This is a genomic window from Evansella cellulosilytica DSM 2522, from assembly GCF_000177235.2.
Taxonomy (GTDB): Bacteria; Bacillota; Bacilli; order Bacillales; family Salisediminibacteriaceae; genus Evansella; species Evansella cellulosilytica.
Genome location: NC_014829.1, coordinates 1,557,133 through 2,479,878, shown reverse-complemented (window position 1 = coordinate 2,479,878; position 922,746 = coordinate 1,557,133). Strand labels below are relative to the sequence as shown.

Below are 922,746 nucleotides of genomic sequence, written 5' to 3'. Positions count from 1 at the left end.
TCATTTGCATTCATATTCTGTGATGTACCAGCACCTGCCTGATATACATCGACAACAAATTGGTCATCCCATTCTCCGTTTATTACTTCTTCAGATGCGGTGATAATGGCTTCTCCTAAGTTTTTTGTTAACATACCTAAATCAATATTTACCTTAGCAGCAGCAACCTTAATAATTCCTTGGGCTTTTATAAACGACCGAGGTAAATGCTTATTACTTATTTGAAAATTTTCGATTGCTCGTTGTGTTTGCGATCCGTAATAAGCTCTCTTTGGAATTTTCACTTTACCTAATGGATCTCTTTCCGTTCTATATTCATTTGAAGACATTGTAATCTTTTCCTTCCTTATGTATAAATGTATGCTCGTTTATTATTTGCCTCGTTTTGTTAGATTAAACGTATTTTAAGCGTTGGAGTATATGGAACGGGTCAACCGTGCAAAAGCATAACTTAATATGAAGCGATCGATATGATTGGAGGAGAAAAGCTTGTATCCATATGATTATTACTTAAGAAATGAATATGAAAGCATGTTTCATTTTTACCACCCTCAATACTATCACTTCTATCGAGGTGAAAATGCCTATCCTTACTATGGTTGGAGACAGCAACCAATGAGAAGTCAAGCAACTTGGACAGATGGTGGTGAAGTGACTAGTTGTGGTTTAAGCTGGTCACAAAATAATAATATGACAGTTGCTGTTAGTTATGGAAGCCCGTTTCAATGCGGCCAAAGACTTAAAGTAAGGAACCTATCCAATGAAAAAGAATTGGTGGTTATCGTTGTTGATCATCTTCAATCAGATGACACAAGTAAAATAACGCTTCATAAAAAAGCATTTGAAGCATTAGGAGAGAATCTTGAAACCGGAATTATACATGTTGAAGTTTCACCTGAAATAGAGAGCGTGGGGAGCGAGCAATATTTATTGCCACTCATACAATCAGCCTATCCAAATTATCATGTTGTTAGTTATGAACAAAAGGAACAAACAGAATTGAATACAGGGAATGTAAAAGAAACGATTCAGTTTATTTTACAATCTAACGTTGAAAGGATCGTAGTGGAGGGGAGTTTCATCATAAACCCTAGAACAAATCGTGTTGTTTCATTTGAAATAAGCGAGCTATAAATTATATAATGTGCAGTAGGTTTATTCTCCTATTGCACATTAAGTTCATATTTTTAATAACGCTACATATTTTAAAGGAATACACGTTATAGTATAGAACTATATTAATAGGTAAAAGTCCTTAACATTATTCTGCATATGCAATTTAAAAAGGGATAAAGGAGTCAATATTCCTAAATTTTACAATTGGTTACCATTTATATCAACTAATCTAGTATACTGTGAAAGGAGGAGCTTTAGTAGTACATACACGTCATCATGGAGTGATTAAAGAAAATAGTATTGTATTCATCACAATAATTTCAATTGGAAAGGATGTTGAAAAAGGTGAAATGTGAAAAATGTAATCACGAGCTAACAGAAGAGGCAAAATTTTGTTTAAACTGCGGTGCACCTGTTACAAAAGATGAAACCGCTGCTGCATTAGCTTCAGAGAATAGTGTAGTTCAGACAGAAAACGGAGGAAATACGAATCAAGCAACGAATGAATTTGTAGAGAAGTCAGTTGACCTTGCAAAAAATTATTGGGAGTTTCTTGTAGGAAATATTATTACACCTTCAAAGAGAAGTATGAACAATACAGAAAAAGACTTTATTTTCGGATATATAAATGTTGGTTTATTTGCGTTACTTATTGGTCTTGGTACATACTTCCAATTAAGAGCTATGCTATCTTTTGGAGGTTTGTTTTCAATTCCTGTCAGTTTTCTTGAAACATTTCCAATTATGTTTATTTTTACTGCTGCATTAGTCATGCTAGGAGTTGGACTTATTTTCGTAGTACTATTATTCTTGATGAAGGTAAAAGTATCATTTCATGATATAGTTGGTAGGTTTGGTTCACTTATGACCATTCCTCTCGCTTTATCGATACTATACTTTCTGTTCGCGATACCTGGTGTACACGCTTTATCAAACTTTGTTTTACTAGTTGCATTTCTTGGTATCCAATTGGCTATCGTTTTTACTTTATTATCTCACAAAGAGGATGCAACATCTTCTTTTGATCCGATTTTTGCACTTTTTTCCATCTTTGCCATTTACACGATCTTTATTGGTGTGACTTATGAGTTAGTGTTAAGTTCAATTATCAGTGGTATTTCTCCATTTTAATAAAGTTGAGCTTACAACTTATGCTTATTATAAATAGGGAAAGGACACAAGGCAGTTACCTTGTGTCCTTTCTTTATATATATTTTTTAGGGGGAAACCGAAATTAACTGACGAATAAAATCTTCCATAACGAAGATTTCATTTTCAGATCGCGAATGGATAGTAATAATGTTCTCGTTGTAAGGAACAACGCCAGTTCTATTAAAAATGGAATGTGATGTAATATTTATCCCAAATAATTCTTTTTGACCATTACTGTTTACTTCTTCATAAAGCAGTCTTTCTTCTTGCCAGTTTTCTACAATAAAAGGTTCGATATAGTCCATTGAATGAAATCCACCTTCATTAAGTAAAATTTCATAATGATATTTGTCAACGATATATATATCAGATGTATCTTGCATAAGCGATATAATACTCGTTTGTTGTTCTCCAATTTCAAAATGAGTATTCATTTCAATAGGGGATGTAATAATTGTAAATTCAACCCGTTCCCAATCAGGAAAGATACTCAAGATGTTTTTTTCTAAGGCAGCCGTATCAATATTACGAAACTCTCCATAAAAAGCAATTGATAGGTCAGGATTAGGTAAACTTGCTAAATATGCTTGTTCTTGACGTGACTCTATAATCGTACTCGTAACATAAACTACTAAAACAGTAATAACTCCGAAAGCTAGTATGTGTTGCTTATAATAGTAAAGAATGTGCTCTAAAGACTTTTTAAACTTCCCTTTAACTGGAACACTAGCCATTCTATTTTGAAGAAAATGATTCTTTATTATTGTATAAGCTTTAGTTATAACCTCAATATCCGCTTGATCATTCTTAGAAATATTACGGTCTATCTCACTCTTTTGTCTTTTAATCCATAACATATACACTTCTTCTAATTTTTCCTCTGAAGCTTCTTTATCTAGCTTTAATTCTTTATAAGCCTCATCTAAATCCATATAATACACCCCTTAACCGACAAACGTGAACACGGTTACAAAAATTTATTTACTTAATCGTTTAACTAACTTTTATTATAATATAACAAATAATTTTTAGCTATAATATTTATTGTTTTTTCTATTATAAATCACCTCTCATTAATTAATTTACTTATAAATTAATGGGAAGTATTTTAATGTAAAATGCACTAAATTTAGATTAGTGTTAATAATATGATGTTTCTATAAAGTAAAAGTTACTTAATTGATGTTGTGAAAATGAAGATTTTCATATAAATATTTTTCGACATTTTCCTCATTTTAAGTATACGATTGCGATATTTACTATATTTAAATAATATTATCATCGATTCGACTCATATATTAGATTAAAAAACTGGTAGCTATTAATAACATTATACTTAATTCAATGCTGTAACCTAACATTAAGTTATCATTTGTTAATCACCTTAACTGTTTTAAGTAATTGGTATTAAATATTATAGTAAAAAATTAATTAAATTAATAACAGTAAGCGTTTACATTACTTAACTTTAATGTTAATATATTAATTGTTAATGATAAATTTACTTTAACAAATTAAAAAAGAGGGGTTGAAGAAGTAATGGAAAAGAGCTTTTGTAAAAAACTAGGTTTTTTGATTGCTAGTCTTGGTCTCACTGCTAGTTTGGTAGCTTGTGGTGGTGGGGATGACGACACAGGTGGAACAAATGGAGATGATGATACCACTGATGACAGTACTTCTGAGCAAGCTGGTCCAGAGCCTGATGGTGACGACATTGTTTTAACATTCTGGGCTTGGCCAGGTTTTGGGCTTGAAGATTTGATTGCTGAGTATAATGAAAATACAGATGGCGTTCATATTGAACTTCAAGAAGGTGACTATAATGATGTTCACCAAAACTTAATCACGGCTTTAGCTGCTGGATCAGGAGCACCAGACATTACGGCGATCGACGAGGGTTACCTTGACAGAATGCACGAAAATTCTCAACACTTTTACAACCTATATGACTTTGGAATTGGTGATTTAAGAGACGAGTACTTAGAATTTAAATGGGACCAAGCTACAAACGTAGAGGATGACTTTATGATTGGTGTTCCTACGGATGTTGGTCCGATGGTAATGGCGTACCGGATGGATTTATTTGAAGAAGCAGGTTTACCTACAGACCCAGAAGAAGTTGCAGCTCAAATGAGTACTTGGGAAGAATACATTGAGGCGGGTCATCAGTTAAATGATGCAACTGGTGTGAAGATGTTTAATACAATTTCTGATTTCTATATCGCTGTTCGTGAGCAAGGAGATATACAATACTTTGATGAAAACTTTGAATATGTTGGTGATCAAAGTGAACAAAACACTCGTGCTTGGGATTTAGCAGTTAGTGCTACTGACTTATCAATGAACATTAATCGTCATACACCTGAGTGGGGGGCTGCATTAGCTGCAGGAGATTTTGCTACTGTTTTCTTACCACCTTGGATGCTACAAAATATAAAAAATGACGCTCCGGATACTGAAGGACTATGGAATATCACGTTTATGCCTGAAGGTTCAGGTAACTTCGGAGGATCTTTCTTAGCATTACCGCAACAAGGCGATCACCCGGAAGAAGCATATGACTTTATTACGTGGGTTATGTCACCTGAAAATCAATTACGTATTTTCCAAAATAGTGGACCTTTCCCTTCAACACCTAGCGTTTATGATGATCCTTCTATTCAGGAATTACAAGATGAATTTTTTACGAATCCTGAATTAGGCCAAATTTATGCAGAAGCTGCGCAACAAATTATAGCCGGTATTAAGGGACCTCACCACGGTACTGTCAATGAGTTAAAGCAAGATGCTTTAGGGACAGTTGAAGATGGTACGGATCCTGAAACTGCTTGGGAGAATGTAAACGAGGAAGTTAGAAGACAAATTAGTAGATAAATAGTTGGAGCAAAAGAGGCTGTAAAGCGACTTAGCTTTATCCTTTCAGCCTCTTTTTTGTTCTATATGAAATAAAATATATAGAATGTCTTTTATTTACGTTGTTTCCGAAATTACTACCAATATTCGGAAAACTACCAATCTTTTTCATCACGTAAAACGACACGATCGTTCTATTAAATGAGAACACATATCGTAAGGAGGGGTATAGAGTGGCAGATTTTACTATGCAAACAGATCCGAAGAAGCCAAAAAGAAAATTAAAGAAAAACTATAGTCAAAAAGCGACTGATAGACGTTCTGGATATTTATTTGTTTCACCTTTCTTTATTCTTTTTGGTATTTTTGGTGTATTCCCAATACTTTTTACCGCTTTTCTATCATTTCATAGGTGGGATATATTAGGTACTAGAGAATTCGTAGGGTTTAGAAACTATAGTCTATTATTTACGGATGACCCTTTATTTTGGAAATCAATAGGGAATACATTTAGTATTTGGTTTTTATCAACAGTACCACAGCTAATTGCAGCTTTAATAATTGCATTCTTATTAAACCAAGCGTTTTTAAAAGGAAAAGCCATCTTTAGACTAGGTATTTTCATGCCTAATGTTACATCTGTTGTTGCCGTTGCAATTGTTTTCTCTGCAATGTTTGGTACTCACTATGGGATTATTAACTATGTTTTGTCATTATTTGGTGTTGATCCAATTCATTGGCGTGGCTCTTATTTTGGGACGCATTTTGCAATTTCCGTGATGGTCATGTGGAGATGGGTTGGTTATAATGCCATTCTCTACCTTGCAGGACTACAAAGCATTTCAAAAGAAATTTATGAAGCTGCAACGATTGATGGGGCAAATAAGCTTCAACAGTTATTTTATATTACCGTCCCAATGCTAAAACCAATCATTATTTTTACAGTACTTCAATCGACTATTGGAGGTATGCAGCTTTTTGCAGAGCCATTATTATTCGGTGAAGGTGGTAACTACCAAGGGTTAACAGTTGCTCTCTATTTATATCAAGAGGCTTTTAATAGATTTGCATTTGGGTATGCTGCAGCAATTGCGTGGATGCTATTCTTCATTATTATATTATTCTCTTTATTTAACCTTTACTTAACGAAAAAAATCGAATCAACATAAGGGGGGAGTTACTCGTGAAGGAAGTTGGACAAAAGAAAACACCAAAAATAATATTGTATGTATTCTTAACTATAAGTGCGTTAATTTCCATTTTCCCATTTTATTGGATGTTTGTTATAGGTTCAAATGCAACGAATTCAGTTAATGCGTTTCCGCCTGCTGTTGTACCAGGTCCGTTTTTTGCTGAAAATGCAGCAAAGGTATTTGAGAGGATTAATTTTTTTCAAGCATTATTTAACTCCTTCGTTATATCTACAGCCGTAACCTTGTCAGTATTATTTTTCTGTACTTTAGCTGGTTTCGCATTTTCGAAACTGCAATTTAAAGGTAGAGATGGGTTATTTATATTCTTATTAGCAACGATGATGATACCACCACAACTCGGATTAATACCGAATTTCATGGTCATTAGTTGGTTAGGGTGGATTGACGATCTTCGAGCTGTCATCGTTCCTGCTATGGTAACAGCATTTGGAGTATTCTGGATGAGACAATACGTCCAATCATCTGTTCCTTTCGAGTTAATTGAAGCTGCACGAATAGATGGATGTAGCAACTTTAGAACATTTTGGAATATTGTTATTCCAGCAGTTCGCCCTGGTCTTGCGACACTTGGGATTTTCACATTTATGGGAACATGGAACGATTTCTTATGGCCGTTAGTTGTATTAAAGGATAGAAGTGTTCATACCATTCAGATTGCATTACGAACTTTAAATGATGTATATTACACCGATTATTCTATGATTTTATCTGGGACTTTCATGGCAACAATTCCTATTATTATCATTTTCTTAATACTTAATAGACAATTTATTGCAGGTGTAACCGATGGAGCTATAAAATAAACAACAAGGGCAGTCTCCAATCTTATACTTGGAGACTCCCAAAAACCTCGTAAAAAAAGATGCGCATACGATAGCTTAAAAAGGAGTTTACGAATGAAGAAAATATTTGCTTTTGCAGAGTGGCTTTTAGAATTATTAAAACTACATTTTTATTGGATCGTGTTTATTTTAAGAGGTGCAATTATACTTGGACTATTTCCGGCAACCGCTGCTTTATATGGGGTAATTAGACATTGGATTAGGGAATCAGATTACGAGGATCAACTCCAACTATTTAAAAGGTTATATAAGGAAAACTTTAAAGTTGCTAATATATACGGGTGGATTTTTACCGCTATCTCTGGAATTATTATATTAAATTTTCTCTATATACCTCTTTACTCAGAAGATGTAGTTAAAATTACAATGTATACAGTCATTATTTTTTTCATTATCATTCTCACTATTTTTTGGTTATATTTATTCCCAGTAATCATTCATTATCGCCTACCTATAAGAGATTACTTTGCTGCCATCATTCAAGTAGGCATTTCTTCCCCATTAGCAATCATTATGCAACTTATGTTGCTCGGCATCTATTCGATGCTGATTTATCACCTTCCACCTCTGATAATCTTATTTGGAATTATTCCTTTTGCTTTAACGCAAGTCGCAATTAGTAATAACATCGTAAACAAAATAGATAGTAAAAGCGTTTAAGACTACCGTTTATGGTAGTCTTTTTCGGATTAAAAAAAATAATAGGTTACAGGATTAAAAGAAATTGGCGTATCAATAAAGAAAGCCACTCCCAAAAAATCATTGCACAAAATGCTTGTTTTATAGAGGTTTCCACCTAGTAGCAACTGTAATAGTTGATAAGATCTTAGGAAAACAAAAACCTAGCTATACGAAGCTAGGTTAAATTTTTAAAATTAATTCATGAGTGTTTCAATAAATTTCTTTGCATTTTCTTGTTCATTTCCACGAGCATGAAATGTTACCACATTTCTATTAGTTGGATCCATATTACTGTCTATGAATATAGGGTGATTCGTTATGTCAAGTCCATATAGCGCTTCACCAATTTCGTTATCAATAGAAGCGTAAAAAAGTTCTTCATTGTCCGTATCGTTAATGATATTCTCATTTAGGAATGTTAATGGTAGGAATATATCTCTTTCAATCAAAGTTGAAAAATGAAATGCGTCAACAATGAAAACATCTGACTCATCGTGCATCAATTCGATAACACTGATTTGCTGTTCTCCTACATCAAATTGACTGTTTATTTCTATTGGAGATGTAGTTACCTTTATTTCTACTCGCTCCCATTCCGGAAACATTGTTAGGATGTTATCTTCGAGCGTATCTTTTTCAATGTTTCTAAATTGTCCATAAATGTTAATCGTTAAATCAGCAGGAGGGAGACTATCAATAATTGCCTGCTGCTGTCGCTGTTCAATTGTTGATAAGGTAATAACTACTGTAACAACAAGAATAAAAATCCCAGCTATTATGTGGAATTTATAGTAATACAAAATGTGCTCTAGTTTTTTCCGAAATGCACTTTTCTGTGGAGCGTCTTGTTGCCGCTTTTCTTTTTCTAGCTTTTCAAAATATTCTTTTATTGTACCGTATGCCTCATTTACCTCATCAATATTAATGAGATTTTGACTGTCTACATTTGTTTCTAGCTGTGTTTTATGACTTTTTATCAATATGAAAAATTGTTCTTCCACTTCTTCAATTGGTGCTTTATAGGTAACTCCTAATATCTCATAAGCTCTTTTTAAATCCAAAAAACTGCACCTCTTTTCTTCATGCTACAACTATACAGAAATGTTTCACTGTCTTTTATTATATCAAAATAAAATAGGCAATGTAACAATTATCATATAAACTATGATGGTTTTAAAACACGATATCAAACTTTGAAATCGTTTTAAAAAAATTAATATTTCCATTTATAAATTTAATGATATCATAAATAATCGTTATTTTAACAACTATGACATCAACGATAGATTCGATGTTAGATGGAGGATATGGGTGATTGATCAAACCAAGCAATTATACTTTTTAAAAGCAGTTGTTGTGTTCCAGTTTGCTAGTGGTGCAATTTTAATGCCTTATTTACCACTTTATTTATCTGCACAAGGATTTAAAGGGGTGGAGATTGGACTTATAATCGGAGTAGGCCCATTTGTTGGTATTTTTGCACAGCCAATGTGGGGATTTATTAGTGATAAATTCCAAAGTATAAAATACTTATTATATTTCTTGTATTTTATGGTATTTATTGCAAGTATTGGACTATTTTTCACAGGTTCATTTATTTTAGTGTTTCTCTCTACAATTTTTATGTTCTTCTTCTTTTCAGCGTGTACCCCTTTAATAGATAGTTATATTTTTTCAACCATCAAACAAAATGGGAAAGGTAATTATGGATCCATTAGGTTATGGGGGTCATTAGGATTTGCATTCACTGCTCTTATTGCTGGACCAATTATTGTTTATGTAGGTATAGAAAAACTGTACATTTTATTTTGGTTAACGCTTTTATGCATTTATCCTTTTTTGTTTTTATTAAAGGACCGTAAAGAAAAAGCTAATACTGTAAAACTAAGCTCTCTATCAGGGCTTTTAAAGCAAAGAAGATTGCTGATGTTCCTAGGAGTTATTTTATTAATTGGTATTCCTAATAAAATGAATGATGCTATGCTCGGCATGCATTTGCAAAACTTAGGAGCAATAGAAACCATTGTCGGCTTAGCTTGGATGCTAGGAGCATTAAGTGAAATACCAGTCTTTTATTATTTATCTAAACATATAGATCGTTTTAACCCTATAAAAATATTAGGGTGGGTATCCTTTTTTTACTCACTTAGATGGCTATCATATTCGTTAGTAGAATCTCCAGTCATCACTTCTTTCCTGCAATTAAGCCATTCCATTACGTTTGGTGCTTTTTGGATTATTGCAGTCCAAACTATTGTTAAAATGGTTCCTGATCATCTAAGAAGTACAGGACAAGCTTTAGTAGGTGTTGCTTTCGGTGGCTTAGCTGCAATCATTGGTTCATTTGGTGGGGGAGCTATTTTTGATGCAGTTGGTGGAAACGTCATGTATACCATTATGGCGTGTATTTCAATGGTTGCTGCAATTGTTATATACTTTTCAAAAAACTGGCTTACAGAAGAGAAGGAAGCCATTAAAAGTGAACAATTAGTGAATGTTAAAAAAGTGTAACAGGTAAACCATTAATAATATAGAAGTAATATAAATCTAATGAACTTTCTTTTTAAACAAATTAGTATAAAAGCTAATTTGTTTTTATAAATATATATTAAAGCGCTTACATTTTATGTGTTCTATGAAGGGAGGATAGTGTAAGAGAGTAGATTGATCGTTTTGCGCTAAATTAAGAAAGGGGCGGTAAAGTGAAGAAGAGTATCGTTTGGCAAATATTAATTGCTTTTATATTAGCTGTGATTGTCGGTCTTATTTTTGGTGAACGAGCGTCAGTTGTACAGCCGTTAGGAGATTTGTTTTTACGGCTTATTCAATTTATTATCATCCCGTTAATTTTGTCGACTATTATTGTAGGTGTTACTAGTGCCGGAAATGTAAAAGTGCTTGGACGACTTGGTGGAAAAACGATTGGTTATTATTTATTTACTACATTAATTGCAATTACGTTCGGACTTACAGCAGGATTTTTATTCTCTCCAGGATCAGGTTTAGATGTAGCATTAAATGGAGATACCGTTGACCCTGCTGAAACGGAAGGATTTATATCTACATTATTGAATATTGTACCTACAAATCCATTTGCTGCACTTACTAGTGGGGCTATATTACAAGTGATTTTCTTTGCAATTTTTGTTGGCATAGGTATTATTGTAGCTGGTGAAAAGGCAGATCCAGTACAACGCTTTTTTGAGGGCTTTGCAGAAGTAATGTACAAAATTACTGGTATGATTATGGTTCTCGTACCTTTTGGTGTATTTGGTTTACTTGCACCAGTAGTCGGCGAGTATGGCGCTTCTGTTTTAATGCCATTAATTAAAGTTATAGTTGCCATGGCTGTTGCGTGTCTCGTCCATATTATCCTTACTTACTCATTTACTGTAAAAACGTTAGGGAAAATGAATCCCCTAAAGTTTTTTAAAGGAATTATTCCAGCAGCGTCTGTTGCCTTTACCACTTGTAGCAGTGCGGGTACACTACCTGTTACAATGAAAAACACACAAGAAAATTTAGGGGTTTCGAAATCAACGAGTAGTTTTGTTCTACCACTTGGTGCAACGATTAATATGGATGGTACTGCTATTTATCAAGGGATTGCGGTTATGTTTGTCGCCCAATACTTTGGAATAGAACTTACATTTGCCCAAATATTAACAGTTGTATTAATTGCTACACTCGCTTCAATCGGCACTGCTGGTGTCCCGGGTGCTGGCCTTGTTATGTTAACAATGGTATTAACAGCCATTAACTTACCGCTAGAAGGTATTGCGTTAGTTGCAGGTATTGATAGAATATTAGATATGATGCGTACATCGGTAAATGTAGTAGGAGATGCATCTGCATCAGTTGTGGTCGATGCTAGTGAAGAGAAGGACGATATAGCTAGTGCTTCGTAAGCAAATAAAATAGAAGAAGATGTTTCAATGAGAGCTAATTTAAGGGTGGGGAAAGATGGCTATGATCACTTTCCTCACCCTCTTTGTTTTAATTACTCTGTAGTCACTTTATTTAACGTCGGTTTAAATGATAAATTTGTTTTTCACATAATACTGTCATTCTCTTTTTAGATTTTGGATTGTAAGTTCATTAGAAGTAACGTATATTAACATAAGTGAGTTTATCGAACGTGAGAAGGTGTATGGATTGTTTCGAATTATAGTACATATTGGAATATTATATAGTTTTTTTTGGTTAGGAAGCTTTATTCAACATACATTTCAACTTCGTATTCCTGGGAGTATTATTGGTATGTTGTTATTATTTTTATTGTTTACTACAAAAGTCATAAAGCCGCAATGGTTAGAAGACGGGGCTTCTCTTCTTTTAAGAAATATGCCTCTTCTATTTTTGCCCGTAACAGTCGGTATTTTAAACTATCTTGGATTTTTTGCTGGAAGAGGATTCCTATTAATATTTATTGCATTGATTAGTACCTTTTTGGTGATGGTTATATCGGGCATCATGACACAGTTACTAGTACGAAAAATGGAGAAGGTGGAAAAAGAATATGAATAGATTTTATATCATGACTATTGCCATTCTTTTTACTCTAGCAATCTATTTTTTATGCAAGTTATTTTATCAAAAATTTCCTAAACCATTTACTATCCCGATTTTACTAGGAACTACTATTATTGTCATTCTCCTTTTCATTTTTGATATTTCATATGATACATACATGATAGGAGGGAGCTGGATAGAATTTTTCCTAGGTCCTGCGGTTGTCTCTCTCGCTTTTCCATTATATAAACAAAGAGACATTTTAAAAAAATATTTTATACCGATTGTCACTAGTATTTTCGTTAGCGCCATAGTTGGGTTGACTAGTGGTATTTATTTGGCAAAGTGGCTACAAGTTGAGGAAGAGTTGATTTATGCTTTAATACCAAAGTCCGTCACGACTCCAGTAGCGATGGAGATCACGCAATCGTTAGGGGGTGCAGCACCATTAGCTGCAGTTTTTGTAATGGTAGCTGGAATTGGAGGGGCAGTTTTTTCTCCATTTATTTATAAAGCATTTAGGATCGAACATTATTTAGGTAAAGGAATTGGGTTAGGGAGTGCTTCTCATGCAATCGGAACTTCTAAAGCATTAGAAAGCAGTGAAAAAGAGGGAGCGGCCAGTTCTATTGCTATGACTGTCAGTGCAATTATAGTATCAATAATTGCACCGTTACTTGTAGTTCTACTATTATAATATGTAGTAAATGAACTTTGAGAATAAATAAAATAGAACGACAAAAATCATAGAAATTTTAAAGTGAAATCTAGCAGAAAATAAGTAGGAGACAACGAAAACGCCTATATAAATAAACGTGAATGCAAGAGAACTCATTAATGAAAAAATAGTATCATGATAAAAGTAAAAAATAATAGATATAGACAATAAAAGAGATGGAAAGAATGTCACTGCCCCCATTTTTTCTACATAATAGGCAATACTTTGTTTGTCAATCATTTTTGTTGCTACCCAATTCATAAATAACAATATGGTAATGAGTGGAATAATATAAGAAATTGCAAAAACAACACTTTGGTATAGATGAACATCATATATCGTTTCAATGTTATTAATAGAAAATTCCTGAATAATGGAGTGTAGAAAAAGTAAAATTGCCATGATAACAATGTTGACCATACCAAACTTACGAAACCCTTTATATTCTTCTGTTATAATATCGTCAGGATGTTTCAATAACCTCATAATATATTGAATATAGTTGAGCTGTTTTTTAGCACTCATACGCAATTCTCCTTTAGAATATCATTTGATTCTAGCATTTATACATTTATATACTTTGATTACTATATTTATTCTATTTTTTTATTCATAATTGATATTCTTACGTAATAAAAAGTTTTTCTTAAAAGTCATCGTTTATTTTGTACAAAAGTAGTTAAAAATAGATTATACTAATTTTATGTAAAAAGAGGAGGAATCATGAATGTCTGATACACCTAAAAAAATTAGTTTGCAAGATGCAATCAAGCAGCAGTTAGCTAATAAGAAGAAAAAAGCAGGAAATGAACTAAAAGGTGCTAATAATACTAACCAAACTAAGCAATTGAAAAGTCAACAATCTAAAAAGACAATGAATACGAGGAGAAAAATGGGAGGGTGACGCAAAAGGTTGCAATTGACCTTTTGTGTCACCCTCGTGACATCTTCATTCTTTCAGTTTATTTTTTCGTTGATCCTTTCAATACTGTCGTTCATCAGTATATGAAACTTATCTTCTTCCCAATCACCTTTATGCTTCCATATACCGTTAATACATTCGTGATATTTAATAAAACAACGAATACTATAAATTGAATTGGCATCACGTACTTCCCCTTGTACATTATTTCAAAATTTAAATCCAATATTTTTCAACTAATTCCTTTAGAAATATAAATAAATGAATATAATTCTTTTCAAATTGGATGCGATATCACTATACTAGTGTTATGCTATTTTGTATTTTAATAGGAAAGGACATATTAAATGGATCGTTATCAACGCAATATCATTATTGCATTACTTATTGCTACTTTTTTAGCTGCTATAGAAGTAACTGTGATAAGTACAGCTATGCCTGTCATTACAAGGGATTTAGGTGGATTAGATTTAATTAGCTGGGTTTTTGCTATATATTTACTAACATATGCCGTAATGACACCTATTTTTGGTAAATTAGCGGACTTATTCGGTAGAAAAAAAATATTTATTATTGGTGCTACGCTATTTTTAATTGGATCTGGATTATGTGGTCTTTCACAATCAATGGAACAATTAATTTTCTTTAGAGCTATTCAAGGAATAGGGGCTGGAGCATTAATGCCAATGTCGTTTACGATCGTTGGTGATGTTTTTAAGTATGAACAACGTGGAAAGGTGCAAGCCATTTTAGGTTCAATTTGGGGGATTGCAGGTATATGTGGTCCACTTGTCGGTGGGTTTTTCGTTGACTATTTTACATGGCATTGGATTTTTTATATTAACATTCCATTTGGAATTATATCTATGTACTTGATCGGAAAATATTTAGAGGAGAAAATTGAAAAACGAAAACGGAAAATAGATTATGGTGGTGCAGTAACCTTCATTATTGGAATGGGAGCACTTTTATACGCCCTTTTATCTGGCGGAAATGAAATTGCTTGGAATGATAGTGCAATGATTGCTTTAATCATAATTGCATGCTTATTTTTATTCATTTTCGTATGGATTCAGATAAAAGTTAGTGAACCGATGCTACCATTTCGTTTATTCAAAAACAGGTATTTACTTATTGCGAACGTTAGCGGCTTCCTGCTCGGAATGATTTTAATAGGTTTAACTGCTTATTTACCTCTTTGGGTACAAGGTGTATTATTACTTGCTGCTACTTCTTCAGGGTTAACACTAATACCAATGTCTATCGGCTGGCCGTTAGGTTCTTTTTTAAGCGGACGTTTTCTTGTAAAGCTTGGAACAAAATTAATTTCACTAACTGGGGTTATTGTCATATCCTTAGGGACCTTTGGACTTACTTTCATTCATAGCGGAACACCGAATATCATTTTAATTATCATTATGTTCTTTATTGGACTCGGATTTGGCTTGTCGATGACAGTCTTTACAGTAATTGTCCAATCTTCTGTCTCGTGGAATAATAGAGGAACTGCTGCATCATCTAATGCTTTTTTACGCACATTAGGTCAGACTTTAGGTATTACTATTTTAGGAGTAGTACTGAATCAACATATTGGTGGTCAAACGAATAATGGGACAGATGTTGCTCCAGCACTTCTAGCAGCTGGTCTTCATAACATCTTTATCATTTTAGCAGTCATCGCTCTCATATGTGTAGTTGTTACATGTTTACTCCCTAAGGAGCAACCAGATTTTACAGAAAATGATAGCAATGAAAGAAAAGAGGCAGACACAAAAGGTTGATTATTGCCTATTGTGTCAACCTCTAAATATTGCGATGGAGCTGCTGAGATCATTTCAAAGAGGGAGACTCAAAAGGTTGATTTTATACCTTTTGAGTCTCCCTTATACTATATGGTACCTCCATAGTCACATAAAAACCCACAATAAGTGGGGGATTTTATAGTGGGAACGTGGGTAGTGTAGCCATTGCGGTACTTTTACTAGCTTATGGGCTACCAACTTTTTGCGCTTCGGGTTACACTTTGTTAGTCGAGGAAAACAAAAAACGAAATGATATATATGAGTATAATTGTGATTCCTATGCCTAAAAAAATAATGGCTTGCTTCCTGTTATTTTTTAGTAAAAATGTTATACCTAGCCCTCCAAAAATGGCTGCCAGTACAAATAATCCTATTCCAATAAACACAAATATGATTTCTGTATCCATAGTTAAAACTCCTTATATTATAATGACAATTACTATTTCCCCTAACTATAACATGAAAGTGAAATAGTTTGGGGAAAGATAGGCTGGATTGTCTATTTTTTAGCACCTGATAATAATACTTGGTATTATTTTAGATTCAAAGTATAATAAAAGAAAATGTTTATTAAGAGGAGGATAAATTTATGAGTAAAGGTAAAATAGCATTTGTAACGGATAGTACTGCATATTTATCTAAAGAACTGCAACAGCATCCAGATGTTTATGTTGTTCCAATTGTCGTAATTTCAGAGGGTGTAGAATATGAAGATGGAGTAGATTTATCGTCTGAACAATTATATGAGATAATACGAACAAACAAGCAAGTACCTAAAACTTCCCAGCCGAATGTTAGTAAGTTTGAAGAATTATACGAGCACCTTAAGCAGAAATATGATTCTGCGATAGCCGTTCACATTTCTAATAAATTGAGTGGTACTATTTCAAGTTCGCTTGCAGGGAAGGAACAAGCTGAATTTGAGGTTGAAATTGTTGATTCTTATTCACTTTCACATGCAATAACAACACTTATATATAAGGGACTACAATTAACTGAAAAAATGGACAATGTGAAAAATATAGCTAATGAACTTAGAGAAGAAGCGAAGCGTTCAAGGAATCTTATATTGCTCGGCAACCTGGACCAATTATACAAAGGTGGCAGAATGTCAGGAGCCCAGTTTTTATTAGGGAATGTACTCCAAATAAAACCTATCTTGTCTATTAACGAAGAGGGGGAGCTAAAGCTATTAGAACGTGTTCGTTCTGAGAAAAAAGCAACAAATAGAATAATAGATTTACTCAAGCAATCATCTGATAATCATACAATAAAGCAGGTACAGATAATGCATGGAAATGTTTTAAATAAGGCCAATGAATTAAAGGCTAAAATCAATGAAACTATACCTAACCTTGAGGTTATTGTTGGTGAAATTAGCTCTTCACTTGCCGTTCATGCAGGTGAAGGGACATTGGCAATGATTTGGCATGAGGAAAAGCAGTAAATAAAAACCAAATTTATGAATGGAAAAATGCGGATATCGTGGCTCTCATCCACACACCTTTTTTAAAAGGCAATAAAATAAAAAAGGTGTGATTGGAGGAGAGTTTTAAAATGGGCGATGAAAAGATCAAGGAAATTGAGGTGCGACTTGAGGAAATTCGTCATGAAATAGATCAAATAAATGCACAAGTTGATTTAAAAACATATAAAAATGACGTCAAGGTGATGTTAGATGAATATGCCAAGTTGAAAAAGGTAGTTACAAAAGAGGAAGCTCTAGTATTAATGGATCAAGTATTGAATGATAAAAGGTATATGACTGAAAATGATGTGAAAACTTTTACAAAAGACATATACCTAAATATTTTGAAATGGATTGTAGGAACTACGATTAGTAGTGTTGCACTAATCGTAGGTATATTAAGAGTATTGTTTAACTAGCCTTATTTGTAACTATTTATTTTTTTCACCTTGCTTATAAGCTAACTATTTTTTTGCTGGATGAACCTTTAATGTTTTACCTTTAATTGTTCTTTGTTTCATTTCTTGTAAAACAATGGGGCCCTTATTATTTAAGATATCAACATATGTTTCTCTCTCTTGAATAGTAATGACGCCAATGTCATCAGATGTGATTGTAGGAATACTAGTAATGGTGCCAACAAAATCGGCAGCTCTAAGCTTCTTTTTCTTACCACCATTAAAATAAAGCTGCATAATATTCGTATTCAGTTGACTAGCTTTATTTCTCTTTGTTAATGGTCTGTTCCTCATCTTATCCTCAAAAGCAGGTTTTAGCCTTTCTACTTCTCGTTCGGACGGTATATTCATTGGAGGAATGGCATAACCAATATAATCTTCAATTTCTCGAAATAAAATTCTCTCATCAGGAGTGATAAAGGTGATCGCTTTTCCTTTATTTCCAGCACGGCCTGTTCTACCAGTTCTATGAACATATACTTCTTTATCTAATGGCATGTCATAATTAATAACGAGAGATATCGATTCTATATCTATTCCTCTTGCGGCCAAGTTGGTCGTTACTAAATACCTAAATTTCCCTTCTTTAAATTCATTCATTACAGAAAAACGCTCCTTCTGCGGTAAGCCTCCGTGTATTTTTCCGCAAGAATAGTTTGCATCTCTTAACTGTTTGTATAGCTTATCTACATTCACTTGTGTTTCACAAAAAACGATACAACTATCTGGGTTTTCGACAATAGTCACATCTTGAATAGCGCTAAACTTAGCATTTTTATTAACGAGTACATAACTTTGCGATATAGGGTGAGCGTTTATTTGTTTACGTTCTATGTTAATTTTAATTGGATTTATCATAAATCTAGTTGATATATGTTCCACAGCCTCTGAAATGGTTGCAGAATAAATGGAAGTAACTTTATCGTAGTTGGCTAAGTGTTTTAGAATTGAATCAACTTGATCAAAGAAACCTCTGTTAAACATTTCATCAGCTTCATCAATAACAAGATACTTTATTTTATTCATTTTTAATGTCCCTTTTTGTAAATGATCTAATAATCTTCCAGGAGTACCAACAACAACGTGAGTTTTTTGTTTTAGTTCTAATTTTTGGCGATCAAATGGTTGTTTACCATAAATAGCCAGTGCTTTAATTCTCTTCAATCTCCCAATATTCATAAACTCCTCTTTTACTTGCGCTGCGAGTTCTCTAGTGGGGGTTAGTACTAATGCTTGAGGACTATTTTCATCCCATGTAACTTGTTCACAAATTGGGATAGCAAAGGCCGCTGTTTTCCCTGAACCGGTTGGAGATTTAACAATTAAATCTTTATTTTCTAAAGATAAAGGAAGGACTTCTTTTTGTACATCTGTGAGTTCATAGTAATTTAATGCATGAATTGCCTTGTTAATTACATCACTAAGTCCTAATTCGGTAAATTGCGTTTTATTCATATAAACCCTCTTTTTTGTTTTTATAATACGTATTATTATATTGTCTTACTTATTTATTCTTGACGTCGATAAACTCCAGGAGAAATACCATATTTTTTTCGAAATACTTTATGAAAGTATGGATAACTACCAAATCCACAGTTTTCTGCAATTTGATCTAACGTAAACATCGTATACTTCATTTGATCGATCGCTGCTGATAGTCTAATTTCCTGCGCATATTCAATCATTGTTTTATCTAAACTAAGTTTGAAAAGGTGGACAGCTCTAGAAACACTCAGTCCAACGTGAGCAGCGACATCATTTATTTTGAATGGCGTAAACGCATGTTCTTCAATATAACGCATCATTCTAGTCACTACATATGGTCGTGTATACGATGAAGAAGTTTCGTTAATTGATCTTTCAATAGAAATACATAATGCACGAGTTAAGTAATTTGTAAGCTCACTATTTAACTCAGAGGAAGGTCGCCTTTGTTCTATAATAATATGTCTCCATATGTTTAATAGTTTGTCATCTAATTCGATACGAGAGACAGTGTGCTTAACAGAACGATCCCACCATCTGTCAATCCAATCACCTTTACACATTAAAAAATAGTCGCCACTATTTTGGCCATCTTTTACCAAAATTTCATAATGGTCTCCAGGCTTTATGAGTAAGAGATGACCTTTTTCAATGTGATATCGTTTTCCTTTTACAATTATTTCACAAGTCCCTTCCGTTTGTAATCGAATAAGGTAATCACTAAGTCCTGTTTTATGTTCTGAGTAAAATGCTCTTGCATGAAAAGAATAACTGCATAGTCCAATATTTATCATTTTTAACTCCTGTTTATATAATAGTAAAATAGTAGATGTTTTAATTATATCATTTATATACAAAAGATTATAAGTAATTTATCATAAAGTAGAATAAATGATGAAAGATAAGCAAGATTAAGGAGTGATGTACATATTCCGTCATTGACTAATCTGAAGCCACAATCAAAAAGTATATAAACAAATTACATTATCAACTGATATTGTAATCGTTTACAATAACTAATAGAAAAGAGGCGTTTTATTATGAGAACAATTCCAGTAGCATTACAAATGTTTACTTTACGAGAAGAAGCGCAAAAAGATTTTGCAGGTACTTTAAAAAGAGTAGCAGAGTTAGGTTTCGACGGTGTTGAATTTGCAGGTTTTGGTGATCTAACAGCACAAGAAGTGAAAAGCTTATTAGATGAGTTAGGTTTAAAGGCTGCTTCAAGCCATGTTTCGTTAGAAGAGTTACAAAACAATTTAGACAAAGTTATTGAAGACCAAAAAATAATTGGAAGTAAGTATGTTGTTTGTCCATTCTTATTACCTGATGAAAGAACAGAAGAGCATTACAAAGCATTAATTTCATTTTTAGACAAAGCTGGTGAAGTATGTAGACGTGAAGGTATTACTCTTTGTTATCATAACCACGCGTTTGAATTAGAGCGCTTAAGTGATGGTAGAACTGCACTTGAATCCATCTTTGATGATACAAATCCAGATAACGTATCTACTGAGTTTGATATTTACTGGTTAACGAAAGCTGGAGAAACTCCGCTTGACTGGATTAAAAAGTATGAGGGTAGAACACCACTTGTACACATCAAGGATATGACTACTGATGGTGAACAATTTTTTGCAGAGCTAGGTACTGGTGGAGTGGATCTTGATACTGTTTTAGACAACGGGGTTGAAGCTGGGGTTCAGTGGTGGATAGTTGAGCAAGACCAAACTCGTAAAACTCCTTTCGAGAGTATTGAAATCAGTATGAACTATTTAAAGAATAAACTTCCTCAGTATTCATAAAAAGGAGATTGTAAACATGACGTTGAAGGTCGGACTTATTGGCTGTGGTAATATAAGTGGCATTTATTTAGAAAACAATAGCCGCTATTCATCTTTTAATATTATTGCTTGTGCTGATATTGACATGGAAAAAGCAAAAGAAGCAGCCACAAAGTACGGGATCAAACATGTGTATACTGTCGATGAAATGATGGCGTCACATGATATAGATATTATATTGAATTTAACAATACCTCATGTACACGCAAAAGTGACTTTAGAGGCACTCAATAATAATAAACACGTATATTCAGAAAAGCCAATAGCTGTTAAATTAGAGGATGCAAAACGTATTTTGAAAGAAGCGAAGGAAAAACAACTAATAGTCGCTTCCGCACCGGATACATTTTTAGGTGGGAGTATACAGCTTGCAGGTAATTATATCTCACAAGGTATCATTGGAGAGCCTATCGGTGCATCGGCCTTTATGATGTCCAATGGACCAGAATCATGGCATCCAAATCCTCAATTCTTTTATGAATCTGGCGGAGGACCAATGTATGATATGGGACCATATTACATTTCTGCTCTCATTAGTATCTTTGGACCTATTAATCGGATTGCTGGGTCTGTATTGACACCGTTTCAACAACGTACAATTACGAGTGAAGCACGTTATGGTGAAAAAATAAAAGTGGAAATCCCTACGCATGTCAGTGGTATTCTAGACTTTTCCATTGGGGCAACAGCGACAATAACAACGAGCTTTGATGTATGCGGATCACGAACACCTTTTATCGAAATTTATGGTGAAAAAGGTACGATCAGTTTACCTGATCCAAATTATTTTAATCAGCCCCTCTTAATTAAAAAGCTTGGTGATAAAGAGTGGGAAGAAATACAACCAGAGGGAAATCCTAGTGATAATTTACGTGGCATTGGCCTTGAAGATACGGCAAGGGCAATTATCGAAGGGTATACCCCAAGGGCAAGTGGGGATTTGGCATTGCACGTTCTTGAGGTAATGCATGGTATTCATGAATCATCAAACTCAAATAAACATTACAAAATGGAAAGCAGCTGTAAAAAGCCAACATTACTTTAACAAAACTATAGGGGGACAATTAATAATGAGTAAATTAAAAGTATCAATTATCGGTTGTGGTAGTATTGCAATAAATCGTCACATTCCGGAATTTCATGATAATAAAAATGTAGAAATTGTAGCAGTATGTGACATCGTTTCGGAACGAGCAGAAAAAATGGCTGAATTATATGATACAAAAGCGTATACAGATTATAAAGAAGTATTAAAGCTTTCTGAAGTTGATGCGGTTAGTGTTTGCTTGCCTAACTATCTACATGCACCTGTTTCTATCGATGCGTTAAATGCAGGGAAGCATGTCCTTTGTGAAAAACCAATGGCAACTTCACAAGAAGAAGCGGACGAGATGATTGCTGCAGCAAAGAAAAATGACAAAAAGCTTATGATCGCACATAACCAACGCTTCGTTGATTCACACAGAAAAGCAAAAGAAATTATTGATAGTGGAAAGTTGGGTAAGATTTTTAGCTTTAAAACAACTTTTGGACATCCTGGACCTGAAGATTGGAGTATCGACGGTGCTAGCAGCTGGTTCTTTAAAAAAGAAGAAGCATATATGGGAGCTATGGGTGACTTAGGTGTACACAAAGCCGACCTAATGCGTTATTTACTTGGAGACTTTAGTGAAGTTGGTTCATTTATTGAAACAAACGCAAAAGAAAATACAGATGTTGACGATAATGCTGTTTGTGTATTAAGAACAGAAAATGGCGTTATTGGTACACTAGCTGCTAGCTGGGCTTACGTAACTGGAAGCTATAATGGTACTATCATTTACGGCCAAGAAGGAACACTTCGCTTGGAAGATGATCCAGAACATTCATTAATTGAAGAATATAAGAATGGACACGTAATTAAGCACAAGCTTTCTAAAATCCAGTCAAATGAAGATGGTGCTAGAACAAATACACATGTCATCGATCATTTTGTTGAAAGTGTTTTAGAAAACAAGCAGCCACTTATTGATGGTGAAGAAGGTATGAAGTCTTTACAGATTATTTTAGGTGCAATTAAGTCTCAAGAAACGAAACAAATTATCTCATTAAAGTAGGAGGGGACTATTAAATGAAATTAGGTGTATTTACTGTTCTTTTTGCTGAAAAATCATTTGAGGAAATGCTAGACCATGTGAAAGCATCAGGTCTAGATGCAGTCGAAATTGGTACGGGGGGATATCCTGGTAACAATCACTGTCCAATTGATGAACTTTTAGAATCTGAGGAAAAACGAACAGAATATTTAGAAGCTGTTACCTCTCGAGGTTTAACAATTAGTGCATTTAGTTGTCACGGAAACCCAATCACACCAGACAAAGCATTTGCTGAGGAATCCGACACAGCGCTTCGTAAAACAATAAAACTTGCATCACTTTTAAATGTACCAGTAGTTAACGCTTTTTCTGGTACCGCAGGTGATAGCGATGATGCAAAACAACCTAACTGGCCAGTAGCACCATGGCCTCCAGAATATAGTGATATTCTCGAATGGCAATGGGAGAATAAACTTATTCCGTACTGGAAGGAAATTGGCGAATTAGCAGAGCAACATAATGTAAAAATAGGACTAGAATTACACGGAGGTTTCCTAGTTCATACACCGTATACGATGTTAAAGCTTCGTGAGGCAACTAACGATGCAATAGGTGCTAACCTTGATCCGAGTCATATGTGGTGGCAAGGAATTGATCCAGTAGCTGCTATTAAAATTTTAGGAAAAGCTGGGGCTATTCATCACTTCCATGCAAAAGATACTTACATTGACCAAGATAATGTCAATATGTATGGATTAGTGGATATGCAACCATACGGAAATGTTCAAACACGCGCATGGTCGTTCCGAAGTGTAGGCTGTGGTCATAGCATTCAAGAATGGTCTGATATGATTAGTGCTTTAAGAACATATAATTACGACTATGTAGTTAGTATTGAACACGAGGATCCGCTTATGTCTGTTGACGAAGGATTTGCACGAGCAGTGAAAAATTTAAATGATGTATTAATCCGTGAAGCTGCTGGCGAAATGTGGTGGGCATAATTAATACGCAAGAGGGTGAATCAAAAGGTAGATTTTTTACCTTTTGATTCACCTTTTTTGTTTTGGGAACGGGAATGGGGAGTGATAATGTTGCCACTGTTGTGAGAAAATGACTTTGTAATATAAGTATTAAAAGCATCGCTTTAATCAAAGTAGATAAAACATGTTTTAAAGTCCATTCGCAAAAGGCATAAGCCGCTGAAGGTCATCATACAAAGTCTATGCTACCCGAAAAAAGAACCCGAACCGCTGAAGGTCATCATACGGAGCCTATGCTACCCGACAAAACAAACCCGAGCTGCTGAAGGTCATCATACAAAGTCTATGCTACCCGACAAAACAAACCCGAGCTGCTAAAGGTCATCATACAAAGCCTATGCTGCCCGAAAAAAAGAACCCGAGCCGCTGAAGCGAGATAAAACATGATTTATAGTTCATTTTCGAAGACAGATCCCCTCATGAAGGTAGATAAGATGATGAATCTTCATTCAGGTATGGAGCGCTCGATTGAAAAAAGTAGCAAATTATTACTTCCCCCTTACATTATTTTACCATATGACATTTGTCATGTTCTCTCACTGACGTTTGTTACTTAAACAACGTGTTAATGTTATCTATACTGTAGTTATTCAGTTATTGATGTAAAGTTTTGATTATTAGGAGGAAACTATGAGTAGAGATAACATTGCGAAGTTAAAAAAAGACGTCGCACCATATGCTAAGACTAATACTAGAGCAAGCATCATTCAGACGATTAATACATTATTACCACTATTTTTACTATGGTACGTAGCTTATTTGAGCCTATCCGTATCATACTTTCTAACAATTCCAATATTAATAGTTACTGCTGGATTTGTAGTACGAACATTTATAATTTGTCATGATTGCTGTCACCAATCGTTTTTTAACAATAGAAAAGCGAATGCTATCTTAGGTACTATTACTGGAATTTTGACACTTGTTCCTTATGAACAATGGAAAAATAGTCATAATACACACCATGCATCGAGCGGTAACCTCGATAAGCGCGGCATTGGCGATATGTGGATTTTAACAGTAGAGGAGTATTTAGCTGCTCCTATTTGGAAGAAAATCGCTTACAGAGTATATCGAAATCCTTTCGTCATGCTAGTGGTCGGTCCAATTGCAGTTTTCTTAATAGATTATCGATTTAATGCGAGAAAAGCTAAATTAAAAGAAAGAATGAATACGTATATTACTAATTTGTCCATTATTGCACTCTATGCTGGACTAATTGCACTTATTGGTTGGCAGGCATTCCTACTCATTCAAGGACCAATTTTACTAATTTCAGGCATGCTAGGTATTTGGTTATTTTATGTACAGCATCAATTTGAGGAAACATATTTTGAAAATGATCATGAATGGAGCTATGTGAAGGCAGCTGTAGAGGGAAGCTCTTTTTATAAACTACCTAAAATCTTACAGTGGATTACTGGTAACATAGGTTATCATCATGTTCATCATTTAAGTCCAAGAGTTCCTAACTACAACTTGGAGAAAGCGCATCATGCAACACCACCTTTGCAAAAGGCTACAACTATTACAATAAAAGAAAGCTTCAAATCATTGAGTTATCGTCTTTGGGATGAAGAAGCGAAATCGTTCATTAGCTTTAAACAATTAAAACAATATATAAAAAGATTAGAAAAAACAAATGTGATCAAATTAAAAAATACCGAAATTGAGCGTTTAAAAAAGGTTAATTAAATGAGATAATAGAGGAAATAGGAGAGGAGGAGATTGTCTTGAAAAAATGGGCAGGGAAGTTTCGTAAAAACACAGGTTTAAGTCCATATGTTTGGATAGTGTTTTATATTCTACCCTTCTATTTTATTGTTCAAGATTCTTCGACTCCTCAAATTGTTATCGGCATACTCATGATTAGCGGATATTTTATCTGCTACGTGCTGTCCTTTGCTTCAAAAGGATGGCTTGTTTATTTAGGGGCAAGTGTTCAAATTGCTATCTCTACAGCGATGAGTATCTTTTTTGGTTATATTTACTTCTTTTTGTTTCTAGCTTTTTTTATCGGAAACATAAAAAGGAAAAGTGCATTTATAACACTTTATATTATTTTACTTATTACAACGTTTAGTACAAGTTATTATGGACTCGTCACACATAGTGAATTTATTATTCAATTGCCATTTGTTTTTTTATGTATTATTGCCGTCATCCTTCTTCCTGTTAGTACGTATAACAAAAATAAAGAAGAGATTCTGCAAGGACAGTTAGAATATGCGAACAAAAGGATAGCGGAGTTAGTAAAATTAGAAGAGAGACAACGTATCTCTAGAGATTTACACGATACTCTCGGACAAAAGCTATCACTCATCGGCTTAAAAAGTGATCTTGCAGCAAAGCTAATTAACAAAGACCCCATTCAAGCGCATCGAGAAATTAAAGATGTACAGCAAACAGCTAGAATTGCTTTACAGGAAGTTCGGGAATTAGTTATTGATATGCGTGGGACAAAATTGGAAGATGAGATTTTGAGAGTGAAGGAAATTCTAAAAGCCGCTAATATTCAGTTCCATTTTGATGGAACTAGCCAATTAAATAACACATCGTTAATAGCAGAAAATGTCGTTAGTATGTGCTTAAAAGAAGCGATTACAAACGTCATTAAACATAGTGATGCTAATACGTGTGAACTTTCCATAACACCGACTAAAACCGATCTAATCGTTGAAGTGAAGGATGATGGGAAAGGAATTGGGGATAAACAACGTAAATCTAGAGGTAGTGGCTTACAAGGAATGAGGGAACGGTTAGAGTTCATAAACGGGAATTTAAGTATCTTATCAGAAAAAAATAAAGGAACAACAATTAAAATGTTCGTTCCAAACACAAATTATCTTCAAGTAGAGGAGGGGGGGATACAATGATTACAATAGTCATCGCTGAGGATCAACAAATGCTTTTAGGAGCACTTTCATCATTATTAGATTTAGAAGAAGATATGTCAATCGTTGGTAGTGCGAGTAATGGAGAAGAAGCGGTTCAATTAGTAAAAAAACATCAACCGGATGTTTGTATTATGGATATTGAAATGCCAATTATGAGTGGCCTTGATGCAGCTGAAAACATTAAGGACTTAGATTGTAAAGTAATTATTTTAACTACTTTTGCACGATCTGGTTACTTTCAACGAGCAGTAAAAGCAGGCGTAAACGGCTATATGCTAAAAGATAGTCCAAGTGACGAATTAGCTAATGCTATTCGAAGTGTCATGGCTGGTAGAAGAATTTATGCATCAGAACTCGTCGACGAAGTTTATAGTGAGAGTAATCCACTAACCGAAAGAGAACGTGAAGTATTGGTTCATATGGCAGATGGAAAAAGTACGAAAGAGATCGCCAATATTCTTCATTTGACAAACGGAACAGTACGTAACTATATCTCTACTATTTTAGATAAATTAGAGGTTGGAAACCGCATAGAAGCCATAACAAAAGTAAAAGAAAAAGGGTGGTATTCATAATATCTTCTACTAAAACTACAACTTTGTTAAGATTTAAAAGAGGCTGATTCCAAAGGTAGTAAACCTTCGAATCAGCTTCTTTTGATAACATATTATTTCTCTTTTTTACTCATACTAAAAGCTTGCTTAATACCAGCTTTAAACGAAAACTTACCATACATCAGTACGCCACCTTTGTAAATCCTCGCAGCTAATATGTTCAAAAGGATAGCACTTATCGCTAAGATTGAGATAATGAGTGCTATTTCCCAAACTGGAATAGTTCCCATTCCAATTCTTAAGAAAAGTAGCTGTGGTGTGAAGAATGGTACATAAGATAACACTTGAATGAACGTCGTATCAGGTGTATTAAGACCAAAAATAGCAATAAAGAATGCGATCATTGCAACGAAAATAAGTGGTTGAAGCGCTTGGTTAACTTCTTCAGCTCGACTAACCAATGCCCCTAGCATCGCTGCTACACCACCGTATACAAAGTACCCTAAAACAATTAATAACAAAGCATAAGCGATTAGTGTAAAGTCAATAGTCTCACTAAATAAAATCGAAATCAAATCATCACCACTCATTTGTGAGCCAATGATAGCAGCAGCAATGATGATGAGTAAATTCGCTAAACCTGCAAAACCAATACCAATAATTTTCCCGAGCATTTGAGTTACAGGATTAATACTTGAGACAATAAGCTCCATGACTCGTGATGATTTCTCTGTAGCTACTTCAGTAGCAATCATCGTACCGAAAGTGATAACAATTAAATAAATCGCAAAAACAAGAGCATAAACCATCCAGTACGCTTGCATATGTGATTCTACAGTCTGAACTTCTCCACCTTCATTTAACGGTGATTCAGTAAAGGAAATTGGGGAATAGATCAACGCTAGCTCCTGTTCATTTAATCCTAACTCATTCGTTACAATCGCTTCCTTTACACGTTGAACATCTTGATTTACGTGATTACCGACAGAAAAATCAGTACCATTTCCGAAAAACTCAGCGTCTAGACTATTTGCTTTTCCTGATAAAGAAAGCACATATGTAAATTCATCATTTCTTGCATCTTCTACCGCAGCTGTTACGTCATCATTCTCGTACTCAATGTATTGAAAGTTACCTTCCTCAAAAGAAGCCAGCATTGTAGAGAATTGTTCATTATCCGTATTATCAACTACTGCGATCGTTTCAATTTGTTGTTCACTATCACTAGAAAATGTATCAATGATAGAATTAATATTTGTTAATGCGATAATTAAAATGGCCATTGAAAGACTACTAAAAACAAACGCTTTTGATTTTATACGTCTTCCCGCTGTATGGGCTACTGTCGTCCAAAAATTATTCATCTTGATCACCACCAGCCTTATCTATAAAAATGTCATGCAAAGACGGTTCTTCGACCTCAAACTTTCTTACAAAGCCTTTTTCTGCTATTGATCGAAATAGGTCTTCAGCGATGCTTACATTCTCCACTTTAACAGTAGCACCGTCTTTTGTTTTTTGTAAAGATAACACTCCAGGGACAGAAGAGAGAAAATCGAGATTATAATCTGCGCGAATGCTAATACTTTTCATTCCATAAGAGCGTTTAATTTCTCGTAAATTTCCTTGTAAAACTGCTTTTCCTTTTTTTAGCATGATAAGGTCCTCACAGAGTTCTTCTACATTTCTCATTTGATGACTAGAAAATACAATTGTAGTACCTGCATTTTGTAAATCTAACACAGCTGCCTTTAACATGTCAGAGTTTACTGGATCTAATCCGCTAAATGGCTCATCAAGAATGAGCAATTCTGGTTTATGTAATACAGCAGCCATAAATTGAATCTTTTGTTGGTTTCCTTTTGACAGCTCTTCAATTTTCTTATTTTCATATTCTTCAACTTGGAACCGTTCTAACCAATGCTTCATTTCCCTTATAATGTTTTGCTTGTGCATCCCCTTAAGTTTCATTAAATAAAGGAGTTGTTCTTTTACAGTTAATTTTGGGAATAAACCTCTTTCTTCTGGCAAGTAACCTATTAAACTAGTTCTTTTATATGTTACTGGGGAACCATTCCAAGTAACTGTTCCTGCCGATGGATCAAGTAAACCTAATATCATTCGAAAGGTAGTTGTTTTACCAGCACCGTTCGCACCAAGCATCCCAAACATTTCTCCTTTATCAACATGGAGAGATATGTTGTCAACAGCAGTATGCTTGTCGAAATTCTTTTGTAAGTTTTTGATTACTAAACTCATTTAAATTCTCCTTTCATCTTTAAAAGTAAGCGTAAAGTATCTGAGAAATGAACATTTTGTTCAGATATCACTTCAATATTTTCGTTTTTAAAGGACTCCTCTGTTTTCTCGATATTATCTGAAAATACTTCATAATTGGTTCCATTACATACTACGTGTATTACCCCAGGAAAGTTTCGAATTTTATCATTTTTTGTATTAACCCAATACTTTCTAAACTTTTGTAGAAGGTCATCCTTCTCATAACTGTTTGAGATTGTACCATCCTTCATACAAACAATATAATCTGCAAATTCTTTCACTTCATCTGGAACATGTGTTGCAAATAAAATCGACCTATTTGGATCTTCCTCTAAATAAGTTATCCATTCTTGCCTCATCTGTTCTTGTCCTTCAATATCTACACCAGATAATGGTTCATCCATAATAAGTAATTTTGAATGATGAGAGAGTGCTAATATAAATAGTGCCTTTTTTTGCATACCGACAGATAAGGCATCAAAACGTTTTGTTATAGGGATGTCGAACTTTTCTACCAATCTACTAAATGTATTCTTATCCCAGCTCTTAAAGGAAATGGCATGAAGTTCTGACACTTGTTTTAATGAAAATCTTTCATATCCAATAATTGTTTGTGGGACATATCCTATAAATTCTTTCCATGTTTCTCCATCATAGCTATTATTAAACCTACTAATATTCCCGCTATCTGTATATACCATTCCAGTAATCATACGTATAAGCGTACTTTTACCAGCTCCATTATTGCCAATTAATGCTGTTACTGTTCCTGGATTTATCGTAAAGGTAAGTGGACCTATTTGAATATTTTTATCTATTTGCTTCTTCACTTCATTTAATTTAATCATCTAGTTCCTCCTCCAATAGTTTATGGAACAAGCTAAGTAATTCTTTTTTTGAGTATTGATAGCTTTTCCCAATTGATATTACTTCTTTTATCGCATTTGTAACAGCAAGCTGTTTTTGCGTGTGTTGTTCATCGGAATTGATTAATGAAACAAATGTACCTTTTCCTTGAATTGTTTTTATATAACCAGCATGTTCTAAATTTTGATACGCACGTCTAGTCGTAATGACACTACATGAAAGGGAGGATGCAAGCTTCCTAATCGATGGAAGTGCTGTACCAGATGGTAGTGAACCACTAATAATTAATGTCTTCAATTGTGACTCGATTTGATCGTAAATTGGAATTCGGCTTGTTTCATTTATATGGATTGGTAAATTATTAGACATGGAAATCTACTCTTTTCATACTCTTTTTTGTGCGCGATTGCCAAAAAAGGAGACTAAGTAATAATACAACCATTGCCAAAACAATTGCAAAGAGTGGGGAGTAGTGTGTAAGCCTTATTAAACCGACAATTACCCCACCATCCGTTATAGCGTATAATATGTTTAATAGTATCAAGATTGGTATGGAAAGAAGACCTCCAATAGCCGCTAAAGCAGTTGGTTTTATGTTAACACCAGACTCCATTGCTGCATACAAACTACTTATGAATACGCCAGCACATACGAGTAAGAGAAGCACTTGTAGATAATTTGTCTCGACCAAATCAAAAAATGAAGTGCTAAATAGAAGTATAATTAAGAAAAAGACAGTATAGACACATAAATGTAGTACTGTACTATTTAGATATCGACTGTACAAAATATCTTTATTCTTTAAAGGTAATTTTCTCATTAAAATGTGAATGTCACTACCTTTTTGACTAGTTGGTTGAACAAAGGAAGGGTGCCGGCAAATTTGAATAGCAATACCAAGCACGATATATAACGTATCTAGAGCTATCCATCTTCTACTAACGTTACCATCACCAATAATAAATAAAGCAAAAGTAGCAAAAACGGCTGTTGTTACGGTGATTAATATGTAATTCCAAATAGAGGTTTGTTTCCATTCGAATAATGTTAGCTTTAGTACCATTGTGGAACATTCTCCTCTCTATATATGGTAGTCTGTCTCACTTAAATATTTATTCATGTAATATAACGATAGCCTAAATAGTAGAAGCGACAGTACGAGAATGATAATAGTCAACAGGAGAGGGGCTTCCTTCGTCCCAATGAGATACCACTCAAAAAAATAATGACCTGTTATTCGTTGTATTAACGTACTCGCTCCAAAGAATAAGAACACGATAAAAAATGTCCAAAATGTCGCATAGAATTTCGTCATTGCAGAACCTGGTTCAGCAGCTGTAACAAATGATGAAGAAGATAACACGAGCATCAACCAGCAAATAGAAAAAGATACTATCTGTGCCAAATGATGCGTAGTTAGAAAAATATGTAATATTACAATAAAAGAAATACTGGACATGATAGAAAATATAAATCCTGATAATAATCTAGACACTATTAGCGTTTTCTCAGAAAAGGGTAGCTGTCTTAAATGTATTTGTATTGGTGCAATATAGAGATTATTATTAACTTCCCTAAGAAAAAAGGGATAGCCACGAAACATATAGCTATTAGCTGAAATACCAATGATTAGAAGCATATCAATGACGGGCGTTGATCGTGATTCGGTGAAATAGTTAGATAGTATATCAGCAAAAAGCCAGCCGAAGATAATTGCAACACCTATATTTAATAAGTACTTATAAAACGGGGTATTTCTTAATTCAAACTTGATTAATTGTGTACAATGATTCCAATTCAAAATGATCACCCACTGTTTATGTGTTTATATCTATATAAACAGTAACACACACTTCTGTAACAGTTCAAGTTATTTTGTAATATTTTCAAAAAGAAGAGGTTGACTCAAAAGATTTTATCTTTTAAGTCAACCTCTAAGTAACGGCAGCGAGTGAAGGTAATGCCTTATTCATCCATAGTTAGGGGAGACACTTCTAAACGAAGAGGTTTCAACTATAATTAAACCCTCACTATTTATTATCACTTAAATGTTCATTAACTTGTCTATTTAAAATATGATTTATTCCGATAGTTTTTTGAACATCCAACACAAAGGCAATTCCGTTTCCAGGCTTATTTAATCCAGCCTCGTCATTAATTTTCTCTAACACCGCTTCTGTTTTGTTACGTTCAATTAGTGTAAGGATAGCTTCCTTTTCAGGCTCTATCATTATATTTAGTAGCTTCGCTTGTTCGTGAATGCCTGTACCTCGTCCTGAAATAATAGTTCCACCTTCCGCACCAGCCTTTTTTGAAGCAAGAACAACTTTATCAGAGTTACCTTTGTTTACTATTGTAACGATCAAATCGTAATTTATTTTTTGTGTATCCATGACGTTCGAATCTCCTTCCATCACTTCATCCAAAGATGTTTCCAAACCTAACAAATGGCATATTCCGATCACTGCTTTAGTATGAATTACAATACCTAATCCTGTTCCAGGTTGATGAAGCTTTGCCTCTTTTGTTATTGCTTCAATCACTTTTTCTTCTACATTATTCCGTACTAATGAAAGCACTATTTCTTTTTCGGGAATGATGGGAATACCTAAAAATGATTTGTTTTCATGTACACCAGTACCTCGTCCAAGTAATATCGTACCCCCCTCAGCACCAGCTTGTTTCGAAGCACCTACTACTTTTTTTGCAAAGCCCTTTTTTACTATAGTAATAATTAGTTTATGCTTCTGAATTACTTTTTTCATTATCCGATTTACGCCCCTTTCCTTCATATAATAACCCTAAGCTTAAAACAGATAGAATAGGGGATAGCGCAACTAATGCAATCATTCCAAAACCATCAATAAGAGGATCACGACCTTCAATTACTGTTGCAAAACCAACTGCAATTGCTAAAATAAATGTCACTGTCATAGGGCCGGTTGCAACACCACCAGAATCAAATGCAATTGCTGTGAATGTTTTCGAAGAAAATCGAATCATTATTAAAGCGATTAAATAGCCAGGGATGATAAAATACCATAATGGAATACCAGCTAATATTCGAACCATAGATACAGCAATGGAAATGGCTACTCCGATTGATAGCGTGTAGAGCATCACTTTCTGTGAAATATACCCACCAGAAACTTTTTCTACTTCGTGATTTAAAATCCGAACTGCAGGCTCTGCAAATGTTGCCACAAAACCAAAAACAAAGCCGATTGGAATGAGTATCCAACTATAACTTAAGCTTCCAATTTTTTCTCCTATTAATTCACCGACAGGGAAAAAGCCTACATGTACACCTTGTAAAAAGAAAGCTAGTCCTAGAAATGCCAGAATCATACCTTTACCTATATTGATTAATTTTTGTTTTTCTAATTTTAAAAAGAAAAACTGAAAAAATAGAAAGAAAATAATTAATGGAACTAATGCAAATGTAACCTCAAACAAAACATCTCCAAAACCTTTGAAAACGTGAATGGTCATCCGTAAATCACCCCTAATATAAGAACAGCAATTATTGGTCCAATAGATGCTAATGCGACTAAGCCAAAACTATCGCTTGATGAAGTTTTCCCTCTAATAACTGATGCGACTCCGACCCCTAATGCTAAAATAAATGGCACCGTCATTGGACCAGTCGTCACACCACCAGCATCAAATGATATTGGTATAAAGCTTGCAGGAGTGAAGGCTGCTAGTAGAAATACAATTCCATAACCAGCTACAAGTAAATATGTAATACTAATATTAAACACAATTCTGAGCATCGCTAACATGACAAAAATACCTACTCCTAGTGCAACAGAGTATACTAAAATATTTCTTGATATTTCACCACCAGATACTTGATCAACTTGTAATGCTAGTACTCTTACGTCTGGCTCGGCTACTGTCACAACAAAACCTAATAAGAAACCGAAAAAAAGTATAATGGATAACTTTTTTGTTTTCGGTAGTGTAGAACCTATCATTTCCCCAACAGGTAATAGGCCGACATGTACCCCTAGTAAAAATAGCACTAATCCAACACTGACTAAAACAACACCTATTAGAAACTGCAAAAATGCCTCTAGTGGAAGCCAAATTATTGTAAATTGAAGAATAATTACGACAATCGTTAATGGTAATACAGCATATATAACTTCCTTAATCGTATCTTTTAAATCTTGCATCATATTCCCCCTTTGAATAATTCTGTAAATGTGATATACCCTTATACAAGGAATTTATGCTTAATTATTTATTCAACACTTATAACAAAATCCCTTTATTTATAAGCGTAGCGGGGAAGGAGGCAATTATTAAGCCTAATCACTTAAACGTCCAAACACATTTTGGGAATTCCGCATATGCTACATTGAAAACAAGAATAAAGGAGCTGAAATAAATGAGTCACGTAGGAAAGGAAGCATGCCCTCCAGGTCAAGAGACACCAGCAAGAGGATTAACATTTGCATCGATTGTAGTATTTTTCATTTTGCTTGTCATAATCGGAGCTGTAATTGTAAGACCATATTAATGAATTTCACTTAATAAGTATAAATTGTAAAAAGAGGGAGACTCAATAGTGTATTTTTTACCTGTTGGGTCTCCCTCAATGCATGGAGAAGGATTAACCTATTCCAGTCCCACTGCAATTTGAGAAGCTGCTAAGCCTACTATAATTTGTTTCTTATCGGTCGAGTGGCGGGTGTAGCCTTGAAGGATCTATTATTATGGCACACCTTCTTCTTTTTTGTGTGTAATAGAAAACTTAAAAATTGCTTCGTAAAATTAGTTTTGAATCTTTATAGATAATGGTTACAGCACTCTAATAGGCTAAAAGTTAAAGGTAAAAATAATATAGATAGAAAAATCAATAAGACAAGATTCAAAGCGGTTTGAATTAGTTGTTTCTAAACTCGAAATAGTTTAATATGATAATATTCTCGACTTGTAACTGTATACATTTATCAGCTAGGACGGTGTAATACATATGTCATCAACCTATAATAAGAAGTTGATTACCACATTATTATTAGCAGGCTCATTTATAGCGATTCTAAATCAGACATTAATGATTACTGCAATCCCACCAATTATGAATGAAATGAACATTTCACCAAATTCAGCACAATGGCTAACGACTGTCTTTATGCTCGTTTCAGGTATTATGATACCAATCAGTGCTTTTTTTATTGAAAAATTTACGACGAGACAGTTATTTATAGCGGCAATGGGGATTTTTTCAGTTGGAACAATTGTTTGTGCATTAGCACCTAACTTCGGGACTTTAATTGCTGGCAGAATTATTCAGTCTGCAGGTGCGGGTGTCATGCTGCCACTAATGCAAACAGTATTCCTGTTAGTATATCCTAGAAACAAAAGGGGAGCGGCTATGGGGCTTGTAGGGCTAGTTATTTCTTTTGCCCCTGCAATTGGTCCTGCTTTATCTGGATTTATTATGATTCATTTTTCATGGAGAGTTTTGTTTTACATTATATTACCGATAGCATTACTGTCCATTGTTATTTCAATTTTTAAGCTTCAAAATGTGACAGACTTAAAGAATCCAAAAGTAGATATTTTATCCGTTATCTTTTCATCCTTCGGCTTTGGAGGTTTATTATACGGGTTTACAGCAGTTGGAAACTATGGATGGTCTAATTGGCTAACAATTATGTCATTATCTATTGGTATTATTACTCTTTGTTTATTTATCTTTAGACAATTCGTACTTGAAAATCCAATGCTAGAATTCCGTGTCTTTAAATACAAAATATTTACCCTCACTACTATTCTAGGTATGATTGTTTTTATGGGACTAATAGGTTCAGAGACATTGATTCCACTGTATATGCAAGATATGAGGAGCTTTACGCCTTTCGAAGCAGGTTTAGCCATTTTGCCTGGGGCGTTAGTTTCTGGCTTTATGTCACCAATTACAGGCAAAATTTTTGATAAGGTTGGAGCAAGGTGGTTATCTATTATAGGATTAGCGATTATCATGGTTACAACAATTCCATTTTCATTCTTGAATGAAGTAACATCTTTTGCTTACATAACAATATTTTTCGCTATCCGTATGTTTGGGCTATCAATGGTGATGATGCCTACAACAACTGCTGGTTTAAATGAATTGCCAAATCATTTAATCCCACATGGAACTGCGATGACAAATACGATGCGCCAAGTAGCCGCTTCCATTGGCACTGCTATTTTAGTCACTGTAATGACGACAACATCACATGTAGCGACAAATGTCAGTAATCCTGATATCCATGGTGTCAACGTTGCATTTATGGTAATAACTATTACTTCTTTAATTGGGCTAATCATTGCTTGCTTTGTTACAAATCCAGCACATGATCATCATGAAGAAGATACAGAAATAACAATTAGCATCGAAAAAAATCCACAGTAAAATTTATGAGATTGAAAAAGGTCATATTCGAGGGCACTGAAAAAGTGGTGTTCTTTGAGGCCATTGAAAAACTGAAAATTATGATTGTATCGTGTATTAATATGCATAATCCATAATTTAAGAACGAATTGATGAGCCTGGAGCAAGCGAGACTCCTGTGGGATCAAAGGCAGGGGTGAGACCCCAAAGACCGCAGGTTGAGGAGGCTCACCAGCCGCCCACGGAAAGCGAGCTTGTGCAGGGATCATCAATTCACTATATACAGTGCAACTTATAATAATAACTGATATTTAATGAATAAGTACTTTTTCAGTGCCCTCGTCATATTCACCTTTTTCAATCCCTCTTCTACAATAATTTTTTCCAAAATATAATATTCAATATTAATAAAATTCCTCCATACACATATATCCCGAATGGTATGAATGACACAATGAAGTGAACGATAAAAAAGAAAAAAGCGAGAACAAAGAGGAGGAGCACCATACCTGTACCTTGCTGTTGTGAAACTTCAAAGGTTTCGGAAAATAATAACCTATTCGTATTAAGGGCTTTAAAGCATATCACGATGTAAATTAGTACACTTAAGAAAAAGATGAGTAAATCCAATAAAATTCTTGTTGAGAAAACATAAAGGAAAGCGGCGCTTAGTAAAAGAAAAACCGGTAAATACAAGTGTACGAGAAAAGCCTTTAGTGCTCCTTTATTTAAGGATGCAATGCTTTTAATAGGTAACGCTCGAAATATCCATGCTCCTTTATAATGTTCAGAATACCTTAGCATTAAAACGACTGTAGGAATCATTAATCCCGAAAAATAAATAGAAAAATATTGTTGACTATTCGCAATTTCCTCTAATGATGTCATTCTCATTTGGCTAAATATCATGATGAACGGAAATAAAAACGAAAAGCCAATCAATGGATATATTTTTAATTTAAATTGCCGTTCGTTTTTTAGCATGATTCTCGTAAAATCATAAAAGGTTTTTTCTTCTTTATTTCGACATATCAAACTCCCGATTGTATGGACAATATATGGAAGTCTCTGTTTTCTTTCAGAGCCAGCGCTCATTAATTTTTCTAGATTTCTCTCAAAAGAAGGGATGCTCTTTATATAAATGAAAATCGAAATAAACGGCATTAGAATAGCAATAAGAGAAAAAATAATAAAATAAATGTGTTGATTACTCATGAAAATAATTTCAAATACAGCACCGTACCAAACCGGTGGGAGGAGCACATGCCACAGCTGAGGATCGAAACTAAGATCTAAATGGATTAACTCAAATGAACGGATCACTAATTGATAACCGATAATGATGGTAGCTGATAATATTATTTGTACATAATTGATAATATCCTTTAGTTTTTCCCCATCAAACATTTTTAAGATAAGGATATAAAGTAAAGCGGTCACGACAACAATGAGCAGGTTGATTAATATAATCGATGTAATAAAAACGAAGAAGAAGCCAAACCCTTGTGCAAATATACTCACGAGAAGTGGGATGCCCGTAATCGTTCCGCATAGAAAGAACATATAAATAGAAATATGAACAATTTTAACTGCATTAATCGTTCGTTTATCTACAGGCTTCGTACTAATAATGCTTTTATCACGTAAGTCTAGTAAAACTTGTGAGAAATCAGAGATCATTGATGTCATCAGAAAAAACATTAATATTGCAAAAACAATACTCATTGAAAAAATGTAGCTTTCATCCATTAATATAAATGGAATGAGTATAAGCCCTAAAAGCGCATAAATCCAGAGAGACTTGATAAATTGATTAGAGTCAGTTTGCTTTTTGTTGGCTGCATTATTACTAAAAACAGTTGGAACTCTGCGGCGGTCCATGAGAAGTTTAGCTTGAAGGATTAGTCTCATCGTAGTGTAATCAACGCCTATTTTTATAAAAAGCCATTTGAATTTATCTATAAATTTTAATGTAGGAAACTCTCTCATACGTTATCCCTCTTTGACGATGGAGACAAAATTCTCTGCTATTTGTTTATGCTCATTAAAACCAGTTAGTTGATTAAATATTTCCTCCAGCGTTCCTTCCATATTATGACCTTTTAGTTCTTCAAAGCTACCATCAGCAACGAGCTTACCATCTTGTAGGAGTACGATACGATGACTTATCTTTTCAACGACATCCATAATATGAGATGAGTAAAAAATTGTTTTTCCTTCAGATGCTAGTTGTGCAAGGATCTCTTTTACAATCATAACGCTATTAGCATCTAGTCCACTTAATGGTTCATCTAAAAATAACAAATCTGGGTTATGTAAAAGACTAGCAATAATAAGAACCTTTTGTTTCATTCCTTTTGAAAAGGATGTAATACGCGTATTGTATGCTTCCTTAATCCCTAATAATTCAACCAGTCTTTCTGCTTTTCTTTCAATGTCTTTCTGGTCTAATCCATATAAACCACCAATAAACATTAAATATTCATAAGCAGTTAAATTTTCATATATATCAGCAGTTTCAGGTACATAACCTATACGAGCTTTATATGTGTGGTTGTTAGCAATACTTTGACCAAAAATATGAATAGCACCCTGATACTGATCGATTAAACCGAGCATTATTTTCACTGTTGTACTTTTACCAGCACCATTCGGTCCAATATAGCCAATAATTTCTCCTTTCTTAATAGTTAAATCAATATTGCTTAAAACTTTCTTTGAGCCAAAACTTTTAGAGAGCCCTCTAATTTCTAAAATAACATCACTATTAAAACTAATATAAACCACCTTCAATCTATGAATATATTAACCATATTTTAACATAAATCTAATTTTTATGGAGAAAATTCCGGCAATAACACCACTATCAAGCAGAGGGTGTCCCAAAAGCTATATAAAAAAACCACTTATAGTGGTCTTTAAGGGAATGCAGCGTCTCTACTCATTGCATAGAGGTTGATTCATAAAGTAAAAAGCAATCTTTTGTATTACCCTTAACTAATTGGATCTCTTATAATGTTTATGAAAGAACGTTAGAGATTGTATACAATAATCGAGGAGTGAGGGAACATCTTGTATTTGTTCTTCATTAATTTTACGGTTGAAATGTAATTTCGTTTCATTTAGAAGCGTATCATCATTCCCATATAGAAAAGATACTTTTTGGGTGATCATTGGTCTTCCGTTCCAGATCATATTTAAGTGTCGTTGAATGGTCGAGCAATCTTTTTCGACATCTCGTATTTTCGAATGGAAATAGACGTACAAGCTACAACCCGCATCGTGCTCATTTTCGTCAAGCATTTCTGTTGCAAAGTCCTCCATTGTACTGGAAAGCACCAATTCACAATGTTGGTGTTTGAACTGAGAAGAAGCAAGGGTAAATTTTATGGAAAACATACGTGACATCGTAGCTAGATCTACAATATCTTCACGATTTGTAATTATAATATCACCCGAAAAATCATGCTCATATATTTTACCTTCTAATACAACTTTTAAATTATCGTATATTGTTGGATCGAACATACGTTACTCCTTAAAAATCCTTTTTCATTAGTATAGCAGTTATCGTTATTAGTAAAAACTCATTTTACCATTGAAAGAAGAATTTTAAAGACATCGTAATCGAGGTATAGGAGATAACACCAATGGCGAATGTCGGAAAATGGGCTTCCTCATCTGGAGGTAGCTCATATTTTAAAACGTTTAAGATCATAGCACCTGATATAAAAGCAAAAATGATTGTTTCTGTTACTGGTGGAAGGGAAACGTTAACACCAAAGATCCATCCCATAAGAATTCCTGCAGCAAGAACATATCTTCCTACTCGATTATATATATCTTCGTATTCCCTCCATAAATCATGGGCTACGGCAGTAAAATGCATTCCAACAGCTAACCCATAAAACACTGCTTGAATCCCTAAAACTTCGTGTGAGATGACGGTATAGGATACAAGTGCATTATATAAGCCAAAAAACAATATTTGCATCCAAAATAATGTTCGTGCCTTCTTATTTTCTCCTTCCTTTTGTGCCTTTCTAACCACCTTTTGAATTCCGTAAAATATTAGTAAACCAATTAACCCAACAAAATATAATTCTGATTCCATTGTTAAATAATCACTATACTTCTTCACTGTGATTTGTTCTTTATGTAGGGTAGGGAGAACGTATACAAAAACATAGGAAACCGCTAAACCTCCGGAAAATGAAAACCATTTTAAACGTTGAATTCGACCAGAAGGGAGAAGGTCATTAGCGAACAAATGTATACATATAAATGCAATCCCCATAATTATTGCATCAATAGACATGATGAAAAACTCCTTACAGCTTTTAGCGTTATCATTTCCAATCTGCAATTTTTCATGTTTAATGGGTTTACACAATTGATTTTTTTTACAAAAATTAGCTTGTCTGTGGTTTATTAGGGGTTTGAGGGTGGAATATGTTCTATGAAGCGAGAGGGAGAAGCAAACAAAAAATAAAAACTCAGCTCTTACGTAGCTGTTCACATAGATTACCCACAGTTATTAGACTGTGGGATTTTGATATTATTAATAAAATTTTTTATTTACTTGTCCTTAAATTAAAGGTACTCTTTTATATAAATACACAAATATTCAGTATTTTAGAGTAAAAGGGGAGACAAGACCACATGATTAAGTCGATATTTTTTGATTTAGATGACACGCTATTATGGGACAAAAGGAGTGTAAAAGAAGCCTTTAGAGCGACTTGTGAATATGCAAATACAAAATATGATTTACAGCCAGAACAATTGGAAGCAGCTGTTCGAGAAGAAGCGACAACACTATATGCTTCTTATGAAACGTATGATTTCACGAAAATGATTGGTATTAATCCTTTTGAAGGGTTATGGGGCAACTTTTTAGATGATGATGACAATTTTAGAAAAATGAAAGATATTGTTCCTACTTATAGAAAAGAGGCATGGACAAGAGGATTAAATGCTTTAGGTATTGATGACCCTACTTTTGGTGAAGAGCTAGCAGAACGTTTTCCTGAAGAAAGAAAGAAAAAACCGTTTGTTTATGAAGAAACATTTAACGTATTAGACCAACTTAAAGATGATTATTGTTTAGTATTAATTACTAATGGATCTCCTGATTTGCAAAATACAAAGCTCAATATTACTCCAGAGCTCGTTCCTTATTTTGATCATATTGTCATTTCTGGTGGTTTCGGAAAAGGGAAACCTGATCCAAGTATTTTTGAATATGCACTTTCATTAGTACCGTACAATAAGGATGAAGTCGTGATGGTCGGAGATAACTTAATGACGGATATTTTAGGCGCTAATAGAGTAGGCATAAAATCAGTATGGATAAATCGTGAAGACAAAACGAGAAATGAAGTAATTCCAACGTATGAAATCAAGCATTTAGAAGAATTATTTTCTGTAATCAAGTAGCTGTTTTTGTAAAATTTACATACTCTCTACACTTTTTTAACATTTAAACGATTATTTTATGGTAGTCTTAAATTACATATAAAAGTGGATGGGGGTCGAGTCAATGCAAACATTCCTGCCCTGGAGGATTGTCATCTCGATATTACTTATGCTGCTGTTGTTTTTTATTAATTTCGGAAATATTGCACAGGCAGTTTAAATAAAAGTTTTTAATAGATACCCCTTACTTAAACAACTGTTTAATTTTTTTGCGAGAGGTATATAGAAACAAGGAGGATGACTCATAAGGTCGATTTTTTTACCTTTTGAGTCATCCTCTTTACTTATTTTGATTTATGTAAAGGGGATGTTTAGCAATCTCTTTTCCTCAATATATGATGTTTATTTAAAATATTCTGTTTCTAGTTTGTTAAGTAGTAATAATGCTTTATTTGCATAATCACTCGATTCTCTTTGAAGTTCTTCCTTCGCCTTTAATAAAGATAATTTTAAAGATTCTTCATAATTAGGTACTTCACCTTCGAATGCCTTGATGTAAACATTAGGAATATTTGTTTTTTCTAGGTAGCTTAAAGCTCTTCTTTCGTGAAAATATGGTACTTGCGCGCTTTTCCCTTGATGTAGATCGCCTTGTTGTGGATGTTTTAAAACTGCTAATACTTGTACCACAGAGCGATCCCCTTTTTCTTCTGTTATTTTCCCCACGTATTTCCCTGTCTTATAAATCCCTGTAACTATTTCTCCATAACTAGACATTTCTTTTCCTCCTTGATTTATATAATCCTTACTCTGACCTGACTATTTTTACTATAAATTCATTTCATTATAAAACGAATTTATGGAAATAGTAACAGTAAGAGGTGAGAGAATGATGAATATATTCACACATTATAAAATTAATCAGACGATACATGGTGCTGAAGTTATTCTTTACTTAAATAATCAGCTTGAGGAATTTTCAAAAGAACTAGGTAGTATAGAAAGTAATGAAACAAATACATTAAAATCTGAAGCAAATCATTATGTAAAAGAAAAACTTCCTAATCTAAAAATTACCGCTATCAAAGTAATGAGTGGTGCCATTTTAGTTGCTACAATGGCGTTCGCACCTATTAAGCCAACTGTAGCAGAAGCCTCAAATCAATTAAGTAGCTTCAGTGTACAAGCTACATATACGGTGAAGGCAGGAGATTCGCTATCAAAGATTGCTGCTGAAACAAATACAACAGTCGATGCAATTAGAAGCGCTAATCAACTGACTTCCGACCTGATCCGAGTAGGTCAAACGTTAACGATTCCGGGCTCTCATACCGGAGTACAAACAAATGCTCCTCAACAAACGTCTACGTATACCGTTGTTGCAGGAGATTCTTTATCTACTATTGCTGCCCGTAATGGAACGACCGTTGCAGCAATTCGAAATGCCAATCAACTAACTTCTGACCTAGTTCGAGTAGGTCAAACGTTAACAATTCCAGGGGCTAGCACAGGAACGCAGTCTAATGCTCCACAAGAAACATTTACGTATACCGTTGTTGCAGGGGACTCTCTATCTACTATTGCTGCCCGTAATGGAACGACCGTTGCGGCAATTCGAAATGCCAATCAGCTAACTTCCGACCTGATTCGAGTAGGTCAAACGTTAACAATTCCAGGGGCTAGCACAGGAACGCAGTCTAATGCTCCACAAGAAACATTTACGTATACCGTTGTTGCTGGGGACTCTTTATCTACTATTGCTGCCCGTAATGGAACGACCGTTGCAGCAATTCGAAATGCCAATCAACTAACTTCTGACCTCATTCGAGTAGGTCAAACGTTAACAATTCCAGGGGCATCCACACCCCACTCTACACCTACACAAGTTAGCGAACAAGTAAACCAAGAAGATTTATTATGGTTAGCAAAGATGATTTTCGCAGAAGCGAGAGGAGAGTCTCTACAAGGTCAAATAGCTGTAGGAGCTGTCATTATGAATAGAGTGAAAAGTAACTTATTTCCTAACACTATTCAAGAAGTATTATTTGAACGAAGTCACGGTCATTTCCAGTTTAGCCCTGCTGGTAATGGTACTTTATCTACAGCAAACCCTAATAATACTAATATGGAAGCGGCTAGACGTGCACTAAACGGGGAAGACCCTACAAACGGATCTCTTTACTTTTATAACCCCTCTAAAACAAATGACCAGTGGGTAAGGAGTCGCACAGTTTCTACAACGATTGGTAATCATGTTTTCGCATTTTAGTTTTTCTTAGAAGTAGTGGAATTTCGCCGTAGCTCTTAAAGTACTAGGGGTTCTCTTCTCGCTAGTACGCACGGCGGTAAAATTCCACTGCCAAATTTATATTTATCTTTTAAAAAACCATTTATAGTGGTTTTTAAGGGATTGCGGTGACTACGCACATTGCTTGGAGGTTGACTCAAAAGGTAAAAGATCTACCTTTTGAGTCAACCTCTTTTAAACTTCATTCATTAGTTCACTTATTATCTCATATGAACGTAATCTAGCCTGGTGGTCATAAATTTGACTATTAATGATTATTTCATTAACACCTGTATCCTTTACAAAAGCTTCTAATTCTTTTTTCACCGTATCTTTATCACCTATGAAAGACGACCCTAGCTGCTTTTCTAAAATGGCATTCTCATACGGAGAACAGAATTCTTTTACGTCATGAACTGGCTTTTGTAATTGGCCTGGATTATTTCTTATTAGATTCAAGAATTGCATCTTCATGGACGAGGCCAAGTAATGTGCTTCATCCGTACTATCAGCAGCTATTATATTGACACCAGCCATTGCATAAGGCTCACTGAGAATATGCGAAGGCTGAAACTGATCAAAATATAACTCAAGAGCAGGTAATGTGTTTTCCGGTGAAAAATGGCTTGCAAAAGAAAATGGCAATCCTAATTTTGCAGCTAGACGGGCACTGAAACCACTAGATCCTAATAGCCATATTGGAATAGTTAATCCTTCTCCTGGTATGGCTCGAACAGCGAGAGGATCATCCAGTAAATTTGGGTCAAAATAAGCTCTCAATTCTTCTAGTTGTTCTGGAAAATCTTGACCATCAGAAAACTGTCCCCGCCTTAATGAGTGAGCCGTTCTTTGGTCTGTACCAGGGGCTCTGCCTAAGCCTAGGTCAATACGTCCTGGAAAAAGAGATTCTAATGTACCAAATTGCTCTGCAATCACTAATGGAGCATGATTAGGTAACATAATACCTCCAGCCCCAACTCGAATCTTATTAGTACCGGATGCAACATGACCAATTACTATTGAGGTTGCTGAGCTTGCAATTCCAGGCATATTATGATGCTCGGCTAGCCAATACCTTTTATAATTCCACTTTTCAGCATGCTGTGCTAAATCCAGCGTATTTTTAAATGATGTTCTTGCGTCACTACCATCTAAAATAGGTGCCAAATCAAGGACTGAAAACGATATATGATTTAATTTTTGCTGTTCTCGATAGGGTGTCATCGTGTTTGCCTTCCTTCTGTTTAGTCTGTTTACAATATATATAGTTTAACAATTACAATCGATAAATAAAAAAAATATGCACTTTTGTGCTTTGTATACCTTTTAACATATTATATCGAAAAAATGGCATCCTATAATTACACAGGTGAGAGATACGATACATGCACTCTTTCGGTTTGCAACATTGTCGCAAAGGAGGAGAATATGTTTTCATTACGAGGCGATGCACATAAGTTTTACTTAAAACTAAAGAAGGAAGTTAGAAAAGGGAGAAAGATTTCAAATTTAAAAGAAATTCAAGAACTAAAGGAAATATATAAATTTTATAGTCCACTTGATACGTTAACATTAAAAAATATCCACTTTCGTATGACTAAAGAAAAAACTGGTTCCGGATTAATTCCGATTCTTGTATCAACTATTCCTTGGATACTGTTTATCTTTAGTAATCAAGTTCAATCATTTTTCGAAAATGATGATAGCTATATGTGGTTACTCTTTGTTGGGATATATATATTAGGTGTTACCTTTAGTGTAGCTGTACACTTTCGTGAAAAAGCTTGGGCAACTGTTCATATGCAAATGATTGAGGAAGTCATTAATGAAAATTCAAAAAGTCAGAACACTTCGTTGCGATCAGATGATTAATTCAGTAAAACTGGTTAAAAGATGTATGAATAATATTCGTATCGACATACTAATTAGAAACGTTAAACAAAGGAGTTACCACGTATGAAGATAGATATAGGGACAAAATTTGAGATTGCCTCATTAATAAAAGATATTTATTTTGGTTCTGATATGTTAGAGATTACTTATGTTGGGGAAAAAACTGTTAAATTTACTTTGAGTAATAATAAAGGTAGAGGTGCAATGCCAATAGATCATTTGAAGTTTTTACTTAAAGGGAATTCACTTAGTAAAGTGATCAATGAAGATAGAATAAAGGAAATAGAACAAATGAAGCATGAACAAGAACATATCGTCTGAGGTGAAAGCTATATTATCATACTTCGCGCGCAAATCCTTAATGATTATGGCGGTCTCACAGACAATACGTAAAGGATGACTCATTTGGTAAAAATGGCACCATTTGAGTCATCTTTTTTCATTTACTTTGACTGAAACATTCATCATAAATACGGAGTACTGCTTTTTCCTTCATTTTTGCCTCAACCATTATATCAACATCAATTCCTTCTATAATTGTTAATAAATGTAGAAAATCCTCTTTAAAAACATAATCATGATGACTTCTATCTGTAACACTTGTTTTTCCTGAGCTTATATGAACTTTAGGAATGTCAACATTCATCCAAGAAGAAAAAACTTCTTTTAGCATTGGTTTAAGTGGTTGATTATCGTTGTTACAACGGTGATGGTGAATATCAAAGCAGACTGGAATATTGCACATTGTTGAAATATCTAGGACATCCTTTAATTGGTAAGTACGATCATCATTTTCTAATCGAAGCTTGCTTTTTATTGATGAAGAAAGATTGGAATAATTTTTTATAAATCGATCCTTTGCTTCAGGCATATTTCCATACTGACCTCCACCATGAATGATCATATCTGTGCCTCCAACGAGTTGTAACAAACGATCATGGTACTCAAGGTCAGCTAAAGATCTACTTAATACGTTCTCTCTAGGAGTACTTAAAACTGTATATTGACCTGGATGCATAGAAAGTCGGATATTATAGCGATCTTTAAACACTTTTATTTTGTTTGTAAGAGATAAAATATCCTCGTCAATCCACCATTTCCAAGTCATTTTTTCATGACTACCTAGAGGGATTGTCTCTGTACTTATCCGGTAAAAAAATATATCATGTTTCACATTCCATTTTAAAGTCATTAATATTTGCTCTAAATTATGAAGAGTTAGTTCTTTTATTATTTCTTCACCCTTCATTTCATAAGTATGTAAGCGACAAGTTCTAAACTTTGTAGGAATCGTCGTGTTAATACAAGCATATCCTATGCGCAACATTATCACCTCATTTCTTATTTTTTACATGGGGGATGATACTTATCCTTCGAAAGCGTATATTGAATAGCTTTTTATAAAATGCTAATAGAAAATATAACATAAAATCGTGGTGATTACATTGAAAGAGGTTCAAGAAGAGCGCTACTGCAAAAACTGTAAAAAAGATACGTTACACATTATAAGGGAAGATGCACTTGAAATCGAATATGTATGCCAAGTATGTAACAAAAATGAAGATATCATAAAAACGTTCTTTTAACGTTTCATTTAATATATTTTAATTCGATCTTTGTTAGTCCAGATTGAAAATCAGGTGTTGTTTTTCTTATTGACAACAATCACATAAATGGCATATAATACTTTCAATTAGAGTTGATAGCTTTCTTCAGTGTGAATACAAGGGAGAAAGAAATCATGGTAAAAGACAACTAAAAATTTTATCATTGGTAGCTTAAGTAAACACACAAGTGAGTACAATAGAGACCAACGTTGGTAATTCATCAACGTTGGTCTTTTTTATATTGAAACGCTTACAAAAAGAGGGTATGACGTTAAAGGAGGCTTTATTTTGAATCGATGGTTTGTAGTATTAGGTGCGATTATTATACAAATTAACCTAGGTGCGGTATACGCATGGAGCTTATTTAATCAGCCTTTAATCAACAAATTTGGCTGGGCTAGAGAAGATGTTGTTTTCACATTTTCGATCACTATTGCAGTTTTTGCTTTTTTTACAATTTTTGCTGGAAGGTTACAAGACAAGATAGGACCAAGGTGGGTAGCTACAATAGGTGGTATATTGCTCGGTATCGGTCTCATTTTATCTAGCCAAGCAACAACTCTTTTCCAATTATATTTATTTTATGGTGTTATCGGTGGTGCTGGTATCGGTATGACTTATGTTTGTCCACTATCTGCATGTGTAAAATGGTTTCCCGATAAGAGAGGTTTAATAAGTGGACTAGCAGTAGCAGGCTTTGGTTTAGGTGGTTTAGTATACCAACCTGTTATTACTGGACTTATCAATATGACAGGCGTTTCCAATACTTTTCTATACTTAGGCTTCATTTATTTATTTTTTGTCGTTGCTGGAGCACAATTATTAAAAAATCCACCATCAGCATTATTAACGAACGAAACTAAACATGCTAATAGCGTAAAGTTGATAAAGCCTACAAGACAATTTTCACCTAAAGAAATGCTTCGTACACATCAATTTTATTTATTATGGTTTATGTTTTTATTCGGAACGATGACAGGACTAATGGTCATTAGTTTTGCAGTAGATATCGGAGTTGAAGTTGCAGGTGTAAACATTGAAAAGGCAGCAAATGCAGTTATGGTTATTGCCATTTTTAATGCAGCAGGAAGAATTATTCTTGGTAACATTTCTGATCGATTCGGTCGTATTAATACTTTAATTTTCATTTATATATTAACTACACTCGTTTTGCTTTTCATGAGCTTCGGAACAATGAATTATACATTATTTTTAGTCAGTGTATCGATAATCGGATTTGGATTCGGGGGGTTCCTATCGTTATTCCCTTCTGTGACAGCTGATTTTTATGGAACGAAAAATATAGGAAGTAATTATGGATTAATGTATCAAGCTTATGGTATTTCTGCTTTTGTGGGCCCATTTGTCTTAAATGCTATATCTTTTACACAAGCATTTATTATTGCTAGCCTCTTTTGTGTACTATCTATATTAATGGCTAAAGTGATCAAATTGCCTGAGCATACTAAAAGTCAACGTATTGTAACAGAAGAAGCGTATGAAAAATAAAATGATTCTCTTATTTAAATGAAATTGACATTACCAACATTAATAGATAAGCTTTTCTTATATTCATTTTCTATTTCATTTGATAGTTAGTTTCTTTAGGAGAAGGGGAGTAATATGAGTACGAAAGGAACGATTGAATCCGAAATTAGCAAAGCATTGACACAATGGGAAAAGGATTTTCTAGGTAGAGGATCTGTATCCGTCAAAACCGATATACTTAGGGACATGATCATCGTTACATTACACGGTATTTTAACTCCAGCTGAATATGCACTTTGTCAAACGATGGAAGGGATGACAACAATAAAAAAGACACGTTCTGATTTAATTGAAACTGGTGTTGATACGTTGAAAGAAATGATTGGAACGATTACTAGTGAAGAAGTGAAAAGTTTCCATACTGACATTAGTACATCTACTGGAGAAAGAGTGATGATTTTTAAATTAAAAAGTAACCTTGAAATAAAGTTAACAAAATAAAAAAACGTTATAACAGCGTCACAAAGCTGTTATAACGTTTTTTTAAGCGGTGGAATTTCATCTATAACTAGCATTTTTACTTTTAATTGATCAGGTTATAAGGGGTGATTGCACCAGGGTGTAGACAAGTGGAAAAATTTATAAATCCTTAAATTCTTTAATTAAGTAAGATGACCCTTAGCTTTGTGGAGCAAGGGATCATCTTTTTTTATTTCTCATATTTAAAAATTCCCTGTAACATTGGATCGATATTTATAAATTCCTTTGCCGCATTACGATACTTTTCTTCATGTAAGTATGTATGTCGGTCTGGTTTCATAGTAGGAGCTAAATCTATTGCCTCGATGTATTCTTCTTTAATTAGTGGTAATTGCTTCACATATTCAAAAAAACCAGTTCGATGTAGTACTTTATATATTCTTTCTGCACGGTGTTTTTGAACATGAGCCATTATGTAAGTAGCAATGCCTACTTGAATGCCATGCATCTGTGGATTTTTTGCTATTTTATCTAAAGCGTGAGAAATCATATGCTCAGACCCACTTATCGGTGCACTATTACCACTGATAACTGTTGCAATCCCACCCATTGTTAAGGAACTGACTAATTCCTTCAAAAAAATAGGACTTTTAATATCATCCATTGGTGTTCGAATAAAGCTATTGACTCCTTTTTTACTTAATACTAATGAAAACGCGTTAACATCACTTACTCCCTTAGTTTCTTCATATTCCCAGTCGTATAAAGCAGTGATATTAGATAATAAATCCCCAACTCCAGCTAAAATAAATTTTTTAGGAGCTGTACTAATAATGTCTAAATCTGCAATGATACCAAATGGTACTTTAGCTGGCACTGTCGTTTTTTTACCATTTACGTAAAGAGAACAGTTACTACTAGCAAACCCATCATTAGAAGCGGAGGTAGGAATACTGATGAACGGGCACCTTCTAGAAAATGAAATGTATTTCCCGTAATCTATTACTTCGCCTCCACCCATCGCTATAACAACATCATAACGCTTCATTTCAAAAGCCTTAACAATCAGTTCCTGAATGTCTAGGTGGGGAGGAAGTACGTGTGTATCTATCTCGATTGATGAAAAAGAAAGATGAATGTCCTTACCGTATGTATCAAACATGATCTGATCGAATAAAATAAGTGCATTTGAAAATTGATGTTTCACTAATAGATCATTAAGCTTAAAGGCAACACCGTTATTTATTTTTAAAATAGCAGGAATAGGTATGTTCGTTACTGTCATTTGCAAATTTCTCCATGTTTTATTAAATAATTCTCGATATCTGTAAAGTTTTCATAAGGAACAAAAGGTACGTCATTTGAACGTAACAGCTCCTTTAGTGCGTCTTTAGCAAAAGTCATCGTTGCAAATTTTGCTGGATGAGTATCAGGTTCACTGTCACCAGCAAAATAAATAGTGTCATACTTTTCCTTAAGTTTTTTAATTACCTTTGCTTTATCTATTCCATACCTCTCTGAATAATGCCAATTTTTCTCGTCGATGTTCATATGTACATTATTATCTTTAAAGTAGCCTTCATTTGAAAACACTTCAACGTTTTTTATATCGTATTTTTTTAATACATGATTAATATAATAATCTGTTCCAGCACTTAAAATATAAAAATCTCCGCCGTTTTTCTGTACATTTTCAATAAAAGTTGGCACGTACTCATCAATAGGTAGTGATAAAATATCTTCGACTATTTGTTTCTCTTCTTGATGAATGGAAGTAAATATAGCTGATAAAAAGTCTATATCTTTCAACACTGCCGCTTTCCATTTTTTATATAAATCATTACCTTCAGGGAAGTATTTTTCAATGACCATCCAATAAAAGTCTTGTTTCGATATCGTACCATCAAAATCTGATACAAAAGCCCATTTACCCATGAAATAACCCTCCTTAATTACGATACTTTTTCATTATAACAGACATATTCTAAAGATTATAATAGGCTTAACAAAGCTTGTCTTATGTCTTTTTTAAAATAATCAGAGATTGTGTCACGTTATATGAGATTAATACGAGTGAATGAGAATTTAATCGCTCTCAAAGTGATTGCCGCGACTCCCCAAATACTTTAAGATTGACTCAAAAGGATAAAGGCACCCTTTTGAGTCAATCACAACTATAAAAGTATTAATTCAAGTATTCACGTTTTAACATAGAATAAACGAAAACATCTGTGAACGTTTTGTTCACATAATGATGTTCTCTTAACCTACCTTCCAAATTGAACCGATATTTATTTAAGATTTTTATCACAATATCATTTTGGCAGTTTGTCATCGCATAAATTTTGTTAAGAGACATCATTGTAAATCCATAGTGTATAAGAGCACGTAAAGATTCCGTTGCATAGCCATTTCCCCAGTATTTACTATTTAAATGACCCCCGATTTCAGCATGAGAAGAGCTTCGGTCCCAGTTTTTAAATCCGCAAGTACCAATTAAACTTTGATTATCTTTGAGCGTTACTCCCCAGAATAGCTGATGAGGATCATGATGCGACGCTTTCATTAATCTTATTAAATTTTCAGCTTCTTTCAAACTATGAATTGGATTACTTTTTTCTAACTGCAATACTTTTGGATCTGAGTATAAGTTGTAAATAGCCATTTTGTCATCAAAGTCAATAGATCGAAAATGAAGGTTTTCAGTTTCAAATGCGCCTGAAGGTAGGGTCTTTAAATGCATTTAACCACTGCCTTTTTGGTCATTTTAATAGTACGCTCTACGACGAAAACCTGCTATTCCGATTAATGGAATAGCAATGAGTGCACCGACTGCTAACGGAAAAAAGAATAATCCTGGTCCAGTTTGCTCACTTGGTGCTGGTTCTTGACGTAAATAAACATTTTCATGGTCTACTTTTTCAATTTTACCAAAGTACTTCTTTCCGTGATGATCTGTAATTTCTACATCCTGGCCGATGTTATCTTGACATAATTGGTAGTAATAGTTTACTGACATTAGCCACACCCTTTATATTTAATTCAGGAAATTTATACTCTTATTTCCTTCTATACGATTAGCGTATGTACCAGCTAATTAAATGAAATAGGGAGGACGCCTGTTTTTTGAAAATGTTTTGGAGCGTTTATGCCATAGGTAGTAGCAAGTGGTTATACTAATTTGTAACGTGTTAGCAACTTCACAATAATTAATATTAAAATGAAATAAAGGTTGACCAGAAGTTTAGTTCTTGGCCAACCTTTATATTTTATCAGTGGAGTGTATATGTTTTATTTGTTTCTCACTTTTAGAGTGGGGGCGATTTCGCCTTTTTTTACGTTTCGATTCGAAAAGATTTAATTCTTTTTCAGTAATCATGTTAGTACGTAATGTAACTTCATCAAAGTATTTTATTAATAACAATGCGGTGTTAATCGTGTCATCAATACCTCTATGCGCTTGACCAACGGGCTCAATATTTGCTAAATGTAGCGCATTTTTTAAGCCTAACTGATTTTTCGTATTTTGTTTTAATGCTTTTCCGATTTGTGGCTGAATATCATTGTAATTCTTAAACCACTTTAACTTCATGTTATTTCGAAGACATTGATCGATGAAGTGTACTTTATCGTCTTTTCCCCAAGAACATAGAAAATAATCTTCTTCTTTTTGTAGCCAAAAAATGAATTTCTTCATGCCATCTGAAAAGGGTATCGCACTTTTAACATCATCTTGAGTCATATTGATAAACTTTCTGGAGCTCTTCGGAATATATCCATTTTTCGGGAGCATATAAATTTGGATATCGTCAATTATTTTAAGAGATGTTAAGTCTACCTTACATGCACCAATCTCAATAATTTCACTCAACTGTCCTTTTTTGAATCGTTTCACGAGTTCTAAGTCGTATACTACTGCAATCAAAATGAAGCCTCCTCTTCTTATTCATTTGTATTTTAACACATTTTTAAACGATAGAAGGGGAGGGGATATAATTAAACAGCTCTAGACAGCAGCTTATGTTGTAAACATTCATATAATACTTTTGACTCTTCCTGAGTTAAAGGTACTAATGGCATTCTTACTGAGCCAGCATTTATTCCAAACATTTCTAGTGCTGCTTTAACAGGTGTTGGATTTGGAGCAATAAATAGAGCATGCATCATTGGTAATAATTCTTGATGTAACTGTTTTGCCAATAATGCATTTCCAGTTTCATGGGCATCAATCATTTCTTTCATTTCACTCCCTAATATGTGTGATGCTACTGAAACAACACCATGACCACCAACCGAAAGAGTAGGTAATGTTAAACTATCATCACCACAGTATACATAAAACGAATCATACGTTTTTTCAGCAATTGCGGCAATAGCATTTATATCTCCACTGGCTTCTTTCACTGCCACAATATTGTCAATGTTTGAGAGCTTAATAATAGTATTTGGGTCTATGTTAACAGAGCAACGCCCAGGAATATTATAAAGCATGATTGGGAGGGAGGTACTATGAGCAATTTTTTCAAAGTGTCGATATATCCCTTCCTGACTTGGCTTATTATAATAAGGAGCAACAAGCATCGCAGCATCAACACCGCTCTCTTCAGCAATTTTTGTTAGCTGTATAGATGATTTTGTGCTGTTTGTTCCTGTACCAGCTATTACAGGAATCCTCCCGTCTACTTCTTTTACTACATACTTAAAAAAATCAGTTTTTTCTTCTATTGTCAATGTAGGAGATTCACCTGTTGTTCCTCCAATGACAATGCTGTCGGATCCATTGTCAATTAAATAGTGAATCAGTGATTTAGTTGCCGGATAATCAATTTCTTCATCATGATCGAATGGCGTAATCATCGCAGTTATTAATGTTCCAAAATTCATGTAAAGCACCTCTATTCAACAGATTTTAGTTTCGACTAGTCGAAAAAAGTTCGTGAATAGAGCTAAATCAGGTGAACAATCATTACTTAAACATAAAAAAGCAGCAACGAGGACATCGTTGCTGCTAGATATCAGTTTACTAAATGATTATTCTAGCGTGAGATAGCCCTCCATATAGTGTCATTAAAAATGAACTATATGACAGTCCTGCACTTATTCAATGACAGAACCAGCAACATACTTGTGAGTAGTATGCCGCTTCGGCAAATTCCCCTTTCCACATTTTTCATAGGATCTCATCATCCTCTAAAAGTGTACTAATGGTTTTTGCACCTCTAAACTCACTTCAAATTAGGATTGAAGTTAAGAATATGAACTTTATTTTACTCTAACAAATTTACTTTCGTAATGCAAATGTTAGGAGTGGGGGACTTATATGACCCCTTGCGTAATCATAGCATCCGCTACTTTGACAAAACCAGCAATGTTCGCTCCAACTACAAGGTTACCTGGAACACCATATTCCTCTGCCGCTTTTAAGCTGTCGTTGTAAATATTTGTCATAATCTCTTTTAGCTTTCCATCAACCTCGTCAAAAGTCCAAGATAGTCTTGCACTATTTTGAGCCATTTCAAGTGCTGATACTGCTACTCCTCCAGCATTAGCTGCTTTAGCAGGGCCAAACAGTACATTGTTTTCAAGAAACACATCTACAGCTTCTAAAGTGGAAGGCATATTAGCACCTTCACCAATGGCTTTTACGCCATTTGCAACTAATAGTTTCGCAGCTTCTTCATCGATTTCATTTTGTGTAGCACAAGGAAGCGCAATGTCACAAGGTATTTTCCAAATACCCCCAAAACCTTCATAAAAAACTGAACCAGGATGTTCCTTCACATATTCAGAAATTCTTTTACCTTCTACTTCTTTTAAGCGTTTAACAGTATTTAAGTCAATGCCATTTCGATCATATACATATCCACTTGAGTCACTACATGCTAGGATTTTAGCACCAAGTTCCATTGCTTTTTCCATAGCATAGATCGAAACATTTCCTGACCCTGATACGACAACTGTACTGTCTTTAAAACTCAAGCCTTTACTTTTTAGCATCTCATTAACAAAATACACTGTGCCGTAACCGGTAGCTTCTTTACGGGCAAGACTTCCTCCATAACCTACACCTTTACCTGTTAGTACTCCTGCTTCATAGGCACCGCGCATTTTTTTATACTGCCCAAACATATAGCCAATTTCTCTAGCCCCAACACCAATGTCTCCAGCTGGTACATCTGTATCAGGTCCTATATACTTACTTAATTCAGACATAAAACTTTGTGTAAATCTCATAATTTCAAAATCGGATTTCCCTTTAGGATCAAAGTCAGATCCACCTTTACCGCCACCAATAGGTTGTCCAGTTAAAGAATTTTTAAATATTTGTTCAAATCCTAAAAACTTGATAATACTCTGATTCACTGATGGGTGAAATCTTAACCCACCTTTATAAGGACCAATAGCACTATTAAACTGGACACGATAACCACGATTCACTTTTACATTCCCTTGATCGTCTACCCAAGGAACTCTAAAAGAAATCGTTCTTTCAGGTTCAACCATTCTTTCTAATATTGCATGCTTTATATACTGAGGGTTTTTAGCTAAAACAGGAACTAATGAATCTAACACTTCCTTTACCGCTTGTAAAAACTCAGTCTCATGCGCATTGCTTTTTTTTACTTGCTCATATACACCGTTAACATAATGTTGTACTTCTTGGTTTTCTTTTACTGCTGTACTCATATTTAACCTCCTAGTGAAAATAAATGTTAAAAAATAGTGACGAATTTAAAAATATGTTAGATTTTCTACTATGCTGTATTTTATAATTTAATAATCACGTAAACAATATCAAAAACAGATAACACCTATGCTTTTTATAGATCCGTCGGTAAGGAGGGAGTAACATTGGAATTTAGACAGATCAAATATTTCATTGAAGTTGCAGATCGTGAGCATGTTACAGATGCAGCTTATGCGCTACATGTTGCACAATCGGCTGTTAGTAGACAAATCTTTAATTTAGAGAAAGAATTAGGTGTCGATTTATTTATTCGAGATGGTAGATCTGTTAAATTAACGCCAATCGGTAAGTTATTTTTAGAAAGAGTAAAGCATGCAATGAACTTAATGGAGGACGCAAAAAAAGAAGTGTTAGATTATTTAGAGCCAGAAAAGGGTACTGTTCGTATTGCATTTCCAAGTAGTCTTGCGGCATACACACTGCCGAGAGCTATTTACGCATTTCGCCAACTATATCCTGAGGCACAATTTCATCTGAAGCAAGCACTCTACAATGAACTCGTTGACAGTGTTAGGAAAGGTTATTTCAATTTGGCATTAATAGCACCTATTGTTAAAGAAGAAAGAAATATAGATACTAAAGTATTATTTCACGAAAATGTTGTCGCACTATTACCAGCAAACCATCCAATGGCATATTATAAAACAATAGATTTATTAGACCTTATTGACGATCCCTTTGTACTTCTTCCAGAAGGGTTTACTTATAGAAAGATCGTGTTGGATGCATGCCAAGAGATTGGCTTTGAACCAAAAATCGCTTTTGAAGGTGATGACGTAGATGCCTTAAAAGGTTTAGTGTCAGCTGGTCTTGGGGTTACATTAATGCCAGAAATGACATTAATGGATAGTATTCCTAAATCAACAGTAAAGATACCATTAAGAAAGCCAAATTTGAAAAGATCTGTCGGTATTATTACTCCAAAAGACCGTTCACTTTTACCAACTGAACAATTATTTTACAATTTTATTACTAATTTTTATTAATGTACAATCTATTTATTTCTATTATATAGTAGTTTTTTACATTTTTTTATTTATGTAGCCTTTTGTCTCTTATATTTCTGTATAATGAAAGGGGTATTCGTATAAGCAAAAGGGGGACCATCAATGTATACATATACGACATCAGGTATAGAAGGATTAGACTATATTTTAAATGGGGGATTTCCTACTGGTTCTTCTATATTGCTAGAAGGAGCGCCAGGAACAGGCAAAACTATATTAGGAATGCAATTTCTATATGATGGCGCATTAAACAACAATGAATCCGGAATTTATATTACATTTGAAGAGTTTCCAGATCAAATATATAACGATATGGATTCATTCGGGTGGGATATAAAATCTCTTGAAAAGGAAAATAAGCTAAGGGTTATTTGTATATCTCCAGATGTTTTGTTAGAGCAAATGAAAAAATCCAATGGTATTTTTGATCAAGTAATAAAAGAAATTAATTGTAAAAGAATTGTTATTGATAGCTTGAGCCTCTTTAGCTTTGGAATGGAAAATCAAAAAGAAGCGAGAGACAATATTTATACAATAAGAAATATTTTAAGGAAGCATCGTTTATCTTCTATATTAATTCATGAACAAACTAATAAATCGGAAGAAGAAATTCCTTTTGTAAGTTACGTTTTAGATGGGGTTATTCGGTTATCATTACAGGGACATCATACCATATACAGAAAAAGAACATTAGAGGTTCTCAAAATGCGTGGCTGTTGTATTAAAGAAGGGGAGCATATTTACCGTATCAATAATGCAGGTATTGATTTAATCCCTTCCTTATCCATGGTTGAGGATAAAGCAATTACATTGCATGAAGATACAACTATTAGTACAGGAGTTCCTGCTCTTGATAGATTACTATTAGGAGGTATCCAAAAGGGGACTTCCTTAATATTAGATACGAATAGTAAAGCTAATTATAAATATTTCATCGGATCTATTATTAGTAAAAGAGCACTTGCCGGAGAAAATATAGTCATACTATTGTCTAGTTTAATGACGATTTTAGATATGGAGCATTTATATCGTTTATTTGGTGTTGATATAGAAGCGCTCGCAAAACAAAAAAAGATTTATTTTATTGAGCACTATGATAGGCCAATTCCAGATGCATACAAATCATCTGTTATAAAGGTGCACAATTTTGACAATGAGCAATATAACAAAGCGATTATTGAAACGTTAACGCCAGTCGTTGAAAAGAGTTTAGAAAGGGATGAAAGATGGTTTATCTATTATGACTTAAATACAGTAGTTTCTCAGAGAGGGAGGGACTTCGTAAAGAAGCATTTTCCTGCAGAGGTGGCAAAAACAAGTTCTTCGGGTATTACTTTATTGGCATTATGTAACTTCACAGAAATAGGGAGTGAAACTGCTAGCTTTTTAGAAAGAACGTGTAATGGTGTATTACAAACATGGGTAGATGGTAACTACCAGTATTTTCAAGTAAGGAAATCCCCACAAGGAATTATGTCACAACCTTTATTAGTACAAAATATACAGTCGAAGCCTTTTATAAGGTTAATATAGGGGGGGGTTCAATGGAACCATTAAACTTTAATCCTTTAGAAGTGGAATGCACGATATTTTTCCAAGAAAACCCATACTCCTACGAGACGTTACATGGACTAGGTAGACGACTAGGTAGAAATCCAATAGACTTACAGCCTGTACTAGAAAAATTAGTACATAGTACTATACTTGAGATGATCGGAGAAGGCGATTCAGCCATTTATCGATACGTCCAGCCAAAAATTAACCAAATAGATGAGATGTTAATATGAATCAGATGTTTAAATTTAATCAACATGTACAAGATGCATTTTCAGCTTTAACAGGTTTAAATATCGTTATTGTCGATAGCACTGGTAATGAACTAACTACAGTTAGTGGAAACTGTTCATTTACAGAGCTTGTATATGAAAAATATGGTCATAAGTCGTATTTTGCTCAGTTTTTACAACCACTTCTTGCTATTAAGCATACTGTCCTTGTCGATAGTCCACTTGGTGGGAAGGTAATCGTTTCTCCAATTATTCCAAGTGGTGGTAATCGGTATTTTATTATAGCTGGTTATATCGTAGATGCATTTACAAAAAAATATCTTTATACACGGGTTTCACAGTTTTTTTCTGAAACAGAGCAATTAACATTAGCCTTGAATAATGTCACTATCCTTGATCAACAAGAAATTCAATACAAGTTCAAGCAAATAAATGAGTTTTCAAAAATCGTTACTTATAAATCTAGAGTCTTGTTTGAAAAAAAGCAAGGGGAAGAGCATTTGAAATTAGTTAACGAGAGCTTAGATTGTATTATACAAGGAACTGTTACCGTTTCTTCATTTATTAAGAGTCTTCAAGTGTCAAATATGAATATTGATATCATTGGTGCAGCAATAGAAACAGAAAATGATCTTTTTTCTGTTGTTTCTACGACGGGTAAAGATGGTGATAAGTTATACGGACATACGTTTCAAATAGGAGAAGGCTTTTTAGGTCAAGCGCTCGCAACAAATAAACCACAGTTTTGGAGAGATATTAGTACAGATCCTAGGGTAAACTTATTCACTAGAAATGGTATTGAGGTTCAATCATTAATATGTACACCATTTTACGTAAATAACAAAGTTTATGGTGTTTTATTTGGATTGAGTAGTGACAAAATGCTTTACGAACATGATATCGAGAATTTCAAGATATACGCTACTCTATTAAGTACACTTTCTACAATGGAAACATTAAAGGAAGATCAACATAATCACTTAATGAAGCTATCAACATTTAACGAAATATTCAAGGTTATCACATCAGTAGAGGATATTAAGAGAGTACTGTATATCCTTGTAGACATTAGTATTAATATTGTTAGAGGTCCATTTTCATGTATTTTATTTATAAATGAAGAAGATCATAATAAAGTTGATATCGTTTCTAGAGGTATGTCACAAATTGAAATAAACGATTACTGTCAACATGTAGCTACAAGGTTTTTATCAGCAGAGGCATTAAAAAAATTAAATTTCAATTATACTAGTAGTACTACTAGTTGGGGAACTGAAGTACTTGAGTTTCCCCTATTCTTTAATCAAAAGCTCTACGGTGTTTTATGTGTTGGCATTTCTGATCAAACTAAAAGTGATAGCTATCGTTCCTTTTTAGCTTCACTAGCAGTAGCAGGTGGTATCTCGATTCATCTCCGTTTAAACAACAAAAGTCATATGCCTGATAATAAAGCCATTACAATGCTTTATTACTCATTACAGCATACAAACCTTGAACAATTCCACTTAAATGAGAAAGTGAGGAAAATTCTCCTCGAATATTTAGTTTATACAAATAGGCCACTTGATGATGCGATGGATAAAGCAAGTCAACTGATTTCATATAGACCAGAGTTTCTAAAGGAGTATATAAGTGACCAAAACATATTATCAATATTAGAAGGCTACTGGGAAGCAGTAGAAAGAAAAGTTGCATTGAATGAAAAATCTGATATTCTAGCTCTAATATCACACTATGTACTCCATAATGAAAACATAGAAAGTATCCGCAACCTAACTCATATATCGGAAAGTAAAAGAAGTTCATTTATTCAATTTATTAGTCAAGTAAATATAACTGAAAGCGAGATTATGATATCAAGTGAAAACAAATCTCCTATAAATATGGAGGAACGATCACCTAAATCAAAAATAACAGAGGATTTAAAGCTATCTAAACGTGAGTTGGATGTTTTAGATTTAGTTCTTAAGGGGTATAGTAATAGTGATATAGCTAATACACTTTTTATAAGTGACCATACCGTAAAGAATCATATGACAAAAATATTGCAAAAGCTTGATTGTACAGATCGCTCACAAGCCATCGCAAAGGTCTATCAAATGGGATATTCACCAAATTCATAGTATGAATAAAAAGAAGGCTCTATAGTGGAATCTATAGTCCTTCTTTTTTATTACCTATGTTACTATGTTAAACTTTGTTGATGATTTTCGCTTTATGACGCTCGCTTTCTGTGGGATATTCAGCAAATACTATTCCCGTATGCTCTCGCACCTTCGTGTAAATCAACATTACCCTTTTTAAATAAGCGAATGTATTCCTAGTCATCTTATTTGGACTAGGAATACATTCCTATTATTTTATATTATCCCTTTAACAAAATAAGAGTTGATGGTGATTTACGTTAACTAACATTTACTAGAAAATGAAAACATAAACCAAATGTTAAAAAGTAGTTAGTAAATTACTAAGAGGGGATAATCTATGATGAATACGAGTCGTTCATTGCATTTATTGAATAAGAGAATTTTGCTTATACTGATGTTGAATACTTTTCATTTATCAACATTTAAAATAAATGACTATTACTTCCATGTTAAACAACTTCATGAGCTTAAAATTCTACAAGAAATAGAATTAGATGGGGAAGTTTATTTCATATATAACGAACCGAATGTGTCCAATATTTTACTATCTAACAAATAAAAAAATAAGTAGGTGAATAAGATGGTTAACCAATCTAGCAATAACAATAAGAACACAGTTTTTGAACAAGAAAAAAGTCCAGTTCAAAATAATGTTCAAGAATTTGAAGCGCTACTTCGATACTCTACAGATGTTATCGGGATTATCAATAAAGATGGAGGTATCATTTACCAAAGTCCAGCACTCGCTAAAGTTCTTGGTTACACACAAAATGAAATAAAAGGATTAAATAGTTTTCAGCTTATTCACCCTAATGAATTACATACAGTTAGGAACTTATTTGATGACCTAGTAAATAATAAAATCTCTAAAGTTACGAAAGAAATGAGATTAAGACACGCTGATGGAAGTTGGATATTTTGTGAAGTTACAGCAACAAACCACCTGTTTGATAAAAAAATAAAAGGAATTATAGTTAACTACCGTGATATAACTGAAAGAAAATTATATGAAGAAGAAATTCACCAACTTGTATATCACGATAATTTAACAGGTTTACCAAATCAATATATGCTTGATAGCTTTTTAGAATCAGAAATTTATAAAGCAAAATATGAATGTACAAGACTTGCTTTGTTAATTATCGATTTAGATCGATTTAAAGTTATCAATGATAGCATTGGCCATACTATCGGGGACCAATTATTGAAAGAAGTAGGTAAAAGGTTAGTGTCTATCGTATCTAAAAGTGATCTACTCGTTAGAAAAGGAGGTGATGAGTTCGTCATTGTTCTTCCATCTATTAAGAAAGATCAAGTATTAAAAGTAGTGGACAATATAATTAATTTGTTAACATCACCGTTTAAAATTAAATCATATGATATTTTTACTTCTCCTAGTATTGGAGTTAGTATTTTTCCTGAAGATGGAAAGACGAAGGATTTATTATATAAACACGCAGAGTTCGCTATGTACCAAGCAAAGAAAAGTGGAAATGGTCAATATCACTTTTTCTCCTCTGCAGAATTTAATGGCGATATGAATCCATATACAATTGAAGTTGAGCTTAGGAAAGCAATTGAACAAAAACAATTCACACTACATTATCAGCCAAGAATAAACTTATCAACTGGAGAACTTATTGGAGTAGAAGCACTCATTCGGTGGGAACATCCAAAGTGGGGACTTATTTCACCAGCATCGTTTATTCCGATAGCAGAGGATTCAGGACTTATCGTCCCAATTGGGAACTGGGTATTAGAGGAAGCATGTAAACAAAACAAAATATGGCAGGTAAGTGGGATGTCCTGTGTAGTGTCAGTTAACCTCTCACCAAAACAATTTGCACATACAAATTTAGCTTCAGTTATAAAAAATACATTATTTAATACAGGCTTAGATCCACATTTATTAGAAATAGAAATAACAGAAAGTATGACTGCTGACATCACTCGAACTGTTGCTACATTAGAGGAAATAAAGAAGCTAGGTATACAAGTAAGTATCGATGATTTTGGTACAGGCTTTAGCTCTTTATATTACTTGAAAAAATTCCCGGTCAATACTTTAAAAATTGATCGTTCGTTTGTTAGTGAGCTTCATAATAACCCGGATGAAGAGACGATTGTAAAGACAATTATTTCAATGGCACGAAATTTAAATTTAAATGTTGTCGCTGAAGGGATTGAAACAAAAGAACAGCTCGCATTTTTACAACAGCATTTATGTCATGAAGGGCAAGGTTTTTTATTTAGTAAGCCACTGCCTCCTAGTGTATTAGAGGAAAAATTTCCGACCATTCAAAAGTCAGTAAAACAATTTGGTTTAACCAAAGACTATAATGAAAAGATGTGGGCTGAAGAGCTTGTCCATCTTGCGAAAAAAGATTTACAGGAAACGATTAGGCTCCAACAAGGGATGATAAAAAAATTTAAAAAGATTAATGGCAAATATATTCATACACTATGTGACGGAGAGCTTGTTTATAAGCTTGGCTTCATACCAAGCGAAATTGTAGGAAAAGAGTTTAAAGACTTTGCACCAAGCCTCGCTGATGAAATAACAGTTTATTATGAAAGAGCTTGGTATGGTGAAGAAAATGTTACTTATGAAGGCGAAGCTAATGGCATTCATTTTTTAACTACATTAAGGCCTGTACGTGTTGGAATGGAAATTATCGAAGTGATTGGATCGTGTATTGATATTACGGACCGGAAAAAAGCAGAGGATGCGCTTCAAAAAAGTGAAGAAAAGTACCGCTTAATTGCAGAAAATATGTCGGATTTAATTTTGCTGTTAAATGTTGAAGGAAGAGTGAAATATGTTTCTCCTTCCCACAAAAAATATATCGGTCCTAAGTATGAAAATCTCCTTGGGAAACTATCTTTTGAGTATTGTCACCCTGAGGATATAATGAAGCTAAAAGAAAACTTAGTAGTGATTATGCAGTCTAAAGAAACATCTCAAGTTGAGTTTCGTTGTTGGGATGAAACACGTAATTGGAGAATCATCGAAGCAACTGGTACACCGATTATTGGTAAAGATGGCTATGTCGAACACATAGTAGTAGTTGGAAGAGACATAACAGAAAAAAGAAAAACAGAAGAACTATTGCAAAAAAATCATAAACAAGTGGTCGTTAGTGAACTTGCTGCAGGTTTTGCACATGAGATAAGAAATCCTCTCACTACTATTAAAGGTTTTATTCAGCTATTAAAGAATAAAACAATAAAGCAAAAGTATTATGATATTATTATTCAAGAGTTTGAGCATGTTGAATCTATAACGAGAGACTTTATCTCTTTAACTAAACCAAAATCGAACGTGATGTTACACGCAAACGTCAATCAAGTTCTCTTTAATTTAGAAAACTCTTTTTCAAAACTAGCTAAAATAAGAAACATTACATTAACAATTGAAGTAGCCGATAACGTTTCTACAATTTATTGTGATATAGAGCAAATAAAACGTGTATTAATTCATTTAATTCAAAATAGCTTTGATGCCTTACAAAATGGGGGAAAGATATTATTACAAGTGATTGAAGATAACACGTTTACTGTATTTACAGTTATTGATAATGGAGTAGGGATGTCACAGGAGCGTGTTCAAAAGTTAGGAGAACCTTATTTTAGTATTAAAGAAAAGGGAATAGGACTAGGTTTAATGCTTTGTTATCAAATAATAAGAGAGCATAATGGTACAATTAATGTTAAAAGTAAAGAAAATGTTGGAACAAATGTAGAAATCAAAATTCCAAAAATAAATAAAATAGAACTTGTAAAAGGAGAGCAGTGAAGTGAGGTATAAACGAGAAGAACCATTTCGTTACGAATTTGGTAAACCGGTTACTTGTCACATGCATATTACAAGCATAAACGATAAAAAGATTTCAAGTACGAAAGGAAATGCTGAAATCATGGATATTAGTCCTAAAGGCATTAAACTAAAGAGTACACTTGACCTAGCTGCTAATAACAACGATATAGAAGTACAGTTACAATTTAAACTGGCTAACGATGAGTTGAAATTAGATGGTAAATTAATGTGGCAAAAAGCAGAATTCAATGATTTCTCGTATGGAGTTGAATTATTTCATGATGAACAAATTGAACAACTATTAATTAAAGAAATAAAACTTTATTCACAGAACAACTAATTTAGAAAATATGAAGGCTGTCATTGCGACGGTCTTTTTTATATGATGTGATGTAATAGAGGACGTTATAATAATGATGAAATGAATAACCACTTAAATAACTTCTTTTATTAGTTTACATAACATCTATTATAGGAATCAATAATTGAATACAAATTCTGTATCATAATTAAAGAATACTTAATATTTTGAGACAGGAAAAATCTAATGCTAAGTTTTTTCAATAACCTAACATTAGATTTCCCATCATTATCTTCCAAGTTTCTTTTTCTCTAGCATACCACGCTGTCCTGTCTGCTCCATTTCCACTTGAACATTAATATGAAATACAGAATCCCTCCAGCCAGTTTCCTCCCAGTTTAGTTGTTTAAAGTGATCATAATGCTTTGCCCAAATTTGATGGCCAATAAGCCAAGGTTCTACATTTATTTCTTTCATTTTATTAATAGTATGCTCCAAATCTTTCTTCACTTCGTTTTCTAACGTTTCTGTAATTTCATCCATATGATCCTTGGTTGATCTAAATGCTTGTTCTGACAAATGAACGAGTTCCCCTTTTAAATTAACGTCTAGATCAATCTCTACTGGATCTGTTTTCTTTATATCCATGTCTGCTGTCCCTTTTAATCTTGCGGATACATTTATTTCTGTACCATTTTGTTCTAGATCAATGGAGTAATTCGCATTTTCTAATTGTAAATCTCTTAGTAGATGACTCACTCCTGCTTCTTTCCCTACTAATTGACCAACGAGCTTACCATTTTTTATCACTGCTTTATCTTCAATGACAATGTTCCCATCACTATAGGCTAAAGGGATAAAACCAGCATTTGATACCATATTAATATCTCTTCTAAATTCAAAAAGCTTTACTGGTCCTGTTCTAGAAACTTTTTGATCAGCATGGAAAAAGCGATCTATATATAACGATGGTAAGCTAATTAAGTTTGATTCCTCCTCTAAAAAGTCACTAACCTCATTACTTTCTCTAATTATGAGCAAATATATTTGATTTGCAAGAGGTGCACGTCTATCAAGCACATCAAGTATATCTTGTAAACCTTGTCTCGCAATTCTTTCACCGATCATCACCGCTTTCAAATGGCCAAAAAACAATACGGTTGGTGTATACGCTTCTATTTGAGAAATAGCTTCCCATACAGATTCCCCTTTAGCAATAATCGTTTCATATTCATTCGCACTAAGAGCACCACTGTTTTCGGTCGGGACTATTACCGGCACTTGTACAGATACGATATATTCGCCATTTTCTCCAATATCGATCCCCATACCTAGTATCATCGTCCGTTGGTCAATTTCTCTAGAATCTGTCGTACACCCAGATAATAATAACAATGTAATTATTATATATAATGCTATTTGTTTATTACCCATTTTGCTCATTCCCTTGACTATTTTTTTTCCTACGCATAAGTAAGTACAGAAATAGCATGATTGGTAACGTTAAACTATATATAAGCATGTTCATGTTATATGGGCGCCAATCTAAATTGGTAATACTTGGTGTTAAAACAACTAACACCATTACTGCAATCGAAATGATAGAAATGTGTATCCATTCCCATTTTGGTTTAACTGGAATGATCTTGACTAGCAATTTACTTGAAAACCATAAGTAAATCATACCAATTTTGAAAAAAGACATCACCCAGACGGTTAAGAAAAATAAGTCTAGCCGTTCAAATAATCCTGTCGGCGAAGTTGTCGTTTGCATCAGTGCTGTAACAGGTGAGAGCAATGTGAGTGCCTGTTCAAAACCAAACACACCTAGAGTAACGATACAGATGAGGGCGTATGTGATCATTACCATAATTAAGCTAAATGTAATGGGTCGAAAGATCTTCACGTCTTTATTCACATAAGGCACATACGCTAGTAGAGCAACAATACCACCATAGCGAGTCAAATCCGACAAACTACTTTTCATGAATGTCCATGCATCAACTCCGAATGTTGGTGGGACGTTTATCCAACGAAAGTCATCAGAGAATAAAAATAAAAAAAGACTCATCAACAAAATGATTTCATGAAAGAAAATAACAACAAGCATTCTTGATATCGAATGAATGCCATAGAATACGGATAATGCTACTACAAATAAAAAAGAAATACCAATTTTCCATTGAAGTGTATCTTGCATTAAATACGTTTGGACGATAATAATTAAGCTTTTTGTACCAAAAAAAATACTATAAACACTGCTAATAAAGAAATAAGCTATGACGATGTAAAAAATCCAGGATGGTGACAATTTCTTAAATAAACCGAAAATATCAGTAGTGTCATGCTTAACTGTTACTTTCTTAAATAAATATATAAATAATAAAAATGGAAAAACGGCAACAATGACTTTTAACCAAGCACTTCTTATTTCTTCATTTGATATATAAGGAAGAAATATAAAGCCAATTGTCACCGTTGAGCAGTAAGTGAAAACAAATAGCTCTACACTCCCTAGCTTGTTATATTTATTTTTAATATCCATAGCCTTCACCCTAACGTGTCTAGAAGAATCAATCGTCCCTTATCTTTTCGGCATAAAAAAGTGTGCAATGCCTTTAGCATCGAATGGTGCAAAAGGATACATAAATGGTTTATTCATCGAATCTAGTTTACATAAATGAACGAGTAAAAATCCTACTGCTAACACTAATCCATAAAGACCTAAAAATGCTGCAGCTGTTACTAATAAGTAACGAGTAATTCTCCACGAGTTAACAAATTCCCACGATGGTAAAGTAAATGTTGCAATTGCCGTAAATGCTATGACAATAACCATTGTATTACTCACTAACCCAGCCTCTACGGCAGCTTGACCGATAACTAGACCACCTACAATACCAATTGTTTGTCCAACGAAACTCGGTAATCGAATACTAGCTTCTACTAATACATCGAGGGCAAACATCATTAAATAAGCCTCAGCAGTTGCCGGTAAAGGAATGTTAATTCTCGCTTGTGCAACACTGATTGTTAAGTTCGTAGGAATCAATTCTGGTTGAAATGCAACTAACGATACATATAATGCAGGTAAAATAGTCCCGATAAACAAGCTAATGAGACGTAAAATTCTTATGAAAAATAAATTCCAAGGTACAAAAAACGCTCGATCCTCACTCGTTTCAATCATATCCATCAAAGTAACTGGTGAGATAATCGCAAATGTTGAATTATCCATAAATATAATGGCTTTCCCTTGTACGAGAGAGAAAGCAACTAAATCGGGCCTCTCTGTTTTTTGTGTTTGCGGGAAAAGTGAATACGGATGCTTCGATATATATTTTGTTAATTGTCCTGTTCCTAGAAGATGTTCATTATTATAACTACTTAATAGAGAATCTAAATGCTGAATAACTTCAGGCTGACAATATCCATCAAAATACATAACCGATACATGTGTACCACTCACTTGACCGAGCTGATATTCTTTGCAACGTAAACGTGGATCTTTAATAAATTGTCTAACGATCCCTATATTTTTTCGGCTACTTTCTACAAACCCTAATTTAGCTCCGTACACTTGATATTCTGTTGTTGGATCTTGTGGACTTCTTTCATTTTTATGTGGCAAATAAATAATGATTGGCTCTTGCTGATCAATATGAAGAACAATGCAACCTTCTAATATATTGTCGATCGCTTCTTTCCAGCTCGTTGCAGTTTTATATTTCGTTACAGTAAATACGTTACCGAGATCATGAACGTTAGATAAATTTTGCGCATTCATTAATAACGGTTTAATCACTGTTTCTTCTAATTGATCGTTATTAATAAGTCCTGCAATATAACATATATAGACAGATCTACCTGTTTCTAATTGAAAATCTCTCTCTGAAAAATCAACGCTATCCTTAAATATTTCGTTAAACTGTTGTTTAACAACAATCGATGAAACTGGTAAAGCTGCATCCTTATTGACATAGGAGGATATATAGTGATCAAAAGAAAGGTTTTTAATAGGTTGTTGTTGCTTTTTCTTAAAGAGCATATTAAACATGAGTATCCTCCCCTTTCATATATAGTTATTATTTATTTTTATTGGAAACTTATACAAAACAATCTAAGTAAATAAATAAAATGTGTAAATAAACAGATAACAGCACCCTACTAATTAGTTTACATAATAAGATTATGGTAAATAATTTTTAAATAAAAAAAGACTTGGTATCTTTCAACCAAGTCCAAGTCAATATTAAATTTAAATGTAATCATTTCTACTAAAATAACTGTGTTTGATCATCATCTGCATTATTTATCGCATTTCGAGAAGAGCCTTCATCGTCAAGATCGGTATTCGGAGCATCTCCTTCTTCAAACCAAACATCAATTACTTCACCAGTATCTCCAGTATCAAATAAGAACGATCCATTTGTATATCGGTCATTAGATCTAATAGATGCTACTTCAATAGTATCCGTATTTCCGTTCTTAGTCTGAACGAAAATGCTTCCATACTTTGTAATAGGTAATAATGAAGCCACTCTATGAGGATAACGTTTTAGTTCCTTTAGCATCACTAATCCGCGCTTTGCTCTAGATGTTTTTTCAAATACGTTTAGCTTCATCTTTTTATAAGCTGCTCTTTGTGTAACTAAAAATAAATCAGGAGGACTTTCTTCTTTAAAACTCATACAACTAACTACAAAGTCATCCTTTTTTAAGTTTATCGCTTTAACACCAGCAGTTCTTTGCCCTGTAGCACTAACTTCTTCCTCAGTAAACCATAGTCCGTAGCCTGTATGTGTAGCAAAGAAAATATCGTGTGTACCATCAGATAAAGTTACAGATATAACTTCATCATCTTTTTTAAGCTTTACTGCCATTAACGCTTTAGAATTTCGCTGAGCCTTATACTCAGACAATACGGTTTTTTTCACCATTCCTAGCTTTGTAGCAAATAGGACATACTCACTGTCATTAAATTCCTTTACAGGAATAGCTGTTAATATATCATCATCATTATCCATTGCTACTAAATTTGCTACGTGTTGGCCACTATCCTTCCATCTAATTTCAGGAAGCTGGTGTACTGGTAAAAATAAAAATGATCCTTTTCTAGTAAACAATAATAAAGTGTCTGTCGTATTTATTTCCAAGGAGTACAATAATCGATCCGTCTCCTTCATTCCTGGTGGCTCCCCGTTAGAGGCTGCATACGATCGAAGGCTAGAACGCTTTACATATCCTTCCTTCGTAACCGTTACTCTCACATCTTCTGAAGGAATAACAACTTCTAGATTTATTTTTAAATCTTCTATTTCTTGCTCAATAACAGTTCTTCGAGCTTCTGCATATTTCTTTTTAATTTCTTTTAGTTCTCGTTTAATTTCATTAATCAAATTTTTCTCTGATGATAAAATTGCCTCAAGCTTTTCAATAAGTTTTTTTAGCTCACTCGCTTCCTCCTCGAGTGTAGTAACATCAGTATTTGTTAATCTGTATAGCTGTAATGTTACAATTGCTTCAGCTTGTGGCTCTGTAAATTGATACATGTCTTGAAGACGGTCTTTTGCATCTTTTTTATCTTTAGATGCTCTAATTGTTTGGATAACTTCATCCAAAATAGATATCGCTTTTATTAAGCCTTCAACAATATGAGCTCTTTCTTTCGCTTTATTTAAATCAAATTTTGTACGTCTCGTCACTACTTCTTTTTGATGGTTAATATATGCTTCAAGCATATGCTTTAAGCCAAGAAGCTTCGGTGTTTTATTAAAGATAGCGACCATATTGAAATTATACGAAACTTGTAAATCGGTATTTTTGTATAAATAATGTAGAATTCCTTTTGAATCAGCCTCTTTCTTTAATTCCACGACAATACGAAGTCCCGTACGGTCTGTATCATCACGAACTTCAGCAATACCGTCGACTTTTTTATCGATACGAAGCTCGTCCATACGCTTCACTAAGTTAGCTTTATTCACCTCATAAGGAATTTCTGTAATCACTATTTGCTGTTTCCCGCCACGTACATCTTCAATCTCTGCTTTTCCTCTTAAAACAATTTTGCCTTTTCCAGTTTCATAAGCTTTTTTAAGCCCATCAACGCCCTGTATAGTTCCTCCAGTTGGAAAGTCAGGTCCTTTAATATGCTTCATAAGGTCATCGACAGTAGAGTCAGGATGCTCCATATGGTGTATCGCCGCATCAATTACTTCACCTAAGTGATGTGGCGGTATATCAGTCGCATAACCACTAGAAATACCAGTTGAGCCATTTACAAGTAAATTGGGAAAACGGGATGGAAGTACAACTGGCTCTTCAAGTGAATCATCAAAGTTTAACATGAAATCAACAGTATCTTTTTCTATGTCTTTTAATAATTCAGCGGAAATAGCGGAAAGCCTTGCTTCTGTATAACGCATTGCAGCAGGTGGGTCTCCATCAATCGAACCATTATTCCCGTGCATTTGCACGAGAAGGTGTCTCATTTTCCAATCTTGGCTTTGTCTTATCATCGCATCATAAACAGATGAATCTCCATGAGGATGGTAGTTACCGATAACATTACCAACAGTTTTGGCTGCCTTTCGGAATGGCTTATCCGAGGTATTTCGATCGGTATACATCGCATATAAAATACGGCGTTGAACTGGCTTTAAACCATCCCTCGCGTCTGGTAAAGCCCTATCTTGAATAATATATTTACTGTATCGACCAAACCTATCTCCGATGACATCCTCCAGAGGCAGGTCTAAATAGCGTTCTTTCTCCTGCAAGGATTACTCCTCCTCTGTAACTAACAAATTTTCGTTTTCTAGTATATTTGTTTCTTCGTTTAGTCCAAATTGTACGTTTCTTTCTATCCATTTACGGCGTGGCTCTACTTTATCTCCCATTAGCGTAGCAACACGACGTTCTGCACGGGTTATATCATCTATCTTCACTCTAACAAGTGTACGAGTTTCTGGATCCATCGTAGTTTCCCAAAGCTGGGTAGCATCCATCTCACCGAGTCCTTTATATCGTTGAATTGTATAACCTTTACCAATTTTTTGAATCGCTTCTTGTAAACCATCTTCATCCCAAGCATATTCTATTTTTTCTTTTTTTCCAGACCCCTTACTCACCTTGTATAGAGGCGGTAAAGCGATATACACTCGGCCAGCTTCTACGAGCGGTCGCATATAACGATAAAAGAATGTTAATAAAAGTACTTGGATATGTGCACCGTCTGTATCTGCATCGGTCATGATAATAACTTTATCGTAGTTGATATCTTCAAGCTGAAAATCAGCACCGACATCGCCACCAATAGCGTAAATAATTGTACGTATTTCTTCATTTTTCATGATGTCAGCAAGCTTAGCTTTCTCTGTATTAATTACTTTACCACGAAGAGGAAGCACTGCTTGGAATTTTCGGTCTCTTCCTTGTTTAGCAGAACCACCCGCCGAATCACCCTCAACTAAATACAATTCATTCCGCTTTGGATTTTTCGATTGAGCCGGTGTTAATTTCCCGCTTAACATGGCATCTTTACGTTTATTTTTTTTCCCACTTCTTGCATCTTCTCGTGCTTTCCTTGCAGCTTCTCGTGCTTGTGCTGCTTTAACCGCCTTTTTGATTAAACGGTTGCTTAAATCAGGATTTTCTTCTAGAAAAAAGCTGAGCTTTTCTGAAACGATGCTATCTACGGCAGAACGGGCCACTGGTGTTCCTAGCTTCCCTTTTGTCTGTCCTTCAAATTGGAGCTTATCCTCTGGTACTCTAACAGAAACAATTGCTGTAAAACCTTCTCGAATATCGTTTCCGTCTAAATTCTTATCTCGCTCCTTTAATAGCTGAAGTTTACGTCCATGTTCATTAATGATTCGTGTAACAGCTGTTTTAGCACCGAGTTCATGTGTACCACCATCTTTTGTTCTCACGTTGTTAACGAAGGATAGCATGTTTTCTGTAAAGGCATCGTTATACTGAAAAGCGAAATCAACTTCGATATCATCCTGAGTTCCTTGAAAGGACACGACCGGATGTAATACTTCCTTTTCTTCATTTAAATATTCAACGAAAGCCTCGAGACCAGTATCGTATTGGAATACTTCCTTATCGTTATCTTTATTAGGTCTTGCATCAACGAGCTCAATTTTTAACCCTTTTAATAAAAATGCGGCTTCTCTTAATCGTTCAGCTAACGTATCGTATTGATATGTTGTTGTACTAAAAATGGATGGGTCGGGCTTAAAGTGAACTGTTGTACCGGTTTTCTTAGTAGATCCGATAACTTCAAGAGTCGTTACTGGCTTGCCTCCATCTTCAAAACGTTGTTGATAAATTTTACCGTCACGATGGATAGTTACTTCTAACCATTCAGACAAAGCATTTACGACTGATGCCCCTACACCATGTAATCCACCACTCGTTTTATATCCGCCTTGACCAAATTTACCTCCAGCGTGCAAAACGGTTAAAATAACTTCTGGAGTAGGTTTACCCGTACTATGCATGCCAGTTGGATACCCACGACCATTATCTTTTACACTTATACTTTCGTCTTTATGTATTGTAACAGTGATTTCATCACCATAACCAGCAAGTGCTTCGTCGACTGAATTATCTACAATTTCAAAAACAAGATGATGTAATCCACGATGATCTGTACTTCCTATATACATACCAGGACGTTTTCTTACTGCTTCTAATCCTTCTAATACTTGTATTGAATCATCATTGTATTCATATGGCTGCTTCATTGACAATGATTTCTTCCCCTTTCTCGATCCGAGCTAACAAACAGATACTATATAACATACCAAATAATAAATAAAAATTGAACTATAAAAAGGAATATGGTGACACTTTTATTCCAATAATGTTCCCTTAATACTCCTAACAATAAAGAATAGTAGTTGTATTTGTCAATTTATCATTTTATTTCATCGAAAATAATGACAGTAAAATTTACAAAAATAGAGGTCAATAATGATTAATATTTAGAGTATGATCGGTTAGTCATTTTTGATCTATTTTAGTGATCCAAATAGCCATTATATACAATAAAAAGACTTAAAACTAGCCATTGTGAAGCTAGTTTTAAGTCTTTTTATACTCTTAACTTCAAAAGCCCATTATAAACGGAAATACGAAGATTGATCTCATAGCCAAAACTTCGCTAACGTGTCAAAGCGTGTTCAACTTTTATACACCGATCCATGATTACCTTCATCCCTGCATTTTGAGCTATTTTATAAGCTTCCTCACTCACTAAACCTTGTTGACACCAAAATACTTTAGCATCGACATGTGAAGCTTCCTCTGCAATTTCAGGAAGGAACTCTTCTCTCCTAAAAACATTGATAATATCAACTGGCCTATCTAATTCCTTTAAAAAATTAAGTGCTTTTATACCAAAAACTTCTTTAATTGTTGGGTTAACTGGGATAATGTCATACCCTGATTGTAACAACGCAAAAGCAATTTGATGTGATGTCCGCATTTCATTGTCAGATAATCCTACTACTGCAATCGTTGTTGCTTCATCAAGTATTGTTTTAATTTCCTCTCGACTTGGGTTTTTCATAGCTACTCCTCCTATTAATGCATTCGTTACTACTTAATTATTAATACGGGACATTTTACTCTTTTTGATACTTTATGACTAACACTTCCTAAAACCATTCTCTGGAATGGATTTAGTCCTCTGCTGCCTATAATAACGATATCATACTCCCCTTCATTCGCCTCTTCCACAATTGTAGGTCCGGGCTCTCCTATAACATGCTTTACTTCGAGTGATACACCAGCTTCCTTAATTGTTTCTTCAATTTCTTTCGTTTGCTCTTTCTGAATAGATGTAGATGTATCATATTCTATTTCCATCGTCTCATGTAATATATCTTTTCTATTGCGTAAGTCATCTAATACATTAATAAGTGTTATTTTTGAACCGCTTACATTTTGTGCTAAATAAATTGCTTTACTAGCAGCCCGCTTAGAATGTACCGAACCATCGGCAGCTAACAAAATATTTTTAAACATGTGATTTCCCCCTCACATAATAAATAATGAACCAGGAAGTGACTGAATAATTTTAAAGCCTCTCTCCTTATTAATATTCTATATATATCTGTTTGCTTCCTTTAATAAACTGTTTTTTTGTATATTTTAGTTTGAGAACGGTGTATAAATTGTGAACGATTTTCTTTGTTATTATCGAAATTAATTTTATTTTAATAACGGTGTTGAAATAATACAACTAAAAGTCATTATAACTTGATCGAAACGTAGAAAAAGAGATCGATGAAAAAAATCGTCGATCTCTTGAAATTTTATAGTTTATATACCGAATGATATTTTGTTTTTAAGTACTGTATTAAATGCTTTGCATTTACACCTTCACTTGTCACGTCTTTTAATATTTGCAAAGGTTTTTTACTTTTACCGTGTTTGTGTACTTTTTCTGTGAGCCATTCTTTGATCGGAGTCAAGTTCCCTTCACTTAATAGTTGCTCGAAATGAGGAATATCTTTGTCCATCGCTGACTTTAATTGTGCTGCATACACATATCCTAATGCATATGATGGAAAATAGCCGAAAGAGCCGCCTGACCAATGTACGTCTTGAAGTACACCTTCAGCATCGTTTGACGGACGTATCCCTAAAAGCTCTTCCATCTTATCATTCCATGCTTTCGGTAAGTCTTTTACTTCTAATTCCCCATTAATTAGTGCTTTTTCTAACTCATAGCGTAAGATGATATGTAAAGAGTAAGTCATTTCATCTGCTTCAATTCTTATGAAAGAAGGTCCAGCTACGTTAATACCATCATAAAACTCCTCAAGTGTGACGCGATCAAATTGGCCTGAAGAAAAGCTTTTTAGTTTATCGTAATGTTTTTCCCAGAAGGCTTTATTTCTTCCTACAAAATTTTCCCAGAAAAGTGATTGTGATTCATGAATTCCCATCGACGTTCCAGTACAAAGAGGTGTTCCGACATACTTTTTATCAATATTTTGCTCATAAAGTGCATGGCCACCTTCGTGTATTGTCCCAAAAACTGCTGTTCTGAAATCTTTTTCGTCATACTTAGTTGTTACACGTACGTCACCAGGATTTAAGCCTATTGCAAATGGGTGTACAGTAGTATCTAAACGTCCTGCTTCAAAGTCATATTGCATACTTTTTAATATATCTATACTTAGCTTCTCCTGATTTTCTTTTGGAAAATGTTCAAATAAAAAATCGGTTTTTGGTTGGTATGAAGAGGATGTCACTTCTTTTAAAAGGGGCACAATTTCATCTTTAAGCTGACCAAAAACATCATCTATAATATCAACAGTTAAACCTGGTTCGTAATCATCTAATAAAGTATTATATTTGTTCGTTTCATAACCTACCCATTCTACGTACTTACGGTTAAATTCCACAATTTTTTCTAAATATGGTTGAAATAAAGTGAAGTCTGCTGCATCCTTCGCTTCAGCCCATATCGATTCAGCTTTTGCAGTTAAAATGACATACTCGCTATATTCCTTTTCTGGAATTTTTTCTAGCTTCAATAAGTCCTTTTCACATTCCAGCACAGCACCTTGTGTCACATCGTCTAAGCTACCCCAAACCGTTTCTGCTCTTAACTCTTTAATGTATTGCTTCATTTCCTGAGATGTACTTAACCGGAATACTTCTGAAGAAAGTGTACCAAGTACCTCTGAACGTTGGTCGACGCCTTTTTTTGGTGCTCCCGTTCTTAAATCCCATGCTAAAACGCCAATTGCCTCATTATAGTTTGAGATCTTTTTTATTAGTTCGCGGAATTGTTGTTCTACATCTTTACTCATTGATAATCCCCTTTCAAATATGTAATGATAATAAAATACACCATTATTATACATGCTCTTTATGAAAAGTTATAACCTTTTGAAAAAAAGCTAAATAAACGATTATTTACATGTATTTAAATTATTAAAGTGGAGGTTGAAGATAATGGATATTTACATAACCGATAAAGCAGTTAACTTTTATAAAAATGAGATGAAACTTGAAGATGGTGCTTATGTGACATTATTCGTACGTGTTGGTGGGATTGGTTCAGGAGGTTTTTCTGTTGGTATGAAACGAGGTAAACCTGATCTTGATTTCGAAACGCTACTATTTAATAATGTTTACTTTTGTATACATACTGATGAAAGGTGGTATTTTGATGGAATGAAAATTGACTATGATGATGATTTTGATGAAATGATCTTTACTAATGAAAAAATTGATAATGTTACAAATCCTAAATAGTAAAAACGGAGCATGAGAGGGAATCCCCTCCTCGATGACTCCGTTTTATTTTAACCACCTATATGTGACATCTCGATTTTTTTTATCTTTTGCTTATCTGTATTGTACAGCCTTTCTTCTGAATATTTGTCATCGCGCGCATTCCAAATATTTACAATTCTATTTATTAAATCATTGTCAGAGGCCCCACTTCGTAACATATCTCGAATATCATGACCAGAATTAGAAAATAAACAAGTTACTAGCTTCCCTTCGGCTGATAATCGAATTCGTGAACAGGTAGAACAAAATGTATCTGTTACAGAAGATATTATCCCTATCTCATTTTCATTATCTTTATATTTATAACGTGTCGCCACTTCACCATCATAATGAGGCTCTACTTCCTCAAGTGGTAATTCCTCATTGATAATAGACAGAATTTCTTTTTTACTCACAACGTGATCTAACTTCCACCCGTTAGAATTTCCGACATCCATATATTCAATAAAGCGGAGAACAATTCCAGTCTCTTTAAAATAATGTGCCATTGGTAATATATCCTTATCATTCATTCCACGTTTAACAACCATATTGATTTTAACATGTAAACCAGCCTTTTTTGCAGCTTTGATCCCTTCTAATACTGTGTTTACACTTATGTCACGTCCATTTATATAGCGGAATTTTTCATCGTCTAAACAGTCAAGGCTTATTGTAACTCTATCAAGGCCGTTTTCCTTCAACTCCTTGGCATATTTTGGAAGTAATGAACCGTTGGTCGTCATTGCAATATCCTCAATCGCTTCTATTTCACGTATTAACGCTATTAGATGAGAAACATTTTGTCTCATTAATGGCTCACCACCAGTAATTCTCACCTTTTTAATACTAGCAGCCTTTACAAATAGCTTCGTTATATATGCCATTTCCTCAAGCGTCAACACTTCATTTTTTGGTAGGAATTGAAAATTTTTATCAAATATTTCAGGTGGCATACAATATCTACATCTAAAGTTACAGCGATCGGTCACTGATAATCGTAAATCCCGAAGTGGTCTCCCTAATTTATCTGTTATCTTTATACTCATTCATATCCACCCCTCAATTACACTTATTATACGTTGAATGTTTTTACGTAAACAAGTGATTAAGGATAAGTTTCATAGAATTATTACATTTATAGTATTGTTTTGATTATTAACTATAGAAATATTGCTTGACTACAGTGATGCTTCAACCTATACGAAACGATTGAAATAGACGCATTTCACATAATGAGATGGGTTTTTAAATAATCAAATTTTAAGTATAGGAATATTATTCGAATAAAAAAGAGATTGACTCACTGGTGATTTTCACCTTTTGAGTCAACCTTTAAGCAATCCACTGAACAAATATATAGGGAGTGTGGGGGTTCCATTATTTTAGTCTTTAGCTTCCTCCACTTGATGCTCAAGCTTTTGAATGAGTCCTGAAGAATAATCAATAAACTCTTTTGACATTTCGTGCTTGTATGCTGAATTTAATTGATCTTTAGCAGCTTCTATTGCTTTCGTCGCAGTTTCTAACTGATCTGGATCCATATTCATTGTTGCATTACCAACAGTTCTTTGTGCAGCTTTGATTGCCATTTCAACTTGGTGAATCTCATCAAATGGCTTAGACATTGTTCATCCGCCTTTCTCATACTTGTTTAGAGAGTTTTTTCATCACCATTACATAAAACGGTGTGTTCATTATTATTTCATTTAAATACGAAAACAATGCATGAAAAAAAGAGGTTAACTGAAAAAGATGATTTTTCAAGGGCACTGAAAAAGTGGTGTTTCTCTCACTTTTTCAGTGCCCTTGTTTTTTCCTTTTGAATTACCTCTAAGCGATGTGCGGACCGAACGTAGTCAATTGTATTCCCATTAAAAGTAAGTTCCCTATATCTTATCGTATTGCTTGTCCAAATTTCTCTACTTGAAGACAACCTACTTACGTGGTGGACGTTTTCCCCAAAACTGATAAAAATCAGTACGAATATTCCCATTATATAATTTTCTCTTTTTTGTAGCTTTCTTACCATAAGCTTTTTCAAAATCTTCATAAGAAGTGATCATGTATACCGACCATGTTTCTAATGGACGATATGTTTCACCTAAATCGCGATATAAGTTTTCAACATATTTCTTTTCATTCATCCTCTCCCCGTAAGGAGGATTTCCTACTATTACTCCATATTCCTTCTTTGTTGTAAAATCTTTCGCTTGCATCTGCTTGAATTTGATTTGGTCAGGAAAACCAGCTTCCGTGGCATTGTTTGATGCAAGCTCAATCATTTTGTGATCAATATCCGTACCTAATATCGTTAAAGGCTGATCATATTTAGCTAAGTCCTCCGCTTCTTGCAAAGCAAGATCATGCCATTGCGGTTTAAACCAAGCCCATTTTTCATATGCAAATTCCCGGTTAATCCCAGGGGCAATGTTCTGCCCTATCATAGCAGCTTCGATTGGTAATGTACCTGAACCACAAAATGGATCAACAAAAGGACGATCTGGATGCCAATTCGTTAATTTGATCATCGCTGCTGCTAACGTTTCTTTCAACGGTGCTTCATTATGTAAATATCGGTATCCACGTTTATGTAGCCCTGTACCACTCGTATCGATCGTCAAAGTGACAATATCCTTTAAAATTGCTACTTCAATACGTTGTAAAGGTCCTTTTTCCTCGAACCATTCAATATGGTGACTTTGCTTTAAGCTTTCTACTACGGCCTTTTTCACAATTGCCTGACAATCTGGAACACTATATAAAGTTGATTTCACGGACTTCCCTATAACTGGAAATTCAGCATCTTTAGAAACATATTCTGACCATGGTAAAGCTTTAGTTTGTTCAAATAATTCTTCAAAGCTTGTCGCTTTAAATTCGCCTACTAACAGTTTTACTCGATCAGCTGTTCTTAGCCAAAGATTAGCACGTGCGATACCAGATGGATCCGCTTCAAAAATGACTTTGCCATTTTCTACTTTTACATCTGTATAACCTAATGCCCGTACTTCATCAGCTACAATAGCTTCCAATCCCATAGCAGCTGTTGCGATTAATGTAATGGAATCCATTACAATGCCCCCTTTCTAAACCATTTATACTATACCTTGCCTACAGTATACTTTCAAGAAAATATCATTCATTAGCTTTACCTATTATAAGAACGATAAAACAAAGCAGGTAAGAAATGCTGCTGAAAAGTAAAAAAAACTCTACGATCAATCGTAGAGTTAGCCTGCTTTATCATGGACGCCATTTATGTTTTGTAAGCCATGTTCTGTACCTTCGTACTACAAACGGGTGTCAGCCCTCATACAAAAGGCAGTAATCATCTGTCTACAAGCATATTGCTTGTTCCTTAGTCCGTTCAATTCCTTCCTAAGGATGCCCCTACCTAATTTTGGGTTTCTCGCTCGTGGGGTTTACCCCGTTCCACTCTTTATATTTCTATAAAGACTCCGTCACTGTGGCACTTTCAAGGTATTTACACCATATTTACAATTGTAAACTTAGGTGTGTTCCCTGCCGTTAGTCCAGTCGTAACCAAACTACCCTAGCTTATGACTTCGCTAGGCACGAACACTACAATCATCTCAGATTGTGCGAGCATGGACTTTCCTCTACATCAAAGATGCAGCGATTACTCAAACATAAATGGTTGTCTTGAGCGACAAATATTATTTTAACAGAAATATAACGTATGAATCAATGACTAAATTTTTCCTTTGCCATTAAAATCGCTTTTTTCGCTAATTGATCTGCTTCCTTATTTTGTTTACTCGGTATCCATTTAACGAATACATGGTCAAAGTCATGATCCATTTGTTTAAGCGCTTCATCTAATAAAAAGCGAAATTTTTCACTTTTTACATATTTCTTTTCTAACGCATTTTCTAAAACTTGCGAATCAGTTCTAATGGAAATAACCCGAAATCCTAACTCTTTACATAAAGTTAATGCTTTAATAATAGCTTGAAATTCCGCTTCATGGTTTGACATCACATGTAACGGGAAAGCTTTACGAATGAGTTGTCCATTATTATTAATAAAAACGCCTGCACCGGAAGGACCAGGATTTCCAGCGCTCCCTCCATCAATGTACACTTCAATCAATTTTCATCGTTCCTTTAAACACTGTGATGATTACTCATAAAGTTTACTGCCGAATACATGCTTTTCAAGATTTGATAACCTTCTTAAAATATCATAATTCGTATTACCAGATTGTGTTTGTTGTTGAGTTTGTTGCGGTTGACGCTTCGTATGCTCACTTAACGTTACCGCCTCTTTCTTTAATCGTTCCACTTCCTTCTCCAACCAATCAACGCGATTCTCAAATGCATCATAGTCTTTAATAATGACATCTAAAAATTGATCGACCTCTTCTTGACTATAACCTCTTAAACCTGTTTTAAAGTCCTTTTCAAGTATATCTTTTTGGGTTAACCGAGAAATTCGTTTTTGAACCACCTTTATACTCACCTCTACTCCTCCATCTTTACTTCTTTATTTTTTCAAAAAGCTGCGCTGTTGTCAATTCCAACTATTGTCCTCGTCCTGTAATTCACGTGTTACATCTTCGATTTCATCCGGAGTCAAGAAAAAGATAGGATAATCATTAGTCTCTGCCTTCTTTTTCGCATTTGTTAAATAATATGTAGGAGTACCCTCAGTATATTCATCAAAAAGGACGAGAAGTGCATGACTCTTTTCGACAATAAACTGATTCTTCAGACGTAATTGCATAGGGTTATCATATGTTCGTTTTGTTACGAAGTCGCTATAATCACTATTATTCCAAACGTGGAAGTATAGTTCCTTCGTTGCATCACCTAAACGTTCCTCTTGATTCTGGAACGGAGCTATCGTAGCAATTTTTAAGTGATCGTACGTTTCTTTTAGTTCAATGGCTGCCTCAGCAGCCCAGAGTTCAACACCGGCCTGTCCACTTGTCATAATCCATTCAATATCGTATTCTTCAATTAGTTGTTGCATTTTCTTTTTTAATGCATACTTTAAAAAAGAAAGGTGCGCATGCTTCTCATTAAAGATTCCTAATTCATGTGGTTTATAACCTGTTATTGCTAAAACTTGATACATGTAATCACTCCCTCTCCAAAATTTAAACAGTTGTTTAATTTTTGGAGAGGGAGCGAACCAGCCTTCTTGACTGATTCGCCAAACTATTTACTATCGTCTGCATCCACATGTTGGAGGGCAGTGGAATTCTTGGCAAGTCGTTTGGTGAACTGTAGACTCCGTATGAGGATAATTGTGGAAATATTTCCAGTTGTGTCTCATAACATTAGTAGTATGACTTGGGTGTACTACAGGTACAACATAGTCTGTATCAAATTGTCTTACATTTTGTCTTGTTGGTGTATATCTAGGTGGTAAATTCACTTGACGTCTTGGGTAAAACATTATTAGTCTCCTCCTTTAATTTGTATTCAATAACAAACTATGTTTAGGGAGACCAGAACGTACTAGTATTAGTACCTAATTTTCTGTTTAAAATGTATAATCAAACATTTGATTAGATCAAAATGAGAATAATTTCATTTTTAATGTAATATTCCGGAACTAAAAGTCCAAAATGTAGCACCTATAACGAAAAAGAATAAGACTAAACATAATTTTACCATAGAATGTTCATCCCTTTCCTAGAAACAATCTTCATCGCTATTAGTTTAGTGACTTTATGTCACATTGACAAGGTGTGTTTTATTTCCTTTTTTTCATAGGATCTGTTATAGACAATTGTTGATGCTCACGAAAGGTGCTAGTCGCTTGCGGGAGCATTAGCTGAAGATCCTGCAGGGTGTGGTGCCCGAGGCAAGCGAGCGTCCTGAAGCGGAAATCAACAACAAAGTTTAACATAGCCTTTTCATAAAATAATATTAAGGTTTTCTTCGGCAATTTTCTACAATTTTACACAGGTTTCCTCTCCCATTTAATATAAAAAACTCGAACAAACCACGATTTTGCGCTTCCCTAGGAAATAAAATGTTTATAGGTAGAAAGTGAAAGGAAATAATTAAAAATAAAAAGGAGGTTTTTATTATGCCTAACGTAACGGTACAAGGAAGTAAAACATTTACTGTAGAAGAAGATAAAAAGCTAGTTTTAGCTTTAGAAGACAACGGTATTGATATTCTACATCGCTGTGGAGGAAAAGCGAAATGCACGACGTGTAGAGTGGAAGTACTTCAAGGAAATTTCGGACCTTTAACAAATATTGAGAAAGAAGCATTTGAAAGGAAAGGAATAGAAGATACGTATAGATTATCTTGTCAAGTCTATGTTACAGAAGATGTTACAGTAAGACCAATCATGACTGAGTCATCAACAAACATGGATGTAGGTCCACGTCCAGAAGAATAATGATACGACGCTAAAGAGAAACGCGTTCCATTTGCCACACAAATTGGAACGCCTTTTTCTTGTATTTAACCTAATTTTCTTTTTAACCTTAATAAACGCTTTTCGACGTCTATAATCGTTCTTTTCTCTCTCGGAGAAGGCCTCGTGATTTGTTTTAATTGTTCTTTTACACGCATGACATACGTCATTGCTAGATGTAAATCTTTTTCTTGGTGCTCCGCAATTTTCGCTAGTTCAATGAATGATTCTATCTTTGGAGAAGAGGAAATCGATAACGATTGTTTTAAATACTCCTTTGCTTTAGCATACTGTCGGCGCTTTTTAAGAAGAAGTGCTAAGTTGTAAAGAGCGTCTTCCGTACCATTTCCACGCAGTTCTATCGCTTTATTGTAATGAGCTATCGCTTTTTCTTCCCAATTTTGTTGTTCAAACCAAAGTCCTATTTGTACGTGTTCTTTCGGACGTATTGGTTGATCTTGCTTAAGAAATAGGCGATTACAGATTGCCACATATAAATGAACTAGAGAGCGAACATCTTGATCGTGGTGCTTGATGATACCTGTTAAATGATCAGGATTTTTATCATGTACATAGTCAAAATATAATAATGGAGCCATGCTTCCTGGTGTATCATTTCTTCGAACAACGCCTAACTTATTTGCCTCCACGATAGAAAGGCGACAAGACGGGAGATCATGCTTCCATAATCTTCTCGCAGCATGTAATAGGTCGATGTGACCAAACTTTGGGAGCTTTGGAACGCGATCTCTGACAAAAGCATGACGTGATTTTACTTGTGGCCAATCAAACGCCTTACCGTTGTAACTTACTAGAATATCGTCCTCTTCAAAGTCTTTTAAGAATCCAAGCATAAAAGCAACTTCTGAGGCCGGATCTGGTAGCAAGTGTTGCGTCACTTCGATCCCTTCTTTTAGAACTCTAGCATAACCAATTAAAAAAATGGAATTTCCAGCTCCCGTTGATAAACCAGTCGTTTCAGTATCAAAAAACAACATATTTTCAAGCGGAACGCTTTTGCAAGATAACGGGTGATCGTATGTAGCTTCGTTCCACATTCGATGAATTTCTTCTACTTCATAGTAAGACAATGATTCGTTTTTTTCCCAACGATATAATACTTTTTTTTGATATGATGTTTGCTCCTCAAAATGAAAGGGATTAAAGCCATGCTTAGACCATTTCTCTTGTAACTGATTTATTTTAGTATTAGGTGTTTCCACCTGTTTTATAGAACTTGTTTGACTCTGTGATTCTTTTTCAAGCTGCATATGCCCTTTCAGTCTATTTAGTTTAGATTTTAAGTTCAACTCAAATTCTCTCCTCGTCTTAATGTATTTCTTAAAATAGTTAAAACGTTTTGCTTATTTGATGAACTCCCCCCAACGTTCGCTATTCCAGTACATGATGGACAGCCTCCATCGCAAGGGCAATTTGCAATAAAAAGAACCGCATCGTTGATTATCATATCTATTTGTTTAAAAACACTATCACTTAAACCGATTCCTCCAGGATAACGATCATATAAAAATACAGTAGGTAATTCTGAATGGATTGCCTTTACTTCAGGTACTGCGTGCAAATCGTTTTTGTCACACATGACCCTCACACAAGCGACATGCTGAAGTACATGTGCGAGGCCCATTAACATATGTTCAAGTTTGTCTTCATTCATATTCTTTACTTCTGGGGAAGTGAAAGATAATGCAATGCCATTCGTATGAAGCTCCTGCTCTGGTAAATGGATCGGTCCAGAACCTATATTTTCAAACGTATCTAGTTTTAATTTTTTAAAAATTGTTGCCATTGCAGTTACCATCACATCGCCGTACTGAAGTACACTTTCATTTAACTGTATTTCTTTGTCTAAATCTAACACCTTTAGTTGTACAGCTAAATTTGCATCTGTAAAGTATTCAACATCGACTTCCCGAACGTAAGCTTTCTTTTCATGCCAATCCAAATACTCTACTTGATACTGCGTGCCTTCATGGAGGTAAATCGCTTCATCATGTAACAGCGTCATCGCACTAAACGTATCCATCTCTCCTATTACTCGATGTTTTTCTACATAAGTTTGATCAATAATAACAACGTTTTCTTGTGCTGCAGACCGTAAGCTAATGTTATGTGCTGGAAAGGCATCATTCATCCAATACCATTTGTTTTGCTGCTCATGTAAAACTCTTTCCTCTGCTAAATAGTGAAGAATCTCTTCTATCTCCAAACCATCAAAGCTATCTCCTTTTTCGAAAGGAAGCTCATATGCGGCACACTTTAAATGGTCCACTAGTATGATTAAATTGTCTTTATTTAAGCGAGCTGTTTCAGGTGAACCTTTAAAGAAAAATTCAGGGTGTTGAAATATATACTGGTCTAGAGGATTGGAGTTACCAACCATGATGACAATTGATTCATCCATTCTTCTCCCTGCTCTTCCTGCCTGCTGCCAACTAGATGCAATAGAACCAGGATAACCATTCATGACACATACTTGGAGCTGACCAATGTCTACTCCTAACTCGAGAGCATTTGTACTGACTACGCCAATAGTTTCCCCTGTGCGTAAACTTCGTTCAATTTCTCTTCGTTGATTTGGTAAATAACCACCGCGATAACCGCGTATAGATTTTCGTTGTATTTCATGTTTTACAAGTTCTTGTAAGTGACTGAGAATAATCTCAACGCTAACTCGACTTCTTGAAAAGACGATTGTCTGTATTCTCTCTTTTAAAAAGGTGGCAGCAAGTTCATTCACAACTTTAGTAGATGGTTTTCTTATATTCAATTGTTTATTAACAATTGGTGGATTATATAATATAAAATGCTTTTTCCCACGAGGTGCGCCGTTATTATCGATTAAAGTTACTTTGTCACCGATTAGTTCAGTACTGAGTTCTTTTGGATTTGCAATCGTTGCAGATGTACAAATAAAGCTTGGATTACTACCATAATAACGACAAATTCTTTTTAATCTTCTTATGACATTTGCAACATGTGAACCAAAAACACCACGATATGTGTGAAGTTCATCAATAACTATTGTTTCTAAGTTTTCAAATAATGATATCCATTTCGTATGGTGTGGAAGTATAGCAGAATGGAGCATATCAGGGTTTGTGATGACAATATGCCCTGCTTTTCGAACGACTTGTCTAATGTTTGCTGGCGTGTCACCGTCATACGTATAACTATTTATATTCATATCCATATCATCAATGAATTCATTAATCTCACTTTTTTGATCCTGAGCTAATGCTTTTGTTGGAAATATATAAAGTGCTCTAGAATCTGGGCGGTTAATATGTCTTTGAATGACAGGTAAATTATAGCAAAATGTCTTTCCTGAAGCTGTAGGAGTAACAGCGACAATATTTTCTCCTTCTATTACCTTTTCAAAAGCACTAGCTTGATGACTATACAAGCCTTCTATTCCACGACTATGCAGTGCTTTTTTTATCCTCTCGTCCATTGCTTGAGGATACGGTACAACCGTGGCTGCTTGCTCATCCATTTCTAGCCAAAAAGAGACATGTTTATCAAGACGTAACTCTTCTATTATATTTGCCAATGATTTATGACTAAACATCCTATCCCCTCACTCTCTCCTTTCTATTATAGCGAATATACGTTTGCCTGACAAAAACATTATCTTCTTCTTTACATAATGTCATTATGGTTAACTTTAGTTTTTTTTTACTAGATTCGTTATATATGCTATTTTCACTATATTGTGGCACAATAGATAATACTAATATTACTAAGGAGGAATAAGATGTCAGAACAAGTGATTACATATTTAAAAGAAAATAGAGAGGGACTCCTCGAAAAACTATCTACTTTCTTATCCATTCCTAGTGTCAGTACCGATAGTAAACATAAAACAGATGTCGTTCATGCAGGAGAATTCATATTACAATATTTAAAGGAAATTGGCTTTCACTCAGTAGAACTACAAGAAACAAACGGTCATCCAATAGTTTATGGAGAATGGTTAGGTGCAACGAATGCCCCAACTGTACTCTTTTATGGGCACTATGATGTACAACCTGCTGATCCATTTGATTTATGGGAAACTGATCCGTTTACACCTGTCATCCGAAACGAACGTATATTTGCTCGTGGGGCTAGCGATGACAAAGGCCAAGTATTTATGCAATTGGCCGTTTTCGAAGCATTTATGAAAACAGAAGGAAAGCTTCCTGTTAATGTAAAAGTCTGCATTGAAGGTGAAGAGGAAATTGGAAGCAAGCATTTATATGAGGTCTTAAAAGAGAAACAACAACAATACGAAGCTGACTTTGCAGTAATTTCTGACTCTGGAATGGTAGAAAAAGGTCAGCCTACGATTCTTTACGGTTTAAAAGGGTTTACAGGATTGGAAGTCACCGTTACTGGTCCAAAAAGAGATTTGCACTCGGGTATATATGGGGGCGCAGCAAAAAATCCAATTATGGCGTTAAGCCATATGATCTCTTCGTTAAAAAATGAGAACGAACAAGTTACAGTAGATGGTTTTTATGATGACATTGAAGCTTTGTCAGATGACGAACGCCGTTTAATGAATGAGGCTCCAGGAGAAAATTACGTTAATACGATCGGTATTACGGAAACTACACCTGAAATTGGGTATACAGCAAAAGAACATACAATGGCCAGGCCGACGCTTGAAATCAATGGTATGTATGGTGGTTATCAAGGCGAAGGATCGAAAACGATTATTCCTTCAACATGTACGGCTAAAATTACGTGCCGCCTCGTTCCAGGTCAAGATCCAAATCGTATTCAATCACTTATTGCAACTCACTTAGAACAAGTTGCACCTAAAGGTGTCTCTGTTAACGTTACAAAAGTACCGCTTTCTGCAAGGGCATATAAAATGGATCCACACCATCCACTCCTACAAAAGGCAGCAAATAGCTTACAAAAAGGATTTGGTAAGGAAGCTGTGTTTGTTCGTCTAGGGGGTTCAATTCCTGTAGTAGAAATGATTGACCAATTGTTTGACATTCCTGTTGTTTTATTAGGTTTTGGGACACCAGAGGATAACCTTCATTCTCCTAATGAAAGCTTCCCTTTAGAAAGCTATGATAAAGGCATGGAAGTACTTGTTCATTATTGGAATGAAGTAAAAGAGTATAAACGATAAATTTTTAAGCTAAGAAAAACGTTATAATAGCTTAACCAGTGAACCGAAAAAAGTAATATCGAAGGACACTGAAAAAGTGGTGTTCTTCGAGGACACTGAAAAAGTGAAAATCATGATTGTATCGTGTATTAATATTCATAAGCCATAATTTAAGAACGAATTGATGATCCTGGAGCAAGCGAGACTCCTGTGGGATTATAGGCAGGGGTGAGACCCCACAGACCGCAGGTTGAGGAGGCTCACCAGCCGCCCACGGAAAGCGAGCTTGTGCAGGGATCATCAATTCACTATATACAGTGTAACTTATAAAAATAACTGGTATTTAATGAATAAGTACTTTTTCAGTGTCCTCGTGTTCTTCAACTTTTTCAGTGTCTCCAACTCCCCTCCGGAATCTTAAGATAATGCTATTCCCGTAGGCATCGCGCACCATTAGTGAAATTTTAACAAAGCCTATGAAAAAAGCGTACTAACAACGATTGTTGGCACGCGCTCTTCTATGTGGTATGGATTTCGCAAAAAAGAAATCAAACTTCTTTCATAACCAAACTTCCTTATACATATTTCTTCCTCATACTTCTACACTATACTGATATGATAAAATGAAACGTAATACGTCAAGGAGGACTAACTATGTTAAAAGAGCCTTTTCAGTTAATAAATGAACAAATCCTATTGTTAAATTCATGGAACAATTCAAAGCTAATAACAGGGTTTACAACAAAAAACGGTGGGCTGAGTGAATCTCCTTTTTCTTCGTTTAATCTCGGGTTACACGTAAATGATGATGCTCAAACTGTTGCAACGAATAGAAATAAGCTTTCCGAACTAATCGATTTTCCTACGTCAAGGTGGGCTTGTTCAGATCAAGTACACGAAAACAAAGTTGTTAAAGTTACAAATAAAATGGCTGGTTCTGGCGTTTATGATTACCAAAATAGCATAAAATCTACTGATGGTGTTTATACGACAGAAACAAATATACTATTAGCACTTTGCTTTGCTGATTGTGTCCCACTATATTTTTACGAACCTAAAAAAGAAATCGTTGGTATCGCGCATGCCGGTTGGAAAGGAACAGTGAAAAATATAGTAGGTGAAATGGTACATAAGTGGACGAAAGATGAAAATGTTGATCCAGCTAATATAAAAGCAGCTATCGGCCCATCCATTGGTCCTTGCTGTTACGTTGTTGACGATCATGTTATTCATTTTGTTAATGATGTACTTCAAGGTGAGCATAAGCCATATTCAAAAGTGAGTGCCGGACAATACGCATTGGACTTAAAACAATTAAATTTACAGCTTATGGTGGCGTCTGGAATATTAAAAGAAAATATAGACGTTTCTCATTATTGCACGAGCTGCAGTGAATCTCTATTTTTTTCACACCGAAGAGACAAGGGGAAAACGGGAAGAATGGTTAGCTTTATAGGAAAAAAGGAGAGTATTTCCTAACTATAATTGATTGGTCAATATTAATTTCTCCCTCATGTAAGCTACAAAGGTTGAATCCTCTACCATGTACATGATACTTTTCTTCATATTTCTTTGGTTGAAGTAGTAAAAAAAGGGGAAAATGAAGATAAGGAGGGATAAAATGAACAATAATCATGACGTACATGAGGGTCACGCTCATAAACATAGCATTGCATGTGGTCATACGAAAATTAGACATGATGATCATATTGATTATGTTCATAATGGGCATTTACATCATGAGCATAATGGGCATTGGGATGAGTGTACAATACCTGTAAATGAGAATAATCCAGCAGACTGTAGTGAAATTTCATGTGGATGTAACCATGACGAAGACTGTGGACATGAAATGGTTCCACATGGAGATCATATGGATTATTTAGTTAACGGTAGATTGCACCACGTCCATGGTGATCATTGTGATGACCATGGACCTGTAGAAATTGTTAAAATTACAAGTTCATAAATACAAGTTTTTACTTGAAATAAACAATAAGAAGGTGACTCAACAGGTCAGTTCAACCTTTTTTATACGAAAATGAATACCTTGTAGGTCAAAAAAACAAAAAAAGGGGGAGGGTATCCTTACGGGTACTCTTTTCCATTTTTTTACTTTTAGGCTGTAGGTTGTTCTACCGTCACTTTAAAGCCTTTTGACTCAATATTCTTAATCCAGTAGTTTATCTTCCTTTCCGTATCTTTTTCTGCATAATCCCACCCTAATTCTTCATAGGGGATCTTGTCTTTAATAATATGATATATTATCCTTAAAATAAGATGTGCTGTAGCCATCGATGCTTTATATTGACCTCTTCTCTTCTGCACACGATGGAAGAATGAGGAGAGGCGGGTTCCTTTGGATTTGGATGCGGACCATGCTGCTTGACAAAGGACACCCTTTAAACTCCTGTTCCCTTTTTGGGTCCGGGAGTTTTTTTTCTTTCCAGCACTCTCATTATTACCAGGACATAATCCACCCCATGAAGCTAAGTGCTTATCAGATGGGAAACAAGACATATCTACGCCAATCTCTGCAATAATCACCGCTATAGCATTAAAACTTACACCAGGGATTGTATCGAGTAATTCAACATATTCGTCATAGGGGGTTATTAGACGGTCGATTTCGCCCTCCAATTCTGAAATTTGTTTCTCAAGATAAATTAAATGATCATAATGCATGCGAATAATTTTTCGATGATGCTGGCGTACTCGTCCATTTAAAGCATCAACTAATTGAGGTACTTTTCTCTTTAAAGAAGTTTTCACCAAGCTTCTTACCTGCTCCTCCGTTAACACCTCACCATTAATGATTGACTCTAAAAGAGCTCGTCCAGATACACCAAATAAATCACTAACAAAAGTGGTTAACTTGACGTTTGCATCTTGTAAGATCTTATGGATACGATTTTTTTCTGAAGATGCATTGCCAACAAGCTTTCTACGGTAACGAGTATAATCCCGTAGATCTCGGAAGTTTTCAGGTGGAACAAAACTAGGTGTGATCAACCCACATCTCAATAACTGGGTAATCCAGGCTGCATCACTGACATCGGTCTTACGACCAGGAACATTCTTAATGCGCTTTGCATTGGCAAGAATTAATTCGAAGCTCCCCTCTAGAATATTCCACACTGGTTTCCAATAAACGCCAGTACTTTCCATTGCGACATGGGTACATTTAAAGCTTTCTAGCCAATCATGAAGTGCAAGTAAGCCTTTCGTCGTTGTAAGAAAAGTTTGTGTCTCTTTTTTAGGTCGTTTTTCCAATGGACCATACATAACACAAGCTACAATCTCTTCCTGATGAACATCTAGTCCAGCACATCTTTCCAATACTGCATCCATAACTCATCACTCCTTAATAAAAATAGAAATGATGCAGGTCATACACCTGTAAGCATGGTATTTTTATACACGTGTTCTTAACGACAATTAGCGGTGCTCGTAGGTGTATTCGGTCGGTTTGAGTCGCGGGGTAAAAATTCCACCAATAAAGGGACGACCTGTGACCTGCTAATCTTATTATAAAAATTAGCAAGCACAGGTCGCAAGTCATTTTCATTCATAGTGGTGGCTATTAAGCCATGAAAGTTTGAGTCACCTTCTTCTATCTTTTTAGTTCTTTAAACCTTCAACAAATACATTCACATTTTCTCTCATCATACCAATATACGTTTCCGCTCCACTACCTTCAGGACCAACTGCATCTGTATACACTTCTCCAGCAATTGGAACGCCTGTATTTTCAGAGACTGTTTCCATGTAGCGTTTATCAACTGTTGTTTCAACAAAGACAGCTGGTAGTTCTCTTTCCTCTACAATATCAATAATACGGTTGACTTGTTGAGGAGTGCCCTCTTCATGTGAATTGATTTCCCAAACTCCTTCCGTGTCAAACCCGTAGTCTTCACCAAAATACTTAAATGCATTTTCACTTACGATAATAACACGTTGTTGTTCAGGAATATCTGCTACTTGCTCTTCAATCCAAGCATCCAATTCCTCTAACTCAGACTTATAGGCTTCAGCATTTTCACGATAAATTGACTCACCATCAGGATCTCTTTCTACTAAATCTTCAACAATATTATCTACGTATGTCATCACATTTTTAGGACTTAACCAAGCGTGAGGATCTGCTTCATCATCCCCAACTAAAGGAATTGGTGTTACCCCATCTGAAACTTCCACAATGTCCGTATCAGAAACGTTTGATACTATTTTTTCTAGCCACTCCTCTAAATCAAGACCGTTAATGTAAAATACATCGGCATCCGTCACTTTCTGAAAATCACTTGGAACTGGCTCATACTCGTGCGGTTCTTCTCCTATCGGTACAATGTAATCGACAGTACCGTGTTCACCGATAATTTGTGAAATAATATCACCTAAAACGGAAAAACTAGTTGCAATCGTAAGTCCATCAGTATCAGTATCATCAGATGACGTACCTTCTTCGTTTTCCCCACATGCTACTAACATGAAAGATCCTGCTAATAATAAGCTTAATAATAACTTTTTAAACATATCTTCTCCTCCTATTTTCCCTTTTGTATATGACCGGTAACAACCGGTATGTGTTTTGTCCGCACTAAACCTTTTTGCATTAAGGAAACATTTTACTTAAAAAAAATGATCTTTATTACTTTTTCAATTTTGTGTAATGCTCACTTTTTTGTCTAAAGGTACTTTTGTTTCCTTTGTGCAACATTTCTGTTTAAGTATAAAATAAACAAATTATTTGTGTCAATATAAAGTTTTAACTTTTTATCAAATTCCTAAATAGCGTATTCATTATTCAGGAATCATGTGCTATAAAAGAGGGTAAATACTTTTGTTTCTAAACATAGGAAAAGGGTGACTCAACAGGTAAAACGTTGGGTCACCCTTTGCTATTCCTATTGGTCAGTCAAATGTGAGTTCCTTTATATAGATAAAATCTTCGATATATTATAAAGAGATTCGATATCAGTTGTTTCTTTCTTTTCAAATACGTAGTCGAAATCATAAATAGAAACCGCATTTTTTTCAAGACCTAACGCTTTTCCGGCAATTCCTTCTTTCAGTAATTCAATAGCTTTAGTACCTAATTTTGCACCAAGAATCCGATCAAAAGCTATTGGAGATCCCCCTCTTTGAATATGTCCTAACACGGTGACTCTCGGCTCATATTTTGTGTTTTCTTTAATATAATCAGCAAACTCTTGGGCAGTACCTACACCTTCAGCAACTAAAATAATACTATGCTTTTTCCCTCTATCGTATCCTTGCTTAAGTCTGTTGACCATTTCTTCACTCGATAAAGATTTTTCTGGTATAAATATACTTTCAGCTCCAGTAGCTACCCCAGCCCAAGTAGCAATATCGCCTGCATCACGTCCCATGACTTCGATTACAAATGTATATTCATGTGAAGTAGCAGTATCACGTATTCTATCTACTGCTTCAATAACTGTATTAATCGCAGTACTAAAACCGAGCGTATATTCAGTCCCTCTTATATCATTATCTATCGTCCCTGGTAGGCCAATTGTTTTGACCCCTTTTTGCATTAATGCGTTAGCGCCTTTATATGAGCCGTCCCCACCTATTACTACTAATCCTTCAATACCATACTCTTTAAGGACATCGATTGCTTTTTGCTGCCCTGCATCTGTTTTAAATTCTTCACTTCTTGCTGAACCTAAAATTGTTCCACCTCTATGTATAATGCTACCGACATCTTTAAGTTCTAACTTTTTTAATTCTCCATTCATTAAACCTTCATATCCACGATAAACACCATACACTTCCATACCATAATAAATTGCAGCTTTCGTCACTGCTCTAACTGCAGGATTCATTCCTGGTACATCGCCACCACTTGTTAAGACTGCTATTTTTTTCAAGATATCACCCCATTATCTTTTTCGTTCATAAAAGTATATAACTATTAACGACTCGTTTTATTTTAACATACTATTTTAATTGATCAGAAACATGTCGTATATTTCGACCTATATCATTTACATTAAGTGGAACTCGAAATTGAAAAAGAAAGAAACAAACAGACATAATACTAAAAAAACCAGTAATTATACGATTTTTCGTAAAAAGGTAACAATATACAAACATTTTTAAATAAACGATTCCTGACCAAAGAATTGTCCATCCATGTTGGAATACAATCATGTTAAGCTTTCTTAGCGCAAACCATTCAAATATAGTTGAAGCGATTGTAAACTTCATGACATGTAGGATTCTCATACTCATTTTCTTAGGCATATTTGTTAAGAACAGCAGTATGATCATAGGAGTACTTAAAAAAATATGCATTTTCCTCAATGTTTTCACTTTTAATTGAGGCGAGGTAAATTCCCAAAGAAGATGATGATTACATAATATATAGTATATAAAATTTACAAATACACCATATAATAAAGTAGGTAGGTTTGACTTAAATTTGTATAGCGTCTTTATTCTCAGATTAAGTATAAATAAGATAAATATCATTACGACGTGCTTCAATTATTGGCACCTCTTTTCCACTGTTTATGCTTGCTTCTATATTGTTTGCTTTATACACACGAGAAACACATCATAAAAACTGTAAGTGTAATAAAATTATGGAAAAGTAAAAAGGACTAAACGCATTGGATTAGCGTCTGTCCTTTTTGCTATGAAATCACTTCTAAAACTGATGATTTTGGAAATCTAATGAGAAACGTCGTACCATCTTTATTGGATTCTATATCTATATTTGCTGAATGTCTTTGTGCTACACTATAGCATATCGCTAAGCCTAATCCAGTACCATTTTCTTTCGTCGTAAAAAATGGCGTCCCAATATCACTTATAATTTCTTCTTTAATTCCGGCACCTTCATCTTCAATTTCTAATACTATCTCTTCATTTTCAGTGTATGTCTTTATTGTTAGAACCCCTGTTTCCTCCATTGCCTCCAAACCATTCATGCCGATGTTAAGTATTAATTGCCTAATTTCTTTTTCGTCAATATATACGTGTGGACAATCTGACAAGTTCAGCTTGACGTTTTTATTTTCCATTAATGCTTCTGCTTGGAGTAAAGGGGTCAGGGCACGAACAACAGTATTTAAGTCTTGTACCTTTTTATGTGAAATCTTGTCTTTTGCTAATGATAAATATTCGGTAATAATACCATTTGCCCTATTTAATTCCTCTATCATTAAATTAATGTAATCATTTGTTGGAGATGTTTTATGTTGTTCACTTTTAGATAGTTGTAAAAAGCCAAGTACAGTAGTCATCGGATTTCTAATTTCATGCGCAATCCCTGCCGCCATTTCACCTACTAAATTTAATCTATCTAATCTAGATATTTCTTTTTCTAGCTTTATATTCTCAGTTACATCTGTAATGACACTTATAACACACGCTTCGCCATTAATAATTGTCGACTCCGTCGATAAAAAACCTTCGCGTACCTCATTATGTTTTGTCTTATATGTAATTGTAACGTTATAGTTGCCTTCATCTAAGTCTAAGGGGCTATTTACTTTCTCCATATTTTCACAATTAGGTAAAATGTGGAGGAAATCCCCTGTTTTTCCTTCTACTTCTCGTAAGTCGTACCCCGTAAATTGTGTCCAACTCTTATTCACATTCAGATAACGTTGGTCTTCTTTGGAACGTATAGCCATTAAATTAGGACTCGATTGAAAAATCTTACGAAAATGCTCTTGAGAAGCTTGCAGCTCTTTATTCGTCATGACAAGCTCATTCGTTTTGTCAGCGATAATATGTTCTAAATTTTTATAATCGTTATTTAATTGCGTCGTTTTCTTTTCTAATTCATTTCTATCATTTTCAATTTCTTTTTGTTTTTTGTATATATCAACTAATGCTTTCACTTTACTTTTAAGAATATGTGGATTAAATGGTTTAAATAAATAATCTATGGCACCTTTTGAGTAACCTTTTGAAACATGTTCATTTGCTTTACTAATTGCAGTAATAAAAATAATAGGTACATGCCTTGATTGTTCTCGTTTTTTTATTATTTCTGCAGTTTCAAATCCATTTAATCCAGGCATTTGAACATCTAATAAAATGACGGCAAAATCATGTTTTAAGACGTATTTTAAAGCTTCTTCACCAGACTTTACAGAGAAAAGCTCATAATTTTCCGATTCTAGCACTGCTTTTAAAGCTATTAAGTTTTCAGGTCGGTCATCAACCATTAAAATTTTTACATTATCACTATTCTTCATATTTTATTACCCTCAATAACTAAGTTTTAGTTTTTTCCTTTGTAGTTTTCACATAGATTTTTTCACTTGAATCTAGTTCATTAAAGAAAGATAACGCAGTATGATCGGTTATTGTTTCTTTATTACCAAAGCATATAATACCATTTTCACTTAAACTTTGATTAAAAAGCTGATATACCCTCGTCTTTAGCTGATTATTAAAATATATCAAAACATTTCTACACAAGATGACATGGAATTCATTAAAAGAATGATCAGTAACTAAATTATGATGTGCAAAAACTAAATTTTCTTTCAACATCGAACGAATCGCGACATGGTCATGATGAACAGTATAGTACTCAGAAAACTCTTTTTCGCCCCCTGCTTGTTGGTAGTTTTTTGTATACTTTTGCATATAGTCCAACGGAATTTTCCCTAAGGAAGCTTTTTCTAAAATGTCTTCATTCATGTCTGTAGCATATATGCGAGCCCTTTTATAAAGCCCTGTTTCATATAGGAGGATGGCCATAGAGTAAACCTCCTCCCCTGTAGAACAGCCAGCGTGCCAAATACGAATAACCGGCAATTTTGCAAGCTTAGGAATAACCAAATCTCTAAATAATTTAAAGAAACTTGGATCGCGGAACATTTCTGTTACATTAATCGAAAAATCTCCTAAAAGCCTATTCATTACTTTAGGATCATACAGTACTTTTGCTTGAAGCTCAGAAATCGTATTCACCTCTTCTACGTTAACCCGATGCTTTATCCTACGGTTTATCGAAGAGTAAGAATAATTCCGAAAATCATAACCGTAATGCTGGTAGATACCTTCTAATAGAAGCTTTGTCTCGACTTCTTCGATGGCATTAATTTGTTCATCTGAATTATTGTTGAGCATATTTATGTTTATCAGCCCCTTTTTCTATCCTCATAGAGCCACACTTTCATTAAAGATAGTAGCTGTTCCATATCAACTGGCTTGCTTATATAGTCGGATGCACCAGCTTGAATACATTTTTCTCGATCATTTTTCATCGCTTTTGCTGTTAAGGCTATAATAGGCAGTTCTTTAAATTGTTCGTATGTTCGAATTGCTTTCATCGCTTCATAGCCATCCATCACGGGCATCATAATATCCATTAATACAATGTCTATTGTTTTGTTGCCCTCTAACATCTCAATTGCATCACTTCCATTTTCAGCAAAAACTACTTCCATGTTTTGTGATTCAAGGGCTGCTGTTAAGGCGAAAACATTTCGCATATCATCGTCTACAATTAAAACTACTTTATTTTCTAAAACTGCTTTCGTCTTTTCGACGTTCTCTTCTCCTACTATTGATGGTACTTTTTCAACTATTTCAGGATTAGTAATTGTGACTATATCTTCGTTAGTTGAAGCAACCTCAGACTCAGCAATGACAAAATCAGCATCGGACATTTTATCATAGTCTGGCAGATACAAGGAGAATGTACTGCCTTTACCATCCTCACTCACTACCTCGATTCTTCCCCCTAATAAATTTGCTAGCTCTCTACTAATTGATAGCCCTAGTCCTGTACCGCCATATTCTCTTGTAGTCGTACCATCTCCTTGATGGAATGCTTCGAAAACACTTTCTTGCTTCTCCGGCGGAATGCCTATGCCAGTATCAATAATAGAAAATACAACTTTAGTAGACTCACTATAACTAGGATGCACTTCAAACCTCACCGTTCCTTGTGCAGTAAATTTGAAAGCGTTACTTAACAAGTTTTTCAATATTTGTTTAAGCCGTTGATCATCTGTATATAAGATGGATGGCGTTTCTTGGTGAATATAACAATTAAATTGTAGCCCCTTCTGTTCCGCAATAGGATGGAATTGTCTTTCCACGAAAGCTCTCATGTCTTCTATAAATAATTCTTCAGGATAAACTTCCACTTTCCCAGATTCAATTTTGGATAAATCTAATATATCGTTAATTAAATCTAACAAATCTTTCCCAGAAGAATATATTGTTTCTGCATGTTCAATTTGCTTTTTTGATAAATTGCCATTCGCATTTTCGCTAAGCATTTGTGACAAAATTAATATACTGTTTAAAGGTGTTCGAAGCTCATGTGACATATTTGCTAAAAACTCTGATTTATATCTCGAGCTAAGTTGTATACTCTTATTTTTTTCTTCTAAATCTTCCTTTATTTTTTCTAATTCTTTCGTTTTTTGATCAGATTCCTTATATTGTTCATGAAGCTTCTCATTAATCATTCTTAATTCTTCTTGCTGTTGCTGCAACTCCTCTGATTGTGTTTGTAGCTCCTCTGTAGTTGTTTGCGATTCCGTTAATAGATCACTTATTTTTATATGATCTAATATTTGCTGAATACTTGTTCCTAGAGAATTGCACACTTGTTCTAAAAGGTTCATTTGCAACTGTGTAAATGATTCAAATTTAGCAAGCTCTAAAACACCAATGACGCGTTTTTCAAATACAATCGGTAGTATAACGAGAGCTCTTGTTGAAGCTTGTCCAATACCAGATTCTGTCGTTGCATAGCCGTCTGGTACAGGATCTACTACCATTACCGTTTTATCAGCAGCACATTGTCCGGCTAATCCTTGACCTATGGCAATTCTTTCTTTTCCAATATCAGTATTGTCAGTAGCATATGCTGCTTGTTTATATAAGTACTTGCCGTCCTCTATTAAGTAAAAGACACCATATGTTGCCTTTACTAGTGGAGCTAAATGTCGTAAAAATGTCTCACCAAATTTATGTACTTCATGATATCCTTGTAAATCTTCTGCTAATTGCGCATAGCTTGTCTTAATCCAGTTATCCTCAATCAATGATTGGTTCAATTTCTTTTCGTTTTCTGTTGATTGTTCAAGAGATGCTGCCATATCGTTATAGGCGTTTGCTATATCAGCTATTTCATCGTTATTTTTTACTTGAATACGAGGAAGCTTCTCTTTTGAGTTAGTCGAAACAGCTGTCATCACGCTACGCACTTTATGTATGCTTTTATTAACACTTTTTATAACGGAAACTGAAATGCTAGATACGATAATAATACTAATCGCAAGCAAGCTAGATAATATTATGAGAGAACGCTCGTATGCTTCATCAGATTGTGCAATCGCCTCTTGCATCGTTAGTTCTTCATTTTCATTCAATTCCAAAATACCGGCTATTAATTCTGCTCTTAGTTCATTGTTCTTTTCTAACAGTGCAATCGCTTCTTGTGTATCTCCATTATTATATAACGAGATCATATCGTTAATTCGAGTATCATATTGCTCGTTTAATATTGATAAATGAGAAATATTGCTTCTCGTTTCCTCATTTGTAGTAATATCTCGTAAGCTATCAAAGGCAACCGAAATTCCAGAGCGACTCTGCTTAATATCGTAGAGAATACTTTCTTCAACGGTTTCTTCAAACAAAAGCATTTCCCTCAAATTAGTAGCAATACTTTCGTTTAAAAACTTTATATCATTGGCGTAGCTTACTCTTTCATAATTCTCGTTTACAATATTTGTTAGTTCGTTCCGCTGTTCGTTAAGCGAGAATAGGACGTAAACCCCAATAAATAAAACGATTGTAATAATCGAGGCAAAACCTAATAGTAACTTTGTTTTAATTTTCATATGAACCATCCCAACAATTTATATTGTTTTTACCTATTATTGTATATATAAATGCAATACTGTTTACAATTCTACTATACTTATTTCGACAATTCTATCAATACGGCAAAACTACTCCACATTAGACATAATGTTTATAATTATATAAAGAGTCGACATATATTGACAGGTCTGTTAGCCTAATCCGTCATTTAATAATTTGTTTCATGAAATAGAATACAGTTTGAAGCTCACGTCGTCGGTAGGAAGAAAGTGGCCAGAAGCAACAACAAAAAGTTTTTAACGCGCCCTACAATAATCGGGTAGCAATTTCGTCAGTAACCTTGTTTTAAAAAGTAGGTAGTATTGCGTTACTTCTTAGGATAAAAAGAAAAAGATTAACACAAAAGTTTTTTAACCTTATGTGTTAATCTTTTATCTTTTAAATATTAATCAATGATTCGCTTAGAAAATACATAATTATTTTTCCAGTAATTAATATCCATAAAATTAGTAGCAATATGGACCCCTCTTGAAGAGGAAGCGTGAATCATATCTCCATTACCCATATAAATTCCTAAATGTCCAACACGTCCGTCTGAATATAAGTCATGATTTGTAAAGAATACTAAATCACCTGGTTGTAAATTATTTAGCGATACTGTTGTACCTAACTGAGCTTGTTCTCTTGATGTTCTAGGTAGCTGTATGCCTAGGTTACCGAAAACAAATTGTGTATAAGAGGAACAATCGAATAAGTTTGGTGCCTCATTTAATGTTGCGCCAAATTTATAGCCAGCTCCTATATATTGTTGCGCTTCATTTAAAATTTGGGTTCGAATATCTTTTGTAGGTGCTGGGTCTTTTACTTCTACCGGTTGCTTTTCTTTGACAGGCTCGGTTTCTTTCACTTTGTCACGTGCTGGCAGTTTTAAAAGCTGACCAGGATAAATGATGTTTGATGTTAAGTTATTTGCATCTTTGATCGCTTGTATAGTCGTATGATGTGCTTGTGCAATTCTCCATAAGCTATCACCAGCATGTACTTCGTACTTTTGCGCTGGCTTTTCAACCTGGACAGATCCATTTTCTGCTTTAAAGTAAATATACGAGTTGAATAAAGCACTAGCAGCATCTAGAGATACGTAGGCTGTTTCATTTAACCAACGAGGAGCATCAATATTCATAAATTCATCTCCTCTTCTAGCTCGCGTACCTCCCATAGTAGTACGAACAACAGTCGATCCATCCGTCATTTCATATGTCTTTGTATTACTTTCAAATTGAATATGGTTATAGCCAAGAATTTTTGCCATATTTATTAAAGGTACATAATATTCTCCATTTAGTTTGATAGGATCGATCCCATCAACCATTTCCCCATTTACTGCAACTCCTGCTGTAGGTACTTGTTCATAAGCTGAAGCTTGTCCTACAACTAATGCATTAAAAACGAAAATAAGCACAAATAAGCTAACGACTTTTGACCGAAAGCTACTTTTCTTTTGTTTATTCATGATGGTCCTCCATTTTTAAAAATTTTTTTCTAACACAACGTATATATTTCGTATTTTTCAACGAAATATACATCATTTATCTCCATATTTATCTAAAGCATGGATCGCTTTTGTCCCAACACCGACAAATGTCTCTATAATAGCTTGTGCTCCTGCAATAGAAAAAACGAAAATGATAATAAGGAATACATCAGGAAATAACAAATAACCTCCACCGAGGATGATGGCACTCCATACTCCAGCACACCAGTAGCAATTAAGTAAATATCCAAACTTAGAAGTTGGTAACTTCTTTCGTTTCGTATGTCCTGAGCTATCAGTGACAAGTTTTTCTTCCATAAATGGATTCCGAATAAACTCTGTTATTTTATCAAATACGATGAGGTGGGTGAATCGATAGCTAGCTAATATTAACATCGTTAATACTAACCACTCATTTTCCGTACTAATCAATGACCTTCCCCCTTTTTATACAAGCACTATTGTTCGTCGTATTCCAGTTTACCTGTTCTTCCTTTTGAACGAGTATGCATATTAATAGTTATGTTATTTTCAATACCTCGATTTTGATTAGGATTAGCATCATCAAATAGTTCAGCAGTGAACTCATGATCTTTTACTTCTTTTTTCTTAAGAAATTTAGAGTTTTTTATTTCTTGTGTCGATTGATTTAGATTTGGTGCGGCTTCTTCGTTCCATTTACCCATTCCGCTTTCAACTCCTTCTTCTTTTTAGTAATTTTAGTATGTCCTAAGTTTCATTAGAAAATGAATGAATTGATGTCGAATTGAAGAAAACTAATATATATCAAAATAGTATAAGGAGGTAATTAAATGCCATACAGAGACAAACAGCAATACAAGGTAACCTCTGGGTCAAGTAAAGAAAGTGGTAGAAATGCGACTTATGAATACACTAGTGGAAATAAACAGAATAAAGACACGCATAAGAAGAAATGATCGATGCAAAAACCATCATTTCCCAATAGCTTTCTTTGCATGAGTAATGTTATATTAATATACAAGAAATGAATTACTAATAAACATGAACCTACGATGCTCGTCAGCTCATGATGTCTTAAACCTATAATGTTTTAAAGGGAATTTAATAATCGTTTCTAGACAATAAGCCCTCCACTACGAAGGGACATTGAAAGGTTACGTGAAAATGCCCACCTGCGAGAGCGGGTTTTAAGACACTTCGAGTAACGACAAAGTGGGATTCAACACTACATAATACGATAAATCTTAATGTCATCAATCCATGATATTAAGATTTTTTTTAACTGAATCAATTTCATAATTTACTTTTTTTAAAAGCAGACACTCTCAGAATAACAGTTATCCATTTAAAAAATTTGCTCTTCTAAACTTTGGTGTTGATTTTCACTTCAGGATACTCGCTTGTCTCTTCCTCTTCCAGTTTCGCTCTGAAGCTGCATCCGTCGAGACATCTCGGAGCGTATTCATGAAGTATATGCTCGGTGCCGCGGGCAAGGCTTTAAGAGGGCACTGAAAAAGTACTTTGATTTAAAGGGTAGACTAATAAATATAAGATCATTTAAATGTAGAAGTTGATGAGACCTGCGCAAACTCGCTTTCCGTGGAGAAGTCGGCAAGCCGCTTCGAGCTTCGCTCTGCAGGGTCTCACCCTGACTTCCTTTTCCACAGGAGTCTCGCTTGCTCCGGTCTCATCAACACTTTCTATAATTAGGTATTTTGAATATAAATGCAACAAAATATCAAGTTTTTCACTTTTTCAGCGGTCTCTGAAATTTACCTTTTTCAGTACCTCAATGCAACATACCCCCGATGGATCTTCAGCTCTTGCTTTTTCCGAAGGCGTCTCGTACCCTTTCATTACAATCAACACTACTTTGTACAAAACGTAGTAATTATGCAGCTACTGAATTCAATGAAGATTGTTTTTGAGCAAGTCTCATGCTAGCTAATTTCATGCCGTTGTACCATGGTAACTAAATCAAAATGCACTTTGGCTCAGACGTTGGTTTCTCTTCTTTATTAGAAGGGACTTTATCTCTCGCTTCAAAATGACCTGAATCAATGGCAATATTGGGATCCGTTATAAATTTTTCATTGATCGCACCAAGCACAATTTGAGAGTTAATCTCTTCAAGTACGTTTGTATCCTTAATCTTTGTAATCATCCTTGAGAACGATGCTTCGGAAGGAACTGGATCAGATATCAAGAAACCACAGTTTACCTTAAACCTAATATTCGTATTTAATCGAACAACTAGGAGTTGTATTTCAGGAATTCTAGGGCGAGATTTATGAAATTCATTCAACTGAATCAATTTCATAATTCACTTTTATAAAAAAGCCAACACTTTCAGAATTAATAGTTATATCGTTTTTTAAATCAGTTACTTTAAATTTGTGTTGATTTCCTCTTAAGGATACTCGCTTGCCGCGGGCAACGCTTCAGCTTCCTCGGGAAACCCACCCTGCGGGATCTTCAGCTGTTGCTTTTCCCGCAGGCGTCTCGTACCTTCAGCTCCAATCAACGCTGTTTTAAAATAACATTGGTCCTTTTACAAAAGAATTAAGCTGCTACTGAATTCATTGAATATTGTTTTTGAGCAAGTCTCATGCTAGCTAATTTCATTCCATTGTACACCATGGTAACCAAATCAAAATGGACTTTAGCTCGTTTTCCTGTTCGATATCTTACATTGTTCAACTGAAAGAATTCTTTTAGGTATCCAATGACCCTTTCAACGGAACTCCGTTCCTTAAATCTATCTTTCCAGGCAACTGAACCGCGTGCGGGTGCACTGTACCGGCGTAAATCCGACTCTATTTTTATCTTGTAGACCTTTTGGCATAATGTATCTTCAGCTAGAGGACAATCCCTACACTCTTTTGGACGTGTGTATTTTAAGGTTTGGTATTTTTTATCAAAGCTATCGTATCGATAGGAATGTTCCCTTACACACGTTGGAGCGAAATTTTCATCAAACCCAATTGGCTCTGATTCATTTTTTTTGTTATAAGCAATGATGGAATATCCTTTCATTCGATGGACTTGTTCATAGATTGCATCGTAATCATATCCTGCATCCATTAGTGCATAGATCATCCTAAGTTCCGAAAAGTTTCTCTCTATTCCTTTTAATAAAGGTATAGCAGCTTTACCATCGTTTAGCCTACCTGAGGAAATCATTGAATGAAGAATAAACTGAGTTTTGGTATCAACAGCTAAATGACCTTTATAACCAAACCAAAACACATTTTTCCCTTCACTATTTTTCTTCACGCCCCATGTAGGATGAAGTGGCATTTGATCATGAAGTTCATCGTAAGAAACGTCTAGTTGATCTTCAATTTTCTTTTCAAAAATAGACAAGGATGCTTCCTTAGCTTCTTTCTCTTTTAACCATTGTTCATGTTCGGCCTTTGATTTACGCCCACGTTTCTTTGGCTCAGACTTTGGTTTCTCTTCTTTTTTTGAAGGAGCCTGATCTCTCGCCTCGAAGTGACCAGAGTCAATCGCAATATTAGGATCTGTAATATATTCTTCGTTGATTGCATCAGTTATTATTTGAGAGTTTACCTCTTCAAGAATGTCTGTATCTTTAATTTTTGTAATCATCCTTGAAAATGAAGCTTCAGAAGGGACTGGATCAGATATCAAAAAGCCACAGTCCAGCTTAAACTTAAGGTCGGTGTTTAAACGTTCAACTAGGAGTTGCATCTCGGGAATTCTCTCAACAAGCCTCACCACGAGTGCTTGAATCATTGCAGGATAGTTTAATTCTACAGGTCTACCTAAATTAGATCTTTTCACTACGATAGTGAGGATGGGATGAATATCAATCGCTGAAAAAATCTCATCATAACGTTGGGTAGGTTCTAAGTCAAATAAAATTTGCATGCTAAAAAGGCTCTCTTGTCGTACAATAGACATAAGGGGCTTCCTCCCATTCGAATTGGTTTGTTCGTCACTTACTAAATTCGACATTTGGGGAGGTACTCCTTTTTTCATGTTCTGAAACCCTTGGCCCATAAGGGCCAATAATTATGAAATTGATTCAACTAAGAAATAATATAACTTGGCAGTTGCATTTTCCGCCACGCGTAGTAGCGTGAAGATCACTCACTACTACTTTAAAGGGATGTGGCATCATTTCTTCTTATATGTTCATTAAATCTCCATTGTTTACTTACTTTTCCCTTTGTGAATTGGTGTACAATTATCTTGTAGAAATAACTATATTATAAAAATTTAATCTTGAGAGAGTGTCTATCATCTCGTTCTAAAATGAATGAATCTCAAGTTTAATCAACATGTAAAAGGAGAATTGACATGGACAAAACAAAAAACCGCTGGCTAATTGCACTATCAGCAGTTGGTATCCACATTTCAATCGGTTCAGTGTATGCTTGGAGCGTTTTTACAACACCTATCGTGAGTGAATTTGGTTGGAGCTTAACAGATGTACAGCTAACTTTTAGTATTGCTATTTTATTTTTAGGATTATCTGCTGCATTTCTTGGACATTTTGTAGAAAAATATGGTCCTAGAAAAGCTGGAATTTTATCTGCTATATTCTTTGGAATTGGTATTGCTGGATCTGGTTTGGCGATAAATTTAGAAAATATTTATTTACTATATATCTTTTATGGTGTTTTCGGTGGGATAGGATTAGGTGTTGGATATATTACACCTGTTTCGACACTCGTAAAATGGTTTCCAGACCGTAGAGGACTTGCTACTGGGCTCGCTATTATGGGATTTGGTTTTGCCGCAATGATTAGTAGCCCTGTTATGGAAAGATTAATCGGTTCAGTTGGTTTAGCAGAAACATTCTTCGTTTTAGGTGCAATTTACTTTGTCGTTATACTTGCATCAGCGCAATATTTAGAGCCCCCTAAGCAAGGCTGGGCACCAAAAGGCTTCAAAGAAAACGCTGATAATAGCAGCAAACAAGTGAAAAAAGATTTAGCACAGCTTACCGCTAACGAAGCAATTAAAACGAAGCGTTTCTGGTACTTATGGATCATGTTATTTATTAATATTACGTGCGGTATTGCAATTATATCGGTTGCTTCTCCATTAGCAGTTGAAACTGTTGGTATTACTACAGTTGCTGCAGCTGCTATCGTTGGTTTATTAGGTGTATTTAATGGTGGTGGACGTATCGCGTGGGCATCATTATCTGATTATATCGGTAGACCAAATACGTATACTGCATTTTTCTTAATACAAATCGTAGCATACTTGTTATTACCTAGTATTTCTCATGTATTATTATTCCAAGTAGTTTTATTCGTCGCTATAACTTGTTATGGTGGTGGGTTTGCTTCTATTCCAGCATACATTGGGGACTTATTCGGTACAAAGCAATTAAGTGCTATTCACGGCTATATGTTAACGGCTTGGGCTGCTGCTGGACTAGTTGGACCAATATTAACAGCTTGGCTACGTGAATCTACAGGAAGTTATCAAAGCTTAATGTACATTTTCGTTGGTATGTTTACTGTTGCTTTTATCGTATCGATACTTGTACGTTTTGATATTAAAAAGATTAAAGAGCAGCAAGAAGCTGTTCAAGCAAAAGATGGTTTAGCAAGCTAATAACTTAAAAGGGTTACTCAAACGGAAAAACAACCTTTGAGTAACCCTTATTTTTAAATTTGTCGTGTATGACACATACAATAGATAGCGGAATGACCTCATTTTCGATGTATATATTATTTAGTTATTAACCACCTATTTATAGCCTCTTCTAATGACTTTATAACAGGAATATCCCGAAAAGGAAGCCCCTTCACATGCCTCGGATGAAAGCCCATTATAAAAACTTCTTTCCCCATTGTTTTTAACGTTAGTAAAAGATCATAATATTCTGACGTGCAATTTTGATTAATTATATCAACACCAGTAATGTCTATTAGCACTTTTTCGTAATCCTTTGCATAAATAGTAGCAAAATTTTGACTAATGACATTTAGTTTTTCACTATCTAAATCACCAAAGACTGGTATAAGACATATAGAACTACTTAACGGAATAATGGGTGCTGATAAACTGTTCACTCTTTGCAATAATTGATTTAATTGTTCTTTTCTTTCATATAATTCAAAGTTAGTCTCACTTAACCTCGTTCTTAGCTGAATTAACTGATCCTCTACGATATCATATTTTTTATCAAGACTATGAACAAGCAAAGTGGCTATATTATCACTCCAACGTATATGTATATCACACAATCTAATCTCATTGCTTTTATTTTTCATATTAATTTCAATTTTTTTAATACTATTTTGTGGTTGGACAAAGCAGGTAAACTTTTTTACACTTTCATCATCTAAAAGGGATAAAAAGGATGAGACTGTATGAAATTCTTTTGTTGCGAGATCAGAGTAATGAATAACTTCATACGAGCTATTTATTTTAAAGTAAGGTAATGGAAGTTGGTCCAACATCGTCATCCCCTTTAGCCATTATTTTTATACAAGCTTTGTAAATCATATAAGTTTGGAATTAATCTCATATTGTCATTTAAGATAAGAGATGTAAAGTCATATTTGCCTATTAATCTACCACCGATAATGATTTCCGGGTTATAGCAAACATGACTATGTAATTGTTCTAAGTATTGTTTTAGTACTTCTATTTGCGTAACATTTGAAAATGATAAGCCTATTAAATCTGGCTTCCATTTATTAACATATATGATGAGATGTTCTATTGGGAGCGGCGATTGCAAAAACCTTACGTCCCAGTTCCATTCGTTAAAAAGGATAGATACCATTTTTAAGCCTAAATAATGGTGTTCTTTAACAATGGAAGGAAATAACGCTTTTCGTAGATCATTATTTTTTTCAAATTTAAATTGTTGTTCCGTCTGTGTGATGACGAAATCACACACTGCAGTAGCTAAGTGCTCATCAGCAACTGTTATTTCATTCTTTTCCCACAATTCTCCGACCGTGTACATTGCAGGAGTAATTAATTCATTATAAATGTTAAACCTCGATTTACATTCTTGCCACGCATGTAATATTTTTAATGCTTCCCATTGATCACCTTCCAAAAGAACTTTTGCAAATTCAGAAGAGGATTTTATCGTCAAATGAATACCCCTTTCCATTTTGAATCATGCATCATGACTACCTCGTTTTATGCTAATGAGCCTTCCATAATCTACTATTCATTTTTTGTTCACTTGGATACATTAGCTTGTTCGTGTATATTAATCTAAGAAGGAGGAAGGTTTATGCTAGTCTTTTTATATTCCATCATCATCGTAGCATTTTTAGATACATTTATCCAACTTCCAATCATCTCACCTTTTGCTAAAGAATTGGGAGCATCAAGTTTTTTATCTGGCATGATTATCGCTATATATTCTTTCTCTAATATGATTGGCAACGCAATAAGTGGTCACTGGATTGATCGATATGGACGGAAAAAAATATTATTAATCGGTATGATTGCTGTTACCTTCATATTATTTCTATATCCGTTCGTAACCTCTGGCAATCAACTTTTACTAGTCAGGTTTATTCATGGGCTTGCAGGAGGAGCATTAATCCCAGCAGCCTTTGCTTATTTAGGGGACTTAGCTCCATCGAAAAATAGGGGTAAGGCAATGGCCTTTTCAGGAGGATGTATTGGTACCGCTGCAATTGTTGGTCCAGCACTGGGGGGGATTATTTCAAGTCGGCTTTCTGTGTCGGCTGTATTCATTTTTGTAGGTGTTATTTTTCTAATTACAGTAATAGTAGTGAGTCTATGGTTAAAGGAGTCTTTTCATAAAGATCCAAGGCAGCATAAGAAAGTAGAACTAGCTGACTTCATTGTTTTAATAAAGAACTCTTTTATGATACAAGCAATGATAGGGGCTTTTGCTTTAATGTGTAGTATGGGGATTCTCACATATGCTCTTCCGTTAAAGGTTCAATCACTTTCCTTAAGTTCAACAGTCACAGGTATATTACTCAGTACATTTGGCATTGTAGCATTAATAATATTTTTGACACCAATTAACCGTTCATTTGATATTTTCAAGCCGCAATCATTTATCCGTACAGGCTTACTGCTTATAAGTTTTGCCCTCATTAGCTTAAGCTTTCTAGATAGTATTATTTTTATTTCTATTACTATGGTCATATACGGTATTGGCTTTGCATTTGTATTCCCATCTATGAATCGTATCGTTGTCGATATTTCAAGCAACCATGATCGTGGGAAAGCTTTCGGTCTTTTTTATGGTGCATTCTCACTTGGAGTCGTTTTCGGCTCTATTTTCGCAGGAACGATGGCTGAAGCCTTTGGGAAACCGTTTCTAGTAAGTGGAATTTTTATGCTCTTTATTGTTGCAGTATTCTCCATTCATGTTAAGCATTGTGCAATGAATCCAGAAATGAATTGAGTTGACGATATACATGTAGGCGAATTTCCCGATGCTCATTTAGCAGTTGATGTCTAGCACGATGAAATAACGCTACTTGAAAGTCTTTACACTTCGTTTGATAAAAACGAATATTTTTCCTCCAATCAACCGTAGTATCTTTTGTTCCTTGTAATATATATACTGGACGATCGACTAGTGGGCAATCTGTAAATTGCATTTGCCATTCACTTAAAGCTTCAATCCATTGTGCCTTTAAAACTTTGACTTGCAATGGATCATGCTTAACAAATTGGCGATACATGACATCGTTTGAATTTCTCTTAAAGCCACGTTTTTTCTGAGGAAAGAGTTTACCTGAAAAAAATAACAACCTCTTTAGTAAACTCCATTGAAACGGAAGATATAACGGTGCAACTAAAAGTAATCCTTCCGTTTCAATTTTTTCTTCTGCCAGTGCGTGAAATAATATAGCTGCACCAGTACTGTGACCTAATGCGTACACTCGATCATCAGCAAGATACCTTTTAATCATTTTGTAGCCAACCTCAACTGCATCCACATAATGTTCGAAACTTGTAATCATTCCCTTCTCACCATTAGAAAATCCGTGACCTGGTAAGTCTAAAACGACAACTTGATAATTGTTCTGTAATAATGTATTCACTGTTTTACTCAAACCACCACTATGATCTAAATATCCGTGAACTAAATATACTACCCCTTTAGCTTGCTGCCTTAAAAAAAACTGTATAAATAGTTTTTTCTCATTTACTTTTTCAAACCCACAACGGTACTCATCTATTAATTCAATCTGAAAATGATAAAAAGACAAATATTGTTGTAATGCATGATTTAATACATGTGGATTTTTTTCCCTTAAGTTAAAATCTGTATGTTTTATTTTTTGCACCCATATATAATCGTCATTCTCATTCATAGATCGCTACCTCCAATTATGGTGCATATATACATATTAAGTATCCCAAATTTACATAGCCTTTGGGATACTTATTTGATTATTATTATTTTGACAAATGTACAATCGTGTCAGCAAGTAATTTACCGTAAGCAGGTAAATCGGGTGGTCTACGACTCGAAATAATGTGCCCATCTGCAACCACTTCTTTATCATGCCAAATTGCACCAGCATTTTGCATATCATCTTTTATCCCGGGAGTACTTGTAACGTTTTTTCCCTTTAAAATATTTGCAGAAATGAGAACCCAACCAGCATGACAGATTTGACCTATCACCCGTTTTTGTTCATCCATATATTTCACCATTTTTAACACTTCTTCATAACGCCGTAGTTTATCTGGCGCCCATCCCCCAGGAATAAGTATGGCATCATATTCTTCGATATTTATATCCTCAAAACGATAATGTGCTTGTACAGGAACACCGTACTTACCTATATATTTTTTAGCTTCTTTTCCTGCAATGTGGCAAACTGCCCCTTCTTCCTGCATACGATAATGGGGATATAACAGTTCTAAATCCTCAAATTCATCATCAACTACTGTTAATACCTTCTTGTCAACTAATCTCATTTTACTCATCCTTTCCCCCATATATATTTTATAAACGCTATCTATAACGTTAGCATAATACCCTTCTCATAAAAATGAATAAGGCTTATTTTAAAAAAATAGTAAAAATAGCATGTCTTCTATTTGTGAATATTGTTCCCTTTTTCCATGTTTCCAATCTTATAATTGATTCATGTTCTAATCGATATCGGTGATACATACTATGGTCAAAGGTAGATGTATTAACACACTACTAAATTTAATTCTTTGTATGTAAGAAAGAATGGGAGGTTCAGATTTATGTCTAGGTTCCGGTTGAGAGATCATAAAGGTACTATTTTATTTTCATCCGTTGTAGCTGGAGCTGCTTTAGCGCCTATTATTACTAGTATGCCAAACGAGAGTAATGTCGAACATGATGAAAAACTAGTGGCCTTTCCACAACCTCTCTCCTCTTCTGCACAAATTGATGTCCAATCGCCATATGCACAATCATTACCAGTGTTTCAACATTCTAATACATTAAATAACAATTTATTTGACCAATCAAAAAATCAAAACTTTTTAACAACTTCCTCTCTAGCTGAGAGGACGAGTGCAGTGAAAGCAAAAAATGTCCCTACTGAAAAATCACTACGGCTCATTATCAACCAGTTAGCCAATGAAGAATTTGAAATTAAGACGGACACGAACAAAAATGTTTGGCCAGTTGATACCGTTTTATCAATAGGAGATCATGGTCCAAAAGTAAAAATTATTCAAGAGCACCTGAGTGAAATTGGCTACTACGTTCAAGAGATAGATGGATTATATGGGGAAAAGACGGAGAAAGCGGTTGAGCGATATCAAAAAGAGCATGGTTTAAACATAACAGGAAAAGTTGATCATGAAACGATTATTTACTTAGTTGGAATAAAACAGATTGTCACTAGAGATATTTCTGATGAAGAAACTGGAGAAGATTTAAATACGATATATTATCCAAACCAAGATGATAATGAGAACAAAGTGTATACAAAAGCAACTACACATGGCATGAAAGATGATGATGACATTACTCCTAGCTATTTTCAATATGGAGATGAGCATGAAGATATTAAAGAACTACAGGAATTATTAAATAAAGCAGGATATTATAACGGGACTATTGATGGCATTTACGGTAGCAATACACAACAAGCTGTTAGAATGCTTCAAAGAGACAATGACTTAATGGTTGATGGGTTAGCTGGCGATCAAGTTTTCGACTTTCTTAAGTCAAGCGACTTAAAGAAAATTGCAGATAATCTAGAAAAGAGTCAGGTAGAATCGACAAAAAACGAAAACAACAGTAAAGAAACTATTGAAAAATCAAGTAATTCTATGGAGAATATTATTGCCCGTGGAGAGCAGCTTATTGGAACTCCGTATCTCTGGGGTGGGACTTCCCCATCAGGATTTGATTGCAGCGGTTTTTTGCTTTATGTATTTAAACAAGAAGGGCTGTCCCTTCCTAGAAGTATTGTCGATATATGGAATGCCTCTTCTTCCGTTTCAGAGCCTTCAAGAGGAGACTTAGTTTTCTTTGAAACGTATAAAAAGGGGCCATCACACGCAGGGATTTACTTAGGAAATGGTGCATTTCTTCATACAGGTACTTCAACGGGAGTCACAATCTCTCATTTAGATGAATCGTATTGGAAGAATAGATACTTAGGTGCAAAGCGTTTTTAATGAGAAAAACATAAAACGATGGAATGAAGCTTTATCTCTTAAAGTAATTTTGATAGCTCTTTAGGGCGGACTGAAAAAGTACAGAGCAACTTTTTCGTTACCCACAAATTCAAGGCAATGGCTTCGTTCGTTGCGCGACTACTATGAGAAACCCACTCATAGTAGTCTTTTGAAAGATTGCAACGACTACGCTTCATTGCTTAAGGCACTGAAGAAGTGAAAGAACGCCACTTTTTCAGTGCCCTTAAAAATCGACCTTTTCAGTTCCTCCTAATGCTTTTTATCTTTTTCCTTCCCATTCTTGAAAAAATTGTTCTAAAAACGTATTCATATATTCATGGCGTTCATCTGCTAATTTTTTTCCACTGCTTGTATTCATCAATTTCTTCAATTTTAATAGCTTTTCATAAAAATGGTTAATCGCAGTACCTTCCTTCTTTCGATACTCCTCTTTAGTCATACTCTCCCTTGGCTTCATTTCAGGGTCATGCATCTTCCCTTTTGTTGCCCCCGCATACATAAAACACCTTGCCACACCAATAGCACCGATTGCATCTAAACGATCTGCATCTTGTACTATCTTCCCTTCAAGTGATGTAGGAGCTTTATTGTTGCCCCCTTTATATGACACCGTTGATATACAATTCATTATTTCTCGTATTAATTCTTCTTCTATATGTAAATCCAATAGCCACTCTTTCACTCTGTTTATTCCTGCTTCCTCGTTTTCATTAAATTTTTCATCTGCAACATCATGTAATAATGCAGCCATTTCACATACAAAAGCATTACCGCCCTCCATTTCAGCTAATTGAACTGCAACATTTCTCACCCTCTCAGTATGAAACCAATCATGACCTGTAGAATCATCACGAAATACTTCCTTCACCATTTTTTCTGTTCTACTTATTGATTCATTCATGATAAAACCCTCCAATATATGTATTAATATACATCCCGTTCAATATTTAAAATGAAGTTGAATCAGCTGTGTTATACTACAATAACCTCTGTATCACATTGATTAGACAAATAAAAAGCTAATTACACTAAGGTTTTTTTATAATTTTGTAAAAGTGTATTAATGTCAAAATGTTAACATTCTGTGAAAGTGTGAGAAAATTCACCCCATTCATTGTTTAGATAATTTATAATGCCTAATAAGGAGTTAAGACATCTTATTGAGGGGGATATACATGTCTATTTTACCAAAAAAGAACGAACTAGGTTTCTTTGAAATTCGCCTTGAGTCTATTGGTGGATTAGGTGCAAACTTAGCTGGAAAAATGTTAGCTGAAGCTGGAGTATTAGGATTAGGACTAAATGGCTCCAACTTCTCTTCATATGGTTCTGAAAAAAAAGGTTCACCTGTAAAATCTTTCGTCCGTTATTGTGATCCTGAGACGGAAATTAGAGATCATTCACCAATCGAACAGCCACATGTTATCGGTGTTTTCCATGAAGCATTGTACAAAATGGTCGATGTAGTAAGTGGATTAGATGCTGATGGTATCGTATTAGTTAATACTAAGCGTGATTTCGATTCTGTAAAAGAAGATTTAAAGCTCGACTATGGAACATTAGCGACGGTAGACGCGCTAACAATCGCGAACGAAGAAAAAACAAAAGTAAATACAGCAATGCTCGGTGCCCTTTATCGAGTATTGGAATTTTTAGACCCTGAAGAAATGAAAAATGTCATTCGTCGTACGTTCGAGAAAAAATATCCACATTTAGTTGAACCTAATATTCGTACGTTCGAGCGTGGCTACAATGAAGTAACCTTTAAAAAATATGAAGTTCCTGAAGGAGCCAAGAGTAAAGAGTTTACGAGAGTTCAACCTAGATTAGGTTATGAAACGCAAGTGATTGGCGGAATTATCACCTCACAAGCTAACAGTATTGAGAAGGATTTAAGTGGTTCACGTATTGGATTTTTGCCTGCATACGATTCAAATACTTGTATTCACTGTGCAGCATGCGACACGGTTTGCCCTGACTATTGCTTCGTTTGGGAAGAAGGCGAAGACAAACGAGGCAGAAAGCAAATGTTCTTAAAAGGAATTGATTATCAATATTGTAAAGGGTGCTTAAAATGTGTAGATGCATGCCCTACTGAAGCATTACAAGATATGATCGAAGAGCTTGGATATGCGGAAGAAAATCGTGTGAAACATAGCTTTCCACTCGTAACGGGAGGGACTCAATAATGGCAATGACAGAAAACGATATTAATAAGAAAAATACCGGTGCTGGTGAACAAATAACAACATTTGAATCTGGCAATGAAATGGCGGCTACTGCAGCTGCACAAATTAATTATCATGTAATGGGTTATTTTCCTATTACCCCTTCTACTGAAGTAGCACAATATTTAGATATTATGAAAACGAAAGGCCTACATGATATTGAGTTAATCGCAGCAGATGGTGAACACGGATCGGCTGGTATTTGTTTTGGAGCTGCTACGACAGGTGCTCGTGTCTTTAACGCAACGAGTGCAAACGGATTACTATATATGTTAGAGCAACTTCCTGCCCAATCTGGACTCCGTTTTCCTATGGTGATGAACCTCGTTACACGTGCTGTAAGTGGCCCATTAGATATACGTGGTGACCACTCTGACTTGTATTATGCATTAAATACAGGATGGGTTATTTTAACAGCTCGCACCCCTCAAGCCGTTTATGACATGAACATTATGGCTTTGAAAATTGCTGAGCATTCTGATGTTCGTCTTCCAGTTATTGTTGCTTATGATGGATTTTATACTTCTCATCAAAAGCGTAAAGTAGACTACTTTAAAGATAACAAAGTAGTTCAAGAGTTTGTCGGGGAAACACCTAAAGGTTATCCTATTTCTATTGATAAACAACATCCAGTAACGATAGGTGCTCATATGAACGGTGATGACCTATTAAATAACAGCTACCAACAATCTGAAGCACTTTATCGCGCGTATGATGTATATAAAGAAGTAGCGGCAGAATACGAGGAGTTATCTGGTCGTAACTATGACATTTTAGATCTTTACGGCATGGAAGATGCAGAAGTTGCCCTCTTCCTACTAAACTCGGCAGCTGAATCATCTAAGGATGTTGTAGATCGCCTTCGTGCAAAAGGTATTAAAGCTGGCGTAATTAGCCCAAATATCATTCGTCCTTTCCCTGCTGAAGAGATTCGTAAAGCATTAAAAAATGTGAAAGCAGTCCTTGTAGGTGAGCGTGCAGATTCTTACGGTGGTAACGGTGCTAATTTAACTCACGAAGTAAAATCTGCCCTTCAAGAAGATAAAGATAATCAAACAATCGTATTAAGCAGAGTCTTCGGTTTAGGTGGGAAAGACTTTTATGCTGATGATGCAGAGAACTTTTTTCAATTAGCTATAGATGCTGCAGAACTAGGTTATGCTTTTAAACCATTTGACTATTACGGTCAAACACCTGGAGATCCTGAGAAAAAGCTTGAGCAAGTAATTGCACCGATGACTGGAGACGCGTATAAAACAGGACTCATTAAAGTGACTGAGGATGAAGAGTCTGGCAAGCTAAAAGTTCGTATCCCTCCTCTTCGTCAGTTAACACAAAAGCCAAAGCGATTTGCTTCTGGTCATGGTGCTTGTCCTGGGTGTGGTATCTTCCCTGGATTAGAGCTATTCTTTAAAGGCATTGAAGGTGATGCGGTTATCCTTTTCCATACTGGCTGTGGTTATGTAGTTACGACAGGATATCCTTATACATCGCATAAGCAATCGTTTATCCATAACTTGTTCCAAAACGGTCCTGCTACATTATCAGGGACTGTAGAAGCTTTCTTTGAAATGAAACGTCGTGGTGAAATTAATATTGATGATGATTTTACATTCGTCATGGTTACGGGTGATGGTGGTATGGACATCGGAATGGGTTCTGCTATCGGTACTGCCCTTCGCGGTCATAAGATGATTATTCTTGAATATGATAACGAAGGCTACATGAACACTGGATCTCAAATGTCTTATTCAACACCAATTGGTCATATGACAAGTACAACGATGGTTGGTAAAGAAAAACAAGGAAAAACGTTTCACCATAAAGATACTGCGCAAATTATGGCAGCTACAAACATTCCTTATGTATTTACAGGTACCGAGGCGTTCCCTCAGGACTTAGTAAAGAAAGCTGCTAAAGCACAATGGTATGCCCAAAATGTTGGACTTGTATATGGGAAAATTTTAATTACATGTCCACTAAACTGGAAATCTGAAGACCGCCATGGAGAAACAATTATGAAAGCAGCTGTTGATTCCTGCTTCTTCCCTCTCTATGAGATTGAGCAAGGGGAAACTAATATAACGTATAACCCAGAAACGAAAAAAAAGCGAGTTGATCTCTCAGAGTGGTTAAAATATATGGGTAAATCAAAGCATATGTTAAAAGAAGAAAACAAACCTCTTCTTGAAGAGTTCGAAAAAGAAGTAGAACGCCGCTGGAACATTTTAAAAGTAAAACATGAAACTCCATTTGTATAATGAACATGTAAATGATGAGCTTTGTTAAACTTCGGTGTTAATTATTAAAGAGATTGTTAAAGGATAGAGATGACTATCCTTAAAGACAATCTCTTTTTTTATGCGATTGTTATTAAAAGAGATATTATATGTTGTTATATGCAATAATCTTTACTGTATGATACTCCAGTTTATTATTGATATATATTTCCTTAAAATGAGCTTTTGAGTAGTTTGATTTTGGGATTTTTTTATAAGGTATTACAACCGTTATACACTCTTTCTTAAACGGGAAAGGGGAAATAACTACTGTAGTTTTGTTTATCCAACGGGCTCTCATTTTTTCCTTCTTTGCAGGGGGAATTCGCTGAGGAAACCCCTCTTTAAACCAGCTTATTTCTTTTTCCTTTTCCACTCCCCATTCATTCATACATAAATAGAGTGATAAATTGTCACATAGCTGAAGTAAACGAAAATGCTCATCTAATACTTTGGGCTCATGAATTTGAAGTTCATTACACAACAGCTTTTGTCTTCTAAGTTCATGATTTTTGAATTCACGCCCACTGTTGCTTAAATTTCCAGTGAAAAAGCTACTATAGTGCTTACTTATTAACAAAGCGGCATACTTGTCCTCTCCATACATTTCATCAATCCCTTTTCTATATGCTGCAATTTTCACTTCAAGCGGATAATTGATAAACGAGAGAGGCTCCTGTATTTCTTCAGAAAATAGTGGCTCTAAATCTAATGTTTTCCAACAAGCGTCATGTTGCTGAATCGCTAACTCTACCGACATTCTTTTCTCTCTTCCTAATAAATATGTATCATTCCACTCTTTAGATAGCTTTCCAGAAATAACTGCATGATCATGCTGCTGAATGAAGGTGTAATGAGATTCGGTTTCAGTAATAATCATTTTATATCCCCCCTTTTTATTTTATACTGTTAAAAAAATAACCGTCAATTGAGAATGACGGTTATTGATACACACTATATACACTATATAAAATAGTACCCGTTCTCACTATGAAAACGGGTACTTCTATTTAATGAATTTCAGCTTCACAATCTTCACATTCATGGTTATAGCAATCAGCCATTTCTTCGATGTTATCTCCACATTTTGCGCATTCTTTTGGTGGTAAGTTTCTAAAGAATTCAGTACTAGACATGATCATCGCCAATCCCCCCATCCCTCTGTAAGTTCACTTTTATTGTAATATAACAACTACCAACAAACAACGACCTATCATAAAACAATTTGAACATTATGTGAAACATTACACAATGATACATTAACAAGTTTACCACTATTAATACTTTTTTTATGTTATTAACATAAATTGTGTGATAAACAGAAAGAATGTACTTTCATTTATTATATAACAGAGTGTATGCATTGTCATCGATTTTTATGATTGTTCACAAAATTTAAACAATTCAATATAGCAAAAAAGATGGGTTTCCCCATCTCCTTCACTTATATTCGTTTTATTTTAATATTGTATCAATTTTACGTACGAGATCGCCGATTTCAGGTTTACTAATTTGTGCATCTGCTCCAACGACTTCACCTTTATGAAAAATGTCACCAGTAATAAGTGAAGAAAAGATAATGACGGGCATATTTTCTAATGTTGTGTCTTCTTTCACTCTTTTAGTCAGGTGATGTCCGTCCATTTTCGGCATTTCAATATCGGTGATTAAAATGTCTATGTTTTTCCCTTCTTCGCTCGTTAAAAATTCCCAAGCATCTTCGCCATTTTCGGTAAAGTTTAACTTTTCGAAGCCTGCTTCCTCTAGCGTATTCTTTAATAGCTCACGCAATACTGCAGAATCCTCTGCTATTAAAACATTCTTCTTAGAACGATCCTTCTTTTCAAGTCCAGCAAGCTTAGCAGAAGACATTCTTGAACCCGGAATTATGTCATAAATAATTTTCTCATAATCTAAAAGTAAAACTGTCTCTTCGTCTTTCATTTTAATAATTCCGATTGTGTCTTCTTTCAATCCTTGGCTCAATTGTGTCGGCTTTTCAATTTCTTCCCAAGAAACACGTTTAATATTGGAGACCGCATGAACGTGGAAAGCAACTTTCATTTTATTTAGTTCAGTTATGATGAGCTTATCTTGTTCTGGATCTTCTGATTTAGGATAACCTACCGCTTTTGCTAAATCGATAACAGGAATCACTTCATTTCTCAAACGAATAATCCCTTCTACATTCGGGTGTGAATGTGGCATCGTTGTCAATGCAAGAGGTTTGATAATTTCTTTCACTTTTAATACATTTATTCCGAATGTACCGTGAGCAATATGAAATAATATAATTTCCAGTTCATTTGTACCACTTTCTAGAAGTATGCCTTTTCTATCTTCCATATGTAAGTCCCCCTATATGCTTTTAAAATCTGCTATTTCGACAAAATATTGCAATGTGTATTCGTAAGAAAAGAATACCATTAACCTTCATTTCTTTCTATATATATTTAAATATTCTTCTGTTTTTGTAATAACTTCTCCATTTGTTCACATTTCAATTGCGTGATTCCTAAATGCCCTCTATAATAAACTAGTACGATTCAAAGGGAAATAGGGGGGCTTTATTATGCTAAAACGTTTTTTCACATCATCTGTACTTGCACTTTTACTTCTATTTACACCATTTGCAGTTGCTCTTGCAGATACAGCAGAAGAAAACGGTGCTGCTAGTGGTACATTAATGGACGGTCCATTTGTCATATTAGCTTTCGCAACTTTAGTCGCAATGGCATATTTTTGTATTCGTGATTAATAGTAATTACTTATTAATGATGAGCGTCAACATATATTACGTTGCTCATACATTACATGATAGAAAAACCAACCTTAAGAAGGGGTTCTTAAAGTTGGTTTTTCTGTTTTTATAAGGTAATTTATTTAAGAAAAACGTTATAACAGCTTCGTGAAAACTGTTATAACGTTTTTCTTATAAAAGATTTATTGATTTATTTCTATCATTTCTATTATTACATCTTCTAACGGACGGTTATTCACTCCTGTAGGTACCCCAGCAATTGTATCAACAATGTCCATTCCCCCAATGACGTGACCAAAAACTGTGTGACCATTGTCTAAATGTGGTGTGCCTCCTACTTCAGTATAAAAGTCCACTACTTCTTCAGGGAATACTCCCCCTTGCCCTTTTAAATAATCTAAATACTCTTCGACTTCAGAGTTATCCGCTTGGACAATAAAGAACTGACTTCTATTTGTATTTGGCTCCCCTATGTTCGCCATTGAAAGAGCCCCGCGGAAGTGTGCTAATGCCGGTGAAAATTCGTCTTCAAATGTGCCACCGAATGCGCTTTCTCCTCCAGCGCCAGTGCCTGTAGGGTCTCCGCCTTGAATCATGAAATTATCAATGACTCGGTGAAAAATAACACCGTCATAATAGCCGTCCTCACTTAAAGTGACAAAGTTTTCTACCGTTTTCGGTGCATGCTCCGGAAATAACTTGATCTGAATCTCTCCCATGTTCGTATGTATAATTGCCTCTATTTCATTATCAGCAACCGTTTCATTCATTTGTGGTAGTTCACCTAGACTATCTCCTTGTTCTAATTCCTCTTCTCGACCACACGCACTAACAATCACACTAATACATAAACACATTAAAAATACCGTCTTTTTCATACTAATCTCTCCTATTTTATATATTATTTCATGTTTTTAATACAAACTTCTCCAAGGTGAGCCATATCACCGACAAGTTTGACTCTAACCTTTATGATAAAGATAACTTATTTAAAGGAGGCTTTCTTAATGGAAACAGTTTTTACACGAGACACTAAAGTAAGAGATATCGTTATTCGTGTCCCACGCTCAGACGAACTATTTAAAACACATAAAATTGACTTTTGCTGTGGCGGTAATCGCCCCATCCACGAAGCAATTGAAGAAAAAGGACTAGATGAAGCTTCAATTTTGACATCTCTGCAAAGCCTATATGATCAAGCAGTTGATATGAAGGCACTAGATGAAGAAGATTGGACTTCTGCCCCTTATTCGATTTTAATAGATCATGTGATTCACCGACACCACCGTTATCTCGTGGAGGAGTTGCCCGACTTAAGCTTTTATGTAACAAAGATTTTTAGAGTTCACGGTGATAGTCACCCAGAATTAGCAGAGCTTCACCGTTTGTATCACAGCTTAAAAACAGAGCTTGAGCATCACATGGTGAAAGAAGAACAATTTGTTTTCCCTGCTATTCGCCAATATGATGAGAGCAATATGGAAACTGACCGGAGTGCGGCTTTAAGCAAAATTGATGAGCTTGAAGCTGAGCACGAAGAAGCTGGTAACTTGTTAAAACAAATGCGCCAAGTCACTTCTGATTTTACCTTACCAGAAGGGGCTTGTACAACATACAAAATGACCTTCCAACGGCTAGAACAACTAGAGTCAGACATGTTCCAGCACGTTCATCTAGAAAATAATATTATGTTCCCTCGTTTGGCTGGAGAAGCATAGAAAAAACTAGAATCGGTACAAACTTTATACTGCCTTGTTAAATTACACTTACCTTTATGAAGGCTAGTGTAATTTTTTTTTGCGATGGAAAAATACAAATTCCCTTGACTATTTTCTATAAATCAGTAGTATAATAAAAATAGAACGTGTGTTCTATTTTTATTATACTTGCATATATTTCATAGTGAGAAATCACAATTCCCTTTCTAGAGAACTAGTCAAAAAAGGAGTGAACATACATGGCCAAGCTCACGGAAGAAGAAGAACAGTTAAGTGAATGCTACATCTTATTTGAGTTGGCCCGAAAGGTGTTAGAAAAAGATTTAATGCGCATCGATCAATCACCGGTAAAACTCAAAGGACCATATATCCATTTGCTTGAACGAACGTTATACGTGCTCAGTAAAGAGCTTTATGATACGAAAGCAAGGATGAAAGAAATAGGTTTAAAGGTACAGTTAAACGAACACGACCAAACCTTTTCTGAGTATACATTTTTTTTCAGGGGATACGTTTTAACAGCAAAATATTTAAATGCACACTTAAAAAACCAAGTAAGTAAACTCATCATCCGTTTCTTTGTCGGACATAGTGAAAATGAAAGAGAACGTCGCGTCCAATAACTCTCCTAAATGGTGGTCAGATGGCAGACCACCTACAATTCCTGAATTCTACTTTTGATTTTAGGAAACACGCGGAGAGCAGTTTTATAAAAAACATCGTCCCAAGCTGCTGAAGGAATGTAGTGTTTCACAAATTTGATGTAAGGTTCCATACGCACTAATGGCCAATCCGTTCCAAATAACAACTTGTCATAGTGATCACAAAATGCAAGTGCATGCTTGAAGTGATCAAAAAAGTGAGGGGTATTCATGATACGCGTGACTTCTTTGTTATCCCCTACAATCAGCCCTGACAAATCAGCAAACATGTTACGATTTTTATATACAACCTCTGCGGCATCAAGCATCCAGGGATCACCAAAATGAGCCATAACGAACGTGACATCACGATGTCTCACAGCAACCTCATCTAGCGTTAACGGATGTGCGTACTTTAACAATCCGCGCTCAGAATATGTATCACCAGTATGAAAAACGACAGGAACTTGATAATCTTTCGCAAGTTTATAAACAGGGTCATAAACAGAATCGTAAGCATAAAAAGGGTAATAACCTAAATATATTTTTATACCGACGACCTCCGGCTGTAAAAGCTGCTTTTCTAATTGATATAATTCCATTTTTCCGAGGCGATAAGGATTAACACCTGCGCAATGAACGACTCTCTTATCTGGTGTTTTTAACATATCTAAAGCCATTGGTGTGGGGGGCTTACTATCTGGAAATCCTTCTCCACCTTCCAATTCCCTTAGCCCCATTCCAATACTTAAAACCACATTATTTTCTTCCATTTCTTTCGTTAATCCTCGCAAGGAATAATCTAAGTGTGATAATTTTTTGGCAGTATACTGAAAAGACTCAATATGTGATAAATGTATATGGGCATCAATTATTTTCACTCGAACTCTTCCTTTCTATAGTAAACCTTAATGAGCGTAAAGAGTGATAATCGCCTAGTTTATAAGTGTGCTCTGATAAAACAAAAAAATGCGGTTCGGTTATTTCAGTTTCACCGTTTTTAGTGTACAATGGCTGTTCTGCCGCCCCTAAAATTACCTCTTTGTTCATGTAGGTGGCTACATCCTCTATACTTTTATTCGGAATAAAGTGAAGCTTGTTTTTTATCCCCTTCCGTTCGAATAAAGCATCTTTTAAATGATATAGATCAACCTCATGAGCATGATGCTGAAAAGCTTGCGATTCTTGGTCATTTACATGAATAGTAAGGTCACCTATTTTTTCTCCTTGAGATAAATTAAAATACGTTCTTTCAATCGTACCATAGAAATGCTTTCCAACATTTTGTTCTAAAAGGGTGAAAAAAGCAAGTACTGGTATACCAGGTCTAGTTACCGCAAATTGGTGGAACGTTAATCCCTCATATTTAGGATGATCTTCCACAATCGTAGTGATCTGAATCCCAGTCCACTCTTCACTATACTGATCAAAAACGGTTACAAATTTTGCTTTCGAAGGGAGATCAAGCATTTTCCTTTGCAGTAAATACTCAATTCCAAAGCTTAATCCACCTACCCAAGGATTCCACCATGACTTTGAAATAGGGGTTGGAAAAGAAGAAGCCAACCACTCTGTTTCCGAATCAGTCAAAGAATAAAAACTTGGGAAAAAGCTTGGTGCTGATTTAAGTGTGAAAATATCATTAGAAATTTCATACGTATGATGTCCATCGACCACTTTTTCCTCTGTTTTTACAGAGGTAGTTGTTTCTTGAAACAAAACTAATTGTTTATCAACATGCTGTGATGATAATGTTCCTTTTAATTGAACAGACATCACATTTTCCGATTTAACAGGTATATGAACATTAAAGGCCGATAAAGGCTCGGATTTTGAGCGTGTAATGGAATGCGCAAAATTACCCTCATTACTTAGAATTGTTAGATCAAGGTCCACATTCTTTTTTACGAATGGTTGAAACGTTACTATTGCTTCATTTTTGATAATTGGAGAACCCTTTATCGAAAAGCTTAATGGTTCTTCATTTGTAGTAATGATTTTCGATTTTTGATTCGCAAATTCTCTCACTTCATCTACTGACGAAAATATTTGCTGTCCAAACCACATCTTTTGTGACTTCACTCGTTTTCCTGAATCGATCTCAGGAAAACATTCTTCAAAATATTGATGATGCCAATGCTGAAAGTGAATAGGAACATGTTCTTCCCAAATGAGTGCAGAATGTTTATTTCCTGCATGTGACAGCAGCCAATTTTCGGTCAATTTCTTGTCTTCCCAATAAATAACCTCACTATGCAACGTACCAGGTATATAAACGATTTGTCCATCGTAGGGAATGTGTGCATCCTCTAAGGAGAACGAATGGGCATAATTTAATTGCAGGTTTTTTAAAGCTTTATCCCCTTTATTTTCGATCACATATTGCTGACTCATTATGCCATCGCCAGTTAGTTCCACTTCTCGGTGAAGAAACACGTGAGGAAAATCTCTTGATTCATATGTTAATACTACCCCTACACAATGCGCTTTCACATAAAACTTCACATCGATTGGTGATGCAATAGAAAATTCCTCTGAGAAAGGCTTACCAAGTTTAGGGTAATGAAATGTATATTCGCTACTATTTTTTTGCCCACGCTCGTACAACAGCTCGTTCGTCTCTTTCTTGATAGAAATATGAGTAAAACCATGAAACAAATGATAGTATTCTAAACATTCCCCATGTAACGGAAAGCCTGGTGAATGAAATGGGAAAGTGAGCTGCTGACTAAAAGAAATATTATTATTGTTATCTACCATTGTCATTGCAATATTTTCATTATAAAATGTTGCTCTCGAAAGCGTATATGGAATAGGAATGGTTGTTCTTTGGTGTGCTGTAAGGTCGACTTGCCATCTTTCTTGACCAAAAGTCACTCCTTCATGATTATTTAATCGGAAAAATAGCGTCACATCACTATTACAGTTATTTTCAAGCTCAATATACGCTAATTGCTCTCTGTTTAATATACTGAATGTTCCAGTTGTTTTTCCAATACACTTTACTGGTGCGATAGGTAGAATTCCCGTTTTTAATATAAGCTCTTGATCATTAATCCACACATTAGCGGTAATTGTTGGGTGTGTTTTTTTTGAGCTTTGTAACTTATTCGTTTCCGACAAGATAAAAGAGCCCTCTAATACATCGGAGTTTGAAACTTCCGATTGTACGAACATTGGAAACTCGATATTATCTTGATTGATTCCTGCTAGTTTTATATGTAATGGCTTTCTAGTATAATTATTTATTCGAAATCTGACAGGATACCCTTTCCCGTAAATAACTTTGTGGCTATCTAAGTGCATAGAAATCGCATACTCGTTTGTCTTGACTTCACAAATGCCTCGCCCTGTTTTTTCAATTGCGACATGTAGAGAATCTCCCTCATGTTTCCAGAAGTAATCGTACAGCTCAAAATCGCCTTCTTTTCTACCGTCGGGCTCAACTTCTATTGCACGAACACTATGCTCATACCAATTTGTCTTATTGAAAAATGAAGTAAATGCAGGAATATTTAATACTGTTGGTAAAAAATTCATTAAGTGGACAGAATCATCTCTATTTTCCCAAAAGAAACCACACTTTTTATAAAGTGGTACCGCTTTTGTATTGCCCGGCCACGTATTTAAGTCAAGGCGTGGCCACCCACGATCGATGGTTTCTTCTAACGCCTTAAGTAGTAATTGCTTTCCAATTTTTTTACCATGGTAATCTGTTCTTACATTTAATAAAGGAACATACAGAGAGCCTACATCTTCACGATATTCCGATAATCCACAGTAACCAACAGCCTCATCACCGTCAAAAGCAATATAGGTAATTATATTAGTGGAGTTCTCCTCTTGAATACGAACTTCCTCTTCTGTTTTAACCTCTGAATGTCCCCCCCATCCCTCACTGCTTTCATTCCACATTTTTGCAACAGCCTTCGCATGTGTTGGTTCATATTTGACAATAGTAATGTTTGTTTTGTTAGCATGTTTCATCCGTGTTTCTACCTCCCTAACTATGAAAAACGCCTTCAATCAAAGAAGACGTTTCTTTTCAATAGGCTGTTTTTGTAAAAAAAAGGGCTTTATTTGACTAAATAAATATTCTTAAAAATAACAATCTATGCGAATAGAGATTTTCAATAAACAAGCTCACCATAATATAACATTTAAGATGGTTCTTCATCATAAAAACCTTTTTGCTTCACTTGCTCATATGCAGTATTCAAAATACCTTGAATTGCTTTTCCACGATCTCTTTTCCTTTTTTTGAATTCCTTAAATAATGCTTCACCAGAATACCCTTCATTAATTAAATTTTTTAGGAGCATATCTGATAAATCATCCTTTTTCATTACTAAAACACCTTCAAAATGAACGGATATATACTCTTTTAATTTATGAACGTGAAGTACTTTGCAGACGAGTGTTGCAGGATCGTTTGTTTTCTTAGTAATAGTGACCTCTGTCATGAATTGCTGTTGGTTCGCTTCATATTCATCAAAAAAAGGCTTCCACTCATTTGTCAATACTGCTTCAATAAGCCAGTTTTTCTCGGCTTCTTCTTTATTTATAATTAATCCATCTACTAACGGAATATCTTTCCCTTGATAAAGCTTATCATCTTGCAGCTCTTCATTATCAAAAAGCATAGCAAGTGAACAGAGTTTAAATGTTTTCAAAGCTACATAACACCTCCAATTAAAACCTATAAATAAAATAATTCGTCTTTAGTATGTAAAAACCTTTTTTTAAATTGCTTTTTTCTTCTTCTTTTTCATTTTTTTACTGGAACATTAATATTTAAATGTTTTACTTTCCACGTTCTATTCGGTAGTCTTGAATTTAGAATAAAACACTGAAAGGGTTGGGGAAATGGCTAAATCTACCTTAGTTTTCACTTCGGATACAGAAAGTAATATAAAAGAGTTGTTTCCTTCTAAAGTCAAGCATATCACTATTATTCCATTTCATGAAGTGCTATTTTCTGTAGATTATTTCTATCCATTAATACAACAATATGATGAAATTATATTATCACAGCATATTTTAAATCGTGATCATTTTTTACAAGGGAACGCCTCTCATTTTTCTGAGATGTTTATATATTTCATCTACTACCTCTCATCTATACAGAATAAGCAATTCTTTATATGGAAAGAGGATGAAAAGTCAATTGTTCCATATTCTAATAATGGAATCATTCGTGTAGATTCCAATAAAAGAAAACCTCGGTACTTAAGAAGTGAAAAAACAATAACTTCTATTCAGAAATATAATCTTCCGCGCACAAGCTATAATCATCTTGCGAAAACATATATGGAGGCATATTTTTCCTGGTTACCAACTTTTTTTAGAGGAATTATTGTCAAGGAATCATTTCCATACTATTCATTTCATTTTCGTCCAATCAAATACCCATTATTAGTTTTTAAATTTAATAAAACGATACACCATTCATCCATCACTGAATTAAAAATTATCGGTGGCATTTTAAAGAAAAAAGGAAAATCCTCAGTTAGAAATAATGGAAGGTTTCTTTTTGTTGTGTCACCAAATAAACGTGAATTGTATACAGCAATTATTCATTTCTGCCCTGCATTACCGTGGTCAATATACCGAATGAGTCAAAGTTTACTACACCGTTTTGTCATGTATTGTTTTAAACGATATATAGAAAAAGAAATACAAAGTCCTTCTTAACATTTATTTTTTTCTCTACGAAATAATATTTCCCATTTAGTAAACACTATAAATCCACATGACTATATAATTATAGGAGGTTAATATGGGAAAATATGATTTATTAATGAAACAAAAACATTTATACAAAGGTAAGTATATTTCTTCACAGCATTTCCCCCTCTATTCTAGAGCAAAAACGTTGAGTCAATAGAGGTGCTTTACAGTGAAGAAAACGAAGAATTATGAACCTTTATTTTGGAGCATTGCTTTACCTGGCTTCGGTCAACTACTTAACAAACAGTATTTAAAAGGTATTGTATTTATTTTAGCTGAGTTTATCGTAAATGTTCAAAGCAATTTTAATGTTGCGATTGTTCATTCATTTAACGGAAACATCGAGGATGCGATTCACGTAACCGACTATCAATGGCTTATGTTTTATCCTTGTCTTTATATGTTTTCACTGTGGGATGCGCATAAAGATGCTAATTCTCCATCACCATATATGTACTTTCCATTTGCATTTGGCGCTTATTTCGTGACTGTTGGACTTATTTATTCCCACACATTTACACTGTTTGGTGTTTTAATTGGACCTGTATTTTTGCCAATGCTCTTTTTACTTCCTGGCTTAGCTGTTGGCTTTATTATAAGAGCTCTTCTGTTACGCAAAAGTCAGCAATCGGAAGAACGGTTTTAACTTTTCCATCCTAGCGTTTCACTACATATAACCCTATCACAGTTCAATTATACTACAGACTCCTTTAATGGATTCGCTAGGATACATTATTTTTTCGGTCATTATCACCTATTTTCGCTATAATAGAATTAGAATACTTAGATGGGTCTCAAATAGACGGCATCGGAAGGTGAAACATCATGTTTTCAAAATTATTCCACAATCCTACTATACTTAGAAAATTAGCTTTTCTCCTTATAAGTATACTAGTCATTATCCTTATCATTGATTGGGAATGGATCACATACTTAAGACAAGAAGACATTAGTTATTTTACTGATTATTTATACGAGGAGATTGGCTATCAACTATTATGGATTACACTGCCTCTAATGATTGTGCAAGGTGTTGTCACAATATTTCCTATTTTAGTCGTCATTCTTATCCATTTCATTTCCTTCGGATTAATCGAAGGTTTTATATTTAGCTTTTTAGGTACTTTTCTTAGTAGTATATTTTGTTATTTATTGACAAAATCTTTTAGTGGTAAGTGGATTGAACACTTTTGGAATAAACGAAAGGAACAACTTGAACGCGTATTAAGACTCGTTTCTAAATATGGCATTTTAGTTATCATTGTATTGCGAAGTATACCTATTATGCCAAGTAACATCATATCAGTAGCTGCAGCGTTGAGCCCAATCACTACTTATCAATACATTTGGTCTAGCATCATTGGCAATATCTCCATGATTTGGCTATTGAGCTTAATTTCAGCTCCATTTTGGATTCGAGAAGGCTACTTCAATATGTATTTGTCATTATATATCATTTTTTCAGTAGTGTTCCTTTTATATTTTAGTCTTGGTCAACGGCACGGAACTTTACGTTTAAGAGATAAGTAGAATAGATCTGTAATATTACTATTATTAGGAGGGAAACTAGGACGATGAATGCGGTATTCACCTATATAACGTTATTTATTTTTTGTTCTGTTTTATGTTATACGTTAATGAGTCACTATCGTGCTAAAAGTAAAATGATAGAATTTGATATAGAAAAGCTAGAAAATTTGTCTCCGACATTAGCAGCGTACTTCTTTCAAAATATTGGTGTATCTTCAAGACATTTAGTAGCAAGTTTATTATATCTCGTTAAAAAAGAGTTTATTCAGCTTCAGTTTGACGAAGTTAGACAGGAATATTATTTTTGCATCGGAACGAATGATCCATCTTTCATTTCTAATGATGATGCTTATTTAATTCAATGGTTGTTTTATGATGTAGGTAAAAATGGCGTGTTTTACCCTTCTGATCTACAAAGCTATACTTTCGACCGAGAAGGAGAAGCTAAATTTCTTGAAAGCTGTAAAAAGTGGGAGAATTTATTAAAAGCCCAATTAGAGACAGAAGGGTTAATCTCTAAGAAGATACCTACAAAACGTTGGATAACCGGCTCCTTTTCTTTTCTTTTTTTAATTTTAGGCAGTGTATATTTGTTTTTTGTTCCCCTTATAGGCATTTTATATTTATCTGGCAGTATAACGTTGTTATTAGCATGTGCTATTATGCCTCTAAAAACAAACAAAGGGTGGGAAATCACCCAACAATTAAGCCAATATAAGCTTTACTTAAAAAATAAAGCAGCAGTAGAAAATAATTCGTGGTTAACGTTGAATTATATTTATGCCATTGCTTTCGGTATGAAAAAGGACTTTTCAAAGCAATTCCCCATTTATGATGCTTCTGCAATAAAGATTAAACAAAACAGCTTTCCACTGTATATGACGATTGCACCAGGAACATACGCAATAATTAAAGAGAGTATTGATGCGGTTGATGAAATAGAAGCGGCCTTTACTCAAGCGCTACAGAACGACGATATCATAATAGAAGAAGGTTATAATGAAAGTAATATCGGTGACTCGGTATAACAAAGAGGTTAACTCGGAAGGTGAGTATTTGACCTTGAGTTAACCTCTATACGTGTATTTATTTATTCCGTAGAGCTTATATGCTTTAATTCATTTTGTCCTTGCTCCGTATTAAAATAGAACTTTCGGTATAAAAGAGAACCTACTAAACCAATCAGAGCTAAGCCTGCCATTATCCCATAAAGTACTCTTAAGTTAAACATACTCATAATGTTCCCACCAAGTATAGAGCCAATTACACCTGCGAATCCAAAGAAAATAGAAATAAACAAAAGGTGACCTGTTGATTCTAATTCTTCTGGAACTAATCGTGACACAAATTGAAATGCAGATAAGTAAAATAAACCAAAGCTTATTCCGTGTAACACCTGTACTGCTAAAAGAAAGTTAGCATCAGGTACAAAGGCTAGTAGCACCCATCTTATAAAGTAAATCACTGCAGCAACAGATATATACGTTAATAAGTGATATCGTTTTAACCAATAGACACTTAGTGCAAAAGTCAGCACTTCTGTTGATAAACCTAAAAACCAAGAAACGCCAATATATGTCTCGTTCCCTCCAAGTTCAACGATATACAAACTAATAAAAGAATCGTTAATCCTATGAGATAAACCAATTGCAAAAATCATCAATAAAAATATGAGTAACTTTTTATCCTTTATCAGCTTCACTGCTGATAGCAATTGAACTGGTTTTTTTGAAGGTTCACTATCTGGTGCTAAGAAACATAAAAATAACGCCATTAAAATGAAAAAAGCAAACAAATAATAAATATTCAAGATACCGATGTGCGTTAATAATACACCGCCTGCTAATGATGAAGTACCAAAACCGATTGAGCCCCACATTCTAATGCTTCCAAATGAAACGCCGTGCTGCACTGATATTTTTTGGGCTAGGCTGTCCCCTAACCCACCAGCAGGAGAAGTGAAGGAATAAAACAAAAAAATGACTGGGATGAGTAATAAATACTCTGTGACTTGAAACATAATAAAACCAACTGCTAAAGCACCGGAAAAACAAATAAGAAGGATACGTTTCACAGTTTTCCACTTATCACTCATAAATCCCCAAAAAGGTTGTGCAATAATAGCTGCAGCTGGACCTACAGCTAATAAAAGACCAATTTGAGAACCTTCAAGTCCTAGTGCTTGAAAATATACTGGTAAATAACTTATTAAAATAGTCATTGAGGAATGGAAGAAAAATAACATTCCTTTAAGTTTCCATGTTTGCATTCGTTTGTATCACCTTTCTTCACTATCCATTAAATAAGAAAATTATATTTTTATAATAAAACTTTCGAGCAGTGATTCTGTTACTTAAACAATCTGTGGTAAGTACTTTTTATTATTCAAAGATAACATTATATGTACGATACTTTATATACTATACGGAACTATTTGCACAAAAGAAATATATATATCCGACTTTTTTTACAGTAATCCTAACAGTTAGGTTGTCATAATAGCATAAAGTTTACTACTTTTTTGTCAAAGTTCTTAGTGACAGCAAAGTTATCTTATCTTTCGTTAAAAAAGGTTGAACTCAAAAGGATCAAGTTTTTACCTTTTGAGCCAACCTGCAATGTACGGGGCATAAGCAACACTTAAAGCCCACTATAAATCTTATAGTGGGCGCGCGGCGTTTTTGACAGCCAATTCTTTCTTATTTCATATTATCATTCATTTATAAGATCAATTATATGGACTTTGTTGACCATTAACTTTTTTTCATCTACATTTTCCATTAGTATATTTTCAATATTTTCTTCGACGTTTATTAGATTGTGAAGGTGCTCTGTTCCTTGTTTCATCGTCTTTTTATAATCATAAGTTATTTGATCTAATAGTTCATCGTTATCTTCTTCAATTATCGGATCAATGCATCTCGTAAACATATCCAATATTCGATCGCCATCACGTTCTGCATTAATAATGTGCGGAGCTGTTCCATCTACAATTGCAAATGAAAGTGCAGGAATAATAATCATATCTAAACTGTTAGGATCTAGTGCACAAGGATAATAATGAACTGTTACGTCCTTTTTTTCAGCTGCGTCACCAATTTTTCTCATTAATGTTGATTTCCCACTTCCTGAACGTCCTTTAATAATAATACGATTGTTTACATCTGCTGTTATGTCGTTAATATAATTGATAGGTCCAAAAGCAGTAGCAGCACCGAAGAATCGTTGTGTAACTATCGGATTCTCTTCCGGAACACTAATACGTGTTATCCATTCATTCATTATTTCATCTGCTGCTTCATCCGCTGCTTTAAAATTCATCGCAGATAAATAAATACTCTCTTTTTTTTCGTGGATTTCTCTACCTTTTGCAAAACTTTTATATGCTTGAAAGCGATGACCATCCACTTCATTCATGAGCTTTTTCACTTCAGCAAGTGAATAATGATTATTTGTTGTAAAACAATCGTTTAAATTTATTACATGATCTATTAATCCGTAATATCTGCTGCTCGGATATAACGGTCCGTTATCTGATATTAAAAGTGCTTTTTTATCTTTTAGCACAATGCCATCAACTGTCTCCCCATCATTTGGGTGAAGCAGTATTTCCACATTAGTTTTATGTCGTAATTCAGATGCGACTTCCGATAAGAGCTTACTTCTTGATTTACTTGTTGCACCTGATACTACATAAATTTTATAGTCTGACCAAAATTGGTTTAATAAACTAAAAAATCCTTCACTTGTATGTCCGTTAATAAATGTTTTCAATAATCTCCCTCCCTCAACTTCATCCATACATCGTATTCCGATTAGCCTAGATATGTGATTATTCTAAAATGAGGTCAGAAGGTTGAATACTAGCGCCTGGTCTATCCGTTCTGTACAATACTTAAAGGCTGACTCAACAGGTAAAAGTCTACCTGAAAAGTCAGCCTTTCGTTATGGGATTTAAATTTTGTTTCTAACAGCTTTATATATTTGCTCTCCAATCTCATATGGTAGCTTAGTTATACCGATGTTCTCCCCTTCTCTTCCAAATGATTCATGATGAAAGTCAGATCCACCTGTAATAAAAACCTTTTTTCCTCTAGCAACCTCCGCTCTATTCGCTAGTTTTAGAAAACGGTCTATTGCATCATCGTCATGATCACGATGATATACTTCAATACCATCTAGGTGATGTACTGTAAGCCATTCAAAAATATCTTCATCTAAAGAATAAAAAATTGGGTGAGCAACAATCGCTATTCCTTCAGCTTGATGGACAAGTTCAATGGCCTCTTGCGGAGTCATTTCATCTTCCTTTTCAACATAGCAAGGTTTGCCATTAGCTAAGTAAAGATCAAACGCTTCTTTTACATCCTTCACATACCCCTTTTTCACATACGTTTGTGCGAGATGTGGTCGTGAAAAAGTATCCCCTTTCGCAAGCTCCGCTACCTCGTTAAAGGTGACTGATAGTCCTTGCTCATTTGACTTCTCAATCATTGTCTTCATTCTTTCGATCCGCATTTGCTGGTGAAACGTAATCGTGGACAATAGAGACTTGTTGTGAGGATCTATACCATACCCTAATATATCAACATGTGTGTTTTTAATTCGAGTCGAAAGTTCAATTCCAGGAATAAATCGCAAGTGATGCTCTTTAGCAACTTTCATCGCCTCTATCACACCAGCAGTAGTATCGTGATCTGTTAACGACACGATAGATAGGTGGTTATTGATACACTTTTCCATTAACTGTGACGGTGAGTATCCTCCATCAGAGGCTGTTGAATGCATATGTAAGTCAGCAAGTAGCTCGGAATGATGTTTTTTACTCAAATTATTTCCACCACCGATCATAAAGCGTGACAGGAAGCTGACGTTTATGCTCTGTTTTTACATAATGTCTTTCGATTACTTTTTTAGCACCTTCATCAATATCTTTTCCTTCTAAATAATCATCAATTTGATTGTATGTAACTCCTAAAGCTTCTTCATCTGGTAAAGCTGGTCTATCATCCTCTAAATCAGCTGTCGGTGCTTTCGTATATAGTATTTCTGGTGCACCTAGTGCTTGTAATAAAATCTTCCCTTGGCGTTTATTTAACCCAAAAATAGGCGTTATATCACAGGCACCATCACCAAATTTCGTATAAAACCCCGTAATTGCTTCCGCTGCATGGTCTGTTCCTGCAACTAAGCAGCCATAATGTGCTGCTACATCGTACTGTGCCTTCATTCGTTCTCGTGCCTTCGTATTACCTTTAACAAAATCAGTTAATGCCTCGCCAGTTGCTTTTTTAAATTGCTCAAAAGAAGCATCTACTGAAGGTTTTACATTAACAGTGAGCCGGTGATACGGGTTAATAAAGCTAAGCGCTTGCTGTGCATCATCCTCATCTTGTTGAACGCCATATGGTAGCCGCATAGCATAAAAAGTATATTTTTTAGTATTTTCTTCGTCATTAAGCTCTTCCATTGCAAGTTGAATCAACTTTCCAGTTAGTGCTGAATCTTGTCCACCTGATATACCTAGTACATACCCGTTAAGGCCTGATTTTTTTAAATAAGCTTTTATTAGTTGAATCCGATCCCTAATTTCTTGTTTTGCATCAATAGATGGTTTTACTTGTAAAGCTGTAATAATTTCTGTTTGTAAATCAATCACATTTCTTCATCCTTTCTTTTTCTCTTCTAATCTTTGAAGTTGCTCAAACTTATTCTCCATCTTTAATATTTCCTTCTGCCTTTCACCGAGCAAATCAAAGTGAGGGAAATCGTTCCGTTTATGTATCCATTCTTTTTTTAAGCCATAACGCTCTCCCCAGCGAATGAGCTTTGCCATGTTCGCGCACGCCACTTTTGTAACTGTCGTACAACCAGGGAAACGAGGGTCATACCAAAAATGAGTAATGAAGGCTATTTCCTCATTTTTAGCGGCTTTCTTCCAGTTGTTTAATTCTTCTCTTTTTATTCCAAAAGCCATTCTACTACTCCCTTCCGTATTTCTATTATAACAAGTAAAAGGGATACCATTTCAATAAAAATGAGCTAGAGCGTAAACTAATCTTACATACTTTTTAAATAGATATGGTAAACTTTGTTGTTGATTTTCGCTTAAGATTCTCGTTTTCCTCTTGATTTTCAGCTAATGCTATTCCAGGCGTTTCGCACCTTTTCTTGAATATGAATAATAGCCTTAAACAGAGCCTATATATTAAAAGAAGAAAAGACAAGAAACATGATGCGTTTCTTGTCTTCATAGGATTAAACTTCTCCGTTTTCACGATCTCTTTTTTCGTCAGCAATTTCCGCCTTAAAGCTCTCTATACTTTCTTCACGACGGTGATTCTTCGATTCAATTGCAGCTTTATCTGAAGCTGATAAATGTTCATTATCCATCGTTTCTCTAGCAGCTTCCATATTTTCCTTCGTATTTTCTACCATCTTTTGAAGTCTCTCTACGTTGTTTTTACGATTGTCTGGCTTTGCCATACTTTTTGCCCCTTTCATATGTAATTCTATGATAGTTTTTACTTTAAGAGGCAATCTATTCAGAAAAATTATTCCTTTCACTTTTTATGCTTTTCGTAGGATTCATGCCACTCTGGAAAATGTTTCTTAATAGAGATAGGTTTAAATGTGTCTTTTTTTACACATACATGCTCACTTGTCCCTGTTAAACACTTTTGGCCTAATGAATTGGTAATTTCGTAACCGTAAATAACACGAATACCGTTATATGATTCCACCCATGTCTCTACTGTGATTGATTCACCATACTTAGCAGGATAGTGATACTTCATCTGTAAACTTGTAACAGGAGATAACACACCCATTTTCTCTAAATCTGCATATTTATAGCCTAATGCTTCAATATATTTTGTTCTGCCTATTTCACACCAAATTAAATAATTTGCATGGTAAACAACACCCATTTGATCTGTTTCTGCATATCGCACAGCTATTTCTTCTGAAGATACTAGCATTACTTCTTCTCTCCCTTAACTAATATTGAAAAATCATCCAATTCCAACTTCGTCAAAGAAGCCTCATTATCCTTTTTTTGCTGGATAATTCGATATGCTTGTCTTTGTATAGCATCTTCCACCATATCTTTCATTGCACGTGCATTGCCGTCTGGTTGCTCCTCCTTTATCACTTCATTTAAAGCGTCCACCACTACTTGGTCAATTTTATATCCGAGCTCATTGACATAAAAAATCAAAATGTCTACGAGCTCCTCTGAAGAATAATGAGGAAAAGTAATTGTTTTTTTAAAGCGTGACTTTAAACCTGGATTACTCCCCATCAATGGTCCCATCTTTTCGTCATAGCCTGCTAGAATGACTACTAAGTTTTCATTATGCTTCGTCATTTCTTCTACTAATGTATCTACTGCTTCTTTTCCGAAGTCTTGATCTCCTCTTGCAACGAGAGAGTATGCTTCATCAATGAACAATACACCACCTAATGCTTGCTTTATCATTTTTTTTGTTTTAATAGCTGTTTGACCAACATAAGCTGCAACAAGATCACTTCTGCCAGCAATGACAAGATGCCCTCTTTTTAAAAGCCCTAGTTCATATAAAATTTGACCATATATTTTTGCTACTGTTGTTTTACCTGTCCCTGGTGGACCGGTGAAAATAGCATGAAGCTGTATAGGTGTTGTTCGTAGCCCCTTCTCTTTTCGAATATTTTGTACTTTAACGAACGAAGCGAGCGTATTCACTTGCTCCTTCACTTCTTTTAACCCTATAAGCTGTTGTAACTGTTCTTCAGCTGTAAACGTATTTTGCTTTTGATGATTCTTTTTTTCAAAGGATTCACTATCTAACAAAATAAAATTTTCTGTTGTAAATTGCTTCGTCTTTGCAACTGCCGCCCCTTTTTCAAAGATTGCATCTAGTACGATATTTTTTACAGTTCGCGCATTACCGAAGCTTTCATCAACCCGTTCTTGCTCTATTCTTTCCTTTAATTCTCTTACAGCACCAGATGTAAACGAAAAGTCATTATCGAGTGCCATTTGTTCACCAATCTCTAAAAGCTCTTCAGTAGAATAATCGTCTAAATGAATATGATTGCTCTCGGGAAACCTGCTTCTTAAACCAGGATTACTCCATAAAAAGGATCTCATTTCTTCAGGATATCCGGCCATAATCACTGCAAATTGACCAGCATATTCCCCTGTCATAGCAGAAACGAGTGTATCAATTGCCGTCTGGCCATAGTCTGTCCCAGTTGCACTTCCTCTTTTTAAGCTGTATGCTTCATCTATAAATAACACCCCACCGATAGCCTCTTTTATCACATTCATCGTTTTTTCTTCAGTTTGTCCAACGTAGGCACCGACAAGTTGAGAACGATCCACTTCGATGACTTCTTCACGAGGTAACACACCTAAGTCAAAGTAAATATTTGCGAGTAAGCGTGCTAACTCTGTTTTCCCTGTACCTGGATTTCCAGTTAGTATCATATTGAGAGAAGGTTCACTTTGAAGCCGATAACCATGCTTTCTCCGTTCCTCTTGGTATAATAAATAATAATAATATTGATGAACCTTCTTCTTCACTTCCTCCATTCCTATCATTGTGTGTAGCTTTTTTAAGCCTTTTTCCTCTTCCTCGCGATCAATAGAAGCTTGCCATTCATTCCACTCAGTGGAGGTTATCGTGAGTTGTTCTAACGCCTCATGAAAAAGCTTATGTTTTTCTTTTGAAAAGTAAATGCCAGAAATAGTTGACTCATATTGCTTAATAATATCCACTGTTTCAATGTTTTGTTGCTGTAGCTTTTTTAAGATATTAATTCCATTTGAAACTAGTTCTTCGGTATTGTCACTTACTTTTTGTACTGCCTCTTCATACCGTTCTAGCAATTGTATTAAGCTATTTACTTCTTTTATCCCTTCTTCGATCATTTCCTGTACGCGAGCTATCGTTTTCTTTTTGCCTTGACTATGATCCGTTTCTCTTATTTTAGGAAAGCCTTGTTTATAAATTGTTTCATTAAGTAAAAAGGAGTATAAATACACAACAGCTTCACAAACATATTTATCCTCTTTTTCTTCCCACGCTTCATTTATTCTTGTTTCTACTTTTATGTCAAAGCTTTGCTTACGCTGATACCTACTCACTGCGGCCATTGCTAACAATCTTGCTTTTATTACACTACTGTATTGACTCGCGTTTATTTGCTCCGATTCACTAAGTGCTCTTACAATCTCTGCTTCCTTTAATTTGCTATAAGGATATTGCATCCATTCTTCGACGGTAACATCTATATGTTTTCCATGATTTTCTTTATTCACTAGTCCCACCTGCTTTCTAACATCATTGTACCAAAGCTTAATAAAGGAAGAAAAATATATACTTTTTTCCATAACCATTGGAAAACGGTATGGACGCGTACGATTACGAAAATAGAATGTCAGTTTAACAGCTAAAAAAGCAAAAAACTGGTCATGCGAAGATAGCATTCCCAGCTTTTATAGGCGGATTGTTCGTAAATAGTATTCAATTTCCTTTAAATATTTCTGTTTTCCTTTTATTTTTACATCGTCAGTTTTTGTTAAAGCATCATAAATAAGCTCTAGTTCTTCCTTTAAACCGTCTGCACGAAAACCTTGTTCAATATAGTTTTGTATTCGCTTATAATAGTTTTCAAGCTCTTGTCCAGAGAACCGTTCATAATCTTTCGTAGGCACACCAATCCCCCCTGTTATTCGAGCTGTTTTTTTTATTATATTCGTCAAATAACAAGGGTGTGAAAATTTAACTGTTAACTTTTTTTCGTTTTGGCCTAGTTCCGATCGTTACTCCCGTCAAGACGAAGGCTGCTCCAACGATATGAATAGGTAATAATGGTTCATCTAAAAGTAAAATAGCTAATATTACTGCAGACAAAGGCATTAAGTTGATAAATATCGATGCTTTAGCAGCACCAATTGTACGTATTCCTTGGTAATACATAATAAAGCTTATGACAGAAACAATGATACTCATATGTAGAATAGATACCCACGTTAGTGTGGTTGCTTGTATGTACTCATTCCATTCCCCTTCGATCATTGCAAATGGCAATAACATAAGTGTGCCAAAAACGACGGCGTATGTGGTACTTTCTAATGATGAAAACCGTTGAAGTGCAACCTTTCCTAAAACACTATATAGCGCCCAACATATGACTGCAATAAATAAAACGATGTCTATTGGTTGAAATCCAGCCCGAATAACTTCCATAAAATTTCCTTCTGTAATAATAATAGCTGCTCCTACTAATGCAAGGATTAAGCCAATTATATTTCTGGACGTTATTTTTTCCTTTAAGAAAAAACCAGATAAAATGATAATTAATACAGGATTAGATGCGATAAATAAGGAGCTTTTTACGATAGGTGCTTCCTTTGTAGCAATAAAAAAACAAATGTTATACAGTGCTATTCCTGTTAAGCCTAATGATGCTAATAAAAACCATTCTTTCCCCTTCGGTAAAACATGATTTTTTTCCTTTATAAGCATTAATGGAATTAAAATAATTGCCGCAAAGAAAAAACGTAAAAAGGCAACCGTGATAGGATCAAAATCCCTAGTGGCATAGTTTCCTGCTATAAACGCACTTCCCCAGCTACTTGTTGCTAAAGCTAGCATTAAATAGATGAGCCAAGGTTTTTTGTTGAGCATCCCCATTCACCTTCTTTTTAGTTACTTTTAGTAATTGTCTGTTTGTACCAAGTTGCTGAAGAATTTCCTTCGCTAATCGAAATATACACGAAAATAGAGATGATGGCTAGTCTTTTTTGTATTATGTTATTGTTTTTTACAATCAAATTTTCAGCTGAAGTGTAGGGAATTCCAGAGATGCTTTCTATGATATGAACATATACGATTATTATTGCTGTTAAATGACGTGACACTGCCTATCAAAACAGATACGATAGTTTTAAGAGACTTCATCTGTCACCAACCTAGATATTTATCAAAAACTATGATCATGGAGGTAGACCTTCTATGTTAATAAGAGAAATTGAGACTACTGATTCTGAAGCCTTTATAAAGCTAACAAATCAAATAGAAGAAAATGCTGAATTTATGCTATGGGAGCCTGGCGAGAGGAATATAAAACGAGAACAACAAATGAAAATAATTGAAAATATAAGCAAAAGTGAAAACGCAACGATTTTATTAGCTGATCATGGGGATGAGCTTGTTGGCTATATAATTGTTATCGGTGGTAATGCTAAGAGGAATAGGCATTCAGCTTATATAGTAACGGGTGTATTACATAGATTCAGGGCTAAAGGAATAGGGACACAATTGTTCAAATCATTGGAAAGCTGGTCTAAAAAGAATAATATCCATCGATTAGAATTAACTGTCGTTACCGAAAATAGAGCAGGTTTATCACTGTATAAAAAGATGGGATTTGAAATAGAAGGAACTAAAAGGGACTCTTTACTCATCGATGGGGAATACTTCGATGAATACTACATGTCTAAGCTTATCTAGCACGTTTTTATTCAGATAAACAATCATTTGACAAACAAGCGAAACTAATAAAAAGTATCAAAAGGCATTGTTGAACCTTTTGATACTTTTTTCTAAAATTTTCTTATATCAAATTGATCGGATATCAGTAACCAATTTTGTGGGAATGGTAGACCTAGCTTCCAATAGCTTATACCTCGTAAACCTAATTCCTTTATGAGGTCTATTTTTGCTTGTATGCTTCTAGCATCTTCAAACCATACTTCATGTTCTGCACCACTGTCATCCACGTAAGTAAAAAATGGTGCTTGTGCTTCTGTATCATATTGGATAGGTACATTTTGCTCGTAGGCAATTCTGATTGCCCTATTTGGACTCACTGCTGCAGCATATTGACCACCAGGTACAAACGGTAAGGTCCAATCGTATCCATATAAATTTTGCCCCATCATGATTTTTTCAGCTGGCATTTCGGTTAGTGCATACTCTATGACATCCCTAACTGGTCCTATTGGAGATACAGCCATTGGTGGACCACCGCTATATCCCCACTCGTATGTCATTAATACGACGAAGTCTACTATTTCTCCGTGAGCACGGTAATCATGCGCTTCATACCATTGTCCTGGCTGATCAGCCCTTGTTTTCGGTGCTAATGCGGTAGAAATAAGTAAGCCTTGTTCCCTTAGTCTCGTAGCTGCTTTTTGAAGAAATAAATTATAACGTTCCCGGTCTTCTACTCGTAAATATTCAAAATCAAAGTGAATATCCTCATAACCGACTTCATTAGCAATTCTAATAATTTCATCTAAAAGCGTGTTTTGTGCAGCTTCGTTAGTTAATAAGGCCGCACCTACTTCTTCGCTAAATGCACCTTCCTCTAAATTCGTTATAACCATCATAAGACCTGCATTATTTTCATTTGCTATAGCTGGAATGTTATCTAGTGGTGGTGCTTGTAAAGTACCGTCTCTATTTAACTGGTAACTAAATGGGGCTAAATAAGTTAAATAAGGAGAACGGTTTTGAGCCGCTTCAATTAGTGTACTAGTAACTTCACCACCAAGAGGTTCGATATAAGCGTTTACTTCGGCTGGCGTCTTTGGCCGTGGTGGTATATAAATACGTAGTCCAATTGGTAAAGCAGATTCCATTGGTATTTGGTTTATTTCTGATAATTGCTGTGGAGGGACTCCGAAACGTTGACCAATACTAAATATGCTATCACCTTGCCGCACCCAATAGAAGGAGCCAACAATAGGTATAACAAGACTTTGACCCACAACTAAATTATTTGGATCTTGAATTTCATTTGCTTGGATCAGTTCTTCCATTGAAACAGCATATGCTTGAGCTATACCATAAAGATTTTGTCCCGATTCAACAATGTGAATTTGCATGATTTCACTCCCTTTTGCCGCTAATCTTCATCATTTAAGTTTACGTTCAATGAAGATGTCCCATGATAAATAAAATTGAAATCCCAAAATTTTGTAGTCAACGAGAAGATGTACACCTTGTCCTAAATCTGTTGTATAATTTTATTGGCACAAAAAAAGGAGTAAATGTATGTATAGAAAACTATTCGTTCTTTTTTCAATGGTCATTATCGTAGCCCTACTCGTCCTATATCATGAACCTCTCCTACACTGGGTTCAAAACAACGAACGAGACTATGTCATTGTTACAACTGTCATCGCTACACTCATGTCATTATTTCCTGTTATCCCATATCCACTCGTTGGCGGTGTAGTTGGAGCCGTTTACGGTCCGATATTAGGTGCATTTATCATTTGGATGGGTTCCACTTTTGCATCAATGATATTTTTTGCTATGATCCGTTACGGTGGCTTTGACAAGTTTGGGAATAAAATTCTGCTACGCTATACTATAACAAAAAAAATAACCGTTCTCTTTGAACGTAACGCGTTTATGAGTATAACAGTTTTAAGAATGATTCCTGTTATCCCTTCCATTTTAATTAATGCGTATGCAGCGTTAAGTAGAGTTCCCTTTCTCTCTTATTCAATCGCATCCGGATTAGGGAAGATTCCTGCAATGACACTGTTTGCATTAGTAGGTCATACTATCGTTACAAATCCTATAGAAATTGTATATATGATTCTCATATATGGGGTCTTCATCTCGATTGTATATACAGCATATCGTTATTGGACAAAAAGAATCAATTTACAAATGGAGTCACAAACAAGAAAAAAGCAGCCTTCTGAAATATAGAAGGCTGCTTTTCTCATCTCTTTTATTGGCGTTGTTGACGTAAAGACAAGGATAATCCATTAGTGGTATACGATATTTACAATTCACATTATAAATTCTTCTAGGAAAGAATCTTAGGACAAATAGAAGAATTGTTTTACTTAATACTTATTGAAGTACGTGTTACAATCCCACGAATAGCTCGATATAATAGGAAGCCAATAACCGCACCGGATGTATTCAATATTACATCGTCTACATTTGCCACCCTTTGTGTAAAAATAAATTGGTTTATTTCAATAAAGAATGACAAAATCGTTGCTAAAAAAACTACCGGCATAAAACGAACGGCTTTCTTACTCGTTTTAAACCTCTCCCTGAAGAAGGGGAGTAAAAACCCGAAAGGAACAAAAAGTAAAACATTTCCTAATAAAATGTTTATCTTCATGCTAAGTGTCCCATATTCATATATACGGTAAATACTATAAAAAGGACTTAAATTGTAGTTCCTCCCACCTGGTCCCTCATTCCCCAATGATGCACCATAGTTCCATGCAAAAAGAGTGATGTACAGGAGCACAATTAAATAAATAAATAGTAACCATCCTGCAAATGGGTATCCTTTTTGCTTTTTTGTTTTCTCCCCCAAATAAGACACCTCAAATCATGCGCTAAATACTACATTTATTATCTAATGATTATTCATTTTTGACAAGCTATATTAATCTTTCCTTCATTTTTTTTATCAAAATAATAAATATGGTATTCTCTCTCTACAGCAATTGATGAATGCTTGTCTTTTAATGACACTGTAGTCTCCCTCATAGCTTTAAGGCTGGCTTAATGGTAAAAGAACCTTATAAGCCAGCCTTATTATTTCGTTTATTTACTTCTAATTACTTTCCTTTTGGTGGGATATAATCAGGGTGATCGTTACCCTTCGTGTTCATTTTTTTCCCGTTATTAGAATCACTTTTTCTCGGTTGTGTTCCTAGGTGGTCTGGTCGGAATTTTTGAAATTTCGTAAATTTTGAAGCCATATCCCATCCTCCTTCCATACAATTAATATTGCCTAAAGCAGGACAAGTATGTAAGCTTACAAAATTTACACTATGTTCTCTCATTACGAAAGAAGTCGATCCATATGCTTCTTATCTAATCTTTCTTCAATTTTTTCCAACTCTTTTGGATTCTTCATTAATTCTTGTTTGTTTGCTCTAATTAGTTCATCAAATCGCATTTTCTTCTTATTCATCATTCATCACCTCAATGCGTATTTATAACCATTATTAACCTAATAAAGTTATCTTCATACATCATTGAAGGCGAATTAAACCGTTTGGCTTTCATTTTTCCCACTTATATATACATTTCCAGCATTATCTAGCATCATTAAAAACACTTCTGTAGCATCATTATATCCATGTTGTTTTAACGTACGATGTAACCATGCTCTATCGTGAAACTTCTTCAAATTTGCCTCAATAATAAGACCATCCTCAATAATGACAGAAGGATATCCTTTTGAAACTGGCGATTGTCCCATATCATTCGGTGTTAGAGAGTCATATTTAGATTTTTTGATAACACTTATTTGTCCATTTGACTCAAGGATTGCATAGTCAACCTCCATTAAATCAATGGCATTATTAAACCTTAAGTCCATTAGCAATGAATCGACAGTAACCTTTGCTTTTTGGAGCTCTTCGTGTAAAATGTGCCCTTTCTCAATTAATAAAATTGGTTCATCTTCAATAATTCTTCTATACCTTGGCATTTTTAAAGAAATGTATGATAAAAATAGGTGTATACCGCCTATAAATGCAGCAGCAGCTAACGGTCCACCTAACGGAACTTCTCCATCAGCCAACGGTTCTCCAATCACATCACCAATAATGACACCGAATAGAAAATCAATAGGATTTAATGTAGACATCGAGCGTTGTCCTAATACTTTAATTAATACAAAAACATAGATGTAAACGATACATGCTCTAATAATAAATCCATAAACTGGAAGACCTTCAGCGCCTGTCCAAAAATCAAACATTTTTACACCTACTTAATGTTTTTAGTGATCTTCATGACGTCGCTTCGATTCTACTTCTGCAAACGTTTCTAATTCAGAAGCATGATTTGTCTTCCCTTGTTTCTTTTTATTGTTATTACGTTGTGCGTTAGCATTACCTTTTTTTTGCCTGCCCATCAATATCTTCTCCTTTCAACAGTAAATCATTTATTTGGCTCTTTTCGCATAAATTTTAATTTTACAACGAACGGAGCCATTGCTATCCCTCACCACCCCGATGGATCTTCAGCTCTCAACCTGACTCTCCTATACATGCAACGCTCTGGAGTAGTATAGTCGAGACAACTCGAAGCTTAATCGTGATGTAACGCTCGTCGCTGGAGTCGCCACCTTTCGAATCACCAATTTTAAAAAGCAACATATTTTACGTAAACAGCCATTTATTTTTATTATGATTGGACGTATCAATTACTATGTAATCCTTTAAAAGGAAATAAAGGATTGCATATTTTTTTTAGTGTATGTACATACACTAACTAAAAAGAAAGGAAGAGTGTGTATGAGTCAATTTTTAGATCAACTAAAGCATCTCGGTAAAAGCGTATCAGATCTATTTAAAAAAGAAGAAAAACGTCCAATAAGAATGAAAGAATTAACCAATTTAATTATCGCTAACCCTGAAAGTAAAAAGAAAACAAAAACACTTCTAGGACTTGTCTTTAACTTTTACGTATTAAAACTGGGGGCTATCACATTAAAATTAGAAACGAAGGGGAAAAATGATGACTATATATTAGAATTAACAGCGCTTGATAACGGAGAAACATTATTTTCCTATAAGTCGTATGAGGATAACCACTCTATAAAAGATAAACATTTATTACCTGAATATGTTCATGCCCATTTGTCTGAAATATGATTATTGATATGCATATTTAAAGAGGTTGATTCAAAAGGGCGATTTTTTACCTTTTGAGTCAACCTCTAAGCAATGTGCGTAGCCGCCGCAATCCCTTAAAGACCACTATAAGTGGTTTTTTTATAAGAGAAGTATAAATACCGCCGTGCGTACTAGTGAGAAGAGAACTCACTAGTACTTTAAGAACTACGGCGAAATTCCACTGCTTCTAAGAAAAGACTAAAAACGAGCTTTAAGCTCGTTTTTAGTCTTTTCTTATAGTAGTCGCGGGGTGAGTGGAGTCATTGAAAAAACTTCCAATAGTTTTGAAACAGCCTCTATCTTTTTGTCGTAATGACTATTAAATTGCTTCAGTTAATCAACGGCATTCTTATTTTTTACAAATCGATTAATAATTAAATTGATTGCCCCATCCCCTGTTACATTCGTAGCTGTTCCAAAACTATCTTGTGCCATATACAACGCAATCATTAATCCGATTGCCACTTCATTAAATCCGAGCATCGATGTTAAAACACCAAGAGCTGCCATAATAGCTCCACCTGGAACTCCTGGCGCTGCAATCATTATAATACCTAGCATCGCAATAACAGGAAGCATCTCTATAAAACTTGGCACTGCAGAGCCATTTAACACGACGATTACCGCAACGGCACAGGAAACGATAGTAATAACACTTCCTGATAAATGGATCGTAGCACATAAAGGTACACCAAAGTTTGCGACATCGTCATCTACATCATTTTCCTTTACTTGTTTTAGTGTCACTGGAATTGTTGCAGCGCTACTCATTGTACCTAATGCGGTAAAATAAGCTGGCAGCATTGTTTTTAATAATGAGAATGGGTTGCGTTTCGTAATAGACCCAGCTGTAACATATTGCACAAGTAACCAAACCCAATGAGTCATAATGACAACAACTAATACTACTGCAAACACTTTTAATGTTTCAAAGACAGTACCTTCAGCAGCTAACTGAACAAAAATACCGCCGATATAAAAAGGTAACAACGGAATGATAATTTTTTTAATGGCTAATTCAATAATGTTTTTTCCTTCATCGACAACTTTTTGTAATGTGCTACTATTTGTTTTCGCAATTCCAATACCAAATAGGAAAGCCATTACTAGTGCGGTTATTACCCCCATTAATGGGGCGATTTCTAGACTAAAGAATCCTCCAATACTCGCCTCTTCAGGAATAGTACTTTCAGTAGCATTCAATAGTGGAATTACAGAAATAGCAACGAGAAATGCAAGTATTCCAGCTAAAAAAGTAGATAAATAAGCGGTTCCAACTGTTAACCCAACTATTTTTCCTGAATGTTGACCAAGTTTTGCTATTCCAGAAGCGATAAAAAAGAAAATGATAAATGGGATGATAAAACCAATAAACTGTCCAAAGATATCTTTTAAGGTTACAAAAAGCTGCGTAATAAAAGTAAAATTAATTAGACCAATAACAATACCAGCTATAATTCCTAAAAGTAATTTTAATATTAACTTCATACTAGCCTCCTACTAAATGTTTTTATGTGAATAGTGTCACAATTTAATAATGACTAATAATTCTGTAAAAGACAAGTGTCTTTTTGGTGAATACTTTTCTCCGCATTTTCGATACAAAATATACTAAATAAAAAAAGAGCCCTTATACAGGACTCTTTTTAGCAAAATATTTATTTTACTTCTTGTAAAGCGTTACGAAGTACCATTTGAAGAATACCGCCGTGACGATAGTAATCAATTTCTACTTCACTGTCAAAACGGGCAAGAACTTCAAACGTTGTTTCTTTACCTGATTCTTCATCCTTCGCTACCACTATTACATAATCACGAGGTTTAATGTCATTAGTAACCTTGACTTCGAAATGTTCTTTACCAGTTAAACCGAGTGTATCTGCGTTTTCACCTTCTTTAAATTGAAGAGGAAGCACACCCATAAGCACTAAGTTACTACGATGGATACGTTCGAAGCTAGCTGCAATAACAGTTTTTATTCCTAACAAGTTTGTACCTTTTGCAGCCCAGTCACGCGAACTCCCCATACCATAGTCGTTACCAGCAAGAACTACAAGACCAGTACCTTCTTCTTTATATTTCATACATGCGTCATAAATGGCCATTGTTTCGCCTGTTGGCCAGTATGTCGTATAACCACCTTCAGTTCCAGGTGCTAGTTGGTTTTTAATTCTAATGTTTGCAAATGTACCACGCATCATTACCTCATGGTTACCACGACGAGAACCGTATGAGTTAAAGTCAGCAGGCTTTAAGCCTTTTTCCATGAGATATTTACCAGCCGGGCTGTCTTTTGCAATTGAACCTGCAGGAGATATATGGTCCGTTGTTACAGAGTCACCAAATTTACCAACTGCTCGAAGTCCTTTTAGCTCTTTAACATCCTCAGGCTCAGGAGATAAGTTCTCAAAGAATGGAGGATTTTGAATATACGTTGAATCTTCATCCCACGTATATAGCTCTTCATCTGGAGATTCAAGTTTATTCCACTCTTCATTATCATCGAACACACGCTCATATTCCTTCTTAAATAATTCTGGTGCCACTGCTTTTTCCATTGATGCTTGAATTTCTGCATGACTTGGCCAAATATCTTTGAAATATACATCTTCACCATTTTTCCCTTTACCTAATGGCTCGTTATATACATCAATATCAACTGTTCCAGCTAATGCATAAGCAACTACTAATGGAGGTGAAGCTAAGTAGTTTGCTTTAACTAAAGGATGAATACGTCCTTCAAAGTTACGGTTACCACTTAATACAGAAGCTACTGTAAGGTCATTTTCAGCAATTCCAGCTTCTATTTCGGCTGGTAGTGGACCACTATTTCCGATACATGTCGTACAACCATACCCAACTAAGTTGAAGCCTAATTGATCTAAATAAGGCATGAGCCCAGCATCTTCCAAATAGCCTGTTACTACTTTTGAACCAGGCGCTAAACTTGTTTTTACATACTCAGGAACTTCTAAACCTTTTTCTACTGCATTTTTAGCTAGTAAACCTGCACCGATCATTACATGAGGATTAGAAGTATTTGTACAGCTAGTTATAGCCGCAATAGCTACTGAGCCAGTTTTTAAAGTAGACGCTTTACCATTCGGATGTTGAACAGTTGCTTCTTTATTAATTTCATCTTCTGATAAACCAAAACCTTGATTACCTACTGGTGCTGTTAACGCTTTTCTCCACTCGTCTTTCATATTTGATAGTGGAATTAAATCTTGTGGACGTTTTGGACCAGAAAGGTTAGGCTCGATTGTTGATAAATCAAGTTCTACAACATCAGTAAATGTTGGATCGTCATTCCCTGCTGTATAGAACATACCATTTGCTTTTGTATATTGTTCTACTAAGCTTACTAGTTCTTCGCTTCGACCTGTAAAACGTAAGTAGTTTAATGTTTCGTCATCAATTGGGAAGAAACCACACGTCGCACCATATTCAGGTGCCATGTTTGAAATCGTCGCACGATCTGCAAGGGTCATGTTTGCGATACCAGGTCCGAAGAACTCGACGAACTTACCAACCACTTTTTTCTCACGTAATACTTGTGTTACTTTTAAAGCTAAGTCAGTAGCGGTTGCACCTTCAGGCATGGATCCGACAAATTTCATACCAATTACTTCAGGAACAGGGAAATAAGATGGCTGCTTAAGCATTCCAGCTTCTGCCTCAATACCACCTACACCCCACCCAAGTACACCAAGGCCGTTAATCATCGTTGTATGTGAATCAGTACCAACTAAAGAATCTGGGAATGCTACTACTTCTCCGTCCTTTTCTTCATGTTGGACAACGTTTGCAAGATATTCTAAGTTTACTTGGTGAACGATACCTGTAGCTGGTGGAACTGCTCGGTAGTTATCAAAGGATTTTTGAGCCCAGCTTAAAAACTTATAACGCTCTTCATTTCTTTTAAACTCTAATTCCATATTACGAAGTAGTGAGTTAGCTGCTCCGAATTCATCGACTTGAACTGAGTGGTCAATGACTAAATCTACAGGGATTGCAGGATTAATTTGATTTGGATTTCCACCAAAATCAGCCATTGCTTTTCTTAAAGAAGCAAGGTCAACAACTGCAGGAACCCCAGTAAAATCTTGTAAAATAACACGGGCAGGCTTAAACGGAACGTCGATGTTCTTCACGTCCGCTGTTCCCCATTTAGCAAGGTTTTCAACATGCTCTTCTTTAATTACTTTTCCATCATATTGACGTAACACAGATTCTAAAAGAACTTTTATCGAGTAAGGTAGATTACTAACATTTCCAACTCCAGCCTCTTCGATTGCTTTTAGATCAAAATAAGTGTACGTTTTACCATTAGTTTCAAACGTACGTTTAGAATTGTACAAAGAATCTTTTGCCATATGTATTCCCTCCTATATTTAATATTCTATAATAGAAATTCAAAATTGTCTAAAACCTTTATTCAAAAATTGGACACAAATTCATTATTATGAAATAGTACTCGTAATATGATTCAATATTTTATACTCATATTTCCATTAAAAGTATTCGCTCATAAATTGAAAATGCCCTCCACTAGATTATCATTAACACTTTAGGTTAGTAAATAAATTTGTATAAAAAGGATGTTTATTTCTCATTTTTTTCCTTCTTTAAACCGCTATTTTAAACACAAACTAATCCTGGAGGTGTTAATAATGGAGCAAAAGATGAATACTCGTCCTGGAATGAACGATGCAAAAACACAGGGTGAAGGTGTGTATGAAAAAGGACACGTAAATGATCCGTTAAGCGCTAAACAGCGTCAATTCAACAAAAAAACGAAGAAACGTCAATGATTTAGTGTATAGGGTGATAAAGCTTATTTATTTGTGGGTTCATCTTATAAGCAATGTGCGAGCATACTGCATTCACTAATAAAAGGGCGACCTCAGCAGGGTGGTTTCACCTATTGAGTCGCCCTTTAAACGTGATTACTATTCCTGTAATTGTTGTTTATACTTTGCTACATCGGCAGAATATTTTTCTAATTGTTTTCGTTGATGTTCTGATGCTGTAACATGTGCTTTTTGAATAGCCTGAATTGCTTCATCCAACTCCTGACCAGCTAGTTTTTGCTGGTGACCATAATCTGGGTCTTCGTAATGCATACTTTCAAATGCTTCTTGCAATTGTACGTAAGCTTGTTGTGCAGCTTCAAATGCTTGGCGTTTATTTTTATGGTATGGCATTTTTGCTCCCCCTCTTAACATATAACTTCACATTTATTTTTATCAGAAAATAAGAAAAAATACTTACCATTGTTTGTGCAGCATGAATTATTTTTTTACGAGAAAAATAAATGATGTGCTTGAAGCTGATGAAAAAATCATTTTCAGCTGTAGTCTACCCGATAAAGGAGATGTGACATATGACAGAAAGAAACACTTATAAAGATCAACGAAGAAATTCACCTAAAAACCACCATAGTGCAAGCCAACCTGCACCTTTGTCTGGCTCCCACAAAGTAAAGAAGCGAAATCAAGTATCACAAACTAACGGTGAGGGATAAAATGAAAAGGGGACTCAAAAATTTCATTTGAGTCCCCTTTTCATGTCATAAATTTTGATCTGTCGCAGACAATTAATTGAAAAGCCTTGAATTACTATAATAGTGTGTATAACGAGTGTAGCTATTCCTTTATTTACTGTAGTTTATCTCTATTACTACATACTTTTTTTACAGACTCTAATAATACATCAATTTCTTCTGTAGTAATCGTGCGAAAATCGATGAAAACATGTCCGTCTTTCATACGTGTAATTACGGGAGTTTCCCCGCCTCTTAACTTTTTCTCGAGTTGATTAGCTGAGTAATGCTCTGATTTTAAAATTACACCATATGTTTGTAGTTTTTCTGTAGGCATCGTTCCTCCACCAACATAAGAGAAATCACTCGCTATTTCTCCGCCTACATTACTGTTTTGATTTAAATTTTCTAAAAATGTCATTGCTTTTGATAAAACATCATCCTTTGATTGCAGGACATCTCTTATCGTAGGTATTTGTAGCTCTTGACCAAATAAATACTGTTGTAGCGTCGCTTCTAATGCAGCTAGTGTCATTTTATCTACCCTTAACACTCTCGCTAGTGGATGTTTTTTCAATTTATTTATTATATCTTTCTTTCCTACTATAATGCCTGCTTGTGGACCACCAAGGAGCTTGTCCCCACTAAAAGAAACAACATCTGCATGCTTTAACGCCTCTTTCACTACCGGTTCGTCACCGATACCATTATGCTGAAAAGGGTAAAGTGAGCCACTTCCTAAATCTTCATAAATAATTATTTCTTTATTTGTTTGTTGGGTAATCTTTTTAAGGCCTTTAGATGAAACTTCCTTTGTAAATCCAACCGTTTTAAAATTACTCGTATGTACTTTCATCAGCATTTTTGTTTCATCAGTAATAGCGTTTTTGTAGTCAAATTCGTGGGTTTTATTTGTAGTCCCAACTTCTACTAGTTTTGCTCTACTTTCTTCCATAATCGTTGAAACACGAAAAGAACCACCAATTTCAACTAATTCTCCCCTAGATACGATAACTTCCTTATCTTGACAAAGTGCTTTTAATATAAAGTAGACTGCAGCGGAATTATTGTTTACTACCATGGCGGCTTCGCTGTTTGTCACTTTTAATAACAGGTCTTGAATAATATCATGGCGTGAGCCTCTCTCTCCCTTCTCTACATCATATTCAAGGGTACTATAATTCGCTGATGTTTCAACAACTCGTTTCATTGCAGTTTCACTGAGACGTGCTCTACCTAAATTTGTGTGCAACACAGTTCCAGTACCATTAATTACTTTTTGGAGCCTGAATGGAGAAAAATGATTGGATTGTTTTATTAAGTATTCCGTAATTTTCCGTATATGGTCTATTCTCGATACATCTTCATAATTTTCTCGATTATTTAAAATATCTTTTCTCGTATTCTCAATAGAAGCTTTAATCCAATTATTTAATATAAGTGTCGGAATATCATTGCTAAGTTTTTTATATACGTCCGTTTTCTGCACTTCATGCATAGCAGGGATTGATCGAATTGGTTGTGTCATTTCATTTCCTCTCCAATTTCATTATTTTTCCATACATCATTTTTGCGATTATGAACATCATAAATAGTGTAGAAGGGATCAATGATTCCTTTTACGAGAGATACAGCAACTAAGGGTTCATCATTCGTAAGACCTTGAGGGGTGGTTCGCTTGTACTTGTAACGAGCAACAAACATTCAAGGATTAAAAAACGAAATGATAAATGAGGTGTTGGCGAAAGACAAACATCGACTTTACCCCAGACGAAGCGAGTATCTCTAAAGGAGAGTGGCCTATTCGGCCACTCTTTTTTTAGTATACATAATTATTTAGTTCAAATAAAAAAATGAAAAATTTTCCAAACATTAATTTCTTATAGAAGGACATCATAACTAGTGTAGAGGGAGTCAATGATTCCTTTTACGAGAGTGATACAGCGTCAAAGGGATTTATCGTAAAAAAACCTTGAGGGGTGGTTCGCTTGAACAAGTAACAAGCAACAAACATTCAAGGAAAATAATACGATAATAAATGAGGTGTTTCCAGAAGATTAACATCGACTTTACCCCAGATGAAGCGAGTATCAACTCTAAAGAAAAAGAGTGGTCTATACGGCCACTCTTTTTTTCTTTTATGAAATGTCTCGTTGTTTTTTAACTAACGTTGAACTCTGCGAATCCCTAACAGAAATTTTTAGCATTAGCTTCGTATGATGACCTTCATCTGCTCGGTTTCTATTTTTCGGGTAGCATAGGCTTCGTATGATGACCTTCATCTGCTCGATTTCATTTTTTTGGGTAGCATAGACTTCGTATGATGACCTTCATCTGCTCGATTTCTATTTTTCGGGTAGCATAGACTTCGTATGATGACCTTTATCTGCTCGGTTTCTATTTTTCAGGCAGCATAGACTTCGTATGATGACCTTCATCTACTCGGTTTCGTTTTGTCGGGTAGCATAGACTTCGTATGATGACCTTTATCTGCTCGGTTTCTATTTTTCAGGCAGCATAGACTTCGTATGATGACCTTCATCTACTCGGTTTCGTTTTGTCGGGTAGCATAGACTTCGTATGATGACCTTTATCTGCTCGGTTTCAATTTTTCAGGCAGCATAGACTTCGTATGATGACCTTCATCTGCTCGGTTTCGTTTTGTCGGGTAGCATGCTCGGTTTCAATTTTTCAGGCAGCATAGGCTTCGTATGATGACCTTCATCTGCTCAACTTCGTTTTGTCGGGTAGCATAGCCTTTGTATGATGACCTTCATCTGCTCAATTTCAATTTATCGGGTAGCATTAGACTTCGAACAACACTCGTCATTTGCTTTCCTACGTTCTTATCTATTTCGTTCCGTACACTTCATTTACTTCACAATTACTATAATAAAAAAGACCTCGAAAAACGAGGTCTTTTTTTAACTTGATTCCATTATTTTAATTATTTCTTCAGTAGATGGAAACTGACCTGTTTCCAATTTTGAATAAACTTTTTCACCGTTAACAAACACTTCAAATGCACCACCTGAACTTGCAACTAAGTTTAGGTTTGTAATGTTTGCTCGGAAATGATTAAATAGCTCTTCTGCGAAACTCGCAGCTTTAGGTGCATAGTTTCACTGTTGGCAAAATTCAACTGTCATTTTGTAAGCCATGTGACATGTCCCCTTTATAAATTTTTTGTGCTTAGTACAAGTACATTCTATAATAGCATTGTAAATAAATCAAAAATAATACTTCTCATTACTTCCATTTAGACAAACTCGTTCTCTTTATGTAATGTATTAGTAAAGGAGGTGTTTTCATTGGATCAACACGATAAGCAATTTAGATTAACAGCTATGTCCTCAAAGGCTGGTTGAGGATGTAAAATTGGTCCTAGTGACCTGGCGCAGGTACTGCGCCATTTACCGAAGTCAAATAATGATGAGCGTTTACTCGTAGGTCATGAAACATCAGATGATGGTGGTGTCTACAAGTTGACCGATGAAATTGCACTTATTCAAACTGTCGATTACTTTACACCTATTGTTGATGATCCATACATGTTTGGTCAAATTGCAGCTGCAAATGCGTTAAGTGATGTGTATGCAATGGGCGGTATTCCGAAAACGGTTCTTAATATCGTTGGTTTCCCTATAAAAAAATTACCTCACGAAATGCTTGCTCAAATTTTAAAAGGGGCTGCTCATAAAGTCGATGAGGCTGGTGCCGTGATTGCAGGTGGACATTCTATTGATGATCAAGAACCGAAATTTGGATTAAGTGTAACTGGAGTAGTACACCCTGAACGCATTTTTAAAAACGTTGGTGCACAGCCAGGTGATGCACTCGTTCTTACTAAACCAATTGGTGTTGGAATTCTAACTACAGGTATAAAACGAGACAAAACAAGTGTGGAACAAACAACCGCTGTGACAGAGACGATGGCAGAGTTAAATCGCATCGCATGTGAAACGTTACAATCGTTCACTCCTCACGCTGTAACAGATATTACGGGGTTTGGGTTAATGGGCCATGCTTTTGAAATGGCAAGTGGCAGTAAGGTTAGCTTCGATATACTGTTTGATCATGTGCCTTTGCTAAACGGAACGAAAGAGCTTGCACACCAAGGTGTCATTCCAGGAGGAAGTAAAGCAAATTACGCTTGGTTAAAGGAAAAAATTTCCTTTGAGTCGTCTCTTACTGACATTGACCACCTCATTCTATGTGACGCTATTACATCGGGGGGCCTTCTTATTAGTTTACCGAAGGAACAAGCTGAACAATATGTGCAACAATTAAACGAAAACGCTGTTTCTAAAGCTACTATCATCGGTACCGTACATGAACCGAAAGAAAAACAAATTTATGTGAAGTAGGTCATTACCATAACAAAATAGAGCCACATGGCTCTATTTTGTTACTTCTACTTTATTTCTTCCGTTTTCTTTTGCTAAATATAGTGCTTTATCTGCTTCACTTAAAAACGAGTTTAATGTGTCATTATACTGAAACTGCTTTACACCAAAGCTACAAGTAACTTGGAGTTTATTTGTAAAAGAGTGATCTTTAATCGTTTTTCTTATTTCTTCTGCGAGTGTGATCGTATTTTCTAGACCTGTTCCTTTACTAACAATGATAAATTCTTCTCCACCCCACCGTCCAAATGTTTCGTTTTTAGTTAATCGTGTTAATACAACGTTGGTCACTTCTTTTAATATCTCATCACCAATAAAATGTCCGTGTTGGTCATTAATCTTTTTAAAGTGATCAATATCGAAAAAAATAACTGTGAGCTCTTTTTTATTCTTTATTTCAGATTTTAAATACGAATACATCATTCTACGGTTATTAATTCCTGTCAGGAAATCCTTGAAGGCATATTTTTCAATAACTTCCGATTCAATAAATGACCTAAAAATTACTTGCGAAAATAAAAGAAAAGTAATATACATAATACTTGAAAAATGAAACTGTATATATGAGTAATTAACTTCATTAGGTAAATCTAACGAGTAGAACATGTGTACACATAGTGTGATGATCCATAATGTTAATGCATAAATGAAACCTTTTTTTCCTTTAAGCACAATAAAAATATAAATAAAAATTAACGGTGTCCAAAATAAGAGCTCCATCGAGAGATAAGCTGAGACATTTAATTGAGATAATACTCTTTCATAAACAAACAAATAAGTAATACTTATTATACATAAGCTTATTATCTCAACAGTCTTGAAGTATTTTCTTTTAAATAATAAAAACCATGCAACGGTATTCCATATTATTAAGAAGATAATTATTGATTTCATTAAATTACTATAATTTTGCCACTGCAAAACATTTGAGCACAAAGCTGCTATAATAATCGGGTAGCTCCATAAATATAATCTCCATTTAAACAGATCATACTTACTCATGTTTGTATGCATTTCATTTGACCTCTTTCCTTTCCGAGGCATTTAAAAAATAGAGAGCCCTGAACAAATATCATTAGTCTAATTGATCTAGGGATTTATACCTATATTAATATAATATATTATGTTCGGCAACTAAAATGCATACAGTACTATTTATTATCCAAAAACACTCGCTCGTTCCCTTCTCTTTTTGTTACTTTTTGTTCGTCAAAAGCTTCGAGTAGTGGAACCAAATATTTTCTTGATATATTTAAAACTGATTTTGCTGTTTGTAAATCAAATTTATCAGCTATATTCTCTTTCACTTTTTGCACAGCAGCCTCGAATGCTGTTTTAGATAAAATATGCTTTTCATCTAGTTCAATAACTTTGGAAGTTCGTAAGAGAAAATGGCGTAACTCCTCTTGTAACTCAAGTGGAATTCCTGCGTTATTTACAAGATCAGTAAATGGACTAACTTGTAGACCTTCTTTTTCCATCGCTAAAATAACTTGGTTCATTCTTCTTTCCCATTGCTTCGGGAATGATGGAGAAAAGTCATAAGTAGCAATAAATTGTTTATTTTTCTTGAAAACATTCGTAACGATCCCTTCTTCAATTACTGCCTCGATTACACTTGATCCGTAAACGTTAAATTGTTGCATTAATTCTGCTTTGTTTTTCCCTTCACGAAGGGGAAATTTATTATGGTAATCATTTAGCTCGATAGTAAGCATATGAATACACTCATCATAGACATCCTTTAGCATGTATTGATTTTGAAGCTTTCTAAATGGAGAATGAGGGTGTTTCGTGACGATTTCCTGCAATTCTGTGGCAGGTACACTCGCTTCTTTTTCAAGCTCCTGTAATGTCATACTTTTATTCACTTTTAACACGTCTATAATACGTTCTTCAGGAGTACCTTCTTTTTTTCTAGAAAGCAACGCAATTGTTCTTTCACCAAACTTATATTTTTCCCCGTTTGGATCAATAACAAAGCCGCCTCCTACCGTCTCGACGGGAGTAGGTCTTCTCAAAATAAAGCGGTCTCCCCTTCTCGTAACAACAGGTTGATCTAATCGGAGTTGGCACAACACGTGTCGACCAGCTGTAAGCTCATTACGATCAAAGAATACAATTTTCCCATATACCTCTGCAGTTCCAAGATGAAGCTTAATAGCATTCCGCTGTTTTAACGAAAACTTTAATGATTCAAATGTATCTAAACAAACATCAATTGTTTTAGTAGAAGTATAATATTGAGTAGATACTAGAACATCCCCACGTTTCACTTCATTTTTTGCTATTCCGCCTACATTAATCGCTAGTCTTTGACCCGCTCGCCCTAGAGACTGTGTTTCATTGTGCACTTGTAACTGTCGTGCGCGAACTTTCTTCTGTTGAGGTAAAAGCTCTAACACCTCTCCTTCCTTCACTTCCCCTTCGTAAACTGTCCCACGTACTACTGTCCCTTGTCCATGTACGGTAAAAACTTGATCTATTGGTAAACGAAACGGACCGCTTGCATTTCGAACAGGTACATCTTTTAAATATTCTTCCATTTTTCGTATTAGCTCGGGAATTCCTTTTTTTGAAACACTATCTACAAATAACAATTCTGTTCCTTCAAAAAAAGTGTCTGTTATTTTTTCAAATATGTCTGCTTCAATAAGCTCCTTCATGTCCTCTTCTACTAGATCCATTTTTGTAACAACGATTAATCCTCTATGTATACCAAGTAATTGGAGTATCTGTAGGTGCTCAACTGTTTGAGGCATTACCCCTTCATCTGCTGCAACTACAAGTATGACAAGGTCAATTCCAGCAACACCGGCAATCATTTGCCTAATAAACCTTTCGTGGCCTGGGACATCGATAATAGAAACTTGCGTGTTTTCATCTATTTTTAAAGGTGCATAGCCTAGTTCTATTGAAATCGCTCTTTCTTTTTCTTCTTTTAGCCTGTCTGTCTCTATATTTGTTAGCGCTTTTGTTAATGATGTTTTTCCGTGGTCGACATGACCGGCCATTCCAATCGTATAATATTGCTTTGTCATTATGATCCCTCACTTCGTTTCACTCTCTCCATTGTCCAAACTCATTTTAACATAGAGTTCAGCACGGATAGTATGTTTGATTACGAAGGTTAGTGTAGGGGGAATTTTAAAGAATACTTATTTGTTTATTACGAAGCTATTCTAGTTGTACGTGAAATATAAAAAGCCTAGTTTTTATTTGCAAACTAGACTTAATGTTCATTGCATCTTTTACTATACATGACGTGTCTTAATGTTTTTACAAGTTTCATTAGTTTCTTATATCGTCTTTTTTTCACGAGACATTCATTACATTTTCCCCGATTGGACTTACCTCTCTTTTTTATAGGAAACTCTGTATAATATTTCACTTCATTACAGCTTGAGCATTTACTATAAAGGAAAACAACAAACTGAGAAAAGAGACTTGACTGACTATTCATGTCTAGTGGGATATGTGATTGATATGTCAATAAAATTTTTGCCGTATTCATTGCATCATCAATCGCACTATGTTGATTGCCTTCGAGTTTTATCCCAGACATCTTTAAACTATCGGTCAAAGATATTTGTCTATTAATATTTATCATTTCACCAAACTTTTGTTGTAGATCATTATAGTTTTCAATCCAACTAAGATTATATTTTTGTCCATACACATAGTTTCTCACTAAAATATGCAAATCAGAAGTACTCCAAGCACATAAATAATAAGGTTTATTTCCAATCCAATGAATGAATTGACGCATCGTATCTCTTAATTTCTTTGCATGTTTAAAATCCATTTTGGAGGCATGAATAAACTCTCTATCTGCTTTACTCACGTATTTATTTGGTGGTAGCACGTAAGCTTGAAAACGAGAATGATAGGAGAGTTTTCCACCTCTATTCACAAGTTTAACCGCACCAATCTCTATAATATATTGCATTGAACTACGATTCATATTCCTTGTCGTTTCTAAATCAAAAACGATAACATCCATCCTATACTCCCTAACTAAATTCATTTATTCTATTAATATTAAATTCTATCATTTTATATTCATTGTGAAAACAAGAAAACATTAGGAAACACTAATGAAGGTGGGATAGGACATATAATTGAAGTATCAAATCATTTGATTGATTTTCTTTATATCAAATTATATAATGTAAAACGTGTCATTATCACATGGGGCCGGTTGTGTAACTGGTGTTTGCCGAGGTCTTCAAAACCTTCAGGGGCTTGCGTGCCAAGCTCGGTGGGTTCGATTCCCACACGGTCCCGCCAAACAACGTTGATATGACGGCGTTTGTCGGTGATTGCTCATATCTATAAAATTAATTTATCCCCAAAGGTTTAAAATAAACTTTTTTACTAGACCTTTTTAATACTGGCGACTAGTCCTTTGGGTGTAAATAATGTTTAGCTACCTTCTATAACCATTTTATAGGAGGTTTTTATTATGTTAAGAGAAAGAACAAAAATGAAAAAAGGTAAAAGGTTTACTGATTCTACAAGAGTAAAAAAACAAAATAAGATCAACCTGTCACTAACTGAAATGTATGAGCGTTTTCTATTATTTAAGAAAAGTGAAGGTTTATCTAAGCAAACACTATTTGATTATGATGTACACTTTAAATACTTACTGGACTTTCTTGAACGTGATCTTATGGCAGATGAAATGACTACTGAAATCTTTCTTGAATATCGAAATTACATGTTAAATGATTTAGGTCTAAAAGCATCAACAGTTAACATTAGACTTCGAACTATTCGTGCATTTTTACGATATAGTTATGAAGAAGGTTGGATAGACCAGCCAATACATGAGAAATTTAAACCTGTTAAAGCTCCACAAAAAGAAGTAGATGCATTGTCTCCACGAGAAATCAAACTATTACTAAGTCAAATTAACGATGATTATTATGCTGGTTTCCGTGATAAAGTTTTATTCTTTACTATGCTTGATAGTATGGCTCGAATTAGCGAGCTTTTAGCTATTAAGCGTGAAAATGTTGATTTAAGAAATGGAGTAATAAAACTTGAAGCAGATGGAACCAAAACAAAGGTTGATAGATTTGTACCAATATCAACAAGAACATCAAAACTCCTTCAAGAATACATTAATGAAACAAGTGATTTTGAACAAGAGATATTATTCCTTACTTATGATGGACAAGTTCTATCAGCTAACACTGTTAGAAAATCTCTAATGGACTATGGAAAAGCAGCAGGTATTAATAAGCAAGTTAGTCCTCACATATGGAGACATTCAGGTGCTATATTATACATTATGAATGGCGGTGATCCATTTTCACTAAAATCAATTCTAGGACATACAACACTCCATATGACTAACCATTACGTACAAATGGCAAATACAGATGTTAAGAAACGCCATAATCAGTTTTCTGCAATCAAGAGTTTATTTGAATAGGGTTTAAGGGGAGTTAAACTCCCCGTCTAACCTTTTTTTCTAGATCACTAAGTTCTCCATTCAATGTTTCAATTTCCTTGTTGTACTCCTTAAACAAATCCAATAACACTCCTCTTGTATCTGGACAACAATCACCTAACCAGTAAATTATCCTAGCTTCTAAATCAGTCAATGATCTACCTAACCCTTTCACTAATACCTCAGCCATATCTTTTCTAGTTTTATTTGGCTCTTCAAACATATAGTAATTGCCTCTTTTGATCATCGTGAAGCCTCCCTATCCTTTAATCCCTCAATTGTGAGGTATCCATCTTTAACTCTTACTGCATGGATAGAATCAATTAAATCAAGATTACCGCCAAACAAAGCTCCTGCTTCAAAGGCAAAACCATCTTCAATTGCAATTTGCTCTGGTACGCTATAAACAAAATTGAATAACTTTTGATCATGTTCCCATTTAAAAGTTTCAATAATTACACCGTGCTCTAATTCAACAACTTTGGAAGGAACAGCCTTTCTCATAATCGCTCACCATCTTTACAAACAACTTCCTCAGTATCAGTATTAAATACTGTTCCAAGATTTGCTGAAATATCATGTATTTCTATAGGTTTTAATTTCCCGTTTGCCTCAACCAATAATTTCACTTCATCACCAGGTAGCGTATTGTTTAGACTTTCTACCTTTTGTATTAATTCAATCAAGCTTTTTGACTCTTCTGAGACAGTTAATTTAATGTCAATGTACCCCTCTAAGTTTTTGCTTTCCTCTTTTACGACAGTTAGGTTAGTTGCTTTTTCCATTTTAATTTCCTCCTCAGTTATTTAATAATTGTATTTCACATACTTTAAGTTCGATTTCTTGTACTTAATATACATCATAACAAAACGATAAGTCAACACTTTATCGAATAAAAAGTATAACTTATCAAATTTTTAATACAAAAAGTGGTATTTTTACATTAGAGTGTTATATAATTTATTTATAAGACAAAAGAAAGGGTGTATTGTATGCCTCTACGTGCTAGTTATAAGCCATTAGAAATTACATTAATTAGGAAGGATAAGACTAGATCAGATTTAAAAAGGGACTTAAAAATATCTCCATCTACTCTTGCAAAAATGTCAAAAGGAGAGAATGTTGCATTATCTGTAATTATCAATATATGTGAATACCTAAATTGCAACATTGAAGATGTTATTGAGTTAGTTAAAGAAGACGAAAAAGAGACCACCGATTAAAGTGATCTCTTTTTTTAGTTGTCGTCAGTTTGGTGACAACTGAAAATTTTCATTAATTTTGAATAGGTGGTTGAATACTTTTGAAAATATTGATTAGGACAAAAGAAAAAGGAAGGTGATTATTCTCCACCATCCTCAAATTATAAATACTTATATAAACAAACTAACAGGTACTCCATACGCAACAGTTTCACCAATTCCCACCAGCAAATTCATTAACAATGGCATCAGTTGCACAAGAATATAGCCTATTGAAGCGTTTTGTATCAATCCAATACCTTTATCCTTTTGATTTATCATAAACATTAACGCCCCACCAGTTAGCATTACCAATGCTATTGGATAACTCAACGCTTGTATCATATCAACTAACGGCATAAATGCCTCTACAATTTTTTCTTTTGCTGCTCCTTTTACGTACTCACTACCTGGAATAGATACAACAGGAATAGCATCCATGCCACTCGCATAAGCATGGTTAGTGAATAGATTGTTAGTTATACTTATAGCAGTTACACCTGTTACAAGCGTTGTGAGAGTCGCTTTAAAGCCGTGTGTAGCTGCCTTTTTATTGAACTTTTTTAGTTCTCTTTTTAACTCTCTATCTGTTCCTGTTTCCATAAACTCTGAGATTGTACCAACAGTTTGCACTCGATTAAACACCTTTCACCACTCCCTCGATGTAATCATTTTCAATCATTGGTGTCTGTACAATATGCTTTCTATCAGTTAGATAAACTCCACGACCTTTAATAAAAGGTAAATGGTGTGCGTCTGTAATTCCTTCCCCTAATACAACCTCACTAGCCTTATCTGTTTGTAATTTAAAGCATAGTTTTGCATCACAGTTTTGTTTAATGTTATGGTTTAACACTTCACTATAGGGTGTCTGAGTTGCATATATCAACCGATACCCCAAAGCGCCTCCTATCCTTGCTATTCGTGACAGAATAACCTCACAATCATTTTTAATTGCTTTCAAATCCTTATCCTTTTCTATACCTGGTGCGAGTTCTGCCCCTTCATCAATAATGATATAATGTCTGTTTGGAATCTTTGCCTCTTGAACATTCTCATAATTGTTTTGCTTCAAATATTCCATTACTTCATCCATTTGTGAATTAATTATTTGTAACACTTCTAATGATTCCTCTGGCTCACTTGTGTTGTTTTGTATTTGTGGACATTGGCTAAAACGATTAAATGTTAATCCACCTTTTAGATCAATTAATGTAAATGAAACGTTTTTAGGTTGATTAAGTAATAATGTTGTAATAACATTTTTTAAGAAAATTGACTTTCCATATCTAGTTGTACCGGCTACCACCATATGCATTATTTTTTCAAAATCATGTTTAATAAATTCAGTTCGTGTAACACCTATTGGTACATTCCAACCTCCGCAAGTATTTTCATATGGAAGATAGTCTGTTAAAGGTTGATTAAAAACTTTTACTGTAAGTAATTTGTTATAAGTCATAACAATTTCTTTTTGTTGTATTTTACTTTTCTTAATTTCATTGATTTGTTTTTTATAATCACCTTTTATGTCAAACTTCTTTACATCTGATAGCGTAATGTTATTGTTACTACTATTTAAACTATCCTCTATAATTTCTCTTTTCTTCTCAAAATCTTTAAATCCTAACCCCTCTGGAATTCGATAGACATACTCAGTATAGGATTCTTTTTGATTAGATCTAATAAACTTTGGTGTCTCTTCTTTACCGTTGTATTTTACATACAATCCACACTTTCGAAAAATGCGATCTAACTTCTGCTTATCTGTAACACCACGTTTCATTGCCTCAGCACCAGCCCACACTGCACCACCTAACAAGACTTCAATTAGCATGGTTATTTTCTCCCTAACATTGGATTAAATGGTTTATTGGATTGCTGCTTTGGTCTTATCGGCTTTGATCTACTGTTTGTTATTACCCTTTGTTTCATCTGTGGTGTATCGCTTTTAGTAGTATTGCTAGGTACTTCCGATTCTCGCCTAATTATTTCATCGTCTAGTAACTTCTTAATGAACCTTGAGAATGACTTTTTTCCAATTAACTTTAACCTAGCAATATCTTTTTCATTTTTCTTATTAAAACTAATAGAACGTACCCATTTGTTTTTACTCATTTGCTCACTCCCTTTCTTGATGTTAGTAAATGATATTATCGCTATTGCTTGACCTATAACTAAAAGTTCTCATTTTTGATAATTATAAATTTTAAAGGGTTGTCCCACTTTACAGCGAAATATATTATTAGGTGATGATAATGATTAAACTTAAAAGCAAAATTGGAGAATGTATAGAAACAAGAGGATTAAAGATAAAATTTGTGGCCGACAAACTAGGAGTGTCACGAGAACAGGTTGGAAAATGGAAGAATGGAAAGGCTTTTCCTAGAATTGATAAATTATTTGAATTGGCATTACTGCTAGGAGTCAAAGTTGATGATTTATATGAGGTAATTGATAGTAGTGATACTATCGAAAATGAGGAATTTTGACGGTACTACTTGAGGGAATCTAAGCGAAAAGGCTAATACTATGCTTTACGCTAGTAATAGCCTATGTTTTCGGACAAGACAAATATGTGTTTTTTAACCGTTATTTTAAAACACGCTATTTTAAGTTTACTGGAACATATTTTTTGTATATAATGACATTATAAATGTCGTTAAAAAATGACACGGTGGTATCCCCACTATGTCATCTTAATATATTTGAAATAGGACTAACAACAATGTTGGTTCTGAAATCTGATTAAGTAACCTTAACCTTGGCGGGGGTGGGGTTACTTTTTAATTTGTTCATTATCATTGACAGATATGTTAATTGTTACTTTTGTTCCATTGCTCTTAGATTTAAATACAAATTTAATTGTGAGTATTAAAGCAACACTCAATAACACAACCAAACTTAATACTTCCACTATAATCCCTCCTCTCCCAGAAAAGAGATCATCATTGCTTGTCCTATGTACTTTTAATCATACCATATAAATCAATAAAAATAAGTTGGCATATTACATCAAAAATCTACAACTTTCACATAAACTATGGCAATGAAAAATTCCTATATTTTTAATTATATTGTGAGAGTGTGTAATTGTCGAGGCGCTAATCCTATATAATTTAACTTTAATTTTTCGACAAGTTGATCCTCAATCCCAAAAACAAGAACAAACGTTCTTGTAATTCTTTTGTAAATTGGGTAATCTAATTTGAAGGAGGGAGATACATGAATGATACAAGTAAAAACAGAGACAGAGGAACAATCAAATGGACTGCAATGATGTTGCCAGAGCATGTTGGCATGTTGAGGGAATTAAAACATAAAAGTAAGAAACATCAAAAACCTATTATAGATGAACAGAAATTAGAAGAATATGAGTACATTATTTTTGAAGCGATTGAGACTAATAGTCAATTAACATTTAATTACTGGAGAAATGGATTTTTTGAGGAATTTACAGGGTATGTAAATTATATAGATCACGTAATTAAGAGGTTACATGTAAAAGATAAAAACGGAGATATAGAATATATTCAAATTGACACTATAAACTCTATGTCAATATATTCAGAAGGAATTTAGTCAAAATAATACATTTTTTAGACAAACTTTTACAAATAGTGGAATGATATACTTTAATTGTATTACGTTTCCAAAACATGAGGTGTAATAAAAAAATCTGAAAATGCGTGGACAAAGCTACTTTTGAAGGGGTAGCTTTTTTCATGTGAAAAATATTTGGAATAATTTACAAATAAGTAAAATACAAATGGTAAAATAAGTATATATATCCAAATAGGAGGAGTGTATACTTATGTCCAACTTTCCAATAAAAAGAGTTCTTGTATTATGTGGATTTGTTTTAGTTATAGCCATTATCTCAATTGTAAGTAGTATTAGCGCAGACTCAGAAGATGAGCCGACCGTTCGAAGTACCACTACTCAAGAAATAAGAGAAGAAGAACAGGCGAAGAAAATGACAGAGGAAGAGAAGGTTCAATTTAGAGAAGAGTCTAGAGAGTTATTACTATTATTGGATGATTGCTTTGAAGCAGAGTGTGATTTTCAGAAGGCTTCGAATAAGTTTAATGAATACAGCGACAAATGGAATGACAAGTTAAACTATCATAATCTAGATGAAATGCAAATCAATACGAATCTCATACAAATACAATCTTATCTTCAAAGTATGAGAATTTTTGACTCTTCAGTAGAAACGGATTACGTAGAAACTTTTAATGATTTAGCAGTAAAACTAAGGATAGATAAGCGATATGTAATTGAATAATTTAATGAGGAGGTTATTATGATATTTCGAAACACAAAAGATGGTAAATCTCCAAGTGAATCACTGAGAGAAACAATCCAAAAAGGTCAAAAGTAAAGAAGGATGATTTATTTCATCCTTCTTTATTAGATTTCTACTCTTTAGATTGTTTTAGCAACTGATGGCCAAATACACTCGCACCTGCAATTAATATCCCTTGTATAAATGATTCGGGACTTAATCCTAGTATTAAATTTGCAAATAAAACACTGACAATTAACAATACCACTGGTATATGTTTATCGTTTATGTATTGACCTTTTTTAATGATCTTACCTAGTACCATTAAAGCAGGTATAAGATACAACAACTCTGAAACTATGTATTCTAATATATCCATATTATCACTACTCCTTTACAATGTAGGTTGAGTAACCTTTTGACTTTAACTCTGCTGCTAGTCTATCTGCATTTGATTTGTTAGCAAACGCACCAACTTGTACCTTATATAATTCACCATTAGACTTTGATGGCTTAGGACTCGGCTTTTTCTTTAAGTTAAACAGTTTAACAAATCCATTAACATGTCCTTGTGCAATTTTATCTAGAAAACTAGATTGTTTTAGTTTTGCTGCATCACTAGAATTGTCAATGAATAGATTTTCAGTTAAGATAGCCGACATAGCAGTTTCCCTTAACACTGCAAAGTTTGCTTTCTTCTTACCTCTGTTTCTGCCGCCAATTTGTTTCATAATTTCACTGTGCATAGTATCTCTGTATTTAGCCGTCTGTGATGAGTTGGAAAGGTTGCTATGTATGAAGTCTTCATATCCCTCTCCACCGCCACCATTAACGTGTATAGATGCAAAGTAATCAGCTTTCCACTCATTAGCCATTTTTGCTCTATCTGACAGAGAAACAAAAGTATCATTTGTACGTGTCATTCGTACTTCTACACCTTCGTATTGCTCTAACAATTTACGTACTCGTTTACCAATGTCTAACACCAATGTTTTTTCCATTAGTCCGTTTGCAACTGCCCCTGGATCACTTCCACCATGCCCCGGATCAATCATAATTCTAACCATTGTAATTCCCCCTTTTATTTATTGAATTTTTCCTTTAAATCTTGTTTAATATCCTCAACATCGTTCTTAATTTCTTTCACAGATTCAATAATTGAGATGTACTTGTTTTCTCGCTCAATGAATCTACCCTCTCGTTGTCGGCTGTCCCATATGACATAGCAAACTAAAGCAACCGTGAATCCATACTCATTAATGATTTGTAATAACCACTCCAATACATCACCGCCTTGATTTTAGACATAAAAAATAACGCTATTATTTAGCGTTGTTGGTTTCTGCTTCATTCTTTAATCTAGTGTTTTCTTCGATTAAATCTTCAATCTGTGATTGCATTTGTAAAATTACTAGCTCTTTATGACCTAACTCCAATGCCACCTTGTCCATAATTACTTTGTTTTTCTGAATCATAGTACTATTGTCCAATTCTATCCCTCCTCTTTACACACTTATTGCTAATTCCAAGTCTTCAACTTTTTGTTCCAATTCTTCTATTCTTTCTTGCTGTTCTTGATTCATTTTTAACAATGCTATCATAACTGAGTTATAATTAATGGCGTCTTCATTTCTAAATAAACTTGGTACTTCTTCGGCAATTAACCCTAGACGTTTTTTATCATAAATACCATGTTCCAAATCTTCTTTAAGATAGTAAGAAGATGGGTTTAAACTCATAATTATAGCAGTAGCATTGTCTTCGTATCTTTCTATGTTATCTTTATAAATGACAGACGATGCTTCGATAAAACCTGACGCGCGTACATCCCTGTACACTATTCCATCACCAGCGTTATAGCCATTACCATTGGTAATGTGGACATCGCCACCATCCCATGTTCCGATATAGAAACCACGTCCACTGGAATCTCGTCTAATTCCATTTGCTACTAAATATATTCGATCTCCGAACAATGTTGCATCCCCAGTATTATTTTCGTAATACCTATTCCCTTCAGGGCCACGTATAGCTCCGCCCCATAAATCAGTTACATTTGCACCGAACTCTACTGCATTATTTGTAGCTCTAATTCTCGTACTATGAGTTGTTGTACTAGAATTCCAACGGACTTCCCATGTGGCTTGTGTTCTCGTATGGACACCACCAAAATAGTTTAATACGGTATTAGCTCCATTACTTATAGATCCCTGGTCTAGTATTATACATGGTTGGTCGGTCGAACGATGATCATTTCCACCACCCCAAATGTAAGAATTACCATAAAGACCTAATACAGACCCATTAGTAGATGATTCGTATGATCCGGCAACCATAGTACTGCGATTATAATTAGACATTCTAAAAGATGGTCTTATGATGTTACTAACACTTCGACCAATGCTAATATAATCTCTTTCGGTAACCATTGCTAACCCTTGTATGTCAGGGTTGTCAACAATATTATTAGGCCCGAAATATCCAATATCTCCACCATCACGAGAGAAGAAATTAAGCCTATATTGTCCAAATGTCATAGATAACCTGTCGTCATAGAAAGACTTAACTTCGCCCTGCTCCAACACAATGCTGCGTAATCCCGATTGCGTTATAGTCCCTGCTTTAATTTGTTCTGCTTGTACTTCTCCTGTGTAAACACCATATTCGTTTATGTAAGTCCCTCTAGGTATTGTTGTGCCATCTGATTGTCTATTTGTGCTTAAACGAGTATTTCTTAGACCCGAACCGGATACCTCTAAATCGTACAAATAGTAATAAAAAGAATCGCCTGAAGAGGAGCCAACAAACCTAAAGATACCATTGTCATATGGATACGTGACTCCACTGCTACTACGAAAGCAGGAAACAGTTGGATTTGCTTGTAATGTATAGTCACCAGGCTCCAAGACAAAATTTAAATTCAAATAATTTTCACCTTCGGATAAGGAAAAATTACGTTCTACTACTAATTCTCCACTCGAACTATGTCCTCTTCTAAGTTGGACATTTATTGATCCATTACCACTAGCGATGACAGTTGTATAACCAATGTGTAAATCCTCATCTACTTCTAGGTAATTTCCATATTGCGGAGACATAAAGCCTCCATTTTCATATTTTAATGGCATATTAGCCAATTGATGTGGTGATAAACTAGCTGATCTATAAAACTGTGTATAAGGGTTGTATCCATCCTCAAATGTTGATGCAGCACCAAGTTGTATTAAACTTGAGCGTAGTTTACCTACCTTTATTTCATCTGCTGTAAAACCTTCGCCTGTTCCAAATGTTCTCCAATTCCATTCATCCGTAACAGGATGTTTTTCATTTGCAATACGGAATCCATCACCACTTAATTGCATGGCACTATTACCATTCTTTGCTTCAAAAACAATATTTCCATCATCATCTGTCCACCAATTTGATAATGAGGAATTGAAACGATTATTAAGAACATCAATTGCACCATCTAGCCATGATGTATCTACTGGATTTCCAGGGGTATATTTACTATCCCATACACCACTTCTATCTGAAAACTTTGCTTCTAATCTGTCTAAGCGATCATCATCAGTTAACATAGAAAGAAAATTACCTAAAATAAAAGAAGAACTCTCTTTCTCAGTTAGTGATCTTCTTATTTCAACGACTCTTGCTTTCAGTTTTAATTCAGGCTTAAATTCTCTATCTATAATTATTACAGTGTCACCTAACCGAACTTTTTCATGATCTAAACCAAATTGTTCTAAGTCTACTGCATCAATCTCATAGCTAATTATTGGCTCTTTTACTTTTTCTAATTCTGCTTCAGTTTTTTCTAGTAAGATATGTATATCTTCTTCATCTGAATCTTCAAAGATGCCAAAGCGATGTCGTTTTATTCCGTTTGAATCAATTCTTCCCCACCGTTGTCTTGCTTCTTCATTTCCTATCCACTTTTTCCCATTATTGATTTCTTCGAAGGTGATACGTCTACCGTAACCCCCTGCTTCTGTTTCCTCTCCTTTCCCTCTTCCGTAAAGTGCCGTTTTAACATGTCTAGCATCTACTGTTCTTTTAATACTTTCAATGTCTTTCCCATATTCAATGCGTTTACCAGTGTCGTTACCTCTTTGTGCTACAATATCTACATAACGACCTGAGATAGCATTTGCTGAAACTTCTACACGAAAACGAACTTCTGCATTCCATGTATTTAGTATTTTTTGTATAGAACCTAAAACACTATCATAATAAAAATTTGTACTATTTAATCCTAAATCATCTACATTGCCAACTTGCCAACGTGTGTTTTCTAACGCTTGTGTTAATGCAAAATGCGCGGTCACATTATTTGGACGTTTATCCTCTATAATGTCATCATTTAATTCTGTAAAAACGTTTTCGCAATAGACAACCTTAACCAAAGAATCTTCATGAGTTTCTTCAACTTCAATGATCTCAAACATTTGATACTTATGATCTGAATCACGGAAAACAACATAATTTCCTTCTATTACATCTTCAGTATGTTCAATATTTGCTGGTATAGAAAATTCAAAAGTATTTTCACTATTTAGTTTTTCTGTATGTAGGTCATTAAAAAAAGGACGTTTATCAACGCCCAAAGTGGTAATGATCTCTTCATTTTTATTGAGAAGGTACATAACAACCTCCATTTCTATGAATATTTTTGTTCAAAAAAAATAACTCACAAAATGTGAGTTAAAAATACTTTCTATATTCTTCTCGTCGCTTGTCTCCATGTAATAATGTATACACCCTAGTTGTTTCAGTTCGTTTGTGGCCGAGCATATCTCTCACCATTTCTAAAGATGCACCCCGATTAATTAGGTGACTTGCGTAACTATGTCTTAGTCTGTGCGGATAAACATTCTCGTCTACCTCTGCTTTTCTTGCTAATTTTTTAAAATGCCATCTAATTTGGTCAATGCTCATTCTTCTATAAGGTTTATTTTTTGAACAGATAAAGCATTCTTCTTCGTCTTGTCTTGAATCGAAATATCTTTGAATCCAAATCTCTGCTCGTTTAGAAAAGTATACCTCACGCTCTTTATCACCTTTACCAAATACATATACTGATCTGTTTGTAAAGTTAAAATCCTTTTTATTTAGGTTGTACACTTCACCAACACGAACCCCTGCACTATACATAAACTCCACTAATAGACCTTCCAAAGGAGACTTAGATGCTATTCTTAATAATTCCAATGTTTCTTCATTAACTGGTTTTGGTATTCTGTAATGGTCTTTTGGCATTTTAACTTTAATAGCTGGATTTTTACTGAGTAAATCATATTCATGCGCCCACCGAAAAAAAGAACGAATAAATTTACATCGGTGTTGGAAACTACTTGGTTTTAAACGTTTTTGCTCTTCTATTAAATAATTTTTTAGATGGAATATTGTAACGTCCTCAGCTTCCATGTCTCCTAAAAATCTAATCAGCAAACCCAATTCTAATCTATATGATTTAAGTGTTTTCTTGGAGTAGTTTTCTAGCGTTTTATCTTGTTCGTAGTGCAACCATAGTTCTGATAATTTCATTTTCAATTCCTCCTCCTTTTTTTAAATTGATACGTATAACGTATTGATATTTAGAGTATAATATAATACGCTAAACGTATCAATAGTTATTGGTAAAAATAGGAGGATTGTACTATGCGTGTTCTAATTAAACTTGACAAAATACTAAATGAAAGGGATATGTCACAACATGAGTTATCTAGGTTGACAGGAATACGACAACCATCAGTTAATGAAATGTGCCGCAATCAAACCCAACGATTACCCTTAGACAACCTGGCAAAGATTTGCGAAGTGTTAGAATGTGACATATCAGATGTACTAGAATTAAAAAGAGACTAACGAATGCTAGTCTCTTTTCTTTGTGTTAATTTTTAAGATTAATTTTCCAAGATACTGGACATATCAGTTACTTCCGTTTATATACAAATGGCTATAGAACAACGTTTATGGATACTAATGTGTTTCAGTTAACTGGGTTTTTATAAAAAGAAAAAGCTCATATTCATGAGCTAATACCTTTAGACTTTAAATATTTATCATTGAATTCTTTAGACCTTCGATAGTATCGCTTCTTTTTATCCTTATCCGTCTCATTGATGTGCTTTTTCATAAAATAATTACTCCGAAAGTTGTAATACATTTCCTCGCATCGCCTTACAAACTTCATCAATGATCACCACACATTCTTAGAAAAGAACTATTTTGTTCTTTATTAAGAATAATATAACTTTAAGTAATGACGATATCAAGAAGTATTTTACTTTCATTTTAATTATCATGTATCATAAGAAAAAGCACCCATCATGAGCGCTCCTTCTTCCATTCTTCTTAATACACACAAATGTATAAGATACTGGACATATCAGTTAGTTGGATTATTCTTTGTACCAAATCTCAATAAAAGAATCAGATTCCCAAACATCACCTTCTGAAACTTGTTCGGGTGTAGTAGAATGAACCCTTGTTGGATATACTTTGTTATATTGTGAAGCGTCAGAAACTCTAATTCCTCGACCTTCCGCATGCTCATAATTATTAAACCAAGAAGGTTTTATTTCCATATTTATCCCTAATTTGTTATTAGTATTATAAATATCCAAACCATAGCTATTCTCTCCTGGAACTCCGTGACCTGTTGAACCAATTGCGTGTTCTACCGCTTTGTCAATATATCTAAATCGGTTGGTAATTGTTGCTCCACGTTGTAACGGAAGCATTGATGCATAAGCTAAATCAATAGTCGTTGAATTAGTCCACTTTATTTTTGAAATTAATCTTAAACCATCGGGAGTGAAAACGTGTCGTACATTGACTTTAGCTAACTCTGTAGTTCCATCTGTTGGATCAAATAACAATGTATCTTGAACTATTTCAAATTTATTGCATTCTAACCCTTGCAAAGATACTGACTTGCCATCTGCTAAGAAAAGAACATTTTGAAGTAATTCATCCCCGTGAAAACCACCCATAAAATCAGGCGCACCAATGGGTCTGATTGCATACTCCCATTGTGAATTAGATATAGTTAAGTTAACTGGATTTACCCTATTTGCTCCTGCACTTCCAACTGGCGAATCGACGTTTAAGTCTGATACCCAAACGCTCACTATTCGCCATACATCAACGTTAATACTTACGTCTGTGTGCTTGGAAATGTTGTAAAATATCCACCTGCTTTTATGTGGTTTTATCCAAACTGCGAATAGACTTGCATTAACATACTGAATAAAAACTCTTGTAGATTTATTAGTTTCAATCAAATCTCGTTCAATCTGCTTTGCTACACCTATACCCCTCATTTAAGCCACCACCCGACCTTTAACAAATACACTTCCACCTGACACTGCGGTTAAATCAACAATAACTTTATTCAACCCTGTTACATCAAACTGCCATATTTCTGAATTGCCAGTGGTCTGTGTATCTATTTTAAAATCACTCATTCTTAACCCTGCAATAGTACGTTCAAATCCATCGTACTCTACAGTTTTAAATTGCAAGGTTCTGCTTGTGGAAGTTCCTCTGATTGATATAGTGAGGGTCTTAAAACCTCCAACATCAAATTCATTTCCTTTTGCCGGAGTAGTCGCTGCGTTATGGAAGGTTACGTTTTCAATATTACTCCCAGTTAGTTTGGTTTTGTATTCTCCATCTTGACGAGTAATTAAGGCATCTAATTTTGTTTCTAAATCGTTTAATTTCTCATCTTTAACTTTTGTCACATGATTTTTAGGATCATAAGGTTCATAGTCTTGTATATCTTCATTCCACACTTGCGGAATAGGTTTTCCATTTTTATCTCTTAAAATCTCTTTATCTTGAAAAGCCATTATCCAACCTCACTTTCAATATGTACGTTTATGTAACCTTGATTCGGATAGGTTTCACGCCTACCGTCTGCGTATGTTACTTTAAATTCAGCACGAAATAAGCCTACCTCGTCTGTATCTCCGACTTCCCAAACGACATAGGCTATGTTATTTTCTTTTGTATCTATGGTACGTTTCACTTTAGGTTCTTTACGAAAAGACTTGACCATGATGAATTGAACATCTAAATTTTCAAGATTCAATGGCTCATTCTCTTTATTGTAGAACCGTACTTTCATAGCATTTTTTGTATCATTTTGCTTTGTTCTATACTCCAATTATTCAACCTCCCTATGCTCTTCCAAAATGAAGAATGGAGTTAGGAAGTATGAAAGAGTTTCAATGTGTACTTTTTCAATTTCAATATTGTTAATATTTAAATCTATATCTACTTGATTTTTAATAGATTCCACTATAATCAAATATCATCCCTCCATTATAAGTATCTTGGTTCATAACGAATAACCGTATCATTAGAAACACTTGGAGATACGGTTAATGTATTTTCACCAATTTGCAATTTAAAGTAGTCACTATCGAATGTTAATTTGTTATTAATTCTTGTCCCATTTACTCGAATTACTTCATTCTTACAATCAATAACAAGCACATCTCCAACATTAAAGCCGTGCATTAAGCGTATGTATTTCCCTTGTTCTTGGTGTGTTATGCGAAATTCATTTACCGATTGGTGGAAAGTTACTTCAAATATTTGATCAGCTTCCACTGTACCTCCATTTAATATCAATGATGAGGAAGTCTCATACTCCGATATCATAAATGGTGTTAAGAACACTGTAGTTGGATATACAGATACTCCCTCTTGTATTTCCTGTCCATATGCATATGGATCATGAGCAAAAAATAATATAGTCCCTTGACCTATACTTAAAATTTCTTCTAAGTCTGTGTCCTGTACTATTACATTGTAATAAATATCTGGTTCGTCTGAAAAAATTAACTTTCCTTTTCCCTTTAATTTAGATGCAATCATTCTGATTCTTTTTCTTAATAAATCTAAACTCTTTTCTTTTACTATTACTCCAACTTCAATAGCAAAAGCAGCGTCTTTTTCATTTCCTACTATAACTCCTGGTCGATTCGCTATATTAATTGTTGCAAACTGTTGAGGAGGCATTATAGGGCGTTTAATACTGTTAACTTTAAAGTAAGAGCTTAAATCATAACCATTAAAATTTATCATGTTGTGCCTAATGACCTCCTTCTACCTACTCTCATCTTTTCTAACTCCCTTGAAGTAAATCTAACAGTTTTCTTTGCAATTGTTTCACCATCCAATGGTATGGAAACGTTAAATTCATAAGTACCTCCACCCATAGCTCCTCCAATCCCTCCAGCTTTTTCTTGTGATGAAAGAGGAGTAACTTTGACACTTGAACCACTCTTTTGCAATAACTCAGGCCCTGCCTCTCCGACGATTGCGGAACCACTACCGAATACATCACCACCAGTTGCCAATAATGGAATTTCAGGTATCTCAGGAACACTAACACCTGGAATTTTGGATAATAATTTTCCTGGCTTATTAAATCCACCAATAAATTTATTAATCATTTTGATCACAAAATTTATCGCTGATTTCATACCAGATTTAATGCCCTCCCACGCTCCAAGGGCAGTATCTTTCATGTTTCCAAAGGCATCGGCTATGCTATTTCTTATCCAGTTTACCGGCTTCATAATGATATTTTTCAATTTCTCAAAGTTCTCTGAAGCCTTATTTCTTAAATTTTGAAATAAACTAATGGCTATATCTACTGCATCACCGATTAAATTTTTAAAGAAATTCTTAATGTTAGATAGGACATTTGAAATCATTTCTCTGGTACTAGATAGGATATTTGAAATGGAGTCTCTCATTCCCTGAAAATCTCCCTTAACCAGTGATTTCAAGAAATCTAGGGCATTTTTAAATAAATCTTTTACCCAATTCCATATTATTTTCACCGTATCAAGTGCCATATTCAGGTATTTTTTTATCAATTCGACAATTTTTGAAAAAGTTCCATTTGTTTTGTCGTCTAGCCACTCTAATGCAGCAAAGAAAATAGATTTTAAATATTCCCATAAATTTACAAAAAATTCTTTTATTTGTTCCCAGTAAACAACTACCGCAACAATTGCTGCAAGTGCTGCTATTATTGCAAGTACCCACCAAAAAGCCGCCGCCATACTAATACCTAAAATCGCACAAGCTGCTGACAACTTACCAAAGAGTATAATCATCGTACCAACAACCATTAAAATTGGCCCGATGGCTGCTGCAATGGCTGCCAATCCAATAATTAGTGTTTGAGTACTTGGTGACAATTTATTGAATCCATCAGCTAAACTTTTTATAAACGAAACGATTTTTTCTAATGCCGGTTGTAAGTTTTCATAGATAACTATTCCTACTTCTTCAAATGCGCTTTTCATTTCTTTTAGACGACCTGCAAGATTGTCATTCATCGTTTCAGCAGTATCTCTTGCTGCTCCATCTGCATCATATAATCCTTGTTCAAGATCATAAATTGCATCAGTACCTTCACCCAGTAAAACATTTACTCCTCTTAATGCTTGAGTTTGAAAGACACTTGATAAAGCTGCATCTCTTGTCGCATCGTCCATATCTTCAGTTGCTTTTTCAACATCGGCCATAATATCTGCCATTGAACGCATATTCCCTTCGGCATCATAAACAGCAACCGAACTATCGCCTATGGCAATTGCACCATCTTCGACAGAATTTCTAAGGTCACGAAACATTGCATCTAATGCCGTACCAGCGCTAGATCCTTTCAAACCGTTGTTAGCAAAAACACCTAAAATAGCTGAAGTCTGCTCTAAATCCATACCAGCAGCATTAGCAGTTGCCCCACTCATTTTTAACGCTTCACTAAGTTGTTCTACATTTGTGTTCGATGATGATTGAGCCTTTGCAAAAATATCTGAGGCTTTACTAGCTTGATCTGCCGACATTCCGTACATAGACATCATATCTGTCACAATGTCCGAAGCACTTGCTAAATCTAAGGCTCCTGCTGCCGCTAAATCTAAAACACCTGGCAGTGCATTAATCATTTCCTGTGTGTCCCAACCTGCTAATGCCATATAAGATAATGCGTCTGCACTTTCAGTAGCACTAAACTGAGTCGTAGCACCCATTTCTCTTGCTTTCTTCTCTAATGCTGATAACTCGTCACCAGTAGCACCACTTATAGCCGCAACTTGTGACATTGATGATTCAAAATCCATACCAGTTTTTACAGCTAATCCACCAATAGCCGCCAAAGGAAGTGTGATACCTGCTGTTAATTTACCGCCGATATCTTGAAGTTTCCCACCAACTTTGTTAACATCTTTTGTTAACTTTTTCATCTCTTTTTCAAAGCTTGTTAAATTTGCACCAATCTTTACAATTAGAGCCACTCAATTCACCCCCTCACATTGTGATAAGGGCTTCATGAGCCTCTAATTGTTTTTTATTTTATAAATTCATTTATTGTTTTGCATCTAGTACATTTGATCTCAATTTCACCTTTTAATTTACCAAGTAATTTTCCACATTTTTTACAATTTATCGCTTCCAATATCTTTTTCTCATTCAAAAGTACCACCTATTTTCTTTACAAAAAAACAAAAAGAACCGTTTAAATACGAACATTCTCGCCAAACAGTTCTTCTCTCTCATCGATAATTTCCTCTGTACTTTTTTCTTCATCTTTTGGAAACAAAGGAACAATTCTAGAATTCTTCTTTCGATTTGCGTTGATAATTGCATTGTAAATAACATTTCTTTGCATTTCATAATCATTCTTCAATCTTTCGTTATGCGCTTCCATCAAGTTACTAAACTCACGATAAGTTAAGTTGCCTACTTGTTCTGGTGTATAACCAAAACACAGTGCCCCTTCGGCAATTATCTCATCGTAAGTTAACGCTTTTTTCCGTTATTATGCTTATAAGTATTATTGTTCTGTTGTGTTAAGCTCTTACTTATGGCCTTACTTATCTCATTTGTAAAATACTCCATTCCTTTATCAGCAATAACTTCTTGCATAATGTCTCCTGCTTGTTCCATAGGTACTACTTTACCAGCGTATTTTAGTCCAACGTACATTAACGTTCTGAAAGTAAACATACCGGCATTTTTATCATTCAATTGCGTAATTGGATAGCCTAGAATTTCTTCAGCTTCACAGTGGGCATTAATAGGATACTTAACAAAGTAAGTATTCTTATTAGATTTTAATATTGTATTATTCAATTCTCTAATCCTCCTTTAAATTTAATAGATTATTGTTCAACTGTTCCTGATTCTTTTCTTAAGGCTCCTGAGCCAGTAAATGCTGTTGAATATGTCGCTAAATCTTCGTAAGGCATGTCGATTGGAAAATCTGTAATAACAGCAGTTCCAAGATATTTCTTACCGTTTGGAAGTGTTGCAATAACACCAATTTTTTCCGAAGCATTGAAACGGTCTTCGATTAGATCATAGGCATCGTCTGATTCTACTAATAAGCCATCTGCATCTACTGACCACTCTTTAAATCCTGCTTCGTTTTCTTTCCAACCACCGTCACTGTCTTTAGCCGTACTATCCATAGTTTCTGCACTTCGATTCAAAGTTGCATTTCTTTGACCTGCCAATATTGTCGGGTTTTCTGACTCAATATCATCAACAACATAAATTTTACATTGAACACCTTTTACTTTTTTCGCCACTAATAATCACTCCATATCTAATATAATTTCAAAAACTACAGTTCCATGAAATAGTTCATTGTCTTCTTCTAATATTTCAATACTTTTAATCTCTTGGTCTATTACATCAGCTTCATCAATCTCAAATTCTTCACTTAATAATGCTGATTTTATTAAGTTCACAATATCGCTTGTTTCTTTTTTCCCTTTATAAGTGCTCCACACATCTAATGTAACCTCAATAGTTTCTCCTTCAGATGTTTTTGTTTTCGGTGCAGGAGTAGAATAAACCCTACCTAACACTATGTACGGAAACTCTGTAGAATCTGGAACATAGTCATAAACACCAGTCACACTGTTCCTTAATTCGTTATCTGCTTTCAGACATCTAAATACAGCTTGTTGAGCATCATATAGTTTTGTCATGTTCAACTATTCTCCTAACCTCATTGTTGTATTTTCTTTCGTTATTCTCTTGCGCTTTTTCCATAAATGGATTTTTAGGCATTCTACCTCTATTTGCTCCACTTTTATTAACTCTTCGTTGTGTTCCATATGCAACTAAATGGCGATGAGATCCTCTTGGTTTTCTTGGAACGACAGTTGAGGACAACCCACCATCAAAATATTTCGGGCGTATAGACCTTCTTAAATCACCACTTCGACCTCTTGATTTAGGTGTCTTAGATACTGGCGCATTTGCTTTTCCATCTTGTTGTATTGCTCTAGAGGTGCTTCTTACGGTTGCAATTAAGTCTTTTCTTAACTCCATATTAAACAATCCTATCGAAGTAACTGTCGCACCTACACCTTCAACATTTACTGTAATAGATGGTTTACTCATAAAATCACATTCTTTCAATACAATACAACTCAAGCCATGTATTGCTTTCATTTGGATTAAAAATATACTGGATTTCAAACTTCCTCTCCTTGTATAAAACAAATTGAGTCCGTTTAATACCATTACGATATCTAATAGTAACTTTATGAGATACTTGTGCCTCCATTTGTTGGGCTTGCCACTGTTCCCGGCCACTCAACGTAGCAATGTTTCCCCATGTTTTATCAACAATTAGTACATCTTGAGTTGTTTGTCCTCCACCACCATCTGATATACTTTGTTCCTCTTTAATGGAAATAGGTCTGTTTAATTTTCCACTATTCATAACAAAACTCCAGTTGTTGAAGTACAGATTCAATGGAGTGTGGAAGTTTATTAACTTGTTGGTGGCTTACAATACCTCGTTCATCGTAATAGTGATTTACTAATAAACAAACTGCCAACTTTTCTAATTCACGCTCATATGTGACCTCATGGCCTGTTGCGTTTTTTATGTACTCTTCAGCTTGAGAAATTAAAGAGGATAACAGTAAGTCATCCTCTTTAAAATCTACTCGTGAGTATTGTTTTACTAAGTCCAATATCACGATATATTCACCAACTTCCTTATGCTAATTTAGCAAGTAGGATTCTAACAGACTCATCATCTACTACTCGTCCGTCAAATCTAAAGATTCCTTTAACTTCTGTTTTATCTTCTCTCCATGCTGTTCCACCAATTTTAGAGGACTCAACACTCATTTGCTTCCGATCAAACATTGTGTAAAGTAAGTTTAAGTCACCTACTACAAATGGAGTTCTTTCTTCTTCTCCTTCAGTAACATTTTGTAAAAACTTACTTGGAACTTTAACAATCTCTTTACCTAAGAAACTATAACCAGATGCTTTAGTTACGTCAGGTTGTAAATAAGGTTTACCTTGTTTGTCTTCTAGTCCATCAATGAAATCATAACCTGTAGCATTTGTCATGATCACCATGCTGTCACTATCAATGTCTTCTAAATCAACATTAAAAGTTGTTTTAAACTTTTTGATGACAGAGTTAGGAGTACCAGTAAAATCAACTTCTACTTTTGCATCTTCTAGCGCATTAGTAACCATGATTCCCTCAGAAGATTTATTGCCAGTACCGTTAAAGAATTGATAGTTGTATGTATTTAATTCGTTCTTTGCCATCCAACGGATGATATAAGCTAAGATATTTTCAGCAGTATCATCAAGCAATTCATTCGTAAGTGGAATAAAACCTGCATACTTACGGATTGCATATTCTAATTCATCGAACTCAGGTTCATGTAACTTTTGGATAGCCGCTCCTTCGTCAACAGATGCAAATCCTACCGCTTCTGGTTGGTTTGCTTCAATTGGGCGAGATCCTTTAAAGGTACTAACTGGCTCAACATTGATGTAGTTACGAATATCAAAAGACTTACGTTGTAACTCAATGATTCGAGTTTGTACATCTTTAGGTACTGTAACTCCACCTTTTTCTGGAGCGCCTTCTTGCATTAGATTCTTAAATTCTTCCTCTGATGCTTTACCAACAACTGCTTTAGCAAATGCTAATGATAAATCTGTAGCTGCTTGTTTTGCTTGAGGCTCATCTGGAACTAGGTTTTTAGTTTCTTCGTAAACCGTCGCTGCAACTTCATATTCTTCTTGTAAAGTCTTGATTTCAGTTGTTAATGCTTTTGCCTCCTCTAATTTCTTTTCAGTTAATAATGCTTTTGCTTCTTCTTTTTTAGTATTGATCTTATTTAATAGTTCCCGTAATTCTTTTGGCATGTATAATACCCTCCTGTTATTTTTTGATTTTTGGACATAAAAAATAGAACTAGATTAATTCCAGTTCCAACTTCAATGCTTCAATTTGAATTTGCACCTCTTCATCATTTTGCTTGTTTTTACTATCTAATACTTTTTCAGGCGTTTGTACATTTTCCAACACTTCATTAGGCATATTCTTGTACTCCTTGAAATAATCAGAAGCACATGCAACTGCTTTATTTTCTTCTACAACTTCGATGTTAAAGTATTTACTTGCATCCTCGCCTGTAAGCCATGTTTCTTTATCCACCATCTCTTTAATGGTTTCAATGTCAACGCCTTCCCTTAAATTATCCTTGTATGTATTTAAGATTCCCTCATCGATTTTCTCTAAGTCTTCTGCCATTTTTAGAAAATCAGTAGCGTTTCCATACATTCCAGTCCATGCTCGATGGATCATTATGTAAGAATTAGACGGACAATAAATCTTATTTGCGCCAAATATTAATACACTTGCAATACTTCCAGCAAGTCCATCCACATATGCAGTTATGTAACTACCTTTTTCTCTTGCACGTTTCAACATATTCAGCATTGAAAGTCCGGAGAAAACTGACCCTCCTCCCGAGTTGACATACAAGTTTATCTTTTTACCTACATGGTTATCCAACAATTCTCTAATTTCCTTTGGCATTACATCGCTGTCATCCCATTTCCAATCTGTATCAGAAACAATGTCACCATAAATGTAAAAATCCACGGATTCATTAGTTTCATTCTTGATCTTCATCCACTTCATTATTGTTATCACCACCTTTCACACCATACTGTTGACCAACATTCTTTAACTTGATAAAGGTTCCATTTACAATAGCTTCATCACCACCTTCGATTGGAGGTAAGTCTACCATTTCCCTACCTTCGTTAGGCGTATAAACACCACTAACTACTCCTTTTACAATTCCGTCAATTTGCGTCTTAAAGTCTGCACGAAGGATTGCATTTGCATTAAACTTCAATTTATAGCCATCTCGAATGTCTTGATTGGAAAGTAACTTAAATGTAATTTCCTCTTCATATGATTTGAGGATATGTAATAATGTGTTAACGTAAAAATCTCTTTGTTGAGTCTCCACGTTAGCATAATTACCCTTATCATAGTTGTTGATCATTGACGGTTTTATCCCAAATGCTCCTGCAATTTGTAAAGCAGTGTATTTGCTAATTTCTAAAAACTGAGAATCGGTCATACTAATGTTTAGTGGTTTCAACTCGAATCCGACAGGAAGAGGTATGACCTTTCCGGCGTTATCTGTTCCAGATGCAAAGTCTTCAATTTTTGCTGCCATCTTTTTAGCATTACCTTTACTCAAGTCACCTGTGTAATAAACAATTGCTTTCCCCATCAATCCATTTTTATAGTAATTATTTAAATAACTACTTGTACGCTGTCCATTCTCAATATTAACTTTTAAGATGTCTTTTACAGCTAAACCACTGATTCCATCTAAACTAACCGATGTTTTAAAATGAAGTATCTCATCGTGCCTAAACTTGTACATCTTTCCAGTGTTAGTATCAGTGTAGATATACCAGATAGCATTTTTTTGTTTGAACCACCCTGCATTATCAATCCATATTTGCACCTGATCACTTGGCAATATCCATAAACTTTCAGGCTTTGCAGTACCAGCAATATACACAAAACTGTTACCATGATGATTACGATTCAATTCAACAGTTGACCAAAATGTACTTGGTGTCATGTAAGGATTAGGCCTTTTAAGTAGATGGTTTAAATTATGGTTAGGCGCTTTAATTGTTCCCCTTTCTATCTCCTGGTACATTTTGAGTGGAAGCTTACTCAAACTCTCACTAAGTAACCTTAAACAAGTAAAATAGGTGACTTCACTTAATTTGTTTGACGAAATACTTGAATCTAACCCCAACATTTTCAAAAACTCGTCAGAATTTAAACTAACTGAATTTTTTATATTACTAGGGGAAAATCGGTTAAAAAAATCCTTTAATCCCAACATATCACCCCCTTTCTGCTTACCATCCTAAGCGCTCTAAGTAGTTGTCATCCATGTATTGATTCAAATCCGTTTCCTGTTTCATTGCCTCTTTCCATGCGTCTATGACAGCATCCACTGAGTCAATCCGTTTTGTTTTCAAATCTTTATTAATTTTGATTTCACCAAATGAATTTGAAACCGTTTTTGCATTAGCTACAGACCAAGTTAATAGTTTGTTCTTTTTGTCATACTCAACATTTTCCGCTTCCACTTCTAAACGAAAATCAACAGTAGCATCATTTAAACTTTTTGCAGATTGTGTAATGGATAAAGTGTCATATCCAAGTTGTTCTAAGTCATATAAAAAAGCCGATGCATTATGTGGGTCATAACAAATCAGCTCTAAATCAATCTCGTATTCTTCAATTAGTTTTTTCAAATGAGAAATTATGTACTTATAATCTGTCTTTACACCGCCTAATGTTTCCGTTATGGTTAGCAATTTGTCTCGTATCCAAATATCATAAGGTGCACGATCTGTTTTAATATGTTCTTCTACTCGATTTTTAGGTATAAATGAATGGGAATAAACGTAGTATTTTCTTTCTCCTGAATCATTGAGATAAGGAAAGACTAGACTCAACGAAGTAAGATCCCCTCCGGAACTTAAATCCAATCCCGCAACAGCCGTTTTACCACGCATATCTTCTAATGTTCTATCAGATTCGCATTCTTTCCATTTCTCCAAGTTCATGTATTGGTCATCTGTGAATTGATACCAAACATTTAAATCTTTTGTTAGGAAGTTTCTTAACTCTTCTCCTCCCATTTCCTTTGCTTTTCGTGCATTTGCTCGTAAACTATTTAATGTTTCTTCTGTCCATAATTTATTGCATTTTGGCCATACACTTTCATCAAATGGATCATCTTCCTTATCTAATTGCGTTATGTAAACAAATTGTGTTTCATCTTGCACTAATCCGTGGAGAATCTTTACACAATAATCATATAAGTCTTTACACGGTGAAGTAAGTTCAAAACCAGCAGTGGTTATAACTGAAACAAGACAGGATTTTAATTTCTTTGTGCCATCAGAAAGTAACTTGTACATCTGGTTTGTTTTGTGCTTGTGATACTCATCTACAGACGCAAAATAAGGCCTAAAACCGTCAATTGTATCTGTATCTCTACCTAATGCTTTAATTAATCCATTAGTGAGGTTACATTCAATTTCAGATTTATAGTCCTTAATGGTAAACAAACCCTTTTCAACTTTAGTACCACTTAATTCTTTATCAGCATTGATAAATTTATAACACTCTTTCAATACTATTTTTGCTTGCTGCTCTTTTGTGGCAACTGTGTATAGTTGTGGGTACTGATAGGTGGTAAAATTGCCGTAATATAATGACGGTACAGCATTACCTAATGATTTACCTTGTTGTCTTGCCAATTGTACATAACTGGTTCTAAAACGTCTATGTCCTTCCAATGTGAGCCAACCATTCCAGCTACCAAACATAAAACATTGGAAATCATACAGTTTTAGTGGTGCAGGTTCATCACCTTCTGCAAGTGTCAATGTTTCTGCAAAGTCTAGTATTTCATTAGCTTGCTCAACATCCCATATGTAAGGAAATTCTTTAGTTCCTTGCCTTTCCAAATCGTTTAAGTGTCGTTTACAAGCAAGTTTTTCAAGTTCTCCTGCAATCTCACGTCCTTCAATTACATTTCTAGCATACTGAGTGGCTCTATCCACAATCATTTAAACTTTTCCCATTTGCTTTTAGGTTTTTCATCATCTGTTTTCGGGAGAACTAACTTTAATCGAGATGTAATCGTAAGACCGAGATCACCGGCAGATGAACGACACTCATTAAACAGTAAATTTTTACTACGTTGTATTTGGGCGTATTCTTTAAAATCATCTTTAGGCTTAGTTGACCTTAATAACCTTACAATCTTTATGTATTGATCACGAGAGTCTATATATCTCGCTAATGCATCCACGTCTAAATTACTAAATATCTGAAGCCTAACTAGTTCATTTGCAATTTGGTCAAACTCTTCTTTTTGACTTTTAGTTAAATAACTAGGAGCAACAATATTGTCAGTGTTTCCTTTAAGTGCCGCTTCTTGTTCTTCTCGTTCTTTAATTTCATTTTTAGTTAAGTGCTTTCTTCCTTTTCCCTGTATTACTGATAATGGTTGTCTATTTTTTCCACTCATTGATTACACCTCCTTTTTTATGATGTGAAAAGTTTTCATTTGGGGAGTTTATGCGAGAGAAAATAGTGGCAGGCGGTTTCAGGATTTAAGTAAAAAGTCTCCTACCACTCCCCCTGTCTATTCCTAGACACCTCGACCAACTTTTGTAACTCAGTCTGCATTTTCTCTTTCCTATCCTCACTAGCTTCGTACTCATCATGGATGTATCTATGGCACTTTGCATCGACACAAATAATGTTAGACTCTTCCAAGCCTAACCATGGATGCTCCTCTAATGTTTGTATATGGTGACATATCTGCACTCCACTAAACCTCTTCTTACTCAAACACAACTGACACAAATAATTGTCTCTATCCTTTACCTTTTTGACTAATAACTTCCAGCCTTTGCTATTGTAAAATGCTGCTCGTTTCTTGTCTCGTTTTTTAGTATCATACTCTTTATGTCTGTCTTTCCTTTTTTCCTCATATTGCTTCTGACACTTATCACATCGCTGTAAACTTAAATCAATCTTCTTGCCGCATCCACATAACTTTAAAAGAGCCACGTTATAAATGTGATAGCTAATGCAATCATTGCTCCAATTATTATGGCCGTCATCCTGTTAGCTTCATCATTATCTTGACTTCCAATTAAACCTAAGAGACCAATCAGTAGTGCTAAAGTAAATATCAATCTAACTGTAATCAACATTGCTATCTCACTCCTTTTCCTTTTGTCGTTCAACAACAACTGCTGCAATAAACAAAATAGGTAACGTGATAAACAATGTTAGGAATGCACCAACATAAATTAATTGTTCCATAGGTCATCAATACCTTTAACAAATTGCTCTTGCATCTTTTTAGTCCTCATGTATCCTAAAACTAATATCAATAGATGAAGCACAAAAATAAAAACTCCAATCCCCATTGGAATGAAGTAGTTAATTGCTACTCCTGGAATTAAACCAATTAAAAAAGCAATACCACAAGGCACTGCAACGTATAAGCAAAGTATCATAATTAATAAAAACCATGACAATATTTTTTCTGGTAAGGTTCTCTTAGTAGTAAACATTAATATCACTGCTCCCTATATACTCAGGTAGGTTATCAATTATAATTTTTTGTACTTTTGGTATTGGGTCTTCATCAAAATTAATAATCCTTTCTATTTCCCTTAAAGCATATTCATATCGAACTTTATCGCTAGTTTTTATCTGCATACTACTCATCACTCCTTTTCTAACAATTCCATCAAATATTCATTTATTTCTTTCTGTTCGTCCAAAGCACATTTTAATGATTTTTTAAGACTTTCCTTCTTATTTTTCAACTGTTTTTCTTTATTTTTCTCAAGTTTGTTAATGTACTGTAGTTTCTCTTCTACCGTAAATATAGTCCATCCAAAAGGTACTTCTCCCTTATCCTCACATCCCTTTATTTTAGTTTGGTCTCTTTTGCGAATTTCCTCTATATATTCAAATGGTGAATTTACATTTTCCAAATGAACAATAAGTAATTCAATATCTTCTTTATTTAATCCTAATTTGCTCATTTTTCGAAGATCATTAAATAAAGGAACAAATAAATCCATGTCAATATCTCTATAATTCTGCTTCATTAACTCACCCCTCTAATTAAAATATTTTAAGTTTACTGAAACATCAATCCATTGATTTCTTATTTCCTCTCGGATTCCTGGACTACCTAAACCACTTTTTTCAATCTCTATTAAACTGTTTAAAAAGTTTATTTTTAGTTCTAATTCTCTTTCTAGCTTAGATTTCATATATTCACTCCTAAATTTAGACAAAAGAAAAAGCACCCTACCAAGGTGCAATCAATTAAAATCTATAATCATCAATATCATTGACCTTATACATATCTAAACGATCAATATAGTTGTCTTCATCGGAAATATTAGAAATAGTATTTATTTCATCTTTAGTTAATACTTCTTTTTCATGAAGTAATGATAATAATCTTTCATTAATTATTTTTAAGTTAGAAATACAAATTTCTTCATTTATTGTTTTTACTTCATGTAAATGTCGTTTCCTTTGTCGATACTCACTTTCATCATATTCTTTCTGCACCAAAACAGCATAAACCTTATAAAGTTCTTCATGTACAGAATAACCAACTGTCCCAAACCTCATAGCATAATTATCAGTATTATAAACAACATTAAAATACTTATTATCACCAAAATGTATATTTTTTTCAAACTCTCTGAATTCGGAGAATTCTGTTGCTGATAATTTAAATTTCACCAACAGAATCAATACATCGTCTTCATCTTCCTTTAAAGCGTACGGTTGAATAGTAAAGTTTTCCAACACTAATTTTTGTTCCATAATACCAACTCCTTCCATATTATGAAACAAGCATATCACGAACATTCGTTCTTGTAAATTGTCTTTTTTTGACAAACAAAAAAGCCACTCATAATTGAGCAGCAATGTCGTTGATCTTCTTTTCAATTTCGATTACCTTATCTCTTACTTCTTCAACTGATAACCCATAACGTTCTGCAACTCTCTCAAATGGAAATACTGCAAAATCTATGTTTGCCTGAAGGAAATACTGATAAAATTCTCGCTCAGCTTCCGGTAATTGTTTTCTTGCATTTTCTATTTTCTTATACTCAAAAACCTCTTCAAAATCCAATAAATTGTCATTAGTCATTTAATCCACTCCCATCTAATTTTAAAATACATCATTTTTAGATGGAAATTTATTCTAATATGTAGACAATTTGTGACGATTTTCTGGTGGTTTACCTATCCCTTCAAACAAAAGAAAAAAGCACTCCAAAATGGAATGCTTAAAGTCCTAAATCTGATTTTCTTATACTTGTTGCTGTAGCTTTTCTTCTTACTGGTTTTACACTAACAGACACATACGCAACTTGATCTAAATTAACCTTATAAAGAACACCTTCATACTCAAATTCTCTCCAACCACTGTCTGGAACTCCGTACATAACTCTTTCTTTGTCTTCGTCAGATACAAATTCTCCAATAGTTTTACCATTTTCAAAGTGATAAGTAATTAAATACTCTTCCATTTCATCCACCTCCTCCCACTACCATAATTATACAGTAGTTAGGACAAGATAAGGTGAATAAATTGTTAATTTTTGTCTATAACACAAAACAAACACCTTTCCAAGTGATAGGTGTTTTCTCATTCCACAACGAAAAAGACCTCACAAGTTAATGAGAGGTCTTGATCAATTTAGACCTATAATATTTTAGGTCGCCCGTAAAGGGATTAGTATATTTGTCCGATAATTTTATCGGAGCCCGCAAGGGGATAGTTTTTAGTTAACTTAATATTAATACTTATTTACTTGGATGTCAATGATTTTACTATAGATTCTTTATTAGTATAAAGTTCTAATAGTTTATTATCAATTTCATCTAAGTATTTATTATCTAATCTAAAATTATACAACTCATCTCCAGAATCTTTAGGGGTATGAATTCTAATTTTACTTAAAGCACATATTTGACTAAGAATTGCTACTGTCCCTTTTTGATAATCCTTAATTTTCTTGCTTAGTTTATCAATATCTTTTTGAACCTTATCTGTATTTTTACCCTCATCACTCAATTTTCTTATTAAAGATGTCTTTTTGCTTAAAGTCGATTGGCTTTTTTGTATATCTTCTTTAAATAAAGAATATCCTAAAAACACTTCATATTTTTGATCGATGTCTTCTGGAGTTTTATTATCAGGCAATGATCCAAGAGGTATTACTGTAACTGTCTTATTCGATTTAGAATTCTCATTTTCAATTATTAGTGCATAATGTAAACCACCTTGTTCGCTTCCAACTTTAAATCCAAAGTCAGCTTTGACAACCATTCCCCTTTTATAAGAAAGTAGCTCTTGATAATTAAAATTATTTTCATTTCTCAGATAGTCTGTGCTCCATGTGTTTAACCAAAATAGTAATTTTCGAGTAGTATCTTTATCTTTCATCATTACTGACTTATGAAGCTGATTCAGAATTTTTATTGTGGTAGCATTAGTTGCTTCCTGACTATTTGTATTAATATATACCATTTATTCTCTCACCTCCAATCTACCAAAATTATACAACAATTGATGGTAGATTAGTAGGAAAGATGTAAAAAATTAGTATAATTTGTGGATGTGTATTAAGATGTATTGTGGGCTCGATTCCCCACCCAAGAATGAATGAGGAATGAGCCGTGTAACAATTATAGACTCCGAAATAATATCGGAGTCACTTATCGAGGGCAAGTGACTCAAAAGTACAATATGTAATGTTTTTTGAAACTACTTAACTGACCGTCACGCTAATAGGTTGTTATTATGTATTATCTTTTAACAGACTCCTGCATTACAGGCCCATCACACTCAGGACACTTTAATCCATCCCGTGATTTATGATTAGTTACTTCCCAATCAGTAGCTAATCCATCAATATTAACCGTAATATCTCTATGTATTTCCATCGGTACTTCAGCAATTAATCTTATTGACTTATGACTATATCCAGTATCCATTAATTGTCTTACTTTGTTATGTATTTCAGTTTCATCGCTCGTAGTGATCACATCATACCAACAATCAACACTCTTGCGTTGCAATATGTATTCCATTACTCATCACCTTCTAACTTTACATTCTTATGTGATTTATAATTTATAATAGATTCGATTGTATTAAAAGAAACACCAACAATGTCTTTCATCATTAGGCAAAAATCTGTCTTAGTTCCTTCCCATTCTAAAAACTCTTGACGGATCATTATGACTTCATCTTTAGTCAATCGTTTTCGCTTACTCACTATATCCTCAATTACATCTGGTGTAAATTGCTGCTTATGTGGACATAAAATTAAATTAGAATATGCGTTATCGTGCTTATTCCTGTTTTTATGATTTACAGTTAATGGGAAGGGAATTAATTTACCATCTTTATCAGTAGTAAATGATTTTTCTCTCCATTCACTTTTTGTTTGTTGTGAACCAGCTGAATAAACCACTTCGTGAACATACATTCTAATATTATATCCGTCATTTCGCTTAAGAGTAGTCATTTTATACTCATTTTTCCTAATCCCTTGTGCTTTTTCCCCTAGCCATCTTTTAGTAACTAAACTGTAAATACGCCCTTTTTCTAGGTCTACTCTGTAATGCTGATCAAACTCAGGCAATGGAGCTGTATTATCTAATATTTCTTTTGAAATCATAATCTCATTCCTCTCATTTTTTTAAAAACTTGCATCCTATAATATTTGGTGTTATAATTCATTCTGGATAAGTATGTATTTAATTACTTTTACAACTAAAAATAAAAAGTGTGAGCAGATAATCGTCTTCAACTTAATAAGCGACTAATATCTCTCACATCATTATCCAAGCCTCTCACCATGGATCTTTATCTGTTCTATATTAAAAGGGCTTAACCTTTTATTAATTTCTCAATCTTATCGAACATTTCTCTTGAAGGCTTTTTAGCACCAGTTTCCAACATGCTCAAAAATGGCTGACTAATCCCTAGCTCCTTCGAGACACTTTTCTGTGAAAGCCGTCTCAACACTCGATATTCATACAGTTTATTCATCTTTCTATCCCTACCTTTCACCACCACCTTTTAAGGTTATTGTTTATTACTATCATCCCAATAAAAAAGACCGCCAACTAGTGACGATCTAAAGAGGAATGAGAGTAGGAGAGATTTACCCTCCTACATAATATAAGTCACTCCATTTATAACCTATAACTTAATATTATTGACCAATTTTTGATACTGTAACACAATATGTATTAATATTCTCTTTTACATAGTCTACATGTTGTCTTAAAGCTTTATTAACCTGGTTGACAAAAGCATCTTTTTCTCGCTGCCTTAAAAATCGTTTAACACCTTTCATTTCGTCCAGTAGTATATTAGATGACTTTTGATTTAAGTTGTCAAACAGTATGTCTATTATGGTATCGGATATGTCTTCTTTGTTACTTTGCATCTCCTTAAAGTCTCCATATGTATAGTTTTGGTCGTTATCGTATTTTTCCTTATAGTGTTTCTTCAAAAAGTTTATGGTATATGTGTAAAAATCAAAAGTATTATCAACTTGATAATCGCTATATGTATAATCAGTTATGTTATCAATCATCTCAAGGTATTTTAGTATTGTGCTATATGTCTCGTTATTACCTTTTAAAGCATTTATAATTTTAAATGCAATCCATTCCTTTTTGATAATATTACTGATTCGTGTAAACTGTTTACTAATATTTTCTTGTGACATTCCCAAGTCATCTGCAATCTTTCCCTGAGTTAGTAATTGGTCATGTTTTAGTGCATAAATCTTATATTGTGTTTTTGTTAAAAGCTTTTCTATACCACCAACATGATCAATAAAATCTTGATACTGACTAGATTCATTCTTTTTCCACACATCAAATTGGAAGTCATCATAATGTGATATTTCCGCATCATCTTCTAGACATTGACCTTTTCGCTCTCTAACAGTATCAACTTTTTCATTGGCATTATTAATTTCATCCATTACTCGCAACCTAAAATTCTTTTCAAAATACGTTACAATTTGAGCTGGAGTTTTTGTTATGTCGGTGGACTCAATCATTTTATAAACCACATTCAATATGTATTCATCTAAAATTTTTGGATCAATTGCCCTAAACTCGTTTAAAATGTTGTTATATAAATGATTTAACTTGTTATCATTAAATTTTAAATAACGTATACTGTCATATTTACCCTGGTTGTTTTTTTCTTTTACAAATCTTTTGCCAATTAATTGATCTAATACAAATTCATCACCATTCTTATAAGCTACAATATAATCCTTTAAATTTTTAAACGTTTGTTCCATTCAACCACTCCTCTTTTTTATTTTAAAGACTAAATCTCATTAACAATTCTTTATTGACTATCCCAACAGAGTTGCATCTTGAACCTCTGTTGTCGTAAAACACGACTTCTAAAAATCATCTGGGCCATACATTTGATTTAGTAAATCTGCATCATCTAGTATTTCACCAACAGGAACTTTACTTTCTTCTTCTTTTTGTTTATTTAAATCACGCTTCCTTTGAGCCTCTTTAATTTTATTACTAAATCCCTTCGCTTCATCCGTAAAATTAGGATAAATTTCCTTAATCACGTTATCTTTTATTTGGTAATTTACTTTGTTAAAGTCTAATGAAATACCATCTCTAACGTATTGTTTATAACTACCCCACACACCCATTACAACTTTAGGATTGTCTATGTACTCATTCTTCATGTTCATCAATTGAAAGCTTTCTAAAGACTTTTGGCAATTCAAATGATTACCCTTACCGTTAGAGTAAAAAATTGATTTAACGTCTTCTACATTTATCTGATCAATGTTATTGGCATTAACTGCAACAATTTCATCAGATTTCAATAAAACTGCATTTGTAGCATTTCTAACTAATTCTTTTTTAAAATTATGTTCAAACTGATCTCTCGCTTCATCAATCAACTTTTTAGTATGGTATTGTGATTTTTCATTTTTGTATAGAGCGTTTTTCCTTTTTTCTCCTACTTCAAACAGTTCTCTTTGTTGCTTTGTGGCTGTTTTCTTTTGAATAGCGTATTTAGCTTCAACATAGTAGTACCATTCAAAGTCAGTAGGGAAATAATTTTCACCATCAACCTTATAAGTCTTAAACCTTTCAATTACATCTTGCATTTCCTCATTAAAATCCTCATCACTTCCAATCGAATCAATAGCAGCTTCATTTACTTTCTCTTGAATGTGTTCGTCTGTAGTTACTTTATGCTCAACCTTCTTTTGCTCCTTCGTTTTCTCATCACTTGTAAATGGTAATATACGATAAACATTTTCATCCTGTTTTTTCTGTTCACGTCCATCTACCTTACTATCCTTGTAATCACCAGTATTTTTGTAAATGATTCCCCTGGTCACAGCATCTTTTATTATCCTTTTGGCAGAACGCTCATTAACACTAAGGATTTCTCCCCACCTTGCATAAGAACAAATAAAACCTTTTCTCCACCTAGCAGCAACACAATAAATATAGTAATCTCTAATACTAGTAACCTTTAAAAACTGTTCATATGTAATAGAAGAATAATTTCTCATACCTTCCTTTTTTTCATCCATTCCATCATTGGATAATTCGTTAATGTTAAGGCCAACCTCTAACATGGTATTATTTTTGATTTCTTTTACTTCATTATGTAAAATTAATACTTGCTTATTGATCAAGGATTCTAATGTTTCCTTAACTTTTTTGATATTATCCTTATCATACTTGTAATATCGAACATGGATAAATTGATTTAATAAATCTGCATTTACCCTAACCGAATCATCGTACATCCTCTGAGTGTAAATGGATGAATACAAGAACAACTCACATTCATTTAAATTGAATTTACTATCTTCATTAAAAAAGCAATTAAATACTGGAACATATTGTTTAGATGTAAAGTTTTTAGTTAACACATTTTATCCTCCTATTGTTTAGATTAAAGTTTAAATTTAAAAAACAAAAAATAAATCAAACCACTACTCACTTACCTTTACGCTTGTATGTATAGTATGTTTTATCTGTATTCATGTATTCTATGTATTACTGTGCAATTTTCTCCCCGATTTGGAATATCTATAACACCCCACCAGTGTCATTTTCATTCCAATTTGGAATTTTTATGACACCCCCTAGTGTTAATTTCTCCCCTATTCGGAATAATTTTGACACTAGTGTTATTTTCACTCTATTTAGGAATGAATTTAACACCCCTGTTTATGAGCTTTGAATTGTTGGATTATTTTCGACAAACATTCTGATTGTACGAACATGGAGAAAGTTGCTTCAGTTTTAGGATTTTTAGCAATTGTAATTGGTTCAATATTATGTAATCGAATAAAATCAGCTAACCTTTTGTCGTAACAAAACAGAAAATCGTTTTTATTCATCCTCTCACCTCCCTTTAGATTCCCCAGTCTTCTTTGAGTTTGTTTAGGAACTTTTGCATTTCTCCACTATCTCCAACAACATCTGGATGAAAATTTTTTGACGCTAACCTAAATATCTTTTTCAACTTCTTCTTTTCCTCTAACGTGTAGTTACTACTAGTGCTGAAGTTAAAGTAACCACTTGTATTATGTTTGTAGTTACTATTGAAATTGTCGTAGTAACTACTTTGTTCTGATTTCTTTTTTTCATATTCTCTATTGATATATTGCATCTCCAAAGCATCCAATGTGTTTTTATCTCTCAGAACACCGAATATGTCATAGCATAAATCATATGAATCTGCACCGTACTTCTGTTCAAATTCCTTTTTGATTCCTCTATACTTTTGTAATATCTCTTCATGCCGCTTTTTTGTTTTGTATTCTTCTGTTTGTTCAAATTCTTTCGTCACTTGTTCTACTATCGGATCTAATTTTTCGTAAACCATATCATAAATATCATCTTCTGATATGCCCATATCCTCTGCCTTATCTTTAATACTAAAAGGCATACAATCATAAAGTGAGTATTCTAGAAGGTCATAGTAACTCATTGTACATATTGACCATTGTTTCTTTTTAACCTTCCCATTTTTACGGTATGACTTATGGATACTGATCTTATAAGCATCAAGTACTGGTCTTTCAAACTTCTCCTGCGAAAATTTATATCCCCATTTTGTAACAGTTAACCCATCAAAAGAATATGTAAGATTGTCTACCATCAGCTCTTTTGGCGCCCCATAATCGTTCGGCTTTTTATTTTTTATTTTTTGAATAACGCAATACATTTACTTCCCTCCTTCATGGTAGTTACCTTGATAACGCTATTACAGTAACTACTTCAATTTCAAAAAATTTTTTTCCACTTTAAAATTCTTTTTAATTTTTTTTATAAATAACCCTTTACAACTATCCTCCTTCCATGTATAATTTAGTTAAATTAAGAGGACAATAATAATATTATCCTATAAATCTAGTTGATAGGTTTTTTAAGATTGCATAAAAATAGGTATATTAATAATCATACCACATTGGTCGAAATTGGTCAATGTTTATTTGCTGTTTATTTTGATGTTTAAAAAACCCAATAAAAGTGGAAATTTATTTAGTTTTAGATACTGCTGAGGGCAGAACAGTATCCTTTTTTATTTTAGCCACTGCGCCCCAATGGCTAGATTTATCATGATTAAATTACATCCCTTTTGCCCTCGTTATAATTGTATAGTTTATTTTACTAATAGTTTAGTGGAATTTATTTACAATCCTATTCCCCTTTTAAAAATGCTTCGTATTGATCTTGTGTGTCTAAGTCTGTTCCTTCTAAAATTTTTTCCTTTTTTAATGCTGCTAAGTCTTTATCATCCATTTGTTTAATTTTATCCTCATAGGCCTGTCCTATTTTTTGGTTCATTTTTACCCTCTCCCCTATATTAATATAAGCTAATTATACTCCAACTCATTTCCAAAAAGAGTAAAAAAATCTATCAAAATGAAATGAAATCTAGTTTTTTGTTGATAGTTAACGAATAAGGACTTATAATACTAGTCAATAGGTAGCTAAACCATAGGGTAATTTTTAATAAGTCCATTGGGACAACCCTATAAACCCTTGATATGAGTGGGTTTTTAAACCTGGGGTGTTTGCCGAGGTCTTCAAAACCTTCAGGGGCTTGCGTGCCAAGCTCGGTGGGTTCGATTCCCACACGGTCCCGCCAAACAAAGAAATACTCATTTTTACATAATCTCTTAAAGGCAAATAACTAGTTGAAAATTAGTGCTAATTAATACAACAGGAAATGGCGCTCATTACCTTCCAAAATTCAATTTTGGGAGGTTTTATTATGTACACCAACGTAAAGAGATCTAAATATGATGAATATTTAATGTCTACTTTAGTAGTTACCTAACTTCATTAAACACGATTAACCAACAAGGGAAACCCTACAATCACTCTCTTTGAAAACTTGAAAATCCTTCAGTGTATGGTCACTGAAGGATTTTCGTACAATGAATTAGTAGCATTGAAATGATGCTATCTGTCTTAAATCTACTCCAAAGTATGACCAGAAAAATCCAGTCCAACGATAGCCCGCGATAGAGTTTCGTCCTACAAATACTGGATAGAACCAAAACTGTTGTCTATTGTTTAACCATATATACGTATAACGATACAAACAACGACGTATCCCACCTGGATCCACTGCCATAACACCTATTTCACCAAATCCACCTTGTTGCTGCGATGATGGTATAAATGATGGTGGTGGACTACTTGGCGGTCCCCCTTGTGGTGGTTGTCCCGGACCAAAACCTAGTGGTGGACCAAATACTGGCCCTGAAGGTGGTAGTCCTGGATCTGCAGATGGTGGACCAAAAGGTGGTCTCCCCCCAGGTAGTCCAAAAATTCCACTTAATCCTCCTACAATCGGCCCTAAGCCAATAGGCTGAAACTGCCTTTGATCATAAGTTCCTTCCCACATGCCATTATTTACTTGATCATGGTATGATTGCCTATTATCAATTTCCATTTCATTTTGATGGTTTGGATACACCATAACCCCTCCCTTTATTAGGTATTAACCTGTAGGCTATTTTCCATAATCATATTATGCAGGTGCACAAACGAATCAACTTGTACTTATGTAAATAGGCAAACGGTGACGAAATAAATGCAAATATTTGATAATAACAAGCTTGATTTTGTACATTACTTAAAACTGAGATTACTATTGCCCCTTTTTCACCAGAGCTATTTCTAGTAAAACCCCTAGCTAAGCTAAAGGTTAGCACTACATATCACTAAAGAATGGTTCAAAAATTTTATTGACTACAATTCTATATATCTATATAGTTTAATATACCAATATAACTTTAATACACAAAAGCGTTTAAGCGTTTTAGTAGGTCGGTAGATAGATGTATCACGTATTCTCATAAAGGAGAGAGAGAAATGAAGGAATTAAGAGGATGGGAAGCGCTTCTCATTGTTGTAATGATTTTAACTATAATTGGCGTGTCTTTAATACATTATGAGGCGCACCCACATGTACCGATATTTATCGTTATCGTTTTTATTATAGGGTATGGTTTGTTGAAACGTATACCGTGGACTTCTTTAGAAGACGGTATAGTGAAAGGTGTTAAGTCTGGTATTGTACCAATCATGATATTCATGTTAATCGGCGTGCTTATTGCTGTTTGGATGGAATCAGGCACGATACCGACGTTAATTGCGTATAGTTTACAGATTGTTTCCACGGAATTTTTCTTACCTAGTATTTTTATTTCAACAGCTATTGTTGGATTATCGATTGGAAGTGCATTCACGACAGTATCTACTATCGGTGTTGCTTTTATCGCGGTCGGTGGCATATTAGGAGTTCCGTTGCCGATGGTAGCTGGTGCTGTCATCTCGGGTGCTTTAGTTGGAGATAAAATGTCACCATTATCAGATACAACAAACTTAGCTTCGTCTGTTGCAAAATCTGATCTATTTGATCATATCCGCCATATGTTGTGGGTTGGTGTTCCAGCTTTTGTAATCTCACTTATCCTTTTTGTCGTTGTTGGACGTACGAATACATCTATTCAACCAGAAAGAATGGAAGATATGCTTACTTCCTTACATGAAACAGCGATCGTTCATCCTATTGCTCTTTTGCCGGCTGTATGTATTATCGTTATGGCGATCTTAAAAAAATCAGCAATTCCAACGATGGTTTTCGGTATAGTAGTAGGATTAGTAACATCCGTTATTTTACGTGGAGATATCGCGATAGCAGAATGGATGACGCTAATTCAAAATGGATACAATTCGGGTGCAGCAAATGAAGAGTTAGCAAACATACTAGATCGCGGTGGCATTCAAAGCATGATGTGGGCTGTTTCGTTACTGTTATTAACATTAAGTATGGGAGGGTTATTATCAGTTCTTCAAGTGATTGAACGGTTAATTGAACTAATTCAAAGTGCGGTTAAGTCCACTGGAAGACTTGTTCTTTCTACCGTTTTGACTGGTATCGGAATTAATGTTAGTCTTGGTGAACAATATATGTCGGTCATTTTGACAGGAGAAGCTTACGCGAAGCGTTTCAAAGAGATGGGTCATTCTGGGAAGCAGCTATCAAAGGTACTAGAGTCTGGAGGAACCGTTATCAACCCCTTAATTCCATACGGAGTTAGTGGTGTGTTTATGTCTAGTGTTTTAGGTGTGCCTGTTCTTTCTTACTTACCATTTGTATTTTTCTGTATACTTTGTCCTGTCATCATTATTATTTATGGATTTACTGGTGTAAGCTTTTCGAAAAGTAACAATGATAGACTTTAAACAAATCTAGATTAAGAAATTAGAAATCTTTTATTACAAATATAAATACGGATAATCGCTCTAATTAGTTTAAGTTATGCTACACAAAAACTAATTGAGCGATTTTCTATTCTATGTAGAGATGTAGTACTTTGTCACTATATGCAACAATGAATCATTCTTCTAGTAAACTTTTTTTCATGCTCATTTTATACAGTTCGATACGGGTTAATATGTACCAACACTTTCTTAATATCTTGATGGTTATCTAATAATAATTTTTTTACTTCTTTTGAAATAAAATGTCCCTCTTCTACACTAATGTGAGGGTCTACACTCACTTTAATATCAACAACAATATAGTGTCCATGTGTTCGAGCAAACAATTCATCCACTCTTTTTACCCCTTCTATCGCCAACGCAGTATTAAAAAAAGGCTTTGTACTTTCATCATCGAGAATTTGTTCCATCATAATTAAACTTGATTCCTTCGCTAAAGAAAATCCTATCTTAATTACTAATACGGAAACGATAACACCAGCTAGTGGGTCAAAATAAAGTAATATCGGATAACCTAAGTGCTGTCCTATTAAAGCCGACAAAACTCCAATCAAAGCAGCTATCGACGAAAGAGCATCTGACCGATGATGCCAGGCCTCTGCTTGTAATGCTGAACTATTAATTTTTTTTGCTAATCTATTTTTATATTGATATAACAGTTCCTTTACTATTATCGAAAATAGAATAGCAACGATTGCTATTTCTTTAGGTGCTCCTGGCACTTCACCTATAAATACTTTCATCGAGGAAAAGAGTATTTCAATCCCAACGACAATTAATATGGTTGCAACAACGATTGTCGCCACATTTTCCGCTTTTCCGTGACCATATGGATGTTCTTTATCGGGTGGTTTTTGCGCTGTCCTTAATCCTGCTAAAACTGCGATTGACCCCGCTACATCTGAAGCAGAATGAGCAGCGTCTGCAATGAGTGCACGACTACCTGATATCCAACCGATAATTCCTTTTATTATAGCTAGTAAGCCATTAACTAGTATCCCTATCCACGTGGCAACCTCAGCTTGTTTAAAGCGATTAACCATTTATTTCACCTCTTCAGCCAATTTACATTATGTATTAATCTCAATGCTATTTAATCCTAGCAAACGTACACCATGTGGGTCTACAGCAACGTTTTTGTAAGATAACAAGTTGTATAACATTAGTAAACTATTTTTGCCCAGAATAATTGTTTTGCACAAGTCAAAAATGCAGATAAATTCTCGCCTATAATTGCAACCAAATTTGTATCTATAAAAAGCATAAATAAAATGGCTCAGTTCAATATGAACCAAGCCATTTTTACAATATTGTTATGAATACTTGTAGAAATAAAGGAAGTACTTAAAGTATAATCTTTCACGAAATTTGTTACCACCCCTTACGCTTACGCAAAGAAGTAATATGTGCAAGATGATGTCGCCCGTGCCAAGCGTAAATTCCTATATTTTCACCTACTGAAACTACACCAGAATCTGGATGAATAAATGTTTTTTTCAAATCAGACGCGCTTAGATCTTGCAAATGCATTGTCCAGCGTTTATGCAAGGCTTCGAGCAGTGATAGAGATATATCAATTGGTATTTTATAATCAGAAAGTTCCGCCCACTTCGCTTCATCATAAGGCTTAATTATTGGTTCTTCTTCCGTAAGAGCTAATTTAAAGCGAACGTATGCGTTCAAATGACTATCTGCTAAGTGATGTATTACTTGCCGAACAGTCCATCCTTCTGGACGATAAGGTGTGTCAAGTTGTTCATCGTCAAAGTCTTTTACAGCATTTCGTAATAAGCTTGGTAATTCTTCAATCTCAATTATCCAATCTCTTGTTACGCAGTTAGTAATCTCACCATCAAATTGAAACATTCCAATTGGATATTTCATATCCATGAACTATTCCCCCTATCACTTTCCTAGTATTTTTTCAATTTTACCTAAACAATGCTATCCAAAAAATTAACCACCTTTGCACAAGCCAGAGTATATGGACATTTTACACAGCGTTTTTTGTATTAACTTCATGAAAATACTACATTATATTCATTTTATTGGTTGTTAAATCAATTTAAAGCTTTTCTTTTCGCAGGCCAGAATGCTTTTTCGCCTAACCAAGCTGTTATCGCTGGAACGAGGAATGGACGAACGATAAACGTATCAATTAGTACACCAATAGCGGTTATAATTCCAAAGTGAACTAAAATTTGAATTGGCAGTGTGGCTAATACTGAGAACGTTCCAGCCAATATGACACCAGCAGAATTTATAACAGGACCGGTTTCTGCAGCACTTTCTTGAATAGCTTGTTTTAAAGGCATGTGAGGGGCTTTTTTCCATATACTTGATTTCAAAAATAAATTATAATCGACCCCGAGTGCACCTAAGAAAATAAAGACGTATAACGGAATAAAACCTTGAATCGCATCTGCACCTAAAAGATAATGAATGACAAGCCACCCTAAACCAAGAGCGGAGAAATAACTAATGATGACCGTAATCGTTAAATACAACATAGCTGTAAGAGACTTTAAGTATAGAAAAACGAGAGTTGCTATAATGGCAATAATTAGGGGAACTAATACAAACACGTCCCTATTTGACGTTTCTCGGATCTCATATTGCTCAGCTGTTTGGCCACCAATCCAATACTGAGTGTTACTTTCCTGAATTCCAGCAGACAAAAGGGAGCTGCTCATTACTTCTTTTAGCTCTGGAATTACATCCATTGCTTCATTGGAGTAAGGATTCATATCCAGTTCTACGTTAATCATCACTATGTCCTTATTGTTTTGACCCTCTTCTGGATCGGAAACCCTTTTTATATATGAAAGCTCTTCCAGTGTTTGGGTTAAGTCTAACGCATGCCCCTTTGTGTCGACAATAACACTCACCGGCGCAAGCTGTCCCTCATGAAAAGAGTCTCCTATGAGAGCAAATCCTTCTTTTGATGGCATATCATCAGGAAAAGAAGATAGCGTATCATACGTATACTCTATTTGGAATACTGCGCTAGCCAATGCTATTAGTACGATTGTTGTTACTATAGTTGCTACTTTAAACCTATTAATCACAAAATTTCTAACCTTCTCTCCAAACTGTTTGCGATTCCTATTTTCAGAAAATCGCTTCCCCTTTTGCTTTGCTCGTTCCTTCTCCATTTCAAATGTTCGAGGAATGAAAGGAAAAAAGGCCCTACGTCCCAATACAGCAAGAAGTGATGGGACTAGCGTAACACTAGATAGCGCAACAACGAAGATGGCTACAACAAATGGGATACTGAACCTTTGGATTGGTCCAAAGTCGGCTAATAATAATAAAGATAAAGCAAAAACTGTCGTTAAGCCACTCATTAAAATGGCTCCACCCTTATCACTTATAGCTAATTTAAGAGCGGTTAATTTATTTGATTCGAGCTCTAAATAATATCGGAACCTCGAGATAAGAAATAAACAATAGTCTGTTCCCGCTCCGAATAGTAGAACAGTCATAATAGATATTCCTTGTGAGTCGTAAGTGATCCAGCCTTGGTAAGCTAACCATCCAAGGATAGGACTAATCACCATATATGCAAAAGCAACTCCAATGAGTGGAATAAAGGCCAAAATTGGTGAACGATATATAAGTAACAGTACTGTTAATACTAAAACAAACGTAATGATCGTAAGCGAGAAGTCACCAGCTGAAAAAAGCTGCGTAGCATCAACCAATATTCCAGCGGGACCGCTAACCCTTGCACTTAACTCACCCGATTGTACATCGACTTCAAAGGGATTGAACCCAATTATAGATTCTATTTGTTCACTCATCATCAGGAGATCTTGTTCGATTTTCCCAGCATCTACCCCACTTTGAAAGAAAATTGGTAGGATAAGTGTCGTACCGTCCTCTGAAACTTGTTGTTCCAGTACTTCTCGTGGCATGTTATGGAATGGAGGTACCATATCTTGATAAGGAAGTGGATTTTCAGTAAGATGTTCAACAATTTCTTGAAAATACTTTAAATCAGATTGCTCTATTCCATTTAACTTGTGCCAGACAACTAATGCTGGAATACCGCTCTCACTTGAAAACTCCTCATCTATTATTGCAGCTGCCTGTGATGATGATTTCGTTTTATCTAAATTTCCGGCACTATCATCTATTAAACTATTTGCTTGAGGTAAAGTTAAGTTTAACAGAAGTGCAATTCCAATCCACAAAAAGAGAACAATCCATTTACTGCGCTTTTTAGAAAACCAATTAGCATATGTTTCTATTGCGTTCGCTTTCCCTTTCACCATTACTTCCATCTCCATTCATATACTTTATTTATATCATTCTAGAAATACCGCTTCAGCATCTTCTTTCGGTTTCTAAACATCCCATGCATCATTACTCGAATAATAAAAGAAGGTATGTATGATTCATATTCAACCTTATCTAACATGATGGTGCTACCTTCTTTTTCAATAAAAGTATGTGTATGTATCCATTTTGTAAAAGGGAATGGCGATGATAAGGCTTCATCAATAAATAGATGATTTTCTTTAACCTTGTTAATCTTTAACGTCCATCTCAGTCGAAACAAAATAAAATGCAGTTGTAATTGAATGGAATTCCCTTCGACAACTTTTGGCGATGAAAGCACTTTTACAATTGGAAAACGTGTAATCTTGACTAAGTTTTCGGCAGAACTAAAAAATTCCCAAGTGTCGTCAATATCTTTTCGTAATATCGTCTTGTATTGATATGATCCTTTAAACATTCTGCCAATCCTCCTATTTATTTGCCATGCGTGCAAAGTTTGCTTTATTAATGTAATAAACTTATAAAAAAATTGATATTAAAATCTTTATACATTATATATACAAGAACTATACGAAACTTATTTATAATATGCAATGATCATGCTCATGACATAAATAAAGCCCTCCGTTAAGTACAACAGAGGGCTGCAAAGTTTTGATTTTCATTGAAATAAATGAGTTATTTAATGTTTTCTAGATAGGAATAGGATAACATGATAAATTTCTTAATTGATTAGTTTTATGAGAAGTTTCTTCCTTTTCCAGAGTCTGTGATTGCAATTAATTGTTCAGGATATGGAGAGAAGAATGTTTGTGCTGCAAGATAAGCATTTTTAAACCTTGCATTCCATGACTTAAGCACACCAATCGGACTACTTAACGGTACCATGTTTTCACGATACTGCTCTAGTAATTCCATAAAGAATACCTTTTCTTCCTTAGATAATTCTTTAGAAAAATAACCCATAATATGCTGAAGTACATTAATATGAGACCTATGCGTGGGCATTTCACTTAATATATCTAATAAAATTTTCTCATATTGTTCATACAGCTCTTTGACACGATACTTTTTCCCGTTCGCTGTAATACGTCCCAATTCCTTTAATTTCAACTGATTATAAGCCATCAGTAAGTATTTATTACTAGAATGGAAATGTAGAAGATCCTTAAAATTACATTTCCTTTTTATTCTTTTGAATCTGGCAATTGTAAAAAGCTTAACTAGAAAATGCTCTCTAATTTTATAGTTTTTTAACCGGCCTTCATCCTCCACCGCTAAATGAGAAAACCTCTCTAACACTGCCTCTCCAAAAATACCTCCTTGTTTCCTAATGGTTGAAGGACTTTCGGAATCGCTCAATACTTTTGCATCAGTAACAGCACAGCTAGGCGAACGGTTTTTTAAAATAAATCCATCGACATCTTCTAATGAATCTAAAAATTGGGTGGAAAATTGTTGCATCTTATTTGTTAAATCTAACTCTGTTTCTGGCTGTACTAATTTCACATTACCATTTGGCTTAGTTGAAACGAGACGTATTGGTTTTCGAGGTGTTCCTAAACCAATTTCCACCTCTGGACAGACAGTGTAATAAGTAACGTAATGAGATAGCTTTTCTATAAATTTATCATTCACAACATCTCCATTGAAACGACATGCATCAAACCCTAAACATTTACTAATGACTATAACAGGCTTATCATATTCCTTTATCATGCTATCCACCTCAAACGAGAAATTATTTTAACGTTTATATTATTTCATGAGTTATTATATTGCATACATTTCAAAAAAGTAAATATAAATGTTTATACTCAATCCCCTAAAATTAAACGTTGCAAACATTTTCTCACACAATAAGTATTACATTGCCTCTTTTCTAACCGTTTGCTCTTTTTGAGTTGTGCGTCGCTGTCTTTTATGAGCCCATATTAGTACAGGATTTTCAATGAGATAATAAGATAACGTCGCAATGATATATGATATGAATAATACTACGATAGATACTACTAACCATGTATTGAAATCGCTCATACCCATGTGTACGTAGGTTGGTTGCCAGTACCTTTCGACCATAGTGATGACTAAAAAGTGCCAAATGTATAGTCCAAAGGACACTTTTGCTGTATAACGAAATAGAAAATTATCAAGAATTTTTCCAAATAAACGTGAAAGTGGTGCAGTACACAAGGTGATCGCAATTAACGTTGGGAAAATTGGAAAATAGTAAGGTTGATTTTGTATGCTTAAACTAAATTCTCCTGAATGTCTAACCAGAAAAATAAAGAAAAATACTAATGCTAAACTAAGTCCACTAACGATATCAAAGCCGCCTTTTTGTTTAAACCTCTGTATGAGATCGGTCCTTCTAAATAGATGAACTGTAACGAGCGAAGCAATGACACCTATAGCAAACTGACCAAAAAAACCGATTGGATTATAGTTTGGGATCCAAAATTTCGCCCCGCCTATTAATCCATACTCCCATCCTCTTTGAACCTCATCAGGTGTAAATAAAAAATGCACGCCTTGATTAAGAATGAGAATCAACACCATCACACCTAACCAATAAGAAATTGCTTTTGTAAAGGAGCGCTTCTTTCCTAGATAAAATAGGCCGAGCATAAAGATTGGCATAAGCAAATAACTAAACACCTCAAAGCTAATCGACCATAATGGACCATTTAACTCGGAAGGGAAAAAGGTTGTATAATGAAAACCAGAAGTAAAGGTTAATCCTGTTATCAACCTTGCAATTGAAAATTCTGTTTCTACTTGCCAAATGTATGCTAGTAAAACGGATACGAAAAAAGCTGCGTAAAAGCCGGGAACAATTCGCACCGCACGTCTAAACACATAGTGCTTCATGTCCAGAAACTTTCCACCTACTAAATAGCTTTTCCAAAATGGCAGCGCAAGTAGAAAACCACTAAGGACAAAAAACACACTTACTCCAGCGTTTCCTAGTAAGAAAAATGCTTGCGTCTCTTGCACTACAGTAGTTTGATTATGCATTGCTAACCGCTGTGTTAAATGATGAAAAATAACTGCTAAACAGGCAAGGGCACGTAGCCCATCTGCTCCAAGTAAATATGATGGCATTAAACCTTTGTTCAATTACATTCACTTTCCTTTCTATTTAGATAAGAGATCTATTAACCTACTAACATTGAGGAGTTCTCTCACCTTCTACGATAAATAAAAACAAACACTAATCTATGAATTTTAACTCAAATTGAATGCGTTTACAACAAAAAATTATAATGATTCATTAATTTGAAAAAAAACTGTACGAAAAAGGTTTCATACCTTTTCGTACAGTTAATAAAAAGTTATAATTCATCAATCGCTTTATTTATCGGTGTGGAGCCTGTAATTAACTGAAATTCCTTTCCGATCGTTGCGTTGTTTTCTAAGCAATTAACGATAACACGTGCAACATCTTCTCTTGGAATCTCTCCTCTTTCTACTTCTTCTCCTACAGTCACATGTCCTATGCCCTTCTCGTTAGTTAATCCACCAGGATGGATGATGGTATAATCTAAATCTGTTCGCCTTAACCAATCATCTGCATAATGTTTTGCTGCAACATAAGGTGCAAATGAAGCAGGTGCATGTTGTATTGCATCTCGTCTCGTGTCAAAGGAACTAATCATAATAAACCTTTTTACGTTAGCCAACTTCGCTGCTTCAATTGTTTTAACCGCTCCGTCAAGGTCAACCATAATCGTTTTGTCTTTTCCTGTATGTGGACCAGAACCAGCAGTAAACACAATTGCATCGACATCTTTAGCTGCGTTAGCAATTGGATCAATGTCTTGTTCAAGATCGACAATAACTGTCTCTGCTCCTTTAGATTCAAAAAAATCAGCCTGTTGTTCGTTACGAATCATTGCCTTTGCTTGCATACCCTCACTCTGTTGAAGAAAAGTAACAAGATGTTTTCCTATTTGTCCATTGGCACCTACAACAAGAATTTTCATATATTACACCCTTTCTATGAGTTTCAAATAAGAATACATATCATAAGATACCCATATTTCTTTTAGCCTTAAGACTATCGTATCTCAACAAAATGAACAATGTCCAGAAATCCACATTGATGTTGAAGTTACTGGTCGGTTAAAATAACACCAATGCCGTACTATCTAATATATTTCGTAATATTAACGTTCATATTATTACAAACTCTATGTTAAAATAATAGAATGCCTAATAAAAATAAAGGGTAAATCTATGTATTTACTCTCCTCTTTCTATGCATCAATTATCGATTTGTAAATATAAGATTCCCCTACAAATCAACTACTTCTAAGGAGTGCTAAGAACATGAATAAAAAAGATATCGCCAATATTCGTAAACAATTTAAGGTTGAAAACGACTTGCTTAAAATTAAGGATATTTTCAATGTATATATTATGAAAGAATCAAGTGAAATTTATCATCATCAAAGTCAGCCATTTGAAATGCTTGATCAAGACCAACAAGAGTTATTTATGAATAACTTTAAAAAATTATTAGCTGGTCAATTAGATGAGAAATTATTTGAATTAAAATTTAAACGTGATGCAGAAAATAGTAGCCAGTTAATTTTGCACCAAGGATTACTTAGCAGTGAAGTAGACGATTGGAAAGTACAAATGCTTAAAATCGTTGAAAAAATGTTGAAAAACAAACAATATGAAATGGATATTGTCGTCTCGTTTATTCGAGGAGAATATTTAAAACCTGTGAAGCGAAGTAATGAAGAGACTGAAGAAAGTGATCGAGATGCTGTTTATTCCCATTCTTTTATATTGTGTAGCATGAATAAAACTCAAGACCCCAAAAAGGAATTACTTTTTGATTATGTCGAGAAAGAATTCAAATATAACATTGTAGTAGATCCCATTATAAATTTAAACGCGCCTATCGGTGGCTTTTTATTCCCATGTTTCACTGATAATGTTGCAGATGTCAATCACGTACTTTATTCCGCTGCAAAAGCATATGAACTAGATTATCAATTCATTGAAGAGATCTTAAACTGTGAAGATGCGATGACAGCACAAGATGATAAAATTGTGTTTGAAGAAATTGTAAAAAGTGTATCGGAAGATAAATTAAATACTTCTACCCTATCTAATGTATATGAAGAAATTAACCGTGTTGTAGAAGAAAATGAGGATGAAGAATCACCAAAATTAGACTATAAAGATGTGGAGCGAGTATTAATTAATAGTGGTGTAAAAGACGTGAATACGGAAAAAGTAGAATCAGCGTTCCAGAGAGTCGTAGATGATGAAAAGTATGAAATAAAAGCAAGTAGTATCGTCTCAAAGTATAAATCAAAATCAATTAAGATAGATACAAAGGTTGCCAAAATTGCTATTAGTCCACAAGATTTAAGCTATGTAAGACAAATACACTTTAGTGGAAAACGTTACTTAATGATAGAAGTAGAAGAGGATACAGTCATTGAAGGCTTCACAATGATTCCAGAAGCATTAGATGGCCAGACTCATGAATAATTTATTTTAACAGTAAACAAACTAACTGGTAAGGAACGTCACGATGTTACTTTACCAGTTTAGTTTTTCTCAACAAAACCACTAAATCGGTACTAAACAGACATTATTAATCAACATGATTTAAGTTGCTATATCCTCTTCACGTTCTTCTGTTAATTGTGGCTCTATACGAAACCAAATATTGAGATCGTTAATAATACTTGCGTAGTTCATAATTACATGATTTAATTCGTTCATTTTATCAACATCATTTTCCTCTAACAATTCTTTCGTTTTCACAGTAACAATCTTTTCAATCTCCTTTATTTTTTCTGGAATGATTGCTCTTTCTTTTTCCCAAATAGATAAGATTTGAGATTGTTCCTTCAATGAATAATCAGTCCACGGTTTACCTAATTTCGGTATGGAAATCCCTAATCTAGAATCGATTCGAAATACATTTAGCATATCGCTCTCTCCTTTAATACAGTTCTAAGCAGCTAATGGAATTTAAAATAAAAGTAATAATATGTTTATTATATTTAGCATAACAAATGTGTTAATTTTCTAACAACTATATTTTATTTTTTATTAAAAAACTATATGATTATTTATAACCTAATAAGTTCGTAACTCGTATGGGTGCAGCCGTCTCAGTGCTTGTTGCTGCTATGCCTATTATCCGTTATAAGAAATCCAATTAAAAAAACTCGCCCCTATATAAGAGCGAGTTGAAGCATTTTTTCTAGTAAACATATTAACAACCATTATTGCTCACGCTTATTTTTCGCTTTATCTTCATACATGCGTGCATCAGCAACTTTGTACAGCTCTCCGTAATTATATCCATCTTCTCGATAACGAGAAAAACCAACATCAACACCAAAATTTATACCTCTTGATATTATATCTTTCACACTTTTACGGTGAACAAATGATTTAATCTTCTCACACTCTCTCTTTACTTCCTCGAGAGTTTTATCTACAAATACGATTAAAAATTCATCCCCACCTATCCTACAGCAATCATTTTCTGGAAATTGCTCTCTTAAAAAGCTGCCAAACTGCGCTAAAACATGATTCCCCATTTTGTGACCAAGCCTGTCGTTTACATCCTTAAAGTGTAAAAAGTCCATAAGAACAAGCGTTAAATTTTGCTGTCGTTCTTCAGCATCTTGTAGAGTCTTACTCATTTTACTTTCTATATATCGAAAATTATATAATCCTGTTAAAGCATCTGTAATGCTTTGTAAATATACTTCTTCTCTTAACTTAATATTTTCTAATGAAACATAAGCCTTTTGTGCTAATAAGGAGAAAAGTTTAAGCTCTTCTCTATTGAAGCCTGATTTCAAGAGGCGTCCAATAATAATGACTCCTAAAACATGACCTTGGGATTTAATAGGCTGAAACAATAAAGTCGCATACTTCGTTCCAGCAAAGTCAATACCGTCCGTTGATTCCTTTACGAAATGAGAGTTTTGTACATTATCACATAAGTTAATAATGTCTGATTGAAGAGAATCATCTCCAAGTAAACGATCTACTTCGCTAATTAAAACTCCTCTCGAACAAACGGCTTCCAAGACATGATTATTCTTTAAAATAACAACAGCCATATCACTACTTAATGTTCTCGTTGCTTTATCTAATATTAAAGACATTAAGTGATCACGATCATTAATACCAACGATCATAGATATATCATATAATATTGCGATTTGAGTTATATCATTTTCTAACGCTTGAAGTAAATTACTAGGGACTTCATTCAAATTTATACCCCCTTTATTACGAAACACCAAAAATAATTAGCGTCTTTTGATGACTATATATAGGCATACCTTTAGGAATTCCTAATTCTCCAATAGATGAGAAACCGACAAAATGATTATCGCCTAAATGCTCTTTAAACAACGCTAATTCTTTTTCACGAAATTGGTAGTCTAAGGCGTCCATTCGGCTAACACAGTTTATCACTAAATTAAAATTAGGTGTGTTATCGAATTTATTCATATACTCATCTACTAATTGTACAGACTTGTTAAAAATAGTATCTGACCTCGCAACTAAAATTCTAACAACACTATTATCTGGAATTTCTAAAAACATTTGAATACTATCATTCTCTCTATTAATAGCTACAGGCTCCTGAAGAACATACTCCCCATTTACTGTAGGATAACCGAATGAAAAAGACCATTCAACACCTTCATCCCTCTTTTTACCAAGCTTCGCAGTAACGTCATCACAAAGCTGATCATACACTTCTGTCGCACTCATACCATCTATCTCATAAATGTTATGTTTATCTGCACGTGTTATCATTAAAGGACGACCTTCTGGCTGACAACCATGCCCAAGTACATATTCAAACCTTTTCTTAGATAAAAAAGCAACGGCAACCCCATAATCAAAGTATACTTGATCTTCAATAGCAATCTCTACACAACCACCACCAAATATATTAATTGATGGACCAAATGTATTGTACCACTGTTCTCCAACATTCATCATATAATTAAAACCAGACCACAACGTATATATTGTAACCTCATAGTCATGTTGATACGATTTAATAGATTGGTTAAACTGCTCATCTATTTTATTTAAATCATAATCTCGGTGAAAAAGAATCGGTTCTATTAATTCTCCATCCCAATTTAAAGCAACGACTACCACCCCTTTATGTAAAACACCTTTTGAGGTATACAAATACTTAACTCTACCACCAATTACGATCACATCATTAGAAACAGATCTTAAACCTTTGTAGATCGCTTTATAATCATCAGGCTCTGCGTCCTCGGTATACATGATCTTTAACATTTTTGGTTTATTTGCATTTGTAATATAAGACATTGCTTCAATAGTCGCTTCTCTACCAGCAACTTCCCATGAATCTGCAGTACTTACACCAACGTATGTGAAGGAAGACATCCAACCCCTCCTTTTTAATATAAATATATAATAAAAAATAGGTATTGCATAGGTCAATACTCCTATTATGTAATAAATACCTATTTTTTACATAAGATTCGATCTTATCTTGCTTTTATATAAAAAATAAAATGGTGAATCAACAGGGTATTTTCCCTTCTGATCCACCATTTAATGAATGAATATACGTAGCCTTGACGCTATCACTTGCATACTTTGAGTCTTTATTGTGGTATGTGGATAGTGTAGTCAAGATGCTTTATAGTCTATGAGACTCCCTCTATTACGTTATATTTATTTTTCTACTTTGATAAAACTATTTTGTAGATTGTTTATAAATTTGGTGGCTGAAAACAGCAACTCCAGTAACTAATACACCTTGAATAAAAGCTTCAATATGCCATCCAATTAAAAATCCTGAACAAAGCAATGCAATACATAAAAGTATTGATGGAATATATTTATTCGGGACATATTGAGCTTCTTTTATTATTTTTCCAATAATAAGTAGGACTGGCACTAAAATGAGAGCTTCGCCAATTACATACTCAACCATTTGCTCCATTGATATCCTCTCCTTAAATAGGATTTCATAAAAGAAGTTCTGATGATAATTGTTCAAAAAGTGTTTTGAAAGCTTATATATAGTGGCTTCCAGAAACCATTAACAGCATATGTATGAAAAGAAGTGTTAGAGTATGAATACTTACTAATGTCAATTGAGGTGAAAAATAAAAGAATACTAAATTTCATTTAATTAAATGGTTAATGAAGCTTGCAAAAAATAATAATTTGATGAGATTTCAATGATTTAGAACATGGCTATTAAGTTGTAGACATATCGGGAATTATTATTTGGGTATACAGTACGATTTAAATGATTTTTGGTTATTAAATATTAAATGTTTAATGATAATTGGAAAGAAATGTAGTGTAGCTAGAGTATTATTTAGGATTGTTACTTCGTCCGGTTTTAGAAGTTGATGAGGTTAGTATTTGCTGTTTATTTAGAATAAGTTTTTAATATGTGTGGCTGCGTTACTTGACTATGAAGACTTTCATTAAGTAGTTTTTGCTTTTTCAAGTAGCATTGTCTGTCTATGATGAACTTCGTGAATTGTTTTTTTGTTTTTCGGGTAGTGTAGCTTGCCTATGATGACCTTCGTTGAGTGAGGTTTGGCTTTTCGGGCAGCATTGCTTGCTTATGATTACCTTTGTTGGGTGCCGGTTTAGTTTGGGGGTAGCATTGCTTGCTTATGATTACCTTCGTTGAGTGCGGGGGTGGTTTTGGGGTAGCATTGCTTGCTTATGATTACCTTTGTTAAGTGCCGGTTTAGTTTTGGGGTAGCATTGCTTGCTTATGATTACCTTCGTTGAGTGCGGGGGTGGTTTTGGGATAGCGTTGCTTGCTTATGATTACCTTTGTTAAGTGCCGGTTTAGTTTTGGGGTAGCATTGCTTCTCTATGATGACCTTCGTTGAGTGAGGTTTGGCTTTTCGGGCAGCATTGCTTGCTTATGATTACCTTTGTTGGGTGCCGGTTTAGTTTTGGGGTAGCATTGCTTGCCTATGATTACCTTCGTTGAGTGCGGGGGTGGTTTTGGGGTAGCGTTGCTTGCTTATGATTACCTTTGTTAAGTGCCGGTTTAGTTTTGGGGTAGCATTGCTTGCTTATGATACACCTTATTTTATTTTTCTTAAGATTTCATGTTTCATTACTCTCGTATGACACACTTTATTTCATTCCCACTACTTTCTCGCGTGTCATTGGCCTCGTATGATCACTTTATTCTATTTCCACCACTATTTCACGCATCATTGCGCCCCTCCCTAAAAGAACACTTCTCTTTCATTTCACTACATTTATCAAAACAAATCCTGCCTTCGGTACACAAAAGCCCATACCCTAAACAAATTAAAAAAAGCCACTCTCTATTGAGAATGACTTTATCTGCCCAGCAACGTCCTACTTTCACAGGGGGAAACCCCCAACTATCATCGGCGCTTGAGAGCTTAACTACCGTGTTCGGCATGGGAACGGGTGTGACCTCTCCGCTATCGTCACTGGACTATTTATGAGAGTTTATCCTCTCAAAACTAGATAACATATTCTGATTAAATGATCGTCTTAGTAAAGTTTGGTTAAGCCCTCGATCGATTAGTATCTCTCAGCTTCACATGTCGCCATGCTTCCACATGAGACCTATCAACCTCATCATCTCTGAGGGATCTTACTCACTTACGTGATGGGAAATCTCATCTTGAGGGGGGCTTCATGCTTAGATGCTTTCAGCACTTATCCCTTCCACACGTAGCTACCCAGCTATGCTCCTGGCGGAACAACTGGTACACCAGCGGTGTGTCCATCCCGGTCCTCTCGTACTAAGGACAGCTCCTCTCAAATTTCCTACGCCTGCGACGGATAGGGACCGAACTGTCTCACGACGTTCTGAACCCAGCTCGCGTACCGCTTTAATGGGCGAACAGCCCAACCCTTGGGACCTACTTCAGCCCCAGGATGCGATGAGCCGACATCGAGGTGCCAAACCTCCCCGTCGATGTGGACTCTTGGGGGAGATTAGCCTGTTATCCCCAGGGTAGCTTTTATCCGTTGAGCGACGGCCCTTCCATACGGTGCCGCCGGATCACTAAGCCCGACTTTCGTCCCTGCTCGACCTGTATGTCTCGCAGTCAAGCTCCCTTATGCCTTTGCACTCTACGAATGATTTCCAACCATTCTGAGGGAACCTTTGGGCGCCTCCGTTACTTTTTAGGAGGCGACCGCCCCAGTCAAACTGCCCACCTGACACTGTCCCTGATCCGGATTACGGACCGAGGTTAGAATTCCAGTACAACCAGGGTAGTATCCCACCGACGCCTCCACCGAAGCTAGCGCTCCGGCTTCCAAGGCTCCTACCTATCCTGTACAAGTTGTACCAAAATCCAATATCAAGCTACAGTAAAGCTCCATGGGGTCTTTCCGTCCTGTCGCAGGTAACCTGCATCTTCACAGGTAATATAATTTCACCGGGTCTCTCGTTGAGACAGTGCCCAAATCGTTGCACCTTTCGTGCGGGTCGGAACTTACCCGACAAGGAATTTCGCTACCTTAGGACCGTTATAGTTACGGCCGCCGTTTACTGGGGCTTCAATTCAGAGCTTCTCCCGAAGGATAACCCCTCCTCTTAACCTTCCAGCACCGGGCAGGTGTCAGCCCCTATACTTCGCCTTACGGCTTGGCAGAGACCTGTGTTTTTGATAAACAGTCGTTTGGGCCTATTCACTGCGGCTCTCTCGGGCATACACCCTAATAGAGCACCCCTTCTCCCGAAGTTACGGGGTCATTTTGCCGAGTTCCTTAACGAGAGTTCTCCCGCGCGTCTTAGAATTCTCTTCCCGCCTACCTGTGTCGGTTTGCGGTACGGGCACCAGTCACCTCGCTAGAGGCTTTTCTTGGCAGTGTAGGATCAGGAACTTCGGTACTATAATTTCCCTCGCGATCACAGCTCAGCCTTATGACAAGCGGATTTGCCTACTTGTCAGCCTCACTGCTTCGACGCACATATCCATCAGTGCGCTTACCCTACCTTCCTGCGTCCCCCCGTTGCTCAAACGGTGACGTGGTGGTACAGGAATTTCAACCTGTTTGCCATCGCCTACGCCTTTCGGCCTCGGCTTAGGTCCCGACTTACCCTGAGCGGACGAGCCTTCCTCAGGAAACCTTAGGCTTTCGACGGAGGGGATTCTCACCCCTCTTTTCGCTACTCATACCGGCATTCTCACTTCCAAGCGCTCCACATGTCCTTCCGGTCATGCTTCAACGCCCTTGGAACGCTCCCCTACCACTGTCCGTAAGGACAATCCATAGCTTCGGTGATACGTTTAGCCCCGGTACATTTTCGGCGCAGAGTCACTCGACCAGTGAGCTATTACGCACTCTTTCAATGGTGGCTGCTTCTAAGCCAACATCCTGGTTGTCTAAGCAACTCCACATCCTTCTCCACTTAACGTATACTTTGGGACCTTAGCTGATGGTCTGGGCTGTTTCCCTCTTGACTACGGATCTTAGCACTCGCAGTCTGACTCCCGAGGATAAGTAAATGGCATTCGGAGTTTGACTGAATTCGGTAATCCTGTGGGGACCCCTAGTCCAATCAGTGCTCTACCTCCAATACTCTCACCTCGAGGCTAGCCCTAAAGCTATTTCGGGGAGAACCAGCTATTTCCGTGTTCGATTGGCATTTCACCCCTACCCACACCTCATCCCCGCACTTTTCAACGTGCGTGGGTTCGGGCCTCCATCCAGTGTTACCTGGACTTCACCCTGGACATGGGTAGATCACACGGTTTCGGGTCTACAACAACGTACTATGGCGCCCTATTCAGACTCGCTTTCGCTGCGGCTCCGTCTCTTCAACTTAACCTCGCACGTTATCGTAACTCGCCGGTTCATTCTACAAAAGGCACGCTGTCACCCATTAACGGGCTCCAACTACTTGTAGGCACACGGTTTCAGGATCTCTTTCACTCCCCTCCCGGGGTGCTTTTCACCTTTCCCTCACGGTACTGGTTCACTATCGGTCACTAGGGAGTATTTAGCCTTGGGAGATGGTCCTCCCGGATTCCGACGGGGTTTCACGTGTCCCGCCGTACTCAGGATACACTCCGGAGGAAACAACGTTTCGGCTACAGGGCTGTTACCTTGTCTCGCAGACCTTTCCAGATCGCTTCACCTACGCTGTTTCTTTGTAACTCCGTGTGGAGTGTCCTACAACCCCAAGAGGCAAGCCTCTTGGTTTGGGCTAATTCCGTTTCGCTCGCCGCTACTCAGGAAATCGCATTTGCTTTCTCTTCCTCTGGGTACTAAGATGTTTCAGTTCCCCAGGTCTGCCTTCTCATACCCTATGTATTCAAGTATGGATACCATCCCATTACGGATGGTGGGTTCCCCCATTCGGAAATCTCCGGATCAAAGCTTACTTACAGCTCCCCGAAGCATATCGGTGTTCGTCCCGTCCTTCGTCGGCTCCTAGTGCCAAGGCATTCACCGTGCGCCCTTTCTAGCTTAACCACTAAAAAGTGTGGCGTCTTACATTTGCCTTAACTAAGACACACAGTTGATTTCGTTAGAAGAATAGACTTCTATTGATATCTACTGGTGATCATTTAAATCAGTTTTTGTTATCTAGTTTTCAAAGGACAAATCGCACCACGCAAGTGTGCGATAATCAAGTAGTTGTGCTGTCTTTTGAGCTGATACGCGTTAGCGTTCAGCGAGCACAACAACTTTATTTTGAGAGTATGACCTCTCAAAACTAAACAAAAAGTCCAAAGCGAAGTTCGAAAGTAATGAGCTTTATGTTTCTACAGTTGTTGTAGAAAATAACTGCTCCTTAGAAAGGAGGTGATCCATCCCCACCTTCCGGTAGGGATACCTTGTTACGACTTCACCCCAATCATCTGTCCCACCTTCGGCGACTGGCTCCAAAAGGTTACCTCACCGACTTCGGGTGTTACAAACTCTCGTGGTGTGACGGGCGGTGTGTACAAGGCCCGGGAACGTATTCACCGCGGCATGCTGATCCGCGATTACTAGCAATTCCGGCTTCATGCAGGCGAGTTGCAGCCTGCAATCCGAACTGAGAGTGGCTTTATGGGATTCGCTCGGCCTCGCGGCTTTGCTGCCCTTTGTACCACCCATTGTAGCACGTGTGTAGCCCAGGTCATAAGGGGCATGATGATTTGACGTCATCCCCACCTTCCTCCGGTTTGTCACCGGCAGTCACCTTAGAGTGCCCAACTGAATGCTGGCAACTAAGATCAAGGGTTGCGCTCGTTGCGGGACTTAACCCAACATCTCACGACACGAGCTGACGACAACCATGCACCACCTGTCACTCTGTCCCCCGAAGGGGAACGTCCTATCTCTAGGAGTGTCAGAGGATGTCAAGACCTGGTAAGGTTCTTCGCGTTGCTTCGAATTAAACCACATGCTCCACTGCTTGTGCGGGCCCCCGTCAATTCCTTTGAGTTTCAGCCTTGCGGCCGTACTCCCCAGGCGGAGTGCTTAATGTGTTAACTGCGGCACTAAGGGTATCGAAACCCCTAACACCTAGCACTCATCGTTTACGGCGTGGACTACCAGGGTATCTAATCCTGTTTGCTCCCCACGCTTTCGCGCCTCAGCGTCAGTTGTAGGCCAGAAAGTCGCCTTCGCCACTGGTGTTCCTCCACATATCTACGCATTTCACCGCTACACGTGGAATTCCACTTTCCTCTCCTACACTCAAGTCCCCCAGTTTCCAATGACCCTCCACGGTTGAGCCGTGGGCTTTCACATCAGACTTAAGAGACCGCCTGCGCGCGCTTTACGCCCAATAATTCCGGACAACGCTTGCCCCCTACGTATTACCGCGGCTGCTGGCACGTAGTTAGCCGGGGCTTTCTGGTTAGGTACCGTCAAGGTGCCAACCTATTTGAATGGCACTTGTTCTTCCCTAACAACAGAACTTTACAATCCGAAGACCTTCATCGTTCACGCGGCGTTGCACCGTCAGGCTTTCGCCCATTGCGGATGATTCCCTACTGCTGCCTCCCGTAGGAGTCTGGACCGTGTCTCAGTTCCAGTGTGGCCGATCACCCTCTCAGGTCGGCTACGCATCGTTGCCTTGGTGAGCCATTACCTCACCAACTAGCTAATGCGCCGCGGGCCCATCTCACAGTGTTAGGATTGCTCCCAACTTTTACAATAGAACCATGCGGTTCCGTTGATCATCCGGTATTAGCTTCGGTTTCCCGGAGTTATCCCAGTCTGTAAGGCAGGTTGCCCACGTGTTACTCACCCGTCCGCCGCTGATCTCATAAGAGCAAGCTCTTAATTGATCCGCTCGACTTGCATGTATTAGGCACGCCGCCAGCGTTCGTCCTGAGCCAGGATCAAACTCTCCAAAAAATTGTTGAGTTCGATGTCTCTGACATCAAGCCAAATTTTGGCTAATTTTTAAATCTTATTGACGGGATATCCTTTCATCAATCGAATATACGACCAATGTGTCTATCCCACTTCGCTTGGCTTTTTGTTTAGTTTTCAAAGGTCAAAACTTTATGTTGTTGTTTTAGCAACTTTTATATCATATCACTTAAGTACAACATTTGTCAACAACTTTTTACATTTAATCAATTGCTTATTCATATATTTTTTTAACTAAGCCGTTTAGTAACGGGCTGGATAAATAATATATCAAATTCGACAAATAAGTACAATGGTAATATGTGGATATTTAATTTTTTAGTTTCCTCCCAATCATATATTCAATCCAACTCCACGGTAATATAGATTTCAAAAAAATTGTCAATCTAACTCCGTTTCCAACTATATACCTTAAACGCGGTCTTTTACTACGACAAATTTTTTGGACAATATTTATCACCTCTATTGGGTTGGATGCCTTTTTCGATGTGGTTTCTGCATTCTTGTATAAAGTACTTAAATATTTACTATAATCATGATGCGTCACTTTTGTATCAATATTTTTCATCGCTTTTTCCCATATCTTTGTGTTGTATGATCCAGCTTCTATAATACTCACACTAATGTTAAAGGGAAGTAGCTCTAACCTTAAAGATTCACTGTATCCCTCTAGAGCAAATTTAGATGAAGCATATGGTGATAACCCAGGTAAGCCTATCCTTCCACTAATACTTCCTATATTGATTATCTTTCCACTCCTCTGTTTTCTCATTATCGGTAAAAAAGCATTTGTTACAGAAATTACACCAAATAAATTTGTTGCGAATTGTCGTTCCCACTCTTTAACAGTAATAAATTCTGAAATACCACCTAAGCAATATCCTGCGTTATTTATTAAAATATCTATCTTACCATAGTTTTCTTTAATATATTGGACTACGTCACGTATGTCACTTTCAATCGTTACGTCCATTTTTACAACGTCCATATTATTCTTACATCCTACTTTATTTGCTTCCTCCTTTAATTGTTGACTATTGTTTAGGCTTCTCATAGTAGAAACAACTTGATATCCTTTAGAAGCCAGTTCAAGAGATATGAAATAACCAAATCCACTACTAGTACCTGTAATTAATACAACTTTATTCATCTTATTCTCCTCACGATTTTTCTTTACCCTGATAAGTTGTTTCGACAATTTATGCGTTTTCCCCTTTATATCTTTATTCATCTTCTTTCACTTATAAATATAACAGTTTCCGGAAATAGTATCTTTAGTACTTAATGTGATCTTTTTCGTAACGAGAAGGGAGTGCTATGGAGTGGGTCGGCCAATCATAAATGAGGCATATTGGTTAAGAGCAATTTCTTGTCTTGCTGTAGCAGTTACTCATTGTGTAAACACTACGCTTGGCAACTATGAGGAATCTATACCACAACTAGAAGAATATTTCTTAATAGTGATTCGTTTTATTGCATTTTTCGGTACCCCAACTTTCATATTTATATCAGAATTATTATTGGCTCATTCCTATCCAAATAAATTACCTCAAGACTTTTTTATAAAAAGAGTTAAGTTTTTATTAATACCTTTTATATTTATCGGCTTAGTGTTTGCCATTTTAGTAAGTAATTCTTTGAAGGATATCTTATATGAATGGTTAATAAATTTATTTTTAGGTGGTTATCACGGATACTTCATTTTAATAATTTTCCAGTTTTATATTTTACACGCGGCCTTGCATAAATATATGGTAAAGTGGCCTGCAAAAAAAGTTTTGTTAATCGCATTCTTCATCAATGCCATTTACTTAAGTATTTTTAACTTTACCGAGCCAATCGCAGGAAAAGTAGGCGAATATTTTTGGTTACGTGGTTATTGGGTCCCTTTTTTAGGGTGGTTATTTTATTTTGTACTTGGATTTTATTGCGGAAGACATTTCAAGTTACTTAAAGCGCACATTGAACAACAGAAATATATGATGTATATTCTGCCTTTTCTTTTTATCTCTGTTATATGCATTTTAACAAGGTCACATATACTAGACGTCGTTTCGTCTAAAAGAGTAGATATGCTGTTTTACACTGTTAGCGTCATTTTTTTTATTATTTTAGTTACGATGAATAGAGTAAAAGTACCTAAGTTTATTTACATTATCAGTAAATATTCCTTTAATATTTACTTGCTTCATAAAATATTATTGTATTTCCTTAAGCCAATAGGATACTTAAATCCGGTAATATATTTTATATTTTCCTTTATATATTCTGTTTTAGGTGCAGTGATTATCGCAAAAGCACTAGGATATTTCTCGTTCAGTAAATTTCTAATTGGCAAAACAATTCCTATACCTAAAGAAGATGGCGTTCAAAAGTCGTAGCATATAAAATTTGCCGCACACCTACTACAATATGCCCACTATGACCACCCGGCTTTGCACATTTCATTTAGGGAAACTCGATAGGTAAACATTCAACTTCTTGAGTCTCCCTATTAGCATTGGAAATACGTTTATTTTACAATTATGCTAAAATGATACTTGTCATAAAAGTTAAAATAATGGGGTGGTTATAACGCATAATAAATACTTATTAGTCGCTTTAGGGTGGTTATCCTATGTGACAGCTTTCATATATATCATTGATCAATTTTACCCTAACATTCACATTAAAACGTTATACAGTATACTTGGTGGGTCATTATTAGTTTTCACATTATTCCACATCCCGAAGACAAATAATCTGATAGTCGCTTCTTTATTTATTTTAGGCAGTATATGCTTTTATTTAGAAGGGATACATATAAAAACTGCAGTGTTAGGATTTGGACAAAATATAAACTTATTATCTCTTTTTTTATTTGTTCCCCTTATTGCTACTTTTATGGCTACTGCAGGTTACTTATCTACATTAAAATATAAAGTACAGAATAAGCAATCACTTAAGGATTTTAAGCCATATCGTTTTAGTTTTATATTAACTTCTTCTATAGGTTTTATATTAAACTTAGGTTCTATGGCAATTGTAAAACGAATTGTAGAAGAAAGTAGCCCTACATATCAAGATCAGAAACTTACTTTAACGATTATGCGTGGTTTTGGATTTTGTATGCTGTGGTCACCATACTTCGTCAACGTGGGATTAGTACTCGTTGTATTTGATGTATCTTGGTTCCAAATTGGTCTTTATGGACTAGGATTATCCATACTTTACTTTTTTGTTTCTATCATAATGTTTAGATCTATTGCATTCGATGATGATCCTGTTTTAAAACAAACAGTGTCTAAAAGCGTAAATGATGTAGATCATCATTCTTTAATGCCGTTTATCCTTTTTTCAATCACGCTTATTTCTTTATCCTTTTTACTAGATTATTTTTTACCAGTTAATATGATTATTATCGTTTCAGTCGTTGCGCTCATACTCCCTTTTATATGGTCAGTTCTCGCAAGACAAACAGCAAGTTACGTACACGATGCTGTTGATCAAGTGAACAATTCTTTCTATAAGTTAAAGAATGAATTAGCGATATTTATTAGTGCCGGTTATTTCGGATTCGCTATTTCTGAAACGAAAATTGGTGAAATACTTTCCAATTTACTTTTTAATGCTTCATTTAACTCAGTGCTCGTGTTAACAGTTCTTATTGTCGTATTATCAATTTTACTTGCACAGATTGGTATTCACCCTGTCATTATCGTTATTGGTATTGGTAGTGCATTAAGCCCAGACAAATTTGGTGTAAGCGCGGAATATTTAGCACTTGTTCTATTAGTAGCATGGACTTTAGCAACTCAACTTTCTCCTTTTTCTGGGCAAGTATTGATGGCGTCAAACTTAACAAAACAACCAACAGTAAAAATTGTACGACAAAATGCCCCATTTGTACTGGTGCTAGCCATTGTTCTAACTACAGCTGTTTATTGTCTATATTTATTTAAATTCATTTAATAAGGAGGTTATGAAACATCATGGATAAAATTAATACTGACAAAGTAATTGAAAACTATAAAAATGATGAAAGAATGATGATTCAAATTTTTGTTCAATGGTGTATCAATAATGAACTCGATCCTCATTTAATATATGAAAAAGCATATCCAGGCCAAGAAAAAAATCGACTATTAATTGATGCAATATCACAAGCGATAAAAAAAGAAGAATCAGAGGAAGTATCTGATGAAATGATTTTAGAACTACTGTCTATTTATGGCAACGATGACCTGGCATTTATCGTATCAGAAGAGAGTGAAAATAAGAAGAAATCGTAAGTAGCCCTTCTGTATCTAAGTTTTGAAAAATGAGTGAAAAAGTCTTTTCCATTTTCTTATTAAGAAATTATGAAAGCATACTCACTAACAGTCTTAGTATTTTAACTTAAAAATATTGCCCTTAGTTGTTGATTTTCACTTCATATCTCTTTGTCTCTTCCTCTGCCAATTTCGCTCTAACTCTGGTTCTGTCGAGACATCTAGGAGCGTATTCAAGAAGAGTCTCTTGTGGATATGGGCATTGCTTTAAAAGGGAACTGAAAAGAGTTGATCTTTACCTTATATAGTTCCCTCTATGCAATGCAATTTCCAGTGGTGTTTGCACACTTAACGAGAATCAACTAGGCATTAAAAGTGCCTAATTAAGAAAAGACTTAAAACTAGTTTTAAGTCTTTTTTCTAACGACGTTTACTATCTTATGCTTCCTCTGACTTCTCTTCCATACCAACTACATTATCGTAATTTTCATTCGAATCATTATGCATCATACTACTCCCTGTAAACTGACCTTTTTCGTCAATGACAATGGTTTTCATTTCACACGATCCATCAAAATTACCCGTTTCATAGATATGCACTTTATTTTCTACCTTAACTGTCCCTTTTACTTTACCAGCAATAAATAAGTTTCTTGCCTCTAACTTTTTTTCAATATAACCATTTTTACCAACAGTCACATCACCTAAGCAGTATACCTCTCCCAACACTTTTCCATCAATACGGATACTTGCTTCCACGTTCAGCTTTCCTTCAATTGTCGTTTCTTCACCAATAATAGTAGTAATTTCATTTAACTTTTTATCCTCTTTTTGCTTAGCAAACATATTATCACCAGATAAATTTCTGGCTTTTTCACCTCCTATGTATTAATCTTGACTTTCATGAAATGTCATATATATATATGGATCTATATGCTCTCCATCTCTCAATATCTCATAGTGAAGATGAACTCCAGTACTTCTTCCAGTAGTTCCCATACCACCAATGTGATCCCCTTTTTTTACATTGTCTCCAACCTCTACATCAATGTAATTCAAATGAGCGTATAAAGTTTCATAACCGTTCCCATGATCAATAATAATAGTATTGCCATATCCGCCATGCCAATCAGCAAGGGTAACCTCTCCATTAGCGGTAGCGTAGATAGGGGTGTTTAGAGGAGCAGCAATATCAATACCACTATGAAATGACGTCCAGGCTGTAAATGGATCCTTCCTCTCTCCGAATTCAGACGATATTCTTCCTTTTTCTGTTGGCATCAATGTTGGTATTGACTTTAATTCTTCTTGATAAGCTAGTAGACTTTCTATCGTGGTATCAAACTGATCGATGAGAGCTGGTAATTCTTCACGTATTTTTGCTAGACTACTAGATATCGTATTTTCGGATGTAACATTATCTTCAACTGGATGCTCTATCCCCCCACTTCCTGATTCCACATCTTGAGGGACGTCTAGTTCTAACTCACTAAGTCTCTCCTCAAAAGCTTTAAACTCTTCAATAGTTTGTTGTACCGCCATTGCTTCCGACTCTAGTAAACTATACTCATTTTTTAATTGCGTAATTTCAGACTTTCGTTCAGATAGAGCTATATATAGTTCCTCTTGTTCTATACTCATTTCGTTAACTTGATTAGATAAAAATAAAGATAAAATGAACATTGTAGAAAAGAGTGTACAAATGAATAAGAAACTCATATAAAAAAGCTTTTTCTTTATTTTAAATTGCCTCAATGGTGATTGCGCTCCAGAAGTGAGAATGATTGTCCAACTTCGTGGTTTATTTTTTCCCATATTAAGTACTTCCTCGTCAAATAGACGAGATCTCCTCCTTTCTTTATAACAATCTAGTAATATACAATTTCGACATTAGTTGCACCTATTTATCATTTTATCTAATCTCATTAGTAAACAAAAGATGAAATTTTGTAAAAAACACTAATATTAAACATTTATTAGTCGTAAAATTGAAAGTTTAAAGTTTCATGCGACGCGGAGTAATATTCTTTGGAGGTCTATCATATTTTATTTAAGAATTAGTGGACAGGGGTGGATGTTATGAAAGATTGGATAGCAACAATTGAAATAGCTTTAATCGCTATGGTTGTATTAAGGTTGATTTCAGGCACATTTGAACTAACTGCTGCTTTACTAATGTTGAAATTTAACAGCATTGAAAAAGCACTAGCTATCAATGCTGTACTTGCCATTGTTGGACCTATTACATTAATATTAACGATGACCATTGGACTGATAGGGATTGCAGATAAAATATCGTTTAGCCGGTTACTTATAGTTGCGTTAGGTGTTTTATTAATATTAGTAGGTTTAAAAAGATGATCTTTAAACACCTCTTTCCATAAATATTACTTTTATTAAATACATTACCTCCTATTTGATAGTAAATTATTTATTAATTAAAGAGATCATGACTTGTATAATTTCTTTATTTGTCTATAATAATTGTAATACATTAAAAATATTCATTATATTGGCACAATATTTTAACGCGTAGACGAATATTTTTTTGTAAGCAATGATGTAGAATGGATAACTTTGTGATAGGAGGTATGTTCATGTTTGAACAAAACATTTCAGAAAAGCTACATGCAGTTGATTTAGTATTAAGAAGTATTGATCACGCAAAGCAATTCGTAACAGAAGGCTACGCCATCATTTCTGATCCATCTAATGAGGTTATTCTATTAATACCCGAGGGGAAAATTGAGGAAGCCCAAATGGAAGGTTTCACAGTTATTAAAGACTGATTTTTTGAAATACAGATAAGGAATAAATTATTCCTCAAACATGTAACCGCCACAAATAGCATGATTTAACATGCGATTATGAATAAGTAATGCGTGCTCAGAAATTACTTGAGGGTAATAAAAAAGAAAAAACTTTTTCATCACCCTCCTCCAAATTAAACATTACTTATTAAATTGAAATTGATTCAATAACTTTTTAAAAGTAATCTCTTTCGTACTGATAACATGCCAATCCGCTTTCTTCACTTCTTCAGAAAATCCAATACCGATAGAAAACATTTCCGTTTGCATGATTGCTTTTATACCCGCTTCACTATCTTCTATGGCGACACAACGTTCGGGTGGCACTTGTAATTCATTTGCCGCTTGAAGAAATATTTCTGGATCTGGTTTCATTTTCTTTACCTTCGCAACATCCACTACGAAATCAAAATAATCTATAATGTTTAGCTTAGATAACGTCGTCTTTGCATTCGAACTTGACGATGCAATTGCTAACTGCACTTTATTTTTTACCAATTGATCTAAGAAATCTTTCATACCAGGCAAAACATCTTTCTCTGTCAAATTGCTAATTTGCTGCTTGTAGTATACATTTTTCCTTTCACCTAATTCCTGTTTTTCCACATCTGAATATTCTTTTTTACTATTCTTTAATAATTGTTCCACAACCGCTAACCTGTTCATCCCTTGCAACTTTTGATTTACTTCTCTATCGAATGGAAGACCTTCTTCTAGAGCAACTTTTTTTGTTGCTAAGTAATGCAAATCGACTGTATCAGCAAGTACACCATCTAAATCAAAAATTACTGCTTCAAATGGTATTTTCATATATATACGTCCCTCATTCTCTTAAGACTCATCTTGTAATATAGTCTCTCCATTTTTTTGAACAACTTTGTTTTCCTTTAAAAGCTTACCGATAGCACGTTTAAAGGAAGCTTTACTAATATTAAACGTGTTTCTAATCTCTTCTGGATTACTTTTATCCGTCAAAGATACAGAACCATTATTACTCTTCAAATAGTTTAATATTGCCTCAGCATCCTCTTCTATTCCTTCCGTTTTTATTGGACGCATCGAAACATTGATTGTTCCATCATCTTTTACAGCAATTATTCTACCTTCAATCCATTGACCTAATCTTGGTTCTGTTTTTCTTTCTGTATGGTGAACAAAGCCGCGAAAACCCTCTTCTGTGATAATAAAAGAGCCGACTTTTGTTGAACGATATACTCTTCCACTCGTTTGCTGATGTAGCATTGATGGTTGTGCTCTATCTCGTTCTTGCTCGATAATCTCTTCAGTAACTGGTTTCGCTAACAAACGTCCTCTTTTATCTGACTCCAATGTGACGAAAAGCTCATCCCCAGCTTTTGGCCAAACTCCCTCTAGTAATGGTAGATCATCTTTAGAAACTAATATTTCCTTTTGGATGCCAATATCCACAAAAACACCTAAATTTCTCACTGAATCTACAACCTCTGCCCAACCATATGTATTTAAATGAATATCTGGAATTGACATCGTAGCAATCGTTTGTCCTTTTTTATCTTGGTAAATAAATACGTCAACCTCTTGATTAACATCTAAATCCCCATCTGCTTCATTGATATGTAATAAAACTTCGACTTTGCCATTTGTTAATACGTAACCCGTATCTATTTTTCTTTCTACTTTTAAAGTCGTAATCGTCCCTACTTTAATTTCACTCATATTCCTAACCTTCTTTCTAATGACATTATTAAGATAAACCATTTTTATTTATGAATATCATTATACATGATCGAACATAAAGAATAAAACTAGTCCAAACACGTTTTACTAACTCATTGATGATATAGATTGTGACATAGCTCACAACAAGTTAGTAAGAGTTCCATTATAATAGAAGTAATAAATGATTTTAACATATTTATATTTTACTATTGATTATCACCTTTCTGGACAAAACGCTTATTATTTTGCATAATTTAATATGTGTGAAAAATAGAAGATCTTGTAGAATCACAAGGAGGAAACGATGAAAAAGTTATTATTTATGTTTATGATTACTACCATTATTGTTCTTTTAGGAGCTTGTGGAAATAATGGCGGTGAAGAGGTAGAAGTGAGTGAAGATGCATTTGAAGTTACTATCACATCAACAAATTGGGATTTTGACGAAGACACTTATACGGTACCTGAAGGAGAAGTACTTATTAATCACGTTAACGGCGAAGGTCACCACGGAATTGAAATTGTAGGTACCGGCGTTACTATCAATGGAAATGGCTCCGCTGGTGCAATACTAGAAGCAGGTGAATATGAAATAATATGTAGCATCCCTTGTGGTGCGGGTCACCGTGATATGGTAGCAACATTAGTCGTCCAATAATGACGCACATAGATGAGGAATAAGATAATATATTATGAGGGAACTGAAAAAGGTAGATCTTTACTTTACCTTATTCACTTCCCTCTTTATTTTTCTTTTTGAGTCTCGTATAAACGTAATTAATTTATTGAAAACTTCTCTTACTTCTCTACTGTTCATTTATGTACTATACTTACAGTAAGTAAGTCTTATATTGCACGAAAGGAAGAGGATATGGAGAGTTCGTTACATAAACATTATAAAAATCAAGCGCTGTATTGGCTAAAAGCAAAAATGACTGATTTATGTGCAAGTGAGGTAAAGCTATATTATCGAAGAAAAAAAGTAATAGCCGATGCAGTCGGAATCAATTTTAAAAGAAAAGAATCCAGAATAATAGAAGTGAAAGTTTCTAAAGAGGATTTTCGTCGTGATGCAATATTAGACGCCCCTTATAGCTATTATGCACTATCCCATTACGCTTATATATTAACCCCAAAAGGACTCCTATTAAAGGAAGAAATTCCTAAAGGGTATGGATTACTAGAAATGGATGAATTCGATAACATAGCCGTCAAAAGAAAACCGGTGAGAAACGCTAAACCTATTATAACATTGGATACGCTTGTGAAAAGGACTGGCAGAGCCGCAACTAATGCCTTTTTATTTAAAGAACTGTCTAGAGAAACGAAGGATGATACAAAAGGTGCATATGCAAAAGGCGCTGTTGCACACCTCATTAGCGCCACCTGCCAACATTGTAAAAAAAGAAATAAATATATAGTGAAAAAAGAGCAAGACTTTGTTATGTGTGAAATAAAATCATGTTCAGAGATGATTCCATTAAATAAAGCAAGAGTGCACTATATAACTGCTTATAACCAAAAATTTTATAAAGATTTAAAGAAGTTAATGGAATAATCACATTATTTTAGAGCTAAGTAGACTGTCCAAAAAGTTAGAGGGTGTCTCAAAAGGTAAAAATTCGACCTTGTGAGTCACCCTCTTTTTTTAGCTGTTGTTTTGATCGTAGCCTCCATTTTTGTCTTTATTTTTTTTGTTTTCTGCTTTAATGATAAATACTACACCAATGGCTATTGATAGCTGTAAAATAAGCCCAAGCATCGGCCATGAGTAAATTTGAAAATCTAGCTTCACTGCTTTATTAGAGAAAATTTCCATTGAGCATATAGCAATTGTAAGAACAATGGGTATCATGACCGCTTTTTTAGTTTCACCGAGTAATAATTCAATACACCGGTAACTACCATAAATAAATAACGAAATTTTAGAAAACATCGTCGGAAAGTATAGTGTAACTAACACTAAATCTAAACGATCTAGAAACTCTGTAATTCGAATTTGTTGCACTAATGTATACGTAGGGTAAGCTGAATAGCGTAATATTTCTGCGCCTAATACACCAATTTGTGTAAAAAGTAATATGGAAAATAACGCTATTCCTATAGTTGTCCCTAGAATAAATGACCATTTTATCCTTTTCACAGGTGCTGCAATCATGTTAATAATAAGTAATAATACGATCGATTCACCGAACCAAGAAATGGCGATAAAAGAGGAAGATAATAATGAAGGAATTATCTCCATTCCAAGCACTGGCTCGAAATTCTCAAGTTTAATTTCTCCCGCCAAAGATATTGGAACAAACAAAATAATACCGATAAAGATAATAAAATGTAATTCAGTAAACCTAGCGACCACTTCCATTCCCGCCCAAGCAATATATGTGCAGCAAACGATAATTAATAACGTTACTGCAAAAAGAGGGGTTGAAGGGAGCAACGTTGTCTCTACAAAGCCAGAGAGAACACGTAAATCTCTCATGACGACATGAACGATAAAAATAAGAAATAAAACTACGATCAACTTTTCTCCCCAGTTTTTTTTATTTTTATCGCTAAATACATTCTTAACGCTCTTTAATTTCCCAACCCCAAATAAGCTAATGTTGAATAAAATATACACATAAAGAAAAATAAATATAGGAATTATCCAAGTATTTTGCAGCGCTAAATCAATTAATGATTGTGGCAATACAACAAGACTACTAGCAATGACAGCATTTCCTGCCAAAAACATCACTTGTCTTTCTGACAATTGTATTTTCATATACCAATCACCAGTTTTGTGAAATATCCAAACGTGCGATATAAAAAGCTTGTATACCAATCAAGACTTCCTTCTATTACAAAGAAAAAGGATACTAAAAATGTAATACTACTAATTAATAGATACTGAATTCGAAACTTCAGTTTTTTTTTCAATTCCTTTTTCCAAAAAAAATAAGTACTAATGAGTATTACCGAAACAATCATGATTTCTAGCATTTTAAATCACTCCCCTATTCCTACCCCTTCAGTAACTAGTCCTGGCAATTCAACAGAGCTATTTATCGTTATTTCATAATCAATATTTGGTAGTTTTTCTTGCCAGTGTTGCTCTAACTCCTTCCAAATCTTTCTTTCTCTTCGATGTAGATGCCAGCCGAACCCAAAAGAATCAATCCCTTCTGATAATGTATGATCAATGATCGACGTTACTTCCTGTTTGATTTGTTCGTTCATGAGCTCGTTTAATTTTTCATACCCCCCTCGTTCCTCTAAGTTGATATCTGATACGTTTTCTACACCGATTCCTGAAGTTTTAATGTCAATCTTAAAGAATGGCTCTTCATCGTTTAGATCATAATCAATAGTACAATTAGCTTCCTTTATGAAAACTGTAAATGTCTCCTTTTTTTCTTCATTAACAACAAAAGTGTATTCATGCCCTTCCATAATACTAAGTAACCAATCAACCCCAGCTGTCTCTTCCTTATTAGTAAAAAAGTGTAACTTATCCCCTTTAAAAATGGCTAGTTTTGAAATCTCCACTTGTTCTGCAACATTTTCCTTAATCGGTGATCTATTTTCCGTTGTCTTTACTACAGGAAGTATAGGATCATTTCCTTTTTGTTGAAACTCCAATAGAAAGTCCCTGAGCATAATATTGTATGATCTGCCCCCTAATTCCCTAATCGCTTCAGCAGAAATATTCTCTAGCTGTGGTTGCGCGCTTAAAACGTCTTTCGCGCTTCCTTCTGTTATAAACACTTGTGTCGTTATACGCGACTCACGATGACGAGACAACACGTCTAGTGGCTTTCGAACACCTTCTTTAGCAAGCTCTTCCCCGATAAGCAATATTCGCCTATGTCCTAGTTTTAACTCTCTTGACATCCTTCTCTGCAAATTCATTGATGCATCTCTTATACTTCTTCCTAATGCAGCATCCAAATAGTAAGTGGCACCACCGGAAGTACCACCACCACCGCCACTAGGCCCTCCCATTTCTCCTGGTAGAGGGGATATCATAGTCACTTCATATTCCTCTCCCACCTTATCAAATGCGGATCCCATAACAATTGCAATATCGTTTATTTCAGCTCTATCCCAGCAACCACTCAAAAGAGGAAGAAAAGAAATACCTACGAAAAAATAGCACAGCCGTATGAAACTCTTTAACAACATCTTTATTCCCCCCTATTTGGAGATGGATATAAATTATTACTTTGTCGCTTGACGTTTGTCTTCGTGAATTCTTCTGGACGTCTATTATATTTCCAAATTGGAATTCGAATAAAAATATCTCTTAACTCCTTGATTTTTAAAGGTGCAATAGGTGAAAAATACGGAACACCAAACGTTCGAAGCTTACATAAATGCGCAGTAATCATCATTGCTCCAACGATAATGCCAAACAAACCAAATACCCCACCTAATATCATTAATGGAAATCTAATTAATCTAACGGAAATCGCAAGACTGAACTTTGGTATTGTAAAAGAAGCAATCCCTGTTAGTGATACGACAATTACCATAGGGGCTGACACAATTCCTGCTTCAACTGCTGCTGTACCGATTACTAAAGCTCCAAGAATACTAACCGCCTGTCCAATGGTCTTAGGTAAGCGAACCCCTGCTTCTCTTAAAGCTTCAAATGAAATTTCCATAATAAACGCTTCCACTATCGCTGGAAAGGGTATTGCTTCTCTACTTGCTGCGATACTTAATAATAAATTTGTCGGAATCATTTCCTGATGAAACGTAGTAATCGCAACGTAAAGTGCAGGTAACAACGTAGCTATCCCAAGAAAAATAAGTCTTAACATTCTTAAAAAAGTGCCAACATAAAAGCGATCGTAATAGTCTTCACTAGCTTGGAATTGTTGCCAAAAGGTAGCAGGAAGAATCATTACAAAAGGAGTACCATCTACTACTAAAGCGATTCTTCCTTCTAATACATTTGCCGCAACTGTATCAGGGCGTTCCGTTATTTGCACTTGCGGAAATAAGCTCCAAGGATTATCTTCAATTAACTCTTCAATATATCCCGTTTCCAACACGCCATCTATTTTGATTCTATCTAGTCTTGCTTCCACTTCCGCTAATACTTTCCGATCTACTACTTCATCTAAGTAAATAAGTGCCATGTTTGTATTCGTTTTTTCACCAGCGGTTTTGGAAACAACCTTTAAATCTTCCGTACGCAGTTTCCTTCGTATTAAAGAAGTATTTACTCTTAAGCTTTCAATAAATCCTTCCCGAGGACCACGAATTGCCGCTTCTGATTCCGGCTCTGCAATACTCCGTGTCTCAAACTGTGTAGCGTCAATGATAATCGCTTTTTCTTTACCGTCAATGAGTAGCACAACACTACCTGCTAATATCTTTTTCACAATATTCTTATACACATTTTCTTCCTCGACTTGTGTTAAAGACAAAATGTCATTTTCATAATCAAATACAGATAAATCCACATCTTTTTCCCAATGAAGTAATTCTGTTAAAACGTGCTCGTGAATATCCTTTGTATTAACTAAACCATCTATAAATATTAAGGAAGCTGTCTTGCCATTAATGCGGAAAGACCTAAACACCATATCCGAAGAATCTTGAAACATACCTTTAAAAAAACGCAAGGTTTTTACCTAATTTAGAAACTAGTGTTGTTTCTACTTGATTAGTCATTCCTTACCCCACCTAAAAAGTTTCTCTTATTGTTACCACTTTTAGGCTTCTTATCCTTACATAGCCAGTAAACTAAGAGAGGTGACTAAACTAAGAACATTTGTTGCGCTGAAAAATTCAGGCCTAGGCCTTTTTCAATGCCCTAGAATATTTCCCAATTGAATCACCCCTCAAAATAAAGCAAGGTACATTTTACCTCCTACGCTGCGAAACATTTCACGTGGCTTCTACAAAAATAACTTCAGGAATTTATCCTGAAGTTAAAGTATCCATTATTTAAAGACAATTTCGTCTCCTTGCTTTACTTTTCCACCTGATATAATTGTTCCAAATGCGCCACCACCCCAATCTGGAAACATAGCATCTTTTAAACCAGGGAGCGCTTCATCCATTTGTCTACATGGCTTTGTCTCACCATGAATCTTAACTTCACACTCTCCTATTTGTAATATTTTCCCCCTACTATTTTTTAAGTTTATACCTTTGACTAAAAAATTTGCTCTTCTAGTTGCAGGATCTAAATTAGCATTTAACTCATCCATTAGTTTGCTCCATACGTCTTCCTCGAGAAAGGTAACCTGTCTTTTCCCCCCTTGATCTGCATTATGTACTATTCCTTTTTCCTTAATAAGGATGGCTTCGTCAACTTCATCCATTGGGCCACCTGCCATCCTTTTTATCCATATTTTCTGTACTTTACCAGTCATTTTTTTCTCCTCTCGTATTTATTTTAACTGAGGAATCTCTTTAAAATGATAATTAATACTACTAATTCATCTTAAAGAAAGGCTTGGTTCCCCATAGTCACTACTGTAAGCCAGTTTTTTCTAATAATTATATCTAAAAAAAGACTAATACGTTCGTATTAGTCTTTTTTTGTGCCCAGCGAGTGTAGCCATTGCCAAGATATTCTCTGTCACTTCTTTATCCTATGTATTAATTTTTCTTTAGTTTATATTCCTTATGACTGAACACGGTTCTTGCTAACGTACCATCTTTTTGCATTTTGTTTAGTTCTACTGCTATTGAATTCGTATAAACAGCAATAACTTTAGCATCTTCCCCTTTATACTCACCTTTAGTTATCGTGACTGTCTCCCCAATTTCTACGGGGGGCTTTTCGATTTCGATTTCTTTTTCTTTGTCTTGTTCTTCCATGCCTAAACCCTCCTTTTATAAACAGTATTTCACAAAATAATGAATCGATAACAAACAAAATTATCCATCATACTTTTTAAAATACCACTATGATTATACACACTAATAGTAAATAAACAAAACGATTAATATATATAATATAAATCTTCCACGATTCATTGTCCATTTAAAAAAGTAAACGTAATGCAACATTTTATTCATTATCACATTATCAGAACTAAACTGTTGGTTCATTAATGCTTTTTATGTTATCGTTCTTATGTAATGAAATAGGAAGGAGGATGAATGTTGAAAAAGAAGATCATATCTTATATGCGAGTAGATGATAGAGTCGTCGAACAGTTAAAACAAGATTTTGATGTTACTTGCTTTTATAATCATGAATATTTAGGTGACGCTGCATTTGATCATGCATTGCAGGAAGCGGATGGAATAATAGGCCTAGCATTAAAGGTAAATAAACAACTCCTTCAGCATGCCCCCAAATTAAAAGTCGTTTCAAACGTATCCGTTGGTTATGATAATTTAGATATAGAAGAAATGACAAAAAGAAACATTATGGCAACGAACACACCAGGGGTGTTGGATGATACAACAGCCGATGCAATTTTTGGCTTACTTATAGCGACTGCAAGAAGAATCCCCGAACTCGATTCATTCGTAAAAGAAGGTAACTGGAATATTTCGCTACAACCTGAGCAATACGGTTTAGATGTTCATCACAAAACATTAGGTATTATAGGTTTAGGTAGCATCGGTAGTGCTATCGCGAAAAGGGCACATTTCGGTTTTGGGATGAATATTCTTTATCATAACCGTTCACGTAATAAAGAAGCAGAGAATACCTATAGCGCTACATATTGTGAACTAAATGAGCTGTTAGAGAACTCTGACTTCGTTTGCCTTATGGTTCCTGCAACAGATAAAACTAAAAATATGATTAGTGCATCACAATTTAAAAGTATGAAAAGTACTGCCATTTTCATCAATGGTTCTAGAGGGAAAAATGTAGATGAAGCTGCACTATACGATGCATTAGTCGATGGTGAAATTCATGCTGCCGGTGTTGATGTATATAAAGAAGAACCAACAAATAAAGATAACCCTTTACTTCGTTTACATAATATCGTTACGCTCCCTCATATAGGATCTTCTACAATTGAGTGTGAATATAATATGTCTAAACTAGCTGCAGAAAATATAAAAAAAGCACTCACTGGATGTAAGCCACCTACTCTAATAAACAAACAAGTATGGGAAGGATAAGGAGGCGTTTATTTATTTATTTTGACACGCCATTTTTACTTTTGATACTCTCTCAATTTTTAGCTTAAGCTAATGAATGTGCTGGCAATGGTTCCTACTTATTGCTTACAGGCTGACTCAATAGTTAAATAATCACTTTGAGTCAGCCTTTTTCTAACGAGCTTGAATCATGTATTTCTATTTTAGTCGTAATATATATTTTTCTTTTTCTTTCGGTATTTTAAAGAGAAACATTTACTACAGATAGGGTATGAAAAATCGTACGGAAGTACTTTCCCACATCGTTTACATTTCTTCGCAAATTTTTTTACATCATTTCTTAATGACACGTGCACATCATCACTTAATTCCTCTCGCACGCGCTCCCAATATATGGCCTCTGTTCTTTTTTCTAAACGATATAGAAAAAGTAAGTGCAGACCAATCGATTTATATGATAGCTCTAACTGCTCTAAGCTACCTTTTTTTATGATTGGTTCAGGTAGTGAAGCTCCATCAATGATCGCTTGCATCGTCTCTTGCCATTGCTCAGTTAACGAAGGCTCTCTTGTAGAAAAAGGTAAATGCAAAAATCCATACAGATCCATCATTGAAAATCTTGCTTCTATTTCAGTACCGCTAATAAGCTCGTAGAGCGCTTTCTCTTCAGTAAGTGCTGCTTTTTTTGTTCCTTTAGGACTTCTGAACTTATCCCATAATTCGAAAAACTTGCCTAAGTCACGGGAGTAATGTTGAAATCTTTCAAAAACGTTATTAGTAGGTGCAATCGCAAATGTTTGAACAGGAAAATCCTGTTGATTCAAAAGCCGTTTCATTAGCTTTATCTCTTTCGTAAAAGCTACTTTCCCAACATCATATATTCCCTTCCTACCGGCTCTTCCAGCAATTTGTTTCACTTCCTGAGACGATAGTCTTCTCCTCCTCGTACCATCGAACTTATCATTTTCTAAGAAAACAATTCGCCGTATCGGTAAATTTAATCCCATTCCAATCGCATCAGTTGATACAATCACTGTTGTTTTACCATCAATAAAGAGCTTCATTTGTTTTTTTCTTGTCTCCGGTGGCATACTTCCATAAACCATACTTACTCTATGTCCGTTATTCTCTAGATTAGACGCAGTTTCAAGAACACGCCTTCTCGAAAAACAGACGAGTGCATCACCCTTTTTCGTTTGCTTTAAATTGAACTCTTTTTTCTCCACTTGAAGCGGTATATCACGCTCATACTCATGAATGACAACATTAGAATCCCCTAGCAATTGAAGGATCATTTCTTTTGAATTAACACTTCCAATGATATGGACTTCATTTGCATTCGCTTTTGTTATTGCTTTATACCAAGAAAATCCCCTATCTTTATCAGCGATCATTTGTGCTTCATCTATCACTATTACATCAAAATATTCTTTTTCGTGAAACATTTCTACTGTACAGGAATAGTGGTTAGCATTGTCCACTTCTTTTTCTTCCTCTCCCGTTTTTAAGGAACACGGAACACCTTCTCCATTTAATTTATCGTAAACCTCAAGAGCCAATAATCTGAGAGGCGCTAAGTATAATCCACTCTTAGCCTCACTCATGCTTTTTAGCGCTTGGAATGTTTTCCCTGTATTTGTTTCACCAATGTGTAATACATAACGTATATTTCTTCCTAATGGTGGCCGGTATTCTCGTCCGAAAATATCTTCAATCATTTGCTCTTCTGCTTCTTTTAAACGTAATTCTTCTTCTTTAGCTAATTGTAGCTTTTTCTCTTTCACTTCGGTTTGTTGTAAGTACAATTTTCTTTGCATGTCAAAATCGAAAGAAATATTTGCACTGCTTAAGAGGTCAATTAACAATTCATTTTTAATTCTTAACTCCATCTCACTAGCTAAAACATATACTTTTTCCCCTAGTAATGCTTTTAAATCCTCTTCATTTAACTTTTCATAAAATAATTGATAATAGAGAGCTACTGTGTTTTCAGGCAGTTGTTTTAGTAGCATATTAGGTAAAATAGAAAAAATACAATCTAATACAACTTGATCATAAACATATTCATATGTACCGTAAGATTTCGCGTGTTGAACACTGAATAACTCTACTAGAAAATCCTCATATGTCACTTCTATCGGCTTTTGGAAGTTCCACTTTTTAGTAATCTGCTTTTGAAGTTCGAGAGAATCGATACTCTCATTGCTATCACCTATGAGATCCTTACGTAACTGTTTTCCAAGGTGATAACGAACAAATATGTATATGTCATCTTTTTTCTCATCAATTATCATTGAGGTCCCATCGTTAAGTTGTGCAAAGACTTCATCCCGTAACTCCATATACCTTTTCGCTTCTTCACGCTTAATATACTCTTCCCTAGCAGTATGATAAAGTTCCTCCCAACTTAAAGGATGATGTTCATACTCATTGTTTAACCAATGAACCACATCGAAATCAGCATATTCTTTCATAATAGATCGAAATAGCTGGTTCATTTGTTTTCTCGGTATACTCTCAACATCATAGCCTTTATCAATCAAAATTTGCTTTTTCTGTTTCTTTGAAAGTTCATTAGTTGCTTTGTTTATAAAGACATTTGTCCAAATTTGCTCCAAGTATTTTCTTCTCTCTGTTAAGTATGTATGTAGCGAAGGACAAGTGTCATATTCACCAATAACCACGTATATATCATCTGTTACTTTTTTCTTCGTAATTAAAATAGTTTCATCAACAATACTCATTAGTTTATCCATATATAAACCCCTCTAATATTTCAATGGTTATGTATTTATTTTTTTCACTATATCATTGTTACATGCATAATACGAATGAAATAAAAAAGGAATAATCTTAACAACAGAATAAATACTGAAATCGTTAATGTTGTCGATGATGCTGTGCCACTGACTCAGGTAAACAGAACAATAACGGTAGTCGATAAAGCTAAAGGGCTTTCAATGTTGGAAATTTACAAATATAACCATAAAAAAGACTAAAAAAAGCTTGAAGCTCGTTTTTAGTCTTTTCTTAGAACCAGTGGAATTTCGCCATAGCTCTTAAAGTACTAGTGAGTGCTCTTCTCGCTAGTACGCACGGCGATAAAATTCCACTGAAAATTTGTACTTTCTGCTTATCTTTTAAAAAAAGTCTACACTTTATGTAAAAAGTGCAGACTTCACTTTAATATTCTTATTGTGAAATGTTTTTTAATGCGTTTTCAACTTGCTTAATACTTTGTAGACTAGATGAATTACCATCTAAGATATTTTCCAATGTGGCAATTAACTGTTCAATTGATGCACTAGACTCTTCACTTACCGAAGCTAATTCTTCAGTAGAAACATTTATTACTTCTACTGTTTTATTGATATCCAACATTAATTTGTTACTATTATCGGAAAGGCTACTTAGCTTGTTAATAGCTGAATTAATTTCTTTAAACGATTCGTTTGTTTTTGTTGTAACATCATAACTTTTCCCCATTTGCTCAGCTACTTGAATCATTCGATTTCTCGTCACATCAGATTGCGATGAAAACTGAGCAATTTGTTTAGATATTTGTTCTGCAGAGTTTGACGTCATGTCAGATAAATTTCTGATTTCATTTGCAACTACAGCAAACCCTCTTCCTTGTTCCCCTGCTCTAGCCGCTTCAATACTCGCATTTAATGAAAGTAAATTAGTTTGATTTGCAATTTCCATAATAGTGTTACTAAATTGATCAGTCTCTTTTAAATTATTTATTAATTGGCTTATATCTGAAGACATTGAATCAATTTCATCTTTAAACTGATTAATTGTATTCGTTAAAGATTCTATTAATTCTTGACCGTTTTCAGATAATTCATTTGTTTTCAATGCTTCTTCCTTTAAATCGTTCATTGAAGTAAAAAGCACCTTCATGTTATCACGCATGGACGAGACAGAATCATTAATTTCAAGTGTAGCTTCATTTTGTGTATTAACGCCAGAGGCTATTTCCTGAAACGTAGCACTCATTTCATTAAACGATTGATGATTACTATCACTCGATTTTGATACTACTCCCATATTTTTTGAAAGTTCATTCACTAATTGAATTAATTTATTCTTTTCTTCCCTCTGTTGCTCTAAAAGGAGTTTTGTTTGTTCACTCGATTGTTTTATTTGATCATTAATGCCAGATGAAACTTTTAAGAAGGAAAAAATTAAAATAGATATTAGAATGTAGTATAAAATATAAGAAATTTGGTCCTCTGTGCTAATTGAGTCTTGGAAGAAAACTAAATAAATCATCATTAGTAACCCATAAAACTGAATACTATATGAAATTTTACTGTTCATATAAATAAGTGCAAGAATAATTAAATAATATATCGTAAATACATTTGTCGCATTTGGCGTTGTTAATAATACTAGAGTTGTAGAAAGAGCAGTTCCATAAACAGCAATATAAGGAACTTTAAGTATTAGCTTCCTCCTGAAATGTAAGAAACCAAATGTCCCCCATACTAGTAGTTGCGTAGATATGAGTGCATATTGGCTCAAATCCATATCCCCGCTCATCGTAAATACGGAAACAATTACTAAAAGGGTGACAATGGAAACTGCAAGAAATACGATTGAATTTCTTCTCACCATATCTTTTTCAATTACTGATAAATGTTCATCTTTACTACCGTGTTTTTTTGTTTTCATCCTTCTGCCTCATTTCATAAAGTTAAATAGATTAAAATATGTATAATAGGACGTTTTACTCACTTATATTATATTCCGTTCGACATAATACTACAATATGAACTTATTTTTTTATCGAAATAAGTATAATAGTCGTATTTTTATTGATAGATAATAAAAAGAGGATGATTCAATAGGTTAAAAACCATTGAGCCATCCTCTATAATATTTAAGATTAAATTAATAGATTAAATAAATTTTGGTCTTTGTTTATTTCAATATATGTAAAACCCTTTTTATTCATTCGGTCAATTAAAGGTTGATAATCATCCTTTTTCTTAAGTTCAATTCCAACTAACACTGGACCTTTATCACGGTTGTTTTTCTTCGTATATTCAAACCTTGTAATGTCATCTGTTTCTCCTAAAACATCACGCATGAATTCTCTCAACGCCCCTGCTCTTTGTGGGAAATTAACGATAAAATAATGCTTATAGCCCTCATGGATTAAAGAACGCTCCTTCATTTCTTGCATGCGATCAATATCATTATTTCCTCCACTAATAATGCATACAATGTTTTTCCCTTTAATTTCTTCTTTATAAGTATCTAGTGCGGAAATTGATAGTGCACCAGCAGGCTCAGCAACAATAGCATTTTCGTTATACAAATCTAGTAATGTTGTACAGACCTTGCCTTCAGGAACTAGTACGATATCATCGATGACATCTTTACCAACTTCGAACGTAATGTTACCAACTTGTTTTACTGCAGCACCATCAACAAACTTATTTATTTTTTCTAGCTTTACGACTTTATCATTTGCTAGTGATTCCTTCATAGCAGGTGCACCTTCAGGTTCCACTCCAATTACCTTTGTATCTGGGCTAATGCTTTTAATATAGGAACCTACACCAGAAATCAGCCCGCCTCCACCGATACCCATAAATATATGAGAAATAGGTTCTTCGACATTATCAAGAACTTCTAGTCCAATCGTTCCTTGACCAACAATGGTCCGATAATCATCGAAAGGATGGATAAAGGCCATATCATTTTGCTCACAAAAAGCATTTGCTTCATCATAAGAGTCATCAAATGTATCACCAGTCAAAATAACTTCAATAAACGGACCACCGAAAAACTCTACTCGTGACACCTTTTGTCTCGGTGTCGTGCTAGGCATAAAGATTTTACCTTTTACCCCTAGAGCTTTGCAAGAATATGCAACACCTTGCGCATGATTTCCTGCACTGGCACATACAACACCATTTTTTAGCTCTTCCTTTGACAAACCTTGCATAAGATTGTAGGCACCACGTATTTTAAAGGATCGAACAACCTGAAGATCTTCTCTTTTTAAGTAAACATTACAATGATAGCGCTCAGATAATATTTCATCTCTTTGTAGCGGTGTTTTTACGACAACGTCCTTCAATACTTGATTCGCAATAATAATATCTTTAATTTGAATTTTACTTAACGTTTTACTCATACTACAATTCCTTCCTGCCTTTGGTAGTTAGACTTATACTACCATATACAGAAGTATTATAAAATAGAAGATTAAATTTAATACATTAATTTAATGAAGGGAAAAAGAAATTAGATGGTCATTTTCGCCGAAGACTCTATTTCTTACTTTTTATCTTTATAAAAGCTATTTTTTTCTTTGACATAATTGTACATCAATACCTTCTTTTTTTAATTCATTCACTATTTCTAGAATAGTTTTTTTCTTTTTACTCTTTAAGTTATCTACTTCACCCACGATGCTTTTCACTCCCTTTTAAAATTTTTTTTATTTTTATTTCACACTTTTTATAGAAATTTTCAATATGATATATGTTTCTTAACTATCATTCTAACAATTGAATATGAACGGAAGATGAACAATGATAACGTTTACTCGTTTGTTAGATTATATTACAAAAGTAAGTATACACTTCTCCGCTTTAACTACATAACGCTTCACAGTACTTTATTGCTTATAAAACCGTTTTATTTTATAATGTATTTCGGTAATCTACATATTTAACAATATATTTAAACTATATCGATATAACATTAATCAATAAGCAGAAAGGAGTGTATAACTATGAAAATGATATACATGGTCGTCGGTTGTTTTATCGTTAGTTTAGGTCTACTATTACTGCAGTATAGTGAAGTGATCACCGGAGGTACTGCTGGATTAGCCTTAAGCTTCTCCTACTTAACAAATGCTTCATTTGCTTTAACATTTTTCCTCATCAATATCCCTTTCTACGTTCTTTCATACTTAAAAATGGGTTGGAAATTTACGATCTCTACAATCTTTTCAGTTGCAACACTTTCAATTATGACAGAGCTTGTCCAATTAACGCCTTATTTTTATGTCCACCCACTTGTCGGGTCTATTACCGGTGGCATGATAGTAGGTTTTGGGCTATGTCTGTTATTTTTAAACGGCTCTTCATTAGGTGGAGCAAATATATTATCATTATTTTTACAAAAACGATTTAACTTAGATCCTGGTAAAACGATGTTTGTCTTTGATTTAGTTGTTATTTTAATTGGGCTTTATAGTGTTGGACTAATAAGAGGTGCATATTCCATTTTATCTATTATTATGCTTTCAGCAGTTATTAGTCTATTTAAAACAAAGATAGCAAATTATAATCAAGAAGCTGAGGAACGTGTAGAAGTAGATGCTAGCGCATAAGAAAAAGATTAAAATTAGCTATTCGAAGCTACTCTTAATCTTTTTACTTTGCGACAACTCCTATACAAACAGCGAAGAGACCGTTCCCTCGCTGATGTAACAGAGTGCGCCCTCTTATTTTACCCAATGAACAATGTCTTCTAATGGTTTTCTCGTTTTAGGTCGAGGCTCCTGAGCTCGAATACCAAACGCAACCATCACAGCGACATCTAGGTTCCCATCCTCTAATAATCCTTCTTCTTTTAAAATTTGGTGAACATGATCATATTGAAATCCCTCAATAGGACAAGAATCTACTCCGATAAGTGCTGCTGCAGTCATCATGTTTGCAAGTGCAATGTAGCATTGTTTCACCGACCAATCAAAAATAGTACGCTCATTTTCTAATAAGTGCAAATCAGATTCTTGAAAAGTCTTGTATCTTTCTTGTATTTTACTTAAAAGATGTTCGGGGAATTTTTTCACCTCTAACATTTGCTTCTTTATATATTCTGAGTCGTATTTTACATCCTTAATTGTTCTCGCTAAAATAACAACGAAATGACTAGCTGTCGGCAATTGCCCTTGTGCTCCCCAGCTTACTTCTTTTAGCTTATTTTTTAATTCATTATTTTCGATTACTAGAAATTTCCATGGCTCCAATCCTATCGAACTCGGAGACAGCCTTCCTGTTTCTAAAATAAACTGAAAATCATCTTCGCTTATTTTTTTATTTGCATCAAACTCTTTTGTTGCGTGTCTAAAATTGAATGCCTCTATGATCTCTTTTTTCGTTAATGCTTTTTCCAATCTACTTCTCTCCTTCATACTTAATCGATGTTATGTGATCATTTTCACATACATTGAACACGAATTACAACTAAAATGTTCCTCGTTCCTCCAAAATTTACTTCTTTTCTTTTTATAATCCTACAATTATAATTATTTGTTGATAGGAAGGAGGATGTTTATGGCACAGATAAAACAATATATCTTCTTCGATTTTGAGATGCTTTGCTCTAACAAAAATATGTCCTTTCGTGAGATGGAAGCAATACGCTTAGGAGCTGTGAAGTATGACATTGAATCTGAAACTGTTTCGACATTTGATCATTTTATTAAACCTATAAACGATGAACCACTCAGTGCCTTTTGCAAAAATCTTACTCGTATTTCCGAAGAAAACTTGAAAAATGCAAAAAGCTTTCCGGTAGTCTTTGCAGATTTCCTCCGTTGGATTGGTGGTGTAAAGAAATCACGTTTTTTTTCCTGGTCTAAGAGTGATCTATCTAGATTGATTATTGATTCAAAAACACACCATATTCCACTGTCTACAATCTATAAGATCAAAAAACGTTATATCGATTTCCAAGCTATTTTTAGTAAAAGAGTATCTAAAAATACTCCTTCAGTAGAAAATGCTCTTAAATTATATGAATTATCATTTAAAGGTCAGCTACACAACCCGGTGGACGATGCTTACAATACGTTACGCATTTATTTGAGTTTCTTAAATGAGCCTCTAAAATCAGACTTTATTATGATTAGTCGGTTTATTCTTGATGGGAACATTCCTCCTGACAACGACCAAGCCAGAATTGAAAAAATGATTCTAGAGGAGTTACAAGACGACATCAAACAGATTACAGAAGGAATAGAAAAGATTTATAAAATAACCGACGCATGTAAATTGGTGAAACGAATCAAAAAAATAGTGGATAAATATCACAATGTTAGTATAAATCGTTCGAAAATGTTCTCAAATCAAGTAGTCACAGCTATCCAATTGCTCACAAACTTTTATGAAGAAATGTTACAATCGTATCAAGAACATGCATCTTACAATTGTAAAGTAATGCTGTTAGATGGCACAATTGCAGAACCGATTAGTTTTATACTTGAAGGATAGTTTATCCTTCTTACATAGTTATTAAATTGAATTCTTTTTAGCAATCACAACAAAATGAAGCGTTTGTAACTCATGTTCGTATTTTTTTGTTAAATCTATTCTTTTTGGCAACTCCTCTGTTTCAAATAAAGGGCTAACATCTATTTCTTGTGTAAACCAATCAGAGTTTCTAGGCCTCTTCCAACTAACATCACCCCAAGCTTTCTCTAATGTAGGGCTATATATTCTTGGATTATTTCCTTTAGCTTCATTTACAATCTCCTCATTTTCTGCTAATTTATGTCTTGAGAAAGTTGAAGGCCAATAGTCTGCCCTTGACCCAGTGTGCACGATCTCATTTGCGAATTGATAAACATGATCCTTTAGTCCGAACAATATCGCATATAACTGTTTGCCAACAGCCACTCTTTCTCTTACTTTCTGGAAACCTTTTACCTTCCTTCCAACTAATCGTACTTTTTCTTTATTATCTTTATACGGAAATATAACGTTCGTTAGTTGGAATAGTTCTTGTGTTTTGTATTGCCAAGTATTAAAAACGTTCTTTGTAAAATAATGATTTTCAACAACTTTCTTTTCGATAAAATGCTGCTCATTAATAATTAATGCAACCGTAATCATTTGAGAGTTCCCGTTTATGTAATAATGTTCCCAGAATGGGATCATAAATTTCGACACTCCAAATATTGGTAACAAGTGAAATAAACTCTTTCCTATATTCACACTTTTTTCATACAACAATAATTGTGGATAAGCATCAAGGAATATGTACGCATTTGATTTCTCTAAAAAAGTAAAGAAATCTTGTTGTTCGTTTGAATTTAACACTTCTGAAACAATGCTTCCTTTTAAATCAGTCATATTCCAGCCACCATTTCTTGAAACCATATGAGCTAAAAATGACCAGTGTAGCTTAGGGAATTTCCGATAAAATTGTATATACGCATTAGTTCTTGTGACATTATTTCTATTCAGTTTACTTGTTTCTCGTTTGATATCCTCAATAATAATTCTTTCTCGTTGATTAACATATATTATTTCCTGATATGCTGAAATCTCATTTATTGCTTTCTTTACTTGCACTTTATCAATATTATCTACTTTAAACTTTTTTATCATTTTTTCATATTTGTATGAAAGATACCTTTCTTCTATTGCATGACTTACTTTTTTAACGCTTACTTCAATACCTTTAAATAAATTCATTATTTCACCTCACCCTTTTAATATTTATATAAATACACTCGTCATTTAGAAGTAAAGAAGGTGGAAACGATATCCTCGTATGAATTTATTCAATATGAATGAAACTATATAATGTTTGAAGTTATCACTCACTTCAAACGAAGATTAAAGGAGGGGCTTATACTATGGACATGTTCGGAAAAAAGCGAAACAACAATCGTAATGGATTAATGATGTCATTAGTCGGCATTGGGATAGGTGCAGCAGCATACAGCATGATGAGAGGTCGAAACAATGGCAATATGATGCAACCAATCCAAAAAGCTATGGGACAGATTACAAATAAGAACCGTAGTAATAACGATAACGAATATGTCTAAGTAATAGGCATAAAAAACAGCTTATCCATACGATAAGCTGTTTCCCCTTTATACAAAGAGGTTTTGGGACACCCTCTTTTCATACTCCTTTTAGTTCTTCTAATTCATGTTCTAAAGAGTTGTATTCCGCTTTATCAAATAAAGCTTCCATATGCTCTAGCTCATAGTGCATACTTAATATTAATTCTTCTTTCGTTTTCCTCTCTAAGGCTGTTAACCTGTTTTTAATTTCATATTTCATTTTTTCAGAAACTTTTTCAAGAAGCTTATTAACTTGAGAGGTCCCATCAGAAACAAGTTTTTCTTTCAGTGTTTTCATTTTTCCACCCTCAAAAAAATCTCTCTTCGATTTTAGATAATCACCGTAACTGCTAAGGTCTATTATCATTCGAACATCAACCGTTTGTTTAATTGGATCAATTTCAACATTTGGAGAATACGAAAGATAAGGAAGGTGCTTTTGAATTTCCGCTTTTTTCACCATAAGCTCTTTTTCTACTACTTGCTTTATTTTCTGTTCTACCCTAATCAATGTTGCTTCAAGTTCCTGTTGTATAAAGTATTCACCCAAACTCCGCCATTCTCTCACCGCATTTATCAATTGTTTTTGAAGTGCGGACTTAGAATTTTCTGTTAAAACTGCTACGTTAATCGCTGTGAGGAAGTTATCACTTAGAACTAATTTCGATCTATCCTTTAAATATAAAAGTAACTGATCAAGCTCTTGTTGAAGCTTATCCTCAAGAAAATGATAGGATGCTTCTTGTACCACTTTCACCTGCTCTTCAACCTTTTCCTTTTGCAGTATATATTTTTCTTTTTGCTGATCTAGCTCATCATTTGAAAACCGAAGACTCTCTTCAACTTTCTTAGTATAATTCGATAAATCAGCCTCAATTGTATTTTTACTTAACAATTTTAACTGAACGATAGTCTCATCATAGAAGTATTTTTCAAATTTGGCGAAACTTGTCATTATATTACTATTTTGTCTTTTTTGTTTTAAGCCTTCTTTACTAGATAAGTCAAATAATCGCGGCGTTTTTACACCATTTTGTACGAGCTGATGAAAAACATGCTTTCTTACACCATTTAGTTCTCGTTCACTTCCTGCTAGATCAGCTGCATTGATTAAAAAATATAATTTATCATAAGAAAAGCTCATATTCACTTTGCTTATTTGCTGTAAAAAATGTTGGTCCGCTTTTGAAAATGCGTGATTGTAATAAGTTAAATAAAATATCGCATCGGATTGGCGCATTTGTTCAAACGCAACGTTCGTATGGCGACCATGAATCGAGTTAACACCTGGAGTATCTACGATTGTAATACCTTTAGCAGTAATTGGACAATCATAGTAAATCACTACTTTTTCTATTAAGCAAGCATTACTTTCCTTAGCGACAATATTTTGTATTTCATTTATATTTACAGTAAATGTAGATCCGAGCGACCACTTCGTCCCTGCAATGCTAGATTTCAACGTTGAAACATAGTCTATGTATGTTCGTTGCCAGCTAGATAAGTATTTTCCTTGTCGAGGTTTCCATTTCCTAAGATTATCAACCGTTAGCTTAATATCGAGCTGTTGACCAATAGAGTCAAGTTCCTTCTCTAACATTTGTTTTGATTTGACCTTTACTTCTACTGTACCATTCGGATAATTTTTTTGAGGATGAGTTACCATATTCACCGTAGCAGTCGTAGGATTGGGTGATACAGGTAATATATCTTCACCTATTAGTGCATTTGCAAAACTGCTTTTTCCCGCACTGAATGCACCGAATAAAGAAATGACGAATGATTGCTGTTCATATTTATCAATCTTTTCAGATAGCTGATTTCTTTCCTCGCTCAGCACTTTTTTCGCTTTGTACTTATCTAATACATCTTTTAATTTCTTTAGTCTACTGAGTGCTTGCTCTTCATCAAAAACAATTTCACTCTCATTGATAGTATATATTTCATCATCATCAATAACACCATCTTTGATATTTAAAACGTGGGCAAAACTATTCGAAATATCTTCATACGATTTACTAAGTGACTCTAAAATTAAGCGGTTGTAGTTTGTGTCCTGCGGAAACTTTGCTAATGATTTATCCAATTCATTTAACAATAACTGGAACTTTGTTTCAATGTCATTCAATTTATTTAAGTACTTCGTAAGTTTGTTTAATAGTACAAGCTCATTTTCGAGTCGTTTTTCTTCGATTTCCATTTGTGGAGCCATACCATCAATATGTACTTGATGAAGTTCCAATGATTTTCTTTTAACATCACTAATAATAAGCGAGGTTACTTCGTTTGTGAAAGTAAAGACATAATTCCGATCAGTATATCCGGTCTTCGCTTGCTCGACTAGTAGCTTTTCACTTACTTCATATGATAGCTTACTAAGTTTAGAATCAAACATGTCTTTATTACTCAACATCTCACGGTCCACTTTATTAAAATAATCGTGAATATGAAAAATCAACTGCGTTTTCACCTTCTCTTGGAGGTCAGTAACTAACGCCTGAAGTCGTTTTTCTTGTTCTTCTGCAGTTTTCTTTTTAGAAAACAATAGCCCTACTTTAAAGCCAGGTTGAATACTCTCAAGCCACTGTCTCGTATACTCAGTTGTAACATATGGAAAGAGAGTGACATTTTTAAATAACTTTCCTAAATCATTTTCAAAATCACTTCGTAAATGCTCTCGATAATTGATTACTTTTTCTTGTTTATGAAGAAGTTCTTCGCGCTCCTTCAATTGAGCAAGAGTAAAGCCTTCTTTATGTAATTGAAGTTTTATCTCCTCAATCTCTTCATCTTTTTCTTCAATTAATCTACTTTGTATTGATTTCAAGAACCCCTTCTCTAATCGATGTTTTGCATCTGAAATTAAATGATTACTATTATATAAGAGTCCTTTTATATTTTTCTCAAATGCATCAAACTCGTTAAGCGGATGGCTTCTTTCTTTCATCGATGTGTAATACAGTTTAATATAGTCTATATCCCATTGCTGTAATACTTCTTTAACAGATGATTTAAATTCAGAAAATGGTATTTCTGATTCATTATGCTTATCCACTTGATTAATAATAATAAATATTGGCTTATTTTCATTTGAAAGCTGCTGAAGAAAATATAAGTTTGTTTCTGATTGAACATGATTATAATCCATGCAATATACGATAACATCAGTTGTATACAACTGCTCCATCGTCATCGCCTTGTGAGTAGGGTCTGTTGAATCAACCCCTGGAGTATCCAAAATACAACTATTGTCATGTAAAAATGGTAATGGCGCTTTTATTGAAATCGAGGAAACTTCACTTCCATCCATTCCCCACTCTCTCACCTTATCCCAAGGAATTTCTCCATACCATTGTTTATTTTCTTCATTTGTATTTATTGTTAAACCTAGTTCTCCATTTGCTATCTTGATAATATTTGCGCTAGTTGGGATTGGACTAGTTGGTAATACTTCAGCATGTAATAAAGTGTTTAGTATAGTAGATTTACCTGCAGAAAAATGGCCGCAGAACGCTACTTCAAACAGCGTATTTTCCTTTTTTTCCTGAATCTTTTTTAGTCGAAAATTTTCACTAATCGTTAACGGAAAAGAAAATTCTTCGTGTTGTTTTAAGTTGATCAATTCAAACAGCCTCCTTATATTTCTACTATAACAAATATTTAAATAATAATAACTAAAAATACTCATGTGAGTAATTCAATTTCAACACTTGGCTCTTAGGGGCCATCATGATGTAATTCATTCAAGTAAGTAAATATATATTAATTATTTACCGAAATGAGGTTAGCTGTCTACCACCGTGAGTAGTACGTTTATTGCGAAATTTTGGATCTCAGTGGAGTGGAGAATTTTGGTATATTTTTTTATAAAAAATTGATAAAAAAATAGTATCTTTTTTTCAATTTTTCTTGTATTATACGAAAGGAAATATTTTTTCTAATGTAATGAGGGATTTCTCTCATACGAGTATAAATTACAATTTCATACACTTTGCTTAAATAATCACGAAGCAATTCGATTATTTATGGGAAGGCAAATGGTGCGCCACCAGGTTACTGGTTCTAGTGGGTTCGATTCCCACCCCGAAATTTTTGTACTACTAAAAAATTTCGAGGGTGGGCGTTTTTTTCGTCCTCCCTCATCTGGAGGGATTAGTAATGATAAAAAAACGTGATCTATTCGAGAGTCAGGCTCTTTATGAACTTATGGTACACCCTGATGTCTTCCCTTTTGTACGTCAAAAACCAACTTCCTTTGAAGAATACATGTTTATGACAAAACAAACAATCGAAGCAGAAGAAATTGGAAAAACCATCTCAAGAACTATTATAGATGAATGGGGAAATCCAATTGGCACAATTAATTTGTTCGATATCCATGAGAATGCTGGATTTTTAGGTACATGGATAGGGAAGAATTATCATGGTAAAGGATACAATAATTTAGCTAAGGAAGCATTTTTTAATGAGCTTTTTTATGAACTTAATATTGATAGGATTTTTATGAAAATAAGAAAAGAAAATGTCCGTTCACTAAAAGCAGCACAGAAGTTAGCTTATGTTGTTTTAGTTGATGAAACATATAAAAGTTTATACGAAGAAATTAATAAAGGCATATTTGAGTATCATTTACTTGAAATTCCGAAAGACTTGTATATGCTTCATACTTTAAGGAATGGAATATTGGCAGTTTCTGGGGAAGAACAACTGAAGGAAGCTTAACGAGCGATAAGAGGTTACGCAAAATAAGGCGCTATCACCACTTTAGGGAAACTGAAAAAGTGTTGTTCTTTCGCTTTTTCAGTTTCCCTAAGCAATGTGCGTAGCCGCCGCAAACGTTAAAAAGCCTGATAGGAATGGGGTTCTCCTATCAGGCGAGCGGCGAGCGTAGCCATTGCAATACAAATAAAAGGCACTGAAAAAGTTGGTTTGTTTATAGTTATATTAATGAATTATTCTCATTCTTTGTTCAATTATTTTGTTTCCAATTTATCAGTTTGATTGTTTAGAATGCTTTATTACCGACTTGACTGCTGCTTCAATTTCTTCATAGCTTGTGCATCTACAAATATTTGAATCTAGCCAATCGGCTATCGTTCTATCATCAGCGTTCGGGTGATTTTTTAATAAGGAATGACAATTCATTATAAATCCAGGAGTACAATAGCCACATTGGAAAGCGAACTTCTCCACGAACGCTTTTTGAATTTCTGTACCACGAACCCCTTCAATCGTCTCTACTTCCTTATCAATCGCTTCAATTCCTAACATCAAGCATGACTTCATTGGCTTCCCATTTACATTAACCGTACAAGCGCCACAGTCACCATTTAAACACCCTGGCTTTGAGCCAGTTAATCCAATGTACTCACGTAAAACATAAAGTAACGTATCAGCTGGACGAGCAATCACGGAATGTATTTCACCATTGATACTTAAATCAAACGTTTTTTTTATCACTAGTGAATACCCCCTTCCCCTTCTAGGTGATCAAGAACATCATATAGTAGGTTTTTCATAACAAATAGACGATATTGTGCAGAACCTTCAGTATCAGTTAACACATTCTTTTGTAATTTATCTAATGCTGCATTTATCCTCTCAGAAACCGTTAAATTTTTGTCATTTAAACTAGCTTCCATTTCTTTTGACCTAAACGGATAAGGTGTTAACCCACTAATCGCTATTTTAATGTTATTACTTTCCTTCACAGCTACAATTGTTATTAGTGGGTAACCAGTAAACCACTGCTTTCTTCTTTTTATATGAATATGTGGCATATCAAAATACTTTTTTTCAGTACATACTTGGAGGAGAAATTCGCCTTGTTGTAATTGGAGTGTCTCTTTAAAGATGTCGTTAATACGCTCTGTACGAGTCCCATCTTTACCAACTATAAACGCATAACTATCTGTTACGAGAAATGGAAGTACTGCTTCTCGATAAAAAATATTAGCACATATATTGCCGCCTAAAGTTATTTTAGTTCGTGCAGTATGATCAGCAATGTCCTTTACTGTTTTCGTAAGTAATGGAAAAACATTTGCTTCCCCAATTTCTGCTAACGTTTTACCAGCTCCAAAATAAAAATAATGATCATCTTGCTCTAGTGCTTGGTACTCACTTATTCCCTTCATATCTATCACTGCATCTGTATAAAGCTCGTTTATTCTACCTAGTGTAATGATCTCTGTTCCACCAGAAAAATACATTGGCGTTTTACCAGCATTCGATAGTTTTTGGAAAAGAGCAAAAGCATCATTTAAAGTTGTTGGTCTAAAATACTCAAAATCAAAAGGGATCATTTGTTAGCCCCCTTTACTCTCCAAAGTAATTCTGGTGTTAACGGCAGATGATTCACAGGAGCATTAATAGCTGATGATAAGCAATTACTTAATGCTGCTGGCATTCCTAATAACCCTTGTTCACCAACACCCCTTGCTCCGAATGGTGCTTCTATATGTGGTGTTTCAATAAAATCAACGACATATTCTGGTCGTTCACTATAATGAATAGGTCGATATGTTCTTAACTGGGGATTCATGACGATTCCTTTTTCATTAAAAATAAAAGATTCTCTGCCAGCAAAAGCTAGACCCATACTTGCCGCTCCAGTCACTTGCCCCATTGCTGCTTTATAGTTCAGCACCTTACCAACGTCCAATACATTTGTAACCTTTAGGACCCTATAAGTTAAGTCTCGATGATCAAATTCAACTTCAACGACTTGGGCACCAACTGCCCATTCAGGACCTGGCTTTCCAGCACCTGTCTCTTCATCTAAATAAGTAAGTCCTTGTAGTATATATTTACCTCTTCCAATGATTTGCCCACCAATAGAATTACCGTTTGGATATACATATCCATAAGCAATTTCATCGAAGCTTAAACATACTGACGGATTATCCTTTAAGAAAACTCTTTGATTAGCAACGACTAAATCATCTGCACGTCGCCTGAGAACAGTACTTGCTATATCCTTTAACTGACTAATAACATCATCTGCTGCTTCTATCAGAGCACGACCTGCCATAAAAGTACCTCTACTTGCAACTGTTTTCCAATGTTCAGGAGTCGATTGTGTATCTACTTCCATTTTTACGTGAATTTGATTAATATCCATTTGCATATGTTCTGCAAGCATTTGAGCCAAAACCGTCTTTGTCCCAGTTCCAATTTCAATTACCCCAGATATGATATTGATACTGCCATCTTCGTTAAACGTCAAAATAACACCCGATGATGAGTCAGGAGGAATTGTAGAATTTTTCCAAACACAGCTCAATCCCTTAACACGAGAAAAGCGATCATTCATCCTAACAATTTGACCTTCTTCCCAGTTACTAAGCTCGCGAACTCTTTCCATACATTTGTGTAAATTCCCTACGTTACTTCTATTAAGGAGCGTTTGTGTCGGCGTAGTATCCCCAGGTTTTATAGCATTTATATAGCGGAATGTGAATGGGTCGATATTTAATTTATCTGCTAACATATCCATTGCGCGTTCAAAAGCAAATAGTACTTCAGTATGACCGAAGCCTCGATACGGTGCAGGGAAAGGATGGTTTGTGTACACTGTATAAGAATCACAATAAACGTTGTCAATCCGGTACGGTCCAGTACAATCTACAGCGCCCGCTCGCGTAATATGCACAGCTTTGTCTGAATATGCTCCACTATCAAATAAGTAAATAATTTCTGCCGCTGTTAACTTACCGTCTTTCGTTGCTCCTAGTTTAATAGTTGCATCAAGACCTACATGACAAGGCGAGGTAATCATGTCTTCCTCTCTTGTATGAACGATTTTTACTTTTTTCCCGCCAACTGCTTTCGACGCAATATAAGCTAATATTTCTAAAAATACTGATGCTTTCCCACCGTAACCGCCACCTACTAATGGTGTGTCTACTATAATCTTTCCAACTTCTATATCGAAATAACTACTTATTAACTTTTTTACCATAAATGGTGCCTGCGATGATGTAGAAATATATACTTCACCGAATGGTTTAATTTCTGCGATTGCGCTACGAGGTTCCATAGCGGTATGGTCAGATGGAGAAAAAGTAAAATTTGCGTCTACTATTGTATCTGCACTTTCCAATCCTACTGAAATATCACCTTTTCTTATTTTAACTTTATTTGCTATATTCGTATTTGGGACAGGTTCAATTCCTTCGTCTTTATCATATTTATCTAATTCTTCATGAATAATTGGTGCATCCTTTTTAATTGCCTCGGACGGTGAATTGACGACAGGTAACGATTCATAATCAACTTTTATAAGACTAGCAGCTTTCATTGCTTGAACAGGTTCCTCTGCCACAACAATGGCAATAACTTCACCATGATAACGAACTTTTTCATGAGCGATGGGTGGACGGTCTCTTATTTCTTCACCAGTCAAAGGAAGCTTTTCCTGACATATGATTGCCCTGACACCCTTTACTTTCCAACTTTCCTCTGTGGAAATTTTCTTAATTTTCGCATGTGCTACAGTGCTAATAACAAGTCTTGCATGTAATGTTTTTTTATCTCCAGCATGATAATCATCTGTATACATTGCCTTTCCTGTTATTTTTTCTGAGGCCTCTTTTCTAATCACACTTCTTCCAATAAAACTCAAGACAATAGCCCCCTCTATCTAGACTCCTATATTTGTGCTTTGCATTTTCATCATATTAGATGTAAATACTATGAAAGTTCATGTTACGAAAGACAGAGCAACAATAACGATTGAGAGGTGAAACAAAATTTCTAACCAGTCCTTTGATTTTCGATTGATTAAATGAAAAAACTTTAATCCTGCTCTAATACCAATGATGACCCAAGCAATTGTCATTACCATTTGTGGTATCACCCTATCCCCACCTTTTTTAAAATCTTTTGATTATATGCACACTTCTATTTTTTAGAACATTTGCTCATTTATATGGACTTACATAAATCAGATACAAATATTAAACAATAATACTGTTTTGAGGAGGGGACTTTTATGAAATCACAGTCTAAGGAAGTTAAAGAAAAACCACTCATGTGGTGGCAATTATCATTATTAGGCATCGCATGTACGATCGGAACTGGCTTCTTTCTAGGTTCAAGCATTGCAATTAATATGGCTGGGCCCTCAGTGGTCTTTTCCTTTGCACTTGCTGCAATCGGTACTTATTTTGTATACGAGGCATTAGCAAAAATGACAACTGCTGACCCTCAAAAAGGTTCCTTTCGAACGTATGCAAAAAAAGCATATGGAAGATGGGCAGGATTTAGTAGCGGCTGGGTTTATTGGTTATCAGAAATGCTTATCACTGGTAGTCAGCTAACTGCTTTATCGATTTTCTCTCAGTTTTGGTTTCCAAATATCCCTCTTTGGATTTTTGCAACTGGTTATTCTGTACTGGCCATTGTTGTCATTGTTTCCGGACCAAAAGGCTTTGATCGCGTAGAAAATTTACTTGCAGTTCTAAAAGCAAGTGCAATCGTCATGTTTATTATCATTGCAATGCTCGCATTATTTGGAGTATTTGAAGGGGATGCGCCAGAAAATACCGTTCCTAGAACTTTTGCTACCCTTTTCCCAAATGGCGTTACTGGATTACTTCCGTCACTTATTTTCGGTTTTTATGGCTTTGCTGGCATCGAAATTATCGGTTTATTAGCGATGCGTTTAAAGGAGAAATCAGAAGCTTTAAAGGCTGGAAAAGTGATGCTTATAACATTAGGTATCATTTATATGGCTTCTATTGGTTTGGCATTAACACTCGTTTCCTGGGATACATTCACAACGGATGAAAGTCCTTTTGTCACAGCCTTAACGATATACAACATACCTTATATATCACATATTTTTAATGGGGTTTTTATTATTGCTGGATTTTCTACAATGGTAGCTTCATTATTTGCAGTCATTAGGGTTTTAGTGACGCTTGCTGAAGATAAAGATGCACCTGCCATCTTTGGTAAAAAAGTAAAAAACAAGTATGCGATTCCAGCATTAGGCTTAACGATCGTAGGCTTAATTGTATCGATTGTATTGTCTCTTCTCATGCCGGGTAACATTTATGAATACTTTACAACAGCAGCAGGTTTAATGCTTCTATATAACTGGTTTTTTATTATTGGCTCATACGGACGTTTACACGAGCTTTCTACATTTGACAACGTTAAACGATTGCTCGGTTCCATGTTAGTACTTGCAGCAATCGTTGGGACTCTTTTTCACGAAACAAGTCGTCCTGGATTCTTTGTAAGTATAGGTTTTATAGTAGTGATTGGTTTAGTTACGCTACTTATGAGACAATATTGGAAGAAGCACCCACAAAAACCTGTAGACCCAACACCTAAATCTGCTTTTACTAAAATAAAATCTTAGCAGCTTGAATCCCGAAATAAATACCGAATCCTATTAAAGATAGTCCCGATAACAGAGAAATAGTCGTTAGAAGCTTTTTTGATAAAAACCTTCGTAATGTGCTAGATAGACCTGCCATTGTAAAATCCCAAACAGTTATACCTATAAATATAGCTGTGACGTACAACAAAACTTCTATTTGGCTATATGACGTAACCGTTTTTGCTAAAATGGACCCGAAAATTCCTAACCAAAAAAGAACAGTAATTGGATTGAAAAGTGACATAAAAAAACCTGCAAAAAAAGACTTTGTCGGTGATTCTCTATTCATTTTTTCATGATTAAGTTCTATTTTGTTTGCACCAGACAAACTTTCAATCCCTGTATATACGAGTACAAAAAAGCCAAATAACCATAAAAAAGATTGGACAAAAGGAATTTCAATTAAATGGTATACGCCTAAAAATACTAAAAACATATATATACCGTCCGCAACAGTTGCACCTAAACCGACAAGCCACGCATGAAAAAAGCCACTTTTAATACCTCTATCTAATTGGGCTGCATTTACTGGTCCAATTGGTGCAGCTAAAGAAAGTCCTAAAAATATGTATGCAATAAAAACGCTCATGTTAACCTCCTTTAATAGTTTCGAATGTTGGACAAACAAACCGCTTGTACATACTATTCAAAGGAGGTAACAATTAAAACTATTTTTTGTAATTGCAAAAGGGAGACGCCAACCTTTTGGTTAGAGGCACGAAAAAAGGTAAGTATCGGACCCACTTTTTAAGTGCTCTTAAGTATCACACTTTTTAGGAGTGTCCTCGTATACTCGCCTTTTTAGCCCTTATGCTTTTAATTAAAACTATCATATTGTCAATATACTAAGAAGATATTATTCTCTTACCTCTATGTTCTACAGAGGTTTCTGTTTGCACATATTAAAAAACATCATATTTTTTAAAGTGAAAAATAAACTGAATAATAGTGGACAAGGTATCTGTTTTCATTAAAGTTAAATGAGGGGAAGCTATTGAAGAATTCAGTTGATGTTTATATCATGATCACAATTGGTGCATTTATACAAGGTATGGCAATGGCACTTTTTTTATTTCCTAATTCCATTCCATCTGGAGGTGCAGGTGGTCTAGCAGTTTTATTTCATTTTTGGTTTAATATTCCTTTAAGTTTTGGATTATGGGTTGTTAACTTCTCTATGCTTGTTATTGCTATATACTGGCTTGGTAACAATAGCGCTATAGGTACGATGTATGGTATTACAATTTCTTCATTAACCATTTACTTTTTTCATTCAAAATTGTATTTACCTACTTTACATTTATGGTTTGACTTAATTGTAGGTTCAATTTTTCTCGGTATCGGAGTAGGGATATTGTTAAGACAGGAAGTATCGAACGGCGGTATGGGTGTACTTGCACTCCTATTTTCAAAATATAAAAACATCCCACCTGGAAAACCTCTCCTTCTAATAAACGGTTCGATATTTATATTTACAGCGTCTATTATTGATTGGAAGATCATTTTTCTCGCAATCGTTTCTCAATGGATTTCAACAAAGGTAGTAGACATCGTTTACAGAGTAAATTTAAATTTTATAAAAGAACCAACCTATGCTTGGAGGAAAAAGTAAACTATTCATAGAAAAGGTTTTGGCATGAAAATACTATTCAAGGTATTACTAGTATCATAACTAGCATAGCCTACTTTCATAAAAGTTAATGTATAAGCGCTCTTTTAAAGGCTTTTGTTGATTAAAACGAAAGGGGACGAGACACCTGCGGGTATACATACTGGAATACGATCCGAGATGTCTCGACGGCTTCAGCTTCAGATCGACACTTGAAGAGTTCGCCACCTTTCGTTTCACCAAGCTGAAAAATGCAACAAATTTTACGAAACCAGCTTTATGAAAATATTATAAGAGTATGCACTTTTTTCAAAAAAAGGATGATGAAATGGATCTATAATTATAAAATAAAATTATTCATCCTTCTCTATTTCCACTTCTACCTTCTCTCCACCTACAGAAAGGTATGTCAGCACTTCTAATTCCGGTTTTATTTTTGTAAGTCCTTGAATGTAGGGAGTAACAAGATCTTTAAAATCAGCTTTCACCCCTTCATCTTGTAAATGACCATAAATATACATTTTCTTTTTTTCAGCTTCTAACAAAAAAGCCATATAACCAACTGGTTTATTATGATCTGTCAAAATATTTAAAACTTGAGCATCTTCCTTCATTAATTCTGGAGAAAAGTAAATTTGCATGAGATGTTCCTCCTTTATTTATTCTGTAGTAAGGTGATACTTTGTAAATATTGTTGTGGCGCTCTCTTCTTCTTGTTCTTTCTTAGTTTTAGCATGGATTAAGAATATGCAAAGAATACACACGAGTAACGTTAAGCCTGCTGTGACTAAAAACATCCCATTACGATTCCATGCCATTAACCATCCGTATATTGGTGGGCCTGCAGCAACACCTAGGAATCGAACTGAACCATACAATGACGTAACAAAACCGCGTCTCGCTTTTCCTACCGATCCAGTAATTAAACTATTTAAACAAGGGAGTACTAAACCAGTCCCAATACTACTTACTACAAGTACACTTATAAATGGTACTAAAGCTGAAAAAAATACAAGCGTTGAAAATGAAGCTGTCATTAATAAAAGTCCAATTACTATAAAAGCTTTCATTCTTTTCATATTTTTTCCTATTTTACTACCAGTTATGTAGGATGTTGTCATCATACATAGGAGTGGAATGGCCAAAATTGCTCCCTTTAAGACCCCTACTATATCGTATTGTGCTTCTAATACATCAGATAAGTAAAATAAAATGCCAAAGAGTGTAAACAAGCATGTAGCTCCGGCTAAATAAGCAGTGAACAACCATCTACCTTCTAACTTAAATACAGAGAATAATCCTTTAACGTATTTACCTATAGGTGGTGCTTCCTTTTTTTTCTTTTTTTCTCGTATAAAGAATAACGTTAAGAATACTGAAATTAAACAAAAAATTGGAAATCCTAAAAATGGTGCATACCAAAACCATAAAGCCAATAAAGAACCTACAATAGGAGACAATACTTTCCCAAATCCATTTGAAGCTTCAACTAAACCTAACACCTTACTTTGGTCTCCACCTTTAAAGAGGTCTCCTGTTAATGCCATCGCTATAGGAGCAGTGCCAGCAGCGCCAATACCTTGAAGACTTCTGCCAAAAATGATCCATAAATAAGGGTTTGTGAACCATCCTGCAGCTATCCCTGCTAGTAAGCCTCCCGTTCCATATAAAATTAACGACGGTAAAATAATTGCTTTTCTAGAAAATCGATCTGACAAATAGCCTAAAATAGGAATAAACAAAGCTGCAGAAACAGAAAAGATTGTAATGGTTAAACTAACTTGAAAAGCTGTTAAATTTAGTTCAGATTGCATTTTAGGCAAAATAGGAATAAGCATGGAATTACCTAGAGTCATAATTAAAGGTATCGAGCTAATTGCTAAAATAACTAAACCTTTCCTTTTCTTAGCCAAAACTATATCTCCTTTACAATTTTTTGTAAAATTAATACTTTTATAAGATGCAATATTTTCACATAAACAATACATACCAGTTTTTACCCGACCATAAAAGGCTGAATCAACTGATCGAGTTCGATCAATTGACTCAGCCTCTTAACGTGTCAAGAGCAACCTTGGCATGTAGAAAACCTAGCTTGCAATTATTTCTAAAAAGAACTCTAGTAGTCTCCCTGTAATTTACTATCGGTTTACTCTTTCCTTTAGTTTTTTAAGCAATTGCTCAGCCGTTTCTGCTTTCTCCACTTCACCGTTTATGATTGCATACGGGGATTCCTCGCAAATTTCACATTTGCTTTGACAAGTGTATTCTTTAAAGTCTATATTTTTTTGCGATAAAAAAGAGTTAAAGTCAGAAAAGCATTGCTCTGAAAGGAATTTATCGAGATTATTTTGGCAAAAATCAATTTTTACTTTTTCCTGTTTGAACAGTTTTTTTAATAAAGCCATCATATAACTTCCTTTATTTTATTTGTCTGTAATATAAATTTATCATACAATTATAGCAATTTTCCAAAGTATTGCTTTTCTCATCATTAGTTATCCCACTTAAATTCCAACTTATATGTTGTTGTATTTAGTATAAGAGAGGCATTGAACGTTTTGGAATTCTTTTTAAATCCATGAATAATATCTGTTTTTCCTTTAGTTAATAATTTCTTCACTTGTGTTTGCGTTATTGTCTTCCCTAAAAGTATCTTTGATAATGTAAATGAACAATTTGTATTCCGGTAATTTGAGCAGCCATAAAAACTTCCTTTATCGATTATTTGTCCATCACACTTTTTACACTTTCCTACAACAGTTTGTCTTCTTCCTTTTTTATTCTTACTTGAAAACGATTCAATGCTACTAATATCAATATTTTTAAAATCCCAATTTTCCACTTGCTTATTTGCAGTCTCTAATACATTACATGCAAGGTTTTTAGCTTGTTCGATAAATATTTTAGGCGCAGCTTTCCCTTCACCAATTTCGCTTAAACGCTTTTCCCATTTCGCTGTCATCTCGGGGGAAGCTAAAATACTGTCACCTACTGCTTCAACTAATAGTTTTCCTTTTTCTGTTACAAAAACTTGATTTTTTATAACTTGGATGTATTTTCTATCCTTTAATACTTGAATGATGCCAGCTCTAGTTGCTTCTGTACCTAAGCCTTCTGTGTTTTTTAATATATGAACAAGCTCTTTATCGTCTAATGCTTTTCCCGCAGTTTTCATTACTGTAATTAGTTCTCCTTCTGTAAATCGTTTAGGAGGTTGCGTTTTTCCAGATTTTATATCAACATCAAAAACATGACCACTCTCACCTTCACGAAGAGCTGGAAGTTGTTGATCTTCGTCATTACTCGCCTTATCATCATTTTTATATAACACTTCCCGCCATCCTGCTTGAACAATTTCCTTCCCTTTAGTCAAAAAAGTAGCCCTATTATCTACAAGTGTTTGAATCGTTGTATAATCAATAATAGCTGACTTATAATGGGCAGCAATCAACTGTTCAACAATTAATATATAAATATTCGATTCTTCACTTTGAAGCTTTGTAGGGTTCGTAACTTGCTCAGTTGGAATTATCGCGTAATGATCAGACACCTTTTTATCATTAACATACCGTTTATTATTAAGTATCGACTCAACTTGTAATGGAAAGTATTTTTCAAAATGCTCTAATTTACTCAATTTAAAGAGGATATCAGGAAGCATTTTTGCTTCTTCCTTCGTAATAAAATTGGAGTCACTTCGTGGATAGGAAATTATCCCTTTTGTATATAGCTTCTGGGCAATATCAAGCGTTTTTTGTGGCGAGTATTTAAACCTTTTATTTGCTAATGCTTGTAAATTAGATAAATTTAATAAAAATGGTGGTTTAAAGTCTTTTCGTTTCTTTTCAATAGATTGAATAGTTGCTTCTTTGTGAACACAAAACCGTCTAATTTTCTCCGCTAACTCTTTTTCTTTTAGTCTTGAGTCGTTCTCCTTATGCCATTTTCCTTTATATTGATTATTGTTCATGTGAAAAGTAGCAACAACCTCCCAGAACTCTTCTTGTTTAAACGTTTCAATTTCTTTTTCGCGTTGGACGATTAAAGCAAGTGTCGGTGTTTGAACTCTACCAATTGAAAATATATCTTTAATTCCTTTTTGTTGTAGTAGTAATGTATATGCTCTCGAGGCATTAATTCCTACAATCCAATCAGCACATGACCTACTCAACGCCTCATAGTATAAGCTTCTCGTTTCAGCTTCATCTAGCAGATGATTAAAACCTGTTAACACAGCATTTTTTGTTAATGATGATATCCAAAGCCGTTTCATCGGTTTTGAATTTTTACATAATGTCAATACGATTCTAATTATTGCTTCCCCTTCTCTTCCTGCATCACCAGCAATGATAATCTCTGTAATTCGTTGATCATGTATAAGCCTTTTTATAATGTTGAATTGCTTCCACTTAGAGGTTATGACACGATGTTGAAACTGTTCAGGGATAATTGGAAGGTTTTTTAATGACCACTTTTTCCAGTGAGGATGATAGTAATCTGGGGGAACAAGTTCACATAAATGCCCAACTGCCCAAGTAACAAGTGCACCTTTGGGAAATGTATCATTAGGGGATATTTCTATAAATCCAGCTTGCTTTTTACTCGAAAAAGGTGCAGCAAGCTTCGCACCTTGATCAGGCTTTTCTGCAATTATTAATTTCATTACGCATTCCGCCTTTTATGTATATCGAATGAAGAACATTTGTTTCCATTATAGTCGATTAACACATTTTTGGGTAGTATATTAACAAAAATAGTAAATCAAAGTATAATTTCTATTATCATGTATACGGTGGTGTTTTTGATGTTAGAGTCATTCTTTAGTAGAGACATGTATCGAGAAAGTGCTGTATTTCTAAGCCTTCCTCACCTAGTCGCACTCACATTATTTACGATCTCCATCATTTGGCTATATTTTCATAGAAAAAAGGAGTATATGAAGCATGTTCGATGGATCATCTTAGTGATACTTATTCTATCTGAGGTCTTCTTATTTTACTGGAGCTTTTCATATAGTTCTTGGACAACAAGACATAATCTTCCCCTAAACCTTTGTAGTATTAGCCTTTATTTGTGCATTTTTATGTTGATTTTTAAATCAAAAAAAATTTTTGAAGTGTTATATTTTTTTGGAATTGGAGGTGCGATTCAAGCACTCATTACTCCCGATCTCTTTTATACATTCCCGCATTTTCGGTTTTTACATTTCTTTATTGCACATGTCGCCATAATTCTCTCTATTTTATATATGGTTTGGATATACCGTTTTGCTGTAACCTTGCATTCTTTGTTCAAATCATTCATAGTACTTAACGTAATTGCAATTTTCGTTTTTATAGTGAATGTAAGAACTGGGGCAAATTACATGTTCTTAGCTGAAAAACCTGCGGGACCAAGTGTCCTTGATTATTTAGGACCTTACCCGTGGTACATTCTTTCTTTAGAAATATTAGCACTCATGATTTTTTTTCTACTTTACATTCCTTTTATACCATACTGGAAAACAAAGAAGAAAAAGTATGTATAATCTCGTCATGGTCAAACAATAAAAAAAAATGTATCATTTATTTATATAATAGTAGGAGGGAAAACTGTTGAGTAAATGCAATATAGACCATTCTTTCGAAGATGTACAAAATAAGCTAGCATTGCAAAAAAAACACATACCAAAATCATTATATGAAGCAATTGAATCATACCTAAATCCTTCTATACCACAATTAAAACTAAATGAATTGTTCCATTATCTAAAAAAGTACGATTTAGTTTCACCCGAAGAACGTACTGTAAGAAATGCTGGCATGCAATCACTTATAGAATAAGCAAAACAAAAAACGAGCTTCTGAAAGCTCGTTTTTTGTTTTGCTTAGAAGCGGTGAAGAAATGTTGCCACATGTCTTTAAAGTAGTAGTGAGTGCTCTTCTCGCTACTACGCGTGGCACCATTTCCACCGCCATATTTATTCTTTCTTCTCCTTCATGCTATAAACGAGCTTCTGAAAGCTCGTTTTTTGTTTTTCTTACCTTTTGAGTTAATCTCTAAGCAATGAGCGGAGCCGCGACAATCTCTAACGCCAACTATAAGTGAATTGTAGTGGCTCACGCGAGTGGAGCCATTCCTAGACTTTTAATAGCTTTTGGACAGACCCTTTAAAGAGGCGGAATGTCGCCGGTGCTTTTATTTGTATAGCAATGGCTACGCGTGGCGGAAAAATTCTACTGTATTATGCAGTTTGCTTTTTCTGTTTTTTTCCAATACTATTCATTCTTTTCTTAAGTACTCTTGTTTCAATATAACCAGTTCCAAAGAGAACACCTAAAACAATGAGTACAAAACCTATTATTTGAGACGTATAAATTGCTTCTCCTAATAAGAAAAATGCACCTATAAGGGATATAAAAGGGACTAAGTTATTAAAAATTGCTGTCTGTCCTGCACCAATTTCTTGAATTGCTGCATTATATAAAATATGGCCTAAACCTGTAGCAAATACAGCCGACAATACTAAAACTGTCCAAACAATTGTATTACCATGTACAAGATTCCCTACTCCTTGTGGTTCAAATATAAAGCTTAAAATTAAAAGCATTACTGCCCCTACAAGTAGCATGACAGCAGTTAATTGTCGAGATGATAGTGTTGCAGTAACTTTTTTTATAATAACAAAACTGAATGCTTGTGAAAGCATCGCTATAAACACTAATATATCGCCCGGAGAAATTACCCCAATTTCAGCATTTTGAAGCACTACTAAACAGACACCACCAAAACCTAAGGCAATTCCAATTGTACGTAAAAGCGTTATGCTATCCTTTAGAAACAACATTGCAAAGATTGCCGTTGCTAATGGAATCAACCCTAAAATCAACGAAGCATTTCCAGCAGTTGTTTGAACAAGACCTAAGGCCAACAACGAATGATGAAGCATTTGTCCAAAGACCGCTGCTACTATCGTATAGCCCCATTCCTTTTTTGTTAATTTACGTAAATCTTTTAAGAAAAATAAAACGATTATGGCGATAATGCCGCCAATAAAGATTCTTAGCCCCTGCATCGCTACAGGAGGGAGTGATTCAACTAGAAATTTAACAGCTACTACGTTCAATCCCCATAATATCATAACGAATAAAACTAAAATATAAGTCCATGTTTTTGACAGCTTTGACCCCTTCTTTCTGAAAACAAAACGCTTTATTATTAAAACATACATACTTTAAAACTATCTGTCAAAGATTAAACAATATATTAGAATATAATTCGTAATATTAATGTATGTACGCTTTTAAACTAAAGGCTAGAATCAAAAATCTACTCACTCAGTTAATATGAACGGTTACTAGTTTTGATAAATAATTTATTTCGATTCCAAGTATCTAAATGTATTAGATCAGAAAAAAAATGAGACCCTTTTTTTATATTAGAAAAGCTCTCATTTTTTTCATATTAATTTAGTTTCTCCCTATTATTTGAACTACTTATCCTTGCTAATTTCTCTTTAATTTAAATTCTCATTATTATTCCCTTTGTTTTGAACACGAACTAATATATCTTCTAATTCTTTTCTTGAAAATGAGTTAATTACATCGTCTTTTATAATCACATTTTCCTTTTGCACTTTAGAGGTTATAATTGCTTTTATACCTGCAATATTTACTTTTTGATCAATTAGAGATTTAATTTCAGATAAACGTTCGATGTCATTTAAAGAAAAGATGCGTTGATTTCCTTTATTCCTTACTGGTTGAATGAGCCCTTGTTCCTCATAATAACGTATTTGTCGTCCGGACAAGTTCGTAACTTCCTCTACGAAACTAATTGGAAATATTGCAAGATGTTGAGGAATCTTGTTTATCACGACGACATCCCTCCCTCCTTAAATACGTTTATGTTCACTTTAATGTAGCTAGATGAGTGTACACGTCCTTCAAATGTTGAAATCCTAAATTTTGAATCTCGCGTACACTTTCCGTCCAAAGCTGTGCAGTGGCTATTGCATCGTATAAAGCATGATGTCTTTTCTTGATCGTAATTCCATAATGATCACAACACTCATCTAGAGACACTAAGTTTTTATTAGGCTCCACAATCTTTGTTAAAAAGGCAGTATCTATAATCCGGTGCTCAAACCGCGATTTTAAAATTGACCACGTCATATGTTGCATAAAACTTCTTTCATGATTAGCATGATGTGCAACAAGAGTACAACCTGACATAAATGTATAAAAATTTTGTAATACATCATTAATAGGAGGTGCCTCTATTAAATCTTTTTCTGTGATGTTTGTTAATTTTGTAATTTCCTCTGAAACACCACCATTACTATTTATAAGTGAATAAAATGTCTCACTATCTATCACCTTATCTCCTTTAACCTTGATTCCACCAATTGATAAAATACGATCACCATTATTTGGATAAAAACCGGTAGTCTCTAAATCAAAAACAACAACATCTAATTTTGAAAAAGGGATCTCCAAGACGTTTTCTCTCTGATGCTCTCTTTGCAGTGCTCTAATGTACGCAATTTGCTTTGCATCAGATTGACCCATAACGGATGAATATTGGTTAAAGCTTAATTTGCCTGATATTTGTTTTAAAAATTGAATCATTGGATTCATACATTTTTTCCCCTTTTTTCTATAACAAGCTTTGTTTCATTAAACAGTTTAATTCCACGTTTGACGATTACTTTCAACGCTTCCCTTTCACTTTTTGACAGTGATTTTATGTTTAAGTAATGAACATCATGATAATCTTTTGCATTTTCAAATGAACGTAATCGAAAATCTAATAAATTGTTAAAATCACGTCTATACAATTTAAGACTATGATCATAATTTGATGGTAACTTCTGAAACCGGGCTAAAGTAGATGGGTCTGATACCCTCTCATATATCGCTAGCAGTCTTAATGCATTTACGTAAGGAAAGAAAACAGCATGCTTTAAGTGAATAGCACCAGCATGTTCTCCGTATTGTTCAGGTAAAAATTGACCAAACACTCCAAGTGTTTTTTTTATACGTCCTACATTATCTATTAATCTGTTCATTAAATGCTTTTCGTGAGAAAGCTTATTAAACGCTATTTCTTTCAATTGTTCTAACAATTTATGTTTTCCTACTAACACTCTTGAATCAAAAAAGATGGTAAAATTTCGAATGGAAGTCCAGCTATCTTCATCAAACCAATTTAAAATTTGCTTTTCCCAATCTACTAAAGACTTACACCATAGTGGATTTGAAGCCATCACGTTCCCTTCACAAAGCTCGTAGCCACAAATAGCAAACCCTTCTGAAATCTCTGAACCTAGTTTTAAAAAGTATTGTTCATCCTTTTTATCCCCATCAAAGATGATGCCATGATCCTGATCACTCCAAATAGCTTGTTCAGCTCTACCAGCACTGCCCATAAGAAAGAAAGCAAAGTGAGCTGGGGGTAAACCCGACTCACTTTTCACCTTCTCTAAAGCAGTATGAACAATTTGCTTCATAAGCTCATCGTGGAACGCATTTAATTTTTGATGGTCCATTGAAACTTTGTATATATTGTCTGCTCGCCACTTTTTCAATTGTTCATAGCTCTTCATAATAATCAGTCTTTTCTTATTGTATTGGTAGGAGACTATGCCCCAGTTTTATCATTTTTAGTCATACTTTCAGGGTAACCATAACTACCGTGTTCACTTAAGTCAAGACCTACAATTTCTTCTTCTTCAGAAACTCGAAGTCCGCCTAAAACTTTGTCTAAAATTTTCAAAATGATAAATGCAACTATGAAAGCATATAATCCACTAGCTACCACACCAAGAGTTTGAACTCCTAATTGAGTAAATCCACCACCGTAGAATAATCCTGGTGCTCCCCAACCTACACCTGTTGAGAAAGCTTCTGTAGCGAATAAACCACAAGCGATTGTACCCCATACACCTACTGTACCATGGACTGACAATGCGAAAATAGGATCATCAATTTTTGCTCTGTCAAACAGTTTCATACTGAAGACTACCATAATACCACCGACTAAACCGATAACAACTGCTGCCCAAGGTTCTACAAAGCCTGCAGGAGCTGTAATTGCTACTAAACCAGCTAACGCTCCGTTTAAAGTAGTTGGAACATCTGCCTTACCTGTTACTAAGTAAACTGTAGCCATTGCTGCAACTGCACCTGCTGCTGCTGCTAACTGTGTATTAAGAATAACAAAACCAAAGAATGCATCCGCTACTTCAAACGTACTAGCACCGTTAAATCCAAACCAACCTACCCAAAGTAGTAACACACCTAAAGCTGTATATACTTGGTTATGTCCTGCTATATCATTTGCTGAACCATCTTTATTAAACTTTCCAATACGTGGTTTTAAAATGATTGTTGCTGCTAGTGCTGCCATTGCCCCAGTTAAATGAACTACTGTTGATCCAGCAAAGTCTTGTTTACCAAGTTCCGCTAACCAACCATCACCCCAAGTCCAGTGTGCAACTACAGGATAAATAAGTGCTGAGAATAATACTGCGAATAATACGTATGCTGATAATTTTGCACGTTCTGCGAAACCACCAAACATAATTGTCATTGCAATTAATGCAAACATCATTTGAAACATGAAATCAACTGCTGGTGACAACCCTTCCCCATCAAAGGATGCATCTCCGAAGAAGAAATCAGATAAACCTATAAACAAGTTTCCTTCTCCATAAATAAAACCCCATCCAACTGCCCAGAATACTAAAGCACCAATACCTACTGTGAAAATTGTTTTGCCGGCGATGTGACCAGCGTTTTTCATTCTCGTCGATCCGGCTTCTAGAAGGATAAACCCACCTAGCATTAGTAAAACTAAAAATGTACCAATGATTACCCATAAATTATCCATTAAAACTATTTCCATTTCTAACATCTCCCTCTCTTTGTAAATGTAGTTAACATCCTTTGTTAAGTCCAATTATACTTTTCAAATTTTCTGAAACAACAAAACTGTCAGAAAATCTACCACACTTTTATGTAGTAACCGGTTACATTACTTTTAACGGAGATACATACTTTTCTGTCAGGCATAGCTTTAGGAAATTTCCCATTGATGTTGAATTCATACCTTCACGGTCTAACAATTAATTGAAAAAAAGAGGAGGATTACAAAAGGTTAAAACCAATTTGAATCCTCCCCTATTTTTAAAAAATCAAAAAGAGTTTATTTACAAAGCTTCTCATTAGAGAGAAGAGAATATGGCGATAAGTCTATGTCTGGTTTTCTGCCAGATACAAGAAGCGCTAATTGACGTCCTAAGTATGGCCCAACCGTTAGACCTGATGAACCAAGTCCATTAGCTACATATAACCGATTGTAATGTGGAATTTGACCTAAAGTCGGTAAGAATTGTGGAGCAACTGGTCTAAAACCTACTCTCGCCTCCTTAAAGGCACTGTCCTTTAATCCTGGAGCAAATTGCAAAGCTTTCGATAAAATCTCATTTATCGCACCAGCTGTCGTTCTCATATCAAATCCAACATTGTCTTCATGGGTTGTACCAACTACTATTTGACCATTATCGAAAGGAACAAAGTATTGATTATTTGGAGGCATGACGACTGGCCACTCTCCTGATTCAACACCGTCTATTTCAAGATGGAGTATTTGTGCTTTTTGTGGCTTTATGTTTCGTTCTATTTGAAGCGGCTTTAACAAATCGCTTTCCCATGCTCCAACAGTACATACGACAATACTACTATTCAATTGCTGTCCATTAACCTTAACAAACACTTTTGATTCCTCATTAGTTATTATCTCTGCATTACCTTTTATTACCTTTACTCCTCTTTTTTGGGCAGCACGGATAAGTGATTGACAAAAATCATTCCCATTGATACGTGCTGCTCCAGTAACATAAAGTGCATAATGTTCTTTACTTACTATTGGAAATTTCTCCTCTAACTCATCACTAGATAATATAGTTATATCACCAATTTCAGGGGCTTGTTTTAATTTCCCTTCCACTTTCAGCTTTAATTTTTCTAGTTTATTTAAATCATCGTGTAATTTTAATACGCCTACCTTTTTATAGCTACTATTCCATTCTCCATCACTCTCAAGCTCTTTGATTAATTGAGGATAATGTTTTGCACCTCTTCTTGCAAGGTCATACCACGCCATGTTTCTACGCTGTGAAAGCCAGGGAGCTATTATCCCCGCAGCAGCTCTAGTAGCCTGTCCTTTTTCATGGCGATCAATGATTGTAACATCAAATCCTATTTTACTAAGCTCATAAGCTGCAGATGCACCTAAAATACCTGCACCAATAATGATAATCTTATCCATATGTAACTCCTTTTTAGTTTCACTTCTTTTATAAAAGGGAATATCATCGTGTAACAATAGAAATAAAAATGCCAACTCCACTAATATCACGAATGTTATTTCTTGCATATACTAACACGACATAAATGATAAGGTGGGATCCACTTGTCTATCATAACAGGACAACAATATATAAAGCGAATTAATAAAATGAAAAATGAAATTTGGATTGAAGGAAAAAGGATTGATGGAGACGTTTCGGAGCAACGAGCATTTAAAGGGGTATTAAAAAGTAAAGCATCTCTTTACGATATGCAGCACCATGAACCGACTAAATCCTACTTAACTAGATATTCAGAAGTACACGGTGAAACAATAAATTTTGCTTTTGAAAAACCAACGTCTATTGATGATTTAAAAAAACGAAGGGAAGCTACACAGCTATGGGCCCGTAAAAGCTGTGGCACAATTGGAAGGTCACCAGACTATATTAATACAGCCATTATGACTCTAGCATCCTCTCTACCATTTTTTGAAGAAAAATATACGGAAAACATTACTGCTATTTATGAAAATGCAGTGAAGAATGATCTATCATTCACCCATACTTTTATAAATCCTCAAGTAAATAGATCTCCTTACAGCCAAATAAACTTATTAGATAGTAACCAAGACAAAATAATTGCTGCAAAAATAGTAGATGAAACGAGTGATGGCATTGTTATTCAAGGGGCTCGACTTCTTGCGACGCAGGGCGGTGTAACAGATGAGCTACTCGTTTTACCATCAGGTGGTGATGCCATTAACAATGATTACGCGTATGCTTTCTCTATCCCTTCTAACACGCCAGGGTTAAAATTTATATGTCGGGAACCTTTTTCGAAGCATCCTACTAATACGTTCGATCATCCATTGTCTGCTCAATTTGATGAAATTGATTCTGTCGTTGTGTTTGATCACGTTTTAGTTCCATGGGAAAGAGTTTTTCTTTATAAAGATTTACATGCAGTTGGAAGTATATATACAAAAACTAGTTTAAATTTAATGCTCTTATTCCAAGCGACTTCCCGTCAAGTAGTAAAAACAGAATTTATACTCGGTTTAGCTGAATCGATTGCAGAAACAATTTCTATTACTGAATATCAACATGTCCAAGAAAAAATTAGTGAAATTATCGTAACACTTGAAATTATGAAGGCATTGTTGCAAAAATCAGAAATGAGTGCAATAAAAAACGAATTTGGAATGATGGTGCCAAATCCACTTTCTTTAATGACAGCTTCAAACTATTATCAAAAAATATATCCTCGTCTTATAGAAATACTGCATTTATTAGGAGCTAGTGGATTTATTACATTACCGACAGAATCTGACTTTAATAGTAGTATTTCCTCTGATCTAGAATTGTATTTACAAGCGAAAAATGCTGATGCGAAAGACAGGGTCCAATTATTTCGACTTGCATGGGATTTAACGATGAGTTCTTTTGGTACACGTCAAACACAATATGAAAGATTCTTTTTTGGAGATCCAGTCAGATTATCTTCTTCTTTATACCAAGCATATAATAAAAAACCATATGTTGACGACATTCAAGCATTTTTGAACAATCAATAATCGGTTGATATGAAACGTTAGGTTGTGTCATAGGCAACATCACTGGTACAACCTAACATATATTCCCTGGGCAAGCGCAATATACGACAAAAATATAAAATACTCACCGTCCTACAATTTTCATATTAAAGTTATTAGACAACCGCCATCTGTAATAAAGATTAAGAAACTGGCCAAAGGAGGAAAGCAAATGAAACTCATACCAATACAAATGATGCTATTTGTTAGCTATTCCTTGTTACAGGACTATTGGATTTATTATAAATTACCACAAATTCAATATTGGGAAGTGAAAAATAATCATTTAAAATAAGAATAAAAATTACGCAAAATCCCTGATTTTTTGGTTACTAGTATTTAACAGAAAAAAATCAGGAGGTTCTCCCCTGATTTTAGCCAAGTTATTTTACTACTTCAGTCCAATTAAAGGTATCTTTCATACTACCGGTTTGGATACTAGTAATTGTTTCATATAGCTTCTTAGAAAGTTCCCCTGTTTTTTTATTGTTAATAATGTATTGTTCATTATGCCAGTTTAACTCACCAATAGGCGAGATAACTGCGGCAGTTCCAGTACCGAAAGCTTCTTTAAGACGGTTATTTTTGTATGCTTCAATAATTTCTTCCATTGAAACAAGTCTTTCCTTCACTGGGACTCCCCAAGATTTTAATAACTCAATAATAGACATTCTAGTAATACCAGGTAAAATACTCCCGTTAAGTTTAGGAGTGACCACCTCATCATCAATTCTAAAAAAAACATTCATACTACCGACTTCTTCTATATACTTTTTTTCCATACCATCTAACCAAAGAACTTGTGCAAAACCATTTTGAGCGGCTTTTTCTTGGGCGACATAGCCCGCGGAATAATTGCCTGCTGTTTTAGCAGTACCTGTACCGCCCTTTACAGCCCTTGTATACTCATGTTCCACATAAATACTTACAGGGTGAATTCCTTCTGGATAATAAGATCCAACTGGCGATAAGATAATCATTAGTTTATATGTATTCGCAGGAGCAACCCTTAAATTAGTATCTGTCGGTATAATAAATGGACGTATATATAAAGATGTTCCTTCTTCTTTAGGAATCCATTCTTTTTCTATTTCGATTAGCTTTTTTAAGTATTGTAGTATCAATTCATTATCAACAAGAGGAATGCTTAATCGTCTATTTGACTCATTTAAACGCTCAAAGTTTTTTTCAGGCCTAAATAATAACACCCTATCATCTTCTGTTCGATAAGCCTTTAAACCTTCAAAAACAGATTGGCTATAGTGAAAAACCATCGTTGCAGGGTCTAAAGATAATGGTTCATAAGGTTTAATTCTTGGGTTAAACCAGCCTTTCTCTCTTTCATAATCCATCATAAACATATGGTCTGTGAAATATTTACCAAATCCCAACTGTTTAGGATTTGGTTTTTCCTTTAATTCTTTTACTTTGTCTATTGTCAGTGTCATATTTCTCCCCATCCTTCTATTAAACCGCCTATTTCTGACTATTTTAAAGATTACCTCAAATGATTACAAGAGGAAAGTGATTTTTTCTTTAATTTTTATTAGCTTGGCATTTAATATGTTTTTTTCTATTGTCTGTAATAATTGGTAAGAATATTTTCAAGTCTCAAACAAATTAATATGTTTAAATTGATCTACGTTAAACAATCCAATATCTGTAAGTTTCAGAGCTGGAATAACAGGTAACGCCAGAAAAGACAGTGTTAAAAAAGGATTAAAGTCTTGTGAAATACCGATATCACTTAAAGCATCATTAATATGATTAAGTTTTTTATAAACTATTTCGTAATCATCATCTGTTATTAAACCTGCAATGTGTAATGGTAAAGATGCGATGACCTTTTCTTCCGAAACAACAACCAATCCTCCACCAATTTCTTCAACACTTTTTATGGCAAAAAGCATATCCTTATCTGAAGTACCTGTAACTATCATGTTATGTGAATCATGTGCAATAGTTGTAGCTATTGCGCCACGTTTTAGCTTTAATCCATGAACAATACCTAGACCCACATTTCCAGTGTAATGGTGTCTTTCAATCACAGCAAGTTTCAACAGGTCATTTTCTATATCCGATACAAAAGCTCCTTCTCTTCCTTTTACTTCTTTAACAATGTGCTTTGTGATTAAACTATTTGGAATGATACTAATGACGTTGGCTAACTGTTTTTCATTTATGCTTAACGTAATATCCTTTTCAGTAATTTCAGTAGCATGAACACTACTTATGATGTCTTCCCCCGGTTTAATACCTATTTCTTCTTTTATAAGAAAACGTCCTTTTTTTGCTACTAGTTGTCCACTAGAATATACTTCATCTATAGCGATGTCTTGTAAACTGTCTAATAGTATAATGTCGGCATCAAACCCAGGGGCAATAGCACCTTTATTGTCTAGCTTGTAACATTCGGCAGCATTAATTGTAGCCATCTGTATAGCTGTAATAGGAGATATCCCTTTCTGAATAGCTAACCGAACATTATGGTCTACACTCCCTTCTTGGATAAGGTCATCTATATGCTTATCATCTGTACAAAACGCACACCTTCTACTATTACTGTTTGTTACTACTTTTAAGAGCTGCGTTAAGTCTTTCGCCACTGATCCTTCCCGAATAAGCAAGTACATTCCTCGCTTTAATCGTTCCTCGGCCTCCTCTTTAGTTACTGCTTCGTGGTCTGTCCTTATACCTGCAGTTCGATATACGTTAATCGCATTATTATTAAGACCAGCAGCGTGCCCATCAATGATTTTTCCATTAACTTGTGCACCGAATATTTTTTCAATCATGACATCGTCATTATGATGTACAGAAGGGTAATCCATTACTTCGCCTAACCCTAATACTCTTGGATGAGTATAAAACTGCGCTAAATCTTTCGCTTGTAAATTTGCACCGGAATTTTCGAAAGGAGTCGCAGGAACACATGAAGGTAACATTAAAAATACATGTAAGGGAATTCCTTCAGAATCATCTAACATAAATTCAATTCCTATTGTACCAGAAACATTGGCAATTTCATGTGGGTCGGCTATAACTGTTGTGACACCATGAGGAAGAACGACTCTAGCAAATTGTGATGGAGTTACCATGGAAGACTCGATATGTACATGACTATCTATAAATCCTGGACTAATGTATTTATTTGTTGCATCTATCTCTATATGCCCTTCAAAATCTCCAATTCCAACAATAGTGTCATCTACGATTGCAACATCACCTGTCATTAAAGTACCGTTAAATACATCAATAATTTGACCATTTTTAAATACTTTGTCTGCGGGGGTTTTTCTTGCAGCTACAGCAAGTCTTTTCTTTAATACATCTTTTTTCACCTTCAAGTATATCAATCCCCTTTCAATTGCATATATAGTGTTATCGTCTCATATATCGAAGTAATTTAAAGAAGAATATCATTTTTTTACATAAACATCAATGCAGTTGTCTAAAATCTGTTTCAATACAATAAGAATATTTTATAATTCACCCTTGTGCCTTGACTCTCATAAACAAATATCAGATAATTAAAAAAAGTAAACTCGATAAAGCATTGATTGGGAATAGTAAATAGTTTGTTGTACGTCAGAGAGTGAGATTCATTGGCTGAAAAATCTCATCGTATTATACCCTATTGAACCTGTCCATGAGCTGTTAGTAAATCATACTAATCGTTTAACCAGCGTTAATGGTGATGAGTGGGTATAATCATACCAATGAAGGTGGTACCGCGGAATGAAACTCCGTCCTTTTTTAGGATGGCTTTTTTTTATGTCAAAATTTTGTTGGAGCTAATGTAAAAAGAGGGAGTAATTATGAGTAAAAAACGAATCGTTGTAAAAATAGGAAGTAGCTCGCTAACGAAGAATAATGGAGAATTGCATATCGGAAAACTAACCGAGCATACTGAAGCAATTGTGGAATTGAAGAAAAAGGGCCACGATATAATTTTGATTTCTTCTGGAGCAGTGGCTGCCGGATTCAAAAAACTTGGTTATCCAACTAGACCGGTTAAGATTGCAGGCAAGCAGGCAGCAGCAGCGGTTGGCCAAGGTCTTCTCATTCAAGGCTATACTGAAGCATTCCAAAAGCATAGCATTGCAGTTGCCCAATTATTACTCACAAGAAATGATTTCGTTAATCAAGAACAATATAAGAATGCTTATGCTACATTGACTGAACTACTTAAACGGGATGTTGTCCCAATAATCAATGAAAATGATTCTACTTCCATAGAAGAATTAACATTTGGAGATAATGATATGCTTTCCGCACTAGTAAGTGGTCTTATCCATGCAGATCACCTTATCATTCTTACTGATATAAACGGACTTTACGATGAAGATCCTCGTAAAAATAAAGATGCAAAAAAATACCATTTTTTACCTGAAATAACGGGCAATCTATTAATTGAAGCGAAAGAGAACGGTTCTAAGTTAGGTACTGGTGGAATGAAGTCAAAAATTAATGCTGCTAAAACTGCTTTTTCTTTAGGTGTAAATAATATTTTTATTGGTTCAGGATATGGGGCCACTAAGCTTCACGATATTTTACTAGGTAAAGGTGATGGAACTTATATTGGGAAAAGTGAACGAAAGGTGTTGAATAATAAGAAGCAGTGGATAGCATTCCACTCCTCCTCTTCTGGAAAAATTGTTATCGACACCGGTGCCGTTCAGGCACTTTTAAATAAAGGGAGAAGCCTACTTCCTGTCGGTATAACAGAAGTTTACGGAAGCTTTCAAGAAGGTGCCGTAGTAGAAATAATAAACGAAAAAGGGAAAATAATCGGAAAAGGTCAAGTAAATTATTCTTCGGACGAATTGCTAGAAATTAAAGGTAAAGATAGCTGCGATGCGAAAAAGTTTACTAATAAAGCAACAGTAGAAGCGATCCATAGAGATCATTTATTAATACTATAAAAAAGGGTGATAATGATGGATGAATTAATCCAAAAGGCTTCATTATTAAAAGGTGTCACAGGTGAAATGGCAGCAGCAAGTACAGATGATAAAAATAGTGCACTACTCTTGATTGCTTCCGAATTAGAACATTGTATGATTGAAATTTTGCAAGAAAATCGCAAGGACGTACAATTAGGTAAAGAAAAAGGTTTTACTAGTGCATTAATCGATCGATTAACGTTAACAGAAGATAGAATTAAAGAGATGGCAAATGCGCTACGCTCCTTAATCGAACTTAAAGACCCTATTGGAATTACACTGGAAGAAATTGAACGACCAAATGGTTTGGTAATTAAAAAGAAACGAGTTCCAATCGGTGTTATCGGAATGATTTATGAGGCGAGACCTAATGTGACCGTTGATGCAGCTAGTTTATGTTTAAAAACAGGAAATACTGTTTTATTTCGAGGAAGCTCATCAGCAGCCTACTCTAACAAAGCATTAGTGAAGGTTATTCATCAAGCTTTAGAAAAGTCTGCCTTACCAAAAGATTGTATACAATTGTTAGAAGATACAAGTCGAGCAAATGCAGAAAAAATGTTCGCGTTAAATGAATATTTAGATGTACTCATCCCTCGAGGAGGCGCATCATTAATTCAAACAGTTGTAGAAAAGGCATCAATACCAGTACTTGAAACAGGTGTTGGAAATTGTCATGTATTTGTAGATGAGTCCGCTGACGAAGAAATGGCAACAAATATCGTGATTAACGCAAAAACACAACGCCCTTCCGTATGTAATGCGGCAGAAACATTGCTTGTTCATCGCAGTTGGGCAAAAAAATACTTTAATCAACTAGTTGATAAGCTAGTAGAAAATAATGTTACTTTAAAAGGTGATGTAGAGACTTCTAAATATGATAGTCGTATCGACATCGGTGAGGAGTCAGATTGGACGGATGAATTTTTAGATTTAACACTCGCTGTTAAGGTCGTTGACTCAATTGATGATGCTATAACCCATATAGCCAACTACGGCACGAAGCATTCAGAAGCGATCATTACACAATCTAATGAAAATGTTGAAAAGTTTTTTACTTTCGTAGATGCCGCCGCAGTATACCATAATGCATCGACACGATTTACCGATGGTGCGGAGTTTGGTTTTGGAGCAGAAATTGGCATTAGTACACAAAAATTACATGCAAGAGGACCAATGGGACTTGAGGCAATAACATCTTATAAATATGTTATTTACGGTACAGGACAAATAAAAGAATAATAAAAGGAGGTTGACTTTAAAAGTTACTTTTTACTTTTAGAGTCGACCTCTTTTCTAACAATGTGTGCATCTTTTTTCATTTAGACATTCGCTTTTTTGTTCTCCAAAAATAAAATTGGTGGAGAGCTTCTTTATTTATTGATAAAATAATACTTACTATAATCAAACCATAATAACCATTTCTTACGTTGTTTTTCCACTTAATGTTAGCCTATTTTTATAAGGAGGACTTATGAGCAATATAAAAGTGCTTGTCGCTGATGACGACCCTAACGTATGTGAAATCATTAGCCTATATTTAAAACAAAACCAATATGATGTCGTAGAAGCTAATAATGGTAAAGAGGCAATATCTTTATTTGAATCCTCGAAACCAGATATTATTTTATTAGATATTATGATGCCCGATATAGACGGTTATGAAGTATGTAAAGAAATACGTAAAAAAGCCAATGTCCCGATTATTATGTTAACCGCAAAAGACGAGGAGCTAGACCGTGTATTAGGCCTTGAGATTGGGGCTGATGATTACGTAACGAAACCATTTAGTCCACGAGAGGTAGTAGCTAGAATTAAAGCGATTTTTAGACGAATGCCAGCCCTCACTAATAACACTAATACAAATGAAAACAAAGACTTCACCTTCTCTTCATTTTCTATTTTAGTTGATCAAAGAGAAGTTATCGCCCATGGAGAAAAGTTGTTTTTTCGTCCGAAAGAATTTGATTTACTTCTTTACTTAGTACAAAATCCTCAAATTGTATTTACACGAGAACAATTACTACAAAAAGTGTGGGGATTTGACTTTGCTGGTGATGTAAGGACAGTAGATGTCCATATCAAACGAATACGTGATGAATTCGCAAAGCATCAAATTCTGTGTATTCATACTGTTTGGGGAGTGGGTTACCAATTTCATATTAATAAAAAGGAGTGACCACACTCATGAAATGGATTAACCAAAGCTTATTTCGTAGGTTACTAATTAGTTATTTATTTATTTTCATCCTAGGCTTCGGAATCATTGGAATAGTTATCTCTACTTCTTCTAAAGATTACTTAACTGATCAGAAACGTCAAGAAATGCTTCAACAAGCTGGTAGTATTAATGGTGCTATTTATCATAGTGAAGTAGTTACCCCAGAGGTATTATTAACCATTGAACAATTAGGGGAATTTTCTAATTCAAATATATGGCTTTTTGACGATTCCGGACAAATTGTTGCTACTTCTTCAAGGCAAGATATTTTTGTTGGTGAGCCAATCAGTGATGACTTGTTAAAAGAAATAATGGATGGACAAAATCGAATACAAGTGATGGATATAGAAGGTGAAGAACGACCCATGCTTTCTGTTATAGTTCCATGGGGCTCAAATGAGCAGATTCACGGGGGAATTATACTACACTCCCCTATCGCTGGTATCAATTCGACCATTAGAAATATTCGTGAAATTGTTCAATGGGCAATTATTGGTGGCCTTATCATTGTTACTATATTAGTTTCTTATCTTTCATGGAGTATATCAAAACCTTTAAAAAAAGTGGAAGAAGCAACAAATGAAATTGCATTGGGAAATTATAGTAAACGAGTGGAGCATGATAATCAATTCTCTGATGAAATTAGCGAACTAATAAAGTCCTTTAACAGAATGGCAGAAAAACTAAACACGATTGAAAATGAACGCGGTACGCTTGAAAAGCGCAGGAACGACTTTATTGCTAACATTTCACATGAATTAAGAACACCACTAACCGCTATGAAAGGTTTTTTAGAAGCACTTCAGGACGGTCTAGTGAAAGATACCGAATCACAACAGAAATATTATGCCATTATGTATAGAGAGACTGAGTATTTGAATCATTTAGTGAACGACTTAATGGATTTAATTAAACTGGAACGACAAGATATATCTTTAGATTTGTATTGTGTACATCTACAGGAAATTATTCGAAAAGTCGCATTAAACTTACAACCCTCTATTGAGAGTAGAAATAATGATATTATTATCGACGCACCAGATAACATTCCACCAGTCATTGGCGATTCGATCAGGTTAGAACAAATTTTTAAAAACATTATACATAATGCAAATAAATTTACAGAAAATGGATCCATCACTATTAAACTCGAAGAACATTGTAAAGATAATGTATGCGTGAAGATTTCTGATAATGGTATCGGTATTCCGTCCTACGATGTAAAGAGAATTTGGGAGAGATTCTTTAAAGTAGACCGGGTAAGACAAAAAAAGGAGCGAGGAACAGGCTTAGGGCTTGCTATAGTGAAAGAGCTTGTTCAATTGCATCATGGTGAAATTACCGTAGAAAGTGAATTAGGTGTTGGAACAACGTTTACTATTTTTTTCCCAACTCAACGAAAAAAAGGTTATGAATAATCAGCTGTGGCAAAGGTGATAACCGCCTTTGACACAGCTTTTTAATGTCTTTTAACAGTTTTTTAATATTTTAATTAAAGTTTGATCACAAGTATTGTTTACAATAGACATAATCGAAAAGACTTAAATAATTTCTACAATACGGTGGGAAATATAATGAAAAAACAAATGATGGTTAATGAAATATTCTTTTTACGAAGTGTAGCTTGTTTAAGTATTGTCTTCATTCATGCGATTGCAATCACATTGCAATCAAATCACTATTCAGTTAGTAGCTTTAGTTATAGATTCTATGATTCAATGAATATACTTTTATATTTTGGTACACCAATGTTTATTTTTATATCAATCTTTCTGCTTTCCTTTTCTTATAGAAATAAGGAAATGCCGAAAAACTTCCTAAATAAAAGATTAAAGCTAATATACGTCCCTTTTATTATCATGGCTTTTTTCTACTCCATCCCTTATATGAGTTCCTTTAGTGATTGGGGAGTGAAGTTTGTAGCCAACGCGGTGATCGGTGATTTTCATGGTTACTTTGTGTTAATCATTTTTCAATTTTATGTTATTTATCTTCTCGTGCATAAACAATTAAAAAAAATGTCACCATTTAAAGTCATAAGCTTTGCTTTCCTAGTAAACATTGCTTATTTAAGTTTTTTTAACTATACCGAACCATTAAGCTTTCCTTTTGCAGAGTATATTTGGGAGAGGTTTTATTGGGTCCCTTTTGTTGGTTGGATTTTTTATTTTGCAGTAGGTTATTACAGTGGCCTTTACTTTGAAAAAGTAGTGAGTTATGTAAAGAAATATAAAAATATCGTTCTTTTTGGACCATTGCTCTCGAGTTTTATCTTACTATATCTTTATCATAATGAAATACTCGTCATTCATAGCTCTAAAAGAATCGATATACTATTACACACAACCATTGTAGCAATGTTCTTATTTCTAATTGCAACGAAAATAAAAAATAACATCCCTTCATTTTTACTTACAATAAGTAAGTATTCTTTCGGTATTTACTTGCTCCACTTCTTTTATATTTTAGCATTACAATATGTATTGAATTTGATTAGCGTTTCCTTACCTATTTCTATATCTATCTTTGCTTTATTCTCTGCCAGCATATTTTTATCTATTGCCACAATCCAATTCTTAAATCAATGGAATTTTGGTCAATATATTGTTGGAAAAGTTGGAGTTGGTCTAAAAAACAACAATCTTGACAATAAATCGAAGAAATATCGGGAAGAACATTTAAAATACTCTTCTTAAATAAAATACGAGGGTAATTACTATACAAACAGGTTTACTCAAAAGGTGATAATCTACCTTTCAGAGTAAACCTCTTTCGCTTTTATTTTATTCTTTAGCAGCTAGTATTAGGCTTAGTAAATGAAGACGCTCTTTTTGACTTACATTTCCTTGTAGAAAGCTTAACGTCCTTCGATTAGAATCAACACGATGGACAAAAACTAGATTTTCTTCTGGGACGATATCAATAGATTGTCCATATCGACCAACAGCTGAATATAGTCCCAACTCTTTAAATGGACCATCTGTTGCTACCCACCACATATAGCCATAATCATAAACCTCATTATTCGGTACTTCCATTTGCACGCTCGTACTTTCTTTTACCCAATTTTGCGGGATTATTTGATCTTCGCCCCAATACCCTTCTTGTAAATATAGCAAACCGAATCTCGCCATATCACGAGCAGAGATTTGAAATAAATACGAGGGATGTATAGATCTACTTTCCTCATTTTTATATTCTGTTTCGTATAAAGAAAAGTCCTCCATTCCTATAGGTTCTGCAATTTTATTTTGAAAATGATGAAACAGATCAGAATCTGTTTCATCATTATAAATCGTACCTAAAACGTTAAAATCCCAATTATTATAATAAAAATGTGTGCCAGGCTCATGACTGCCTCTGCTTGGACGATTACGCCTCATTGACCAAGACTCCTCACCGGCTTTATGAAAAACACCTGAACTTGATGTTAATAAATGCTCAATAGTAGCTAATTTTTCGTTCTCGGCTAACGGTGGCTCATCAGAAATGTTGAGCTCGTCTAAAGTATGTTGGAGATTTATTAAGTCCTCTTCTACTTGAATACCGTATAAGCTACTTAAGAAACTTTTCCTTACAGAATGTGCATTAGTATTTTTGGTTACATCTCCCCAGGAGAAAAGTATTTTGCCATCATAGATTGCCATTGCAGCTGTGGAATCGAGTGAATCAAAATATTCTCTTGCACGATTTAGTTTTTCTGCTGACCAGCCAACCTCATCTATAGATTCATGAACCTCCCAATTCGATACAGCTATATAATTTGGTCTAGTTAAGAACTGATAAACGATAGCTCCTACCAAACTTATCATTAATAAAAATACAATTGTCTTCCCCTTGCTGCTTTTCAACACGTATGACCATTCCTTTTTTAAATTACTATAACTATTAATTACCCGATCTGCTCAAAATGTAACTTATTTTTTATAAGGAAAACTAAAAACGAGGTTGGTGAAGCTCGTTTTTAGATTTTTTTTAGATGCGATAAAGAAATGATGCCACATGAGTGATCTCCTCGCTACTACGAGTGGCATCATTTCCACCTCAAATTTCTTATCTTTTAAGAAAAACTATTTAAGCATGTCGCGCACTTAAATAGTTTCATTTTCGTTGACTATTTCTCGTCTTCAATAATATTCTTTATTTGATCGACGTCTAATTCTGTTAGCTGTGTTTCTTTTCCATATATGCCTTTACTATATATTTCAGCGACCTTACTATAATCCTCAATATTTTCATTTGATTTCGCACAAATCTCTTTTATATTTTCATAAGTAGTATTCGTTTCTTTTAAAACAGTACCCTCTTCAGTTTTTCTCTGTAAAAATGCTTTGTATAAAAAAGTAACTTTTTCCTTATTGGTTGTGAGATTATTCCATTTTACTTTTTTCTTAAATGGTGCTTTTAGCCAATCTTTTACTTTATCTTTGTTTTCTTTTTGAAACTTTTTCCAATCGAACAAGCTCTCCTTTTCATCAACGTATATACCTTCGTCTTCTTCTGTAACATTATTCCCAACAATTTTATTGATAAAAACTGCTATCCAATTATAAAATTTACTTAGGACACGCTTTGATTCTCTCCAGAGTACGATTAGTAAAAAAATAACAACAAAGATAATAAAAATATAACCTAAAGCTATTAATAAATACTCTAAAATAATTGAAATGATTGATCTAGATTGTTCCTCAGCTTCTGGAATTGGCATTGCTCCTATTTCTTCAGGACCACGTCCACCATCATCATCAAAGGAAATTAAAGTCAAAAGGTAAACAAAAAATGAAATTACTTTAGCAATGATATTAAATAAAAATTCATGTATCATTTTAAAGTTTGCGAAAATGACGATTACAATTAAAGTACCTATAATATATAAACGATTATGATTTTTCAATTTATGATTTAATTGTGTCTTTTTATCATCAGACATCATTGCTGCAACTAATTGTCTATTATTACTAATAAATAAGGTCAATATAACCATGATGACGCCAGACCATGAAATCACGTTAACGAACGGTAACTCCATTGAGGTAAATATAAAGTAAGTTAAAAAATATACAAAGACACTAACCCACATCCAAGGGACAGGAAAAATACTATCCCATTCTCGTTCAATAAACAACGTTCCTCTATAAATAAATAGCCAATTTACTATTAAAGGAACTATAAAGCTCTCAAATAATAAAATAGATACTATACTGCTCAGTAAAACGGTTAATGTTAAGTATACCCATTTCCTTTTATTCTCTAGTAAATGCCTTAGCAATATTCCCATTAGGCTACAAAACATCATTGTTATCAATGCTAATATTAACGTTTCCGATGGGACGAAATAAATCCATATTATCAGGAGTAAAGGTAAAACCGCAATTAATTCAAATGCGCCTTGAAACCACTTTTGTAATATAAACTGCATTTTTTTAAGCATACTGTTCACCTTCCTCGTTTAGCGTATCCGTTTCCGGTACTGTATGATGAGAAAGCATGAATACTTCTACGGAATTACCTAAAGATCTTAATAAGTGAATATTTCTTTCCATTGTTTCTGTAAGGATAGCAGTAATTACTAAAATATCCATTCCAGTTCTTTTATTTTCAATGTCTTCTTTTAAAAATTGATTAAAGTTTTTACTTCTGTCCATTTGTAGCTTTGCCATCGTTTCTAATAAGTAATGTAAGTGACTATTGCCATTACTTGGCTCCCTACGTACTGAGTCTTTAATTATTTTAAACTTTCCATCTCTATCTTTCGTATAAGAATTACAACCAAAACCTGTTGGAATTCCTTGAGAAATAGCATGTTCAGCAATAGAAGCAGCGTACGAAATCCCTTTTTCAATAAGGATTTCATCCTTTATAGGCATGAAAATATCTTCTGTTAGGTCAAAGTTCAAATAGATCATTAAATGGTGATCTGCTGTATAGTCGTTTTTTGTTACTTGCAAATGGCCTGTACGGGCTGTAGCATTCCAATTCACCGATTTCATTGGGTCACCAAAAGTATAATCTCTAACTCCTGCAATAATAAAAGGATCATCCATAATCCATCTTCTAACAATTAAATCACCTTGCCAGCTTTTAGAAGGTAAAGGCATCTCCTTGATCGGCACTATTTTCGGGAAGATTAAAATTTCAGCTGCTACATGGACAGTTTCGGTATTACTTCCATAACCAAAAGGGTCACCACATGTCATCCCGACAGTTTTTATATGAAAATATCCTCTTTTAGCACATTTAATTTTATGACGGCGAGTGATTTTCTGAAAGGGCCTTAAGCTAAAAACACTTCGATGAAAACGCTCATCAATAATATTAATATTATTTTGTTTTTCAAATTGTAGATTAGCACTAAACTTTGATTCTAGCCTTAACCAAGGAAGAGGCAATAGCTTTTTATTACTAATCACTTCAATCATTTCTACTTGCTCACCTTCAAAAACTGCCACTTCACTAAAATAACGTTGATATTGGATTCGTTTCAGACCAAATTTATGATATAAGAAGCTCAGGATGAGTACTATTATTACTGTAGTAGCAATTAACCATCCAATACTCATTTACCTTTCAATCTCCTTTAAAATTGCCGCTTCTGATGGCACGGGAACTTCATTAAGTATTTGATCCAATATCATATTCGCTTGGTTTTTCTTCAATCGCATCGAGTGCTTAAGTACTAATCTATGTGCTAGTACTGGATTAACCATCGCTTTCACATCATCTGGTAGCACATAATCCCTTCCGTTAATAATTGCAACTACTTGGACTGCCTTTAAAATTGCTTGTGCTCCACGCGGACTAACTCCTAATTCAATTTCATCATGATTCCGTGTTTTTTCTATTAAACTTACGATATATGTATATATTTCATCACTTACATACACACTCGAATATAACTGTTGTGCCGCAACAATTAATTCATTAGTTGCTACAGCTTGCATTTCCTCCATTGGATTCTTTTCTTTAAATCGTTTTAATATGTGTACTCCTTCTTCTTTTGTCGGGTATCCTAAATTAATTTTTAACAAGAAACGGTCTAACTGTGCTTCCGGTAAAGGAAATGTCCCTTGGTTCTCTATTGGGTTTTGTGTCGCAATGACTAGAAATGGCCTTTCTAATTGCCTTGTAACACCATCTATTGTTACTTGCCTTTCCTCCATACATTCTAATAAAACGGACTGTGTTCTAGGGGTCGCTCGATTAATTTCATCTGCCAATATGATATTACCAAAAATTGGTCCCTCACGAAATTCGAACTCTCCTTCTTTTTGATTGTAAAAATTAAGTCCACTTACATCAGTCGGGAGTAAGTCTGGCGTAAATTGAATACGTTTAAATGAACTAGATAACGACTTTGCCATAGCCTTTGCAATCATTGTTTTCCCAGTACCCGGTACGTCCTCTAATAATACATGCCCTGATGAAATAAGTGCTACGAATAAATGGTCAATCGTTTCCTCCTTTCCGACGATTACTTTGTTAATATTAGCCTTTACTTTGTCTGCCAACTCTTTTACTTCTATTAAGTTCATTCATTTCTCTCCTTTTCCCCTATTGTTTACGCTTACAAATATTATTCATATATTATAAGATTTAATGGACTAATTATCTCAATGAACGAAATATTATGCAACCGATAACCTTGTACTGCTTCCTTAAAAAGGAAATCATGTTTCTTCTAAGCTTATAGGGCAACCCCCCTCTCTCAAACAAAGACACTGAAAAAGTGGTCTCCTCATACTTGTGAAGAACTTTCCCCCGCCTAAAATGTTCTTTCTATCTTTCATGAAAAGCACGATGAAATTGATGGCTGCTATATTCTTTACATTGACCATCATTAACCATTCATATATGTATTTATTAATATTCTTTCAATTAACAACTATTTTAAGTAGAAACTTGCTTCATCTACAATTTCTATCGAGTCCTCTTCCTTTAATTGTTCTATTAATCGAAACAATGCATGATCTTTCTGTTTTGCTTCTATCATACAATCCAACTGATTTACACTCCCCTTGATTGTGTTTAAGAATGAAAGAAACATATTTTTATCTATATAGTCGGCATGATGAGTAAAATTCTTTTCAGACTTCGGACTAGAAATATGCATTTTCATTGGCAATGGTGAATCAGACCATGTTTGGACGATTTGATCCCAAACAGGAAAATAGTCCATATCTTTATTGTTTGCTAAGTGATGATGTAGGTCAAAGACTAAAGGTATCCCAAGTTTTTCACATAAATAAAGGGTATCTTCAATGTGAAAAGATTTATCATCATTTTCTAACATAATCATTTTCTGAATTTTTTGTGGAACGTGACCCCAGTTTTCAATGAAGCGTTCTAATGCACCTTCTTTATCCTTATAACTTCCTCCTACATGTAATACACAACGATGAGTTAAGTTTATTTTCATAGCAGTTAGTAAATGTGCATGAACTTTTAAAGCAGTAATTGATGCTTTTAAAATCTCTTTTTTAGGTGAGTTTAATAACACAAAATGATCAGGATGAAAGTCTATTCTCATTTTATGCTCATTGATAAACTCCCCGATTTCATTTAAGGAATTTTTTAAAGGAGTTAAATAATTCCACCCCGCTAGCGCATCATGCGTTGCTAATGGGATAAGGCGCGAACTCAATCTAAAAAATTTTATATCGTGAAAGGCATTATGCTTAAGTAAACGCAAGCAATTTTCTATATTCGACTGTGCAATTCTTTCTAATTTTCTTATTGCGGCTTCTTTATCACCTATCTTTAAAAATTGGTCATATGTCATTGTTTGAGATGGTGAGCTATTTTTTAGTTCCATACTCATTGCCACATAGCCTAATCTTACTAAAGTCATTAAATATCCTTCTTTCTTTGTTATATCGTGACGAGCTACAAAAAAAACTGCTAAACATATGGTGTTATAGGAGGGATAATCATCATGTCGTTTCTATTGCTTTTTTATGAAATGGGTACCTTATTTGTTTTTGCAGCTATCGGATTTATCGTTAAATATCTCAAAGTAATACCAGAGACGAGCAATCATGTTATGGTGCAATTAATACTATATATCACATTACCCGCGCTTATCATATATTCAATGGACGTGACTCTATACTCGAATTTTCTTATTGATTTCTTTTGGCTAATGATTTTGTCGTGTGTCATGTTACTAATTGCAACGGGATTGGCAACCTTACTTAGTAAGAATGCATCTCTGAAACAATCACAGAAAGCAGTTTTTCAAGCTCTTGTCATTTTCGGTAATCAAGGATTTATCGGATATGCTATTTGTTATTTACTTCTTGGAGAACTAGGAATTTTGTATGCTGCAGTATTTAACCTTAGCTTTCTTATTTACATTTGGTCATATGGTATTTATATATTTGTTAAGGATAAACAAAAAATCTCTATAAAAAACATATTTTTAACTCCAGGAATGGCATCAACTATTTGTGGTATCGTAATTTTACTATTACCTTATCAGCTACCTCTTTTTATAAATAACGTGTTATACAGTATAGGCAGTATGACTATTCCTCTTTCCATGCTATTCATAGGTTGTATTATTGCTGATAATAAATTTTTATTGTCTCAATTTATTTTAAATAAATTTTTATGGATTGCTGTTTTCACAAAACTAGTAATTGTTCCGTTATCGTTATTTCCAAGTCTTATTTTTACAATTTCTCTAGATGTCGTTATGGTTGCTATATTAATCGCCTCCATGCCGAGTGCACCGACAACACCAATGTTTGCAAAAAAATATGCTGGTGATGATATCTTTGCTTCTATAGGTGTATCTTTATCTACGTTATTGTCTTTTATCACTGTCCCCTTCCTTTACTTTCTTCTTTTCCTCCTTATTTAAAAAGGGTTTATTACATAGGCTGTTTTCCTATAAATTGTCACTTTTTTCTGACTTGGTGTATTAAAAACAACATTCTATGCGAAAATAGCCTTTACATAAAAAGATTATTTATCATATTTAACGGACAACCTCATCGAAATTTTGCATTTTACAAAAAGACTTTTTTACTATTTTTCTAATTCACCATTAAAATATTCCATATATTAGAAAAAAATTTGTCACATTTTATCAAAAGTCTTGAAAATGATACGATTTATGAGTAATAAAAAAGATACTATACCCTCATCTACTTGATAGTAGGTTTATCCAAATATATTGCTAATAATCATATTTAAACGAGTTTGATTTAAATACAATAAAACAATACGATTAATATTGTTAATGTTAAATTATTTACGTAACCAAAGGAGGAGGATTTTCCATTTTAAAAGAAAATCACTTTTTAACCGAGGTGAAAATTCCACATGACAAATAAAACACAAATGGTATTAGATGGTACTCTTACATTTAGTAAGCCTACTACACAAGATGGTGCTCCAATGTGGGAACTCGTTAATAAATCCACACTCGATTTAAATTCTCCGTATAAATACATCATGATGTGTGAGTTTTTCTCAGAAACATGTGTTGTGGCTAAGGAAGATGGTAAAGTCGTTGGTTTTGTTACTGCTTTTATTCCCCCAGAAAAGAATAATGTTCTATTTATCTGGCAAATTGGTGTTGATGCATCGCAACGCGGCAAAGGCATAGCATCTAAAATGCTTCAACAGCTTTTGGAAAGAAATGTGTGTAAAAAAGTAAAGTATGTGGAAGCCACTGTTACCCCAACAAATATCGCTTCACAATCGTTATTTTTCAGGCTAGCACGTGAGTTGAACACAGAATGTACCGTAAATGAATGCTTCTCTGAAGAGCTATTTCCTGGTGAAAAAGGAAATCATGAAGCAGAGGATACGTATAGAGTTGGACCAATAACCAAGTAAAACGATAGAGTTAGTATGTATAAAATAAAATGGAGGTATTACTTTAAATATGATTAAAAATGACCTGAGTATTTTTGAAGAAATTGAATCTAATGTACGGAGTTATGTGAGAGGGTTTCCTACTGTATTTACGAAGGCTAAAAATTATAAAATGTGGGATGCAGATGGAAAAGAATATATTGATTTCTTCTCTGGAGCTGGTGCTTTAAACTATGGTCATAACGATCCTAAAATGAAAGAAAAACTTGTTGAGTATATTATGAATGATGGCGTAACACATTCATTAGATATGGCAACGGAAGCGAAGGCGGAGTTTTTGAAGAAATTCAAAGAAGTTATATTAAAACCGCGTAACCTTGACTATAAAGTGATGTTTCCAGGACCAACTGGAACAAATACTGTAGAAAGTGCGTTAAAATTAGCACGAAAAGTCACTGGAAGAACGGACATTATTAGCTTTACAAATGGTTTCCATGGAATGACTATTGGATCATTATCCGTCACAGGAAATGCGTCAAAACGAGCGGGCGCAGGAATCCCATTAAATAATACTGTAACAATGCCATTTGATAACTTTGTGAACGAAGAAATGGATACTTTAGATTATTTAGAGAGATTTTTAGAGGATAATGGTAGTGGTGTTGATACTCCGGCTGCTATGATTCTTGAAACAGTTCAAGGAGAAGGCGGAATCAATGCTGCAAGGTTCGAATGGTTACAGCGGGTTGATGAAATCTGTAAAAAATGGGGTATTCTACTTATCGTTGATGATGTTCAAGCTGGAGTAGGTCGTACAGGTACTTTCTTCTCATTTGAACCAGCGGGAATTAATCCTGATATTGTATGTTTATCTAAATCAATTGGTGGCTACGGATTACCATTGGCACTTACTTTGTTCAAGCCTGAGTTAGATATTTGGAACCCTGGTGAACATAATGGTACTTTCCGTGGTAACAATCCTGCATTTATAACCGCTACAGAATCCTTAACTTATTGGGAAGATAAGTCCTTTGAGGAAGGGATACAAGAAAAGTCAAAATTAATTACTGAGTTTTTACATGAGATGGTTACTAAATATCCTGAACTTGAAGGTAACGTTCGTGGTCGTGGATTCATGCAAGGAATCGAGTCCCAAATTGATGGTCTTTCTGCAAAAGTCGCTGAAGTTGCTTTTGAGAAAGGGTTAATTATGGAAACATCAGGTGTAAATGATCAAGTATTTAAATTATTTCCACCGTTAACAATAGACGAAGAAGGATTGAAAAGAGGTTTTAACCTGATAGAAGAAAGTATTAAATCACTGATTGCTAAAAAAGAATTAGTTGCTAATTAATAAAAATATACTGAATTTACAGGAGGAAGCACAACATGAAAACAGTTAAACTTGAAGACATTATTGGAACTGATCAAGAAATTGATGGTGGTAACTGGGTTAGTAGACGATTACTATTAGCAAAAGACGGAATGGGATATTCTGTTCACGATACAATTATTAAAGCCGGTACTGAAACACACATTTGGTACCAAAATCATTTAGAAGCCGTTTATTGTATTGAAGGTGAAGGTGAAGTTGTTACTTTAAAAGATAACAAAGTACATGAAATTAAAGCTGGTACCATCTATGCATTAGATGAGCACGACGAGCATTTATTACGTGGAAAAACAGATATGCGAATGGTCTGTGTATTTAATCCACCGATTACGGGCCGCGAAGTTCATGATGAAAACGGTGTTTATCCAGTAATAAAAGAATAATGTATGATAAAAAACAATCAAGCTAACACTTGATTGTTTTTTTATTTTGTCTAATTTAAATGACGATCAATTATTTATTCTAATTCATATTTTGTGATTGGCCACCATTTATGACCATTCTCTTGTAACAAATCTTCAGATTCATTTGGTCCCATTGTACCAGATGGATAGAGAAATGGTTCTTTTTTGCTCTTTTTCTCCCACACTTCTGAGATAGCGTCAATGAAATTCCATGAAAGGTCTAATTCATCCCAATGAGCAAAATTAGTAGCATCGCCTAACATACAATCATATAATAATCGTTCATATGCTTCTGGAGTATTAAAGCCATCAATACCGTCGTTTCTATAATCTAAACGAACTGGGACCGTCCCACCTGTTGGCCCGAGTTTTTTTCCGTTTAATGTAAGGCTAATCCCTTCATCAGGCTGTATATGAATGATAAGTAAATTCGAGTGAAGGGTTTCCTTATTTTTATAGTACAGATTCATCGGTAATTCTTTAAATTGTATTACAATTTTAGTAGATTTCTCTTTCATCCTTTTTCCAGTTCTAATATAAAAAGGTACTCCTGCCCATCGATGATTATCTATCATTAATTTTCCTGCTACGAAGGTCTCTGTGTTTGAATCTGGATTTACTTTATCTTCACTTCGATAACCAGGTACTTCATTATTATTGATCTTTCCAGGACCATATTGTCCTCTTACAAAATATTTTTCAACTTTGTCTCCTTTAATAGTCCGTAAGGCACGGAGCACTTTGATTTTTTCACTCCTAATCTCATCCGTCGTAAGCCGGATTGGTGGATCCATTGCTAGTAAAGAAACCATTTGTAACATATGGTTTTGGACCATGTCCCTTAAAGCACCAGAGTTTTCGTAATATCCACCTCTATCCTCAACTCCTAAAGTCTCACTAGAAGTAATTTGTACATTAGAAATATATCTGTTATTCCATAATGGCTCAAAAATGGCATTTGCAAATCGAATGACTTCTATATTTTGGACCATTTCCTTTCCTAAGTAATGATCTATGCGATAAATTTCATCTTCTGTAAAGGCTTCGCGAATTTCATCATTTAATTTTTTTGCAGAGTCGTAGTTATGTCCAAATGGCTTCTCTATTACTAACCTTGTCCAACCTTTTGTATTTGTTACTCCCTCTGTTTTTAGATTCAACGCTATTGTACCAAAAAATTCCGGTGCCATTGCCATGTAAAAAATTCTATTTCCTTGTATGTCATACTCATCTTCTAATGAATTGATAAGGTTGTCTAAGTCATGATAGGACGATTTACTAGTGACATCAAAAGGTAAATAGTAAAAATGATTACTAAATTCATCTAAATCACTTATATCGCCTTCTACTTCACTTTTTATAGAAGCAGATACATTCTCTCTTATAATTTCATTCGTCCAAGCTCTCCTTGCTACACCAACAACGGCAAATTTTTTGGAGAGTTGTCCTTTTTTATATAGGTTATAAATCGATGGATAGAGCTTTCTTTTTGCTAAGTCACCAGTAGCCCCAAATATGACGATAACTGTACTAGGTTTTTCCATTTAGCGATATCCTCCCTCTTATTTATTGATTATGTACATACTTTTTTCAGTGTACCCTTTGAATCAGTATTTATCAGTTTTTACAGAAAAGAAAAAAGATACTTCCAAAAAAGAACCATCTTTTTTTCTTGCTTTATTTAGAAGTTTCTAACGGTTGTAGTTTCGCCTCAATTTCAGCTCTTTTATCTTCAAAGAATGGAGGCAAAGCTAACTTCTCACCAAGTTCCTCAAACTCCTCATCTACTTCAAATCCTGGACCATCCGTTGCCAATTCAAATAAGATTCCATTCGGTTCTCTAAAATAAAGTGATTGAAAATAGTATCGTTCAACAATACCAGAATGACCAATGTTTAAACTGGTCAGCTTATTTTCCCACTTTTTTAACTCAATATTATCTTTAACACGAAATGCAACATGATGAACACTGCCTCTACCCGCTTTTTCTCGGGGGAGAGCTTTCTCTTCTATAACATGAACTTCTGCACCACTCCCCCCTTCCCCAGTTTCATATACATGAATCGTTTTGCTTGATTGATATGTATGTTTCTTTCTAAATCCTAATACCTCAACTAATGTATTAACAGTGCGTTCTAATCGTGAAACTGTTAATTCGACAGGACCTAAGCCAATGATTCCATAATCATCAGGAATAGTGCTTTTGCCCCACGCCTTACCACCAGGTACGCCTACGTTCTTTTCATCAGAAACAAGCATAAGTCTTTGATTTTCATGATCCTTAAATGCTAAAGTACTTCGTCCACATACTTCTGAGATGATCTCATGTTGCACACCGTATTTATTAAATCTATTTTTCCAATATTCTAATGCTTTATCATTTTTTACTCTTAAAGTCGTTAATGATATACAATTGGTACCTTCATACGTCCTACCCACGACTGGTATTTCAAAAAAAGTAAAATCAGTTCCTGGATTTCCTCTTTCGTCGGCGTAGAAAAGGTGATACATGGACGTATCATCTTGGTTTACAGTCTTTTTTACAAGCCTTAGTCCTAACATTTTTGTATAAAAGTTATAATTATCTCTTGCATTTTTTGTTATTGCAGATACGTGATGAATGCCTATTAATTGTTTATTCGGCAACTTAAATACCTCCCACGATAATATAGTTAGCTGTTAACCTTATGATAGTCCCAATTATTCCTTTTTGCAAAGTTGCCTTTATTATTAAGTTTTTAGATAAGCTGTTATTTCTTTAAATACTTCCTTTACCCTTTCCTCTGTAATAAGGTGACCTGTTTCTTTATAGGTTACTAATTTCGCATTTGGCAAGTCGTCTTTTAGTTTTTCACCTACGTGTACAGGGACAACTCGATCATTCTCTCCCCATAATAATAATGTTGGTATATGAATTTTCCTTAAATCAAAACTATGCAAATCTCCTTCTCGATGGCGAAGGAGGCGAACTAAGGAACAATAAAATGCCTTTTCTTGAAGTGGTCTAGAAAACTCCTTAATTAGTTCTTCATGAATATGACTTTTGTTGTAAAAAACTGTTTCTAAAGTTTTCTGGATATCTTTTTGTTGTATCCACTTTTTTGCTATATAAGTAAAAAGGGGTAAGTAGGAGCAATATATAAGGATTTTTTTTGCTCTTGCTCTATATCCAGAACTACATAAAAGAATCAACGTGTCGATTAACTCAGGATTTGATTTAGCTATATAAAGCGCTATTTGTCCTCCCATTGAGTGACCGACTATAGATACTTTATTTATTTCAAAATGTTTCATACACTCAACAACAAGCGATGCATAACTTTCAAATGAATAAACAAACGATTTCGATTTTTCACTTTTCCCAAATCCAGGTAGATCGATAGCTATAATGGAGAAATGCTCAGATAATAATGGAATAAGCTTGTTGAATGTATAGGTAGAGGAGACGAAGCCATGGAGTAAAAGTAGTGGAGGCTTATTATTTAACTTGTATTCACAATAAATGTTTACATTTGCTATATTAATATATTCATTATTTAAGTAGATTTTTGACATAAATCGTTTAACTCCTTTTGCTTTTTGTTTATAATATACCCAAATATCAAGGGAAGTTATGAGTCATATATTTATGTTACAATTACTGTATGACATGTAAGGAGTATTTCTCTATGAAAAACATACATTTAAAAGTTATATTAGAAACTTTCCTCGTTGGTTTGCTAGGTGGTTTGTTATTCTTCGTATTGGATTTACCTTTACCATGGGTTTTAGGAGCAATGGCTTTCATTATGCTTTGGCAAGGTTTTTCAAAAAGAACAATACTATGGCCATCCCCAATAAAAAATAGTGGTTTATTAATATTAGGTACATTTTTCGGACTTTACTTTACTAATGAAACCTTTATAACTGTTGGACCTTATATCTTACCGTACATACTTTTAACGATCATCCTCATCTTTATTAGTATTTTTAACAGTGCTCTATTAGCCAAGTGGATTAAAGTTGATAGAATCACAAGTATTTTAGGTTCCATTCCTGGTGGTTTAACAGAGATGGTGACAGCTAGTGAATCGTTGCATGCGCGTCCATCGTTAGTCGCCATTTTTCAAACTGTACGACTATTAACTGTTCTATTCGTTGTACCTTTTGTAACTATACATTTATTTACAGCGAGTGATGTTGAATCATCCTTTGCATTAGAAAACGAAGGGAATGAAATGATCTCACTAAGTTGGGGGTATCTGTTGTATGTTATTCCAATTGTGGCAGGTATAACGCTAAGAAATGTGATGCCTGCAGGTATTATTATTTTCCCATTAGCAATAACCGCTTTGCTCAATATTAGTTCGCTTGAATTATTGCCACTCCCATCCATCATTCTCATTATTGCACAAATTTTCGTCGGAATAGGAATTGGTAAAAATATTCATTTTAAAGACTTAAAAATTGGTGGTAAATATTGCTTTGCTTATTTTGGTTTAGCGCTTGCTCTCATCGCTATATCGTTTGGACTAGGTGTCATTTTAGCAGCATTAACTTCTTTGTCTTTGTCTACAGCGATGTTAAGTATTGCTCCTGGTGGACTAATTGAAATGGTATTAACCGCTGCAGCAATCGGTGCAGACCCAGCAATTGTAAGCGCGCTTCAGTTTATACGAATACTGATAATTATTATCTTCGTACCACCTTTGATAAAATGGTTTTTCGAAATGAAAAAGAAAAAAGAAAAGGTTAAAAAAGCAGCATAGTAATTGCTTCACATTCTTTTTAAGCGACTGAAAAGTCCACAGTCAAGTTTTATCTTTGTTTCATCTAAAAAAGGACCATAAAGGTATGAACTGCCTTTATGGTCCTTTTTTTCATATTTCCATTCATTTTTTCATTGTTCTCACTTCTTTTTTATTAAAGGAATTCCCCCACATTTTCACCCTATTTAATTTCTCCATCATCCATCCACGCTGAAATGATGTAATATTTTCATCAGGACACTCGAATGGATCAGCAATACCATTGGCTATTATAGTCACCTTTAATTTTTCTCCTTGTTCTTGCATTGCATAACTGCCTAGCTTAAATATTTCTGCTTTATGAAAAAGGTCATTTAGCCTTAAATTTATTTGTCGAAACGTATCCATATGAACGTCTTGTGAGTAACCTATATTGACAATGAGCTGATTTCCTTCAGCAAAATCTGATGGTAAATACGGTGTTGAAATAAAGTGTTTTAATGGCTCATCAAATGTTTTCCCTTCAAATGTTCGTACAAATAAAGCGCCATCTTTATTACTAACAAACGTTTTTAAATCATGAACATCTATATTAATATCTCCAGTATGTTGTATCATTTCTCGAATACTTCTTATTGGTGCTGCTTCAATCTTGTCAAAGATTTTATTAGCATCGATAATAGAAGTTTTCGATTCAATTGTTTCCATCATTCCATCACTATTAAAATATATAATAGCATCACTAATTTCTTTTAGTCTGAAATACTGCATGATGGCTGTTTCCATTCTTTTTTTGCCCTCGAATCGGAATGGAAATCTAAAAATGACAAATAAGAGGGCTTGTCCATCTTTTAATTTATATAGTTTTTCATATAGAGCATCTGTTTCACTTTGATTACCACCAGTAAATCGAAAAAAACAAATGCTTTGCTGTTGATGATGAAGTAAATATTGTAAATCCTGTTCATGAAGCTCTTGTTTTAGTTCGTATATTGTTATGGAGTTATCCATTTCTTTCTCCCTCCCTCTAAATTTTATTATATATGGAAAGGGACAAAATTCCTGTCAATTGCCGTCGTTGCATCGGTCGATATATTTGTCGGACTATAAGTAATTCACTCATCATACCTCTTATCCTGTCTTATTCAAATAGGAATATAAAATTTCTATTTTATAACCTTGTATAGGAGATAATGAATTTTAGTTCAAGCAAAGCGATAATAAATCAACATAATGGTGGACAAAACAAATATAAAATTCAGGAAAACAAATATTATTTGATCGACTTTAGTTTTATGCATTTTAATAGGTGGCTTGTAAAAAGATACTCCTTCTATAATAAATGTGATTAAAATAATATGAATCATAAAATGACCGATGATTTCAACAAAACCAAAAAGCATTGTTGTCATGACGAAAATACCTGTTAACACAAATGCCAACAATCGATTTAATATGCCTACAACAAGTAAGTAACCAACAACAAACTCGATAAATGCAGTTAAACTAACGAAAATTTCAGGTGAAAATCCAAAGGTTGGAACACCATGGTGATTAATGACATCAACTGCCATGACGGGATACACCCATTTTTCAACAGCTACCCAACATAAAGAAAGTCCAGTTGCTAAATAGAGAAACGGAAAGCCCCATTGTTCATATTTTGTTTTTCCAGTAATTAGTACAAAAACAATAGCTAAATAGAATCCATAGTCAAGCATGTGGAATACACCATATTGAAATAGCTTATTTATAAACAGACATAATATGATAAATGCAGCTGTCCTTGTACTATATCGATGTGGTATAAATAAACAAATAATTGCTATCCAAGTTAATATTGGAACGACTAACATGTCATACTGTAATTCTGGTGCAAACAACCCACCAGTAACAACTTGGATTATTAACGCTAACCCTGTGCCATATCTTAATATTGGAAAAGTAAACGGCCTATATTTTTCGAGCTTTCTATCGGTTTTTCTAGACCATTCAAATTCCATTAACTTAGGAAGCATTTGCGGTAAAATAGCTAAAATGATGGCAATAATAATTGTCATTACAATAAAAAAGGGACTAATAATATTTTCAATCATTTCTTTTTCTGGTATTACATCTGTAAACCATTTAACATGACTAGATACAACAAACGGGATAAATAAAACAAATATAATTGTAATCAATGCAGTAGCAGTAGAAAGCCTCTTCATATATTTCCACCTCTTAACATAAATTTATAAGCGTTAATATGATTACTCTTTCGAATGAATTTATTCACTTTCGGCTCATCTCCTTTGTACTAATAACGTGTATTCACCATATAATGGTTATAAATAGAAAGGAGAAAACTATGAATATGGAAAAATTACATAAACTATCATTAAACACTCGAAACCTTTATCCAGAAAATAAAGAGTCACCAATCCACTTTCTCCATGACACTAATACTCCTACACACCTGAAATTTATAAGAAACCATTTTTCATACCCCTACCCTCCTGAAACGAATATCTCTATTTTTATTAGTGGACATGTACAAAAAAGTATCTTATTTACCCTAGCTGATATATGTAAATACCCAATTAGAACTGTCCATTGTGTGTTGGAATGTGCAGGGAATAAACGTTCTTTTTTTCGTCCTAAAGTATACGGGGAGCAATGGGAGAACGGTGCTATAAGTCAGGGGAAATGGAGTGGTGTATCACTGAGAGACTTGTTATTATGTACTGGAATTAATCGAAATGCGAATGAGGTCGTATTTAAAGGGAGAGACAAAGGAGTTAAAAAAAAGAGAGTTGTTCATTTTGAACGTAGCCTTCCAATTAAAAAAGCATTACATAAAGATACAATTGTTGCTTTTAAATATAATGGTAAACCAATTTCTTATAAAGCTGGAGGTCCTATTCGTCTCATCGTACCACAATGGTATGGAATGGCCTCTGTGAAATGGCTTTCTGAGATAACTGTTATTAAAAATAAATTTAATGGACAATTCCAATCGGAAGACTATATGTATTATCCTCTCCCGCCTAATCACGCTAATGTAAAACCTGTTACTTCAATAAATGTTAATAGTATTATTCAATCTCCTATAAATTATGCAACTTTATCTAGTAGTAAACATCTTATAAAAGGTATTGCATGGACAGGTGAAGGAGTAGTAAAGTCCGTTCGTGTTAGTGTTGATGAAGGGCAGACATGGCAAACAGCTTATTTAAATAAATCTACAAATACTGAATCATATACATGGGTTCAATGGTCGCTCCTTTGGCATTTTAAAAGGAAAGGGCATTATGTCATATTAGTTCAAGCTGAGGATTCTTATGGTCGCTTTCAACCGGAAAGTGCCTTATGGAACCGTAAAGGCTATGGTTACAATGAAATAACTAAGGCATTTATTAACATTGAGTAAGGGAACGTACCTCTATGCAATGTGCAGAGTCGACGCAGTGCCTTAAGCCCACTATAATAAGATTTCTTATAGTGGGCGCTCGGTGTGTGGTTTAATAGCTGATGGGACTGCTATAATATAGGAGACAGTAATCTCGATATCGATTCCTTAAATCTAATCGTCCTCGATCGATTATGATATAATTCCAATGTTAGCTCCGTACTATCAGCGATATCATTTTCAAAATAAAAAGCAAGTGCCTCTGATGTTTTCACATCGTATATAAAAGCGTTCACTTCAAAGTTCAATTTAAAGCTACGAATATCTATATTAGCAGTTCCAACAGAACTTATTTGCTTATCTACTATTATTTTTTTAGCATGAATAAAACCTTTTTCATAAATATAAACCTTAGCACCCGTTTTTAATATTTCACCAACATGGGAAAGTGTAGCCCAATAAACAAATGGGTGATCTGGCTTATTCGGTATCATAACTCTTACATCTTTTCCCGACAATGCAGCAATGCGAAGTGCATCAAGTAGGCTTTGATCTGGTATAAAATATGGGGTTTGTATAAAGATTGAATCCTTTGCCGACATAATCATTTTTATATATCCATTTTTAATTTGCTCCCACTCGGAATCTGGTCCGCTTGATACGATTTGGATAGCTGCTGTGCCGTTATATTGTTTCTTAGGAAAATAATCTTCATGATAATCAATTTGATAACGCTTTGAAGCTTGATTCCAATCTAGAATAAATCTCGTTTGTATAGCATCAACTGCTGGACCTTTTATCCTTAGATGAGTATCTTTCCAATAACCAAATTTTTTGGATTTCCCTAAATATTCATCTCCTACGTTGAACCCTCCAATATATCCAACAACACCATCAATCACTACTAGCTTACGATGATTTCTATAATTTAACCTAATGTTAATTAATGCAAGCTTTGAAGGGAAGAAGACACCAACCTCTCCTCCAACAGCCTCTAGCTCTGAAAAATGTTTTCTCTTTAGCTTTCTAGAACCTAATTCGTCGTACAATACTCTTACTTTTACACCTTGTTTAGCTTTTTCAACAAGTAAATTAATTATTTTTGAACCTAATTCATCATTTTTGAATATGTAATATTGTATATGAATAAATCGTTTAGCTGCGACAATATCAGCAAGGAGTTCATTAAACTTGTTCTCCCCGTCAACTAAAATATTTATGTCATTACCTTTCGTAAGGATAGAGTCGTTGTTTACTAAATGCATAAAGATTAGGTCACGGTATTGGTCAACAATTGGATTATTAAATGTATGGTTTTTATTCTTAATTTGCCTGATTTGTTCCTTTATTAAATTTTCAATTCCTATTTTGCGTATTCCTTCCCAATCAAACAATCTCCTTCTCGTTAAATTTTGTCCAAGGAATAAATAAATAATAAAGCCCAAAAAAGGGATAAAAAATAAAATCATTAACCATGCCCAAGTAGCAGAAGCATCTTTTCTTTCAATAAATATGATGACAATTGCAAAGAGGATGTTAATAATAAATAAAGTTGTTAATAGTATAGAGGCCATCTTAAAACCTACCTAACGAATATGTATTTACCAACATCTTATCACACAGAGTAGCTAATAGTGCGAAAAAAGAAAGCAAATTCATTAGTTATCTAGTTGGTCGCACCACTTATTATTTTATACTAAGGAAAGCACCCCAATTTAGAGGTGCTTTCTTATTTCCAATTTATTTTTTATCTTGCTCTAATAAATAGTTGTACCCAAGCACCACGATAAAACCCAACACCTATCGTGTCAAACTGACCATTAAGTATATTTTGTCTATGCCCTTGGGAGTTCATCCATGAGTTCATAACTTGCTCTGGAGTAGTTTGGCCTTTTGCAATGTTTTCTGCTGCTGCTTGATAATTAATCCCGAATGACCTAATCATGTCAAAAGGGGACCCATAATTTGGGCTATTATGTGAAAAGTAATTTGAATTAATCATATCTTCGGCTTTTCTATGAGCAACGTTTTTTAGGTCAGCTCTGTGCTGTAGTGGCTGTAAGCCTCTATTCGTTCTTTCACGATTGACTAATTGCACAACTTGATCTTCAAATTGGCTATGGTGCTCTGCTGATTCTTTTAATCGTATTACCTCGCCAACTTGCATATTATAAGGATCAATTTCTGGATTAAGTCTCATAAGCTCACGATAATCAACGTTATACCTTTGTCCAATAAACCAAAATGAATCTCCCCTAGATACTTTATAGTGCTCAAATGGCGGTTCATCAAACATTTGAATTTGTGCCTGGGCCGCTACTGGGAAAAGGAACATTAATGCAAATGTAATTGCTACTAATTTTTTTATCATGTTTTACCTCCTATGTTCTTTTATTTACATAAAATAGTTTGTATCTTTCAATGAAAAGTAATGTATGTAAATTTAATTTTTTTAGATAATCGCAATTGCTTGTCTCATTGATGAGATTAAATAGATTGAATTTCAAATCTTTAGGTGTGCATTATATTAAAAAGTAGAAAACTTCGAATACCACATATCGCAAAATCTACACTTTTCTTAAATGAGAAATGTTTCTCACATTGTTTATTGTCAAAATCCAAAAAAATAAAGAAGGTTAGTTCCCTTCTTTTTTCTTTTGATCGCTAACTTTTTTATTTTTGTGATCTTCCAATATCAACTTCAATTTTTCCCATCTCTCTTCGTCTACTTTTTTTGCTTCTTCTAATATTTTTTCTAGCTCTTTATTAGTGCTCATATCATTCCCCTCCTCTTACCACTATACTATTTATGACATTCTTCTTATGTTACAATGTGTAGCAGAAAAGATGGAGGTATATTTAATACACTGAAATTGCATTATGATCGCCCCTTACAGGCAAAGTGTTTAAAAGCATAAGAAAAACTAAAAACGAGTTTGGTGAAGCTCGTTTTTAGTTTTTTCTTAGAAGCGATAAAGGAATGATGCAACATGTCTTTAAAGTAGCAATAGTTCTGTTCGTTGCATCGAGGGACTGGAAAAAGAAGAGACAAGCGAATATTCTGTGGTGAAAAGTGACAACAAAGTTTAGTTAACAAGCAAATTTTTTAAAATGAGAAGATACATTTTTTTGTAATTTTAGAAAATGAGTGATGAAGTTTATTCAACTTTCTAACTTTTTTCTTATTATAGTAAGGATTCTGCACCGTCGATATAAATTTCTGTACCCGTTATGTGACTAGATGCATTTGATGAGAGGAAATATACAAGTTCAGCAACCTGCTCTGGAGAACCAGGACCATGCTCTAAAGGCTGATTACCTTCTGGATAATTGACTGGAATTTTCACATTATCTAATTCGTGTTTTTCTGTTGTGTTTTCACCAATGTTCGTCGTAATCGCTCCAGGGCAGATCGCATTTACTCTAATATGATAGTTCGCAAGCTCCAACGCTGCCATTTTCATAAAAGCAACTTGACCTGCTTTAGATGTACTATAAGCAGACATACCAATATTGGAAAATACACGATTACCATTTATTGAACTAGTAATAATAATACTTCCCCCCTCTTGTTTCATTAAGGGAATACTATGCTTAACAAATAAAAATGTACTTCTTAAATTTGTTTCTAAAGTATTTTCCCATTCAGTAATTGACATCGCTTCAATTGGACTTAATATTCCGTTTATTCCGGCATTAATAAAAATTGTTTGAACAGAAGTGTGATTGTCCTTAATTTGTTGAAATCCTTCTATAATTCTCGCTTCATCTTTTACATCAATGTCTAAAACCTCCGAGCTTCCCCCATTGTCTATTATTTGATTCTTAACCGTTTTACCCCTCTCTTCTTTTAAGTCAATGATATAAACAAAATAACCCTCCTTAGCTAGCTTTAAAGCAGCTGCTTTGCCTATGCCAGATCCTCCACCAGTGATGACAGCAACCTCGGAATCTTTATACATATAGAAACCTCCTAAAATCATTTCCAAATGTATAATACCCAACTTAAGTAAAACTATAAATAACCTGAATCGATAACTGGCGAACACTTTCGCTAGCATGATTCAGGTTTAAAGGAGAACGCCGAAAAGAATGTATTAATTACTATTTCGAGTTTTCCATTTATATTTTAGTTGTTTAAATTGAAAATACATGAAGCACCCTATACAAAATCCTAATAAGGCTACAGTTGCCGCTACCGTGACCATTGCTACGAATACCCAACCAATCCAATGTTCAGAAATAAATAAGACTAATAAGCCAACAAAAAGCAGACTTGCAGCAATTGATTGATTAAATCGTGTTAAAACAGCCGATTCTGTATCATCCTGCGAAAGATCTCTTTTAGTAATCATTTTCTTTACAATAAATGCAATATTTGCTTTTCCCCCAAAGATGAGTGATGTCATTATAATTAGAAATGTTATTAACAGGATCCAAACATTTTGTAACAATATTGACAAAGTAGTCAATGCTACTAACATAGACTGATTCGCTTTTACTAAAGAAACAGGAATTCCCTTCATTCTTCAGCCTCCTTTAATTCTTATATGCTTACTTAGAATTATGACAAAAATAGTAACAAATAACAATAAAAAAGTCTTACGAGAATTACACGTGATAAATATCACATACACTTCTTTTTAGAAATGGTTTTATTAAATTACAAAACGTTTTGTAGTACTGATACTTACCATCTCATATGTCAAACGATATGTAGTAGGAGGAACACAAGTGGAAAAATTAACAGTATGGAATCCTGAGGACAACAAATTTTGGGAAGAAAAAGGTAAAAGAATTGCTAATAAAAATTTAAAAATTTCTGTATTTGCTCTAATACTAGCTTTTTGTATTTGGCAACTATGGTCTGTTACAGCAACAAGGTTAAATGATGTTGGATTTAACTTTACAAACAGTGAATTATTTACACTTGCAGCACTACCTGGATTAACTGGTGCAACATTAAGATTAGTTTACACATTTTTACCTGGCTTATTAGGTGGGAAAAAAACGACAATACTCACAACTGTCGTACTCCTTATTCCGGCTATAGGAATTGGTTTTGCAGTGCAGAATCCAGAAACTTCATTTTTCACAATGGCATTACTTGCTGCTTTATGCGGATTGGGAGGAGGAAATTTAGCTTCTTCAACAGCTACTATTAATCCATTTTTTCCAAAACAATCAAAGGGTACAGCAAATGGGATTAATGTTGGAATTGGAAATTTAGGAGTAAGTGTCGTACAATTTGTTACTCCAATTGTCATAGGCTTAGGGTTTATAGGAGCCATTACTGGTGGTGCTCAAATATTGCCAGATGGTTCTGAAGTATACATTCAGAATGCTGCATTTATTTGGGTAGTTCCTATTATTGTTGCAACTATTTTAACAATATTTTTTATGGATGAATTACCCAATACAAAGCAAAGTGTGAAAAGTCAGCTTTCAGTATTGAAGCTGAAACATTTCTGGATCATGGCTTGGTTATATATCATGTGTTTTGGTTCATTCATTGGCTTTGCGGCAGCATTTCCTTTGTTAATTAGAGCTGAGTTTCCAGAGATAAATGCTGTAGCTTTTGCGTTTTTAGGTCCATTAATTGGCGCATCTTTACGACCAGCAGGTGGTTGGTTGTCAGATAAAGTTAACAGTGGTGCAAGAGTGACTTTTTGGACCATAATCGTAATGATGTTAGGAACAGGTGGTGCCATATTTTTCTTAAATATACAAAACTTCATTGGGTTCTTAATTAGTTTCCTTCTGCTGTTCGCCGGTACTGGAATTGCTAATGGCTCTACATTTAGAATGGTGCCATATATAGTTGAAGAAAAGCAAGCTGCCCCTGTCATGGGTCTTATTGCAGCATTAGCTGCCTATGGTGCATTTTTCATTCCGAAAATTTTCGGTTGGTCTATCGAATCGACCGGAAACGCAAATGTCGCTTTAATCATTTTTATTTGCTACTACTTAGTGAGTTTAGCTGTATGTTGGTATTGGTATACTAGGAAAGGCTGCGGTCAACATTGTTAATTAGATAGACAGGATGTTTTATCTTTTAACTCAACCTTAAGCAATGTATAGAACACTTAAAAGTTGACTTACGCCGTGATATTCACTGCTATCATATTCTGATATTTTCATAAAAAGCTGTTATCGAATGGATTTATTCCCTTAGATAACAGCTTTTTTGTTGAACTTCGGTTCTATGTATTGTAAAATATTTAACTTGTATAGCGCATACACGCACTAATCAGAAAGCCATATATATGTAATATATATAATATAATTTAATTCATTTAATATTAACGGAGGAGATCGTAATGACTTATACTCCAAAAGCCCTGATTGATAACAAAGATGAGAAGAAAAAAAGTGATATCATTGAGGAGCTAGAGGATTTAGAATTTCAAATGTATCGCATGCGTGAAAACATCAAAGAGATTGCTAAAAGAAGTCAAATACTCGGTATTGAACAAACTAAAGAAGAAAAATGGGTCATTGTGTATATAATAGATGATGGACATGTATGCAAAGTGATGCTACATGATTGTGAAACTCCCTATCTTGGGAAATGGGATTTCTCTATACATGCACAATACAAAAATAACGAAATTCACATTGATGATATTAGAGGTGCACATAATCGTGGTTTCGGTTCTGTATGTATGAAGTTTTTAAAAGATCATGCTCTTAATAATAACATTCAATATATTACAGGTGAAATATGTGAAAGAGATTGGGATCACATCGATCGTTTGAAGCACTTTTATAAAAAGCATCACTTTGCTATTGAGATACAAGAAAAAGAAAAATATGGAGAAATTTATTGGTCACCAGCTGTTTAAGGTCGAATGTACGTAACTACATTAGCGAATGAGGGAGATAGTAATCCCCCCATTCGCTTATGAGTGATTACATAATAGGGTTATGACCGGTATTGTTATTAAGGTTGTAATAATCATAATTACTCCACTGCTTATAATAAAACTACTATGCCAACCAGTTATCATTTGAAAAATGAGGACGATGATACCAACCGATAAAATGAGTAGTGAAAATGTATATTTTAACCAATTGTAACGTTGCCAAAACATGTGGATGAACATTGCACTATGAATTTGTATTAAAATAAAAAATGCACATAAGAAATAATAAAAGCTCACTTTCACGCCCCCCTTTGAGAGAACTATTTTACTATAATGAATACTGTGAACTTTAATACTCTATATGATTATGTCTGAAAGCTTATAAAAGTTCATCAAAACTAATATGAAACGTTTCGCTGATTCAAAATAAAAAATGGTGTTCATAGGGTAAATCCTATTGAAACACCACCACTATATTATTTACAATAAACTTTCCTTATGATTTTTTGCTGAGAAGATAACATGTTCAGCATACTGTAATTCTCCAGTCGAAGGCGCTTCCATTGACTTAAAAGGGTTTATCAACCCCATTGCTTCCCATTTTAATTCCCCATCTTTTTTATATGGTAACAGTTCAAATTTAGTAACATTCGGTAAAGAAGCTAATAAACAACCGAGTTCTTTATAATGCGCTACATTGTTCGTAACACTTGGTAGTAATATATGCCTTAACCACATTTCCTTAGACTCAGAATGTAAGTATTTTGCTAGCTTGATTGTATTTCTATTGGAGTGTCCAGTTAGTAGTATGTGCTCTTGTTCATTCATATGCTTAATATTCAAGATCACTAAATCCGTTACATCAATGATCTCATTTATATTATTTGGAATTAACGAACCTGAAGTAATAAGTGTCGTTTTTAACCCTAATTTTTTGCATTGCTTTAACAAAGCGTATGTAAATTCAGGCTGCATGAGAGGTTCACCACCACTTATGACAACACCACTGTTTTTAATCGTTCTCATATATGGAGTATAATTTATTATTTCGTTGATCATCAATTTTGATCCTATATACAAACCAGACCTTTTATGCCATGTATCAGGATTATTGCAAAATTGACACATCAATGGACACCCTTGTAAAGAAATCGTAAAGCAAATTCCAGGCCCATATTCATATAAGTTTAGCTTAAACTTATGAACATAACCTTTCATATGACCACAACCTTCGAGCGTTATTATGTTTCAGAGGAATCCCAATAAATCTTAGCATTTTTTACCATTAAGAACTATTGTAGTGTATTTGCTAATCTTTAATAAGATGGTGTCCATAATCTATAAAAAATACTGACAATGGACACTCACCGCGTCCTCTATAGTTACTGCGGTGGCTCCAAGCATTGCTTAAAGGTTGACCCAAAAGGTGAAAATCAACCTTTGAGTCAACCTCTTCATTACTATTTAATCCCTTTATATGCTTTACGATAAATTTCTGCCAATTCAGTTACAAGTGGTAGCTTCGGATTTGCAGTAGTACATTGATCTTCAAAAGCACGATCTGCTAAATAATCAACTTTAGCTTCGAATTCTTCTTTTGAAACACCGCAAGCCTCTACGCTCATTGGAATTTCAAGTCGTTTTGCTAATTTTATAACTGCATCAATTAGGCTCTCAACACCCTCTTCTGTCGTTTTAGCTGGTAAGCCTAAGATTCTCGCAATCTCCGCATACCTCTCATCTGCTTTAAAGTGAGAATATTTTGGGAATGCAGTAAATTTCGTTGGCTTCGTTGCATTGTAACGAATAACATGTGGCATTAATATCGTATTAGAGCGGCCATGGGCGATATGGAACTCAGCCCCTAATTTATGCGCTAAACTATGATTAATTCCTAAGAATGCATTTGCAAAAGCCATTCCTGCTATTGTAGATGCATTATGAACTTTTTCTCTCGCTAACTCATTGTTTCCATTATCATATGCTTGTGGTAAATATTCAAAGATTAATTGAATTGCTTTAATTGCTAAGCCATCAGTATAATCGTTTGCCATGACAGATACATAAGCTTCTAATGCATGAGTTAATACGTCCATTCCAGTGTCAGCTGTAACTACTTTCGGAACTGATTTCACATACGTTGGGTCAATAATCGCGACATCAGGTGTTAATTCATAGTCAGCTAACGGATATTTTGTCCCTGAAGATTTATCTGTAATTACAGAGAATGAGGTTACTTCTGAACCTGTACCTGATGTTGTTGGTATGGCAATAAATTGTGCTTTTCTTCCAAGTTTAGGGTACTTAAATACACGCTTACGAATATCAAGGAATTTTTGTTTTAAACCATGGAACTCTACTTCTGGATATTCATAGAACAACCACATACCTTTTGCTGCATCCATTGGTGATCCTCCACCAAGAGCAATAATGGCATCAGGTTGGAACTTGTGCATCATCTCTGCCCCTGCCATAACAGTTTCGATAGATGGATCCGGCTCTACATCAGAAAAAACTTGATATTGTACTTTGTCTTGACGTTTGTTCAAGTAATAAGCAATTTTATCGACATAACCCATTTTCACCATAATAGGGTCAGTGATAATCAGTACTCTAGAGATGTCAGGCATTTTTTCTAAATACTGTGTTGAATTCTTCTCAAAATACACTTTTGGTGGAATTTTAAACCATTGCATATTATTTTTTCTCTTTCCTATCTTTTTATAGTTTACTAAATTAAGTGTTCCTACATTTTGTGAAACTGAATTCCTTCCGTAAGAGCCGCACCCAAGTGTTAATGATGGTAAATAACCGTTATAAATATCTCCGATTGCACCTTGTGATGATGGGCTATTTGTTATAATTCTTCCAGCTCTCATTCTAATACCATATTGCTTCATAATTTCTTCATCATTCGTATGAATAACAGCAGAATGTCCTAATCCACCTAACTCTAGCATTTCGTTAGCACGCTTGAAACCTTCCTCAGTACTATTGACTTTATAGCAAGCTAAAACTGGGCTAAGTTTTTCTCTTGAAAGAGGGTGTTCCATTCCTACAGCTTTAAGTTCTGCTATTAATATTTTTGTATCGTCTGCCACTTCAAAACCAGCCATTTTTGCAATAGTTGCGGCTGATTTACCAACAATATCACCATTGATTGCACAATATGTGCCAGGTGCAGCATTACTACCAGGGAAAACTAATTCTTCAAGCTTTTTAATTTCATCTTTTGTAAGGAAATGACATTTATTACTGATTAACTCTTGTTTTGCTTCATTATAAATTTCTCTATCAATGATCACAGCTTGTTCAGAGGCACAAATCATTCCATTATCAAAAGTTTTAGATAGAATAAGATCATTAATTGCTTGCTTCACAGTTGCAGTTTTCTCAATATAACAAGGGACATTTCCAGGTCCAACTCCTAATGCTGGTTTTCCTGTACTATATGCTGATTTAACCATTCCTGCACCACCGGTTGCTAATACTACTGCAACACCTGGATGGTTCATTAATTGCTGTGTAGCTTCAATAGATGGTAGGTGAATATATTGAATACAATTTTTCGGTGCACCAGCTTTAACAGCAGCTTCGTACAATACATCTGCAGCTTTAGCACTACACTTCTGTGCAGAAGGGTGGAATGCAAATATAATTGGGTTTCTTGTTTTAATCGAAATGAGTATTTTGAACATTGTTGTAGAAGTAGGATTTGTAACAGGAGTAACTCCAGCTACTACACCAACTGGTTCAGCTACTTCAATAATTTCTTCATGTTCATTTTCAGAAATAATGCCAACCGTCTTGTTATATTTAATTGCATTGTGAATATATTCGGTAGCAAATATATTTTTTATGATTTTGTCTTCATATACTCCTCTTTTTGTCTCTTCAACAGCCATTTTTGCTAAAGGCATATGTTGATCTAACCCAGCAAGTGCCATCTCTTTTACGATGACATCTACTTTTTCTTGATCAAAATGCAAAAATTCTTCATGCGCACTTTTAGCATTGGCTACTAAATCATTAATCATCTTTGTAACATCGTTCACTTTTTTAACTTCTCTCTCTTCAACAGCCATAATTATTACCTCCAATTAAATATTTGTGAAACATTTCACATAAATTCATTAAACTATATTAGGATAACTTCATTACCACTCACGCGAGTTGTTTCATGGAGTAATAATTTTCCTTTATCCCTTTACAACTCAATTATATTACATTTTATGTGATAATGTTTGACATATTTGTGAAGTTCTTCACATTTCGTTTTGATACCGTTTTCATTGTGACAGCTTTGTTAACAACCTTTCTAAAGTTTATATTTAATAAATATATTTATTTATAATGTAATTATATACCAACATTTCCACTATAGATATATAGATTAATGTCTAAAATGTTGCAAAAATAAGACAATTATTGCCACTTTTTGTTCTATAACATATACGAACAGTTATATTCCAAGCTTCATCCTTTGTCTATTTTTTTAGTTAATATAAAATAACTGACTTCTTCTCACTTAATATAGATTTTAAAGAAATACTTATTCAATAGAAAAGAATCACGATTTCATAAATAGACAATTTAAATATAAATGAAAGCAGCCTCACACATATGTGAGGCTGCAAGATTTTTTTATAATTGATGTTATAGAAAAATAGTAAATGTCTATTACATTTCATCTATGTTGATGATTTATCGCTTCAGGATGCTCACTTGGCGTGGGATCCTAAGCTTATGTTATTCCTTCAGGCGGCTCGCATCTTTCGTTTAAATCAAACTTCATTAGACCCTACAATTTAAAAATCAGTTTATTCACTTACAATCCGATCTAAAATCGATGTATCAACAAAACCATCAAGGTTTGGATCTACGTCCATAAACTGTAATTCATAGGATGCGGTAGCCCATGCTTGTAGTGCATCTCCATGAGTTTCTGTTGTCACAGCCATACGGTCCCAAGCTTTTTCTAAAACATGTTCAGGCAGACGACTTTGTGTTAAATCAAAAATTAAATCGTTAACTGTCTTTAAAGTATCTTCCGTGTTTTCGTGTGCATAATCCACTGCTCGCTTATGCGCTCTTAGAGCCTGTTCTACTACTTCAGGGTTATTTTCTAAATATTCACTCGTAGTAACGATAACAACACTTGCTAATTCTTCTCCTAAAAACACTTCATTCCATTCTACTACAACATTTGCATTATGTTCTTCTACAAGTAATGTACCCCATGGCTCTGGTGCTGCAGCTGCATCAATCTCACCTTGTTCAAACATTCCAACCATCGTTGCAGGATTAATACGAGATTGGTGCTCAACAGTCCCACCAAGTCGGTTTGATACAAGTCCAATTTCATTAAGCATAATTTCTAATTGTACGTTATGCGTACAACCGTTACCCGGTGTACAAAATGATTTTCCATCAAAGTCTTCAAGATCATAAATACCAGAATCTTCTCTAGAAACAATTAATGTTGCTCCGTTTGCCGCAGCACCAATAACTACTACGTCTCCTCCAGATAAAAAGTAATTAATCGCAGGCCCTGGCCCTACGTATCCTAAATCAATTCCTCCAGTGTCCAATGCATCTATAAAATCATTCCCATTTGGAAAGTTTTGAAAATCTACATTGTAATCTGTAATTTCTTCTGCGAAATAACCTTTTTCTTTTCCGATAATTCCAGCAGCATGATCTAAGTTAGGAAAGTAACCAATTGTAACATCCCCATTTTTATCTCCTGATGCCCCACTATTTCCATTATCACTTTGCCCACATGCAGTTATAAATAATAAAGTAAGAATACTAAACAATAAAACTCGTAATTTTTTCATGTTGCTCCCCCTTAAAAATAATGTTTCATATTACATTTACATTTATGCTTTTGATAGTCCCCAACGGGATAATACACGTTTTTCAATTTTACTGAAGAAGAAATATTCTACAATTAGTCCAATTACGGAAATGATAATCATAATTGATACAACTAAGTCCATATTATAAAAATCTCTTGCATCCATTAATGTTCTTCCTAATCCACCTCTTCCAATTAATTCAGCTGCCATTAATGCGCGCCAACCAAACGCCCATGCTAACCGGGCTCCTGTTAATGCAGACGGTATCGATGCTGGGATCATTACTTTCCATATGACCTCAGTACGGTTATAACCCATCGTTTTTGCAGCTCTAATTAAAATTGGTTGGACATTTTTTATTCCCATTCGAACATTCATTGTCATAGCCCAAGTACCACCAAGTACAACGATAAAAATAATTGCTCCAGTGTTAGCTCCAAAAATAACAAAAGAAATTGGGAGCCATACGATACTCGGAACTGATTGAAGTGCAATGACCAATGTTCCAATTGTTTCATCAGCTAATTTTGAAATACCTATTAAAATACCGAGGCATAGCCCAATCATAACAGCTAAAATAAATCCAATAGAGATTCTTTGCAAACTCTCTATAAGTGCAACTCTTAAAATACCGGTTTCAAAGAATCCAATGTAGAGTTGTTGTACCGCACCAATTGGCGATGGAAATAATGTCGTTGTTCTAAATTCTAATTGTAAATTTAATCTATATATGGTCTCCCAGATTACGATCAGTGCCGTAAAGAAGAGAAGCCTTCTTACTATTGAAGTCATCACCCATTTCCTCCCTCATTACTTTCTCTATCTCTCCACCAAGAATAGACATAATATCCTCTTCTAATTGAGTGAATTCTGGAGAGGACGGAATTCGTGGTCGCGGAAGATCAACAGGATAAATTTTTCTAATACCACCTGGACGTGTTCCCATTAAAACAATTCGATCAGATAACATAATTGCTTCGCGAATATTATGTGTCACAAATATGATCGTTTTTTTCGTTTCTTCCCATATAAATTGTAGCTCTCTATGAAGCATTGATCTCGTCTGTTCATCTAGCGCACCGAACGGTTCATCCATTAATAATATATTTGGGTCCATGGCCAATGCTCTCGCTATCGATACCCGTTGTTTCATCCCTCCTGATAATTCATGAGGGAAAGAATCTATAAACTTGCTTAAATGTACTAACTTTAAGTATTTCTTTGCATGATCTTTTGCCTCTGATTTACTCATTTTTTTTCGCAAAGGAAATGCAACATTGTCTAAAGCAGTAAGCCAAGGCATAAGTGCAGCCTCCTGAAAAACAACGCCCCTGTCAGATCCTGGTCGAGTTACCTTTTTTTCACCCACAAGCACTTCACCTTCAGTTGCTCGATCTAAACCTGCAACAATGTTTAATAATGTTGACTTCCCACAGCCAGAAGGCCCAAGTAAGGAGACAAATTCTCCAGATTCAATGGTTAATGATATATTATCAAACACGGTAAAAGATTGGCCTTTTTCTTTATCATTAAAGGTTTTTTCAACATTTTGGATATGTACTTTTTCCATATCCTTCCCCCCAATTTATGGATATTCTATAATTCTTATAATCTTTATCGGAATTAATATTTTTAGTATATGATGGCAATGCTCACGTGTCAATGAATAAATACCCAAAAATAATCTTTTCATTTAAATTAGTGATACTGATTACTTATTCATGTGTAATTTCTTCCTATATCATTCTTATTTCCACCGATTACTACATAAAATTTTTAAAAAAGACACATGTATATAATGAAGTTTTCAATTTTGTAACACTTTCTTTTATAAATACATTTACCTATCTATGTAGATAAGATAATATATATTTTTGTGTAGAATAATAAAAAAAGGGGTTTAATATATGGATACAGCTCAAATTATTGAACAAATTACGCATTTACAACTACTGAATCAATTTTGGATCATTTTATTATTTCTAATACCTATGGTCTTAATTTCAAGAACGGTAGTTGCTGGCACAAGATATTCACCCATATTAATCATTGTAATTTTTGGATTAGCAATGGGGTACATACTCGTGATGAGTGATGTCGCAACACCTGGTCTACCTGAATTCCCTTTCGTTAATCTAATGGCAAATACCACCATTATCGCATTAACAGTAACTTTTTTTGTGGGTGGACAAGAATTAAGAAAGATACTTGGAAAGAAAGAACTGGAGGAAGACGACTTTGTTGTTCCTTCAAGTGAGGAAACAGTGTTAGGTACAACTAGAACACAGTTCATCTTTATTGTTCGTGCCTTTTTCTTATTACTAGGTATAGAAGGTGTCATGAGAGTAATAACTGGAAATAGTACTGGCACAGTACTTAGTAACTTTTATCCATTAATTGCATATATCGGATTAATTGGTGCTGTCATTTTTATTGATAATAAAGCTAAAATAAAAAACAAACGCTTATACTTACGTAAAGGTATCATCGAGATTGCAACAACTATTGTTATATTACTTCTTTCTTATCATATTGCAGTATTGATCAGACCAATCATTTCTTTACCTCAAATTTTCTTTGCTATGATGATTGGTGCAGCTATCGGTGCAATATTTTATAAGTGGACTTTTGGTCCTACGATACGGGCATTATTATTTGCAGGTATCCCTTTAGTATTAGCAGGAAATTTCATGGTTGGTGGTTCGAGAATTAGTGAAGCTTTTGCAGTAGAAGGTATGAATTCCGTTTTAGCATATGGTTTCTTTGGACAGTTATTTTGGATGTTCGGAGGAATTGCATTACTCATGTTATTTGCTAAAACCGCAAATACGCGAAATTTAGCTCCAGGAATGGCTGGGGCATTATCGCACTCAGGTTTAACTGGTGCTTGTACAGCTGGTGATTTTGGTAATATAGCTGCAAAAAGAGCACCTATTATGATTAACATTCCATTTTTTGGACATGTATTCGTTTTTTCTATTTTAGCAGTCAGTGCAGATAGAGAAGCCTTGTGGATTGTACCATCAGCAATTTTAGTTGCAATTGGTATTGGTTTAACAATTTGGTCATTAAGAACGATGAAAAAGGCAAGTGGCGACGACAGACAAGAAATTAATGCACTTATGCAATTCTCATTTGGCTGGCAAATATGTGCCGTGTTTGGCGGATTAACCTTATTAAGTTTAAGCGCTATGCCGTTTGATTATGGAGCAATGGCACAAGCAAGTGCAATTTCTCACTTCGGTTTATTCGCTGCTATTCAAGAAGGGATGTTTGGATCTGAAGCTGCTCTACTTATTCCATTTATTTTTTCAATGCCATTTTTAGTTCACCCTCTTGTATTTTTCATGTTTGGTAGGGCGATGGAAAACAATGGTGAAATGCCAATAAAACCAGTATATATTCTAGCTATAATTGGTATTCTTGGTGTAGTCGCATCCCTTTTCTTCATATAAATAATGATACTATATTAAATCGAGTAGGAGGGGGTGATTAGCCCCCGACCTCTCACACCACCGTACATACGGGTCCGTATACGGCGGTTCAATAAGTTAAGTGGATTTAGATAATCTTTCAAGATATAAGTTTTCTAAGTTAAGAAGTCCTACATGTTCTAAGATTTTATTGGAAACTGCTAGGTGTAGGATATGGCTTTTTGATATACACCAGTATCCTTTCCTAGTGTTTGCCCATTCCCAAGCTTTCTGCTTGGGGATTTTTAGTTTCATGAGGTTTTTGAATCGAGTTCTGACTCTTTTCCATCTCTTCCACAAGAGTTGTCTTAATCTACGTCGTATCCACTTTTCTATTTGTCTGATATAACCTTTCATAAAACCAATGCCGTAGTAATTTACCCATCCTCTAGTGGTTTGATTTAGTTCCTTTATAATCTCTCGGAACTCTCCAGGTCTCTTCCTTGATGTAAGATACCGGATCTTTTGTTCCAACCTTTTCTTTGATTTTATGTGTGGTCGAAATCCGACTCCGGCTTTAGTTGAGTGTATACAGAAACCTAGAAACTTACGTTTCGTAGGTCTGCCTACTTCACTTTTATCCTTATTTACAGTGAGTTTCAGTTCTTCTTCAAGGAATTTTGTAATACTCTTGAGGACTCTATCTCCAGCCTTACGGCTTTTGACATAGATGTTACAGTCATCGGCATACCTAATAAACTTATGTCCTCGTCTTTCGAGTTCTAAGTCTAGTTGGTGAAGGTAGATGTTACCTAGTATCGGCGATAAGTTGCCTCCCTGAGGTGTTCCAACTTCACTCGGTTCTATTTCTTCATCTATGCTGATTCCACTTCGCAAAAACTTTCTAATGAGGATGAGTACAGTAGGATCATCTATAAATTGTTCGACATGATGCATAAGTTTGTCCTGATTTACAGTGTCAAAATATTGTTTCATATCGATGTCTACTACATATCGAAATCCTTCTTCATAATATTGTTTCGCTTTCCTCATTGCGTCGTGAGCACTACGATTCGGACGGAAGCCGTAACTATTGTCTGAGAATTGAGGATCAATTTTCTTCTCAATAACTTGAAGAATCATTTGTTGGACCAGACGGTCCTTCACCGTGGGAATGCCTAGCTTTCGCTTCCCTCCATCTGGTTTCTTTATCTCAACTCGTTTGACGGGTTGAGGCCGATAGGAACCATCTTTAATGGAAAGGATTAAGTTTCTATCCTCTAGAGCCAGGTAAGGAAGTAATTCATCGACACTCATTCCATCAATTCCAGGTTTACCTTTGTTCTTCTTCACTTTCTTATATGCTCTTTGGAGATTATCTTGATTTATAATCCTTCGGATTATATCCGTAGTCCCACCATCTCTTCTTCTAGTTTCGCCGCGAAGCATACTACACGCTTCCTTCATATTTTCGGATTCCATCCTATCTTCTGATGGATAGCCATCAATTGATGTTGTCTGTGTTCTTTGCATGCCTCACACCTCCTCTAGTTCCAAGATTCCTATTGTTCAGTCCTTCGTCTCTCGACTACTATGACTTCTGCTGACTTCTTACAATTCACGGTGTCATCACTGACATCGTTGTCCCTTTGAGAAATTCCTTCTCTTATCGAGACCCTTGTAAGACCTCCCCGGGTAAGTCTAACCGCTTTCCTCTCGCAAGTACTGAATTTACTGTAGGAGATTCGTGCAGTGTTGGACTTCGTTTTGTATTGCAAACTCATCCATCTCCTGACAGCCTTGTATCCAGTTTCTGTTCGTTACCTCGAGATTTTGCGTCCGGCTTCCTTCAGATTCCACCTCACAGTGGACACCCTTGCCTTTCGCTAACAGTTCCCACTGCCAAGCCTGTAGTGGACTTTCACCACCTAGCTGTTAAACATGCCGGGCGCACAATTAGGAAGAGGCTCACAGCACATGGTGGCCTCTTTTTTTACTATGTTTTCAACAATTTATTACTTAATATGTTAAACGATTGTACATTCGATAGCATGTATTATTTCATAACAAAAAATGATGTTTTAAAAAGTCAGAAAATACTATATTTATTTAATAAAAAATATAGTATAATAATTTTTAATTCGTATTTCGAAATATAAAATATAGGAGTGATTTTTTTGTCTATCGAATTAACAAAAAGAAGTGACGTAAAAACGGAAGAAACTTGGAAAATAGAAGATTTATTCCGTAATGAAACTGAATGGAAGCAAGAACTTGAAAATATTGAAAAATCTATTAGTAGTGTAACTAAATTTAAAGGTACTTTTCAAGATAGTGCTAATAACCTCCTACTTTGTCTTCAAGCTCAAGAAAAATTAACAGAAAGGTTAATTCTTGTTGGTACGTATGCAAATTTAAATATGTCAGTAGATGGGACAGACAATGAAGCGCAAAAAAACTATGCATTAATGAGCAGTGCACTAACGAGAATCAATACTGCGCTTTCTTTCATAGAATCTGAATTGCTATCATTAAGCGATGAAAAAGTAGAAAAATACTTTAAAGAAGAGCCTCGTTTAGAAGCCTACAGAATTCCATTAACTGACATGCTGAAGAAAAAAAACCATTCACTAGGTGCTGAAACGGAAGAAGTATTAGCTTCTTTAGGTGAGGTTCACGGTTCTCCGTACAGAATTTATTCTGTAAGTAAATCGTCAGATATGAAGTTCGATTCGTTTAAAGATAGAAATGGAGATGAAAGGCCATTATCTTTCGCTTTGTTTGAAGACCAATATGAAATCTCTCCTAACACAGATGAAAGAAGAAATGCCTATCAATCTTTCGTTAAAACATTAAAGCAATATGAAAATACTTATGCCACTGTTTATGCTACAGAAGTTAAAAAACAAGTTACAATATCTAAGCTTCGTAACTATTCATCAGTAACAGAAATGCTTTTACAGCCTCAAAAGGTAAGTGAAGAAATGTATGAAAATCAACTAAATATTATTTATAATGAGCTTGCACCACATATGCAGAGATTTGCTCGTTTGAAGAAAAAACAACTTGGCTTAGATGAAATGAAATTTTGTGATCTAAAAGCACCATTAGACCCTGACTTCCAACCTGAAACAACATATGAAAAAGTTTCAGAGCTTATTTTAGAATCTCTTGAAATCATGGGGACAGAATACTATGAGATTATGAAGAAGGGATTAACTGAACGTTGGGTAGACCGTGCTGATAATATCGGTAAAGCAACTGGTGCATTTTGTGCAAGTCCATATGGTTCTCATCCATACATTTTAATGACTTGGAAAGATACAATGCGGGGTGCATTCATACTTACTCATGAGTTAGGACATGCCGGACATTTTTATTTAGCTAACAAAAACCAAAGAATTGCTGACACACGTCCTTCCACTTACTTTGTTGAAGCTCCGTCTACTATGAATGAATTACTACTTGGCAATCATTTATTAAATAAGACCGATGATCCACAAATGAAGCGATGGGTAATATTACAGTTCCTCGGCACTTACTATCATAATTTTGTCACCCATTTACTAGAAGGTGAGTTTCAACGTCGTGTGTATAAACATGCTGAGGATGGAAAACCTCACACAGCAGCGACATTAACAAGCATTAAGAAAGACGTACTTGAAGGATTTTGGGGAGACTCTGTAGTATTAGATGAATATGCTGGCCTAACGTGGATGAGACAGCCACATTACTATATGGGTTTATATCCATATACATATTCTGCTGGCTTAACAGCATCCACTGCTGTTGCGAAAAAAATACAAGAGGAAGGTCAGCCTGTTGTAGATAGATGGTTAGAAGTTTTAAAAGCAGGCGGCACGATGAGTCCTCAAAAATTAATGGAACACGCTGGAGTTGATATGACTAACCCAGACTCCATTCGATTAGCTGTAGATTATGTTGCTTCGCTTATTGATCAACTTGAAGAAAGCTATTCTAAATAAATGACTCACACAACCTGCTCCATTTTCAATGGAGCAGGTTGTTTCATATAGAATGACTAGGGAAAATAACGCAAACCTCGTCATATTAGCTAGAACATGATATAATTTCTTAGACTTTATATGTAGAGGATGAGATTATTAATGATTACTGTTACAAATGTCAGCCTTCGTTTCGGAGATCGAAAGCTTTTTGAAGATGTGAATATAAAATTCACTCCAGGTAATTGCTATGGTTTAATAGGTGCGAATGGGGCGGGGAAGTCCACCTTCCTAAAAATATTATCTGGTGATATAGAAGCGCAAACTGGTGATGTACACCTACAACCAGGTCAACGAATGGCTGTTTTAAAACAGAACCACTTTGAGTACGAAGAAGAAATCGTATTAGACCTTGTTATGATGGGGCATAAGCGACTATACGAGGTAATGAAGGAAAAAGATGCTATTTATATGAAGCCTGATTTCTCAGATGAAGATGGTATGAAAGCTGCTGAGCTTGAAGGTGAATTCGCTGAAATGAATGGATATGAAGCTGAGTCAGATGCTGCAATATTATTAAAGGGACTAGGTATTGATGAAAAGCTACATCAAAAAAAAATGGCGGAGCTTACTGGTAACGAAAAGGTTAAAGTGTTATTAGCACAAGCCCTTTTTGGTAATCCAGATGTATTATTATTGGACGAGCCTACAAACCATTTAGATATCGAAGCAATTCAATGGTTAGAAGAGTTCTTAATAAACTTTGACAACACTGTTATCGTTGTATCCCACGATAGACATTTTCTAAATAAAGTATGTACTCATATAGCAGATTTGGATTTTGGAAAGATTCAAATCTACGTTGGAAACTATGATTTTTGGTATGAATCTAGCCAACTTGCATTAAAAATGGCACAAGAGCAAAACAAGAAAAAAGAGGAAAAAATTAAAGAGCTTCAAGCATTCGTTGCACGTTTTAGTGCCAATGCTTCAAAATCAAAGCAAGCAACCTCTCGAAAAAAACTGCTTGATAAAATAGAGCTAGATGATATTAAACCTTCTTCAAGAAAATATCCTTACGTACATTTTAAACCAAACCGTGAAATTGGTAATGATGTATTGCAAGTAGAGGGATTAACAAAAACGATCGATGGAGTAAAAGTGTTAGATAACGTCAGCTTTGTTTTAAATAAGGAAGATAAAGTGGCGCTTGTAGGTACGAAAGAAATAGCAAAAACAACACTTCTCAAAATCTTATCTGGAGAAATGGAACCAGATAGTGGATCATACAAATGGGGAATCACTACATCTCAAGCGTACTTTCCTAAAGATAACGCAAAATATTTTGAAGGAGTAAATGTAGACTTAGTTGATTGGTTACGTCAATATTCTCCAGAAGACCAAACAGAAACCTTTTTACGTGGATTTTTAGGTCGCATGCTCTTCTCTGGTGAAGAAGCGAAGAAAAAAGCGAATGTTCTTTCAGGAGGAGAAAAGGTACGTTGTATGCTTTCAAAAATGATGTTAAGTGGTGCTAACGTGTTAATGCTTGACGACCCAACTAACCATTTAGATTTAGAATCCATTACAGCTCTTAATAATGGCTTAATCAACTTTAAAGGTGCCATGCTTTTTACATCACATGACCATCAATTTAATCAGTCAATCGCAAACCGGATCATAGAAATAAAAGATACTGGTGTGTTTGACAAAGAAGTTACTTATGATGAATATATTGAATTAAAAACAAATGCATAAATGAAGAAGAGGTTGATTCAAAGGTGTAAATTCGACTTTTGAGTCAACCTCTTTGTTAAAAGCAATTGGATTTGGAATTTATAGTACTAGTGAGTTATCTTCTCGCAAGTACGAACGGCGGAAATATTCCCATGCTAAAATATTTTATTATAAAAAAAAGATGTGCTTAAGAGTAATTAACTCATCATAGCACATCCTTATTATTAATTCATAAAACTATACAGCATCAATCTGATTTATTAGCTGTAGCTTCCCCGCTTCGTTTCTAGTTACTTCCACAATTGACTTTACAGCATCTAAGTTCAAGTGCCCATAAATATGTGGAAACATCTCCCCTGATTCGGTTAAATCTTCATAAACAACTAAGCTTTCTAACTCCTGAGAATTAATTTTTAATAAGATTAATTGAGCCTCTTTCGGAAACAAAGAGTCACCAATTCTTATTATTTGCTCCCATGTAGAACAATGAATAAACCCTTCATTGTCCAGAGAGCTCGGCCAATACATATCATTTTGTATCGCCTTCTCCCATTCTTGCTTTTCTAGTAAATGATATATCACTATATGACTCCCCCTCAACAAAACATCATTAACACTTTGATTATATAGTTTTTAATGTGACATTTGTGTGAAAATGATTCATTATTACATATTAATCATTAAGTTGTTACGATTTTGTGAACACAAGGAGGAGCACTTGAAGCTTATGGAACACCTTACTGATTCATATATGTCGATAATCACTACAACATCTCAATAGTAACGCTGCTACCACGCCCACTAGCTTCTGAAGGAGTTACAATTAATTTTCTAGGAAGTCGCTCACGTAATTCTGGAACATGACTAATAACGCCAACAGATAATTGATCTGTTTGAAGTCTTTCTAAAGCACTAATAACAGTCTCTAATAGTTCTTGGTCTAGTGTTCCAAATCCTTCATCTAAAAAGAAAAATTCTAGTGGATGCTCTCCTTTTAATTGAATAGAGGTTGATAAAGATAATGCTAATGCTAAAGATGTTAAAAATGTTTCTCCACCTGAAAGCGTTGAAACAGGTCGCTTCACACCACCGTTTGCATCGTCACGAATGATAAATCCACCATTTGAATCTACCTCAATAGCATAACGACCTCTAGTAAGCTCATATAGCTTTTCTGTTGCTAGACGACTAACTTGAACGAGCTGTTCTTCTGCAATATATTCAACAAAAGCTTTCCCTCTAAATACATGTTCGAGCTTTATAAGCTGAGTGTACTGTGTTTCAATTGATTTCTTCTTCTCTTCAAGTTCCTCGTACCTTGCAACACGCTGCTTAATATCTCGAAAGGAGGCTTCTATTCCACCTTGTTTTGAATAAAGCATATCCAATTCATTTTTACATTTCTTTCTAGAAGCAACGGTGCTTTCATAATCAGCCACTCTTATTGAATGGTCACCGAGCTCTTTTTTATAGTGCTCGAGCTTGATTGTAAGGTTATTCATTTCATTATTAAACTTCTCTATTTTTGCTAGTAAAATGTTCATTTCATCTTTGGAAAGCTTTGCGTTTTTTACTTCCTCAATTGTTTGAAAACTTGTAAGAAGTATTTGGTCTTGCCAAACCTGTTTTGAACGATTAAAACGTTCTTGAGCATGGCGTAGTGATTCCTTTATAATTGACACACTTTCTCTTAACTTTCTTAAGGAACCTTCACTTTCCTTCCAATCTTTTTCTGCATCATTAAACGTATTATAAAGGTTATTTAAACTTTCTTTCCATTCATTTATCATTTGATGGACATCATTATGACCTATAATATCAACAATTCGTTGTTTTTTGTTCGATACGAATAGTTGCTTCTCATTTAGTTCTGCTTTCAATGATGAATGGATAACTAACTGATCATTTAGTTGTTGTGTTAAATTTTCTAATTCAGATTGTTTTCCTTGTATGAAAGGTACACTTTTTTCTATTCGTTCTCGGTAAAGTGCTGCTCTCTCTTCTTTTTGTTGAACTTCCTGAAATTCTACATCGACGTTTTTCAAATCGTAAGGAGAAAATGCTTTTGTCCAATTCTGGACTTCATCATTATACTTCTTTACAATATTAATAACTTTTTTCTCGACTTCATTTTTACGTTCTTCTATTACATTTAGCTTGGAAAGCATATCCTTGTATTGCTCATGTATACGTTGATGTTCCTTCAAATCTCCTTCCATTTTTTTAACTAAATGTCTAATTGCTAATCTTTCCTTAGGTAATATGAGCTTATTCTTTTCCCAAACATTTATATAGTCATGAAAGTTTTTATCATGATTATGAGAAATTACTTTCATATGTTCAACATCATTTTCTTCCGTTGTCGCAACTTCTTCACTTGTAACAATATGCTTTAAACTCGTAGAAAAACTATCAATCTCCCATTTTACACGTTCTAATTCTCTTTTTTCGGTTTCAAGTTCATCGATCATATTTAGTAGCTTTGCTTCTTGATCATCTATCTCATTGTCGCCATTTACTTCATTATCAATCTTAAATGATCCCTGGTGATTCACAGATCCACAGACGATACATGGTATTCCATCTTTTAGTTCTTTTTTTAATTTATTGGCGATTACATGAAGGTTTTCGTGTTCAATCTCTTTTTTATATGTTGTTAATCGTCTCATAGCAGCATGTAATTCACGCTCTTCTTCTGATATACGTTCATACCACTTGTAAAGCTTTTGAAAATCATTTGATACTTGTGATTCTTTTTCCTTTAATGCACTCTTTACCTTTAGTAAATCATTTTTACTTCCTATTTGTTTTTCTTTTAGCGAATCAAACTCTTCTTCTATCTCTTTTACTCGTTCACTTAATTGATCTATCGTTTGTTTTTGTTGAACAGCGTTATATATGTGACGCTTTGTTTCATTTGACACTTCTAAGTGCTTTAGTTCTCCCTTTAGTTCCTGTTGTTTTTGTTCATATTTCTTTTTATCATCTTGCACTTGATTCTTTTCTACTTCTAATTTATCTCTTTCATCTGCAATTTTTTGAAGGTTACTTTTCATTTCATTTAATTTCGTCGCTTCTATTTGAAGCTCTTCTTGTTCCTTCTTGATGCGTTCAAGCTCTTCTAATTTCAAGCGTATTGGCGCTTCATTTTCTTCTTTATTCCTTCTTGAAATTAAATAATGTTGTTCAGCAGCAGTAGCTTTTTCTGTAAGCACTGTTAGCTCTTTTTCCTGTTGCTTTAGTTTTTTTTCTAACAAATCAACTTCTTCAGAACTTATTTGTAACTCTTTTAAATATGGAGATAATATATTTGCCTCACTTGCTTTCTTTACTTTACTTTCATCGTGTTTCATTTCTTGTTCTTTTTCGTTCAGCTCTTTTAACCGATACTCTGTTTGCATTATTTCTTGCTGCAGATGAATAATTTTTTTTTCTTTTTCTTCTTGTTGTTCGAGTATAACCAACTTTTCTTTCGTTTCTTTAATTTTATCTACATTTACTTTTAATTCTGTTTCTAATTCCATGAGTGCTTCCTGCGAAGCATTACCTAATCCTATTTGTTCCTTTTCTATTAGCTCTCTTTCGTGCTTTGAATCCATAAGTCGACTCTTTAACTTCCTTTGGAGGTCATCTCCATACTTCTCTAGATGGAAAAGCCGTTGCAGCATCTGCCTTCTATCTTGTCCTTTCAAAGACAAAAACTCGGAAAATTTCCCTTGAGGAAGTACAACTGCTCTAGTGAAATCATCAATAGATAACCCTAGTAGATCTTCAATCTGTCGGTTAACATCACCTGTTTTATCTGCTAAAACAACCCGTTCAGACGTTGTGTCAATGAAACGACAAGTGGATGAGCGAACTGTAATATCTCCCGATCTTTTGAAGGTTCTTTCCACTTCATATGATTTTGTTCGTTTCCCATGCCCTAGTTGAAAAGAAAAGGAGACAAACAGTGTATCTTCTGCATGATTTAATATTCCTTGTGTATTATTAGCAGCCCGTTCTACTTTGCCGTACAAAGCAAGTGTCATGGCATCTAGTAGCGAAGATTTCCCACTGCCAGTCGGACCAAAAATTCCAAAGATCCCCCCCTCACAAAGGGTACGAAAATCGACTGTCTGTTTTTCTCTAAAACTATGCAAGCCTTTCAATGATAATGTTAATGGCTTCATTTACTATCACCCTCTTCATTTACAAGCTCTAAAAATAGTGAAATGAGCTCCTTTTCTGGAATAGCTCCACCTGTTTGACGGGAATAAAAGTTTTCGAACAATTCCTGAATAGGCATGTGCTTCATAGAAGGTTGATTTACTAAATGCATCGATTCTGGAAAAACTGGCCGGATATTGATTAAACCAGGGTATTCTTTCTTCATTTGATGAATTTGCTCCATCGACGGAGCGTTTTCCAAGTGCACCTCTAAATCAATCCAAGCATTACGATCTCTGCCTTCATCCATCCAATTAAATACTTGCTCTAAGCCTTTTGTTGCATTCCATCGAACTAAAGGTTTTCCAGAGCTTAAAGGGATCTCTTCAATAACCGGATCTTCTCCAGCGATTATGTCGACAATTGTTACAGACTTCGTGTATCCAGTTTCTGAAAAGCTAAATGCAAGAGGTGACCCTGAATATCTTGCTATCTTTGGCGATCTTTTTATATTTTGTGGGCGATGCAAATGGCCAAGGGCAGTATATTGCACATTACTCGGCAAATGAGTTGCTCGTATCGTGTAAGCACCGCCAACCTCAATTGGCCGCTCTGATTCTGTACTATTACCACCTGCAACAAATAAATGACTCATAGCTACATTCACTTCTGTTGGTGAGAATTCCTTCGTTAATTGCTCGAAAATATAGTGAATTCTTTCGTCATACGCTTCTCTAAGTGCAAGCTCATCTCCTTCGATTACAAAGCTTTCTTTCAACCTTGATTCTGAAGGATATGGCAAGGCAGCAATGTTAAAATATTCTCCTGAACGTGCGATTGGAATTTTTAAGCTTTTAGGTGTTGGGTACCCCAGTATTGTTACTCCCTGTTTTTTTATTAACGTTCTTGCAGCTTGAAGCCGATCGGGATGATCATGATTTCCTGCTATGACTATTATTGGAAGCTGCCCGTCATCGGAAAGACGGGCAACACTTTCATAAAAAAGCTCTTCTCCCATTGCAGGGGGATTTACAGAATCAAAAACGTCTCCAGCCATTAAAATAGCATCCACTTTTTCACGGACAACAATATCATATAATTCGTCGAAAAATTGGGCATGCTCCCCTATTCTATCTCGTCCTTCAAGGGTTCTTCCGATATGCCAATCGGCTGTATGCAATAGCCTCACTTTACAATTCGCCCCCTTTCATCGTTAATAAGTAACCACCGTCAAAAAAATACAAATGAGCCTCGTCAACCGGTTTATTCCAACTCATTTCGACAGCTTGTATATAAAGTTTCATTTGCGTGTTATACCGCTCTTTTAACGTAGCATATGCCTCCTGAAAGCCCCCACTAAATCTATTTTCAATTGCATCGGTTTTATAATCAAGTAACACAACACCGAGTTCATCTTTGAATACACAATCAATCACACCTTGAATGAGAACTGTTTCTTCTTCAGAATCTCCCCAATCTGTATATGCATTTGAGGCATCAATACCGATACTAAAGGGGATTTCTCGCTCAACCCATTCCGCATTTATTAGCCTCTTACCAATAGGTGACTCAAAAAATAATAGTACCTCTTCAATATTTACTGCATTGGCTTGTTCTTTTGTTAGAAGTTCATTTTCTACCATATAAAACAGATGTTTGTTTATGTCGTCTTCACTAGGTATTTGCGATAAAGAAATATGCTGCATGACTGCGTGTATTACCGTACCTCTTTCGGCTGAAGATAGTGCTTCCTTCTGTAAAAATTTAGGTCGATCTGCATACTTCGATTGAAAACCATCACTATAGAAACTGCCACTATACTCATCTTTATACTGCTGTCTCTTTAAATCACTTACCGTTTGCTTTGATTGAAAAACGGCCGCACTGTTATATCGATAACGCCATTCAAGTCGATTAATAATATCGTTAATTTCACTTGATTGTATAGGCACTTTTTCAAAATTAGCAATTAAACTTTTCATTCCTGTATCAGAAATAATCTTTTCTTCAGTTGAAAACTTTAGATCTTCTTGTTCAATAATAGAAACGAACCATTTCGAAGGATCAGCATGTACTTCTTCCATGCTATTTGATTGCTCTTCTCCAAACAATGAACGCTGAACAGCGTGATGTCTTAAAACAGCTGGTCCTATCCAATCTAAATACGAATTCCCTTTTTGACGATCAACAGCAGGAAGAAGCCACTCCTTTTCATTCATAAATTCTTTCCATTTGTGCAGTGACTTTTCTGCCTCATTAACTGTCCCAATTAAGTAGAGCTTTTCTTTCGCTCTCGTTAACGCAACGTAAAGTACCCTCATTTCTTCAGCAAGTGATTCTAAGTGCATTCTTTTTTTTATAGCAAGCTGAGGTAAAGAAGGATATGCAACTCTTAGCTTTGGATCAATATACTTTGAACCAAACCCTAAATCTTTATGAAGTAAATAAGAGCCCCGGAGGTCTTGCATGTTAAATTTTTTATTCGCTCCTGCTACAAATACAATTGGGAATTCAAGGCCTTTACTTTTATGAATTGTCATAATTCTAACAACATCTTCTTGCTCACCTAATGCTCTAGCAGCTCCTAAATCATCGCCTCTTTCTTGCATTCTTTCTACGAAATGTAAAAATCGAAATAGTCCACGAAAAGAAGTTGCTTCGTACGCACGAGCTCTATCATATAATGCTCGCAAATTTGCTTGACGCTGTTTTCCTCCAGGCATCCCACCTACGTAGTCATAATAACCTGTTTCACGATACAACTCCCATATGAGATCAGAAAGTGCCCCTGAGCGTGCTTTAGTGCGCCATCTTTCTAAGTGAAGCAGAAAATGTCTTGCTTTTTCCGATATTTCTTTTTCAGGTGATTGTTCCGCTGTTTTCTTAATTGCATCGTAATACGCACCATCCCGTTCCATAATACGAACGTGAGCTAGCTGTTGCTCATTAAACTGATAAATAGGTGATCGCAATACAGATGCAACCGCTACATCTTGATAAGGGTTATCAATGACCTTCAATAACGACATCATTACGCGAACCTCTACAGCATCAAAGTATCCAGTAGATAAATCAGCGTATATAGGGATTCCTTCCTGTTTACATTCATCCATCATCGTCGCAGCCCATGGCATGGAACGCATGAGAATAACAATATCTCGATACGTAACAGGCCTTGTAGCTTTTAAATTTTTATCATATACTGGGTACTTTTCCTTAATAAGCCTTTTTATTTCTTTAATGATAAAGCGTGTTTCCATTTGCGACGTTTCCAAATCTTCCTCTAGTGTTACTTGTGTATCGCCAGGATCTTCTACTGTTATTGGCTTTCCTTTGTTAATAATAGCAACTTCTGTTTCCAATCCGTCTTGGTCCAAATAATCTTCATTTCCTAAACGAAGCTCAGCATCAGAGTCATAATTAATTTCTCCGACGGTTTCATCCATCATTTGACGAAACAAATAATTAGTAGCGTCAAGAATTTCACATCTACTTCGGAAATTTTTCGCTAAATCAATACGCCAACCTTCACAATCTCCTTCTTTTTTATATTCCTTATATTTATTTAAAAACAGTGTTGGCTCTGCTAGACGGAATCGATATATACTTTGTTTTACATCTCCAACCATAAAACGATTATTCCCTTTAGAGAGTAATGATACAATCGTTTCTTGTACTAGATTCGTATCTTGATATTCATCAATAAGTACTTCTACAAAATGATCTTGAAACTCGCTAGCTGCTCGCGTCGGTGACCATTGACCATCTTCACTCTCATCAGCTAAAATAGCTAGGCAAAAATGTTCAAGGTCATTGAAGTCTAATACGGCATTTTCTTTTTTCGCTTCTAAATAGCGCTCAGAAAAGGCCTTTATTAATCTAGCAATCGTCTTAACTGAAGGCGCCATTTCCTTCAATTCCTCCAAAAAGCTATCTGGTTCTTTAGTGAATAACTCGTTTTTTATAGCTTCCACTTGTTTTTTCGCTTGATCCCTTAATGATTTTGCTCTTTCCTTCAGTTCTTCATCGACTAGATCCTTTTTTGTTATTCGCTTGATTGTTTTAAAACTTCCCGATTGAAACCGAGCATATAACTGCTCCCAAGTAGAAGCCCGGATTAAACTATCGATATACAAAATGTCTTCCTCAAAAGTCTCACTATATTTAGCTGGTCCGTTTGGTTCACGAGTTAAGTCCATCGCTTTTTCGATCCAGTATAAAGCTCCTTGCAACTGTAACTTAACATCTTGCATTAATTCTTTAGTCCAAGGAAGTTCTTCTATCGTTGAAGTATTTTCAAGGTTATAAGTATTTACTAGTTCATCGAGCCATGCGTTTGGATCTGGATGTGACCTTGAGAAATCATACAATTTCCTAATTAATTGTCGCAATGGTTCATCACTTCGATCACCGCTATATGAATCAACAACATGGAAAAATTCATGATTATTTTCGTTTCCGTATTCTTCCTCAAATAATTCTTCAAGAATTTCTTCTCTAATTAACTCACCTTCTGTAGTGTCAAGAAGCCTAAAGCTAGGATCTATATCGACTACATAATAAAATTGACGAACCACTTTCATACAAAAAGAATGTAACGTAGATATGTTTGCCCGATTTAATAACGTTAACTGTCTTCTTAAGTGTAACGATGTAGGATCATCCTTTAATTGCTTTTCAATAGCGTCACCAATGCGATGCCTCATTTCAGCAGCAGCAGCATTAGTAAACGTAACGATCAATAATTGATCTACATCTACATTATGATTCACAATTTTCCTAATAATCCTTTCTACTAAAACAGCCGTTTTTCCACTTCCAGCTGCCGCTGCAACTAATATGTTGTTGCCCGATGCATCTATTGCTTTCCATTGATCGTCTGTCCAGTATGCACCTTTTGGTTTAGGGCTAATTTTCATCTTCCTCGCCCTCCCCTTCTTCACTCATTTTTAATAACACTTCTTCATCTTTTAATTTAGAAATACGATGATAGTCATTTGTCTCAATCGTTGGATCAAACTGACATAATGATGAAAAAGCACAATACGTGCATGCTACTTTTTGTTTATTTTTAATTGGTGTAATTCCAATTTCGCCTTCAGTAATTGCTTGTCCAATTTGTTGCACTTTTTTCCGTAAAAACCCTTTTAAGTTTTCATATTGATCATCATGAATAACGGAGGAGTTTTTAGAAAAATCTCCGTCATTTTTTAGCTGTGCGGGAATGATATTAGATTTCTTAGTTTCTATCATGTTTTCATCCATTAGTTGCGCAACCTCAGTATTTGCACTTATAAGACCCTTCATCTTAAACTGCTTAAAAAGTTCTGTTTCAATCTGCTCTATTGTCATCTTTTCCTTTGCTTGAATAATCGGGTTGTGCACATGGAAATAAAGTACTCCAGCAGGTGAAGCTTTTGCTCCAAGCCACCTTTCAGAAAAAGTAATAACAACATCTAAATAAATGAGTAATTGAAGAGATAGACCATAATACACTTCACTTAGTTCAATATTTTTTGCACTAGACTTATAATCTATTATACGAAGGTAAAGCCCATCTCTCCCTTCTGCCATATCAACCCTGTCAATTCTTCCTACCAATTCCATCGTAGTACCATTCTGAAGTTGAAATTGTAATGGAGGAAGATCTTGATTTTCTCCAAAGGCTACCTCTAAACCAATTGGTGAAAATCCTGAAGACCTGGATTGCTCTGCCAAAACATGCGATGCTCTCGCAACGACCTCTTCAAGTTTTTGTTTAATATAATGATATTTATTCGAACTTAATAATATTTCTCTTTGAATTTTCGGTGCTAATTCCTCTACTATTTTTTTTGCTAAAGTAGAACACTCTTCTTTAGATAATTGTGAAAAATCTTTCCCATTGCGCCTTAAATAATCAGCCATTTCCTTCAAAGCTGCATGGAATAACGTTCCTACATCTGGTGCTTCGAGCTTATAGGTTTCTCTTTCTTTTAGTCGAAGACCGTAGTTTGCGAATTGTGCAAAGGCACAAGATTGATATTGCTCCATTCTTGAAACACTGGTTACTAAATGATCCCCATACAATTCTTTACTAGTATGCTTAGAAAGCTGTTGTGCTTTATTTTTATAAAATAAACTATGGAGTACTTGCTTTACTTTAAAATTCCAATTTTCATTTGCTACGTACCAATTATATACATCCCACCAAAAGCTAGGGATGCTATATCCCTTTTTCCAAGACTGTAGTACAAAAGTTAAATAAGACAGTGTTTTATCGGACCCATTAATAAAAAAGAACTGCTCCTCATCTGTCATATCTGTAGGTTCATGAAACCACAATTCCTCTTCTAAAGATGGGAAAAAATCTTTAATTCTTTTTAATACGATTGATGGCTGTAAGCTTTTCCCTTCTTCATCTGCTAAAGGATACGTAAAATACAGTAACTCGGATGCTGTCGATTGCGCCAAATACATGAGGAATGTTTCATTAAGCAACTGTCGTGTACTACTCGGAGCTAAATTTATCCCTGCTTGAGCTAACGTATCCCGTTCTTCTTCAGTAACGATACTGCCTTCATCTGGTTTAGCAGGGATTATTCCGTCATTAACACCTAAAATAAAAGCACAACGTATATTAGATAAACGAGAGTGCTCCATATCCGCTACAATAACCTGGTCAATAGCAGGTGGAATAATCGCAAATTTCATAGATTCTACACCTGTATCGATCATTTTTTTATACAATTCGGATGATACGTCCTCATCCCCTGCCATCTCTACCATTTGATCCAGTAGTTCAACAATTGCAGACCATACTTGATCATGTTCCTTAGCACGTTGTAACTCCTCTGACGCGACGGAGTCATTTCGCATTCTTTCAATTTTCTCAGGAATTTGGCACATCACTAAATAATGATAAATAGTTTCACATTTTTCCGTGACAGTTTTAGAAGCTTTCATCTGTTTTTGAAGCCAAATCAACGGTTTAGTAAGTTCATTTCGTAATTGATTAATTTCTTGTTCAAACTCATCTTCAGCTGTCGTTCTTTTTCTCTCCCCATCAGCTGATGTTTTCACGCGACGATACGACCATGGCTTCTTATCGTACCAGCGTACCCCTTTAATTCCGTAGGAAAGTACATAATTTTCTAATTGATCGACACGTTCTCTCATCTCACTAACATGTGATTCAAGCGGAAATAACATGTCAGTTTTAAGGCATCTGAAAACTGCTTCGTATCTCCAATTCCCGTAGATGACTTCTAATGAAGAGCGAATAAACTCAATGACAGGATGATTTAACATCGAACGCTTTTGGTCCATAAAAAGAGGTATCCCATAATCTTCAAAGACTGTTTGTAGTAAATCTGTATAATCAGTAATATTTCTTAGTATCAACACTATTTCTTGAAAGCGATAAGACTTATCTCTCACTAAATGGAGAATTTCACGAGCGATCCCTTCCACTTCACTCCGTCTATGAACAGCACTAATGACTCGAATCCCGTCATTCGTTTCGTAGACTGGAGAAGGGCGTATCTCATAGTTCTTTTCTAAATGTGCAATTGCTTTAGACTTGAAGCGTAAGGACATTTGTAAAATGAACGGTCGGTTCACTTCCAAATTGTGTTCGCGACAAACATTTTGAATCGTTTGATATGACTTAGCTGTTTCAAAAAATAGATCTAGTTCATTTAATACTTCAGCAGTATCGTAGTGTCTATCTAATGTAAATGAAAATGTAGTATGTGTACAATGTAGCATTAATTCTTGAATGACAAGCATTTCTAAAGGAGTGAAACTATGAAATCCATCTATGAAAATGTGTGATTGCTTTAAATAGTTAGAATGGGCTACTTTCTCTGATAATAAATGTAAGTAATCTTCAGCCCCGACATACTCATCCTTAAAGTGTTTACCTAGATTGTTATAAACAATTCCTATATCGTGTAGTTTTTCCTGTAAAATTTGCTCACTCGGACGTTTATTTTCTCGCTGCTCCAAAGCTTCATACTGTTCCGTGAGCGTATCCGCTGAAACATCATAACGTTTTAACTCCGTTATCATCTGCTCTAGCTGGTCTATAAAACCGTTTGTATCAGAAGCTTTACTAAATACTTTAAAGCTTTTTTTCTCGGTTTCGACAATTTTTCTTATCAGCATTTGCACACCTGTTTTCTGAATGTGCTGCTTCGTGATTCCTCCTAATTCTTGTAAAACCCTAAGTGCTAGCCTTGAAAAACTGAGAACTTGAATTCTCGTCATGCCTCTTTGTTTTGATTGTACGAGTTGCATCTCCGATTGAAATGTCATTTGGTCTGGTACGAGATATATTATCGTTGCCCCTTGTGGATCTTTAATTGCATCGTCAATCATGTTATTTAACATGTACGTTGTTTTGCCAGTGCCTGTCCGACCTAGTATAAATGAAATAGACAAAGTGCCTCACCTCTTATCACTAATATAATGATTTCATTCTTTAATCTCTCTCTATTTTAGCTGAAATCTAGTTGATTATAAACATGTTAAGTGATGTTAAGTGATGGTAAGGGAAGTAAGTCAATAAAGCTATAATAATTATATAAGAATACTACATAAAATGACGTTATTGTTGTAGATTTTCAGAACGTGATAAAATATAGGAGTTACTTACTTATTTATATATTAATGATGATTGATATTAGGAGAAAAAATCATGGAATCTAATCATTTATTAAACTTTTTTACGAAGAAAAAATGGATTGGTCAAAGAATTATAAAGACTGGCGTTGCTGTATTTTTTACTGCACTCATTTGTATTACCTTTCAAGTTTCAGCTGTGTTTGCGGTCATTACGGCCATTGTTACTTTAGAACCAACTGCTTCAGAATCTATTAAAAAGGGCGTTATAAGGTTACCTGCTTCTGCAATTGGTGCAGCCTTATCCGTTTTTTTTGTTTCTGTTTTCGGCTATTCAGCCATTACGTTTGCACTTGCTGCTACATTAACTATTTTCTTATGTCAAAAATTAAAGTTAGAGCAAGGTACGCTTGTTGCTACTTTAACAGCAGTTGCTATGATCCCAAATATACACGATCACTTTTTGTTAGCTTTTTTAACTAGAGTCGGAACAACAACCATTGGATTAACAGTATCAACTCTCGTAAATATATTTCTATTTCCACCAAAGTATATTTCTACTATTGCAGATCAAATAAAGGAGCATCAATTTCATATATCGAAAGTTCTAAAGAAATCTATGGAAATAATCATCAGTACAAAAAAGGAAAATAATAGTAAACTCCCACTTGAATCATACCAAATTCTTAGGTCTAATATTGATAAAACTGAAGAACTCGTCAAGTACCAAAAAGCAGAGTGGAGATATCACCGGATGAAATACTACGACTATCGTCACTTTTTTAAACTAAAAAAGAAGTTAATGATCATACAGAAAATACTTTTACATTTGGGGAACCTACAATATATTAAATCATGGATCGACTTTACGGAGTTTGAACGAGAATTATTAGTAGATACGACTGCATCAATAGTTGCAATCATCGAAAATATACACGCTCCTATGTCTGATGACCACTTTTACAATATATACGAATTAGATCAATATTTAAAATATGAATATAGCTCTGGTCACCGAAGGGATCCTGCTTATTTTCACCACTTTCATGAAAAAACGATTGTATTTTACGAACTATTATCGATACACGATAGTCTCGAAGAACTTCGACAATTAGTAGGTAAGTAGTTTTTATAAAGGAGTCGGATTCCTGAGTAAAGAATGGGGTTTTATTTAAGAAGAATGCAATGAATTAAGCTTTGCTTCATTTATCACTTGAAGTTAGTTGAATGTTGCGCCAATCTACTTTTCTCATAACAAATAATGAAATAATTACGACAATTACCACGAGTATTAGTATTGCAAAAAACATGTGCCACCCGCTCTCTATGAGGGAAGCGCCTAGAAAATTAAAAGCTAATGTTCCTGGTATTATTCCTATCATTGTTGCAGATAAGTATTTATTAAATGAAACCTTTGAGATTCCTGCTATATAACTAACAATATCAAAATTAATAATCGGTATTAATCGTAACGCTAACACATATCGAAATGCATTATGCTCCACTTTTATTTGTACATCTGCCCACCTTCCAACACTTTTTGTTTGTCCGAGACCATATCCAAGTTTTCTTACTGCTAGAAATGAGAGGATAGCACCAGCTACTGACCCGATAAAAGTCACAATGGGTCCGAGTATTGGACCGAACGAAAGCCCCCCAGCAATAGAAAAAATCGATGTTGGTATGAGAGAAAATGGACGAATTGCTAAAGCTATAATGAAAATAATAGGTGCTAGTATACCAAAATCAATAATAGCATTACGAATATTATTAGGAGTAATGTAAAAGTATTTTTGATTAATAAAAATCATTATTATGATAAAAATGAAAATCAGTAATTTACATACTGTTATATATTTCACTTTTCTACACCTCTTCTTCTCATTACAATATAGCGTTATCATTATCTAAAACAACCTCGTTAGCCAGAGCATCCCGATCATGCCAAATACAAAAGAATATGTTGAACTTAATGCGTGGCCATCACCATGACTTTCTGGGATTAACTCCTTATAAACGATGTATAGCATCGATCCAGCCGCAAATGACAATCCAGTTGGAATGAGAATAGTAACATAATTAGTTAATATATATCCTATAATAGCAGCAAAGAACTCTAGCATACCTGTGAGAAGGGCGATTAAAAATGCATATAGCTTTTTTACATTCTGTTGGATTAAAAATAATGCCACTAGAAATCCTTCGGGCATATTCTGAAGTCCAATTGCAAAAGCGATCATTGGGCCTAATCCTTCCACCCCACTAGCATAGCTAACTCCTACTGATAACCCTTCAGGTAGATTATGCAAACAAATTGCTGCAATAATTAACATTGATTTTTGATCTATTTGAATAGCGCTAGATGAATGATCTAGATCGATATGAGGAATATTTTGTTCTAACAACGTTAACGATACTACTCCTAACAATATACCAAGAGCAACAATTTTTATATCGGCTTGTTTTAATGCTTCCGGAATAAGTTCAAAAACGGCTGCTGCCATCATTACACCAGCACAAAATGCTAATAATATATCTCTAAATCGATGTGTGGCCCTAATAAATAATAGTGCAGGTATTGCTCCTAAAGCTGTAGCAATTGCAGCAATTGCACTTCCTGTTATAAATTCCATAATGCCTCCAACTTTTCTATTAAACTTGTCTTACTACTTCTTCTACTATAGATATTCTAGCTTTTTATCTATTATTCAGTATTTTGTTAGAAGCAGGAAATTTTTAAAGCTTTCTAGAAAAAGTTAACTAAGTGGAAAGGAGTGAACTGCAATGGAATTAAAACTGATAGATGAAGCTGTTATTTTTGCGACAAATGCACACGCTAAGCAATACAGGAAAACCGATAGTACCCCTTATATTACCCACCCATATACCGCCGCTTTATTCATGCAAACTCATTTACATGGTAGTTCTTTTTCAGACGAGGAGAGAATGAATATTATCATTGCAATATTGCTTCATGACGTTATAGAAGATACAGATGGGACAGTCGAACAGATTACAAATATATTTGGTGAAAAGATATCTGAATTAGTCATCGGTGCTTCTGAAATGGACAAAAGTAAATCTTGGTTTGAAAGAAAATCTGAATCAATTAAAAAAACAAAGTATGCTACTTTACAACAAAAATATGTTATTTTAGCTGACAAAATACATAATTTACATTCGATGGTAAAGGCTAAGGAGTTATTAGGAAGTTCACTTTGGTCTTCCTTTAGTGCTACGAAGAAAGATCAGGAATGGTATTACAAAAATATGTATCGGGCGTTAGTAAGTAATCTTGATGAAATACCGCCATTATTTAAAGTAATGGAACAGTACATTACTACTCTTTTTCAAAACGATTTCTAAATACAATTCATGTCCATAAAGCGATGAAAATAAGGTGAATCAATGGAGAAGGAATCCACCATTTGATTCACCTTACGCGACCACACTTTCTACTAAATTGTGAGTACTATCAAGGGAACTGAAAAAGTACTTATTCTATAATTATCAGTTATTATTATAAGTTGCTCTGTATATTGTGAATTGATGATCCCTGCGCAAGCTCGCTTTCCGTGGGCGGCTGGTGAGCCTCCTCGACCTGCGGTCTGTGGGGTCTCACCCCTGCCTTTTTTCCCACAGGAACGAGCGTTACTTCGTCGATAATGCTTCGAGTTGTCTCGACGGATACGCTCCAAGGCATATGCTTGTAGAGGAAGAGACAGTTATCTCGCTTGCTCCAGGCTCATCAAATCGTTCTTAAATTAAGGCTTATGAATTTTAATACACGATACAATCATGATTTTCACTTTTTCAGTGCCCCTCGTACTATCCTCTTTTCATTATTACCCTTGGAGTAATAAAGATTCAGGGTCCTCAATAAGTTCCTTAACTTTCACTAAAAATCCTACAGCATCTTTACCATCAATAATTCTATGATCATACGAAAGTGCTATATACATCATTGGCCTATTTTCAAATCTTTCTTCATCAATAGCAACAGGGCGCATTTGTATTTTATGCATTCCCAATATCCCTACTTGAGGTGTGTTCAAAATAGGTGTTGACCATAAAGAGCCAAATACACCACCATTTGTAATTGTAAAAGTGCCTCCGGTTAAATCATTGATATCTAATTTCTTTTCATGTGCTTTTTCAGCTAAACTATTCACTTCCTTTTCAATACCAGCAAAATCAAGGTGATCTGCATCCCGAACAACAGGAACAACAAGGCCCTCTTCCGTTGAAACAGCTATACCGATGTCATAAAATTTCTTTAATAATATTTCGTTCTCTTCTATTTCGGCATTAACATAAGGATATTTTTTTAGTGCGCCAATAACCGCTTTAGTAAAAAATGACATAAATCCTAATTTTACACCATTTTCCTCATAGAAGTCATCCTTTTTACGATCTCTCAACTTTAATAATTTTGTCATATCAACTTCATTAAACGTTGTCAACATTGCTGAATTTTGTTGTGCTTCTACAAGCCTTTTTGCAATAGTTTGTCGCCGTCTCGACATACGAACCCGTTCAATTTTTTTAGAAGTGGCCTCCTCTTTGTCATTGCTTATTTCATCGTTATCTTTTTCATTTTCAAGTTCTTTTAGATCATCTTTCCTTACTCGACCTAGCGGGTCTTTTGGCGTTATTTCATTCAATTCAATGCCTTTTTCTCTTGCATACTTTCTCGCAGCAGGACTAGCTATTGGACGTGCCTTATCAATATCCTTTTCAAAATTCTTTTTCTCTTCATGTTCATGTGAAAAATCGGATGATAGATCATCTTTAGCTTTATCTTTCTTATTATTCTCGAACTTCTTCGATGACGTCTCTTCATCGACATTCATTTTAGCTATAACATCTCCTACAAAAACAGTATCACCTTCATCACAAAGCGTTTCGCTTAAAATACCCGACTCTTCTGCAGAAATTTCTATATTTACTTTATCTGTTTCCAACTCAACGAGATTTTCCCCTTTTTGAACTGATTCCCCTTCTTTTTTTAGCCACTCTGCAATTGTCGCTTCTTTAACAGACTCCGCTAATTCAGGTACTTTTATCTCGATCATTCGTTTACCCCCTTCGCGTTAATCATATAAAGCTTCATTGATTATTCTTTCCTGTTCCTTCTTGTGCATTGCCGCATCGCCTTCAGCCGTACTAGACATACGGCGTCTACCAATATATTGAATGCTGATATGATCTCCTTTGATACGTCTCAACTGCGGAAGCACGTAATGCCAAGCCCCCATATTTTTTGGTTCCTCTTGCACCCAAATCCATTCAGTAACATTCCCGTATTTCTTAGTCAATGGTATAATTTTTTCTTTTGGAAAAGGGTACAATTCTTCGACTCTTGCTACTACGATAGAATCAATGTTGTTGTGTTTATTTATATGTTCTTCTATATCTATCGCAATTTTTCCAGAGCAAAATATGATTTTCTTCACCTTTTCACTTACTGTTTTTTTTCCTTGCTCGATTATTAACGGATTAAACGTTCCATTTATAAACTCATCTGCTGAAGAAGATAACAATTTATTTCTCAACAAGCTTTTAGGAGTCATAATAACGAGCGGCCTCACTTCTTCTTTCCCTAAAAGCTTAGCTTGACGCCTAAGCAAGTGAAAGTACTGACTGGCACGAGTTAAGTTAACAACATGCCAATTATTTTCTGCTGCTAGCTGAAGGAACCTTTCTAAACGCCCACTGGAATGTTCTGGGCCTTGGCCTTCATACCCATGTGGCAATAAAAATACAATTCCTGATTTTTGACCCCACTTTGCTCTTCCACCTGATATAAACTGATCAAACAACACTTGTGCTCCATTTGCAAAGTCTCCATATTGGGCCTCCCATAACGTTAACGTTTCAGGCGAATACACGTTATAACCATATTCAAACCCTACGCATGCGCCTTCCGATAATGGACTATTGTAAATATCAAATGACGCATTGGCCTCTCTTAACTCATGTAAAGGTGAATATATTTTCTCATTTTCATAGTCATGAAGTACTAAATGTCTTTGTGAAAAGGTGCCCCTTTCAGAGTCCTGACCTGTTAATCTTATTGGTGTACCATCCCGGATAATAGTTGCAAATGCTAACGCTTCGGAATGAGCCCAATCTATTGTTTCGTCTTTTTCAAAGACATAACGTCTTCTCTCTAATATTTTCTTTAGCTTCGGAAATACACGAAAACCCTTCGGTACTGCCAGTAGCTGTTCATTTAAATCCTTTAAAACTTTTACATTCACCATTGTATCTATATTGTCTAAGTTATTTTGTACAGGGGGCGGTGGGAGAGTGTCTTCCTCTTTTAATTCAGATTTTTTTCCATCCTTCACTTTTTTGAAGTGTTGCTCTAGTTCAGCTAAATATTTTTCCCGCATAGATTGGAGCGTGTCTTCAGATACAACAGATTGTTCTTTCAATTTTTTCTCATATATTTGACAAACTGTCTCATGTTTTTTTATCTTTTTGTATAATTTTGGTTGAGTAACTAGCGGTTCATCCATTTCATTATGACCAAACCTTCTATATCCAACTAAGTCAATAATAATATCTTTATGAAATGTATTTCGATATTGTATAGCAAGGTGAATTGCTGCTAAACAGGCTTCAGGATCATCAGCATTTACATGGATAATTGGAATTTCAAACCCTTTAGCAAGGTCACTAGCATAATTCGTTGAACGAGAATCCTCACTTATTGTTGTAAATCCGATAATATTGTTTGCAATAATATGAATTGTACCTCCTGTTGAATACCCCTTCAGTTTCCCTAAATTTAAAGTCTCTGCAACTATACCCTGTCCTGGAAAGGCAGCATCACCATGGATTAATATGGCTAATGCATGTGTGACATCCTGTGTTGCATATCCTTTCTTATCTCTATTATCTTGTGCTGCTCTAGTGAAGCCTTCTACTACAGGATTAACAAATTCTAAATGGCTCGGGTTATTTGCTAATGTTAACGTTGCTCCCTTTGCATTTCCTTTTATTTCCTTATCTGCACCTAAGTGATATTTCACATCTCCAGTCCATCCATAATTTATTCCAATCGATCCCTCAGACGGTACTAACTCTTTATTTGGTGCATCATGAAATTCTGAAAATATAATTTCATAAGGTTTGCTAAGTACGTGTGCTAAAACATTTAATCTACCTCTATGCGCCATTCCGATCATAATATTTTCCGTTCCATTTTGTACCGACTCTTTAACCGCATCATCTAACATTGGAACAATACTATCTAAACCTTCTATTGAAAAACGCTTCTGTCCAATAAATTTTTTATGGAGAAAGTGTTCAAATCCTTCCACCTTGTTTAATCGTTCTAATAAAAAACGTTTATCCTTTTTAGAAAGATGCGGTTGATAACTCTTAGACTCAATTTTCTCCTTAAGCCAGTTTCTTTCTTCCATATTTTGAACTTGATTAATTTCAAAAGCTAATGTATCTGTATAAACTTTTAACAAATGTTCAACTGCCTCATAACCATTCTTTACTTGAGGAGGAGCAAATGGAGAAATAATATTAGCTGGTATAATGCGCAATATTTCAGCTGTAAGGTTATATTTATCCAACGAAAAATCCTCACCAACTGCCCTTTCCTCTAGTGGAGAAATATTTGCTATTAAATGTCCCCTGCTTCTTATCCCTTCTGATAATGTGAATGCATTTGCAATTTCCTCGTACGATAGTTGAGATGTATGTTTTGTTCCACCATTGCGCCTCGACGTTTCCGATTTATCGACATAATTGGGTTCACCCCACTTTTCAAAAAAGAGCCGAATATTTTCTGGCACTAGTGTTTTATCTTTTTTATACAAGTCATAAAGATCTTCCATATAGCCCAAGTTTGGACCGACAAACTGTGCCCATCCTTTGTCATACTGAATGTCATACTTGGTCATCTGTATAATTCCTCCAATGTAATAGCTGAAATAAATGAAATATTGATTACCTCTTATATTTCTTATGCTTTTATCATTCAAACAAACACAGTTAATTTATTTTTTCATGCTATGATTTATTAAAAGTTGTATGACAAAACGTTATTACCTATATACCTAACTTGTATATCGTTTAAACATTCATCCACTACTTATACAAAGAAAAAAGATGACTTAAAAGGTTGCTTCTTACCTTTTGAGTCATCTTTTGATAGTATGATACAATTCTAACGAACCGGCTAAAGGCTATTGATACAGTCTTTAAAATCATTCTTCGGGTTATTTACTAATGTAGAAACGGACGTCAGTACTAAGTCTTCCTTCATTGGTTTTAAAAACTCTACTACTTTGTCACTACTATGACAAGCTTGTAACCAATGTTGATAGTTGTCTTTATTTAGAATAACTGGCATTCGATGATGAATAGACTGCATCGACTCATTTGCTTCAGTCGTTATGATCGTACAACTAATGACTTCTTCGTTTTGATTATCCTTCCACCTATCCCATAAACCGGCAAATATGATTGGTCTATCATCGTTATACTTGATCAGGTATGGCTGTTTTATACCATTTTGAAGCTTCCATTCATAGAAGCTACTTGCAATTATTACACAATGTCTCCTACCAACTAGATGTTTAAAGCTCGGCTTTTTAAATAATGTCTCTGCTCTCGCATTAATCATCTTGTTACCTATTCTTATATCCTTAGACCATGAAGGAATAAGCCCCCATTTCATGTAACCACCCCGAACACCTGATTGCCCTTTCACTAAAGAAAAAACAGGCTGACTTGGAGCAATGTTATATCTCGGATTAATTGATAAACTTTCACTATTTTCGATTTGAAAGTAGTCAAATAAGAAATCAGGATCAGCATATAACGTAAATCTTCCACACATAGAAATCACCTATTTTACATGGTTTGTCCAAAATCTCTCTAACCTGTTTAATGCATCTTCGAGCTCCACATGGCTATAAGCATATGAGATACGTATATATCCCTCTCCAAGTGAAGAAAAAGCATCACCTGGAACTACTGCTAATTTTTCCTCTTGTAAAAGTTTTACTGCAAATTCATAAGAACTCAATTTCATTTGTGATATATCAGGAAAAACGTAAAAAGCTCCTGACGGCTTTATTGTAGGAATCCCAATTGTTTTTAAACGAGCAAGTACGTAGTCCCTGCGCTCTTTATACTTCTCTTTCATCGGAAGTGCGTCATTAATTCCATTTGTCAATGCTTCTATTGCAGCGTGTTGCGATATAGATGATGCACAACTGACGTTATATTGGTGAACCTTAACCATATGTTTTATTAAGTAAGCAGGAGCAAATGCAAATCCAATCCTCCATCCTGTCATAGAATGTGATTTTGATACACCATTAATGACGATAGTCTTTTCTTTCATCCTCGGAAATTGGGCAATAGATACATGCTCATGATCGTAATTTAGCTCTGAATAAATCTCATCTGAAACTACAAACAAAGGTTGTTCCTTCAAATAATTCGCGAGTGCTTCTGCTTGTTCTCTCGATAAGACAACTCCAGTTGGATTAGAAGGATACGGTAATATCACCGCACGGGTTCGATCCGTTTTATGCTTTTCAATTAATTCTGGTGTGAGAATAAAATTCGAATCTCGTGTATCTACAAATATGGGCTTTGCACCACATAAAGTAATAATTGGGGCGTACGCTGGATAAACGGGTCCAGGTAATATAACTTCAGTATTTGGTTCTAGTATCGTTCTAAAGGCTACATCTAAAGCTTGCGATGCACCAATTGTCGTTAACACCTCTGTTTTTGGATCGTAATATAATTGATACTTTTTATGTAAGAATTGACTCGCAGCTTCCACTAGAGAATCTTCACCAGCATTTTTTGTATATGTCGTTTTATTATCATTTATAGCCGAAATTGCTGCTTTTTTAATATGATCAGGTGTATAAAAGTCTGGTTGACCAAGTGTTAACTGTACTGCATCTGGCACTGTAGCCACTTTATTAAAAAATTGTCTGATTCCAGATATTTCAATACTTCTAACACGATGATTTATCAAATTTTCCATATAACCATTCCTAACTTCATGAATAATTTTGTTCGTAACTAATCACTAGTAAATGATAGTATATTTAAAATGTCAATAACAACCTCCTGCAGTAAATAAAGTTTTGAATGATTTTAGTCATCAGTGACAACTCCTAATACTGTTTTATATAGTAAATAAGCTCCTATTGCAAAAGCCTCTACTTGATCTTGTGCTCGATCAATTCCATGAGGTACATTTTTGATTTGTAAACTGTAAGGAGCAGGAGTAATAAGAGCGTCTTGATTCGCATGCCTTAAAAACTGTGAAACCTCTCGTAAGCCATATTGTCCACTATGCATCACTTCATATAGTGAGATGAAGCCATGCATCACTCCTTCGTATCTCGTTGCAGTTACCGGCACATTAAATTGCGCTAAACGTTCTGCATATAACTCACCTTCATCTCGTAAAGGATCAAACTCTGCAGTAATAATAAGGGTTGGAGGAAGTTCGCTTAAATCGTCAGCATGCAGTGGTGATGCATATGGGCTTTTCCACATGTATTCATATGGAGTATATAAATCTCTAGCACGGTACATTACTTGTCGAGACAATAAGTAGTAACCACTATCATAAATCTCACGCGATTCAAGATCAGCTTCCTTAAATGTCGTTAATGGATACATGAGTACTTGAGAAGTTATTAGCGGGCCTCCTAAATCTCGTGACATAAGCGCCATTACTGCAGCTATATTCCCTCCAGCACTATCACCTACTACACTTATTTTTGTAGAATCGCCGTTAAATGTATCTGCGTTTTCATATGCCCAATTTAATGCAGCGTAACTATCTTCTATTGCTGCGGGGAATACATCTGATGGTGCAAGACGATATCCCACTGCAATAACAACACTATTTGTTCTTTGAGAAAGTGAACGAACAATGTTATCATGTGTGTTTATGTCGCCAAATCCTTCAAGAAATGCTCCTCCATGATAATACATGACAATTGGAAAGGGACCATCTCCTTGTGGCCTATATATTCTTAAAGGTATTTCCACGTCGGGAGTTGTTGTAATATGAAGGTCCTCCCTAAGAAGAGGCTCTCCCCTTCTACCTCCAGTAATGAATTGAGGAAGTCTCACATTTATATCTAAATCGACCAAGTTATTATCAATTGCATGTAATACTACTGCAGTCTTTGCTGGAAGTGAGCCTTCATCCGTAGTTTGCCAAACATAAATAGAAGTAGCTATAAGAATCAATAGTGTTGCAATAAATATAGACGAAAAGAAAAATAATTGCTTTGTAATTTTCCTTATTTTCAACATCTTCTGTTTCAAATTGTAATTTCTTCGTGCCATTATTTTTGAAGTTCCCCCTCTAATACCTCTAAGAAAAAATAACCTCCTGAAAAGTACAAGAGGCTATTAAAAGTTGTTCACGTTAAAATTACTTAAAATAGGATTAAAACCGGTAATAATTATCCAATCTAACCACCAAACTCTTTCTCTTTGATCCATTAGTTCTTCCGTCTTTTCTTTTCTAGGATCTAGAAGAAATGTTGGCAGTTCAATCCTTTCTCTTTCATCTAACTCTACTGTAGTAATTAACCGATTTTCTTTTCCAGTTATATTAATAAGTCCATTCTCAATTGAGTAATCTATTTCCTCTCCTTTTAGGGAGGTAACAGCAACAGAATCGGGATAAATGTACTCTTTCAATAAAGGTTCATCCTCAAAAGTTAATACCTGTGTTTCATAATGAGAAAAACCATAATCTAGTAAGGTTAGCGTATCCTTCTGTGCAAAGTTTCGAGAAGGAGAATTTAATGTAACTGATATCAGCTCGATATGTTCATCAATGGCAGCAGTCGATAATGTATAGCCGGACATTCTTACAAATCCATTTTTGATACCGATTACTTCGTCATAAGAACGAGTCAGTGGATGATGATTATATATTATCGTTTCCCATCCTTCACCAACCCATTCTACAGAATGAGTACCAACTAGTTCACGAAAAGTTTCATTTTTCATCGCATATGCACTGATTTTAGCCATATCATAAGCTGTCGTTACGTGATCTTCCTCGAATAAACCATGTGGATTTGTAAAATTAGTAATGTCACTAACCCCTACTTCCGTTCTGACAAAATCATTCATCCTATCAGAAAATGCCTCAACTGAACCATCAATATGCTCCGCAATTGCTATCGCGGCATCATTTCCAGAGCTTACCATGAGACCTTGTAATAGCTGTTCTAATGTTATTTCTTCATCTTCAAGTAAATATACCCTAGTACCTATTGCCCTAACCGCGTCACTGCTAACGGTAACAATATCATTTAAGTCTTGTGTCTCTATCGCAATAATAGCTGTTACTATTTTTGTGATACTAGCCGGATACATCGGTTCCATCATATTTTTATCAAAAAGGATTTCTTCAGTATGACTATCAATTAATATTGCGGCCTCGCTCGTTATCTCTGGTATCTTTTTTTCTGCAAAAACAGATGTATTGTCGATATAACTAAATATAATGGCAAATAATAAAAAAAGTTTTAAAAATGAATGTTTACTAAAACACATTGTATCACCCAATCGACACCTTCATAGTATTATTAATTATTTAGGCTCTGTTATCAGATAGTGTTGTTTTCACGAAAGGTGCGAGGCGCAATGCCCGCGGCCCGAGCATATACTTCTTGAATACACTCCGAGTTGTCTCGAATGATGCAGCCTCTCATAGTGAAACTGGAAGAGGAAAAAGACAAGCAAACGTCCTGAACAGAAAACCAACAACAATTTTTAATATAGCTCTACATTAAAGACCTATATTATAATAAAATCATTTTTTTTGTATCGAAACAAGCCCATTTCCTTAACAATTATATTACAAAATCAAACAAAGTGATGACTGAAAAGGTTAAACCTCATAGTTAACGTTTAAACAATGTGCAAATTGAACGCAGTCACTTAAAAGAGGTTGATTCAAAAGGTCGATTTTTTACCTTTTGAGTCAACCTCTGTATTTATTGCTCATAATGATCTTTAGCAATGATAAAGTTGATATTAGGCTCGCCTTTTAGAAGTCCGACAGCATAAATGGAATAACTACTTTTATCTGCCAGTTGCAGATTTGGTATTTCATAAATAACCTCATCTTTACCATGCTGTTTAATTTCAACGTCAAACTGGTTACCTCCAAGTTCCTTATAGTTAGCCACCTCTAAGTAGGAAATGTTTTCTATCATTATATTTTCTTTACAATACACATCAAGTGAATACGTATCTGGTGAAAGATGAACAAGTCTTAGTTGAGGGCTATCATTATTGCTATGATTATTGTCATTAATAACCATCATATCAACACTATCTTTCTCATCAATTATTGCTAGTGTAAATGCTTCACCATTTTTAACTTTTATTTTCTTGCTTACTATAGGCTTTTCACGTTTAGGGTCAGCCCCATTAGTGTAAATTTTAACTTTATATGTTCCTTTTTGCAGTGTTGCGTAATCAGTGAGTTGCTGAAAGGTTATTTCACCAAAGGCTTTATCTTTATTAATATAAACATCAATATTTGGTGCATCTACGGAACTGTGAATGACTCGAAGAGATACAGCTTCTTCTAGTTGATTTGCATGCGCTATATTTGGTATATACAAACAAAATAGCATTACAACGATACTAATCATGTACTTTTTCATTATTAATCTGTCTCCTCCTTGATGTTTTTGAGGGGTTTAAAAAGGGTAAATATCAATCTTTTTTTTCGTCCTCGATGTTTTCCCTTGTTATAATTTCCCTATATCATTAATTTATTCTCTAGAGGAGGTTTAAATTAAAGCAATTCAGGCAAAAGATTAGATAAAAAAAGCTGCCCAGCAAAAGTAATAATGACTACTTTTGGGACAACCTCCAATGAAAAAAGTTTAACGCCATATAATGTTATTTCATGTGAATCGGTAATCGTTTCATCACATTTTCATAGGCAAAGCCTCTAACTTCTTGTTCTGTGTATTTTTTTAAAAGTTCTTCAATGAAATATTGGTATTTACTTGCGTCTTCTAAACCCTTTACATGATAAGATATGCCATCAAAATCTGATCCAAAAGCAATATGTTCTACACCACCTAAGGCACAAAAATGGTCGATGTGTAACATAAGATCATCTATCGTAGCAAGTTCACCACCTGTTATAAAAGGGGGATTAAATACTAAGCCAATAAACCCATTCCTTTTAAAGAGTGCTTCTGCTTGTTCATCAGTTAAGTTACGCGGGTGATCACAAACTGTTTTAGAATTTGAGTGGGAAGCAATTGGATATTTCGCAGTATTCATTACATCCCAAAAACCATTGTAAGATAAATGTGAAACATCTGTCCACACAAGATGTTCATTATTCATATTAACTACTTCAAATCCAAGCTCAGTTAAACCTCCACCGCGTTGTTCTCCTACTCCGTCAGCGCAAAGGTTGGCATTATTCCATGTTAATCCTAAAGACTTCACGCCTAATTGATATAATAAACGAAGTTTCACTAAATCATTACTAAAAGCATCTGCGCCTTCTAATGTAAGAATGGCACCTATTTCTCCCTCTTGAAGATAGTTTATATCCTCCCACCGTTCAATTTTCTTTATGTTTTCATGTTTCCCAACTACCTCGGTATGAAATAGGTCAATTTGCTCTAATGCATATTGAAATTTCATTTCTTGTGAAAAATGAGGTTCTATAAAAATCGCAAATAATTGAAGACGAACCTTCCCTACCTTTAAATTACTATAACTTGCTTCAATCATTGAATCTTTAGTAAATAAACGCGTTTTATCCTCCCAAAGCTTGAGTAAAGCATCGCAATGTAAATCAATAATCTGCATGAAAAATCCTCCTTAGCACTTTACTTTTATACATACATGATTGCATATTACAAATGAAAAAGTCTATGAAATGATAAAAAAGCCATCTTACAAACAAAAATTTAACATGTAAGATAGCTCTTATTTAGTTATTTATTCGTATTATTGATCATCTTAGCTGGGTTTACATATTCATCAAATTGCTTTTCATCTAAATATCCCAAGTCTAAAGTGGCTTCCTTTAACGTTTTATTTTCTGAATAAGCTTTCTTTGCAATCTCTGCCGCCTTTTCGTAACCAATATACGGATTTAATGCTGTTACTAGCATCAGAGAATCGTTGAGATGTTTATGAATAACTTCTTTATTTGGTCTGATACCTGTCATGCATTTCTCATTGAAAGAATGCATGCCATCACTTAATAACCTAACAGATTGTAAAAAATTATATATTATCACTGGTTTATATACATTTAATTCAAAATGACCTTGACTTGCTGCAAAACCGATTGTAGCATCGTTTCCAAACACTTGAGCTGCCACCATTGTTAATGCTTCGCTCTGCGTTGGATTTACCTTTCCAGGCATAATGGAACTACCAGGCTCGTTTGCTGGTATAGTTATTTCCCCAATTCCTGATCTAGGCCCACTAGCTAACCAACGAACATCATTGGCTATTTTCGTCAGGTCAGCCGCTAATCCTTTTAATGCACCGTGCACATGTGTTATTTCGGCATGACTTGTTAGCGCATGAAACTTATTTTCAGAGGAGTAAAATGTACCATTAACAAGTTTACTTATTTCTTCAGCTGCTAGTTCCCCAAACTTCGGATGAGCATTTATCCCAGTTCCAACTGCCGTCCCTCCGATTGCTAAGTTTTGAAAATGCCTGGAAGACTCAACAATCATTTGTTCACATTTGACGAGCATATGCTCCCATCCACTCAATTGTTGTCCTAATGTTAACGGAGTTGCATCCTGTAAATGTGTTCTACCAATTTTAATAATATCATTAAACTCCAGTTTTTTATTTGCTATTGTTTGCTTAAGGCTACTCAAAGCTGGGATTAAATGCTCTACAATTGCCTTTTGGCTAGCTATATGCATAGCTGTTGGGAAAGTATCATTCGAACTTTGTGAGCGATTAACATCATCATTAGGATGGATACGTATCAGTTCACCTAACAGCTTAAATTTTTCATTCGCTCGAAAGGCTATTACCTCATTCATATTCATGTTCGTTTGTGTCCCACTTCCAGTTTGCCATACTACTAATGGAAAGTGCTCATAGCTACCATTAGCTCTTATTTCACAACAAACGTTTACTATCATATTCCCTTTCTCTTTATCAAGGTTTCCGAGTTTCATATTCGCTTTTGCAGCAGCTTCTTTAAGAATAGTAAATGCTTCAATTACTTCGTAAGGCATCTTTTCGATCCCAATTTTAAAATTTTCTAAGCTTCGTTGTGTTTGCGCCCCCCACCATTTATTTGCAGGTACACTTATTTCTCCAATTGTGTCTTTTTCAATTCGAGTTTTCATAGAAGCCCCCTTTAAACATACAATTCATAAAAGGATAAACTTGAACCCATTGTTAAAAAAGTACATTTAAATGTTGGAGTGCTGCTTCATAATTTGTATACAACACATACGCAATGACTAATACTAGTCCCACTCCAATGATAATCTTCAAAATTTTACCAACAATTCTTATAACAATTAAACCAATGATAACCAAAATGATAAGTGGTAAATATTCCAACATTCTCCCTCCATTCCATAATAATATAATAAGACCTCTTCATTTAACGTACTTGGCCGTAAAGCAAAAATCAAGCAATATGAGAAGAATATATAATAATTCTTATATGTCTATTCCAACCCACACAACAATTATTCTAGCATTTAGTCTCACCTCACATTATGCTTAAGTTAAATTAATCATGCATTCACACACTATTTCCGAAGTTAACACTCATTCCTGAAATATATGGATTTTATAAGAGCTATTATTATGGATACCAAGCTTCGGTCTGTCTCGACAGATACGATTCAAAGCATATGCTCGTAAAGGCTTCGTACAAAACGGCGTTATTATAAACTACTGTATACTTAATTCGATATTTTGGGAGGTACTCCTATTTTCATGGTTTGATAGCCTTGGCCTGTAAGGGAGGTGAATTGTGAAGTTCATTCATACATAAAAAAATTAAATTTTCAGTTAATATACATTGAACTTTAAAAATAATGAGTATATGATTAAAGTCAATAGCCAATCATTGGCAGTTATTTTTGGAGGTGTGAATATGAGTATACTTCAACCTAAATTAGGAAATTACAACCTAGAAAACTATGATGTTATGAAAGAGCGTTTTCACTGGGATGATGTAAAATCTCAATTTTCTTGGTCAAAAACTGGAAAAGTAAACTTAGCCTATGAGGCTATTGATCGGCATGTCGCTAATGGAAAAGGGGAAAAAGTTGCACTCATTTATTCAGATTCTTTACGGGAAGAAATGTATACGTTTTCAGAAATGAAGCATGAAACAAATAAAGCAGCTGCAATGTTTAAAAAATATAATGTAGCAAAAGGGGATAGAGTGTTTATTTTCATGCCTAGAACTCCAGAGCTATATATATGCTTGTTAGGTGCTATTAAGGTTGGCGCAGTTGTTGGCCCTCTTTTTGAAGCATTTATGAAGGAAGCAGTAAGAAGTCGGCTTGAAGACAGCGAAGCAACTATAATCGTTACTACACCAGAATTACTCCCAAGAATCCCCATAGCAGAGCTACCGCATTTACAAACAATTATTTTAGTAGGTGAAGAAGAAAAGTTAAGTACAGGTAGTGGGAAAAAATTTGTTTCCTATTATTCAGAAATGGAATCAACAGTTTCCGACGATAATACAATAGAATGGGTTGATCTAGAGGATGGATTAATCCTCCACTATACTTCAGGCTCTACAGGAAAACCAAAAGGTGTTTACCACGTACACAATGCAATGCTCCAGCATTATCAAACTGCAAAATGGGTGCTAGATCTAAAAGAAGATGATATATACTGGTGTACAGCCGATCCCGGTTGGGTAACTGGTACATCATATGGTATATTCGGCCCATGGCTTAATGGAGTAACAAATGTTGTTAGAGGCGGTAGGTTTTCACCAGATGACTGGTATAAAACAATTGAAAAGTATCAAGTCTCAGTATGGTATAGTGCACCTACTGCATTTCGAATGTTAATGGCAGCCGCCCCAGAAATAATGAAGAAATATGATTTATCCTCTATACGACATGTCCTAAGCGTTGGTGAACCATTAAATCCTGAGGTAGTTCGTTGGGGCTTTGAAACGTTACATCACAGAATACATGATACGTGGTGGATGACAGAAACAGGTGCCATGCTTATATGTAACTATTTAAGTGAACCAATTAAACCAGGTTCAATGGGAAAACCTGTTCCTGGTGTTGAAGCCGCTATTATAAATGATAAGGGTGAAAAGTTACCTCCATATGAAATGGGACATTTAGCAATTAAGGCAGGATGGCCTTCGATGATGAGAAAAATTTGGAAAAATGAATTAAAATATAATGAATACTACTCTATTCCAGGTTGGTATGTTTCGGGGGATACTGCCTACCAAGACGAAGATGGCTACTTTTGGTTTCAAGGACGAAATGATGATGTTATTATGACGTCTGGGGAGAGAGTCGGCCCGTTTGAAATAGAGAGTAAACTTGTCGAACACCCTGCCGTTGCAGAAGCTGGAGTCATTGGAAAACCTGATGAAATACGAGGTCATATTATTAAGGCGTTTGTTTCTTTACGTGAAGGGTACGAATATTCAGATGAGCTAAAACAAGAGATTCAGGCATTTATTAAAAAAGAGCTGTCTGCGCATGCCGTACCTCGAGAAATAGAGTTTAAAGATAAGCTCCCTAAAACTAGAAGTGGAAAAATTATGCGAAGAGTATTAAAAGCTTGGGAGTTAAACGAACCTGCAGGTGATCTATCAACGATGGAAGATTAAAGATATTTTATGTAGAGGGGTGACTCAAAAAGGTAAAAATTCTACCTTTGAGTCACCCCTCTAATTATGGCAGTTATTTTAATAATTTTATTAAACATGAATATAATTGATAAATAAAACTAAAATTTAATAATAATGGAGGTGCGAAATGGGATGCATAAAGTGTCACTCTCATGAAACAGTTGCTTCATTAAGCTCCATTTGTTGGGATGTGTATGAAATACAAACGACAATAAAAATAGACAGTGTCCCCTCTTTAACATGTAATAATTGTCAGTTTGTTCATATCAATCATTCAGTAAAAAATGAAATTGAAGATCGATTTATGCTCGTAGATTCCTCAAAAGTTCCCAATTCAATTACTTATAATCAATTAATGAATCAAGATAGCTTATTAAAAAATAATCTATTTTAATTTTAAGACTTCATAACAAATGCAATAAGTATGAATATGCGAAAAAGAGGCCATCACCAATGATTAAAAGTACCAATCTTCAACCCTCAGATCATCAACACTTTTTACTTCTGCTCATATCAACCGTTAATCCCTCGCCACTACAGAGAGGAGATGCAAATTCTTCATCTAGTAGATGGAAAATACTATCGCTTAACACATGAAAATGATTAAAACGTAAATAATATAGGTAAGATGAATTTTTATTCGTTTTTCATCTTTTATGTAGTCTACTTTTAAGGGAGGAATTATCATGAAAAACAAACGAAATAAACGACACATTAAAGGCAAAGATGATTCCGAAACTAATAAACAAAAATTGCATTATCAAGTGTATTTACAAGAAGATCGTCCAAACCAGCCAAAAGAAGAAGACGAAATTGAGTATTAAACTTGTCGAATAATGTAGTAATTCCTAATTTCATGACAAGTTTTTGAGAAACTATTTCACTTTTTTATTGCTTGTACGATAATAGGTATACACTACAACAAAGACGGAGTGTTCCTATGCCAACTCAAAGCGAAATTGAGGAAAAAAGAAAAGAGTTATTATATATAGCTAAAAGAACAGGACTATCTTCTACCGATACTTTGAGGTGTTCTAAAGAATTGGACGAATTAATCATCATTTATCAACAATCTCTTTTAAACGGGAAATTTCGTAATTAAATCATTCATGAGAGTGGGAGACTCAAAAGGTAATTAACTTTTGAGTCTCCCTTATGCATTGTTTGAAAGCATCGGATTCACTACTATAAGTGAATTCCTTATAGTGTGCTGGAAACTTTCTCATGAATATAAGATAGACTTATAAAAGTTCCTCTAATGCTTTTCTTAAATTAATTTCACCATGACCAAAATAAGGATCGTAGCCGCTTTCTCCTAGATCATCGCAACTTTTTTTTATAATGTCATATACTTCTTCATTTGTTAAAGAAGGATTTACACTTCTTATAAGACCAGCCATTCCTGCAACATGAGGTGCTGCCATTGATGTACCACTCATCATCACATACTGATTCCCTAAGTACGTACTCGGAATATGTTCTCCAGGTGCACTAACATCAATATGATTACCGAAGTTAGAGAAAACCGCACGTTCACGAAATGCATCAACAGCTGCTACTGTTAGTACTTCATCATAAGCAGCAGGGTACATGGGTGTATCAACATTATCGTTTCCTGATGCAGCAATCAGAACAACATCTTGATCATATGCATACTTGATCGCCTCATACATGATGTTGGAATCATGGCTATCACCTAAGCTCAGGTTTATTACCTTCGCCCCCTGATCAACAGCCCATACTATCCCTTTTGCTATAGACAGAGAGCTTCCTTCTGCATTATGATCTAAAGCTTTAACAGCTAAAATAGGATTATGCCATGAAACACCAGCTACACCATCATGGTTATTAGTAATAGCACTTGCAATCCCAGCAACATGTGTTCCATGACCATGTTCATCTTCAAAAGCACTATTATTTTCGAATGCGTTATAGCCGTCCATTATTTTTTCTGCTAAATCAAAATGTTCTGGATCTATCCCACTATCCACAATAGCTATCGGAACCGCTGTTCTGCCAACAGAGACATTCCAAGCATCTTCAGCAAAAATTTGAGTTAGGTTCCACTGATACGGCTCGTAAAATTCATCATTTGGTTTATCGATTGTCTCATTATGTTCCATTCTCTGCATGTGAGGTCTCACACGATTACGGTATTGTAACTGCTTTGAGAACATATAATTTGGTTCAACCATTGCTACATGTGGATCAGACTCTAAATCACTGATCAACTCTTCTGTCGTTCTATCATTTGCACGCATAATAATCTTATTATTAAATTCCCCTACAATTTTTAGCCTGTGCTGCTCTACCAATGTAGATTTATCCACCGTTTCAAATAGTTCAACTATGACCTCCCCTTGCTTATAGTGCAGTTCCTCTTCTTCACCCTCTTCACTATGAACGTAAAGATGCCATCCTAGCTCAGGAACTTCTTTGCTTACGTATGGTAACTCAACCTCCTCTTCACTAAACGTCACATCGATATTTTCACCAATAAAAAAATGGCCACTATTATCTGAAACAGAAGCTATTTCTTTAATAAAACCTTCGATAAAGGATAAATCTACTTCTGCCACAAAGGTTTCTTCATCACCATTAATCGCAAGCAACATTCTCTTTTGTCCTTTATTAATGAATGGATCTGAAAGTGATAATTTACGCTTATAAGGATAAAGCAATTTTTCTGATGGATTATCAATCATTTCCCCTATCGTACTATATTCACCCGTGCTGTTGATAAGAGCAAACCCGTTAATATGAGTATGTTCGTCTAATTGTTGAGACATCTCCTCTTCTATTTCAGACTCTGATAAGTCTTTTTCACTCCATCTAAGTAATTCATCTTCTATCTGATGGAGGAACATTTGAATGGTTAATGACAAATCTTCTGCCAATATTTCATCCATGGCTGTTACTGTTGTTTGTTCCATTTCCTCATTATCTAGTGAATAGTCTCCTTTATGATCTGAAACAAACCATAAAGCTAAAACGGAAAACAAAACAATACTAAAAATAATCGTTAATCGTCTTATTGTTTTCACTAAAGCTCCCCCTTTTTTTCTGTTTTTCACATCCTCCAATTAGATTACCCTATAAGAAAAGACTAATACGTAGCTTCAATCAGCTACTTATTAGTCTTTTTTAGTATTAAATAAGTCACACCACTTACGTTAGAAGTCGTATTCAGCTATATTACTTGTAAAGTAACGAAGGATCATTTTGAGATTTTCTTATACTAGACCCCATGGTCCCTATAGCCCATTGCTGCGACTTTTATTTGCATATTGAATACCATTCTTTTTTAATAATAAGGAGAAATAAATATATATACGAGTACACCGGTTAAGCTAACGTATAGCCACAATGGCATTGTCCATCGAACCCATTTCCGATGCCTCTCCGTTTCTCTTTTATATCCGGAAAAAAAGCTAGATAATGCTAATGGAACAATTAAGGCTGCTAAAATGATATGTGTAATTAAAATAAAGTAATATATATTAGCTATTATTCCAGTTCCACCGAAGGTTGTTGACTCAGCTAAAAAATGATACGTAACATATGATATTAAAAAAAGTGCTGTCGTTGTAAATGCTGCATAAATAAACCGTTGATGAAGAAGGACGTTTTTCTTTAATATAGCAAATAAAGCAAATAATAAAAAAAGAAAAGTAAAGCTATTCAGTATTGCATTTAGTAATGGTAACGTTTTAATCCATATCGGTAATTCTCCATCATAACCGGGTATATATGATAATAATACAACGAGAGATACTATAACAATAGTCAATGCAATAATCGTCTTCCGGTCATTTTCCACTAGAATATTCCACATATTTTTCATTTTTCGTACACTCCGTTTCGTCGATCACAGACTTCCTTTTCATATAATGTCTGTAGGTCGTTCTCATCCTATACTACCAAAAAGCCCATTCATCCTATGCTTGTAATGCATAGGAATTATAATTTAGAAGGTTCTACTTTGTTAACCTTTTCATTTCGAGTATTTTGTTCTAATTTATTGATTAACTCATTGATTTTCTTTTTATCTTCTTTTAATCCAAAAACACGTTTCCTTTCTTTTTTTAAGACGCGAATTAACAGCTTTTTCTCCTTTAGAGTTAAAATCATCACTGTCACTCCCTTATTATCAGCATATCTACTATTCTAGCATGTGAAATGTTGTCTAATAAAGAAAAAACACATATAGAAAAATGATCATCTATTATTCGTTTGACCTGTATTATCCACTCTTAAACAGATAAATAAGCAAATAGCTGCAATAAGAAACAAACTAGTTGAGAAATAAAATACAGAAGCAATCGTCCAATACCCAGAAATTAATCCGCCAACAACTGGACCAGCTACATTTCCTAAAAATCGAAAGCTTTGATTATATCCTAATACTTCTCCTTGTATAGAAAGTGGCACTGATTTCCTAATATATGCTGTAACAACAGGTATCACCCCTCCAATTTGAATACCAAATAAGAACCTCAAAAATACTAGCTGCCAAATGTTTGTAACAAAAGCTTGTGGTAAGAAAAACAATCCTGCAAGTATTAAGCAAGTAAGTAGCACTTTCTCATGGCCAATACGATCACCTAAAATCCCCCAAAACCTCGTTGCCATAAGATTGCCAAGTCCAGTTACAGAAAACGCCATTCCTGCGAGAAAAGCAATGTTCTCAGCTTGAATTAATTGATCAACATATAAAGCGAGTTGTGGTTGAATACTAAAATTAGCAGTTTGTATAATAAAAGAAACAAACATAACAATTAATAGAACCTTATTAGTGAAGATCATTTTTAATACTTCACGCATGCTATGCCTCTTATTTCTATCCTTATCATCCGCTATATTTCTGTTTTCCTTAATACCAAAATGTACAATTGTTGTTGCCGCAGCAATGATAATTGCTGTAATAATAAAAGTATAAGCAAATCCGAAACTATCCGCCAACACACCACCTATCATAGGACCAAATAAACCACCAGAAACGGTCCCCATTTGGAGTGTACCAAGCACCTTACCAGCCTCTTCTTTTTTTGTTTGTGCCGCTATAAGCGCAATGGAAGTTGGAATAAAACCAGTTACTATTCCCATAATAAGTCTTAATATAAACAATCCTAAAACAGATTGTATATATCCCATTAAAAAAATCGATATAGCAATTCCATATCCTGTAATGAGGAGGATTCTTTTTCTCCCAAATTTATCACCAAACCTTCCCCAAAATGGTGAAACGAAAAATGCTATTAGAAAAGTAATTCCAAAAACAAAGCCTGCCCACCTTTGTACATAAGCATCTGTAAATTCACCGAAAGTATCTATATATATTGATAAAAATGGTAGTATCATCGTTGCACTTGCAGCAACAAAGAAATTTACGATGCACATTATCACTAGGTTACGTTTTTCGATTGCTATAATAAACACCTTCTCAAAATTATTTCGTTTATCTAAATATTTATTATAACGAAATATTTTGTAACTGAAAAGAGTTAGGATCGGCTTATCACCGCAACCTAACTCTTTTATCATTAACGAAGTAAAAATTGCTCAAGTTCTTTTTTTCTTTTACTCGCAAGTTCGTAGCCATGATCGTACAGGGCTTGCAATCTTTCTTTTCGTCTTTCTGTACGGCCAACTCCTCGTAAGTCGGTAGGACGAAAAACGAAAGCCTTACCTTCTCTTTCCAACTCTTTTACTAATTTCATTGAGTCATTATAAATACGTGCTCTTGTTAATATGATGTCCACTAATCCGGGATAATTTTTGTACTTTCTCTTTAACCACCATTTACCTCTATTCAATGGCTTCTTTATATAACCGTCACATTGAGTTAAAATGACGACATGCTTTTTATTACCATCTTTTAAAGATTTATTAACAGGAATAGGATCACTAATGCCTCCATCTAAAAACGGCCTGTTTTCATGCTTTACTATTGGTGCTAGCATAGGAAGTGAACAAGAAGCACGTAATATTTTATTGAAATCATCATTTAATTCATTTTTCTCATAATATATTGTTTCTCCTGTATAACAATCCGTAACACCTGTATAAAACAATTGATCAGATTGAAAAAATGATTTGTAGTCAAATGGACTTTCGATGTTTGGAATAGTATCAAAGATAAGATCCATATTAAACAGTTCTCCGTTTGTGAATAACCTTTTAAATGAAATATATTCCGGATGCCCTGCATAATCGACAGTTACATGCTTGTTTCTTCCTTTCTGTTTAGAAACGTATGAAGCCGCATTGCATGCTCCTGCCGAAACCGCAACTACATATGAAAAATGCAGATTTTGTTCAAGGCAATATTCAAGGATCCCACCTGTAAAAACACCTCTCATCCCTCCGCCTTCTAACACTAGTCCTACTTCTTTCACATTCCGCCCCTCTCTTCAGCATTAGTAAAAGTCATTCTACACATTAAGTCAACTTGTCATCGGTATAATACATTAGTGCAACAGCACCCGGACCTGTATGAGTACTAATAATTGGAGTTGTATCTACAATTGTAATATCATTAAAATCCGTTTTTTCCTTTAGAGCAGCCTTCAATTGTTGGGCAAGCTCCTTTGCTTCCACTTGTGCAATGCCTATCCCTTTTACAATTTTACCAGCCGTCTCTTCTTCAAATTTATTTTTCAAAAATTTAATTAACTGTACATATGTTCGAACCTTCGATATTGGCGTATAAACACCATCTTGTAATGAAGCTACAGGCTTGATTTTTAGTAAAGAGCCTACTAGAGCTTTTCCTCTTCCAATTCGTCCACCCTTCACTAAATATTCTAATGTGTCAACCATAATATAAAGTGATGTATTGTTTTTTACTTTTTCTATTCGTTCCAGAATCTCTGTAGCAGTTGCTCCTGATTCAGCTAATGCACAAGCTTCCTTTACTTGAAAGCTGAGAGCGGAAGAAATATATTTTGAATCAACAACTGTAACGTCACTTGAAGACATATCTGCAGCTGTTTTAGCTGAAGTATACGTTCCACTCATTCCACTTGTCATATGAATCGAAATAATTTGACTACCATCTGAACCTAGCTCGTCATATACTTCTAGGAAAGAACCGACAGAAGGTTGTGAGCTTTGTGGTATTTCTTCAGATTTAACTAATAACTGGACAAATTCTTTTGATGAAATATCCACTCCATCAACGTAGGATTTTCCATTAATCGTAACAGATAAAGGAACAATCGTTGCATTTAATTTTTCTAATTCCTCTTTTGGTAAATCTACAGTAGAATCAGTAACAATTTTAACTTTTTTATTCACTATGACACCCCTCTTATTTTATTTCTGTATTTATGCATAATTATCAGCTTATCTTTCATTTTACGAGTCTTTACTAATAAAAATTATCATCTTTTCTATCGTATTTCAATGAAGTACACTCTTTTTAGTAATAATTTATACAATTCCCGCCACAAGTATGTCGAATTCTGAAATACTCTCCCCTATTTTTGTCGTTTTATGATAGAATGAAACTTGCTTAATTTTGTTTTTTAGAGGGGAGGCAATACATCTCATGAGTCAACAATACGATGCACCTTTTATAGCAGTTGAAGGTCCTATCGGAGTAGGAAAAACTTCGTTAGCGACAATGCTAGCACACTATTTTAATTATAAGCTGTTAAAAGAAATTGTTGATGAAAATCCATTCCTAAGTAAATTTTATGAAAATATCGCTGAATGGAGCTTTCAAACAGAAATGTTCTTTCTGTGTAACAGATATAAACAGCTTGAAGATACATATGACAACAATTTATCTAGAGGTAAAGCTGTTGTTAGTGACTATCATATATTTAAAAACTTACTATTTGCTAAACAAACTTTAAAGCAAGATCATTTTGATAAATATGATCGCATATATCGTATTTTAACAAATGATTTACCCCGTCCTAATATTATTATTCATTTACATGCTAGTTTACCAACACTTCTTAATAGAATCGAGCAAAGAGGACGTTTAATGGAGCAAGCAATTGATCCAAAATATTTACAACAGCTTTCTGATGATTATCATCAATTTATAAAAGATCATCAAAGAGTGTACCCAGATATCCCAATTTTATCTTTTAATGGAGATAAATTAGATTTTGTAAATAACAAAGACGATTTTAATAGAATAGTTGATCAAGTGGTTGAACTTGTAAAAAAGCAAGAACTACTATTTTAATGAAAAAATAGATAAACTTTTCAATTATTGGAGTGGAATTTCAATGAATAAAGTGGAGCACCAATTAAATGATAAATCATTAATTACGTTAGCTGGAACAGTAGGCGTCGGAAAATCAACATTAACAAACACATTAGCAGATGCTCTTGGGTACAAAGCTGCCTTTGAAAAAGTAGATGGGAATCCGTATCTTGAAGATTATTATTCTAACTTTAAAACTTGGTCGTTCCATTTGCAAATATATTTTTTGGCTGAGCGATTTAAGCAACAGAAAGGCATGCATGAAACAGAGCTTGGATATGTTCAAGACAGGAGTATATATGAGGACGTAGGTATTTTCGCAAAGCTGCAATATGATAATGGAAACATGACTGATCGTGATTACGAAACATATCGCTCGTTATTTGAAGCGATGGTACTCTCTCCTTATTTCCCTAAACCTGATGTTCTTATCTATATTGATGGTAGCTTGGAAGATATAATAAATAGAATACATGAACGCGGCAGACAAATGGAAATAAACACGCCACATTCCTTTTGGGAGAATCTATACTCTCGTTATAAAAACTGGATAGCTTCCTTTAATATTTGCCCTATCCTTCATTTAGATATTAATTCGTATGATTGTCGTGATTCTGATTCAGTAAAGGAAATCATTACGCAAATTGAAAAGCTACAAAAAAATCCTGAATTAAAATACGTGAAGCTTTAATTGTATAAATAAAACAAAAGGGTGACTCAAAGGTTAAAAAATACCTATTGAGTCACCCTTTTTCTTCTCTTTTTTGTTTCCTTTTATAAACGACACTACATAGGCTTATACTGATTTCATACAAGAACACTAACGGAATGATCATTAAAACATCAGATAAGAAGTCTGGGGGTGAAATCAATACACTAATCACTACAATAACGAAATAAGCATACTTCCTGTTTTTCCTCATTCCAACTGGAGAAATCAGTCCTAAAGAAGTTAAAAACATAACGACTAGCGGCAATTCAAACAATATACTGAAAGGTAATGTCATTCTAATTACAAATTGAAAATAACGATCTGGTGTAAACATTGTTTGAAAAAGACCTTCTCCTAATCCAAGTAAAAAGTTCATTACTAAAGGGAGGACGATAAAATATCCAAAACACAATCCAGCGATGAATAGGAAGAATGAGCCTGGAATATATAATAACGTTGTTTTTCTTTCTTTTGGCGTTAATGCTGGCTTTACAAATAACCATATTTGAAATATTAATAATGGAACTGTTAACGTAAGTGCAATGACCCCTGCTATCGCAAAAAATACCCAAATAATATCTAACGGACCTAACACTGTTAAATTGCCATCCAAGTCTTTAACAAACCAAGAATATATGTCGCGCACGAATATAAAGGCTACCACAAAAAAGACAAGAAAGGCACTTAATGTGATAATAATCCTTTTTCGTAATTCCTCTAAGTGATCGAGTATATTCATGTTTTCGTTTGACATGACTATACACTCCTTAAACATGAAAAAGATGTAAGATGGAAGACACCTTACATCTAATCAAAATATATTTTTTAGTACTTTACTTTTTGTCTTTAGATGCATCCTCGTCATTAGTTAAATCTTTTGTTGAATTTTTAAACTCCTTTAATGTTTGACCCATAGCACGACCAATTTCCGGTAGCTTTTTAGGACCAAAGATAATCAAGGCAATGACTAAAATTAAAATTAAGCCTGGCATACCAATACCCATTTGCATTCCCTCCTCATAGTGCGGCTTGCAAAAATAAAAATGTCTCTTACTTATTATATAGATAAGTGTACTATATTACTATCATTAATCATACATTCTCAAACTTTATCCATATTCTTTCTTTTCAAATTCATTAATTAATAATAATGATTACGTTTTTCTGTTATACCCATTTAATTATATTCAATGGTATAATAGAAAGGTATTCTCTTAATATAAAGGAGATTTTATGTATATCGTAATCGTAAATTCACACTCTGGTAAAAGACGCTACAATTTCATATTAAAACAATTGTCAACATTTCTCCACAAACCTTTTTTAACATACATTGCTTCCGAATATCAAGAAGAAACAATGTGGATAGAAATTGACAATAAACTACTAGATCTAAAAGGACAAGTCAAGGGCTTCATTATAATTGGTGGTGACGGTACATTACATTATACTGTACAAAAACTTTATCATCATAATCTTCCATTTGGAGTCATCCCATCGGGTTCTGGGAATGATTTTGGCCGAGCACTAAAAATACCAAAAAACACAAAAAAAGCTATATTACGAATTAACCAACAAAATATCAACAAATATGATTTACTTGAAATAAACGGCAAAAAAGTACTATCAATCATCGGTATAGGCGTTGATGCTGAAACAGCCATTCATTGTCAAACATCTAGAATTAAACGTCTACTCAATATGGCTTTTCTTGGACGTCTTACATATTTAGCTGTTTTTTTAAAGACAGTTTTTCGATACAGATCAAAAGATATTACGATAAATAATGAGGAAGGCTGTTCATTTCGGTTTAAGAGAGTCTGGCTAATGGCTTTAGGAAATACAAGTTATTACGGTGGCGGTATACCTATATGCCCTTCAGCAAATCCTCAAGATGGAAAGATACATGTTGTCATCGTTCATAATCTTAACATCGCACAGTTACTATTAGCATTGCCAACTGTTTTCTTTAAAAAACATTTATCATTACCGTATGTGAAAACGTTAGAAGGGCGTTCTTTCACTATAAGTACAGAAAATATTCCTATACAAGGTGATGGCGAAGAATTAGGCGTAGCTCCAGCAACAATAAATATATTACATAAAGCAATAGAATTTTATTAAACTTTAAAATAGTATAGCTCATTTGTATTTACATAATAATTTGATACGTTCATTCATGAATATATATATCTTTATTGTCTCGTAAATATTGGAAATGTATAATCATAACTAAAGAAAAATGAAACTTATTCGAGGATTTCTCGTAAATACTAACAAAGAATACTAAATAATCCTCATTTAGGAGGCTAACATATGGACAACAAAAACTTAAACCAAGAGGTAGAACAATCTTCTTCTATTAAAAAAACATCTGCTGAAAGGTATGTAGAAGAAATTCGTCAAGAAAATGATTTGAATAAAGTTTTAGAGTCATTAGGAAAAATTGGATTAAAAGAACAAGAAAAAGCTGGCGAATCATTAGAAGCGTTAAAGAGGCCAGTCAATGCTATGATGAATGATCCAAAACAAGATCTTCCGGACCAGCTAGCAAAATTAAAAGAAATGGTTTCTGAATTAGAACCCGATTACTTAAAAGAAGGTAAATTAAAAAAATTTTTTTCTAAGATGGTAAGGAAGAGTCCTATTGAAAAATACGCTCGCAAATACCAAACGATAGAAGCAGAAGTTGAAACAATTATTGGAGCACTCTTAAATGGGAAGGATCGTCTCCAAGAGGATAACGTCATGCTTCACCAACTAAAAGACGTTGCGAAAGAGAGAATCATTGGCTTAAACGAGCAAATAGAAATCGGTAAGCAACTGAATACAATGCTTGAAGAAGAACTGAAAAAAGAGGAATGGCAGCACGATCCTGCACCAATACAAAAAGGACAACAAAAGGTGCTGTCTAGAGTTAAAAACATGCAAACTGCCGTTCTCGTACTTCAACAGTCATTAGCATCCGTTGATATTATCGTTGAAAACAACGATAAATTAGAGGAAGCTATATTTAATGCTATCACAATGACTAAAAACATCATTACAGTTACTGCCTCTATCCAGTTAGCTTTAAGTAACCAGAAAAAAGTCATCGATGCTGTTAAAAATGTCAACGACACTACTGAAGCAATGCTCTTATCTAATGCACAATTATTAAAGTCAAATACAGAAGAAACATTAAAAACATTAGAAGAACCTGCTATTGCACTAGAGACATTTAAAAAAGCGTATGAAGATGTGTATGCAGCTATTGAAATGACCGAACAATCCAACACAAGAATTATTGAATCAAGTAAGCAGTTTATTACAGAAATGGAACAATTAAATGATCAAATGGAACGAAAGCTTTTAAATTAATCATGCGATCATTAGATAAATGAGGTGAAAAGCATGAGTTTTCGTGAAGCAATATGGGATCAAAAATGGCTCCAACCATTACTCCCCAATTATCTAAAACCTTTAAAGGACCCTAATATTAATAATGAATTTACGAAAGAATTTGTTAGCGAGGCGGAAGAGTTTTTATCTGATTTAGCCTCCCTTTCCGAACTACCTCGCTTAAATAAAACCTTTAAACGAAATATTAAAGGATATTTATTCAAAGTTAAAATTAAACCGAAAAAAATTCATGTCGAATTAATCGATACAAAAAAATCTTCGTCACCTATAAGGAAAAGAATTTATATTACGACATATAGAAAACAAGTAAAGTCTGAAAAAGGTTTTGGAAAATGCGTTGATGCAACTATTTACTATCAAGTAGAAAACAAAACGATTGTTAGAAATATACAAAAACACCCTTTGTTTATTCCTATTTTTTATAAAATTAATGCTTTAGATCATTCTATCTCTGGATTACCTATTGATGAGCTGCCACACCTTGAAATAACCGATAAAAGAGAAAGTATAAAGTCACATGTCGATGCTACAGTAGATCAAGAGTTTACTATTAAAGGCTTATTGAAAGAGTATCAATCGTTAGACACACTCATTAACACGAAGCTTGAAGAAATTGACAGTGCATTAAAACAATGTATTGAAGATATAAACTTATTGGATATTGAAGAAAAACATCATTTAAAACGACTTGTGAATCATGACTTACCACAGTTGTTGGAAACATACGCTAGCCTATCAAAAGATCAGCGTCTAGATTCCTATGATGATGTGATGACGTCACTACATTCGATGCGTACATATATCGAAACGCAAACTAATCATTTAAAAAACACTCGTATGGATAGAATGCAGCAACTCATTCGTCTTAATCAAATTAGATATGAAATACCGCTTAACAGAAATAATGAACAATAGAAAATTAAGATCCCTTAACGGTTATTCGCTCCATCATAACCGTTAAGGGATCTTAACTTTCTATAGGAAAAGTAGTGATACATGCAACTTAGCTTCACTAATATGTAACAAGGAAATATCTTATTATAGTGCTAAGCCAAAATATTTGATAAAATAAGATCAAACATAGTAAAAGTGGGGATTCATATGGATCGTAAAACAGCAAAGCACTATATTGGTGAACAAGTTATCCTAAACGAAGGAAAAAATGGCCAATATGTTGGAATATTAGAAGATATGAAAACAGAACCTAATAAGCCTTGGACAGCTTTCGTTCGTATAAAAGGAGTATATGAGTACCCTGAAATTAGCTTAAACGAACTAGAGTTAAATAAGCCCTTCCTAAAGGATAATGATATATTCAAGTGTTCTGGTCAAAAAATTGAGCCAATAAGTACAACATTCCCATCTAGCTATGATGAATCTTTAAAGTATGCATTAAAGCTAAAATGGGATCAATTCCAACAAATTAACGAAGATTCAGAAATAGTTTTATCGTTAATACAGCAAGAGCTTCGCAAATTAAAAGGAGAAAACCTTCTTTTTGAAGAGTCTTATATATACTATCAAATTGTGAAAAAGGGAAGGCAAGTGTTTATTTATGAGGAAGAAAAGCACGAATCTTTATCGATAGAGGAATGTCCATTTGAGTTTGAAATCCATGTCGAAGAAAAATGGTTGCAAGCCCATTATATTTCAGGCCTAACATTTGAATTAAATAATGGAAAACAAATTGACTTATCACATGGCAGTACTGTTAGACTTAATAAAACACAGTTTGATCCTTACCAAATACTTTTAAATGAGCTAGACTCCCCCTCTCTCCATGCATTGGAAAAGGGATTGCAAAAGTTCGGATTAGGCCATGAACATTCTGTTTATTGCCATAATGCTCTGCTTGTTCAAATGCTAAGCTCATTAAGTAGACAGGAATTTAAGGGCGTTAATTTTATCTCATATTCTAATGCTGAAACTCAATATGTCGTTCAACATCATTTTGAAAGGACAATACGGGAAAATGATGACGATATTACTTATGATAGATTTGAATTTACTTCAGATACTGGAGAAAGAGTCTTAACTTCATATGCAACGCAATTTTCCGCAGAATAAAAGGATTACTTAAGGGAGTTTTCCGAGGGGACTAAAAAGGTACATGTTTGAGTGCACTGAAAAAGTGAAAGAATACGAGGCCACTGAAAAATTACTTAAATTCAAAGGATAGTCTAATAAATATAAGGTTTTTTGAATATAGAAGTTGATGAGACCTGTGCAAACTCGCTTTCCGTGGGCGGCTGGTGGGCCTCCTCGACCTGCGGTCTGCGGGGTCTCACCCCTGCCTTCGATCCCCACAGGAACGAGCGTTACTTCGTCGCCTTATGCTTCGAGTTGTCTCGACGGATACGCTCCAAAGCATATGCTCGTAGAGGAAGAGACAGTTACCTCGCCTCCTCCGGTCTCATCAACTTTCCCTATATATAGAATATTAATGCAACGAAACAGCAAGTTTTTCACAAAGAACATCACTTTTTAGTGCCCTCATATGTTTCCCTTTTTAGCTACTCCTTTTCCCCCTTCTGAGAAACCCTTTAACATTGTATAATATAGTTTCTTGTTTTCCGTTATTTTTTATTATTACTTTCGTATGAATACCAATGAAACCCTTTTTCCCTTTGTCCGCCACTAATGTGTCTTAACGAAAAATTTTTCCCACTAATACTTGATAGAATTGCAACATGGATCGTATGTAGGTCATCAAATCGTTGTAAAATTGACTGAGATGAACTCATTGATTGTATTCGATTTCTCGGAATAATAACCTCAGATAATGAGATTTTTCTTGATTTTATAAGCAGTAGCTGTTTGCTAATTCCAATCCCAGCGTCGTAATACTGCATTATCCCTAATAATATCGCAAAAAATGGTAATATAAATGATAACCATCCATAAGGAAGTAAATACGTTACAATTGCTGCAAGTATAAGTGAAGGCAACAACAATTTGATCATATATCTACGTAAACTTTTACGCGGCAGTTTTTCATATTCTCTTTCTACAACAAAAGATGGAATTATATGCTGAATAATATCATTTACTTCCTTCTTTTTGCATAAAGGAATTAATATAGTTGATAAGTCTTCTTCTGCACTACCGCCACCAGCACTTTCAACATATACAGCTGCATATCCGAAGGGCTGTCTAAATAAATTCTGCACAATTCTTACAGCAGTAATTCTATTTGCTGATAGCGTTAATTGCCGCCTCTCTAATACTCCCCTCGAAATATGAACTTCATCACCCTTCGTTTCAATTCGAAACATACCATACTTTAATATAGTATTCCCTATTGATATGAACCAAGCTATCAATAAAATAAACAAAACGATAAAACCTATATATATAATACTAGAATGCATGATCCAACCAAAAAAATACTCATAAAAGGTATCAGGTATAAATTGTTGTGCTTGAGAAACGATTGCGGCTATAAAAGTAGCAACAATACCGATCCCACTAGAAGTTAATGCCGCAATTATTAAACGTTTTTTGGATAAAGCCCAATGAAACGAATGGTCGTTATTTTCTTCTTCAAACATCTCATCAGTAAAACTTTCCTCTTCATGGATCATTTCGAATTCTTCATCTTCTTTATCATTTATTAGTAGTTGCTCTTTAATAAATCGAGCTTCTTCTTTCTTTAATGCAACAATTCTAAATTCTGGCTCCGCTCCACCACCAGCAGTCTCAATTCTTAACTCTACTAGATTAAAAAGTCTTTGTAGTAACTTCGCCTGTATATCGATGCTTTGAATTCGTTCCTTACGAATATAGCGATTTTTCTTAAATATTAGCCCTTGCTTTATTTGTAATTCTTGTTCATTTAATTGATACTTAAATGTCCACCATTTAATAACACCTAAAATGAGTGTAGATACCAACACGATTGAAAAGAAAACACTATAAAAAAATGGACCACCTATTTGAGACGATTGACCAAAAATGAAAATAGCAATAAAGGTAAATATTAATTCTTTTAAGCTACCTAAAAAACCAAAGAATATTGCAATGGAATGTTGTCTACGCCATTCATTCATTAGGATCAGCTTCCCTTGCAAGTTTTGCTATATGATCTCTTAATTCGTCAGCCGCCATAAGTTCTAGTCCTGGAATTTCATGAGTGGTAGCAGCAGTGGAAATCGTTACTGAAGCTAATTGATAATATCTAAGTATTGGCCCTTGTTTCGTGTCAACGTGTTGTACCCGTATCATTGGTATAATAACTCGACGAATAACAAAAACGCCATACATTAACTCCACTTCATTTTCAAAAACTTTATATTTCCAGTTATTCCACTTTAGTTTTGGAATTAGTATAACTTTGAAATAACCTAATAAAATAATTGCGACAACTATAATATATGTTGGCCATAATGGAAATTCAAAGTACCACACTGCTAATCCATATCCTATTGGGATAAGCAAATAGAATAACCATTCTAGTAATCCCACAATTCGCCATGCCTGTAAAGTTTTTTTTGCAAGAGGGTGATTTGGCTTTGCTCTCATCATCATTACTCCTCGTCGTCTTCAAGATAGATAATATTTACCCCTTTGTCCTCTAATAGCTTAATGACTTCGTCATTAAGTTTCTCATCCCGTAAAAGTCCAAGGGCTCGAGCAAGTTCTAACTCCTCTAAATCACCATTCTCTGCATCCTCAATCAATTCAATTATTTCAGTCATATGTAGCTCTTTGAGTCTTTCCACTAGTTCATCACGTTTCATTTCAATCACATCCTTCGTTACTTTAATTTTATCATTCTATTTAACAAGAGAAAAACTTTTTTTCAATTTTTTAACATACGAATCAATTTCATAATTCACTTTTATAAAAAAGCCAACACTTTCAGAATTAATAGTTATATCGTTTTTTAAATCAGTTACTTTAAATTTGTGTTGATTTCCTCTTAAGGATACTCGCTTGCCGCGGGCAACGCTTCAGCTTCCTCGGGAAACCCACCCTGCGGGATCTTCAGCTGTTGCTTTTCCCGCAGGCGTCTCGTACCTTCAGCTCCAATCAACGCTGTTTTAAAATAACATTGGTCCTTTTACAAAAGAATTAAGCTGCTACTGAATTCATTGAATATTGTTTTTGAGCAAGTCTCATGCTAACTAATTTCATTCCATTGTACACCATGGTAACCAAATCAAAATGGACTTTAGCTCGTTTTCCTGTTCGATATCTTACATTGTTCAACTGAAAGAATTCTTTTAGGTATCCAATGACCCTTTCAACGGAACTCCGTTCCTTAAATCTATCTTTCCAGGCAACTGAACCGCGTGCGGGTGCACTGTACCGGCGTAAATCCGACTCTATTTTTATCTTGTAGACCTTTTGGCATAATGTATCTTCAGCTAGAGGACAATCCCTACACTCTTTTGGACGTGTGTATTTTAAGGTTTGGTATTTTTTATCAAAGCTATCGTATCGATAGGAATGTTCCCTTACACACGTTGGAGCGAAATTTTCATCAAACCCAATTGGCTCTGATTCATTTTTTTTGTTATAAGCAATGATGGAATATCCTTTCATTCGATGGACTTGTTCATAGATTGCATCGTAATCATATCCTGCATCCATTAGTGCATAGATCATCCTAAGTTCCGAAAAGTTTCTCTCTATTCCTTTTAATAAAGGTATAGCAGCTTTACCATCGTTTAGGCTACCTGAGGAAATCATTGAATGAAGAATAAACTGAGTTTTGGTATCAACAGCTAAATGACCTTTATAACCAAACCAAAACACATTTTTCCCTTCACTATTTTTCTTCACGCCCCATGTAGGATGAAGTGGCATTTGATCATGAAGTTCATCGTAAGAAACGTCTAGTTGATCTTCAATTTTCTTTTCAAAAATAGACAAGGATGCTTCCTTAGCTTCTTTCTCTTTTAACCATTGTTCATGTTCGGCCTTTGATTTACGCCCACGTTTCTTTGGCTCAGACTTTGGTTTCTCTTCTTTTTTTGAAGGAGCCTGATCTCTCGCCTCGAAGTGACCAGAGTCAATCGCAATATTAGGATCTGTAATATATTCTTCGTTGATTGCATCAGTTATTATTTGAGAGTTTACCTCTTCAAGAATGTCTGTATCTTTAATTTTTGTAATCATCCTTGAAAATGAAGCTTCAGAAGGGACTGGATCAGATATCAAAAAGCCACAGTCCAGCTTAAAATTAAGGTCGGTGTTTAAACGTTCAACTAGGAGTTGCATCTCGGGAATTCTCTCAACAAGCCTCACCACGAGTGCTTGAATCATTGCAGGATAGTTTAATTCTACAGGTCTACCTAAATTAGATCTTTTCACTACGATAGTGAGGATGGGATGAATATCAATCGCTGAAAAAATCTCATCATAACGGTGGGTAGGTTCTAAGTCAAATAAAATTTGCATGCTAAAAAGGCTCTCTTGTCGTACAATAGACATAAGGGGCTTCCTCCCATTCGAATTGGTTTGTTCGTCACTTACTAAATTCGACATTTGGGGAGGTGCTCCTTTTTTCATGTTCTGAAACCCTTGGCCCATAAGGGCCAATAATTATGAAATTGATTCATACGAATCAATTTTCAAAAAAGATCATAGTCTCAGAATAATATTATCTCATTAAAAAATTTCTTGTTAACTTCACTTTGGTGTTGTTGATTTTCACTTCAGGATACTTGCTTTCCAATAGTATACAACCACCAAAAAAATAGGTATTTAAAAGGTAAGCTTCCACCTTTTGAGTACCATCTGTAAAACAATTAATATCCTCAACTAATCAAAGGCTTCTGTCATTTGCTTCCATACGGAACCTTTTGCTTCTTCCCCACCTTCTATTCTTGCGAGAGCTAACTTCACTTGCATGCTTACTTCAAACTCTGTATCATTTTCTGCCTCTTTTAATGCGTCAATAGCTGTTTCGTCTCCCACTTCATATAGAAACATAGCAGCTCTCCATCTAACTAGTTTATTTTTATCCTTCAATGCTTTTACCATTGCAGGAATCGCCTTAGCACTACCAATATCAGATAATGCATCTCCTGCTGTTCGCCTAACTGTAACCGATTGATCTGTTAATGCACGATATAAATATGGTAATACTTTTTCATCCTCTATCATTCCTAAATACACTGTAGCTAATCGACGTATTGATGCTTTTTCATCTTGAAGGGCGATTTCTAATACCGGTAAATCTTCTACACTTGGGTCCATTTGTTCAAGAACAGCAAATCGTTTTTTCCAATCCTCGTTATTCAGCATCTCTGCTGTAACCTTTAGCCATTTTTTATTCCCTTTAGGCTTTTCACCATTGTTTAGCGCTTGCTTTATCAATTCTTCTAACCGTTCCTGATTATAGCTAGCTTTAATTTCTTCTGCTACCTCATCAGCTACCTCTTGAAGGTCTCCGTATCTTGGTCTATAATCGACCCACTTTCTCTGCATTACAATATTATCTTCTGGTAACGTTGCTTTAACTGTAGCCTCTTTAAAAATATTAGGTAAAGCTACTCGTACTTCTTCCTCTCCTGAAAAGGCCTTTACCTGTATTGGGATTCCTTTAAATTTATGCACTTGAACATTGACCTCTCCAAAATGTTCATCTACAGTTGTTTCTGGCGTATCTCTAGTTGGATTTGTCTCTCCGAAAACTGCACGCACTTCTGGTAGAATGACTTTCCAATCTACTTTCGGATGTCGTTCTACAGCAATAAAGTCCGCCACATGGTATACGCCTTTTACACCCTCCACTTTAAATAAGTCTTGAACAAATGATGGCGCTCCCTCACTCGTCTCTTTCGTATAATTATGAGCCTTCCCTTGTGGAAGAGACTGGCTGAGTGTAAGCTTCATTGTATTAGGACTTGGTGTTGGTTCTACTGAAATAATCTTCATAGTAGCAACCCCTTTCCACTGTGTTTATGTTAGTAATTATTTTAACATAAATATATTTTTGAAGATAACGACAGGCTCACTTATAATACTTTGCTTAAGGATTTTACAATATCTTGAAAGTGTGCTTTATCATTAAAGCGAGAAACAATTTGATGTTCCGAATCTAACAAAAAAGTGGTTGGAACTGACATACATTGATACTGATCATAAATCACCGTTCCTTCGTCCTTTATACAAGGAATTGTGAAACGATTTTTATTATAGTAATTTAAGCCTAAGTCACTTTGCTCTCTTCCGTTTACATGTATTAGTAACATTTGTAGTTCAATCTTGTTCATTGAGCGATATAAGTTTTCCTTTAATTGAAGGTCTCGTTGTGAATCAGGGCACCAAGAAACCCAAAAAGTCAATAAAACTGGTTTATTCTCAAAGTCTAATAATGAAATAGATTCGTTAGAAGTAAGACTTTTTAATGAAAAGTTAGGTGCTTTCATTTTCATTTCTCCTTTTTACAAACTCATAAACGTTAGTTACTGATTGAAAAGCATATAATTTACCAATAACATTATTATTATCCAAATGTAACAGAGCAGGTACACTTTTTACTTCCCATTGCTGTCGTTTTTCTTTGAAAAAATTAATATCGGCTTCGTAGATCGGAGGAACTTGTTCTGAATCCTCTATAATAGATAAAAAGCGACGAGCAAGCTTACACGTCCCACAAAGAGGTGTATATAAATAAATAAATACACCTCTTTTCTCGTTTATTAATAAATCTAATTGTTCATTTGTCTCTAATTTGAGCACCATTAATCCTTTGCAACCCCTTCAATTACCATCGCACCTAAAGTGTTTTTAAAATGATCCAATGCCCACTGATGGCCAATTCCGTTAAAGCTTTCAACTGCATCTTTATGAACGACTATCGAAAAACCTTTATTAAAGGCATCTACAGCAGTATGTAAAATACAAATATCTGTACATACGCCAACTAAATGAAGCGTATTAATACCTCTTTCTCGAAGCTTTATCTCTAAATTTGTTCCAGTAAATGCACTATATCTCGTTTTATCTATCCATTCGTAATTTATATCCCCTCTTTGTAGGTGCTCATGGAAATATGACCCTAATTGACCATATAACTGTCTTCCTTTTGTACCTCTGATGTTATGTGGTGGAAATAGTTGTGTTTCTGGGTGATATGGGTCCTCTTCCTCATGAACATCAACCGCAAAAATGACTAAATCATTCTTTTCAATATGATGTTTTGTTAGCTCAGTTATTCTACTTTCAATTTTTTGACCTCTTTCCCCACACGTTAACCTACCATCATCATCTATGAAATCATTTGTGTAGTCAATTACAATTAAACATTCCATTTTATCCATCCTCCCTACTTTTATCACAATTATATCATTACGATAAAAGTACCGGTAATTCGAATCGATATATACTAAAAAAACTCATGGAGACAAACAATACAGGATAGAGTAAGAAAAGAAAAGCGTTTGAACCCTTAGGGTAATGAGAGGGAATTTATTCGAGAGATACGACTCATGTATAGATAAAAAGAGAGGTTGGAAAATATACTGGGAAATTTGAATTTAGTGTGTTTTTATACATTCTTATGATTAGAGGATGACTCAAAAGGTCGATATTATACTTTTTGAGTCATCCTCTATAATAGCTCTTGGGACAGCCGTTGTTAGTAATTATAACCCTAAAATCATTTTATTTTGTAATTGATGCAATTGCTGCTGAAGCCTAATAAGCTGATCACGTTGATCTGGATTTGCACTGTGAATCATTCTATCTAACTGCATGTTTGCTTCTTCTAATTCCACTTGTGCAGACGTATACTCCTCAGCATTGTTATGCTCCACTTTCTTTGACTCTAACAGCTGTTCCTCTGCATTCGTTATGACTTGTTGTATTTGTTCGACTGCACCGTGTAAATAATTGGAATTTGTCATTTATCTCACCTCAACATTAACTTAAGCTTTTCTGTTCATTTTATACTTTTAATTATTTTCTAATTATGTGAGATAATATCGCAATAAAGTTAAAAAGGATATAGTTACTTTCCAATCTATTTCATTTATAATGAAAATAACCTTAAGACGAGAGGAGTTGTAATTATAATTATGAAGATAAAATATAACATTATACCTAAGCAAGACGTACGTTTTGTTAAAGAAAACTTTTCAATTCAAGAGGCACTCATTGAATTAGAGGAAAGTGGTTTTCGTTGTATACCTATTTTAGATGAATCGAGTACATATTATAAAGGGAATATTTATGTACAAGATGTGTACCGTGCACTCTACAAAGAAACACACAAGTTACAAGACTCTGTTATGACACTTAAAGATGACGTGAATGTTACAATCGAGGAGCAAAGCTCTTTTTTTAAAGTATTTAACCAAATAAAAAAATACCCTTACTTAGCTGTTTTACAGGAGGATAATACATTTGCTGGGATACTTACTCACGCGAACGTGATGTCATTGTTAGAAGATTCGTGGGGCGTAAAAACTGGGAGTTATACGATAAACATTTCTACACATGAATATCACGGTGCACTAAGCCTCATTGTTTCTTCAATTAAGAAGATTACAGGGATACAAAGTCTCCTGACACTAGATAATGAAAGCAGATTTTTCAGACGTGTAATAGTCACATTACCTCGTGATACTTCAGAAGAAACTTTAAATAAAGTTGTTTCACAATTAGAATCTGATGGGCTTCGCGTTTTTGATATCGAGAAGATTTAAACGAAAAAGAGGGAGACTCCACAGGTTCATTTTCACCTATTGAGTCTCCCTTTTATGATGAGGAGGGCACTGAAAAAATAAAAAGCATCCTTTTCAGCGACTCTCATTTTAATGCGAGGTCTTAAACTTCTCGTTCGATAGCAATAATTTTGTAACTATCGTTAAATGGAATTAAACGGTAGGCTCTCGTTCTTATTATTTCATCAGAGCTACCCAAACTATCAACAAAAAAGGTTTCCTTCCAAGTCCAGCGCAGTTCTCCATGTTCATTAATTTCTATTGTTTGATCTTCACCAGTTATAAAAGTTTCTATTTTTCTCTCTGTCAATGTTTGCTGATGTTGCCTTCGTACCATATGATAAATGTGACTATTAGCAACAAAATATTGTTCAAGCATGGAAAAATTTTGTTGCTCAAGGCTTATACCCCATTCTTCCAAATAAGTATAAATAAAAGTCTCGACTTCTTTTGTATTGCCTTGATAAGTCGTCCAATTCTCTTCCTCATTACATGCAACTAAAAAAAGAAAAAGAAAACTTATAAAGACCACCTTCCATTTATTCATTTATGTTATTCCTCTCTCATTCCTTTAACAGACATTGTAACACGATTTAGTACTGTTTTTCATTTAATGTCGATAAAATACCATCTAACAGGAATGAGATCGATTTATTTCTTTCCATAAATCTTTTTCTCTTTGTATCTCCTTGAAAGCAAGTAACAGCTTCTATTTGCATATTCTCATGCGCATTATCAATTAGTGTTTGCTGAATATACTTAGGTTTAGCTTGATAAATAAATTCAGTAGCAAGACTTCTCCACTCGTTAGCTAATTCATTCACTTCATCAGCAAATGGCTTAACTTCAGATTGAAAATCTGCCGAAGTTTTATTTAACGCATATTGTTCAAAGTTTTTTAATGCTTGCTTATTCATTTTTTGTAATTTCACTGTTATTATCTTTAGCCTTTCATTACTACTATTCATAAACGACACCTCCATGCAGAAAGTGTACCAAACATTAGTACTATAAGGAAGGTAATAACTTTATAAGGTAAAAATACTGGCAAGCCTTCTTTTACTTCCTTGTCCTTCCTCCTTTATAGGAGAAACTCTTTTTGCTTTTTTGTTTAGTTTTTTCTCCATTTTTTGAAGTCTAACATTATACTCTTCTAATGATTTTGTTATATCATTAATATCTCTTTGCTGCTCCAGTAATTTAGACTCCATTCCTTCTGCTGTCTTACTTTGTATTTTCCTATCGAGTTTGTCGATGGAGAAAATCAACTTATCAAACCGGTCCTCTAATTCATTTGCAGACAACATCTTCTTCACCTTCCATTTTGAATTTTTTTAGAAACGTCACGTATATAGAGCAATGGTTTATTGTTTTATACTAATTCACCTTTCGTCTGTAATTGCCCTTCTGTAGTGACAAAACTAGTTTCCATTCAACAAAGAATGTTTAATTTTTTAGTAACGTCAACTATATTTCTACATTAATTTCAACAGAAATGTTTATGTTTTTTTGTCCTACTTATGAATCAGGTTTTTCAGCTTTAAATATAAGGAAGCAGTGACTACAATTTGTTTTTGCTTGTGTTCATACCAACCAGTTAAATCGTATTTCATCGGTTTCATCATTTTTTTGTCGATATAGTTTGTTGGATCATAAGTTATACTCTTGGACCAGTCTTCTCGCTTGTCATCACTGTGTAATATATAAGGATATATATCGTTCATTCTTGGCGTAAATGGGAAGCTACCTTTCTGCCATTTTTGATAATCCCTACGAGAGCCAGAAAAGGGAACGTCATTGAAAAAAGAATGAATATCATTTTTTTCGCGAGAATGGAATAGTATCCAAGCAAGCTCTTTTCCTAATTGAATTCTTTTTTCTACTTTATTAAATTGTTTAACTGTTCTCCCGTAAATCTGTCCCTTCTTCGTTGGGAATAAAACAGAACTAAAATGAAGCCTCTCTTGGAGTACATAGCTGAAACTATTGAATATTTCTCGCTTAAAAAAGGGTGCTTCAATGACTGGCCTTTGAATAAGGTTTTGTTCATTGATTATTAGTGCTTGAAGAAGTCGCTCTTTATTTCCCGTTTCCCAAAAAGCTTCCCATTCATTTATCATCCATTTAGACACTTTAAAATAGGTTAATAAGTAAAATAATGGTTCTTTTAATTTTTTTGACCATTCATAAATCAAGAGCTGTGGAAAAGCATCCGAAAATATTAACCAATTTGCTCGTTCATACGTTGTGAATAAATGATTTTGCTGTTCTTTCGTTAAAAGAACTTGATATGGCCGACTCCACAGGTCAGACATATTCCAACCTGCATTACGAGAAACCATACTTGCTAAGTAAGCCCAATAAATTTCATTGTTCCTAATAAAAAAGTCCCCGTATGCTTTCGTTCTTAAAAGATTATCTTTGTTATATCTTAAAGTCATTTCTTTAACATGTTTTATATTACATAATGTTACATATTTTTTTAACAAATCACTCAACTCCTTTATTGGTCTTCATATTACAATGTAAATTAGTTAATAGTATTTTCTTTCCTAAAATTTATGGTAATATATACTGATGGCATCAACAAAAAGGGTGAGTAATTATGTCATTTCGTTATCCAAATGGGAAAAAATATGAACCAAAAAGAAACTTAGAGAGGAAAAACGTCGTCAAAAAAGATGATAGGTTTAGTAACCGTGGAATGAACCTAGAAGAGGATATTAATGAAACGAATGAATATTATCGTTCTCACGGAATAGCTATTATCCATAAAAAGCCTACACCACTACAAATAGTGAATGTTCATTATCCTAAACGAAGTGCTGCCGTAGTCACAGAGGCTTATTTTCAAAAACCTTCAACTACTGACTACAATGGTGTATATAAAGGGAAATATATAGATTTTGAAGCAAAGGAAACAAAAAACAAAACAAGTTTTCCATTAAAGAACTTTCATGAACACCAAATTAACCATATGAAGCAAGTTCTGAGCCATGGAGGCATTACATTTATTATATTAAGATTTACAATTTCCAATGAAATATACTTAGTATATGCTTCAGATATCATACATTTTTTTGATGAGAAAATAACGAAAAGAAAGTCAATACCGAAAACGTTTATTGAAGATGTAGGTACATTAATAGAAATAGGCTATCATCCGAGGATTGACTATTTAAAAATTATTGATAAAATAATTTCAACCGAATAATGTTTTTTATATTTTCTATTACTTTAGTTGTATCTGAAAGGAAGATGCAAAATGTCTGATAATAATTACAAATCCAGAAGTGAACGAAAGAAGATACAAACAGAGTCAAAACGTAAATCTAAAAACCGTAAAGGTATGATGAAAAAAATCTTTGTTGCATTTGGAATAATGTGCTTAGTCATGTTAATCGTAGGTGCAATAACTGCTTTTGCAATAATTAGAAATGCTCCAGAACTTGATCCTGAAAGGTTAAAGCTCGCGCAAAATCCACAAATTGTGGATCGAAATGGTGAGCTAATCACAACATTGCATGCCGAGCAAAATCGTCACAACGTAACCATTAATGAAATTCCAGATGTCATGATCGATGCAGTACTCTCTGTTGAGGATGTCCGTTTTTACGACCATTTCGGTCTAGATATGCGACGAATTGGTGGTGCGATTGTTTCTAATGTTACGAGAGGCTTCGGCAGTGAAGGTGCTAGCACAATTACACAGCAAGTTGTTAAAAATTTATTTTTAACTTTTGATAAAAACTGGACAAGAAAAATTCAGGAACAATACTTAGCTATTAGATTAGAACAGAAATATTCAAAAGACCAAATATTAGAAATGTATTTAAACGCTATATACTACTCTGATTCTAGATATGGTGTAGCTGCCGCCGCTGATTATTACTTCAGTAAAGAGCTTTCAGAGCTTACAATTGAAGACGCAGCATTACTAGCAGGAATACCGCAAAGACCTAATCACTTTAACCCTTTTAAAAACCCAGAGGCAGCAGAGCAACGACGCAACACAGTAATAGCCTTAATGGAGAGGCATGAAAAAATAACTGCTGAAGAAGCTGAGGCGGCAATGGCAGTTCCTATTGAGGAGCAACTAAAACAAAGTAAACGTGAGTCTTATCCATATCAAGCTTTCTTAGATCAAGTGCTTGATGAAGTGGAAGAGATCGAAGGAATAGAGCGATCAGATATCTACACAACTGGCTTAAAAATATACACGACACTTGATCTTGAACTCCAAGAGTATGTCGAGCATGTCATGACTTCTGATGAGGTCGTTCAATTTCCAGATGATAAATATCAAGCAGGGATTACATTAATGGATAACAAAACAGGAGAGGTATTGGCAATTGGCGGTATTCGTGAAGCAACTGGAGCCCGATCCCATAATTGGGCAACAAACCCTAGTAGACGCGCCCAACCGGGCTCTGCTATAAAGCCTATTTTAGATTATGGTCCTGCAGTAGATGAATTTAAATGGTCGACTTACCATCAAATTGTTGATGAACCACATTCCTTTACCGGGGAGGACAGAGAATTTAGTAATTGGTATTCAAATCCAAGTCACAGAGGTTCAATGTCTATTCGTAAAGCGATGGAAATATCCAGTAACGTTGTTGCAGTTAAAGCATTTCAAGAAGTAGGGATCGATAAAGCTAAAGAATTTGGTGAGCGGTTAGGTCTAGATTTAGATACGATTCAGGAACCTTACGCGATAGGTGGTTTTACTACAGGAGTAACACCATTTGAAATGGCTGGTGCATACGGGGCATTTGCTAATAACGGTGAATTCAATTCACCTCACACAGTGAGAAAGGTTGAGTTTCAGGATGGTCAAACGATAACACTCTCACCAGATCCTGTCGTAGCTATGAATGATTATACTGCATTTATTGTTACTGAATTGATGCGTTCTGTAGTAGAAGGTCCAGAAGGTACTGCTAGAAACGTTACGATTCCTGGAGTACCGATCGTAGGTAAAACTGGATCCACAAACTTTACAGAAGAAGAAAAAAGGGAACATAATATTACAAATGGTATTCGGGATTCGTGGTTCGCTGGTTACTCGCCTGAACTCACAGCAGCTGTTTGGACTGGGTATGCAAATTTAAATGATGGATACATTGATACAAATCAAGGAGAAGGCCAAATTGCTCGAAATATCTTTAGAGAAGTAATGGCCTTTGCACATGAAGATCGAGAAGTTGGTAGTTTTGAAATGCCTGATTCTGTCGTTAGAATCGGTATAGAAAGGTCTACTGGTCTTCTACCGAGTGACTTTACACCACAAAGTGAAATCATTTATGAATATTTTGTTAGAGGAACAGAACCAGTAAAGGAATCCGAAGAGTTTATTCAAGCTGATCCAGTATCAAATTTAACTGCAACATATAATGAAGAGGAACATCGAATTAACATTAACTGGGATTATAATGAAGATGTTCGAGATATGTTTAGCTACAGTATTGAAGCGCGAGTTGATAATGGTGACTACTCTTTACTTGACATTACACAGGGACTTCAATTTGAGATAGATAGTCCTGATTACGGTGCAACATACTCTATAAGAGTGAAGGCAATTTCTAATGTAAATGATGGTTTGGAAAGTGACCCTATGACAGTTGAAGTAACTATCCCAGAAGAAGAAATAGATATTCCTGATGAGATATTTGATGATGAAGAAATTGAGGAAGATGATCGTCCTGGACGTGGCAATAATGGTGAAAACGGTAATGGGCGTGGACCAAATAACGATGGTCGTGGGCCTAACGAAGGTCGCGGACCTGAAGATGATGAAAATGAAAACCCTGATGAAGATAATGAAAACGGTGATATCGATGGAGATGATGTCGGTGATCACGAGCAAGAACCTGAAAGTTAAATAAGAATGAGGTTGACTCAAAAGGTAAAAATCGACCTTTTGAGTCAACCTCTTTTACGTTTTTATCAGATGAACACATCGGTAACTAATTTTTTTTCATCAAGTATATAGTCCACTTTTTATGAGACTCTTCAAATAATTGTTTTAAAGTAATAAAGGAATGATAATGGTCCGGTGAGTTTAAAATAAATGATATTCGTTCACGAATATTCATAGGTGCATAAGGTAAATGATTTAATTGTTCTTGTATAGCATTTAAAGTATAAACTGGTCTTTCCTGCAACCATATCATTGTCTGAATATATAAACTTAAGTAATACAACATATATGGCCGAGCTTTATTTCTATTTCGTTCATGAAAACATTGTGTAAGGGTAGGTAGTCCTTCATTTAACCACAAATTTTTCACTTTCAAAATTAACGTCTGAAGGTTGTCCCAAGGTTGTTCAGTATTGTTAGCACAATTTAATGCTAATCTAATATCATAATGAAATAAATCACCCTGTACAAAATCCACATCATTCGAAATTGTTATTTCCGCACCTTTTCCATAAAAAGGTGATAGAACAAAAGCTTCCGGAACTTTCCATAGTTTTTTATTCACTAACAATAACCCCACGCTTCCTCATTCTTTTTTTCCCTTCCCTACAAAGGGATAACAATGGACATTCATTGCAACGTGGTGATTGTGCTTTACAATGGTACCTTCCGAAAAAAATGAGACGATGATGTGATACCGACCATTCCTCTTTAGGAAGTTTTTTCATTAATGTTTTTTCCACTTCTAATACAGAGTCCTTCCATCGACAAATACCTAATCGCTTACTAACACGCTCTACGTGCGTATCAACAGCAATTGCAGGCTCGTTAAAGGCTACTGACGCTACTACATTTGCTGTCTTTCTCCCTACACCAGCAAGCTTAACCAATTCACTTTTTTCTTTTGGGATTTCTCCATTATAATCTTCAATGAGAGATTGGCAAAGTTTCTTAATATTTTTAGCTTTACTTCTGAATAATCCAATTGACCTTATATCATTTTCAAGTTCATCCAAAGGCGCTTGTATATAATCATCAGGTGTCTTATATTTCTCAAACAGTTTCGGGGTAACTTTATTTACAAGAGCATCTGTACATTGTGCAGATAATAATACTGCAATAGTCAATTCGAACGGATTAGCATGCGTCAATTCACACTCAGCATCTGGAAACATATCCCCTATTGTGTTAAAAATATTTATTATATCTTTTCTTGTTAACATCTCTATTATCTCCCACTATTATTTTAACTTTGTAGCCAGTTATAATGCGGATGGCGTGTTTTCTGTGTAGTACTTTGTTTTGGCGAAGAATGATGCTGCCTAATTTTTTCCCCATGCTGTTTTGCTTGACTTAAAGTCCTCACACCATTCTTTTTCCAATCGTACAAAATTCTGTCAATATACCTGAAATTCAACTTTGAAGAAACAACTGCTTCCCGAAGGGCAGCTTCAATCATTTGAGGAGCATGTTTATCTTCATCTAGCCACATTGATATCATTTCCAATTCCATTGGTGTTATAGGACGAGAAAACTCTTCTTCAAACCGGCGATATAACTGGCCTTCTTCGAACTGTTTCGTTTGTTTCTTTGATCCAACCATTTCATTATTAATAAAAACTGCTAGTTTTTCATAAGTAGGCTTAATAGAAATAATTTCAGCTAATTTTCCGTCTGTATCATGATTTTCTTCAATTGTGATAAAGCCTCTTTTTAACAGTTCTTTTAACAGTGCAGTACAGTCATCGGCACTTATCGTCATTCTTGATTCTAAATCTTGTGGCGTTGGAAAGGAATTGCCTTCTTGCATATATTTTCTCAAGTGCAATAATAAAACTAATTGGCCTTCTGTTAAACCTAGTTTTGCATAATTTTTGATAAGTACCGACGGAATGGTTAGTGGTTCATCTATTAGTTGGTTTATTATTATTTCTTTATTTTCGTTCATTTCGTCCACCTCACTACCATTATATCATGTATTATTAAGTCGGAAAGTGTCCCTAATTAGAAAACAAAGCCAAGCGCATTTACGACGCTTGGCTTTTAGTTTATTATAGCTTACTTTTTTATTTACATCCAACAACATGATGATAAAAAATATTTATTATGGATATAAACGGTTTAATAGTCTAGGAAATGGAATTGTTTCTCTTACATGTTCGACTCCACACATCCAAGCAACCGTTCTTTCTAGGCCTAATCCAAAACCAGAATGTGGAACAGATCCGTACTTTCTTAAATCCAGATACCATTGATAGGATTCTTCTGAAAGATTATGTTCATCATATCTTTGTTTTAGCAAATCCTCATCATCTATTCTTTGTGAGCCACCTATAATTTCTCCGTATCCTTCAGGTGCGATTAAATCCGCACATAATACAACTTCTTCACGATTAGGGTCAGGCTTCATGTAAAAAGCTTTGATTTCAGCAGGATAGTGCGTAATGAAAACAGGCTTATCATACTTTTCTGCTATCGCCGTTTCATGAGGTGCACCGAAGTCTTCTCCCCACTCTATTTCATGTCCCTCTTTCTTTAACATATCAATTGCTTCATCATACGTTATTCTTGGGAAAGGAGCTACTATGTTTTCTAGCTTAGAAGTATCTCTTTCTAATGCTTGTAGTTCTTGTTTACAATTTGCTAATACAGCTTGTACAACGTGTGAAACATATTGTTCTTGAACGACTAAGCTATCCTCATGATCCATAAAAGCCATTTCAGGCTCAATCATCCAAAACTCAATAAGATGTCGTCTCGTTTTTGATTTTTCTGCTCGAAAAGTTGGACCGAAAGAAAAGACTTTTCCTAACGCCATTGCAGCAGCCTCCATATAAAGTTGACCACTTTGAGATAAATAAGCATCCTCATCAAAATACTTCGTGTGGAATAAATTTGTTGTACCTTCTGCTGAACTTCCAGTTAGAATTGGTGGGTCTACTTTCGAAAAACCTTGCTCATTAAAAAATTCATACGTAGCTCTAATTATTTCATTACGAACTCGCATAATAGCGTGTTGTCGCTTTGAACGAAGCCATAAATGACGGTGATCCATCAAAAACTCTGTACCGTGCTCTTTTGGTGTTATTGGGTAATCCTTCGCCTCATGAATTACTTGAATTTCTTGTACAGTAAGTTCATACCCAGAAGGAGCTCGTTTATCTTCTCTCACAATACCAGTTACATAAATAGAACTCTCTTGTGTTAGCTCCTTAGCAAGTTGAAACACTGATTCCTCTACTTCGGCTTTAACTACAACACCTTGAATAAAACCAGTACCATCTCTTAATTGAAGAAAAGCGATCTTTCCGCTTGAACGTTTATTCGCTAACCAAGCACCAATCGTTACTGATTGCTCAACATGGTTTCCTATTTTTGCAATAGTTGTTTTCACATTATTCCCTCCATAGTTTTTCAATAATTTTTAAATGTATGTATATTAAGGACAATCCTCATCCATTATACAACTGTCGAAAAATAGAAGTCAATGTAACAAACGGTACTTTAAGACGGCTTTTTAAATTGATAGTGCCTTATATAAGTACCATCTTCAAATGTAACGTAATAAAAAGAATGCCTATCCATATCATCGACATAAATCACTTCATAAACTGGTGTATTTCCAATGATGCCTAAATTAATATCCTTTATTTTCTTTACATTCAATCGTGAATGTACAATATCACGAATATGATCCTTCGATAAACCATCGCTTTGATTTTTGATCACCAATTGCGGTTCTATATCCTCACTGTTTTCCTCATTATCATTTTCTAATAACTCTTCGAACCAAATATATACTTCCGTTCCTTCTTCATCAATACCTTCCATTACTTGAAACGACCTTCTGCCATGGTAGTAGTCAATGTTGTTAATTTCAGCAATAGTTGTATTTGCAAGAACATATTGTTGCGCATTCAATTGTCTTTCTTCCAATGGTGATGTGATTGAACTGTATAAAAGATAAGTAAAAATGACAGAAGCTATACTTAAGATAATTACAAATATAATGATTAATTTTTTTACCATACTTTCACCTACTTACGTTTCATAAATAGTTAACTCCATTTTTTGTTCTTCTTTATTTAATGATAAGCCAAAAAGTAAATCCCGATGTTTTAACGTTCTATTTAATGAATCAACCACTTTATATAATTCGTTATTTCGACACAGTGTTACCGTACATAATTTCGCTAATGTTGCTTTTTTCTTCACTATGTTGCCTCCTTTGACTATACATGAAAATCTTCTCCTACTAAGGAGAAATATTGTCAGTCATACTGGTGTCATAAGCGGTGATACTATAGTTACCGCTCCAAAGAAAAGGATGATGAGCGTGAACGAAAATAATAAAAGCTACGAACAAATAGCAGCCACCACTGCTGAATTGTATCATCTTGAAAAGGATCTTATATCCTTACGGTCACCTCACCGTCCCCATCATTTTAGCACAGTTAGTATCGCTTTTAGGCAGACAAAATTTCCAGAGAGATGTGAAAAAACAAAATAATAACCTACACCTACCATCCATGGGCACCTTAAAAAAAGGTGCTCAACTCTTTAAATAACAATTCGCTTCATATAAAATTTTTTCTTCATCTAATTGAAGTAACTCTCTGTTTCTCATGATTTGTTTTCCTTGCACGAATGAATCAGTAACGTCTGACCCTTTCATACTATACACGATATGGGATATAATTCTATCCTCATTCCAAGGTAAAAGATGGGGTACTTCCGGCTCTATAAGGATAAAGTCAGCAATAAAATTTTCTTTAATTTCACCAACATTATTTATTTGTAGTGATTTTGCTCCGTATTGTGTGGCCATGCGCAAGTATGCTTCACTACTAGTTATCGTTGGATCCTCATGTAATCCTTTTTGAATGAGCGTCGCTATTCGTAATTCCTCAAACATGTCTAAATTATTGTTACTTGCCGTTGAGTCAGTTCCTAGTGACACTGATAGGTTTAAATCAAGCATTTTTGGAATAGGCGCAATTCCAGAACCAAGCTTTAAATTACTCATTGGATTGTGTGAGATTGATACACCTTTTTCCTTTAAGATATTTAATTCTTCATCATTGACATGTACTGCATGAGCAATAAGACAAGGTACGTTAAACATCCCCAATTCATTTAAATGTTCTACTGGCCGTTTCCCATACTTTTGAATGTGATCCACTACTTCTTTTTTTGTCTCTGATACATGCGTATGGATCCACATACCATTTTCCACAGCTTTATCTACAACTTTTTCTAAAAAAACGGGTGGACAAGTATACGGTGCATGTGGAGATAGCGCTACTGTAAGTTTGTTGTCGTTCTCTCCATGGAAATTGTGATATAACTGAATCGACTCTAAAAGTTTTTCTTCTTGTTCCTGATCTGAACAATGTCCAATCATTCCTCTACAAAGAACTGCACGCATATCGCTCTCTATTACCAATTCCGCAATATTATCCATATGAAGATGGTACATATCTAAAAAGGTTGTTGTTCCAGATTTGACCATTTCTAGGATCGCTAATGATGCTGCTTGTAACACAGTCTCTCGTGTAAACCTTCTCTCAGCAGGCCACATCACATTCTCTAACCAATTCATTAGAGGAATGTCATCACCCGCTCCTCGTAAATATGTACTTCCTAAGTGTCCATGCGTATTCACAAGACCAGGCATCATCCACTTCCCTTTGCCGTTAATGACTTCATCAGCAGTATCCAATATTTTTTTGCTTGGATATCCCGATCCCACTTCTTGAAAGGTGCCACCTTTGATTATAACAAAACCTTGAAAGATAGCGTTATTTTCATCTAATGTAATGATCGTTATCGAGTGTATTACAGTAACCACAGATTATCCCCTCTTCACTAATATTCACTTAATCAAATGTTAGCCAGCTGCTCGGTAAGCTATTTTTATGTGACGGACGAACAGTAATGATTTCATAATCCTCCTTATTACATCGCACTGTTATCGTTCCAATTCTACTCGTTTGATAAATATCAATCCATGTTTCATTTAACCTTTCCAATACAAAGTTACTTGGCTCATCCTCACCATTACGAAAAATAACGGCGATTTGCGGATCAACCTCTTCTAATAAAGGTGCTGAAGTTCCACGATCACTTCCAAAGTCAGGAACTTTAAACATTGTTGCTTTCAAATCATACTCTTCCACTAATGATTCTTCAACGCCATAATCAGCAATCGTCATATAAAGGAGGCTTTTATTAAAATGATCAATAAATAAAGCACAGCCACCTTTACCTACACCTTCACTTTCTTCAACATATAGTACTTCAACAGTCACATCCTCCAATAATGAAAAATGATCACCTTTCTCTACATAGGTAACTTCTCCGTTAAAATTTGAAAGTACAGATTCAAACATACTCTTAAGTGTAAAAGGAATGACTATATTTTTCACATGAAAGTTATTTATAATATAAGGTAAATTACCGATATACTCCATTTCTTTACTAGAAATGATTAACGTATCAATAACATCTACTTTATACATATCTAATCGATCTTCTAAATCGTCTTCACTTTGTCCATGACCTGTATTTAATAAGATCGTTTCTCCACTATCCCCTTGTATTAATGTAGATTCCCCATGTGATAAATCAAAAAAAGTGTACGCTATTTCTCCCTCAGATAAGTTTAAATCAACCTTATCAGCAAACGCTACAAGTGGGGTATAAAGAACGACAAAAATAGTTAATATCATAAGTGAAAATAGCTGCTTTTTCATTCTTTACTTCCTTTCAAATAGGATTCTTATGTCCGTTATCAAAGTGTCGATAAAATGTCATCTTCCAACTCATCCAACGATTTTTCGACTAAAGGTATTTCTGGAAGTGATTTAATAAATAACTTTCCATATTTTGTATTAGTAATTCTTCGATCTAATACAATGACCGCTCCCCGATCATGTGTCGTTCGAACAAGACGTCCAAACCCTTGTTTAAATCGTAAAATCGCTTGTGGTAAGGCAAGTTTCATAAATGGATTTAAGCCTTCTCGCTTCATCTCTGTAGATTTAGCTTGAAAGACTGGATCATCAGGTGGTGTAAATGGCAAACGTACTATTACGATGATGCTTAAATCACTTCCTGGAATATCTACACCTTCCCAAAAGCTACTCGTTCCTAATAATATAGCTTGATTAAATTGCTGAAAGTTTTTTGTTAACTTTGTTCTATTTCCTGAATGTACCCCTTGTGCAATAATCGCATATTCATCGTCTAGCATTTCCTTTAAGTAGTTGTAACAATTTTTTAACATGTCGTACGAAGTAAATAGTACAAGCATCTTCCCTTTTGTGATCTCAGCAATTCTATAAATTTGCATAACTGTAGCTTCAGCATATGCTTTTTCTCCAGCATCTTGTATAAGGGGCATATCTGTAGGTACCATGAGCTTTACTTGCTTGTCCCAATGAAACGGTGAATCAATATGCTTTGTTTTCACATAAAAATCTGATAATCCAAGACGTCTAATCATATAATTAAATTTATTATTGACAGTTAGCGTAGCAGAAGTAAGAATAACACTATCCTTTTTTTGGAAAAATAAATCAGCTAATGATTCAGATACGTTTATGGGACGGCCTTTTATATATATAGCTTGCTTAGGACCTTTCGTATCAGCTTCAATCCAATATATCATGTGATCATCTTGTTCTAATAGAAGCTTAATTAAAGAGGAATACACACCTTCTACTCTGTCTATGAATGAAGTGAATGCATCATTGTAATTCGATTCAATTGTTTCTAAAATATCTACTATACGATTTATATTAGCAAGCCACTCTTCTAAATAAAGCTTACAACGTCTCGCTGCTTCTTCAATGACATACCAGCTGTTCTCTTTGGCATTTATTTTTACAGTTGCTCGTCCACGTTCATTAAAGTTTGTATTACTATTAATGACGTAATCATTCAATAGTAAAAATAATTCATACCATTCAAATTTAACTTTCGTACCGGTTTCCTCTATTTTCTCAACAGTATCACGATAATCATTATATATTTCATCATATACTTGCCGTAATAGTCCTTCACCACGTTTAGACCCCATTCGGTTAATGAGATGCGTTAAAGATAAATAATCAAGTTGCTGCCCGAATTGTTCCGTAGCTGTATCTTCGAGGTGATGTGCTTCATCTAAAATTGCATAATCATATTTTGGTATTAGTTGATTGCTCGTTAAAATATCAGCAAGAATTAATGAATGATTTGTAATAATGAGGTCAGCTTTTCTCGCATCATTTCTTGCATGTTGATAAAAACACCTTGAAAACCAAGCACACTTAGAAGAGTTACAGGAATATGCATCACTTGCAATATCGTTCCAAAAACGGTTTGAGTGTGAAGCAAGACTAAGTTCTTCTACATCTCCTGTCTTTGTTTCAAGTAACCACACGAGAATTTGAGCTTTTGACACAGTTCTATCGTATGCATCATTATGATCTTCTTGTAATAGCCTTGCAAACTTCTGTAAACATAAATAATGACTTCTCCCCTTCAGTATGACAACATGTATAGGAAATGGTAATAGCCTTTCTAAAGTAGGTACTTCCTTTTTTATTAACTGCTCTTGAAGTTGTATTGTTTGTGTACTTATAATAACTTTTTTCTGTTTCTCTTTCGCGAGAAAAGCAGCAGGTAATAAATAAGCAAGTGTCTTTCCAGTTCCAGTACCTGCTTCTATTAGGCCAAAAGCCCTTTCCTCCATCGTTTCATATATATATGTCATCATCTCCGTTTGCCCCGCTCTTACTTCATAACCTTCCATTACGTTTTGCCACCAATTAGTGTTGACTATATTTGATTCATAAAAATTGTGAAATAATATCTTGTCTACTTCTTCCATTTGCTCATTGTCTAATATTTTCTCACGCTTTTTTAAAACAAGACCTTGAAAGTGATCATATTTATCGTCACTACATGTTTCTTTTTCCATAATCCACTCTTGAATGATCGATCCGATATCACTTTTAAGCTTTGTTGACAAGTTGTTCAATTCAATTAGTGTTTGTTTAGGTAAGTGATATAGTTTATCCATTATTTCTAAAAATATTAGTGCAGTTGCTTCGGCATCACTATCAGCACGGTGAGGTTGATCATGATTCATATGTAAGCTCTCTGATAACTGTGATAACCTAAAGCCATCTGCAGTAGGATAGGCAATCTTTGATAACTCCACTGTATCTATTACTGGGCCACTTAATCCGGTATATCCTAGTGCATGAAGTTCTTCATTAATAAAACTTAGATCGAAATCTACATTATGTGCCACAAAAAAGGCACCGTCTAATGCTTGTAATAGCCTAGGTGCCACTAGATCAAAAGTTGGAGCATCTTTCACTTCATTATCGTTAATATTTGTTAGCGATCTAATAAATGGTGGTATATCTCTCATAGGATTAACATAACTGTTAAATCTGTCTATTATCTTTTTCCCCTCAATGACAACAAAGGCTATTTGAATGATGCGATCCCCTTTTATAAAAGAGACGCCAGTCGTCTCCACGTCTACTATAACAAAACGTTCCATACATTCTCCTCCAAGTACGATGTTTCTCCCAGCAAACCAATCTCATTTATGATGTAATTTTTTTAAGTAATGGGTGCTGAATCTCTAACTGACTAATTTTCTTTAAACATGTATCTAGTTTTTCCTTTTCATCCCACTGTTTCAAAAGCCATACGTAGGAAATCCATACATTAATATCTTCTGGTGAATCCTCCAATAATTGCTCAAATCTATTTATAGATTTATCACGTTGATCTAATAAACCATAGTTCCAAGCTAATCCATGTAAGGCAAGTCTTTCTTCCATTCCTAGCTCATAAAGTCGCTCATAACAGTACAATGCACAAGAAAAAAATCCTTCCTCTTCAAACTCCGAAGCAAGCGATAAAAGAATTTCTTTATTATCAAACTCATGTACAGCTTGATACCAAGTTTCCATTGCCATCGTGGTATTACCTGTATCCATATAACATTTCCCAAGCCAATAATATGCTTCTCCATCACCTTCACCAGAACCAATTACCTTATTGAAAAATGCAATGGCTTCCTTAGGCATTTCTAATAACAAATAACATATTCCTAAATTATACACTACATCACCATTGAAGAGGAGTTCTTCTGCTTTTTCAAAATAAGAAATAGCTTGTTCTATATCATTGTCGCGCCCGGCTTGAATACCAAGCCCTAGAAAAGCAAAATGCTTCTCTAATTGATCATCACTTCGGTAAATGACATTCAATAAATGTTCTTTTGCTTTATCATTCTTATTGAGATACATATATGAAAATCCTAAGTATAGATAAATGCGAGAGGGGTGTTCCGTGTTATCGACCTCGTTTGATAAGGAATCAATCGCCTTAGAATATAGTCCTAAATGAAAAAAACTAATCCCCTCTACATTCTCCTGTTCCTTCTTAAATGTCAGCGATTCGGATGACAAAAGATTATCCTTTACTTCGTCTAATAACTCTAGTTGTTCACTCCATACATCAAGTAAAATTTCATTTTGCTCTGATAAAAACGCTATCCAATATTTTTTTTCTTTATCTGTTAAATTTTGTTGATTGTTGATTAACCAGTCAGATATTTCTTTCCATTTCTTTGATGAGAACAAAAGAAATCCCTCCAATATCGCAGTCACTTCTATATAAGTGTTCCAACGTAGGAGGGATGTATATACTTCTTATTCATATTTATCTTAAAGTTGATGCTGGCTCAGTATTCATCATTTCAACAATCTCATTATTGTCATTCATAATCGCTACTTTCGGCTCATGAGATTTGCTATCTTCTTCACTCATTAGTTTATAAGAGATAATAATAACTTTATCTCCAGGCTGGACAAGTCTTGCTGCTGCTCCATTAAGGCATATCGTCTTACTTCCTTTTTTACCACGAATGACATACGTTTCTAAGCGTTCACCATTATTATTATTAACGACTTGCACCTTTTCATTTTCTAATATGCCTACTGTATCCATTAATTCTTCATCTATTGTAATACTTCCAACATAATTTAAATTTGCTTCGGTTACCGTTGCTCTATGGAGCTTTCCACTCATCATTTGTCTATACATAATTTCCCCTCCTTTTCCTCTAAGTGAAAAATGACATTATCAATTAATCTAGCTTTGCTATATTTTATTGCTACTGCAATCATGACATCGCTCGAGAGTGTTTTCATTTTCTTTAACGAAGGAAATCCTCTCACCTCTGCATAATCTAAATTCCCTGAAAGTCTTTTTGACAACAGTGTTTTTAACTTAACTTCAATTTTGTCAGTATCGTAGCACCGTTCATCTAATATCCAGTTTTTAACCTCTAATAACGTTTTATAAATATAGGGGGCTTCGGCTCGTTCACTTTTTGTTAAGTTGACATTTCGCGAACTTTTCGCTAATCCGTCATTCTCCCTGACTGTCGGTACACGTACAATATCAATATTTAAGTGGTAGTCCTTTACTAACCTTTCGATGACTGCAACTTGTTGCGCGTCCTTCAAACCGAAATAAGCGCGATCTGGAGTGACGATTCCAAACAACTTCATCACTACTGTTGCAACACCATCAAAATGCCCAGGTCTTTTCGCACCACATAGAACATCCATATGGTGAACTTTAAACGTAGCACTCATCTCTGAAGGGTACATTTCATGAACGGATGGATGAAAAATCGCATCAACCCCGTATTTTTTAGCTACCTCAATATCTTTTTCTATATTTTTCGGGTAGCGATCAAAGTCTTCATTTTCACCAAACTGTAATGGATTAACAAATATACTCAACACAACTAAATCATTTTCTTCTATTGCTTTATTTAATAATGCCTCATGACCCTCATGTAAAAATCCCATCGTAGGAACATAACCAATCGAGGCGTTATTCGATTTATTATCTTTTAACCATATTTTAAGAGCGGGGATACTCGTGAAAATCTTCATGTTTACTTTCCCCCATACATTTTATTATTTAATTGTTCTGGCTGTTTAAATACATGTGATTCCTCTGGAAATACACCATCTTTCACCTCATGATGAAAAGCATGAAGAGAGTCATATACGATGGATGAAACGTCACTATACTTTTTTACAAATTTAGGGACATGTCCTTGTGTATATCCTATGACATCGTGAAAAACAAGCACTTGTCCATCCGTCTCTCTTCCTGCTCCAATCCCAATGACTGGGATTGAAATAGATGTCGATATTACTTTTGCTAATTCCTCTGGAACACATTCTAGCACTAGCATGCACACCCCAGCTACTTCTGCACGTTTTGCTTCTTTCATTAATTTATCGGCTTCACTATTTGATTTCCCTTGGACACGATATCCGCCTAGCACCCCTACCGATTGTGGTGTCAACCCTAAATGTGCAACTACTGGCACACCAGCGCTAACTAATGCTTCCGCCTTGTCTAGAACCGCGCCGCCACCTTCCATCTTAACAGCTGAAGCATTGCCATCTTGAATAAGCCTTTTTGCATGAGAAAAGGTTTCTTCTAAAGATGCGTGATAAGTTAAAAAGGGCATATCAGTCACGATAAACGTATTTTGTGCTCCTCGTTTAACAGCTTTCGTATGATGGATCATATCTTCGATTGTAACAGGGACTGTGGAGTCATAACCTAATACAACCATCCCTAAAGAATCCCCTACTAAAATCGTATCAATGCCAACATCTTCTGCGAGCTTCGCACTTGGCGCATCATATGCAGTAACCATTGTAATTTTGTCGCCATTTTTTTTCATATTAAAAAAATCAGTCGTCGTTTTCATTCATCTCTCTCCTTTCAATTCTCTGAGAAAAGGGAGATCACAGGAACGTTAAAAATACATGATTTTTTTACATGTATAGTAAAAAACAAAAAACTTCTTCCTAGCTGGAAGAAGGTAAAGTCGTTCCTAATGATAAAAGGATATAAATATCCCTCATCTGTTACACCCTCTGTCCCAGTCCAGTTTTGGATCAAGGCAGAAATACAATTTTTCATTTGTGAAATATAAAAGTACAGTTCCTAACGGATACCGTCCAAAAGCATTATAACATAAGAAAGAAGGAGCAAAAAGATTTTTGTTTTTGCTCCTTCTAGCATATTTATATAATCAAGAAATAATAAGAAAATGAAAAGCATGACGCTATTATTCTTTTTCTAGAAGATGAATATCCGCCGAGTAGATCCGATGGCTATTCCCCTCACTATCTTTTAATAAAAGGACACCTTCATCACTTATGCCTTCAGCTACTCCTTTTAATTCGCCATTTGCCGTTTTTGCTAGAATTTCTTCACCAATAGAAATAGCCCTTGCTTCCCAAAGTGGTTTTATAAAGGAAAATCCTTTTTCTAAATATGTATGATATAACCATTGAAACTCCCTTAAAAAATGTTCAATTATTGCAACTCGATGAAACGTTTCACGCGTTTCTAACGACAAAGAGCTTGCAATATTGGCAATACTTTCAGGAAAAGTTTGCTGATTGACATTTATACCAATTCCAATGATAACTGACTTAACTCGGTCAGGATCAGATTGCATTTCTGTTAGTATTCCCGCTATTTTTTTCCCATTAAAAATGAGATCATTTGGCCACTTAATCTGTACATCATAATTAGTCGCTTCCTTAATTGCTCTTGCTAAAGCTACGGCGGCTACAAGTGTTAGCTGTGGCGTTTGTTGCATTTCAATGTTTGGTCTCATAATTAGACTCATCCAAATGCCTGTATTAGCCGGTGAATACCATTCTCTACCTAAACGACCTCGACCAGATGTTTGTTCATTAGCAACAATCAAAGTGCCATGTGGAGCTCCCTCTCCTAAAAGCTTATAAGCTACCTGCTGCGTTGAGGTCACTGTATCCTCATAAATGATATTTTGAAATATGGCATCAACCTCTAAGCGAGATCGTATCGCATGCTCATTAACAACGTCCATTTCTTCAACTAAATGATATCCTTTGTTTGAAACTGCTTTTATCACGTAACCTTCTTTTCTAAGTGCATCGATATATTTCCAAACCATCGTTCTACTTATTGAAAGCTGATTACTAATATGCTCACCAGAAACAAAGTGATCTTCACAAGTTCTCAAAAGCTGCAATACTTTTGCTTTCATTTTATGATCTCCCTTTTTAACGAGTTAAAAATTGCTTTTTTCTCATTCGCTACCTTATTTAGTACAACTGCTTCCTCTACCTTTTTTAAGCGGTCACCAATCCATTTACCACGTTCCTGTGGAAACCACTCTAACAGTTCTTGTCCAGTAATTGCCAACTCTTTATTATCGTGAATAGGTAATGAATCGTATTTGTCTAGTAAAATACTCGATTTATTTTCGCGCATTTGTATTAAAGAAAGCAGCTTTTCTGCAAAAATTAACCTCTCTCGCCCTAATAAATATAAATGATAATCACTCCAAGACGTAGATATGACTTCTATAACGAGTTTACTAATAAATGTAATGTCTTTTACTACTTTTTTTGATAGCTTAAGCTCGCTTAGAATATGGACTGTTTCATTACTATCATAAGAAAAGGAAGCCAGCATCCACCATTCAACATGATGTTTAACTATGAATTCATATGGATACCTTTTCAGGCTTTCAATCACTTTTTTTTCGGGAAACATGAAAGGTATATTCTGTACAACATCCCCACTTACTAATTCACATACCTCTTTTTTGTTAAGTACTGCTGTTACTATTTTTTGAAATTCAGCAGTTATCCTTTCAGCTGCCACCTCTTTTATTAAATGTGCACTGTCAGTTAACAGTGCACTTGTTTTGTTTTCAATTGAAAAGTTAAGCTGTTTAGCAATTCTAATGGCACGCAGTAAGCGAATCGGATCTTCTATAAAACGCTGCCCACTTTGAACAACTTCAATAACCTTCCTTTTAATCGCCAATTGTCCATCATAAGGGTCGATTATATTTCCTCTAATATCTATTGCCATTGCATTAATAGTAAAATCGCGCAATGATAAGTCGCTATATATTGTTGGCTTTTCTCCATTTCTTGCTCGATATGTACTAACTTCTAGTGTGCACCCTTTTATTTTTACGATCAATGTTCCATGGTTACTCCCTACATGAATTGACGACGGAAATATACTTTGAATTTGTTTAATACTTGCCTTCGTGCAAATATCTATATCATTTGGTTTCCGCTTTAAGAGCTTATCCCTAACTGCACCACCAACAATAAACGCTTCAAATCCGTAACTTTCAAGACTATTTAGGATGTGAATTGCAGCGCTTTCGTTAGAAATCATTTTAATTCTCCTATAAGTGAAATAGCTTTTGCATAAATATCTTCGTATTGCTTTACAATTTTACCTTTATGAAAATCACTATTTGCACGTTTTAGAGCAAAAGTTGACATACTTTCATGGAGCTCTTCATCTGTTAAGACTCGGATGGCGAAATCTGCTACCTCCTGTGTATTTCCTAAGGAACTGATAAATCCATTTTTCCCATGTTCGATTACTTCAGGAATTCCTCCAATTTTTGAGCCTATTGCAGGAACACCACAAGCCATCGCTTCTAAAATTACAAGACCGAAGCTCTCCTTTTCTGAGAGTAGCAGTTTTAAATCACTAATAGATAATAAATCTGCTACACGCTTTTGATTTCCTAGGAACCTCACCCTATCTGAGATCCCTAACGCATCGACTTTCTCACGAACTACTGGTAAATCGGGTCCATCACCTATCAATAATAATACTGAGTCTACCTCCTCTTGTATTTTTAGAAAAGCATCAACGACGTCAGGAACCCTTTTCACCTTCCTAAAATTAGATACGTGAACGATAATTTTTTGTGACTCTTCAATATTCAACTGCCCTTTTAAATATGTAGCGTCTCTCGGAAAATAAACTCTATGATCGACAAAATTATAAACCGTTTCTATCGGCTTCGACGTCTGCAAGAGTAAACTCGTTTGCTGAACTAAGTCATTTGATACTGCTGTGACAATGTCTGATTTCTCAATTCCAAACTTGATCATGTCTTTAAGTGAAGGGTCGTACCCTAAAACAGTAATATCAGTACCATGTAATGTTGTTACGACTTTAAGATGGTCACCTACCATTTCCTTCGCTAAATAAGCACTAATTGCATGTGGAATTGCATAATGAACATGTAGAATATCTAGCTTCTCTCTCTTAGCAATTTCGGCCATTTTACTAGCAAGAGCAATATCATATGGTGGATATCGAAATACAGAATACTGATTAACTTCTACTTCATGGAAAAAAATATTTGCTTGACACTCATTTAGTCGATAAGGAACACTCGAAGTAATAAAGTGAACCTCATGACCATTTTCGGCTAGTGCTTTCCCTAATTCCGTTGCAACTACACCAGAGCCGCCAACAGTTGGATAGCACGTAATTCCAATTCTATAGCTCATTCTTTTATTCTCCTAATAAACTTGTCATTAACAACGGTTTTTCCGATTTGAATCCTTCTGCATAGGCGAGCCCATGATCACTTCCTAATAAATGCTCTCTCCCTCTTACCTTTTCTATATACCCATCAGTTAGTGGTGTGTCTACACCGGTAACTCCTTTAGTAAACTGACTTTCATAACAAGAGAGTGCTTTTAATTTCTTATCAATAAAGTCGCTTATATCAATCACAAAATCTGGTACAATCATTCCATTAATTTGGTAGTAATATAAGTAATTAGGACGGTATGCAACGAAATTTGAGTCAGGTGCAAACTTTTTTATTCCAGCTGAAAAAACAGCTTCTTTTACGAGAACACTACAATGTCCATGATCGGGATGCCTATCGTTACTATTCGGTGCAAATACTACTTTAGGCCTATACTTTCTAATGACATTAACAATGGCAAGTATACATTCTGATTTACTCTCAAAAAGTCTTCGATCCTGAAATGACAATTGAATCCGTTCCGTTTGAAGTACTTTAGCTGCTTTATCGGCCTCTAATTGTCTACCTTCAACAGTTCCATTAGAAGATAACTCAGCCTTCGTTAAATTAAGAATAGCAGTTTTAAAACCTTTACTAGCATATTTCGCTAGCGTACCTCCCATACCAATTTCTACATCGTCTGGATGTGCACCTATCGCAAGCATATCCAATTGTTTAAAATTCATTACTGTCTTCCTTCCTCCATGTTGCCTTTAACAATTTCTCGCCACTTGAAATCGCCTCTTTGCAATCCTCTTAACAATATTTCAGCAGTAGCCATGTTTGTAGCTAACGGTATACTATAGACATCGCACAACCTTATTAATGCTGTAATATCAGGCTCATGTGGTTGTGCAGCTAATGGATCTTTAAAGAAGACAACGAGATCCATTTCGTTCTCTGCTATTTTAGCCCCTATTTGTTGATCTCCCCCTAAAGGGCCAGATTGAAAACGATGAATGCTTAATGAGGTTGCCTCCATAATTCTTTCTCCTGTAGTTCCTGTAGAAAACAAAGTATGTTCCTTTAAGACTTGTTCATATGCTGTTACAAATTGAACCATATCATCTTTTTTTCTATCATGGGCAATAAAAGAAATATTCATTTTCGTTCCTCCTCGACTTTCTCTATATAATTGTTATCAAACTAGCTAGAGGTGATCTGTTACATGTTAACTACTCAATAATGTGTTCTAGACCATAAACGAGCACGTCTATTTTCATTACTGTTTCACAAGCTAATTTTACACCTGGCATAAAGGATTCACGATTTAGCGAATCGTGACGAATTTTCAATGTTTGACCTACTCCACCAAATATCACTTCTTGATGGGCAACGAGACCTGGTAAACGGACACTATGGATGTGTAAGCCATCAAAGTCTGCGCCTCTTGCACCTTGTAGAGTTTCTTTTTCGTCAGGATGACCTTGCGATTTTTTCTCCCTTACTTCTGTAATCATTTGAGCTGTCTTCACCGCTGTACCAGATGGCGCATCTAGTTTACGATCATGGTGCTGTTCTATGATTTCAACATCAGGTAAATATCGCGCTGCCATTTGTGAAAATTTCATCATGAGAATGGCTCCAACAGCAAAATTAGGTGCAATAATAGCCCCTATTTTTTTATCTTCAGCTATGTCAGAAAGCTCCTTCACATCTTCATCAGTGAATCCAGTAGTTCCAACTACGGGTCTTACGCCATTTTCGAATGCAATTTTCATATGCTTCTTTCCAGCTTCGGGTGCAGTGAGATCAATCAATATATCTGCATTCACTTGTTGAAAACAATCATTCATATCTTCAAAAATCGGAACATCTAAAGGAAGCATCGAAGGAACATCCTTCATTTTCAATCCATTATGTTCTATATCGACCACTGCCACAAGTTCAAAAGCTTCTTCATTTGCTACCATTTTCACTGCTTCTTGCCCCATGTTACCACGAGGTCCTGCTACTACAATTTTTAACATCATTCATTAACTCCTTCATTATTCATTTTCGTCCAACGGTCCTTATCTCGTGTTTCAAACTTTTTCATAACCATTTGTAATGCTTCATCTAGATTCACATTTAACGAATTAGCCAGGCAAATCAACACGAAAAAAACATCCCCGATTTCTTGTTCAACTGTTTTTTCTTCTTCAGAATCTTTTTTAGGCTTTTCACCGTAAAAATGATTTATTTCCCTAGCAAGCTCGCCTAATTCTTCTGTTAACCTAGCCATCATAGCTAACGGACTAAAATATCCTTCTTTAAACTGACTTATGTATTCATCTACTTGTGCTTGAGCATCTTTAATAGACTTATTATCCATTTTAACCCTCACTCTCTGAAAATGAAAACGTAAATATATTTCATGTTCATGTTAGCGAAATCAACACCATTTGACAACTATGAAGAACGTTAAAGAAGAATATTCTTATTATAGTGTATTTTTGACATTATTTCACAAGAAATCATTGTACCTTTCTACACCATCTTATATAATAAAGCAGTCATTTTAACAAATACTATACTCGTTTAAAGTGAGGTGAATGAAATGCTCGGTTCTATAAGAATAAAAAACATTATATTTATTTTAATAGGAACAGCAATTATGTCTTTTGGATTAGTTTATTTTAATATGGAGAACAATTTAGCAGATGGTGGTTTTACAGGTATCACGCTTATATTATACTTTATGTTCTCAATAGACCCAGCCTATTCAAACTTAGCACTAAACATTCCACTATTTTTTATCGGTTGGAAAGTGTTAGGACGTAATGTATTTATTTATACAATTATCGGTACATTAAGCGTTTCATTATTTCTATGGATTTTTCAGCGTTTCCCCATCATATCATTACCACTATATGACGATTTAACACTAGCGGCACTATTCGCTGGCGTATTTATTGGTGTTGGGCTTGGAATCGTTTTTCGCTATGGAGGTACGACAGGTGGCGTCGACATTATAGCTAAAATGGCTTTTAAGTATTTTGGATGGAGTATTGGAAAAACGATGTTTTTATTTGATGCCGCTGTTATTTTATCTTCTCTTATTTATTTAAATTACCGTGAAGCGATGTATACTTTATTAGCTGTTTTTATAATAGCTAAAGTCATTGATTTTATGCAGCAAGGAGCATACTCTGGTAAAGCCGCAATGATTATATCGGAAAAATCTGAGGATATAGCAGCTATCATTTTAAAGGAAATGGACAGAGGAGTAACGATATTAAAAGGAAAAGGTACTTTTACAGGTTTGGAAAGGGAAGTCCTTTATTGTGTTGTCGGAAAAACAGAAACTGTAAGACTAAAAAATTTAATTTCAAAGATCGACCCACATGCATTTGTTACTTTAGGAGATGTTCAAGATGTAATGGGTGAAGGTTTTACTCTAGATGAGAACAAACGACCATTACAGCATTGAAGAATATAAGCTAAACATACCCTATCTGATCGGGGTGGAAAAAGTGAGATATAAGAAAAACTTATAGCGAGCTTGGTGAAGCTCGTTTTTAGTTTTTCTTAAATGCCGTGAAGGGTTGGTGCCCATGTCTTTGAAGTAGTAGCTACATCGATGGCACCACAACCTCTTACTAGAACTAATCAATGTACCATTCATTGTCAAGTAAACCACTACAGTTACCCAAAACAAAAAGCCTCGCAATGTGCTGAGGCTTTTTCGTATTATTATTAATCTCTGTTCATTGCTAGGAACATGAGAACAAATCGAGCTAATTCTATTACTGCTACTAATGCGGCAGCAACATAGGTTAATGCTGCGGCGTCTAATACCTTTTTTGTTTCTCTCTCTTCATTATTACGTATAACTCCTGCTGAGACGACTTGTTCCATTGCACGGTTGGAGGCATTGAACTCAACCGGTAATGTTACAAGCTGAAATAAAACAGCAGCGGACATAAATACGATTCCTAGTAATACGAGTTGAGGAATGGTCATTAAAAAACCAGCAATAATAATGAAAATAGCTGTATTGGATCCGAAGTTTGCTACTGGGACTAATGCATGACGAAAGCGTAAAAAGGCGTAACCCTCGTAGTCTTGCATAGCATGGCCAACTTCATGAGCAGCTACTGCTGCGCCTGCAACAGAATTACCATAATAATTGTGTTCTGACAGTCTGACTACCTTTTTTCTCGGATCATAGTGGTCAGTTAACTGTCCTTTTACAGGTTCAACTGTAACATCATATAATCCATTATCATTTAAGATTTTTCTTGCAACTTGAGCTCCAGTCATGCCGGAAGAGGAAGCAACTTGGGAATATTTCCTATAAGCACTCTTCACTTTGGATTGTGCCCATAAAGGGATTATCATAAGCACTGCAAGGTAAATGAAATAAGCTCCTATTGATTCAAACATATTACTCACCCCTTTAATGAAATACTCTAGTTAGTAGTATATTTTAATTTTAATCAACCCGCTATTTTGTGTCAACGACAATGCATTAACGGAGACGACGCCGATCTCTCCTACGTTGTTTTTCCCTTTCTTTTTCCCCTTTATACTTTTTCCAACCAGTATATGTTAAAGAAAGGACGATCGCACCACCAATTGTTAACATGACCCAAATTAAGGATGGATCAGAAGTATCTTCTTTTGTACCATCATAAATCTTATTTAACTGTGCTTCCATTCTATCTAAATGCTCCAAAATTTCCTTATCATTTTGAAAGTTTCCACGCAAATGCTGTAAATATTTTATTTGTGCTTCTATCATTTCATAGTTTTCATCTTCTAAACTAATCGACCATGCAGGACGGACTGTTTCATAACTATTAATAAATGCATTTAAGTCATTTTGAAATTTAGTATTGTTGCCAGCTTCAACCGCACTTTTCATATTACTAATTGGTGTTATAAGGGAACTTCTCGTTCTCTCCCATAGCATTTCATGTGGTGCATCATATACATCGACTAATAGCCTTAATTTAGATGCTTTTTCCACTCTATCTTTATGTGGCAACGATACACTAACAACTGCTTCATTTACTTCGTCATACACAGAAGTAATAACTTGCAGCTCTCTCATCGTTAAGTTTTCATCTGCAGCACGGATAGATAAGAAATCATCTGAAAAACGGTTAAGCAACTCTTTTGCATCATCATAGTTCCCTTCTTTTACGTTTCGTAAAATAGAGTCACTAGTATGATTTAATTCCCGCCACAGATCTTTTTTTTCTTGAGTACCTGTCTGTTCTGCAGTTCCTATTTGTATAGGCAAAATAATAAATATCGAAAGAACCAAGAATATTTTAAATAATCTTTCAGCCATGCCTGTCCCTCCTCTAGTTCATACTTCATCGTATGAGCAATTGGACAGGAGTAGACCTGAAAGATTATGAAAGATTTTTTTTCTTCAAATTTTTGTTCAGTAAATATACGATTAATAAACTAAAAATACTTAACCAAAAAGTAAAATATCCTATTTCCCTTATATATTGATATATTGAGCTAGAAACCCAAGGGTGCATTCCATATATGTAATCAATAAAATCATTATGCAGTGTCCAGACTGCGACTACAATGAGATGCCAAGCTTTAATACGATAGTATGGCACGTAAAGCAACCCTTGTACAGCCATTCCAAGGTGTGAACAAATAAGCATGTATTGTGTCCAATGTAATGTATCCCCTGCGATAGCAGCGGCTAAAATCATAACAACGGCCCATATACCGTATTTGACTAAAGTAACAGAGGCTAAAGCCTCCATTAGCGGCCAATTTTTCCCTAACAAAAATGCTATTAAAACTAAGCAAAAAAATAAACTTGCGGTAGGGCTATCTGGTACGAACGGTAAAAATATCGTTGGTGTTTGTGCTAGTTGACCACCATACCAAATATATCCGTATATAGTACCAACAATATTAATTAATAACAGTAACCATAAAAAAGATTTTTCCCTCAACAGCTGTAAAAATAGTTGTAGCATGTGCAACGTCCCTTATTTTCATTTTATATTAAAAAAAATTTTCAAAAAAGCTGACCGAACTTAATCAGTCAGCTTTTAAAAACTTACTCTTCAGGATCTTGACCATCATTTGCAATAAATGCTGATAATATTTCCAGCTCTTCATCAGTTCCTGTGAAGTTATCACCTGGCATAGCGGTACCCTCTATACCATACTTAATGATATCGTACACTTCTTCTTTAGAGTAATCTCCTTGGAAGAGGTTTGGACCAGCAGCTCCACCTAACATATCTCCCCCATGACAACCAATACAGGAGTCCTGGGTTTGGTAAATTGCATAAGCTTCTGATTCAGTATCTACTTCAACATCTTCTACTATAGCACCTTGCTGTGCTGCCGCTTCCCAATCATGTTCATCAACAGACTCCCATGTTAGGAAAATGATAGATACAACTGCTAATAACATAATCCCACTAGCAATTGGACGTTTTATCGGCCGACGCTCAGGACCTGTATCAAGCCATGGAGCTAATAAAAGTGCACCAAAGGCGATACCAGGAATTACAACAGCACCAATTACTGTATAAGGTCCTGCTGCAAACTCATATTTTAACAATTGATACAAAAATAAGAAATACCAATCAGGTAATGGTATGTAGCCTGAATCTGTTGGATCTGCCATACGCTCTAATGGCGCAGGGTGAGCAACAGTTAAACATAAATACCCCACTAAAAAGACGGCCCCAACCATCCATTCGCGAAGTAAGAAGTTAGGCCAAAAAGCCTCTGTTTTACCTGGGTACTCGGAATAATCTTTTGGTATGTTTTTCATTCGATGCTCTTTCGCTTTAACTCGGGAATCCCCGACGAATTTCATACCTTTCCCGCGATGCATAGCTTTCCCTCCTTTTCAAATTTCTTTTCCGTTTACAACGGTCCAGAAATACCTTGCTTACGAATCATGTAGAAATGCGCTCCTAGTAGCCCTAGTAAAGCTCCAGGTAAGAAAAATACATGAATCGCAAAGAAACGCGTTAATGTTTGGGCCCCAATTATTTCTCCACCAGCTAATAATGCTTTTGCGAAACCACCAACAACTGGTGCGCTTTCAGCAATTTCTAATCCTACTACTGTCGCAAAGTAAGCTTTCATATCCCACGGTAGTAAGTAACCAGTAAATCCTAATCCCAACATAACAAAGAAAATAAGTACACCAACAACCCAGTTTAATTCTCTAGGTTTTTTATAAGATCCTGTAAAGAAAACTCTTAAAGTATGAAGAAACATCATAACAATAACTAAACTCGCGCCCCAATGGTGCATCCCACGAACAATTACGCCATGTGTTACTTCATTTTGCAAAAAGTACACCGATTCATATGCATGAATAATATCTGGTACGTAATACATGGTTAAGAACATACCCGATAAGATTTGGATTACAGTAACAAAAAATGTTAAACCACCAAAACAATATACAAATGCGGAAAAATGATGAGCTGGATTAACATGTTCAGGTACTTCATGATCTGCAATATCACGCCACATTGGAGTAATATCTAATCGCTCATCTATCCAATCATAAATTTTTTGTAGCATCATTTACGCCCCCCTTCAAACAACTTTATACAGTCCTACGTTGTATTGTACCACCTAATAAAACATTTCCATCCTCTAGTTTAGTGTCATATAAGTCCAATGGTCTAGTTGGTGGTGTATTTGCAACATTTTGACCACTCTTCTCAAAACGACCTAAATGACAAGGGCAGAAAAATTGGTTTGGGTGATCTTCATTTGTATCCCAGTTAACCGTACAACCTAAGTGGGTACATACAGGTGAAAGGGCAATGACTTTGTCTCCCTCTTTATAAATCCAAGCTGTTCTTGATTGCTCGGAAGTATACCAAGCGTCTTCAACTTCTACTTTGAAATCAAAGCGTTGCGGTTCCTCTGTCAATTCATCTACTGTAGCAACATTTACAAACTCAGTATCACCACCTGCATCTAGAGCAGGATCTAGTGCGAAACGAACCATCGGGCTAACTGTAGCAGCAGCCATAAAACCGCCGACACCCATTAATGCATACGATAAGAATTGACGTCTAGAAACTTTATGTTCTTTCTCGCTCACGAATTTTCCCTCCTCACATTCATTACTAAGTTGACACCACAAAATAACATACTAAGACATACTCATGATAGCCCAAAATTTCTAGTAATGTCAACAATACAGTACCTAAGAGTGAAGATTATTTTTCACAATTATATCTCTCGTTCTTGCGGCTCTTCTTGCCACTTATTTGTAATCAGTGGTAATAGCTGTTTCATCTGTTGCCCAATAATTTCTTTAGCGTATGATTCATCCATATTTTCTAAAGAGAGAGAGGGTAACCAAATGAGCATATCAGGAAGTTCCTTCTCTACTTTCTTCCATTCTCCATCAGCAGTGATATAAACTACATGCTTAAACCCACCGGAATAAAGGTGTTGATCCCACTTTTTTAACCTAGCAACTCTTTCTTCCTCACTTTCTTCTGACAAATATGTAAAAGGTAATATTTGGAACACCCTTCCTTTAAATTGCCTCTCTAATTCCTCTACAATTAATGTTGTAAATTCTGCCATAGAAACCTTACCCTTTAAGTCACTCCTCCACTCAATAGGAATTAGTGGGATTATTGCAGTATCTACATATTCTTTTGCATTTAAATAAGTATCTATGTGACTAGTTGTCCACTTCAAAAAATCTCTCCCCTTTACTTTTGATCAATTGGTGCTTCATTATACTAATTTTTGATAGGTTATGTTAAACTATGTTATTGATTTTCACAGCTTGGTGCCGCAGGCTTTGCTTCCCTACATGAAACGAACGGAGCCATTGCCATCAATCCGCCCTGCATGTCTTCAGTTACCGCTATTCCGAAAGGCTTCTCCCCCTTTGTCAATATAAACACTAGCCTTTTACAGAGCCTATTTGAACTAGTAGCTTTACAATATGTATTACCATACGAGACTTCTGTCTTTAAATTACTAACACTTTTTAGGTAGTTAAAAAGATAACTTCCTGTCTCACAGACAAGGAAAACAATGCTTAGAAAGATAGCGGAGACACGATTAGCACCATGATGCGATGTTAACTTAAAATAGAAGCGAAGAGGAAATTTTACGAAAGACAGTTTTCAAAGTTGAGATAACCTATACATGATTATTTTACAAAAGAAAAGCCCTTAAAGGGCTTTTAAAGCATGATATTGTTCTACTAATTCATGAAAGGCCTTTTCGTCTCCCCTAATTAACGCTTGATCAATCTCCCCTTCTAAAAGACTTAAACGATATGACTTAATCGACTGTTCCAGTACGATTTCAGCTAATAAGCTATCCACATTAGCTTCCTCTTTATTTATAGGAAGGTATGGGTTTTCCTCTAATACGGCTACGTACTGAGGAACTTGCTGTTTTTCCTTGAAATTGAGTTGAACATAAATATCTTCCGTGCGATTAAGTCTAATGTCATGAAAGGACTTTTCTGCATCCATCGTCACGTGCTGATTTTTGTGAAAAGCAAAAGGAACACTATCCACATCATTTGCGGAAATCATTAATGCTTTCGGACAATATTCCGCCTGTTCCACAAAATGTACACGCTCCATTAAAATATCGTCACTCATCAAAAAATTCAATAACCAAGCACACTCTCTACGTTTAAGCTGATACTGATCCAAAAACCACTTCAAAAAGTCGCGTTTTTCCATTACAGGAACAGGATTGTTCATCAAGTTTCCCTCCCTCATTGTTATTGTCACTTTACGAGGAAGACAATCTACGTTGAGTGTGACGATTAAGACACATTCATGATCTCTTTATTATTTAATATATTCTCTACGTTATCGAAAAATCCTTTAAAATAAATGTATCTTCTAAATTTTTTCAAGAAAACATTATTTAGTTCTCATCATTAACCTCTCATTCAATTGCAAATAGCAATTACCATCTATCTCGGTTAAAGATAAAAAGTGAATATATTTTAACATACTAACAATTCTTTTTTCAACAATCTGTTTAGGATTATCATAATAATATGGGTCAACGTAATCTTTTATTTTATGAATCAATTGCTTCTCTTCTATTGCATCTCCACCGGAGAGCATATTTGTTAATAAATCGACGATGAATGGTAGCTGAGGAATTGAGCGTCTATAAATACGAATATATACTCGTAGCATACGGTCCAACAACTCATTAATGGATGTATTTTGTCCACTATTCCATTTTTCAGTAACCGTTAGACTTTCTCCCTCCACTATCCAACCTTGATCAAAGCAGAAATCATACAAAAATGAAAAACAATCCGGATAACTATTAAAATGTCTACCATATCCAAATCTCCATTTTTCTGTAGGAATTGTCTCCTCCATTGACAACAATTTTAGTATATTTAATAATTGTTTTTTATAGATCGTCTTTGTTTTCGTTAAAGGAACCTTAGAGTCCGAAACAGTATCCATAAATTCAAACAAATCATAAATAGCATAATAGTCTTGACTCTTATTACGAGGTAAAATGATGAACTCCTCTTGCCATTCCTCTAAAGTAAATTGTTTTATTGTCCTTTTCAATTCTAACGGAAGCGTTAAATGTCCGTTTTCTCCCTCATAAATCCAGCCTTTACATTTTAGGCCATGAAGGATAGACGGAAACAAATGCTGATCTTCTCGCCTTAAACTAGTAAGTAATTCCGTTGAATAAGAGGCTAAGGAAATTCCATAACTCATCTGTAAGAGCAGATGCTTTTCTGATTGTGTTAAATTAATCCAAGTCTCTTTTAATTTTTCTCTATTCAGTAGTAATTTTGATAACTCCTCGGTTACCTGTTGTCTTGAATGTGCATTGCAAGTTAATCCTAATGACTTTACTCTTTCCACTAATTCTTTTTGAGGTTGTAAAGAAAGCACTTGCATTAATTTCATAAAAGACACCTCTCATCAAATAATAATAATAGTATGTGATAAGAGGGGAAAAACTATCATCATTTTTAATCTATTTTTAACTGTTGCAGGCGTTCTTCAATGTCAAATCTGTCTTTGAAAGTTGCAAACACCTTTTCTAAAAGCGCTATCGCTTTCTCTCGATGGCCTGCTTCAAGGAAAACATATGCAGCTTCCTCCATAAGCTCATAATCCTCTTGTATATCATGTAAGGCATTTTCGTATGCTATTACGGCTTTAGCAATATCATCTTCTTCATATAAGGCTTTTCCCTTATACCTTTCGAAAACAGGATCATATTCTCCGTATTCCTCTAGAAATGACAATAGTTGTAAGAGTCCTTCATAGTCTTCAATTTGATGAAAATATAAGAGAAGCTCTTTTACAGCAGAAACATTGGACGGGTTAATAGCTATAACTTTCTCTAAGAAGCTTTTCCCCTCTTCTCTATTACCAATCATAAATTGTACTTTAGCCATTTCTAAGTATAACTCTTCATTATATTCGTCCTTCATAATTCCTTCGTGGAGAATTTCTAATGCTTCCTTTAGTTTATTTTTTGCCTTTAAGGATTTACCTAAATACGTATAAACTGTCGTATAATTTTCGTCTAAGTTCTTTAATCTTTCGAATTGCTTTATAGCAACATCATATTCTCCAAGCTGCAGTGCTGTATATCCCCATCCGAAAATACCATCTAGATCCTCTTTATCTTTTAAACCCTTCTCATAATAAGTAAGTGCATCTTCAAATTGACCAGAAGTACTAAAAGCCTCCGCTAAGCGCAGTGCTGGATTTAAACCATTACTATCGTCTAACTTATGATCATGAATCACTTTTTTAAAGTAAGGAATTGAACGTTGATACTCGCCCCTGTCTAAATAAAATTCACCAATACCGTATAGTAATATCGCTTCTTCTGGTGCTACCTTCTCAGCCTGTAAAAGCTTTTGTTCGGCTACCTCCTCTAAACCTTGTCCTTGATAGATATCTGCAAGCAATAATTGTGCTTGTACAAATACAGGATCATCTTTATGTATTTCTGTCAACATGTCTACTGCTTCATCTTCTTTCCCCAACTCAGAATAACACTCTGCTGCAAATACAAACAATTCACCATGGTCTGGATACCGGAACATTAAATCTTCTAACAGTACTAACGCCTTATCGACTAATCCTAATTCGAAATAGATTTCACAAATTTCTCTTAAGATATCATCATTTGCTTCCTTAGAAATCTCTGATAACTTTTGTAATCCTTCCTCATACATACCTTCTTCTATGAGTTGTATTGCATTATGTAATTGATCGTTCACATTATCTCACCCTTCAGTTATGTCTATGTACATTGTATCGAATAAGAAAAACATAATTCAAGCTATGAACCTTGAATTATGTTTTCCTTAGGTTATATATCTTTATTTATGTCCTCAAAACGATAGACATCTTGTATTGGTAAAAACTTCTCTGGAACGAGAGAAGTCAATTCTGCTCCTTCAATGTCTTCGATAGTCCATTGTAAAGCCGCTTTAATAACTTGGCCTTTTAAAACGATAATATCAGGGAACTTTATTGGCGTATCATTTTCTAGTTCGTGATACATGACATAATCTGCATCACTCCCCATAACAAGTGCACCTTTTTGTGGATATAGACCAATTCTTTTACTTAAAAATAGCGATACGCTTTTCCCTAGAGTTGGGAAGTTAAAATAAGAATTAAATTTATATCTTTTCACTATTTTCTTCCATTTCTCCATAATATTTGCATCATATTTCTTTATCAAAGCCATATCACTCGGCTTGCACACGATAAGAATTCTTTTCGGAAAAATCGCTTCTGCAACACGCTGCCATGGTACCTCATCCAATTCGCTCGTATTATTTACTTCGACGAAAACGATCGCTATAGATTCATATTTTAATTTACGAACAAACGTATCAGATAGTTTTGTAGCCGGAACAACAATAGCAAATAAATAATCAATTGGACATGAGAGCAGGGTCTGTCTTACGTCACTCAACTTATGATGTAACTCTGATTCATACTCCACTTTTATCGGATGAATAAAAGTGGTATTTCCAAACAAAAGTAATCGTTTTACGTATGACAACCCATTCCCTAGGCGATATGCTGGTACTACTTGGTCATCGAAAGTGATTTTACCAGGTAAAACTTGAAAGTCAGTTGATGCAACTTGATATATTCCTGAGCGTTCAGCAGGAAGGTCTGTATACCTTACCTTCCCATCTTCCACCCAAATATCTTTTACTTTGCGTGTATCATCGTCGATAACGTTTATGACATATTTCATGAAACTCTCCTCCCCTCTATTGCCAAGCTATGAGGGGAAGAGGAAATTTATGTTACTTTAACTCATTTAAATGTTCAAAAAAATTAGGATATGACACTGCAATAGCTTCAGTATTTTCTATTTTTACATCACCATCAGAAATTAATCCGCACAACGCCATCGCCATCCCGATTCTGTGGTCACCGTAGCTTTCAACGTTTCCACCACGTAATGGGGTTGGTCCAATTATCTTCATTCCATCTGAAGTCGCTTCAATGTTTGCCCCTAAAGACTTTAACTGATGAACCATTGTATCGATACGATTCGTCTCTTTTACCTTTAATTCTTCAGCATCTTTAATTACAGTCACACCATTTGCTTGTGTAGCTAAAACAGCAATCGCTGGTATTTCATCAATTAATCTAGGAATTATTTCACCGGCAATCGTTGTTGCATTTAATTGAGTATACTTAATAGTGATATTAGCAACTGGCTCTTCACCATAAAAACGTTCATCTGTAATCCGAATGTCCGCTCCCATATTCTCGAGTACATCTAATATACCTGTTCGAGTAGGGTTTATACCAACATTCGTTATCGTCACTTCACTCTTATTCACAATGGCTGCAGCAACTAATAAAAAGGCTGCAGATGATATGTCACCAGGGACCGCTATATTGGCTGCAGTAAGCGCTTGTCCACCTTTCAAGCTCACACTCTCACCATCAACCTCCACACTCACTCCAAACGTTTTCAACATTCTCTCAGTATGATCTCTCGAGCGATGTGGTTCAGTAACCGTTGTTGTTCCTTTAGCATTTAAAGCAGCTAACAAAATTGAAGACTTTACTTGTGCACTTGCAATTGGTGATACATAGTGTACACCTTGGAGTTGTCCACCACGAATAAAAAGCGGAGTAAACCTACCATTCTCTCTACCGTCAACTGTTGCATTCATCATTTTTAGAGGACCAGTTACCCTTGCCATTGGTCTTTTGGCAATCGAATCGTCACCAATTAGCACAGAAGAGAACGGCAGCGATGCTAAGATCCCTGAAAGTAGCCGAATGGTTGTACCGGAATTACCTACGTCTAGTATAGTGTTAGGCTCCTTGAGTTGCTTCACACCTTTCCCTACAACAATAATCTTATCATCTTCTTCACGAATAGTTACGCCAAGTTGCTTCATACAACTTATCGTGCTCAAACAATCTTCCCCTTTTAAAAAACCTGTAATTTCACTTTGTCCATTTGCAATTGACGCAAACATGACTGCACGATGTGAAATTGATTTATCACCAGGTACTGAAATAGTCCCGTTTAATCCATTTGTCACTTTATTAACCGTCACTCTATCCACTCTCTCAACTCCTATGGCATGTCATAAGTTTCATACATGTGATTAGATAACACCTTTTTTGCTGTATTTAAATCTTCCTTTGATCTAAAAGTAAGACGAAGTACACCCATAATATCTTCACGCGCTTCAATAATTTGTATATTAGTGATACTAATTCTTTCTTCAGCTAAAATACTTGTGACATCACTTATTACACCTGGGTGATCCGGCACATCTACGTATAAATCATTAAATGGCATTAATGCACCCTTCTGTCCGACAGGCAGCTGATCGCGTAATTGTTTCGCCTCAGAGAAGAAGCGGAATATTTCCTCTCCGTCTTCTTCTTCAAGCATTTCTACTACTTGTTTCATAGCACTATCCCATTCTTTTAACATCGATAAAAGAATATCTTTGTTTTGAAGTAAAATATCTCTCCACATAGTGGGCGAAGCAGAGGCAATACGCGTTATATCTCTAAAACCACCTGCTGCTAATTGTGAAACAACCGGATATGCCTTTCCCATTTCACCAGTTTGACGTACGAGTGCAGCAGCAACAACGTGAGGTAAATGACTAACCATCCCAGTAAATTTATCGTGATCATCTGGATTGAGTTCGATAAATCGGGCCTTCGTTCCCCTGAGCCAATTTTGTAATTGTATCACCTTAGATGATGGTGTACCTTCAGAAGGTGTTATTATGTAAAAAGCATTTTCAAATAATCGTACATTCGATGCAGCTACGCCTGTTTTATGTGAACCTGCCATTGGATGGCCACCAATAAAAAATACATCGTCTTTTGTTAACTGTTTGCCTTTTTCAACAATCGTCCTTTTCGTGCTACCAACATCAGTTATTAAGCAGTTTTGCTTTAAAGAAATCGATTCGAGTTTACTCAACACTTCAATAGAACTTACAACAGGTGTTGCTAAAATAATGAGGTCGACATTTGAGGCGTCACTCTCATACCGTATTGATATTCTATCAATAATTTGTAATGATAAAGCTAGCTTGACAGCTTCCTTATCTACATCAAATCCAATAATTTCACATTCAGGATGTTCTTTTTTAATTGATAAGGCTAATGATCCCCCTATTAGCCCTAAACCTATCAGTAACACTCTCTTCCTCACGAATGTTCCCCCTGCTATGATAAATTAGATAATACATCAATAATTCGTTCATTCTGTTCTTTTGTACCAAGTGTAATTCTAATGCAAGTCGGAAAACCTAGAGCTTCACCATTCCTTGTAATAAACCCTTTTTCTAACAATTTTTGAAATACTTCTCCGCCAGGTCTTTGTAAGTCAATTAAAATAAAATTAGCTTGGGAAGGGTAATATTTGTAGCCCTTTTTCTCACAAAAAGCTTCAAAGCGTTCCATTTCTACTCTATTTTTCTCATAGCATTCTGTTATAAATTGTTGATCAGATAACGCTTCGAACGCAGCAATTTGACCAATTGTATTCGTATTAAAAGGGCCTCGACCAGGGTCTAACGCTTGAATAAATTGTTCATTTCCTACGCCATAACCAACTCTTAAAGATGCTAATCCGTAAGCTTTAGAAAATGTCCGCAATATCATCAAGTTAGAATAATCTTTTAATAAAGGTATCGTTACAGGGTAATCTTCTGCGGCTACATATTCAAAGTAAGCCTCATCGCTAACGACTAAAACATTATCTGGAACTTTCTTTAAAAAAGAAAGAAACTCCTCTTCCCCTACATACGTTCCTGATGGATTATTCGGATTACATACAAATACAATTTTAGTGTGCTCATCAATAGCTTCAAGCATTGCTTCTAAATCGTGAACGCCATCAACTAATGGAACCTCGTGAATTTTTGCTCCTTCAATTACAGCATTGTGACTATATTGAGAAAACGTTGGTGTTGCAGTTACAATATTATCTTTCTCAGTTAATAAAGATCGACATAATAACAAAATCACTTCATCTGATCCATTCCCAAAAATCAATTGCTTTTCCTTGACACCGAGATGCTTCGCTACGCCTTCACGTAGCTCTCTTGCATAACCATCCGGATATATCGCTAGGTTTTCTAAAGAGTCTTGTAATACTTTTTTGACTTCCGGTGAAAATCCATATGGGTTTTCATTTGAAGCTAATTTCACCACTTCGTCTAATCCTAATTCACGTTTTACATCTTCAATTGGTTTACCAGGCTGATAAGGTACTAACCCTACCATCGTTTGCTTTACGTTCACTTAAATCCCTCCATCTAACTCACTTCTTTCATGATGCTAGTTTACACGACAATGAATAGAAAAATATAGGAAGAAGCATTTTCCACACTATATCACTACTATCTATCCTATTATGAAATGAGTTCTACTACAAATTCTTTTATGTCATCAACTGCTTTTTTTCTATCATTTTCGCATAAAAGTTCTTGATTACGTGTTCCGATAAAACTGACAAGCGCACTTCCGACGATAACACCATCACTTATTTGATTAAATGATTGTACGTGCTCTTTTTTTGATATACCAAATCCTATTAATACGGGCACAGATGTAAATTCCTTTACAGCTGCTATTGAACTTGATAAATCTTCAGAAAATTGATTGCGTGTTCCAGTAACACCTAATGAAGATACAAAATATATAAAGCCATCGCCTTGAGTGCAAATCTTTTCCAACCTACTTTTTGAACTGAGTGTAACTAACGAAATGAAGGATATGCCATTATCCTTACAGCTTATTCTAATTTTTTCACTTTCTTCAATCGGAAGATCAGGGATGAGTAAGCCATCGATATCTGCGCTTTTCATCTCTTCTATTAAGTTATCTTCCCCGTAGGCCAACACTGGATTAACATAGGTGAACAATATAACTGGAATGGTTAGGCCCTTCCTTCGTGCTTCCTTTACACCTTCTATTGCTTTTATTATATTCATTCCATTAGATCTTGCACGTTCTCCTGCTGCTTGAATAACTGGTCCATCTGCTAACGGATCACTAAAGGGGATACCCCACTCAATTGCATCTACACCAGCATCTTGAAGGGCAAGGGCAATATCAATTGTTGCTTCCATTGACGGATCTCCTGCCATGATATACGGTACAAATTTATTTCTTTTTGATTGGAAATCTTCCTTTAGTAGTCTATTCATTATTATCCCCCTCCAATACACCTTGAATTGTGTGAACGTCCTTATCACCCCTGCCAGATAGACAAACTAATATTGTTTTACCTTCAGATAGCTCTTTTGCCCTTTTAAAGGCTTGGGCTAACGCATGTGCAGATTCAATAGCAGGAAGAATACCCTCTAGTTGACATAGTGTTTGAAGGGCTTCTATTGCTTCCTTATCAGTAATAGATTCATATGAAACTCTGCCGATATCTCTTAAATAAGCGTGCTCTGGTCCAATGCCAGGATAGTCTAGACCTGCTGAAATAGAATATGGTTCTGTAATGTTTCCAAAGTCGTCTTGTAATAAATAAGATAGTGAGCCGTGCAATACACCTTTCACGCCTTTTGTTAAAGTAGCGGCGTGTTCTTCTGTATCTACTCCTTTTCCTGCAGCTTCTACTCCTGTTAAAACAACTTGCTCATCATTGATAAACGGGTAAAACATCCCAATTGCATTACTTCCACCACCGACACAAGCAATAACCTCATCTGGTAGTGCTCCTGTTTCAGTAAGAAACTGTCTTCTACTTTCACGCCCGATAACAGATTGGAACTCCCTTACCATTTTAGGATATGGATGAGGTCCAACTGCAGACCCAATTAAATAAAATGTATCATTTACGTGTGATACCCAATGTCTGATCGCTTCATTTGTAGCATCCTTTAATGTTTTTCCACCACTCGTTACTTTAATTACTTCTGCACCAAGCAGCTTCATGCGAAAGACATTTAATTCCTGACGTTTCATATCCTCTTCACCCATAAACACTTTACATGTAAGTCCAAACCTTGCAGCTACAGTCGCAGCAGCAACTCCATGTTGGCCAGCTCCAGTTTCAGCAATAATTTGCTGTTTGCCCATTCGTTTTGCAAGGATTGCTTGAGCAATAGCGTTGTTGATTTTATGAGCACCTGTATGGTTTAAGTCTTCTCTCTTTAAATATATTGAAGCTCCCCCTAATGTTTTTGATAGCCTTTCTGCTACCGTTAAAGGCGTTGGTCTCCCAGAATATTTCTCCCATTCATTGTGTAACTCAGCAAAGAAATGTTCATCCTGTACCGCCTCATCAAAGGCTGATTCTAACTGTTCAAGTGCATACATTAAGGTTTCCGGTACATACCTTCCACCAAAGTCTCCAAATCTCCCTAATTTATCTGGTGCCGCATAGTTGTTTTTTACTTTAGAAGCCATTTTTGCCATCTTCCTTTCGTCTTTTATCCCGTTTGTTTCAATCCCTGATGAAACATCGATACCGATAGGATTATAAGTCATTAGTTCATCAATATTATCCACTTTCACTCCACCAGCAATCATACAAGGCACTCGTTGACTCAGTGCTTCGAATTGATACTTCGGAATACTATTCCAATCAAAACGTATCCCAGTTCCTCCCCATTCAGCATCTGTTTTCGTATCAATAACAAAGCCGTCTACAGTGCCTTTATACTCCCTCATCGTCAACAACGCCTTTTCATGATGGTGAATAGTTTTGAAAATTTGTGCTTGTATGTTTTCTTTTAATTTGCTTATTTCATCTCGTTTTTCCGTTCCATGACATTGAACTATATCTAGATTACACGTTGTCGCGATCTTCTTTATGACACTTTCTCGCTCATTAACAAAAACCCCTACGAGTCTTTGATGAGACTGTAAAGGTTTCCTCAATGTCCATTGTTTCACATCCTCAGCCTTCACTTGTCTTTTACTCTTTGCAAAAATTACACCTATATAATCTACACCACTTTCAACTGCTTTGTCATAATCTTTAAAATTTGTAATTCCGCAAAACTTAAGAAGTGTAGTCATGAGAGGCTGCCTCCATAAACCATTGTGACAACATATCTCCTTTATTTTTCTCTTTCATAAATGCTTCTCCCACTAAGAGACCATTGACACCTAAGTTTGACAAAAACTGAACATCCTTAGAACTTTTAATACCACTTTCACTAATCAAGGTGACATCATCTGAAATATACTTGGCAAGTAACTTTGTTGTTTCTAACGTTGTTTCGAATGTTTTTAAATTTCTATTATTTACTCCAATCATTTTCGGTTTAGCAGTGCTTAAAACTTTTTCAATTTCAGCCTCATCATGCACTTCCATCAACACATCTAAATCCAATTCTTCAGCAATTGCCATATATTCTTTTATTTGTTGTTTATCTAAAATAGCTGCGATTAATAAAATTGCATCTGCCCCAATTGCTTTCGATTCATAGATTTGTTTCTCATCAACAATGAATTCCTTACGTAATACCGGTACAGATGTACATTCTTTCACAGCCATCAAATAAGAGTCATGACCTTGAAAAAATCGTTCATCAGTTAAAACTGATATTGCATCAATATTGATTTTATCGTATTCTCTAGCAATGTCTACAGGGGAAAACTGATCTACAAGTACGCCTTTTGAGGGACTCGCTTTTTTCACTTCCGCAATAATCCCCATACTTCTATTTGGATTTTGCAGTGCTTCTAGAAAAGATCTTTTATTATACTCACGGTCTTCAGAAAACTGATACGATCTTTCCTTTACTTCTTGTTTCTTATGGGCTACTATTGTGTCTAAAATTGTTGTCATGCTGAAGGCACCTCCCCTTTTAGCTGTGATAAAATATCTAATTGTTTAATTACCGTTTCTCCTAACGCCATTTTCGCTTCTTGAACCCCTTCTTTAATGGTTTCGGATACTCCATATACATATAGGGCTGCTCCAGCATTCAGGAGAAGGATATCTTCCGCTTCTTTTGGACCTTTTTTATTAAAAACAGACCTAATCAATGCAGCACTTTCTTCTGGAGATTGAACGAGCGTATTTGATATATCTCCTCTTTGTATTCCTACATCTTCAGGTGTTACTAAATATTCTTGGATACTATCACCGTTTACTTCAATAACATTTGTCGCACCTGTTATCGTAAATTCGTCTAGTCCATCCTCCCCTGTAACAAATAAAGCTTTTTCTATACCTAGCTTAATAGATGCTTCCGCCATCTTTCTCGCTTGATCTACACTGTACACACCAATCAACCTTCTAGTTGCACCAGCGGGGTTCGTGAGAGGCCCTAGTAGATTAAAAATCGTTTTTATTGATAATTCCTTCCTTGCCTTCATCACATGCTTCATCGCTGAATGATATTTAGGCGCAAATAAGAAGCACAGGTTATATTTTTCTAAATTAATTAAAGCATCTTCATTTGTAGCTTGAATAGGAATTTGTAAGTATTCTAATACATCTGCACTCCCTGTTTTTGAAGACACACCTCTATTTCCATGCTTTGCTACTGGAATATTTAATGAACTCAATAAAATTGCCACTGCTGTTGAAATATTGTATGTTCCTACGCCATCGCCTCCTGTTCCACAAGTATCCAAAACCGAAAAGGGAGGCGAGATTTGAGAACACGTTTTTTTCATCCCTTTCGCAAAACCAACTATTTCCTCTACCGTTTCTCCTCGAAAGCGAATGATTGATAAAATCGAAGCAATTTGTTCATCGCTTACTTCTCCATTTAACATGAGTAAAATTAAATTTTCCGCTTCTGCTTCGGATAATGTATGTTTATTAACAAGCTTCTCAATCAATTCTCTCATTTTAAAACCTCCTCTGCTTTGAAACGCCTTTCTGCAATTTTTATTGCATATAATAACGCTCTTGCTTTGTTCCGCGTTTCTTCGTACTCATTCTCAGGGATGGAATCGTAAACAATGCCCGCTCCAGCCTGAACAGATGCAATACCATCTTTTAGTAAGATCGTTCGAATCGCAATACAAGAATCTATTGCTCCATTAAACCCACAGTATGCTATCGCACCTGCATAAACACCACGTCTATCCGTTTCTAACTCTCGTATTATCTCAACTGCCCTTACTTTCGGCGCTCCAGATACCGTTCCAGCTGGATGAGCAGCAAACAACGCTTCAAATGGATCACTTTTCTTACTTAATACACCTTTTACTTTTGAAATTAAATGCATAACATGAGAAAAGTGAGTAACTGTCATCATTTCTTCTACTTTTACGGAAGAAAATTCACTTACTCTACCAATGTCATTTCTCGCAAGATCAACAAGCATTAAATGCTCTGCTTTTTCTTTCTCATCATGTAATAAATCGTCTGCTAACGCTCTATCTTCCTGCTCTGTACTCCCTCGTGGTCTAGTCCCTGCTATTGGATGTATTTCAAGTTCACGGTTTGTATCAACTTTTATTAATCTCTCTGGAGAACTTCCAATAATTTCTTGCTCCCCTACACGTAAATAATATAAATAGGGGGAAGGGTTTACTTTTCTTAATACTCTATATAAATCTAATCCTGACGATTGTACAGGAACATCAAACCTTTGTGACAAAACACCTTGAAAAACGTCACCAGCTTCAATATATTGTTTCAATTTATTTACATGATTTAAAAAAGTATTTTTTTCGTAATTTGAATTTACCCCTTCAAACACATCTATATTAGAAGGAAGATTCATTGGTAAAATTGTTGGCGACTCTTCTTGTGCACCACTTTGTATTTTAGATAATAGTTGTTGAATACATCTTTCTCCTTCTTTGTAGCTCTGTTCAACATTACGAGACTTTGTATTTTGTAAATGGATGATACTTAACTCTTCTTTTTGGTGATCATAAACAAGGATAGTCTCACAAAACACAAGATTGACATCTGTTTCTTGCAAATTATTTTTTGGAATTTTAGTTTCATAAAGTGAGTACGATTCAAATGTAAAATATCCAACAGCCCCTCCTGGAAAAGGGAAATCAGGCCAAATTGGGGCAACATTTAATTTTCTTAAACTTTCATCCCATGCTTCTTGGAAGCTATCTTTTTCAAAATGTAGTTCCCCTCCTTTACCTTCAAGACGGAACTTTTTTTCTTTTTCTACTAAAAAGTAGTTTGGAGATAACCCTATAAAAGAGTAATTTGACCACGCTGATATAGGATCTTTGCTTTCCAAAATAAATGCTGCATGTTCATTAAATAGTTGAAATAATTGAATTGGGGTTTTTGTATCTGCAACAATTGTTGTAGATATAGGAATCGTATCAAATTTTACTGCATGGCTTTTAAATTCTTCAAAACTTGTTTCAATCACATGATCCACCTCTTTTTCTTTTACATTATTATTGATTCATGCTGTTGCTGATAATAGGAAACACAACAAGAACACTAATAAAGTAAACATTTGTGATTGAATCAAGGAGGCAAAGTGTGGGGCGTAATACTTCGAAGCATCGACGCTTTAAATCATTAAACTTTTTTTGAAAATAAAAGCATCTACCGGAGTGGTAGACGCTTTAAATCGCCTTCAATCTCTACTCCGCTCTCCTCAACTCTTCTCAGCTTTTCTCTACTCTCATCTCGTCTTCTTGTAAATTTCTAACCTTATACATATAAATAATATTCTGATAATACAAATTAGTCTTGTAAATATCCTAACGTGATTATCAATCTTTTGTCAAGGATAAATCTGGCCTTAATTGAATTGCTTTTTCCAAATATATGTGCTGAACTTCATGTTGTTGTTTATTTGTGTTTACTGTGGCCATTATTCTTATACACTTTTCTAGACTATTTGGAACGGGGATTTCTTGTGCACACATTACAGGTACAAGTTCGTATCCTTCTAATTCCCTTAATCCGACAGCAGGAAATGCTGCATTCAAATCATTTGTCGTAGTAATAAGTATATGCGAGACATCGCTAGGGTGATATTTATTTTCTTCTTGCATTCGTTCAGCTAATTTTGCTGTCGCTAGAATGATTTCTTTTCTATCATTTTCCTCAACAGTAATAGCCCCCCTTATTCCTCTCACCATCATTTGGACACCTCTCTTTGCAGAAGATCATATAAATCTTTTTCATTTATTTTGACGAGCTCTGGTTCCCCTATCTCTTTTAAAAGAACAAAATGAATCGATTGACTATGTGCTTTTTTATCTACTTTCATTCGTTCTAATAAACGCTCGGCTGTTAATGTTTTCGGAATATTTAAATCATAGCCTAAATTTACTAACTTACTAAAATAGCGATCATAGTTAAGCTCATTCCCATAATATTCTTCACTTAGCTTAAAAGCAAATAACATTCCGATTACTACAGCCTCACCATGACTCATATTTCCATATCCAAGCTCTGCTTCTATAGCATGACCGAGCGTATGCCCAAAATTTAAAAAGGCACGAATTCCTTTTTCCTTTTCATCTTCTTCAACAATTCTAGCTTTCACAGCAATTGAATCTCTTAACAACTTTGTTAATATATTCATATCCCAATTAGAAAACGAGGATATATTACCTTCTAACCAATTTAAGAAAGATGGGTCTGCGATAAATCCATGTTTAATTACTTCAGCAAATCCAGATCTCCACTCTTTCTCTGGTAAAGTCAACAAACATTCGGGATCATAAAGCACTAGTGAAGGTGCATGAAAGGCACCAACCATATTTTTTCCTAGTTCATGATTTATTCCAACTTTTCCACCAACACTACTATCATGAGCCAAAAGTGTAGTTGGGATTTGAACAAAAGGAACACCACGCATATACGTTGCCGCTACAAAACCTGCTAAATCTCCAACAACACCACCACCGAGTGCTATTATCATAGACTTTCTATCTAACTTGTTTTGCAATGCAGCAGTCATCACTTCCTCATACGAACAAAATGATTTAGATTGCTCACCAGGAGTAATGACATATGTGTAAAGTGGTATTGTATTAGGAAAAGAAGCCTTTACAGCAGTCAAATAATGATGGGACACAAGTTCATCTGTAATAATAAAATATGCAGATGGTTTCATGTCAACATACTCATTTATTTTTTTGAACACTTGCTTATGGCAACCACACTCAATGATTATAGGGTATTCATGAGAAGTTGCCTTGACTTGTAACTTAGCTCCATTCATTAGAAGCGCCTCGCTTTTTCGTTGTAATCCTCCAACTGCTGCTTTATTTCTTCCATCGTATCCGAACCAAATTTTTCTAACAACCCATTGGCCAGCTCCCATGCTACTGCAGCTTCACACACAACTGCCGCTGCAGGTACTGCACAGCTATCCGATCTTTCTATACTTGCGGAAAAAGTCTCTTTCGTATCAATATCTACACTTTGTAACGGTTTATATAAGGTTGGGATTGGCTTCATTGCACCTCGAACGACAACTGGCATTCCGTTCGTCATTCCCCCCTCAAAACCACCTAAACGATTTGTTTTGCGAGAAAACCCATGTTCATCAGTATATATAATTTCATCATGCACATCGCTTCCTAACATTCTAGCAGCCTCAAAGCCGACACCAACTTCTACACCTTTAAAAGCGTTAATACTCATGACTGCTTGGGCTATTTTACCATCTAATTTTCGATCATAGTGCACGTAACTTCCTAAACCAACCGGCAAGTTCTCAGCAACTACCTCGACAATTCCACCTATAGAATCCCCGTTATCTTTCGCTTGATCGATTGCTATTTTCATTTGCTGACTTGCTTCTGGGTCAATACATCTAACCTCAGAAGACTCTGATTGATCCTTTAAATCTTGAATAGAGTTAAATACACGTTGTTTAGATTTCACATCGCCAATTTCGATAACATGGCCACATAGCTGTATATTACACTCATTTAACAAAACCTGTGCAACAGCACCAACAGCAACCCTCACAGTCGTCTCTCTTGCTGAGGATCTCTCCAATACGTTACGCATATCTCTATGACGGTATTTAATGGCACCATTTAAATCAGCATGCCCCGGTCTTGGACGAGTGATTTTTCTTTTTACTTCCTTTTCCTCTTCAGGAGTAAGTGGTGCTGATCCCATGATTTTATCCCAATGCTTCCAATCTTTATTTTCTACATGGAGCGTAATCGGTGCACCAGTAGTTTTCCCATGCCTTACCCCACTCGTAATACGGACACGATCCGTTTCAATTTGCATTCGGCGTCCACGTCCATATCCTTGCTGTCTTCTTTTTAGGTGTATATTTATTTGTTCCTCTGTTAAAGGAAGATGGCTTGGTACTCCTTCAATAATCGCAGTTAACTCTGGTCCATGTGATTCACCTGCTGTTAAAAATCTCATTAAATATCTCCCTCAACTTTCTTTATCGCTTTTACGCATTAAAATGTTATTAAGTATCATTGTGCGTGATTTTATGTTGTTTTTCAAGAGTTTATTTACAAAAAATTATATTCCCTCTTGTAAATGTATATTTTACCACTTAATCTTACCTACTAAAAATGATTCAGAGTATCAATAGTGTATCTTCATGCTAATATTAATAATGGCCTTAATTTACAATGCTTTTTTATAGAAAAATGTGTCTTCAGAAACAAACTGATACTGCTGTGGATTGAATATTTGCTCCGTACTACCAACAAATAATATACCACCAGGCTTTAATGCAGCACTAAATTTTTTGTATAAAATATCCTTCGCTTCTTCTGTAAAATAGATCATAACATTCCGACATATAATTAAATCATAATTTGAACCAAATGTATCCGCTAATAAATTTTGTCTTGTGAATGTTATTGGTTTTTTTACACTATCTTTTACTTTATAGCCTATATCATCTTTTTCAAAGTAGTTAGATAACATTTTGTTTGGTACATCTTTTATCGACCGATCGGTATAAAAACCTACTTTCGCTCTTTCAAGTATAAATGTATCTAGATCAGTTGCTAATATATCGATGTTATTTAAAGGTATTTTTTGTTGTAGAATCATCGACAATGTGTATGGTTCCTCACCAGTCGAACACGCTGCACTCCATGCTTTAAACTTCTTATCTTGCTGTATGAGATTCGGAAGAATTTTATCTTCTAACACTTCCCAACGTTTAGGATTTCTATAAAACTCGGATACATTTATTGTCATTCTCTGTAAAAACTCTTCAAAAAGCTCCTTATCTTTTATTAACGAATGATAATAATCTAAGAAGGAATGAAAGCCTCGCTTGTCACGCAAAGTAGTTAATCTTCTCTTCATTTGCCCCTCTTTATATAATGATAGGTCTATTCCTGTTAATTGTTTTATCCCGTCTATAAATCGTTCGTAATCAGACATACAGTTCCTCCATTGTTCGACCATTTTTTTATACTTTATTATAATATAGCTGATTTCACCGTATCTTTATAGACATGTTTTATGATTTTAACTTATTTTTCTTTTTGTAATCTTTTTTACAAGTGAATCAATGTCATATTTCACTTTCTATCAAAGGTCAATGTCTAAGAATAATATCTTTCATTAAAAATATTTCCTTAATAACTTCCGTTCCGAAGCTGCATCTGTCGAGACAGTTCAGAGAGAATTCAAGAAGTAAAAAGTATATGCTCGGGCCTTGGGCATGTCTTTAAGAGGGACTATATCAAAATGGTCTTAACTCGTTTTCCTGTCCTGTACCTTATATTATTCTACTCAAGTATTCTTTGAGATACATAATTCAATACTCATAATACTAAAAAAATACCTCTCAAAAAAAAATGTGGCTGACTAAAAGGTCGTGATAACCATTTTAGTCAGCCTATAGAAAAAAATATTTATGGTGATTGTACTAAATAAGTAAAGACTTGTCGTTGTTGACTCATCGAGAGATTCCTTTAAAGAGTTTTCTCATGTATATTCGTTCGTGTTTTTGTAATTCGCTCATTATTGTTTAGTATGCGAACGCTATTAAATTGTCCACTTTGGAATTATTAGGCCCCTTTATCGGACGACAACCCTCATATCCATTTTGAAATTGTCTTATTATATGATACGAGTTCATCACTTCTGAAAAATAAACTAATCTCCCTTTGTGCACTTTCTTGGGAATCTGAGCCATGAATGACGTTTCTAGACATATGTATACCAAAGTCGCCTCGTATCGTTCCTGGCATTGCTTCTTGTGGATTTGTTTTACCCATCATTTTTCTCGCCTCAGCTATGACTCCATCGCCTTCCAAAACCATTGCAAAGACAGGTCCAGAAGTAATAAAATTAACGAGATCTCCAAAGAATGGACGGTTTTTATGCTCTGCATAATGTGCCTCTGCTAGTTCATTTGAAACCGTTAACAATTTTGAACCTACTAATGAAAAGCCTTTTAATTCAAACCGCGAAATAATACTTCCTACTAAATTACGTTGGACACCATCTGGTTTCACCATTATGAAAGTACGTTCCATTTTAAAAATCCCCCTTGTTAAGTTTTGGAAGCCCGAGCTAAATTATACCAGAATATTTCGATATCCTCAATTAAGAGATTGACTCAAAGATCACCCTGCGACGAGCGTTACATCAAGATTAAGCTTCGAGTTGTCTCGACGGATACAACTCCAGAGCATTGCATGTAGAGGAAGAGACAGGTTGTGAGCTGAAAATCCCGCAGGGTGCGGTGCCCGAAGTAAGCGAGCGTACTGAAGCGAAAATCAACTACAAAGTTTAACATAGCCATGCATAAAAAAGAACCGAAAGAGACTCTGTTAAGAGTATTTCAGGTTCATTTTTATCATTAATTACTTTAAAACTTTCGATCACCTATGTAATTTGCAATTTTTTGTAGTGCTGTTTTTGCTTTACTATCTGGAAGCTGATTTAATGCTTCTATTGATTTCATTAAATACCGGTCCGCTATGTTTTTGGAGAAATCAATGGCCCCAGTATCTTTTATTAATGAGATTGTTTCACCCATTTCTTTTTTATCCATGACATTCTCATCTAAGTGGTGGATAATTCGTCCTTTAACATCATCACATCGGCACATAGCATATAAAGCTGGCAAAGTAATATTACCTTGTAACAAATCACTTCCAGCAGGTTTTCCTAGCTCTTTCTCAGTACCAACAAAATCAAGAATATCATCCGTAATTTGAAAAGCCATCCCTACGTTATAACCAAATCGTGATAATGCTCTAACATGTGCTTCAGGTGCTCCTGAAGCAATTGCACCTAATTGACAGCTTATCGCTATTAAAAGAGCGGTTTTCCTTTTAATGCGTCTAAAATACATGCGAAGATTTTGGTTCCAATCATATTGATCACGAATTTGTTCTACTTCACCAATGCACATCTCAACAAGAGCATGTGATAATATTTTATGTATATCGGGTGTATCATAATATGTTGCAATTTCCACTGCCTTTGCAAAGATATAATCACCAGTATACATTGCCACCCTATTATCCCATTTTGATTTGATGGTCTTCTTACCCCTTCTTAGATCAGCATCATCAACGACGTCATCATGTACAAGAGATGCCATATGAATCATTTCTAGGGCAACACCTATATTTTTGATTTCTTCTATATTATATTCTCCAAACTGCGCAGATAACAGAACAAATACAGGGCGAATTCGCTTTCCCCCAGCCTTCAAAAGGTGTGATGAAGCTTCTTGAAGAATAGGGTGATTCGCATCTATATTTAACTCTATTTCTTTTTCAATTTTATTAATATCAGGTTTATAATCCCAATAAATATCAGTTAATTTCATATTTGGCCACCTTGTTATACGGAATGACTATGCTTTGTTGGACTCCAAAAGGATATATTAGCGACTTTATTTTCTAAAAGATTCATTTCGTATGCTAAGTTAAAATAATGATAAAGACCTGCTACATGTCGCTCTGTTAGATCATAATTAAGTCCGTGATAATAGTTTTTCCAAAAAGATTTCTTTCCACCTAGCTGCTTTTGAATAGAATAAATAATTTCTTCAAAATGATTATGAATGGAAGTCGTTTTACTATATAAAAACTGTTTATATAAATAATCTAAAAGGATTGGGTGTTTCTCACATGCACTTTTTCTTACTGCAAATACCGCATATGTCATTGGGTATCCAGTGAAGTGTTCCCAAATTGTCCCTAGATCATATTTGTGAATATCTTCTCGTTTATTCCATGATGCAGTGATGGCGTCGTCACCAATAAGTAAACAAGCATCATATTCTTTTAACATACTGTCATAGTCTGGCTCCATCGTCACATAGGAGACTTCCAATGAATAAAACTTCTGTAATATGATCTTTAATAAGTTAACAGAAGTTGCTGAACTTGAAGTAAGTGCAATTGTTTTGTTATGTAGCTCGGTTATTGGTAGTTTTGAAAATAAAAAAATTGAACCAACTTCTCTTGGTGAAGAAACAGAAAAATTCGGAAGCAGCATATATTCTTCATAATTCTCCCCATAGGAAAAGGAAGAAATACCACCGACATCAATGACTCCCTTCTCCATCCCATCATTTAATTCAGAAGGAACTTTAGGGATAAATGTACATCCATTTTGCCCTAAAAAAAATCGGTCTACATAATAAAAGAAAGGGAGTATATTAGTATATGAAATTTCTCCGATTGCCAACCCCATCCTAATCTCCCCACCTTTCAAATAAATCATGTTCTACTTCCAGTTGATCTAAAACTTTTCCTACTACAAAGTTTATCAAATCGTCCATGGAAGTAGGGTTATGATAAAATCCCGGCATAGCAGGGACTATTTGCCCACCTTGATCACTTATTCTCTTCATGTTTTCTAAGTGGACCGAGTGCAGAGGAGTTTCTCTAGGTACTACAATTAATTTCCGTCGCTCTTTCAACATCACATCAGCTGTTCTCTCTAATAAATTCCCTGAAATACCGTGAGCAATTTTTGCGAGTGTTCCCATTGAACAAGGGATAATAATCATACCATCGTTCTTCGCTGATCCACTTGCGATTGGTGCGGAAAAGTCTTGTTGCGTATGGAAATACAAATGCTCACTAACACCAAACACCTCATTGAGACACTTTTTCCTGTCCTCTATGTTTACTTGTAATTCATAATAAAATACTTGCCAAGCTGCTTCAGTCATTAACAAGTGTACGTCATGTTTTTGTTTTAATAAAGCTTTTACAAGCCTCACACCGTATATTGCACCACTTGCTCCAGTTATGCCAACAGCAAACACTTTTTTACTTAGGTTGTCCATAGAAGTAAATCTCCAATCGTAAATGCTAACATTACTAGACTTATAATACCGTTCATAGTAAAGAACGCGACATTCACTTTAGATAAATCTTGTGGTGATACTAACGAATGTTCATATGCCATTAATCCACCTGCAATTAAGACACCTATTAAATAAATCCATCCTAAAGGAGTAATGAAAAACAATACCACCATAGCTATAAAGCTAACAATATGAAAGACTTTCGCTAGTAGTAAAGCTTTTCCTATACCGAATCGACTAGGAATGGAATGTAGCTTTACCTTCTTGTCATATTTAGTGTCTTGTGTAGCATAAATGACATCAAACCCGGCAGTCCATAGTGCTACGGCAATAAATAAAACGTAAGGTACCCAAGTTGTTAAAGATCCTGTTGCACCAACCCAACCCCCAAGTGGAGCAAGACCAATTGTTATACCTAAAAAAATATGGCACGCCCATGTAAAACGCTTCGTATAGGAATAAAATACTAAAAAGAATACTGTTAAAGGTAATAAATACACAGCAAGCATATTTAATTGATAAGCAGAAAAAAATAAAAGTGCAAAAGAAAAAATAATAAATCCAACAGTTTCTACTCTAGAAATTAGTCCAGCAGGAATTGCTCGAGATGCGGTTCTAGGATTGTCTTTATCAATATTTGCATCAATGAGCCGATTCAATGACATCGCTGCACTTCTCGCACCAACCATTGCTAACGTAATCCAAATCCATTCAGCAATTGATGGCCAACCCCCAGTCATCAATAAACTTCCTAATACAGCTCCTAAAAATGCAAAAGGTAAAGCAAAAATTGTATGCTTAAACTTTATCATCTCTAAAATAATTTTTAATTTTTTCATTAAAGTTCCCCATTTTGTTTTTACGATAACAGTTTAATTTTTTTTAGCAAAGTGTGCAGCTGCTACACCTGCAGAATATGATTTGAAGTTTACTTCATTAAATCCAGCTTCATAAAATAATTTTGCTAATTCTTTTTTATTTGGAAAGGTTTCGGTAGACTCCTGTAACCAAGAGTATTCCTGATAACTTTTTGCAAATATTTTTCCAAACAATGGCATAATATATTTAAAATATAACCAATACATCTGTTTAAAGCCTATTAGCGTTGGTTGGGATGTTTCAAGGCAAACGACAAGTCCACCAGGCCTAACTACCCTCTTCATTTCTTGTAGTGCTTTAAGGTAGTCTGGTACGTTTCTTAATCCGAACCCAATAGTAACGTAATCAAAAGTATTATCTTCAAATGGCAAGGACATAGCATTCCCATGGATAAGATTCACTTGAGAGAGTTTCAATTCCTCTACCTTTTTCTTACCAATCGAAAGCATATTCTTACTAAAATCTAACCCAATCACTTCACCAGTTTCCCCTACTGCCTCACCAAGAGCAATCGACCAATCCGCTGTTCCACAGCAAACATCTAATGCTTTTGCCCCTTCTTTCACATTCATTCGCTTCATCGTATCTTTTCGCCAAGCAATATGTCGTTGAAAACTAATGATCGAATTCATCTTGTCATAGTTCGTATAGATGTTTTCAAAAACTTGGTGTACTTTTTCTTCCTTCGATTGCGTCATAGCTCTTATCCTTCCTCCATCACCCAATGCTCATATTTATTCTCAACTAATAATTCGTGTACCCTTTTTTGAAGAAAGGTTGCATTTACAACCCAATCCTTGGAAATATGCAATAATTTATCTTTCGTAACTTCTATATGTCGGTCAAAGCGAGCTAGTAATTGGCCCCTATATTCAGTATTCTTATCAGTCTCACTAACTTCATAAAGCAGCATGTCCACTAAAGAACCTTTCATCCCTTTATCAAGCCATAAAAATCTTTCCTTTAATAGTCGCTTTAGAAAGAAAAACTCCTCAATCACGTTTTTCCACTCAGACATTTGAAGCATATTTGCAATATTTCGTAATAGCGAAGTATCTATTGTCCTCACATCGTCAAACCCAGCTTGAATCTTCTTTATTTTATTTTTATACACATTCATTTTCGATTCATTAATTTCTTGGATCGACTTTGCAAGAACTTTAATTAAAGTAACGTCATCAACCTTTGAAAGAACGGAATAATACAAACTACTGTAATAATCTCCAGCTAGAACTTTTAGCTGTCTCTTTTTTCTATTTGTTTCATTTTGTAGCTCATCTACGCTCACTTGTTCATGCGTATCTAAAGCAGCTTGTACAAGAATTGTAGTTAGTATACATTGACTAATATAAGCCTGATCAACTTTCTTCTCTTTCAACATCATGTATAAAATAACAGCTTGATCAGCGTCTATTTGTGGATCTTCTATGTACTTTTGTAAATAAGGATGCTTTATCTTCGTATAAAAGCTATCGATAATACTTTTTAATTCTTCGCTGTACAAATAAGTAGATGACATTCGACGGACCCCCAAAGGTAATCTCTAATTATTATTTCACAAAGTCTTTTTTTATTATAACACAATTGTTAGCTCTGGATAAGCGCTCGTCACTTTCAAAATGGTTGTTAGTTTTCTCCATTTTGACAATTGCAGGGTATCTACTTAGAATCATTATCCATTTCACCATGAGCTGTTTGAACCGTTGCTTTTCCTCGAATCTTGATAGCAGACGTATGCTCAGTAAATTGCGCAATCATTATTTCATTTTTATCAAGTTTTTCCGAATGGTGAAACCGTGTATCTGAACCTCTTGTTAATCCGATTACATTTACACCATCTTCTTTTGCTTTAATTACAATATACTCATTTGTTTGTGCCATTGGCTATCTCCCCTTAAAATTATTTAGACATACTTTAACTATAAAATACGGGAATATAAATAAATAGCATTTTTTCAGTATTTTACATTATTCTTTAATTAAAGAAAGTACTTCTGCCCTCGCTGCTGGATTGTTTTCAAATGCCCCTCTAACAGCCGATGTTACTGTCTTAGAACCAGGTTTCTTCACTCCACGCATCGTCATGCACATATGCTCTGCCTCAACTACGACGATAACCCCTAATGGCTCCAATGTATCTACTATCGAATCGGCTACAGTGGAAGTAATTCTTTCCTGTAACTGAGGTCTACGAGTAACTGCCTCTAATGCTCTTGCAAGCTTACTTAATCCTGTTACTTTTCCGCCCTTTGGTATATACCCTATATGGGCTTTCCCATAAAAAGGAACTAGATGATGCTCACACATTGAATAAAATGGTATGTCCTTTACTAATACCAATTCCTCGTGATCCTCACCAAATACAGTTGCAAAGTGTTCTTTAGGATCTTGCTTCACTCCTTCAAACACTTCTTCATACATTCTTGCTACTCTTTTTGGTGTATCAAGTAATCCTTCTCTATTTGGATCTTCTCCAATGGCTTCTAATATCATCGTAACGGCTTGTTGTATTTTTTGATGGTCTACCTGACTCATTTTATTTCCTCCATTCGAAATTATATGTAAACGAATTTCGTTAAAATTCTAGCATAATCAAGTGAATGAATACAAGCAAGCTTACTTGTTATGTTTGAATGCATTTGTAAAATTGTTTTCTAAAAAAAAAAGAGGTTGACTGAAAAGGTCGATTTTTTACCTTTTGAGTCAACCTCTCTTTTCTTAGAAGCAGTGAAAAAATGATACCACATGTCTTTAAAGTAGCACTCTTCGTGCTACTACGCGTGGCATCAATTCATCTCCAAATTTATACTATCTTATCTTTCTAGAAAAAAAGAACCACAGAGTGTGGTTCTTCTTTCTATTTCAATAGCCCGTATGTATGTTATTTAACAGCATCTTTTAGGGCTTTACCAGGTTTGAATGCTGGTACATTACTTGCAGGAATCTCGATTTCTTCGCCAGTTTGTGGGTTACGCCCTTTACGAGCAGCACGCTCACGTACTTCAAAGTTACCGAATCCAATTAATTGCACTTTCTCACCATTTTGTAGAGAACCAGTGATGACATCAAAGACTGCATCAACGGCACTAGTAGCATCCTTCTTTGAAAGATCAGATTTTTCAGCAACCGCATTGATAAGTTCTGTCTTATTCATCTCATTCACCTCCTCCCATAATTTCAGTCTTGTTATTCCCTTTGTTTCACAATTATAAGCTTTTTATACTTGTTTTCCTTGAAATCATAGGATAACAAGGCTTATCTTAAACGATAAAAGGAAATAATTCAACAATTTTTGCGGAATTCCTTGTATTTTTATAACTTTTTTACCTTTTTTGGTATATGTAACACTTGTTTTTACCAAAAAATACCATTAAAATGTGCTTATCACTTTTTTAGTCAAGTATGTCAGCATGGTGATAAGTGTCTCGTAGTACAAAGAAAATACATTTTCCCCCAAAAAAAAAGCTCTCCAGACGGAGAACTTATAATATGATTGCTATTAATCCACCAGAGCCCTCGTTAATAATTCGCTCAAGCGTTTCTTTTAATTTATACCTTGCATTTTCTGGCATCAACGATAATTTTGCAGAAATCCCTTCTCTAACAATAGAGTTTAAAGAGCGACCAAAGATATCTGAATTCCATATGGAAAGTGGATTTTCCTCAAAGTCTTGCATTAAGTACCTAACAAGCTCTTCACTTTGTTTCTCTGTACCTATAATTGGTGCAAACTCTGACTCTACATCAACCTTTATCATATGAATAGAAGGTGCTACAGCCTTCAAGCGAACTCCAAACCTAGAACCTTGTCTAATAATTTCTGGTTCATCTAAACTCATATCTGTAACAGATGGAGCTGCAATTCCGTACCCAGTTTGTTTTACCATTTTAAGTGCATCTGCCACTTGATCGTATTCTGCTTTTGCAAATGCAAAGTCTTGCATCAACTCTAAAAGATGATCTTTACCTCTTATTTCTACACCTACTACCTCTTTTAAAATTTGATCATATAAGTCATCTGGTGCATGCAAATCTATCTCTGCAACACCTTGACCCATTTCTATCCCAGCTAATTGTGCTTGTTCTATAAATTCGTACTCGAAGAAATGACCAACTACTCTATCAACGTCACGTAAACGTTTTATGTCCTTTACAGTATCACGAACTGCCACTTCATAATTATCTCTTAACCAGTGATCCTCTTTTAATACCATTACCCAGCTAGGGAGGTTTACGTTAACTTCATGAACAGGGAACTCATACAATACCTCTTTAAGCACCATATTTATTTCTTGCTCACCCATACCTTCGATGTTAAGAGCTAATACTGGAACATCATGCTTTTCAACAAGATCGTTTCTAAGTTCTTCCGTATCAGGGTGTTGAGGATGAACACTGTTGACAATAACAATAAAAGGCTTTCCAACTTCTTTTAACTCTTCTATTACTCTTTCCTCTGATTCAACGTAATCTTCCCTTTCAATTTCCCCTATAGAACCATCTGTAGTGATAACTACCCCTAAAGTGGAATGTTCCTGAATCACTTTACGTGTGCCAATTTCAGCTGCTTCATGAAAAGGAATTGGGTCTTCGTACCAAGGTGTATTGATCATTCTTGGTCCATTTTCATCCTCATAACCCCTTGCCCCTGGAACAGCATAACCTACACTATCAACAACGCGAACATTTACATCCAACCCTTCATCCACATGGATCGATACAGCCTGATTCGGTACGAATTTTGGTTCTGTTGTCATGATCTGCTTACCAGCTGCACTTTGAGGTAGTTCATCTTGCGCTCTTGCTCGATCAGCTTCACTTTCAATGTTTGGAATTACTGCAAGCTCCATAAACTTCTTAATGAATGTTGACTTACCAGTTCGAACAGACCCTACTACTCCTAAATAAATATCACCACCTGTTCGCTCGGCAATATCTTTAAAAATATCAATTTTTTCCACAAAATCCCCTCCCGGTCATATTCAAAATAGATTCTCCTTGAGCATCTTTTACGTTTGGAAAGACAGTATATATTTATGATATTGTCCATTAATTATGACAAGGTATTCATAGAATCCCTTGTATTTAACTAATCAAGCTAGGTACTTTTGCTAGTTCTACTATTGCAACCCTATTACCACATCCTCTAAAACTGTCTTGCAGCAGTTATAAAAAGGGGGATTTAGTGTAAAAAATAGAAAAAGCCTCCCTTTCTCTTGTATGTATATTGAGAGGGGAGACCTTTTAGAACATCAATACTAAAAAGTTATTTATTTAATTAAAAACTATTTCACCGTCTATTAAAGTCATCGGACGAGAGTACACTGGTACAAATGGTGCATGCTTCACTAATAACCACCTTAAGTCATCACCTTCATCAAATTCATCTAAACCATGTTCTTCGATAAAATATAATATATCTATCGTATAGTCAATGATAACTGTACCATCGTTTTGTAATAACAAAGGCAAGCGATGATCTGGATGATATGGACTATCTACTGTAGGTTGTTCACTATAATTTAACTCCTCGTAATCTAGTCTCAAAAGTTCTTTTCCTACAATTTGATCTACAGGAGCGTATTGATTCTCCCTACGATACATATCTACCCTTTGTTGAAATTCTTGGATTTCCCTTATCATTGGTAAGTGAATGAGTTTTACTTCAGGCATCTCTTCAATATTAATTAACACATACTGAAAAACCCCACCACTCTCAAAAGAATTTCCAGGAGGAGATTGCAAATAGTTTGGTATAAGCGGTGCGAAATTGACTTGATATTTTCGGAAAACATCAGTGTTCTCACGTTCGATAATAGGTAACCTACCGTGATCCTGTCTAAATTGAATTACAGCAGATTGCACAGATTGTATTTGATCCTCATATGGAACTTGGTTTTCTGGTCGTCGTTCATCCGGATATAAGCACCCTGATAGCAATATGAAAATACTAAACGATAATATAAACAACATAATAGATCTCATAGCTTATCCACCTTAAAGCAAATATTATTCAGTCGGTCCTGCGAAAACAGTAAAAAATACGATAATTCCTGCAACTACTAAACATATAAAACTAAAGGTTAATAAAATGTAGCGCAGTATACCTTTAGCTTTTTCCTTCGTAATAATTGTAACAATTACGGAAATAAACATTAACCCCATTGCAAAAAAAGATATCCACATATTCGTTAATGGATCAGTAGTCAATTCTTTCACCCCACTACAACCTATTTTGGTAAATACCCGAATAATTATAGCATAGACAAGATGGGTTTGCATAAGAAAACGCTATAACATAGCTTTTCTCATATGAGGTGGAATAATGTTGACACCTTGATTAAAAGTAAAGATGTGTGCTCCTCTTGACAAGAAAAGGGAGACTCAATAGGTAATAATAAACCTTTGAGCCTCCCTCAGCTGTGAGATTAACCTATTGCTGAACTTTTACTAGCTAATAGGAAACCTCTATTCAAACGCCATTTTTCTTTTACTGATTGAAGAAAAGGGGCAGATTCTCCAATCCTTGACATACTAAATACAACCTCTTCACAGCCCTTAATATTTTCTTACATTATATTTTATGCTTGAGAAAAGGAGATTGATGATAAATATTAACTTACCCTACTTCTTCTGTTGAAATAGTTTGGCTAAGCTAGCAAAGTCCATAGGTACGTCCTTGTTAGAAATTGCTTTTACTAACTCATCTTCCTTCTCTTTTGAAACTGGAACGTTTGCCAGTTGGGAGACTTGATGGATTAGTTGACGGATATTTTCTTCTTTACTCAAATCGGTATTACTTACAGAATTCGCTAAGTTAAATAAGTCCTGCTGATTAACATTTGTCTTCTCTTGTAACTGATCGAATAAAGGATTCTTTTTCTCGTCCAAAATGAAGCCCTCCTCATGCAGATGTCAAGATATCATATGCATAGAGGCGACCTATGTGAACAATAATTATTATTTTTTATCCATAAAAATTATGTTATCTAATTTAAGATCTTCTACTTCTTTTTTCTTAACCCTTCCCATTAGCTCAGAGACAGCTTCCTCTGGAGATTTATTATGGAACAACACATCATAAATTCCTCTCGTAATTGGCATGTCAACGTTAAGTTCGTTAGATATTTCGTATGCTGCCTTCGTTGTACGAATGCCTTCTACAACCATTCCCATTTCGTCTAGTACATTTTGCAAGTTTTCACCTTTGCCTAACATATTACCTGCTCGCCAATTACGACTATGAACGCTAGTACACGTAACAATGAGATCGCCCAATCCTGAAAGGCCCGCAAAGGTTAAGGGATTTGCCCCCAGCTTTACTCCTAAGCGTGCTATTTCAGTTAATCCCCTCGTCATTAAAGCAGCTTTAGCATTATCACCAAAGCCCAGTCCATGTGTCAATCCAGCACCTAGAGCGATAATGTTTTTTAATGATCCACCAATTTCAACTCCTATTAAATCAGGGTTTGTATATACACGAAAATGTTTATTCATAAATAAGTCTTGTACATAAGATGCAGCTTCCATATCTTCTGAAGATGTTGTTACTGTAGTTGGCTGACGAAGACTCACTTCTTCAGCATGACTTGGTCCTGATAAAACGACAACAGATGATCTAAGGGAAAAAGGGATCTCCTCTTCGATAATTTGTGAAATTCTTAAGTGTGTACCTGGTTCTATTCCCTTACTTGCATGGATAAACGTCATTGGTTTTTTTATGTTTTGCTTTACACTTTGTAAAACTTCCCTCATCGCTTTTGTAGGGACGACAAGTAATACCGCTTCAGCCCCTTCTAAAACTGCTTCGATGCTCGTACTTGCAATAAGGTTGTTCGGTAAGGTTATATTAGGTAAGTATGCGTTATTTTGATGCTTTACATTAATTTCATTGACTTGCTCTTCATAACGCCCCCATATATGTACATCGTGCTTGTTGTCTGCTAACACGAGCGCTAAAGCTGTGCCCCAACTACCAGCACCTAAAACTGCAATTTTTGCCATATATTATCCCCCCTCTTTATTCATTTTTTTCCAATTTTGTTCTCAGTTCCAGTAAATAAACGTTGAATATTAGCTCTATGACGCCAAACTGACAAAATACAAATTGCAATTAAAAATAGAGATAGTGTATTCGGGTTTTGAAAGCTAGATCTAAAAATAATAGCTATTAATGTTGTATTAATAATAAATAATAACGAACCTAAGGATACAAAACGAGTAATAATAATAGAAATAATTGCAATAATACCAGAAATTAATGCTGGGAAGAAAACAAGTGTCGCTAAAACGCCAATCGTTGTAGCGACACCTTTCCCGCCACGAAAACCGTAGTAAATCGGCCAATTATGGCCAATAATTGCCGCAAGGCCGCAAGCTGCTGCAATAACAATGTCTCCATTGCTAAAATATAAACCTAAATAAACTGCTACTATTCCCTTAGCACAATCAAGTAATAATACAGTAATTGCAGGGCCAATACCTAATAGGCGTAACGTGTTTGTTGCACCAGCATTTCCACTTCCATGTTGACGAATATCTACTTGCTTTATTTTCTTTGCAATAAGATAACTAAAACTAATTGACCCGAGCAAGTATGAAAAAACAATGATAAATAATGAAATCATACGAAGCCTCCATTTTCTTATTCATTTTTCTTACGAGCAATAATTCTAATAGGGGTTCCTTTAAAGTTAAAAGTTTCTCGTATTTTGTTTTCTAAGAAGCGACGATAAGAAAAGTGTAATAATTCTGGATCATTAACAAATAGAACAAATGTAGGAGGGGCAACAGCTACTTGAGTTGCATAATTTATGCGCAGTCTTTTGCCACCATTATCCGTTGGAGCAGGATTCATTGTTACAGCATCAACAATCACATCATTTAAAACATGCGTCTGTACTCTAAGGTTATGATTTTCGCTAACCTCATTAACTAATGGAAGTAGGTGTTGCATTCTTCGTTTTGTTTTTGCAGATAAAAAAATGATTGGTGCATAGCTCAAATATAAAAACTCTTCACGTAGTTTTTGCTCAAAGTTCAACATTGTTTTATCATCTTTTTCAACTACATCCCATTTATTAACTACTAATATGACTGCACGTCCAGCTTCATGAGCATATCCCGCAATCTTTTTATCCTGTTCTATCATCCCTTCTTCCCCGTTAATAACCATTAATACAACATCTGATCTTTCAATTGCTCTTAATGCCCTTAATACCGAATATTTCTCTGTACTCTCATAAACTTTTCCTTTTTTTCTCATACCAGCTGTATCAATAACGACATAATCTTGTCCATCTTTAGAAAATGGCGTATCGATGGCATCTCTCGTCGTACCTGGAATATCACTAACAATAACCCTTTCTTCCCCTAAAATAGCGTTAGTTAGCGAGGACTTCCCTACGTTCGGTCTTCCTATAATGCTAATTCGTATTGTGTCTTCATCATATACATCTTCTGTTTGACTAGGAAATTGCTTTATCACTTCATCTAATAAGTCACCTAAACCTATTCCGTGTGAACCTGAAATAGGCTTAGGATCACCGATACCTAGACTATAAAATTCATAAAGTCGGTCATGCATCGAAGGATCGTCCATTTTATTTACACCAAGTACTATTGGTTTTTTTGAGCGGAATAATATTTGTGCAACCTCTTCATCTGCACTAGTTATCCCTTCTCTCCCATTTACAATAAAGCATATAACATCAGCTTCTTCAATAGCTAATTCTGCTTGGTAACGCATTTGAACCATTAAAGGCTCGTCATTAATTTCAATACCACCTGTATCTATAATATTAAATTCTTTGTTTAACCATTCCGCTGAACTATAAATTCGGTCACGAGTTACTCCTGGTTTATCTTCAACAATCGCAATTCGTTCCCCTACAATACGATTAAAAATTGTTGATTTACCAACGTTTGGTCTCCCTACAATCGCTAATACTGGCTTAGGCACAATATATTCCTCACTTTCATTTCTTCACATTATTTTACTTAGTTTATGTATGTAAAATAGATTAACATTCATACTTTATCAATAAATCTCACATATAAATAAAAATCTGTAGCTACAACATTATAACAAACGTCATTCGTTTTCGACAATTGAATTTTGGGATAATTAACCTTAAGCATTTATTTTTCTATGACTTTTTTGATTTTTCACGAACATACTTGTATTCCATTTACTTCCTAGTTCACCCATATAGTACTCTATTCGATTCCAACATAATAAACTAATCATAGAGATTGCTAAAACGTCTAGAAAAAAGAAATCTCCTAATATATAACTTGCAGCAGCAATATGTGATTGTTCCAAAAGCATCAAGAACAAAACAACCTCCCCTTGAATAAACCCTGAGCAAACAATTGACAATCGGTTAAGGTTATTTTTTACAAATAAAATAACGACAATAATACTTAAACTTGTAATTGAAATTAAAGGGGAAATATATAGCCATACTGGCTCAAAATAAATAAAATAGTGAAATAAAAGAAAGAGACCTGATATTAAGGTAACAACAAAGTATGTATAGAACATATCTTTTAATTTTAACCTTGCAATATAAGAAAAGGAAAGTAGCCCAATACCAATAATAGGTAGTTTAATTGTAATCATTGATAATGATAGCGTAAAATTAGCGCTTATCATGATAATAAAAGCAGCTAATAACCATTTCGTTCTCGATATGCTATTAACATAAAAAAAGAATATAGCGATAATAATAAGCCACAATGACCAATAAAACCAAAATCCTTCCATCACTTTCCCTCCTTTTGAGTGTGTATACTTTACATAATCGACATACATTTGGGTAAAATATACGTAATTTTTAGAAAAGGAGAGAAAATGAAAATGGGAAAAGATCGTCAAGAAAAGAAATTACAAAAACAAGGACATGTTGAGTCGGATAGAGACCAAAAGTTGAGTTACGGAGGGAGTACAAAGTTAGAAAGCGCTGATGCTGCAAGAAAAAGACAAAGATAATTATTTTTTAAAGATGAATCAACGTTTCCTCCTCTACCAGTTTCTACTGCCCGCTTCGAGATGTCTCGACGGATGCAGATTCAGAAGAAACTGGAAGAGGAAGCGACAAGGGAGTCTCCTGAAGTAAAAATCAACAACAAAATTTAACTTAGCCAGCAAAAAAAATAACCCAGATTGGCACTGAATTATTTCTTTTAAATACAAATGAACCCAATTCATAATCCACTTATGCCGCAACTAATTCGAGATTTAGGTAGGTACTACTTTTATCTTGCTTTGAGTCCATTGGCCCGTAAAGTACGAGAGTTATAAAATTCATTCAAATAGTAAGTATTTTATAAAGATACAATACTTCTATTGGCGAATTTAGTTGTATCAATTCTTCTTTCCATTAGCCAATTCCTCATCTCTCCTCGAAATAGAATAGGCACTTGTTGGAGCATATTTATATTAGTTGCTCCTACAGCTGTCATGATTAAACGCAACTCATCTAGCATTAAGTTTAAATTTTTTATTGTATACTCTTCATCAAATTCTGTTATCCATTTAAGTACTTGACCAGCCATCCCAACTGCACTAGCACCTAATGCTAGTGATTTAGCAATATCTAGACTAGTTTGAATGCCACCAGTTGCTAGTACCATCACGCTTGGTCTTGCTTGCTTAGCTTCAACAATGGAAGCAGCTGTAGGTATCCCCCAATCATTGAATATGTCATACTTATGTAACCTTCGTGCATTTTCTATTTGTGAGAAATTAGTTCCACCAAAACCACCAACATCGACTACGGAAACTCCCACATTGTATAATTTATCAATAGTCTCCCTACTCATTCCAAAGCCAACCTCTTTGACAATAACTGGTACATGAATGTTGTTACAAATGCTCTCAATTCTATTTAGCGCATTTCTAAAATGACGGTCTCCCTCTGGCATCACTAATTCTTGGATAACATTTAAATGAATTTGAATTGCATTTGCTTCGATCATATTAACAGCAATCTTTGCTTGTTCTAATGTAGCCTCACTACCAAGGTTCGCAAAAACAATGCCATTCTGATAGTTTTTTCTAACAATTTTATACGTATTTTCCTCTGTAGCATCTTTTATAGCAGACATTTGTGATCCTACAGCAATAGGTATATTTAAAACATTGGCAACATTAGCTAACTGACCATTAATGTGCTCTGTTTGTTTACCGCCTCCACCAGTCATGGCATTGATAAAAATCGGCGAACTAAATTTCAGTTCGCCGATGAGAGATTGTATGCTTATATCATCTACATTAATATCTGGTAGGCTTTGGTGAATAAAGCGGATATCATCAAATCCAGATTCTCTAGATTGTCCCGTTAATAATGCATTATCCAAGTGCTCAATTTTTCTTTGAGAACGATTCACGCTTATAACCACCTTAGTATGTTATTTATATTTTTTTAGTTGATCTCCAATGACATCACCTAATGAGAATCCACTGTTATCTTCTAACTTTTCATACTCTTGTTTTACTTCATTTTCCTGTTTTGCTTCTTCTTCTTCTTGTATAGCTCTTATACTTAAAGAAATACGCTTATCAGCTAGGTTTACATCCAAGACTTTTGCTGATACGTTTTCCCCTTCTTTTAAAACTTCACCAGGAGTCCCAATATGGCGGTTAGCAATTTGCGAAATATGAACTAATCCCTCGACACCATCAGCTACTTCAACGAAGGCTCCGAAGGAAACAAGCCTTTTCACTTTCCCTTCTATTACATCCCCTGGATTAATATTTACGAGTTCCCAAGGACCAGGTAATGTATCTTTTATAGATAATGAAATTCGTTCATTATCAGGGTCTACACCTAGCACTTTCACTTTAATTTGGTCGCCCTCACTAACAACTTCTGATGGAGCATCAACGTGATGATGAGCCATCTGAGAAATATGTACTAATCCATCAACGCCACCTATATCAACAAAAGCTCCGAAATCCGTTAATCGTTGGACTTTCCCTTCAAGAACATCACCAACTTGAATAGATGTTAACGTTTTACGTTTCTTTTCGTTTTCTTCTTCATCTAAAACCGCACGTTGTGACAAAATTAATTTATTCTTTTCTTTGTCCATCTCAACGACCTTTAAGCGAAGTGTTTTCCCTTTATAGTCTGAAAAATCCTCTACAAAGTGGCGTTCAACTAATGATGCCGGAATAAAGCCCCTTACCCCTACATCTACAACGAGACCTCCTTTTACAACATCCGCAACCACCGCTTCAAAAATCTCACTAGTAGATAGTTTATGCTCTAACTCATTCCAAGCTTTTTCTGCAATTACTTCTTTTTTCGACAGTATTAGTTCATCATCAGTTGATTTAATAATTTGCAACTCGACTTCATCACCTTCACTTAGTACGTCACTTACTTGTTCAACGTGCAAACTGGATAACTCACTAATTGGAATAATTCCATCCATTTTATATCCGACGTTGACAAACGCTTGTTTTTCCTCTACTTTCGTAATCGTACCAATTACGGTTTCACCAACTGAAAAAGATTTAACATCTGCCATTTCATTATTCATTTCTTCTACCATTGACAATACCTCCCAATATCCCAATCCGCGGGTATCTTTACTTTTTTATTTTGGCTATGTTGTACTTTGTTGTTGATTTTCGCTTCAGGACGATCGCTTGTCTCTTCCTTTTCCAGCTTCGATCTGAAGCTGCATCCGTCGAGATATATCGGAGCGTATTCAAGAAGTATATGCTCGTTGCAACGGGTAATGTTTCACTTCCCTCCATGCAACGTACGAAGCCATCGCCATCCCCCACCCTGCTGGAACTTCAGCATAGCTATTCCTGCAGGAGCCTTGTACCTATCGTGAAAATCAACTTTAGCCTATAACAAAGCCTTTATTTTAATCCCTAAAAGGGAATAGCAAAGAAAGAAATATTATTGCTCTAAGTAAAGTAATCTATATCTATACATATTCGTTAAGTATACCTTGAATCCCTTCCATTATTTTATCCGTTGCTTCTTCTGCTGTAGCACGTTGTTCCCTTAGAGTTTCCATATCGACTGGACTGCCATATACTATTGTAATTTTTGAGAAAAGTTTATAATTTCCAATAATTGCACAAGGAACAACTTGTGCATTAGATCTTAACGCAAAAAAACCAACACCAGCTAATCCTTTTCCTAAAGTACCAGTCTTACTTCTTGTTCCTTCTGGAAATACACCTATCATCTGTTCCTCACTCAATAATTTCAAGCCAGTTCTTAATGCTTGGCGATCACTCATCCCTCTACGTATCGGGAATGCTCCTAGCTTTGGTAAAAGTGACTTTAAAATAGGCTTTTCAAACAACTCCGCCTTTGCCATATATCTCGTTTGCCGTTTTATAAAAGCTCCAACAAACGGTGGATCGAGCTCATGAATATGGTTACTACATAAAAGTACGCTGCCGTGTTCAGGTATATTTTCTTTCCCTATGACGCGTACACGAAAAAACATACGAAAAAATACACGACATAAAAACTGACCAAATGAATACAATTTACTCACTTTTTTTATCCCCTTTTTCATATACAATGGTGAGAATTTTCCCAACTACTTCTGGTATACTCAAGAAGGTAGAATCTATTTCAATTGCATCATCTGCCTTCTTAAGTGGCGCAACTGCTCTTTCTGAGTCTAGTTTATCTCTCTGACTAATTTCACTTTTTAACAACTCTAAATCAGAAGGTTGTCCTTTAGAAAGATGTTCTTCATGTCTTCTACGTGCCCTTTCGTCAACAGTAGCAGTTAAGAATACTTTGATCTCGGCACTTGGAAGCACTGCGGTTCCAATATCTCTACCATCCATAACCGTACCACCATGTTTAGCTAATTGCTGCTGTAAACGTACCATTTCTTCCCTAACTTCAACATGTCTAGCAACATAAGAGACATTATTAGTGACTTCAGACAATCTTATTTCTTCAGTTACATCATTGTTGTTTAACATGATTAACTGCTTACCAGATTTATTTATTAGCTCAATTGAAGTTTTTTTTAACAGATCAATAAGTTTTTCACCATTACTAATCTCAACATTTTCCTTTAACGCCTCGTATGTAAGTGCGCGGTACATTGCACCAGTATCTATATAAATAAAAGACAATTTTTCTGCAACCATTTTCGCAACAGTGCTTTTCCCAGCCCCTGCTGGACCATCAATTGCAATATTAATACGTTTTCCCATGTTGTAAACCCTTTCTTCTATAAAATATACTACATATTATATGATTCATTTTATCATATTTTTCTATTTCCGGTCTATTTCTCAAGCTGCTAGAACGATCTATAACTTTATAAGCTAGTTTCCTTTTTTCTAATTGCCAACTGTTTTTCAAAGCAAAAACGTACAATTTTCTGACGTTCAATTTCAGATATTTGACTAAATTGTAAAGAGGCTTTTTCTCTTCCAGATTCTTTAATAATCCTAACAATTTTTGCGCTACATTTTATATACGCCATATCCCCTACTTTAAAGTGAAGTGGCAACCAAACGGTTATCTCGATATTCGGTTGTAATGTATGTGCTTCTGGTAATAATATTGCCATTCCCCCTCCACTAATATCTAAAGTAACAGTTGTAAATGGTTCAAAATGTTGTTGTACAGGATGAACAGCGACATCAACTGCAGATTCAATTCTTACATACTGTCTTCTTTGAATTCTACGATAATTTTCTATACCAGGGTCCTTTAAAAGGAGCATTGGCATTTTTCTTTCAATCTTACCTACTACTTCCGTATGGAATAAATAAATTGCTTCATCCTTACCTAAGAACCAAGCTCTAAATTCTGTACCTTCTAAAAAGAAATGCGGTTTCTTAGTATTCTCATCTACTGGAAAATCAATGAAGATTTTATTATCTTCGTAATCAAGGATTTTACTTCTATATCTTTTATTCTCTTCTACAGGATTCAATTCTAAAAAAATAGTTGTACCTACCTTAATCAACGTTATATACCTACCTCTCTTACAACTTAATCGCATAACTTATTACATGTTAATAATACCAGTTTAATTATACCATCATATTATCGTTATAGTTCAATGAATTCATGTATTTAAGAGAGAGTGTACTATAAGTAAAGGGAGACTCAATAGGTAAAAATATACCTTTTGAGTCTCCCACTTCTTTTTTTTAACGATATATCTTTTCTGCATTTGCTAGTTTTTCAACTTGCTCCTCTTTACCATCTTCAGCATTAATAAAAATTCTATACGTGTCATTGTTTATTACACCATAAAACTCATGACATAAAACTTCTTCACCTAATTCATTTTCAATTATTGCCAGATGATGTTCCATTACATCAAGATTAGGGTTCAACCTTTCCTCAGCTTCCTCAATCGAAAGCTCTTGAGAAAAGTCATCTCTATTGTAGTTGTGATCAAGGTATGCAATTCCTTCAAATCCGATAACGTCGCCTTCATCAAGAGCTACCTCTAAAACAACTGAATCTGAATATACTCTTACATTATCCATTAACCCGGTAAAGTTAAAAACCCCTATGTTATCATACTGCTTACTATCAACTAGTTGCATATTATCAAACCCATTAGCTTCTAAAAAGGCTTTTGCATTTTCTGACCCTTCATTTAAGCTAATTTGTTGTACATCTACATCTCTTTCGTTTAGCATCCACACAGGATGTCCACCAGTTTTTGTAATATCCATTGTAATGTTTGTACCGTGTTTTTCATCGGGGATGGTTAAACTATATGCTTCATATGCCAACCCTTCTCCCGTTTCTGTTACCTCAGCACCATCTACTGAAGACAAATCAAGAAATTTCTGAGCTACTAATAGAGCTTCTTGATCGTCGATAGAATCACCAGATAGTTTTTCTGCAATTTCTTCATCATTAGTGGATAAAGATGATGCGTCTGCACCAAAATTTACTTCACTAAAACCATCGACTTTCTCGTTTATAATATGAAATCCATTTACAATGGCATTGTCTAATGGCTCTTCTTCTGAAGCTAACGCCATTTCTACGTCCATCCACCTTAAATTGTCACGTAATACCATTGACTGTACCTTTCGCATTTCATTTTGTATTTCCCCGGATTGTTCATATAGTGATTGTAATGCCTCGTACTCATCTTCAGATAATGGATCTTGATTTAAGTCACGAATTGCGTGTCGATAGGAAAATTCACCAATTTTGTATAAATATTCTTCCGTTTTACTAAAAGGCATTAATGCTAAAGGTAATTGCCCTAAGTCATTTTGCGCTTCCGAGGTTATTCGCCACACCTCAGCCAATGATGGTGATAGTCTTTCTCTAGAATTCATCGCCAGAGTAGAACCTAATTCGTCATGTAGTAAGTCGATATTGTAAGTCAATTCATGAAAAGCTCTCTGATAGTTATTTTCTGACTTTATTAAAATCGCATTCTTCTCTTGATGCTCCTTATATCCCCAAAAGCCTGTTCCTACAATGGCTACTGCAAGTATACCTATTAGTACAGACCGTATCATATAAACACCTCCATAACTTTATTTACAAAAGATATGTTTACCAATTTGCTTTATTTGTGGTCTAGACCAAATCCACCCTGATGTTGCTGTTACAGGGTTAAAATAATATAATGCATTTCCTGATGGGTCCTGCCCATTTATGGCATCTATTACTGCTTTTCTAGCCGTTTCATTAGGAGTCATATAAATTTGTCCATCTGCAACTGCTGTAAATGCACGAGGTTCAAAAATAACGCCTGAAACAGTGTTTGGGAATATTGGACTTTGTATTCTATTAAGAATGACCGCAGCAACTGCTACTTGCCCTACATATGGTTCGCCTCTCGCTTCACCATATACAGCCTGTGCCATTAACTGAATGTCATTATCTGAAAAGCCTTCTGGCACATTAATAGCGCTAGTAATATCTGTATCATCATCTTGTGGGATGACCTCTTCCTCTGCAGGAGTTTCTGGTGTTGGCTCCGGCTCAGGTTGTGGTACTTCACCTGGTGTTTGTCCTCCACCTTCTGGAGTGGCTGGCTGTTGCCCTTCCTGTGCTGGCTGCTGCTCCTGTACTTGGTCTTGTTGTTGCTGAGTACCTTCCTGAGGTTGCTGCTCTTGTTGCTGTGGTTGTTCCTCTTGAGGAGGAGGTTGTGTTTGTCCTCCACCTTGACTAGGCTCTTGTTTTGTTTCACCTGTTCCTTTTTGTTTTTCTCCTTGAGAACCTTTTTGAGCATCTCTACTCCCTTTAGGTCCTTTTTGAATTTCTTTTGGAGTACCTCCATAATAAGTGAATTTCCTACCTTCACGAATCATTCTGTGTACCCATTCTTTATCATAATCTGTTGATCTTTCAAGCATAGCTTTTGTGTTTTCTCCGACAAGTCCTGTAACTTCCATACCAAATTCCTGTTGATAATTTCTTACTGCCCAATAAGTACCCCAACCAAATACACCATCAATATCTCCTTCATAAAAACCAATGTATTGTAACCGGGCTTGTAACTCTACAACATCATCACCTGTTGCTCCTCTTTGAATAATTTGTTCTGAAAATGCACCACTTTGTTGAGGTGCTAACAAAAGCGTGATGCAAATAAAAACTAGCGAGATCATGATGCACAATTGCTTATTATTGATCTTCTTGTTGTACATGTGACATCCTCCTCAATTTTGCTTTATCCTCTTCACACTTCAACCTTTCAATATGGATAGTTTTATCTATTGAGGTGATTTTATACAAAAAACTAGCTATCACAGGGAAGGCGTGGATTTTCATGTGTTTTGATACTATTACCATGTATGCTTTTTATATACATTAACTTGAAGTAAAACACCTGCTTCATAAGGAAGAAAACTGTACCGGTCAAAGTGACATAAAAAAACATCATCCCTTTTTGAATGATGTTTATACTTCATTATTTTTTGTAGAAAATCTATCTATTCAGGAGTTACATCCACCTCTAATGTCGATTCGTTTCCACACGTACAACGTTTAAAGCCTGTGTCAAATCCACCCTCACTATTCGGGCGTCCCCTTAATATAAACTTTTCACCGCATTCTGTACATCGAATCGTTACTTTGTATCGAGTATGCAACTTTCTTTCACTCCTTTAAAAATACTATCTCGAATATTGGCTTGTTCCATTCTACAATTTAATTATAATATTACCATATTCAAGTATTGAATATTAGCTTGCGATATTTTTCCTTAAAATATCAGCTTGATATTGATTGGCTTTTTTTACCTTTCTCATCCCTAAAACCCATAAAAATATCATAAAAGGTACGAGGAAATAACCCCAATGATTTTGGGTCAATATGATATAATTATATAAACCATGTAAAAGAAATGGATAACAAAATGAGAAAAAAAGATACATAAAATTACTGTTATGTGTAAACTTTGCTCTTCCTAGGTAATAGCCCATCACTACTCCAAATAAAGCATGACTACTTACCGGGAAAATCGCTCGAAAAAAAGCAGTTTCAAGACCGTTAGATAATAGATATAATATATTTTCAGCAGAAGCAAAGCCTAAAGCTACTGCAGTTGCGTAAACAATACCATCGTATCGTTGATTAAAATTCACATGGTGGTACACCACGAGTACTACGATAAACCACTTTAAAAATTCTTCAATTAAAGCAGATTGAATGAATGCTTCTATTAAAACCGATTGCACAAACCCTTCTTCATGTAAAACAAACTGGATAAACATGATGGGAAAAACAAGAAGTGCACCAAACAAGAAACAACGTATAACCATATAAATAGGTTCTTGCTCAAAATCATCCTTTAAATAGAAGAAACAGAGTAACGCTATTGCAGGAGCGATTCCAACTGTAATAAGCGAAAGCATATTAGCTATTCACCTTTCTTAATAGTAATCGAAAACTTTATTTATGTCTTCATTCGCGCGTATTAAACAGATCAACTTAATCCTAGCCTTTTTACTATCATAGTCTTTTCCTAATGTAACTCCTGACTCAGAAAGGTCGTATGCACTACCCAAATAGTCATAAGTAGTATATACAGCCCCTTCCTCAGCTGCTGTTGTAATTACTATCCTAATACCTTTCTTAATTGCTTCTTGAATTTTAGGCATCATTTTCGGTGAGACTTGTCCTCTACCTACGCCTTCAATAATTATACCATCTACATTTGCTTCCATACACGCATTAATAAAAAACTCATCCGCTCCTAAGTAGGCTTTTATGATTTCTACTTTAGGAAATGATTCAGAAACTGGAATCAATTTACATTTTTTTATTGGCTTTTGATATAAATGCAATTTGTCATTATCAATAATTCCTAAATAGCCAAATCCAAATGCATTAAAACCTTGAATATTTGAAGCATGTTCTTTCTTTACATACTGTGCAGCGAAAACACGTTCGTTAAAAACAACGATAGTTCCAACATCGAGTAATTGCTCATCACAAGCTGAATAAATTGCATGGCGTAAATTAATAAATGCATCACTACCAAGTTCTTCAGGAGAACGTTGCGAACCTGTAACGACAATTGGATTAGTATTGTCGATTGTTAAATCTAAGTAATATGCAGTTTCCTCCAAAGAATCAGTCCCATGAGTAACAACAACGCCATCAACACTATTTGTTTCGAATAATTCGTTGATTTTCACTCTAATTTTATCTAAGTCCTCAAAAGTTAAGTGCATACTTGGCTTTTGAATCATCGAAATAATATGTAAATCGATATCTTTTGGTAAATCTAAAACTTCATTTAATTCTTCTCCTGTCATTGCCCCAGAATTTAAACGTCCTTCTTCATTGTGCTTACTAGCGATAGTGCCACCTGTAGTAATAATAGCAACCTTTTTCATACATGCACCTCCAGCTACACGTTATTAGAATTCACTTTATTTGCAATATCATTTGCAATTTGATCTCCATGTAATCTACCATTTTCTATAAAAATTTCATTTGCATTATTTCCAGCAGCAATAACTCCAGCCACATAAATATTTTCAACATTAGTTTCCATTGTTTCATTATTAAACATTGGACGACCAGTACTACCTTCCACCTTCACTCCCATCTTTTTTAAAAAGGAATGATCAGGGTGGTAACCAGTCATAGCAAAAACGAAGTTTGCTGGCCTTTCACTCAAAGTATTGTTCTGATTTATAATAATCGTATTTTCCTTTATTTCGTGTATTGTAGTATTAAAAAACATATCAATTTTTTCATGCTTTATTAATGAAGTGAATTCTGGTAATATCCAAGGTTTTACACTTGTTGAGTAATCAGAGCCTCGATAATACACAGAAACACGCGCCCCAGCTTTTTCTAGTTCTAAAGCGGCATCTACAGCAGAGTTTTTTCCACCTATAACAGCAACATCTTGATCAAAAAAGGGGTGAGCCTCTTTAAAATAATGATACACATGCGGCTTTGTCTCACCTTTTACCCCCATATAATTAGGGGAGTCATAATAACCGGTCGCAATGATCAAGTAGCGGGTAGCATATTTTTTTTCAGTTCCATTAATATCAACAGATGTTACATGAAAGGTTGAGGGATCATCTTTCTCAACGTGAATTACTTTTTCAAAAGAATGAATACGCAACCTCTTTTCTTTTACTACTTGTCGATAATAAACGAGCGCTTCATTTCTTTTAGGTTTTCTTTCTGTACTATAAAAAGGAATATCCCCTATTGATAATTTCTCACTAGTACTAAAGAATTGTTGATGAGTAGGATAATGATAAAGTGCATTCACGATATTCCCTTTTTCTATAATTAAAGTATCAATTCCCTTATTATTTAATGCTATTGCTGCAGATAAACCACATGGTCCTGCTCCTATAATTATTGCTTGTTCCATATTCATATTACACACCTCTTTAGGAAACTCTCTTTTTATTGTGATCATACTTTTTCATTATCTAGTTTATCTGTTATGTACTTGTAAATCCACTGACTAAGCTTATACTTTTTCTCCATGAACAACTACACTAACAAGAAGTGGTTATATTAAACTGTAAAAAAGAGGCTGCCTAAAGGTAACGAGCCTTCAGACACCTCCTTTTTAGAAAAAACTCCAACAAGATTATGGAGTTTTTATGAGAAATATTTATTTAATTGCTTCATTGCGTTGTTCCTTATAATCACTTTACCGTATTCTTCTAATCGGTATGCTGTAACTGTTGCGGTATCGCCGAATTCTAAAACCATTGATACGAAAGTATCAACATCTAGCGGTCGTGCATCACGTTCATCGAATGAAAGAATATAACCATCTTCAAAGTGATATAATTTACCAGCAGCAATACCGATTCGGTTTAACTCTTTAGATAACTGAATAACATCTTCGATACATTCAAAACGGAACAATAAATTATTGTTATTTACGTCCAAAGTAATTTGTAATTCAATAAAGGAATCATCAAACGTATCACTTTCTTCATCTGAGATCGTAACAATTACAATCATACCTTGTGATGGTAACGCAAAGACCTCAACTATTACTGGACCTTCTGCATCAAACCCTAGTTCGTCACTTGCTTCATTTATCATATCCCTAAATAGATCGTGCACTTTAGGCACATCCATCCAAATTTCGTCTTTTGATATTCCTCTATCATACAGATCATCAAAGCTTAAAAATATTTTTATTTTGTCAGATGCTAACCGCTCCAAGCGCATGGTCGGTCCTCCTCGATTGTACCATTAAGGTGGAATTCGAATACTCTTTGCAAGAGATACTTCTTTATTGATAAACTATGTATGAAGCATGTTTTTGGTTCAACCGAATGCCTACAATCTGTTTTAAATTCCTTTTTCCGTTTGAAGCCAACCCTCCCAATCATCAAAGTCTCCGATGTAATATTTATTGCTTACTTCCTTTTCTCCTTTAAAAGCTTGTCCGCCAATGCCCACTTTAATATCAGAATATGATTTATCAATTTTCTTTGCCAATTCCATTGTGGCAGCTATATTTTCTTCCATTGTACAAGATAATACGACCATTTTAGGAAGTACATCGCTTACGACATTGAATAAATCATCTTGCGGAATCCCACTTCCTAAATATACTGTATCGTAGCCTTTCCTTTTTAAATAGAGTGTAAAAATTAATAACCCCATTTCGTGAAGTTCTCCTGGACCACATACACACAGAACTTTAGGTAAGTAACGATTTACTGGCAATTGATGTAACACCATTCCAATTTTCGTTCTTAAATAACTTGTAACAAAATGCTCATGAGCTACAGTTATTTCCCCTCTTTCCCACTTATCACCAACATCGATTAACAATTCACCTAATATCTTAATAACAATCTTTTCTATAGAAAACATTGCAAATATTTGATCAAGTTGCTGATTACTTTTCTGTTCATCAAACTCTAATAATGAAATTAAAAGATCGTTACGCAGTTGGATGACCTTATCATCGATTTCAAGATTACTCTCGTTCTCCTTAAAATCCTCAGCCAAATACAATTCCACAGCTTGTCCAATAGTGATGCCTCTGTTTACTTTATCGATCAGCCATTTTAAAATGCTAACTTGCTGTTCAGTATATAATCTATGTCCTGCTTTATTTCTTCTTGGTTCAATAATTTTATAGCGTCGTTCCCATGCTCTTAATGTTCCAGGTTGAATGGAGAGCATCTTAGAGACAGCCTTTATATTATATTTACCATCTGCTACCGTCATATAAAACACCTACTTCACAATCATCGAAATTTTTATTGCTATATCATGATGCGGACATGATGCGATACATCAAATGACTACAATCACATCAATGATGAGGATAAAAGATTAAGATGGTTCATTTCTTTTATATTTCTGTAACTTTTTTTTATAGTCAATTGTTTCCATTATAGCATAGATAATAGCGAAAATAATAACTAGTAAAGTAGCTATGTGATAAGCAAAGAGAAGGAGAATAATCAATATAAAATACACTCCTTGCTCAAATTTACTTATTGTTTATTAACCTCCATTTTACAGGAGACATACATGCTATTACAACTGCGCATAATGCATTAGCTGCAATACTTGCTTAAGTAATAGCGTTAATACACCCTCAGCATTTAAATCTCTAACGGTAATCGGCTCATCTTCCGTTGAATAAAACGAAGGCTCTCTCAATGCAATGATTGCATTTTCTCCAATTTTATTTAATGCTTGTCCTAACCCAACTGTTACAGTTGATTTTCCTTCCCCGGCTTTAGTAGGGTTTATGGAAGTGACTAATATAATTTTCCCATCCTTCTTTTTATCGAGGCGCTTTAGTACATCCAAAGATATTTTTGCTTTGTATTTTCCGTAAGGCTCCCATTCCTCATTCGACAGTTGGAGTTTTTCTACCAATTGTGAGATGGGAAACATACTTGCTTCTTGTGCAATTTCAATATCTGATTTTACTTCGTTCATTTTTACACTCCTTTAACAGTAACTCTATTACTATTCTCAGTTTATCTTATGTAAAAAGCACATTCTTAGACAGTATAGCAGTTCTTTTCGTTGAAGTGGTGCAGAAATTATGTCACTTCCTTAACAGTATTAGCAATTCTTTTAGCTCCTACTTGTGCGAAAATACGACCACTTTTCATGTAAAAAATCGATATAAGAAAGAGGTTGCTCAATAGGTAAAATCAACCTACTAAGTCAACCTCTTGATTAAAACGATTATGCTAACACCCTTTTAAAATTACTATTGCTTAGGGTGAAATTTTTGCAACATTTCTATCCATTCTTCTACCTTCTCTTCGTTCATTTCATTCATTAATTTTTGTAAGTTTTTATTTTTTAGTAATTTTCCTTCTAAAATAATTTCCACGTTTTGTTCTACATCAAGGACAACTGCTCGTACTCGTAACACACGTGTCACTAACCCGATGATAACTGCGACTTGCTGAGGAGTAACAGGACCAAGCTCCTCCAATTTGTCATATAGTTTTTTATTTTTACGATAATTACGGCCAGTCATCCATTACACCTACTTAAGTGTTAATTCAATATAATTAACCCTGTTTTTCCAGTAATCGATTCTCGCTTTGCTATCCCAAATATAAAAGATAAAGCTAGCACTATCGCGATAATTGTTAAGATGATATCATGACCATTTTCTACCGGACTTACCATTTTCTCACCCTTTCTTATCGTTACTGGCATCACTGTATTATATGTAAAGGGTGAAATTGTGTTTTCGTCATGAGCTATATTCCTATATTTTTACTTGTGATATAAGTTAATATTATACTTATTTTTTAATTCGTGATACTGCGCTATCCTTTTCATTTCTAAATCATTTGAACTCCAAATATCAGATGATCTGTCTATAACATCCTCTTTTAGAGCATCAAAATCTTTCTCTGCTTTTTCATACTTTTTAGAACGCGCATCAAAAAAATAAAAAGCTACGAAAACTGCAACAATCCAAAGAAGTATAATCGGATCTGCTAATATAAAAGATAAATACGAGCTGATTGCCTCCCCTGTTGTAAGTTTAATGACAATATATATAAATCCTGCTAAAAGTACAGTAAGGAATAGTGAGCCATATTTCATCATTTTTTTTTCAGCAATTTCTTCTTTTTCCTTTGCTTCAATTAATGCTTTTATTATCACCTCATGATATTCTTTCACTTCTCCCATAAGTAGCCCCCCTTGCTAATGAATTAATACATTATATGCAAGAAGGACATGTTATTACCTAAAATTAATAAATAAACAAAGAATAACTGACGATTAGTAATACTAAAAGAAAAAAAAGAATAAATAATATCTTCACTAAAGATAAACGTTTTTTTTCTTTCGATATCTCCTTTTTCCTTATTTTATGTTCCGTTCTTTTCCCTACTGTTTTCCTTTGACTACGTGGAGGTAATTGGGAAGCTTCCACTTCCTCCTGTTTATATTCTAATACTGATTCTACGTTATCTGTATTTAGCTTATGCTTTTTTTTTCTATTCTTTGCTTCATTACGCGGTGGAAATTCTGACATTCCACTACCTCCTTTAAAGAATTAAAACTTATATATTTTATACCTTATGGCTAATCCGAGTAATAAGTCGATGACAATATGAGAAACGATTACAGTTAATAAATTACCCGTATAAATAAATAGTAGCCCTAATAAAAAACTAAGCCCGATTGTAAAAGAAAATAAAAAGAAATTTTGTAAATATCTAATATGAATAAGTGCAAAAAGTAATGATGCTGGTATAATACCAAAACTTGCTTGTAAAACCCCTCTAAATAACAATTCTTCGCTAATTCCTACAATAGAAGCAATAATAAGAATATGGATAGGGGATCGTTTTTGAAATACTCGTTCATTAACACCACCATCATCTAGCCAGGATCTCGGAACAACTTTTACTAATAATAGTTCGATAACGACAATAATTAGTGCGACAAAACCGCCTAATAAAGCATGCTTCCATTCCCAAAAGAATAATGTGAATACAAAAAACCAATCACCTTGTATGATGCGACTTAATAAAAATACGGCTACAATAATAATGAATTGCGTAATGTAAAGGTTAAGTAATAATTCTTTATCAGTAAGCCTTTTTACTATTTCTGCTTGTTTTGACACCACTAAACCTCCGTGAAAGTAAGTAATATTCTATCTAATTCTTCTTGCCATGTACCTTTTTTTAGTTCTTGAATCGCATTTTTTTTCTTACTATTAAATATACTGGAAACATGTAAACCGCAGGAAGAACAACAAGGTGATGTCTTACTAGTAAGTGACTCGTTAAAGTATTTTAAAATCTCTTTCCTAATACATGAATCTCGTTTTAGCAACTCTTGAAAATAATAAAATTTTGTTTTCTTCATTTTTTTCCTTGCATGAAAATATGATTGCAGCTTATTTAACAAAACCTCATTTATGAGATTAACATTTATATCTCCATTATCATGAAGTACATTCGAAATTTCTAAGTAATATAAAAACATTCGCCATTTAGTTTCGTTATCAATAAAATGATGTTTAATGTTGTCGACCTTCACGAATGGACCATGTTCTCTACTGTAATGGTGTAATAATGAAAACCAAGACTTTAATTCTTGATCTTCTGGATACTCCATATCTATAAATGATAATGGTACACGTCTATCTTCTTTACAGTGCAAAAGTAGCGCAACAGCATTATCATTATCTCTTCCTGCTCTACCTACTTCTTGGACGTATTGCTCTAATGAAACAGGAATATTTAGATGGATAACTGTTCTAATATTTGGTTTGTTGATTCCCATTCCAAATGCGTTAGTACAACAAATTACACTTACTTCATCTTTAATAAATTGGTGCTGAACTAATAATCTATCTTCCTTTGTCATACCACCATGGTAATACGCCACATCATCTGTCCCTTTAATACGGAGATCCTCGGAAAGTTCTTCTGCTTCCTTTCTCGTAGCAGTATAAATAATGGTTGGTTTTTGTAATGTCTCTAACAATTCATATAGCCGTTCCATTTTATGTTTACTCGTTTTTACTTCTTCAAAAACAAACTTAATTTCTTGTCTATTAACCGAAAAGCGGTGAACAATTGGCGAGCTTAGAGCTAGTTTATTGATAATATCTTCTTCAACTTGCTTCGTCGCAGTAGCAGTAACTGCCAAACATGGTGGGTGATGTAACATCTGTTTAATGTTACTTAAGCGTAAATAATCTGTACGAAACTCATGTCCCCACTGGGAAATACAATGTGCTTCGTCGATCACAAATAAGCCAACATGTATATGGCTTAACCGTTGTAAAACTCTTTCATTCATCAGCATTTCAGGCGATATAAACAAAATAGATTGTTCATGCAAGGAGTGGAGTACGTTCATCTTTTCGTTAAAGGATAATAACCCATTCAACTGGACTACATTTTTATCACCTTTCGCACGTAACTGGTGAACTTGGTCCTCCATTAATGATAATAGTGGAGATACAACAATCGTCAATCCTTTTATAATTTTAGCTGGGTAATGATAACACAATGTTTTTCCAGCACCTGTAGGTAATATCGCTACCACATCATTACCTTTCAATACAGATTCTATCACTTCTCTTTGCCCGATTCTAAATTCTCGATAACCAAAATTTTCGGTCAAAAATTGTTCCATGTTTATAGCCACTTAATTGTTCTCCTCCATCTTTGTTAAAGCTAAACGTATTTGAAAGTAATTGATCTCACAAGGAAGCTTTTCTTTAATTGCTCTTAACTTTTTTGTTCCTAACCTATTGGATATCAGTATAATCTCTTCCATTTGTTCAGCTGAAATAAAAGATTCGTAGTCAAATAACGGGTCAAACAAGGCAAGCTCGATGACATGATCTTCTATCGTGCTTTCCTTTAAATTTCTAATCTCACTTACCTCTTTCATTGTTTTCCCTATATCTAATAGCTTCTTTGACTCAGTTGCACTCGCTGTCAACAGTTGTATATTATTCAACACTGGTATGAATTTTTTTAGAAAAGTGTAGTCACTATTACTTTTCACTTCATGTATGAGACGATGTAGTATCGAATGGAAGTATATCTTTGTATAGAGTGGATCATTTTGATATAAGTGACTTAGCTGAGAATATGTTTTCCCTGTTTTATAAGGGCTCGTTAATCTGCTGACAAACAGTTCAGCTTCTTCATTGGATAGATTTAATAAAAATTGTTTTATCTCTTTATGCAAGTTTATACTTATCTCTTGATACGTCGAACTGGAATGAGTCAAATAGCTTTTCACCCATCTTTGTGTGTTCATTTTATACGTTACTGGTATAAATGTGTATTGCTTTATATTTACATAGGAAAGGGTTTGAATCGTTAGTGATAACCTTTCCCAAAAAAAGTTTGTTAAACCGTTCCATTCAAATCTACTGGCATTATAGCTTTTTGGCAGATGGAATATATCATCTAATGCTCTTAACTTCAATTCTCCATTTTTAGTAAGTATTACAGCACGTTTTTCCAACATTACAAGGTCATTTATTACTAGTTTACGTATCGCTTCTTCATACGCTTGTCTACTCATTTCTTTCATACTACCAACTATTTGTGTACATTGAAAAAGGAAAGCATCTTGTATCGTTTGTGCAGAGCGCTTTCCAGTAAGCAAATGAAAAATACCACTACTCGATCTTTGCCCATCTATTTTTTTTATTATTTTCAATAGTAGCCAACTAAAATAATTCATAGTAAACTCCTTGGTATATATGCATTATATGTATATATTATAATAGAGCTAGCTGTTTCAAGCCACAACAAACCCCTATATGATAAGCATTCTCAATCACTTTTTTATTGAAATGTATTGTTAGAACATTTACAATAAAATAAGAAAGGACATTTCAAATGATATGAAGTCCTTCAAATCATCCTTTATCGTATATATAGAGAGTAATAAAGGAATAATATATTTCATATTAATGGGAGGTTTTGGGTTATGGCAAAGTACACTATTGTTGACAAAGACACATGTATAGCTTGTGGTGCATGTGGGGCAGCAGCGCCTGATATTTATGACTATGATGATGACGGTATTGCATTTGTAATTCTTGATGATAATCAAGGAACAACAGAGGTACCTGAAGATCTATATGAAGATATGGAAGACGCACTAGATGGTTGTCCTACTGATTCCATCAAAATTGCAGAAGAGCCTTTTGATGGAGATGCATTAAAATTTGAATAAATGATACTTAAACCACCGAATCCTTCGGTGGTTTTCATTTTTAATCAAAGATAAGACGAATCTTATGTAGTTAATTCATTAAAATCTTTTTTTAACACAATACGGTCTTTTTTTATATCCACGTATTGCTCTTTTTCCCACTTTTTTAATTGCCTACTAACTGTTTCACGTGTAGAGCCAATAATATTTCCCATTTCTTGATGTGTAAGCCTTATTGTATCCCCTTGTGTTTCCTGCAAGTGAGCAATTGCCCCTATAAGTCTTGCCTCAACATTAAGGGATAGTAATTCATTTAATTTTTTTTGTAAATATATAATCTTTTTATTCATCACTTGTATCACTCTAAAGGATAACTCCGGATACGTTCTAATGAGTTTTTCAAAGCCATTAATAGGAATTGCTAGTACTATTACATCTTTTTTCGCTTTAGCTGATCCTGGGTAAGGAGAGTGGTCAAAAAAACCTGTATGAGGAAAAACCTCTCCTTCACTTAATACATTAATTAAACTTTCTTCGCCATCCTCTGTTAATTTACTAATTAAAATTGTCCCTTCACCTAAAACATATATATACGATTTCTGTTCCCCTTCTAGAAACAAGATATCCTTATCTTTTAATTGTTTCTCGCGACTCATTTTAAGTAAAGAAGACAGCGCTTTTTCATCTAAACCTTCAAATAAAGGTAATTGCTTTAAATGCTTTAACCACTTTTTCAAAAAAACGCCTCCAAAAATAACATCTTTATTACTCTCATTATAGTCAATAAATCACATAAGAAACAACATTAAAAACATGGATAGTAAATTTTTAGCGCCGCCCCCCACTAATTCAAGGAATTAGAAGGGAAGTGCGGCGCTAATTTTCTCACTTTACAATTTTAGACCTTCTAAGGCTAACAAAACGTTGTTTGACCATATCTCACCATATGCCCTAAATGGAAGTGGATTTATACCTACCCCAACTTCAATCGTAAAACCAGGTCTTCTTGTTTCCTGTATAAACCAATCTTTATAGCCTCCATCACTATCTGCCGTTCTTTTCGGAACATACGAACTTTTTAATGATAATCTTTCCACCATTTTTTCACTTTCTTGTGGCTCCAACCCACGATAACCCCAAAATATCTCTTGACCTTGAGAATGAAATGCTAAAACATAGTCAAAATCTTCCTTAACTGTCAAATCATATATACAAATGGATTCAGGCTCTGTTAAAGGGGCTTTACCACTATAATGCCGAGGCCAAGGTTCACTAGGACTTTCGTCAGCTTCTTTCTGCCACCCAGCAGGCCATTGGTGATTTAAGTCTACCCCTCTAATGTTTGCAGACCAATGGTCAAATGTATGTGTGTACTTGTTCGTTTTATTTATAAAATCGTAATAAGGATGTTCTGGATAATTACCTTGTTGCACCAGTGCTACACCATCCGGGTTAACCATTGGAACAACATAAAGAGTCACTTCTTTAAATAATTGTCTTAAGTCCGTGCCAAAATAATCTTGGTTATTATTTGCAGAAGTAATGATATGATCTAACCATTCTGTTAATAATTTACTTGTCATCCATTCATTACCATGCCAACTACCTGAATAAAAGACTTTTTTCTTTCCATCTCCTACTTTAATAAGGCGAATAGGTTTATTAAGTATGCTTAAACCAATTGATTTAGTTTCAAGTGGAATCACATTTCGACTCATATTCCACTTGTATACATAATGTTCTATGTCTAAATGAGAAAACTCTTTTAAGCATTCACCAAAACGCTCAACGCGGTTTTCTCCCACATAAATTAATGGTAAATATATTTCATCTCCTGGATAAATATAAGACTGACTATTTAACAAATGGGGGTTACAATCTAAAATGTCCTTTACAAAAATATTATTCTCCCAAGCGACTTTGTGCAAGGTATCTTCTTCTTTAACAATATACCTCTTCATGTCCACTTCACATCCTTTATCATGTTCTTACTCAATATATGAACGATGTCTTATGAACATGAGTCAAATGAAATGAAGTGATTATTCTGATTTTTTAATTTAGACAGAGGATTATTATATATGGTACATTAAAATGGTTTGCAATCTTAATATAAGTTTATTATGTCTAGAGGTGGCGTTTATTGTTTAAGTATTTCAAGTTCAATAACTCTATTTTTATCATATCAATTGCGGTTCTTTTGATTTTAATTCTCGCACCATTCAATAAAGGTAAAATGGAGGAGCAGGTGGAAATAGACGCAGTTGTAGCAACTGTTAACGGTGAAAATATCATCTATAAAGATGTTATAAAAGTAAAAAATAGTATGCGACTTAAAAAATACAATGATCTAACCAACAACAATGAAGATAAATTAACAGAAGCTGCCATAGAACAAAGAATTATTCACCGTTTACTCATTCAAGAAGCCCAGAGACTAAATATAGAAGTTAGTGATGAAGAGGTTGCAATACAACTGCAGCTAATAAAAGAAGTGCTCCCAAGTGATTTAACACTAGAAGAAAGCTTGATTCTCCAAAACTATACAGAAGATGCTCTATTAGCTGAAATAAAAGAGCAACTCATGATCGAACGCCTTTTACTTGAATATAGCAATAACAGAGAAGAGTTAATAAACACTTTAAAAAGTGATGCAGACATTAACACACTTATAAAGGAGTAATAGAACAAAACAATGAGAGGTTGACTCAAAATGTCGAAGATTTACCATTTGAGTCAACCTCTTCTAACGCATAGTTAAGTGTTTATATTTATTTAAAGACATCTCGCCCTCTCTCATAAGGAATATCCTTTATGTTCTCTCTTGCATTAACCGCTCTAGCTGCTGCAAAGAAAAAATCGGAAAGGCGATTTAAGTATTTTATGATAACCTGAGGGATTGGTATATCATCATTAATGATTAAAACATTCCTTTCTGCCCTTCTCGTAATTGCTCTACAAACATGTAAGTTTGCTGACAATGCGTTACCACCGGGCAAAATAAACGTTTTTAACGGTGGTGCTTCATCCCAGTACGCATCGATTCTATTCTCCAAATAAGGTACAATTTCTTCGTCAGTAACAATATCTTTATTTTCCTTTACGTTTGCTAAATCCCCACCTATATCAAAAAGTTCATGTTGTATTTTTGTTAAATCTGCAAGTAAATCAGTATGCTTAGTACCGTCTAAAATAGATATACCAACACCGACAAAACAATTCAATTCGTCAATCGTACCATATGCTTCGACACGGTCATTTGTTTTTTTTACTCTTTTACCTATTAATTGTGTCTCGCCTTGGTCTCCTTTACGGGTATAAATTTTCACGCAATTCCCTCCCATTAATATCATTTTTAAATTCTAGTATTCACGCTCTTAAAGCCAAGCATAAGATGTAATATAACTTATTATACTAATAGTATTGACACAACAAAAGTTGTCATCATATTCTTTAACATCCAATATTTTAAACATGAAAAGAGGACATAGAAAAGGCTCAGTTTACCTTCTCTTGCCCTCCCTTGTTTCTTGTGGAACAAGATCTTTCTATCGATTTAGTCAGATTTTTCAACACCGTACGGTAAAAAGAAAGAAAATGTCGTTCCTTCGTTCAATTTGCTATGAACCGACACTTTTCCATGATGTGCTTCTACAATATTTTTCACGATAGCAAGTCCTAAACCTGTTCCTGCCCTACCTCTAGTTCTAGCTTTATCAGCTTTATAAAACCTTTCAAAAACAAATGGTAAATCCTCTTCAGATATGCCTATCCCCGTATCTTGAATATTCACCTTTACTCCTTGATCTAACACTTCCATTTGTAATGTAACTTCTCCACCCTCAGGTGTATGTCTTATAGCATTATCAATGAGATTGGTTAAAACTTGCTCTATCCGATCCTCATCAGCGTATACATATTGAATATTTTCTTCAATGTCACCAGATAGTTTAATACCATGTTCTTTAGCTATTCCTTGGAACTTTCTTAATACACGCTTCGTAAAGTCTGTAAAAGATATAGTTTCGACATTTAACTGAATGTGTCCCGCTTCCATTCTTGCTAAATCAAGCAACTCATTGACGAGACGTCCCATACGTAATGATTCATCGTATATAATCTGAGCTAACTCTGTTTTTTCTTCTTCTGAACTAGCAATACCATCAATAATTGCTTCACTATATCCCTGAAGCATTGATATAGGTGTTCTAAGCTCATGAGAAACATTTGCAATAAAATCTTTTCGTAACTTATCATGGAGACGTTCCTCAGTCATATCCCTTAATACAGCAACTGCACCACGAACATGCTGCTGGTCGTATAAAGGAGTCATTAATATTGCCCAACTACGTCCTTGGACATCGACTTCCCCCATCTGCTCTTTTTCTTCTTGTACGACTAAATCAAATAAATGCTGCAGCTCCCTCGGTAGCTCACCCGATTCCTCGACTTCATATTCTTGTTCATACAACCAAGCACCGATAAACTCATTTGCTGGTGGATTTGTAACCATGACAGCTCCTTCACGGTCCAATGTAATGACACCATCAGCCATCGAACTTAATATACGAGAAAGCTGTTCCTTTTCTTGGTTTAGTGCATTTAAATTAGTATTCAGAGCCCTAGCCATTTTATTGAATGCAGTTGCGAGTAATCCAATTTCATCATTCGTTAAAATTGGAATCTTTGTTTCAAAATTACCCTTTGCTACTTCCAATGAAGCCTTTCGCATCTTTCTTAACGGCGATGTTATTCGCGATGTTAAAAAGAAAGCAAAAATCGTTGTAAGGATAATCGCTAGTCCTGCAGATAAAAATATAATGTTTTTCGTTTGACTCGTTGCTCTTTCAACAATTTCAAGCGATTGATACAAATAAAGAGAAGCTGATTCGCCTGTTGATAAATGTACGGGGATTCCAACTATCATTACTTCTTCTGTATCATCGTCTATTTGAATTGGTAATGAGTAAATTCCTTGTGTTGTAATCGGAATTCTTTCATTAATGACGCGTGAAAGCTCCCGATCTTCGTAAAAGACCGAGAGTGGAAAGCTATGATCAACCGCATCTGATGATAACCAATATTCGTCCTCATTAGCTATAAGAACGGCTTTTGCTGAATAAGAATCCGAAATATTCATGACTACAGAAATACGCGCTTCATCAGTTTCCTCATCTTCTATTAACGTTGCCATTAACGTAGCATGATTCATTAACTGATTTTCAGCTTGTTCCGTATGGAATATTTCAAAATACCTTAAAAGCATGATCGTTAAGATCGTTAATACAACAGATACTAAAAGCAAAATAGTTAACCAAAGCTTTCCTACAACACTTCGCCAAAGCCACATTACTCTTTCACAGCCTCAAATTTATAACCGACTCCCCATACGGTTGAAATCATATTTGCTGCTTCTGGTGAAACTTTGTTAAGTTTTTCTCTTAGTCTTTTTATATGCGTATCGACAGTACGTAAATCTCCAAAAAATTCATAGTTCCAAACATCTTTTAATAGCTGCTCCCTCGCAAAAACTTTATCAGGAGATTGTGCTAAGTAATGTAGCAATTCATACTCTTTTGGCGTTAAATTAATATGCTTGCCATCCGCCGTAATTCTATGTGCATCATTGTCGATCGTTAAATGTGGAAACACTAGCACATCTTTAGTCGTTGTTTCAGTCTGTAAAAACTTAGTTGAAGAGGACCGTCGTAATAATGCTTTCACTCGTAAAACTACTTCTCTTGGACTAAATGGTTTTACAATATAATCATCTGTACCTGCTTCAAAGCCTTGTACACGATTGGCTTCCTCCCCTTTAGCAGTTAACATAATGATTGGTGTAGCCTTATGCTTTCTAATCTCTTCACAAACTTCAATTCCATCTATACCAGGCATCATTAAGTCTAATACAATTAAGTCATACTCATTTTCTAGTGCCATTTTCAAAGCTTTTTCACCGTTTTCAGCATCATCTACATCATAATCTTCTCTTTCTAAATACATTTTGAGAAGTCGGCGAATTCTTTCTTCATCATCAACTACAAGAATTTTAGCATCTTGTGACATCTTTTAACCCCCTCATATGCCTTCGTAACATAAATACGTTAATAATATTTAAACCTATTTTACATGATAAAATAAAGAATTGTAAGGTGTAGTATTATAGGTATAATTAAAACACCGAATCATTCGTTAAGCATAAGAATGTAACCCAGCAATAACTAAGTTCACAAAGATGAGATTAAACATAATAATAGCAAAGCCTATAACACAAAGCCATGCACTTTTCTCACCATGCCAGCCTTTTGATAAACGTAAGTGTAAGTATGCTGCGTAAAACAAAAATGTTATTAAAGCCCATACTTCCTTAGGGTCCCATCCCCAAAACCTAGTCCATGCAATTTGTGCCCATATCATAGCAAAGATTAACCCACCTAGTGTGAATACTGGAAACCCAATAGCTATTGCCCGATAACTCAGCTCATCAACTGTTTGTGGATTCACTTGTTTTAATAGCGGCTGAATAGCACCACCTATCGGCTTTCTCAATATTAACCTCAAAACGATATATAAAAATAATCCACCGATAATTGACCATAATACAGTATTTAAGTCATCACTTCTTATGATGGCTGGAGTATTTAGAAGTGGGCTCATGCGATCCTCTGTTACTAATTCAGCTTTATTAGGACCAACTAATGCTGGTTTATTGTAGACCATTACATTTTCATTGCCACGTTCGTCGATGTAATTAAATTGCGCTTCATATCCAGCTGCACCAAAACCCATTCCTAGGCTGATGTATGCAACTGTACATAGCAAAGTAAATAATATAAACTCTACGCCTTTTACCTTTTTAGATTTCACTTTAAAATCTACAACACGTAATAAATATAACAGACCTCCTGCAAAGCCAATCGCAAGAATCCCTTGTCCAAGTGAAACAGTAATAACGTGAATAGTTAGCCAGTGTGATTGTAAAGCAGGTATAAGTGGCTGTACATCACTTGGAAACATCGATGCATATGCGATAATTAACATGACAATTGGCATTGAGATAACACCTAAGTATTTCATTTTATACATTGGGTATATGACAATAAAAGCTAAGGCCATCGAAATACCTAAGAAGGTTGTGTATTCAAACATATTACTAACTGGAGCATGCTCGATAGCTATCCAACGAAGTATAAAATATACAACCGCCGCAAGTGTTCCTAATACTGCAAAAATATACCCAAAAAAACTAGATCGGTTTTTCTCATTCCCTTCACGATCTTTAAACTTCCTGCCTGTTACCGACACGGAATAAAAGATTGTTGAAGCTAAGAACATAAAAAATGAAATGTACAAAAAGTTACTGCTCCATTCAATCATCTTTACTTTTCTCTCCTTCTCGCTCCCCAGAATTCGTTTCTTCAGTTTGATCTACTGGTAACGGAATATCTGTTTCTGATAAAACTGTTTCAAAATCCTTTTTTAAAGCTTGCCAATTTTTGTTTGCATGACCAGCTAAAATAATATAACCATTCTCTTTTTGGAACCACATTCTACGATGATGCCAATAAGCACCTTGTACTAAACCTATCATAAAAATAGTACCACCAACAAATAATATTGGAAGGGTTCGATCTTTACGCACGGTTAGAGCGGTAACATCAACCATCTTAAAATCAATCATTCTAATCCGATAATCATTTTCGCCATTTAACGCCTCATTTACTTGAATACCAATCAAGCTAATTTCCCCAGTTTCCTCCTCATGGTTCATATCTGGAGAAAAGACTTCAAAAATTAATCTTGGATTATCGGGTATTTTATTAATTGTATCTGGAACCCCGTCATTAATCGTAAAGTTAGGGAAATATTCCATTAACTCGATTCGAAAACCATTATCAAACTCGTAAACTGTATCAGGTTCATATAAACTTACAGTAAACTGAATTTCTGACAGATCTATATCAGAGCTATCTTCATTTACAGCCTCTAATGTAAAAGTGAATTCTGCTAGTTCATTTTCTTTATAATCTACTTGATATAATGAAAAACTATCAAAAGTTAGTGGGTCATTCACCCTTATATTGTGTTGTTTAACTTCTTCAAGTTCGGTACCAATACCTACCGCACCATCGTCGCTTCGTCTCAGTAAAGTAGCAGCTGTTTGATAAGTTTTAACTACGGGCCTTCCAGTTCTTTCTATTGCTTCCTGGAATCGTTCATCATCTAAATCGTAGAATTCTTTTAAAAACTCATCATTTCTCAAAAAGTACTCTCCATCAGTACCTTTAATTACAACCTCATCCCCTTCACGAACCCAAATGTGCTCATCAATATACATTTCTGGGAAGTATCTTAGCATTGCCCCGATTAAGAAAATGATAATCCCAAGGTGATTAACATATGGCCCCCACCGTGAGAATCTTCCTTTTTCGGCTAAAATATTCCCATTCTCTTTACGTACTTTATACTTTTTGTTTCGCAATCCTTTTTCAATAGCTTCCATTTTTACGTCTAAGTCTTCATCACTCGAAACAAACTCCGAGTATAACCGTTGCCTTTTTAGGAATCTAGGGTGTCTTGTTACTCTCTGGTTCTTTAAAGCACGGTAAAGTGGCACAACACGATCCAAGCTCGCTATTACTAATGAAATACCTAGAGCAGCAATTAAAAGCATGTACCACCAAGAACTGTATAAGTTATGAAATCCAAGTTGGTAATATAGTTTACCTAGCGTGCCATATTCTTGCTCGTAGTACAGCGTTGCACGTTCCCCAGGTGGGATGTACATTTCTTGTGGGAAAATTGTACCAATTGCCGACGCTAATAATAATAAGACAATAATCCAAATACCAACCTTTACGGACGAAAAGAAATTCCATACTTTATCAATAACTGTTGTTTTGTATGTTTGTGATCTTCTAGCAACCCCTTCGTAACGCATATTGGCTACAGGTCCCTCTTCTTCGATTAAGGGTTTCCCGCAAGATTCGCACAAATACGTGCCATATGGGTTTAAATGACCACATTCACACTTTACCTTATCCATGTGTACCCCCCATTAATTTTCACCTGTAGGAATAATTTTGTCTAAAGAGGCGATTACCTGTTCTTCAGATTTTCCACCGATATGCCTTTCAACTACTATCCCATTTTCATCGATTAAAAAGGTAGCCGGTAAGCTTATTACACCATAAGCATCACTAATCAACATACTTCTATCAATATATAATGGATAGTGTAAATTGAAGCGATTTTGATGATTTTCTACTTGAACTGATGACTCGTCTACATTGATGGATACAATCTCCACACCTTTTTCTTTATATTCATCGTAATGATCCCTTAAGTACTGCATCTTTTCCCGACAAAATCTACAATATGTAGCCCAAAAATTTACGTAAACGCCCTTTCCTCTAAGCTCGTCAAGTTCAAGTATATTCTCGTCAAGGTCTACAACTCTAAAATTTGGTGCAATATCGCCTGAGTCAACTAATCCTCGTTCGTCTGATAGGTGATTATACATTGTGTAGATAATCGCCACTATCATCACAAGTAAAATTAATGATCGGATGATTAACCTTCTTTGCTTCATCCTTCTCCCCCATTTGTTATTTTATAATAATTTAATGTTATCACTATATAAGTGTTGTTTATATACAGTTTCTTTTTGAATTTGTGAACATTATGTGACAGCTAGTTCTCTTAACCGCTTTACTTCATGTGGTTTTAGTTCACGAAAATCTCCGGCATTTAGTCCCTTTAAGTTCAAAAAGCCATAATTCTCTCTTTTCAACTTCATCACTGGGTGTCCAATAGCTTCGAACATACGCCTTACTTGCCTGTTTCTTCCTTCGTGGATAGAAATCTCTATGATAGATGTCCCCTTTTTTTTATCAGATCTCGAAACCTTCACTTTAGCAGGAGCAGTTCTTCCATCTTCTAAATGTATACCTTTTTCTAGTTTCTTGATATCTTCCCTTAAAGGGACACCTTCTACCTTTGCAATATATGTTTTGTAGATTTCATGCTTCGGATGCATTAGCAAATTAGCAAAATCTCCATCATTCGTTAAAAGAATTAATCCTGATGTGTCGTAATCTAATCGACCTATTGGAAATATACGTTTATCTGTCGGTATAAAGTCTGTAACTACTTTCCTCCCCTTTTCATCATCGACACTCGAAATGACGCCTGTCGGTTTATATAATAAAAAGTAGATAGGTTCCTCTTTTTCAAGTGGTACGCCTTCTACAATCACTTCATCGTGCTGAAGATCGACTTTTGTACCTAACTCCGTCACTTTATTTCCATTAACTATCACTTTGCCTTCTAAAATTAGCTGTTCTGCTTTTCTTCTGGAAGTAACTCCAGCTTGTGCAATGACCTTTTGTAATCTTTCCAATACTTTCACCCCACGAGGTATATTTTTAAAGATAAACTCATATTAGTTTCGACGAAATTAATTCATTTTCAAACGTTAATTTTATCTTTTTTTGTCTCCATATACAATGATAATGCATTTATACAAATGAACAAAAAAGAAAGGATGACTCAAAAGGTCGAATTACCTTTTGAGTCATCCTCTATAAACCATAGAAATGCAGTGAAAAAAACTAATGGTGATTTTTACTAAAGTTGCAAGCTGAAGCTCCTCCATATGGGTGAGAGAGACTAGTCGGCGTCCTATCCTGAATCGAAAATTATCAACAAAGTTTAACAATTATTTAAATCTGAATCTGTGAAACTATTAAAGAAATATTATTGAAACAATGACGATCGATGCTATAATTCCAATTACATCAGCAAATAGACCGACTTTCAGAGCATCTCCCATTTTTTTTATTCCTACTGCTCCGAAGTACACTGTCAATACATAGAATGTAGTATCAGTACTCCCTTGCATTGTTGAAGCTAGCCGACCAATAAACGAATCTGGTCCGTGTGTTGCAATAAGATCACTTGTCATCCCTAAAGCCCCAGTACCTGATAACGGCCTTATCATGGCTAATGGAACGATATCGGCTGGTATACCAACAGCTTCAAGTAGTGGCCTAAATTGTGCAATGAAGAACTCCATAGCACCAGATTCCCTAAATACTGTGATTGCAACCAGCATTCCTACTAAATAAGGAATAATTGAAAAGGACATTTTCACACCCTCTTTTGCTCCTTCAACGAAAGTTTCATAGGTTGGTACTCTTTTTACAGTTCCAGATATTAATACTAATGCTATGATTAGTGGGATAATCCACATCGAAATTGTTGTTATCCATTCCATATTGCATCACGCCCTTTTTCTCATTCTCCTATAATAGAAAAATCTATCAACTAGTATAGCTCCAATAGTTGATATTGCTGTTGCAAGTATGGTTGTCCCAACAATTTCAGTAGGAGATACTGATCCGTATTGAATACGAATTGAAATGACTGTTGTTGGTATGAGAGTAATACTTGCTGTATTAATTGCTAATAGTGTTATCATTGACCTACTAGCTTCTTCTTTGCCACCATTCAAGCTTTTTAGTTCTTCCATCGCTTTTATCCCCATAGGTGTTGCCGCATTTCCTAACCCAAACATATTGGCACTCATATTTGATAAGATGTATCCCATCGCAGGATGATCTTTCGGTATATCAGGGAAAAGACGTGTAGCAATTGGACGCATAAGCTTACTAAGTCCGGATAAAAGTCCGGACTTTTCTGCTATTTTCATGAGCCCCAGCCAAAAAGTTAAAACACTTATTAGCCCAATACATATCGTTACAGCTTCCTTTGCACCTTGAAATATCGCTTCATTTACTTGATCCATCGTTCCATTTATCGCTGCGAAAACGAGGCCGATAATAAATAAGGATACCCAAATATAATTAACCACTCGCCTTCACTCCTAATGCAGCAAAAAGTTGGTCAAACCATTTCTTAAAAAATGACTTTTCTTCCTTAACAATCTCCTCAATATAACTTAAAGGAACGACACCTATAACATCGTTATTCATCATTATTTCAAGCTTTCCTATTGGGTATGGATGTCCCTTTTCTGCCCATTTTTCTTCAGGAGTTAATAGAGTAATCTTTTTCTCGATTTCTTCATTTTCTGCAACAGGATATTCAAATGAATACTCTGCATTAACTTTATTTCTGTAGTACTCATCATTAATGTTTGTTAATAGACCGTCTGAAACAATCGTTGTTAAGTTAAATGTTGAGAATGCCCATTCAAACATACTTATATGATCATTCCAATCATCTGGGGCGTTGATTGTTACTGCTATTAGCTCAACATCTTCTTTTTCTGCAGTAGACACTAACGTCCTTTTTGCCCTTTTTGTATAACCAGTTTTACCGCCTGTTGAATTTCTGTATAACTGTGTTAACAATCTATTCTTATTATTAAAAACTCTGTAATGATCATCTTTATTTTTTGATCTGTATGATTTTGTACCTGCAATTTCTTTATATTCTTCATTGTCCATAGCGTATCTAGTTAACAGAGCCATATCATACGCTGTCGAATAATGCTCTTCATGATCATCTAAACCATGTGGATTACTAAATACTGTTCTAGTCATTCCTAATTCCTGTGCTTTTTCATTCATCATATAGACGAAGCCCTCAAGACTTCCACCAACATGTTCCGCTATCGCAACTGCAGAGTCATTACCTGAACGCAGCATGAGGCCATATACTAAATCCCTTAGTTGGATTTCCTCTTCAGCAACTAAATAGATCGAAGAGCCTTCTGTTCCTTCAGCATTTGATGAAACTGTTACCCACTCATCAAGTTCACCAGATTCTATAGCTAAAATAGCTGTCATTATTTTCGTAATACTAGCTATTCTCATCTGTGTATGTGCTTCTTTCTCATATAACACTCGTCCACTTTCTTGCTCCATTAAAATTGCTCCCCTTGCGGAAACATTTCCGGGATATGTAGCTGCTGATGCTGTTATATCAGTAAACAATGTGCTTATTAATATGAAAGCTATTATTTTTTTAAACATAAAAACTCCTCCGAAAGTCAGTTTGTACAAGTTTATGCTAAACAAAAAAAGTTATGTCCATAGATTTCCACTAATAAATTCCGATTTCTTAAACAGTTTTATCCATTTCGAATGACAAAAGGAGCCTCCAAGGGATGGCTCCCATACAAAATATTTCTTATTTTTTTCAATAAGCATAGGATACCTACCCTTTTGGTTTGAAAACTAACGCTGCTAAGAAACTAAATATTATCGCAGCTGATATACCAGCACTTGTCACTTCAAATATACCTGTTATAATACCAATTATTCCATGCTGTTCAGCTTCTGCCATTGCACCATGAACTAATGAATTGCCAAAACTTGTTATAGGGACAGTCGCTCCTGCACCTGCCAAGTTTATTAATGGTTCATATAATCCAACTCCATCTAGTATTGCACCGGCTACAACAAGTGTACTCATCGTGTGTGCAGGTGTTAATTTAAAAATATCCATTAAGACTTGTCCAATGACACATATTATGCCCCCTACAATAAATGCATAAACAAAAATCATTTAGCTTTGCACCTCCACTACATATCCTCTTTTATCTTTGCTAAGTCTTTTTTCAATTGCTCCTCTGACTTTTTCCCGTCATATATTTCTTCATATAGGTTTGTCAATTGCATAAATATTTTACGATCAGTAGAAACATAAACCTCTCCATCTGAATTTAAATCATTTGCTCTTTTATATGCTTCTTTTCTAATTTTTTCAAGAAAAAGGCGATCAAATCCCGTTACATTTACAGCTACATATACATCATCTTTTAAGGAAACTGCTTGTACTTCTTCCACTTCATTCATTCGTTTCAATATCATTTCAGTTTGTTTTGCTTTTTCTTGAGATACAGATGGCTTCGCTTCCAAGGAACGGATATGTTGCGTCTCATCATTTGTAGCACAAGCAACTACAAACAAGAGCACAATTAAAATAGGGAACAACTTACTTGCTTTTAACATTTTATCGTTCGCTCCTTTCATAAATGTTAGTATTAAAAGACGGACAGAAATTATGTACTAGTGAATCGGAAAGATAAATTCCTTTTTATTAGTAGTATTATTTTTATTTATCAACCATAATTATATCCAACAAAAAAATGGGAAATTATAACATAGGAAGGAGGATGATACACTATGCTACTAGTCCTCATTGTATTGAGCATTCTACTCGCCTTTATCAATATCGGGTTTATTGTTTTTACACTAGTGAAGTTCAAACGACTAGAAAACAAACTCAATATATTACATTCGGATAGGATACATAACAAAAATAATGAGAGTGACGATTGGAATGATGAAATAAAACGAACTGTGCAACTACAATGTATGCAAGTAAGAAGTGCAGTTCAAAAACAAATCGATGATATACATAAGAAGGAAATCGAATTCGCCCCTAAATCACTTTCGATACCTTTAGAAAAGTTATCACACGTTTACTCAGAAGATCAGTTAAAGGTTATTCATACTTTTTGGGAAATTTACGAATCCTACCTAAAGACGCATTGGTTAACAAATAATGGGAACATTAAAAACGTGTTTAGTGGAAAAAAAGAAGACACAGAATCTAACGTTTTTAAGCTACATTCCGCCTCACAAAGGCTTCATGTAGAACTTACAACATTATTTGAAGAAATAATCAATTATTAGTAACAATTTAATAAGGTAGGTAAAGTCGTGAACACAAATTTCACTTTTTTAACAATTGAATTAGTTGTAGGATTTTTCGCATTATTATTTTTAACGAAGTTTTTAGGAAAGACTCAAATGCATCAGTTAACACCATTCGACTTTATATCTGCGATATTTTTAAGTGAGTTAGTAGGAAATGCGATATATGATAAGGACATCGGCATAAATTATGTTTTATATGCTGTATGTATTTGGGGAGCGCTCATTACACTTATAGAATTTACTACTCAAAAATGGAAAAAAACTCGATCCTTTCTGGAGGGAAAACCATCAATAATAATTCGTAACGGTGTCATTGACCGTGACCAGCTAAAGAAAAACAGGTTAGATTTAAATCAATTACAGCACTTATTAAGAGATAAAAACGTATTCTCCTTAAGAGATATCGAATATGCTATTTTAGAGGCAAATGGAAGCATCAATGTATTGAAGAAAGGCCAATTACATACAGCTACAAAAGAAGACATAGGTAAAGCAAACAAAGTAAGCCTACCTTTGTTTGTAATTAGTGATGGAGAATGGATTGAAGATAATATCTTTGAAACTACATTTACAAAAAATCAATTTGTTGAAGTGTTTAGAAGGCACGGTATCGCAGTAAAACATGTGTTATATGGGGAATGGCTTGAAGGGGAATCACTCTATTTACAGCTGAATCATGCACCATATATTAAACAAATTGAAATGAATAACTTTTAACGTTTTTATAGAAGAGTTTTAAAGGCTAGAAGTGCTATACTCGCCGTTAATTCCTCAAAGGTAAACTCACTACTTTCTAAAAAGGGCACTGAAAAAGTGGTTTTGCACTTTTTCAGTGCCCTCGATATATTTACCTTTTTCAGCGCCCATAATTTTATGCAATCACTAAATCAAAACTAAGTTCATACCATTAAACTTTAAGATTTTAACGCTCTATATGTTGAATTAGACAATCGATACGTTGTTTCTCACCTCATTAAACCTTTGTTGCACATAAGGCCAATTTATCACTTTCCACCAATTACTAATATAGTCTTCTCTCTTATTTTCATATTGTAAATAATATGCGTGCTCCCATACATCTAAAGGTAACAAAGGAATAACGTCCCATTGCGTTAAATTTTGATGCTTTTCAGCTGTTAAAACTTCTAGCCGACCTGGCCGTGGTGACCAGACCAAAATTGCCCATCCACTTCCTTCAACATTTTTTGCTGCTTCTGAGAAGTGAGCTTTGAATGCTTCAAAGCTACCAAAATCAAGAACAAACTGCTTTAGCAAAGCACCATTAGGTTGTCCACCGCCCTTTGGTGTCATCACTTTCCAAAAAAGAGTGTGTAAATAGTGTCCTGCTCCGTGAAAGGCTAGTTCGCGTTCCCAATGTTTTACGAGTTCAAAATGATTCCTTTCCCTTTGCCTTTGCAACTCTTTTTCTGCCTTATTCAATCCATCTACATATGATTGGTGATGTTTTTTATGGTGTAGCTCCATAATTCTTCTGGCAATGTATGGCTCCAAATCATGATATTGATAGTTTAATCTTGGCAAAGTATGTTCTCCAATGGCTACTCTCTTACTCTCACCATCGTTTTCATTACGCGATTCAACGGCTCTGCTATTAATATACCTGTCATAAAGTTGTTCTGCTTCATATTGAATTTTACCAAGCTTTCCATGGTCTTCTTCACGACTTAACTTATTTTGGAGACCTTTCACCTCATCCACAAAATTCTCACTTAAGCCATCTGATTGATGCAATTGCTCTTCAAAGTCATTTAGCCATTCCTTTAACTTTTCAATATAGTCATTTACATCCAACATATTCACCCTCCTCAATACATGCAATAGCATCATATGCATGAATGAGCTAGGTTCGTTCATGTAAAATTACATTTTTTTGGAAATATCTTCACCTGTCATGAATATAAAAAAAGCCCACGTTTCTTATCGTGGGCTAGTGACGAGACTTAAATAATATATTATTCTCCTTCACGCTGACGCATCTTTGTTCGAAAGTCTGTTTCGTAATATTCCAATTCTTCCCTTACCTCTTGTAAAGGCCCTTCAATTTTTTGCACTAAATCCTTTAGTTGTTGTGGAACAGCCACTCTAAAACGAATAGCATTTTTCCCAGTATAAGCAGCTCTACTATCTTCATACCATACGTCTAGTTTAGGTTGGAAGAACTCCTCAATACATTGATGAAAAATCCAATACAACGTTTTTTCTGCTGCACCTTTACGGAATTTTTCACTTCTTAATAACAAATAGCCTGATTCGCGCCCTTCATCAAAAAAAACTAAAATACGTCTTATTTGATCCAAAATATCAATATAATCAGACGCAGAGCCCCCTTCTCCTTCTTGAACGAGACTATCTATTGTCGTTGAATTTAAATACCCTCTAATTTCCTCAGCTGTTTTTTCTAATTTTTCCATAGTAAATGTAAGTTGTTGTTGTACTAAATCATTACCCATTTAGCATTTCTTCCCTTCTTTATTCAGTGTTCTTATTTAGCTTGATCCTCTTTCAAGGAAAAGTCTTGAAATCTTGTTAAGAATAAATCCACTTCTTCCTCAACTTCTTCTTCAGGTACTGATTCTGGAAGAGGTGGTAATTCTTTTGTTGATCGTAATCCAAATTGTTCTAAGAATTCTTTCGTTGTACCATACAAAATAGCGCGTCCTGTTTTTTCTGAACGAGCAACCTCTTTAATTAAGGACTTTGCTACTAAAGTACGCACTGGCCTTTCTGATTTCACTCCACGTATATCTTCAATTTCAATTCTAGATATCGGTTGTTTATATGCAACAATTGCTAGTGTCTCCAAAGCAGCTTGTGATAATGTCGTCGTTGAAGGAGATTGCACTAGTCTTTTAAAATACGGGGCGTGCTCAGCTTTTGTTGTAAATTGATACCCTCCAGCTATTTCCACTATTTGTATACCCCTTGAATCAGATGAGTATGCCTCTATTAATTCATTCATATAAAATTTAATTGTTTTTCTATCCATTTGAAGAACATCCATTAGTTGTTTCTCGTCTATCCCTTCCTCACCGGATACAAAAAGGAGACCCTCGATGATTGCTTTAATTTGATAACTCTTCAAGTTTATCCTCCCCCTTCTGTGAAATCAAGATGTCTTCGAAGTTTTTATGTTGCGTACATATAATGACATTCGCTTTCATCAACTCTAACAACGCTAAAAAAGATGTAACAATATGGTGTTTCTCTTTTTCTTCTGCAAAAAGCTCGGAAAATAACCTTTTTCCTTGATATCTTTGTAATGTTTCCATAATCTGGGCCATTTTTTCATCAATTGGGATTTCATCCCGTTGAATTCTTGAAGTTACTGGTTCCTTCCACTTCTTTCTTTTTTGCAGCTTTTGAAATGCTTGGAGCATATCATAAATGGATACATTCATACTTGAAGGCTCTTCCTCATCCAAAAGTGGTGTTAAATCAGTCATAGGCTTTGAAAATAAGTCACTTCTTGCACGTTCTCTCTCCTTTAAGCCACTTGCTGCCTCTTTATATTTTTTATATTCAATTAATCGAAACATAAGTTCTTCTCTAGGGTCTTCATTTTCATCATATTCAAAGTCTTCATCAATTTCATCTTCTGTTGCTGGGAGAAGCATTTGGCTTTTCATATGTAACAAAGTAGAAGCCATGACTAAATATTCGCTAGCAACATCTAATTGTAGCACTTGCATCGTATGAATATAGGTCATATACTGATCTGTTATCTGTTTTACAGGTATATCATAGATGTCCAGATCATTTTTTTGAATAAGATGTAACAATAAATCTAACGGCCCTTCGAAAGATTGCAGTTTTACACTATATTGCATATGCGTCACCATTTTTCCTTTATCTGATAAAATTATATCATAAACATATGCATTTGAACGGACTTTCCTATGTAATTTATCACAAGCATTTTTTCCTAACATATGATACGCTTATTTTTAGTAAGTAAAAATTTTATCCATTTTATGAGGAGGCTTTTAATGAAAAACTATCCCAAAGCCTACATTGACTTTTTAATTGAATTTCATTGCACTAGAGATTTTTTTGAATGTCATGAAATTATGGAGGAATATTGGAAAGAACACAACGAAAATCATTGGCTTGGTCTTATCCAATTAGCCGTAGCTATATACCACGAACGACAGAAAAATTATAGTGGTAGCTTACGTTTATATGAAAAGTCCCTTAATCACTTAAAAGAGAGTGAAACTGCTTTTCGACAATTAGGTCTAGATGTAAAAACGCTTAGTGACATGACGAGACAACGGATACTTAACATAAAAAATGGTGGAGGTTACAAAACAATGAACCTTCCTATTAGCGACAATCAACTCGTCGCGTTATGTAAAGAAAAGTGTGCACAAATCCAGCTCACTTGGTGTGATAACGACAACCAATCTGATGAGTCATTAGTTTATCGTCATAAACTACGCGATCGGTCTGACGTTATAGAAGAACGTTTAAAATCTCTAGACAAAAAGAAATAGAGTAGGCGCATGAAATTATTCATGCGCCTCTCACAGATCCGTACGTGCGGGTCATCGCATACGGCTCCTCCATGATTATCCCCGTTGGGGATGATGATCATTGTAAAGTTTTACAAGTGAGACAAGACCGATTTCTACGAACCATTCTTTAGGTAAAGCAGTATGTACTGGGGTAGACAAAGAGCTTCTCCATCTATTCATACGCAATCTAGGGAGATCTCCTTTCCATTTTCTTTTCCTCAGTTCCCTGTGCAATTTCCTAATATTTCTCCAACTTCTTAATTGAACTGATCTTAATCTTCTACGTATCCATCCATCAAATATAGTGAATATAGTCTTCCCATAAAAGTGACCAAAGTAGTTACCCCAACCTCTTAGGTATGGATTAAGTTTTTCTTTAATCAATGTCTCGATGTTTACGGTTTGGTTTCGCCTAGTGATCTCCTTAACCTTTTCTTTAAATTTCTTTAAAGCTTTAGGAGATGCAGAAACATAATAACCACCCTTGAATTCGTGACCCAAAAATAGAAATGGTTCTTCTAGGTTATTAACAACCTTAGTCTTTTCAGGGTGAACCGTTAAACCTAGTTCCTCGTTTAAGAAGCGAGTTACTGATTTAAGGACTCTTTCAGCCCCTTTTTGTGATTTACAACATATAACAAAGTCATCAGCGTACCTTGTGATTCGATGCCCCCGTTTTGTCATCAGTTCATCGAGTGGGTGTAAATAGATATTTGCAAGTAATGGACTAATAACCCCACCTTGAGGTGTTCCTTTTTCAGTAAGGTGGAAGCTTCCTCCATCCATAACCCCTGCTTGTAAAAAACTCTGAATCAACCGAATAACACTACCGTCTACTACTTCTTCCCTTACAGCTTGAATGAGTTTATCCTGTGGGATTGTATCAAAGTAGGCTTTTAGATCAGCGTCAATTACGTACACATACCCATCCATTAAATCCTTTCGGATTTTCTCTAATGCCATATGTGCACTTTTATTCGGTCTGAATCCGAAACTACAATCCAAAAATTTGTCTTCGAAAATTGGCTCTATAATGCGACGTACAGCCGCTTGAACAACACGGTCTCTCACAGTAGGAATTCCTAAAGGTCTTTTCGTCCCATCCGTTTTTGGAATAAATACACGCTTCACGGGTCTCGGTCTATAGGCCTTTTCTTTTAATTCACGTTGAAGAACTTGTACATTGTCCTCCACCCCGTGTTCAAAAGTACGGATAGAAACTCCATCTACTCCTGCAGACCCTCGATTTCGTTTTACCTCTTTGAATGCTTCCTCCATGTTGGACATAGCCCATACCTTATCCATTAAGCTATACCATTTTCTCTTTTGTGTAGACTTTACTCCATCACGAAAACTCTTCTGATTTAATCTCTCGCTCATGTTCGTATCCTTCCCTTGGCTCTCTCGGATGACTAGCACACGGCATTTTCCGAGTTTTACCTAAAGTACTCCGTCCCAAACGGTCTACTTACTATTCGACCCCAGTTCTTAGGCTCCACCTCACTGGCTTCTGCTTGGCACATGACGGCTTTCTAAATTGAATTGCTTTTCTTCCATGGACAGACGGGCTTCGCATCAAGTCCCTTCCTTTTGGGTAAGGGCTCGCCTTAGCAACGCCATGCTAAGTCACTCGCCATTACGACTTTTCCGACGAGCTTATTCACTAATATCCCCTGCTCTGACTTCTCACCACCCATAATCCCAACTCGCCCCTCACGGACTTGTTTGAGAGTTACCACTGCATAGCGGAGATGATGAGATCTCCTTGGGTCACGTCATCAAACTTTCCCTCGAACCCAGTCCTCATAACTTACAGAACCCTCTTGTGGCACTGGACTTCCCCATCTTTCGCAAGGTTATCCGATTCTGTCAGCCAACATGGTGGTTAGTCGTCTGTTCCGAGATTCGCCTTCAGGTCCTCCACACATTTCCTCGCGGACATGCACTACCTGTCAGCTATACACTTCCGCCACTTCGGCGTGTTAGGGACTTCCACCCATTAGTTCGATGCGCTGCCAAGCGCACGAAAGAAAGGATGGATTAAATCCACCCTTTCTTTTTTTACCTTATGAAATACCTTTACATAGGTTTGCCATTTCTATCGCACCAACAGCTGTTTCATATCCTTTATTGCCTGCTTTTGTTCCTGCTCTTTCTATCGCTTGTTCAATTGTATCTGTTGTTAGTACACCGAAAATAACTGGAATACCAGTTGTTAAAGACAATGATCCTACTCCTTTTGCTACTTCATTACATACATAATCAAAGTGAGGTGTAGATCCACGAATAACCGTCCCTAATGTAAGAACTGCGTCATATTTACCTGATTCCGCCATTTTCTTTGCGATTAATGGTATCTCAAACGCACCAGGAACCCACGCTACTTCAATGTCATTTTCTTCTACACCGTGGCGTTTCAATGCATCTTCAGCTCCACCAAGTAGTTTGCTCGTAATAAATTCATTAAACCTTGCTGTTACAATACCTACTTTTAATCCAGTACCTACTAAATTTCCTTCAAATACTTTCCCCATCATAAATTCCTCCAATGTTATTAAAAATGTAATAAATGTCCTAGTTTATCTTTTTTTACTTTTAAATATCTTTCGTTATCTTTTTTTGATGGTAGCTGAATTGGAACTCTGTCTACCACTTCAAGGTCATAACCTTTCAATCCAGTAATTTTCCTTGGGTTATTTGTTAGTAGCTTCATCTTTCTAACACCAAGATCTCGAAGAATTTGTGCGCCAATACCATACTCTCGTAAATCTGGAGCAAATCCAAGCTTTTCATTTGCCTCTACTGTATCATAGCCTTCTTCTTGTAGTTTATAAGCCCTTAATTTATTTAATAGCCCAATCCCTCTTCCTTCTTGCCTCAAATATAGTAACACTCCTGATCCTGCTGTCTCAATTTGAGCTAAAGCAGCATGAAGCTGAGGTCCACAATCACATCGTTGCGAACCAAATACATCACCTGTTAAACATTCAGAATGAACGCGAACGAGAGTCGGTTGATCTCCATTAATTTCACCCTTGACAAAAGCAACATGCTCTTTTCCATCTACAATGTTACTATAACCTATTGCTTTAAAATCCCCAAAGTCAGTAGGGAGTGATGTCTCAATTTCACGTTGAACTAATTTATCTTTTCTATTACGATATTGTATTAAATCTTTTATCGTTATCATTTTCAATTCATGCTCGTCAGCAATTTTTCGCAAGTTCGGAACTCTTGCCATTGAACCATCATCATTCATAATTTCACAAATAACACCTGCTGGTTTCGCTCCACACATACGTGCAAGGTCAACAGCTGCCTCAGTATGTCCTGCTCTTCGAAGTACCCCCCCGTCTTTAGCAACTAAAGGGAATATATGACCTGGTTTTTTGTAGTCAGATGGCTTCGTACTTTCTTCGATCAAGCTCATTACTGTTTCAGATCGCTCATGGGCTGAAATACCAGTAGTTGAATTTTTGTGGTCTATACTAATCGTAAAAGCTGTCCCATGAGGATCGGTATTATGATCAACCATTGGGACTAGTTCTAATTTTTCTGCTAGATTTCTCGTAATTGGAGCACAAATGAGACCCCTACCATGTGTAGCCATAAAGTTAATGACCTCTGGTGTTGCTTTTTCAGCTAATGCTATAAAGTCACCTTCATTTTCACGATCTTCATCATCGCACACAATGACTACTTTTCCTTGCATAAGCTCATATATCGCTTCTTCAATTGGATCAAATATAGACATCTTAATCCCCCCTCTTTCAATTAAAAACCATTGTCTTTCAAAAAGCTTTCTGTTATATTTCCAGTTTTATTTGAATTAGTTCGTTGTATAATTAGTTCCTCTATATATTTTGCTAACATATCGCATTCTACATTCACAATATCTCCGGGTCCTTTGTCACCAATAATTGTTTCTTGGATCGTGTGAGGAATGATCGATATTGTAAAAGTATCGTCAGACAAGCCAAAGATTGTTAAGCTAGTACCATCCACAGTGATACTTCCCTTCATCATCATATACTTTCGCAATTTTGATGAAACTTCGATCTCGTAGTATACAGCATTATGTTCAGGCCGCTTTTTGCGAATGGTACCCACTCCATCAACATGTCCAGAAACAAAGTGACCCCCGAATCGACCATTAGCAGCCATTGCTCTTTCTAGATTCACTTTCGAACCAACTGTCAAATTCTTTAAGCTAGTATTTCTAACCGTTTCTGGCATCATGTCAACCGTAAAGTAATGATCATTAAATGTTGTAACTGTAAGACATACGCCATTAACTGCTATACTATCTCCTAAATGGACATCCTGTAATATTTTTTTGGCTTTAATTTCCATTACTATGGAATCGCCAGATTGTGAAATCGTTTTTACATGTCCTTTCTCTTCAATAATTCCTGTGAACATTTAGTCTTCCTCTCCTTTCGTCAAAACTAACTTTATATCATTACCAATTTGCTCTAATGATTGGACTTTTAATTTTTTTGCATCTGCTAATTTTTCTATTCCAGAACCAGAGAAGGAAGAAAGAGCATCTTCTCCACCGATTAATAAAGGGGCTATATACACAATCACTTGTTGAAATTCCCCCGATTTTAAGAATGAATCGTTTACGGTACCTCCACCTTCTACTAAAAGAGAAGTAATGTTATGTTCCCCAAGTAAATATAGTAAAGAAGAAATTTCAATCTTATCATCATCAAGTATCAATACTTTAGTCCCTTTGTCTCGCAACAAATCAATTTTTTCCTTATTAGCTAACCGTGTCGTTATGACCCATGTCAAAGACGCATGATCATTAATAAGTTTCGCTGTCATCGGTATCCTAAGTTCTCGATCTAAGATGACTCTAATTGGATTCTTTCCACCGTCTGGTAATCTAGTTGTTAAAGCAGGGTCATCTTTAATTACCGTATTAATACCTACTAGAATAGCATCGTTCTTATGGCGTAATTGATGGACATCTTTTCTAGACTCTTCACTCGTGATCCACTGACTCTCCCCAGTACGAGTAGCAATTTTCCCATCTAAACTAGTAGCAGATTTCAAGGTAACAAAAGGTTTTTTTGTATTAACAAAATGGAAGAAAACATCATTTAATTTGTCCGTTTCCTCCTTCATACACCCTACCTCTACTTCAATACCTGCATCCTCAAGCTTCTTTATACCTCTTCCAGACACTTTCGGATTTGGGTCAACAGAGCCAATAATAACTTTCTTGATTCCGGCCTCAATTACTGCATCAGCACATGGCGGTGTACGACCGTAGTGGGAACAGGGCTCAAGTGTTACATAAATCGTTGCCCCCTCTGTTTTATCTTTTGCCATTTCAATCGCATGCTTTTCTGCATGATGCTCACCAGCCTTTAAATGTGCTCCAAAGCCAACAATTTGATTATTATTTACAATAACTGCACCTACCACAGGGTTAGGGGTAGTGTGCCCTTCTGTCACTTTTGCAAGCTCAATTGCCATCTTCATATACTTATTGTCCATAAATATATATCCTCATTTCTAGAACGACATAAATGTAAAAGGTTTATGTTAGCAAAATAAAAAACCTGAAGAACCGTTGCGTCCTTCAGGTTAAACTCGTATAGGTAGATAGATGGTGAACAACCAGAGAAAATGATCTTTAAAAGCATCGTCAAATAAGCTGTACAAAATAGATTTTTTCGCACAGAAATTAAGCATCAACTTTTTCGATTTTTTTAAAGTTGAGCATCATTTTCCACCGATAATTCCTTCTCCCATCCAGACTATACTGTCGGCTCTGGTTTTGCACCAGTATCCACCGTCACTAAAAAGTGCCGGGTCACGGGCTTAGAAGTTTTCTATTCTTCATCACCGCCGGTTGGGAATTTCACCCTACCCCGAAGGATTCGGTTATTAAATTATTAGTAAATTTAGTGTGTAAAAAAACTTTATTACTTACTTTGTTTTGTAGATGTCTTGATATTACCACTCTGTGTGTATATAAGCAAGAATTTTACCTGTGACGATTACATGACAATCTTTTAAATTATGAATGAGTTTCCGGATCTTCTTTATTTACTAGCCCTTTTAGCATGAAATATCCACCGACGACAAAAATAACAAATTTAATATCAGAAAAGTGGTTTTCTAATGTTTGAGGTAGGATGAAGTGAAGTTGTTCCGTTAAAAAGTTGGACGGAAATAAAGCAATAGTTAATATAATTATACTAGACAATAACAAAGCCCAATTAATGCTCAATTGTTTAATAAATAATTTTTCTGTCCTCTTTGGAGATAAAAGAAACCCGATACAAAATACGATGAAATGAGGCATTACTTCAAGGAAATACGATAGCGAGGCAGAATGTATTTGTTCTTTACTTGCTTCTTCCATAATAAAAGGAACTAATATGAATAAAAGCACAATGATGATAGTTTGAAAGAACGTAATGACGTTTAATTGGTTAATAACTCATACCCTCCTTCCTTTTTTACTATATGTATATGACCGTTAATTAGTTTGTATCAAACCTTTTATACACTATTAATTTCAATCACTTTCCAGCATCATACTTTCAAAAATATTTTCTCATTTTGCTGTATCCGTCGAAACATCTTTTATTGTATTCAAGAAGTATATCCTCGGTGCTGCGGGGCAAGGCTTTAAAAGGCACTGAAAAAGTTGTTTTATACTTTTTCAGTGCCCTTATTAATCAACCTTTTTCAGACTACTGTTCAAATATTTCTTTTTATCACTTGAACGAGTACCCATATGTTTACTCTTCAAATACTTTGACTTCTTCCATTACATCGCCTTGCTTAATCTTCAATACAGCATCCATACCTTCTGTAACTTGTCCAAAAACTGTATGAACGCCGTCTAAATGTGGCTGTGGCTCGTGTACGATAAAGAACTGACTACTTCCAGTGTCCTTTCCAGCATGTGCCATTGATAAAGATCCTTGTACGTGCTTATGTGGATTACCTTCTGTTTCACACTTTATTGTTTTTCCACTTCCACCCGTTCCTGTTCCTAATGGACATCCACCTTGTGCCACGAAACTAGGGATTACTCTGTGAAAAGTAAGTCCGTTATAAAAGCCTTCGTTTGCTAACTTTTCAAAGTTTTCTACTGTCCCTGGTGCTTCATTAGGGAAAAATTCGATTTGAATTTTTTCGCCATTCTCCATTGTGATTGTGCCTTTTTTCATATTGTTAATCCTCCTGAGTTTATGTAATTAATGTATTCATTTTACATCCATCCCATTGTACACTATTTGATAATAGAAATAAAACTAGGTTGCCCCAAAGTGTCCACACTTTTTAAACAACCTAGTTCTGTATTAGTACCCTTTTATAAACTGTTAGCTAAGTTTTTTGTATTGCTTCGATATGACACTTCATTTTTTACTAAGTCTTCATAAGATTCTCTCTTTATTACACATTGTTCTTGACCATCCTCTACAAAAATAACTGCTGGTCGGAGAATTCTATTGTAATTATTGGCCATCGAATAACCGTATGCTCCCGTTGAAAAAACTGCGAGCAAATCACCAGCCTCTGTTTTTGGTAACTCTATATCCCAAATTAACATATCTCCACTCTCGCAGCACTTTCCAGCAATAGATACAAGCTCTTCGCTTTTCCCGTCCATTTTATTAGCTATTTGAGCAGCATATTTCGCTTGATATAATGCCGGTCTGATATTATCCGTCATCCCACCATCAACCGAAACATACGTCCGAATGCCCGGTATTTCTTTTCTTGATCCGATAGAATAAATCGTTGTACCTGCTTCTCCTACTAAAGATCTTCCAGGTTCAATCCATACCTCAGGTAGTGTCATGTTAAATTTTTGCGCATAATGTTTTACTGCTTTCACCATCGCTTGAACATATTCTTCTAATGGAAGTGGTTCATCTTCGATAGTATACTTGATACCGAAACCACCGCCAAGATTTAAAACGTTAGGCTCATAACCAAGCTTGTTCTTCCATGTTAAAAGGTGATTATAAATGGCCTCCACCGCAGAGGTAAATCCATCAGTCTCAAAGATTTGTGAACCAATATGAGAGTGAACCCCTTCCAGTTGAACATATTGATGTTCTTGAATCATCATGATTGCCTTTTCTGCTTGCCCACTTTGTATATCAAAACCAAATTTAGAATCCTCTTGTCCAGTTGAAATATATTCATGCGTATGTGCTTCCACACCTGGAGTAATGCGAATAAGAACTTTCATTTCTTTTTTTAATGATTGCGTAATTGCCATCAACCATGATAATTCCGTAAAATTATCAACAACAATGCATCCTATTCCTTCTTTTACCGCCATTTCTATTTCATCAGGACTTTTGTTATTTCCGTGAAAATGAATTCTTTCTACCGGAAAATTAGATTTTAATGCAGTGTAAAGTTCACCACCAGATACAACATCTAAGCTTAAACCTAGTTCGTCTATTAACTGGAACATTGCAATGGAACTAAACGCTTTACTGGCATATGCAACTTGATATTCAATATTTTCCTCTTCAAAAGCACTTTTAAATGCTTGTGCTCTATTTACAATATCCTTTACATCGTATACGAACAAAGGAGTGCCATACTTCTCCACAAGCTTCGTCGTATCTACCCCTCCAATTTCTAAGTGCCCTTGTTCATTTATTTTCCCCGTACCATGTAAATCCATCGTTGTTACTCCTCTCACTGGCCATATAAAAATGATATAGCCAATATATAATATAGACGTGTAAAAAGGATAACGGAGCAAATCCCATCCGTTATCCTTTGACGTAAACATTCAATCCATCGGATAGTACTCCACTGCTAAAAACAGTGACAGTGTGTTGCCTATTAAACAACACCCCAGCATTTTAAGTTGGCTCCTTAAAACACTTCGGCAAATTGACCTTTCCATTACTTTCAGTGCTCGCCATTAACTCCAGTAATGTACTCATTCGTTTTGCGCCCCTAACGCATGGTATATTTTATTATCATTTATGCTGTTTTCAACGATATCATATCTTCCTTATTGTTTCAAGAAGTTAATTGCTATTAGATTGCTTCACTGCGTCCTGTGGCTTTACAATACTAGGTCTACGGCGCTTAATCGGCATTGCTTGCCTTATTAAAACATCTAAGGCTGCAACTGGATAAAACGGTAGAAATGGCCATAAATACGGTACATTTAGAGACCTAATACAAGCTAGTGCAACAAAGAATATTGTCGTACCAATGACAAACCCTGGTGCATGAAATAGACCAACTAAAACTAGCAGCACTAGACGTAACATCTTCAAAGCTAAAGCAAGTTCATAACTAGGCGTTGCAAACATGCCTATCGCTCCTATAGCTACGTAAAGTATGACTTCTGGAATTAATAGCCCGACCTCTATTGCTATTTCACCAATTAGAAGTGCTGCAACTAAACCTAATGCTGTCGCTAGCGGGGAAGGGGTATGAATAGCAGCCATCCTCAACAATTCTATTCCTAATTCTGCAACAAATATTTGCGCAAAAACCGGTACGTTTGTTGTTTCATCTGGCCCAATATAATCAAGATTATCAGGTAATAACCCTGGTTCTAACACCATTAATAACCATAATGGTAGTATAAATAATGAAAAGAGCATACCCGAAAACCTCACCCAACGTAAGAAAGTTCCAACGAGAGGGGCTTGCCGATACTCTTCTGCATGTTGTACATGGTGAAAGAAAGTAGTTGGAAAAATAATCACACTTGGTGATGCATCAACAATGACAATAACATGTCCTTCTAATATGTGAGTTGCTGCTACATCAGGCCTTTCAGTATATCTTACGATAGGGAACGGATTTGCTCCTTGCTTAACTACAAACTCCTCTACAACTTTATCCGCCATCGTTAATCCGTCAATGTCAATATTCTCTAATTCTTTCCGGATTACCTCGACTAGATTTGGATCTGCAACTCCATCAATATAACTAATACATACATCTGTTTTTGACCTACGACCAATTCTCATTATTTCGTTTCTTAAGTTTTCATCACGGATCCTTCTTCTAGTCAGAGCCGTATTTTCTATAATATTTTCAGTGTATCCATCACGACTTCCACGAACAACTCGTTCCGTATCCGGCTCTTCTGGACCTCTACCAGGATAACTTCGAACATCGATAATAATGGCATCCGGTTCACCTTCAACGATGATGACGATTAAACCAGCTAACAATTGGCCAATTGCATCATCTACCGTTTTTACATGCTCTACTTGAACATGGGTTAATCGATTTTCTATCTGTTCTCTAACATTATTTTCTTTTACTTCATTGGCGTCCAAGTACATCAATTCTTTTAACAGTTCAATTGTATACTGGATATCACAAAGTCCGTTTACAAAATAAAATTGGATTTCTTTATCCAATATGTAAAGCTTGCGAATACCAACATCAAAGCTTGTGCCGATTCCGACTCTTTCAGTAAAGTTTTTTTCATTTTCTCTACTATTTCTAGAGATTGGCTGATTGACTTTATCGTGTACTGGATCCATTGTAACCACTCCTTTCTATAATTAATTCGATCGCTTGTTTTGTAATAGGAGCCCCCATTTTTATAGCATCTTTACCTCCCATTTTACCAATGTCACCAATCCCAACAATCATCGGAATTGATAATTGATCTAGTACTGACACCGTATCCCCTCGCAGTCTACCGACTTCCGTATCTCTAATTCCATCCTTATCTACACCGAACTCTGTTAATGTACCGTTTCTGTCAATACTGACATCAATCCTCGTCCATTCGTGTGAATAAGATTGTGATGCTACAGCAATGGCACCTAATATTTTTATATTGGGGCATTGAACGACATCAATTAAAACGGATTCGCCAGGACCTTCATCGGGGAAACCGCAATCATCAAATAAAACGAGCACTAAATCTTTCTTTGCATTTAAAATTAATTGTATTAATGTATCACTATTAATTCTTGTAGGATTGCCACTTGATTCTGATATTAATTCACATTGAAGCTCTTTGGAGACATAATCAACAGCCTCCCTTGCTGATGCATCTCCATCAGTGACTAATATAACCTGCTTCATCAATTTCATGTAATCGCTCCTTTGTTCTAGTAAGCTCACTACTTTACTTACTTAGCGAACGAAAAATAACCAGTGATATAAGGAACCGAGTATTTTTCCAAGCACAATTGCCCATAGTAGCAAATTCACTTTGTTTTTCATCCCAATACGCTTTGCAAGAATCGGGAACACATTAAGTACTTCCGTTAATGCAGCTGCTAATAAACCAATAAACATTCCACACAATAAACCAATTGCTATTACAATAGGCGTTGGAAACGAAAGATGAGGTTCACCTAAACTGAACCACACACCTGCTAGAGCTCCTAGTACAATGGCCACTTCATAATAACGAAGACTTTTTTCAGATCGAGTCAAGTCAGCTAACCTTGGAATTACTCCTAACACTGTTAAAAAAGCGACGAAACCACTCCCTACAGCTAACCCACCTGCTAGTCCTATGAACATCAAAAGTATGAAACTAACCATCTCTTTCCTTCCAGGCCTCATTCTCATAGACGGATACGTACCTATCCATATTTTCCTGATAATTAAACATTTCTATTTCCATAGGACTTGGTTCTTCGTTAATTCGTTTCCTAAATACATGATTAAAAAATAAAATCATACCTAATCCAAGACCAATTGAGTATGGTATTTGTAATAAAATAGGATGTTCTACAGTTTCTCCTGTAATGGACTCATATAATTTCAAATGCACTTCCTGCATACTCACATCTTCGTGAAAATTCATAATCGCTAATCCAGCACCGATGAAAAGTAAACACCAAACAAATAGCAACAACACGGGTTGCTTAAAGTTATTCTTCTGTTTGCTATACACGATTGTTTGGGTTGGACCTATTACTTGAACATCTACATTTTTTATCAATTGCTGTATCTTGTTTACAATAAACATGGAATCAATCACATATAACTTCTTACTCATGTCGACTTTATACACCAGAATGTTCTTAATTTCTTGTTCACCCGCGCCATCAACGATGACTTGTGCTATATCACCAATTACAACAGATTGATCTTTCTCCCCCCAATAACGGCTTTTCAAACGAATGTATACTTTTTTACTCATCGAAAAACCTCTTTTCACGATATTCTCTCGAATAGTATGTAAAGATAAAGCCATTTCCATGCATATCTAATATTAAGAGATTGACTTAAAAGGTAAATACGACCTTTAGAGTCAATCTCTAAGCAATGTGCGTTGCCTCCAAAAAAGTTAGTCCACTCATTGAAATTTTTATAGTGCGCGCGCAGCGAGTAACTCCATTGCCATTTAATAATAAAGTTGATGTGTACTTTTCTAATTCCCACAGGCGTTTTGCAGCTTTCGTGAAAATCAATGCTAGGATTTAACAGAACCTAAAAAAAACAACTCAGCAATTAGCCGAGTTGTTCTTTTAATACCTTTAAGATTTTCTTCTCTAGTCGCGACACTTGTACTTGTGAAATACCTAGTCTTTCAGCAACTTGAGACTGTGTCTGATCTTTATAGTATCTCAAATAAACGATTAGTTTTTCTCTCTCATCTAATTTATCAATTTCGTCGCGTAGTGCTATTTTGTCAAACCACTTCATATCACCATCATCAGAAATTTGATCTAATAATGTAATAGGATCTCCATCATTTTCATATACTGTTTCATGTATAGAAGTAAGTTGTCTACTAGCTTCTTGGGCGAACACCACTTCTTCAGGAGTAAGATCAAGCTTTTCAGCAATTTCATTAACCGTTGGTGTTCTCCCTAATGTTTTGGAAAGCTCTTCTTTCATTTTCCTTATTTTATTAGCACTCTCTTTAATAGACCGACTAACTTTTACAGTTCCATCATCACGTAGAAAACGTTGGATTTCACCAATAATCATTGGAACTGCATATGTGGAAAATTTCACGTCATAACTCAGGTCAAATTTATCTACCGATTTAATAAGACCTATACAGCCAATTTGAAAAAGGTCATCTGCTTCATAACCGCGATTTAAAAACCGTTGTACAACAGACCAAACTAAACGTGTATTAGCGTTGACTATTTGATCTCTCGCTTCTTGCGCACCATCTTGAGCTTCTTTTATTAACCTCTTTACCTCTTTATCATCTAAATATGTTTGTGATTTTTTAGTTTGCTTAACTTCTACATCCATTAGCTTCCGTCCTCTCAATTGGCAAGTGCGCGTTGCTTTGAGAGTGTTTTTACTAATGTAACGGTTGTTCCAACCATGGGTTCTGAATGAATGGCAACTTCATCCATAAAGTTTTCCATGATTGTAAACCCCATACCACTTCGTTCTAGCTCAGGTTTTGATGTATACAACGGTTGTCTCGCTTCATCCAAGTTATGAATGCCTACACCTTTATCGCGGATCATTAGTCGTACTGTATCCTCTTCTAATTCCACTTCTAAATATACTTTTCCATTTGCATCTTCGTTATAGCCATGAATAATTGCGTTAGTCACTGCTTCACTCACAACCGTTTTTATTTCAGTTAACTCATCCATCGTTGGGTCTAGTTGTGCAACGAATGCTCCAACAGTTACTCTTGCAAATGATTCATTTTGACTCACTGCCGTAAAAGCCAATTCCATTTTATTTTTCATGATGCCACCCCCAACTCAAGAAGGGCATCCATTTCATTTGAAGCAAGTCTTACAATTTTGAATAGCCCAGACATTTCAAACAACCGTTTTATTTGTGGGGAAATCGAACAAACGACCATCTCTCCCCCTAATGTTTGTACATATTTGTAACGCCCTAAAACTACTCCTAACCCAGAACTATCCATAAATGATAAATGCTCTAAATTTAATAGAATATGAGTTAAATTTTGTTCCTTTAGTGCTTCATCAACACGCTCTCGTAATTCCATCGCTGTATGATGGTCTAATTCACCTTCAAGTCTAACACAGAGAACTTTGTCTCTTTTTTCCAAATCAATGAGTAAACTCATTCGATTCACCCCTTAAATTATAGTTCTAAACTCACCAGTTCCCCTCTCCCTGAGGAAAATTGGTCTTACGCTTAGTATCTTTCTTTATACTACTGCTCGTTTCCTTCTCTGAAACAAAACTAGTGGCTATTCGTCAAAAGAAGAAAAAAAATGATATTTTTAATACATTCCTTAATTAATTTCATTACCTACTAGTGCTGAGGTTGTTCTTTTCATCAATGTCCATAAGGAAGCTTCTGATACGTCCTCCTCTGCAACTACAGTAGTTTCTGATAAAATTTTCCCGTCTTTCTCAACATAAAGCGTACCAATAGTGTCACCTTTTTTTACTGGTGCGGGAATTTCATTTATTTCTAAACGTTCAGTAATCCCTTCGACATTTTCCCCTTTTTTCATTAGTAGCGACACATTTTCTTTTGCTAATGCAGGAACAGTCTTCGTAGAGCCTTTACTCACTTCTGCTTCCCCTAAAACTTGACCACGGTCATACCTTCTTTGAAGTTCATATTGACTATAAGCGTAATCAAGCATTTCCGTCACTTGGCGATTTCTATCCTTTGGTGTAGGTGCACCCATCACAACAGCGATAATTCTCATGCCATTTTTATTCGCACTCGCTGTTAAACAGTATTTTGCTTCATTTGTAAAACCAGTTTTTAACCCATCAACACCTGGGTAAAATTTCACTAGTTTATTCGTATTTACTAACCAAAACTCATCATCTGTGTCTTGCCTTAAATAATCTTCATATAAACTGGTGTACTTTGTGATCTCTTCATATTTTAATAATGCTTTAGCCATCAGAGCTAGGTCCTCTGCTGAGGAATAATGATTTTCTGCTGGCAGCCCATTTGAATTCACAAAATGTGTATTCTTTAATCCTAATTTTTTGGCTTTATCGTTCATCATTTGAACAAATTGTTCTTCAGAACCAGCCAAGTGTTCCGCCATGGCAACTGATGCATCATTACCAGATGCAATCGCAATCCCCTTCATCATTTCTTCAACGGTCATTTCTTCCCCTGGTTCTAGAAAGATTTGTGATCCACCCATAGATGCAGCTCTTTCACTCGTACGAACTTTTTCATCCCACGTTATTTTTCCCGAATCAATTGCTTCCATAATTAATAGCATTGTCATGACTTTTGTCATACTTGCTGGAGGTAATTTCTCCCCACTATTTTTTTCATATAAAACTTGACCAGTATCTCTTTCAATTAAGATAGCTGAAGTGGCATCATCTGCTAAATCAACTGTCGATTCTTCAGCTAAAGCAGAACCCGCACTTGAAAACATGTATAAACCTAGTAATAAAACAATGAATGATTTTTTCAATGTAAACCCTCCAATCACTTTTTCTTTTACCATTTTGCCCGTTTGCAACGGGAATATACTAAGATATACAGCTAAACAAAATAAAAAAACCGAGCCTTTTCGCCCGGTTTCGTCATGCTTCTAATCTACTTTGTGATCACATCATATATCAAATGAGGAGTAGATGTCTTCTCTTTTTTTATCGTATAAGAATCTATTATTCTTAATAGTATATCCTCTATTTGCTGATTGTTTGAGTGTACAACTACTATCGTTTCTCCTTCTTTCACATAGTCGCCTACTTTTTTTCTAAGTTCTAATCCCACAGATAAATCAATCGTCGATGTTTTGGTTGCTCTTCCTGCGCCTAACATCATTGCTGCAGTTCCAAGCTTGTCGGCAATAATGTTGGATACATATCCTTCTTTTTGGCTTTTAACTTCCATTTCATATTTAGCTTTGGGAAGTTTCGATACATCATCGATTACCGAGCTATCTCCTCCTTGACTTTCAATGAAAAGTTTAAAATGAGAGAGCGCTTTTCCAGATTGTAATGATTGTTTTAGCAAACCTCTCGCTTCCTCTAAGGATTTTGCCTTTTCCGCAAAAACTACCATGTGACTACCTAGTGTTAAGCAAAGCTCAGATAAATCGTCTGGACCTTTCCCTTGTAGCGTGTCAATTGCTTCTTTTACCTCAAGTGCATTCCCAATAGCATAGCCTAACGGTTGTCCCATATCAGAAATGATCGCAGAAGTTTTCTTCCCTAAGTCGTTACCAATTTTCACCATTGCTTTTGCAAGTTTTTTCGTCTCATCAAACTCTTTCATAAACGCACCTGCACCAGTTTTTACATCAAGTACAATCGCATCCGCTCCTGAAGCAATTTTTTTACTCATAATAGAACTTGCTATTAACGGTATCGAGTTAACTGTAGCCGTTACATCCCTTAAACTATATAACTTTTTGTCTGCTGGGGTTAAATTATCCGTTTGTCCGATAACTGCTACGCGATTTTTATTAACGAGGTCGATAAATGTATCATTAGTAATTTCCACACTAAAGCCTTTTATCGCTTCTAGTTTGTCGATTGTCCCTCCAGTATGCCCTAATCCTCTTCCACTCATTTTTGCAACTGGGACACCCACGCTTGCTACGAGCGGTGCTAATACAAGGGTTGTCGTATCACCGACACCACCCGTACTATGTTTATCCACTTTAATGCCTTTAATAGCAGAAAGATCAATAGTCTCTCCAGATCGAACGATAGCGTCAGTCAATAGCGCTGTTTCTTCTTCATTCATGCCTTGGAAATATATTGCCATAGCTAATGCACTTATTTGGTAATCTGGTACTGTCCCCGTTGTGTATCCTTCTATCATAAAATCAATTTCATCTTTTAAAAGGGCCTTACCGTCTCTTTTTTTCTCAATGAGATCTACCATTCGCATCTATTATTGTCCACCTTTCGCTGCCCAAGTAGAGTCATCACTTTTTTTCAGTATCTCTCGAACGAGTGCTTTGAATTTTGGCTTCGTTCTTGCAGCAACTTCCATCACTTCTTCATGGGTAATCCCCTCAATGGTTTCACCGATAGCCATATCTGTTATACATGAAATACCTAGTACACTCATTCCCATATGACGCGCAACAATCACTTCTGGGACTGTGGACATACCAACGACATCAGCACCGAAGTTTCTAAGCATAATCAATTCAGCTGCAGACATATAAGTAGGTCCACTAACTGCCGCATAAACACCTCGTTTTACTTCAAAATCTAATTCAAGAACAACTGTCATTGCATGCTCTCTCAGAATTGGTGTGTATGCATGGCTCATATCAGGGAAGCGAGGTCCTAATTCTTCTAAATTTGGACCGATTAATGGATTGTCACCAATAAAATTAATATGGTCATCAATAATCATTAAGTCTCCTGGCTTAAAATCAGCATTCATTCCACCACAAGCATTCGTTACGATCATACTTTCACAACCTAGAACTTTCATCACTCGAACGGGGAAAGTCACTTCAGTTAAAGGATAGCCTTCGTAATAATGGAACCTACCTTGCATGGCAATAACATTTTTCCCCTCTAGTTCACCAATAACAAGCTGACCTTTATGTCCTTCAACTGTTGAAACTGGAAAATGGGGAATATCATCATATGGGATAATAACTGCCTTTTCTATTTCATCAGCTAAATCGCCTAAACCTGAGCCTAGTATAAGTCCGATTTGCGGCTTCATCGTTAGCTTCTCTTCTATAAATGACGCAGCTTCCTTTATTTGTTCCATCTTCATTTCACTCTCCCCCATTCATTTTACGCACGATTGCCTTAACAAAAGACAAAAACTTTAACTTTACCATTTCTGTTGTTTCTATCACTTCGTCGTGTGTTAAAGGTTGATCTAAAATTCCAGCTGCCATATTGGATATACAAGTAATACCTAATACTTCGATATTACTATGTTTAGCTACAATTACTTCGGGTACAGTTGACATGCCGACAGCATCCCCTCCAAAGGAGCGTACCATTTTTATTTCCGCTGGCGTTTCATATGTAGGTCCTGTCATACCAACATATACACCTTTACGTACTCGTATGTTTTCCTCGTCGGCAACTTGTAATGCTAATTGTAATAACTTTTTACTATAAGCAGATGACATATCTGGGAAACGCGGACCGTACCTTTCTTCATTTGGTCCAATTAATGGGTTTGTACCAAAGAAGTTAATGTGATCTTTTATTAACATTAAGTCTCCGGGTTGATAGGAGGTATTTACCCCACCAGCCGCATTCGTAACAATTATTGTCTGTACGCCGAGTTCTTTCATCACCCGAACTGGTAATGTGACAAGCTCCATTGAATATCCTTCATAATAATGAAAGCGGCCTTGCATGGCAACAACTTGTACTCCTTCTATATCACCAAAGACGAGTTGACCTTTATGTCCTGCGACTGTTGATTTAGGGAATCCTGGAATATCACTATAAGGTATCGTAATAGCGTTGTTAATTTCGTCAGCTAAGACTCCTAAACCGGAGCCTAGTATTAAACCGAGATCAGGAGCCTCCATTATTTTAGAATGTATATACTGCTTTGCTGCTTGTATCTTTTTTGTATCCATCTATTTTTTCCTCACTTTACTTAATATGTTTCAAAAAACTTTCACCATGATGAGGTAAAGGAACTTTAAAATTATCAGCTACGGTAGCGCCAACATCAGCGAAAGTTTTTCTTATTCCTAGAGATTTTCCCTCAATTATTCCTTTACTATAAACGAGTAATGGCACATATTCTCGAGTGTGATCGGTACCATGATGAGTAGGATCATTTCCATGGTCAGCAGTAATGATGAGTAGATCGTCGTCTTTTAACTCTTTAAGTACTTCTAAGAGCCTCACGTCAAATTCTTCTAATGCTTTTCCATAACCGATTGCATCTCTCCGATGGCCAAATAGTGCATCAAAATCAACAAGATTAAGAAAACTTAAGCCCGTAAAATCCATTCTCACTGTTTGAAGAAGTTTATCCATCCCATCCATATTCGAAACAGTACGAAGAGACTCTGTGATACCTTCTCCATCGTATATATCAGATATTTTCCCAATGGCTAACGAATCAAACCCGGCATCCGTTAACTCATTCATCACGGTTCTTCCAAAGGGCTTCAAGGCGTAATCATGTCTATTCGCCGTTCTTTGCCATCCTCCAACTTTTCCAATAAACGGTCTTGCAATGACTCTACCGACCATATATTTTTCATCTAATGTTAATTCTCTCGCTATTTTACAAATGTCATATAGTTCATCAATCGGGACTATATCTTCATGAGCGGCTATTTGTAATACGGAATCTGCAGAAGTATATATGATAAGACTCCCTGTATTCACATGCTCTTCACCAAGATCCTCAAGAATTTCAGTTCCAGATGCTGGCTTATTACCAATCACTTTACGTCCCGTTCTTTTTTCAATCTCGTTTATTAATTCAGGCGGAAAACCTTCTGGAAATGTTTGAAATGGTTTATCAATATACAACCCCATGAGTTCCCAATGTCCAGTCATTGTATCTTTTCCAACAGATTTCTCTACCATTTTCCCATAATGTGCAAGAGGTGATGTCGGGGGTTCGGCACCAATGTAATCCTTAATGAAAGGCAATCCTAAACTATTTAAATGTGGTAGTTTTAAACCATTCATTTCTTTTGCAATATTCCCTAATGTATCTGCACCAACATCATTGAATTCCTTTGCATCAGGTGCTTCTCCAATCCCGACCGAATCCATGACTATTAGAAAAATACGTTTATACTGATATTGTGACAAAGCAATACCTCCTTATTAAAATTCGTTATGTAAAATTCTCACTATTTAAAGGGTGTTCTAAAAAGATAGTAAACATCCAAAAAACAATCATTTATACACGTTTATCGGCAAAAAAACTGAAACGCCGGTAGTTTAATAAAAAGCTTCCGAATTCGAAAGATTTAATACAATTTTATATGTCAAAAAAAATTCGCCTTCATCTCATGCTCTAGGATGATAGCGAGAATATACATCTTTCATACGTGTTTTCGTAATATGTGTATATATTTGCGTTGTAGATATATCGACGTGACCTAGCATCTCTTGAACAGCTCGTAAATCAGCCCCATTTTCAAGCAAGTGGGTTGCAAATGAGTGTCTTAAAGTATGGGGAGTTAATTCCTTTTTAATATTAGCTTCCTTAGCAAGAAGTTTTATTATCTTCCAGAATCCCTGCCTAGACATTTTGTTTCCATGGTGATTAACAAACAAAATTGAATGGGCTTGTTTTTTCAATAAAGTTGGCCTACTTTTTTGTAAGTATGTTTCTAATGCTTTTGTAGCAACGTTACCGATCGGTATTATCCTCTCTTTATTCCCTTTCCCTATGCAACGAATAAAGCCCATGTCTAGGTGAAGGTCTGACAAAGATAACTGACAAAGTTCACTTACCCGAATACCTGTTGCATAAAGCACTTCCAACATCGCTTTATTTCGTATGTTTAAGGCTGGGTTCTTTACTGAAGCTGAAATGAGTGCTTCCACTTCTGTCGTTGATAGAATTTTAGGCAGTTTTTTTTCTTGTTTAGGTCTTGATATATGTATCGTTGGATCTGAACTTGATAATCTTTCCCTTAAAAGAAATTGATGAAATGCCCGAATTGAAGAAATATTTCTCGTTATTGTCGTTGGTGCCCTCCCATTATCCTTCAGAAAATATAAGTATTGCATGATAGCCGGACGATTAATTTCGTTCACATCTTTTTTATTCTCATGGCTCTCTATGTATTGAATATAAGCTGTTAAGTCACGATTATATGCTTCTGTTGTATTTTTAGAAAGTCCCCTCTCTACTATTAAATAATGTAAAAACTCTCTTAATTCCTGTTGCACACTTGTTCACCCTCTCATGCTCACTCACCATTAATAAGGAAATAACTTAGTCGCGATAACGGCAATTGAGTTGAATCTTCTATATTCGGTTGATGAACTACTTTCACTGCTCTGCCCTCTGGCTCATCATAGCGGTGATAATCGTTATATTCCTCACTCACCCATAGAATACCATAATAAAAAACAAGGGTGCACCCCATAAAAACGAAAAACACCCATACAGCATCAAAAATAACACGTAAACCTCTCACAATATCATCCTTTCATCATAATTATTTACTACTAAAGAATATGACAAGTGTGACAAGTTCTATACCACTTTCACAACAAAAAAACCTCACTATGTAACAAGTAAGGTTATCTTAAAAATCTACTCCGTATTGTCATCACGGCACCGATAGCAAACGCCATGAAAAGTTAAACGATGGTCTTTAATATAAAAGTTCCATTCTTTTTCCACTATTTTTTCTACATCACCTAGCAAATCTTCTTGAATCTCGTCAACAGAGCCACACTCCATACATACTAAGTGATGATGAAAATGTGCCGCACCTTCTTTGCGAAGATCATATCGAGAAACACCATCACCAAAATTAATTTTATCTACAACCTTTAATTCGCTTAATAACTCTAATGTTCGATATACTGTTGCTAGTCCTATTTCGGGTGATTTCTCCTTCACTAGCATATAAACATCTTCCGCACTCAAATGGTCTTCCTCGTGCTCTAATAACACTCGTACCGTCGCCTCACGTTGCGGAGTAAGCTTGTAACTTTGCGAATGAAGTTGTTTTTTGATTCTTTCGATTCTCTGTTCCATCTTATCCCCCCAAAAGTTAACTATTCTCTATTAAGAAAAGTAACTTTATCAAACTGCTTTTCTCAATTATACTCCTTGAGAAAAAAAGGTGTCAAATAAGAATCGTTATAAAATGATGAATATAATTAATATTATTTAATAATAATTATAAAATTCAACTTATCCATGATAAAACTGTACGGATTATCGGAGGGGATGCATACGCTTCATAGAACGAGACAATCGCTATTAAAATACAAATAAACACAAAAAATATAGCGTACTGAACAAAGTATTGAAAAATCGGTTCATAGCCCCGTCTTGAAATTTGACGCCAAATTCTTATTGAAAATACTGTAGCTACTGTTGCAACTGTAACGTATATCGGAATCAACAATATATTTTGCGGCAATACAGAGACGAAAGCTAATAAAAATCCATCAAACCCCATTTGGTTGACTAAAAAACCTACAGTAAAGCCAACGACGATCCCTTTTATGAATAGAAGTATATAATTTATTGGTAAGCCGATAACAGTAAGCCCTAATAACCACATTAATCCTAAATACTTTATGTAGTGCGAGAATGTTTGAGCAAACATCTCTGTTGAACTCGCAAACTCACCCTGATCGACTTGTCCAAAAAATAAGGTTAAATAAGCATACAGATCATTTTTTTGATTAAAGCTTAAGCTATTTACGATAATTGCCCCAAATACTACCCCCATAAATAGTAAAACGACTGTAAACATATATATAGATTTATTTTCTTCTATAAAATTGATAATCGCTATTTTTAATCCACCTATACGCTTCATCATTTCTCTCCTCATTTCTTTGATAGTATTGCCTAAATAAAAATTCCTTCTACCAAAGCCTATGAATCTATGAGTTAATCTATGACAAATTTAATAGAAACGAGAAAGCTTTTATTTTACTTTTCCGTATACGCCACCGCCCCCTTCTTCAAATTCAAGCTTCCCTAATCTTGCTTTTATTATATTATTTGCAATGTTACTAGGCACTACTTTTTTTAAGTCTTCTACAGGTGCCTCGTGGAGTACAACCATTTCATTCCCGAAGTGAGACAAAAGCTTATCTAATGTTTTTGGACCACAACCTCTGATAAACTGCAGAGGCACTTGATGGACATAAGGTGGACGCGAGCTTTTATGTGTATGTTCGTGTCGATATTTTAATGCTTGAAGTGTTGCTATTTCCTTTACCCGTTCACTCACTCCCTTTATGTAGGAGGTTGAACCACATCGACAAACATTATCTTTCTCCATTTTTGATAAGCATTTCCCACACACTGTTTGAAAGTATTTCCCTAAACGTGGATGCAATCCAACATTCTTTACAATTTTCCCTTGCTCACCAAGTATCGTTTTTTTGACTTCTGTAAAATTAACGTGATCCAATTGTACGACTTGATGCTCCCTAGCTATTTTTACGCTAGAGTGGGCATCAGAGTTCGTAACAAACGAATAGCGATCAAGTTCTTTTATTTGTACAGCCATCGACGTATCTGCACTTAATCCTAATTCGACCGCGTCAATGAGCGTTGGTTCAAAAACTTCTACTAATGAATAATCAACCCCTTTACCATAAAGGCTTTTAAAAGGGGTAAAAATATGTGCAGGGATAAAAATACCTTCTAGTTCCTTTACTTTTCTTTGCAACTCTTTCCCAGAAGTATAAATTCGTTGTGAACTTAAATGAATATTTTTAAGCCTTTTTTCACACCAGCTAGAAAATTTGGACATCGCTTCGATGGTAGGCAAAAAACAAAGGACATGTATGGGCCCTTTGCATTGTTCATCATAAATCTCTAATTCAGTACCTAAAAGCAAAAGAAGGCTCTTGTCGTACAACACACCACCACCCTCGACTTCTATTGCTCTTCCGGTAGTGACTAAATCTAATATTTCTTTTAGTACATCTGGAGAATGGGTATCTATAATCCCAACGATATCAAGTCCTTTTCTGTATAAAGCTTCATTTAATACACTCATGAGTGTTAAATTTCTTGAAGCTGTTATTTTTACAGATCTACCAGTATTTGTTCGACCAATATGTATGTGCAAATCCATATAATAATTTTTAACGCTTTTTTTTGCGGGCAAAATGAGAACTCTCCTTACTTTTTACAACGATACTTTAAGAGATTTAAATATTGAATCGCATAAATAGTCTTTGCATCATGAATAATTTCTTTTTCTATCAGCTTTTCTGCTTCTTCTAGTGTAGCCTTAAAGCATTCTACAAATTCGTCTTCATCTAAGTTTAATTGGCCGTCACTTAATTGCTCTGCTAAGTAAATGTAAATGATTTCATTCGCAAAACCTGGACTCGTATAAAAAGATGTGAGTTTAGTCCATTTCCCAGCAACTAAACCAGTTTCTTCCTCGAGTTCTCGCTTAGCACATTGCAATGGATTTTCACCCTTTTCTAGTTTCCCAGCAGGAATCTCAGCAATAGTTTTTTCTAATGGCTTTCTAAATTGCTCAACAAGTATTACTTCATCTTTATCTGTAACGGCAATCACAGCTACAGCACCAGGGTGGTTTACAATTTCCCTTTTGCTCATTTCACCATTCGGAAGCTCCACGTCATGAACGGACAAATCAATTATTTTCCCTTCAAAGATCGTTTCCCGCTTTATTGTTTTCTCTGAAAATTTATTCATATAGACTCCTCCTGTACTGTTTTATTTACATACTTCATATGGATAAGCATACCAAAATAAAATTGCTTTTACACCGGGAGGATATAGTATGCGCAAATATGATAGAACGAACGGCATTATTTTAGCAGGAAAGGCTTGGGAAATAAGGGAATACTTAAAGAAAATGAAAAAGAGATATGAGACCGTTTACGATTGGTGTTCTCATTCCAAAAAGGTACACACTGCTGCTGCTACCCCAAGAAAAAATAAAGGGTCCTTATCTATTGTTCGCCCCATAGTGGTTAATGGAAAGGGGGAAGCCCGTTGAACAATTTCTAATAACGGAAACAGTAGCTTCTCATCAACTGTTGTTATTTTAATATGAGGATATTTACGTAACAGATCGATATGTGCTCTTATATATTTTTCAGCATATTCCCCTTTTGGTAAGGGCAGTATACTGTTCGTTAAAGTTAACTCTATTAAAGGTGTCATTGTGTGGTGGCTAATTCCTTGATGCCTCTCTCTTTGATCTACTGCAGATAGTCTTGGAATCCATACAGGAGTGCCACCTAAAGCTCCTACTACATTCGCCCAATTGGCTTGTGATATACTACTAAATCCATAATGTGTCCCAGTTCCTACAACACCTGGCCCTAATGTTATTAAAATAAAAGGATCAGCAAACATCTCCATTATATATTGAAGGCTTGTAACAACATTTATCGATTCTTTATTTCCACCAAAGGATTGCCCTGTCGTGATAGAGAAAAATAAAGGTTCCTTTTTCAAACGAGCGAGGTGATTACTCATACTTAAAGGTAGTGATGCTTCATCGCTAAAAATAACAGCAAGCGGTTTGTGTTCACTTTTTATTTTCAGCAAATACCAAATGATTGGTAACATACTATGGAGTTCACATAAAAAAACGGTTTGATCTTTTAAATTTAGCTTCTTTTTAAAAAGGTGATGCGTAGGACTCTCTTCAGATTCAACAGCCATCACACTATGCTGATCACTAAGGTAGCGATTTTTCATTATGTGCCCATGTTTTTCTTTAATCGCACTTTCTTGCGTCGTTTTATTTATCACTGCACGAACGATGTCCCAGCCACCCGTTCCAAGGTTCAATTGTGTTGCTGTTGTATTAATAATGACCCAATCTCCAGTGGTAACATCTGGGTGGAGCTTTCTATATAAAAGGGCACGGCCGATTCCCCCATTTGTCTCTAGCTTTAATACATCTTCGGTCATCTCTTTTATTGCGGTTACTTGCACATGTTCTTCAGTAATCATAGTACCACCCCCATCATCAATGTATTCTTATATGAACTGTGGCATAACTAAAAGGTTTGAGTAGGGAGAATAACCTTGGTATCATTTAACTATTAGTTTTTATTCTTAAGAGGTGATCAATGTGAAAAAAAACAAACTTGGTAGTTCAGCGTTATACGTTTCAGAGATTGGATTTGGCTGTATGTCGTTGAGTAAAGATCATTCAGAAAATGAAAGGATTATTCACCACGCTATAGATAGAGGTGTGAACTTTTTTGATACCGCAGATTTATATGATAGAGGTATGAATGAAGTCTCTGTAGGAAAAGCGCTAAAAGAAAAGAGAAAAGATATTATTATCGCAACAAAAGGAGGAAATGAATGGCGTGCCGGAACAGAGGGTTGGAATTGGAATCCCTCAAAAACCTATATCGTTTCTGCAGTGAAAAAATCACTCCAAAGACTCCAAACAGATTATATAGATTTATATCAGCTTCATGGTGGAACAATTGACGATCCGATCGATGAGACAATTGAGGCATTTGAACAATTAGTAAAAGAAGGCTGCATTAGGTATTATGGTATTTCATCCATTCGTCCAAATGTCATTCAAGCATATTTAAAAAAATCAAATATCGTCTCTATTATGATGCAATTTAGCTTATTAGACCGTCGACCTGAAGAATGGTTGCAGCAAATCAGCGATAACCAAGTTTCCGTAATCGCTCGTGGACCTGTTGCAAAAGGTATTTTAACAAACGATTTTAAAGATAAAATAACCGATAAAGGGTATTTAGATTATTCTCCTGAAGAATTGGTTACTACGGTTACTACCCTATCTAAAATAGCCGAACAATCAAATATCTCACTACAACATTTAGCATTACGTTACGTGTTAAACGATACTGCAGTTGCTACTACAATTCCAGGAGCTAGCCGTCTTGAACAATTAGACGACAATATATTTTCTTCTAAGGTTAAAATAACGAACGATTTAATAAAAGCGTGCGCAAATGTAACAAAGAACAGTACTTACAACCTTCACAGAAATTAGCATGAAAAATCATTCCAAGCAATGAAAAACTTTGATAGAATAAATGGGCAGTACATAACACTATTTATTTTAATGAGAGGAAGATAACATTGACGTTATTAGAAGCAATTATATTCGGTATAGTTCAAGGAATTACGGAATTCCTACCAATCTCGAGTACAGCACATATTGTTATTACAGGAATGATTTTTGGCTATACATTCCCAGGACTTTCCTTTGAAATTTATTTGCACTTAGCTTCTGTATTAGCTGTTATGATTTACTTTTGGAGAGACCTATTTCAGGTAATTAGTGGCTTTTTTCGTTTTATTGCAAAACGACAAAGAGAGGATCGGGCACAGTTCTTTTTCGGGGTTTATATTTTAATAGCCACTGCAATCACTGGTGTTCTTGGTAAGTTATTATCTGATGTCGCCGCGGATTCAATCAAAACACCTCCTTTTATAGCTGGTGCTCTCGTTATTACAGGGTTATCCCTCATCTTTATAGAGAGGTTTCACCGCATCGGAAATAAAACGGAAGAAACTATGACATTTTGGGATTCGATCCTTGTTGGTCTTGGACAAACGTTAGCAGTTATACCTGGAATATCTCGGTCTGGCGCTACATTAGTCGTTGCTTTATTAGCTGGGTTAGATCGTGAAACAGCAGTACGCTATTCCTTTCTATTGTCAATTCCAGTTATATTAGGTTCTACTGTATTAGCTATCGGAGATTTCTCAAGTACCATGATTGAATATGTAGGAACGATTAATTTAATTGTCTCCTTTGTTGTTACTTTCGTTTTCTCGTTGTTAGGTATCATTTGGTTAATTAGCTTCTTAAAGAAAAGCAAACTAACTTATTTTGCAGTATATTGCTTTGTTGTTGCTGTCCTCATCGTACTTTTCTTAGATCCTAGCACTGTTATGGATGTAGAATAAAACAATACACCGTAATAAATTATGACGGAAACTTGCTATAAGTAAGTGTTGCTTTAGTAAAAGTTCCACTCGAGGATGACTCAAAAGGTCGATTTTTTTACCATTTGAATCATCCTCCTTCAAATGGCTCCGACTACTTCTCCCATTGCTTAAGGCGACTTAAACAAATCAACACTTTAAAGTACATCGTTTTGTATACTATTTTCCAATCTGCATTGTGCAATTTACGAAAGTGTGATAATCTGCTACACTTATATTCGATAATCTATTAAACATATAAAATTCTATTATACTTTATTTTGAATATATATTAGGAGATATAATCATGAAAACAACAAAGAATATTATAGGAAAGGATTTACTAGGCTTTGCTTTACTATTATTATTCCTACTCCTGTTCATTATTAGTGATCAACTTAACGATAACGTACAGTTAAATAGCATTTCAAGTAACTGGATTAACGTCAATACGATCTTTTTAAGTATCGTCCTTGAGGCAATCCCTTTTATATTATTAGGTGTTTTTGTATCATCTTTAATCCAAGTATTCGTCTCTGAAGATCGTCTGCAACGCTTTTTACCGAAAAATGCAATAGTCGCATTGTTTCCTGCTGCTGTATTAGGCGCAGTTCTACCACTTTGTGAATGTGCGATCGTCCCTGTCGTTAGAAGACTTATAAAAAAAGGGATGCCACTTCACGTTGGTGTCGTTTTCTTAGTAGCAGCACCTATATTAAATCCAATTGTATTTGCTTCAACGTACTATGCATTTAGAGGCCCTTTTTATGATACAAATACGATTCTTTTCTCAAGAATGGGGTTAGCATTTGTCCTCTCTATCATTATTGGCGGCATTCTTTATGCGATATTTAAGAATAATTCAAAACAATTACGAACTGATATTACGCAACATCAATTAGGTCATGTACATACACATGATCACCACCACTCAGAAAAACCATCGCTTATGAAGAGGCTAAAGGAAACGCTCTACCATGCTGTTGATGAGTTTTTCATGATGGGGAAATATTTAATTTTAGGTGCATTTATAGCCTCATTATTCCAGACATTTTTAGACCGCTCGCTATTGGAGTCTATCGGTCAAAACGACTATTCTTCAACAATAGTGATGATGGCTTTTGCTTATTTATTGTCATTATGTTCAGAAGCGGATGCGTTTGTTGCATCTACCTTTGCAGGACAATTTACAAATATGTCAATTGTCGGGTTCCTTGTCTATGGACCTATGCTTGACTTAAAAAATACTTTTATGCTCTTTGCTTTCTTTAAAGCACGTTTTGTTATTACCTTTATGATTACTGTGACTTTCGTAGTGTTTACAGCCATTATTGTCTTGTTTGGATTCATTTTATAGTAGGAGGTTATACGATGAAAAGTTACGATCATTCCTTCCATGCGTATATACAAGGGATCATCTTAATAGGATTTGCCTTATTAATGTTAGGGTTTATATTATCTGGAAATATCATTTATTACATTGCCCCTACAATGATGCCATTCATTTACTTTGCTATGGTAACTTTCTTTTTCCTTGGGATAGTGCAAATTTTTAGAAGTTCGTCTAAAAATACCGACGACGCTCATCATTGCACATGTGATCATGATCATCAAATTAAAGGGCCTTTATGGGTCAAAGTGATGATATATAGCATCTTTATTTTACCAATTTTACTAGGGTTTATTGTACCTGATCGTGCGTTAAATAGTGATATGGCAGCCGCGAGGGGCGTACAATTAGGATCTGGACTAAATAACAACACTACAGCTAATATCACACAGAATAATGAACGTACAGAGGTAAGTGAAACTGCAAGAGCAGACGCATTTTTAGAAAATCCTGATGAATATATAAGTAATCTTGAACAGTATGGAACAGACGATGACATTGAACATTATCAAATTGAAGATTTATATGATCAAGATTGGTTTACAGAGTATTATATTGAATTAGCAGACGAGCTCGAATCTGCAGAGAAGATTACGGTGACTGAGGAAAATTACTTAGACGTGATGACAGTGTTAGACCTCTATTTGGATCGGTTTATTGGGAAAGAAATAGAAATTGTTGGATTTGTATATCGCGAAGCTGATTTTGAACCTAACGAGCTTGTTGTTGCTAGATTTTCTATGACTTGCTGTACTGCTGATGCTGGCGTTTATGGGACACTAATCGAGTCGGAAGATGCATCTAAGTTTGAAAAAGACACTTGGGTATATGCTAGCGGTACAATTAAAAAAGGACAATATCATGACTTTCAAATTCCTGTCCTTACAGATACTTACCTTGTAGAAGTGGATGAACCTGACTCTCCTTATGTTTATCCTAGTTTTAATTAAGAGGGAGATTCAATAGTAGTAAAACTAGAAGGCACTGAAAAAGCACTTAAATTCAAAGGGTAGACTAATAAATATAAAGTTGTTTGAATATAGACATTGATGAGACCTGTGCAAACTCGCTTTCCGTGGGCGGCTGGTGAGCCTCCTCAACCTGCGGTCTGCGGGGTCTCACCCCTGCCTTCGATCCCACAGGAACGAGCGTTGCTTCGTCGCTAATGCTTCGAGTTGTCTCGACGGATACGCTCCAAAGCGTATGCTCGTAGAGGAAGAGACAGTAACCTCGCTTGCTCCGGTCTCATCAACTTCCCCTATAATGGGGTATATTGAATATTAATGCAACGAAACAGCAAGTTTTTCACTTTTTCAGTGCCCTCTAAAATGAATCTCCCTCATCATTTAAGTCGAAATCGTTAATATTAATGACTTCCCTGCTATGACATCTCCATTTTCTTCGTTCTTTAGTGACTTAACTAGCTCTCCATTAGTAATGACTATTGGAGTAATTGTACTGCTCGCCTTTTCATTAATGATATCGAGATCAAACGAAATCAGTTTTTCTCCTTTTGCAACTTTATCACCTTGTTTCACAAACGCTGTAAAACCTTCTCCATTTAAATTTACTGTTTCTAACCCAATATGGATAAGTACTTCTACTCCATTTACAGTTTTGATTCCAATTGCATGTTTTGTTGGGAACACTTGTATAATTTCTCCAATCACTGGAGAAACAACAGTGCCATCACTTGGCATAATCGCCACTCCATCCCCCATCATTTTTTGAGAAAATGTCGGATCAGGTACTTGTGATAACGAAACAACCTTCCCGTTTAGAGGACTAAAAATCGTGTCTTCCCCATTGGCATCTGGCATTTGCACATTATTTTTTTGCTTACTAAATAATTTCTTAAACATGAAATTATCTCCCTCCTCAACTTGTATATACAACTATTTCCTTTAAGTATAGTGTATGCATACATAACTTGCAATTAGTACTAATACGAATTTTTCCTCCTATCTATTACCCAAAAATAACAAGAAAATGGTGAACGCAATTTTTAAGAATAAAATAAAAAACTATCGCGCTTCATGCACGATAGTTTTATACAAGAGTTGGAAATCTTATAGAACTTCCCGAACGTAAAAGCCCACTCCTTTAGGTGTCGGAGTATCAAACTAGCTTCACCTCTAAAGAGACAGGGGGCTGACGATTTCCTTATTTAAATTAGCTTTCATATATCATTTTCTTTGTCATGCCGCCATCAACAACAATATTTTCTCCATTAATAAAATCATTTTCTGGGTCAGTTAAATATAGGCATGCTTTTAATATGTCTTCCGGTCTACCAACTCTCTTTGATAGATGTTGCTCATGATCGATTTCCCTTAAATTCTCATAGTTTCCTGTTTCGATCCAGCCAGGACTTATGACATTTACTCTTATATTTTTACCTGAAAAACTGGCTGCTAACGCATGTGATAAACTAACAATGCCACCTTTTGTAGCTGCGTATGCCTCAGAATTCGGCTCTGACATTAACGCTCTAGTTGAAGCAATATTTACAATGCTGCCATAACGAGTCATCATCCTTGATCCGTATTTAGAAAATAAAAACACGCTACTTAAGTTAGTATGTAAAATAGATTCCCATTCACTAAATTGCAAATCTTCAATAGGCTTAAATTTTGATACGCCTGCATTGTTAATAATAGCTTGTATTGCTTTTTCCTGCTTTTCTAGATGATTAATTACTTTTATAACGTCACCTTCCTTTGATACGTCACAATACATAAAGTTCGCCCGTAAACCTTTTTCTTTCAAATCAGACTCCAAATGCTTTCCTGTTTTTTGATCGACATCTACAAAATAAACGGTTGCTCCTAGCACTGCATAACCTACGACAATTGCTTTTCCAATACCATTTGCGCCACCAGTTACTAATACAACTTTCCCCTTCCAACTACTACTCATACGCACACTCCTTTTTAATAACTCATCCTATCTTACTTAAAATGACTACTTTTTGTTTTTCGCTAATAAATGCCCTTTCACTAAAAACATTAAAGTGATTATTTCGAACAGATTGTAATATTTCCCTATAAAAATAAGCAGCAGCCTTGACTGGTATCCGTGACTCTAATGGATATAAGTGAAGACCATGGATAGCTTCATCGAAATAAACTTCTGCTTTTTCCGCTAAGCTTTCCCTAACACGATTGCATTTTGAGTTAATTCTCTCGTATTTAAATGCGACAAAATAGGTAAAAGCATCATACCTATCGTACTTGCAACATAATAAGCATACTCCATCATTTCATCTAATGTCGAATACCTTGTTTATATTAAGTCCATTTCTTGACCATTTGAACGTTTTGAATTTGATGTTACCCCATTCTTGCAATTAATTAAAGGTTATCAGCTAAAGCAACCCATAATGCAATATTTTTAGGAATAATTCCTTATGTAACGACTGCGACAAAAGGCATATATTGCCCATACCGATTCTCGTATTTTATTTAGGTAAATGTAAAAATGCTTTGTAGAAGCTCTTTGAATGAAACGCCATTATTTTTTTACACTCATCATAGGCTTCATTTATGTTCATTTTTTAATACCTCCCGCTTCTCCCTCGACAAATATTCTGCTAGAAGCTTTGCCCCTTGCATAACAATAGGTACTCCTCCTCCAGGATGTACCGAAGCTCCTACAGCATAGATGTTGTCATACGAAAATGGTTTAAGCTGAGGACGAAATACTCCCGATTGAAACAATGTAGGGGCTAAACCAAATGCTCCACCTTCAAAGAGACGATCCTGCTTTGCATCATGTGGTGTTCTTATTTCTTTCCAAACAATCTTATTCATAATATTTTCGTCTAATCTTTTTTCCATATCCTTCAATATATGTTGTGCACATACCTCATAATCCTCTCTATTAATGTTTACATTTGCCGGAACTGGTACTAGGACATAGGCAACACCATGCCCTTCTGGGGCTAGCGTTTCATCAATTAAAGAAGGATAAAAGACATAATATGCTGGATTGGTAGGAATTTGTTTCTGTATAAAAATATTATCCATGACGTTTTTTAAAGCATCACCCATAAAAAACTGGTGTACATGTCCAGTAGTAAGTTTACCCTTTACCCCTAAGTAGATCAGAAGCGCTCCTGATGAAGAAACATACTTCCTTTGTTTTTTTTCTTTTACTAACTTCCTTGCTACTGGAAGGTCCCCGTTCAAAATAAACCGACCATACTTCTTTTCTACTCCATTAACAACAAGTGAATAGGCATTTTTTTCATGTGCGTTTATTTCAGTCACTTCTGAATTTCGTTCGATCTTAATATTTCTTTTTTTCATTTCTGATACTAAAATTTCTACTAACGTTGCATATCCACCATTCAAATACCAAATTCCATGTGCATGTTCACTGTATGGTACAAGGGAGTAAATGGCCGGGGTCTGTTGGGGTGCCCCTCCGATATATAACGTTTGAAGTGAAAAAGCATCGCGCAGCTTTTCCGAAGTGAAATAAGCATTCACCTGTGCTCGCACTGTTTGATATGCCTTTAACTGTATTAATGTCTTTACATTTTCTTTTGTCCAAAAACTATCTTCTACAAAGCTTTTTTCTAGAAAGGCAGATTTCCCTTTACTAAAACGTTCCTCCATATTTTGCAAATAAACTTTAAACTGTTCCACCTCATTAGGAAAAAAACGCTCTAATTCTTCTATTTGCTTCTTTACGTTACTCCACTTCATTAATGTCGTCCCGTCTCGATAATGAATCGGGTACATTGGATCTATTTTTACTAAATTTATTTTTTCTAATGGAATGTTAATTTCTTTTAATATATCTTTTATCATATCTGGTAAAAGAACAATTGTCGGTCCTTCATCTACTTTATACCCATCTTTCTGTAGGAAACTTAATCTCCCTCCAAGCTTTTCTTTTCGTTCGTATACTGTGACTATGTCCCCTTGTTGCTGCAAATACAATGCCGTTACTAATCCACCAATTCCACCACCTATGATTGCCGTTTCCACATTTAGCCCCTCTTCCTTTTATATTTATCTATCATTTTTTTGAGGTAATTCTTGCAAAAGTCCACTTGGATATGCTCCCTCTTTCTACCACACCATTTGATCTATTCTTCCAAAGACGTTACTTCTCACGATGACTATTACCTGGAAAATATTGTTCTATTTATTGAACCAGGCCCAAATTGACAATTTGTCTTTTCAATTTCGCCCCCATACTCCCACTATAAAAAAGTAAGTGAACATCTAGTATACAAATTCTATAATTTAATTGTACAAATTACAAGGGATTTATTTTAAGCAAAAAAAACACACAAGAGCTATCTTGTGTGCATTATTATTTATCCCTACAAACATTTTATTAATTAATCTTCACGTCGTATTCGGATAACCACGTATGCACTTGAATTAAATGTGCAATCAGCTGAGGTCCTGTCATTAGTTGCCCGAAATAAGGTCGTTTAAACGATTCACCGTTTGATTCTACAAGTGCCATGAGTTGCTTACGATCAAAGAACTCAAATAATGGTGAGTCTCCCTTTTTAATGATATTTGCTAATCCTTCTGTTACTAGCTTCGTGTATACAGGGTTATGCGTTTTCGGATATGGACTTTTCTTTCTGTACAACACCTCATCGGGTAATATTCCTTCTAACGCCTTTCTAAGAATTCCTTTTTCTCTTCCTTGGTGCATTTTCATTTCCCAAGGGATATTCCATACATATTCCACTAATCTATGATCTGCAAATGGCACTCTTACTTCTAGACTTGCAGCCATACTCATACGATCCTTACGATCAAGAAGCGTCGTCATAAACCAAATCATATTGACATAAAACAGTTCACGCCGCTTTTTGTTCATTCCTGTTTCTCCATCAAGATAAGGCACTTCATTTAAAGTTTCTTGATATTTATCTTGAACATAATCCGTGAGCTGAAGTCGTTTTTTCCATTTCGGATGCAGTAACAATTGTCGTTCTTCAACAGAACTCATCCACGGGAATGTAGGACGATTCATCATTTCCTCATCATGAAACCATGGATATCCTCCAAATATTTCATCCGCACACTCTCCTGAAAGACCAACTGTTACATCCTTTTTGATTTCCTTACAAAACCATAAGAGCGAGGAATCAATATCTGCCATACCAGGAAGGTCTCTTGCAAAAACAGCAGATTTTAAATAGTCGTAAAGATCGTTTTGATTAATAACGCATGGATGGTGCTCCGTTTGAAATGCATCTCTCATTTTTTCAATCCATGGACCATCGGCGTTCGGTTGGAACTTACTTTCTTTAAAATATTTTTCATTATCTTCATAATCGATCGAGTACGTTTTAATTTTGCCTCTATTTTGCTCTTTGAAATATTGAGATGCTACCGCGGTTATAGCACTACTATCAACACCACCAGAAAGAAACGTACACACCGGAACATCTGCTACAAGTTGCCGTTGAACAGTATCAATAAAAAGCGAGCGAACATTGTCTGCCGTATCATTTAAAGAATCCGTATGTTCTTTACTTTCAACTTGCCAGTAGCGTCTCTTTTCAACACCATCTTTATTTATTCTCATCCAATGAGCTGGGCGTAGCTCTTCCATTCCTTTATATACACCATTACCAGGTGTTCGTGATGGGCTTAACCCAAACACTTCACGTAAGCCATCCTCTCCTATTTCTGCATTTACCTCAGGATGTGCTAAAATAGCTTTTAATTCGGAACCAAACAGTATCCCTTCCCTATGTTTGTAAAAAAACAGCGGCTTCACTCCGAGTCTATCCCTTACTAAAAAAACTTGTTCCTTTTCTTCATCCCATATAGCAAAAGCATATATTCCATTTAATTTATCTACACAAGCTTCTCTCCAATGAATGTATGCTGTTAGCAATACTTCTGTATCTGAATGCGATTCAAACGTAAATCCTGCACTAAGTAACTCTTGGCGGATATCCTCTGTATTATATAGCTCACCGTTATAGCAGATCGTAAATTTTTTTTCGCGGTGTTTACGAACCATTGGCTGAGCACCACCTTTTGGATCGACTACAATAAGACGCTTATGACCAAACGCTACATTATTCTCTAGCCACGCATTTGACGTGTCTGGACCTCTTAAGTTTAATGTGTGTGCCATTGCCTCTATTGTTTTATGCTCGTTTTTTAATGGTCGATGGAAGTCAACCCAACCTGTGATTCCACACATATGATATCCCTCATTTCAGTTAAATTTCTTCATGTATCTTTACTATGGTATTCAAGCCTCCTTGTACAATGTGCCTATGTTTAATAAGAAAAGACAGAAAAAACTAGCTACATAAGCTAGTTTTTTCTGTCTTTTCTTATATGCGGTGAAGAAATTTTGCCACCTTCCCTTAAGTAGTAGCGAGTGCTGTTCTCGTTACTACGCGTGGCATAATTTCCTCCGCATATGTTTTATACACTTTTCTTTATGTAAATACTAAAACTAGCTACATAAGCTAGTTTTTTCTGTCTTTTCTTATATGCGGTGAAGAAATTTGCCACTTTCCCTTAAGTAGTAGCGAGTGCTGTTCTCGTTACTACGCGTGGCATAATTTCCTCCGCATATGTTTTATACACTTTTCTTTATGTAAATACTAAAACTAGCTACATAAGCTAGTTTTTTCTGTCTTTTCTTATATGCTGCAAAAGTCTTTCGCATCCTTCTTCTATTAGTTCATATACCTCTTCGAAATTACCAGTAAAATATGGATCAGGTACATCTGCTACTACACCTTCAGGAACAAAATCCAATAATCTTGCTATTTCTCCTCCTGCATTGTTCATACCTTTTAATTTGTGAAGGTTTCCTATGTTAGAAGCATCCATTCCAATAATATAATCAAATTGATTAATATCTTCCTTTGTTACTTGTCTCGCCGCCATTCCTTGGTGATCGATACTATTTGTCTCTAATATTTCCAACGTTCCTTCATGAGGACGCTTTCCGATATGCCAATCTCCAGTACCAGCTGAATCTACAGAAATCTTATCATCGAGTCCAGCTTCCTTGATTTTTTTTCGAAAAATTGCTTCCGCCATTGGGGAGCGACAAATATTCCCTAAACATACAAATAATACTTTAATCAATATTACCTCTCCTTAACTTCAACTTCATTTTCCTTCTATACATTATACACTTCTTTAATATTAAGAAAAGTATATATAAGAAAAACTTAAAACTAGCTTCTTCGTGACGTTATTCTAAATTTTTCTTATACTCTATAACAAAAAGGATGACCCAAAAGTAAAAATCACCTTGTGTCACCCTCCACAGTTTATTTTAGAAGATGTTGATATTGATTGCGAATATCTTCCATAATCATTTTCACTGAATACGTTTCACTCACTTCATAAGTTTTAATATTCGTTAGTGAGGCATTCGATTGTCCTGTTAATATTGAACAACCTCTTCTGGATCACATTCAATTTCTTCTCTAATGCTGCGTTCACTGCAGCGACAATCCACATTCTCATAGCGCTTGTAAATAACATATACATTTTCAGCAGTTTCCGAAGCCATTAGCTCTTCTGTTTCTACTAAATCTTTAACGATCATCGTAAATCGTCCCTTCTTAATCTTAGTCATTCATGACAGTGCAACTGATTACAAACCTTACTATACACTGTTTCTCACGTCTTGTGGTCATTATTTTGTGAATATTGTATAACATTTCACTAAAAGTTTTTACTAACATTACCACATTTTTCTTCGCTTGACCACTTCCTATGCCATAAGTTAAAATAGGAACGTACGTTCTTATTAGAGGTGAGTGAATGTTGAATAAAGATCGTGGTGTAATCAAATGGACTTCCATGATGCTTCCAGAGCATGTCCAGCAGTTAAAGGAGCTATCAGAAAAACAAAAGGTTTTGAGTAAACCAATAATTGATGAGCAGCTTTTCGAGGAATGGAGTCGTATATTAGAGAAAGCGTATCATGAACAATTGGTTATCTCTGCTACAAAGTGGAAAAACGGTCATGAAGAGAACATTTTAGGCTATTTATATAAAATGGATCAAGTTAACCGTTGCCTAATTCTGCAACACCCTTCTTCGTTTGAAAAACAAAAAATTATGCTTAGTGAATTGACACATTTAACAACCATTGACCGCAGTTAGAAAAATAGTGATTAAAAGAATGCTCTGTTAAAGGCAAGTGTCGATTCTCACAAAAGGTCCTAGACTCCTGCGGGAATAGCATTGAGGGCACTGAAAAAGTTGCTCTGTACTTTTTCAGTGCCCTCTAAAAATACCTTTTTAGTCTCCCTCTACTGTTTATGCCCACCTACAAGTGTATTTCGGTGTCGAGCTGTACCACCATTTGCATAAGATACCGCTCGTAACACTGCGTTAGGACCATGTTTCTTTCGAATAGCATCCATCACATAGCCTAAATCTCTCTTTTTGGGACGCAATTGATCTTGGTCAAACAAGTTAAGCTGGATCACATCATCACCACATATATTGGCTAGTGAAATAGAGACTTGCCTGACAATACTTCCGTTATAATGCTTATCGAAAATCTTTAAGCATGCTTCATAAAGTTCCATCGTAATATTCGTTGGCTCCACTACTGTCAATTGCCGGTGAAATCCCCGTTCTCTAGCAACCTTACTATAACCTATCCCTAGAGAAATTGTTTGTCCTGCCTTATTTTCCCTTCTTGCCCTTGCAGCTACTTCCTCACACATCTCCAATATAACGCGCTTTATTTCAAGTTTATCGGTATAATCACGCATTAAGATTTGGCTTTTTCCATAACTTATTTGCCCATTTAAAATTGGTGCTCCCACTTCGGAAAAATCTATTCCCCATGCATGATAATACAATTGATTTCCCATCACCCCGAAAACTTTCTCTAATTTATCTAATCTGTAGTTAGCTAAGTGTCCGATAGAAAATATCCCCAACCGGTGTAAACGTGCTTCTATTTTAGAGCCTATTCCCCACATTTTTTGTAAAGGGCTAATTTGCCAAAGTTTCGTCTTTACATCGGCATATGTCCATTTTGCAATACCACTCGGTTGATTTTTCGCTTCTATGTCTAAGCAAACCTTTGACATAAGCATATTCGGACCTATTCCAATCGCACATGAAAGACCAAAACGTTTAAACAAATCATCTCGTATTTTTAGTGCTAACTCACGATCATTCCCCCAAATTTTTTCTGTTCCACAAATATCTAAAAAGCTTTCATCTACACTATAAGTGTGAATCGCTTCAGGTGGTACGTATTGTTGGAATAAGGCAGTGACTTGAACGGAAATTGATAAATACGTTGCCATTGAAGCGTTAACTAATTTAATCTTTGAATCTTTTGGGACCTCGAAGAGACGATTACCTGTTTTGATTCCAAAATCTCGCTTTAATGCAGGAGTAGCAGCTAAAATGACACTTCCCTCCCTTGCAGTATCACCAACAACCGCTAAATGACTCGTAAGAGGATCTTCTCCTAAAGCAATTGCAGCACAACTTGCATAAAAGCTCTTCATATCAATACAGAGAATAGTACGTTTAGGCAACGAATCATAGTCGATATCCAAAAATAACCCTCCTAAAATAAGAACAAATGTTCCCTTGTGTGATCTTATTATATGAGATTTAATTCCTTTCTTCAACTGGGAAAATATTACTTAAGATCTTTAGTTAAGAAACGATGTGTTATCTTCATCGTCCAAATGTATACTTTCCACTTTCCTATAAAAAACTAAAACCTAGCTTCAAGAAGAAGCTAGGTTTTAGTTTTTTATTAGATGCGTTAAGTACATTTCGCCGCCACTTAAAATGATATTCTGTAAAAAATGAGGGGGAATCGTCAGTCGAAATTAATAATTATTTTTTTCGAAACTGTTCTCCTGCTACTTTTTCCACTAATGTAGGAAATAGTTGATACAGCTTCGTACCAATCCCCATCCACCTCGGAAGGTTTAATTCCCGCTTTGGATTTTCAATTAAACCAATCGTTTTCATTGCAACAACTTTAGGGTCTAACATAAACTTTTCAACATTTTTTTCATAAGAACCAGTTTTATCTGCAATACGAAAAAATTCAGTACGAATAGGCCCAGGATTAACAGTACTCACTTTAATACCCGTGTTAGCTAACTCCATTCTTAAACTATTTGCAAAGCCTAAAAGTGCATGTTTTGTAGCCGAATATACACTCGATTTTGGAGTAGCTAATTTTCCAGCTTGAGAGGCAATGAATATAATGTGCCCATGGTCCTCTGTGAGCATATTCTCTAAAACTGCTTGCGTACACGCAATTGAACCGAAAACATTTACTTTAAACATTGATTCCACTGTCTCCATCGTCGCTTCATGGGCTAGTTCAAATCGTGCATAACCAGCATTATTAATAAGTATATCAACGTTTCCAACAGAACTTTTTATAGTAGTAAACACTTTCTCTACTGCATCCCCATCAGATACGTCTAGTTTAAAAATAAGCGGAGTAACTCCTGTTTGTTCACTAATATTCTCAGCAATTTTAAGAAGCTTATCGTAAGACCTTGCAAGTAAAATGGGTTTCCCACCTTTTGCTGCAACCTCATATGCCATAAGCTCTCCTATGCCACTTGATGCCCCCGTAATCACAACTTTTTTATCTTTCAACTTATCCATTATCGATTTCCTTTCACGGTTAATATAAAAACAACCATTTCATAAAATATAGTATAATTATATCTAATTAATCACTACCTCACCATTTTTATAATAGATCTACAGAAAGCAAATGATTTTTAAGGAGGACTTTTAATTATGAATACAAAACTTAGTTTTATCGGTGCAGGCGCTATGGCGGAAGCGCTTATCAATGGGTGGAGAAGAAAAGGTTTCTTAAAAGGAGAGCAAATTACGATTTCAAATAAGTCTAATGACGATCAATTAGCAAAGCTTGTCCATACATATCAAGTACAATCCACTAGGAAGCCAGAAAACATCATTTCTCCTGATTCGATGATTATTTTAGCATGTAAACCAAAAGATTGGAAAAGTGCCTTATCAAACCTTACTCACTTAATGAATGAAAATACTCCTCTTATTTCTGTAATGGCTGGGGTATCCTTATCCGTTATCGAACAATTTGTCGGTAACCGAGTTCCTGTAATTCGTGTCATGCCAAATACGTCAGCTACCGTCGGGGCTTCCATGACCACCATTGCGTATGGAAAGAATGTTGATCCAAGCATTCGTCACGATATTACTCAACTATTTAATGGCGTAGGAGAAACAGCCGAAGTAGACGAAGCACAGCTTGATGCTACTACTGCTTTAACTGGTTCTGGTCCAGCGTATGTATATTACTTAATCGAGTCAATGGAAATGGCTGCTAAAAAAATGGGTATAGAAGAACAACTAGCTAAAAAACTCGTTTCTCAAACATTACTCGGTGCAAGTTTACGAGCAAAGGAGTGTAACGAGGATCCTGGGCAATTATACAAGCAAGTGATGAGCCCAGGTGGAACGACAGAGGCTGGCTTTCAAGTGTTACAGAATAATAATGTACAACAATCGCTAATCTCTTGTATCCTCAGTGCTTGTGAAAGATCTCTCGAACTTAAAAATGAAAAATCGTCATAATATAACAAAAGTGTCGAAATATAGCTAACAACTAGCAATCATACCTTTTCAATACTAATAGAATAAGCTATAATTAAAGCAATATTTCGATAGTGAAAAATTGCTTTTAAATAAAAAGAGATACTAATCCTTTCTACTTCTTTAGGAGGCGTGAATATGAATAAAAGCCAATACGACGTAATCATCGTCGGTGGTGGCTTAGCTGGATTATCGTCCGCTGCTTACCTCGCACATAACGGAAAAAAAGTAGCTGTAATTGAACGAGGTAAACTCGGTGGTCGAGCAATGACCATAAAAATGAAAGGCTTCCAATTTAACTTTGGTGCCCATGCAATATATGGCAGAGATCAATCTTATTTAACTAAACTTGAAAAAGAACTCGATTTGAAACTTTATTGGTCTGACTTTACACAAATGAAAGCAAAATATGACTTAGATGACGAAGTTTCAGTAGTACCATCCAATATTGGTGGTTTACTACAAACGAAGCTCCTTAAAGGAATGGACAAATTTCGATTTGCATACCATATTTTATTTACAACGTTAGGATTTGAAAAAGGAGATCCCGATGTTTCAATAAAAGAATGGCTTGATAACAAAAAGGTAAGCCCGGCTGTGAAAGAAATGATGTTAAATCTTGCTGCTTCAAACTTTTTCACTGGTGAACCGGAACGAATTCCATCGGATGTTTTCTTCGGTTACTACAAAAGGCTTTTTAAAACTAATATCCCTGTCAGCTATATTCAAGGTGGGTGGGAAAAGCTTATTAACGAGTTCGTTCGTGTGATTGAACAAAATGGTGGAGAAATCATAACAAAAACAAAGGTAACTGGCCTTGAAGTGAATAAAAATAAAATTCAAAAGGTATACACGAAGAAAAATAGTTATGCTGCTGAAAATTTCATTTTTGCAATTCCACCTGATGAGCTTACGAGTTTATTTACAGAAACATCTATAGAGAAAGATCTAGAACGTTATACTGATTACGAGCCTACTTATGTTATCTTTTATGATATTGGCTTGAAAAAACGAATCGACTCGTCATTTACTTATATATATGATAAAGCGAAGCAAATTTTTATTTCTGATATATCATACTATGACATGGAAGCAGCACCACCTGGCGGACAATTATTGCAAGCAGTCGCTTACTTAAAAAGGGATGACATAAATAGCCCTAGCGCGCATGAACGGATCATTAAAGAGATTGAGGATTTTTATGATAAACACTTCGAAGGTTGGCGGAAACAGCTTGTTGTTCCTCGTGTATCAAAAGTTGCAGTTGTTCAAGCAATTAAATGGACAATGCATCAACGAGGATTACCTACCTCATTCTCCACTCTGGATAACACCTTTTTTGCAGGTGATTGGTGTCAAGGCGTTGGACAGCTATCTGAACTTTCATTTTCAAGCGCTTATGACGTATGTCAGAAAATCATTAAAAAACAAGAAGAACATAAAGGTGCTTAACTTGGTTAGAGGCGATATGAGCTAGCTCCCTCTTATAGATGAAAATCTTGAGGGGGCTCTTTTGTGTATATGAGATTCATTTTTAGTAGAATAATAGTAAAGGTTATGACGCGAAATCTTTCGTAAACACTGTGATTAAATGCAGGAGGAATAAATTATGACAGCTGAAAAAAACTTACCTAGTTGGAAAAAGACCGTACAACATATTGTTGATCATAAATATTTTTCACGAGTCATTATAGGTCTCATTTTATTTAACGCTATTATTGTAGGTTTAGAAACATATCCAACTATTTATGAAAACTACAAGCAGCTTTTTTTTCAAATTGATATGACGTTACTCTGGATCTTTTCAATAGAAATTATTTTACGTATTATCGCTGCCCCTAGTTTAAAGCATTTTTTTAAAGGTGGGTGGAATTGGTTTGATGTCCTCATCGTTTCTGCAGGTCACATTTTCGCAGGTGCACACTTCATTACAGTATTAAGAATTTTACGTGTGCTGCGCGTCTTTAGAGCTGTATCAGTTATCCCATCACTTAGAAAATTAGTTGATGCTTTATTAATGACGATTCCTGCACTCGGAAATATAATGTTATTAATGAGTATCATTTTCTACATCTTTGCAGTGACTGGAACAATGCTATTTCGGGAAGTAGCACCAGAGTACTTCGGTTCTATCCAATTATCATTATTGACTTTATTTCAAGTAGTCACGTTAGAATCATGGGCAAGTGAAGTAATGAGACCAATATTACACATTCTTCCGTGGTCTTGGATTTATTTTGTTTTATTTGTACTCGTTGGAACGTTTGTTGTCTTTAATTTATTTATTGGCGTCATCGTTAACAATGTAGAAAAAGCTGACAACGTGGACAAAGAAGTTGAAAATACTCATAAGGAAGTTACTGAACTGAGAAAAGAGGTTCGTGAATTAAAGGAATTGCTACAGCAGCAAATTAATAATAATATCAAGTAATAGCAATGTTCGTTTTACAGTTATATGTTTAAACAAACAACGTCCGCCTGTTAGATTATAAGGCGGATGTTGTTTGTTTAAATTAGTCGTGTTAGATTTCCTTACACATTTGACACATATGTGAACAGAGCGTGATATAGTTAATGTAATAAAAATTACCAATCGAAAGAAGGAAGGGATTCCCTATGTCATCTTATAAAGACAAGAAAGTCATAAGTATAGGGGTTATAAGCGAATTAACAGGTTTATCAGAACGTCAAATCCGTTACTATGAAGAAAGAAAGTTAATTTACCCTGAACGAAGTAAAGGCGGTACAAGGAAGTATTCCTTTTATGATGTAGAACGTTTAGTAGATATTGCAAACAAAATCGAGGATGGCATGCAAACTTTCGAGATCCGCCGAGAAGAAATGAAAAAAGCTGACATTCGAGAAAAAATGCTCCGTGGTCAGTTAAACGCTGCGTTCAGAATGAGAAAGTAAGAAAAGTTACCAATCAAATTGGTGACTTTTTTATTATTAAATTTAGAAATCTTTCTCACTTCGTCACTTTCCTTCCTCACTCTACTCCACATTCGACTCCATACTCATTAAAACTTGTCTGAAAAGAAAAAATCGAACTATTTGAATCAAACTCTAATTTTCCATGACTTTCATTTTAATTCTCTCATGAGTACAACGATAATCGTACATAATAACACATAGTAAAACAAAATGGATCTCTTCTATATCGCAAGGAGGCTATAAGCAATGATTAAAAGGTTTACATGTATCATGATTATCGCACTATTTCTCTCTTCCCAACTACCTATTGTTCATGCTGAAGAGAATCATTCCGTGTATAGAGCAGCAATTATCATTGATGATTTTGGTGGAAATACTGGTGGAGTTAAAGAATTTATGAACGCAGACGTCCCTATCACGATGGCAATTATGCCGTTTCTCGATGAATCAACTGAACAGGCAAAGCGAGCAAATGAATTAGGTTTTGAAGTCATTATTCATATGCCTTTAGAACCTAAAAAGGGTAAAAGATCGTGGTTAGGACCACTCCCCATTACTGCCGATTTAGAAACAGATGAAGTAAAGCGAAGAGTAGAAAAAGCGATAGAAAATGTTCCACATGCAAAAGGAATTAATAACCACATGGGGTCAAAAATTGTTGGTAATGAAAGAATAGTACGCGCTATATTAGAAGTTGCCAAGAAGCATGGTTTGTATGTTATTGACAGTGGAACTAGCGGTGATTCAGTCGTTCCAGAAATTGCAGAAGAGTTAAATATTCCGTATGGTATTCGCGATACATTTTTAGACGATAGCTTTTCGTCAAGAAACCACGTTTATAAGCAAATGATTAAGCTATGTGACATTGTTAAGAAGCATGGACAAGCAATCGCAATAGGTCACGTTGGCGTAAAAGGTAACGACACCTTTAACGGCATTCAAGATGCATTACCACACTTAGAAGAAAAAAATATTCAAATAGTGCCAATGTCTCATTTATTAAATACTAAGGTTGAAGATAATCCTGAATCATTTTGGCAGGATTAAAATTGGAGGAAAAAATGATCGTATTAAATGATGAACGTTTACAAATGAAAGGTACAACTAAAGATAACTCGCAAGTCATCTTACGCCCCGCTGAAGAAAAAGACGCATTTGACATTATTAAAAATGTTCAAGATATTGTCCAAGAAGGACGTTACATCCAAAAAGAAAAGGTTCGAACAGTAGAAGAAGAAAAACGCTTTATACAACAAATGACGGCAGAAGACCATATGTATACTGCTGTCGAAATAAATGGTGAAGTCGTTGGTATTGCACGCCTTGTTCGTGGCGAACTAAAAATGAAACGTCATACAGCCATCTTCAGGACGTGGCTCAGTAAAAGTGCTCAAGGTAAAGGACTCGGCAATATTTTAATGAGATATACGTTGGAATGGGGAAAAAAACATCATTTGCATAAAATTTGTTTAACTGTTTTCTCGTCTAATCAAATTGCAAAAAAATTGTATGATAAATATGGCTTTGTTGTTGAAGGGATTCAACGGGAACAAGTATATATAGATGGAGAATTTGAAGATGAAATCTTTATGGCCTACTTTTTTAATTAAGTTTACCATCATGAAGGAAAGACGCTTTCGAAAAATTTACGTTCTTTCCTTCGAAAAGCGTGCTTTACTTAAGTATTTACTCTATTAAAAGGTAAAACAACAGCAGGTTGACGTTCAATAAAAGACTCCTCCGTGCGGTATCCCTCTTTTTTCCTTTTATCATATGTTATTTTTGTTATAGGTCTCTTCATCCCCCACTGCAACGATGTAACATCTTGCCAACTGTTAGAAGTTATCATTTCTTGCTTAAAATAATAACAGTTACCAGAGGGATATCGTTCACAAATATACTTCACTGTTTGTTTACTGTGCATGATTCTCACCTCATCTATAGTATGGGTGTTAAAACAAAATCTAAACAATAGACAAACACTGTTTTTTTATTCAAATCACACTTTTGTGTTGTAAGCGTTTTCTTAAACCATTGACTTTTTTCTGTCTTACCACTACCATAGAAGATGGAAAGATAAAGAAAATATTCAAATGCTTGCGTCATAAAATCTTAAAAGAAAGTGTGCATGCCTATGCAAAAACTTGATCCTGTGAACATCTTGAAGGAATCAATTGCACCATTTGTTATTTCAGTTGAAAAAGTTGCTCACGTCCAGCCTAACAATACACTTGAACACGCACTGTTAATTTTAATAAAGTCTGGCTATACCGCAATCCCCGTACTAGATACTAATTTCAAACTTCATGGACTCATTACGAAAGCTCAAATTCTTGATTCGATTTTAGGTATTGAACATATTGAACCAGAACGTTTAGAAACAACAAAAGTTTCTGCTGTTATGAGTAAGACATTAGCTCGTATGAAGGATTATGAGCCTTTTGAACGTGCGTTATCTTATTCTATTAACCACCCATTTGTTTGTGTAGAAGACGATTTAGGTGCATTTATTGGGATTATAACCCGAAGTAAACTATTAGCCTATTTAAATGGATATTTGCATGAACAAAAGAAAACAAAATGAGGTTACGGAAAGCTGTACTAAGGAAATCATCCTTAACGACAGCTTTTTTTACTTTAATCTAGTGAAAATGACATAATAAATACTTATATCTGACAAATGTTGTGAAGTTATGATACATTTAAAAAATAACTCAAATAAACATAAAAATAATATAGCAAGTAAACAAAGGAGAAAAGATGACAGCTAAACTTTTTACACCAATAACAATAAAAAATGTAACTTTAAAAAACAAGATTGTCATGTCACCAATGTGCATGTATTCCTCAGAAGGTGATGGTTATATATCTGATTTTCATTATACCCATTACATAAGCCGTGCAATAGGACAAGTTGGTTTAGTTATGATTGAAGCTACTGCAGTAACTAAGCAAGGTCAAATATCCACTAAGGATTTAGGGATATACGATGATGAACATGTTCAAGGATTAAAAAAGCTCGTAAAAGGCATAAAAGCATACGGTGCTAGGACTGCGATTCAGCTTGGCCACGCCGGCCGAAAAGCAATATTTGACGGGGAAATTATTGCACCTTCGTCCATCGCTTTTGACCAAGAAAGTAAAACACCTAAAAAAATGTCTATGAATGAAATTACCGAGACGATAGATGCATTTAAAAAAGCCGCTTTCCGCTCAAAATTAGCGGGATTTGATATAGTGGAAATCCATGCCGCACACGGCTACTTAATCAATCAATTTCTTTCTCCACTTTCTAATAAGAGGAATGATGAGTATGGCGGTACAAGAAAGAATAGATTCCGTTTTTTAAAAGAGATTATTCATTCTGTAAAAAACGTGTGGGATGGCCCACTATTTGTAAGGATTTCTGCAGATGAATACGATCCAGATGGAAATCAAATGGAGGATTTTATTTATTTCGCTTCAGAAATGAAAAAGCTTGATGTTGATTTAATAGATTGTAGCACTGGTGGCGTGATCCGTACACCCATTAACATTTATCCAGGATATCAAATTCGTCATTCTGAAACAATAAAAGAACATGCAAAAATGGCAACTGGTGCAGTAGGATTAATTACTACAGGTATACAAGCTGAGGAGATTCTTCAAAATGAACGAGCCGATCTCATTTTTGTAGGTAGAGAGTTGTTACGCAACCCATATTGGTCGAAAACAGCTGCTGATGAATTACATGTTAAGCTTGATCCTCCTCAGCAGTACAGTCGGGGGTGGTAAACCGTAATCGAACATAATACGTAAGGGAGAGTGTTAAAAAGTGAGCTTTCGATTTCAAAAGCGAGTTCGCGTTGCTCCTGGCGTTCGCTTAAATTTTAGTAAACGAGGAGTTAGTACTTCTGTTGGTCCCCGCGGCTCATCGTTAACGTTAGGTAAACGGGGAATTTACGGTAATGCTGGTATCCCTGGAACTGGATTATCATATAGAACTAGGATAGACAAACGTAATCATAGTACAAGAAGCGAAAGAAAAATGAAACATCCGAACGCTACCTCACCTACAACTAATGAAGAAAATATTCAATTACAATGGAATGATTCCATTGGAGATTTTTCTTTTTCAACTGCAGATGGAAGATCATTAACAAACGTAGAAGAAAAAAATGTTCGGTCTGTTTACAAAAATGATCTAATGCGAATGTATCAAGAAAAAGCGGATGAAATAAATAAACGTACAGACCGTTTACTACATTTACATCATCAATTATTTCATCCTACTACCGATATAATCGCGCTTTCTATGAGTAATATTCAAGATAACATTAGCCATCCTCCTAATCAAAAAGTCATTTATCATGAAGTAATGACAAATATGAAACAAAACTTAACGTTCTTAGAAAAAATTTTACTCATATTCCCGAAAAGAAAAAAAGAACATGAAGCAATCGTAATGGCGGAAGTAGAAAAATTATTTCAAGAAGAGATGAGTGAATACGAAGAAAATAAGAAAGCATACAATGAAGAGAAAGAATATCGAAACAAATTAGCAACAAAAGTGAAAAATGGCGATGTTCATGCGATGGAGGATTGGATAAGTTTGTTCCTTGATGAACTTGACTTCCCTCTTGAAACTGATGTTGACTTTCAACTTATTAACAAGGATACTGTCTTTCTCGATATAAACCTCCCCACAATGGAGGAAATCCCTGTAAAGAAAGCTTCTATCCTGAAAACAGGACGTTTAAAAGTGCAAGAAAAAACACAACGAGAGCATAGAGAACACTATGCTATTCTCATAGGGGCTACCGCTCTTTATTTGGCTAGTTTCTTTTTTGGCTATTTGCCTAGTCTAAAAACTGTGTATGTATCTGGTTATAACCAAGCTATAGATGAGTCTACAGGATTAGATCATGACAGATATATTTATAGTATAAAGGTTGATAGAAAGACATTTTATTCCCTAAATATGAGTAAGGTCCACCCAATAAAAGCCTTTGACAATTTTGAGCCACGCTTGAAAGTAACGAAAACATTTATCTTTAAAGAAATCGAACCGTATAAAATTGACGAACATCACAATTAAAAGGAAATAGGACTCAATAGGTTTATAATAATCTATTGAGTCCACCATCTCCTTAGAGAATTTTCTGAAAGTACTTAATTTTAAAAGTTAATTATTTATTAATGATAAAATATCCTTTTTTGTTGGTAATGCGGAAATAGCTCCTTTTCCTGTCGTTGTTAGTGCACCACTAGCATTTGCAAAGCTCAGTATATGTTGATAATTTTCAGACAAAAGCGTTTTTAGTGTCTCTGGTTTCGCTTTTAACGTTAACAATTGATATAAAAAACCACCAATAAAAGCATCCCCCGCCCCCGTTGTATCTTGAACATCAACTAAATACCCTTTTGAAGTAAAAACAGTGTCTTCTCCCTTTAAATAAAGGTCTGCACCTTTGGCTCCTTTTGTATATATAACAGCTTGTACATTTCCTTTAAACAAGGATTGTATTGCGCTCTCTTCCTCACTTATACCTGTTATAAATGTGAGTTCTTCATCTGAAATTTTTACTAGATGTGCCTCAGGTAAAAATTCTCTTATCGCATTTCGGCAAGATGCTTGACTATCCCAAAGCGGTAATCTCACATTTGGATCAAAACTAACGATACCGCCATTTTGAATTACACTTTGGATTGCTTTTCTATGTGCTTCCTTCATCGGACTATCTACTAAATCAACAGAACAAAAGTGTAAAATATCACCATCATTAAACCAAGAGCTATCAACTTCTGCTTCAGTTAACAATAAATCAGCTGATGGATTTCGATAAAAGGAAAAATCACGTTCCCCGTTTTCCTTTAATGAAACGAAAGCTAATGCCGTGTTCGCTTCGGAAGTTCTAAAAACCTTTTCCGTATTCACACCAGTATTTTTTAAAACGTCAATTAGAAAATCACCGAAAGCATCGGTACCTAACTTTGTAATCATCTCTGATTGTTCCCCGTATTTTGCAACTGCTGCTGCTACATTTGCAGGAGCGCCACCAGGTGCTTTTTCAAATGATATTACATCTTTTAAAGGTAAGCCTTTTTCATTTGGTATAAAGTCAATTAACACTTCTCCGATCGCAAATAATATTCCCACGTCTTCACCTCAGTATCGTTTTCTCTATGCGTATATGTTTACGAGTAATCCTTTTATTTCTCCTACCATATCAAGAATATCTAATCCTTTTTTTTGTTGCTTTAATACAGCGTCTGTTAAATCAAGAAGCTTTCGATCAACCTCTTTTACAATTTTATATACCTTCGTTCTCCCACGACGATTAAAGCCTTTTCTTTCTTCTAAGCTTAGTCCGAGCTTCACAGCATCATCCATGAACTCCTTCACTAACTGCTTATATTTACGAAGTTCCTCTACTGTTCTTGATTCAGCTAAGCTTTTTCCTTGATCATCAATTTTATGCATTAACTCATTTAAGCGCTCATATGCTTGTGTGTCTCTTCCTTTTTGCATAATTTCCGAAAAAGACACCTTCGCTTCAGTTGTTGTATTTTTTTGTTCTGTTCGATTTAGAGAGGCCCTGCTAACTTTTTGAACATCCATATTAACGACTCCTTTGTAATTACTTCTTTTATTATAGGAGAGAAATTCGCTTGAACCAAGTAGAATTTGAAAGATTTTTATGAAAAGAAATGGAAGGCACTTGAAATGCCTTCCATAAAATACACTTATTGTAGTAGTTGAAGTACTCCCTGTGGCAATTGATTCGCCTGTGCAAGCATCGCTGTTGCCGATTGGTTAAGAATATTATTTCTCGTAAACTCTGTCATTTCAAGTGCCATATCAGCATCGCGAATACGTGATTCCGCTGCTGTCAAGTTTTCATGTGTCACTTGTAGGTTATTAATTGTGTGCTCCATTCGATTTTGAGTAGCACCAAGTTTAGAACGCGCTTCAGAAATTTTATTAATTGCTTGGTCTAATACAAAGATAGCATTATTTGCATTTTCATTTGTAAGAACATTTAAGTCTTCAATCCCCAGCTCCACAGTATCCATTTTCGGAATGTCAATCATCACATTTTGATTTGTGTTAGGTCCGATTTGGAACGCTAAGGAATTGTTAGTGACTGAGAATTCTGTTCTTGAAACCTTTGAAAATTCGTTAAGCGGTACATTATCTACTACATCTATATTATTCCAAGTACCATTAATACGAATTGGTTCTCCAACAACTTTGTCGGCAAGATTTACATTAACGAAAATAGGGTTACCATCTTCATCTATACCTGCATTTCTAACAACATTTGCAGTATCAGGATTCACACCTAGATCTGCTAACAACTCTGCATAAGTCGGAACATTATGAGTAGATGTTGCGCTAATTGTGTGATTATTTGTGTCCTCTTCTGTATTTACTATATAGGAAGATTGCACATCACTATTCACCTTAAACTCAATTCCACTATGATTAAATACACCATTACGCGTTGTAAACTCTCTATTTACAAAAGTTGTTATGCCTTCTTTTTCCACACTAGCATTTAAAGTTGCTTCGATCTGGATTTTAACTGTCCCTGATCCAGTAATATTACCAGCATTAATGTTCAACCCACCAACTTCTGCCCAACCGGCGCCTTCACCTGCGTTAATTACTTGGTTTTCGACAATTGGCAACCCATCTGGACCTTTTACGGTTACACGTGCGTTTTCACCTGTAAATTCACGTATTTCTATTGTGTATTCACCAAGTGCTTGTCCCGGTTTTCCTGGATCAACAAATTGTATATCATTTGCACCTGTTTGACCAAGCCCTGCAAAAGGCTGTTTTACATCATAACTCATCGTTACATCATGAACTGCAAGTGAATAATTCCCAGAATCTATCCTCGCATCCGTTACTCTCGGTGAACCGACAAGGTTTGTTTCTACACTGTTTCTATCAACGACAGAAAGAACTGCGCTGCTTCCGTCTAATAGTCTACGTGTGTTAAATTCTGTTTTTTCAGAAATACTATCAATCTCTAATTTTAGCTGATCTATTTCCTTTTGAATTTGCTCACGGTCATACTCTGTGTTTGTATCATTAGAGGCTTGTACAGCGAGCTCTCTCATACGTTGTAGCATCGTATGCACTTCCTGCATAGCACCTTCAGATGTTTGCATTAAAGAGATCCCATCTAGCGCATTACGCTCAGCTTGCTTTAAACCACGAATTTGGGAGCGCATTTTTTCAGAGATTGCAAGTCCGGCGGCATCATCTGCTGCGCGATTAATACGTAGACCGGAAGATAATTTTTCTAAGTTTTTAGATGTTTGCATTTGATTTTGATATAAATTTCGGTATGAATTTAATGCTTGAATATTATTGTTAATTTTCATTATAAAATCCCCTCTCAGCTCTCATACATAGCCGTCTGCTCATAAGCGTTGGCATTTTGTTTCCTTACTTTTGATTGTTTATCTTCTGCTTGTGTCATTGCTTTTTGCCAAGCGTTAGCTATTGATTGAACGTGTGAAATAACTTCATCTATTTTTTTTATATCTTTCGAATAGTTTGCTTCTATTATTTTATCAGCTAAATAATTGTATAAAGCATCTAATTGATCAGCGATAATTCCTGCTTCATAGTTGAGACCTGCTCCGAGTCGACGCAGTATATCATTTGCTTTTTGTAAGTGTGTATTTGATTTAAAATGATCTATTTTTTCTATCGCTAATTTCGCTTCCTCTAAATTGTCTAAGCATGCTTCATACAATAAAGCAGTTATTTCTTGTGGAGATTTTTTATGCAATGCTTCATTTGTAATCAATATTTTCACCTCCGCATAAGCGAATATTGTTATATCCTTGTATATATTCACGAATTATAACTAATCTAGTACTATTATCGTCAACTTCAATTTAATGTTTAATAGTTTCTATCCATTTCTTCAATAAATAATAAAATTTCTGCCATAACACTATAAAGCTGCGGTGGAATATTTTCACCTAGATCCATATCCAGTAAGCTTTCAAGGAGATGTGTATCTTCTTCCATAGGTATCCCATTTTCCTTTGCAAGCGCCAATATCTTTTGTGCTACATGCCCTTTCCCTTGAGCTACAACTTTAGGTTCTTCCCCTGATGCTTCATCATAGCGTATAACCGCAGCTGTAGGTCCATTTATTTCACGTCGTTTTATATGATTAAAGTGTCTCGAAACCATCATACTTTGTAGTCAAACCCTTCTTTAGACATTGTTGGTTGTTGATGATCTTCTTCTCGTATTTGTGGAGCTTCTACTCGTTTTTCTGTCATTGGGCTAAACTGTAGACCTTTCACATTAAAACCAATGTCTTTTAACCTATCCAGGTACTTATTAGCTAACGGTTCTACTTTTGCCTTTAAATTTGGTGAATCATTTTTTATTGTTACGCTTAACGCTCGATCGGTTACGTTTAATGAAATGCCCACTTCTCCCATTTTTTTCGTATCTAATAAAAAATATAGACTACAATTTTCCCAATCTACTTTTTCGCCATCATTTCTTGAGTTTACAAACACTTGTAAATTCTCGACAGCATCCTTTAGAAGCATAGGAATTTGAAACATGAGCATTTGCATATTTTGCTGATGATCTGTTCTACTTAATAGTTGTTGTCCTGTTAAATTTTGCAAAGACTGTTGCGCTTGCTGTTGTGCTCTACTACCTTCTTCCTCTCGCGCGGCTTGATAAAGAAGAGATTTCATGTTTCTTTGCTGATCTTCCTTTATTTCCTTACCTGAAGCTAACAATTGCCCTAACTCCGCTTCACGATTTAGCCCTATAGATCGTAAACCTTCAAAAACTTCACGCCCTGATCCTTGATTATACGTCAATGTACGTACGGTATTTTCAAATTGACTCGATAATCGATGCGCATGTGGGCGGTTCTCTTGCCATTCAAGCTCCCTCGTAGCATGATGAATCACCTTTTGATTATTAGGTTTAAAATTTAATTTATCTAGCGTTTGTTGGACTTCTCTTACAATTTGTCGTGCTTCTACGTGATTTCCTTTCATCAACAACTTCTTTGCTTCCGCTAATCGCGAACTTGCTTCAAGAACTTGCTTTTCTGTCTTCATATCAGCAAATAATAGCCAATCATTTTTTAGTAGTGCATTATCTAACTGACGAATCACATTTTCAAGCATTGGCTTAGCTTGCTGCACCGATTGCGAACGAAACTGTTGAATAATCTGTTCAATACGAGTTAATTGATTTGTGACATCACGTTTGAAAGCTTTAAACTCATCTGTCGCTGTCGCAAGTCTTTCTGTCACTTCTGTCATTAAAAACTGCTTTGACGCTCTATCAACAGAATGTAAGATCTCGTTAGAAATATATTGCTGTATCTCTGTCCTACTATCACTTTGACTAGATACAGGAATTGACGGTAATAAAACTTCTGCTTTTTGAAGTGTATCGATCATCAGTTGTCTTGCCTTTAATTCACGGCCTTGTTCAAGCTTTTCAATAGCTTCTGCCATACCTTGATTTAAAATTTGCTCTACTTCTCTTGGGATAGCTGCGTTTGTTATCGTATTTTGTATACTTGCTAATGCTTGTTGTAAATTTGCTTCATTTTGTATAAGTGATGAAAACTGCTGTAATTGACCTCTATCAATACTTACAGTTTGTTCAACTGATGTAGATACTGCTTGTCCTTGAATTTGATGTATTAATTGTGTAATACGTTCGTTTGCTAATTCTGGCTGTTGTATTCCTTGAAGCTGAAGCGCCTCACGTAGGCCGGTGTTTACATTCACTCTTACTTCTTGTTCCATTCGTTCAATGGCTTGTTGAACTTCTCTAATATTTGCTGGCCATTCCGCGCGATTACTTTGTACTAGTTGCTCAAGGGAGCGTGTTAGTTCTTGACGTTGTTCATTTGGGACCCGTTGTTCTTGGAATGAACGCTCTACTCTCGGCTGTACTTCTCTTCTCTCATCTGATTGTCTTGTGACTATCGGTTCGTCTCTTCGTTCTCCTTGAATTTGACGGTCTACACTCGCTTCCGTTCTTCTACTGTCTGTAACTTGTTGTGTATCGACACGAGACACATTTCTCGTTTCGGTCCTTTGCTCTCTTTTCGGATCTATCTCACTTATCCGCTCCTGCACTTTTTTACCATGTAACGCTTCGTGTACAGAGGTCAAATGAGCTCGAGTGGGCTCTAAGCGTTTCTCTACAATCGTATCTACAGTTTGCACACGCTGCTCTCTAGTACCTGTTCCTTGTTCAATAAATCGATTTAACTCTTTAACAGACTCATTTGGTAAAGGAACATTATTTTGAATGAGACGTTGCACAGCATGTCTTAATTCTGGTGAAGCTGGTCTGTCAAGGCTTTGTCTCATTAACCTTTCAACAGACTGTTCCCTAGATGTGTGATCCCTTCGCCCCTCACGTTCTGTCTGTCCTTGAACCTCTCTAAGTCTTACTCCTTCTTCCGTTTTACCTTCTATTTGAACATTAGTACGATCCCCACTTGGTACACCTTCAGAAAAAGTCGCACTCACTCTGTGACCACGTATCGACACTACCGCTTCACGCTCGGAAACTCTTGATTCTATTTTCGCATCATATACGCCACCTTCCCTCAACTGAAGGGGACGATCATTATTCGTTGTTTTTATATTTATCAGTTGTCCTGTAACTTCCATAGTTCAACTCTCCTCTACGAATCAAACGGTCTATCTTAATATCGGCATAAAGCTTATTTGTTTTAACGTATCGTTTGTTATTAAAATATTGGAATAAAAAAATTATTACTAGCCATTGCGAAGCTAGTAATAATTTTTTAAAGAGATATTTTTATTCTTTCTCATTATGAAACAAATCTTTTCTTAAGAAATCTTTCTCTAAACTAGTCCCTCGTTTATTTTTATCTCTCAAATCATCACTTCTGTCTTTACTTCCTAATTGGGTTCCTTTTAAGAGAACATTTTCTCCAAATTTATTTTTTAGCGTATCTACAACACTACTTAACTTTTCCTCTTTTTCGTCCTTTTTGTATGAAAATAAATCTAACTGCTTAAAAGCATGACCCCTTTCAACTAGATCCATTGCAGTAACACCTATTAGTCTCACTTTTTCACCGCTCCAGTACTTTTGCCATAATGACCAGGCAGCCTCGAATATCTCTTTATGAGAATGAACGGGATGATGCAACTTACTACTTCTCGTTATTGTTGAAAAATCGGAGTACCTTATCGTTATTTGTATGTTACCTGCATATACATTTTTATTTCTTATCCTTCTCCCTACAGAATCTGATAAATTCATAATTACTTTTTTTATTTGTGTTACGTTTTTACTATCAGTTGGCAATGTTGTAGAGTTACCAATACTTTTAAACTCTTCCACTGCTAGTGGATCAACTGGACGTTGATCAATACCATTCGCGCGTTCATGTATTCTTTCTCCTACTATTCCTAATTTAGCTTTGAGATATAACGGGTCACTTAACGCAATATCCTCGATTGTGTGAATCCCCAACTTATTAAGCTTATCTGCTGTCTTTGCACCTATTCCATGCATTTCAATAGCTTTTAATGGCCAGAGCCTTGTTTGTACTTCTCTTTTTCTAAGTATTGTTATACCCATTGGCTTTTTCATATCACTAGCCATCTTAGCTAAAAATTTATTTGGTGCAACACCGATGCTACATGGAAGGTTTAGCTCTTTTTTTATTCGCGTTTGTATATACTTGGCTAGTTCAATAGCTTGCATTTTTAAGTGGACATCGGTTACATCCAAATAGCCTTCATCAATTGATACTGGCTCTACAAGAGGCGTTATTTCATAAAGCAATTGGAACATTCTTTTGGAAGCATGTCGGTACCGTTCGAAGTTTGGTTCTCGGACTACTAACTCTGGACATTTTTTTAATGCTTCCCAAAGCGGCATCGGCGGTTTTACACCTCTTGCTCTCGCTTCGTAACTTGAAGTAACAACAATCCCTCGTCTAGCTTCTGCATTTCCAGCTATCGCCACAGGCTTTCCCATTAAAGTTGAATCATAAGCTGCTTCAACAGATGCATAAAAACTATTCATATCGACATGGAATATTATTTTTGACGGCACTTACATTCACCTACTGTTAAACCACTTCAAATTGTGGGATTTGTTTCTATTATTATATCACGGAACAATATATATCAAATTATATATAGCCTCTTCACCTTTGCAAAACTTATATTAATTAATAATCAATGATGAGAAAAATGAGAATCAAGACGTTATAAATTGGTTATAGTACTAATTGACTTAAAAAAATGAGGTAAGGAGTATTTTAGTATGAAAAAACAATTAACTTTAACAGCATTAATTGCACTTACTACAGTTTTCACAGCCTGTGGTACAGTGGATGAAGAACCTGTTCCTGGTGAAGACACTACTGACATGGAAGACACCACAGAAGATAGCGCTACCGATGATATCGAAATGCCAGATGAGCTCATAATGGGCTTTGTACCATCACAAGACTCCGATAAAATAGCTGATACAGCTGCACCACTTGCCGATCGTCTTTCTGAAGAGCTTGGTATTCCGGTAGACGGAAGAGTGATGACAAACTTCACTGGGCTTATTGAAGCAATGGGGAACAACCAAGTACAAATTGGCTTTTTAAACCCTTTTGGGTATGTGCTAGCAACAGATCGTTATGATAACATCGATGTGATTTTAAAGTCGATTAGAAATGGAGAAGATTCATACCGAGCCCAGTATACAGTAAGAGCAGACTCTGATATTGAATCTATAGAGGATCTCGAAGGAAGAGTATGGGCATTTGCGGACATAGCATCCACTAGCGGCTTCCTATTCCCTGCAGCACAATTAATGAATGATTACGGTGTAGAAGATGTTAATACCCACTTTTCTGAGCTCATTCAAGCAGGTTCTCATGATAACGCTATGCTTCAGCTCCTGGAAGGTAATGCAGATGTTGTTACTTCATTTGAAGACGCAAGAGACACGATAGCAGATGATTATCCTGAAGTTTATGATGAATTAGTTCAACTAGACTTCACAGACCCTATACCAAATGATACAATTTCTGTTGACACAACGTTACCTCAAGAACTGATAGATCAAATTGAGGAAATCTTCCTTTCATTTAATGACGATGAAGAAATGATAGGAATTATGCAAGAGGTATATACTTGGACAGGTATCGCTGAAGCTGAAGATAGCGATTACGATATAGTAAGAGACGTTCACCGGCTATTTCCTGAACACTTCTAAACGATACACACGGTGTTCAGTATGTGCTAGGATGACACAAAAGGTAAAGTTTCGACCTTTTGTGTCATCCTCTTCTTCATTTATTTTACTGTAACTGCTTGCCTACAAATTTGAACGACTAATTGAGCCGTTTTCACTAACTCTTCAATGGATAGCTTCTCGTTCGTCGTGTGAATTTCTTCGTAACCAATACCTAGATTGATCGTTGGAATACCAAATCCTGCGATAATATTCGCATCACTTCCTCCGCCACTTTGTAGGAGGTTCGGCTCTCTTCCAATAGCAGCAATTGCATTTTTAGCTACTTCAACTACTTGATCTCCTTCTCCATGTTTAAAACCAGGATACATTTCCTGTATAATTACCTCCACGTTTCCTCCCATATCAGAAGCAGCTTGTTCAAATGCCTCTTTCATGGCAGTTACTTGTTTTTGTAGTTTTTCCTTCACGAGAGAACGGGCTTCTGCTAAAATATGTACTTTATCACAAACGATGTTTGTTTGTGTTCCACCTTCGATACGTCCAATATTAGCGGTTGTCTCCTCATCAATTCTCCCTAACGGCATGTGAGAAATTGCTCGTGAGGCAATCGTTATTGCAGAAACTCCCTTTTCTGGGGCTACACCTGCATGCGCAGTTTTTCCATACACTGTAATCTGTAATTTAGACTGATTAGGGGCAGCTACAATAATTGAACCTACTTTACCATCACTGTCTAAAGCAAATCCATACTTCGCAATTAAATTATTTTTATTAAGCGCTTTTGCTCCTACTAAACCAGATTCCTCTCCTACAGTAATAATAAATTGTATTGTTGCATGTGCCAACTTTTGCTCCTTTAAGACACGAATTGCCTCTATCATAGCAGCTAACCCTGCTTTATCATCTGCTCCCAGTATTGTCGTACCATCTGATTTTATATAGCCATTCTCAACCACTGGGTTAATTCCTACACCAGGTACAACCGTATCCATATGGGACGTAAAATAAATAGTATCACCATCACTATTTCCCTCTAACGTACAAATTAAATTACCTGCACCATGATCTGTTTCATTCATCGTATCATCTTCTCTCACATGAACACCAAGTGATTCAAATTTTCTAATTAATACATCTGCAATTTCACGTTCATATTTTGTTTCAGAATCAACTTGAACTAATTCTAAAAATTCCTTTACTATTCTTTGTTCATTTACCATTCCTGTAGCCTCCATGATTATAGTCATATCGTATTGTAACAAAAAATATAGGCAAAATCTTCTTGTTGTAATTATAAAGGAATGTTCCCATGCTTTCTATTTGGTCTTTGATCTGTTTTTTCCTTTAACATTTCCATACACTGTATTAGTTTTACTCTTGTTTCCCTAGGGTCTATAATATCATCGACCATGCCATTTGCAGCTGCAATATATGGGTTCGTGTATTTTGTTCGATATTCTTCTATTTTTTTCTTTCTTACTTCTTCTGGATTACTACTATGAATTATTTCTTTTGAGTACAGCACGTTTACTGCTCCATGCGGCCCCATAACAGCAATTTCTGCATTCGGCCAAGCTAAAACGATATCGGCACCAATTGCTTTACTATTTAAAGCAACATATGCTCCTCCATATGCTTTTCGCAATATAACAGTTACTTTTGGTATCGTTGCTTCTGAATATGCGTATAATATTTTTGCACCATGTCGAATGATACCACCATGCTCTTCGTTCACCCCTGGGAAAAAACCAGTTACATCCTCAAAAGTAATTAACGGTATATGGAAACAATTGCAAAAGCGGATAAAACGGGCAATTTTATCTGACGAATCAATATCCAAACTACCTGCCTTTACTTTTGGTTGGTTTGCTACAATCCCAATTGATTGTCCTTTTAGCCTAGCAAAGCCGATGACCGCATTTTTAGCAAACAGCTCATGTATTTCTAGAAAACTATCGTCATCGACTACTTGTTTGATTACTTTTTTTATATCATAGGTCAACATAGGATCAATAGGAACACTTTCGGGTAAATCATAAAGTACGTCTTCCTTTTTCTTTGATTGTATTGATGGCGGCATCTCTTCATTATTTTGAGGTAAATAACATAATAATTGTCTCACCTTTTGTAACGCCTCTTCCTCCGTTTTACATGAAAAATGTGCATTTCCACTTTTACTGCTATGGATTTTCGCTCCTCCTAGTTCATTAGCAGATATCGTTTCATTCGTAACGGCTTCAATTACTTTAGGGCCAGTAATGAACATTTGACTTGTTTCTTCCACCATAATGACAAAGTCAGTAATAGCTGGTGAATAAACAGCACCACCTGCACAAGGACCCATGATAACAGATATTTGTGGAATAACACCTGAATAAATAGCATTCCGGTAAAACACATGACCATACCCATCTAAAGAGAGCACCCCTTCTTGTATTCTCGCCCCTCCAGAATCGTTTAATCCTATGATTGGTGCTCTATTCTTCATCGCTAAATCCATCATCTGGGTTATTTTTCTTGCATGCATTTCTCCTAAAGCTCCTCCGTAAACAGTAAAATCTTGAGCAAATAAAAACACTAGCCTTTCATTAATCTTTCCATAACCTGTTACAACACCTTCACCATTATCGACATACACCCCTTCATGTCTTTGTGCTATAAAAGGATATAATTCTACAAAAGTATTTTCATCTAATAAAGTAGCTATTCTTTCTCTAGCAGTTAGCTTCCCTTTTTCACGCTGCTTTTGTATCCTATTATCCCCTCCTCCGAGCTCGACTTTTCTCCTTTTATCATACAACTCATTCATTTTTTCATAAATATCCATTATTTTTCTCCTTTGTGAAGCTCTTTTTCACATAGCTCAATAAGGACATTATTTGCATTACTCGGATGTAAAAATGCGATAGGATAACCAGCAGCACCTATATGGGGAGCTTCATCAATAGCTTGAATTCCCTCTTTCTTTAATTGCTCTAATCTGTCATCAATATTCAGTACACTAAAAGCAATATGATGTAATCCCTCTCCTCTTTTATCGATAAACGTTGCAATTGGACTATCCTTTGTAAGCGGTTCCAAAAATTCTAACTTAGTGTCACCAATTTCTATAAAAGCGACCTTCACTTTTTGTGATGAAACTTCCACTATTTTATCTACTCTTAAGTCAAATGTATCCAAATAAAACGGAAGTGTTTTTTCTATCGATTTGACCGCTATTCCAATATGGTCTATTCCTTTTGGCTTTTTCATATTATGTTTAAAATCTTTGTGCTTCATCTTATTAATGGCATTTTCTATAAAGGAAACTACTGTTTTCATTTGCGTACCAGGTGTAAATATTTTTGCGACACCTTGGGCCTCTAGCTTATCAATGTCTTCTTTCGGAATTACTCCACCACCAATTACGAGAATATCATCTGCCTGTTGTTCTCTCAGTAAATTTAAGATTTTCGGAAAAACTATATTATGAGCTCCAGATAAACTAGATAGTCCGATAACATCTACATCTTCTTGGATTGCTGCATATACAATTTGTTTTGGTGTTTGCCTAAGTCCTGTATAAATTACTTCCATACCTGCATCACGTAGAGCTTGAGATATAACTAAGGCTCCTCTATCATGTCCATCTAGTCCAGGCTTTGCGATTAACACACGAATTTTTCTCACATGGATACACCACCTATCTAGTATTCTCCAAACACATCTCTCAACGCATTTGATATTTCCCCGACAGTAGCATAAGCTCTAACAGCATTAATGATGTGCGGTAACAGATTATCTGAATTATGTGCAGCTCCTTTTAATTCTTTTAGTAGTCGAATTACTTCTTTATTATTTCGTGATGCCTTAATTTGCTGAATGGACAGTAATTGTTCTTCAACAATTTCTTCTTTCACTCTTTGTAATTGTTGTTCTCTTTCTTCCTCTATTTCATATTTGTTAACACCAACAATAATCTGCTCATGTCTCTCCATTTTTTTTTGCATTTCATATGCCGAACGCTGTATATGTTTTTGCATATATTGCTGTTCAACAGCTAATACTGCCCCTCCCACATCTTCAATTTCTTGTATATATGAATTTGCTCTCTTCTCTATTTCATCGGTTAAAGACTCTATAAAATATGACCCTCCTAATGGGTCGACCGTGCTCGTAACACTTGTTTCGTGAGCGATAATTTGTTGTGTTCTTAAAGCAATTCTTGCTGATTCCTCAGATGGTAAAGCTAACGCTTCATCTTTAGCATTTGTGTGGAGACTTTGTGTCCCCCCTAATACAGCAGCAAGTGCTTGGATAGATACTCGAATGATATTATTATCCGGCTGTTGTGCGGTTAATGTGGATCCAGCTACTTGCGTATGAAACCGCATCTGGAGGCTTTTCTCGTTTCTTGCTCCATATTTTTCTTTCATTATTTTAGCCCACATACGTCTAGCGGCTCTGAATTTTGCTATCTCTTCAAAAAAATCGTTATGACCATTGAAAAAAAAGGCCAGCCTTGGTGCAAATGAATCAATGTTTAATCCAACAGCTAGCGCAGCATCTACATACGCCATGGCATTTGCTAATGTAAAAGCAAGCTCTTGATCAGCCGTAGCACCTGCTTCCCTCATATGATAGCCACTAATACTAATCGTGTTAAATTTCGGCAAATGTTTTGTACAATATTGAAATATGTCTGTAGTGAGTTTCATGGATGATTTAGGGGGATAAATGTATGTTCCTCGAGCGATGTACTCTTTTAAAATATCATTTTGAATCGTCCCTCTTAATTGTGAAGGTGAAACACCTTGCTTTTCAGCTACAACAATGTACATCGCTAACAATATAGGGGCAGTGGCATTTATTGTCATTGAAGTGCTAACTTTATTAAGAGCAATATTACTAAATAATACTTCCATATCTGCTAATGAATCAATGGCAACACCAACTTTACCTACTTCACCATGTGCCATCTCGTCATCAGAGTCGTAGCCAATTTGCGTAGGTAGATCAAAAGCTACGGATAATCCTGTTTGTCCTTGATCTAATAAATAATGGAACCGTTCATTTGTTTCTCTAGCCGATCCATATCCTGCATATTGGCGCATTGTCCACAACTTCTCCCTGTACATTGTTCGCCTTATTCCACGTGTATACGGATACTCACCAGGGAGTCCTATTTTCTCTATATACTCATCTGTTAATGCTGGAACATAAATACGTTCAACAGGAATTTTTGAAGTAGTATCAAATTGCGGTTCGTATTGTATCTCTCCCTCTTCCTTATCATTCCAGCATTCCCTCTCATCATTTTTACTCGTCACATTTCTCCCCCTATCTATCACGTCTTACACTCTTATATATATTTACTGCTTCTTTTACTTATTTATTACAATTCCAATATTTCAATGGTAATTACCGACTTACACTTGCCAATCACCAAGACAAGCAGTAAAATAAGGTATAGTAACTGTTTAAGGGAGGTAAATGTTATGCCCCGTAAATACCGTAAACTTATTATTTATATCATGATAGCAATTATGTTTATTGGTACAGTATTCACTGGAATTGCAGCTTTCTAAATATAAAATAAGGGTGACTCAAAAAAGGTTATTTTCCTTTTGAGTCACCCTTTTAAAAGCGTTCATAGGGATCTCCTATTCAACATTACCCTTACCTACTTAATCTTGTTTTGCAATAGCTCCTCGCTCTCTCCCTAATTCTTCAAATGTCTTATCGGTTGATGCCACTAAAATTTTCATCCCAATTGGCACTTGGTCGTAGAGTATCTCAACATCTTCATTTTTTAGCCTTATGCAACCTAAAGTAACGTATTGTCCAATTGAATCGGGATTGTTTGTTCCGTGTATACCATACGTTCTACCATCCGTTTCCTCAGCATCAAAACCAATCCATCTTGTTCCTAGTGGGTTATTCTTATCTCCACCTTCGATATCTTTTTTCCGATAATACGGGTCAACCGCTTTTACAATGATGTTATACTCTCCCTCCGGAGTATGTTCATTTGTTTTACCTGTTGCAATTTCATATATTTGCCGCACTTCCCCTTCAATAATAAAAGCTAACTCATTTGTTGATTTGTTTACAATAATATAAGGATCACCTACTGTTGGATTTGTTCCAATTGGCCAAATTGGTGAAGTAATTAACATTAGAGAAAGTAAAATAAACTTCATCTGCTTCACTACCTTCTATAGATGACTTGATAATTTTTTCATGTAATCTTAGTAGTAACAAATGGTTCAGCAATTATTCACCTGAATACCGAATAGTTTTGTACTGGCTGAAATTGTTGTTTAACGAGCAGGTATTGCTCTATTTCATATGCTAGATACAATAATGCAGAACGTGTTTCAAACTCATCCCTTGCATGTGGCAAAGGCATTTCTTTATATTTTTTTCTTAAGATTTCAAGCTTTTCTAAATACAGTGTAGCTGTATTTTTAGGTGTGACACCTTCACTTAGTTCCTCCATGAAACCACCAAGCATTTCTCCTTGTTTTACTTGTATCTCAATCGAAGTTAGGAGTGGCATCATTCGTTCAATAATATCCAGTTGCTTCTCTCTCATTTTGAAGTAGTGATAGTATTGGTCATTGTAGCGTAAAATATGATTTTCTACGTTATTCAATGCTGTATTTTTTGCATCTTGAAGTATTTTAGCTACTTCCGTAATTTCCTTTCCGTCCCAGTTTCGATCACCGTAACGAATATAAACAGCAAATTCATGGAAAATTTTTGAGAATAATCGTTCTACTGCCTGCTGCTGTTTTTGTAATTCACGTTCAACACTAGGCATGTAAACATTCATCAGCAATGCACAGCCTATACCAATTACGATAATAGCTAATTCATTTACAATGAGCGACGTACTCACATATCCAGATGTAAAAACATGTAAAATAATAACAGAGCTCGTTGCAATTCCCTCTTGTGCTTTTAAAACAACGGTAGTTGGGATAAATAATAATAACAAGATTGCAATCGTAATTGGATTATATCCAAATAGTTCAAAAAGAATGCTTGCATACAATAATCCAACCACACATGCTAACAATCTTTCCCAAGAGATTTTAATGGATTGCCTTCTCGTTTTCTGAATACATAGAATTGTTATGATTCCTGCAGAAGCATAAAAATCTAACTTTAAATAGTAAGCAATTGCGATTGCAATTGCAGCACCTAATGCCGTTTTAACAGTTCTGTAACCTATCCTAAACAAAGATTTTCACCTCTTCCAGCTTAAATGACACGCCTAAGAAAAACGTTTTAACATGTAATTATATTAACGTCTTTTTTAGAGGCAGTTTTTGTAAAATGTATCGACCTCTTCAATCCCTCTTGAAGCCTTGCCCGTGGAAAGCGTCCGCCTGTAGTGTAGCCAAGCTAATAAATATAACAAAATCTATGCTAAAAGTGCTCTTTACGCTAGTACGAACGACGGGAATCATCCACTGTCATCAGTTATACTTTTTTACCTTTAAAAAAAACCCCAGTAAATTAAAAACTGGGGTTATCAATTATAAAGTTATGGCGCGCCTACCAGGATTCGAACCCAGAACGCGAGAGCCGAAATCTCGTGTGATATCCATTTCACCATAGGCGCATAAAAACGGACGAAACACTCGTCCGTACTTTAGGAGTATAGCAATTTTATTCTAAAAAATCAAGCATTCAATTCTTCAGCATCACCAAACATACTCTCAAAGCGTTCGTTCATTTGTTGCTCATTGTACCCTAATTCCGCTAATCTCGCTGCAAAGTTTTGTGCCCATAACGTTAATCTTTCTCCAATTTTACGATACTTTTTGGATTTAGAACTCTTTTTATTTTCTTTTGCTCTCGCATTAGCATTTGACATGACGTTTTCTGCAATAAAAAGTGCTCTCCATAATTGTTCCTCTTGAAACTCGTCTGCATGGTCATTAAAATATTCAATTACTTTTTTATAATAACGATCAAAAGACTCAAATGTAATTTCTTCCTCCATATTTAAGTATACATGTATTTCTTTATATAGTTCTTCCATTATGTATGCACTCCTTTTCGTTCACTCTTATTCATGTAATGCAACATTGTGGTAATGATAATTACGCACCCACTATTAAAAATCGAAACTCAAGTGGTAGCCACGTACATTGCTTTATAAAGGTGACTCTAAGGTAAAAACTAACCTTTTGAGTCACCTTTTATATATTATACCTCTTTTTTAAAATATTGATCAAATGCTTTTTCTAGTTTTTGGACAACCTCAATCGGTTCATGTCCTTCAATTTCATGCCTTTCGATCATTGTTTGGATTTCCCCATCTTTTATTAAAGCGAATGATGGAGAGGATGGTGGATACCCTTTAAAGTAAGTTCTAGCTTGCTCTGTTGCTTCTCTATCTTGTCCAGCAAAAACTGTAGCATAGTGATCTGCCTCTACCTCATAATTTTTCATATAATTTGCTGCAGGTCTAGCAATACCTCCCGCACAACCGCATACTGAGTTGATCATGACAAAGGTCGTACCTTCTTTTGATAAAACATCATCAACTTCCTCTGGAGAAGTTAATTCTCTATATCCTGATTCAACCATTTCTTTTCTCGCTGTTTGAACAACATCGTTCATAAACATTTGAAAATCCATCGAATAAAACACCCTTTCTATAGTTGTTTCTTATATTTTACACTTTATTTATAATGTTTTCCAAGCTTATGTATTATATTTCCCTAAGGAGACGATGAAGTAATGTTGCCAATCGCTTATAAAGTAGTAGTAAGTGCTTTTTTCACTTCTACTTGTGGCAAATTCCAATACCTAGTTTTATACTCATACTCGTTCATAAAAAAAGAAAAGGACTCCATTGTTGAAAAGAGTCCTTTCTCTACTTATTGTAATGCCGTTCTTAATGTTTCTATATTTTTTCTCATAAGACTGAAGTAATCCTCTTCAGATTCAATATCTTCGTCAAGTAAAACTTCTAAATTATGCAACCATAATACTTCTGCTCCTACTTCATCACGAACAGTTTCTGCTGTATTTAACGGAATGTTTTGTTCAAACATAATATAGTTTATACCTTGCTCTTCTATAAATGAAATCATGTCTTGCATTTGTGATATAGAAGGTTCATTTGTCGGTGAAATTCCAGAAATTCCAATTTGGTGGATACCGTATCTATCATCCCAGTAGCCATAACCTGCATGTGAGACTACAATAGTATCCTTCGTTATTTCTTCCTTTAGATCAACAAACTCTTGATCTAGTATTTCCAAATCACTTTTTAATGCTTCAAAATTTTGTTCAAAAGTCTCTGTTAACTCTGGACGGATTTCAACTAATGCATCTTTAATATTTTCAGCTAATTGTACTGCTCTTAATGGATCTAACCAAACGTGAGGATCTTCCTCTCCATGTGAGTGGCCGTGATCATGTCCATGACCATGATCTTCATCATCCTCGTGGTTATGAGAATGGTCGTCTTCTTCACTACCATGGTCATGTCCGTGATCGTGGTCATCTTCCTCGTGACCATGGTCATGCCCGTGATCGTGATCATCTTCCTCGTGACCATGGTCATGCCCGTGATCGTGATCATCTTCCTCGTGGCCGTGGTCATGGTCGTGACTATGATCGTGGTCATGGTCATAGTCAATTAGTTCGATTCCATCTGCTGCAGTAATTACAACAACATCATGCTCTTCAACTGTTTCCTTAATTCTTTCTGCAAATGCTTCGAAACCTGCTCCGTTATAAATGAATAGATCAGCTTCAGAAATATCAATCATTTGACTAGCACTAGGCTCAAATGAATGTGCATCTGTTCCTACTGGAATAATATTTGTAACCTCAACATATTCTTGACCAATCTTATTTGCAAAATCCTCTAAAGGAAAAAGTGTCGTATAAATAGAAATCGGATCAATTTCTTCCTCAACGACTTCTTCATCAATAACATCTTCATTTTCTTCCGTTCCTACATCTGCTTCTGTCGTTTCTTCCTCACCTTCACCACAAGCAACTAATAAAGCAAACGGTAGCATTGCAATTAGTAAAAATAATTTCTTCATTTCAATTCCCCTTTCGTAATCATTACGCTTTAATACAACCCAAAAAGGATTATATCGTATAAGTTACATTTTGTAAACAGTAATGACTACGATTAAGGACTAGTTATTGTCATTTATTCTTTGTAAGCTTTCACGTTGACTATCGTTCCACATTTGTTGCAATTGCAAAAACAGCGGTAATATAGTTTTAATTTTTTCATTATCTCTATTTTTAATAGCTTCTAAAAAAGATTCTTGATATTCCTCATGCTTTGTTTTCCATTGTTCAGTTGGTTGTAAGCTCGTTAAGTCAGCTCCTTCTTTAGACAATTCCTTTATTTTTTTTAATATGGCATCTCTATCACGTACCGATTCCTTCCAATCTTCCATTAGTTCAGGACGATATTTATTGATTAATAATTCATAGTAGTAGTCAATATGCACCCGCATTGCTTTATGCATATGTGAAAGTTCTTGTTCAGAATAACATTTTTCTTGTTCTACTTTATTTTCATCAATATCTTCAGCTAAAGTGTTGAATGGGGATGCTATCATCAAAAAAATTGCTACGAACAGTATGTTTATCCACTTCATCAAATCATCCTTTCTGTTTTTACTTTAGTATGTGTTTGATGTCACGATATATTCTAAAGAGATTCCGAGTTCGGAAAATGTAACACGCGCTGTCGTAAGGATATAAAAGTAACGATGCCACCATGTTTGAAAAAGTAGATAAAATTTTGATAACTTTTGGGACACCTTCTTGGTTGCGGTGAAGAAATGTTGCCCTCGCTACAAGGCGTGGCATCAATTCCACCTCCAAATATATGCTTTCATATCTAAAAAAAGGTGACTCAAAAGGTAAAAACCACCCTTCTGTGTCACCCATTTATTTAATATAGAGAGGTATTTTTTTCGTTGATATTTTCAAGACTATCTTTCACATGTGCTAAAAATTTACCACAAATCACCCCATCTAAAACACGATGATCAAGAGACATACATAAATTAACCATATGCCTAATAGCAATCGCATCGTTTTCTACTACTACCGGTCGTTTTACTATAGATTCAATAGATAGAATAGCAGCCTGTGGATAATTGAGGATTGGTTGCGATTGAATCGACCCAAATGATCCAGTATTATTAACAGTAAACGTGCCACCTTCCATTTCTGTCTGGGATATGTTCTTCGTTCTCACCTTTTTGGCAACTTCATGTATTTCTCTTGCTAGCCCTTTAATTGACTTTTCTTCCGCATGTTTAATAACTGGTACGTATAAATCAGTTTCAGTAGCTACAGCTAAAGAAATATGCACATCCTTATGGCGGATGATTTTATCTCCAGCCCAGCTAGAGTTGACTTCAGGAAATGCCTTCAAAGCATCTACGATTGCCCTCATAAAAAAAGGAAGGAATGTTAATTTAAGATTTTCATTTCGGTAAAACTCATCTTTTATTTTATTTCTATGGTTGACTAAGTTTGTTACATCAACCTCAATCATCATCCATGCATGTGGTGCTTCATGTTTTGACTTTACCAAGTTATTTGCAATTGCTTTTCTCACTCCACTTACTGGAATTTCTTCTACCCTTCCAAGATGTTGTGAGACAGTCTTATTTTGAGGTTCTCGTTGTTTTTCATCCGTTTCCAGAGACGTATTCGATTGTTCGACTAGTTGATTTTCACCTTTTTCTATAAATGTTAAAATATCTTTTCTCGTTATTCTACCCCCACGTCCACTTCCAGCTACTTCTCTTAGATCAATTTCATGTTCTTGAGCAAGACGGAGTACTGCAGGAGAATATCGGTTTTTACTAGCACTCTTCTCTATTTTTTCATCGCTGTCTTCTATTAATCGTTCAGAGTTTGTAGAAATCTCATTACTAGTATCTTCTTTTACGACTTCACCTTCGGCTTCCATCGTACAAATAACTTCTCCAACAGCTATCGTCTCATCTTCATTTGCTATGATCTCTTTAATGGTTCCAGTATACGATGAAGGTATTTCTGCATTCACTTTATCTGTCATTACCTCAGCTATTGGATCGTACTTGCTTACTGTATCTCCAGGCTTTACTAACCACTTTGTTATCGTTCCTTCTGTTACACTTTCTCCTAGCTGAGGCATCGTAATATTAGTCATCGAGCACGCACCTCCTAACAATTATTAAAATTCAGCTAATTCTTTCATTGCTTCCTCAACTTTTTGCGGATTAACCATAAAGTACTTCTCCATTGTAGGAGCATAAGGCATCGCCGGTATATCTGGGCCTGCTAACCTTTTAATTGGGGCATCTAAGTCAAACAAGCAATTTTCTGCAATGATAGCAGCGACCTCACCAATTATACTGCCTTCTTTATTATCTTCTGTAATAAGTAACACTTTCCCTGTTTTCTTTGCTGCCTGTATAATGGCCTCTTGGTCAAGGGGATAGACGGTTCTTAAATCTAATATATGAGCGTCATACCCTTCTTTTGCTAAGTTTTCAGCAGCCTGCATAGCGAAGTGGACACATAAACCGTAAGTAATAACAGTAATATCATTTCCTTCCCTTTTCACATCTGCTTTTCCAATTGGCAAAGTATACTCTTCCTCTGGCACTTCACCTTTTATTAGACGATAGGCTCTTTTATGCTCCAAAAATAGTATAGGATCATCACTTCTAATTGAAGCCTTTAGTAATCCTTTTACATCGTATGGTGTAGAAGGCATAACAATTTTTAATCCAGGCACATTAGCAAAAATCGCCTCTATTGATTGTGAATGATATAGCGCCCCATGAATACCGCCTCCATATGGTGCACGGATCGTTATAGGACACTGCCAATCATTATTAGAACGGTAGCGAATTTTTGCTGCTTCTGAAATAATTTGATTAACCGCAGGCATAATAAAGTCTGCAAATTGCATCTCAGCAACCGGTCTCATTCCATACATTGCTGCTCCAATTCCAACACCAGCAATAGCTGACTCAGCTAGCGGAGTATCAATGACACGATGCTCTCCGAATAGGTCATATAATCCATTTGTAGCACGAAAAACACCTCCGCGTACACCAACATCTTCTCCTAATACAAATACATTTTCATCTCTTTCCATTTCTTCTTTTAGTGCAAGCGTAATCGCTTCGATATAAGACATTGTTCCCATCGTGAAATCACTCCTCTCCATAAACAAAATTAAGTGCGGTTTCTGGCTTAGCATACTCTGCTTTTTCTGCATATTCCGTAGCTTCATCAATCCGCTTCTTCAGTTTATTTTTCATCTCTGTTTCCTGACTATCCGTTAGTACTCCTGTATCTTTTAAGTACATACTAAAAGTAACGATGGCATCTCGTTTCTTTGCCTCATCAACCTCCGCCTTATCACGATACGTACTATCGTCATCATCACTTGAATGTGGTGTTAATCTATATGAAATCGTTTCAATAAGAGATGGCCCCTTCCCATCGGCTGCACGCTGTCGCGCTTTACTAATAGCTTCATAAACAGCTAAAGGATCATTCCCATCAACTGTTTCCCCATGTATACCGTAGCCAATCGCTCTGTCTGAAACATTTTCACACCTCAGCTGTTTTTCCTGTGGTACAGAAATTGCATATTTATTGTTCTCACACATGAATATGACTGGCAGATCATGAACACTAGCAAAATTAATACCTTCATGAAAATCACCTTGATTAGAAGAACCTTCACCAAAGGTAGTAAATGCAACAAAATCTTCGTTCTTCATTTTAGCCGCAAGTCCAAATCCTACTGCGTGAGGAACTTGAGTTGTAACAGGTGACGATCCAGTAACGATACGATTTTTCCTTTGACCAAAATGTCCTGGCATTTGTCTTCCACCCGAGTTTGGATCCTCCGCTTTCGCAAAGCCTGATAAAAATAAATCTTTCGCTGTCATTCCAAATGTCAATACGACTCCCATATCACGATAGTATGGCAGTACATAATCTTTGTTTTTATTTAAGGCCATAGCTGCACCTACTTGCGCTGCTTCCTGACCTTGACAAGAGATAACAAAAGGTATTTTCCCTGCACGGTTTAATAGCCACATTCTTTCATCAATCATTCTTGCCTCTAGCATTGTTTCGTACATTAATAATACATCATCGTTTGATAAACCTAATTGCTGATGACGATTTTCCCTCATCTAAAACCCTCCTCAGATAATACTGTTTTATCCTCCGTGTATTGATCTATTGTCAACTGCTAATGCAGCTTCTCCAATTACTTCTGATAAACTAGGATGCGGATGAATTGTTTCACTAACTTCCCAATATGTTGCATCTAACAGCTTTGCTAATGCAGCTTCCGAGATCATGTCAGTGACATGTGGACCTATCATGTGAACACCTAATAAGTCATCTGTTTTAGCATCAGAAACAAATTTTACAAACCCTGTTGTATCCCCGTAAACTAACGCCTTTCCAATTGCTTTAAAAGGAAAAATTCCCGTTTTCACATGGTAGCCCTGTTCCTTTGCTGCTGCCTCTGTTATACCTACACTAGCTACCTCTGGAGAAGAGTAAGTACATTTCGGGACTAAATTTGTATCAAGAGGGGTAGTTTCATTTCGTGACATATGTTCAACAGCAATGATTCCTTCATGTGAAGCGACGTGCGCTAATTGTAAACCTCCGATAACATCTCCAACCGCGTAAATGTGAGATTCTTTCGTTTGATAGTATTCGTTTACTTCAATATTTCCATCTGCTGTTTTTATTTCTGTGTTCTGTAATCCAATATCTTCGATGTTAGCCACTCTGCCGATCGAAATGAGTATTTTTTCGGCCGTTTTTTCTTTTAATTCCCCTTTATACTCAAAACGAAGCGTAACTTCATTGCTACCCTTTTCTACTTGATCTGTATCAATTTTTACTCCGGTGAAAACAGATACTTTTTTCTTTTTTAATGCACGCAGCATTTCTTTTGAAATATCTTCATCTTCTTGTGGAAGTATTCTTGGTGCTGCTTCTAAAATGGTAACATCGACACCGAAATCACTTAACATCGAAGCCCACTCAATCCCAATAACACCACCCCCAATAATGACCATCGATTTAGGTAATGATGAGAGCTGCAAAGCATCATCAGAATTTAAAATGTATTGATGATCAACTTCTAACTGTGGTAAATTCCTTGGTCTACTTCCTGTTGCGATTAGTACAAAATTGGGTATTAGCATGTCGTTTTCCGATCCATTTGTATTTTCTACTGAGATCGTCCCAGGAGTAGGTGAGAAAATGGAAGGTCCTAAAATTCTACCGTACCCTTCATACACGTCTATTTTTCCTTTTTTCATTAAATGTTGAACACCCTTGTATAATTGGTCAACAATTGCTTCCTTCCGTTGTTGTATTTTCGAAAAATTAATTTTGAAGTTTTCTACATCGACACCAAACTGACTACTATTTTGTACTGTTTTATATACTTCAGCGCTTCTTAGGAGCGCTTTACTTGGTATACAACCTTTATGTAAACAAGTACCTCCTAACTTCTCTTTTTCTACAATTGCAACTTTCATCCCAAGTTGAGAGGCGCGAATCGCAGCAACATATCCACCAGTACCAGCTCCTACTATTACTAGGTCATAATTTTTAGCCATAAAAAACCCCTCCTTTTTCATTGTATGAGAATATATTAAACATTATATTCTTTAGCATCTTCTTTATTTTGAAGTACGCGTAACGCACCCTCTGCTAATGCTTGGAGCTCGTTCTCTCCTGGTTTAATAATAACATTGCTTATCCACTCAATGCGACGGGTAATATTTTTTACAAAACGTTCCCCATAAGCAAGTCCTCCTGTTAAAACAATGGCGTCAACTTTTCCTTCTAGCACAACAGAGGCAGCGCCGATTTCTTTTGCTACTTGATATGCCATTGCATCAAAAATAAGCTCAGCTTCCTTGTCTCCATCTTCGATACGCTTTTCGATTTCCACTGCATTATTAGTACCTAGATAACCGACTAATCCACCTTGCCCAACAATCATTTTCATAATTTCATCTGCAAAATATTCACCAGAAAAACACAACGATACTAAATCTCCAGCAGGAACGGTACCCGCTCTTTCAGGAGAAAAAGGGCCTTCCCCATGAAGCCCGTTATTAACATCAATAACTTTACCATCATGGTGTACACCTACCGTAATACCGCCACCCATATGTGTAACAATAAGGTTTAAATGTTGATAAGGGATATTTAGTTCATGAGCTACCCTTCTTGCTACAGCCTTTTGATTTAGCGCATGAAAAATACTTTTTCTTTCAAATAACTTAAACCCTGATACCTTTGCTATTGGTGCAAGTTCATCAACAACGACAGGATCAACAATATAAGCTGGCACATTTAGTTCAGTAGCAAGTTCATGTGCGATAATGCCACCAAGGTTGGATGCATGCTGCCCTGAAACGCCTTCTCTTAAATCGCGAAGCATCTTTTCATTTATTCTATATGTGCCACTTTCTATAGGTCGAAGTAATCCACCCCTCCCTACAATAGCAGAAAACGTAGAAAGATTCATACTATTTTTCTGTAAAGTGCTAGTGATCATTTTTTTTCTATACGGATATTGTGAATTGATATCTTCAAATTGTCTCAGTTCATGATCTGAGTGTCGTATCGTTTCCTCAAATAAAAGCTCGTCATTATTAAATACGCCAATCTTTGTAGAAGTAGACCCTGGGTTTATTGTTAGTATAATAAATTTATCTTCTCGCATCTCGTTACCTCCAGAGAATCAAATAACACTTGAGTATATCTCAAGTATGAAGTCGATTTCATCGAAAGACATACTCAAATTATTAATGTAACGTCATCTTCTACCTCTACTAATAATATTCACGTCACTTCTTAAAAATTGTTTTCTTGATCGTCTCATATTCTCAATTCTCTCTTCTGCCATACGGTCTGCCGCCGCATAAGTTGGTATACTATCTCGTTTTGCTATTTTAAAGATAGTTGAAATACTATCATAGATGGTTTCCACCTTTTTAAATGCTCTATCTCTATTGTAGCCTAATAATTCATCGGCAACATTAATTACACCGCCAGAATTTATGACATAGTCAGGAGCATAAACGATGCCTATTTCTTGTAAAATATCACCGTGTCGTGTCTCTTTTAATTGGTTATTTGCAGCACCAGCAATCACTTTTGCCTTCAATTTTGGAATCGTATTATCGTTTATAGTTGCTCCTAATGCACACGGAGAATATATATCACATTGTACGGAGTAAATATCCTCTGGATCTACAGCTTCCGCATCAAACTCTTCAACTGCCCTTTTCACTGCATCTTTATTTATATCAGTAACGATTAATTTTGCCCCTTCTTCATGTAGATATTTGCATAAAGTAAAAGCTACATTGCCGACTCCTTGTACAGCTACCTTTTTCCCTTCTAAGGAGTCCGTTCCGAAAGCCTCTTTTGCTGCAGCTTTCATCCCAACAAATACACCGTATGCTGTTACAGGTGAAGGATTTCCTGACGAACCAAAGGCAGGAGAGATACCCGTTACATAATCAGTCTCCTGATAAACAATGTCCATGTCTTCGACAGAAGTCCCAACATCTTCTGCAGTAATATATCTTCCATTTAAGCCTTGAATATAACGTCCGAAAGCACGAAACATTGCTTCATTTTTATCTTTTCGAGGGTCTCCAATAATGACTGTTTTTCCTCCACCTAAATTCAAACCAGCAGCTGCATTTTTATATGTCATTCCTTTTGCTAACCTTAATGCATCTTCAAACGCAGCTTCTTCAGATTCGTATGTCCACATCCTCGTCCCACCTAATGCAGGTCCTAGTGTTGTATCATGTATTGCGATAATCGCTTTTAATCCAGATTGTTTATCCTGGCATACTACAACTTGTTCGTAATCATACGTTTCCATATACTTAAATAATTCCATTGCAAAATCCTCCTCATTTTCCCAAAAAATAATTAACTATTTATCGAACTACTAAGAGCCATTGTGATAGAAAAAAGCTTGCTTTCTACCGAATCGGTTCTAGATGTTAAAATGATTGGTGCTTTTGCGCCAATTATCATTCCACCAACACTAGCATTAGCAAAGTAAGTCAGAGATTTATATAAAATATTTCCTACTTCTATCGTTGGAACAAAAATAATGTCCGCATCGCCCGCAACTTCGGAATTAATTCCCTTTTGAAGAGCTGACTCCTTTGATATTGCATTATCAAAACCTAAAGGACCATCAACAATACACCCTTTTATCTGTCCCCTTTTGTTCATTTGCGTCAATGAAGCAGCGTCAAGCGTTGCTTGCATAACTGGATTTACTGTTTCTACTGCAGCTACTGCAGCTACTTTCGGTTGATTTATCCCCATCTTATGTAAGGCATCAACAGCATTTTGAATAATTTGTACCTTTTCTGATAATGTAGGGGCAATGTTCATCGCAGCATCAGTAACAAAAAATATTTTCTCACGATTAGGAATGGCAAAGCCAGCTAAGTGAGAAATAACCTGATTATTTCTTAAACCATTATGCTTATTTAATACTGCTTTTAATAGTGAGGAGGAGGAGAGCATCCCTTTCATTAATATATCGCCTTTTCCTTCTCGAATAAGTTGAACTGCAGTGCTCGCTGATTCTTTTTCATTTTTTGCATCGACAAAAGTAACGTTTTTATCAATAGGAATCTCAAACGAACATTTCCCCATATTTTCTTTCATTAGTTCGGTAGGACCAACAAAAATAAACGATGCTAGCCTTTTCTTCATTGCTTCTTCCGCTGCTAAAAATAGCGCCGGATCTATTGCATGTGCTACTACAATGGTTTGTTTTACTTTTTGATCTGTAACCATAGCCATAAGATTTTCTATTTTCACCATTCGTACACCCTACCTTCTTAACGACTCTTACACTCACATATTAATATATGCAAGAACTATGCCAAAACAAAAAATGTGTATTGTTAGTCATTACTGCACTTTTACAAGGGAAAAAGTGTGCAGTATTTTTCATCTTTACGCAAAATATTGCACGCATTATTTTGCGCGTTCAATTTCCAATACTATACTTGTCTAATTTATAGTAAAGGTTTCGAAGTGAGACCTTTAACTGTTGAGCCGTTTTTGTTTTATTTCCATTATTACCTTCCAATGTTTTAATAAGGACCTCTTTTTCTGTTTCTTCTAGCATTTCTTGAAGTGACTTATTTTCATTAGAGTAAATACTCGATTGCGCATGGAGCACCGGTTTATCTTTCACTTCCAAGAAAGATAAATGTTGAATATCAATGAACTTCTCACTATAATTCATTTTGATCATGGCCCTACCTAAAATATTTTCTAACTCTCTCACGTTTCCATACCAATCATATTGAAGTAGTATTTGCAGTGCCTTATCTGTTATACCTGAAACATACCTCCCATAGTCCTGATTCAGATGGACAAGTAAATGCTGACATAGTAGTGGTATGTCACGTTTTCTATTTTTTAGTGGAGGAATGTGAATAGGGATACGGTTTAACCTATAAAACAAATCATTTCGGAACTCTTTTTTTTCTAGTTTTTCTTCCATATCTACGTTTGTAGCTGCAATAATTCGAACATCAATACTTATTGGTTTTGTTCCACCAACACGGACAATTTCCTTTTCTTGCAGCACTCTTAATAGCTTACTTTGCGTATGGATTGACATCTCACCAATTTCATCCAAAAAAATGCTACCACCATTTGCTTCTTCAAACAATCCCTTCTTCCCCCCACGCTTAGCACCAGAAAATGCACCATCTTCATAGCCAAACAGTTCACTTTCTAATAGGGACTCTGAAATTGCAGCGCAATTAACTCGAATAAACTTTTTATATTTTCTACTACTTTCATTATGTATCGCATGCGCAAAAAGCTCTTTACCCGTCCCACTTTCACCTTGTAACAATATCGAAGCGGGAGTGATTGCTGCATTTTTAGCTTGCTTAATGGCTATCTTTATTTCTTCTGATTCGCCAATAATATCTTTGAAACTGTATTTAGCTTCAAGGGTACGAATGATTTGCTTTGCACGTGCTAATTCACTATTTAGTGCTTCAATTTCAGACATATCATGCACTACACCAACGCTACCTTTAATACTGCCATCAACGATTACCGGAGCAGCGTTTACTATGACATCCTTTTTAGTCGCACCAATTTTCATTTTAGCTCCTCGAACTGCCTCACCAGTTTTAAGTACTTTCATATGCATACTTTCGCCTTCTGTAATATCAGTACTTGCCGGTTTACCAATTACTTCTCTTTCTGTTAAACCAGTTAGTCTAGTATATGCTGGGTTAATGAGAATACCTTTTCCAGTTTCATCAACAACTGAGATCGCATCATTGGACGATTGTATAATTGCTTCTAACATTTGTTGAATACTTTTCAAATTCGTTACTTCTTCAATCATATGTGTAATTTCTGTAATATCTTTAAAGACCCCTAAAGCTCCTATGAGTTTACTACCTTTAAACATAGGGAGTCTCGTTGTAATAATTGTTCTCCCGTTTTCGATTACTTGCTTATTATTTTTTTCTGTCTTTTTATTTTTCAACACTCTAGGTAATTGACTAGATGGCATCACCTCTAAAATACTTTTCCCAAGCACTTCAGACTGTTTTAAACTAGAAATTTTTTCTGCCTGCCTATTAATCAGTGTTATCCTTTTATCCATATCAATAGCAATCATACCATCATGCGTAGAGTTCATTATTAAGTCTAACAGTGAATTGTGGTTAATTATTTCGTCGATCAACACTTCTTTTTCTTTTATTAATTCAAAAATAATAGAGGAAACCGAACTAGGGATTATCGTTACTTGTTCCTCCTTAAATGAATTTTGAAGCTCCATTAACAGCTGTTGATTACCAGTTACATCAAAAATGATATCAATTGGTGATAAGTTTTCGTAGGCTTGCTCCCAGCTTTGAAAGGTTTCAATATGATTCAACATGGCCTTCTCTACACCGACGCTGTTCAGTTTTTTATCAACGACTCCGACAATATGAAATTGTTTCGATTGCTTTAATATTTCTAAAAGTGCTGATCCACCTTCCCCAGCCCCGATCAGTAGTAGCCTTTTCATGTCGATCTCCCTCTCTAGTATATGTGTGCAATTTCCTTCACACCTATTACTATACATGAAAAATATTATAAATGAAGCACTATGTAAGATTTGCCCACTTAGTTTTATTCATATAAAATATAATGTAGCTTATAATTTATATGAAAAAGAAAGGGAAAATGAGATATGACAGTCCAACGATTTTTAGCGCTTTGCATCATATTAATACCCGTAGTTATTGCTACTTACGGTATAAAACTCTTACGAGATACATTATTTGGAGAATTAATTTCCCCATACCCTTCGTTATGGTTACAATTTTTCGCTGGTATCATTACAATTATCATCGGGGTTTCTTTTTTTGCTGGCTTTATCCTTCATCGTGACCGAAAAAATAATAAAGTTGCACCAAGGTTTCAAAAGAAATAGCTATTACCTTCAACAATAAAATGTTATGAGACTTGCCTATAAAGAATTCATTTCCTGCCAAAAATCCACTCGCCACGTAGAGATTGTGGCGAGCTTAATACATTGCTTGGAGGTAGACTCAAAAGTTATACATTCTACTTTTTGAGTCTACCTCTTCAGTATTTTATAATAGGTAAACCATTTGTTTACTCCACTCTACCTATTTGATCGAACATTTTAATAATAGGTGTCTTTTCTACCCAAGCTTGTATCGATATCCTCTCAGCTAGAAAGGTAACAACGACTGTAAAAATGACAGCAGTAGTTGTGGTAAAAATATGATTAAAATGAATGACATTTAATGCTATCACTGCTCCAGTTAACATTGCCCCATTATCGCCTAACATTGCTATCATTTTACTTTCAAAAAAAGCCCAAAATGTGATTACGATTAAGAAAAACAACATCGACAAGTGAAAACCTAATAAAACTAATGGTATCAAAAATAACATTGATGATTTTAAAACACGTAACGGTTTCGTGTCTAAAAGGTTCATCGTATGTGGAAATAAAACTAACAAAACTACTACGTAAGCATTCACTAGTTCTATTGATGTTAATTGGAAATAAGTAAGAGATGCAATAACTACTCCAATCGCTTTTATGAAACCTGTTGTGATTATTCCTTTTCGGAAGAAATAACCAAAATGCCCCTTAATTCCTTTAGGGTAAGGGGCTCCATATATATCATCAATAATTCCTAATCCCCAAATTGCAAAAATATATATAAATTCAGCAGTTGTATTTATCAGTTTATTAAAAAAAGCGAAATCTATTGTGAGTAGAATAATAAAAACTGTACCTATGCTATATGGTACAACAATACTTTTGTAATTTCTCACGCACCATTTTTTTTGCATAAAAAAAAAGCTTGTGACGTAATACGTCAATAATATAAGTATAACAATGATAAAACTTAAGAATAGTTCCATATTGTCATCTCCATATCAATCCATTGTTTAGTTCGATGATAAAACCCTTTTATGGTCTTCCCAGTAGTTCGATGATTAATTGATGTAGGAACTTCCTTTATCCTGCCACCATGATTTAATATCAATAAATTTAAATACATTTCTAACCCAAAACCATACCCTTCTTTTGAAACAATGAGGGGAATCCATTTTTTATGGAATGCTCTTTGACCAGAAAGTGGTGCTGATAAATGTGTACCTGTCTGTTTTTTTAATACTTGTTGGGCTCTTTTTTTTACAATACCAAATCCTCTTTTCTCAAAAGTAGGCATTGTTGCTACTGTCATATCTGCACTATTATCGTATAAAGGGGGTAAAAGCTTCTCTGCTTCACTTGCTGTTTCACCTAAATCCCCATCTAAAACGATGACCCAATCTGCTTTCACTTCACTAAGCCCAGTAAAAACTGCTGCCATTTTCCCTTTATTTTTTGGAAGTTTAATGACAGACCTAGTATATTGTTTTGCTATTTCATATGTTTTATCAGAACTTCCATCATCTACGACAATGACATTCCTTATCCATTTATGCTGTAAAGCTTTTATTGTAGCAGCTATCCGTTCTTCCTCGTTATAAGCTGGGATGACTACATCTGCTCTCATATTAATACTCCTTTATAGCACTTTTAAAGCTCTCTTCAGTATGATCTTGTCCAAGCAAATCCTGTGTGAATTCAAGCAATTGGTTCATATTTTTCCAATCGGAGATCTTGTCACCTGCATACATTCTAGTTAGTAGAGTAGATCCCATACCTTTACGATCCTTTTCTACTAAATCAATAACCGAGTTTCTACAGCCTAGCGTCACAATTTTTTCCGCATTGGAAACATACGCCAACATGATAGCAAGGTCTTCACTTAAACCTGGAAAAGGGACCGTTGTACAATCTACAGACAAAGCTTTTAGTCTTTCCTGACCAGGACTTATGCCATTCATATAAGAATGGGCAATAAAAGTACACCGTCTTAGGTGTACATCATTATCGATAGAGTCCATATCACCTACGATATATTTAGGTTTTACATGATATTGGTACAATAACGTTGAAGCACCATCAACTGCAATTATAATTGAATCCTTCTTTTTCAATAGTGGTCGAACGATACGGATGTCATCCTCTACACCTGGACCACGTGCGACTATAAAAACATTTTTACCATAGATGTCATGTAAGGTTGGTAGCTGTTTTGTTGCTTGGAGAAATGAAAATACTTCCTTTTGGCCATATTTTAAGCTATTTTCCGCAAAATTTAAAAACAAATGTGAAAAATTTTGCTTTGCCTTATAAGTCAAACTTGTAGCATCGTGTTTTGAGTATTGATTTAAATCGGCAACGTGCACCCATATATTATGTTCATATGTAAACATTTTTTCATTTTCGATTTTTATTTTCTTCCATTTTTCTATATTCATCGATGGAATTGTTGTAAAATCATAAACAGGAATACCATGTTTAATTAAATGTGTTACACCAGAACGCGGTAACTTGCCAGTAATTGATTTTTTTATATTAACCACTGCTTTCACGCGTTTTCTCACGATATCCTCAGCAGCGACAATATCTAAGTCTTCATGCTCTAGAATAATGATTGATTGTGGAGGTACTACATGAAGTAATTGTTTTGTAATTTTGCCATAATAAGCTATTCCTTCAATTGTTTTCTGCATTGTTAATACCTCCCTCTATAGTAAAGGCGATGTTAAACCGATCCTGCTAACTATTCCCGCAGGTGTCTCTTAACTTTCGAGAAAAGCAACATTAGATTTAACAGAGCCTAATAAAACATGTTCTTTCACTTAGTATGAACGAATTCTTATGAATCATAAGCTAAAAAATAGAAAACTCGTTTTAATACCTTTATGTTTCACTATATTTAGAGCATAAAGAAGAAGAGGATCCCCTCACTGAGCATGTAGTTCCGTTTAGAGGGAGAAAACTAAAAATGATACAGCAAAAACGAGACAATTTCACATAGTGACATTGTCTCGTTTTTTATTAATAACACTATAAAAAATGTCCTTAAACTCCCTCACTTTGATACAACAGTGAGTATGATTTATTTAGGGGAGGTAGTGAGATTTCGAAATAAGCGGAGTTTTTCCACTTATGCTCCAGAATTGCGTTTGATTAGTGTTAAATAAACGGAGTTTTTTCCTTTAAGCAAAGTAAAATGGCTTATTTTCACAACTTTTTAATAAATAGCCGGAATTTCTCCACTTATTTACGCAACTCATTTCAGCAACCGGCTAACCTTGTCAAACTTTATTGGTTACTCAATTTCCACCTAATTCAACACCATTTTAGATAGGTAAATAGCAGATACTTTAACATACAAAATAATTATTGAATAATGAGCATTAGTCTGTTGTTTTTTAGTACGATATATCGGGGTCCAATCAGAGACTAAATTAAGGAAAAGCCTTGTTATATCAATAAAAATTCCTAGTCCAATTAGCTATCTATTTGGACTAGGAATTGAGGTTATATTTGTATTTTTCTCCTCACAAACGGAACTACCCTTACTCACTGAGGGCATCCCCTTATTTTCATATCTTAGCTCACTTTATGTTCAATGCGAAGTTTATCAGCAACCATCGCAATAAATTCCGAATTTGTAGGTTTTGCTTTTGAAACACTTACTGTATAACCAAACATTTTTGATATAGACTCAATGTTCCCACGGCTCCAAGCAACTTCTATTGCATGACGAATGGCTCTCTCTACTCGGCTAGCAGTAGTATTAAACTTTTTAGCAATATCCGGATACAACACTTTTGTAATTGACCCTAATAATTCGATATCATTATAGACCATTGTAATCGCTTCTCTTAAGTACATATAACCTTTTATATGTGCCGGAACACCAATTTCATGAATAATGCTCGTAATACTAGCATCTAAATTCATCGGTTTGTTCTCTTTATAAACTTGTGTAGAAACAGTAGGTGCTTTAACATATGTAGAAGCATTTCCACTAATGTCTCTTACTTTATTCATCAAAGTATCCATATCAAAAGGCTTTAGAACATAATAAGCAGCACCTAATTCAACTGCTTTCTTTGTTACGTCTTCTTGGCCAAAAGCGGTTAACATAATAATATTAGGGCGTTTTTCTAATTGTCTTTCATTTAATTTCTCTAAAACAGCTAAACCATCTAAATGTGGCATAATAATATCCAGTATTAAAACATCAGGCTGCTCTTTCTCAACCAGCTCTAAACATTCCTGTCCATTAAAGGCTTTCCCAATAACACTCATATCTTCCTGTGAATTAATATAGTCTTCCAATAACATCACTAATTCACGATTATCATCTGCAATACATACTCTAACGTTTTCCACAAAAAGTTCCTCCCAGTCATTTTTATTTCTCTTTTTCTGTCTTCATACACATATTCGACAAGTAGACGTGTTTTCCTTTTTATTTTTTGATTTTTTCTTAAAAAACTTATTTTTTCTCTTAATTGCTAATAAATACTCTCGTTTTCGACCACATTCGATCTAAACTTACACATTCACTTCCTGTTTGTCGAAAAATCTTTATTTAATTTATTATAACATATAACTGAACAATTCCATCAATAATTTCATAAGAAAAAACGTAATAACAGCTTCACAAAGCGTCATTACGTTTAAGGTGGAATTTTACGCACTGCGGCAAAATTACACTGTCAAATTTTATACAATGTTTGAAAAAAGACGAGCTGTTAACTCGCCTCCTCCATTTTTTCATATATATCAATACCTGCTTCTTGAAGCATCCATTCAATATGACATCCATACCCACTAGTAGGATCATTGACAAATACATGTGTGACAGCCCCAATAATACGGTCATTCTGAATGATTGGACTACCACTCATTCCTTGAACAATCCCACCAGTAGCCTCAATTAGCTCTGGGTCTGTTACTTTTATAACCATCCCTTTTGTAGCTGGATACTTCTGCTCTGTACTACTTACTATTTCTATATCAAACCTTTTAATTTCGTCTCCCTCTACTACTGTTAGAATTTCTGCAGGTCCTTCTTCAACTTGGTGAGAAAGACCAATATCCATTGGTTTATTCACTTTTCCATTTTCTAACGATTCATGCAAAGTTCCAAAAATTCCATATGGACTATTCTTTTGTATGTCCCCTAGCACTTTACGATCGCTTGCAAACCTAGCTAATTTTTCACCTGGTTCACCAGTCATCCCTTTTTCAATTGAAGTAACTTTGGAGCTTACAATTTCACCTTCATTCACTTCAATTGGTTGGCGAGTATCCATGTCAGATATTACATGACCTAAAGCTCCATATTTTTTCGAATTCGGTTCATAAAATGTTAATGTCCCTACTCCTGCTGCAGAGTCCCGAATATACAATCCGAGTCGAAAGGATTCTTCACCTTTTCCTTTAACAGGCATCAATTCCTTTTCAAAAAATTCTCCATCTCTCTTGATTTCGACTTTTATCGGTTCTCTCGCCTCTCCAGAATCCTGCACTACAGGATTTAAATCATTCATCTGCTCAATTTTTATCCCATTCATCTTTGTAATCGTATCTCCAACTTCTATCCCGGCATTTTCACCAGGAGAAAGACTACCTTCGTCAGTGTCGACTAAATGATGTCCGACTACAAGAACACCATCTGTTTGAACTCGAACACCTATTGACTGACCTCCCGGAATTACTTTAAGCTCAGGAAGTACAGTCACCTTCATCGATTTTAACGGAAAATTTCCCAATCCGAAATTCAATGAAGTATCGCTCGCTTTGTTGCCTTTTAAAACAGTTTGACCATTTTCCTGAAATACAGATATTGAATCATTATCTGTATTTGCTAATGCTGGTAGTGAAGTTGGCACATCATATTCTTGTCCCTCAAAGAAAACAAGGTGATGTGGTGTTTCAAGATACTGTTGGAGTGGAGGATAAAAAGCAGCAGAGAACACTAACACAAGGAGAATTGCACCTATACTTTTACGTATTACATTTTTCAAACCATTCACTCTCCTCGTTTCTAACCTACACCTCCACCATGGCTTACTACTAATTTTGCCTTGAATGTGATCATTTATAACTATGGAATAATAAAAAAGCTAACCTTAAATGGTTAGCTTTGCATAATTAGTAATTATTGCTTAGTTTTTTGGCTTGCTGAATAAGTTCCTTAGCGTGCTGCCTTGTTAAATCTGTGATTTCAACACCTGAAATCATTCTGCTTACTTCTTCAATTTTTTCTTGATCACTTAATGGTTCCACAACCGTTTTCACACGATCCTCATTCATTTCTTTTGAAATAAATAAATGCGTATCTGCCATCGCAGCTACTTGTGGTAAATGGGTAATACATAACACTTGTGAATAAAAAGATATATGATAAATTTTTTCTGCTATCGCCTGTGCAACTCTGCCACTTACCCCAACATCAACTTCATCAAAAATAAGCGATGTTACGTTTTCATGTGAAGCTAAAATAGTTTTTAACGCTAAAATCATTCGTGACATTTCACCGCCTGAGGCGACTTTAGCTAAGGGTTTTAAAGGTTCACCTTTATTAGTTGAAACCATGAAGGAGATTGAATGTAACCCATTTTTATTAATTGGTAATAACCCTTTTATATTTAGTAAGTCATCAACAGAAATCGTATGATTCGCAATATTAACCTCAAAAGTAGTGTCCTTCATGTAGAGACTTCTTAATTGTTCTTGAATAGCATCTTTTAAACGTAATGCTTCTTCTTTTCTTAGTGTAGTTAGATGATTACCTTCAATGAGTAGGTCCTTTGCTAATTCCTTTAATTCATCCTGCAAAATCTGCAAGCGTTCATCTCTATTTTTAAGAAGGTCTATTTCCTCTTCTATATGCGAGGCGTATTCCAGTATTTCGTTAACCGATTCACCATATTTTCTTTTTAAATGGTTTATTTCATTTAACCGTGTTTCAATATCATCTAACCTATTAGGGTCAAATTCAATTTTTTCATAGTAATCCCTAAGAGAAAAGACTGACTCTTCTAACAAATAATAGCAATTTGAAATCGTTTCCTGAATTTTTTGTAATGACTCGTCAATCTTTGCCGCATCCTCCATTTGTTGCATGCTATGCATGATCCATTCTAAACCTTTTTGATCACCATACAAAGCCTCATATGCACTGTGTACGGATTTATACAGTTCCTCACTGTAGTCAAGGCGCTGCTTTTCTTCTTTTAGTAATAGATCTTCATTTGGTTGTAATTTTGCGTTCGTAATCTCTTCCAACTGATATTGAATGAGGTCTAAACGCTGCATCATCTCATTTTCATTTTCAGTTAATTGTTTTAGCTTTTCTCTTTTTTTATAAAATCTTTCATAAAGCTCTTCATATTCCTTTTTCGTCTGTTTTAGCTTATTTTCTGCGAAACGATCTAATAGTAATAAATGCTTATCCATTTGTAATAAATGTTGATGTTCGTGCTGACCATGTATATCAACTAATGATTGTCCGATTTCTCGCAATACTGCTAATGTCACTAATTTACCATTAATTCTACATACACTTTTACCTTGCTTTGTAATTTCTCTCTTTAAAAGCACCGTATCATCTTCACTATAATCTATATTAAAGTTTTCAAATAGCGTTAACATATAAGATGACTTTTCAATTGAGAACAATCCTTCGATCTCAGCACGAGCGCTTCCATGTCGTACAAAATCAACAGATCCCCTTCCACCAATAAGCTGACCAATAGCATCAATGATGATTGATTTACCAGCACCAGTCTCTCCAGTTAGGACAGTCAGCCCTTTTTCAAAGGAAATTGTCGTGTAGTCTATAATTGCAAAGTTCCTGATAGAAAGTTCCATTAACAAGACACTTCACACCCTTTGTTTATTTTATAGCATATCTAAAAAACGTTCGCTTATATTTTTTGTTTCCGCTACCTCTCGACAAATGATTAGTATAGTATCATCACCACAAATTGTTCCCATCACTTCATGCCAGTCTAAGTTGTCTATTAGAGCACCAACCGCATTTGCATTTCCGGGAAGTGTTTTAATAACAATGAGGTTATTAGAATGGTCTATTGAAATAAAGCTATCCATTAATGCTCTTTTTAATTTTTGTAACGGGTTAAAGCGTTGGTCAGCGGGCAAGCTATATTTATATCGTCCATCCATCATAGGAACCTTCACTAAATGTAATTCCTTTATGTCTCTACTTACAGTCGCTTGTGTAACATTAAACCCTGCTTCACGAAGTTGATCTACTAGATCATCTTGTGTCTCAATCTCCTTATTAGTAATAATTTCTCTAATTTTAATATGTCTCTGCCCTTTATTCATGTAATATCCTCCATTTATTATTCCACACTTTTTTTCATAGTCCTACAAACGAAAAAATCCTCTCTTTGTATCTTATACGATATTTTATATTTATACAATTTTATACATAATTTTCGCGTAAAAAAAACACTTTTTTAGCAAAAAGACTAAAAAAATGTTTTCTAAGTTTTATTATTCTTTTGTATGTGCTTCTTTAACAATTGTTGATATTTTAGACCGAAGCTCTTCGTTCGGTGTTGTCACATCATGAAGTTCAAGGTGAATTAAAAATTCTATATTACCTTCCCCACCTCTAATAGGAGAAGATACAAGACCACTAACTGTAAACCCACACTGCTCAGAAAACTCAACTATATCGTGTAAAACTCGTTCATGTACTTTAGCGTCCCTTACGATACCTTTTTTCCCTACTTCTTCTCTTCCTGCCTCAAATTGCGGCTTTATCAGGGCAGAGACATGCCCTTGCTTTCTTAAAATCTCTTTGAGTACCGGTAAAATAAGTTTTAAGGAAATAAATGAAACATCTATTGTTGCAAAGTCAGGCAATCCAAGTTCAAAGTCTTCCACCGTACAATGCCGAAAATTCGTTCTTTCCATTACAACTACACGTTCATCCTGGCGAAGTTTCCATGCTAATTGGTTATAACCAACATCTAATGCATAAACAAATGATGCCCCTTCCTTTAAGGCACAATCGGTAAACCCGCCTGTTGAAGCACCAATATCAAGAACAATCTTGTCATGAAGATCAAGCTTGAAAACATCAATTGCCTTCTTTAACTTCAATCCACCACGACTAACATACGGAATTGCTTTCCCTTTAACTTCAAGTATGCTGTCCACTTTCACCTTTGTACCCGGCTTATCAATTCGATCATTATTAGCATAAACAATGCCCGCCATAATAGAACGTTTGGCATTTTCCCTTGTATCTACCAACCCTTTTTCAACAAGTAGTACGTCAATTCTTTGTTTTTTTTCCATAAACTTAGGCTCTCTGTCTCTTTTTAGGTAATAATTGCTTGACACGACGAACTGTTTCATCCGCTGTTAATCCGACTTCCTCTAGTAACTGATTAACACTACCATGCTCTATAAAGCGATCAGGTATTCCCAACCTCTCAACAACAACAGAATGGTGATTGTTTTCATGCAAGTATTCCAGTACTGCACTTCCAAAACCACCTTGTAGTGCACCTTCTTCTAGTGTTATTATAGGACGGTTTTTAACAGCAAGGTCATTTAACATTTCGCCATCTAATGGTTTTATTGAACGAGCGTTAACAACTTCAACATGGATCCCTTCTTTTGATAATTGGTCGGCTGCAGCAATGGCAATAGGAATCATTGTACCAAAGGTAAGAATTGTTAAGTCGCTACCTTCTTCCATTACTTCCCATTTACCTATCGGAAGTGTTTTCAACGTTTCATCCATTTGAATTCCAAACCCATTTCCTCTAGGGTATCTAACAGCAATTGGACCATCATCATATTTTAACGCAGTATAAACCATATGCTGAAGCTCATTTTCATCCTTGGGCATTAAAATAGTCATATTAGGCAAATGACGTAAATAGGAAATATCAAAGACCCCTTGATGGGTTTCTCCATCTGCACCTACTAAACCTGCACGATCAATTGCAAATACAACATTTAAATTTTGTCTACAAACATCATGTACAACTTGATCATACCCTCTTTGTAAAAATGTAGAATATACAGCAAAAACAGGCTTCATACCTTGGGTAGCTAATCCTGCAGCCATCGTTGTTGCGTGTTGTTCTGCAATTCCTACATCAAACATTCTATCAGGAAATTCTTTACCGAATACATCAAGCTTTGTCCCGCCTGGCATTGCTGCAGTAAGTGCAACAACACGATTATCTTCATGAGCTACTTTCTTTAATGTTTCTGCAAATACCCCACTATAGCTTGGTGGCCCAGGTTTTTTCACAACCTCACCTGATTCCATTTTATATGGTCCCAATCCATGCCATGTTCCTTTTGCATCGTTTTCAGCAGGAGCATAACCTTTTCCTTTTTTAGTAATAACGTGAACTAAAACAGGGCCTTTTGTCTTTTTGGCATACTTCATATTTGTCGTTAAATCATCTAAATCATGACCGTCCACAGGTCCTAGATAAGTAAACCCTAATTCTTCAAAAAACATTCCTGATACTAACAAGTATTTTAAACTATCCTTTACTCGTTCAGCAGTAGCTGCCAACCGACCACCAAAAGCTGGTATTTTCTTTATAAGCATCTCTAAATCTTCTTTTGCCTTTTGATAACGTCCAGCAGTACGCATTCTACCAAGAACATTATGAAGTGCACCTACATTTGGTGCAATTGACATTTCATTATCATTTAATACGACAATGAGGTCCTTTTGCTCATGTCCAATATGATTTAAAGCTTCTAAAGCCATCCCGCCAGTTAATGCTCCATCTCCAATAATAGCGACGACATTATCATCTGTACCTTTTAAATCTCTTGCTGTTGCCATTCCCATAGCAGCAGAAAGAGAAGTTGAGCTGTGACCTGTTTCCCAAACATCATGCTCACTTTCAGAACGCTTAGGAAAACCGCATAACCCTTTATATTGTCTCAGTTGGTCAAACTGGTCAGCCCGCCCCGTCAAAATTTTGTGAACGTAAGCCTGGTGTCCTACATCCCATAAAAACTTATCTTTTGGGCTTTCAAATAATTGATGTAGAATTAAAGTAAGTTCTACTACTCCGAGATTAGGTCCTAGATGACCACCGGTTACAGATAGTTTTTCAATTAGAAAACGACGAATATCTTTAGCAACATTTTCAAGGTCTTTATTACTGCATTTCTTTAGAAATGTTGGGTCTTTAATGCTTAACAAATCCAAGAAAAACCCTCACTTTCTTTTTATATTCTTATTACCATTCTTTTTACTTTTCTTACCATTAAGGATGTTTATTTTCAATTTTACCTCTAATAAGTAAAATAATCTACCCACTTGATAGATGATTTGTGTAGAATATTGCATCGCTAATGTTTTACCAACTGATTTTCCACCTACAGTAAGAGCTGCTACAACACTAGTAAATAATACTGAAATCATAAACTGTATCGTAGAGCCTTCCTCATAGCCTAGTTGCATAGCAAGTCGTAAAACAACATATGCAGAAGCAGTTCCACTTATAACTCCAGCAATATCACCAATAACGTCATTACAAAAGTTAGCGAAACGATCTGCATTTCTCGTAATTTGTACCGCTTGTTTAGCACCTGGAAGTTTTTCGGCTGCCATTGCGTGAAATGGTTTTTCATTTGCAGCTGTAGCCGCTACACCAATCGTATCAAATAATACCCCTATTAATACAATAATAAAAACAATAACCATGCCTACGCCCCAGGTTACACCACTTAGTATTGCCGTAGAGACAATAGCAAAAATAGCCGCTAACACTAGTGTGATAGCGGCTACTATCGTACTCCATTGAAATGATTTTTTTATCGATTCTTTCATCTAATACATCTTCCCAATCTATATAATCCATAGTATTCGTGTAAAAGAGAAAAATATGTACCCGAGTGGTCACCCAAAGAGTAAAAACTGCGCCTTAGGTCCAGTAGGTTTTCCCAAATAAGTACCTTAGCGTCGCCGCTATGGCGGTTTCCCTTTAAACCTATCTTAACGCTGTCACCATACGTTAGACTGGATTGCCACTTAGCACGCACTATAATCCCCTTTAGATGTCCGAAGTGGAACAGTCTAGGAGTTTTCCTCAGCAGTTCCTACCATTCTCTATCCTCTTTTGCAGAGCAGATTTCATATGGATGAGTGCCGTTTGTATACAACCTAGCATCCATAATCCCCTCTTACTCCACTCAAGGCAGGCTACGCTGCTAACAAGTTCCCCAACTTGTATTGCAGGTTCATACCCATGTTACAACTTCCGCGGGAACGGTTATCATAACGATAGGCCTCCGCGGCTATAGGGTCATCGCCCACATGCCATTGTGGATCGCCCTAAAGCCTTTACTCCCAGTTAGGACCCAAGGCTGGGCGCCTCAAGCCAAAACTAGGAACTTCATCGATGTGCCCTTTAGCGGATTTTTAGGCCCGCTTTCGAAAATGGAGAACTGACTAGAATACAGCACCACTCGGTAATTCTATTATATCATGAGAAAAAATAATTTAACAATGCACAAGCTTTTCAAAGAGAGTATACCATTTCCATTATTGGATAAACAAAAATCATCTCTATTTTGAACGCATTGCAATGTAATCCGCCATTTCTTCTAAAAGTGTATGTTCGATACTTGTTTCATATAAGTACTTTTTTGCCTCACTAATATGGAAAGCTAGCTTTTGCTTTGCTCCATCCAATCCCAATAACTTCGGATAGGTATTTTTGTCATTCTCTTCATCACTTCCAATTGGCTTTCCAATAGATGATTCGTCTCCTTCGACATCTAAAATATCATCTTTAATTTGAAACGCGATTCCAAGATGTTTAGCAAAAGATGTTAACGATATTCTCTCATTCTCTGAAACGCCAGCTAATATTGCTCCCGATTCTACTGAAACAGCTAGTAAATCACCAGTTTTATGATGATGTATTTTTTGTAATTGATCCACAGATAATGTAATGCCTTCACCCTGCATATCTAAAACTTGCCCACCTACCATTCCTTCTGGACCAGCAGCCTGTGACATTTTTTGAATAAGTAATAGCTTTACATTATCAGGAAGCAGCATTGATGAGCTAATTAACTGAAAACTGTATGTCAGAAGACCATCTCCAGCTAAAATAGCCATAGCCTCTCCAAAAACTTTATGATTAGTAGGCTTTCCCCTCCGTAGATCATCGTTATCCATTGCTGGTAAATCATCATGAATTAACGAATAAGTATGGATCATTTCAATTGCACATGCTACATCATACCCATGAGATAATGGTTTATTATATCCCCTTAATGTAGCTAGAAGCAGCATCGGTCTAATTCGTTTCCCACCAGCTTTTAACGAATAAATCATTGCGTCTCTTAGTTGAACAGGTATATTTAAATTTTCAATGATGTGAGGGAGTCTATTATCTATTTGTTTTTTTTCTTCATCAAAAAAATGTTTTAACGTACCATTAATCACTCTGATTGCCCCTCCACCATAAATGATTTTAACTCTCCATCTTCCGTTAAAACTTCCGTCATCTGCTCATCTACTTTATTTAGTCTTTCATGGCAATATTTTGATAGCTTCATGCCATCTTGAAACATCGTTATCGCTTCCTCTAAGGGAACATCCCCTTCTTCAAGCTTTTCCACTACGGACTCTAATTTTTCCATCGCTTCTTCAAAAGTTAGCTCTTTATTTTCTTCATTTTTCACTTTCTTCACCCCTCCATTCTATATTTGGTAACGGATCATAAGATTTTTCAGTAACATGACAGCTTAATTTCCCATCTTGTAAGCGAATTGAAATCGGCTCGTTTTCTTTAACATCTTCAAGCTTTTTGATTAAATTATTTTCTTCATTATAAGCGAGATTATATCCCCTTTTCATCATTTGCAGTGGACTAAGAAGCTCAAGCTTTGACAGTGAAAGCGAGAACCTTGATTGCTTGCTATTAATAGTCTCATTCATAGCTCTCCTCAAATTTACTATTGCATCACTGATGCGCTTTCTTTCTTGCAATAGCTTATGCGTAGGATGCATTCGTTGAATCCTTCCTTTAAGCCCCTGTAACTTGTCCTTTTGTTTATCTACATTTAACATCATCGTTTTAGTCATCAATTCAACTAATCGATCAAGATCTTGCTCCTTTTGCTCAATGAGACGTTTAGGATATTTAAAGGCATACGATTTTGAAAGGTGGCCTAAACGCTCCCTTTGTACCGATTTAAGTCGATCCATCGTTTGAATAAGTCTTGATCGTTGGTCTTGTACACGCTTTAATAGCTCATGTATGTGTGGAACAGCTAGCTCTGCTGCAGCTGTTGGAGTAGGAGCACGTAAATCTGCTACAAAATCACTAATCGTTACGTCTGTTTCATGTCCTACTGCCGATATAATTGGAATTTTAGATTCGTAAATTGCTTCCGCTACTATTTGCTCATTAAAAGCCCACAGCTCTTCAAGTGACCCTCCACCACGACCAATGATCATCACATCGAATATACCAGCAAAATTTGCTTGTTTAATCGCACGAGCAATCGAAGGAGCAGCTTCCGGTCCTTGCACAAGGACCGGGAGTAAAATTACTTTCGTTAATGGAAAACGTCGGTGAACGGTTGTTAATATATCTCTCACCGCTGCTCCTGTAGGAGACGTGGCAACAGCAATTGTTTTAGGAAAAGTAGGAATAGCTTTTTTTCTTTCACGTGAAAAATAGCCCGCCATCTCTAATTTCTTTTTTAATTCTTCATAAGCTAAATACAAATTCCCAATGCCATCAGGCTGCATTTCCTTTACATAAAGTTGATATTGTCCATGTGGTTCATACACGGAAATATCGCCTCTTACTAACACATTCATACCGTTTTCTGGTGTAAATTTAAGGTATCGATTGTTGCCTGCAAACATAACTGAATTTATTCGTGATTTATCATCTTTGAGTGTGAAATACATATGACCTCGAGAATGCCATTTAAAATTAGAGATTTCAGCTCTAAGCCACACGTTTTGCAGTACTGCATCAGTTTCAACTAGGCGTTTAATTCTTCTCGTAACATCACTTACTGATAAGAATTCTTGATCCATTTTATGACCCCTTATTTCATGTGACGTTTAGCAGATATGACAGTGTTATGTAAAAGCATCGTTATCGTCATCGGTCCTACGCCACCAGGTACAGGAGTAATATAAGAAGCAACTTCTTTAGCACCATCAAAATCGACGTCTCCGACTAATTTACCTTCTTCCGTCCGGTTTACACCAACATCAATAACAACCGCTCCGTCTTTAACGAATTCCTCATTTAAGAAGTGCGCTTTCCCAACTGCTACAATTAATATATCAGCTTTCCTAGTGTACTCTTTCATATTTTTGGTTCTTGAATGGCAGTATGTTACAGTCGCATTTTCATTTAAAAGAAGTTGTCCAACAGGCTTACCAACAATATTGCTTCGGCCAACTACAACGACATGTTTTCCTTCGATCGATATATCCTTCGATTTAATCATTTCAACAATTCCGTATGGCGTACATGGTAGGAAGGCTTCTTGTCCAGTCATCATACGGCCGATATTAATTGGATGGAAACCATCAACATCCTTTTTCGGATCTATCGCTTCAATGATTGCTTTTTCAGAAATGTGTTTAGGCAGCGGAAGTTGTACTAAAATTCCATGAATATGTTCCGCTTTATTTAACTCATTTATTTTATGTAATAGTTGTTGTTCTGTTGTCGTTTCTGGTAATTCATCTAACTCAGAATGAATGCCTATTTCCTTGCAGGATTTTTGCTTTGAACGAACATAAGATTGTGATGCTGGATCAGTTCCGATAAGAATAACTGCTAACCCAGGAACAATCCCTTTTTCTTTGAGTGTTTCAACTTCCTTTTTCATTTCAATACGTTTTTCTTTTGCTAGCTCTTTTCCTGAAATAATGATTGCTGACATGGTAATCCCCCTAAAATACATTTAAATTATTTAAAACTTATTTACTAAGTTTTGTAGCTATATTTGATAAAATACCATTTACAAATTTCCCTGATTCCTCTTCTCCTGTAAATCCTTTTGCTATATCGATTGCTTCGTTAATACTTACATTCATCGGAATATCATCTAAACATTTCATTTCATATGTAGCCATTCTTAGAATCGCTCTATCTACTCTTGATATTCTTGACAACGCCCAGTTTTTCAGTGCACTTATCAATAATTCATCAATCTCATGTAAATGTTCAACTGTACCTTCAACTAATTGTGAAAGAAAAGAATCGGAAATTTCACCATTCTCTAATACTGTATCAATTGCTTGATCAGGACTAACTCCTGTCATTTCTATTTGATAAAGAGATTGAACTGCTCTTACTCTTGCTACCCTTCGATTCATACAATAACCTCCAAAACGTGTTACTTTATATTGTTAAATTTAACTACTGTCTATTGTAGACATTTAATTCCCCTTTTAAAGATGATCATAGCATATCTTCTCATATGAATACAGAATCAACTAAAAAAACACAAAAGGAGAGGGTGTCTAAAAGGAAGTTTTCTTCCTTCTAGGACACCCTCATCTACATTCTTTACGCTCCTTGATCCTTTTTCCCTTGTTCCTGATCTAACTTTTGTTCAAGCTGTACACCTACTACATGGACATTCACTTCATTTAATTGAATAGCCGTCATATTTTTTAATGTTTGATAGATGTTTTCTTGGATTTTTTTGCAAACTTCAGGAATAGAAACGCCGTAATTAATGAGAACAAACACATCAACGTTTATGCCGTCCTCATGTAGGTCAACTTTTACACCTTTTCCGTGATTACTCTTTCTACCAAGTTTTTCAACCACACCAGCAGCAAAGTTCCCCCTAGTTGTTACTCCATCAATTTCAGTCGCAGCTAAACCTGCTATTACTTCAATCACTTCTGGTGAAATTTCAACTTTACCTAATTCTTCTTTTTCCTCAGACATTGGAATTGCATGGTTTTCCTTCATATTGCTCCTCCTTTTAAGAAGATCATTCTTCCTTTTCAGGCTCTAATGAATATTGCTCCAAAAATTTCGTATTAAAGTCTCCACCAACAAAAACTTCATGGTTAAATAGACGTAAATGGAATGGTATTGTAGTATCCACTCCTTCAACTACAAACTCACTTAAGGCTCTCCTCATTTTCCTGATCGCCTCTTCTCTCGTATCGGCGTAGGTAATAAGCTTTGCAATCATTGAGTCATAATATGGTGGTATTTTGTACCCTGTAAAGACAGAACTATCTACTCTCACACCGAATCCCCCTGGTGGTAAATACATGGTAATCGTACCTGGAGAAGGCATGAAGTTTTTATCAGGGTTTTCTGCATTAATACGACATTCAATAGACCACCCTTTAAAAGTGACTTCATCTTGAGTATAGGAAAGCTTCTCTCCAGACGCAACTAAAATCTGTTCTTTTATTAGGTCAATTCCCGTAACCATTTCTGTAACAGGGTGCTCAACTTGAATACGAGTGTTCATTTCCATAAAATAAAATTTATTATTTTTATGGTCAAATATGAATTCTATCGTTCCTGCACCAACATAGTTAACAGCTTGAGCTGCTCTAACGGATGCTTCTCCCATTTCCTTTCGTACCTCTTCCGTCAAAGCTGGAGAAGGGGTTTCTTCCACTAGTTTCTGTAGTCTACGCTGAATCGTACAATCTCTTTCACCAAGATGTATGACATTACCATGCTTATCAGCCATTACTTGTATTTCAACGTGACGAAAATCTTCAATATATTTTTCTAAATATACCCCAGGGTTTCCAAAGTTAGCTTTTGCTTCCTCCTGCGTAATGGAAATACCTTTTCTTAATGAGGCTTCATCTTTTGCTACACGAATTCCTTTTCCACCACCACCAGCAGTAGCTTTGATTATAACAGGATACCCTATTTCCTCGGCAGTTGTAACTCCTTCTTCAATGGTGCTAATGATCCCTTCAGACCCCGGCACTACTGGTACACCGGCATTTTTCATTGTTGTTCTAGCTACATCCTTCGTCCCCATTTGACTAATTGCTTCTGGAGAAGGGCCTATAAAGGTAATATTGCACTCCTCGCATATTTCTGCAAATGCTGCGTTTTCAGCAAGAAATCCATAACCAGGGTGAATCGCATCAACTTCTGTTAATGTTGCAACACTCATAATATTTGTGAAGTTAAGGTAGCTTTGCGCGGAAGCAGTTGGCCCTATACAATACGCTTCATCTGCAAGTCTCACATGAAGGGAGTCACTATCTGCTTCAGAAAAAACCGCAACTGTTTTTACGCCTAATTCTTTACATGCCCGGATAATTCGAACTGCAATTTCACCTCTGTTTGCAATAAGAACTTTTTTTATCATGTTATTCATCCTCTACTCTGGTTTCACTACGAACAGTTCTTGGCCATATTCGACTAATTGTCCATTCTCCACAAGAACCTCTACAATTTCTCCATTTATTTCTGCTTCAATTTCATTCATGAGCTTCATCGCTTCAACAATACAAACAACCGTATCTTTATTTACTTTATCACCAACTTTTACATAGGCTGACGATTCAGGAGAAGGTGCTTCATAAAAAGTTCCGACCATTGGAGAAGTAATCGTTACGACGTTTTCTTTGGCTACCTCTTTTTTCTCACTTTTTGTTTCTTCATCCTTTAATTGTTGAGTAATAGTAGCAGGTTCTACAGCTACTGTTGGGTTGGGAATTGCTTTCGTTTCTATTGGTGCTTGTACACTTTCTTGCCTCTTTATTTGCTTTCTTAATGTAACTTTCGAACCTTCTTGCTCAAATTTAAACTCTTCGATACTTGATTCATCAATTAACTTAATTAATTCACGAATCTCTTGAATTTTTAACATTGTCGTCACTCCTCAAAAAGCATCTTTTAATTTTTTTCTAAACATGTTCATAGTACACTTTAAATATACAGTCATTATTATAAATACTTAGTCCTTAGCGTTAAACAAATTAATAAGCAAACAACTTTTAGTTTGTCTTATGAGTAAGTCCTAAAAAATATGCTACATCAAATTCTATAAAATGAAAACCTTTTTTTCGAAAATAAACATCTAATATGATCTATATGTACAAAGAGAATATCAATGACCAATACTACTCTTTTTTATACGAGAAGTTTCGAGAATCAACTAGACTATAGTAGTTGATTTTATCATTTGGTTTCAATCGCAATCGATGGACAGAGCCACCTTAGTCATTTAAAAGCCCACTATAATCAGGTTTCTTATAGTGGGCGCGTGGCGAGTGTAGCCATTGCCAAAATTCTATAGCTTATGGGACACCCTCTTATTCTTTAATTTTGATTTTTGTATTCTCTAAATATAGGTATTTCTGATAAATTATCTGGGATTTTCCCTTTCTCTAATAGAATAATTTTAACAATGTTTTTATTTCTCGCCATATGATACTTATCACCATATTCATTTTCTTGCGTGAACCTTTTTAAGCTCTGGTAATCTTCTTCTTGAATAGAAATTGGTTCTTCATCAGAGTCTTCCACCTCTTGTTTGAAACCTACCTCAAATTCAACAATTTGGATTTTATCGTTTTTTATATTTCGTGTTTGCTCTAGTACAGCTTTTGCACCATCGGTCAAATCAGACCATTCCATGCCCCATCTCTCCCTTTATGTACTTTCTTCTCCGACAAATTCTTGTTCCATTTGGACAACTATTCCAATTGCGTATTATACCATCTTATTTATAGAAAATCATGTTTAAGCTACAATAATGATGGTAGCTTGCAGCTAACTCTACAAAACATTCTACCCACATATGCAAAGAAAAATCCACAATAGCATGATGCTAATGTTGATTTTATTTTATGTATGAACTAGGTAAACGCTCACTACTACTTTAAAACACGTAAAAAATTTTTTCAAAATCCTTCTAATTGAATCTATTTCATCATTCACTTAAAAAAATATCTTCTCATAAAAATTTTGCTGGTTATCTTAACTTTGTTGTTGATTTTCACTTCAGAATACTCGCATGTCTCTTCCTCTGCCAGTTTCGCTCTGAAGCTGCATCCGCCGAGACAACGCGAAGCTTAATCGTGATGTAACGATCGTCGCTGGAGTCGCCACCTTTCGTTTCACCAAGCAGAAAAAAACAACAAATTTTACGAAAACAGCCTTTTCAAAAGACATGGAAGTATAGATTTGGTGGTGCAATTTTTAAACCGTGCGTACTAGCAAGAAGATCACCCTAAGAGATTCGGCGGAATTCCTCCTTAAATAAAAAACGTTATAACAGCTTCTTGAAGCTGTTATAACGTTTTTTTATTTTAATTTTCTGATTGATAGCCTACTCTAATTTCCTCAATACCTAAATGATCTCTAGAGAGATTCAAAATTTCTACAGTCTCAACATTAGTAAGTTCATCCGCTTTCACATAAATTTGGACCATATTCTCTTCAGCAATAACGAGAGCGTCATCATATCCTTTTGCTCGTAAAAGTTCTTCTAAATTTTCTTCCTTTTGCCCTAATGTCTCTAATGCTTCTCGTCTATCAAGTGCTTCAAGCTGAACCTCTGATGCTGCACCATCAGAATGGAAAACTTCCATAAACTCTGTCATTAACCGTGCCCTTGAATCTGCTCTTCTTAGGCGAATCGTATCGAACATTTCATTTACACTAGATGCGTCAGAGAAAAAATCTCCCTCTGCTAGAACATCTTCTACTTCTTCAATCTCAATAAAGGTAACATCTTCTTCATCAATATCATCCATATTCATTTCTAAGTCATTTCCAGGTTCCTCTTCTTCACCTAGCGCTTCTTGATCTTGCATATTTGGCATTGTTAAATAATACGCGGAAAGCACCACTATTAAACTTAACATTGTTAATAACCATACCGTTTGTCTTTTTAATACCATTTACTATTCCTCCTTTGAATTCTTTGGTAATACAGAGACTCTATGAGAAGGTACATCTAAACCTCTACTAACAGCCTCGATTATCCATGTTTTTATTTGTATATTTTCCGCTCCATTCGCCACAACAAGAACCCCTCTTATATCAGGTTTCTGCGTTTTCACAATAAGTGGTTCCTCCTGGTCACCAGTGCGAATGATAACAGTTTGTTCATCTTGCGTTTTATCTTGAACTTCTCGTGTTCCCCCCTCGCGATCCGATTCCTCTGTAAATTGCTCCATCGTATTACGATCTTTTTCATAAACTATTTTTTCAGACTCAGCTAAATTAACCATTACGGAGACATCAGAAACTCCAACAACCTTCTCTAAAATATCCTCTAATTGCCTCTCGTAAAATCTCTCGTAGTCTGACATCGTAACTAACTCCTGTGGCTCGTCATTTGACATAAATACTTCGGAGGACTCCTCTTCTTCTATCTCATCCTGTACGACTGGTAATGAAGATGCAGGTTCTTCATTTGATTGCATAAAAGTGCCAATCATCATAAAAAGAACTCCTATAAGCAATAAAATGAATAAGTATTTAACATTAAGTTTCTTTCCTGACGTCTTTAAATTAAGAGATCGAAATAATTGATTATCACCCTTTTTTTCTCCCATGCTATTCCTCCCCTCCCTTCATTTCTCTGTTAAGATGAAGAATTGTCCATTTATTAGCTAGAGGAACTTTTAAATAGCCTGCTTATAATTAGGACAGCCACTTGTTGAAAAATATATGCAAGTTGTCCTACATCTATTTCTATTTTCTAAAATCTAAGTCTAGTTTTTTTAAAATTATTCATCTCTATCAGCACCAGACTTAACGTGAACGTGAATTTTTTCATTAGGAATCGCCCATGTTGACGATAGCAACTCAGCTATATCATCAACCGGAACATTTCCGATACCCTCTTTTTCTTCTATACTTTTTTCTTCCTTCATAATTTCAACTGGATCAATTGTAACGACCTTAATTTCATTTTCCTCTTTTTCAAATTCATCTAATGATTGTATGAAAACATCAACATCTGATAAGTGATCTAATAAATCTTCGTCCTCCTGAAACGTCTCAAATTCAAGATAAATGTTTCTTATTACTACCTCATATTGTTGTTCAAGTTCTTTTGCTGCCACATTTTTTAATTGCACAGCTACTTGTTCCGAAATTCTCGCCAAATTTTCTTTTTCTATTTCACTTTGCATCGCATCCATCGAGGACATCGTTTGTTCTGAAGGTTCGTTCGTCCATGAAGAGATGTCATCTAACCATGCTTCAGGATCATTCTGAAAAATAGAAAGGATAGGATTTAGCATTACCATGAGAAGCATAAGCCCGACAACTAGCTTTACATATCGCTGCATTTTAGAGTTTGGTAATAATAATTCTAGTATCGTAGCAAATAAAATGAGTAGAATAATATTCGTAATCCAAGATGTAATAATGCCCATCTGCTTCTCTCCCTCCTATTTATCTCATTAGCGCATCATTAATGACAAGTTTCCAGAAATAACAATTATCGTTATTGATAAGAAAAACATTAATGACACTGCTGCAAGTGCACCGAATACAAACAACATTTGCTTACCGATGATGGAAAGGCACTTAATTATTGGCCCTCCCCCTAACGGTTGAAGAATGGCAGCAGTAAATGTGTAAATGATCGCAACCGATAAAACTTTGAGTGCCGGAAAGCTGCAAATGAGTAATAAAATCACTAATCCTACAACTCCAACCGTATTTTTCAGCAAAACGGATGCACCCATTACAGTATCAGCAGCATCAGTAAACATACGTCCTACTACCGGGACAAAGTTACCTGTTACAAATTTCGCTGTTCTAATTGCAATGCCATCAGCAATTGCAGCCGTGGCACCTTGAACAGACAAAACACCAAGAAAAACAGTAAGGAAAATTCCGAGACTTCCAACAGCAATATTCCGTAAAAATTGAGCTAGTTTCGTTACTTTATAATGATCTGTCATCGTACTAATGATATAGAGCAATGTAGATAAGAAAAGTAGTGGCAATACGACATATTGGACAAAAATTCCGCTAGTATGTACGAGAAACATAACAATTGGATGAAAGAGTGCAACGGAGGTTACACTTCCTGAAGAAGCCATTAATACTAGAAGTATAGGTACAATCGATACCATAAAATTACTCATTACTTCAATCGTTCTTTCTGCAAATTCCATCGTGACACGGAAACTATTTAACGCAATAATGAGTAATACCATGTATGTTATCGCGTATGCTACTTTACTAATTGTGTGTTGCTCAAAAGCTTGCTGCAATTGGGATAATATCATACTAAAAACGGCTAAAAGTACGAGTGTACCTAATAGGACCCCATTAGCGAATATTTCATGAAATAGAAACCGGATAAATCCGTTGACCCATTCCCCTACAGAAAACTGCTTGTCACCTGTAACAAAATCCATAAAGCTTCCACGCTGACTTTCTGGTAGAAATCCTTCATATTCGTGCCGTACATCATCCCAAAACTGCCGTATTTCATCGATCCCTAATCGTTCTAATTGTCGCTCAATAAGCTCGTCCTCTTGTTGAACAGACTCTTCTGCCAACACTGGAAAAGGAAGGAGAAAGAGTGTAACTAGAAAAATCAAAGCAAATACTGATTTTTTTATCATCATTTTCTCCTCCTGCTAACTTGGTATTAGTCGAACAATTGTTTCAATAATGACTGAGATAATAGGAATTGCCATAACCATTATGAGCACTTTTCCAGCCAGTTCTATTTTTGATGCCATAGCCCCTTGTCCAGCATCCTTTGCTATTTGTGCTCCAAATTCGGCTATATAAGCAATCCCAACAATCTGTAAAACAGTTTGTACATATGCTAAATTAATATTTGCCTCTGCAGCTAACTCCTCAAGCATATGAATGATCATGGCAATTTGATCTATAAGAAAAATAAAAATAATGACGCCTACAAAAACCGTTAATAAGAATGCAAAAATCGGCTTATGCTCTTTTACTACTAAAGCTAAAAAAGTTGCAATCATTCCTAAACCAACGATTTGGATGATTTCAATAAGTCCTCACCCCCATTAGCTCTGAAACAGAAATACGCTACGAATCTTCTGAAATAAATCATCTACAACCGTTGCTACCATGTATAAAACAACAACAAAGGCAATTAATGTTACCCAGTTTGCAATTTCCTCTTTTCCCATCTGTTTTAAAACGGTATGAATCATAGCAACAACTATCCCTACTCCAGCAATTTGAAAAATTAAGCTCACATCGTAATTCAAGTTTACTCCCCCCTGCTCATTCAAAGCATAATCAATACAAGTAAAACTCCACCTAGAAAACCTAAGCTTTTATACATAGATTCGAATTTTTGTTGATCTTCTAATGCTTGCTTCTCTTCTTGATTAAAATAAGAAATAGCTAACCGTATTTGCTTTCTTTGACTTTCTAAATCTTGTTGTCCTAAAGTTTGACCAAATTGATTTAAAATGTTCAACTCAGCCGTATTCAAGTCTGTTTTCCCTTTCCACTTCTTTAAACTTGAATTCCAAATACTTGTAGCAGATTTTTCCTCTTTTTTTAACCTTTCTGCTACATCTTCAAAAAAAATGTTTAAAGGCGCTATTAGTTGATGAGCCACTTTTTCACAAGCATCTGGTAAAGGAGTCATAGAAAAAGTCATTTCTGTTTCTAGTGCTTCAAAGGCTATCTTTAAATAACGGATTTGCTTTGTTCTTCGTGTTAATCTTCTTGAAAATTCCCACCCAAACATTGTTGTTGTTGCAATAATAAGTAATGCCCCAAGAAGCTTCATGGCGTCCCCACACCAGTCCTCGGACGATCAACATCAAGTTTTCTTACTAACCCTTCTTTCGTTGTTACTTTCAGCTCAATGACTCTCTGAAAAAAGCCTTCATTAATAAGACGAGCGATTGTTGGGCGCGATTTTACATCGTTAAGATTCTCTCCGTGTACAGAGGCAAAAATAGTTACGCCTGCATGAACTGCTTCCATAATGGCTTCACAATCCTCCTTTCGCCCTATTTCGTCTACAATTAACACTTCAGGGCTCATTGAGCGGATCATCATCATTAAGCCTTCCGCTTTAGGACAAGCATCTAATATATCTATTTTTACTCCAAAATCGTGTTGAGGTACTCCTTTAACAGAGCCAGCAATTTCTGATCGTTCATCAATAATGCCAACATTTTTAGGTTCTATCTTCCGAGACTTACTGCCAATACTAATCTCACGAGCTAAATCTCTTAAAAGAGTTGTCTTTCCAGATTTAGGGGGTCCAATTATGAGTGTGTGGCACCAATTTCCCCTCCTCTGGATATATGGTAAATATGCATAAGCTACACCTTGTTTTTGCCTTGCAATTCGAATGTTAAAGGAGCTAATATCTCGAATTCCTTTTACTTCTCCTTTTTCCATCACAACTCTACCAGCTAATCCAACGCGATGGCCTCCGGAAATAGTAAGGTAGCCTCTCTTAAGCTCTTCTTCAAGACGGTACACGGAGTGCTGGCTTAATAAACTCATCATTAGTCCCGCTTCAGATTCCTTAAAAATAAATGGATTCTTTTCATTAGGTAACATATAGGTTTTATTATGTGTTCGAATTTCAACTGGTCTATTAACTCGCAGACGTATTTCTTCTGTTTTATTTAATATCTCATTAGGTAGCTGTAACGCTAATGAACGTATCGATTCTGGAAGTACGTTTAAGACTTCTTTCATTTTATTTCCTCCTTCAGGATAGAACCGTCAACATATGTCTATTGAGAATATATGAGAGCGTGTCCTATTTATGCCTTGTAAAAGAATGATTTTTCATAGAAAACAGAAAAAAAACCACTATATAATAATTACGGGTTTACTTGTGAGGTGCAAATTGTCAAATCACAAACGAATTCACACGCTAAACTCACATCTTTCGCAACTAGATTCACAGTATAATACGCAAAAAACAATGGCGCGAAAGTTCTTCGTACCATTGTTTTTATGTTTGCTTATTTCACGAATCGTTTGTTGGAGTAAATGCAGTTTTATTGGAAATTTATTAGATAAACTTGGCTTATCGCCAAGTCCATATATTCCTCTCTTTACCAGTGAAATAAAATAAGCGTAGAATTTCCGTTTAGAATCAAAATTGACTTAATTTCGTGGCAAATAAGGGTAGTTTTTCCGCTTATGCAAAGGAAATTCCCCCTTTTTCAATAGTTTCGAGTCAATAAGGGGAATTTCTCCGTTTATTCAGACTATTTTCAGTGCTATTTATTAGATAAGCGGAATTTCTCCGTTTATTTATTCAAATGAGTATTTCTACTCGTTTCTTTCATTACATTGCCTGAAAGATTGAAAGATTATATATATCTATTCATTTACTTTAATATAAATAAACAATTCCTTACCTTTCATATTAGAATTCACAGGGCAAATCACATCAAAATCACAAGTAGGAAATATTTATTTCCAGCTATGCGAATAGGGGTGTCAATTACTGTATGTTTAACAATAAATCACGATACTGTGAAATCGCATGTGTTTTGCTTTACTTGTTTGCACCTCTGAAGTAAACCCGTTAATATAATAAAGGTGAGGTTTTTCCGAGGGCAATGAAAAAGTACTTAGATTTAAAGGATAGACTAATAAATATAAGGCCATTTGAATGTAGAAGTTGATGAGACCTGCGCAAACTCGCTTTCCGTATAGAAGTCAGCAAGCCGCTTCGATCTTCGCTCTGCATAACTTCCTTTTCCACAGGAACGAGCGACGCCTCTTCGATAAAGCTTCGAGGTGTCTCGACGTTGCTCTATCATTACTTGTCCTCTTACATTAATTCTCTATATGCTCATACAGCTACGGATACACTCCAAAGCATATGCTCGTAGAGGAAGAGACAGTTAGCTCGCTCGGGTCTCATCAACATTTCTATAATTAGGTACTTTGAATATTAATGCATCAAAATATCAAGTTTTTCACTTCTTTTTCAGTGTCCCTAAGCAATGTGCGTAGCCGTCGCAATCGTTAAAAAGCCTGATAGGAGTGGTTTTCTCCTACCAGGCGAGCGACTGCAATACAAATAAAAGGCACTGAAAAAGTTGTTTTATACTTTTTCAGTGGCCTCTTCATACTTATGACAACTTATATTATTTTATCCATTGAATGCTAACTTCTCTACCACATTTAATAAATGGTTTTCATCCTCCATCCATTCTTCGAATGAGTCTCGATCGACACATAATGAGCTAACCTTTTCCCCAAGCCTGTATACGTCCATGCAGTACATGAAATCAGAAAAAGGATAATAATACAAATCAAAATGTTTCAATTCACGTTTTTCATAATCACGGTGACTCACACTATTGTCAAAACCATTTACGTGCTGCTGAATGATTGATTTAAATTCCTCCTCATCTAAATCCTCAAATTCTTTAGCGTCAGAACAAAACGAACCAACGTGTTGACCAGATTTTGTCACATCGATACAAACGATAAACTCAGAAAAAAAGTAAGCGTTTACATGTAAATCGTCAGAAAATGCATATGTGCTTGTTTTCACCTAGTCCACACCCTTTCATTTTGTATTAATACTATTCTACACTAAATATTCCGAATATTCAAAAGAATTATTTAGACAAGAAAAGACAATTGTTATTTAAGTATTTATAATTATTTTTTCTAAGTCATGAGAGTCTCCAATTAGCTTGAGCAGTGTTAATGGGTCCATCGCCACGTATTGCAAAGTACTGTGTAGTCGTTGCAATCTTTTGAAAGACTACTATGAGTGAGTTTCTCGTAGTAGTCCCGCAACGAACGGAGCCATTCCAATACAATGTATAGGCACTGGAAAAGTTGTTTGTACTTTTTCAGTGCCTCGATCTTCTATTATGTTATCTTATGCTCTAGAAACGTAGCTTCCGTTTCTCGTATCAATAACTAATACATCCCCTTCATTTATAAAGAAAGGTACTTGTACGGAAAGACCTGTTTCAACAACAGCAGCCTTCGTTCCTCCTGATGCTGTGTCACCTTTAATTCCAGGTTCTGTTTCTGTCACTTTAAGTTCTACAGTGTTAGGAACTTCAATTCCTAGCGTTTCACCTTGGTATGTTAATATTTGTACTTCCATATTTTCTTTTAAATATTTCAACTGCTCTGTCAACTGTGATGCAGGTAATTCAAGCTGCTCGTAAGATTCAGTATCCATAAAAGTATGTGATTCCCCACTCGCATATAAGTACTGCATACGACGGTTTTCTAGATGAGCTTTCGCTACCTTTTCTCCAGCACGGAAAGTTTTTTCTTGTATACTACCATTTCGTAAGTTTCGAAGTTTACTGCGAACGAAAGCCGCTCCTTTACCTGGCTTTACATGTTGAAACTCCACCACTTGCCAAATACTTCCATCCACTTCAATTGTTAATCCTGTCTTAAATTCATTAACTGAAATCATTGTTATTCCTCCCAGTTCACAATAAAATTTATTATTCCCCTAATATAATGAGTTCTTTAGGTGATTTTGATAGTATCTTATTTCCATTTTCTGTAATGACAATGTCATCTTCAATTCGAGTACCACCTAAACCAGCAATGTAAATACCTGGTTCAACTGTCACAACCATACCTGCTTCTAATTTCGTATTCGATCTAAACGAGAGTCCTGGCCCCTCATGAACTTCCATACCTAACCCATGTCCAGTGGAATGGCCAAAATACTCCCCATAGCCCTTAGACTTAATATGGTCACGAGTAAGTGCATCTGCTTCTATCCCTGTCATTCCCGGCTTTATTCCTTGCACACCTTTTAACTGTGCCTCTAGAACAGTTTTATATATATTTACTAATTCCTTACTCGGCTCACCTACAGCAACAGTTCTAGTTATATCCGAACAGTAACCTTTATAATAAGCACCGAAGTCAAGGGTAACTAATTCACCTTTTTCAATCACTTTATCACTTGCCACACCATGAGGTAATGCAGAACGGTAACCTGACGCCACTATAATATCAAAAGATGATGATACAGCACCTTGTTTCCTCATAAAAAATTCAAGTTCATTGGAGACATCTATTTCTTTTACCCCTGCACGTATATATGTTTGAATGTGTTCAAATGCTGCATCAGCGATATCGACCGCTTCTTGTATGATAGCGATTTCCTTTTCATCTTTTACTAGTCGCAATCGTTCCATTAGGCCGCTAACGGGTACCAGGGTCGTTTCGAGTACTTTTTCATATGTATCATACGTACTATAAGAGACATGGTCCTTTTCAAATCCAAGTTTTTTAATCCCTAGTCTTTTCAACTGCGTAGCAATTTCTTCATGAATTGGACCACTATGCTGTACTATTTCATACCCAACAGCTTGTGATTGTGCTTGCTCCACATACCTAAAGTCTGTTATAAAAACGGCATGACTCTCTGATACGATGGCGACACCCGCAGTTCCTGTAAAGCCTGTCATATAACGACGATTATATGTGCTAGTAATTAAAAGTCCATCAATATTATACTCGGCAAATTGTGCTTTTAGCTTTTCGATTCGTTCCAAAATTTCTCCTCCATTCTATTTAAAGTGCTAACTCATCTTGGTTATCGTAAAAAAAAAGAGAATGTTCCAAGGAACATTCTAACATAGCGATTTAGTTTTGAATAGTTTGTCCCTCGTGTTGTGTCCTTTCGTGGTATTCATAAGATACAGAGTATCCAATAAATAATCCATAAACGAGGTATAAACATAAGGTCGTTATGATTGTATTTACATCTAGTTGAAAAAGTGGGTCTAGTTCTGGAAACATTGGATTAAACAAACCTAAAATCACGACCCATAACGCTACACCGTAGAGTATACCTGGCCAAGGCTGATTAATTTTTGCGAAAACTAATCGATATAAAAATGCTACTGCTATTGATACAATGGCTATAAAGCCAATACCAACTAAGTGACCCATCCACCCATGCTTCCAATCACCTAATGCCCAAGGCATAAGAGCAAGAGCTGGCCCTACGGATGCAAAGTTGAAGTAAAAGGCAACATAACCTATGATACTCCAAAAAAGCCCTCCAAAAAACCCTATAAGTGCTACTGTGCCATTGAAAGATAACGCTGGTTCACTTTGTCTTTCGTTTGTTTCTGTATTACTCAACATCATCACCTCAACAAGTAGCATATCCACTTTACTTCGTTTCTATTAGAGTATGTATCCATAAAAATTGTAATATGACAAAAATACAAGTGTAGAATGGAGAAAATCAGGGAATAATAAAGTGTGTGAAAGTAAAATGATTTGTCGTAGAGGAAATAAATGTATTCATGCTATAATAGATATAAAGTAGATTATGTATTAAACATTTCCATATTTCTTCATAATGTAATAACACTAACATTTATTAAACGCTTTTGAGTTTCTAATCCAATGTATAGGAGGTGCCTAGAAATGCTCCGCAATTCATTTCACCCCCTCACCTTAACGATTATAGGGCTAGCAATAATAGGAATTGGTTATAGACTTGTTGAAAATCCTAGTGCTTTTTTTACTATGGTTTTAGTTGCAGTAGGTACAGCAACTATTTTAATCTTTGTAATGAAAAGGTTTATACTCCCTAAATTATCAGGATATCAAACAGCAATGCGTCCACAGAGCGCTCCGTCACATAAATCTCAACATGGGCAAAAACCTATCTCTTTTAAAAGTATGAAAAAAGAAAAGAAAAAACGTATATCCCGCCCTCTTGTGAAACGGCAATCCAACGTAAAGCTTACAGTTATTGAAGGGAAAAAGAACAAAAAGAAGAACAGAGCTTTGTTTTAACGCTCCGTTCTTCTTTTTCTGAAGGGTGTGTAGTCTAAAATGGGTGTAGCGACTATTATATTTCCATCGATATTTCCTTTATTTGTATTACTCATTCTAATTTGTACGAGTTTAGTATATTGGACAAAAGGTAGGCGTATAGGGTTTCAACTGCTATACTTAACCTTTCTTTCCATATGTATTAGTTACATCATTTTACTCAATATCCCATTGTTTTATACTCATCAAGCCTATGTACCGTTCACTGACCCCATAGTACAAACGGTGGTAACTATTTTCTTATTTTTTATCCCACTATGCCAAAGTAAAAAACAAATAACCATTTGCTTACTACTACCAATATTTTTTTGTATTTATTCCATAGTAATATTACAAGCTCCCCCAATATCCGTCGTTAGTGGCATTATTATTGGCGGATTTCTAGTATACACATTTTATCGTACACTAGATTGGATAGAGGGGATGCCTGAGCGACTGTTATTGTTATTTTCAATTATTTTTCCGCTATTTTTAGCTATAATCATTTTTCCAAACATAGAGCATTTATTTTATCCAGGGATATTACTTGGAAGTGCTATTGGTATAACTGTTGAGACATTAAAAGTAAAAGTAAATAATATTCCTCGGTCTACAACTAGAATGTTATTCAGTGTTTCGCTCGGAACTATTGGGCTTATTATCTTATACCTCATGTACATGTATACTTCTTCTTTTATACCGATGCAGGAATGGATTAGTGGGTTAGTAATAGGTATATGGGTTACTCTTATTGTTCCCTATATATTATCTTTCCTTAAGAATTTATAACGTATATCAAAGTAAATAGTACTGGCAACTTAATAAGACCATCCTTTTAAAAATTTTTCTGTACTTTTTTCTCCAAGCTCAATTAGTTCTTTTTTCTCTTCTTCACTTATGGAAAATTGCGTAGCTGCTATTTTATCTACAGGTATGAACACGATATTTTTCTCATGTAACTTAGATATGTGTCTTAGATCATGGGCTTTCCACATCGTTTCTACCATTGAATGTAACATAGAAAAAGCATTACTTACTTCTCGTTGAGAAACCATTTCCATGGAAGGTGTTAGCCTAAAGCCTACTACTGGTCTTTCTGGCTTTTTATTTTCACTATTAGAAAACAACCAAATTGGAAAATTACTGAGGACTCCCCCATCTACTATAACAGAATGCTTTCCATTACTATTTTGCAGTTTAACTGGTTCAAAGAAAAACGGTAAACTACAACTCATTCTAATTGCTCTAGCTACAGAAAAGGTCTCAGGAATAATACCATACCTCTTTAGGTCATCAGGTAACACGAGAAGCTGCCCTGTTGTTATATCCGATGCTACCATCTTTAATGATCCTGGTGGTAAATCATTAAAGGTTTTAACACCTTTCTCCATTAGAACCTCTTCCAACCACTTTTCTAGTAAGGCTCCTTTATATATCCCCATATTACGATATAAGCGAATCCATTTATAAAACTGAAATATAACTCCTGTTCTTTTAGGCTCTAATAATTCTTCCAAATCAAGACCATCTAAAATAGATTCTATTTCATCTACTGTAAAACCAGCTTTAATAAATGCAGCGACGATTGCACCGGCACTTGTACCGGCTAATCTTTCAAATTCAATATTTTCGTTTTTCATTACTCTTAATGCACCAACAAATGAAAATGATTTTATACCACCACCTGCAAATACCCCGTCAACTTTTAACATGGGTATCACCCCCTATTACATTGTAATCACGATTTACAAAAAAATGATTACTAATAAAGGGTAAAAAATATTCATACAAAGACTGACTCAAAAGGTAACAATCAAGGGCATTGAAAAAGTGGTGTTCTTTCCATTTTCCAGTGTCCCTAAGCAATGCGCGTAACCGTCGTAATCGTTAAAAAGCCTGATAGGAGTGGGGTTCTCCTATCAGGCGAGCGATGATCTGTACTTTTTCAGTGCCTTTAAAAATCAACCTCTTGAGTCAACTTCCTTCTAACTCATCATTCTTCTTCTGAACTAAACGCAATTGCTCCACTTGTTCTGGGTTTTCATCAAAATACTGAACTAAGTCTCCAATTCGATCAATTGCATCCCAACTAAGATGGTGTTCGATTCCTTCTACATCCTCGTAAATATTGTCTTTGTCTACTCCAATGATCTTCATAAATTCTTCTAAGAGATCATGGCGATATACTAAACGTTTCCCAATTTTTTTACCTTTAGCTGTTAGCACAAGACCACGATATTTTTCATATACTAAATATTGACTTTTATCTAATTTCTGTACCATTTTTGTTACCGAGGATGGATGTACCTCAAGGGCTTCTGCGATATCAGACACTCTTGCATACCCTTTCTCTTCTATTAATAAGTATATTCTTTCTAAATAATCTTCCATGCTCGGTGTAGGCATGTGGTCCCCTCCAAACTTTTTACGATATACACGAATACATGATCTATGTACTACTTTATATGCTGTTTTATCTATGTAAAATTATACTATAAAACAAATTGTTGTACTAGCTTACGCTAACATAAATGAACTTATAAAGGCAATAAATAAGTCACTTCGTTTAAGGAGCTCATAAAACAATAAACATCGCCAGTGTAGTGAATGGGACGTTTTTTCTCCCTACTACGTGCGTCGATATTTCTAACGCATCGTTTGAAAATTTTCAATCAATCGTAAAAAGACTATGTCAAAGTAGTTACCTCTTCAACATAGTCTTAAGTGATCAAATTTTAAAATTACAATCCACACTTCAGCTGTGCGCTACAGTTTGTGCATGTATTACAACCACCAATATCCTCTACGGTCCCTTTACGACAAACTGGACATGTATCACCAACTTCACTTCCGTAAGTAACAGAAGTGCTTCTTACGTCAGCAATTGTATCCACGAGGACGACTGGCTTCTTTTCCGTATCTTGTTCTGGTTCACCAGCAAGCTCTACAGCATACATATCATTCTCTTCTGCTTTTAGAGTCAGTACTTGTGAATCACGGCTACCGTCGACATATACGGTACCACCTTTTGCTCCACCTTTATATAGACGCTCGTATACCTTTTTTACTTGGTCAACTGTATATCCACGTGGAGCATTTACCGTTTTACTTAAAGAACTGTCTACCCATCGTTGAATAACACATTGTACGTCCGCATGCGCCTCTGGTGAAAGTTCCATACTTGATACAAACCATTCAGGTAGTTCATTTGGATCCGCTTCTGGATGCCGCTCTAAATAAGATTGTAATATTTCTGCCTTTACTTCTATAAATTTCCCAAGACGCCCGCTTCTGAAATAGGAGAATGAAAAGTATGGCTCTAAACCAGTACTTACACCAACCATTGTACCAGTGCTCCCTGTAGGTGCGACTGTTAGTAAATGAGAGTTTCTAATACCATACTGTAGTATCCCTTGTCGAACATCTTCAGGCATTTTTTTCATATAGCCTGTATTAATATACTTCATTCTTAAGTGATTTGTTTCTTGCTCGTTATTACCTACTAAGTATGGGAAACTTCCTTTTTCTTTTGCAAGTTCAATGCTTGTACGATAGGCAGTTGTAGCAATTGTTTCAAAGATTTTATCAACTAACGCATTACCTTCTTCAGATCCATAAACAGTCTCAGTGTATATTAGTAAGTCGTGAAGTCCCATCACACCAAGACCTACACGTCTCTCTCCCTTGGCTTGCTTCGTATTATCTTCAAGGAAATATGGCGTTGCATCAATGACATTATCTTGCATTCTCACACCAGTCGCAACAGTTTGCTCTAGTTTTTTGAAGTCAACAACTTTATTATCTTTATCTGCCATTTCCGCTAAATTGACTGCAGCCAAGTTACATACAGAGTATGGTGCAAGTGGTTGCTCTCCACATGGATTTGTTGCTACTACTTTTTGGCCGTACGCCTTAGCATTTGTCATTTCGTTTGCATTATCAATAAAGAAAATGCCGGGTTCTGCTGAATACGTTGCACAAATATTAATAAGATTCCAAAGCTCTTTCGCTTTAATGTTGCGATAAGTACGTACGCCAAATCCTAATGCTTCCCATTCGCGTACATCCCCGTATTCATGCCACTCACGATTATAGGCTTCCATTTCTTTCTCATTATAATTTTCAACATCTGGAAAACGTAGAGCATAATCTTCATCATTATCAACAGCTTCCATGAATTCTTTCGTAATACATACAGATATATTTGCACCAGTTAGAAACTCCGAATTGTTTACAGAGTATGTCCCACCTGTTGACAATTTTTCTTCAGCTTCCCGAATGATTTTCGGATCAAATCCACCGGTCCCAGGAATATGTTTATAATTAACGATACTTTGATACATTGCTTCATCAAGCTCTGACAAAGGGGTAAAACTTAATTTTTCCTTTATGAGTCTTTGAATTTGTGCATCTTCCGTATTCTCAAGTAGGTATCTAAGAATTCGTGGATTTTGCATCTTCGATATAATAAATTCTAAAATATCAGGATGCCAATCCGCTAGCATTATCATCTGTGCTCCCCTACGCGAGCCACCTTGTTCTACTAAATGTGTTAGCTTTGCTATATCATCTAGCCATGATACAGATCCTGATGATTTACCGTTAACTCCGCGAGCTAATGCGTTCCTCGGTCTCAAAGTAGAGCCATTAGTACCAACGCCACCGCCACGACTCATAATTTCCATTACTTGCTTACGGTGCTCAGAGATTCCTTCTCTAGAATCCGCGACAAAAGGCATCACGTAACAGTTAAAGTACGTCACATCCGTTTCTGCACCAGCTCCATAGAGAACTCGTCCTGCAGGTACGAAGTTCATATTAACAAGTTCGTGATAGAATTTTTCAAATGATTCCACTTGTTTCTGAGGATCCACCTCTACTTCAGCCAAACCACGAGCATTACGCTTTGCTATTTGCTCATAATAGACCTCAAGCGGCTTGTCTATCGTATCAAGAGATCGATCTACTATCCCCGTCTCTTTTTCCTCTGGATCATCTAACACCCCTAAAAATTCATCCTCAACGGCGATCTTCACACGGTTTTCTGGCCAGTTAATATCAACAACAAAACCATAACCACGAGCTGGAAACTTAGGATCTGCCTTAACTGTTAATACGACAAAGTCTCCTATTTTTAATGTTTTTTTCTCGGTGTCTTTAAACGTGTAGCGGTCTAACATAACCAACCTCGATACTCCACTTTGCTTCATTTTCATGTCTGGAGTAATCGGAAATACTTGAGGAAACTGTTCAATGTCTCGGTTTAGCGCCTCAACGTTGATCGTTTTTTCAGACATATACGTAGTCACAGGCCTCCGCTCCCTTTCTACATTTTTTTCATATTTTTATAAATTTCAAGGATCGGTTTCTGTTGTCATGGCAACATATGCCAATCTCATTGATTGCTTGTTTCACTATAGCACACAAAATAAAAGTCATCAATATATAGTGTTCACTTTCACAACAAAAGTACCATATATTGATCTTTGTAGTGATACAAATAAATTTGTCAACTTTTAAAATTGCTAAATTATGATGAAAAATAGAGAAAAACAAAGATCTTTATGTGCTAATTCAGTGTATTAATAAAATTCATCAGTTGTAAAAAATCGACGAATATAGTCGTACGATTTGTCGAACAACGACATAGATTTTCCTCTATCGACAAATTGATATGTTCGTTTTATAAGTTGCTTTGTTTATAAGAAAGAAAAACATTTTTCAAGAAATGAAAAATGTTTTTCATTAGATAATTATTTACTTACATTTTAAAGTTCCAATCGTCAGTGCCATACTTCACCGACACTAAATCTTGTACTTCCCTTTCTTGTTCCTTCGTTAATGAAATAGGGTTCAAGCTAATGTTCAATGCTTTTTCAAAACCGACCTTAAACGCATTCTTCATATCTTCAATTGTAAACTTTTTATTTGTTAAGTCATTTATTGCTACTGCTTTATTCTTGAAAGCTTTTTGCATACGTTCCCTTACCCTTTCATTAGGATACTTAAAAATGTCAAAAAGCTTATCTTCATCCAGCGTTAATATTATCGAACCATGTTGTAATATCACATTCTTTTGCCTCGTCTGTGCACTACCAGCAATTTTTCTACCTTCGACTACTAATTCATACCAAGAGGGCGCATCAAAACAAACTGCTGAGCGCGGACGCTTTAACGCATTCTTCTCTTCATCCGTTCTTGGAATCGAAAATTCAGCATCGAGACCAAGCTCTCTAAAGCCTTCTAGTAACCCTTCCGATATTACACGGTAAGCCTCTGTTACAGTTTCAGGCATTTGCGGGTGGTCTTCTGACACAATGACGCTGTATGTCAGTTCATCTTCATGAAGCACTCCTCTCCCACCAGTAGGTCTTCTTACAAAACCTAACCCATGCTCTTTCACTGCTTTTAAATCAATTTCTTTTTCTACCTTTTGAAAATAACCTACAGATAAAGTTGCTGGGTTCCAACCGTAAAAGCGAATAATTGGCGGTAGTTTTTTTTCTCGATGCCAATCCATTAGCTTCTCATCTAATGCCATATTATAAGCAGGATCTTTATTTTCTGAATCTAGATAAAACCACGTTTCCATATCTCAACCTCACAAACTAATTTAAAATATACGTATTTATCATACATAAAATGAAACAAACTTCAAAGTTACATGCTCAAGTTAAAACCATTTCTAATGAAAGAAATTGAATTTTCTATTGAATCTTAAGCAAATAACATTGCAACTATTACTTTTTCGGTATATCATTTTATAAGTATATATTTATAAAGGAGTGGACCCTCTATGTGGACGTTAATCGTTCTAACATTAATATTAATTATATTTCTCATCTTGCGCATGAAAAAGCCAAGCTATCTAACAACAATGGAGCAAGACGAATTTCGAAAAGATTATAGAAAAGCTCAGCTAATCGATGTTCGTGAAGAAAGGGAATTTAATACTGGTTACATATTAGGTGCTAGAAATATTCCACTCTCTCAAATCCGACAACGAAAAGCAGAGATTAGACCTGACAAGCCTGTGTACTTATACTGTCAAAATGGTACACGCTGTGTCCAAGCTGCAAAATTCCTAAGAAAAAAACGTGGTGTAGAGAATATCGTTATGCTAAAAGGCGGATTTAGAAAGTGGTCAGGAAAAATAAAAAAATAAATGAAATAAAAAATGTTATAACTGCTTCACGAAGCTGTTATAACATTTTTTTTATTTTAGAGGCTGTTCCAATAAGCTATTAATAGTTATGGCAATGGCTTAACACGCCGCACACCCACTTATAGTAAGCTTTATGAGATTCGTCGACTCCTGACATTGCTAAGAGGTTGATCAACCCCTTAAAGTACTAGTGCTCTACTCGCAAACAAAAAAACGCTCATATTAGTAAAGGTTGGAAACCAATACGAGCGTTTTTATGATAGAGAACTTAATCTTCTTTCGTATATCTTAACACCGGTTTTCTTGCAGCTGTTGTCTCGTCAAGTCTATCAATAACTGTGTGATGTGGTGCTTCTTGAACGATTTCCGGTGTTTCCTCCGCTTCTTTAGCAATTTGAATCATCGCATCGATAAATTCATCTAACGTTTCTTTCGATTCCGTTTCTGTAGGTTCAATCATTAAACATTCTTCTACATTTAATGGGAAATAAATCGTTGGTGGATGATAACCAAAGTCCAGTAGTCTTTTAGCAATATCAAGCGTCCTGACCCCTAACCTTTTCTGCCTACGTCCAGATAAAACAAATTCATGCTTACAATGCTGAGTATACGGAGCATCGTAATATGGTTGTAAACGGCGGAACATATAGTTCGCATTAAGAACCGCATGCTCTGATACTTGCCTTAATCCTTCTGGACCCATCGTACGGATATAAGTGTACGCTCTCACATTTATACCAAAATTTCCGTAATAAGGCTTTACTCTTCCGATCGATTGAGGAAGGTTATACTCAAAACGGTACGTCTCTCCATCTTTTACGACAGTCGGCTTTGGTAAAAATGGAATGAGGTCTTTCTTTACTCCTACTGGTCCAGATCCTGGTCCTCCGCCTCCATGAGGTGTTGTAAATGTTTTATGCAAGTTTAAGTGGACAACATCAAATCCCATGTCTCCAGGTCTTGTAATTCCTAAAATCGCATTTGAATTGGCACCATCATAATAAAGCTTCCCGCCAGCGTTATGAACTATCTCAGCCATCTCTACAATCTGCTCTTCAAATAAACCTAGCGTATTTGGGTTCGTTAACATAAGTGCAGCTGTATCTTCTCCGACAACCTCTTTTAAGTGATCTAAATCAACAAGTCCTTTTTCATTCGAACGTACTGTAACCGATTCAAAACCTGCTACAGTTGCAGAAGCAGGGTTCGTTCCATGTGCTGAATCTGGAACGATCACTTTAGTACGATGTGTATCTCCGTTCGCCTCATGAAACGCACGGATCATCATGAGCCCCGTCCATTCACCATGAGCACCTGCAGCTGGTTGAAGCGTCACTTCATCCATACCTGTTATTTCAGCTAGAGAGTTTTGTAAATGATACATTAGCTCTAAAGCACCTTGTATAGTTGATTCCGCTTGATAAGGGTGAATGTGAGCAAAGCCAGGGTATCTCGCCACATCTTCATTTATTTTCGGATTATACTTCATCGTACATGATCCTAATGGATAAAAACCAGAATCAACCCCATGATTACGACGTGAAAGTGCTGTATAATGACGAACGAGTTGCAGTTCTGAAACCTCTGGTAGCTCTGCCGCCTCTTCTCTTTGGAATTGTGATGGTATAAGTTCATCTAAAGCGACTTCAGGGACATCCATTTCAGGCAAGCTATGTCCTATTCTACCTTCTTTACTAATTTCAAAGATTAACGCTTGATCTTGTTGATGAATCATTGTACTCCCCCCAATACCGCTACAAATTTATCAATTTCTTCCTTCGTGCGAAGCTCTGTTACCGTAACGAGCATGAAGTGTCCTTTGTCTGGATAATCACGTGATAAATCGTAACCACCAATTATTTCGTGCGTTAGTAGCTCTTCATTCACTTCTTTAACCGACTTTGGAAGTTTGATGACAAATTCATTAAATGTTGGTGCACTATAGACAATTTTTACTCCTTGACGTCTTAACGATTCTTTAGCATAAGATGCTTTTTGAATGTTTTGTTTCGCCATTTCTTGAACACCGTTTTTCCCTAACGCACTCATTGCAATCGAAGCGCCTAGTGCGTTTAAAGCCTGGTTAGAACAAATGTTACTCGTTGCTTTATCACGACGAATGTGTTGTTCACGGGCTTGAAGCGTCAACACAAAACCACGCTTTCCGTTTTGATCTGTCGTTTGACCAACCAAACGCCCAGGAACTTTACGCATCAATTTCTTTGTTACTGCAAAATAACCACAGTGTGGTCCACCAAGCTGAGTAGGAATACCAAATGGTTGTACATCACCTACCACAACATCTGCTCCAAACTTTCCTGGTGGCTGTAATATACCTAAACTTACCGGATTAGATGAGACGACAAATAGCGCCTTCTCTTTATGAGCAATTTTTTCTATTTCAGTTAAGTCTTCAATATTCCCAAAGAAATTAGGATACTGTACGATCACACTAGCAGTATCATCATTATATTCGTTTGCCAAATGCTCTAGGTCAGTAACACCATTTTTCTCATCTATTTCGATAACTGTTAAGTTTTGGCCTTTTGCATTTGTTTTTAATACTTCTCTTGATTCCGGGTGTACTGTTTTTGATACAAGAATTGTCTTCTTTTTCGTATGTCCTGCACTCATCATCGCTGCTTCTGCTAGTGCTGTTGGGCCATCATACATAGAGGAATTAGCAAGATCCATTCCAGTTAACTCGCTAATCATTGTTTGAAATTCAAAAATTGCTTGTAGCTCCCCCTGTGATATTTCTGGCTGATATGGTGTATATGCTGTATAAAACTCCGAGCGTAGTAACATATGATTTACTACTGAAGGAATATAATGCTCATAAACCCCAGCACCTAAAAAAGATGTATATTGCTTTACATTAATATTTTTATTTGCTAACTTACTCATTTCTTTTACTAATTTCGTCTCATCAAGTGCTTTTTCTATATTCAACTTACCTTTAAAACGAATATCTTCTGGAATATCTCCAAAAAGCTCTTCAATCGTATCAATGCCAATTGTCTTTAACATGGCTTTTTGGTCTTGTTCCGTCATTGGTAAATAACGAAATGTCACTTCCTTCATCCCCTTTAAGTGTTATAGTTTTTAATAATCTGTGTATTTTATACGATATAAGATGACGTACGGAGTCACCAAAGACCGGAAAAACCTATAATATTGTCTATATAGCAGTTTCTATCATTCACCTTTTATAAAATGGCGTTTTAACTACCTTTGCCTTCAGACGTCGCTTTCGAACTTGAACCTCTACTACAGTATCAACTGCTTGAAACTTTTTATCAATTATTGCTAAACCAACATTCTTTTTTAATGTAGGAGATTGTGTCCCTGTTGTTACGAATCCTATCTTTTCTCCATCTTTAAACACTTCATAGTCAGTTCTAGGGATCCCTTTATCAATCATTTCAATGCCAACTAGCTTTCTTTCCGGGCCATCTTCCTTCTGTTGTTTTAGAACGACCTTGCCCAAGAAGTCCTCTTTCTTATCGACCTTAACAGCAAAACCAATTCCAGCTTCAATTGGGCTAATATCCCTTGATAGCTCTTGACCGTAAAGTGGTAGTCTTGCCTCAAACCTCAACGTATCTCTTGCTCCTAATCCACAAGGTTGAATCCCCTCTTCTTTCCCTGCGTCAAGAAGTGCATTCCAAAGAGAAATAGCATCATCAGGTCTACAATAAATTTCGAAACCATCTTCCCCAGTATATCCAGTTCGTGAAATAAGAACATCTTTGTTAGCGACTACTACCCCTTCGCGAAATTTAAAAAACGTGATGGTTGATAGATCTTCTTTCGTTAATTTTTGAGTAATACTTTCTGCTAAAGGGCCTTGCACAGCTATTTGTGCATATTGATTTGAAACATTAATAACTTCTACCTTTTCAGTTGCGTGCTGCTTTAACCATTCATAATCCTTTTCAATATTAGAAGCATTAACAACTAGTAAGTAATGATTGTCTTCTCTTTTATATAAAACAAGATCATCAACTGTACCACCATTTTCATAGCACATCGCATTGTATTGGCAAGCCATATCTTTTAATTTGCTCACATCATTCGTAAGCATTTTTTGTAGAAACGGTAATGCTTCTTGTCCTTTCACTTCAATTTCACCCATGTGTGATACATCGAACAAGCCAGCCTTCGTTCGAACTACTTCATGCTCCTCTTTAATACTAGTAAACTGAACAGGAAGGTCCCATCCACCAAAGTCAATTGTTTTTCCATTATGTTGCTCATAAATGCTAAATAATGGTGTTTGTAATCGTGACATTGCTATCTACCTCCACATATTTTCCATCATTATTCATACCCTTAACATGCTACTATCTTTTTTGTAATATCATACTTTTTAAACGCAAAAAAAGACAGAAACGTGCCTTAAAAAAAACACGTCTCTGTCTTTATTACCTGAGAGTTTTTACTTCCTGAGATTTTTCGTTCAAAGAAGCTAGCCCCTTGGGTGTCTCATAAGAGAATGCAATACATGCGATTAATCTTAATTAGCCCTTTCCAGAGGTGCGTCCAACAAGAGTCTTTTTGCCTGAGAGATTCACGGTTATCGCTTGCTCCTTCGGCGTCGTACTACAGTACGCCCTCTCCCCTTGTTTTCATTCGCATTATGAAATTTTAACTATTAATTCATGAAAAGTACAAATGTCGTTAATACTAGAAAAAGCATTTTTTAAGTAAGAGCAATAATTATTATTCGGTAATTCACAAATATTCATAAAATAGTCATCTTTTAATATTTACATCGTACCACTTTTCTTTTTTCCCTGGCAATACTCACTTTTATTTTTTTCAAAGTTTAATCGTCATACATTTGCTAACACTGATGATATATTGGTTTTACTCATGGAAGGAGGAGTATGGATAATGTTACCAAAAATACATTTCGATGACGAATGGGCAAAAAACTTTCTTGACTCTATAGAAAATAACAGATCATTAAGCAATTGGACGAAATATAACATGGCCCTACAAGCTGGTAAAGAACGCTTAATTGATAACTTTCATGGATTAGAAGCAACAAAGCATTTACCTAACTTAACGATATATCCTCATCAATACGAAACAGCACAGAAAGTAATCGAAAAGATGAACGGAAAAGCTGTATTAGCTGATGAGGTTGGATTAGGTAAAACGATAGAGGCTGGGCTCATCTTAAAGGAATATATGATTAGAGGCTTAGTAAAAAAAGTGTTAATCCTCGTACCAGCCTCTCTTGTTACGCAATGGTGCACGGAATTAAATAATAAGTTTTTCATCCCTGCCATTGAGCAACGAAAAAAGCCCGCATGGGAACATGTAGATATTACGGTAACTTCCATCGATACCGCTAAACGTGAGCCTCATGCATCCGTCATTCAAGATATTGACTATGACTTTATCATTGTTGATGAAGCGCATAAGTTAAAAAATAAAAATACAAAAAACTACCAGTTTGTCAGGAGTTTAAAAAAGAAGTTTTGCTTACTATTAACAGCAACACCAGTACAAAACAGATTAAGCGAAGTATTTCACTTAATCTCACTTCTTAAACCAGGATATTTAGGTGCAGAATCAAGCTTTGAAGAAAAATATAAAGAAAATCATGAAAAGCTGAATGAACTCATTCAAAAAGTAATGATTAGAAACCGCAGATCTGACTCTGATATGGATTGGCCAAAAAGAATCGTAGAGACGGTACCTATTACATTTACTGAGGAAGAAAGAGCATTATATGACGCTGTTAGTGAATTAAAAAACAAATATAGTAAACATGGCGTTGCGCAAGGCATTACTTTTACAACACTAACATTGCAACGGGAAGTATGTTCGAGCCGTGAATCGGCATTTATGACATTAAAGAATCTTATAGAGCAATATGGAAGTCACCCTGAAATTATAGAAGATTTATGTGCTATAGCAGAAAAAATAAATGCGGTACAAACTAATTCTAAAGCAGAGCAAGTCTTAAAGCTTATCCAACAATCTGATGATAAAGTGATTATTTTTACAGAGTACAGAGCTACTCAACTTTATTTACAATGGTTTCTGGCCCAAAATGGTATTAAATCTGTCCCATTTAGAGGTGGATTCAAACGAAGTAAAAAAGATTGGATGAAACAATTATTTAAAGATCAAGCACAAGTATTAATCGCAACTGAAGCTGGTGGAGAAGGAATTAATCTACAATTTTGTCACCGAATGATTAACTATGATTTACCTTGGAATCCTATGCGAATAGAACAAAGGATCGGTAGAATTCATAGGCTTGGACAAGAAAAAGATGTAGAAATTTATAATTTTGCGGTGAAGGACACTGTAGAAGACCATATTCTAAAGCTCCTTTATAAGAAGATAGGGCTTTTTGAGGGTGTTATCGGTAAGTTAGACGATATTTTAGAGAAATTTTCAGACAATCAGTTAGAAGAGCATGTTTCTAACATTTTACTTCACTCTCATTCAGAGGGAGAAGTTCGTGTTAAAATGGATAACCTCACTTCAATTTTAGCCCAATAAGGAAACGCAAGCTTTTGCTAGCAAAGCTATGAAGACATTCTATTGAGAATACTCTAGTACATGTGACTTTTTCTACCTTTAGTTAAAGGAGGTAATAAATGTGGATCAACTTGAAATTCACAACTACTTAAAGCAATTTTTCACAGAAAATGACAGCACTATTATCGATGAATCTAAAGGCCATTTACACATACAACTATCCATTGATATGGATAAAGCGTTAATGAATAGACCGTTTTATTGGCACTACACTGAAAAAATTGGCGGTGTACCGAATCCAATGAAACTTACCCTTATTACTAATTCTAATGAAGCACCTACTGATCTAAAAGGAGAGCTGATACACTTTGGCTCTCCTAGACTACACCAAATTTTTCAAACAGCACAAGATCGTGGAAGTCACGCCGTACTTTACGAATCTATTGATACAAATGGAACATCAACCCCGTTAAAGCCGTGGTTGATTATCAATGGGTCTGTATCATACCGTTGTGACCATAAAATGGATCAGTTTTTTTCAATAGGTTTAAGCTTAATTACAGGTGAAATGATCCATGACATTCACGCTAAGATTGAGCAAAAACAATTCCAAGATCAAATTCCTAATTATTGTTTTACAATGACCCCGATTATAAAGCCTAAATCAGGGGTAGAAAGAATAAAAAACTATATTCTAGAAGTCGAAGAAGCGAAAGAGCACGGATGGGCATCTGAAGCATTGAAGAGACTAAAAGAAGATGAACAATTGTTAGAAGGCTTTTATATTGATGATGAAAGGGAGGAAACATACCATCAAGAAAAATCAGCTATAAAAGCACAGTACGAACCGAGTATCCATATTTCCGTTATAAATGGGGGCTTATTTTACTTTTCTAATCACCCACTAACGTAACCGCCAATATACGAGGAATACTTCTATAAACCAGTAATAGTTCTTCAAAACCCTATATAAATTGATTTTTATGAAATAAGAGGCTATCCCAAAAGGTCATTGAAAATGACTTTAGAGGGAGAGCCTCTCTTTTTTTTACTGTTTTATCTATACTATAGAATAGTAGTGGGTCAAATTAGCCCACCTTTTTGCCTTTTTTTAGTGTTCTTTGATCTTTGTCTTGTACATGGGTTTCCCATTTTAGGAAGTTATGGTTAATACTAAGAAACTCGAAAAGCGATTGGTGGAGTGCTAAAGATCCACTGGGAGTTTTTCCTGAGGAAGCTGAAGCACTCTTTACCTGCGACGAGTATTCGAAGGAGCAATACCCGCGGAAAGCGTCTGCCTATAGCGGTTCGAGCACTTTATAGTAATTACCAGAAAACAGAGAGAGGCTACCCAAAGTTTAAACTTTTGGGACAGCCTCTCTTAATCAAAAATAAGTACATACTTAATCAAGCTTACGCTTACGAAATGTTTGTGAAATTGCAAACGGGATTAACCCAAACAACCGATTACTTGGCGGCAGTTTTGCTTTCCGTTTTTCTTCTTTCTTTGCCTTTCTTTCTTCCACGGGCTGGTCTACATAAGCAACAAACTGTTCAGTAACGTATTTTACATAGTCGTTTGTTTTCATGTTCATCACACTTCTTTCGTGTTTCATGGTACATTTACATTTTCTCCAAACAAATTCGTAATTATACTTAGAAAGAAAGTAAATAACGACTTCAAAAAGCTGTTATTTATGCTTTTTTAAAGCGGAGGACTTTCGCGCATCTCAGAATGTAGTAATAAATGTTCTTCTAGGGCCACTAAAAGCACTTAAATTCAAAGGGTATACTAATAAATATAAGGTTGTTTGAATATAGAAGTTGATGAGACCTGTGCAAACTCGCTTTCCGCGGGCGGCTGGTGAGCCTCCTTGATGCTTTGCAGCGTTGCTTTGTCGCTAATGCTTCGAGTTGTCTCGACGGATACGCTCCGTAGCATATGCTCGTAGAGGAAGAGACAGTAACCTCGCTTGCTCCAGTCTCATCAATCCGTTCTTAAATTATAGATTATGAATATTAATACACGATACAATCATGATTTTTACTTTTTCAGTGGCCTCGTGTTCTTTCACTTTTTCCGTGCCTATAAATTCTCACTAGTACGCACGGCGGAAAAATTTCACTGCCAATTTTAAGCTTTCTTATCTTTTGAACATAGACTTTCCTTTATAAGCTGCACAGTTTCTTCCATCTCAGCAACTTCTGAAATAACAATATTCGCTTCTTTGTATAGTGGAAGTCTTTTTGTATATCTCTCCTTTAGTGCATCCCTTCCAAACTTTGTGATTGGACGATTTGGATCATCTTGGATTCTTTCATAAATTTTTTCGAACGGTACATCTAAAAATACAATAGTACCGGAGTTTTTCATTATCTCGATGTTTTCTCGCCTTTCAACAATACCACCACCAGTTGCTATAATTGTACCGTTTCGATGGCATGACTTTAATGCTTCTGTCTCTCTCCTTCTGAAACCATCTTCACCAAACTGTTCAAAGATGTCAGGAATAGACAATTGACTTTTTTCGCTTATTAGCTCATCTAAATCAATAAATGGTGCTCCAGCTTCCTTGGCAAGCAGCTGACCTATTGTTGTTTTCCCTGCTCCCATAAATCCAATAAGATAAATATTTTTCAATGGACACCTACTCCTTCTACCCAATTTGTAACGTATTTTGTGTATGGATCATATAAAAACCTTGCATTTCTTTCGCTCCCATTATTCAGTTTTGCTTTTAGTACGACTTTTTTATATGCATTTTCATCTGTAATTTGATAATGAACGGTCCCATTAAAAAAATCAAGCGTTCCATAACGCAATTGTATGTCAGTATCCTCATTAAGTAAAAAAACGACTTCATTTGCACTATTTAGTAGTAGAGCATTTAAATCATTCCATTCCTTTTCTAAAGTCAAAAAATTTTTTTCTGTTTCGTAAAGCGCAACAAAATGTATAAATGTATACGATAATATAAAAAGTATTACAATGACTAATAAAAGCGCTATCCCTTTCTCACACCTCCACTTAACCATCACTATACCCCCAAGGTAAAAAAGATGGATGTACAATTGTAGAATGAAGTGTAGCACCATTCTTACTAGTCAATGTAATAACGATACCGTAATCAAAGGATTGCACATTCATACTTTTTACATTTTGAAGATAGACTTCATGACCTGTTCTATTCACCCTACGTCGAACCTTGTCCTGATACATTTCAAACTGAATTGTGCTGTTATCTGTTGGCCGATTAAAATATAAAATTGTATTATTGTGATTTGTCCAAAATGAGTCACCATTTCGAAAATCTAGTTGAAGTTGAGCTAAAAATAAAATGTGTTCTTCGTAACTAATCATATCCTCTTGTTTTTGATTTAATAGGGAAAAAACAACTGGTAAAATGGATACAATTAACATAAATATAGAAAAGCTTATTAAAACTTCAAATAAGGTCATACCTACTGGCTTACCTCTTAATACTTGATAAACACCTTTCATAGCTTCTCCCATTCCCTCCAACCCACTGTAAACACAAGCGTTCATCCTGAGGTTGTTGATTAAGAAATAATTCAAACGTTATACCTTGTAGTTCTAAAAATTGAGGGAGTTCTTCACCTAAAATAAAGTAGTCATAATATGTCTCCTGTAGCAAGTGTTCGGCAACCCTCTCTTGCCTGATTGCCTTTCTTTCCTCTTGAACAGTAATGATCGCAGGGATTAATGAAATGGCTGTTAACGAAAAAATAGTTAAGGCCACCATCACTTCGACTAGTGTATAACCTTTACCATTTCTCAATGTAAAACCTCCCTCTAACAAATTGAAAGACAAGCATGTACGTATCATCTTTATAGTAAAAAAGAATAGTACCAGAAAATGAAATCGTACCTGTAGGAAGAAAGCGTAATGAAGTATAGTCTAAACTTCCCCTCCTAACTGATAACCCTTTAGGGAATGGTCGTTTCACCTTCATTGTCATATTACTACGTATGAAGTATGCTTCCTCTTCAGGACTAAAGATGAAACGGACAATTTCGCCATGAATCATTGCATGAAGCTGAGATTCATATAAATCCTTTTCTAATAATTCGAAGAAGTAATCTACATCCTTACTTCTTACTGAGTTAGAAAAGTGCGGAATTGAAACTAGCAAAAATGATGTGATTAACAATAATACGATGAGTATTTCAATTAATGTATAACCACCACTACAATCTGTCCATTCTTTCCTCATTTATCTAAGTCGGATAATGTTAATACTTTCCCATCTGGACAAGTAATTGAATCAACATACTTATCATCAACTAACTTTTGAATATCAGTTAGTTTGTTTCCTGTTTCTATTTCATAGGCATACACTTGTGCTTTCAATAAATCTTTTGTAGCTTCACAGCCCTTTTCAATTGCTATATCACGGTTTTTCGCTAAATTCGGAACAGCAATTAGAAGTAAAATTGAAATAATAATTAAAACAATGAGCATTTCTATAAGTGTAAACCCCGATTGTGTTAATAAGTGTTTCGTTTTTTTCTTTAATAGTTTCATTTTATTCCTCTCACTTTCTGATTAAATGATTTGATTTTTCATTATAATGAACGTATTATTAAATTAAACAATTTACTGATAGGAGGACATTTCTTTGCATGATCACCACCTTTATCTCCAACTAATTGATGAATTCAAGGATAAGCTCGGTAGACCACTAACAAGTACAGAATTAGATTTTTTACAATGGGTAAGTTTGGCGGAGAAAAAAAGTCAAGATAATACGGTGTGCTAGCCCCTTCCAGTTTGGTAGGGGTTTTTTGTAACCGTTACCAACCGTCCACAATATTAAAAATGGGTACCATAATGGATAAAAATAAGACAAGTACAATTAATCCAATGACACTAACAATAACAGGCTGTGCAACGGATATGACTTTATAAATTTTTTCCTGCTGCTTGTTATAAATAAAGTTACCAAACCTTTCAAACTCCTCACCTAACTTACCTTTTGATTCTCCTAAATAAATAACTGCTGTTAATCTCTCATCATAAATACCTCGTTCTTTAATAATCTGTTGTAATGAATAACCATCTAGCAACTTCCCTATCATCGCACTAGCTTCTATTTGTAAAAATTTCATATGGCTGCTTTCTACAATAACTTTCAATGCGTTATATAGAGAAAAACCATTCTTTAGTAATGGTGATAGCTGTGTGACAAAAGAGTACGTCAAATAAGTTGAAGTCACGTTTCTAATGACAGGATATTTACAAAGAAGGCTATATCTATCTTCTATAGACTTTTTATTAAACCAAATTAGCACACTACACAAAATAAGGAGAAAAAAGATAATAAAAGGAAGTTGTAGAAAGGAAAGTAGAAACATGACAAGTCGTGTAATAATCGGGAGTTCTTGTCCAGAAGATTCAAAAAAGAATGTGAGTTGAGGGAATATACCTTCCGACAGAATAGTAATCATAATCAAGAGTAATGTAAATAAGAACAGGGGATAAGTAAGAAGTTTTTGACTTTTCTTTTTTAAATCATGTTTATTCTTTAATAACTTGCTTGTTGTGAACAAAGCATTTATTAAGTCACCATATTTTTCAGATAAGTAAAGATAGCTAACGACCTCCGTTGAAAAAGCAGCACTCTTTAATTGAGATGAGAAATCTTCTCCTTCCACTAGTGCGATATAAATGCTTTCACACCAAGCTTTTTGATAAGTTGTACTATACTCCATTATTAATTGAATTGATTCAGCAAGGCTATATCCATCTGTCATTAATAAGTACATTTGATATAACCATTCACTACGTTCTAAATCATTTTTAAAAGCTTTTTTCAATCGCCTATCCCTCCTTTTCCAAATCGAAAATACTCATACTCATGAACAAACCCTAAAGCTATACTTTTACTTATTAATTCGTTTAGTGTCTTGATTTTTTTTGCACCTGGGAGTTCATGCATATATTGTACTATCTCTCCTTCCAATATTTCATAAATAGCCGCTCTTCTCCGCAACCTCCTTTTTTTACAGTGAGAATGACAAGACATGCCACAATAAGGGCATACTACATCAACTAATCGTTGTGCAATGATTGCTGTTACTGTTTCTTGAAGGTCTACTTGTCGAACCCCTAATTCTAATAGTCTGTTAAGCGCTGTCTTCGTACACTTACTATGAAGTGTAGAAAATACAAGGTGTCCAGTTAATGAAGCTCTAATAGCCATCTGAGCTGTTTCACTATCTCTAATTTCACCTAGCATAATAACGTCAGGGTCATGTCGTAATAAACTCCTTAGGCCAACAGAGTAGGTTACCCCAGCTCTTTCATTAATTTCCATCTGTAAAAAGTGGTCATGTTTTTGCTCAATTGGATCTTCTAAAGTAATAATGTTTCGTTTTAAATTAAAGCTACATGTGTGTAATAAGGAGTATAAAGTAGTCGTTTTTCCAGAACCCGTTGGACCACAAATAATGATTAACCCACTCGGGGCTTGAATAAGATTTAATATTTTTTTCGCTTGTCCTGGAAATAAAGAAAGTTGATGTAGTGTTTGATGATCTTTAAGAGGAAATAAACGGATCACTAATGTCTCGTAACTTGTAGATGGAAATGTAGATAGCCTCATCGCATATAGTTTGTTTAGTAACGGTATTTCAAGAGAGCTAGTTTGTGGTCTCCGTTTTTCACCAATATCCATTCCTGAAATGAATTTCAAATAACTAATAATACGTTGTAATAAGTTTAGAGGGAGTGTTTCCATATCTACTAGTTTTCCATCAATTCGGTATCGTACCAAACCATTTTTCTTCATAGGTATAAAGTGAACATCTGAAGCGGTGTAAGATAGTGCATTTAATAATAATGCTTTCGTTTTTCGCTCTACATCCATAATGCATTAATCACCTTCTTATACATTTTTTGTTAACACTGCATTATATTCGACACAATGAACAAACCTCCTTTTTATTTCTACAAAAAATGTATATTTTTTTTAAAAAGTGAAAAGATACTACTACAATCTTGTTGGGATGTAGCCAAGTGGTAAGGCAACGGACTTTGACTTCGTTATGCGCAGGTTCGAATCCTGCCATCCCAGCCATTAAAGCACTTATTCAGAGAAATGTTATATTCCATATAGGCAATAAAAAAACGGAAAACTGGCTTGTCCAAGTTTTCCGTTTTATTTATACTATTTTAATGTATTAACATCCTCTTTGATTTTTTCTTTCGCTTCCTCTATTTCATTTACGACTTCTTGAGCAAGTTCTTTCCCGTCTTCAACTCCTGATTTAATCACGCTTTTAACATCCTCGGATACTTCCTCTCCTGTTGATGTAGCTTTCTCTTTAAATTGTTGCGTTTTATCTGAAAGCCGCTCCCATTGATCTTTTGCAAGTTGCCCATACTCACTTCCTTTTTCAACTGCTGTGTTTTTTAACTCTATCGTTTTATTTTTAGCACTCACTGCTTTTTCATTAATATCAGAACGCAATTCCTTCCCTGATTTTGGCGCATATAACATTGCAGTCGCAGCTCCAATAATACCTCCAACAACAGCCCCTATTAGAAAATCTTTCGTATCAATCTTACTCATGATAAAACCTCCTAAAGTTTTTTGATAATGTTTCTATTCCTTATTTACTACTATGTTAAACTAGTTTGTTGACAATTTCACGGAAAAGCCCTTCAGATGTTCACAAAATTGTGCGATAGAAACTCCTCTTTTACAGTTTATAATGGTGTTAATACATTTATTTTAGCAAAACACTAGGAGTGATAAATCATGGAACAACAAACGTTAAAAATTACTGGAGTATTATCTGACCCTACTCGTTTCTCTATTTATCAATATGTTGCAAGACAGCATAGAGATGTGACAGTACAAGAAATTGCGGATACATTTAATATTCACGCGAACGTCGCTCGTCTACATCTTACAAAGCTAGAGGATGTCAATATGCTCGTTTCCGATACAAAAAAGACTGGGAAAGGTGGTAGACCTAGTAGATTTTATACCCTTTCTAATGAAGTAGTGAGTCTACAATTTCCATACCGTGACTTTCAACGTTTGTCTGAAATTGCAATTGAAACTTTATCATCACTTGGTAAAGAAGGAGAAAAAGCTCTAGTTGAAACTGGAAGGAAATTTGGTTTTGAATCAGCAAAATCATTTGTTCATTCCCTAGACCAGAACGCTGAGGAAATGAGCCCGAGAGAAAAAGTTGCTTTCATTGAAAAAGTTGCTATAACACAAGGGCTGAGTCCAGAAATACATTATGATGATGAAAACAAAGAAATCGTATTTCGCATTTACAATTGTACGTTTAAAGAACTAGCAAAAGACAACTTTGGTATTTGCAGAATGCATCACGCTCTAATAAACGGTATCTTTGAATACTTTTTTGGAGATATTAAACTAAAGAATGAATCAAGTCTCTTACAAAAAAATGAAATAACATGTACGTATACTACCATTGTTTTACCTAAAGGTGAATAACTACAGTACACTTATAGTATTTATCTCGTATATTATTTACGAGATAAATACGTACCTTTTTTTCTTATTAAACGTTTTATATTTTACAAAGTTTTTTTTTCGTTTTATAATAAAGTGTACTATTATTGTCACATATTATAAAATAGTTATGTTACATACATAAAAGGGGGGAAGCGCTATGGATCGTATGTTCCGTGTAATTAGCTTCTGGACTGGTGTTATGGCCGTATTATTTATGGCTGGTGGTATGAATGAGATGGCAATATTATTCTTCGGACAGACAGGAGCATTTTTAGCTCTAAGCTATTTAAAGCTTTCGGAAAGAGCATATGTGTATATTTTCGGTGCCTATTTAACATTATTTTTCGTCGGCTTTACTTACTACTCCACGTTCATATTAGTTCCTGGTATAGGTGGACATTAGCATGAAAAAGGAAAAGCATCAGTAAAGGTTTGGGGTCTTTATTGATGCTTTTTCTTTATATTTATTTATAATCTAACTTCGAGTCTAAATGATAAGGGTCTTCAGTAAAAATAGTGTAATTTTTTACTTCATTGACCACTTTTCCTTGTACATTTACTTGGAATGAAGAACTAATACCACCAGGGTATACTAATGATTGAATCGCTCGATTTTGTTTAAAGCTCTCGGAGAATGGATCCAAGTGATTTGCTTTTTCCAAAAATGTAAATAGCCCTGCTTTTAGTAAAAAGCGATCTTGTTTCTCGTGAGTAATTTCCTCCAAATTTAATTCCCTAGAAATTTGTTGAAAAGCATCCCATTGTATATGTGATGTCATATCCATTTCTGAAGGGTATTTTAGCGGATCATCTATTAATTGATGCTTATAGTATCCACGTAATGAACCAAGCCTTCTTTCTTCTCTATTTAATTCTTCATTCGTATATCCATAGTCTACAGTCACAACTAATCCTTTTCTTAACCATTCATTTACGTGAATTAACCACTCTCTCATCGCCAAATTGATTTCAAATCTATATCCATCGGCTAAATCAGGACCATACACGTTCAACCATGACGTTAGCTTATTATCTTTACATGGCACAATGACTTCTTTTACTTCTGTTTTATTAACGTCAACAAGAACTTCATATAATTGATTACTATGTTTCTCAACTACACGGACAGGAAAAGCATCTATTAATTCGTTTGAAAAGATAATACCCTCAAGGTGAGGGTAGCAATGCTTTGCCTCAATCATACTCGAAAAAATTCTCACTCTCTCTTTGTGCATGTCAAGTATATTTAATAGCATAGCTCGATGATACTGGCTTGATTCTATGATAATGTATTGCATTTTCTCATATACCTTTTCATCAGTATGTAAAAAATAATCTAGTACGTTTTTTGCAAACATCCCTTCTCCTGCTCCAAATTCACAAATATAAGGGGAGATTTTTTCTTTCTTTATAACATCTAAAAAAAATCGTGCGAACGTCTTCTGAAATACAGGATGTACATGGTTACTTGTATAAAAGTCACCTTCTTTGCCTAACTTAACTCTATCTTTCATATAGTACCCAATTTCTTCATCGTACAAGGAGACACGCATATACTCCTCCATCGTTACTGGAAATGCTAGCTTTTCTCTTAAAAAATTGATTGCATTCAACTTCATACCTCCAAACATCCTATCACATTAACTTAACACTATTGACACAGTGTTTTTGTCTTATTATAATAAACTTGTCAGTAAAACAATGATCTTCGGGAGTTCCCCCTCCCCCTCAAGAGTTCATTGATACTTGATTAACTCCCCAAACGGCCTTCTATGTTCCCCATAGAAGGTCATTTTTTCATTTTACAAAAGTTACTTACCAACCAAATCCGTTTATAAACGGATTAATTTCCTTTTCCTCTCCTATCGTTGTAACAGGTCCATGACCATTCGCCACAATCGTTTCATCTGGTAAAGAAAGAAATTTGTTATGAATAGTATCCATTAGTGTTTCTTGACTTCCGCCTGGTAGATCTGTTCTCCCCACTCCACCATGAAAAAGCACATCTCCTGAAAAAATAACATGACTTTCAGGTAGATAATACGATACACTTCCTGGTGAATGACCTGGAGTAGTATAGACTTGAAAGGTGAAAGGACCTACCTCAAGTGGGCCTTCCTTTGTTATTAAATGCTCCGCTTCACCAACACTAATTGGAGTGATTCCCTGAAATAAACCAGAACCATTTAACTGTGGATCAACTAACCATTGTTGTTCATTTTTATGTACGTATAACGGAGCAGAAAACTCTTTTTTAATTCTTTCTACAGCTCCAATATGGTCAAAATGCGCATGGGTTAATAACACAGCTTGAATATGAATGTCTTCTGATTTTAACCAGTTCAACAATCTTCCCTCATCTCCACCGGGGTCAATCATTACTCCTGTTCCGTTCTCATAAACGACATATCCATTAGTTTGTAACGGCCCTAATGGTAATTTCTTCCATTTCATATTTATAAATACCTCCCTCTTATTTCACTATACAGTTTAGCAAATATTATTGAAATAGAAAAAAGATTTAATACTCGACAAACGCATAGAAAATAAGTAAAATATTAAATGTATTTATGTACATAATAAGGGATAGCTTTGTGCACTATTGGGGTTCTTATTTGTAATCAATGACTTTAAGGAGGGGCTATACATGACCTTAGGGATTATCACTTTATTAATTGCTATATTAGCTGCCATTGGACTTTTTCGTGAATTAAAACGTAAAAACTTTTTTGCAGTTGGATTTGCCTTTGTTGCTGTCGCTGTTTTTGGTTGGTTTTCTGTTAGAACGATCGTATCGATTATTTTAGACAGTATCCAAACGGTAGCGTAACTCATTAAAAAGAGGGTACCCATAAGGACACAAAAATTGTGCTTTATGGATACCCTCTTTTAATATATAGTTTTTATTATTCATCACTAGAAATAGTTATTTTACTCTGAACTGCCTGAAGCTTTGTTTTCATTGTTGATTTTTTATCTCTTCTATCATCTATTCTTATATTTGTCGCAACCCTTTTGTGCCCGAGCTTAAAGGGAACCTCATGAATATCTTTTATGATTTCTAATAAATCTGATACATCCCCCTCTATTAGCGTACTCATTGGCGTCAATTCAATATGAATATCTTTATCAGTTGCTTTTAATAGACGATGGATCTCTGCAACTACTTCAGAAACACTTGTAGTGCTCGATCCAATTGGAATGACTGTTACATCTGCAATTGCCATCTTCTTGTTCTCCTTTCTAGTTTTACTACTTTTAATCCTATGAGGAAACTCTTTAATAGCTAACCTTCTGTAAGCCATTATAGCTGTTTTCATATGCTTTTTATCAGGCTCTAATGTCGTTACGTTTTTTTGGAGCCAGTAACTTCCCTTTAGGATTCCATTTCGTAAAAATGTTTGTTTTCGTTTATGTAACCATTTTGTTAGAACAAAGGCTGTCAATATTGAAAAGTATGCTGCTATCTTCATTGAGTGAAGCCAATGAAATGGAGACATAACAAGAATGATAAACGAAAGAAAGATTACTGATAGAAAGTACAATAATATTGTATTGGTTGAACAGTATCTATTTGTAATTTCTGCTTCACGTATATCCCTTAATCTTGAGATAGAGATAGTACCGTTATAACTAAACACCTTATGCTCTGCACCGTGATATTTTTTTAATTGTTTAGGAAAACAGAGATGTGTTCCGTATAAAAAAAATATAAGTGCAAAATAGGGGATACCTTCCCATTCAATAGAGGTAAAAGACTTAGGGACTAACACCAATATTAACAATATAGAAAGCAATAGGAAATACCACTTAGGCATAGAAAATAAAACAAGTTTACTTATTTCAATTACACTGTTTATCGAAATCGGCTTTATCCACGTCTTGTTTTGTTTCTCATTAATAGCATAGGAGCAAGCGATATGTTTCCTACCAATAAATAAAATCCCCTTTTGAAATGACATTCCTCTAACCATCGGTGTTCCTACTCTCTATTGAATATTACTAGTGCGTTGAATATCCCAATATCTTAGTCCTTCTTGCTCTCCAAGAAAGTCCACAATACTATGATGATGAGGTAAGTCTTCGACAATACCCCCCCAAGTATGATAATAGATTGCTTGTACATAATGGATATCATCATCTAATGCGTCTTTCACATAAAGTGATATATTACCACGTGGGCCTAACATCTCATTGTCACGCATCTCATTTGGAAATCGCATCGCAATTCCATTATCCGTTTCTGTACTTACATTGTTATCATATATGATGTCTTCCGATTGGTGTAACAAAAGGTGTTCAGAAGTTATTGTACCTTGCACACTTTCCATTTCTCCATTTAATAATATAATTTCAATAAAGTCGTCTCCTGACAACCCATCTTGTGGAAAGTCTGTCCAATGCCAGGTTACATCTACGCTATAAGAACCGTCACTCTCAGCATTTGTATCAACTGTAAATTCAATATGATTTACCAATTCCTCATTCGTTATAGCAGGTGTTTGTGTAAATGTTATATAACCAAATATAAATAACCCTATCATGACCGCTAAGGGTAAAAATAATACGATACGATGTTGTTTCATAAATATACTCCTTTTTTATAAATACAAGAAGATGTGTCAAAGGGAAAATTATCCAGATGACACATCTTTATTTTAACCTTGCTTTGCTAACCATGCTGCTCCATACACACCAGCATCATTCCCTAATGTTGCAATTTTTATATGTGTCTCACGTCCAATTTTTGGAATCGCATAAGATGTAAAGTACTTCTTAATCTCACCAACTAAAATATCTCCCGCTTTTGAAACACCGCCACCTAACACAATCTTTTCAGGATTTAGCGCATTTGCTAAATTTGCTAAAACAAGACCTAAATGGTGAGAAGCTTCTTTCACAACATTTTGTGCTACGGTATCACCAGCTTTAGCTGCATCAAAAACATCTTTAGCTGTTAAAGCACCATTTGCTTCCAGTGTATCTTTTAACACCCCTGCTGTACTTACTGTAGCAGCTTCCGTTCCTAAGCGTGCAATACCTGTAGCAGAAGCGACAGTTTCTAGACAACCCTTTTTCCCACAATTACAAGGCGCACCATTTTCAAGTACTGTTGCAATATGACCGATTTCACCCGCCATACCACTTTGACCATGAATGATTTCTCCACCAGCAATGACGCCTCCGCCAACACCAGTTCCTAATGTAACACAGAGTAGATTTTCTGCTCCTTCTCCAGCCCCTTGCCACATTTCACCTACGGCTGCTAAGTTGGCATCATTATCAACAAAAGTCGGTATATGAATAGCTTCTTCCATTTTTTCCTTTAACGCAAAATCTTTCCATCCTAAATTAACCGCTTCAAAGATTAATCCCTTCTCAACATCAATAAAGCCTGGTGCCCCCAAACCAATTCCTATCACGTTATCTTTACTGATCGCATTCTCTTTTAATTTTTCTTCCACACTATGAACGATATCTGAAACAATATATTTTCCATGTTCCGCTGTATTTGTATTAATTTCCCATTTCATTTTCATCGTACCTTCAATATCAATCAAGGCGATTTTTACTGTAGTTCCACCTATATCTACTCCTACTAGCATGTTTTTCTCCATATGTATCTACCTCTTTTTCTAAATTAGTATTCGTATATATTATAGCATGACAGCGATTACTATTGTGTTCTTTTCAGTTTTTCTATCCTTCTTTCTTGCATGATTGTTATATTAGCATCACGGTATATTTTTTCATCTATTAACCCTAGCTGATATAGCTCTTTTATTTCTGTTTGTATTAAATCTAAATCCCCACATTTGTCACCTGTGTATATAAAAGTATGATACTGCTTTAAAAGTTGCTGAAGCTCAAAGTATGTCATTATTCTCACCTATTATATTCTTTTTTTATATTATATCAGTTTAATAAAGGCTAATAATAGTAAAAGAATAATTGGTAAATATATGAGTCCCTCATTCAATCTATAAAGTCCCTTTAGCTTCATGATTACAATAGCCCCTAATATAACAGTCCCAATGAAAACTGGTAGCAGTAAGAAGAGTAACCATGCCGAAAAACCGATGATAGCAAAGTCAATACCTATCAAGAAGAAAAATGCTGATAGTATGATAAAATGAAAAAATGAGCTCTGTGGAAAATAACCATATGATGGATGATAATGTTTAAAGAAAAAGAATGCTAGGCCTAAACAAAATGCGAAAATAGCTATTTTAGATAGAAGTAACGGTAACCAACTAAAAAATGCAGCACCGATAATAACTCCAATCCAAAAGGATCCAAAACAAAAAATACCGAGTAAAATAAAAAATATATTTGTATACCAAATTTTAATAGTAATTAGTGCGCCTAGTGTCACACCTAATATAATAAAAAATAATAGAAATAACAAGAAAGAAACAATCATCAAAAATACCTCCTCACTACCATCATATGACTAAATCATTGATATAGGACAAGAAATTCATTTGATTACTACGCTTTTAAATTGGTATACTTAGTTCGTTCAATGGAACTGAGATTGTAGAAAAGAGGGAATAAAATGAGTCAAAAAAAATTAGAGGAAATCCTCCAACATGGTATATACGGAACACCAGAATTGTTACCAGAAGAGCGTAAATTATTTTTAAGTACCATTTCTGAACGTATTTATTTAGCACTTACAAATACTCAAGTACGTAAGCGAGGTTTATATAAAGAAGCAGAAGAAATTATGAAGAAAGAGAAAAATGTACAACTATACATAAACGGTTATTTAAATTATCCTTCATATTCTAACTATGTACAAACTGCCAATAAACATGGTGTCGCTTTTACCATTATTAACGACGGTCATGATACACCAATTGGTATTGTCTTAGCTGCCAATCATGCCATTGATAGTGATAAAGATTTTTTTATAAAAGATGCTGAATTTTTTACCGATATGCCAGAGTAATAAAAAAAGTAAATGGGATGACTCAAAAGATAAAGTCGATATCTTTGAGTCATCCCTCCTCTATTTGTCTGGGTCTAATGGATGAATTGCTCTTGGTCTACGTTTTTTTAGTGGTATTGGCGCTCTAAATAATACATCTCTCAAACTTTTTGCATTGAAAGGGATAAACGGCCATAAATAAGGAGTATCGTATGCTTTCATTGTTGTAAGAAGAATTAACAAACAAAGCGTCCCAATCATATAGCCTGGCACATGAAAAATCGCAACAAAAATCAAGAATATTACCCGTATTAATCTATTTGCTAAGCTTAGCTCATAACTCGGTGTCGCAAATGTACCAATAGCTGCAACAGCTAAATATAGGACTACCTCAGGAGTAAATAATCCAACTTCCATAGCGACTTCCCCAATAAGGATTGCTGCAACTAAACCTAACGCTGTGGCTAATGCATTCGGTGTATGAATGGCTGCCATCCTCAGCATCTCAATTCCCGTTTCAGCAATGAGAAATTGTGCTAGTAAAGGTACCTCACCTGGATCATCTGTCCCTAAATATGACAAACCATACGGAAGTAAGTCTTGATTCATGGCATATAAATACCAAAGAGGTAAAAGAAAAATAGATGCCCAAACTGCAGCAAACCTTACAAGACGAAGCGCAGTTCCTATCGCTGGTTTTTGACGGTATTCTTCTGCATGCTGGAGATGGTTCCAAAAAGTAGTTGGCGTAATAATAACACTTGGCGAACCATCCACCATCACTAAAACATGACCTTCAAATAAATGCGTCGCTGCTACATCAGGTCTCTCTGTATAGCGTACAAGTGGATAAGGATTCGTATATTGTCCAAACAAATATTCCTCGATTGTTTTGTCACCCATTGGCAATCCATCTGTATCAATATTCTGTAAACTACTTTTAATATGTTCAACTAAGCTATGGTCAGCAATATCATCAATGTATGTAATACAAATATCCGAATGGGATCTTCTACCAATACGTACGTATTCATTACGTAAAGTACGGTTCCTTACGCGTCTACGCATCAAACCTACATTAAAAACTAATGTTTCTACGAAACCGTCCTTTGACCCTCGAATAACCTTCTCTGTATCAGGCTCTTCTGGGCCTCTGACAGGGTATTCCCTCGTATCTATGAGAATGATGTCATCATAACCTTCAATAACGAGTACCGTTTGACCAGATAACAGTTGAGTAATGACTTCTTCTAAATCATTATTTGTTTCAATTTCTATAAAAGGAATTTTAGTTTTTGTTAAAAGATTAATTACATCCGTATTATCCTCATCTTTTATAGCAATGAATTCCCTTTGTATTTGTGTAATAGCTTGATCCTTAGCAAATGCATCAATTGCAAATAAGGCCATTGAAATACCAGAATATTCAAGTTCAATAAAGACAATGTCGAAGTTTTTGTCTACTGCCAGTTGATCTTTAAGATATGATACATTTGTGTTTAAATCTTTTGAAGCTGGCCGTTTTATACTGTCCATTTTTATCCCCCCATCTTCCTTTTTCATTGTTTGCTTAACGATAGAAAACAATGCATAAAAGTTTACTACTTCTGTTTTTTTTGCATACACGTCTCATTCAAAACATATATAACATATTAGTTAGCTTGTCTTTATACAGGAGGAAATAGAAATGAAAAGCCTATTAAAAAAAAGTAAAACAATGATATTTTTTATATTAGCAATAATTACATTATTATTTATTCTTCTACCCGTTGGTGAAACTACCACTAATTTAAGTGAGGCGCTTATTTATTTTCCAGAAGACGATAAATTAACGTTCATAGAAAGTAATTCGAATGTTAAGTTATTAGAGCTTAAGGACGAGAATGAGTATATTTTAGAGTGGTCATTCGATTCATTAACAGATGAACAAGTGTATTTACGCCAAGATATCTCTCTTTTGTTTGAAAATGGCGTTTTAGTCGATTTGATGAATCATTCTGAAATGAATGCAGATAAAGTGATTGGTGACAAGCAATATTATGGGGAAGATAGTGGGAAGCATGAGATGATAACGCTACATTATGCAGAGGTACATCACTCGGACGAGGTAATAAAAAGTAAAAGAATAATCACTTCGGATCTTCTTTATATTATCGACTCACCTTTATCTCCGATAATGACTTTTAAAAAGCCTAGTACTACAATGGAATCTAGAAGTAAAGATTTACTGGACTCCATCATTGATCAGCAATTATCGTATATTTATGATGGACTAATTAAAGAATTTAATATTGATAAATCACAATATGAAGAAATTCCTTTTACGGAGATAGTGAAATACAACGATGACGTTCTCCCTTCTTTTAGTAAGGAAGAAACGTCAGAGATCGTTGGAAGACTTTGGGAAGGTTTATATAGAAATTACGTATTAGGTATAAACACTTTTAATGATAAAGAATATGATCCTATCGGCAACTCATTGCCACTTGTCCTCCTTCATAAGGGTGGTGGACATTTAATGGTATTATTTGAAACTGCGGATGGCACGAAACAACAATTATATCAGCTTATTGAATCACATTAATTTATTCTATAAAATTTGCTAACTCTTCTTGAAGTTCTAAGTAATTTGATTGATCTGGCTTTAACTCAATAGCTTTCAAAATATGCAAATATGCTGAATCATATATCCCATCTTGATAATAAAGTAATGATAAGTTATAGTGTGCTTCATCGGAACCTGGAGGGGCATTTTCTAAAAACTGGTGAAAATAATGTTTCGCTTCCTCCACTTCCCCTAGTCGCGCATGAAGATATCCTAGAGAAAAATATGTTTCATCCAAAATTGGTTCGGCTTCTTCTTTATTTCCTTCAACTATTTTTTCAAAATACTGTTTTGCTTCAAATAGATTATTTTCTTCTATATATTCGCGTCCAATCTGGTAGTATACAATATACGATTGCGTTGTTAATGGTTGGTTATAGCCATAAGAAAGTAATGAAAGGAAGGCTATTATTGTTACAAATATAGCAATTATTTGACTTTTTACATTTTTATTTCTTGGAAGGCTGACAATTGCTGATGCAGCAAAACCTCCAATTAATCCCCCGATATGTGCACCATTATCAATCATTGGCACGATGAAACCGAATGCTAAGTTAATGGAAAGAATGACAATGACATTCATCCCCATTGTTCGAAAAAATAATCTTTTATGTTTAATTCCGAAATATAGTAATGCTCCAAAACACCCAAAAATCGCGCCACTTGCCCCAGCAGATACTTGTTCATTTAATGCAAAACTAGCTATTGACCCAACTAAACCAGCAATTAAATAAATGATTAAAAACCTACCTGTTCCATAAATCCGTTCTACGGCACTTCCTAAATAGAATAAGGCCAATGAATTCATCATTAAATGAAAAAATCCAATATGCAAGAACATCGCACTAAAAAAGCGCCACCATTCCCCTTGTAGTATAAGCGGGTTGAACTTTGCACCAAATGAAATCAATGTTTCAGTACTCATAGAAGATCCATTGTACTCAACGATGGCATACATAATTAAAATAGTAGCTAAAAGAATAAATGTAACTATTGGTTTTCCATAAAAAAATACTTTTCTGTCCTTTTCTACCTGGTTTTCCGATGCTTGCATAACAGCATAGCGTAAAGCTCTAATTTCTCCTTCAATATCAATGAGTTCATTAACAAAAGTAAAACTAGGAGTTTCCTTTAGCTTCCATTCTGTAGCTAATGGAAATAATTTCTCATTCATATTTTGTAATGTCAATAATATCGTTCGCTGTTGCTGTTTCCCACCTGCCGTAAGTGGCAATGCTTGATCAACTAAATGTTCATAACTATCAACTGGTGCATAAGGTGATAATACAACATTTATTACATTGGCCGATCTTAGTTTTAATTGACCCCTAATCGTCTTTGCTTTATCGTAAGTTTCACTTATATCATGCCTGAGTTCTTTACTCCAATCAAAGTCTTTATAGCCTATTCGGATGATTTGAAATGGCTCTGTTCTATCATCCTCTAGCCAAACTTCCTCTCCCTTCTCACTGATGTGAACGACGCGCATCCCCTCTTTATTCACAAGGTGATGCAGTATTTCCCAAAATCGCAGTTGCACAGTTAATAAATTCATGGAGTCACCCTCTACCCATCATTAAAAAAATTGTTAAAAACTACCTTTATACGAATGAAAGAAGTAGTTTTTCACATCATGTAACGTATATAGTTCTTTTATGACTTCATGATCGGTCTTCCTTTCCTCGTTTCTCGTATTGAGAAAAATGGCATCCCAACCAGCGTTTTTCGCTCCTACAACATCCTGTGACCAAGAGTCACCGATATAAATGCATTCTTCATTTTTCATATTAACGCTTTCTTTCACAAAAGAGAATAACCTATAATCAGGTTTATGGAACCCTATTTGCTCAGAAATAAAAATATATTTTTCTGGAATCCATCGTCTTAATTTCAGTTTATTCATTTTTGAATTTTGAACTTTAACGTTTCCATTCGTAATAATTCCATATTTTATCTTACAAGTGTTTAAAAAAGTAAATAAGTCATATAATCCAGGGTACGCTTCACTATAACTTCCAACTACGTCTTCGTACTCCTGATGAAAAAGATCTGCATCTTTTTCATCAAATGGAAGGTGTAATGATTTCATCGTTTCATTAAACCTTACTCTCTTATATTCAACTCTCGATAACTTTTTTTGTTCATATAAAGGCCAGAATATATCACAGTTCTTTTTAAAAACCTTAAAGAACTTAGTAAAAGAGCATTCGTGATCTACTACTTTCTTTCTAATGAACACTTTATAGCACCATTCAATAGCAGCTTCAAATGCTTTTTCATGACTATATAAAGTATTATCTAGATCAAAAAATACTGCCTTCCAAGTCACCAATACACCTCTTTCCTCATTATACCAATTGTAGGTATTATTTAAAAAGTAATATCCATTTACTAATACTATACTTAATGAAAAAAACTGTAGAGTATGCACGTTTAACATCCTCCCCACTTAAAATCATAACGATTCCTTGAGGAAGGAATATTCTCGCCTCGCCCAAAACAGATAAAAGACAATGTCCCAAATGGCATATAAGCCTTTTGGGACACCGATAACAAGTAAACTCGTTTTAAAGGATATACATTTAATTTTACTGTTTAAAAATAGTTTACTACCGTAACATTTGATACATCATTTTTTCTCTTACTGCTGGTATACGCATAACTAAAGCTACTGATAAGCGTCTAAGCCATCTTTTTGAAAGAAATGCATTGATTACACGATATCTGTTATTAAATAAGCTCATTACACCAAAGAAGATGCCGATCATTAACAACATTCGTTGCATCGCCATTCCCTCCCTTCTCTAGTAAATAGGGTGGATTAAATGAGCCCTGTTTATCCTTAAGAAAAAAATAAATATATACAATAAACGATTAGTTGTGACTTTTTGTTTTTGTTGGAAGGCGCGAAGCTCTAGTGTTGAAAAGTGAGTGTCCGCGATCCAAAATTAAAAACCAAGTTGAATGCAATGCACAGAATCCCGTAGTCACTCAAAAGTCCACTATAAGTGTCTTATAGTGGACCGTGGCAAGGTAGCCATTGCAGAGGCTTCTGTTAGTTATTAACTTTAATTAGATCTTGGACAATGGCTCCATTGCTTTCTTCAAAACATCTGCAGAATGACGCAGCTTTTGTTCCTCTTCTGCATTTAAATTTATTTCTACCACTTGAGATACACCATCTTTATTGACAATGGCAGGAACACCTATATACAAATCGTCTAGGCCATATTCACCACGCAACAATGTGGAGACGGTAAGAATGGAGCTTTCATTTCGTAGAATTGCCTTCGTTAACCTTTTAAGCCCCATCGCTATCGCATAATGAGTTGCTCCTTTTCGCTCGATGATATGATATGCTGCATCACGAACGTTAATGAAAATATCATTTAAATCACTATTTTTTGCATCAGGCTTATACTTTTCAATATAATGATCAATAAGTTCTACCCCTATCCTTGTTTGGCTCCATACAGGTAACTCCGTATCCCCGTGTTCCCCCATAATATAACCATGTACATTTCTCGGATCAATATCTAAGTACTGTCCTAATAAAAACCTAAAACGTGCCGTATCTAATATGGTTCCTGAACCTATTACTCTTTCCATCGGAAGACCTGAAAATTTCCACGTTGCATAAGATAGTATATCTACAGGGTTTGTAGCAACAATAAATATTCCATTGAACCCATTATCCATTACTGCCCCAACGATCCCTTTAAATATTTTTGCATTTTTCTCAATTAAATCGAGGCGTGTTTCACCAGGCTTTTGGTTTGCACCTGCTGTTATTACTACGATATCGGCATCTTTACAATCCGAATAATCTCCAGCCCAGATTTTCATGGGTGATCCGAATGGGATGCCATGATTAAGGTCCATGGCATCCCCTTCAGCCTTCTCTTTGCTCAAGTCAATTAATACTAACTCATCAGTTATATTTTGATTTGTTAACGAAAAAGCATAACTCGATCCAACAAAACCAGTCCCAATAACGACGACTCGCGTAGTCTTATTTTCGTAAATCATATCCATCAACCTTTCATATTAAAATAATTGTCAGTGCCAGAAATAATATTCATTAACATTCACACAACTAATGTCATTATTATTTTTCTCCATTAAAGTTATCTATATGATTTTAAAATTCTATCCTCGGTAATTATGAAGTTAACACGTTTATCATGATGTTCGTTCGGAATACATTTGACAAGTTGTCGTTCAAAACAGACAGAGCATGTTTTAATAGAATTCACAGACAAAAAACGGTCGTAATAGCCACCCCCATAGCCTACTCTGTACCCTCTATAATCAAAAACCAAGCCTGGGACTAAAAGAAGTTCTATTTCTTTTGGCGCAATTTCTTCTACTTCATGTATGTTCGGTTCTTTAAGTCCATAAAAAGACTGTTCCAGCTGATCAAAAGAAGTAATTTTATAAAATATTAATTGCCTGTTTTGAGGAATACACTTCGGAACGACCACTACTTTCCCCTGCTCCCAAGCCTTTTGTATAATATGAAATGTGTCAATTTCACTTTTTACTGAAATAGTAATACCTATTACTTTTGCTTTTGTCCATTCAGAAAAATGAAATAATTGATTATGTATTTGTTTTGTCCTCTTTTTTACTTGGCTACTATCAAGAGAAGCTAGTTCGTCTAATATCTTTGTTCTTAATTCCCTTTTCTCCACTACCAAAACCTACCTTAATATCAATGTTTTACAAGTTTATATTAACACATTATATAAAAAATTAATTAAATTGTATAAAAACTCTGTAAGAAAGTTCCTAAGCTATGGCAGCTGATAAGGAACAGGATTCCCCCTAGTAAAGTAAGAGGTTGACTCAAAAGGTAAAAAATCAACCTTTTGAGTCAACCTCTCTTTTCTTCCTTTTAAAAAAAAAGTGACTCAAAGCAAACAGCTTCAAGTCACTTATACCTTATTATTTAGTCTCACGATGTAACGTGTGACGGCCTAATCTTGGGCTATATTTTTTAAGCTCCATACGGTCAGGATTTTGACGTTTATTTTTAGTAGTGATGTAGTTACGATCACCAGTTTCTGTGCAAGCTAAAGTTACTTGTACGCGCATACTTTTTCCCTCCAAACTTTAAACTAGTTCATACCTTAAAATAATATCAAAAAGTAGCATGATGTTCAAGAGGATTTATTTGTTAGAGTGTACTTTTTCACCTAATAATAACTGGTATTGCGAATGTAGCTCTTCAATTTCATATAAATGTTCACTTTTTAATTCCCACTCATAAAAGAATGTTGATGAATGACTCGGTAATATAAAGTCAAATTCCATTCCCCATCCATTACTTCCTTTAGTCAACGGCTGGAAAGGTAAGGTCGTTCCTCTTGCCCAATTATCCATGTTTATTAATCTCGTACTAAACTTACCACATTTACCTTGATCGCTAATACTTCCAAATAAACGATAATCTTTTCCATCATAAAGAATGATGGCAGACTTTGAAACAGAATAATAGACGAGTGGAATGTCTGCCTTACTATTCGTTTCAAAGCGAATTAAGTTTGTAACATGTAATGGAAGGTCACATTTGTTATGCAAAACAATCTTACTTAATTGCTTTCCCTCTGTTTTCATAGGTAGATGCATCCATTTCCATGATATATTATTACTTTCTCCTTGCTTAAAATGTTGGAATTCTGTCGGATTTAGCATAATTATTTCTTCACTCATTTTAATCGCGTATTCTTTATTATAATCAATGGATAACTTCGGCAATACAGACATTGAACATTCCCTCCTAAATAAATTTTTAGCTACTTAGTAAATAGCTTATGTATAAAAAAGGTTCTATTTTATGTTTTTTATAATAGTAATAGTAGTTTAATAACTTTGTATCACCATCTTACCTAGAGATGCGTTTTACAACAAGAAGGTATTTTTGTCATTAAATGTCATGCCCCTCTCCTTCGTTGTTATAATAATTAAAAAAATTTTATATTTTTTTAATTAATCCATATACAAAGGAATAACTAAAAACAATTCTACAAACAATTATGTAATTCTTGGTATTTTTTATGAACAACTCGCGTGAAACCGTGCTTTTTTGACATTTCCTACTTACGACATCTAGGAAGGAAAAAGAAATTGTGTTATAACTAATGATGTATGAGAAAGAGATTTGAAAAACGGAGGAAAAAGTAATGGAAATAACAATAATTATTTTATTTGTTTTATCTACTCTTCTTTTCATTTTATCGATTACACAAAAGGATCGATCAAAAGAAGTTGAAAAGCAATTAGAGAACCTATCAATTCAATTAATGCAGGAAATGTATCAAATTAAGAAAAAAGTGAAAGTTCTTGAAGAAGAAACAATGCTTCCTTCGTTAGAAAGTAATTCTGCTAATAGTAATCGTCCTCTTACAAGGGACGATGTGTTAACTATGTATGAAGACGGCTATTCAGTAGAGGATATAGCAATGATTACTAATAAAGAAGAAGCGGTAGTAGAAGAACTGTTATCAAGTCGAAATTAGGAAGGGGAAAACAATCGTGTCTATAAAACATCAATTACGCGGCTCAGCTATTGGAGTTTTTGCTGCTACCTCTATATTCTCATCCGTATATTTCTTTTCCGGTGCTTCTGGACAAGCAGAAATAGAATCAGACGAGCCCTTAACGATAGAAGATGCCCTTTCTCAAGTTGAACAAGAGGATTTTACAGTACTAACAAACGAGGAATACTCTGAACTACGTGATCAATTGTTAGCACTTGAAAATGAAATTTTACTGCTTCAGGAGAACAATCAACAAGACATAGTTGAAGAAGAGACTACTGAGGAAGTTGAAATCGAAGAAGAGACTACCGAAGAAGAGGCTATTGAAGAAGAGGATTCTAGCATAATTGAAGTAACGCTGACTGTTGAAGCTGGAATGTCTACAAGAGATATTACAGAGCGTTTAGAGTCACTAAATATTATCGAAGATGCTAGAGCATTTGAAGCGTATATCATGGATTTAGAACAAGACCGTTATTTAAGAATGGGCGACTACGATGTTTCTAGCGAAATGTCTTGGGATGACATTATCGATGTCTTAGTTCAATAACTATAAAAAGGGAGACTCAACAGGTAAAAATCAACCTTTTGAGTCTCCCTTTTCTTTCATTATTCACTTTCTTCTTCATCTTCATCGTCTTCTTCATCTTCTAACAAGTCTTCGTCCCAATTCAATGGCCCACGGCGTTCTTCCTTTAAGTCAAAATACGCATCAAGCACTTTTTGAGAAATTGTATTAGCAGCACCACTAGCACTTGCCTGGTTACTGATGCCTGGAACAACGACTGCAATTGCAACTTCTGGGTTATCGTAAGGTGCAAAAGCTACAAACGTTTGATTATTCGCTGGTTTCCCATCTACAAAGACCTGAGCGGTACCTGTTTTCCCAGCTGCATCGTACGGTCTATCCGCAAAAAAGCTTCTAGCAGTCCCTTGATTCCCGTGTGTCACTCGGTGAAACCCTTTTTTCACTTCATCAATATACCATGGGTCCATATCTAAAGAATTTAAAATCTTTGGCTCCACCTGCTGTGATATTTGCCCTAATTCATTCCTATCTCTACTAGGTTCTCTAATTTCTTTTACTACTCTAGGGGCTACACGATAACCGTCGTTTGCTATCGTTGCAACATACTGTGCTAACTGCATCGGTGTGTACGTATCAAATTGTCCAAAAGACAAATATAATAATCTACCTGGCTCTGGAATGTTCCCGCCATTAATACCAGCTGATTCATTAGGTAAATCAATACCTGTCGGAACACCTAAGCCAAATTGTGCATAATAATCACGCAATATATCATATCCACGGTAGTAATTACCCCAACTTGAAGAAACACCAGGACTATAGCCAATAAGTCTCATAGCAACATATACCATATATATGTTAGAGGACCTCTCTAAGGCAGTTAAATGATCTACTGACCCTAAAGTTGTATGTGAGCTTATTGTTCCTCCACCAGAAAGGTTCATCGTTCTATCCCATACACGATCTCCTGGAGCAAATACTCCTGAGTCAAAGCCAGCAAGCACTGTTGCACCTTTAATCGCCGACCCCATTTCAAAGCTCCCAGTAAACGTCGTCAACACATTTCTATTTGCTTCATCTCTATACCCTGCCATCGCTAAAATATCGCCAGTATGTGGCTCCATCATGACAACATAGGCATCAGGGTCACCAACGAACTGTGAATAATATCGTTCAGACTCTACTGTATCCTTTATCGCTTTCTCAACATGTTGTTGTAATTCCATATCAAACGTTAATACTAAATCATTTCCTCTACTTCCAACATGTTCCTCAGGATTCCGTAAGAAGTTACCATCCTGATCCATAAAGTTTTCTAGACGCCCATTTCTTCCTCGGAGGACTGATTCATACTGTGCTTCAATATAGCTCGTTCCAACTTGTTCATTTCTTAAATAACCATTAGCAAGGTAATAATCGATATTATCACGTTGTATTGATCCAACGTTTCCAAAAACTCTACGGAGAGAATCGCCGTATATATATTTTCTTTCAGCATCACGAATGATATCTACACCAGGCAGGTGTTCTAAATTCTCCATAATTAACGCAGCCTGCTCATAAGTGATTCCTTGTGCCACTTTATGTGGTAAATCATTATACCCAGTATTAAATTCTCGCCACAAAGAATAAACTTGCATTTCATATTCATCTTCTTGAAGCGCATCAATCTCTTCCTCAGGAATTCTATCAAGACGAGCCGTGTGTGCTTCTGCATTTGATAATTCTAATTCACTTTCCTCTTCTATGGACATTAATTCTATATATTCATCATGGTTAAGCAGTGCCCAATATTCCCGTAAATCTCGTTCCGTTCTTCTAGATTCAATAGTAACAAATTCATTTAATTTTCTAGCCGTTTCTATCATTTCTAGCTGTGGTGTTTTTCTATTAGTATACGTAACGGTAAATTGGAGTTCATTATCAACAAGGATGTTTCCATATCTATCATACATCAAACCTCTTGGTGCATCTATCGGAACACTCACGTTTATCGTACGTTCTAGTTGTTCTTGAAATTCCTCTCCTTGAACAATTTGCACGACCCCTAGCCTCAAAATAAGAGCCGAAAACAATAAAAAGACAAGAAAAAATAAAATATTCAGACGTATTGGCAAATGATTGCTTTTTGTTTTTTTATTTTTAGTGGTCATACGGCTTTCCCTTTCTTACTGTTTATGCACCAGTATAAGTTTTAAAAGTGATTCAAATGTGCAAGAGAATAGACACCTCTTTGAAAGATGGTGTCTAAAATGCATGCCCGCAGATGCGGTTATCTTCCAGATATCACGAACCCGCCCTTAAGCAGGTGGGTGCTCGCAAAAGCATCTCCAACTTCCTTAGTTAAGGCATGTTGTACGTGCTTTAATGTAAAGCTCCCGATGTGAATTGGTGTTCGGTTCGAATTAAACTCGAAGTTCACCAACACCGCAGGCTGATGTTATTTTCTTGTATTCATTATACCACAATACGGTATACATTCAACATTGTTTCGATACTGTAACACACTTTTTTCAGTTAATGTTTTTCCCTTTTTTGAACGCTATAAGATTCTTTTTCCTTTGTCATCGGCAAGTTAATTTTTCTAACACACCAATAAATTACAGCATGACCAAGTCCAAGTAGCAAAAGTGCTGCAGGTATTCCTTTTTCTTCACCGAACCTCTGGATAAATAGCATGAGTACGAGAATAGAAGAGATGCGTCCACTATTAATGAATAGTTCTCTTACAACGATATACTCTACTCTCATCTCTGCTGCTTTCCAAGCGGTGCCAATCACGTCATATGTGAGTGATACATAAGGAACAAGCAACATAGGGTATGCAATAGAAATAGTTACACCATAAATAATTAATCGTGTGAAATCGAGGTCAAATGCAATAATAAAAATTGCCAAATATAAAATTATCCCACCGAGTAATATAGAATGCTTACGTTGTTGGGGTTTGATAAAGCGCCCTACTAAATAATAGCTAATGAACGAAACTGACGAAGCTACTAAGCCATACGTTCCAAGTGCGAGTTCACTGCCTGTTGCAACATAAATCCATACAACAATAACAAAAATAAAGCTACCTTCACGCAACCCCTGAAAGTATTGTGCTCGTGTAATTCTTTTCCAGTGTGGATTGTTTTTCCTTACTTTTAAAATATCCAAAAGTTGATATTGCCCCTTTGCAGATCGTCTATTGAGAAAGAGGCTCAATACAACCGCTGTTAAGAATAAACCTAATGACACTGCAAAGATAACACGATACCCAATTAATCTATCCATATGCGTAATTAAAAAGCCAGCACTAATGGGTCCGATCATTCCTGCAAAGGAAGTAAGGATACCTAAGAAACCATTAAAGAAATCACGCGTTTCAGGTTCTGTAATTTCAAAAGTAAGGACATTAAAGGATAGCCAATAAAAGCCTAATCCAATCCCTAACATTCCACCTAAAAGCAATAAATAGTTTCCAGCATTCTCACCTAAAAAGAGAACTGTGAAATAAAATATAGACAAAAAGCTAACACCTAACCGCAAAACAATAACCCGATCTACTTTTTTTGCCCATCGACCAGCGATGATAAAGGTAATCGGTTGCATAACTACAGACGCTAAGTTATATAGGGCCAAATCCATAAACTCCCCTGACTGCTTCCAAAGGTACACATTAACAAATGTATTCGATAATGCTATTCCGAGAGAGTATAACCCTCCAATTATAAGCAGAAGGTTTAGGTCCTTATTTGGCTCTACATCACCAATCATCTTTCGTACCAACTTTTTCATAGCAGACGCTCCTTTTGCCGTGACACTGCTTATTGTACCTCTATACAAAAAGCTTATTCGACAAACGAAAAAATTCATGTTTTTATACAAAGAGTAAGGTCATGCAAAAATGCGGCTATTTAATTTTATATAGGTTGTGTGTTCGCTTTAGCTCCGATTTTTTTCTAAACTGTTTTACTTTTCAAAATAAAAAAGCCTAAAACAAGCTTAGTCCAGTTCCCACTGCTATTCTCGCTACACTTTGCGGAAAAATTCCAATCGAAGTTTTCTTAACTTAAATAAAGACCTATGAGGAATTTCCTCATAGGTCTTTAAGTCGGTTCGACTTATTTAGCTGCACTAAAACGCTTTGCAACTTCTTCCCAATTTACTACGTTAAAAAATGCATCAACATAGTTAGGGCGTAGATTTTGGTATTTTAAGTAATAAGCATGCTCCCAAACGTCAACACCAAGGATTGCTGTTTTCCCTTCCATGATAGGAGTGTCTTGGTTAGGTGTACTTGTAACTGTTAATTTTCCTCCGTCTACTACTAACCATGCCCATCCTGATCCGAAACGAGTTAAAGCTGCATTTTTAAACTCTTCCTTAAACTTATCAAAACTTCCAAAAGCTGAATTAATTGCATCAGCTAACTCTCCAGTTGGTTCTCCACCACCGTTTGGAGACATAATTTCCCAGAATAGTGTGTGGTTGAAATGACCACCACCATTATTTCGAACAGCACCGTGTATACTCTCAGGAAGTGCGTCTAAATTGCTTAATAGTTCCTCTAAACTTTTTCCTTGTAGATCACTGTGCCCTTCTAATGCATCATTTAATTTAGTCACATATGTGTTATGGTGCTTCCCGTGGTGAATTTTCATTGTTTCCTCATCAATATGAGGTGTTAGTGCATCATGAGCGTATGGTAGTTCTGGTAATGTAAAAGCCATTTTTAATCTCCTCCTTAAAATATATGTAGATATGATTCATTAAGAGTCTTTTAAAAACTCTTAATAATACCCAAAAAATATTATCACCTTTCCAACAGTGAAAAAAGGAATAACTTTCAATTTTCACATTATCAGATATCCCCTCAAGTTTCAAACAATAAACCTCCATCTTATATTATATAGAAGTATATTGGATTATATTCAAAAACTCGAAGTGTCAAAGCAACTTTAGACTTTTTTGATCATCATTCTCGGATTAAAAATTTGATTATCACTTTTTAATAAAAAAGTATTCGCTTCTTCTAGGAAATCTATTGTCATCATTTCATCATACACCCATTCATATTGCTTCTGAAAAACAATTGTGAAATCATTTTGTTCATTGGATGCAACTTCATAGCCTTCTTCAATTTGAGAAATTTCCTCTAGGTGTGTTACACCACTAACAACACAACCACATCCATCAAAATCATATTTTAATGCAATCATATTTGAATTAATTTTCTGCTTTAATTGGTCCACTGCACGAGATGTTAACTTAATTATCATGTTTAGCACCTTCCCTTATACCGTCTACACATATTGTATCAAATATTGAATGAAGAAAGAAAATAATGCGCTTAAGTTGGATACAGAACTTGTTACTATTACATGTTTAAAGTCATTCTCCCTTCACAACTAGGTTTCTCTAACAAATATCATGAAAGCACAAAAAACGTGTATGCTTGTTTAATACAAACATACACGCAAATTATGTAATATGGCGGAGGAAGAGGGATTCGAACCCCCGCGGGCTTTGACACCCCTGTCGGTTTTCAAGACCGATCCCTTCAGCCGGACTTGGGTATTCCTCCGCAATTTTAGATGGTGGACCCTGTAGGACTCGAACCTACGACCAACCGGTTATGAGCCGGTTGCTCTAACCAACTGAGCTAAGGGTCCATGATAAGATTTAATAAGATTATTAAATTATTGTTACTAATATTACTATACCCTTCCTCTTCTAGCCTATCAGAATGCTAATGCGTCGGGGCAGCTCGATGCTTATTCATGAAGACATCGCTCGTTGCTCTAACCAACTGAGCTAAGGGTCCGTTAATAATTAATCATGTCAGTACTTATTATGGTAGCGGCGGAGGGGATCGAACCCCCGACCTCACGGGTATGAACCGTACGCTCTAGCCAGCTGAGCTACACCGCCATCTCTTTGTTTTTTATCAGCGACAATGACTATAATAGCATGTCCACATTCTATAAGTCAACGTTTTTCTAAAATATTTTTTATTTTTTTTATTTAACTTTTTTTAGTATAGACGTAAGGAAAAAATTTTACAAGATAGCAGTGTCAAAAAGTGCTAAAAGCCCTTTTAACACTGCCTTATTCTTTATTCTTCTCCGATTACAGCTTCTGCAATATTCACTGCATGATCCCCAATACGCTCTAAATTACTAATCATGTCAACAAAAATGATACCTGCTGACGCTTCACATGCACCTTCATTTAATCTTAAAATATGTTTTTTACGTAACTGTCGCTCCATTTTATCTATCTTTTCTTCCTTTAGTATTACAGCTCTTGCTTCTAAAATATCATTTGTATCTAATGCCTTTATCGCTTGCTTTAATGTCTCTATCGTTAAATTAAACATATCATTTAAATCTTCTAGTGCAAGTTCTGAAACTTTCACTTTATTTGTAACTTGGTATTCAGCTAATTCAATAATATTTTCCATATGATCACCAACACGTTCAATATCACGGACAGTGTCCATCAACATCGAGTGTTGTGCTGAGTCTTGTGTCGAAAGGGAATTTGCTGAAATTCTTATGAGATAATCTGTAATCTTTCGGTCTAAATTATTTATTGCATCCTCGAATTGGTATGTCAATTCAGCATGACGCTTTTGCTTCGTTTTAACAAAATCAGATGCAGCAACTAATCCCTGTTCTGACAACTCCGCCATTCTTAAAGTTTCTTTCTTAGCTTGCCCTAAAGCAATGGAAGATGATTGTTGAACTAATGCAGGATCTAAATGCTGTGCTTTATACTCAATTACAGTCTCATTACCAGGAATGATCTTAGTAACAATAAATGCAAGTACCGCAACAAATGGTAATTGTATTAATACATTTGACGTGTTGAATATACCATGAGCTACTGCAATTGTCATGGCTTCATTAAGATTTAATCGTTCCTGAAGAAAATACATCATTGATATATATGGATGGATTAATAAAAGGACTATAATTGTACCAATTAAATTAAAGATTACATGTGTCATAGCTGCTCTTTTTGCTGCTATCGATGCACCAAGTGCTGCAAGAACAGCAGTAATTGTTGTACCGATGTTATCTCCAAATAAAACTGGTAAAGCTGCATCAAGTGTCATCGCACCTTGTTCATATAACTGCTGTAATAATCCGATTGACGCCGAAGAGCTTTGAACAGCTACAGTAAAAATAGTTCCAATGAGTACACCTAGGAGCGGAATTTCACTCATGGAAACTGTTAATTCTGCAAATATCTCTAAATCCCTTAATGGCTTTAACCCTTCTCCCATCAAGCTTAATCCATAAAATAATGCTCCAAAACCAAAAAATACTTGTCCTATATTGTTAGCTTTACGATTTTTCAAGAAGAAAATTAAAAATGTACCAATTGCTATAATAGGTAAAGCATAGTCTGATATTTTAAGACCGATAATGAATGCAGTAACCGTTGTACCGATATTCGCTCCCATAATAACACCGATAGACTGCCTTAGAGTCATAAACCCTGCATTAACAAGGCCAATAGCAAGGACTGTTGTCCCTGTTGAAGTTTGCAATAGTACCGTAACAACGATACCTGCTAAAACCCCCATAATTGGATTACTAGTAAATTTATCTAAAATGTCACGAAGCTTGTCCCCTGCTGTTTTTTGTAGGCCATCTCCCATATACTTTATCCCAAAAAGGAATATCGCCAATCCGCCAAAGAACATAAATAGAAGGTCTCTTAATTCTAACTCCAACAACGTCATCCCCTTACATTTTCTCTATCGTCTAATTTCGTCACATTTCTCATACTAATCGTTCAACATTAATTAATTGTTAATGAATTGTAAAGAAATTATTAAGATTTTAAACCCACATTCACTATACACATTTTCGAATTAAAATCCAATGGTTGTTTTTTAGTCGAAATATAGGATAAAATGTAGTAAAAGCTAGTAACGCGTCACTGACTACGTTAAAACAATTACTGAAGAAAATTATGAAAATATTGTGACAATAATAGAATTGATAAAAATAAATGTAATAAATGTCTTGACTATTCGAATGATTATTTCAATAGTTTTCCTCAATTTATTAAAAAAATATGCTATATTTGATATATTACTTAGATTTAAAATGATATATCAATAAGTTTTTGTCTAAACCAAAAATATATATAAGAAATTGTCCATATTAAAAAGGAGAAATGGCAAATGATTGGAGAGCGAGTAAAAAGATACCGTAAAGAAGCTGGTATGACCTTGACTGAATTAGCTGATAAAGCTGGCGTTGCAAAATCTTACTTAAGTGCACTTGAAAGAAATATACAAACAAACCCATCTATCCAATTTCTTGAAAAAGTTGCAAATGTTTTAGGGTTATCGATAGATTATCTTCTAAAGGATCAAGTAGATAACGTATCTATAGTAGATGAAGATATAGATAAAGAGTGGGTGAACTTAGTTCAAGAAGCGATGAATTCCGGGGTTTCTAAAGAAGAGTTCCGAGATTTCCTTGAATTTAATAAATGGAAAATGAAGCAAAAATAATGGTTTTAAGATGCTGTGATGTTCACAGCGTCTTTTTTCATCCAATCACCATTCTTTATAAAGAATACAAAACACTTTCCGTTATACTTTCACCTCTGTTTTTTCGTAAAATAAGCATTTATCTTTTCTTGTTTGTGCGTTATAATGAGCAAATGAGGTGTAAAAAAAGGAGGTTAGCTATGATTGGGGAAATTATAAGAAAAAAGAGGAAAGAACGAGGTATCTCACTTTCAGAATTATCTAGAATGACTGGTGTATCTAAGTCATACTTAAGTTATATTGAACGCGGAATGAAAAAAAATCCATCAATTGAGGTGATTAAACGTATTTTTCATTCACTTAATCTGCCCATTACAATGCTTTCACAAGATGAACCACAAAAAAGACACCACACAAACTAAATTACTGCTGTGCGTGTAAAGAGGTTGACTCAAAAGAAATACATCCTTTCAGTCAACCTCTTATGTTCATTCATTTAATTTTCCTGAACAATTACAATTCTCGTTCCATCGGCCGAAATAACTCTCACTTTTTGGTCGCTCGTTACCCACTGGTTATCCGTAGTTGCACTATAAAGCTTCCCCTCTATTTCTACAGTGCCTGTAGGACGAAATGGCGTTTTTGTTATGCCTACCTTTCCAATAAGTTCCTTATATTCCTCATTCATTGAATTGTATCCAAGATCACTTGTTAATTTATCTTTTAAAGTCATCTTTGACCACATATTTCGAGATGGAAATACTTTTGTAAATAAATACGAGGTTGGCGCAGCTATAATGAGTGCCATACCGACAAGAACACCATATACTATCCCTGGAGCTGGTAAAGCAAGGCCTAGTACCATTAACAACAATCCTATTAATGCAATCGTACCATCTGTTGTCACTTTCCCATCAAAAATAATGAGAATTAACCCAATAGCATATAATAAAACTACCCATAGGCTATCCGCAGCCGTTAGATGGTATGAAAAATACATAGCCATAATAGCAACCCCTAGGATCCCGAATAACCCTTTTGCACGGACCATAAGCTCTCCAAAAATAAATAGTGTTGCAATAAAAACGACTAAAAAGCCTAAGGAGGCATTATCTAATATTTCCATTTTTGTTTCCCCCTTTTTTCTATATAGAATATTGTACCAAAAAATTTACTCATAAGTATGTACGAATATAAATGAAATAGGTTTCAAATATTTTCTGGTGTGCTTAGAAAGGTTTTCTCAAATGCTTTGTTAAGGCTAGTGTTGATTTCCCAACTTTATTACGTAAGGGAACTGACTAAGGTAAAGACCAACCTTTTCAGTTCCCTCAAATATGATGACACGAGTATTTATTATTAGTTTTTTACTACATGTCTTGTTTTCCCTATCACGGTTTGTTAATTAAACCATCCTTTAATCGATTCAATTAAAGAGTCAAAAAAATCAAGAATGGCTCTTATAAAACCTTGTCCCTCATCACTACTTAAAAAATCACTTAAGTTATCACGTATCTTCCCAATTTGATTTTGCACTTGATCCCAATCAATATTTAAATTTCTCATTCGATGGAATAAGGATACTAATCCTTCAAGCTCAGTCTCAGTTAATGTCATCCCTAATTCATTGGCAATTCTTTGTATTAGTTCACGTAGGTCCTCTTCCGTTTCGACATTTTCTTGTGCGATCGCTTCTTTTATTCTTGTCATTAACTCTGTTGCCTGCTCAACACCATAGTCTTCACTTAATTCTGCCGTTTTTGCTAGCTCTTCATTTGCAATTTGTTTCTGTTCTTCTGGTATAACTTCATCTGTTGTAAGCTCATATGCTTTTATAAGACCTGTTAGTGCTCCAGTCCCTGATACATTAAATGGAGCTGTTACATATATATCTGCATCCTTCACACCGGCTGTAAATAATGCATTTGCGTACATACCTTCAGATATTTGTGTAATTCTATTTGTTTCAACTGTAATTCCTTGACCTTCTGGCAGCAATGTAATCATAGATGAAGAAAGTGCTCTTGTACCAATCACATTACTCGCTATATATTCCCCTAAATAATGGTGCTCCTCAGCATTAGAAACAGGAATAATTTCAACGGTTTCTTCGGTTACTCCCATTTCCGATAATAACATTTCTCTTTGTTCAGAGCTTAAATCTTCACCTAGTGTTACAATCACTTCCCCTTCTATTGCATCTGCAAACGAAATAGAAAAGATGAGTAACCATATTGATAATGTGGCTAATACTACCTTCATTGCTTTATTTTTCATTTTGGATCCCCTTTCAATCATCTCATTTATCACCCTGTTATCAGTCATTTAATGTATCTTTCAATCTTTTAACAGTCTATATTAGTAGAAAACACTAAAAATTATCTTTAGAACAGGGACTAAAGATCTATCTTTCCCATTACTGAGAGAAAAAAGCTACTTTTTATTAATAGTTATCCAACCTACGTAAAGCCAAACAACTCCGAATAAAAGAATGATAAAAGTGTAAATAAACATCTCTCTCTCATCGTACATCCACATACTGTAAAAATACGGTCCAAGTGCAACTCCTAAAAAACGAACCATTCCATAAAGTGATAGAGCAGTTCCCCTTTCATGATTAAAGACGCTAGAAGTAACAAAAAAGTTACAGCATGGTAAAAGTAACCCTGTTCCTATAGAAACAAACATTAAAGTAAGAACTAAAATAGTAAATGAATGTGACAATATTCCAATTATTATTCCTACAAACATAATGAAAAAAGCTGCCACAATCATGACATAAGCATTTCGTTTCTGGCCAGCAATAAAACGACTTGAAGAATAGGAAGCACCGGTTAGTGTCCCTAAAGGTACTAAAAACAGTATCCCTTTATACACCCCTGTAACTTGATATACTATTTCTGCTTCGTACGCTAAATATACTAATAGTCCAAATAATATAAATAAAACAGTACTTCCAGAAAAGTAAATTGGCATCAACCACTTGTATTCCTTTTTTACAAGCTTATAAACACCTTTCCCATATTTAGCTAGTTTTATATTTCGGTTGCCCGTATCTTCTTTTACAATATAAAATATGCATACAAAAGTAATACATGAGAATAAGAAGTAAAACCAAAATGTACTATGCCAAACGATCGCAAGCGCAGCAATACCTAAAAATGGGCTTACCATTTTTCCAATACCATTAAAAACTTCTACAGTCCCAAGTGCGGTACTTCTCTTTTCTCCTTGGAAGTAATCACTAATAATACTCATTGCTAGAGGTGTTGTTCCTCCAGCACCAAACCCTTGTATTAGTCTTCCAATGAGCAATAAGTAATAAGAAATTGTCGTAGCATTTATTATAGGAGCTATTGATGAAATAATACTCCCTATCATTACTAGAAGCAGAGATAATAATATAATATTTTTCTTCCCAAACCGGTCGGCCAAATATCCTACAAAAGGGATGATGAGGGCAGCAGGAATTGAAAAAGCAGTGAGTATGAAACCTGCTTCACTCGATGATATAGACAGTGCTTCTTCTAAAGAAGGCAGTATAGGCAGGAACATCGAATTACCCACAACCATAACAAATGGTAAAGAGCCAAGCACGTACATGAATACCTTTTCCTTATGAGACATATTCTCACCCCTTATAATGACATAATCGTGACATATTTTAAGTGGACAAGCATATGTATAATAAAAATGACTTTAATAAGGAGAAAGTGATATGCGTCCAATAGTTGGTTTGATTATTATAGCCGTAATCGCAATAAGTGCTTATTACGATTGGAATGTAGGAACTATCCCACATGCAGCATCCCCACATAATGGAATGGCAGAGGAAGGTTCTCACAATACTGATATAGACAACATTACAGAAGAACAAAACGAAGAGACTGAATCCTCTCAAGTAGGGAGCATTAGTCTGCAGTTTCAAGAAGTTGTCGTGGGTCCTGGACAAACTGTTTATGGAATTGTCAAGGAATTAAATGATGAACTAATATACGCTCCAAATAAAGTAGTAGAAGACTTTGAAGCATTGAATCCAAGTGTCCTATCTCATGAAATCATTATAGGTCATTCTTATCGTTTCCCTATTTATTCCTCTAATACTAACGAATAACGGATCTTAAGGGCACTGTAAGTTGCCATCGCAATCGTTAATAAGCTGATAAGAGTACGTTTCTCCTATCAGGCGAGCGACTGCAATACAAATAAAAGGCACTGAAAAAAGTTGTTTTATACTTTTTCAGCGGCCTCCGGATCTTACCCCTTGCCACATTGTTATACTCGTTGGTACAATGAACAAGGATTGTAATCATTTATACAACGATTTTAAACATAAAGGGGCGATTATCTTGACCCAATTTACTCACCGTAAAAATACAAGACCTGTTAAGGTTGGGCCAATTACTATTGGTGGTAACGATGAAGTCATTATCCAAAGCATGACAATGTCTAAGACACATGACGTAGACGCTACCGTGGCAGAAATAAAACGACTTGAAGAAGCAGGGTGTCAAGTAGTAAGAGTGGCATGCCCTGATATGAGAGCTGCAGAGGCTATACCAGAAATTAAAAAGCGTATTAACATACCACTCGTTGTTGACATCCACTTTGATTATAAACTTGCTCTAAAAGCGATCGAAGGTGGAGCAGATAAAATTCGTATAAACCCTGGTAACATCGGTAGAAAAGAAAAAGTCGAAGCGGTAGTAAATGCCGCAAAGGCAAAAGGGATCCCCATTCGAATCGGCGTTAACGCAGGTTCACTTGAGAAAAGAATTCTTGATAAATATGGATATCCAACTGCAGATGGGATGGTAGAAAGTGCTTTACACCACATTAAGATTCTCGAAGACTTAGATTTTCATGACATTATCGTCTCTATGAAGGCTTCAGATGTCCGATTAGCAGTTGAGGCTTATGAAAAAGCAGCGCAAGCATTTGACTATCCACTTCATTTAGGGATCACAGAATCAGGAACACTATTCTCTGGCACGGTGAAAAGTGCTGCAGGCTTAGGTATCTTGCTCAATAAGGGTATCGGAAATACAGTAAGAATCTCTTTAAGTGCTGATCCCGTAGAAGAAGTGAAAGTTGCCAAGGAATTATTGAAAACATTTGGTTTAGCAGCTAATGCAGCTACTTTAATCTCTTGTCCAACTTGTGGACGTATTGAAATAGACCTTATTAGTATTGCTAACGAAGTTGAAGAATATATTCAAAAAATAAATGCACCACTTAAAATATCAGTTCTAGGGTGTGCCGTTAATGGGCCTGGTGAAGCGAAAGAAGCTGATATTGGAATTGCTGGTGCACGTGGAGAAGGTTTACTTTTCCGTAAAGGAAAAACAATTAGAAAGGTTCCTGAAGCGGATATGGTTGCTGAGTTAAAAAAAGAAATTGATAAATTAGCGAAGGAACACGAGGAAAAACAGAAAGCTGAATTAAATAATTAGAGCTAGACGTAAAACGAGAAACGAGCTCGAAGGAGGACACTGAAAAAGTGAAAGAACACCACTTTTCAGTTCCCTTGCTTGAAGCTCGTTTTTAGTCTTTTCCTATACTTTCTTATCTTTTGAGATAGAAACCCACCGTCAAAAACGGTGGGTTTCTTTAATTTACCCTATTAACTTCACTTCACACGCTTGGCATTTTATTAGGTGACAAATGGAGCAAAAAAGACACTCATTATAATGGAAAACGCACTAATAGCAATGGCTGTATAACCTAAACCTTTTTGTTCACGATTGACGGCCATAAAACCAAGAACTAAACCTGCTGCGCCAAATAAAATTGGTAAGAACAACAGAGATACAATGGATAATGCAACTGCAAATGTTGCAACTCCTCGACCTTCTGTTGCACCCTCTTCTACATCTGTGTCCTCTACTTCTGCTGCTCTACCAAACACATTTTGGTTTGGAGTATACTCTGCAGCAGTTTCCTCTCGGTAGTCATCGTCCACCCTATTTCTTTCGGGCTCAAACCTTTTTACTTCATCATTTTCGTCTTTAACGACATGAAAATTCCTAGGTTTTGGATTGTTGTTATGATCGAACTGAGACATACCCTTTTACCTCCTTTGCCAAAGCGTGTACAATTAGTATGCCATCATAAAAAGTTAATATCGATGACAATGATTTCTAATTGCAAAGGAAGGTGTACACATTGGAAAAAACAAATAAACTAAGAATTGGAATAGACATAGATGGAACCGTTACAGACCCTGGAACCTTTATTCCGTATTTAAATAAACATTTTAATAAAAGCTTAACACTAAAGGATATTACGCAATATGAATTATCTGGATTTCTTGGAATAACTAAAGAAGCATTTTTGGAGTGGATGAAAATACATGAACCTTTCATTTATAAGGAAGCAGTTCTGGCTAGTCATGTAGAGGATACACTCAAGAATTGGAATATTTCAAATGAATTATATTATATAAGTGCACGTCCTCCGGCATATTACAACTTAACAAAGACGTGGTTTGATCAATATGACTTACCATATGATCATATTGAACTTCTAGGAAAACATGATAAACTTGACACCATAAAAAAGCATAATATTGATATTTTTTTCGAAGATAAACACGACAACGCATGTCTTATCGCGGAGCATTGTGATATTCCGGTTATTCTTATTGACACACCATACAATCAGGAAAATATCCCTAAACAAGTCTATCGTGCACAAAACTGGTCTGTTGTTCCTAAGTTGATGAAGGAGATTTTTTCCCCCGCCAACAAGTGAATTCGTTGTTGCACATAGAAAATGTACATAGTCGCCCTCAAAGAAAAAGCAAATATATCCATATTATATTATTTAAGGGTGATGCGAAAGGTTATCCTCACCTTTTGCATCACCCTCGCAATGAAATTATTTTTACTTGTTTTAAAATTTATTGTCGGGTTTAGCTTAATCACCATAGGCAATCGTTAAGCCTCCATTTTTCCCACTACACTCGATTTTCATGGCATGTATTACAATAACCGTATATTTCAAATTTATGACCTACTACTTGAAAGTCCTCGCTACCAAACGGAACAGTTTCCATTGGGCAAGTATGAATATGTTTCGTTTTACCACAATCTAAGCAAATTAAATGGTGGTGGTGATCATCTGTTGCACAAGTAAACCGAAACTTTTTTTCACCATCTAGTTCTGTCATTTCTAAAATACCTAGTTCAACAAATAAAGATAAATTACGATATATCGTATCAAAACTAAGACCTTTATATTTCTCTTGCAAGTATTCTAAAACATCCTTTGCTGGTAAGTAGCGCTTTGCATCAGAAAAAAACTCTAACATATCTTGACGTTTATCTGTATATTTATATCCTTCATCCTTCAGTTTTTTTAAGGCATCTTCAACATTCATTCTTCACACACCCTCCAATATTAACGTTCGTACACAGTAAATATTTTTGTTTTCTTCATTTGCTTAATTATTGTTGCAATGAATAATAGAAAAATACCAATTACTACAATCATACCACCAGTGGCTATGTTAAATTGATATGAAAAGAATATTCCACCAATAATGGCAGCTTCACCAAAAAGGATTCCGAGTATAATCACTTGCCTGAAACTTTTTGCTAGTTGAATACTTGCAGCCACCGGCAATGTTACCATAGCACCAACTAATAATATGCCAACAACCTTCATTGACATAGATATCACAATCGCAATCAGCAAAGAAAAAAGAAAATTTAATCTTTTCACTTTTATTCCTGAAGTTTTAGCAAATTCTTGATCAAATGAAATAGATAAAAGTTCCTTATAAAAAGCAAACAAAATGAAACATGCGACAATACCTGTTCCTATTATAAAATATAAATCTGATAAAGACACTGTTACGATACTTCCAAACAAATATGTGTACCATTCCATGTAACTGCTGCTTGCCAAACTAATTAATATAGCACTCAACCCAATACCTGTTGACAAAATAATTGGTACAGCTAATTCTTGAAAGCCTTTATAAATTTGTCTCAGCTTTTCTATTAAGATGGAACCTAGTAACGAAAAAAATAAACCTGAATAAAGAGGATTTACAAAGGCAAGCCACGTAGCTGTTTGACTTATAAAAACCCCTGCTGTTATTCCTGTTAACGTGATATGCGATAATGCTTCAGAGATAATCGTTACCCTTCTAACGAGCAAGAACGCCCCTACTAACGGGCATATAAATCCTATAATTAAGCCTGCGAAAATCCCACGTTCTAAAAATGTTAATTGATGTAAAATCTCCATTTATCATTTCACCTTTTCACGATACATTTCTTTTTTTTGTCAATAAGATAGAAAGTAATAATATACATACATTAATCATTACAATGACGCCACCAGGCGCTAAATCGAAATGAAAAGAAGTAAATAATCCGATTAGAACGCTCACTTCCCCGAACAAAATAGCATAAATGAACATTTGCTTAAACCCTCTTGCCCATCGCATCGCAGCAGCAACTGGAAGTGTCATCAACGATGATACTAATAATATACCTACAATTCTCATTGAAGAAGAAATCACTAAAGCAACTATCACTATGAAAAAGAAATGTAAAGCTTTTTTAGGTATTCCAGATACAACCGCTTGCTCTTCATCAAAGCTTAAATAAAACAACTCTTTATAAAATAATATAAATAAAATAATAACAATGACTGTAATAGCAAAAATCAGTTGCAAATCAGTTTTCCTAATCGCTACAACGCTGCCAAATAAATACGTAAATAAATCGTTATTAAACCCATTTGCTAGCGATATAAAAACAACTCCAATACCAATTCCTGATGATAGTATGATTGGAATGACAAGTTCTTGATAATAACGATATACATTGCGTAAACGCTCCATAAGGATTGCACCACTCACAGAAAAAGCCATCCCCATATATAAGGGATTTAAGCTAGCAAAAGTCGGGAAATGGCGTCCTAATAATAGGCTAAATGCAATACCAGAAAGTGTGATATGAGAGAGTGCATCGGAAATAAGGGCCAGTCGCCTCACTACTAAAAAAACACCAATCAATGGAGCGATAAAACCTATCATTAAACCTGTATAAAGAGAATATGTCAGAAAATCATACTGAAAGAAAACAGAAATCATAGCATATCTCCCCTATCATCATGATGATGATGGTGATGATTATGTGTAATGACCTGTACATCATGTCCATACATATTGGAAACAATGTCCTCTTGTCTTTCTTCAAACTCAGAAGTACCACCATGAAAATGTAAAAACTTATTCAAGCACGCTACATCTGTTATATATTCTGTCATAACACCAATATCATGAGTGACTAAAATCAATGTCATTTTATTTTCCACATTTAGTCTTTTTAGCATCGTATAGAAATTTTGAACAGACTTTGCATCCACACCTACAGTTGGTTCATCTAATATAAGCAGCTTCGGATCACTTACTAACGCTCTAGCAATAAATACTCTTTGCTGCTGTCCTCCTGATAATTGCCCAATATTTTGGTACATATATTTTTCCATTCCTACTTGGTAAATTGCTTCTTTTACTTTTTCCTTATGCTTCTTTGTCAAAAAGCGAAATAAACCTACTTTCCCGTATAAACCCATTGACACGACTTCAAAGACTGTCGCAGGAAAACCGCTATTAAAACTGTTTGCTTTTTGTGAAACAAAGCCCACCTCTTCCCAATGGCGAAACTTGTTAATCGGTGTCCCGAAAATGTTAATTTCTCCTTTTCCGGGGGTAAGTAAACCAAGAATACATTTTATTAAAGTCGACTTCCCTGAACCATTAGGTCCAACCAATCCGAGAAAGGAACCTTGTGGGATTTTTAAATGTATATCTTCTAGTACATTTTGTTGACCATATGAAAAAGAGACATGCTTTATTTCTAATGCATCTAAGTCTCGTCTATCGTTCATAATAACCTCCGAACACACATTTTTTAAGAATGATTACGATTTAATTTCTCATCGTAGTATACATTACACATATGTGTTTTGTAAACTGAGATTACTCTATAAAATCAGTCGTATACGACGTATTTTAGGATTGAAAAAGGTTTTTATTGCCTTCCTATTGAAATAGTAAAGATCAAAAACTTAAAAATTTAAACAACTATAAATTCTACAAGGGTGAGAACAATGAAACAGCAAATTGGCATCATTGATATGGGATCAAACTCCATTCGTTTTGTAGTGTACGAAGTCAATGAAGATGGTTGTATAAAGGAAATACAAAATTTAAAGGTTGTTGCTCGGCTAAGTTCATACATAGATGCTAAAGGATCTATGGTTGATGACGGGATAGATGTCATTCTACATACACTCGAACGCTTTAGTACCATTTCAAACCAATACGATTTAACTACTCAACGCTGTGTGGCTACCGCTGCTATTAGAAATGCTACAAATCAACAAGCAATATTAAGCGCAATAAATCAGAGCAGTGACTTTCTAATAGATGTATTAAGTGATGAAGAAGAGGCATATTACGGTTACTTAGCCGTTACAAACTCTACTAATATAAAAGATGGGATGACAATTGATATAGGCGGTGGGAGCACAGAAATAACCTATTATGAAAATCGCAAATTAATTCATTCGCATAGCTTTCCTTTTGGTGCCATTACATTAAAGAAATTTATCGAAGGTGATACGCCAACGGACACGGAGCAAGCACAATTATTAGCTTTTCTACACAAACATTACAACACGCTATCTTGGATAAAAAATAGACGTGTCCCAGTAATCGGAATAGGAGGAACTGCTCGAAATTTAGCATTAATTCACCAAAATGAGTTAGGCTATCCATTGGCTGGATTACACCAATATGAAATGACAAAACAGCAAGTTGCAGAAACGAACAACACACTAAAGAAGTTACCTTTAAAAGAAAGACAGCAAGTGGATGGGCTTTCTAAAGATAGAGCGGATATTATCATCCCTGCTATTACTGCCATTGAGGCACTAATAACGATTGCACAGTCAAACACATTTATCGTAAGTAACAAGGGGCTTAGGGATGGACTTTTTTCAGAGATTTACTTAAAACCGATGGGAATAACGCAATACCCATTTGTGCCAGAAGAAAGTTTGTATCAATTAAGCTTAGACTATCATCTAAATATAAAAGATCAAAAACGTATAGCAATACTCGCATCTTATGTAGCAAACGAATTAAACGCTCATGTACATAGTCTCATACCAAAAAAATACGGAAAGTTATTGCAGTGGGCTGCAAGAATTTTCTATATTGGTGCTTCTATACATCCTGAGTCTAAAAGTCAACATACTTTTTATTTATTGACGAATCAATCCATTGATGGATTAAGTCATAAAGAACGTTTAATGTTAGCTTGTATTGCTTCTTTTAAGTCACGATCACAACTAAAACATTATTTAAACGCCTATCATGACATGTTAAGTGATGAGGAAATGAAGAATGTCGAGCTATTAGGAGCAATATGTAAGTTTTGCTATAGCTTAAATAGGACAAAGCGTGACGTAATACATGAGATTAAAGTGGCTATCGAAAAGGAAAAATGGCTATTTATCATGTATTATGAAAACGACCCTTATTTTGAAAAAGTGCAAGCACAGAAAAATAAAAAGCATTTAGAAAAATATTTTAAAAAAGACATCGAACTTGTCTTCAAAAGATTAAATAATTAGGTGGCTTATTTAAGATATAAGGGGAGAAAATTAAATGGGCACAAATAAAGAGAAACCATTAATAAAAAGCTTAAACAACCCTGCATACTATAATAATCGTGAGTTGAGTTGGCTCGCGTTCAATAAGCGCGTTTTACAAGAAGCAATCGACATACGAAATCCATTGTTAGAAAGATTAAAATTTATTTCTATATTTTCCACGAATTTAGATGAATTCTTTATGGTAAGAGTGGGAGGATTAAAGGATCAGGAGAAGGCAGGGTTCAACGAAAAAGATAACAAATCTGCCTTAACACCAAAACAGCAACTACAGGAGATCAGCAAACTCTCGCATCATTTAACACAATTACAAGATGAACTATTCACAGAATCTATAAAAACACATTTAAAGGAAGAAGGTATAGAATTATTAAAAATCAATGAACTGTCACATGATCACTATGACTTTGTGAAGGAACACTTCTCAACCTTTATTTTACCAATATTAACACCAATGGCTATTGACGCCTATCGTCCTTTTCCTATGCTATTAAATAAAAGTTTAAATTTAGCTGTCGCTTTAACAAGTGAAGATACATTGACTAATACGAAGCTAGCAATTGTACAAGTTCCTGCTGTATTAAATAGACTGATCTCTTTACCTTCCATTCACCCGAAGGATAATTGTTATATTTTGCTCGAAGATGTCATTAGTCATTTTATATACCAATTATTTGATGGACATAAAGTGTCATCCGTATCTCCCTTTAGAATCACACGTAATGCTGATTTAACAATCCACGAAGAAGATGCACGTGATTTACTAAAAGTAATAGAAAAGGAATTAAAAAAACGTAAATGGGGAGCGGCTGTACGTTTAGAAATGCAAAAAGGAAAAATGGCTCCACATGTATTATCTTTCTTAATGAACGTTTTAGAGCTGAATGAAGGAGATATATATGAATCAAATGGCCCTATTGATTATTCCTTTTTGTCACAATTTTATAGTATGTTATCAGAGAAACGTGAAGATCTCATTCACGAGACGGTAATTCCACAACCCCCTCTTGATTTAATGGGTGAAACTAATTTATTTGAAGCCATTTCAAAAAAAGATATTTTTTTGCATCATCCTTACGAATCATTTCAACCTATCGTAGATCTATTAACACAGGCAGCTATTGATCCAAATGTACTAGCTATTAAGCAAACACTTTATCGTGTAAGTGGAGATTCACCTATTATACAAGCATTGGCAAGTGCAGCCGAACGAGGTAAACAAGTAACCGTCCTTGTTGAATTGAAAGCTCGTTTTGATGAAGAAAACAATATTCAATGGGCAAAAAAGTTGGAGAAAGCTGGCGTGCATGTTATTTACGGAATATCAGGGTTAAAAACACATAGTAAAATCACATTAATTGTGCGGAAAAATGGTGAGAAGATTCAACGTTTTGTTCATTTAGGTACTGGAAATTACAACGATATTACTGCAAAATTTTATACAGACATGGGTTTACTCACCTCAAAAGAATCTTTTGGTATTGACGCTACAAACTTTTTTAATTATTTAAGTGGTTTTTCTAATAAACCGATTTGGCACGAAATTTCCACAGCCCCAACAGATATGAGAAAGCATTTTTTGCAACTCATTGATGAAGAAATAAAACATGCCAAGAAATATAGTAATGGGAAAATCATTGCAAAAATGAATTCATTATCTGATAAAACGATTATCTCTAAGCTATATGAAGCAAGCTGTGCTGGAGTAAAGATTGAACTTATTATTAGAGGTATATGTTGTTTAAAGCCAGGAATTAAGGGAGTAAGTGAAAATATAACTGTACAAAGCATTGTTGACCGCTTCTTAGAGCATAGTCGCATCTTTTACTTCTATGGTAACGGAAAAGAAAATATATATTTATCGTCGGCTGATTGGATGACAAGAAATATGGAAAAAAGGATTGAAATATTATTTCCTATTCATAATCAAACGATAAAAGCAAGGGTGATAAATATATTAAGCATCATGCTAAAGGATAATGTCAAATCTAGAATTCAAACATCTAGTGGTGAATATGTATATAAAGATGTGCTACCCAATGAAAAAACGATACAAAGTCAGCAATTTTTTTATTATAGTGCCAAAAAAAGATGACATAGGTTTAGCACGAATTCGACTGCCTAGTTTTATACTTATCTTTTAAGAAAAGACTAATACCTCGCCCTCACAAGCTAGGTATTAGTCTTTTATTTGAAATAATCAGTTGTCTATGCAGGTTTACGAAACATTCTAGGAATGATGCCCTGCTTTGGTGAAAAGAAAAATGCCAATAAAAATAAAACAGAAGCTACTAAAACGATAGATGCACCAGATGAAACATCATATATTACTGAGAAAAACAGTCCTGCGATTGCAGAGATAATGCCAATGAACGCCGCTATGATGATCATAAAAGAGAACCTTTCGGTCAGTAAATATGCGGTTGCCCCTGGTGTAATTAGCATCGCAACCACTAAAATAATACCTACAGTCTGAAGTGAAGCAACCGTTACAAGTGAAAGTAAGAGCATGAGCATATAATGAATAAATTTGACAGGTAAACCAGATGCTTTAGCCATCGTTTCATCAAAAGTACTTAATAATAATGGTCGATAAAAAAGGATTACTGTAATAATGACAAATATTCCAATCCAGCGCGTAATTGTTAAATCCATTGGAGAAACAGCTAGCACATTACCGAACAGAATATGCCACAAATCTACACTCGTTCCTTGAAGACCCGTTATCATTACTACCCCTAATGCAAACATAGCAGTAAACATGATTCCAATCGCAGAATCCTCTTTGATTCTACTATTTTGAGAAATATAACCAATTGCTAATGCTGTTAAAACACCAGTTACAATTGCACCAATAAAAAAACTTATACCAATCATATATGCAACAACAACACCTGGAAGAACTGCATGGGAAATCGCATCTCCCATAAGTGCCATTCCACGCATAATAATAAAACAACCAATTATACCGCATATAATTCCAACTAATATTGCAGCCGTTAATGCATTTTGTAAATATTGATACCGCGTTAACTGATCTATAAACATAGAGATGTTATCGATCATGGGTTGACCACCACCATCTCTTTTCCATCTTGAATGAGTGCCGCGTTGCCTTGATAAGCGCGCTTTATATTTTCAGTATTATAAACTTCGTCTACCTCACCTGCATGAATTAACTCTTGATTTAACAAAACTAGTTGATCGAAGTATTTCTCCACTTTACTCAAATCATGATGGATGACAAAAATAGTTTTCCCTTCGTTTCTAAGTCGATGCAGTATATCAACAATAATCTCTTCTGATTTTACATCGATGCCTACGAATGGTTCATCTAGGAAAAAGAATTCTGCTTGTTGTGCCAATGCTCTTGCAATAAACACCCTTTGCTGCTGACCACCAGATAATTCTCCAATTTGCCTTTTTGAAAACTCTAACATACCGACGTCGCTTAGCGCTTTTCTAGCAATTAAACGGTCTTGTTTTGAAGTGATGTGAAACCATGGAATTAATGGGAACCGCCCCATAAGTACGACGTCCTCAACTCTTACAGGAAAATCCCAATCAATTACACTCCGTTGAGGAACATAGGCTATTTTTTTCCTCATCGTTTTCACTTTCTTATTAAAGAAGGTGACTTTACCACTGCACTTTTCAAGACCAAGCATGGCTTTCATTAACGTTGATTTCCCCGCACCATTCGGTCCAATAACGCCAACTATTGTGCCTTTATTAACAGAGAAACTGACATTCTTTAATGCAAGGTTTCCATGATAATGTACAGATAGTTCACTTACATCAATTGTTTCTCCTATACCCATAAAGCGACTCCTCCTGTCTGAGTTATTTATATATATAAAATATTGTTGTATATAGAATTCAACTTACTATATGTCATATAGGCAATCTTTGTGAATAGATTCGACTTTCTTTCCTAAAAACCAAAAAGTTGCACTAAGTAAACTTTTTCTTACCATTTATTATATTCCTATTGACCTCATTTGTCAATATTTAAATCACTTTTTCTTTTAATGGAGTAACGTTCTATTAGTGGTAACCATATTCATAAATATAAATAGAAGTGTCATAAATAGAAGGAGGCATTTTATGAATCCAATTGTTCGGCAAATGGTTAATCAAAAAATTCGAAACTTAACAGTAAAAGAATTGATTAAACTCGGTAGAGAGAACAACATTTCATTAACTGTAAAACAAGCAACCGCTGTTTTAAATATTCTGCAAGATCAACCATTTGATATCGGAAATAAAAACATAGTACTGAATGTAAATAACCAACTAAAGCAGTTAGATCCAGCATTGTATAAAAAAGCTAGACAATTACTTAAACCATACGAATCATATTTAGATTATTCTCTAGACTAAGAAATTTCATCATGAACTTTCATAGCCGTTTATCATAGTCGCGTAACTTAAATCTAAGGCCACTGAAAAAGTTGCTTTATACTTTTTTTGTGGCCTCTCGATTTACCTATTGACTCTCCCTTATGCAATGTGTGGAACGACCGCATTTACTAAAAAGCCCACTATAAAGGGTTTTTATAGTGGGCTTGCGGGAGTCTAGCCAGTGCTGGGCATTTTACTATATCATGCTACACTCAGCTTATTATACTTTTTTTCATAAATTAGCTAAAAATCGTTTTTATTATATGCTCACCGATTTAAGCTTTTATGGCAAACAATTTATCTTTTAAACTTTCATCAAACACACGATTTTTAATCATTTCAATTTCTAATTTGTATGGTGCTTTCTTATCTTTTTTATCGATTCCTACATAAGGCGTTTCTAAAATTTTTGGTATTTGATGGAACACATCATGATATAAAATATTGTCTAATGCATCAAATCCTATATGTCCAAAGCCGATATTTTCGTGGCGGTCTTTCCTTGCACCTCGCTCATTCTTACTGTCGTTTACATGTAACACTTTAATTCTGTCTAGTCCTACAATGGTATCAAATTCCTTTAAAACGCCATCTAAATCATTCACGATATCATAACCTGCATCATGAACGTGGCATGTATCAAAACAAACCGATAAATGCTCGTTATGTGTAACTCCATCAATAATTTTTGCTAACTCTTCAAATGATCTACCACATTCAGACCCTTTTCCTGCCATCGTTTCTAAAGCTATTTGAACATTCTGCCCAGGAATAATAACCTCATTTAAGCCTTCAATTATTTTCTTAATTCCTTCATCTGCTCCTGCACCAACGTGCGCACCTGGGTGTAACACAATTTGAGCTGCACCAAGCGCTTCTGTTCTCTCAATTTCGCTTCTTAAGAAATTAACTCCTAGTTCAAAAGTTTCTGGTTTTTGAGTGTTGGCGATATTAATAATATAAGGTGCATGGACTACGATATTCGTTATTCCATTCTCTTGCATATGCTTAATCCCTAATTCAATATTCAAATCTTCAATTGCTTTTCGTCTCGTGTTTTGTGGAGCTCCTGTATAAATCATAAAAGTAGTTGCGCCATAGGATGTCGCCTCCTCACTTGCTGCTAGGAGCATTTTTTTCCCACTCATTGAAACGTGTGACCCTAATAACATTTATATCCTCTCCCAGTTACTCAATCTATTTTTATTTTCTTCGCTTGCTTTCGATTCGGCGTTGTCGTTTTTCTTCCTGTGCCTTTTTATACCTAGCTTTCTTCTTATAACCCGGCTTAACACTTTTTGGTTTTGCTTTCGCCTTCGTCCCTGTCTTTGGTGCCTTTTTTGTTCCTTGAGATGGAGATTCTGCCATCTGTGGTCTACTTCGTTTATCAATATCCACCCACTCACCCTTTTTTAACTCTCGATATTGAAAACGAATTCCTTGCTTCTCAAGCTTAGATATACTTTGTTGTTCGTTCCTTCCGTATATCGTTACAGCAATGCCATCCCATCCTGCACGAGCCGTTCTTCCTACACGATGGATATAATATTCCAACTCTGTAGGTATCTCAAAGTTTATAATATGACTAATTCCTTCTACATCAATTCCTCTTGCAACTAAGTCCGTTGCTACTAAAAATTGTATTTCAGCATCTTGTAGCTTTTTCATGACTTTTTTTCGTTGGCGTGGAGAAATACCTCCGTGCATGATATCTACATTTAGGCCTTGATTGAGCAGCTCTTCATACACTTCATCAGCTGTTTCCTTTTTATTTGTAAAAATAACAGCTAAATAAGGATTAAGTTTTTTAGATACATCTACAATAATCTCTTTACGATCGCGATCTCGATCAGGGATAAGCCAATGCTTTATTTTCTTCGGCGAAACATCTTTCGGCTGTACTTCAACATGCTTTGGATTTTTCATATACTTACGTAAAAAAGGCTTTAATTTCTCTGGAATGGTAGCAGAAAAAACTAACATTTGGAGGTCATCTCCCATACGACTAGCAGCACGATCAACCTCTTCTATAAACCCCATGTCAAGCATTTGATCAGCTTCATCTACGACCAGCACGTTAACTTCTCTAACATTCAAAGCCTGTTTATCAATCATATCAGCAACTCTTCCAGGAGTACCAACGATCACATGCGGCTTGTTCTTTAATTTCTCCATCATTCGTAACCGATCTGTTCCACCAACTACAAGCTGTGATTCAATTGTCTTCTCAGCATGACTCGTAAGCTTATTTAGCTCATAATACAGTTGTGAGGCTAGCTCTCTTGTTGGAGCAGTTATGACAGCCTGTGTTTCATTTTCATCTTCATTAATTTGATCTAAAATTGGTAATAGAAACGCATATGTTTTACCAGTTCCTGTTTGGGATTGTCCAATGACATCACTCCCATTCTTAATAGCCGGTATTAAGCGTTCCTGTATTTCTGTAGGTAATGAAATATTTTGAGCTATTAAGCCCTCTATTAAAAAAGGTTTCAGTTCAAAACGTTCAAAATTATGATTCATCTTTATCATTCCTTCTCCTTCGTGGTCTTTCCACCCGTTAACTTGTCCATTTTAGCATGAAATTACTTAGATTTACCACTTTCTTATATAATCTTATTCGTAACTTTCTCATATTAGGTTCTAGCCTATACATTATTGTTTCCAATGCATATACCTAACATGAGAAGAATTATGTATCCAGGAGAGGATGTTCGGTATGTTTGGACCACGCCCTTTTCCTCCAGGCCCCCAACGAAGCGGTGGTCTTTTTGCGAGAAATTCTTTATCTCAACCAATGCAGCAGTCTACAAATGTTCCTTTTCAACAGTCTCCATCTCGCGCAGGAGGTAGCCTCCTTTCACGGTTATTTGGCGGGCGTTCACAATCTAATGCCGCTAATACAGCACCATTAGGTAACGCTTCTAACCTCGGTACTGCAGGCTCGGCAATTTCGCAAGCAGCTAGCTCTACGAATTCAGCTACTTCTGCAGCTAATGTAGCTGCTGGTGCTGCTGCAGGCGCTACTGGAGGCGGACTCGCTAGTATTTTAGGCTTTATAGAAAATACGCAAAAGGCAATTGAAGTTGCACAACAATTCGGGCCTATGATTCAACAATATGGTCCTTTAGTAAAACAGTTACCAGAAATTCTAGCCGTCTTACAGAACGATGATTCCGAGAAAGAGGAAAGTGAAAAGGATAACAAAGACGCAGATGGAAACTCAGACTTGAATTCTGAAGCCACCATTGAGGAAGAGGATGAAGAAGATGAAGAAGAACACAAAGCAGTTGATGTTGATGAGAGCGTAGAGAGTGAACTAGAAAATAATGAAGATAGAAATGATGACGTAGAATCGACTGAAAATAATATTCATAGTAGTAAAAAAAAGAAAAAGGAACAAAATAACATAAAAACAAAGAAAAAAAAGCAAAAAGAAAAGGAAAAAATCTATAAATCTGAAAAAGCGAAACAGAAACGTTCAAGAAATAGCAAAACTAAAAGGAACAAACAATTACAATCTGGCAAAACTCCTTGTCCAAAAATATATGTTTAGCTTCCAGTCATTACTACGTATGACTGGCTTTTCTTTTCATTTTCTTGTTGACTAATCTTTAATTCCATAGTAAAATTTTAAATTTAATTCCATTTATGTTACAATGTATTTAACATTGTATTGGAGGAATGCCCATGTTTAACGTCGGTGATCATGTTGTTTATCCATACCACGGAGCTGGTACAATTAAAGATATTGAAGAAAAAGATATTTTAGGTGAAAAGCTTAATTACTATGTCGTATTTTTCCCTCTCAATCACGTTACTTTAATGTTACCCGAAAATCGAATAAAGAGCTCAGGTTTAAGAAAGATCATTCAACCAAAACAAATTGAAGAAGTAGTAACTGCAATGCAGCCTACTGAATATGCCTCCAAAAAAGAAGCTGCAAGACCATATTCGAAGGAAAATGAAACATTACTTAAATCTGGTTCAATTATAGATGCAGCGATGGTCATTGCAAATTTAACGTCCAAAGAAGGTGAGCGCACGAACGGTTTACATATGGAAGACCGTAAAAACTTAGATCGTGCGAAGCAATTTATAGTTAGTGAATTAATGCTTGTAAAAAATATATCCGAAGAGGAAGCATATCAATTTATAAACGAAAATTCAAAGGGAGCTTAAATCCCTATTATTTTCAAATTTGAAATTAGAGGGCACTGAAAAAGATCAAACTTTACTTTTTCAGTGCCCTCCACTTGTTCCCTTTTCGTCTCCATTTAAACTTCGCCGCATGTCCACTAAATAACCAACAGCGAAACTATTTTCTTTATGTTTCCTTTATCTAGCTCTTCAATTCAGTGTTCCCTTATTAAATCATATGAATTTCTTTGGCAAAATAATAGTATAGCCTTTATAATGGAAAGAGTAATTCTACATTAGGATTGAATTAAACAACATAAAGGAGGAATCATGATGAAAGTCATCAAAATTTCTCCGCGTGGCTATTGCTACGGTGTCGTTGATGCCATGGTTTTAGCTAGACAAGCGGCTGAAAATTTAGATTTACCTAGACCAATCTATATTTTAGGTATGATTGTTCATAATAAACACGTAACAGACGCCTTTACGGAAGAAGGAATTGTTACTTTAGACGGACCTAACCGCCTAGAAATTTTAAAGAAAGTTGATAAAGGTTCTGTCATTTTTACAGCTCACGGTGTATCTCCAGAAGTAAGGGAATTAGCTAAGAAAAAAGGGTTAACGACTGTCGACGCTACGTGCCCAGACGTTACAAAGACGCATGATTTGATAAAAGAAAAGCAGGTAGAAAACTACGAAGTAATTTATATTGGCAAAAAGGGTCATCCCGAGCCCGAAGGTGCAGTAGGGGTAGCCCCAGATATCGTACACCTTGTAGAAACAAAGGAAGACGTTGACCATCTAGATATAAAATCTAATAAAATCTTAATAACAAACCAAACTACAATGAGTCAATGGGATGTTTCTCACATTATTAACCATGCTTTAACTAAATATCCTCACGCAGAAGTTCATAATGAAATTTGCTTAGCTACACAGGTTCGACAAGAAGCAGTAGCCGAGCAAGCGAAAGAGGCTGATTTACTATTAGTTGTTGGTGACCCTAAAAGTAATAACTCCAACAGACTTGCACAAGTGTCAAAAGAGATCGCAGGAACACCAGCGTATCGAATAGCTAATATAAATGAATTAAACCTTGAATGGTTAAAAGGAATTAATACAGTTGCAGTAACTTCAGGGGCTAGTACACCCACCCCTATTACGAAGGAGTTAATTCGCTTTTTAGAGCAATTTGATGAAGATGATCCTCATACTTGGGATACTACAAGTACAGTTAAACTAACTAAAATACTACCTAAAGTAAAAAAGAAAGCTTCGCTTTAATAAAAATAACAAAGAAGCTTCTAATCATTTTCAAAAAAATGGAGACTCATAAGGTTGATTTTTACCTGTTGAGTCTCTCTTTTGACTTATGACTTATGATTTTACGATAAGCATGAACGGTCTTAGCAATAACATAAGCTCAAAATCCTACTGGATAGTTAAAAGCAAGCGACTTCTACATAAATTGAAAAGGATCTGTGTTAATACTTGAGGTAATTACCTTCGTATCATAACCCTTTTCATTTAAATATAAGCCTATTTTATCCTGTACTGCCTGCTTCATTATCTTCTCCACATTATGGCCGGGATCAACAATACATAAACCTTCCATCATTGCATCATGAGCTACATGGTAATATAAATCCCCCGTAACATACACGTCCGCACCTTTAAAAATTGCCGAAGAGATATATTTATTACCGTCTCCACCTAAAACTGCAACCTTGCGTATCTTTCTAGAAATATCCCCTACAACACGTACCCCTGATACGTCAAAAGCAGATTTCACATGTTCAGCGAAGCTTTGCAAATCCATTTCTTCAGCAAGCTCCCCTATTCTACCTAGTCCTAACGGAGTGCCTTCTACATCTAGATCATAAATATCGTAGGCAGGCTCTTCATACGGATGAGCTGTGATCATTGAACGCAACACTTTCTTTTCGATTGATGCAGGAAAAACAGTCTCTATTTTCACTTCCGAAACGTACTCCATTTTGCCTTGGTCACCTATATAAGGATTCGCTCCCTCTCCTGGCTTAAAGGTACCTGTACCATTCGAGTTAAAAGTACAATGACTATAATTACCGATATATCCAGCACCAGCATTTCCTAAAGCTTCTCGCACTTTCACCGCTTGCTCATCAGGAACAAATACGACCAGCTTCTTCAACTCATCTTCGGATGTCTTAACGAGCACTTCTGTATTTGTTAAGCGTAGTGCATCTGCCATTAGATCATTTACACCACCAGGGGCTACATCCAAGTTCGTATGTGCCGCATAAACGGCAATGTTATGCTTTATAAGCTTCTCGATCGTTCTCCCATATGCATTATCCGTACGTAGTGCTTTAATTGGCCTAAAGATAATAGGGTGATGTGCAATGATTAAGTCGACCCCTTCCTCAATCGCTTCATCGACTACCGATTCTAGTACATCGAGGGCTACCATAATTTTTTTTATTGGCTTACTCAAAGTACCTATTTGTAAACCAACTTTATCACCTTCGACAGCCAATGACTTTGGAGAATATGATTCAAAATATTGAATAATAGTTTGCCCATTCGCCAGTTTCATTGTAAAACCTCCCTTAACCAATTCATTTTTAAGCCAACACTTTTCTTTTTCTCTAACAATGCCTTTGAAGTAGAATGAGATTCATTTATTTGAGACGCTATTTTTTCTAATTGCTCATATTCCTTTTTCCACTTTTGTATAAATGGTGTACTGTTCTCCTTTAAGAGATATGGTCCAAGCCACAATTCCTTTTCAATTTCATCACTATAAGGCGTTTTTGCATCCCCCTTTTCAGCAACTAATATTTCATAAATATGACCATCTTCTTCTATAATTGTCTCGCTCAGTAAACACCAGCCTTCTATCAAAAACCATTTCCTAATAGCGTCTGCAGCTATATTGGGCTGTAATATTAACCTATTTACATGTTGTAGCATATGTTTACCGTTCTCTAATATTTGGGAGATTAAAGGCCCACCCATTCCAGCAATGGTAACTGTATCGACATCAACCTCATCCTTTAATACGTCTAAACCATCACCAAGCTTCACTTTTATCTCGTTTTCTAAGTGACATCTCTCTACTTGCGCTTTTGCTGATAAAAGAGGTCCTTTATTCACCTCACCAGCAACAGCCTTAATAGCAATGTTATTCTGAAGTAGAAAGATTGGTAAATAAGCGTGGTCTGAACCTATATCTGCAACTACTGATCCTTTTTTAACATAAGAAGCTACTATTTCAAGTCTTTTCGATAATTTATTTTCGTTCATTTCATTCACCTTTTTATTAAATATCTATTTTTAATGGCTATGTCAATCTTTTTTGATGATTTCGCTTCAAATGCTCTTATACCGCAGGCGTCTCGCACCTTTCGTCAAAATCAACACTAGTCTTTAACAGAATCTTTTTATTAAGCATCAATTTATGTAGCAAACGAAGAATGTCCCACTAACAATGGCTAGGGCACGTGACACGCCGGTCATAAGATGACACATTGCTTAAAGGGTGACTCGTAGGCCAAAATAACCTTCGAGTCACCCTCTTTACCGTCGTTACTATTCTGAAAATGATAAGATATATTGTGCTACCGCTTCTGCCTCTTCTCCTAATTGAGGGAATGCAGGCATCGCTCCAGGTCCTTCATGAATAATAGCAACTATTTCTTCCTCAGACTTTACTCCTTCAAGTCCATTAATAGCAGGGTTTGAACCAACACCAGCCAAATCTCCACCATGACAGTTGATACAATTTTGCTCGTATACGTATTCTCCTAATTCAATCGGATCATCAAATTGTGGTGTTTCTTCCCCACCATTATCTTCTCCTGCCATGTCTCGACTTTGATCTAATCCGATAAAAGACAAGACAACGATTAAAGCAATCCCCAAAATAGCTGTTACTGCAAAAGGATAAAGGGGTTTCCCTTTCATGTTATGTACCTCCTTTAAAAAATAAGAAATAATCCCCAAAAGCTTGCCAAAGCTAAGCTATAGTATATTGTACTTTATATTTTATCAATAAGAAAGTAAAAAAGCTAACTTCCTCTATCCATCTCCCCTAAGGTGATGACATAGATTCGGAACGAATAAAATCCGTTAGCTGTTTAAGGTTGCTAGTAATGATAGCATCAATATTATGACGCTGACACTTTAAAGCGTCTCTCAAACGTTTAACATTATAAGCACGCACCGGTAGCCCATTAAGTGTCCACCTTTGATAATAATATGATGATTGGAATGTGTGACGAATATGAATAGCGTCAGCATTAACTTTCTTAGCATATTTAACAGCCTTAATCACTGGTAACTTTGTTAATAATGCTGTTCTTATTGCTGGATTTATTTGCTTTATCACATTTAAATAAGGATGAAAAAAAGTACTAATGACAACTGACTCATTCATGTTATATTCATCTATTATTTGCAAACATGCATGTAAGTAGCGATTCGTTTTTCTTTTCTGACGTTTTAACTCGATATGCAACGTTAGTTCTTTATCTTTTGCCCAATGGACAACTTCCTCTAAAGACGGTATTCTCTCACCTCTGAATCGAGAGTGAAACCAACTCCCTGCGTCGTATTTTTTTAATTCGTCAAAAGTATAAGATGACACAGAACCTGTTCCGTTTGTAGTTCGATCAATTTTATCATCGTGAATGACGACAGGTATTTCGTCTTTTGTAAGTTGTAAATCAAATTCAATACCATCAATCGGGTACATAGCGGCTGAATGGAATGAAATCATTGTATTTTCAGGATAGTATTGTTTATTCCCACGATGAGCAATAATCTTCATAGGTAAGACTCCTCTTCGCTTTCCACTATCATTCACAGTAGAAATTTTTTTACATAAACTGAAAAATAAAAAACAATACAATACCGACGCCACCGGCAATACATAAATATTGTAGTTTAAATCGATATCCTATATATACCCATGTTAGACACAATATAAAAATAAAAACACCTAAATACAGATGGTTATTATCAAAATACAATGAGTGCATATGTAATACAGTGATAAACGACATAAACGCAGTCACCATTACATAAATATGTGCAAGTAGTAGATCTCTTTTCAAAAGTTTATAGCATACAAAGAATAATGTTCCTGTTATGCCTACCATAATAAGAATTTGCATTGAGGGGGAAAACTGAGTAAAATAAATGACAACAAATGATAGCGCTATCAACAATAAAGCTAATAGTATCATTAACATAGCTTTAAAATATTGAATCATTTGATTTGCGTCATGTTTTTCGATTTCTTCACCTTCTGAATATAAACGCAGCAAAAAATTGCAATATATTTCAGGAAGTAAGTTGTTTTCTTTCCAATAGTAAATTTCTTTAATAATTATTTTTTTCTTGCTATCCATATACGGCTCTCTCTTTATGTATTTTTGAAAAAATAAGGAGCCTGACAACAGCTAGCATTGCCAGGCCTATTATTTTAATTATTCTAAGAAATCCTTTAGACGTTTACTACGGCTAGGGTGTCTTAACTTACGTAATGCTTTCGCTTCAATTTGACGAATTCTTTCTCTTGTTACACCGAAAACTTTACCTACTTCTTCTAGTGTACGAGTACGTCCATCGTCTAAACCGAAACGGAGACGCAAAACATTTTCTTCACGATCAGTAAGAGTGTCAAGAACATCTTCAAGCTGTTCTTTTAATAACTCGTAAGCAGCAGCATCCGACGGCGCTAGCGCTTCCTGATCTTCAATAAAATCACCTAAATGTGAATCGTCTTCTTCACCAATTGGTGTTTCAAGTGAGACTGGTTCCTGTGCAATTTTCAAAATCTCTCTCACTTTATCTGGTGTTAAATCCATTTCTTTAGACACTTCTTCTGGGGAAGGCTCGCGACCTAAATCTTGAAGAAGTTGTCTTTGAACACGAATTAATTTATTTATCGTCTCTACCATATGAACAGGGATTCTAATTGTTCTCGCTTGGTCTGCGATTGCACGTGTAATTGCTTGACGAATCCACCATGTCGCATAAGTACTGAATTTGTAACCTTTATTATAATCAAATTTCTCAACTGCTTTTATAAGTCCCATATTTCCTTCTTGAATGAGATCTAAAAATAACATTCCTCGGCCGACATATCTTTTAGCGATACTGACAACAAGTCGGAGGTTTGCCTCTGCTAAACGGCGCTTTGCTTCTTCATCACCATCTTCAATTTTCTTTGCTAAATCTATTTCTTCAGAGGCCGATAAAAGTGGTACACGTCCAATTTCCTTTAAATACATACGGACAGGATCATTAATCTTAATTCCTGGTGGTACACTTAAATCGTTTAAATCAATTTCCTCTTCTTCTTTTTCAACTTGCTGAAGACTAGGCACACCTTCTGTTTCATTTAGTATTTCAACACCTTGTTCACCTAGAAATTCAAAGAATTCATCCATTTGATCTGAGTCTTGATCGAATACTGCGAGGCGCTCTGTAATTTCTGCGTATGTTAATACACCCCTCTTTTTACCTGCCTCTAGTAATTGCTCTTTAACTTGATCGATGGTTAAATCCCCTTCCGCCATCGGGCGTAGTGGTTTGTCTGCCATACGATCCCTCCTTCCTCTAATTCAAGACAACTTCCGCATCGTCCTATTTATCCGTTTTTTATGTCTTGCTCTATCTTAATAATTTCCATCGCAATTTTTGCTGCTTCTACATATTCTTCTGCTTCTTCAAGCTTTTTCCTTTCAACTTTTAATTTTTCTACTTCTAATCTTTTCGGATAATTTTTGATTTGTTTAATATAATCGGCCAATTCTTGCTCAGACATTTCTTCCGTAATCGTCATCATTGCAAGCTCAGACGTTATTCTTTTTAATTTATCATCTTCTAAGTATTCTATGAAGGAAGATGGATTTGGCTCGAACCCATCAGCATAATAGCTAAAAAGGTGAGCTGCAATTGCTTGATACTCATCTATATTAAATGCCCCGCCAACCTTTCTTTGTACTTGATTGGCGACACTGTTGTTTTTTAACATATGTGCAATTAATATTCTTTCTGCGTTTTCATAAGCGAGTAAAAGCCTTTTTTGTTGCTTTGAAAAATTTGAATGAACAACTTTTCGTTCTTCATTTTTACCTTTACTTTGCTTATAAACTTGAATTTGTTGTTGCTTTAATGCTTCAAGTGAAAGAGAAAATTCCTCAGACAACCTTCTTAAATAATGATCTCTTTCCACAGCATGAGAGAGCTTTGACACTTCCTCAATCATTTGATGAATATAGGTCATTCTTTCCCCATCATCTTTCAAATTTTTACCACGACGATAATATTGAAATTTAAAACCCATTAATGTTAAGCTTTGACCAATGACATCTTTATTAAAACGATCAACACCCATTTTTTGTATATAATCATCAGGGTCCATTCCATCGGGAAGTATGGCCACCCTCACTTGTAAACCTGCCTCTGATAATATTGCTGCATTCTTCATTGTTGCATTTTGTCCAGCATTATCAGAGTCATAGCAAAGGATAACGTGGTCTGTTAATCTTCTTAGCATTTTTGCTTGCGTCGTTGATAAAGCTGTCCCTAGTGAAGCGACACCATTATCCACGCCAGCTTTCCAAGCAGAAATGACATCAACATATCCTTCAAATAAGATAGCTTCATTTTTCTTCCTAATCGAAGGTCGAGCTTTATGAAAATAATACAAAGTCTCACTTTTATTAAATATGGAAGACTCGGGGCTATTTAAATACTTCGGATTTCCTTCAGAAAGAATCCTTCCTCCAAAAGCTATCATATCTCCTTTGTTATTCCATATTGGGAATATAATACGATCGCGAAATCTGTCATATGGTTTTTGATCAAATTCTCTGACAGATAGTATCCCACATTTGACCATTTCATCCATCGGAAACTTCCTTTTCTCGAGGAAGCTTGCTAAGAAATCCCAAGAATTCGGAGCATAACCTATTTGAAATGTATCAATAACTTCCTTAGTAAAACCTCTATTTCTAAGATAGTCTCTAGCTTCTTTTCCTTCATCCGTTGAAGTTAGTACGTGATGAAACAGTTTGGCAGATAAAGCATGCGCATTATGCCAAATTTTTGTTATACTATCTTCTTTGCTTGTAGCTTCATCAGTTACATGTTCCAACTCTGGTATTGCCATATTCATACGGTCCGCTATTTTTTTTACTGATTCTAAAAACGGCAGCCCTTCCGTTTCCATAATAAAAGAAAATACATTTCCACCAGCGCCACAGCCAAAACAATGATATAACTGTTTATCAGGTGATACAGAGAACGATGGGGTCTTCTCTCCATGAAATGGACAGAGTCCAATAAAATTTTTACCTTGTTTTTTCAATTGAACATATTCACTAATGATATCTACAATGTCGATGGACTTTCTAATCTCTTCAATTATGTCTTCAGATACACGAAGACTCAATGTCATTCACCAACCTTCTTTCAAATAAGAAAAGTAAAAGGTATGTATTTCTTAGTTGAAAATTGTTATACACCTTTCCTATTTCCTATTTTTATTAAAAAGGTGATGGCGTATATAATTTCGCCCTCTCCGTCAAAATTCCTGCTAAAATGACAAGATTTTTTGTAATTGTTCTTTAAAATAGCATTTATCTTGTTCTAATAGCTTTTTTGGCCCTTTAGTTTTTTCACCAGAACGACGCCTTTTAGCTGATTGATACCTAAAGTCCATTAAGTATTCTATCTCTCGATTTGTAATTAACTTCCCTCTAGAGGTTAAGACAAGAACCCCCTTTGCTAATAATAAACTAGTTAATCCGAGGTCATCTGTGATTGCAATATCACCCTTCATTACACTGTTTGCTATTTTTAAATCAGCTGCTTCCCTATCTTGATCAACATAAATACACTCAACAAAATAAGGGAAACTTTTGTTTGTTGCATGTGCATAGGAAGAAATGAATATAACAGATAGTTCATTTTTATGTGCTATAGAGAGGATTTCTTCCAAAACAGGACAAGCATCACCATCGACAAATATTTTAACATTTTTATTTTGCATATGTCTGTATTCTACATCCTTTACAAGAATCCTTCTTTCTGCCTATACATTTCCCATTTACTATCTTTACCAAAAAAACGAGAAAAAGTCTTGACATTTACAATTTATTTGTTCTTTTATTGTTTATGCCCATTTTTACAAAAAAATAATATGAATTCACAATATTTCATTATAAACTACCTTTGATTTTTATGCTAGGAATTTATTTTTTTCATCATACTTGTTCTCTTTTTGTCTATCCTTTGAAAATATATGCTCATAAATGTAACAAAGGACAATTTTTTTTATAATTAATAAAATAGAGTAGGCGCATGAAATTATTCATGCGCCTCTCACAGATCCGTACGTGCGGGTCATCGCATACGGCTCCTCCATGATTATCCCCGTTGGGGATGATGATCATTGTAAAGTTTTACAAGTGAGACAAGACCGATTTCTACGAACCATTCTTTAGGTAAAGCAGTATGTACTGGGGTAGACAAAGAGCTTCTCCATCTATTCATACGCAATCTAGGGAGATCTCCTTTCCATTTTCTTTTCCTCAGTTCCCTGTGCAATTTCCTAATATTTCTCCAACTTCTTAATTGAACTGATCTTAATCTTCTACGTATCCATCCATCAAATATAGTGAATATAGTCTTCCCATAAAAGTGACCAAAGTAGTTACCCCAACCTCTTAGGTATGGATTAAGTTTTTCTTTAATCAATGTCTCGATGTTTACGGTTTGGTTTCGCCTAGTGATCTCCTTAACCTTTTCTTTAAATTTCTTTAAAGCTTTAGGAGATGCAGAAACATAATAACCACCCTTGAATTCGTGACCCAAAAATAGAAATGGTTCTTCTAGGTTATTAACAACCTTAGTCTTTTCAGGGTGAACCGTTAAACCTAGTTCCTCGTTTAAGAAGCGAGTTACTGATTTAAGGACTCTTTCAGCCCCTTTTTGTGATTTACAACATATAACAAAGTCATCAGCGTACCTTGTGATTCGATGCCCCCGTTTTGTCATCAGTTCATCGAGTGGGTGTAAATAGATATTTGCAAGTAATGGACTAATAACCCCACCTTGAGGTGTTCCTTTTTCAGTAAGGTGGAAGCTTCCTCCATCCATAACCCCTGCTTGTAAAAAACTCTGAATCAACCGAATAACACTACCGTCTACTACTTCTTCCCTTACAGCTTGAATGAGTTTATCCTGTGGGATTGTATCAAAGTAGGCTTTTAGATCAGCGTCAATTACGTACACATACCCATCCATTAAATCCTTTCGGATTTTCTCTAATGCCATATGTGCACTTTTATTCGGTCTGAATCCGAAACTACAATCCAAAAATTTGTCTTCGAAAATTGGCTCTATAATGCGACGTACAGCCGCTTGAACAACACGGTCTCTCACAGTAGGAATTCCTAAAGGTCTTTTCGTCCCATCCGTTTTTGGAATAAATACACGCTTCACGGGTCTCGGTCTATAGGCCTTTTCTTTTAATTCACGTTGAAGAACTTGTACATTGTCCTCCACCCCGTGTTCAAAAGTACGGATAGAAACTCCATCTACTCCTGCAGACCCTCGATTTCGTTTTACCTCTTTGAATGCTTCCTCCATGTTGGACATAGCCCATACCTTATCCATTAAGCTATACCATTTTCTCTTTTGTGTAGACTTTACTCCATCACGAAAACTCTTCTGATTTAATCTCTCGCTCATGTTCGTATCCTTCCCTTGGCTCTCTCGGATGACTAGCACACGGCATTTTCCGAGTTTTACCTAAAGTACTCCGTCCCAAACGGTCTACTTACTATTCGACCCCAGTTCTTAGGCTCCACCTCACTGGCTTCTGCTTGGCACATGACGGCTTTCTAAATTGAATTGCTTTTCTTCCATGGACAGACGGGCTTCGCATCAAGTCCCTTCCTTTTGGGTAAGGGCTCGCCTTAGCAACGCCATGCTAAGTCACTCGCCATTACGACTTTTCCGACGAGCTTATTCACTAATATCCCCTGCTCTGACTTCTCACCACCCATAATCCCAACTCGCCCCTCACGGACTTGTTTGAGAGTTACCACTGCATAGCGGAGATGATGAGATCTCCTTGGGTCACGTCATCAAACTTTCCCTCGAACCCAGTCCTCATAACTTACAGAACCCTCTTGTGGCACTGGACTTCCCCATCTTTCGCAAGGTTATCCGATTCTGTCAGCCAACATGGTGGTTAGTCGTCTGTTCCGAGATTCGCCTTCAGGTCCTCCACACATTTCCTCGCGGACATGCACTACCTGTCAGCTATACACTTCCGCCACTTCGGCGTGTTAGGGACTTCCACCCATTAGTTCGATGCGCTGCCAAGCGCACAAAAAACGAAGTGAGGTATTTCTCACTCCGTTTCGCATTATTGATTTTTTTGTATCATGTGATAAATCATGTTTGCAGTTTCTTCCACTGCTTTGTTCGAAACATCAATGACTTTACAGCCAATTCTGTTCATTACTTCATTTGAGTATACTAATTCTTCTTGAATTCTATTCACATTAGCATAATTGGCTTGCTCTTTTAATCCTAACGCCTTAAGACGTTCTGTTCGGATACTGTTTAGTTTTTCTGGACTAATGGTTAAACCTATTACCTTTTTACTTGGGATATTAAATAATTCATCTGGCGGCTTTACTTCTGGAACTAAAGGTATATTTGCCACTTTTAATCGTTTATGTGCCAAGTATTGCGAAAGAGGCGTTTTTGAAGTTCTTGACACGCCAACTAATACTACATCAGCTCTTAGAACTCCTCTAGGATCTCGTCCATCATCATATTTAACCGCAAATTCTATTGCTTCTACTTTCCGAAAATAATCTTCATCCAACGTATGCATTAAGCCCGGTTCATTCCTAGGCACACTATCGAACCTCGTTTGAAGGAGATTAACCATCGGGCTCAATATGTCATACGATGAGATTTGCGCTTTTTTTATTTTTTCTTCTAAGTACTCCCTTATTTCTGGGACTACTAGTGTATATGCTATAATCCCCTTATTTTCTTTTGCTTGTACAATAACATCATCAATTGTACCTCTATCCTCTACATAAGGAATACGACGTATATCAATAGCAGATGAACCATTAAACTGACTAGCAGCAGCTTTAACAACGAGTTCAGCCGTTTCTCCAACCGAATCTGATAGAACATACACTATCATCTGTTTTTTCATAAAACTGTCTCCTTCGTAAGGTCTATATTTATTCTTCGGAATGAAAGACGATAGATTGAAATTCTGCAAATTGTGTAATAAGCTTGGCCGCTTCATTCATTTGGTTTAATCTATTTGTTTTTAAAGCTGTGTCATCGGTCATTACCATTACGTGATCAAAATAATCATGAATGTATGGCTCTAATTGCTTTAGCTCATCGAAAGCAGCTTCAACATTTCCCGATTTAAGTAAATCATTCATTTGTTTGCTCACAGCAGCATTCATTTTGAATAAGTCTTTCTCAGCTTTTTCTGTAAATAAGGAGTCATTCACGTCCATATGCTGATTATCTTTTGCTTTTTTAGCAATGTTCGTCACTCTGCTAAACGCTTCTACTAGTTTCTTAAAAGAAGTTTCATTAATTTTACTTTGTAAGACATTAGCTTTATCGACTAGCGTTGTAATCTCACCAATATCTGTGTTCATAACTGCATCAACAATATCATACCTTATACCCTTGTCTTGAAGAATATTTTTAACACGAAGTTTGATAAACTCGACTAACTCTTCTAAGACAGTCTCTTTATCACGCTTAAGTAGTCCGTGCTTTTCTGCTAATTGGAGTGCTTCTTTAAAAACATCTAATACATTTATTTTCCATTTATTAGCTAAAAATATTTGAATGACACCAGCAGTTTGCCTTCTAAGTCCATGAGGATCTTGTGACCCTGTTGGTATGAGACCAATCGAAAAACTAGTTACGATTGTATCCACTTTGTCGGCAACACTAACGAGTGCTCCCACAGACGTCTTCGGTAACTGGTCGCCAGCTTGTTTCGGTAAGTAATGCTCATATATTCCTTGAGCTACTTTTTCATCTTCTCCTGATTTTCGTGCATATTCTTCTCCCATACGCCCTTCTAATTCTGGGAATTCGCCTACCATATGTGTCACTAAATCAGCTTTACTGAGTTGTGCAACTCTTAACACTGTTTTTAGTTCTTCTTCATTTAAACCGTTCCATTCCGCGAAAGTAGTAGCTAACCCTTGAATACGGCGAACTTTGTCCCCGATTGATCCTAACTCTTCATGATAAACGATCGATTCTAGTCGTTCTAAATTTGCATCCAAAGGCTGCTTTAAATCCTCTTCATAGAAAAACTCAGCATCTGCAAGTCTTGCTCTTAATACCTTTTCATTTCCTTTTTGGACATTTTCCAGGTGACGGTGATCACCATTACGAACAGTGATGAAATGAGGCAATAAATTCCCATTACTGTCTTTCACAGGAAAGTAACGTTGATGCTCACGCATAGAAGTGATTAACACATCACTTGGCACCATGAGAAATCTTTCATCAAAATTCCCAATTAAAGATGTCGGGTATTCTACAAGATTATTAATTTCCTCAAGAAGGTCTTCATCCACTGGTATGACATAGCCTTCTTGTTCTCCAATATATTTTACTTGTGAGCGAATCGCTTCTTTTCTTTGCTCAGGATCTGCGATTACATATTGACTTAATAGCAGATTTTCATATTCATTTGCTTCACTAAGTGTTATTTCTTCCCCTAAAAAACGATGACCATATGTTACATTACTCGATGGAACATGAGCAATTTCAAATGGAATTACTTCACTTCCGTATAGAGCTACAAGCCATTTGATTGGCCTTACATATCGAAATTGAAGTGAACCCCAGCGCATATTTTTTGGGAACTGTAAGCTAATAGCTACTTCTTTTAAGTCTTGCAATAGCTCATTAGTCGCAGTTCCTTTCATAAATTTGTTTACAAAGACATATTCTTCGCCTTTAATTTCTTTAAAAAATAAATCACTAACTGATACGCCTTGTCCTCTGGCAAAACCTTCAGCTGCTTTCGTCCAGTTTCCATCAGCATCTTGTGCGATCTTTTTAGATGGCCCCTTTGCTTCTTCTTCAATATCGGCTTGTCTATCATCAAGGCCATTTATCTTAATTGCTAACCTACGTGGTGTAGAATAACGTTGAACCGCTTCATAATTTAGTCGGTTATCTAACAACCACTTTTCAACCTTTTCTGCTAATTGATTCATTGCCGTAGTCACAAACCGCGCTGGCATTTCTTCTAATCCAATCTCAAATAAAAAAGTTTGTTTACTCATTGACATCATCACCTTCCTTTTTTAGCATTGGAAAGCCTAATTTCTCTCTTGCATCATAGTATTGCTTAGCGCACTTTCTCGCTAAGTTTCGTATTCTACCAATATACCCTGTTCTCTCTGTAACAGAAATTGCTCCTTGGGCATCTAAAAGGTTAAACACATGAGAACATTTCAGAACATAATCATAGGCAGGTAAAACTAAATGATCCTCTAATGTTCTTATAGCTTCGCTTTCATATGTTGAAAATAAGGAGAATAACATATTACTGTCTGCAGTCTCAAAGGCGTACTTTGATTGCTCATACTCATTTTGTAAAAAAACGTCTCCATAAGTAAAACCATTTACCCACTCTAAATCAAATACATTTTCTTTCTCTTGAATATATGAGGCTAACCTTTCAATTCCATATGTGATTTCAACTGATACAGGTTTAGACTCTAAACCGCCCACTTGCTGGAAATACGTAAACTGCGTGATCTCCATCCCATCTAGCCATACTTCCCATCCAAGCCCTGCTGCCGCTAAAGCAGGGTGCTCCCAATTATCCTCAACAAAGCGAATGTCATGTTCTAGTGGGTCAATCCCTAGTTCCCTTAAACTATTTAAATAAAGCTCTTGTATATTATCAGGTGATGGTTTCATAATGACTTGAAACTGATGGTGTTGATATAACCTATTAGGATTTTCCCCATACCTCCCATCTGCTGGTCGACGTGACGGTTCAACATAGGCTACATTCCAAGGTTCAGGTCCAATACTTCGTAAAAAAGTCATTGGGTTCATAGTCCCTGCTCCTTTTTCTACATCATACGCTTGTAAAATTAAGCAATCCTGCTCTGCCCAAAACTTTTGCAGTGTCAAGATCATTTCTTGTACATTCATCTTTTTACCCTCCAATGTTTGTGTTTGTTATACAAAAAACAAAAAAACTCTCATCTCTATGTCATTTTGAGACATAGGGACGAGAGTTACCCGCGGTTCCACCCTATTTGCTTTATTCAATCCATCATAAATAAAGCCACTTTCTAACACTTGTGCTCCAGAACGCCTTCCTTACTATCCGTATCCCTAGCTTCCACTATCCTAGGTTCGCTGCAATTATTTTTATACAGAGGGAGTAAGTACTCCTTTCTTTCAAAACACAAATATGTAATTAATCAAATCTTACTTAAAAAAATTTACTATGTCAACTTAATTAGGGTACAAGCGATCTACTTGGTCTAGAAAACGTTTTGACTTCAAATGAATACCGACAAACTCATCATAATAATAGGACAATATTTCCTTTAACTGTTTTTTTGTTTCCTGCTTCACATTGACTTTGCCTAGACGCTGAATATCTAACTGTTGAAATAGTCTTAATAGTTTAATAACAGCTATATTTACTTTAATATGGTTTGGATCCTCATATTGACAACGTCCACATAAAAGACCAGCTTGTTTCATTGAAAAAACATAGAATTCAGATTCACTTCCACAGCTCGTGCATTGTGTTAACACAGGGGTTACACCAGCAACATGCAGCATTTTTGTTTCAAAAATTCTAGTAAGAATTTCCGGGTCTAATCCTTCATTTAAAAATTGAAATGTTTGATAAAGTAGCTCAAATAGAAAAGGATTTCGCTCACGATCTTCAGTAAGTCTATCGATTAACTCGACGATATACGCTCCGTGAGCCGTTAACTTTAAATCACTTCTTACATCACGAAAAGAATCAATCACATCTGATTGACTTAATGTTCCTATACCAGTGGAGCTTTGGTAAATAAAAATACCGTATACAAATATTTGGGCACTTGAGGCAAAGCGGCTTTTGGGCCGTTTTGCACCTCGTGCCATTAATGCGATTTTTCCATTTTCTCTAGTAAATATCGTTACAATCTTATTTGTTTCACCATAATCGTTCGTTCGAATAACTAACCCTTCAACTTTTTGAAGCACTTATATCACCACCAAATTTGGCGGGATTAGAGGTCTAATGGGTTGGAGGATTTACTTCTTCTGACACTAACTCCTCATTGCTTTCATCCAAATTAAAGCTATCTCGTTCAAATTCCTTATACAATAAGTATGAATCGATATTGCCTGACATGGAGAAGACCTTCCAAGTTAAGTCCATCATGAGTAAACTCCACCTTTCAAAAAGAACTATTTGCCTCCATATAATTAGCATGACCTCTTAAGCCCATTTTCATGTTAAGGAAATATTGACAATTGCCTTCCAATCCCTATTTACCGCTATCATAGACCTTTTTCTACAAAAAAACAATGGGAATTTTGTAGAATCAGCATAAAATGTGCAAAAGTCTAAATTAATACTCATCCTCTCTATAGCCGTATTCTTTCAAATATTTCGGCTTGTTTCTCCAATCCTTTTCTATCCGCACCCATAGCTCTAAAAACACTTTAGAACCTAATAATTTTTGAATATCTTCCCGAGCCTTTTGGCCGATTTCCTTCAGCAATTTCCCTTGTTTACCAATAACAATTCCCTTTTGGGAGCTTCTTTCTACTACAATTACAGCACCTACATACACTGTTTCATTTTCTCGACGCTTTATTTGTTCTATTTCAACGGCAATGGAATGTGGTACTTCCTCGTGAGTTAAATGCAACACCTTTTCTCGAATCATTTCAGCCATTAAAAACCGCTCTGGATGATCAGTCACTATGTCTTCAGAATAATATTGTGGTCCTTCATCTAAATACTTAAACACTTGATCTAGCAATGTTTCAACATTATTTCCGTACAGTGCTGATATCGGAATCACTTCGGTAAATTCGAATCTTTTACGATAATCATCGATAAGGAGAAAAAGCTCGTCAGGATGCACTTCATCAATTTTATTTACTATAAGAAAAATGGGAGTAGTTACATGCTTTAGCTTTTCCATAATAAACTCATCGCCTTTACCGCGCCCCTCTTTTGCGTCCACTAAAAAAAGAATCGCATCAACTTCTTTTAAAGTTGTTTGAGCGATTTTCATCATGAAGTCACCAAGTCTATGCTTTGGTTTATGAATGCCAGGGGTATCGATAAAGATTACTTGTCCTCTATCTTCTGTATATACTCCTTGAATTCTATTTCGAGTTGTTTGTGCCTTATCGCTCATGATCGCTATTTTTTGACCTAATACTTCGTTTAATAATGTTGATTTACCTACGTTTGGTCTACCAATTAATGCAACAAAACCTGATTTTTTTTGCATATTTTCACCCTTCTAAGTCTTGTGGGGCAAAAGCACCTGGCAACAAGTCTTTTACGGTCCACTCTGCTATATCTCCGTTTAAATTTGTTAAAATTATTTTAACATCTTTTGAAAGTAATTCAGAAATCACTTGTCTACATGCTCCACATGGCGAAACAGGACCTTCAGTATCCGCAACTACAGCAAGTGCTTTAAAATGACGAACGCCTTCAGATACCGCCTTAAAAATAGCCGTTCTTTCTGCACAATTACACATACTATAAGCTGCATTTTCTATGTTACAGCCATGGAAAACCTTATCATTATCAGATAGTAAAGCTGCCCCAACTTTAAATTTTGAGTAAGGGGCATAAGCTCTTTCTCTAGCCTTTTTTGCTTCCATGATTAATGCATCTACTTGCATCACAATCTCCTTTTCAAAAATTAATTTTTTTGTCTTACGTAAATAAAGCAATTATTTTAGGAATAAAAATAATTGCTCCAACGATAACTGCTGTTATCGAAAAAACAAAGACTGCTCCTGCTGCTGCATCCTTTATTATTTTCGCCCTAGTATCATATGATTGAACAATTAAATCGACGCTGTGTTCTAAAGCGGTGTTTATTAATTCCAACGCTAGCACGCCACCAATAACAATGACTAACAGTGCTTGTTCGATTAGAGGCACTTGTAACACTTGTGCAAATATAAAAACTAACACTGCTATTAATGTGTGAATTCTAAAATTTTGTTCATTTCTCCAAGTATGAGCCATTCCTGTCGATGCATATATAAAACTTTTTTTTACTCGGTTCCACGATACAAATGGATTATTTTTTGAGCCCATATTTTTCTAGTATTTCCTCTTGTTTTTTAAACATCTCACGTTCTTCCTCCTCGGTGTTATGATCATATCCAAGAAGATGTAAAAATCCGTGTACCGCTAAGAAACAGAGCTCTCTATTAAATCCGTGACCGTATTCTTCAGCCTGCTGCTTGGCCCGTGGAACCGAAATAATGATGTCTCCTAATAGCTCAGGTAAGCCTTCACCTGTGATAGGCTGTTGATCACCTTCATTTAAAGCAAACGATAAAACATCTGTTGGTTGATCTTTATCTCTATATTCACGATTAAGTTCCTGTATTTTATCATCTTCAACAAATGTGATGGATACTTCTGCATCTTTACTTACTCCTTCATAGCTCATTGCAGTATCAACGACATTGCCGACTAACAATAATAAATCGTCTTGTATCGTTTTGGTTTCATCTATTAGAACAACTTGCTTACTTTCCACCATGCTTTCCTTCACCTTCTTCCTTTTTCACTTCCTGCTCCTCTTCCTCATTCGGATATTCAATCCTTGTATGGAAAGTACCTTGTAGTGTTTCACACATAGAGCGCGCAATACTATTTAATTCTTTTAAAGTGATATCACACTCATCAAATTGGCCATCCTCTAAGCGATCGGTAATGATCTTTTTTACAAGTGCTTCTATTTTTGCTGGTGTTGGCTTGTTCATTGATCTCACAGCTGCTTCCACACAGTCTGCAATCCCTACAATTGCTGCCACTCGTGTTTGTGCTTTTGGCCCTGGATAACGGAATTCTTCTTCTGGAATTTCCTTATCGGCTTCTTGATTAGCTTTATGATAAAAATATTTTAGTAAAGTTGTACCATGATGTTGCTCAGCTATTCCAATAATCTCTTTAGGCATACGATGTTCCTTTAACAATTCAGCTCCGTCATATGGATGAGCAATAATAATAGTTTTACTTAGCTGCGGTGATATTTTATCGTGCGGATTGTCAATCTTCATTTGATTCTCAATGAAAAAATGTGGCCGCTTCGTTTTCCCTAAGTCATGGTAATAAGCACCAACTCTTGCTAAAAGACCATTTTCACCTACTGATTCACAGGCAGCCTCTGCTAAATTTGCCACTATCACACTATGATGATACGTTCCTGGCGCCTCGAGTAATATTTTCCTTAATAAAGGATGATTTGGGTTGGATAGTTCAATTAATTTTGTTGTAGATAACACTCCAAAACCTGCTTCAAGAAAAGGGAGAAACCCTAACGTCAATACTGCTGCTATAAAACCAGACAACACTGCAAAGCCAAGACTGAGACTAACTTCAATCCAACCGTAATGTGCATTTTTCAACAGTAGAAATGCTATTATAACTAATACATTTAATAATCCTACAAAAAAACCAGCTTGTAATATTCTCATCGTTCGATGAGATTTACTTAAAAAGAAGACTCCAGCTACCGCACTAAAAAACACGTATATTCCGTGAGTATAATCTAGTACACCAGCGGATTGCTCATTAAACATAACACTAGAAATAATCGCCAGAATCATCGCTGTAAATAAAGCAACCCGAGAATGCAGTAAAATAGTAATAAGCATAGACCCCATTGCAACAGGTGCTATATAGGTTAGTCCTACTACGTCAATAATATTGGCTAAACTTACAAGCTTTAGTATGATTAACGTAATTGTGTAGATGATAACATACATTAATAAATGCGTATTATTCTTCTGTAAAGTAGTTTTTGCATCACTTAAGTAATACGCCAGCATAGAAATAAGTATAAGAACAATAATGGCTAGTCCTACATATGGAAATACATTAGAATGATCATCCAACAAACCAACTAATGCAAGTTGATTATAAATGTCTGATGTAATCATTTGTCCTTCTTCCACTAACAATTGCCCTTCCCTAATCATAACAGGGTCAATCATATCAACTGCCGTTTGCCTTGCTTCTTCTGTAGCTACTTCATCAAGTAAATAATTCGCTGTAATCCCGAATCTCGCCAATTCAATCATAGATCTAAACAAGCCTGGGTCTACCGTGGAAATAAGCACTTTTCTCTCAGCTTCATTCTTTGCTTCTTCGACCTGATCAATGTGTACTTCCTCGGCCATTACATCATGTATCACACTCGCAGTTGTCTCTTGTGCTATTTCTAAGTCTTCTTCTGATGCTTTTAATAATGTTTCAATCGTTTCATCTGATAAATCTTCACTCGTCTGCTGATTAATGATATTTCTAACACGTTCTAATTGATCACGAATAGAGATTTCTTCAGGAGCTACTAAATCCTCCAACTCCTCAGCATCTTCATCTTCATCCAGACTCTCTATTTTTGCTTCGATAGATGCGATTTCTTCTTCTCTCTCTCGCGCTTCAGTTTGAACTTGCATAATAGTGTAGAAAATATCATTTATACGCTCAACTTGATTCTGAGCATACATCGACTTAATAGAATAAATCGGTTCAATTGATTCGTATGCCTGCTGCTTCAAACGTTCTGTCTCTTGTTTGTTTTCAATTGTAATCGGAGATCGAATATCTTGTTCTGCAACACTTCCATGACTTACCTCTAATGTTTCCGGAATAACATTGTTCACGGTTAGAGCATACGTAATAACACCGACTAATATAAAAAGTGAAAAACGAATAGAACGGTGATCTTTAATTTTTTGCCACCACTGTTGATGATCAATTGGTTTACGTTTCCCCATATAAGTTCACCTCATCAAGAATTACAGAAATTAGGTATAACGCTTTATATATGTTATTTCTGCTCCTTGCGGTCTTCGACTTCATAAGCATCAATGATTCGCTTTACTAACGTATGCCTAACGACATCTGTTGATTGTAAGTGGATAAAGGAGATACCATCCACATTGTTTAATATGCGAAACGCTACATTTAGTCCAGAAATTTTCCCTCTCGGTAAATCGATTTGTGTTAAATCGCCAGTAACAACCATCTTTGAACCAAACCCTAGTCTAGTAAGAAACATTTTTATTTGTTCTGATGTTGTGTTTTGAGCTTCATCTAAAATGACAAATGAGTCATCTAGTGTTCTTCCTCTCATATAAGCCAACGGGGCGATTTCAATTGTACCTCTTTCCAACAATCGTTCTGTTTGTTCAAATCCTAATACATCATGGAGTGCATCATATAATGGCCTTAAATAAGGATCAACTTTTTCTTTAAGATCCCCAGGTAAAAAACCAAGGCTTTCTCCTGCTTCGACAGCAGGTCTAGTGAGAACGATGCGCTTAATGTGGCCTTCTTTTAATGCATGAACAGCCATCACAACAGCAAGATATGTTTTTCCAGTTCCAGCCGGTCCTATTCCAAATACAATATCATGTTTTCTAATTGCAGATACATAATGTCTCTGCCCTAATGTTTTTGCTAAAATAGGTTTTCCTTTTGCACTAACTGTAATTTTATCATCAAATAAATCAGGTAATTCGTGCAGCATATCTCTCTCAGCTAATTGCGCTGCATACACGACATCTCTTTCATGAATTGGTGTCCCTTTTCTAATTAGCTGAAGAAGCGTAAGCAAAATACCCTCTATTTTTTGACCAACTTCTTCAGAACCCTCTATGCTTACTTCTTCTCCTCTCGTTAAAATTGTCGTCTCAAACGCTTCTTCTAAACGTTTTAAGTGGCGATCATTTGGCCCGAAAAGAGCTTGTACTTCGTTAGCATTTTGTATAGAAAGTAGAATATGTTGTTTCTTATCAGTCAATCTTCTCAGTCTCCTTGAATTATCGGTTGTTTCGTGCCTATTTCATCCACTATTCTATAGTGAATGATTACTATAACTTTACCATCCTCAACCTCGTGGTGCAAAACTTTTTCGTCGATTTTTTGTGCACTGTCCGAAAATTGAGACAACACCTTCTCTCCACCCTCTTCTACCGCTATTTCTATTGCTTGTTCTACCGCTTTTTCTTTCTCTATTTCTTCCGCTTCTAAAACATCTTTATATCCGTAATTAATGGGCATTTGAAAACCAAAGATCTCCCACTCTCCCTTATAGTTTTCCTCTTTAATATGCTCATATTCAGGTGGATTCCATCCCCATATAGGAATACTAAAATCTCCAAAATAAAGTTGATGAGTTCGATATTGATTACCTGTTACTGCATGAAGTGTACGAGATAATGGAATCTCAACACTAGCTTCGTACCACATTTCACCTAAGATTTCCCCTTTTGCTGCAACTTGCTCTTCTTCCCCTTCTTTACCAATCAAACCAGATACTAGCATCTCACCTTTTTCTACGAGTTGATTTATTTCTACAACTGGTTTCCCTTCTTCTACGAACAGATCATAGACGACCGCCTTTTGCTTCGCTACTATGTGCCCGGGTGCTTCTTTCGGTTCTTTTTCAGCCAGTTGTTTTTCTACGACTTGAAAATGATAGGTTGTACCTTTTTTTGTCACACCAATCCAAGTTGCATCTGTAATCTTATCCGTAACAATTGACTGAATTTCTTCAGGTGGTGGTAATCTAAATTGAAAAGCACCTTGTTTAATACCTAAATCAGTCACTGCTTCACGGAGATCGTGCTCAACTGGTGCGGAGGCGCCTTCTATTTCAATTCCCCATACCATGTTAGATAAAATATATAGTAATGCAAAAAATGCCGCAGCGCCAAAGAGTAATCCATTTCTTTTCCACAATTTAGCCCAAAGAAAAGGGAACCCTTTTCTTTGGATAAATTTTATTTTACAATCAGATAATCGTGCCATTCTACGGAGCTTTGGAGTCTCGTCCAATAATACAGAACAAACAAGTACTTCTTTGCCCACACTATGGATATCCCAAATATTAATCCCGTTATCAATACAGCGATTGATAAATAGTTCTGGGTATGGTCCAGAAATTTTTATTCGAACATACCCAGAAATTTTATGCACCCATTGATTCTTCATAATATCATCACCTACTATTGCTCCCTTCTTTTATAAAACGGATATCGTCAAGAACTCCCTCCAATAATATCTCCTCAGGTAATATATTTTTGATAACAAAATCACTGCCAACAACGAGTAGTTCGCCTTCTGTTAAACGGAGTCTTAATTCTTCTCTCGTGAAGCGAATAACCCCTTTATGATTTTCTATGTATATATGAAAGTTACCGATCATTGTAATTCTCGGTAAGTCCATCATGACATCTGCTGGCAGATCCATTTTTTGAGTCATCCATCGTTTCATGCGCATTCGTAGTTGCTTCATGATGAACCTCCTTTCCACTCATATGTATGATTGAAATCAATTTTGTATCACCGAAATATGATGATTTTAATAAGTAATTATTATTGTCATCAACATTAAAAGACCGGAACAAACTCATCGGTGAGTAATAGGAGTGCACTGAAAAAGGCGATTAAACCATCCTAAGTAACTCGATGAATTAGAATAACTATTGTAGCCTTGAAAGCAGTTTGCATGTATTTATATATTTATATAAGAAAAGACTAAAACCGAGCTCAGTTTAGCTCGGTTTTAGTCTTTTCTTAGAAGCGGTGTAGAAATGATGCCACATGTCTTTTAAGTAGTAGTGAGTGCTCTTCTCGCTACTACGCGTGGCATTATTTCCACCGCTAACATTTTTACATATTTTTCCATAAGGAAGTTGTCCCATAAATGTAGATAGTATTGGCAATGGCTTCGTTCGTTGCGCGACTACTATGAGAAACCCACTCATAGTAGTCTTTTAAAAGATGCAACGACTACGCTCATTGCTTTGAGGGACTGAAAAACTGAAAGAACACCACTTTTTCAGTGCCCTCTGCTCTTCTCGCTACTACGCGTGGCATTATTTCCACCGCTAATATTTTTACATATTTTTCCGGAAGGAAGTTGTCCCATAAATGTAGATAGTATTGGCAATGGCTTCGTTCGTTGCGCGACTACTATGAGAAACCCACTCATAGTAGTCTTTTAAAAGATGCAACGACTACGCTCATTGCTTTGAGGGACTGAAAAACTGAAAGAACACCACTTTTTCAGTGCCCTCTGCTCTTCTCGCTACTACGCGTGGCATTATTTCCACCGCTAATATTTTTACATATTTTTCCGGAAGGAAGTTGTCCCATAAATGTAGATAGTATTGGCAATGGCTTCGTTCGTTGCGCGACTACTATGAGAAACCCACTCATAGTAGTCTTTTAAAAGATGCAACGACTACGCTCATTGCTTTGAGGGACTGAAAAACTGAAAGAACACCACTTTTTCAGTGCCCTCTGCTCTTCTCGCTACTACGCGTGGCATTATTTCCACCGCTAATATTTTAGTTTTCTTATCTTTTATGAAAAAAAACAAGGACAATGAATATCATCCTTGTTTTTTACAATAATCATTTTTTTGATTTAGGCTTTCCTAGCACTTCGGACCAAATGATCCCTTTTATAGCATCCTCACGAGTCATATTAGAAAAGCTGACTCCTACATTAGTTTGCTTTGTTATATCCTCAGTAAAGATCGGGGAGTCCTTTTTCATGACTTGTTCCAGTTCTCTCGCTCTTTGTTTACGTTTCTTTGTTGCTTCATATCGATCCTGTAGCTCACTATTAGCCTTCGCTAGCTCATCCTCTGAATTGTAATACGAATCTGGTGTATAAACATCGTTAACTGAACTTTTTTCTGCTGGTTCTTGCTTTGATTCCTCCTGCCTAAAAATATCTTCCCAATCTATTTCTTGTTGAGGTGTATTTCTTTTAGGAGGCTGCTGCTGTTCTTCCGTGTTACTAGCACCAAGCCGTTGAAAAAAGCTAAATAATGCACCAATAAGTAAAATGAGAAGGAGCGGGTTTCCAAGTAACGCTTCAATTAACCCCATCGATTATCAGCTCCTTTTATCTTCGTATCCATCAGTGTTATTTTTTATCTTTGTTATTGTCAGTTGCTTTACCAATTGAATCTCTCATATCAGTATCAGCCATGACATTTTTCATATTCATGTAATCCATTACGCCCATGTTTCCTGAGCGGAACGCTTCTGCCATTGCTAAAGGAACTTCTGCTTCCGCTTCTACAACCTTTGCACGCATTTCTTCTACTCTTGCTTTCATCTCTTGCTCTTGGGCAACGGCCATAGCACGACGTTCTTCTGCTTTCGCTTGAGCAATTTTCTTATCTGCCTCTGCTTGGTCTGTCTGTAGCCCTGCACCAATGTTTTTACCGATATCAATATCGGCAATATCAATGGAAAGAATTTCAAAAGCCGTACCTGAATCAAGACCCTTTGATAATACCGTTTGAGAAATTAAGTCTGGGTTTTCTAGTACCCCTTTATGGTTTTGGGAAGAACCAATTGTAGATACTATCCCTTCACCAACACGAGCGATAACTGTATCTTCACCAGCACCACCAACGAGACGATCGATGTTAGCTCGAACAGTAATACGTGCCTTTGCTTTTACTTCAATACCATCCATCGCTACACCGGCAATAAATGGTGTTTCAATAACCTTCGGGTTAACACTCATTTGTACAGCTTCTAATACGTCACGACCTGCTAAATCGATCGCTGCTGCTCTTTCAAATGGTAATTCTATGTTCGCTCGCTGTGCGGCAATAAGTGCATTAACAACGCGGTCTACGTTACCACCAGCTAAATAATGTCCCTCTAACTTGTTCGTGTTAATGTCTAATCCAGCTTTTACCGCTTTAATTAATGGATTAATAACACGATGTGGAATGACACGACGTAATCTCATCCCTACTAATGTGAAAATTCCAACCTTAACTCCTGCTGCCCATGCTGAAATCCAAAGCATGACAGGAACAAACGTAAATAATACAGCAAATGCGATAATTATTACCCCTAGAATAATAATTAAGCCAATATCTCCTGTGTTCATTCTAATTTCCTCCCTTTTTTTTCTTTAATCATTTGTTTTCGATTCACGAACAACAATACGTGAACCCGAAGTACTCACTACTTTTACTTTACTTCCTTTGGCGATAAATCCACCTTCGGAGACGACATCTAATCGTTCATCTTCAATAAGCGCTGTCCCTGACGGTCTTAATGCTGTTAACGCCTCACCTGTCCTGCCTACAATTTCACTACGGGTCACATTCGAGATATAACCTTCCTCAGTTTTAATTGAATCTTTTAAAACTACCCGCTTTAGTGGACCTTTATAGCCAACATATTTGAAAAATATGATTGACACAATAATAGTTAAAATTGCCGCTATTAACAAGGAAGTAAGTACAACAGACATAGAGTAGGAAGCTAACACCATACTTCCGATAATAGCCCCAATACCTATGATACCAAATATTCCAAAGCCAGGCACGAATATTTCGATCAATAATAGTACAACACCTACAGCAAACAGTATAAACGTTTCCATCCCTGCAAATCCGGCCACATGATGACCGAAGAAAAATAAAAATAGTGCAGAAGCTCCCATAATACCTGGTACTCCAAAGCCTGGCGAGTATAACTCTAAAACGAGACCTAAACTAGCGACCGATAACAAAATAGAGATAACAATAGGATTTGTCACGAATCGGGCAATTTGCTCTGCAAAGCTAACTTCCATTTCTTGCTCACGGGCATTCTCTAAACCTAAAAACTGTAAAAGCTCTTCTCGATTTGATGCAATTGCTTCCGCATAGCCTACTTCTAACGCTTCGCTAGCTGTTAATGATAACAAATCATCTACTCCAGCACGATACTCAGGTAAATCAATGCTTGGATCAGCCATTGCTAATGCATACAAAGGGTCACGGTCATTTCCTTCCGCAGCAGCCTTCATAGTCGCTAACCATGCTGAATGAGCTTTATCGTCAGCTGCATTACCGTCCCCCCCAGAAATTACTTGGGCGGCACCCATTCTAGCACCTGGGACCATCACAATTTGGTCCGCTTTTAATGAAATATAAGCGCCAGCTGACATCGCCTCATCGATAACAAAAGCAGTCGTTGGCGTAGGAGTGTTTTCGATTAAGGCTGCGATCTCATTTGCAGCAGCAACAAGACCTCCTGGAGTATTTATTTCAAATACAATATGATCTGCTCCATCCTCTAAGGCTGTGTTGATAGACCTTTGTAAAAATGCGACAAGACCTCTTTCAACTTCCTGTTCAACAGGAATGTAGTATACGAGCTTATCTGACCCGTCTCCTTGTGCTTGAATAGGGACAAGGGACAAACCTATACTAAAAAGCATCATTAATGAGAAAAATATTAACCTAATTCGTTTCACTATGCCACTTCATCCTCCTTTCCCAAAAACAACCTCTTTTTATGTACGAAATAATGACGAAAAGGTTCCAAATTGTTTATAGCTTATTCTGTCCTCCTTATTATACTAATAAAGCCATATATTTTAAACATAAACGAATGACCAAGATATTGAGTCCGGGAATCTGAATACTTATAAAGATAAGAATAAGAAAAGACTAATACCTAACTGCACGAAGCAAGGTATTAATCTTTTCTTTAAAGTCATGTGGCATCACTTCTTTATCGCTTCTAAGAAAAGAGGAATGACCCATTAACTGAAATAGTACACTGCGTTTATTAATAAAGGGGACTCAATAGGTAATAATTCACCTTTTGAGTCCCCTTTTTTTCATTACGTTAACAATGTTTGAACAAGTTGTTTTACTTTTCCACCATCCGCTTTTCCTTTAACCTTCGGCATGATGGCTCCCATCACTTTCCCCATATCTGCTTTATTAGACGCTCCGACCTCTTCGATTGTTTCTTTTACGATTTGCTGGAGCTCTTCATCAGATAGTTGCGACGGCATATATACTTTAAGAAGTTCAATCTCTACCTTCGTTTTTTCAACCAGGTCTTCACGATTGGCTTGTTCAAATTCATGGAGGGATTCTTTTCTTTGCTTCATTTCACGATTGAGAACAGTAAGCTCATCTTCCTCCGATAATTCAGCCCCGTGCTTTATCGCTTCATTTTGCAATAGCGACTTCACTGATCGAATTACAGATAGACGTTGCTTTTCTTTTTTCTTCATCGCGTCCTTCATATCTTGATTAAGTTGATCAAGAAGACTCAAGGAAATACACCCTCTCTTAGAACTTACGCTTACGAGCTGCTTCTGATTTCTTTTTACGCTTAATACTTGGTTTTTCATAGTGCTTGCGCTTACGAACCTCTGCCAATGTGCCTTCTTTTGACATGGTTCTCTTGAAGCGACGAAGAGCAGCGTCTATGGATTCATTTTTACGTACACGTGTTTCTGCCATTCTATATCCCTCCCTCCAAACAACCAATCGAAAGACACACTAAAATGCATGTCTTTGTTGATTATAAACGAATGATGACTTTCGGTCAACTTATATCACGAAAACATTCGCGTTTGATCAAAAATTATATTTTATCTCCCATACTTAAAAGCTTGTCATCGATGTCCTATTTTTTCATACACATAATTTGAGAGGAGGAAATCATCAATGAATCAAATTTTTTCCCTTTTTGCAATATACATATCACTCTTTTTATTTGGAATGACTGTCATGCGACATGGTTTAATGCAACTACAACAAAACAAAATGAAAACATGGATATATACTTTCGTCGATCACCCTGCTAAAGGTTTTCTTGTAGGAATATTAGTCACTGCTATCCTGCAAAGCAGTTCTGCAGTCATGATAATAACTGTAGGATTAGTTGCTGCTAAGTATATTCCGTTTAAGCATTCTATCGGAATTATCCTTGGAACAAACATTGGTACTGTCGTAACGTTAGAGGTTTTAGCGATAGACCTTTCATGGCTAATTTTCCCTTTACTAATCATCGGGATATTTTTTCTTTTGACGAAAAATTATATTGTATTTAGCATAGGGTGCTTCTTATTTGGTTTTAGTAGTATTATAGTAGCTATGGATGGGTTTCAATCCCTTTCCTATCCTATTTCTTCCATTACATCTATATATAATTGGTTCTTAATTACAAATGAGTATACTGCTCTAGCTCTATCTATTGGTATATCATTAACAGCTATTATTCAATCGAGTTCTGCTGTGATTGCAATGTCCATGAGCTTTATGAATGAGAATATATTACATTTACCTACTGGTATAATAATCATGCTTGGAGCTAATTTAGGCACATGTACGACAGCTTGGTTAGCAAGTCTTGGTGGTAGTAAGGAGTCAAAACTTACTGCGTATGCGCATATATGGATTAATTTTATTGGTCTCGTTATCTTTTTACCCTTTGTCCCAATTTTTTCGCAGTTTATCGAGCAGTTATCATCCGTACCATCACAGCAGTTAGCCCATGCTACTCTCATTTATAACGTCGTTTGTTCCATACTTATACTTCCGTTTACTAACCAGTTTTCTCAGCTCATTCAAAGGATTCATAGGACGCCACTAAAATGAATAATATACGTTATCCGAATCCTTTCATACCTTAAAAAAAATCCTAAAAGGGTATTTACCCTTCTAGGATTTTTTTTAATATGTTTCAGTGCCTTTTTCTCCTCTAACGATAGCAATTCCAGCACTAGCACCTATTCTTGTTGCACCAGCCTCTACCATCGCTACTGCAGTTTCACGGTCTCTTACTCCACCAGATGCTTTCACTCCAATATTTGGGCCTACTGTTTTCCTCATTAAGGTAATATCATCTACCGTCGCCCCTCCACCAGAAAAACCAGTTGATGTCTTCACATAATCTGCTCCAGCCTTTACAGCAATCTCACAAGCTCGTACTTTTTCTTCATCTGTTAAAAGGGAAGTCTCAATAATAACTTTCGTTAATGCTTTATTTTGTGCTGCCTCTACAACCGCTTTTATATCATTATGTACGTATTCATCATTGCTTTCTTTCAGTTCTCCGATATTAATAACCATATCTACTTCTGTTGCTCCATTTTCAATTGCATTTTTCGTTTCTAGTGCCTTTACTTCAGAAGTGCTTGCACCTAATGGAAATCCTATTACAGTACACACCTTCACTTGTGTATCCTTTAATACTGCAAATGCTGTAGGTACCCAAGTTGGATTAACACACACAGAAGCAAAATTATATTCTTCTGCCTCATTTGCTAATGTAATAATTTGATCTTTCGTTGCGTCTGGCTTTAATAAAGTATGATCAATTAAAGCTGCAAGATTTGTAGTAGTCATAAATAGTCATCCCTTTCTTTTCATAGTAAAACCAATACAAAGAATATCATGTTTTTGTCAGTAAGACGAGGAATTACTGAAGTGTAAATCAACAACAATGTTTAACAGAGCTTAAAAGAAAAGCGAGCCTCTCTCACAACAGGGAGTATACCTCGATTGTCCCGAGTGGCAAAGTTTAAAAATAAACACTGTCCTAATAATCGGTTAGCGATAGGACAGTGTTAGTTTCATACAACTTCTTGTTTAACTTCTTTTATGATGCGTACAAAACTCCCTTTATTAAAAGGGTAACCGGCTTTGTCTATTTTAACTTTAACTATTTCACCAACTATACTCTCATCCGCTTTGACTCTGACTTTTAAATAGTTATCTGTGTAGCCCACATAAAGTCCAGCATCAGGATTTTCTTTATCTAGCTCTTCAGGGATCATTTCTAATACTTCCCCTTCATAGCTAGATGCATATTCTTTCGCTAGCTGAGTTGATAAAGCAATTAATTTATGAACGCGTTCGTTTTTAACATCATCGTCAACTTGATCATCCATTCTTGCTGCTGGCGTACCTGTGCGCTTTGAGTATGGGAAGACGTGAAGTTCAGAAAAACCAACTTTCTTAATAAATTCAAATGTTTCGTTAAACTCTTCCTCAGTTTCACCAGGGAATCCTACAATAACATCTGAAGTTACCGCTAGACCAGGTAGTGCTTTTTTCAGCTTTTCTACTCTTTCATAGAAAAATGCTGTCGTGTACTTTCTTCTCATTCTTTTTAATACACTATTTGATCCAGATTGAAGTGGTACGTGTAAATGGTTAACAACCTTTTCGGATTGATCGATGACTTGAATGACCTCATCCGTAATTTGACTCGCTTCTATAGAAGAAATTCGTATGCGTTTTAGACCATCTACCTTCTCAAGGTCTAATAATAGATTCGCTAAACTGTAATCCTTCATATCTTCCCCGTAACCACCTGTATGAATACCTGTGAGGACAATTTCTTTATAACCTGAAGCTACTAATTGCTCAGCCTGTTTAATTACTTCCTCAGGCTTTCTTGAACGCATTAAACCTCTCGCCCATGGAATGATACAAAATGTACAAAAATTATTACAACCTTCTTGGATTTTCAAAGAAGCCCTCGTTCTATCTGTAAATGCTGGAACATCTAATTCCTCATATACACGAGCCTTCATAATATTACCTACCCCATTGATCGGCTCTCGTTCTTTTTGATATTGCTCAATATATGGAATTAACTTATGTCGGTCCTGCGTTCCTACAACAATATCAACTCCAGGAATGGCCATAATCTCAGCTGGAGAAGTTTGCGCATAACAACCAGTTACACAAACAACTGCTTCTGGATTTTTACGAATCGCACGCCTAATTACTTGGCGACTTTTTTTATCACCTGTATTTGTTACCGTACATGTATTAATAACGTATACGTCTGAACTATGGTTAAAATCAGTTTTCTCGTATCCTTCCTGTTGAAACAGCTGCCATATCGCCTCTGTTTCATAATGATTTACTTTACAGCCTAATGTATGGAAAGCTACAGTTGGCATTGTCATCACCCCAGTAATTCTAAATGATATGATATGGCTGTTAACCCATATAAAGGAGCAGTTTCACTCCTCAATATTCTAGGTCCCAGCCCACAAATAAGTGCACCTTTTTTTGTTAATTCATTAATTTCACGATCAGAAAAACCACCTTCAGGTCCAAATAGGAATAAGATTGATTCTCCTTTTTTCACTTCCTGTAACACTGAAAACAATTGGCTTTTCTCATCGTTTTTAGCTGCTTCTTCATAAGCAACTAAAACATAGGAATAACCATCAACATGATCTAACAATTGAGAAAAACGTTGAACTTCCATTACCTTTGGCAATTGCTGTCGATGGGATTGTTCTGCTGCTTCCTTTGCGATTTTATTCCAACGATCTATCTTTTTGTCTGCTTTCTTTTTGTCTAACTTAACGATAGAACGTTCTGCTTCAAATGGTAAAAAGTTCTTTGCCCCTAATTCGGTGCCTTTTTGGATAACCCACTCAAATTTATCTCCTTTAGGAAGACCATGACCTATCGTTACATTCACTGGTAGCTCCACACTTTTAGATTCTTGTTTTTCAATAGTCGCATATATGTAACTATCTTTCATTTCAGATATTACACATTCGTAACATACGCCACTTGTTGTACAACAAATAATATTATCACCTTGCTCCATTCTCATGACTCGGCTAATATGCTTAGCGTCATCGCCAGATATCACTACATGATCTTCATGAAACATCTGTGGATTTATAAAATACCTTTGCATAACTCTTCACCTATTCTGGTTTTTTTGCAATGATAGCTAACCAATCTTCCATTTCAACGACTTCACATACTTCAAAGCCACTTTTTATTAACGCGTCTTTCACAAAACTTCTCTTACCTTGGATTATGCCAGAAGTTATTATTTTACCGCCTGGTTGTAAACAACCGAATGCATCATCTGTCATTTTTACAATAACTTCTGCTAATATATTTGCAATAATTAATGTTGGGTTACTCTCTACTTTTTCAAGGAGATTACTTTGTTTTACATCAATTCTATCCTGAACTCTATTAAGTTTCACATTTAAATTTGCAGCTTTAACTGCAACATCATCTAAGTCAAGCGCAAGAATATGTTGAGCGCCTAGTTTCGCTGCAGCAATACTAAGGACACCAGAACCAGTTCCAACATCAACAACAGTATCCCCTAATTTTAAATGCTTTTCTAACGCTTGGATACAAAGAACGGTTGTTGGGTGAGTGCCAGTACCAAAAGCCATTCCAGGATCAAGTTCAATAATAAGTTCTTTCTCGTGAACCTTTTCATATTCTTCCCACGTAGGCGTAATTGTAATATTTTCTGATACTTTCACTGGTTTATAGTACTTTTTCCAAGCTGTTGCCCATTCTTCTTCATTCACTTCGCTAAGCGTAACCTTGTTATGACCTATATCAATATCATAAATAAGGAGTTGGTTAATGGCCTCTTTGATTTCTTCAACAGTTTCACCTAAAAAGCTATTAACAGGTAAATAAGCTTTCATTATTACTCCCTCTTCAGGGTAATCTTCTGGTGACAACTCATATACTTCACCAAAATTAGTGTCCCATACTTTAACTAAGTCATGTGGATCTTCAATGACGACGCCACTTGCCCCAGCCTCGTGTAGAATATTCCCAACAGGTTCCACTGCTTCTTGTGTTGTATGAATACATATTTCTGACCATTTCAATGACACCAACTCCTCTTTACTTATCTAACAATATAAACAATCATGATTAGTCACCAAAGCTTTTAAAAGCTCTTTTCACTTTTTCGAAGAAGTTTTCATTCTGTTCATCCGGTACTTCATTTCCACTGACTTCTGCAAATTCACGAAGTAACTCTTTTTGTTTTTCTGATAATTTTTTTGGTGTTATCACACGCACTTGGATATGCTGATCACCTTGTCCCATTCCTCGTACATTTGGAACACCTTTTCCTCTTAACCTAAAGTGTGTACCAGTTTGCGTTCCAGCGGGGATTTTTAGTTTTACCTTCCCGTTTAAAGTTGGTACTTCTATTTCATCTCCTAATGCTGATTGAACAAATGTTAATGGCATTTCACAGAAGATATCATCTCCATCACGCTTGAAAAACTCATGACTTTTCACATTAAACACGACAAATAAGTCACCTGGTGGCCCACCGTTTACTCCACGCTCTCCTTGCCCAGAAACTCTAATTTGTTGTCCAGTATCTACACCAGCTGGAATTTTAATATGAATTTTCTTTCGCTTTTTTACTTTTCCTTGTCCACCACAAGAACGACATTTATGTTTAATTTGCTTCCCTGTTCCACTACAATGGTTACAAACCCGACGATTAACCACTCTACCGAACGGTGTGTTTTGTTCGATATTTAATTGCCCAGAACCTCCACAGTGACTACAAGTCTCTGGACTCGTTCCAGCCTTCGCTCCAGATCCATGGCATGTATCACATGTTTCTTCTCTTGGTATTTCAATATCTGTTTCTTTCCCGAAAACAGCTTCTTTGAATTCTAAAGTCATCGTATATTGTAAGTCTGCCCCTTGTCTAGGTGCATTTGGATCACGTCTTCCACCACCGCCAAAGAACATATCAAAAATATCACTGAAGCCATTGAAGTCGCCCCCTGCTCCTCCTCCGAAGCCTTGATTCGGATCTGTATGACCGAATTGATCATAATGTGCCCTTTTTTGGGAATCACTAAGGGTATCGTACGCTTCTTTTACTTCCTTAAATTTTTCCTCTGCGTTAGCTTCTTTATTTACATCTGGATGATATTGGCGAGCTAGCTTCCGATATGCTTTTTTAATTTCAGCTTCAGATGCTCCTTTGTCTACCCCGAGAACATCATAAAAATCTCTTTTACTCATATATATCCACTCCCGACTCTAATCCATAACGAATATCTTACCATTGACAGCTCAATGAAGCAAGACTATAGGAATTCTTATGTAGATCGTTCCCTTTCTAGTTACGGGTTTTACGTTGAAAAAGTCAAAGTCGTAAAATCTGACTTTGACTTTTTCTAAACTATCATTTTTAAAGGATAGTTTTAGTGCACCCTTTATTTCTTTTCCTCTTCATTTACTTCTTCATATTCTGCATCAACGACGTCATCACTATTGTTTGCACTGTTTTCTGCAGAACTAGCATCTGCGCCTTGCTGAGCTTGCGCTTGTTGTGCAGCTTGCTCATATAGTTTCGTTGATAGCTGTTGAACAACTTCTTGAAGTTCATCTTTTGCTGAACGAATAGACTCAATGTCTTGACCTTCTAGAGCTGATTTCACTTTATCTTTTGCTGCTTCAGCCTTTTCTTTATCAGCAGCATCAACGTTTTCGCCTAAATCTTTCAATGTCTTTTCAGTAGTGAAAACGAGCTGGTCTGCTTCGTTACGAAGGTCCACTTCTTCACGGCGTTTTTTATCTGCCTCTGCGTTTTCTTCTGCTTCTTTTACCATTTTGTCAATTTCTTCATCAGATAAACCAGAAGAAGAGGTAATTGTAATGGATTGCTCTTTATTTGTCCCTAAATCTTTAGCACGTACATTTACGATACCATTAGCATCGATATCAAAAGACACCTCAATTTGCGGTACACCACGAGGCGCTGGTGGAATGTCCGTTAATTGGAAACGACCTAATGTTTTATTATCTGCCGCCATTTCACGTTCCCCTTGCAATACGTGTATATCTACTGATGGTTGGTTATCAGCAGCTGTTGAAAATACTTGAGATTTACTAGTAGGAATCGTCGTATTTCGATCAATCAGCTTTGTCATGACACCACCCATTGTTTCGATACCTAATGAAAGAGGCGTAACGTCTAGTAGTACAACATCCTTAACATCACCAGTTAAAACACCAGCTTGTATTGCCGCACCTAATGCTACCACTTCATCAGGGTTAACTCCTTTGTGAGGATCTTTACCTGTAAGCTTTTTGATTGCATCTTGAACAGTTGGAATTCGTGTTGATCCACCGACTAGAACAATTTTATCAATTTCATTAGCAGAAAGTCCTGCATCTTGCATTGCACGGCGAGTTGGTCCCATCGTTCTTTCTACAAGATCAGAAGAAAGCTCTTCAAATTTCGCTCTAGATAAAGATAACTCTAAATGTTTTGGTCCAGAAGCATCTGCTGTAATGAATGGTAATGAGATTTGGGTTTGTGATACACCTGAAAGATCTTTCTTCGCTTTTTCTGCAGCATCTTTCAATCTTTGTAACGCCATTTTATCTTGAGAAAGATCAATACCGTTATCTTTTTTAAACTCAGCAACTAAATAATCAATAATTACTTGGTCAAAGTCATCTCCTCCAAGTTTATTGTCACCAGAAGTTGCTTTTACTTCAAAGAACCCATCTCCTAGTTCTAAGATAGAAACATCAAATGTCCCACCACCAAGGTCATATACTAAAATTGTTTGATCATCTTCTTTTTCAAGACCATAAGCTAATGCTGCTGCAGTAGGCTCGTTGACAATCCTTTCTACTTCTAAACCAGCAATCTTACCTGCGTCCTTCGTTGCTTGACGTTGAGAATCGTTAAAATATGCTGGAACAGTGATAACAGCCTTTGTCACTTTCTCACCTAAATATGCTTCAGCATCTTCTTTTAATTTTTGTAAAATGATAGCCGAAACTTCTTGTGGAGAATAATTTTTACCTTCTGCTTCTACTTTATAATCTGTCCCCATGTGACGTTTAATAGAAACAATCGTATTAGGGTTTGTAATCATTTGACGTTTTGCAACTTCCCCTACTTGTCGTTCTCCATCTTTAAATGCAACTACGGAAGGAGTCGTTCTCGCACCTTCTGCATTAGAAATTACTGTTGCTTCGCCACCTTCCATGACAGCCACACACGAATTTGTTGTACCTAAGTCTATTCCAATAACCTTACTCATTGCATAATGCCTCCATTCTTTCGTTTATGTAGTACTACCCGTTTACTTTAACCATAGCAGGTCTAATCACTCTATCTTTTAGCTTATAACCTTTTTGAAGCTCTTCCACAACGATATTTTTTTCATATTCATCAGTCTCCACTTGCATTACAGCTTGGTGGAAATGAGGATCAAAAGGATATCCTACTGTTTCAACAGGATGGACTTCTTCTTTTTTTAATGCATCCTGTAATTGACGATAAATCATTTCCATGCCCTGTATAAGACTTTTAGCCTCTTCAGATTCTGGAGTAACCGTAAGCGCTCTTTCGAAATTATCAAGCGCTGGTAGTAATTCTTCTACAAGTCGTTGTGATCTATATTTAGCATCCGCTTCACGTTCTTGCCTTGTACGTCTACGGAAGTTTTCGTAATCTGCTTGTAAACGTAATAAACGGTTTGTTGTTTCTTCAAGTTTTTGTTCAACTTCTTGTTCAGGAGATTGTGCTTCCTCCACTTCCTCTGATTTATTTCCTTCAGTTTCAGTTACATCAGCTTCCACATCCTGTACTTCCTGTTGATCAACTTGTTCTTCTTCATGAGTCGTACGATTTTGCTGTTCCAAAACTTTCACCTCCTCAATTTTCTAAAAAATATCTATTAGGTGAAACTTTTTATATGAAAGTTTCCCTACCCAATCTAGGAGAATAAATGGACTTATACTTTTTGTCAACTAATATAGTTTTTACTTTTGATATCGATTTGATAATAGTTTCGACAAATCCTTCGTAAGATAATCCATAATTCCTATCACACGGGGATATTCCATCCTCGTTGGACCTAAAATACCTACTGTACCCATATGCTTACCTTCAACAGTATAAGTAGCTGTAATGACTGTACAATCATCAAAAGGCTCAAATCTATTTTCCTGGCCAATTTTAATTGTTATTCCTTTATCCTCTGAGCGAAACAACTTCGACATAAGCGCATCTTCTTCAAATATGTTGAATAACCGTTTCACTCGCTCAACATCGTGAAATTCCGGCTGTGCTAAAATGTTTGTTTTTCCACTAAAAAACACTTTGTCATGCTGCTGCGATAAAAATGTATGGTGCAATAAACTCATCACTTCATCGTACTGGTCAATATACGTACTGAGAATTTTTGCAAACTCAGAATTTAACTTTTGTCGAAGGTGTACGAGTGGGACATCTTTTAGCTGCTCATTAACAATATTTACAACTTTCTCAAGATCAGTTACCTTTATTCCAGTCGGTAACGTTACTGTTTGGTTTTCAACATGGCCAGCGTCAGTGACGATGATAGCCACGGCAGCATCGCTCGAAATAGGTACTAATTGTATTTGTTTCAATTTAGATTCGAAAATTTCAGGTCCTAACACAATTGAAGTGTAACTCGTTAAGTTTGATAATATTTTCGCTGATTGTTGTATAACATGCTCTATTTCACTAAAACGCTCACGAAAACCAGATTGAATTCCAGTAATTTCTTTTTTAGTTAGCTTTTTAGGAGATAACAAATGGTCAACATAATAACGATAGCCTTTTTGAGAAGGAATTCTACCAGCAGAGCTATGTGGTTTTTCTAAAAAACCTAATTCTTCTAAATCAGACATTTCATTTCTAATTGTTGCTGGACTATACGTCATGTCCTCCCGCTTAGATACACTTCGTGATCCTACAGGTTCTGCATGCGTAATATAGTCATCTATGATTGCTTTTAATATAAGAAGCTGACGTTCCGTTAGCATATGCATCCCCCTCCTGTTAGCACTCATCATCGTTGAGTGCTAAATCTATATAATAACTTACCAAAGAGGATTGCCATTGTCAATCTACAACGCTTGAATTTATGCATGATATTTAATGATTATTTATTCATTGAGAAGGAAACGTTCAAATACCTCATTTCCAAGTAAAAGTCCTGACTCGGTCAGCTTAATAACGACACCATTATCTTGTATTAAGCCACGATCTATGAGATCTTGTATGACACCAGGAAAAGCCTGTTCGATGTTGAGATGATATTTCTCTTGAAAATCTTGATGCCTAACCCCCGCTAGTTTCCTTAACCCCATAAACATTTCCTCTTCCATTTGTTCTTTTCGGGAAACAGGATGCTCTTCACGGTATGGAAAGCCTGTTTCTTTAACAGCTTCCATATACTTTGGCAGCGGACCGTGATTGATTCTTCTAACTTGTGCCACGTAGCTATGGGCACCAGCACCAATACCGAAGTAAGGTTCGTTTTTCCAATATGTTAAGTTGTGACTACTTTCATATCCATTTTTAGCAAAGTTACTAATTTCATACTGATTAAAATTATTATTTTTCATTTTTTCACGCAAGAGCTCGTACATTTTAGCTTCAATATCTTCACCAGGTAAAGATAGCTTTCCTTTATTCCATAACTGGTAAAACACAGTTCTTTCTTCAACCTTTAAAGAGTAGGCACTTATATGTTCAATTGGAAGTCTCGTTAATATATTTAAAGTTTCCTCAAATTGTTCCTCCGTTTGTTTTGGAAGGCCAAACATAATATCTATGCTCAGATTATGAAAACCTACTTTCCTTGCTAGTTCTATTGTATGGAATACATCCTCTCGTTGATGGTCACGACCAATTTTTTTTAATAAGTCTTCATGAAACGTCTGTGCCCCGATACTTAACCTATTTACGCCATATTCTCTCATCATTTCTAACTTTTCTTGATCGACACTACCTGGGTTTACCTCTACCGTCCATTCTACGTTCCTGTCCGTATAAAAATTTTCTTTTATGCTTGATAGCAATTTCGAGAGCTGCAAAGTAGTTAACGAAGTAGGTGTACCACCCCCGACATATATTGATGAAATAGCATGATTCGGGTGCACTTTTACAGTGTTTTTGATTTCTTGATCACATAAGGATAAATATTCGTCAACAGGTTGATTCTTCAAGAAAAATTTATTGAAATCGCAATAATGACATATTTGCTCACAGAACGGTACATGTACATATACGGCTTTTGTATCCAACAGTTTCACCTCATTCATGGTAAAAACCGCAGGATTCCCTGCGGTTTTATACGTTACTTATTTCCACCTTCATCCATGCTTAGAACTGACATAAATGCCTCCTGTGGTACTTCTACACTTCCCACACTCTTCATGCGCTTTTTACCTTCCTTCTGTTTTTCAAGAAGCTTTCTTTTACGTGAAATATCTCCACCATAACATTTTGCAAGTACATTTTTACGCATCGCTTTTATCGTTGAACGTGCAATAATCTTTTGTCCAATACTCGCTTGAACTGGAACTTCAAATTGCTGTCTCGGTATAAGCTCTTTTAACTTCTCAACAATTGCTTTACCACGTTGGTAAGCACTATCTCGGTGAACAATAACGGAAAGTGCATCAATTTGTTCAGCATTAAGTAAAATATCCATTTTTACTAAGCGACTTTCCTTGTATCCTATCATTTCATAATCAAATGAAGCATACCCTTTTGTATTTGATTTTAACGTATCAAAGAAGTCAAACACGATTTCTGATAATGGTATTTCATAAGTTATCGTTACTCGATTTTCATCCATATATTGCATATCTACATAGTCGCCACGCTTTTTCTGACAAAGTTCCATCACTGCACCAACATAATCGTTTGGAACCATCACTTGTGCTTTGACATATGGCTCTTCCACTGACTCGATTTTTTGCTGATCTGGCATTTTAGATGGATTATCAATTCTCATTGTTTCTCCATCAGTTAAATAAACGTGATAAATTACACTTGGAGCCGTCGTAATGAGATCTATGTTGAACTCACGCTCAATACGCTCCTGTATAATTTCCATATGCAGTAAGCCAAGGAAACCACAGCGGAAACCAAAACCTAATGCTTGAGATGTCTCAGGTTCAAATTGTAATGAAGCATCATTTAACTCCAGTTTTTCAAGTGCTTCACGAAGATCATTATAATCATTCGTATCAACTGGATATAACCCACAGAAAACCATTGGGTTTAACTTTCTATAGCCAGGTAACGCCTCGTCTGTTGGTCGATCAGCACTTGTGACAGTATCACCAACACGTGTATCGCCAACATTTTTGATAGATGCAATCATAAACCCTACATCACCAACAGTAAGTTCTTCTCTAACATCTGGTTTCGGTGTAAATACACCTAATTCTTGCACCTCAAACTCTTTACCTGTTGCCATCATACGAACTTTATCCCCAGGCTTTACTGTTCCTTCTACGATTCGCATATATACGATAACCCCTCTATATGGATCATATAAAGAATCAAAAATCATTGCTTTTAATGGCGCAGCAGGGTCCCCTGGTGGTGCTGGAACATTTTTTACGATAGATTCAAGGATTTCCTCAATACCAATTCCTGATTTTGCAGAAGCCAATACACAATCTTCTTGAGGAAGACCAATAACATCCTCTACCTCTTGTTTCACCCTTTCAGGTTCAGCACTTGGCAGATCAATTTTATTAATCACTGGAATAATTTCCAAGTCATTGTCTAAGGCTAAATATACATTTGCAAGTGTTTGGGCTTCAATGCCTTGAGCAGCATCAACAATAAGTAACGCACCTTCACAAGCAGCTAAACTTCGGGATACCTCGTACGTAAAATCTACGTGACCAGGTGTGTCAATAAGATGGAAAATATAATCCTCTCCATCGTTTGCCGTATATTTCAACTGAACAGCATTAAGCTTTATCGTGATTCCTCGTTCTCTCTCTAGATCCATCGCATCTAACATTTGCTCTTTCATTTCTCGTTGCGTTAAAGCACTCGTTTTTTCTAGTATACGATCGGCTAATGTTGACTTACCGTGATCTATATGGGCAATTATTGAGAAATTGCGAATTTTATCTCTACGTTTTAAACGTTCTTCAGGCTTCATGTAACTATCCACTCCTACTGTTCACTTCAAAGAATTTACTGTTATATCCGCTTCTTTGTAAAATACACTAACGTTTATTATAGCAATAGTTACATTACATCTTCAAATATTTCTTAAAAAGATTATAAGAAACATTTCCAAATATCTTTGTTAATGTACAATACATTGTCTAAAAAAGATAGGAGGGAGATTCATTTCGGCAAGAATACCGTGTTAAATCCCCCTCCATTACAGTTATTCAATTACTGAAAATAATGAACGAAACACTCCTTCAAGTGTGTCAGCTGTCCGAATCCCCATTTCAGAGAAAAAATTATGGCCATTTTTTTGTGCGAACTGTTGTTTATCTAATAAGTCTCTTTCTATATCAACATCTGACCTTAGTTCTTGTAGCACATCTTCACCATCGCCATAAATAACAATCCCCTCTTCATCCTCCATCTCGATTTTTAAATCGTCACTACTATCCTTTTTCTCATCATTTAGTATAAATCCAGGAGAAGGAACGCTCGCTTTTTCTTCTCTCTTTTCTGTCGGTTCATTTTCTATTAACTGTGATTCTACGGTAGCATGGTTAGAATAAACAACACCAAATATAAAACCAAACATAAGTATCGCTACAAATAAAAGGCCTCTGCTTAATAAATGTGCCATTATTCTCCCTCCTCAAGCTGATCCCAATAAAAATCACTAAAAATCTCGGCAAACACTTCAACGGTACGATAAACTTCTTCAAGTGAATTATCGACACCACCGAATTCAATTAAGATAGAGTTAGGTGACACGTCTTGATTATATAAACCGTTCCTTCCTGGACCTGCTGGTGGCTCAAATATTCCTTTACTAAGTCCTGGATAGTCCTCATCCAATCGTTCATGTAATTCTGTCATTAACTGTTGATTCTGTTCAAAATTCGGATTATTTAAACCTAAAACAAAGTATATTTGTGCATACTTTTCACCATTTATTTCAATTGTCGTCCTGTCTCTTCTTGCGGCATCACGGTGAAGGTCAAAATAAAATTCAAATTCTCCATGATCCTCAATATCATCTTTCAATACTTCTCGTGCCATATCATATGATTGACTGTATTGCCAGCTTCGCTCACTTAGCATCGCACCGATATCCTCCGTATTGACGTGAGAGCCTATACCGTATTTGGATAGCTCCATCCCCAACCTCTCTCCAGCTAAAGTGATGTTTACTGTTGGGTGATTCGCGTTATTTTCATTTTCAGTATCAACATTTTTTAACTCAGGAAAAAAAGATTCTCTGTTATGCGCATGCATGATGTGAACTACATTTTCAAGTTCGTCTTGTCCAGCCATTTCTTCCCTTAGCATGTCGATTTCAGCAATTCTCTCATCAGCCGCTTCACTTTCTGCCAACAACACTTCCATCGGAGGCGCTGATTCAAGAGGCATTTCGGTATAATCGACTCCTTCACCTGCTAAAATAATCGTTCCATCAAAAAGAGAGAAACCAGGTAACTCTGTTCCTAATAACGTTCTATGATCACCAGGATCTATGCTAGTAGCTAGCTCAAAAACTGTTGCTGACACTGATGGTGGATTGTAGTCTTCTGGAAGTGATTGTGTAAAATAAGGGTTTTCTATCCCCATAATTTGAATAAACATTTCACTCGATATATTTCTGCTAGCTTCGTTTATGGAAGAGGAAGAGAAAACACTCCCTGTTCCTAAAGAAGTGATTAATGTAATGAAAAAAAACAGCATGACTATTGACATTACAAGTGAGGAAAAGGCTTTTTGAATGCTTGTCCTATTCCGTTGTAAATTGCGTCGTTTAACAGTGGGGCGCCTTCTCATAAAAATTTCATCCTTTCTTGTCCACGTCTATAGACGATGTGTATGACAAAAAAGGATGAATTAGACCAAATTCTTATTTTTAACTGGGAATAAAATTAATGCGTATAAGCACCGACATTTTCTTGATCAATACTTCCGTGTAACGCAGCATTTAAACCTTGTGCTAAAACATTGCCCATATCTTCTATAAAGTCGTCAACTTCTTTCGGGGTAACCATTAAATTATGTCCTATCGGCGCTAGTACTTCAGAGATTAACTGTCTTTTTTCATTTTCATCAAGAGCGCCAACAATCCCCATATATTGTTGTCTCTCCTGTTCTCCTGGCATATCTTCATCTGTTAATTTTCTTTTTTCACCAAACGTCATACCCGCAGGGGCTAATCGACGTTTAGGTTGATTTTTTTCTCTTGTTTCTCTACCTAGGTGCTTTAATAAAAAGTCTATCGTATCACTCGTAATCGATACTGCGTCAACAACCGTAGGAATTCCGACTGCTATAACTGGAATACCTAACACTTCCTTTGATAGCTCTTTTCTTTTATTTCCGACTCCAGAACCTGGATGAATGCCAGTGTCAGATATTTGAATTGTTGTGTTCACCCTCTCAATTGATCTTGACGCTAATGCATCAATCGCTATGATAAAATCAGGTTTTACCTTTTCAACAACGCCATGAATAATATCACTCGTTTCTATACCTGTAATCCCCATTACACCTGGAGTAATTGCACTGACAGGTCTAAATCCCTCCGAGACATTTTCAGGTTGAAGTTCGAATAAATGGCTTGTCACTAATAAATTGTCGACTACAAGAGGTCCTAGTGCATCTGGAGTCACATTCCAGTTACCTAGTCCTACTACAAGACAACGATCATCTTGTTTGATTCCTAATTCATTTAAAAATTGATGAAATTCCTTTGCGAAAATTTCTTCAACACGATCTTGTATATTTGTGTCTTTACGGCGTATTCCCTGTGCTTCGAATGTTAAATATTGCCCTGCCTTTTTTCCAATCCTCTCAGAACCACCCTCAGAAATATCAACCTTTGTAATATTTACTCCGTCAATATCTCTACTTTCAACCTTGACTCCATCAATAGCAGATGAGGTTTCTTCTTTTTTCTCTTTCTGTCCCTCTCTTTCCACTAACATCTCATGTGCCTCTACTGCTAAGTCAGTACGTACTTGATAACTGCTTAAGTCTAATTCTTTTGTCATTTTTGTCACCTCTTTAATTTTGAGTAAAATTAGCTCTCTAAAGAAATGTTTTCTTTTATTACCCCATATTTTCTATTGCATTTTAAATTTGCTTTTGGTACAATCCTTAGTGTTGCACGGATAATGAAACGTTATTACGGTTGCATCAAGGAGGTGAAATGGATGGCAAACATTAAATCTGCTATCAAACGTGTTAAAACTACTGAAAAACGTCGCGCTCAAAATGCTGCATTTAAATCTGACCTTCGTACAGCAATCAAAGCTTTTAACGCGAAAGCTGAAAGTAACGATGTTGAAGGAGCAAAACAAGCATTCTTGGTGGCAACCAAAAAACTTGATAAAGCAGCTAATAAAGGGCTACTCCATAAAAACGCAGCAAATCGTCAAAAGTCGAACTTGCAAAAACGTTTGAACTCAGTATCTGCATAATAAAGCAGACAAGGCATTCACATCTTAGGTGGAATGCCTTTTTTATTTTTAATGCATTTATTCTTTGTTAAATACTATCGTTTTATGTAGAACGCTTGAAAGAGGATTACTAAATAGGAGCATTATCGGTACTATGATGGGAGTGAAGGGAAGGTGCGGTGCCATCTTACCTTCATGCTCTTTTTTATTTGCTCAAGGGCAGATGGGGGCTTCCCATCTTACCATAAGCCCATTTTTTCTCACTGGATAGAAAAGAAAAAGCTGACTCAATAGGTAAAAATAACCTACTGCGTCAACCACGTCTCTTTATTAATTCGTAATTTTTGCACGTTTAGAAAAGAAGATCTCGACAGCTAATACTTTATCAATTTTGCCTGTCTTTATTTCATAATCCATATTAGCTAACTCATCTAGTAAGGCTAACAATTCATCATCGTTAAATTGCTTTGCTTGTCCCATAGCAAGCTTCACAACGTATGGATGTAGCTTTAATTGACCAGCTATTTGCTTTTGTGAATAACCTTGCAGTGTCAATTGCTTCACCTGGTACAAAATTCGAAACTGCCTCACCATCAATGCAATTATTTTAAGCGGCTCTTCCTTCTGTTTAATTAAATCTAAAAATATTGCCCAAGAATGACTAATTTCCCTTCTTACTACACCCTCTACTAAAGAAAAGATGTTCTGCTCTAACGAACGAGGAACTAACTCATTTACTATTTCTTCTGTTATTCTCCCTCCATCACCAACATGAATGGCTAATTTTTTGATCTCACTAGCTAAAATCATCAGTTTTGCGCTCGTTAACAAGACTAATTGTTCAATTGCCAAATCATCAATAGTGACATTGTTATCCCTTGCACGATCCATGATCCATAGCTTTAAGTCCTTCTCTTCTAAAGCAGATCCACTAACATACTCACCTGCTTTTTTTGCTAACTTCACAATTTTTTTTCGTTCATCAAGTTTTTCGTATGGGGCTAATAAAATCAAAACCGTTTCTGGTGCAGGGTTTTCTAAATACCCCTCTAATTGCTTCGTGTTGTGTTCAATTTTTGATGATACCTTTTGAGAAGTTAAAAAGTACGCATCCTTAACAATCACAACTCTTTTTCCACCCATAAACGGAAAAGTATATGCTTCTTCGACAGCTAATTCAATTGGGTATTCCTTCATATCGTATGTTGATAAATTAAATTCCTTTTCTTCATCCGCTAATGTATTCTTAATGATGAGATGAATCGTATCCTCTAATATGTATTGCTCCGTTCCAGTTAAGACATATACAGATGCAACATGCCCTTTTTTTATCTTTCTAACAATATCTATGTAAGCCATTTGGGTACATCCCCTCTCGACAAATTCACACCTCCATTTTATCACTTTTAAAGAAAAAGGGAAGAAAGCAAGTATTTGCCGTCTCCCCATTTATGATAAACGCTACAGTAAAGCACCTAGGACACTTCACTATAGCGATATCCGCTTTTCTCTTCTGTACTTGTTATCATATCCTATGCCACGTGTTAATATAGGTGACAACTCTTTACAGGAATAACAATGTATAATATAAAAAGGGAGAAACCGACTTGGTGAGGATAAAAATGTCAATGTTCAGTGAATAAAAAGGTTATTTTTAACTCGTAATAATCCTCGACTTTATTTTGTGGATTTTTATGAAGATATTTCGTATACTATATAGTTGATAGGGGGGCTTTGAATGGCAAACGAATTTGAAAAAGACGTTCAATCAAAACGAAACGATTTAATTGATAGTGGGGTTGGGTTTGTTGTTACATTTGGTTTCTTCATGACAATCTTTATTATTGCTCAAGTAATTGAATTTTTCGGTACAAGATAAGTACATATAAGAGGTTGACTCAAAAGGTAAAAAAAATCGAGCTTTTGAGTCAACCTCTTTCTTACCTATAGTCAAGTGTTTCTTGTTCTCTTTTCACCGTTGTTTCAATTTTTATTTTGTTACTCCTAATTTTTATCATAACCGCACCATCTAAGTCTGTGCGAAATGCTTTTACATTATATTGATCTAACCTTGACATTACTTCTTCATGAGGATGACCAAACCTATTATTTCTCCCAGCAGAAATTACAGCAATATCAGGTTGAAAATGCTCTATAAAACCTTCGCTTGTCGATGATTTACTACCATGATGTGCAACTTTTAAAATGTCTATGTGAAGATCTGCAGAATACGAATTTATTAACCTCGTCTCAGCATCCCCCTCTATGTCTCCAGTTAATAGCACTTGTTTCCCTTCTAGGTTAACAAACAATACAATTGATTTATCATTTTCTTTTGCTTCATTGCCATATGGATTAAGAACTGCAAAGTATTGACCTTTTTCATTCCACCATTCTCCCTCATTTACAAACTGTACTGGTACTTTCTTGTTTTGTGCACATCCAAAAGTATCATGAGCTTCAACAGCAATATTTTCTGTTTTTGGGTACATTATACTTTTAACATCCATTTCTTCTAACAAATAGCAAGCTTCTCCTATGTGGTCATAGTGACCGTGGGTTAAAATTAATTTATCTATTTTTTTAATTCCTTTACCTTTTAAATACGGTTCAATGACATATTTACCGGGGCCATAAACGGTATTCGACCTTTCCTCTCCCCATGATACATAGCCGCCAGTATCCACCAAATAAGTTATTTTGCTTCTTGGAAGTGTAATAACAATTGCATCTCCTTGTCCTACATCTAATATCGTAAGTTCAGCAAAGGCATAAAAATATGGTTGGAAATATTGAAAGCTTAATACACCTATAAGAAGAGAGGATGATATCCACTTTAAAATCACTATTTTTTTCTCAAATGAAACTAAACATAAGATGATAAAAGCGTACAGTAATACTAAAATATAGATGGATGGTTGTCCAAAAACTAGCATATCCCACTTCCACTTTGAAGCGACATCTAACACCTTATGTGAAAATGATAAACTTGTTGAAGCGATATAAAATGTCACATGTGAAAGTGGTGGAAACAACAATTGAAATATAACCGTTAGAAAAGACAGTGGAAGAATCCACATTGAAATAAATGGTATAAAAATTAAATTAATAACTACTGATAATAGGGAGATTTCATAAAAGTGATATAGTATAAGAGGCATTGAAACTAGCTGTGCTATAAAGGTTACCTTAAATAAAGTGAATATTTTATTTGTATCATTCAATAATGATTGGGACAAAATGAGTGAAAAGCTCGTGAGAAAAGAAAGCTGAAAGCCTAAGTGGAAAATATAGAATGGATTAATGATAAGTAGTACGATGCATAGTATTGATAATAAATCGATGACTTTCATTTTCTGATTAACTACTGTAGCCAATAGCACTAACATGCACATAATTGAGGCACGTATGACAGAAGGCGCTCCACCAGCAATCACAATATATACAGGCAGTATTAATATTAAAATGAGACTAGTTTTTTCTTTCGTCAATCCTATCCTACAAAAAAAGTAAAATAGTGATAAAGTAATTAAACCAATATGTAGTCCTGAGACAGCTAATAAGTGAATAATTCCAAGTTGACGATACGTTTTGACTCTCTCTTCAGTAAGATAAGATCTGTCTCCATAAACTAATGCTACCATTAGGGCAGAAGTATCACCTTCCTCTATGTTTATTAGCCTTTCAATTCCCTTTTTCCGTAATAACTCAACCTTTCCCTTCATAGTTACCTTTTGATTTATACAACCCCCTTTTATTTCCTCAACAGATAGTACCCAATGGACACCTTTTTCTTGTAAATATTGTTCATAGTTAAAAGTATAAGGGTTTGTATTTGAGTGAGGGGGTGAAATACTTCCGCTAAATTGACACACTTCGTTGTAGAAGGGCTCATTTTCTACAGTTGAGAATGCTTGTATTCGTTCTCCGTCTTGAAGTTTTACTTCGAATGACCAGCGCAAAGATTGTGTCAATGTCGGTTGTGTAACTACTTTGCCTACAATAGATGTCTCCTCGCCTGTCAGTGTTGATTCACTCTTATCTATCGTCCAAAGTCCATAAAAATAAAAACAAATTGAAGTAAAAATTAAAAGTAGTAATGTCATGGATTTGTTTTTCTCATGGTGATTAAAAATGAGGGGTAAAACAGCTACTATAAGAAGAAAAAGGGGAATAACCCAATTGCTTGTCAGAGATAATATTAAACCAGCAATGGACACTAGAGTATATGAATACATTCTTCTAAACAACTTATCACCTCTATTCCAATTTTATGTTAGTATTTGGGGAGGATGAGGGCCTTAACAGTTATTAAGCAAACTATTAAACCCCCTATCCTTTAGTGGATAACGAAAACGACATTCTTTAAGTCGAAGTATATAAACGATTTGCTTTTTCTTTTAACTCATTCAACTCTTTACCTTCTATACCTAATTTTTTAAGCCTCGCCAATAAATCTGCAGTGAACATGAGCTTCTCTTCATTATTTCTATCTAGAATCATTTCCTCAAGCTCTACTTGTTCGACAATGACGTCTGCTTGCTCAAAAAGCTCTAAAGCGTATGGGTGATTTTTATAATCGTTGGCATAGTATACTTTTTTAATGCCAGCTTGTATTAAAGCTTTGCAGCAATTTAAGCATGGGAAATGCGTGACGTATATTTCGGATCCTTCTGTAGCAACACCAAACTTAGCACATTGTAACAGTGCATTAACTTCTGCGTGAATCGTCCGAACACAATGGTCATCTATCACATAACATCCTTCATCTATACAATGGACACCACCAGATATGGCCCCATTATACCCCCCAGCAATGATACGTTTATCTCGTACTATTGTTGCCCCGACCATTAAACGGGAACACGTGCTTCTTAATGCAAGTAAATGACTTTGCGCCATAAAATATTGATGCCATGATATTCTATCCAATTGAATCCCTCCTCCAACAAACTCCATTATTCGTCAAATATATTATAAGTTTAGACAAGCATCCACATATGCGTCAAATAAAATTTTACTTTATAACATCAATAATGAATAATTTAAGGAACCCTTATGTATTCACGAATATTTTCTAGTGTCTTTTCCCCTATTCCTGGTACATTAACTACATCTTCTATTTTTTGAAAATGGCCATTTTCTTCTCTAAAATGAATGATTGCTTTCGCTTTAGCAGGTCCAATGCCGGGAAGTTCAGTAAGTTCCCCTTCAGAAGCAATATTTATTCGTACTTTTCCATCTGTATTTTCTGATTGAAGAACAACTCCTATATCCTCTCCTTCAAACTGTGAGGGTACATAAATTACCATCTCATCAAAGCATTTTTCTGCTAAATTCAACGCATTTTTCTCAGCATTTTCTGTAAATCCTCCGGCTTGTGCAATAGCGTCATGGACACGTTCTCCAAAACTCATTTCATAAATTCCAGGTCTATTCACCTCTCCTTTTATATCAACAATAATAATATCATCGATTTCTTCCATCACTATGTGCGATTCACTATCTTCAAATATTAAATTCCAATCCTCCTCCCCCTCTCTTTCTTGAGTTACTTGCTGGAAAATAAATAATGAAAGTACTCCAAGTAAAAAACATAGTAAAAAAGCAGCTACCATTGGCCATTTTTGTTGAAACCTTAAAATAAACATGAATTTACCACCCTTCACTCATATATTTCATTTTCATTCATACAATGATGGAAGAACGCTATAAAAAGGAGGGGGAACGATTGAAGAGAATTGGCTTCATCGGGACAGGAAGCATGGGGAAAATATTAATTGAATCATTCCTTGATGCTCATGCAATCACCCCAAACAATGTGACAATTACAAATCGTACAATTGACAAAGCAAAACAAATTGCGGATTCATATGAAGGAGTAAACGTTGCCGGAGATGCCCGAAGTCTCATAAAAGAATGTGATTGGGTATTTTTATGTACAAAACCTTTACAAATGATTCCGCTCTTAGAAGAAGTGAAAGATATACTTACGGAACGCCATGTACTCATTTCTATTACTAGCCCACTTTTAGTTGAAGAGTTGGAAAAAATAACAGAGGCAAAGGTTGTTCGATTTATACCAAGTATTGTTAACCGAGCTCAAGAAGGGCCTTCCCTAGTTACGTTCGGTCAAAATGTAGCGAATGAAGATAAAGAAGAATTGATGAGATTCTTTAAAACGATTTCGACACCTGAGTTAATATCGGATGACGTCACAAGGGTAGCGTCTGATATAGGCTGCTGCGGCCCAGCATTCATTAGTTTTTTAGTCGAGGAAATGATTAAGGCAGCTGTTCAAGAAACGAATATTAAGGAAGATGAAGCAACAAATATTATGGAATCGATGCTTATTGGTTACGGAGAGCTATTAAGAAAGAAGTATTTCACCTTACAGACTTTGCAAGAAAGAGTAACTGTACCTGGTGGGGTGACAGGGGTAGGCTTAAATGTTCTACGCTCTGAAATTGGCCAACAATTTAACCATTTATTCAAAAGTACTCATGAAAAGTACGCTGAGGATCGTCATTTAATTCAAAAACAATTAACCGAAAATAACACGCGTGCTGAGACTGGAAAATAACGCAAAAAGGTGTCCTATTAACTCTTTTTTATAGGGCACCTTTTTATTTCGACAACTAATTATAGAAATCCTTCTATTTTTTTTCTGCTTTAAAAAAAATTCTATCATCAGCCTCTATTACGGAAGTTTCCCCGAAATTACTTGAAACTTCAATATTATGGAATCCCACAAATTGTAGCCACCTTACATATTCTTCAATAGGAAAAGTTCGTTGACTATGCTCTTCATCCGTTCTTTCATATGATCCATCTTCATTTTTAACAAAGAAAGTAAAAGAATGATCAACACTGTCTGTTTGCGATCCATGGTTGCAAAACCATAAGTAACTAATATCCTCCCGATTTTCACCAAACAGCTGTTCATTGAAGGTGTTTCTGATTTTAGATAAACTATGTACGTCAAACAAAAAGATACCTCCTGACTTTAAGGCAGATGCGATCCTAGTAAATGTGATTTGAACATCAGTCTCATCCATTAAATAATTTAGTCCATCGCAAAACAAAGTCACAGCATCAAGTTGTGAAAAACCTGAAAGGGAACGCATATCTTGATGAAATAAAGGAATCGGCAGTTGCTTATCTCTTACTTTCTCCTCTGCTATAGTAAGCATATCTTCTGCTATGTCAATTCCTGAAACTGTGAAGCCGGCTTTATATAATAAAATTGTGAAAGTGCCCGTACCACAAGCTACATCAAGAACTTCACTATTATTGGGTATGTACTTCTTACAATAATCTACCCACTTATGATAGGGGACATCTTCCATTAATACATCATAAATAGCAGCAAAATGTCTATCGCTCATCATTTGTAACTCCTTTACATCTAACTGTTTAACACTTGCTCTACAGTTAAGGTAGGCGCATCTCCCCATAATTTTTCTAAGTTATAATAATGTCTCTCATCCTTATGAAAAACGTGGACAATTACTTCATTAAGATCAATAAGTACCCATCGACTTTCCTGTAGACCTTCTAACCTTTTTAGTTCTATTCCTTTTTCCTGTGCACGGTCTTTTATTTCCCTCGCAATGGCTTCCACTTGCTTTTCGGAATTCCCGTGGCAAATAACAAAGTAGTCTGTAATGAGAGAGACACCTTCCATATTTAGTACAACAATATCTTCTGCTATTTTGTCATCTGCAGCTCTAACTGCTAAATCTAACAACACTTTTTTATCCATAAACGATTCACTTACCTCCTTTTATTTTCTGAGCAAAATCATTATATGCTTCAAATGTATCAGGGTAAATAGATTTCTCTACACCAACGAGAAATTGAACCGTATTCCTAAGAGCAAGAAAGCAAGCGTGGTCCAAATCTTTATATGCCTTCTCTCGTACTTCTTCCACACCTCGGAATGTTCTACCCGGTTCAATATAGTCCGCTAAAAATACGACTTTTTCTATGTCCGTCATCTGTGCTCTTCCAGTAGTATGGTATCGGATAGCAGATATTATTTCTTCATCGTCTACACCTAATTCCTTTTGAACATATGTTGCTCCAACAAATGCATGTAGAATTTCGTTTCCGTAAAAGAGCAATCTCTTATCTAACTTTTCGTCTTTTATCGTCTGTTTCATTTCTTCAACTGAGCGGTATTTTGCATAATCGTGAAGAATTGCAGCAACCCTCGCCTTTTCTATGTTTACATGATATTGATTTGCTAATTTCTGCGCTTCATCCCTCACCCTAACTGTATGCTCATACCGTCGCGTCTTTAAAGCCTTTTTCACTTCTAAAAGTGCTTGCTCCTCATTCATATAAGTGACGCTCCTTTATCATGTCGAATACACCTTTAGTCAACAAAAATCGATTAAACGTCCCTGTATTCAATGTTTCTCTAATTGTCGTAGACGAAACATCTATTGTAGGACCTTCTAGCAATGTTATACCTTCTGTTGCCTCATTAGTATCGTAACCCGGTCTACGGATAACAATAAATGATACAAGCTTTTTTATTTCTTCACTCTTATACCATTTATGTAAGTTCATTAAACTATCCTCACCAATGATAAAATAAAATACAGCATTGGGATGTTGGCCTCTTAATAGTTTTAACGTATCTACCGTATAAGAAGGTCCTTCTCGATGAAGCTCTATATCACATACCTTAAAATGGCTATGTAATGATATCATTTCTTTTACCATTTCTAATCGATCTTGTTCTGTTGTGTCGCTTTCCTTCTCTTTATGAGGGGGGATTTTATTAGGCATCCACCAAATTTCATCTAAGTTCATCTGAAGCCTTGCTTCTTCAGCCATTAAAAGGTGACCGATATGAGGTGGATCAAAAGTTCCTCCTAGTATGCCAATTCGCATTTTTTTCGCCTCACGATGGAAGTTCAATTGTTTTCTGATTTTTAGACTCTTTATATAAAACAATAGTACTGCCGATTAATTGGACAACCTCTGATCTTGCCCCTTCTGAAATTGTTTGTGCTACTTCATCACGATCCTCATCACAATTTTGCAGCACGCTCACTTTTATTAATTCCCTAGCTTCTAAGGCATCATTAACTTGTTTAATTAAATTTTCGTTTACCCCACCTTTTCCAACTTGAAAAATGGGCTTTAAATGATGCGCTTTACTTTTTAGAAATCTCTTTTGCTTTCCGGTTAACATTTTTTTCCTCCTTCTAATTGTTGTAAAACAGCCTCTCGCATAACTTGAGTTGGGGCGTTAATACCTGTCCACCGTTTAAATGCAAGGGCACCTTGATATACAAACATGTCTAGGCCATTTAAAACTCGACAACCCTTTTTCTCCGCTTCTATTAAAAACTTTGTTTTAAACGGTGTATAAATTAAGTCACTTACAATCGTATCACTTTTTACTTTATCTAAAGAAATAGGTAGTTTATTTAAATGTGGAGCCATTCCTATAGAAGTAGTATTAATAACGACATCAAAGCGCTCAAGATTTTTCTCCACTTCTTCTAATGACATAAATGACGAAGGACAAAACTTCTTACAATCTTTTACTAATTCTTCCCCTTTTTCAGCAGTTCGATTAGTAACGATTATTTCCTTTACTCCGCTATTAGCAATCGTTAGTGTAACTGCTCTGGAAGCTCCACCAGCACCAATCATTAACACTCGTTTCGTTTGTAGGTCACCTTGTATAAACTCGTACAATGATTGTAAATAGCCTTCACCATCTGTATTAAACCCAATAAGCTTTCCATCTTCATTGACTATTGTATTTACAGCACCTAAATGTCTAGCTAATTCATCTACTTCATCCAAATAAGGAAGAACGTTTACTTTATGTGGAATAGTGACATTTAGTCCTTTAATCCCGAGTCCTCGAACACCTTTTAAAGCATTTTCTAGTTGTTCTCGCTTAACGTGAAATGCATGATACTCCATATTTATCCCTAATTCACGATATGCTGCATTGTGCATATGTGGAGATAAAGAATGACCGATAGGATCACCAATTACACCAATAATTTGCTTCATAATCCCCTCTCCTTTCATAGAAACATGGAATGAAAGCCATCTTTTAAAAGGCTATACTCCGAGAAGTCTCGACGGATGCAGCTTTTTACATAGCTTTTTTAAAAAATAGATGGTCTTATACTTACATGTACTCCCTTTGGTGCAAACGTACGTATTTGTGCACCTTTTCCATGTACTGTTACCCAGCCTAGTCCTGAGATCACGATATCTTGCTTTTCCTCAGTAAGTTTCCATTCTTTTTTTACTAGTTCAGGAAAACTGTCTACATTTTCTTTAAATGGTGGTGTGAGTAACTCCCCAAGATGGTTTTCAAAAAGTTGATCTGCTTTTTCAAGCTTTGTCCTATGTATATTCAATTCATTCGAAAAGTAGCATACAAAGGATCTACCTTCCCCTTGTAAAAAATCAAGCCTTGCTAAACCACCGAAAAACAAAGTTTGTTGATCATTTAGCTGAAACACCGTCGGCTTTACTTCTTTTCGTGGGGAAATCACCTTCAACTCATTTTTATTTAACCTATGAGCCATTTGATGATGGTTAATGATACCTGGAGTATCAAATAATGATGCTCCATCATCAAGCGGTATGTCAATCATATCTAATGTCGTACCAGGGATATTAGAAGTCGTAATTAAAAACTCATCATCTGCACCAAACTCTTTTAGTAATCTATTAATAAAAGTTGACTTACCGACATTTGTACTTCCTACAACGTAGACATCTCGGCCCTCTCTCCATTTATCAATAAGGCTAGCTGTCTCCATCACGCCTTCGCCTGTTTCTGCACTCATTAAATGTATATCAGCGGGCTTTAAGCCATAATTTTTACTCGCCCATTTCATCCAATTAACTAACTTATTCCGCTTCACAGATTTAGGCAATAAATCGACTTTATTCCCGACTAATAAAATAGGATTATTACCTACAAAGCGTGGAAGCCCTTGAAGCCAACTACCATCAAAATCAAAAATATCTACTACTTTTACAATTAATGCATTTTTTTTACCTAGTTCATTTAATATTTTTAAAAAATCATCATCTGTTAAAGGAACATCTTGAACCTCATTATAATGCTTTAACTTAAAACACCTTTGGCATATAATAACCTCTCTAGTTAATGCAGACTTAGGTGCATATCCTAAATTGTTCGGTTCTTCGGTTTGTATGGAGATCCCACAGCCGGAACATATAATCTTGTCTTTACCAACATCCTTCATAAGGAATCCTTCCTCTCTATTTTTATGAAACATTTTAAAAAACCAAGATCTTCTATCTATAATACATTTTTTACATCTCCTATTTCAAACTTAACCATTATTTATTTTTTCGCTGCAGACGTTGAATTTAGTGTGTAGGATCTTACTTAAACATGATAAAGGGCAACAGTAACGAATAAATTTAATAATATGCTAAAAACTTTTCGACAAAAAACCACAAACACAAACAATTGTGGATAACATTATACACATATCCACCCTTACTTCGCCTTACATCACCCTCAGTTATATACAGTCTATTCACAACTTATCCACCTATATTTGTGGACAAAAGTGACGTTGAGAACGTAAGCAGAACGTGATATTATCAATTCAACACAAGAGAAAACGAGCGAGCAGAAAGAATAGAAACGTAAAGTTTATAAACAATTTTAAATTCGCATAAGTTGACATATTTTTTCAAAGTCGACTTCATTAATGAGACACGTACAACTCGGATGATGAAATAACAATAGGGGGGTGAAGCTGCCATGAGGCGGCGTGGGGCTATGAGATATTTATCTGATGATTTATTGATGGAAACTTATAGAAAAGCTCGCGAACTTCAATTGAGTGAAGATTTCATTACTCTTATTCGTCAAGAAATTGAGAGACGTTCAAGAAAGGACAAGCAATCTATTACTTCATAATAGCAAAGAGGCTGACTCAAAAGGTGTTCGACCATTAGAGCCAGCCTCTTTTTTTTTTGCAATAGTTAAAATATAGGACTCATTTAAGGCACTGTACAACGAGGGCAATACCATTATATTAAGATGTTGCTGTGTACTTCTATGGAACTAAAATACCGTGATTACCTTTTAAAACCCTTCTACAACTCTTCTTCAATGATTTCTATCTGTTTTTGCTTATTAACCTTTATATACTGCCTTGGTTGAAAACGGCGTGTATCTTCATCTTCTCCCATATGAAAGCCTCGAAATTCTTCATTATGTTGATGATCGAGAATTTGTTTAGTAGAATCAATATGAAATGGGATCGCAAGTAATAACAGTATAAGAAAGATTGCACAAGAAATGACGAACACTTTATTTTTCTTCAACCGTACCGCCTCCTTTGTTATAAGGATGATACGGTTTCTTTTTTTTTATACTTCTTGGAAGAGTAATTATTCTTTTTTTAACGTTATAAGTTTTAAGTAAGATGATGAAAAAAATATTTTTTTTCATCAAAAAACTTAGTTTCTTCATATTTAATAAATTGTAAAAAAATGTGAGAAGCCTAAATAGGCGAGAGATGCAACCAAAATTATTTTATATTATAATTTTACTTGCGATTATTCTATTGAAAAAAAAAGTATTATTTTTCACATTGATAAATTTTAAAGGAGGTATATCATTTGTCGACGCTTCACTACTTAGTCTTAGCACCTTTTGCATTGGCGATACTCATTCCATTTGTGTATAGATGGTTTCGTCATATTCATACTGGATGGTTTGTGTTGCCCTTACCACTCGTATTGTTTGTGTACTTATTTACACAATACCTCCCATTTGGAGGAGAATTTAAAACTGCAGCGGAATCTGTAGCTTGGATACCATCAATTGGTGTCAATTTTGATATCTATTTAGACGGCTTAAGTTTATTGTTTGCCCTTCTCATTACAGGTATCGGTACATTAGTAGTGCTCTATTCCATCTACTACATAGCAAACAAAAAAGACGAACCGTTAAACAACTTTTACGTTTACTTGCTCATGTTTATGGGAGCTATGTTAGGGGTAGTGCTTTCTGATAATTTAATCGTTATTTATGTGTTCTGGGAAATTACGAGTTTATCTTCGGCATTACTAATCGCTTATTGGTTCCATAAAGAGAAATCACGCTATGGGGCGCAGAAATCAATGCTCATCACTGTAGCCGGTGGTTTTGCAATGTTAGCAGGTTTTTCATTACTTTACATCATGACAGGGACATTTAGCATTCAAGCTATTATTGAGCAAGCTGGTAGCATTATGACACATTCATTATTTATTCCAGCTATGTTACTCGTATTATTAGGGGCTTTTACAAAATCAGCACAATTCCCATTCCACATTTGGTTACCCGATGCGATGGAAGCACCTACACCTGTTAGTGCGTATTTACACTCAGCAACAATGGTGAAAGCAGGAATTTATTTAGTTGCTCGTTTCACACCTGTTTTTGCAGGAACGCCAGAGTGGTTCTGGATTCTTACATCCTTTGGACTTATGACGCTAATATGGGGATCAATTTCAGCTGTTCGTCAAAAAGACTTAAAAGGAATACTCGCATTTTCAACAATAAGTCAGCTCGGATTGATCATGTCATTATTAGGATTAGGTTCAGCAGCCGTTCTATATAATGTAGAAAATGTAGATATGCTTTATGCAACAGCAATTATAGCTGCTGTTTTTCACTTAATTAACCATGCAACATTTAAAGGAAGCTTATTTATGGTTGTAGGTATTATCGACCATGAAACTGGCACTCGTGATATTCGTAAACTAGGCGGCTTAATGACAATCATGCCAATAACCTTTACGATATCTTTAATTGGGATTGCCTCGATGGCTGGTTTGCCTCCATTTAATGGCTTCTTAAGTAAAGAAATGTTCTTTACTGGTGTTCTCAATGCTACAACGATTGATTTCTTTAATGTATCGACATGGGGCATACTTTTTCCAATAGTCGCTTGGATTGCAAGTGTCTTTACATTTGTTTACTGTATGATTATGTTCTTTAGGACGTTTACAGGTAAGCACCAGCCTGAAAAATTAGAAAAGGAAGCACACGAAGCGCCAATGGGACTTTTAATTTCTCCTATTGTCCTTGCTTCTCTAGTAGTCATTTTCGGGTTATTTCCAAATATTTTATCTTACTCGATTATTGAACCGACTGTGCAATCAATTTTGCCAAATTACACGGATGAGTTTTATGTCAATATTTATCACTGGCATGGCCTTAACACAGAACTATTTATGACTGTTGCTGTAGTATTATTTGGAGCACTTGTCTTTTTAAATTTAAAACGTTGGCAAGAGGCTACTTTCTTCTTAAAAGAGAGAGATCCGTTGAACAGACTATATGATGGTGGATTAGATGGCCTAGTTGCCGGTTCTCAGCGAGTGACAAATTTACAATTAACTGGTTTGTTGCGGGATTACTTTGCTTACATGATGGTATTTATGATTTTGTTACTTGGGTGGACAATTTTCCGTTTTGATGCAATAGCATTTGACTTTGTAAATGTAGCGACAGTATCCCCTTACTTATGGGTCATTACACTCGTATTAATTGCATCTGTGATTAGTGTTCCTTTCATTAGTAACCGAATTGGAGCAATCATCGTAGTAGGCGTTATCGGTTTTATTATCGCACTACTATTCGTAGTATTAAGAGCACCTGATTTAGCTTTAACACAGTTATTAGTAGAAACAGTAATGGTAGTATTATTCTTACTATGCTTTTATCACCTACCAGAGCTTAAAAAAGAAAAGTTTACACCTCGTTTCAAGCTAACGAACTTAGTTATTTCTATTGGTGTCGGTCTTGTCGTTACGTTAACTGCATTCAGTGCTCATGCAATGAGACACGATATCGGTGTGGAATCTATTTCTCAGTTCTTCATAGAGGCTTCTAAACCACTCGCAGGTGGCTATAACATGGTTAACGTCATATTAGTCGATTTCCGTGGACTCGATACGTTATTAGAGGTGCTCGTGCTTGCAGTTGCTGCACTCGGTGTAGTAACGATGATTAAACTTAAAATGAAAGGTGGAGAGGATGTATGAAGACGAATTACTTAATGCTGCATACGATTACGAGAGTAGTGTCCTTCATTATACTCTCATTCTCCATCTACTTATTTTTTGCAGGACATAACAACCCAGGTGGAGGCTTTATTGGCGGACTTATGACGGCTTCTGCGCTAATGCTTCTGTACATTAGCTTCGACATGAAGACGATCAAAAAAGTCATCCCTTTTAATTACTCTGCAATTATCGCTTGGGGCCTATTAATAGCGATTGGAACAGGTCTTAATGCGATGTTATTTCAAGGAGACCCTTTCCTTACGCAATACTTTGAGTATTATACGGTTCCGGTCTTAGGTGAAATTGAATTAACTACTGCTCTTCCTTTTGATTTAGGTATATATTTAGTAGTTATTGCTGTTGCATTGCTAACAATATTAACAATAGCGGAGGATGAATCTTAATGGAGATATTAATGATTATTACTGTCGGTGTTCTTGTCACTGTCAGTACGTACTTGTTATTAACAAAAAGCTTACTCCGAGTTGTCCTTGGCATTGTTCTCTTATCTCATGGAGCGCATTTATTATTGTTAACAATGTCAGGCTTAAAGGAAGGTGCTCCTCCACTTTTAGGGGAAGAGGCTGCATCATATGCCGATCCGTTACCACAAGCACTCATATTAACAGCAATTGTTATTAGCTTTGGGGTAACTGCCTTTCTACTCGTATTAGCCTATCGAACATATAAAGAACATAAAACAGATGATCTTGATCAATTAAGGGGTAGTGCCGATGAATAATTTAGTATTACTACCTGTCTTGATACCGTTTATCGTTGGGGTTATCTTAATACTTCTGAGGAAAAATATCCCATTACAACGGTTTATCAGTGGGGTTATATCTTTAGGGTTAATTGGATTATCTATTTATCTCACTTATGTAATATATCAAGACGGAATAATTGCAGTAGAATTAGGGAATTGGCAAGCACCGTTCGGTATCGTTTTAGTTGGGGATTTGTTCTCTAGCATCATGCTTGTGCTAGCGAGTATCGTCGCAGCTGCCTGTCTATTCTTTGCTTTTCAAACGTTACATCAAGATAGAGAGAAATATTACTTTTACCCTTTCTATTTTTTCTTATTAACAGGGGTAAATGGCTCTTTCTTAACAGGCGATATATTTAACCTGTTCGTATTCTTTGAAGTAATGCTCATTTCATCATTCGTTTTAATCGTGATGGGTGGAAAAAAATATCAACTACGTGAATCTTTTAAATACGTTGTCATTAGTACGTTCGGTTCGATTTTCTTTATCATAGCCATTGCTTTACTATACTCTGTAACTGGCACACTAAACTTTGCACATTTAGCAGAACGTGTCGCTGAAGTCGAACAAACTGGTGTACTAACTGTAGTTGCAATTCTTTTCTTAATCGTATTTGGTTTAAAAGGAGCATTAGTACCACTTCACTTTTGGTTACCTAACGCATACTTCGGCCCTCCGACAGCCGTTGCTGCTCTATTAGGTGGTTTGTTAACGAAGGTCGGCGTGTATTCCATTATGCGTACGTATACGTTAATATTTACGCATAACCAAGACTTCACGTTAAATGTAGTATTAGTTCTTGCCGGATTAACGATGTTCTTTGGTGTCCTTGGTGCCGTTTCAAAATTTGACTTTAAGAGAATCCTAGCTATTCATATCGTTAGTCAGGTAGGTTATATGATTATGGGATTAGGCATATTCACTACAATGGCTATTGCGGGATCCATTTACATCATCGCACATAACATGATCGTTAAAACAGCCTTATTCTTATTCTGCGGTGCGACAGAAAAAGTAACAGGTACAACAAACTTAAAGAAAATGAGTGGTGTTCTAAAAACCCATCCACATCTCGGTTGGTTATTCTTTATTGCTGCAATCTCTTTAGCTGGGATACCGCCATTAAGTGGATTCTTTAGTAAGTTTGCACTTGTTTTATCTGGGTTAGAAGAAGGACGCTATATTATCGTTGCTGTCAGCTTAATTGTTGGTCTTCTAACGTTGTTCTCAATGGTTAAAATCTTTATGTATGTATTCTGGGGCTCACCTTCGCTTACTCCTGAGGAGGCAAAGAAGCGTAAAGTTGGTAAGCTATTGTTACCTGGAATCCCTCTAGTGATGATTAGCTTTTTAATGGGTGTGCTGGCTGAGCCTTTATTCCAGCTTTTATTTGCTACAGCAGACCAAATGTTAGATCCATCAATCTATATAAATTCTGTTCTTAAGGAGTAGGTAATATGGCCTTTCAAATCCTGCTTAATATTGTTGTTGCGCTCATATGGATGCTATTGCAAAACAGCTTTACTGGAGTTGATTTTGCTATAGGATATATTGTAGGTTTACTGTTACTGTATGTTTTACGAAGATTTTTAAGCTTCGATTTCTACTTTAGGAGAGTGCTTGCCTTTATTAAGCTTTTCCTGTTATTTATTTACAAGCTTATTTTATCTAACATAGAAGTGATTAAAATTGTACTAAGTCCAAAGTTAAACATAAAACCAGGTATCATTGCTGTACCTACAAAGCTGAAAACAGATTGGGAAGTTACTCTCTTATCTTGCTTAATCTCTTTAACACCTGGTACGTTATCAATGAACTTTTCTGAAGACGGTAGAACAATTTTTGTACACTCTATTCACGTTCCAAATAAACACGAAGCAATAAAAGAAATTCATAATTCCTTTGAAAAAGCAATTATGGAGGTGACAAAGTAATGCTTCAAACATCAGCAACGATAGTGTTAGTACTTATGTCGCTCTCGATATTAATTTGCTTTACACGTGTTTTAAAAGGCCCCACTCTATCAGATAGAGTGGTTGCGCTTGATACAATTGGTATTAATTTGATCGGTTTCATTGGAATCATTATGATCATTCAAGAAACGGTCGCATATGCAGAAGTTATTCTTGTCATCGCTATTTTAGCGTTTATTGGTACAATCGCTCTCGCGAAGTTTATTGAAGGAGGTGTGGTTCTTGACAGAGATCGTCGTTAGTATTTTTATTCTGTTAGGTGGTATGTTTAGCGTATTAGGATCTATAGGCATTTTACGTTTTCCTGACGTTTATTTAAGATTACATGCTGCCACAAAAAGTGCCACACTTGGAGTTATCTGTATTGTAATCGGTACTTTCCTTTACTTTTTGATCATCCAAGATCAGTTTATTGGTAAGCTTTTACTGACTATTTTCTTTGTATTTCTCACAGCCCCTGTAGCTGGTTTTATGATTTCTAAGTCAGCATATAACGTAGGTGTAAAAATGTCAGAAAAGAGCATTCAGGATGATCTTGCAAAGGCAATAAAGATCGCTGAGAAAAAAGGAAAAAAGACATCAAATTAACTAAATTAAAATAGGGTGACTCAATAAGGTTCGTTTTCCCTTTGAGTCACCCCTTTTTTACAGTTAAGTGGTTTAACTACTATAAAAGTACCGCAATCCCTGTCCGAGCTTAGACAGTAATGCAGGTTAATCGTTTACACTAGTGTTCCGATCTTTTCACCCTGCCTAATCATAATATCTTGCTCATCAGTAGCAAAAGCTGTTTTTATCAACCCTGCTTCAAACAAAAGTACCACACTAGATCCAAAACTAAAGTAACCAAGTTCTTCCCCTTTTTCTAACTGCGGTTTCAAGTGTGATGCATGAACGCTGTTTACATTCAATGCACCTATCTTTGCTAACGCAACATGTTTCTGCTCTACCTTTAACTCCGTAATCAAACGATAATTATTTGCTAAAGGCTTTTCTCCTAAAAGTAGTCCCATTTTATTTACTGGCTCTGAATACTTTCCGAGCGCCCACCTTTTCACTACCTTAGCTTTAATTGGACTATGAATACGGTGATAATCCTTCGGGCTTAAATAAAAAACCATATATGTTCCACCAATGTAACGCCTAGTTGTATTCTTTAAGCCAAGCAATTTTTTTAATGGATAATCATTTTCCTTGACGTAAAAATTTGCTTTTTCATCAATAGTGCCCCATTCTGTGAGAACCCCATCAACCGGACTAACAACACTGCTTGGACTAACATCAACCTCTCTTGCCCCTTCTTTCAATTGCCTAATAAAGAAATCGTGTATTGTTGGATAATGATTTATTTCATATTGGAGTTCCTCTTGATTAATATTAAAGGCATTAACAAACGATTGATTTAACTTTCCACTCATTTTTGACGTTGCAAAACGTTTTAAAATGTCACTATAAATTGGATTGTTTGTAAGCTGAACCATTGCTTTATATAAGTGCTTTTTCACATTACTCTTCCTTTCTAAAAGAAACATGTTATCATATAGTCTGTTACATTGAAATATGGTATAATTATTCCTCAGTATGTAACTTTTTACCAACAGTCTTACAAGGGAGGGGTGCTTTTGATTTTATTTCAACACCTCGTAGACAATACTGTCAAAAAGCTGAGAAGTCAAATTGCAAATGTCCTAACTATTATTAATTTAGGTTTAGGTGGTTTTGCAATCATTTATGTTCTACAAGGACAGTATCATTTCGCTGTTTTATTTATTTGTTTAGCTGCAATCTTTGATCGCTTTGATGGACAAATTGCAAGAAAACTGAATATTACTTCAAGCTTAGGAAAACAATTGGACTCATTATGTGATCTTATCTCATTTGGTGTTGCACCAGCCCTTCTTCTTTATCAATCTACAGTATTTGAATTTGGTATTGCAGGTTCTATTTTCACTATTATCTTTATTGCATGTGGTGCGATCCGATTAGCTCGATTTGCTATTAGTGAACAGGAAGGTTTTTTTATTGGTCTCCCAATTACCGCTGCTGGTTGTATATTAACCTTAAGTCATCTTATGAACGCAATGATTACACCACCAGTGTTCATGTTTCTTATTTTATCACTATCATTATTAATGATAAGTAATTTTCGTGTAAAAAAGGTATAATATTTTTGACGTCTTCCATTTATGGAGGGCGTTTTCATTTAAGATAAGTCTCATTGGGTAGGAAAACATTTGAACAAATGGAGGAAAATAAGATGGAAATTATCACCTCACATACAAACCTTGATTTTGACGGATTGGCTTCAATTATTGCTGCTAAAAAAATACATCCTCATGCTAAAGTTGTGCTGCCGGATAGGCTGAGTCAGGAAGTAAGATCATTTTTAGGGTTATATAAAGATACATTTTCTTTTACATATATTCATTCTATACAAACTGATACCATTACTAAGCTCATCATCGTTGATACTAATACGCTATCTCGAACTAGTATAAATAGGAATAGCCTAAATAAAAATGTATGCTTTTTTGTTTATGATCACCACCCGCTAAAGGAAGAATCAATCAATAACTACACTGGTGAAATCTCAAAAGTAGGTGCAACAATTACAATTCTAACGGAACAGCTACAAAAAAATAATATTAATATCTCTCCTCTTGAATCCACGTTATTTGCACTTGGATTGTATACAGATACAGGCTCATTTACATATGAAACTACGACAGAAAGAGACTTAAAAGCTGGTGCATGGTTGTTACAAAAAGGAGCTAATCTTACTATAGTAGAACAATTTCGTAAAGCCCAATTAAGCGCCACACAACAAAACCTTTTACAAATGCTACTGGACAATAGTAAAACACATACAATTGATGGTGTTGAAATTGTCATTTCATCACATCATCAACAAGATTATATTGGACAACTTGCTATCATTACTCGCAGAATTCTTGAATTGACAGGTTCTGATGCAGTATTTTCCATCGTGAAAATGGGCGAAAAAGTATTTATAACCGGTAGAAGTAATTCTGAACGGGTAAATTTACTTCCAGTTATTAGAGAGCTTGGTGGCGGCGGTCATAAAAGCGCGGCCTCAGCAGTGAAAAAAAATAATGATATAGAGATTATCTATGAGTTTATCAAAAAAGAGCTATCAAATACAGTATCTCCATCCATGACCGCACAACATCTAATGTCTACTCCTGTACACGTAGTTGCTGAAGAAACCTCAGTCGAAGAAGCATCAAAAATGCTGTATCGTTATGGGCATACAGGTTTCCCGGTCATAAATGCTTCACAATTAGTTGGTGTCATTTCAAGAAGGGATATAGATAAAGCATTACACCATCAATTAGGTCACGCTCCTGTTAAAGGGTTTATGAGCCGGAATCCTTTGACAATTTCACCTGAGAAAAGTTTAGAAGCTATACAAGCGTTGATGATAGACAAACAAGTCGGAAGATTACCCGTTTTGGAGAATGGAAAATTAGTTGGAATTGTTACGAGAAGTGATGTTATTCATGCTATGCATGGAAAACTAAAAAGCAAAGGAATATCAACTACTCGATTAAACAGGATGAATGTTCGTCAAGAAATGAAACAACAATACACTTCATTTATATACAAACTTTTAAAGGAAATAGGAATAGGAGCACAGCACTTAAACATGAGGGCCTATCTTATCGGCGGTATGGTTAGAGACCTACTATTACAAAGACCAAATGAAGATGTAGACATTGTAGTAGAAGGTGATGGAATGAAGTTTGCCACCTACTTACAAGAAAAATTTGGTGGGCAAGTTCGCTTACATGAAGAGTTTAAGACAGCAACATGGAAACACCCTAATAACTTGAAAATTGATGTTACAAGTGCACGTACCGAATTTTACGACTTTCCTGCTGCCTTACCAAAAGTAGAAATGTCTACGATGAAAGAAGATCTATATCGAAGAGACTTTACGATAAATGCAATGGGAATAGCGCTCCATAAAGATCAGTTTGGCGTGTTAATAGACTATTTTCAAGGTTATAATGACCTACTAAATAAAAAAATCAAAATATTATACAATTTAAGCTTTATAGAAGACCCTACTCGCATTCTACGTGCGGTTAGATTTGAGTGCCGATTTCAATTTAAAATGGACGAAGAAACGTTCTTATTTGCCAAAGAAGCAGTTAATAACATTCCATCTTTATCGAAAACAAGATTATCAAATGAGCTTAAAAAAATGTTTCAAGAAGAAAATCCAGCCCTTATCATTGACAGACTCCACCAACTAAATATTTTACCGCTTATTATAACGACAATAGACACATACGAAGCAATTGAAAGAAGAGTACAATCTCTTAAACATAGTATATATGAACTATACAAAAAGGAAATAAGAATAGAGGAGTCTATTTGGATTGCATATTTAATAATGATGACCTCAAGCATAGAAACGAACGAACTAGTAATATTAGAGCGATATGATTTGAATAAAGACGAAATAAAACTTATGAAAGAAGTATTCTATTTAGTGGAAGCTCAGCATCATGTTACGACAGAGTCTCCCATGAGTGATTGGCATGAAATATTTAATCATACTTCAACTGAAGCGATCATCACCTATTATTCTTATCAAGCAAACGAACTTGTTGCTTGTGCATTAAACTATATATTAGCTAGAGAACATTTGATAGATAAAGTAACAGGGGAAGATTTAATACAAGCCGGCTTACAACCAAATACTTTATTTAAGTCATTATTGATAGAAGGTGAAAAATTGAAACTTGATATGCCAAGTTTAAGGAAAGATGAAGTTTTACAGAAGCTCCTCGTACATTACAAAAATATGAATAAACGCTTTTAACTTATCTATATATCCTCACTAGTAAGGTGACTCCCTTACTAGTTTTTTTATGCACCTCTCTGCTCTGTCTTATTCTTTGACATTTCTCTCTACTTTCAATACGATGAAAGTATGTGAATATTCACTTAATTGGAGGGAGTATGATGGAACTAGTAAAAGATAGTAGTTATTTTACTTACAGTGGTGAAAAATTATCTGAAAAGCAGATAAAAATATTAGAGGCTGCGATCATGATTATCTCTAAAAATGGATTTAACTCAAGTAGAACAAGTGAAATTGCATCTCAAGCAGGTATTTCAGAAGGAACATTGTTCCGTTATTATTCTAGTAAAAAAGAAATCTTACTCTCATTGCTCCCCATTGTTATTCATCACTTTTTTAAGCCAATCATCGAAGAGAGCTTCATTCGGAACAAATCAAACCAGCATCGCACAATCGAAGACGAGTTAAAGTATTATTTCCATAAGCATCATCAATTAATTAGTGAAAACGAAAGACTATTAAAAATCATTGTCGTAGAGTCTTTATACTTTCCTGAAATTAAGCTATCCTTCCAAACTTTTATGAAAAATAGTGTTGTACCGTCGTTGGAAAAAATGATAGAAATACAGAAAAAAAAATATAAAATGAAAAACGTTGATACAAGGTTAGTAAGTAAAACGATTATTAGTTTGCTCATTGGACATGTGTTACTACAAAGCTATTTACCTGATATTTATGGTAACGAAGAGACATCATTTGAAACTACTGTTAATCTATTAGTAAATGGAATGAAAGAAAAACGTTAATAACAGCCTCGCGGAAGCTGTTTAACGTTTTTCATTTGAAGCGGTGGAATTTGCCGTATGTTTTAAAATACTAGTGAATGCTCTTTTCCCTAGTACGCGCGGCGTAAAAATTCCACTGCCATTTTATTACTGCGGGAACACATTTTCTATCGTAACATTTCTCTTCTCTCTTAAATTAATGTAGCCAGTCCCATCCTGTAATTCTATAAGTGGGCGGTTTAATTCTTCAATGCTTAACCTGATTATTTTCCCGTAATTGCCATCGCTTAACAACACTTTATTACCTACATAGCTCTTCATAATAAACTCTACAAAAGGAAACACAATTTCACCATTAAGCTTTCCTTTATAAACCTCGTTGACGAGTTCGGTTAACGCTTCTATCGGAGAATATTTATTTCGATATACTCGATCTGATGTTATCGCATCATACATATCTGCAACAGAAATGATTTGTGCTACGAGAGGAATTTTATCTTTCATCCCAAATGGATAACCAGATCCATCTAAACGCTCATGATGAAGTAAAGCCCCTAAGTGTAACTTCTCATTCGTTCCACTGATCTTTTCAAGCATCTCTTTCCCATAAATCGTATGCTTTTTCACTTCATTATACTCAAGCGTTGTTAACTTTCCCTCTTTATTTAATATCTCTGAAGGAATTTTCATTTTTCCAATATCGTGTAATAGTCCAGTTTGTGCTAGTAATACAATTGTTTCATCTTTACAGTGAAGAATCTTACCAATAGTTGCCGCAAGCATCCCAACATTTAGGCTGTGTCGGTATAAGTAGTCATCAAAGCCCTTTATATGGTGTAGCTCAAGAAAGACACTCTTTCCGTGAATAATTTTATCCAGCAAGGGTGTAAACGGTTTCATGAATGTTCTTAACGTTGGAATTCTATCTGATACTGCTTGTAAAAATAAATACTTTACTTCAACTAGGTTATCATAATACAAGCTTGATAGTTTTTCATTTTTAAAAATATGCTTTAGCTGAATATCAATGGGAGGCAAGTTATCTTCAAGAATAATATATTCGACTTCATGTTTTCTTAAAATCTCTACATGACTATCTGTAATTTCCATTCCTTTACTTAAGAGAAAGCTTCCAGAATCTGATATCACATCATTTGCTAGAACTTTGCCAATAATGGCACTATTATAATCATTTAATTGTATAACCGCCATGCATGTTCCCCTCCAAACTCCGACAAATTGTTATTTTTTTCTTCATTTTACCACAAAATAACTACATATCCATGATTTATTTTGTTTCTCCTATGATATTATGTTATTTTGTTATAAGTTAAATAAGAAAGGTTGGATGAAAATGAGTGTACATATCGGTGCAGCAAAGGGAGATATCGCTGAATCAATCTTGCTCCCTGGAGATCCTCTCCGCGCAAAATATATTGCTAAAAATTTTTTAGAAAATGTATCTTGCTATAATGAAGTACGAGGTATGTTAGGCTTTACGGGTACATTTGAAGGAAAAAAAATATCTGTACAAGGAACAGGGATGGGTGTTCCATCTATTTCAATTTATGTTCACGAGCTAATTAATAGCTATGGTGTAAAAAACTTAATTCGTGTTGGAACGTGTGGTGCTTTTCAAAAGGATGTTAAAGTGCGTGATGTTATTTTAGCAATGAGTGCTTCAACGGATTCCGGTACTAATCACTTACACTTTAAGGGGCTTGATTTCGCCCCTACAGCAAACTTCGATCTTTTAAAGTCTGCTTATGATAACACAGTAAAACAAGGTTTAAATGTAAAAGTTGGTAGTGTATATACGAGTGATGTTTTCTATAATGATAATAAAGACATTGTAGAAATGCTTGCAAATCACCAAGTATTAGCAGTTGAAATGGAAACTTCTGCACTATATACCATTGCTGCGAGGTACGGGGTAAACGCCTTATCTGTTTTAACAGTTAGTGACCACCTCATTACTGGAGAAGAAACGAGTGCCCAAGAACGTCAAGAAACATTTAACGAAATGATTGAAGTAGCACTTAAAACAGCCGTGGAATAGTCTCTGTAGAATAAGAGGGTAGCTCAATGATTATGTTTGAGCCACCCTCTTTAGCAGTATACGGGGGCGGAGCCATTCGAAGGACCCGCTATAAACGATTTCTTATATTGGCGTGCTCTGCTAGTATTGAAAACTATTACCTCAATACATCAATTCAACAATCGACTCTTTTGGGATTTTTCCAAAGTAATCATTCGTATCAATCTCTTCGACAACAGCATTTATAGCAGCTTTCTCATACTTAACTCCTATAAGCTTTTTTTGCACATCTTCTACATCACCTACACCAAAGAAATCTCCATAAATTTTGCAATCCTTGATCAATCCCTTGGATACATTTAAACGAATATCAATTGTGCCTGCATCAAATCGTTTTGAACGCTCTATATCAAATTTTGGAGACATGCCATAGTTCCAATCCCAATTGTTATATCTCGCCTCTGAGATAGCTTGTACGCCATTCCAGTCCTCATCTGTTAAATTGTAGGATTGAACATCTCCTTCACCAAAAATAGATGTGAGCAAAAGCTGCTTAAATTGATCCATTGATAACTTTTCATGAACAAATTCATTAATATTAGCTACCCTACTTCTAATGGATTTTATTCCTTTAGACTTTATTTTTTCATCTTTTACGTTAAGTGCTTTTACAACATGCTCAATTTCTGAATCAAGCAGCAAAGTACCGTGACTAAACATTCTACCTTTCGTTGTATACTGCGCATTACCTGATATTTTACGTTCTCCAACATGAATGTCGTTTCTTCCACTTAACGTAGCTTCTACACCAATCTTTGCTAAAGCATCAATGACAGGCTGGGTGAATTTCCGGAAATTTGAAAAGCTTTCCCCATCATCCTTCGTAATAAAGCTAAAATTTAAATTACCGAAATCATGATAAACTGCCCCTCCACCTGATAACCTTCTAACGACATGAATGCCGTTTTCCTCTACATATTCTTTATTAATTTCTTCTATTGTATTTTGATTCTTCCCGATAATAATAGAGGGCTCGTTTACATAAAAGAGTAAGTATGTAGAGTCAATATCGAGATTCTTTAGCGCATATTCTTCTATTGCTAAGTTAATTCTAGGGTCTGTAATATTTTTATTATCAATAAAAAGCAACGTATATTCCTTCTTTCTTAGAGTCTTGTAAGTTTATTTTAACATAGTGTTGCAGTTAATAAGAAAAACTAGAAACGAATTTGCTGAAGCTCTGTTTAGTCTTTTCTTAGAAAATTGTATTAATACTACATAGTTATAAGTTAAGAATTGAGGTTGTCCCATAAGCTACTATATGAAAAACACCAACTAGTACTCACTGTGGCCTTTCCACAAACAGCTAAAAGAGGGACTCAACAGGTAAAAATTACCCTCATGAGTCCCCCTCTACAATACCCAAATTATTTTAATCGGTCTTATATACTTCCTTTTGGTGCTTATAAAACTCATGGAACAGTTTCATTAATGCCCTTTTTTCAATTCTTGACACGTAGCTTCTAGAAATTCCTAACTCTTTTGCTATCTCTCTCTGCGTCCGCTCTTTATTCATGTCAAGTCCGAAACGACCAACTACAACCTCTTTTTCTCTCTCGTCAAGAACATGAATGTATTGATATATTTGCTTCTTCTCCATATTTAACTGGATCGTTTCCACAACATCTTCTGTTTCTGCTTGTAATACATCAATGAGACTTATTTCATTCCCTTCCTTATCCTGACCGATCGGGTCATGTAAAGATACATCCTTTCGAACCTTCTTTAAAGCTCTTAAATGCATAAGTATTTCGTTTTCTATACATCTTGCTGCATAGGTGGCTAATTTCGTCCCTTTTCCTGGGGAATAACTTTCAATCGCTTTTATTAAACCGATTGTACCAATGGAAATTAAGTCCTCGTTTTCCTCTCTTGTGTTTTCAAACTTCTTGACGATATGGGCCACTAAGCGCAAATTATGTTCAATAAGGAGGTTTCTTGCTTCGTCATCTCCCTCATTCATTCGCCTAATGTACTCTCTTTCTTCCTTTGCATTTAACGGTTGTGGAAATGCATTATTTTTTACAAAGGAAACAAAAACAAACAGTTCTTTTACAAAGTGAGTAATTGCTGCAAGTAAACTGGACATGCACACACACCTCCGTTTTGGGCATTGTCTTTCAAGTATATGCACGTCAAAGGTCGTCTGTGTCTGTCTATATATAAATTAATTAGCGTAATTATTTATTATATGCAATGCACATTTAAATGGAAATCATTTATGTTATAATGTTTCTTATTATATGTCTGTTTTTGTAATATTTGTTGCTTTCAGACTTAGTGAAAACAATAGTGGGCGACTCCAGTGACGAGTGTTACATCACGTTTAGCTTCGAGTTGTCTCGACGGATACAACTCCAGAGCGTTGCAGGTTGAGAGCTGAAGATCCATCGGGACGCTGAGGGATAGCAATGGCTCCGTTCGTTGTACTATAAGAAACCCACTTATAGTAGAGTTTCAAAAGATTGCAACTACTACGCTCATTGCATTGAGGAACTGGAAAAGGTAAATATCGAAGGGCACTGAAAAAATAAAAATCAAGATTGTATCGTGTATTAATATTCATAATCTATAATTTAAGTACGAATTGATGAGACTGGAGCAAGCGAGTTTACTGTCTCTTCCTCTACGAGCATATGCTACGGAGCGTATCCGTCGAGACAACTCGAAGCATTAGCGACGAAGTAACGCTCGTTCCTGTGGGAAAAAAGGCAGGGGTGAGACCCCGCAGACCACAGGTCGATGAGGCTCACCAGCCTCCCACGGAAAGCGAGCTAGCGCAGGGATCATCAATTCACAATATACAGAGCAACTTATAATAATAACTGATAATTATAGAATAATTACTTTTTCAGTGCCCTCAAATACCGACCTTTTCCAATCCCTCTTGAAGTCTTGCCCGCGGAAAGCGTCCCCCTGTAGTGTAACCAAGCTATTAAATAAATTTAAAACAACAATCTATGTGAAAAGAGCCTATTATATAAAAGTGGTGATTGAAGTTGGAATATACAGGAGAGAGAATTATTCCTGAGAAAATGAATCCGATGAATGGCATGCTGTTAGAACATATTGCAAGGTATTATTTTGCTATGCCATTTGTTCATGGGAGAGTATTGGATATTGCCTGTGGATCTGGCTATGGAAGTAAAATGCTAGCAAAAGCTAGAAAAAAACATATATCTGAGATTATCGGGGCAGATATTAACGAAGAAACGGTTCACTATGGACAAAAATATTATTATCATCCACTTGTTTCCTATAAAGTAGCGGATGCACTAAATCCAAATATTTGTGATTTACTAGGGACCTTCAACACGATTGTTAGCTTTGAAACAATCGAACACGTCCAAGACGATAAAGCTTTTATGCAGCAAATGCTTAAATTGTTGAAACCTGGAGGTACCTTAATCTTATCTACACCTTTTGGACAAGGTAGAGGAAAAAAAACGAACGAGCCCTTTCATTATCATCAACTTACAGTGGAAGAGTTTAAAGAACTCTTTGCACCGTTCCATTCTGTTGAATACTATTTTCAAAAGGGGGTCATGTTTGAGCCACCGCGTCCTGATATACACTATCCGATTGGTGTTGCTATTGCACACAAATAAAATATCCAAAATCAAGAGGCTGACTCTAAAAGACCAAGAGCCAACCTCCTACTTTTTCTAACTCATATAAAATCTATCTATTTCTCTTTGGCGCTCTAATGTCATCTTTACGTTTGACAAGTACTCTGGTGCTTGCTCCACTTGTTCTTTTGATACTTCTATCTCCATTTGCCTAGTTACCCAATTTACATTCCTTATTACATCCGTTGGTAGTAACACTTTCTTTCCTGGTAAGAACTTCCGTAAATCGACAACAAAATACTTTATTGTATATGTTTCCTCTTCAATAAGCAAATCTATTACTTTACCGAACTGTTCGTTAATAGTTGATACTTCATAACCGATCACATCTTTCGCATCATGAACAGCATTTTCTTCCCCACTATCTATCTGTTCGTTTTCTACTAATTCATGATTTTCCTCAAGCTTTTGAAGTTCCCTAGCTGTCAGTGCTCCGTTCCCCCAGGTGCCACCTCCGTGCCAATAAGGGTGCAGGCCATAATAAAGTAACAATTCATGTTCATGCTTTCTCGTAATTTTTTCTTCTTCACCAGTAAGTGGTGCTTTTTCTGCTTCGTCTTTCGTTAAATTTACATGAATCCCTCCTGTTTCATGATCAATATAAGTGATTGAAGCTGGGGAAACATATAACTTGTCCCTGTTAAAAATATGTCCTGATTTCACTTCAAGAAAGCGGACTGTCCAATGTTCTTCATCAAAAAAAGCATTTGATACTTTGCCTAGCTCACCTGATTTACCGAATACTGAATAACTCGCTAACCATGCGTTAAAATGTAGGAGCATTTTTCCACCCTTTCATTTTAGAGAGTTATTAAGCGTTTCCCGTGTAATTCTATTCCTAAACATCTTGTCCTTTATTTCGAGTACATACGTAGTTATTATTATAAATATCGTACCAAAGTTGCTATTTATCATTTCTATTAAATAAATAAGGGTGACATAAAAATCTACCTTTTTATGTCACCCTCTCCATACTTATATTATTATTTTGCGAAAAGGCCAGCATCAACAAGTTCTTGTGCAAATGCGTCGCTACCTTCTCCTTCAAACGTAATATCAACCTCTTGACCCGGTTGAAGAGCTAGGGCTAATACTCCTAGTAAACTTTTAGAATCAACGACCCAATGATCCTTCTTTAAAAGAATAGTTGCATTGTACTTGCTAGCTGTATTAACAAATTGACTAGCTGCGTCTGCAAAAATTGGTTTTTGTACCGTTAGTTTCATGAACAACACTCCTCATTTTATGTATTACTTTTATTATAAGTTTATAAGCAACGAATTACAATTACAAAATGAAAACATTTACATTTCACTTTTGAACTGGATTTTATACTATAATAATACATATAAAATAATGTAGTATCATATAGAATGTATGACAAATTGGAGTGACATATGCATGGATGATCGAATGATAAAATATTTCCGTTCAAGAAAATCGCAATTAATCGATAAGCAAAAACTTTATGAGTTTGCACTTGTCGTCCCACTAATTGTTCTTGACGACGAATACTATATAGTTTTTGAAAAAAGAGCTAAAAATATTACACAGCCTGGAGAAATATGCTTTCCTGGTGGAAAAGTAGATAAACTTGACGAGTCTGTAGAGTATGCTGCAGTACGGGAACTTACTGAGGAGCTCGGTGTTCCCCCTCATCACATAGAAGTTGTAGGAGAGCTTGACTATTTAATTACACCATTCAATATGATACTCTATCCATTCTTAGCGCGCATAGACAGTAAAACACGCTTTGAAAAAAATGACGAAGAGGTTGCGGAGATTTTATTTATCCCTTTATCTGATCTCATGAGCATGGAGCCAAAGGAGCATTATATTTATTTAGATGTTCGTCCTGAGGAGAACTTTCCTTATGAATTAATTCATCAAGGAGAGAACTATCCATGGCGTACTGGCACCTTTCCAGAGCAATTTTATGTATATAAGGGACAGGTCATTTGGGGATTAACTGCAAGAATATTAACGCATGTACTTGAAGAAATAGCGCAAGCAGAAAAAGGCCGTTTTTAAACAACAAATAAAAATACGAGTGAGTCGCTCTATTTCAGAAGCAATCACTCGTATTTATCTCTTTTATGATAAAACGTGCGTTGTATATTTTTAACTTTTCCTTATTCTTCTTCATATAGTTTCTGCTGGGAATGCATAGCAATACGGTGAAAAACAAACGCCATCATTAGCATTACAACGAGCATTCCAATCATAATTGTTTGATGGTGAGGTGCAACAGATTCGTGCGGTAAAACTAATCCTAAAGAGATAAATCCGCATAATGCTAATAATATAAATGCGAATCTTTTAAAATCTATTACTTTATTTTTTAATTCATTGATTTTTTTATCTGACATGTATTTATTCACCTCTTCTATAATAGATGAGTTAAATGATCTAACAAACTATGAATAGTATAACATGTCTTTACGTGAAGAGAGATAGTAATATATTCCAAATAACGCTTGATAGGAGAAAGTACCCTTATCAAGCGCGAGAAGTGTTATGAATGTTATTTCTTTTTTCTTAATTCCTCAAGCATTAACAGCACCATTTGGGCAGAATTGACAGATGCCTTTTCTAAAAATTGGTCATAAGAAAGCTTAGCATCCTTACCGGCAATATCCGATAAAGAACGGATAATCACAAATGGACATTGAAATTGATGACATACTTGTGCAATCGCCCCTGCTTCCATTTCAGAGCAATAAGGATTATTAAATTTTTGACGAATTTCTTCTACTCGTTCATGGTCGCTCATAAACGAATCTCCAGAAATAATTAACCCTTTTACTGAATTAATATTTAATTCCTCTACACATTCTTCCGCAATCGTAATTAGTTCCTCATGTGGCATATAAAACGCCGGCATGCGTGGAACTTGTCCAAACTCATAGCCAAATACAGTTGCGTCCACATCGTTATATCTTACTTCCGTTGAAATAACAATATCACCAACAGCAAGCTCTTGATGAAATCCTCCAGCTGATCCTGTATTTATGATGTAGTCAGGTTGGTATAGTTGTATCATAATTGATGTACAAATGGCAGCATTCACTTTCCCAATCCCTGATTTAGATAGAACAACTTCCACACCTTCTAGCCTACCGATAAAATATTCGCAACCAGCTATCAGCTCTTTATCAATCACATTCATTTTTGATCGAAGTAACTCCACTTCCTCTTCCATTGCTCCAATTAAACCTATACGCATCTGCAGACCTTCTTTCTTAAAATCATCTTTGTATATCATATCTAATCCACTTGCAATGAGCAAGTTGTTGTTTTTAACCACAATTATGTTGTTTTCATATTGCTAGATGTTTATTATTATTTTATGAGGCTTTAATCGTATGAAGGAACTTGAGGAGGTAACACGATGTTAATAAGTTCGAACACATTAAAAGATAAGGTAGAGTTTTTCGAAGCAAACGATTTATCTACGTTAGAAAAACAAATTGCGAAAAAAATAGATGACAATCAAGCGATTATGCTGGAAGTACACCACGTCTCTCACGAAGTGACGATAGAGCCTAAAACCGGTAAAAAAGTGTATAGTGCTGTCGTACATTTTAAAGGAGTAAAATAAGAGATTGACTCAAAAGGTAATAATTCGACCTTTTGAGTCAATCGGCAATAGGCGGATCCGCCAAAGATAGTATTCTAGTTTGAATAATATGGATTTTCGTCCACAACTTCAACTGAAACAGGCATCCACCCTTCGTTCGTAACCCATTCTAACCTAACTTTATATGGCGTATTCCTATTTTCCCAAGTACTCACATAACCAACTGCACTAACATGATCTCCACCATTACCTACACGCCATGTAGTCATTGCATCCAACTCTATTCCCGTCGCATAACTAAAGGCTCTATCCATTTCTTCTCTATTAATATGTCCACTATCATAAACAGCAACAAAAGGCTCTTCTTGTACCGTGCCAATTGGCTCCCAATCGCCATTTTCTGGAGTTACTAATTCTCTATCTGTATCATTTTCTTCATTTCCTTCTTCATTCAAATCACTTTCTTCAGCATCTGTATCAGGAGTATTATTAAATTCAGTATCTTCTGATGTGTTTTCGTCTACTCCTTCTTCTACTGTCTCTTCTTGTTCTTGCTCTCGCTCTTCATGCTCTTCTTGCAAGTCCTCTTGCTCATCATCATTTGCTAACGATGGTTCATCTGAATTCCCACCAAATATTAGCGTTGCAGACAAAAATACGATCGCAATGATAACAACACCAATTGTCCCATTTAACCATAAATCTTTTCTTTTCTTCTTCCTTATTTCAGCTCTTCGCTGTCCATAGCTGCTATATTGATTCATGTAGAAAAGCCTCCTTTGTACTCCTACTCCCTGTCCTCTATAATTATAGTCTATGACTAAAGAAATTTCGATATTTCTATAAAATAAATTATTTTTCTATTTGAATCAATTTCTCTTCTCCCCACGGACTAATAAGTGAGAGCGCTGTACGACCTTCGTATATATCACTTATCATTTGTTCAGCTTCTTCTACGGTAATATGATTTGGATATACATAGGAAACATAATAATGAGTTTCTTCCTGAGACAAGGACATTTGTTTTATTTTTCCAGTAAAATGATGCGTATTCATCTGTGTTTCTATATTAGATAGCTTGACTGTCATCCCATGAACACCAGCTTCCGCTAGCCTATCATCTCTTTTTTTTAATACTACAATCAATTCGAATGAGTAATACGATTCATCCCCCTCTGTATATGCTTGTTTTAACTCATGGTCGATCCTCTCAAACTCAATAGCAGCAAAGCCCTCTACCACTTTTTCATTCACTCGTTGCTCTGCTATATACAACACAGCTACTGAGCCTACTATCATCATCATCATATAGCTAACAACCGCTAGCTTTCTCCAGTTTTTTCTTGAGTATAGGTTTATAGAGAGAATACTAGAAAGGAGTAAGAATACAATACTCCACCATATCAGAACTTCAAAGAAGCTAATGGTCAATAAATTGGAAGCTGCACTATACCCATTCCTTTGCTGAAAAAAAATAGGAAATGTATAAGTTACATATACAAACCAAAAAATAAACGTAACCGCTACAACCACTGATGCCAAATGGTGGTTTTTTACATAATAAAATGGCAAATAAAGTGCAACGAAAAATGTATAAGAATGAACAAGAAACAAATATAAATGAATTACTTCTCCATGAGATATGCTATTCTCTAAAAAAAATCATCGGTATCGACATAACAATAACTGCGCAGCAGAACACGACCATCGCGGATAGATACCTAGATAATACAATTTTTTCTTTTCTTATAGGCAATTGCAATAAGCGTTTACGAACATGATTCAATTCTTCTACACGGCATATATGGATAAAGGAACTAAACGATAATATACCAGCAAAAATAAATGGGAAGTAAAAGTCATTACTTTCTGTTTTAACAGAATAAATAATGTAACTGTTAAAAGCTATTATTGCTAGAAGTCCGATTATAATAAAAAGCAATATGTTTTTTATGCTCAACAAATCTCTTTTAATTAATGTAAGCATCGCTTCCTACCCTTCCCTTGATTTAATTTCTACTCTTTCTTCCATCCAGGGACTATCATAATAAAATGTAAAGTCTTCCTCCGTATATAGTTGCTGAAACTCTCTTACGTCCTCCTTAGATAGTACTTCTTCTGAATGTAAATAAGCCGAAGTATATATTCTTTCCTTATTCAAATAATCACTAGATTGGAAATAAAGTGCCATATCGTTAAATTGATTTCTATTAATATATTTTGAGACAATTCCATCTACATTTAATAAAATATTCGCCTCTGATTCAATAACGTAAAAGTCATGAGTAGGCTGACTAAAATCAATTTGAAAATAGAGTTGATAAGCCTCTTCATAATGTTCAGATGGTACTTCTAACAATTGAAGATGTATTTCCTCTACTCTCGTATCCTCAATAATTTGCACATATTCATAAACCGCATTGTTGTTTATTACAGCACCTTGCACGTATAATGCACCAAGGGCAATGATGACAAAAGAAGTGAATGCGCCTCCTGCATATTGCAATGTTCTTCTCTTTTTAATTCCATATGCTGATACGAACATCGAAATCATGATCAGTGTGTATAACGGAAAAATCAATAATACCCAAGATGATGCAGCGTAATATGCTTCTAATTGTGTATGACCCACACCATATTTTTCACTAGAATACACGCTTGGAAAAATAAAGAAGAAAAAAAATGAAACGATAACGCTAACTCTTCCAACCCATACGCTTCCTAAAAATGTAATTGTATAGTAAGCTGCTAATCTCATATATATAGCAAATATAGTAAAATGTATAATGATTAAGGATACTTTCACCATAGTAACAAAAGTAGTCCATGGAAAATCATATATATAAAGATAAATACCTAGAAAAATATGAGTGATCAAGGATACGCTAATCATTATAATGAAAACTGAAATGTAACGAGACACTACTACTGTTAAGTTTTTTACTGGTGTTTGCAGTATTTTTTCATTAACACCATTCATTATTTCTTTATCTGAAATAGAAGTTGTTAAATAAAATGAAATTAAAATCATTACTATTATCGATAGTGTGATTAATCCTAATCGATCGACAGGTAGCAAATAAGATGAAATGATTATAGACAGCCATGTAATACTAATAATACAAAAGGAGATCAATATAGCTTTCCGTATACTAACTAAATCTCTCACAATAAGTGACTTCATTACATATTCCCTCCTTTCTCTACGACGAAATAAAACAAATCATCAAGAGAAGGCACCTTAAATACGGCATCCTTAAGTGCATCTATACACTCGCTATGTATAACCCCTTTCACCTCTAATGACGTTTTTTCAAAAAATGTAACACCGTTTACTTTACTAACTTCACGATCTGCTTTTACAGAAAACGTGCGATACTTATCTTTTATAGACATCACATCTCCATAAAGTTTGATACGACCATCTTTAAAGAATAAAATATAATCAGAAACATCCTCCACCTCTTTTGTATGGTGAGTGGATATAATGATAGATTTCGTGCCATCCTCTATATATTCTTGGATTAATTGAATAAACTGTTGTCTCGCTATACTATCTAATCCATCTGTTGGTTCATCAAGTAACACTAACGATGGTTGATGTGCCATACTTAATATTAAATTCAACTTCATTTTCATACCTTTTGATAGCTCGTGTATTTGCACATTCGTTGAAAGCTCGAAAATGTGAAGCCATTTAGACACCCAGTCATCATCCCAATTCAGATGAAGACTTTCTATGAAGTCGAGTGCCTGTTTTATTGTAAAATCACTATACATTTGAATGTCGTTACTAATGTACACGATGTCAGACCGAATCATTTCGTTTGAGAAGTTCATTTCTTCCCCGTGCATAAGTACCCTACCTTCATTGAATGGAGGGAGTCCACAAAGCCCTTTTAAAAATGTCGTCTTCCCTGCCCCATTTCTTCCAATGATTGCCGTGATCATCCCCTTAGGAATAACTGCATGTATGGGTCCTAATGTAAAGTTTCTATACTTCTTTTTCACATCGTTTACTTCAACTATGCTTTCCATTACTATCTCCCCTCTTTTCTAACATTTCAATGATGATCTGCTTCATATCAGTGTCTGATAGCTTTAACCTTCTTCCCTTTTGAATAAGCGATTCGGTATCGCGAAAAAACAGTGCCTTATTTCTTTCGTACTCTTGATTATTTACGGTCTTTTTAACAAAACTACCTTTTCCTCGTTTTGTTATGATGTATCCTTCGTTCTCTAAATCTTGATATGCGCGCTTAATAGTAATCACACTCGTCTTTGCTTCCACCGCTAATCTTCTAATAGATGGAAGCTCCTCACCTGGAGTAATCGCACCATTTACAATATCTCTTATTATTTGATCTTTAATTTGAACATAAAGTGGCCGATCATCCTCATTATTCAAGTGAATCCACATCTTTTATCACCTCTATCTATAAAAAGACCGAGTATACTGTATATACTTTTTATACACAGTATACTCGGAACTTTTTCATTTCGTCAACATATTTAGAAATATTTTCATTCCTTTCTTTACAAAAAAAGGTTCTAAGTCAAATGTTGGGGTGGGAGAATAATTCTCCTGCCCCTTTATCCTACTTGAATTGTCTTTCCTTTTAATTGATGATGTAATAACACTCGCATTCGCAATCTGTCATAACGCTTAAATCCAAATGCATTACGTTTTATGACCTTCGTTTGGTTGTTAAGCCCCTCAATTGGACCATTGGTGTAGCCAAAAGTAAAACTATTGACTATCTCAATCTCCCAGTTCTTGAACGTTTCGATCGCTTTTATAAACTCCTTCATCCCTGATTGTTTAACCAACTCATAGAAGTTATTAAGCCCTTGTTTTACTCGTAAGCCATCTTTGGAACCTATCTCTTTTGCCTCATCAAACCACAATCGGAAGGATTCCTTAAGTTCATATGCCCTTCTTAATTCACTGGAGAGACTTAAATACCTTTTCAAATACCAGTGCTGCTTTTCTGTTAAATCCTCGTAGCGTTTATTAAATACATGCTTCATTCGTTTGCACTTTTTTCGATCGTAATCATGAAAGTCTTTTTGAACTCTTCTTCGTACTTGCTCTAATGCCCAATATATATAGCGACAGAAGTGGAAACGATCCGCAATAATCACTGGACTACCCAGGGCTTTTTCTACAGCTGACTTAAAGGAATAACTCATATCCATGACTACCATTTTTACATTGGCACCTTTTTTTCGTAGGTAGGACTTAACAGTTTTCACCGAACGATCCGGAAGGATGTCCAGCGGTTCTCCTGTCTTTCCATTCGCTAGGATAACCTGGAATTTCCCCTTGTTTGTATCTCCTTTATATTCATCAATCGCAATTACTTCAGGTAATTCCTCCACTTCCTTAAACATCGGTGTTGAAATTTTATCAAATCGTCTTATTACAGTGGTTGGTGATGTTCGAAACTGGCTAGCTGTATCTTTAAAGTTCTTTCCTTGAATGACGCGTAATCCCAAAGCCTGATTCCATTCCACTGTATGACGCTGATACCTTTCTATCACTTTCGTCTTTTCAGGAAACCTCTTTCCACAGGAACACTTATAGCGCCTCTTTCTATAAAACAAATATGTGTTTCTTTCAAACATCTTCAAATGTTGGACCTTTTGAATTCGATAGTCATGAACTTGCTTCGTTTTCCCCTCACATACGGGACATCGATGTGTTTTACGTTCCATCTCTACGTGGACATGAAACGAATCTGCCACTACTTCTGTTTTTGTTACAGTCAACTCTTCTAAACCAGGGAAATTCATGATAAAATGCATATGCACGCAACTCCTATCCTTTTCTTGTTTCTTCGACAATTCAAGTTTAAAGGATATTGGAGATTGCGTGTTTTTATATGCTCAGAATTTTCTTATTACCCCAACATATATTTTAGAGCCCAAAAAATACCACATGTGGCAACAATCACCTCATGTGGTATTCTATCTTAAATGTGTTATTTTACTTCTAAAATTTCTACTTCCATATCTCCACCAGGGGTAGCAACTGTGACCTTTTGTCCAACTGATTTACCCATTAAACTTTGTGCCATAGGCGAGTCGTTAGAAATTTTACCTTCTAATGGATCTGCTTCAGCACGACCTACTATTGTATATTCTTCTTCATCACCGTCTGGTAATTCTTTAAATGATACCGTTTTACCTAAAGTTACTACAGATGTATTAGTACTATCTTCTTTTATCATGACAGCATTGCGGATCATTTTTTCAATTGTACTAATTCTACCTTCCACAAATGCTTGTTCTTCTTTTGCTGAATCATATTCAGAGTTCTCAGAAAGATCTCCAAAACTGCGAGCAACTTTTATACGTTCAACGACTTCTTTTCGTCGTTCTGTTTTTAAGTACTCAAGCTCCTTCTCTAATTTCTCCTTTCCCTCTAATGTCATATAATGTTTCTCATCTACCATCATTCTTCACTCCTTCTGTCTAATACAAACTACACTAAGTGAGCGCTTTCATTCTCTCTTCTAACAGCACTCGAATAAAAATAATAATATAGGAAAGAAACGGTTTCTGGAATAGTATGTTAAAAAGTATAAAAACATGCTTTTAATAAACGGTCAGCGCCCAATTTTCCCATATGGAAAAAATTGGGGCGCTGAGTGAACTAACATTATAATCCAAAAATCCATTTCCATAACTATAGCACGTATTTTATGCTATTACAAAATTAATTTTTGTTCAAGAATCGTTTTTATTTTTGTAACCATTAAATCTATTGCTACTTGATTATTACCACCCTCTGGGATAATGACATCAGCATAGCGTTTTGTTGGCTCAATGAATTGAAGATGCATCGGACGAACCACTTCTGTATATTGATCAATGACCGAATCAATTGTTCGACCACGGTCTTTTATATCACGCATAAGGCGCCGGATGATTCTCAAATCTGCATCGGTATCTACATACAATTTAATATCCATTATATCTCGTAATCGTTCATCTTCCAAGATTAAAATACCTTCTAAAATGATGACATCTCTTGGACTTTGTTTCATTATTTCTTTAGAGCGTGTGTGATTCGCATAATCATATACTGGTTTGTCTATTTCTTCTCGATCCAACAGTTTCCTTAAGTGATCTAAAAGTAAATCGTTATCAAATGCCAGTGGATGATCGTAATTCGTTTTAAGCCTCTCTTCCATTGGCAAATGACTTTGATCTTTGTAGTAAGCGTCTTGCTCAATCATTAATATATCTTGATTTTGAAACTTACAATATATTTTATTCGCGACAGTAGTTTTTCCAGACCCAGAACCACCAGCTACTCCTATGATGATGGGTTTAGTACCCATTTATATTGCTTCCTTTCTCATCATATTATTACTAAAGACAGGCTTATCCACTTTTATTTTTACAACTTGTAATGGATGACGGGCAGCATCTAGCTCTTCTCCATCCTCATCCCAAATCGTACCTACCTTTTGCTTAAATGTATTAATTTCAGGGCCGAAAAACTCAATCGTATCTCCTGGTTTAAAATAATTACGTTGCTGTAATGTTACAATGCCAGACTTTTTATCGTAATCAAGTACGAGACCAGCAAAATCTATCGTTGTTTTTTGGCTGTGACTCCAAAACATTTGCTCCTCAAATCCTGGTTCATTTTCAAAAAATGCTGGTGCAGTAGGTCTATTTGCACACTTTGCTAGTTCCTCTAGCCAAGCAGGATCGATTGTAAAGTTGTCTGGGTCTTCACAATACGCGTCAATCACTTTTCGATAGACACTTACAACTGTTGCAACATAGTGAATGGATTTCATTCTTCCCTCAATTTTTAAGCTATCAATTCCAGCTTCAATCAATTTTGGTATTGCCTCCACTAAATTTAAATCTTTCGGTGACATAGCGAAAGGGGCATCTTCTTCAGCAAATAATTTCACTTCTGCATGTTCTTCCCCATCATTATTTTCTGCATAGAGGAAGTAATCCCATCGACATGATTGACAGCACCCACCACGATTGGAATCCCTTGCCGTCATATGGTTACTTAGCGTACAGCGTCCAGAATAAGAAATACACATTGCACCGTGTATGAACGTTTCAATTTCAATGTCTACGTTTTTCTTCATTTCAAGCATTTCAGCTAAACCTACCTCACGAGCGAGCACGACACGTTCTAACCCTTCTTCCTTCCAAAACTTTACTGCTTGCCAGTTTGATAACGATTGTTGTGTAGAAAGATGAATTTCTAATTTAGGCGCAGCTTTTTTACATGTTTCTATAATAAGTGGGTCTGCAACAATAATACCGGCAATACCAACTCGTTCTAAATCACTTAAATATTCCTCTAACCCATCCATGTTTTCATTATGGGCAAAAATGTTTGTCGTTACATATATTCTTGCGCCATACTTATTCGCAAACTGAACACCTTCAGCCATTTCTTCAATTGAAAAATTGTCAGCATTTGAACGTAATCCGAACTCTTGTCCACCGATAAATACTGCATCAGCTCCATAATGAACAGCTATTTTAAGCTTTTCTAAGTTCCCAGCAGGGGCTAAAAGCTCTGGTTTTTTCGTAATGATTCTTTTTCCGTCTTCCGTTTTTGTCGCTACTTGTTCCATTATCAATACCTCCTTAATAAACCGTCTCTTTAAAGAAGAAGCCGGTATCTAAATCACGATTTGGTGGCTGCATCTCCTTTATTGCATCGAGCAAAGCCGGCTTTTTCTCATCATATTCATCGGGACTTTCTATATATAAATCGATAGCTTCTCGGTAAAGCTTTGTTACCTTTACAATATAATCACTAGACTTTAGAATACCGTCTATTTTGAATGAATCAATGCCTGCATCTATCATTTCCTCTAGCTCATCGATAATGCAAATATCTTTAGGGCTCATAATGTGCGTGCCATTTTTATCTTCCCATATTGGATATTTCGCATCTCTTTCTGGGTCATGTAAAAACAACGTGCGATCTTTACTTCTACCTTCTACCTTTAAATCCTTACCTTGAAACTCCATATAATTCCCTAATAAAGTACGCTTAGATTGAAACATACAAGTCATTCCTTGTACTTGTACTTCAATCTCTACTTCTGCATTTTCTTTTATTTCTATAATGGAGTCCATATTCAACTCCCGAGCTAGAACAGCCCTTTTTGAACCTTTTTTCCCCCAATAATTCGCTGTAAACCAATTTGTTGCTGTTGTTTCCGTGTTCCAATGTAACTTCATTTGAGGAGCTACTTCTCGGGTATTCATTAAAACAGCAGGATCACCGAAAACGATTGCGTCTACGTTAATAGAGTGTAGAAACTTAATATAATCTGGTAACAGTGGGAGTGTATCATTATGAAAGAGCGCATTCATTGCTACATAAACCTTTACCCCTTTTTCGTGGGCAAGGTCCACTGTTTTCTTAATATCGTCTCGAGTAAACTCTCCAGCAAGTCTCAATCCATATTGTTCTTCTCCAACAATAAAAGCTGTTGCTCCCGCATCTATTAACGGTTCAATGTCTTGAACACACGTAGGAGTTACTAATAATTCTGGTTTATTCATATTCTTTTACCACCTATTCGTCACACTTACTATTTTTTATACTAACCATGACCCCATCCCCTATAGGATAGATCATTGATGTAAAACGAGATTCGCTCATCATCTTTTCATTAAATCGACGTAGCTTATTTATCATTGGCTTTAACCTTTTCGAATGTATTTCAGTTTCACCCGCAACCATTCCTTTAAATAACACATTATCTGAAATAATGAGACCACCAATATTAACATAAGGCTCGTAAAGCTCAAAAAATTGCTCGTACTGACCTTTTGCAGCATCTATAAATAAAACGTCATATGGTGCATATTTCGCTACTTTTTCTACAACCTTTAAAGCATCTCCCTCAACAAGATGGATTTGCTCGTTCATACTTACCTTTTCGATATTTTTCTTTGCTTCTATTATTCTAGATTCATCTCTTTCTATCGTTACGATTGTTGCATTAGGAACAGCAATTCCCATTCTAATTGCAGAATAACCTATTGCAGCACCAATTTCTAATATATTTGCTGGTTTTTTTAGCATTATTATTTGCAATAATGTTTGCATACCTGTTGATTCCATAATGGGCACATTATTTTGTTGTGCATACTTTTCCATTTCTGAGAGATGTCCTTGTTGCTCTTGTAGTAAGAACGATATATATTCTTCTGTAATCTGAAGCTTCGTCATAAAAAAAGCGCCTCCTTTGGCTGCTTTATATCCCTAGTAATAATGCACTTCACAAAAGTAATACTATTATCGAGAGTACTTTGACCGATATATTTTAACATAAAGATAGGGAGAATGCGAATAACACATTCTCCCTTTTCAAGCTTAAATTACTATACACCTTATTGATATTGTCCTACCACTGCTTCATGTTCAGCTAATGTTTCTGTAAAATAAACATCTCCATTAGGTGAATGGTAGAAGTATAAATAAAAATGGTCTTCTGGTAGTAACGCAGCTCTAATTGATGCTTCTCCTGGGTTATTAATTGGTCCTATAGGTATCCCTGTTACATGATACGTATTATAAGGTGACTCTATTTCTAAATGATCGTATGTCGTTCTTGACAAATGCTCCCCATGAGCATAAGCAACAGTTGGGTCCATCTGTAGTGGCATGCCACGATCTAAGCGGTTTTTAATTACCCCTGAAATACGGTACCGTTCTTCGTCATTTCTTGCTTCCCCTTCAATAATCGAGGCCAGCGTAAGAATTTCATGGTACGTATATTGAGATCCAGCTGCGCCATTATCAATTAGGACGGATGAAGTTCTGTTAATCATCGTTTCGATTAACTGTTCCACTGTAATTTCCTCTTCAACAAAATCATACCTTGCAGGAAATAAATACCCTTCTAATGGGTACCTTATCTCTTCAGTTAGTATTACTTCCTCTAGAATTTCATATCTCTCAATGAGTTCCTCTAAATATTCCTCATCTGTGATCACTTCTAAAATATCTTCTTCAGATAAATTCGTATTTTCCTCCGCTAATTCAATCACTCTTTCTAACCATCGGCCTTCTGGTATAGTGAAGCTGATTTGGTAATCTTGATATACCATACCTTCTTTTAATTCCAAGATAATGTCATCCATATCCATATTCCGGGACAGTGAATAGTCTCCAGCCTGGAAATTCGATTCATTTTTAAACCGAACATAATATCTAAAAATAGAAGCATTACTAATAAGACCGTTTTCTTCAAGTATTTCACCAATTCTTGTAGTCGTAGAACCGATAGGGATGCTAACCTCAATATCGGTGTCGTCTGATTCATCAACAGGACCTATGGCATTCATAATATATTGATAAGAACCGTAACCGACTCCGGCTACTGTAAGTATAATTAAAAATAAACAAACGAATACAATTTTCCTCACTAAACTAGCCTCTTTCTGCCTTTCGAGTAGTTTTTCTCTATGTTTTTTTCTCCGTTTTTCCTTTTTTTCAGACAAAGTAGATTCCTCCTTTCACCTCATCCATTATACTACATCTTGCAATAAAAGGGGTCCTTCTGTCGAAACATTGTATCATGTTTTTCAACTGAGGAAAACAGAGGAAATAGGGTACTAATAGCTTAAAAAATGGTCCAGAATTAACGGTAATTTCATTAAAAAATGCGAGACACTAGTGAGAACAACGAATTATACAAGACCCCTTGCATTAGACGCCCCCACTGAAAAAGTCCACGTAACTTTATTCATGCCAATATATAAAGAGAGTTGAGAACTAGATTGCCATTGAAAGGGTGTGCCAATACACCTACATAAAAATAAAGTAAATATCAAATGCTATTTGCAAAGGAGGGGCACTTAATATGAAAAAAGTAACGACAGTATTTTGGGTTTCTATTGGCTTATCCATTATTTTTGTGCTGTGGGGAGCTTTTTTCCCAGTTCATTTAGGAAATGTAATGGATGTCACCCTGGCGTTCTTTTTAGAAAACTTTGGTTGGTTTTACCAGCTCGCTGCTACGTTTTTCTTAATCTTTGCACTCTTTCTCATCTTTAGTAAGTATGGAAAAATTAAGCTTGGGAAAGACGATGACAAACCAGAATTTAATCGTCCTACATGGTTTGCGATGCTTTTCAGTGCTGGTATGGGAATTGGACTATTATTTTTTGGCGTTTCAGAACCTATTTCTCACTTTGCAAGTCCACCATTTATTAGCGGGGGAACAGAAGATGCCGCAATCTTAAGTTTACGGTACACTTATCTTCATTGGGGCTTTCATGCTTGGGCAATTTACGCTACGATCGCTTTAGGAATTGCCTATTTTAAATTTAGAAAAGGTTACCCTGGATTAATGAGTGCAGCCCTCTATCCTTTACTTGGCGACAAAGTGAAGGGACGTACTGGTAAAATAATTGATATAGTAGCAGTCTTTGCCACGATCTTTGGAGTATGTGCTTCATTAGGACTAGGCGCAGCTCAAATAAACGGAGGATTAAGTTATTTAACAGGAATTCCAAACAACTTTTCGATGCAGTTTCTTATTATAGCTATTGTAACAGTACTTTTTATGCTAAGTGCTGGAACAGGCCTAAAAAAGGGAATCAAGTACTTAAGTAACACCAACTTAGTTTTGGCAGTTATTCTTTTCATTGCTGTAATTGCATTAGGACCAACGATCTTCTTAATGGATCTATTTACAACAACTTTCGGTAGTTATATCCAAAACTTACCCGCAATGGGGCTACGTCTCTCTCCGTTTGATGTAGAGAGTGCCGCTTGGCTTCAGGGCTGGACTATCTTCTATTGGGCTTGGTGGATTGCTTGGGCTCCGTTCGTCGGAACATTCATTGCGCGTGTTTCGAAAGGAAGAACTGTTAGGGAATTCGTTATCGCTGTATTAGTATTGCCTACTATTGTATGCTCCCTATGGTTCGGAGTGTTCGGAGGTACCGGAATCTTTTTCGAATACAATCTAGGTCTTGACATTTCAGGTCAAGCTTTGGAAACAGCTTTATTCTATGTATATGAGCAATTACCATTTAGTGGGTTACTTGCTTTTATCACCATCTTTTTGATCAGCACATTTTTCATTACTTCTGCAGATTCAGCTACTTTCGTTCTCGGTATGCAAACTACGAATGGGAGTACAGAACCTCCGAATATCGTGAAGTATAGCTGGGGAATCGTCTTAGCCGCTTCAGCAGTTGTCTTAATGGCATCAGGCGGATTGGAGGCAATGCAGACTGCAATTATTGTCAGTGCATTCCCTTTAACGTTCATTTTAGTTTTAATGACCTTCTCTATGCTGAAATCATTTAAAGAGGAGACAAAACCACAGCCTGACCCCACTACTGAAAACCGCAGATTCATGAAGCGAAGGTATAGGGATAATGCTAATCAAACATAATGTAACAACTATCGAGGTTGACTCAAAAGGTTCTTTTCTACCTTTTGAATCAACCTCTATGCTTCTTTTCACTGGCAATGCCTTCGTCCGTTGCGCAACTACGCTCATTGCTTAGGGACACTGAAAAAGTGAAAGAACACGAGGCCACTAAAAAAGTAAAAATCATGATTGTATCGTGTATTAATATTCATAATCTATAATTTAAGAACGAATTGATGAGACTGAAGCAAGCGAGGTTACTGTCTCTTCCTCTACGAGCATATGCTACGGAGCGTATCCGTCGAGACAACTCGAAGCATTAGCGACGAAGCAACGCTCGTTCCTGTGGGAAAAAAGGCAGGGGTGAGACCCCGCAGACCACAGGTCGATGAGGCTCACCAGCCTCCCACGGAAAGCGAGCTAGCGCAGGGATCATCAATTCACAATATACAGAGCAACTTATAATAATAACTGATAATTATAGAATAATTACTTTTTCAGTGCCCTCAAAGAACACCACTTTTTCTTCAGTGGCATCATTTCCATCGCCAAATATTCTTATCTTTAAAAAAATACCCAGCTCCAGGAAGCTAGGTATTTGGTCTTTTTTATTCCATTTCTTCTTCTGTAAAAGTGTTTAACAGCTCTTCTACCATATCCCATTCTTCATCGGTGTTGATAGGTATAAGCGCTAGGTCTTCGCCTTCAGGCTCTTTATACTCAAAGGCATGGACTTCAATTTCTTCATCCTCTGATTCATTTGATCCCTCTGGCACTAATACCATATACGATTTACCAGTTGCATCTACATCAAAAGTAAACAACACCTCAAATAAATGTTCATCTCCATTTTCATCTGGAATAATAATTCGTCTGTCACTTTCCTCTGGTACGTTCATTTGATAATTTGACACGTTATAAAATCCTCCTAATACATTACAAATTACTTTTTGGGTTACGATCTAGGTAGCCTTGTAAGATCATGACCGCAGCCATTTTATCAATGACCTTTTTCCGCTTCTTCCGACTAACATCAGCAGAAACTAACATTTTTTCGGCTGCAACAGTTGTTAAGCGTTCATCCCATAGTTCTACCTTTAAATTCGTTCTTTCCTTTAGCTTTTCAGCAAACGCTTGACACAATTCTCCACTTGGTCCAATTGTTCCATTCATATTTTTTGGAAGGCCAACAACGATTGTACTAACGTCTTTGTTTCGGATTATTTCATCTAGCCGAGAGAAATCTTGTTCTTCATCCTCTTTAGCTCTTTTTATTGTTTCCAATCCTTGCGCTGTCCATCCAAATGCGTCGCTAATTGCTACACCAATTGTATGGGTGCCTACATCTAAGCCCAGTACCTTCATGCTAGCCTTTTACCCCTTTTGGTGATGAGATAAATACGAGCGAACTAGTTCTTCTATAATCTCATCACGTTCTATTTTTCTTATTAATGTTCTTGCATCATTGTGACGAGGTATATATGCTGGATCACCTGATAATAAGTACCCTACAATTTGATTTATCGGATTGTACCCCTTTTCCTCCAATGAAGAGTAAACTGTTAAAAGTATATCTTTAACATCTTCATCCATGGCGTCATCATTAAAATTAAATTTCATTGTATTATCCATTGAACTCATCAAGCACACCTCTCTCCATTTTGAAAAAATGATCTATCAACCACGTACACCTTGCTTGTCTCCTATTGTACACCAATTGATTGTAATTAGTAATTTCTTTTTAGCAAATCTGGCACAATTTTTAAAGCCTCATCTAATTTAGATGGATCCTTCCCACCAGCTTGAGCCATATCTGGACGACCACCTCCGCCGCCACCACAGCGTGTAGCCACTTCTTTTACGATATTACCTGCATGATATCCTTCTTTAACGAGATCTTTAGACACACTAGTAATAATATTTACCTTATCATTGTTAACCGCAGCAAGAACGAGAATACCTGATTCTATTTTTTCTTTTAAAGAATCGGCCATTTGCCTTAAGCGATTCATGTCAGGAACATTGACCTTCTTCACTAATATAGAAATGCCATCTACTTCTTTTAGTTCATCCATAACGTTGCCAGCCTCTACTTGGCTTAATTTTGCCGCAAAGGATTCGTTTTCTCGTTCAAGTTCTTTAAACTGCTGTTGTAGCTGTTCAATACGGAATGGTACATCATTAAGCTTAGCTTTTAACAAATGGGCAGACTCTTTTAAAACATCCAACTGTCCATTCATAAATTGATAGGCATTTTTTGCTGTAACTGCTTCAATTCTTCTTACTCCAGCACCTATGCCGCCTTCTGATACAATCTTAAATAAACCTATTTCAGCAGAATTGCTTACATGACATCCACCACAAAGCTCCAAGCTATAGTCTCCTACTCGGACAACACGTACCGTGTCACCATACTTTTCTCCGAATAGTGCCATCGCTCCCATTTCTTTTGCTTCTGTTAGGCTTTTGTACATGGTTTGGACTTCTATCCCATCCCAAACCTTCTCGTTAACAATAGATTCAATTTTCTCTAGCTCATCTTCACTTATTTGGCCAAAGTGTGAGAAATCAAAACGAAGACGATCTTGCGCTACGAGGGAACCTGCTTGATTGACGTGCCCCCCTAACACATCCTTTAAAGCTTGATGTAAAAGGTGTGTAGCAGTATGATTTTTGATTACTCCTTTTCTGTTTTGTGCATCAACTTTTGCCGCAAAGGTCATATTTTTTGTTAATGTTCCTTTTATAACCTCAACAGTATGAAGGTTTTGCCCATTAGGGGCTTTCTTGACTTCAAGAACAGCTAAAGTTACATTTTCATTTTCAAAGCTTCCTTTATCGGCAATTTGCCCCCCACTTTCCGCATAAAATGGAGTACGGTCTGTAATAACTTGTACTTTCTCCCCTTGCTTTGCTTCATTAACAAATGCTTTATCCTTCACGATGACAGAAACAACAGCAGGTATTTCAAGTAAATCATAGCCGACAAATTCACTTTCCTCTTTAATGTTTCCAAGGATTTCATCTTGCGTTTGCATTGACCCTGCATCTTGACGAGCGGCTCTTGCACGTTCACGCTGTTTTTTCATCTCAGATTCAAACCCGTCTCGATCGACAGAAAAGCCTGCCTCTAATACATATTCTTCTGTTAAATCGACAGGAAATCCATACGTATCATATAAGCGAAAAACATCAACACCGTCTATTACTTCTTTATTTTCACCTTTAGCTTTCTCTATCACTTTTGTTAAAATTGCTAATCCTTCATTTAACGTTTCATGGAATCGTTCCTCTTCATTCTTAATTACTTTTTGAATAAAAGCTTCCTTCTCTGTTACTTCAGGATAGAATTCCTTCATCACGCTTCCAACCACTGGGACCAATTCATACATAAATGGTCGTTCGATGTGAATCTGCTTTGCATATCGCACTGCTCTTCTTAAAAGTCTTCTTAATACATAGCCCCGACCTTCATTCGATGGTAAAGCGCCATCACCTATGGCAAAAGTTACAGTACGTATATGATCTGCTATCACCTTAAATGCTGTATCATCTACTGCATTTTTTCCATAGTTACTGCCTGAAATGTTTTCTGTTTCATGTATGATAGGTAAAAACAAATCAGTATCAAAATTTGTTTTTGCATCCTGTATCACTGAGACCATTCTCTCCAAGCCCATTCCTGTATCAATATTCTTCTTCGGTAATGGCATATAGCTACCGTCAGCATTATGGTTAAACTGGGAGAAAACAAGATTCCAAATTTCTAAATATCGTTCATTTTCACCGCCAGGATACAATTCAGGATCATTGTGGTCGTTTCCATATGCTTCACCACGATCATAAAAAATCTCCGTGTTAGGGCCACATGGACCTTCTCCTATATCCCAGAAATTTTCTTCTAGTCTGATGATTCTTGATTCTGGTAGCCCTATTTCTTTATTCCATAACTCAAATGCCTCATCATCATCAGGGTAGATCGTAACAGATAATTTTTCAGGGTCAAACCCAATCCACTTTTCACTCGTTAAAAATTCCCATGCCCATAATATAGCCTCTTTTTTAAAGTAATCACCAATTGAGAAATTACCAAGCATTTCAAAAAATGTGTGATGACGCGCTGTCTTCCCAACGTTTTCTATATCGTTTGTACGAATCGATTTTTGCGCATTCGTAATTCTTGGGTTTTTTGGTATAACACGTCCATCAAAATATTTTTTCAATGTTGCGACGCCACTATTAATCCATAATAATGTTGGGTCTTCATGTGGAACGAGTGATGCACTTGGTTCAACATCGTGACCTTTTTCCTTAAAGAAATCTAAGTACATTTGCCTAACTTCTGCGGAGCTTAGTTTTTTCATTATTCTTTCCTCCCTATTCTTTTGAACACACCTTTAACTAGTGAAATGTAAAATTATTCCTTCTTTTTCAAATAAAAAAAGTCCCCTCCCTAAAAGGGACGAGACATTACTCACGCGGTACCACCCTAGTTACAAAGCTTTGCTTTGCCACCTTAAACGAATAACGATCGTTGACCGGCAGGTTTTTCCTGCTCTCAGGAGTAGCACATTATTAACCTTCATCTAGAATTTCTCGCAGCCTAGGAAATTCCTCTCTGACAAGTATGCCTCTTCATACTTTAGATGGACTTTAATAATTCAGTTCCTTCATCAATTTAACCAATATATACAAATGTCATTATAGAAAAAGACAGAAGTGTTTGTCAATAATATATTCCTTTTCTTTCTCTTACAATTTGTCTTATGTGGAGTAAAATGACCCTTAAGACAGTTAGGATTGGTACTGAGATAATTAATCCAATCACACCACCTAGCTCCCCACCAACGACAAGCGCAAATATGATTAAGACTGGATGCATGTGCAATGTTTTCCCAACTATGAGCGGTGCAATTAAATTACCTTCAATAATTTGAACGATGAAATTGACAATTAAGCCTAATATGACGAGTTGAAACGATTCTGTTAATGCAATAAATACTACTGGTATGACCCCGATAATTGGGCCAAAGTAAGGTATAATATTGGTCAAACCTATAAATACAGCTAAAAGAACAGCATAAGGCATATCAATGATCCAAAATCCAATATAAGCTAATATACCAACTACTATACATACTAAAATTTGCCCTCTTATATAATTGCCTAAAGAATGATCAATTTCCTTTACAAGGCTAGCACCTTCTTTACGCCAACGATCAGGAGTAATATACCAACAAACTTTTTTCACTAAATCCATGTCTTTTAATAAATAAAAGACGATAAAAGGAATGACGATAAGAAGAAGCATCCAATCAAAAAGCTGGCGAATGATTAATCCAATACTTGTGATTGATTCTGCTATATACGCTTCCCCACTTTCCATCCAACCTTCTACTTGTTCTTGAAATGTAGATGGCAGCACTTCTGTTTGTGCATGTATGGTATTTGCAAAATCAGTATATGTTTGCGCCATTACAGGCAATTGATCTAATAATTCCTGGCCTTCTTCAAGAATATAAGGAGTTCCTCTAAATAAAACAATAACAAATAGAATAACAAATGCTGCATAAATAAGTAATATCGATAAAGACTTTGGAATATTTCTTTTTTTTAAGGCTTCAATTAAAGGGTGTAGTAAATAGGCGATAACTGCTGCGAGCAAAAATGGAGTAATAATACGCCCGATCAACACTAAAAAACCTTGTATATATGTAAAAAGCTGAAAAGTCATAAAAAGGATAAGGCCAACAAGTAGGATTAATAGTAGCCTCATTACGATACGAAGTAGACGGTTATCCATGTTGAGCTCCTTTTTAATAATATTAGCGTTGAAAAAGATGCCGGCCATAAAGGCCGACATGCTTATAAGCGTAGCATTTCATATAAATGAAATTTTTATGCAATGTTAAAGGTGTAACTTTTTCTTTATTCTATTTTTTGTTTTTTTATCCATTTTTGAATAAGCGTATGCACCTGCACCAAGTGCAGCAAGTGTAGCAATCCTTCTCATCACTATCACCACCTTATCGTTATTCAACCTCTACGCGACGTTCTGTTTCTTCAAATAAGTCATCAAGAGAGCTTAACGATCCATCTAATTCTACTTGGTGTAAGCAGAATCTTCCATCCTTTATCGTTAACTCGATAAAGCAGTTCCAGCAATAATATTGATTCGTACCAATTTTGCCAATATCTTTCCCTTTACAATTAGGACAGCGCATTGAAAGACCTCCATTTTCTTATGTTTCTAGAACAATGAAGGAATTTCCCCGATTAACTAATGGTGATTTAGGCTTTAATATTCTTATCCCTTTTCGTAGGTCGGAAAATAATCCTTCTGTTAGTTCATACCCTACAATTTTGCCCAAATCTGGTAAAAAGCATACGTCCTCTATTAAGCCTAACGTAATCCCATCTTTGTCAATAACCGGTCTTCCAAAAATATGACGCTTACCTTCAAAAAGTCTTCTGTCATACTTTGACATTGTTTGAAGAACTGTTTTCTCTGTAACATAAAATCCATTTATATCTTCATACGCTATCGATTTAAGGGAAAGATAATGTTTCTTTGACCACCATTGCCGGTTATGGATCCAATAACCTTTTACACTCTCTTCTCTTTCAGATAGTACGATGTCAGAAATTTCGCCAAGGAGACGATGCGTTTTTTCATAAAAAACTGGTGCACCTTTCACCTTTTGAAATGTCCGCAAAGGAACCTCCTCCTTTCGAACATTTCTAGTGTTTGGATGCACCATCAGTTTCATGCTGGTATTCATTTTCCATCGGTTCATTTTTTAATTTTAAAGCCAACGTCGTGTTCCGTTTTATATCTTGGTCATTTTTTACAGCATATTCAAGTGATTGCCATTCACCACATAGTAAAAGAAAGTTTTTAGCCCTCGTAATTCCCGTATAAATTAATTTTTTTCGGAGCATACGATAGTATCCCTTTACAATCGGCATAATGACGATTGGGAATTCACTGCCTTGTGACTTATGAATAGAGCAGCAATAGGCATGTGTAATTTGTGTTAATTCTTGTTTTGTATAGGTAATTTCTATCCCATCAAAAGAAATGACAATTTTTAACTCTTTATCTGTATTTTCTTTTTCAGTAAATATTGCAACAATTTCGCCACGGTCTCCATTAAATACATTTTCTTCAGGATTGTTCACTAATTGGAGTACAATATCACCAGTTCGATAAACAACATCCCCAAAAGGAACTTCCCTTCTTTGTGGTGTTGGGGGATTAAATAGTGATTGTAGCATGACGTTTAAATTTTCTACTCCTGCAATTCCACGGTACATCGGAGCTAACACTTGGATATCTTTAGGTTCATACCCTTTCGCTATTGCGCCTTTACATATTTGCTTTACTACATCTGGAATTTGTTGCTGTGCAGCCGGGAAAAAGCGTAAATCTTTACTATCTTTTTTGACTTGATCTAAGTGACCATCTTTCACTGAATGGGAAAAGGTGATAATATGAGAGCCTTCTGATTGACGATAAATGTCTGTTAATTTTACTGAAGGAACGATGTTAGTAGTTAATAAATCCGATAATACTTGTCCTGGACCAACAGATGGTAATTGATCCTCATCACCGACTAGTATTACTTTCATGTCATTCGGAATTGCTTTGAACAATTGGTTAGCTAGCCACGTATCGACCATCGACATTTCATCTAAAATAATGAGCTCTCCCTCTAGTTTTTCTACCTCATCGTCTTCATAATCTTCGGTACCTTTAAAACCGAGTAAGCGATGGATCGTTGAAGAAGGTAAGCCAGTTGATTCACTCATTCGTTTAGCTGCTCTTCCTGTAGGTGCCGCCATTATTATAGGAAAAGCATCTTTTTTAGCATAATCATCAGGGTTTACAGACATACCGTTTAATTGTCCATAAACTTCAACGAGCCCTTTTATTACTGTTGTTTTTCCAGTTCCCGGCCCTCCTGTCAAAATCATAACCGGGGAATGAAGCGCTTCTTTTATTGCCTCCTGCTGTGATGGTGCATAATGAATGCCAAGCGTTTCCTCTACTAATCCAAGCGCTTTATAAAACTCCGAATCTGGATACTTTTCTGGTTCTCTCTCCAATAACCGTTGTATGTTAGACACAATTCCTTGTTCAGCATAATATAACGTAGGTATATACATTTTATCTCCATCAACGATAACCTTACCTTCTTCGCCTAATTCAATAACTTGATCAGCTATTTTTAATGGAGATATCTCTTCGGTGTTTTCATACTCTAGTAAAGCCTTTGCTCCTTTAACAATCGTCTCATTTAAAACATACACGTGTCCCTCGTTGAGAGATTGCTCATTTAAGGTAAAAATAATCGCTGCCCTTAATCGGTCAGGATGTGCTCCTTCAATCCCTTGTTTTCTGCCAATTAAGTCAGCTTTAGCAAAGCCAATTCCCTCTACATCTTCAATCATCTTATAAGGGTTGTGATTAATGATATCCAAAGCATCAGTTTTATAAGCTTGGTATACTTTCATAGCTAGCTGTAAGCCAAACCCATATTCATATAGCCTTACTAATACTTGTTCAATCCCCTGATCTTCTAGTAGTGTCTCATAAATTTCATCAGCTTTATCACGTTTAATACTCGTTACTTTGTCCAGTGAAGAACGATTTTCAATAATGATCGAAATGGCATTCTTCCCTAATGTTTGAACGATCTTTTCAGCAGTCTTCTTACCGATACCAGGAAAACGATCACTAGAAAGGTATAAAATAATCCCTTGCTCCGTTTCAGGCATAATCTTATGAAATTGCTCCACTTTATATTGACGGCCAAATCGCGGGTGATCTGAAAAGAAACCATAAAAAAGGTAGCTAACATCTCTTTCAATTGGTGGCATAATACCAACTATCGCCACCTCTTTATCGTCCATGGAATATGACGTTTCTGTTACTTTGATTTTTGCTACCGTATAAAGCGATTCCTCATTATGATAAATTAAATGGAGCAAATCACCTTTAATATAATCCTTTTGATTGTCCTCTACCATAAACAATCCTACTTTCTTTATTCACCTTGATTACGTAAATTTTCTAATTGCTTTAATCCATTCGCGCTTAGTACATGGTCAGGTTGAATCTGTAAAGCCTTTTTAAACATTGCCGTCGCTTCATCAATATTATCTTTATATGAATAAGCAACTCCAAGGTTAAAGTAACTATCAGCATGTTGTTCATCAATACTTATTACATGTTGGAAAACAGATATAGCCTCATCTATTCGCTCTAATTGCGCTAACGTTAATCCATACTGAAATTGCGCATCGACATCAGTATCGTTTAATTCTACAGCCGTATGAAGACTAGGCAGTGCACGTACTAAATCACCTTGATTATAAAAACTTAACCCAAGCATATAATACACATCAGCTTCCTTAATTCCTTTATTTAATGTTTCTTGATATGCATCTATTGCTCCGAGATAGTCTTCTAGATTAAACAATACATTTCCTTTTCCATAGTAAGCTGCTCCTTGCTCACTATCCAATTCAATCGCCTTATTAAAGAAAGTAAGCGCTCTATCACTATCTTGAACAGCTAATAAGAGATTTCCAAAATTCGCAAAAGCAACAGCGTCGTTCGGGTTTTCCTCTATTGCTTCATTTAATAATTTCGCAGCTTCTTCCATATTTCCTTCCTTCATTTGCTTAACTGCTTGTTTATTTTTATCCATCCTCCACACAGCCTTCCTTTAAAAACTTCAAGTACTTTTAATTACCTTATCAATGACACCGCCCCCTAAACACACTTCACCATCATAAAACACGACCGACTGTCCAGGAGTAATGGCTCTTTCTTGCTCATCAAAAATAACTTTTACTTGACCATCATTCATGATTGATACAGTAACACCTTGATCTTTCTGACGATAGCGGAACTTTGCAGTGCAGTGAAACTCCTTCTTCCCTTTTATTAAATGTTGGTTTATCCAATTTACATCTTCAGCAATTAAGCCACTTGAATATAACGCTGGATGATGGTAGCCTTGTCCAACAAGTAATATATTTTTATCTAAATCTTTGTCAATAACAAACCAAGGTTCACCCGCTCCACCAATTCCTAACCCTTGTCTTTGACCTAACGTGTAGTACATTAAACCGTCATGATAGCCTTTCACTTCGCCATCTAACGTTTGCATTTCTCCTCGTTGAGCAGGTAGATATTGACTTAAAAACTCTTTAAAATTTCTTTCGCCAATAAAACATATTCCTGTGCTATCTTTTTTCGTTGCTGTTGCTAAATGAGCTTCTTTTGCGATTTCTCTTACGCGTGGTTTTTCAATTTCACCAATTGGGAAAAGGACATGCTTTAATTGATCCTCGCTTAGCGCATTTAAAAAATATGTTTGATCTTTATTTTCATCAATACCTCGTAATAATTCAACACCATTATCACTGTGTCGGACCCGGGCATAGTGACCAGTTGCAACATAATCAGCACCTAGTGACATAGCGTGATCCAAAAATGCTTTAAACTTTATTTCTTTATTGCACATCACATCTGGATTTGGTGTTCTCCCTGCTCGATATTCATTAAGAAAATAGGTAAACACTTTATCCCAATATTCCTTTTCGAAGTTTACCGCATAATAAGGAATATCTAATTGGTTACACACACGGATTACATCATTATAATCCTCAGTTGCTGTACAAACCCCAAATTCATCGGTATCGTCCCAGTTTTTCATAAAAATGCCGATTACTTGATAGCCTTCTTGCTTTAGAAGATAAGCTGCAACTGAAGAGTCAACACCACCTGACATTCCAACTACAACTCGAATATTTTGTTTTTCTGTATTCATCATCAACTTACTCCTCCCCTCATTATTTCGTTAACCTACGAATAACATCAACAGTTTTTTCCGCAGCCTTTTTAATCATTTCTTCCGTTAATCCGTATCCGAAACTAAACCTTACAGCGGAATGACTTCTATTTTTATCATCAAACATAGCCGTTAGGACGTGTGAAGGATCAATAGACCCTGCCGTGCATGCTGATCCACTTGAAACGGCAATACCTTCAATATCTAAATTCATTAATATCGATTCTACATTCATACCCGGAAAGCTAATATTTAATATGTGCGGTAAGTATGCTTCTCTATGGCCATTTATTTGAAAATCTAATTTATTGTCTTGAAAGGTATGAATAAGAATACGTTGGAACTCCTCATACATCGCTCGCTTTTCTTCTAGTTGGTCATACGCTATTTCCATCGCTCTTTTTAGGCCGACTACCCCAGCCACATTTTCAGTTCCTGCCCTTCTTTTTCTTTCTTGCTCACCGCCAAAAAATAGTGGTGAAATACGCTGCTTACTATTCGCATATAAGAAGCCAATCCCTTTAGGACCATTAATTTTATGCGCTGATACTGCAAGAAAGTCAACCCCTAATTCACGAACATCTATAGGTATAAGTCCAAATGCTTGTACTGCATCAGTATGAAAAACTGCTTGATGTGGCTTCAGTAATTCTCCAATTTCTTTAATTGGTTGTACTGTTCCGACTTCATTATTTCCAAACATACAGGAGACAAGGATTGTATCTTCCTTTAACGCATTAATAATAGAAGACGGGGTCACTCTCCCACTCTCGTCAACATCGATATACGTTACTAAGAAACCTAGTTTCTCCAAATGTTCAAACGCGTGGAGAACGCCATGATGCTCAATTTTTGTAGTAATAAGATGTTTTCCTTTTTCCTGATTCGCAACAGCATAACCGATAATCGCTAAATTATCTGCCTCCGTTCCACCACTAGTGAAAATAATATCTTCAAAGGAAGCACCTATTTTTCTAGCAATATATTCTCTAGATTCATCCAATCCTCTTCTTGCTTCTCGACCAAATGAATGAATACTAGACGGGTTTCCGAATTGATCTTCATAGTACGGCATCATTGCTTTTACTACCTCTGGGTGAACAGGGGAGGTTGCAGCATGATCCAAATATATTCGTTCCATTTTATTCACCTTCTATTTCCAACATTTAATATTATTTTATCCATATCATATAACCTTTAATAAGGATACATATTTTTCAGTGAAAAGAAAAGCGAGGATACCTCAAAAGGGCTAAGCCTTTTACGGTATCCTCATTAAATATAAAACATGTAATGCTCTTGCCCGCCCTTATCCTCATAATTCGCTAAGTCTTCTAATGTTGTACTATCTAAAACATCCTTCACAGCGTCTCTTATTTTTATCCATAAGTCCCTTTTTGCAGGTTCTTCATCATCAACGACTTCTACAGGTGTAATTGGGCCTTCAAGTACACGTATAATATCACCTGCTGTAATTTGTTCTGGAGATTTCGATAGCATGTACCCACCATAAGCTCCTCGAACACTTTTTACTAGAGTAGCATTTCTTAATGGTGCAATTAACTGCTCTAAATAATGTTCAGATAGATCGTGATCTATTGCTATCGATTTTAGTGATATTGGACCTTCTCCATATTTTTTTGCTAACGCCATCATAATCGTTAATCCATATCTTCCTTTAGTGGATATTTTCAAGTTTAACCCCTCTTTCTATTCTTCTATCAATCCAAGCTTGACACCAATTTAATGAGATACCCGTTACATGACCTATCGTTACACTAAATAATATTGTACCAATAAATACAGGACCACCAAGCATCCAACCACAAAACAATACTATTACTTCCATCATAATACGAACCCTAGCAACTGAAATCCCCAACTTATCAGAAACTGCAAGCATTAAACTATCTCGCGGACCAGCACCACATCGTGGACAAATATAAACACCAATTCCAAACCCCATTATTAAAATACCAATGACTAGCATGACTCCTTGTAGAAATAGAAGATTCGGGGTATTAATGAAAAACAAAAATATATCAACAAATACTCCGACTAGTATCATATTCAAGTATGCCCCTAATTTTGGCATTTCTTTCGTAAGAATTGTAGCTATTAATAATAAAACAAAACCCATAATAATCGTCCAAGAGCCAACAGTTAGCCCGATATTTTGCATCATACCAATATGAAGGACATCCCATGGTGCACTACCTAAATCTGCCCGTATTATTAACGCAATTCCAAAACTCATAATCATTAAACCTAATATAAATACACTCCACCGAAAAAAAGATGTGTGTTGAAATGGCTTTCTTTTTCTGACTTGATTTTTCACTCGCTCAACTCTCTTCTCCCAAGATGTGATACTATTATTTACTCAAAAACTTGTTAATTTTTATTCCTTTAATATAGCATACTTAAGTAGGTAAAAAATGTACAGACATGGTAATATCGAACTAAAGAATGAAAATTTATCTTTATCTATCATATCATGAAATACTTATCTGTTTACACAGTTTTATTGAAATAATTTATTAATCAAGTAAACATACGATCATTAGGAGGTAAACATGGATCTATTTGATCATTCTACAAAGAAAGAAGTGAAAGGCCCATTAGCTTCAAGAATGCGCCCTCGTACTATACATGAAGTAATTGGACAAAAAGAAATAGTTGGAGAAGGAACTTTACTAAGGAGAGCAATAGAAGCAGATCAGCTCACACCGATGATTTTTCACGGACCTCCTGGTACTGGCAAAACAACTCTGGCAAAAGTCATAGCTAACAGTACTTCAGCACATTTTGAGCAATTAAATGCAGTCATTGCTGGGATAAAAGATGTAAGAGAAGTAGTATCCCGTGCTAAAGAACGTTTAAAATACGACCAAGAAAAAACAGTTTTATTTATAGACGAGATCCACCGTTTTAATAAAGGTCAGCAAGACGCATTGTTACCTTTTGTGGAAGATGGAACAGTTATTTTAATAGGGGCTACGACTGAAAATCCGATGTTTGAAGTTAACCCGGCATTATTATCACGCTCACGCCTCTTTCGGTTACAATCTCTCACCAATGATGATATTAAACAGGTAATACATGCAGCAATTAACGACAAGGATAGAGGCTTTGGTGAATATGATATCACTATTGCTAGTGAAGCTTTAGATCATCTTGTTAACGTTGCAAATGGAGACGCTCGAACAGCGTTAAATGCATTAGAATTAGCTATTTTAACTACTGACCCGAATGATAGTGGAACGATTTGTATTGATCTAGAAACCGCTGAGGCATCGATACAAAAAAGAGTATTACAATATGACAAATCAGGTGATCAACATTACGACACTATTTCTGCATTTATAAAAAGTATACGTGGTTCTGATCCTGATGCAACTTTATATTGGTTAGCAAAAATGATCTATGCTGGTGAAGATCCAAGATTCATTGCTAGGAGATTATATGTACACGCTGCTGAAGACATTGGTTTAGCCGATCCTAATGCATTACTTGTTGCTCAAGCAGCAGCATACGCAGTAGATTTTATCGGTATGCCTGAGGCACGTATCCCTTTAGCTGAAGCCGCATTATACTTAGCAACAGCGCCGAAAAGTAATGCTGTTATTACCGGAATTGACTCTGCACTATCACTAGTAGAAAATGAAAAAACAGGTGACGTTCCTATACATTTAAGAGATGCGCATTATAAAGGTGCTTCGAGGCTTGGTCATGGTGAAGGATACAAGTACCCTCACAATTATGAGATGCACTACGTTCCACAGCAATATTTACCTGACCATTTGAAAAACAAGCATTTTTATCACCCTGCCGAAAACGGATATGAAAAAACGATTCAAAAAAGATTAGATTACTTCATAGAAAGAAAGAAACGTGGCAACTAATTATTTTCACCATTGATTTGTTCCCTTTATTTTCACTACCTATTTCTCTATTTAATTACTTTAGTTCTGCCTGTTTATCTTGAATGACAAAATCCATTGTCTTTTATTATCATTGTATAAATCTATACTTTAAAGCAAAAACCTATGAATTTTTCAATATAATGGTATATTTTGTCGTGACCATGCCCATCCTATTATCAAACAACTTTGAGTCTATTATGAAAGGATTGGAATAAAATGAAAGTAAGACAAGATGCATGGTCAGAAGAAGATGATCTACTATTGGCGGAAACAGTGCTGAGACATATTCGTGAAGGTGGGACACAGTTAAAAGCTTTTGATGAAGTAGGTGACGCATTAAATAGAACGTCTGCGGCGTGTGGATTCCGCTGGAATGCTGTCGTAAGAGATAAATATGAAGATGCAATCAAACTAGCAAAAAGACATAGAAAAGAGAGAAAGCGTCAAATGGCACAAGAAGCAAAGCCATTATCTTACTCTAAACCTCTTCAATCAGTCTATCAGCCTACTCCATCAACACCTTCAAGGCAACCTATAGCTGATTATATGAATGAAGAAAAAGAGATTACAATGCAAGATGTTATTCAATTTCTACAGCAAATGAATGGCAAAGGACATCAAGAGTCTTTACTGAAGCAAGAAAATGAAGCACTAAAACTAGAAAAGCAAGAGTTAGCGCAAAAAGTTGAGTTTTTAGAAGATGAATTGAAGAAGATAAGAGAAGAGCATAAAACGATTGAAGAAGACTATCAATCCATCATTCAAATTATGAACAGAGCTAGAAGAATGGCACTGCTAGATGAAGAGACAGACGATCGAAATGCACCCGCTTTCCGTATGGATAAAAATGGGAATTTAGAAAAAATTGCAAAGTAATTGGACAAGGCTGAAGCAAATAGTCAATTGATTATTTATTTGCTTCAGCCTTAAAAACTGTAATTTCTGTCGCTTTAATTGTTTTTTATACAAGGATACCAATCTAGCTAGAGACAGTAAAAAAACACCTAAACAGGTGTTTTTTTTTTGTCCCATGTGTGCCGTTTCTACTTTCAGTTTTGAACCTGCATCTAGCAGGTGGGTGCCCTGTTCTTCAATTCTAGCTTCCACTATCATTTCTTGAGGCTTGCTATATGTATCAGAAACACGGTGCTCCCAATGTAACGGTGTTGGCTCAAACATTTAAAGTTTTGACGTACACCACAGGACGCAGTTAAAATATAGTGGTTATTATAGATGTAATCTTTATATTTTTATATTACCCATATTCAGTATTATTAAACGTAAACGAGTTTTTTTTCAAAAAAAAATTTTAAAGAAGAGAGGGATTATTTCTACTTCATTAGTTGATTTCTTTCGTGAATGGACTTTAAGTCGGGGTTTATCTACCTTCAGTACGGGATATTCCTTCTAACGGGCTTTAAACTTTGTTTTATCTACCTTCAGCACGAGATAATACTTCTAACGGGCTTTTAAACACTGTTTTATCTACCTTCAGCACGAGAGACTCCTTCTAACGGGCTTTTAAACACTGTTTTATCTACCTTCAGCACGGGATAATCATTCTAACGGGATTTTAAACGCTGTTTTATCTACCTTCAGCACGGGATAATCATTCTAACGGGATTTTAAACGCTGTTTTATCTACCTTCAGCACGGGGTAATCTTTCTAACGGGCTTTTAAATCGTGTTTCATCTCACCTTCATTCAAAGCATCCTCTACATAATAAACTTAAAATACTATTATTATACATTCATCTGATGGTCCATCTCAAAAATAGCTTTTAAAATTTATTTCATAAAAGAAGTTATAATAGACTTTTCCAAACTATATATCAATTCACTTACAGTAGCTTCGCACATTGTAAAAGGACATAAGGGTAAAATTAAGAGGAGGCTGAAAAAGGTTGATATTTACCTTTTCAGTCCCCTCTAAATTAAAGACTATACTAGTTTTGACTCTTCTTTTTTCTCTACGACATTTAAATGAAGTTCATCTAATTGAGCATCACTTACACTGCTTGGAGCGTTTGTAAGTAAGCAGCTAGCACTTGCAGTTTTAGGGAAGGCGATTGTTTCTCTTAAGTTGCTTCTTCCGGCTAAAATCATAACTAATCTATCTAATCCAAGCGCAATACCACCGTGTGGAGGTGTACCATATTCAAACGCCTCTAACAAAAATCCAAATTGACTTTTCGCTTCTTCTTCTGTAAATCCTAGTGCAGAAAACATTTGCTCTTGTAATTCACGTTCATAAATACGCTGAGAGCCTCCTCCTAGCTCATATCCATTAAGAACAAGGTCATAGGCTTCTGCCCGAACCTCTTCTGGGGCAGTTACGAGCTTTTCTACGTCCTCGTTAATTGGTCTTGTGAACGGATGGTGCTCTGCAACATACCGTTTCTCATCTTCATCATAAGACAGAAGTGGAAAATCAGTGACCCACAAAAAGTTAAATTTACTTTCATCAATGAGGCTATGCTCCTTAGCAAACTTTAAACGTAACGCTCCTAACGCATCCCATGCTACTTTTTGCTTATCGGCCACGAACAACAGAACGTCTCCATTAGTAGCATCGAAGGCATCACAAAGTGTCGCTGCTTCCGTTTCATTGAAAAACTTAGCTATTGGTCCTTTTAATGTGTTGTTTTCCTCTACTTTTAACCATGCGAGCCCTTTCGCTCCGTATACGGAAACAAATGAAGTTAGATTATCTAAGTCCTTACGTGAATATTGGTCTGCAATCCCCTTCACACAAATTCCTTTTACGACGCCACCTTTTTTTACTGTATTAGCAAAAACTCCGAAGTCGCTATCCTCGACCGCTTTGGATACGTCAATTAATTCCATACCAAAACGAGTATCTGGTTTATCTGAACCAAAGCGATTCATTGCTTCTGAATGTGTTAGTCTTTGGAATGGGGTAGTTACAGTAATACCCTTTAGTTCCTTTAATAGCTTGGCCATCAATTGCTCCATCATAGCCAAAAGCTCTTCCTTTCCTAAAAACGATGCTTCAATATCAATTTGTGTAAACTCAGGCTGCCTGTCCGCTCTTAAATCCTCATCTCTGAAACATCGTGCTACTTGATAATACCTCTCAAACCCAGATACCATAAGAAGCTGCTTAAACAGCTGTGGTGATTGCGGTAGCGCATAAAATTCACCAGGATGTACTCTTGAAGGAACGAGATAATCTCTTGCTCCCTCAGGTGTACTTTTTGTTAACATTGGTGTTTCAATTTCCATAAAAGTATTTTCATCAAGAAAATCACGAATTAACTTTGTTGTTCTATTTCGAAGTTGCATCGTTTCAAACATTTTGGGCCTTCTTAAGTCTAAATAACGATATTTTAGACGAACATCTTCAGAAATCTCGACGTCATCTTCAATCATAAACGGAAGACCTTTTGACGCATTTAATATTTCAATTTCATCAACGATAACTTCGATTTTTCCAGTAGCAATTTTGTCATTAATCGTTTCTTCTTCACGAGCAACGACTGTACCACAAACTTCAATCACATACTCATTACGAACCTTCTCACCAATCTGTAAAGCATCTTTATTATTTTCACCGTTAAAAACAATTTGAACGTGGCCAGAACGATCACGAAGATCAACGAAAATCACTTGTCCTAAGTCACGGCGCTTTTTAACCCAACCTTGCAAACAAACTTTTTCTCCTATGTTGCTCTCTAATACCTCTCCACATAGATGTGTTCTTTTCTTCACGATAATACCCCTTTCAACGTCTATTTCTTTTTGGATTTTAAATAGCTAACTAATTCTTGAACTTTTACTTCCTCTTGCTCACCAGTACTTAATGCTTTTACCATAACAGAATCGTTTTCTAATTCTTGTTCTCCTAAAATAATAGCAAAAGAAGCATTGAGGCGATCTGCCGCTTTAAATTGTGCTTTCATTTTTTTATTTAAATAATCAGTATCGACAGTTAAACCTTGTTTCCTTAAATCGTGTAATAGTTTTGGAGCAACATTTTTTGGTTCTTCACCCATGACAACTAAATAGGCGTCAATACCTTCTTGAATAGGAAGCTCTATTCCTTGCGCCTCTAATGCCATAAGTAATCTCTCAATACTTAAGGCGAACCCAATTCCTGGGACGTCTGAACCACCAAACTCTTCTACTAAGCCATTGTATCTTCCACCACCACTTAATGTAGTAATAGCTCCAAATCCTTTGCCGTCTATCATAATCTCAAAAGCAGTATTATTATAATAATCTAAACCTCGTACTAATGTAGCATCTACAACAAATTCTATTCCAATAGCAGTTAAATAGCGTTGTACTTGTTCAAAATACGCTTTTGAACTTTCGTTTAAGTAATCAAGAATGGAAGGAGCTGTATCCATTAACTCATGACCATGGTCTTTTTTACAGTCTAGTATCCTAAGTGGGTTCTTTTCTAACCTCGCTTGACAATCAGAACAAAATTCTTCGATACGTGGCTTAAAATGATCGATAAGCGCATTTCGGTGTGCTGTTCGACTATCTTTGTCCCCTAGGCTATTAATAACTAACTTTAAATCTGTTAACCCTAAACCTTTATAAAGATCCATTGCTAGTGCGATTACTTCTGCATCAATGGCGGGATCATCACTTCCTAAAGCTTCAACACCAAATTGAACGAACTGGCGCATCCTCCCTGACTGTGGTCTTTCATAACGAAACATCGGTCCAATGTAATACAATTTCACAGGTTGATCAGGTAATCCATGCATTTTGTTTTCTACATAGGAACGTACGACAGATGCTGTCCCTTCTGGTCGTAATGTTAAGCTTCTTCCTCCACGGTCATCAAATGTGTACATCTCTTTTTGCACAATGTCAGTTGTATCCCCAACACCGCGTGCAAACACTTCTGTTTGCTCAAACATCGGTGTACGAATTTCCTTATAATTATACGTTCTACAAAGTTCATGTGCTCGTTGCTCAATATATTGCCATTTTGCAGATTGCTCAGGTAAGATATCCTGTGTTCCTCTAGGGATTTTAAAGTTCATCTCGTTTCCTCCTCATCATTGCTCAAATGTATTATTGTCTATATTACAAATTCTTTTAAAATTGGTAATTTTACTTATGTATTTCATGCAAATAAAAAAACTCCCGCCCCTGAACAATGTCAGGGACGAGAGTTTGAATCCCGTGGTACCACCCTAGTTGAAGCACAAATGGCTTCCTCTCGATCAGTTAACGCCTGATTACGATTTCTCCTACTTAAAGTACTACTTATTTTTCAGAGAAATACCTAAGGAGTGTTCATTCATGAAGTTCCATGTAGAAACGCTTACAGCCAACGGCATTTCTTCTCTGTCCATAGACGATCTTCATTACTCTTCTCCCTCATCGGTGTACATGTATATGTGAAATTATTTATCAAAGTTTCTTAATATAATACGAAATAGAAAGCAGGCTTGTCAACCATATATTTAAAATAATGATACTAATTTCTTTCTATTCTCTTTTTTAGTGACTTCACTTCTTTAAGTGATAAGCCAAATTCAGTGGCAATTTCGTAATTATCTGCTTGTTGTTCAATTTCAGTAAACCTATGAAGGTTTACACCTAATAGTCGTGCATTTGAATTTGTAAAGCGTTCTTGTTGATGTCCAGATCTCATGAGTATTCCCTCCGCTTTTTCTTTCAGTTTTGCCGAAAAAAAGGAAGGTTACTCATAAAGAAATAAAATTATTTACTTTCTACAATTAAAGTAACTGGACCATGATTCGTAAATGACACATCCATCATTGCTCCAAATTGTCCAGTTTCAACTGTCATACCTTGCTCTCTTAACTTGTTATTAAACAAATGATAAAGTTTTTCTGCGTGGTCCGGCTTTGCTGCAGCCATAAAATTAGGACGCCGACCCTTTCTACAATCTCCGTACAATGTAAACTGTGAAATAGAAAGTATTTGCCCACCTACATCTTTAACAGAAAGATTAAGCTTTTCGTTTTCATCTTCGAATATTCGTAAGTTAATCAATTTCTCAGCAACAAAATGAACATCGTGCTCTGTGTCATCATGAGTGATACCAACTAGAAGTACTAAACCGTGGTCTATTTGACCTACTATTTCATCATTAACGGTAACCTTCGCATGTAATGATCGCTGTACTACTACTCGCATAAATAAACCTACTTTCTTACTTAATGCATTATCCGACGAACAGAATATATATCGGATATTCTTTTTATTCTTTCAACAACTCTTTGCAAATGAGAGACATTTTGGATAGAAATCGTCATATGAATCGTTGCCATTTTATTTTTATCTGAACGACCAGAAACAGCATTAATATTTGTTTTCGTCTCAGCGACGGCTTGCAACACCTCATTAAGTAAGCCTCTACGATCATATCCAGAAATCTCTATATCCACATTATAATTTTTCGTTTGTTGCTGGTCACCTTCCCATTCAACTTCCAGTAGCCTAGTTTTCGCCTCATCTGTCGTAATATTAGGACAATCCGTTCGGTGAATAGAAACACCACGACCTTTTGTAATATAACCGACAATATCATCGCCTGGTACTGGATTACAACAACGCGATAATCGAATGAGCAGATTATCTATCCCTTTCACTCTAACTCCAACACTAGTTTTTCTAGTCGTATCATAAGGTTTCAATTCTTCAACTGCCGCATTAATCGTGAGCTTCTCAGCTTCCTCATCTTGTTGTTTTCTAATATTATCCGTTAGCCTTGTCACAATTTGAGCCGCAGTAATACCACCGTATCCAACTGCTGCATACATATCCTCTTCTGCGGTAAAGTTGAACTTGTTGGCAACTCTTTCAATATTCTCTTCGGTCATAACCTCTTTTAAGGAATAACCTTTACGTTCAATTTCCTTCTCCACGAGCTCGCGGCCTTTTTCCACGTTTTCTTCGCGTCGCTCTTTTTTAAACCATTGACGAATTTTATTTTTTGCATGGGAGCTTTGTGTAATTTTAAGCCAATCCTGACTTGGACCATAGGAGTGCTTAGAAGTAAGTACTTCAACGATATCTCCCGTTTGAAGTGGATGGTCTAATGGAACCATTTTCCCATTGACCTTCGCGCCAATACAACGATTGCCGACCTCTGTATGGATTCTAAAAGCAAAGTCTAACGGAACAGATCCTTTAGGTAATTCAATAACATCGCCTTTCGGTGTAAACACAAATACCATGTCAGAGAAAAGGTCTATTTTTAGCGACTCCATAAATTCTTGTGCATCGTTAGTATCATTTTGCCATTCTAGAATTTCCCTAAACCAACTCATTTTCGTTTCTAATGTTTCGTTTTGCTTCATTGTTTTGCCTTCTTTATATGCCCAATGAGCTGCCACCCCGAATTCAGCTACTTTATGCATATCCTCCGAGCGAATTTGAACTTCTAGAGGATCTCCCTTCGGTCCTATAACAGTTGTGTGCAACGATTGATACATATTAGCTTTAGGCATTGCAATATAATCTTTAAATCGACCAGGCATTGGTTTCCACTGGGTATGAATAATCCCAAGCACAGCATAGCAATCCTTTATACTATTCACGATAATTCTAACGGCTAGAAGATCATATATTTCGTTAAATTGTTTGTTTTGTAGTGCCATTTTTCGGTAAATACTATAAATGTGCTTTGCTCTACCGTGTATTCCAGCTTGTACTCCAACACCTTCTAATCTTTCACGAATTTTATTTTGTACTTCGTCAATATAATCTTCACGCTCTGCACGCTTTTTTTTCATTAAATTAACAATGCGATAATATTGTTGTGGATTTAAATAACGTAAAGATGTATCCTCTAGCTCCCATTTAATTTTGGATATCCCTAGTCTGTGAGCTAGTGGCGCAAATATTTCTAGCGTTTCATTTGCTATTCTCCGTTGTTTTTCAGGAGGTAAATGCTTTAGTGTGCGCATATTATGAAGTCTATCTGCTAATTTTATGAGTATGACACGAATATCCTTGGCCATTGCAACAAACATTTTTCTATGATTTTCTGCCTGCTGCTCCTCTTTAGATTTATATTTTATTTTCCCAAGCTTTGTTACCCCATCAACAAGCATGGCAACTTCATTTCCAAATCTATTAGCTAGATCCTCTAATTTGACATCCGTATCTTCTACAACATCATGAAGAAACGCTGCAGCGATCGTTTTAGGGTCCATTCCTAAATCAACTAAAATACCTGCAACTTGTACTGGATGCCATATATAAGGCTCACCTGATTTACGGAATTGTTCCTTATGGGCAACCTCCGCTACTTCATAAGCTTCCTTAATGAAAGCAACATCATTTTCTAATAAGTATTCACTTGCTTTATCAAATAGTTGATCAATTGTCATGGAATCACCTTAACATCCAGTCTATATTTCTTTTATTATTTAAAATTTCCGATAAAAGAGACTAAAAATTTTGTCGAATAGTCGTATAAAAAAAGAATCTCTTCCGTAGAAAAGACTTTCATTAAGAATAACATATTTTATAAAAAAAAACAGAATCAAATAGTATTTTCTTTAGAAAAGTATACGTGTAGAAATTATTCAATTATATTATGTATTTATAGATATCCATTTTCCATTGATGTTAAGGATGGGTGCCTTATACAATCGAAAGACACCCTTTCATACCATTCCTTAATATGTCATTAAAGAAAAGACATCATAATCGACTAACTTTTCTCTTCCACTTAAATAACTAAGCTCAATTAAAAATGCTATTCCAACAACTTCTCCACCTAATTTTTCTACCATTTTGATTGTTGCTTCAATCGTCCCACCTGTAGCTAATAAATCATCTGTGATTAATACTTTTTGGCCAGGCTTAATCGAATCTTTATGAATATTCAAGGAGTCTTTCCCATACTCAAGTCCATAATCGACTCCGATAACTTCTCTTGGAAGTTTTCCCGCCTTGCGTACAGGTACGAACCCTACACCCATAGCATAAGAAATTGGGCACCCTACAACGAATCCTCTTGCCTCAGGTCCGACAATAACATCTACATTTCTTTCTTTCGCATAGTTCACCATTTCATCGATTGCTTTTTTATACGCTTCACCATTCTCCATCAGCGTGGTGATGTCTTTAAAGCGAATCCCATCTTTTGGGAAGTTTTCGACAACAGTTACAAATTTTTTGAAATCCATATATTGTTTCCTCCTATTTTTTACAATCGACCACGTATACTTTACTTATACTATACAAAATTCTATAAGCTAAACAAATCATGATGACTATTTTTAGGGGACACTGATAAAGTGAAAGAACGCCACTTTTTCAGTGTCCTTAAAGAACATATCTTTTTCAGTGCCCTCCGATATTTACCTTTTTCAGTCCCAGGAATTTAGCTCATAGTAACTACTTCTTTTTCCATTACATTTTGAATCCAAGACTTTAATTCGTTGAAAGAGGAATATAACAATACGTTTTCAATTTCAGATTGTTCTATTCTCTTTTTATACGTTGGTGATTCTTCCAATTCCTTTTTTCCTGGTGAATCTACAATTGATATAAACCCATTGCTTATTTTAACAAATCCTAAATCAAAAAACACGCTACAAATAAATTTTAAGCCGTTTAAGGACCAACCTTTATGTTTTGCAAGGTCAGCACCGTGCTTCTCAATATCAAAAGTTGTGCGCTTCTTTAAGAATGCATAAAACCATACGAAATGTTCCCTCGTAGGTAGCATTTCAAAATAGTGATCCTTTTCATGTATAAAGCTTGCATATACGCGTTTTGGCTTATCGTGCACTGAAAAAATAGACTCTAATTGCTCGAAAGACTCAGGTAAATCTAGTAAAAGGACAAACTTATTTTCAAATACGGAATAGTCAACTTCACCTTCAAAGAAACTAATCGTCTTCCACTCAGCCGGAATCTTAGATAATAGTGAGGCTGATTCACTTCTGAATGCTGCGACCACTATGCTTTCACTATGCTGTTGGTTAATCTTCGTCCAAGGCTCTTTCTCACTCCTCAAATCAAATAATTGCCACTCATCTACCTTTATATCTTCTATAATCATTTGCGGTTTAACGTGTCCATTCCATTCATTGATTGATAGCTGTCCAACGACCGATAGCTTTGCTATTGGAGAAAGTTCATCGGCAATATTCCCCATCCGAAACGCAATTCCATCTAGCACTGATTCTTCATCTTTTAAAGATAGCTTCAAATGATCCTCTTTTGCTCCAATTTTTTTTGTCATTGCAAGCTCTACATTTTCTATTAAAGCTTTAGGAGCAGGATTCCCGACTCCAAAGGGAGCCATTTCCTGTAAATGAGTAATAGCTTCTGTAGTAACCTCACTCACCTTTACAGGCAAATCAACAGCTAATGACTTTATCCAGTTTTCTTCAGCAACTGTTGTTTCAGCAATGTTGCACATTTTTTCTTGAAGAAGGTTAATATTTTCTATTTTCATTGTTAAACCAGCAGCCATTGGATGCCCCCCAAAATGAGGTAACCATTCGCGACACTGCGATAAAGCTTGGAACAGGTCAAATCCTTCTATACTACGAGCAGATCCTTTCGCTAATCCTGTGCTTTCATCGAGACTTAATACGATTGTAGGACGATAGAATTTTTCTACTAATCTACTAGCGACAATACCAATTACACCTGCGTTCCAGCCTGCTTGTCCAACAATTAAAACGGAGGGAACCGTGTCCTTCGCTAAAACTTGTTCTTCCGCTTCCTTCGCCATCTCATTTACAATTGTTTGGCGTTCCTTATTTAAATCATCAATCATAATGGCTAATTCATATGCCTCTATATCATCTTCACTTAATAATAGTTGTATCGCTGGATCTGCAGAGTCTAAACGCCCAGCTGCATTTAAACGCGGGCCAATCATAAATCCAATATGTTCTTCATTAAGTTCTAAAGGATTTATATTACAATGCTCCATAAGTGCCTTTAGGCCAGGACGTTGCTCTCTAGTTAAAGAGTGAATCCCTTCAGCTGCAAGAAATCTATTTTCATCTATTAAAGGAACAAGATCCGCTATAGAGCCGATCGCAACTAAGTCAATATATTCAGTAGGTACTCTATTTAATAATGCGTGTGCCACCTTAAATGCCACACCAACACCAGCTAAATTCTTGTTTGGATAAAAACAATCGTCCTGTTTTGGATTAATAACTGCATATGCATCTGGAATCGTTGGTGGTGGTTCATGGTGGTCCGTTATAATTAAATCTACACCGAGTTCTTTAGCGACTTCGGCTTCATGGTTCGCTGCTATTCCCGTATCAACAGTAATAATTAACGATACATTCTCTTCTTTTGCATGTCTAAACGCTTGCTCATTCGGACCATATCCTTCGGTAAAGCGATTTGGCACGTAAAAACCAACGTTTGCTCCTAATTGTTTTAACGTCAAATACATAAGTGAAGTACTTGTTACCCCATCGGCATCGTAATCACCAAAAACAAGTATATTTTCATTTTCCTTAATTGCAGTGTGAATTCTCTTAACTGCTTTTTCCATATCCTTTAATAAAAAGGGGTCATGTATCATTGATGCGTCCATATGTAGGAACGATTGTGCTTTATGAACATCATCATATCCCCTTTGAACTAAAAACCTTGCGGCAATCATCGATATATTTAATTGATTCGCTAATTCCATCACTTGATTTTCATTCGCTTCGGTTATTTTCCATCTAGCCTTCGGTTGTAACATAAAAAAACCACCCCTGACCAAGTAATTATACATAAGGTATTCAAAGGTGGCAATGTTACCGTTTATTTTTTTTGTTTCGTGTACGGTTTTACTTCTACTTGTTTCTCATCTTTCTTATCTGTTTTCTTGTTCTTATCTAAGTTTGATTGGGTATGTGGCATTTTTTCTTTTAAACTTTTTATTTCCATTTGGAGGCGGTATATTTTGTAAATACCGACACTTCCTACAATTATGCCCCCCATTAAGACAGAACCTAAAATAACTAATACGAGAGGCCATTCATTTTGACCAAATAAATAATTTACCTCTACTGGATCTACGTTAATGACTGCAAATGTAGCAATTACGATCGCAATGATTATTCCTACGATTAGTGTCCATTGTCCTCGCATGTTTTCACTCCTTTTCAGTCGAATAAGGATTAATATGTACCCTTACATCTTGTACGTATTCATCCTCCATCAGTTTTGCTTTGACATTTTTTCCTATCGTATGCCCTTCCTCAACAGTGATTTCAGGATTTACTGCAATTTTTATATCTACAATGACATAATGACCATGCTCACGGGCCAATAGCTCGTCTACTTTAAAAACACCTGCTACATTTTGAGCAGCTTGTAGCATTTCCTCTGTATCTTCATCGTGTAATACGTGGTCTAGCGTATTATGTATAGATTCACTTCCTAGTTTCCACGCCATTTTTCCAATTAGTATCGCAACAAACAATCCTGCTACAGGGTCTGCATAAACGAGCCAAGGGATCCCTACATATCCGCCAATAATAGAAGCGCCTATTCCTAACAATGCTGCTATTGAGGAAAAAACATCTGATCTGTGATGCCATGCGTCTGTAATTAAAGCATCACTTTTATACTTCTTACCCAAATATATCTTATAACGAAACATAAGTTCTTTCACGACTATCGAAAAAATAACCGCATAAATAGCAATAATCCCAGGAACAGCAATAGGTTCAAAGAAAGCATTTATTGCACCAATCGCAATTTCTAAACCAACAATGAATAAAAGCACTGCTACAATGATGGCTGTAATTGTCTCCGCTTTACCGTGTCCATAAGGGTGGTCCCGATCAGGTGGTAACTGTGCTGCACGAATACCAATAAGAACAGCCACTGAGCCAACAACATCAGAAGCTGAGTGCACAGCATCAGCCACTAACGCCCGACTATTCGCTAGCATACCGACAATAAATTTTATAACTGCAAGAGCAATATTTCCAATAATACCTACCCAGGCTCCAAATTTAACCTTTTTATATCGTTCTTCCTTCATGACATCTGTACCATTCACTTTAGCCACCTACCATCGCTTTAATATCCTCTAGTACATTATTTGTAACAACATGTATTTTTTATTAGTATTCATGTGTAATTCTTTATTACTCACCCTTTTTCCATATTCATGGAAAGAGAATTTGCTTTTAGATTCAGAAACGAAAAAGTGAACAAACACCAGTGATTAAATTTTTCAAGGTGGGAATCGACTTCATCATTAACAGGTAGATCAAAAGGTGGATTTTTTCTATATGAGTCAGAGACCTTCAATAATGTGCGGGAGTTTCCACTATCACTTAAAGCCCACTATAAGTGGATTATAGTGGGCACTCGGTAAGTATAGTTAATCGTTATATATTGGTTTTGTGTAAACCTCACACAGCGAGTATAGGAATTGCTTGTACCTATTAGTAGCTCTACTATGCATTTGTTGGCTCTACTGGATTTCGCTTCTTTTTTGCTAACTGTCTCGATTTTAATACTAACCAAAGCTGTGCAGCGATGAATAGCGACGAGTATGTTCCTGCAACAAGCCCTACTACTAAAGCAAAGGAGAAAGTACGAAGCGCTTCTCCACCAAAGACAAATAATGCCCCGGCAGCAAATACAACAGTTAATACTGTGTTGATTGAGCGTGCCAATGTTTGTACTAGGCTTTTATTCACTACTCTAGCAACGTCATCAAAATTCTTGACTTTCTTTTCGTAGCTCATATTTTCTCTAATACGGTCGAATGTCACGATCGTGTCATTAATCGAATAACCTACTATCGTAAGTACTGCGGCGATAAAAGGAATGTTCACTTCCATTTGTAAAATACTAAACACCACTAATATAAATAACGCGTCGTGAAAGAGAGCAACAATTGCTGATATACCGTATAAGAACTCAAAACGGATTGTAACATATATAATGATCCCAACGGCTGCAATTAAAACAGATATAATTGCATTTCGCGCTAACTCTTCCCCTACCATAGGTGTAACCGTATTTACTGTAGGCCTGTTCTCGTATCGTTCCTCAAAGTGACTTTGAACTGCTAGTCCTTCGTCTTGTGTAAGCCCACCAATGAAGACTGCTCGTCCAATTTCATTATTATTTCCTGCAATAGTAATATCATCTGGTTCAAAACCAATCGCTTCAAATTCCGCTTGAATTTCTGCTGTAGTAACAGAATCATTTGATAACACATCAACCGTCGTTCCACTTCTAAAGTCTATTCCAAGGTTCAAGCCTAAAGTTGCTAACAAAACGACACCTAGCAAAAGGAGAGTCCCAGAAAATACGAAAAATTTCTTGCGATGTTTTACAAAATCTAATTTAGTTTCTTCGTGATCAAAGTTCACCTATTTCACTCTCCTTTACACCAAACAGACGAGGCTTTCCATTTAATGCTCGACTATTTACCCATAACCCAAGCAATAAGCGTGAGCCAAAGACAGATGTTAAAAAGCTCGTTACTATACTCACGATCAGCATAACTGCAAAGCCTTGTACAGCACTTGTACCGAAGTAAAATAATACTGCTGCTGCTAACACTGTCGTAATATTTGCATCTAATATCGTCGATAATGAGCGGCGACTACCAGCTTTAAAAGCACTCATGACTGTTTTTCCAGAACGAATCTCATCTTTTATACGTTCATATGTAATAATGTTTGCATCTACAGCCATACCCACCCCTAAAATAAGGGCAGCGATTCCTGGGAGCGTTAATACGGCATTCATCCAGTTAAATACGACGAGGACGATATAAATATACACGCTTAAAGTAACTACAGCTACAGCACCCATAAAACGATAATAGAAAAGCATGTAGGCAAATATTAAAGCGATTCCGACAAATCCAGCAAAAACTGCTTGATCCATTGAACGTTCACCAAGAGATGCTCCAACAGAGTTAGCATAAAGCTCTTCAAGCTCTACTGGAAGTGCACCAGCGTTTAATATGCCTGCAAGCTGGTTTGCTTCTTCTAGTGTGAAATCCCCATTGATTTCAATATTCGATGTACGTAGTGTTTCACCTACTGTAGGAGCGGATACTATTTTCGAATCTTCCTTTAAAATTTCCTCCGCATACGTATCGCCCTCTTCCCAATCTAGCCAAATGACAAGTCGATTTTCTGGGAAATCCCTTGGCCATATTTCGGACGTTACATCTCCAAACAGATTGGCGTCTCTTATCGTAACGGTTACATTCGGTTGATTTAATTCAGTAAAGCTTTGTCTAGCTCCACCTTCAACTAAGTCTGAGCCATCAAGCATTAAGTTGTCGTCAACATCACGGAACGATAACCTAGCTTGAGTAGATAATAACTCTCTTGCTGTTTGCTCATCAGAGACACCAGCTAATTGGACCCGTATCCGGTCATCTCCTTCAACTCGTACATTTGGTTCAGAGACACCTAAAACGTCAATACGTGCTAAAAGTGACGTAACAGTATCACTTAAAACAGCTTGATTTATTTCTTGTCCTTCATTTATAGGTTGCGCTTCGTATAACACTTCAAAGCCACCTTGTAAATCTAATCCTAAATTAATTTCTTCAGCATGATCAAGCACGGTCGTAGCTATTAATGCAGCAAAAGCTGCAACGACAACAAAAAATGTAATGATCAGACCCTTTTTGACCCCTCTTTTCTTTTTCATCAACAAATGATCCTCCTTCAACGAACGGGTGAACTTCATTCCAGTTTCAAATCGATAACAATATGTAATCGTACTAGTAAGCCTCCCTTGTCCATTATAGACTTGTAAAAAAAGCTCTGCAATACTAGTACATTATTCTATTGGAACTGAAAAAGTGAGAGAACACCACTTTTTCAGTGCCCTTTGGTCTTTCCCTTATTCAGTTCTTCCATTATTCTAAGACCTCTTTTTTCTTCTCATAGTGATTTAAACGAAAATCAATTGGTTCTTCATCGTTGAACCAGCTTGGTCCTCTGTACGCTTCTAATGTCAACCAATTCATGTAATGGTTCACATTTAAATGGAATAATTGTTGAACGACCCAATGTGGTCTTAATGTTTCGGGAACATCAAGTCTTGGTAGCATGGACATAAAGCATGCCCAAACATCCTCTTGACTAACTCTATCATGTCCTAACAGCTGCCATTCTTCTGCTTTACTTTGTAATACAGGCTTCACTTCTTTTTTCCAGTAATCCCAATTGTGTTTAGTCATTATGAAACCCTCCTCTTTTTCTCTATCCTTTTGATCCGAGTAAGAAGGCAGTCGCTGCCCCTCCAATAAACGTTATCAAACTAGGAATAATGACGTAAGTCGAACTTATTCCAGGATAGACCACAACTGTCGATCCGATCACTAGTCCGATGATGACAGCATACGTCATGTAATGGTAGTTTTTCAACAAAAATTTTATTAGTTTACTGCATATAAAAAATCCAAGGAGAACACCTAACCCAATCACTATTAGTATTGGTAAATTAAAAGTTGCTAGCGCGTTAATAGCTGTTGTATGAGCTCCAAGTACAAGTAGCACGAGAGAACCACTTATCCCTGGCAATAGCATAAACATACTCGCTATCCAACCTGCAAAAAATAGTACAATCGCGTCACCTAACGTAAGTGACTCAATGATTTGATGATTTTCTGGTAAAAAACTCATCAATCCGACTAATATAGCGGCAATGATAATAGCAAAATAGTGGTTGGTTTTGAATGTTTCTTTAGCACGTGATTGACTAATTAATAATGGGACAACCCCAATAATTAAGCCTAAGAAAAAAAATCTTGTCGGTTCTTCAAAATGTGTTAAAAGTAATTTAATAATATTGCTAAATCCAACGAGCGCTAACGCCATTCCAGCTCCAAGTGGGATTAAAAACAGTAAATGACGCTTCCAATCCTTTGTCGTTATCCCATTAATCGCAGCAATTAAACGATCATAGATGCCTAGCATCACCGCAATCGTACCACTGCTTACTCCTGGAACTAACTCAGTAATTCCCATCATGGCACCGCGATACAAGTTTCTCCATTCCACTTCCACATTCTCCTCTGCGCTGTAGTTTTCGTACCTCTCATTTTATGTAATTTCAAAAAGAACTGAACCATTTTCGTAAACTTGTCATGCTTGACCACTTACTCAGCATATACATTTTTATAGAAAAAATCTATTGTTTTTATAGAAAGTAGGGCTGTTTATGACGAAGCAATCCTTTCTTAAAGGAGCATTCATTCTAATAATAGCAGGACTTATTACTCGATTATTAGGCTTTATTAATCGGATAGTTGTTGCCCGTATTATGGGAGCAGAAGGTGTCGGCTTATATATGATGGCTGTTCCTACCCTTCTTCTCATTATTACTTTAACACAATTGGGGCTTCCTGTAGCAATATCAAAATTAGTAGCAGAAGCCGATGCTGATAATGATCGCGAAAAAGTAAAACGAATCTTAGTAGTATCACTATCCGTAACAGGTGTATTAAGTATTGTATTTACAGCCATTATGATTCTCGGTGCACCGATTATCTCTCAAACATTATTGACAGATGCTCGTGCTTTTTATCCATTGATTGCCATTTCACCTATCGTTCCAATCGTTGCACTTTCCTCTGTATTACGAGGGTACTTCCAAGGATTACAAAACATGAAGCCAACTGCTTATTCACAAGTCATCGAGCAAGTCGTGAGAATTACGCTAGTAGCAGCTTTTACAACTGCATTTTTACCACTTGGGCTAGAATATGCCGCAGCAGGAGCAATGATTTCTGTCGTGTTTGGAGAGCTAGCATCTCTTATTTTTATGATTACAATGTTTAAAAGGAATAAGAAAATACGTATTAGAAGACAATTTTTCACATATGTGAAAGGTGGTAAAAGAACTTTTCATGATTTAATGGGTATCGCCTTACCGACAACAGGAAGCCGATTAATTGGATCCTTTTCGTTCTTCCTCGAACCAATTGTTGTTGCCCAAAGCCTTGCACTAGCTGGGGTTGCTACAGCGATGGCAACGTCACAATATGGAGAACTCTCAGGCTATGTTATACCAATGCTTCTTTTACCGACTTTTATTACGTATTCTCTATCTGTATCTCTAGTTCCTGCTATTAGTGAAGCTGCATATCAAAAAAATTACAGTATGATTCACCACCGGCTATCACAAGCGTTGCGATTAGCATTAGTCTCTGGTGGCGCAGCTGTTGTTGTACTCTTCGTTTTTGCAGAACCTATTATGGACTTAGTATACGATGCTCCAACAACAGCAGCCTATATTAAAATAATGGCTCCTTTTAGTTTATTTTTATACTTTCAATCGCCGTTGCAAGCAACACTACAGGCTTTAGGACTTGCAAAGGCAGCAATGATAAATAGCTTTATTGGAGCATTCGTAAAAATTGCGGCCATCTTTATTCTTGCATCACGCCCTGAGTTTGGCATTATGGGTGCTGCTCTCGCTATTGTTATCGGTTTTTTACTCGTTACATTTTTACACTTTGCAACCGTTGTTAAGGCGATTAGTTTCTCATTACGTATAAGGGAAGTTCTTAAAGTGGTGATAGCGATGGTAGTTTCCGGCGGGCTAGCGATGTGGTTATTGGAACACTTTTTATTACAGCATAGTTTAATTATAAAAACTGGTGTAAGCATTACAGTTGTATTTCTAGTATACATGCTTTTTATTACACTTTTTGGATTAATAAAAAAAGAAGAGGCATCCCGTATCCCTATTTTAAAAAACTTGGTCAAATAAATTGAATGACAAAGAGGGTAAATCAATAGGTAAGTTAAGACCTTTTGATTCACCCTCGATATTTAGTTATTACTTATTACTCATCAATTAAATCTACGTAAAAGGAATCATCCTCCTTTAAGGAGCAAAATGAAATTTTTTTTATATCTTTAAAGCCAAGGTTTTTAAGTTGCTGACGTAACCAGAACTGATTTTTCCCTAATTGTTTCAAGTGGTCATGCTTAATTTTCCCATCCAATATTAATGGTAATGGAAGAAAATGTGGATGAGATTTAGCATTTGGTCCAGTTTCTTTTTTAATGATTGATAAATCACCAGATGGCTCTAAGATTGCAAACTCGACATCAGACATATATTTAATATCCTTTTGTCTCAACTGCAACATTAAGTCGTCAAAATTGTAACGTTGTTTACGCATTTCCTTTTCATCAATTTTCCCGTTTCTAATAATAACAGAAGGTTTTCCATCAATAAATTTTCGGAGATTTTCACTTTTTAATGAAACGTATGCGAGACTAATTTGAATAAACATAAGAACTAACATCGGAACAATTTGGTGCGACATAGGTGTCGAGCTATCCTCTATAGATAATACCGCTAATTCTGCCAGCATGATCGAAATGACAAAGTCAACGACAGAAAGTTCCCCAATTTCCCGTTTACCCATCATCCGAAAAACGAGGAGAATTACTATATAGATGACAATTGTTCTCATAATCATCGTTCCAAATACCATATGTAATCCGCTCCTCTACATACTCTTTCCTATTTATTTTTACCATGCAGTTCAAATCCATGAATGAAAAGGTATGGAAATTACCCATCTAAAGTCGTTTACAAGTTTATTCATTGTAAAAAACGAATAAAGGGAGACTCAAAAGGTTGATTTTTACCAATTGAGACTCCCTATATAAATCATCGTTTTCTTACATTGGGTTTACGACAAATTAGTTATTCCTAGGACTTTCCGCGGTTTGTCATTGGAAATATATTAAATACCTAAAGTAAATATAAATACTCGAAATAATGAACGATACAATCGCTGTCGGAGCTCCGATCTTTAGGAAATCCATATAACTAAACGGTTGCTTCGCCTTCATAGCTAGACCAGCTACAATAACATTGGAACTAGCACCAATTAATGTACCATTTCCTCCTAAGCATGCACCTAATGCAAGTGCCCACCAAAGTGGATCTAAGTTTGTCATACCATAATCTTGGAATTCTAATATTACTGGTATCATTGCCGCAACAAATGGGATATTATCTACAAAACCAGAAAGTATGCCGGATGACCAAAGTATAAGCATGGCTGTTTTTGGTACGTCACCTTCTGTATAGTATATAATCGATTTTGCAATTTCATCAATAATACCTACTTCCTTTAAGCCTCCTACTAACATAAATAAACCTACAAAGAAAAAGAGTGTCACCCATTCAACGCCTTGAAATACTTCTTCAGTCTCTTTATCTTCATGTGTTAAAAGCATTAACAACAACGCACCCGCCATCGCCACGCTTGTTAAATCTACATTTAGTAAAGGTTGGATCATAAAACCTATTGTTGTTAATGTAAGTACTGTTACGGATTTAAACAAAAGATTTTTGTCCTTTAAGTAACTTCGAGGATGCACCTTCATTAATGTACGTTGATCCTCAAGCTTTACGTGCAATTGCTTCCTGTATAAAAAGCAAATACCAATCATAATGACTATGTATATCACAAGAACTACAGGGCCTAAATGAACTAAAAAATCATTAAACGTGAGATGATCAACAGCCTGGCCAATCATTAGGTTAGGAGGGTCACCAATTAACGTTGCAGTCCCTCCAATATTTGAAGCTAAAATTGTTGCCATTAAATAAGGGATGGCAGATATATAAAGCATTCTCGTTAATGTAATAACAATTGGCACCATTAACAGAACAGTCGTCACATTATTTAATAGCGCAGATCCTATTGCTGTTAATGTTGAAACCATAATTAGGAGAGGTATCGGTTTACCCTTTATAATTTTCGCTAAAAATACGGCTAAGTATTCAAAAAATCCACTTTGGCTTGTAATCGACACGAGAATCATCATTGATAATAACAGTACGATCGTATGCCAATCTATATGATTTAAAAATGCAGCATTTAAATCAAGAACCCCTGCAAAAAGCATAAATACGCCACCTAGACATGCAATAAGTGCTCGATTCATTTTTTCACTTATAATAAAGATATAGCTAATCGTAAATATAACTAAGGCAAAAAACCAATCCATTCCTGTCCCTCCCCATTCATTCCATACATTGTATGAGGCAAAGTGGACAAACATGAATCAATTCATCATGGAGAATTCGCCATTTATTTTATTTTCATATTTTATTCACATAGAGAAGTAAACAAATTGCATAAAAGCTCGTCTAAATTTCAGTTACGTGAATATGCATAAAGTAAAAGCTTTAGGGAGGGAGAGAATCTATGCATCATCGACTATTTAGCAGTGCTTTATATGGAATACTCACCATCTTAATACTTGTGATCGTTGCTAGCTTCATTAGTTCAGCACTACTTCGTTTTACATCACTACAAGAGGGCAGCCTCACTTGGTTTTTAATTGGATTTCCATTTTTAGCAGTATTTATTGGAGGGTTTATCGCTGGAGGAAGAACAGGCCAAAAAGGATGGTTTGCCGGTGCTGTTACCGCCATTCTTTATTCTTTTGTCATTTTCCTCGTACAATTTTTAGGCTATAATCAAGGCTTTGACACTACACAACTATTGATTCATAGCGGGTATGTAATTGCAGCAATATTAGGTGGTATTATTGGCGTTAATGTAAGAGGAGAATCTTTTAGTTAACGAGAGGTGGGACTCCAAAGTTGTAGAGACCCGAGTTTTCTAGAAAAAGCTAGTGAAACCTTACATGGGAGACAATCACTAGCCTATAGTTTAAAAAACCGATTTCCACTATAACTCCAGGAAATCGGTTTTTACTTTAATCTTTATTTATTACATCACGTACAGCTTGACGATCAAAAGTGAGCTTAGATGATCCTACATCTAAAACGATACGATCTTCGTCAATGGCATCAATCTTACCATGTAAGCCACCAATCGTAATAATTTTATCTCCCTTTTGAAGCGCTCCATGCATTTCTTGAATCTTCCTTTGTCGCTTTTGTTGTGGACGAATCAATAGGAAGTAGAAAATCGCAAACATTAACAATAGAGGTAATAATGCTGTCATAAATTCCATGTATTTATTCCCCCCTTTCGGTGATAAACCACGTTGACTTTTCTCTCTTATGTACAAAAGTCTGTATTCATCTTATTTCATTGTAAACTTGTCTACTATACTATTTTAGACAATAAGTATTGATAAAATCAATAGATAACCTATATGTTACACAATTTTACTCACCAAACTTAAAAGTTTTTAGCATTGGGTTTATTAAAACCATACATTTCAAAAAATTCTTCTCTAAAATCTAAGAGACGATCTTCTCTAATTGCTGTTCTCACATTTTCCATTAACGTTAATAAAAAATGTAAATTATGATACGTAGTTAATCTAAAACCAAATGTTTCACTGCACTTTACTAGATGTCTAATATAGGCTCGGCTATAATTTTGGCAAACGTGGCAGCTACAGTTTTCATCAATCGGTCTAAAATCACGTGCATATTTAGCATTTCGAACGACTAGGCGCCCTTCACTTGTCATTAAAGTACCATTTCGTGCAATTCTAGTTGGTAGTACACAATCAAACATATCAATCCCTCTAATAGCACCATCAACTAAAGAATCAGGAGAACCTACTCCCATTAAGTAGCGCGGCTTGTCTTGGGGTAAAAGTGGTGTTGTGTACTCTAGCACTCTGTTCATCACGTCTTTAGGTTCACCAACAGACAGTCCTCCAATTGCGTAACCTGGGAAATCCATTGCAATAAGGTCATTTGCGCTCTGTCGTCTTAACTCCTCATACTCCCCACCTTGTACTATTCCAAAAAGACCTTGTTCATCTGGTCGAGCATGCGACTTTATGCACCTTTCAGCCCATCGTGTTGTACGCTCCACAGAAGCTTTCATATAGTCATATTCAGCAGGATATGGTGGACATTCATCAAAAGCCATCATTATATCAGGCCCGAGGTCATTTTGAATGCTCATACATTTTTCAGGTGATAAAAATAAGCGTTCACCATTTAAGTGATTTTTAAACTCCACACCCTCCTCTGTAATCTTTCGCATATCACTTAAGCTAAATACTTGAAAGCCACCAGAGTCAGTTAAAATTGGTCTATCCCAATTCATAAATTTATGGAGTCCACCTGCTTCTTTAATAATGTCATGCCCAGGTCTAAGCCAAAGGTGATACGTATTACTTAATATAATTTTTGCCCCCATATCCTTTAAGTCCTCAGGGCTCATCGTTTTAACGGTTGCCAACGTTCCTACTGGCATAAACATCGGAGTCTCAAAAGATCCATGTGGCGTGTGAACAATCCCGAGCCTCGCTCCTGATTGCTTACACGTCTTAATATGTTCATATGTTATTGCCGCCATTTCTACACATCCTTTACGTAATTGACGTTAAATAATTAGCATTGCATCGCCAAAGCTGAAGAAACGATATTTTTTTTCAACAGCTGCATTGTAAGCACTAAGGATATTCCCTCTTCCTGCAAAGGCACTTACAAGCATGACAAGTGTAGATTTCGGCAAATGGAAATTAGTGATCATGCCGTCTATTGCTTTGTACTGATAGCCTGGATAAATAAAAATATTCGTCCAGCCAGATGACGCTGTAAATGCTCCATCGTGCTTTGACGCAATTGTTTCTAGCGTCCTTACCGATGTGGTACCTACTGCAATTATTTTATTGCCATTACTTCTTGCCTCGTTTAAAACACTTGCCGCTTCACTAGTCATGTCATAATACTCTTCATGCATCGTGTGTTCTTTCACATTTTCTACTGCTACAGGCCTGAATGTCCCTAAACCTACATGTAGTGTAATAAAAACAATATGTACACCTAACTGTTCAATGTTTTGTAAAAGTTCCTTCGTGAAATGGAGTCCTGCTGTCGGCGCTGCAGCAGAACCGCTATGCTTCGCAAATACGGTTTGATATCGATCTTTTTCATCAAGTTGCTCCTGTATGTATGGTGGTAAAGGCATTTCACCCAACTCATCTAATATTTCATTAAAAATCCCATCAAACTCAAACTGGATTTTTCTAATGCCTTCCGGTAATTCTTCCACACATTTACCTATGAGCTTTCCCTCTCCAATAACGATTTTTGTTCCTATTTTCACACGTTTCGCTGGTTTCACTAATGCTTCCCAAGTATAGTCACTTTCTTCACGTAAAAGCAAAAGTTCTATTTTTGCACCCGTGTCCTCTTTTATCCCAAATAGCCTAGCAGGCAATACTTTCGTATTATTTAACACTAACACATCGCCTTTTGAAAAATATTGCAATAAATCTTTAAAGTGACGATGCTCTATACTCCCATTTTCCCTATTTAGCACTAATAGTCTTGATGCTGTTCTATCTGCCAGTGGAGTTTGGGCAATTAATTCTTCTGGTAAATGAAAATCAAATTGTGTAACATCCATACTTTTTTTCAACCTTTCTTTCTTCCTAAATAAGCATTAACGGAAACGCCCTATAATGAAAAAGACTAAGGATAATAATATACTAATAACGATAGAAGTGACAATAGGAAAGTAGAAAGTCGTATTCCCTCGCTTTACGAATATATCACCTGGTAATTTTCCTAAAGATAAGTATTTCCCACCAACTTGCCACAATAACCCCACTATGATTAAAATAATACCTAGAGATATGAGTAATTTCGGCAGTTGATTCACTTTCGAGGCACCTCCATTTGTAAATGTTTATACACATCATCAGTAACCATTCTTCCCCTTGGTGTCCGTTGTAAAAAGCCAATTTGTAATAAATATGGCTCATATACGTCTTCAATTGTATGTGACTCTTCCCCTATGGTCGCTGCGATTGTATCTAATCCTACAGGTCCACCTCTAAACTTTTCAACTATATTCCGCAGTAGCTTGTGGTCTATTTCATCGAGTCCTAACTTATCTACTTGTAGTAATTGAAGAGCATGTTGCGTTACGTCAAGCTTAATAGTATTATCTCCTTTAACCTGAGCGAAATCTCTTACCCTACGAAGTAATCGATTTGCTATTCTAGGTGTCCCGCGAGATCTTCGAGCAATTTCAATTGCTGCTTCATGGTCTATTTCAACATTCATGACTAACGCAGTTCTTTCCACAATTTCTGTCAGTTCTTCATGAGTATAGTATTGTAATCGACTCACAACACCAAATCGGTCCCTTAAAGGCGCAGATAGCATTCCTGCTCTAGTTGTTGCCCCTACTAATGTAAATGGTGGAAGGTCTAAACGAACAGAACGAGCAGAAGGCCCCTTTCCTATGACAATATCTAAGCAAAAGTCCTCCATCGCTGGATATAGAACTTCCTCAACAGAGCGATTAAGCCTATGAATCTCATCAATAAACAGCACATCTCCTGGCTCTAATGCAGTTAAAATCGCGGCTAAATCACCTGGTCTTTCAATCGCCGGTCCCGATGTCGTACGTAACTGAACATTCATTTCATTAGCGATAATCATGGACAGTGTTGTTTTCCCTAATCCAGGAGGACCATAAAGAAGTACATGATCTAGCGTTTCTTCTCTCATTTTTGCAGCTTCAATAAAGACATTGAGATTATTTTTTACATTTTCTTGACCTATATACTGTGTTAGCGTTTGTGGTCGTAAACTATGCTCCTCCCAATCTTCTTGTTGGTTGGATTCACCGCTTACTAATCGATCATCCATCATTTTTCTTCCCCCGATAAAATCATGATTCGAGCATTAATTTAAGAGCTATTTTAATATAACCATCCGTTGTTTCTTTTGTATCTTTTAATTTTGGCAATACTTTATTAATTTCCCGATCAACGTATCCTAGTGCCTTTAAAGCTTCAAGCGCTTCCTCTAACTCATAATTTTCAAGTTGCATATCGTCATCGATAGCTATAAGTTTTGTATCTTCTCCACCACTTTCTTGTAAGAAATCAACTAACTTCCCTTTTAAATCAAGGATAATTTGACGCGCCGTCTTCTTTCCAACACCTGGAAATTTAACTAAGAACTTTTCATTCTCTGCCTCAATTGCTTGAACAACTAGCGTTGGTTCTCCTGTAGCTAATATTGCTAATGCACCTTTTGGACCTATACCAGAAACTTGCAGTAATTTTTCAAAAAGCTTCCTCTCATCACGATTTTTAAAGCCATAAAGCTTAATAGCATCTTCTCTTACATGTTGATATGTATAAATTGTTACTTTTTCATTTATATTTTCTTCATAACGAAACGGGTTTGCACAAAATACTAAATATCCTACATCGTGCACATTAAGTGTTACACTTTCTATTTCAATATTCGATACTACTCCTGTTAATGATTCAATCACAAGTCTTATCCCCTTTTCAGCACTTTAATGAGAACACACATTTCTATTTTAGCATAAGAAAAAGAGGTTGTCTCAATCACGGAGAAAACCTCTTTACATTCCTTACAGTTCGTTCACAGCATATTCTTCACACATTTTCAGAACTTGTAAATATTGATCCTTTGTAGTAACTGGTATTCCATTAAGTAATTCTTGATGTAAATGACTTTTGAGACGACTCGTATTCACTTGAAAGAATGATTGAATAACATTATTTTCGATTGGTTCTCCATTGTATATGTTTAATGTACCATCATCAGATAAGCCAAAATAACCATGCATTTTTAATAATGGAGAAATATCATTCAAATCTTTTTTAAATATAATTTGGCTTTGATTTTGATCAACAAGCTGCCAATCATCATAAAATGCCCAAAAGTCCTCCATTGACCAGATTGTTTCATGCACAACCTCTTCACTTATTTCGCCATCTAAATAGTGCCTTTGTAATATTACTTCAATTGTATGATCTTCTTCTATTTTAATACTGTCATTTGCCAATGCTTTATTTGCACCAATAAATATTGTTGCTAAAAAAACTCCAATAATAAAAAGTAAGAATAGGTCAGTACGATTTTTTTTTGAAAACGCACATGATGATAACATTTTCATGACGCCTCCTTGTTAGACTTTACCAAAGAATATTGGTTACCTATAGATTCTCCAAATAATATAAGATTTATCCATATTTATGTTTAAAATGTGAGAAATTGATGACTATTAAAAAATATTAGCCTACATATAAATACATGTTAAAAGTTATCATGGTCATCATTTCCACCGCAAATATTCTTTTCTTCAAAAAAAGAACAGGCAGTCTTTGCCTGTTCTTTACATTCAATATTATCGACTTCTTTCAAATGGTCTTTGAACAGCATCCCCTAAGTCACCAAGCATTTCATTAAAAGTTGCACCAACTTCTTCAAATGCTTCACCAGCACGTAAGCGATCGTTTAAACCTCTGATATCATTTACGCGTTCTCTGTCTGTCACAACATGAACGTTGCGATCCCCAGAAAGATTTCCAATTCTATCTCGTACAGTATTGTCATTAAAGTCATTATCAGAGTCAACACCTACAAGAACATCATTACCGTGTACAATGACATGTGCATCATTTACACCATTCGCACCTGATAAACGATCAGTCATATTTGTAGCTAATCGTCCATCTTCTCCATTAAAATAATCACTCGTTCTTGTTTGTTGCCCAGTAGTGGTACCATTTCGCTTTCCATGGTTTAAAGTACCATCATTTGTTCCTCGATTAAAACCTCGTGTTCCATTTGTTCCTCTATTTAGACCAGTAGTGCCACGCTGTTCACGCGTACGGTCGTTCACTACACCATTCTCGTCAACCATCCCAGGACGGTCATTTCCAGTAATTCCGCGCCCAAAACCAGTAGCTCCATCTCTTCTATTGTTTATTCTAGCTTCATAAGCTGAATTTGTATTATTGTTTTGAGCACCAAAATTTTGTCCATTACGTGCACCATTTCTATTTAGTCCGCCAAAGTTTTGTCCGTCTCTAGTGACATTTCTGTTTTGTGCAACGTAATTTTCAGCATTTCCAAAGTTTCTTTCATATTGAAGACCCGTGCCATTTCTTCTTGTTATATTTTCATCGTTAGTGCCACCCGGCTGAGTGCCAAAGCGGTAATTGCCTGTACCAGCCCCTCGAGTACCGTATCCATTATTATCATTATAACCAAAACCGATACGGTTACCTGTTGTACCATCATTAGTACCTAACCCGGTTGGATTTGTCCTATTATCATTGACACCGAATCCAGTTTGTTGTCCAATTTGTTGGCCTTGATTCGTATTGTTCATACCCGTGTCGTTTACATCACCACAACCAGCTAACCCTGAAAAAATCATACTTGCTGCTGTTAATGTAAGTGCAATTTTTCTCATTTTATTAACCTCCTCCTTTCACAACTTAGGTTGGCTTGTAAATGGAGGTTTGATTCTAACAGTTTTATGCAATTTTTAATGTCATTTATTAGGAATGGTTTCACTAGCTGTTGTAAAGCCAATCTTCAGTTTTTTCCTATACGTTTTTTTAAAAAAAAATGCCCCTGATTAACCATATGAAAAGACGTTATACCAGCTCCGAGAAGCTCGTATAACGCCTTTCTTTTAATGCAGTATGTTTCGCAATAACACTTAAATTACTAATAAGCTCACTTTTGAGGACACAGGAACGAGCGTTGCTTCGTCGTTAATGCTTCGAGTTGTCTCGACGGATACGCACCGTAGCATATACTGATCTTTTCACTAGTATGCACGGCAAAATACTTTACCTTTAAAAAAAAGTGTTACAAAGACACTTTCTCCTTTGTAACACTCTTCTTTTAATTTGAAGACTCTATTATTTATTGCTCATTATCTGTTTCTTCATCATCGCGCACACCAAATGGTTGCTGATAATTTGGATAAGGCATTGGTCCCGGATAAGCATAATGATTCACATCGTAACCATATTGTGGTCCAGGATAATAAGGTTGCTGTGGCTGCGGTTGTTGCGGATATTGTGACGCAGTTACATCCCCATACGTCGGATGCGGTTGCGGTTGTTGTGACATTGGTTGATGCGGTTGTTGCGGTTGTTGCGCTTGTTGCGCTTGTTCCATTTGCGCATGCTGATGATCCATCGGTTGTTCTCCAAATTGTGGTGAATGTACCATTTGTGGATGAGCAGAGCCTGCACCTTGTGTTGGATATGCTTGCTGTGGATATAGCGGCATTTGATGCCCTCCATGTGGCATTTGTCCATGTGAAAAAGGAAGTTGCCCATAACTAGGCGGTGAACAAGGTGAACTATGATAAACAGGTGTCACTGGATAGCATCCATGTGGATACTTCATTTGTGTTGGAACAGGTTTCACCTTTTCGTGGTCACACTGCTTTTTTCCTTTAACTGGAACTTCCTTCTTTTTTGGCGGTTCTTTTACTTGTGGCATTTTAGGTGGTGCCGGAACTTTAGGAGCTTTAGGCTCAACTTTTTTCTGCTTATAAATATTAAAATTCATGTTTGTGTTTTGCAAGTGATAGGATGGCGCCTGGTGCTGCATCGGTACTTGAGGAGGTGTAGGCATAGGTATAGGTGCCTCCTTTTCCTCCTTCAATGACGGTGGCGGCATTTTTTCTTTTTCTGGCATTTCTTTAATTGGTTGTTCTTTTTGTGGCTTTTCCTTAACACCAATGTGATCGAACGGCTTTTCTTTACTCTGCATCTCTTTTTTTGCTTGCACGCTTCCTGAAGGAATTTTCACCTTCATGCCAGGCATGATGAGATCTGGATTACTCAAGTTGCTATTAGCAGCTTTAAGAGCTTCAAAATCTACACCATACTTCTGAGCAAGCTTCCAAAGTGTGTCACCTTTTTGTACAATATGAATTCTCACTTCTCAGATCCCTCCCATACAATGTCATTACATCCTATGCGCTATTGGGCGAATCGTCACTGCTTTTTTCCAAAAATTACGCTTTTCTCAAACATTTTTATGCTGTATTCAAAAAAATAGCACTAGATATTATTATTTTTTCGGTGATAGATGTATGAAAACTATCAGCTATTTTCTACGGAATCAATTGTAGTTGTTATACTTTATAAAGGTAGGACGTATGAATTATGCACTCCTTATACTTTGAGGAGCTATTATTAACTCTGTATTATTCATGCTGGTTTTTAAATTACTTCATTTGATTTGCACTGAGGTGGGAGAGGGGGAAATGGTAATCTTACTTTCAATTGCTTTTTTGTTTGTTCAAAGGCAGTTGGCGGCGCACCATCTTACCTTCACGCTACTTTTCTTTGCCTCAAGGGCAGATGGCAGCTCCACATCTTACCTTCAACCACTTTCTCTATACCTCAAGGTTAGATGGCGCCTTACATATCGCATACAGCTCACACTGTTCTAAAAAAAAGAAGCCTTAACTTATATTTAAGACTCTCTCACATCACTATAATCTATCACTTGTTTTGTAAAGCACATAAAGCTTCCCATTGAAAGCACGGATAACTTCCTAGCACTTCAACTTTACAGCCTAATGCTTTTAGTTCTTCTTGGACACCCGGAATCAGCACCTCATCCTTTTTCATGTCGATATCAATAATGAAAAAGTAATTCCCGAGTCCTGTTTTCATTGGTCTAGATTCTATTTTGCTTAAGTTAATTTTCCTCCAAGCAAATGCTGATAATACTTGATGTAACGCACCTGTGTAATCAAGCGGTAAAGTAACCATTATTGTCGTTTTATATAGAGAAACTCCGTCCATTTGTTCAAAGGATTTATTTAAACTACCTTTTTGTAAAGCGATAAATCTTGTACTATTATTTTTGTAATCGTTGACCTTTGATTTTACAATAGCCAAACCATATTCACTAGCAGAAGTTTCATTAGCTAATGCAGCAATCTTTTCTTCACTTTCACTAACGAATTTTGCTGCTTCTGCAGTAGAGTTAGTGTAGCGAATTTCTGCATTTGGTATATAGTTGCGAAGGAATTGATGACACTGAGCAATTGCTTGTGGGTGTGAGTAAACTGCATCAATTTCCTTCCAGTCATCAGCATGTTTTTTATTTGTCATTAAATTTTGAAATATTGGTGCTGTTACCTCCGCTGCCATCTCCATCCTTTGATGATGAATGAGATAATCTAATGTAATATTGACCGATCCTTCAATAGCATTTTCCAGTGGTACGATTGCACGATCTACAGCGTCCTCATTAACTGCGTCCATACAATCAGGAATGGAGCGGAAAGGAATATGTGTTTCATTAGGAAGCAGCGCTTTTGCTGCTACTTCTGTAAAAGAACCTTTAGGACCTAAATAAGCTACAGTTTTCATATTATTTTCCCCTTCCATTACGTCCCAGAACCGATAAGTTCAACTTTTACTACTGCATCTAACTCTCGAATTTTATCAAGCAAGACTGTTACGTCTGAATGCATTGCTGCTGTTTCAATCGATAGCGTAATCGTCGCCCTTCCTTGTAAAGGGATTGTTTGATTGATTGTTAATACATTTGCACCTGTTTGTGCAATGAGTGATAAGAGCTTTGACAATGACCCAGAACGATCTTCTAGGTAAATAGATAAAGTAATTATTTTTTCCTTTACCATAGTATGAAAAGGAAAAATACCATCTTTATATTTATAAAAAGCACTTCTACTTAACTCAACCTGTTTAACAGCCTCATTAATTTTTTCACATTTCCCACTTTCTAACAACTGTTTTGCTTCCACTGTCTTCAACATCGCTTCAGGAAGCATATCTTCACGAACGAGATAAAATTGGTCTGTTCGTTTGCTCACTTATTCCACCACCTAGATTCGTACTATCCATCCATTATAAATATGAACGAAACTATTGACAATACTATTAGTCATAAAAAGTGTTTAATTATTCAGAAAACACTACAATACGTTATACCACCAGCAAGGTAAAGTTCGACCTTTTGACGAGGCTCCGTTCGTCACTCGCACTAATGGAGAAGTTCACTCCATTTGTGCTCTTCTTTGTGACGACTTCGCTCTCGTTACGTAAAATCCCCAAAAGGTAAAGTTCGACCTTTTGGCGAGGCTCCGTTCGTCACTCGCACTAATGGAGAAGTTCACTCCATTTGTGCTCTTCTTTGTGACGACTTCGCTCTCGTTACGTAAAATCCCCAAAAGGTAAAGTTCGACCTTTTGGCGAGGCTCCGTTCGTCACTCGCACTAATGGAGAAGTTCACTCCATTTGTGCTCTTCTTTGTGACGACTTCGCTCTCGTTACGTAAAATCCCCAAAAGGTAAAGTTCGACCTTTTGACGAGGTTCCGTTCGTCACTCGCACTAATGGAGAAGTTCACTCCATTTGTGCTCTTCTTTGTGACGACTTCGCTCTCGTTACGTAAAATCCCCAAAAGGTAAAGTTCGACCTTTTGACGAGGCTCCGTTCGTCACTCGCACTAATGGAGAAGTTCACTCCATTTGTGCTCTTCTTTGTGACGACTTCGCTCTCGTTACGTAAAATCCCCAAAAGGTAAAGTTCGACCTTTTGGCGAGGCTCCGTTCGTCACTCGCACTAATGGAGAAGTTCACTCCATTTGTGCTCTTCTTTGTGACGACTTCGCTCTCGTTACGTAAAATCCCCAAAAGGTAAAGTTCGACCTTTTGGGGATTTTACTATTCTACAAATTCAAATTCGTGACTAAGTATTCGGACTGTGTCGCCGTCTTTTGCTCCACGATCTCTTAAAGCTTGGTCAATTCCCATATGTCTCATTTTACGTGCAAACCTTCGTACAGAGTCGTGCCTATCGAAATTCGTCATCTTAAACATTGTTTCAATTTCATGTCCTGCAATGACATATGCACCATCATCATCACGAGAAATTTCAAATGGAGCCTCTTTTTGCTGAAATTTATAGACAACTCTTTGTTCAATTTGCTCTTCCTCGTATAGAGGGAATTCAGGTGTTGTCTCTACTTTATCAACAATTGAACGTAACAAAGGGTTTAAGCCTTTTTTCGTAACTGCAGATATCGGAAAGATTTCTACACTGTCCTCAACTTTTTCCCTAAAGGCTTGTAGGTTTTCTTCAGAAGTTGGAAGGTCCATTTTATTAGCAACGACAATTTGCGGTCTTTCTGTTAAGCGCATATTGTATTGTTCCAATTCTTCATTAATCGTTACATAATCCTCATAAGGATCTCTTCCTTCTAGTCCACTCATATCTATAACATGAACAATGACTCGAGTTCTCTCTATATGCCTCAAAAATTGATGTCCTAAGCCTACCCCAGAATGAGCCCCTTCTATTAAACCAGGTAAATCTGCCATGACAAAGCTCCGTTGATCATCTGTTTCTACAACACCTAAATTAGGTGTTAAAGTAGTAAAGTGATAATCTGCAATTTTAGGTCTAGCTGCAGACACAACGGAAAGTAATGTCGATTTACCTACGCTTGGGAAGCCAACTAAACCAACATCTGCTAACACTTTTAGTTCTAGAACTAAATTACGTTCTTGACCAGGCTGTCCATTTTCAGCTATCTCTGGTGCCGGATTAGAAGGAGAAGCAAAACGGCTATTTCCTCTTCCACCACGTCCACCGTGGGCGATTACTGCGCGCTGACCATGCTCGGTTAAGTCGGCAATAATTTTTTCCGTTTCCTCATCAATAATAGTCGTTCCTGGTGGAACTTTTACTACCATGTCATCACGACTTTTACCGTGTTGATTTTTCGGTCTCCCGTTTTCTCCACGGTCCGCTTTGAAATGCTTTTGATAACGAAAATCCATTAACGTCCTTAGTCCCTCGTCAACTTCAAAAACAACATCTGCTCCTTTTCCACCATCACCACCAGCTGGCCCGCCATCTGGAATGTATTTTTCTCGACGATATGCAACCATTCCATTACCACCGTCGCCACCTTTAACATAAATTTTAACCTTGTCTACAAACATGATGCTATTCACCTCATTCTCTTATACAACTATCATCTACGTCATTTTAATATGAATATAGATACTGTTTTCTTCGCTTTCTAATTCAGCAATAACTGAACTGAAACTCTCTTTAAATTTCCTTAAATCCTCCTGAAAGGCTGTAATCTTTGAGAGCTGTCCATGATAGTCGATTTCAATTTCAATCCCATTTAAATCCTTTAAAGTTAAGTACAGTTGGTTATCATATCCTTGCTTTGCATGTTCATTAAAAAATGTGAACAGGGCTTCTAAAATTGACATCACTTTAGTCTCAGCTGGTTGCCAGTTTTCTTTTCCGTTAATGACTTCAAAATGTAAAACAAAGGGATGCTCCTCCCAGTTAAATGTCAACAATCTCGTTGCTAAGTGTTTTACGTTCATGTTAGAAAGGTGACTTTCATTCTTAGTTTGTCGAATTACATCATCAATTAAACTATCCACCTTTTCCAATCTTCCAATATCTAGGTTACCCTTAATTAACTGTAATTTATTTAGCCAATCATGCCTATAATGTCGTAGTACTTCTACGACATCCCACTCCTTTGTCATATTAACACTCCCAAAACGTCCTCAACTTTTATAAAAATACAATGGTAATTTTTATCATAACATAATACGGACGGAACCGTTATCTGCATGATGAAATTACTTGCTTTCTTTATAGGGTAATAAAATACTGAAGCTTGTCCATTCTCCATGTGACCACCATTTCACCGTTCCATTATGCTTTTCAATTATTTGCTTCGTAATAGGTAACCCAATCCCTTTACCTAGTTCCTTCGTACTTACAAATGGATCAAAAATCTTACTCTCAATCAATCGTGGAATTGGTGGCCCATTATTTGAAATAGTCAACATCACTTTTCTATTCTGTATCCCTAATTTCAAATTAATTTCTCTATTCTTTTCAATAAGCAATAAAGCATCTACAGCGTTATGTATGATTTTATATAAAGCCAACTTTAATTGATCCCTAACACCATGAATAACGATTTGTTTTTTAATCTCTATATTAAACTGTATTTCATGCTCTTCAAAAATCGGTTGAAATGTACTTAACGCTTCAAAAACAAGGTCATTTAGTGACAATTTAGACACTTGAAAATCATGATGATTTTTGCGATTAGATAAGTACAGTATTTGATTGACTTGTTCTTCTAGGTCTTTAATCTCCTGGTTAATGTATTTAAAGTATTTCCTTTCATTTGCTGGCTTATCTATTCTACTTTCCAGTAATTGTACAAAACCTTTAATTGAAGTAAGTGGATTTCTTATTTCATGTGCAAAGCTATTTGATAACTTTGATAACAGCTGTAATCTATCTTGCTGTAGCTTTTTTAGTTCTTGATTTTTCTTCTCTATTTCTTCTTGTTGGTCGTTGTAAATAATTACAAACATCTCTTTTTGTATATCAATAAAAATAAGATTGAATAAAGAAATAAATGTTTGATCACTTTTTAATTTTTCTATATTATTAATTTTATTTTCTAATTTCAAGCGAACATCTTTAAAAAACGACAATAAGTCTTCGAGCAATATATTCATTCCCTGGCGATAGCTTTCAAGGGTACGAACAATGACAGCTAGCTCCTTGTCACTTCGTTTATTATCTCTTACTCTTTTAATAAATTCCGCAGTTAATGCCTCTATTATTTCATGTGTACATTTGTTTGGACATCCTATGCGTTCACGATATATGTTTACTATCTCTTTGATGATGAGGAATTTATTCTTGTATAAATAGTCAGCTATAAAATGTTCTTTTTGCTGTTCCACCATCACATTTCACCCCAATATTTTATCCCATCCCTAAGTATAAGACAACAAGACTTTGATGTGGAAACAACTTTACGACAAGTAGCTCACTTTTTATGTAAAATTAAACACAATTAGTGATAGCAACCTTTCATTCGACATAGTTAACGCCATTTTTCGATGAAATGCTATGATTTTTTTATTATTTTCAGTAAAAAAATTTCCAACCTGCTCTACCATTAGTCATCTTCTACTTCGAGTGATATCTCCAGCAACAGATTTTACGACATTGAAAAAAGCTAACCGAGATATTTCAGTTAGCTCCAAGCTCAGACAACAAATTACTTACACCTTTTTTTCCTTGATCGATACAATCAGGCATACCAATCCCTTCAAAGGATCCACCCGTCAAGTAAACTCCAGGTAATTGCTTCTTCATACTGACATAAACATCATTTAAATTATTCCTATGACCTACTTCGTATTGAGGCATCGCCTCTTTCCAGCGTGTTACAGTAGAAAACTTCGGTTCTCCTTCTATATCCATTATTGCACTCAAATCCTTCATAACTGCATGTATAATTTCTTCATCTGATCGGAATACGATGTCTTCGTTTCCTTCCCTCCCTACATAGCCACGTAATTGTGCATAACCTTCAGGAGTAGAATGCTCCCATTTTTTGTGTGTCCATGTACAAGCAGTAATGGAGTAGTTTGACTTTTTAGAAACAACGAAACCAGAGCCGTCAATATCTTTCTTTATTGCTGATTTTGGGAAAGCAAGAACGACGGTGGCTACTGAAGTTGCAGGCATTTTGCCTAAATAACTTACTGCTGAATAATCCTTTAATAACTGATAAGTAATATGATGAGGGGTTGTTATAAGCATATAATCCACTACATCATCTCTTCCATCCTCGAATAGCAACCGATATCGATTATCAACTTTTTTTATTTGCAGAAGCTTTGCATTCTTCTTCACTACAGATTTGTCTAATTGCTCTTCGATCGCTCTAACAAAAGATTGAAGTCCACCTTTAAAAGATAGAAACATTCCCTTCGGCTTTGTTTTTCCCCTATTTTTTGGCTTCCCTTCCTGCTGTTTAGCTATTGAAGACTTCATACCTAAAATCATGCTACCATACTTCTTTTCTATTTGTTCAAAGTGTGGAAATGTTGCTTGTAAGCTAAGTTTGTCAATGTTTCCTGCATAAATACCAGATAGTAACGGTTCAATTAGCTTATCAACAACTTCATTACCAAGCCGTTTTCTGAAAAAGCTCCCTAATGACACATCTTCACCGTTTTTCATTACTTTCGGTAAAAACAGATCCCCAGCTGCTCTAGCTTTTCCAGCTGGAGAGAATAAACGAGTTTTTAAGAATGGCCCCCACTGTGTTGGTATCCCCATAATTGCCCCGCCTGGCATGGGATAAAGTGTATCATTGTGAAGAATATAGGACTTACCTGAGCTGTTATGTACGAGGTCATTTTCTAATCCAACTTCTTTCGCTAATTCAGCCATACTTTTTTTCCTAGCCAAAAATGAATCAGGTCCTAGTTCTGATATAAATCCATCGCGATAAGATGTTTTAATTTTACCACCTAGCTCGTCAGCCGCTTCATACAACACGAATTCTGCATCACTGTTTGACTTGGATAACTCCTTTTGTAAATAATAGGCGGCACTTAAACCTGTAATACCACCACCAATAATTGCAATACGTTTCGGCATTATTGAGCATCCTTTATCGTTTTTTGAATAACAGTCGCGAGCGTATCTATAAAGGCATCTTTTGCATTTGGCATTTCCGGTCGATAGTAAGCTACTCCTAATTCATCCGTTACTACTTTACATTCATAGTCATTGTCATACAAAACTTCTAAATGATCCGCTACAAACCCAACAGGACAGTATACAAATGCTTTATACTCATTTTTGTTATATAAATCTCTTGTTAAGTCTTGAACATCTGGTCCTAACCAAGGCTCTGGCGTGTTCCCTTCACTCTGCCAACCAATTTCGTAATTTTTCACCCCTGCTTTTTCCGCAATTAATGCAGCTGTTTCCTTTAATTGCTCAGGGTAAGGGTCACCGTTTTGTAAAATCTTTTCAGGTAAACTGTGTGCAGAGAAAATAACTACATGATTACTTCTTTCTTCCTCTGACATCGTTTCTCTCGTTTTTACAATTTGATCTGCCCAATATTCAATGAACTTAGGTTCTGTATACCAGCTTTCTACAGAAGTGATTTTAGGGCCTTCGATTGATTCTGATTCTTCCTTTGCTCGTCCGTTATACGATTTCACACTAAAAGTAGAGTAATGTGGTGCTAGGACAATACTGACAGCTTCTTCAATACCATCTTCTTTCATAGCAAGAACCGCATCTTCAATAAATGGATCAATATGCTTTAATCCTTGGTAAGCCTTAAACTGTCTATCAGAATAACGGCGATTTAATTCCTTTTCTAATCTATCTGTTTGCTCTTCTGTAATTTTTGCCAAAGGGGATATTCCTCCAATAGCTTCATATCTTTCAATAAGGTCATCTAACTGTTCTTGAGAAGGCTTTCTCCCTCTACGAATATGCGTATAGTACTGTTCTACTTCATCAAGGCTTCTTGGTGTTCCATAAGCCATTACTAATAAACCTACCGTTTTTTTCAACGTCATTCCCTCCTTAATGATGTTATTTATTTCAATACAGACATCTTCTCAGCTGAATATTCATGAACAAAACTAGTTAGTCGCTTCAGTGTTGCTGGTTGAATTTCTGGGAAGACACCATGTCCTAAATTAAAAATAAAGCCTGGTTGCTTCATACCTTCGTCTATAATTTCCTTTGCTTTTTCTTCAATCACATTCCAAGGTGCCATTAACACGCTAGGGTCTAAGTTTCCTTGAACTGCTTTTGTAATGCCATTCTCTCTCGCTTCTTTAATTGGATATCTCCAATCTAAGCCAACTACATCTAAAGGTAAATCGTGCCAATCACTAGTTAGATGACGCGCTCCTACGCCAAACATAATTAATGGTACGTCTTCCCCTTTAAGTTCTGTAAAAATACGATGCATCACTGGTTTTACAAACGTACGATAGTCTTCTTGATTTAATGCACCAACCCATGAGTCAAAAATTTGGATAGCTTGTGCACCAGCCTTAATTTGCGCCTTTACATATGAAATTGTCATACTTGCTAATTTGTCCATAAGTAAAAACCAAGCTTCTTTTTGAGAATACATAAATGATTTCGTTTGATTATAGTTTTTTGAAGGTCCACCTTCAATCATATAACTCGCTAATGTAAATGGTGCTCCACTAAAGCTGATCAGAGGTACTTCTAGCTGTCCTCGTAATATTTTTATCGTCTCTAAAACAAAATCCACATCTTTTTCAGGCGTAATTTCTCCTAGATTTGAAACATCCTTAATCGACTCAATTGGATTACTTATAACTGGACCTATACCAGACTTAATCTTCACATCAACACCAATCGCGGGTAGCGGCGTCATAATATCTTTATATAGAATTGCAGCATCGTTATTATACTGATCAACAGGAAGCTTCGTTACATATGCACAGGTCTCCGGTCGATGTGTAATTTCCTCAAGTGAATACTTCTTTTTAAGCTCTCTATATTCTGGCTGTGATCTTCCAGCCTGCCTCATATACCATACAGGCACGTGATCAACAGCCTCTTTTTTACACGCTTTTAAAAACAAATCATTAAAACTTTTTTCCTGACTCATTCGAGACACCCCTTAAACAGTTATGTATAAATCTAAATGAAAATAAATTTAGTAATTCGAAAGATCGCTTATAATATACATAGGTCATATCAGTTTGTACACAATTTCAGCGAAATTGTCACTAAATAGATACATTTTCAAATTGACACACTTCCTTCTAGTTTCAGGTCATTTTTGCATTCCTATTCACTAGAAACGACTATATTATACCCTTCTATATTTCAGAAACAAAACATGTTGCTTAAGAAGAAGTTGTCCAGTAAGGTATATAAGTCCTTGAAATGAGTGTTATCAACGCGTTTGCTATAAAAAACACTTTTAATATTTTCTGCGGTGTTTCATGCATTGCGTAAAGGTTGACTCAAAAGGTAAAAACATCGACCTTTGAGTCAACCTCTCCTTTCCTGCTATTAATTTGCCCATTTTACTAGGAAGCCTCATTTGAAAATAAATGAAACTCTGCTTTCGCAATGTTTGATGGTTCCCCTTCTCTTTCGATTTGTGGATTATAAGGAACAACAATATATGAATTTAACGAAAATAGATTAACTCGATTTATTGTATATTCAGTATCTGTAATTTCTGCTATTTTTTTTGTTCCTTCATCTGTTTTTTCATAAATAATATATTGAAGTCGCTCATCATCACTACCTGACCAGGAAAGGTTTACTTTCCCTCCAGACCAACTAAGGGAAGCTTTTGCCGATAAATCATGAATACCGACAAACCGAATTGGTGCATCTAAGTCTTCAATACCATTGGGAATATGAAATGCAACTTCTCTTTCTTCTTCATTTATCGATTGCGAGAGTACGTTTTTAAACAATGTTGTAGGTACACTACTACTTGCTGTTAAGAAGTTATTTTCATCTGTCCGATCATACCCCATCCAAATAGCCCCTGATAGTTCCGGGGTATAGCCTGCGAACCAAATATCTCGGTTGGCGCCTGCGACATTTTCATAAGCAGTAGTACCTGTTTTACCAGCTAAAGGACCATCGTAAACGCCCGTATTTCCGGTTCCATCAGAGACAACGGCCTCCAACATCCTTGTCATATACCAAGCTGTTTGTGGAGACAGCACTTCCATTTCAATGCCTTCATTTTGGGCAACGAGAACACCATTGCGATCATATATTGCTCTAATATAAAAAGGTTCTCTGTAATTTCCACTATTAGCATACGTGCTATAGGCTGCAGCTATTTGTAATGGACTTACACCATCGCGAATACCACCTAATGCGATTGCAAGACCGTTATCATCAAGAGGTATATTTTGCTTTTCTAGACTATTCTTGGCTACATCAGTACCTAGCTCATTTAAAAGCCAAACAGCTGGCGCATTTGCTGAATCTTTCATTGCATCGTAAATGGTTATTTCTCCCTCATACGTATTCGAAAAATTCCTAGGAATATAACCTCCATAATCTATTTCTTCATCAGGAATGATGGAATAAGGGTGAAATGTTCCCGTTTCTAGCGCTGGGGCAAATACAGCCAATGGTTTAAAAATAGAACCTGGCTGGCGTTTTGCATGTGCGCGATTGAACCCCTTGCGAACATATTCTCTTCCCCCTTGGACTGCAGCAACACCGCCTGTTTCATTACTAATAAGCACAATGCTACCTTCTACTATATTCTCTCCTGTTGAAGCAGGGAAATTATTTGGATCTTGGAACAAATCATAGGTCGTTTGTTGCAAATTACGATCCATTTCTACTACAATTCGATATCCACCTCTAAGGATTTCTTCCTCGGAGAGATGATACTTTTGTTCTGCCTCTTCTAATACTAAATCAATATAAGAATGATAAGCTGCATTATTCGTTTGTGCTACATGATTTACTGGAATATTCCTCCCTTGAAGACGTACAGCTTCTTCTGCCGATAAATAACCGTGACGCTCCATTAACCCTAAAACAACATTCCTTCGGTCCTTCCCTCTCTCTAAATCCTTTAGAGGAGAGAAGTGATTAGGAGCTTTCGGCAGCGCAGCTAATAACGCTCCTTCATCTACTGTTAGATCAGAAACATCCTTATTAAAATATAATTGACTTGCCGCTTGGATCCCGTAAGCCCCATGACCAAAATAAATGCGGTTTAAGTACATTTCCAAAATCTCGTCTTTTGAATACCTACTTTCCAAGTTAACTGCAATTAAAACTTCCTTCGTTTTTCTTAAGACCGTTTTTTCAGAAGAAAGAAACACATTTTTTGCCAACTGCTGCGTGATCGTACTCGCACCTTCTGCTTTAGAACGTGTGACGATATCTCTATATAAAGCCCGGCCAATTGATTTAAAGTCAATTCCTTGATGAGAATAAAACCGGTGATCTTCAACTGCGATAAAAGCATGCTTCACATGGTCTGGTATTTCATCGATAGATACTAGGTACCTATTTTCTAAATATAAATGACTAATAACCTCACCTTGGAAGTCCTCTACTGTTGTCGTTTCATTCATAACGAATTGTTTATTATCAATTGTATAATTCCCATAAAGTATAATACATAAATATAGCGTAAATCCTGTGATTACTGTTGTGAATAAAAAGGCAACACCAAAAATTATGCGTTTTTTCGACATAATTCCACCCCCTCTCTTCATATCATACTCTATCTATACATTTTTGAATATCATTAAGCTTTTTATATGAATATAGAAAAGTTAGTAACTTGCAGAATGACTTTTATATGAGTTATTGGTAGTATGAACGTAATAGCAAAAAAAATGATAAAAAAATCGGTTTAACAGCTTCACGAGGCTATTATAACGATTTTCTTTAAAGCAGTGGCATTTCGCCGTATCTCTTAAAGTACTAGTGAATGCTATTTTAGACTGAAAAACGTAAATATGTGAGGGCGCTGAAAAAGTTGCTCTGTACTTTTTCAGCGCCCTCTTCTCGTTATTACACACGGCGGAAAAAATTCATTGCCACGTTTTATTTTCAAAAGTTCTTTAAGCGGCACGAATGACAAATGATGATTTTTTATGTAGCATGTAGCTATACAATTATTCATAAAATAATATTTATAAAAAGCATAAAGCTTAGTAGCAGTTTACCGGAAAATGGAGGCTAATAAAATGACAGTTTTGAGTGTTTTTAATATAAGTGAATTTACATTTCTATCTATATGGATTGCTTTGTTTGCAGGCATAGTATCATTCCTTTCCCCTTGCGTTTTCCCTTTAGTACCTGCATATATAGCACAGCTTACTGGAAGCAACATTTCAAATAACGAAGTGATCGCAGATAGGAAACTAATATTAACAAGAAGCATCGGCTTTATTATCGGTTTCTCTTCCATTTTTTTAGTGCTTGGGTTTTATTCCTCCTATTTAGGTAGTTTATTTATCGAAAATAGCCAATTGCTAGAAAGACTTGGGGGCATCGTTATTGTGTTATTCGGCCTTCAATTGATGGGAATATTTAGTTTTAATTTCTTAATGAGTGAAAAAAGACTTATGAGGCCTTCTAAAACGACAAGCTTTGGACGCTCAATACTATTTGGACTTGTTTTTGCTGCGGGTTGGTCACCATGTATTGGATTAGTTTTAGGTTCTATTCTAGCACTTGCTTCACAAAGTGGTGGTGCTTTTGGTGGCGTAATATTATTACTAGTTTATTCTCTCGGATTAGGTATTCCGTTTTTAATAGTTGCGATGCTTTATTCCAAGTCTTTAGAAAAAATTAGAAATATTAATCGATACTTACCAATTATTCAAAAGGCTAGTGGCGTTATTATGATCTTATTAGGTGTTATGCTATTTACTGGATTATTTTCAAGATTAGCAGCATATTTAGCAAGGTTTATTCCTTTTTACTTATAATTATCAACAGGTTGATAAGAAAAGCGAGGTTGACTCAGAAGGTCGATTTTTACCTTTCGAGTCAACCTCTCTTCATACTCTCCCCTTCAAAAATATCTTCTTCTAAAATAGATTTCTACTAAATAAGAATGAATAAGCAAACAATTAATCTTTTTTCGATAAAGGATTTAAAACTAATTATGTCGAATTACGAAATAATGCTGAATTTTTGAAGGAGCTGCGATAATATGATTGAAAAATTAGATGAAATACTAGAAGAAAACTTTCATGAGATGGTTAGTGTAAGAAGGTATTTACATCAACATCCTGAACTCTCGTTTAAAGAAGTGGAAACCCCTAAATATATAGCAAACTACCACAGAAATTTAGGGAGTGATGTAAAAGAATTTGTTGGAGGTAGAGGCGTAGTGGCTACTTTAAAGGGAAAACTCCCTGGACCAACAGTCGCTTTAAGAGCCGATTTTGACGCATTACCTATCCAAGAGGAGAACGATCTTCCATATAAATCCCTCGTCCCTGGGGTCATGCATGCATGTGGACATGATGGACATACCGCACAATTACTATTGCTTGCAAAAGCACTTCATGCTATTAAAGACAAATTAGCAGGTACTGTAGTATTTATTCATCAACATGCGGAAGAGTATGCACCTGGTGGGGCAATAGATATGATTAAAGACGGATGTTTAGAAGGGGTAGATGTCATATTTGGAACACACCTCTGGGCAACTGAACCGTTAGGGAAGGTTCAATACAACACAGGAGCATTAATGGCTGCTGCAGACCGTTTTGAAATTGTGGTTAAAGGGAAAGGCGGTCACGGTGCTCAGCCGCATTATACAAAAGATGCGATATTAATTGGGAGTCAAATCGTCCAATCTCTTCAGCATATCGTAAGCCGGCGAGTAGATCCTTTAGACTCTGTCGTTATTAGTTTCGGCGCATTTGAAGCAAAGAATGCCTTTAATGTCATTGCCGACACTGCCAAGCTTGAGGGCACAGTGCGAACATTCGATGAAGGCGTTCAAAATAATGTGATTAATTATATGAAAGAAGTGATAGACGGTATTGCTCAGAGCTATGGTGCTACGGCTCAATTTAACTATTACAAGGGCTATCCCGCTCTCATTAATCATCATGATGAAGGCGAGCTTGTGAAAGAAGTTTCACTAAATACTCCTAGTATTAAGGAAGTAGAATACGCAAAACCACAAATGGGTGGGGAAGACTTTAGCTATTACTTGCAGCACGTGAAAGGCGCATTCTTTTTTACAGGTGCAATGGCCCCAGATACAGTTGATCCTTATCCACATCACCATCCGAAATTTAATTTCGATGAAAAAGCGATGCTACATGCAGCAAAATTACTTGGTAGACTAACGATAAAAGCGTTTGACGAATATAAACGAGGTTGAAAAGGTTAACAGGTACCGTTACCTACTGCAAAACTATCATTTCCATACCGAAATGTAAGTGAAACTGTATATTAAATTGCGCTGTATTTTGCAGCGCTTTTTGTTTATAAAAAATAACTCAGTTCAATTTAAACCGAGTTGCAACTTATGTTTGAATATATTTCTTTCTTCAACGCTTCACGTTTGTTCAATAAACCCAAGATTCATTATCCCTCCTCCATAAGAGAAGGGCACTGAAAAAGTGAAAAACTTGCTGTTACGTTGCATTAATATTCAATATATCTCATTTTAGGGGAAGTTGATGAGACCGGAGCAAGCGAGACTCCTGTGGGATCAAAGGCAGGGGTGAGACCCCGCAGACCGCAGGTCAAGGAGGCTCACCAGCCGCCCACGGAAAGCGAGTTTGCACAGGTATCATCAACTTCTATATTCAAACAACCTTATATTTATTAGTATACCCTTTGAATTTAAGTACTTTTTCAGTAGCCTTGTGTTCTTTCACTTTTTCAGTGTCCCTAAGAGGGCGTTCCCACTCCGACCAATGAAGGAATCAAGAACATGTGTTGATATTATAAGGCCCAAACTACCCATAATTTTGATATAGCACGAAAAATAATGTTTTATATACAACTCTTAACTTATCTTAACATGCGGTATCGAAAGCTATTTTTAGCATGATCAGCTAATAAATCTAAGAACTTATAATTGGCAATTGCACCGACTATCGCGCCAAATCCAGGGATTAATTGCATCATTTTAGGTAGATCGATAAAATCTCGATATTCCAGCTGGAAAGTCTTCCAATCAATACTGTTTAAATGTCCTTTCTCTTCCGGCAGTTGTTTAAAAGTTGCTTTCCAATTTTTTATTCTCTTTAGCGCTGCAAGTTTTTTTTCTTCCTTAGAAAAAGCGAGCTGAAAAATAGACAGTAAAAATAGTCTTTCACGATAATCAGAAACATCATGACCATATATTTTGGCTGAATCAAAGAGAAACTTCATTTTAATACTCAATAATAAAGGGAAATCTGCCATTCCAAGGAGAATTCCTCCAGCACCAGTACCTGCCCCTTCTAATGCTGCAGTACGCTTATACTTTTCGATAACTTTCTCGAGTTCTCTTTCTCTTTCCTCTAAGGTAAGGTTTGTCATTACTTTTTGGTCTGAAAAGTAATCACTCCCGAACAAAGTAGCTTTAACCATTTGCTTCACACTTTCAGCTACTGTTTGATGAAAGCGCTCTGGAATTTTAGCATTAATCTTATTTTGCCACCCTTTTGTCAGTTTGCTCGTTACAGATGGAGGTCGCTTAATTCTTCTTTCCCACCTATCAAGCTCCCTTTCTACCTTATCTATATAAGTCATGACGCCCCTCCCCTTATTCAATAAAATAATGATATTGATATGGAAGTAGTTTTATGCATCATTTTATTGCTTCGCATAAACTCTTTTCAGTAACAGGACGCTATGTATTATATACACCGTCAAGGTCATAACAAAAACAAACAAAGCCTCATATAAGCTATACATGATAGAACTAGATAAACTAAAAATAAGCGCTTGAAATGTCCCCAGTATATATAGCCAATATTGATGGCTTCTAAATTTTTCTTTCATAGAAACTGGATAAATTTCTACCATACTACTCGTATCAAAATGATGCTTTAAAGTTTGAATCTGTAAAGCTGTCATGTAAGAAAATAAAATGACAATAAACCAACGTCCCCAGTCTATTTCAATAACGCTAACAAATAAAATAGCGAGTAACGTCAACCTAATGTAAATTCCGAAATAATCGTTTGATCGTGTAAATGCTCGGATAAATAAATAATGGTAAACGTGTGCCTTTTTATATTTTACGAATGAAAACAGAAACGATAACCATTTTCTCGGTCGAACTTTAGATTTTAATACTGGAACATCCGTGAATGAGTTTGCAATTCTATAAAAAGTCATGACAGTTTGATTTTCAATTTCAACGAGTCTTTCCCACTTTAAGCTATGTGTTTTTCCGAGCTTCTGAAAATAGCCGAAATAAAAAATGACTAATAAAAGGACTAGTGCACCAATAAAAAAGATTGATTGAAATGTAAACAATGCGTAAATCGTAATCGCATTTAAACCAAGTCTGATAAATCCATGAAGATAGTAACGATTTTTTTCTTGAAGCCTCTGTTCTTCAAAGCTAGTCATTAAATTCCAACACTTTAAAAAGCTAAGGAAACAAAGGATTGTAAGCATAAAGGCTCCAGAAGAATGAATACGGTCAAAAAATAAAGGTGCTAATAATAAAAATAGGAAAGAAAGATACACTGTTTCCATTCCCCAGCTGTAGTACATAGCAGAACGAAAATACGAAGAGAGCTTTTTTTCAGTAGGTGTTAAAAAGAACAAGTCTCCTTGCTTAGCAAAAGTTCTCACTCTTCCCCTCGTAATCATCCATGTAAAAACAATCGTAAAAAAAATTGTTGCTGGAAACGTCTCTGGTAACCATTGTAGAAATTTCCCGTAATAATAGCTACCAAAAACAAATAAAAGGTATAGCGCAAACAAAAAGCCACTATTTCCGATCAGCTTTAAGTATTTTATCGCCATTCCCCAATAATCTGCTCTACGCTTTATCCAAATTTGCTTATCGTTCACCATATTATTCATCTTCCTTTGTCATCACTACGTAAATCTCATCTAAATCTGCGCCTGGCATGTTCGCTTGCTGTTGCAATTCTTTTAATGTGCCTTGTAAAACAATTTTCCCTTCATGAAGTAATATAAATCGATCACAGTATTTTTCCGCAGTAGCTAAAATATGTGTAGACATTAACACACCACATCCTTGACGTTTCATTTCAACCATGCGATCTAAGAAAGATTTAATTCCAATAGGATCTAAACCTACAAACGGCTCATCGGCTACATATAATGAGGGTCTCACTAAAAATGCGCACATAATCATGACCTTTTGTCGCATTCCTTTTGAAAAATAAGATGGAAACCACTTTTTCATTTTTTCCATCCTAAACTCCTTTAAAAGTGAGTCCGCTCTCTCTTTAAATGTTTCTTCATCAATATGATAAGCCATTGCAGTCAACTCTAAATGCTCCCAAAGTGTCATTTCATCATAGAGTAATGGCATCTCTGGAATATATGCTAACGCTTGACGATAGTCATCTCCGCTTTCAGCCCAAGTTTTTCCGAGCAAGCGCACTTCCCCCTTGTGAGGTTCCATTAAGCCTAAAATATGTTTAATCGTTGTACTTTTCCCCGCACCATTTAATCCAATTAAACCTACAATCTCATGACTATTAACAGAAAAAGAAATATCATGTAAAACTGGTCGAGTACGTTGGTAACCACCCTGCAATTGATTTATATGTAATAATGATTCCATCTATTTAATGCCCCTTCCGCATATTACAGTTATCACTCTACTACCACCTTTTAACCTACTATATCTAATTTATAAGAGATTTTAAAGAGATGATATAGAGGACAAGCTATTTACTATATAGGTTCGTTAATTGTGTGTCATCTCCTCTTTTTTTTGCACCTTAAAAAATAACATTCCATATATGATAATAACAAACATTAAAACTATCCAAGCGATAAAATATGGAGATACAATAGATCGTATTAGTCCGGCAATAAATGGAGATGTAATCGTCCCTACAGAAAATACGGCTGATAAAAAGGCAAAAGCTTTACCTCGATTTCCCTCACTGACTACATCCGTCACTAAAGTCATAATTGCAGGCATCGTAATTCCTATTGATGCACCAAACAATAATAAGCTTGAAAAAGGTGGTATACTTCCAGAAAACATCATCCAGCATAGCGCAGTTGAAAGCATTATTAACCCTAAAAATGCTCGTATTCTTGCTGTTAAATAATGTAGAAATACAACCATCAATATGCATAAAGTTCCTAGCCCCATTACTCCGGCCATTCTTCCAACATAATCTTTAGACATTCCTTGTTCAACCGATAAAAATGGTAGCTCATACATTAACGTACCTTGTGCAAACATGAGAGCAAAAGCTGCTAAAAAAACCGGAAGCAAAGGCTTATATAACACGAACTGAATAATACTTAACTTTTTATCTTGCTTTCCAGATACTTTCAAAGGCTTTTGAGTAAGAAATAATACAGCTAATAAAAATGATATAAAAGTAATAACACTGATCATGAAATAAGCACCTGTAGAACCAAATCTATCACCTAGCATCCCACCTAATACTGGCGCTATCGTCATAGCAATCGTCACTACAAATGTATTCATTGCCATGTTTTTACTTTGCGAATGACTATTTTTTGCAAATGAAGAAAGCATCGTCATACACGCTGGTGTTAGGAATGCTAATATAAAGCCATTAATCACCCGTAATAGGAACAAATGATAAGTCTCTGTTATGAAAGTATGGGCAAATAATGATAAAGATAAAAGAAGAAGTGGAAATACGATAAATATTTTTGTACCGAATCTATCAATAAAAGAGCCAGCAACGATATTACCAGTTAAATTAATAAACGACGTCGTGCTAAGCATCACGCCAACTAAAAAGCTTCCTGCTCCTAAAGAGACAGCTAATGGAGTAAAAACTGGAAATTGCATGTGAATACTTACAAAAATTAAGAACAGAATGAGAAATAAGACTCCTTTTTCTTTACTACTATTCATAAAGACAACCCCCTTCTCCACAATAAATATGAAGAAAACACCTCTATTAGACATGCTTTTTCGTTTTGAGGATAATTGTGGTAATATAAGTGAAAATGTTTAAAGAGGTGATTGAGATGGCAAAATCAGATTCATGTATATTTTGCAAAATTATTAACAAAGACATCCCATCAGCAAAAGTGTACGAAGATGATAACGTCTATGCATTTTTAGATTTAAGTCAAGTAACAAAAGGCCACACACTCGTAATCCCCAAAAATCATGAGGAAAACGTTTATGAACTTTCAGAGAAAAATTGCGAAGCTGTTTTTAAAGCAGTACCAAAAATTGCGAGAGCTATTAAAGCTACGTATGAGCCAGAAGGATTAAATTTATTAAACAATAATGGCGAAGCCGCAGGTCAATCTGTATTCCATTATCACGTTCATCTTATTCCGCGCTATGGAAAAGGAGATGGATTTGGAGCAGTATGGCATGACCATAGTAAAGAGTATTCTAATGAAGATCTGCAAGACATCGCCAAAGAAATCTCTACTAAAATCTATTAGTATTAACAAATGAAGATGTCCTTTTCATTCCAGGGGACATCTCCATTTTTAAAATATGGCATTTTTTTGACAACAACGTGAACCTTTCTACATATTTCTATCTTTTTTTACTTAATTACTTTAATTCGAAAAAGGAAAATGGGTGTTAAAATAGAATATATACGTATATAACATTTTAACGGAGGAATTATTTATGACTATTTACAATTTTAACGCAGGCCCTAGTGCCCTTCCGCAGGAAGTCATTGAAAAAGCACAGAAATCGTTATTTAATTTTGAAAATTCAGGATTGTCTGTTATGGAAATGAGTCATCGCAGTCCTATGTATGAGGAGATTCATTTTGGAGCGATTTCAAGTATAAAAGAAATATTAAATATTCCAGATGACTTTGAAATTTTATTGCTTCAAGGTGGTGCAAGTATGCAATTTGCTATGCTCCCTATGAACTTCTTACAGTCAGAGCAAAGCGCTGCATATGTTTTATCAGGGTCATGGTCAGAAAAAGCACTAAAAGAGGCTGGTCGTATTGGCGATGCTTACGTGCTTTCGTCCTCAAAGGAAGATAATTACAAATCAATCCCAACAATCGAATTTGATAGTGTAAAAGAAAACACAAGCTATATTCACTTAACATCGAATAATACCATTTTCGGTACTCAATGGCAGGAACTACCTGAAAAACAGCGTACACCTATTTTTGTAGATGCTTCTAGTGATATTTTTAGCAAACGAATAAATTGGAATAACGTTGATGTACTTTACGCAGGTGCACAGAAGAATGCAGGACCATCAGGGGTAACAGTTGTTATAATGAGAAAGACGTTACTAGAACAATCGAATACAAGCATCCCACAAATTTTAACTTACAATACACATGCAAAAGCAGATTCACTTTACCATACACCACCTACGGGGTCTATTTACGTATTAGGTCTTGTTATGAATTGGATAAAGGAAAACGGTGGTATTGAAGGAATGGAATCGAGAGCTTCAAATAAAGCTGCATTATTATATGATGTTATTGATAATAGTAACCAATTTTATGTTGGACATGCTTTAGTTAATAGCCGTTCATTAATGAATGTTACATTTAGATTAAGCGACGAAAATTTAGAAAAGAAGTTCCTTCAAGAAGCGAAAGAATTTGGCTTTGAAGGGGTGAAAGGTCACCGCTCTGTAGGAGGATGTCGGGCATCCATTTATAATGCTGTTCCTGTTGATCACGTAGAAAAATTAGCTCATTTCATGAAAGAATTTCAAAATAGCCATTAGTACACTAAGAACTTATCGTTGGAAAATGTTAGGGGGAGAAACTATATATGTATAGTTCTCCTTCTTTAACAAATAAGGGGGAGTCTAAAAGTGAAGAAAACTTCTACTTTTATTTTAGGTACGGTTGCAGGAGCCTCGATCGTGTCGGGAGCACTTGTTTTTTATAATGATCGTGAAAGGTCTATACCACTAAGTAGCAGTAATATCAATCAGTATAAAGAAATAATACGGAATAGATGTATCAACCTTAAAGAGGAAATACAAGAGCTGCTCGAGATGAAAGAGGAGATCCATGAGCTAGCCTTAACGTATATGAAAGATAAGCTTCCCGTCATTCAAGAGAAGCTACAATCGATTATCAATAGTGTTCAACCATCTATTGAAGATGCATTTCATTATATTCAAGAAAAAATAAAGCCTTTGGTGGAAAAGCTAGTTGCAAAAGTGAAAGAACTTGTGAATCGTAATAACCCACAAACTGTTCACTAAATAACAGGTTGACTCAACAGGTTGATTTTTACTTATTGAGTCAACCTTTATGCAATACGCGTAGCTAGCACAGAAATTTAAAAGCCATCATTTAATGTTTTTTTATTGAAGTTTAGTCATTAATTTTATTATCTTATGCAAAAAATCTGTTAGTTTTATTTTTTTTATCATTAATGTGATTGCTGCCCTTCTTAATGAAGGCAGCTTATCAACATATTCACAAGGGCAAGACACTTAATTTGACCTTTTAAAAAATTTTCAGAAAATACTGAAAGGCTATTGAGAAAAAATATTACATTATGTTATGATGTTAATATCATTTTCCTAGAAAAATAATGAATTTTTAGAGAATATTTATTTTTAACGGAAATTCAGGGATGGAGGGACACTATGGAGCAACAACAATTACAATCCATTAAACAATCCATTATGTTTAGTCATAAAGTTGCTCAATTGAGTAAAGCTTTATGGAAGATGGTAGAAAAGGATTGGCAGAATTGGATTAAACCTTATGACTTAAACATTAACGAGCACCATATATTGTGGATTGCTTATCATCTAGAAGGTGCTTCCATTTCTGATATTGCCAAGTTTGGTGTGATGCATGTTTCTACGGCATTCAATTTCTCGAAAAAATTAGAGGAGCGAGGATTACTAACTTTTTCAAAACGTCAAACAGATAAGCGCAACACTTACGTATTTTTAACCCAAGAAGGTGAATCACTTTTTATTGAAACATTAGAGGCTTATAATCCAACAAACTCAGGCGTATATAACGGAGCACTGCCGATTAAAGAACTTTACGGTAAGTTCCCAGAATTTTCTGAATTACTTAGTATTATTAAGCATATTTATGGCCCTGATTTTATGAGTATTTTTGAAAATTCAATTACAAAAATTGAAGCTGAGTTTGATGAGGTTGATGGGAAATTAGTTTCTAACCTCTCTAGTGAAGAAGAAGCCAAATCTTCTTAAATAAGCGTTTCTGGAGTAATAATCTAATGATTAACACTCGGTACACACTAATAAAGTGTGACTTAAAAGGTTAAATTAACCTCTTGAGTCACACTTTTTTTGAAAAAAGTACTTGATTTCTTGTTCATACTGGCGTAAATTACTATGGTGTACTTGAACGAGAGGTGAAATCCATGAATTGCTGGAGAACGATTTCTATAGAGGATGAGTTTGGAAAAGATCGTCTATGGTGTATGTCAATTTTTGTTATGCTTTTCTATTTTATTTTACATTTTGTTATATTTAGAACATTTATCACGCAAAGCGAAGTGCTTAATGACTTAGGGTTAATATTCTTAGTGTTTCTTATTCTTATAGTTGGCCCAACACATGTATTTTTACATTGCTTACCGATTTGGTTATTTGGTAAAAAAGCAGCTTTTTCGATACGTAAAAGTAGATGGCCTTTTATTTATTTTTCTTCCAAGCAGGCACTATCCAAACAACTGATTTTATTATCAATGAGCTTACCAACGATAACGATTACGGCTGTATGTATATCACTATCATTCTATTTCCCTCAATGGGTTCATTATTTTGCAATGATTGCAGCACTAAATATGGGGATGAGTGTGAATGATTTACTCAATTTAAAACAAATTAGCTGTGCTCCGAAATCTGCAGTGATAGAAGAACACCAAAATGGCTATCACATCTTGTGTCAGAACCAGTTTATTGATAACCGTTCATAGTGTTATAGAGGTTGACTCTGGTTGAAAGGACACTGAAAAAGTGAAAAACTTGCTATCTTGTTGCAATTCAATATACCTAATGATAGAAAAAGTTGATGAGACCCGAGCAAGCGAAATAACTGTCTCTTCCTCTACGAGCATATGCTTTGAAGCGTATCCGTCGAGACAACTCGTAGCATTAGCGACGAAGCGACGCTCGTTCTTGCGGGAGAAAAGGCAGGGGTGAGACTACGTAAATGCAAAGCATCAAGGAGGCTCACCAGCCGCCCGCGGAAAACGAGTTTGCACAGGTCTCATCAATGTCTATATTATAACAACCCTTATAGGACACCCACTTATTCGCTTTTTTAATCTGATATGTTTAAGAAAGAAACAGACGCATTTTAATATTATTGTCTTGCAAATTAAACGTATCAATTTTAATTTGAACATCCTCAGATATGCCATTAACTAAATCTAAATAAAATTTTCTTTCCTCTGGATAAATATAAATCCACTCTGGTAAATCAACTGTATTTCTTAACAAAACAAATACTGTTTCTGCTGGCAACGTATAATTTCCAATCATAAATGACCTTTCTACCAGTTCTAAGTTCCCATTATTTGTGATATGAGGATCAAATTCCATTTGTAATGGTATCGTTACTCCAAAAGCATTAATTTCTGTTCGAATATGAACATATTCCTCTAAATATAGGTGAAAGTTATTATTCGAATGTCCATCCTTCTCTAATTGTTGTTGCAACCAAACATTTACATCATCGACAGTAGTACTTATTTGAAATTCTGCCCCCTCCAATTCTCTTTCGTCTGAAATAATAAACGATTCTCCTTCTACAGTTAATAAACGATAAAATATAAAACTACACACAATGATAATAAGCAAAATAGATGATAATAAAGTAAAAAAGGCCCATTTCCACTTATTAACTCCTCTTCTTTTATACACTTTACACCTCCAAAAATTTAATTAAGTATAATGAATTTTACCAGATCACTATTCAATTTAAACATAATTTGTTAAAGTTATAAGGAGTCTACCTAAATAATTGGGGGTTAATAGATGTATATACCTTTTTTTATATTTGCCAGCTTTTATTTATTTGTTATTAACTCAATGACAAATACGCTATGTATACAGAAGGAAATACCTGAAGAAAAACAATCGAAAGTCTTTCGTACAATTAATGTACTTATAACTATTCTTTTAACTTCTTCATTTTTCCGTATTTTCGTTGTTTAAGAGATAGTTTGTACTTATATATAAACACAAACGTTTCTCACAGTATTCAAAAATGGGGTGACTCTATAGGTGAATTCCCACCTATTGAGTCACCTTTTTTCTTATTTTCTCCTCTTCAGACCGCTGACTTTCTGAAGCTAAACAGATTTCATCATAAAGTAATTTTATACATTTTAATATGTTAGGCAAAGCACAATTATTTAGTTTATCATGTTCTTTTGCATTCTCATAAATGAATCCAGAAAATCACATCCCAATATAAAAGTAATACTACAAAAACAAATTAAAAAGTAGGCATTTCCAAAGAACATTCTCTATGCTATAGTTAATTTTATTGAAGTTAAAATTAGACAAAAAAAGACATATGAGGTGGTCATGTTGAAAAAGTCATTATTGTTTCTTTCTCTATCTTTTGTATCGTTATTCATTATTGGATGCTCTAATAATGATGCAAGTAGTCAAACGAATGAAGAGGTTATTGTTGAAACAAGTGCAGGTAATGTAACAGAAGGCGAATTTGTACAAGCACTTAAAGATATTTACGGCGAAGAAGTACTCACTGGTTTGGTTCAATTAAGAATCATCGAACAAAAAGCAGAAGAACTAGGAATTACAGATGAAGACGTACAACAACAGATTGACGATTTAAAAGAAGGCGTTGGTATAGATAATGACGAAGAATTTTACAACTTTCTTGCGAGCCAACAAGTTCGAGGTGAAGATGATCTTAAAGAACGTTTTCTTAGCCATTTAGTATTAGAACATCTTGCTGGTCATGTTGGTGACCCAACTGATGAGGACCTTCAAGAATTATACGAAAAAGGCGAAGAGGTAGAAGCAAGTCATATATTAGTATATACAGAGGAAGAAGCACTTGACATTTATGAGCGAATTGAGAATGGAGAGGATTTTGCTACGCTAGCTCAAGATTATTCTGAAGATGGTTCCGCTTCTCAAGGTGGACAATTAGGTTACTTCGGTCGTGGAGCAATGGTGGCTCCTTTTGAGGTAGCTGCTTTTAACTTAGATGTCAATGAAGTTAGTTCTCCCGTAGAATCACAGTTTGGTTATCATATTATTAAAGTAACGGATAGATTACCATTTGAGGCTCCTTTTGAAGAGGTGCGGTACATGCTTGAGGATACATTCAACAGTCAGAAAGTAAACAAAATGATGGACGCACAGGATGAATTATTTGTTGATGTGGACGTAAATATTCTAGATGCACAGTTTGAACTTCCATTCTTCACAAATTAATTTGTATAATTAGGCGTAATGCTAGTATTGGCTTTAGTTACTACACATAAATTAAAAGGTGACTCAAAAGTAAAAATTTACTTTTTAGAGTCACCTTTCATATTATAATAAGTATCTTCTCCATTCTTCCTCTACATGATCACTGTTTTCTGCAGTAGGAGAGTTTCGATGCCTTTCAAACATTTTTAGCACTTCCTTACCTTCCTCTTCTATTTGTTTCTGCTCTTTCCTTTTTTCTTCCAAAAGAGAATGAACAAACATAATCACACTAAATAAAAGTGCTAAATATATGACATATATCCACCAAGGTGTAGCTGCTGCCATTTCTCCCTCTGTGGAAATGGAAGTAAATGATAGTAAACGTACAACAAACAATAAGAACAAACCACCTAATGTTGAAAAGACTATAACGATCGGATTCATTATGTTACCCCTTTCTATTGTCTATTAATCTATTAGCTATTGTACGTTACTAGATTAATAAATATGCTAGAAAGTTACATAAAGAAACTTTATTTGTTAAACCATGTATAAGCAAGTGTTGAATTATAAATCTAACGGTTCATCATGAAAGGTTGGTTTATACAAGGAACGGTTCTCCATTGGGAAAATCCTTTCACTAAACTCACCAGGCTTTACATTCATGAGTGCTCTATCCATCATATTCATCTTTGCATCAATATTATCAATCATGTGTAAGATTTCTGCTTCGCGAATGAGAGGCGGTTTGGGGCTTCCCCACTCTCCCTTACCGTGATGACTTAATACTAAATGCTGGAGAACTAACACTTCTTCCCCTTCTATTTCTAGCTCCTTTGCCGCCTCATCTATTTCATTAACAATAATCGAAATATGTCCCAGTAGCTTTCCTTCTAACGTATACTCTGAAACAATTGGACCTGCGAGCTCTCTTACTTTGCCTAGGTCATGTAAGATGATTCCTGCATATAGCAAATCTCTATCCAACGAAGGATATAATGTAGCAATGCTCTTAGCTAATTCAAGCATCGATACTACGTGGTAGGCTAATCCTGATACGAACTCGTGATGATTCTTTGTTGCTGCAGGTGATTGCGAAAACGCAACTTGATGCTTTTTAAATAAATGACGCGTGATTCTCTGTATCTTTGCATTTTGCATTTCAAAAATATATTGTGTTACTCTTTCGAGCATTTCTTCTGGGTCTAACGGTGCAGATGGCAAAAAATCAGCAGGCTTCACTTGATCCATGCTAGTAGTGGGTCTAATTGATTTAATCTTTAATTGACGCATTCCTCGAAATTCTTGTATTTCCCCTGTCACATGAACAATGGTAGCACTAACGAATGTCGCTTCATCCTCAGGTGCAATTCCCCATAGCTTTGCCTCAATTTCTCCCGATTTATCCGACATGTGCAATGTTAAAAAGGCTTTCCCATTGCTAGCCGTCGCCTTTTTGGCAGATTTAATTAATAAATACATATCAATGCTATCACCAATTTTATATTGATTGATGCCAGTCTTCATTGAATTACCCCTCCAGCTCTACTTAATTTAACAATATTATAGCATAAACGAGAAAATAGACTGAGGGAGATCAAAAGGGGTACCTATTGAATCTCTATCGCTCAGTCCAAAAAACATGTAGCTAATTGTTCTCTGTTTTCTTTGGTAGGATTATTGTAAAGCGAACACCGTTACTTTCATTCACAACAGTTGGATATCCATTGTGTAGGTCACAAATACGTTTTACTATCGCTAGTCCTAAACCGAATTGCCCCTTCGATCCTTTCGTAAACGGTGTGAATAAATGCTCTATTTCATCATCTGGAATTGGTTCTCCATTATTATACACCGTGATGTAATAGTTTTCTTTATCCGAAAAAGCACTCATATCTATCGTATCTACAGTATACCTAAAGGCATTTTCTACTAGATTCTCTAAAAGTACACTAAATGATTCCTTATCACCAAAGAGTTCTACGTCATCACCCAAAATATTGATGTTTACATCTTCTCTATATAAACGAAAACGCTCTTCTATACGATAAGCAATAGAACCAAATAAAAAAGAGGTTTTCTCTAGAGGTGTTTCTTTAAATGAATCTAATTTTGTATAATAAAGCATGTCTTTTACTCTTTTTTCCATCCGATTTGATTCTTCTATAATAACGTCCATCGTTTGTTCTATACTCTCTTTCGGTAAAATACCATCTTTAACGGACTTAGCATAGCTTTTGACAACCATAATTGGGGTTTTCAATTCATGGGATGCATGTTGAATAAATGTTTTTTGTGCTCTATCATAACTGATTAAATTTTGTCTCATTTTTTCAAACTGGTTAGACAACTTTTCGAAGTCTTCATCCGCTTCCCATACAAACGGCTCTTTCCAATTTCTATTTGAAATTTGTTCAAAATGGTTACCTAAGCTTGCTAATGGCTGTTTCAGGTAATGTTTTAACCAAAAGGCTGGAATAAGGCTTACACCACCAGCTAATATTAATATATAAAATAACCTGCCCCATAATCTATTCACCATTTGATCACGATAAGTATCCCACATAAAAGAAATGAGATAAGCATCACCGTTAGCATAAATCAACTTCGTTACAGAGTAAAAAAGTGTTGCCCCATTATATGTGAGTTCGTATCGACCTCGCATCGCAGTTTGACTGTGCGCTTGATTCCTCATTTCTAAATAAACTTCATTCGGTACCATTACGCCTTCAATACTTCTAAACTCATTCAAAAGTAACAAGTGACCTACTGACCTCTCTGCTTCACGCCTTTCGATGAAGTCTAGTTCAGTTTGTGGTGGTAGATTATGTTCACTAAAAGGATTAGTATATCTTGATTGCTCTTGCTCTATAATTCTATATGTTTCTTCCGTGAGTGTACTCTTTAATGATATCGGATAAATGACCCCAATGAGCAATCCAACTAGTAATATGAGTGAGATAAACGAAAACCATATTCGTTTCGTTAAATTCATTCGTATCATGAAGATAAAACCCTATATCCGTATCCATATAAAGTTTCCACATGGATTCTAGGGAGCTTCTTCCTCACTCTTCTTACAACATCATCTACCGCTCGTTCAGAGCCATAATAATCACTACCCCAAACATATTCAATAATTTCCTCTCTTGATAGCGATTTACTAATATTCGATGTTAATAAGATGACAAGATCCATTTCCTTTGTTGTCAGTTCAATTGGTTCATTACCATCTTTTACTGTTCTACCATTTGGATCTATCGTATATCCGTTCAATGTAAACTGCTCTGGCGCTTGGACATCATTCTTATAAATTCTCTCTAGTAGCTTTTTTGCACGAATGACAAGCTCTTCTGGAAGAAATGGCTTTGCTAAGTAATCATCGCTTCCTAATTCAAGTCCTAACACTCGATCTAAGTCTTTATCTCTAGCTGAAATAAAAATAACAGGTGTATCATTTCTAGACTTAATTGCTTTTAATAATTGGTAGCCGTCCATACCAGGTAACATAATGTCAAGCACCCATAGATGAGGAGATGAATCAATATGTTCGGCCGCTTCTTTTCCATCTGAAAAGTGCTTCACTTTCCATCCTTCCTTTTCCATATATGCTTTTATCACTTCTGCCAAGTTTTTTTCGTCTTCAACTAAATAAACGTGAAAATGATTCAACTTTCTCACCCTTTTAAACGTGATTTATTTCATATTTTAATACAAATATATATTAAAATAAATCGATATCACAGTGTAAAACTATGTAATATAAAAAAGAGACTATGTCATAAAGCACTGCATTGCCTTTTGACATAGTCTCTCGTTATTCTTTTACTTTTGGAATAAAATCATATATTTTCCCTGATTCTACTGTCTCTACAAACTTGAGAAGCCATTTATAATATTGACAAGCATACTCAAGTTTTTCAATATCACTCTCTATTTTGCTTATTAATTCCTCATCATTTGTCTTTGTTATTAGTTCTTGTAACTGTTCAATTGCCTCTTTAGCTTCCTCTATATTTGTGTCACTCGCCTTTCTCCACTGTCTAGAAAAGAGAGCTGTAAATGACTTGTACCAATCTTCTTCCGCTTTGTATAAATCCTTTCGAACTCCTCTTCGAAAAACTGGTTCTACCATGTTCATATCTACTAACGTTCGTACACCGGTGCTCATGCTCGTTTTACTCATTGCTAAAGATTCTCTCATATCGTCTAAAGTCATTGGGTCACTAGAGAAATATAATGTTCCATATAGCCGTCCAATAGTAGGAGTTATTCCATAAAGATTCATATTTTTCGCCATACTTTGAATAAAAATATCTTTTGTATCCTCATAGCTTTCTTTTATGTTATTGTCGTCATTGTTTATACTCAATGGTAAAACCTCCTAATAATCGACTCTACACGTTATGATTTTAGCAAAAGTACAATAATGATGAAAGCGTTTCATGTTATTTTTGCAAGAAAATCCTATTCCCGATAATGGAATCTGCAATATGACGATGACATGTTAAAAAGATAACTTGTCTATTTTTTGAAAATTGATCAAGCACGCCTACAATTAAATCACGGCGCTGTTTATCAATATTTACTATCGTTTCATCCATAAAGAGTGGCAATGAATCAGATTGAGCAAACTTCATTGCTAATGCTAGTCGAAGTGATAAGTATAATACTTCGCAAGTTCCCCTGCTTACTTCGCTCGGATCAAATCTTATCCCGTCTTTCCTTTCTAGGATAAAACGTTCTTCCCCTAATGGTGCAAACAGCCTTGGATATTCTCCATTTGTCATTTTCGAGAGAAACAATTGTGCACTATGTAAAACATCTGGTTGCTTCTCCTTTTCATACAGTCTTTTTAACTCACGAATCATGACCATGCTTACCGATAATGTTGCCCACTTTTTAGCTAGAGTTTTTAATTCCTCCTTCAGCTGGGTAAATCCTTGTACAAGTTCATCATAGCTCCCATCTTCTTCTAATGTACTGATTTCATTTTTTACATACAAAAGTTTTTCTCGGGCACTCTCGTATTCATTCAAACATGCTTCATTTTTTTCTTGCACTAATTGTAATTCCTTCGTAGGATCGGATTGTTCACTAAGCAATTGTTCCACTAATCGATGTAAGTGTTGATCATCAGAATACATCATTTTCATTTGTACCCAGAAATGGTTTTGTTCTTCAACTAACCTGTTGTAATCATCAAGCAAAATGGCCTTCCGACGATATGCTTCTTCCTCCTTCACATTTGCAAGTTGAAAAAGATGTTCAATAGCCTGCGTTATTTCACTAATTTCAATATGCAGTCTCGTCTTTACTTCCTGCAAATGTTCAATTCTTTCCTCTTTCTTTATTCGTAACTGTTGTTTTTCCTCTTGATTCTTTACTATTTGCTGTAATACTTTTATTTTTTGCCTCATCGTGCTTTTTATTTCATCACTGCAAAGTCTTGTCACTAAATGGTTAACTTTTTCTTCAAATTGCATACACTTCTTTTTTAACTTGATATTGTTTTCTATTATTTCATTATATTTATTGCGATAACTTAGAAAAGCTTCACACATGTCGATAAAGGATCGCATGTTATTATAATGTATATTAGAAGGGAGCCCGTATTTTTCACACCAAGCATGAATGCTATCATGATTTGACTCTAGCTTTCCTTCATATAATTGTAAATCTTTCTCTACTTTCAACAACCTTTCTCGTATATCGTTCATTTTATTCTCACATAGTAAATATTGCTTTTTTTTCTCACTATGTTCATGTAAAATATCGTGCCATTTATTTAACATAAAAGTGCTTTCGTCATCTTCGTCAAATTCATTCTCCATTAACTTTTGTTGATAGTCCTTTTTTTCCTTTTCAATAGACTTTAATATTTTCTTTACTGATACAATTTTCCAAATAAATACTGAAAATAAAACAACAGTAAAAAGCGACACTAAAAAGGCTATTCCCCATTCATTCATGATGAACATAACGATGGAACTAGCAGCTAAAAACAAAGTGATGATGAAAAAAACAAACTGCTGTGTTTTTTCACTTTTTACGACAGAGTGGTAATGATTGATAATGAAGTTATGCTGAGAAGTGAGCGCTTCATTATTATTGCCCCCGTTCTTTTCTTTACCTTTATTCATTTTATTCTCTATATCTTTCACTTGATCTTCTGTAAGCATCTCACTCTCAATAGAAGAAAGCTCCGTTGAAAGCTGCTTAATATGCTCTTCTAACTGTATTAACTCACTCTTCAAGCGCTTTTGGTTCCAATTATGAACGTCTACTTCCTGTTTCAACAGTTCGAATTCTGACTTCATATTTGCATTTACAATAATATTATCAAGATGAATAGGACCTTCTTTCCTTATTTCCTCACTCACCTTTTCCATGTCTTCTTTTACTTTTGTTGCCATTTTTTCGCCGTTTTCTATTTCTATTAAACGTTCGTAATACAATTTCTCTTCAAGCTTAAGTTCATCTAAATCTTGCTTCGATTCATTCCAGCTAGCAACCGGCTTTAATTTTTGAAGCTCAGAATATAATAATTCTTCCTTCACTTGCACATCCTTTAGTTCTGATTTTGTTTCTATTAATTTCTCATTTAATGCGTTTAATCGTTCAATACCGTTTGCAGGAAAGCTTTTCACATGAACTAACTGCTCCAGTTGAATTTGTTTTTCTTTCCATGAAGTTGCTAGTTCCTTCAACGTTTTTTGCTTCTCTTTTTCTTTTATTTGATCTATATACGTTTTCTGTTCTGATTTTAAGTCCGTTATCCTTTGTTCAAGAAGTGTAACATTACTCTTCAAATGTTCATATTCGCTAACTCTTTCTTCCCATTTCGTTAGCTCTCTTTCCTTTACTTCCAGTTGCTTTGCAATCACGTTCATTTCGGTTTTTTTACCTCTTGGTTTAAACAATTCATCCATTTGTGTGGCAGTTTGTTTCTCTATTTCAGCTAGTGAACGACTTCCGCTAAGTCCTGCATCGTAAAGATATTGATTTAAGTTATCAGCATTCATCATCCCTAAGCTGTTCAACGAATCCAAATCGAAGTGAAAAATACCTTTAAACGTTTTTTCGTCTATATCTTGGAGTATCTCCCTTAACTCCTGTTCACCACCTAAAGACCCGTCAGAGAAGTATACAGTAACATCGCCCTTCACTAAACGACCTTTCACTCTTTCAATGACGACAGTTCCGAATTGTTCTGTATGTGCTGTAACAGTACCACCATACGCATTAACCGATAACGGTATATACTGTTTTTCTCCTTTTTTAGGAAAACCATAAAAGATTGCAAAAATGAAAGCCATAAAAGTAGATTTGCCAGATTCATTATTTCCTTGAATTATTTGAATACCATCCCTTGTAAAACTCCACTCTTGATCGATCCACTTACCATATCCATAAATATGTACTTTTAATAGCCTCATCATTACTTCACCTCACGCATTAATGAAGTTAATATTTTTCTCTCTGCTGTCTCAACAATTTCCTGTATTTCTTCTTGAGATAAGCATTCTAAGTATTTACGCATGACTAAATGTGAAAACACTGGCTGCAATGCTTCCTCTACATGTTGTTCCTCTAGTGTATCTACAACACGTACGATATCTCCCAGCAGATCATCTTTTTCTTTCAATCTCTCTCGCTCAATTGGAAGCGTTGTATTTACATACAAACTGTTTATCCACACGTTACTACTGTGAAAAACTTCAGATCTTAATATTGTCATTAATTCTTGTTGTACATTATCTTGAATAAGCTGCTCGTGTAAAGGGCCACCTCCAGTTAGATGTACCTCCACTAAATAATGCTTTTGTAAATCTAAAATCTCGCTTATCTGTTGTATACGGTCTAATAATTCATCCATTATTTCACATTCATCAATACTAATGTTCATGTGCTCCCACTGCACACGTGATGTCGGTAAAAAGGTTAACATAGTATCCGTCTTTGTCATTTCTACATAGTAAGCTCCCTTTTCGCCATTTTCCTTTTTATGAGCGCCTTGAATATTACCAGGATAAACAACCGATGGGTTTGAGGATAAGATTTGTCGCTTATGTATATGTCCTAATGCCCAATAATCAATGTTTTTTTGCTTCAATTCATTTAAAGAAAAAGGCGCATACGGTTCATGATCCTTTTGAGAAGATTCTTGTCCATGTAATAAGGCAATATGATATGCAGACATTTCTCCAATCGTTTCATACATTGGTATCGGATTATCATAATAGGCCTTATTCGGGTAGCTAAAACCATAAAGGTATACCTTTTCATTTTTTGCAGTTAATAATGAAACAACTTCAAATTTCTCAGAAAAAACATGAACGTTTTCAGGTAATCTATTGTTGCTGTGTTCAGCTTTGATTGGGTCATGATTCCCGTGTATCACATAGATAGGAATATTCACTTTTTGTAGTCGCTCTGCTTGTTTTTTTAAAAACCATTGTCCCCTATAAGAGCGGTGCTCACTATCATATACGTCACCACTAATTAACATAAAGTCTACATTGAACTCTATCGCCTTATTTACAATCGATTCAAACGATTGATAAGTGGCGGATTGAAGTTGTTTAATAAAGCTTGCTGGTAAATCTGCATGTGTTTTTATTGGTCGTCCTAAATGAAGGTCAGCGCAATGAATAAAACGAATCATTTTACCAACTCCTTCCATTAATATATTTGCTAGGTTGTTATTATTTTTTTAAAATATGAACAGAAGTGTTACCTTAATTCAAGGTCATGTCAAAATGAACCAACAGTATGTATTAGAGCCAATCTATTAAAAAATTATACCACAAAAAGGGAATAAATGTTCGCTTTTCTGTATATTACATACATATCGTCCATATTTGTCACGAATATGTTTGACAACAAAAAAAAACGAGAGGTTGACCAAAAAGATAATTTTTATCTTTTGAGTCAACCTCTCCGACTTTTAGTAGCGTAAAGGAACAATCTCTTAACAAGCTTATTGAACACGCTTCATTGTTATTGATAAATAACTTCCTTATGACATAACCTTAAAAAGCAGATTTCCATTATGAAATAGGATAAAAGGTGCCTGACACTTTCGCAAGTAATTTACCTTCTTCATTTTTCAATTCGCATTCCACAAACTGCACTTTTCTCCCTTTTTTTGTAAAGTAAGCAGTAGCTGTCACTGTACCTTCACGTGCTGTGCTTAAAAATTGTGTTTTTAACTCTAAGGTTACACTTGGTGTTTCACAAAAGGCTGCACATAAATGTCCCATTGCGGTATCTGCAATATAACTGATAATTCCACCATGAATAAAACCTATTGGGTTAAACATGATCGGCGTGATAGGTACTTGTATGACTACTTGTTCTTCCTCTTCTAAGTATTCTATATTAAAATCTAGTAGAGAATACATAAAAAGGTTACCAGAATGATCTTGATGAGTGTGTAATGCATGCTCAAATAATTCTCTTAGTTTGTTTTCTTCCATCTTTTCCCCTCCTATAAAGATCATTATAAACATTTTAGATTATCATTGAGGGAAAAGCTGTGACAACATCTCCACTTTTTTATGTGTATAGTCTTTGTAACGGTCTATATATGTCTGTGGATCTTTAGGGTTTGCATACCTGTCGATATCCCCTGTTCTTGGATCAACCCATTTACTTGAAGCACCACACCCTAATCCAATAATCGTTTGCAGCTCTTCCATTATCATAATGTTATATATACTCTCGTGATTATCCATAGCATAGCCTACATTTTCAAGGTTACCGAGTATATTTTTTTGACGATATAAATAATAAGGTGCATAGCTATGCTTATTCATCCAATCTTCCGCCAATTTCATCATTTCGTGTATTTCATCTCGATCAGCTACTTTATATTTTTCCTTATATTTCGTCATTTGTGATGCTCTTTTATATGATAATGTGTGGACTGTCAAAGAGGCTGGTTTTAGTTCACTTGTAACTTGTAATGTGTGCGATAATTCTTCCACACCTTCTCCTGGTAAACCTATAATTAAGTCCATATTAATGTTTGTCATTCCCATTTCCATGGAGAGCTTATACTTATCAATTGTTTCTTCTACTGAATGATGACGACCAATTGCCTTTAACGTTTCATTTGTAAATGATTGTGGATTAACACTGATCCGGTCAACGTTCCACTTTTTTAACACCTCTATCTTTTCAGGAGATATCGTATCTGGCCTCCCAGCTTCCACCGTTAGCTCCCTTACGTCAGCCATAGGAAAAACTTGATACATTTTCTCATATAAGGCATCCATTTCCCGTGCAGTAATACTTGTCGGTGTTCCACCACCATAATAGATCGTTGTCACTTTTATATTGCGTTCCTTTAGCCATGTACCCGTTACTTCCATCTCATAATGAAGCCCAGTTAAAAATTCCTCCACTGATCCATTTTTCCCATTAATCGCATACGCAGGAAATGTACAATAAGCACACATTGTTGGACAAAACGGAATTCCGATATAAATACTTACTTCGTTTTTTATATGATCGAGATCAGGTACAACTGCAAGCTGGCGTGTAGCTATATTGGCTAGTAGTTCAATTTTCTCTTTTTGTACGGAGTACCGTTCACTTAATTGCTGACTTATATTATCCACCGATAGCCCTTCACGTCGCATAGAGTGATAAAGCTTAGTAGGCCGAATCCCCGTTAAAATTCCCCACGGTTGAATTATCCCTGTGTAAGACTCCATCAGCTTTAATAAACATAAATTTTTAACTTGCTTCTTTACCTTTTTAATCGGATTAGCTTCTAAGCGCAGCTTTGTTTCAATACTGCTAATGGCTTCTCCTTGATCATTTATCATAACTCCTGTCACAAAACAAACATCATCAATAACCGTTACTTCAGTAAATGAAATTGCCACCTCGTGATGGTTTTCGTTCTCAGCAATAAAGTTAACTTTCATTTCGTCACTAAATAGCTGAACAATTCTCTCACAAGCGCGTTTATGTGTTTCTTCTATATTAATTAGTGAAATTGAATCCATCATATCGACTTTCCTTTCTATCATTCATGCATATTACAGTTTAGCGGTATGAATTGTGTAGGTCAATAGGAGAGGTGGGAAGAAAATATAAATAGGTTGGTGATACAGACGATTGGGTAAGGGGAAAAGTTTGAAGTTATTGATTTTTTTAGTGTAAAAATAGTATTTTTGGGGCGGTTGGTGTGGGATTGGATAGTTTCATTTTACCTTTACTGGCATTTCCCTTTTCTCAGGCGATGACAACGCTCCATCTTACCTTCACACAACTTCACTCTCGCTCAGGGGCAGATAGCACTACCCCATCTGCGGCAACGCCTCTCTTCAAATAGCGCCCCACCTTATGACAGGCCGAAAGAGGTTAACTCAATAATGACAACTAATACGTGACAAACTAAAAAAAACCGCTATGAGGATCTCCCCTCCTCATAGCGGCTACAATAAAATGATTTCAAACTGATCCTTACTACTCACGATTTCAGTTAAGTAAACCTTTAGTTAGTATACTCTACTTATATATTTCTGGATGAAGCTGCTTTCTAAACACTTCTCTCACTGCATAACCGACACCATTTTGATTGTTGGATCTAGTCACCCAATCAGCGATGCTCTGTATGCCCTTTTCCGATTGTCCCATCGCAACACCTAATCCTACTTGTTCAATCATTTCTATATCATTTTCTGACGATCCTATTGCAACCATTTCTTGTAGTGAGATTCCGAGCTTTCTACCTAAAATTTGTAACCCTTTTGCTTTTGATGCAGAAGCATCAACAATATCTAAACTACCTTCTGCCGATGACGTGATATGAGTGTTTCTTACTACTTCTCTCAATTCTTCAAGCGCATCTTTTCGCTCTTTTTCACTCCAAAACTGTGCTCTAATTTTTGGTACTGTTAAAGGCTGGTCAATTAAATGATGACTAGGTGAATCTACAAAGTTCACTGGATAGAAAAGAGGATCACCTACACTTAAATTCATCCTTGACATTAAGTTACGTTGGCGAGTTTTATTTCCAATTGCATATTTTTCATGTAAAAGTCGAATATGGCAATGATAATTTTCAAGAATATCAACAATTTGATATACCCGATCAGAATCTAATCTTCTTTCGTAAATTGGATCGTCTACTTCTGAAGCTACAAATGCTCCATCGTGAGTAACTAAATATGCATCGTCCAGTTTTAAAGCTTTTGCTACTTTTTTTGCAGAGGGGAAGGCCCTCCCTGTTGCTAACGTTACATATGCCCCTTTCTCCTTTGCATACTCTACTGCTTCCTTCGTTTCCTTCGCTAACCGATGATTCGACTTTAACAGGGTACCATCGATGTCTAACGCTAATAAGCGAAATGTCACTGTTGTCATCCCCCTTCACTAATCCTATCGTTCATTGGTAATACATATATGTCCTTCTTTTCTAAATTAGAACTAATAGCACTAGAGATAACGAAACAATCACTTTCATTTTTCCTAGAAACGAGAAGAGATTAACGATATTTTGGTAGCCATTCTCCGTGAGCTTCGATGAGATCATCGCACACAGCTATAATATCATCCATAGACAGCTCAGAATTAGTGTGCGGATCTAGAAGTGCTGCTTGATATATATAGTCCTTCTTACGTGTAATCGCTGCTTCAATAGTTAGTAATTGTGTATTGATGTTTGTACGATTGAGGGCAGCTAATTGTTCTGGAAGCTCCCCGACATACGTCGGCATGACGCCATTACGATCAACTACACAAGGAACTTCTACACACGCTTTCGTTGGTAGATTAGAAATTAGTCCGCCAGTATTTAATACATTTCCTCCAAATTTAAATGCATTGTTTGTTTCCACTGCCTCAATTATATATGAACCATATTCGTGTGTTCTTTCATGGGTTAACTGCGCATTGTTCACCATTTCTTCTCTCATTTTTTTCCAACCCTGAATTTGCTCTACACAGCGGCGTGGATATTCATCTAATGGTATGTTAAAACGATCAATGAGCTCTGGGTAGCGATTTTTTATAAAATATGGATGATACTCAGCATTGTGCTCTGAAGACTCCGTTACGTAATAACCGAACTTATCTAGCAATTCAAAACGAACCATGTCATGATGCTTCGTTTTTTGCTTTTCTTTTGCTCTCCGCTTAATTTCAGGGTAAAGATCAACCCCATCCTTTTTCACTTCAAGAAGCCACGCCATGTGGTTAATACCTGCAATTTTTTCTTGAATACCTTCGTGCTCCATATCTAGTGATTGAAATAAATCAGTTGTACACACTTGTACGCTATGGCATAGGCCTACTGTTTGAATATTACTGTAACGAAGCATCGCGCCAGTTAAAGTTGCCATTGGATTTGTATAGTTTAAGAATAGAGCGTCTGGACATACTTCTTCCATATCCTTCGCAAAGTCCAACATAACCGGAATCGTCCTTAAGCTTCTAAAAAGGCCACCGATTCCAACTGTATCAGCTATTGTTTGTCTTAATCCATACTTCTTCGGGATTTCAAAATCAATGACAGTACTTGGTTCATAGCCACCAATTTGTACTGCGTTAATGACATATTTTGCACCACGTAACGATTCTTTACGGTCTAAATACGACTTTACTTTTATGGTACTGTTATATTTTCGGGTAAGATTTAATAGCATTAACTCTGAATCCTTCAACCTTGTCTCATCAATATCATGTAAAGCAAATTCGAAGCCATTTAATGCCTCTATAAACATGCAATCACCAAGAACATTTTTTGCGAAAACGGTACTCCCTGCTCCTATAAAAGTTATTTTAGACATAAGTATCCTCCTAATGGTAATTTATTGTCGATAATATCAAAATAAATATTCTGTTAATTAGATGATAAATTGTTGTAAGTAAAGAGTAAATGGTAAGATAATGCTATGAGGAGGGTAAAATATTGTTATGTATCATTCATTAAACTTACCAAACGAAACGATAGGTTTTAGAACACATGAAAAAGTAATAGGGACGTTAGTAGATATTCATGTTGTCGGAAAACAATATGTTCATTCTCACGATTATTACTGGGACGGTATGAAAAGAAATGATAAAAATACATTTATTTTTCAATACACTTTGTCAGGGGAAGGCGCTGTTTTTATTGAGGGGAAAACGCATAAAGTTCAACAAGGGCAAGGGTTTATGCTTGAAGTACCAGGGGAGCACATTTATTATCTTCCATCACATAGCCATCATTGGGAATTTATTTTTCTTACTTTAAGAGGTCAAGCAGCGGCTGATTGCTGGAGATATGTTAATAGAAAAGTAGGACCTATTATAAATATTCCAATCGAGTCTGCGCTTATTGAGCAAGTGGTAAATGTGTATGAACTTGCTTTTAAAAAGAACCTTATAGACCACTATTTCGCTTCCTCGAAAGCATATCAGTTTGTTATGGAATGCTATCGTTATTTTAAATCATTTAAAGCGAAGGAACAGATGCCAGATACAATTACACAGGCCATCAACTTTATTAATAAAAATTATAAAGCATCTTTTTCCGTACAAGATGTTGCTACTAATATCAACTTATCAAAATATTACTTTATTAAGCTTTTTAAAGAGTCCATGAACATGACACCTGGGCAATATATAACAAAAGTGAGACTAGAACAAGCTATTAACCTATTAAGTCATACAGAATTAACGGTAAAAGAAATTGCCATGCAGGTCGGTTATGGAGACGACAATTATTTTAACAAAGCATTTCGAAAAGTAGTCGGGACATCCCCTGGTGAATTTCGTAGAAGTAAGCATTTACCATTTGACAGACTAATTATCCAATAATAAAGATGGGCGAAAAAATTACCCCACTATATATTCATAAACTTAAACGGAGTCGCTCTTGATAAGTAAGAAAAACATAATATTCAAAAAGCTTCTTTTCGTCTTATCTTTGAAATGGCGGAAAATCTACTTTATCAAAAAAAGTGAGCTAAGCGCTATCGCGCTTTCACTCACCTCGTCTTTAAGTGGGACCGACCATCAAATTTCACCTTGCTTGTACGACGATATTATCCACACCAATATTTAACATCAATTAACCTTCTTGTGGTTCACCTGCACCGTATAATTCTTCTAACGGTTCAGTAATTACACGGTTAATGTCACTAATGACTTGACTCATTTTTTGTTCTGCTTCCATTAGCTTTGAAATTGTTCCGTGCTGTTGTACTAATTCAAATTGCTTTTGGGCTTGTTGAATTTCTTCTTCAGTAATTTGGGCGCCCTGCATTTGCTTTTGTTGTAGCTCTAGTTGAACATTACGGAAGTTGTCTAACATACGTTTAGCAACTTCATCATTGTTCACCTCATCATGTAAGTTCTTTAACGTAGCAAATTCATCGCTGTCCTTTAGTACTGTAGCTAGCTCTTTCGCCTTATCAAACGGATTAGCCATAAAAAAATCCTCCTTTAAAATGTATACGTAAATCGAGAAATGCAGTTATGTAAAAACTAACGATACGTATGTATGTATTCTACCCTTACGACTATAACATGAAACAAAACATAATTCATCCAATGATATATTTTCAAAATATTACTTTAATTTTTTCAATAAAACAATTGAATCAATTTTATAAATCTCGGCCCTTATGGGCCAAGGGTCTCAAAGCATGAAAAAAGGAGGGCCTACCCAAATATCTAATTTAGTATTCAGTAGCAGTATAATTACCCCGTTTTGTACAAAGTATTGTTGATTGAACGAAAGGGTACGAGACGCCTGCGACGAGCGTTACATCACGATTAAGCTTCGAGTTGTCTCGACGGATACAACTCCAGAGCGTTGCATGTAGAGGAAGAGACAGGTTGTGAGCTGAAGATCCATCGGGGCGGGCAAGGTGGATAGCGATGGCTCCGTTCGTTGCGCGACTACTCTGAGAAACCCACTCATAGTAGTCTTCCAAAAGATTGCAACGACTACGCTCATTGCATGGAGGGAAGTAAATAAGGTAAAGATCAACCTTTTTCACTTCCCTCTTGAAGCCTTGCCCGCCGCACCGAGCATATACTTCTTGAATACGCTGCGAGCTGTCTCGACGGATCAAGCTTCAGTGGGAAACTAGAAGAGGAAGAGACAAGCGAGTAGCGTGAAGTGAAAATCAACAACAAAGTTAAGTTAACAAGAATTTCTTTAATATGATGATATTATTCTTAGACTATGATCTTTTTTAGAAAGTGAATTATGAAATTGATTCAATTTGATCTCTATAAAAAAAATAGTAAACTAACACCTTGTACTAGTCCTATCATTGCACCAATTGCAGCTCCAAGGACAGCTATCATTTTCAACTCCTTTTTTGCAATTGTAAGTAAAATAGTTTCTAATCTGCGAAGCGGAAACGCATTCACTTGCTCAGTAACAATGTCTCTTATCCCAATTCTCTTAACTGCTGACTTTAAGTTTATTTGGAGGACATTAATCGTAATATCGACCACTTTTGGTAATAATGTGTGCAATATAACATTTTCGTAACGTTGTGACCATTGGTTAATAGGCTGATGCATTTCACCAATGATAGGAATCTCACCCATCAATCTTTCAGAAAAAAACAAAACATTCGTTTCTACATTCATTTTCCCTAACAATTGCTCTGGTGTTTTATCTATTTGTTCCTTCATCTCATTTCTTATCCAACTACTTACTACTTCTTTCGTTTTATCATCCTGCAATAGCTTTGTAAGCTCTTTTATGATGAGAGTTGTAGGAGACGTCCGCTGCAGCATTTTACCAAAGAAAGATCCAACATTCCCCTTTGAATCGAAAAATCTTGAAAGCATTTGCTTTACAACTTCTTCTCCTTCTGGCGATTGTACGTACAACTCAGCTTTATTTAATAGCTTGGATGAAAAGGTTGGAATTTGCGATTCAAGCTTTATGATCCATTCTTCTAAGAGGATGTCCTTTATCTTTTTACCTTTGTATTCATCGATGAGTGATATTATTTTACCGTTCATTGCTTCTTGCACCTTCACATCTATTCTTGATAAAGAACCTATTTTATCTTCATGTGAATTTAACCAATGAGCTAAGCTTTCCTCTCTACGCATAAATTGAAGCACTGCTTCTTTTAATTTTTCTTCCATCAGTTTTAAAAAAGATTGATGAAAAATTCTCCGTGATATACCCTCTGGTGTAATAAGATGCTCCTCTACCATTCTTCCTAACTGATCAGCCAATTCCTCGCGCCTTTTTGGAATCAACCCTGGAGTAAAGGGAATTCGAATTGAAGCGATTTGAATGGGTTTATATGGGCGAAAAAGCATACGTATCGCTAAAACATTCGTCCCTCCACCAATAATCGCACCTACTACGACGAGAGAGAGTAACCAAGTCATTTCCATTATCATTGTTATCACCTTTTCTAATCACGTTTGCACACCTTATGATTTACACTCATAAGATACGGTATCCACAAATACCTAAAAACTTAATTATACACTTTTTAAGCTACACGATTATCATACAACAAAATGAGGGCTGGCAATGCTTTCTATACCGTTTTATATATCTAATATTGAAGAAAAGCAAGACTTACATCCTAATAACTGTGTTATCCCAGCTAAAATAGCGTCTATATGGAAAATAGATGATACAGTAGAACATCATGCAACACTGACGAATCATTTCATCTCAAAAAATATTGAGATTGTTGTTGATCCCTATTTAGATGATCATATGATTCAATTACCACCACAAGTAATACACCATTTACGTCTCAATAAAAACTGTAATATCCAATGTTTATACGATAGAAATACAAATACGTTTCATCTTGGTCCAAGTATCGGTGTTGTAGTTGGAGATGTTTATGATGAGGAGCACCCATTTGGACCATTAACGCCGTATTTAACAGAAATGGGGAAAACAGCAACACAGCTTTATTACTTCTTTATCGTTTTTTCATACAAGGATGTCCAAGGTTCCTTTATCAACGGTTTTTGTTACCAAGATGGAAAGTGGAACAAATGCATAACACCTCTCCCACACGTTATTTATAATCGAATCGGTAGGCGTGATCAAGAATGGTCACAAAGTGGAAAAACTTTCTTTAAAAGATTAAATGAAATGAATATTCCTCATTTTAACGATCGTTTTATTCATAAATGGGATACATTTTCCTATTTATTTGAGGAACCTATACTTCGCCCTTACTTACCAGAAACAAAACATCTTACGTCAAAAGATGTTTTGTACGACTTGCTGGAAAAATATAAAAGTAGCTATTTAAAGCCTTTTTGGGGAAAAGAGGGCTCTGGAATTATTAAAGTCTTGAAAAATGAAGGTACCTATTTTCTTACTTATCCACATGACCAAGGATGGTTAACTAAAAAGGTAACAGCTGATGAAGAACTATTTACAATACTAAAAGAAAGAGTAAATAAAAGGCCATACTTAATACAGCAAACAATTGATATTAACAAGCTTGACGATGCCCCAATAGACTTTAGGATATTGTGCATTAAAGATATAAATGGTTACTGGCAAGCTTGTTCTGCAGTAGGAAGAATAGGGAAAAAGGATACGATCGTATCTAACTTGTCGCAAGGAGGCGTCCAAAAGAAGATAGTGTCTATCTTAAGTAATTGGATGAATGAAGACGATGCTCTACAAACAGAACGTTTTCTTCACGAATTGGCAGTAGAGGCTGCCTATGCTATCGATAATAGAGCCGGTGGTGTTTTTGGAGAATTAGGGTTTGATTTTATTATTGATAAAAATAACCAAGTTTGGGTTCTTGAAGTCAATATAAAGCCTTCAAAGGGGGATTCTCTACAGATTGATAATCACGTATTACCGTCAGTAAAATATCTTCTCATTTACGCTGCTTCGATCGTCGGCTTTGCAATAATATAGAAAGGGTGAAACGAGTGGTTTCATTAGGTTTCTTACAATTAAAAACAGATGGACACGATGAATACATTCATAAAGTCGCAATAGCTAGTGCTTCCAAACATTTTTCAGTATACCGTTTCAGCCCTTTCGATTATGATGTTAAACGTAACCGTGTCAATGGTCTCAAATTTGATTGCAAAACGAATGAATGGAGAAATGAATGTTTCCCTCTCCCAAAATATATATACGATAGAACAGCTTTTTCTCATCATCCTATTGATTATAAAAGGTTAATACATTTCCGTATAAGTAAAATAGAGGAACAGACAACATTTTTAAATAGTAACTTACCTTGTAAATGGTATGTTTATCAAAAATTAAAAGATAGCACCTTAATAAAACCATTTTTGCCACATACAGAAATTGTAACTTTTCATACACTCAAGCTATTTTTAAATCAATATAAAAAAGTAGTGTTAAAGCCTAATATAGGATCAGGTGGTAACGGCATATATGTCATAGAAAATAAGAAGCATTTCTATTCTATTCGGAATGGTGAAATGACCCAGGAGTATATAATAGATAAAAGCATAAATGATTTATATAATTATGTAAAAGACCATATACTTTCAAAAACTTATTTAATTCAGCCTTTTTTATCGATACAAAAAAATGACTATCCGTTTGATTTAAGAATAGTAGTTCAAAAAAAAGCGACGAATTGTTGGGATATCATCGGTAAGGGGTATAGAAAAGGAAAGAAAAAATCTCTTCTATCTAACCTCCACGCTGGTGGAGAAGTGTGTGTAAATATGAAGCTACCACGGAAAACGAGAAAATATATAGATCCCGTAGTCGAAAATATAATCCCTCATATACCACAGCTATTAGAGGACCGTAACAATCGATTCTTTGAACTTGGAATTGATTTAGGAATAGATATTTACGGTGACATTTGGCTATTAGAAGTCAATTCTAAGCCTGGCTACAAGACCGTACTCGAATTTACAGATAATAAAGACGATCACATTTTTAGTGGACTTAAAAATATGATTAATCATATCGAAACAAGTAGTCTTTCTTAATAAAACTGTAGTGTACTATAGTAGTAAATAACCGTCTTTCTACCTTAAAAAAGGAGTGCAATTTATATAAGGAGTGAATGACTAGTGACTATTAAAGTGCTGGTAAAGCAGCGTGAAATGAATGATAATGATGACAACGATTTGTATTTCCCGATCTCATTATTAAAAGAATGGAATTTAAACGAAGGTGATTTACAAACAATCATATATGGTACAAAAGAAGTCCGGTGTAAAGTTAACGCTTTAAAAGGTGATTCACATAGCATATGTGAATTATCGAAAGAAGCTTGGAGTTATTTCTCGCTCCCTTTTTCCATTTCACTTTCTATTAATCGGATTTCTAATAATAAAATGGTACTCGGACCAATTACCGGCATCTATACTGCTGGATTTACAGGAAGTATATTACGCCCTGTAGGTGACCGCTCGTTTTTATTGGCTAAGTATATTCATGCGGCAAGATGCATCGGTGCATTTGCGTATGTATTTGGTGCTCACCATATTAACTGGGAAGAAGAAATGATTGAAGGATATACGTTTTCTGATTCAGGATGGAAAAAAGTTATCGTTCCTTTTCCAGACGTCATATACGACAGATTGCCTAATCGACGTACAGAGGCACATCCCCTTTTTTCTAATGCAAGAGAAAAGTTACAAAGCAAGTACGAAATCCCGTGGTTTAATCCAGGTTTTTTTGATAAATCAAAGATTTATGACATACTCATTCAATTAGATGAAGTGAATCATCTACTCCCAAAAACGATTAGCGCACCGACACAGGATGAAATAATTGCATTCATTCATGAACAAGAGCATGTTTATATGAAGCCAAAAAATGGTAGTTTAGGAGTCGGAATACATCAAATTACGTATGATCCAAATAGTAGTTTTTATTATTGTCGTTTTAGAGACAACACTAGAAATAGATTAAGGCGATATAGCTCATTATTACACTTACTTAAAACGCAGTTTAAACAAGGTTATGACCAGTATGTGATTCAACAAGGGATATCTTTGATGAAATATCAGAATAACCCTATTGATTTTAGAGTGCATACGAACAAGGATGAGAAAGGAATATGGAGAATGAGTGCAATTGCTGCCAAAATTGCTGGTCCAGGAAGTGTAACTACTCATGTAAAAAGTGGTGGTCATATTAAATTAATTGAGGAGATTTGGGAAGATTTAGACTTAAACAAGTCTCTATTAAATAATATAAAGCATACTGCCCTTAGATTGAGCAGCGCAATAGATAAAAAAACAGATGGTTATATTGGGGAAATAGGCTTTGACATAGGAGTAGATGAACAGGAAAGAATTTGGATGTTTGAGGCAAATTCAAAACCTGGTAGAACAATATTCTCACACCCAAAATTATCAAAAGAAGATCTATTAACCCGGAAAATGCCCATTCAGTATGCCATCTATTTATATGAGTCAATGATTGAAAGTTTGTATTCAAAGAAAATTACTTTGATTCAATAACGTTACTCGCAAAAGAAAATATGCGATTAAGGGCTGATAACATTGACAAAAAACATTATCATATTAACTGGAAAAGGGAAAACTCGTTTATTTACTGGTGAAGAAAAATATTATAAAGAGCTTTCTTTGAATTTAGTTAATAATGGTGCAAATGCTTATATACTCCCTATCCATTCTAATGAATCGGAATGGACGGCATATTATTGGGATAATAACAAAGCAAAATGGTTATCGACACCTTGCCCTATCCCTAACGCCGTTTATAATCGTTACGCTCGTACGACAAAACATAATAATTCAAACATTACAAACTACTTAAATTGGCTAGAGAGAGAGAGTATCCCTTACTTTAATCGCAGCTTTTTTCAAAAAGAGGACATCTTTAAATTAATAAAAGAACATAAACAGCTTAAGTATTATTTTCCTATGACAAGAAGGCTAGAAAAATATAGTGACTTAAAAAAATTTATACAAAGGTTCCCTAATATATTCATAAAGGATTCTGAAGGGTCCCAAGGTAAAGGAATTTGGAAAATAGAAAAGCATCATTTTGACTACACTCTACACACGCAGCAAAAAACGTTTAAGCAATTAAGAGATAAGCAATTACAGCATATTATTACATCCATTATCAACGATAGACAACTTTTAATGCAGCAAGCAATATCCTCGGTTAAACAACAAGATAATCCATATGATTTTCGTGTTTTAATGCTCTACTATAATAATTGTTGGACATTAGTTGGTATTGGAGTGAGGGTTGCTGCCAATGATCGGTACACGACCCACGTACCTCAAGGAGGCAGAATTGCATCATTAACAGAAGTTCCACTTTCCCCTTCTCCCACTAAAGTAACAGCAATTGGTGATATGTTAGGGAAGACCTTACAAGATCATTACAGAAATGTGAAGGAATTCTCCTTCGATGTTGTGATGGACAATTCAAATCAAATTTGGATTGTAGATGTTAATAGTAAACCTATGTCTTTCGACGAACCTGCCATTCAAAATAAAAGAATTCAATTGATATCTCATATATTAATTTCTTTATAAAATGTTTTATTAAGCATAAAATCCCCACATGATGAAAAAATATAGTGAGGGAGGTTGTTAACATGTCTTCGAAAGAGTCTAAGTACGAAGGAAGAGACAAAGTGATGGTCGACGTCGATAGAATGACAAACGAAGGTTTAGCTGGAGGAAAAGATCACATCACTCATGGAAAACGACAAATAGACGAGGCGCAAAATTTCAAAGAAGAAGAACCACCATATAATGTAGCAAATAACGACAAATAAGCGATACAAGGGTGACTCAAAAGTTTACACTACCTATTGAGTTGCCCTTTAGAACTTTTATTTGCTCGTACGACATCCTCTTCTTTTTTCAAGAATATGTGTTGGAGTGTTTCAACGGTTACTGTCTATCACCTTTGAAACACTCTTATTTTTTATCATAGATATATAATAGCGATTATGGACTAGATTTTATATACTGTTAATAGTACATAGTAAAAGAAGGAGTTATACTGATATGTTAAATCGCTTAAAATCTAAATACGCATATGCAATTGTAGATGATCCATATACAATCTCGTCCGCATTCAGGCTAACTGTTGCTGATGCAAATGGAGATGTTCTAACTTTCGATAAACGTCAACTAGAATTCGAAGAAAAAGATATGTTGGAAACTATTTTCGACGTGATAGACCCTCGATCTGTCATCGCCTCACCCGGAATTGAAGAAGACTTATATACTTGGCTAGTAAACGAAGAAGATACTGAATTATCGCTTATAAAAAAATATATTTCCTTACCATGTCGGATTATTCACTTCTATATAAAAGGATCATTAAGCGAACAAAGTGATTTTGAGGAAGCGATGAAAAGCTTATTTCCCTCAAGTGTTGTATTTCTTTGGTTAAATCCATTTAAGGGAATTCTCATTGAAAAAATAGACAACGACTCTGATGAATCACCCACAGAGAAGTCAATTGTCGATACGATCGCTTCTGATTTTTATGTGCAGTTATCACTATATATTGGTACAACGATATCTTCTCTCGAGAACTTGAGATCGCAGTTTTCTTGGGAAGATCGCGTGTTCGATATTGTCAAAAAAGTAATCCCTTCTAAAAATATTTTTATTGAACAAGAAGTAATTCCGTTTCTCATGATGAATGACTTAACAGATGAAACGAAAAAGACAATGTCTGAAATGCTTTCTCCCGTTATTGAAGATCAAGCATTGCTTGATTCAGTAAAAGTTTTTTTAGAATGTAACATGAACGTAAGCCTTGCAGCTAAAAAAATGTACATGCACCGCAACACGCTTCAATATAGAGTAGACAAATTTATTGAGAAAACATCAATAGATATAAAACAATTCCCGAATGCAGTAGCTGTCTACTTCATGTTCGCCATGCTACATTTACATAGGGAAGATTAAATTATTCACCTTGCACAAAAACTTCAATTGTTTTTTTGTGCAACTTTACTATAGTTTTGAAAACCTTTTCAAGATACACTATACCTATAAAGAAATTCATTCATTGAACGTTACATATTGTAAGAAACGTTCAAAAAATAGAGGAGTGACATTCATGGCAGAAATTACTTTTAAAGGTCTTTACAAAATTTATGACGGAGATGTACAAGCGGTAACTGATTTCAACCTTGATATCGAAGACAAAGAATTTATCGTATTCGTTGGTCCATCAGGTTGTGGTAAATCAACAACTCTACGTATGGTTGCGGGACTTGAAGATATTTCAAAAGGAGAGCTTTACATCGGAGACACACTAGTAAACGATGTAGCACCTAAAGATCGTGACATCGCAATGGTATTCCAAAACTATGCCCTTTATCCTCACATGAACGTATTTGATAACATGGCATTTGGTCTTAAGCTTCGTAAATTTCCGAAAGAAGAGATTAAAGAGCGTGTTACAAATGCTGCTAAAATTCTAGGTCTTGAAGAAATGTTAGATCGTAAGCCAAAAGCAATGTCTGGTGGTCAGCGTCAACGTGTTGCTTTAGGACGTGCAATCGTACGTAACCCTAAAGTATTCTTAATGGATGAGCCATTATCAAACCTTGATGCGAAGCTTCGTGTACAAATGCGTGCTGAGATTACAAAGCTTCACCAACGCTTACAAACAACAACAATTTACGTTACGCATGACCAAACGGAAGCGATGACAATGGCAACACGTATCGTTGTTATGAAAGATGGTTATATCCAACAAGTTGGTCGTCCAAAAGATATTTATGATAACCCTGATAACGTGTTTGTTGGTGGATTTATCGGATCTCCTTCAATGAACTTCCTTAGTGGAACTTTAAAAAATGGCTATTTCGTAGTAGCAAATTCTGAATTTAAAATCAAAGTTCCTGAAGGTAAATTAAAAGCGCTAGAAAGCTACAACAACAAAGAGGTATTACTAGGTATTCGTCCTGAAGATATCCATGATGAGCCTGTATTTATCGAAGCTTCTCCTGAAGCTAAAATTGAAGCTAAAATCGACGTTTCTGAGTTAATGGGTGCTGAGACTTTCCTTTACTCAAAAGTAGAAGATCAAAATATTATTGCAAGAGTAGACTCTCGTACTGACGTTAACAGTGGTGACACTTTAACACTTGCATTTGATATGAACAAATGTCACTTCTTTGATGTTGACACTGAAGAGCGTATTCGCTAATCTAACTAATTCGTTTACCCTAAAAATAGAAAAGGGAGACTCAATAGGTTGTTTTATACCTATTGAGTCTCCCTTTCTCAATCTGTGGAACCGCCGGAATTTACACTTAATAATGACAACCTACATCATTTTTCTATTCATATACTCAAACTTCATTAATCAAAACGATCATATCATGTTGACAACTCGTGCATGTTAATATGTGAGGACAATTGTTGTTTTTTCCATCATCTACTATACCATCAGTTTGCTTAGTTAATTCTATAGGTAAATAAGCACTGTAATCATCAAAATAATCCATATAGCGGCCATTGTCTTTCATTAATTCGGAACAATGGGGACAATTCTTTTTTATTTGTACTAACCCATTACAAACTGGACAATAACCCATATTATCACCTTATTATCATCTTATGTATAACCTATCGTTTACTTTATAAAAGGGGATGGAGCTTGTCCATCCCCAAAAACCAGTTATTCTGTTATTATTGTTGCTGACCACCAAATTGCTGCTCAGCCATAGATACTAAACGCTTCGTAATTTCTCCACCAACAGACCCGTTAGCACGAGAAGTAGCATCTGCACCAAGCTGAACACCAAACTCTTGTGCAATTTCATACTTCATTTGGTCTAAGGCTTGTTGTACACCAGGTACAAGAAGTTGATTTGAACTGTTGTTGTTTGCCATGTTTCTCACCTCCTGACGTAACCATAGTATGAATCAATTGCTATATTGTATGTAAAATAAACACTAGAAATTTTTAGGGAATTTTATAAAGCAAGCTTTTCGTCTGTCTCCCCGTGGTCTTTAAGGGATTGCGGTGGCTACGCACATTGCTTAGAGGTTGACTCAAAAGGTAAAAGATCGACCTCTTGAGTCAACCTCTTCATTTAGCTCACCTTCAAGCTCCTTTTTTCTCTCGTTTTCTCTCGCTTTGAACCTGATACTTTTGAACCCGGGTTCCCACTAACCCGGGTTCATTTACCTCACCTTCAAGCTCCTTTTTTCTCTCGTTTTCTCTCGGTTTGAACCTGATACTTTTGAACCCGGGTTCCTACTAACCCGGGTTCATTTACCTCACCTTCAAGCTCCCTTTTTCTCTTGTTTTCTCTCGGTTTGAACCTGATACTTTTGAACCCGGGTTCCCACTAACCCGGGTTCATTTACCTCACCTTCAGTAAAGCTAGTATCCTTTTTTTAATGTCGGTTCTGTACTTGATTGAATTTCTTCAAATGAATATTCTCCAATGATTTCTTTTAATATTAACCCTTCATCTGTAACATCAATGACAGCTCTATCGGTAATGATTCTGTCGACAACTCGTTTTCCTGTTAAAGGTAAGGAGCATTTATCAACTATTTTAGGTTCTCCGTGTCGATTGACATGCTCCATAATAATGACGACTTTTTTAGCTCCGTGAACAAGATCCATCGCTCCGCCCATTCCTTTAATCATTTTTCCAGGTATCATCCAATTTGCTAAATCACCATTTTCTGCAACTTCCATAGCTCCTAATATAGCTACATCAATGTGTCCACCTCGAATCATTGCAAAAGATTCAGCACTACTAAAATAAGATGCTCCATCAACTGTCGTTACTGTCTCTTTTCCAGCGTTAATCAGATCAGGGTCAAGTTCTTCCTCCGTAGGAAATGGACCAATTCCTAATAAGCCATTTTCTGATTGAAGTATGACTTGTTTATTTTCTGAAATATAATTTGCAACCATTGTTGGCATTCCAATTCCTAAATTAACATATGCACCGTCATAAATTTCCTTTTCCGCTCTTTTAGCAATTTTTTCACGAATCGCTTTACGGTTAATACTCATAAGTAATTCCTCCTCTCTCTATACGTTCGCGATCGTTTTTCTCTCAATTCTTTTTTCCTGTTTCCCGACAATTAATTTATCTACATAAATACTCGGTGTATGAATATGTTCTGGATTTAAATCGCCTGGTTCTACTAGGTGCTCCACTTCTGCAATCGTCACTTTGCCTGCAGCAGCCATCATAGGGTTGAAATTTTGAGCTGTTTTTCGATACATTAAATTACCATGCTTATCTCCTACGTAAGCCCTCACTAAACTGAAATCAGCAACTAGTGCTGTTTCCATTAAATATTCCTTCCCATTAAACATCCTGACTTCTTTGCCGTCAGCTATTTTAGTACCGACTCCTGCTGGTGTATAAAAAGCCGGTATTCCCGCTCCACCAGCCTTAATACGTTCTGCCAGTGTACCTTGAGGGACTAGTTCGACCTCTAATTCCCCTGCTAACACTTGTCTCTCAAATTCTTTGTTTTCTCCTACGTATGAAGCTAAAATTTTATCAATTTGTTTATTTTCTAATAGTAAGCCTAAACCCCAATCATCAACACCACAATTGTTGGAAATAATCGTTAAATTCTTCACACCTGTTTCACGAAGTGCTTTAATTAAATTTTCAGGAATCCCACAAAGTCCGAATCCCCCTACATGAAGTGTCGCACCATCCTTTATGTCTGATACAGCATCCTCAAACGACGTTAAGACTTGTTTCACCTTCTCACCCCATTTAATCTGTTTTGTATCATTATATTTGTGGATATATTGGATATACCGCGTCTTTGATTTTAGAAATGATTAAATATTCCATTCAAACTCTTTTCTGTATAAGAGTTATTACTATCAACGAAACTTAAGAGGGGAACAAAGGGTAATTTACTTACTGTTCAAGTCATTCTCATAAATAAATAATGAGCCACCGTGGTCTACTATGACCAACGGCAGCTCATTTATTTTTAAAAATATTTATTTCTATTATTACACATTGTCAAACATTCGCTCGATAGCAAGTTTAGCGTCTTTGGCAATATGTGATTGTACAGTAATTTTGTTTATTGGTTCTCCTTTTTCAATTTGTTCTAGTGCCCAAACAAAGTGTGGGAGATCAATTCGGTTCATGGTCAAACACGGACACATTTCCGGATTCAGTGATACAATATCTTTATCTTGATGATTTTGAATGAGTCTATTCACTAAATTCATTTCTGTACCAATTGCCCATTTACTTCCTGACGGAGCATTTTCAATTGTTTCAATAATATATTTTGTAGAACCATCCAAATCACTTGCACGAACAACCTCATGTGTACATTCTGGATGAACGAGAATTTTTCGATCAGGCTCATTTTCTCTTAATTGCTGCACGTGCTCCATTCTAAAGTTTTCATGTACGGAGCAGTGCCCTTTCCAAAGAATCATCTTAACACCATCATGACTATCTCCTTCAAAACTGTCTGTGTGAGGATTCCATACGACCATGTCAGATAAGGAGATCCCTAGATCAAATGCGGTATTTCTTCCTAAGTGTTGATCTGGTAAGAACAATATGCGTTTCTTTTGTTCAAATGCCCATTTCAACATTTTTTTTGCATTAGAGGATGTGACGGTTGCACCACCATGCTTTCCAACAAATGCTTTAATCTCTGCTGTTGAGTTGACGTACGTTAACGGTACGATCGTTTCACCAAAGTGTTCAACGAGCTTTTCCCATGCTCGTTCAGTTTGTTTCATATTAGCCATATCTGCCATCGAACAGCCCGCACGCATGTCAGGCAATACGACTGTTTGTTGATCACTTGTTAAAATGTCAGCTGTTTCAGCCATGAAATGCACACCACAAAATACTACGTATTCCGCGTCCTTATTTTGTGCAGATACTTGGGCAAGCTGCAGCGAATCCCCTGTCGCATCAGCAAACTGTATCACTTCATCCTTTTGATAATGATGACCTGGAACAAATAATTTATTGCCGAGCTTTGCTTTTATTTCTTCCGCTCTTTTCTGCAATTCTTCCGTTGTTCTTTCTTTATATTGTTCAGGAATAGTTTTTTGTACCGCCTCAAACAAACTATTTGCTATCATATTTTGTTCCCCCGTTCACTTTAATGTTTAAGCTAATATCTAGCGCCTTAACTGAATGGGTCAATGCACCTAAAGATATATAATCAACACCACTGTGTTTGTAGTCAGCAATCGTTTCTAACGTAATACCACCAGAAACTTCTGTGATAATATGATCCGGTATATCTTTTACCCTCTCCGTTGCCTCTTCTACAGAACAATTATCGAGCATAATGACATCAGCACCTGCCGCTACTGCTTCTATCACTTCTTCGATCGATTCTGTTTCTACCTCGATTTTCACCATATGTCCTATTTTTTCTTTAACCCTTCTTACGGCCTCAGTAATAGAACCACTTTGAGCAATATGATTATCTTTAATCATGATTGCATCATCTAATCTTAGGCGATGATTAGCACCTCCGCCACATACTACAGCATGTTTTTCAAGCATACGTAATCCTGGGGTTGTTTTCCTTGTATCACACACATTTGTTTTAGAGCCCTTTAATTGATCCTGTGCCTTATTTGTTAAAGTAGCAATCCCACTCATACGCTGTACTAAATTAAGTAACACCCTTTCCGTACTTAAGAGCTCTACAGTCGGGCCGGTAACCGTTGCTATCACATCGCCTACCTCGACTTTCTCTCCATCTTTTTTCATTAACTTTAACTCAATATCCTCTTGAAGAAGGGCATATCCTTCCTTTAATACCGTTTCCCCAGCAAATACACCTGCTTCTTTTGCAATATATATAGCCTCACTAGTTTCATCGCTAAAAATTGACTGACTCGTACGGTCCCCGAATCCGATATCTTCTTGAAAAAAACGAGTGAGCTGTTCTCTAAGCAAGAATTTGTTCATGATGTACCTTCCCTCCGCTACGTTTTGTGTAAATATTTTTATCTTTCTCAACAATAATTTCTACACCTTGCCACTTCTCATTTTGAGGTAATGGAAAGTCCATTCGAAAGTGGCCACCACGACTCTCCGTTCTTGTAAGTGCAGCTGAGGCAATGAGCCATGTCATCGTTAGCATTGTACACCTGTCAATTTCCTCTCTCGACATTTGCAGCCTTGTCGATAATGCCATTCGCTTTACACCTAATGATTCACACCATTGAATCAATTCCTTCAATGTATTTGCGTCTCTTCTAACACCTAACGATAGTGACGCTTTTCTTTGTATCTCTTTTGCAGAAGGTATCACAAAACGAGCTTCCTCTCTCGTTCGCTTTATGCGCAACTCCTTTTTCTCTTTTACGGTAATAGATGTACTGCTAACTGTCTTGACAATGGCTTCCGCTGTTCTTTCTGCGAAGACAAGCCCTTCTAGTAATGAATTACTTGCAAGTCTATTCGCTCCATGTACTCCCGTTCTTGCTACTTCTCCAACCGCGTAAAGGTGAGGTAGCGTCGTACATCCATTTGCGTCAGTTTTTACACCACCCATTAAAAAATGTGCACCTATTGTAACAGGAATTCTCTTTTCCTCTAGAGGTAATCCTGCTTCTTCACACATCCGATATATAGCTGGGAACCTCTCTTTAAAATGGGGAATCATAGAAATATCTAAAAATATAGAACTTCCACGATTTACTTCTCTTTCGATGACTCTAGCAACAACGTCTCTCGGTGCTAAATCTTTTTTTGGATGAACACCTTTCATAATTTTTCTACCGTCCTGATCAATAAGTTCAGCACCCTCACCACGAATAGCTTCAGAAGCAAGGCCTACAATGCCGTTATATTTAATTAAAGTTGGATGAAATTGGATAAATTCTAAATCAGACAGTTGTGCTCCCGCTCGATATGCCATTACAATCCCATCACCAATAATCGATTTGTCATTAGATGTAGCATCAAAAATACCACCACATCCACCAGTTGCAAGTACAGTCGCATCTGCACGTTGTTCATACATTGTCCCGTTTTTCGATTGCACAACAACGCCCACGCACATCTCATTTTTGATAATCAAATCTATGACCTGTTCATCTTCTAACACTTCAATTTTACTTTGCGAAACTACTTTTTGAGTCAAATAATCCATCCATCTTGCGCCAGTTTGATCGCCTCCGGCATGGAGTATTCTCCTATAAGTATGTGCGCCTTCCATCCCTAAGCATAGTTCGCCATTTTTATCCCGATCAAAATCCATTCCTTTGTTTAACCATTTATTTACACAGCTAACACCTTCGTTAACGAGAATACTTACCATATCCATGTCATTATGAAAACAACCCGCTTCTAACGTATCCTGAAAATGGTATTGTGGATCATCGTTTTCATCAATAACCACTGCCATACCACCTTGCGCACGCCAAGAGTTACCTTTATTTAACTTTGTGAAAAGTTTTACATTCATGTGCGAAGAAATATTTAGAGCAGTAATCATCGCAGCTATTCCTGCTCCTACAATAATAACTTCTCGATTTCGCATAATTTTAACACCCTTTTTTACATGTGTCTTGACACCTATATTTACATAAATTTAAACTAATGACAAGAGATTTTATAAAAGTTTTGTAGTAGTTGGTTATTTAATAGTTTGTTAGACATTCTAATATAAAGGAAAATGAGGGGTAAACGATGATATATTTAGATAACGCAGCTACAACAAAAATGACACAAGCTGCATTAGATGTATATATAAAAACTACGCATGAATATTTTGCAAATACGAGCAGTTTGCACGAGCAGGGAGAAAAAGCAAAGCAGCTATTAGAGCAATGTAGAAAAGAAATCGCTTCAATATTCCATAGTCAAGCAAATGAAGTTTATTTTACTAGTGGAGGATCAGAATCAAACATTTTAGCTTTACAATCACTCTATGAGGCGAATAAGCATCATGGAAATCATGTCATCACCTCAATAATTGAACATCCTTCAGTTCATTCATTCTTCCACCGCCTTGAAAAAGACGGGGTTGAAGTCACCTATTTAGAAGTAGATCATAACGGTGTAGTCTCATTTGAACATTTAAAAAGCAGTATAAGATCTGATACAATTTTAGCATCAATACAACATGTTAACTCGGAAATTGGGACAATTCAGGATCTTGCAAAAATAGGAAAATTATTACGAGAGCATGGCATCCTTTTTCATAGTGATTGTGTACAATCTTTTACTAAAATACCGATACATGTTGACGAAATTCCTATTGATGCCATCTCTGTTTCTAGTCATAAAGTTTATGGCCCTAAAGGTGTTGGTGCGGTTTACCTTTCTGAAAAAACGAAATGGTCTTCCGTACACCCACTGACCTCACATGAATTTGGCTTTCGCCCAGGTACAGTCAACACACCTGGAATTGCTGCTTTTACTACTGCTGCTATAGAAGCAGTACAGCAATCGCGCACGTCTTATTTTCAAATAGAGCGATTGCGAGACCTGTTCCTACAAGAGCTAAAGGAGTACGAACAATTAATTACGATTGAAGGCGCTGTTGATTCGCAACTTCCACATATTGTCGGAATGGGGATTACAGGCATTGAAGGTCAATACATGCTTTTAACTTTAGATCGATTTGGTATTTGTATATCTACCGGCAGTGCCTGCCAAGCTGGTAAACAGGAGCCTTCTGTTGCGATGAAAGGATTACAAAAAACGTATCAAGAAGCAAAGCGCTTTTTCAGAATTTCTTTCGGTATTCACAATACACGAGACGATGTTATGGAAACTGCAAAGATCATAAAAAACTGTATAGAAAAGAAGGAGGGTATGTCACGTGACTAAAAGAAAATGGTACGGTGAGGAACGAAGAAATAAAATATTATCAATGCTCAAGGAGCGTGAAGCCCCGCAAACTGGGGGAGCTTTAGCAGAAGAACTGAATGTGAGTCGTCAAGTGATCGTTCAAGATATCTCTTTATTGAAAGCAAAAAACATACCTATTATAGCAACGAATCATGGGTATATATTATCTGAAAAACCGAGTAAACAAGAACCTCTAACAAGAATCGTTGCTTGCTATCATCCTCCTGAAAGAACAGAAGAAGAGTTATTTTTATTAGTCGACCATGGGATAACCGTCAGGGACGTAAAGGTGGAACACCCCATATACGGTGATATTACTGCATCTGTTATGGTCAGTAATCGAAAAGAGGTAAAGCTATTCATTGAAAATATTATAACAACTAAAGCCTCCTATTTATCAGAGTTAACTGACGGCATCCACTTACACACTTTAGAAGCAAAATCTGAAGAAGATTTAGATGATGGCATATTAGCACTAGATAAAGCCGGATTTTTATTAAAGGATCACACATGAATCTTTTCGGTAAAAGCTAATGTATAAAAATTCGCCCCACGTAGTATAGCATCACTACTGCTTGGGACGAATTACTTAATCATTTTCAATTAAATGTTTCTGTTTACCAAAAAGTCATTATATCGAGTACACCTAAAAATATCATAAAGCCTCCTGCAATCCTTTGGACAATGAGACCAATCTTTCTGCCCTTTCTCATCACTTGGCCACTAAGACCTAAATACCAGATGATAAAAATAACAATTAAAAATGGGATAGAAGTACCGACAGCAAAAAGACTAGGAAGAACTACTCCATAAGAAGTTGAGATTGTGAGAGGCATTAGTAGCATAAAAAATAACATTGCCATCGTTGGACAAAACGCAAGCGAGAAAGATAGTCCAAGCATAAACGCCCCCCATTTTCCTTTTCTTTTTTTATTGTCATCTCTTTTCCAAAGAGTAATGGTCCACCTGAAGTGAAATAAACCAAGCATATATATACCGATAATAATTAATACTGGACCTATCAATTTGCGCATCGGTTCGAACAAAAGCGGTAGCTGCTGTTGCATTTCTTGTCCTAGTAAAAAAATCACCAATCCGATACCAGAAAAAGCAACTATTTTTCCTAAAACGAAAAATAAAGTATCTATCCAGGAAATACCACGATTAATAGATTTTGTTCCATATAAAGTAATCGCGCTCATGTTACCAGATAGCTGACAAGGGGCGAGGGCACCCACTAGTCCTAAAAGTAAGGCAAACAAAATTGGAACCGATTCAACACTTGTGGCTAGATTTAAAAATGGTTGGCCAATTGCATGACTAAATTGCTCTATATAATGATACATAACATACTCCTATCACAAAAATTGGATACCTTTATCATATCAAACTTTCTTCTCCTTTTTGTGAAGAAAATATCACCATTTGCAATTATTGTTCTTCATCAAGTCCCATTATTACCTTAAATTCTTCTATAGATGTATTTGCATAAACTTCCTTTCTAGGAATCTCATATAAGTTATCTCCTACTTTTGCATTCGTATAGGCTGTTGTAAAAGCCATCTCAAAGCCAATTTCTTCAAGGATAGTGATCGTTCTGTCATTATACTCTCCGTAAGGGTAGGCAAAAGCTCTTTTATTATCATTTAAATTATTTATACTACTTAATAAATCCTCTTTTATCTCATCATTAGGTTTTACTTCTAAAAAAGCTTTGAAATTAAATGTACGCTCATGGAAATTATAAGTATGACTTTGGTATTCGAATACATCACAGCCTTTTTCCACATCCGAAACACTTAAATATTGTGAATACGTCGGATCGTGATCAACATCTCTAACATTAATAAATGAAGTAATAATAAAATTGATTGCATGAAAATCATGCTCCTTTAAAACCGGATAAGCCTCGTAATAGTTGTCTTTAAACCCATCATCAAATGTAATGACTACACTATTTTTTGGAATTCCTAACTCCCCTTTTAAAAATAGCTGCAGTTCTTTTGCTGTTAATGTCACATAGTCGTGATCCTTTAATAATGCCATCTGCTCTTCAAAGTCTTCTTTTACAAGAATGGTAGAGTATAGCTCCCCATTATGGTCATAATGATTGTCTCTTAATTCTTCTTCAGGAATAACTCGATGATAGAGTAGTACTGTAACGTTATCTACACTCTCCTCTACTTCTATCCCAAAGTCTCTAACAATATTTGTCCATTCTTGGCATTTATCAATAGGAAGCGCTTTATGAGGTGGGAAGTATTTCGGCTCTTCTGTCAATGCTTGAGCAAAGTCATCAAAATATAACCTTATAATAATCGAAAAAATAACTAAAAATGAAATAGCAAATGTTATATTAAAAATACCCCTTTTCATACCGCACCTCCATTACATTGCTTTATGATTTTCAAGCAATGGTACGTCTTCGTACATTTGATAATTCGTTCCTGTTCTGTTTGCTTTGTCCCACTTATCCTTATTTACAAAAAACATAAATGTGCCGATAGTAACAAATAGTATTCCTAATAATCTATAGGTAACTATTTCTAATGGTATAAATAAGGAAATTCTTAAATAATCCATCCTTGTATACTTTATTCCTAACCTTTTACTCACTTCTATTGTGGCTATACTCTGAAATATCCCAAGAATAAACGTAATTGTAAATAACCCAAGTGCAACCATATAGTGATCTCTATTAAAAATAAGGAACAATGGGATAAGTAATGCTGTAAAGGCATTGATTGTACCAAGTAACACCCCATCTCCTAGGAAAAATAATGATAGTCTTACTCCTAGCTTATGAAAAAAATTTTTCCTATACATAAAGAAACAGTCAACAAATGCCTTTTGCCATCTCACACGTTGGTTAAACAATGCACGGAAGGTCTCAGGGCATTCTGTATAACAAAGTGCTTGCGGTACAAAGATTAAACGGTGATTCTTATATTTCGTTTTTATTAGACGTTGAATTTTAAGGGTGATATCCATGTCCTCCCCGATGGTTTTACGAAAACCATCCACTTCAAAAAGTACTTTTCTTCTAAACGCTCCGAAGGCACCAGCGATAACAGTAATAGATTTCAATTTTGATTGCGTATATTTGTGCATATAAAATGCGGTAAAATATTGTAATATTTGAAATCGTATAATTCCAGGATTGATAAAGGTTGGTCTCGGTTTTAAATAATTGCCTTGAAATCCTTGACCGATTTGAACCATACCGCCTATTGCTAAAATGTGATTATCAGAAAAAGTACTATTGATCACATGAAGAGACTCTTTGTCTAAAATACTGTCAGCATCTAACGTGACGACATATTCTTTTCTTGCGTATTCAATTCCAGCATTTAATGCATCTGCCTTCCCACCATTTTTTTTATCTATCACAAGAACTTTCGGATATAACGTCGACGCGTAAATATCAATGATAGCTTCGTGCGGTATCTTTACTGCTGGTAACCTATTATATACTGGGACTAATTGTAAATGTTGTGTTAATATATCTAGCGTTCTATCTGTCGACCCATCATTGATAAAAATAGCTTCTACGTTGTTATAATTCAAATTTACAATTCCTTGTAGACAGTTTAATATTACCTTCTCTTCGTTATAGGCCGGAATTAAAATGGATACTCCATTTTCTTTATCTACTTTTTTATACTTATTTAGTCCTTTAATAGTAAGTAAAGGTATAAACATGTAAAAAGTTTGGAAAATTACAAAAATTAAAACGAAGATGAGTGATATTTGAAGAAACATTATATTCCCTCCTCATTTTTTTCGTATACTCTCACGTACTCTATTTCAAAAACTTGAGGAAATATCGTTGTCTCATCAGGACTTCCTGGCCAATTTCCGCCGATGGCCGTATTTAAATATAGATACATGTCGTTATCTGGGATATATGCATCTGTAGTAAATACTTCAACGTCATCAATCAACCACGTTATCTTCTCTTCTGACCATTTAACCGCGTATGTATGAAAGTCATTTGAGAAATCATTTTCACTAATATACTTATTTGATTTACTCTTCAACTCTCCATGTTCATTTAACCAATGGACAACCATCCAAATCTCATTTGGCTTATGCCCAAGCATTTCCATAATATCAATTTCCGGCAACCATACACCTTCAATATTAGGCATCATCCAAAACGCTGGAAAAACTCCTTGACCACTTGGAAGTCTCGCTCTTATTTCAGCCTTTCCGTATTTAAAGCTGAACTTGTCCATTGTATGTATCGCCCCTGATGTATAATCCCGGCCACCAAATCGCTCTTTTCTAGACACTAGCTGCAAGGAACCATTATTTACATGCACATTTTCAGGTGTGTAAAACTGAAGTTCATTATTCTTCTCCGCTGCCCAGTTCTCGCTATTCCACTTTGTTTCATCTATTTGATCATTTTGAAATTCATCCTTCCATATTAACGTCCAACCTTCTTTTTTAAACTCATGAAAATACTCCTTATCCTCCTTCATTAACTTCACTTCATTTAATACACGGGTGCTTAAATCAACTTTACGGGAACCGTGACTCATTTCATGCATCGATACAGAAACATGATCATTCATGTGAATGGATGACTCTGGTGAAAAAAGAATTGAAAAGGAAAAAAGGAATACGCACACAACGAAACTTACTGACAATAATAGTCTCTTCAAATTCACCAAAGACACCTCCAAAGTTTTTCCTTAATAAAGAATTCATGTTCTTTATAAAGAACCTAATCGTAGTTTATACTATTTTAGTACTACATTAAACATCGATATTAGTTCATTTGTTCTATATATAGTTCGTTTTTCGTTCTTTATTTAGGTATTTCTCCCTCTTTCTTAGTCTTTCATTGTTTTTTCTCAAAATAATGGATAAACAACTACTTGTACTTATAGTAAAAAAGTATGAAAAAACCGAGAGGATATTCCTCTCGGTTTGAAATATTTATTAAGCAGTATCGATTTTATTGCCTGCTTGTAGCTGATACATGGCGTAATATAGGCCTTGTTGTCCCATTAACGATTCATGATCGCCTCGTTCTACTATTTCCCCTCTATTAAGAACTAATATTTGATCTGCTTTTCGGATCGTTGATAGGCGGTGGGCAATAACAAATGTTGTTCTCCCCGCTTTTACAATATTTAATGCCTGCTGTATTACTTCTTCTGTTTCAGTATCAATATTTGCTGTTGCTTCATCTAGAATGAGAATTGCTGGATTGAATACGAGTGCTCGTGCAAAGGAAATGAGCTGTCTTTGACCAGCAGACAGTGTGCTACCTTTTTCCTTCACCTCTTCATCTATACCATTTGGAAGTGATTGAATCATCTCAATAGCACCTACTTTTTCTAACGCTGCTACTATTTCTTCTCTACTAACAGTAGGGTCATTCATACTAACATTTGTAGCTATCGTACCAGTAAATAAAAAGGGATCTTGTAATACTATAGCCATATGCTTTCTTACTGCCTGCTTGGAGATAGAATGTATGTCTATGTTATCAATTGTGATCCTTCCTTGTTGGTGGTCATAAAAACGAAATAAAATATTCATTATTGAGCTTTTTCCAGATCCGGTATGACCAACAAATGCAACTGTCTCTCCTTTTTTTGCGAAAAAGGAAATATTGTTTAATACATACTCATCTTTTTCATATGCAAAGGATACTCTGTCAAATCTTACATTACCATGAAACCTTTCAACATGAGTGTGATTAACCTCAACACCTGGCTCATCCATTAATGTAAACACTCTCTCTGCGGCAATTCTCGCTTCTTCTAGCTGTGCTAACTGATTTACAATGCCATTTACTGGTTCAAAGAGTCTATTGATATAATCTACAAATGCATACAAAACACCCATTGTGAATACCGTACCTACACCGAGCGCTCCACCACCAAAGTACCATATTAGTAAGACAAACGTTAAATTTCTAAAGAAATTGACTAGATTAAAAGAGGTTGCAGCGTTCAATGAAAGTAGCTTTCGATTATATTGAAAATGCTCCTTATTAACCGCTTCAAACTCATTTGTCACTTCTTTTTCTCGACCAAAAGCTTGAATTAATGACATTCCTTGTATACTTTCATTGATTTTACCGTTAATGTCACTCAACCGTTCACGAATAACACGGTTAAACTTCCCAGCAAATTTCCGATAAAAAATCATCCATATAATAATAACGGGAACAATGAATAAAGTCATCGTTGCAAGTGATGGGTCTAGTAAATATAAAGCGATAAATATCCCTGTCATATAAATAATACTCGTAAAAAAAGTTGCCAACACCCGTACATAAAGCTCTCTAATTGCCTCTGTATCATTCGTAATTCTTGAAACAATCTTCCCTGCTGGTATGTGGTCAAAATATTGCACTGGTAGTTGGTGAACCTTCGCGAAAACATCTTCTCGCATTTTCTTTATAATGCGATTTGCTGATTCCTGTAATAAAAACCTTTGGTGATAATGAAAAAATGCTGCGATCAAAATGAGAATGAAATAGCCACCCATTAATAACATAACATACGGTATTTCAGGTTGAAAAAACTGAAATACTTCACTTGCCGTTAATGCTTGAACAGCGTATTCAGAGATGTCACCTTGCCGATCGATAATTAAAGTCTCATGCTCTACATGCCTACTGCCATCCATAATAACTCTCTCATGCAATAAATAATAGGTTAATCCAAATTGGAAAATTTGCACTTCCTTTTGGTCTGTTAACACACCATCATATCGATCTGTACGAACAAAGTGGCTACCAGCATAATACACTTCACCATTTTCTTCTACCTCAACCCACGGTCTTTCTATCCCTAATATATGATTATCAATCATCGTTTTTGCAATAAAAGGGCCTGTGAGTTCAGCGGCCGCTGCGATAGCTAAAAATAGCAGTGCAGCTATCATTGTCTTTTTAAACTGAAGTGCATAGCGAAAAAGTCGTTTACTTACTTTCATGCTGATACACCTCCTTTTCTGATTGCTCCATTTGCTGCTTAAAATATTGCATTGCATACCATCCGCGCTGTTCCATTAATTCATCATGTGTACCTTGTTCTATTACTTTTCCTCCTTCTAAAACGACAATAATATCTGCATGACGAACGGCTGACATACGATGTGCAGCGATAAACGTAGTCTTCCCTTGCCTCACCTTTCTAATGTTCCGCACGATAAAAGCCTCTGTTTTTGCATCCACCGCTGATAATGCATCGTCCAATAAGAGAATGTCAGGGTCCTTGATTAATGCTCTTGCGATAGAGATTCGCTGCTTTTGTCCCCCTGAAAGTGACACACCCTTTTCTCCAACTAAAGTCATGATTCCATTGGAAAACGTTTCGATATCTTTCGTAATTGCAGCTAAGTCCATTACGCGATATAAATCAAACTCCTCTGCGTCAGGACGACCGAATAAAATATTTTCTTTAATCGTTTTGGAAAATAAAAATTGATCCTGTGGCACATAGCCAATCCAGCCTTTTAACTGCTTTAAAGAGATTCTCTCAATCGGTGTATGAGAGATGTGCAATTTGTTCGCGTCAATGGGATACTCTCGCAGCAGTTGCTTGAATAATGTCGTTTTTCCACTCCCAGTTTTACCTACAACACCGACTGTTGCTCCTCTAGCAACATGCAACACAATATTTTTTAAAGCAGTGTCACTTACCCCTGGATATTGAAATGATAAATTGTTAAATGATATAGCTTCAGGTCTTTCTACAAAAACTGATTTGTCACTTGATATTACATCTGCTTTATATGACAATGTCGTATTTAAACGGTCCATCGATGCATTTCCACGTTGCATAATATTCATGAGTTCACCAAATGCAAACATCGGCCAAATAAGCATTCCTAAATAAATGTTGAACGATGCTAGCTGCCCTAACGTAATTTCATTATGAAAAACTAGATATGCTCCATAGCCTAAACCAATCATATAGCTTATTCCTACTAGTATTTTTATCGTCGGCTCAAATAGAGCATCAATTCGCGCAACAGAAATGTTTTTTTGTAAAACGTCATTTGTTAATTTTTCGAATCGCTGCTGATCGTCCTTTTCTTTTACAAATGCACGAATAACACGGACTCCCGCTATCGATTCAAGCACTTGATCGTTCATATTTCCAAATGCATCCTGTGCTTTCGTAAAACGTTCGTGAATGATCTTGCCGTATCGTTTAATAATCCACGCCATAATTGGGAGTGGTAAAAATGCAGCAAGTGTTAGCTTCCAGCTCACTAAAAATGTCATCATAAATAAAATGATAATTAAAAATACTGTGGAATCTATCAAAGTTAACACACCAAAACCCGTCGTGACAGAGATAGCTTTTAAATCATTCGTCGCTTTCGCCATTAAATCACCGGTTTTATTTTTTTCATAGAAGGTTGGTGTCATCTTCATCAAATGGTGCATATACTTTGACCTCAATGTTCGCTCTATAATAAAAGCGCCTCCAAATAGCTGCCTCATCCAAACGAATGTCATGAAATAGATGAGGACCATCAGTCCTAATAAAAAGAGAATATAAAAGGTTAGTTTTTCTGCTGTTAACTGACCTTGATTTAATTCATCTATGAAAATCCCTAGCATTCTAGGTGGTAATACTTCTAGTAAACTGACGACTAGTAATATAGTAACTGCGATCGTATACCTTTTCCAATGTCGCTTAAAGAACCACCCTAGCTTTTTTAAAACTGAAAACATATTAACATCTCCTATTCAATTGTCTTTTCAAATTGTTAAACTTACTATCCTCCACCTGTCACTTCCTCCTTTGTGAGTTGCTTCCTTTTAATAAAAAATAAAATCATCTTAACTTCCTCCTAACATTTCATTTATGTTGACGGTCTTTTTGACCGGTAACCATATAAGCTGTAGTAAAATACTACTAAGTCAATGTCGTAAGAAGCGGTGAAGAAATGATGCCACATTTCTTTCATGTAGTAGTGCTCTTCTTCCTAATACGCGTGCCATCAATTCCACCGCCAAATTTACTTTATCTAAAAAAAACACATGAGCGTGAGTAAGCCCATGTGTCCCCGCAAATAGTTTATTAGAGAAAAAGTTCCCTACTCTACTAAGTTACGATAAAATAGAAAAAAGGCGTACGTCACCGAAGTGTGTGACATACAACCCATTGTTAATTTTAGGATATGTTAAACTTTGTTGTTGATTTTCACTTCAGGACGCTAGCTTACCGCAGGCGTCTCGCCACCTTTCGTGTCGTGAAAATCAATACTAGCTTTTAACAGAGCCTAATATTTTAAAAAACGAAGGAAAATGATTAGGAGTCACAGCACAAGTATTAAATTTTATATCATGCGCTACTAAAATTGCGTTTCTCATACTGTTCTCCTCCTTCCTTCTTTTTCATCATTGCTAAATATCGGTAATTTCACTTACTTATAGTAGCACCGCCACTCACATTTGGCAACATTTTTTTCAAATAATGAAACTTTTACATACAATCGTTAGTTTAATAAGTGAAAGGAGGCCGGAAAGCATGTGTGAATTAAATGATCGTATGTTAGTTCAAAAAGCATTGTCTGGTGATGAAGAAGCTTTTAAACAGTTAATAGCGACCTATCAAACAACTGTTGAACGTTTTGCCCGGCAAATCGGCGTTCGAGAAGAGGATTTACAAGATGTAACGCAAGAAGTCTTTATTAAAATGTATCGGTTTCTCCATAAATACTCTAGAGGGAAGTTTTCTACATGGCTATATAGCGTGACTCATAATGTCGCAAAGGATAGCTTCCGTAAATTAAACAGGGAGAAATCAAAGGTGTTAAAAACAATTCAGGCACAACCATCAGTGTTTTACGAGGAAAACTTAGATTTATCTGAGGATGCAGCTATTTTACACAAGGCGATTCAGTGCTTAGACGAAAAATATCGCGTACCAATTGTCCTATTTTATTTCCATGAAGCTTCAATCAAAGATATTTCAGCTATATTGGCTATGCGAGAAGCAACTGTAAAAACTCGTTTAAAGCGCGGAAAGGATCAGCTTAAAGCATCTTTAGAGGAAGGAGGCTACGAATATGAGTCAAGAGCGTTTTGAAAGAGGTATGGAAGAGATAAAGTTTAAATATGAAAAAATGCCGAAAACTACATCTACAAATGACATTTTTCAAGCAATAGACGTTGAAAAAAATAAAGAAAGACGCGGCTTTCCTTTAACAAGGAACATACCAATGGTTGCTGCTTCAATCGTCTTTCTTCTCGTCGCTACCATTTTTATCGGTTCCTACTTATCTCAAAATGAACTTAGCCAATCTGGTGAACTAAACACGCGAGATAATAGTATAGTATCCGGTAACAATGGGGATGGAAATACACATAGCGATGCAACACCTCCCGTTAATAATGAAGGGGAACAAAAATCAGGTGAGGAAGAACGAGAAGAAACTGAAACTGTTTCAACGTTAAGTAATCGTGAGTCGTCCTTTACGGAAACGATTTACCCAGAAGGAATCGAATCAGAAATTAATTATGAGCTATATGTCAATGAAGATTTAGGCTTTTCCACTTATGTTGTACCTGAGTTCGGATGGGATGAACAAGTTCTATCCGTATACGAAGCAAATGATACTGTTCGATTTTTTGAAGAAATTAGCTATATGGGAGACTTTTACTTCAGTGTCACTCGTCGTGAAAATATAAACAACTTAAATGCGGTGTTAGAAGAGCTCTATTATCAATATGAAATTGACGGCTATGTTGAATACACTCAATTAGAGAATACGATTTTTGAGAATGTTGACGCTGAAGGACTATGGTTAAAAGATGAGGAATCATCAAAGCGTTATTATGCGATACGTCAACACGAGGGCGACACCTATATTATAGAGATGCAAGTATATATTTCCGCAGGCGAAACTGCACAAGGATATGCAATGCGAACTTTCGTCAATCAAATGATGTTTGAATAATAGCCTTGAAAATACCATTTACCTACTATTTATTAACCCGGGTTGTTTTTGCCTGGGTTTTTTGTATGAGTGAAATTATTATAGGGGGTCTTTCGTCTAGGGGGCTTGTGTTAGATGGTACCTCGTTTTCAGCATTTGTTCATGCTAGCTCTTGCTTTAGATTCCTCTAAAATTGATTCGTGAGAAGGTTAAACCCGGGTTCGCTTTCTCCCGGGTCCGCTTCTATTTGTACACCCTCAACACGTGTCCGCCACAGCCGCATTCATCTTTATATTGCACGTTAATACTGCTGCCGAATTTTTCTATGAGCACTTCTGTTAAATATTCTTCTGGGTTGCCAAATTCATTTGGTGTTACTAGATTCACATACGTTCCAGTTGCAGTTTCATCTACTGCTTCAATACTATGTTGAATAACGAGCGCTTGATCATGAGCGTATTCGCCATGCTCTAATGATGCAGACCAAGATTGATCCTGTTTCATCACACAGTGCCTCCTTTTGTTTTTTTCGCTGATTTATTATTACTTGAACACTGGCGTTTTCCAACCACATAGAGTAGAACAAAAATTAAGTAGATTTTTCATTTTTTACAAGTGCTTCAATTAGTGGTTCAAACCATTCAGATAACGGCTTAAATGTGTATCCTTCGGCTTTGGCGAACGCGACATCTTGATAGTAAGACGTTGGGAAATTCATTGGTGAACTTTCCTCTTTCGATAAAGACGCTTTCACTATTGCTCTTCCCCCTGTTTTCCGTTCTATTAAAGCAATCATATCACCTAATGTTATTTGATCGGGGGCAGAAGCGTTTACAGGTCCAACAAAGTCTTGATGGCCTATCCAAAATAAAAATTGTGCTAAGTCTTCAGAATCTACGAAAGAAATTTTTGCTTCTACGTTATCAATTCCAATTTTGTCACCGCGCAATATTTTTCTTATGTGATATTGGAGCCGCTCCGTGTAATCATCTAAGCCAAAAACGATTGGTGGGCGTGGTGCAACAACTGGGAAGTTGGCCTTTTGAAAGAAAACGGCTTCCGCTAGTCGCTTCCCTTCACTATAATCAAAATCTTCTTTCCTGCCAGATTGTATGTCATAAGCAAAAGGGTTAAAATCTTTTTCTTCCTTAGCGGCTTTTTCATTGAATTGATACACTGATAGCGTAGACGTCAGCACATATCTATTTACTTTCCCCGCAAATACATCACATGCATCTTGTGCGTCATCAGGCGAAAAGCAAATCTGATCGTAAATGATATCCCACTTTTTATCTGGGAATACTGATGTCATCGACTCTCGGTCAAATCTGTTTACCTTCACACGAGTTACTGTTCCATCAAATTTAACCTCCGTCTCTCCTCGAGTAGCGACAGTAACATTGTCACCGTTATCAATAAGCTTTTGTACTAATCTTTTACCAAAAAATCGCGTTCCTCCGAGAACTAACACATGTCTCATAAAAATTCCTCTTTCTCTTTATATTTTATGTTGTTAACCTTCTATCTTTCATGATGTATATCACATTTGTACGCTTTTCCCTTCTTTTATTTTAATATAAATTGAAGCATTATCCTATTTATTACGATTGCTCATTTATTTTTCCTTAAAATGTATTGACTTGAGCATAAAAAGCAGATTATACTTCAAGTGTACTATTCAGTGTAATACACTTAATACATAATACGATAGATGATCCTCTTAAGGTGGTGAATTTAATAGATGTATTTCAACATTGACCCAAAGAAGAATGTTCCTTTATACGAGCAAGTGATCCACCAAGTGAAGGAAATGTGCGCAAAAGGGATTTTACAGCCAAACGAAAAGCTCCCTTCCGTTCGAGAGCTTTCTTCACAAATGGTGATTAACCCGAACACAGTGAGTAAGGCGTACCAGGAGTTAGAGCGGCAAGGTGTTATTGTAACTATTCGTGGGCGTGGGACGTTTATTTCTGAAGACTTCACACACACATTTGATCCAAGGCTGCTGAAAAATATGAAGCAATCTTTAAAGCAAATTATCATTGATAGCCATTATGCTGGAATAACAAAGGAAGAGCTTACAAAGTGGATTGAAGAAGTTTATAAAGAGATTGGAGGTCAAAAACGTGAAAATTAAACACCTTTCAAAAAAAATAAACGGTGTTGAAGTGTTGTCTGATATTAATTTTGAGATTAAAACAGGAAGTATTGTCGGTATTATCGGAAGAAATGGAGCAGGTAAGACAACACTACTTAGAACGATGGTAGGTATATTGGAGCCTTCTAAAGGCGATGTTTGTATAAGCGATAAAAGTATATTTACCTATCCCGAATTAAAGCAGGATATAATATTTGTCCCCGATTCATCTGAGGCATTAAAAGCCTACAGCACACGTGAAATCATTACACTTTATGAAAGCATTTATCCTCGTTTTGATATTGATTATTTTCATGAGCTCATGAACAGATTTTCTTTACCTTACGTGAGGAAAATTGGTAGCTACTCTAAAGGCATGAAAGCATTATTTTCTCTCGTCATCGCGTTTTCTACAAAGGCAAAATACATACTTTTAGACGAGCCAACTGACGGTCTTGATGTCATTGTAAAAAATCGTGTACTCAAAGTGTTAGTGGAAGAAGTAGCTGTAAACGAGGTGTCCGTTATTATTTCTTCCCATCGGTTAGACGAACTCGAATTTATGGCAAATGAAATCGTCATGATTAAAGAAGGGCTTGTGGATAGTCATTATGAATTAGATGCGATGAAGTCGCAATTTATAAAAGCACAAATTGTGTTCAAAAAACAATTACCAGAAGTAGTTCAAAATAAAGTAATCATTATTAATCAAACTGGACGTGTGTACACAGTGTTGTTTAATAAAGATGAAGAGATTGAATCGTTAATTCATGAGCATGCACCTATTTTATATGAGGAGCTTTCTCTTTCACTAGAAGATATCTTTATCGCAAAACTAGGGGGTGACGAATTTGTTTCATAAAGCGCTTTGGTATCAAAATTTCAAGCAAACGAAAATATTAATGTTTTTTTTACTCGTTCTGTACATTATTCATTTACCTTTTCAAGCGATGCTACAAGTTGAATCATGGCGAGTAGAGCTAGAGGAATTTGGTCAAATAAATATGTATTATTGGTCATCAGGTCAGACAATTTATTTTATCTTTTCTGAAGGTGCTCTCCCGATTTTTATTATGATTGCAATCATTTTTCTCGCTTGCCTGCTCATTGGCGTGGAAAGAAACACGAGAAGAATGGACTTTACTTTCTCCTTTCCTTTTAAAAGGCGTGATATATTTTTATCTAAAATGATTTATGGCATGTTTATGATTATAAGCTTTCATACGATAAATTTTCTTGTCGCTTACTTAATACTATTTCAATCAGAATTTAGGTATACCCTTTCAGACGTCACGATGACCAACATTTACTTTGGTCCATTGATCGTATTTCTATTTATTTTTACTTTTGCACTTTTCATCGGCACTATTACAGGAGAAATGATTTCTCAAGTAGTGTTAACGTTTATTTTTGGAATATTTCCTTTAGGGATCGCCTTCCTAATCATTACTAGTATGGATATTCATCGAGCCCAACCGTATTATCGAGAGTTCCCTTATTGGGTCGAAACATATACACCGTTGTTTTACATTACATCAACTACGAATGGCTTTATAAACAGTGTCCTTTATCCATTAATCGGGCTCGTTATTTTTGCAATATTAAGCATCCTCCTTTATCAAAAAAATAAAATTGAACATAATGGAGAGTTTCTTATTTTCAAGCAGCTACACCCTATTTTTAAATACGGTATAATCATTTGCTTTTCGCTTTTTGGTGGAATTATCATCTCTTCGCTAGCACCATGGGGAGGATCACAGACTTTCCAAATTATCGGCTACTGGATTGGGTTCGTCATATTTGCCCTTTTTTCCTATTTAATTTCAAGAAGATTACTAAATATGAACGTATTAGTTAGAAACAAATAACCATTCACAGAACAAAGAGGGGACTCAACAAGTAACCCCCTCTTTTTTATATTCTCAATTCCCTCGTCACTCATCCTTTTAGGACTTCCTAATCTTCATAAAATATAAAATTAAGTATCCTAATATCGCTCCTATTAAAGAACTTAATAACATACCAAATTGAAACTTGTTCGTCACGACACTGAGTATAAAAAAAGCTATAACGATGCCTATAATATAGCCAAGAAACGTCTTATTCATTTTCTTAGTTTCCATCACATTCCCCTTTCGGTATTACTTACCTCAATAAGTGATAAAACACGAACGTTCATGATTATCTACACTATAACATTCACTTACAAGTGATGAAGGGATAATTAACCATCGTTACGAGAGTATATTGTCTTATAAGTAATGAGACTCTAATCAGTAATGAAGCATCACTTTGTAAAGTTCACATATAAAGGAGCTGCATACTGTGGATATTACACAACTTCACCCTGGTGATTCCGTTTTCGTGATTTGTCGGAATCCACATACACAATCTGTAGCACAAATCCAAGAAGCAGCGATCGTTGACCATCCAGATTATCCTGGCAGAACTGTCTTATTTCTTTTTGATGACTATATGCCATTAACAGATGATTATGCGATGTTTAATAATTATGAAGAAGCTGAAGAAATGTACAATTTGTATTTTAATGAATCTGATGTAGATGTATTTTAGTCTAAATGGGGCTCATGTTTATGCAGTGAGTCCCATTTCAAAAAATATATAGTAGGTGAGATATATGCAACAAAAACCATTTACACCTCAGCTCGTTTATATAGAACCAGCTGCTCTTGAATATCCTCTCGGTGTAAAGCTAAAGGATAAGTTTGAAAAAATGAATATTGAAATACGAAATACAACGTCCCACAATCAAGTGAGAAATATTCCAGGGGATAATGACCTTCAAAAGTACCGCAATGCAAAGTCGACACTCGTAGTTGGAGTGAGGAAGACATTAAAATTTGATACATCAAAACCATCAGCAGAATATGCTATTCCTTTAGCAACAGGTTGTATGGGTCACTGCCAATATTGTTACTTACAAACGACAATGGGAAGTAAGCCTTACATAAGAACATATGTTAATCTAGAAGAGATTTTAGATACAGCATCAAAATATATGGAGGAAAGAGCCCCCGATATTACAAGGTTTGAGGCTGCCTGTACTTCTGACATTGTTGGGATAGATCATTTAACACATTCGTTAAAGAAAACAATCGAATTTTTTGGTAAAAAAGATTTAGGCAATCTTCGATTTGTTACAAAGTACCATCATGTTGATCATCTTTTAGATGCAGATCATCAAGGAAAAACACGCTTTCGTTTTAGTATAAATGCAGACTATGTAATAAAAAACTTTGAGCACGGCACCTCTAGGCTAAAGGATAGAATCGATGCCGCTGCAAAGGTTGCTCGAGCTGGATATCCGCTAGGTTTTATCGTTGCCCCTATTTATTTACATGAAGGCTGGAAATCAGGCTATAAAGAAATGTTTGAAATATTAGACGAAACGTTACCAGACGATGTCCGAAAAGATATTACATTTGAATTTATACAACATCGCTTTACGAAGCCAGCAAAAAAAGTGATACAAAAAAATTATCCTATGACAAAACTAGAGTTGAACGAGGAAAAAAGAAAATATAAATGGGGAAAGTATGGGATAGGTAAGTACGTTTATCAAACAGATGAACAAGAGGATATAAAAGATACGCTATATCAATATATGGAAGGGTACTTTCCCGATGCAAAAATTGAATATTTCACGTGAAAAAATGCGGTTAAGAAATGTCGCCACACTAGCTATTGTGACGAATTTCTACCGCATCATACTATCGTATTTCCAAAAGATACACATTCAGTCACCCCAAGACTCTGTTAATGCATTAACTTCACGATACGTATGAAAGGCATGGGTAAGCTTTTTTTCCTCAATATAGTTTATTCGTTTTTCCTGCTTTAATATACAGTTTATATCTCTTCCTGATAGCTGACTCCATTCAGCTATTTCTTCCACCGACACTTTTTGCTCCTCAATTAGTGTTTTTAGCTGCTTTACAATTGCTAGTTGCTGCCTTCTTTTTTTAGGAGCTGGTGAAACAAAAGGCTTGCTAACGATAAACTCTTTCCGAAGCTTCATAAACGAAAGTATCAATTGGTTCACTTTTTCCTCACAATGAGATTGGTGACCACCGCTGTGTTCCTTTTGTTTTTTATGTGCTATGATATCTTTTTCCATATGATTATAAATGTCGTTAACATAAACAATTTCTTTAGGCCAATAAAAATGACAGTCATGCTTATTTATATTTTCGTCGAGAATAGAGATTACTTTCCGATTGGAAACTACCCATGGATAATTTTTATATGCACTGTACCAGTTTTGAAAAGTTTTCATTACGTCATTGAAAGTTGGGGCAAGCCACCAATTTGAATAATGCTGTACTCCTTTTTTCTTTTTCCAATGCTGATAAACAGGTCGTATATAAGAATGATATTTACTTCCTTTTATGAAAATGTCATCAATAATCTGAACTTCAACAGCAACGATTTCCGTCAGTTCTCGAAAAGCGAGATTCTGATTTTTATTTACTTTTTTCCAGCCAACCTCAAGCAAAATATACTTCACTATGTCCACTCCCATGCCATGTCTTTATACATAGAACGACATATATAGCAACTATGTTTCATATTCAAAATAATAAAAGTTCATTGTATTCTGCTGATAAACTTTGTTGTTGATTATAAACCTACCGTCTCCTGATTCCCGCGAAGCGTCACAAAAAAAGAGCGTCTCTAGAGACACCCTCTCATTTCTACACCATTATTTTCTTAAATGCTACCACCCAGAATGTCGTTTCACTACATCCGGAATTAACGATTTCAAATCATCTGCTGATTTATGCTGACAATATTCTGCAATGGCATAAAATTTCGTGAAGATTTCCTGTAATTCTTTTTCATCCTCAACAATATATTCCTTACAATATAAATCCGTTAACTCCATCGCAACGTCAAGAGAGCCCCGTTTTGAAGATCCACTCATGAGTTAATCCTCCTATAAAAATGTTTAATATATATATTAAACAAAACAGCTCAACTCTCCTCTATATAATTATTATTTTTCAGCTAATACTCTCATCAATAGCTATAAAATCAAATAAGCAATAATGAGCCCGATGACACCAGAGAAAAGAGAGTAGTATAACATAGGTAAAAACGTTAGCCTTAAAATTTTCCCTTCTTTACCTAATAGCCCTACAACTGTAGCTGCTGCGACAATATTGAGTACACAAATCATATTACCGGCATTTGATCCTAATATTTGTAAGCTTAATATGAGTGTAGGGTCTACACCAATTTGATCAGCGATACTAAACTGAAATAATGTAAACATCATATTACTAAACGTAGCACTACTTGAGATAAAAGTACCTAGAGCGCCAATAAATGGTGCAAATAATGGCCATGAGCCCCCTAACAGATCAGCAGCAGTATTTGCAAGTTCAATAGGCATACTTTGAAGTCCTGCATCATTCACACCGGAGTTAATAAATATTCTCACCATCGGAACAGCAGTAAATAATGTGACTGCAGTTCCAACAATTGCTTTTCCTGAAATCGAAAAGGAATAGAGTAATTCCCGTGTTTTTAGGCGGTGGATCAATGCTGTAATTAAAACAACGATTATAAAAATCGACCCTGGTAAATATAAAGGCTCTAATGATGTGCTAATATTCGTTCCTAAAATATTTGACCATGATATCGTCACATTTTGAAGCCACTCCTTAAAAGGAAGTACATCAATTCTAGTTAAAACTAAAAATAGCCCAACTAATAAATATGGTGTCCATGCTAAAGCTAAAGGTAGCTCTTTTTTTGGCTTCCCCGGCTTAGTTTTTAACATTTTTCCTAACCAATCTATATCCCAATCTTGTTCTTTAGGAAAATCCCACTTTTCTTTAGGTAATAGAAAGCCTTTTTTTACTGCTGGAATAACAATGGCTAGTCCAATTAAACCTCCAAATATAGATGGGAATTCTGGCCCTAAAAAAGTAGCTACGATTAGAGCTGGAACCGTGAAACTCAAGCCAGCAAAGATAGCAAATTTCCAAATTGCAAGGCCTTCCTTCCACGACTTGTTTTCTCCAAAAAAGCGCGTCAGTATCATCACTATAATTAAAGGCATAAATGTTCCAACGAAAATATCAATTTGCATTACTTGAGAGGCAATCATTCTTAAATAATCGGTCATCTCTATTCCTTCTAAATAAGGAGCAGCTACGGGTGCCACCTCAGATCCCGCCTGTAAACCTTGATCAATCCCAACAATGATTGGCGTACCTACAGCTCCAAAAGAAACAGGACTACTATCTGCAATGAGAGCTAAAACAACAGCAGCCAACGGTGGAAAACCTAAGGCAACTAATAATGGCGCAGCAATTGCTGGTGGTGTTCCAAATCCAGCAGCTCCTTCTATAAATGCACCAAACAACCAAGCAATAATGATCAATTGGACACGTCGATCTGCACTAATACCAAGAAAGCTGTTCCGAATTGTATCAATTGCACCGCTGTTTTTCAACGTGTTCAGAAGCAAGATCGCACCGAACACAATATATAATATTGATATTCCGATTATGATTCCTTCCAAGCTAGCGGCTAGTAATTGGACAAACGGAACTCGCCAATAAAAAAAAGCTAAAATACCAGTTGCAAGAAAGCTAATAGGCATTGCTTTCATTGCTGGCATACCTAAAACAACGAGAAAAATGATAACAGCGATAATCGGTGTTAAGGCAATAAGCATTGTCATAGGAAAATTCCTTTCTAAGTCTAAAATGATGAATGGTGGTGTTTAACATAGTTGTACTTACCTTACCCACTTATGAATTCGATTATGAACTTTGTCGGTCAGCGATTTGTATAAAAATATATTCATGTTGACAATCGTACTCTAGAATCTATTATATATTTTCCACCCGATCATTTCATAGAATATTAAGAAAATAATAAATTTTTTTGTTAGAAATAAGAAATATGTATTTACTCTAAAAAATTTTTATCTATTAACTTTGGTGTTGATTTTTACTTCAGGATACTCGCTTGTCTCTTCCTCTTCTAGTTTCGCTCTGAAGCTGCATCCGTCGAGACAGCTCGCAGCGTATTCAAGAAGTATATGCTCGGTGCCGCGGGCAAGGCTTCAAGAGGGAAGTGAAAAAGGTTGATCTTTACCTTATTCACTTCCCTCCATGCAATGAGCGTAGTCGTTGCAATCTTTTGGAAGACTACTATGAGTGGGTTTCTCAGAGTAGTCGCGCAACGAACGGAGCCATTGCTATCCACCTTGCCCACCCCGATGGATCTTCAGCTCACAACCTGTCTCTTCCTCTACATGCAACGCTCTGGAGTTGTATCCGTCGAGACAACTCGAAGCTTAATCGTGATGTAACGCTCGTCGCAGGCGTCTCGTACCCTTTCGTTTCAATCAACACTACTTTTAAATTATGAAACTCATTCAAGTGTAAAAAACTAAAATAAGACTTAAAACTAGGGTGAGTTAGTTTTAAGTCTTTTATATGTCGGTGTCGGCAAGTGTGCCATTGCCATTCAATTTATAGGCATTAAAAAGGTGGTCTGTATTTTTTCATTAGCCTCGACTTTACTAGGGACACCGTCATCTCTTCAGTGTTTATTAGATTCCTTGTTCTGTTAAGATAACTGGTCCTTCCTTACTTATCGCCAGTGTATGTTCATACTGTACAGAAATGCTCCCGTCTACAGTTCTGGCAGTCCAGCCATTTTCATCCATTTGTGATGCCCAAAATCCTGTATTGATCATTGGCTCTATCGTAATAACCATGCCTTCCTTCAATCTCTTCCCTTTTCTATTCGTTCCGAAGTGCGGGATGTTCGGTTCTTCATGTATCGTTGGGCCAATACCATGACCTGCAAATTCCCTTACAATTCCATATTGAAAAGGAGCAACGTACTCCTCTATTGCTGCTCCTATATCACCTACACGATTGCCTATTTTTGCTTCCTTTATCCCCACATATAATGCTTCCTTTGTAACTCTGCATAATTGTTTAATCTCATCAGAAACATCCCCGACGGTATAGGTCCAAGCTGAGTCTGCCAATCCTCCATGCAAGTTTGCTACAAAATCTATCGTAATAACGTCACCTGATCTGAGGGGTTCCTTTCTTGGAAATCCATGACATATTTCATCATTAATAGATGCACAAGTAGCAAAAGGATAACCTTTATATCCCTTCTGTGCCGGCGTTGCACCGTTCTTTAATAAGTACTCTTCCACGAAGTCATTTATCTCAAGTGATGAGATTCCAGGCTTCATCATCGTTGCTATTTGCTTATGAATCTCGGCTACTAACTCACCTGACTTTCGTATTAATTCTATTTCACGTTCTGATTTAAGCTGAATCAATGACATCCCCCTCCCTTTAATACTAGTGAGATAACAAATAAAAAATGTTGATAAAAATAAAACGAATGAATAAATCCATTCGTCTTATCTTTATTACATCATAGTTGTCTTCATTACTTCGGTGCCGGACCATCTTCAACAATTTCTTCATCATCCGCGGTTACACTTTGCTCAAACCGCAATAAATCTCCGTAAATGATGCGATCTGAATACGATAGCTGTCTATCTACTTCTTCAAAATAGTGTTCACAAAGTTGAATTTCTTCCATTGGAAGTCCATTGCGCTTGTCATAGCAGACGTTATTTGTATATATCACTTCTGGAGTAATAAAGCTACCATCTCTTAAAATAACGAGCTCTTCAAGCTCTTCAGAAAACAAGTTTTTCCCAAAAATAGTTTGGTTTTCTACAGTAATACCTAGCAAATGGAGAAGTGTTGGTCTTAAGTCAATTTGTCCGCTTACTGTAGAAAGTGTCTCTCCTTCCATGCCCGGAATGTGAATAATGAGTGGTACTTGTTGCAATTGTACTTCAACAAACGGAGTCACATCTTTTTCTAAATATTGTTCCATCGCTCTATTGTGGAAGCTGGAGATGCCATAATGGTCACCAAAGATGACAACGATAGAATCCTCATATAAGCCAGCATCCTTTAAACCTTCGAAAAATACTTTTATTGCTTCGTCTGTATATCTTACAGTTGGAAAATATTGATTTAAAGTGCGACTATTTGAATTAAATGGATCAATGAAATGATCTTCCTCATCCAAGTCAAAAGGAAAGTGGTTCGTCAGTGTAATCAAATTTGTATAGAAAGGTTGTTCCATATTAACTAAATGCTCAAGCGATTGCTCCATAAAATCAATGTCCTTTAATCCCCAACCAACTTCATTCGTTATTTCATAATCGTTAATATCATAAAAACGATCGTAACCTAGTTGATCGTACATAACATTTCTATTCCAAAAGCTTCCGTTGTTCGCATGGAGAGAAGCAGTGTAATAGCCATTTTCCTTCATAATCTCAGGTAGGGCATAATACTCGTTACTAGCATGTGTAAAAAATACTGCCCCACGTGGAAGAGGATATAGTGAGTTGCTTATTAAAAACTCAGAATCTGACGTTTTCCCTTGAGCAGTTTGATGATAAAATTCCTCAAAGTAAAAGCTATCTTTAATCAGCTCATTTAAAAATGGCGTCACTTCTTCTCCATTTACCGTATTATTTATAACAAAATTTTGAACTGATTCTGCTGTAATTAAAATGACATTCTTCCCTCTAGCAGCGCCAAATAAGTCTTTACTTCTCTGATCTTCCTGTTCTTCCATATAGCCCATAATTTCTACTAATTCATCTTCACTAGCAAATACTCTTTGGACCCTAGTAGTAGTATGAAGATAAACGTCATAAATGTGATAGTTATAGATTCCAATATTTTTCACTAACAATTCCCTATCAAAAGATCGTGTAAGCAATTGAGGTCTCTCAATATTCGCTATACCTATGTTTAGTATGAAAACGACCGCAACAAAAATAAAATAAGCTCGCATATTTCTAAAAGAAAATTCTATGTTCTCTTGCTTCTCTTTCAATTTATTTACGATCAAATAGGCACCAATAACAATCACGTCAATAATAAACAAAATATCATGCCATTGAATTAATGCGACAATACTTGTCGTTAAATCAGAGGCGTTGCCACCAACTAATAAAACTGGTAATGTCATATAATCAGTAAATTCTCGATAGTAAACACCGTTAGCATACAATATGAAAGTAGCCACTATCATAAAGAGCATTAAATACACTGGTCGTCTCGATTGTTTTGCTAATAATATAAAACCTACGACAAACATAATAAAAGCAATAGGACTTAACAAATAAATTATGCCTTGAAGAATATTTTCAATTGTAATGTTAAAACTAATAAAGCCTACTACTATTGTTTTGAGCCAAAGTAAAAATATGGCTAGTAAGTATGGTTTCGGTATCATTTTGAACGTATTTATTAATGTTGCTTTCATCATAATCCCCTCATCAATAGTTAAATTAATCAATCCCTATAATACCATTGACGAATGAACAGACACTAATGTTTCAAATTTTTGATTAGTTACGGAAATAATTTTTCTCGTACACTTTTAAATGTTGATAAATGAGACGTAATAATGGCGTTTCCACTCCCACTCTTTCTGCTAACAATAACAAGTACCCTTGAAGATGATCCGCTTCTATTTGCGCCCCTTTCTCAATATCTCGAAGCATTGATGATTTCATATCTGCATGTTGCTGGTCTATTAACCGCATATATGTTTCCACAATAGATGTCGCTATTGGTGCACCATGCTCCACCATCGTGATCCGTATTTCTTCAAATAATTGTTGTATATATGTCCTCCCTTCCATCGTATCTCTAATTGGTCCGATGGGAGATCTCATTAATGCCGTAATACCCGAGAATGTAGAAATAAATAAATATTTATGCCACATTTCCTGTTGTATATTTTCACTTAATTGAAACGAGGCCTTTGTATTTGAAAAAGCATTCTCTATTTCTTTAGCACGATCAGTCACTTTGCCACTCCATTCACCAAAGATGAGAGAGTGGATGTTGCTTTTTTGAATAATTGCCCCTTCTTTATTTAAAGTTGCTTCTATAAAACACAATCCTCCCAAAACTTGCTCTGGCGAAAAATATGTATGCAGTAGTTCCATATGCTCTATGCCATTTAATAGCGGGATAATAGTTGTATATTCACGTACGAATGGTTCAACTGTTCGTAGACCGTCCTCTAAATGGTACGCTTTTGTTGCGATGATAACAATGTCAAACGGTTCATCATTTTCATTTCCGACTATCATTTTTGGGTGAAGTTTGACATCTCCATGAACACTATTAATGACCAACCCGTGCTCCTGGAGCTGCTGTTTTCTTTGTTCCCTAACTAAAAAAGTAACATCTTCTCCTTTTTCTATTAAACGTCCTCCGAAGTAACCACCAACCGCTCCAGCACCAACAATTAAAATCTTCATTACTACAGTCTCCTCTCAAAAATCCTCTCATTATTAGTTCTACTTTCGCAAAAGAAATCCTTTTTAAATCTATATTTAGAAAGGTTTTGTCGAATATCAACTAATTAGAGGATATTTGTTCCAATTATAAAAGATGTTAGCTAAAATGAAGACAACACACTTACAGGGGGAAAAACTATGGCAACTAGGTCACTACCATTAACAAAAAAAATAAATGTAACAGAAGGTTCTCACATATTATATTTTTATCGTGATGCTGAACAATACATAGAAAATGTCATATCCTTTATTCAGTCTGCAATCGAATTAAATCAAAAAGTTGTCTACATTGATAACTTTACAAATTACGCAGCATTAAATGCGAAATTTGGCAGTGAAATTAAGCAAATGATAGCAAAAGGTTCTTTCGAATATATATCTAATTATGAGTTTTATGAAATGTATGGAGACTTCCATTTTGAGCGGGTGCTAAATAATTTCAAATCAACTGTACAGCCTTATGTCGATAAACAACAATCCGTTAGAGTATGGGGGCATGTTGATTGGAGTGAACAGGAAAATATATTAGATAAGCTTCATACATATGAATGCGAATGTGATTTAACGGTAAGTGAAATAGGCTTTATGACCGTATGCTGCTATAACGGCCGGGAGGTACCCGCATATATACAAACGGAAATGATGCGAAGCCATGAATATTTTATGACAGATAATGACCTTGTAAAATCTTCACTATACAATCAATCAAAAGAAACAATTTTTCCGTCTCTATCGACACAAAAGAAGATAGAATCTGATGTTGATTTCTACAAGCAAAAATTAGACTTTATTCATGTTGTAGCTCATGAAGTAAGAAATCCACTTACCGTAATTAAATCGTTTGCTGCGATCTTAAAATCTGAAATTGAGGATGAAAGTAAATTATCGAAATTAAGCCTAATAGAAGATTATTCAGTAGCTATTGACCATGAAATCCACCATATCATTCAAACGGAACAGATGATTACGACGGATTCGTTTTGGAAGCTTAAGCTCGTTAAGCTTATCCCCATCCTAGACGAAGTGATCGAAATTATGACGATAAAAGGGCGGACACAAAACATTCATCTCCGTGCTAACATTGACATCCCTAATAACATCATCGTCCGCGGGAATATTATGGGGTACAAATTAATTATTTCAAATTTATTAAGTAATGCAATCAAATATAGTTCAGAAAATGATAATGTATATTTCTACAGCTATGTAGAGGACAATCATATTGTTTTAGAAGTGAAGGACGAGGGTATCGGTATGTCAAAGGAGCAATTAGATAAGCTATTTACTAAGTACCAAAAAATGCACGAAGAACATTCTGGGCAAGGGATAGGCTTATACATGGTAAATAAATTGGTTCACCACTTCAATGGAACGATTAAAGTAAAAAGCGCTTTAGGAAAAGGTACAACGATTAAAATTACCTTCCCAAAGTAGTTTCCCGTTATATGATTAAATAAAACATGATATATTATATTACAAATCACCATTTTAATAGGAGGTTGTTATAATTAATGCTTACTGACACCTTTGATGCTACCGCAATAATATTAATTGTAGCAATACTCCTCTTACTCGGAGTATTTACAACAAAGTTCTCCACCCGGTTTGGCCTTCCAGCACTCGTTCTATTTATCGGTATAGGGATGGTAATGGGTAGTGATATTGCTGGAATCATTTACTTCGATAACCCTAAAGTCGCGCAATTAATTGGCATTTTCGCTCTCATTATGATCTTGTTTGAAGGTGGTCTTCAAACAGAATGGAAAAATGTAAAACGCGTTGCTACTCCTTCGATTACTTTAGCAACTATCGGCGTACTACTCACTGCTTTAGTCGTTGGTGTCGGAGCGAAATATATCATTGGACTTGCATGGTGGGAAGCTCTTTTGTTTGGTGCTATTGTTGGTTCAACAGATGCTGCTGCCGTATTTAGTGTCCTTCGTGGTCAAAATGTAAAGGGAAGATTAGAAGGAACGTTAGAGGCTGAATCAGGAACAAATGATCCAATGGCAATCTTTTTGACGGTGTCTCTCATTTCATTAATCACCGTATCTAGTATTAATTTTGCATTTGTCTTTATATCATTCTTATGGCAAATGGGTATAGGGCTATTACTCGGCTTCGCTTTCGGTAAACTTGCTTTATTTTCTATTAATAATATCAAATTAGACTCAAGTGGTTTATATCCTGTTCTCGCATCTGCATTCGCCATATTGACTTACAGCTTCACTTCAATAGTACACGCCAGTGGTTTTTTAGCTGTCTATATCGCAGCATTAGTAATCGGTAACCATGACTTAACTTACCGTCACTCCATTTTGCGTTTTCACGAAGGCTTTGCTTGGATGATGCAAATCACTATGTTTGTTCTACTTGGATTATTTATGTTCCCATCACAATTGTTAGATTGGACAATCATTTGGCAAGGACTTCTTTTATCCATCATTCTTATGTTTGTTGCTCGCCCAATTTCCGTTTACGTATCACTCCACTTTTTTCCATTTGATTGGAAGGAAAAAGCATTTCTTTCTTGGGCTGGTTTACGTGGGGCTGTACCGATTATACTAGCAACATTTCCGATGATTGCTGGGATAGAAAATAGTCAAATCATTTTTAATCTCGTGTTTTTTATCGTATTAACGTCTACTTTATTACAAGGAGCCAGTATTCCATACGTTGCAAAGAAGCTCCAATTAACAAAACCACCTAAAAAAGCTCCAACACATATTTTAGAGCTAACCTCACTCCAACAAACGAATGCTGAAATCGTTGAATTCTTTATTGATAGTAATAATCAAAATATCGGTAGAAAAATTACTGATCTCCCTCTACCAAATGACGTATTAGTTAATGCGATTATACGTGAAGACGAACTTATTCCACCTCACGGACAAACAATTATCTATGAAGACGATATTTTGTTCGTTTTAGTAAAAAGTAAAGACTTAAATATTGCAAAGCAAGTGTTACTCACGAAAGAGGAAAAGATATAAAAGGCAGCGTCATTTCGGCTTTTCACCTTTGACACTGCCTTTTTACAAAATTCTCGTTTAAATAACTCTTGAACCTGATAAGGTCATTGCATCTAAATTTATTTTCGCCCCAACCTTTTTTAAAAAGTCTAACCCTAATACACCATCTAAATTGGCGTCTTGTAATTTTTTTACTTCTAACGGAAAATCAATGATCTTCAATGGCCCAACACTTAAGCTGGACGCATTCATAACATAGGGTACTTCCATTGTACTTGCTTCGCTTAAAGTTATACCATTTTCGACTAACCGTTGTATTGATAACTTACTATGTGTGGCACAAGTATCAACTAATACTCTGTTTAGCTTTAACGGTTGCCCATTAATATAAACCGTCATTTCAGTCAACAAATATCCTCCATCAATTCTTAAGCTCTTCATCGGAAAACACTCTCCTTATTGAGAAAGATACAATACACATTTATATTAGCACAATTATTTCGATATGTTTTTGTATGTTTCAATAAAAGCTGATGGATCTACTTTTACTTGAAAAGAAAAAACGCCTTGGTTCGTATGTAAATATAAAAAGCCTAGCTCACCTTTCCTTTCATGAAAAGTTATATCAAAAACATGATTTAATAAAAACTCCTTTTCCTCAGTTACAACTTTATTTTTATATAAAACGATATTGAATTGTTTTTCTATCACCTTTTGTTCAATACTGTTTATAACTCTAACTTTCGTCACATACGGAAGTGAAGCGATATATGCCATAAAATTCCTCCATAAAAATGTACTAATGATTACTTTACATATTTGTTTACGTGATTCGAGATGAGAAGTTTCAACTTTGATCGAAGTTGTTTTGTAGCATCTTTGAAAGTAATCCTGTTATACTAACAGTAAATGTTATTCTTATAAAATTCAAACATATGGAGGTAATATATAAATGGATTTCTTTACGATGCCCGATAGAGCTGAAGGTGGATTCGCTTACGCGTATATTATTATGATATTTGTCTTTATTGCAGCATCGTTTACAGTAAATAGACTGAAACGAGCAAATAAGAAACGGTCAGAAAAAGAAAATGTAGAAGAAGTTAAAATGTATGAATATGAAGAAAATGATATAAATCACAGCAAGGAATGATGTATTAATGGCTAACACGCACGTCTTTACAAAAGAAGAAGAGATTGCAAATTCTATTACTCACGGGATAGGTTCCATTTTAAGTATTGCAGCTTTAGTTCTTTTAATTGTTTTTTCTAGCCTTTATGGTACAGCTTGGCATATTGTAAGCTTCACTCTTTATGGAGTAACTATGGTGCTATTATATACAGCTTCCACCTTCGTTCATGCATTACCACAAGGAAAAGCAAAAAATGTATTTGAAATTTTAGATCATTCATCGATATACTTCTTTATTGCTGGCACATACACCCCATTCCTATTTATTATCATTCAAGGCTCGTTAGGCTGGACTTTATTCGGTTTAGTGTGGGGATTAGCAATTGCCGGTACAGTTTTTAAATGCTTTTTCGTCAAAAAGTTTTTATTTACATCGACTATGCTGTATGTTTTGATGGGGTGGTTAATTATTTTCGCATGGAAACCACTCGTTAACAACTTACATCCACACGGACTATATCTCCTTATATTAGGTGGACTATTATATACATTAGGCGCTATTTTCTATGTTTGGCGTGGTTTTAAGTTTCATCATGCCATTTGGCACCTATTCGTTTTAGCTGGTACAGCCGCACACTTCATTGCTATTTTAGGTTACTTATTACCTTAAGAAAAGACTAAAAACGAGCTTAATAAAGCTCGTTTTTAGTCTTTTCTTAAAAGTGGTGTAGAAATGATGCCACATGTCTTTAAAGTAGTAGTGAGTGCTCTTCTCGCTACTACGTGTGGCATCATTTCCACCGCCAATATTTTTTCAACTTTTTCTAGGAATAAGTTGTCCCATAAATGTAGAAAGTACTGACACTGAAAAAGTGAAAGAACACCACTTTTTCAGTGCCCTCTGCTCTTCTCGCTAATACGCGTGGCTCATTTCCACCGCCAATATTTTTTCAACTTTTTCTAGGAAGAGGTTGTCCCATAAATTGTAGAAAGTACTGGCACTGAAAAAGTGAAAGAACACCACTTTTTCAGTGCCCTCTGCTCTTCTCGCTAATACGCGTGGCTCATTTCCACCGCCAATATTTTTTCAACTTTTTCTAGGAATAAGTTGTCCCATAAATTGTAGAAAGTACTGGCACTGAAAAAGTGAAAGAACACCACTTTTTCAGTGCCCTCTGCTCTTCTCGCTACTACGCGTGGCTCATTTCCACCGCCAATATTTTTTCAACTTTTTCTAGGAATAAGTTGTCCCATAAATGTAGAAAGTACTGACACTGAAAAAGTGAAAGAACACCACTTTTTCAGTGCCCTCTGCTATTAACGTATTTTCGACATAAAGTGAGCCTCAAAAGGTAAAAAATCAACCTTTTGAGGCTCACTCCTTTTTATTAAGCAAAAGCGTTTGTTAAAACCGGCACAACTTGCTTTTTACGAGAAACAACGCCTTTTAATACGGCAGTATTGTTTTGTAACGTGACATCGAATGCCTTTTCCACAGCAGTAGCTTTCTCACCAATTGCTAAACATACAGAGTCGTTATTTAATATGTCAGTGATAACTAATAAAAATAAATCTAATCCTTTTTCATTAACAACTGCAGTTATTTCTTGTTCTAATTCAGCTTTATTCACTAACACTTCATCAACATCTACGGCATTTACTTGTGCTATTTCCACTTTACTAGAACCCATCGTAAATTCTTTAGCATCTAAAGAAATTAAATCCTTACTTGTTTTGTCACTTAAGTCTGCACCAGCCTTTAACATTTCTAGGCCATATACTTCACTATTAACACCTGCAATTTCAGCTAATTCTTTTGCAGCTGTAATATCTTCATCAGTACATGTTGGAGATTTAAATAATAAAGAATCTGAAATAATCGCAGATAACATTAACCCTGCAATATGCTTCTCTATTGTAACTCCATTCTCTTTATATAGTTTATTTAATATCGTTGCTGTACACCCTACAGGCTCAGCGCGGTAATAGAGAGGATCACTCGTTTCAAAGTTGGAAATTCTGTGATGATCAATTACTTCAAGCACTTGAACTTTATCAATATCATCTGCACTTTGCTGACGCTCATTGTGATCAACTAAAATAACACTACTCACTTCATTTGAAACAGTTTCCACGAAACGCGGCGCATCGACTTTAAAGTAATCTAGCGCAAATTGTGTTTCCCCACTCACTTGACCTAAACAAATTGCTTCTGTTTCCATACCTAATTTGTTTTTTAAATGTGAATAAGCAATTGCCGAACAAATCGTATCTGTGTCAGGATTTTTATGACCGAAAACGAATACTTTTGCCATTGTAAAAACTCCTTTATTATGTATTTATCGTAATTCTTATTAAACAATATGTAACAGCACTTATTATAAACAACAAAACTAAACGTTTCCACTAAAAGAAATAATAAATCTGTTTTTACACTAGAAAAAATTAGCAGCTTATAAATTGTTAATACCGAAACAATTAACTTTCGCATATTCATTCTAAATTTGAGACAAATTAAAAGAAGATAGTAGTCTATAAGTGAATTAGAGGGACTTTTGATGGACAATTTATCAGCACAAAAAAAAGCACGGTACTATCGAGCAACGGTATCTTCCTATATTACAAACCTTATTCAACTCAATAATCCATGGGTTGCTGCATGGTGGTCAGCAGCTTTCCCTGGTATGGGTCACCTCATGTTAGGGGCATACATTAAAGGATTTACCCTTTTCATATGGGAATTTATTATTAACGTTAATGCAAAAATAAATTTATCTATGGTTTATTCATTTACTGGTGAATTTGATAAAGCGAAGGAAGTGCTAGATACCGACTGGATACTACTATACATACCCGTCTATATTGCCTCAATATGGGACGGCTACCGAAAAAGTGTGGATATTAATAAGATATACGTATTAGCGATCAAAGAAAAAGCGCCAGTTGTTCCTTTTACATTAGGTTCTCTAGGTTTAAACTTTCTAGATAAACGACCACCATGGTTAGCACTCATTTGGTCCATGCTGATGCCTGGAATGGGTCATCTATATTTAAAGAGAGTACCTGCTGGTTTTTTTCTTTTATTATGCTGGATTGTATGTACTTATTTTTCTAACCTACTCCCGGCACTCCATTTAACGCTATTTGGTAAGTTTTCTATTGCAAAAGAAGCGATAAATGCACAATGGGCTTTGTTTATGCCTTCATTATATGTTTTTGCTGTTTACGAATCGTATAAGCTTGCAGTCGAATACAACAAGCTTTATAAACAGGAGCAAGCGGAGTATCTTCAAAAGGAATATCAAGATCTTTCTATATCGATTAAAAAAATTAATGAGGTATAAATACATGCTAGTCATATCATCGTTCGAGCAATCGAAAAATTTAGAAATTGCAATTGCTCAAATAGAACATTATGGCATCACAAAAAATCAAATATTAGCGGTTCCATTTGACAAAAGAAGAGAGGATAGAAAGCTTTTCGATACGCTGCATCGTTCAGACGGTGTAAGTCTCTTCGATTTGGCAGCTGCCCTTGGTACCGTTTTTGCAGTTCTTGGGGCATCCTATGGATTCCTATTTAAGTGGGGTCCAATCATTTGGGGTTTAATAGGATTAGCCAGCGGGGCCACACTTGGCTTTTTGATTGATTACTTTTATACAAAAAAGAAAACAAAAGAAAGAGAAAAAAAGCCTCATGCATTAACAGAGGTCGTTCTCATAGTCGAATGTGAGGAAGGCGAAGGAAAAAAAATAGAAACGATTCTGTGGGATAACCTCGCTCTCGGTGTCTCAATTGTTAATAACAATACGGAACGCGAAACGTCAATAAAATAGATGAGACTGTCCCAAATGCTAAAAGTTGACTTAAAAAAGATAAAAATCAAGGACACTGAAAAAGTTGCTCTGTACTTTTTCAGTGTCCTCTAAAATTCGACCTTTTCAGTCAACTAGCTGCTATACGTAACGCTTATTTATTTTTCTTCCATCGTAAGTGTACACAATTTTGCGTTCTGTCATTACTGTCTCCATATGAACGGGCCTTCCCCACAACTGATAAATATACGGTAACGTCTTTTCTAAATATTGTGTATCTAGCTCAATACCTTCATATTCATGACTCAAATAGAGCTCTCCATTTTTCAAATGATCGCCATCTTTAACGACGATATACGGAAAGCCACCATTTACTCTGCTACTGATAAGCTGATCTCGAACGTTTTCCCACTCTTTATCTACAACCTTGTATTCCCGTCCCTTTTTCTGAAATAAATACATATCTTCTCTCATGACTAAGTCTTTCGTTAAATAGTTTCTAATAAAAGAAATATCAGATTCAATTTCTCTTACTTCAAAAATCTTCTCTCGCCCACTCCCTTTTTCAACCCCTTGTTGGAAGATCATATCTTCCGTCGGGTCATTGTACCTTTCCTCAATATCTTCAAAGATTTTCAACCCTAGATAGTATGGGTTAATTTGTGTTTTTGATGGTTGTACGACACCAGCATTTAGCTTTGCAAATTCGATCGCTTCATCGGAAGTTAAATCCATTTCTCGAATGATCCTTTGATGCCAGTAAGATGCCCAGCCTTCATTCATAATTTTAGTTTCTAGCTGTGGCCAAAAGTAAAGCATTTCTTCTCTCATCATTGTTAAAATATCTCGTTGCCAATCCTCAAGCTCTCTACTATATTCTTCAATAAATAATAATATATCCTTTTCTGGCTGCGGTGGAATTTGTTTTTTCTTCGTTTTTTTAGACCTCTGTTCTTGTTCTCGGTTATTACTTTCATCTAGTGACCATAAATCATCAAATGGTGTTTCGGTTACATTATCGTTTTCATCCTCTTCCTGCCACACATCCTCCATTGACCAAGCTAACTTTGGTCTCACTAAACTAGGATCTATATGTTCTTGTATCGCTAAAACTGCATCTAGAAATTGCTCAACCTCTTGCCTACCATGAACCAATTCGTAATGTGCAATCCTTTCAGCAGTCGCTGTCATGCTTTCAACCATGTCTCTCCTCGTATTAGAGAATCGAACATTATTCTTAAAGAAATCACAATGAGCTAAAACGTGAGCGATGATTAGCTTGTTCTGAATCATCGAATTTGTATCTAATAGGAATGCATAGCACGGATTTGAGTTAATGACTAATTCATATATTTTACTTAACCCTAAATCATACTGTAGCTTCATTTTATGAAACTGCTTTCCAAAGCTCCAATGAGAAAAACGTGTTGGCATTCCATATGCACCAAAAGTATAAATAATGTCTGCGGGACATATTTCATATCTCATTGGATAGAAATCTAAACCGAACCCTTCAGCAATTTCGGTTATCTCTTCAATAGCCTTCACTAATTCATTTGAGTGATTGTTCATCCCTTCGCCTCCCAAACGTATGGTTAACACAGTTTATGTTTGGATAAAGGAGTTCATGAACTGAAAACAACATATTAGTCATCATACATCTTTATTTACAAGTAAAAATTGATTAGTATTTTTTTACAAATAATAGATGACATAAATCATCTTATAGCCTTACAGCCCGTAGACATCACGCCATTTTGTAAGCGCTTTAAAAAAATTTACAATAGCCCTTTTTTTGTATAGTAGATTCCTTACACTTCAACGTTGTAAACGGTTACAACATGTCTAAATTATCATAAATGTCAGAAAATTTGTCATTCACCTGTTGACCTATCAATTATTTGATTGTATGATTGGCGACAACAAACTAATTATTAGAAACTTCGAACAATTAGTTATTTTGCACAAATGACTATCATATTCGAAATATTTTATACAATTTTAAAGTAACGATTATTTAAAGGAAGGAGTGGTAACACGTATGAGCAGTCAATGGATTTTTTCGAACGGTAAATTTGTAACGAAGCAAGAAGCCGTCATTTCTGTTTACGATCATGGGTTTCTATATGGTGACGGGGTGTTCGAAGGTATTAGAGTATATGACGGTAACATTTTTAAACTGACAGAACATCTCAAGCGTTTATATGAATCAGCACAGTCCATTATGCTAGAAATTCCATACAGTAAGGAGGATTTTCAGCAAATTATTGTTGACACGGTGCGAAAAAATCAATTAGAGAGCGGTTATATCCGTGTTGTCGTATCACGTGGTCCTGGAAATCTTGGACTCGATCCAAGTCGTTGCTCAGCCCCTCACGTCATTGTCATCGCAGAAGAGTTAGCACTCTTTCCGAAAGAACTATATGAACTCGGATTAACTGTAGCATCTGTTGCTAGTAGAAGAAATAGGCCTGATGTTTTGAGTCCTCAAATCAAATCATTGAACTATTTAAATAATATATTAGTTAAATTAGAAGCAAATCAAGCTGGTGCTCATGAAGCACTAATGCTAAATGACCAAGGTTATGTTACAGAAGGGTCGGCAGATAACATTTTTATCGTAAAAAACAATACAATTATTACTCCGCCAGTTTATTTAGGAGCACTAGAAGGTATTACAAGAAACGCAATTATAGATTTAGCAAAAGAATGTGGATATGAAATGAAAGAGACCCCATTTACTAGGCATGACGTCTATGTTGCAGATGAAGTATTTTTAACTGGAACAGCTGCAGAAGTGATAGCCGTTGTAGAAGTAGACAAAAGAATGATAAGTGATGGAAAGCCAGGTAAAGTAACAAATCATTTACTATCAGAATTCAGAAAAGTTGTTACAACTGACGGGATACAATGCTATCCATCATCAAAGAATAGAGCAGAAGTTAGTTAGGAGGCCTACCATGCGTAGCGATATGATCAAAAAAGGAATAGACCGCGCACCACATCGAAGTCTATTACACGCAACAGGAGTTAAAACAAGAGATTTAGATAAGCCATTTATAGGAGTATGTAACTCTTATATTGATATCATACCAGGACATATGCACCTTAATCGCTTCGCAGAGGTTGTGAAAAAAGCTATAAGGGAAGCTGGTGGTATTCCATTCGAGTTTAATACTATTGGTGTAGATGATGGTATTGCGATGGGACATATTGGAATGCGTTACTCACTACCAAGTAGAGAAATCATCGCCGATAGCGCTGAAACTGTTATAAACGCACATTGGTTTGACGGTGTTTTCTACATTCCGAACTGTGATAAAATTACTCCTGGAATGCTGATGGCTGCTGCAAGAACAAACGTACCTTCTGTCTTTGTTTCAGGTGGACCGATGGAAGCGGGCGTCTCGTCTACAGGTCAAAACCTCTCCTTAGTATCAGTATTTGAAGGGGTTGGTGCCTATCACCAAGGATCTATGTCAGAACAAGAACTCACTGAATTAGAGCAGCTAGCTTGTCCAACCTGTGGATCGTGCTCTGGAATGTTTACTGCGAATTCAATGAACTCTTTAATGGAGATGCTTGGTCTTACAGTTCCTGGAAATGGTACGATGGTCGCTACATCTGATGAAAGACAAAACTTGATTTATGAAGCGGCAAACCATTTAATGGATTTAGTAAAAAAGGATGTAAAACCGAGGGATATTATAACTAAGAAAACTATTGATAACGCGTTTGCTCTAGATATGGCTATGGGTGGTTCAACAAATACTGTATTACACACGTTGGCAATCGCTCATGAAGCGGGTATTGATTATGACTTGCATGAAATTAATAAAATTGCTGAGAAGGTACCTTATTTATCAAAAATTAGTCCTGCTTCCGATTATTCAATGCATGATGTTCACCTTGCAGGTGGTGTAAGCGCAATTATCAACGAACTGTGTAAAATAGACGGACTTATTCATAAAGACCAAATTACTATTTCAGGAAAAACGATCTCTGAAAATGTAAAGGATGCTAAAATTCTTAATGACAAGGTCATTAGAACGAAAGATAATCCTTATAGTCCTGTAGGAGGATTATCGATATTACACGGTAATTTAGCTCCTGACGGCGGTGTTATTAAAGTGGGTGCTGTCGATCCATCTATAAAAAAATTCTTAGGTGAAGCAATCGTATTTGAATCTCAAGACGATGCTCTAGCCGGAATTAATAATGGAACTGTACAATCAGGTCATGTCGTCGTCATTCGATACGAAGGTCCTAAAGGTGGTCCAGGTATGCCTGAGATGCTTGCCCCCACTGCTGCTATCGCTGGACGTGGTTTAGATAAAGAGGTTGCATTAATAACAGATGGTAGATTCTCTGGAGCAAGTCGTGGTATCTCGATTGGACACATATCTCCAGAGGCTGCTGAAGGTGGACCTATAGCTTTCGTACAGAATGGTGATCCCATTATAATTGATTTATCATCACGATCTATTGAGCTACAAATTGATGATGACGTACTAGAAGAAAGAAAGAAAAGTTGGAAAAAACCAGAACCGAAAATTAAATCAGGTTATTTAGCAAAATATTCAAAGCTTGTGACATCTGCCAATACTGGTGGCGTAATGAAAATATAATGTCATTTGACAAATCTAAATAGTAAAAGCGTTGACGGGAATAAAGGAATAATACAATCGTATTCACAGAGAGCCGGGGTTGCTGGAAGCCCGGAAATACGACTTATTCTGACATCCTCCCTGAGTGCTAAGTTGAACGGGAAACCCATTAGGCTTAGTCAGGTGATCATTTTGACCACCTGTTATCAAATGAAGCTATAATACTTAGCTTCACAAGACAGTATTCGTAAGGATACTGTAAATCCGGGTGGTACCGTGAAAAGCTAAAGGTCTTTTCTCCCCGATAATGCGTATATTCATGCGTTTTATGGGAAGAAATAGGCCTTTTTATATTTATTATTGAATACATGACGAGTATTCCATTGTTGCAGGCATATAAAAGAACGTTAATTGTTAAAAAACAATTATAGGAGGGATTTTAAGGTGAAGGTAGATGCTAATCAAGCAGTTAAAGCTGCTAGTACTAAGCCTAAGACAGGAGCGGATCTTCTTGTAGAAACGCTGATTAATGAAAAAGTAGACACAATTTTTGGTTATCCAGGTGGTGCAGTCTTACCTATTTACGATGCTCTTTATAGAGCACAAGAAAATGATGCTTCTTTTGAACACATATTAACAAGACATGAACAAGGAGCTATCCATGCTGCAGAAGGCTATGCGCGTGTGTCTGGAAAACCAGGTGTAGTTATTGCTACATCTGGTCCAGGAGCAACTAATTTAATTACTGGCATAGCTGATGCCATGATGGACTCACTACCTCTCGTTGTATTTACAGGGCAAGTAGCTCGTGGTGTTATCGGAACAGATGCATTCCAAGAAGCCGATGTTATGGGGATTACAACACCAATTACAAAACAAAATTATCAAATACAATCCGTCAGTGACTTACCGAGAATAGTAAAGGAAGCCTTTCATATTGCTACTACAGGAAGACCAGGACCAGTTGTAGTCGATATTCCAAAGGATATTTCAGCTAATCCTTGCGAGGATACTTACAGTACAGATTTTCACTTACCTGGGTATCAACCAACAATTAAACCAAATCCTTTACAAATCAAGAAACTAGCAGACGCACTTGCAGTTTCAAAAAAACCTATTATCCTTGCAGGCGCTGGTATTCTATTCGCCAGAGCAAATGATGAATTAATCGCTTTTGCAGAAAAGCATCAATTACCAGTTACGACAACATTACTTGGATTAGGAAGCTTTCCTGGAAACCATGAATTAGCCTTAGGAATGGCTGGAATGCATGGCACATATACAGCAAACATGGCTTTATATGACTGTGATTTACTCATTAATATTGGCGCACGATTTGATGATCGCCTAACAGGAAATTTACAAAAATTTGCTCCGAATGCGACAGTAGCACATATTGATATTGACCCTGCTGAAATTGGAAAAAACGTCTCCACTCATATTCCAATTGTCTCTGACGCAAAAGCAGCATTATCTCAGCTATTATCTCAAAGTGCTGAATCACCAGACCATAGTAGCTGGATGCAACAATTAAGTGAGCAAAAGCAGGAATTTCCATTATGGTATAACAACCCTAAGCAGGAAATGGTTCCACAATGGTTAATCAAGGCGTTGCACAAAGTAACAAATGGTGAAGCCATTATCACGACAGATGTTGGCCAACATCAAATGTGGGCAGCCCAATACTATACGTTTAATAAACCAAACCGCTGGGTTACTTCAGGAGGATTAGGTACAATGGGCTTTGGTTTTCCTGCAGCTATTGGAGCACAGTTAGCTGAGCCAGACTCTACTGTCGTAGCTGTTGTAGGTGATGGTGGCTTCCAAATGACACTACAAGAGCTTTCCGTTTTACAAGAAAGAAACTTACCAGTCAAAGTAATGATTGTTAATAACGGTGCATTAGGAATGGTAAGACAATGGCAAGAAGCATTTTATGAGAAACGATATTCAGAATCGTTAATCGGCGTTCAACCAGACTTTGTTAAGCTTGCAGAGAGCTATCAAATTCGCGGTATAAAAATTGAAACCCAAGAAGACCTTATCAGCCTTCTTCCAGAGGTATTTAGTTACGACGGCCCTGTAGTTTTAGATTGTCGAGTATTACAGCAAGAAAATGTGTATCCGATGATCGCTCCAGGTAAAGGGTTAAACGAAATGATAGGAGTGAAGCCATCATGAAGCGGATAATTACTGCTGTTGTACAAAATCGCAGCGGAGTACTAAACCGGATAACTGGGTTAATGCAAAAAAGACAATTCAATATTGATAGCATTTCAGTTGGTAGAACTGAAGCAGAAGGCATATCAAAAATGACATTAGTCGTTGATGTTGAAGACAATCAAAAGCTTGAACAGCTAACGAAGCAGCTTAACAAACAAATAGATGTAATTAAAGTATCAGATATAACGGATAAGGCGGTTGTGGCTCGTGAGCTGGCACTTATAAAAGTAGTAAGTAGCGGACAGCTCCGTAGTGAAATTCAAGGAGTAATTGAACCTTTCCGTGCATCGATTATTGATGTGAGTAGAGAAAGTCTCGCGATTCAAGTAACTGGTAAGCCAGAAAAGATTGAGGCTCTTATTGACCTTTTACGTCCATATGGCATTAAGGAAATATCACGAACTGGAGTTACTGCTTTTCTACGTGGTCAACAGCCACAAGTTACTGAGCTTACTAGCTATTCATTATTAAAATAAGTTTTGACCTTCATGTTTCTCAAAAACTATTTTCAAGTCACTTCATCTTGGAAATGTTTTTATAAAAGCGGTATTGAACACCGCTCCTAATCCAAAAAAAAAAAAATTGAATGTAATGAAAGGATGTTAAAACAATGACAAAAGTACTTTACCACAACGATATTCAAGAGGACGTATTAAAATCTAAAAAGATTGCTATTATTGGATATGGATCCCAAGGGCATGCCCATGCTCTTAACCTAAAAGAGAGTGGTTTCGATGTAGTTGTTGGATTAAGACCAGGAAAGTCTTGGGATAAAGCGGTTGAAGACGGTGTAGACGTACAAACAGTGGCAAATGCAGCAGCACAAGCCGATGTGGTCATGGTGCTTTTACCAGATGAAAGTCAGCCTACAATTTATGAAGAAAGCATTAAACCAAATTTAAAGCCAGGGAACGCATTAGCTTTTGCACACGGATTTAACGTTCATTTTAATCAAATCGTCCCTCCTGCTGATGTAGATGTATTTCTAGTAGCTCCAAAGGGACCTGGACACCTTGTACGCCGTACATTTGAAGAAGGCGCTGGCGTACCTGCATTATACGGAATTTATCAAGATGTTACAGGAGAAGCTACTAATCTAGCATTAGCCTACGCAAAAGGTGTAGGGGCAGGTAGAGCAGGTATTCTCGAAACATCATTCCAAGAGGAAACAGAGACAGATTTATTTGGAGAGCAAGCTGTGCTTTGCGGTGGATTAACAAGTCTAGTAAAAGCAGGATTTGAAACATTAACAGAAGCAGGCTATCAACCAGAAGTAGCTTACTTTGAATGTTTACATGAATTAAAGCTAATTGTAGACCTTATGTATGAAGGTGGCCTTGAAGGGATGCGTTACTCCATCTCCGACACAGCACAATGGGGAGACTTCGTTTCAGGACCTAGAGTTGTTAACGAAGATACAAAGGCAAGAATGAAAGAAGTTCTCCATGACATTCAAACTGGTGTTTTTGCTAAAGGATGGATCTTAGAAAACCAGGCTAACCGTCCTCAATTCAATGCAACGAACGCAAAAGAAAATACGCACCAAATTGAAGAGGTAGGCCGAAAGCTCCGTGAGTTAATGCCATTTGTAAAAAAACAGGTAAACTCAAAAAAGGAAGTGGTCACTAATGTCCAAAATTAACATCTTTGATACGACTCTTCGTGACGGAGAGCAATCGCCTGGTGTTAACTTAAATCAATTAGAAAAATTAGAGATTGCTAAGCAACTAGAACGGTTTGGTGTAGATATCATGGAGGCTGGATTTCCAGCTTCCTCCCAAGGGGATTTCGAAGGTGTAAGAGCAATCGCTAACACGATTAAGAATGCTTCTGTAACTGGTTTGGCTCGAGCAAAGAAAAGCGATATCGATTATGCTTGGGATGCGCTTAAAGAGGCCGTAGAGCCTAGATTACACATTTTCTTAGCTACCTCCCCCATTCATATGACATATAAATTAAAGAAAACGCCAGAGCAAGTGATTCAAACTGCAGTAGATATGGTCAGTTATGCAAGTAAAAATTTCCCTCATGTAGAATGGTCTGCAGAGGATGCATCACGATCGGATATACATTTTCTAGTCAAGATCATTGAAAAAGTAATAGATGCTGGTGCAACAGTGATTAACTTACCAGATACGGTCGGATATACGACACCACAAGAATATGGTGACCTTTTTAAATATGTAAGAGAGAACGTTCGTAATATAGATAAAGTTACCCTCTCCGCCCATTGTCATGATGACTTAGGTATGGCAGTTGCTAATACGATTGCGGCGGTAGAAAATGGTGCTACACAGGTTGAAGGAACGATTAACGGGATTGGAGAGCGTGCTGGGAATGCATCATTAGAAGAAATTGCAGTAGCACTCAATATTCGAAGTGATAAATATCCGTACACGACAAACCTTGTATTAAATGAAATAAAGCGGACGAGTGACCTCGTAAGTAAATTAACAGGCATGGTCGTTCCACCTAATAAAGCGGTAGTTGGTAGAAACGCCTTTGCACATGAATCAGGCATCCATCAGGATGGCGTCCTAAAAAATGCATCAACGTATGAAATTATTACCCCTGAATTAGTTGGGATTCAATCTAACAACCTTGTATTAGGCAAACATTCTGGGCGCCATGCATTTAAGGATAAAATTGAACAATTAGGTTATGAGCTAGCAGAAGATAAACTATTAGAAGCATTCCAATCCTTTAAGCTTCTAACTGACCGAAAGAAGGAAGTTACAGATGATGATCTGTTTACCATATTGACTGATATCCAAACAGATACATCTGATGTGAAAAAATACGAACTAGAAGCATTTCAAGTACAATATGGCTCTTCTAACCTCCCTACAGCTACGGTTGCTTTAACAACGCCTGAAGGTGAAAGAGTAGAAACAGCCTGTACTGGTTCAGGGAGCGTGGAAGCACTCTACAACACACTAGAAGCGTTAATTAAGGAAAAAATACACTTAACTGACTTTAACTTAAGCTCTGTCGGCCAAGGACGTGACGCATTAGCAGACGTTCATATAAAAATGACAGTAAATGATACGCCAGTAAGTGGTCGAGGTACTGCGCAGGATGTTTTAGAAGCTTCAGCAAAAGCTTTCTTAAACGCAGTGAATCGTGTCTTCTTTAATCAGAACGGTATAAAAAAAGAAACTGCAAAAATATGAAAGAACTAGACACCTCCCTCCTTCCCTTTATTCGTAACGATAAAACTTACGAATAAAGGGAAACTAGTATTTTAAAATGTTGGGTGGTCTACAATAATTCACACAAGTAACGGAGGTTCGTTTATGAAAAAACATGTAGTATTACTCCCTGGTGATGGAATTGGTGCTGAAGTGATTCAATCCTCTCAAAAAGTATTGGATGTTATCGCTAAAGAGTTTAACCACACCTTCACATACGCAACTCACGATATAGGTGGAACTGCTATTGATAATCATGGTACTCCGCTACCAGAAAATACATTAGAAGCTTGTAAAAATGCTGATGCGGTATTGTTAGGTGCTGTTGGGGGACCTAAATGGGATAACAATCCCTCTCATTTAAGACCAGAAAAAGGCCTACTCGCTATAAGAAAAGAATTAGGACTTTTTGCAAATTTACGTCCAGTAAAAGGCTTTGAAAAACTTCTTCATGCATCTCCTTTAAAAGAGGAAGTTGTCAATGGTAGCGATCTACTAATCGTGAGGGAACTCACAGGTGGTCTTTATTTTGGTACTCCTAGTGAACGAAGAGATAATGGTAATGCCGTCGTAGATACGTTAGCTTATACGCGTTCAGAAATTGAAAGAATAGTAGATAAAGCTTTCCAATGTGCACAACTGCGTAGAAAACATTTAACATCTGTTGATAAAGCAAACGTTCTCGAGTCTAGTAAACTATGGAGAGAAATTGTAGAAGAGAAAAAATCAGAGTACCCTGACGTTGCCGTTGAACATGTACTAGTCGATGCTGCAGCTATGAAATTAATTACGAATCCAACTCACTTTGATGTCGTTGTAACCGAAAACTTATTTGGAGACATTTTAAGTGACGAAGCTTCTGTTTTAACTGGCTCCCTTGGGATGCTCCCTTCTGCTAGTTTAAGAGAAGATAGCTTTGGACTTTACGAACCCGTTCATGGTTCAGCACCCGATATAGCAGGTCAAGGTCTAGCAAACCCACTTGCAATGATTTTATCAACAGCACTCATGTTAAAGCATTCCTTCCACTTAGAGGATGAAGCAAACTTAATTGAATCTGCAGTTGAACAAGTACTAAGTGACGGCTACTATACAGCTGATTTAAATATTGCTGGAGCAGGAAAAAAAGTTGGTACTGAGGAAATGACTCAGTTAATCGTCGACTTAGTAACTGAACAAGCAAAGACAAAAAAAGAAGTAGAGCTTTAAACAAAAATATTTGAATATGACTTGAAGTGAGGAGTGAAAATATGTCTCAACCTAAAACTATTATTGAGAAGATTTGGGAACAGCATGTTGTTCATGAAGAAGAAGGAAAACCAGACTTACTGTATATAGATTTACAACTTGTACATGAGGTAACCTCTCCACAAGCATTTGAGGGGTTAAGAATTAAAGGACGTAAAGTAAGACGCCCTGATCGAACGTTTGCAACGATGGATCATAACGTCCCTACGCTAGATCGTTATTTCATTAAAGACCCTGTTTCAAGAAAACAAATGGATACGTTAAAAGCAAACTGCGAAGAATTTCATGTTCCACTTGCAGATATTGACCACCCTGATCAAGGTATCGTTCACGTTATCGGTCCAGAGCTTGGTTTGACACAACCAGGTAAAACAATCGTTTGTGGTGATAGCCATACGTCGACACATGGTGCATTCGGCGCACTAGCCTTTGGAATTGGTACGAGTGAAGTTGAACACGTTCTTGCCACACAAACGCTATGGCAATCTAAACCAAAAACGTTAAATGTCAAAGTAAATGGTGAGTTAGGCTTAGGCGTAACTGCTAAAGACTTAATTTTGGCTATTATCGCAAAATTCGGTGTTCATTTTGGTACAGGTTATGTCATTGAATATACTGGAGAAGCCATTAGGAACCTTTCTATGGAAGAAAGAATGACTGTTTGTAATATGTCTATTGAAGCAGGTGCTCGCGCAGGTTTAATAAGTCCTGATGAAACAACTTATGCATATTTAAAAGGCAAACGTCATGTCCCTAAAGACAATGAATTTGATGCTGCTGTAGAAAAATGGAAGGCTCTTGCTACTGACGAAGGTGCAGAATATGATCATACAGTTGAAATAAATGCAAATGAGGTAGAACCTCAAGTCACTTGGGGTACAAACCCAAGTATGGGGATACCAATTAGTGCTACTATTCCGAGCCCTAAAGATGCTAAAACAAATAACGATAAAGAAGAAATTGAACGAGCATTAGAATATATGGGATTAGAAGCAGACCAACCAATCTCATCAGTAAAGATTGATCACGTATTTATTGGTTCTTGTACAAACTCACGACTTAGTGATTTAAGAAAAGCTGCAAATATTGTTCGTGGCCAAAAAGTTAACCCTGCTGTGCAGGCCATTGTCGTACCCGGATCACAAACTGTAAAAATTGCTGCAGAAGAAGAAGGATTAGATGTTATTTTTAAACAAGCAGGATTCCAATGGCGTGAAGCAGGCTGTAGTATGTGTCTAGCAATGAATGACGACATTGTTCCTTCGGGAGAACGTTGTGCATCGACTTCAAACCGAAACTTTGAAGGGCGCCAAGGAAATGGCGCAAGAACACACCTAGTTAGTCCAGAAATGGCAGCAGCAGCAGCGATAGAAGGTCATTTCGTCGATGTACGTAAATATTCTACACCTACATTTTCTTCTTAAGGAGGTCAAAATTTAATGGAAGCTTTTAAAAAACATAGTGGACTTGTTTATCCACTAAATAGAGCAAATATCGATACAGATCAAATCATACCGAAACAATTTTTAAAACGCATTGAAAGACAAGGTTTTGGTCAATTCCTTTTTTATAACTGGCGCTTTCATGATGATGGTACACCTAGAGAAAACTTTACACTAAATGATGAAAAATATGACGGTGCATCTATATTAATTGCTGGGGATAACTTTGGGTGTGGGTCATCTCGTGAACATGCCCCTTGGGCACTTCAAGATTATGGATTTAAAGTCATTATTGCACCTAGCTATGCTGATATTTTTTATAGTAACTGTGTGAAAAATGGCATTCTCGCAATAAAGCTGCCTCAAGAAGAGACAGAAGCATTAATAAATAATGCTGAAGCAAATAGCTACACACTAACAATAAATTTAGCGGATCAAGAAATATACGACGATGCGGGATTTAAGTCTACCTTTGAAGTACCACCGTATCATAAAGAAATGCTTATTAATGGTTGGGATGAAATATCTGTGACATTGACACACGAGGATAAAATTTCTCAATATGAATTAGTACATGATTAAAACGAGGGTGACTCAGAAGGTCGAATTTTTACCTTTTGAGTCACCCTTATCTTTTGGGACAGCCTCTTTTTAAACCACTATACTGCTAAGCTTTTGCACTTCACACTATTTTTTGCTCTATTCTGTAAATTTCCTCATCAACAAGCCACTTAATAAACATTGCTTTCATTACATAAATTGGAAGTGAGGCGGTATAGCTCCAATTATCAAGTTGATAAATCCCTAACCATACAGTAATAGGTTCAAATACTAGGAAAAAACTATAGCCATTACTATATTTGCAATTAGGAATGACTTCCATTTAGGGAAAAATTGGTAAATCGCCATATGAAAAATAATAATGATTCCTTGGTCAATTGAAATTAAGCGAGGTAATATACTGACAAGTTGATATCGATACGACCATAATTGTAGCTCTACGCCTAAATCATCCATTATTAATACAAGTATCATTAATAGACAGCCAAATAACAGTATTCTACTTATATTTTTCTTATCAACAAACAGCCACCAAACGAGCCACGGGACAACTAGTATAGTTAGTAAAAGCCACCATTGAAATGTAAACACATTATGTTCTAACCAATATTCTAACCTCATGCTCACCAGTTTTTCATGAATGATTTTTATATCTTCATATGTTGGTGTTGTCATTCCTATATCCACTTTCTCCTTTATTTTTCTGCAAGGTTATTATTCGCACTTTAATTATTTTCATCCAATCAATTTTTTAATGAATGCCTAGCTTTTTACACGTAGACAATATCCCCCTCGCAATTATGGAAAGTTCGTCACTGAAAGCAGGAAAACAAGAAAATTACGAAGAATTTTATAGTATTAACAACATACTAATGTTGTAAATAGATACTGAGAATCGATAAATAAATAATAAGGAGGATTAACATGAAGGTTTGGTTAACACCAATATGCTTTTTGCTCATCCCTGTTTTTTATGTATGGATCAGGATAGTGGATTTTCATTTAGCTAGTTTCTTTATAATTACTACACTTCTTACAGTATTAGGAGCTTATTTTACAAAGCATTTACCACCACATGTCGATGACGATCCGCAGCATAGCAATTGAATATTTTATTGTGAAGTTGACTCAAAAGGTCGATTTTTTGAGGGCACTGAAAAAGAACTTAAATTCAAAGGGTAGACTAATAAATATAAGGTTGTTTGAATATAGGGGTTGATGAGACCTGTGCAAACTCGCTTTCCGTGGGCGGCTGGTGAGCCTCCTTGACCTGTGGTCTGCGGGGTCTCACCCCTGCCTTCGATCCCACAGGAACGAGCGTTACTTCGTCGCTAATGCTTCGAGTTGTCTCGACGGATACGCTCCGTAGCATATGCTCGTAGAGGAAGAGACAGTAAACTCGCTTGCTCCGGTCTCATCAACTTTCCCTATAATGAGGTATATTAAATATTAATGCAACGAAACAGCAAGTTTTTCACTTTTTCAGTGGCCTCGATTCTTTACCTTTTTGAGTCAACCTCTTCCTTTTAATAGCTTTTGGGACACCCTCTATTTTTTTCTTCCCTCTACTTAATTATTATCTTTTTTCCATCTTAATAAAGTGTATAAAAAAACCTTTAACAACACTTAATGAAAAGAATGACAAAAAAAAGTGATTGTTAGCCTCAATTTGTATATAATGAAGAATTGGAGGATCAAAATAAAGACTCATTTAACATAGAAAGGGTTTTGTATATATGTCTAATGAAACACCAAGGCGAACATTTGCCATCATTTCCCACCCTGATGCTGGGAAAACAACATTAACGGAGAAGTTATTATTGCTCGGTGGTGGTATTCGAAGTGCCGGTACAGTAAAAGGAAAAAAATCAGGGAAATTTGCAACTTCTGACTGGATGGAAATCGAAAAGCAACGGGGTATTTCTGTTACATCTAGTGTGATGCAGCTTATCTATAATGACATACAAATAAATATACTAGACACTCCTGGTCACCAAGACTTCAGTGAGGATACTTATCGTACATTAACAGCCGTTGACACTGCTGTAATGGTCATAGATAGTGTTAAAGGGATCGAAGCACAAACATTAAAGCTTTTCAAAGTATGTCGCATGCGTGGTATACCTATTTTAACCTTTATTAATAAGCTTGACCGTGAAGGGAAAGAACCACTAGATTTACTTGCAGAGATTGAAGAAGTGTTAGAGATGGAAACAGCGCCAATGAACTGGCCTATAGGAATGGGAAAAACATTAAAAGGTATTTATAGTATCCCAGATAAAAAAATTGAAGTGTATAACGATTCTCACGAGAGAGAAATCGTCCCATACGAAGATCAAAAAGTCCTTCAATCATTTGAACAGGAACAGCTTGAGGACGAGATTATGCTTTTAGAAGAAGCGGGTAACGAATTTACGATGGAAAAGGTCCAAAATGGACAACTAACGCCAGTCTTTTTTGGCAGTGCTTTATCTAGCTTTGGTGTTCAATCATTTTTAGATAATTTCGTAAAGCTAGCTGCTGAGCCACAGCCTAGAAAAGCTTCTGGTGAAGTTATTTTACCGGAGAGTAACACGTTTTCAGGATTTATATTTAAGATTCAAGCAAATATGAACCCTAACCACCGAGATAGAATAGCATTTTTACGTATATGCTCTGGAAAATTTGAACGTGGCATGGAAATCATGCTTTCACGTACCGGAAAGAAAATGAAGCTCAACCAATCGCAATCCTTTTTTGCTTCACAAACAGAAACGATAGATACTGCATTACCGGGAGATATTATCGGATTATATGACTCTGGTAACTTTCAAGTTGGGGATACTCTTGTTACTGGAAATGAGCGACTCGTATATGAAGAAATGCCACAGTTTCCTCCGGAGAAATTTGCGAAAGTGACGGCAAAAAATGCACTGAAGCATAAACAGTACCATAAAGGGATGGAGCAACTCGTTCAAGAAGGAACAATCCAGCTTTATAAAACGCCTTATTTTGAAGATTTCATCATTGGGGCAGTTGGGGAGCTACAGTTTCAAGTGTTTGAATATCGAATGAAGAATGAGTATAACGTTGACATTGAATTCCAACATATGACGCACGAGCTTGCCCGCTGGGTAACGAAGGGCGAAGTAACAGATAAAATGACTGATTCAAGAAAAATGCTCGTAAAAGACCAACAGGGGCGCTCTGTCATCCTCTTTGAAAATGAATTTACTTTAAGAATGTTCCAAGATAAGAATCCTGATTTATCACTATCATCTGGATGGGAGATTTTGGAGTAGGATCGAGACTCAAAAGGTTGATTTTCACCTTTTAAGACCGTCACAATAAAAAAAGACATATGATTAGCTCCCCAAAAGCTAGTCATATGTCTTTTTTTACCCAATTCTATCTTTCTTATATTTCTTTTTCCCCATTCCGTTACAATAGCGGCAAGATACTTTTCTAGTAAAAAACAGCTTTTTTCTGTCTACATATCCAGTCCCATTACACACCTTACAAATGTAAACGATAGCCATCTTACTACTCACCACTTTCGCTTTTCTTTTATTATACTACAGTCAACAAAATTTCTTGCTTGTATTGCCTGTACTTAAATAAATTTCCTGTTAGAAAAGCTGACAGATAAAAAAAACAAAATGAACATATTTATTGCTAAAATTCCTTTTTCTCAAGCTTCATATTAAACAATGATTTTCTTTTTAACCCTGTTGTTTCTGTCACAAACGAAGCTTCTAAAATCGCCGAAGAGTCAATAGATAGAACGAGTTCTTTCAACTTTGGATACCTGAAACGATCGGTAATGCAATAAATGATATGAACTTCACTGTTACTATATCCTCCCACTCCATGTAGATAAGTAATTGACATACCGAGTTCATCAATTAGTTGTTGTCCAATTTCTTCTGGTTTTTCAGAGATAATCATCACTGATTTCCCTTGATTAATACCATCTAAGACAAAATCAATCGTTTTCGACACAATGAAAAAGACTGCGATAGAAAACATTGCTTGTTCCAGAGAAAATACAAATGCTGCTCCAGTTAATATAACTGCATTTATTAATAATAGAAATTTACTGATCGGTATGTGATATTTTTTATTAATCCAAATAGCTAGCATCTCTGTGCCATCTATCGCTCCTCCAGCCTTTACTACAAGCCCAACTCCAACACCTAGTAATAAACCTCCATACAGTACTATAAGTACTTCAGAAGTTGTGATCGCAGGAAATGGGGCCATATTTATTAATGCTACAGTTGTTATTACATTAGCATACAACGTTCGTATAATAAATTTTTTACCCATGTACCTACCAGCAACATATAAAGAGGGTATGTTCAATATGACAAAGACGAGCCAAATAGGTAAACTGATAATGGCATTAAACATAATAGCTATTGCAGTGACTCCTCCATCAACTAAACTATTTGGTGCTAAAATTAACTCTAAACCAACAGCTACAACTATGGAGCCGATTGTTAAAATAAAATAATCAAATAATTTATTCAAATGTAACCACCCTATCATGAATGTTATTTCTTGTATGCTTTTTATCTTGTATTCTCTATTATAAACTGATAATCTCTTAGAAACAAAACTATATAATAACAATACTTTTATCTGAGTTCGAGTTCGATTAGAAATGGACACAAAAAAGCCTTCTGACTTAAACAGAAGGCGTGTATTAGCTCATGTAGCTTAATTGTTGTTCTTCTTTATTTGAGTTTTTTACGGTTAGGCGACGGTACACATTCATTAAATGATCAAGTTCCTGGCTATATCGAATCGTTTCCTTTGAAGTAAAACCATGATCTTTTGCAGAGCGAATCATTTGCCGTCTCTTGACTTCCATTTGTCTTTTTAAGTAGTAGCTTATCCCCAATTTCCTCACTCGTTTCTTCTATTTTATAGCATAGGAAATTAGTTTAATATGTCTCTAGTACACTATCACTATGCTAAAAGTCTATTATTAATATTAATTATTATATGAAATTTACATAAAAATAACAATAGTATATTGCATAAATTATGGTATTTTTTTCTACTATTTTTAAGAATTTTTAGCGTGTTTTTTAATTTCGATATACCTAGTTTAAAAGTAACAAAAAATACCATTTTTCGATTTTTTCTTTCGACAAACCCCCTACTAGTAAAAGTCTATAGGGGGTCCATTTTTTATCTATGTTCTTTAATCGTTATTTACTTTAAATTTTTGAGTAGCCTCAATTGCTAATTTCCAACCAGCATATAACTTTTCTTGTTTCTCCGCTGCATATGTTGAAGTAAACGTCCTTTCTTTTTTCCATAGGGCAGCAATTTGTTCACGGTCATCCCAAAAACCAATTGCTAAACCTGCTAAATACGCGACTCCTAAAGCTGTTGTTTCCTGAATTACTGGACGCTCTACTGGTACACCTAACATATCACTTTGAAACTGCATTAAAAAATTATTCGCTACGGCCCCTCCATCAACTCTTAACGTCTTTAAGCTTAATCCGGAATCACTTATCATTGCATTCACAACATCTTTCGTTTGATAACATAACGATTCTAACGTAGCACGAATAAAGTGTTCCTTTTCAGTTCCTCTAGTAAGACCGAATATGGCACCTCTCACTTCACTATCCCAATATGGCGTTCCTAACCCTACAAATGCTGGTACAACATAAACACCATTGGCAGACTCTACTCTTTCAGCATATTTTTCACTATCTTTTGATTGTGGAAACATACGTAGACCATCACGAAGCCATTGAATCGCAGAACCGGCAACAAAAATACTTCCTTCTAGAGCATATTCTACTTTGCCATCAATACCCCATGCAATTGTTGTTAATAGCCCATGTTTAGACGATACTGGTTTTTCCCCTGTTGTCATTAACATAAAGCAGCCTGTGCCATATGTATTTTTAACCATCCCTTTTTCAAAGCATACTTGACCGAACAATGCGGCTTGTTGGTCCCCAGCAATACCAGCAATAGGGATAGCCTCACCAAAGATATGATAGTCATCTGTTTTCGTATACACTTCTGATGAAGAACAAACATCTGGTAACATCGATTTCGGTATTGTTAAAATATCCAATAACTCCTCATCCCACTTAAGGTCATAAATATTATACATTAAAGTCCTCGAGGCATTCGTGTAGTCCGTTACGTGCGCTTTTCCTCCTGATAACTTCCAAACTAACCAAGTGTCCACTGTTCCGAATAATAATTCATTATTATTTGCCTTCTCACGTGCGCCTTCTACATTGTCAAGGATCCACTTCACTTTTGTACCTGAAAAGTATGCATCTATTAGTAAACCTGTTTTTTTCCTAAATAAATCATTTAAACCTTGTATTCTTAATTCTTCACATATATATTCCGTTTGTCTTGATTGCCACACGACTGCATTATATACTGGCTTGCCTGTATTTTTATCCCATACAATTGTAGTCTCTCGTTGATTCGTAATCCCAATAGCAGCAACCTCTTTTGCCGAAATCTCTGATTTTGTTAATACTTCGGTTATTACAGCTAGTACTGATGACCATATTTCATTTGGATCATGCTCAACCCAACCTGGCTTAGGAAAAATTTGATTAAACTCCTTCTGTGCAACATTAACGATTTCTCCGCCCTTATTAAAGATGATTGCCCTTGAACTCGTTGTCCCCTGATCAATTGAAAGAATATAGGTTCGTTCCATCGTTACCCTCCTTTTATGTACTTTCATTCTATTATTAATTGTAAACGCTTATTTACATATATGCATAAAAAAAACATTAAATATGAAAAGAGGTTGAATGAAAAGGGTCATTTTTACCTTTTCATTCAACCATCGGTATCCACTTTCTTATCTTGGAGGTAAGACATTCACTTCCATTGGGATCGATACTTTGTTTCCAGATTTTTTAATATATAATTCACCCTTCCAAATACCAGCGTACGGAAAGGACGTTTGTACTTCATACAGGCCATCCTCAACATGATGAAACGTAATTGATTTGTCTTCATGCATTTTACTGTGAGACAAATTCGCTCTTACGTCTCCCTCTGTAATCCACAAATGCCCCCCTTCAAGGGCGATAACTTGCAAATCAATCGGCATATTTGAAACAATTGGTTGCTCTCTCGCTGTCCACTGAATCGACCATTCTTCTACTATATGATCTCTTCCATTTTCCTCTGTCTGAAATATATATATAAATGCGAGAATACTCAAAGCTAGTCCTATTAAAAACATGGAAAAGGTTAACTGACGATGTCCTTTAAGTTCTCTTTTACTTTCAATAGACATTTATTCATGCCTCCCCTCATTTGTTAGGGTAGACATATTTTTTACATATCAAACTAAAAGAGATGTCCTAAAAGCTAGAGGTTGACTCAAACTTTCATGGCTTAATAGCCACCACTATGAATGAAAATGACTTGCGACCTGTGCTTGCTAATTTTTATAATAAGATTAGCAGGTCACAGGTCGTCCCTTTATTGGTGGAATTTTTACCCCGCGACTCAAACCGACCGAATACACCTACGAGCACCGCTAATTGTCGTTAAGAACACGTGTATAAAAATACCATGCTTACAGGTGTATGACCTGCATCATTTCTATTTTTATTAAGGAGTGATGAGTTATGGATGCAGTATTGGAAAGATGTGCTGGACTAGATGTTCATCAGGAAGAGATTGTAGCTTGTGTTATGTATGGTCCATTGGAAAAACGACCTAAAAAAGAGACACAAACTTTTCTTACAACGACGAAAGGCTTACTTGCACTTCATGATTGGCTAGAAAGCTTTAAATGCACCCATGTCGCAATGGAAAGTACTGGTGTTTATTGGAAACCAGTGTGGAATATTCTAGAGGGGAGTTTCGAATTAATTCTTGCCAATGCAAAGCGCATTAAGAATGTTCCTGGTCGTAAGACCGATGTCAGTGATGCAGCCTGGATTACCCAGTTATTGAGATGTGGGTTGATCACACCAAGTTTTGTTCCACCTGAAAACTTCCGAGATCTACGGGATTATACTCGTTACCGTAGAAAGCTTGTTGGCAATGCATCTTCAGAAAAAAATCGTATCCATAAGATCTTACAAGATGCAAACGTCAAGTTAACCACTTTTGTTAGTGATTTATTTGGTGTATCTGGACGAGCTCTTTTAGAGTCAATCATTAATGGTGAGGTGTTAACGGAGGAGCAGGTAAGAAGCTTGGTGAAAACTTCTTTAAAGAGAAAAGTACCTCAATTAGTTGATGCTTTAAATGGACGCGTACGCCAGCATCATCGAAAAATTATTCGCATGCATTATGATCATTTAATTTATCTTGAGAAACAAATTTCAGAATTGGAGGGTGAAATCGACCGTCTAATAACCCCCTATAACGAATATGTTGAATTACTCGATACAATCCCTGGTGTAAGTTTTAATGCTATAGCGGTGATTATTGCAGAGATTGGAGTAGATATGTCTTGTTTCCCATGTGATAAGCACTTAGCTTCATGGGGTGGATTATGTCCTGGTAATAATGAGAGTGCTGGAAAGAAAAAAAGCTCCCGGACCCAAAAAGGGAACAGGAGTTTAAAGGGTGTCCTTTGTCAAGCAGCATGGTCCGCATCCAAATCCAAAGGAACCCGGCTCTCCTCCTTCTTCTATCGTGTGCAGAAGAGAAGAGGTCAATATAAAGCATCGATGGCTACAGCACATCTTATTTTAAGGATAATATATCATATTATTAAAGACAAGATCCCCTATGAAGAATTAGGTTGGGATTATGCAGAAAAAGACACGGAAAGGAAGATCAACTACTGGATTAAGAATATTGAGTCAAAAGGCTTTAAAGTGACGGTAGAACAACCTACAGCATAAAAGTAAAAAAATGGAAAAGAGTACCCATAAGGATACCCTCCCCTTTTTTTTGTTTTTTTTGACTTACAAGGTATTCATTTTCGTATAAAAAGGTATAAATTCAACCATTTGAGTCAACCTCTTCTGTAATGGATTTCGGCAAGTGGTGCCATTTTAGCAACTTTCATCATATGGAACATCAATTATATTATGCGCGAATCAAGTTTTATCACTGTACTTAATTTCAAACAGATCTTTTCTATGGTCCCGCCATTGAGTAACCGTTCCTGACTTCCGGTGGCGCCGCAATATTTCCAAATCAACATCTCCTACAACAATTGTTTCTACGTTAGGGTTACATTCTCCCACTACACCATCCCTAGGAAATGGAAAATCAGATGGGGTAAATATTCCTGATTGTGCATATTGAATATCCATATTTTCTACCTGCGTTAAGTTCCCAACCGTACCTGCTATCATTGTATATACTTGGTTTTCAATCGCTCTCGCCTGAGCACAGTAGCGAACTCTTAAATAACCTTGACGATCATCTGTACAGAAAGGAGTAAAAATAATATTAGCACCTTTCTCTGTTGCACGTCTCGCAAGCTCTGGAAATTGGATATCATAACAAATTTGAATCGCAATTTTTCCACAATCTGTATCAAATACTTCAATTTTATCTCCACCATGAATCCCCCAAAACTTTTGTTCATTTGGAGTAATGTGAAGTTTATACTGCTTTTCAATCGTCCCGTCTCTTCGGAACAAGTAGGCAATATTAAATATTTTACCTGCTTCCTCTACAAAATGAGATCCACCAATAATATTAACATTATACTTAATCGCAAGCTCAGTAAATAAATTGATATAGTCTTCTGTATAATCAGTTAATCTTCGAATAGCCTGGCTAGGACTTTTTTCTTCTATAAATGAAAGTAATTGCGTCGTAAAAATTTCCGGAAATACTACAAAGTCTGATTGATAACTCGCTCCAACATCTGCATAATATTCGCACTGCTGCGCAAATTCTTCAAACGAATCAATCTTCTTCATCATATATTGAATCGCACAAATTCTTACTGGGAAGGATGTTTTAAAATGACGTTTACTCGTTGGCTGATAGTCAACATTATTCCATTCCATTAATGTGGCATATTTCATTGATGCTTTATCATCATCTAAATAATTTTTATTTACCCTTTTTAAAGTAAACCCGTTCATCACCTGAAATGTCAGAACAGGATCATAAATACTATGATGCATTACTTCTTCCACGTACTCACGTGGTGTCATGTCAGTTGCATATTTATTATAATTAGGAATTCGCCCACCTATAATAATACTTTTAAGGTTTTTTATTCTCGCTAAATCCTTTCGAGCCTCATAGAGACGACGTCCAATTTTCATCCTCCTAAATTCAGGATGAACAGCAACTTCTATTCCGTACAAATTGTAACCGTCTGGATCGTGATTCGTAATATAACCTTCATCCGTTATTTCATCCCACGTATGTTGATCATCATACTCATCAAAATTTATAATTAAACTAGAGCAAGAACCGATTATATCACCATCGAGCTCTACACAAAATTGACCTTCAGGAAACAGCTCAATATGGCTTAATAACTGCTCTTTTTTCCATGGATTCATTTTAGGAAAACAAATTTTTGAAAGTTCAATTATTTTTTCAATATCATCATGTCGTATCGTTCTAATGATGAGTTTTTTTTCGAACTTTGACATATCTAACGTACTCATGAACCATTCACATCCTTTCAAGTGTAGCAATGCTTTATAGTATAATCGAATATCATAAAATAGCAAATAATCTTAATCTACATAATAAAAAAAGAAGCTAGTAATTTCCACCATAGCTTCTCCAAAATAAAAAAATATATATGCTTTTAGCTCGCTTTATCAGACAATGATATATGAACATCAATAAGGCCTAATTTTGAGTCTAGTGGAACAGTAATAAACATTTTTGTTGTACGGTAAACCGATTCTTTCTCATTTACCATTGGTGGCGTTACATCAATGATGCAATTTTCCTTTGATAGTTCAGTAGCTGTAGAGCCCGCAACCCAATTCCCAAACTCTTGAATGGCACTCCATCCCATTTCATCTAACTTTTCAATCACCATACCACCCATCATAACTCCTACTATATTTTTTGCTGTATCTTCAGTTATAGAACAGATGATTTGGCCTGAAAGTTCACCATTAACACCTAAAACGACGGAAACATCGTTTGATGGCACAGATTGTTGCTGTGCTTTCGGATTTAATAATGTAACATCTACACCAAAATGGCTAGATAGTATTGACTTTGTTGCTCTACAAACTGCATTTATATGTTTTACATCCATTGTTACCTCTCCTTTTAAAAAACAAACGCCAAGATTCGACATTAATAACTCTATTATATTGTAATCACTCGAAAATTGTAAGACTTTTTCATCATTACTTTTGTCTTATATTACTTTTTTCTTGCTGCATACCACTCTTCTCTCGCTTTCTCCACAATGGTAGGCTCAAGATGACGATCTTTATGCTCAATAATTTTAGACAAATATACAACCGCCTTGTCTAATAAACCAAGCCTTCTACTTATAGCACCCATTAAAAATAGCAACTTCACTTCCGACATTTTTGTAGATTTAAAATCACCATTTTCATATGATAACTCATATTTTTGTATTGCATTTTTTAAAAACCTATTTTCTTCTTCCTGTTCCTCTTTATAGCGAAGTACCCAGCTTAATCTTAAGCATATTCCGGCAATAACAATTGCTGGCTGATTCGTTATATTACTTGATAGTAATGCTAACTTATAAGTATTGACCGCATCTTGATATGACCTCTCCGTTCCATAATCAAGTCCTTCCCAGCGAGCCGTTACGGACTTTCGAAACAGTTCAACTTCTGATTCACTAAAAGAAGTAGTGAATTGATCTGTAAAAGCAAATCCACAATCAGGGCAAACATATACCTCGTATAAGGTTGGATTATTTTGAGATTCTTTATATATAGTAAAATTGTCATTTTCTATTTTCTCAACTCTAATCGCTCGAGAACGAAGTTTCTTTGAAGTATACTTATGATTACATAATGGGCAGCTTATTTTTTTGTCATATGTTGCTGATATTTCTTGGTTCATCACGCCACCATCCCTTTAAAACTACCTCTAGTATAAAAGACCCGTTTTCCTTTTTAAAGATTTTCATATAAAAACGACTTTTATGATTGAAAAGACCTATATTTCTATCCTTATCTATAATGAATATCACCCCTTTTTTTGTAACTTTATGTCAAAAAATATATTATTAAAAACAGATGACAATTGCTTACTATACCTAATAGAAAGCTTTTCTTATGATAGAATAAGGTTACAATCTAAAAATAAAGTGGGGTATGCAACACTAACTTAGATTTTTGGAAAGGAGCTTTAGTGTGGAGAATATTTCAGTATTAATTTGCGATGATTCTGCAACAGTGAGAGAACAATTGAAAGATACATTAAAATTAAACGGAATTACATCTATTTATGAAGCATGTGATGGTGAAGAGGCTATTGAAATTTGTCATGTAAATCAGCCCCACCTTGTATTTATGGATATCATTATGCCGAAAATGGATGGCATTGCAGCACTAAAAGAAATTCATCAACGATACCCTTCCATTAAAGTCATTATGGCGTCATCAACAAGTGGCCTAGCCCATCTAAAAAAATCCAAACTATTAGGTGCATATACTTTTATTCAAAAACCAATAAGTGAATTAGCAATAAAAGAAGTCATTGAGAAATACTTAGACGAAAAATCAGACCAAACATTTAATGTATAAAGTCTATCATTCCTACAACTAAACTAATCCAAAACTGTGAAAATATTAATTTAGTTCTATATCATAGTTTTGAATCATAAAACTCTTCTATAAGCTATCTGTTATAGAGGAGTGATAATGATGACAAAAAAGGCAGCATTCATGATTATTTGGCATCAATTTTGGTTAGATTGGAATGAAATTAAAGCTTATTATTATGGAACTTTACGCCACGCGCGAAGAAGAGATAAGCATGAGGAAAAATTAGCTAACTGGACAAATGACGGAGAGTTTGATACGGACGTTTATACCGAGATGATAAAGCTTTTTCGCTACATAAAAAAAGGTATAGTGAACGTACTTCAAAAAATAAAAGGAATCAATCAACGATAGCCGAATGATTGGTTCCTTTTTTTAAGCTCTTTTAAAGGTTAGTGTTAATTTTTACTTACATGCTCGCGACTCCTGTGGGAATAGGTAGCTGAACATCCCGCAGGGAGAGAGGCACTGAACATTACTTCTTGAATCCGCTCCGAGATGTCTTGACGGATGCAGCTTCAAAGCGAAAATCAACATCAATGTTTAACATAGCTTACTTATTAATTAGTTAATTAGTTAGCATATCGTTAGCAATCTGATCTAATCCAATAATCATTAATGCTTCTAACTCTTCTTCTGACATTCTCTCTAAAACCTTTCTTTCTATTTCCGCCTGTTCATCTGCACTCATACCTCGTGCTGCCTGCATCGTAATTTCAGTTATTTCTTCTACTGAAAACTTACTGACGATCGCTTTCGTGGCCTCCTCCTTCGTTGTAAATGGGAGGTTATTTACTTCACTCGCCTCAGGGAGCTCTGAAGCAGGAAGCTTATATTCTTCTAATAATTGCCGCACACTCGGATCGGACAGCCATTCCTCTACAACTTCATCAGTTAACATCTCATTTGCTATTTGACTCACTAGCTCTTCAGACGTATAGGATAATAATAAACGGTAGCCCCCATATCCAACCCCAATAATGATAATTAATATGATTAAAAATTTTTTCATTTACTTCCCTTTCCTTATTATGTTTTCTCATTCTATTATTGCAAACTTTTCTTTATATTGCAGTAGGTTTTTTATATTATGTTGGAGGAAAAATATCCGTACTTTCCTCACCTTTTCCACGCCCTTATGTGCTCTGAGAAGTGTTTTATCGGGATTTTCATAGTAGTAGTTTTCTAGTACAAAAAAAAAAACGAGTGAATTGCTTCCGCTCCATTCACTCGCTCCAGCACCAATTGATTAATGTAATACTTAGCATCTCAAAAATTCCAAATCGGCACTATTATATTACATTAGCATTATAAACCAGCTTGTCGTTGTAGACGTCTAGCAATTTCTTGGAAATCCTCATAGGATACTCCAGGTGCAAACTCTTCCGGTATTTCTTCTAAATCTGGAATTGTTCCTCCTTGCGGTGTTCCTTGAATAACCTCTAGCTTACCTCCATCACTTGGATGTTGTCCTTTCCATATTTTTGAGACATCTTGATAGTCTCTTGCACTAAATGTATAAAGCTTACGGTGTTGACCTTCTGCTTCAAACTTCCTCGCTGTTTCAAATTTACTATTATCCAAATTTGGTATTGGTACCATTTTCGTAACATCTGCACCCGTTGCTATTTCCAATGCTTTTGCATATGCCACAACATGGACACCACCACGAACGAGTAAATATCCTATCATCTCACGAGCCACTGGATTGTCGGTCATCTCGTAAACGCGCATTTTATGTGTTCTTGCTCCGCATTCTAAGAAAAAATTATGCAATAAATCTAAAACTAAGTTACCACTATTAAATACGTTATCTCCTGTCCATGCATTTCCCATTGAGTCGGCTGGTATCGCAGTTTGTGCTGTTGCAATATAATGGTGCGCGTTTCTTTTATCTTTTGCATTTTGCATAGGAGTAACATCTGGGTCACCTGGAAATGTCGTTCCTTGTATCATTAAATTAATTGTGTTTGAAACTAACTCCACATGACCAAATTCTTCAGCAGTAATACTAGCAACTAAATCATAAAACGGTTTTAATTTTCTTTTATTACGAAAGTTAAATGATTGAAACATATAATTGTTTAGCGTTGACATTTCACCATATTTGCCACCTAATAATTCCTGTACGGCTGCAGCTCCATCAGCATCTGGAGCTTTTGGTTTAGGTAATTCAATTTGAAGTTTATCAATGCGAGTAAACAAACGCTGTCCCTCCATTTCAATTTCCTTACTATAAAAGTGATGATAAAAGTACACTCTCTCAAAGATATGAAGGGATAGGTATGTCTTAAAACTAAATGGTGACAGAATCGTAGTACTTTGACAGCTAAATATTTATAAGTCCATAAAAAAACTCTAAAGGAAACGAAATTCCTCTAGAGTATGTTTATAGACACTAGACTATGCTAAAATAACTGCTGTCCCATATACCATCACTTCTGAACTGCCACTCATAATGGAAGATGAAGAATAGCGTACGTTTACAATTGCGTCAGCGCCTAGCTTTTCAGCTTGAGCAATCATCTCTTTTTCCGCAATTGCACGCGACTCACGAAACATTTCTTCATACTCAACCATTTTACCCCCGACTAACCCTCTTAATCCTCCTACAATATCTTTTCCAATATGCTTTGCTTGCACTGTATTACCAGATACAATGCCTAAAGCCTTTTTAATTTCCATTCCTGCGATATTTTCTGTATTCACAATAATCATGATCGTCGCCTCACTTCTATTTTTTATATTAGTATTTACGCATTAGATTACATTTAGTTTCAACTTTGATAAGAAAAAAGTCTGCAGAATAAATTGCATCACGTTTATTGTAAAAGGTATAATAAGGAATATAATAATGCGAGAGGAGGCTAAAGATGTCATTTTTCACTAATTTAAGCAAAGAAGAAAAGACGGAATATGCTATTGTATTTAGTATTTTTGCAATTTCTATTATCGTTGGTATGGTCGTTGGTCAAAATACCGAATGGTTTAGACCAGCTTTCTCCTCAGCAGGATATATGGCAGCATCCTTAGTCACTTGTTTAGTTCTATTTATGATATATAATGTTACACTTTTTTTCATATCACTTTCCAAAAAAAAATCAGTAAATGAATAAGAAAAAACTAAAAACGAGCCTGAAGCTCGTTTTTAGTTTTTTCTTAGAAGCAGTGGAATTTCGCCGTTGTTCTTAAAGTACTAGTGAGTGTTCTTCTCACTAGTACGCACGGCGATAAAATTCCACTGCCATATATTTATACATTATCTTTTAAAAAACTAAAAACGAGCCTGAAGCTCGTTTTTAGTTTTTTCTTAGAAGCAGTGGAATTTCGCCGTTGTTCTTAAAGTACTAGTGAGTGTTCTTCTCACTAGTACGCACGGCGATAAAATTCCACTGCCATATATTTATACATTATCTTTTAAAAAACTAAAAACGAGCCTGAAGCTCGTTTTTAGTTTTTTCTTAGAAGCAGTGGAATTTCGCCGTTGTTCTTAAAGTACTAGTGAGTGCTCTTCTCACTAGTACGCACGGCGATAAAATTCCACTGCCATATATTTATACATTATCTTTAAAAAAACTAAAAACGAGCCTGAAGCTCATTTTAGTTTTTTCTTAGAAGCAGTGGAATTTCGCCGTTGTTCTTAAAGTACTAGTGAGTGCTCTTCTCACTAGTACGCACGGCGATAAAATTCCACTGTCAAATTTATCTTTCTTATCTTTTTATATAAGAAAAAGGGTGAATCAAAAGGTTAATTTTTACCTTTTGATTCACCCTTTAGTGGCTTACAACAATCTCTTTTTTACATTTAAACTTGGTTTGCGTATTTCTTCTTCTTAGCGATTCTTTCTCTTTCATTTTTATCAAGAATTTTTTTGCGTAATCGAATAGATTCAGGAGTAACTTCACAAAGCTCATCATCATTTAAGTACTCAAGCGCCTCTTCTAATGTCATAATTCTTGGTTTCTTCATCGTAACTGTTTGATCCTTCGTTGCTGAACGCATGTTAGTCATTTGCTTTAACTTCGTAACATTGACGGTTATGTCATTTTCACGAGAATGCTCTCCGACAATCATACCTGCATAAATTTCCGTTCCAGTCTCTACAAAAATTTGTCCTCTATCTTCTACTTGCATAATTCCATACTGACTTGCCTTCCCTGCTTCCATAGAAACCATCACACCAGCTCTACGTCCACCTACTTGCCCTTCAACCATCGGCTGGTAGCTATCAAAAGTGTGATTAATAATGCCGTACCCTCGTGTTTGAGTTAAAAATTCAGTTGAGTAACCAATTAAACCACGTGCAGGAACCATAAATTCTAAACGTACTTGTCCGCTACCGTTGTTCGTCATGTTTTGCATGTCACCTTTTCTAGCACCTAACGATTCCATAACAGCGCCAGTATACTCCTCTGGAACGTCAATTTGTACGCGTTCAACTGGCTCACAGCGAACGCCATCTATTTCACGAACAATAACCTCTGGTTTAGACACTTGTAGCTCATATCCTTCACGTCTCATGTTTTCAATTAAAATGGACAAATGTAATTCTCCACGTCCTGAAACGATCCAAACATCTGGTGACTCTGTGTTTTCAACACGTAAACTAACATCAGTTTCTAACTGTGCACGTAGTCTTTCTTCAATTTTACGACTCGTTAAATATTTTCCTTCGCGACCAGCAAAAGGACTATTATTAACAGAGAATGTCATTTGAAGAGTCGGCTCATCAATTCGTAAAATAGGTAATGGGTCTTGTGCATCAACTGGACAAACTGTTTCCCCTACGTTGATCTCTTCCATACCTGATACTGCAATTAAGTCCCCTGCTTTCGCTTCTTCTATTTCAATACGTTTTAAGCCAAGAAAACCAAAGAGTTTCGTTACTCTGAACTGTTTTACAGATCCATCAACTTTCATTAATGCTACTTGCTGCCCTACTTTCATCGTGCCACGAAACACACGACCAATACCGATACGACCTAAATAGTCATTATAATCTAAAAGTGCAACTTGGAACTGTAAAGGTTCATCTTGATTGTTCACTGGGGCAGGTATATGTTCGATTATTGAATCAAATAGACAGCTCATATCGTCATCTTGCTTTTCATGATTTAGACTTGCAGTCCCGTTAATAGCTGAGGCATAAACTACAGGGAAATCTAGCTGATCCTCATCCGCACCTAGATCAATGAATAAGTCAATAACTTCATCTACTACTTCTTCAGGTCTTGCAAAGTCTCTATCTATTTTATTTACAACAACTATCGGCGTAAGCTTTTGCTCTAATGCTTTTTTTAATACAAAACGAGTTTGTGGCATTGTTCCTTCGTAGGCATCTACTACAAGTAGAACGCCATCTACCATCTTCATGATACGCTCTACTTCGCCACCAAAGTCAGCATGTCCAGGTGTATCCATAATGTTAATTCGTTTATCTTCATAATTAATTGCCGTATTTTTCGCAAGTATCGTAATTCCACGCTCTTTTTCAATGGCGTTAGAATCCATTGCTCTTTCCTCTACTTGTTCATTTGTTCGGAACGTTCCAGATTGGTGCAGCAATTTATCGACTAGCGTTGTTTTACCATGATCAACGTGGGCAATAATTGCAATATTTCTAATATCTTCACGAATATTCATTATATTTAGTCTCTCCTTAATGAATCAATTTTCACACAACTGTACTATTATATCATTGTTTACATAATAGAATCAATTTCATAATTCACTTTTATAAAAAAGCCAACACTTTCAGAATTAATAGTTATATCGTTTTTTAAATCAGTTACTTTAAATTTGTGTTGATTTCCTCTTAAGGATACTCGCTTGCCGCGGGCAACGCTTCAGCTTCCTCGGGAAACCCACCCTGCGGGATCTTCAGCTGTTGCTTTTCCCGCAGGCGTCTCGTACCTTCAGCTCCAATCAACGCTGTTTTAAAATAACATTGGTCCTTTTACAAAAGAATTAAGCTGCTACTGAATTCATTGAATATTGTTTTTGAGCAAGTCTCATGCTAGCTAATTTCATTCCATTGTACACCATGGTAACCAAATCAAAATGGACTTTAGCTCGTTTTCCTGTTCGATATCTTACATTGTTCAACTGAAAGAATTCTTTTAGGTATCCAATGACCCTTTCAACGGAACTCCGTTCCTTAAATCTATCTTTCCAGGCAACTGAACCGCGTGCGGGTGCACTGTACCGGCGTAAATCCGACTCTATTTTTATCTTGTAGACCTTTTGGCATAATGTATCTTCAGCTAGAGGACAATCCCTACACTCTTTTGGACGTGTGTATTTTAAGGTTTGGTATTTTTTATCAAAGCTATCGTATCGATAGGAATGTTCCCTTACACACGTTGGAGCGAAATTTTCATCAAACCCAATTGGCTCTGATTCATTTTTTTTGTTATAAGCAATGATGGAATATCCTTTCATTCGATGGACTTGTTCATAGATTGCATCGTAATCATATCCTGCATCCATTAGTGCATAGATCATCCTAAGTTCCGAAAAGTTTCTCTCTATTCCTTTTAATAAAGGTATAGCAGCTTTACCATCGTTTAGCCTACCTGAGGAAATCATTGAATGAAGAATAAACTGAGTTTTGGTATCAACAGCTAAATGACCTTTATAACCAAACCAAAACACATTTTTCCCTTCACTATTTTTCTTCACGCCCCATGTAGGATGAAGTGGCATTTGATCATGAAGTTCATCGTAAGAAACGTCTAGTTGATCTTCAATTTTCTTTTCAAAAATAGACAAGGATGCTTCCTTAGCTTCTTTCTCTTTTAACCATTGTTCATGTTCGGCCTTTGATTTACGCCCACGTTTCTTTGGCTCAGACTTTGGTTTCTCTTCTTTTTTTGAAGGAGCCTGATCTCTCGCCTCGAAGTGACCAGAGTCAATCGCAATATTAGGATCTGTAATATATTCTTCGTTGATTGCATCAGTTATTATTTGAGAGTTTACCTCTTCAAGAATGTCTGTATCTTTAATTTTTGTAATCATCCTTGAAAATGAAGCTTCAGAAGGGACTGGATCAGATATCAAAAAGCCACAGTCCAGCTTAAACTTAAGGTCGGTGTTTAAACGTTCAACTAGGAGTTGCATCTCGGGAATTCTCTCAACAAGCCTCACCACGAGTGCTTGAATCATTGCAGGATAGTTTAATTCTACAGGTCTACCTAAATTAGATCTTTTCACTACGATAGTGAGGATGGGATGAATATCAATCGCTGAAAAAATCTCATCATAACGTTGGGTAGGTTCTAAGTCAAATAAAATTTGCATGCTAAAAAGGCTCTCTTGTCGTACAATAGACATAAGGGGCTTCCTCCCATTCGAATTGGTTTGTTCGTCACTTACTAAATTCGACATTTGGGGAGGTACTCCTTTTTTCATGTTCTGAAACCCTTGGCCCATAAGGGCCAATAATTATGAAATTGATTCAATAATAAAGCTTTATTATTTATTTATATATTTTTATAGTTGAATCAATTTCATAATTCACTTTTTAAAAAAGATTATAGTCTCAGAATAATATCATCTCATTAAAAAATTCCTGTTAACTTAACTTTGTTGTTGATTTTCACTTCAGGATACTCGCTTGTCTCTTCCTCTTCTAGTTTCGCTCTGAAGCTGCATCCGTCGAGACAGCCCGCAGCGTATTCAAGAAGTATATGCTCGGTGCCGCGGGCAAGGCTTCAAGAGGGCACTGAAAAAGGTTGAAATTTACCTTTTTCAGTCCCTCAATGCAATGCGCGTAGTCGTTGCAATCTTCTGAAAGACTACTATGAGTGGGGTTTCTCATAGTAGTCGCTCAACGAACGGAGCCATTGCTATCCACCTTGCCCACCCCGATGGATCTTCAGCTCTTGCTTTTCCCGAAGGCGTCTCGTACCCTTTCGTTCAATTCAACAATACTTTGTACAAAACGGGGGAATTATGCTGCTACTGAATACTAAATTAGATATTTGGGTAGGTACTCCTTTTTTCATGCTTTGAGACCCTTGGCCCGTAAGGGACGAAAATTATGAAATTCATACAGTTAATTTCTTTTTTAACTTCCCTATTTATCATTTTTAATTTAAGAAGTATATGTATGTATATAATTGAGAATGATAATCAAGAACAAATAAGAAAATGTGGTGGAAAAATAACACTGCCAAGTTTT

901 protein-coding genes, 7 tRNA genes, 3 rRNA genes, 4 other RNA genes, 4 pseudogenes, 4 riboswitches and 2 other annotated features (1 of these 925 only partly in view) are annotated in these 922,746 nt (G+C 35.5%); of the genes and pseudogenes, 242 read left to right on the top strand and 677 right to left on the bottom strand.

Going from position 1 to position 922,746, the window contains the following annotated elements:
• Positions 1-329: the beginning of a class II fumarate hydratase gene (locus BCELL_RS11340; RefSeq protein ID WP_013488882.1), read on the bottom strand. 1,054 nt of this gene lie to the left of the window's left edge; the window shows 329 of its 1,383 coding nt (coding positions 1-329); the start codon lies at positions 327-329; its stop codon lies beyond the left edge, outside the window.
• Positions 330-489: 160 nt separating this feature from the next.
• Between BCELL_RS11340 and BCELL_RS11335 the strand changes: the two genes are divergently transcribed.
• The gene (locus BCELL_RS11335; RefSeq protein ID WP_013488881.1) at positions 490-1,134 is read left to right on the top strand and encodes an RlpA-like double-psi beta-barrel domain-containing protein; all 645 of its coding nucleotides are present in this window, start codon (positions 490-492) and stop codon (positions 1,132-1,134) included.
• 327 nt (positions 1,135-1,461) lie between these two features.
• A complete protein-coding gene (locus tag BCELL_RS11330; RefSeq protein WP_013488880.1) occupies positions 1,462-2,247 on the top strand; it encodes a zinc ribbon domain-containing protein in 786 nt (261 codons plus the stop codon).
• Positions 2,248-2,333: 86 nt separating this feature from the next.
• On the opposite strand, the gene BCELL_RS11325 is transcribed toward BCELL_RS11330, so the two are convergent.
• Complete coding sequence (locus BCELL_RS11325; RefSeq protein ID WP_013488879.1) at positions 2,334-3,200, bottom strand: hypothetical protein; 867 nt, start codon at positions 3,198-3,200, stop codon at positions 2,334-2,336.
• 607 nt (positions 3,201-3,807) lie between these two features.
• On the opposite strand from BCELL_RS11325, the gene BCELL_RS11320 reads away from it, so the two are divergent.
• The 4 genes from BCELL_RS11320 to BCELL_RS21635 all read left to right on the top strand — a co-directional run bounded on the left by BCELL_RS11320 (position 3,808) and on the right by BCELL_RS21635 (position 7,837).
• A complete protein-coding gene (locus tag BCELL_RS11320; protein ID WP_013488878.1) occupies positions 3,808-5,142 on the top strand; it encodes an ABC transporter substrate-binding protein in 1,335 nt (444 codons plus the stop codon).
• Between the two features lie 212 nt (positions 5,143-5,354).
• Complete coding sequence (locus BCELL_RS11315) at positions 5,355-6,290, top strand: carbohydrate ABC transporter permease (protein WP_013488877.1); 936 nt, start codon at positions 5,355-5,357, stop codon at positions 6,288-6,290.
• Positions 6,291-6,304: 14 nt separating this feature from the next.
• Positions 6,305-7,138, top strand: a complete 834-nt coding sequence (locus tag BCELL_RS11310) for a carbohydrate ABC transporter permease (RefSeq protein WP_013488876.1) — start codon at positions 6,305-6,307, stop codon at positions 7,136-7,138.
• 93 nt (positions 7,139-7,231) lie between these two features.
• Positions 7,232-7,837, top strand: a complete 606-nt coding sequence (locus tag BCELL_RS21635; RefSeq protein ID WP_013488875.1) for a YesL family protein — start codon at positions 7,232-7,234, stop codon at positions 7,835-7,837.
• A gap of 215 nt (positions 7,838-8,052) precedes the next feature.
• On the opposite strand, the gene BCELL_RS11300 is transcribed toward BCELL_RS21635, so the two are convergent.
• A complete protein-coding gene (locus tag BCELL_RS11300; protein ID WP_013488874.1) occupies positions 8,053-8,919 on the bottom strand; it encodes a hypothetical protein in 867 nt (288 codons plus the stop codon).
• 250 nt (positions 8,920-9,169) lie between these two features.
• Between BCELL_RS11300 and BCELL_RS11295 the strand changes: the two genes are divergently transcribed.
• From BCELL_RS11295 to BCELL_RS11280, 4 genes are all read left to right on the top strand, one after another.
• Positions 9,170-10,369 (top strand): MFS transporter, encoded by a 1,200-nt coding sequence (locus BCELL_RS11295; RefSeq protein WP_013488873.1) that lies wholly within the window; start codon positions 9,170-9,172, stop codon positions 10,367-10,369.
• Between the two features lie 191 nt (positions 10,370-10,560).
• Entirely contained in the window at positions 10,561-11,766 is a 1,206-nt protein-coding gene (locus BCELL_RS11290) for a dicarboxylate/amino acid:cation symporter (RefSeq protein ID WP_013488872.1), read from the top strand.
• 238 nt (positions 11,767-12,004) lie between these two features.
• On the top strand, positions 12,005-12,385 hold the full coding sequence (locus BCELL_RS11285) for a CidA/LrgA family protein (protein ID WP_425357443.1): 381 nt from the start codon (positions 12,005-12,007) through the stop codon (positions 12,383-12,385).
• Complete coding sequence (locus tag BCELL_RS11280; RefSeq protein ID WP_013488870.1) at positions 12,378-13,067, top strand: LrgB family protein; 690 nt, start codon at positions 12,378-12,380, stop codon at positions 13,065-13,067. The genes BCELL_RS11285 and BCELL_RS11280 overlap by 8 nt, the downstream gene beginning before the upstream one ends.
• On the opposite strand, the gene BCELL_RS11275 is transcribed toward BCELL_RS11280, so the two are convergent.
• Positions 13,062-13,613, bottom strand: a complete 552-nt coding sequence (locus tag BCELL_RS11275; protein WP_013488869.1) for a hypothetical protein — start codon at positions 13,611-13,613, stop codon at positions 13,062-13,064. The genes BCELL_RS11280 and BCELL_RS11275 overlap by 6 nt on opposite strands.
• A 202-nt stretch (positions 13,614-13,815) precedes the next feature.
• On the opposite strand from BCELL_RS11275, the gene BCELL_RS22910 reads away from it, so the two are divergent.
• Together BCELL_RS22910 and BCELL_RS11265 are read left to right on the top strand one after the other, a co-directional pair.
• The gene (locus tag BCELL_RS22910; protein ID WP_013488868.1) at positions 13,816-13,992 is read left to right on the top strand and encodes a hypothetical protein; all 177 of its coding nucleotides are present in this window, start codon (positions 13,816-13,818) and stop codon (positions 13,990-13,992) included.
• 365 nt (positions 13,993-14,357) lie between these two features.
• Complete coding sequence (locus tag BCELL_RS11265) at positions 14,358-15,791, top strand: MDR family MFS transporter (RefSeq protein WP_013488867.1); 1,434 nt, start codon at positions 14,358-14,360, stop codon at positions 15,789-15,791.
• Between the two features lie 245 nt (positions 15,792-16,036).
• Here the strand turns inward: BCELL_RS11265 and BCELL_RS11260 are convergent, their stop codons facing one another.
• Positions 16,037-16,219: a hypothetical protein gene (locus BCELL_RS11260; RefSeq protein WP_013488866.1), complete on the bottom strand. Its 183-nt coding sequence runs from the start codon at positions 16,217-16,219 to the stop codon at positions 16,037-16,039.
• Between the two features lie 182 nt (positions 16,220-16,401).
• On the opposite strand from BCELL_RS11260, the gene BCELL_RS11255 reads away from it, so the two are divergent.
• Positions 16,402-17,259 (top strand): DegV family protein, encoded by an 858-nt coding sequence (locus BCELL_RS11255; RefSeq protein WP_013488865.1) that lies wholly within the window; start codon positions 16,402-16,404, stop codon positions 17,257-17,259.
• 110 nt (positions 17,260-17,369) lie between these two features.
• Positions 17,370-17,699, top strand: a complete 330-nt coding sequence (locus BCELL_RS11250) for a hypothetical protein (protein WP_013488864.1) — start codon at positions 17,370-17,372, stop codon at positions 17,697-17,699.
• A 45-nt stretch (positions 17,700-17,744) separates the two neighbouring features.
• Here the strand turns inward: BCELL_RS11250 and BCELL_RS11245 are convergent, their stop codons facing one another.
• Both BCELL_RS11245 and BCELL_RS11240 read right to left on the bottom strand, forming a co-directional pair.
• A complete protein-coding gene (locus tag BCELL_RS11245; protein ID WP_013488863.1) occupies positions 17,745-19,193 on the bottom strand; it encodes a DEAD/DEAH box helicase in 1,449 nt (482 codons plus the stop codon).
• 53 nt (positions 19,194-19,246) lie between these two features.
• A complete protein-coding gene (locus tag BCELL_RS11240; RefSeq protein WP_013488862.1) occupies positions 19,247-20,017 on the bottom strand; it encodes a helix-turn-helix transcriptional regulator in 771 nt (256 codons plus the stop codon).
• Positions 20,018-20,263: 246 nt separating this feature from the next.
• Here BCELL_RS11240 and BCELL_RS11235 point away from each other — a divergent pair, with 246 nt between their 5' ends.
• From BCELL_RS11235 to BCELL_RS11205, 7 genes are all read left to right on the top strand, one after another.
• The gene (locus BCELL_RS11235) at positions 20,264-21,028 is read left to right on the top strand and encodes a sugar phosphate isomerase/epimerase family protein (protein ID WP_013488861.1); all 765 of its coding nucleotides are present in this window, start codon (positions 20,264-20,266) and stop codon (positions 21,026-21,028) included.
• 16 nt (positions 21,029-21,044) lie between these two features.
• Positions 21,045-22,112 carry a Gfo/Idh/MocA family protein gene (locus BCELL_RS11230; RefSeq protein ID WP_013488860.1) on the top strand — a complete coding sequence of 356 codons (1,068 nt, stop codon included), beginning with the start codon at positions 21,045-21,047 and terminating at the stop codon, positions 22,110-22,112.
• A gap of 25 nt (positions 22,113-22,137) precedes the next feature.
• Positions 22,138-23,163 carry a Gfo/Idh/MocA family protein gene (locus BCELL_RS11225; protein ID WP_013488859.1) on the top strand — a complete coding sequence of 342 codons (1,026 nt, stop codon included), beginning with the start codon at positions 22,138-22,140 and terminating at the stop codon, positions 23,161-23,163.
• 14 nt (positions 23,164-23,177) lie between these two features.
• Complete coding sequence (locus tag BCELL_RS11220; RefSeq protein WP_013488858.1) at positions 23,178-24,146, top strand: sugar phosphate isomerase/epimerase family protein; 969 nt, start codon at positions 23,178-23,180, stop codon at positions 24,144-24,146.
• A gap of 669 nt (positions 24,147-24,815) precedes the next feature.
• Complete coding sequence (gene desA / locus BCELL_RS11215; protein WP_013488857.1) at positions 24,816-25,880, top strand: Delta(5) desaturase DesA; 1,065 nt, start codon at positions 24,816-24,818, stop codon at positions 25,878-25,880.
• Positions 25,881-25,918: 38 nt separating this feature from the next.
• Entirely contained in the window at positions 25,919-27,061 is a 1,143-nt protein-coding gene (locus tag BCELL_RS11210) for a sensor histidine kinase (protein WP_013488856.1), read from the top strand.
• Complete coding sequence (locus BCELL_RS11205) at positions 27,058-27,657, top strand: response regulator transcription factor (protein ID WP_013488855.1); 600 nt, start codon at positions 27,058-27,060, stop codon at positions 27,655-27,657. Before BCELL_RS11210 ends, BCELL_RS11205 begins: the two co-directional genes overlap by 4 nt.
• A gap of 92 nt (positions 27,658-27,749) precedes the next feature.
• Here the strand turns inward: BCELL_RS11205 and BCELL_RS11200 are convergent, their stop codons facing one another.
• From BCELL_RS11200 to BCELL_RS11160, 9 genes are all read right to left on the bottom strand, one after another.
• Positions 27,750-29,000 (bottom strand): ABC transporter permease, encoded by a 1,251-nt coding sequence (locus BCELL_RS11200; RefSeq protein ID WP_013488854.1) that lies wholly within the window; start codon positions 28,998-29,000, stop codon positions 27,750-27,752.
• Positions 28,993-29,895: an ABC transporter ATP-binding protein gene (locus BCELL_RS11195; RefSeq protein ID WP_013488853.1), complete on the bottom strand. Its 903-nt coding sequence runs from the start codon at positions 29,893-29,895 to the stop codon at positions 28,993-28,995. Before BCELL_RS11195 ends, BCELL_RS11200 begins: the two co-directional genes overlap by 8 nt.
• Positions 29,892-30,764: an ATP-binding cassette domain-containing protein gene (locus BCELL_RS11190; RefSeq protein WP_013488852.1), complete on the bottom strand. Its 873-nt coding sequence runs from the start codon at positions 30,762-30,764 to the stop codon at positions 29,892-29,894. Before BCELL_RS11190 ends, BCELL_RS11195 begins: the two co-directional genes overlap by 4 nt.
• Positions 30,757-31,152 carry a GntR family transcriptional regulator gene (locus BCELL_RS11185; RefSeq protein WP_013488851.1) on the bottom strand — a complete coding sequence of 132 codons (396 nt, stop codon included), beginning with the start codon at positions 31,150-31,152 and terminating at the stop codon, positions 30,757-30,759. Before BCELL_RS11185 ends, BCELL_RS11190 begins: the two co-directional genes overlap by 8 nt.
• A complete protein-coding gene (locus tag BCELL_RS11180) occupies positions 31,145-31,846 on the bottom strand; it encodes a hypothetical protein (RefSeq protein ID WP_013488850.1) in 702 nt (233 codons plus the stop codon). The genes BCELL_RS11185 and BCELL_RS11180 overlap by 8 nt, the downstream gene beginning before the upstream one ends.
• An 18-nt stretch (positions 31,847-31,864) precedes the next feature.
• Positions 31,865-32,584: a hypothetical protein gene (locus BCELL_RS11175; RefSeq protein ID WP_041808230.1), complete on the bottom strand. Its 720-nt coding sequence runs from the start codon at positions 32,582-32,584 to the stop codon at positions 31,865-31,867.
• 229 nt (positions 32,585-32,813) lie between these two features.
• A complete protein-coding gene (locus BCELL_RS11170; RefSeq protein ID WP_041808228.1) occupies positions 32,814-33,548 on the bottom strand; it encodes a P-II family nitrogen regulator in 735 nt (244 codons plus the stop codon).
• Positions 33,523-34,275: a DUF1538 domain-containing protein gene (locus BCELL_RS11165; RefSeq protein ID WP_013488847.1), complete on the bottom strand. Its 753-nt coding sequence runs from the start codon at positions 34,273-34,275 to the stop codon at positions 33,523-33,525. Before BCELL_RS11165 ends, BCELL_RS11170 begins: the two co-directional genes overlap by 26 nt.
• Positions 34,272-34,964 carry a DUF1538 domain-containing protein gene (locus tag BCELL_RS11160; RefSeq protein ID WP_013488846.1) on the bottom strand — a complete coding sequence of 231 codons (693 nt, stop codon included), beginning with the start codon at positions 34,962-34,964 and terminating at the stop codon, positions 34,272-34,274. The genes BCELL_RS11165 and BCELL_RS11160 overlap by 4 nt, the downstream gene beginning before the upstream one ends.
• Positions 34,965-35,179: 215 nt before the next feature.
• On the opposite strand from BCELL_RS11160, the gene BCELL_RS22160 reads away from it, so the two are divergent.
• Positions 35,180-35,311, top strand: a complete 132-nt coding sequence (locus BCELL_RS22160; protein WP_013488845.1) for a YjcZ family sporulation protein — start codon at positions 35,180-35,182, stop codon at positions 35,309-35,311.
• A gap of 456 nt (positions 35,312-35,767) precedes the next feature.
• Positions 35,768-37,195 (top strand): MDR family MFS transporter, encoded by a 1,428-nt coding sequence (locus BCELL_RS11155; RefSeq protein WP_013488844.1) that lies wholly within the window; start codon positions 35,768-35,770, stop codon positions 37,193-37,195.
• A gap of 348 nt (positions 37,196-37,543) precedes the next feature.
• Here the strand turns inward: BCELL_RS11155 and BCELL_RS11150 are convergent, their stop codons facing one another.
• The 4 genes from BCELL_RS11150 to BCELL_RS11135 form a co-directional block, all read right to left on the bottom strand.
• Complete coding sequence (locus tag BCELL_RS11150; RefSeq protein ID WP_013488843.1) at positions 37,544-39,163, bottom strand: hypothetical protein; 1,620 nt, start codon at positions 39,161-39,163, stop codon at positions 37,544-37,546.
• A gap of 3 nt (positions 39,164-39,166) precedes the next feature.
• Entirely contained in the window at positions 39,167-39,961 is a 795-nt protein-coding gene (locus BCELL_RS11145; RefSeq protein WP_013488842.1) for an ABC transporter ATP-binding protein, read from the bottom strand.
• Between the two features lie 210 nt (positions 39,962-40,171).
• Positions 40,172-40,702 (bottom strand): hypothetical protein, encoded by a 531-nt coding sequence (locus BCELL_RS11140; protein ID WP_013488841.1) that lies wholly within the window; start codon positions 40,700-40,702, stop codon positions 40,172-40,174.
• A 64-nt stretch (positions 40,703-40,766) separates the two neighbouring features.
• Positions 40,767-41,492, bottom strand: a complete 726-nt coding sequence (locus tag BCELL_RS11135) for a hypothetical protein (RefSeq protein ID WP_013488840.1) — start codon at positions 41,490-41,492, stop codon at positions 40,767-40,769.
• A 344-nt stretch (positions 41,493-41,836) separates the two neighbouring features.
• Between BCELL_RS11135 and BCELL_RS11130 the strand changes: the two genes are divergently transcribed.
• Complete coding sequence (locus BCELL_RS11130; RefSeq protein ID WP_013488838.1) at positions 41,837-42,613, top strand: HAD family hydrolase; 777 nt, start codon at positions 41,837-41,839, stop codon at positions 42,611-42,613.
• Positions 42,614-42,994: 381 nt separating this feature from the next.
• Here BCELL_RS11130 and kapB read toward each other — a convergent pair whose 3' ends face one another.
• Complete coding sequence (kapB, locus tag BCELL_RS11125) at positions 42,995-43,369, bottom strand: kinase-associated lipoprotein KapB (RefSeq protein ID WP_013488837.1); 375 nt, start codon at positions 43,367-43,369, stop codon at positions 42,995-42,997.
• Positions 43,370-43,481: 112 nt separating this feature from the next.
• Here kapB and BCELL_RS11120 point away from each other — a divergent pair, with 112 nt between their 5' ends.
• Positions 43,482-44,861, top strand: coding sequence for a LysM peptidoglycan-binding domain-containing protein (locus BCELL_RS11120; RefSeq protein ID WP_013488836.1), 1,380 nt, complete (start codon positions 43,482-43,484; stop codon positions 44,859-44,861).
• A gap of 213 nt (positions 44,862-45,074) precedes the next feature.
• On the opposite strand, the gene BCELL_RS11115 is transcribed toward BCELL_RS11120, so the two are convergent.
• On the bottom strand, positions 45,075-46,103 hold the full coding sequence (locus BCELL_RS11115) for an LLM class flavin-dependent oxidoreductase (protein ID WP_013488835.1): 1,029 nt from the start codon (positions 46,101-46,103) through the stop codon (positions 45,075-45,077).
• A gap of 204 nt (positions 46,104-46,307) precedes the next feature.
• Here BCELL_RS11115 and BCELL_RS11110 point away from each other — a divergent pair, with 204 nt between their 5' ends.
• Both BCELL_RS11110 and BCELL_RS11105 read left to right on the top strand, forming a co-directional pair.
• Complete coding sequence (locus BCELL_RS11110) at positions 46,308-46,751, top strand: hypothetical protein (protein ID WP_013488834.1); 444 nt, start codon at positions 46,308-46,310, stop codon at positions 46,749-46,751.
• An 84-nt stretch (positions 46,752-46,835) separates the two neighbouring features.
• Positions 46,836-47,093, top strand: coding sequence for a hypothetical protein (locus tag BCELL_RS11105; RefSeq protein WP_013488833.1), 258 nt, complete (start codon positions 46,836-46,838; stop codon positions 47,091-47,093).
• Between the two features lie 118 nt (positions 47,094-47,211).
• On the opposite strand, the gene uvsE (BCELL_RS11100) is transcribed toward BCELL_RS11105, so the two are convergent.
• Positions 47,212-48,099 carry a UV DNA damage repair endonuclease UvsE gene (uvsE, locus tag BCELL_RS11100; RefSeq protein WP_013488832.1) on the bottom strand — a complete coding sequence of 296 codons (888 nt, stop codon included), beginning with the start codon at positions 48,097-48,099 and terminating at the stop codon, positions 47,212-47,214.
• A gap of 568 nt (positions 48,100-48,667) precedes the next feature.
• On the opposite strand from uvsE (BCELL_RS11100), the gene BCELL_RS11095 reads away from it, so the two are divergent.
• Entirely contained in the window at positions 48,668-49,888 is a 1,221-nt protein-coding gene (locus BCELL_RS11095) for an L-lactate MFS transporter (protein WP_013488831.1), read from the top strand.
• Between the two features lie 114 nt (positions 49,889-50,002).
• Positions 50,003-50,368 carry a Na-translocating system protein MpsC family protein gene (locus BCELL_RS11090; protein ID WP_013488830.1) on the top strand — a complete coding sequence of 122 codons (366 nt, stop codon included), beginning with the start codon at positions 50,003-50,005 and terminating at the stop codon, positions 50,366-50,368.
• 208 nt (positions 50,369-50,576) lie between these two features.
• Here the strand turns inward: BCELL_RS11090 and BCELL_RS11085 are convergent, their stop codons facing one another.
• The 7 genes from BCELL_RS11085 to gdhA form a co-directional block, all read right to left on the bottom strand.
• Positions 50,577-51,632: an iron-containing alcohol dehydrogenase family protein gene (locus BCELL_RS11085; protein WP_013488829.1), complete on the bottom strand. Its 1,056-nt coding sequence runs from the start codon at positions 51,630-51,632 to the stop codon at positions 50,577-50,579.
• Positions 51,629-52,282: an MtnX-like HAD-IB family phosphatase gene (locus tag BCELL_RS11080; RefSeq protein WP_013488828.1), complete on the bottom strand. Its 654-nt coding sequence runs from the start codon at positions 52,280-52,282 to the stop codon at positions 51,629-51,631. Before BCELL_RS11080 ends, BCELL_RS11085 begins: the two co-directional genes overlap by 4 nt.
• 250 nt (positions 52,283-52,532) lie before the next feature.
• Positions 52,533-53,090 carry a GNAT family N-acetyltransferase gene (locus BCELL_RS11075; RefSeq protein ID WP_013488827.1) on the bottom strand — a complete coding sequence of 186 codons (558 nt, stop codon included), beginning with the start codon at positions 53,088-53,090 and terminating at the stop codon, positions 52,533-52,535.
• 24 nt (positions 53,091-53,114) lie between these two features.
• Positions 53,115-53,366, bottom strand: coding sequence for a hypothetical protein (locus BCELL_RS11070; RefSeq protein ID WP_013488826.1), 252 nt, complete (start codon positions 53,364-53,366; stop codon positions 53,115-53,117).
• Positions 53,367-53,609: 243 nt separating this feature from the next.
• On the bottom strand, positions 53,610-54,272 hold the full coding sequence (locus tag BCELL_RS11065; protein WP_013488825.1) for a 3'-5' exonuclease: 663 nt from the start codon (positions 54,270-54,272) through the stop codon (positions 53,610-53,612).
• A 71-nt stretch (positions 54,273-54,343) separates the two neighbouring features.
• Positions 54,344-55,231: a 4-hydroxy-tetrahydrodipicolinate synthase gene (gene dapA, locus BCELL_RS11060; protein ID WP_013488824.1), complete on the bottom strand. Its 888-nt coding sequence runs from the start codon at positions 55,229-55,231 to the stop codon at positions 54,344-54,346.
• A gap of 155 nt (positions 55,232-55,386) precedes the next feature.
• Positions 55,387-55,577, bottom strand: a riboswitch (Lysine riboswitch).
• A gap of 86 nt (positions 55,578-55,663) precedes the next feature.
• Entirely contained in the window at positions 55,664-57,034 is a 1,371-nt protein-coding gene (gdhA, locus tag BCELL_RS11055) for an NADP-specific glutamate dehydrogenase (RefSeq protein WP_013488823.1), read from the bottom strand.
• Positions 57,035-57,199: 165 nt separating this feature from the next.
• Here gdhA and gltC point away from each other — a divergent pair, with 165 nt between their 5' ends.
• The 7 genes from gltC (at position 57,200) to BCELL_RS11020 (ending at position 66,193) form a co-directional block, all read left to right on the top strand.
• On the top strand, positions 57,200-58,081 hold the full coding sequence (gene gltC / locus BCELL_RS11050; RefSeq protein ID WP_013488822.1) for a glutamate biosynthesis transcriptional regulator GltC: 882 nt from the start codon (positions 57,200-57,202) through the stop codon (positions 58,079-58,081).
• 123 nt (positions 58,082-58,204) lie between these two features.
• Positions 58,205-59,635 carry an ATPase domain-containing protein gene (locus BCELL_RS11045; RefSeq protein ID WP_013488821.1) on the top strand — a complete coding sequence of 477 codons (1,431 nt, stop codon included), beginning with the start codon at positions 58,205-58,207 and terminating at the stop codon, positions 59,633-59,635.
• 11 nt (positions 59,636-59,646) lie between these two features.
• Positions 59,647-59,889: a hypothetical protein gene (locus tag BCELL_RS11040; RefSeq protein ID WP_013488820.1), complete on the top strand. Its 243-nt coding sequence runs from the start codon at positions 59,647-59,649 to the stop codon at positions 59,887-59,889.
• On the top strand, positions 59,886-62,012 hold the full coding sequence (locus tag BCELL_RS21630; RefSeq protein WP_013488819.1) for a LuxR C-terminal-related transcriptional regulator: 2,127 nt from the start codon (positions 59,886-59,888) through the stop codon (positions 62,010-62,012). Before BCELL_RS11040 ends, BCELL_RS21630 begins: the two co-directional genes overlap by 4 nt.
• Positions 62,013-62,373: 361 nt before the next feature.
• Positions 62,374-62,595, top strand: a complete 222-nt coding sequence (locus tag BCELL_RS11030) for a hypothetical protein (protein WP_013488818.1) — start codon at positions 62,374-62,376, stop codon at positions 62,593-62,595.
• A gap of 21 nt (positions 62,596-62,616) precedes the next feature.
• Positions 62,617-65,832, top strand: coding sequence for an EAL domain-containing protein (locus BCELL_RS21625; protein WP_013488817.1), 3,216 nt, complete (start codon positions 62,617-62,619; stop codon positions 65,830-65,832).
• Position 65,833: 1 nt separating this feature from the next.
• Positions 65,834-66,193 (top strand): PilZ domain-containing protein, encoded by a 360-nt coding sequence (locus tag BCELL_RS11020; RefSeq protein WP_013488816.1) that lies wholly within the window; start codon positions 65,834-65,836, stop codon positions 66,191-66,193.
• A gap of 249 nt (positions 66,194-66,442) precedes the next feature.
• Here BCELL_RS11020 and BCELL_RS11015 read toward each other — a convergent pair whose 3' ends face one another.
• The 8 genes from BCELL_RS11015 to BCELL_RS10980 all read right to left on the bottom strand — a co-directional run bounded on the left by BCELL_RS11015 (position 66,443) and on the right by BCELL_RS10980 (position 77,994).
• Positions 66,443-67,588, bottom strand: coding sequence for a Ger(x)C family spore germination protein (locus BCELL_RS11015; protein ID WP_013488815.1), 1,146 nt, complete (start codon positions 67,586-67,588; stop codon positions 66,443-66,445).
• Entirely contained in the window at positions 67,581-68,699 is a 1,119-nt protein-coding gene (locus BCELL_RS11010) for a GerAB/ArcD/ProY family transporter (protein WP_013488814.1), read from the bottom strand. Before BCELL_RS11010 ends, BCELL_RS11015 begins: the two co-directional genes overlap by 8 nt.
• Before the next feature lie 39 nt (positions 68,700-68,738).
• Positions 68,739-70,211, bottom strand: a complete 1,473-nt coding sequence (locus BCELL_RS11005) for a spore germination protein (protein WP_013488813.1) — start codon at positions 70,209-70,211, stop codon at positions 68,739-68,741.
• Positions 70,212-70,431: 220 nt separating this feature from the next.
• On the bottom strand, positions 70,432-72,936 hold the full coding sequence (parC, locus tag BCELL_RS11000) for a DNA topoisomerase IV subunit A (RefSeq protein WP_013488812.1): 2,505 nt from the start codon (positions 72,934-72,936) through the stop codon (positions 70,432-70,434).
• A 3-nt stretch (positions 72,937-72,939) separates the two neighbouring features.
• On the bottom strand, positions 72,940-74,910 hold the full coding sequence (gene parE, locus BCELL_RS10995) for a DNA topoisomerase IV subunit B (RefSeq protein ID WP_041808887.1): 1,971 nt from the start codon (positions 74,908-74,910) through the stop codon (positions 72,940-72,942).
• Positions 74,911-75,329: 419 nt separating this feature from the next.
• The gene (locus tag BCELL_RS10990; protein ID WP_013488810.1) at positions 75,330-75,737 is read right to left on the bottom strand and encodes a CoA-binding protein; all 408 of its coding nucleotides are present in this window, start codon (positions 75,735-75,737) and stop codon (positions 75,330-75,332) included.
• A 29-nt stretch (positions 75,738-75,766) separates the two neighbouring features.
• Positions 75,767-76,195 (bottom strand): universal stress protein, encoded by a 429-nt coding sequence (locus BCELL_RS10985; protein WP_013488809.1) that lies wholly within the window; start codon positions 76,193-76,195, stop codon positions 75,767-75,769.
• Between the two features lie 290 nt (positions 76,196-76,485).
• Positions 76,486-77,994, bottom strand: a complete 1,509-nt coding sequence (locus BCELL_RS10980) for a carboxypeptidase M32 (RefSeq protein WP_013488808.1) — start codon at positions 77,992-77,994, stop codon at positions 76,486-76,488.
• Positions 77,995-78,139: 145 nt separating this feature from the next.
• Between BCELL_RS10980 and BCELL_RS10975 the strand changes: the two genes are divergently transcribed.
• Complete coding sequence (locus BCELL_RS10975) at positions 78,140-78,442, top strand: HesB/YadR/YfhF family protein (RefSeq protein WP_013488807.1); 303 nt, start codon at positions 78,140-78,142, stop codon at positions 78,440-78,442.
• A gap of 50 nt (positions 78,443-78,492) precedes the next feature.
• On the opposite strand, the gene moaA is transcribed toward BCELL_RS10975, so the two are convergent.
• The 8 genes from moaA to BCELL_RS22150 all read right to left on the bottom strand — a co-directional run bounded on the left by moaA (position 78,493) and on the right by BCELL_RS22150 (position 83,890).
• Positions 78,493-79,512: a GTP 3',8-cyclase MoaA gene (moaA, locus tag BCELL_RS10970; RefSeq protein WP_013488806.1), complete on the bottom strand. Its 1,020-nt coding sequence runs from the start codon at positions 79,510-79,512 to the stop codon at positions 78,493-78,495.
• A 336-nt stretch (positions 79,513-79,848) separates the two neighbouring features.
• Positions 79,849-80,091: a DUF2564 family protein gene (locus BCELL_RS10965; protein ID WP_013488805.1), complete on the bottom strand. Its 243-nt coding sequence runs from the start codon at positions 80,089-80,091 to the stop codon at positions 79,849-79,851.
• Between the two features lie 309 nt (positions 80,092-80,400).
• Positions 80,401-81,537, bottom strand: coding sequence for a THUMP domain-containing class I SAM-dependent RNA methyltransferase (locus tag BCELL_RS10960; protein WP_013488804.1), 1,137 nt, complete (start codon positions 81,535-81,537; stop codon positions 80,401-80,403).
• Between the two features lie 190 nt (positions 81,538-81,727).
• Positions 81,728-82,118, bottom strand: an RNA gene (gene rnpB / locus BCELL_RS22155) — RNase P RNA component class B.
• Between the two features lie 53 nt (positions 82,119-82,171).
• Positions 82,172-82,579: a reverse transcriptase-like protein gene (locus BCELL_RS10955; RefSeq protein ID WP_013488803.1), complete on the bottom strand. Its 408-nt coding sequence runs from the start codon at positions 82,577-82,579 to the stop codon at positions 82,172-82,174.
• Positions 82,580-82,609: 30 nt separating this feature from the next.
• The gene (gene gpsB, locus BCELL_RS10950) at positions 82,610-82,936 is read right to left on the bottom strand and encodes a cell division regulator GpsB (protein WP_041808884.1); all 327 of its coding nucleotides are present in this window, start codon (positions 82,934-82,936) and stop codon (positions 82,610-82,612) included.
• Positions 82,937-82,999: 63 nt separating this feature from the next.
• Entirely contained in the window at positions 83,000-83,566 is a 567-nt protein-coding gene (locus BCELL_RS10945; RefSeq protein WP_013488801.1) for an SLOG family protein, read from the bottom strand.
• Positions 83,567-83,656: 90 nt separating this feature from the next.
• Positions 83,657-83,890 (bottom strand): CotD family spore coat protein, encoded by a 234-nt coding sequence (locus BCELL_RS22150; RefSeq protein WP_013488800.1) that lies wholly within the window; start codon positions 83,888-83,890, stop codon positions 83,657-83,659.
• Between the two features lie 639 nt (positions 83,891-84,529).
• Between BCELL_RS22150 and BCELL_RS10940 the strand changes: the two genes are divergently transcribed.
• On the top strand, positions 84,530-84,850 hold the full coding sequence (locus BCELL_RS10940) for a 2Fe-2S iron-sulfur cluster-binding protein (protein ID WP_013488799.1): 321 nt from the start codon (positions 84,530-84,532) through the stop codon (positions 84,848-84,850).
• A 65-nt stretch (positions 84,851-84,915) separates the two neighbouring features.
• On the opposite strand, the gene BCELL_RS10935 is transcribed toward BCELL_RS10940, so the two are convergent.
• Both BCELL_RS10935 and BCELL_RS10930 read right to left on the bottom strand, forming a co-directional pair.
• On the bottom strand, positions 84,916-86,178 hold the full coding sequence (locus tag BCELL_RS10935; RefSeq protein ID WP_013488798.1) for a ribonuclease H-like domain-containing protein: 1,263 nt from the start codon (positions 86,176-86,178) through the stop codon (positions 84,916-84,918).
• Positions 86,175-88,457, bottom strand: a complete 2,283-nt coding sequence (locus tag BCELL_RS10930) for a DEAD/DEAH box helicase (protein WP_013488797.1) — start codon at positions 88,455-88,457, stop codon at positions 86,175-86,177. Before BCELL_RS10930 ends, BCELL_RS10935 begins: the two co-directional genes overlap by 4 nt.
• A gap of 186 nt (positions 88,458-88,643) precedes the next feature.
• On the opposite strand from BCELL_RS10930, the gene BCELL_RS10925 reads away from it, so the two are divergent.
• From BCELL_RS10925 to BCELL_RS10915, 3 genes are all read left to right on the top strand, one after another.
• Entirely contained in the window at positions 88,644-90,017 is a 1,374-nt protein-coding gene (locus tag BCELL_RS10925) for a dipeptidase (protein WP_013488796.1), read from the top strand.
• A gap of 633 nt (positions 90,018-90,650) precedes the next feature.
• Positions 90,651-91,475: a peptidoglycan editing factor PgeF gene (gene pgeF, locus BCELL_RS10920; RefSeq protein WP_013488795.1), complete on the top strand. Its 825-nt coding sequence runs from the start codon at positions 90,651-90,653 to the stop codon at positions 91,473-91,475.
• Between the two features lie 142 nt (positions 91,476-91,617).
• The gene (locus tag BCELL_RS10915) at positions 91,618-91,965 is read left to right on the top strand and encodes a hypothetical protein (protein ID WP_013488794.1); all 348 of its coding nucleotides are present in this window, start codon (positions 91,618-91,620) and stop codon (positions 91,963-91,965) included.
• A 149-nt stretch (positions 91,966-92,114) separates the two neighbouring features.
• Here BCELL_RS10915 and BCELL_RS10910 read toward each other — a convergent pair whose 3' ends face one another.
• From BCELL_RS10910 to BCELL_RS10865, 9 genes are all read right to left on the bottom strand, one after another.
• Positions 92,115-93,347, bottom strand: coding sequence for an IS110 family RNA-guided transposase (locus tag BCELL_RS10910; RefSeq protein ID WP_013488793.1), 1,233 nt, complete (start codon positions 93,345-93,347; stop codon positions 92,115-92,117).
• Positions 93,348-93,617: 270 nt separating this feature from the next.
• Positions 93,618-94,529, bottom strand: coding sequence for a metal ABC transporter substrate-binding protein (locus BCELL_RS10905; protein ID WP_013488792.1), 912 nt, complete (start codon positions 94,527-94,529; stop codon positions 93,618-93,620).
• 398 nt (positions 94,530-94,927) lie between these two features.
• The gene (gene pfkA, locus BCELL_RS10900) at positions 94,928-95,890 is read right to left on the bottom strand and encodes a 6-phosphofructokinase (protein ID WP_013488791.1); all 963 of its coding nucleotides are present in this window, start codon (positions 95,888-95,890) and stop codon (positions 94,928-94,930) included.
• A 768-nt stretch (positions 95,891-96,658) separates the two neighbouring features.
• A complete protein-coding gene (locus BCELL_RS10890) occupies positions 96,659-98,233 on the bottom strand; it encodes a response regulator (RefSeq protein WP_013488789.1) in 1,575 nt (524 codons plus the stop codon).
• A gap of 19 nt (positions 98,234-98,252) precedes the next feature.
• Positions 98,253-99,116 (bottom strand): CheR family methyltransferase, encoded by an 864-nt coding sequence (locus BCELL_RS10885; protein WP_013488788.1) that lies wholly within the window; start codon positions 99,114-99,116, stop codon positions 98,253-98,255.
• An 11-nt stretch (positions 99,117-99,127) separates the two neighbouring features.
• Positions 99,128-101,851, bottom strand: coding sequence for an ATP-binding protein (locus BCELL_RS10880; RefSeq protein WP_013488787.1), 2,724 nt, complete (start codon positions 101,849-101,851; stop codon positions 99,128-99,130).
• A gap of 428 nt (positions 101,852-102,279) precedes the next feature.
• On the bottom strand, positions 102,280-103,347 hold the full coding sequence (locus BCELL_RS10875; protein WP_013488786.1) for a C40 family peptidase: 1,068 nt from the start codon (positions 103,345-103,347) through the stop codon (positions 102,280-102,282).
• A gap of 72 nt (positions 103,348-103,419) precedes the next feature.
• Positions 103,420-103,764 carry a DUF1360 domain-containing protein gene (locus tag BCELL_RS10870; protein WP_041808883.1) on the bottom strand — a complete coding sequence of 115 codons (345 nt, stop codon included), beginning with the start codon at positions 103,762-103,764 and terminating at the stop codon, positions 103,420-103,422.
• 62 nt (positions 103,765-103,826) lie between these two features.
• The gene (locus BCELL_RS10865; RefSeq protein ID WP_013488784.1) at positions 103,827-104,054 is read right to left on the bottom strand and encodes a hypothetical protein; all 228 of its coding nucleotides are present in this window, start codon (positions 104,052-104,054) and stop codon (positions 103,827-103,829) included.
• 126 nt (positions 104,055-104,180) lie between these two features.
• On the opposite strand from BCELL_RS10865, the gene BCELL_RS23195 reads away from it, so the two are divergent.
• Positions 104,181-104,306 (top strand): hypothetical protein, encoded by a 126-nt coding sequence (locus tag BCELL_RS23195; protein ID WP_013488783.1) that lies wholly within the window; start codon positions 104,181-104,183, stop codon positions 104,304-104,306.
• A gap of 85 nt (positions 104,307-104,391) precedes the next feature.
• Positions 104,392-104,573: non-coding RNA, 6S RNA (ssrS, locus tag BCELL_RS22145), on the top strand.
• A 749-nt stretch (positions 104,574-105,322) separates the two neighbouring features.
• On the opposite strand, the gene BCELL_RS10860 is transcribed toward ssrS (BCELL_RS22145), so the two are convergent.
• Together BCELL_RS10860 and BCELL_RS10855 are read right to left on the bottom strand one after the other, a co-directional pair.
• A complete protein-coding gene (locus BCELL_RS10860) occupies positions 105,323-105,670 on the bottom strand; it encodes a transposase (protein WP_081457284.1) in 348 nt (115 codons plus the stop codon).
• Between the two features lie 242 nt (positions 105,671-105,912).
• Positions 105,913-107,277, bottom strand: coding sequence for an IS1182 family transposase (locus BCELL_RS10855; RefSeq protein WP_013486809.1), 1,365 nt, complete (start codon positions 107,275-107,277; stop codon positions 105,913-105,915).
• Between the two features lie 399 nt (positions 107,278-107,676).
• Here BCELL_RS10855 and BCELL_RS10850 point away from each other — a divergent pair, with 399 nt between their 5' ends.
• Positions 107,677-108,948 (top strand): L-lactate MFS transporter, encoded by a 1,272-nt coding sequence (locus tag BCELL_RS10850; protein WP_013488782.1) that lies wholly within the window; start codon positions 107,677-107,679, stop codon positions 108,946-108,948.
• A 116-nt stretch (positions 108,949-109,064) separates the two neighbouring features.
• Here the strand turns inward: BCELL_RS10850 and BCELL_RS10845 are convergent, their stop codons facing one another.
• Together BCELL_RS10845 and BCELL_RS10840 are read right to left on the bottom strand one after the other, a co-directional pair.
• On the bottom strand, positions 109,065-109,799 hold the full coding sequence (locus tag BCELL_RS10845; RefSeq protein WP_013488781.1) for an STAS domain-containing protein: 735 nt from the start codon (positions 109,797-109,799) through the stop codon (positions 109,065-109,067).
• Positions 109,800-109,810: 11 nt separating this feature from the next.
• Positions 109,811-110,449: a cobalamin B12-binding domain-containing protein gene (locus tag BCELL_RS10840; protein ID WP_013488780.1), complete on the bottom strand. Its 639-nt coding sequence runs from the start codon at positions 110,447-110,449 to the stop codon at positions 109,811-109,813.
• A 144-nt stretch (positions 110,450-110,593) separates the two neighbouring features.
• Here BCELL_RS10840 and BCELL_RS10835 point away from each other — a divergent pair, with 144 nt between their 5' ends.
• Entirely contained in the window at positions 110,594-111,751 is a 1,158-nt protein-coding gene (locus tag BCELL_RS10835) for an MFS transporter (RefSeq protein ID WP_013488779.1), read from the top strand.
• Here the strand turns inward: BCELL_RS10835 and BCELL_RS10830 are convergent.
• Together BCELL_RS10830 and BCELL_RS10825 are read right to left on the bottom strand one after the other, a co-directional pair.
• Positions 111,717-112,670, bottom strand: coding sequence for an alpha/beta fold hydrolase (locus tag BCELL_RS10830; protein ID WP_013488778.1), 954 nt, complete (start codon positions 112,668-112,670; stop codon positions 111,717-111,719). The two genes, BCELL_RS10835 and BCELL_RS10830, sit on opposite strands and share 35 nt — an antisense overlap.
• Before the next feature lie 85 nt (positions 112,671-112,755).
• A complete protein-coding gene (locus BCELL_RS10825; RefSeq protein WP_041808878.1) occupies positions 112,756-113,283 on the bottom strand; it encodes a type 1 glutamine amidotransferase domain-containing protein in 528 nt (175 codons plus the stop codon).
• Positions 113,284-113,562: 279 nt separating this feature from the next.
• Between BCELL_RS10825 and BCELL_RS21620 the strand changes: the two genes are divergently transcribed.
• Positions 113,563-114,975 (top strand): C40 family peptidase, encoded by a 1,413-nt coding sequence (locus tag BCELL_RS21620; RefSeq protein ID WP_013488776.1) that lies wholly within the window; start codon positions 113,563-113,565, stop codon positions 114,973-114,975.
• Positions 114,976-115,255: 280 nt separating this feature from the next.
• On the opposite strand, the gene BCELL_RS10815 is transcribed toward BCELL_RS21620, so the two are convergent.
• On the bottom strand, positions 115,256-115,897 hold the full coding sequence (locus BCELL_RS10815; protein ID WP_013488775.1) for an HD domain-containing protein: 642 nt from the start codon (positions 115,895-115,897) through the stop codon (positions 115,256-115,258).
• A gap of 274 nt (positions 115,898-116,171) precedes the next feature.
• Between BCELL_RS10815 and BCELL_RS10810 the strand changes: the two genes are divergently transcribed.
• Together BCELL_RS10810 and BCELL_RS10805 are read left to right on the top strand one after the other, a co-directional pair.
• A complete protein-coding gene (locus BCELL_RS10810) occupies positions 116,172-117,185 on the top strand; it encodes a 2-oxoacid:acceptor oxidoreductase family protein (protein ID WP_013488774.1) in 1,014 nt (337 codons plus the stop codon).
• Complete coding sequence (locus BCELL_RS10805; protein ID WP_013488773.1) at positions 117,185-119,485, top strand: thiamine pyrophosphate-dependent enzyme; 2,301 nt, start codon at positions 117,185-117,187, stop codon at positions 119,483-119,485. Before BCELL_RS10810 ends, BCELL_RS10805 begins: the two co-directional genes overlap by 1 nt.
• Positions 119,486-119,609: 124 nt before the next feature.
• Here BCELL_RS10805 and BCELL_RS10800 read toward each other — a convergent pair whose 3' ends face one another.
• From BCELL_RS10800 to BCELL_RS10795, 3 genes are all read right to left on the bottom strand, one after another.
• Positions 119,610-120,383, bottom strand: coding sequence for a DUF3891 family protein (locus BCELL_RS10800; protein WP_013488772.1), 774 nt, complete (start codon positions 120,381-120,383; stop codon positions 119,610-119,612).
• 130 nt (positions 120,384-120,513) lie between these two features.
• The gene (gene yhfH, locus BCELL_RS22140) at positions 120,514-120,645 is read right to left on the bottom strand and encodes a protein YhfH (RefSeq protein ID WP_013488771.1); all 132 of its coding nucleotides are present in this window, start codon (positions 120,643-120,645) and stop codon (positions 120,514-120,516) included.
• A 313-nt stretch (positions 120,646-120,958) separates the two neighbouring features.
• The gene (locus BCELL_RS10795) at positions 120,959-121,849 is read right to left on the bottom strand and encodes a chemotaxis protein (RefSeq protein WP_013488770.1); all 891 of its coding nucleotides are present in this window, start codon (positions 121,847-121,849) and stop codon (positions 120,959-120,961) included.
• Positions 121,850-122,075: 226 nt separating this feature from the next.
• Between BCELL_RS10795 and BCELL_RS10790 the strand changes: the two genes are divergently transcribed.
• Positions 122,076-122,261, top strand: coding sequence for a hypothetical protein (locus tag BCELL_RS10790; RefSeq protein WP_013488769.1), 186 nt, complete (start codon positions 122,076-122,078; stop codon positions 122,259-122,261).
• 185 nt (positions 122,262-122,446) lie between these two features.
• On the opposite strand, the gene BCELL_RS10785 is transcribed toward BCELL_RS10790, so the two are convergent.
• The gene (locus tag BCELL_RS10785) at positions 122,447-123,034 is read right to left on the bottom strand and encodes a peptidylprolyl isomerase (protein WP_041808871.1); all 588 of its coding nucleotides are present in this window, start codon (positions 123,032-123,034) and stop codon (positions 122,447-122,449) included.
• Between the two features lie 237 nt (positions 123,035-123,271).
• On the opposite strand from BCELL_RS10785, the gene ric reads away from it, so the two are divergent.
• Both ric and BCELL_RS10775 read left to right on the top strand, forming a co-directional pair.
• Entirely contained in the window at positions 123,272-123,982 is a 711-nt protein-coding gene (ric, locus tag BCELL_RS10780) for an iron-sulfur cluster repair di-iron protein (protein ID WP_013488767.1), read from the top strand.
• Positions 123,983-124,221: 239 nt separating this feature from the next.
• On the top strand, positions 124,222-124,605 hold the full coding sequence (locus BCELL_RS10775) for a YhjD family protein (RefSeq protein WP_013488766.1): 384 nt from the start codon (positions 124,222-124,224) through the stop codon (positions 124,603-124,605).
• A gap of 32 nt (positions 124,606-124,637) precedes the next feature.
• Here BCELL_RS10775 and BCELL_RS10770 read toward each other — a convergent pair whose 3' ends face one another.
• From BCELL_RS10770 to BCELL_RS10760, 3 genes are all read right to left on the bottom strand, one after another.
• Positions 124,638-125,504, bottom strand: a complete 867-nt coding sequence (locus BCELL_RS10770) for an amidohydrolase family protein (protein ID WP_013488765.1) — start codon at positions 125,502-125,504, stop codon at positions 124,638-124,640.
• On the bottom strand, positions 125,491-128,610 hold the full coding sequence (locus BCELL_RS10765; RefSeq protein WP_013488764.1) for a GNAT family N-acetyltransferase: 3,120 nt from the start codon (positions 128,608-128,610) through the stop codon (positions 125,491-125,493). Before BCELL_RS10765 ends, BCELL_RS10770 begins: the two co-directional genes overlap by 14 nt.
• A 173-nt stretch (positions 128,611-128,783) precedes the next feature.
• Positions 128,784-129,296 carry a YwpF-like family protein gene (locus BCELL_RS10760; RefSeq protein WP_013488763.1) on the bottom strand — a complete coding sequence of 171 codons (513 nt, stop codon included), beginning with the start codon at positions 129,294-129,296 and terminating at the stop codon, positions 128,784-128,786.
• 193 nt (positions 129,297-129,489) lie between these two features.
• Here BCELL_RS10760 and BCELL_RS10755 point away from each other — a divergent pair, with 193 nt between their 5' ends.
• The 4 genes from BCELL_RS10755 to BCELL_RS10740 all read left to right on the top strand — a co-directional run bounded on the left by BCELL_RS10755 (position 129,490) and on the right by BCELL_RS10740 (position 132,911).
• Positions 129,490-130,317 carry a hypothetical protein gene (locus BCELL_RS10755; RefSeq protein ID WP_013488762.1) on the top strand — a complete coding sequence of 276 codons (828 nt, stop codon included), beginning with the start codon at positions 129,490-129,492 and terminating at the stop codon, positions 130,315-130,317.
• Between the two features lie 205 nt (positions 130,318-130,522).
• Entirely contained in the window at positions 130,523-130,999 is a 477-nt protein-coding gene (locus BCELL_RS10750; protein ID WP_013488760.1) for a hypothetical protein, read from the top strand.
• Between the two features lie 179 nt (positions 131,000-131,178).
• The gene (locus tag BCELL_RS10745; protein ID WP_013488759.1) at positions 131,179-131,883 is read left to right on the top strand and encodes a TVP38/TMEM64 family protein; all 705 of its coding nucleotides are present in this window, start codon (positions 131,179-131,181) and stop codon (positions 131,881-131,883) included.
• 44 nt (positions 131,884-131,927) lie between these two features.
• The gene (locus BCELL_RS10740) at positions 131,928-132,911 is read left to right on the top strand and encodes a DUF2207 family protein (protein WP_013488758.1); all 984 of its coding nucleotides are present in this window, start codon (positions 131,928-131,930) and stop codon (positions 132,909-132,911) included.
• 62 nt (positions 132,912-132,973) lie between these two features.
• Here the strand turns inward: BCELL_RS10740 and BCELL_RS10735 are convergent, their stop codons facing one another.
• The 10 genes from BCELL_RS10735 to BCELL_RS10690 all read right to left on the bottom strand — a co-directional run bounded on the left by BCELL_RS10735 (position 132,974) and on the right by BCELL_RS10690 (position 142,562).
• Entirely contained in the window at positions 132,974-134,152 is a 1,179-nt protein-coding gene (locus BCELL_RS10735) for an MFS transporter (RefSeq protein ID WP_013488757.1), read from the bottom strand.
• Between the two features lie 443 nt (positions 134,153-134,595).
• The gene (locus BCELL_RS10730; protein ID WP_041808223.1) at positions 134,596-135,657 is read right to left on the bottom strand and encodes a hypothetical protein; all 1,062 of its coding nucleotides are present in this window, start codon (positions 135,655-135,657) and stop codon (positions 134,596-134,598) included.
• Positions 135,658-135,837: 180 nt separating this feature from the next.
• The gene (locus BCELL_RS10725) at positions 135,838-136,713 is read right to left on the bottom strand and encodes a PHP domain-containing protein (RefSeq protein WP_013488755.1); all 876 of its coding nucleotides are present in this window, start codon (positions 136,711-136,713) and stop codon (positions 135,838-135,840) included.
• A 1-nt stretch (position 136,714) separates the two neighbouring features.
• Entirely contained in the window at positions 136,715-137,542 is an 828-nt protein-coding gene (nadE, locus tag BCELL_RS10720; protein WP_013488754.1) for an ammonia-dependent NAD(+) synthetase, read from the bottom strand.
• Positions 137,543-137,548: 6 nt separating this feature from the next.
• Positions 137,549-137,860 carry a hypothetical protein gene (locus tag BCELL_RS10715; RefSeq protein ID WP_013488753.1) on the bottom strand — a complete coding sequence of 104 codons (312 nt, stop codon included), beginning with the start codon at positions 137,858-137,860 and terminating at the stop codon, positions 137,549-137,551.
• A gap of 281 nt (positions 137,861-138,141) precedes the next feature.
• The gene (tlp, locus tag BCELL_RS10710) at positions 138,142-138,369 is read right to left on the bottom strand and encodes a small acid-soluble spore protein Tlp (protein WP_013488752.1); all 228 of its coding nucleotides are present in this window, start codon (positions 138,367-138,369) and stop codon (positions 138,142-138,144) included.
• A gap of 77 nt (positions 138,370-138,446) precedes the next feature.
• Positions 138,447-138,863 (bottom strand): acyl-CoA thioesterase, encoded by a 417-nt coding sequence (locus BCELL_RS10705; RefSeq protein WP_013488751.1) that lies wholly within the window; start codon positions 138,861-138,863, stop codon positions 138,447-138,449.
• Entirely contained in the window at positions 138,863-141,190 is a 2,328-nt protein-coding gene (locus tag BCELL_RS10700) for an AAA family ATPase (protein ID WP_013488750.1), read from the bottom strand. The genes BCELL_RS10705 and BCELL_RS10700 overlap by 1 nt, the downstream gene beginning before the upstream one ends.
• Before the next feature lie 177 nt (positions 141,191-141,367).
• Entirely contained in the window at positions 141,368-141,586 is a 219-nt protein-coding gene (locus tag BCELL_RS10695; RefSeq protein ID WP_013488749.1) for a hypothetical protein, read from the bottom strand.
• A gap of 67 nt (positions 141,587-141,653) precedes the next feature.
• Positions 141,654-142,562: a DMT family transporter gene (locus BCELL_RS10690; protein WP_013488748.1), complete on the bottom strand. Its 909-nt coding sequence runs from the start codon at positions 142,560-142,562 to the stop codon at positions 141,654-141,656.
• Positions 142,563-142,889: 327 nt separating this feature from the next.
• Between BCELL_RS10690 and BCELL_RS10685 the strand changes: the two genes are divergently transcribed.
• Positions 142,890-143,387, top strand: coding sequence for a GNAT family N-acetyltransferase (locus BCELL_RS10685; RefSeq protein ID WP_013488747.1), 498 nt, complete (start codon positions 142,890-142,892; stop codon positions 143,385-143,387).
• Between the two features lie 92 nt (positions 143,388-143,479).
• On the opposite strand, the gene BCELL_RS10680 is transcribed toward BCELL_RS10685, so the two are convergent.
• Positions 143,480-144,766, bottom strand: coding sequence for a glycoside hydrolase family 18 protein (locus BCELL_RS10680; RefSeq protein ID WP_013488746.1), 1,287 nt, complete (start codon positions 144,764-144,766; stop codon positions 143,480-143,482).
• A 169-nt stretch (positions 144,767-144,935) separates the two neighbouring features.
• On the opposite strand from BCELL_RS10680, the gene BCELL_RS10675 reads away from it, so the two are divergent.
• Positions 144,936-145,604 (top strand): TVP38/TMEM64 family protein, encoded by a 669-nt coding sequence (locus BCELL_RS10675; RefSeq protein WP_013488745.1) that lies wholly within the window; start codon positions 144,936-144,938, stop codon positions 145,602-145,604.
• Positions 145,605-145,740: 136 nt separating this feature from the next.
• On the opposite strand, the gene BCELL_RS10670 is transcribed toward BCELL_RS10675, so the two are convergent.
• The 5 genes from BCELL_RS10670 to BCELL_RS23190 all read right to left on the bottom strand — a co-directional run bounded on the left by BCELL_RS10670 (position 145,741) and on the right by BCELL_RS23190 (position 147,789).
• A complete protein-coding gene (locus BCELL_RS10670; protein ID WP_425357458.1) occupies positions 145,741-146,241 on the bottom strand; it encodes a VanZ family protein in 501 nt (166 codons plus the stop codon).
• A gap of 238 nt (positions 146,242-146,479) precedes the next feature.
• Positions 146,480-146,623: an acid-soluble spore protein N gene (locus BCELL_RS10665; protein ID WP_041808221.1), complete on the bottom strand. Its 144-nt coding sequence runs from the start codon at positions 146,621-146,623 to the stop codon at positions 146,480-146,482.
• 83 nt (positions 146,624-146,706) lie between these two features.
• On the bottom strand, positions 146,707-146,841 hold the full coding sequence (locus BCELL_RS22135) for an FbpB family small basic protein (protein WP_013488742.1): 135 nt from the start codon (positions 146,839-146,841) through the stop codon (positions 146,707-146,709).
• A gap of 72 nt (positions 146,842-146,913) precedes the next feature.
• Positions 146,914-147,633, bottom strand: coding sequence for a DUF421 domain-containing protein (locus BCELL_RS10660; protein WP_013488741.1), 720 nt, complete (start codon positions 147,631-147,633; stop codon positions 146,914-146,916).
• 21 nt (positions 147,634-147,654) lie between these two features.
• Complete coding sequence (locus BCELL_RS23190; RefSeq protein ID WP_013488740.1) at positions 147,655-147,789, bottom strand: hypothetical protein; 135 nt, start codon at positions 147,787-147,789, stop codon at positions 147,655-147,657.
• Between the two features lie 382 nt (positions 147,790-148,171).
• Between BCELL_RS23190 and BCELL_RS10655 the strand changes: the two genes are divergently transcribed.
• A complete protein-coding gene (locus BCELL_RS10655; RefSeq protein ID WP_013488739.1) occupies positions 148,172-148,531 on the top strand; it encodes a hypothetical protein in 360 nt (119 codons plus the stop codon).
• 354 nt (positions 148,532-148,885) lie between these two features.
• Here the strand turns inward: BCELL_RS10655 and BCELL_RS10650 are convergent, their stop codons facing one another.
• Both BCELL_RS10650 and acnA read right to left on the bottom strand, forming a co-directional pair.
• Positions 148,886-150,040 carry a dicarboxylate/amino acid:cation symporter gene (locus BCELL_RS10650; RefSeq protein WP_013488738.1) on the bottom strand — a complete coding sequence of 385 codons (1,155 nt, stop codon included), beginning with the start codon at positions 150,038-150,040 and terminating at the stop codon, positions 148,886-148,888.
• A gap of 170 nt (positions 150,041-150,210) precedes the next feature.
• The gene (acnA, locus tag BCELL_RS10645) at positions 150,211-152,928 is read right to left on the bottom strand and encodes an aconitate hydratase AcnA (protein ID WP_013488737.1); all 2,718 of its coding nucleotides are present in this window, start codon (positions 152,926-152,928) and stop codon (positions 150,211-150,213) included.
• Between the two features lie 297 nt (positions 152,929-153,225).
• On the opposite strand from acnA, the gene sspO reads away from it, so the two are divergent.
• Positions 153,226-153,366: a small acid-soluble spore protein O gene (gene sspO, locus BCELL_RS22130; protein WP_013488736.1), complete on the top strand. Its 141-nt coding sequence runs from the start codon at positions 153,226-153,228 to the stop codon at positions 153,364-153,366.
• A gap of 138 nt (positions 153,367-153,504) precedes the next feature.
• Here the strand turns inward: sspO and BCELL_RS10640 are convergent, their stop codons facing one another.
• Positions 153,505-153,759, bottom strand: a complete 255-nt coding sequence (locus BCELL_RS10640) for a hypothetical protein (RefSeq protein WP_013488735.1) — start codon at positions 153,757-153,759, stop codon at positions 153,505-153,507.
• A 179-nt stretch (positions 153,760-153,938) separates the two neighbouring features.
• On the opposite strand from BCELL_RS10640, the gene BCELL_RS10635 reads away from it, so the two are divergent.
• Entirely contained in the window at positions 153,939-154,079 is a 141-nt protein-coding gene (locus tag BCELL_RS10635) for a small acid-soluble spore protein P (RefSeq protein WP_013488734.1), read from the top strand.
• A 133-nt stretch (positions 154,080-154,212) separates the two neighbouring features.
• Here BCELL_RS10635 and selA read toward each other — a convergent pair whose 3' ends face one another.
• Together selA and BCELL_RS23290 are read right to left on the bottom strand one after the other, a co-directional pair.
• Positions 154,213-155,625, bottom strand: a complete 1,413-nt coding sequence (gene selA / locus BCELL_RS10630) for an L-seryl-tRNA(Sec) selenium transferase (RefSeq protein ID WP_013488733.1) — start codon at positions 155,623-155,625, stop codon at positions 154,213-154,215.
• Between the two features lie 1,396 nt (positions 155,626-157,021).
• Complete coding sequence (locus BCELL_RS23290; RefSeq protein WP_013488732.1) at positions 157,022-157,258, bottom strand: Rdx family protein; 237 nt, start codon at positions 157,256-157,258, stop codon at positions 157,022-157,024.
• Between the two features lie 186 nt (positions 157,259-157,444).
• On the opposite strand from BCELL_RS23290, the gene selD reads away from it, so the two are divergent.
• Positions 157,445-158,464 carry a selenide, water dikinase SelD gene (gene selD, locus BCELL_RS10625; RefSeq protein WP_081457380.1) on the top strand — a complete coding sequence of 340 codons (1,020 nt, stop codon included), beginning with the start codon at positions 157,445-157,447 and terminating at the stop codon, positions 158,462-158,464.
• A 33-nt stretch (positions 158,465-158,497) separates the two neighbouring features.
• On the opposite strand, the gene BCELL_RS21615 is transcribed toward selD, so the two are convergent.
• From BCELL_RS21615 to BCELL_RS10610, 3 genes are all read right to left on the bottom strand, one after another.
• Positions 158,498-159,517, bottom strand: coding sequence for a GGDEF domain-containing protein (locus BCELL_RS21615; RefSeq protein ID WP_013488730.1), 1,020 nt, complete (start codon positions 159,515-159,517; stop codon positions 158,498-158,500).
• Between the two features lie 137 nt (positions 159,518-159,654).
• Complete coding sequence (gene selB, locus BCELL_RS10615) at positions 159,655-161,544, bottom strand: selenocysteine-specific translation elongation factor (protein ID WP_013488729.1); 1,890 nt, start codon at positions 161,542-161,544, stop codon at positions 159,655-159,657.
• 191 nt (positions 161,545-161,735) lie between these two features.
• Positions 161,736-162,506, bottom strand: a complete 771-nt coding sequence (locus BCELL_RS10610; protein WP_013488728.1) for a 3'-5' exonuclease — start codon at positions 162,504-162,506, stop codon at positions 161,736-161,738.
• Between the two features lie 190 nt (positions 162,507-162,696).
• Between BCELL_RS10610 and BCELL_RS22580 the strand changes: the two genes are divergently transcribed.
• Positions 162,697-162,793, top strand: a tRNA-Sec gene (locus tag BCELL_RS22580).
• A gap of 175 nt (positions 162,794-162,968) precedes the next feature.
• Entirely contained in the window at positions 162,969-163,943 is a 975-nt protein-coding gene (locus BCELL_RS10605) for a tyrosine-type recombinase/integrase (protein WP_013488727.1), read from the top strand.
• 13 nt (positions 163,944-163,956) lie between these two features.
• On the opposite strand, the gene BCELL_RS10600 is transcribed toward BCELL_RS10605, so the two are convergent.
• From BCELL_RS10600 to BCELL_RS10590, 3 genes are read right to left on the bottom strand one after another with little or no spacing between them, the layout of a single operon-like run.
• A complete protein-coding gene (locus BCELL_RS10600; protein WP_013488726.1) occupies positions 163,957-164,208 on the bottom strand; it encodes a hypothetical protein in 252 nt (83 codons plus the stop codon).
• A complete protein-coding gene (locus tag BCELL_RS10595) occupies positions 164,205-164,465 on the bottom strand; it encodes a hypothetical protein (RefSeq protein ID WP_013488725.1) in 261 nt (86 codons plus the stop codon). Before BCELL_RS10595 ends, BCELL_RS10600 begins: the two co-directional genes overlap by 4 nt.
• Complete coding sequence (locus BCELL_RS10590) at positions 164,462-164,746, bottom strand: hypothetical protein (protein WP_013488724.1); 285 nt, start codon at positions 164,744-164,746, stop codon at positions 164,462-164,464. The genes BCELL_RS10595 and BCELL_RS10590 overlap by 4 nt, the downstream gene beginning before the upstream one ends.
• Positions 164,747-164,953: 207 nt before the next feature.
• Here BCELL_RS10590 and BCELL_RS10585 point away from each other — a divergent pair, with 207 nt between their 5' ends.
• Complete coding sequence (locus tag BCELL_RS10585; RefSeq protein ID WP_013488723.1) at positions 164,954-165,184, top strand: helix-turn-helix domain-containing protein; 231 nt, start codon at positions 164,954-164,956, stop codon at positions 165,182-165,184.
• A 150-nt stretch (positions 165,185-165,334) separates the two neighbouring features.
• On the opposite strand, the gene BCELL_RS10580 is transcribed toward BCELL_RS10585, so the two are convergent.
• The 3 genes from BCELL_RS10580 to BCELL_RS10570 are packed head-to-tail and all read right to left on the bottom strand — an operon-like array spanning position 165,335 to position 167,320.
• Complete coding sequence (locus tag BCELL_RS10580; RefSeq protein WP_013488722.1) at positions 165,335-165,847, bottom strand: hypothetical protein; 513 nt, start codon at positions 165,845-165,847, stop codon at positions 165,335-165,337.
• A complete protein-coding gene (locus BCELL_RS10575; RefSeq protein ID WP_013488721.1) occupies positions 165,840-167,039 on the bottom strand; it encodes an FtsK/SpoIIIE domain-containing protein in 1,200 nt (399 codons plus the stop codon). The genes BCELL_RS10580 and BCELL_RS10575 overlap by 8 nt, the downstream gene beginning before the upstream one ends.
• A 2-nt stretch (positions 167,040-167,041) precedes the next feature.
• Positions 167,042-167,320 carry a hypothetical protein gene (locus tag BCELL_RS10570; protein WP_013488720.1) on the bottom strand — a complete coding sequence of 93 codons (279 nt, stop codon included), beginning with the start codon at positions 167,318-167,320 and terminating at the stop codon, positions 167,042-167,044.
• 140 nt (positions 167,321-167,460) lie between these two features.
• Between BCELL_RS10570 and BCELL_RS10565 the strand changes: the two genes are divergently transcribed.
• The gene (locus BCELL_RS10565) at positions 167,461-167,694 is read left to right on the top strand and encodes a helix-turn-helix domain-containing protein (protein WP_013488719.1); all 234 of its coding nucleotides are present in this window, start codon (positions 167,461-167,463) and stop codon (positions 167,692-167,694) included.
• A gap of 287 nt (positions 167,695-167,981) precedes the next feature.
• On the opposite strand, the gene BCELL_RS22575 is transcribed toward BCELL_RS10565, so the two are convergent.
• A complete protein-coding gene (locus BCELL_RS22575; RefSeq protein ID WP_013488718.1) occupies positions 167,982-168,119 on the bottom strand; it encodes a hypothetical protein in 138 nt (45 codons plus the stop codon).
• Positions 168,120-168,427: 308 nt separating this feature from the next.
• Here BCELL_RS22575 and BCELL_RS10560 point away from each other — a divergent pair, with 308 nt between their 5' ends.
• Complete coding sequence (locus tag BCELL_RS10560; protein WP_013488717.1) at positions 168,428-168,784, top strand: YolD-like family protein; 357 nt, start codon at positions 168,428-168,430, stop codon at positions 168,782-168,784.
• A gap of 232 nt (positions 168,785-169,016) precedes the next feature.
• The gene (locus tag BCELL_RS10555; protein ID WP_013488716.1) at positions 169,017-169,490 is read left to right on the top strand and encodes a hypothetical protein; all 474 of its coding nucleotides are present in this window, start codon (positions 169,017-169,019) and stop codon (positions 169,488-169,490) included.
• Positions 169,491-169,623: 133 nt separating this feature from the next.
• On the opposite strand, the gene BCELL_RS10550 is transcribed toward BCELL_RS10555, so the two are convergent.
• The 6 genes from BCELL_RS10550 to BCELL_RS10530 are packed head-to-tail and all read right to left on the bottom strand — an operon-like array spanning position 169,624 to position 175,037.
• Positions 169,624-169,869 (bottom strand): phage holin family protein, encoded by a 246-nt coding sequence (locus BCELL_RS10550; protein WP_013488715.1) that lies wholly within the window; start codon positions 169,867-169,869, stop codon positions 169,624-169,626.
• Positions 169,870-169,876: 7 nt separating this feature from the next.
• Positions 169,877-170,557: an N-acetylmuramoyl-L-alanine amidase gene (locus tag BCELL_RS10545; protein WP_013488714.1), complete on the bottom strand. Its 681-nt coding sequence runs from the start codon at positions 170,555-170,557 to the stop codon at positions 169,877-169,879.
• Between the two features lie 14 nt (positions 170,558-170,571).
• Positions 170,572-170,772: a BhlA/UviB family holin-like peptide gene (locus tag BCELL_RS10540; RefSeq protein ID WP_013488713.1), complete on the bottom strand. Its 201-nt coding sequence runs from the start codon at positions 170,770-170,772 to the stop codon at positions 170,572-170,574.
• A 40-nt stretch (positions 170,773-170,812) separates the two neighbouring features.
• Positions 170,813-170,980, bottom strand: a complete 168-nt coding sequence (locus tag BCELL_RS22570; protein ID WP_013488712.1) for a hypothetical protein — start codon at positions 170,978-170,980, stop codon at positions 170,813-170,815.
• Positions 170,981-170,995: 15 nt separating this feature from the next.
• Positions 170,996-174,136, bottom strand: coding sequence for a phage tail spike protein (locus BCELL_RS10535; RefSeq protein ID WP_013488711.1), 3,141 nt, complete (start codon positions 174,134-174,136; stop codon positions 170,996-170,998).
• A 58-nt stretch (positions 174,137-174,194) separates the two neighbouring features.
• On the bottom strand, positions 174,195-175,037 hold the full coding sequence (locus BCELL_RS10530) for a tyrosine-type recombinase/integrase (protein WP_013488710.1): 843 nt from the start codon (positions 175,035-175,037) through the stop codon (positions 174,195-174,197).
• A 114-nt stretch (positions 175,038-175,151) separates the two neighbouring features.
• Between BCELL_RS10530 and BCELL_RS10525 the strand changes: the two genes are divergently transcribed.
• On the top strand, positions 175,152-175,358 hold the full coding sequence (locus tag BCELL_RS10525) for a helix-turn-helix domain-containing protein (RefSeq protein WP_013488709.1): 207 nt from the start codon (positions 175,152-175,154) through the stop codon (positions 175,356-175,358).
• A 536-nt stretch (positions 175,359-175,894) separates the two neighbouring features.
• On the opposite strand, the gene BCELL_RS10520 is transcribed toward BCELL_RS10525, so the two are convergent.
• The 34 genes from BCELL_RS10520 to BCELL_RS22550 form a co-directional block, all read right to left on the bottom strand.
• Complete coding sequence (locus BCELL_RS10520; RefSeq protein WP_013488708.1) at positions 175,895-176,818, bottom strand: hypothetical protein; 924 nt, start codon at positions 176,816-176,818, stop codon at positions 175,895-175,897.
• Complete coding sequence (locus tag BCELL_RS21610) at positions 176,819-177,349, bottom strand: hypothetical protein (protein WP_013488707.1); 531 nt, start codon at positions 177,347-177,349, stop codon at positions 176,819-176,821.
• The gene (locus BCELL_RS10510; RefSeq protein WP_013488706.1) at positions 177,349-177,666 is read right to left on the bottom strand and encodes a hypothetical protein; all 318 of its coding nucleotides are present in this window, start codon (positions 177,664-177,666) and stop codon (positions 177,349-177,351) included. Before BCELL_RS10510 ends, BCELL_RS21610 begins: the two co-directional genes overlap by 1 nt.
• Positions 177,667-177,810 (bottom strand): hypothetical protein, encoded by a 144-nt coding sequence (locus BCELL_RS22565; RefSeq protein ID WP_013488705.1) that lies wholly within the window; start codon positions 177,808-177,810, stop codon positions 177,667-177,669.
• A gap of 14 nt (positions 177,811-177,824) precedes the next feature.
• Positions 177,825-178,592, bottom strand: a complete 768-nt coding sequence (locus BCELL_RS21605) for a distal tail protein Dit (RefSeq protein WP_013488704.1) — start codon at positions 178,590-178,592, stop codon at positions 177,825-177,827.
• Positions 178,589-180,820: a phage tail tape measure protein gene (locus BCELL_RS21600; protein WP_013488703.1), complete on the bottom strand. Its 2,232-nt coding sequence runs from the start codon at positions 180,818-180,820 to the stop codon at positions 178,589-178,591. The genes BCELL_RS21605 and BCELL_RS21600 overlap by 4 nt, the downstream gene beginning before the upstream one ends.
• Positions 180,821-181,041: 221 nt before the next feature.
• Positions 181,042-181,236 (bottom strand): hypothetical protein, encoded by a 195-nt coding sequence (locus BCELL_RS10495; protein ID WP_157184191.1) that lies wholly within the window; start codon positions 181,234-181,236, stop codon positions 181,042-181,044.
• A gap of 89 nt (positions 181,237-181,325) precedes the next feature.
• The gene (locus BCELL_RS10490; protein WP_013488701.1) at positions 181,326-181,658 is read right to left on the bottom strand and encodes a hypothetical protein; all 333 of its coding nucleotides are present in this window, start codon (positions 181,656-181,658) and stop codon (positions 181,326-181,328) included.
• Positions 181,659-181,687: 29 nt separating this feature from the next.
• A complete protein-coding gene (locus BCELL_RS10485; RefSeq protein WP_013488700.1) occupies positions 181,688-182,116 on the bottom strand; it encodes a phage tail tube protein in 429 nt (142 codons plus the stop codon).
• A gap of 6 nt (positions 182,117-182,122) precedes the next feature.
• Complete coding sequence (locus BCELL_RS10480) at positions 182,123-182,521, bottom strand: DUF3168 domain-containing protein (protein ID WP_013488699.1); 399 nt, start codon at positions 182,519-182,521, stop codon at positions 182,123-182,125.
• The gene (locus BCELL_RS10475; RefSeq protein WP_157184190.1) at positions 182,505-182,939 is read right to left on the bottom strand and encodes an HK97-gp10 family putative phage morphogenesis protein; all 435 of its coding nucleotides are present in this window, start codon (positions 182,937-182,939) and stop codon (positions 182,505-182,507) included. The genes BCELL_RS10480 and BCELL_RS10475 overlap by 17 nt, the downstream gene beginning before the upstream one ends.
• A 4-nt stretch (positions 182,940-182,943) precedes the next feature.
• Positions 182,944-183,264, bottom strand: a complete 321-nt coding sequence (locus tag BCELL_RS10470) for a phage head closure protein (RefSeq protein WP_013488697.1) — start codon at positions 183,262-183,264, stop codon at positions 182,944-182,946.
• Positions 183,257-183,526, bottom strand: a complete 270-nt coding sequence (locus BCELL_RS10465; RefSeq protein WP_013488696.1) for a head-tail connector protein — start codon at positions 183,524-183,526, stop codon at positions 183,257-183,259. Before BCELL_RS10465 ends, BCELL_RS10470 begins: the two co-directional genes overlap by 8 nt.
• 19 nt (positions 183,527-183,545) lie before the next feature.
• A complete protein-coding gene (locus BCELL_RS10460) occupies positions 183,546-184,724 on the bottom strand; it encodes a phage major capsid protein (protein WP_013488695.1) in 1,179 nt (392 codons plus the stop codon).
• 49 nt (positions 184,725-184,773) lie between these two features.
• Entirely contained in the window at positions 184,774-185,505 is a 732-nt protein-coding gene (locus BCELL_RS10455; protein ID WP_013488694.1) for a head maturation protease, ClpP-related, read from the bottom strand.
• Complete coding sequence (locus BCELL_RS10450; RefSeq protein ID WP_041808216.1) at positions 185,480-186,745, bottom strand: phage portal protein; 1,266 nt, start codon at positions 186,743-186,745, stop codon at positions 185,480-185,482. Before BCELL_RS10450 ends, BCELL_RS10455 begins: the two co-directional genes overlap by 26 nt.
• A 16-nt stretch (positions 186,746-186,761) precedes the next feature.
• Positions 186,762-188,489 (bottom strand): terminase large subunit, encoded by a 1,728-nt coding sequence (locus BCELL_RS10445; protein WP_013488692.1) that lies wholly within the window; start codon positions 188,487-188,489, stop codon positions 186,762-186,764.
• Positions 188,486-188,953: a phage terminase small subunit P27 family gene (locus BCELL_RS10440; protein ID WP_013488691.1), complete on the bottom strand. Its 468-nt coding sequence runs from the start codon at positions 188,951-188,953 to the stop codon at positions 188,486-188,488. The genes BCELL_RS10445 and BCELL_RS10440 overlap by 4 nt, the downstream gene beginning before the upstream one ends.
• Positions 188,954-189,488: 535 nt before the next feature.
• The gene (locus BCELL_RS22560; protein WP_013488689.1) at positions 189,489-189,647 is read right to left on the bottom strand and encodes a hypothetical protein; all 159 of its coding nucleotides are present in this window, start codon (positions 189,645-189,647) and stop codon (positions 189,489-189,491) included.
• Positions 189,648-189,746: 99 nt separating this feature from the next.
• On the bottom strand, positions 189,747-190,013 hold the full coding sequence (locus tag BCELL_RS10430) for a hypothetical protein (protein WP_013488687.1): 267 nt from the start codon (positions 190,011-190,013) through the stop codon (positions 189,747-189,749).
• A 156-nt stretch (positions 190,014-190,169) separates the two neighbouring features.
• Positions 190,170-190,559 (bottom strand): hypothetical protein, encoded by a 390-nt coding sequence (locus BCELL_RS10425; RefSeq protein ID WP_013488685.1) that lies wholly within the window; start codon positions 190,557-190,559, stop codon positions 190,170-190,172.
• A gap of 12 nt (positions 190,560-190,571) precedes the next feature.
• Positions 190,572-190,727, bottom strand: coding sequence for a hypothetical protein (locus BCELL_RS22555; protein ID WP_013488684.1), 156 nt, complete (start codon positions 190,725-190,727; stop codon positions 190,572-190,574).
• A gap of 55 nt (positions 190,728-190,782) precedes the next feature.
• Positions 190,783-191,295: a hypothetical protein gene (locus tag BCELL_RS10420; RefSeq protein ID WP_013488683.1), complete on the bottom strand. Its 513-nt coding sequence runs from the start codon at positions 191,293-191,295 to the stop codon at positions 190,783-190,785.
• A gap of 88 nt (positions 191,296-191,383) precedes the next feature.
• The gene (locus BCELL_RS10415; protein WP_013488682.1) at positions 191,384-191,626 is read right to left on the bottom strand and encodes a hypothetical protein; all 243 of its coding nucleotides are present in this window, start codon (positions 191,624-191,626) and stop codon (positions 191,384-191,386) included.
• Between the two features lie 139 nt (positions 191,627-191,765).
• Positions 191,766-192,008 carry a hypothetical protein gene (locus tag BCELL_RS10410; protein ID WP_013488681.1) on the bottom strand — a complete coding sequence of 81 codons (243 nt, stop codon included), beginning with the start codon at positions 192,006-192,008 and terminating at the stop codon, positions 191,766-191,768.
• Positions 192,009-192,289: 281 nt separating this feature from the next.
• A complete protein-coding gene (locus BCELL_RS21595) occupies positions 192,290-193,012 on the bottom strand; it encodes a type II toxin-antitoxin system PemK/MazF family toxin (RefSeq protein ID WP_013488680.1) in 723 nt (240 codons plus the stop codon).
• A gap of 278 nt (positions 193,013-193,290) precedes the next feature.
• On the bottom strand, positions 193,291-193,575 hold the full coding sequence (locus BCELL_RS10400) for a hypothetical protein (protein WP_013488679.1): 285 nt from the start codon (positions 193,573-193,575) through the stop codon (positions 193,291-193,293).
• Complete coding sequence (locus BCELL_RS10395; RefSeq protein WP_013488678.1) at positions 193,575-194,168, bottom strand: HNH endonuclease; 594 nt, start codon at positions 194,166-194,168, stop codon at positions 193,575-193,577. Before BCELL_RS10395 ends, BCELL_RS10400 begins: the two co-directional genes overlap by 1 nt.
• Before the next feature lie 212 nt (positions 194,169-194,380).
• On the bottom strand, positions 194,381-194,542 hold the full coding sequence (locus BCELL_RS10390; protein ID WP_157184189.1) for a helix-turn-helix transcriptional regulator: 162 nt from the start codon (positions 194,540-194,542) through the stop codon (positions 194,381-194,383).
• 166 nt (positions 194,543-194,708) lie between these two features.
• Entirely contained in the window at positions 194,709-195,818 is a 1,110-nt protein-coding gene (locus BCELL_RS10385) for a hypothetical protein (protein ID WP_013488677.1), read from the bottom strand.
• Between the two features lie 108 nt (positions 195,819-195,926).
• Entirely contained in the window at positions 195,927-197,444 is a 1,518-nt protein-coding gene (locus BCELL_RS10380) for a hypothetical protein (RefSeq protein ID WP_013488676.1), read from the bottom strand.
• Positions 197,445-197,732: 288 nt separating this feature from the next.
• Positions 197,733-197,918 carry a hypothetical protein gene (locus BCELL_RS10375; protein WP_013488675.1) on the bottom strand — a complete coding sequence of 62 codons (186 nt, stop codon included), beginning with the start codon at positions 197,916-197,918 and terminating at the stop codon, positions 197,733-197,735.
• Positions 197,919-197,932: 14 nt separating this feature from the next.
• Positions 197,933-198,748: a hypothetical protein gene (locus BCELL_RS10370; protein WP_013488674.1), complete on the bottom strand. Its 816-nt coding sequence runs from the start codon at positions 198,746-198,748 to the stop codon at positions 197,933-197,935.
• A gap of 476 nt (positions 198,749-199,224) precedes the next feature.
• Positions 199,225-199,371, bottom strand: coding sequence for a hypothetical protein (locus BCELL_RS22550; protein ID WP_013488673.1), 147 nt, complete (start codon positions 199,369-199,371; stop codon positions 199,225-199,227).
• A gap of 223 nt (positions 199,372-199,594) precedes the next feature.
• Between BCELL_RS22550 and BCELL_RS22545 the strand changes: the two genes are divergently transcribed.
• A tRNA-Sec gene (locus BCELL_RS22545) sits at positions 199,595-199,675 on the top strand.
• Between the two features lie 297 nt (positions 199,676-199,972).
• On the opposite strand, the gene BCELL_RS10365 is transcribed toward BCELL_RS22545, so the two are convergent.
• On the bottom strand, positions 199,973-200,515 hold the full coding sequence (locus BCELL_RS10365) for a hypothetical protein (RefSeq protein ID WP_013488672.1): 543 nt from the start codon (positions 200,513-200,515) through the stop codon (positions 199,973-199,975).
• Between the two features lie 395 nt (positions 200,516-200,910).
• Here BCELL_RS10365 and nhaC point away from each other — a divergent pair, with 395 nt between their 5' ends.
• Complete coding sequence (gene nhaC, locus BCELL_RS10360) at positions 200,911-202,287, top strand: Na+/H+ antiporter NhaC (protein WP_013488671.1); 1,377 nt, start codon at positions 200,911-200,913, stop codon at positions 202,285-202,287.
• 188 nt (positions 202,288-202,475) lie between these two features.
• On the opposite strand, the gene BCELL_RS10355 is transcribed toward nhaC, so the two are convergent.
• The 7 genes from BCELL_RS10355 to BCELL_RS10325 all read right to left on the bottom strand — a co-directional run bounded on the left by BCELL_RS10355 (position 202,476) and on the right by BCELL_RS10325 (position 210,596).
• The gene (locus BCELL_RS10355) at positions 202,476-203,369 is read right to left on the bottom strand and encodes a cation diffusion facilitator family transporter (protein ID WP_013488670.1); all 894 of its coding nucleotides are present in this window, start codon (positions 203,367-203,369) and stop codon (positions 202,476-202,478) included.
• 328 nt (positions 203,370-203,697) lie between these two features.
• On the bottom strand, positions 203,698-204,216 hold the full coding sequence (locus BCELL_RS10350; RefSeq protein ID WP_013488669.1) for a YfiT family bacillithiol transferase: 519 nt from the start codon (positions 204,214-204,216) through the stop codon (positions 203,698-203,700).
• 170 nt (positions 204,217-204,386) lie between these two features.
• Positions 204,387-206,603: an MMPL family transporter gene (locus BCELL_RS10345; RefSeq protein WP_013488668.1), complete on the bottom strand. Its 2,217-nt coding sequence runs from the start codon at positions 206,601-206,603 to the stop codon at positions 204,387-204,389.
• A 38-nt stretch (positions 206,604-206,641) separates the two neighbouring features.
• Positions 206,642-207,067 carry an SRPBCC family protein gene (locus BCELL_RS10340; RefSeq protein WP_013488667.1) on the bottom strand — a complete coding sequence of 142 codons (426 nt, stop codon included), beginning with the start codon at positions 207,065-207,067 and terminating at the stop codon, positions 206,642-206,644.
• A gap of 281 nt (positions 207,068-207,348) precedes the next feature.
• A complete protein-coding gene (locus tag BCELL_RS10335; RefSeq protein WP_041808846.1) occupies positions 207,349-208,326 on the bottom strand; it encodes a YbgA family protein in 978 nt (325 codons plus the stop codon).
• Positions 208,327-208,476: 150 nt separating this feature from the next.
• Positions 208,477-209,730, bottom strand: a complete 1,254-nt coding sequence (locus tag BCELL_RS10330; RefSeq protein ID WP_013488665.1) for an acyltransferase family protein — start codon at positions 209,728-209,730, stop codon at positions 208,477-208,479.
• A gap of 215 nt (positions 209,731-209,945) precedes the next feature.
• A complete protein-coding gene (locus BCELL_RS10325; RefSeq protein WP_013488664.1) occupies positions 209,946-210,596 on the bottom strand; it encodes an SDR family oxidoreductase in 651 nt (216 codons plus the stop codon).
• Positions 210,597-210,942: 346 nt separating this feature from the next.
• Between BCELL_RS10325 and BCELL_RS10320 the strand changes: the two genes are divergently transcribed.
• Positions 210,943-212,124, top strand: coding sequence for a DUF4317 domain-containing protein (locus tag BCELL_RS10320; protein ID WP_013488663.1), 1,182 nt, complete (start codon positions 210,943-210,945; stop codon positions 212,122-212,124).
• 120 nt (positions 212,125-212,244) lie between these two features.
• On the opposite strand, the gene BCELL_RS10315 is transcribed toward BCELL_RS10320, so the two are convergent.
• From BCELL_RS10315 to BCELL_RS10280, 8 genes are all read right to left on the bottom strand, one after another.
• Positions 212,245-212,571: a hypothetical protein gene (locus tag BCELL_RS10315; RefSeq protein WP_013488662.1), complete on the bottom strand. Its 327-nt coding sequence runs from the start codon at positions 212,569-212,571 to the stop codon at positions 212,245-212,247.
• Positions 212,572-212,870: 299 nt separating this feature from the next.
• Positions 212,871-213,878 (bottom strand): sensor domain-containing diguanylate cyclase, encoded by a 1,008-nt coding sequence (locus BCELL_RS10310; protein WP_013488661.1) that lies wholly within the window; start codon positions 213,876-213,878, stop codon positions 212,871-212,873.
• A gap of 16 nt (positions 213,879-213,894) precedes the next feature.
• A complete protein-coding gene (locus tag BCELL_RS10305) occupies positions 213,895-215,043 on the bottom strand; it encodes an FIST C-terminal domain-containing protein (RefSeq protein WP_013488660.1) in 1,149 nt (382 codons plus the stop codon).
• 316 nt (positions 215,044-215,359) lie between these two features.
• Complete coding sequence (locus BCELL_RS10300) at positions 215,360-215,608, bottom strand: phage holin family protein (protein ID WP_013488659.1); 249 nt, start codon at positions 215,606-215,608, stop codon at positions 215,360-215,362.
• Between the two features lie 1,387 nt (positions 215,609-216,995).
• Positions 216,996-217,111: ribosomal RNA gene (gene rrf, locus BCELL_RS10295) — 5S ribosomal RNA — on the bottom strand.
• A 69-nt stretch (positions 217,112-217,180) separates the two neighbouring features.
• Positions 217,181-220,113: ribosomal RNA gene (locus tag BCELL_RS10290) — 23S ribosomal RNA — on the bottom strand.
• 326 nt (positions 220,114-220,439) lie between these two features.
• Positions 220,440-221,994: ribosomal RNA gene (locus BCELL_RS10285) — 16S ribosomal RNA — on the bottom strand.
• The 16S, 23S and 5S rRNA genes sit together here, the layout of an rRNA operon.
• A 328-nt stretch (positions 221,995-222,322) precedes the next feature.
• Positions 222,323-223,162 carry an SDR family oxidoreductase gene (locus BCELL_RS10280; protein WP_013488658.1) on the bottom strand — a complete coding sequence of 280 codons (840 nt, stop codon included), beginning with the start codon at positions 223,160-223,162 and terminating at the stop codon, positions 222,323-222,325.
• Between the two features lie 172 nt (positions 223,163-223,334).
• On the opposite strand from BCELL_RS10280, the gene BCELL_RS10275 reads away from it, so the two are divergent.
• The 3 genes from BCELL_RS10275 (at position 223,335) to BCELL_RS10265 (ending at position 226,283) form a co-directional block, all read left to right on the top strand.
• On the top strand, positions 223,335-224,393 hold the full coding sequence (locus BCELL_RS10275) for an acyltransferase family protein (protein ID WP_013488657.1): 1,059 nt from the start codon (positions 223,335-223,337) through the stop codon (positions 224,391-224,393).
• A gap of 238 nt (positions 224,394-224,631) precedes the next feature.
• Positions 224,632-225,963, top strand: a complete 1,332-nt coding sequence (locus BCELL_RS10270) for a hypothetical protein (protein ID WP_013488656.1) — start codon at positions 224,632-224,634, stop codon at positions 225,961-225,963.
• Between the two features lie 20 nt (positions 225,964-225,983).
• Positions 225,984-226,283 (top strand): hypothetical protein, encoded by a 300-nt coding sequence (locus BCELL_RS10265; protein ID WP_013488655.1) that lies wholly within the window; start codon positions 225,984-225,986, stop codon positions 226,281-226,283.
• Positions 226,284-226,700: 417 nt separating this feature from the next.
• Here BCELL_RS10265 and BCELL_RS10260 read toward each other — a convergent pair whose 3' ends face one another.
• Entirely contained in the window at positions 226,701-227,108 is a 408-nt protein-coding gene (locus BCELL_RS10260; protein WP_013488654.1) for a bactofilin family protein, read from the bottom strand.
• 42 nt (positions 227,109-227,150) lie between these two features.
• A complete protein-coding gene (locus tag BCELL_RS21590; RefSeq protein ID WP_013488653.1) occupies positions 227,151-228,077 on the bottom strand; it encodes a M23 family metallopeptidase in 927 nt (308 codons plus the stop codon).
• Positions 228,078-228,341: 264 nt separating this feature from the next.
• Here BCELL_RS21590 and BCELL_RS10250 point away from each other — a divergent pair, with 264 nt between their 5' ends.
• Entirely contained in the window at positions 228,342-228,623 is a 282-nt protein-coding gene (locus BCELL_RS10250) for a YqhV family protein (protein ID WP_013488652.1), read from the top strand.
• Between the two features lie 236 nt (positions 228,624-228,859).
• The gene (locus BCELL_RS10245) at positions 228,860-229,051 is read left to right on the top strand and encodes a hypothetical protein (protein ID WP_013488651.1); all 192 of its coding nucleotides are present in this window, start codon (positions 228,860-228,862) and stop codon (positions 229,049-229,051) included.
• 162 nt (positions 229,052-229,213) lie between these two features.
• On the opposite strand, the gene pgmB is transcribed toward BCELL_RS10245, so the two are convergent.
• Positions 229,214-229,882, bottom strand: coding sequence for a beta-phosphoglucomutase (pgmB, locus tag BCELL_RS10240; protein ID WP_013488649.1), 669 nt, complete (start codon positions 229,880-229,882; stop codon positions 229,214-229,216).
• A 21-nt stretch (positions 229,883-229,903) separates the two neighbouring features.
• Positions 229,904-230,767 carry a CvfB family protein gene (locus tag BCELL_RS10235; protein WP_013488648.1) on the bottom strand — a complete coding sequence of 288 codons (864 nt, stop codon included), beginning with the start codon at positions 230,765-230,767 and terminating at the stop codon, positions 229,904-229,906.
• 307 nt (positions 230,768-231,074) lie between these two features.
• Here BCELL_RS10235 and BCELL_RS10230 point away from each other — a divergent pair, with 307 nt between their 5' ends.
• On the top strand, positions 231,075-231,428 hold the full coding sequence (locus tag BCELL_RS10230; RefSeq protein ID WP_013488647.1) for a cupredoxin domain-containing protein: 354 nt from the start codon (positions 231,075-231,077) through the stop codon (positions 231,426-231,428).
• Positions 231,429-231,641: 213 nt separating this feature from the next.
• Positions 231,642-232,328: a hypothetical protein gene (locus BCELL_RS10225; RefSeq protein WP_013488646.1), complete on the top strand. Its 687-nt coding sequence runs from the start codon at positions 231,642-231,644 to the stop codon at positions 232,326-232,328.
• Positions 232,329-232,418: 90 nt separating this feature from the next.
• Here BCELL_RS10225 and BCELL_RS10220 read toward each other — a convergent pair whose 3' ends face one another.
• The 6 genes from BCELL_RS10220 to BCELL_RS10195 all read right to left on the bottom strand — a co-directional run bounded on the left by BCELL_RS10220 (position 232,419) and on the right by BCELL_RS10195 (position 237,595).
• Positions 232,419-233,537 (bottom strand): GerAB/ArcD/ProY family transporter, encoded by a 1,119-nt coding sequence (locus BCELL_RS10220; RefSeq protein ID WP_013488645.1) that lies wholly within the window; start codon positions 233,535-233,537, stop codon positions 232,419-232,421.
• Positions 233,534-233,755, bottom strand: a complete 222-nt coding sequence (locus tag BCELL_RS10215) for a hypothetical protein (protein ID WP_013488644.1) — start codon at positions 233,753-233,755, stop codon at positions 233,534-233,536. Before BCELL_RS10215 ends, BCELL_RS10220 begins: the two co-directional genes overlap by 4 nt.
• Before the next feature lie 6 nt (positions 233,756-233,761).
• Entirely contained in the window at positions 233,762-234,937 is a 1,176-nt protein-coding gene (locus BCELL_RS21585; protein ID WP_013488643.1) for a Ger(x)C family spore germination protein, read from the bottom strand.
• A gap of 2 nt (positions 234,938-234,939) precedes the next feature.
• Entirely contained in the window at positions 234,940-236,388 is a 1,449-nt protein-coding gene (locus BCELL_RS10205; RefSeq protein WP_013488642.1) for a spore germination protein, read from the bottom strand.
• Between the two features lie 321 nt (positions 236,389-236,709).
• On the bottom strand, positions 236,710-237,144 hold the full coding sequence (locus BCELL_RS10200) for an MOSC domain-containing protein (RefSeq protein WP_013488641.1): 435 nt from the start codon (positions 237,142-237,144) through the stop codon (positions 236,710-236,712).
• A 229-nt stretch (positions 237,145-237,373) separates the two neighbouring features.
• Complete coding sequence (locus tag BCELL_RS10195) at positions 237,374-237,595, bottom strand: DUF2187 family protein (protein WP_013488640.1); 222 nt, start codon at positions 237,593-237,595, stop codon at positions 237,374-237,376.
• 285 nt (positions 237,596-237,880) lie between these two features.
• Here BCELL_RS10195 and BCELL_RS10190 point away from each other — a divergent pair, with 285 nt between their 5' ends.
• Positions 237,881-238,861 carry a 2-hydroxyacid dehydrogenase gene (locus tag BCELL_RS10190; RefSeq protein WP_013488639.1) on the top strand — a complete coding sequence of 327 codons (981 nt, stop codon included), beginning with the start codon at positions 237,881-237,883 and terminating at the stop codon, positions 238,859-238,861.
• A 182-nt stretch (positions 238,862-239,043) separates the two neighbouring features.
• Here BCELL_RS10190 and BCELL_RS10185 read toward each other — a convergent pair whose 3' ends face one another.
• From BCELL_RS10185 to ilvA, 3 genes are all read right to left on the bottom strand, one after another.
• A complete protein-coding gene (locus BCELL_RS10185) occupies positions 239,044-241,596 on the bottom strand; it encodes a DEAD/DEAH box helicase (RefSeq protein ID WP_013488638.1) in 2,553 nt (850 codons plus the stop codon).
• Between the two features lie 436 nt (positions 241,597-242,032).
• Complete coding sequence (locus tag BCELL_RS10180; protein WP_013488637.1) at positions 242,033-243,520, bottom strand: methyl-accepting chemotaxis protein; 1,488 nt, start codon at positions 243,518-243,520, stop codon at positions 242,033-242,035.
• A 214-nt stretch (positions 243,521-243,734) separates the two neighbouring features.
• Positions 243,735-244,994, bottom strand: a complete 1,260-nt coding sequence (gene ilvA / locus BCELL_RS10175; protein ID WP_013488636.1) for a threonine ammonia-lyase IlvA — start codon at positions 244,992-244,994, stop codon at positions 243,735-243,737.
• Between the two features lie 603 nt (positions 244,995-245,597).
• Here ilvA and BCELL_RS10170 point away from each other — a divergent pair.
• Positions 245,598-246,203, top strand: coding sequence for a YitT family protein (locus BCELL_RS10170; protein ID WP_013488634.1), 606 nt, complete (start codon positions 245,598-245,600; stop codon positions 246,201-246,203).
• Between the two features lie 114 nt (positions 246,204-246,317).
• Here BCELL_RS10170 and BCELL_RS10165 read toward each other — a convergent pair whose 3' ends face one another.
• Positions 246,318-247,010 carry an NAD(P)H-dependent oxidoreductase gene (locus tag BCELL_RS10165; RefSeq protein WP_049786632.1) on the bottom strand — a complete coding sequence of 231 codons (693 nt, stop codon included), beginning with the start codon at positions 247,008-247,010 and terminating at the stop codon, positions 246,318-246,320.
• A 142-nt stretch (positions 247,011-247,152) separates the two neighbouring features.
• Here BCELL_RS10165 and BCELL_RS10160 point away from each other — a divergent pair, with 142 nt between their 5' ends.
• On the top strand, positions 247,153-248,091 hold the full coding sequence (locus tag BCELL_RS10160) for a 3'-5' exonuclease (protein WP_013488632.1): 939 nt from the start codon (positions 247,153-247,155) through the stop codon (positions 248,089-248,091).
• A 21-nt stretch (positions 248,092-248,112) separates the two neighbouring features.
• Here BCELL_RS10160 and BCELL_RS10155 read toward each other — a convergent pair whose 3' ends face one another.
• Entirely contained in the window at positions 248,113-249,297 is a 1,185-nt protein-coding gene (locus BCELL_RS10155) for a DUF2515 domain-containing protein (protein ID WP_013488631.1), read from the bottom strand.
• Between the two features lie 164 nt (positions 249,298-249,461).
• On the opposite strand from BCELL_RS10155, the gene BCELL_RS10150 reads away from it, so the two are divergent.
• The gene (locus BCELL_RS10150) at positions 249,462-249,656 is read left to right on the top strand and encodes a DUF3918 family protein (protein ID WP_013488630.1); all 195 of its coding nucleotides are present in this window, start codon (positions 249,462-249,464) and stop codon (positions 249,654-249,656) included.
• A 79-nt stretch (positions 249,657-249,735) separates the two neighbouring features.
• On the opposite strand, the gene BCELL_RS10145 is transcribed toward BCELL_RS10150, so the two are convergent.
• The gene (locus BCELL_RS10145; RefSeq protein WP_013488629.1) at positions 249,736-253,299 is read right to left on the bottom strand and encodes a dynamin family protein; all 3,564 of its coding nucleotides are present in this window, start codon (positions 253,297-253,299) and stop codon (positions 249,736-249,738) included.
• Positions 253,300-253,835: 536 nt separating this feature from the next.
• Here BCELL_RS10145 and BCELL_RS10140 point away from each other — a divergent pair.
• On the top strand, positions 253,836-254,399 hold the full coding sequence (locus BCELL_RS10140) for a GNAT family N-acetyltransferase (protein ID WP_013488628.1): 564 nt from the start codon (positions 253,836-253,838) through the stop codon (positions 254,397-254,399).
• Between the two features lie 270 nt (positions 254,400-254,669).
• Here the strand turns inward: BCELL_RS10140 and BCELL_RS10135 are convergent, their stop codons facing one another.
• From BCELL_RS10135 to BCELL_RS22540, 4 genes are all read right to left on the bottom strand, one after another.
• Entirely contained in the window at positions 254,670-255,137 is a 468-nt protein-coding gene (locus tag BCELL_RS10135; RefSeq protein WP_013488627.1) for a (2Fe-2S)-binding protein, read from the bottom strand.
• Positions 255,137-255,982, bottom strand: a complete 846-nt coding sequence (locus tag BCELL_RS10130; protein WP_013488626.1) for an FAD binding domain-containing protein — start codon at positions 255,980-255,982, stop codon at positions 255,137-255,139. The genes BCELL_RS10135 and BCELL_RS10130 overlap by 1 nt, the downstream gene beginning before the upstream one ends.
• Positions 255,979-258,303: a xanthine dehydrogenase family protein molybdopterin-binding subunit gene (locus tag BCELL_RS10125; RefSeq protein ID WP_013488625.1), complete on the bottom strand. Its 2,325-nt coding sequence runs from the start codon at positions 258,301-258,303 to the stop codon at positions 255,979-255,981. The genes BCELL_RS10130 and BCELL_RS10125 overlap by 4 nt, the downstream gene beginning before the upstream one ends.
• A 78-nt stretch (positions 258,304-258,381) precedes the next feature.
• Positions 258,382-258,537: a hypothetical protein gene (locus BCELL_RS22540; RefSeq protein WP_013488624.1), complete on the bottom strand. Its 156-nt coding sequence runs from the start codon at positions 258,535-258,537 to the stop codon at positions 258,382-258,384.
• 135 nt (positions 258,538-258,672) lie between these two features.
• On the opposite strand from BCELL_RS22540, the gene BCELL_RS10120 reads away from it, so the two are divergent.
• The gene (locus BCELL_RS10120; RefSeq protein WP_013488623.1) at positions 258,673-260,049 is read left to right on the top strand and encodes an amino acid permease; all 1,377 of its coding nucleotides are present in this window, start codon (positions 258,673-258,675) and stop codon (positions 260,047-260,049) included.
• On the opposite strand, the gene BCELL_RS10115 is transcribed toward BCELL_RS10120, so the two are convergent.
• Positions 260,033-260,659 carry a LysE family transporter gene (locus BCELL_RS10115; protein WP_013488622.1) on the bottom strand — a complete coding sequence of 209 codons (627 nt, stop codon included), beginning with the start codon at positions 260,657-260,659 and terminating at the stop codon, positions 260,033-260,035. The two genes, BCELL_RS10120 and BCELL_RS10115, sit on opposite strands and share 17 nt — an antisense overlap.
• Before the next feature lie 405 nt (positions 260,660-261,064).
• Here BCELL_RS10115 and BCELL_RS10110 point away from each other — a divergent pair, with 405 nt between their 5' ends.
• Entirely contained in the window at positions 261,065-261,682 is a 618-nt protein-coding gene (locus tag BCELL_RS10110) for a YitT family protein (protein ID WP_013488621.1), read from the top strand.
• Between the two features lie 350 nt (positions 261,683-262,032).
• On the opposite strand, the gene BCELL_RS10105 is transcribed toward BCELL_RS10110, so the two are convergent.
• From BCELL_RS10105 to BCELL_RS10090, 4 genes are all read right to left on the bottom strand, one after another.
• The gene (locus BCELL_RS10105) at positions 262,033-262,320 is read right to left on the bottom strand and encodes a hypothetical protein (protein ID WP_013488620.1); all 288 of its coding nucleotides are present in this window, start codon (positions 262,318-262,320) and stop codon (positions 262,033-262,035) included.
• A gap of 18 nt (positions 262,321-262,338) precedes the next feature.
• On the bottom strand, positions 262,339-263,535 hold the full coding sequence (locus BCELL_RS10100) for an MFS transporter (protein ID WP_425357460.1): 1,197 nt from the start codon (positions 263,533-263,535) through the stop codon (positions 262,339-262,341).
• Positions 263,536-263,820: 285 nt separating this feature from the next.
• On the bottom strand, positions 263,821-264,087 hold the full coding sequence (locus BCELL_RS10095) for a DUF1450 domain-containing protein (protein ID WP_041808209.1): 267 nt from the start codon (positions 264,085-264,087) through the stop codon (positions 263,821-263,823).
• An 86-nt stretch (positions 264,088-264,173) separates the two neighbouring features.
• Positions 264,174-266,345, bottom strand: a complete 2,172-nt coding sequence (locus BCELL_RS10090; protein WP_013488617.1) for a DNA topoisomerase III — start codon at positions 266,343-266,345, stop codon at positions 264,174-264,176.
• A gap of 120 nt (positions 266,346-266,465) precedes the next feature.
• On the opposite strand from BCELL_RS10090, the gene BCELL_RS10085 reads away from it, so the two are divergent.
• Positions 266,466-267,209, top strand: coding sequence for a YwaF family protein (locus tag BCELL_RS10085; protein WP_342633095.1), 744 nt, complete (start codon positions 266,466-266,468; stop codon positions 267,207-267,209).
• Positions 267,210-267,276: 67 nt separating this feature from the next.
• Positions 267,277-267,504 (top strand): hypothetical protein, encoded by a 228-nt coding sequence (locus BCELL_RS10080; protein ID WP_013488615.1) that lies wholly within the window; start codon positions 267,277-267,279, stop codon positions 267,502-267,504.
• Between the two features lie 401 nt (positions 267,505-267,905).
• On the opposite strand, the gene BCELL_RS10075 is transcribed toward BCELL_RS10080, so the two are convergent.
• From BCELL_RS10075 to BCELL_RS10050, 6 genes are all read right to left on the bottom strand, one after another.
• Complete coding sequence (locus BCELL_RS10075) at positions 267,906-268,892, bottom strand: DMT family transporter (protein WP_013488614.1); 987 nt, start codon at positions 268,890-268,892, stop codon at positions 267,906-267,908.
• A 285-nt stretch (positions 268,893-269,177) separates the two neighbouring features.
• Entirely contained in the window at positions 269,178-269,537 is a 360-nt protein-coding gene (locus tag BCELL_RS10070) for a MerR family transcriptional regulator (RefSeq protein WP_013488613.1), read from the bottom strand.
• Positions 269,538-269,571: 34 nt separating this feature from the next.
• Positions 269,572-270,300: an exonuclease domain-containing protein gene (locus BCELL_RS10065; RefSeq protein WP_013488612.1), complete on the bottom strand. Its 729-nt coding sequence runs from the start codon at positions 270,298-270,300 to the stop codon at positions 269,572-269,574.
• Positions 270,297-271,250, bottom strand: coding sequence for a DUF294 nucleotidyltransferase-like domain-containing protein (locus BCELL_RS10060; protein WP_245546982.1), 954 nt, complete (start codon positions 271,248-271,250; stop codon positions 270,297-270,299). Before BCELL_RS10060 ends, BCELL_RS10065 begins: the two co-directional genes overlap by 4 nt.
• A 53-nt stretch (positions 271,251-271,303) precedes the next feature.
• The gene (locus BCELL_RS10055; protein ID WP_013488610.1) at positions 271,304-272,569 is read right to left on the bottom strand and encodes an ammonium transporter; all 1,266 of its coding nucleotides are present in this window, start codon (positions 272,567-272,569) and stop codon (positions 271,304-271,306) included.
• Positions 272,570-272,869: 300 nt separating this feature from the next.
• Positions 272,870-273,994, bottom strand: a complete 1,125-nt coding sequence (locus BCELL_RS10050; RefSeq protein WP_013488609.1) for an NAD(P)/FAD-dependent oxidoreductase — start codon at positions 273,992-273,994, stop codon at positions 272,870-272,872.
• Positions 273,995-274,138: 144 nt separating this feature from the next.
• Between BCELL_RS10050 and hpaB the strand changes: the two genes are divergently transcribed.
• Together hpaB and BCELL_RS23185 are read left to right on the top strand one after the other, a co-directional pair.
• A complete protein-coding gene (gene hpaB, locus BCELL_RS10045) occupies positions 274,139-275,590 on the top strand; it encodes a 4-hydroxyphenylacetate 3-monooxygenase, oxygenase component (protein ID WP_013488608.1) in 1,452 nt (483 codons plus the stop codon).
• Between the two features lie 190 nt (positions 275,591-275,780).
• Entirely contained in the window at positions 275,781-275,903 is a 123-nt protein-coding gene (locus BCELL_RS23185; RefSeq protein ID WP_013488607.1) for a hypothetical protein, read from the top strand.
• Between the two features lie 88 nt (positions 275,904-275,991).
• Here BCELL_RS23185 and BCELL_RS10040 read toward each other — a convergent pair whose 3' ends face one another.
• Entirely contained in the window at positions 275,992-277,056 is a 1,065-nt protein-coding gene (locus BCELL_RS10040; RefSeq protein ID WP_013488606.1) for a branched-chain amino acid aminotransferase, read from the bottom strand.
• A gap of 156 nt (positions 277,057-277,212) precedes the next feature.
• Positions 277,213-278,955, bottom strand: coding sequence for an adenine deaminase (ade, locus tag BCELL_RS10035; RefSeq protein WP_013488605.1), 1,743 nt, complete (start codon positions 278,953-278,955; stop codon positions 277,213-277,215).
• Between the two features lie 200 nt (positions 278,956-279,155).
• Positions 279,156-279,365, top strand: a binding site (T-box leader).
• Positions 279,366-279,426: 61 nt separating this feature from the next.
• Between ade and proB the strand changes: the two genes are divergently transcribed.
• The 5 genes from proB to BCELL_RS10010 all read left to right on the top strand — a co-directional run bounded on the left by proB (position 279,427) and on the right by BCELL_RS10010 (position 285,471).
• Positions 279,427-280,533: a glutamate 5-kinase gene (gene proB, locus BCELL_RS10030; RefSeq protein WP_013488604.1), complete on the top strand. Its 1,107-nt coding sequence runs from the start codon at positions 279,427-279,429 to the stop codon at positions 280,531-280,533.
• A gap of 15 nt (positions 280,534-280,548) precedes the next feature.
• Entirely contained in the window at positions 280,549-281,796 is a 1,248-nt protein-coding gene (locus tag BCELL_RS10025) for a glutamate-5-semialdehyde dehydrogenase (protein WP_013488603.1), read from the top strand.
• A 232-nt stretch (positions 281,797-282,028) separates the two neighbouring features.
• Entirely contained in the window at positions 282,029-282,733 is a 705-nt protein-coding gene (locus BCELL_RS10020; RefSeq protein WP_013488602.1) for a response regulator transcription factor, read from the top strand.
• Positions 282,734-282,741: 8 nt separating this feature from the next.
• Entirely contained in the window at positions 282,742-284,193 is a 1,452-nt protein-coding gene (locus BCELL_RS10015; protein ID WP_013488601.1) for a sensor histidine kinase, read from the top strand.
• A 156-nt stretch (positions 284,194-284,349) separates the two neighbouring features.
• On the top strand, positions 284,350-285,471 hold the full coding sequence (locus BCELL_RS10010) for an acyltransferase family protein (RefSeq protein ID WP_013488600.1): 1,122 nt from the start codon (positions 284,350-284,352) through the stop codon (positions 285,469-285,471).
• A gap of 87 nt (positions 285,472-285,558) precedes the next feature.
• On the opposite strand, the gene BCELL_RS10005 is transcribed toward BCELL_RS10010, so the two are convergent.
• From BCELL_RS10005 to uvsE (BCELL_RS09985), 5 genes are all read right to left on the bottom strand, one after another.
• Complete coding sequence (locus BCELL_RS10005; protein ID WP_013488599.1) at positions 285,559-286,629, bottom strand: serine hydrolase domain-containing protein; 1,071 nt, start codon at positions 286,627-286,629, stop codon at positions 285,559-285,561.
• Between the two features lie 260 nt (positions 286,630-286,889).
• Positions 286,890-288,206, bottom strand: coding sequence for a hypothetical protein (locus BCELL_RS10000; protein WP_013488598.1), 1,317 nt, complete (start codon positions 288,204-288,206; stop codon positions 286,890-286,892).
• The gene (locus tag BCELL_RS09995) at positions 288,199-289,335 is read right to left on the bottom strand and encodes a DUF58 domain-containing protein (protein WP_013488597.1); all 1,137 of its coding nucleotides are present in this window, start codon (positions 289,333-289,335) and stop codon (positions 288,199-288,201) included. Before BCELL_RS09995 ends, BCELL_RS10000 begins: the two co-directional genes overlap by 8 nt.
• Positions 289,336-290,307 (bottom strand): AAA family ATPase, encoded by a 972-nt coding sequence (locus tag BCELL_RS09990; RefSeq protein ID WP_013488596.1) that lies wholly within the window; start codon positions 290,305-290,307, stop codon positions 289,336-289,338.
• A gap of 350 nt (positions 290,308-290,657) precedes the next feature.
• Positions 290,658-291,623: a UV DNA damage repair endonuclease UvsE gene (gene uvsE, locus BCELL_RS09985; RefSeq protein WP_013488595.1), complete on the bottom strand. Its 966-nt coding sequence runs from the start codon at positions 291,621-291,623 to the stop codon at positions 290,658-290,660.
• 84 nt (positions 291,624-291,707) lie between these two features.
• Here uvsE (BCELL_RS09985) and BCELL_RS09980 point away from each other — a divergent pair, with 84 nt between their 5' ends.
• The 4 genes from BCELL_RS09980 to BCELL_RS09965 all read left to right on the top strand — a co-directional run bounded on the left by BCELL_RS09980 (position 291,708) and on the right by BCELL_RS09965 (position 295,375).
• Positions 291,708-292,637: an AEC family transporter gene (locus BCELL_RS09980; protein ID WP_013488594.1), complete on the top strand. Its 930-nt coding sequence runs from the start codon at positions 291,708-291,710 to the stop codon at positions 292,635-292,637.
• Positions 292,638-293,101: 464 nt separating this feature from the next.
• Positions 293,102-293,620, top strand: a complete 519-nt coding sequence (gene ectA, locus BCELL_RS09975) for a diaminobutyrate acetyltransferase (RefSeq protein ID WP_013488593.1) — start codon at positions 293,102-293,104, stop codon at positions 293,618-293,620.
• Positions 293,621-293,669: 49 nt separating this feature from the next.
• On the top strand, positions 293,670-294,953 hold the full coding sequence (gene ectB, locus BCELL_RS09970) for a diaminobutyrate--2-oxoglutarate transaminase (RefSeq protein WP_013488592.1): 1,284 nt from the start codon (positions 293,670-293,672) through the stop codon (positions 294,951-294,953).
• Between the two features lie 35 nt (positions 294,954-294,988).
• Positions 294,989-295,375 (top strand): ectoine synthase, encoded by a 387-nt coding sequence (locus BCELL_RS09965; protein WP_013488591.1) that lies wholly within the window; start codon positions 294,989-294,991, stop codon positions 295,373-295,375.
• A 74-nt stretch (positions 295,376-295,449) separates the two neighbouring features.
• On the opposite strand, the gene zwf is transcribed toward BCELL_RS09965, so the two are convergent.
• From zwf to BCELL_RS09950, 3 genes are all read right to left on the bottom strand, one after another.
• A complete protein-coding gene (gene zwf, locus BCELL_RS09960; RefSeq protein WP_013488590.1) occupies positions 295,450-296,940 on the bottom strand; it encodes a glucose-6-phosphate dehydrogenase in 1,491 nt (496 codons plus the stop codon).
• 133 nt (positions 296,941-297,073) lie between these two features.
• A complete protein-coding gene (locus tag BCELL_RS09955) occupies positions 297,074-298,042 on the bottom strand; it encodes a ring-cleaving dioxygenase (protein WP_013488589.1) in 969 nt (322 codons plus the stop codon).
• Positions 298,043-298,126: 84 nt separating this feature from the next.
• Positions 298,127-298,951: an alpha/beta fold hydrolase gene (locus BCELL_RS09950; protein WP_013488588.1), complete on the bottom strand. Its 825-nt coding sequence runs from the start codon at positions 298,949-298,951 to the stop codon at positions 298,127-298,129.
• 113 nt (positions 298,952-299,064) lie between these two features.
• On the opposite strand from BCELL_RS09950, the gene BCELL_RS09945 reads away from it, so the two are divergent.
• Positions 299,065-300,144, top strand: coding sequence for an AbrB family transcriptional regulator (locus tag BCELL_RS09945; protein WP_013488587.1), 1,080 nt, complete (start codon positions 299,065-299,067; stop codon positions 300,142-300,144).
• 123 nt (positions 300,145-300,267) lie between these two features.
• Here the strand turns inward: BCELL_RS09945 and BCELL_RS09940 are convergent, their stop codons facing one another.
• Positions 300,268-301,134 carry an FtsZ/tubulin family protein gene (locus BCELL_RS09940; RefSeq protein WP_013488586.1) on the bottom strand — a complete coding sequence of 289 codons (867 nt, stop codon included), beginning with the start codon at positions 301,132-301,134 and terminating at the stop codon, positions 300,268-300,270.
• 194 nt (positions 301,135-301,328) lie between these two features.
• On the bottom strand, positions 301,329-302,333 hold the full coding sequence (locus BCELL_RS09935) for a DoxX family membrane protein (protein WP_013488585.1): 1,005 nt from the start codon (positions 302,331-302,333) through the stop codon (positions 301,329-301,331).
• Positions 302,334-302,479: 146 nt separating this feature from the next.
• Between BCELL_RS09935 and BCELL_RS09930 the strand changes: the two genes are divergently transcribed.
• Entirely contained in the window at positions 302,480-303,535 is a 1,056-nt protein-coding gene (locus BCELL_RS09930) for a sulfite oxidase (protein WP_245546980.1), read from the top strand.
• Positions 303,536-303,645: 110 nt separating this feature from the next.
• Here the strand turns inward: BCELL_RS09930 and cls are convergent, their stop codons facing one another.
• From cls to BCELL_RS09910, 5 genes are all read right to left on the bottom strand, one after another.
• The gene (gene cls / locus BCELL_RS09925; protein ID WP_013488583.1) at positions 303,646-305,088 is read right to left on the bottom strand and encodes a cardiolipin synthase; all 1,443 of its coding nucleotides are present in this window, start codon (positions 305,086-305,088) and stop codon (positions 303,646-303,648) included.
• Between the two features lie 173 nt (positions 305,089-305,261).
• Positions 305,262-305,885, bottom strand: a complete 624-nt coding sequence (locus BCELL_RS09920) for a CAP domain-containing protein (RefSeq protein WP_013488582.1) — start codon at positions 305,883-305,885, stop codon at positions 305,262-305,264.
• A 265-nt stretch (positions 305,886-306,150) separates the two neighbouring features.
• Entirely contained in the window at positions 306,151-306,291 is a 141-nt protein-coding gene (locus tag BCELL_RS22535) for a hypothetical protein (protein WP_013488581.1), read from the bottom strand.
• A gap of 408 nt (positions 306,292-306,699) precedes the next feature.
• Entirely contained in the window at positions 306,700-307,476 is a 777-nt protein-coding gene (locus BCELL_RS09915; RefSeq protein ID WP_013488580.1) for an SDR family oxidoreductase, read from the bottom strand.
• A 135-nt stretch (positions 307,477-307,611) separates the two neighbouring features.
• Positions 307,612-308,040 carry a DUF4395 domain-containing protein gene (locus BCELL_RS09910; RefSeq protein ID WP_013488579.1) on the bottom strand — a complete coding sequence of 143 codons (429 nt, stop codon included), beginning with the start codon at positions 308,038-308,040 and terminating at the stop codon, positions 307,612-307,614.
• 208 nt (positions 308,041-308,248) lie between these two features.
• On the opposite strand from BCELL_RS09910, the gene BCELL_RS09905 reads away from it, so the two are divergent.
• A complete protein-coding gene (locus BCELL_RS09905) occupies positions 308,249-309,544 on the top strand; it encodes an MFS transporter (RefSeq protein ID WP_013488578.1) in 1,296 nt (431 codons plus the stop codon).
• A 290-nt stretch (positions 309,545-309,834) separates the two neighbouring features.
• Positions 309,835-310,359: a hypothetical protein gene (locus BCELL_RS09900; protein WP_013488577.1), complete on the top strand. Its 525-nt coding sequence runs from the start codon at positions 309,835-309,837 to the stop codon at positions 310,357-310,359.
• Between the two features lie 57 nt (positions 310,360-310,416).
• Here the strand turns inward: BCELL_RS09900 and BCELL_RS22530 are convergent, their stop codons facing one another.
• The 6 genes from BCELL_RS22530 to BCELL_RS09875 form a co-directional block, all read right to left on the bottom strand.
• On the bottom strand, positions 310,417-310,677 hold the full coding sequence (locus tag BCELL_RS22530; protein WP_013488576.1) for a hypothetical protein: 261 nt from the start codon (positions 310,675-310,677) through the stop codon (positions 310,417-310,419).
• A 183-nt stretch (positions 310,678-310,860) separates the two neighbouring features.
• A complete protein-coding gene (locus BCELL_RS09895) occupies positions 310,861-311,598 on the bottom strand; it encodes a radical SAM protein (RefSeq protein ID WP_013488575.1) in 738 nt (245 codons plus the stop codon).
• A gap of 242 nt (positions 311,599-311,840) precedes the next feature.
• Positions 311,841-314,465: a bifunctional acetaldehyde-CoA/alcohol dehydrogenase gene (gene adhE / locus BCELL_RS09890; RefSeq protein WP_013488574.1), complete on the bottom strand. Its 2,625-nt coding sequence runs from the start codon at positions 314,463-314,465 to the stop codon at positions 311,841-311,843.
• A 735-nt stretch (positions 314,466-315,200) separates the two neighbouring features.
• Positions 315,201-316,220, bottom strand: a complete 1,020-nt coding sequence (locus BCELL_RS09885; RefSeq protein WP_013488573.1) for an aliphatic sulfonate ABC transporter substrate-binding protein — start codon at positions 316,218-316,220, stop codon at positions 315,201-315,203.
• Between the two features lie 42 nt (positions 316,221-316,262).
• Positions 316,263-317,033 carry an ABC transporter permease gene (locus tag BCELL_RS09880; protein WP_013488572.1) on the bottom strand — a complete coding sequence of 257 codons (771 nt, stop codon included), beginning with the start codon at positions 317,031-317,033 and terminating at the stop codon, positions 316,263-316,265.
• Positions 316,966-317,811: an ABC transporter ATP-binding protein gene (locus tag BCELL_RS09875; protein WP_013488571.1), complete on the bottom strand. Its 846-nt coding sequence runs from the start codon at positions 317,809-317,811 to the stop codon at positions 316,966-316,968. The genes BCELL_RS09880 and BCELL_RS09875 overlap by 68 nt, the downstream gene beginning before the upstream one ends.
• Positions 317,812-318,148: 337 nt before the next feature.
• Between BCELL_RS09875 and BCELL_RS09870 the strand changes: the two genes are divergently transcribed.
• Positions 318,149-319,696: a hypothetical protein gene (locus BCELL_RS09870; RefSeq protein ID WP_013488570.1), complete on the top strand. Its 1,548-nt coding sequence runs from the start codon at positions 318,149-318,151 to the stop codon at positions 319,694-319,696.
• Between the two features lie 96 nt (positions 319,697-319,792).
• Here BCELL_RS09870 and ltrA (BCELL_RS09865) read toward each other — a convergent pair whose 3' ends face one another.
• On the bottom strand, positions 319,793-321,187 hold the full coding sequence (ltrA, locus tag BCELL_RS09865) for a group II intron reverse transcriptase/maturase (protein WP_013488569.1): 1,395 nt from the start codon (positions 321,185-321,187) through the stop codon (positions 319,793-319,795).
• Between the two features lie 635 nt (positions 321,188-321,822).
• Between ltrA (BCELL_RS09865) and pepF the strand changes: the two genes are divergently transcribed.
• Both pepF and BCELL_RS09850 read left to right on the top strand, forming a co-directional pair.
• A complete protein-coding gene (gene pepF / locus BCELL_RS09855) occupies positions 321,823-323,640 on the top strand; it encodes an oligoendopeptidase F (RefSeq protein WP_041808206.1) in 1,818 nt (605 codons plus the stop codon).
• A gap of 141 nt (positions 323,641-323,781) precedes the next feature.
• Entirely contained in the window at positions 323,782-325,377 is a 1,596-nt protein-coding gene (locus BCELL_RS09850; protein WP_013488567.1) for an ABC-F family ATP-binding cassette domain-containing protein, read from the top strand.
• A 216-nt stretch (positions 325,378-325,593) separates the two neighbouring features.
• Here BCELL_RS09850 and BCELL_RS09845 read toward each other — a convergent pair whose 3' ends face one another.
• From BCELL_RS09845 to addB, 5 genes are all read right to left on the bottom strand, one after another.
• Entirely contained in the window at positions 325,594-325,938 is a 345-nt protein-coding gene (locus tag BCELL_RS09845) for a DUF952 domain-containing protein (RefSeq protein WP_013488566.1), read from the bottom strand.
• 182 nt (positions 325,939-326,120) lie between these two features.
• Complete coding sequence (locus tag BCELL_RS09840) at positions 326,121-329,528, bottom strand: AAA family ATPase (RefSeq protein ID WP_013488565.1); 3,408 nt, start codon at positions 329,526-329,528, stop codon at positions 326,121-326,123.
• A complete protein-coding gene (locus tag BCELL_RS09835; protein ID WP_013488564.1) occupies positions 329,525-330,694 on the bottom strand; it encodes an exonuclease SbcCD subunit D in 1,170 nt (389 codons plus the stop codon). Before BCELL_RS09835 ends, BCELL_RS09840 begins: the two co-directional genes overlap by 4 nt.
• Before the next feature lies 1 nt (position 330,695).
• Positions 330,696-334,424 (bottom strand): helicase-exonuclease AddAB subunit AddA, encoded by a 3,729-nt coding sequence (gene addA, locus BCELL_RS09830; protein WP_013488563.1) that lies wholly within the window; start codon positions 334,422-334,424, stop codon positions 330,696-330,698.
• Positions 334,414-337,929, bottom strand: coding sequence for a helicase-exonuclease AddAB subunit AddB (gene addB, locus BCELL_RS09825; RefSeq protein WP_013488562.1), 3,516 nt, complete (start codon positions 337,927-337,929; stop codon positions 334,414-334,416). The genes addA and addB overlap by 11 nt, the downstream gene beginning before the upstream one ends.
• Positions 337,930-338,185: 256 nt before the next feature.
• On the opposite strand from addB, the gene BCELL_RS09820 reads away from it, so the two are divergent.
• Positions 338,186-339,235 carry an FUSC family protein gene (locus BCELL_RS09820; protein WP_013488561.1) on the top strand — a complete coding sequence of 350 codons (1,050 nt, stop codon included), beginning with the start codon at positions 338,186-338,188 and terminating at the stop codon, positions 339,233-339,235.
• A gap of 76 nt (positions 339,236-339,311) precedes the next feature.
• Here the strand turns inward: BCELL_RS09820 and BCELL_RS09815 are convergent, their stop codons facing one another.
• Both BCELL_RS09815 and BCELL_RS09810 read right to left on the bottom strand, forming a co-directional pair.
• Positions 339,312-339,971, bottom strand: a complete 660-nt coding sequence (locus BCELL_RS09815; protein ID WP_013488560.1) for a TVP38/TMEM64 family protein — start codon at positions 339,969-339,971, stop codon at positions 339,312-339,314.
• Between the two features lie 45 nt (positions 339,972-340,016).
• Entirely contained in the window at positions 340,017-340,745 is a 729-nt protein-coding gene (locus tag BCELL_RS09810; protein ID WP_041808204.1) for a ZIP family metal transporter, read from the bottom strand.
• A 148-nt stretch (positions 340,746-340,893) separates the two neighbouring features.
• On the opposite strand from BCELL_RS09810, the gene BCELL_RS09805 reads away from it, so the two are divergent.
• Complete coding sequence (locus BCELL_RS09805) at positions 340,894-341,475, top strand: HD domain-containing protein (RefSeq protein WP_013488558.1); 582 nt, start codon at positions 340,894-340,896, stop codon at positions 341,473-341,475.
• A 479-nt stretch (positions 341,476-341,954) separates the two neighbouring features.
• Here the strand turns inward: BCELL_RS09805 and odhB are convergent, their stop codons facing one another.
• From odhB to BCELL_RS22525, 10 genes are all read right to left on the bottom strand, one after another.
• A complete protein-coding gene (gene odhB / locus BCELL_RS09800) occupies positions 341,955-343,184 on the bottom strand; it encodes a 2-oxoglutarate dehydrogenase complex dihydrolipoyllysine-residue succinyltransferase (protein ID WP_013488557.1) in 1,230 nt (409 codons plus the stop codon).
• An 18-nt stretch (positions 343,185-343,202) separates the two neighbouring features.
• Positions 343,203-346,034 carry a 2-oxoglutarate dehydrogenase E1 component gene (locus tag BCELL_RS09795; RefSeq protein WP_013488556.1) on the bottom strand — a complete coding sequence of 944 codons (2,832 nt, stop codon included), beginning with the start codon at positions 346,032-346,034 and terminating at the stop codon, positions 343,203-343,205.
• 278 nt (positions 346,035-346,312) lie between these two features.
• On the bottom strand, positions 346,313-346,975 hold the full coding sequence (locus BCELL_RS09790) for an SOS response-associated peptidase (RefSeq protein WP_013488555.1): 663 nt from the start codon (positions 346,973-346,975) through the stop codon (positions 346,313-346,315).
• A gap of 9 nt (positions 346,976-346,984) precedes the next feature.
• Positions 346,985-348,145 (bottom strand): aminotransferase A, encoded by a 1,161-nt coding sequence (locus BCELL_RS09785; protein WP_013488554.1) that lies wholly within the window; start codon positions 348,143-348,145, stop codon positions 346,985-346,987.
• Positions 348,146-348,258: 113 nt separating this feature from the next.
• Complete coding sequence (locus tag BCELL_RS09780) at positions 348,259-349,470, bottom strand: alpha/beta hydrolase (RefSeq protein ID WP_013488553.1); 1,212 nt, start codon at positions 349,468-349,470, stop codon at positions 348,259-348,261.
• 66 nt (positions 349,471-349,536) lie between these two features.
• The gene (locus BCELL_RS09775) at positions 349,537-350,709 is read right to left on the bottom strand and encodes a D-alanyl-D-alanine carboxypeptidase family protein (RefSeq protein ID WP_013488552.1); all 1,173 of its coding nucleotides are present in this window, start codon (positions 350,707-350,709) and stop codon (positions 349,537-349,539) included.
• A 431-nt stretch (positions 350,710-351,140) separates the two neighbouring features.
• Positions 351,141-351,818, bottom strand: coding sequence for a DUF4397 domain-containing protein (locus tag BCELL_RS09770; RefSeq protein WP_013488551.1), 678 nt, complete (start codon positions 351,816-351,818; stop codon positions 351,141-351,143).
• Positions 351,819-352,059: 241 nt separating this feature from the next.
• Positions 352,060-352,992, bottom strand: a complete 933-nt coding sequence (locus tag BCELL_RS09765) for a dipeptidase (protein ID WP_013488550.1) — start codon at positions 352,990-352,992, stop codon at positions 352,060-352,062.
• A 128-nt stretch (positions 352,993-353,120) separates the two neighbouring features.
• Positions 353,121-354,512, bottom strand: coding sequence for a class II fumarate hydratase (gene fumC / locus BCELL_RS09760; protein WP_013488549.1), 1,392 nt, complete (start codon positions 354,510-354,512; stop codon positions 353,121-353,123).
• A gap of 52 nt (positions 354,513-354,564) precedes the next feature.
• Positions 354,565-354,735 (bottom strand): hypothetical protein, encoded by a 171-nt coding sequence (locus tag BCELL_RS22525; RefSeq protein ID WP_013488548.1) that lies wholly within the window; start codon positions 354,733-354,735, stop codon positions 354,565-354,567.
• Between the two features lie 541 nt (positions 354,736-355,276).
• Between BCELL_RS22525 and acsA the strand changes: the two genes are divergently transcribed.
• The 4 genes from acsA to BCELL_RS09745 all read left to right on the top strand — a co-directional run bounded on the left by acsA (position 355,277) and on the right by BCELL_RS09745 (position 358,124).
• Positions 355,277-357,001: an acetate--CoA ligase gene (gene acsA / locus BCELL_RS09755; RefSeq protein ID WP_013488547.1), complete on the top strand. Its 1,725-nt coding sequence runs from the start codon at positions 355,277-355,279 to the stop codon at positions 356,999-357,001.
• A 148-nt stretch (positions 357,002-357,149) separates the two neighbouring features.
• On the top strand, positions 357,150-357,416 hold the full coding sequence (locus BCELL_RS09750; RefSeq protein WP_013488546.1) for a YokU family protein: 267 nt from the start codon (positions 357,150-357,152) through the stop codon (positions 357,414-357,416).
• Between the two features lie 292 nt (positions 357,417-357,708).
• Positions 357,709-357,846, top strand: coding sequence for a hypothetical protein (locus tag BCELL_RS22520; protein ID WP_013488545.1), 138 nt, complete (start codon positions 357,709-357,711; stop codon positions 357,844-357,846).
• A 116-nt stretch (positions 357,847-357,962) separates the two neighbouring features.
• Positions 357,963-358,124 (top strand): aspartyl-phosphate phosphatase Spo0E family protein, encoded by a 162-nt coding sequence (locus BCELL_RS09745; protein WP_013488544.1) that lies wholly within the window; start codon positions 357,963-357,965, stop codon positions 358,122-358,124.
• A gap of 139 nt (positions 358,125-358,263) precedes the next feature.
• Here BCELL_RS09745 and BCELL_RS09740 read toward each other — a convergent pair whose 3' ends face one another.
• From BCELL_RS09740 to BCELL_RS09720, 6 genes are all read right to left on the bottom strand, one after another.
• A complete protein-coding gene (locus BCELL_RS09740) occupies positions 358,264-360,066 on the bottom strand; it encodes a S8 family peptidase (RefSeq protein WP_013488543.1) in 1,803 nt (600 codons plus the stop codon).
• A gap of 260 nt (positions 360,067-360,326) precedes the next feature.
• Entirely contained in the window at positions 360,327-360,866 is a 540-nt protein-coding gene (locus tag BCELL_RS09735; protein WP_013488542.1) for a DUF420 domain-containing protein, read from the bottom strand.
• A gap of 116 nt (positions 360,867-360,982) precedes the next feature.
• Entirely contained in the window at positions 360,983-361,153 is a 171-nt protein-coding gene (locus BCELL_RS22905; RefSeq protein WP_013488541.1) for a hypothetical protein, read from the bottom strand.
• Positions 361,154-361,240: 87 nt separating this feature from the next.
• Positions 361,241-362,452 carry an MFS transporter gene (locus tag BCELL_RS09730; protein WP_041808811.1) on the bottom strand — a complete coding sequence of 404 codons (1,212 nt, stop codon included), beginning with the start codon at positions 362,450-362,452 and terminating at the stop codon, positions 361,241-361,243.
• A 113-nt stretch (positions 362,453-362,565) separates the two neighbouring features.
• Complete coding sequence (locus BCELL_RS09725; protein ID WP_013488539.1) at positions 362,566-363,420, bottom strand: patatin-like phospholipase family protein; 855 nt, start codon at positions 363,418-363,420, stop codon at positions 362,566-362,568.
• Between the two features lie 43 nt (positions 363,421-363,463).
• Entirely contained in the window at positions 363,464-364,321 is an 858-nt protein-coding gene (locus tag BCELL_RS09720; RefSeq protein ID WP_013488538.1) for a DegV family protein, read from the bottom strand.
• Positions 364,322-364,574: 253 nt separating this feature from the next.
• Between BCELL_RS09720 and BCELL_RS09715 the strand changes: the two genes are divergently transcribed.
• Together BCELL_RS09715 and BCELL_RS09710 are read left to right on the top strand one after the other, a co-directional pair.
• Positions 364,575-365,225, top strand: coding sequence for a deoxynucleoside kinase (locus tag BCELL_RS09715; protein ID WP_013488537.1), 651 nt, complete (start codon positions 364,575-364,577; stop codon positions 365,223-365,225).
• A 43-nt stretch (positions 365,226-365,268) separates the two neighbouring features.
• Positions 365,269-365,937: a deoxynucleoside kinase gene (locus tag BCELL_RS09710; RefSeq protein WP_013488536.1), complete on the top strand. Its 669-nt coding sequence runs from the start codon at positions 365,269-365,271 to the stop codon at positions 365,935-365,937.
• Positions 365,938-365,989: 52 nt separating this feature from the next.
• Here the strand turns inward: BCELL_RS09710 and tatC are convergent, their stop codons facing one another.
• Complete coding sequence (tatC, locus tag BCELL_RS09705; protein WP_013488535.1) at positions 365,990-366,712, bottom strand: twin-arginine translocase subunit TatC; 723 nt, start codon at positions 366,710-366,712, stop codon at positions 365,990-365,992.
• 79 nt (positions 366,713-366,791) lie between these two features.
• The gene (gene tatA, locus BCELL_RS09700; protein WP_041808201.1) at positions 366,792-366,968 is read right to left on the bottom strand and encodes a twin-arginine translocase TatA/TatE family subunit; all 177 of its coding nucleotides are present in this window, start codon (positions 366,966-366,968) and stop codon (positions 366,792-366,794) included.
• A gap of 223 nt (positions 366,969-367,191) precedes the next feature.
• Between tatA and BCELL_RS09695 the strand changes: the two genes are divergently transcribed.
• The 4 genes from BCELL_RS09695 (at position 367,192) to BCELL_RS09680 (ending at position 371,427) form a co-directional block, all read left to right on the top strand.
• A complete protein-coding gene (locus BCELL_RS09695) occupies positions 367,192-368,082 on the top strand; it encodes a diacylglycerol/lipid kinase family protein (protein ID WP_013488533.1) in 891 nt (296 codons plus the stop codon).
• 192 nt (positions 368,083-368,274) lie between these two features.
• Complete coding sequence (locus BCELL_RS09690; RefSeq protein WP_013488532.1) at positions 368,275-369,318, top strand: toxic anion resistance protein; 1,044 nt, start codon at positions 368,275-368,277, stop codon at positions 369,316-369,318.
• A gap of 33 nt (positions 369,319-369,351) precedes the next feature.
• Complete coding sequence (locus tag BCELL_RS09685) at positions 369,352-370,275, top strand: hypothetical protein (RefSeq protein WP_013488531.1); 924 nt, start codon at positions 369,352-369,354, stop codon at positions 370,273-370,275.
• Between the two features lie 186 nt (positions 370,276-370,461).
• A complete protein-coding gene (locus BCELL_RS09680; protein ID WP_013488530.1) occupies positions 370,462-371,427 on the top strand; it encodes a DUF2777 family protein in 966 nt (321 codons plus the stop codon).
• A 509-nt stretch (positions 371,428-371,936) separates the two neighbouring features.
• Here BCELL_RS09680 and BCELL_RS09675 read toward each other — a convergent pair.
• The 9 genes from BCELL_RS09675 to BCELL_RS09635 form a co-directional block, all read right to left on the bottom strand.
• The gene (locus BCELL_RS09675) at positions 371,937-373,409 is read right to left on the bottom strand and encodes a PH domain-containing protein (protein WP_013488529.1); all 1,473 of its coding nucleotides are present in this window, start codon (positions 373,407-373,409) and stop codon (positions 371,937-371,939) included.
• The gene (locus BCELL_RS09670; RefSeq protein ID WP_041808200.1) at positions 373,402-373,881 is read right to left on the bottom strand and encodes a PH domain-containing protein; all 480 of its coding nucleotides are present in this window, start codon (positions 373,879-373,881) and stop codon (positions 373,402-373,404) included. Before BCELL_RS09670 ends, BCELL_RS09675 begins: the two co-directional genes overlap by 8 nt.
• Before the next feature lie 5 nt (positions 373,882-373,886).
• A complete protein-coding gene (locus BCELL_RS09665) occupies positions 373,887-374,099 on the bottom strand; it encodes a hypothetical protein (RefSeq protein WP_013488527.1) in 213 nt (70 codons plus the stop codon).
• A gap of 334 nt (positions 374,100-374,433) precedes the next feature.
• A complete protein-coding gene (locus tag BCELL_RS09660; RefSeq protein ID WP_013488526.1) occupies positions 374,434-375,798 on the bottom strand; it encodes an IS1182 family transposase in 1,365 nt (454 codons plus the stop codon).
• A gap of 330 nt (positions 375,799-376,128) precedes the next feature.
• A complete protein-coding gene (locus BCELL_RS09655; protein ID WP_013488525.1) occupies positions 376,129-377,247 on the bottom strand; it encodes a conserved virulence factor C family protein in 1,119 nt (372 codons plus the stop codon).
• An 80-nt stretch (positions 377,248-377,327) separates the two neighbouring features.
• Entirely contained in the window at positions 377,328-377,741 is a 414-nt protein-coding gene (locus tag BCELL_RS09650; protein WP_013488524.1) for a TlpA family protein disulfide reductase, read from the bottom strand.
• On the bottom strand, positions 377,728-378,057 hold the full coding sequence (locus tag BCELL_RS09645; RefSeq protein ID WP_013488523.1) for a thioredoxin family protein: 330 nt from the start codon (positions 378,055-378,057) through the stop codon (positions 377,728-377,730). The genes BCELL_RS09650 and BCELL_RS09645 overlap by 14 nt, the downstream gene beginning before the upstream one ends.
• Positions 378,057-378,626, bottom strand: a complete 570-nt coding sequence (locus BCELL_RS09640; protein ID WP_013488522.1) for a cysteine hydrolase family protein — start codon at positions 378,624-378,626, stop codon at positions 378,057-378,059. Before BCELL_RS09640 ends, BCELL_RS09645 begins: the two co-directional genes overlap by 1 nt.
• 333 nt (positions 378,627-378,959) lie before the next feature.
• Positions 378,960-379,220: a DUF2524 family protein gene (locus BCELL_RS09635; RefSeq protein ID WP_013488521.1), complete on the bottom strand. Its 261-nt coding sequence runs from the start codon at positions 379,218-379,220 to the stop codon at positions 378,960-378,962.
• A gap of 171 nt (positions 379,221-379,391) precedes the next feature.
• Between BCELL_RS09635 and cbpA the strand changes: the two genes are divergently transcribed.
• Entirely contained in the window at positions 379,392-380,021 is a 630-nt protein-coding gene (gene cbpA / locus BCELL_RS09630; protein ID WP_013488520.1) for a cyclic di-AMP binding protein CbpA, read from the top strand.
• 121 nt (positions 380,022-380,142) lie between these two features.
• Here cbpA and BCELL_RS09625 read toward each other — a convergent pair whose 3' ends face one another.
• The 4 genes from BCELL_RS09625 to BCELL_RS09610 all read right to left on the bottom strand — a co-directional run bounded on the left by BCELL_RS09625 (position 380,143) and on the right by BCELL_RS09610 (position 382,528).
• On the bottom strand, positions 380,143-380,586 hold the full coding sequence (locus tag BCELL_RS09625) for a TcaA NTF2-like domain-containing protein (RefSeq protein WP_013488519.1): 444 nt from the start codon (positions 380,584-380,586) through the stop codon (positions 380,143-380,145).
• 46 nt (positions 380,587-380,632) lie between these two features.
• Positions 380,633-381,007: a YppE family protein gene (locus BCELL_RS09620; protein ID WP_013488518.1), complete on the bottom strand. Its 375-nt coding sequence runs from the start codon at positions 381,005-381,007 to the stop codon at positions 380,633-380,635.
• A gap of 60 nt (positions 381,008-381,067) precedes the next feature.
• Positions 381,068-381,346, bottom strand: coding sequence for a hypothetical protein (locus BCELL_RS09615; RefSeq protein ID WP_013488517.1), 279 nt, complete (start codon positions 381,344-381,346; stop codon positions 381,068-381,070).
• A 207-nt stretch (positions 381,347-381,553) separates the two neighbouring features.
• Positions 381,554-382,528 (bottom strand): DUF2515 domain-containing protein, encoded by a 975-nt coding sequence (locus tag BCELL_RS09610; RefSeq protein ID WP_013488516.1) that lies wholly within the window; start codon positions 382,526-382,528, stop codon positions 381,554-381,556.
• Positions 382,529-382,644: 116 nt separating this feature from the next.
• Here BCELL_RS09610 and recU point away from each other — a divergent pair, with 116 nt between their 5' ends.
• Both recU and BCELL_RS09600 read left to right on the top strand, forming a co-directional pair.
• Complete coding sequence (gene recU / locus BCELL_RS09605; protein ID WP_013488515.1) at positions 382,645-383,253, top strand: Holliday junction resolvase RecU; 609 nt, start codon at positions 382,645-382,647, stop codon at positions 383,251-383,253.
• A 51-nt stretch (positions 383,254-383,304) separates the two neighbouring features.
• The gene (locus tag BCELL_RS09600) at positions 383,305-385,923 is read left to right on the top strand and encodes a transglycosylase domain-containing protein (RefSeq protein ID WP_013488514.1); all 2,619 of its coding nucleotides are present in this window, start codon (positions 383,305-383,307) and stop codon (positions 385,921-385,923) included.
• An 85-nt stretch (positions 385,924-386,008) separates the two neighbouring features.
• Here BCELL_RS09600 and BCELL_RS09595 read toward each other — a convergent pair whose 3' ends face one another.
• The 20 genes from BCELL_RS09595 to BCELL_RS09505 all read right to left on the bottom strand — a co-directional run bounded on the left by BCELL_RS09595 (position 386,009) and on the right by BCELL_RS09505 (position 404,747).
• Positions 386,009-386,527, bottom strand: a complete 519-nt coding sequence (locus BCELL_RS09595) for a YpoC family protein (protein ID WP_041808197.1) — start codon at positions 386,525-386,527, stop codon at positions 386,009-386,011.
• Positions 386,520-387,185, bottom strand: a complete 666-nt coding sequence (gene nth, locus BCELL_RS09590; RefSeq protein ID WP_013488512.1) for an endonuclease III — start codon at positions 387,183-387,185, stop codon at positions 386,520-386,522. Before nth ends, BCELL_RS09595 begins: the two co-directional genes overlap by 8 nt.
• 23 nt (positions 387,186-387,208) lie before the next feature.
• Entirely contained in the window at positions 387,209-387,910 is a 702-nt protein-coding gene (locus tag BCELL_RS09585) for a DnaD domain-containing protein (protein WP_013488511.1), read from the bottom strand.
• 156 nt (positions 387,911-388,066) lie between these two features.
• Positions 388,067-389,356: an asparagine--tRNA ligase gene (asnS, locus tag BCELL_RS09580; protein ID WP_013488510.1), complete on the bottom strand. Its 1,290-nt coding sequence runs from the start codon at positions 389,354-389,356 to the stop codon at positions 388,067-388,069.
• Positions 389,357-389,466: 110 nt separating this feature from the next.
• Complete coding sequence (locus tag BCELL_RS09575; protein ID WP_013488509.1) at positions 389,467-389,991, bottom strand: cell wall elongation regulator TseB-like domain-containing protein; 525 nt, start codon at positions 389,989-389,991, stop codon at positions 389,467-389,469.
• Between the two features lie 12 nt (positions 389,992-390,003).
• Positions 390,004-390,177 (bottom strand): YpmA family protein, encoded by a 174-nt coding sequence (locus tag BCELL_RS22115; protein ID WP_013488508.1) that lies wholly within the window; start codon positions 390,175-390,177, stop codon positions 390,004-390,006.
• Between the two features lie 337 nt (positions 390,178-390,514).
• A complete protein-coding gene (locus BCELL_RS09570; RefSeq protein WP_013488507.1) occupies positions 390,515-391,813 on the bottom strand; it encodes an amidohydrolase in 1,299 nt (432 codons plus the stop codon).
• A gap of 28 nt (positions 391,814-391,841) precedes the next feature.
• Complete coding sequence (locus BCELL_RS09565) at positions 391,842-392,717, bottom strand: ComEC/Rec2 family competence protein (protein WP_013488506.1); 876 nt, start codon at positions 392,715-392,717, stop codon at positions 391,842-391,844.
• A gap of 38 nt (positions 392,718-392,755) precedes the next feature.
• On the bottom strand, positions 392,756-395,524 hold the full coding sequence (gene dinG, locus BCELL_RS09560; protein WP_013488505.1) for an ATP-dependent DNA helicase DinG: 2,769 nt from the start codon (positions 395,522-395,524) through the stop codon (positions 392,756-392,758).
• 46 nt (positions 395,525-395,570) lie between these two features.
• Complete coding sequence (locus BCELL_RS09555) at positions 395,571-396,617, bottom strand: tetratricopeptide repeat protein (protein WP_013488504.1); 1,047 nt, start codon at positions 396,615-396,617, stop codon at positions 395,571-395,573.
• Between the two features lie 79 nt (positions 396,618-396,696).
• Positions 396,697-397,080, bottom strand: coding sequence for an aspartate 1-decarboxylase (gene panD, locus BCELL_RS09550; RefSeq protein ID WP_013488503.1), 384 nt, complete (start codon positions 397,078-397,080; stop codon positions 396,697-396,699).
• On the bottom strand, positions 397,065-397,943 hold the full coding sequence (gene panC, locus BCELL_RS09545) for a pantoate--beta-alanine ligase (protein ID WP_013488502.1): 879 nt from the start codon (positions 397,941-397,943) through the stop codon (positions 397,065-397,067). Before panC ends, panD begins: the two co-directional genes overlap by 16 nt.
• A gap of 2 nt (positions 397,944-397,945) precedes the next feature.
• Positions 397,946-398,779 carry a 3-methyl-2-oxobutanoate hydroxymethyltransferase gene (gene panB, locus BCELL_RS09540; RefSeq protein ID WP_013488501.1) on the bottom strand — a complete coding sequence of 278 codons (834 nt, stop codon included), beginning with the start codon at positions 398,777-398,779 and terminating at the stop codon, positions 397,946-397,948.
• Positions 398,780-399,142: 363 nt separating this feature from the next.
• Positions 399,143-400,114 (bottom strand): biotin--[acetyl-CoA-carboxylase] ligase, encoded by a 972-nt coding sequence (locus tag BCELL_RS09535; RefSeq protein WP_013488500.1) that lies wholly within the window; start codon positions 400,112-400,114, stop codon positions 399,143-399,145.
• Positions 400,111-401,268, bottom strand: coding sequence for a CCA tRNA nucleotidyltransferase (locus BCELL_RS09530; protein WP_013488499.1), 1,158 nt, complete (start codon positions 401,266-401,268; stop codon positions 400,111-400,113). Before BCELL_RS09530 ends, BCELL_RS09535 begins: the two co-directional genes overlap by 4 nt.
• Complete coding sequence (gene bshA / locus BCELL_RS09525; protein WP_013488498.1) at positions 401,265-402,407, bottom strand: N-acetyl-alpha-D-glucosaminyl L-malate synthase BshA; 1,143 nt, start codon at positions 402,405-402,407, stop codon at positions 401,265-401,267. The genes BCELL_RS09530 and bshA overlap by 4 nt, the downstream gene beginning before the upstream one ends.
• A gap of 4 nt (positions 402,408-402,411) precedes the next feature.
• Positions 402,412-403,119 carry a bacillithiol biosynthesis deacetylase BshB1 gene (gene bshB1 / locus BCELL_RS09520; RefSeq protein WP_013488497.1) on the bottom strand — a complete coding sequence of 236 codons (708 nt, stop codon included), beginning with the start codon at positions 403,117-403,119 and terminating at the stop codon, positions 402,412-402,414.
• Complete coding sequence (mgsA, locus tag BCELL_RS09515) at positions 403,119-403,538, bottom strand: methylglyoxal synthase (protein WP_013488496.1); 420 nt, start codon at positions 403,536-403,538, stop codon at positions 403,119-403,121. Before mgsA ends, bshB1 begins: the two co-directional genes overlap by 1 nt.
• A 70-nt stretch (positions 403,539-403,608) precedes the next feature.
• Positions 403,609-404,403, bottom strand: coding sequence for a 4-hydroxy-tetrahydrodipicolinate reductase (gene dapB, locus BCELL_RS09510; RefSeq protein WP_013488495.1), 795 nt, complete (start codon positions 404,401-404,403; stop codon positions 403,609-403,611).
• The gene (locus BCELL_RS09505; protein ID WP_013488494.1) at positions 404,403-404,747 is read right to left on the bottom strand and encodes a nucleotide pyrophosphohydrolase; all 345 of its coding nucleotides are present in this window, start codon (positions 404,745-404,747) and stop codon (positions 404,403-404,405) included. Before BCELL_RS09505 ends, dapB begins: the two co-directional genes overlap by 1 nt.
• A gap of 225 nt (positions 404,748-404,972) precedes the next feature.
• Here BCELL_RS09505 and BCELL_RS09500 point away from each other — a divergent pair, with 225 nt between their 5' ends.
• A complete protein-coding gene (locus BCELL_RS09500; protein WP_013488493.1) occupies positions 404,973-405,845 on the top strand; it encodes a YitT family protein in 873 nt (290 codons plus the stop codon).
• 266 nt (positions 405,846-406,111) lie between these two features.
• On the opposite strand, the gene BCELL_RS09495 is transcribed toward BCELL_RS09500, so the two are convergent.
• From BCELL_RS09495 to BCELL_RS09295, 42 genes and pseudogenes are all read right to left on the bottom strand, one after another.
• Positions 406,112-406,801, bottom strand: a complete 690-nt coding sequence (locus tag BCELL_RS09495) for a zinc metallopeptidase (protein WP_013488492.1) — start codon at positions 406,799-406,801, stop codon at positions 406,112-406,114.
• A gap of 85 nt (positions 406,802-406,886) precedes the next feature.
• A complete protein-coding gene (locus BCELL_RS09490; protein ID WP_013488491.1) occupies positions 406,887-407,714 on the bottom strand; it encodes a sporulation protein YpjB in 828 nt (275 codons plus the stop codon).
• 64 nt (positions 407,715-407,778) lie between these two features.
• The gene (gene lhaT, locus BCELL_RS09485) at positions 407,779-408,372 is read right to left on the bottom strand and encodes a lipoprotein heptaprenylglyceryl N-acetyltransferase LhaT (RefSeq protein ID WP_013488490.1); all 594 of its coding nucleotides are present in this window, start codon (positions 408,370-408,372) and stop codon (positions 407,779-407,781) included.
• An 83-nt stretch (positions 408,373-408,455) separates the two neighbouring features.
• Positions 408,456-409,247: a menaquinol-cytochrome c reductase cytochrome b/c subunit gene (locus BCELL_RS09480; protein ID WP_013488489.1), complete on the bottom strand. Its 792-nt coding sequence runs from the start codon at positions 409,245-409,247 to the stop codon at positions 408,456-408,458.
• Positions 409,248-409,279: 32 nt separating this feature from the next.
• Positions 409,280-409,951, bottom strand: a complete 672-nt coding sequence (gene qcrB / locus BCELL_RS09475) for a menaquinol-cytochrome c reductase cytochrome b subunit (RefSeq protein ID WP_013488488.1) — start codon at positions 409,949-409,951, stop codon at positions 409,280-409,282.
• A gap of 25 nt (positions 409,952-409,976) precedes the next feature.
• Entirely contained in the window at positions 409,977-410,483 is a 507-nt protein-coding gene (locus BCELL_RS09470; protein ID WP_013488487.1) for a Rieske (2Fe-2S) protein, read from the bottom strand.
• A gap of 131 nt (positions 410,484-410,614) precedes the next feature.
• Entirely contained in the window at positions 410,615-411,094 is a 480-nt protein-coding gene (locus BCELL_RS09465) for a YpiF family protein (RefSeq protein ID WP_013488486.1), read from the bottom strand.
• Positions 411,095-411,579: 485 nt separating this feature from the next.
• Positions 411,580-412,125: a ReoY family proteolytic degradation factor gene (locus tag BCELL_RS09460; RefSeq protein ID WP_013488485.1), complete on the bottom strand. Its 546-nt coding sequence runs from the start codon at positions 412,123-412,125 to the stop codon at positions 411,580-411,582.
• 165 nt (positions 412,126-412,290) lie between these two features.
• Entirely contained in the window at positions 412,291-413,319 is a 1,029-nt protein-coding gene (locus BCELL_RS09455) for a hypothetical protein (RefSeq protein ID WP_013488484.1), read from the bottom strand.
• Positions 413,320-413,384: 65 nt separating this feature from the next.
• On the bottom strand, positions 413,385-414,653 hold the full coding sequence (locus BCELL_RS09450; RefSeq protein ID WP_013488483.1) for a tetratricopeptide repeat protein: 1,269 nt from the start codon (positions 414,651-414,653) through the stop codon (positions 413,385-413,387).
• 92 nt (positions 414,654-414,745) lie between these two features.
• Positions 414,746-415,651, bottom strand: coding sequence for a hypothetical protein (locus tag BCELL_RS09445; RefSeq protein WP_013488482.1), 906 nt, complete (start codon positions 415,649-415,651; stop codon positions 414,746-414,748).
• Positions 415,652-415,703: 52 nt separating this feature from the next.
• Positions 415,704-416,990, bottom strand: a complete 1,287-nt coding sequence (aroA, locus tag BCELL_RS09440) for a 3-phosphoshikimate 1-carboxyvinyltransferase (RefSeq protein WP_013488481.1) — start codon at positions 416,988-416,990, stop codon at positions 415,704-415,706.
• 11 nt (positions 416,991-417,001) lie between these two features.
• Complete coding sequence (locus BCELL_RS09435) at positions 417,002-418,105, bottom strand: prephenate dehydrogenase (RefSeq protein ID WP_013488480.1); 1,104 nt, start codon at positions 418,103-418,105, stop codon at positions 417,002-417,004.
• A 14-nt stretch (positions 418,106-418,119) separates the two neighbouring features.
• A complete protein-coding gene (gene hisC / locus BCELL_RS09430) occupies positions 418,120-419,199 on the bottom strand; it encodes a histidinol-phosphate transaminase (protein WP_013488479.1) in 1,080 nt (359 codons plus the stop codon).
• 110 nt (positions 419,200-419,309) lie between these two features.
• Positions 419,310-420,107, bottom strand: a complete 798-nt coding sequence (gene trpA, locus BCELL_RS09425; RefSeq protein WP_013488478.1) for a tryptophan synthase subunit alpha — start codon at positions 420,105-420,107, stop codon at positions 419,310-419,312.
• Complete coding sequence (gene trpB / locus BCELL_RS09420; protein WP_041808805.1) at positions 420,100-421,320, bottom strand: tryptophan synthase subunit beta; 1,221 nt, start codon at positions 421,318-421,320, stop codon at positions 420,100-420,102. The genes trpA and trpB overlap by 8 nt, the downstream gene beginning before the upstream one ends.
• 9 nt (positions 421,321-421,329) lie before the next feature.
• Positions 421,330-421,935 (bottom strand): annotated as a pseudogene (locus BCELL_RS23280) (phosphoribosylanthranilate isomerase); the annotation flags it as partial.
• Positions 421,919-422,710, bottom strand: a complete 792-nt coding sequence (trpC, locus tag BCELL_RS09415) for an indole-3-glycerol phosphate synthase TrpC (protein ID WP_013488476.1) — start codon at positions 422,708-422,710, stop codon at positions 421,919-421,921. The pseudogene BCELL_RS23280 and the gene trpC, both read right to left, overlap by 17 nt.
• Positions 422,707-423,723 (bottom strand): anthranilate phosphoribosyltransferase, encoded by a 1,017-nt coding sequence (gene trpD, locus BCELL_RS09410; RefSeq protein ID WP_013488475.1) that lies wholly within the window; start codon positions 423,721-423,723, stop codon positions 422,707-422,709. Before trpD ends, trpC begins: the two co-directional genes overlap by 4 nt.
• A complete protein-coding gene (gene trpE / locus BCELL_RS09405) occupies positions 423,720-425,228 on the bottom strand; it encodes an anthranilate synthase component I (protein WP_013488474.1) in 1,509 nt (502 codons plus the stop codon). Before trpE ends, trpD begins: the two co-directional genes overlap by 4 nt.
• Before the next feature lie 352 nt (positions 425,229-425,580).
• Positions 425,581-425,952: a chorismate mutase gene (gene aroH / locus BCELL_RS09400; RefSeq protein ID WP_041808801.1), complete on the bottom strand. Its 372-nt coding sequence runs from the start codon at positions 425,950-425,952 to the stop codon at positions 425,581-425,583.
• A complete protein-coding gene (aroB, locus tag BCELL_RS09395; protein ID WP_245546978.1) occupies positions 425,952-427,145 on the bottom strand; it encodes a 3-dehydroquinate synthase in 1,194 nt (397 codons plus the stop codon). Before aroB ends, aroH begins: the two co-directional genes overlap by 1 nt.
• A complete protein-coding gene (aroC, locus tag BCELL_RS09390) occupies positions 427,043-428,215 on the bottom strand; it encodes a chorismate synthase (protein ID WP_013488471.1) in 1,173 nt (390 codons plus the stop codon). Before aroC ends, aroB begins: the two co-directional genes overlap by 103 nt.
• A 213-nt stretch (positions 428,216-428,428) precedes the next feature.
• Positions 428,429-429,202 (bottom strand): CheR family methyltransferase, encoded by a 774-nt coding sequence (locus BCELL_RS09385; protein WP_013488470.1) that lies wholly within the window; start codon positions 429,200-429,202, stop codon positions 428,429-428,431.
• A gap of 659 nt (positions 429,203-429,861) precedes the next feature.
• Complete coding sequence (ndk, locus tag BCELL_RS09380; RefSeq protein WP_013488469.1) at positions 429,862-430,305, bottom strand: nucleoside-diphosphate kinase; 444 nt, start codon at positions 430,303-430,305, stop codon at positions 429,862-429,864.
• 335 nt (positions 430,306-430,640) lie between these two features.
• On the bottom strand, positions 430,641-431,612 hold the full coding sequence (gene hepT, locus BCELL_RS09375; protein ID WP_013488468.1) for a heptaprenyl diphosphate synthase component II: 972 nt from the start codon (positions 431,610-431,612) through the stop codon (positions 430,641-430,643).
• A 14-nt stretch (positions 431,613-431,626) separates the two neighbouring features.
• Positions 431,627-432,514, bottom strand: a complete 888-nt coding sequence (locus BCELL_RS09370) for a menaquinone biosynthesis protein (RefSeq protein WP_245546976.1) — start codon at positions 432,512-432,514, stop codon at positions 431,627-431,629.
• A complete protein-coding gene (locus BCELL_RS09365) occupies positions 432,486-433,085 on the bottom strand; it encodes a UbiX family flavin prenyltransferase (protein WP_013488466.1) in 600 nt (199 codons plus the stop codon). The genes BCELL_RS09370 and BCELL_RS09365 overlap by 29 nt, the downstream gene beginning before the upstream one ends.
• A complete protein-coding gene (locus BCELL_RS09360; RefSeq protein ID WP_013488465.1) occupies positions 433,073-433,945 on the bottom strand; it encodes a UbiA-like polyprenyltransferase in 873 nt (290 codons plus the stop codon). The genes BCELL_RS09365 and BCELL_RS09360 overlap by 13 nt, the downstream gene beginning before the upstream one ends.
• A 33-nt stretch (positions 433,946-433,978) precedes the next feature.
• The gene (locus tag BCELL_RS09355) at positions 433,979-434,683 is read right to left on the bottom strand and encodes a demethylmenaquinone methyltransferase (protein WP_013488464.1); all 705 of its coding nucleotides are present in this window, start codon (positions 434,681-434,683) and stop codon (positions 433,979-433,981) included.
• A gap of 5 nt (positions 434,684-434,688) precedes the next feature.
• Positions 434,689-435,504 (bottom strand): heptaprenyl diphosphate synthase component 1, encoded by an 816-nt coding sequence (locus tag BCELL_RS09350; protein WP_013488463.1) that lies wholly within the window; start codon positions 435,502-435,504, stop codon positions 434,689-434,691.
• A gap of 140 nt (positions 435,505-435,644) precedes the next feature.
• On the bottom strand, positions 435,645-435,866 hold the full coding sequence (gene mtrB, locus BCELL_RS09345) for a trp RNA-binding attenuation protein MtrB (RefSeq protein WP_013488462.1): 222 nt from the start codon (positions 435,864-435,866) through the stop codon (positions 435,645-435,647).
• 87 nt (positions 435,867-435,953) lie between these two features.
• The gene (gene folE / locus BCELL_RS09340) at positions 435,954-436,520 is read right to left on the bottom strand and encodes a GTP cyclohydrolase I FolE (RefSeq protein WP_013488461.1); all 567 of its coding nucleotides are present in this window, start codon (positions 436,518-436,520) and stop codon (positions 435,954-435,956) included.
• A 346-nt stretch (positions 436,521-436,866) separates the two neighbouring features.
• The gene (locus tag BCELL_RS09335; RefSeq protein ID WP_013488460.1) at positions 436,867-437,139 is read right to left on the bottom strand and encodes an HU family DNA-binding protein; all 273 of its coding nucleotides are present in this window, start codon (positions 437,137-437,139) and stop codon (positions 436,867-436,869) included.
• Between the two features lie 328 nt (positions 437,140-437,467).
• Positions 437,468-438,946, bottom strand: a complete 1,479-nt coding sequence (spoIVA, locus tag BCELL_RS09330; protein WP_013488459.1) for a stage IV sporulation protein A — start codon at positions 438,944-438,946, stop codon at positions 437,468-437,470.
• Between the two features lie 313 nt (positions 438,947-439,259).
• Positions 439,260-439,970 carry a hypothetical protein gene (locus BCELL_RS09325; RefSeq protein ID WP_013488458.1) on the bottom strand — a complete coding sequence of 237 codons (711 nt, stop codon included), beginning with the start codon at positions 439,968-439,970 and terminating at the stop codon, positions 439,260-439,262.
• Positions 439,971-439,994: 24 nt separating this feature from the next.
• The gene (locus BCELL_RS09320; protein WP_013488457.1) at positions 439,995-440,204 is read right to left on the bottom strand and encodes a DUF2768 domain-containing protein; all 210 of its coding nucleotides are present in this window, start codon (positions 440,202-440,204) and stop codon (positions 439,995-439,997) included.
• Between the two features lie 405 nt (positions 440,205-440,609).
• Positions 440,610-440,876, bottom strand: coding sequence for a stage VI sporulation protein F (locus BCELL_RS09315; protein WP_013488456.1), 267 nt, complete (start codon positions 440,874-440,876; stop codon positions 440,610-440,612).
• Between the two features lie 69 nt (positions 440,877-440,945).
• Positions 440,946-441,989, bottom strand: coding sequence for an NAD(P)H-dependent glycerol-3-phosphate dehydrogenase (locus BCELL_RS09310; RefSeq protein WP_013488455.1), 1,044 nt, complete (start codon positions 441,987-441,989; stop codon positions 440,946-440,948).
• A 20-nt stretch (positions 441,990-442,009) separates the two neighbouring features.
• Positions 442,010-442,612, bottom strand: coding sequence for a glycerol-3-phosphate 1-O-acyltransferase PlsY (gene plsY / locus BCELL_RS09305; protein WP_013488454.1), 603 nt, complete (start codon positions 442,610-442,612; stop codon positions 442,010-442,012).
• A 17-nt stretch (positions 442,613-442,629) separates the two neighbouring features.
• On the bottom strand, positions 442,630-443,946 hold the full coding sequence (gene der, locus BCELL_RS09300) for a ribosome biogenesis GTPase Der (protein WP_013488453.1): 1,317 nt from the start codon (positions 443,944-443,946) through the stop codon (positions 442,630-442,632).
• 171 nt (positions 443,947-444,117) lie between these two features.
• Entirely contained in the window at positions 444,118-444,753 is a 636-nt protein-coding gene (locus tag BCELL_RS09295) for a YphA family membrane protein (protein WP_013488452.1), read from the bottom strand.
• Positions 444,754-444,846: 93 nt separating this feature from the next.
• On the opposite strand from BCELL_RS09295, the gene BCELL_RS22110 reads away from it, so the two are divergent.
• Entirely contained in the window at positions 444,847-444,978 is a 132-nt protein-coding gene (locus BCELL_RS22110) for a YpzI family protein (protein WP_081457272.1), read from the top strand.
• A gap of 335 nt (positions 444,979-445,313) precedes the next feature.
• Here the strand turns inward: BCELL_RS22110 and fni are convergent, their stop codons facing one another.
• From fni to BCELL_RS09235, 13 genes are all read right to left on the bottom strand, one after another.
• Positions 445,314-446,378, bottom strand: a complete 1,065-nt coding sequence (fni, locus tag BCELL_RS09290) for a type 2 isopentenyl-diphosphate Delta-isomerase (protein WP_013488450.1) — start codon at positions 446,376-446,378, stop codon at positions 445,314-445,316.
• Positions 446,379-446,399: 21 nt separating this feature from the next.
• A complete protein-coding gene (gene rpsA, locus BCELL_RS09285) occupies positions 446,400-447,548 on the bottom strand; it encodes a 30S ribosomal protein S1 (protein WP_013488449.1) in 1,149 nt (382 codons plus the stop codon).
• 387 nt (positions 447,549-447,935) lie between these two features.
• Complete coding sequence (locus tag BCELL_RS09280) at positions 447,936-448,520, bottom strand: lysophospholipid acyltransferase family protein (RefSeq protein ID WP_013488448.1); 585 nt, start codon at positions 448,518-448,520, stop codon at positions 447,936-447,938.
• On the bottom strand, positions 448,513-449,199 hold the full coding sequence (cmk, locus tag BCELL_RS09275; RefSeq protein ID WP_013488447.1) for a (d)CMP kinase: 687 nt from the start codon (positions 449,197-449,199) through the stop codon (positions 448,513-448,515). The genes BCELL_RS09280 and cmk overlap by 8 nt, the downstream gene beginning before the upstream one ends.
• 107 nt (positions 449,200-449,306) lie before the next feature.
• Positions 449,307-449,963, bottom strand: coding sequence for a flagellar brake protein (locus tag BCELL_RS09270; RefSeq protein ID WP_013488446.1), 657 nt, complete (start codon positions 449,961-449,963; stop codon positions 449,307-449,309).
• Positions 449,964-450,150: 187 nt separating this feature from the next.
• Positions 450,151-451,494 carry a germination protein YpeB gene (ypeB, locus tag BCELL_RS09265; protein ID WP_013488445.1) on the bottom strand — a complete coding sequence of 448 codons (1,344 nt, stop codon included), beginning with the start codon at positions 451,492-451,494 and terminating at the stop codon, positions 450,151-450,153.
• An 18-nt stretch (positions 451,495-451,512) separates the two neighbouring features.
• Positions 451,513-452,631, bottom strand: a complete 1,119-nt coding sequence (gene sleB, locus BCELL_RS09260; protein ID WP_013488444.1) for a spore cortex-lytic enzyme — start codon at positions 452,629-452,631, stop codon at positions 451,513-451,515.
• Positions 452,632-452,916: 285 nt separating this feature from the next.
• Complete coding sequence (locus BCELL_RS22900; RefSeq protein WP_013488443.1) at positions 452,917-453,075, bottom strand: hypothetical protein; 159 nt, start codon at positions 453,073-453,075, stop codon at positions 452,917-452,919.
• A gap of 93 nt (positions 453,076-453,168) precedes the next feature.
• Complete coding sequence (prsW, locus tag BCELL_RS09255; RefSeq protein WP_013488442.1) at positions 453,169-453,840, bottom strand: glutamic-type intramembrane protease PrsW; 672 nt, start codon at positions 453,838-453,840, stop codon at positions 453,169-453,171.
• A gap of 18 nt (positions 453,841-453,858) precedes the next feature.
• On the bottom strand, positions 453,859-454,827 hold the full coding sequence (locus BCELL_RS09250; RefSeq protein ID WP_013488441.1) for an asparaginase: 969 nt from the start codon (positions 454,825-454,827) through the stop codon (positions 453,859-453,861).
• Between the two features lie 14 nt (positions 454,828-454,841).
• Positions 454,842-455,837, bottom strand: a complete 996-nt coding sequence (locus BCELL_RS09245) for a YpdA family putative bacillithiol disulfide reductase (RefSeq protein WP_013488440.1) — start codon at positions 455,835-455,837, stop codon at positions 454,842-454,844.
• 230 nt (positions 455,838-456,067) lie between these two features.
• Positions 456,068-456,652 (bottom strand): genetic competence negative regulator, encoded by a 585-nt coding sequence (locus BCELL_RS09240; RefSeq protein ID WP_013488439.1) that lies wholly within the window; start codon positions 456,650-456,652, stop codon positions 456,068-456,070.
• Between the two features lie 123 nt (positions 456,653-456,775).
• Entirely contained in the window at positions 456,776-457,666 is an 891-nt protein-coding gene (locus tag BCELL_RS09235) for a MerR family transcriptional regulator (RefSeq protein ID WP_013488437.1), read from the bottom strand.
• Between the two features lie 281 nt (positions 457,667-457,947).
• Between BCELL_RS09235 and BCELL_RS23325 the strand changes: the two are divergent.
• Positions 457,948-458,016: pseudogene (locus tag BCELL_RS23325) on the top strand (formate--tetrahydrofolate ligase); the annotation flags it as partial.
• 64 nt (positions 458,017-458,080) lie between these two features.
• On the opposite strand, the pseudogene BCELL_RS09230 reads toward BCELL_RS23325, so the two are convergent.
• From BCELL_RS09230 to BCELL_RS09200, 8 genes and pseudogenes are all read right to left on the bottom strand, one after another.
• Positions 458,081-458,392 (bottom strand): annotated as a pseudogene (locus BCELL_RS09230) (formate--tetrahydrofolate ligase); the annotation flags it as partial.
• A 280-nt stretch (positions 458,393-458,672) separates the two neighbouring features.
• Positions 458,673-458,948, bottom strand: a complete 276-nt coding sequence (locus BCELL_RS09225) for a hypothetical protein (RefSeq protein ID WP_013488435.1) — start codon at positions 458,946-458,948, stop codon at positions 458,673-458,675.
• Positions 458,949-458,968: 20 nt separating this feature from the next.
• Complete coding sequence (locus BCELL_RS23180; protein ID WP_013488434.1) at positions 458,969-459,103, bottom strand: hypothetical protein; 135 nt, start codon at positions 459,101-459,103, stop codon at positions 458,969-458,971.
• A gap of 90 nt (positions 459,104-459,193) precedes the next feature.
• On the bottom strand, positions 459,194-459,616 hold the full coding sequence (locus tag BCELL_RS09220) for a YpbF family protein (protein WP_013488433.1): 423 nt from the start codon (positions 459,614-459,616) through the stop codon (positions 459,194-459,196).
• A gap of 64 nt (positions 459,617-459,680) precedes the next feature.
• Positions 459,681-459,965, bottom strand: a complete 285-nt coding sequence (locus tag BCELL_RS09215; protein ID WP_013488432.1) for a hypothetical protein — start codon at positions 459,963-459,965, stop codon at positions 459,681-459,683.
• A 21-nt stretch (positions 459,966-459,986) separates the two neighbouring features.
• The gene (locus tag BCELL_RS09210) at positions 459,987-460,562 is read right to left on the bottom strand and encodes a type II CAAX endopeptidase family protein (protein ID WP_013488431.1); all 576 of its coding nucleotides are present in this window, start codon (positions 460,560-460,562) and stop codon (positions 459,987-459,989) included.
• 2 nt (positions 460,563-460,564) lie between these two features.
• Complete coding sequence (locus BCELL_RS09205; RefSeq protein WP_013488430.1) at positions 460,565-462,100, bottom strand: RecQ family ATP-dependent DNA helicase; 1,536 nt, start codon at positions 462,098-462,100, stop codon at positions 460,565-460,567.
• Complete coding sequence (locus tag BCELL_RS09200; protein ID WP_013488429.1) at positions 462,101-463,156, bottom strand: YpbB family protein; 1,056 nt, start codon at positions 463,154-463,156, stop codon at positions 462,101-462,103.
• A 249-nt stretch (positions 463,157-463,405) separates the two neighbouring features.
• Between BCELL_RS09200 and BCELL_RS09195 the strand changes: the two genes are divergently transcribed.
• On the top strand, positions 463,406-463,654 hold the full coding sequence (locus BCELL_RS09195; protein WP_013488428.1) for a ferredoxin: 249 nt from the start codon (positions 463,406-463,408) through the stop codon (positions 463,652-463,654).
• 62 nt (positions 463,655-463,716) lie between these two features.
• On the opposite strand, the gene BCELL_RS09190 is transcribed toward BCELL_RS09195, so the two are convergent.
• Both BCELL_RS09190 and BCELL_RS09185 read right to left on the bottom strand, forming a co-directional pair.
• On the bottom strand, positions 463,717-464,370 hold the full coding sequence (locus tag BCELL_RS09190) for a Crp/Fnr family transcriptional regulator (RefSeq protein WP_013488427.1): 654 nt from the start codon (positions 464,368-464,370) through the stop codon (positions 463,717-463,719).
• Between the two features lie 153 nt (positions 464,371-464,523).
• Positions 464,524-465,594 carry a M14 family metallopeptidase gene (locus BCELL_RS09185; protein ID WP_013488426.1) on the bottom strand — a complete coding sequence of 357 codons (1,071 nt, stop codon included), beginning with the start codon at positions 465,592-465,594 and terminating at the stop codon, positions 464,524-464,526.
• A 182-nt stretch (positions 465,595-465,776) separates the two neighbouring features.
• On the opposite strand from BCELL_RS09185, the gene BCELL_RS09180 reads away from it, so the two are divergent.
• Positions 465,777-466,316, top strand: coding sequence for a SurA N-terminal domain-containing protein (locus tag BCELL_RS09180; RefSeq protein ID WP_013488425.1), 540 nt, complete (start codon positions 465,777-465,779; stop codon positions 466,314-466,316).
• Between the two features lie 88 nt (positions 466,317-466,404).
• Here the strand turns inward: BCELL_RS09180 and BCELL_RS09175 are convergent, their stop codons facing one another.
• The 12 genes from BCELL_RS09175 to BCELL_RS09120 all read right to left on the bottom strand — a co-directional run bounded on the left by BCELL_RS09175 (position 466,405) and on the right by BCELL_RS09120 (position 477,615).
• Positions 466,405-466,962 carry a cob(I)yrinic acid a,c-diamide adenosyltransferase gene (locus BCELL_RS09175; protein ID WP_013488424.1) on the bottom strand — a complete coding sequence of 186 codons (558 nt, stop codon included), beginning with the start codon at positions 466,960-466,962 and terminating at the stop codon, positions 466,405-466,407.
• A gap of 227 nt (positions 466,963-467,189) precedes the next feature.
• Positions 467,190-468,983: an ATP-binding protein gene (locus tag BCELL_RS09170; RefSeq protein WP_013488423.1), complete on the bottom strand. Its 1,794-nt coding sequence runs from the start codon at positions 468,981-468,983 to the stop codon at positions 467,190-467,192.
• Entirely contained in the window at positions 468,983-469,699 is a 717-nt protein-coding gene (locus BCELL_RS09165) for a response regulator transcription factor (RefSeq protein WP_013488422.1), read from the bottom strand. Before BCELL_RS09165 ends, BCELL_RS09170 begins: the two co-directional genes overlap by 1 nt.
• A 126-nt stretch (positions 469,700-469,825) precedes the next feature.
• A complete protein-coding gene (gene ccsB, locus BCELL_RS09160; RefSeq protein ID WP_013488421.1) occupies positions 469,826-471,010 on the bottom strand; it encodes a c-type cytochrome biogenesis protein CcsB in 1,185 nt (394 codons plus the stop codon).
• Entirely contained in the window at positions 471,003-472,679 is a 1,677-nt protein-coding gene (gene resB, locus BCELL_RS09155; protein WP_013488420.1) for a cytochrome c biogenesis protein ResB, read from the bottom strand. The genes ccsB and resB overlap by 8 nt, the downstream gene beginning before the upstream one ends.
• Positions 472,680-472,691: 12 nt before the next feature.
• Positions 472,692-473,225 carry a thiol-disulfide oxidoreductase ResA gene (gene resA / locus BCELL_RS09150; protein ID WP_013488419.1) on the bottom strand — a complete coding sequence of 178 codons (534 nt, stop codon included), beginning with the start codon at positions 473,223-473,225 and terminating at the stop codon, positions 472,692-472,694.
• 90 nt (positions 473,226-473,315) lie between these two features.
• Entirely contained in the window at positions 473,316-474,035 is a 720-nt protein-coding gene (locus BCELL_RS09145) for a pseudouridine synthase (RefSeq protein ID WP_041808194.1), read from the bottom strand.
• Between the two features lie 345 nt (positions 474,036-474,380).
• Positions 474,381-474,911, bottom strand: coding sequence for a spore maturation protein (locus BCELL_RS09140; protein ID WP_013488417.1), 531 nt, complete (start codon positions 474,909-474,911; stop codon positions 474,381-474,383).
• A 6-nt stretch (positions 474,912-474,917) separates the two neighbouring features.
• The gene (locus tag BCELL_RS09135) at positions 474,918-475,508 is read right to left on the bottom strand and encodes a nucleoside recognition domain-containing protein (RefSeq protein WP_013488416.1); all 591 of its coding nucleotides are present in this window, start codon (positions 475,506-475,508) and stop codon (positions 474,918-474,920) included.
• Positions 475,501-476,634, bottom strand: a complete 1,134-nt coding sequence (locus BCELL_RS09130) for a D-alanyl-D-alanine carboxypeptidase family protein (RefSeq protein WP_013488415.1) — start codon at positions 476,632-476,634, stop codon at positions 475,501-475,503. The genes BCELL_RS09135 and BCELL_RS09130 overlap by 8 nt, the downstream gene beginning before the upstream one ends.
• A gap of 184 nt (positions 476,635-476,818) precedes the next feature.
• Complete coding sequence (gene spoVAE, locus BCELL_RS09125; protein WP_013488414.1) at positions 476,819-477,169, bottom strand: stage V sporulation protein AE; 351 nt, start codon at positions 477,167-477,169, stop codon at positions 476,819-476,821.
• A gap of 17 nt (positions 477,170-477,186) precedes the next feature.
• Positions 477,187-477,615, bottom strand: a complete 429-nt coding sequence (locus tag BCELL_RS09120; RefSeq protein WP_013488413.1) for a YhcN/YlaJ family sporulation lipoprotein — start codon at positions 477,613-477,615, stop codon at positions 477,187-477,189.
• Between the two features lie 174 nt (positions 477,616-477,789).
• Here BCELL_RS09120 and BCELL_RS09115 point away from each other — a divergent pair, with 174 nt between their 5' ends.
• Together BCELL_RS09115 and BCELL_RS09110 are read left to right on the top strand one after the other, a co-directional pair.
• Positions 477,790-478,302, top strand: coding sequence for a hypothetical protein (locus BCELL_RS09115; protein WP_013488412.1), 513 nt, complete (start codon positions 477,790-477,792; stop codon positions 478,300-478,302).
• Between the two features lie 27 nt (positions 478,303-478,329).
• Positions 478,330-479,043, top strand: a complete 714-nt coding sequence (locus BCELL_RS09110) for a DUF421 domain-containing protein (RefSeq protein WP_013488411.1) — start codon at positions 478,330-478,332, stop codon at positions 479,041-479,043.
• A gap of 225 nt (positions 479,044-479,268) precedes the next feature.
• On the opposite strand, the gene BCELL_RS09105 is transcribed toward BCELL_RS09110, so the two are convergent.
• The 4 genes from BCELL_RS09105 to BCELL_RS09090 all read right to left on the bottom strand — a co-directional run bounded on the left by BCELL_RS09105 (position 479,269) and on the right by BCELL_RS09090 (position 482,174).
• Positions 479,269-480,201, bottom strand: a complete 933-nt coding sequence (locus BCELL_RS09105; protein WP_157184187.1) for a superoxide dismutase — start codon at positions 480,199-480,201, stop codon at positions 479,269-479,271.
• A 98-nt stretch (positions 480,202-480,299) separates the two neighbouring features.
• Positions 480,300-480,797 (bottom strand): YpuI family protein, encoded by a 498-nt coding sequence (locus tag BCELL_RS09100; protein ID WP_013488409.1) that lies wholly within the window; start codon positions 480,795-480,797, stop codon positions 480,300-480,302.
• A gap of 32 nt (positions 480,798-480,829) precedes the next feature.
• Positions 480,830-481,429, bottom strand: a complete 600-nt coding sequence (gene scpB, locus BCELL_RS09095) for an SMC-Scp complex subunit ScpB (protein WP_013488408.1) — start codon at positions 481,427-481,429, stop codon at positions 480,830-480,832.
• Complete coding sequence (locus BCELL_RS09090) at positions 481,410-482,174, bottom strand: segregation/condensation protein A (RefSeq protein ID WP_013488407.1); 765 nt, start codon at positions 482,172-482,174, stop codon at positions 481,410-481,412. The genes scpB and BCELL_RS09090 overlap by 20 nt, the downstream gene beginning before the upstream one ends.
• Before the next feature lie 159 nt (positions 482,175-482,333).
• Here BCELL_RS09090 and BCELL_RS09085 point away from each other — a divergent pair, with 159 nt between their 5' ends.
• Positions 482,334-482,840: a DUF309 domain-containing protein gene (locus tag BCELL_RS09085; RefSeq protein WP_013488406.1), complete on the top strand. Its 507-nt coding sequence runs from the start codon at positions 482,334-482,336 to the stop codon at positions 482,838-482,840.
• Between the two features lie 75 nt (positions 482,841-482,915).
• Here the strand turns inward: BCELL_RS09085 and ltrA (BCELL_RS09080) are convergent, their stop codons facing one another.
• The 26 genes from ltrA (BCELL_RS09080) to BCELL_RS08955 form a co-directional block, all read right to left on the bottom strand.
• Positions 482,916-484,241 carry a group II intron reverse transcriptase/maturase gene (ltrA, locus tag BCELL_RS09080; protein ID WP_013488213.1) on the bottom strand — a complete coding sequence of 442 codons (1,326 nt, stop codon included), beginning with the start codon at positions 484,239-484,241 and terminating at the stop codon, positions 482,916-482,918.
• 686 nt (positions 484,242-484,927) lie between these two features.
• Positions 484,928-485,395, bottom strand: coding sequence for a 6,7-dimethyl-8-ribityllumazine synthase (ribH, locus tag BCELL_RS09075; protein ID WP_041808193.1), 468 nt, complete (start codon positions 485,393-485,395; stop codon positions 484,928-484,930).
• Positions 485,396-485,415: 20 nt separating this feature from the next.
• Entirely contained in the window at positions 485,416-486,615 is a 1,200-nt protein-coding gene (locus BCELL_RS09070; protein WP_013488404.1) for a bifunctional 3,4-dihydroxy-2-butanone-4-phosphate synthase/GTP cyclohydrolase II, read from the bottom strand.
• A gap of 20 nt (positions 486,616-486,635) precedes the next feature.
• Positions 486,636-487,283 carry a riboflavin synthase gene (gene ribE / locus BCELL_RS09065; RefSeq protein WP_013488403.1) on the bottom strand — a complete coding sequence of 216 codons (648 nt, stop codon included), beginning with the start codon at positions 487,281-487,283 and terminating at the stop codon, positions 486,636-486,638.
• Positions 487,284-488,372 (bottom strand): bifunctional diaminohydroxyphosphoribosylaminopyrimidine deaminase/5-amino-6-(5-phosphoribosylamino)uracil reductase RibD, encoded by a 1,089-nt coding sequence (gene ribD / locus BCELL_RS09060; protein ID WP_013488402.1) that lies wholly within the window; start codon positions 488,370-488,372, stop codon positions 487,284-487,286.
• A 242-nt stretch (positions 488,373-488,614) separates the two neighbouring features.
• Positions 488,615-488,761: riboswitch (FMN riboswitch) on the bottom strand.
• A 137-nt stretch (positions 488,762-488,898) separates the two neighbouring features.
• On the bottom strand, positions 488,899-489,246 hold the full coding sequence (locus BCELL_RS09055) for a hypothetical protein (RefSeq protein WP_013488401.1): 348 nt from the start codon (positions 489,244-489,246) through the stop codon (positions 488,899-488,901).
• Positions 489,247-489,628: 382 nt separating this feature from the next.
• Complete coding sequence (locus BCELL_RS09050; protein WP_013488400.1) at positions 489,629-490,063, bottom strand: peptidylprolyl isomerase; 435 nt, start codon at positions 490,061-490,063, stop codon at positions 489,629-489,631.
• A 143-nt stretch (positions 490,064-490,206) separates the two neighbouring features.
• Positions 490,207-491,541, bottom strand: a complete 1,335-nt coding sequence (gene lysA, locus BCELL_RS09045) for a diaminopimelate decarboxylase (protein WP_013488399.1) — start codon at positions 491,539-491,541, stop codon at positions 490,207-490,209.
• Between the two features lie 116 nt (positions 491,542-491,657).
• Positions 491,658-491,833, bottom strand: a riboswitch (Lysine riboswitch).
• A gap of 63 nt (positions 491,834-491,896) precedes the next feature.
• Positions 491,897-493,381: a spore germination protein gene (locus tag BCELL_RS09040; protein ID WP_013488398.1), complete on the bottom strand. Its 1,485-nt coding sequence runs from the start codon at positions 493,379-493,381 to the stop codon at positions 491,897-491,899.
• On the bottom strand, positions 493,362-493,943 hold the full coding sequence (gene spoVAEA / locus BCELL_RS09035) for a stage V sporulation protein SpoVABEA (RefSeq protein ID WP_013488397.1): 582 nt from the start codon (positions 493,941-493,943) through the stop codon (positions 493,362-493,364). The genes BCELL_RS09040 and spoVAEA overlap by 20 nt, the downstream gene beginning before the upstream one ends.
• 42 nt (positions 493,944-493,985) lie before the next feature.
• Positions 493,986-494,402, bottom strand: coding sequence for a stage V sporulation protein AB (locus BCELL_RS09030; protein ID WP_013488396.1), 417 nt, complete (start codon positions 494,400-494,402; stop codon positions 493,986-493,988).
• Positions 494,395-495,006 carry a stage V sporulation protein AA gene (locus BCELL_RS09025; protein WP_013488395.1) on the bottom strand — a complete coding sequence of 204 codons (612 nt, stop codon included), beginning with the start codon at positions 495,004-495,006 and terminating at the stop codon, positions 494,395-494,397. The genes BCELL_RS09030 and BCELL_RS09025 overlap by 8 nt, the downstream gene beginning before the upstream one ends.
• A gap of 311 nt (positions 495,007-495,317) precedes the next feature.
• Complete coding sequence (gene sigF, locus BCELL_RS09020; protein ID WP_013488394.1) at positions 495,318-496,076, bottom strand: RNA polymerase sporulation sigma factor SigF; 759 nt, start codon at positions 496,074-496,076, stop codon at positions 495,318-495,320.
• Positions 496,077-496,090: 14 nt separating this feature from the next.
• Complete coding sequence (spoIIAB, locus tag BCELL_RS09015; RefSeq protein WP_013488393.1) at positions 496,091-496,531, bottom strand: anti-sigma F factor; 441 nt, start codon at positions 496,529-496,531, stop codon at positions 496,091-496,093.
• On the bottom strand, positions 496,528-496,881 hold the full coding sequence (gene spoIIAA / locus BCELL_RS09010) for an anti-sigma F factor antagonist (protein WP_013488392.1): 354 nt from the start codon (positions 496,879-496,881) through the stop codon (positions 496,528-496,530). The genes spoIIAB and spoIIAA overlap by 4 nt, the downstream gene beginning before the upstream one ends.
• Before the next feature lie 171 nt (positions 496,882-497,052).
• Entirely contained in the window at positions 497,053-498,177 is a 1,125-nt protein-coding gene (locus tag BCELL_RS09005) for a D-alanyl-D-alanine carboxypeptidase family protein (RefSeq protein WP_087942437.1), read from the bottom strand.
• 164 nt (positions 498,178-498,341) lie between these two features.
• Positions 498,342-499,646 carry a pyrimidine-nucleoside phosphorylase gene (locus BCELL_RS09000; protein WP_013488390.1) on the bottom strand — a complete coding sequence of 435 codons (1,305 nt, stop codon included), beginning with the start codon at positions 499,644-499,646 and terminating at the stop codon, positions 498,342-498,344.
• Between the two features lie 3 nt (positions 499,647-499,649).
• Positions 499,650-500,498 (bottom strand): purine-nucleoside phosphorylase, encoded by an 849-nt coding sequence (locus tag BCELL_RS08995; protein WP_013488389.1) that lies wholly within the window; start codon positions 500,496-500,498, stop codon positions 499,650-499,652.
• Position 500,499: 1 nt separating this feature from the next.
• Complete coding sequence (locus BCELL_RS08990; protein WP_013488388.1) at positions 500,500-501,327, bottom strand: purine-nucleoside phosphorylase; 828 nt, start codon at positions 501,325-501,327, stop codon at positions 500,500-500,502.
• A gap of 16 nt (positions 501,328-501,343) precedes the next feature.
• Complete coding sequence (gene deoB / locus BCELL_RS08985) at positions 501,344-502,528, bottom strand: phosphopentomutase (RefSeq protein ID WP_013488387.1); 1,185 nt, start codon at positions 502,526-502,528, stop codon at positions 501,344-501,346.
• 201 nt (positions 502,529-502,729) lie between these two features.
• Positions 502,730-503,620 (bottom strand): site-specific tyrosine recombinase XerD, encoded by an 891-nt coding sequence (xerD, locus tag BCELL_RS08980; protein WP_013488386.1) that lies wholly within the window; start codon positions 503,618-503,620, stop codon positions 502,730-502,732.
• Positions 503,621-503,640: 20 nt separating this feature from the next.
• Positions 503,641-503,871 carry a YqzK family protein gene (locus BCELL_RS08975; RefSeq protein ID WP_013488385.1) on the bottom strand — a complete coding sequence of 77 codons (231 nt, stop codon included), beginning with the start codon at positions 503,869-503,871 and terminating at the stop codon, positions 503,641-503,643.
• Positions 503,872-503,990: 119 nt separating this feature from the next.
• Positions 503,991-504,440, bottom strand: a complete 450-nt coding sequence (gene fur / locus BCELL_RS08970) for a ferric iron uptake transcriptional regulator (protein WP_013488384.1) — start codon at positions 504,438-504,440, stop codon at positions 503,991-503,993.
• A 154-nt stretch (positions 504,441-504,594) separates the two neighbouring features.
• On the bottom strand, positions 504,595-505,236 hold the full coding sequence (gene spoIIM / locus BCELL_RS08965; protein WP_013488383.1) for a stage II sporulation protein M: 642 nt from the start codon (positions 505,234-505,236) through the stop codon (positions 504,595-504,597).
• 111 nt (positions 505,237-505,347) lie between these two features.
• A complete protein-coding gene (locus BCELL_RS08960; protein WP_013488382.1) occupies positions 505,348-506,544 on the bottom strand; it encodes an endonuclease Q family protein in 1,197 nt (398 codons plus the stop codon).
• Positions 506,545-506,558: 14 nt separating this feature from the next.
• Entirely contained in the window at positions 506,559-507,107 is a 549-nt protein-coding gene (locus BCELL_RS08955; protein ID WP_013488381.1) for an NUDIX hydrolase, read from the bottom strand.
• 88 nt (positions 507,108-507,195) lie between these two features.
• Here BCELL_RS08955 and mciZ point away from each other — a divergent pair, with 88 nt between their 5' ends.
• Positions 507,196-507,414: a Z-ring formation inhibitor MciZ gene (gene mciZ / locus BCELL_RS23175; RefSeq protein ID WP_013488380.1), complete on the top strand. Its 219-nt coding sequence runs from the start codon at positions 507,196-507,198 to the stop codon at positions 507,412-507,414.
• Here the strand turns inward: mciZ and BCELL_RS08950 are convergent.
• Positions 507,309-508,382, bottom strand: coding sequence for a DUF3866 family protein (locus BCELL_RS08950; protein WP_013488379.1), 1,074 nt, complete (start codon positions 508,380-508,382; stop codon positions 507,309-507,311). The two genes, mciZ and BCELL_RS08950, sit on opposite strands and share 106 nt — an antisense overlap.
• 121 nt (positions 508,383-508,503) lie before the next feature.
• Here BCELL_RS08950 and BCELL_RS08945 point away from each other — a divergent pair, with 121 nt between their 5' ends.
• The 4 genes from BCELL_RS08945 (at position 508,504) to BCELL_RS08930 (ending at position 512,696) form a co-directional block, all read left to right on the top strand.
• The gene (locus BCELL_RS08945; RefSeq protein WP_013488378.1) at positions 508,504-509,415 is read left to right on the top strand and encodes an aldo/keto reductase; all 912 of its coding nucleotides are present in this window, start codon (positions 508,504-508,506) and stop codon (positions 509,413-509,415) included.
• 89 nt (positions 509,416-509,504) lie between these two features.
• Positions 509,505-510,338 carry an undecaprenyl-diphosphatase UppP gene (gene uppP / locus BCELL_RS08940; protein WP_013488377.1) on the top strand — a complete coding sequence of 278 codons (834 nt, stop codon included), beginning with the start codon at positions 509,505-509,507 and terminating at the stop codon, positions 510,336-510,338.
• A gap of 325 nt (positions 510,339-510,663) precedes the next feature.
• Positions 510,664-511,713 carry a permease gene (locus BCELL_RS08935; RefSeq protein WP_013488376.1) on the top strand — a complete coding sequence of 350 codons (1,050 nt, stop codon included), beginning with the start codon at positions 510,664-510,666 and terminating at the stop codon, positions 511,711-511,713.
• A 14-nt stretch (positions 511,714-511,727) separates the two neighbouring features.
• Positions 511,728-512,696, top strand: a complete 969-nt coding sequence (locus BCELL_RS08930) for a TIGR03943 family putative permease subunit (RefSeq protein WP_013488375.1) — start codon at positions 511,728-511,730, stop codon at positions 512,694-512,696.
• A gap of 396 nt (positions 512,697-513,092) precedes the next feature.
• Here the strand turns inward: BCELL_RS08930 and BCELL_RS08925 are convergent, their stop codons facing one another.
• The 8 genes and pseudogenes from BCELL_RS08925 to BCELL_RS22515 form a co-directional block, all read right to left on the bottom strand.
• On the bottom strand, positions 513,093-513,608 hold the full coding sequence (locus BCELL_RS08925) for a PTS sugar transporter subunit IIA (RefSeq protein ID WP_013488374.1): 516 nt from the start codon (positions 513,606-513,608) through the stop codon (positions 513,093-513,095).
• Between the two features lie 310 nt (positions 513,609-513,918).
• On the bottom strand, positions 513,919-514,665 hold the full coding sequence (locus BCELL_RS08920) for an SDR family NAD(P)-dependent oxidoreductase (RefSeq protein ID WP_013488373.1): 747 nt from the start codon (positions 514,663-514,665) through the stop codon (positions 513,919-513,921).
• A 22-nt stretch (positions 514,666-514,687) separates the two neighbouring features.
• On the bottom strand, positions 514,688-514,927 hold the full coding sequence (locus BCELL_RS23320; RefSeq protein ID WP_081457377.1) for a squalene/phytoene synthase family protein: 240 nt from the start codon (positions 514,925-514,927) through the stop codon (positions 514,688-514,690).
• Positions 514,891-515,019, bottom strand: a pseudogene (locus BCELL_RS23315) (squalene/phytoene synthase family protein); the annotation flags it as partial. The gene BCELL_RS23320 and the pseudogene BCELL_RS23315, both read right to left, overlap by 37 nt.
• Positions 515,020-515,285: 266 nt before the next feature.
• Entirely contained in the window at positions 515,286-516,743 is a 1,458-nt protein-coding gene (locus BCELL_RS08915; RefSeq protein WP_013488372.1) for a phytoene desaturase family protein, read from the bottom strand.
• 355 nt (positions 516,744-517,098) lie between these two features.
• Positions 517,099-518,943, bottom strand: coding sequence for an asparagine synthase (glutamine-hydrolyzing) (gene asnB / locus BCELL_RS08910; protein WP_013488371.1), 1,845 nt, complete (start codon positions 518,941-518,943; stop codon positions 517,099-517,101).
• Between the two features lie 431 nt (positions 518,944-519,374).
• The gene (locus BCELL_RS08905) at positions 519,375-519,848 is read right to left on the bottom strand and encodes a low molecular weight protein-tyrosine-phosphatase (RefSeq protein ID WP_013488370.1); all 474 of its coding nucleotides are present in this window, start codon (positions 519,846-519,848) and stop codon (positions 519,375-519,377) included.
• A 304-nt stretch (positions 519,849-520,152) separates the two neighbouring features.
• Entirely contained in the window at positions 520,153-520,317 is a 165-nt protein-coding gene (locus BCELL_RS22515; RefSeq protein ID WP_013488369.1) for a hypothetical protein, read from the bottom strand.
• Between the two features lie 218 nt (positions 520,318-520,535).
• Here BCELL_RS22515 and BCELL_RS08900 point away from each other — a divergent pair, with 218 nt between their 5' ends.
• Positions 520,536-520,880 carry a YolD-like family protein gene (locus BCELL_RS08900; protein ID WP_013488368.1) on the top strand — a complete coding sequence of 115 codons (345 nt, stop codon included), beginning with the start codon at positions 520,536-520,538 and terminating at the stop codon, positions 520,878-520,880.
• 149 nt (positions 520,881-521,029) lie between these two features.
• Here BCELL_RS08900 and BCELL_RS08895 read toward each other — a convergent pair whose 3' ends face one another.
• Together BCELL_RS08895 and BCELL_RS08890 are read right to left on the bottom strand one after the other, a co-directional pair.
• Positions 521,030-522,298 carry a Y-family DNA polymerase gene (locus BCELL_RS08895; RefSeq protein WP_041808785.1) on the bottom strand — a complete coding sequence of 423 codons (1,269 nt, stop codon included), beginning with the start codon at positions 522,296-522,298 and terminating at the stop codon, positions 521,030-521,032.
• Positions 522,299-522,593: 295 nt separating this feature from the next.
• The gene (locus tag BCELL_RS08890) at positions 522,594-523,388 is read right to left on the bottom strand and encodes an SDR family NAD(P)-dependent oxidoreductase (protein WP_157184285.1); all 795 of its coding nucleotides are present in this window, start codon (positions 523,386-523,388) and stop codon (positions 522,594-522,596) included.
• Positions 523,389-523,523: 135 nt separating this feature from the next.
• On the opposite strand from BCELL_RS08890, the gene proC reads away from it, so the two are divergent.
• From proC to BCELL_RS08860, 6 genes are all read left to right on the top strand, one after another.
• On the top strand, positions 523,524-524,345 hold the full coding sequence (gene proC, locus BCELL_RS08885) for a pyrroline-5-carboxylate reductase (protein WP_013488365.1): 822 nt from the start codon (positions 523,524-523,526) through the stop codon (positions 524,343-524,345).
• Positions 524,346-524,501: 156 nt separating this feature from the next.
• The gene (locus tag BCELL_RS08880) at positions 524,502-525,815 is read left to right on the top strand and encodes a phytoene desaturase family protein (protein WP_013488364.1); all 1,314 of its coding nucleotides are present in this window, start codon (positions 524,502-524,504) and stop codon (positions 525,813-525,815) included.
• Between the two features lie 157 nt (positions 525,816-525,972).
• Positions 525,973-526,794 carry an ion transporter gene (locus BCELL_RS08875; protein WP_013488363.1) on the top strand — a complete coding sequence of 274 codons (822 nt, stop codon included), beginning with the start codon at positions 525,973-525,975 and terminating at the stop codon, positions 526,792-526,794.
• A 185-nt stretch (positions 526,795-526,979) separates the two neighbouring features.
• Positions 526,980-527,276: a MerR family transcriptional regulator gene (locus BCELL_RS08870; protein ID WP_013488362.1), complete on the top strand. Its 297-nt coding sequence runs from the start codon at positions 526,980-526,982 to the stop codon at positions 527,274-527,276.
• 267 nt (positions 527,277-527,543) lie between these two features.
• Positions 527,544-528,344: a divergent polysaccharide deacetylase family protein gene (locus BCELL_RS08865; protein ID WP_013488361.1), complete on the top strand. Its 801-nt coding sequence runs from the start codon at positions 527,544-527,546 to the stop codon at positions 528,342-528,344.
• A 14-nt stretch (positions 528,345-528,358) separates the two neighbouring features.
• Positions 528,359-528,907 carry a GNAT family N-acetyltransferase gene (locus BCELL_RS08860; protein WP_013488360.1) on the top strand — a complete coding sequence of 183 codons (549 nt, stop codon included), beginning with the start codon at positions 528,359-528,361 and terminating at the stop codon, positions 528,905-528,907.
• 68 nt (positions 528,908-528,975) lie between these two features.
• Here BCELL_RS08860 and BCELL_RS08855 read toward each other — a convergent pair whose 3' ends face one another.
• Positions 528,976-529,221: a hypothetical protein gene (locus BCELL_RS08855; RefSeq protein WP_013488359.1), complete on the bottom strand. Its 246-nt coding sequence runs from the start codon at positions 529,219-529,221 to the stop codon at positions 528,976-528,978.
• Between the two features lie 210 nt (positions 529,222-529,431).
• Here BCELL_RS08855 and cbpB point away from each other — a divergent pair, with 210 nt between their 5' ends.
• From cbpB to BCELL_RS08840, 3 genes are all read left to right on the top strand, one after another.
• Positions 529,432-529,881 carry a cyclic-di-AMP-binding protein CbpB gene (gene cbpB / locus BCELL_RS08850; protein ID WP_013488358.1) on the top strand — a complete coding sequence of 150 codons (450 nt, stop codon included), beginning with the start codon at positions 529,432-529,434 and terminating at the stop codon, positions 529,879-529,881.
• A gap of 176 nt (positions 529,882-530,057) precedes the next feature.
• Positions 530,058-531,071, top strand: coding sequence for an NADPH dehydrogenase NamA (namA, locus tag BCELL_RS08845; RefSeq protein WP_013488357.1), 1,014 nt, complete (start codon positions 530,058-530,060; stop codon positions 531,069-531,071).
• 40 nt (positions 531,072-531,111) lie between these two features.
• Positions 531,112-532,374: a DUF4236 domain-containing protein gene (locus tag BCELL_RS08840; protein WP_013488356.1), complete on the top strand. Its 1,263-nt coding sequence runs from the start codon at positions 531,112-531,114 to the stop codon at positions 532,372-532,374.
• An 87-nt stretch (positions 532,375-532,461) separates the two neighbouring features.
• On the opposite strand, the gene BCELL_RS08835 is transcribed toward BCELL_RS08840, so the two are convergent.
• From BCELL_RS08835 to BCELL_RS08805, 7 genes are all read right to left on the bottom strand, one after another.
• Entirely contained in the window at positions 532,462-533,436 is a 975-nt protein-coding gene (locus BCELL_RS08835; protein ID WP_013488355.1) for a carbohydrate kinase family protein, read from the bottom strand.
• 24 nt (positions 533,437-533,460) lie between these two features.
• Positions 533,461-533,898 (bottom strand): YaaR family protein, encoded by a 438-nt coding sequence (locus BCELL_RS08830; protein ID WP_013488354.1) that lies wholly within the window; start codon positions 533,896-533,898, stop codon positions 533,461-533,463.
• A 125-nt stretch (positions 533,899-534,023) separates the two neighbouring features.
• On the bottom strand, positions 534,024-535,676 hold the full coding sequence (locus tag BCELL_RS08825) for a flagellin N-terminal helical domain-containing protein (protein WP_013488353.1): 1,653 nt from the start codon (positions 535,674-535,676) through the stop codon (positions 534,024-534,026).
• A 14-nt stretch (positions 535,677-535,690) separates the two neighbouring features.
• Positions 535,691-536,107 carry a flagellar export chaperone FliS gene (fliS, locus tag BCELL_RS08820; RefSeq protein ID WP_013488352.1) on the bottom strand — a complete coding sequence of 139 codons (417 nt, stop codon included), beginning with the start codon at positions 536,105-536,107 and terminating at the stop codon, positions 535,691-535,693.
• Between the two features lie 98 nt (positions 536,108-536,205).
• The gene (locus tag BCELL_RS08815) at positions 536,206-536,505 is read right to left on the bottom strand and encodes an EscU/YscU/HrcU family type III secretion system export apparatus switch protein (protein WP_013488351.1); all 300 of its coding nucleotides are present in this window, start codon (positions 536,503-536,505) and stop codon (positions 536,206-536,208) included.
• Positions 536,502-538,982: a hypothetical protein gene (locus tag BCELL_RS08810; RefSeq protein ID WP_013488350.1), complete on the bottom strand. Its 2,481-nt coding sequence runs from the start codon at positions 538,980-538,982 to the stop codon at positions 536,502-536,504. Before BCELL_RS08810 ends, BCELL_RS08815 begins: the two co-directional genes overlap by 4 nt.
• A 151-nt stretch (positions 538,983-539,133) precedes the next feature.
• Positions 539,134-540,405, bottom strand: a complete 1,272-nt coding sequence (locus tag BCELL_RS08805) for a DNA polymerase IV (RefSeq protein ID WP_013488349.1) — start codon at positions 540,403-540,405, stop codon at positions 539,134-539,136.
• Between the two features lie 213 nt (positions 540,406-540,618).
• On the opposite strand from BCELL_RS08805, the gene BCELL_RS08800 reads away from it, so the two are divergent.
• On the top strand, positions 540,619-541,566 hold the full coding sequence (locus BCELL_RS08800) for a phosphate/phosphite/phosphonate ABC transporter substrate-binding protein (RefSeq protein ID WP_013488348.1): 948 nt from the start codon (positions 540,619-540,621) through the stop codon (positions 541,564-541,566).
• Between the two features lie 80 nt (positions 541,567-541,646).
• On the opposite strand, the gene BCELL_RS08795 is transcribed toward BCELL_RS08800, so the two are convergent.
• From BCELL_RS08795 to BCELL_RS08780, 4 genes are all read right to left on the bottom strand, one after another.
• On the bottom strand, positions 541,647-542,768 hold the full coding sequence (locus tag BCELL_RS08795; protein WP_013488347.1) for a M20/M25/M40 family metallo-hydrolase: 1,122 nt from the start codon (positions 542,766-542,768) through the stop codon (positions 541,647-541,649).
• A gap of 71 nt (positions 542,769-542,839) precedes the next feature.
• Complete coding sequence (locus BCELL_RS08790; protein WP_013488346.1) at positions 542,840-544,375, bottom strand: acyl-CoA carboxylase subunit beta; 1,536 nt, start codon at positions 544,373-544,375, stop codon at positions 542,840-542,842.
• Entirely contained in the window at positions 544,375-545,217 is an 843-nt protein-coding gene (gene mce / locus BCELL_RS08785; RefSeq protein ID WP_013488345.1) for a methylmalonyl-CoA epimerase, read from the bottom strand. The genes BCELL_RS08790 and mce overlap by 1 nt, the downstream gene beginning before the upstream one ends.
• 17 nt (positions 545,218-545,234) lie before the next feature.
• Positions 545,235-546,857: an acyl-CoA mutase large subunit family protein gene (locus tag BCELL_RS08780; RefSeq protein ID WP_013488344.1), complete on the bottom strand. Its 1,623-nt coding sequence runs from the start codon at positions 546,855-546,857 to the stop codon at positions 545,235-545,237.
• A gap of 168 nt (positions 546,858-547,025) precedes the next feature.
• Between BCELL_RS08780 and prli42 the strand changes: the two genes are divergently transcribed.
• Positions 547,026-547,115 carry a stressosome-associated protein Prli42 gene (prli42, locus tag BCELL_RS22510; RefSeq protein WP_157184185.1) on the top strand — a complete coding sequence of 30 codons (90 nt, stop codon included), beginning with the start codon at positions 547,026-547,028 and terminating at the stop codon, positions 547,113-547,115.
• A 99-nt stretch (positions 547,116-547,214) separates the two neighbouring features.
• On the opposite strand, the gene BCELL_RS08775 is transcribed toward prli42, so the two are convergent.
• The 15 genes from BCELL_RS08775 to BCELL_RS08705 form a co-directional block, all read right to left on the bottom strand.
• Positions 547,215-547,730, bottom strand: a complete 516-nt coding sequence (locus BCELL_RS08775; protein ID WP_013488343.1) for a L,D-transpeptidase — start codon at positions 547,728-547,730, stop codon at positions 547,215-547,217.
• Between the two features lie 77 nt (positions 547,731-547,807).
• Positions 547,808-548,776 (bottom strand): aromatic acid exporter family protein, encoded by a 969-nt coding sequence (locus tag BCELL_RS08770; protein ID WP_013488342.1) that lies wholly within the window; start codon positions 548,774-548,776, stop codon positions 547,808-547,810.
• A gap of 309 nt (positions 548,777-549,085) precedes the next feature.
• Positions 549,086-549,160 (bottom strand) — tRNA-Arg (locus tag BCELL_RS08765).
• Positions 549,161-549,220: 60 nt separating this feature from the next.
• Positions 549,221-549,583 (bottom strand): hypothetical protein, encoded by a 363-nt coding sequence (locus tag BCELL_RS08760; RefSeq protein ID WP_013488341.1) that lies wholly within the window; start codon positions 549,581-549,583, stop codon positions 549,221-549,223.
• Positions 549,584-549,750: 167 nt separating this feature from the next.
• Positions 549,751-550,185, bottom strand: a complete 435-nt coding sequence (locus tag BCELL_RS08755) for a BrxA/BrxB family bacilliredoxin (RefSeq protein WP_041808184.1) — start codon at positions 550,183-550,185, stop codon at positions 549,751-549,753.
• A 242-nt stretch (positions 550,186-550,427) separates the two neighbouring features.
• Positions 550,428-551,609, bottom strand: a complete 1,182-nt coding sequence (locus BCELL_RS08750; protein WP_013488338.1) for a metal ABC transporter solute-binding protein, Zn/Mn family — start codon at positions 551,607-551,609, stop codon at positions 550,428-550,430.
• 99 nt (positions 551,610-551,708) lie between these two features.
• Complete coding sequence (locus BCELL_RS08745; RefSeq protein WP_013488337.1) at positions 551,709-552,182, bottom strand: hypothetical protein; 474 nt, start codon at positions 552,180-552,182, stop codon at positions 551,709-551,711.
• A gap of 299 nt (positions 552,183-552,481) precedes the next feature.
• Positions 552,482-553,735, bottom strand: a complete 1,254-nt coding sequence (locus BCELL_RS08740) for a dihydrolipoamide acetyltransferase family protein (RefSeq protein ID WP_013488336.1) — start codon at positions 553,733-553,735, stop codon at positions 552,482-552,484.
• A gap of 24 nt (positions 553,736-553,759) precedes the next feature.
• Entirely contained in the window at positions 553,760-554,743 is a 984-nt protein-coding gene (locus tag BCELL_RS08735; RefSeq protein ID WP_013488335.1) for an alpha-ketoacid dehydrogenase subunit beta, read from the bottom strand.
• Between the two features lie 7 nt (positions 554,744-554,750).
• Positions 554,751-555,746 carry a thiamine pyrophosphate-dependent dehydrogenase E1 component subunit alpha gene (locus BCELL_RS08730; RefSeq protein WP_013488334.1) on the bottom strand — a complete coding sequence of 332 codons (996 nt, stop codon included), beginning with the start codon at positions 555,744-555,746 and terminating at the stop codon, positions 554,751-554,753.
• A 27-nt stretch (positions 555,747-555,773) separates the two neighbouring features.
• Positions 555,774-557,201, bottom strand: a complete 1,428-nt coding sequence (gene lpdA, locus BCELL_RS08725) for a dihydrolipoyl dehydrogenase (RefSeq protein WP_013488333.1) — start codon at positions 557,199-557,201, stop codon at positions 555,774-555,776.
• A gap of 35 nt (positions 557,202-557,236) precedes the next feature.
• Positions 557,237-558,319, bottom strand: a complete 1,083-nt coding sequence (gene buk / locus BCELL_RS08720) for a butyrate kinase (protein ID WP_013488332.1) — start codon at positions 558,317-558,319, stop codon at positions 557,237-557,239.
• Positions 558,320-558,412: 93 nt separating this feature from the next.
• Complete coding sequence (gene bcd, locus BCELL_RS08715; RefSeq protein WP_013488331.1) at positions 558,413-559,513, bottom strand: branched-chain amino acid dehydrogenase; 1,101 nt, start codon at positions 559,511-559,513, stop codon at positions 558,413-558,415.
• A gap of 32 nt (positions 559,514-559,545) precedes the next feature.
• Positions 559,546-560,457, bottom strand: coding sequence for a bifunctional enoyl-CoA hydratase/phosphate acetyltransferase (locus BCELL_RS08710; RefSeq protein ID WP_041808781.1), 912 nt, complete (start codon positions 560,455-560,457; stop codon positions 559,546-559,548).
• A gap of 172 nt (positions 560,458-560,629) precedes the next feature.
• A complete protein-coding gene (locus tag BCELL_RS08705; protein ID WP_013488329.1) occupies positions 560,630-562,693 on the bottom strand; it encodes a sigma-54 interaction domain-containing protein in 2,064 nt (687 codons plus the stop codon).
• A 165-nt stretch (positions 562,694-562,858) separates the two neighbouring features.
• On the opposite strand from BCELL_RS08705, the gene BCELL_RS08700 reads away from it, so the two are divergent.
• Positions 562,859-563,101: a DUF2627 domain-containing protein gene (locus tag BCELL_RS08700; protein ID WP_013488328.1), complete on the top strand. Its 243-nt coding sequence runs from the start codon at positions 562,859-562,861 to the stop codon at positions 563,099-563,101.
• A 185-nt stretch (positions 563,102-563,286) separates the two neighbouring features.
• On the opposite strand, the gene BCELL_RS08695 is transcribed toward BCELL_RS08700, so the two are convergent.
• From BCELL_RS08695 to BCELL_RS08545, 32 genes are all read right to left on the bottom strand, one after another.
• Positions 563,287-564,072: a hypothetical protein gene (locus BCELL_RS08695; RefSeq protein ID WP_013488327.1), complete on the bottom strand. Its 786-nt coding sequence runs from the start codon at positions 564,070-564,072 to the stop codon at positions 563,287-563,289.
• Positions 564,057-564,713, bottom strand: a complete 657-nt coding sequence (locus BCELL_RS08690) for a glycosyltransferase family 2 protein (protein ID WP_013488326.1) — start codon at positions 564,711-564,713, stop codon at positions 564,057-564,059. The genes BCELL_RS08695 and BCELL_RS08690 overlap by 16 nt, the downstream gene beginning before the upstream one ends.
• A gap of 1 nt (position 564,714) precedes the next feature.
• Positions 564,715-565,779 (bottom strand): putative cytokinetic ring protein SteA, encoded by a 1,065-nt coding sequence (gene steA, locus BCELL_RS08685; RefSeq protein WP_013488325.1) that lies wholly within the window; start codon positions 565,777-565,779, stop codon positions 564,715-564,717.
• A gap of 886 nt (positions 565,780-566,665) precedes the next feature.
• Complete coding sequence (spo0A, locus tag BCELL_RS08680; RefSeq protein WP_013488324.1) at positions 566,666-567,454, bottom strand: sporulation transcription factor Spo0A; 789 nt, start codon at positions 567,452-567,454, stop codon at positions 566,666-566,668.
• 365 nt (positions 567,455-567,819) lie between these two features.
• Complete coding sequence (gene spoIVB / locus BCELL_RS08675; protein WP_013488323.1) at positions 567,820-569,097, bottom strand: SpoIVB peptidase; 1,278 nt, start codon at positions 569,095-569,097, stop codon at positions 567,820-567,822.
• Positions 569,098-569,224: 127 nt separating this feature from the next.
• A complete protein-coding gene (gene recN / locus BCELL_RS08670; RefSeq protein ID WP_013488322.1) occupies positions 569,225-570,952 on the bottom strand; it encodes a DNA repair protein RecN in 1,728 nt (575 codons plus the stop codon).
• A gap of 24 nt (positions 570,953-570,976) precedes the next feature.
• Entirely contained in the window at positions 570,977-571,426 is a 450-nt protein-coding gene (gene ahrC, locus BCELL_RS08665) for a transcriptional regulator AhrC/ArgR (protein ID WP_013488321.1), read from the bottom strand.
• Positions 571,427-571,597: 171 nt separating this feature from the next.
• Positions 571,598-572,410: a TlyA family RNA methyltransferase gene (locus tag BCELL_RS08660; protein ID WP_013488320.1), complete on the bottom strand. Its 813-nt coding sequence runs from the start codon at positions 572,408-572,410 to the stop codon at positions 571,598-571,600.
• Positions 572,411-572,414: 4 nt separating this feature from the next.
• On the bottom strand, positions 572,415-574,304 hold the full coding sequence (dxs, locus tag BCELL_RS08655; RefSeq protein ID WP_013488319.1) for a 1-deoxy-D-xylulose-5-phosphate synthase: 1,890 nt from the start codon (positions 574,302-574,304) through the stop codon (positions 572,415-572,417).
• A 9-nt stretch (positions 574,305-574,313) separates the two neighbouring features.
• A complete protein-coding gene (locus tag BCELL_RS08650; protein WP_013488318.1) occupies positions 574,314-574,928 on the bottom strand; it encodes a CNNM metal transporter family protein in 615 nt (204 codons plus the stop codon).
• Between the two features lie 738 nt (positions 574,929-575,666).
• Positions 575,667-576,554, bottom strand: a complete 888-nt coding sequence (locus BCELL_RS08645) for a polyprenyl synthetase family protein (RefSeq protein ID WP_013488317.1) — start codon at positions 576,552-576,554, stop codon at positions 575,667-575,669.
• Positions 576,551-576,793, bottom strand: a complete 243-nt coding sequence (locus BCELL_RS08640; RefSeq protein WP_013488316.1) for an exodeoxyribonuclease VII small subunit — start codon at positions 576,791-576,793, stop codon at positions 576,551-576,553. The genes BCELL_RS08645 and BCELL_RS08640 overlap by 4 nt, the downstream gene beginning before the upstream one ends.
• Positions 576,783-578,165, bottom strand: a complete 1,383-nt coding sequence (gene xseA, locus BCELL_RS08635) for an exodeoxyribonuclease VII large subunit (RefSeq protein ID WP_013488315.1) — start codon at positions 578,163-578,165, stop codon at positions 576,783-576,785. Before xseA ends, BCELL_RS08640 begins: the two co-directional genes overlap by 11 nt.
• 11 nt (positions 578,166-578,176) lie before the next feature.
• Entirely contained in the window at positions 578,177-579,028 is an 852-nt protein-coding gene (gene folD / locus BCELL_RS08630; RefSeq protein WP_013488314.1) for a bifunctional methylenetetrahydrofolate dehydrogenase/methenyltetrahydrofolate cyclohydrolase FolD, read from the bottom strand.
• A gap of 37 nt (positions 579,029-579,065) precedes the next feature.
• Positions 579,066-579,464, bottom strand: coding sequence for a transcription antitermination factor NusB (gene nusB / locus BCELL_RS08625; RefSeq protein WP_013488313.1), 399 nt, complete (start codon positions 579,462-579,464; stop codon positions 579,066-579,068).
• Positions 579,465-579,657: 193 nt separating this feature from the next.
• Positions 579,658-580,071 carry an Asp23/Gls24 family envelope stress response protein gene (locus tag BCELL_RS08620; protein WP_013488312.1) on the bottom strand — a complete coding sequence of 138 codons (414 nt, stop codon included), beginning with the start codon at positions 580,069-580,071 and terminating at the stop codon, positions 579,658-579,660.
• A 22-nt stretch (positions 580,072-580,093) separates the two neighbouring features.
• Entirely contained in the window at positions 580,094-581,455 is a 1,362-nt protein-coding gene (gene accC / locus BCELL_RS08615; protein ID WP_013488311.1) for an acetyl-CoA carboxylase biotin carboxylase subunit, read from the bottom strand.
• A 12-nt stretch (positions 581,456-581,467) separates the two neighbouring features.
• Complete coding sequence (gene accB / locus BCELL_RS08610; protein ID WP_013488310.1) at positions 581,468-581,959, bottom strand: acetyl-CoA carboxylase biotin carboxyl carrier protein; 492 nt, start codon at positions 581,957-581,959, stop codon at positions 581,468-581,470.
• A gap of 452 nt (positions 581,960-582,411) precedes the next feature.
• Positions 582,412-582,729: a hypothetical protein gene (locus BCELL_RS08605; protein ID WP_013488309.1), complete on the bottom strand. Its 318-nt coding sequence runs from the start codon at positions 582,727-582,729 to the stop codon at positions 582,412-582,414.
• Between the two features lie 674 nt (positions 582,730-583,403).
• On the bottom strand, positions 583,404-583,997 hold the full coding sequence (locus BCELL_RS08600; RefSeq protein ID WP_013488308.1) for a SpoIIIAH-like family protein: 594 nt from the start codon (positions 583,995-583,997) through the stop codon (positions 583,404-583,406).
• Positions 583,998-584,000: 3 nt separating this feature from the next.
• Positions 584,001-584,657 carry a stage III sporulation protein AG gene (gene spoIIIAG / locus BCELL_RS08595; RefSeq protein WP_013488307.1) on the bottom strand — a complete coding sequence of 219 codons (657 nt, stop codon included), beginning with the start codon at positions 584,655-584,657 and terminating at the stop codon, positions 584,001-584,003.
• 174 nt (positions 584,658-584,831) lie between these two features.
• Positions 584,832-585,485, bottom strand: a complete 654-nt coding sequence (gene spoIIIAF, locus BCELL_RS08590; protein ID WP_013488306.1) for a stage III sporulation protein AF — start codon at positions 585,483-585,485, stop codon at positions 584,832-584,834.
• A 27-nt stretch (positions 585,486-585,512) separates the two neighbouring features.
• The gene (spoIIIAE, locus tag BCELL_RS08585) at positions 585,513-586,694 is read right to left on the bottom strand and encodes a stage III sporulation protein AE (protein WP_013488305.1); all 1,182 of its coding nucleotides are present in this window, start codon (positions 586,692-586,694) and stop codon (positions 585,513-585,515) included.
• Positions 586,695-586,706: 12 nt separating this feature from the next.
• A complete protein-coding gene (spoIIIAD, locus tag BCELL_RS08580) occupies positions 586,707-587,096 on the bottom strand; it encodes a stage III sporulation protein AD (RefSeq protein WP_081457268.1) in 390 nt (129 codons plus the stop codon).
• A 15-nt stretch (positions 587,097-587,111) separates the two neighbouring features.
• The gene (gene spoIIIAC / locus BCELL_RS08575; RefSeq protein ID WP_013488303.1) at positions 587,112-587,318 is read right to left on the bottom strand and encodes a stage III sporulation protein AC; all 207 of its coding nucleotides are present in this window, start codon (positions 587,316-587,318) and stop codon (positions 587,112-587,114) included.
• Between the two features lie 20 nt (positions 587,319-587,338).
• The gene (spoIIIAB, locus tag BCELL_RS08570) at positions 587,339-587,851 is read right to left on the bottom strand and encodes a stage III sporulation protein SpoIIIAB (RefSeq protein WP_013488302.1); all 513 of its coding nucleotides are present in this window, start codon (positions 587,849-587,851) and stop codon (positions 587,339-587,341) included.
• On the bottom strand, positions 587,848-588,780 hold the full coding sequence (spoIIIAA, locus tag BCELL_RS08565) for a stage III sporulation protein AA (RefSeq protein ID WP_013488301.1): 933 nt from the start codon (positions 588,778-588,780) through the stop codon (positions 587,848-587,850). Before spoIIIAA ends, spoIIIAB begins: the two co-directional genes overlap by 4 nt.
• A gap of 908 nt (positions 588,781-589,688) precedes the next feature.
• Positions 589,689-589,862 carry a hypothetical protein gene (locus BCELL_RS22505; RefSeq protein WP_013488300.1) on the bottom strand — a complete coding sequence of 58 codons (174 nt, stop codon included), beginning with the start codon at positions 589,860-589,862 and terminating at the stop codon, positions 589,689-589,691.
• Positions 589,863-590,197: 335 nt separating this feature from the next.
• On the bottom strand, positions 590,198-590,605 hold the full coding sequence (locus BCELL_RS08560) for a hypothetical protein (RefSeq protein ID WP_013488299.1): 408 nt from the start codon (positions 590,603-590,605) through the stop codon (positions 590,198-590,200).
• 336 nt (positions 590,606-590,941) lie between these two features.
• Positions 590,942-591,499, bottom strand: coding sequence for an elongation factor P (gene efp, locus BCELL_RS08555; RefSeq protein ID WP_013488298.1), 558 nt, complete (start codon positions 591,497-591,499; stop codon positions 590,942-590,944).
• A gap of 31 nt (positions 591,500-591,530) precedes the next feature.
• Entirely contained in the window at positions 591,531-592,598 is a 1,068-nt protein-coding gene (locus BCELL_RS08550) for a M24 family metallopeptidase (protein WP_013488297.1), read from the bottom strand.
• Positions 592,599-592,689: 91 nt separating this feature from the next.
• A complete protein-coding gene (locus tag BCELL_RS08545) occupies positions 592,690-593,217 on the bottom strand; it encodes a YqhR family membrane protein (protein WP_245546974.1) in 528 nt (175 codons plus the stop codon).
• A 267-nt stretch (positions 593,218-593,484) separates the two neighbouring features.
• Between BCELL_RS08545 and BCELL_RS22500 the strand changes: the two genes are divergently transcribed.
• Both BCELL_RS22500 and BCELL_RS08535 read left to right on the top strand, forming a co-directional pair.
• Entirely contained in the window at positions 593,485-593,859 is a 375-nt protein-coding gene (locus tag BCELL_RS22500) for an SA1362 family protein (protein ID WP_013488295.1), read from the top strand.
• A 39-nt stretch (positions 593,860-593,898) separates the two neighbouring features.
• Entirely contained in the window at positions 593,899-594,666 is a 768-nt protein-coding gene (locus BCELL_RS08535) for a hypothetical protein (RefSeq protein ID WP_013488294.1), read from the top strand.
• Positions 594,667-594,695: 29 nt separating this feature from the next.
• Here the strand turns inward: BCELL_RS08535 and BCELL_RS08530 are convergent, their stop codons facing one another.
• From BCELL_RS08530 to BCELL_RS08515, 4 genes are all read right to left on the bottom strand, one after another.
• Complete coding sequence (locus BCELL_RS08530) at positions 594,696-595,589, bottom strand: patatin-like phospholipase family protein (protein ID WP_013488293.1); 894 nt, start codon at positions 595,587-595,589, stop codon at positions 594,696-594,698.
• 262 nt (positions 595,590-595,851) lie between these two features.
• On the bottom strand, positions 595,852-596,283 hold the full coding sequence (mntR, locus tag BCELL_RS08525; RefSeq protein ID WP_013488292.1) for a transcriptional regulator MntR: 432 nt from the start codon (positions 596,281-596,283) through the stop codon (positions 595,852-595,854).
• Positions 596,284-596,618: 335 nt separating this feature from the next.
• On the bottom strand, positions 596,619-599,174 hold the full coding sequence (locus BCELL_RS08520) for a vitamin B12-dependent ribonucleotide reductase (protein WP_425357459.1): 2,556 nt from the start codon (positions 599,172-599,174) through the stop codon (positions 596,619-596,621).
• Positions 599,175-599,638: 464 nt separating this feature from the next.
• Positions 599,639-600,469 carry a lipoate--protein ligase family protein gene (locus tag BCELL_RS08515; protein ID WP_013488290.1) on the bottom strand — a complete coding sequence of 277 codons (831 nt, stop codon included), beginning with the start codon at positions 600,467-600,469 and terminating at the stop codon, positions 599,639-599,641.
• 204 nt (positions 600,470-600,673) lie between these two features.
• On the opposite strand from BCELL_RS08515, the gene BCELL_RS08510 reads away from it, so the two are divergent.
• Positions 600,674-601,042, top strand: a complete 369-nt coding sequence (locus tag BCELL_RS08510) for a rhodanese-like domain-containing protein (protein ID WP_013488289.1) — start codon at positions 600,674-600,676, stop codon at positions 601,040-601,042.
• A 268-nt stretch (positions 601,043-601,310) separates the two neighbouring features.
• Here BCELL_RS08510 and gcvPB read toward each other — a convergent pair whose 3' ends face one another.
• The 3 genes from gcvPB to gcvT all read right to left on the bottom strand — a co-directional run bounded on the left by gcvPB (position 601,311) and on the right by gcvT (position 605,336).
• Positions 601,311-602,777, bottom strand: coding sequence for an aminomethyl-transferring glycine dehydrogenase subunit GcvPB (gene gcvPB, locus BCELL_RS08505; RefSeq protein WP_013488288.1), 1,467 nt, complete (start codon positions 602,775-602,777; stop codon positions 601,311-601,313).
• Entirely contained in the window at positions 602,774-604,117 is a 1,344-nt protein-coding gene (gcvPA, locus tag BCELL_RS08500) for an aminomethyl-transferring glycine dehydrogenase subunit GcvPA (protein ID WP_013488287.1), read from the bottom strand. The genes gcvPB and gcvPA overlap by 4 nt, the downstream gene beginning before the upstream one ends.
• Before the next feature lie 127 nt (positions 604,118-604,244).
• Entirely contained in the window at positions 604,245-605,336 is a 1,092-nt protein-coding gene (gene gcvT, locus BCELL_RS08495) for a glycine cleavage system aminomethyltransferase GcvT (RefSeq protein ID WP_013488286.1), read from the bottom strand.
• 248 nt (positions 605,337-605,584) lie between these two features.
• Positions 605,585-605,677: riboswitch (glycine riboswitch) on the bottom strand.
• A 264-nt stretch (positions 605,678-605,941) separates the two neighbouring features.
• On the opposite strand from gcvT, the gene BCELL_RS08490 reads away from it, so the two are divergent.
• Positions 605,942-607,570, top strand: coding sequence for a DEAD/DEAH box helicase (locus BCELL_RS08490; protein WP_013488285.1), 1,629 nt, complete (start codon positions 605,942-605,944; stop codon positions 607,568-607,570).
• 100 nt (positions 607,571-607,670) lie between these two features.
• Positions 607,671-608,462 (top strand): YqhG family protein, encoded by a 792-nt coding sequence (locus tag BCELL_RS08485; protein ID WP_013488284.1) that lies wholly within the window; start codon positions 607,671-607,673, stop codon positions 608,460-608,462.
• Between the two features lie 490 nt (positions 608,463-608,952).
• Here the strand turns inward: BCELL_RS08485 and BCELL_RS08480 are convergent, their stop codons facing one another.
• The 7 genes from BCELL_RS08480 to comGC all read right to left on the bottom strand — a co-directional run bounded on the left by BCELL_RS08480 (position 608,953) and on the right by comGC (position 612,096).
• Positions 608,953-609,138 (bottom strand): YqzE family protein, encoded by a 186-nt coding sequence (locus BCELL_RS08480; protein WP_041808773.1) that lies wholly within the window; start codon positions 609,136-609,138, stop codon positions 608,953-608,955.
• A 545-nt stretch (positions 609,139-609,683) separates the two neighbouring features.
• Positions 609,684-610,190 (bottom strand): shikimate kinase, encoded by a 507-nt coding sequence (locus BCELL_RS08475; RefSeq protein WP_013488282.1) that lies wholly within the window; start codon positions 610,188-610,190, stop codon positions 609,684-609,686.
• Positions 610,187-610,585 (bottom strand): competence type IV pilus minor pilin ComGG, encoded by a 399-nt coding sequence (gene comGG, locus BCELL_RS08470; protein ID WP_013488281.1) that lies wholly within the window; start codon positions 610,583-610,585, stop codon positions 610,187-610,189. The genes BCELL_RS08475 and comGG overlap by 4 nt, the downstream gene beginning before the upstream one ends.
• On the bottom strand, positions 610,578-611,063 hold the full coding sequence (gene comGF / locus BCELL_RS08465; RefSeq protein WP_157184183.1) for a competence type IV pilus minor pilin ComGF: 486 nt from the start codon (positions 611,061-611,063) through the stop codon (positions 610,578-610,580). Before comGF ends, comGG begins: the two co-directional genes overlap by 8 nt.
• Positions 611,020-611,349, bottom strand: a complete 330-nt coding sequence (locus tag BCELL_RS08460) for a type II secretion system protein (RefSeq protein ID WP_013488279.1) — start codon at positions 611,347-611,349, stop codon at positions 611,020-611,022. Before BCELL_RS08460 ends, comGF begins: the two co-directional genes overlap by 44 nt.
• A complete protein-coding gene (comGD, locus tag BCELL_RS08455; RefSeq protein WP_013488278.1) occupies positions 611,336-611,785 on the bottom strand; it encodes a competence type IV pilus minor pilin ComGD in 450 nt (149 codons plus the stop codon). The genes BCELL_RS08460 and comGD overlap by 14 nt, the downstream gene beginning before the upstream one ends.
• Positions 611,782-612,096 carry a competence type IV pilus major pilin ComGC gene (comGC, locus tag BCELL_RS08450; protein WP_013488277.1) on the bottom strand — a complete coding sequence of 105 codons (315 nt, stop codon included), beginning with the start codon at positions 612,094-612,096 and terminating at the stop codon, positions 611,782-611,784. Before comGC ends, comGD begins: the two co-directional genes overlap by 4 nt.
• A gap of 94 nt (positions 612,097-612,190) precedes the next feature.
• Here comGC and BCELL_RS22495 point away from each other — a divergent pair, with 94 nt between their 5' ends.
• Positions 612,191-612,331: a hypothetical protein gene (locus BCELL_RS22495; RefSeq protein WP_013488276.1), complete on the top strand. Its 141-nt coding sequence runs from the start codon at positions 612,191-612,193 to the stop codon at positions 612,329-612,331.
• A gap of 34 nt (positions 612,332-612,365) precedes the next feature.
• Here the strand turns inward: BCELL_RS22495 and comGB are convergent, their stop codons facing one another.
• Positions 612,366-613,388, bottom strand: a complete 1,023-nt coding sequence (gene comGB / locus BCELL_RS08445; protein ID WP_013488275.1) for a competence type IV pilus assembly protein ComGB — start codon at positions 613,386-613,388, stop codon at positions 612,366-612,368.
• The gene (gene comGA / locus BCELL_RS08440) at positions 613,385-614,440 is read right to left on the bottom strand and encodes a competence type IV pilus ATPase ComGA (protein ID WP_013488274.1); all 1,056 of its coding nucleotides are present in this window, start codon (positions 614,438-614,440) and stop codon (positions 613,385-613,387) included. The genes comGB and comGA overlap by 4 nt, the downstream gene beginning before the upstream one ends.
• Before the next feature lie 135 nt (positions 614,441-614,575).
• On the opposite strand from comGA, the gene BCELL_RS08435 reads away from it, so the two are divergent.
• Positions 614,576-614,650, top strand: a tRNA-Gln gene (locus BCELL_RS08435).
• A gap of 90 nt (positions 614,651-614,740) precedes the next feature.
• On the opposite strand, the gene BCELL_RS08430 is transcribed toward BCELL_RS08435, so the two are convergent.
• Positions 614,741-615,145: a YtxH domain-containing protein gene (locus tag BCELL_RS08430; RefSeq protein ID WP_013488273.1), complete on the bottom strand. Its 405-nt coding sequence runs from the start codon at positions 615,143-615,145 to the stop codon at positions 614,741-614,743.
• Between the two features lie 189 nt (positions 615,146-615,334).
• On the opposite strand from BCELL_RS08430, the gene BCELL_RS08425 reads away from it, so the two are divergent.
• Positions 615,335-616,048 carry a helix-turn-helix transcriptional regulator gene (locus BCELL_RS08425; protein WP_013488272.1) on the top strand — a complete coding sequence of 238 codons (714 nt, stop codon included), beginning with the start codon at positions 615,335-615,337 and terminating at the stop codon, positions 616,046-616,048.
• 178 nt (positions 616,049-616,226) lie between these two features.
• Complete coding sequence (locus BCELL_RS08420; protein WP_013488271.1) at positions 616,227-616,472, top strand: DUF2626 domain-containing protein; 246 nt, start codon at positions 616,227-616,229, stop codon at positions 616,470-616,472.
• Positions 616,473-616,533: 61 nt separating this feature from the next.
• On the opposite strand, the gene BCELL_RS08415 is transcribed toward BCELL_RS08420, so the two are convergent.
• Both BCELL_RS08415 and BCELL_RS08410 read right to left on the bottom strand, forming a co-directional pair.
• Positions 616,534-617,682, bottom strand: a complete 1,149-nt coding sequence (locus tag BCELL_RS08415) for an SAM-dependent methyltransferase (protein WP_013488270.1) — start codon at positions 617,680-617,682, stop codon at positions 616,534-616,536.
• A gap of 202 nt (positions 617,683-617,884) precedes the next feature.
• The gene (locus BCELL_RS08410) at positions 617,885-618,523 is read right to left on the bottom strand and encodes an MBL fold metallo-hydrolase (RefSeq protein WP_013488269.1); all 639 of its coding nucleotides are present in this window, start codon (positions 618,521-618,523) and stop codon (positions 617,885-617,887) included.
• A gap of 193 nt (positions 618,524-618,716) precedes the next feature.
• Here BCELL_RS08410 and BCELL_RS08405 point away from each other — a divergent pair, with 193 nt between their 5' ends.
• The gene (locus BCELL_RS08405; protein WP_013488268.1) at positions 618,717-618,899 is read left to right on the top strand and encodes a DUF2759 domain-containing protein; all 183 of its coding nucleotides are present in this window, start codon (positions 618,717-618,719) and stop codon (positions 618,897-618,899) included.
• A gap of 76 nt (positions 618,900-618,975) precedes the next feature.
• On the opposite strand, the gene BCELL_RS22090 is transcribed toward BCELL_RS08405, so the two are convergent.
• From BCELL_RS22090 to BCELL_RS08380, 5 genes are all read right to left on the bottom strand, one after another.
• The gene (locus BCELL_RS22090; RefSeq protein ID WP_013488267.1) at positions 618,976-620,043 is read right to left on the bottom strand and encodes an MTH1187 family thiamine-binding protein; all 1,068 of its coding nucleotides are present in this window, start codon (positions 620,041-620,043) and stop codon (positions 618,976-618,978) included.
• Positions 620,044-620,058: 15 nt separating this feature from the next.
• Positions 620,059-620,655, bottom strand: coding sequence for a hypothetical protein (locus tag BCELL_RS08395; protein WP_013488266.1), 597 nt, complete (start codon positions 620,653-620,655; stop codon positions 620,059-620,061).
• A gap of 72 nt (positions 620,656-620,727) precedes the next feature.
• Positions 620,728-621,687: an ROK family glucokinase gene (locus BCELL_RS08390; protein ID WP_013488265.1), complete on the bottom strand. Its 960-nt coding sequence runs from the start codon at positions 621,685-621,687 to the stop codon at positions 620,728-620,730.
• A gap of 59 nt (positions 621,688-621,746) precedes the next feature.
• Positions 621,747-621,950 carry a YqgQ family protein gene (locus BCELL_RS08385; RefSeq protein ID WP_013488264.1) on the bottom strand — a complete coding sequence of 68 codons (204 nt, stop codon included), beginning with the start codon at positions 621,948-621,950 and terminating at the stop codon, positions 621,747-621,749.
• Between the two features lie 30 nt (positions 621,951-621,980).
• The gene (locus BCELL_RS08380; RefSeq protein ID WP_013488263.1) at positions 621,981-622,493 is read right to left on the bottom strand and encodes a hypothetical protein; all 513 of its coding nucleotides are present in this window, start codon (positions 622,491-622,493) and stop codon (positions 621,981-621,983) included.
• 135 nt (positions 622,494-622,628) lie between these two features.
• On the opposite strand from BCELL_RS08380, the gene BCELL_RS08375 reads away from it, so the two are divergent.
• Positions 622,629-623,024: a YueI family protein gene (locus tag BCELL_RS08375; RefSeq protein ID WP_013488262.1), complete on the top strand. Its 396-nt coding sequence runs from the start codon at positions 622,629-622,631 to the stop codon at positions 623,022-623,024.
• Between the two features lie 60 nt (positions 623,025-623,084).
• Here BCELL_RS08375 and BCELL_RS08370 read toward each other — a convergent pair whose 3' ends face one another.
• Positions 623,085-624,539, bottom strand: coding sequence for a spore germination protein (locus tag BCELL_RS08370; RefSeq protein WP_013488261.1), 1,455 nt, complete (start codon positions 624,537-624,539; stop codon positions 623,085-623,087).
• Positions 624,540-624,690: 151 nt separating this feature from the next.
• Between BCELL_RS08370 and BCELL_RS08365 the strand changes: the two genes are divergently transcribed.
• A complete protein-coding gene (locus BCELL_RS08365; protein WP_013488260.1) occupies positions 624,691-625,587 on the top strand; it encodes a hypothetical protein in 897 nt (298 codons plus the stop codon).
• 1 nt (position 625,588) lies between these two features.
• On the opposite strand, the gene BCELL_RS08360 is transcribed toward BCELL_RS08365, so the two are convergent.
• From BCELL_RS08360 to BCELL_RS08335, 7 genes are all read right to left on the bottom strand, one after another.
• A complete protein-coding gene (locus tag BCELL_RS08360; protein ID WP_013488259.1) occupies positions 625,589-627,163 on the bottom strand; it encodes a rhomboid family intramembrane serine protease in 1,575 nt (524 codons plus the stop codon).
• A 33-nt stretch (positions 627,164-627,196) separates the two neighbouring features.
• Entirely contained in the window at positions 627,197-628,039 is an 843-nt protein-coding gene (locus BCELL_RS08355; RefSeq protein ID WP_049786631.1) for an HAD family hydrolase, read from the bottom strand.
• A 178-nt stretch (positions 628,040-628,217) separates the two neighbouring features.
• On the bottom strand, positions 628,218-628,394 hold the full coding sequence (locus BCELL_RS22360) for a hypothetical protein (protein ID WP_013488257.1): 177 nt from the start codon (positions 628,392-628,394) through the stop codon (positions 628,218-628,220).
• A gap of 286 nt (positions 628,395-628,680) precedes the next feature.
• On the bottom strand, positions 628,681-629,637 hold the full coding sequence (locus BCELL_RS08350) for an L-lactate dehydrogenase (protein WP_013488256.1): 957 nt from the start codon (positions 629,635-629,637) through the stop codon (positions 628,681-628,683).
• A gap of 98 nt (positions 629,638-629,735) precedes the next feature.
• Positions 629,736-630,302, bottom strand: coding sequence for a 5-formyltetrahydrofolate cyclo-ligase (locus tag BCELL_RS08345; RefSeq protein WP_013488255.1), 567 nt, complete (start codon positions 630,300-630,302; stop codon positions 629,736-629,738).
• A 253-nt stretch (positions 630,303-630,555) separates the two neighbouring features.
• Complete coding sequence (gene rpmG, locus BCELL_RS08340) at positions 630,556-630,705, bottom strand: 50S ribosomal protein L33 (protein ID WP_013488254.1); 150 nt, start codon at positions 630,703-630,705, stop codon at positions 630,556-630,558.
• A 75-nt stretch (positions 630,706-630,780) separates the two neighbouring features.
• Positions 630,781-631,377 (bottom strand): hypothetical protein, encoded by a 597-nt coding sequence (locus BCELL_RS08335; protein WP_013488253.1) that lies wholly within the window; start codon positions 631,375-631,377, stop codon positions 630,781-630,783.
• A gap of 416 nt (positions 631,378-631,793) precedes the next feature.
• Between BCELL_RS08335 and BCELL_RS08330 the strand changes: the two genes are divergently transcribed.
• Together BCELL_RS08330 and BCELL_RS08325 are read left to right on the top strand one after the other, a co-directional pair.
• Positions 631,794-632,129 carry a hypothetical protein gene (locus BCELL_RS08330; protein WP_013488252.1) on the top strand — a complete coding sequence of 112 codons (336 nt, stop codon included), beginning with the start codon at positions 631,794-631,796 and terminating at the stop codon, positions 632,127-632,129.
• Positions 632,130-632,145: 16 nt separating this feature from the next.
• Positions 632,146-632,700, top strand: coding sequence for an endolytic transglycosylase MltG (locus BCELL_RS08325; RefSeq protein ID WP_013488251.1), 555 nt, complete (start codon positions 632,146-632,148; stop codon positions 632,698-632,700).
• 59 nt (positions 632,701-632,759) lie between these two features.
• Here BCELL_RS08325 and BCELL_RS08320 read toward each other — a convergent pair whose 3' ends face one another.
• The 9 genes from BCELL_RS08320 to BCELL_RS08285 all read right to left on the bottom strand — a co-directional run bounded on the left by BCELL_RS08320 (position 632,760) and on the right by BCELL_RS08285 (position 640,378).
• Positions 632,760-634,721, bottom strand: coding sequence for a peptidoglycan D,D-transpeptidase FtsI family protein (locus BCELL_RS08320; protein WP_245546972.1), 1,962 nt, complete (start codon positions 634,719-634,721; stop codon positions 632,760-632,762).
• Between the two features lie 211 nt (positions 634,722-634,932).
• Positions 634,933-635,118: non-coding RNA, 6S RNA (gene ssrS, locus BCELL_RS22085), on the bottom strand.
• A gap of 78 nt (positions 635,119-635,196) precedes the next feature.
• A complete protein-coding gene (locus BCELL_RS08315) occupies positions 635,197-636,459 on the bottom strand; it encodes an MFS transporter (RefSeq protein ID WP_013488249.1) in 1,263 nt (420 codons plus the stop codon).
• Positions 636,460-636,785: 326 nt separating this feature from the next.
• Positions 636,786-637,394 carry a superoxide dismutase gene (locus BCELL_RS08310; RefSeq protein WP_013488248.1) on the bottom strand — a complete coding sequence of 203 codons (609 nt, stop codon included), beginning with the start codon at positions 637,392-637,394 and terminating at the stop codon, positions 636,786-636,788.
• A 228-nt stretch (positions 637,395-637,622) separates the two neighbouring features.
• Positions 637,623-637,943: an iron-sulfur cluster biosynthesis family protein gene (locus BCELL_RS08305; RefSeq protein WP_013488246.1), complete on the bottom strand. Its 321-nt coding sequence runs from the start codon at positions 637,941-637,943 to the stop codon at positions 637,623-637,625.
• A 212-nt stretch (positions 637,944-638,155) separates the two neighbouring features.
• Positions 638,156-638,248 (bottom strand) — tRNA-Ser (locus BCELL_RS08300).
• An 11-nt stretch (positions 638,249-638,259) separates the two neighbouring features.
• Positions 638,260-638,336, bottom strand: a tRNA-Ile gene (locus BCELL_RS08295).
• Positions 638,337-638,518: 182 nt separating this feature from the next.
• A tRNA-Met gene (locus BCELL_RS08290) sits at positions 638,519-638,595 on the bottom strand.
• A gap of 184 nt (positions 638,596-638,779) precedes the next feature.
• On the bottom strand, positions 638,780-640,378 hold the full coding sequence (locus BCELL_RS08285) for a Na/Pi cotransporter family protein (protein WP_245547004.1): 1,599 nt from the start codon (positions 640,376-640,378) through the stop codon (positions 638,780-638,782).
• Positions 640,379-640,864: 486 nt separating this feature from the next.
• Between BCELL_RS08285 and BCELL_RS08280 the strand changes: the two genes are divergently transcribed.
• Together BCELL_RS08280 and BCELL_RS22490 are read left to right on the top strand one after the other, a co-directional pair.
• The gene (locus BCELL_RS08280) at positions 640,865-641,200 is read left to right on the top strand and encodes a helix-turn-helix domain-containing protein (protein WP_013488244.1); all 336 of its coding nucleotides are present in this window, start codon (positions 640,865-640,867) and stop codon (positions 641,198-641,200) included.
• A gap of 179 nt (positions 641,201-641,379) precedes the next feature.
• A complete protein-coding gene (locus tag BCELL_RS22490) occupies positions 641,380-641,601 on the top strand; it encodes a helix-turn-helix domain-containing protein (RefSeq protein ID WP_013488243.1) in 222 nt (73 codons plus the stop codon).
• 74 nt (positions 641,602-641,675) lie between these two features.
• On the opposite strand, the gene BCELL_RS08270 is transcribed toward BCELL_RS22490, so the two are convergent.
• From BCELL_RS08270 to BCELL_RS08260, 3 genes are all read right to left on the bottom strand, one after another.
• Positions 641,676-642,305 carry an NfeD family protein gene (locus BCELL_RS08270; RefSeq protein WP_013488242.1) on the bottom strand — a complete coding sequence of 210 codons (630 nt, stop codon included), beginning with the start codon at positions 642,303-642,305 and terminating at the stop codon, positions 641,676-641,678.
• Positions 642,306-642,580: 275 nt separating this feature from the next.
• Entirely contained in the window at positions 642,581-643,456 is an 876-nt protein-coding gene (locus tag BCELL_RS08265; protein ID WP_157184182.1) for a DUF1002 domain-containing protein, read from the bottom strand.
• 156 nt (positions 643,457-643,612) lie between these two features.
• Positions 643,613-644,806: an MFS transporter gene (locus tag BCELL_RS08260; RefSeq protein WP_013488240.1), complete on the bottom strand. Its 1,194-nt coding sequence runs from the start codon at positions 644,804-644,806 to the stop codon at positions 643,613-643,615.
• A 91-nt stretch (positions 644,807-644,897) separates the two neighbouring features.
• On the opposite strand from BCELL_RS08260, the gene BCELL_RS21575 reads away from it, so the two are divergent.
• Together BCELL_RS21575 and ispG are read left to right on the top strand one after the other, a co-directional pair.
• Positions 644,898-645,293 carry a hypothetical protein gene (locus BCELL_RS21575; RefSeq protein ID WP_013488239.1) on the top strand — a complete coding sequence of 132 codons (396 nt, stop codon included), beginning with the start codon at positions 644,898-644,900 and terminating at the stop codon, positions 645,291-645,293.
• Between the two features lie 235 nt (positions 645,294-645,528).
• The gene (gene ispG, locus BCELL_RS08250) at positions 645,529-646,632 is read left to right on the top strand and encodes a flavodoxin-dependent (E)-4-hydroxy-3-methylbut-2-enyl-diphosphate synthase (RefSeq protein WP_013488238.1); all 1,104 of its coding nucleotides are present in this window, start codon (positions 645,529-645,531) and stop codon (positions 646,630-646,632) included.
• 200 nt (positions 646,633-646,832) lie between these two features.
• Here ispG and BCELL_RS08245 read toward each other — a convergent pair whose 3' ends face one another.
• Positions 646,833-647,243, bottom strand: coding sequence for a DUF4190 domain-containing protein (locus BCELL_RS08245; protein WP_013488237.1), 411 nt, complete (start codon positions 647,241-647,243; stop codon positions 646,833-646,835).
• Between the two features lie 101 nt (positions 647,244-647,344).
• Here BCELL_RS08245 and BCELL_RS08240 point away from each other — a divergent pair, with 101 nt between their 5' ends.
• Positions 647,345-647,932, top strand: coding sequence for a hypothetical protein (locus tag BCELL_RS08240; protein ID WP_013488236.1), 588 nt, complete (start codon positions 647,345-647,347; stop codon positions 647,930-647,932).
• Positions 647,933-648,137: 205 nt separating this feature from the next.
• On the opposite strand, the gene BCELL_RS08235 is transcribed toward BCELL_RS08240, so the two are convergent.
• Genes BCELL_RS08235 through BCELL_RS08220 form a run of 4 tightly spaced genes read right to left on the bottom strand, consistent with a single transcriptional unit; the run spans position 648,138 to position 651,088 of the window.
• Complete coding sequence (locus BCELL_RS08235) at positions 648,138-648,560, bottom strand: Fur family transcriptional regulator (RefSeq protein WP_013488235.1); 423 nt, start codon at positions 648,558-648,560, stop codon at positions 648,138-648,140.
• A gap of 20 nt (positions 648,561-648,580) precedes the next feature.
• Positions 648,581-649,435 carry a metal ABC transporter permease gene (locus tag BCELL_RS08230; RefSeq protein WP_013488234.1) on the bottom strand — a complete coding sequence of 285 codons (855 nt, stop codon included), beginning with the start codon at positions 649,433-649,435 and terminating at the stop codon, positions 648,581-648,583.
• A 16-nt stretch (positions 649,436-649,451) separates the two neighbouring features.
• A complete protein-coding gene (locus BCELL_RS08225; RefSeq protein WP_013488233.1) occupies positions 649,452-650,288 on the bottom strand; it encodes a metal ABC transporter permease in 837 nt (278 codons plus the stop codon).
• A complete protein-coding gene (locus BCELL_RS08220; protein ID WP_013488232.1) occupies positions 650,285-651,088 on the bottom strand; it encodes a metal ABC transporter ATP-binding protein in 804 nt (267 codons plus the stop codon). The genes BCELL_RS08225 and BCELL_RS08220 overlap by 4 nt, the downstream gene beginning before the upstream one ends.
• 222 nt (positions 651,089-651,310) lie before the next feature.
• Between BCELL_RS08220 and BCELL_RS08215 the strand changes: the two genes are divergently transcribed.
• Entirely contained in the window at positions 651,311-652,840 is a 1,530-nt protein-coding gene (locus BCELL_RS08215; RefSeq protein ID WP_013488231.1) for a Ppx/GppA family phosphatase, read from the top strand.
• 34 nt (positions 652,841-652,874) lie between these two features.
• A complete protein-coding gene (locus BCELL_RS08210) occupies positions 652,875-654,974 on the top strand; it encodes an RNA degradosome polyphosphate kinase (RefSeq protein WP_013488230.1) in 2,100 nt (699 codons plus the stop codon).
• A 113-nt stretch (positions 654,975-655,087) separates the two neighbouring features.
• Here the strand turns inward: BCELL_RS08210 and BCELL_RS08205 are convergent, their stop codons facing one another.
• Together BCELL_RS08205 and BCELL_RS08200 are read right to left on the bottom strand one after the other, a co-directional pair.
• A complete protein-coding gene (locus tag BCELL_RS08205; protein ID WP_013488229.1) occupies positions 655,088-655,945 on the bottom strand; it encodes a metal ABC transporter permease in 858 nt (285 codons plus the stop codon).
• A complete protein-coding gene (locus BCELL_RS08200; protein WP_013488228.1) occupies positions 655,942-656,700 on the bottom strand; it encodes a metal ABC transporter ATP-binding protein in 759 nt (252 codons plus the stop codon). Before BCELL_RS08200 ends, BCELL_RS08205 begins: the two co-directional genes overlap by 4 nt.
• 286 nt (positions 656,701-656,986) lie before the next feature.
• Between BCELL_RS08200 and BCELL_RS08195 the strand changes: the two genes are divergently transcribed.
• Positions 656,987-657,262, top strand: coding sequence for a DUF2624 family protein (locus tag BCELL_RS08195; protein WP_013488227.1), 276 nt, complete (start codon positions 656,987-656,989; stop codon positions 657,260-657,262).
• Between the two features lie 296 nt (positions 657,263-657,558).
• Here the strand turns inward: BCELL_RS08195 and BCELL_RS08190 are convergent, their stop codons facing one another.
• Together BCELL_RS08190 and BCELL_RS08185 are read right to left on the bottom strand one after the other, a co-directional pair.
• Positions 657,559-658,455 (bottom strand): deoxyribonuclease IV, encoded by an 897-nt coding sequence (locus tag BCELL_RS08190; RefSeq protein ID WP_013488226.1) that lies wholly within the window; start codon positions 658,453-658,455, stop codon positions 657,559-657,561.
• 31 nt (positions 658,456-658,486) lie between these two features.
• Entirely contained in the window at positions 658,487-659,815 is a 1,329-nt protein-coding gene (locus BCELL_RS08185; RefSeq protein ID WP_013488225.1) for a DEAD/DEAH box helicase, read from the bottom strand.
• Positions 659,816-660,002: 187 nt separating this feature from the next.
• Here BCELL_RS08185 and vrrA point away from each other — a divergent pair, with 187 nt between their 5' ends.
• The 3 genes from vrrA (at position 660,003) to BCELL_RS08170 (ending at position 662,707) form a co-directional block, all read left to right on the top strand.
• On the top strand, positions 660,003-660,839 hold the full coding sequence (gene vrrA, locus BCELL_RS21570; RefSeq protein ID WP_013488224.1) for a VrrA/YqfQ family protein: 837 nt from the start codon (positions 660,003-660,005) through the stop codon (positions 660,837-660,839).
• Between the two features lie 134 nt (positions 660,840-660,973).
• The gene (locus BCELL_RS08175; RefSeq protein ID WP_013488223.1) at positions 660,974-661,465 is read left to right on the top strand and encodes a CarD family transcriptional regulator; all 492 of its coding nucleotides are present in this window, start codon (positions 660,974-660,976) and stop codon (positions 661,463-661,465) included.
• A 291-nt stretch (positions 661,466-661,756) separates the two neighbouring features.
• A complete protein-coding gene (locus tag BCELL_RS08170; protein WP_013488222.1) occupies positions 661,757-662,707 on the top strand; it encodes a 4-hydroxy-3-methylbut-2-enyl diphosphate reductase in 951 nt (316 codons plus the stop codon).
• A gap of 175 nt (positions 662,708-662,882) precedes the next feature.
• Here the strand turns inward: BCELL_RS08170 and BCELL_RS08165 are convergent, their stop codons facing one another.
• The 27 genes from BCELL_RS08165 to rpsU all read right to left on the bottom strand — a co-directional run bounded on the left by BCELL_RS08165 (position 662,883) and on the right by rpsU (position 690,048).
• Complete coding sequence (locus BCELL_RS08165) at positions 662,883-664,001, bottom strand: Nif3-like dinuclear metal center hexameric protein (protein WP_013488221.1); 1,119 nt, start codon at positions 663,999-664,001, stop codon at positions 662,883-662,885.
• Positions 663,998-664,711, bottom strand: coding sequence for a tRNA (adenine(22)-N(1))-methyltransferase (locus tag BCELL_RS08160; protein ID WP_013488220.1), 714 nt, complete (start codon positions 664,709-664,711; stop codon positions 663,998-664,000). Before BCELL_RS08160 ends, BCELL_RS08165 begins: the two co-directional genes overlap by 4 nt.
• Positions 664,712-664,996: 285 nt before the next feature.
• Complete coding sequence (gene cccA, locus BCELL_RS08155; RefSeq protein ID WP_013488219.1) at positions 664,997-665,371, bottom strand: cytochrome c550; 375 nt, start codon at positions 665,369-665,371, stop codon at positions 664,997-664,999.
• Between the two features lie 127 nt (positions 665,372-665,498).
• Positions 665,499-666,236 carry a glycerophosphodiester phosphodiesterase family protein gene (locus BCELL_RS08150; RefSeq protein ID WP_013488218.1) on the bottom strand — a complete coding sequence of 246 codons (738 nt, stop codon included), beginning with the start codon at positions 666,234-666,236 and terminating at the stop codon, positions 665,499-665,501.
• A gap of 49 nt (positions 666,237-666,285) precedes the next feature.
• Complete coding sequence (locus BCELL_RS08145; protein ID WP_013488217.1) at positions 666,286-666,819, bottom strand: hypothetical protein; 534 nt, start codon at positions 666,817-666,819, stop codon at positions 666,286-666,288.
• Positions 666,820-666,897: 78 nt separating this feature from the next.
• A complete protein-coding gene (gene rpoD, locus BCELL_RS08140; protein ID WP_013488216.1) occupies positions 666,898-668,016 on the bottom strand; it encodes an RNA polymerase sigma factor RpoD in 1,119 nt (372 codons plus the stop codon).
• A 47-nt stretch (positions 668,017-668,063) separates the two neighbouring features.
• Complete coding sequence (dnaG, locus tag BCELL_RS08135; protein WP_013488215.1) at positions 668,064-669,878, bottom strand: DNA primase; 1,815 nt, start codon at positions 669,876-669,878, stop codon at positions 668,064-668,066.
• 138 nt (positions 669,879-670,016) lie between these two features.
• A complete protein-coding gene (locus BCELL_RS08130) occupies positions 670,017-670,472 on the bottom strand; it encodes a YaiI/YqxD family protein (protein ID WP_013488214.1) in 456 nt (151 codons plus the stop codon).
• Positions 670,473-670,849: 377 nt separating this feature from the next.
• Positions 670,850-672,175, bottom strand: coding sequence for a group II intron reverse transcriptase/maturase (gene ltrA / locus BCELL_RS08125; protein WP_013488213.1), 1,326 nt, complete (start codon positions 672,173-672,175; stop codon positions 670,850-670,852).
• A gap of 682 nt (positions 672,176-672,857) precedes the next feature.
• A complete protein-coding gene (locus BCELL_RS08120; protein ID WP_013488212.1) occupies positions 672,858-673,670 on the bottom strand; it encodes a pyruvate, water dikinase regulatory protein in 813 nt (270 codons plus the stop codon).
• 28 nt (positions 673,671-673,698) lie between these two features.
• Positions 673,699-675,795, bottom strand: coding sequence for a glycine--tRNA ligase subunit beta (glyS, locus tag BCELL_RS08115; RefSeq protein WP_041808176.1), 2,097 nt, complete (start codon positions 675,793-675,795; stop codon positions 673,699-673,701).
• Complete coding sequence (gene glyQ / locus BCELL_RS08110) at positions 675,788-676,678, bottom strand: glycine--tRNA ligase subunit alpha (protein ID WP_013488210.1); 891 nt, start codon at positions 676,676-676,678, stop codon at positions 675,788-675,790. The genes glyS and glyQ overlap by 8 nt, the downstream gene beginning before the upstream one ends.
• Before the next feature lie 309 nt (positions 676,679-676,987).
• Positions 676,988-677,737 carry a DNA repair protein RecO gene (gene recO / locus BCELL_RS08105; protein WP_013488209.1) on the bottom strand — a complete coding sequence of 250 codons (750 nt, stop codon included), beginning with the start codon at positions 677,735-677,737 and terminating at the stop codon, positions 676,988-676,990.
• A gap of 34 nt (positions 677,738-677,771) precedes the next feature.
• A complete protein-coding gene (locus BCELL_RS22075; protein WP_013488208.1) occupies positions 677,772-677,918 on the bottom strand; it encodes a YqzL family protein in 147 nt (48 codons plus the stop codon).
• A gap of 190 nt (positions 677,919-678,108) precedes the next feature.
• Positions 678,109-679,005 (bottom strand): GTPase Era, encoded by an 897-nt coding sequence (era, locus tag BCELL_RS08100; protein ID WP_013488207.1) that lies wholly within the window; start codon positions 679,003-679,005, stop codon positions 678,109-678,111.
• Positions 679,006-679,009: 4 nt separating this feature from the next.
• Positions 679,010-679,429, bottom strand: coding sequence for a cytidine deaminase (gene cdd, locus BCELL_RS08095; RefSeq protein ID WP_081457374.1), 420 nt, complete (start codon positions 679,427-679,429; stop codon positions 679,010-679,012).
• A gap of 13 nt (positions 679,430-679,442) precedes the next feature.
• Complete coding sequence (locus BCELL_RS08090; RefSeq protein WP_013488205.1) at positions 679,443-679,832, bottom strand: diacylglycerol kinase family protein; 390 nt, start codon at positions 679,830-679,832, stop codon at positions 679,443-679,445.
• A complete protein-coding gene (ybeY, locus tag BCELL_RS08085) occupies positions 679,816-680,286 on the bottom strand; it encodes an rRNA maturation RNase YbeY (RefSeq protein WP_013488204.1) in 471 nt (156 codons plus the stop codon). The genes BCELL_RS08090 and ybeY overlap by 17 nt, the downstream gene beginning before the upstream one ends.
• Positions 680,273-682,528: an HD family phosphohydrolase gene (locus tag BCELL_RS08080; protein ID WP_013488203.1), complete on the bottom strand. Its 2,256-nt coding sequence runs from the start codon at positions 682,526-682,528 to the stop codon at positions 680,273-680,275. Before BCELL_RS08080 ends, ybeY begins: the two co-directional genes overlap by 14 nt.
• Before the next feature lie 53 nt (positions 682,529-682,581).
• Entirely contained in the window at positions 682,582-683,556 is a 975-nt protein-coding gene (locus BCELL_RS08075; RefSeq protein ID WP_013488202.1) for a PhoH family protein, read from the bottom strand.
• Positions 683,557-683,561: 5 nt separating this feature from the next.
• Entirely contained in the window at positions 683,562-684,749 is a 1,188-nt protein-coding gene (gene yqfD, locus BCELL_RS08070; protein ID WP_013488201.1) for a sporulation protein YqfD, read from the bottom strand.
• A gap of 7 nt (positions 684,750-684,756) precedes the next feature.
• Positions 684,757-685,053 (bottom strand): sporulation protein YqfC, encoded by a 297-nt coding sequence (yqfC, locus tag BCELL_RS08065; RefSeq protein WP_013488200.1) that lies wholly within the window; start codon positions 685,051-685,053, stop codon positions 684,757-684,759.
• Between the two features lie 1,123 nt (positions 685,054-686,176).
• Positions 686,177-686,659: a hypothetical protein gene (locus tag BCELL_RS08060; protein WP_013488199.1), complete on the bottom strand. Its 483-nt coding sequence runs from the start codon at positions 686,657-686,659 to the stop codon at positions 686,177-686,179.
• A gap of 37 nt (positions 686,660-686,696) precedes the next feature.
• Positions 686,697-687,683: a flotillin-like protein FloA gene (gene floA / locus BCELL_RS08055; RefSeq protein ID WP_013488198.1), complete on the bottom strand. Its 987-nt coding sequence runs from the start codon at positions 687,681-687,683 to the stop codon at positions 686,697-686,699.
• A gap of 24 nt (positions 687,684-687,707) precedes the next feature.
• Positions 687,708-689,042, bottom strand: a complete 1,335-nt coding sequence (locus tag BCELL_RS08050) for an NfeD family protein (protein WP_013488197.1) — start codon at positions 689,040-689,042, stop codon at positions 687,708-687,710.
• Between the two features lie 372 nt (positions 689,043-689,414).
• Complete coding sequence (locus tag BCELL_RS08045) at positions 689,415-689,858, bottom strand: GatB/YqeY domain-containing protein (RefSeq protein WP_013488196.1); 444 nt, start codon at positions 689,856-689,858, stop codon at positions 689,415-689,417.
• Between the two features lie 16 nt (positions 689,859-689,874).
• The gene (rpsU, locus tag BCELL_RS08040; protein ID WP_013488195.1) at positions 689,875-690,048 is read right to left on the bottom strand and encodes a 30S ribosomal protein S21; all 174 of its coding nucleotides are present in this window, start codon (positions 690,046-690,048) and stop codon (positions 689,875-689,877) included.
• Positions 690,049-690,255: 207 nt separating this feature from the next.
• Between rpsU and BCELL_RS08035 the strand changes: the two genes are divergently transcribed.
• Positions 690,256-691,188 (top strand): Na/Pi symporter, encoded by a 933-nt coding sequence (locus BCELL_RS08035; RefSeq protein WP_013488194.1) that lies wholly within the window; start codon positions 690,256-690,258, stop codon positions 691,186-691,188.
• A 75-nt stretch (positions 691,189-691,263) separates the two neighbouring features.
• Here the strand turns inward: BCELL_RS08035 and deoC are convergent, their stop codons facing one another.
• The 13 genes from deoC to gpr all read right to left on the bottom strand — a co-directional run bounded on the left by deoC (position 691,264) and on the right by gpr (position 706,377).
• A complete protein-coding gene (gene deoC, locus BCELL_RS08030) occupies positions 691,264-691,938 on the bottom strand; it encodes a deoxyribose-phosphate aldolase (protein WP_013488193.1) in 675 nt (224 codons plus the stop codon).
• Positions 691,939-692,165: 227 nt separating this feature from the next.
• On the bottom strand, positions 692,166-693,506 hold the full coding sequence (gene mtaB / locus BCELL_RS08025) for a tRNA (N(6)-L-threonylcarbamoyladenosine(37)-C(2))-methylthiotransferase MtaB (RefSeq protein ID WP_041808175.1): 1,341 nt from the start codon (positions 693,504-693,506) through the stop codon (positions 692,166-692,168).
• A 5-nt stretch (positions 693,507-693,511) separates the two neighbouring features.
• On the bottom strand, positions 693,512-694,264 hold the full coding sequence (locus BCELL_RS08020; protein ID WP_013488191.1) for a 16S rRNA (uracil(1498)-N(3))-methyltransferase: 753 nt from the start codon (positions 694,262-694,264) through the stop codon (positions 693,512-693,514).
• A 10-nt stretch (positions 694,265-694,274) separates the two neighbouring features.
• Entirely contained in the window at positions 694,275-695,216 is a 942-nt protein-coding gene (prmA, locus tag BCELL_RS08015) for a 50S ribosomal protein L11 methyltransferase (protein WP_013488190.1), read from the bottom strand.
• 46 nt (positions 695,217-695,262) lie between these two features.
• Complete coding sequence (gene dnaJ / locus BCELL_RS08010) at positions 695,263-696,384, bottom strand: molecular chaperone DnaJ (RefSeq protein ID WP_013488189.1); 1,122 nt, start codon at positions 696,382-696,384, stop codon at positions 695,263-695,265.
• Positions 696,385-696,578: 194 nt separating this feature from the next.
• Positions 696,579-698,423 carry a molecular chaperone DnaK gene (gene dnaK / locus BCELL_RS08005; RefSeq protein WP_013488188.1) on the bottom strand — a complete coding sequence of 615 codons (1,845 nt, stop codon included), beginning with the start codon at positions 698,421-698,423 and terminating at the stop codon, positions 696,579-696,581.
• A 34-nt stretch (positions 698,424-698,457) separates the two neighbouring features.
• On the bottom strand, positions 698,458-699,027 hold the full coding sequence (grpE, locus tag BCELL_RS08000; RefSeq protein ID WP_013488187.1) for a nucleotide exchange factor GrpE: 570 nt from the start codon (positions 699,025-699,027) through the stop codon (positions 698,458-698,460).
• 120 nt (positions 699,028-699,147) lie between these two features.
• On the bottom strand, positions 699,148-700,176 hold the full coding sequence (gene hrcA, locus BCELL_RS07995) for a heat-inducible transcriptional repressor HrcA (protein WP_013488186.1): 1,029 nt from the start codon (positions 700,174-700,176) through the stop codon (positions 699,148-699,150).
• A gap of 123 nt (positions 700,177-700,299) precedes the next feature.
• Positions 700,300-701,460, bottom strand: coding sequence for a radical SAM family heme chaperone HemW (gene hemW / locus BCELL_RS07990; protein WP_041808174.1), 1,161 nt, complete (start codon positions 701,458-701,460; stop codon positions 700,300-700,302).
• Positions 701,461-701,495: 35 nt separating this feature from the next.
• Positions 701,496-703,328 carry a translation elongation factor 4 gene (lepA, locus tag BCELL_RS07985; protein ID WP_013488184.1) on the bottom strand — a complete coding sequence of 611 codons (1,833 nt, stop codon included), beginning with the start codon at positions 703,326-703,328 and terminating at the stop codon, positions 701,496-701,498.
• Between the two features lie 234 nt (positions 703,329-703,562).
• Positions 703,563-703,982 (bottom strand): hypothetical protein, encoded by a 420-nt coding sequence (locus BCELL_RS07980; RefSeq protein WP_013488183.1) that lies wholly within the window; start codon positions 703,980-703,982, stop codon positions 703,563-703,565.
• Positions 703,982-705,157 carry a stage II sporulation protein P gene (locus tag BCELL_RS07975; RefSeq protein WP_013488182.1) on the bottom strand — a complete coding sequence of 392 codons (1,176 nt, stop codon included), beginning with the start codon at positions 705,155-705,157 and terminating at the stop codon, positions 703,982-703,984. The genes BCELL_RS07980 and BCELL_RS07975 overlap by 1 nt, the downstream gene beginning before the upstream one ends.
• A gap of 95 nt (positions 705,158-705,252) precedes the next feature.
• Entirely contained in the window at positions 705,253-706,377 is a 1,125-nt protein-coding gene (gene gpr / locus BCELL_RS07970) for a GPR endopeptidase (RefSeq protein ID WP_013488181.1), read from the bottom strand.
• Between the two features lie 162 nt (positions 706,378-706,539).
• On the opposite strand from gpr, the gene rpsT reads away from it, so the two are divergent.
• Positions 706,540-706,806: a 30S ribosomal protein S20 gene (gene rpsT, locus BCELL_RS07965; RefSeq protein WP_013488180.1), complete on the top strand. Its 267-nt coding sequence runs from the start codon at positions 706,540-706,542 to the stop codon at positions 706,804-706,806.
• Between the two features lie 309 nt (positions 706,807-707,115).
• On the opposite strand, the gene holA is transcribed toward rpsT, so the two are convergent.
• Entirely contained in the window at positions 707,116-708,144 is a 1,029-nt protein-coding gene (gene holA, locus BCELL_RS07960; protein WP_013488179.1) for a DNA polymerase III subunit delta, read from the bottom strand.
• A 379-nt stretch (positions 708,145-708,523) separates the two neighbouring features.
• Here holA and BCELL_RS22055 point away from each other — a divergent pair, with 379 nt between their 5' ends.
• Positions 708,524-708,664 (top strand): YqzM family protein, encoded by a 141-nt coding sequence (locus BCELL_RS22055; RefSeq protein WP_013488178.1) that lies wholly within the window; start codon positions 708,524-708,526, stop codon positions 708,662-708,664.
• 61 nt (positions 708,665-708,725) lie between these two features.
• On the opposite strand, the gene BCELL_RS07950 is transcribed toward BCELL_RS22055, so the two are convergent.
• From BCELL_RS07950 to BCELL_RS07940, 3 genes are all read right to left on the bottom strand, one after another.
• Positions 708,726-711,035, bottom strand: coding sequence for a DNA internalization-related competence protein ComEC/Rec2 (locus tag BCELL_RS07950; protein ID WP_013488177.1), 2,310 nt, complete (start codon positions 711,033-711,035; stop codon positions 708,726-708,728).
• Positions 711,036-711,150: 115 nt separating this feature from the next.
• Positions 711,151-711,717 carry a ComE operon protein 2 gene (locus BCELL_RS07945; RefSeq protein WP_013488176.1) on the bottom strand — a complete coding sequence of 189 codons (567 nt, stop codon included), beginning with the start codon at positions 711,715-711,717 and terminating at the stop codon, positions 711,151-711,153.
• A gap of 113 nt (positions 711,718-711,830) precedes the next feature.
• The gene (locus tag BCELL_RS07940) at positions 711,831-712,436 is read right to left on the bottom strand and encodes a helix-hairpin-helix domain-containing protein (protein ID WP_013488175.1); all 606 of its coding nucleotides are present in this window, start codon (positions 712,434-712,436) and stop codon (positions 711,831-711,833) included.
• A gap of 80 nt (positions 712,437-712,516) precedes the next feature.
• Here BCELL_RS07940 and comER point away from each other — a divergent pair, with 80 nt between their 5' ends.
• Positions 712,517-713,368 carry a late competence protein ComER gene (gene comER, locus BCELL_RS07935; protein WP_013488174.1) on the top strand — a complete coding sequence of 284 codons (852 nt, stop codon included), beginning with the start codon at positions 712,517-712,519 and terminating at the stop codon, positions 713,366-713,368.
• 73 nt (positions 713,369-713,441) lie between these two features.
• Here the strand turns inward: comER and BCELL_RS07930 are convergent, their stop codons facing one another.
• The 7 genes from BCELL_RS07930 to yqeH form a co-directional block, all read right to left on the bottom strand.
• Positions 713,442-714,176, bottom strand: coding sequence for a class I SAM-dependent DNA methyltransferase (locus tag BCELL_RS07930; protein WP_245546970.1), 735 nt, complete (start codon positions 714,174-714,176; stop codon positions 713,442-713,444).
• A 17-nt stretch (positions 714,177-714,193) separates the two neighbouring features.
• Complete coding sequence (gene rsfS, locus BCELL_RS07925; RefSeq protein WP_013488172.1) at positions 714,194-714,550, bottom strand: ribosome silencing factor; 357 nt, start codon at positions 714,548-714,550, stop codon at positions 714,194-714,196.
• A gap of 7 nt (positions 714,551-714,557) precedes the next feature.
• Positions 714,558-715,130, bottom strand: a complete 573-nt coding sequence (gene yqeK / locus BCELL_RS07920; RefSeq protein ID WP_013488171.1) for a bis(5'-nucleosyl)-tetraphosphatase (symmetrical) YqeK — start codon at positions 715,128-715,130, stop codon at positions 714,558-714,560.
• Entirely contained in the window at positions 715,123-715,689 is a 567-nt protein-coding gene (locus tag BCELL_RS07915) for a nicotinate-nucleotide adenylyltransferase (protein ID WP_013488170.1), read from the bottom strand. The genes yqeK and BCELL_RS07915 overlap by 8 nt, the downstream gene beginning before the upstream one ends.
• A 10-nt stretch (positions 715,690-715,699) precedes the next feature.
• The gene (gene yhbY / locus BCELL_RS07910; protein ID WP_013488169.1) at positions 715,700-715,993 is read right to left on the bottom strand and encodes a ribosome assembly RNA-binding protein YhbY; all 294 of its coding nucleotides are present in this window, start codon (positions 715,991-715,993) and stop codon (positions 715,700-715,702) included.
• On the bottom strand, positions 715,987-716,832 hold the full coding sequence (gene aroE / locus BCELL_RS07905; protein ID WP_013488168.1) for a shikimate dehydrogenase: 846 nt from the start codon (positions 716,830-716,832) through the stop codon (positions 715,987-715,989). The genes yhbY and aroE overlap by 7 nt, the downstream gene beginning before the upstream one ends.
• 98 nt (positions 716,833-716,930) lie before the next feature.
• A complete protein-coding gene (gene yqeH, locus BCELL_RS07900; protein ID WP_013488167.1) occupies positions 716,931-718,049 on the bottom strand; it encodes a ribosome biogenesis GTPase YqeH in 1,119 nt (372 codons plus the stop codon).
• Positions 718,050-718,597: 548 nt separating this feature from the next.
• Between yqeH and BCELL_RS07895 the strand changes: the two genes are divergently transcribed.
• Positions 718,598-718,738 carry a sporulation histidine kinase inhibitor Sda gene (locus tag BCELL_RS07895; protein ID WP_041808740.1) on the top strand — a complete coding sequence of 47 codons (141 nt, stop codon included), beginning with the start codon at positions 718,598-718,600 and terminating at the stop codon, positions 718,736-718,738.
• 179 nt (positions 718,739-718,917) lie between these two features.
• On the opposite strand, the gene BCELL_RS07890 is transcribed toward BCELL_RS07895, so the two are convergent.
• Positions 718,918-719,148 (bottom strand): hypothetical protein, encoded by a 231-nt coding sequence (locus BCELL_RS07890; protein WP_013488165.1) that lies wholly within the window; start codon positions 719,146-719,148, stop codon positions 718,918-718,920.
• Positions 719,149-719,445: 297 nt separating this feature from the next.
• Here BCELL_RS07890 and BCELL_RS07885 point away from each other — a divergent pair, with 297 nt between their 5' ends.
• From BCELL_RS07885 to mnhG, 7 genes are read left to right on the top strand one after another with little or no spacing between them, the layout of a single operon-like run.
• Positions 719,446-721,860 (top strand): Na+/H+ antiporter subunit A, encoded by a 2,415-nt coding sequence (locus BCELL_RS07885; RefSeq protein ID WP_013488164.1) that lies wholly within the window; start codon positions 719,446-719,448, stop codon positions 721,858-721,860.
• Complete coding sequence (locus tag BCELL_RS07880) at positions 721,857-722,285, top strand: Na(+)/H(+) antiporter subunit B (RefSeq protein WP_013488163.1); 429 nt, start codon at positions 721,857-721,859, stop codon at positions 722,283-722,285. Before BCELL_RS07885 ends, BCELL_RS07880 begins: the two co-directional genes overlap by 4 nt.
• Positions 722,285-722,623: a Na(+)/H(+) antiporter subunit C gene (locus BCELL_RS07875; RefSeq protein WP_013488162.1), complete on the top strand. Its 339-nt coding sequence runs from the start codon at positions 722,285-722,287 to the stop codon at positions 722,621-722,623. The genes BCELL_RS07880 and BCELL_RS07875 overlap by 1 nt, the downstream gene beginning before the upstream one ends.
• Positions 722,616-724,100 (top strand): Na+/H+ antiporter subunit D, encoded by a 1,485-nt coding sequence (locus tag BCELL_RS07870; RefSeq protein ID WP_013488161.1) that lies wholly within the window; start codon positions 722,616-722,618, stop codon positions 724,098-724,100. The genes BCELL_RS07875 and BCELL_RS07870 overlap by 8 nt, the downstream gene beginning before the upstream one ends.
• A 5-nt stretch (positions 724,101-724,105) precedes the next feature.
• The gene (locus tag BCELL_RS07865) at positions 724,106-724,582 is read left to right on the top strand and encodes a Na+/H+ antiporter subunit E (protein WP_013488160.1); all 477 of its coding nucleotides are present in this window, start codon (positions 724,106-724,108) and stop codon (positions 724,580-724,582) included.
• Complete coding sequence (locus BCELL_RS07860) at positions 724,582-724,863, top strand: Na(+)/H(+) antiporter subunit F1 (protein ID WP_013488159.1); 282 nt, start codon at positions 724,582-724,584, stop codon at positions 724,861-724,863. Before BCELL_RS07865 ends, BCELL_RS07860 begins: the two co-directional genes overlap by 1 nt.
• A complete protein-coding gene (mnhG, locus tag BCELL_RS07855) occupies positions 724,844-725,209 on the top strand; it encodes a monovalent cation/H(+) antiporter subunit G (protein WP_013488158.1) in 366 nt (121 codons plus the stop codon). The genes BCELL_RS07860 and mnhG overlap by 20 nt, the downstream gene beginning before the upstream one ends.
• Before the next feature lie 134 nt (positions 725,210-725,343).
• On the opposite strand, the gene BCELL_RS07850 is transcribed toward mnhG, so the two are convergent.
• Positions 725,344-726,126 carry a phosphatidylserine decarboxylase gene (locus tag BCELL_RS07850; protein ID WP_013488157.1) on the bottom strand — a complete coding sequence of 261 codons (783 nt, stop codon included), beginning with the start codon at positions 726,124-726,126 and terminating at the stop codon, positions 725,344-725,346.
• 117 nt (positions 726,127-726,243) lie between these two features.
• Here BCELL_RS07850 and pssA point away from each other — a divergent pair, with 117 nt between their 5' ends.
• The 3 genes from pssA to BCELL_RS07835 all read left to right on the top strand — a co-directional run bounded on the left by pssA (position 726,244) and on the right by BCELL_RS07835 (position 730,261).
• Entirely contained in the window at positions 726,244-726,786 is a 543-nt protein-coding gene (pssA, locus tag BCELL_RS07845) for a CDP-diacylglycerol--serine O-phosphatidyltransferase (protein ID WP_013488156.1), read from the top strand.
• Between the two features lie 92 nt (positions 726,787-726,878).
• Positions 726,879-729,473 carry a CBS domain-containing protein gene (locus tag BCELL_RS07840; RefSeq protein WP_013488155.1) on the top strand — a complete coding sequence of 865 codons (2,595 nt, stop codon included), beginning with the start codon at positions 726,879-726,881 and terminating at the stop codon, positions 729,471-729,473.
• Positions 729,474-729,613: 140 nt separating this feature from the next.
• Entirely contained in the window at positions 729,614-730,261 is a 648-nt protein-coding gene (locus tag BCELL_RS07835) for a TetR/AcrR family transcriptional regulator (RefSeq protein ID WP_081457258.1), read from the top strand.
• A 126-nt stretch (positions 730,262-730,387) separates the two neighbouring features.
• Here BCELL_RS07835 and BCELL_RS07830 read toward each other — a convergent pair whose 3' ends face one another.
• Positions 730,388-731,452: an HD-GYP domain-containing protein gene (locus BCELL_RS07830; protein ID WP_013488153.1), complete on the bottom strand. Its 1,065-nt coding sequence runs from the start codon at positions 731,450-731,452 to the stop codon at positions 730,388-730,390.
• 142 nt (positions 731,453-731,594) lie between these two features.
• Between BCELL_RS07830 and deoD the strand changes: the two genes are divergently transcribed.
• On the top strand, positions 731,595-732,299 hold the full coding sequence (gene deoD / locus BCELL_RS07825; RefSeq protein ID WP_013488152.1) for a purine-nucleoside phosphorylase: 705 nt from the start codon (positions 731,595-731,597) through the stop codon (positions 732,297-732,299).
• 141 nt (positions 732,300-732,440) lie between these two features.
• Here the strand turns inward: deoD and lplA are convergent, their stop codons facing one another.
• Together lplA and sigK are read right to left on the bottom strand one after the other, a co-directional pair.
• Positions 732,441-733,427, bottom strand: coding sequence for a lipoate--protein ligase (gene lplA, locus BCELL_RS07820; RefSeq protein WP_013488151.1), 987 nt, complete (start codon positions 733,425-733,427; stop codon positions 732,441-732,443).
• Between the two features lie 283 nt (positions 733,428-733,710).
• Positions 733,711-734,427 (bottom strand): RNA polymerase sporulation sigma factor SigK, encoded by a 717-nt coding sequence (sigK, locus tag BCELL_RS07815; protein ID WP_013488150.1) that lies wholly within the window; start codon positions 734,425-734,427, stop codon positions 733,711-733,713.
• Between the two features lie 910 nt (positions 734,428-735,337).
• Between sigK and BCELL_RS07810 the strand changes: the two genes are divergently transcribed.
• A complete protein-coding gene (locus BCELL_RS07810) occupies positions 735,338-735,946 on the top strand; it encodes a class I SAM-dependent methyltransferase (protein ID WP_013488149.1) in 609 nt (202 codons plus the stop codon).
• A gap of 57 nt (positions 735,947-736,003) precedes the next feature.
• Here the strand turns inward: BCELL_RS07810 and BCELL_RS07805 are convergent, their stop codons facing one another.
• The gene (locus BCELL_RS07805) at positions 736,004-736,750 is read right to left on the bottom strand and encodes a PRC-barrel domain containing protein (RefSeq protein ID WP_013488148.1); all 747 of its coding nucleotides are present in this window, start codon (positions 736,748-736,750) and stop codon (positions 736,004-736,006) included.
• Between the two features lie 200 nt (positions 736,751-736,950).
• Positions 736,951-737,193 (bottom strand): HPr family phosphocarrier protein, encoded by a 243-nt coding sequence (locus tag BCELL_RS07800; protein WP_013488147.1) that lies wholly within the window; start codon positions 737,191-737,193, stop codon positions 736,951-736,953.
• Between the two features lie 175 nt (positions 737,194-737,368).
• On the opposite strand from BCELL_RS07800, the gene BCELL_RS07795 reads away from it, so the two are divergent.
• Positions 737,369-737,998: an NUDIX hydrolase gene (locus BCELL_RS07795; protein WP_013488146.1), complete on the top strand. Its 630-nt coding sequence runs from the start codon at positions 737,369-737,371 to the stop codon at positions 737,996-737,998.
• Positions 737,999-738,099: 101 nt separating this feature from the next.
• Here the strand turns inward: BCELL_RS07795 and BCELL_RS07790 are convergent, their stop codons facing one another.
• On the bottom strand, positions 738,100-738,336 hold the full coding sequence (locus BCELL_RS07790; protein ID WP_013488145.1) for a YrhC family protein: 237 nt from the start codon (positions 738,334-738,336) through the stop codon (positions 738,100-738,102).
• A 155-nt stretch (positions 738,337-738,491) separates the two neighbouring features.
• Entirely contained in the window at positions 738,492-739,193 is a 702-nt protein-coding gene (mtnN, locus tag BCELL_RS07785; protein WP_013488144.1) for a 5'-methylthioadenosine/S-adenosylhomocysteine nucleosidase, read from the bottom strand.
• A 165-nt stretch (positions 739,194-739,358) separates the two neighbouring features.
• Between mtnN and BCELL_RS07780 the strand changes: the two genes are divergently transcribed.
• The gene (locus BCELL_RS07780) at positions 739,359-739,568 is read left to right on the top strand and encodes a YrzA family protein (protein WP_013488143.1); all 210 of its coding nucleotides are present in this window, start codon (positions 739,359-739,361) and stop codon (positions 739,566-739,568) included.
• A gap of 74 nt (positions 739,569-739,642) precedes the next feature.
• Here BCELL_RS07780 and BCELL_RS07775 read toward each other — a convergent pair whose 3' ends face one another.
• The 13 genes from BCELL_RS07775 to mltG all read right to left on the bottom strand — a co-directional run bounded on the left by BCELL_RS07775 (position 739,643) and on the right by mltG (position 751,061).
• Complete coding sequence (locus tag BCELL_RS07775) at positions 739,643-740,311, bottom strand: YrrS family protein (protein WP_013488142.1); 669 nt, start codon at positions 740,309-740,311, stop codon at positions 739,643-739,645.
• Between the two features lie 88 nt (positions 740,312-740,399).
• Entirely contained in the window at positions 740,400-740,855 is a 456-nt protein-coding gene (locus tag BCELL_RS22485; protein ID WP_157184181.1) for a hypothetical protein, read from the bottom strand.
• A 337-nt stretch (positions 740,856-741,192) separates the two neighbouring features.
• Complete coding sequence (locus BCELL_RS22050; RefSeq protein WP_013488140.1) at positions 741,193-741,534, bottom strand: ABC-2 transporter permease; 342 nt, start codon at positions 741,532-741,534, stop codon at positions 741,193-741,195.
• Positions 741,535-741,540: 6 nt separating this feature from the next.
• Complete coding sequence (locus BCELL_RS07765; protein ID WP_013488139.1) at positions 741,541-742,731, bottom strand: ABC-2 transporter permease; 1,191 nt, start codon at positions 742,729-742,731, stop codon at positions 741,541-741,543.
• Positions 742,731-743,585: an ABC transporter ATP-binding protein gene (locus BCELL_RS07760; RefSeq protein ID WP_013488138.1), complete on the bottom strand. Its 855-nt coding sequence runs from the start codon at positions 743,583-743,585 to the stop codon at positions 742,731-742,733. The genes BCELL_RS07765 and BCELL_RS07760 overlap by 1 nt, the downstream gene beginning before the upstream one ends.
• On the bottom strand, positions 743,569-743,967 hold the full coding sequence (locus BCELL_RS07755) for a GntR family transcriptional regulator (RefSeq protein WP_013488137.1): 399 nt from the start codon (positions 743,965-743,967) through the stop codon (positions 743,569-743,571). Before BCELL_RS07755 ends, BCELL_RS07760 begins: the two co-directional genes overlap by 17 nt.
• A gap of 173 nt (positions 743,968-744,140) precedes the next feature.
• Positions 744,141-745,361, bottom strand: coding sequence for an ISL3 family transposase (locus tag BCELL_RS07750; RefSeq protein WP_081457257.1), 1,221 nt, complete (start codon positions 745,359-745,361; stop codon positions 744,141-744,143).
• Between the two features lie 170 nt (positions 745,362-745,531).
• On the bottom strand, positions 745,532-746,008 hold the full coding sequence (gene greA, locus BCELL_RS07745; RefSeq protein ID WP_041808171.1) for a transcription elongation factor GreA: 477 nt from the start codon (positions 746,006-746,008) through the stop codon (positions 745,532-745,534).
• 252 nt (positions 746,009-746,260) lie between these two features.
• Positions 746,261-746,896 carry a uridine kinase gene (udk, locus tag BCELL_RS07740; protein WP_013488134.1) on the bottom strand — a complete coding sequence of 212 codons (636 nt, stop codon included), beginning with the start codon at positions 746,894-746,896 and terminating at the stop codon, positions 746,261-746,263.
• Complete coding sequence (locus tag BCELL_RS07735; protein WP_013488133.1) at positions 746,897-748,171, bottom strand: peptidase U32 family protein; 1,275 nt, start codon at positions 748,169-748,171, stop codon at positions 746,897-746,899.
• Positions 748,172-748,184: 13 nt separating this feature from the next.
• Positions 748,185-749,114 (bottom strand): peptidase U32 family protein, encoded by a 930-nt coding sequence (locus tag BCELL_RS07730; RefSeq protein WP_013488132.1) that lies wholly within the window; start codon positions 749,112-749,114, stop codon positions 748,185-748,187.
• Between the two features lie 13 nt (positions 749,115-749,127).
• The gene (locus tag BCELL_RS07725) at positions 749,128-749,787 is read right to left on the bottom strand and encodes an O-methyltransferase (RefSeq protein WP_013488131.1); all 660 of its coding nucleotides are present in this window, start codon (positions 749,785-749,787) and stop codon (positions 749,128-749,130) included.
• Positions 749,788-749,948: 161 nt separating this feature from the next.
• Positions 749,949-751,061 (bottom strand): endolytic transglycosylase MltG, encoded by a 1,113-nt coding sequence (gene mltG / locus BCELL_RS07720; protein ID WP_013488130.1) that lies wholly within the window; start codon positions 751,059-751,061, stop codon positions 749,949-749,951.
• A 362-nt stretch (positions 751,062-751,423) separates the two neighbouring features.
• Here mltG and BCELL_RS07715 point away from each other — a divergent pair, with 362 nt between their 5' ends.
• On the top strand, positions 751,424-752,968 hold the full coding sequence (locus tag BCELL_RS07715) for a glycine betaine uptake BCCT transporter (protein ID WP_013488129.1): 1,545 nt from the start codon (positions 751,424-751,426) through the stop codon (positions 752,966-752,968).
• A gap of 587 nt (positions 752,969-753,555) precedes the next feature.
• Here the strand turns inward: BCELL_RS07715 and BCELL_RS07710 are convergent.
• The 13 genes from BCELL_RS07710 to BCELL_RS07650 form a co-directional block, all read right to left on the bottom strand.
• Entirely contained in the window at positions 753,556-753,846 is a 291-nt protein-coding gene (locus BCELL_RS07710; RefSeq protein ID WP_041808735.1) for a DUF1292 domain-containing protein, read from the bottom strand.
• A 37-nt stretch (positions 753,847-753,883) separates the two neighbouring features.
• A complete protein-coding gene (gene ruvX / locus BCELL_RS07705) occupies positions 753,884-754,312 on the bottom strand; it encodes a Holliday junction resolvase RuvX (RefSeq protein WP_013488127.1) in 429 nt (142 codons plus the stop codon).
• Between the two features lie 9 nt (positions 754,313-754,321).
• Positions 754,322-754,588, bottom strand: a complete 267-nt coding sequence (locus BCELL_RS07700) for an IreB family regulatory phosphoprotein (RefSeq protein ID WP_013488126.1) — start codon at positions 754,586-754,588, stop codon at positions 754,322-754,324.
• 86 nt (positions 754,589-754,674) lie between these two features.
• Complete coding sequence (gene alaS, locus BCELL_RS07695) at positions 754,675-757,311, bottom strand: alanine--tRNA ligase (RefSeq protein ID WP_013488125.1); 2,637 nt, start codon at positions 757,309-757,311, stop codon at positions 754,675-754,677.
• 362 nt (positions 757,312-757,673) lie between these two features.
• Positions 757,674-758,750 (bottom strand): AI-2E family transporter, encoded by a 1,077-nt coding sequence (locus tag BCELL_RS07690; protein WP_013488124.1) that lies wholly within the window; start codon positions 758,748-758,750, stop codon positions 757,674-757,676.
• A gap of 229 nt (positions 758,751-758,979) precedes the next feature.
• Positions 758,980-759,171 (bottom strand): hypothetical protein, encoded by a 192-nt coding sequence (locus BCELL_RS07685; RefSeq protein ID WP_013488122.1) that lies wholly within the window; start codon positions 759,169-759,171, stop codon positions 758,980-758,982.
• Positions 759,172-759,189: 18 nt separating this feature from the next.
• A complete protein-coding gene (locus tag BCELL_RS07680) occupies positions 759,190-759,663 on the bottom strand; it encodes a PRC-barrel domain-containing protein (RefSeq protein WP_013488121.1) in 474 nt (157 codons plus the stop codon).
• 25 nt (positions 759,664-759,688) lie between these two features.
• Positions 759,689-761,980 (bottom strand): SF1B family DNA helicase RecD2, encoded by a 2,292-nt coding sequence (recD2, locus tag BCELL_RS07675; protein WP_013488120.1) that lies wholly within the window; start codon positions 761,978-761,980, stop codon positions 759,689-759,691.
• Between the two features lie 17 nt (positions 761,981-761,997).
• Positions 761,998-762,663, bottom strand: a complete 666-nt coding sequence (locus tag BCELL_RS07670; RefSeq protein ID WP_013488119.1) for a tetratricopeptide repeat protein — start codon at positions 762,661-762,663, stop codon at positions 761,998-762,000.
• 27 nt (positions 762,664-762,690) lie between these two features.
• On the bottom strand, positions 762,691-763,794 hold the full coding sequence (gene mnmA / locus BCELL_RS07665; protein WP_013488118.1) for a tRNA 2-thiouridine(34) synthase MnmA: 1,104 nt from the start codon (positions 763,792-763,794) through the stop codon (positions 762,691-762,693).
• A 19-nt stretch (positions 763,795-763,813) separates the two neighbouring features.
• Complete coding sequence (locus BCELL_RS07660) at positions 763,814-764,953, bottom strand: cysteine desulfurase family protein (protein ID WP_013488117.1); 1,140 nt, start codon at positions 764,951-764,953, stop codon at positions 763,814-763,816.
• 134 nt (positions 764,954-765,087) lie between these two features.
• Positions 765,088-765,507 carry a cysteine metabolism transcriptional regulator CymR gene (gene cymR / locus BCELL_RS07655; RefSeq protein WP_013488116.1) on the bottom strand — a complete coding sequence of 140 codons (420 nt, stop codon included), beginning with the start codon at positions 765,505-765,507 and terminating at the stop codon, positions 765,088-765,090.
• Entirely contained in the window at positions 765,491-766,153 is a 663-nt protein-coding gene (locus BCELL_RS07650; protein ID WP_013488115.1) for a YczE/YyaS/YitT family protein, read from the bottom strand. The genes cymR and BCELL_RS07650 overlap by 17 nt, the downstream gene beginning before the upstream one ends.
• A 235-nt stretch (positions 766,154-766,388) precedes the next feature.
• Here BCELL_RS07650 and BCELL_RS07645 point away from each other — a divergent pair, with 235 nt between their 5' ends.
• Positions 766,389-767,717, top strand: a complete 1,329-nt coding sequence (locus tag BCELL_RS07645) for an AAA family ATPase (protein ID WP_013488114.1) — start codon at positions 766,389-766,391, stop codon at positions 767,715-767,717.
• 237 nt (positions 767,718-767,954) lie between these two features.
• Entirely contained in the window at positions 767,955-768,614 is a 660-nt protein-coding gene (locus BCELL_RS07640) for an RsfA family transcriptional regulator (protein ID WP_013488113.1), read from the top strand.
• 145 nt (positions 768,615-768,759) lie between these two features.
• On the opposite strand, the gene ssrS (BCELL_RS22045) is transcribed toward BCELL_RS07640, so the two are convergent.
• The 14 genes from ssrS (BCELL_RS22045) to BCELL_RS07575 all read right to left on the bottom strand — a co-directional run bounded on the left by ssrS (BCELL_RS22045) (position 768,760) and on the right by BCELL_RS07575 (position 784,738).
• Positions 768,760-768,947, bottom strand: a non-coding RNA gene (ssrS, locus tag BCELL_RS22045) — 6S RNA.
• A 732-nt stretch (positions 768,948-769,679) separates the two neighbouring features.
• Positions 769,680-771,470 (bottom strand): aspartate--tRNA ligase, encoded by a 1,791-nt coding sequence (aspS, locus tag BCELL_RS07630; RefSeq protein ID WP_013488112.1) that lies wholly within the window; start codon positions 771,468-771,470, stop codon positions 769,680-769,682.
• 20 nt (positions 771,471-771,490) lie between these two features.
• Positions 771,491-772,762 (bottom strand): histidine--tRNA ligase, encoded by a 1,272-nt coding sequence (hisS, locus tag BCELL_RS07625; RefSeq protein WP_013488111.1) that lies wholly within the window; start codon positions 772,760-772,762, stop codon positions 771,491-771,493.
• A 118-nt stretch (positions 772,763-772,880) separates the two neighbouring features.
• Positions 772,881-773,115 (bottom strand) — a binding site (T-box leader).
• A gap of 87 nt (positions 773,116-773,202) precedes the next feature.
• Positions 773,203-773,379 carry a hypothetical protein gene (locus tag BCELL_RS22895; RefSeq protein ID WP_013488110.1) on the bottom strand — a complete coding sequence of 59 codons (177 nt, stop codon included), beginning with the start codon at positions 773,377-773,379 and terminating at the stop codon, positions 773,203-773,205.
• A gap of 68 nt (positions 773,380-773,447) precedes the next feature.
• Positions 773,448-773,888, bottom strand: coding sequence for a D-aminoacyl-tRNA deacylase (gene dtd / locus BCELL_RS07615; RefSeq protein WP_013488109.1), 441 nt, complete (start codon positions 773,886-773,888; stop codon positions 773,448-773,450).
• A 20-nt stretch (positions 773,889-773,908) separates the two neighbouring features.
• Positions 773,909-776,089, bottom strand: coding sequence for a RelA/SpoT family protein (locus BCELL_RS07610; RefSeq protein ID WP_013488108.1), 2,181 nt, complete (start codon positions 776,087-776,089; stop codon positions 773,909-773,911).
• 291 nt (positions 776,090-776,380) lie between these two features.
• A complete protein-coding gene (locus tag BCELL_RS07605; RefSeq protein WP_013488107.1) occupies positions 776,381-776,893 on the bottom strand; it encodes an adenine phosphoribosyltransferase in 513 nt (170 codons plus the stop codon).
• Between the two features lie 197 nt (positions 776,894-777,090).
• Complete coding sequence (gene recJ, locus BCELL_RS07600) at positions 777,091-779,436, bottom strand: single-stranded-DNA-specific exonuclease RecJ (RefSeq protein ID WP_013488106.1); 2,346 nt, start codon at positions 779,434-779,436, stop codon at positions 777,091-777,093.
• 62 nt (positions 779,437-779,498) lie between these two features.
• Positions 779,499-779,828: a LapA family protein gene (locus BCELL_RS07595; RefSeq protein WP_013488105.1), complete on the bottom strand. Its 330-nt coding sequence runs from the start codon at positions 779,826-779,828 to the stop codon at positions 779,499-779,501.
• A gap of 4 nt (positions 779,829-779,832) precedes the next feature.
• Entirely contained in the window at positions 779,833-780,729 is an 897-nt protein-coding gene (locus BCELL_RS07590) for a cation diffusion facilitator family transporter (RefSeq protein ID WP_041808732.1), read from the bottom strand.
• 421 nt (positions 780,730-781,150) lie between these two features.
• A complete protein-coding gene (secF, locus tag BCELL_RS22040; RefSeq protein ID WP_013488103.1) occupies positions 781,151-782,077 on the bottom strand; it encodes a protein translocase subunit SecF in 927 nt (308 codons plus the stop codon).
• A complete protein-coding gene (gene secD, locus BCELL_RS22035; protein ID WP_013488102.1) occupies positions 782,067-783,380 on the bottom strand; it encodes a protein translocase subunit SecD in 1,314 nt (437 codons plus the stop codon). Before secD ends, secF begins: the two co-directional genes overlap by 11 nt.
• Before the next feature lie 211 nt (positions 783,381-783,591).
• Entirely contained in the window at positions 783,592-783,915 is a 324-nt protein-coding gene (locus BCELL_RS07580; RefSeq protein ID WP_013488101.1) for a post-transcriptional regulator, read from the bottom strand.
• Between the two features lie 22 nt (positions 783,916-783,937).
• On the bottom strand, positions 783,938-784,738 hold the full coding sequence (locus BCELL_RS07575) for a DUF368 domain-containing protein (RefSeq protein ID WP_013488100.1): 801 nt from the start codon (positions 784,736-784,738) through the stop codon (positions 783,938-783,940).
• A gap of 160 nt (positions 784,739-784,898) precedes the next feature.
• On the opposite strand from BCELL_RS07575, the gene spoVB reads away from it, so the two are divergent.
• Positions 784,899-786,452, top strand: a complete 1,554-nt coding sequence (gene spoVB / locus BCELL_RS07570) for a stage V sporulation protein B (protein WP_013488099.1) — start codon at positions 784,899-784,901, stop codon at positions 786,450-786,452.
• Positions 786,453-786,528: 76 nt separating this feature from the next.
• Here the strand turns inward: spoVB and BCELL_RS07565 are convergent, their stop codons facing one another.
• Positions 786,529-787,188 (bottom strand): DUF421 domain-containing protein, encoded by a 660-nt coding sequence (locus BCELL_RS07565; RefSeq protein WP_013488098.1) that lies wholly within the window; start codon positions 787,186-787,188, stop codon positions 786,529-786,531.
• 241 nt (positions 787,189-787,429) lie between these two features.
• Positions 787,430-788,719: an ArsB/NhaD family transporter gene (locus BCELL_RS07560; RefSeq protein ID WP_041808166.1), complete on the bottom strand. Its 1,290-nt coding sequence runs from the start codon at positions 788,717-788,719 to the stop codon at positions 787,430-787,432.
• 200 nt (positions 788,720-788,919) lie between these two features.
• Between BCELL_RS07560 and BCELL_RS07555 the strand changes: the two genes are divergently transcribed.
• Positions 788,920-789,300, top strand: coding sequence for a TIGR04086 family membrane protein (locus tag BCELL_RS07555; protein ID WP_013488096.1), 381 nt, complete (start codon positions 788,920-788,922; stop codon positions 789,298-789,300).
• 136 nt (positions 789,301-789,436) lie between these two features.
• Here BCELL_RS07555 and yajC read toward each other — a convergent pair whose 3' ends face one another.
• From yajC to BCELL_RS07465, 18 genes are all read right to left on the bottom strand, one after another.
• A complete protein-coding gene (yajC, locus tag BCELL_RS07550; RefSeq protein WP_013488095.1) occupies positions 789,437-789,697 on the bottom strand; it encodes a preprotein translocase subunit YajC in 261 nt (86 codons plus the stop codon).
• Positions 789,698-789,867: 170 nt separating this feature from the next.
• Positions 789,868-791,007, bottom strand: coding sequence for a tRNA guanosine(34) transglycosylase Tgt (tgt, locus tag BCELL_RS07545; protein ID WP_013488094.1), 1,140 nt, complete (start codon positions 791,005-791,007; stop codon positions 789,868-789,870).
• A gap of 27 nt (positions 791,008-791,034) precedes the next feature.
• A complete protein-coding gene (gene queA / locus BCELL_RS07540) occupies positions 791,035-792,063 on the bottom strand; it encodes a tRNA preQ1(34) S-adenosylmethionine ribosyltransferase-isomerase QueA (protein WP_013488093.1) in 1,029 nt (342 codons plus the stop codon).
• A gap of 36 nt (positions 792,064-792,099) precedes the next feature.
• Positions 792,100-792,318: a DUF2905 domain-containing protein gene (locus tag BCELL_RS07535; RefSeq protein WP_013488092.1), complete on the bottom strand. Its 219-nt coding sequence runs from the start codon at positions 792,316-792,318 to the stop codon at positions 792,100-792,102.
• Positions 792,315-793,316: a Holliday junction branch migration DNA helicase RuvB gene (gene ruvB, locus BCELL_RS07530; protein WP_041808726.1), complete on the bottom strand. Its 1,002-nt coding sequence runs from the start codon at positions 793,314-793,316 to the stop codon at positions 792,315-792,317. The genes BCELL_RS07535 and ruvB overlap by 4 nt, the downstream gene beginning before the upstream one ends.
• Positions 793,317-793,338: 22 nt before the next feature.
• Positions 793,339-793,953, bottom strand: coding sequence for a Holliday junction branch migration protein RuvA (gene ruvA / locus BCELL_RS07525; protein WP_013488090.1), 615 nt, complete (start codon positions 793,951-793,953; stop codon positions 793,339-793,341).
• A gap of 102 nt (positions 793,954-794,055) precedes the next feature.
• Positions 794,056-794,604, bottom strand: coding sequence for an intercompartmental signaling factor BofC (locus BCELL_RS07520; RefSeq protein ID WP_245546965.1), 549 nt, complete (start codon positions 794,602-794,604; stop codon positions 794,056-794,058).
• A 231-nt stretch (positions 794,605-794,835) separates the two neighbouring features.
• Positions 794,836-795,909 carry a YhcN/YlaJ family sporulation lipoprotein gene (locus BCELL_RS07515; RefSeq protein WP_013488088.1) on the bottom strand — a complete coding sequence of 358 codons (1,074 nt, stop codon included), beginning with the start codon at positions 795,907-795,909 and terminating at the stop codon, positions 794,836-794,838.
• Between the two features lie 461 nt (positions 795,910-796,370).
• Positions 796,371-797,402, bottom strand: coding sequence for a SafA/ExsA family spore coat assembly protein (safA, locus tag BCELL_RS21565; RefSeq protein WP_013488087.1), 1,032 nt, complete (start codon positions 797,400-797,402; stop codon positions 796,371-796,373).
• A 569-nt stretch (positions 797,403-797,971) separates the two neighbouring features.
• Positions 797,972-798,850: a prephenate dehydratase gene (pheA, locus tag BCELL_RS07505; protein WP_041808165.1), complete on the bottom strand. Its 879-nt coding sequence runs from the start codon at positions 798,848-798,850 to the stop codon at positions 797,972-797,974.
• A gap of 17 nt (positions 798,851-798,867) precedes the next feature.
• Positions 798,868-799,317 (bottom strand): ACT domain-containing protein, encoded by a 450-nt coding sequence (locus tag BCELL_RS07500; RefSeq protein WP_013488085.1) that lies wholly within the window; start codon positions 799,315-799,317, stop codon positions 798,868-798,870.
• A gap of 851 nt (positions 799,318-800,168) precedes the next feature.
• Positions 800,169-801,452, bottom strand: a complete 1,284-nt coding sequence (gene obgE, locus BCELL_RS07495) for a GTPase ObgE (protein WP_013488084.1) — start codon at positions 801,450-801,452, stop codon at positions 800,169-800,171.
• 36 nt (positions 801,453-801,488) lie between these two features.
• Positions 801,489-802,022, bottom strand: a complete 534-nt coding sequence (locus BCELL_RS21560; protein ID WP_013488083.1) for a sporulation initiation phosphotransferase B — start codon at positions 802,020-802,022, stop codon at positions 801,489-801,491.
• Between the two features lie 96 nt (positions 802,023-802,118).
• On the bottom strand, positions 802,119-803,252 hold the full coding sequence (locus tag BCELL_RS07485) for a sensor histidine kinase (protein ID WP_013488082.1): 1,134 nt from the start codon (positions 803,250-803,252) through the stop codon (positions 802,119-802,121).
• Positions 803,253-803,541: 289 nt separating this feature from the next.
• Positions 803,542-804,963 carry a protoporphyrinogen oxidase gene (gene hemY / locus BCELL_RS07480; protein ID WP_013488081.1) on the bottom strand — a complete coding sequence of 474 codons (1,422 nt, stop codon included), beginning with the start codon at positions 804,961-804,963 and terminating at the stop codon, positions 803,542-803,544.
• Entirely contained in the window at positions 804,963-805,904 is a 942-nt protein-coding gene (hemH, locus tag BCELL_RS07475; RefSeq protein WP_041808163.1) for a ferrochelatase, read from the bottom strand. Before hemH ends, hemY begins: the two co-directional genes overlap by 1 nt.
• 20 nt (positions 805,905-805,924) lie before the next feature.
• On the bottom strand, positions 805,925-806,980 hold the full coding sequence (gene hemE, locus BCELL_RS07470; protein WP_013488079.1) for a uroporphyrinogen decarboxylase: 1,056 nt from the start codon (positions 806,978-806,980) through the stop codon (positions 805,925-805,927).
• 427 nt (positions 806,981-807,407) lie between these two features.
• Entirely contained in the window at positions 807,408-809,567 is a 2,160-nt protein-coding gene (locus tag BCELL_RS07465) for a transglycosylase domain-containing protein (RefSeq protein ID WP_013488078.1), read from the bottom strand.
• Positions 809,568-810,065: 498 nt separating this feature from the next.
• Here BCELL_RS07465 and BCELL_RS07460 point away from each other — a divergent pair, with 498 nt between their 5' ends.
• On the top strand, positions 810,066-810,812 hold the full coding sequence (locus tag BCELL_RS07460; protein ID WP_013488077.1) for a cytochrome c biogenesis CcdA family protein: 747 nt from the start codon (positions 810,066-810,068) through the stop codon (positions 810,810-810,812).
• 227 nt (positions 810,813-811,039) lie between these two features.
• Positions 811,040-812,227 carry an amidohydrolase gene (locus tag BCELL_RS07455; protein WP_013488076.1) on the top strand — a complete coding sequence of 396 codons (1,188 nt, stop codon included), beginning with the start codon at positions 811,040-811,042 and terminating at the stop codon, positions 812,225-812,227.
• A 638-nt stretch (positions 812,228-812,865) separates the two neighbouring features.
• On the opposite strand, the gene BCELL_RS07450 is transcribed toward BCELL_RS07455, so the two are convergent.
• The 4 genes from BCELL_RS07450 to BCELL_RS07435 form a co-directional block, all read right to left on the bottom strand.
• Positions 812,866-813,591: an EcsC family protein gene (locus BCELL_RS07450; protein WP_013488075.1), complete on the bottom strand. Its 726-nt coding sequence runs from the start codon at positions 813,589-813,591 to the stop codon at positions 812,866-812,868.
• Positions 813,592-813,654: 63 nt separating this feature from the next.
• The gene (locus BCELL_RS07445) at positions 813,655-814,872 is read right to left on the bottom strand and encodes an ABC transporter permease (protein WP_013488074.1); all 1,218 of its coding nucleotides are present in this window, start codon (positions 814,870-814,872) and stop codon (positions 813,655-813,657) included.
• A gap of 1 nt (position 814,873) precedes the next feature.
• Positions 814,874-815,614, bottom strand: a complete 741-nt coding sequence (locus BCELL_RS07440; protein ID WP_013488073.1) for an ABC transporter ATP-binding protein — start codon at positions 815,612-815,614, stop codon at positions 814,874-814,876.
• A 126-nt stretch (positions 815,615-815,740) separates the two neighbouring features.
• The gene (locus tag BCELL_RS07435; protein ID WP_013488072.1) at positions 815,741-816,901 is read right to left on the bottom strand and encodes an MFS transporter; all 1,161 of its coding nucleotides are present in this window, start codon (positions 816,899-816,901) and stop codon (positions 815,741-815,743) included.
• A gap of 116 nt (positions 816,902-817,017) precedes the next feature.
• Here BCELL_RS07435 and BCELL_RS07430 point away from each other — a divergent pair, with 116 nt between their 5' ends.
• The 5 genes from BCELL_RS07430 to BCELL_RS21555 all read left to right on the top strand — a co-directional run bounded on the left by BCELL_RS07430 (position 817,018) and on the right by BCELL_RS21555 (position 820,917).
• Positions 817,018-817,449: an HIT family protein gene (locus BCELL_RS07430; protein ID WP_013488071.1), complete on the top strand. Its 432-nt coding sequence runs from the start codon at positions 817,018-817,020 to the stop codon at positions 817,447-817,449.
• Positions 817,450-817,642: 193 nt separating this feature from the next.
• Positions 817,643-818,722 carry a 3-phosphoserine/phosphohydroxythreonine transaminase gene (gene serC, locus BCELL_RS07425; RefSeq protein WP_013488070.1) on the top strand — a complete coding sequence of 360 codons (1,080 nt, stop codon included), beginning with the start codon at positions 817,643-817,645 and terminating at the stop codon, positions 818,720-818,722.
• A 90-nt stretch (positions 818,723-818,812) separates the two neighbouring features.
• Entirely contained in the window at positions 818,813-819,211 is a 399-nt protein-coding gene (locus tag BCELL_RS07420; RefSeq protein ID WP_013488069.1) for a hypothetical protein, read from the top strand.
• Between the two features lie 390 nt (positions 819,212-819,601).
• A complete protein-coding gene (locus BCELL_RS07415; RefSeq protein ID WP_013488068.1) occupies positions 819,602-820,186 on the top strand; it encodes an HTH-type transcriptional regulator Hpr in 585 nt (194 codons plus the stop codon).
• A gap of 173 nt (positions 820,187-820,359) precedes the next feature.
• Complete coding sequence (locus BCELL_RS21555; protein WP_013488067.1) at positions 820,360-820,917, top strand: DUF3267 domain-containing protein; 558 nt, start codon at positions 820,360-820,362, stop codon at positions 820,915-820,917.
• A gap of 361 nt (positions 820,918-821,278) precedes the next feature.
• On the opposite strand, the gene BCELL_RS07405 is transcribed toward BCELL_RS21555, so the two are convergent.
• Complete coding sequence (locus BCELL_RS07405) at positions 821,279-821,866, bottom strand: YpmS family protein (RefSeq protein WP_013488066.1); 588 nt, start codon at positions 821,864-821,866, stop codon at positions 821,279-821,281.
• Positions 821,867-821,980: 114 nt separating this feature from the next.
• Here BCELL_RS07405 and BCELL_RS07400 point away from each other — a divergent pair, with 114 nt between their 5' ends.
• A complete protein-coding gene (locus BCELL_RS07400) occupies positions 821,981-822,160 on the top strand; it encodes a hypothetical protein (protein ID WP_013488065.1) in 180 nt (59 codons plus the stop codon).
• A gap of 375 nt (positions 822,161-822,535) precedes the next feature.
• Entirely contained in the window at positions 822,536-823,417 is an 882-nt protein-coding gene (locus BCELL_RS07395) for a peptidylprolyl isomerase (protein WP_013488064.1), read from the top strand.
• A 102-nt stretch (positions 823,418-823,519) separates the two neighbouring features.
• Here BCELL_RS07395 and BCELL_RS07390 read toward each other — a convergent pair whose 3' ends face one another.
• The 11 genes from BCELL_RS07390 to melA form a co-directional block, all read right to left on the bottom strand.
• Positions 823,520-823,840, bottom strand: a complete 321-nt coding sequence (locus tag BCELL_RS07390) for a sporulation YhaL family protein (protein ID WP_013488063.1) — start codon at positions 823,838-823,840, stop codon at positions 823,520-823,522.
• Positions 823,841-823,963: 123 nt separating this feature from the next.
• Entirely contained in the window at positions 823,964-824,923 is a 960-nt protein-coding gene (gene yhaM, locus BCELL_RS07385; protein ID WP_013488062.1) for a 3'-5' exoribonuclease YhaM, read from the bottom strand.
• Positions 824,924-825,044: 121 nt separating this feature from the next.
• A complete protein-coding gene (locus BCELL_RS07380; protein WP_013488061.1) occupies positions 825,045-826,400 on the bottom strand; it encodes a sensor histidine kinase in 1,356 nt (451 codons plus the stop codon).
• A complete protein-coding gene (locus tag BCELL_RS07375) occupies positions 826,397-827,068 on the bottom strand; it encodes a response regulator transcription factor (protein WP_013488060.1) in 672 nt (223 codons plus the stop codon). Before BCELL_RS07375 ends, BCELL_RS07380 begins: the two co-directional genes overlap by 4 nt.
• 145 nt (positions 827,069-827,213) lie before the next feature.
• The gene (locus tag BCELL_RS07370) at positions 827,214-827,768 is read right to left on the bottom strand and encodes a GbsR/MarR family transcriptional regulator (protein ID WP_013488059.1); all 555 of its coding nucleotides are present in this window, start codon (positions 827,766-827,768) and stop codon (positions 827,214-827,216) included.
• Between the two features lie 76 nt (positions 827,769-827,844).
• Complete coding sequence (locus BCELL_RS07365; protein ID WP_013488058.1) at positions 827,845-830,838, bottom strand: ATP-binding protein; 2,994 nt, start codon at positions 830,836-830,838, stop codon at positions 827,845-827,847.
• Positions 830,838-832,064: a metallophosphoesterase family protein gene (locus BCELL_RS07360; RefSeq protein WP_013488057.1), complete on the bottom strand. Its 1,227-nt coding sequence runs from the start codon at positions 832,062-832,064 to the stop codon at positions 830,838-830,840. The genes BCELL_RS07365 and BCELL_RS07360 overlap by 1 nt, the downstream gene beginning before the upstream one ends.
• A 385-nt stretch (positions 832,065-832,449) precedes the next feature.
• Positions 832,450-832,878, bottom strand: coding sequence for a PaaI family thioesterase (locus BCELL_RS07355; RefSeq protein WP_013488056.1), 429 nt, complete (start codon positions 832,876-832,878; stop codon positions 832,450-832,452).
• Between the two features lie 42 nt (positions 832,879-832,920).
• Entirely contained in the window at positions 832,921-834,420 is a 1,500-nt protein-coding gene (locus tag BCELL_RS07350) for a coproporphyrinogen III oxidase (RefSeq protein WP_013488055.1), read from the bottom strand.
• A 502-nt stretch (positions 834,421-834,922) separates the two neighbouring features.
• Complete coding sequence (locus BCELL_RS07345) at positions 834,923-835,780, bottom strand: Cof-type HAD-IIB family hydrolase (RefSeq protein ID WP_425357457.1); 858 nt, start codon at positions 835,778-835,780, stop codon at positions 834,923-834,925.
• A gap of 122 nt (positions 835,781-835,902) precedes the next feature.
• Positions 835,903-837,204 carry an alpha-glucosidase/alpha-galactosidase gene (gene melA, locus BCELL_RS07340; RefSeq protein WP_013488053.1) on the bottom strand — a complete coding sequence of 434 codons (1,302 nt, stop codon included), beginning with the start codon at positions 837,202-837,204 and terminating at the stop codon, positions 835,903-835,905.
• A gap of 127 nt (positions 837,205-837,331) precedes the next feature.
• On the opposite strand from melA, the gene BCELL_RS07335 reads away from it, so the two are divergent.
• The gene (locus BCELL_RS07335; RefSeq protein ID WP_013488052.1) at positions 837,332-838,216 is read left to right on the top strand and encodes an AraC family transcriptional regulator; all 885 of its coding nucleotides are present in this window, start codon (positions 837,332-837,334) and stop codon (positions 838,214-838,216) included.
• A 253-nt stretch (positions 838,217-838,469) separates the two neighbouring features.
• Here the strand turns inward: BCELL_RS07335 and BCELL_RS07330 are convergent, their stop codons facing one another.
• Positions 838,470-838,829, bottom strand: a complete 360-nt coding sequence (locus BCELL_RS07330) for a YlbF/YmcA family competence regulator (protein ID WP_013488051.1) — start codon at positions 838,827-838,829, stop codon at positions 838,470-838,472.
• 809 nt (positions 838,830-839,638) lie between these two features.
• Positions 839,639-840,781 (bottom strand): DUF445 domain-containing protein, encoded by a 1,143-nt coding sequence (locus BCELL_RS07325; protein ID WP_013488050.1) that lies wholly within the window; start codon positions 840,779-840,781, stop codon positions 839,639-839,641.
• Positions 840,782-840,917: 136 nt separating this feature from the next.
• Here BCELL_RS07325 and BCELL_RS07320 point away from each other — a divergent pair, with 136 nt between their 5' ends.
• The 7 genes from BCELL_RS07320 (at position 840,918) to BCELL_RS07290 (ending at position 848,537) form a co-directional block, all read left to right on the top strand.
• Entirely contained in the window at positions 840,918-842,288 is a 1,371-nt protein-coding gene (locus tag BCELL_RS07320) for a YheC/YheD family endospore coat-associated protein (RefSeq protein ID WP_013488049.1), read from the top strand.
• A gap of 14 nt (positions 842,289-842,302) precedes the next feature.
• Positions 842,303-843,352, top strand: a complete 1,050-nt coding sequence (locus BCELL_RS07315; RefSeq protein ID WP_013488048.1) for a YheC/YheD family protein — start codon at positions 842,303-842,305, stop codon at positions 843,350-843,352.
• Positions 843,353-843,436: 84 nt separating this feature from the next.
• Positions 843,437-844,837, top strand: coding sequence for a YheC/YheD family endospore coat-associated protein (locus tag BCELL_RS07310; protein WP_013488047.1), 1,401 nt, complete (start codon positions 843,437-843,439; stop codon positions 844,835-844,837).
• 42 nt (positions 844,838-844,879) lie between these two features.
• A complete protein-coding gene (locus tag BCELL_RS07305) occupies positions 844,880-845,890 on the top strand; it encodes a YheC/YheD family protein (RefSeq protein WP_013488046.1) in 1,011 nt (336 codons plus the stop codon).
• 62 nt (positions 845,891-845,952) lie between these two features.
• Entirely contained in the window at positions 845,953-846,135 is a 183-nt protein-coding gene (locus BCELL_RS07300) for a hypothetical protein (protein ID WP_013488045.1), read from the top strand.
• Positions 846,136-846,370: 235 nt separating this feature from the next.
• On the top strand, positions 846,371-847,285 hold the full coding sequence (locus BCELL_RS21550) for a PucR family transcriptional regulator (protein WP_013488044.1): 915 nt from the start codon (positions 846,371-846,373) through the stop codon (positions 847,283-847,285).
• A 154-nt stretch (positions 847,286-847,439) separates the two neighbouring features.
• A complete protein-coding gene (locus BCELL_RS07290; RefSeq protein ID WP_013488043.1) occupies positions 847,440-848,537 on the top strand; it encodes an ABC transporter ATP-binding protein in 1,098 nt (365 codons plus the stop codon).
• Positions 848,538-849,022: 485 nt separating this feature from the next.
• On the opposite strand, the gene BCELL_RS07280 is transcribed toward BCELL_RS07290, so the two are convergent.
• From BCELL_RS07280 to nadB, 6 genes are all read right to left on the bottom strand, one after another.
• Complete coding sequence (locus tag BCELL_RS07280) at positions 849,023-849,226, bottom strand: alpha/beta-type small acid-soluble spore protein (protein ID WP_013488041.1); 204 nt, start codon at positions 849,224-849,226, stop codon at positions 849,023-849,025.
• Positions 849,227-849,722: 496 nt separating this feature from the next.
• Positions 849,723-850,370 (bottom strand): CoA transferase subunit B, encoded by a 648-nt coding sequence (locus tag BCELL_RS07275; protein WP_013488040.1) that lies wholly within the window; start codon positions 850,368-850,370, stop codon positions 849,723-849,725.
• A gap of 18 nt (positions 850,371-850,388) precedes the next feature.
• Entirely contained in the window at positions 850,389-851,081 is a 693-nt protein-coding gene (locus tag BCELL_RS07270; protein ID WP_013488039.1) for a CoA transferase subunit A, read from the bottom strand.
• Between the two features lie 261 nt (positions 851,082-851,342).
• Complete coding sequence (gene nadA / locus BCELL_RS07265; protein WP_013488038.1) at positions 851,343-852,446, bottom strand: quinolinate synthase NadA; 1,104 nt, start codon at positions 852,444-852,446, stop codon at positions 851,343-851,345.
• A complete protein-coding gene (gene nadC / locus BCELL_RS07260; RefSeq protein ID WP_013488037.1) occupies positions 852,433-853,290 on the bottom strand; it encodes a carboxylating nicotinate-nucleotide diphosphorylase in 858 nt (285 codons plus the stop codon). The genes nadA and nadC overlap by 14 nt, the downstream gene beginning before the upstream one ends.
• Complete coding sequence (gene nadB, locus BCELL_RS07255; protein WP_013488036.1) at positions 853,271-854,869, bottom strand: L-aspartate oxidase; 1,599 nt, start codon at positions 854,867-854,869, stop codon at positions 853,271-853,273. The genes nadC and nadB overlap by 20 nt, the downstream gene beginning before the upstream one ends.
• Before the next feature lie 149 nt (positions 854,870-855,018).
• Here nadB and BCELL_RS07250 point away from each other — a divergent pair, with 149 nt between their 5' ends.
• Positions 855,019-856,164: an IscS subfamily cysteine desulfurase gene (locus BCELL_RS07250; protein ID WP_013488035.1), complete on the top strand. Its 1,146-nt coding sequence runs from the start codon at positions 855,019-855,021 to the stop codon at positions 856,162-856,164.
• The gene (locus BCELL_RS07245; RefSeq protein ID WP_013488034.1) at positions 856,157-856,699 is read left to right on the top strand and encodes a transcription repressor NadR; all 543 of its coding nucleotides are present in this window, start codon (positions 856,157-856,159) and stop codon (positions 856,697-856,699) included. Before BCELL_RS07250 ends, BCELL_RS07245 begins: the two co-directional genes overlap by 8 nt.
• 103 nt (positions 856,700-856,802) lie before the next feature.
• Here BCELL_RS07245 and BCELL_RS07240 read toward each other — a convergent pair whose 3' ends face one another.
• From BCELL_RS07240 to BCELL_RS07215, 6 genes are all read right to left on the bottom strand, one after another.
• Positions 856,803-857,531, bottom strand: coding sequence for an urease accessory protein UreH domain-containing protein (locus BCELL_RS07240; protein WP_013488033.1), 729 nt, complete (start codon positions 857,529-857,531; stop codon positions 856,803-856,805).
• A gap of 85 nt (positions 857,532-857,616) precedes the next feature.
• Positions 857,617-858,561, bottom strand: coding sequence for a polysaccharide deacetylase family protein (locus BCELL_RS07235; protein WP_013488032.1), 945 nt, complete (start codon positions 858,559-858,561; stop codon positions 857,617-857,619).
• Between the two features lie 12 nt (positions 858,562-858,573).
• Positions 858,574-859,947, bottom strand: coding sequence for a glycosyltransferase family 2 protein (locus BCELL_RS07230; protein WP_013488031.1), 1,374 nt, complete (start codon positions 859,945-859,947; stop codon positions 858,574-858,576).
• Positions 859,947-860,861 carry a glycoside hydrolase family 16 protein gene (locus tag BCELL_RS07225; RefSeq protein WP_013488030.1) on the bottom strand — a complete coding sequence of 305 codons (915 nt, stop codon included), beginning with the start codon at positions 860,859-860,861 and terminating at the stop codon, positions 859,947-859,949. Before BCELL_RS07225 ends, BCELL_RS07230 begins: the two co-directional genes overlap by 1 nt.
• A gap of 274 nt (positions 860,862-861,135) precedes the next feature.
• On the bottom strand, positions 861,136-863,148 hold the full coding sequence (locus tag BCELL_RS07220) for an ABC transporter ATP-binding protein (protein WP_013488029.1): 2,013 nt from the start codon (positions 863,146-863,148) through the stop codon (positions 861,136-861,138).
• Positions 863,135-864,901: an ABC transporter ATP-binding protein gene (locus BCELL_RS07215; protein ID WP_013488028.1), complete on the bottom strand. Its 1,767-nt coding sequence runs from the start codon at positions 864,899-864,901 to the stop codon at positions 863,135-863,137. The genes BCELL_RS07220 and BCELL_RS07215 overlap by 14 nt, the downstream gene beginning before the upstream one ends.
• 799 nt (positions 864,902-865,700) lie before the next feature.
• On the opposite strand from BCELL_RS07215, the gene BCELL_RS07210 reads away from it, so the two are divergent.
• Both BCELL_RS07210 and BCELL_RS07205 read left to right on the top strand, forming a co-directional pair.
• Complete coding sequence (locus BCELL_RS07210; RefSeq protein WP_013488026.1) at positions 865,701-866,261, top strand: RNA polymerase sigma factor; 561 nt, start codon at positions 865,701-865,703, stop codon at positions 866,259-866,261.
• Positions 866,242-867,132, top strand: a complete 891-nt coding sequence (locus BCELL_RS07205; protein ID WP_013488025.1) for a hypothetical protein — start codon at positions 866,242-866,244, stop codon at positions 867,130-867,132. Before BCELL_RS07210 ends, BCELL_RS07205 begins: the two co-directional genes overlap by 20 nt.
• Positions 867,133-867,354: 222 nt before the next feature.
• Here the strand turns inward: BCELL_RS07205 and BCELL_RS07200 are convergent, their stop codons facing one another.
• Positions 867,355-867,615, bottom strand: coding sequence for a CGCGG family putative rSAM-modified RiPP protein (locus BCELL_RS07200; RefSeq protein WP_013488024.1), 261 nt, complete (start codon positions 867,613-867,615; stop codon positions 867,355-867,357).
• A gap of 85 nt (positions 867,616-867,700) precedes the next feature.
• Positions 867,701-868,591, bottom strand: a complete 891-nt coding sequence (locus BCELL_RS07195; protein ID WP_013488023.1) for an NAD-dependent epimerase/dehydratase family protein — start codon at positions 868,589-868,591, stop codon at positions 867,701-867,703.
• Positions 868,592-868,852: 261 nt separating this feature from the next.
• Here BCELL_RS07195 and BCELL_RS07190 point away from each other — a divergent pair, with 261 nt between their 5' ends.
• From BCELL_RS07190 to BCELL_RS07180, 3 genes are read left to right on the top strand one after another with little or no spacing between them, the layout of a single operon-like run.
• Positions 868,853-869,248: a GntR family transcriptional regulator gene (locus tag BCELL_RS07190; protein ID WP_013488022.1), complete on the top strand. Its 396-nt coding sequence runs from the start codon at positions 868,853-868,855 to the stop codon at positions 869,246-869,248.
• Positions 869,238-870,110, top strand: coding sequence for an ATP-binding cassette domain-containing protein (locus BCELL_RS07185; protein ID WP_013488021.1), 873 nt, complete (start codon positions 869,238-869,240; stop codon positions 870,108-870,110). The genes BCELL_RS07190 and BCELL_RS07185 overlap by 11 nt, the downstream gene beginning before the upstream one ends.
• Positions 870,100-871,116 carry an ABC transporter permease subunit gene (locus BCELL_RS07180; protein ID WP_013488020.1) on the top strand — a complete coding sequence of 339 codons (1,017 nt, stop codon included), beginning with the start codon at positions 870,100-870,102 and terminating at the stop codon, positions 871,114-871,116. The genes BCELL_RS07185 and BCELL_RS07180 overlap by 11 nt, the downstream gene beginning before the upstream one ends.
• A 78-nt stretch (positions 871,117-871,194) precedes the next feature.
• Here the strand turns inward: BCELL_RS07180 and BCELL_RS22480 are convergent, their stop codons facing one another.
• A complete protein-coding gene (locus BCELL_RS22480) occupies positions 871,195-871,371 on the bottom strand; it encodes a hypothetical protein (protein ID WP_013488018.1) in 177 nt (58 codons plus the stop codon).
• A gap of 202 nt (positions 871,372-871,573) precedes the next feature.
• On the opposite strand from BCELL_RS22480, the gene BCELL_RS07175 reads away from it, so the two are divergent.
• Together BCELL_RS07175 and splB are read left to right on the top strand one after the other, a co-directional pair.
• On the top strand, positions 871,574-871,822 hold the full coding sequence (locus BCELL_RS07175) for a transcriptional regulator SplA domain-containing protein (RefSeq protein ID WP_013488017.1): 249 nt from the start codon (positions 871,574-871,576) through the stop codon (positions 871,820-871,822).
• A gap of 64 nt (positions 871,823-871,886) precedes the next feature.
• Positions 871,887-872,918, top strand: coding sequence for a spore photoproduct lyase (splB, locus tag BCELL_RS07170; protein WP_013488016.1), 1,032 nt, complete (start codon positions 871,887-871,889; stop codon positions 872,916-872,918).
• 87 nt (positions 872,919-873,005) lie between these two features.
• Here splB and BCELL_RS07165 read toward each other — a convergent pair whose 3' ends face one another.
• The 6 genes from BCELL_RS07165 to BCELL_RS07135 form a co-directional block, all read right to left on the bottom strand.
• Complete coding sequence (locus BCELL_RS07165; protein WP_013488015.1) at positions 873,006-873,776, bottom strand: hypothetical protein; 771 nt, start codon at positions 873,774-873,776, stop codon at positions 873,006-873,008.
• Between the two features lie 210 nt (positions 873,777-873,986).
• Positions 873,987-874,193 carry a hypothetical protein gene (locus BCELL_RS07160; protein WP_013488014.1) on the bottom strand — a complete coding sequence of 69 codons (207 nt, stop codon included), beginning with the start codon at positions 874,191-874,193 and terminating at the stop codon, positions 873,987-873,989.
• Positions 874,194-874,295: 102 nt separating this feature from the next.
• Entirely contained in the window at positions 874,296-875,963 is a 1,668-nt protein-coding gene (locus BCELL_RS07155; protein WP_013488013.1) for an L-lactate permease, read from the bottom strand.
• A gap of 879 nt (positions 875,964-876,842) precedes the next feature.
• Positions 876,843-877,595, bottom strand: a complete 753-nt coding sequence (map, locus tag BCELL_RS07145; protein WP_013488012.1) for a type I methionyl aminopeptidase — start codon at positions 877,593-877,595, stop codon at positions 876,843-876,845.
• Positions 877,596-877,708: 113 nt separating this feature from the next.
• Positions 877,709-879,619: an LTA synthase family protein gene (locus BCELL_RS07140; protein ID WP_013488011.1), complete on the bottom strand. Its 1,911-nt coding sequence runs from the start codon at positions 879,617-879,619 to the stop codon at positions 877,709-877,711.
• 85 nt (positions 879,620-879,704) lie between these two features.
• Positions 879,705-880,628 (bottom strand): ketopantoate reductase family protein, encoded by a 924-nt coding sequence (locus BCELL_RS07135; RefSeq protein WP_013488010.1) that lies wholly within the window; start codon positions 880,626-880,628, stop codon positions 879,705-879,707.
• A 177-nt stretch (positions 880,629-880,805) separates the two neighbouring features.
• Between BCELL_RS07135 and BCELL_RS07130 the strand changes: the two genes are divergently transcribed.
• The gene (locus tag BCELL_RS07130) at positions 880,806-882,101 is read left to right on the top strand and encodes an MEDS domain-containing protein (protein WP_013488009.1); all 1,296 of its coding nucleotides are present in this window, start codon (positions 880,806-880,808) and stop codon (positions 882,099-882,101) included.
• A gap of 77 nt (positions 882,102-882,178) precedes the next feature.
• Positions 882,179-883,660, top strand: coding sequence for a potassium/proton antiporter (locus BCELL_RS07125; RefSeq protein ID WP_013488008.1), 1,482 nt, complete (start codon positions 882,179-882,181; stop codon positions 883,658-883,660).
• 57 nt (positions 883,661-883,717) lie between these two features.
• Here BCELL_RS07125 and BCELL_RS07120 read toward each other — a convergent pair whose 3' ends face one another.
• Positions 883,718-884,080, bottom strand: coding sequence for a retropepsin-like aspartic protease (locus BCELL_RS07120; RefSeq protein ID WP_013488007.1), 363 nt, complete (start codon positions 884,078-884,080; stop codon positions 883,718-883,720).
• 54 nt (positions 884,081-884,134) lie between these two features.
• On the bottom strand, positions 884,135-884,416 hold the full coding sequence (locus tag BCELL_RS07115) for a hypothetical protein (RefSeq protein WP_013488006.1): 282 nt from the start codon (positions 884,414-884,416) through the stop codon (positions 884,135-884,137).
• A gap of 175 nt (positions 884,417-884,591) precedes the next feature.
• Here BCELL_RS07115 and BCELL_RS07110 point away from each other — a divergent pair, with 175 nt between their 5' ends.
• Both BCELL_RS07110 and trhA read left to right on the top strand, forming a co-directional pair.
• On the top strand, positions 884,592-884,792 hold the full coding sequence (locus tag BCELL_RS07110) for a hypothetical protein (RefSeq protein ID WP_013488005.1): 201 nt from the start codon (positions 884,592-884,594) through the stop codon (positions 884,790-884,792).
• Between the two features lie 7 nt (positions 884,793-884,799).
• Positions 884,800-885,441, top strand: a complete 642-nt coding sequence (gene trhA / locus BCELL_RS07105; RefSeq protein ID WP_013488004.1) for a PAQR family membrane homeostasis protein TrhA — start codon at positions 884,800-884,802, stop codon at positions 885,439-885,441.
• Between the two features lie 718 nt (positions 885,442-886,159).
• Here trhA and BCELL_RS07100 read toward each other — a convergent pair.
• Positions 886,160-887,086 (bottom strand): manganese-dependent inorganic pyrophosphatase, encoded by a 927-nt coding sequence (locus BCELL_RS07100; RefSeq protein ID WP_013488003.1) that lies wholly within the window; start codon positions 887,084-887,086, stop codon positions 886,160-886,162.
• Positions 887,087-887,329: 243 nt separating this feature from the next.
• On the opposite strand from BCELL_RS07100, the gene BCELL_RS07095 reads away from it, so the two are divergent.
• Together BCELL_RS07095 and BCELL_RS07090 are read left to right on the top strand one after the other, a co-directional pair.
• Complete coding sequence (locus BCELL_RS07095) at positions 887,330-888,115, top strand: hypothetical protein (protein WP_041808160.1); 786 nt, start codon at positions 887,330-887,332, stop codon at positions 888,113-888,115.
• Between the two features lie 4 nt (positions 888,116-888,119).
• Entirely contained in the window at positions 888,120-888,608 is a 489-nt protein-coding gene (locus tag BCELL_RS07090) for a hypothetical protein (RefSeq protein ID WP_041808159.1), read from the top strand.
• A 120-nt stretch (positions 888,609-888,728) separates the two neighbouring features.
• On the opposite strand, the gene BCELL_RS07085 is transcribed toward BCELL_RS07090, so the two are convergent.
• Positions 888,729-890,159, bottom strand: coding sequence for a SpoVR family protein (locus BCELL_RS07085; RefSeq protein ID WP_013488002.1), 1,431 nt, complete (start codon positions 890,157-890,159; stop codon positions 888,729-888,731).
• Between the two features lie 469 nt (positions 890,160-890,628).
• Here BCELL_RS07085 and ilvE point away from each other — a divergent pair, with 469 nt between their 5' ends.
• From ilvE to leuD, 9 genes are all read left to right on the top strand, one after another.
• On the top strand, positions 890,629-891,537 hold the full coding sequence (gene ilvE, locus BCELL_RS07080) for a branched-chain-amino-acid transaminase (RefSeq protein ID WP_013488001.1): 909 nt from the start codon (positions 890,629-890,631) through the stop codon (positions 891,535-891,537).
• 10 nt (positions 891,538-891,547) lie between these two features.
• Entirely contained in the window at positions 891,548-893,215 is a 1,668-nt protein-coding gene (ilvD, locus tag BCELL_RS07075) for a dihydroxy-acid dehydratase (RefSeq protein ID WP_013488000.1), read from the top strand.
• A 423-nt stretch (positions 893,216-893,638) separates the two neighbouring features.
• On the top strand, positions 893,639-895,375 hold the full coding sequence (gene ilvB, locus BCELL_RS07070; protein ID WP_013487999.1) for an acetolactate synthase large subunit: 1,737 nt from the start codon (positions 893,639-893,641) through the stop codon (positions 895,373-895,375).
• The gene (gene ilvN / locus BCELL_RS07065) at positions 895,372-895,893 is read left to right on the top strand and encodes an acetolactate synthase small subunit (protein WP_013487998.1); all 522 of its coding nucleotides are present in this window, start codon (positions 895,372-895,374) and stop codon (positions 895,891-895,893) included. The genes ilvB and ilvN overlap by 4 nt, the downstream gene beginning before the upstream one ends.
• A gap of 134 nt (positions 895,894-896,027) precedes the next feature.
• The gene (gene ilvC / locus BCELL_RS07060) at positions 896,028-897,059 is read left to right on the top strand and encodes a ketol-acid reductoisomerase (RefSeq protein WP_013487997.1); all 1,032 of its coding nucleotides are present in this window, start codon (positions 896,028-896,030) and stop codon (positions 897,057-897,059) included.
• On the top strand, positions 897,046-898,590 hold the full coding sequence (locus BCELL_RS07055; RefSeq protein ID WP_013487996.1) for a 2-isopropylmalate synthase: 1,545 nt from the start codon (positions 897,046-897,048) through the stop codon (positions 898,588-898,590). The genes ilvC and BCELL_RS07055 overlap by 14 nt, the downstream gene beginning before the upstream one ends.
• A 123-nt stretch (positions 898,591-898,713) precedes the next feature.
• Entirely contained in the window at positions 898,714-899,817 is a 1,104-nt protein-coding gene (gene leuB, locus BCELL_RS07050; RefSeq protein WP_013487995.1) for a 3-isopropylmalate dehydrogenase, read from the top strand.
• 41 nt (positions 899,818-899,858) lie between these two features.
• On the top strand, positions 899,859-901,280 hold the full coding sequence (gene leuC / locus BCELL_RS07045; protein WP_013487994.1) for a 3-isopropylmalate dehydratase large subunit: 1,422 nt from the start codon (positions 899,859-899,861) through the stop codon (positions 901,278-901,280).
• A 15-nt stretch (positions 901,281-901,295) separates the two neighbouring features.
• Complete coding sequence (gene leuD / locus BCELL_RS07040) at positions 901,296-901,880, top strand: 3-isopropylmalate dehydratase small subunit (RefSeq protein WP_013487993.1); 585 nt, start codon at positions 901,296-901,298, stop codon at positions 901,878-901,880.
• 249 nt (positions 901,881-902,129) lie between these two features.
• Here the strand turns inward: leuD and BCELL_RS07035 are convergent, their stop codons facing one another.
• Entirely contained in the window at positions 902,130-902,534 is a 405-nt protein-coding gene (locus BCELL_RS07035) for a CBO0543 family protein (RefSeq protein WP_013487992.1), read from the bottom strand.
• A 249-nt stretch (positions 902,535-902,783) separates the two neighbouring features.
• On the opposite strand from BCELL_RS07035, the gene BCELL_RS07030 reads away from it, so the two are divergent.
• Positions 902,784-902,966: a hypothetical protein gene (locus BCELL_RS07030; protein ID WP_013487991.1), complete on the top strand. Its 183-nt coding sequence runs from the start codon at positions 902,784-902,786 to the stop codon at positions 902,964-902,966.
• A 629-nt stretch (positions 902,967-903,595) separates the two neighbouring features.
• Positions 903,596-905,140 carry a peptide chain release factor 3 gene (locus tag BCELL_RS07025; protein WP_013487990.1) on the top strand — a complete coding sequence of 515 codons (1,545 nt, stop codon included), beginning with the start codon at positions 903,596-903,598 and terminating at the stop codon, positions 905,138-905,140.
• 373 nt (positions 905,141-905,513) lie between these two features.
• Here BCELL_RS07025 and BCELL_RS07020 read toward each other — a convergent pair whose 3' ends face one another.
• The 4 genes from BCELL_RS07020 to BCELL_RS07005 all read right to left on the bottom strand — a co-directional run bounded on the left by BCELL_RS07020 (position 905,514) and on the right by BCELL_RS07005 (position 909,147).
• Entirely contained in the window at positions 905,514-906,371 is an 858-nt protein-coding gene (locus tag BCELL_RS07020; RefSeq protein WP_013487989.1) for a YitT family protein, read from the bottom strand.
• A gap of 175 nt (positions 906,372-906,546) precedes the next feature.
• Positions 906,547-906,753 carry an aspartyl-phosphate phosphatase Spo0E family protein gene (locus BCELL_RS07015; RefSeq protein WP_245546961.1) on the bottom strand — a complete coding sequence of 69 codons (207 nt, stop codon included), beginning with the start codon at positions 906,751-906,753 and terminating at the stop codon, positions 906,547-906,549.
• A 297-nt stretch (positions 906,754-907,050) separates the two neighbouring features.
• Positions 907,051-908,556 (bottom strand): glycerol kinase GlpK, encoded by a 1,506-nt coding sequence (gene glpK, locus BCELL_RS07010; RefSeq protein ID WP_013487987.1) that lies wholly within the window; start codon positions 908,554-908,556, stop codon positions 907,051-907,053.
• 147 nt (positions 908,557-908,703) lie between these two features.
• The gene (locus tag BCELL_RS07005) at positions 908,704-909,147 is read right to left on the bottom strand and encodes a hypothetical protein (RefSeq protein WP_013487986.1); all 444 of its coding nucleotides are present in this window, start codon (positions 909,145-909,147) and stop codon (positions 908,704-908,706) included.
• Positions 909,148-909,484: 337 nt separating this feature from the next.
• Here BCELL_RS07005 and BCELL_RS07000 point away from each other — a divergent pair, with 337 nt between their 5' ends.
• Positions 909,485-910,717, top strand: coding sequence for an IS110 family RNA-guided transposase (locus BCELL_RS07000; RefSeq protein ID WP_013487985.1), 1,233 nt, complete (start codon positions 909,485-909,487; stop codon positions 910,715-910,717).
• Positions 910,718-910,915: 198 nt separating this feature from the next.
• Here BCELL_RS07000 and BCELL_RS06995 read toward each other — a convergent pair whose 3' ends face one another.
• The 3 genes from BCELL_RS06995 to BCELL_RS06985 all read right to left on the bottom strand — a co-directional run bounded on the left by BCELL_RS06995 (position 910,916) and on the right by BCELL_RS06985 (position 913,859).
• Positions 910,916-912,457, bottom strand: a complete 1,542-nt coding sequence (locus tag BCELL_RS06995; protein WP_013487984.1) for a GNAT family N-acetyltransferase — start codon at positions 912,455-912,457, stop codon at positions 910,916-910,918.
• A 146-nt stretch (positions 912,458-912,603) separates the two neighbouring features.
• Complete coding sequence (locus BCELL_RS06990; protein ID WP_013487983.1) at positions 912,604-913,068, bottom strand: chemotaxis protein CheX; 465 nt, start codon at positions 913,066-913,068, stop codon at positions 912,604-912,606.
• 110 nt (positions 913,069-913,178) lie between these two features.
• Positions 913,179-913,859 carry a DUF2225 domain-containing protein gene (locus BCELL_RS06985; protein ID WP_013487982.1) on the bottom strand — a complete coding sequence of 227 codons (681 nt, stop codon included), beginning with the start codon at positions 913,857-913,859 and terminating at the stop codon, positions 913,179-913,181.
• A gap of 293 nt (positions 913,860-914,152) precedes the next feature.
• Between BCELL_RS06985 and BCELL_RS06980 the strand changes: the two genes are divergently transcribed.
• Positions 914,153-914,545 (top strand): response regulator transcription factor, encoded by a 393-nt coding sequence (locus tag BCELL_RS06980; RefSeq protein ID WP_013487981.1) that lies wholly within the window; start codon positions 914,153-914,155, stop codon positions 914,543-914,545.
• A 117-nt stretch (positions 914,546-914,662) separates the two neighbouring features.
• Positions 914,663-914,917, top strand: a complete 255-nt coding sequence (locus BCELL_RS06975; protein ID WP_013487980.1) for a hypothetical protein — start codon at positions 914,663-914,665, stop codon at positions 914,915-914,917.
• 214 nt (positions 914,918-915,131) lie between these two features.
• On the opposite strand, the gene BCELL_RS21545 is transcribed toward BCELL_RS06975, so the two are convergent.
• The 3 genes from BCELL_RS21545 to BCELL_RS06960 form a co-directional block, all read right to left on the bottom strand.
• Positions 915,132-915,575: a hypothetical protein gene (locus tag BCELL_RS21545; protein ID WP_013487979.1), complete on the bottom strand. Its 444-nt coding sequence runs from the start codon at positions 915,573-915,575 to the stop codon at positions 915,132-915,134.
• Between the two features lie 296 nt (positions 915,576-915,871).
• The gene (locus tag BCELL_RS06965; RefSeq protein ID WP_013487978.1) at positions 915,872-916,768 is read right to left on the bottom strand and encodes a manganese catalase family protein; all 897 of its coding nucleotides are present in this window, start codon (positions 916,766-916,768) and stop codon (positions 915,872-915,874) included.
• A gap of 198 nt (positions 916,769-916,966) precedes the next feature.
• Positions 916,967-917,281, bottom strand: a complete 315-nt coding sequence (locus BCELL_RS06960) for a YbjQ family protein (protein ID WP_013487977.1) — start codon at positions 917,279-917,281, stop codon at positions 916,967-916,969.
• Positions 917,282-917,436: 155 nt separating this feature from the next.
• Here BCELL_RS06960 and BCELL_RS06955 point away from each other — a divergent pair, with 155 nt between their 5' ends.
• Positions 917,437-917,679 carry a hypothetical protein gene (locus BCELL_RS06955; protein WP_013487976.1) on the top strand — a complete coding sequence of 81 codons (243 nt, stop codon included), beginning with the start codon at positions 917,437-917,439 and terminating at the stop codon, positions 917,677-917,679.
• A gap of 689 nt (positions 917,680-918,368) precedes the next feature.
• On the opposite strand, the gene typA is transcribed toward BCELL_RS06955, so the two are convergent.
• Complete coding sequence (typA, locus tag BCELL_RS06950; protein ID WP_013487975.1) at positions 918,369-920,207, bottom strand: translational GTPase TypA; 1,839 nt, start codon at positions 920,205-920,207, stop codon at positions 918,369-918,371.
• 324 nt (positions 920,208-920,531) lie between these two features.
• Positions 920,532-921,896, bottom strand: coding sequence for an IS1182 family transposase (locus BCELL_RS06945; RefSeq protein WP_013486809.1), 1,365 nt, complete (start codon positions 921,894-921,896; stop codon positions 920,532-920,534).
• Between the last annotated feature and the right edge of the window lie 850 nt (positions 921,897-922,746).

Excerpts from the sequence above, each read along its gene's own strand:
- BCELL_RS11325 (WP_013488879.1), bottom strand. The coding sequence starts at position 3,200 with ATGGATTTAGATGAGGCTTATAAAGAATTAAAGCTAGATAAAGAAGCT.
- BCELL_RS11320 (WP_013488878.1), top strand. The coding sequence starts at position 3,808 with ATGGAAAAGAGCTTTTGTAAAAAACTAGGTTTTTTGATTGCTAGTCTT.
- BCELL_RS21635 (WP_013488875.1), top strand. The coding sequence starts at position 7,232 with ATGAAGAAAATATTTGCTTTTGCAGAGTGGCTTTTAGAATTATTAAAA.
- BCELL_RS11280 (WP_013488870.1), top strand. The coding sequence starts at position 12,378 with ATGAATAGATTTTATATCATGACTATTGCCATTCTTTTTACTCTAGCA.
- BCELL_RS11275 (WP_013488869.1), bottom strand. The coding sequence starts at position 13,613 with ATGAGTGCTAAAAAACAGCTCAACTATATTCAATATATTATGAGGTTA.
- BCELL_RS22910 (WP_013488868.1), top strand. The coding sequence starts at position 13,816 with ATGTCTGATACACCTAAAAAAATTAGTTTGCAAGATGCAATCAAGCAG.
- BCELL_RS11265 (WP_013488867.1), top strand. The coding sequence starts at position 14,358 with ATGGATCGTTATCAACGCAATATCATTATTGCATTACTTATTGCTACT.
- BCELL_RS11260 (WP_013488866.1), bottom strand. The coding sequence starts at position 16,219 with ATGGATACAGAAATCATATTTGTGTTTATTGGAATAGGATTATTTGTA.
- BCELL_RS11255 (WP_013488865.1), top strand. The coding sequence starts at position 16,402 with ATGAGTAAAGGTAAAATAGCATTTGTAACGGATAGTACTGCATATTTA.
- BCELL_RS11250 (WP_013488864.1), top strand. The coding sequence starts at position 17,370 with ATGGGCGATGAAAAGATCAAGGAAATTGAGGTGCGACTTGAGGAAATT.
- BCELL_RS11245 (WP_013488863.1), bottom strand. The coding sequence starts at position 19,193 with ATGAATAAAACGCAATTTACCGAATTAGGACTTAGTGATGTAATTAAC.
- BCELL_RS11240 (WP_013488862.1), bottom strand. The coding sequence starts at position 20,017 with ATGATAAATATTGGACTATGCAGTTATTCTTTTCATGCAAGAGCATTT.
- BCELL_RS11235 (WP_013488861.1), top strand. The coding sequence starts at position 20,264 with ATGAGAACAATTCCAGTAGCATTACAAATGTTTACTTTACGAGAAGAA.
- BCELL_RS11230 (WP_013488860.1), top strand. The coding sequence starts at position 21,045 with ATGACGTTGAAGGTCGGACTTATTGGCTGTGGTAATATAAGTGGCATT.
- BCELL_RS11225 (WP_013488859.1), top strand. The coding sequence starts at position 22,138 with ATGAGTAAATTAAAAGTATCAATTATCGGTTGTGGTAGTATTGCAATA.
- BCELL_RS11220 (WP_013488858.1), top strand. The coding sequence starts at position 23,178 with ATGAAATTAGGTGTATTTACTGTTCTTTTTGCTGAAAAATCATTTGAG.
- desA (WP_013488857.1), top strand. The coding sequence starts at position 24,816 with ATGAGTAGAGATAACATTGCGAAGTTAAAAAAAGACGTCGCACCATAT.
- BCELL_RS11205 (WP_013488855.1), top strand. The coding sequence starts at position 27,058 with ATGATTACAATAGTCATCGCTGAGGATCAACAAATGCTTTTAGGAGCA.
- BCELL_RS11200 (WP_013488854.1), bottom strand. The coding sequence starts at position 29,000 with ATGAATAATTTTTGGACGACAGTAGCCCATACAGCGGGAAGACGTATA.
- BCELL_RS11195 (WP_013488853.1), bottom strand. The coding sequence starts at position 29,895 with ATGAGTTTAGTAATCAAAAACTTACAAAAGAATTTCGACAAGCATACT.
- BCELL_RS11190 (WP_013488852.1), bottom strand. The coding sequence starts at position 30,764 with ATGATTAAATTAAATGAAGTGAAGAAGCAAATAGATAAAAATATTCAA.
- BCELL_RS11185 (WP_013488851.1), bottom strand. The coding sequence starts at position 31,152 with ATGTCTAATAATTTACCAATCCATATAAATGAAACAAGCCGAATTCCA.
- BCELL_RS11180 (WP_013488850.1), bottom strand. The coding sequence starts at position 31,846 with ATGGTACTAAAGCTAACATTATTCGAATGGAAACAAACCTCTATTTGG.
- BCELL_RS11170 (WP_041808228.1), bottom strand. The coding sequence starts at position 33,548 with ATGAAAAAAGTAATTCAGAAGCATAAACTAATTATTACTATAGTAAAA.
- BCELL_RS11165 (WP_013488847.1), bottom strand. The coding sequence starts at position 34,275 with ATGACCATTCACGTTTTCAAAGGTTTTGGAGATGTTTTGTTTGAGGTT.
- BCELL_RS11160 (WP_013488846.1), bottom strand. The coding sequence starts at position 34,964 with ATGCAAGATTTAAAAGATACGATTAAGGAAGTTATATATGCTGTATTA.
- BCELL_RS22160 (WP_013488845.1), top strand. The coding sequence starts at position 35,180 with ATGAGTCACGTAGGAAAGGAAGCATGCCCTCCAGGTCAAGAGACACCA.
- BCELL_RS11155 (WP_013488844.1), top strand. The coding sequence starts at position 35,768 with ATGTCATCAACCTATAATAAGAAGTTGATTACCACATTATTATTAGCA.
- BCELL_RS11150 (WP_013488843.1), bottom strand. The coding sequence starts at position 39,163 with ATGAGAGAGTTTCCTACATTAAAATTTATAGATAAATTCAAATGGCTT.
- BCELL_RS11140 (WP_013488841.1), bottom strand. The coding sequence starts at position 40,702 with ATGTTCGATCCAACAATATACGATAATTTAAAAGTTGTATTAGAAGGT.
- BCELL_RS11135 (WP_013488840.1), bottom strand. The coding sequence starts at position 41,492 with ATGTCTATTGATGCAATAATTATGGGGATTGCATTTATATGTATACAT.
- BCELL_RS11130 (WP_013488838.1), top strand. The coding sequence starts at position 41,837 with ATGATTAAGTCGATATTTTTTGATTTAGATGACACGCTATTATGGGAC.
- kapB (WP_013488837.1), bottom strand. The coding sequence starts at position 43,369 with ATGTCTAGTTATGGAGAAATAGTTACAGGGATTTATAAGACAGGGAAA.
- BCELL_RS11120 (WP_013488836.1), top strand. The coding sequence starts at position 43,482 with ATGATGAATATATTCACACATTATAAAATTAATCAGACGATACATGGT.
- BCELL_RS11115 (WP_013488835.1), bottom strand. The coding sequence starts at position 46,103 with ATGACACCCTATCGAGAACAGCAAAAATTAAATCATATATCGTTTTCA.
- BCELL_RS11110 (WP_013488834.1), top strand. The coding sequence starts at position 46,308 with ATGTTTTCATTACGAGGCGATGCACATAAGTTTTACTTAAAACTAAAG.
- BCELL_RS11105 (WP_013488833.1), top strand. The coding sequence starts at position 46,836 with ATGAAGATAGATATAGGGACAAAATTTGAGATTGCCTCATTAATAAAA.
- uvsE (WP_013488832.1), bottom strand. The coding sequence starts at position 48,099 with ATGTTGCGCATAGGATATGCTTGTATTAACACGACGATTCCTACAAAG.
- BCELL_RS11090 (WP_013488830.1), top strand. The coding sequence starts at position 50,003 with ATGAGTACGAAAGGAACGATTGAATCCGAAATTAGCAAAGCATTGACA.
- BCELL_RS11085 (WP_013488829.1), bottom strand. The coding sequence starts at position 51,632 with ATGACAGTAACGAACATACCTATTCCTGCTATTTTAAAAATAAATAAC.
- BCELL_RS11080 (WP_013488828.1), bottom strand. The coding sequence starts at position 52,282 with ATGGGTAAATGGGCTTTTGTATCAGATTTTGATGGTACGATATCGAAA.
- BCELL_RS11075 (WP_013488827.1), bottom strand. The coding sequence starts at position 53,090 with ATGCATTTAAAGACCCTACCTTCAGGCGCATTTGAAACTGAAAACCTT.
- BCELL_RS11070 (WP_013488826.1), bottom strand. The coding sequence starts at position 53,366 with ATGTCAGTAAACTATTACTACCAATTATGTCAAGATAACATCGGCCAG.
- dapA (WP_013488824.1), bottom strand. The coding sequence starts at position 55,231 with ATGAATTTTGGAACATTAATAACTGCGATGATTACGCCATTCGATCAT.
- gdhA (WP_013488823.1), bottom strand. The coding sequence starts at position 57,034 with ATGAGTACAGCAGTAAAAGAAAACCAAGAAGTACAACATTATGTTAAC.
- BCELL_RS11045 (WP_013488821.1), top strand. The coding sequence starts at position 58,205 with ATGTATACATATACGACATCAGGTATAGAAGGATTAGACTATATTTTA.
- BCELL_RS11040 (WP_013488820.1), top strand. The coding sequence starts at position 59,647 with ATGGAACCATTAAACTTTAATCCTTTAGAAGTGGAATGCACGATATTT.
- BCELL_RS21630 (WP_013488819.1), top strand. The coding sequence starts at position 59,886 with ATGAATCAGATGTTTAAATTTAATCAACATGTACAAGATGCATTTTCA.
- BCELL_RS11030 (WP_013488818.1), top strand. The coding sequence starts at position 62,374 with ATGATGAATACGAGTCGTTCATTGCATTTATTGAATAAGAGAATTTTG.
- BCELL_RS21625 (WP_013488817.1), top strand. The coding sequence starts at position 62,617 with ATGGTTAACCAATCTAGCAATAACAATAAGAACACAGTTTTTGAACAA.
- BCELL_RS11015 (WP_013488815.1), bottom strand. The coding sequence starts at position 67,588 with ATGGGTAATAAACAAATAGCATTATATATAATAATTACATTGTTATTA.
- BCELL_RS11010 (WP_013488814.1), bottom strand. The coding sequence starts at position 68,699 with ATGGATATTAAAAATAAATATAACAAGCTAGGGAGTGTAGAGCTATTT.
- BCELL_RS11005 (WP_013488813.1), bottom strand. The coding sequence starts at position 70,211 with ATGTTTAATATGCTCTTTAAGAAAAAGCAACAACAACCTATTAAAAAC.
- parE (WP_041808887.1), bottom strand. The coding sequence starts at position 74,910 with ATGAAGCAGCCATATGAATACAATGATGATTCAATACAAGTATTAGAA.
- BCELL_RS10990 (WP_013488810.1), bottom strand. The coding sequence starts at position 75,737 with ATGAAAAACCCAAGTCGAGAGGAAATTAAAACAATACTTGATGAAGCA.
- BCELL_RS10985 (WP_013488809.1), bottom strand. The coding sequence starts at position 76,195 with ATGTTTAAAAATATTTTGTTAGCTGCCGATGGTTCGGTACATTCTAAG.
- BCELL_RS10980 (WP_013488808.1), bottom strand. The coding sequence starts at position 77,994 with ATGAGTAAAGATGTAGAACAACAATTCCGCGAACTAATAAAAAAGATC.
- BCELL_RS10975 (WP_013488807.1), top strand. The coding sequence starts at position 78,140 with ATGGATATTTACATAACCGATAAAGCAGTTAACTTTTATAAAAATGAG.
- moaA (WP_013488806.1), bottom strand. The coding sequence starts at position 79,512 with ATGAGTATAAAGATAACAGATAAATTAGGGAGACCACTTCGGGATTTA.
- BCELL_RS10965 (WP_013488805.1), bottom strand. The coding sequence starts at position 80,091 with ATGTCTAAGCCATTTGATGAGATTCACCAAGTTGAAATGGCAATCAAA.
- BCELL_RS10960 (WP_013488804.1), bottom strand. The coding sequence starts at position 81,537 with ATGGATTCCATTACATTAATCGCAACAGCTGCTATGGGATTGGAAGCT.
- BCELL_RS10945 (WP_013488801.1), bottom strand. The coding sequence starts at position 83,566 with ATGTATCAAGTTTTAGCAATAACAGGTTATAAACCACATGAATTAGGA.
- BCELL_RS22150 (WP_013488800.1), bottom strand. The coding sequence starts at position 83,890 with ATGTTTTACCCAAGACGTCAAGTGAATTTACCACCTAGATATACACCA.
- BCELL_RS10940 (WP_013488799.1), top strand. The coding sequence starts at position 84,530 with ATGCCTAACGTAACGGTACAAGGAAGTAAAACATTTACTGTAGAAGAA.
- BCELL_RS10930 (WP_013488797.1), bottom strand. The coding sequence starts at position 88,457 with ATGTTTAGTCATAAATCATTGGCAAATATAATAGAAGAGTTACGTCTT.
- BCELL_RS10925 (WP_013488796.1), top strand. The coding sequence starts at position 88,644 with ATGTCAGAACAAGTGATTACATATTTAAAAGAAAATAGAGAGGGACTC.
- pgeF (WP_013488795.1), top strand. The coding sequence starts at position 90,651 with ATGTTAAAAGAGCCTTTTCAGTTAATAAATGAACAAATCCTATTGTTA.
- BCELL_RS10915 (WP_013488794.1), top strand. The coding sequence starts at position 91,618 with ATGAACAATAATCATGACGTACATGAGGGTCACGCTCATAAACATAGC.
- BCELL_RS10910 (WP_013488793.1), bottom strand. The coding sequence starts at position 93,347 with ATGGATGCAGTATTGGAAAGATGTGCTGGACTAGATGTTCATCAGGAA.
- BCELL_RS10905 (WP_013488792.1), bottom strand. The coding sequence starts at position 94,529 with ATGTTTAAAAAGTTATTATTAAGCTTATTATTAGCAGGATCTTTCATG.
- BCELL_RS10890 (WP_013488789.1), bottom strand. The coding sequence starts at position 98,233 with ATGAAGAATAGTGATAATGTAAAAATTTTAATGGTTGATGACCGACCT.
- BCELL_RS10885 (WP_013488788.1), bottom strand. The coding sequence starts at position 99,116 with ATGCTCAACAATAATTCAGATGAACAAATTAATGCCATCGAAGAAGTC.
- BCELL_RS10880 (WP_013488787.1), bottom strand. The coding sequence starts at position 101,851 with ATGAAAATTAAAACAAAGTTACTATTAGGTTTTGCCTCGATTATTACA.
- BCELL_RS10875 (WP_013488786.1), bottom strand. The coding sequence starts at position 103,347 with ATGAATAAACAAAAGAAAAGTAGCTTTCGGTCAAAAGTCGTTAGCTTA.
- BCELL_RS10870 (WP_041808883.1), bottom strand. The coding sequence starts at position 103,764 with ATGTTAATATTAGCTAGCTATCGATTCACCCACCTCATCGTATTTGAT.
- BCELL_RS10865 (WP_013488784.1), bottom strand. The coding sequence starts at position 104,054 with ATGGGTAAATGGAACGAAGAAGCCGCACCAAATCTAAATCAATCGACA.
- BCELL_RS23195 (WP_013488783.1), top strand. The coding sequence starts at position 104,181 with ATGCCATACAGAGACAAACAGCAATACAAGGTAACCTCTGGGTCAAGT.
- BCELL_RS10860 (WP_081457284.1), bottom strand. The coding sequence starts at position 105,670 with ATGAAATTGATTCAGTTGAATGAATTTCATAAATCTCGCCCTAGAATT.
- BCELL_RS10855 (WP_013486809.1), bottom strand. The coding sequence starts at position 107,277 with ATGTCTATTGTACGACAAGAGAGCCTTTTTAGCATGCAAATTTTATTT.
- BCELL_RS10850 (WP_013488782.1), top strand. The coding sequence starts at position 107,677 with ATGGACAAAACAAAAAACCGCTGGCTAATTGCACTATCAGCAGTTGGT.
- BCELL_RS10845 (WP_013488781.1), bottom strand. The coding sequence starts at position 109,799 with ATGTTGGACCAACTTCCATTACCTTACTTTAAAATAAATAGCTCGTAT.
- BCELL_RS10835 (WP_013488779.1), top strand. The coding sequence starts at position 110,594 with ATGCTAGTCTTTTTATATTCCATCATCATCGTAGCATTTTTAGATACA.
- BCELL_RS10830 (WP_013488778.1), bottom strand. The coding sequence starts at position 112,670 with ATGAATGAGAATGACGATTATATATGGGTGCAAAAAATAAAACATACA.
- BCELL_RS10825 (WP_041808878.1), bottom strand. The coding sequence starts at position 113,283 with ATGAGATTAGTTGACAAGAAGGTATTAACAGTAGTTGATGATGAATTT.
- BCELL_RS21620 (WP_013488776.1), top strand. The coding sequence starts at position 113,563 with ATGTCTAGGTTCCGGTTGAGAGATCATAAAGGTACTATTTTATTTTCA.
- BCELL_RS10815 (WP_013488775.1), bottom strand. The coding sequence starts at position 115,897 with ATGAATGAATCAATAAGTAGAACAGAAAAAATGGTGAAGGAAGTATTT.
- BCELL_RS10810 (WP_013488774.1), top strand. The coding sequence starts at position 116,172 with ATGTCTATTTTACCAAAAAAGAACGAACTAGGTTTCTTTGAAATTCGC.
- BCELL_RS10805 (WP_013488773.1), top strand. The coding sequence starts at position 117,185 with ATGGCAATGACAGAAAACGATATTAATAAGAAAAATACCGGTGCTGGT.
- BCELL_RS10800 (WP_013488772.1), bottom strand. The coding sequence starts at position 120,383 with ATGATTATTACTGAAACCGAATCTCATTACACCTTCATTCAGCAGCAT.
- yhfH (WP_013488771.1), bottom strand. The coding sequence starts at position 120,645 with ATGATCATGTCTAGTACTGAATTCTTTAGAAACTTACCACCAAAAGAA.
- BCELL_RS10795 (WP_013488770.1), bottom strand. The coding sequence starts at position 121,849 with ATGGAAGATAGAAAAGGCATACTTCTAGAAAGTGGTACAAATGAACTG.
- BCELL_RS10790 (WP_013488769.1), top strand. The coding sequence starts at position 122,076 with ATGCTAAAACGTTTTTTCACATCATCTGTACTTGCACTTTTACTTCTA.
- BCELL_RS10785 (WP_041808871.1), bottom strand. The coding sequence starts at position 123,034 with ATGAATGAAACGGTTGCTGATAATGAAATAGAGGCAATTATACATACG.
- ric (WP_013488767.1), top strand. The coding sequence starts at position 123,272 with ATGGAAACAGTTTTTACACGAGACACTAAAGTAAGAGATATCGTTATT.
- BCELL_RS10775 (WP_013488766.1), top strand. The coding sequence starts at position 124,222 with ATGGCCAAGCTCACGGAAGAAGAAGAACAGTTAAGTGAATGCTACATC.
- BCELL_RS10765 (WP_013488764.1), bottom strand. The coding sequence starts at position 128,610 with ATGAAACATGCTAACAAAACAAACATTACTATTGTCAAATATGAACCA.
- BCELL_RS10755 (WP_013488762.1), top strand. The coding sequence starts at position 129,490 with ATGGCTAAATCTACCTTAGTTTTCACTTCGGATACAGAAAGTAATATA.
- BCELL_RS10745 (WP_013488759.1), top strand. The coding sequence starts at position 131,179 with ATGTTTTCAAAATTATTCCACAATCCTACTATACTTAGAAAATTAGCT.
- BCELL_RS10740 (WP_013488758.1), top strand. The coding sequence starts at position 131,928 with ATGAATGCGGTATTCACCTATATAACGTTATTTATTTTTTGTTCTGTT.
- BCELL_RS10735 (WP_013488757.1), bottom strand. The coding sequence starts at position 134,152 with ATGCAAACATGGAAACTTAAAGGAATGTTATTTTTCTTCCATTCCTCA.
- BCELL_RS10715 (WP_013488753.1), bottom strand. The coding sequence starts at position 137,860 with ATGGCTTTTGGAATAAAAAGAGAAGAATTAAACAACTGGAAGAAAGCC.
- tlp (WP_013488752.1), bottom strand. The coding sequence starts at position 138,369 with ATGGCAAAGCCAGACAATCGTAAAAACAACGTAGAGAGACTTCAAAAG.
- BCELL_RS10705 (WP_013488751.1), bottom strand. The coding sequence starts at position 138,863 with ATGCTAGTATCTTCAGAAGAAATAGCTGTGCGATATGCAGAAACAGAT.
- BCELL_RS10690 (WP_013488748.1), bottom strand. The coding sequence starts at position 142,562 with ATGCTCAACAAAAAACCTTGGCTCATCTATTTAATGCTAGCTTTAGCA.
- BCELL_RS10685 (WP_013488747.1), top strand. The coding sequence starts at position 142,890 with ATGTTAATAAGAGAAATTGAGACTACTGATTCTGAAGCCTTTATAAAG.
- BCELL_RS10680 (WP_013488746.1), bottom strand. The coding sequence starts at position 144,766 with ATGCAAATTCACATTGTTGAATCGGGACAAAATCTTTATGGTATAGCT.
- BCELL_RS10675 (WP_013488745.1), top strand. The coding sequence starts at position 144,936 with ATGTATAGAAAACTATTCGTTCTTTTTTCAATGGTCATTATCGTAGCC.
- BCELL_RS10665 (WP_041808221.1), bottom strand. The coding sequence starts at position 146,623 with ATGGCTTCAAAATTTACGAAATTTCAAAAATTCCGACCAGACCACCTA.
- BCELL_RS22135 (WP_013488742.1), bottom strand. The coding sequence starts at position 146,841 with ATGATGAATAAGAAGAAAATGCGATTTGATGAACTAATTAGAGCAAAC.
- BCELL_RS10660 (WP_013488741.1), bottom strand. The coding sequence starts at position 147,633 with ATGTTTGATTTTTGGACAGGCGCTGAAGGTCTTCCAGTTTATGGATTT.
- BCELL_RS23190 (WP_013488740.1), bottom strand. The coding sequence starts at position 147,789 with ATGGGCAGGCAAAAAAAAGGTAATGCTAACGCACAACGTAATAACAAT.
- BCELL_RS10655 (WP_013488739.1), top strand. The coding sequence starts at position 148,172 with ATGAGTCAATTTTTAGATCAACTAAAGCATCTCGGTAAAAGCGTATCA.
- BCELL_RS10650 (WP_013488738.1), bottom strand. The coding sequence starts at position 150,040 with ATGAAGTTAATATTAAAATTACTTTTAGGAATTATAGCTGGTATTGTT.
- acnA (WP_013488737.1), bottom strand. The coding sequence starts at position 152,928 with ATGGCAAAAGATTCTTTGTACAATTCTAAACGTACGTTTGAAACTAAT.
- sspO (WP_013488736.1), top strand. The coding sequence starts at position 153,226 with ATGGAGCAAAAGATGAATACTCGTCCTGGAATGAACGATGCAAAAACA.
- BCELL_RS10640 (WP_013488735.1), bottom strand. The coding sequence starts at position 153,759 with ATGCCATACCATAAAAATAAACGCCAAGCATTTGAAGCTGCACAACAA.
- BCELL_RS10635 (WP_013488734.1), top strand. The coding sequence starts at position 153,939 with ATGACAGAAAGAAACACTTATAAAGATCAACGAAGAAATTCACCTAAA.
- selA (WP_013488733.1), bottom strand. The coding sequence starts at position 155,625 with ATGACACAACCAATTCGATCAATCCCTGCTATGCATGAAGTGCAGAAA.
- BCELL_RS21615 (WP_013488730.1), bottom strand. The coding sequence starts at position 159,517 with ATGCATACAAACATGAGTAAGTATGATCTGTTTAAATGGAGATTATAT.
- selB (WP_013488729.1), bottom strand. The coding sequence starts at position 161,544 with ATGACAAAGCAATATTATACGATTGGAATGGCCGGTCATGTCGACCAC.
- BCELL_RS10610 (WP_013488728.1), bottom strand. The coding sequence starts at position 162,506 with ATGGATGTTATCGTTTTTGATTTAGAAACGACAAGGAATATGAATCGT.
- BCELL_RS10605 (WP_013488727.1), top strand. The coding sequence starts at position 162,969 with ATGTTAAGAGAAAGAACAAAAATGAAAAAAGGTAAAAGGTTTACTGAT.
- BCELL_RS10600 (WP_013488726.1), bottom strand. The coding sequence starts at position 164,208 with ATGATCAAAAGAGGCAATTACTATATGTTTGAAGAGCCAAATAAAACT.
- BCELL_RS10595 (WP_013488725.1), bottom strand. The coding sequence starts at position 164,465 with ATGAGAAAGGCTGTTCCTTCCAAAGTTGTTGAATTAGAGCACGGTGTA.
- BCELL_RS10590 (WP_013488724.1), bottom strand. The coding sequence starts at position 164,746 with ATGGAAAAAGCAACTAACCTAACTGTCGTAAAAGAGGAAAGCAAAAAC.
- BCELL_RS10585 (WP_013488723.1), top strand. The coding sequence starts at position 164,954 with ATGCCTCTACGTGCTAGTTATAAGCCATTAGAAATTACATTAATTAGG.
- BCELL_RS10575 (WP_013488721.1), bottom strand. The coding sequence starts at position 167,039 with ATGCTAATTGAAGTCTTGTTAGGTGGTGCAGTGTGGGCTGGTGCTGAG.
- BCELL_RS10570 (WP_013488720.1), bottom strand. The coding sequence starts at position 167,320 with ATGAGTAAAAACAAATGGGTACGTTCTATTAGTTTTAATAAGAAAAAT.
- BCELL_RS10565 (WP_013488719.1), top strand. The coding sequence starts at position 167,461 with ATGATTAAACTTAAAAGCAAAATTGGAGAATGTATAGAAACAAGAGGA.
- BCELL_RS10560 (WP_013488717.1), top strand. The coding sequence starts at position 168,428 with ATGAATGATACAAGTAAAAACAGAGACAGAGGAACAATCAAATGGACT.
- BCELL_RS10555 (WP_013488716.1), top strand. The coding sequence starts at position 169,017 with ATGTCCAACTTTCCAATAAAAAGAGTTCTTGTATTATGTGGATTTGTT.
- BCELL_RS10550 (WP_013488715.1), bottom strand. The coding sequence starts at position 169,869 with ATGGATATATTAGAATACATAGTTTCAGAGTTGTTGTATCTTATACCT.
- BCELL_RS10545 (WP_013488714.1), bottom strand. The coding sequence starts at position 170,557 with ATGGTTAGAATTATGATTGATCCGGGGCATGGTGGAAGTGATCCAGGG.
- BCELL_RS10535 (WP_013488711.1), bottom strand. The coding sequence starts at position 174,136 with ATGTACCTTCTCAATAAAAATGAAGAGATCATTACCACTTTGGGCGTT.
- BCELL_RS10530 (WP_013488710.1), bottom strand. The coding sequence starts at position 175,037 with ATGAAATTATCAGAACTATGGTTGCACTACGAACAAGATAAAACGCTA.
- BCELL_RS10525 (WP_013488709.1), top strand. The coding sequence starts at position 175,152 with ATGCGTGTTCTAATTAAACTTGACAAAATACTAAATGAAAGGGATATG.
- BCELL_RS10520 (WP_013488708.1), bottom strand. The coding sequence starts at position 176,818 with ATGAGGGGTATAGGTGTAGCAAAGCAGATTGAACGAGATTTGATTGAA.
- BCELL_RS21610 (WP_013488707.1), bottom strand. The coding sequence starts at position 177,349 with ATGGCTTTTCAAGATAAAGAGATTTTAAGAGATAAAAATGGAAAACCT.
- BCELL_RS21605 (WP_013488704.1), bottom strand. The coding sequence starts at position 178,592 with ATGATAAATTTTAATGGTTATGATTTAAGCTCTTACTTTAAAGTTAAC.
- BCELL_RS10480 (WP_013488699.1), bottom strand. The coding sequence starts at position 182,521 with ATGACAAAACTATATGATGCTCAACAAGCTGTATTTAGATGTCTGAAA.
- BCELL_RS10475 (WP_157184190.1), bottom strand. The coding sequence starts at position 182,939 with ATGAGTAAACCATCTATTACAGTAAATGTTGAAGGTGTAGGTGCGACA.
- BCELL_RS10470 (WP_013488697.1), bottom strand. The coding sequence starts at position 183,264 with ATGAATAGTGGAAAATTAAACAGACCTATTTCCATTAAAGAGGAACAA.
- BCELL_RS10460 (WP_013488695.1), bottom strand. The coding sequence starts at position 184,724 with ATGCCAAAAGAATTACGGGAACTATTAAATAAGATCAATACTAAAAAA.
- BCELL_RS10455 (WP_013488694.1), bottom strand. The coding sequence starts at position 185,505 with ATGAAGTGGATGAAGATCAAGAATGAAACTAATGAATCCGTGGATTTT.
- BCELL_RS10450 (WP_041808216.1), bottom strand. The coding sequence starts at position 186,745 with ATGTTGGGATTAAAGGATTTTTTTAACCGATTTTCCCCTAGTAATATA.
- BCELL_RS10445 (WP_013488692.1), bottom strand. The coding sequence starts at position 188,489 with ATGATTGTGGATAGAGCCACTCAGTATGCTAGAAATGTAATTGAAGGA.
- BCELL_RS10440 (WP_013488691.1), bottom strand. The coding sequence starts at position 188,953 with ATGAGTGGAAAAAATAGACAACCATTATCAGTAATACAGGGAAAAGGA.
- BCELL_RS22560 (WP_013488689.1), bottom strand. The coding sequence starts at position 189,647 with ATGTTGATTACAGTTAGATTGATATTTACTTTAGCACTACTGATTGGT.
- BCELL_RS10430 (WP_013488687.1), bottom strand. The coding sequence starts at position 190,013 with ATGTTTACTACTAAGAGAACCTTACCAGAAAAAATATTGTCATGGTTT.
- BCELL_RS10425 (WP_013488685.1), bottom strand. The coding sequence starts at position 190,559 with ATGAAGCAGAATTATAGAGATATTGACATGGATTTATTTGTTCCTTTA.
- BCELL_RS22555 (WP_013488684.1), bottom strand. The coding sequence starts at position 190,727 with ATGAAATCTAAGCTAGAAAGAGAATTAGAACTAAAAATAAACTTTTTA.
- BCELL_RS10420 (WP_013488683.1), bottom strand. The coding sequence starts at position 191,295 with ATGGAACAAAAATTAGTGTTGGAAAACTTTACTATTCAACCGTACGCT.
- BCELL_RS10415 (WP_013488682.1), bottom strand. The coding sequence starts at position 191,626 with ATGACTAATGACAATTTATTGGATTTTGAAGAGGTTTTTGAGTATAAG.
- BCELL_RS10410 (WP_013488681.1), bottom strand. The coding sequence starts at position 192,008 with ATGGAAGAGTATTTAATTACTTATCACTTTGAAAATGGTAAAACTATT.
- BCELL_RS21595 (WP_013488680.1), bottom strand. The coding sequence starts at position 193,012 with ATGGTATATATTAATACAAATAGTCAGGAAGCAACTAATGCTACCACA.
- BCELL_RS10400 (WP_013488679.1), bottom strand. The coding sequence starts at position 193,575 with ATGGAATACATATTGCAACGCAAGAGTGTTGATTGTTGGTATGATGTG.
- BCELL_RS10395 (WP_013488678.1), bottom strand. The coding sequence starts at position 194,168 with ATGATTTCAAAAGAAATATTAGATAATACAGCTCCATTGCCTGAGTTT.
- BCELL_RS10390 (WP_157184189.1), bottom strand. The coding sequence starts at position 194,542 with ATGAATAAACTGTATGAATATCGAGTGTTGAGACGGCTTTCACAGAAA.
- BCELL_RS10385 (WP_013488677.1), bottom strand. The coding sequence starts at position 195,818 with ATGGAACAAACGTTTAAAAATTTAAAGGATTATATTGTAGCTTATAAG.
- BCELL_RS10375 (WP_013488675.1), bottom strand. The coding sequence starts at position 197,918 with ATGAATAAAAACGATTTTCTGTTTTGTTACGACAAAAGGTTAGCTGAT.
- BCELL_RS10370 (WP_013488674.1), bottom strand. The coding sequence starts at position 198,748 with ATGTATTGCGTTATTCAAAAAATAAAAAATAAAAAGCCGAACGATTAT.
- BCELL_RS22550 (WP_013488673.1), bottom strand. The coding sequence starts at position 199,371 with ATGAACCAAAAAATAGGACAGGCCTATGAGGATAAAATTAAACAAATG.
- BCELL_RS10365 (WP_013488672.1), bottom strand. The coding sequence starts at position 200,515 with ATGGTGTATCCAAACCATCAAAATGAAATGGAAATTGATAATAGGCAA.
- nhaC (WP_013488671.1), top strand. The coding sequence starts at position 200,911 with ATGAAGGAATTAAGAGGATGGGAAGCGCTTCTCATTGTTGTAATGATT.
- BCELL_RS10355 (WP_013488670.1), bottom strand. The coding sequence starts at position 203,369 with ATGGTTAATCGCTTTAAACAAGCTGAGGTTGCCACGTGGATAGGGATA.
- BCELL_RS10350 (WP_013488669.1), bottom strand. The coding sequence starts at position 204,216 with ATGGATATGAAATATCCAATTGGAATGTTTCAATTTGATGGTGAGATT.
- BCELL_RS10345 (WP_013488668.1), bottom strand. The coding sequence starts at position 206,603 with ATGGTGAAAGGGAAAGCGAACGCAATAGAAACATATGCTAATTGGTTT.
- BCELL_RS10340 (WP_013488667.1), bottom strand. The coding sequence starts at position 207,067 with ATGTTTAAAGGATCATATCAATACAAGACGATATTACGAAAAGATATT.
- BCELL_RS10325 (WP_013488664.1), bottom strand. The coding sequence starts at position 210,596 with ATGAAAATTCTTGTTGTAGGTGCCAATGGACAAATAGGAAAACATCTT.
- BCELL_RS10320 (WP_013488663.1), top strand. The coding sequence starts at position 210,943 with ATGAATAAAAAAGATATCGCCAATATTCGTAAACAATTTAAGGTTGAA.
- BCELL_RS10315 (WP_013488662.1), bottom strand. The coding sequence starts at position 212,571 with ATGCTAAATGTATTTCGAATCGATTCTAGATTAGGGATTTCCATACCG.
- BCELL_RS10305 (WP_013488660.1), bottom strand. The coding sequence starts at position 215,043 with ATGTCTTCCTTCACATACGTTGGTGTAAGTACTGCAGATTCATGGGAA.
- BCELL_RS10300 (WP_013488659.1), bottom strand. The coding sequence starts at position 215,608 with ATGGAGCAAATGGTTGAGTATGTAATTGGCGAAGCTCTCATTTTAGTG.
- BCELL_RS10280 (WP_013488658.1), bottom strand. The coding sequence starts at position 223,162 with ATGAATAAAGTTGTATTAATTACAGGTACTAGTAGTGGATTTGGTTAT.
- BCELL_RS10265 (WP_013488655.1), top strand. The coding sequence starts at position 225,984 with ATGGATAAAATTAATACTGACAAAGTAATTGAAAACTATAAAAATGAT.
- BCELL_RS10260 (WP_013488654.1), bottom strand. The coding sequence starts at position 227,108 with ATGTTTGCTAAGCAAAAAGAGGATAAAAAGTTAAATGAAATTACTACT.
- BCELL_RS21590 (WP_013488653.1), bottom strand. The coding sequence starts at position 228,077 with ATGGGAAAAAATAAACCACGAAGTTGGACAATCATTCTCACTTCTGGA.
- BCELL_RS10250 (WP_013488652.1), top strand. The coding sequence starts at position 228,342 with ATGAAAGATTGGATAGCAACAATTGAAATAGCTTTAATCGCTATGGTT.
- BCELL_RS10245 (WP_013488651.1), top strand. The coding sequence starts at position 228,860 with ATGTTTGAACAAAACATTTCAGAAAAGCTACATGCAGTTGATTTAGTA.
- pgmB (WP_013488649.1), bottom strand. The coding sequence starts at position 229,882 with ATGAAAATACCATTTGAAGCAGTAATTTTTGATTTAGATGGTGTACTT.
- BCELL_RS10235 (WP_013488648.1), bottom strand. The coding sequence starts at position 230,767 with ATGAGTGAAATTAAAGTAGGGACGATTACGACTTTAAAAGTAGAAAGA.
- BCELL_RS10230 (WP_013488647.1), top strand. The coding sequence starts at position 231,075 with ATGAAAAAGTTATTATTTATGTTTATGATTACTACCATTATTGTTCTT.
- BCELL_RS10225 (WP_013488646.1), top strand. The coding sequence starts at position 231,642 with ATGGAGAGTTCGTTACATAAACATTATAAAAATCAAGCGCTGTATTGG.
- BCELL_RS10220 (WP_013488645.1), bottom strand. The coding sequence starts at position 233,537 with ATGAAAATACAATTGTCAGAAAGACAAGTGATGTTTTTGGCAGGAAAT.
- BCELL_RS10215 (WP_013488644.1), bottom strand. The coding sequence starts at position 233,755 with ATGCTAGAAATCATGATTGTTTCGGTAATACTCATTAGTACTTATTTT.
- BCELL_RS21585 (WP_013488643.1), bottom strand. The coding sequence starts at position 234,937 with ATGTTGTTAAAGAGTTTCATACGGCTGTGCTATTTTTTCGTAGGTATT.
- BCELL_RS10200 (WP_013488641.1), bottom strand. The coding sequence starts at position 237,144 with ATGACTGGTAAAGTACAGAAAATATGGATAAAAAGGATGGCAGGTGGC.
- BCELL_RS10195 (WP_013488640.1), bottom strand. The coding sequence starts at position 237,595 with ATGGAAGAACAAGACAAAGAAAAAGAAATCGAAATCGAAAAGCCCCCC.
- BCELL_RS10190 (WP_013488639.1), top strand. The coding sequence starts at position 237,881 with ATGTTGAAAAAGAAGATCATATCTTATATGCGAGTAGATGATAGAGTC.
- BCELL_RS10185 (WP_013488638.1), bottom strand. The coding sequence starts at position 241,596 with ATGGATAAACTAATGAGTATTGTTGATGAAACTATTTTAATTACGAAG.
- BCELL_RS10180 (WP_013488637.1), bottom strand. The coding sequence starts at position 243,520 with ATGAAAACAAAAAAACACGGTAGTAAAGATGAACATTTATCAGTAATT.
- ilvA (WP_013488636.1), bottom strand. The coding sequence starts at position 244,994 with ATGAGTAAAACGTTAAGTAAAATTCAAATTAAAGATATTATTATTGCG.
- BCELL_RS10170 (WP_013488634.1), top strand. The coding sequence starts at position 245,598 with ATGAAAATGATATACATGGTCGTCGGTTGTTTTATCGTTAGTTTAGGT.
- BCELL_RS10165 (WP_049786632.1), bottom strand. The coding sequence starts at position 247,010 with ATGAAGGAGAGAAGTAGATTGGAAAAAGCATTAACGAAAAAAGAGATC.
- BCELL_RS10160 (WP_013488632.1), top strand. The coding sequence starts at position 247,153 with ATGGCACAGATAAAACAATATATCTTCTTCGATTTTGAGATGCTTTGC.
- BCELL_RS10155 (WP_013488631.1), bottom strand. The coding sequence starts at position 249,297 with ATGAATTTATTTAAAGGTATTGAAGTAAGCGTTAAAAAAGTAAGTCAT.
- BCELL_RS10150 (WP_013488630.1), top strand. The coding sequence starts at position 249,462 with ATGGACATGTTCGGAAAAAAGCGAAACAACAATCGTAATGGATTAATG.
- BCELL_RS10140 (WP_013488628.1), top strand. The coding sequence starts at position 253,836 with ATGATAAAAAAACGTGATCTATTCGAGAGTCAGGCTCTTTATGAACTT.
- BCELL_RS10130 (WP_013488626.1), bottom strand. The coding sequence starts at position 255,982 with ATGATCCCTTTTGATTTTGAGTATTTTAGACCAACAACTTTAAATGAT.
- BCELL_RS10120 (WP_013488623.1), top strand. The coding sequence starts at position 258,673 with ATGAAATCACAGTCTAAGGAAGTTAAAGAAAAACCACTCATGTGGTGG.
- BCELL_RS10115 (WP_013488622.1), bottom strand. The coding sequence starts at position 260,659 with ATGAGCGTTTTTATTGCATACATATTTTTAGGACTTTCTTTAGCTGCA.
- BCELL_RS10105 (WP_013488620.1), bottom strand. The coding sequence starts at position 262,320 with ATGCAAATTTACTTTTCTCCAGAATTAATGAAGGAAGATGCTCAAGTT.
- BCELL_RS10100 (WP_425357460.1), bottom strand. The coding sequence starts at position 263,535 with ATGACTCTAGGTAATTCCATGCTTATTCCTATTTTGCCTAAAATGCAA.
- BCELL_RS10095 (WP_041808209.1), bottom strand. The coding sequence starts at position 264,087 with ATGGCTTTATTAAAAAAACTGTTCAAACAGGAAAAAGTAAAAATTGAT.
- BCELL_RS10090 (WP_013488617.1), bottom strand. The coding sequence starts at position 266,345 with ATGAAATTAATAATTGCAGAAAAGCCTGATCAAGGTGCGAAGCTTGCT.
- BCELL_RS10085 (WP_342633095.1), top strand. The coding sequence starts at position 266,466 with ATGTATACGGTGGTGTTTTTGATGTTAGAGTCATTCTTTAGTAGAGAC.
- BCELL_RS10075 (WP_013488614.1), bottom strand. The coding sequence starts at position 268,892 with ATGTATGTTTTAATAATAAAGCGTTTTGTTTTCAGAAAGAAGGGGTCA.
- BCELL_RS10065 (WP_013488612.1), bottom strand. The coding sequence starts at position 270,300 with ATGAATCCAATGATTCAATTTTTAAAACAAATATCAGGCAAATTAAGC.
- BCELL_RS10055 (WP_013488610.1), bottom strand. The coding sequence starts at position 272,569 with ATGGAAATAGTTTTAATGGATAATTTATGGGTAATCATTGGTACATTT.
- BCELL_RS10050 (WP_013488609.1), bottom strand. The coding sequence starts at position 273,994 with ATGGATAAGATTATCATTATTGGTGCAGGTATTTTAGGTGCATCTGCA.
- BCELL_RS23185 (WP_013488607.1), top strand. The coding sequence starts at position 275,781 with ATGAAACTCATACCAATACAAATGATGCTATTTGTTAGCTATTCCTTG.
- BCELL_RS10040 (WP_013488606.1), bottom strand. The coding sequence starts at position 277,056 with ATGACACTGACAATAGACAAAGTAAAAGAATTAAAGGAAAAACCAAAT.
- proB (WP_013488604.1), top strand. The coding sequence starts at position 279,427 with ATGAGTAAAAAACGAATCGTTGTAAAAATAGGAAGTAGCTCGCTAACG.
- BCELL_RS10025 (WP_013488603.1), top strand. The coding sequence starts at position 280,549 with ATGGATGAATTAATCCAAAAGGCTTCATTATTAAAAGGTGTCACAGGT.
- BCELL_RS10020 (WP_013488602.1), top strand. The coding sequence starts at position 282,029 with ATGAGCAATATAAAAGTGCTTGTCGCTGATGACGACCCTAACGTATGT.
- BCELL_RS10015 (WP_013488601.1), top strand. The coding sequence starts at position 282,742 with ATGAAATGGATTAACCAAAGCTTATTTCGTAGGTTACTAATTAGTTAT.
- BCELL_RS10010 (WP_013488600.1), top strand. The coding sequence starts at position 284,350 with ATGAAAAAACAAATGATGGTTAATGAAATATTCTTTTTACGAAGTGTA.
- BCELL_RS10000 (WP_013488598.1), bottom strand. The coding sequence starts at position 288,206 with ATGCTTAAAAAAATGCAGTTTATATTACAAAAGTGGTTTCAAGGCGCA.
- BCELL_RS09995 (WP_013488597.1), bottom strand. The coding sequence starts at position 289,335 with ATGAGTATTGGATGGTTAATTGCTACTACAGTAATAATAGTACTCATC.
- BCELL_RS09990 (WP_013488596.1), bottom strand. The coding sequence starts at position 290,307 with ATGAACTTAATAGAAGTAAAAGAGTTGGCAGACAAAGTAAAGGCTAAT.
- uvsE (WP_013488595.1), bottom strand. The coding sequence starts at position 291,623 with ATGACTTTAGTAAGATTAGGCTATGTGGCAATGAGTATGGAACTAAAA.
- BCELL_RS09980 (WP_013488594.1), top strand. The coding sequence starts at position 291,708 with ATGTCGTTTCTATTGCTTTTTTATGAAATGGGTACCTTATTTGTTTTT.
- ectA (WP_013488593.1), top strand. The coding sequence starts at position 293,102 with ATGACAAATAAAACACAAATGGTATTAGATGGTACTCTTACATTTAGT.
- ectB (WP_013488592.1), top strand. The coding sequence starts at position 293,670 with ATGATTAAAAATGACCTGAGTATTTTTGAAGAAATTGAATCTAATGTA.
- BCELL_RS09965 (WP_013488591.1), top strand. The coding sequence starts at position 294,989 with ATGAAAACAGTTAAACTTGAAGACATTATTGGAACTGATCAAGAAATT.
- zwf (WP_013488590.1), bottom strand. The coding sequence starts at position 296,940 with ATGGAAAAACCTAGTACAGTTATCGTCATATTTGGGGCTACTGGTGAC.
- BCELL_RS09950 (WP_013488588.1), bottom strand. The coding sequence starts at position 298,951 with ATGTCAAAAATCTACTTAAATAATGAATATATTAATATAGCAAATGTA.
- BCELL_RS09945 (WP_013488587.1), top strand. The coding sequence starts at position 299,065 with ATGAAAAACATACATTTAAAAGTTATATTAGAAACTTTCCTCGTTGGT.
- BCELL_RS09940 (WP_013488586.1), bottom strand. The coding sequence starts at position 301,134 with ATGGATAACTCCATAACAATATACGAACTAAAACAAGAGCTTCATGAA.
- BCELL_RS09935 (WP_013488585.1), bottom strand. The coding sequence starts at position 302,333 with ATGAAGAGGCTTTCTACTGCTACTGCATTGATTACAATTATATTTGTT.
- BCELL_RS09930 (WP_245546980.1), top strand. The coding sequence starts at position 302,480 with ATGGAAAAATTACATAAACTATCATTAAACACTCGAAACCTTTATCCA.
- cls (WP_013488583.1), bottom strand. The coding sequence starts at position 305,088 with ATGGCCTCTATACTATTAACAACTTTATTTATTATTAACATCCTCTTT.
- BCELL_RS09920 (WP_013488582.1), bottom strand. The coding sequence starts at position 305,885 with ATGATAAAAAAATTAGTAGCAATTACATTTGCATTAATGTTCCTTTTC.
- BCELL_RS22535 (WP_013488581.1), bottom strand. The coding sequence starts at position 306,291 with ATGAGCACTAATAAAGAGCTAGAAAAAATATTAGAAGAAGCAAAAAAA.
- BCELL_RS09915 (WP_013488580.1), bottom strand. The coding sequence starts at position 307,476 with ATGTATAAAGATTCCGAGGTTGCTGTCATCACTGGTGGAGGATCTGGC.
- BCELL_RS09910 (WP_013488579.1), bottom strand. The coding sequence starts at position 308,040 with ATGAAGGGAATTCCTGTTTCTTTAGTAAAAGCGAATCAGTCTATGTTA.
- BCELL_RS09900 (WP_013488577.1), top strand. The coding sequence starts at position 309,835 with ATGACTTATACTCCAAAAGCCCTGATTGATAACAAAGATGAGAAGAAA.
- BCELL_RS09895 (WP_013488575.1), bottom strand. The coding sequence starts at position 311,598 with ATGAAAGGTTATGTTCATAAGTTTAAGCTAAACTTATATGAATATGGG.
- adhE (WP_013488574.1), bottom strand. The coding sequence starts at position 314,465 with ATGGCTGTTGAAGAGAGAGAAGTTAAAAAAGTGAACGATGTTACAAAG.
- BCELL_RS09885 (WP_013488573.1), bottom strand. The coding sequence starts at position 316,220 with ATGAAAAAATTACGAGTTTTATTGTTTAGTATTCTTACTTTATTATTT.
- BCELL_RS09880 (WP_013488572.1), bottom strand. The coding sequence starts at position 317,033 with ATGACTTCAATAGTAAGAAGGCTTCTCTTCTTTACGGCACTGATCGTA.
- BCELL_RS09875 (WP_013488571.1), bottom strand. The coding sequence starts at position 317,811 with ATGGAAAAAGTACATATCCAAAATGTTGAAAAAACCTTTAATGATAAA.
- BCELL_RS09870 (WP_013488570.1), top strand. The coding sequence starts at position 318,149 with ATGGATACAGCTCAAATTATTGAACAAATTACGCATTTACAACTACTG.
- ltrA (WP_013488569.1), bottom strand. The coding sequence starts at position 321,187 with ATGCAAAGAACACAGACAACATCAATTGATGGCTATCCATCAGAAGAT.
- BCELL_RS09850 (WP_013488567.1), top strand. The coding sequence starts at position 323,782 with ATGATTACTGTTACAAATGTCAGCCTTCGTTTCGGAGATCGAAAGCTT.
- BCELL_RS09840 (WP_013488565.1), bottom strand. The coding sequence starts at position 329,528 with ATGAAGCCATTAACATTATCATTGAAAGGCTTGCATAGTTTTAGAGAA.
- addA (WP_013488563.1), bottom strand. The coding sequence starts at position 334,424 with ATGAAAATTAGCCCTAAACCAAAAGGTGCATACTGGACAGACGATCAA.
- BCELL_RS09820 (WP_013488561.1), top strand. The coding sequence starts at position 338,186 with ATGGAATCTAATCATTTATTAAACTTTTTTACGAAGAAAAAATGGATT.
- BCELL_RS09805 (WP_013488558.1), top strand. The coding sequence starts at position 340,894 with ATGGAATTAAAACTGATAGATGAAGCTGTTATTTTTGCGACAAATGCA.
- odhB (WP_013488557.1), bottom strand. The coding sequence starts at position 343,184 with ATGATCGAGATAAAAGTACCTGAATTAGCGGAGTCTGTTAAAGAAGCG.
- BCELL_RS09795 (WP_013488556.1), bottom strand. The coding sequence starts at position 346,034 with ATGACCAAGTATGACATTCAGTATGACAAAGGATGGGCACAGTTTGTC.
- BCELL_RS09790 (WP_013488555.1), bottom strand. The coding sequence starts at position 346,975 with ATGTGTGGAAGATTTACGTTATATGCTGATCCTGATTTCTTATTTGAC.
- BCELL_RS09785 (WP_013488554.1), bottom strand. The coding sequence starts at position 348,145 with ATGGAAAATTTGATAAATCATCGTGTTAGAAGTATTGAAATATCTGGA.
- BCELL_RS09780 (WP_013488553.1), bottom strand. The coding sequence starts at position 349,470 with ATGGCACGAAGAAATTACAATTTGAAACAGAAGATGTTGAAAATAAGG.
- BCELL_RS09770 (WP_013488551.1), bottom strand. The coding sequence starts at position 351,818 with ATGAAAAAGTACATGATTAGTATCGTTGTAATGCTATTTTGTTTGTAT.
- BCELL_RS09765 (WP_013488550.1), bottom strand. The coding sequence starts at position 352,992 with ATGCAGATTATTGATTTACATTGCGATGCTTTACTCAAGCTTTGGGAG.
- fumC (WP_013488549.1), bottom strand. The coding sequence starts at position 354,512 with ATGAAAACTCGAATTGAAAAAGACACAATTGGAGAAATAAGTGTACCT.
- BCELL_RS22525 (WP_013488548.1), bottom strand. The coding sequence starts at position 354,735 with ATGTTGGAATATTTACCACTTATCATTTTGGTTATCATTGGTTTAATT.
- acsA (WP_013488547.1), top strand. The coding sequence starts at position 355,277 with ATGAGTATACTTCAACCTAAATTAGGAAATTACAACCTAGAAAACTAT.
- BCELL_RS09750 (WP_013488546.1), top strand. The coding sequence starts at position 357,150 with ATGGGATGCATAAAGTGTCACTCTCATGAAACAGTTGCTTCATTAAGC.
- BCELL_RS22520 (WP_013488545.1), top strand. The coding sequence starts at position 357,709 with ATGAAAAACAAACGAAATAAACGACACATTAAAGGCAAAGATGATTCC.
- BCELL_RS09745 (WP_013488544.1), top strand. The coding sequence starts at position 357,963 with ATGCCAACTCAAAGCGAAATTGAGGAAAAAAGAAAAGAGTTATTATAT.
- BCELL_RS09735 (WP_013488542.1), bottom strand. The coding sequence starts at position 360,866 with ATGAAAAATATGTGGAATATTCTAGTGGAAAATGACCGGAAGACGATT.
- BCELL_RS22905 (WP_013488541.1), bottom strand. The coding sequence starts at position 361,153 with ATGATTTTAACTCTAAAGGAGAAAAAGCTGTTAATTCGCGTCTTAAAA.
- BCELL_RS09715 (WP_013488537.1), top strand. The coding sequence starts at position 364,575 with ATGAGTCAACAATACGATGCACCTTTTATAGCAGTTGAAGGTCCTATC.
- BCELL_RS09710 (WP_013488536.1), top strand. The coding sequence starts at position 365,269 with ATGAATAAAGTGGAGCACCAATTAAATGATAAATCATTAATTACGTTA.
- tatC (WP_013488535.1), bottom strand. The coding sequence starts at position 366,712 with ATGTCAAACGAAAACATGAATATACTCGATCACTTAGAGGAATTACGA.
- tatA (WP_041808201.1), bottom strand. The coding sequence starts at position 366,968 with ATGCAAATGGGTATTGGTATGCCAGGCTTAATTTTAATTTTAGTCATT.
- BCELL_RS09695 (WP_013488533.1), top strand. The coding sequence starts at position 367,192 with ATGTATATCGTAATCGTAAATTCACACTCTGGTAAAAGACGCTACAAT.
- BCELL_RS09690 (WP_013488532.1), top strand. The coding sequence starts at position 368,275 with ATGGACAACAAAAACTTAAACCAAGAGGTAGAACAATCTTCTTCTATT.
- BCELL_RS09685 (WP_013488531.1), top strand. The coding sequence starts at position 369,352 with ATGAGTTTTCGTGAAGCAATATGGGATCAAAAATGGCTCCAACCATTA.
- BCELL_RS09680 (WP_013488530.1), top strand. The coding sequence starts at position 370,462 with ATGGATCGTAAAACAGCAAAGCACTATATTGGTGAACAAGTTATCCTA.
- BCELL_RS09675 (WP_013488529.1), bottom strand. The coding sequence starts at position 373,409 with ATGAATGAATGGCGTAGACAACATTCCATTGCAATATTCTTTGGTTTT.
- BCELL_RS09670 (WP_041808200.1), bottom strand. The coding sequence starts at position 373,881 with ATGAGAGCAAAGCCAAATCACCCTCTTGCAAAAAAAACTTTACAGGCA.
- BCELL_RS09665 (WP_013488527.1), bottom strand. The coding sequence starts at position 374,099 with ATGAAACGTGATGAACTAGTGGAAAGACTCAAAGAGCTACATATGACT.
- BCELL_RS09660 (WP_013488526.1), bottom strand. The coding sequence starts at position 375,798 with ATGTCTATTGTACGACAAGAGAGCCTTTTTAGCATGCAAATTTTATTT.
- BCELL_RS09655 (WP_013488525.1), bottom strand. The coding sequence starts at position 377,247 with ATGAAGATTATTTCAGTAGAACCAACACCAAGTCCTAATACAATGAAG.
- BCELL_RS09650 (WP_013488524.1), bottom strand. The coding sequence starts at position 377,741 with ATGAAAGCACCTAACTTTTCATTAAAAAGTCTTACTTCTAACGAATCT.
- BCELL_RS09645 (WP_013488523.1), bottom strand. The coding sequence starts at position 378,057 with ATGGTGCTCAAATTAGAGACAAATGAACAATTAGATTTATTAATAAAC.
- BCELL_RS09640 (WP_013488522.1), bottom strand. The coding sequence starts at position 378,626 with ATGGAATGTTTAATTGTAATTGACTACACAAATGATTTCATAGATGAT.
- BCELL_RS09635 (WP_013488521.1), bottom strand. The coding sequence starts at position 379,220 with ATGACAAATTCCAATTATTTACACGGTGCAGTCGAACAAATACAACAA.
- cbpA (WP_013488520.1), top strand. The coding sequence starts at position 379,392 with ATGAAGATAAAATATAACATTATACCTAAGCAAGACGTACGTTTTGTT.
- BCELL_RS09625 (WP_013488519.1), bottom strand. The coding sequence starts at position 380,586 with ATGAATAAATGGAAGGTGGTCTTTATAAGTTTTCTTTTTCTTTTTTTA.
- BCELL_RS09620 (WP_013488518.1), bottom strand. The coding sequence starts at position 381,007 with ATGAATAGTAGTAATGAAAGGCTAAAGATAATAACAGTGAAATTACAA.
- BCELL_RS09615 (WP_013488517.1), bottom strand. The coding sequence starts at position 381,346 with ATGTTGTCTGCAAATGAATTAGAGGACCGGTTTGATAAGTTGATTTTC.
- recU (WP_013488515.1), top strand. The coding sequence starts at position 382,645 with ATGTCATTTCGTTATCCAAATGGGAAAAAATATGAACCAAAAAGAAAC.
- BCELL_RS09600 (WP_013488514.1), top strand. The coding sequence starts at position 383,305 with ATGTCTGATAATAATTACAAATCCAGAAGTGAACGAAAGAAGATACAA.
- nth (WP_013488512.1), bottom strand. The coding sequence starts at position 387,185 with ATGTTAACAAGAAAAGATATAATAAATATTTTTAACACAATAGGGGAT.
- BCELL_RS09585 (WP_013488511.1), bottom strand. The coding sequence starts at position 387,910 with ATGAACGAAAATAAAGAAATAATAATAAACCAACTAATAGATGAACCA.
- BCELL_RS09575 (WP_013488509.1), bottom strand. The coding sequence starts at position 389,991 with ATGGTAAAAAAATTAATCATTATATTTGTAATTATCTTAAGTATAGCT.
- BCELL_RS09565 (WP_013488506.1), bottom strand. The coding sequence starts at position 392,717 with ATGAAAAAGCAGCTATTTTCACTTATGATATTAACTATTTTTGTCGTT.
- dinG (WP_013488505.1), bottom strand. The coding sequence starts at position 395,524 with ATGGAACGTTTTGTTATAGTAGACGTGGAGACGACTGGCGTCTCTTTT.
- panD (WP_013488503.1), bottom strand. The coding sequence starts at position 397,080 with ATGTATAGACAAATGATGAGTGGAAAGCTCCATAGAGCAACGGTAACC.
- panC (WP_013488502.1), bottom strand. The coding sequence starts at position 397,943 with ATGAAGATTTTCACGAGTATCCCCGCTCTTAAAATATGGTTAAAAGAT.
- panB (WP_013488501.1), bottom strand. The coding sequence starts at position 398,779 with ATGAAAACGACGACTGATTTTTTTAATATGAAAAAAAATGGCGACAAA.
- BCELL_RS09535 (WP_013488500.1), bottom strand. The coding sequence starts at position 400,114 with ATGAAAGCAAAAGTATTGCAGCTTTTGAGAACTTGTGAAGATCACTTT.
- BCELL_RS09530 (WP_013488499.1), bottom strand. The coding sequence starts at position 401,268 with ATGATTTCTAACGAAAGCGCTGCAATTCACATCCTAAATAGTCTTGAA.
- bshA (WP_013488498.1), bottom strand. The coding sequence starts at position 402,407 with ATGAGCTATAGAATTGGAATTACGTGCTATCCAACTGTTGGCGGCTCT.
- bshB1 (WP_013488497.1), bottom strand. The coding sequence starts at position 403,119 with ATGAATTTTAAACAATTGGATATGCTTGCGATAGGTGCACATCCAGAC.
- mgsA (WP_013488496.1), bottom strand. The coding sequence starts at position 403,538 with ATGAATATTTCTTTTATTGCCCATGATAGAAAAAAAGATGATATGGTT.
- dapB (WP_013488495.1), bottom strand. The coding sequence starts at position 404,403 with ATGTTAAAAATTGTAGTAGCAGGACCTCGTGGTAACATGGGGCAAGAA.
- BCELL_RS09505 (WP_013488494.1), bottom strand. The coding sequence starts at position 404,747 with ATGGATAATAAGTCTATTAAAGATGCTCAAGCACAAGTAGATGAATAC.
- BCELL_RS09500 (WP_013488493.1), top strand. The coding sequence starts at position 404,973 with ATGCTCGGTTCTATAAGAATAAAAAACATTATATTTATTTTAATAGGA.
- BCELL_RS09495 (WP_013488492.1), bottom strand. The coding sequence starts at position 406,801 with ATGTTTGAATCAATAGGAGCTTATTTCATTTACCTTGCAGTGCTTATG.
- BCELL_RS09490 (WP_013488491.1), bottom strand. The coding sequence starts at position 407,714 with ATGGCTGAAAGATTATTTAAAATATTCTTGGTTCTTTCGATATTTATT.
- lhaT (WP_013488490.1), bottom strand. The coding sequence starts at position 408,372 with ATGCTACAACTATTTTTACAGCTGTTGAGGGAAAAATCTTTTTTATGG.
- BCELL_RS09480 (WP_013488489.1), bottom strand. The coding sequence starts at position 409,247 with ATGCATCGCGGGAAAGGTATGAAATTCGTCGGGGATTCCCGAGTTAAA.
- qcrB (WP_013488488.1), bottom strand. The coding sequence starts at position 409,951 with ATGCTACAAAAAATTTATGATTGGATAGATGAGCGATTAGATATTACT.
- BCELL_RS09460 (WP_013488485.1), bottom strand. The coding sequence starts at position 412,125 with ATGAACAATCCTGTTCCTGTAATGGAAAAACGCGACTTTTTGAAGTGG.
- BCELL_RS09455 (WP_013488484.1), bottom strand. The coding sequence starts at position 413,319 with ATGAAATTAATGCAAGTGCTTTCTTTACAACCTCAAAAAGAATTAGTG.
- BCELL_RS09445 (WP_013488482.1), bottom strand. The coding sequence starts at position 415,651 with ATGAAATATGTCATAAACGTTATCGACGATGATACACGCAAAGTAAAA.
- trpA (WP_013488478.1), bottom strand. The coding sequence starts at position 420,107 with ATGAATAGACTACTAAAGGAAGATTTCCAATCAAAAAGAAATAAATTT.
- trpB (WP_041808805.1), bottom strand. The coding sequence starts at position 421,320 with ATGGCTTCTAAAGTAAAAAACAACTATGCGGCACCAGATAAATTAGGG.
- trpC (WP_013488476.1), bottom strand. The coding sequence starts at position 422,710 with ATGACAACAATTTTAGACACAATAGTAGCCCATAAGAAACAAGAAGTA.
- trpD (WP_013488475.1), bottom strand. The coding sequence starts at position 423,723 with ATGAGAGAATTGATTGAGAAGCTTGTTAATAAACATACATTATCCGAA.
- aroH (WP_041808801.1), bottom strand. The coding sequence starts at position 425,952 with ATGGTGAGAGGAATAAGGGGGGCTATTACTGTTGAGGAAAATGATAGA.
- aroB (WP_245546978.1), bottom strand. The coding sequence starts at position 427,145 with ATGGGAGCTGGCCAATGGGTTGTTAGAAAAATTTGGTTCGGATACGAT.
- aroC (WP_013488471.1), bottom strand. The coding sequence starts at position 428,215 with ATGAGATTTTTAACAGCAGGTGAATCACATGGACCAGAGTTAACTGCG.
- BCELL_RS09385 (WP_013488470.1), bottom strand. The coding sequence starts at position 429,202 with ATGTCTGATTACGAACGATTTATAGACGGGATAAAACAATTAACAGGA.
- ndk (WP_013488469.1), bottom strand. The coding sequence starts at position 430,305 with ATGGAACGTACTTTCATAATGGTGAAACCAGATGGTGTCCAACGTAAT.
- hepT (WP_013488468.1), bottom strand. The coding sequence starts at position 431,612 with ATGAAATTAACTGATATTTATTGGGATTATAAACCTGATATTAATAAA.
- BCELL_RS09370 (WP_245546976.1), bottom strand. The coding sequence starts at position 432,514 with ATGATTTATTTGAAAGGTGGGGAGATTAGGATGGGGTTGGCAATCGGA.
- BCELL_RS09365 (WP_013488466.1), bottom strand. The coding sequence starts at position 433,085 with ATGGACAACCTAAGTAAAAAAGTGTTTGCTGTTGGCATAACTGGAGCA.
- BCELL_RS09360 (WP_013488465.1), bottom strand. The coding sequence starts at position 433,945 with ATGAAAAAATTAAAAATTATTTTAGAGATGATAAAGTTTAAGCATACA.
- BCELL_RS09355 (WP_013488464.1), bottom strand. The coding sequence starts at position 434,683 with ATGACGCAATCGAAGGAAGAAAAAGTACACCAAGTTTTTGAAAACATC.
- BCELL_RS09350 (WP_013488463.1), bottom strand. The coding sequence starts at position 435,504 with ATGTCATCTACTTATTTGTACAGCGAAGAATTAAAAAGTATTATCGAT.
- mtrB (WP_013488462.1), bottom strand. The coding sequence starts at position 435,866 with ATGGCACAAACAAATGAGTATATTGTAATTAAAGCAAAAGAAGATGGT.
- folE (WP_013488461.1), bottom strand. The coding sequence starts at position 436,520 with ATGAGTCAGGTAGACCATCAAAAAATACAACAAGCCGTTACGATGATA.
- BCELL_RS09335 (WP_013488460.1), bottom strand. The coding sequence starts at position 437,139 with ATGAATAAGACAGAACTTATCAATGCGGTTGCTGAAAAATCTGATCTT.
- BCELL_RS09325 (WP_013488458.1), bottom strand. The coding sequence starts at position 439,970 with ATGAGATCTATTATGTTGTTTATATTATCGTTTAGTATTTTCATATTG.
- BCELL_RS09310 (WP_013488455.1), bottom strand. The coding sequence starts at position 441,989 with ATGGCAAAAATTGCAGTTTTAGGTGCTGGTAGTTGGGGCACAGCTTTA.
- plsY (WP_013488454.1), bottom strand. The coding sequence starts at position 442,612 with ATGATTTCATTATTTATCATTGTTTTTTCATACTTGCTCGGGTCAATT.
- BCELL_RS09295 (WP_013488452.1), bottom strand. The coding sequence starts at position 444,753 with ATGGAAGGATTTTGGTTTTATTGGTCATTGTGGCTTATTATTATCGCT.
- BCELL_RS22110 (WP_081457272.1), top strand. The coding sequence starts at position 444,847 with ATGGGAAAAGATCGTCAAGAAAAGAAATTACAAAAACAAGGACATGTT.
- rpsA (WP_013488449.1), bottom strand. The coding sequence starts at position 447,548 with ATGGTAGAAGAAATGAATAATGAAATGGCAGATGTTAAATCTTTTTCA.
- cmk (WP_013488447.1), bottom strand. The coding sequence starts at position 449,199 with ATGGGAAAACGTATTAATATTGCAATTGATGGTCCAGCAGGGGCTGGG.
- ypeB (WP_013488445.1), bottom strand. The coding sequence starts at position 451,494 with ATGATACGGTCTGTACTAATAGGTATACTTGCAGTAGCCATTGTAGGA.
- sleB (WP_013488444.1), bottom strand. The coding sequence starts at position 452,631 with ATGTACAACAAGAAGATCAATAATAAGCAATTGTGCATCATGATCTCG.
- prsW (WP_013488442.1), bottom strand. The coding sequence starts at position 453,840 with ATGCTTTCGCTTATTACAGTTGGAATCGCTCCTGCAATAGCGTTACTC.
- BCELL_RS09250 (WP_013488441.1), bottom strand. The coding sequence starts at position 454,827 with ATGAAAAAGGTTGCTATTATTACTACAGGTGGCACTATCGCTAGTAAG.
- BCELL_RS09245 (WP_013488440.1), bottom strand. The coding sequence starts at position 455,837 with ATGAATATGGAACAAGCAATAATTATAGGAGCAGGACCATGTGGTTTA.
- BCELL_RS09240 (WP_013488439.1), bottom strand. The coding sequence starts at position 456,652 with ATGCGCTTGGAGCGGTTAGCATCTGACAAAATAAAAATATTTTTAAGC.
- BCELL_RS09235 (WP_013488437.1), bottom strand. The coding sequence starts at position 457,666 with ATGACGGTAGCAGATGGTAAATATAATATAAAGGCTGTCTCTAAGATG.
- BCELL_RS09225 (WP_013488435.1), bottom strand. The coding sequence starts at position 458,948 with ATGACTGGCCGTAATTATCGTAAAAATAAAAAACTATATGACAAATTG.
- BCELL_RS23180 (WP_013488434.1), bottom strand. The coding sequence starts at position 459,103 with ATGGTAAGTCCGGTAGAAAATGGTCATGATATCATCTTAACAATTATC.
- BCELL_RS09220 (WP_013488433.1), bottom strand. The coding sequence starts at position 459,616 with ATGGGAGAAGTGAAAGAATATCATGAGGTGATAATAAAAGCATTAATT.
- BCELL_RS09215 (WP_013488432.1), bottom strand. The coding sequence starts at position 459,965 with ATGTCAGAATTTCCACCGCGTAATGAAGCAAAGAATAGAAAAAAAAAG.
- BCELL_RS09200 (WP_013488429.1), bottom strand. The coding sequence starts at position 463,156 with ATGAATTATTTTAGTTGGCTACTATTGAAAATAATAAAAAAAATAGAT.
- BCELL_RS09195 (WP_013488428.1), top strand. The coding sequence starts at position 463,406 with ATGGCAAAGTACACTATTGTTGACAAAGACACATGTATAGCTTGTGGT.
- BCELL_RS09185 (WP_013488426.1), bottom strand. The coding sequence starts at position 465,594 with ATGAAGAGGTATATTGTTAAAGAAGAAGATACCTTGCACAAAGTCGCT.
- BCELL_RS09170 (WP_013488423.1), bottom strand. The coding sequence starts at position 468,983 with ATGTGGCTTTGGCGAAGTGTTGTAGGAAAGCTTTGGTTAACTATTTTG.
- BCELL_RS09165 (WP_013488422.1), bottom strand. The coding sequence starts at position 469,699 with ATGTCACAAGATGCTAAAATTCTTGTAGTTGATGATGAAGAAAGAATT.
- ccsB (WP_013488421.1), bottom strand. The coding sequence starts at position 471,010 with ATGATTGAATGGAGCAGTAACTTTTTGTACATTTCATTTTTTATGTTC.
- resB (WP_013488420.1), bottom strand. The coding sequence starts at position 472,679 with ATGGATAAGGTAAAGTGTGAATGTGGTCATTTAAACCCATATGGCACG.
- resA (WP_013488419.1), bottom strand. The coding sequence starts at position 473,225 with ATGAAGCAAAGAAGGTTAATCATCCGATCATTAATTTTACTTGTGATG.
- BCELL_RS09140 (WP_013488417.1), bottom strand. The coding sequence starts at position 474,911 with ATGGAATGGATAACAACAATTTCGATGTGGATTATCCCACTAATCATA.
- BCELL_RS09130 (WP_013488415.1), bottom strand. The coding sequence starts at position 476,634 with ATGTTTAAAAAAATAATAGCTTTCATATTAATAAGCACATTGTTTACT.
- spoVAE (WP_013488414.1), bottom strand. The coding sequence starts at position 477,169 with ATGATTTTTGTTTATGCATTTATTGTAGGGGGCATAATATGTGTCATT.
- BCELL_RS09120 (WP_013488413.1), bottom strand. The coding sequence starts at position 477,615 with ATGTTAAAAGCAAGTAAGTTGTTCCCTATTTTAATTGTGCTCTTGTTT.
- BCELL_RS09115 (WP_013488412.1), top strand. The coding sequence starts at position 477,790 with ATGCTACTAGTCCTCATTGTATTGAGCATTCTACTCGCCTTTATCAAT.
- BCELL_RS09105 (WP_157184187.1), bottom strand. The coding sequence starts at position 480,201 with ATGAACGAACCTAGCTCATTCATGCATATGATGCTATTGCATGTATTG.
- BCELL_RS09100 (WP_013488409.1), bottom strand. The coding sequence starts at position 480,797 with ATGGGTAATGATTTAGTACAACAACAACTTACATTTACTATGGAAAAA.
- BCELL_RS09090 (WP_013488407.1), bottom strand. The coding sequence starts at position 482,174 with ATGCAATATAGTGTAAAACTGCAATCTTTCGAAGGGCCGTTAGATTTA.
- BCELL_RS09085 (WP_013488406.1), top strand. The coding sequence starts at position 482,334 with ATGAAAAACTATCCCAAAGCCTACATTGACTTTTTAATTGAATTTCAT.
- ltrA (WP_013488213.1), bottom strand. The coding sequence starts at position 484,241 with ATGAGCGAGAGATTAAATCAGAAGAGTTTTCGTGATGGAGTAAAGTCT.
- ribH (WP_041808193.1), bottom strand. The coding sequence starts at position 485,395 with ATGGGGAAAGTATTTGAAGGAAATTTAGTAGGTACTGGATTAAAAGTA.
- BCELL_RS09070 (WP_013488404.1), bottom strand. The coding sequence starts at position 486,615 with ATGTCTATATTTGATCCAATTGAAGAAGCGATATATGAGCTTATGCAA.
- ribE (WP_013488403.1), bottom strand. The coding sequence starts at position 487,283 with ATGTTCACAGGAATTATTGAAGAGAAAGGACATGTAAAAACGATTTCA.
- ribD (WP_013488402.1), bottom strand. The coding sequence starts at position 488,372 with ATGGACAATAAGTATATGAAGATGGCAATTGAGCTTGCAAAAGTGACA.
- BCELL_RS09055 (WP_013488401.1), bottom strand. The coding sequence starts at position 489,246 with ATGGAAGAAGCAAGTAAAGAACAAATACATTCTGCCTCGCTATCGTAT.
- BCELL_RS09050 (WP_013488400.1), bottom strand. The coding sequence starts at position 490,063 with ATGAAAAAAGGCACAATCACAATGGAGAATGGCGAAAAAATTCAAATC.
- lysA (WP_013488399.1), bottom strand. The coding sequence starts at position 491,541 with ATGGATTTACATGGTACGGGGAAAATAAATGAACAAGGGCACTTAGAA.
- BCELL_RS09040 (WP_013488398.1), bottom strand. The coding sequence starts at position 493,381 with ATGGATCCAGTACACGATAAAGTCAATCAGCCAATCTCTAGAAATAGT.
- spoVAEA (WP_013488397.1), bottom strand. The coding sequence starts at position 493,943 with ATGAAATTGATGAAGCAGGTTATATTAGTCACTGATGGAGATGCATCA.
- BCELL_RS09030 (WP_013488396.1), bottom strand. The coding sequence starts at position 494,402 with ATGGTTAGTTTCATACTTTTGATGTTCATAGGACTAGCAGGTGGGTTA.
- BCELL_RS09025 (WP_013488395.1), bottom strand. The coding sequence starts at position 495,006 with ATGAGTAAAAAAGTATACATTCGTTTGAAAAGCCGTTATTGGGGGGAG.
- sigF (WP_013488394.1), bottom strand. The coding sequence starts at position 496,076 with ATGGATGTAGAAGTTAAGCAAACTAAAAAATCACAAACATATTTAGAT.
- spoIIAB (WP_013488393.1), bottom strand. The coding sequence starts at position 496,531 with ATGAAAAATAAAATGGAATTGGCTTTTACGGCAGTGAGTCAAAATGAA.
- spoIIAA (WP_013488392.1), bottom strand. The coding sequence starts at position 496,881 with ATGAGTTTACTCATTGATTTGGAAAAAAGAGACAAAGTTCTCTGTGTT.
- BCELL_RS09005 (WP_087942437.1), bottom strand. The coding sequence starts at position 498,177 with ATGTTTTCAAGTGCGGGTTCTGCTTTAGCTGAAGAATCGACAGTTGAT.
- BCELL_RS09000 (WP_013488390.1), bottom strand. The coding sequence starts at position 499,646 with ATGCGAATGGTAGATCTCATTGAGAAAAAAAGAGACGGTAAGGCCCTT.
- BCELL_RS08995 (WP_013488389.1), bottom strand. The coding sequence starts at position 500,498 with ATGAAGATGGAACAAATAAAGGAAGCTGCGTCATTTATAGAAGAGAAG.
- BCELL_RS08990 (WP_013488388.1), bottom strand. The coding sequence starts at position 501,327 with ATGGATACAAAAAAGATACAAGCAGCAAAGCAGTATATACATTCTAAA.
- fur (WP_013488384.1), bottom strand. The coding sequence starts at position 504,440 with ATGGAACAGAGAATCGAAAGAATCAAAAAACAACTTCATTCGCAAAGT.
- spoIIM (WP_013488383.1), bottom strand. The coding sequence starts at position 505,236 with ATGAAGCGTATAGGTGGATTAAAAATAGCGATTATCAATTTTATAGAA.
- BCELL_RS08955 (WP_013488381.1), bottom strand. The coding sequence starts at position 507,107 with ATGAATAAATTTTCAGAGAAAACAATAAAGCGGGAAACGATCTTTGAA.
- mciZ (WP_013488380.1), top strand. The coding sequence starts at position 507,196 with ATGCGCAAATATGATAGAACGAACGGCATTATTTTAGCAGGAAAGGCT.
- BCELL_RS08950 (WP_013488379.1), bottom strand. The coding sequence starts at position 508,382 with ATGATTACTGAAGAACATGTGCAAGTAACCGCAATAAAAGAGATGACC.
- BCELL_RS08935 (WP_013488376.1), top strand. The coding sequence starts at position 510,664 with ATGAAAACAACAAAGAATATTATAGGAAAGGATTTACTAGGCTTTGCT.
- BCELL_RS08930 (WP_013488375.1), top strand. The coding sequence starts at position 511,728 with ATGAAAAGTTACGATCATTCCTTCCATGCGTATATACAAGGGATCATC.
- BCELL_RS08925 (WP_013488374.1), bottom strand. The coding sequence starts at position 513,608 with ATGTTTAAGAAATTATTTAGTAAGCAAAAAAATAATGTGCAAATGCCA.
- BCELL_RS08920 (WP_013488373.1), bottom strand. The coding sequence starts at position 514,665 with ATGAGTAGTAGTTGGAAGGGGAAAGTTGTATTAGTAACTGGTGGCGCA.
- asnB (WP_013488371.1), bottom strand. The coding sequence starts at position 518,943 with ATGTGTGGAATCACAGGTTGGGTTGACTTCCATCGACCATTAAAAAAC.
- BCELL_RS22515 (WP_013488369.1), bottom strand. The coding sequence starts at position 520,317 with ATGATCGTTAAAGATTTAGTAGAAACAGAAGAGCTAATGGCTTCGGAA.
- BCELL_RS08900 (WP_013488368.1), top strand. The coding sequence starts at position 520,536 with ATGTTGAATAAAGATCGTGGTGTAATCAAATGGACTTCCATGATGCTT.
- proC (WP_013488365.1), top strand. The coding sequence starts at position 523,524 with ATGAATACAAAACTTAGTTTTATCGGTGCAGGCGCTATGGCGGAAGCG.
- BCELL_RS08880 (WP_013488364.1), top strand. The coding sequence starts at position 524,502 with ATGAATAAAAGCCAATACGACGTAATCATCGTCGGTGGTGGCTTAGCT.
- BCELL_RS08875 (WP_013488363.1), top strand. The coding sequence starts at position 525,973 with ATGACAGCTGAAAAAAACTTACCTAGTTGGAAAAAGACCGTACAACAT.
- BCELL_RS08870 (WP_013488362.1), top strand. The coding sequence starts at position 526,980 with ATGTCATCTTATAAAGACAAGAAAGTCATAAGTATAGGGGTTATAAGC.
- BCELL_RS08865 (WP_013488361.1), top strand. The coding sequence starts at position 527,544 with ATGATTAAAAGGTTTACATGTATCATGATTATCGCACTATTTCTCTCT.
- BCELL_RS08860 (WP_013488360.1), top strand. The coding sequence starts at position 528,359 with ATGATCGTATTAAATGATGAACGTTTACAAATGAAAGGTACAACTAAA.
- BCELL_RS08855 (WP_013488359.1), bottom strand. The coding sequence starts at position 529,221 with ATGCACAGTAAACAAACAGTGAAGTATATTTGTGAACGATATCCCTCT.
- cbpB (WP_013488358.1), top strand. The coding sequence starts at position 529,432 with ATGCAAAAACTTGATCCTGTGAACATCTTGAAGGAATCAATTGCACCA.
- namA (WP_013488357.1), top strand. The coding sequence starts at position 530,058 with ATGACAGCTAAACTTTTTACACCAATAACAATAAAAAATGTAACTTTA.
- BCELL_RS08830 (WP_013488354.1), bottom strand. The coding sequence starts at position 533,898 with ATGGATGTTCAAAAAGTTAGCAGGGCCTCTCTAAATCGAACAGAACAA.
- BCELL_RS08825 (WP_013488353.1), bottom strand. The coding sequence starts at position 535,676 with ATGAAAATTAACAATAATATTCAAGCATTAAATTCATACCGAAATTTA.
- BCELL_RS08815 (WP_013488351.1), bottom strand. The coding sequence starts at position 536,505 with ATGATGGTTTCGAGACACTTTAATCATATAAAACGACGTGAAATAAAT.
- BCELL_RS08810 (WP_013488350.1), bottom strand. The coding sequence starts at position 538,982 with ATGGAAGTTACAGGACAACTGATAAATATAAAAACAACGAATAATGAT.
- BCELL_RS08800 (WP_013488348.1), top strand. The coding sequence starts at position 540,619 with ATGAAAAAACAATTAACTTTAACAGCATTAATTGCACTTACTACAGTT.
- BCELL_RS08795 (WP_013488347.1), bottom strand. The coding sequence starts at position 542,768 with ATGGTAAATGAACAAAGAATAGTAAAGGAATTTTTAGAATTAGTTCAA.
- BCELL_RS08790 (WP_013488346.1), bottom strand. The coding sequence starts at position 544,375 with ATGGATATTTATGAAAAAATGAATGAGTTGTATGATAAAAGGAGAAAA.
- prli42 (WP_157184185.1), top strand. The coding sequence starts at position 547,026 with ATGCCCCGTAAATACCGTAAACTTATTATTTATATCATGATAGCAATT.
- BCELL_RS08775 (WP_013488343.1), bottom strand. The coding sequence starts at position 547,730 with ATGAAGTTTATTTTACTTTCTCTAATGTTAATTACTTCACCAATTTGG.
- BCELL_RS08760 (WP_013488341.1), bottom strand. The coding sequence starts at position 549,583 with ATGGAAGAACTATATAAAGAAATACATGTATACTTAAATATGGAGGAA.
- BCELL_RS08755 (WP_041808184.1), bottom strand. The coding sequence starts at position 550,185 with ATGGATTTTCAAATGTTTATGAACGATGTTGTTCAAACAGCGAGAAAA.
- BCELL_RS08750 (WP_013488338.1), bottom strand. The coding sequence starts at position 551,609 with ATGAAGAAATTATTTTTACTAATTGCAATGCTACCGTTTGCTTTATTA.
- BCELL_RS08745 (WP_013488337.1), bottom strand. The coding sequence starts at position 552,182 with ATGAAGTGGATAAACATACTGTTCGTAGCAATTTTTTTGATGATAGCA.
- BCELL_RS08740 (WP_013488336.1), bottom strand. The coding sequence starts at position 553,735 with ATGACTAATATTACGATGCCTCAGCTAGGAGAAAGTGTAACAGAAGGA.
- BCELL_RS08735 (WP_013488335.1), bottom strand. The coding sequence starts at position 554,743 with ATGGGAACAATGTCTTATATCGAAGCGATTACGCTTGCACTAAAAGAA.
- BCELL_RS08730 (WP_013488334.1), bottom strand. The coding sequence starts at position 555,746 with ATGAGGGAAAATCGTCATCAGCAATTAGGTTTATCAAACGATGATGTA.
- lpdA (WP_013488333.1), bottom strand. The coding sequence starts at position 557,201 with ATGGCTAAAAATTATGACCTAGTAATAGTAGGAGCTGGTACTGGTGGA.
- buk (WP_013488332.1), bottom strand. The coding sequence starts at position 558,319 with ATGCGAGAAGATAAATTTATTATACTAACAATAAACCCAGGGTCTACT.
- bcd (WP_013488331.1), bottom strand. The coding sequence starts at position 559,513 with ATGGAATTATTTAAGTATATGGAAACGTATGATTACGAACAAGTTGTA.
- BCELL_RS08705 (WP_013488329.1), bottom strand. The coding sequence starts at position 562,693 with ATGAAAAGGCTACTACTGATCGGGGCTGGGGAAGGTGGATCAGCACTT.
- BCELL_RS08700 (WP_013488328.1), top strand. The coding sequence starts at position 562,859 with ATGACAGTCCAACGATTTTTAGCGCTTTGCATCATATTAATACCCGTA.
- BCELL_RS08695 (WP_013488327.1), bottom strand. The coding sequence starts at position 564,072 with ATGGAACTATTCTTAAGTTTTATCATTGTTATACTTATATTATTGACG.
- BCELL_RS08690 (WP_013488326.1), bottom strand. The coding sequence starts at position 564,713 with ATGAGAGCAGATGTAGTCATCCCAGCTTATAACGAGGAAGAACGGATA.
- steA (WP_013488325.1), bottom strand. The coding sequence starts at position 565,779 with ATGCAGAAAACAATTGAAGGAATAGCTTATTATGGCAAAATTACAAAA.
- ahrC (WP_013488321.1), bottom strand. The coding sequence starts at position 571,426 with ATGAATAAAGGGCAGAGACATATTAAAATTAGAGAAATTATTACTAAT.
- BCELL_RS08660 (WP_013488320.1), bottom strand. The coding sequence starts at position 572,410 with ATGGAAAAAAAACAAAGAATTGACGTACTACTTGTTGAAAAAGGGTTG.
- BCELL_RS08650 (WP_013488318.1), bottom strand. The coding sequence starts at position 574,928 with ATGAAAGAATCGATAAAAAAATCATTTCAATGGAGTACGATAGTAGCC.
- xseA (WP_013488315.1), bottom strand. The coding sequence starts at position 578,165 with ATGGATCAAGAATTCTTATCAGTAAGTGATGTTACGAGAAGAATTAAA.
- folD (WP_013488314.1), bottom strand. The coding sequence starts at position 579,028 with ATGTCAGCAATCATTATTTCAGGAAAAGAGCTAGCAAAAGAAAAACGT.
- nusB (WP_013488313.1), bottom strand. The coding sequence starts at position 579,464 with ATGAATCGAAGGGTAGCAAGAGTAAGAGCAGTTCAATCTCTTTATCAA.
- BCELL_RS08620 (WP_013488312.1), bottom strand. The coding sequence starts at position 580,071 with ATGAAGGAAAACCATGCAATTCCAATGTCTGAGGAAAAAGAAGAATTA.
- accC (WP_013488311.1), bottom strand. The coding sequence starts at position 581,455 with ATGATAAAAAAAGTTCTTATTGCAAACAGAGGTGAAATTGCAGTTCGA.
- accB (WP_013488310.1), bottom strand. The coding sequence starts at position 581,959 with ATGTTAAAAATTCAAGAGATTCGTGAATTAATTAAGTTAATTGATGAA.
- BCELL_RS08605 (WP_013488309.1), bottom strand. The coding sequence starts at position 582,729 with ATGGAATGGTCTGATTTGACCGATGGTGCAAAAGCTGTACTAGAGCAA.
- BCELL_RS08600 (WP_013488308.1), bottom strand. The coding sequence starts at position 583,997 with ATGGTATTAAAAAGACAAACGGTATGGTTATTAACAATGTTAAGTTTA.
- spoIIIAG (WP_013488307.1), bottom strand. The coding sequence starts at position 584,657 with ATGGGAGAAAAAAAGGGTGATAATCAATTATTTCGATCTCTTAATTTA.
- spoIIIAF (WP_013488306.1), bottom strand. The coding sequence starts at position 585,485 with ATGGGCATTATTACATCTTGGATTACGAATATTATTCTACTCATTTTA.
- spoIIIAE (WP_013488305.1), bottom strand. The coding sequence starts at position 586,694 with ATGATGATAAAAAAATCAGTATTTGCTTTGATTTTTCTAGTTACACTC.
- spoIIIAB (WP_013488302.1), bottom strand. The coding sequence starts at position 587,851 with ATGAAGCTTCTTGGGGCATTACTTATTATTGCAACAACAACAATGTTT.
- spoIIIAA (WP_013488301.1), bottom strand. The coding sequence starts at position 588,780 with ATGAAAGAAGTCTTAAACGTACTTCCAGAATCGATACGTTCATTAGCG.
- BCELL_RS22505 (WP_013488300.1), bottom strand. The coding sequence starts at position 589,862 with ATGATAGAGCAACGTCGAGACACCTCGAAGCTTTATCGAAGAGGCGTC.
- efp (WP_013488298.1), bottom strand. The coding sequence starts at position 591,499 with ATGATTTCAGTTAATGAATTTAAGACAGGATTAACAATTGAAGTGGAT.
- BCELL_RS08545 (WP_245546974.1), bottom strand. The coding sequence starts at position 593,217 with ATGCTACTTGTTGAGGTGATGATGTTGAGTAATACAGAAACAAACGAA.
- BCELL_RS22500 (WP_013488295.1), top strand. The coding sequence starts at position 593,485 with ATGCTCCGCAATTCATTTCACCCCCTCACCTTAACGATTATAGGGCTA.
- BCELL_RS08535 (WP_013488294.1), top strand. The coding sequence starts at position 593,899 with ATGGGTGTAGCGACTATTATATTTCCATCGATATTTCCTTTATTTGTA.
- BCELL_RS08530 (WP_013488293.1), bottom strand. The coding sequence starts at position 595,589 with ATGTTAAAAGTTGACGGGGTATTTGCAGGTGGTGGTATAAAATCATTT.
- mntR (WP_013488292.1), bottom strand. The coding sequence starts at position 596,283 with ATGCCTACACCGAGCATGGAAGATTATTTAGAAAGAATATACTTATTA.
- BCELL_RS08520 (WP_425357459.1), bottom strand. The coding sequence starts at position 599,174 with ATGTCTGAAAAAACGATCAACGTTGAGGCGCTAAACCGAGACATTGAA.
- BCELL_RS08515 (WP_013488290.1), bottom strand. The coding sequence starts at position 600,469 with ATGGAAACGTGGTTTTATCTAGATTCAGAAAATAAAGATCCTGCTTAT.
- BCELL_RS08510 (WP_013488289.1), top strand. The coding sequence starts at position 600,674 with ATGTGGACGTTAATCGTTCTAACATTAATATTAATTATATTTCTCATC.
- gcvPB (WP_013488288.1), bottom strand. The coding sequence starts at position 602,777 with ATGATTCATCAACAAGATCAAGCGTTAATCTTTGAAATTAGTAAAGAA.
- gcvT (WP_013488286.1), bottom strand. The coding sequence starts at position 605,336 with ATGTCACGATTACAAACACCATTATTTAGCATTTATGAGCAACATAAT.
- BCELL_RS08490 (WP_013488285.1), top strand. The coding sequence starts at position 605,942 with ATGTTACCAAAAATACATTTCGATGACGAATGGGCAAAAAACTTTCTT.
- BCELL_RS08480 (WP_041808773.1), bottom strand. The coding sequence starts at position 609,138 with ATGAAAACAAACGACTATGTAAAATACGTTACTGAACAGTTTGTTGCT.
- comGG (WP_013488281.1), bottom strand. The coding sequence starts at position 610,585 with ATGGTTAAGTGGAGGTGTGAGAAAGGGATAGCGCTTTTATTAGTCATT.
- comGF (WP_157184183.1), bottom strand. The coding sequence starts at position 611,063 with ATGGGAGAAGCTATGAAAGGTGTTTATCAAGTATTAAGAGGTAAGCCA.
- comGD (WP_013488278.1), bottom strand. The coding sequence starts at position 611,785 with ATGAGGAAAGAATGGACAGATTGTAGTGGTGGTTATACATTAATTGAA.
- comGC (WP_013488277.1), bottom strand. The coding sequence starts at position 612,096 with ATGAAACTATTAAAGAAAAAAACGAAACACTTATTAACACAATCGGGG.
- comGA (WP_013488274.1), bottom strand. The coding sequence starts at position 614,440 with ATGGATGTAGAGCGAAAAACGAAAGCATTATTATTAAATGCACTATCT.
- BCELL_RS08430 (WP_013488273.1), bottom strand. The coding sequence starts at position 615,145 with ATGAGTAAGATTGATACGAAAGATTTTCTAATAGGGGCTGTTGTTGGA.
- BCELL_RS08425 (WP_013488272.1), top strand. The coding sequence starts at position 615,335 with ATGGAACAACAAACGTTAAAAATTACTGGAGTATTATCTGACCCTACT.
- BCELL_RS08420 (WP_013488271.1), top strand. The coding sequence starts at position 616,227 with ATGGATCGTATGTTCCGTGTAATTAGCTTCTGGACTGGTGTTATGGCC.
- BCELL_RS08410 (WP_013488269.1), bottom strand. The coding sequence starts at position 618,523 with ATGAAATGGAAGAAATTACCATTAGGGCCGTTACAAACTAATGGATAT.
- BCELL_RS08405 (WP_013488268.1), top strand. The coding sequence starts at position 618,717 with ATGACCTTAGGGATTATCACTTTATTAATTGCTATATTAGCTGCCATT.
- BCELL_RS22090 (WP_013488267.1), bottom strand. The coding sequence starts at position 620,043 with ATGGTTAGAGGAATGTCATTTCAAAAGGGGATTTTATTTATTGGTAGG.
- BCELL_RS08395 (WP_013488266.1), bottom strand. The coding sequence starts at position 620,655 with ATGAAACAACATCGTATCGTATTATTTTTACCCTTAGCGGTCATGATA.
- BCELL_RS08390 (WP_013488265.1), bottom strand. The coding sequence starts at position 621,687 with ATGGAGAAAAACATGCTAGTAGGAGTAGATATAGGTGGAACTACAGTA.
- BCELL_RS08385 (WP_013488264.1), bottom strand. The coding sequence starts at position 621,950 with ATGACATACTTTGAGCTTCAGCAACTTTTAAAGCAGTATCATACTTTT.
- BCELL_RS08380 (WP_013488263.1), bottom strand. The coding sequence starts at position 622,493 with ATGATTGTTTCTTTCTTGTTATTTCTATTATTTTTTATTATATTAGGT.
- BCELL_RS08375 (WP_013488262.1), top strand. The coding sequence starts at position 622,629 with ATGAGTCAAAAAAAATTAGAGGAAATCCTCCAACATGGTATATACGGA.
- BCELL_RS08370 (WP_013488261.1), bottom strand. The coding sequence starts at position 624,539 with ATGGACAGTATAAAACGGCCAGCTTCAAAAGATTTAAACACAAATGTA.
- BCELL_RS08365 (WP_013488260.1), top strand. The coding sequence starts at position 624,691 with ATGAAAAGCCTATTAAAAAAAAGTAAAACAATGATATTTTTTATATTA.
- BCELL_RS08360 (WP_013488259.1), bottom strand. The coding sequence starts at position 627,163 with ATGAATTTATTAACTGTGCAACTGCGATTTTGGGAAATACTGCATCAC.
- BCELL_RS22360 (WP_013488257.1), bottom strand. The coding sequence starts at position 628,394 with ATGCAACGAATGTTGTTAATGATCGGCATCTTCTTTGGTGTAATGAGC.
- BCELL_RS08350 (WP_013488256.1), bottom strand. The coding sequence starts at position 629,637 with ATGATTTACGAAAATAAGACTACGCGAGTCGTCGTTATTGGGACTGGT.
- rpmG (WP_013488254.1), bottom strand. The coding sequence starts at position 630,705 with ATGCGCGTACAAGTAACTTTAGCTTGCACAGAAACTGGTGATCGTAAC.
- BCELL_RS08335 (WP_013488253.1), bottom strand. The coding sequence starts at position 631,377 with ATGTCTGTATTGCCGAAGTTATCCATTGATTATAATAAAGAATACGCG.
- BCELL_RS08330 (WP_013488252.1), top strand. The coding sequence starts at position 631,794 with ATGGAAATAACAATAATTATTTTATTTGTTTTATCTACTCTTCTTTTC.
- BCELL_RS08315 (WP_013488249.1), bottom strand. The coding sequence starts at position 636,459 with ATGAAAAAGTTGGTACGAAAGATGATTGGTGATGTAGAGCCAAATAAG.
- BCELL_RS08310 (WP_013488248.1), bottom strand. The coding sequence starts at position 637,394 with ATGGCTTTTACATTACCAGAACTACCATACGCTCATGATGCACTAACA.
- BCELL_RS08305 (WP_013488246.1), bottom strand. The coding sequence starts at position 637,943 with ATGATAATTAAGTTAACATCTCGTGCAGTGGACCAATTAAAGCAGAAA.
- BCELL_RS08285 (WP_245547004.1), bottom strand. The coding sequence starts at position 640,378 with ATGTTCTTTGGCGGATTGGCGATATTCCTTTTTGGGATAAAGTATATG.
- BCELL_RS08280 (WP_013488244.1), top strand. The coding sequence starts at position 640,865 with ATGATTGGAGAGCGAGTAAAAAGATACCGTAAAGAAGCTGGTATGACC.
- BCELL_RS22490 (WP_013488243.1), top strand. The coding sequence starts at position 641,380 with ATGATTGGGGAAATTATAAGAAAAAAGAGGAAAGAACGAGGTATCTCA.
- BCELL_RS08270 (WP_013488242.1), bottom strand. The coding sequence starts at position 642,305 with ATGGAAATATTAGATAATGCCTCCTTAGGCTTTTTAGTCGTTTTTATT.
- BCELL_RS08265 (WP_157184182.1), bottom strand. The coding sequence starts at position 643,456 with ATGAAAAATAAAGCAATGAAGGTAGTATTAGCCACATTATCAATATGG.
- BCELL_RS08260 (WP_013488240.1), bottom strand. The coding sequence starts at position 644,806 with ATGTCTCATAAGGAAAAGGTATTCATGTACGTGCTTGGCTCTTTACCA.
- BCELL_RS21575 (WP_013488239.1), top strand. The coding sequence starts at position 644,898 with ATGCGTCCAATAGTTGGTTTGATTATTATAGCCGTAATCGCAATAAGT.
- BCELL_RS08245 (WP_013488237.1), bottom strand. The coding sequence starts at position 647,243 with ATGTCTCAGTTCGATCATAACAACAATCCAAAACCTAGGAATTTTCAT.
- BCELL_RS08235 (WP_013488235.1), bottom strand. The coding sequence starts at position 648,560 with ATGAATGTTGAAGATGCCTTAAAAAAACTGAAGGATGAAGGATATAAA.
- BCELL_RS08230 (WP_013488234.1), bottom strand. The coding sequence starts at position 649,435 with ATGGAGATTTTACATCAATTAACATTTTTAGAACGTGGGATTTTCGCA.
- BCELL_RS08225 (WP_013488233.1), bottom strand. The coding sequence starts at position 650,288 with ATGATTTCTGTTTTCTTTCAGTATGATTTTCTGACATATTCTCTTTAT.
- BCELL_RS08220 (WP_013488232.1), bottom strand. The coding sequence starts at position 651,088 with ATGAACGATAGACGAGACTTAGATGCATTAGAAATAAAGCATGTCTCT.
- BCELL_RS08215 (WP_013488231.1), top strand. The coding sequence starts at position 651,311 with ATGAAACAGCAAATTGGCATCATTGATATGGGATCAAACTCCATTCGT.
- BCELL_RS08210 (WP_013488230.1), top strand. The coding sequence starts at position 652,875 with ATGGGCACAAATAAAGAGAAACCATTAATAAAAAGCTTAAACAACCCT.
- BCELL_RS08205 (WP_013488229.1), bottom strand. The coding sequence starts at position 655,945 with ATGATCGATAACATCTCTATGTTTATAGATCAGTTAACGCGGTATCAA.
- BCELL_RS08200 (WP_013488228.1), bottom strand. The coding sequence starts at position 656,700 with ATGGGTATAGGAGAAACAATTGATGTAAGTGAACTATCTGTACATTAT.
- BCELL_RS08195 (WP_013488227.1), top strand. The coding sequence starts at position 656,987 with ATGAATCCAATTGTTCGGCAAATGGTTAATCAAAAAATTCGAAACTTA.
- BCELL_RS08190 (WP_013488226.1), bottom strand. The coding sequence starts at position 658,455 with ATGTTATTAGGGTCACACGTTTCAATGAGTGGGAAAAAAATGCTCCTA.
- BCELL_RS08185 (WP_013488225.1), bottom strand. The coding sequence starts at position 659,815 with ATGATAAAGATGAATCATAATTTTGAACGTTTTGAACTGAAACCTTTT.
- vrrA (WP_013488224.1), top strand. The coding sequence starts at position 660,003 with ATGTTTGGACCACGCCCTTTTCCTCCAGGCCCCCAACGAAGCGGTGGT.
- BCELL_RS08175 (WP_013488223.1), top strand. The coding sequence starts at position 660,974 with ATGTTTAACGTCGGTGATCATGTTGTTTATCCATACCACGGAGCTGGT.
- BCELL_RS08170 (WP_013488222.1), top strand. The coding sequence starts at position 661,757 with ATGAAAGTCATCAAAATTTCTCCGCGTGGCTATTGCTACGGTGTCGTT.
- BCELL_RS08165 (WP_013488221.1), bottom strand. The coding sequence starts at position 664,001 with ATGAAACTGGCGAATGGGCAAACTATTATTCAATATTTTGAATCATAT.
- BCELL_RS08160 (WP_013488220.1), bottom strand. The coding sequence starts at position 664,711 with ATGAACGAAAATAAATTATCGAAAAGACTTGAAATAGTAGCTTCTTAT.
- cccA (WP_013488219.1), bottom strand. The coding sequence starts at position 665,371 with ATGAAAGGGAAACCCCTTTATCCTTTTGCAGTAACAGCTATTTTGGGG.
- BCELL_RS08150 (WP_013488218.1), bottom strand. The coding sequence starts at position 666,236 with ATGAAGATTATTGCTCATCGTGGGAATAAACAATACTATCCTGAAAAT.
- BCELL_RS08145 (WP_013488217.1), bottom strand. The coding sequence starts at position 666,819 with ATGGATAGCAAGAAAAAAATAATTATTAAAGAAATTTACTATTGGAAA.
- rpoD (WP_013488216.1), bottom strand. The coding sequence starts at position 668,016 with ATGGCAGACAAACCACTACGCCCGATGGCGGAAGGGGATTTAACCATC.
- dnaG (WP_013488215.1), bottom strand. The coding sequence starts at position 669,878 with ATGACATTGAGTCTTCGTGTATCTGAAGACATAATTGAAGAGATTAGA.
- BCELL_RS08130 (WP_013488214.1), bottom strand. The coding sequence starts at position 670,472 with ATGCAAAATAAAAATGTTAAAATATTTGTCGATGGTGATGCTTGTCCT.
- ltrA (WP_013488213.1), bottom strand. The coding sequence starts at position 672,175 with ATGAGCGAGAGATTAAATCAGAAGAGTTTTCGTGATGGAGTAAAGTCT.
- BCELL_RS08120 (WP_013488212.1), bottom strand. The coding sequence starts at position 673,670 with ATGAAAAAACAGATGATAGTGTATGTTCTATCAGATTCGGTTGGAGAA.
- glyS (WP_041808176.1), bottom strand. The coding sequence starts at position 675,795 with ATGAGTAAACAAACTTTTTTATTTGAGATTGGATTAGAAGAAATGCCA.
- glyQ (WP_013488210.1), bottom strand. The coding sequence starts at position 676,678 with ATGAATGTACAAGAAATGATCTTGACACTGCAAAAGTTTTGGGCAGAG.
- BCELL_RS22075 (WP_013488208.1), bottom strand. The coding sequence starts at position 677,918 with ATGATGGACTTAACTTGGAAGGTCTTCTCCATGTCAGGCAATATCGAT.
- era (WP_013488207.1), bottom strand. The coding sequence starts at position 679,005 with ATGCAAAAAAAATCAGGTTTTGTTGCATTAATTGGTAGACCAAACGTA.
- BCELL_RS08090 (WP_013488205.1), bottom strand. The coding sequence starts at position 679,832 with ATGGGCTCAAAAAATAATCCATTTGTATCGTGGAACCGAGTAAAAAAA.
- ybeY (WP_013488204.1), bottom strand. The coding sequence starts at position 680,286 with ATGGTGGAAAGTAAGCAAGTTGTTCTAATAGATGAAACCAAAACGATA.
- BCELL_RS08080 (WP_013488203.1), bottom strand. The coding sequence starts at position 682,528 with ATGGGGAAACGTAAACCAATTGATCATCAACAGTGGTGGCAAAAAATT.
- yqfD (WP_013488201.1), bottom strand. The coding sequence starts at position 684,749 with ATGAAGAATCAATGGGTGCATAAAATTTCTGGGTATGTTCGAATAAAA.
- yqfC (WP_013488200.1), bottom strand. The coding sequence starts at position 685,053 with ATGAAGCAACTACGAATGCGCATGAAACGATGGATGACTCAAAAAATG.
- BCELL_RS08060 (WP_013488199.1), bottom strand. The coding sequence starts at position 686,659 with ATGGGGTTAATTGAAGCGTTACTTGGAAACCCGCTCCTTCTCATTTTA.
- floA (WP_013488198.1), bottom strand. The coding sequence starts at position 687,683 with ATGAACACAGGAGATATTGGCTTAATTATTATTCTAGGGGTAATAATT.
- rpsU (WP_013488195.1), bottom strand. The coding sequence starts at position 690,048 with ATGGCAGAAACACGTGTACGTAAAAATGAATCCATAGACGCTGCTCTT.
- BCELL_RS08035 (WP_013488194.1), top strand. The coding sequence starts at position 690,256 with ATGAATCAAATTTTTTCCCTTTTTGCAATATACATATCACTCTTTTTA.
- deoC (WP_013488193.1), bottom strand. The coding sequence starts at position 691,938 with ATGACTACTACAAATCTTGCAGCTTTAATTGATCATACTTTATTAAAG.
- mtaB (WP_041808175.1), bottom strand. The coding sequence starts at position 693,506 with ATGCCAACTGTAGCTTTCCATACATTAGGCTGTAAAGTAAATCATTAT.
- BCELL_RS08020 (WP_013488191.1), bottom strand. The coding sequence starts at position 694,264 with ATGCAAAGGTATTTTATAAATCCACAGATGTTTCATGAAGATCATGTA.
- dnaJ (WP_013488189.1), bottom strand. The coding sequence starts at position 696,384 with ATGAGTAAAAGAGATTTTTATGATGTTCTCGGGGTAGACAAAGGAGCA.
- dnaK (WP_013488188.1), bottom strand. The coding sequence starts at position 698,423 with ATGAGTAAGGTTATTGGAATAGACTTAGGTACAACAAATTCGTGTGTG.
- hrcA (WP_013488186.1), bottom strand. The coding sequence starts at position 700,176 with ATGCTAACGGAACGTCAGCTTCTTATATTAAAAGCAATCATAGATGAC.
- hemW (WP_041808174.1), bottom strand. The coding sequence starts at position 701,460 with ATGAATGAGGTGAAACTGTTGGATACAAAAGCCGTATATGTACATGTA.
- lepA (WP_013488184.1), bottom strand. The coding sequence starts at position 703,328 with ATGAAGCCTGAAGAACGTTTAAAACGTAGAGATAAAATTCGCAATTTC.
- BCELL_RS07980 (WP_013488183.1), bottom strand. The coding sequence starts at position 703,982 with ATGGCACATTTATTAAGCAGAGGCCTTTTATTTGTAGCGATACTTATG.
- BCELL_RS07975 (WP_013488182.1), bottom strand. The coding sequence starts at position 705,157 with ATGAGAAGGCGCCCCACTGTTAAACGACGCAATTTACAACGGAATAGG.
- gpr (WP_013488181.1), bottom strand. The coding sequence starts at position 706,377 with ATGACAAAAGAATTAGACTTAAGCAGTTATCAAGTACGTACTGACTTA.
- rpsT (WP_013488180.1), top strand. The coding sequence starts at position 706,540 with ATGGCAAACATTAAATCTGCTATCAAACGTGTTAAAACTACTGAAAAA.
- holA (WP_013488179.1), bottom strand. The coding sequence starts at position 708,144 with ATGGCTTACATAGATATTGTTAGAAAGATAAAAAAAGGGCATGTTGCA.
- BCELL_RS22055 (WP_013488178.1), top strand. The coding sequence starts at position 708,524 with ATGGCAAACGAATTTGAAAAAGACGTTCAATCAAAACGAAACGATTTA.
- BCELL_RS07940 (WP_013488175.1), bottom strand. The coding sequence starts at position 712,436 with ATGTTTATTTTAAGGTTTCAACAAAAATGGCCAATGGTAGCTGCTTTT.
- BCELL_RS07930 (WP_245546970.1), bottom strand. The coding sequence starts at position 714,176 with ATGATGAGCGATAGACATTTTGCTGCTATTTATGATGTATTAATGGAA.
- rsfS (WP_013488172.1), bottom strand. The coding sequence starts at position 714,550 with ATGGATAAAAAAGTGTTGTTAGATTTAGCAGTTAGAGCTGCAGATGAC.
- yqeK (WP_013488171.1), bottom strand. The coding sequence starts at position 715,130 with ATGAATGAGGAGCAAGCACTTTTAGAAGTGAAAAAGGCTTTAAAGACG.
- BCELL_RS07915 (WP_013488170.1), bottom strand. The coding sequence starts at position 715,689 with ATGCGAATTGGCATACTAGGAGGAACTTTTGATCCACCTCATATCGGT.
- yhbY (WP_013488169.1), bottom strand. The coding sequence starts at position 715,993 with ATGTTAACCGGAAAGCAAAAGAGATTTCTAAAAAGTAAAGCGCATCAT.
- aroE (WP_013488168.1), bottom strand. The coding sequence starts at position 716,832 with ATGAAGCAAATTATTGGTGTAATTGGTGATCCTATCGGTCATTCTTTA.
- yqeH (WP_013488167.1), bottom strand. The coding sequence starts at position 718,049 with ATGAAGGATGTTGGTAAAGACAAGATTATATGTTCCGGCTGTGGGATC.
- BCELL_RS07895 (WP_041808740.1), top strand. The coding sequence starts at position 718,598 with ATGAGATATTTATCTGATGATTTATTGATGGAAACTTATAGAAAAGCT.
- BCELL_RS07880 (WP_013488163.1), top strand. The coding sequence starts at position 721,857 with ATGAAGACGAATTACTTAATGCTGCATACGATTACGAGAGTAGTGTCC.
- BCELL_RS07875 (WP_013488162.1), top strand. The coding sequence starts at position 722,285 with ATGGAGATATTAATGATTATTACTGTCGGTGTTCTTGTCACTGTCAGT.
- BCELL_RS07870 (WP_013488161.1), top strand. The coding sequence starts at position 722,616 with ATGAATAATTTAGTATTACTACCTGTCTTGATACCGTTTATCGTTGGG.
- BCELL_RS07865 (WP_013488160.1), top strand. The coding sequence starts at position 724,106 with ATGGCCTTTCAAATCCTGCTTAATATTGTTGTTGCGCTCATATGGATG.
- BCELL_RS07860 (WP_013488159.1), top strand. The coding sequence starts at position 724,582 with ATGCTTCAAACATCAGCAACGATAGTGTTAGTACTTATGTCGCTCTCG.
- BCELL_RS07840 (WP_013488155.1), top strand. The coding sequence starts at position 726,879 with ATGGAAATTATCACCTCACATACAAACCTTGATTTTGACGGATTGGCT.
- BCELL_RS07835 (WP_081457258.1), top strand. The coding sequence starts at position 729,614 with ATGATGGAACTAGTAAAAGATAGTAGTTATTTTACTTACAGTGGTGAA.
- BCELL_RS07830 (WP_013488153.1), bottom strand. The coding sequence starts at position 731,452 with ATGGCGGTTATACAATTAAATGATTATAATAGTGCCATTATTGGCAAA.
- deoD (WP_013488152.1), top strand. The coding sequence starts at position 731,595 with ATGAGTGTACATATCGGTGCAGCAAAGGGAGATATCGCTGAATCAATC.
- sigK (WP_013488150.1), bottom strand. The coding sequence starts at position 734,427 with ATGTCCAGTTTACTTGCAGCAATTACTCACTTTGTAAAAGAACTGTTT.
- BCELL_RS07805 (WP_013488148.1), bottom strand. The coding sequence starts at position 736,750 with ATGCTCCTACATTTTAACGCATGGTTAGCGAGTTATTCAGTATTCGGT.
- BCELL_RS07800 (WP_013488147.1), bottom strand. The coding sequence starts at position 737,193 with ATGAAACTAACGGTACAAAAACCAATTTTTGCAGACGCAGCTAGTCAA.
- BCELL_RS07795 (WP_013488146.1), top strand. The coding sequence starts at position 737,369 with ATGGATGATCGAATGATAAAATATTTCCGTTCAAGAAAATCGCAATTA.
- BCELL_RS07790 (WP_013488145.1), bottom strand. The coding sequence starts at position 738,336 with ATGTCAGATAAAAAAATCAATGAATTAAAAAATAAAGTAATAGATTTT.
- mtnN (WP_013488144.1), bottom strand. The coding sequence starts at position 739,193 with ATGCGTATAGGTTTAATTGGAGCAATGGAAGAGGAAGTGGAGTTACTT.
- BCELL_RS07780 (WP_013488143.1), top strand. The coding sequence starts at position 739,359 with ATGTTAATAAGTTCGAACACATTAAAAGATAAGGTAGAGTTTTTCGAA.
- BCELL_RS07775 (WP_013488142.1), bottom strand. The coding sequence starts at position 740,311 with ATGAATCAATATAGCAGCTATGGACAGCGAAGAGCTGAAATAAGGAAG.
- BCELL_RS22485 (WP_157184181.1), bottom strand. The coding sequence starts at position 740,855 with ATGATGATGATGATAGTAGGCTCAGTAGCTGTGTTGTATATAGCAGAG.
- BCELL_RS22050 (WP_013488140.1), bottom strand. The coding sequence starts at position 741,534 with ATGCTTACATTAATTAAAAGAGATTTGTTGAGCATAAAAAACATATTG.
- BCELL_RS07765 (WP_013488139.1), bottom strand. The coding sequence starts at position 742,731 with ATGAAGTCACTTATTGTGAGAGATTTAGTTAGTATACGGAAAGCTATA.
- BCELL_RS07760 (WP_013488138.1), bottom strand. The coding sequence starts at position 743,585 with ATGGAAAGCATAGTTGAAGTAAACGATGTGAAAAAGAAGTATAGAAAC.
- BCELL_RS07755 (WP_013488137.1), bottom strand. The coding sequence starts at position 743,967 with ATGTGGATTCACTTGAATAATGAGGATGATCGGCCACTTTATGTTCAA.
- greA (WP_041808171.1), bottom strand. The coding sequence starts at position 746,008 with ATGATGGTAGATGAGAAACATTATATGACATTAGAGGGAAAGGAGAAA.
- udk (WP_013488134.1), bottom strand. The coding sequence starts at position 746,896 with ATGGGTACTAAACCCATCATCATAGGAGTAGCTGGTGGTTCTGGGTCT.
- BCELL_RS07735 (WP_013488133.1), bottom strand. The coding sequence starts at position 748,171 with ATGGAACAAGTAGCGACAAAAACGGAAGACGGAAAAAGAATCATTACG.
- BCELL_RS07730 (WP_013488132.1), bottom strand. The coding sequence starts at position 749,114 with ATGAATAAACCAGAATTATTAGTAACTCCTACGTGTGTTCAAGACATT.
- BCELL_RS07725 (WP_013488131.1), bottom strand. The coding sequence starts at position 749,787 with ATGACGAAGCTTCAGATTACAGAAGAATATATATCGTTCTTACTACAA.
- BCELL_RS07715 (WP_013488129.1), top strand. The coding sequence starts at position 751,424 with ATGAAAAAAGTAACGACAGTATTTTGGGTTTCTATTGGCTTATCCATT.
- BCELL_RS07710 (WP_041808735.1), bottom strand. The coding sequence starts at position 753,846 with ATGAACGTACCAGAGGAAAGTGACAGACGAATTATTATTCCAGATGAA.
- ruvX (WP_013488127.1), bottom strand. The coding sequence starts at position 754,312 with ATGAAGGTACTGGGCTTAGATGTAGGCACCCATACAATTGGTGTAGCA.
- BCELL_RS07700 (WP_013488126.1), bottom strand. The coding sequence starts at position 754,588 with ATGAGTTCAATGGATAATACAATGAAATTTAATTTTAATGATGACGCC.
- alaS (WP_013488125.1), bottom strand. The coding sequence starts at position 757,311 with ATGAAAAAACTAAGCTCCGCAGAAGTTAGGCAAATGTACTTAGATTTC.
- BCELL_RS07690 (WP_013488124.1), bottom strand. The coding sequence starts at position 758,750 with ATGGATAACCGTCTACTTCGTATCGTAATGAGGCTACTATTAATCCTA.
- BCELL_RS07685 (WP_013488122.1), bottom strand. The coding sequence starts at position 759,171 with ATGCGCTGTCCTAATTGTAAAGGGAAAGATATTGGCAAAATTGGTACG.
- recD2 (WP_013488120.1), bottom strand. The coding sequence starts at position 761,980 with ATGGTAGAGGACAATCAAAAGGATTATATTAAAGGTGATTTGCTCCAT.
- BCELL_RS07670 (WP_013488119.1), bottom strand. The coding sequence starts at position 762,663 with ATGGATAAAAATAAACAAGCAGTTAAGCAAATGAAGGAAGGAAATATG.
- mnmA (WP_013488118.1), bottom strand. The coding sequence starts at position 763,794 with ATGATGAATACAGAAAAACAAAATATTCGAGTTGTAGTTGGAATGTCA.
- BCELL_RS07660 (WP_013488117.1), bottom strand. The coding sequence starts at position 764,953 with ATGGAACGAATATATTTGGATCATGCTGCAACCTCCCCTGTTCACCCA.
- BCELL_RS07645 (WP_013488114.1), top strand. The coding sequence starts at position 766,389 with ATGGATCTATTTGATCATTCTACAAAGAAAGAAGTGAAAGGCCCATTA.
- BCELL_RS07640 (WP_013488113.1), top strand. The coding sequence starts at position 767,955 with ATGAAAGTAAGACAAGATGCATGGTCAGAAGAAGATGATCTACTATTG.
- hisS (WP_013488111.1), bottom strand. The coding sequence starts at position 772,762 with ATGAACTTTAAAATCCCTAGAGGAACACAGGATATCTTACCTGAGCAA.
- BCELL_RS22895 (WP_013488110.1), bottom strand. The coding sequence starts at position 773,379 with ATGAGATCTGGACATCAACAAGAACGCTTTACAAATTCAAATGCACGA.
- dtd (WP_013488109.1), bottom strand. The coding sequence starts at position 773,888 with ATGCGAGTAGTAGTACAGCGATCATTACATGCGAAGGTTACCGTTAAT.
- BCELL_RS07610 (WP_013488108.1), bottom strand. The coding sequence starts at position 776,089 with ATGACAATTGATCAACTATTTGATAAAGCAAGTGAATACTTATTAGAA.
- BCELL_RS07605 (WP_013488107.1), bottom strand. The coding sequence starts at position 776,893 with ATGGATTTCAAAAAATTTGTAACTGTTGTCGAAAACTTCCCAAAAGAT.
- recJ (WP_013488106.1), bottom strand. The coding sequence starts at position 779,436 with ATGTTACAACCGAAGGCTAGATGGAAAATAACCGAAGCGAATGAAAAT.
- BCELL_RS07595 (WP_013488105.1), bottom strand. The coding sequence starts at position 779,828 with ATGCGAGGACAATGGACACTAATCGTAGGAATAATCATTGCGATCGTA.
- BCELL_RS07590 (WP_041808732.1), bottom strand. The coding sequence starts at position 780,729 with ATGAAGGAAGAACGATATAAAAAGGTTAAATTTGGAGCCTGGGTAGGT.
- secD (WP_013488102.1), bottom strand. The coding sequence starts at position 783,380 with ATGAAAAAGAAAAGAGGGGTCAAAAAGGGTCTGATCATTACATTTTTT.
- BCELL_RS07580 (WP_013488101.1), bottom strand. The coding sequence starts at position 783,915 with ATGACTAAACACAATTGGGATTACTGGAAAAAAGAAGTGAAGCCTGTA.
- spoVB (WP_013488099.1), top strand. The coding sequence starts at position 784,899 with ATGACGAAGCAATCCTTTCTTAAAGGAGCATTCATTCTAATAATAGCA.
- BCELL_RS07565 (WP_013488098.1), bottom strand. The coding sequence starts at position 787,188 with ATGGTATTTGGAACGATGATTATGAGAACAATTGTCATCTATATAGTA.
- BCELL_RS07560 (WP_041808166.1), bottom strand. The coding sequence starts at position 788,719 with ATGGATTGGTTTTTTGCCTTAGTTATATTTACGATTAGCTATATCTTT.
- BCELL_RS07555 (WP_013488096.1), top strand. The coding sequence starts at position 788,920 with ATGCATCATCGACTATTTAGCAGTGCTTTATATGGAATACTCACCATC.
- yajC (WP_013488095.1), bottom strand. The coding sequence starts at position 789,697 with ATGGAATTTATGACAGCATTATTACCTCTATTGTTAATGTTTGCGATT.
- tgt (WP_013488094.1), bottom strand. The coding sequence starts at position 791,007 with ATGGCGGCAATAACATATGAACATATTAAGACGTGTAAGCAATCAGGA.
- queA (WP_013488093.1), bottom strand. The coding sequence starts at position 792,063 with ATGGATGTTACACAATTTGATTTTCATTTACCAGAAGAATTAATTGCC.
- ruvB (WP_041808726.1), bottom strand. The coding sequence starts at position 793,316 with ATGGATGATCGATTAGTAAGCGGTGAATCCAACCAACAAGAAGATTGG.
- BCELL_RS07520 (WP_245546965.1), bottom strand. The coding sequence starts at position 794,604 with ATGAAAATGTTATCATCATGTGCGTTTTCAAAAAAAAATCGTACTGAC.
- BCELL_RS07515 (WP_013488088.1), bottom strand. The coding sequence starts at position 795,909 with ATGAGAAAAATTGCACTTACATTAACAGCAGCAAGTATGATTTTTTCA.
- pheA (WP_041808165.1), bottom strand. The coding sequence starts at position 798,850 with ATGAAAACTGTAGCTTATTTAGGTCCTAAAGGTTCTTTTACAGAAGTA.
- obgE (WP_013488084.1), bottom strand. The coding sequence starts at position 801,452 with ATGTTTGTAGACAAGGTTAAAATTTATGTTAAAGGTGGCGACGGTGGT.
- BCELL_RS21560 (WP_013488083.1), bottom strand. The coding sequence starts at position 802,022 with ATGACAAAGGAGTGGGATGTCGTAGAAGTACTACGACATTATAGGCAT.
- BCELL_RS07485 (WP_013488082.1), bottom strand. The coding sequence starts at position 803,252 with ATGGTGGAACAGCAAAAAGAACATTTTATAGCTGACTATTTATACAAG.
- hemY (WP_013488081.1), bottom strand. The coding sequence starts at position 804,963 with ATGCCGAAACGTATTGCAATTATTGGTGGTGGTATTACAGGTTTAAGT.
- hemH (WP_041808163.1), bottom strand. The coding sequence starts at position 805,904 with ATGACGTTGAAAAAAACGGTAGGTTTATTAGTAATGGCTTATGGAACA.
- hemE (WP_013488079.1), bottom strand. The coding sequence starts at position 806,980 with ATGAGTCAGGAAAAAAGTTTTAATGATTTGTTTTTAAAAGCGTGTAAA.
- BCELL_RS07465 (WP_013488078.1), bottom strand. The coding sequence starts at position 809,567 with ATGTCGAAAAAACGCATAATTTTTGGTGTTGCCTTTTTATTCACAACA.
- BCELL_RS07460 (WP_013488077.1), top strand. The coding sequence starts at position 810,066 with ATGACAGTTTTGAGTGTTTTTAATATAAGTGAATTTACATTTCTATCT.
- BCELL_RS07455 (WP_013488076.1), top strand. The coding sequence starts at position 811,040 with ATGATTGAAAAATTAGATGAAATACTAGAAGAAAACTTTCATGAGATG.
- BCELL_RS07450 (WP_013488075.1), bottom strand. The coding sequence starts at position 813,591 with ATGACTTATATAGATAAGGTAGAAAGGGAGCTTGATAGGTGGGAAAGA.
- BCELL_RS07445 (WP_013488074.1), bottom strand. The coding sequence starts at position 814,872 with ATGGTGAACGATAAGCAAATTTGGATAAAGCGTAGAGCAGATTATTGG.
- BCELL_RS07440 (WP_013488073.1), bottom strand. The coding sequence starts at position 815,614 with ATGGAATCATTATTACATATAAATCAATTGCAGGGTGGTTACCAACGT.
- BCELL_RS07435 (WP_013488072.1), bottom strand. The coding sequence starts at position 816,901 with ATGAATAGTAGTAAAGAAAAAGGAGTCTTATTTCTCATTCTGTTCTTA.
- BCELL_RS07430 (WP_013488071.1), top strand. The coding sequence starts at position 817,018 with ATGGCAAAATCAGATTCATGTATATTTTGCAAAATTATTAACAAAGAC.
- serC (WP_013488070.1), top strand. The coding sequence starts at position 817,643 with ATGACTATTTACAATTTTAACGCAGGCCCTAGTGCCCTTCCGCAGGAA.
- BCELL_RS07415 (WP_013488068.1), top strand. The coding sequence starts at position 819,602 with ATGGAGCAACAACAATTACAATCCATTAAACAATCCATTATGTTTAGT.
- BCELL_RS21555 (WP_013488067.1), top strand. The coding sequence starts at position 820,360 with ATGAATTGCTGGAGAACGATTTCTATAGAGGATGAGTTTGGAAAAGAT.
- BCELL_RS07400 (WP_013488065.1), top strand. The coding sequence starts at position 821,981 with ATGTATATACCTTTTTTTATATTTGCCAGCTTTTATTTATTTGTTATT.
- BCELL_RS07395 (WP_013488064.1), top strand. The coding sequence starts at position 822,536 with ATGTTGAAAAAGTCATTATTGTTTCTTTCTCTATCTTTTGTATCGTTA.
- BCELL_RS07390 (WP_013488063.1), bottom strand. The coding sequence starts at position 823,840 with ATGAATCCGATCGTTATAGTCTTTTCAACATTAGGTGGTTTGTTCTTA.
- yhaM (WP_013488062.1), bottom strand. The coding sequence starts at position 824,923 with ATGAAGACTGGCATCAATCAATATAAAATTGGTGATAGCATTGATATG.
- BCELL_RS07380 (WP_013488061.1), bottom strand. The coding sequence starts at position 826,400 with ATGATACGAATGAATTTAACGAAACGAATATGGTTTTCGTTTATCTCA.
- BCELL_RS07365 (WP_013488058.1), bottom strand. The coding sequence starts at position 830,838 with ATGATGAGGCTATTAAAAGTACATATTTATGGATATGGTAAGTGGATC.
- BCELL_RS07360 (WP_013488057.1), bottom strand. The coding sequence starts at position 832,064 with ATGATTCGTTTTATTCATTGCGCTGACCTTCATTTAGGACGACCAATA.
- BCELL_RS07355 (WP_013488056.1), bottom strand. The coding sequence starts at position 832,878 with ATGGAAGAAAACAAACTAAGAGAATTATTTGAGCATGCATTACACACT.
- BCELL_RS07350 (WP_013488055.1), bottom strand. The coding sequence starts at position 834,420 with ATGATGGATTCAATTTCACTAATTAATATAGAAGAAACACATAAACGC.
- BCELL_RS07345 (WP_425357457.1), bottom strand. The coding sequence starts at position 835,780 with ATGACAACAGTGACATTTCGCTTATTAGCGTTAGACATCGATGGTACC.
- melA (WP_013488053.1), bottom strand. The coding sequence starts at position 837,204 with ATGTCTAAAATAACTTTTATAGGAGCAGGGAGTACCGTTTTCGCAAAA.
- BCELL_RS07335 (WP_013488052.1), top strand. The coding sequence starts at position 837,332 with ATGTATCATTCATTAAACTTACCAAACGAAACGATAGGTTTTAGAACA.
- BCELL_RS07330 (WP_013488051.1), bottom strand. The coding sequence starts at position 838,829 with ATGGCTAATCCGTTTGATAAGGCGAAAGAGCTAGCTACAGTACTAAAG.
- BCELL_RS07325 (WP_013488050.1), bottom strand. The coding sequence starts at position 840,781 with ATGATAATGGAAATGACTTGGTTACTCTCTCTCGTCGTAGTAGGTGCG.
- BCELL_RS07320 (WP_013488049.1), top strand. The coding sequence starts at position 840,918 with ATGCTTTCTATACCGTTTTATATATCTAATATTGAAGAAAAGCAAGAC.
- BCELL_RS07300 (WP_013488045.1), top strand. The coding sequence starts at position 845,953 with ATGTCTTCGAAAGAGTCTAAGTACGAAGGAAGAGACAAAGTGATGGTC.
- BCELL_RS21550 (WP_013488044.1), top strand. The coding sequence starts at position 846,371 with ATGTTAAATCGCTTAAAATCTAAATACGCATATGCAATTGTAGATGAT.
- BCELL_RS07290 (WP_013488043.1), top strand. The coding sequence starts at position 847,440 with ATGGCAGAAATTACTTTTAAAGGTCTTTACAAAATTTATGACGGAGAT.
- BCELL_RS07280 (WP_013488041.1), bottom strand. The coding sequence starts at position 849,226 with ATGGCAAACAACAACAGTTCAAATCAACTTCTTGTACCTGGTGTACAA.
- BCELL_RS07275 (WP_013488040.1), bottom strand. The coding sequence starts at position 850,370 with ATGAGTATTAACCGTAAAGCGATTCGTGAAAAAATTGCTAAAAGAGCG.
- nadA (WP_013488038.1), bottom strand. The coding sequence starts at position 852,446 with ATGATAGCAAATAGTTTGTTTGAGGCGGTACAAAAAACTATTCCTGAA.
- nadC (WP_013488037.1), bottom strand. The coding sequence starts at position 853,290 with ATGAACAAATTCTTGCTTAGAGAACAGCTCACTCGTTTTTTTCAAGAA.
- nadB (WP_013488036.1), bottom strand. The coding sequence starts at position 854,869 with ATGCGAAATCGAGAAGTTATTATTGTAGGAGCAGGAATAGCTGCGATG.
- BCELL_RS07250 (WP_013488035.1), top strand. The coding sequence starts at position 855,019 with ATGATATATTTAGATAACGCAGCTACAACAAAAATGACACAAGCTGCA.
- BCELL_RS07240 (WP_013488033.1), bottom strand. The coding sequence starts at position 857,531 with ATGTATCATTATATAGAGCAATTTAGTCATGCAATTGGCCAACCATTT.
- BCELL_RS07235 (WP_013488032.1), bottom strand. The coding sequence starts at position 858,561 with ATGAAAAGGGGTATTTTTAATATAACATTTGCTATTTCATTTTTAGTT.
- BCELL_RS07230 (WP_013488031.1), bottom strand. The coding sequence starts at position 859,947 with ATGTTTCTTCAAATATCACTCATCTTCGTTTTAATTTTTGTAATTTTC.
- BCELL_RS07220 (WP_013488029.1), bottom strand. The coding sequence starts at position 863,148 with ATGAAAGTAAGTAAACGACTTTTTCGCTATGCACTTCAGTTTAAAAAG.
- BCELL_RS07215 (WP_013488028.1), bottom strand. The coding sequence starts at position 864,901 with ATGTTTTCAGTTTTAAAAAAGCTAGGGTGGTTCTTTAAGCGACATTGG.
- BCELL_RS07210 (WP_013488026.1), top strand. The coding sequence starts at position 865,701 with ATGTGTGAATTAAATGATCGTATGTTAGTTCAAAAAGCATTGTCTGGT.
- BCELL_RS07205 (WP_013488025.1), top strand. The coding sequence starts at position 866,242 with ATGAGTCAAGAGCGTTTTGAAAGAGGTATGGAAGAGATAAAGTTTAAA.
- BCELL_RS07200 (WP_013488024.1), bottom strand. The coding sequence starts at position 867,615 with ATGAAACAGGATCAATCTTGGTCTGCATCATTAGAGCATGGCGAATAC.
- BCELL_RS07195 (WP_013488023.1), bottom strand. The coding sequence starts at position 868,591 with ATGAGACATGTGTTAGTTCTCGGAGGAACGCGATTTTTTGGTAAAAGA.
- BCELL_RS07190 (WP_013488022.1), top strand. The coding sequence starts at position 868,853 with ATGTATTTCAACATTGACCCAAAGAAGAATGTTCCTTTATACGAGCAA.
- BCELL_RS22480 (WP_013488018.1), bottom strand. The coding sequence starts at position 871,371 with ATGGAAACTAAGAAAATGAATAAGACGTTTCTTGGCTATATTATAGGC.
- splB (WP_013488016.1), top strand. The coding sequence starts at position 871,887 with ATGCAACAAAAACCATTTACACCTCAGCTCGTTTATATAGAACCAGCT.
- BCELL_RS07160 (WP_013488014.1), bottom strand. The coding sequence starts at position 874,193 with ATGAGTGGATCTTCAAAACGGGGCTCTCTTGACGTTGCGATGGAGTTA.
- BCELL_RS07155 (WP_013488013.1), bottom strand. The coding sequence starts at position 875,963 with ATGACAATGCTTATTGCCTTAACACCGATTATCGCTGTTATCATTTTT.
- BCELL_RS07140 (WP_013488011.1), bottom strand. The coding sequence starts at position 879,619 with ATGAAAGCAACATTAATAAATACGTTCAAAATGATACCGAAACCATAC.
- BCELL_RS07135 (WP_013488010.1), bottom strand. The coding sequence starts at position 880,628 with ATGAAGATTTTAATTGTTGGTGCTGGAGCGGTTGGTGGTTACTTCGGA.
- BCELL_RS07130 (WP_013488009.1), top strand. The coding sequence starts at position 880,806 with ATGGCAACTAGGTCACTACCATTAACAAAAAAAATAAATGTAACAGAA.
- BCELL_RS07125 (WP_013488008.1), top strand. The coding sequence starts at position 882,179 with ATGCTTACTGACACCTTTGATGCTACCGCAATAATATTAATTGTAGCA.
- BCELL_RS07120 (WP_013488007.1), bottom strand. The coding sequence starts at position 884,080 with ATGAAGAGCTTAAGAATTGATGGAGGATATTTGTTGACTGAAATGACG.
- BCELL_RS07115 (WP_013488006.1), bottom strand. The coding sequence starts at position 884,416 with ATGGCATATATCGCTTCACTTCCGTATGTGACGAAAGTTAGAGTTATA.
- BCELL_RS07110 (WP_013488005.1), top strand. The coding sequence starts at position 884,592 with ATGGATTTCTTTACGATGCCCGATAGAGCTGAAGGTGGATTCGCTTAC.
- trhA (WP_013488004.1), top strand. The coding sequence starts at position 884,800 with ATGGCTAACACGCACGTCTTTACAAAAGAAGAAGAGATTGCAAATTCT.
- BCELL_RS07100 (WP_013488003.1), bottom strand. The coding sequence starts at position 887,086 with ATGGCAAAAGTATTCGTTTTCGGTCATAAAAATCCTGACACAGATACG.
- BCELL_RS07095 (WP_041808160.1), top strand. The coding sequence starts at position 887,330 with ATGGACAATTTATCAGCACAAAAAAAAGCACGGTACTATCGAGCAACG.
- BCELL_RS07090 (WP_041808159.1), top strand. The coding sequence starts at position 888,120 with ATGCTAGTCATATCATCGTTCGAGCAATCGAAAAATTTAGAAATTGCA.
- BCELL_RS07085 (WP_013488002.1), bottom strand. The coding sequence starts at position 890,159 with ATGAACAATCACTCAAATGAATTAGTGAAGGCTATTGAAGAGATAACC.
- ilvE (WP_013488001.1), top strand. The coding sequence starts at position 890,629 with ATGAGCAGTCAATGGATTTTTTCGAACGGTAAATTTGTAACGAAGCAA.
- ilvD (WP_013488000.1), top strand. The coding sequence starts at position 891,548 with ATGCGTAGCGATATGATCAAAAAAGGAATAGACCGCGCACCACATCGA.
- ilvN (WP_013487998.1), top strand. The coding sequence starts at position 895,372 with ATGAAGCGGATAATTACTGCTGTTGTACAAAATCGCAGCGGAGTACTA.
- ilvC (WP_013487997.1), top strand. The coding sequence starts at position 896,028 with ATGACAAAAGTACTTTACCACAACGATATTCAAGAGGACGTATTAAAA.
- BCELL_RS07055 (WP_013487996.1), top strand. The coding sequence starts at position 897,046 with ATGTCCAAAATTAACATCTTTGATACGACTCTTCGTGACGGAGAGCAA.
- leuB (WP_013487995.1), top strand. The coding sequence starts at position 898,714 with ATGAAAAAACATGTAGTATTACTCCCTGGTGATGGAATTGGTGCTGAA.
- leuC (WP_013487994.1), top strand. The coding sequence starts at position 899,859 with ATGTCTCAACCTAAAACTATTATTGAGAAGATTTGGGAACAGCATGTT.
- leuD (WP_013487993.1), top strand. The coding sequence starts at position 901,296 with ATGGAAGCTTTTAAAAAACATAGTGGACTTGTTTATCCACTAAATAGA.
- BCELL_RS07035 (WP_013487992.1), bottom strand. The coding sequence starts at position 902,534 with ATGACAACACCAACATATGAAGATATAAAAATCATTCATGAAAAACTG.
- BCELL_RS07030 (WP_013487991.1), top strand. The coding sequence starts at position 902,784 with ATGAAGGTTTGGTTAACACCAATATGCTTTTTGCTCATCCCTGTTTTT.
- BCELL_RS07025 (WP_013487990.1), top strand. The coding sequence starts at position 903,596 with ATGTCTAATGAAACACCAAGGCGAACATTTGCCATCATTTCCCACCCT.
- glpK (WP_013487987.1), bottom strand. The coding sequence starts at position 908,556 with ATGGAACGAACCTATATTCTTTCAATTGATCAGGGGACAACGAGTTCA.
- BCELL_RS07005 (WP_013487986.1), bottom strand. The coding sequence starts at position 909,147 with ATGTCTATTGAAAGTAAAAGAGAACTTAAAGGACATCGTCAGTTAACC.
- BCELL_RS07000 (WP_013487985.1), top strand. The coding sequence starts at position 909,485 with ATGGATGCAGTATTGGAAAGATGTGCTGGACTAGATGTTCATCAGGAA.
- BCELL_RS06995 (WP_013487984.1), bottom strand. The coding sequence starts at position 912,457 with ATGAGTACGTTAGATATGTCAAAGTTCGAAAAAAAACTCATCATTAGA.
- BCELL_RS06990 (WP_013487983.1), bottom strand. The coding sequence starts at position 913,068 with ATGGATGTAAAACATATAAATGCAGTTTGTAGAGCAACAAAGTCAATA.
- BCELL_RS06985 (WP_013487982.1), bottom strand. The coding sequence starts at position 913,859 with ATGAACCAAGAAATATCAGCAACATATGACAAAAAAATAAGCTGCCCA.
- BCELL_RS06975 (WP_013487980.1), top strand. The coding sequence starts at position 914,663 with ATGATGACAAAAAAGGCAGCATTCATGATTATTTGGCATCAATTTTGG.
- BCELL_RS21545 (WP_013487979.1), bottom strand. The coding sequence starts at position 915,575 with ATGAAAAAATTTTTAATCATATTAATTATCATTATTGGGGTTGGATAT.
- BCELL_RS06960 (WP_013487977.1), bottom strand. The coding sequence starts at position 917,281 with ATGATTATTGTGAATACAGAAAATATCGCAGGAATGGAAATTAAAAAG.
- BCELL_RS06955 (WP_013487976.1), top strand. The coding sequence starts at position 917,437 with ATGTCATTTTTCACTAATTTAAGCAAAGAAGAAAAGACGGAATATGCT.
- typA (WP_013487975.1), bottom strand. The coding sequence starts at position 920,207 with ATGAATATTCGTGAAGATATTAGAAATATTGCAATTATTGCCCACGTT.
- BCELL_RS06945 (WP_013486809.1), bottom strand. The coding sequence starts at position 921,896 with ATGTCTATTGTACGACAAGAGAGCCTTTTTAGCATGCAAATTTTATTT.